Source organism: Pseudomonas sp. H1_F01 (assembly GCF_054681425.1).
In genome coordinates this window covers 4067113-4989858 of sequence record NZ_CP162823.1, presented here as the reverse complement: position 1 = coordinate 4989858, position 922746 = coordinate 4067113, and the positions used below count along the sequence as shown (strand labels likewise).

Genomic DNA, 922746 nt, shown 5'->3' with positions numbered 1-922746 from the left:
GCGGGTCAGTCGGCCATCTTCCAATAGCGGCTTGCCGCCCACCCACAGGTGTTTTACGCAATCGCGCCCGGTGGCATAAATCAGTTGCGACACCGGGTCGTAGATCGGCTGCTGGGCCAGGCCCGACAGATCGAAGGCCACCAGGTCGGCGGCCTTGCCGACTTCCAGCGAGCCGACTGTCGCTTCGATGCCCAGCGCCCGGGCGCCATTGAGCGTAGCCATGCGCAGTGCCCGATGAGCATCCAGGGCCGTGGCGGAACCGGCGACGGCCTTGGCCAGCAGGGCGGCGGTGCGGGTTTCGCCGAGCAGATCCAGGTCGTTGTTGCTCGCCGCGCCGTCGGTGCCGAGGGCGACATTGACGCCGGCCTGCCACAGGCGCTCCACCGGGCAGAAACCGCTGGCCAGCTTCAGGTTCGATTCCGGGCAGTGGATCACGCTGCAATTGCTTTCTACCAGCAAGGCCTGGTCTTCGTCGCTGATTTGAGTCATGTGCACGGCCTGAAAGCGTGGCCCCAGCAGGCCAAGTCGTCCCAGGCGCGCCAGCGGTCGCTCCGCTGTGTTATCCACAGCCTGCTGCACTTCGAAGGCGGTTTCGTGAACGTGCATATGAATGGCCGCGTCCAGCTCCTCGGCGATCACGCGGATTTTCTCCAGGTTCTCGTCGCCTACGGTGTAGGGCGCGTGCGGACCGAATGCGACTTTGATCCGTGGGTGGTGCTTGAGGTCGCCAAACAGCTCGATGCCCTGACGAATGGCTTCGTCGGCGCTGGCGGCGCCGGGGATCGGGAAATCGAGGATTGGAATCGCGATTTGCGCACGAATACCACTGTCGTGGACACACTCGCTGGCGATCTTGGGGTAGAAATACATGTCGGAGAAGCAGGTGATGCCGCCCTTGATCTGCTCGGCGATTGCCAGGTCGGTGCCATCGCGCACGAAATCTTCATCGACCCATTTGGCTTCCGCCGGCCAGATATGCTGTTCGAGCCAGCTCATCAAGGGCAGGTCGTCGGCCAGGCCGCGGAACAGCGTCATGGCTGCGTGGCCATGGGCATTGATCAGGCCGGGGCTGAGCAGCATGCCGGGCAGCTCGCGGACCTGGGCGGCGTCACATTTGAGGGCTTCTGCCCGTGGACCGATGAACACGATGCAGCCGTCGCGAATGCCCAGGCCATGATCCTTGAGCACTACACCGGCGGGTTCGACAGGCACCAACCAGGTCGGCAGCAATAATAAGTCGAGCGCAACGGCAGGCTTGGGCATCGTGGAACGGTTCCATGGGGTATAAAGGATGGCGAAGTATACCCGAGCGTCTTCGCGGAGGGATCGCTATAATCGGCGGCTTTTGTTCATGAGTACGGGGTGAAGGATGCGCGATCGACTATTGGCTGCGGAGAAGGTGAAGGCCATCGATTGGCGTGATGGCGTCCTGTACCTGTTGGACCTGCGTGTCTTGCCGTTCGAGGAAAACTGGATCGCCTGCACCTGTGCCGCCGATGTGGCCGAGGCCATTGGCTCGCTGGTGGTGCGCGGCGCGCCGGCCATCGGCATCAGCGCGGCTTATGGTGTGGTGCTGGCGGCGCGGGCCAGGATGGCCGAGGGCGGTGACTGGCAAGCGGCGCTGGAGGCTGATTTTGCCTTGCTGGCCCAGGCCCGGCCGACAGCGGCGAACCTCTTCTGGGCGCTGGATCGGATGCGCGACCGGTTGGGACGCTTGAAAGAGCACACCGAGCCGCTGGCGGTGCTTGAGGCTGAAGCCATCGCGATCCACGAAAGTGACCGCGAAGCCAACCTGACCATGGCCCAGCTCGGTGTCGACCTGATCCGCAAGCACCAGGGCAACGCCCAGGCCATCCTCACCCACGGCAACACCGGTGCCCTGGCGACTGGCGGCTTCGGCACGGCCTTGGGGGTCATCCGTGGCGCGTATATCGAAGGCATGGTGGAGCGCGTCTATGCCGACGAAACCCGTCCATCGCAGCAAGGCTCGCGCCTGACGGCGTGGGAGCTGGCCCATGAGGGCATCCCAGTGACCCTCAACGCCGATTCCGCCGCTGCCCACATCATGAAGACGAAAGGTGTGACCTGGGTGATCGTCGGTGCCGACTGCATCACCGCCAATGGCGACGTGGCGAACAAGATCGGCACCTATCAACTGGCGGTCTGTGCCATGCACCATGGCGTGCGTTTCATGGTGGTGGCGCCGAGTTCGACCATCGACATGAGCCTGGCCAGCGGTGATGACATTCCGCTCGAGGAGCGCGATGGGCGTGAACTGCTGGAAATTGGTGGTAAGAGGCTTGGCGCGGAGGTGGACGCCTTCAACCCGGCGTTCGATGTCACTCCGGCGGATTTGATCGACGTCATCGTCACGGAGAAGGGCATCATCGAGCGCCCGGACACCGCCAAGCTGGCGCAGTTGATGTGTCGCAAGCGGTTGCATTGAAGGCCTTTTGGTGTCTGATCCACCGCCATCGCGAGCAGGCTCGCTCCCACAGTGGATAGGAGGTGTGTCTGAAATTTCAGACACAAAAGATCCTTGTAGGAGCGAGCTTGCTCGCGATGAGGTCCTCAAAGGCAACAAATGCCTTGCATTTTCGCCCTGATTCTCCATCCGTAGCGCTTCTAAGCCCCTCTGGTCCCATATCAGCCTGTCACCGGTCAACTAACTACGCACCATGCGCATCTGGGGGATAGGTGCGTGGCGGCTCTTGTGATAACATCCGGCGGTTTCCAAGGCTGCCTCGCGAGGTGGCCTTTACTGCGCAGATCCATGGCATAACTCGTTGATTTGTCGTAAGTCGCTGCACGGCACTTGTTCTGCAGCGGCGAGCTTCGTTCGTCCCATCTGGATGTGACGAGGTTTCACCAGAAAAAGGAATCAGGCTTCTCATGGGCGAACTGGCCAAAGAAATCCTCCCGGTCAATATCGAAGACGAGCTGAAACAGTCCTACCTCGACTACGCAATGAGCGTAATCGTCGGGCGGGCGCTGCCGGATGCGCGCGATGGCTTGAAGCCCGTGCACCGGCGCGTGCTGTTCGCGATGAGCGAGCTGGGCAACGACTTCAACAAGCCGTACAAGAAATCTGCCCGTGTCGTCGGCGACGTGATCGGTAAGTATCACCCCCACGGCGACACTGCCGTGTACGACACCATCGTTCGTATGGCGCAGCCATTCTCCTTGCGCTACCTGCTGGTAGACGGCCAGGGCAACTTCGGTTCCGTGGACGGCGACAACGCCGCGGCCATGCGATACACCGAAGTGCGCATGACCAAGCTGGCTCACGAACTGCTGGCCGACCTGCACAAGGAAACCGTGGACTGGGTGCCGAACTACGACGGCACCGAAATGATCCCGGCGGTCATGCCGACCCGTATCCCGAACCTGCTCGTCAACGGCTCCAGCGGTATTGCCGTGGGCATGGCGACCAACATCCCGCCGCACAACCTCGGTGAAGTCATCGACGGTTGCCTGGCCCTCATCGACAATCCCGAGCTGACCGTCGATGAGCTGATGCAATACATCCCGGGGCCGGACTTCCCGACCGCCGCGATCATCAACGGTCGCGCCGGCATCATCGAAGCCTACCGCACCGGCCGTGGCCGCATTTACATGCGCGCCCGCTCCACCGTCGAAGACATCGACAAGGTCGGTGGTCGCCAGCAGATCGTCATCACCGAACTGCCGTACCAGCTGAACAAGGCTCGCCTGATCGAGAAGATCGCCGAGCTGGTGAAAGAGAAGAAGCTCGAGGGCATCACCGAGCTGCGTGACGAGTCCGACAAGGACGGCATGCGCGTCGTGATCGAGTTGCGTCGTGGCGAAGTGCCTGAGGTGATCCTCAACAACCTCTACGCCCAGACCCAGTTGCAAAGCGTGTTCGGCATCAACATCGTTGCGTTGATCGACGGCCGTCCGCGGATCCTGAACCTCAAGGACCTGCTGGAAGCCTTCGTGCGTCACCGTCGCGAAGTGGTCACCCGTCGTACCGTATTCGAGCTGCGCAAGGCTCGCGAGCGTGGTCACATTCTCGAAGGCCAGGCCGTTGCCCTGTCGAACATCGACCCGGTGATCGCCTTGATCAAGGCCTCGCCAACGCCGTCGGAAGCCAAGGAAGCGCTGATCAGCACCCCTTGGGAGTCCTCCGCGGTGGTGGCAATGGTCGAGCGCGCTGGCGCCGACTCGTGCCGTCCGGAGAACCTCGACCCGCAGTACGGCCTGCGCGAAGGCAAGTACTTCCTGTCCCCGGAACAGGCGCAAGCCATCCTGGAACTGCGCCTGCACCGCCTGACCGGCCTGGAGCACGAGAAGCTGCTGGCCGAGTACCAGGAAATCCTCAACCAGATCGGCGAGCTGATCCGCATCCTCAACAGCGCCACGCGCCTGATGGAAGTGATCCGCGAAGAGCTGGAAGTGATTCGTGCCGAGTACGGCGACGTGCGCCGCACCGAGATCCTCGATGCGCGCCTGGACCTGACCCTGGGTGACATGATCCCGGAAGAAGAGCGCGTGGTGACCATTTCCCACGGCGGCTACGCCAAGACCCAGCCGCTGGCTGCCTACCAGGCCCAGCGTCGCGGCGGCAAAGGCAAGTCGGCGACCGGCGTCAAGGACGAGGACTACATCGCTCACCTGCTGGTCGCCAACAGCCACACCACGCTGCTGCTGTTCTCCAGCAAAGGCAAGGTGTACTGGCTCAAGACCTACGAAATCCCGGAAGCGTCCCGTGCCGCACGTGGCCGTCCGCTGGTCAACCTGTTGCCGCTGGACGATGGTGAATACATCACCACCATGCTGCCGGTGGAGGAATACACCGAAGGTCACTACATCTTCATGGCTACCGCCAATGGCACCGTGAAGAAGACCCCGCTGGAATCCTTCAGCCGCCAGCGCAGCGTCGGCCTGATCGCCCTGGAGCTGGACGAAGGCGACGTACTGATTTCCGCCGCCATCACCGACGGCGAGCGTGAGGTCATGCTGTTCTCCGACGGTGGCAAGGTCACTCGCTTCAAGGAATCCGACGTGCGTGCCATGGGCCGTACCGCCCGCGGTGTGCGCGGCATGCGCCTGCCGGAAGGCCAGAAGCTGATTTCCATGCTGATTCCCGAAGAAGGCAGCCAGATCCTTACCGCTTCGGCGCGTGGTTATGGCAAACGCACGGCCATCAGCGAGTTCCCTGAGTACAAGCGTGGTGGCCAGGGCGTGATCGCCATGGTCAGCAACGATCGTAACGGTCGTCTGGTTGGCGCTGTCCAGGTGCTCGATGGCGAGGAGATCATGCTGATCTCCGACCAGGGTACCCTGGTGCGTACACGAGTTGCCGAAGTCTCGAGCCTGGGTCGTAACACCCAGGGCGTGACGCTGATCAAGCTGGCCAGCGACGAAACGCTGGTAGGGCTTGAGCGGGTGCAGGAGCCATCGGAAGTCGAAGGCGAGGAGCTGGAAGGCGAGGAAGGCGTGGCGTTCGAGGGCACCCTGGGTGCCGATGTCGACGACGTGACCGGCGACCAACCGCTCGACGCTGCCGCAGACGAAGAAGAACCGCAGGACTAAGCGGACACGTGGGGGGCGGATGAAGATTCGCCCCCTTGTTGTTTGTCTCGTTTGAAAGTTTGCGACACTGCACATTAGGATCGTTCCCACGCTCCGCGTGGGAATGCCGCTCGGGACGCTCCGCGTCCCATGACGCAGAGCGTCATTGGATGCATTCCCACGCAGAGCGTGGGAACGATCAGTGTTGAACAAGATTTATGTGACCACCAGATCAGAGCGAGATTGGATGTGAGCAAGAGAGCCTATAACTTCTGTGCCGGCCCGGCGGCGCTTCCTGAGGCGGTCCTGAAGCGTGCCCAGGGTGAACTTCTCGACTGGCACGGCAAGGGCCTGTCGGTCATGGAAATGAGTCATCGCAGCGATGAGTTCGTATCCATTGCCACCAAGGCCGAGCAGGACCTGCGTGATCTGCTGAACATCCCGTCCAATTACAAGGTGCTGTTCCTGCAGGGCGGCGCGAGCCAGCAGTTCGCCCAGATCCCGTTGAACCTGCTGCCGGAAAGTGGCAAGGCCGACTACATCGATACCGGTATCTGGTCGCAGAAAGCCATCGAAGAAGCTTCGCGCTACGGTCACGTCAACGTGGCTGCCACCGCCAAGCCCTACGATTATTTCGCGATTCCCGGCCAGAACGAATGGAACCTGTCCAAGGACGCGGCCTACGTTCACTACGCGCCGAACGAAACCATCGGTGGCCTGGAATTCAACTGGATCCCGGAAACCGGCGACGTGCCATTGGTGGCCGACATGTCCTCGGACATTTCTCGCGCCCTGTGGATATCTCCCGTTTCGGCATGATCTACGCTGGCGCCCAGAAAAACATCGGCCCTAGCGGCATCCTGGTCAGCATCATTCGTGAAGACCTGCTGGGGCGTGCCCGTTCCCTGTGCCCGACCATGCTCAACTACAAGGTCGCGGCCGACAACGGCTCGATGTACAACACTCCGCCGACCCTGGCCTGGTACCTCTCCGGCCTGGTGTTCGAATGGCTGAAGGAGCAGGGCGGTGTCGAAGCCATCGGCAAGCTCAACGAAGTCAAGCAGCGCACGCTGTATGACTTCATCGACGCCAGCGGTCTCTACAGCAACCCGATCAACAAGACCGATCGTTCGTGGATGAACGTGCCGTTCCGCCTGGCCGACGACCGTCTGGACAAGCCGTTCCTGGCCGGCGCCGACGAGCGTGGCCTGCTGAACCTCAAGGGCCACCGTTCGGTCGGTGGCATGCGTGCCTCCATCTACAACGCCGTCGACATCAACGCCGTCAATGCGTTGATCGCCTACATGGCAGAGTTCGAGAAGGAACATGGCTGATGTCTGAGCAAGAACTCAAGGCGCTGCGCCTGCGCATCGATGCCCTGGACGAAAAGGTCCTGGAGCTGATCAGCGAGCGTGCGCGCTGCGCCCAGGAAGTCGCCCGGGTGAAGATGGCCTCCCTGGCCGAAGGCGAAGTGCCGGTGTTCTATCGTCCTGAGCGTGAAGCTCAGGTGCTCAAGCGTGTCATGGAGCGCAACAAGGGGCCGCTGGGCAACGAAGAGATGGCGCGGTTGTTCCGCGAAATCATGTCGTCGTGCCTGGCGCTCGAACAGCCGCTGAAAGTCGCCTACCTGGGCCCGGAAGGGACCTTCACCCAGGCCGCCGCCATGAAGCACTTTGGTCACGCCGTGATCAGCAAGCCAATGGCGGCCATCGACGAAGTCTTCCGTGAAGTGGCGGCCGGCGCGGTGAATTTCGGCGTGGTGCCGGTGGAGAACTCCACCGAAGGCGCGGTCAACCACACGCTGGACAGCTTCCTCGAACATGACATGGTGATCTGCGGCGAAGTCGAGCTGCGTATCCACCATCACCTGCTGGTCGGCGAGAACACCAAGACCGACAGCATCAGCCGGATCTATTCCCATGCCCAGTCGTTGGCCCAGTGCCGCAAGTGGCTGGACGCCCATTACCCGAACGTCGAGCGCGTAGCGGTATCGAGCAACGCCGAAGCGGCCAAGCGGGTCAAGGGTGAGTGGAACTCGGCGGCGATTGCTGGCGATATGGCGGCCGGCCTCTATGGGCTGACTCGCCTGGCCGAGAAAATCGAGGATCGCCCAGACAACTCCACGCGGTTCCTGATGATCGGCAGCCAGGAAGTGCCGCCGACTGGCGACGACAAGACTTCGATCATCGTCTCCATGAGCAACAAGCCTGGTGCGCTCCATGAGCTGCTGGTGCCGTTCCACGACAACGGTATCGACCTGACGCGGATCGAGACCCGTCCGTCGCGCAGCGGTAAATGGACCTACGTGTTCTTCATCGATTTTGTCGGCCACCACCGCGATCCGCTGGTAAAAGGTGTGCTGGAGAAAATCAGTCAGGAAGCAGTGGCACTCAAGGTGCTGGGTTCCTACCCCAAGGCAGTTCTTTAAGGGCGGATAGCAAATGAGTGGCAACTTCCTCGCTCTGGCTCAGCCAGGCGTGCAACAACTCTCGCCTTACGTTCCGGGCAAGCCCGTGGACGAACTGGCCCGCGAGCTGGACCTGGATCCGGCCAGCATCGTCAAGTTGGCGAGCAACGAAAACCCGTTGGGCGCGAGCCCCAAGGCGCTGGCGGCGATCCGCGACGAACTGGCCGAGCTGACCCGTTACCCCGATGGTAATGGGTTTGCGCTGAAAAGCCTGCTGGCCGAGCGCTGTGGCGTCGAGCTGAACCAAGTGACGCTGGGCAACGGCTCCAACGACATTCTTGAGTTGGTGGCGCGCGCGTACCTGGCACCAGGTCTCAACGCCGTGTTCAGCGAGCACGCGTTTGCGGTCTACCCGATTGCGACCCAGGCCGTGGGCGCGGATGCCCATGTGGTCCCGGCCAAAAACTGGGGACACGATCTGCCGGCCATGCTGGCTGCCATCGACGCCAACACGCGGGTGGTCTTCATTGCCAACCCGAACAACCCGACCGGCACCTGGTTCGATGCCCAGGCCCTGGACGACTTCCTGCAAGACGTGCCTGCGCACGTGCTTGTGGTGTTGGACGAGGCCTACATCGAATACGCCGAAGGCAGCGATTTGCCCGATGGCCTGGATTTCCTCGCTGCCTACCCGAACCTGCTGGTTTCGCGCACGTTCTCGAAAGCCTACGGCCTGGCCTCGCTACGGGTTGGCTACGGCTTGTCCACCGCCGTGGTGGCCGATGTGCTGAACCGCGTGCGCCAGCCATTCAACGTCAACAGCTTCGCCCTGGCAGCCGCCTGCGCCGCATTGCAGGATGAGGCCTACCTGGCCGAAAGCCGTCGCCTGAACGCGGCCGGCATGCAGCAGTTGGAAGCGGGGTTCCGGGAGTTGGGCTTGAGCTGGATTCCATCCAAAGGCAACTTCATCTGCGTCGACCTGGGGCGTGTCGCCGCGCCGGTGTATCAGGGGCTGCTGCGCGAAGGCGTGATCGTGCGTCCGGTGGCCAACTACGGCATGCCGAACCACCTGCGCATCACCATCGGCCTGCCAGCGGAAAACAACCGTTTCCTTGAGGCGTTGAGCAAGGTTCTGGCTCGTGGTTGATGTCACTTCTCTGCAACCTGCTGCCCCTATGATCGGTCGCCTGGTGGTGGTCGGCCTGGGGTTGATTGGCGGTTCGTTTGCCAAGGGCTTGCGTGAAAGCGGCCTGTGCCGCGAGGTGGTCGGTGTCGACCTGGATCCGCAGTCGCGCAAGCTGGCCGTGGAGCTGGGGGTGGTCGATCGCTGCGAGGATGACCTGGCGATCGCTTGCCAGGGCGCGGACGTAATCCAGTTGGCTGTGCCGATCCTGGCCATGGAAAAACTGCTGGCGCGTCTGGCGACCATGAACCTGGGGCAAGCGATCCTGACCGACGTCGGTAGCGCCAAGGGCAACGTCGTGCGTGCGGCCACCGAGGCTTTCGGTGGGATGCCGGCGCGCTTCGTACCCGGCCATCCGATTGCCGGTTCCGAGCAGAGCGGGGTGGAAGCCTCCAACGCCGAGTTGTTTCGTCGCCACAAAGTGATCCTCACGCCGCTGGACCAGACGGATCCAGCCGCGCTGGCGATGGTGGACCGTTTGTGGCGCGAATTGGGCGCCGATGTCGAGCACATGCAGGTCGAGCGCCACGATGAAGTGTTGGCTGCCACCAGCCACTTGCCGCACCTGTTGGCGTTCGGCCTGGTGGATTCGTTGGCCAAACGCAATGAAAATCTTGAGATCTTCCGTTACGCTGCCGGCGGTTTCCGCGATTTCACGAGAATCGCTGGAAGCGACCCGGTCATGTGGCACGACATCTTCCTCGCCAACCGCGAAGCTGTCCTGCGCACACTCGATACATTTCGCAGCGACCTCGACGCCTTGCGCGACGCGGTCGATGCAGGGGACGGGCACCAATTGCTGGGCGTTTTCACACGCGCCAGGGTGGCCCGCGAGCATTTCAGTAAAATCCTGGCCCGTCGGGCCTATGTGGACGCTATGAACTCCAACGATCTGATTTTCCTGGCACAACCTGGTGGCTCCCTGAGCGGGCGTATTCGTGTACCGGGCGATAAATCGATTTCCCACCGTTCGATCATGCTCGGCTCCCTGGCCGAAGGCGTGACCGAGGTGGAAGGCTTCCTTGAGGGCGAAGACGCCCTGGCGACGCTGCAAGCGTTTCGCGACATGGGCGTGGTCATCGAAGGTCCGCACCACGGTCGCGTGACCATCCATGGTGTCGGCCTGCACGGCCTCAAGCCTGCCCCGGGTCCAATCTACCTGGGTAACTCCGGGACCTCGATGCGCCTGTTGTCCGGCCTGCTGGCCGCGCAGGACTTCGACAGCACCCTGACCGGTGATGCCTCGCTGTCCAAGCGCCCGATGAATCGCGTCGCCAACCCATTGCGGGAAATGGGCGCGGTCATCGAGACGGCCGCCGACGGTCGTCCGCCGATGATCATCCGCGGTGGCAACAAGCTCAAGGGCCTGACCTACACCATGCCAATGGCCAGCGCCCAGGTGAAATCCTGCCTGCTGCTGGCCGGTCTCTACGCCGAAGGCAAGACCACCGTCACCGAACCGGCCCCGACCCGCGATCATACCGAGCGCATGCTGCGCGGCTTCGGCTACCCGGTCACGGTCGATGGCGCCACGGCGTCCGTCGAGTCTGGCAGCAAGCTGACCGCGACCCACATCGAAGTGCCGGGCGACATCTCGTCGTCGGCGTTCTTCCTGGTGGCCGCCTCGATCGCCGAAGGCTCCGACCTGGTGCTCGAGCACGTCGGCATCAATCCGACCCGTACCGGCGTGATCGACATCCTGCGCTTGATGGGCGCTGACATCACCCTGGAAAACCAGCGTGAAGTCGGCGGCGAACCCGTGGCGGACCTGCGCGTACGAGCAGCTAAACTCAAGGGTATCGAGATTCCGGAGGCTCTGGTTCCGCTGGCCATCGACGAGTTCCCGGTGCTGTTCGTGGCGGCCGCCTGTGCAGAAGGGCGCACCGTATTGACGGGCGCTGAGGAACTGCGGGTCAAGGAATCGGATCGTATCCAGGTGATGGCTGATGGCTTGCTCGCCCTTGGCGTCAAGTGCCAGCCGACGCCGGACGGCATCATCATCGACGGCGGCCCGATTGGCGGCGGCGAAGTCCATGGTCACGGCGACCACCGTATCGCCATGGCCTTCAGTGTTGCGTCTTTGCGCGCCAGCGCGCCGATTCGCATCCATGATTGCGCCAACGTCGCGACGTCGTTCCCGAACTTCCTGGCGCTGTGCGCACAGGTCGGTATTCGAGTGGCACAAGAGGCACAGTCGTGAACATCAAGGCACCGGTCATCACCATCGATGGTCCGAGCGGTTCGGGCAAGGGGACCGTCGCCGGGATCCTGGCCAGGCAGCTGGGCTGGAATCTGCTCGATTCGGGTGCCTTGTATCGTCTATTGGCGTTCGCTGCCGCGAACCATGGCGTCGACCTGACCAACGAAGAGTTGCTCAAGGCGCTGGCCGCTCATCTGGATGTGCAATTCATTGCCGCGGCCGACGGTCAGCTCCAGCGCATCATTCTGGAAGGTGACGAAGTCAGCGACGTCATTCGTACCGAAAGCGTGGGGGCCGGGGCCTCCCAGGTCGCCGCGCTGCCCGCGGTGCGCGAAGCCTTGTTGCAACGTCAGCGCGCATTCCAGGAGCCGCCGGGACTGGTGGCAGACGGTCGCGACATGGGCACGGTGGTTTTTCCCGATGCACCGCTGAAGATTTTCCTCACCGCCAGTGCGGAGGAGAGGGCGCGTCGCCGATATTTGCAGTTGAAGGGCAAAGGCGAGGATGTTAGTCTGTCGAGTCTGCTAGATGAGATCCGTGCACGCGATGAGCGTGACACCCAGCGCGCAGTAGCCCCGCTCAAACCGGCGGCTGATGCGATACAGCTGGATTCCACGGAGTTGTCCATCGACCAGGTGTTGCAACGCATCATGAGCGAGATCGCCATTCGCGATATCGCCGGGTGACCCGGAAGCCCTGCAGGGGACCAGTCATAGTCCTGCGGTGCTTCCTTTATATGAAACTAACCCACACCGTCTGGGGTGTGGAGGCGGGCGTATTCTTCGCCCTAATCAACAGGAATTAAAATGAGCGAAAGCTTTGCGGAACTCTTTGAAGAAAGCCTGAAAACCCTGAACCTTCAGGCAGGCTCCATCATCACCGGTGTTATCGTTGATATCGATTACCAAGCTCGCTGGGTAACCGTTCACGCTGGTCTGAAGTCTGAAGCACTCATCCCGCTTGAGCAGTTCTACAACGACGCTGGCGAACTGAACATCAACGTCGGTGACGAAGTTCACGTTGCGCTGGACTCGGTTGAAGATGGCTTTGGTGAAACCAAGCTGTCCCGTGAAAAAGCCAAGCGCGCTGAATGCTGGATCGTTCTGGAAGCGGCTTTCGCAGCTGAGGAAGTGGTCAAGGGCGTTATCAACGGTAAGGTTAAAGGCGGCTTCACTGTCGACGTTAACGGCATCCGTGCGTTCCTGCCAGGTTCCCTGGTTGACGTCCGTCCAGTGCGCGATACCACGCACCTGGAAGGCAAAGAGCTGGAATTCAAGGTCATCAAGCTGGACCAGAAGCGCAACAACGTTGTCGTTTCCCGTCGCAGTGTCCTGGAAGCCGAGAACTCCGCCGAGCGTGAAGCTCTGCTGGAATCGCTGCAGGAAGGCCAGCAGGTCAAGGGTATCGTCAAGAACCTCACCGATTACGGCGCATTCGTCGATCTGGGTGGCGTCGATGGCCTGCTGCACATCACCGACATGGCCTGGAAGCGTATCAAGCATCCTTCGGAAATCGTCAACGTTGGCGACGAGATCGATGTCAAGGTTCTGAAGTACGATCGCGAGCGCAATCGTGTTTCCCTGGGCCTCAAGCAACTGGGTGAAGATCCATGGGTCGCTATCAAAGCCCGTTACCCAGAAAGCACCCGCGTCACCGCTCGTGTTACCAACCTCACCGACTACGGCTGCTTCGCTGAGCTGGAAGAAGGCGTTGAAGGCCTGGTACACGTTTCCGAAATGGACTGGACCAACAAGAACATCCACCCTTCGAAAGTCGTACAAGTCGGCGACGAAGTGGAAGTCATGGTTCTGGACATCGACGAAGAGCGTCGTCGTATCTCCCTCGGCATCAAGCAGTGCAAGTCCAACCCATGGGAAGACTTCTCTGGCCAATTCAACAAGGGCGATAAAATCTCCGGCACCATCAAGTCGATCACCGATTTCGGTATCTTCATTGGTCTGGACGGCGGCATCGACGGCCTGGTTCACCTGTCCGACATCTCCTGGAACGAAGTGGGCGAAGAAGCCGTACGTCGTTTCAAGAAGGGCGACGAGCTGGACACCGTTATCCTGTCGGTTGACCCAGAGCGCGAGCGCATCTCCCTGGGTATCAAGCAACTGGAAAGCGATCCGTTCTCCGAGTACGTTCAAGAGAACGACAAAGGCGCAATCGTTAAGGGCATCGTGAAAGAAGTTGACGCTAAAGGCGCCATCATCACTCTGGCCGACGATATCGAAGCGACTCTGAAAGCCTCCGAAATCAGCCGTGACCGCGTTGAAGACGCGCGCAACGTTCTGAAAGAAGGCGAAGAAGTAGAAGCCAAGATCATCAGCGTTGACCGCAAGAGCCGCGTAATCCAGCTCTCCATCAAGTCGAAAGACGATGCTGAAGAGAAAGAAGCAATCCAGAGCCTGCGCGAAAAGCCAGCTGAGATTGCTGCTGGTCCTACCACTCTGGGCGACCTGCTGCGTGCACAAATGGAAAAACAGAACTGAGTTCTGTCAGACCATAGAAAAAGGGCGACTTCGGTCGCCCTTTTTTGTGCCTGCGAAATTTCAAGATTCTCTGCAAGTCGCTGCCGATGACAGCGTTGATTCGGGGCACTGCGAAACCAACCCATCAACCCAGCTGTCTCTTTTATGAAGCGGATCAATAATCTATTCAGGGCGTGGCTCCGACTTGTATAAGTGATCGATCCGGACCTCTGTCTAAAGGAACTGAATGAACAAGCTCTTTCTGGTATTGAGTGTCTTGGTGCTGGCAGCTTGCTCTACGAGTGCCAAGACCCACGCAGTGCGTGGTGTCAGTGGTATCGAGGTCGACTGCTCGGGGTTGGGTTCCGGCTGGGAGAAGTGCCACAAGAGAGCTGCAAGAGAGTGCAAGGGGGCTGGTTACAAGGTGATTACCCGATCCGACGATGCGAAGGATGAAGATCAGTATCCCTTTGGTTTCAATCCGGCTGGCTATCTGACTCGTACGATGCTGGTCATCTGTCGATAGCATCTCCCTGCTTGCGCGGAAAGAGGCAATAGGGGAGTCAAGAAGAATGTCAATACTTGGGCTGTTCAAATCCCTCCGGTCATGCTAAAACCTTTTCAAGCGATTTTCCTAGCTGCTTGAAAAAGAAGGGAAAAATATGACGAAGTCGGAGTTGATCGAACGAATTGTCACCCATCAAGGGCTACTCTCATCCAAGGATGTGGAGCTGGCCATCAAGACCATGCTTGAACAGATGTCCCAGTGTTTGGCTACGGGTGATCGTATTGAAATCCGTGGTTTCGGCAGCTTTTCCCTGCATTACCGCGCCCCGCGGGTTGGGCGCAATCCGAAAACCGGTCAATCCGTCAGCCTTGATGGAAAGTTTGTCCCTCATTTCAAACCAGGCAAAGAACTCCGTGACCGGGTTAATGAGGAAGAGGAGGGGATTTGATAGTCGCTCTAATGCAGGTATCAGCTCATGCGTAATCTCAAGCGTGTAGTGCTCGCAGTGTTCGTCCTGTTGCTGGTTCTGGCGATACTGACATTCGTTCTCGAGAATCAGCAGTCGGTCTCCCTGTTCTTCCTTGGGTGGGCAGGACCGGTGTTGCCGGTGTCACTGGTCATGATTCTAGCGCTGTTGATCGGTATGGTGGTCGGACCGGTTCTTGGCTGGTTGGTGGGACGTGCGCGTAGAGCTGCACGTAAACGCCTTGTTTGACCTTTAATGCAAGTCGAAATTATCCCGGCAGGTTGCCCATAGTCAAATCGTTATCATGCTGTAAAATGCCGGGTTTACGCGATAATGGTATGCTTCACATCGGTTCAGGCTGTCTCTTTCGGGGGATCAGCTTAGGATGACTTCTACATTCATGGATGAGCGGCGTTTTGTAAGCGCTCCTATCAGCTACCTAAAGGATGTAGTTCTCGTGAACGTCCTAGTTACCGATGATGCTGGGTTTATCGGCCCAGCAGTTATCTTTTATGTTATCTCCCTTGCTGCCGACTCTGTGGCCGAAGTTAGCCAGCGTTTCCATTATGTATTTGATCGCGTCGATATCTGCCACCGCGATCAAATCGAACATGTCTCGCGCGAGCAACACCCAGACACCATCCTGCATTTGTCTGAGTCCTATGTCGACCGCTCGATCTCCGGCCCATCTATATTTCTCCAGGCTAACAGCATGGGCACTTACACTCTGCGTGAGGCTAAACGTCATTGTTGGGCCGCATTGGGTGATGTCCGTAAAGATCGCTGTGGCTCCAACATATCTCTACCGAGAACCGGCCAGGACCTGAAGCGGTCTCTCGCGCTGCTTGGCTTTGATCACTCTTGTGCAGCCCATTCGAGGGGCATGATGTTTTCTATTTATAAGGACATGAGTTATGCCGGTTGACTCCAAAAAGCATGTAGATAGTGGCGAGCTCGATGTACATGCTCTCGTGTCTACGCTTTGGCGACAGAAAATTATAGTTTTATGCTTGGCTTTTCTGGGTGCTGCTATCGCTGCGACCTATGCGACTCTTTCCGTTCCCCTCTACGAAGTAAAAGCTCTTATTGTTCCGCCAACGCAAAATGATATAGAAAACCTCAACTACGGGCGGGCAAAACTGCCCACGTTGACGGTTAAAGATGTTTATTCGGTCTTTGTGAAAAGTCTTCAAGCCGAATCTCTTCGTCGAGAGTTCTTTAATAGAACTTATCTGCCGGCCCAGCATCAAGACAGCGACCCCAAGGGGTTGTTTTATGAAAAGCTTTCAAAAAACCTGCAGATTTACGGGAGCGCAGGCAAGGATGCGGTGGATCGATACTCGATTGTCATTCTTGATGCGGATCCCAAACAGGCCGCGATCTGGATAGAGCAATATGTAGAGCGAGCACAAGAACTGGCAATGCAAGAGATCAACAAAAATATATCCAGTGAGTCCAGCGTCAAGGCCTTTAACCTTCAGCAGCGAATCGCTTCGCTTCGTGAAGTTGGAGATAAGATCCGCGAAGACACGCTTGTCAACCTTCGTGAGGCGTTGGTTGTTGCCAAAGCGATTGGGCTGGAAAGACCCCCTATCGTCAATGGTGATTCAAATTCTTCATTAAGCATTGCTGGAGATATGGACGGCGAGCTTACCTATATGCGTGGAACGAAAGCACTGGAAGCTGAAATTGAGAATCTGAAGTCCAGGAAGTCCAATGATCCTTTTATCAAGAAACTCCGGAACTTGGAAAATGATTACAATTTCTATAAACAGCTGTCGGAAAGATTCCAAACGGCTAAAACTTACAGAATGGACGGCGGGGTAGAGGCTTCTGGTTCGCCTGTAAAGCCAAAATATACGCTTGTCGTCTTGATTGGTCTTGTTTTGGGTTTGATGTTGGGTGTGGTAACTGCACTGATTCGGAACAGCTTTTCTAGAGATAAGAGTCAGATATTTAAACGGGTTGATGTTCACTCGTCCTGAGCATGTTATCAATGAGTTTATATAAAGTGTTGCGATCCTAGGCTGTAATATGATGGAACGTTTTTCTTTATGTCAACCTCGGGGGTGGTGATCATTTGCTTATACAATAAAGCCGCGAGCCAAGGTGAAAGAGGCTGCCCGCACTGCTCGCGGACAATAGTCGTGAATAAGGTGCACAATAGCCTCCGCTCAGCTGACTGTTTACATTGCTGTAGGTGGAATCCGATCAGGCGTGAGGTGGAAAATGAAAGGTATCATTCTGGTAAACATGGTTGGTTGAGCACCAGAAAACTTTCCAAAACAGCCAACGAACTGAAAAATAATAGTTATGGTCACTGTCTGCTCTGTCTGATTGGAGAGCAGAAGACCAGTGATGTTTTTAAAGTTTTGGATTGATCTATTGTGGGTGGCCTATGGCATATTTGAGCGAAGCACAGCTAAGCGAACTGGGTTTCAGGAAGCTGGGGAAAAACATAAAAATAAGCGATAAGGCGAGTATCTATAATCCTGAGTGCATAGAGCTTGGCGATTATACAAGGATCGACGATTTTTGCGTGGTGTCGGGGCGGGTAATATTCGGCAAGTATAACCATATTACTCCTATGTGTCTCATTGCCGGCGGAGAGCCTGGGATTGAGTTTGCGGATTTTTGTACGCTGGCCTATGGCGTTAAGATATTTTCTCAATCGGATGACTACAGCGGTGCAACGCTGACCAATTCGCTGATTCCAAAAAAGTATAAAGACGAACTGTTCGCCAAGGTTACACTTGAGCGGCATGTCATCGTAGGGGCCGGCGCTACGGTAATGCCCGGCGTTACAATTAAAGAGGGCTGCTCCATAGGAGCTATGGCGTTGGTTACTAAGAGTACAGATCCTTGGGGGATTTATGCAGGTATACCTGCCGTTCGTATGAAAGAGCGTAAACAAGGTCTCCTGGATTTGGAAAAACAATTTTTGGATGAATTTAAATGACTATTCCATTCAATAAACCACCTTACACTGGTAATGAAGATCAGCACGTCATTGCTGCGATGCGCAGTGGAAAAATGTCTGGTGATGGAGAGTTTTCGCTTCGGTGTCAAAGTTGGTTTGAGGAAAACCTGGGGTGCAAGAAATCGCTGTTGACGCCCTCTTGTACCCAAGCGCTGGAGATGGCGGCGTTGCTGATCGATATACAGCCGGGCGACGAGGTTATAATGCCCAGCTACACATTTGTCAGTACCGCTAACGCTTTTGTGTTGCGCGGCGCAACTATCGTGTTTGTGGATATTCGTGCTGACACTATGAATATTGATGAAGCGCTTATTGAAGCGGCAATAACTGATAAGACAAAAGCAATTGTGCCTGTCCATTATGCGGGCGTTGCCTGCGAAATGGATACCATTATGTCCATTGCTGAACGGCATAATTTGTTTGTGATCGAAGATGCAGCCCAGGGCATGATGTCTACCTACAAGGGTAAGGCATTAGGAACTATTGGGCATTTGGCCGCCTATAGTTTTCACGAAACTAAAAACTATACCAGCGGAGGCGAGGGCGGATTATTAATTATCAATGATGAACAGTTCATTGGCCGGGCCGAAATCATTAGAGAGAAGGGAACCAATCGCAGTCAGTTTTTTCGCGGTATGATTGATAAATATACTTGGGTTGATGTGGGAAGCAGCTACCTCCCAGGAGAACTACAAGCCGCCTATCTGTTTGGTCAGCTCGAAAAAGCAGATCAGATCAATAAGGCAAGGCAGAGGGTCTGGAACTATTATCAGTCGGCGTTGCAGGAGATAAGTCGGAACGGGCGTGCAGAGCTACCTGTCATTCCAAATGGCTGCGATGGGAATGCTCATATGTTTTATATAAAAGTCGGAAATATCGAAGTTCGCACAAAGGTTTTGGATATTTTAAAGAAACAAGGCATTGGTGCTGTATTTCATTACATTCCTCTGCACTCTGCTCCCGCTGGATTACGGCTCGGTCGTTTTCACGGTGCGGATGTGAATACCACGATTGAAAGCGAGCGCCTCCTTCGTCTACCGATCTGGTATGGCATGCAAGAGTCGGAAATGGAGCAGGTAGCTACTGCTGTGATCGGTGCGATTAATGCAACCTGCCCGTAAGAACGAAGTTGGTGTTTCTGATAGAAGACGCGTGCTCATCAGCGCAGCGCTCACCTCGGTCGCTCAAATTTCAAAGATCGGGGTCGGTTTTGCTTTTATCAAGTTTGTTGCGGTATACCTAGGTGCTGAAGGGATGGGGCAACTAGGCCATTTCATGAGTACAGTCACTATACTGTCTTTACTTGCTGGTGGTGGTATCGTTAATGGCTTGATTAAGTATGTTGCTGAGTATAAAAGACGGCCAAAACAACTGATTGATTTTGTGGCAATATCAAAGGCATATTCCTTAATGTTTTGCCTGATTTTGGGCTTTCTGGGGTGTGTCTTTTCCAGTTTTTTGTCGGTGTATATATTTAAAACTCCTGATTACTACTGGGTTGTTGTATTTCTTTCCGTCGCCCAGTTTGGGTTTGCATTCACTAACTTGGTCACAGGCGTGGCTAATGGACTTAGGGACACCAAGACATATGCAATGATCCAGATCGTGGGTAATGTACTTGTACTTCCCGTGAGCTGGGTTCTGATTAAGAATTTACAGTTTATCGGCGCAGCGTTATCGATGGTGTTGTTTTTCTCGCTTTACACTATTCCCGCGATGTATTTCTATCGGCGATCTGTTTTTTTCAGGCTACCGATAGGTTTCAAATGTGAGAGTAAAGGATTCAAGCGGATGCTGGCTTTCACGTTGATGGCAACGGTAGGCGCGGTCAGCGTCCCTCTGATAGAAATAGTCATCCGTGAACAAATTATTGAGCATGTTGGATTAGTAGCGGCTGGTATTTGGCAGGCCTCTATTAAGCTCTCAAGCGCGTATATGGGTTTTTTTACTATCTTTCTCGCTGTGTATTTCATGCCCATGGTGTCAGAGAAAGTAAAGATTGAGCAGATAACACCGCTAGTCTTGAAGTTTATGAAGCTTGTCATGGGGGTTTTTCTAGCAGCGGCAATCGTTTTCTATGCTTTAAGACACTACATTATTCCATTGCTTCTTTCTTCCGAGTTTGTAGCGCTTGAAGGTTTGATTAAGTATCAGTTGTTGGCAGATTTTTTTCGTGTTACCACCTATGTAATCAGCTTTATAGTGGTCGCCAAGGCAGCTTTAAAGATATACCTGATAAGTGAACTGACCCAAGGTTTCATATTTTGCGGGGTGAGCCTCTTTCTGCTAAAGAGTGGGTTGGGAGTCGAGGGGGTTTTTCTTGCTAATCTTATAATGAATGTCGTGTATTTTGTGGTTTCAATTATCGGCTTCATGATTTACCAAAGGAGAGCGGTCTGATGTTGACAGGTAGTGTTGTAGTGTCCTGTTATAACCAGGAAAATTATATTGAAGAGTGCTTGGATAGCATCCTCTCCCAAGAAATTGACTTTGAGTGCGAGATTGTCGTTTCGGACGACTGTTCGACTGATCGTACCCAGGAAAAACTTCTCGCATATTCTAACCGTCATCCGGGGAGAATCAAACTTCTGCTCAGAGATGAGAATGTTGGCGCCGCTTTGAATTATCACGGCGTGCATAAAATGGCAACCGGTGACGTGGTTTACCACTTTGATGGCGATGATGTCATGTTGCCGGGAAAGCTACAGCAACAATATGATGTCTTTAAGAGTCACACAGATGTAAATGTTGTATTTCATAAGGCTGTTTATTTTTCGGATGACAATACGTATTCATCTGAAACGCAATATCCCGATGCGAATACAGAAAAAGTGTCGTTAATCTCGCTTCAGGAAATGGCTCGTTGGGGCGCTATTGCTGTTCACAGTTCCTATGCCTATAGACGGAACTCCAGAAGGGCAATAATCGAACATGAGTTTATGGAGTGGTTTTTTGTGATTGACTCTCTACTCCCAGATAAAAAAGCCGCTTATATAAATGCGCCGCTGGTCAGGTATAGGTGTAATCCTTCAGCCGGTTCCTATCTATCCACCACGGCCGGGAAAATAAAATCTTACAATATTTATCTCAATGACCTTTATGGGTACTTCCACACGCAACCAACATTGCGGACGGATCTGTATTCCAATTTTCTTGTTACATTTTTAGCAATGGCAAGGTCTACTCGTAAATGTACCGCCCAAAGTATCATGTTTTTACTGCGAAATTTATACTGTTTTCGATTAACAACATTTATTGAAACGGTTAATGTCAGAAAGCGGGTCGGGCCTGGTAGCAGGGTACGCTGATGCTACGCTTGAGGTCGCGAATAACTGAGGCAAAAGAATGTTAAGTCTAAATCTATACGGTGCGGCGTTCTACGTGACAAGCGCGATTTTGTTTTTTATCGCTGCAGTCAGAGCGCTGATACGGGATAGTAGGACTGCAGACGTCAACCGCGCCATGGAGATTTTTGTCGTATTGTTTGCGATTGCCGTCGTTTCCTACGATATTTCCAATCGTCCATATGATATGGAGGGAGATACAGCGGTTTATATAAATTTTTTTAGAGATTTAACATCTGGTCTGGATAATCCCTTTCAAACATTCGAACCGGGGTTTATTGCCGTTGTGCAGTTGTTTGGTTATTTTTCACTTGACTATCATAGTTTCTTTTATTTGATTACTTTCGCGTTTTTGTGGTCGTATTACATTCTGATTAGAGCGGTGTTTGGGCGTCAGTCCTCTTGGCCGCTGTTTGTTTTTGGGGCTGTTTTATTTTACCCTTTCTTTTTCTCCTTGACTGCCAATGTTATTCGTCAGGGCCTCGCTCTTTGCTTTATTAATTTTGCATTGTATTTTTGTGTCAGAGGAAGGTCGGGACGTGGCGTAGTACTTTCATTGTTCGCTGCCTTGTTTCATAAGTCTTCAATCGTCTATTTTCCATTTTTTCTCTTCCGGCGGTGGGTATTGGGAGTGGGGGTCTATGGTTTAGTCACCTTGTGGCTTGTCGTATCATTGGCGTCCTACTTCAAGCTGTTTGGTATGTTGGTCGCTGTATTATTTGATTTCTTGTCCGGTTATGGCTTGGTCATTAATTACAGTGAGGTGGGCAATATTGACTATCAGACTGGATTCAGGTTGGATTTCTGGGCCTTCTCGTCGCTGTCTTTATTTTTTTTGGTGACTCTGAAATTGCTCGGAGAGGAGCTCCATAAGCGGGAGCTCTATCTCTTCTATGTATGCGCTTTTCTTTCATGTCTCCATATCGCGATGTTTGATGTGGCCTACAATGACAGGTTTGGTATCTACTCTTGGATTTTCTATCCCTTGGAATTGGCGTATGTCATACGTGCGATTAGCGACAATTTCGCCAGAGGCAAACGACGTGATGACGCACGAAAAGAATCTGTAGTCATACAAGGAGGAGAGGCATCTTGATATTACTGACCGGCGCCAAAGGATTTATTGGAAGCCAGCTGCTTTCGCGGCTTTGTGAGTCGGGCCATAGCGTCAGATTGGTGACCCGTAGCTCCTTTGAGTGTGACTTTAATGGCGTAGAAATTGTGCATGCTGATTTAACAAGTGCGGAGACCAATTATGAATCTTTATTGGCCGGATGCGATGTTGTTTTTAATTGTGCGGGTGAGATCCATAACGAAGAATTGATGCAAGCTCTTCATGTAGACGCTACGGAGCGATTGGTGGCTACTGCGAATCGCCTGGCATGTAAAGAACATCCGATACACTTTGTTCAACTGAGCAGCGTAGGTGCTTACGGGCCGGCCAGGGGCGTCGTGCGCGTCGTCAACGAGCTGACTCTAGAAAATCCACAAGGTACTTATGAAACAACCAAAACGATTGGGGATTCTCGTGTAGCGAAAAATAGAGATAATCAATTTTTCACGTACTCTATTTTGCGTCCATCCAATGTGTTTGGCAAAAGCATGACCAATAACTCACTGCGACAATTGGGTAAAATTGTCAGAAGAGGGTTGTTTTTTTACATAGGCGCTGCCAAAAAAAAATCCGTAGCGACCTACATACACGTTGATGATGTTGTCTCCGCGTTGATGCTCTGCGGGTTCGACCCCAGGGCAAAAGGTGAAGTATTTAACCTTTCCAACGACTGCGCACTGTCGGATTTGATAAACGGCATGGCTGATGCGCAGCATGTGACGAGGCCTAGGTGGAGCCTCCCGGAAGCGCCTTTGCGGTTGATGGTTAGCCTGGTTAATCGCTTTTCGGCTTTGCCTGTGACTCAAGCACGTATTGACGCACTTGTAGCTCGGACCCGTTATCCGTCTACGAAGCTGCTCGATACCCTTGGTTTTATCCCCGAAAGAGAAGTACCGGCAGTGATTTGTGAGCTTTTCGTGGATAAGCAGGCAGGCTAATAGGAGCGTATCAATTGTGTTACTCGATTAGTTACTCCAGAATACAGGTTATATTTTTTCTACGGTTTGTGGGGCTAGGATTATTGGTTTTGGCTGGTTCTGCTCGGGAAGGTCGCCGCCACCGCACAAAGGGGATTTTTTTTGCAGCCTAATGAATTAAAAATTGCTCGGGTTTCGACTGTTCCTTTTTTTGTGGTCACCCAACTACGGGCCCAGATCGAGGCATTGAGCGCTGCGGGTATGGCGGTAACGGTGATTGCCAGTCGCGACGAGATGAGTGATGCACTCGCGCTTGAGAAGAGCTTTACCTATAAGCCTGTGAACATCGAACGAGAAATAAATCCAATCCGGGATTTTTTGAGCTTGGTCACGTTGATTGTTACGTTCAGAAAAAGCAAGTTCGATATCGTACATTCAACAACTCCGAAAGCCGGTTTGCTTTGTGCGATTGCAGGTTTTTTTTCGGGTACGAAGGTTCGGCTACATACGTTCACCGGGCAACCTTGGGTTACCAAGACGGGTATCAAACGAGCGATACTGAAAGGCTGTGACAAGATTATCGGTTTTTTGAATACCCATTGTTACGCCGACAGTGAGAGTCAAAGAAAATTTCTAGTTTCCAACGGGATAATCAAGCCTGAAAAGATATCCGTTATCGGTGCTGGCTCTCTGGCGGGTATTGATCTGGCACGGTTTGAACCCTCCCGTTACCCCTCGGAAAAATTAAATGCGTTGCGAACTGATTTGGCTATTCCCGAGTCAGGTAAGATTCTTTTGTTTGTCGGTAGAATTACGCCTGACAAAGGGCTTAGAGAACTGATGTCAGCATTCAGCGAAATAGTAAAAAAGGACAGTAATATATTTCTTGTGCTGGTCGGCCCCTTTGAGTTGGATGGAAAAAATATCATTGATCAGGTTAGCGAAGTCAGGGTACGAAACAATATAAAGATAGTCGGTTATTCTGACGAACCCGAAAAATATATGGCACTCGCCGATTTACTGTGCCTGCCCAGTTATCGTGAAGGGTTTGGCACCGTCGTTATTGAGGCGGCTGCAATGGGAACACCAACGATTGGCAGCGATATCTATGGCTTGTCTGATGCGATTGTCGACGGAAAAACCGGTGTTTTAGTTCCTGTCCGAGATGCGGTAGCTCTGGAAGGCGCTATTCTGGCCACGCTGAACAACGCTCCCTTGATGATGGCGATGGCGACGGCGGCCCGGAATCGTGCGCTAAAAGATTTTGGGGCGGGCACCTGTTCTGATTTGTTGATCAATGAGTACAAGGGTTTTTTAAATTGACTATTGATGCAGGTCGCGCACCTCAGCGGGTCTTGATTACCGGAGCAACTGGATTCGTTGGCTCTGCGTTGGTCAACGCCTTGGATCAACATCCGGATTATCTACCCATTTCTGTCGTGCGCTCAGAAGAAGATAACCCTGCCGCCAACTCACAATTGTTTTTTATCCAAGGCATCTCTTCCACAACTGATTGGGACGGATGCTTAAAGGGGACTACCACAGTCGTTCATGCTGCTGCGCGGGTGCATGTGATGAACGAAGTGGCTGCCGACGCATTATCCGAGTTTCGAAAGGTTAACGTCGATGGTACCGTCAATCTTGCCCGGCAAGCTGCATGGGCTGGGGTTAGACGTTTTGTCTTCATCAGTTCGATTAAAGTGAATGGCGAGGCGACGAGTCTTGGCCACCCTTTCACTGCGGATGATGATCCTGCGCCTTCAGACCCCTACGGCATCTCCAAAAAGGAAGCGGAAGATGCATTGCGAGCTATCTCGCTAGAGACCGGGATGGAGGTCGTTATTATTCGTCCCCCCTGATTTATGGCCCCGGCGTCAAAGCCAATTTTCGGAGTATGATGGGTTGGCTGAAGAAAGGGATACCACTGCCTTTCGGTGCAATTCATAACAAACGCAGCCTGGTAGCACTCGAAAATCTGGTGAGTTTGATCTTGGTTTGCCTGGAACATCCTAGTGCGGCGGGGCAGGTGTTTTTAGTCAGTGACGGAGCGGATCTGTCAACGACTGAGCTACTGAACAAAACTGCCCGGGCCTTGGGGGTCAAAAGCCGCTTGATTCCCGTGCCGGAGTCTATGTTGATATTTTGTGCTGTTGCTCTAGGGCGTCGAGCATTATCACAGCGGTTGTGCGGAACATTGCAAGTTGATATTAGTAAAACCCGATCGCTACTGTGTTGGAATCCACCTGTTCCCATAGAGGACGCTTTGAATAAAACAGCTAAAGAATTTTTGGAATGTCGTTGATGACAAGCTTATATTGGGTTTTACCGTTGACGCTGGCCGGCGCACTCATAGGTACCGCTGTACTACGTCGATATGCGCTTTCCAATAGTCTTATCGATGTTCCCAATGCACGCAGCTCCCATGTCCTACCCACCCCTAGGGGGGGAGGCGTGGCAATTGTGGTCTCATTCATTTCGAGCGTGGTTTTCCTTGCGTTGACCGGACAGGCATCCTGGTCGCTGACTTTGGCTGTCGTTCTGCCCGGGAGCGCTGTCGCAATCATTGGATTTCTCGATGATCATGGCCATATCCCCGCGCGCTGGCGGTTGCTGGGCCATTTTATCGCAGCGATCGCAGGGATGATCCTCCTCGGCGGCTTATCGCCGATATCCCTATTTGGCATACCTTTGAATCTGGGGTGGGCGGGGTACTTTTTTGGAAGCTTTTATCTGGTCTGGTTATTGAATCTCTATAACTTCATGGACGGGATAGACGGGTTGGCCAGTATGGAGGCGATCTTTGTGTGCCTTGGCGGAGCGCTTCTGTATGTCGCTTCCGGAAATGTCAGTTTTGTATGGGCACCCATAGTGCTGGCATTGGCAGTGGCGGGTTTCTTGTATTGGAATTTCCCCCCAGCTCGTATCTTCATGGGGGATGCCGGTAGTGGCTTCCTGGGGATAACACTGGGGTTCCTTTCCCTGCAAGCAGCCTGGGTCAACCCTGCATTGTTATGGGGATGGCTGATTCTATTGGGCATATTCATCGTCGACGCTACCTGTACTCTATTTGTCCGGCTGCTCAACGGTGACAAGGTGCACGAGGCTCATCGTAGCCATGCTTATCAGTATGCGTCGCGTCGCTTTGGTGGTCACCTGCCCGTTACCTTGTCAGTCACCGGAATAAACCTGATCTGGCTGTTACCGATCGCTACTCTGGTGGCCTTGGGCAATATCGATGGTTTTTCAGGTGTGCTGATAGCCTACGTACCCTTGGTCTTCTTGGCTTTACGGTTCAAGGCCGGTCAGCGTGAAGGCTGATCGAGTGCTTTCTTCCGGGCCGTTTTCGTGGCATATGAAGATTAAGAGCCTGGGAGCTGTATGAGATTAAACCTATTGAGCTTTAAGCTTGTTGCTTGCTTTTTTGAAAAAGGACATTGACATGCTTCGCCAACGGCTAATCCAACTTCCGCGGCGGCAAAAAAGGCTGATGCAAGTTGGGACCGACGTGATATTGGTCTGGATTGCGCTTTGGATGGCATTTGTCGTTCGTCTCGGGATTGACGAGACCATAAATCCACTCAAAACCCATACCTGGTTATTCCTGTGCGCGCCCGTGGTCGCGATTCCGCTGTTTATTCGTTTTGGATTGTATCGCGCAGTTTTGCGTTACTTTGGCAACGATGCCCTTATCGAGATCGTCAAGGCGGTGAGCCTTTCTTCGCTTATTCTCGGCCTGGTGGTTTATTGGTATAGCAATCATCAGAACATTATTCCTCGCTCAATAATTTTTAACTATTGGTGGCTCAGTCTCTTGATGATCGGAGGGCTGCGTCTGGCGATGCGTCAGTATTTTCTGGGTGACTGGTTTACTGCTGCTCAGCACGTGCCTTTCACCAGTAGAGACAATGGATTGCCAAGGGTTGCCGTTTATGGTGCCGGGGCGGCGGGCAACCAGCTTGTAGCCGCCTTACGCATGGGACGCGTAATGCGACCCGTTGCATTTATTGATGACGATAATAGTATCGCCGGCAGGGTTATTGCTGGATTGCAAGTCTATAAGCCCAAACATATTCAACAGATGATAGATGCCACAAGTGCCCAAGAGATTCTTTTGGCCATTCCGTCGGCCAATCGTGCAAGACGCCGTGAAGTTCTCGGATATTTGGAGGCTTTTCCTCTGCATGTCCGTAGTGTGCCTGGGTTCATGGACTTGGCCAGCGGTCGCGTAAAAGTGGACGATATTCAGGAAGTCGATATCGCCGACCTCCTTGGCCGTGATGCGGTGCCTGCGCAGGCAGATCTTCTCGAACACTGTATCAAGGCCCAAGTGGTTTTGGTGACGGGGGCTGGTGGTTCTATCGGCTCTGAACTGTGCCGACAGATTCTTGCGTTGAAACCCACTACGCTTTTGCTGTTTGAGCACAGTGAGTTCAACCTTTACAGCATTATGTCCGAGCTGGAAGCACGGGTCGTGCGCGAATCTTTGCCGGTTACGTTACTACCGATTCTGGGGTCGGTGCGTAACCAGGAAAAGCTGTTGGATATCATGAAGACTTGGCGTGTAAAGACTGTTTATCACGCCGCAGCCTACAAGCACGTCCCGATGGTTGAACATAATATCGCCGAAGGGATCCTTAACAACGTCCTGGGAACTCTCTACACGGCCCAGGCTGCCTTGCAGGCAGAGGTTGCCAACTTTGTTCTCATTTCAACGGATAAAGCCGTGAGGCCAACCAATGTGATGGGAAGTACAAAGCGTTTGGCTGAAATGACACTCCAGGCTTTAAGCCGGGAACCGGCTCCCGTTATGTTTGGCGACGTTTCGAATGTGCACTGCATCAACAAAACTCGTTTCACGATGGTGCGTTTCGGAAACGTTTTGGGGTCTTCCGGATCGGTCATTCCATTGTTCCATAAACAGATTCAGCTAGGTGGGCCGCTTACCGTCACGCACCCGAAGATTACCCGTTACTTCATGACCATCCCAGAAGCCGCTCAACTGGTGATTCAGGCGGGTTCGATGGGGTTGGGAGGAGATGTTTTCGTTCTGGATATGGGCGAGCCGGTGAGGATTGTCGAGCTCGCCGAAAAGATGATTCACCTGTCTGGCCTGAGTGTCCGCTCGGATAAAAACCCACACGGTGATATCGCAATCCAGTTCACTGGACTGCGCCCTGGTGAGAAGCTTTACGAAGAGTTGCTGATCGGCGACAACGTTGCGGCTACTCCGCATCCAATGATCATGACCGCCAATGAAGATTACCTTTCTTGGGATGTGCTCAAGGCCAGGTTGGTTGAGTTGTTGGCAATGGTGGATAAGGACGATTACTCAAGAGTTCGCCAGCTCCTGCGGGAAACGGTCAGTGGCTATACCCCGGACGGCGAGATCGTCGACTGGATCTATCAACAGCGTCGCCTTGATCTCTGATTGTTTCACATTTCGTAACGGACCTGTTTTTGACAGCTCCACTACATCGCCTAAGTTTCAGAGGCGGCTTGGGAAAAGCTGCTTCTTTCAATCGATGTCATGGAGCTTCATTTATGCATACTGGCTATTTTTACTCCCTCGTTTTTGCATTGTTTACCAGCCTTTCAATCGCCGCTATCGCCGGGCCGGCTGCTCCGCCCGAAGCCGCCAGGGCACCCTTGGGATTGGACGTTGCCGTCAAGGCGAAAACTGCAAAGGTGGATCTTAACCAAGCTGACGCACCGACGCTGCAGCGCGAATTGATGGGGATAGGCGAGGCCAAGGCTCAGGCAATTGTTGCATATCGTGAAAGTAATGGGCCCTTCTCTTCGGTTGAGGAGTTGCTAGAGGTCAAAGGCATTGGCAAGGCGATTCTTGATAGGAATCGCGACAAGCTGGAAGTGAACTGAGGTGTGATAATGAAAAAAAGGCCGGTCGAATGACTGGCTTTTTTTTGCTTTGTGTCTCGTCCTGAATAAGGTTTACACCTTCTGACCTATCCTCAGGAGGAACCAATGGATTCAGGAAAAAAGCGCAGTCAGCGTGATTACACGCTGAGCTTTAAATTGGCGGTCGTCGATCAGGTTGAAAAGGGCGAACTGAGTTATAAAGAGGCTCAACGGCGTTATGGGATCCAGGGCCGGTCGACTGTGTTGGTGTGGTTACGCAAGCATGGACGGCAGGACTGGAGCCAAGGCGCCTCCATTCGTGCCCAGAGGAACCGACCGATGGCCGAGCCAAATTTGCCGCTGACACCAGAGCAGCGAATCAAGGAGCTGGAGGAAAAGCTGGCCCTTGCCAACCAGAAAGCCCAATTTTTTGAAGCTGTCGTTGACGTACTAAAGAACGATTACGGTGTTTCTGTCGTAAAAAAGCGATCCGGCAAGTCCTCACCCAAGGGCAAATCGAAGGCCTGAGTGTCACCAGGGCTTGCCAGTTTCTGGGCATCTCACGGCAGGCGTATTACAAGCGCAATCGAGCTTACGACGCGCAAGCCAGCCACGCGCAAAAGGTGCTGGGGTTTGTGCTGGAGACACGCCTTGAAATGCCCCGGTTGGGCACCCGCAAGCTGCATGGCCTTATGCAATCCGAACCTGAACTGACGCAAACGGTAGGCCGAGATCGGTTGTTCGATATTTTGCGGGATCATCGACAACTGGTCCCACGCAAACGCGCTTATCACAAGACGACCGACAGCCATCATCGCTTCCGTCGACATCCGAATCGGCTCAAGCCCGGCCCTGACCAGGTCACTGCGACCGGCCCGGAACAGGTCTGGGTGGCGGATATAACCTACTTACCGACCGAGCAAAGCGTCGCTTACGTAAGTCTGGTCACTGATGCGTTCTCGCGCAAAATAGTCGGCCATCACGTGCATGAAAGCCTGCATACCGAGTCAGTCATCCGGGCGATGACGAAAGCTCTTCGCCACCGAAGAACCAATCAACCGTTGGTACATCACTCAGATCGAGGCTCGCAATACTGCTCTGATCTCTACCAAAAGCTGCACGCCAAACATGGCGTCAGGTGTTCGATGACTGATGGCTACGACTGCTACCAAAATGCTCTAGCGGAACGAGTGAATGGGATTCTGAAAACAGAATTTCTTTTACACCGTCCCAAAGACCTTGCCCAAGCCAAGCGCATGGTTGAGGAATCGATAGAAACCTATAACCGTAAGCGACCTCATCTGTCCCTGAAATACAAAACGCCCGATGCGGTGCATCGGGCGTTTTGAGACTGAAACAGGTGTAAACCTATTTCAGGACTAGACATTGATGAAGCAACCCATGATGAGTCGGAGCCCGGGTTCCAGAATCAGGCTTGAGCATGTTCATGCTGGCACAAAGTGTGATTATTTGTTGCCAATTGGTGAACAATCCAGAGGTCTCGAGCATGAACAACGCACTTTCCCTCGCCTATCACATTACCTTGGAGTTGCGCCCCGAGATTATCGGTGGCCGCTTATTGCCAGGCATGGCATTGGTGGAAAGAGATCTTGTGCTTGCTTACAACGCTTCGTGAAACACCATTCGTGAAGCGCTGCCGCGCAAGGAGCAATGAACCTGTATCTTGACGACTCCGAACAACTGCTCTCGCGACTGCTGACCCCCGCCAACTATCAGTGATTGAGGTTCATGCCATGTACAAAGACTACCCAGCCGCCTACCAGGTCAGCAAAGGTTCAGCCCTGCAGGTGGACAAACCCTTCTACGACCGCATCCGCACCCAGCAGGACAAGCGCACGCTGATCGAACAGTTCGAGGTCCCCATCCGCACCGGCCGCGCTTGGCACGTACCTGCCGGTCATGTGTTCCGCGTCACGACCCCGGTGGGCCCGCAGGTGGGGGACTTCAACGTCTGGAATGCCCACGATCCACGGGAACGCTTGTGGGCAGCGCGCACGCGCCAGCTTCAAGGTGCTCACGTCAGCACCCATGATCGGTTGTGGTCGAACCTGCCATTCCTGCGGCCCTTGGTGACCATCACCGATGACAGTCTGGCCGGTTATGGTATCGATGAGCATGGTGGACGACTGCACGATCTGTTGGGGACGCGCTGTGATCCCTATGTAAACAGGATGCTGACCGGCGAGGATTTCCATCATCACTGCCACTCGAACCTGACCCGTGCAGTGTTGCCCCACGGCCTGACGGAGTTCGATGTGCATGACGTGCTGAATATCTTCCAATGCACGGGGCTTAATCATGACGACATGTACTTCATGAAGGCCTGTCCGGCGCAGAAGGGCGATTACCTGGAGTTTTTTGCCGAGATCGATCTGTTGTGCGCCCTGTCCACCTGCCCGGGTGGCGACTTGTCGCTGGCGATGTGGGGGCCGGATGCGCAGGATCCCCTTAGCGTCTGTCGCCCGCTGGGGGTTGAGATCTATCGATTGGAGGATTCATTGCTGGAGGGTTGGAGTCAGCCTGAGCGGGCGGCGTACAAGGGGTTGCATGGCTTGCACATCGCCAAGGCGGATTGGGAAAGGTGATGCAGTTGGCGCTGGCTTTGTAGGAGCTGGCGAAGCCTGCGATCTTTTGATCTTCGCTCCAGACTCAATTGATAGGGGAAAGATCGCAGCCTCGTTGCACTCGACAGCTCCTACAGACCCAGCGGGAGCAAGCTCCCTCGCCACACAAGCAGATCAACGATCCTTGGCCTCCTTCGCATCCATTTCCGCATTGCGCTCGGCAACGCGCTTGCGTTGCTCATCGGTCAACTCGACCTTGTTGGCGGTGTCGCGCAGCATCATCAGACCACCAACGATCGAGCCGATTGCAACAATCAGAATCAACCAGGCATACCAGGGCATAGGGCTCTCCTTGAGGGGGCGATGGACGGACGAACATTTCGCCGATCCATCGCACCTACCACTTATGAGCGAAGGTTGCTCGCAGTGGTTCAATACTACGCCCGTTCGGCAGGCTTCACCTTAAAGCCCGGTCAGCATCGCATCGGCGGGAGCGTCCGCACGCAGCTGTGCGGTGAGGATGAAGTAGACGAAACCCACCGCCATGAAGCCGAGGAAGATCAGCCCGATCAGCGCGTTGAACCAGGCCATCGCCACCAGGCACACCACTGCCAGCACCAGGGCGATGCCCGGCACGATCGGATAGCCCGGGGCGCGGAAAGTACGTTCCAGGTTGGGTTCGGTTTTACGCAATTTGAACAGGCTGAGCATGCTCATGATGTACATGACGATGGCACCGAACACGGCCATGGTGATCATCGCTGCAGTCAGGGTCATGCCGCCGAGGTTGATCAGGCCGTCGCTGTAGATCGCCGCGATGCCGATCAGCCCACCGGCGATGATCGCCCGGTGCGGCGTCTGGAAGCGTGACAGTTTGGCCAGGGATGCGGGCAGGTAACCGGCGCGGGCCAGGGCGAAGAACTGGCGCGAGTAGCCAAGGATGATGCCGTGGAAACTCGCCACCAGGCCGAACAGGCCGATCCACACCAGCATGTGCAGCCAGCCGGAGCTTTCGCCAACCACGGTTTTCATGGCTTGGGGCAGGGGATCGTTGATGTTCGACAGGGTGCGCCAGTCGCCGACGCCGCCGGCGAAGAACATCACGCCCATTGCCAGGACCACCAGGGTCAGGATGCCGCTGATGTAAGCCTTGGGAATCGTGCGTTTCGGGTCCTTGGCTTCTTCGGCGGCCATGGCCGCGCCTTCGATGGCCAGGAAGAACCAGATGGCGAAGGGAATCGCGGCAAACATGCCGGCGATGGCCGGTGCGCCGAACACATCGGAACCAGCCCAGCCGTTCAGGGCAAAATTGCTGAAACTGAACGCCGGGGCCACGACGCCCATGAACACCAGCAGTTCGGCCACCGCCAAGACGCAGACAATCAGCTCGAACGTCGCGGCCAGCTTGACCCCGAGGATGTTCAGACCCATGAACACGATATAGGCACCGACCGCTGCGTGTTTAGGGTCCAGGGCCGGGAACTGCACGTTCAGGTAGGCGCCGATGGCCAGGGCAATGGCCGGCGGGGCGAAGACAAATTCGATCAGCGTCGCCAGGCCGGCAATCAACCCGCCTTTCTCGCCGAAGGCGCGACGGCTGTAGGCAAACGGTCCGCCGGCATGGGGAATGGCGGTGGTCAGTTCGGTGAAGCTGAAAATGAAGCAGGTGTACATGGCCGCCACCATGAAGGACGTCACCAAAAAGCCCATTGTCCCGGCCACGCCCCAGCCGTAGCTCCAGCCGAAATACTCGCCGGAAATCACCAGGCCGACGGCAATACCCCATAAATGCAGGGTGCCCAGGGTGGGTTTGAGTTGTGTGTTCATCGGTGGCTCCCCTCGATCCATAGCAAAAGCGCTGGGGAGGGGCAGTGCAGTGGACGTGCCAGTGTGGCGAGGGCGGTCGTAATGGGTGAAATCGTGTCGTATCGGGGATGTTCGCTATCGGATGGCTTGGTTTTGTGCCCCAGTTCAGAGCGTCGGCGCCTGGGCTGGCCTCATCGCGAGCAAGCTCGCTCCCACAGGAGGGTTTCAGCGAACACAAATTCTTTATTCACCACAGATCCCATGTGGGAGCGAGCTTGCTCGCGATGAGGCCGGCCCAGCCAACACTTTTTACGGATTCTTTACCCCCCAGCCCCGCTCTCGATCTCGTTCCTTTACAGCCTCTCTGCCGACAATCACTCCACACACGGCACGACGCCGTACCACGGAGAAATCCCATGAGTGTTCTGGACGGGGTGTCGCTGCTGCTGGCAGGGGCGCTGTTCATTTATCTGCTGGTTGCGCTATTGCGCGCAGATCGGAACTAGGAGCGGCTATGCACGGTTATGACTATGGGCTGATCCTCGCCTTTTTCGCCCTGGTGCTGATTCCGGCACCGTTTCTGGGGCGTTTTTACTACCGGGTGATGGAAGGCCAGCGCACTTGGCTTTCGCCGATCCTCGGCCCGGTGGAGCGCGGTTGCTATCGCCTGGCCGGTGTCGATTCCACCGCTGAGCAGAGCTGGCAGAAATACACCCTGGCCTTGCTCGCGTTCAACCTGGCGGGTTTTGTGTTGCTGTTCTCCATTCTCCTGCTGCAGGGATATCTGCCGCTCAATACCGAACAATTGCCCGGCATGGAGTGGACCCAGGCTTTCAACACGGCCGTGAGTTTCATGACCAACACCAACTGGCAGTCCTACAGCGGTGAAGCGTCCCTAAGCTACCTGAGCCAGATGGTCGGCCTGACCGTGCAGAACTTCGTCAGCGCCGCCACCGGCCTGGCCGTGCTCGTGGCACTGTGTCGCGGCATCGGGCGCAAGTCCGCCGCAACGTTGGGTAACTTCTGGGTCGACATGACCCGGGCCACTCTCTACGGGCTGTTGCCGTTGTGCCTGCTGCTGGCATTGTTCCTGGTCTGGCAGGGCGTGCCGCAGACCTTTGCGCACTATGTGCACGGGGTCACGCTGCAGGGCGCTGACCAGGTCATCCCGTTGGGTCCGGCCGCCAGCCAGATCGCGATCAAGCAGCTGGGCACCAACGGTGGCGGTTTCTTCGGCGTCAACTCGGCGCATCCGTTCGAAAACCCGACTGCCTGGAGCAACCTGTTCGAAGTCGCTTCGATCATCCTGATTCCCGTCGCGCTGGTGTTCACCTTCGGCCATTACGTCAAGGACCTGCGCCAGAGCCGGGCAATCATCGCCTGCATGCTTGCCCTGTTCCTGATCGGCGGTGCCACGTCGCTGTGGGCCGAATACCAGCCCAACCCTGCCTTGGACAATCCAGCCGTCGAGCAAACCGCGCCGCTGGAAGGCAAGGAAGCACGCTTTGGCACCACCGCCACGGTGCTGTGGTCGGTGACCACCACGGCAGCGTCCAACGGCTCGGTCAACGGCATGCATGACAGCCTCAATCCGCTCAGCGGTATGGTTGCGCTGGTGAACATGATGGTCGGTGAAGTGATCTTCGGCGGCGTCGGGGCCGGGCTCTACGGGATGCTGTTGAACGTGCTGATCGCAGTGTTCCTGGCCGGCTTGATGATCGGTCGCACCCCGGAATACCTGGGCAAGAAGCTGGGCGCTCGGGAAGTGCAACTGTTGGTGGCAACCCTGCTGGTGATGCCTGTCAGCGTGCTGGTGCTGGGTGCCGTCGCCGCAAGTCTGCCCGGCCCGGCCGCAGCGGTGAGCAACCCGGGTGCCCACGGTTTCAGCCAGTTGTTGTACGCCTACACCTCGGCGGGAGCGAACAACGGTTCGGCATTTGCCGGGTTCGGCGCCAACACAGCTTTCCACAACCTGATGCTGGGCCTGGGCATGTTGATCGGCCGATTCGGCTACATCCTGCCAGTGCTGGCGTTGGCCGGCAGCCTGGCCTTGAAGAAGACCGCGCCGATTGGCCAGAACAGCTTCCCCACCCACGGCCCGTTGTTCGTGACCTTGTTGACCGTGACCATCCTGTTGGTGGGCGGCTTGACCTTCTTGCCGACCCTGGCCCTGGGGCCGATTGCTGAACACTTGAGCCTGGGCTTCTGAGGGATATGAAAATGAATATGCCGATGAGCAAAACCGCCGTCGCCAAGGCGCCGGAGCAACCGAAAACCGCAATCTCGGCCCTGTGGCGGCCAGCGCTGGTGCAAGCTTTCGTCAAGCTCGACCCGCGTCAATTGCACCGCGCCCCGGTGATGCTGGTGGTGGAACTGACCGCGATCCTCACCACCGTGCTGTGCTTCATTCCCGACAACGCCGTGCCGACTTTTGTCGCCGCGCAAATCGCGCTGTGGCTGTGGTTCACCGTGCTGTTCGCCAACTTCGCCGAAGCGTTGGCCGAAGGCCGCGGCAAGGCTCGGGCCGACAGCCTCAAGGCCGGTAGCGAAGGCCTCAACGCACGTCGCCAGACCGCCAGCGGTTTTGAAATCGTCCCCGCCACCCGTCTGCGCAAAGGTGATGTGGTGCGCGTCGAGGCCGGCGACATGATCCCCGGCGACGGTGAAGTGATCGAAGGCATCGCCGCGGTCAACGAGGCGGCGATCACCGGCGAATCGGCGCCGGTCATCCGCGAGTCCGGCGGCGATCGCTCGGCCGTCACCGGCAATACGCGGCTGGTCTCCGACTGGCTGCTGATACGTATCACCAGCAATCCCGGCGAGTCCACACTGGACCGCATGATCGCCCTGGTCGAAGGCGCCAAACGCCAGAAAACGCCGAACGAGGTGGCGCTGGATATCCTGTTGATCGGCCTGACGCTGATCTTCCTGTTGGTGGTGGTGACGCTGCAACCGTTCGCCCATTTCGCCAACGCCAACCTGCCGCTGGTGTTTCTGGTGGCGCTGCTGGTCACCTTGATTCCCACCACCATCGGCGGGTTGCTGTCGGCCATCGGCATCGCCGGGATGGACCGGTTGGTTCGCCTGAACGTGATCGCCAAATCCGGTCGTGCGGTCGAGGCGGCGGGGGACGTGCATGTGCTGATGCTGGACAAGACCGGCACCATCACCTTTGGCAATCGTCGTTGTACAGCGGTCTATACCGCCCCTGGTGTGAGTGCCAAGGAACTGGCCGAAGGCGCGCTGTTCGCCTCGTTGGCTGACGACACCGCCGAGGGCAAGTCCATCGTCGAGTACCTGCGAGGTTTGCATCCACAGTCTGAGCCTGGCGTCGAAGCGCTGACGGCCGTGCCGTTCAGTGCTGAAACCCGTTTGTCCGGAGTCGACTATCAGGGCCGTATCTACCGCAAGGGCGCCGTGGACTCGTTGCTGGACTTCATCGGCCTTGCACGCAATGAGTTGCCGCAGGCATTGGCGCGGGAGGTCGACAAGATCGCCCAGAGTGGCGGCACACCGCTGCTGGTTTGCATGGACGGCCGGTTGCTGGGGGCCATCCATCTCAAGGACGTGGTCAAGCCGGGCATTCGCGAGCGCTTTGCCGAGCTGCGCAAGCTGGGGATCCGCACGGTGATGGTCACCGGTGACAACCCGCTGACCGCTGCGGCGATTGCCGCCGAGGCCGGTGTCGATGACGTGCTGGCAGAGGCCACGCCGGAGAAAAAGCTGGCGCGTATCCGTCATGAGCAAAATGACGGTCGGCTGGTGGCCATGTGTGGCGACGGTGCCAACGACGCCCCGGCCCTGGCCCAGGCCGATGTCGGCATGGCGATGAACGACGGCACCCAGGCCGCGCGGGAGGCGGCCAACATGGTCGACCTCGACAGCGACCCGACCAAACTGCTCGATGTGGTACAGATCGGCAAGGAACTGTTGGTGACCCGTGGTGCATTGACCACCTTCTCCATCGCCAACGACATCGCCAAGTACTTCGCGATCCTGCCGGCGCTGTTCGCTTCGATTTATCCACAGCTCGGCGTGTTGAATGTGATGCACCTGAGCAGCCCCCAGAGCGCGATCCTGTCGGCCATCGTATTCAACGCCCTGATCATCGTCGTACTGATCCCCCTGGCCCTGCGCGGTGTACGAGTGCAAGCGGCAAGTGCGGCGGCGCTGTTGCGACGCAATCTGTTGATCTATGGCCTGGGTGGGATCGTGGTGCCGTTCGTGGGGATCAAGGCGATCGATATGTTGCTGACGGCGTTGAAGCTGGTTTGAGTTCGCCGTTTCTTGTGGGAGCAAGCTTTGCTCCCACAAGGTGACTCCCACAGGCTTTGAGCACTGGATTTACTTCAATTCGAGGATTTTGAAATGTCCACTCTGATTCGCCCGGCCTTGAGCCTGTTATTACTGATGACCCTGATCACCGGTGTCGCGTACCCACTGGTGGTCACTGGCGTGGCGCAAGTCGCCTTTCCCGCCCAGGCCAATGGCAGCCTGATCGTCGATGCGGCCGGCAAGGTCCGTGGCTCGACGCTGATCGCCCAGGATTTCACCGGCGATGCCTGGTTTCATCCACGGCCATCGGCTGGAGCCTTCGCCACGGTCGCCAGCGGCGCCAGCAACTTTTCCCCGAGCAATCCGGCCCTGGCCTCGCGGGTAATCGAAGACGCCCAAAAACTCCAGGTGCCCGGCCAGGGCCCGGTGCCGCTGGCATTGCTGACCACCTCCGCCAGTGGGCTGGATCCGCACTTGCCTCCGGCGGCGATTGCCTATCAACTGGCGCGTGTCGCCGCCGCGCGCAACCTGCCGGCCTCGACCTTGCAGCAACTGCTCGACGACAACACTGAGCAATCCTTGGTGGGCCCGCCAGTGGTGAATGTGCTGGCGCTGAACCTGGCCCTGGAAAAACTGTAAAACCCGTGGGAGTGGCGCCTGTGGGAGCAAAGCTTGCTGCAGTAAAAGCCCGCTGTAGCAAAGCCTGTGGGAGCAAAGCTTGCTCGCGATGAACGATAACGCGGTCCATCCGTTGAACTGTGTCGCCTTGATCGCGAGCAAGCTTTGCTCCCACAGGTCCACTTCCCATAAGCTTTGCTCCCACAGGTCCGACTCCCCACAGGGTGTTTGATCAATATTTGAAAGAGATTTCCACGCCATGAGCGACTCCGGCCGCGCCGACGCACTGTTAGCCAATCTGCCCCGCAACGACCGTGGCCGGCTCAAGGTCTTCCTGGGTGCGGCGCCCGGTGTCGGCAAGACCTACGCCATGCTGCAAGCGGCCCACACCCAACTGCGTCAAGGCGTGAAAGTCGTCGCCGGAGTGGTGGAAACCCACGGTCGTGCCGAAACCGAAGCACTGCTCGGCGGCCTGGTACAGCAACCGTTGGTGCGTTCGGAATATCGCGGCGTCATGCTCGAAGAAATGGACCTCGACGGCCTGCTCGCGGCCCGCCCGGCCTTGGTGCTGGTGGACGAACTGGCCCACAGCAACGCCCCCGGCAGTCGTCATGCCAAACGCTGGCAAGACATTCAGGAACTGCTCGCCGCAGGCATCGATGTCTACACCACCGTCAATGTCCAGCACCTGGAAAGCCTCAACGACCAGGTGCGCGGCATCACCGGTGTGCAGGTGCGCGAGACGCTGCCGGACTGGGTCTTGCAGGAAGCCGATGAACTGCTGTTGATCGACCTGCCATCACGCGAGCTGCTGGAGCGCCTGCGTGATGGCAAGGTCTATGTGCCGGAGCAGGCGCGAGCGGCGATCGATGCGTTTTTCACCCAGACCAACCTGACCGCGCTGCGTGAACTGGCCATGCAGACCGCCGCCGCCCAGGTGGACAACGACCTGGCCCAGGGTTATCGGCAACTGGGCCAGGCCGCGCCGGCAGTGCGCGGACGATTGCTGGTGGGGGTGGGCGCCGATGTGCAGGCCGAGCGTCTGGTGCGCCACGCCAGCCGCGTCGCCCAGCGTCGGCATCTGCCGTGGAGCCTGGTCCACGTAGACAGCGGCGTCGCGCACGACGAGTCATCGCGACAGTACCTGCAAAATGCCCAGCAGCTGGCTGAACGTCTCGGCGGCGAAGTGGTGCTGTTGCGGGCCGGCGAAGTCGCCAAGACCTTGATCCAGCACGCCACCGAACGTCGCGCCACGCTACTGCTGGTGGGCCAGTCCCGGCCGCGTTTGCGGCGACGGTTGTTCGGCGGTGGCTTGGCTTCACGCTTGTTGCGCGATGCCCGGGGACTGGAAATCAACGTGCTGGACAGCGATGAACAGCCCCGTCCCGCCCAAGTGCGTTCGAGCGCGGTCCAGACCGGGTTCGACTACGTGCTGGCGCTGACGGCGACCGTGGCGGCCAGCGCGTTGGCCTGGGGTATTTCAGGGTGGCTGGCGCTGCCCAATATCTCCCTGGTGTTCCTGATGGCGGTGCTGCTGGTGGCGGTACGTAGCAGCCTTGGCCCGGCGCTGGCCTGTGCGGCGCTGTCGTTCCTGGCCTATGATTTCCTGTTCATCCCGCCGAATTTTTCCTTCACCATCCAGCGCGAAGAAGACGTGCTGACCCTGGTGTTTTTCCTGCTGATGGCCGCCCTGACCGGCAATCTTGCCGCTCGCCAGCGTCGCCAGTTGCAGGCCCTGCGCGACACCCAGCAGGAAACCGGCGAACTGCTCGACCTGTCGCGCAAACTCACTGCCGCCACCGACCGCCAGGCGGTGATCAGCGCCGCCGCGCAGCATCTCAACGGCCTGCACGACTTGCAGCTTTGCCTGCTCAATCGCGACGGCCAGAGCGATTGGAAGGTCGAGACCGGCGAGCCGTTGACATTCACCGAGGCCGAACGTGCGGCGGCCGACTGGGCCTGGCAGCACGACCAGCCCGCCGGTGCCGGCACCGGGACGTTGCCATCCGGACGCTGGTGGTGGTGGCCGCTGTCGGCGGAAGGCGGGCCACTGGGATTGCTGGGTGTGTGCCCGAACGAAGGCAAGCCGTTGAGCGGCCAGCGTCGCCGTTTACTGGCGGCCCTCAGTCAACCATTGGCCCAGGCGTTGGCGCGGGCGCAACTGGCCCAGGACCTGGAAGCGGCGCGCCTGCACGGTGAAACCGAGCAACTGCGCAGCGCCTTGCTGGCTTCGGTGTCCCATGACTTGCGCACGCCGCTGACGTCCATGCGCGGCAGCATCGACAGCCTGCTGGCGCTGGGGGAGGCGATCCCACTGACCGATCGTCGCGAACTGCTCGAAGGCACCCGCGATGAGGCCGAGCGGCTGGATCGCTACATCCAGAACCTGCTGGACATGACCCGTCTTGGCCACGGCGCCCTGAAGCTGGCGCGGGACTGGGTGTCGCCGGCCGATATCGTCGGCAGCGCACTGAACCGCTTGCGGGCGGTGTTGGCGCCGCTGGCGGTCGGCGTCGAGGTGCCTGCTGACCTGCCTTTGCTGTATGTCCACGCGGCGCTGATCGAGCAGGCCTTGGTGAACGTGCTGGAAAACGCCGCACGTTTTTCTCCGCCCCGCGGGCGGCTGCTGCTGAGCGCGGGTACGACGGACGGCGAAGTGTTTTTTGCCGTCGCCGATGAAGGCCCAGGAATCCCTCAAGAAGAACGGGAGAAAATCTTCGACATGTTCTACACCGCCGCGCGCGGCGATCGGGGCGGGCAGGGCACGGGGTTGGGATTGGCCATCTGCCAGGGCATGGTCGGTGCCCATGGCGGGCGAATCAGCGTGGCCGATGGTCTCGACGGACGCGGTACCTGCATCACGTTGCACCTGCCCTTGCAGGCACAACCGGGCATGGACGATGAAGCTTGAGCGGCGCTGGGTTACTCTCGTCCTACCTGCTTGCCTTTCCACCTGAATGCAACGAACGAACCCCATGAGCCAGACCGCGACCCTTTTGGTCATCGATGACGAGCCGCAGATCCGCAAATTCCTGCGCATCAGCCTGAGTTCCCAAGGCTACAAGGTGCTGGAAGCCGGCACTGGCGCTGAAGGGCTTGCCCAAGCGGCGCTGAACAAACCCGATCTGCTGGTGCTCGACCTGGGCCTGCCGGACATGGACGGCCAGCAGGTGTTGCGCGAGTTTCGCCAATGGTCGACGGTGCCGGTGCTGGTGCTCTCTGTGAGGGCCAGCGAAGCGCAGAAGGTCGAGGCGCTGGACAACGGAGCCAACGATTATGTGACCAAGCCGTTCGGCATCCAGGAATTTCTCGCCCGCGTTCGCGCCTTGTTGCGCCAGGCCCCGGCAGGCGAGCCTCAGGAAGCCGCGCTGAAGTTCGGCCCGCTGACGGTGGACCTGGCGTATCGACGGGTGCTGCTGGACGACACCGAAGTGGCCCTGACTCGCAAGGAATACGCCGTGCTGGCGCAGCTGGCGCGGCACCCGGGTCGGGTCATTACCCAGCAGCAACTGCTCAAGGACATCTGGGGCCCGACCCACACCGAAGACAGTCACTACCTGCGGATCGTGGTCGGCCACCTGCGCCAGAAACTGGCCGACGACCCGACCCGACCGCGGTTCATTGTGACCGAGGCGGGGGTGGGGTATCGGTTGTTGGGGGAGGGTGGGCTTTAGTCTGGTGTTGTCAGGGCTGCCGCCATCGCGAGCAAGCTCGCTCCCACAGGGTTCACTGCAGATCAATGTGGGAGCGAGCTTGCTCGCGAAGAGGCCCGAACAGCCACTCGATATCTCTCAGTTCTGGTCGCTCTCATACCGATCCAAAGTATCGCTGGCAATCTCCCGCCCCAACGCGATCAGCTCCGGCGCCTTGTAGAACTCGAAGAACCGGCACACCCGTTTCGGCACGTTGATCAGCACATCCGGCGGGTAACCGGCAATCTTGTACTGGGCCAGCGAGGTCTGCATCACTTCGAAACTCTGGTTGATCAAATCCAGCAACGACGCCGGGCCGACGTTATCGATGATGAACGAACCGGTGGCGGATTTCGGTGCGCCTTCGTTCTCTGGCGCGGCGGCCGGTTGTTGGCCTTCGGGCTCGGCCGAGTCGATCCACGGGTTGATGTCAGCGGCTTCGGCCTTCAAGGCTTCCTGCTCCAGCAGCAACAGCTGCTCGGCCTGCTTGCGGCGAAACGGCAGGCGCGACCCCAGGGAACTGACCAGGGTGTCGAAGCGCCGCCGGAACGCGGCGGGGCGCGGGATCACCGGTAACCGATATTGTTTCTGATTGGTGGCGTTGAGGTTGACCGCGATGATCAGGTCGCAGTGGCTCGACACCACCGGCACGATCGGCAATGGGTTGAGCAGGCCGCCATCCACCAACATGCGGTTGCCTTGCATCACGGGCGTGAACAGGCTGGGAATCGCCGCCGAGGCGCGCATCGCCTGATGCAGGCAACCTTCCTGGAACCAGATTTCCTGCTGGTTGGTCAGGTCGGTCGCGACGGCGGTGTAGGGGATGCGCAATTGTTCAATGTTGATTTCGCCGACGATCTTGCGGATCTGCCCGAAGACCTTTTCGCCACGGATCGCCCCCAGGCGAAAACTGACGTCGACCAGGCGCAGGACGTCCAGATAATCCAGGCTTTCGATCCAGTTGCGGTACTCCTCAAGCTTGCCCGCCGCATAAATCCCCCCCACGACCGCGCCCATGGAACAACCGGCGATGCAAGCAATGTCGTAGCCACGTCGTTCGATTTCTTCGATCACCCCGATATGGGCATAGCCCCGGGCGCCACCCGAACCCAATACCAATGCGACACGTTTTGTCATGACCCGGCCTCTTGTCGAACAGATTTCAACAATGCACCCATCGACGACTTGGCTCAATCGTTGTGGCGCACGCGTCGTTTTTTGACACGCCGTGGCGGCATTTGCGTATGCTCGGCCACACTTGAATTTACGCGGTCAAGCAAGGCACTTTTCGCCGTTGCCACCGTCTTAATAGCACGACTGTTGACCTGACTTGAGGTGTTATTGATGAAAGCCCGGATCCGCCTGCCCTTGGTGGCTTCTTTGATGGTTTTGGCCCTGGCCGGTTGTGCAGGCAAAACCGCTTACCGCGACAGTTGTGGCAGCCAGCTCGACAGTGCCTGGCATGAACTGGACCTGGCCAAGGCCGAAGGTTTTGCCGGCACCGTCAGCTACTCCAAGGCCCTGTCCTTGCTGACGGGCGCCAAGACCCAGCAGCAATTCGAAGCGTTCGAAGGCTGCGCCAAGAAAGCCGAGAAGGCGCGTTTCTACATTCGCGAGTCCCGCGCCGGACGATAAAGGCAGCGACAAGCAATCAACTGCAAGCTACAAGGGAAGGACGCAGAATCGTTTTTCACTGGTAGCTTGCGGCTTGACGCTCAACGCTGTGTACGGAGTACGTCCATGATCGATCGGCTGGTGGCCCGGATACTGGGCCTGGAAGTCCGCCTGTTGGCCTGTCAGGCCCGCTTGAATGCCCATACCGACAGCGAAGCGCTGCATGACCTGCGGACCACGGTTCGCCGTTTGCGCAGCCTGCTTCGACCATTGCGTGGGTTGCCCGGCGTCGAACAGCTGGAAACGGCTGCTTCGGCGGTCGGCACCCTGACCACGCCCTTGCGCGACCGGGAAGTGTTGGCCGCTTACCTGGAGCAGCATGGCCAGGCCGAGGCGGCGCGGCGACGCCAGGTGCAAATGGCCGAGGCTTATCCCGCCGTGGCCGCGAGTGTTGAACTGGCGCAGTTGCTGATGATCCTCGATGCCTTCCCGCGCTTCATTCGCGCCGCCCAGCGTGAGGGGTTGCTGAAGGGCTTGCGCAAGCGCATCGAAAAGCGCCTGGACAAACAGTGGAAGACGCTCGGCGAAGCCCTGCGTGATCCGGCCCATGACCGCCATCGATTGCGCCTGCTGATCAAGCGCGTGCGCTACGCCATCGAAGCCTACCCTGAACTCGACCGCCTGCCCGAAGCGGCCATGCCCCGGCTCAAGTCCGCCCAGGCCGCGCTGGGTGACTGGCACGATTGCTGGCAATGGCTGGCCAGGGCCAAGGAAGAAACCGATCTGCACGCTTGTGTGCCGACCTGGCACGCCGCGATGGAAAAGGCCGAGGCCAAGTCCGACAAGGTGCTCGACAAGCTGATTGCCAGTTGCTTCGAAAAATCCTGAACCCCAGCACATCCCCTGTGGGCCTTCCCCTCTGTGGGAGCGAGCAAGCTCGCTCCCACATTGGTTTGGGGGGAATTCAAAGACTGCGGCTTTTCTGTCAGTCTCTTTGGCCGGAATGAGCCCTGTGCCGCCAGCCCGGGCTGGTTAAGATCCCTTCATCCTTTTCCCTGTTTTCGAGGTCGTCATGCGCTTTTCCGATTTGATCGATGCCGTGCGCCGGCAGCCAGGTGCGGTGAGCATCGCGCCTGAATGGGGCCAGGGGCGGGCCAGTTTTGGCGGGTTGGTGGCGGCACTGCAATATGAGGCGATGCGTGCCCAAGTGCCGGCGGACCGCCCGGTGCGCTCGCTGGCGATCACCTTTGTCGGCCCGGTCGAACCCGACGTGCCTGTCAGTTTCGAAGTCGACGTATTGCGTGAAGGCAAGGCAGTCAGCCAGGTGTTGGGGCGCGCGGTGCAGAACGGCCAGGTAGTGACCGTGGTGCAAGGCAGCTTCGGTGCATCGCGCTCATCCGTGGTGGCGGTGCAGGCCGATCCCGCGCCAGAATTCAAAAGCGTGGAGCAATGCCAGGAGCTGCCTTATGTCAAAGGCATGACCCCGGAATTCATGCGGCACCTGGCGATGCGCTGGAGCGTTGGCGGCTTGCCATTCAGCGGCAACAAGTCCCGGAGCATGGGCGGTTGGGTGCGTTTGCGCGGGGACGTGAAAGAGGAACAGCTGAACGAAAGCCACATCCTGGCCTTGGTCGATGCCTGGCCTCCAGCCTTATTGCCTCACCTCACGCAAATGGCCCCGGGCAGTACGCTCACTTGGACCATCGAGTTCGTCCAGCCGCTGCTGGAGCTCACGACACTGGACTGGTGCAAGTACCTGGCCGAGATTGAGCACGCCCAGGACGGCTACGGCCATGTCGCCGCGAAGTTCTGGAGCGCCGATGGCCGCTTGATCGCCCTGAGTCGGCAGACGGTCACTATCTTTGGGTAAGGCTGCTCCGGTCAAGGCTTGCGGTTGTGGCGGTGGCGCTCCCGCCAGGCGCGCCACCAGCCACCGCTGAGAAAGAACCGTGGGAAAGTCAGGAACTGTTCCACCAGCAGGCGTGACACGGCATCCTTGCGATCGCTGAACGGCTCGGAGGCCTGGGCCTCCAGGCTGTGTCCGTGACGTTGCAAGCCGAGTGCCGCGAGCAGGCCGATGATGCCGATGGCGATATCGCCCAGGCTCAAGCTGAACACCCCCGACACAATCAGCAGAAACGCGATGATGAACAGCGGCACGGCAATCAGGTGCAATACCAGGTTGGTGGGGTGCCGATGATTGTCTGGGTAGGCGCGCCATTGCCAGGCGGGAAGATTGGGGTGACGTTTGCCCATGATGCTGTTCCTTGAATGAAGCTGAATAATCCAAGGATAGGTCCGGTCGGGTGAGGCGGCGAATGGCGGTTGGCTATCGAAGCGATAGGTGGCCATACAGTTTGCTGTTGTGGCAAGGGGATTTATCTGTGGGAGCAAGGCTTGCCCGCGATGGAGGCACCTCGGTTCGCCAAAGACCGCATTGCGCCCATCGCGGGCAAGCCTTGCTCCCACAGAGGGAATCCCCTCACCACAGGGAAACTCGGGCAAGCCAGTGTTCTACAGTTTCAACTGCCCAATCGCCTTGCTCAACTCGCCCGCCAACGTCGCCAGTTCATGGCTGGTGGTGGCTGAGTCGACGGTTTGGCGCACGGTGTTTTCGGTCACGTCGCGAATACTCACCACCGCCCGGTTCATTTCCTCGGCGACATGGCTTTGCTGTTCGGCCGCGACAGCGATCTGGGTGTTGCTCTCGCGCATTTGCGCCACCGCTGCGGTGATCTGTGCCAACGCGTCACCGGCCTCGCGGGCCTGTTGCACGCAATCGTCGGCCTTGAGCGAACTCTCCTGCATGAAGTCCACCGCGTCCCGGGTCCCGGCTTGCAGGGCCGAAACCATGGTGGTGATTTCGTCCGTGGAGGTCTGTACTCGCTTGGCCAGGTTACGCACTTCGTCGGCCACCACGGCAAAGCCTCGGCCCATTTCCCCGGCCCGTGCGGCTTCTATGGCCGCGTTCAGGGCGAGCAGATTGGTCTGTTCGGCGATGCTGTGGATCACACTGACCACGCCATTGATCTTCTGGCTGTCTTCGGCCAGGCGCTGGATCATTTCGGCGGTCTGTTGCACACCCGAAGACAACCCGGTGATCGACTGTTGCACCCGGGCGACCACTTCGTGACCGTTGCCGGCCAGGGTGTCGGCGGTTTTCGACAGGTCGCGGGTGGCGCCGGCATGTTGGGCGATGTGATAAACCGTGGCGGACATTTCGTTGATCGCCGTGGCCGCCTGATCGGTTTCGCTTTGCTGGCCGAGCATGCCGTGGCGAACATCGTTCATGCTCGACGCCAGGCGCGCCGCACCACTGTCCAACTGCCGGGCGGTGCTGGCAACGGTGTCGACCACCCGTTGATAACCGGCCTGCATGGCGTTGAACGCCGCCGCCATCTGGCCCACTTCGTCCTCGCAGGCCAGGGGCACGCGGGCGGACAGGTCACCGGTTTTTTCCACATGCAGCATCACGTCTTTGAGCGTGTTGAGCTGGCTGAGCAAAAAACGGATCAACAGCTGCGAGGCGCCCAGCATCGCCAACATCAACACGAACACGGCCACGGCGTAATGGCTGAAGCGTTCACCGAACACTTGGCTCAGGCTCACACCTTGGGCCAACACGGCGAGTTGTTGGCCGTCACCTCGACGGACCACTTGGGCGCCCAGCAGCGGGTCGTCGCCAAACAGCAGCCCGGTGTCGAGTTCGACCCAGCCGTTGGCCTGGGCCAGCGAAGGCAGCGGTTGTTCGTTGAGAACAGGAATCTGGTCGCGCTGGAATGCCAGGAGATAGTCGACCTTGGGCAAGGGCGTTCCGGCTGGCCAGGCATCAAGCAGGTGCGCCTGGGCCTGGGCGTTCGCCTGGGCCGCGTGGTTGCGCGCCTGCTGTTCGAGGTGCACCGCGTAGAGCACCAGCAGCAAGGTGGTGACAAAGGCGACCGCATTGACCGCCCAGAATTTGTATTTCAGCGAGATATTGCTAAGCCAGGCACCCATGGAAGGTCTTCTCTGATAGCGGAAACAGCATTGGCAAGGTGCCATTATTCTGCCGCTACTCAGGTGACGGGATTTTGATATGGGTCAACAGACAACATCGACCCCAGGGTTTTGATGTGAGCCCACAGGGATCTGCAGGGTTCAGGATATTGTGGGTAAACCAAAAAACGCCCGGGCGCAGGCGGTGCTGTGGGCTGCCAGGTCTTCCTGGGTTTCGCCCCGGTGCAAGGCCACTTCGCGCAGGACCTCCGTCAGGTAGGCCGGTTCGTTGCGGCCATTCTTGGGTTTGGGCCGCAACGTACGGGGCAGCAGGTACGGTGCGTCACTTTCGAGCATCAGCCGACCGCGGGGAATTTCGCGCACCAACGGGTGCAGGTGCGTGCCGCGGCGTTCGTCACAGATCCAGCCAGTGATGCCGATGTGCAGGTCCAGGTCGAGGTAGCTGAATAGCGCCTTTTTTTCACCGGTAAAGCAGTGCACCACGGCCGCCGGCAATTGATCGCGAAAATCCCGGAGGATGTCCAGCAAGCGTTGATCGGCATCGCGTTCATGCAGGAACACCGGCAATTGCAACTGGACCGCCAAGGCGAGGTGTTCTTCCAGGACCTTTTCCTGTTGCGGTCGGGGAGAGACGTCCCGGTTGAAATCCAGCCCGCATTCGCCCACCGCGCGCACGCGGCTGTGCATCAGCAGATCCTTGAGATGCCGGGTGCTGTCGGCGGTCCACTCGCTGGCACTGTGAGGGTGAATGCCGGCGGTGGAAAACAGTCGCTCGCCAGTGTCGTCGAGGTGTTGACACAGTTCCAGAGCCTGTTCGCTGCCCTCGATACTGGTGCCGGTCAAGACCAGTTGGCAGACTCCGGATTCATAGGCGCGCTCGAGCACCGCCTGATGTTTGTCGGCGAAACTGGGGTTGGTCAGGTTGACGCCGATATCGATGAGTTGCATGGTGCTACCTCGGCCCAAAGGCTGGAAAGCATATCAGAGCTGTAGATTTATAAGAAAAGCCAAGAACTACAACGAGTTGAGGCTGTCTGTTAAGGCCGCGAGACACATCGGGTTGGTATAAAAGCCATCACTGTGCCAGTCTTCCGCACTTTTTCAGCGCCCCAGGCGCTCTGTTTCTGTCGACTCAGCCTCGTTTTTTCAAGGGAGGCGGTCCGCAGTATTCCTTCCGGAGAGTGGATGACACGTCCCCAGGTATTGCTACTGTTGTGTTGTTCGCTGTTGTTGCCAATGCCGGCCGAAGCGCGGCTGCCTGGGCCGGTGCAGGCAGTGGCGCCGGGCACGGTGCGCGACCTGGCGCAAATTCGCAGCAGCCGTGTGTTGAAGGTTTTGGTCAACCAGAGCCGCAACAGCTCCGGTGAAGTCCAGGGCCAACCCATTGGTGTCGAATACCATCGGCTGCGAGCCTTCGAGCAATACCTCAACGGCCACGCCCGGGATGACCAGGAAATCACCCTCAAGATTATCCCCATGGCCAAGGACCAGTTGCTCGGCGCCTTGCAGCGCGGGGAGGGCGACCTGGTAGCGCCGGGTGAGTTGCTCGAGCTGCAGGCCGGCCATGCGGTCAGCGCCAGCGATCCGATCCGTACCGGCGTGCCGTTGCTGCTGGTGGGTATCAAGGGCGAGAAGCGCTACACCCGTGTGGAGCAACTTTCCGGCAAGACCCTGGCCCTGCCCAACGGCAGCGCGGCGGGGGACGCCGTGAGCCAGATCAACCAGAAACTGGCGCTGCTCAAGCTGCCGCCGGTGAAGGTCGAATGGGTCGATCCTACCCTGGCTGTGGAGGATGTCCTGGAAATGGTCCAGGGTGGGATTTTCCATTTGACCATCGTCGAGCAGCCCATCGCCGAGCGCTGGAGCAAGATCCTGCCCAAGTTGCGCTTCGACCGTCAGGTGCTGATCGGCGAGCCGAGTGACGAGTATTGGTTCGTTCGCCGTGACGCCGCCATGCTGCGGGCGAGCATCGACCGATTCCTGGCGACCTACAAGGTCCCCGCCAACGAGGACGCGGCATTCCTGCGCATTTACCGTCGTTTGTACCAGGTCCACTATCCGCTGGCCCGGGCTGATCGCCAGCGTCTGGAAAAACTGCGCCCGGTGCTGCAAAAACATGCCGATGCCCAAGGCATGGACTGGCTCAACCTGGCGGCCCTGGCGTTCAAGGAATCAGCCCTGCAACCCAACGCCCGCAGCGGCACAGGCCCCACCGGCCTGATGCAGATCACCCCATCGGCGGCTCAGCGCGTCGGAGTCGATAACATCCAGAACCTGGATGCCAATGTGCAGGCTGGCGCCAAGTACCTGGCCCTCATCCGCCGCAAGTTCTTTGCCAGCCCCAAGCTCAACGAGCGCGAGCGCATGGCCTTCGTCCTGGCCGCCTACAACATGGGCCCCGAGCGCGTCCAAGGTATGCGAGCCGAGGCCCGGCGGCGGGGACTGAACCCCAACCAGTGGTTTTTCCAGGTCGAGCGCATTGCCATGGAGCAGGTAGGAATGGGCGCCGTCAGCTACGTTAATAGTGTCAATAAGTACTACTTGGCGTTTGATCGTGAGCGAGAGTCGCTGGAGCCTGGAGATCAAAAGGTCGCCCAGCGAAAATAATCGATAAATTCGATTTGTATCTCGCATTTTTTGCGCTTTTGGTACAAGTTTTTTTGATTAATATAGCGACCAACAACCACATACCTAGGGATGAACCCGCATGAGCTCGTTGATCAATAAAGTCTTGTTTACCCGCGCTGGCTACGGCCTGACTGTCCTGCGCATCGCTGTCGGCATCATTTTCGCCGCCCATGGCTCGCAGAAACTCTTCGGCCTGTTCGGTGGCTACGGCTTGGCAGGCACCGCGCAGTGGATGGAAAGCATCGGCCTGACCCCAGGTTACGTGATGGCGACACTGGCGGGCGGCACCGAGTTTTTCGCCGGCCTGGCGCTGATCATCGGTTTGCTGGCGCGTCCTGCGGCACTGGGCCTGGCCTTTCTGTCGCTGGTGGCGATTTTCTCCGTGCACATCGGTAACGGCTTGTTCATGGCCAACAACGGTTATGAGTTTGCCCTGGCGTTGCTGGCGGGCAGTATTGCCGTGCTGATCGAAGGTGCGGGCAAGCTGTCGGTCGATCGCGCCATCGCGGGTTGATTGCACGATTGGAACCCGTCTTGTACGTGATGCTGTTCACTTCGAAAAAGCGGCGCTTCTTCCAGAAATGGGAAAGCGCCGTTTTTTTGGTTTTGTTGTTTTGGCTGTGGGAGCAAAGCTTGCTCGCGAAGGCGGTGTGTCAGTTTGCGGTGATGTTGGATGTGCCGGCCTCATCGCGAGCAAGCTCGCTCCCACAGTGGTTTTGTGTCGGACATAATTTTGTGTTCACTGGAGATTCTGTGTGGGAGCGAGCTTGCTCGCGATAGCGGTGGCTCAGCCCCAAAGATGCCGGAGTGCGGGCACACCGAGCCTAGGCGAGGTGCCGAGTGGTGGGGCAAAGCGCTTTTGGTTACTTTTGGGCTTTCCAAAAGTGACCCGCCGTAAGGGCGGAACCCTAAGTCGCCGTTACCGCAGCAACGGATATACACACCAACCCACACCTCTCGGAACAGATAATCAGAAAACAGCATTACTGTCTTCTACGGGCCTTTTTATGGAGAGTGATTCTTGACACTGGCCAGTCAGCTTCTCTAGGATGCCGCTCATGCGCCGATTTAAACAGCTACTTGCGGGGCGCCAGGTGACTCAATCCAGTCGCTGATAGAAGCCGAAGACAAGGCTTCGAAATACCGCTAAAGCGCTGGTTCGGTGTTGCCTCTCACCTGCCATGCAGACTTTTGAGGCAGAGACACGACACGATGAACGCACCCAGCCCCCTAGTACGTCTTGCGCCGATCACGGCGAACCTTGTGCAACGCAATCCGAAAATTCTCCTGGGCGGCACTCACCAGCCAACGCTCTTGCGCTATCTCGACGGCTGGCCACGTCGTAATCATGGGCCCGCAGCTTTCCTGATCCAGTTTGTCGAAGACGGCGAGTCACTGGCCCGGTTCGCCAATGACAGTTTCGATCTGGCCGTCATCCAGTCCCCCAGTGCGGTGGACGCTCCTGAAATGATCCGGCAGTTGACCCGTGTTGCCCGGCAGGGATTGATCACGCGCCGCTGAGGCGAGGATTACGGATACGCGATGTCCACGATGTAGACCCGTTTCTCGCCGGTAGGCGTCTGGACGCTGACCTCGGCGTCCAGGGCCTTGCCGATCAGGGCCCGTGCCAACGGTGAGTCGATACTGATCAGGTTCTGCTTCAGGTCCAACTCGTCCGGGCCGACGATGCGATAGCGTGATTCCTTGCCATCCTCATCTTCGACCGTCACCCAGGCACCGAAGTACACCTTGTTCGGATCGCTGGGTTTTTCACTGACTACTTTAAGCGCTTCAAGGCGCTTGGTGAGGAAGCGCACGCGACTGTCGATTTCCCGCAGCATTTTCTTGCCGTAGGTGTATTCGGCGTTCTCCGAACGATCACCCTGGGCCGCCGCCTCGCTGACCGCCTGGGTCACCTGGGGACGGCGCACATGCCACAGCTCATGGAATTCAGCGCGCATCCGCGCTTCACCCTCGGGGGTGATCAGCGCGGTGCCGGCGGTGCGGGGTGGGCGATAACGGCTCATGGCAACTTCTTGTAATAGCGAAGCCGGGAGTCTATCAACCCTCGCGCAATACTGTCAGCGGGCTGGCGTTGAGCGCTCGACGGGTGCCAAACACCCCGGCCGCGCCGATCAACAAGGCCCCCAGCAGCGGCAATGCCAACAGCCATGGATGCGGATGCCAGGGCAGGTCGAAGGCGTACCGGTAAAGCACCAGGCTCACCAGCTCCGAACCCAGGGCCGCAAGCAGGCCACTGACCGCGCCCAGCAGGCCGAACTCGATGCGCCGGGCCTTGACCAGCAAGGGCCGTTCGGCGCCCAGTGCACGCAATAGCGCACCTTGGCGAATGCGCTCGTCGAGGGTCGCCTGCAGGCCGGAAAACAACACCGCCATCCCCGCTGCCAGTACAAACAACAACACATACTCCACCGCCAGGGTCACCTGGGCCAGGATGCTGCGCAGTTGTTCGAGCAGGGCCTCGACTTGCAGGATCGTCACCGCCGGAAAGGCCCGGGACAGGTCGACGATCTGTTGGTCGTGGCCCGACGCCAGGTAGAAACTGGTGAGATAGGTCGCTGGCAGATCCTTCAATGTGCCTGGCTGGAAGATCATGAAGAAGTTGGGCTGGAAATTGTCCCAGTTGATCTCCCGCAGGCTGGTGACCTTCGCTTCACGGTTGACGCCACCCACGCTGAACACCAGGCGGTCGCCCAGCTTGATCTTGAGGTTCTCGGCCACTTTGCCTTCCACCGAAACCCCCGGGATATCGTCCGGTGGTTGCTGCGGCCACCAGGTCCCTGCGGTGACGATGTTGCCCGTCGGCAGGTCCGCGGCCCAGGTCAGGCTCAAGTCACGTTGCAGCGCCCGGTCACCTGCAGAGTCCTTGGTGACGAACTCTGTGGCCGGTTCGCCATTGATGCTGACGAGGCGCCCGGGTACCACGGGGTAGAGCGGGGCCGATTGCGCCGACAATGCCAGCAGCTTGTCGGTGAAGGCCTGCTTGTCGTTGGGCAGGATGTTCAGCGCGAAATAGTTCGGGGCGTTTTTTGGCAACTGGTTTTGCCAGGTGTCCAGCAGCTCGCCGCGCAACAACGCGATCAACGCCATGGACAACAGGATCAGGCCAAACGCCAGGGCCTGGCCGGCGGCGGCCAAGGGATGACGCAGCAATTGGCCGAGGCCCAGCCGCCAGGGCAGGGAAGCGCGGGCCAACAGGCGACGCAGGCTCTGGAGCAGCAGCAACAACAAGCCGCCGAGCACCAGCGCGGCGACGACGCCACCACCCAGCAGGGCGAAGGTGAGGACCAGGTCCAGGCTCAGGCGCCACATGATCAGGCCCAGGGCGCCCAGCGCGGCACCGTAGATCACCCAGGAGCTGGAGGGGATCGGCAGCATGTCCCGGCGCAGCACGCGCAACGGCGGTACCCGGCCCAGCGCAGCCAATGGCGGCAGGGCGAACCCCGCCAGGGCCACCAGCCCGGTGCCGATCCCGGCGATCGCCGGCAGCAGGCCACCCGGCGGAACGGTGGTGGGCAGCAGGTCATGCAGCAGGGCGAACAGGCCCAGTTGGGCGATCCAGCCGAGCAGGGCGCCGCTGATGCTGGCGAGCAGGCCCAACACCGTCAATTGCAGGCTGAACAGCACCATGGTTTCCCGGCGTGACAGGCCCAGGCAGCGCAGCAGCGCGCTGGCGTCGAACCGTCGGGTGGCAAAGCGGTTGGCCGAGAGCGCGACGGCGACACCGGACAGCAACACCGCCACCAGGCTGGCCATGTTCAGGTAGCGTTCGGCCTTGCCCAGGGCGCCACCGATCTGCCGGTTGCCGTCGCGGGCATCCTGCAGGCGCTGGTTGGCTTCAAGGCCTGGCTTGACCAGGTCGCGGTAGGTTTGCAGCGCCGATGCCGGGCCGCGCCACAGGTCGCGATAGCTGACACGGCTGCCCGGCTGGACCACGCCGGTGGCCTCCAGGTCCTTGAGGTTGATCAGTACCCGCGGGGTGAGGCTGTAGAAGTTGCCGGCGCGATCGGGCTCATAAGTCAGCACGCGGCTCAGGCGCAAGGTCTGGTTGCCGACGTCGATGCTGTCGCCGATCTTCAGCTCCAGTGCCGTCAGCAGTCGTGCTTCGACCCAGGCCTCGCCAGGGTTCGGGCGTCCGCCGATTTCTTCCGGGGCGAACGGGGTGGGGGTGCTTTTCAGCTCGCCGCGCAATGGGTAGCTGTCATCGGCCGCCTTGACGCTGGACAGCTGGATGCCATTGTCGGTGGCCACAACACTGGAAAACTCCACCACCCGGGCGTGCTCCAACCCCAGTTCGATGCCGCTGCGAATCTGCTCCGGGCGGGCGGGGGAGCTGCCTTCGAGCAGCAGGTCGGCACCGAGGAACTCGGTGGCGCGCATCATCATCGCGCCGTTGAGGCGGGCACCGAAGTAACCGATGGCGGTACTGGCCGCCACCGCCACCAGCAGGGCGAAGAACAACACCCGCAACTCACCGGCGCGGGCATCGCGAAGCAATTGACGGACAGCGAGACTGAACAGGCGCAACAGCGGCAAGCGTGCCATCAAGGCTCCAGAGGGGCGACCATCTCGCCGGCTTCAAGTCGGATCAGGCGCCGGCAACGATGGGCCAGGCGTTCATCATGGGTCACCAGCACCAGGGTCGTGCCGCGTTCCTTGTTCAATTCGAACAGCAGGTCGCTGATGCGCTCGCCGGTATGGCTGTCGAGGTTGCCGGTGGGTTCGTCGGCAAACAGCACGTCGGGCTCGGCGGCAAAGGCGCGGGCAATCGCCACGCGTTGCTGTTCGCCGCCGGAGAGCTGGCGTGGCGAGTGGGTCAGGCGCTGGCCCAGGCCGACGCGCTGCAACAGTTGCGTGGCCCGTTCGCGGGCATCCTTGCGCCCGTCAAGTTCCAGCGGCAGCATGACGTTTTCCAGTGCATTGAGGCTGTCGAGCAACTGGAACGACTGGAAGACGAAGCCGACATGCTCGGCGCGGATCCGCGCACGCTGGTCTTCATCCAGAGCGCTGAGCGCTTGGCCGGCGAGTGTCACCTCGCCGCTGCTGGGCAGGTCGAGGCCGGCCAGCAGGCCCAGGAGAGTGGATTTGCCGGAACCGGACGCCCCGACGATGGCCAGGCTATCGCCTTTGTTCAGTTCCAGGCTGAGTTCGTGCAGGATGGTCAGTTCACCTTCCGCGCTGGAGACCACTTTGCTAAGGTCCGTCGCGGTGAGAATGCTTGAGCCCATGGAGAATCCGATGCGTGTGTGGTTTTTGAGTGCCGGCCTGGCCTTGATGTGCATGGCCCAGAACGCAGCGGCGGGTACAGTCCTGATCGTTGGCGATAGTATCAGCGCGGCTTTCGGCCTGGATACCCGGCAAGGGTGGGTGTCGTTGCTCGAACAACGGCTCAAGGCCGAGGGTTTTGACGATAAAGTGGTCAATGCTTCCATCAGTGGCGACACCAGTGCCGGAGGCCAGGCGCGGCTGCCGGCGCTGCTTGCAGCCCATAAGCCGGACCTGGTGATCCTGGAACTGGGCGGCAACGATGGCCTGCGCGGACAGCCGCCAACACAATTGCAACAAAACCTTGCAGCGATGATCGACAGCGCTCGTGCCAGCGGTGCCCAGGTACTTTTGCTGGGCATGCAACTGCCACCCAATTACGGACGGCGCTACACCGATGCCTTTGCCCGGGTCTACAGCACCCTGGCCGAGGAGAAAAAAGTCCCGCTGGTGCCGTTTTTTCTCAAGGACGTCGGTGGCATCCCGACCATGATGCAAGGCGACGGATTGCACCCGTCCGTCGCGGCCCAGGGCAAGTTGCTGGAAAATGTCTGGCCGACACTGAAACCGCTGCTTTGACGCTTTTCTACCGGCGGGCTTTCGGCTAATGTGGCGCCCCCGATTTGGAGCCCCCGATGCCGCGTCCCGCCTGGTCCCTGTTTGCCTACCAACTGATCGAGCCTGACGAGCAGCTGGATCTGTTCGCCTGCCAGGAAGTACGGGTGCACCTGGTGACCCGGCAGTTGGAACTCGGTGGCTCGGCCGACCGGACCCTCTGCGGCAGCCTGCTGCCGGCCCAGCCACGCTGGTCGAGCGTCGATCGCAAGATTTTCCAGGATCATCGCCTGTGCTCGTTGTGCCGGGCGATCCTGGAGTCCCAGAAACGCGGCACCTCGCCAATCTGGCCGGAGCTGCGGTTCGAGTTGTAGTTTCCCAGATTTCGACATGTCCCTTGTGGGAGCGAGCCTGCTCGCGATGGCGGCAGCACATTCAACATTAATGCAAGCAGACCCTCCGCTATCGCGAGCAGGCTCGCTCCCACAGGGATTTGGTCGAACCATCCATAGATGTGAATGCCTGAAACAATGCTTCACATCGGACGCCTCTGTACCGCTCTCCCCGAAATAACAAGTGGCAGTGTACAATCGCCGTTTTCATAACCCCTTGTTCGATCTGCGAAGGATTTCCCGGATGTTGCCGCGCTTGCCTGCCGTCGCCCGCTGCCTGTCTCTTGCCGCCCTGTGTATGGCGGGCCCCGTTGCCGCCCTGGAGCTGCCTCTGCCACCGCCGGGTGAAGACATCGTTGGCCAGGTGCAGGTTATCAAGGCCAAATACGAAGACACCTTCGCCGACCTGGGTACCACCTATGACCTGGGCTACAGCGAGATGGTCGCCGCCAACCCCGGGGTCGATCCCTGGTTGCCGGGCGCAGGCACCGAGATCGTGCTGCCGACTCGCTTCATCCTGCCGCCGGGTCCGCGCGAGGGCATCGTGATCAACCTGGCCGAGTACCGTCTCTACTATTTCCCCAAGGGGCGGAACGTGGTCTACACCTTCCCGCTGGGGATTGGGCGTGAGGGCTGGGGATCGCCGATCGCCCACACCAGCATCATCGCCAAGACGCCGAACCCGACCTGGACCCCGCCGGCATCGATCAAGGCCGAACACGCCGCTGACGGCGACCCGCTGCCGAATGTCGTGCCCGCCGGCCCGGATAACCCGCTGGGTCCGTTCAAGTTCACCCTGGGCACCCCGGGCTACCTGATCCATGGTTCGAACAAGAAGTTCGGCATCGGCATGCGGACCAGCCACGGTTGCTTCCGGATGTTCAACAACAACGTGCTGGAAATGGCCGGCATGGTGCCGGTGGGGACATCGGTGCGGATCATCAACGACCCCTACAAGCTGGGCTTGAGCGGTGGCAAGGTGTACCTGGAAGCTCACACACCGCTGGACGACAAGGGCAACCCGTCGGTGGTGGACAAGCACACCTCAGTGATCAACGCGATGCTCAAGCGTGAAGACATCACCAGCAACTTGCGCATGAACTGGGACGTGGTGCGGGACGTGGTGGCGGCCGAAGATGGCATGCCGGTGGAAATCGCTGTTCCGAATACCTCGGCACCGATGGTCACGAGCGCGCCGATCGACTTGCAGCAGTAAAAGACTCGACAACAACCCGCCGACGTTTCGCGATGTCGGCGGGTTTTTTATTGCTTGGGAAAACACCGGGCAATAGCTCTCGAACCCAAAAAAAAAGCCGACCCAAAAATGGGTCGGCTCGATAACAATCCCGAAGGACTATTACTTGCGGCTAGCTTTGTCCAGCATGCGCAGAGCACGCTCGTTAGCTTCGTCAGCAGTCTGTTGTGCTTTTTGAGCAGCAGCCAGAGCTTCATCAGCTTTACGGTAAGCTTCGTCTGCACGAGCCTGGGAGCGAGCTGCTGCGTCTTCGGTAGCAGTCAGACGTGCTTCGGTTTCTTTCGATGCGCTGCTGCAACCGGTAGCCAGAACTGCGGCCAGGGCCAGAGCAGAGAATTTCAGAACGTTGTTCATCGTGTTCCCCTTCAAGGACATTCTATTAGTGACTGTCTCCCCAGACTGAGGAGTTAGCCGGCGTACATACTACCCATTACTTGTAGTAAGTAAACTGACGTAGCGCAAGAAGCAAAAAAATTGTAGGTGGTGATTCTTTTTCGAGCAACTTTTCTAAGGGGTGTTTAAAAAATATACAGCCCGAAGCCCTTTGCTGGAGCGCGTCAACGAAAAAAAGTTCCGTGGCGACGGAGAACTCTGGCAGCCCTCGCTAACACCGTTGTTTATTGATTCACCTACACTTTTGTACATTTTTTGTGCAATGCCCCAGGCATCTTTATTGGTATTGGCGGTGACTTTAACTACGCGCGCTCGTCTCAAGACTCAACAACTGGCGATGTTCAGCTATTGCACCGTGACCGACTACAGCGCGACGATGGCGCTCAATCGATAAACCGGACGAGGTTTACCCCTTCGATGACAGGCGTGCCTTGAGCATTTGCGTCATTGGTGCCTACTATTCACGACGTGCTCGGGTTTGAGCGGATCGGTTTTGGCGCTCGGTGACCAGGAAGGCACGGGGTGGCGTAGATGTTCCTTCGCCGGAAAAACATCGGTAAGGTAGGGGTCGGCATTCAGACCCGCGAGGAGTAGTGATGAGCGAGGCGGTTACCATCCACCATGACCAGGCTGGTCATCAGTTCGAGACCAATGTGGACGGTCATCGTGCCTATCTGACCTATATGGACCTGGGCAAGCAGACCCTGGATATCTATCGCACCTTCGTGCCCAACGCCTTGCGCGGTCGGGGCATCGCGGCGGCGTTGACCGAAAGTGCGCTGCAGTACGCTGAAGAAATGGGCTATACGGTGATCCCATCCTGTTCCTACGTGGAGCGCTACATGGAGCGTCACCAGCGGCACGCGGCGAAACTCTGAGAAAACGGATTCCCAATAAAAAACGCCGAGCTGAAGAGCCCGGCGTTTTTTTATGTCTTGAGGAAAGCAAAAGATCGCAGGCTTCGCCAGCTCCTACATCCCCGCTCCAAATATGTGTAGAAGTTACGTAGGAGCGTGGTAGGAGCTGTCGAGTGCAACGAGGCTGCGATCCTTTTTAGCCGCGCTGCCGCTTCGGCAGAACATCCTTGAGCTTGGCATGCATGCTGCGCAGGGTGTTCTCGGTGGCGCTCCAGTCGATGCAGGCATCGGTGATGGAGACGCCGTACTGCAAGTCGGCGAGGTCTTTCGGGATGGCCTGGCAGCCCCAATTCAAGTGGCTTTCGACCATCAGGCCGATAATCGACTGGTTGCCTTCCAGGATCTGGTTGGCCACGTTCTCCATCACCAGCGGTTGCAGTGCCGGGTCCTTGTTGGAGTTGGCGTGGCTGCAGTCGACCATGATGTTCGGCTTGATCTTGGCTTTGTTCAGCGCCTGTTCACACAGCGCGACGCTGACCGAATCGTAGTTCGGCTTGCCATTGCCACCGCGCAGTACCACGTGACCGTAGGCGTTGCCCTTGGTGGTGACGATCGACACGCCACCTTCCTGGTTGATGCCCAGGAAACGGTGTGGGCTGGAGACCGACTGCAAGGCGTTGATCGCCACGGTGAGGCCACCGTCGGTGCCGTTCTTGAAGCCCACTGCCGACGACAGGCCGGAGGCCATTTCGCGGTGGGTCTGGGATTCGGTGGTGCGCGCGCCGATGGCCGACCAGCTGATCAGGTCCTGCAGGTATTGCGGCGAGATCGGGTCCAGCGCTTCGGTGGCCGTGGGCAGGCCCATTTCCGCCAGGTCCAGCAGCAATTGACGACCGATGTGCAGGCCGTCCTGGATCTTGAAGGAGTCATCCAGGTACGGGTCGTTGATCAGGCCTTTCCAGCCGACGGTGGTCCGAGGCTTCTCGAAATACACCCGCATGACCAGGTACAAGGTGTCGGAGACTTCCGCAGCCAGCACTTTCAGGCGCTCGGCGTATTCGTGGGCGGCCTTGATGTCATGGATCGAGCAGGGCCCGATGACCACGAACAGGCGATGATCGGTGCCGTCCAGGATGTTGCGGATGACTTCCCGGCCCTTGGTCACGGTGCGCAGGGCAGCGTCGCTCAGGGGAATATCGCGCTTGAGCTGGTCAGGCGTGATGAGGGTCTCGTTGGAGGCGACGTTAAGGTCGTTGATCGGTAAATCAGCCATCGTGTTACTCGTCAGGTCACGGGTGCCGGCCGCCAGCGATCCCCGCGCGGCGGTGCACAGCGGATTTTAAGCGCGTCGGGGAGCCGAACCTTATCGCGTTACGAGGTGGCTCGACAATGGGCTGGGTCGGGTTTAATGCCCTAAAGGCTGGGGAGCAGGCCTTGGGGATGGCTCTGAAGCAGATTCGTGAGCAGATGTAATGATGATTGCATGCCATGCCGCTCGCGCTGATAGTGTGCAGGGACTTTTACCAGGAGAGTTGCAAAGATGCAGGCAGGCGTGAAACCGCGGATCGGGATGATCGGCACCGGGGCGATCGGTGGGTTCTACGGCGTGATGCTGGCGCGTGCCGGTTTTGACGTGCACTTTTTACTGCGCAGCGAATTTGCTGCCGTGGCCGAAGCCGGCTTGCGGATCGACAGCGCGGTTCACGGTACGCTGGCCCTCAACCCCGTCCAGGCGTATCGCTCGGCAGCCGACATGCCGCCCTGCGACTGGCTGCTGGTCGGCGCCAAGACCACCAGCAATGCCGAGCTGGCCCCGGCCATTACCCAGGCTGCTGCTGACGGGGCAAAAGTCCTGTTGCTGCAGAACGGCCTGGATGTCGAAGACGATCTTCGACCCTTGTTGCCCGATTCGTTGCACCTGCTGGGTGGCCTGTGCCTGATCTGCGTGCATCGCGTCGGCCCTGGTGTCGTCACCCACCAGGCCCTCGGCGCGGTCAACGTCGGTTATCACAGTGGGCCTTGCGCCGACCAGGCACAACGCATGGTGATCGTCGAAGAGGCGGCGACGTTGTTCCGCAACGCCGGTATCGATGCCCAGGCCATGCCGGGCCTGCAACAGGCCCGCTGGCAGAAGCTGGTGTGGAATGTGCCGTACAACGGTCTTTCGGTTCTGTTGGGCGCCAGTACCACGCCGTTGATGGCCAACGACCATAGCCGCGAATTGATCCAGGCACTGATGGGGGAGGTGGTTCGCGGTGCGCAAGCCTGCGGGCATCACATCGCGCCGGGTTATGCCGAGTATCTGTTCACGATGACCGAGAAGATGCCCGACTACTGGCCGAGCATGTACCACGATTATTCCCACAAGCGTGCGCTGGAACTGGACGCGATCTACGGCCGGCCATTGGCGGCTGCGAAAGCGGCAGGGTGTGAGCTGCCGAAAATCGAAGCCTTGTATCAGGCGTTGGCGTTCGTGGACCGATATAACCGCTGAGCGGGCGAAAGGGGAGCGGTATGGCAAACAACATCGACGACAAACTGGTGCTGGCGATTTCGTCGCGGGCGTTGTTCGACCTGCGGGAAAGCCACAAGGTGTATTTGTCCAGTGGCGTCGAAGCCTATCGGCAGTACCAGATCGAGCACGAAGACGAAGTCCTGGCACCCGGTGATGCCTTCGCCCTGGTGCAAAAGCTGCTGAACCTCAACGAGCACCTGGGGCGCGCCCGAGTCGAGGTGATTCTGGTTTCGCGCAACAGCGCCGACACCGGCCTTCGAGTGTTCAACTCGATTCATCATTACGGGCTGGCGATCTCGCGCGCGGCTTTCGTTGGCGGTCGCAGTCCTTACCCGTACCTCAAGGCGTTCGGTTGCGATCTCTTTTTGTCGACCCACGCTGAAGACGTGCGCAGCGCCCTGGACGCCGGGTTTGCCGCCGCGACCATCCTGTCGGGTGGTGCCAGTCGCGCGGCCAGCGAGGAGCTGCGCATTGCCTTCGACGGCGATGCCGTGCTGTTTTCCGATGAATCGGAGCGCGTCTATCAGGCCGATGGGTTGGAAGCCTTCCAGGCCAGCGAGCGACAGGCCGCCCGCGAGCCACTGCGAGGCGGGCCGTTCAAGGGGTTCCTGGCGGCGCTCAATGCACTGCAGCGCGAGTTTCCCGAGGACGCCTGTCCCATTCGTACGGCGCTGGTGACGGCCCGTTCGGCACCGGCCCACGAGCGGGTCATCCGGACCTTGCGTGAGTGGGATATTCGCCTGGATGAGTCGTTGTTCCTGGGCGGCCTGACCAAATCGGCCTTCCTCGAAGCGTTCGCCGCCGATGTCTTTTTCGATGACCAGACCGGCCATTGCGAACTGGCCCGAGAGGTGGTCGCCACCGGTCACGTGCCCCACGGTATCAGTAACGAAATGAAGCCCTGACTGCCCTTGGTCCGGGACGTCAAGCCGCACGTCGCAGTCCCCGAGGCGCTGCTAAGCTGAATCAATCTCCGCCATTTTGGCACGCGAGGAGGTCACATGATTCGTTCGATGCTGTACGCCACAGACCTGGGCCTGTACGCCCCTTATGTGATGCAGCATGCCTTGGCGTTAGCACGGACGTTTGAAGCCGAGTTGTATGTGGTGCATGCGGTAGAACCGATGGGGCTGTTCGCCGAGTCGGTGTTGCAGAGCTATCTCGATGAACAGGCGCTGAACGAATTTCATCGCCAAGGTCTGAATACGGTGATGGCCAATATCGAACAGCGAGTGCTCGACAGTTTCCGCGAGGAGTTGGGAGACGGGCAGCAGGATTTGCAACTGATCAAGTCGGTCAGGGTGTACCAGGGCGATCCTTCCCAGGTCATCCTGGAGCAGGCTGCGAAACTCTCTGTCGACTTGCTGATCGTAGGCAGTCATTGCCAAGGGGCAAGCGGTGAGACCCCCTTGGGCAGAACCGCTGCACGGGTGTTGCAGTTATCCCGGGTACCGGTCTACCTGGTACCGCTGGTACAGCGCCGACGCCAGGGAGAGGCTTGAGGCTAAATGATGGCTTTTTATAAAAAGTTCTAGATTTATTGTCGTAACCTTTCATATAGTTATATACCGTCGCTGATGCCCGTGGCGTCCAACTGCTTTGAGGGATACATATGAAGCTTCAACAACTGCGCTACATCTGGGAAGTGGCGCACCACGACCTCAACGTTTCCGCTACTGCCCAAAGCCTTTACACGTCGCAACCTGGCATCAGCAAGCAGATCCGCCTGTTGGAAGATGAACTGGGCGTCGAAGTCTTCGCCCGCAGCGGTAAACACCTGACCCGCGTGACTCCGGCCGGCGAGCGCATCATCACCACCGCTGGCGAGATCCTGCGCAAGGTCGAAAGCATCAAGCAGATCGCCCAGGAGTTCTCCAACGAGAAAAAGGGCACCCTGTCGATCGCCACTACCCACACCCAGGCCCGCTATGCGCTGCCGCCGGTGATCAGCAACTTCATCAAGCAATACCCCGACGTGGCGCTGCACATGCACCAAGGCTCGCCAATGCAGATCGCCGAGATGGCGGCCGACGGCACGGTGGATTTCGCCATTGCCACCGAGGCCCTGGAACTGTTCGGGGATTTGGTGATGATGCCGTGCTATCGCTGGAACCGCTGTGTGGTCGTGCCCCAGGGCCATCCGTTGACGAAGCTGCCGAAGCTGACCCTCGAAGCCCTGGCCGAATACCCGATCGTGACCTACGTATTCGGTTTCACTGGTCGTTCCAAGCTTGACGAAGCCTTCAGCCATCGTGGCCTGACGCCGAAAGTGGTGTTCACCGCCGCCGATGCCGACGTGATCAAGACCTACGTTCGCCTGGGCCTGGGCGTGGGCATCGTCGCGAAGATGGCCGTCGATACCAAGCTCGACAGCGACCTGGTGGTGCTGGATGCCAGCGAGTTGTTCGAATCCAGCGTGACCAAGATCGGCTTCCGTCGTGGCACTTTCCTGCGGGGTTTCATGTGCGATTTCATCGAGAAATTTGCACCGCACCTGACCCGGGAAGTCATGGCCAAGGCCATCCAGTGCCACAACAAGCAAGAACTCGAAGAGTTGTTCGACGGCGTCGAACTACCGGTGCACTAAGACCCTTCTAGATCGCCTCGGTGACAGCGAACTGTTGCCGGGCGCCCGCTACCACGATCTCTACTTCATCCCCTTCGAACTTGCCCAGAAGGCCGCGGCCCAGCGGTGAGCGAGGGGTGATGACAGTGATCGGCTGGCCCACCAGCGAGACCTTCAAGCCCGCCGCATCCGGCCCCAGGAAGAGCCATTGCTGACGGCCGTCCTCATCTTCCAGGCCGATCAAGGTGCCGACCTGAATACCGCGCTGCTCGTCGTAAGGCCTTAGCGTCAGGTTCTGGCAGAGGGTGAGGGCCTGGCGGATTTCTTCCACGCGCCTGGCTTGTCCGGCGGCGAGGTAGGACGCCTCGAGACCCAGGGTGTCGTACTTGTTCTCGGCGATGTTTTCTTCGTGGGTCGCGGTTTCGTAGGCGGTCTGCGCGGCGCGTTCGGCGATGTCGAGATCAATCTTGAGCTTGTCGAGAATCAACTGGTGGACGGTCTGTTTGTTCATGGTCATTCGCAGAATTGCAGAACGTTGGCGCGGCTTTTTTCACTGGGCGCATTCTGGTCCTGTTGCAGCCAGAACTGGCACTTGGGGTTGGACAGGTTGCGCGGATTGTTGCGGGCCTGATCGAGCGCCTGGCGCTGCTCGTTCCGTTGCAGGTTCTGTTGGTACTGCTCGAACATCGGTGTGGGCGGCTCTGGGGGTGGTTGCACCGCCGGTGGTTGCGCCAGTTGATGGACGGCGGCGGCCACGGGTGCCAGTTGTTCATTGAACAGAAATCTGGACAGCAGCCAGCTCGTCAACACGATGGCGAGGAACCCCAGCCAGAGGCCCAGGGCGATGCTGAAGGTCAATTGCAAAGCCGTGAGGCGCGAGGGTGTCGAGTGATCGGGCATGGCTGCTTCCTGGCAGAGTCATGGGCAGGCGATGATTGTCGCATGAAGATTAATCGCCGTCGGCTCTTCTGCGTGATCGGTTTATTCGGGACAATCAGGCCTTTGCCACAGGGAGTCGGGAATGACCGTGCGTTGGGATATTTTTTGCACCGTCGTCGATAACTTTGGCGACATTGGTGTCACGTGGCGCCTGGCTCGGCAGTTGGTGGCCGAGCATCGATGCGCGGTGCGGCTATGGGTCGATGACCTGCGTGCCTTCGAACGGTTGTGTCCGGAAATCGACGTCACCCTGTCCGAGCAATGGCAGCAGGGTGTGCAAGTGTGTCACTGGCCTGGGGAGTGGGCGCCCACCGACGCCGCCGACGTGGTGATCGCTGCGTTTGCCTGCCAACTGCCGAGCGCCTACATGGATGCGATGGCGGCGCGCCAGACGACGCCCCTGTGGATGAACCTTGATTATTTGAGCGCCGAGGACTGGGTGATCGGTTGCCACGGCCTACCGTCGGTCAAGTACAAGCACGTGCAGAAATATTTCTTTTTCCCGGGCTTCCAGGAAGGAACAGGTGGCCTGCTGCGTGAGGCGGGGCTTCTGGAACGCCGCCGGCAATTCCAGCAGGATGCCGCGGCGCAACGAATGTTCCTGCAAGGTCTGGGCGTCGAGCGGGCGCCGAATACCTGCCTTATCTCGCTGTTTGCCTATGAGAACGCCGGGCTGGCGAGCTGGTTTGACGCAATGGCCGCTGATGCCCAGGCGTTTCATGTGCTGGTTCCCGAAGGGCGGGTACTGGGTGATGTCGAGCGTTGGCTTGGCGTCGACGGCCTGGCGGTCGGTGCGGTACATCGACGCGGCGCACTGACGGTGCAGGTATTGCCGTTCATCCGCCAGGACCAGTACGATCAATTGTTATGGTGTTGCGATTTCAACGCCGTGCGTGGCGAAGATTCCTTCGTGCGCGCCCAATGGGCCGGCCGGCCGTTGCTCTGGCACATCTACCAGCAGGAAGAAGACGTCCACCTGGAAAAACTCGAGGCGTTTCTCAGGCTCTACACCCAGGGGCTTTCCCAGGCGGCGCAAAAAGCGATCAGCGGTCTTTGGCGGGCCTGGAATGCCGGCCAGGAGATGACTGAACATTGGAAAGACACCCGTGAACAGCAGCAGGAACTGGCCGAACATGCCCAGGCGTGGTGTCTGGAACAGGCCTCGCGAGCCGATCTTGCCGCAGCGCTGGTGAAGTTTTATGTAAATTGGATATGATACGCGGCCTAGATTTTTGTAAATCCCATCCAAATTCGGATATTCGCAATGAAAACTGGTAAAGAACTGAAACCCGGGACCGTGATCCGTCTCGAAAACGATCCTTGGCTGGTTCAGAAAGCTGAGTTCACCAAGTCGGGTCGTAACAGCGCGATCATGAAGACCAAGCTGAAGAACCTGCTGACCGGTTACAAGACCGAGATCGTCTACAGCGCCGACGACAAATTGGACGACGTGATCCTCGACCGCAAAGAAGCGACCCTGTCCTTCATCAGCGGCGACACCTACACGTTCATGGACACCACTGACTACACCATGTACGAGCTGAACGCCGAAGACATCGAAAGCGTTCTGCCGTTCATCGAAGAAGGCATGACCGACGTCTGCGAAGCCGTGTTCTTCGAAGAGCGCCTGGTTTCCGTAGAGCTGCCGACCACCATCGTGCGTCAGGTTGACTACACCGAAGGCTCCGCTCGCGGTGACACTTCCGGCAAGGTGATGAAGCCTGCCAAACTGAAGAACGGTACCGAACTGTCGGTAGCTGACTTCATCGAAATCGGCGACATGATCGAGATCGATACCCGCGAAGGCGGTTCCTACAAAGGCCGCGCTAAATAAGCGAAGCCTTGTGTATGAAAAAGCCCGACCATTGAGTCGGGCTTTTTTATGCCTGCGGATCATGTTCAGGCCAAGGGACAGGATGGGGTCTGTGGTGAGGGGATTGATCCTTGCTCCCACAGTGTTTCATCACAAGTCACTTCAGGTGTTGCTTGAGCTCTTGCGACACCTGCAGCATCGCCGAACGTACCGCCGGCACCTGGCTGACCACGTTGAGCAAGCCATAGTCGTGGATCATGCCGTTGTAGCGCACGGCGGTGACGGGTACACCGGCTGCGTCCAGCTTGCGGGCATAGGCTTCACCCTCATCGCGCAGGACGTCGGCCTCGGCAGTTTGTACCAGCGCGGGCGGCAGGCCCTTGAGTTGTGCGGTGCTGGCGCGTAACGGCGAGGCATAGATCTGGCTGCGTTGCCCGGCGTCGGTGGTGTAGTTGTCCCAGAACCACTTCATCATGTTTTTACTGAGGAAGTGCCCTTCGGCGAACTGGTTGTAGGACGCCGTCTCGAAGCTGGCATCGGTCACCGGCCACAGCAATGCCTGGAAGCGGATCGCCGGCGTGCCTTTGTCCTTCGCCATCAAGGCCACGACCGCCGCCATGTTGCCGCCGACGCTGTTGCCCACCACGGCCAGGCGCTTGCCGTCGACGTTGATCTGCTTGCCGTGTTCGGCCACCCATTTCGTGGCGGCGTAGGCCTGGTTGATCGCCACCGGGTAATGCGCCTCGGGTGAGGGCGTGTAGTTGACGAACACCGCGACAGCGCCCGAGCCCGCCACCAGATCCCGAACCAGGCGTTCGTGGGTCGGTAAGTCACCCAATACCCAGCCACCGCCGTGGAAGAACATGAACACGGGCAACTCACCCTTGACCCCGGCCGGGCGAACGATGGTCAGGCTGATCGGTTGGCCCTCGACCTGGATGGTTTTCTCGCTGACGTCGGCCTTGGGCAAGGTCAGTTTCACCCCTGCCTGGGCGCCCACCAATACGGCGCGAGCGTCCTTGGGTGACAGTTGCTCCAGGGGCTTGCCGGTGCCGGCATTCAGCGCGTCGAGAAACGCCTGGGTGTTGTGTTCGACGATGCCGTCGGCGAAGGCACTGCTGACGCCGAGGGCGAGAAGGGTGGCGGTCAAGGCTTTGCTGAGCGTGTTCATGTGCATCTCCTTAGGTTCGGGTCCAGGGTCGGTGGTTAGACGGTGACGTGCAGGCGCACATCAACGTTGCCGCGGGTGGCGTTGGAGTACGGGCAGACCTGGTGAGCCGCATCCACCAGGCTTTGCGCGTCGGCCTGGTCCAGCCCTGGCAGGCTGATGTGCAGGTCGATGTCGAGGCCGAAACCGCCGGGGATCTGGCCGATGCCGACATGGGCGGTAATCGAGGCGTCGTCCGGGATCTTGCGTTTGCTCTGGCTGGCCACGAATTTCAGTGCGCCGATGAAGCAGGCCGAGTAGCCGGCGGCGAACAGTTGCTCAGGGTTGGTTGCCGCACCGCCTGCACCACCGAGTTCCTTGGGCGTGGCGAGTTTGACGTCGAGGATGTTGTCGCTGGAGATCGCACGACCATCACGGCCGCCGGTGGAGGTTGCGATTGCGGTGTAGAGAGTTTGCATGATGAGAGCCTCGTTTCTGGATTGGTGTTGTTGCGCTAAATGTTTGCGCGCTAAGTAGGTGTGAAGAGAATGTATAGCGCTAATATTTAGTGCGCAAGATAAATTTTCGAAGCGAGTTGAATTTGCGCCGCTGAAAGGGCGTGTAACCCTTGATCTAGAGCGTTTAAGCGCAGCAAAAAAATTTTAGATGGGCGAGTTACAGATCAGGGAGCGGCAGGACTGCCGCCATCGCGAGCAAGCTCGCTCCCACATTAGATTTGCGTCGAACGCAGATTTATAGTCACTGAGCATCAAGTGTGGGAGCGAGCTTGCTCGCGATAGCGGTGGGTCAGTTGGAGGTAAGTCAGAGGCTGTCTTGCAAATGCCCGCGCAGTGCCTGCAGGTCAAGTTGCAGCTTCTTCAACTGCTCCAGGGTCAGGCCGCTGGCGGCGAGGATGCACTGGGGGATGTCGAGGGCTTTTTCGCGCAGGGCGCGACCCTGTTCGGTGAGTTCGACAATCACTACGCGTTCGTCTTCACGGCTGCGGGTGCGGCTCAGCAGGCCTTCGGCCTCCAGGCGCTTGAGCAGTGGCGTCAGCGAGCCGGGGTCTGTCAGCAGACGTGTGCTGATTTCACCGACGGTCAATCCGTCCTTTTCCCACAACACCATCATCGCCAGGTATTGCGGATACGTCAGGCCCAGGGCCTGTAGCAGCGGCTTGTAGACTTTGGTCATCAGCAGTGAGGTGGAGTGCAGGGCGAAACAGACCTGGTTGTCGAGCAGCAGGGCTTCACAGGCTTCGGGGGTGTCGCGCAGGGTGTTCATGGCAAAACCTTCAATCAATGATCGTTACGAATCTAGCGGGCGAATCTTTAATGCGCCAGATAATTCTGACGTCTGCACAGATGTTACGTTTCCCCGCTGGCGCCGACTGCGTAGGATAAGCACCCTGATGAAAGGGGAATCGTCTTGTTCGAATTTGTGCTGTTTTTGGTGTTTGGTGCCGTGTTGGGTACCTTGGGGGGATTGTTCGGGATCGGTGGCGGCCTGATTGCCATTCCGGTGCTGGGCGTCTGGTTCGGCCTCGACCAGCAACTGGCCCAAGGTACGGCGCTGGTCATGGTGGTGCCCAACGTGATGCTCGCGTTGTGGCGCTATCACCAGCGCAATCGCATTGAATTGCGCCATGTCCTGCCGTTGGCTTCCATGGGTTTCTGCTTTGCCTGGCTTGGTTCGATCTGGGCCGTGGGGATCGACGCGAACAGCATGCGGATCGGCTTCGTCGCGTTCCTGATCGCGCTGACCCTCTACAACCTGGCCCGCATGTTCGCCGCCAATGCACCGGCTTCGGCGCAGATGCGTTATGGCTGGCCATGGCTCGCCGTACTGGGGGCAGCATCCGGCACCATGGGCGGTCTGTTCGGGGTTGGCGGGGCCGTGGTCGCGACGCCGATCCTGACCAGCATCTTTGGCACCAGCCAGGTGGTCGCCCAAGGGTTATCCCTGGCACTGGCCTTGCCCAGTACCGGCGTGACCCTCGCCACTTATGCGTTTCACCATGAGGTGGACTGGAGCATCGGCCTGCCGCTGGCCGTCGGTGGCCTGCTGAGCATCAGTTGGGGGGTGAAAGTCGCCCACGCCTTGCCGGAGCGGCTGTTGCGCGGGCTGTTCTGCGGTTTCCTGGTGCTGTGCGCGGTGCTGCTCGCCTTTAAAGTTTGAAGCCTTCGACGATGTGCTCGGCCAGGCACTCGGTGATCGGCGAGGGGTTATGCAGGTTGCGGATCAGCATGATGCTGGCCTCGGGCAGTTCCGGCAGGTCTTCAGCTTCGCCCAGTACGCGCATGTCCGGGGTCAGCAGGCTTTCCAGTTGCGCCGTGATTGCCAGGCCGGCGCCCACCACCGCCATGAGCGCCGACAGGCTCGAGCTGTTGTATGCCACGCGATAATCGCGCCCCATGGCATCCAGCGCATTGCAGGCCCATTGCCGGCAGAAACAGTCACTGTTGAACATCGCCAGCGGCAGCGGTGTTTGTTCATGGACGTTGAAGCAGGCGGCTTCGGCCCAGACAAAACGCTCCTTGCGCAGCAACTGGCCGATTTCGTCCCCTGGCTTGCGGGTGACGATGGACAGGTCCAGGTCCTGGCGCAGCAGCAACTGCTTGGACGATTCGCAGTGCACTTCAATTTCGATCAGCGGGTAGAACTGGGCGAAGCGTTGCAGGATGCCAGGCAGAAAGCGCATCACGTAATCGTCCGGCGTGCCGATGCGCACCGTGCCGACCATGTGCGGTTCGCGCAGGGTATTGAACACCTCGCTGTGCAGCTTGAGGATCCGCCGAGCGTAGCCCAGCAGCACCTGGCCTTCGGCGGTGAGCTTGACCTGGCGTCCGTCACGCTCGAACAGGCGGCGTTGCAATACGTCTTCTTCCAGCCGCTTCATCTGCATGCTCACGGCAGACTGGGTGCGATTGACCAATTCCCCGGCCCGGGTGAAACCGCCCTGGTCGGCGATGGCGACAAAGGTACGCAGCACTTCCGTATCGATGCTCGGGTAACTCGACAATTGATCAATCTCCGAGATGTATTGCATAAGAAACATTCGTTGGATTGATCTTATCGTTAGCGCGAGACTTGATCCATCCCCAACGGAGGACATCACGATGAAAGGTCAAAAAGGTTATCTACTGATAGACAAACTCTCCCACGGCTTTTCCGTCAGCGCCCTGCTGCACAAGTTTAGTCGCTGGTACGAATTGCACCACGAACGCGAACTGCTGGCCGGAATGAGCGACGAGGCGCTCAAGGACATTGGCGTGAGTCGTGCCGACGTGGAACAGGAAGTGGTTCGGCCATTCTGGGACGACCCAATGCACAAATGAGCCATCCTTTCCTACACAAACCCCTTATTGGTGAGGTAGGTTGCGAGCAGAGAAGGAGATCTCCATGCCCGCGACTCTGTCCTTTACCCTCAAACAGGCCCGGCGTCTGGCGTTGGCCGCCCAAGGATTCGATGGGCGGTCGCCGCCAGCTTCGGTGCAACCCTCACGCCTCAACCGCCTGATCGAACGCCTCGGCGTCCTGCAGATCGACTCAGTCAATGCGTTGGTGCGCTCGCATTACCTCCCGCTGTTCTCCCGCCTCGGTCACTACAATCGCGATTTGCTCGATCAAGCAGCCTGGAGCCAGGGCCGACGTCGTACGCTGTTCGAATACTGGGGTCATGAAGCGTCGCTGCTGCCGATGTCGATGTATCCGTTGATGCGCTGGCGCATGAATCGGGCGTCGGGTGGCGAAGGGATTTATCAGCAGTTGGCGCGTTTCGGCCAAGAACGCCAGGATGTCATCCGCCGTGTCCTGGCGTCGGTCCAGGAGCAGGGCGCCCTGGGTGCTGGCAGCTTGTCCACGCGCCAGGAGAAGGCCGGGCCTTGGTGGGACTGGAGTGCGGAGAAACATGCGCTGGAGTGGCTGTTTGCCGCGGGTGAAGTCACGGTGGCGGGGCGGCGCGGGTTCGAGCGGCTCTACGACTTGCCCGAACGGGTCCTGCCGGCCTCGATCCTGCAGCAACCGTTGCCGGACGAGGCCCAGGCCCAACGCGCCTTGCTGCTACATGCAGCCGACGCCTTGGGCATTGCCACAGAGAAAGATCTGCGCGACTACTTTCGCCTCGCTCCGGCCGACAGCCGTGGGCGCCTGGCTGAGTTGGAGGAGGCCGGAGAGCTGCTGCGCTGCCAGGTGCAGGGCTGGAAACAACCGGCCTGGTGCCGACCTGAGGCGAAAGTTCCTCGCAAAGTCGCCGCCAGTGCCTTGCTGTCACCGTTCGACTCGCTGGTCTGGGAGCGCGGCCGTACCGAGCGGTTGTTCGACTTTCGCTACCGGTTGGAGATCTACACGCCTGTCCACAAGCGGGTGTATGGCTATTACGTGTTGCCGTTCCTGCACCACGAACGCATTGCAGCACGGGTGGACCTGCGGGCGGAGCGGGCCCTGGGGCAGTTGGCCGTGCATGCCGTGCACGAGGACGCGTCGGGGCTGGACGAGGAGGGGATGCAGGCCCTGGCGCTGAACTTGAGGCGCATGGCCCGGTGGCTGGGGTTGGAGCGGGTCCAGCTCAATTGCCAGCGAGTGAGTGGGGTGCGGTTGGCGGTGGCATTGGCCCAGATTGATGGTGACTGAGCCGACGCCTTCGCGAGCAAGCTCGCTCCCACAAGGGATTTCTGGTGACCACAGGTTTTGTGTTCACAGCCGATCCAATGTGGGAGCGAGCTTGCTCGCGACAGCAATCCAGCAGGCACCGAAAGCCTTACTGACTCACCGCCGAACCTGCTTCAACGTCTCGGCAATCAAAAACGCCAGCTCCAGCGACTGATCGGCATTCATCCGCGGGTCGCAGTGGGTGTGGTAGCGGTCCGACAGCCCGTCCTCGGTAATCGGGCGTGCGCCGCCGATGCATTCGGTGACGTTTTGCCCGGTCATCTCGATGTGAATCCCACCGGCATAGGTGCCTTCGGCTTCGTGGACCTGGAAGAACTGCTTCACTTCACCGAGGATCTGCGCAAAGTCCCGGGTCTTGTAGCCGCTGCTGGCCTTGATGGTGTTGCCATGCATCGGGTCTGAGCTCCACAGCACTTGCTTGCCTTCACGCTGCACGGCGCGCAACAGCGGCGGCAAGTGTTCGCCGACCTTGTTGGCGCCCATCCGGGCGATCAGGTTCAGCCGGCCGGGGTCGTTCTGCGGGTTGAGCACGTCGATCAGGCGGATCAGGTCGTCGGGATCCATACTCGGGCCGACCTTGACCCCGATCGGGTTGTTCACCCCGCGCAGGAATTCGACATGGGCGCCGTCCAACTGACGGGTGCGGTCGCCGATCCACAGCATGTGGGCCGAGCAGTCGTAATAATCGTTGGTCAGGCTGTCACGGCGCACGAAGGCTTCTTCGTAATTGAGCAGCAACGCTTCGTGGGCAGTGAAGAAACTGGTTTCGCGCAGTTGCGGCGAGCTGTCCATGCCGCAGGCGCGCATGAATGCCAGGGTTTCGTCGATGCGGTCGGCCAGGTGACTGTACTTTTCCGCCAGGGCCGAATTGGCGATGAAGTCCAGGTTCCACTTGTGCACCTGGTGCAGGTCGGCGAACCCGCCCTGGGCGAAGGCGCGCAGCAGGTTCAAGGTGGCGGTGGACTGGTGGTAGGACTGCAGCAACCGCTCCGGGTCCGGTACGCGGCTTTTCTCGTCGAAACCGATGCCGTTGACGATATCGCCCCGGTAGGCCGGCAAGGTCACACCGTCGATGGTTTCATCATTGGCTGAGCGCGGCTTGGCGAACTGCCCGGCCATGCGCCCGACCTTGACCACCGGGCAGCCGGCGGCAAAGGTCATGACGATCGCCATCTGCAAGAGCACCTTGAAGGTGTCGCGGATCTTGGCCGCCGAGAACTCGGCAAAGCTTTCGGCGCAGTCGCCGCCTTGCAGCAGGAACGCCCGGCCCTGGGTCACCTCGGCGAACTGACGGCGCAACTCCCGGGCCTCACCGGCAAACACCAGAGGCGGATAGCTGGCCAGGGTCTGCTCTACCTGCAACAGGTGCGCGGCGTCGGGGTAGCGGGGTTGTTGCTGGATCGGCAGGGCGCGCCAGATGTCAGGGCTCCAGGGTTGGCTCATCATGATCTCTAGGTGATTTACGCTTGGACGGCCATGTTATCAGCAAATTAGTGCGTGACCTGCTCCGGTTGCTTCGCGGACAATCGCGCCTTTGTCCCGTATACGCAGGCTCAAGCCGGCACGGTCACCATCAGGAGATGAAATGACAGAGGAGCGCGTCGAGCATTTGCTCGCCGAGGTGCACGACGAGTTCGGCATGATTCGCGTATTCGAAGTGGCCGATTACCGGTTTCTCGAGTTTGGCGATGCGATCGAGCAGAGTTGCGTGTTCACAGCCGATCCGAGCTGGCTCGAATATGACTATACCCGCGCCATGCTCATCGGCGCGTTGTGTCACGAGCAGCCGGAAAGTGCGCTGTTTCTGGGGCTGGGCGCCGGTACGTTGACCCAGGCCTGCCTCAAGTTCCTGCCGTTGGAAGATGTCGAGGCCATTGAACTGCGCCCCGACGTGCCACGCCTGGCCATCGAATACCTGGGGTTGGATGACGATCCGCGGCTGTACATCCGCGTCGGCGATGCACTGGAGCTGCTTGAAAGCGCCGAGCCGGCGGACTTGATTTTCGTCGACCTCTATACCGATGTCGGTCCCGGCGTCGGGCACCTGGCCTGGGGCTTCCTGGAAAACTGCCAGAAACGCCTCAACCCGGGCGGCTGGCTGGTGATCAACCAGTGGGCCACCGATGACGGCAAGCCATTGGGGGCGGCGCTGTTGCGCGGCTTGTACCACCGGCATTATTGGGAGCTGCCGGTGAAGGAGGGCAATGTGATCCTCATCGTGCCGGCGGACCTGGATCAGGAGCTGGACATGCAAGGACTGGTCGCCAGGGCCGAAGGGCTGGCGCCGCGACTGGGCTATTCGTTGCAGTCGTTGATCAAGGCCATTCGCCCGGCAACGTGACACCCGTCCAAGGCGTGACAACCCCCCCTGTGGGAGCAAAGCTTGCTCGCGATGAACGCAACTCAGTACCTGCGCAAATCGCGGTGTCCGCATCGCGAGCAAGCTTTGCTCCCACAGGTAAAGATGAACCGTTTTAGCACCTCATCCCCGCAACGCTGGGCCTCTGCAAAACAAACGGTTGTACCGTTAACCCCTGGGCCTGTGACAGCGAGCCCCATAACGGTGTCTGGCAATAAAAAAAGCTCCCTTTTTGGGCGAATTCCGGTATAGTGCGCGCCGGCCTTTAGCCGGGCCGCGTCAAGGTAGCGCAATTCCCCGAAGTCAGCTTCGGTTGCATGTCCGCACAACGGATGCTTCCACGACGTTCTTTTTCATTCATTCGTTTTCGCAAATCCCCGCCGACAAAGCAGCCAGGGCGACTCTTGAGTCTCAACACGGCATGCGCAGCTTTGGAGCATGGGTCTTTGCGGATGCACTTAGAGGCAGACCCATGACCCAGGAAACCGGCGGCTTCGCCGCTTTTAATCTCAACCCGAACATTCTCGCTGCCGTCACTGCGACCGGCTACGAAGAACCTTCGGCGATTCAGCAGCAATCGATCCCGATCATCATGGCCGGCCACGACATGATTGGCCAGGCGCAAACCGGTACGGGTAAAACCGCTGCGTTCGCCCTGCCGATCCTGCATCGCATCGATCCTGCCAAGCGCGAACCGCAAGCCCTGATCCTGGCGCCAACTCGTGAGTTGGCGCTGCAAGTAGCAACCGCTTTCGAAACCTATTCCAAGCAGATGCCTGGCGTTACTGTTGTGGCCGTTTACGGCGGTGCCCCGATGGGCCCACAACTCAAAGCCATCCGTAATGGCGCGCAGATCGTTGTCGCCACTCCGGGTCGTCTGTGCGACCACCTGCGTCGTGACGAAAAAGTCCTGGCCACCGTGAACCACCTGGTTCTCGACGAAGCCGACGAAATGCTCAAGCTGGGTTTCATGGATGACCTGGAAGTCATCTTCAAGGCCCTGCCAGCAACCCGCCAGACTGTATTGTTCTCGGCCACCCTGCCGCAATCGATCCGCGCCATTGCCGAGCGCCACCTGCGCGATCCGCAACACGTGAAGATCCAGACCAAGACCCAGACCGTCACCGCGATCGAACAGGCTCACCTGCTGGTTCACGCTGACCAGAAGACGTCTGCCGTTCTCAGCTTGCTGGAAGTGGAAGACTTCGACGCCCTGATCATGTTCGTGCGCACCAAGCAAGCGACCCTGGACCTGGCCAGCGCCCTGGAAGCCAAAGGCTACAAAGCCGCTGCGCTGAACGGTGACATTGCCCAGAACCAGCGTGAGCGCGTGATCGACTCCCTCAAGGATGGCCGCCTGGACATCGTTGTGGCGACCGACGTTGCTGCCCGTGGCCTGGACGTTCCGCGCATCACCCACGTATTCAACGTGGACATGCCGTACGATCCGGAATCCTACGTTCACCGTATCGGCCGTACTGGCCGTGCCGGTCGCGAAGGCCGTGCGCTGCTGCTGGTCACCCCGCGTGAGCGCCGCATGCTGCAAGTGATCGAGCGTGTAACTGGCCAGAAGGTAGCTGAAGTTCGCCTGCCGGACGCCCAGGCCGTTCTCGATGCCCGCATCAAGAAACTGACCAACAGCCTGTCGCCACTGGTGGCTGACGCCGAATCGACCCACGGTGATCTGCTCGATCGCCTGACCGCCGACATCGGTTGCAGCCCTCGCGCCCTGGCCGCCGCACTGCTGCGCAAGGCCACCAATGGCCAAGCGCTGAACCTGGCTGCAATCGAGAAGGAACGTCCCCTGGTGCCGAACAACGCACCGCGTGGCGATCGTCCTGAGCGCACCGGTGATCGTCCGGATCGTGGTGATCGCGAGCGTCGTGCGCCGATCCCGCTGGCCGAAGGTCGTGCTCGCTGCCGTACCGCGCTGGGTGCCCGTGACGGCATCGCTGCCAAGAACCTGCTGGGTGCCATCCTCAACGAAGGCGGCCTGGCCCGCGAAGCTATCGGCCGCATTCAGGTGCGTGACAGCTTCAGCCTGGTAGAGCTGCCGGAAGATGGTCTGGAGAAGTTGCTGACCAAGTTGAAAGACACTCGTGTGGCTGGCAAGCAGCTCAAGCTGCGTCGCTATCGCGAAGATTGATCGGCTCTTGGGCTGATTGATCGAACATGAAAAATCCCCGACTGGTTCGGGGATTTTTTTTGCCTGTCGTTTGGTGTTCCTTCAGGTTGATTGGCGTTGTCCCATTCGCGAGCAAGCCCGCTCCCACAAGGTTTTGGGAGCGCCGAAAATCCAATGTGGGAGCGAGCTTGCTCGCGATTGAAGCGACCCGGTCAATCGAACCGATAGATGTCCATCCCCAGCGTCCCCATCGTGAACCCCGCATGGGCAACACTGAACTTGCCCCCTGCACCCCGGGCAAAATACAGCGGCAGCAAGTGCTCATCACTGGGGTGGCTGCGCACGGCGTTCGGTGCCTGGCGACGGTAATCATGCAGCGCGGTCTCGTCGTCGGCCGCCAGCTTCTCAACCATCCAATCGCGAAAGTCCTTGGCCCAGGGCTCGATGCTGTCGGGACCGGCGTTCCAGTCCAGGTCGCGCAGGTTATGGGTGATGCTGCCAGAGCCGATCAGCAAGATGCCCTGTTGGCGCAGGTTCGCCAGGGCCTGGCCGACCTGTGTCTGCAACATCGGTCCCTGGCGGCTGGGCAGGGAAACCTGCACCACCGGGATGTCGGCCTCGGGGTACATCAAGGACAATGGCACCCAGGCACCATGGTCAAACGGCCGTTGAGGGTCGAGGCGTGCCGGCAGGTCCGCGGCGTTGAGCATGTCCGCGACTTGCGTCGCCAGTTGAGGATCGCCAGGCGCGGGGTACTGCACCTCATACAGCGCCGGTGGAAAGCCGCCGAAGTCGTGCCAGGTGCGCGGCTGCGGATTGGCGCTGACCAGCAGTTCGTTACTTTCCCAGTGAGCGGACACGATGACGATGGCCTTGGGCTTGGGCAATTGAGCGGCCAGGCGAGCCAATGCCGGACCGCTGTCGCCGGGTTCCAGGGCGAGCATCGGTGAGCCATGGGAGATAAACAGGCTGGGCAGCATGAAGGGACTCCTGAGCGTTAAGATGGGGTCATCTTCCATCAGGTCAATGATCTAAATCTAATATAAGTTTTAACCCATTTTGATCGAATTTTCTGGAGTGAATCATGGAGCCCGAGTTTTGGCACAAGCGCTGGTCATCGAACCAGATTGGTTTTCACTTACCGGAGGTGAACCCCTACCTGCAACGTTTCTGGCCACAATTGGGATTGGCCCAAGGCAGTCGGGTGCTGGTGCCGTTGTGTGGGAAAAGCCTGGATCTGCTGTGGCTTGCCCATCAGGGCTACTCAGTGCTTGGCGTGGAGTTGTCGGAAAAAGCCGCCACGGATTTTTTCCTTGAGCATCAGCTTGAGCCGGTTGTGAGTGAAGAGGGCGCTTTCAGGGTGTTCCGTGCCGGTGATATCGAGATTCGCTGCGGTGATTTCTTTGCCCTGGGCCCGAAGGATGTGGTCGATTGCGTGGGACTGTACGACCGCGCCGCGCTGATCGCTTTGCCCCTGCCGATGCGCGAGCGGTATGCGGCCCATCTGCAGAAGATCTTGCCCAATGGCGTCGGATTGTTGATTACCCTGGATTACAACCAGGATGAAATGCCTGGCCCACCGTTCTCTGTCGGGGATGATGAGGTGCAGCGGCTGCTGGGGGATGCCTGGCGGCTGGAGGTCTTGCAGGAACAGGATGTACTGGGAGAGAGCTGGAAGTTTTTGCAGGCGGGTGTGAAGCGGCTGGATGAGCGTGTTTATCGGCTGTCCAGAGGTTGAAGCGTTGTTTGTGCTGATGCCATCGGGAGCATGCTTGCTCCCACATTTGATCTGCTGTGAACACAAAACCTGTGGTCACCCAAGTTCCCCTGTGGGAGCGGGCTTGCTCGCGAAGGCGGCCTGACGGGGTGGCCTGGATTTTGTTGATCGAGTACATATCCGTTACCGCAGTAATGGATATACACACGACCCATCAGGAAAAGGGCGAGTAGATTTTTCCAAAAAAAACTCCCCAAAAAAAGACGCTTCCCATTTCTGAAAGAAGCGCCGTTTTTTCCAAGCTGAACAGCATTACGCATTTCTGCGGGTTTTCTCTTGACTAACGATCAACCCCGACGACGCAGTGCGTCAATACGCTCTTCCAGCGGCGGATGGCTCATGAACATGCGAGCCAGGCCCTGCTTGATGCCACCGTTGATGCCAAAGGCATTCAGGGTGTCGGGCATGTGCACTGGCAAGCCTTGTTCGGCGCGCAGGCGTTGCAGGGCGCCGATCATGGCGCTGGTGCCGGCCAGGCGTGCACCGGCGTCGTCGGCGCGGAATTCACGCTTGCGCGAGAACCACATGACGATGGCGCTGGCGAGGATGCCCAGTACCAGCTCGGCGAAGATGGTCGCCACGTAGTAGGCGATGCCTTGGCCTTCTTCGTTCTTGAAGATCACCTTGTCGACGAAATTGCCGATGATGCGGGCAAAGAACATCACGAAGGTGTTCACCACGCCCTGGATCAGCGCCAGGGTCACCATGTCGCCGTTGGCGACGTGGCCGATCTCGTGGGCCAGCACGGCCTTGACTTCATCGGGCGAGAAGCGCTCGAGCAAGCCCTGGCTGACGGCGACCAGTGCGTCGTTCTTGTTCCAGCCGGTGGCAAAGGCGTTGGCCTCATAGGCCGGGAAGATACCGACTTCCGGCATCTTGATACCGGCTTCGCGGGACAACTGCTCGACGGTTTGCAGCAGCCATTGTTCGTGGCGAGTGCGCGGCTGGCTGATGATCTGGGTGCTGGTGCTCATCTTCGCCATCCACTTGGAGATGAACAGCGAGAACAGGGAACCGGCGAAACCGAACACCGCACAGAAAATCAGCAGCTGATTGAGGTTGAGATCAACCCCGTTGGCCGCCATGAACCCGTTGAAGCCGAAGAGGCTCAGGGTGATGCTGGCAATCAGCACGACCGCCAGGTTAGTGGCCAAGAACAGCAGGATGCGCATCATGGTTGTGAAAATCTCCTCGTGCTAAAGATGTAGCGTTATGCGGGGTATATAAGGTGCCGCCGCAGGCTATTCAACTCGCCGACTATTTCAAACTGTGTCCTACAGCCGTCCGAAATGTTTGAAAGACTTTTCTGAAAGTGACTGGGGAAAAAAATATGGCGCCTGCCCCCCGTGAACGTTGAGCCAGAGTGCCCGTTGGCTGTTCAACCCCTAGTGTAGAAGGCGTTGCGGAGTCGGCAGAACGGATGTGTTGCTGAATCAAACAGCGTGCGAGGCGAGGGCTCCCCGCACGCTGTCTGGCTTATTGGCGGTAGGACTTGAGGAAGTTGCCGATCCGGCCAATGGCCTGGTCGAGGTCATCGACCCGCGGCAGGGTCACGACGCGGAAGTGATCCGGCCACGGCCAGTTGAACGCCGTGCCCTGGACCACCAGTAGCTTCTCGGACAGCAGCAGGTCGAGGACGAATTTTTCATCGTTGTGGATCGGGCAGACCTTCGGGTCGATCCGCGGGAAGGCATACAGCGCGCCCATCGGCTTGACACAACTGACGCCGGGAATGTCGTTGAGCAGCTCCCAGGTTCGATTGCGCTGTTCCAGCAGTCGGCCCTGGGGCAGGACCAGGTCGTTGATGCTCTGGTAGCCGCCAAGCGCCGTCTGGATCGCATGCTGGCTCGGCACGTTGGCACACAGGCGCATGTTGGCCAGCATGTCGATGCCTTCGATGTAGCTCTGGGCGTGATGCTTGGGACCGGAAATGACGACCCAGCCTGAGCGGAAACCCGCTACCCGATAGGATTTGGACAGGCCGTTGAAGGTCAGGCACAGCAGGTCCGGTGCCAGGGATGCAGTGCAGATGTGCACGGCGTCGTCGTAGAGGATCTTGTCGTAGATCTCGTCGGAAAACACCACCAGGTTGTGCTGGCGGGCCAGTTCCAGCATGCCCAGCAGCACTTCCCTGGAATACACGGCGCCGGTCGGGTTGTTCGGGTTGATGATCACCAGTGCCTTGGTATTGGGCGTGATCTTGGCCTTGATGTCCGCCAGGTCGGGAAACCAGTTGGCCTGTTCGTCGCACAGGTAATGCACCGGGTTGCCACCGGACAGGCTCACGGCAGCGGTCCACAGCGGATAGTCCGGCGCCGGCACCAGCACTTCGTCGCCGTTGTTGAGCAGGGCTTGCATGGACATCACGATCAGCTCGGACACACCGTTACCCAGGTAGATGTCCTCGATGCCGACGCCTTCGACCTGCTTCTGCTGGTAGTACTGCATCACGGCCTTGCGGGCGCTGAACAGGCCCTTGGAGTCGCTGTAGCCCTGGGCGGTCGGCAGGTTGCGGATGACGTCCTGGAGGATTTCATCGGGCGCTTCGAAACCAAAGGGGGCCGGATTACCGATGTTCAGCTTGAGGATGCGATGGCCTTCCTCTTCCAGGCGTTTGGCGTGCTTGAGCACCGGGCCGCGAATGTCGTAGCAGACGTTGGCGAGCTTGTTCGATTTGCTGACCTGCATGGCGATGTGTTCCCGAAAATGAACGATCCAGGCGGCGTATGAACTACCGTACTGGGAATCCTGCGTCTGTGCCCAGGCCTGACGCGGTATAGGCGCCACAATCCGTTTGAATGCGCATGACGTGACTGCCAGACTGGCGTCTGACGAGGCGCAATCATACGTGCCGCCCGATCTGCGGAAAAGCGTCGGATCGGGCTTTTTCAATTGCCGAGGTAGGACGATGGAAAAGTTGGAAAAAACCCTTGAAGAATGGCGCTCCATGCTCGACCCGGAGCAGTACAACGTCTGTCGGCTGAAGGGCACCGAGCGGCCATTCTCCGGTAAATACAACGCCACCAAGACCGACGGCGTGTACCACTGCATTTGCTGCAACGAGCCGTTGTTCGATTCGCAGACCAAATTCGATTCCGGTTGTGGCTGGCCGAGTTTCTACGCGCCGATCGAGGGCAGCGCGGTGGTGGAGGTTCGGGACGTCAGCCACGGCATGATTCGCACCGAGGTGGTCTGCGCCAAATGCGACGCTCACCTGGGCCACGTCTTCCCCGACGGCCCGCCGCCCACGGGTTTGCGGTACTGCATCAACTCGGTGTGCCTGGATCTGGTCCCCCGGGAGTAATTCGGTGGAAGCAAAGCTTGCTCGCGAAACAGGGCCTCTCGATTTCTGAACGACCGTATCGCCTTCATCGCGGGCAAGCCTTGCTCCCACAGTTTGTGGTGTGGGTATTTTTGATAATTAAATTGCATGCAATTTAATTGCTCGCTATCTTCGCCGCCTGTCCTATATGTTTTCGGAGCCTTGCCATGAGCGATAACCTGTTGAGCATCCCGTGCACCACCATCAAGGGTGAGCAAAAGACCCTCGCCGATTTCGCCGGCAAGGCTGTGCTGGTGGTCAACACGGCCAGCCAGTGCGGGTTCACCCCGCAGTACAAGGGGCTTGAGGCGCTGTGGCAGACCTACAAGGACCAGGGCCTGGTGGTGTTGGGCTTTCCCTGCAATCAGTTCGGCAAGCAGGAGCCGGGCAACGAGGGGGCGATTACCGAGTTCTGCGAGCTGAACTTTGGCGTGAGTTTTCCGCTGTTCAAGAAAATCGAGGTCAATGGTGTCAACGCCCATCCCCTGTTCGTCCAGCTTAAGCAGCGGGCGCCCGGCGTGCTGGGGTCCAAAGGCATCAAGTGGAATTTCACCAAGTTCCTGATCGGCAAGGACGGCCAAGTGGTCAAGCGTTTTGCCCCGACCACCAAGCCCCAGGACCTGACCGGTGAGATCGAAGCGCTGCTCAAATGAATGACCTGTCAGTCGATTCGCTGAAGCTCGACAGCCAGTTGTGCTTCAAGCTGTACGCTGCTTCGCGCGCAGTGATCCGTGGCTACAAACCGATGCTCGATCAGCTCGGTCTGACTTATCCGCAGTACCTGGCGATGCTGGTGCTGTGGGAATGGCAGGACACGGCCCCACCACAGCCGACGGTCAAGGCCCTGGGTGAGCGTTTGCTGCTGGATTCCGGCACGCTGACGCCGCTGCTCAAGCGCCTGGAACAGCTGGACCTGGTCCAGCGCCAGCGTTCGGCCCGGGACGAGCGGGAGGTGCACTTGAGCCTGACGACTGCAGGGCGAGCCTTGCGTGAACAGGTCGCTCCGCTCAAGGCCCGCCTGTTGTGCGACAGCGGTATCGACCTGAACCGCCTCGGAACGTTGCGAGACGGTCTCGATCACCTGTTGGGCCAGATCAAAGCGCTGACGTAGTCGGCACCCACTGGTCCAGCACTGCCGCCAGTTCTTCGCGGCGGAATGGCTTGGACAGGTAATCGTTCATGCCGGCCGCGCGGCAACGCTCGCGTTCCTCGGGCATCGCGTTGGCCGTCAGGGCGACAATCGGCAGATCCGACCAGCGCCCGCTTTGGCGGATCTGCCGGCTGGCTTCGTAACCATCCATCACCGGCATGTTGCAGTCCATCAACACCAGGTCGAACACCCGTTGTTCCAGTTGATCCAGGGCTTCGCCGCCATGGGCCGCGACGGTGACTTCGCAGCCCAGCTTTACCAACATCCCCTTGGCCACCAGTTGGTTGACCGGGTTGTCCTCCACCAGCAGCACCCGTCCACGCCTGGACGGCGCCAGGGCTTCGATCTGTGCGTCATCGATGACGGTCGCCTCGCTTTGCATGGCGCGCCGCAGAATCTGGTATAGCGCATGGCGCGCCAGCGGCCGGGCCTGTTGTATCAGCGGGGCGAGGGCGGCGGCTTCTTCGCTGGGCATGAAGCTGCCATAGGCGGTCACCAGCAGGATCGGTGCGTCAAAGGTTGGCCGCAGGTTGAACAGGCATTCCGGGCAGTCGGTAATCAGTACGTCGGGTGTGAGCCCCAACAACCCGTCATCGATGGAGCGCTGCACATAATCCAGGCCCCATCCCGGCAACAGCATGCCCAGCAATTCGGCCAGGCCGCTGCTGCTGCCGGTGATGGCGACGACGTTGCCGCGCAACGGTTCGACCGGCGTTGCCGGGAGATGGCAGGGCAGGGGCAGGTCGGCACAGAACTGACTGCCAAAGCCGGCTTCGGAACTGATCGTCAACCGGCCCTGCATGGCTTCGCAGAGGTTGTAGGTCAGTGCCAGGCCCAGCCCGGTGCCACCGAACTGGCGGGTAATCCCGGCGCCGGCCTGGGTGAACGGTTGCAGGATTCTTGCCTGGGCTTCCTGGGGAATGCCGATACCCGTGTCGCAGATCTCGATGCGCACGCCGCCCTCGTAATGACTCAACTTCACGTCGACCCGGCCGAAGCGCGTGAATTTCAGTGCGTTGGACAGCAGGTTGCTGACGATCTGGCGCACCCGGGTCGGGTCGCCGAGTACTTGCGCCGGGAACTGCGGGTCGATCAGGCAGGCCAGTTCGACACTGGGGGCCGCGTTCTGGGAAAGCAGGTTGGCGGTATCCTCCACCAGGGAGCCGAGGTCGAACGGGATGTGTTCGAGCTCCAGTTGACCGGCGTCGAATTTCGACAGGTCGAGGATGTCGTTGAGCAGTTCGACCAATACCTTGCCCGAGTCATGGGCAATCGATAGCTGTTGCTGTTGTTCGGCCGTCAGGGGGCCGTCCAGGGACAGGGCGATCATTCCCAGCAGGCCGTTCAGCGGTGTGCGTATCTCGTGGCTCATGTTGGCGAGGAACGCAGAGCGGGCCTCGGCCATGTCCAGGGCCGTGCGCCGGGCCACTTCCAGTTCCTCGTTGGACTGGCTGAGGCGGGCGTTGCTGGCCTTGAGTTCGGCGGTGCGTGCCGAGACGATGTTTTCCAGTTGCGCGAGGTATTCGGTGAGGCGATTTTCGGCCGTGCGCCGCTGCTGGATTTCGGTGGAGATATTTTCGAACTGCTGGTTGGCGACGGATACCAGCACGCCAATTTCATCGGACTGGTGGCCGGTGGGGCATTCCAGGCGGCTCTGCTCGTTGCTGCTCGGGTCGCGGCTGCTCAGTTCGCGGATGACCCGCACCAAGGGCTTGGTCAGCATCACGTAGAACAGTGCCAGCAGCAGGCCCGTCAGGATCAGGCTGCGGGCGAAACCGTTGAGCAAGGTGACCTCGGCACGGCGCAGGAAACGACTGCCGAACGCAAAAGTGTCGACGTCCAGTCGCAGCATGCCCAGGGATTCGCTGGGCAAGTGATCCAGGTAGAGCCGGTCCTCGAACTGACGCTGGGCGCCGAACAGAAAGTCGCTGATGAACCGGTAGCTACTTTGCAGCTCGGGCCGCTTGACGCTGGCGAGCACCGTATTGTTGTTGTCGATCAGCTCGGCCCCGATGATGGCCGGTGAGCGCAGCAGGCCCATGGACAGCTCTTGGGCGAGCTCGGCGTCGATGTTGTAGGCGATGCGCGAGGCCGGGTTATGGCTGATTTCCAGCAGCGAGAGGATTTCACGGTTGATCGACGCGTCTTCGCTGGCATAATCGATGCCGATCTGCATCAGGCTGAGCAAGGTGCCCAACACGAAGCCCACCAGGACGGTCAGGCGGGCCTGCTTATAGGAAAGCCGTTGGGTGAATCTGATGTCCATTGAGTGATGAACCACTTACGTTTCCCTTCGCCGGTCAAGCATAGCTGATCATCTCTGAAATCCGGTGCAGCCGGTGTGTATTGTGTGAAGTAGACCCGCCATTGGATACGGCGTTTCGTAGCTCGAGCGCCATCATTACTGTGAACCTGTCCGAGGAGAAGACGTGGACTCGCGATTGAATGCTTTTCTTGAGCGTGCCGATGCCGTGCTGGCCCGGATCGAACCTTTGCTGCCGGCGCCCCGGCCCACCATCGATTGGACCCAGACCCTGGCTGCCCGCTGGCAGCGTGACGGCCGTAGCGGCTACCTGCTGCCGCTGCAGGTCAGCCTCGACATGCGCCTGTCGGACCTGATCGGCGTGGACCGCCAGGTCGAACAACTGGGCCGTAACACCCGGCAGTTCATCGATGGCATGCCCGCCAACCATGCCTTGCTCTGGGGCTCGCGTGGCACCGGCAAATCGTCCCTGGTACGCGCCTTGTTGGCTGAACATGCCCCGCATGGCTTGCGCTTGATCGAGATCGAACGCGATCACCTGGCCGATTTGCCTCGGGTGGTCGAGCAGGTTGCGAAACTGCCCCAGCGCTTCGTGTTGTTCTGCGATGACTTGTCGTTCGAATCCGGTGAAGGCGATTACCGCGTGCTCAAGAGCGTGTTGGATGGATCCCTGGAGCAGGCGCCGGACAACGTGCTGCTGTATGCCACCTCCAACCGTCGTCACCTGGTGCCGGAAAAGGAAAGCGACAACGAGAATTGGAAACGGGTCGACGGCGAACTTCACCCCAGTGAAGCGGTAGAGGACAAGATCGCCTTGTCCGACCGCTTTGGCCTGTGGCTGTCGTTTTATCCGTTTACCCAGGAGCATTTCCTCAACGTGGTGGAGCACTGGATCGGCGAACTGGCGGCCAAGGCCGGGCTGGCCTGGCAGCGCGACGAAGCGCTGGATGTGCTGGCGGTGCGCTGGGCAACCGGTCGCGGCAACCGCAACGGACGTTGCGCCTATCAGTTTGCCCGTTATTGGGTAGGCCTGAAATTGTTGGAGCACAAGGCATGATCGATTTGAAGGACACCGGAGTCGGCCTTGACGGCTACGCGTTGTTATCGGCACAGCTGGAATCCTTGCTGGCCGATGAGCGTGACTTCATTGCCAACGCCGCGCAGTTCTCGGCTTTCCTGTCCAGTCAGCTGGATGATCTGAACTGGGCTGGTTTCTACCTCAATCGCAACGAAGAGTTGGTCCTGGGACCGTTCCAGGGCCAGATCGCCTGCGTGCGGATCCCCTTTGGCCGCGGCGTGTGCGGTACGGCGGCCGCGACCCGGCAGACCCAGCGCGTCGAAGACGTCCATGCCTTCGCCGGGCACATCGCCTGCGACAGCGCGTCGAACAGCGAGCTGGTAGTGCCGCTGGTCAAGGACGGGCGCCTGATCGGCGTGCTCGACCTGGACAGTCCGAAACCGGCGCGTTTTACCGAACATGATCAAGCCGGCATCGAGCAGTTGGCCGCGATATTCCTGCGCCTGACGGATTGCTGATCATACCTTCAACCCTGCCTTGACCAGCAGGCTGTGGGGATCGACTTCATCGATCTGGTGCGGGGCGAGGAACTGGTTGGCGTAGTTCTCGTAGATTTTTTCTTTGATGAACAACCCGAACAGCTCGGGATCGATATGGGCGTCACGGCACATGGTAGCCATGATGCCCAGGGCCTCGCTCAGTTTCTTCGCTTTCTTGTAGGGGCGGTCGGCTGCCGTCAGCGCTTCGAAAATGTCGGCAATGGCCATCATGCGTGCCGGCAGGCTCATCTCTTCACGTTTGAGGCGCTTGGGATAACCGCTGCCATCCATTTTCTCGTGATGACCGCCAGCGATCTCCGCGACATTGTCCAGGTGACTGGGGAAGGGCAGCTGACTGAGCATCATGATCGTCTGCACCATGTGATGGTTGATGACGTAGCGTTCCTCGCGGGTCAGCGTGCCTCGCGTGATGCTCAGGTTGTAGAGCTCGCCGCGGTTGTATTTCCAGGCCGGTACGTCGAGCTGGAAACCCCACGGGTTGTCCGCCGGGATCAGTTCGGCTTCGTGGTGTTCGAGCAGGTGCTCGGGCTTGTCTGCCAACAGCGGCTCAGTGACCGGTAGCGACGGCTTGGGTGTGCGATTCTGGCGTCGGTGCTCTTCCCAGGAAACCCCAAGGCGATCGTCGAGGGTCCGGGTCCATGGGCGTTGGGCAATCTGTTGCAAGCGTTGCAGATCGGCCTCGGCCATGGCTTCGCAGCCCAGGTTGCAGCGGGCGACGAAGGTAAAGTCGTCATCCAGGGCCGTCAATGTCGCGTCGCGCTGCTGTGCCAGGGATGACGGCTCGCCGCCGCTTGCCACGGCCTGCCAGTAATCGACCCAGGCGTCGCGCTTGAGCACTTCGAAGCGAGTGCGTATCTCGTGGATCCGGTCGTTCAGGGTTTCCAGCTTGGTGGCCTTGTCGACCACGTATTCGGGGGTGGTGACCTTGCCGCAATCGTGCAGCCAGGCGGCGATGTGCAGGGCTTCCCATTCATCCTCCGTTGGCCGGTAGGCGTCGAATGCCGGTGCCTGGCTGGCAGCGGCCGCCTGGGCGAGCATCAGGGTCAGGACCGGCACCCGCTGGCAATGGCCGCCGGTGTAGGGGCTCTTGGCATCAATCGCGCCGGCCAGCAATTGGATGAAGGCGTCCAGCAACTGCTTTTGCCTGTCTTGCAGGCGCTGGCCCTCGATGCTCACGGCGGCGGCACCGGACACGGCCTGCAGGAAGGCGATGCGGTCGGGCTGCAGTTTTTCCAGGTCGGCTTCGGTGCCGCTGTCTGTGATCAACAGTACCAATACGCCGACGGTTTCCTGGTGTCGATTGCGCAGGCGAATACCGATCAGATGGACCCGCGGCGAGTCCAGTGCCTGCAGGACGCTCTGCAGATCGGCCGCCTGTTCGAAGCCCAGGGAGGCCACGAGGTTGTCCGAGGTGGCCAGTTGCTGGAGCCATTGCGGACTGTCGCCAGCCTGTAGTTCATGACTGCGCAGCTTGAAGGCGTCGAGGTCCCTGGGTGTTCCATTGATTATCAGCCCATACGGCTTGACCCGGTTTTCGTCGTTCTCGCGCAAATAGATCAGGCCGGCCTGGGCCTGGCCGATTTTCACGGTTTCAAATAACACCCGTTCCAGCAACGGGGCGAAGCGGGTTTCGGCGCGCAGGCTGGCGGTGATTTCAAAGAAACTCGCCAGGGTCTCTTTCATGCGCGCCATTGATACGCCCAACTGATCGACTTCCAGCACCGGGGAGCGACGGGACACTGGGTAGTTGAAGTCAAAGCTGCGAATGGCATCGGCCTCCTGCACCAGGTCGCCCAAGGGCTTGACCAGGATCCGGGACGTCAGCCAGCCCAGAGGCAGGCACAGCAGCAGGGTGGCGAGGGTGATGAGCGCGCCTTGCCAGCGCATGCGATAGGCATTGTCCAGCAGCTCATCTTCAGGGACCAGCAGCGCCAGTTCCAGGCCCTGGGGCCCACCTTCCTGCATGTGGCTGCGAGAAACGATCCACTGGCGTCCGGCCGCTTCCAGGCGCGTGGTGTCGGTGTTGTCGTCGAGCGCGGCGGCGATAGCCGGACTGAGGTCGCGGGCCTTGGTCAGGCGTGCCGACTGGGCGTCGGCGAGCAGCCGGCTGCTGTCGGGATAACCCACTGCGTTGCCCGTGGGATCGAGCAGGACGACTTCGGTGCCGGTGGTCACCTTATGCTTGGCCAGGGTCTGGGACAGGGCCGCCAGGGTCAGGTCGGCGCCGATGACCGCCTGCTCGCCACTGCGCCGGGCAAGGGTGGTGCCGACGTTATGGGTGGAGAAAAAAACGTAGGGCTCGGTGGTGATCTGCTCGGTGCTGCCGGCGGCGCTGCGAAACCAGCTGCGGCTGCGGGGGTCGTAGGTTTCGTCGGCAATGTCCCGGCGTCCGATGAGCGTCAGCGTCTCGTCGTAGAACAGCGACTGGGAATGAACCGGGCCTTGCTCGGTTGTCCGCTCCACCGTCCAGACCTGGTAGGCCGCGTCGGTCGGTGCCTGCAGGGCGGCTTTCAGGGCCGCGGTGCGCAATGGCCGGACCATCAGGAAGTTGCCCTGATGATCGCCCAGGTACAACGACGCCAGGTTCGGGTTGTCCCGCAGTGCCTGACTGAAGGGCACGAGCAGGTCCAGGCGCTGCGCCATCTGGGGCGTGCGCGTCGCTGGATAGTCGGCCAGCAGGCTCAACAGGTGACGGATGGGTTCGTAGGTGTCGTACAGATCCAGGCGCACATCCTGTTCAATACGGTTGAACAGCTTTTCACTGCTGGACAGGATGATTTGCGTGGTTTGCCGGTAATTGAAAATCCCCAGCACCACCCCGGTCAGCAACAGAAGCAGGGTAAACATCACGCTGATATGAACGTGCAGGGGGAACCGGCGTTTTTCCGGACGCGGTGCGCTGGGCATTGCAGTCACTCCAAGTGTCAGGGGGCGTTCTCGATGGGTATTCCCGCGTGCAGGGGAAACCGCTCGAGAACCCCCCAGGTACGCACTGCTGAGCGAATAGCATAGTAAACGCTGGATTATTTTGCCTTGGCGATCTCCGTTTCGAGGGCCTGCTCCAGTTCGCTCATGGCGCGGTCGAGGGCGTCGATGCAGTCGCTGATTCGCCCAGGTGCTTGCGGCTGATGACAAGCGCGCTCCAACGCCTCGCACCGCTGGATCAGCGAGGTCGCCTGGACGATGCGGGCGACGCCTTTTATCTTGTGCGCCATTTCGCTCAGCGCTTGCCGGTTTGCGCCGCGGGCGACGTCGAGCAACTCCTGGCGGTCCGAGCGGCTGCTGCTGAGCAATTCGGCCAACAGGCGCCGGTTGGACGAAGGGTCGCCGCCAGTCAACGCCTGCAGGCTTTGTACGCTGAAAACCGCTGGGCGGCCGGTGGGTTTGACCGCGTTGATCCATTGGCTCAACGCGCTCAGGCTGATCGGCTTGAACAGGCAGTCGTCCATCCCAGCGTCCTGGCAGCGCTGTTTTTCCTCCGGTTGGGCATTGGCAGTGAACCCCAGGAGGGTGCAGGGTGGCCGTTGCTGCTCGGATTCAGCGCGACGAACCGACCGGGCCAGTTCATAGCCGCTCATGATGGGCATGTTGCAATCGGCTATGACCAGATCGAAATGTTTCTTTTGCCAGACCTCGAGTCCGTGGGCACCATCATGGGCGACCTGATAGTGATGGCCCAGGTATTCCAATTGCTGCGACATCAGCAGGCGGTTGGCGGGATGATCGTCCACGATCAGGACGTTCAGGGGGGCCAGGGCCGTTTCGATGACCGGCTCAGGTGGGGGGCGAACCGGGGCTGTCGACAGGACGGTCAGTTGCAGGCGTACCTGGACCTGGGTGCCGGTGCCGGGTTGGCTGTTCATGTGCAGGCTGCCACCCATCATCTGGCACAAGTTGCGACTGATCACCAGCCCCAACCCCGCGCCGTTGCGGGCCATCCGGCTGGTGTTATCGACCTGGGCAAAAGGTTCGAACAAACGTTGCAGGTCCGCCGGGCCAATACCGATGCCGCTGTCGTTGACCTCCAGGTGCATCTGCAGAGCGTCGTCCCGGTCGGTTGGCGACAGCCGGACCTTGATCACTACCTGGCCCTGCTCGGTAAATTTGAGGGCATTGCTGATCAGGTTCGACAGCACCTGTTTGAACCGCAACGGGTCCATCAACACGTCAGGGCTGCCCTCGGCAGCGTCGAACTGCAGGGACAGCGCCAGGTTTTTCTGCCGGGCCACGCCCTCGAATACTCGTATGACCGATTGCAGCAGGGCCCTGAGATTGACGCGTTCGGGGGCCAGGCTCAAATGGCCGGATTCGATACGGGCGATGTCCAGGATGTCGCCTATCAGTTCGAGCATGCCGGAGGCCGATTCGTACGCGACTTCGATGGTCGAGCGATCCACGTGGCCTTTGTCGGCGTGTTTCAGGGCCAGTTCAAGCATGCCGATCACCGCGTTCATGGGGGTGCGGATTTCATGGCTCATGGTTGCCAGGAACGTGCTTTTGGCGCGGTTCGCGTCGTCGGCCCGTTGCTTGGACGCGCGCAGTTCCTCGAACAGCTGGCGCCGCTCACTGATGTCGATCCAGCCGCCGATGATGCCTTGCACTTCGGCGGCGGAGTTTCGGTAGGGGAGGATCCAGTGGTAGATCGTCAGTTGCCTGTCCCCGATGTGCAGGGGCCGATCCACGATCAGGGCGGTGCCTTCGGCCATGACGCGTTGGTAGTCCGCCTGGTACTCCTGCGCTTCGAAGGCGTTGCTCATGGAACCTGGCATCAGGTTCTTGCCGATGACGTCTTCGCGTTTGACGTCGAACGTTTGCAGGTAGCTGTCGTTGCAGCTTTGCAGGATGCCGTTGCGATCTCTCACGTAGATGGGGTGAGGGGTGCCGTTGAGCAGCGAATGCATGAATTCGAGCTGATCATTGAGGGCCAGTTCCGCCCGTTGACGCTGCCTGATCTGGCGCTGCATGTAGGCATTCCACGCCAGGGAAAACAGCAGCAACAGGCCAATGCCCGCGCCGACCTGGAGGAACAGGCGGTTGTAGGTGCGCCAGGTGTGTTCCGAGGGCGAGACGTAACCGCGCCAGCGGTTGTTGATGACGCCAAGTTCGTCGGGGTCGATGCTGGTCAGGGCCTTGTCGAGGATGGCGTTCAACTCTGTGGCGTTTTTTACCGTGGCCAGCGCGAACATGGCCTGTTGGGTGCCCACCGTGCTGCTGATTTGCAACCTGTCGCGCCATGCATAGGAGGAGATGAAGTAGTTGGCCATCACTTGCGAGTTCACGCTGCCGTCGACCTGGCCATGGGCGAGCATTTCCACGGCGCGCAAGGGGCCGTCCGTTTCGATGATTTGAATGTTCGGGTACTGGCTGCGTAGCCATTCAATGACCGGATTGCCTTTGGCGATTGCCAGGCTGGCGTGGCCGAACTGATCGAGTGTCGTGGGCGTGTCGGACTGTTTGCGGGTCAGCAGGACGAACGAACTGTCGACGTAGGGGCGGCTGAACTTCAACTGGAGTTGTCGTTCGCTGCTGGGCAAAAGTGCGGCAATCATGTCGGCTTGATCGTTGAGGACCGCAGCGATCATTTCGCTGTCGTTCTGGCGGCGCTGGATGTCCAGGCGCAGGCCGGTGCGCAGCCGAATCAGTTCCAGCAGGTCGGCACTGATGCCGCGAAAGTCCCCATCCGCATCGAAGAAGGTGAAGGGCGCGGAGGTTTCGTTCACCACCACCCGTACCACCGGATGCCTCGCCAGCCAGCGTTGCTCGCGGTCGGTCAGTTGTATCCTGTGGTCCGTGAGGTACAGGTCGCTGCCTGCACTCCAGCGCTTGGAGATGGCGGCTTGCTCGGCAATGGAGACCTGGTTCAGCGTAGCGTTGATGACCTCCAACAAACGGGTGTCGTTACGTCGTACGGCAAAACCGAACCCGTGGGATTCATGTTTGCCGAAGCTGGCCATGCGGATATTGCTCAAATAGCCCTTGTTGATCATGTAGTGGGTGGAGAGGGTATCGCCGAGAAATACATCGGCCTGACCGAAGGCGACGGCATTGATGGCGTTCTGGTAGGACGGGTAGGTGGTAATGAGTGCCTTGGGGTAGAGTTTTTCAATTTCCCGTAGCGGCAGGTAGTGATAGACCATGCTCAGCCGCAACCCCTCGAGATCGTCAGTCAGGGATCGGCTTTCATTCGTTCGGGTGACGAGAACGGGTTGGTCCACTGCATACGGTGTCGACAGTACAATGTCGGGGTTGCGCGCCTCGAAACCGTTGGCGGTGCCAAGCATATCGATTTGCCCATCCTTGAGTGCGGCCATGGCCGCCTCGCGGGAGTCGAAGCGCAGGACGCTCATGGGCAGGCCAGTGGCCTTGGCGATGATGTCGGCGTAATCGGCCGTCAGGCCTTCGTAGTCGCGTCCGCTGGTGGAGAGATCGAAGGGCGGGTAGTCCGGGGCTGAAGTTCCCAGGACCAGCGCTTGCCGATCCTGTAGCCAGGCGCGGTGAACATCATCCAGCTTGACCTCGGTATGGGCCATGGACGAGTGGCCCAGCAGGGTATATTGCTCGGGCGCATTCGCCGCCGCCGCGAGCATTCCTGTATATAACGCCGCACTGATCAGCAGGAGACATTCGGTTATGCGTCTGAGCATCCTGTTTTTCTCACACCAGCGCGTTGCGCTTCGCCATTTCAATCAGATCGACCAAGGACTTGACCTTGAGCTTCTGCATCAGCCGCTTCTTATAAGTACTGACGGTCTTATTGCTTAGAAACATTCCCTTGGCTATTTCCTTGTTGGTACGACCCTGGGCAAAAAGTTGCAGCACCATCAGTTCTCGATCATTGACACTTTTGAAAAGGTCCAGCTCGATACTGCGTGGATCATCCGGGCGTACCGGATTCAGCGCCTGGCTGGGAAAATAGTTATAGCCGGACAATACTGCTTTGATTGCGCTGACAAGTTCGCTGAGGTCTTCCTGTTTACAAACGTAACCAGAGGCACCCGACTGCATGCATCGAATGCCGAAAAGTGTCGGCGACTGGGCCGTGAGCACCAGCGTCTTGAGAGGAGTGGTCATGGCGTTGAAGCGCGAGAGGATTTCCAGCCCGTCGAGTTTGGGGATGCTGATGTCCAGGATAACCAGGTCTGGCATGCATTCGCGCACCATTTGCATCGCATCGACGCCGTTGTCAGTTTCACCTACGACCTTATAGCCTTCATGCTCCAGAAGCATGCGAACAGCGAGGCGGATGACCGGATGATCGTCGACAATGAAAACGGAGTTCATGAATAAATTACCCTGCGAACTTGAATAAAGCGCGCACCTTAGCCCACTTACAACCGGGGTCGTACGAAGAGACGGGCATGCAACTTCAATTTCAGAAGTTTCCTACAAAAAAAGAGGCAACGTATTACGATGTAATCGGTTTTTTAGTAGGCGGGTGGCAACAGGAGGGGGAAGAGTTGGCTGTGTGTGAAGGGATATTTCTTTGATAGTGTTGTTTGTGCAAACAAAAGAAGCGTTTTAATCGAGATTTTTTGTAAGCCATATAGTTATTTATCTACTTCAAACTCCTTGTGGCGCAGCGCTACAAAATTCACATTCACCGCCAATCCCTGTGGGAGCGAGCTTGCTCGCGATGACGGTGGCACATCCTGCATTGATGCGCACAGATCCACTGCCATCGCGAGCAAGCTCGCTCCCACAGGTTTTGTACCAGGTGCAGCACACCGTCGATCCAGGCCTTTTATTGGCGCGTGCGGCCGGTCATTTCCTGGGCCATTTCGCTGGCGTAGCTGTCAGTCATCCCGGCGATGAAATCGATCATTCGCAGGAAAGCGCTATGCAAAGGGCCATTGGGGTCCGGCGCGTTGTTCCCCAGCAGGTCGAGAATGCGGCGATTCTTGAACGAAGGCGTGCGGCCCCCGTGCTGTTCAAGGGCCGCTCCGCAAAATCCGTTGAGCAGGATTTCCAGCGTGGTGTAGGCGCCGATTTCGTGCAGGGTCTTGCGCTTGTCCTGGAAAATTTTCCGGCGCGCCATGTCCTTGGCATTCAACACGCAGCGTTTTGCCGGGCCGTGCATATGCTCCACCAGATCCCCGGGCAATGTGCCGGCAAGCAATGCTTCCTGCTGTTCGACAAAAGCCCGGGCGGCGGCGTTGGTCAGGTGTTCGATGGCCTTGCCTCGCAGGATCGCCAGTTTGCGTCGCCGCGAGTCCAACGGCCCCAACTGCCGGTAGGTGTCCGGAAGATCGTCGCCCACCAGGTCCAGGAGCAGCGATTCCACCTGGGGGTATTCCAGGAGATCCATCTCCACGCCGTCTTCCAGGTCGATCAGCGCGTAGCAGATGTCATCGGCGGCTTCCATCAGGTACACCAAGGGATGCCGTGCCCAGCGTTGATCCTCGATCTGTGGCAAGCCGAGCTTGTGGGCAATCTGCTCCAACAGCGGCAGTTCGCTCTGGTAGCAACCGAACTTGTGCTTCTTGTAGCCCAGCGAGTCCGCGTGGCGGGCAGTCCAGGGGTATTTCAAATAGGTGCCGAGGGTGGCATAGGTCAGCCGCGTTCCTCCGTCGAACTGATGGTATTCAAGTTGAGTGAGGACGCGGAATCCTTGGGCGTTGCCTTCGAAGTTGAGGAAGTCGTTGCGCTCGGCTTCGCTCATTGCATCGAGCCAACCACGGCCGGCGGCCTGCTGGAACCAATAGCGGATAGCATCCTCGCCGGAGTGACCGAACGGCGGGTTGCCAATGTCGTGGGCCAGGCAGGCCGATTGCACCACCATGCCCAGGTCGCTTGGCTCGCACCAGTCAGGCAGGGCATTGCGGATGGTTTCTCCCACGCGCATGCCCAGGGAGCGCCCGACGCAGCTGACTTCCAGGGAATGGGTCAGGCGCGTATGGATGTGGTCGTTGCTGGAGACCGGATGCACTTGTGTCTTGCGTCCGAGGCGGCGGAAGGCGCCGGAAAAGATGATGCGATCGTGGTCCTTGTGGAAAGGACTGCGGCCCAGCTCTTGCGGACTGTGCAGCGGTTTTCCGAGGCGTTCGCGAGTCAGCAGGGTGTGCCAATCCAAGGCCGGTTGCTCCGTTTGATGATGTCGGTGTCCTAGCTTCCCGGTTCGTGGGCTGCCCTGCAAGGCCTATGGGCGTGCACAGACCGGATACATAACCCTGTGGCGAGGGAGCTTGCTCCCGCTTGAGTGCGAAGCACTCACGGAAATAGGCCTATATCGCAGTCCAGCGGGAGCAAGCTCCCTCGCCACGGATGTCGTCCTCAGGGCTTGCGCAAGTCCTTGGCCAGCTTGACCAACGGCAGCAATGTCGTTGCCAGGCGGATCAGGCCAGTCAAGCCACCGCCACCGCCATTGCGGGTCCGTTTGCCGGTGATGAAACCGAGCAGGGACACCGCCGCCACGCCCCACAGTGGCGCGTGCTTGATGCCGAAGCCTTCGTGCCAGCTTTGCGTCAAGCCGCGCACCCGTTGCAAGGGCTGCAGCAACTGGCGCGTTTCCTGACGGATTTCCTGGCGATGCATTTCCATCCGCAGACGCACCAGCGCCTTGCGCATTTCCTGTCGTGTCCGGGCTTGAGGAATATCAGGCAGGCTCATGGCAACAGGCGCTCCCGGTCATTGGCCAGTTCTTCGAGGGTGGCATGGAAAGGAGAGGACTCGTCGTAGATCGCTGCCTTGAGCCGGAGCCCGCAGAACAGCGCCGCCAGCAGATAAAACAGGCACAGGCCGATAATGCCGGCCAGACGATAGGTGTCCCATACCAGGATCAGTACCAGTGCTGAAAGCCCGACCAACAGCAGCAGGCCGAACACCAGCGCAAGGCCGGCGAACAGCAGGAGGCTGACGGTGCGTGCCTTCTGTTCCTGCAACTCCATGCCGAACAATTCGACGTGGCTATGCAGCAAGCCAAGGAACGCCGCACCCAGGCGGCGTGCTGTAGATTGTGTGCCCGCTTCGGACGAGCCGGATTCGTCGATGCCCATCATCAGCGCCGTGTCGCCAGCAGACCAATCAGAAAGCCAACGCCTGCCGCAATGCCCACGGATTGCCAAGGGTTGGCCTGTACGTATTCCTCGGTGGCGACCACCGCAGCCTGGCCGCGTTCGCGCATGGAGTCTTCCGTCAGCTTGAGCGTTTCGCGGGCGCGCAGGAGGGTTTCGTGAATCTGGCTGCGCAGTGCATCGGCTTGATCGCCTGCCAGCGTCGCGGTGTGATCGAGCAACCGTTCCGTGTCGCTGACCAGCGTCTGGAAATCTTCCATCAGGGTTTCTTGAGCAGTCTTTGCCTGGGTTCTGGCCATCAGTGAATCTCCGTAAGTGACGTCTGAAACGTTCGAGTATGAGCCTTGCTGGAAGGTTCAGTACAAGTGACTGGTACAACTTTTGCTCAGGCTTTTGCCATGTACTGGTGCATCAGCCTGCGCCAGTGCGCTGAAGCTGGGCGAAAGCCCGAAAAACCTTAACCCAAATAATCAAAACCCGCGAAGCACCTCCAAGCGGGATTTCGTTTTGACCATTCTTGCGCACCAAAGCGGTTCACCGGCCTGCGTCTGGCCAATGGGTCGTTTCAACTTGGTGCGTTCGCAAGGCAAGCGAACCGGTTTGGTGCTTTTTTCAACTTTTTCAGGTCTGCCAATACCATGGAAAATATGCAAAGTGCCGTGGACGGTCTGGTCCACAGCTCCAACACGCTGTTCATCCTGCTCGGCGCAGTCATGGTCCTGGCCATGCATGCGGGCTTTGCGTTTCTTGAAGTGGGAACGGTCCGGCAAAAGAACCAGGTCAATGCGCTGTCGAAAATCCTCAGCGATTTCGCGGTCTCGACCCTGGCCTATTTCTTTATAGGCTATTGGATTGCCTACGGTGTGACCTTCCTGCAACCGGCGGCGGTGCTCAGCACCGATCATGGCTATAGCCTGGTGAAGTTCTTCTTCCTGCTGACCTTTGCCGCCGCGATCCCGGCCATCATTTCCGGCGGTATTGCCGAACGTGCCCGGTTCGTACCGCAGTTGTGCGCCACGGTGCTGATCGTGGCGTTTGTCTATCCGTTTTTCGAAGGCATGGTCTGGAACGGCAATTTTGGCTTGCAGGCCTGGCTGCAAGCCCGGTTCGGCGCCAGCTTCCATGACTTCGCCGGCTCCGTGGTGGTGCATGCCATGGGCGGCTGGCTGGCGTTGGCTGCCGTGCTCTTGCTCGGCCCGCGTAACGGCCGCTACCGGGATGGCCGCCTGGTGGCGTTTGCGCCTTCGAGCATTCCTTTCCTGGCCCTGGGTTCGTGGATCCTGATTGTCGGCTGGTTCGGTTTCAACGTGATGAGTGCCCAGACCTTGCCCGGGGTGAGCGGGTTGGTGGCAGTCAATTCGTTGATGGCCATGGTGGGCGGTACCGTGGCGGCCTTGATTGTCGGGCGCAATGACCCAGGCTTCCTGCACAACGGCCCGCTGGCCGGTTTGGTGGCGGTCTGTGCCGGTTCCGACCTGATGCACCCGGTCGGTGCGCTGGTCACGGGGGCCATTGCCGGTGCCTTGTTTGTCTGGTGCTTCACCGCGGCCCAGGGCAAGTGGAAGATCGACGATGTGCTCGGCGTCTGGCCGCTGCATGGGCTGTGCGGGGTCTGGGGCGGCATCGCTTGTGGCGTCTTTGGCCAGAGCGCCCTGGGCGGCCTGGGTGGGGTCAGCCTGGTCAGCCAATTGATCGGCACGGCGCTGGGAATTGTCGTCGCCCTGGCCGGCGGGTTTGCGGTCTATGGCGTGATCAAGGCCGTGCTGGGGCTGCGCCTGACCCAGGAAGAAGAGTATTACGGCGCCGACCTGTCGATTCACAAGATCGGCGCGGTCAGCCAGGACTGAGCGTCGCACTATGGCTCCTTGTCCTGGTTGCCGGGATAAAAGCCGTGGAGCAGGCGATAGCGGTCATGACGAACCTGATCCACATGATGCCGGACCTGCTGCTCGGGCAGGCCGAGCATGATCAGGGCGTGGGAGGCCAGCATCAGGCTCGACTCCAGCAGCTCCGGGACCACTTCGCTGGCCCCGGCAGCCTGCAGCTCGGCCAGTTGGCTGTCGTCACGGGTGCGCACCAGGATCGGTACCTGGTGGTTGACCTGTCGGGCCGCCTTGAGCACGGTGATGGCGATGTCGGTCTTGTCCACTGCGATCACCAGCAACCTGGCGCGGCTCAAGCCAACGGCCGCAAGCAGGTCTCCTCGTCGCGAATCCCCATAATGCACGCAGTTTTCCCCGACGGTGGCTTCCTGGATGATCACTGGGTCGTCATCCAGGGCGACGAACGCCTGGCCTTCGCGACGCAGGAACCGTCCGATGGATTGACCGACGCGCCCATAGCCGCAAATGACCACATGGCCCGACAAGCCGGCATTGAGTGCGCTGATCTGGTCCAGTTGCGCCTCTTCGTTGGGTTTGCGATGCAGGCGCGCGGCGATGCGTGGCGCGGCGCGCAGCAACAGCGGGGTCAGTAGCATCGAGCAGAATGTCGCGGCCAGCAGCAGGCCGCTGATGTCGGCGGGCATGAGGCGGTTCTGCTGCATCAGGGCCATCAGGGCAAAGCAGAATTCACCGCCCTGGGCCAGCGCCAGGCCACTGCGCCAGGCGGTTTCAACGTCGCTGCCGCGCCATTTCACCAGGACGGCGACCACAAGGCCCTTGATGAGCATCAAGCCGAGGGTCAACCCCAGGATCAACAAGCCGTCATCGAGGAACAGCTGCAGGTCGATCAGCATGCCGATGCTGACGAAGAACAGCCCCAGCAGGATGTCGCGGAACGGACGAATGTCGGCTTCGATCTGGTGCCGGTAGTGGCTTTCCCCCAGCAGCATGCCCGCCAGGAAAGCGCCCAGGGCCGGCGACAAGCCGAGCAGGTGGGTCAGCCATGCCGTCAGCAACACGATCACCAGAGCCAGTAGCACGAACAGTTCTGCGGACCGGGACGCCGCCACCTCATGGAACAGCCGGGGCAACAGCAGCCGGCTGGCCAGCAGCAGGCCGCCGAACAGAACCAGGGTCTTGCCCAGGGTCAAGGGCAGCGCCCAGTACCACGGGTGGTCGCTGCTGCCCGCGAATACCGGCACCAGGGTCAACAACAGCACCGCGACAACGTCCTGGAACAACAACACGCCGATGGCGTTCTGGCCGTGGCTGCTGAAGATCTCTCCCAGGCTGGTCAATTCCTTGCTGACGATGGCAGTGGAGGACAAGGCCAGTCCTGCGCCGAGCAACAATGCGACGATCACAGGCGCGCCGGCCAACGCCAGCAATCCCGCCAGGACCGCCCCCGAGCACAGCACCTGCAGGCTGCCGAGACCGAACACGACCCGACGCAGTTCGAGCATTTTCGACAGGGAAAACTCCAGCCCCAACGAGAACAGCAGGAACACCACCCCGAGCTCGGCCAGGTCAGGCAGTTCTTCGCTGTCGTTGACCCAGTCCAGCGCGGTAGGCCCGACCGCCAGCCCGACGCAGAGATAACCCAGCACGGGTGGCAGGCGCAGCCGCCTGAACAAGGCGATGACCACCAGGGACGAGGCAAGGATGATCAGCAGGTTGGCAAACAAGGGGAACTCCGTTTCAAGGCTACAACGCACAGCGTAGAGGGGAAAATGCGACAAGCGTCGCTGGAAAAGCATTGGCGCTCAGTGATTTGCATCAGCGTTTTACCGAAACACCTTGAAGCGAGCCAGCGACTCGACGGTTTCCCGGGTCGGGCCTAGAATGACCGTCTATCTTTTTTGGGTCTACCCGCCATGCTTCCTGAATGCCAGTTGTTCGGCACCCTGGGGTGTCATCTATGCGAAGTTGCCGAAGGGGTGTTGATGCCTTTCGTCGAACATGGATTGTTGGTGGAACTGGTGGACATCGCCGAGAACGAGGCCTGGTTCGAAGCCTATGAGTTACGCATCCCGGTCCTGCGCAGGATCGATACCGGGGCGGAGCTGGAGTGGCCTTTCGATGACTCCGGCCGGGTGGCTGAATTTCTGCGTTGACCCATTTCCTGGCTTGCCTTCACGCGAGGCCATTGGCGAAAGTCGCATTCTTCGGTTACTGTATGCTTATACAGTTATCTGGAGTGCATCCCCTTGGTCAATGTCGAACAACTGAAAAGCAGCGTGAACAGGATGTCCGCGGACGTTGTGCGCGAGGCAGTCCTGGAGCTGCGCCTGGATGGCTTGGTTACCGAAGGCAAGACCCCCTTCAATAAACTGCATTTCAACACCTGTTTCGCCGAGATTGAAGCGTTGTTCCAGCGTGCGGGCTATCACAAACAGTTGGATGTGGTGGGTTACCAGGGCCTGTTGTACGCGCTGTACGATCCAGGTCGCTGGGAGGCGGTGGAAGTGCTGCGCTGGTTGAAAGAGTTCACCGAAGCGGCGGCAAAATCGACGTCAGTCACCGCGTGAGCAATCATTGCTGGGCTGGCCTGTGCGACTGTCGGATAATACCGCCTCGCAACAATGCCTAAGAGTTTTCAATGTCCGGTTCATCGTTTTCCGCCGCTCATCATCAGGCCAGTACGCTGTACCTGCCGCCCGGTTCCTGGCAGACGGTGCTGGAGTGCCTGTGCGAGCATTTCAGTGCCATCAGTCGCGAACAGTGGCTGGACCGGATCGCTCGGGGCCGGGTATTGGACGGGGAGGGCAAGGCCATCCAGGTCGACTTGCCCTACCGTGAGGGCCTGCGCATCCACTATTTCCGTGAAGTGCCCGATGAGAAGCCGATCCCGGTGGTGGAGTCGATCCTGTATGCCGACGAGCACCTGGTGGTGGCAGACAAACCGCATTTTCTGCCTGTCACCCCGGCGGGCGAATACGTCGAGCAAACCTTGTTGCGACGGCTGATCCGGCGGCTGGACAATCCTCATCTGGTGCCCCTGCACCGCATCGACCGGCACACGGCCGGGCTGGTGTTGTTCTCGGCCAACCCGAACACCCGCTCGGCGTATCAGTCGTTATTCCCGACGCGGCAGATCGAGAAGCGCTACCAGGCCATTGCCCGCGCATTGCCTGGGCTGACCTTTCCGCGGGTGCATAAAAGCCGGATGATCGATGGCGAACCGTTCTTCCGAATGCAGGAAGGGCCCGGCGAGCCCAATACCGAAACGGCCATCGAAGTGCTGGAAAGGAACGGCGAGTTGTGGCGCTATGGCTTGTATCCGGTTACGGGTAAGAAGCATCAGTTGCGGGTTCACATGAATGCCCTTGGGGCGGGGATCTGCAATGATCCGTTTTATCCTGATGTGCTTCGGGATGTTGAGGATGATTACTCGAATCCTTTGAAGCTGCTGGCTCAAGGGTTGCGTTTTGTTGATCCGGTTACTGGTCAGGACCGGGTGTTCGAGAGTGATATTGTGTTGCGGTGGTAGTTTTTTGTTCGGGGTATGGTGTGTATGTCCGTTACCAAAAAAAACGGATATACGCCCAAAACCAAGCCCAAAAAAAAACGGCGCTCCCCTCTTCAGGAAGCGCCGTTTTTTCTAACGACTTAGGGCAGCAGCGTTACAGATTACAAATCCTTAACGGTACGAACCTGATCTTTGTTCACGCGAGTCTGCTTGCCATCCAGTTGCTCGAATTCGTAGAAGCCGCTTTCTTCATCGTAATGTGGGGTATCGACGGCCTGGATTTCGCGACCGTCATTCAAGGTGATCACTGTTGGCGAAGCGCACCCGGCAAGGGTGGCGAGGCCCAGAGCGAGCATGAACGTGGCGAGGGTCCGTTGTGTCATGGTGTTTCTCCGAAATGGATTCTTCAAGTTACTGACCTTCAGACGTATACATTGCGCGCAAGTTCCTGGCTAGTGTCAATCTGACACGCCTTTGTGTTGGGCCAGCAGTTCCGGGGTGTTCAGATTTGCCAGCCGCGGATCGTCGGCAGGGCATTGCAATGCAACCGCGTGCAGTGCGCGCATGATACGACCGGGGCTGCGTTCGCCTTCGCGCCAGGCTTGTTCGAAGCTTGATGCCAGGAACAACGGGATGACACACAACAGCGGCTCCCAATGCTCGCCGTGCCGCACCATCAGCGGCTTGTCGGGGTGCTGGCTGGCCGTCTTGCGCATGTTGTCGAGCAGGCTCGAGTCGATTTGCGGTACGTCGCACGGCAGCACCAGCAAATACGGATGCTTCGCAGCCTTGAGGCCTGCCCGGATACCTGCCAGTGGCCCGGGAAAGTCGCCTTCCTCGTCATGCACCAACTGATCGGCATACATCGCATAATGTTGCGGGTTGCGGTTGCAGGAGATGATCAGGTCATCGCTCATGGCCCGGGTCTGGCGATGCAGATGGGCAATCAGCGGTTCGCCCTGCCACGGCACCAGGCCTTTGTCCTGGCCGCCCATGCGTTGTCCGCGCCCGCCCGCCAAGAGCAGGATGGAGCAGGGTGGCAGTGACGTATTCGAGGTCATGGCGTGTCTCCGCACGGGCGAAAAAATGAAGCGCTGTGATATAACACCGGGCTGTTTCCTTCACAACTGGACTAGCCTATGAAAGCCAAGGCTGATGTACCTTTCGTGCCGCTCAATATCGCGGTACTGACTGTCAGTGATACCCGTACCCTGGAAACCGATACGTCCGGGCAGCTCTTCGTCGATCGGCTCACGGCGGCCGGCCACAACCTGGCGGAGCGGGTCCTGCTCAAAGATGATTTGTACAAGATCCGGGCGCAAGTCGCGACCTGGATTGCCGAGGACGTGGTGCAGGTGGTGCTGATCACCGGCGGCACCGGTTTCACGGGGCGAGACAGCACGCCGGAAGCCGTCACGTGCCTGCTGGACAAGCAGGTCGATGGCTTTGGCGAGTTGTTCCGACAGATATCCGTGGCCGACATCGGCACTTCCACCGTGCAGTCCCGCGCGCTGGCAGGCCTGGCCAATGGCACGCTGGTGTGTTGCCTGCCGGGTTCGACCAACGCGGTGCGTACCGGATGGGATGGCATCCTGGGCGAACAACTGGATGTGCGGCATCGGCCGTGCAACTTCGTGGCTCATTTGAAACAGGCAGCGCCTTGTGAATCTCGCGGGTAAACCGGGCAAGGCCGGCGCCTTGATGGCCGTTGAGGTCGCGTTGGAGCGACTGCTCGAGATGGCCGCGGCCACGCCGATCGTCCAGCGCGAGCATTTGCCTTTGGCCGCGGCGCTAGGGCGAGTGCTCGCCGAGGATCTGGTGTCGACCCTTGATTTGCCGCCATGGCCCAACAGCGCCATGGACGGTTATGCCTTGCGGCTGGCTGACTGGAACGGCGAGCCGTTGAAGGTCAGCCAGCGGATTTTTGCCGGGCAGGCCCCGGAGCCGCTGGCCGTTGGCACGTGCGCGCGGATCTTCACCGGGGCGCCAGTCCCTGCTGGCGCCGATTGCGTCGAGATGCAGGAAAATGCCGTGGTTGAAGACGACCAGCGGGTGCGGTTTACCGAGTCCATGGTCGGCGGACAGAACATTCGCCCCCAGGGGCAGGAAACCACCGTCGGCGAGCAGGTTCTCTCTGCCGGTACTCGCCTGGGGCCGATCGAGCTGGGGCTTGCGGCCTCCTTGGGCTGTGCATCGCTGGACGTGGTGCGCAAAGTCCGCGTCGCAGTCCTGTCCACGGGGGATGAGTTGGTCGAACCCGGTCAGGCGTTGGGCCCAGGCCAGATCTATAACAGCAACCGCGTGCTGCTGTGTGGCTGGCTGCAACGCATGGGTTGTGAAGTGATTGACGCGGGTATCCTGCCCGACGATTTATCGGCCACCCGCGAGCGCCTGGCACAGTTGTCTGATGTCGATCTGATCCTGTCCACCGGTGGAGTATCGGTAGGGGAGGCGGACTTCCTGGGCATCGCCTTGCGCGAGGACGGCGAGCTGGCGCTATGGAAACTCGCCATCAAGCCGGGTAAGCCGCTGACGTTCGGGCATTACCGTGGCGTGCCGGTCATAGGCCTGCCTGGAAACCCTGCCTCGACCCTTGTGACTTTCGCACTGCTGGCGCGGCCCTACCTGTTAAGACGCCAGGGCGTTCTGTCGGTGGCGCCGCTCAAGTTCAAGGTGCCGGCCGGTTTCGCCTGGCCGAAGGCAGGCAGTCGACGAGAATACTTGCGAGGCCGCATGGAGAATGGTCGAGCGATCATCTACCGCAATCAAAGCTCGGGTGTCCTGCGCAGCGCCGCCTGGGCCGAAGGGTTGGTCGAAGTGCTCGAGGGACGGACGCTGGTGGAGGGCGATGAAGTGGGCTTCATTCCCTTGAGCGAAGTCCTGGGCTAACACTGTGGCAGGTGTTCTGCGGCCCGAGCCGGATCCTCGGGCCTTCACGCGCCTCACCTTCATCGTGTGAGCAGCATCACCACCTGATCGAATCGATTGTTCGCAATCCAGCCCAGCAGGCCGAGCACCACCGCTGCAGCGCCAGCCGAATAGGCCAGCCTGTGGCGGATCACCTTTACGTCGGTGCGAATTTCATCCATGTCTTTGCGGATGTATTTGAGGTGGGTTTCCAGTTCAACGACGCGCGGTTCCAAATCAATTCCTCCAACGGGATTACTGCAACTTTTGCATTCGTTCTGAGTATCGGCCCGCCCGCTTCCAAGGGGCGCGCGCTGCTGGGGCAACAGCTTGTATTCACGGTTATGCATGGGACGGATCATCCCCTTGGCCATAACTGTTCGAACGACTGATCCGGCCCCAGCGGGCCGTGACGTATCCATCCATGGGTAATTGCTTCCTTGTCTGATGAGGGTTTTAGCGTTCCAGCAAAACAGAAGACCAAGGTGTCTCAATACCGCTAGAGGGTCAATTGAGCTGATTCGCCAGATCTTGTAAGAAAACTCTTCGAATCAAGACGACCCGGTCGAACGAGCTGCCCTGCGGGTTTTCTCCCGGGGGCAAGCCTTCCTGCTTTTTTAATAAATTGAGATGTTTCGGGCTTTTTCGCTCGAATGAGCGGTCCCATTTCCTGAACCTTCCAATGACGGAGACAACGATGAGCAAAGGCAAGGCGCTGTTGATTTTGCATGGCAAGCAAGCGCTCAACGAAGAGGTTCGCGCGGCAGTGATGCTCAAGCGCGAGCAGGGCTGGGACCTGGCGGTACGGTTGACCTGGGAGGCGGGTGATGCCCAACGATGCGTCGATGAGGCGCTGGAGGCCGGTTATACGCAACTGATCGCCGGCGGCGGTGATGGGACCTTGCGTGATATCGCCGAAGCGATCGTCCTCCATTCGAGTGATGCCAGCCTGGTACTGCTGCCGCTGGGCACTGCCAACGATTTCGCCCGGGCGGCCGGTGTTCCGTTGGAGCCTGCGCAGGCCCTGGATTTGCTCGACGTTGCGCCGCAGGTCGTGGATGTGGGTGAAGTCTGCGGTCGGATTTTCCTGAACATGGCCACCGGCGGATTCGGCAGCCAGGTGACGGCGAACACCTCCGAGGACCTGAAGAAAGTCCTGGGAGGTGCGGCCTACCTGTTCACCGGCCTGTCGCGATTCAGCGAGCTGAGTGCCGCCTACGGTGAGTTGCAAGGCCCCGATTTCCACTGGCAGGGCGATTTGCTCGCGCTGGGTATCGGCAATGGCCGGCAGGCAGGGGGGGGCCACGTGCTGTGCCCGGAGGCGTTGGTCAATGATGGGTTGCTGGACATCAGCATCTTGCCGGCGCCTCAGGAAGTGGTCAGTACGTTGAAGGACTTGCTGGCGGGTGGCCTGGGCATCGACAACATGTTTGTCCGCGCGCGCTTGCCATGGGTGGAGATCAAGGTCGCGCAAGGCCTGGATATCAATCTCGATGGCGAGCCGTTGCAGGTAGACACCCTGTGCTTCACTGTCCACCCGAAAGCGCTGCACGTGCACCTGCCGCCCGATTCGCCGCTGTTGGGCGGTGCGACGGCGATCAATCGTCCAGGCTGATGATCTGTTCGCGCACCGCGAACAGCACAAGGCCGGCCACGTCATGGATCTGCAGGCGCTTCATGATTTGCGCCCGGTGGGTTTCCACGGTCTTGATGCTCAGGTTCAGGCCATTGGCTATTTCCCGGGTGGACTTGCCGCGCACGATCAGCCGCAGTATTTCCAGCTGGCGTGCCGTCAGGTTATGGGCCCGGGCAGGGTCCGACTGATGCTTCTGGACGCGGGTCAGCGCCTGGTTGATCACGGTATGGGCGATGGCCGGGCTCAGGTAGCGTTCGTTGTTGCGCAGCGCCTCCAAGGCGTGTTTCAGCTCATTGGCGGTGGTGTCCTTGAGCAGGTAGCCATGGGCGCCGGATTCCAGCGCCTGCATGATCAGCGCTGGATCCGTATGCATGGACAGGATCAGTACCTTGCTGTGGGGGCGTGCCCGCTTGAGCTGTTGCAAGGCGTCCAGGCCGCAGGTGTCCTTCATGGAAATGTCCAGCAGCACGATATCGGGGTTCAGCCGTTCGACCAGTTCGACCAATTGCGTGCCATCACTGGCTTCGCCAATGACGGCATAGCCCGGGATATCCATGACCAGCGCGCGTACGCCGGCCCTGATCAGGGAGTGGTCATCTACCAGAAGCAAATTACAAATCAAAGGAAAACCTTATTCTTACTGGCTCGTTCCAGGGCTCGCGGTGCCCAGGGGAAGCGTGCTTCGATGTGCGTGCCTTTTCCGGCCTCGCTGATGACCTTGAGGGTGCCGCCCAATTGTTCGACCCGCTCCGACATGCCGGCCATGCCCCGTTGACCTTCGCGAGCGGGGTGGGTGGCCGGGACAAACCCCTGGCCATCGTCGCTGATCAGCAGGGTCAAGCCGTCAGGCAGGCGTTGCAAGCGTACCAGCAGATTCGTCGCTCGGGCATGACGCAAGATGTTGGTGACCGCTTCCTGGGTGATCCGGAACACCGCGACCGACATTTCCTCCGGGATGCCAGCCATGCGCTGTTGGCAATCGAGGCTCCACTTCACCGGGGCATTGGCCAGCGTCTTGAGCAGGTGCGCCCGCAGGCTGGCCTCCAGTCCGAGGCTGGTCAGTTGCCGGGGGTTGAGGATCGCCGATACGTCGCGGACCTTGTTGAGGGTTTCGTCCAGGGTCTCGCAGAGTAGCGTGCATTGGCCTTGCAATTCTTCCGGCATCCGCCGCTTGAGCCATTCGCCTTGCAGTTTCGCCGCGGTCAGCAACTGGCCAATGTCGTCGTGCAATTCGCGGCTGAGGCGATGACGCTCGTTTTCCTGGACCTCAAGCAACCGGTCGGCCAGTTCCTGGGGCTGGAACTTGATGGATTTGCGTGACAACCGATGGTGGATCCAGACACAGGTCATGGCCGCCACATTCAGTGCCAGCAGGCTCAACGGCACCGTAGGGGCGAACAGGTAGGCCAGCAGGCAGCCGACGGCCGAGCAAATGCACAGTAATAATGTGAAGCGACGGGCGTTTTCTCGGGAGGGAGGCCAGGTGATGAGTGACTTGAGGCTGGCGTACATAGCGGATGGAGCCAATGAATGTTCGCTGCGGGCTGGCCGGTCAGCGCATCTGACAGGCCCGGTCGGGTAAACGTTTCAGGTCGAGGGCAGCTTCGGTCGGCGGCTTTTACGGCGCTGTCTTGAAGTGGCTGACGCGCGAGATAGTACCACTTCACCTATCGTTGGTCGCGCTCGGCATGGCGCGGTGTAAGCGCTACGTACCAGGCACGCGGCACTGAGCCGGCATCATCGTCTCAGGCTTGTTTCTGGGGGTAGGGTACCAACGCCAGCGGACGTGACGCTGCCGATGCCTGGTCGGGGCTCTGGCCTACCTGGAAAGCGAATGCCTCGATCAACAAGGTCTGTTCGCTGCTGTCCAGGCCCAACTGGCCGGTGGTGTGATCGACCAGTTCCAATTGCCAGGCCATCAGGGTCAAGCAATCCTTCAGGGCGTCCAAGGCCTGGTCATGCAACTCCATGTGGTTTTGCGCGTGACTGAGCAAGCCATGAATATGCAGTGAAAACTCCGAAACGGCTTCCAGCGCCAGGGCATTGGCCTTGTTCGACAGTTTCAGCAAGGTGCTGAGCATGCAATCGATGGCGTCCTTGTCGTTGTTGATCAATTGCAGATGGCTCAGGCATTCCTCCGACTTGGCCAACAGCGTCTCGGCCTCGATCAGAAGCTCGGGAAGACGCTGACTCCAGTTCCTACGATCGTTCGGCATGCTTATCTCCACAACATCATGTCAGGCGAAAGAAAACCGCTTATGGCGAACGGCTGGATCTCAAGGTCGACCGCGGTCGGACGCACAGCGACACTTCCCTGCCGTTTAGCGAAAGTGAATTCGCAAACAATTGCACGGATGGGATCGGCCGAAAGGCTGGAGGTCCGATGTCCTGTGGTCGCGCACAAAAGCCTGACTCCGTTCAGCAATGAGAATGGCGTCACATTAATGGCTATTGGATAACGGGAATATCAGGTTGGACCTGATTGTGCCTAGGGGAATCCCTTAGGCAGGGGAACTTTGCACGCAAACCAGGGTCGCGCGGCAGAGAAAAATTGCAGATGAAGTCATGAAGCCAGTAAAGCATGATGTTAATGTGACATCAATGCCCCGCGCTTGTATTTTATCCGGGGGTCAAGATTCGGCTCGTGCAGCCGATATCTCATTCATTGGATTCATCCGAACAAGCCCAGGAGTCATCGATGGCCGGCATTCTCGACACAGTAGATCAACGAACCCAACTGGTGGGTGAGAATCGCCTGGAAATTCTCATGTTCCGCCTGGCGGGTCGACAGTTGTTCGCCATTAACGTGTTCAAGGTCCAGGAAGTCCTGCAACTGCCGAAACTGACCCTGATGCCGCAGCGCCACCCGTTCGTGTGCGGCGTGGTCAATCTGCGGGGCCAGACGTTGCCGGTGATCGACCTGTCCCAGGCCATTGGCATGCGTCCGCTGGTGCCGGGCCCCAACAGCACCATTATCGTGACTGAATACAACCGCTCGGTTCAGGCATTTTTGGTGGGCGGCGTCGACCGCATCGTCAACATGAACTGGGAAGCCATCCTGCCACCGCCGACCAGCGCTGGCCGTGAGCACTACCTGACGGCCATCAGCAAGGTGGACGATCAGTTGGTGGAAATCATCGACGTGGAAAAAGTCCTGGCCGAAATCGTTCCGTACAACGCCAAGGTCTCCCGGGACAAGCTCGAAGACCCGGTGCTGGAGCGCGCCCGTGGTCGCGAAGTGTTGCTGGTGGACGACTCCAACGTCGCGCTCTCGCAACTGCGCGATACCCTGGGGCAACTGGGCGTGAAAATGCACATTGCCAGCGACGGCCTCAAAGCCCTGAACATGCTCAAGGCCTGGGCCGATACCGGCGAGGTGATGACCGATAAATTGCTGATGATCTTCACCGACGCGGAAATGCCGGAAATGGACGGCTACCGCCTGACCACCGAAATCCGCAACGACCCGCGCTTGCGTGGGCTCTATGTCGTACTGCACACCTCGCTGTCCGGCAGCTTCAACGATTCGATGGTCAAGAAGGTCGGTTGCGACAACTTCCTCTCCAAATTCCAGCCGGACAAGCTGGTCGATGTGGTGCGCCAGCGGCTGATGCTCGACTGAAACCGATGGTGGTTTGCTTCAATGGCCGGCTCGTATAAGGTGGCATTTTTTCGCCACCAGGGAAGTTGACCATGTTGCGGCTGAGCGCGCTGTATCGGTATCCGTTGAAGTCCGGCAAGGGCCAGCCCTTGCAAGGGATCGGCCTGGACAAGCTCGGGCTGGACGGTGACCGACGCTGGATGCTGGTGGATGAGGGCACGGGGCGTTTCCTGACCCAGCGCGCCGTGGCGAAGATGAGCCAGCTCTCAGCCTCGTGGAACGAAGCGGGCGGCCTGACGCTCAGCGCGCCGGGCCATGGCGCCATCGACGTGCCGCTACCACCAGTGGTGGAGGAACAGCGGCGCGGGGTGATCATCTGGCGTGACACCTTGCGTGTGCCGGATGCCGGTGACGAGGCCGCGGCCTGGGTCAGCGAATTCATCGGCAATCCTACCCGCCTGGTGCATGTGCCGGTGGATCTGGCGCGTACCACTGCCGCCGGTTATGGCAAGGATGACGACAAGGTTGCCTTTGCCGATGGTTTCCCCCTGCTGCTGATTGGCCAAGCGTCCTTGCAGGACCTGTCGAACCGGGTCGGTCGTTCGCTGGAAATGTTGCGCTTTCGCCCCAACCTGGTGGTCGAGGGCAGCGAGGCGTTTGCCGAGGACGGCTGGAAGCGCATTCGTATCGGCGAGGTTGAGTTCCGGCTGGTCAAGCCATGCTCACGTTGCATCATGACCACGGTCGATCCGCAAACCGGCGAACGCGATCCGAATCGCGAACCCTTTGCCACGTTGCAGCAATACCGTTCGACACCGGACGGTGCGATGTTCGGCCAGAACCTGGTCAACGACAGCAACGGCCGGCTTGAAGTCGGCATGCCGGTTGAAGTGCTCGAATAAAAAGATCCGTAAACAAAAATGCCCGTGTCACTGGACACGGGCATTTTTGTTTATCACGCAACCGCTTTTGTGATGAGGGCAGGCTTAGCCGCGGTACTCACACAGGTAAGCGGTATCGACGGCCACTTTGAGCTGGAACTTGCTGTTGGCCGGAACATTGAACTGGCTGCCGGCCTCGAAGATTTCCCAGTCGGTGCTGTCCGGCAGCTTCACGGTCAGCGCGCCGGAGACCACGTGCATGATTTCCCGTTGGGCCGTGCCGAACTCATATTCGCCCGGTGCCATGACGCCGATGGTCGCAGGGCCTTCGGCTGTGCCGAAAGCGATCGACTTGACGGTGCCGTCGAAGTACTCGTTGACTTTAAACATGGGCGATTCCTCGAAAAAGGGGCTGAAAAAGGCCGGCCAGTATGCACAAGGCTGCAACATTCGTCATCTGCCGCACTGGGAGGTGGCTTCCGCTCAACCCGGAAGCACCAAGGGCAACAACCGCGCGGTATTGCGCGCGTCTTCCAGCGCACGGTGCTGTTGACCGCAGAATTGCAGGCCAGCCAGTTGCAGCGCGCCATTGAGCCCCAACGGTCGCTCCAGCCGACGGGCCTTGGCGAAGCGTTGCTTGAGGTTCATGTGCGGTACCTGGCCGAGGACACTGTGCAACTGCTGGTGCTGCCATTCCTGAAGCAGTTGCTTGCGGTCGTAATCGCCCCAACTGACCCAGCTTTCCAGCTTCGACTGATACGGCGTCAGCCAGCGCTCGAACGCCGGCCAGACCTCGGTCAAGGGCGCGGCACTGTCGATATTGGCCTGGGTGATGTGGGTCAGTTCGCGACAGAAGGGCGTGAGCAGCGGTCGCCTCAGGGGCCGCACGAAGCGCTGGAAATGATCCACTTCGCGGCCGTCACGATTCACCAGCGTGGCGCCGATTTCGATAATTTCCATTTCGGTTACCGGCCAGCCACCTTCATCGGTGGTGGCCTCCAGATCAATCACCAGCCAGTGAGGCATTGCAGGGTTCCCGGTATCGGCGTGCTGATGGGTTTGAGCGTAGTCAAACCCTCGGCATCCGACTAGTGGGCTGTTTCAACGCGCAACAAAACCTGGCGGTTTTTCACCTGGTCCCCCCGCGTGACCTGCAATTGCCTGACCACGCCGTCGACGCCTGCCTTGAGTGGGTGCTCCATTTTCATGGCTTCAAGCACCATGAGCAGTTGGCCTTGGCGCACCGTGCTGCCTTCGCGGACCAGCAGCTCGACAATGGCGCCGTCCATGGGCGCCTTGAGCGTGCCGTCGCCGGGGCTGGTCTTGGCGGCGATGGGGGACAGGGTTCGATCTTGCAGGTGCAGGCCGCCAGGGCGGGTGAACAGCCAGAGATCGTTGCCATCGAGGCGCCAGGAATGCCGCCGGCGAATCCCATCGATCATCAGTGTCGCGCCATGGGGATCCGCGTCGAGCAGCCTCAGTTCGATCAAGCACCCGGCACTGCGTATGTTGAGTGTGCCGTCGGCTTCGGCCACCAGGCTCAGCGTCCAGTCGTGCTCCCCGACGCCGATCCGGTAGTGCAGCGCCGCGCCGATGCTGTTGCGCCATCCGCCCAGGCCCGGTGCGCGTTGTGCTTGCGAGGCCAGATAAAACGCCGCCGTGGCGATGGCGAGTTGTTCGGCAGAGGGATCGAGGGGCTGGAGCGCCCCATGATTGGCAAAGTGCTGCCCGATGAATCCGTTGCCGAAGTCGCCGTCGATGAACCGCGGGTGTGCCAGCAACCCGACGAGCAATCGCTGGTTGCTCTGCACGCCAAGCAGTACGCAATCTTCCACCGCTCGCAACAATTTGCGTCGGGCCTCCTCGCGAGTGGCGCCGTGGACGATGAGCTTGCCCAGCATCGAATCGTAGAACGGCGTGATGGCCTGGCCCTCCAGCAGACCGTGGTCAATTCGCACGCCGTCCCGTATGGGCGGCTCCCAACCGATCAACTGCCCGGTCTGAGGCAGGAAATCGGCCGCCGGGTCCTCGGCGTACAGCCGCACTTGCATGGCATGGCCGCTGAGCGTCACCTGCTCCTGGCGCAGGGGCAGCGGCCTGCCGGCGGCGACGTCCAATTGCCAGGCCACCAGATCCAGGCCGGTGATCAACTCGGTGACCGGGTGTTCGACCTGCAGGCGCGTGTTCATCTCCAGGAAGTAAAACCGACCGTCCGCAGCGAGCAGGAACTCCACGGTCCCGGCCCCGACATATTTCACTGCGCGCCCCACCTTGAGTGCCGCATCGCCCATGGCCTGGCGCAGGTCGGCGGTCATGACCGGGCAGGGCGCTTCCTCGATGACTTTCTGGTGGCGCCGCTGGATCGAGCAGTCCCGTTCGCCCAGATGGATCAGCTGACCGTGGTGGTCGCCGAAAATCTGCACTTCCACATGCCGCGGATCGATCAGGGCCTGTTCGAGGATCAACTCGTCGCTGCCAAAACCGTGCAGGGCTTCCGAGCGCGCGCTGCGCAACTGCTCCAGCAGGTCCTCGGCCCTCTGGACCAGGCGCATGCCTCGGCCCCCGCCCCCGGCGCTGGCCTTGATCATCAACGGGTAGCCGATGCGCCCGGCTTCGCGCTGCAGCGTGTCGTCGTCCTGGGCGGCGCCCTGGTAACCGGCGATGCAGGGAACGCCGGCTTCAATCATGGCGATTTTTGCCCGGCGCTTGCTGCCCATCAGGTCGATGGCCTCGGGGCTGGGGCCGATGAACACGATGCTGGCCGCTTCGCAGGCCTTGGCGAACCCGGCATTTTCCGAAAGAAAGCCGTAGCCGGGATGGATCGCATCGGCACCGCAGCGCCGGGCTGCATCGAGAATCGCCGAGGGGTTGAGGTAGGACTGCTGCACCGCGGCCGGGCCGATCGGCACGGCTTCATCGGACATGCGCACGTGCAGTGCATCGGCGTCGGCCTCGCTGAACACCGCCACCGTGCGATAGCCCAGGGCCTGGGCGGTGCGCTGGATCCGGCAGGCGATTTCGCCACGGTTGGCGATGAGGATTTTGCTGAAGGCGGGCATGGGGTCATTCCTGGGTTTTTGCGGTGTCTGTCTGGGCCTCATCGCGAGCAAGCTTTGCTCCCACAATGCCCGGTGAGTGCATTCAGCTGTGGGAGCAAAGCTTGCTCGCGATGGCGGTCTGGCAGGCGATGTACTCAGTTTTTCTTCCCCGGCAAAATCCCCATGAGCTTGCAGATGATGCCCAGCATGATCTCGTCCGCACCGGCACCTATGGACACCAGCCGCACGTCGCGATACGCCCGGGCGACCGGGTTGTCCCACATGAAGCCCATGCCACCCCAGTATTGCAGGCAACTGTCGGTGGTTTCCCGGGCCAGGCGTCCGGCCTTGAGCTTGGCCATCGACGCCAGCCGCGTGACGTCCTGGCCGTTGATGTACTGCTCGGTGGCCTGGTAGACCAGCGCCCGCAGACATTCGATCTCGCTGGCCAGTTCCGCCAGGCGAAAGTGGATCACCTGGTTGTCGATCAGGGCCGTGCCGAAGGTCTTGCGTTCCTTGCAGTACGCGATGGTGCTGTCGATGCAATGCTCCAGGCCCTTGAGCATGTTGGCCGCGCCGAACAGGCGTTCTTCCTGGAACTGCAGCATCTGCATCATGAACCCGGCGCCTTCCTGGCCGATGCGATTGCGTTGTGGCACCCGCACGTCGTCGAAAAACACCTGGGCGGTTTCCGAGCTGCGCATGCCGAGTTTGTCCAGGTGCTGGCCGAGGCTGATGCCGGGGCTGTGCATCGGCACCATGATCAGCGATTTGTTGACGTGGGGCTTGTCGTCCGAGGTGTTGGCCAGCAGGCAAATGAAATCGGCGCTGGGTGCATTGGTGATCCACATCTTGCTGCCGTTGATGACGTAGTCGTCGCCGTCCTTGCGCGCCGTGGTCTTGAGGCCGGCGACGTCGGAGCCGGCGCCGACCTCCGAGACGCCGATGCAGCCGACCTGTTCGCCGCGGATGGCCGGGCGCAGGAATGCTTCACGCAACTCATCGGAGCCGAAGCGGGCCAGGGCCGGGGTGCACATGTCGGTCTGGACGCCGATGGACATGGGCACGCCGCCGCAATGAATGGTGCCGAATTCCTCGGCCGCGACGATCGAATAGCTGTAGTCCAGGCCCATGCCGCCGAAGGCAGCTGGTTTGGAAATGCCCAGCAGGCCCAGCTCGCCGGCCTTGCGGAAAACCTCGTGGATGGGGAAACGCCCGGCCTTCTCCCATTCGTCGACGTAGGGGTTGATATCATGCTCGACAAACTGGCGGACGGTGCGCCGCAGTGCTTCGTGTTCCTGGGTGAAGATCATTTCTAGTGTTCTCCTGTGAGCCGTGGAGCGTCCTCAGAAACGGGCCACGCCGAAGCTGTTGGCTTGCAGTGGCCGCTGCTCGGCCTCGTGACAGATGTCTAGCAGATAGCCCAGCAGTGTGCGGGTGTCGCGCGGGTCGATGAGCCCGTCGTCCCACAGGCTGGCGCTGCCGTAGAGAGCGGTGGACTGGCTGTCGAGTTTCTGCGCGGTGGTTTGCTCGAGCAGGTCCAGCATCTTCGGGTCGGGGGTCAGGCCGTTCTTGATCTGCGTGGCCTCGGTGACCATGCGCAGGACCTTGCCGGCCTGGGCGCCGCCCATCACTGCCGTATGGCTGTTGGGCCAGGCGAAGATGAAACGTGGGTCCAGCCCACGCCCGCACATGGCGTAATTGCCGGCGCCGTAGGAGCCGCCCACCACGACGGTCAGCTTGGGCACTCGGGCATTGGCCACGGCCTGGATCATCTTGGCGCCGTGCTTGATCACCCCTTGTCGCTCCGACTCGGTGCCGACCATGAACCCGGTGGTGTTGTGCAAAAACAGCAACGGCGTGCGGCTCTGGTCGCACAGCTGGATGAACTGCGCGGCCTTGCTGGCGCCTTGCGGCGTGATCGGTCCGTTGTTGCCGATCAGGCCGCAGGCGTGGCCGCGAATGTGCAAGTGGCCGCAAATCGTCTGGGCGTCGAACTCGCTTTTGAAGGCCAGGAAATTCGAGCCGTCGGCGATGCGGGCGATGATTTCCTGCACGTCATAGGGTTTCTTCGGGTCGTCGGGGACCAGTCCCAATAATTCGTCGGCGGGGTAGAGCGGCTCCGTCCACGTCCGTTCGAGCTGTGGCGGCAGTTGCGCATTCCAGGGCAGCAGGCTGAGGATCTCCCGGGCCAGGCGCACGCCGTCGGCGTCGTTCTCGGCCAGGTATTCGGCGGTGCCGGCCACCTGCGCATGCATCTGTGCACCGCCCAGTTCCTCCTCGCTGGCCACTTCGCCGGTCGCGGCCTTGAGCAACGGCGGCCCGGCCAGGAACAACCGCGCCTTGTCGCGTACCACCACCACGTAATCCGACAGCCCTGGCTGATAAGCCCCGCCTGCGGTGGCCGAGCCATGCACCACGGTGATCTGTGGCAGGCCCATGGCCGACATGCGTGCCTGGTTGGCGAAGCAGCGCGCGCCTTCGACGAAAATCTGCGCCGCGTAATTGAGATTGGCGCCGCCACTTTCGGCGAGGGTGATGACCGGCAGTTTGTTCTCCATGGCGATCTGTTGCAGGCGCAGGGTCTTGTACAAGCCGCTGGGGGAAATCGTGCCGCCCTTGATTGCGCTGTTGTTGGCCACCACCAGCGCCCGCACCCCGGACACGTAGCCGATCCCGGCGATCAGGCCGCCGCCGGCCTGGCTGCCGTCCTTGTCGTCATGGAGTTTGTAGCCGGCCAGGCTCGCCAGTTCGAGGAACGGCGCGCCAGGGTCCAGCAGCAGGTTCAGGCGCTGGCGCGGCAACAACTGGCCGCGCTGGTCGAACTTGCCCTGGGATTGGGCGGCTTTCTCCAGCACGGCCTGTTCGAGCTGGCGCAGCTGTTCGACACCAGCCAGCATCGCCGCGTGGTTGCGTGTGAAATCAGCACTGTGGGGATCAAGGTGCGATTCGATGACTGGCATTGGCGACCGTCCCTTAGTTGACCTGGTCGGCGATGCCTTGCGGCACCGGAATCTGAATCTCCAGCAACTGCTGGGCGAACGCCTTGCCCTGGGGATCGATGCGCAGGCTGGCGACACCGCCGCCGCCGAGGGCGTTTTCCAGCAGGAAATTCAAACTGTGGGTGCCCGGCAGGTACCAGCGTTCGACCCGGCCCAAGCGCGGGTCGAGCACGTGGCTCATCCAGTCGACCATCACCTCCGGTGTCAGCGCTTCGGCGATCCAGGGCAGGTATTCGGGTTCCCGGGCGATCACGCCAATGTTGCTGTGGTTGCCCTTGTCGCCGGAGCGCGCCACCGCCAGTTTGACCAACGGCACGCTGGCATCGGCCCGGCCCTGGGGTTTGGGCAGGTCCGGGGCAACGGGCAGATCGACGGTGTGCAACGGTTCGAACGCGGGCAGGGGGCAAGGGTGACGCTGGCCGTCGAGTTCGATGTCGAGCCGGCAAGTGGTTTTGTCGATCAGGAACGAGAACAGGCGAATCAACGGCGACACCGTCGGCCGGCCACCGACCAGCCCCGTCAGCCCTGGCGCCATGCCGGTGGCGGCTTGGGCGATCTCCCTGGAAAACAGCACCAGCGGCTGTTTGTCCGAGTGCCGTACCGCCAGCTTGATCACCACCTCACGGCTGTCCTGGCGTTGGCCGTGCTGGCCGTAAGTGGCTTCGCTGCCCAGCAGTTCGATGTCCACTTCGCTGTAGGGCGCCCAGCCACGCTGGCTGAACATCTGTGAGGTCTTGGCGACGATTGCCTGGCTGACCCGTTCAGCCTTGGCCACCGCATCAATGCCGGCGATCAGGCAGGTGGCGGTGCAGCGCCAGCCGTCCAGCCAGGTGGCGCTGACCTTGTATTGATCGGTGGGTGGCAAGCCCTTGGCGCCGTGGACGCGCACGGCGTGCTTGCCTTGCTGGATCAACCTGACCTGGCTGAAGTCACAGACCACGTCCGGCAACAGATAGCCTTGCGGGTCGCCGATTTCGTAGAGCAACTGCTCGCCGACGGTCAATGGCGTGACCAACCCGCCGCTGCCTTCGGCTTTGGTGACCGTGAACTGGCCGTCGGCGCTGACCTCGACGATGGGAAAGCCGATGTGCTCGTAATCCGGCACTTGCTGCCAGTCGGTGAAGTTGCCGCCCGTGCACTGGGCGCCGCACTCGATCAGGTGCCCAGCCAGTGCGGCCTGGGCCAATCGGTCGTAATCGTCCCAGGCCCAGCCGAACTCATGCACCAAGGCGGCGCTGACCACGGCGCTGTCCACTACGCGGCCGGTGATCACGATATCGGCCCCCAGGCGCAACGCCTCGACGATGCCGGGCGCGCCAAGGTAGGCGTTGATGGACACGCACGCGCAGGGCATTGGTTCGCCACTGAACATTTCGCGAATGCCCTGGGCGGCGAGTCGATCGAATTGCGGTTGCAGGTCATCGCCCAGCAGCACGGCGATCCTCAACGGCACGCCGGCCTGATCGCAGGCCGCTTGCAGGGCCTTCGCACAGGCTTGGGGGTTGACCCCGCCGGCGTTGCTGATGACACGGATGCCGTGGTCATGCAAACGCCGTAGCAGCGGTGTGAGGACCTCAATGAAGTCCGTGGCATAACCGCTCGAAGAATCCTTCAGGCGCGCCCCGGCCATGATCGATATCGTCACCTCGGCCAGGTAGTCGAACACCAGGTAATCCAGCGCCCCGCCCTCGACCAGTTGCGCTGCCGCTGTACAGGTATCGCCCCAGAAGGCGCTGGCGCAACCGATACGGATCGTTTTTGGCATGGCGTTCCCTCCGGCAAAGGTGGTTCGAGACTACCAAGCAAGCGCTTGGTTTGTAAACGACCGCTGGTTCTTCTGGCCGAGCGCTTGCTTGGCTGCCTCGGTCAGCTTAAATTGCCCGCGCCACTGATGGTTTGGTGTGCAATGCTCGCGCGTGGGTTGATCGACTGTAGGAGAGAATGGGTGGACGAGCAAAAAGCCCTGGGCGTGATGCGGGAGCTGGTCGACAACGGGCAACTGACCGACCCGGACAGTGCTCGCGGCAAACTGCTCCAGACCGCCGCCCACCTGTTTCGCAACAAAGGCTTCGAGCGCACCACGGTGCGTGACCTGGCCAGTGCCGTGGGCATTCAGTCGGGCAGCATCTTTCACCATTTCAAGAGCAAGGACGAAATCCTGCGGGCGGTGATGGAAGAAACCATCCGCTACAACACCGCATTGATGCGCGCCGCCCTGGCCGAGGCCGACAGCGTGCGTGAGCGGGTATTGGCGCTGATCCGCTGCGAATTGCAGTCGATCATGGGCGGCACCGGCGAGGCCATGGCGGTGCTGGTCTATGAATGGCGTTCGCTATCGCAGGATGGGCAGCGGCATGTGCTGGCCCTGCGTGATATTTATGAGGACTTGTGGCTCGAGGTCCTGGGCCAGGCCAAGGAGGCCGGGTATATTCGTGGAGACGTGTTCATTACCCGGCGGTTCCTCACGGGAGCGCTGTCCTGGACCACCACCTGGTTTCGCGCCGAAGGCAGCCTGAGCCTCGATGAGCTGGCCGAGCAAGCCCTGATCCTGGTGCTTGAAGAAAAACAATAATCGAGCAGTGCCTTGAATGACCGAGTGGCTGGCTAAGTGGCTGAAACCGCCTAGTTTGATTGTTATTGATGGGACTTTTGGGGAGTGGGTTATCTTGACGTTTTCGCCGATGGGGATGACCTCGCGTCTGGTGCTGGCTGCTCTGGCCGTTTTGCTGGCGTTGCCGACCGAGGCAGCGCAACTGGTACGGATCGGCGCGGCGCATTTTCCGCCTTATACCGTTCGTCCCGAGAACGGCGCCGACACCGGCCTGCTGCCGCAAATGGTGGAGGCCTTGAACCAGGCGCAAACCGACTATCAGTTCGTGCTGGTGCCGACATCGATCCCGCGCCGCTTCAATGATTTCAAGCAGGGCCGGGTCGACATGGCGATCTTCGAGAACCCGGCCTGGGGCTGGCAGGACGTGCCGCACACCTCGGTAGACATGGGGCTGGAGGATGCGGAAGTCTTCGTCGCCCAGCGCGAGCCGGATCGACAGCAAAGTTATTTCACCGACCTCAGGGGCAAGCGCCTGGCACTGTTCAGCGGTTATCACTATGCCTTTGCCGAATTCAACGCCGATCCCAAGTTCCTTACCGGCCAATACAACGCCACGCTGACGTACTCCCACGACAGCAACCTGCTGATGGTCTTGCGCGGGCGCGCGGATATCGCCCTGGTGACCCGTTCGTACCTCAACGATTACGTGTTGCGCAACCCCGAAGTCGGCCCGCAATTGCTGGTGTCTGAACGCATCGATCAGGTCTACCACCATTACGCGCTGATCCGCCCACAGGCGCCCATTTCCAGTGAGGCGTTTGCGCAGTTGCTGCAAATGTTGCGGGATAACGGTCAGTTGCTGAAGATTTTCCAGCCCTACCAGATTCATCTGGTGCCCATGCATTCCCATTGAATGTGCCACTAAATTTCCCTTCCTGGCTCACGTCCCACGTTGACTACCGACGAATACGCGAGCCCCTCCCATGTCCAACCTCAACCCCCCGACGACGTTGCCCTTGCCCGGCGGCCGTCGCCTCGGCGCCGATGAAACCGAACGCCACCTGAGCCTGATGCTCGAAGGTGCGCCGCTGATCCGGCTGCGCCTTGCGCGCGGTCCCGAGTTGCACGTGCACTTGCAGGAACTCGACGATCGACCGGTGGGCCCGGCGCTGTGGGCGGCCTGCTATTGGCTGTTTGCTCGCGACTCCGACTGCCAGCGCCTGACCTGGCACCTCGACGAGCGCCCAGGCGAAGCCTTGCTCAGCGGTTTGTTGACAGCCACTGAACGTGCCGGTGAATACATTTGCGAGCGCACGATGTTCTGGCAATTGCCGCAGCCCTGGCTGGGAGTGTCGTTCAACGGCAGTTATCCACAACACATGATCATCACCGATGGCCAGCGCCATCCACGCCGGCCCATCAAGCCTCGTGGCGAGGTGTACCGGCGTTTCGATGCGCGGCTGGGCGCCTGGGTGTCCTTGCGCACCTTGGAAATCGAGCAGGACCTTACGCGTTTCAACCGCTGGCAGAACAGCCCGCGAGCGGCGAGCTTCTGGCAGGAGGAGGGGAGCCTGGAACAGCATCGCGAGTACCTGGGCAAGCTGCAGGCCGATCCCCGGGTCTTGACCCTGATCGGCTGCTTCGATGACCAGCCGTTCGCTTATTTCGAAACCTATTGGGCCAAGGAAGATCGGATCGCGCCGTTCTATGACGCCGGCAACTACGATCGCGGCATCCACATGCTGGTGGGCGAAGAGCAACACCGGGGGCCGCACAAGGTGGCGAGCTGGTTGTCGGCGCTGGTGCATTACCTGTTCCTGGACGACCCGCGCACCCAGCGCGTGGTCGCCGAGCCCCGGGCCGACAATGCCCGGATGATCGGGCACCTGCACAACCAGTGCTTCCATTGTGAAAAGGAATTCGATTTCCCCCACAAGCGCGCGGCGCTGATGATCCTGGGGCGTGAGCGGTTTTTTGATCGGTGTGGATTGATGTGAGGTTTGGCATGGGGCAGGTAGTGGTCATCAGGCCGCCATCGCGGGCAAGCCTTGCTCCCACAGGCTCCGGGCTTCACACACTATTTGCCCGCCAGAAAAACCAGTGGGAGCAAGGCTTGCTCCCACAGGCTCCGGGCTTCACACACTATTTGCCTGCCAGAAAAACCAGTGGGAGCAAGGCTGCTCCCACAGGCTCCGGGCTTCACACACTATTTGCCCGCCAGAAAAACCAGTGGGAGCAAGGCTTGCTCCCACAGGCTCCGGGCTTCACACACTATTTGCCCGCCAGAAAAACCAGTGGGAGCAAGGCTTGCTCCCACAGGCTCCGGGCTTCACACACTATTTGCCCGCCAGAAAAACCAGTGGGAGCAAGGCTGCTCCCACAGGCTCCGGGCTTCACACACTATTTGCCTGCCAGAAAAACCTGTGGGAGCAAGGCTGCTCCCACTGGCTCCGGGCTTCACACACTATTTGCCTGCCAGAAAAACCTGTGGGAGCAAGGCTTGCCCGCGATGGGGCCGGAACTGACACCTCATATCACCGCCGGGCGAAGGTATCCCCCCGAACCCCCGACACCTTGCGGCAATGCACCAGGGCATCGCGGATCATGAAGTTCACCAGGGTCGGCGAGACACCCAGCTCCTTGGCGATGTCCTTCTGCGGCACGCCATGCAGGCGATACATCTCGAAGGCATAGCGGGTGCGGCTGGGCAGTTCGGTCAGCGCGTCGGCGATGTGCTCCAGCGTGGAAAAGTTGATATGGGAGGTTTCTGGCGAAGCACCCTGGATCACCACGTTCAACCCTTCCTCTTCCGGCCCCGAGTATTTCAGTTCCAGCGCCTGCTTGCGGTAGTGGTCGATCGCCAGGTTGCGCACGATCTGGAACAGATAGCTGAGCTGCGCCTTGAACGAGGAGGTGATCTGGGGCGCCGATTGCAGCCGGAAAAACGCGTCCTGCACCACATCTTCGGCACGGGATCGGCAGCCGGTAATGCGTGCCGCGATCTTGACCAGGATCAATCGGTTGTCCACGAATGCCTGGAGTAACGGTGAGTCGCACCTGCTTGTGGATACTTGTTCCGTCATGGAATTCACCTTGCTGCAAAAAGTTAGCAGGACGTCCGGATGCCGCACTCGTCCTACACATCGAGCGCCAAATTAGGCTTAATGATAATGATTGTCAATTGAGAAGAAGAATTATTGATGATGCAGCGTCCAGCCTTGATGCTGCGACTCATTGCCGCGGCGCGTGGCTGGCGGATGCTTCGGTTCGATGCCTCGGTGAGTAGGCTCCTCGACTAATTATTTGTCGGGACTATCCGTTCCCATGGGTGACAACTTGCAAGCCGAATCCAGGCAGGAAACCCCCATGACCGACGCGTTCGAACTCCCCATCACCCTGGCTCATGCCCTCCAGCGCCGCGCCGCGTTGACGCCGGACCGGGTGGCCCTGCGCTTCCTCGCCGACACCCCAGGGCAGGGTGTGGTATTGAGTTATCGCGACCTGGACCTGCGTGCCCGGACCATCGCCGCCACCTTGCAGGCCGAGGCCGCGCTGGGGGATCGCGCCGTGCTGCTGTTCCCCAGCGGCCCGGATTACGTCGCGGCGTTCTTTGGCTGCCTCTATGCCGGGGTGATTGCCGTGCCGGCCTATCCGCCGGAGTCCGCCCGTCGCCACCATCAAGAGCGCTTGCTGTCGATCCTCAAAGACGCCGAACCGCGCCTGCTGCTCACCAGCAGCGATCTGCGCGAGCCGTTGCAAGCCATCGAATCGGCGCCGCCAGTGTTGTGCGTTGATACCCTCGACCCGGCCCGCGCCGGACAATGGCGGATGCCGACGCTGCAGGACGATGACATTGCCTTCCTGCAATACACCTCCGGCTCCACCGCGTTGCCCAAGGGCGTGCAGGTCAGCCACGGCAACCTGGTCGCTAACGAACTGCTGATCCGTCATGGCTTCGGCATCGACCTGAACCCCGATGACGTCATCGTCAGCTGGCTGCCGCTGTACCACGACATGGGGCTGATTGGCGGCTTGCTGCAGCCGGTGTTCAGCGGCGTCCCCTGCGTATTGATGTCGCCGGCCTACTTCCTGGCCCGGCCCCTGCGTTGGCTCGAAGCAATCAGCGAATACGGCGGCACTATCAGCGGTGGCCCGGATTTCGCCTATCGGCTGTGCAGCGAACGGGTCAGTGACTCGGCCCTGCAGCGTCTCGACCTGAGCGGCTGGCGCGTGGCCTATTCCGGTTCCGAGCCGATCCGTCTCGACACGCTGGAGCGGTTTGCCGAGAAGTTCGCCTCGTGCGGCTTCACGCCGGACAATTTCATGGCCTCCTACGGCCTGGCAGAAGCGACCCTGTTCGTCGCCGGTACGCCACGCCGCCACGGCATTCCTTCGCTGCGGGTGGATGATGCGGCACTGACGCAAAACCGTGCCGAGCCGGGGCAGGGCAGTGCGGTGATGAGTTGCGGTGTCAGCCAGCCCGGGCACGCGGTGCTGATCGTCGAACCCGCTACGTCGCAGCCGCTGGCGGACAATCAGGTCGGTGAAGTCTGGGCCGCTGGCCCGAGCATCGCCCTGGGCTATTGGCGCAACCCAGAAGCCAGCGCCAAGACCTTTGTCCAGCACGACGGGCGGACCTGGCTGCGTACCGGTGACCTGGGTTTCCTGCGCGGCGGCGAACTGTTCATCACCGGCCGCCTGAAAGACCTGCTGATCGTGCGCGGGCATAACCTCTATCCCCAGGACATCGAGCAAACCATCGAGCGCGAAGTGGAGGTGGTGCGCAAGGGCCGCGTGGCCGCGTTCGCGGTCAACGATGGCGGCGAGGAAGGCATCGGTATCGCTGCGGAAATCAGCCGCAGCGTGCAGAAAATCCTCCCGCCCGAAGCCTTGATCAAAGCCATTCGCCAGGCCGTGGCCGAGGCCTGCCAGCAAGCCCCGAGCGTGGTGGTGCTGCTCAATCCCGGCGCGTTGCCCAAGACCTCCAGCGGCAAGTTGCAGCGCTCGGCGTGCCGCAGTCGATTGGCCGACGGCAGCTTGGACAGTTATGCACAGTTCCCGTCAGCCGAGGCAGAAGTCGCTGACGAATCTGCGCCGTCATCCGAGCTGCAAACGCTCATCGGCCAAATCTGGCGCGAGCAACTGCAGGTCGAACAGGTCCAGGCTGACGATCATTTCTTCCTGCTGGGCGGTAATTCCATCGCCGCCACCCAGGTGATCGCACGACTACGGGAAACCCTGGGGCTGGAACTGAACCTGCGCCTGCTGTTCGAAGCGCCAACCCTGGCCGCGTTCGCCGCAGCGGTGGCGAACCAGCAACAGGACGGCGGCCAGCCTCAAGGCGCGATCAGCGCATTGTCGCGCGACGATGCGTTGCCGCAATCCCTGGCCCAGAACCGTTTGTGGTTTACCTGGCAGCTCGATCCGACGAGCCATGCCTACAACATTCCTGGCGCCTTGCACCTGCGCGGCGAGCTGGACGAAGACGCGTTGCGCGCCAGTTTCCAGCAATTGATCGAGCGTCATGAGTCCCTGCGCACGCGGTTCCTGGAGCGGGATGGCGTGGCCCTGCAACAGGTCGATCCGGCCGGTGAATTCAAGCTGCATGTCATCGATCTCGGCGACCTGCCTGCCGACTTGCGCGAAGCCCGGGCGCGGCAGGTTCGAGAAGACGAAGCGGCCACGCCGTTCGATCTGGAGAAGGGGCCGCTGCTGCGGGTCAGCCTGTTGCGTCTCGACGAGGATGACCATCAGTTGCTGGTGACACTGCACCACATCATCGCCGACGGCTGGTCGATGAATGTGTTGATTGAAGAATTCTCCCGCTTGTACGCCGCCGCCTCCCAAGGTCAGCTCGCCGAGCTGGCGCCGTTGCCCTTGCAATACGCCGACTACGGCAGTTGGCAGCGCCAGTGGCTCGCCCAAGGCGAGGCCGAGCACCAACTGCGCTTCTGGAAGCAGCAACTGGGCGCGGAACCTTCGGCCCTGGTGCTGGCCACGGATCATCCACGCAGCGCTCAACGCCAGCGCAGTGCCGCGCGGCATAGCCTGCGCCTGGACAAGGGCCTCTGCGATACCTTGCGCCACGTGGCCCAGGCACACGACGCAACGCCGTTCATGCTGTTGCTGGCAGCCTTCCAGGCGCTGTTGCAGCGTTACACCGGCCAATCCGATATCCGCATCGGTGTGCCCAACGCCAACCGTCCGCGCCTGGAAACCCAGGGGCTGATCGGCTTCTTCATCAACACCCAGGTGCTGCGCGGGCAGGTCGATTCACGTCAGCCATTCGCTGCGCTGCTGGCCCAGGCCCGGGAAGCCACACTCGGTGCCCAGGTCCACCAGGACCTGCCGTTCGAACAACTGCTCGAAGCGTTTCCCGAGGCGCGTGAACAAGGCCTGTTCCAGGTGATGTTCAACCACCAGCAGCGTGACTTGAGTGCCTTGCGGCGCCTGCCGGGGTTGCTGGCCGAGGAGTTGCCGTGGCACAGCCGCGAAGCCAAGTTCGACCTGCAACTGCACAGCGAAGAAGATCGCAACGGCCGCTTGACGCTGTCGTTCGACTACGCCGACGAACTGTTCGAGGCGGCGACCATCGAGCGGCTGGCGGCGCATTACTGCAACCTGTTGCGGGCGGTCTGCGCCGATCCGCAACAAACCATCGGCGATGTGCCGTTATTGGCCGCCGATGAACACAGCCAACAGCAGCAATGGAGCGCGGCCCCGTGCGCGCCGGCCAGCCAATGGCTGCCGGAGCTGTTGAACGAACAGGCCCGGTGCACGCCGCAACGCACTGCGTTGCGCTGGGACGGTGGTCAACTCGATTATGCCGAGCTGCACACCCAGGCCAATCGCCTGGCCCATTACCTGCGGGACAAGGGCGTTGGCCCGGACGTGTGCGTGGCGATTGCCGCCGAGCGCTCGCCGCAGCTGCTCATCGGTGTGCTGGCCGTCATCAAGGCCGGCGGTGCCTATGTGCCGCTGGATGCGGACTACCCGGCCGAACGCCTGGCCTACATGCTCCACGACAGTGGCGTCGACTTGCTGCTGACCCAAACCGAGCTGCTCGAACGTTTGCCGGTGTGCGACGGCGTCAGTGTCATCGCCATGGACGCCCTGCATCTGGAGCAATGGCCAAGCAATCCGCCGGGCCTGCACCTGCACGGCGACCATCTGGCCTACGTGATCTACACCTCCGGCTCCACCGGCCAGCCCAAAGGCGTCGGCAATACCCACGCGGCCCTGGCCGAGCGCCTGCAATGGATGCAAGCGACCTACGGGCTGGATGCCACCGATGTGCTGATGCAAAAAGCGCCGATCAGTTTCGACGTGTCGGTCTGGGAATGCTTCTGGCCTCTGATCACCGGCAGCGAATTGGTACTGGCCGGCCCCGGCGAACACCGTGACCCGCACCGCATCGCCCAGTTGGTGCAGCAGTTTGGCGTCACCACGCTGCACTTCGTGCCGCCGTTGCTCAGCCTGTTTGTCGATGAGCCGTTGAGCGCCCGCTGCAGCAGCCTGCGTCGGCTGTTCTCCGGTGGCGAAGCCTTGCCCGCCGAACTGCGCAACCGGGTGTTGGCGCAACTGCCGGCGGTGCAATTGCACAACCGCTACGGCCCGACCGAAACCGCGATCAACGTCACCCATTGGCATTGCACCGAGGCCGATGGCGAGCGCTCGCCGATCGGCCGGCCCCTGGGCAACGTCCTGTGCCGGGTACTCGACAGCGACCTCAATCCCGTGCCGGCCGGAGTGCCCGGCGAGCTGTGCATCGGCGGCCTGGGCCTGGCCCGGGGTTACCTCGGTCGTCCGGGCCTGAGCGCCGAGCGTTTTGTCGCTGACCCTCTGGGGCCGGCCGGTGCGCGGTTGTACCGTACCGGCGACCGCGCGCGTTGGAACGCCGACGGCGTGATCGAGTACCTCGGCCGCCTCGACCAGCAGGTCAAGCTGCGCGGTTTTCGGGTCGAGCCGCAGGAAATCGAAGCGCGCCTGCTGGACCAGGACGGCATCGCCCAAGTGGCAGTGCTGGTGCGCGACACCTCGACCGGCCCGCAGTTGATCGGCTATTACACCGCCCCGGATGTCGCCCAGGACCAGGACGCGTTGAACATTCGACTCAAAGCCGCCCTGGCCGCCGAACTGCCGGACTACATGGTGCCCACCCAACTGCTGCGCCTGGACGCCATGCCCCTGGGCCCGAGCGGCAAGCTCGACCGCCGCGCCTTGCCCGAGCCGCAATGGCAGGTGCGCGAGCACGTCGAGCCGGCCAGCGCCCTCGAGCAGCAAATCGCCGGCATCTGGCGCGAGGTACTGGGCCTTGCGCGCATCGGCCTGCGGGACGATTTCTTTGCCCTCGGCGGTCATTCGCTGCTGGCGACCCAGATCATTTCCCGCACCCGCCAGGCCTGCGACGTCGAACTGCCGCTGCGCACTCTGTTCGAGGCCAGCGAGCTGGGCGCCTTCGCCGAACAGGTGCGCTTGATCCAGGCCAGCGGCCAGGCCAACCGTCAGCCACCGATCGAGAAAGTCGACCGTAGCCAACCGGTGCCGCTGTCCTATTCCCAGCAGCGCATGTGGTTCCTCTGGCAGATGGAGCCGGACAGCCCGGCCTACAACGTCGGTGGCATGGCGCGGTTGCGCGGGGTGCTGGATGTCGGGCGTTTCGAGGCGGCCTTGCAGGCGTTGATCCTGCGCCACGAAACCCTGCGCACCACGTTCCCGAGCGTCGACGGCGTGGCTCGCCAGCAAGTGCACGGTGAGACGGGCTTGCGCATGGGTTGGAAGGATTTCTCGAAGCTGGCTGCTGACGTCCGCGAACAGCGGGTGCAGCAACTGGCCGACAGCGAGGCCCACCAGCCCTTTGACCTGGAAACCGGGCCGCTGCTGCGGGCCTGCCTGGTCAAGACCGCCGAGCATGAGCATTACTTTGTCCTGACGTTGCACCACATCGTCACCGAAGGCTGGGCGATGGACATCTTCGCCCGTGAACTGAGCGCGCTGTACGAAGCCTTTATCGACGATCGCGAATCGCCCCTGGAACCCTTGCCGGTGCAGTACCTGGACTACAGCGTCTGGCAGCGTCAGTGGCTGGAATCCGGCGAGCGTCAGCGACAACTCGACTATTGGACCGCGCAACTGGGCCGCGAACATCCGCTGCTGGAACTGCCCGGCGACCGCCCGCGTCCATCGGTACAAAGTCATCGCGGTGAATTGTTCCGTTTCGACCTCAGTGATGATTTGGCGGCGCGGGTCCGTGCCTTCAACGCGCAACAGGGCCTGACCCTGTTCATGACCATGACCGCCGCCCTGGCCGTGCTGCTCTATCGCTACAGTGGCCAGACCGACCTGCGCATCGGCGCGCCGGTGGCGAACCGCATCCGCCCGGAAAGCGAAGGGCTGATTGGGGCGTTCCTCAACACCCAGGTCCTGCGCTGCCAACTCGACGGGCAGATGTCGGTGGGCGAACTGTTCGAGCAGGTGCGCCACACCGTGATTGAAGGCCAGTCCCATCAGGATTTGCCTTTCGATCACCTGGTGGAAGCCCTGCAGCCGCCGCGCAGTGCGGCCTACAACCCGCTGTTCCAGGTGATGTGCAACGTGCAGCGCTGGGAGTTCCAGCAGAGCCGCACGCTGGCCGGCATGACTGTTGAATACCTGGTCAACGACGCCCGGGCCACCAAGTTCGACCTCAACCTGGAAGTCACCGACCTGGATCAGCGCCTGGGTTGCTGCCTGACCTACAGCACCGACCTGTTCGACGAACCGCGCATCGCGCGCATGGCTGGGCACTGGCGCAATCTGCTGGAAGCGTTGCTGGTCGATCCGGCCCGACGCCTGAGCGAACTGCCGTTGCTGGACACCCGCGAGCAGCAACAGCTGCTCGACAGCCTGGGCGTCGAGCCCGGTGAGCATCGCCTGGACCAATGCCCCCACGAACTGTTCGACGAACAGGCGCGGATGCGTCCCGATGCGCCGGCCCTGACTTTCGCCGGGCAGACCCTGACGTATGCGCAACTGAACAGCCGCGCCAATCGCCTGGCCTGGATGCTGCGTGAGCGAGGCGTCGGGCCGCAGGTGCGGGTCGGCCTGGCCCTGGAGCGTTCGCTGGGAATGGTCATCGGCCTGCTGGCGATCCTCAAGGCCGGCGGTGCCTACGTACCCCTGGACCCGGAATACCCGCTGGACCGCTTGAGCTACATGATCGAGGACAGCGGCGTCAGCCTGCTGCTCAGTGACAGGGCGATGTTCCAGGCCCTCGGTGCATTGCCCGAGGGCGTGGGCTGCTGGTGCCTGGAAGATGATTCGGCCGCCCTGGCCCAATACCCGGATCAGCCGCTGCCGCTGATCAACCTGCCGCAACACCAGGCGTACCTGATCTACACCTCCGGCTCCACCGGCAAGCCCAAGGGTGTGGTGGTGTCCCACGGTGAAATAGCCATGCATTGCCAGGCAGTGATCCGGCGTTTCGGCATGCGCCCGGACGATTGCGAGCTGCATTTCTATTCCATCAACTTCGACGCCGCCACCGAACGCCTGCTGGTGCCATTGCTCAGCGGCGCCCACGTGGTGCTGCGGGCCCAGGGCCAATGGGACGCCGAGGAAATCTGCGGGCTGATTCGCCAGCATCGCATCAACATTCTTGGCTTCACCCCCAGCTACGGCAGCCAGTTGGCCCAGTGGTTGGCGACCCAGGGCCAGACCTTGCCGGTGCGCATGTGCATCACCGGCGGCGAAGCCCTGACCGGCGAACACTTGCAACGCATTCGCGCGGCGTTCAACCCGAGCCTGTTCTTCAACGCCTATGGCCCGACCGAAACCGTGGTCATGCCATTGGCGAGCCTGGCTCCGGAGCGACTGGAAGAGGGCGCGGCCAGTGTGCCGATTGGCAGCGTGATTGGCGCCCGCGTGGCGTACATCCTCGACGCCGACCTGGCGTTGGTGCCGCAAGGCGCCACGGGAGAGTTGTATGTGGGCGGCGCCGGTCTGGCCCAGGGTTATCACCAGCGTCCGGGGATGACCGCCGAGCGTTTCGTCGCCGACCCGTTCGCCAACGAGGGTGGACGCCTGTATCGCACCGGCGACCTGGTGCGCCAGCGTGCCGACGGTCTGGTGGAATACCTGGGACGGATCGACCATCAGGTGAAAATCCGCGGCTTCCGCATCGAGCTGGGGGAAATCGAAACCCGCCTGCTGGAACATGACGCGGTGCGCGAGGCCGTGGTACTGGCCCTCGACACGCCCGGCGGCAAGCAACTGGCCGGCTACTTGGTGAGCGACCTCGCCAGCCAGGACGGCGAGCAACAAGCGACCCTGCGCGAAGCCTTGAAAAACCACCTCAAGGCCCAGCTGCCGGACTACATGGTGCCCGCGCACCTGATCCTGCTGGCGAGCATGCCGCTGACCGCCAACGGCAAGCTCGACCGCCGTGCCTTGCCGTTGCCCGATCCCGAACTCAATCGCCAACACTACGTGGCGCCAAGCAATGCCCTGGAGCAGACCCTGGCTGCGATCTGGTGCGACGTGCTGAACGTCGGGCAAGTGGGTCTTAACGATAACTTCTTCGAGCTGGGCGGTGATTCGATCCTGTCCATCCAGGTGGTCAGCCGCGCCCGGCAGCAGGGCATTCACTTCACGCCCCGGGACCTGTTCCAGCACCAGACCGTGCAGACCTTGGCCGCGGTTGCCACGCGCAGCCAGCAGGTGCTTGCCGAGCAGGGCCTGTTGCAGGGGGAGTCCGGGTTGACGCCAATCCAGCACTGGTTCTTCGAGCGCCAGATCCCCAACCAGCACCACTGGAACCAGGCGCTGGTGCTGGCGCCGACCACGGCCCTGGAACCGCAACCTCTGGAACAGGCGCTGCGCAGCGTCTTCCAGCACCACGATGCCTTGCGCCTGGGCTTCGGCGAAACCGCCGGGCACTGGCGTGCCGAGCACCAGCCGTTGTCTGACGCGGCGTTGTTGCAGCACATATCCGTGGCCACCGCGCAGGATTGCGAAGCGTTGTTTGCCCAGACGCAGAGCCGTTTCAATCTATCAACCGGGCCATTGCTGCGCGCAGTACTGGCGCAGTTACCCTACGGCCAGCAACGTTTGCTGATCGTCATCCATCACCTGGTGGTCGACGGCGTGTCGTGGCGGGTGCTGATGGACGATTTGCAAACCGTCTACCGCCAGCTCACCACCGGGCAGCAGGTGCAGTTGCCGGCCAAGACCAGCCCATTGCGCGACTGGGCCGCGCGCTTGCAGGCTTACGCCGGCAGCGAATCCCTGCGCGAAGAACTGGAGTGGTGGCAAGCGCAGTTGAGTGGCGCGCAGCTGCAGTTGCCCAGCGCGAATCCCGAGGGCGGGCTGCAGGAACGTCATGCTGAAACCGTCAGCGTGCGCCTGGACGCCGAGCGCACCCGACAACTGTTGCAACAGGCGCCGAGCGCCTACCGCACCCAGGTCAACGACCTGCTGCTTACCGCGCTGACCCGGGTGCTGTGCCGTTGGAGCGGGCATGCCTCGGCCTTGGTCCAGCTCGAAGGCCACGGCCGCGAAGCGCTGTTCGACGACATCGACCTGACCCGCACCGTCGGCTGGTTCACCAGCGTCTATCCCGTGCGCCTGAGCCCGGCGGACGAAGGCTTCGGTGCCTCGATCAAGGCCATCAAGGAACAATTGCGCGCGGTGCCCCACAAGGGCCTAGGCCATGGCGTATTGCGCTACATGGCCGACGCGGCGACTCGCCAGACGATGGCCAACCTGCCGCGCGCGGCGATCACCTTCAACTACCTGGGCCAGCTCGACCAGACCCTGGGTCAGGATGCGCTGTTCCAGCCGCTGGATGCGCCGCTGGGCGCGATCCACGATCCCGATGCGCCGCTGCCCAATGAGCTGAGCGTCGACAGCCAGGTCAGCGGTGGCGAGTTGGTGCTGCGCTGGACGTTCAGCCGCGAACGGCATGATCGTCAGGCTATCGCCACCCTGGCCGAGGCCTACCTCGATGAGTTGCAACGCCTGATCGAGCACTGCCTGACGGACGAGGCGGGCGGCCTGACGCCATCGGACTTCCCCCTGGCGAAGATGACCCAGGGCCAACTCGACAGCCTGCCGGTACCGGCCGGGCAGATCGAAGACGTCTACCCGCTGACACCGATGCAGGAAGGCATGCTGTTGCACACCTTGCTGGAACCGGGCACAGGCCTGTACTACATGCAGGATCGCTATCGCATCAACAGCGAACTGGACCCGCAGCGTTTTGCCCAGGCCTGGCAAGCGGTCATCGCCCGGCATGAAGCCTTGCGGGCGTCGTTCTGCTGGAACGTCGGCGAAGACATGCTGCAAATCATCCACAGGCCGGGCCGCACACCGGTGGACTATCTCGACTGGTCCGAGGTGCCCGAAGACGCCCAGGAAGCCAAGCTCCAGGCGCTGCTCAAGAGCGAGCGCCAAGCCGGTTTCGATCTGTTGAACCAGGCGCCGTTTCATCTGCGACTGATTCGGGTCGGCGCGGCACGCTACTGGTTCATGATGAGTAACCACCACATCCTCATCGATGCGTGGTGCCGTTCGCTGCTGATGGACGACTTCTTCGAGATCTACACCGCCCTGGGTGAAAACCGCGAACCGCAGTTGACCGTGCCACCGCGCTATCGCGACTACATCGGCTGGTTGCAGCACCAGAGCCTGGCCGAGGCCCGGCAGTGGTGGCAGCGCAACCTGAAAGGCTTCGAGCGAACCACCCCGATCCCTGGCGACCGGCCGTTTCTGCGCGAGCACGCCGGTGACAGCGGCGGCATGATCGTCGGCGACTGCTACACCCGTCTCGATGTCGAGGATGGCGCACGGCTACGGGAACTGGCCCAGGCCCATCAACTGACGGTCAACACGTTCGCCCAGGCGGCGTGGGCCCTGGTGCTGCGGCGGGTCAGCGGCGACCGCGACGTGCTGTTCGGCGTCACTGTGGCCGGGCGTCCGGTGGAGCTGCCGCAGATGCAACGCACCGTGGGGCTGTTCATCAACAGCATCGCCTTGCGCGTGCAGATGCCTGAAGACCATCAGCGCTGCAGCGTGCGCCAGTGGCTCAGCGATTTGCTGGACAGCAACATGCAACTGCGCGAGTACGAATACCTGCCGCTGGTGAGCATCCAGGAGGTCAGCGAATTGCCCAAGGGCCAGCCGCTGTTCGACAGTTTGTTCGTGTTCGAGAATGCCCCGGTGGAGGTCTCGGTGCTGGACCGCGCCCAAAGTCTCAATGCCACTTCGGACTCGGGCCGGACCCACACCAATTTCCCGCTGACGGCGGTCTGCTACCCGGGGGATGACCTGGGGCTGCACCTTTCATACGACCAGCGCTACTTCGATGAAAGCACCGTCCAGGGGCTGCTGGGCGAGTTCAAGCGGTTGCTGCTGGCATTGATGGCGGGCTTGCACGGCGACATGAGCGAGCTGCCGCTGATCGGTGCCGAAGAACAGGACTTCCTCATCGAGGGCTGCAACCAGAGCGAGCATGCCTATCCGCTGGAGCAGAGTTACGTCGAGCTGTTCGAGGCCCGAGTCGCGGCTCATCCGCAGCGCCCTGCGGTCAGTTGCCTGGACGCGAGCTACAGCTACGCCGAGCTGAATGCGCGCAGCAACCGCCTCGGTCATGCCCTGATCGCGTCCGGTGTCGGCCTGGATCAGCCCGTGGCGCTGCTGGCCGAACGGGATGCCGAGCTGCTGGGCATGATCGTCGGCAGCTTCAAGGCTGGTGCCGGCTACCTGCCGCTGGACCCGGGCCTGCCGAGCCAGCGCCTGAGCCGCATCATCGAATTGAGTCGCACGCCGTTGTTGGTTTGCACCCAGGCCTGCGAGGCCCAGGCGCAGGCTTTGCTGGACGAGTTCGCCTGTTCCGGGCGGCCGAAGTTGCTGGTGTGGGAAGCCGTCCAGGCCAGCGCTCTTTCGCTGGAAAACCCAGGGATCTACAGCGGGCCGGATAACCTGGCCTACGTGATCTACACCTCCGGTTCCACCGGCCTGCCCAAAGGCGTGATGGTGGAACAGCGGGGCATGCTCAACAACCAACTGAGCAAGGTGCCGTACCTGGCGCTGAGCGAGGCGGATGTGATCGCCCAGACGGCGTCCCAGAGCTTCGATATTTCGGTCTGGCAGTTCCTGGCCGCGCCGTTGTTCGGTGCCCGGGTCGACATCGTGCCCAACGCCATTGCCCACGACCCGCAAGGGTTGCTGGAGCATGTACAGCAGCAGGGCATTAGCGTGCTGGAAAGCGTGCCGTCGTTGATCCAGGGCATGCTCGCCCAGGAACGCATCGGTCTGGACGGCTTGCGCTGGATGCTGCCCACCGGCGAAGCGATGCCGCCGGAACTGGCCCACCAGTGGTTGTTGCGTTACCCGGACATTGGTCTGGTCAATGCCTACGGCCCGGCGGAATGCTCCGACGACGTGGCGTTCTTCAGGGTCGACCTGGCCTCGACCCGTGGTACGTATCTGCCGATTGGCACGCCCACCGACAACAATTGTCTGTACCTGCTCGACGGTGCGCTGGACCTGGTGCCGCTGGGTGCGGTGGGGGAGTTGTGCGTGGCGGGCACCGGGGTCGGGCGTGGTTATGTAAGCGATCCGTTGCGCACCGCCCCGGTCTTTGTGCCGAACCCGTTCGGCGCGCCGGGGGAGCGGCTGTACCGCACCGGCGACCTGGCACGGCGGCGCAGCGATGGGGTGTTGGAGTATGTCGGACGCATCGACCATCAGGTAAAGATCCGCGGCTACCGCATCGAACTGGGGGAAATCGAAGCACGCTTGCATGAACAGCCGGAAGTGCGCGATGGGGCGGTGGGTGTGCAGGAGGGCGCCAATGGCAAGCATCTGGTGGGCTACCTCGTGGCCACCGACTCGGCGCTCAAATCCGCCGAACGACTGGAGCGCATCAAGCAGCGCCTGCGGGCCGAACTGCCGGAATACATGGTGCCGCTGCACTGGCTGTGGCTCGAGCGCCTACCCCTCAACGCCAACGGCAAACTCGATCGCAAGGCCTTGCCGACCCTGGAGATCGGTCAGTTGCAAAGCCAGGACTACCAAGCCCCCGGCAATGAACTGGAACAGACCCTGGCAGACATCTGGGCCCAGGTGCTGAAAGTCGAGCGGGTGGGGGTGCGGGACAACTTCTTCGAACTGGGCGGGCATTCCCTGCTGGCGACGCAGATCGCCTCACGGGTGCAAAAGGCCCTGCAACGCAACGTACCGCTGCGGGCGATGTTCGAATGCAGCACGGTGCAGGAACTGGCCGACTACATCGATGGGCTGGCGGCCAGCGAAATCACTGAGGAGAAGGTGGATCGGTTGAATGATTTGATGGCGGAGTTGGAAGGAATGTAGTTTTGCGGCGTCTATAAGGACCCCTTCGCGGGCAAGCCTTGCTCCCACAGGGATCAGCTGTGAACAGAGTATTTGTGTTCGAGCATCAACCCTGTGGGAGCAAGGCTTGCCCGCGATGAGGGCAGCATAGGCACTGCCGGCTCAAAGGTTGACTGCTCAGCCTGCACAGCTCAGTCTCCCAAGGCTTTTTCCAGACACAAACAAGGAGGTCACCCATGCCCTTTTCAATCATTGACGGACAACCGCTTCACTACCTGGACCAAGGCCAGGGCCCGGTGGTGCTGCTGGGCAGCAGCTATCTGTGGGACCACACCATGTGGGCGCCGCAGATCGAGGTGTTGTCCCAACATTACCGGGTCATCGCCCTGGACTTGTGGGGGCACGGCCAGTCCGGGCGTTTGCCTGAGGGCATGACCTCCCTGGACGACCTGGCTCGTCAGGCATTGGCATTGATGGATCACCTGGGCATCGACTGTTTCAACCTGCTCGGGCTCTCGGTGGGCGGGATGTGGGGGGCACGGCTGGCGCTGGCGGCGCCTGAGCGCGTGCTGTCGCTGGTATTGATGGACACCTACGTCGGTGTCGAGCCGGAACCGACCCGCCAGTACTACTTCTCGTTGTTCGACAAGATCGAAGCCAGCGGCAGCGTTCCCGAGCCGTTGCTGGACATCATCGTGCCAATCTTCTTCCGGCCGGGGATCGACCCGCAGTCGGCGCTCTATCAGCAGTTTCGCGCCGCGCTGGCCGCGTTGCCGACCGATCGCCTGCGCGACAGTATCGTGCCGCTGGGGCGGATCATTTTCGGTCGGGACGACATCCTGCCGCGCCTGCATGAACTGGATGCCAAGCGCACGGTGGTGATGTGTGGCGACCAGGACAAACCGCGTCCGCCGTCCGAGTCCATGGAGATGGCCGAGTTGATCGGTTGCCCACATATACTGATTCCGGAGGCGGGGCACATCTCCAACCTGGAGAACCCTGAATTCGTGAATCGGACATTGCTGGGGTTATTGCGCAACTGATCCGCCGTCATCGCGAACAGGGATTTTGTGACCGATGCAAAGCCCCTGTGGGAGCGAGCTTGCTCGCGATTGCGGTGTGTCTGTCATATCAATGCTGACTGATCTGCCGCTATCGCGAGCAAGCTCGCTCCCACAAGGGGTCTGCAGTGGAGGCCAGTCACTTGGGCCCGAGAATCTTCGCCAGTTTGTCCGGTGACGGCGCGCCTTGCTGTTGTTGCAGTTCGCCTTTTTCATCCAGATAGAAAATTGCCGGGGTGGCGGACAGTTCCAGTTCGTCCATCAACTGCTGGTTGGCGTCCAGTTTCGCCTGGATGGCCGGCGGTATGTCCTTGAGCGGTTTGAGCGGGCTGCCCTTGCCGGCCTTTTCATGCTCGGCCAGGGCTTTTTCCGGGTCCTTGGCCGCCAGCAAGGCAGCGGATTTACCCGGGCTGTCTTCGCGGATGATGCCCACCATGATGTGACGCAACTGCACCTTGCCGGCCTTGACCCAGGGCCGTGCCTGTTCCCAGAACATGTTGCAGTACGGGCAGTTCGGATCGCTGAACAGGTACACCGTGCGCGGTGCGTCCTTGTTGCCGTCGGCGATCCAGTTGCTGCCCTCCATCTTCGCCCAGATGGCCTTGGCCATCGGTGCATAAACCAGTTTTTGCAGTGGCTCGGCGCTCAGGTCCTTGCCGTCGGCGTCGTACAGGTTGCCCAGCAGGACGTGTTGCCCATCCGGGGTCAGGTACAGCGCCATGCCACGGTTCTGGTATTGCGCCGCGTAACCGCGCAAGCCGTCCGGCGCGTCGAAGGTGCCAACGATTTTTGCGCCCTTGGCTTCGATCTTCTTGATGGCTGCGGGCAATTCTTCGGCCTGGAGCAGCGGGGCCTGCGACAGTGCGGCGGCAACGGCCAGGGTCAGCAGGTGGCGGAGGCGGGGCATGGCGTTTTCCTTGTGGCGGAGTGGGGCGTCGTGGACGAGTCCGGCGTTTCGAAGTTTTCCAGGGCGCGAGCCAGGCTCGCTTCCGACAATTCCCCCAGGTGGCTGCCCAGCAGGCGGCCATCGGCGCTGTAGAACAGGGTCGTCGGCAGGGCCATGGAGCCGACAGCCTGGCCGAGACGACCGCTGCCATCGAACAACACGTTGTCCAGGCTCAGGCCTTGGGTGGCGAGGTAGGTGCTGACGCTTTGCATGCTTTCGGCCTGATTGACGAACAGGAAGGTCAGGTCTGGACGTTGTTGCTGGGCTTCTTCGAGCACCGGCATTTCACGCCGGCAGGGCGGGCACCAGGTGGCCCATAGATTGATCACCAGGGGGCCGCCCTGGTAATCGGTGAGTTTCACGGTCGCGCCGTCGGCGGTGCGCAGGGTGATGTCCGGCAGCCGGGTGCCTTGTTCATAAATCGTCAATGACAGGGTCGCCACCAGCCAGAACAGCAAGCCGCTGCCGACGCCAAAGCCCAATGGCCGGCGCAGGGGCGGACGGCGCCGGGCCCACAACAAGGCGCCAATCAGCAGCGCCACGATGCCCGGCCAGGCCAGGAAGCCACCGTCGCGCAGGTCGACGATCTGCCACGGGTCGTCCCGGTAATGTTGCCAATAGGCGACGACGAAGCCGATCCGTGCGGCCAGCAGGCCCAGTAGAAACAGCACGAACAGCACCGACTCGGGGTTTTCGCCACCGCGCTTGGCCACTCGCCAGCCCACGAAGGTCGCCAGCGCCAGGGCGCTGATGAGCAACAGGTGGTTGAGGGCGATGGCAAAGGTGCCCAAGGTAAACGTCAGCATCAGCGCGCGTCCCGGGTGAGGTTCCAGCGCTCCAGGAACGCCTTGGCGTCGACTTCCCCGGTGATCCGCTGGCTGCGGCGCTCTTCACCGTCGGCGCCGATCCACAGCAGGCTCGGCGGCCCCGGCACTTGGTAACGGCCCAGCAGTTCGCGGCTGGCAGGGCTGTCGGCGGTGACGTCCAGGCGCAGCAGGCGCACACCGCTCAGGGCGTCGAGCACTTCGCTGCGGCCGAAGACCTGTTTTTCCATGATCTTGCAGGACACGCACCAATCGGCGTAGTAGTCCAGCAGCACCCACTGGCCCTGGGCCTTGGCGGCATCCAGTTCCCGTTGCAGGGTGGCGGGCTCGTTGACCGTGACGAACGCATCGTGGGCACTGACGGTCGCGCGGCCTTCGGTGCCGGCGTAGACCTTCAGGGGTTGGAAGAAGTCATCGCCGCCGCCTGCTGCGCCAATCACCAGCAGGCTGCCCCACAGGCCGAACAGCAACGAGGCGCTGCCGCAGACATAGGCGATGCGGCCGAACCCTTCGGTCTGGCGCCAGGCGCTGTAGGCGGCAATCAACATCAGCACGCCCCACAGGCCGACCCACAACGAACCGTCGATGATCGGACGAATCATCAGCAGCGCGGTGCCCAGGAACAGGAAGCCGAACACGCCCTTGAGCAGGTCCATCCAGGCACCGGGCTTGGGCAGGAAGCGGTTGCCCACGGTCACCAACAGCAACAGTGGCAGGCCCATGCCGATGCCCATGGTGAACAGGATCAGCCCGCCGTGCAGCGCATTGCCGCTCTGGGCGATATACAACAGCGCGCCAGCCAGCGGCGCGGTCATGCATGGGCCCACCAACAGGCCGGACAGCGCCCCGAGAATACCGGCGCCTACCAGGCTGCCACCGCGCTGCTGGCGCCCGGCGTTTTCCAGGCGGTCACGCAGGGCGGCCGGCAATTGCAATTCGAAGAAGCCGAACATCGGCAGTGCCAGCAACACGAACACGGCCGCGAAGCTGCCCAGCAGCCACGGTTGTTGCAGCAGCGCCTGAAGGTTGGCCCCCAGCAGCGCGGCGAGCACACCCATGGCGGCGTAAACCAGGGCCATGCTGATCACGTAGCTGCCGGCCAAGGCCAGGCCGCGTCTCGGCCCGGCACCGCTGCCCACCACCAGCCCGGCCAAAATCGGCAGCATCGGCAGCGAACAGGGGGTGAACGCCAGCAGCAGGCCCAGGCCGAAGAACACCAGCAGGCTCCAGCCCAAGGCCCGTTGTTGCAGGCCGCTGGCCAGGGCCTGGTCCGGCGCCTCGCCGCTGGCCGCCACCGGTGCGCTGCCCCCCAGGTCGACCACTTGGGTCTGGGGTGGATAGCACAGGCCGGCGTCGGCGCAGCCTTGGAAGCCGACCTTGATCTTGCCCGTGGCACCGGCCGGAATCTTCAGCTCCAGCGCCTGGCGATAGACCTGCTGGTCGCCGAAAAACTCGTCGCTGTGGGCTTCACCCTCCGGCAGCTTGGGTTTCTGCGCCTCGGCCAGGCCATCGAACTTGAGGCGCTGCTGATACAGGTAGTACCCATCGGCGATCTGCCAGAACAGCTGGGTTTCACCGGAGTCCAGGCGTTCGGAGGTAAACACGAACGCCTTTTCCACCGGCAGGAAATCGGGTTTGGTCTCGAAGGGATTGGCGGCCTGGGCCAGGCCCGAGATCAGGAACAGCCACAGCAAAAACAATCGACGCATGGATAAAGCCTTAGAACGAAGCAAGTGGAAAACACAATGGCGGCTGGCGATTAACCGTCGATTAACCCGACGACGGCCGGCAGGCGCCAATGATCGCCCATGTTGGCCGTACTCGTCGCATAATGTCGGCTTAATCGGCCGGCGGCCTAATGTACCTTTTTCTACGGGGCTTACCATGCGCGTACTGGTCTGCGAAGACGATGAGTTGATTGCCAGCGGGATCGTTGCCGGCCTTACGGCGCAGGGCCTGACCGTCGAGCACGTCGCCACTGCATCGGCGGCGCGGGCGATGGTCGGCGTGGCGGAATTCGATGTCATGGTGCTGGACTTGGGATTGCCCGACGAGGACGGTCTCAAACTGCTCAGGCAGTTGCGTCAGCAGGGGCTGGAGACGCCGGTGCTGATCCTCACCGCCCGGGACTCGGTGACCGACCGGGTCGACGGCTTGCAGGCCGGCGCCGATGACTACCTGCTCAAACCCTTCGACCTGCGCGAACTTGCGGCGCGCCTGCACACGTTGCTGCGGCGCGTGGCGGGGCGCAGCGTCAACCTGATCGAACACGGTCGCCTGACCTATGACCCCAGCAGTCGGGAAACCACCCTGGACGGCCAACCGGTGGATCTGTCCCGGCGCGAGCAATCGCTGTTGCAGGCACTGTTGCACAGTCGCGGCCGGGTGCTGTCCACTGAACAGCTCAAGGACAGCGTCTACGGGTTCAACGACGAACTGGAAAGCAACGCCCTCAACGTCCATATCCATCACCTGCGGCGCAAGTTGGGTAACGGGATTGTCGAGACCGTGCGTGGCCTGGGCTATCGCCTGGGGCCGGCCGAAGGTGGAGAGTCTTCCAAGTGATGAGCCTGCGACTGCGCCTGAGCCTGACCCTCGGCGCGGCCTTTGCCCTGATCTGGGCCCTGGCCGCGGCGTGGATGCTCAGTGACCTGCGCAACCAGATGATGTTTTCCCTCGACCAGCGCCTGGTGGCTTCGGCGCGGATGGTCGCCGGGTTGCTGGAACAGATGCCACCGTTGCCGAGCAAGGGCGACGGCACGCATTTGAGCTCCGAGCAATTGAGCATTCCAGGCGGCATGGCCTGTCAGGTCAGTTCCTTGCGCGGCGAAATTCTCGCCCGCAGCCACGGCACTCCGGAACAAACCCTGGAAGCCGAGAAAATGGGCTTCCACGACCAGATGATCGACGGCGCGCCCTGGCGCAGCTTCACCCTGGCCCGGGGCGATTTGCGCATCACCACCGCCGACCGCCAGATCGAACGCGAAGCCCTGAACATGTCGATACTGTTGGCCGCCTCGGTGCCGGTGGGCGTGGCGCTGCTCGGTTGCCTGTGCCTGTTGTGGCTGGGCATCGGCCAGGGCCTGGCACCGCTCAATCGCATTCGCGATGCGCTGATGCGGCGTAGCGCCGATTCCCTGGAGCCCTTGCAGATCCATCCACTGCCCAGCGAATTGCGACCGCTGCTGGAGACCCAGAACCAGTTGTTCCAGCGCATCGGCAAGACCATCGAGCGTGAGCGCCGGCTGACCGGCGACGCCGCCCACGAGCTGCGCAGCCCGCTGACCGCGATCAAGACGCACCTGCAAGTGGCGCGCATGACCGAAGGCGCCGCCCGCGACCAGTCCCTGGCTCGGGCCGAGGAGGGCGCCGACCGCATGCACCGCACACTCGAACAGTTGCTGTTGCTGGCGCGGGTCGAAGGCAGCCTGTCGTTCGACGATGGCGTGCAATGCAACGCCGAGCAGGTCGCCCGACTGGCGATCCAGGATGCCGTCAGCAGTGATTCGCGGCGGATCAGGCTGCACGTATCCCCAGGGTTGTCCGATGCACCGGTGCAGATGCCGGCGGTGCTCTCCATCGCCGCCTTGCGCAACCTGCTGGATAACGCCCTGCGCCATACCCCGGACGATACCGATGTGGAGTTGAGCCTGGAGATGGTCGGCCAGCGCGTGCGCTTCCAGGTCCGCGACCACGGCCCCGGCATCGCCGCCGACGACATCCAGCACCTGACCCAGCGCTTCTGGCGCAATGGCCAGAGCACCGGCTGCGGACTGGGGCTGGCGATCGTCCAGGCCATCGTCCAGCGTTGCGGCTGCGGCCTGCATTTCGACACGCGCCCGGATGGGTTGCGGGTCGAGTTGACGGTGCCGGTGCAGGTGTTACCGGCCTGATTCACTCCAACAATGGCCTGTGCAACGGCTCTGTGGGAGCAAAGCTTGCTCGCGATGGCATCACCTTGGCCGACATTCAGACCGAGGTGCCTGCATCGCGAGCAAGCTTTGCTCCCACAGGCTTCATGAACAAGCCACTGATCGCGTCGACCCGCAAAGTTCTGCCCGAGAGTAAATCCCTGCGTTGCTGATGCGTTTCCACAACAGGAAACCTGCATGTGCGCTCCGACCGGAGATGCACCTGTGCGGTGTGTCGTTGGGTCATTACTTCAGTGTATTGCGGGGTCGAGGGATGTCAGTCGCCAACAGTCTTATCGAAGCACAGCCGGCCCGGGTCAGCCCTGCGCCGGTCGAGACGCTCTACCAGTTCAATGAGTCGCCGCTGCTGGCCCGCCAGAATCGGCAGGAGTCCAACGCCCGCAGCTACCCAAGGCGGATTCCCCTGGCCCTCAAGCGTGCCAAGGGGCTGTATGTCGAGGACGTCGAGGGTCGCACCTTCATCGACTGCCTGGCCGGCGCCGGCACCTTGGCGCTGGGGCATAACCATCCGGTGGTGATCGAAGCGATCCAGCAGGTGCTGGCCGATGAGCTGCCCTTGCATACCCTGGACCTGACCACGCCGGTCAAGGACCGTTTTGTCCAGGACCTGTTCGGCTTGTTGCCGGCAGAGCTGGCCGCCGAGGCGAAGATCCAGTTCTGCGGCCCCACCGGCACCGACGCGGTGGAAGCCGCCCTCAAGCTGGTACGCACCGCCACCGGCCGCAGCACCGTGCTGTCGTTCCAGGGCGGTTATCACGGCATGAGCCAAGGGGCGTTGAGCCTGATGGGCAGCCTGGGGCCGAAGAAACCCTTGGGCGCCTTGCTCAGCAGCGGCGTGCAGTTCATGCCCTATCCCTACGATTACCGCTGCCCGTTCGGACTGGGTGGTGTCGAAGGCGTGAAGGCCAATCTGCATTACCTGGAAAACCTGCTGAATGACCCCGAGGCCGGCGTGCAATTGCCGGCAGCCGTCATCGTCGAAGTGGTGCAGGGCGAGGGCGGGGTGATTCCCGCTGATCTGGACTGGCTACGCGGTTTGCGGCGGATCACCGAGCAGGCGGGGGTGGCGTTGATCGTCGACGAAATCCAGAGCGGCTTTGGCCGTACCGGCAAGATGTTTGCGTTCGAGCACGCCGGGATCATCCCGGACGTGGTCGTGCTGTCCAAGGCCATCGGTGGCAGCCTGCCCCTGGCGGTGGTGGTTTATCGCGATTGGCTCGACACCTGGCTGCCGGGCGCTCACGCCGGGACCTTCCGTGGCAATCAGATGGCCATGGCCGCCGGTTCCGCAGTGATGCGCTATCTGCAGGAGCACGACCTGCCGGCCCACGCCGCGGCCATGGGTGTACGCTTGAGCGAGCACCTGCGCATCCTGCAGCGAGACTTCCCGCAACTGGGCGATATCCGCGGTCGCGGGTTGATGCTCGGCGTCGAACTGGTGGATCCGGCGGGTAAGCCTGACGCCCTGGGCCATCCGCCGGTACATGCACGGCTGGCGCCACAGCTGCAACGTGAATGCCTCAAGCGCGGGCTGATCCTGGAACTGGGTGGCCGGCAAGGCGGCGTGGTGCGGTTCCTGCCACCGCTGATCATCACAAAGGCGGAAATCGACCGGGTTGCCGAGATTTTCGGGCGAGCCCTGCAGGCGGCGGTCGTCGAGGCCTAATTTTCACCCCGGCCCGTACGTTCCTTTCATATCCTGGCTGCGCAGATGCCGCCGCGAACCTCGAGCAAAGATGGAGAGACACCCATGACTTCAGTATTCGACCGCGAGGACATCGTCTTTCAGGTCGTGGTCAACCACGAAGAACAGTATTCGATCTGGCCAGACTACAAGGTCGTCCCAGAAGGCTGGCGCACCGTCGGCAAAAGCGGGTTCAAGAAGGAATGCCTGGCCTACATCGAAGAAGTCTGGACCGACATGCGCCCGCTGAGCCTGCGCAAGAAGATGGAAGAGCAGGCGGCTGTGGCTCATTGAGGTAGAACCTGTGGGAGCAAGCTTCCACAGGAGGAAAGCAGGGGGAATACAAATCCTGAAGTCATACCAGAACCAATGTGGGAGCGAGCTTGCTCGCGATTGGGGAGTGTCAGGCAACATTCATGCGGCTGACACACCGCAATCGCGAGCAAGCTCGCTCCCACAGGTTTTTGCTTCAGGCCTCTACCTCACTTGAACCGCCGCTCCACCCCTTTCTCCACCAGGATCTTCGCCGAAATCTCTTCCACGGAAAAATGCGTGGAATTGATGTGCGGAATATTCTCCCGCCGGAACAGGTTTTCCACCTCGCGCACTTCGAACTCGCACTGGGCATAGCTCGAATAGCGGCTGTTGGGCTTGCGCTCGTTGCGGATCGCGGTAAGGCGGTCCGGGTCGATGGTCAGGCCGAACAGCTTGTGCTGGTGGGCGCGCAGGGCGCTGGGCAGTTGCAGGCGCTCCATGTCGTCTTCGGTCAGCGGGTAGTTGGCCGCACGGATGCCGAACTGCATCGCCATGTACAGACACGTCGGCGTCTTACCACAGCGCGACACCCCCACCAGGATCAGGTCGGCCTTGTCGTAATAATGCGTGCGCGCGCCGTCATCGTTGTCCAGCGCGAAGTTGACCGCCTCGATCCGCTCCATGTAGTTGGAGTTGTGGCCAATGGAGTGGGATTTGCCGACCGAGTAGGAGGAATGCTCGCTCAGTTCCTGCTCCAGGGGTGCCAGGAACGTGGAAAAAATGTCGATCATGAAACCATTGGACGTTGCGAGAATCTCACGGATGTCCTGATTGACGATGGTATCGAAGATAATCGGGCGGAAACCGTCGGTTTCGGCGGCTTTATTGATTTGCTGTACCATGGCCCGCGCCTTGTCGACGCTGTCGATGTACGGCCGTATGAATTTGGCGAAGGTAATGTTTTCGAACTGTGCCAACAGGCTTTGGCCTAGCGTTTCGGCCGTAATGCCGGTGCCGTCGGAGATAAAGAAAGCAGATCGTTTCATTTGCGCCTTGGGCCTTAAGCTAGTGAGCTAGTGACGATTCTTGGATATGATAGGCGCGATTTGCTGGCCGCCAGTGGTCCGCATTCTCACTTATTTTCCAGGTCCAGGCCATATCGCCGGTCATCGCTCCCCTGGAGCCACCGGTGCCTTGAGCTTTTCCAACACAGTTAGTGGAGAGATCACCTTGGTAGAGTACGTAGTTTCCCTCGATAAGCTCGGCGTCCATGATGTGGAGCATGTGGGGGGCAAGAACGCATCCCTGGGCGAGATGATCAGCAACCTCGCCGGTGCCGGCGTATCGGTGCCAGGTGGCTTCGCCACGACCGCCCAGGCTTATCGTGATTTCCTGGAACTGAGCGGCCTGAACAAGCAGATCCACGATGCGCTCGATGCCCTGGACGTCGATGACGTCAATGCCCTGGCCAAGACTGGTGCCCAGATCCGCCAATGGATCATGGAAGCCGAGTTCCCCGAGAAACTGAACGCCGAGATCCGCACCGCTTTCGCCAAGCTGTCCGAAGGTAATCCCGACATCGCCGTCGCCGTGCGTTCCTCGGCCACCGCCGAAGACCTGCCGGACGCCTCCTTCGCCGGCCAGCAGGAAACCTTCCTGAACATTCGTGGCGTGGAAAACGTCATCCGCGCCGCCAAGGAAGTCTTTGCCTCCCTTTTCAACGACCGTGCCATTTCCTACCGCGTGCACCAGGGCTTCGACCACAAGCTGGTTGCCCTGTCCGCCGGTGTGCAGCGTATGGTCCGCTCCGAAACCGGCACCGCCGGCGTGATGTTCACCCTCGACACCGAGTCGGGCTTCCGTGACGTGGTGTTCATCACCGGCGCCTACGGCCTGGGTGAAACCGTCGTGCAGGGCGCGGTGAACCCGGATGAGTTCTACGTCCACAAAGGCACGCTGCAAGCCGGTCGCCCGGCCATCCTGCGCCGCAACCTGGGCAGCAAGGCCATCAAGATGATCTACGGCGACGAAGCCAAGGCCGGTCGTTCGGTGAAGACCGTCGACGTGGACAAGGCCGAGCGCGCGCGTTTCTGCCTGAGTGACGCCGAAGTCAGCGAACTGGCCAAGCAGGCGATGATCATCGAACAGCACTACAAGTGCCCGATGGACATCGAATGGGCCAAGGACGGTGACGACGGCAAGCTGTACATCGTGCAAGCCCGCCCGGAAACCGTGAAGAGCCGCACCCAGGCCAACGTCATGGAGCGCTACCTGCTCAAGGAAACCGGCACCGTGCTGGTGGAAGGCCGCGCCATCGGCCAGCGCATCGGCGCCGGCAAGGTGCGGATCATCAAGGACGTCTCGGAGATGGACAAGGTCCAGGCCGGTGACGTACTGGTCTCCGACATGACCGACCCGGACTGGGAACCGGTGATGAAGCGCGCCAGCGCCATCGTCACCAACCGTGGCGGGCGTACCTGCCACGCGGCGATCATCGCCCGTGAACTGGGGATCCCAGCAGTGGTCGGTTGCGGCAACGCCACCGAACTGCTCAAGGATGGCCAGGGTGTGACCGTGTCCTGCGCCGAAGGCGATACCGGCTACATCTTCGAAGGCGAACTGGGCTTCGACATCAAGAAGAACTCCGTGGACGCCATGCCGGACCTGCCGTTCAAGATCATGATGAACGTCGGCAACCCGGACCGCGCCTTCGACTTCGCGCAGCTGCCGAACGCTGGCGTGGGCCTGGCCCGCCTGGAGTTCATCATCAATCGCATGATCGGCGTGCACCCCAAGGCGCTGCTGAACTACGACGGCCTGCCGCAGGAAATCAAGGACAGCGTCGACAAGCGCATTGCCGGTTACAACGATCCGGTCGGTTTCTACGTCGAGAAGCTGGTGGAAGGCATCAGCACCCTGGCCGCAGCGTTCTGGCCGAAAAAGGTCATCGTGCGCCTGTCGGACTTCAAGTCCAACGAATACGCCAACCTGATCGGCGGCAAGCTTTACGAGCCGGAAGAAGAAAACCCGATGCTGGGCTTCCGTGGCGCTTCGCGCTACATCAGCGAAGCGTTCCGTGACTGCTTCGAACTCGAGTGCCGCGCCCTCAAGCGCGTGCGCAACGAGATGGGCCTGACCAACGTCGAGATCATGGTGCCGTTCGTCCGGACCCTGGGCGAAGCGAGCCAGGTCGTCGACCTGCTGGCGGAAAACGGCCTGGCCCGTGGCGAAAACGGCCTGCGCGTGATCATGATGTGCGAGCTGCCGTCCAACGCGATCCTGGCTGAAGAATTCCTCGAGTTCTTCGACGGCTTCTCCATCGGTTCCAACGACCTGACCCAGCTGACCCTGGGCCTGGACCGCGACTCCGGGATCATCGCGCACCTGTTCGACGAGCGGAATCCGGCGGTCAAGAAGCTGCTGGCCAACGCCATCGCCGCCTGCAACAAGGCTGGCAAGTACATCGGCATCTGCGGCCAGGGCCCTTCGGACCACCCGGACCTGGCCAAGTGGCTGATGGAGCAGGGCATCGAAAGCGTTTCGTTGAACCCGGACTCCGTGTTGGAAACCTGGTTCTTCCTGGCTGAGGGTCAGGCGGCGGTCTGATCGAGTGAAGGGGCCTCACCGGTAATGTAAGCCGGGTAACCTTTGTGGGAGCGAGCTTGCTCGCGATAGCGGAGTGTCAGCCAAGATTGTTTTGCTGATCCACCGCCATCGCGAGCAAGCTCGCTCCCACAGTCGTCTTTTTTTTGTGCAAGAAGATCATGCAAAGCAGCAGCAACCTCTTTCCTGTCGCCCTGATCAGCGCCGAGCGGCGCGGTGATCTGAGCGAAGATGTCTATCGCTTGAAACCCGGCAACAGCCCGGACGCCAGCGTCGAACTGGCCGTCACCCGGCTGGGCATGGCCGACGCCTGCGAAACCCGTGGGGTCCCGGTGATCCTGTTGCACGGCAGTTTTTCCAATCGGCGTTTCTGGTATTCCCCCAAGGGCCTGGGCCTGGGCGCGTACCTGGCACGCCTGGGGTTCGATGTCTGGATTCCCGAGATGCGCGGCCATGGGTTGTCCCAGCGCAACCAGGGCTATCGCAACAATCGCGTGGCCGACTACGCCCGCTACGACTTGCCGGCCATTGGCGCCTTCGTGCGTGAGCAGAGTGGGCAAGTGCCCCACTGGATCGGTCACTCCCTGGGTGGCATCACCCTGGCGGCCGCCTTGGGCGGCCATTACCTGGGCGAGCCGGCGGTGGCTTCGGCGGCGTTCTTTGGTACCCAGGTCAGCCGTACCTACTGGCCGTTGAAGATTCCGCCAGTGGAGTGGAGCGGTCGCTTCATCCTCAAGCGTTTTGCTCAATTGTCCGGTTCAAGGCTCAAGCGCGGCCCCGAGGACGAGCCCATCGGCCTGGCCCTGGAAAGCATGCGCTGGTACGGCCTGTTCGGACGTTTCGGCGATGCCGAGAAGAACTGGTGGGCCGGGTTGGCCGATGTCCAGTTGCCGGTGTTGGCGGTGAGTGCCACAGGCGATCACCAGGACCCGACCTGGGCGTGCCGCAAGCTCTTCGATCAGATTGGTTCCGAGCACAAGCAGTTTGTCTGCCTGGGCCGGGGACAGGGTTTCACCGAAGACTTCGGTCACGTCGAGATGCTGGTCAGCAAGGCTGCGCATCTTGAAGTCTGGCCGCTGGTGGCGCGTTGGCTCAAGGATCAGCAGGCCCCTTTGCTGGCCGAACAGCCCCAGTTGGCCGAGGCGGTTTGAGGCGAAGGCTCTGACAAGGGCATTTCGCTCTGGTCGGCTTGCGGCTAAGATATGACGCTTCAAGCGGTTCCAGTCACAAACGGTTGCTCATTCAGTCCGACGTTCCAGCCTTTCAGGAGTTGTTCGATGAACCATTACCTCACGCCCGACCTGTGCGACGCCTACCCGGAACTGGTACAGGTGTTGGAGCCGATGTTCAGCAATTTCGGCGGCCGCGATTCCTTCGGCGGCGAAATCGTGACCATCAAGTGCTTCGAGGACAACTCGCGGGTCAAGGAGCAGGTTGAACTCAAGGGCAACGGCAAGGTGCTGGTGGTCGATGGCGGCGGTTCCCTGCGTCGGGCGCTGCTGGGGGACATGCTGGCGGAAAAAGCCGCGAAAAACGGCTGGGAAGGGCTGGTGGTCTACGGTTGCATCCGCGACGTCGACATCATCGCCCAGACGGACCTCGGGGTTCAGGCCCTGGCCAGTCACCCGATGAAGACCGACCGGCGTGGCGTCGGCGAGCTCAATGTGCCGGTGACCTTTGCCGGCGTGACGTTTCGCCCGGGCGAGTATGTCTATGCGGACAATAACGGCGTAATCGTCTCGCCAAGCCCGCTGAAAATGCCTGAATGAAGCAGTACAGCCATAAGGGATGAGGATGTTCGAGGAAGAAAACGCGCAATGGGGGCTGGTGCATGCCCTGGTGCTGGACGGTAAAGGCGGCGCGCGTTCCATAGCCCGGACCGAACTCGACGATTTGCAGTTGCAGGCCCATGAAAGCCTGTGGCTGCACTGGGATCGCAGTCATCCGCAAACCCACACCTGGCTGCGCAAATCCAGCGGCCTGAGCGAATTCAACTGCGACTTGCTGCTCGAAGAGAACACCCGGCCGCGCTTGTTGCCGTTGCCCAACGCCGAACTGCTGCTGTTCCTGCGGGGGATCAACCTCAACCCGGGTGCCGAGCCTGAAGACATGGTGTCGGTACGGATCTTTGTGTCTGCCCAGCGGGTGATCTCCCTGCGCCTGCGTCCGTTGCGCGCCACCGATGAGCTGCTGGCGCAGCTGGCCGAGGGCAAGGGTCCGAAAACGGCGTCCGAACTCATCCTCTACATGGCGCAATACCTCACCAATAAGGTGCAGGACCTGGTCACCTGCCTCTCCGAAATCGTCGATACCGAGGAAGAAAAACTCGATACCGACGAACGGTATACCCCTGAGCACGACGCCATTTTGCACATCCGTCGAAGGGCTGCCGGGCTCAAGCGATTCCTGGCGCCACAGCGGGACATCTTCGGCCAGATGACGCGGCTCAAACTGCCATGGTTTTGCGACGATGACGGCGACTACTGGAACGAATTGAACAACAGCCTGACCCGTTACCTCGAGGAGCTGGAATTGACCCGAGAGCGCGTGGGGCTTGTGCTGGAGGCCGAAGACCGGCGCCTTTCGGTGCGCATGAACCGCACCATGTACCGCTTCGGTATCGTCACCGGGATTTTCCTGCCGATGAGTTTTCTCACCGGCCTTCTGGGTATCAATGTCGGCGGCATTCCGTTTTCCGCAAGCCCCTACGGTTTCATGGTCGCCTGCCTGCTGATGATCTGCGTGGCGCTGGGGCAGTGGTGGTTGTTCCGTCGTTTGCGCTGGGTGTGATGGGGTTTCATGTGACCCGACGAAATTTGATCGCGTCTTCCACAGACATCACGAGAGGTGCGTATGCACGATCCGTTTGAACAGTCTTTGCGCGACATGCTCAAGGCTTCGCCGTCCAGCCGGGACGACGATGCATGCCTGGGACGTGTACTGAAAACCGCCAACCGCCAGGTCGGCGCAGGTGATCTGTTCAGCCTGCTGGGCCGCTGGTTGCCCGCGCTGATGATCGCCCTGAATAACGGATCGGCCCATCTCTCGCCGGTTTCCCGCCGTAAACCTGTTACTCGCACCGCTGATAAGGCTGATTGAATATGGAACTTGATCTCTGGACCCAGAGCCTCGTCACGGCGATGACTGCGTTGTGGACCAAAGTAGCTAACTTCATCCCCAACCTCTTCGGCGCCCTGGTGGTACTGCTGTTGGGCTTTGTCGTGGCCAAGCTGCTGGACACGCTGCTGTCCAAGCTGCTTGCCAAGCTGGGCCTCGATCGCCTGATGGGCGGCACCGGCCTGACCAAGTTGCTGTCCCGTGGCGGCATCCAGGTACCGATCTCGACCCTGGTCGGCAAGATCGTGTATTGGTTCGTATTGCTGATTTTCCTGGTTTCGGCAGCAGAATCCCTTGGCCTTGAGCGAGTTTCGGCTACGCTCGATATGCTCGCATTGTATTTGCCGAAGGTTTTTGGTGCTGCGCTGGTGTTGCTGGTCGGCGTTCTGCTGGCGCAACTGGCCAATGGGCTGGTGCGCGGCGCGGCCGAGGGCGTTGGGCTGGACTACGCCGCTGGCGTAGGGCGAATTGCTCAGGGCCTGGTGATCATCATCAGTATTTCGGTGGCGATCAGCCAGTTGGAGGTCAAGACTGACCTGCTCAACCACGTGATCGTGATCGTTTTGATTACCGTTGGTCTGGCGGTTGCGCTGGCAATGGGATTGGGGAGTCGTGAAATCGCCGGTCAGATCCTGGCGGGAATCTATGTGCGTGAATTGTATGAGGTTGGGCAACAAGTGCGTGTTGGCGAGGTCGAAGGCCAGATCGAAGAGATTGGCACGGTGAAGACCACATTGCTGACCGAGGAGGGCGAGCTGGTGTCGCTTTCCAATCGGATCCTGCTGGAACAGCATGTGAGTAGCCGCTAACCCGGCAAACCCTGCTAATGTATGCCGCCGCAAAATGCCTGCTATCGCAGGCTGCGGCGCACATTGACCTAGACTGTCGGCCCGACTTGTTTTGAACAAACCCCAATCGCTATCTACGCGCTACGACCCCCGTGATCTCTCCGATGAGGAGTTGGTCGCGCGCGCGCATACCGAGCTGTTTCACGTAACGCGCGCCTATGAAGAATTGATGCGCCGCTACCAGAGAACATTATTTAACGTTTGTGCACGATATCTTGGGAACGATCGCGATGCTGACGATGTCTGTCAGGAGGTGATGTTGAAGGTGCTGTATGGGTTGAAGAACTTCGAGGGGAAATCGAAGTTCAAGACCTGGCTCTACAGCATCACCTACAACGAATGCATCACGCAGTATCGCAAGGAACGGCGAAAGCGTCGCTTGATGGACGCTTTGAGCCTGGATCCTCTGGAGGAAGCGTCGGAAGATAAGGCGCCCAAGCCCGAGGAGAAGGGGGGACTCGATCGCTGGCTGGTCTATGTGAACCCGATCGATCGGGAAATTCTGGTGCTACGATTTGTCGCAGAGCTGGAATTCCAGGAGATCGCAGACATAATGCATATGGGTTTGAGCGCGACAAAAATGCGTTACAAGCGCGCTCTTGACAAATTGCGTGAGAAATTTGCAGGCATTGCTGAAACTTAAGTTCGGCGCAAATATCTCTTACGTGTAGGCAAGTTCTGTTAGACTTGCCGCCGAGTTGTCCCCCGGTTTGCGGGACTGCTTCACAATCACCAGATGGGGATTTAACGGATGAAACTGAAAAACACCTTGGGCTTTGCCATTGGTTCTTTGATTGCTGCCACTTCGTTCGGCGCTCTGGCACAAGGCCAAGGCGCAGTTGAAATCGAAGGCTTCGCCAAGAAAGAACAATTCGACAGCGCTCGTAACTTCAAGAACAACGGCAACCTGTTCGGCGGTTCGGTTGGTTACTTCCTGACCGACGACGTTGAACTGCGTCTGGCCTACGACGAAGTGCACAACGCCCGTACTGACGACGGCACCAACGTCAAAGGCGCCAACACCGCTCTGGACGCTCTGTACCACTTCAACAACCCAGGCGACATGCTGCGTCCATACGTTTCGGCCGGTTTCTCCGACCAGAGCATCGACCAGAATGGCAGCAACGGCCGTAACCGTTCCACCTTCGCCAACGTTGGCGGCGGCGCCAAGCTGTACTTCACCGAGAACTTCTACGCCCGTGCCGGCGTTGAAGCTCAGTACAACATCGACCAGGGCGACACCGAGTGGGCTCCAAGCGTCGGTATCGGTGTGAACTTCGGTGGCGGCTCCAAGCCTGCTGCTGCTCCAGTTCCAGCTCCGGCTGAAGTCTGCTCCGACAGCGACAACGATGGCGTGTGCGACAACGTCGACAAGTGCCCTGACACCCCAGCCAACGTAACCGTTGACGCTGATGGCTGCCCAGCTGTTGCTGAAGTCGTACGTGTTGAGCTGGACGTGAAGTTCGACTTCGACAAGTCGGTTGTCAAGCCTAACAGCTACGGCGACATCAAGAACCTGGCTGACTTCATGAAGCAGTACCCATCCACCAGCACCACTGTTGAAGGTCACACTGACTCCGTCGGTCCTGACGCTTACAACCAGAAACTGTCTGAGCGTCGTGCAAACGCCGTTAAGCAAGTTCTGACCAACCAGTACGGTGTTGAATCGTCCCGCGTTCAGTCTGTTGGCTACGGCGAATCCCGCCCAGTTGCTGACAACGCCACTGAAGCTGGTCGTGCAGTTAACCGTCGCGTAGAAGCGCAGGTTGAAGCCCAAGCTAAGTAATTAGCCCACAGCTTTGGAAGAGCCCGGCCTAGGCCGGGCTTTTCTTTGCCTGGGATTTATGAAAATCAGCGGGGAAATAGTTTACGGTGGCGGTTTGATTGGGTGCATATCCATTGCTGCGCGATGGCGGTCTGACGGCATGATCGGGTACATATCCATTGCTGCGGTAACGGCTACTTAGGGTTCCGCCCTTACGGCGGCTCACTTTTTTTCAGACGCCAAAAAAAGTAAGCAAAAAAGGCTTGCCCCACCACTCGGTGCCTCGCTTAGGCTCGGCATGCCCTCACTCCGGCATTGCTCCGTGGGCCCGCCGCGAAGGGCCATCCATGGCCCAGCGCGGCTAACCCGGCATCCATGCCGGGTTGCCCACTGCGCAATGCCTGCGTTCGGCCAGCGTGGTTAACGGGGCGTCCCAGATCAAAATCAAAAGCGAGGCGGCCTAACAGCCGGTCTGGTTCTCCCGGTCGTACGCCCATCCGATCTGTGGGAGCAAAGCTTGCTCGCGAGGCGGCCTAACAGCCGGCCTGGCTCTCCCGGTCGAACTCAGATCCCATTGTGGGAGCGAGCTTGCTCGCGATTGCTGTGTGTCAGTCACCATCCAGGCTGCTGATACACCGCCATCGCGAGCAAGCTCGCTCCCACACTGGTAGGGGGTCTATGTCAGAGGGCTGAAACCTGGGCCCAGGCAGACGGGGAGGTGGCCAGTTCGGCAGCACCGGCCACCGCGCCAATCACCAGGATCGCCGGGCTCTTGAGTTGAAAGGTGCTGGCATCGGCTTCCATCGAGGCCAGGTCGCTGCGGCAGTCACGTTGATGGGGCAGGGACGCATTTTCGATCATGGCGACAGGCGTGTTCGCGGCCAGGCCACCGGCCAGCAACTGTTCGCGAATTTCGCTCAGTTTCGCCACACCCATGTACACCACCAGCGTCGTGCCGCTTTGCGCCAAGGCTTGCCAGTTCAGGCTGCTGCCATCCTGGGTGTGGGCCGTCACCAGCGTCACGCCCCGGGCAATCCCGCGCAGGGTCAGTGGAATATCGCACTGGGTCGCCCCCGCGAGGCCGGCGGTGATGCCATTGACCATCTCCACTTCGACACCCTGCTCGCGCAGCCACTGCGCCTCTTCACCGCCGCGGCCGAAGATGCATGGGTCGCCACCCTTGAGACGCACCACGCATTTGCCCTGGCGGGCATAGCGCAGCATCAGGCGATGGATAAAGGCCTGGGGCGTGGAGCGGCAGCCGCCGCGCTTGCCCACGGCAATGATGCGCGCGTCGGGGCAATGTTCCAGCACCGCGGCGTTGACCAGATCGTCGATCAGCACCACGTCGGCTTCGCCCAAGGCGCGCACGGCTTTGAGGGTCAGCAATTCAGGGTCACCAGGACCTGCACCCACCAGCCAGACTTTTGCGTTCATAGTGTTTTCCTCACGAGATAGCCGCCAGCGGTTGCGCAGTGGCAACCAGCAGGCGCTTGATTTCCGGTACGCAGGAGCCGCATTGCGTGCCACAGCCCAGCTCCTGTTTGAGCCCCTGCAAGTCCAGGCCGCGTTCAATGCCTGCGCAGATCGCACGCTGGCTGACGTTCATGCAGTTGCACAGCGTTTTACTGCCACCCGTTGCGGCGCCGACATTGCCCGGCGGCGCGCTCAAAGGCGCCAGCAGCCAGCGCCGCAGTTGTTCATCGGCACGACCTTCCAGCCACAGGTTCTGCAACCAGTGCCGGGCCAGGGTTTCGCCGGCCAGGCGAATGGCGGTGATGCGGCCGTTTTCGATGCGCACCCGCTTACCGATGGAGCGACGCGGATCGTCGTAGGCCAGCACCGGCCCATCGATCAGGCCCAATTGTTCATCAATGGCCTGGAGCAGTTGCGGTTCGGGGGCGACAGCGCTGGCAGCGCGAATCAGCAGCGCGGGACGCTCACGGCCAGTCAGGCTCAGGCTGACGTAGGAAAACGCCTCGCACAGGGGGCGCAGGGCCTCCAGATGCTGTTGAACATCGCCTTCGATCAAGGCGAAAAGCTGCCAAGGCAGGTTTACCGGTTCCAGGCGTACGCCGCTGTGCTTGAGTTCCGGTTGTTTCGACAAGGGATCGAAGGCCGGTTGCGTCAGGGTATTCACGCCGCCCTTGAGGAACCGGTCGCCCCAGTGCATGGGCAGGAACGCCTGGCCGGGCCGTACGCTGTCGTCGCTGTCCACGGCCACGATCACGCTGCCGCGACGGCTCTTGAGGCTGACCAGGTCGCCCGCTTGCAGGCGATGGCGTTGCAGTTCGTCGGGGTGCAGGCTGAGGACCGCTTCGTTCACATGACCAAACAACTGCGCGGCGGTACCGGTACGGCTCATGCCGTGCCATTGGTCCCGCAGGCGGCCGGTGTTCAGGGTCAACGGGTAGCGGGCGTCACGCAGTTCCTTGGCGGCGCGATAGGGGTCGGCCACAAACCGCGCCCGGCCGCTGTCAGTAGGAAAAATTCCGTCCACGTACAGGCGCGCCGTCCCGACCGTGGCGCCGTCCGGGAAAGGCCATTGCTGAGGGCCGAGTTGGTCGATCAGGGCATGGCTGATGCCGGACAAGTCCAGGTCGCGGCCACGGGTCAGCTGTTTGTATTCATCGAAGAGTTGGGCCGGGCTTTCAAAGGCGAACAGGCTGGGTTGGCTCGGGCGCAGGTGTTTTTCCAGGCGTTGTGCGAAATCTACCGTGATTGCCCAGTCCGGCCGTGCTTCACCCGGTGCGCCGATGGCCCGGCGGACGTGGGAAATGCGCCGTTCGGAGTTGGTCACCGAACCTTCTTTCTCGCCCCAACTGGCCGCTGGCAGCAGCAGGTCGGCAAACGCGGCGGTTTCGGTGGTCCGGAACGCTTCCTGCAACACCACGAACGGGCAGGCTTGCAGGGCTTCACGTACCGCGGTCTGGTCCGGCATCGATTGGGCAGGGTTGGTACAGGCGATCCACAAGGCCTTGATCTTGCCGCTGCGAACCTGCTCGAACAGCTCGATGGCGCTCAAGCCAGCGGTGGCGGGCAGTTGCTCGACGCCCCAGTAGTGGGCGACTTCGGCACGATGTTCCGGGTTGGCGGCTTCGCGATGGCCCGGCAGCAGGTTCGACAGGCTGCCGGTTTCCCGTCCGCCCATGGCGTTGGGTTGACCGGTCAGCGAGAACGGCCCCGCACCTGGACGGCCGATCTGCCCGGTGGCCAGGTGCAGGTTGATCAGGGCGCTGTTTTTCGCGCTACCGGCGGTGGACTGGTTCAAACCCATGCACCACAACGACAGGAAGCTTGGCGAGGTGCCGACCCATTCGGCGCACTGATGCAGTTGTTCGACACTGATGCCGCACAGCTGGGCGACCATGCTCGGGGTGTAATCGCGCACCAGGTTTTTCAGCTCCGCCAGGCCTTCGGTGTGGGCCTTGATGAAGTCGCGGTCGATCCAGTCTTCCCACAGCAGCAGGTGCAAAATCCCATGGAACAAGGCGACATCGGTGCCCGGCAGGATCGCCAGGTGCAGGTCTGCCAGATCGCAAGTGTCGGTGCGCCGGGGGTCGATGACGATGATTTTCATCTGCGGTCGACGGGATTTCGCCTCTTCGAGACGGCGAAAGAGGATGGGATGGGCGTAGGCCATGTTACTGCCGACGATCATCACGCAGTCGCTCAACTCCAGGTCTTCGTAGCTGCAGGGCGGGGCGTCGGCGCCGAGGCTGCGCTTGTAGCCCACCACGGCGGAGGACATGCACAGCCGCGAATTGCTGTCGATATTATTGGTGCCCACCAATGCCCGGGCGAGCTTGTTGAAGGCGTAGTAGTCCTCGGTCAGCAATTGGCCGGAGATGTAGAACGCCACGCTGTCCGGGCCGTGCTCGGTGATGGTCTCGGCGAAGACGCTGACGGCGTGATCCAGGGCGCTGTCCCAGTCGGTGCGGGCCCGGGCCAGTCCTTTGCCCAGGCGCAGTTCGGGGTAGAGCGCGCGTGCGGCGAGGTCGCCGGTCAGGTGCAGGGTCGAGCCCTTGCTGCACAGTTTGCCAAAGTTGGCCGGATGGGCGGGATCGCCGCTGACGCCGAGGATGCGCTCGCCGTCATGCTCGATCAGGACGCCGCAACCGACCCCGCAATAACAGCAGGTCGAGGCAGTGATCTGGCGGTTCATCAGCTTGCGTCCCGCAGGGCCAACTGCACCCGGCCGTTTTCGACCCGGGCCGAATGATGATGGGCGCAGCCTACGTCCGGGGCCTGGGCCTGACCGCTTTCCAGGTCGATCTGCCAGTTGTGCAGCGGGCAGGCCACGCGTTTGCCATAGACCAACCCTTGGGACAACGGGCCACCCTTGTGCGGGCAACGGTCATCGAGGGCGAACACTTCATCGTCGCTGGTACGAAAAATCGCGATGTCGCCTTTCGGGCCATTGATGATGCGCGAACCCAGGATATTGATGTCTTCCAGTGCGCAGATATCCAGCCAGTTCATGCCGGCACCTCCAGGTTTTTCACGGGGATGACCTCAAACTCTTTCTTCAACTGGGGTTGTTCCAGGCGTTGTTTCCACGGGTCTTGTTCCAGCGACAGGGAAAACTTCAGGCGTTCATGGAGCGCCTTACGTCGAACCGGATCTTCAAGCACGGCTTTCTTGATGTGCTCCATGCCGACCCGCTGCATGTAATGCACGGTGCGTTCGAGGTAGAAGGCTTCCTCGCGGTACAGCTGCAGGAAGGCACCGTTGTATTCACGCACTTCTTCGGCGGTCTTGAGCTTGACGAAAAACTCCGCGACTTCGGTCTTGATCCCGCCGTTGCCGCCGATGTACATCTCCCAGCCGGAGTCGACACCGATAATGCCGACGTCCTTGATGCCGGCTTCCGAACAGTTGCGTGGGCAACCGGAGACGGCCAGTTTCACTTTGTGCGGCGACCACATGTTGAACAGGTCGTGCTCCAGCTCGATACCCAGTTGGGTGGAATTCTGTGTGCCGAAGCGGCAGAACTCGCTGCCCACGCAGGTCTTCACGGTGCGGATGGACTTGCCGTAGGCGTGGCCGGACGGCATGTCGAGGTCTTTCCAGACGCCGGGCAGGTCCTGCTTCTTGATGCCCAGCAAATCGATGCGCTGACCGCCGGTGACCTTGACCATGGGCACGTTGTATTTGTCGGCCACGTCGGCGATGCGCCGCAGTTCCGAAGGGTTGGTCACGCCACCCCACATCCGCGGGACCACGGAATAGGTGCCGTCTTTCTGGATGTTGGCGTGGGCGCGTTCGTTGATCAGGCGCGACTGTGGGTCGTCCTGGGCTTCGCCGGGCCAGGTGGAAATCAGGTAGTAGTTCAACGCCGGGCGGCAGGTGGCGCAGCCGTTGGGGGTGCGCCAGTTCAGGTAGCTCATGGCCCCGGCGATGGTCAGCAGGTGCTGGTCGCGGATCGCCTGGCGGATCTGGCCGTGGTTGAGGTCGCTGCAACCGCAGATGGCTTTTTCGCTTTTCGGCTTGACGTCCGCCGCACCGCCGACGGTGTTGATCAGGATCTGCTCCACCAGGCCGGCGCAGGAACCGCAGGAACTGGCGGCTTTGGTGTGTTTTTTCACGTCATCGACGCTGAACAGCCCGTGCTCCTGGATCGCCTTGACGATGGTGCCCTTGCACACGCCGTTGCAGCCGCAGACTTCGGCGCTGTCGGCCATGCTCATGGCTTTGTCCTGGCCCTGGTGGCCTACGTCGCCCAAGGCGTTTTCACCGAACATCAAGTGATCGCGGATCTCGCTGATGCCATGGTTCTCACGGATCTGGCGGAAATACCAGCCGCCATCCGCCGTATCGCCGTACAGGCAGGCACCGACCAGCACGTCATCCTTGATCACCAGCTTTTTGTAGACGCCGCCGATGGGGTCGGAAAGGGTGATGGTCTCGGTGCCTTCGCCGCCCATGAAGTCCCCGGCGGAGAACAGGTCGATGCCGGTGACCTTCAACTTGGTCGAGGTGACCGAACCCTTGTAAGTGGCGAAGCCCAGTTGCGCGAGGTGGTTGGCGCAGACCTTGGCCTGTTCGAACAACGGCGCCACCAGGCCGTAGGCGGTGCCACGGTGGCTGGCGCATTCACCAATGGCGTAGATGCGCGGGTCGTAGGTTTGCATCGTGTCGTTGACCAGGATCCCGCGGTTGCACGGGATGCCGGATTTTTCCGCCAGTTCGGTATTGGGACGGATGCCGGCGGCCATCACCACCAGGTCGGCGGGGATGATGTCGCCGTTCTTGAACTGGACCGAGCCGACCCGGCCATTGCCGGCATCGTGCAAGGCCTGGGTCTGCTCGCTGAGGCGGAATTTCAGGCCACGGTTTTCCAGGGCGGTCTGCAGCAGTTGGCCGCTGGTCTTGTCCAGTTGCCGTTCCAGCAGCCATTCGCCCAGGTGCACCACAGTCACGTCCATGCCCCGCAGCTTCAAGCCGTTGGCGGCTTCCAGGCCGAGCAGGCCGCCACCGATCACCACGGCGTGCTTGTGGGTCTTGGCGGTGTTGATCATCGCCTGGGTGTCGGCGATGTCGCGGTAACCGATCACGCCTTCCAGGGTGTTGCCAGGAATCGGCAGGATGAAGGGTGTGGAGCCGGTGGCGATCAGCAAGCGGTCGTACTCGGCTTCGCTGCCGTCTTCGGCGATGACCCGGCGTTTGACCCGGTCGATTTCCACCACTTTGCGGTTGAGCAGCAGCTTGATGTTGTTGTCCAGGTACCAGCTCAGGTCGTTGAGCACGATCTCTTCGAACGTCTGCTCACCGGCCAGCACCGGCGAGAGCAGGATGCGGTTGTAGTTGGTGTGGGGCTCGGCGCCGAACACCGTGATGTCGTACAGCTCGTTGCTCAGCTTGAGCAGTTCCTCGAGGGTTCGAACCCCGGCCATGCCGTTGCCGATCATCACCAGTTTGAGTTTTTTCATCAGGGTTCTCCGCAAGCTCAGGTCCGCTTTATCACGGCGATCGGACTGGCTCGGTCATTTTTACGAAAACAAAAAAAGGCGTCCCGCTAGCAAGCTAGCGAGGACGCCTTTGTCCTGGTCCCGTTCTCTCGGGAAGCACCGCCTTCATCGTTGGAGGCGTTGCCTTATGTCTGTTGAAAGGGATTATGCAGTGGTTGTGCCAACTGGCGCGAAGGCACGGATTTATTGAGTGGCGGGCTGGTGGAGCGGATTGGGGAGGGATTTATTGCACCGAATCAAAGCGTGTTGCCCGGTAATGGAGCGTGGCAGCCGGCAGCTTGGTAGTGGCAGGCAGGCCGCCATCGCGAGCAAGCTTTGCTCCCACAGCAGATCCCCTGTGGCAGCAAATTCCCTGTGGGAGCAGGTCCCCTGTGGCAGCAAATTCCCTGTGGGAGCAGGTCCCCTGTGGCAGCAAATTCCCTGTGGGAGCAGGTCCCCTGTGGCAGCAAATTCCCTGTGGGAGCAGGTCCCCTGTGGCAGCAAATTCCCTGTGGGAGCAGGTCCCCTGTGGCAGCAAATTCCCTGTGGGAGCAGGTCCCCTGTGGCAGCAAATTCCCTGTGGGAGCAGGTCCCCCTGTGGCAGCAAATTCCCTGTGGGAGCAGAGCCCCTGTGGGAGCAAAGCTTGCTCGCGATGGGCGCGACCGGATCTCAGCCATGAAACACTAGAAACAGCAGCACCAGATTCACCACCAGCGACACCAGCGCCAACGTCCGCCAGACCTTCAGCGGCTCCCTTTCCAGCAGCGGCCTGGGCCTGACGCTCAAGCTGCGGCGCTCGCCCTGTTCCAGCAGCAACAACCATTCCTCGGCGGTTTCAAAACGCTGCTCCGGATCCGCCGCGACGGCGCGTTCCAGGCTTTGCCCGAGCCATTCGGGCAGGTCCGGCCGATAGCGGCTGGCACTGACCGGCACGCCAAAGCGCGGGCGCTGGAAGGCTTCGATTTCGCCGTAGGGATAGTGCCCGGTCAGCAGGAAATACAAAGTCACGCCGACGGCATACAAATCCTGTTGCGCCGTTGGCGCGGTGCCGCCGAAGGCTTCCGGGGCAATGTAGCTGGGGGTGCCGGGCAAGACGTTGGCCTGGTCCTCGGACAGGCCCGGGCAGTACGCCAGGCCGAAATCCAGCAGGCGCAATTCCCCGTCGTCGCCCAGGTGCAGGTTTTCCGGCTTGATGTCGCGGTGGTAGATCTGCCTTCGATGCAACAGGCCCACCGCCCGCACCAGCCGTTGCGCCAGGTCCAACCACTGGGCCAGAGGTAGCGGCCCGCCCTGGTTGAACAGCTCGGCCAGGGTCGCACCCGGATATTCCCGCATCACGTAGTACAAATGCTGACGCTGGGGAACGCCATGGACCTCGGGAAACTGCCGCCCTGCGACGCGCTTGAGAAACCATTCTTCCGAAAGCAGGGCCTGTCCGGCCCGGCTGTCGTCCCGTAGATGCACGGGCAGGGTTTTCAGCAGCCAGGGTTGGCCCTGGCCGTCGCGTACCCGGTAGAGCAACGATTGCTGGCTGTGGCCGAGCAGGCTTTCGATCTGCCAGCCCTCGAACACCTGGCCCGGTTTCAGCGCAGGTGGCAGGGGCCATTGCTGCAGCTGGATCAGGGCATCGCCGATGCTGGCTTCGCCCACCGCATCGACCCGCACCAGCAAGGCGCTGGCGTTGTCCTGGCTACCGGCCAGGTGTGCGGCGTTGACCAGCGTCTGCGCGGCCAGGTCCAGGTCCGGCTGGTCGCGCAGGATACCGGCGATGGCCGTATCCCCCAGGACCGCCCAGACGCCGTCGCTGAGCAGCACGAAGGTTTCGTCGGTGCGCAGCTCGCCGTCGAGAAAGTCGAGGATCAGGTGTTGATCCAGGCCCAGGGCGCGCTTGAGCACATGCTGCATGCCTTGCTGTTCCCAGACGTGATCCTCACTGACCCGTTGCAGGTGGTCGGCGTGCCAGCGGTAGACTCGGCAATCGCCGACATGCGCGAGGGTGAAGCGCCGGCCCCGCAGGACCAGGGCGCTGACGGTGGTGAGCAGCGGTTGCCCGCCACCGTTGGCTTGCAGCCAGCGATTCTGCGCCAGCAACAGCCGGTCCAGCGCCTGGGCCACGCCCCAGGTTTGCGGCGTGGAGTAGTAGTCCAGGGCCAGCGCCTGCAAGGTCGAACGGGCGGCCAGCCCGCCGTCGGCGCATTGGCTCACGCCGTCGGCGATGGCGAACAGGTAACCCTTGCTGGCGGCCAGGGCTGGGGCGGGGGTGACCAGACGCAGGGCGTCCTGGTTTTCCTCCCGCGGGCCGATGGCACTGGCTTCGGCGAAACTCAGTTGCAGGCTCATGGTTGCAGCTTATACCCGAGCAGCGGTGACAGCTGCCGAACCCCAAGTGGTTCTCCAGCGACGCTTGACGCCGTGCAGGCCGAACCAGGCCAGGACACCGAGGCTGGCGAACAACCACAGCGCCAGTTGATAGCTGCCGGTGCTTTGCTTGATCGCGCCCATGCCCGCCGCCAGGGCGAAACCGCCGATGCCGCCGGCCATGCCGATCAGCCCGGTCATCACGCCGATCTCGCGACGGAAGCGTTGTGGCACCAGTTGGAACACCGCGCCGTTGCCCGCACCCAAACCGAGCATGGTGCAGACGAACAGGGCCAGGGCCGCGTAGGAACTCGGCAGGTTGAAGCCCACTGCGGCGATGCAGACGGCCGCCACAGTGTACATGCCCAGCAAGGTGCGGATGCCGCCGAAACGGTCCGCCAGGGCGCCGCCCAATGGACGCATCAGGCTGCCACCGAAGACGCAGGCGGCGGTGTAGTAGCCGGCGGTGACCGGGCTCAGGCCATATTGGTCGTTGAAGTAGCCGGGCAGGGCGCTGGCCAGGCCGATGAAGCCGCCGAAGGTCACGCTATAGAAGAACATGAACCACCAGCTGTCGCGGTCGCCCAGGGCCTTGAGGTAATCGGCCATGGATTTGGCTTTTGGCCGCTCGGGGGCGTTCTTGGCCAGCCAGGCGAAAAGCACCAGGGTCAGCACCAGCGGGATCAGCGCGAAGCCGAACACGTTGGTCCAGCCGAAGGCCACGGCCATGACCGGTGCGATCAACGCAGCGAGCACGGTGCCCGAGTTACCAGCACCGGCAATGCCCATGGCCTTGCCTTGATGCTGTGGCGGATACCACTGGGACGCCAGCGGCAGGGCCACGGCGAACGAAGCACCGGCCACACCCAGGAACAGGCCGAGCAGCAGGGCTTGTTCGTAGCTGTGGATACCCAGTTTCCAGGCGCAGAACAGCGCGCTGATCACGATCACCTGGCCCACCATGCCGGCGGTTTTTGGCGAGATCCGGTCGGCCAGCAGGCCCATGAACAAACGCAGCACGGCGCCAGCCAGGATCGGCGTCGCGACCATCAGGCCGCGTTGCTGGGTGGTCAGGTGCAGGTCGGCGGAGATCTGTACCGCCAGTGGGCCGAGCAGGTACCAGACCATGAAGCTCAGGTCGAAGTAGAGGAAGGCCGCGAACAGGGTCGGGGTATGGCCGGATTTCCAGAAGCTTGAATTCATCGCGCACCTCAGCTGTAAAAGTCTCGAGAAATGAGTCAGTGCTTTGAGCAGTGCGCCGTCTGTGGTCGCACCACCGGTCCCGAAGGGCCAAAACAAAAAAACGCCGCAACCCGGATCGCCAGAGAGGCAAGAAGGGTGTGCGACGTCTTTGTCGTAGGTGGGGCAACCGCCGTTGGTTACCTGTGGGTTTGCTTAAGCGAGATCTGTGCCAGGTCTGTCATGATCGTTCCTACGCTCTGCGTGGGAATGCATCCCGTGACGCTCTGCGTCACCTTGTGAAGCGGAACGCGGAGCGTCCCTGGCGGCATTCCCACGCAGAGCGTGGGAACGATCATTAGTAGGGGGCGAGGCAGGCGCTACAAGGCTTTCAGCCCAGCAGCTCATTCATGGCAATGATCTGCTCCGCCACCTGGATCAGCTTCTGCTGGCGGCTCATGGCCTGGCGGCGCATCAGGGTGTAGGCCTGTTCCTCGTTGCATTCCTTCATCTTCATCAGCATGCCCTTGGCCAGTTCGATGCGCTTGCGCTCAGCCAATTGCTGGTCCCGGGCCAGGAGCTGGGCGCGCAGGGCCTGGTCGCTTTCGAAGCGGGCCATGGCCACGTCGAGGATCGGTTGCAGGCGCGCGGCATGGATGCCTTCGACGATGTAGGCGCTGACGCCCGACTTGATCGCCTGGCGCATCACATTGGGGTCGTGCTCGTCGGTAAACATGACGATCGGTCGTGGCTGGTCGCGACTGACCAGCACCACTTGCTCCATCACATCGCGCCCGGGTGACTCGGTATCGATCAGGATCACGTCCGGACGCACCGTTTCGACGCGCGCTGGCAGGTCGATGGTCAGGCCGGATTCGTCGATGACTTCGAACCCGGCTTCAATCAGGGCGGCCTTGAGGCGACCGACTTTTTTCGCGGTGTCGTTGATCAGCAGGATACGCAGCATGGTCGTGGCTCCTGTCAGCGGCTGGCGAGAAGGGGAGCCGCATCGCTCAAGGCGTGCAGTTTGAAGCTGCGGGCGTACCCGGCCGGATCCGAGCCGTCCCAGGTGATGCCGTCGATCAGTTGGCTGCTGCGCATGTCCTGGCGCGGGGACGCGATGTCCAATGCCGCGCAGGCTTCGCGGTACAGCTTGAGTTGCTGGACGTCCTGGGCCACGGCCAGGTAATCCGGGTCTTCGCGCAGCAGGCCCCAGCGGCGGAACTGGGTCATGAACCACATGCCGTCCGACAGGTACGGCAGGTTCACCTCGCCGTTGCCATGAAAGCGCATGGCGTGGGGATCCTGCCAGCTGTTGCCCAAGCCGTCGGCATAGATCCCCAGCAGGCGCGGCTCGATGCAGTCCAGCGGGGCGTCGAGGTATTCAGGCGCAGTCAACAGTTGCGCGGTGCTGCGACGGTTTTCGCTGCTTTGTTCGATGAAGCGGCTGGCTTCGAGGATCGCCATCACCAGGGCCCGGGCGGTATTGGGGTATTGCTCGACGAACGCGCGGGTGCAACCCAGGACTTTTTCCGGGTGATCGGGCCAGATGGTCTGTGTGGTCGCCAGGGTGAAACCGAGGTTCTGCTTCACCGCGCTGGCGCACCAAGGCTCGCCGACGCAAAACCCGTCGATACGCCCGGCTTGCAGGTGCGCGATCATTTGCGGTGGAGGCACGACCACGCTGTCGACATCCGACAACGGGTGGATGCCCTGGGCGGCGAGCCAGTAATAGAGCCACATGGCGTGGGTGCCGGTGGGGAAAGTCTGGGCGAAGGTCAGTTTCGGGCGAGTTTGGTGCACGTGTTGTTCCAGTGCTTCAGGACTGGTCACGCCCTGGGCCTGCAAGCCATGGGACAGGTTGATGCTCTGGCCGTTCTGGTTCAGCCCCATCAGCACGGCCATGTCACTCGCCGCGACCCCGCCGATGCCCAGGTGCACCGCGTAGATCAACCCATACAGGCTGTGGGCGGCATCGATTTCGCCGCTGACCAGCTTGTCGCGCAGGTTGGCCCAGGAGGCCTGGCGCTTGAGGTTCAGGGTCAGGCCGTAGGGTTGGGCGAAGCCCTGGGTGGCGGCCACGACGAGCGGGGCACAGTCGCTCAAGGCCATGAAACCGAGGTTGACCGCGCTCTTTTCCGGGGCATCGCTGCCGTTGACCCAGGCCAGGGGGTTGGCTGGAACTTCATTCATCGGTATCACCTTCCACATAAAAAAGCGCCGTGTCCGGGCCCAGGAGGCCGGACGACGACGCCGTTGTCCCTTAAAACAGTGTGGCACTCATTCCGTCGTTGGCATGGGCGCTGATGACCAAAAGGGTGCAAGGCATATGCCAGCGCTATCGTTTTGTGCGGGCGCCTCGCTTGAGCCGCCGTTGCCCGGCTATAATCGCCGCCTCATTTCGTCGCCCGAGTCAAAGCCGCCCATGTACACCCTGGCCCGTGAACTGCTGTTCAAACTCTCCCCGGAAACTTCCCACGACCTGTCCCTGGACTTGATCGGCGCGGGCGGACGCCTCGGCCTAAACGGTTTGTTGTGCAAGGCCCCGGCAAAATTGCCGGTGACGGTCATGGGCCTGGAATTCCCCAACCCGGTCGGGTTGGCGGCGGGCCTGGACAAGAATGGCGCGGCCATCGACGGGTTCGCCCAGTTGGGTTTCGGTTTCGTGGAAATCGGCACCGTCACCCCCCGACCGCAGCCGGGCAACCCCAAGCCACGGCTTTTCCGCCTGCCGCAAGCCGAGGCGATCATCAACCGCATGGGGTTCAACAACCTGGGCGTCGATCATCTGTTGGCCCGTGTGGCCGCGGCCAAGTACAAGGGCGTGCTGGGCATCAACATTGGCAAGAATTTCGACACGCCGGTGGAGCGCGCCGTCGACGACTACCTGATCTGCCTGGACAAGGTCTACGCCCACGCCAGCTACGTGACCGTCAACGTCAGCTCCCCCAACACCCCGGGGCTGCGCAGCCTGCAGTTCGGTGATTCGCTCAAGCAACTGCTGGCCGACCTGGCCCGGCGGCGCGCAGAACTGGCGTTGATTCACGGCCGGCACGTGCCGCTGGCGATCAAGATCGCCCCGGACATGACCGACGAAGAGACCACCCAGGTGGCCCAGGCCCTGATCGAGACGGGCATGGACGCAGTAATCGCCACCAACACGACCCTGGGTCGCGAAGGTGTCGAAGGGCTGGAACACGGTGACGAGGCGGGCGGCTTGTCTGGCGCGCCAGTACGTGACAAGAGCACCCACACCGTGAAGGTGCTGGCCGCTGAATTGGCGGGGCGCTTGCCGATTATCGCCGCGGGCGGGATTACCGAAGGCCGCCACGCCGCCGAGAAGATCACCGCCGGGGCGAGCCTGGTGCAGATTTATTCGGGCTTTATCTATAAGGGGCCGGCGTTGATTCGTGAGTCGGTGGATGCCATTGCGGCGTTGGGTTGATTCAGGAACGGTCGGCATCTATTGATGCGAGCAAGTTGTGGGAGCAAAGCTTGCTCGCGATGCAGGCGCCTCGGTTCCAGGTAGACCGCGTCGTCTTCATCGCGGGCAAGCCTTGCTCCCACAGCGTGTCGCCACAACAGTGTTTGCAGCTCAACCTCTTGAAACCCAGGCATTAAAAAGGGCTCCTCGAAGGAGCCCCCTGGGCCGTAGCCCGCCGTCCGGATGGGACGTGCGTGGTTAAATCGATATGAGTGTCAAATTGTCGAGTTCTTGAGTATTAAGCCCTGTGTCAGCCGACGGCGTGAAGTTCGTTGAGTCTATGGATACCCGCAGTGCCGGTCATACCGTCCCAGTTGTCGCCGCGTCCTTCTCGCCAGCCATTGATCCAGGCTTGACGTACCGACGGTAGAGTAAAGGGGCAAAGCTCACGGGATTTACCACCAACGCCATATTGGTAACCACGTAAAAATGCTCTTTCCAACGGATCACGCTTAAGTCTTCTCATAGGGTGTTGCCCTCACTTGTTGACTGTTACTTAGCGTCGACCTCTATCGAGGCCGGGGCAGAATCATTCTGCCGTTGGTGGCTCGTTGCCGGCGTGACGAGCCGAGGTGTTGACGCCGTTGCGACGTCAACCTGTGTTGAGTTCTAACCAAAGCGTCACATGGATGGAATGATCGTTTTGTCATAAGCACGTAACAATAAAGATGTTAGGGCGATAAGTAACTTGATGTTCGTTGACCGCTTTTGAGCAAGACCCCTGTATGATCGGCCCTGCGCCGAAAGGGGTAGGTCTGGCTCGGATGAGAATGTCCTCCCGTTGCACTCGGGTACTATTCGACGAAAGGGTCGAGTTTTCACAATTTGTTGCACAGAATTTTTTTTCTGCCTTCGCATCTAAGCTCTTTTAACCTGAGCGGCGAGGGTGGCACGGCACACTTTCGTGCCACGCGGGTGCTCTTGAGAAAAGCACCTGATTGAACCCGGCCCGGCAATGCGTTGCCCGGTCCACTTAGCCAAAGGCTCTGGAAATCCCATGTCCGATCGTTTCGAACTCTTCCTCACTTGCCCCAAGGGCCTCGAAGGCCTGCTCATCGAGGAAGCCGTCGGGCTTGGCCTTGAAGAGGCGCGCGAGCACACCTCGGCCGTGCGCGGCATGGCCGACATGGAAACGGCGTATCGCCTGTGCCTGTGGTCGCGCTTGGCCAACCGCGTGTTGCTGGTACTCAAGCGCTTCCCGATGAAGGACGCCGAAGACCTGTACCACGGCGTGCTGGATGTCGACTGGCAAGACCACATGCTGGCCGATGGCACCCTGGCGGTGGAGTTCAGCGGCCACGGCTCGGGCATCGACAACACCCATTTCGGCGCCTTGAAGGTCAAGGACGCCATCGTCGACAAGCTGCGCACGCCGACGGGCGAGCGGCCGTCCATCGACAAGCTCAACCCGGACCTGCGCATCCACCTGCGCCTGGACCGCGGCGAAGCGATCCTCTCCCTCGACCTCTCCGGCCACAGCCTGCACCAGCGCGGTTATCGCCTGCAGCAGGGCGCCGCGCCGCTGAAGGAAAACCTCGCCGCCGCGATCCTGATCCGTGCCGGTTGGCCACGCATTGCCGCTGAAGGCGGGGCGCTGGCCGACCCGATGTGCGGTGTGGGCACGTTCCTGGTGGAAGCCGGGATGATCGCCGCCGACATGGCGCCGAACCTGCGCCGCCAGCAGTGGGGTTTCACCGCCTGGCTCGGCCATGTGCCGGCGTTGTGGAAGAAACTCCACGAAGAGGCCAGTGAACGCGCCGCCGCCGGCCTGGCCAAGCCACCGTTGTGGATTCGCGGCTACGAAGCCGACCCACGACTGATCCAGCCGGGGCGTAACAACGTCGAACGTGCCGGCCTGAGCGAATGGATCAAGATCTATCAAGGCGAAGTCGCCACCTTCGAGCCGCGTCCGGACCAGAACCAGAAGGGCCTGGTGATCTGCAACCCACCGTACGGCGAGCGCCTGGGCGATGAAGCCAGCCTGCTTTACCTCTACCAGAACCTTGGCGAGCGTCTGCGCCAGGCCTGCCTGAACTGGGAGGCGGCGGTGTTCACCGGCGCGCCGGACCTGGGCAAGCGCATGGGCATTCGCAGTCACAAGCAGTATTCGTTCTGGAACGGCGCCTTGCCGTGCAAATTGCTGCTGATCAAGGTGTTGCCGGACCAGTTCGTCACGGGTGAGCGTCGTACCCCGGAACAGCGTCAGGCCGAGCGTGAACAGGCCGTCTACGATCAGGCCCCGGAAGTACCGCAGGAGCGCCAGTACAACAAGAACGGCAACCCGATCAAGCCAGCACCGGCGCCGGCCCCTGTGGTCGAGCAGGCGCGGTTGAGCGAAGGCGGGCAGATGTTCGCCAATCGCCTGCAAAAAAACCTCAAGCTGCTGAGTAAATGGGCCAAGCGTGAAGGCGTTGACTGTTATCGGGTCTACGATGCCGACATGCCGGAATATTCCATGGCCATCGACCTGTACCACGACTGGGTGCACGTCCAGGAATACGTCGCGCCGAAGTCCATCGACCCGGAAAAAGCCTCGGCCCGGCTGTTCGACGCCCTGGCGGCGATTCCCCAGGCGCTGAACGTGGACAAGAGCCGCGTGGTGATCAAGCGTCGCGAGCGCCAGAGCGGCACCAAGCAGTACGAGCGCCAGAGCGCCCAGGGCAAGTTCACCGAGGTCAACGAAGGTGGCGTGAAGCTGCTGGTCAACCTCACCGACTACCTGGACACCGGGCTGTTTCTCGACCATCGGCCGATGCGCCTGCGGATCCAGAAAGAGGCGGCCGGCAAGCGTTTCCTCAACCTGTTCTGCTACACCGCGACCGCCAGCGTCCACGCCGCCAAGGGTGGCGCGCGCAGTACCACCAGCGTCGACCTGTCCAAGACCTACCTGGACTGGGCGCGGCGCAACCTGTCGCTCAATGGTTTTTCCGACAAGAACCGCCTGGAGCAGGGCGATGTGATGGCCTGGCTTGAAGCCAGCCGTGACGAATACGACCTGATCTTCATCGACCCGCCGACTTTCTCCAACTCCAAGCGCATGGAAGGCGTGTTCGACGTGCAGCGCGACCATGTGCAGTTGCTGGACCTGGCCATGGCGCGCCTGGCGCCGGGCGGCGTGCTGTATTTCTCCAACAACTTCCGCAAGTTCCAGCTCGAGGACAACCTCGGCGAGCGTTATGCGGTGGAAGAAATCACCGCCAAGACCATTGATCCGGATTTTGCCCGCAACGGCAAGATCCACCGCGCCTGGAAGATCATGGCACGTTGATTTGCAGTTGATTGGATCCACGAAGCCTTGTAATACAAGGCTTCTGGCCTATTTTAAGGGCTGGTCAAAGTGATGGCGAATAGCTATAACTTAGGCTGTGTCCAGGGCTATGCCTATGCCTGGCTCCTTTCTGAGTTGTATTTATGGCATTGCATCAGGTGCGTCCCAGGATCCTGGGCTTTATCAGCGAAGACGTTTCGGCCTGGCTGGTGGCTTCGCTGGTCCTGCTGGCCGGTACGGTCCTGACCGGCTTGCTGACCTGGGCGATGATGAACCTGTTCAATCAGCAATTGCGCCAGCGCTTCGAGCTGCAAGCCGAGGAGCGTTTCAGCCGCATCGAAGAACACTTCCAGGACCAGGAGCAACGCCTCGACAGCCTCAGGCGTTTCTTTGCCAACTCCGAAGGGGTCTCCAACACTGAATTCCGTGGTTACGCCGACGCGCTATTGCGGCGTACTCGCGCCTTCGCCTGGGCGCCCAGGGTGCTGCGCGACGAACGGCAATCGTTCGAACAACACGCGCAGGCCGAAGGGGCCACCCAATTCACGATCCGCGAGGCAGACGGCGACGGTGGCTTGCGGCAGGCCTCCGAACGGGACGAATACGCTCCAATGCTCTACATCCAGAGCCAGGCTTCCTACGGGGCGCCGCTAGGCCTGGACCTGCTTTCCGAACCCTTGCCTCGTGCCGCCCTCGAGCGGGCCCGCCAGCGTGACGGGCTGGTGGCCTCGCAGCCATTGGACCTGATGGGCACCGACCCGGTGTTTGCCCGCGGTGTGCTGCTGGTCGCGCCCGTCACCCGGGAATCGGCCAGCGAACCGTTGGGGTACGTGGTGGCGGCTATCAGCATGCGGCAACTGGCGGGTGATGGGCTGCCAGCGTCCAGTCACGACAATCTGTCGATGCGTGTCATGGACCTGTCTGGCGAAAACGCGGAAGAGGCGTTGTTCGAATCCCACAACCCGCCAGGTCGTAGTGATTTGTCGTCGACCCGCCTGCTGCGTCTGGCTGATCGCGACTACCGGGTGGAATTGCGGCCCAGCCGGGTGTTCCTGGCCACCAATCATTCTTCGGTCACCAGCATGGTGATACTCGGCGGTTTGCTCAGCCTGCTGCTCAGTGCCTTGCTCTATGTGCTGGTCAGCCAGCGGCAGCGGGCCTTGAAACTGGTAGAGCAACGCACCCGTGAACTGCGCGCCCGGGAGCAGGAGCTGCGCGGTACCCACGGCCAGTTGCGCGGTGTACTGGATGCCGCAACCCAAGTCGCGATCATCGCCACTGACCTGCGCGGCGTCATCACCACCTTCAACGCCGGCGCCGAACAGATGCTCGGCTACCCGAGCTGCGAGGTCCTGCAGAGCATGACCCTGGAAAGCCTGCATGTACCGCGCGAACTCCAGGCCCGCGCCGCCCAACTCGGCGCGCGTTTTGGCAAGCCGATCCCGGCGTGCCACGCGATGCTGCTCGAAGGCGGCGAGCAGGGCGGGCAACAGGCGCGGGAGTGGACCCTGGTGCGCCGCGATGGGAGTCACCTGACCGTGAACATGCTCGCCACACCGATGCTCGATGACCAGGGGTTGTGGATCGGGCACCTGGCGATCTGCATCGACATCACTGAACGCAAGCGCGTCTACGAAGCATTGGCTGCCCGTGACCTGTTGCTGAAAAAGCTCAGTGCCCACGTACCCGGGGGGATCTACCAATTCAGAATGGATTTCAACGGTCGCTTCAGCGTCATCTATGCCAGTGACGGCATTCGCGACATCTATGAATTGGAACCCGATGTGCTGGTGCAGAACGCCGAGGCGATTTTCTCGCGCATTCACCCGTTGGACAGCACGCGCGTCCGCGCTTCGATTCGCGCTTCGGCCCACACCTTGAGCCCGTGGCGGGAAGAGTACCGGGTGCAACTGCCTTTGCGCGGCCTGCGCTGGGTACGCGGCGAGGCCACGCCCGAGGAACTGCCCGGCGGCGGGGTGTTGTGGCACGGCTATATCTCGGATATTTCCGACCTCAAGCGCGTAGAAGAAGAGCTGCGGGCCCTGTCCGTGACCGACGCCCTGACCGGCATTCGCAACCGTCGCTATTTCCAGGACCGCCTGACTTCGGAGATGGCTCGGGTCGAGCGCGGTTCCGGAGGGCTGGCGGTCATCATGCTCGACATCGACCACTTCAAGCGCATCAACGACCAGCATGGCCACGCAGTGGGCGACCGGGTGTTGCAGGCCGTCTGTCAGCGCGTCGGCCAACGGTTGCGGCGCACCGATGTGTTCTGCCGGCTGGGCGGAGAAGAGTTCGTGGTGCTGTGCCCGGACACAGACAGCGAGAGTGCCTACACCTTGGCATTGGAGCTGTGGGAAGGCTTGCGGGCGGCGCCCATCGAGGGTGTGGGGTTTGTCACCGCCAGCTTCGGTATCGCCACCTGGCGCATCGGGGAGGGTGCCGATGCGTTGCTGCTAAGGGCTGACTCGGGCGTGTATGCGGCCAAGCAGGCCGGACGGGATCGGGTTGAGGTGCAGTTGGGCTAGCCACATATCATCGCGATATCGGTGGTTCAGTTGATGAATAGACTGAATGACATGCCGCTATCGCGAGCAAGCTCGCTCCCACAGTGGGTCGGCTTCGTACACGAGTTTTGTGCCCGCGGCAGATCAAGTGTGGGAGCGAGCTTGCTCGCGAAAGCGGTGTGTCATTCAGCATCGATGTCTGCTGACCTACCGAATCGCGAGCAGGCTCGCTCCCACATTGGGTTTGTGCTGGATTAGAGCGCCGAAGCCGTCTGTGGCAGTTTCGGCTGGCGATACAGGTCCAGCAGCACCTGGTCCAGCACCGATGAAGCGCCCCAAGGCTTCGGATCGTTGAGAATCGCCACCACCGCCCAGGTGTTGCCATTGATGTCACGGCTGAAGCCGGCGATGGCGCGGACGGTGTTCAGGGTACCGGTCTTGACGTGGGCTTCGCCGGCCATGGCGGTGGTCTTCAGGCGTTTGCGCATGGTGCCGTCGGTGCCGGCAATCGGCATCGAACTGATGAACTCGGCCGAGTACGGGCTGCGCCAGGCAGCCTGCAGCATGGCCGCCATTTCCCGGGCGCTGACCCGTTCGGCACGGGACAAGCCGGAACCATTCTCCATCACCAGGTGCGGCGCGGTGATGCCTTTCTTGGCCAACCACTGGCGCACCACCCGTTGCGCGGCCTTGGCGTCATCACCGTCGGCTTCGTTACGGAACTGCGCACCGAGGCTCAGGAACAGTTGCTGGGCCATGGTGTTGTTACTGTATTTGTTGATGTCGCGGATGATCTCCGCCAGGTCCGGGGAGAACGCCCGGGCCAGCACCTTGGCGTTGCTCGGGGTCGCGGCCAGGCGGTCCGTGCCCTGGATGCTGCCGCCCAGCTCTTTCCAGATCGCCCGCACCGCGCCTGCGGTGTAGGTGGCATGGTCCAGCAGCGAAAGATAGGTCTGGGAGCTGCAACCGTCACCGAGCTGGCCGCCGACGGTCACTGTCACGCTGCCGTCCGTCTGGGCCACCGGGTTGTAGCGCACACCGCCGGTGCATTGCTTGGAGTTGACGGCCTTGACCTGGTTGTCGATGCGAATGCTCGCAATCGGCGGCTCCACCGACACCAGCACCCGGCCGCCGTCGTTACGGGCGACGAAGCGCAGGGCCTTGAGGTTGACCAGCAACGAGTCGGGCTTGACCAGGAACGGTTTGTTTTCGTCGTTGCCGTCGTCGTTGAATTCAGGCAGTTGCGGCTGGATGAAGAAGCCTCGGTCCAGTACCAGGTCGCCGGTAACCTGCTGCACGCCGTTGGCCCGCAGGTCGCGCATCAGCAGCCAGAGTTTTTCCATGTTCAGCTTGGGATCGCCGCCGCCCTTGAGATACAGGTTGCCGTTGAGGATCCCGCCGTTGAGGGTGCCGTCGGTGTAGAACTCGGTTTTCCACTGGTGATTGGGGCCGAGCATTTCCAGGGCCGCGTAGGTGGTCACCAGTTTCATGGTGGAAGCGGGGTTAACCGAAACGTCGGCGTTGTGCAGGGTCGGGGTGCCGGGGCCATTGAGCGGCACCATCACGAGGGACAGCGCGTCATCCTGCAGCTTGCTGGCCTTGAGGGCCTTTTGCACGTTGGGCGACAGGGCAGTGTTGATCGTGGCGGCGTGGCTGGTGACAGGGAGGGCCAGGGGAAGAAGAAGGCTGGCCAGAAGCAGTGGACGCAAAGATTTGATCATTTGAAATAAAACCCTACGGGCGAGGGGGAAATAACGAGGACATGAAAATGAACGTCCTCAACGGTCACGAAAGTGTCGGCATTATGCCCCAAGCCGCAGCCGCTTGGGCCGTGCCTGAGCCCTTCGGCTGCTATTTTTTACCGACGGTAGGCCGATACGCCCGATCAGTCGGGCAATCGACGCATCAAACTGGTAAAGTGCCGGCCGTTATTACTTATGAGGATTGTTCCAATGGCGACTAACCGTTCCCAGCGTCTGCGCAAAAAACTGTGCGTGGATGAATTTCAAGAGCTGGGTTTCGAACTGAACCTGGATTTCAAAGAAGATCTGGCCGATGAGGCTATTGACGCTTTCCTCGACGCTTTCCTGAAAGAAGCCATGGAAGCCAACGGCCTGGGCTACGTCGGCGGTGACGACTACGGTCTGGTTTGCCTGCAGAAGCGTGGCTCGGTTTCCGAAGAGCAGCGTGCTGCCGTTGAAGCCTGGCTCAAGGCACGTCCTGAGCTGACCAGCGTTGAAGTCAGCCCACTGATGGACGTCTGGTACCCGGAAAAGCCGATCAATCCGGTCGCTTGATGGTCAGAAACCGGCAGCCCTTTCGGGCGCCGGTTTTTTTGTGCCTGTCTGTTGGGTTGATCGTTCCCACGCTCCGCGTGGGAATGCCTCTAGGGACGCTCCGCGTCCAGTGACGCGGAGCGTCACGGGCTGCATGCCCACGCAGAGCGTGGGAACGATCAGGCGCTACGCCAGTTCAGGATCAGCAAGGTCAACACCCCCGCCACAATCCCCCAGAACGCCGAACCGATGGAGAACAGCGTCAGCCCCGACGCCGTGACCATGAAGGTGATCAACGCCGCTTCCCGCTCCTTCACTTCGCTCATGGCGATGCTCAAGCCATTGATGATCGACCCGAACAGCGCCAAGGCCGCGATGGACAGCACCAGCTCCTTGGGCAGCGCCGCGAACAACGCCGCCAGCGTAGCGCCGAACACCCCGGCAATCCCGTAGAAGATCCCGCACCAGACCGCCGCCGTGTAGCGCTTGTTGCGATCTTCGTGGGCGTGGGGGCCGGTGCAGATGGCCGCGCTGATGGCCGCCAGGTTGATGCCATGGGAGCCGAACGGTGCCAGCAGCAGCGAGGCGATGCCGGTGCTGGTGATCAACGGCGAGGCCGGCACATTATAACCGTCGGCCCGCAGCACGGCGATGCCGGGCATGTTCTGCGAGGTCATCGCCACCACGAACAGCGGAATGCCGATGCTGATGGTGGCCGCCAGGGAAAAGTGCGGCGTGGTCCAGACCGGCGTCGCGACTTCCAGGGCAAAGCCGCTGAAGTCCAACAGCCCCAGCAGGCCCGACAGCGCCGTACCGATCAACAGTGCCGCCAGTACCGCGTAGCGGGGCGACAGGCGCTTGACGATCAGGTAGGTGAAAAACATCCCCAGCACCAGGCCGGTGCGATGCTGGGTGGCGACGAAGATCTCGCTGCCGATCTTGAACAGGATCCCCGCCAGCAACGCCGCCGCCAGCGAGGCTGGAATACGCTTGACCAGGCGCTCGAAACTGCCGGTCAGGCCGCAGATCGTCACCAATACTGCACAGGTGATATAGGCGCCGATGGCCTCGCCGTAACTCACACCGCCCAGGCTGGTGATCAGCAGCGCCGCGCCGGGTGTCGACCAGGCGATGGTGATGGGCGTGCGATAGCGCAGCGACAACCCGATGGAACACACCGCCATGCCGATGGAAATCGCCCAGATCCACGAAGAAATCTGCCCACTGGTCAGCCCTGCCGCTTGCCCGGCCTGGAACATCAGCACCAGGGAACTGGTGTAGCCGGTCATCATCGCAATGAACCCGGCGACGATGGCTGAAGGCGAGGTATCGGCCAATGGACGAAGTGGTGTGGTCGTGACTTCGGTCATGGTGGGCGGTGGTCCTTGTTGTAGATTGACTGGGCTTGATCGCGCCGCAGGTTTTGGGTTTGAAGCCTAAACTCAACGCAGTAGCCGATTGCAATACAGCCATGCCCGCAAACAGCCGTACAGTCGTGTTGCCATCAGAGGTTGTGTACAATCGAGCTGTTTTTTACGCGATACTTGCCAGCGACCCGCTGTGCCGTATTACAGTCACGGTCAATTCGCCGCAGTTCTCCCGACTCGAGTGCCCATGAACGAACAGTTGCAGCCCCTCAAGAAACAACCGCGAGCCGGTAAAGCCGGCCGCAGCGGAACCCAGGACGATATTGTCTATGCGCATATCTTCGAGGCCATCCTCGAACAACGCCTGGCGCCCGGTACAAAGTTGAGCGAAGAGGCACTGGGGGAGATTTTCGGGGTCAGCCGCACGATCATTCGCCGGGCGCTGTCACGCCTGGCTCACGAAGGCGTGGTGTTGCTGCGGCCCAACCGCGGTGCCGTGGTGGCGAGCCCGAGTGTCGAAGAGGCTCGCCAGGTATTCATGGCCCGGCGCCTGGTGGAAAGGGCGATCACCGAATTGGCGGTGCAGCACGCCACGGCCGAACAATTGGCTGAGCTGCGGCAGATGGTCAGCGATGAGCGCGACAGTTTCTCCCGTGGCGACCGCGGCGCCGGCATCCGTTTGTCGGGCGAGTTCCACCTCAAGCTGGCCGAAGCGGCGAAGAACGCCCCGCTGATCAGCTTCCAGCGCAGCCTGGTGTCCCAGACGTCGCTGATCATCGCCCAGTACGAAAGCGGCAACCGTTCCCACTGTTCCTATGACGAACACACCCAGCTGATCGACGCCATCGAGGCTCGCGATGCGACGCTGGCAGTGGACCTGATGATGCATCACATGGACCACATCGACAGCAAGCTCAACCTCGACGAGGAAAGTGCGTCGGATGACTTGCATGCGGTGTTCTCGCACCTGCTGCAGAGCAAGAAGCCTGGGCGGTCGACCGCTAAGCTATAACCCCCGACCCTGATCGCTCCCATGCTCTGCGTGGGAACGCAGCCCGGGACGCTCCGCGTCCCAAAAGCCGAACGCAGAGCGTCCGTTGAGGCATTCCCACGCAGAGCGTGGGAACGATCAAAAATCTACCGCTGATGCACCAATTTACCGGCCGCATAAGTCTGCGCCACCGTCCGGTCATCCCCCAGCGTCATCAACACGAACAACCGCTCGGCAATGTCCTTGGCCTGCTTGAGGCGATAGCCCAGCAGCGGCGTGGCGTTGTAGTCCAGCACCAGGAAATCCGCATCGGTACCCGGTTGCAACGTCCCGATCTTGTCCTCCAGGCGCAGGGCCCGGGCGCCGCCGAGGGTGGCCAGGTACAGCGACTTGAACGGGCTCAGCCGCGCGCCCTGCAACTGCATCACCTTGTAGGCTTCGTTCAGGGTTTGCAGCAGCGAAAAACTGGTGCCGCCACCCACGTCGGTGCCCAACCCCACGTTCACTTTATGCTTCTGCGCCATCGGCAGGTTGAACAGGCCGCTGCCGAGGAAAAAGTTCGAGGTCGGGCAGAAGGCTATGGCCGAACCGGTCTCGGCCAGGCGAGCGCATTCGTCGTCACATAAGTGCACGCCGTGGGCGAACACCGAACGTTCGCCGAGCAGTTGGTAGTGGTCGTAGACGTCCAGGTAGCCCTTGCGCTCCGGGAACAGCTCTTTGACCCATTGCACCTCCTGCAGGTTTTCACTGATGTGGGTCTGCATGTACAAGTCTGGGTATTCCCCCAGCAACTGACCGGCCAAGGCCAGTTGTTCCGGAGTGCTGGTGGGGGCGAAGCGCGGGGTCACGGCGTAGTGCAGGCGGCCCTTGCCGTGCCAGCGCTCGATCAGCGCCTTGCTCTCGGTGTAGCTGGATTCGGCGGTGTCGACCAGGTAGTCCGGGGCGTTGCGGTCCATCATCACTTTGCCGGCGATCATCCGCAGGTCGAGCTTCTGGGCCACTTCAAAAAACGAATTCACCGATTGCGGGTGCACGCTGCCGAACACCAGTGCGGTAGTGGTGCCGTTGCGCAGCAGTTCCTTGACGAAAATATCGGCCACGGCATCGGCGTGGGCCTTGTCGGCGAACTGGCTTTCGCAGGGGAAGGTGTAGGTGTTGAGCCAGTCCAGCAATTGCTCGCCATAGGCGCCAACCATGCCAGTCTGGGGCAGGTGGATGTGGGTGTCGATCAGGCCGGGGGTGATCAGCGCGTCCGGGTAATGAGTGATTTCGATGTCAGTTGCCAGGGTTGGCAGCAGGTCATGGGCGTGGCCGATGGCACTGATCTGGCCGTTTTCCACCACCAGCAAACCGTCTGCGAAATATTCATAGGACGCCTCGATACCGACTTCGGCCGGGTCGGCGAGGCTGTGGAGCAGGGCGGCGCGGTAGGCTTTGCGTGTCAGGGGCATGGGAATTCTCAACGAGTGTTCAACGGTTCGCCTGGCTGCGGCGCGAGGCCGGCAGCAGCTTGGCAATCGGTTCGGCGCGGGCGGTGTGCTGGCCGAAGTCGGCGTTATAGGTGGCGATGATTTCGCCGGTGATGGAGATGGCGATTTCCACAGGCAACTTGCCTTTGACTTCGCCGATGCCCATCGGGCAACGCATGCGCTGCAAGGTGCTGCTGTCAAAACCACGATCACGCAGGCGATGCTCGAACTTGACCCGTTTGGTCTTCGAGCCGATCAGGCCGAAGTAGGCAAAGTCGTTGCGCTTGAGGATCGCGGCGCTCAGTTCCAGGTCGAGCTGATGGTTGTGGGTCATGACGATGCAGTAGCTGCCGACGGGCAATTCGTCGACTTCATCCAGTGGCTCCTCGGTGACGATCTTGCGCACGCCATGGGGCAGGTGTTCGGGGAATTCCGCCTCCCGTGAGTCGATCCAGCGCACCTTGCAGGGCAGGCTCGCCAGCAGCGGCACCAGGGCACGGCCGACGTGGCCGGCGCCGAACACGGCGATCTGCGCCTGGACCTGGCCCATGGGTTCGAACAACAGTACGGTGACGCCGCCGCAGCACTGGCCCAGGCTCGCACCGAGGCTGAAGCGCTCCAGATGGGTGTTCTGCTGGCCGCTGGCGAGCATGTGCCGGGCGATTTCCATGGCCTTGAATTCCAGGTGTCCGCCACCGATGGTGTCGAACGTCTGGCTGGCGCTGATGACCATCTTCGAACCGGCGTTGCGCGGGGTGGAGCCGAGCTCTTCGATGATCGTCACCAGCACGCACGGTTCACCGCGGGTTTGCAGGTCGGCGAGGGCGCTGATCCAGTTGTACATATTCACCTCGACATCTTTGTTGTCTGTTCCGGCCTCATCGCGAGCAAGCTCGCTCCCACAGGGGATTTGTGAACACCGACCCAATGTGGGAACGAGCTTGCTCGCGATTGGCCGCGCCGCGGTCTAAAGCGAAGCCAACTCGGTTTCAGCTTCCCCAACCTCCACCGCCCTCAACCCGCGCATCTGCTCACATCCCCACAACACCCGTTCCGGTGTTGCCGGGGCGTCGATGTTCGGTTGGTGCCGGTAATCCCCCAGGCTCGCCACGGCGTCCTTGATGGCGCACCACGCGGCGATGCCGAGCATGAACGGCGGCTCGCCCACGGCCTTGGAGTGGAACACCGTGTCTTCGGGGTTCTTGCGGTTTTCCACCAGCTTGACCCGCAGGTCCAGCGGCATGTCGGCCACGGCGGGGATCTTGTAGCTGGCCGGGCCATTGGTCATCAGCTTGCCCTTGTCGTTCCACACCAGTTCTTCCATGGTCAGCCAGCCCATGCCCTGGATGAAACCACCCTCGACCTGGCCGATGTCGATGGCCGGGTTCAGCGAGGCGCCGACGTCGTGGAGGATGTCAGTGCGCAGCATCTTGTACTCGCCGGTGAGGGTGTCGACGATCACCTCGGCACAGGCCGCGCCATAGGCGTAGTAGTAGAACGGCCGGCCACGGGCCTGGCTGCGGTCGTAGTAGATTTTCGGGGTCTTGTAGAAGCCGGTGCTCGACAGCGAAACCTGGGCGAAATACGCCTGCTGCACCAGCGCCTCGAAGGTCAGGATGTGATCGCGCACCCGCACATGGCCGTTGTGGAATTCCACGTCCTCTTCGCTGACCTTGTACTGTCGCGCGGCGAATTCCACCAGGCGCCGCTTGATGGTTTCGGCGGCGTTCTGCGCGGCCTTGCCGTTCAGGTCGGCACCGCTGGAGGCGGCGGTGGGCGAAGTGTTCGGCACCTTGTCGGTGTTGGTCGCGGTGATTTGCACGCGGTCCATTTCCACCTGGAACACCTCGGCCACCACTTGCGCGACCTTGGTGTTCAAACCCTGGCCCATTTCGGTGCCGCCATGGTTCAGGTGGATGCTGCCGTCGGTGTAGACGTGGATCAGCGCCCCGGCTTGGTTGAGGAAACTGGCGGTAAAGGAAATGCCGAATTTGACCGGGGTCAGCGCCAGGCCCTTTTTCAGGATCGGGCTATTGGCGTTGTAGCGACGGATCGCTTCGCGGCGTTCGGCGTACTGGCTGCTTTCTTCAAGCTCGGCGGTCATTTCCTCGAGCATGTTGTGCTCGACGGTCTGGTAGTAGTGGGTGACGTTGCGTTCGGTCTTGCCGTAATAGTTGGCCTTGCGCACGGCCAGCGGATCGAGCCCCAGGTGCCGGGCGATGGCATCCATCACCTCTTCGATGGCGACCATGCCTTGGGGCCCGCCGAAACCGCGGTAAGCGGTGTTCGACGCGGTGTTGGTCTTGCAGCGGTGGCCGTTGATGGTCGCATCGCCCAGGTAGTAGGCGTTGTCGGCATGGAACATCGCCCGGTCGACGATCGAGGCCGACAGGTCCGGCGAGCAACCGCAGTTGCCGGCCAGTTCCAGGGCGATGCCGTGCAGGCGTCCGGTGCTGTCGAAGCCGACGTCGTATTCGATGTAGAAGGGGTGGCGCTTGCCGGTCATCAGCATGTCTTCGACGCGGGGCAGGCGCATCTTGGTCGGCTGGCCGGTGAGGTGCGCGATGACGGCGCACAGGCACGCCGGGCTGGCGGCCTGGGTTTCCTTGCCGCCAAAGCCGCCGCCCATGCGGCGCATGTCCACCACGACTTTGTTCATCGACACGCCCAGCACCTCGGCCACCAGTTTTTGCACTTCAGTGGGGTTCTGGGTCGAGCAGTAGACGAGCATGCCGCCGTCTTCGGTGGGCATCACCGAGGAAATCTGGGTTTCCAGGTAAAAGTGTTCCTGGCCGCCGATGTGCAGCGAGCCCTGGATGCGATGCTCGGCGCTCGCCAGTGCCGTGGCCGAATCGCCGCGCTGGTGGGTGTGGCTGTCGAGCACGAAGTGCCGCTTGCGCAGGGCCTCGACCACGTCCAGCACCGGTTCCAGGTCTTCGTATTCGACGATGGCCGCCATCGCCGCCTTGCGCGCGGTGTCCAGGTCCTTGGCGGCGACGGCCAGCACTGGTTGGCCGACGAACTGCACGTCATCGATGGCCAGCAACGGATCACCCGGCAACAGCGGGCCAATGTCCTTCAGGCCAGGGATGTCTTGGTGGGTAATGGCGATGCGCACGCCTTCGAAGGCGTAGCAGGGCGTGGTATCGATGCGAATGATCCGGGCGTGGGCGCGGTCCGACAGCCGGGCATAGACGTGCAACTGGTTCGGAAACTCCAGGCGATCATCGATGTACTGGGCCTCGCCGGACACATGCTTGGCGGCGCTGTCGTGCTTGACGCTGCGGCCCACGCCGGTGGTCAGGTCGCGGGCGAACAGCTCGGCGAGTTCGGCTTGGGTCTTCTCTACGGTGTGATGGTTAGACATAAGCGGTCACCCGAGTCTCGATGTGCGGCGTTTGCAGTTCGATGAAGTATTTGCGCAACAGGTTGCGGGCGCTGAGCAGGCGGTATTCCTTGCTGGCGCGGAAGTCCGACAGCGGCGTGAAGTCTTCGGCCAGTGCGAGGCAGGCGCGTTCGACGCTGCTGTCGGTCCACGGCGCACCGATCAATACCGCTTCGCAATGCTTGGCGCGTTTGGGCGTCGCGGCCATGCCGCCGAAGGCCACGCGGGCGTCGCGGACCACGCCGTTGTCGATGCGCAGGTTGAACGCCGCGCACACGGCGGAAATGTCGTCGTCCAGGCGCTTGGAGACCTTGTAGGCGCGGAACGCCTGTTCGGCGCTGGCCCGTGGCACGATGATCTTTTCGATGAATTCGCTTTCCTGGCGGGCGGTGATCCGGTAGTCGATGAAATAGTCTTCCAGGGCCAGGGTGCGGCGGGTCTGGCCCTTGCACAGCACGATCTGCGCGCCGAGGGCGATCAGCAGGGGCGGCGAGTCGCCAATCGGTGAGGCGTTGCCGATGTTGCCGCCCAGGGTGCCCTGGTTGCGGATCTGCAGCGAGGCGAAGCGCTGCAGCAATTCGCCAAAGTCCGGGTATTCGGCTTTCAGGGCTTCGTAGCAATCGGAGAGGGCGGCGGCGGCGCCGATCTCCAGGCGATTGTCGAAGCGTTCGATACGCTTGAGTTCGGCGACGTTGCCCACGTAGATCATCACCGGCAGTGTGCGGTGAAATTGCGTGACTTCCAGGGCCAGGTCCGTGCCGCCGGCCAGCAGGCGCGCCTGGGGATAGGCATCGTAGAGATCGGCCAGGTCGGCGACGGTCAGCGGCACCAGGCAGCGTTTGTCGCCACTGTTAAGCTCGCCGGTCTCGGTCGGCGCAATGGCTTTGAGGCGGGCGATGGTTTCGGTTTCGCGGGCATCGAACTGGTCTGGCTGCTGGCCACAGCAGGCCTGCTCGGCAGCGGCCAGGATCGGCCGGTAGCCGGTGCAACGGCAGAGATTGCCGGCCAGGGCTTCGTGGGCTTTATGGGCGTCGGGTTGCTCGCTGTTCTTTTGCAGGGCGAACAGCGACATGACAAAGCCCGGTGTGCAGAAGCCGCATTGCGAGCCGTGGCAATCGACCATCGCCTGCTGGACGCTGTGCAGTTGGCCCTGGTGCTTGAGGTCTTCGACGCTGATCAGTTGCTTGCCGTGCAGGGACGAGACGAAGGTCAGGCACGCGTTGAGGCTGCGATAGCGAATGCGTTCGCGGCCATCGGCGCCCGTTTCCAATTCGCCCACCACCACGGTGCACGCGCCACAATCGCCGCTGGCGCAGCCTTCTTTGGTGCCTGGTTTACCAACGTGTTCGCGTAAATAGTTGAGCACGGTCAGGTTCGGGTCCAGGGCGTGCTCGCTACGGAGTTCCTGGTTGAGTAAAAACTGGATCACGGAAGGCCTCGCAGACTCATTATTGTTGTATCGACGTGGGCTGAATTTATCAGTTCTGACTTTTCGGTCAATGATTTTCTGACTTAAAGGTCAAGAAATTCCACTTGGTCGATGAACAACGATCTATGGACACTGTAGAACCCTGTGGGAGCCGAGCTTGCTCGCGATGACAGCGGTACATTCAGTATGGATGCAAGATGACAGACCGCTATCGCGAGCAAGCTCGCTCCCACAGGTTCTTCCACAGGTTCTGTTTCAGCAGGAAAGCTCAAACTTTTTTTGCTTGAATCGTGCCAAAAACCCGGTACAGGCCCTGCGCCATGACGTATCGAGTGCGCTACACTGCGCCGCTTGTGCAAATCGAAGAGTTTGAAGGACAACCATGACGTTCAAGGCCCCGGACAGCCTCGCCGAGCAAATCGCCCATTACCTCGCCGAACGCATCATTCGCGGCGAAATGAAACCGGGAGAGCGCATCCAGGAGCAGAAGGTCACGCTGGCACTCAACGTCAGCCGCGGCTCGGTCCGCGAGGCCTTGCTGATCCTGGAACGACGCCACTTGATCGCGATCCTGCCGCGCCGTGGCGCCCACGTCACCGAACTCACCGAACACAAGGTGCGCAGCCTCTGCACGCTGATGAGCGAGCTGTACATCCTGCTGGGCAACGCCGTGGCCCATGGCTGGAAAGAGCAGGCCGACATGGCGCCGTTCGTAGCGATCCAGCAGCGTCTCAACGACGCCTACGCGCGCCAGGATATCCGTACCTTCGTCGATGAAAGCTTCAGCGTGATGCGCGCCGCCTATCCCTTTGCCGACAACCCGTACTTGCAGGAAACCGTCGAGAACCTGCAACCGGCCATGAGCCGTGCCTATTTCCTGGCCCTGGACCAGCGCAAGGCGGAAATGAGCGAGTTCCTCGACCTGTTCCAGCGCCTGCTCGCCGCTGTGCTGGCCCGTGATTTACCGCAGATCCGCATCGTGCTCACGGCCTACGCCCAGCGCAGTTGCGACCTGGTGGTCTCTGCCTTGACGAAGGCCTGAACGTGCGGCTCAAGTGCATCAAGCTGGCGGGGTTCAAATCCTTCGTCGACCCGACCACGGTGAACTTCCCCAGTAACATGGCGGCGGTGGTCGGGCCCAATGGTTGCGGCAAGTCGAACATCATCGATGCCGTGCGTTGGGTGATGGGCGAGAGCTCGGCCAAGAACCTGCGCGGCGAGTCGATGACCGACGTCATCTTCAACGGCTCCACCAGCCGCAAGCCGGTGAGCCAGGCCAGCATCGAGCTGGTGTTCGATAACTCCGACGGTACCCTGGTCGGCGAGTACGCGGCGTATGCGGAAATCTCCATTCGTCGCAAAGTGACCCGCGACAGCCAGAACAGCTATTTCCTCAACGGCGCCAAGTGCCGGCGTCGTGACATCACCGATATCTTCCTCGGTACCGGCCTGGGCCCGCGCAGCTACTCGATCATCGAACAGGGCATGATCTCCAAGCTGATCGAGGCCAAGCCCGAAGACCTGCGCAACTTCATCGAAGAAGCCGCCGGTATTTCCAAATACAAGGAGCGGCGGCGCGAGACTGAAAACCGCATTCGTCGCACCCACGAGAACCTCGCGCGCCTGACCGATCTGCGCGAAGAACTCGAACGCCAACTCGAGCGTTTGCACCGTCAGGCCGAGGCCGCGAAGAAGTACCAGGAATACAAGGGTGAGGAGCGCCAGCTCAAGGCCCAGCTGTCGGCCCTGCGCTGGCAAGCGTTGAACGAGCAGGTCGGCCAGCGTGAGGCGATCATCGGCAACCAGGAAGTCAGCTTCGAAGCCCTGGTGGCCGAGCAACGCAACGCCGACGCCGCCATCGAACGCCTGCGTGACGGACACCACGACCTGTCCGAGCGCTTCAATCTGGTGCAGGGGCGCTTCTATTCCGTGGGGGGCGACATCGCCCGGGTCGAGCAGAGCATCCAGCATGGTCAACAACGACTGCGGCAGTTGCAGGATGACTTGAAGGAAGCCGAGCGGGCGCGCCTGGAAACCGAATCGCACCTGGGTCACGACCGCACGCTGCTGCTGACCCTTGGCGAAGAACTGGACCGGCTCACGCCAGAGCAGGAAATCACCAGCGCCGCCGCCGAAGAGGCCGCCGCAGCCCTGGAGGAAGCCGAGCTGACCATGCACGGCTGGCAAGAGCAGTGGGACAGTTTCAACCTGACCTCGGCCGAGCCGCGGCGCCAGGCTGAAGTCCAGCAGTCGCGCATCCAGCAGTTGGAAACCAGCATGGAGCGCCTGGCCGAACGTCAGCGCCGCCTGTCCGAAGAGCGCGCCTTGCTCGCGGCGGATCCGGAGGACGCGGCGATTCTGGATCTGAGCGAGCAACTGGCGGCCAGTGAAGCCACCCTCGAAGACTTGCAGGCCAGCGAAGATGCCCAGGTCGAACGGCTCGAGCAACTGCGCCAGGCCTTGCAACTGGCCTTGCAGAACCAGCAGCAGGGCCAGGGCGAATTGCAGCGACTCAATGGACGCCTGGCCTCGCTGGAAGCCCTGCAGCAAGCCGCGCTGGACCCAGGCACCGGCACCGCCGAATGGCTGCGCGATCAGCATCTGGCCGAGCGTCCGCGACTGGCCGAGGGCCTGAAGGTCGATGCCGGTTGGGAGCTGGCGGTGGAAACCGTGCTGGGTGCCGATCTGCAGGCGGTGCTGGTGGATGACTTTGGCGGCTTCGATTTGTCGGGTTTCACCCAGGGCGATCTGCGCCTGCTCAGCCCGGCTGGCGACGGCGTACGAATCCCCGGCAGCTTGCTGGACAAGGTCGAGGCCCAGGTTGACCTGTCGCCCTGGCTCGGGCAGGTCAAACCGGTGGATAGCCTTGAGCAGGCCTTGGCCCTGCGTGGGCAATTGGCGGTCGGCGAAAGCCTGATCAGCCGTGACGGGTATTGGGTCGGCCGGCATTTCCTGCGGGTACGCCGGGCCAGCGAAGCCGAGAGCGGCATGCTTGCCCGTGGTCAGGAAATCCAGCGCCTGAGCGAAGAGCGCGAAGAGCGCGAGGCCAGCGTCGAAGCCCTGGAAACCGAATTGCAGAACCTGCGGGCGCAACAGCGTCAGCAGGAGAACGGCCGCGAACACCTGCGGCGGCTATTGCAGGATGAAGCGCGCCAGCAAGGCGAGCTCAAGGCGCAGTTGTCGGCCGGCAAGGCCAAGGTTGAACAGCTGGCGCTGCGCCGCACCCGCCTGGAAGAGGAAATCGCCGAACTGGGCGAGCAGCGGGCGTTGGAGCACGAACAGATCGGCGAGGCGCGCTTGCAACTGCAGGAAGCCCTCGATGCCATGGCGCTGGACACCGAGCAGCGCGAACTGCTGCTGGCCCAGCGCGACAGCCTGCGCGAGCGCCTGGACCGGGTGCGCCAGGAAGCACGCCAGCACAAGGACCATGCCCATCAGTTGGCGGTGCGCCTGGGCTCGCTCAAGGCTCAGCACGATTCCACGCGCCAGGCGTTGGAACGGCTGGAAATGCAGTCCGAACGCCTGACCGAAAAACGCGAGCAGTTGAGCCTCAATCTGGAGGAGGGTGAAGCGCCGCTGGAGGAGCTGCGCCTCAAGCTCGAAGAGTTGCTCGACAAGCGCATGAGCGTCGACGAAGAGCTCAAGACGGCGCAGATCGCCCTGGAGGACGCCGACCGTGAACTGCGCGACGCCGAAAAGCGCCGCAGCCAGGCCGAGCAGCAATCGCAACTGATTCGCGGCCAGATGGAACAGCAGCGCATGGAGTGGCAGGCCCTGACGGTGCGGCGCAAAGCCTTGCAGGACCAGTTGCTGGAAGACGGCTACGACCTCGACGGCGTGCTGGCCACCCTGGTGGCCGGGGCGAACGAGAAGGACGCCGAGGAGGAGCTGGAACGCATTGCCCAGCGCATCCAGCGCCTGGGGGCAATCAACCTGGCGGCCATCGACGAGTACCAGCAGCAGTCCGAGCGCAAGCGCTACCTGGACGCTCAGAACGACGATCTGGTGGAGGCGCTGGAGACCCTGGAAAACGTCATTCGCAAGATCGACAAGGAAACCCGCAACCGCTTCAAGGATACCTTTGATCAGATCAACGGCGGTTTGCAGGCACTTTTCCCAAAAGTTTTCGGTGGCGGCAGCGCTTACTTGGAACTGACGGGCGAAGATTTACTCGATACAGGGGTGACAATCATGGCGCGTCCTCCTGGCAAGAAGAACAGCACCATCCATTTGCTCTCCGGTGGCGAAAAGGCGCTGACCGCGCTGGCCCTGGTCTTTGCCATCTTCAAATTGAACCCGGCGCCGTTCTGCATGCTCGACGAAGTCGACGCACCACTGGACGACGCCAACGTAGGCCGTTATGCACGGCTGGTGAAGGAGATGTCTGAAACGGTGCAGTTCATCTACATCACCCACAACAAGATCGCCATGGAAATGGCCGATCAGTTGATGGGGGTGACCATGCATGAGCCGGGCTGTTCGCGGCTGGTGGCGGTGGATGTGGAGGAGGCCATGGCTATGGTGGATGCCTGAAGAACGGTTTGTAGGGCTTCTACTTGGAACGCTGTAGGTATTTTTTACCCTGGAGCCTGTTGTTCAAATCACAGATTGGACACAAGCCTGTGCGACAGACGGTGTAAAGTTATCTTTGGTCGTGCTAGTTTAATGTCAATTTTTCGTATGCGTGGGCAAAACGCCATTCAGAACATAGAGTTGGCGCCACGTTTTAAAGCGGTTTGCAAATAGCTAAGCCCCTTATTTTTCAGCATTTTTATAGAGGCACGGGATTACATGGAAATCGGTCTGCGCGAGTGGCTGATCGTCATCGGCATCATTGTCATTGCCGGTATTCTTTTCGACGGCTGGCGCCGCATGCGCGGCGGTAAGGGGAAACTGAAGTTTCGCCTGGACCGCAGCCTGTCGAACCTGCCCGATGAGGATGACAGCGCCGAACTGCTAGGCCCGCCCCGGGTGCTGGACACCCACAAGGAGCCGCAGCTGGACGAACACGACTTGCCGTCGATGAGCGCGCCTGCCCGTGAGCCACGGGAGTCGAGTTCCAAGCGCGGCAAGCGCAACAGCGAGCCGTCCCAGGGTGATTTGAACCTGAACCTCGACCTGGATGGTGGCCCGAGTTTCAGCAGTCGCGACAGCGATTTCCCGGACGAGAACAAAACCTCGAGCGCCGACAAAGACCAGGCCCAGGCTGAAGAAGTGCTGGTGATCAGCGTGATCTGCCGCGACCCGGCCGGCTTCAAGGGCCCGGCGTTGCTGCAGAACATCCTGGAAAGCGGCCTGCGTTTCGGCGAGATGGACATTTTCCATCGTCACGAGAGCATGGCCGGCAACGGCGAGGTGCTGTTCTCCATGGCCAACGCCGTCAAGCCTGGCGTGTTCGACCTGGATGACATCGATCATTTCAGCACGCCGGCGGTGAGTTTCTTCCTCGGCCTGCCGGGCCCGCGTCATCCCAAGCAGGCCTTCGACGTGATGGTGGCCGCGGCTCGCAAGCTGTCCCAGGAGCTCAATGGCGAACTCAAGGATGACCAGCGCAGTGTGCTGACTGCCCAGACCATCGAGCACTATCGCCAGCGCATCGTCGAATTCGAGCGCCGGGCATTGACCCAGAAGCGCTGAGGCCAAAGATCGCTGGCCTGCAGGAGCTGACGAGTGCAGCTCCTGCACGCGATCGAAGTATTGAGAATGAGCAGCCTAGGCTGCTCTTTTGCTTTATGAGAGAACACCCATGAACGCCGTTGAAACCCGCATCCAACAGCTGCGCACCGAGCTGGATCAGCACAACTACCGCTACCACGTCCTCGACGAACCGAGCATCCCGGACGCCGAGTACGACCGCTTGTTCCACGAGCTCAAGGCCCTGGAAGAGCAACACCCGGAGCTGGTGACCAGCGATTCCCCGACCCAGCGCGTCGGCAGCGTGGCGCTGTCGGCGTTTAGCCAGGTGCGTCACGAGATCCCGATGCTCAGCCTGGGCAACGCCTTCGACGAAACCACCATGCGCGAATTCGACCGGCGGGTGACCGAAGGCCTCGACCTGCCCATGGGCGATTTGCTGGGCGGTGGCGCGGCGGTTGAATACAGCTGCGAGCCGAAACTCGATGGCCTGGCGGTCAGCCTGTTGTATCAGGACGGCATGCTGGTGCGCGGTGCCACGCGCGGTGATGGCACCACGGGCGAAGACATCAGCGTCAACGTGCGTACCGTGCGCAATATTCCCCTCAAGCTGCAGGGCAGCGGCTGGCCGCCATTGCTGGAAGTGCGCGGCGAGGTGTACATGTCCAAGGCCGGCTTCGAGCGCCTCAACGCCACGCAACTGGAAGCGGGTGGCAAGACCTTCGCCAACCCGCGCAACGCGGCGGCGGGGAGCCTGCGCCAGCTGGATTCGAAGATCACCGCCAACCGCCCGCTGGAATTCTGCTGCTACGGTATCGGTCAGGTGACCGCGGACATTGCCGATACCCATATCGGCAATCTCAAGCAGCTCAAGGCCTGGGGCCTGCCCATCAGCCGTGAATTGAAGCTGGCCCACGGTATTGACGAGTGCCTGGATTACTACCGTGACATCGGCGAGCGGCGCAACGCATTGCCGTATGAAATCGATGGTGTGGTGTTCAAGGTCAACAGCATCGCTTCTCAGCGCGAACTGGGTTTCCGCGCCCGGGAACCACGCTGGGCCATCGCTCATAAATTCCCGGCCTCTGAAGAACTCACCGAGTTGCTGGACGTCGAGTTCCAGGTCGGCCGCACTGGCGCCGTGACGCCCGTGGCGCGCCTCAAGCCGGTCAAGGTCGCTGGCGTGACCGTGGCCAACGCCACGTTGCACAACATGGACGAGGTGGCGCGCCTGGGCCTGATGATCGGCGACACCCTGATCATCCGCCGTGCCGGCGACGTGATCCCGCAAGTGGTGCAAGTGATCACCGAGCGCCGCCCGGACGATGCCCGCCCCGTGGAGATCCCCCGGCAGTGTCCGGTGTGTGGTTCCCATGTCGAGCGCACGCAACTGATCAAGCGCAGCAAGGGCCGTGAAACCATCAGCGAAGGTGCGGTGTACCGTTGCGTCGGTCGCCTGGCCTGTGGCGCGCAGCTCAAGCAGGCGATCATTCATTTCGTGTCGCGCCGGGCCATGGACATCGAGGGCCTGGGCGAGAAGAGCGTCGAGCAACTGGTGGATGAGGGGCTGGTGGGTTCGCCCGCCGATCTGTATGCCCTGACCTTCGAGCAGGTGGTCGACCTGGAAGGTTTCGCCGAACTGTCGAGCAAGAACTTGCTGGCGGCCATCGTCGACAGCAAGAAGCCGAGCCTGGCGCGTTTCATCTACGCCCTCGGTATCCCGGACGTGGGCGAGGAGACCGCCAAGGTCCTGGCTCGCTCTCTTGGTTCGCTGGAGCGCGTACAAGCGGCTGTGCCCCAGGTGCTCACCTACTTGCCCGATGTCGGCCTGGAAGTGGCCCACGAGATCCACAGCTTCTTCGAAGACCCACACAACCGCCAGGTGATCAAGGACCTGCTGCGCCACGGTCTCGAGATCCAGGACCAGGGCGAGTTGGGCGCCGAGTTCTCCGCCAGCACGACCCTGGGTGGCTTTCTCGACAAGCTGAACATCCCCTCGGTCGGGCCGGGCGGGGCGCAGAAACTGGCAGACAAGTTCGGTTCACTCGAGGCGGTGATGAACGCCGACTGGCTGGACATGCGTCAGGCGTTGCCGGAAAAGCAGGCCAACGCCGTGCGCGAGTTTTTCGCCGTTGCCGCCAACCGTCAGCAGGCCGAGGCAGCGGAGCAACAGTTGCGCGACTTTGGCATGCATTGGCAGAGCGAGAAGAAGGTCGTCGAAGGCTTGCCCGAGGCAGGTCACACCTGGGTGCTGACCGGTTCGCTGGAGTTGATGAGTCGCGACGTCGCCAAGGACAAGCTGGAGAGCCTGGGGGCCAAGGTCGCCGGTTCCGTGTCGGCGAAAACCCACTGCGTGGTGGCGGGGCCGGGTGCCGGTTCGAAATTGACCAAGGCCAATGAGCTGGGGCTCAAGGTGCTGGATGAAGAGGCGTTTGTCGTCTTTCTGAGTCAGCATGGCATCACGGTTTAGCCGGGTTGGCTCTTGTGGCGAGGGAGCTTGCTCCCTCGCCACGGTTTATCGGGCACTATGACGCAACGCGTGGGAACGATCATGGAAGTGGGGTGATCTAGTCTTGCAGGCTCCAGGGAGAGATCGCCATGTACCGCTTCTTCGAACAACTGAGCTCACGCATCGCCGCGCCGTTCGTGGGCGATCGGTCACGTAACAGCAAGGTCTGGCCGTGCCGCTGTGGCCAGTCGTTGTTTTTTCGCAATAGCCAATGCCTGGCCTGCCTGGCGGCGCTGGGTTATCAACCTGAGCAGAGTCGCCTGACGTCCTTGCAACCCGGTGAGCAAGCCGGGACCTGGACGCTGGACGCCGATCCCCAAGCCGGGCTGTTCCGCCGTTGCGCCAACCTTGACACCGCGGCGGCCTGCAATTGGCTGCTGCCGGACAATGGGCGCGATACCCTGTGCATCGCCTGTAGCCTGAACCGTACTATTCCCGACCTGTCGATCCCGGAAAATCCCGAACGCTGGCGCAAGGTCGAGACCGCCAAGCGTCGTCTGGTAGCGCAGTTGATTACTTTCGGCTTGCCGGTCATCCCGAAAACCGTCGACGAAAATATTGGCTTGGCGTTTGATTTCATCGGTGTCGATCCCGACGGCACGCCACCCACCACCGGTCACGCCAGCGGGCTGATCACCCTCGACATCAAGGAAGCTGACGATGCCCATCGCGAATACGTGCGCCAGCAGATGCGCGAGCCGTATCGCACCTTGCTCGGGCATTTCCGGCATGAGGTGGGGCACTACTACTGGGACCGGCTGGTCGCCAACAGCCATTGGCTCGAGGCTTTTCGCGAGTTGTTCGGCGATGAGCGCGCCAGCTACGCCGACGCCCTGGAGCAGCACTACCAGCAAGGCGCGCCGCTGGACTGGCAAACCCGCTACGTCAGCGCCTATGCCACCATGCACCCGTGGGAGGACTGGGCCGAAACCTGGGCCCATTACCTGCACATGATGGACGCGGTGGACACCGCCCTGGGTTTCGGCATGAGCGCTCGGGAAATGGATTTCGACTACCAGCCGTTCCCGCCCGAGACCTTGTACGACGCCGAACATGCAGGCGGTGCGGCTTTTCTTTCGTTCGTCAACGCCTGGATCGAACTGGCTGGCATGCTCAACGAACTGTCCCGCAGCATGGGCCAGCCGGATTTCTACCCGTTCGTCGTTCCGGCGGCGGTGATCACCAAGCTGCACTTCATCCATCTGGTGATCCAGGAGGAGGGTGGTCGGGCGGATGAGGTGTTGTTGTAGTTTTGCTCACACAGCGAATGATTGAACGTCCAAGTCGGTATTGAACTCATCTGATGCATTGCCAGCTCTTCATAAAAGGCTGGCAAAGTTAAGTGATACCATTTGTTTTGATTGTGCCTGCCATTCATATTTTCCTCTAGCATGAAAACCGCCATGGATGATGGCTTTTTTATTATGGAAGATACGATGGAAAATCATGATATGGATAAAGCGGCGATAGTGCCCAATGCACCACGGAGGCTTTCCCAGGCCGGGCAAAGCCGATACACGATCATATTGGCCTGGCAGATCCCGGATAATATCCGCCCTGACCAGATTGCCGCGCACACCTTCAGGGTGACGGCCGTGGCAGGTGGACAGGGGCAGTTTGTCCCTGCAACCAGAGTGCAGCCGGATCACCGTGGTTGGTATCGACATGAGATCGGTGTCAGCGGGGCAGCCCAGCCAGTTTATTTCAATGTTCAAGTTCGAACTCAGGCTGTTAATGGCCAATATGGACCGTTCTGTCCGGTGGTGGTTTGTAATACTTCGTCGTGATTGGGGGCAAGCAATAACCTGGATACAAAAAGTTTTAATCAGTTATGAGTGCTTGGTGTAAGCCTTCAATCTACTAAAGGTTCACTTCATGCGGACAAGCTCATTCCCACACGGGCTCTCGGATATTCACAGATCCAACCTCCACCCCGATCCCTGTGGGAGCGAGCTTGCTCGCGATAGCGGTAGATCAGCTTGCATCAATATTGAATGTACCGAGGCCTTCGCGAACAAGCTCGCTCCCACACAGGCACTTGGATGTCCGCAGAATCGACGCCCACCCCCCGATCCCCCTGTGGGAGCAAGTGCTTGAACATCTTCAGTTTTTTAATCCGGCACGAACGGTTGTAACTTCTTGCCAGATAGGTACAATGGCGCGGCTCGCCGTCAGGCGGGCGTCGTTATGGTGACCCCATCGGTCCCCCCGCAACGATTACCCGTGAACCTGGTCAGATCCGGAAGGAAGCAGCCACAGCGGGAACATTGTGTGCCGGGGTGTGGCTGGTGGGGTTGCCTCCATAACGCCCAAACCTTCGTTCGCAAGGTTTGTCAAATTCCAATCATTTCTTTTGTTTCGCTGATCGATATCGGTCGTTGCTTTCTGCTATCCGGATTTTGCCGCGGCCAGGGCAAACGAGTGCTGAAGGGGAAGTCCGGCCCGTCCTGCATCGACGGACCGAGTTTCTATCGTAGACCGATTGGATCAGTATTGAGCTTTCACATACTCAGCAATCGGCTCATGCAGCAAATCCTGTGGATGATCCCCGCCAAAGGTCGCCCATTTGCTTTTGCCGGACAGGACCGCGGACCCCAGCGGCTGCTCTCCTGTCGGGCCATAAATGGCGAGTTTTACTTCAATCTTGTCGGGAAGCCCCGACCATTCTGTGGCGCGTTCTTCCCAATGCAGGATTTCCGGGATGACGTAGTAACCAGAAGGTCTGTTCTGTCTCAGGCAGCTCAATTCACGGCACGCGCCCATTACCGTCACGCGGTTGGTGTAATAAGAAAAGGCTGTTTTAACGGCGGCAGCTGTCATATCGCCGGATGCAGGGTAAGGCGTTGTTTCGTAGCTGCCGTCGACCGGTGTGGCGATGGTGACGGGCATTTGTCGATCAAGTTTTGCCTGGTTGGAGAATATGTCTTGCTGTGCGTATTTGGCGGTGCAGCCGGTAGCGAGTATCGAGACAAGAATGATCGAAAATTTATGCACAGTGTCCCCTTGGATTTATTGTGTCGACGAGTCATAGGCGTCATAGGGACGCAGGAATCAGCGCGTTGATAGTCGAGGTTCGTGGCAGGCGATGTCAACGTGACATTATGTCTTGCGTCACCCTCGGAATTAGGCGAGCGGGCAAACGAACGCCAAAGAAAAGCCCGGCCTACCTCCCCTCGGCAGCCCGGCTTTTCTTTCACATCTGCATCAAGGCTTGGACAAGGCCTGGTCGACCGCTGCGATCAGCTTGCCCAGGTCCTTGGAGGTGGCTTTGTGTATGACGCCGAACAGATACGCCCGCTGTTCATCCTCATCGCCCATGTCGGCAAAAAAGGCTTTCAGTTGTACATCCAGCACATTGGCAAGCAGGAACAAGGCTTCGACGCTGGGGGTGTAGGTGCCGGTTTCGAAGCGGCTGATGGTTTTGGGGTCAAAACCGGTTTTTTCGCCAAGTTCAGCCTGAGTAAGCCCCGCTACTTTGCGGTAGCGTCTGATGGCTGGACCCAAACTTGAAATTTGCATCGCTTAATTCCCATTTAGAATCAAGAACTTAACGATAGATTTTTGCATTAGGCAACCACGCAATCCATCACCTTGCTTTGCAAAGTGTGATGTGTTTCGTAGAATCGGCCTTTGGCACGGGTATTTGGTGACCTGCTTCAGAAGCCGGGGTGTGTGCAGAGACCGGGCCTTGCGTTTCTTGCCGCGATACATGGCAAGGGCTGAAGCTCTCCCTTAGCACCGCCAGGGCCCGCGCTCCAGCTTCCCTCAAAGTGTTTGAGCCTAGTTGATTTTCGCCTGTCTTGAAGGCGGTGCAACCGCGCGCGACAAATGAGCCTGACTCATGGATGACTGCTTCGATGGATAAGAAGTACCGCAGAGCCGTTGACGCCGCCGCGATTTTTTCCGAAACCGATCTGAGCGGGCGCATCACCTACGTCAACGATCAATTTTGCAGCCTTTTTGGTTACCGGCGCGATGAGTTGCTGGGTGGGAACCATCGCCTGCTCAATTCCGGCCAGCACCCTGACGAGTTCTTCGGCGCCATGTGGCGCACCATTGCCCTGGGCCAGGTCTGGAAAGGGGAAATCTGCAACCGGGCCAAGGACGGTACGCTGCACTGGGTCGACACGACCCTGGTGCCAGTAATCGATGACGATACAGGACAAATCGAACGCTACCTGGCAATTCGCTTCGATGTCAGCGAAAAGCGTCGCCTGCTGCATTCCCTGCAATGGCGGGTCGGTCACGATGTGCTGACCGGGTTGCCCAACCGCACTTATCTGTCCGATCTGCTGGACCAGGCCCTGGAGTTTTCCCGTGCGGAAAACTTGCCTCTGGCGGTGTGCATGCTCGATCTCGATGGCTTCAAGGCGGTCAATGACGGTTATGGTCACGCCAGTGGCGATCGGCTGCTGGTGGAGGTCGCCAGGCGCCTGCGCAGTATCGTGCGTGGCGAGGACGTGGTGGCGCGGCTGGGTGGGGACGAGTTCGTGCTGGTGCTGCGCCATGTGCGTGGGATGGATGAGTTGCATGCCGCGTTGAGCCGGGTGTTGATCGCCGTTTCCATGCCGTATGGCATTGACGGTAAGGACATCAAGGTCTTCGCCAGCATTGGCGTCACATTGTTCCCATGGGATAACGACGACGCCGAGACCTTGTTGCGCCACGCCGACCAGGCGATGTACGTGGCCAAGCAAAGCGGTCGCAATCGTTTCCACTTGTTCGATGTGTCCCGGGACAAGGAAGTGCGAGCCACTTACCAGACCGTCGAGCGGGTCCGCCAGGCACTGGCCGGTAACGAGTTGCGGCTGCATTTCCAGCCCAAGGTCAACATGCGTCATGGCACCGTGGTCGGCATGGAGGCGCTGCTGCGCTGGAAGCATCCGCAACGTGGCCTGGTGCCGCCACGGGAGTTCCTGCCGCTGGTGGAAGAGACCGACCTGATTGTCGAGATCGGCGAGTGGGTCATGGAGCAGGTACTGACCCAGTTGCAGCAATGGCAGCAAGCGGGGCAGGGCTGGCCGGTGAGCATCAATATCTCGGCGCGGCATTTCCAGCGGGCGGATTTTGTCGAGCGGTTGCGACAGGTGTTGGAACGGCATCCGGCGGTACCGCCACGCCTGTTGGATCTGCAGATTGTCGAATCGGTCGCATTGGAAAACCTTGCCCACGTCAGCGCCTGCCTCCAGGCCTGCCATGCCTTGGGCGTGGGGTTTTCGCTGGGTGGTTTCGGCACGGGCTACTGCTCGCTCAACGACCTCAAGCACTTGCGCACGCAAACCATCAAGATCGACAAGACCTTTGTTCGCGACATTCTCCATGATCGCGACGACCTGGCACTGACCGAAGCGGTGATCGGCCTGGCCCGGGCGTTTGGCCGTGAGGTGGTCGCCGAAGGGTTGGACAGCCTTGAGCATGGCCAACTGTTGCTGAACCTGGGCTGTGAGGTGGCACAAGGTTATTTCATCGCCCGGCCCATGCCGCCCGAACGGATACCCGGCTGGGTGCAGGGGTTCATCCCGCCGTCGCAATGGCAGCAGCGGCCAGGCGATCAGGGGGAGGGTGCCTCGCTCCTGGCCTGCGATGCGTCACTGCGGCCCGTGTAAAGCTGGATGATCGCGTCGATCTCCCCGGAGGTTTTCATGTTCAACAAGGTCCTCAGAATGCGTTGTGCTGGAATGTTCGGGTCGTTGCGCACATAACAGCTCAACTGCTGTTCCTGAAGCACTGCCACCTCATGGAGTTGCCGATCAGCGGTATGACGTTGATTGAACCAGTCCAGCGCCCATTGGTTGCTGATCCCGTAGCGATAACGTCCGGCCAGCAGTTTCGCCAGCACTTGTTCCTGGCTGCGGGCGTCGTCGCGGTGCAGTTGGCTGCGGTCGAACAAGGGTTGCAAGGTCGGGTAGGTATAGCCGAGCACCGTGCCGATGGGCTGTTCCGGCAACGTGGCTAGTGTGACCGCCACAGGGGCGCTTGCCGTGGCGACGAGCAGGTCGCGCTGGAAAAACAACGGGACGCTCCAGAGGTAATCGCCACTGTCCTTTACCCAGTCGGGGCTGACGTAGCAACGCATGTCGATCTCGCCGTGTTTCATGGCGCCGTCCAGCCGGGCGCGGGACAGCACATGGAATTGCGCCGGCAGTCCCATCCGGGTCGCCAGGCTGGTCATTATGTCGGGAAGGATGCCCTGGGTCGGGCGACCCCGTTCGATCTGCACCATGGGCATCGCCCAGCCGTCGGTAACGGCAAAACGCAAAGGTACTTCATCAGCAAAACAACCTGTACCCAACAACAGCAAAGCCCCCATGGCTGAGCGCATAAACTCTCCTGACTGTGCAAAACCGCGTCGACAACCGAGTCCCTGATCCAATCTTAGTCAGATTAGACGAGCACACCGGATGCAATTTCGCCCCTGCTCCGCTAGCATTAGCCGCTTATGTTCCTTCGATGCGACGGTTTTCGATGAGTTATCAGGTTCTTGCACGTAAATGGCGTCCGCGCTCGTTCCGCGAAATGGTCGGCCAGACCCATGTGCTCAAGGCCCTGATCAATGCCTTGGACAGCCAGCGGCTGCACCATGCCTACCTGTTCACCGGCACCCGCGGCGTGGGCAAGACCACCATCGCGCGGATCATTGCCAAGTGCCTGAACTGTGAAACCGGCATTACCTCCACGCCCTGCGGCGAGTGTTCGGTCTGCCGGGAAATCGACGAGGGCCGTTTCGTCGACCTGATCGAGATCGACGCCGCCAGCCGTACCAAGGTCGAAGACACCCGCGAGCTGCTCGACAACGTGCAGTACGCGCCGAGCCGTGGGCGCTTCAAGGTCTACCTGATCGACGAAGTGCACATGCTCTCCAGCCATTCCTTCAATGCGCTGCTCAAGACCCTTGAGGAGCCGCCACCCTACGTCAAGTTCATCCTGGCGACCACCGACCCGCAGAAACTTCCTGCAACGATTTTGTCGCGGTGCCTGCAGTTCTCCCTGAAGAACATGACGCCGGAACGGGTCGTCGAGCACCTGACGCATGTACTGGGCGTCGAGAACGTGCCCTTCGAGGACGATGCGCTGTGGCTGTTGGGCCGCGCCGCCGATGGTTCGATGCGCGACGCCATGAGCCTGACCGACCAGGCCATCGCTTTCGGTGAAGGCAAGGTCATGGCCGCGGATGTCCGGGCCATGCTCGGTACCCTCGATCACGGCCAGGTCTATGACGTTTTGCATGCGCTGATCGAAGGCGACGCGAAGGCGTTGCTCGAAGCGGTGCGTCACCTGGCCGAGCAGGGCCCGGACTGGAATGGCGTGCTCTCGGAAATTCTCAATGTGCTGCACCGGGTCGCCATCGCCCAGGCCTTGCCTGATGGCGTCGACAACGGCCACGGCGACCGTGATCGCGTACTGGCCCTGGCCCAGGCGTTGCCGGCCGAAGACGTGCAGTTCTATTACCAGATGGGCCTGATTGGTCGTCGCGACCTGCCCCTGGCACCGGATCCGCGCGGCGGCTTTGAAATGGTCCTGCTGCGAATGCTGGCGTTCCGGCCAGCCGATACGACGGACGTCCCGAGGCAAGCGCTAAAGCCAGTGGGGATCAGCCAGGCCACAGCTGATTCCGCCAAGCCAGTGGCTGCCGCGCCCGTCGTTGCGCCGGCAGTGGCTTCGGCTCCGGTAGCGCCGGCACCTGTGGCAGCACCGGCTCCGACACCCGTTGTCGCGGCCCCTGAGCCAGAACCTGAACCGGTCGTCGAGGCGCTGCCCGAACCGGTCGCTGAAGCCGTTGTCGATCTGCCCTGGAACGATCCGATCGAGCCCGAGGTTGTCCAGCAACCTGCCGTGGAGCCGGTTCTGGAGACCATCGCCGAGCAACCCGAGTTGCCGCCGATGCCTTTGCCGACGCCCGACAGTGTGGTGCCTGATGCGCCGGAGTGGGTCGCCGCGCCGGTACCCGAACCGACAGTGGCCGACGTCGATGTCGCCACGCCAGGCCTCGATCAGGACGACGAACCGCCGCTGGACGAGGATTACATCGAGCCAGACATGGATTCGGCCTACAGCTACCTGGACGACCTGGCCAGCGAGCACGCCGCTGAGCCGGCCCCGGAGCCCGAGCCGGAACCCGCGGCGATGCCGGCCACCGGGCTGGCCCTGCAATGGCTGGAGCTGTTTCCTAAACTGCCGATCAGCGGCATGACCGGCAGTATTGCCGCCAACTGCACGCTGATGGCCGTGGAAGGCGACCACTGGCTGCTGCACCTGGACCCGGCCCACAGCGCACTGTTCAACGCGACCCAGCAACGTCGCCTCAACGATGCGCTGAACCAGTATCACCAGCGCACCCTGACGCTGACCATCGAGCTGATCAAGCCCGAGCAGGAGACCCCGGCCCAGGCCGCGTCCCGGCGCCGTGCCGACCGTCAGCGCGAAGCCGAGGAGTCGATCCACGGTGATCCATTCATCCAGCAGATGATGCAACAGTTCGGCGCCGTGGTCCGTCACGATACTATCGAACCTGTCGAGGCCCCGGTCACCCAGGGCTCATAACTGAAGGCGCCGGGCCGAACGGGCCGGGCGCGTTGTTTATCCAAGTACTTTCGAGGTGATTCCCATGATGAAAGGTGGCATGGCCGGCCTGATGAAGCAGGCGCAGCAGATGCAGGAAAAAATGGCCAAGATGCAGGAAGAACTGGCCAACGCCGAAGTCACCGGCAAGTCCGGCGGCGACATGGTGACCGTGGTCATGACCGGTCGCCACGACATCAAGCGCGTCAGCATCGACCCAAGCGTGGTCGAAGGCCTGAGCGAAGACGACAAGGAAATGCTCGAAGCCCTGTTCGCCGCCGCCGTCAATGACGCGGTGCGCAAGATCGAAGCCAACAGCCAGGACAAGATGTCTGGCATGACGGCCGGCATGCAACTGCCGCCGGGCATGAAACTGCCGTTCTGATTCGCCATCCCGGTCGGGATGGGCTACACACAATGCCAGGCATCGCGCCTGGCATTTTTGTTTCTGTCTAGGGGCGAGCGAAACCTTGCCTGTGAGAGCAAGGCTCTGTGGGAGCAAGGCTTGCCCGCGATGCAGACGCCTCGATTTGTCGGAACTGCGCGCCATCGTTCATCGCGGGCAAGCCTTGCTCCCACAAGTACCCGCTGAACAAACATCGAACGCCGCCCCCTCGGCAATGGTCTGCTCCCTATACGTGCCACTCAACGATCAAGGAGACGCTTCCATGTCACAAGCATCGACCTCCAACCAGCGCATCGTCCTTGCCTCCCGTCCTCACGGCGCCCCAACCGCGGACAATTTCCGCCTGGAGCACGTGACGCTGCCGGACCTGGCGCAGGGGCAGATCCTGCTCAAGACGCAGTTTTTGTCCTTGGACCCTTACATGCGCGGGCGAATGAGTGACGCGCCTTCCTACGCTGCTCCGGTAAAAATCGACGAGGTGATGACCGGCGGCGCCGTGAGCCGCGTGGAGCGCTCGATGCACCCGAAATTCCAGGAGGGTGATCTGGTGGTGGGGGCCACCGGTTGGCAGAGCCACAGCATCAGCGACGGGCGCAACGTGATGCCCGTCCCTTCGGGGCTGCCGAGCCCGTCGATGGCCCTGGGTGTGCTGGGCATGCCGGGCATGACCGCTTACATGGGGCTGATGGACATTGGCCAGCCCAAGGCCGGGGAAACCCTGGTGGTCGCGGCGGCCTCGGGTGCGGTGGGCTCGGTGGTTGGCCAGGTGGCGAAGATCAAGGGCCTGCGTGTCGTCGGCGTCGCGGGTGGCAGCGAGAAATGCAAGTACGTGGTCGACGAGCTGGGGTTTGACGCCTGTGTCGATCACAAGAGCGCACGTTTTGCCGAGGAGCTGGCGCAGGCTTGCGACAAGGGCATCGACATCTATTACGAAAACGTCGGTGGCAAGGTCTTCGATGCCGTCGTGCCGCTGCTCAACGCCAAGGCGCGGATCCCGCTCTGTGGCCTGATCGCTTCCTACAACGATCATCAAGCACCGAGCGGCCCGGATCGCTTGCCGCAGTTGCAGCGCACTTTGCTCAACAAGCGTGTGCGGATCCAGGGGTTTATCGTGTTTGATGACTACGGTGACCGTCAGCCGGAGTTCATCAGCGCCATGGCCCCTTGGGTGCGTGATGGCAAGGTCAAGTTCCGTGAGGATGTGGTCGATGGCCTTGAGAATGCGCCACGGGCGTTTATCGGGCTGTTGGAGGGGCGCAACTTCGGCAAGTTGGTGGTGCGGGTCGCGCAGGATTGAGTATTTGACGCTAATCGGAGGCACGGGTATAAACCGCGTCTCGTTGTTATGTCGGACATTTCCTCCATGAGCTTCAGCCCTTTGATTCGCCAACTGATCGATGCCCTGCGAACGTTGCCGGGTGTAGGTCAGAAAACTGCCCAGCGCATGGCGTTGCAATTGCTCGAGCGTGATCGCAGCGGCGGTTCGCGCCTGGCCCAGGCCCTGAGCCAGGCCATGGAAGGCGTAGGGCATTGCCGTTTGTGCCGCACCCTCACCGAAGACGACCTCTGCCCGCAATGTGCCGACCCGCGTCGGGACGACAGCCTGCTCTGCGTGGTGGAAGGGCCGATGGATGTGTATGCGGTAGAGCAGACCGGTTTTCGTGGCCGTTATTTCGTGCTCAAGGGCCATTTGTCACCGCTCGACGGCTTGGGGCCTGAAGCCATCGGCATTCCGCAGTTGATCGCGCGGATCGAAGAAGCGGGTACGTTCACGGAAGTCATCCTCGCTACGAACCCGACGGTCGAAGGCGAAGCCACCGCCCATTACATCGCCCAACTGCTCAACAACAAAGGCCTGATCGCCTCGCGCATCGCCCACGGCGTGCCGCTGGGTGGGGAGCTTGAGTTGGTGGATGGCGGGACACTGGCGCATTCGTTTGCGGGGCGCAAGCCGATCGCGTTGTAACAGCAACCAATCCCTTGTGGGAGCGAGCTTGCTCGCGATAGCGGTAGATCAGCCAATATCTATGCTGGCTGACACATCGCTATCGCGAGCAGGCTCGCTCCCACAGGGGTTGTGTTTCGTTGCCGAGGATTATTTTTCGCTGAGCGAGAACTGCGTCAGGCAGAACGTGGGAATCCCCATGTCTTCCAGGCGCTGGGAGCCGAGCAGCTCCGGCAGGTCGATGATCGCCGCGGCTTCGTGGACCTTGGCGCCCATGCGGCGGATCAGGTTGGCGGCGGCGATCAACGTGCCGCCAGTGGCAATCAGGTCATCGAACATCACCACCGAATCACCCTCGCACAAGCTGTCGGCATGCACTTCAAGGAAGGCTTCGCCGTATTCGGTCTGGTAACCCTCGGCCAGCACATCGGCCGGCAGCTTGCCTTGCTTGCGGAACAAGATCAGCGGCTTGTTCAGCTGGTAGGCCAGGATCGAGCCAATCAGGAAACCCCGCGCATCCATCGCGCCGATGTGAGTGAACTCGGCCTCGACATACCGGTGGGCGAAACTGTCCATGACCAGTCGCAGGGCGGTCGGGGATTGGAACAGGGGGGTAATGTCGCGAAAGATCACGCCGGGCTTGGGGAAATCGATCACGGGGCGGATCAGGGATTTGATATCGAAGGAGTCAAAGACCATCGTGGAGGTGTCCTGGCTGAGCTGCAAACGCGGCAGTATAGCGCGGCTGGGAACATCCCTCAGCCGCGCGCGGCCATCAGCCTTCGATCGAGCCGCCGGCCAGGGCGCAGAGCTGGATCGGGTCGAGAATGTGAATTTCCTTGCCTTCGGCGGCAATCAACTCGTTCTGCTGGAAGCGGGTGAAGACCCTGGACACGGTTTCCACCGCCAGGCCCAGGTAATTGCCGATTTCGTTGCGCGACATGCTCAAGCGGAACTGGTTGGCCGAGAACCCACGGGCGCGGAAGCGTGCCGAGAGGTTGACCAGGAACGTGGCGATACGCTCGTCGGCGGTTTTTTTCGAAAGCAGCAGCATCATTTGCTGATCGTCACGGATTTCCCGGCTCATGACCCGCATCAACTGGCGGCGCAGTTGCGGCAGCTGTATGGCCAGCTCGTCCAGGCGATCGAAGGGAATTTCGCACACCGAGGTGGTTTCCAGCGCCTGGGCCGAGACCGGATGGGACTCGGTGTCCATGCCGGACAGGCCCACCAGTTCGCTGGGCAGGTGGAAGCCGGTGAGCTGTTCTTCGCCGCCATCGCTCAGGTTGAAGGTCTTCAAGGCGCCCGAGCGCACCGCATAGACCGAATCGAAGGTATCGCCCTGGCGAAACAGGAATTCACCTTTTTTCAACGGGCGGCCCCGTTTAACGATGTCATCCAGCGCGTCCATGTCCTCCAGGTTCAGCGAAAGCGGCAGGCAGAGGGGGGCCAGGCTGCAATCCTTGCAATGGGCCTGGTTGTGGGCGCGCAGTTTGACTGGCTCGGACATTTCTTAAATCCTTGTGGGAAATCACGCATAAGGCGTAAGGGTACCCCAGAGATGGCACTCCGGCCAGTGCGATGTCGTCGTCAAATTGTCGCGCTCAAATGACTCGGGAGAAGCGTTGGCGATTGTGCTGGTCCAAGTAGGCATCGAATACCATGCACACGGATCGCACCAGCAGGCGCCCGGCGGGCAATACCCGGATATGGGTGTCATCCAGCTCGATCAGCCCATCCGCGGCCATGGCCTGCAATTGCGGCCATTGCGGCGCGAAGTAACCACGAAAGTCGATGTTGAAGGTTTGCTCGATCTCGGCGAAGGGCAGGTGGAAATGACAGATCAACTGCTGGATCACCGCGCGCCGCAACCGGTCGTCGGCATTGCAGATCAGCCCGCGACTGGTCGCCAGTTGCCCGTCGGCGAGGGTGTTCTGGTAATGGTTCAGGTCACTGCTGTTCTGGCAATACAAATCGCCGATCTGGCTGATGGCTGACACGCCAAGGCCGATCAGGTCGCAATGGCCATGGGTGGTGTAGCCCTGGAAGTTGCGCTGCAACGTGGCCTCCTCCTGAGCGATTGCCAGTTCGTCGTCGGGCAGGGCGAAGTGGTCCATGCCGACGTAGCGGTAGCCGGCGGCGGTCAGTTGTTCGATGGTGCCTTGCAGCATCGCCAGTTTCTGCTCCGGGGTCGGCAAGTCCTGGCTGTTGATGCGCCGCTGGGGCATGAAGCGTTCCGGCAGGTGGGCGTAGTTGAACACCGAGAGCCGGTCCGGTTGCAGGTGGATGACTTCCTGGACGGTGCGGGCGAAGTTTTCCGGGGTCTGCTTGGGCAGGCCGTAGATCAGGTCAATGTTGATCGAGCGGAATTGCAAGGTCCGGGCGGCTTCGACCACTGCGCGGGTTTCCTCGAGGCTTTGCAGGCGATTGACGGCCCGCTGCACCGCTGGATCAAGGTCTTGCAGGCCGATACTGACCCGGTTGAAACCCAGTTCGCGCAACAGGCCCATGGTCGACCAGTCGGCTTCCCTGGGGTCGATTTCGATGCCGTAGTCGCCAGAATCGTCGTCCAGCAGGTTCAGGTGCTGGCGCAGCTTGGCCATCAGTTGGCGCAGCTCATCGTGGCTGAGGAACGTCGGGGTACCGCCGCCAAAGTGCAACTGTTCTACGCGCTGGGTGGGGTCCAGGTGGCAGCCGATCAGTTGGATTTCCTGTTCCAGGCGTTGCAGGTAGGCGTGGGCGCGGCCGCGGTCCTTGGTGATGACCTTGTTGCAGGCGCAGTAGTAGCAAATGTTCGCGCAGAACGGTATGTGCACGTACAGCGACAGCGGCCGCAGGGCCTTGCGGCTGTCGCGCAGGGCGTGGAGCAGGTCGAAGGTACCCACCTGGCTGCCGAACTGCGCCGCCGTGGGGTACGAGGTGTAGCGTGGTCCCGCCAGGTCGTAACGGCGGATAAGATTTGAGTCCCAACAAATGGTGTCGAGCATGCGGGCATTCCCCGGATAGACTGGCATGGGGCGAGTCTAGGGGCGCGTGGGCGTGGCCGTTTTGATTTGCGTCAACGGGGCATCGGAGTTGTCGATGCAGGCCTCATCGCGAGCAAGCTCGCTCCCACAGGAGACTTTCCATGTGGGAGCGAGCTTGCTCGCGATTGGGGCAACTCGGTCAGTGCCCCATGAGCCAATGTTGATGCGGCCCCGGCAGTGTCCATACCCCGAAAATAATCACCAACAAACCACCGGCCATGCGCACGCTGCGTTTGCGCAGCAGGGCGGTGACGCGTTCGGCGGCCAGGCCCGTGGCGAGCAGCACCGGCCAGGTGCCCAGGCCGAAGGCGAGCATCAGCAGCGCGCTGTCCAGTGCATTGCCTTGGCTGGCGGACCAGAGCAGGGTGCTGTAGACCAGGCCGCACGGTAGCCAGCCCCACAGCGCGCCGAGCAGCAAGGCCCGAGGCAGGCTCGACACCGGCAGCAAACGGTTGGCGACGGGCTGGATGTGTCGCCACAAGCCACGCCCCACACCTTCGATGCGAGTCAGGCCGCTCCACCAGCCCGCCAGGTACAGGCCCATGGCAATCAACAGCAAGCCGGCCAGCACCCGCATGATCATCGCTGCCGGGCTGTTGGACACGGCCCAACCGGCCAGGCCGATCAGCAACCCGGCGGTGGCGTAGCTCAGGATCCGTCCCAGGTTGTACGCCAGCAGCAACCGGAAGCGGCGGCTGCGCTGTTCCTTGGGAATCGCCAGGGTCAGGGCGCCCATCAGGCCGCCGCACATGCCCAGGCAGTGTCCACCGCCGAGCAGGCCAAGGATGACCGCAGAAACCAACAGGGGTGCCAGGTCAAGCATGGGGCGGGGCCTTGTCGTCCGGCTTGCGGGCTTCGCCGCTGGCTTCGTCCACCGCTGCCTTGTGGTTCGGGTCCTGATCGTCGAACAGAATGCTGTGGGCCGGACCGTCGAGGTCGTCGTACTGGCCGCTGTCCACGGCCCAGAAGAAAATGTACACGGCGATGGCCACGATCAGCAGCGCGGCCGGGATCATCACGTAGAGAGCTGGCATGTCGGAACTCCATGCCCGCGCGGCTCAGGCCGGCAGCGGGCGGGTATCGGGCGTGGCGTCGAAAACCTGCGTCTTGGGCTGACGTGTCAGCCTCAGCGCATTCAACACCACGGTCAACGAACTGATGGACATGCCGACCGCCGCCCACACCGGGGTAATCCAGCCAAGGGCGGCGAACGGCAACATGAGGCCATTGTACAACCCTGCCCACACCAGGTTCTCAATGATCACCCGGCGGGTGCGTCGAGCCAGACTGAAGGCGTGGATCAGGGCGTCGAGGCGGTTGGACAGCAGCACCGCGTCGGCGCTGGTCTTGGCCAGGTCGGTGGCCGAGCCCATGGCGACACTGATGTCCGCTGCCGCCAGCACGGGCACGTCGTTCACCCCATCGCCGAGCATCAGCACCTTGCGGCCCTGTTGATGCAACTGCTGCAACACGGCCAGTTTGTCGTCCGGGCGCAGGCCGCCGCGAGCCTCATCGATGCCCAGTTCGGCGGCGACGCTGGCAACCATGGGCGAACTGTCACCCGACAACAGCAGCGTCCGCCAGCCCCGTGCCTTGCAGGCCGCCAGCAGCGCCGGGGCATCGACGCGCAAGCGGTCATCGAGGACGAACCAGGCCAAGGGCCCGATCTCATCGCCCAGCAACAGCCATTGCCCGGGTTCGTCCGGCATTTGCGGTACCGCGGCGCCACTCAGTTCGCAGACAAAACCCGGCTGACCGATGCGCAGGTGCTGTTCCGCCACGAGGCCTTCCAGCCCCAGCCCGGGGGTGCTTTGCACCTGTTCGGCGGCCAATGGCGCGCGGCCGAAGGCGCGGGCGATGGGGTGTTCCGAGCGGTTCTCCAGGGCAGCGGCCAAGCCCAGGCATTGATCACTGTCGAGGGCCGCCAATGGCCGAATGGCGCGCAACGCCAGGCGGCCTTCGGTGAGGGTACCGGTCTTGTCGAAAATCACCGTATCGATCTGGTTCAGGCCTTCCAGCACATGCCCGCGCGTCAGCAGCAGGCCGAGCTTGTGCAAGGTGCCGGTAGCGGCGGTGAGGGCGGTCGGCGTGGCGAGTGACAACGCGCAAGGGCAGGTGGCGACGAGCATCGCCAGGACGATCCAGAACGCGCGCGAAGCGTCCAGTTGCCACCACACCAGCCCGATGACGGCAGCGGCGACCAAGGAGAACAGCAAGAACCATTGGGCGGCGCGGTCGGCGATTTCCGCCAGTCGCGGCTTCTCGGCCTGGGCCCGCTCCAGCAGCCGCACGATGGCGGACAACCGGGTGTCTTGCCCGAGGGCCAGCACCTCGACCGTCAAGGCCCCTTCGACGTTCAGCGTGCCGGCGGTGACCGCGTCGCCCACCTGGCGAGGTTGTGGCAGGTATTCACCGGTCAGCAGCGATTCGTCGATGCTGGACTGGCCATCCAGGATCTTGCCATCGGCCGGCAGGACTGCCCCGGGATGCACCAGCACCCGGTCACCGGTGCGCAATTCGCTGAGCAGGATGCGTTCACTCTGGCCGTTATCCTCCAGGCGCAGGCACGAGGCCGGCAACAGATTGACCAGTTGGGCGGTGGCGGCAGCCGTGCGTTCCCGAGCCCGGCGTTCCAGGTAACGGCCGGCCAGCAGGAACAGGGCGAACATGCCAACGGCATCGAAGTACAACTCGCCGACCCCGGTGATCGACGTCCAGATCCCGGCAACGTAGGCACTGCCGATGGCCAGGGACACGGAAACGTCCATGGTCAGGTGGCGGGTGCGCAGGTCGCGCATGGCGCCTTTGAAGAACGGCGCGCAGCTATAGAAGACGATGGGCGTGGTGAGGAACAGGGCAACCCAGCGCAGGATGGTGTGCATCTCCGGGCTCAGGTCGATGTTGAATTCTGGCCAGGTGGCCATGGTCGCCATCATCGCCTGGAACCACAACAGACCGGCCACGCCCAATTGGCGCAGGGCCAGGCGGTTTTGTGCGGCGAGTTGTTCACAGGCCTGGTCGGCCTGGTACGGGTGCGCTACGTAGCCGATCTGGCGCAATTCGGCGAGCAGCGTGCTCAGTGGTAGTTGAGCGTCGGCCCAACGTACATGCAGGCGATGATTGGACAGGTTCAATCGCGCTTCGGCCACGGCCGGCAGGCTGCGTAATTGTTTTTCAATCAGCCAGCCGCAGGCGGCGCAACTGATGCCTTCCATCAACAGGGTGGTTTCGGCCAGTTCGCCTTCATGGCGCACGAATGATTGCTGTACGTCAGGGCGATCGTAGAGCGCCAGTTCATCGGTCAACTGGACGGGCAGGGATTCGGGATTGGCCGACGCTTCGCTGCGATGCTGGTAATAACTTTCCAGGCCTCCGGCGACAATGGCCTCGGCCACCGCCTGGCAGCCCGGGCAGCACAGCTCGCGGGTTTCACCGAGGACAACGGCGGTGAAGCGACTGCCCGGGGGGACGGGCAGGGCGCAGTGGTAGCAGGGCTGTGGAGTGGTCATTGCGTGTTCACAGAACGTTGTCCAATGATCGTTCCCACGCTCTGCGTGGGAATGCATCCTGTGACGCTCCGCGTCACGCTTAGAAGGGACGCAGAGCGTCCCGGGCCGCGTTTCCACGCGGAGCGTGGGAACGATCAGAAGCGCCGTCGTTTATTTCTTCAGGTCTTCAGCGCCTTGCAGCGGTTCATCGCCAAGCAAGAGGTCCTGGCCGTGATTGATCTGTTCTTCTTCGAACAGGCGCCAGGTCTTGTCGTTCTCCACACCCAGCAATTCGACAAAGCGCCGGCCTTCGACCTTGTCGGTCAACTGGCCGACGTAGCGCCCCGGTTCACTGTCGTTGCGGGTCAGGACGATCTTGCGGTCCTTCTCCGGCTGGGTCGGCGAGATCAGGCTCAGTTCCAGGGTCTGCGGACGGCTGTTGCCGTTCAGGCGCAGGTTCACTTCACCGGTGAGCTCGTCCAGTTGCACGTTGGCACGCAGTTGCAGGGTCTGGGCCAGCAATTCGCGCTCCAGCGAGCGGTTGATACCCTTGCCGGCTTCGTAATAGTTGTCGTTGACCAGGTTGTCCGGGTTCTTCACCGCAATGGTCACCATCGTCAGGCTCAGTGTCACCGAACAGGTCAGGATCGCGATGATGATCCACGGCCAGAGGTGCTTGTACCAAGGGCTGGAGGCGGTTGCTGCAGGCATGTTCAGTTCTCTCAACGAGTTTGTGGGCCGATGAACCGGCTCTTGGCTTCGACATGTACGCTTTCGTCATCGGCATCCTTGAGGATGAAGGTCACCTCGTTGGTGCTCGATGGCAGTTGTTCCGGTGCGCTGGACAGCTCGACCGGCTGGCTGTAGATCTCGCCGGCCGCGACCTTGATTTCCCGCCGGCCTTGCAGCTTGAGGTCGGGTAGGCCGGCGGCTTCCAGGACATACGTGTGGTCGCGTTGGTCTTTGTTCATGATCTTCAGGCTGTAGACGTTCTCGATCCGGCCTTCGGCGTTTTCACGGTAGAGCACGCGGTCCTTGCTGACGTCGAAACCCACCAGCGAGCGCATGAAGAACGCCGCCGCCAACAGGCTCATCATGGTCAGCAGCACCAAGGCATAGCCGATCAGGCGCGGGCGCAGTTTATGGGTTTTCTGCCCCGAAAGGTTGTGTTCGGTGGTGTAGCTGATCAGGCCGCGTGGATAATCCATTTTGTCCATGATGTTGTCGCAGGCATCGATACAGGCCGCGCAGCCGATGCACTCGATCTGCAGGCCGTCGCGGATGTCGATACCGGTAGGGCAGACCTGGACGCACATGGTGCAGTCGATGCAATCCCCCAGGCCCAGGGCTTTGTAGTCAACGCCCTTCTTGCGCGGGCCACGGCTTTCGCCACGACGCGGGTCGTAGGAAACGATCAAGGTGTCCTTGTCGAACATCACGCTCTGGAAGCGTGCGTAAGGGCACATGTAGATACACACTTGCTCACGCAGCCAGCCAGCGTTGCCGTAGGTGGCGAGGGTGAAGAAACCCACCCAGAAATACGACCAGCCATCGGCCTGGCCGGTAAAGAACTCGAACACCAGTTCGCGGATTGGCGTGAAGTAACCGACAAAGGTCATGCCGGTGACGAAACCTATCAGCAGCCACAGGCTGTGCTTGGCGAGCTTGCGCAGGAATTTGTTGGCGCCCATGGGGGCCTTGTCGAGCTTGATGCGCTGGTTGCGGTCGCCTTCGGTGACTTTTTCGCACCACATGAAGATCCAGGTCCACACGCTCTGTGGGCAGGTATAGCCACACCACACTCGTCCGGCATAGACCGTGATGAAAAACAGGCCAAAGGCGGCAATGATCAACATCCCCGAGAGCAGGATGAAATCCTGGGGCCAGAAGGTGGCGCCGAAAATAAAGAATTTGCGCTCTGGCAAGTTCCACCAGACGGCCTGATGACCACCCCAGTTCAGCCAGACCGTACCGAAATACAGCAGGAACAATAGCGCGCCGCCAGCCATTCGCAGGTTGCGGAACAGGCCAGTGAAGGCGCGGGTGTAGATTTTTTCCCGAGAGGCATACAGGTCGACGCTTTTGTTCGCGTCCTTGGCAGGCGGGGTGACGTCATGTACCGGAATCTGGTTACTCATCGAATGCATCCCACGGCAGTGGAAAAGTGCCGGGGCCAGTACGTGCCGACCACGGTCAGAAAGGGTGTTGCGGTGGCGCAATGATACGCCTGTCGCTCTAGCCCAAGGGTGCGACCTTTGGTCGCGTTGGGGGTCTGCATAGAATGGTGTAGCGGATGTAACAAGTCATGACTCAGATCAATTGACTATAGACTTTCTGTGGCGTTGGCGAGCCGAAGGGCACCTTGTGATGACTGCCGAATATGCATCAGCCAACCCACGGGTCGAGCACTGCCACGCCGATGTAGGCATGTTGCTACCGGGGCGGGTGGCCGACAGGCGAAACAGATTTACCCAGGTTTTCGGCCGGTAACAAAAAGGCCCCGCCAATCAGATTGGCGGGGCCTTTGGTGTATCAGCTACTCGTCTTACTGGGCGTCAGCGGCCGGAGCCTTTTCGCCATGAGACAGGCTATAGACATAGGCGGCCAGCAAGTGGACCTTGTCGTTGCCTTGCAGGTCAGCCTGGGCAGGCATCTGGCCCTGGCGGCCGTAGCGGATGGTTTGCTGCAGTTGAGCGAAGCTCGAACCGTAGATGAACGCCGCAGGGTGCGTCAGGTCAGGTGCGCCCATGGCGGGCGTGCCTTTGCCGGCTGGGCCATGGCAGGCCACGCAGTTGGCCGCGAACAGTTTCTGGCCGTTGGCCGGATCGGCCTTGGCGCCTTCCGGCAGTTTGCGGCCGTGCAGGCTGGTCACCAGGTAGGAAGCCACGTCAGCGACGCCTTGCTCGCCAACCACGGCAGCCCAGCCCGGCATCACGGCGTGACGACCGCCCATGATGGTGGTCTTGATGGTTTCCGGCTCACCGCCCCAGCGCCAGTCGGCGTCGGTCAGGTTGGGGAAGCCATAGGCACCCTTGGCGTCGGAACCATGGCAAACCGAGCAGTTGGAGGCGAACAGGCGGCCACCCATCTTCAGGGCTTGCGGGTCCTTGGCGACTTCTTCGATCGGCATGGAGGCGAACTTGGCGAAGATCGGACCGAACTTGGCGTCCGAGCGAGCCATTTCCTTTTCCCACTCGTGAACACCTGTCCAGCCGGTCTGGCCGTTGGCGAAGGCGGTCTGCTTTTCGGTGTCCAGGTAGTTATAGCCTGGCAGCAGGCCTTTCCAGTTGCCCAGGCCAGGGTAGAGCACCAGGTAACCGAGGGCGAACACGATGGTGCCCACGAACAGCATGAACCACCATTTCGGCAGTGGGTTGTCGTACTCCTCGATCCCGTCGAACGAGTGGCCGACGGTCTCGTCCGTCTGCTCGGCGCGCTGGCCCTTGCGGGTCGACAGCAGCAGCCAGGTCAGGGAGAAGATCGTTCCCAGGCTGAGGACTGTGACGTACAGACTCCAGAATGTAGTCATTCTTTGTTACTCCTAGAAGCTTGCTCGACGTGCTTGATGGCTTCGGGATCATCCGCGAACGGCAGCAAGGTCGCGTCGTCAAACTCCGACTTGCGCTTGGGGCTGAACACCCACAGGGCCAGACCGATGAAGGCCACCATCACGACGACGGTGCCCAGGCCGCGAATCATCCCGATATCCATAAAGAATCACCGTTTGCTTTTGATGATGGTGCCCAGGCCTTGCAGATAGGCCACCAGCGCGTCCATTTCAGTCTTGCCCTTGACGGCATCCTTGGCACCGGCGATGTCTTCGTCGGTGTAAGGCACGCCCAGGGTGCGCAGGACTTCCATTTTCTTGGCGGTGTCTTTGCCGTCGAGCTTGTTTTCTACGAGGAACGGGTAGGCCGGCATTTTCGACTCAGGCACTACGTTGCGCGGGTTGTACAAGTGCGCACGGTGCCAGTCGTCGGAGTAGCGGCCGCCAACGCGGGCCAGGTCCGGACCGGTACGCTTGGAACCCCACAGGAATGGGTGGTCCCAGACGCTTTCACCGGCGACCGAATAGTGGCCATAGCGTTCGGTTTCGGCGCGGAACGGACGGATCATCTGCGAGTGGCAGCCGACACAACCGTTGGCGATATAGATGTCACGGCCTTCCAGTTCAAGGGCGGTACGTGGCTTCATGCCTTCGACCGGCTTGTTGGTCACGTCCTGGAAGAACAGCGGAACGATCTGGGTCAGGCCGCCGATGCTCACGGCGATGACCATGAAGAAGGCCAGCAGGCCGATATTCTTCTCTACTGCTTCGTGCTTCATCAGTGAGCTCCAACTACGGCGATCTTGGCGGCGGCTTCAGCTTCAGCCGGGTCAGAGGCACGAACGGTGCGGTACACGTTGTAGGCCATGAACAGCATGCCGCTGGCGAAGAACGCGCCGCCCAGGGCTCGGACGATATAGCCCGGGTGGCTGGCTTGCAGGGCTTCGACGAACGAGTAGGTCAGGGTGCCGTCGTCGTTGATCGCACGCCACATCAGGCCTTGGGTGATGCCGTTGACCCACATCGAGGCGATGTAGAGCACGGTGCCGATGGTCGCGAGCCAGAAGTGCGCGTTGATCAGGCCGGTGCTGTGCATCTGCGCACGACCGAACAGTTTCGGGATCATGTGGTAGATGGCGCCGATGGAAATCATCGCAACCCAGCCGAGCGCACCAGCGTGTACGTGGCCGATGGTCCAGTCGGTGTAGTGGCTCAGGGAGTTGACGGTCTTGATCGCCATCATCGGGCCTTCGAAGGTCGACATGCCGTAGAACGCCAGCGACACAACCAGGAACCGCAGGATCGGGTCGGTGCGCAGCTTATGCCAGGCGCCCGACAGGGTCATCATGCCGTTGATCATGCCGCCCCAGCTTGGCGCCAGCAGGATGATCGACATCGCCATGCCCAGGGACTGCGCCCAGTCTGGCAGTGCGGTGTAGTGCAGGTGGTGGGGACCGGCCCAGATGTACAGGGTGATCAGCGCCCAGAAGTGGACGATGGACAGGCGATAGGAATAGATCGGACGCTCGGCCTGTTTCGGCACGAAGTAGTACATCATCCCCAGGAAGCCCGTGGTCAGGAAGAAGCCTACGGCGTTGTGGCCGTACCACCACTGGATCATCGCATCCGTCGCGCCCGAATAGGCCGAGTACGACTTGAAGAAGCTGACCGGCAGGGAAGCGTGGTTGACGATGTGCAGCATGGCTGTCACGACGATGAACGCACCGTAGAACCAGTTACCGACGTAGATGTGCTTGGTCTTGCGCTTGACGATGGTGCCGAAGAACACCAGACCGTAGGTCACCCAGACGATGGCCAGCAGGATAGCCAGGGGCCATTCCAGCTCAGCGTATTCCTTGGTGGTGGTGTAACCCAGTGGCAAGGTCACGATCGCACCGACGATGACCGCTTGCCAGCCCCAGAAGGTGAAGGCGGCGAGGCTGTCGGAGATCAGTCGCGTTTGGCAGGTTCGCTGCACGACGTAGTAAGAAGTGGCAAACAATGCACAACCACCGAAGGCGAAGATCACCAGGTTGGTGTGCAGCGGGCGCAGGCGTCCAAATGTCGTCCATGGCAGATCGAAGTTCAACTCCGGCCAGACCAGTTGCGAGGCGATGAAGACACCGAGCCCCATGCCAAGGATCCCCCAGACCACCGTCATGATGGCGAACTGGCGGACTACCTTATAGTTATAAGCAGTCGGACTGATTGCTGTGCTCATTCTAAGGTTCCACGGTTTGGGTGTTTTATTAGGATAAAAATCGGTCGCAAGTATGGAGAAAGCGGGGGGTCATTGCAACGCGCCATGACCTGGGTCAATGCTTTCCAAAGCTGATTCTGCGGCCTTTCCATGTTCCTTGTAGGGACAAAAATGGCCCACGGCAAAATGTCGCAACGAAGGAATGAGGCGAGGGGGTCAGGTCGGTTGTAACGGGGTGTGTTCAAACACAGCGTTCGGGTGATGCCAGGCAACTGTCGCAACAGCCGGTATTCACCTGCCTTTGCGGCCTTTTTGACGAACGATTGTCGAACGCATCGGGTCGGGTCGACCTGAAACCGGCAGTCGCCAGCGCACGCAAAGGCAAGCTTAGACCCGATTCCGGGGAACCGAAAGAAAGACTATGGGAGGGTGCGACAATGCGTCGCGCAGGGACACGGAGCAGCCGCATCCAGACGGATGCGGCTGTTCACGCGGTCAAGATTTATTCGCTTTTGTGTTCGGCTTGCAGGCGCTCGGCACCGGCGGTGTGGGACAGACTGTAGACGTAGGCGGCCAGCAGCTGCACCTTGTCATTGCCCAGCAACTCATTCTGCGCTGGCATGTGGCCCTGGCGACCATGGCGAATGGTCTGCTGCAACTGTGCCAGGCTGGTGCCGTAGATGAAGCCGGCCGGTTTCGTCAGGTTCGGCGCGCCCATGGCTTCGGTTCCCTGGCCGTTGGCGCCGTGGCAGGCGACACAGGTGGTGCTGAAGGCCTGTTGGCCGGCTTGCAGGTCGGCACCACTGTCCGCCGGCAGAGGCAGACCGGCCAAATCGTGGCGTACGTACGCGGCCACGTTCTTGACCCCGGCCTCTCCCAGCACTTCACCCCAGGCCGGCATCGCCGCCATGCGGCCGCCCATGATGGTGGTCTTGATGGTGTCGGCAGCGCCGCCCCAGCGCCAGTTGCTGTCGACCAGGTTCGGGAAGCCGAAGGCACCCTTGGCGTCCGAACCGTGGCAGACCGAGCAGTTGGAGGCGAACAGGCGGCCACCCATCTTCAAGGCTTGTGGGTCCTTGGCCACTTCCTCCACGGGCATGGCGGCGAATTTGGCGAAGATCGGCCCGAACTTGGCGTCGGCCTTGGCCATTTCCTTTTCCCATTCATGGGCGCCGGTCCAGCCGTTCTCGTAGCCTGGCAGGATGCCTTTCCAGTTGCCCAGGCCCGGATAGAGGACCAGGTAGCCGACGGAAAACACCAGGGTGCCGGCGAACAACAGGAACCACCACTGCGGCAGCGGGTTGTCGTACTCCTCGATGCCGTCGAAGCTGTGGCCCATGGTCTGGTCGACGCTGCCCTTGGTCTCGCCCTTGCGAGTGCCGATCAGCAACCAAGTCAGGCCGATGAGGCTGCCGATGGTCAGTACGCAGATCCACGTACTCCAGAAGGTGGTCATGGCCGGGTACTCCTTGTTGCAGGGTCTTGGGGGGTGGCGATGTCGGCAGGTGGCTCGTCGGCGAACGGCAGCAGGCGCGCTTCGGCGAACTCTGGACGACGTTTGCTGCTGAATACCCACAGGGTCAGGCCGATGAAGGCGATGAACACCACGACCGTGCCCAGGCCGCGGATCATTCCAGTACTCATTTCAAGAACCATGGCTCACCTCTTGCTCTTGATGGCAGTGCCGAGCACTTGCAGGTAGGCCACCAGCGCGTCCATTTCGGTCTTGCCCTTGAGCGAGGCCGTCGCGCCTGCGATGTCGTCATCGGTATACGGCACGCCCAGGGTGCGCATGGCGCGCAGCTTGCCTTCGGTGTGGCTGCTGTCTACCGCGTGGGTCACCAGCCACGGGTAGGCCGGCATTTTCGACTCGGGCACGACGTTGCGCGGGTTGTACAAGTGGGCGCGGTGCCAATCATCGGAGTAGCGCGCGCCGACCCGTGCCAGGTCCGGCCCGGTGCGCTTGGAGCCCCACAGGAATGGATGGTCCCAGACGCTTTCGCCGGCGACGGAGTAGTGGCCGTAGCGCTCGGTCTCGGCGCGGAACGGACGGATCATCTGCGAGTGGCAGCCGACGCAGCCTTCACGGATGTAGATGTCGCGGCCTTCCAGTTGCAGGGCGGTGTAGGGCTTCATGCCGTCTACCGGTTTATTGGTCACGTCCTGGAAGAACAGCGGCACGATCTGGGTCAGGCCGCCAATGCTCACGGCCAGGACCATCAGCAGCATCAGCAGGCCGACGTTTTTTTCGATTGTTTCGTGTTTCATGGTGGACTCCTCAGGCCATCTGCGCGGCAGCGGCGGCTTCGGCAGGCTGGTAGGCCCGCACGGTGCGCCAGGTGTTGTAGGCCATCAGCAGCATGCCGAGGAGGAAGATCGACCCGCCCGCCAGCCGCACGACGAAGCCTGGGTGGCTGGCCACCAGGGTTTCGACGAAGGAGTAGGTGAGCGTGCCGTCCTCGTTCACCGCACGCCACATCAGGCCCTGGGCGATGCCGTTGACCCACATCGAGGCGATGTAGAGCACGGTGCCGATGGTTGCGAGCCAGAAGTGCGCGTTGATCAGGCCGATGCTGTGCATCTGTGGCCGGCCGAAGACTTTCGGGATCATGTGGTACAGCGCGCCGATGGAAATCATTGCCACCCAGCCGAGCGCGCCGGCATGTACGTGGCCGATGGTCCAGTCGGTGTAGTGGGAGAGGGCGTTGACGGTCTTGATCGCCATCATCGGACCTTCGAAGGTCGACATGCCGTAGAACGCCAGGGACACTACCAGGAACCGCAGGATCGGGTCGCTGCGCAGCTTATGCCAGGCGCCCGACAGGGTCATCATGCCGTTGATCATGCCGCCCCAGCTTGGCGCCAGCAGGATCAGCGACATCACCATACCCAGCGACTGTGCCCAGTCCGGCAGCGCGGTGTAGTGCAGGTGGTGGGGACCTGCCCAGATGTACAGGGTGATCAGCGCCCAGAAGTGCACGATGGACAAGCGATAGGAATACACCGGGCGCTCGGCCTGCTTCGGCACGAAGTAGTACATCATCCCCAGGAAGCCTGCGGTGAGGAAGAAGCCCACGGCGTTGTGGCCGTACCACCATTGCACCATCGCGTCCGTGGCCCCGGCGTACACCGAGTAGGACTTGGTGAAGCTCACTGGCAGTTCCAGGTTGTTGACGATGTGCAGGATCGCCACGGTCAGGATGAACCCGCCGAAGAACCAGTTACCGACGTAGATGTGCTTGGTGTTGCGCTTGGCCACGGTGCCGAAGAACACGATGGCGTAGGCCACCCAGACGATGGTGATCAGGATGTCGATCGGCCATTCCAGCTCGGCGTATTCCTTGGAACTGGTGTAGCCCAGTGGCAGGCTGATGGCCGCCAGCAGGATCACCAGTTGCCAGCCCCAGAAGCAGAACGCGGCGATTTTCGGCGCGAACAGCTGCGTCTGGCAGGTGCGTTGCACCGAATAGAACGAACTGGCGAACAGGGCGCAACCGCCGAAAGCGAAGATCACTGCGTTGGTGTGCAGTGGGCGCAGGCGGCCGAAGCTGGTCCATGGCAAATCGAAGTTGAGTTGTGGCCAGACCAATTGGGCGGCGAGAAAAACCCCGAGCCCCATGCCGACGATGCCCCACACCACCGTCATAATGGCGAATTGGCGGACCACCTTGTAGTTGTAGGCGGTACTGATAGAAGTGTTCATGGTTCCCCATCCACGGTTCAGCCGAAGTGAGCGCCTGCGCAAGGCAGTGCGGCGTTCTTCGCCTGGAGTTATAGGCAGACTAAAAGCGAGGTCAGCATGGACAAACAGCACAAGGCCAGTATTGACGGGGATCAATGGGCGCGATGTGTAGCCGAACATGGCTGGTTATGGACAGCCGGACAATCGGTCGCTGGCGCCAAGGCGCCAACCCTGATCCTGGCCCATGGTGCCGGTGCGCCAATGGACAGTGGCTTTATGGAGGAAATGGCCGCGCGCCTTGCCGCGCATGGTGTCAACGTGTTGCGTTTCGAGTTTCCCTACATGGCCCAACGGCGCCGGGACGGGAGCAAGCGTCCGCCCAACCCGGCACCTAAGCTGCTGGAATGCTGGCGGGAGGTGTACACCACGGTGCGGCCTTATGTCGCTGGGCGGCTGGCGGTGGGGGGCAAGTCCATGGGCGGGCGCATGGCGAGCCTGCTGGCCGATGAGTTGGGCGCCGATGCGCTGGTGTGCCTGGGGTATCCCTTCTATGCGGTGGGCAAGCCGGAGAAACCACGGGTCGAGCACCTGGCGGCGTTGAAAACCCGGACCATGATCGTCCAGGGCGAGCGCGATGCGCTGGGCAATCGGGAGGCGGTGCAGGGCTACACCTTGTCACCGAGCATCGAGGTGTTGTGGTTGGTGGCGGGGGATCATGACCTCAAGCCGCTGAAGGCTTCGGGGTTCAGTCATGAGCAGCATCTGGAGGCGGCGGCGCAGAGAGTGGCCGGGTTTCTTCTTCAGAAATGATGATGCTGTTGCCGGCCTTATCGCGAGCTTGCTCGCGATAGCGATCTATCAGGCAACAAAAAACCCGGAAGCTTTCGCTGTCCGGGTTTTTTGATCAAGCCAACATCTATCAGCGATTAAACCGCTCCACCAACGAATACTGCGTGTTGGCCGTGCGGGTCAGCTCTTCGCTCAGCAGCGCCGAGCTGTGAGCCTGGCCAGAGGTCTGGTCGGCGAGAGCCGAGATGTTGCTGATGTTGCGGCTGATCTCCTCGGCCACTGAGCTTTGCTCCTCGGTGGCGGCGGCGATCTGGGTGGTCATGTCGGTGATGTGGGCCACCGCTTCGCTGATCCCCACCAGCGCCTCGTCCGCTTCCATGACCCGGGCCACGCCTTCTTCGGCCTGGCGATGACCAGCGTCCATGGTCTGCACGGCGTTGGTGGCGGTCTGCTGGAGCTTGGCGATCAGGGCGTGGATCTGCCCGGTGGATTCGCTGGTGCGTTGTGCCAGTTGCCGCACTTCGTCAGCCACCACGGCAAAACCACGGCCCATCTCCCCGGCACGGGCCGCTTCGATGGCGGCGTTGAGGGCCAGCAGGTTGGTCTGGTCGGCGATGCCTTTGATCACGTCTACCACGCCACCGATCTCGTCGCTGTCCTTGGCCAACTGGGTCACGGTCTGCCCGGTTTCGCCGACCACCACCGACAGGCGCTCGATGGCTTCGCGGGTTTCGCCGGCGATGTCGCGGCCGCGGCTGGTCAGGCGGTTGGCTTCCTGGGTGGCATCGGCGGTGCGCTGCACGTGGCTGGCGACTTCCTGGGTCGTTGCGGCCATCTGGTTGACGGCCGTGGCGACCTGTTCGGTTTCCACCCGCTGGCGCTCCAGACCGCTGGAACTGTCATGGGCCAGGGTGTTGGACTGGCGAGCCTGGTCGTTAAGGTGCTCGGCGGTGTCCTGCAGGCGGGTCAGGCAGGTTTTCAGGCGCGCCTCCTGGCTGAGGATCGACATCTCCAGGCGTGCCTGGACGCCGCGGCTGTCGGTGTACATCCGGGCGATCAGCGGGTCGGACGTGGTCTGTTCGGCCAGGCGCAGCAGGCGCTTGATCCCGCGTTGCTGCCATTGCAGGCCCATCAGCCCCAAGGGCACCGCCAGCACGGCCGCCAGGGCAAAGCCCCAGGAGGAATCCAGGAACGCGCCGACGACGAAACTCAACTGGCTGACCAGGATAAACGGTAGCCAGTCCTGCAGCATGGGCACCCATTTGTCGCTGCCCGGAACCGCGGACTTGCCTTGGTTGATGCGTTGATAAAGCGCTTCGGCCCGGGCGATCTGTTCGGCGGAGGGCTTGACCCGCACCGATTCGTAGCCGACCACCTGATTGCCCTCGAACACAGGCGTGACATAGGCGTTGACCCAGTAATGGTCGCCGTTCTTGCTGCGATTCTTGACGATGCCCATCCATGGCAAGCCTTGTTTCAGCGTACCCCACATGTGTGCGAACACCGCGGATGGGACGTCGGGATGGCGCACGAGATTGTGCGGCGAACGAATCAGTTCTTCCTTCGAATACCCGCTGATGTCAACGAATGCGTCGTTGCAGTAGGTGATCACGCCCTTGGCGTCGGTGGTCGAAATCAATCGTTGCTGGGCCGGGAAGGTCCTTTCGCGTTGTGTGACGGGTTGGTTGTTACGCATGTGTGTAGATCCGCAAGGCTTTGAAAGGCTATGAAAGGTTGTCGGCGGTGTCAGGTTTAAATTGAAGTTATTTTTGCCTGTCGCTATCACGCCAGCATCGGGTAGGTAAATAGGGCGAAATGAAGCAGATTGAGGAGAAAATGCGTGGCAATCGCCGCACCCAGGCCGCCAAAACGATATGCCAGGCCGTAGCCGACCCCCGCCAGGCCCGACAGCAGCACCCATTGCCAACCTGCGCCAGCGTGTACCAGGCCGAACAGCAGCGAGGTCAGGAGCAGCGCCAGGTTGTTGCCGTAACTCAGGTGTTTGAAGCGCTGGCTCAAGCCTCCCTGAATGTAGCCGCGAAACAGCGCTTCCTCCACGAGCGTCACCAATAAAAGATTATTGAACACCCACAGCCAGGCGTGCTCCGGCCACTTTGGTGCCCAGTGGATCATGCCCAGCAGCATCGCCCCGCCGAGGGCCAGCACCGCGCTCAGCGCCAGACCCAGGGCCGTGGCATAGACCGACAGGCGCAACGAGCGCCGACCGACGATCCAGGGGCAGGCCAGCAGCAGCCAGAATCCGATCAGGGGCTTGTCCTGGTTGAGGTACATGGCAAATGGCGCCGCGTCGTCGGTCAAGCGTTGCGCGGGGATCACCCGCCCGTTGAAGAAGCCGGGCATCCAATGCAAGGCCAACGCCAGGGCCATTACCACAAATAGAATGTGACCGAGAAACCGGCCGATTGGCATGGGTTGCTGGCGAACGGCATACCCGGCGAACAGCAATAGCGCGACTGAGATGAGGGCGGTCCAGGCCAACTGACCGTAAGCCAGGGCCAGGCCATAGCCGATGGCGAGCATGGCCAGGTAGGGCCAAGGTAAAGCGGGCATATAACATCCTTTTAGACGGTAGAGCTTTGGGCGAAAGTGGCCGCCGCGTCTATGACGCCGCCAGGTCGCGCAAAGAACACGTTTTGTATCCATGCAGGTTCATGCGTAGGAGGGTGCAAGCCGTTGGCTGACTCTGTTCCGTGAGTGCCGACGGGATTATAGGCAGGCTCGTGCAAAAACGCCGCCTGTTAAAACGCTAATGACGGTCAGGCAGCCGCAGAACCTGTGGGAGCGAGCTTGCTCGCGATAGAGGCTTGTCAGTCAACATCGATGTTGGCTGTTCTATCGCTATCGCGAGCAAGCTCGCACACAGGGGCACTTATCTTTAACTGGCAATCAATTGCCGCAACACATAGTGAAGGATCCCGCCGGCCTTGAAATATTCCACTTCATTCAAGGTATCGATCCGGCACAACACTTCGATTCGCTCCTGGCTGCCGTCCTCGCGGGTAATGACCAGGGGCAGGTTCATGCGCGGCGTCAGTTCGACGTTGTTGAGCCCGAGGATGTCCAGGGTTTCCTTGCCCGTGAGGTTCAGGCTCTTGCGGTTCTGGTCGAGCTTGAACTGCAACGGCAGCACGCCCATGCCCACCAGGTTGGAGCGATGGATACGCTCGAAGCTTTCGGCGATCACCGCCTTGACCCCCAGCAGGTTCGTGCCCTTGGCTGCCCAGTCCCGGCTCGACCCGGTGCCATATTCCTGGCCGGCGATCACCACCAATGGCGTGCCCGCGGCCTGGTACCGCATGGCGGCGTCGTAGATCGGCATTCGTTCACCACTGGGAATGTAGATCGTGTTGCCGCCTTCTTCGCCGTCGAGCATTTCGTTGCGAATGCGGATATTGGCGAAGGTGCCGCGCATCATCACCTGGTGGTTGCCGCGCCTGGACCCGTAGGAGTTGAAGTCTCGCGGCTCCACGCCTTGTTCGCGCAGGTAGCGACCGGCCGGGCTGTCCGCCTTGATATTGCCAGCCGGGGAGATGTGGTCGGTGGTCACCGAGTCTCCCAGCAGGGCCAGGACCCGGGCGCCTTCGACGTTCCTGACAGCCGGTGGCGGCCCGTCGATGTCGTCGAAGAACGGCGGGTGCTGGATGTAGGTCGAGTCGTCCTGCCAGACGTAAGTCGCCGCTTGCGGCACTTCGATGGCCTGCCATTGCTCGTCACCGGCAAACACGGCGGCGTATTCCTTGTGGAACATGCTGGTGTTGACCTGGGCCACGGCGGCGGCCACTTCCTGGCTGCTGGGCCAGATGTCCCGCAGGTACACCGGCTTGCCGTCCCGGTCGTTGCCCAGCGGCTCGCTACTGATATCGATACGCACCGTGCCGGCCAGGGCATAGGCGACCACCAGTGGCGGCGAGGCCAGCCAGTTGGTCTTCACCAGTGGATGCACCCGGCCTTCGAAGTTGCGGTTGCCTGACAATACCGAGGCCACCGTCAGGTCGGCTTTCTGGATGGCTTTTTCGATGGGCTCCGGCAATGGTCCGGAGTTGCCGATGCAGGTGGTGCAACCATAGCCCACCAAGTCGAAACCAAGTTTATCCAGGTACTCGGTCAGGCCGGCCGCCTTGTAGTAGTCGGTGACCACCTTGGAGCCCGGCGCCAGGGAACTCTTGACCCAAGGCTTGCGGGTCAGGCCTTTCTCCACGGCTTTTTTCGCCAGCAGCCCGGCGGCCATCATCACGCTGGGGTTGGAGGTGTTGGTGCACGAAGTAATGGCGGCAATCACCACCGCGCCGTTTTTCAGGCGATGGGTGTGGCCTTCGAATTCATATTCGGCTTCGCCCACCTGATCGGCATTGCCCACCGCGACGCCACCGCCACCTTCACTTTCCAGGCGACCTTCTTCTTTGCTGGTGGGTTTGACCTGCAACCCCAGGAAGTCGCTGAAAGCCTGGCCGACATTCGGCAACGAGACCCGGTCCTGCGGGCGTTTCGGTCCGGCGAGGCTGGCTTCGACGCTGCTCATGTCCAGCTCCAGGGTGTCGGTGAACACCGGTTCCTGGCCGGGCAAGCGCCACAGGCCCTGGGCCTTGCAATAGGCCTCGACCAATTTCACCGTTTCCGCTGGGCGTCCCGACAGGCGCAAGTAATCCAGGGTCACATCGTCCACCGGGAAGAAACCGCAGGTGGCGCCATATTCCGGGGCCATGTTGGCGATGGTGGCGCGGTCGGCCAGGGGCAGGTCGGCAAGGCCGTCGCCATAGAACTCGACGAATTTGCCCACCACGCCTTTCTTGCGCAGCATCTGCGTGACGGTCAGCACCAGGTCGGTGGCAGTGATGCCTTCGCGCAGCTTGCCGATGAGTTTGAAGCCGATGACCTCGGGAATCAGCATCGACACCGGTTGGCCGAGCATGGCGGCTTCCGCCTCGATCCCGCCGACGCCCCAGCCCAGCACGCCGAGGCCATTGATCATGGTGGTGTGGGAGTCGGTGCCCACCAGGGTGTCGGGGAACGCGTAGGTGCGACCGTCTTCCTCTTTGGTCCACACGGTGCGGCCCAGGTATTCGAGGTTGACCTGATGGCAGATGCCAGTGCCCGGCGGCACCACGCTGAAGTTGTCGAAAGCGCTCTGGCCCCAACGCAGGAAGGCGTAGCGTTCGCCGTTGCGTTGCATTTCGATGTCGACGTTCTGCTCGAACGCCTGGCTGCTGGCGAATTTGTCCACCATCACCGAGTGGTCGATCACCAGGTCCACCGGCGACAGCGGGTTGATCCGCTGGGGATCGCCGCCGGCCTTTTCCACGGCGGCGCGCATGGCGGCCAGGTCGACCACGGCGGGGACGCCGGTGAAGTCTTGCATCAACACCCGGGCGGGGCGGTATTGAATCTCGCGGTCGGAACGGCGCTCCTTGAGCCACCCGGCCAGGGCCTTGAGGTCGGTGCCGGTGACGGTTTTTTCATCTTCCCAGCGCAGCAGGTTTTCCAGCAGTACCTTCAACGACATGGGCAGTTTGTCCAGGTCGCCCAGGCTTCGGGCGGCATCCGGCAGGCTGAAGTAGTGGTAGGTCCTGGCGTCGACTTGCAGTGTTTTAAGGGTTTTCAGGCTATCGAGGGACGGCATTGAAATCACTCCTTTGAGTCCGCACGGCTACGGACTGACGGAACGGACAGAGCCTTTAACCTAGCCCTGTTTTGAGCGTATGACTAATCACTGGACTCTATGGGCAGGTTCGCGGTTCCGAACTCCGCTATCATGCGGCGGTTTTCGTGACAGGCTTTGCTACGGAGTTTCAATGAACACGCTTTTCATGCACTGCCGGCCAGGCTTCGAAGGCGAGGTCTGTTCCGAGATCGCCGAACACGCGGCCCGGCTCAACGTGGCCGGCTACGCCAAGGCCAAACCGGCCAGTGCCTGCGCTGAATTTGTCTGCACCGAAGACGACGGCGCCGAGCGGCTGATGGGCGGCCAGCGTTTCGCCGAACTGATTTTTCCGCGCCAGTGGGCGCGCGGTACGTTCATCGATTTGCCGGAAACCGATCGCATCAGCGTCATCCTGGCCCACATGGCCGCTTTCCCGACCTGTGGCAGCCTGTGGCTGGAAGTGGTGGATACCAACGACGGCAAGGAACTGTCGAACTTCTGCAAAAAATTCGAAGGCCCGTTGCGCAAGGCGCTGATTGGCGCCGGCAAGCTGGTGGACGACTCGCGCAAGCCGCGCCTGCTGCTGACTTTCAAGAGTGGCCGCGAAGTGTTCCTGGGCCTGGCCGAATCCGATAACTCGGCGATGTGGCCCATGGGCATTCCCCGCCTGAAGTTTCCCCGGGAAGCGCCGAGTCGTTCCACCCTCAAGCTTGAAGAGGCCTGGCACCATTTCATTCCCCGGGATCAGTGGGACGAGCGCCTGCACAGCGACATGACCGGCGTGGACCTCGGCGCCGCGCCGGGTGGCTGGACCTGGCAACTGGTCAACCGGGGCATGCTGGTGACCGCCATCGACAATGGCCCGATGGCCGAAAGCCTGATGGACACCGGCCTGGTGCAGCATCTGATGGCAGACGGCTTCACGTTCAAGCCCAAGCAGCCGGTGGACTGGATGGTCTGCGATATCGTCGAGAAACCGGCACGCAACGCGGCGATGCTGGAAGAGTGGATTGGCGAAGGGCATTGCCGCGAGGCCGTGGTCAACCTCAAGCTGCCGATGAAACAGCGTTATGCCGAGGTCAAGCGCCTGCTCGAGCGCATCGCCGAGGGGTTCAAGACTCGGGGGATCAAGGTCGAGATCGGTTGCAAGCAGCTGTACCACGACCGCGAGGAAGTGACGTGCCATCTGCGGCGGTTGGACACGAAAAAGCCCCGTGGGAGCAAAGCTTGCTCGCGATGAACGATGACGCGGTCCGGAGATCGAGGTGCCTGCATCGCGGGCAAGCCTTGCTCCCATAGTCTTGCTCTCACATGTTTGCCGCCCCACAGGCTTTGCTCAGAACCGACATTGCGCGACAATGCCGGCCAGTTTCAGGAGTAGAACATGAGTGAAATGAACGACACGCCGGTCGACGGCACGCTGGATGCCACGGGGCTCAATTGCCCGGAACCGGTGATGATGCTGCACCAGCACATCCGCGACCTGGCCCCCGGTGGCCTGCTGAAAGTCATCGCCACCGACCCCTCGACTCGCCGCGACATCCCCAAGTTTTGCGTGTTCCTGGACCACGAACTGGTGGCCCAGCAGGAGGAAGCGGGCACTTACCTCTACTGGATCCGCAAGAAACTCGCTTAATCCGTCGAGCGGCTGATGCGGATCTGCTTGCGCGCGCTGCGTGCCAGGCGGATCGACAGCATCAGCGCCGCGCAGCTCAAGCCCACGATCAGGCCTTGCCACAATCCGCTCGGGCCGCTGGCGGCACCGAGCCAGTCGGTCAGGCCCAGGGCGTAACCCACCGGCAGGCCGATGCCCCAATAGGCGAACAGGGTCAGGATCATCGTTACCCGGGTGTCCTGGAAGCCGCGCAACGCGCCTGCCGCCGTGACCTGGATCGCATCGGAAAACTGAAACAGCGCCGCGTAGACGATCAGCATCGAAGCCACGTCGATCACCACCGGATCGGCGGTATAGATCGCCGCGATAGGCCCGCGCAGCGCGAACATCAGGCTCGCCGACAGGCAGGCGTACGCCAGGGCCGTGCCCATGCCCACACCAGCGGCGAAGCGCGCTTCGCGAGGCTGACGACGACCCAGGGCCTGGCCGACCCGCACCGTGACGGCCATGCCCAGGGAGTAGGGGATCATGAACACCAGGGAGCTGAAGTTCAGCGCGATCTGGTGCCCGGCCACCACCGTGGCACCGAGGCTGCCGATCAGCAGCGCGATCACCGCGAAAATGCTCGATTCGGCGAACACCGCAATGCCAATCGGCAAGCCGATGCCCAGCAGGCGCTTGATGACCGCCCATTGCGGCCAGTCGAAACGGCTGAACAGCCGGCTCGACTGATAGGCCGGTGCCCAGCGGGCCCACCCGGCCATGCCCAGGGCCATGACCCACATCACGATGGCCGTGGCCCAGCCGCAACCGACGCCGCCCATGGCGGGCACGCCGAGGTGCCCATAGATGAAGATGTAATTGAGCGGAATGTTCAGCGCCAGCCCACACAGCCCCAGCACCATCGCTGGCCGCGTGCGTCCCAGGCCGTCGCTGAAGCAGCGCAGTACGTGATACAGCGCCACGGCCGGCAGGCCCGTGCCGATGCCCCGCAGGTATTCCATGCATGGGCCAATCAGTTCGGGGTCGACATTCATGATGTGCAGGATCGGTTCGGCGCTGAACAGCGCCAGTGTGGCGATCAACCCCACCACCAATGCCAGCCACAGCGCCTGGCGCACCAGCGGCCCGATCTCGTCGAACGTACCGGCGCCGAAGCGCTGGGCAACTTTCGGGGTGGTCGCCAGCAATGTGCCGGTCATCAACAGGAACACCGGCACCCAGATCGAGTTGCCCAGGGCCACGGCGGCCAGGTCCCGCGGGCCAACCCGACCGGCCATCACCGCATCGACAAACCCCATGGCGGTGGTTGCCAGTTGCGCCACCATGATCGGCAAGGCCAGGGCCAGCAAGGTCCTGAGTTCAAGACGAACCCGGGCCGGGCGGGAGAGGGTGGTGGGGGTATCGATTGCAGGGTTCACAGGGAAAGCGTCCGAAAAGATTAAGCGCAAGGCGGCGAATTCTACGCTTTGACACAGTGGTCAGGAAAAATCCTGTGTTGTGGATTTGTAATCGTTTTTTCAGTTTTCGAGCACCTGTGGGAGCAAGGCTTGCCCGCGATGAAGATGATGCGGTCTGCCGAGGAACCGAGGCGCCGGCATCGCGAGCAAGCTTTGCTCCCACATACATTCCCTCGCCACAACATCATTCGCTCCGGGTAATGCACAGGCCCAACGGAACGCCTACACTGCCCCTCCCGCCAAAGGAGCTTTGCCATGCTGATCGTCGCCGACGAAAACATCCCCCTGCTTGATGCATTTTTCCAAGGATTCGGCGAAATCCGCCGGGTGCCGGGCCGGGGGATCGACCGGACGATGGTCGAGCAAGCCGATGTGCTACTGGTGCGTTCGGTCAGCCAGGTCAATCGGGCGCTGCTGGAAGGCAGCAAGGTGCGCTTCGTCGGCACCTGCACCATCGGCACCGATCACCTGGACCTGGACTATCTTGCCGAGGCTGGTATCCGCTGGGCCAGCGCGCCGGGCTGCAATGCCCGTGGCGTGGTGGACTATGTGCTGGGCAGCCTGATGACCCTGGCAGAAATCGAAGGCGCGCAACTTGAGCAACGAACCTTCGGTGTGATCGGCGCGGGCCAGGTGGGCGGGCGGTTGATCGAGGTGCTCAAGGGGCTGGGCTGGACCGTGAAGGTCTGCGATCCGCCGCGTCAGGTCGCCGAAGGGGGCGACTATGTGAGCCTGGAGCAGATCATCGAGCAGTGCGATGTGATCAGCCTGCACACACCGTTGACCCGCGACGGCGAGCAACCGACCTGGCACCTGTTCGACGAAGCGCGTCTGAACCAGCTCAAGCCCGGGACCTGGCTGATCAACGCGGCCCGCGGCCCGGTGATCGACAATGCTGCGCTACGTGAAGTGTTGCTGGAACGCGAAGACCTGCAAGCGGTGCTGGATGTCTGGGAGCAGGAGCCCACCGTGGATGTGGACCTGGCCGATTTGTGCGTGATCGCCACCCCGCACATTGCCGGTTACAGTCTCGATGGCCGCCAGCGTGGCACCGCCCAGATCTACCAGGCCTTGTGCGCTTTCATGGAGCGGCCGGTTGAAGTCAGCCTCAGCGACCTGTTGCCTCGGCCTTGGCTGGGTGGCATCACCCTGGATGCCGCAACCGACCCGGCCTGGGCCTTGGCGGCGCTGTGCCGGAGCGTGTACGACCCCCGTGGTGACGACGCGAACTTTCGCCGCAGCCTGGTGGGCACAGTCGGCGAACAACGCAGCGCGTTCGACGCCTTGCGCAAGCACTACCCACCACGGCGGGAAATCGACAGCCTGAAGGTTGGTATCGAGGGGCAGTCGGCGGCCTTGCAACAGATAGTGACAGCGCTGGGTTGTGGGAGCAAAGCTTGCTCGCGATGAACGATGACGCGGTCAGGGGACCGAGGTGCCTGCATCGCGGGCAAGCCTTGCTCCCACAACGTTTCTCGCAGGCATAAAAAACCCGACATCAAGGTCGGGTCCAATTGAAGACGGGCTGTATCACTTTTGTTCGGCAGGCTTGACCAGTCGTTTTTCCAGCTCGCTGCAGGCTTTCTGGATCATGTCTTCGGTGATCGGTACTTCGCGCCCTTGGGCATCGATGAACGAGCAGCCCAGAGACTGGTCCGGTTGCGTGCGGATTACTTGAATCTTGTCGTCGCTGCTGTGTTGCAAGGACATGGCCTGTCTCCTCATCAGGTTGTGTGCCTACTTTAATGTCGCCAGGTGACCGAGCCATGACACTCCTTGTAGGTTCATGGCGACACCTCCACTCAATCAGAAACATAGTTGCGTTTCCAGCCAGACTTTAGACCGATAACATCTAGCCTCTAGTCGTTGTGGTCATATTTAACCTGACTCATTCTGATTCAATTTGGTTCCGCTACGCTTTGGCGTCGCTGGCCGGCCTTTTTCCTGCTGCATTATCGGATGCCCTTGATGCTTTCTTCCCGACATCGCCGTGCCATACGCCTGGCCAGCGGCTTCATCGCCCCTTACCGCAAACAGGTCGTCGGCGCCTTGCTGGCCCTGATTGTCACCGCCGGTATTACCTTGTCCATGGGCCAAGGCATCCGGTTGCTGGTGGATCAGGGCTTCATGACCCGCTCACCGCACCTGCTCAATCAATCCATCGGCCTGTTCATGGTACTGGTGGTGGGGTTGGCGATCGGTACGTTTTCACGTTTTTACCTGGTGTCCTGGATCGGCGAGCGGGTGGTGGCCGATATCCGGCGGCAGGTCTTCAACCATCTGGTGTACTTGCACCCCGGTTTCTACGAAAACAACCGCAGTTCGGAAATCCAGTCGCGGCTGACCGCCGATACGACCTTGCTGCAATCGGTGATCGGTTCGTCGCTGTCGTTGTTTTTGCGCAACGCCTTGATGGTGGTAGGCGGCATCGTGCTGCTGTTCATCACCAATCCCAAGTTGACCAGCATCGTGGTGATTGCCCTGCCGCTGGTATTGGCACCGATCCTGGTCTTTGGTCGTCGGGTGCGCAGCTTGTCGCGCCAGAGCCAGGACCGGATTGCCGACGTCGGCAGCTACGTCTCCGAAACCCTTGGGCAGATCAAGACCGTGCAGGCCTACAACCACCAGGTCCAGGACGAACAACGATTCTCCGTGACGGTGGAACAGGCTTTCGACACTGCCCGCAAGCGCATCGCCCAGCGGGCCTGGCTGATCACCCTGGTGATCGTGCTGGTGCTGGGCGCGGTGGGGGTGATGCTCTGGGTCGGCGGCATGGATGTGATCGCCGGGCGGATTTCCGGCGGTGAGCTGGCGGCATTCGTGTTCTACAGCCTGATCGTCGGCAGTGCCTTCGGCACCCTGAGCGAGGTGATCGGCGAGCTGCAACGGGCGGCGGGTGCGGCAGAGCGCATTGCCGAGTTGCTGCGTTCGGAGAACATTATCCAGCCGCCGGCTTCAGGTCTTGTCACGTTGCCGGAGCGGGTCCGGGGCGACCTGCGCCTCGAAGGCGTGCGTTTTTCCTATCCCTCCCGGCCTGACAGCTATGCGGTCGACGGCCTCGACCTGACTATCAAGGCCGGTGAGACCCTGGCCCTGGTCGGGCCTTCCGGTGCGGGCAAGTCAACGGTGTATGACCTGCTGCTGCGTTTCTACGATCCGGTGCAAGGGCAGATACTGATCGACGACGTGCCGTTGACTCAACTTGATCCGTTGGACCTGCGCCGTCACTTCGCCCTGGTTTCACAAAATCCGGCACTGTTTTTCGGCACGGTCGAAGAGAACATCCGCTACGGCAACCCTGGCGCAACGTCCGAGCAGGTGCGTGAGGCCGCGCAGATTGCCCACGCCCACGATTTCATCGAAAAAATGCCCGACGGCTACCAGACCCACCTGGGTGACGGTGGTCTCGGGTTATCCGGCGGTCAACGCCAACGCCTGGCCATCGCCCGGGCGTTGCTGGTGGACGCGCCGATCCTGCTGCTGGACGAAGCCACCAGCGCCCTCGATGCGCAAAGCGAACACCTGATCCAGCAAGCCCTGCCCAACCTGATGAAAAACCGCACGACCCTGGTCATCGCCCACCGCCTGGCCACGGTGAAAAACGCTGACCGGATCGCGGTGATGGATCAAGGCAAGGTGGTTGCGGTGGGCACTCACCAGGAGCTGGTTGCCAGCAATGCGCTGTATGCGCGGCTGGCGGCGTTGCAGTTCAATGTGGGGTTGGAGGCGGCAACCGACTAAGTATGGTCCCTTGTGGGAGCGAGCAAAAAAAAGCCCGCATCTTTCGATGCGGGCATTTTTTTCTCCTCAGGAACCGCTTTTGCTAATAATCACTGATCATCGAAATACCGCTCATGCCAATCCACCAGCGGTTGCGGCGAGTTGAGTTTCTGGCCGTAGATCACCGAGTACGACAATACGTTCTGCACGTATTGGCGGGTTTCGTCGAACGGGATGCTTTCGACCCAGACGTCGAAGCTCAAGTGGTCGGCGCCGCGCAGCCACTGGCGCACGCGACCGGGGCCGGCGTTGTAGGCCGCCGAGGCCAGGACGCGGTTGCCGTTGAACTGGCTGTGAACCTGGCTCAGGTACGCCGCGCCCAACTGGATGTTCTTGTCCGGGTTCAACACTTGCTGTGGTGAGGCCAGGGGAATGCTGAACTTGCGCGCGGTTTCCTTGGCGGTGCCAGGCATCAGTTGCATCAGGCCGGCGGCACCGACGCCGGAACGGGCGTCGTCCATGAAGGCGCTTTCCTGGCGGGTAATGGCGAACGCCCAGCTTGGATGCAGGCCGCGGATCTTGGCTTCGCGCACCAGGGTGTCGCGGTGGGCCATCGGGAAGCGGATGTCCAGGTCGTCCCAGTACTTGGCCTGGCTGATGGTGCGAATGGCCGGGAAATACCACTTCAGGTCATACGCCAGTTTGGCCTGGGCGACCATTTCGTCGCGGTTGAAATGACGGCTGACGTGATACCACTCGCGGCGCCCGTCGACGATGTCCCCACGGGCATGAAATTCCAGCGCCCGACGCACGCCAGGGGTGTTGCGCACTTTGTTGATCAGCGCCTGGCTCATCACCAGCGGCTTGTTGACTAGCGAGTACGGTGACTGGGAACGATCGGCAGCCAGGAAACCATAGAAATCCCGTTCACGGGCCAGGTGCTTGTAGAGCGCCAGCGCTTCGGGGTTCTGCGGCTGCGCCAGTTCCAGCGTGCGGGCTTGCCAGTACCTCCAGCGATTGGTGCTCGACAGCGACTCGGGCAGGCGACGGGTCAGTTGGTAGGCGTCGTCCCAGCGGGCCAGGCGCAGCAGCAGGCGCAAGCGCCATTCCGAAACGGTGTCATCGCGCAGTTCCGGGTCGTATTTCGTCATCACGTCCAAGGCCCGGCTGTCGAAGCGCTTGGCCAGGGTCAGGCCGATTTCCCGGGCAATCGCAACTTTTTCATCACGGGAAAAATGCATGGTACTGGCGTAGCCGTCCAGCAGTGCCATGGCCTTTTCCGGATCCTGGCGGGCCAGGCGACGCAGGCCGAGGCTGACGATATCGGACATCGGCTCATCGGCCGGGATGAAGCGCGAGGGCTGGTTGAGCAACTCGGGCTTTTGCGCCACGTCCACCAGCAGCTTGCCGCGGGGGGCGAGGGTGGTCAGGCCGCTGACCAGGCTGTTGGCCAGCGGGTAGTTGCGGGCCTGGGCCGCCAGTTTTGTGCGTTCCCAGCGTTTCTGTTCGGTCAACTGGCCCTGGGAGGCCCATAGACCGAACAAGGCATCGCACGCCTGGGGCTGGGATTTACCGGAGAGCCACAGCTTTTCGGTATTGGCATAGCCTTCGGCCTTCAAGCCATGGCTGAGCTGGTACTGGGCGTTAAGGCAGTCCAGTTCGGTGAAATTGAGCTTGGGATCGTAATACTTGACGAAGGTCTCCCAGTCGCCGCGTTCGGTCAGCCAACGCAGCCAGCGCAATTTCATCCAGTTGGCCTGGGGCAGGTCACCATGTTCGGCGAGGAACTTCTCGATTTCGGCGTTGCTGGCGCTCTTGAGGCGAGCGGTCAATTCGTCGTAGGCCAGATAGGGTTCCAGCGGATAATCACGCAGGGCCTGGCTGTAGCGAAAGTAAGGGCCGGAATCACCCTTGGCCAAGGCGCGCTTGGCCTCGTCGTAATATTGGCGTTGAGTGGAGATATCCACCGCCTGCGCGGATTGAACGGCAGTGGCACATACAAAAAGACACGATAAAACACTTAAAAGGCGACTGCGCATGAGACGTCCGGGCATAAAAAAACATGACAAGCCCAAGGGGTAACCCAGGGTAACTGTCTGTAGCTTAGCCTTTTGCCAGCAGCCGGCGAAAGCTTTGCAGGGCCGTCGGTGCAAGTTCGCAACATTTGTTATGCAGAGTGCTTCGGTGGCGAAATTGGCGGAACCTTGAGGCCTCATCTCAGGTAGAATGCGCGCCCGGTTTTTGGAGAAGCTCATGACCCTGCTCAAATTCAGCGATGTGTCCCTTGCTTTCGGCGCTATGCCGTTGTTGGACAAGGTGTCCTGGCAGATCGCCCGTGGTGAGCGGGTGTGCATCATCGGCCGCAACGGCACTGGCAAGTCCAGCATGATGAAGCTGGTCAAGGGCGATCAAAAGCCCGATGACGGCTCGGTCTGGCGCGCGCCAGGCCTGAAAATCGGCGAATTGCCCCAGGAACTGCCGGTGGCCGACGAGCGGACCGTATTCGATGTGGTCGCCGAAGGCCTGGACGGTGTCGGCGCGCTGTTGGCCGAGTACCACCACCTGAGCCAGAACATCGTCACCGATGCCGACCTGGACAAGTTGATGCACGTGCAGCACGACCTTGAAGCCCGAGACGGCTGGCGTCTGCAGCAACTGGTCGACAGCACCCTGAGCCGCCTGCAATTGCCGGCCGACAAGACCCTGGCCGAGTTGTCCGGCGGCTGGCGTCGTCGCGTCCTGCTGGCCCAGGCCCTCGTGTCCGAGCCGGACCTGCTGCTGCTCGACGAACCGACCAACCACCTGGACATCGGCGCCATCGCCTGGCTTGAAGAAGCCTTGAAGGACTTCCAGGGTGCGGTGCTGTTCATCACCCACGACCGTTCCTTCCTGCAAAACCTGGCGACCCGCATCCTTGAACTGGACCGTGGCGGCCTGATCGACTGGAACGGCGACTACGCCAGCTTCCTGGTGCACAAGGAAGCGGCGCTGGCGGCGGAAGAAACCGCTAACGCGTTGTTCGATAAGAAACTGGCCCAGGAAGAAGTCTGGATTCGCCAGGGTATCAAGGCGCGTCGCACCCGCAACGAAGGCCGTGTGCGGGCGCTCAAGGCCTTGCGCATGGAGCGCAGTGAACGTCGCGAGCGCACCGGCAAGGCCAACATCCAGCTGGATACCGCTGACAAGTCCGGCAAGCAGGTGATGGTCCTTGAGAACGTGAGTTTCGCGCACCCGGGCGGCCCGTTCCTGATCAAGGACTTCTCCATGGTGCTGCAGCGTGGCGATCGCATCGGCCTGCTGGGTGCCAACGGTACCGGCAAGACCACCTTGCTCAAGCTGATGCTCGGTGGCCTGGTGCCGACCAATGGCAAGGTGGAAGAGGGCACGAAGATCGACGTCGCCTACTTTGACCAGTTGCGCCATCAGTTGGACCTGGAAAAGACCGTGATCGACAACGTCGCCGAAGGCCGCGATTTCATCGACATCGATGGCCAGAGCCGCCATGTGCTGAGCTACCTTGGCGATTTCCTGTTCAGCCCCCAGCGTGCCCGTACGCCGGTCAAGGCGCTGTCGGGTGGCGAGCGCGCCCGTCTGTTGCTGGCCAAGTTGTTCAGCAAGCCGGCGAACCTGCTGGTGCTCGACGAACCGACCAACGACCTGGACGTGGAAACCCTTGAGTTGCTGGAAGAGGTGTTGCTGACCTTCAACGGCACCGTGCTGATGGTCAGCCACGACCGGGCATTCCTCGACAACGTGGTCACCAGCACCCTGGTGTTCGAAGGCGAAGGCCTGGTGCGTGAATACGTCGGTGGCTATCAGGACTGGCTGCGCCAGGGCGGCTCGCCGCGTCTGCTGGGAGTAACCGAAAGCAAGTCTGGCAAGGCCGACCTGAATTCGGCCGTGGTCAAGGCCGAGCCAGCCCCGGTAGCTGCCGCGGCGACCCCGGCACCGGCCAAGAAAAAACTCAGCTACAAGCTGCAGCGTGAGCTGGAGGCGCTGCCGGGTGACATCGACGCGAAGGAACAGCAGATCGCCGCGGTGGAAGCCGAGATGGCTGACGCCGGCTTCTACCAGCGACCTGCTGCCGAAACCGCCAAGGTCATCGCGCATCTGGAGCAGTTGCAGGTCGAGCTGGACGCACTGGTCGAGCGCTGGGCTGAACTGGACGCTTGATCTGCTGTTGAAAAAAAATCCCGGAATTCAGCAATGAACGCCGGGATTTCTATTTGAGACGCTATTCCCCTGTAGGGGTGAGCCTGTGGGAGCAAAGCTTGCTCCCACAAGGTCAGGGTCTGGGGTTATGTGCGCTTGACCAGATGTACCGCCAGCACATCGCAAGGCGCGCCATGCAGCACGTCGTTGGCGGTCGAGCCCAGCAACAGCGCCAGGCCGTGGCGACCATGGCTGCCGACCACAATCAGGTCGCAGCCCTGTTCCTTGGCCAGGTGATGGATCTCCTGGCGCGGCTGGCCGTAGGTCAGGTGGCTGAATTCCTTCTTCAGGGCAGGGTATTTCACGATCAGTCGGTCAAGGCGTTCCTTGGCCTGGTCGAATTGCTGCTGCTGCAATTGGGAAAGGTCCATGGGCACGTCGCCGCCGAAGGCCATGGCCATCGGTTCGACGATATGCACCAGCGACAGCTTGGTGTCCCGGCTTTCGCAAAGGGCGAGGGCGCGCTTGACGACCGGATCGCATTCTTCAGTGAGGTCGACGGCGACCAGAACGTGTTCGTAGTACATGGAAAGCACTCCAGAGAATTGCGATACGGTAAGTATGGCTGGTTTCAAGCGCATTGACGGCGACGTGGCTCAATGGGCTCATCAGAATTCGGGAGTACGAATATGACGGTCTGGATAGTGGTGTCAATCCTGTTGGTGGTGTTAAGTCCACTGGCATGGTTGCGTCCGTCCCGTGTTCAGAGCGGTCGCATGGCCCTGCGCATGGAAGCACGACGCCTGGGCCTGGCCATGCAGCTGGCGCCGCAGGAGTGGCCGCACTGGCTCGGCCAGCAGCCGCCAAACCCCTGCGCCCAGTACCACCGGCCCCGGCGTGGCAAGGAACCGGCGGTCTGGAGCTATTGGCAGACTGCGCCAGGCGTCTGGGTCAACCAGTGGCGAGAAGTCTGCCAGGATGAGTCCCTGCTCAATCATTTCGAAAAATTGCCGGCCAACGTCTACAAGGTCGAAGCCGATCGGCAAATGATCGCCTTGTACTGGGGCGAGAAGGGCGAAGCGACTGTTTTGCAAGATATTTGCGCGGTGCTCAAGGCGCTGGCCTGAGGCATAAAAAAGCCCGACAGTCTCATCGGGCGGGTTGGCCAGGCAGGCCGGTAATCAATCTCGTGTCAGGACGTGCGTTCGTAACGTCCTTTGTTCCCAATTTTCAATCGCGTCCCGACAGCGTAGACGGCTGGATCCGATATGTCTGGAATTAGGGCGATTTTTCTAATTATTGATCCTATGAATAGCTGCTCATGCGGCGCCGTGTTGCGGATCCGTACGGTACGGAAATGACCGAGAAGTCGCGTTCACGCCTATGTTTAGGGCGATTGACAATTGTCGGAAATTCCGTGAAGGTGACGTACCCAAATCAAACGGGCGTATGAATTGAGCGTTTGTATTTTCAGAATGCTCCTACAGACCCCGACTATCGCGTTGACGGGTGTGCCTGGCGGATTGGCGTAGCATCGACGGTAAACGTCAATGCCGAACCAGTGGTCAGCGTTCAACGTGTACTGTTCAGCTTCCATATCGTGGAGATCAGTTGATGATTTACGAAGGTAAAGCCATCACGGTTAAGGCTCTTGAAAGTGGCATCGTCGAATTGAAATTCGACCTCAAGGGTGAGTCCGTCAACAAGTTCAACCGTCTAACCCTGAATGAATTGCGTCAGGCCGTGGACACTATCAAGGCAGATGCTTCGATCAAGGGTGTGATCGTCAGCAGCGGCAAGGACGTGTTCATCGTCGGTGCCGACATCACCGAATTCGTCGACAACTTCAAGCTGCCCGATGCCGAACTGATCGCTGGCAACCTCGAAGCCAACCGTATTTTCAGCGACTTCGAAGACCTCAACGTACCGACCGTCGTGGCCATCAACGGCATCGCCCTGGGTGGCGGCCTGGAAATGTGCCTGGCGGCGGATTACCGCGTCATGTCCACCACGGCCAAGATCGGCCTGCCGGAAGTCAAGCTGGGCATCTACCCAGGCTTCGGCGGCACCGTGCGCCTGCCGCGCCTGATCGGTGCCGACAACGCCATCGAGTGGATTGCCGCCGGCAAGGAAAACCGTGCTGAAGACGCGCTGAAGGTCGGTGCCGTGGATGCCGTGGTCGAACCTGGCAAGCTCCAGGAAGCGGCCCTTGAAACCATCAAGCGCGCCATCAGCGGCGAGTTCGACTACAAGGCCAAGCGTCAGCCGAAGCTGGAAAAGCTCAAGCTCAACGCCATCGAACAAATGATGGCCTTCGAAACCGCCAAGGGTTTCGTGGCCGGTCAGGCAGGCCCGAACTACCCAGCGCCGGTCGAAGCGATCAAGACTATCCAGAAAGCCGCGAACTTCGGTCGTGACAAGGCTCTGGAAGTCGAAGCCGCCGGCTTCGTCAAGCTGGCCAAGACCTCGGCTGCGCAAAGCCTGATCGGTCTGTTCCTCAATGACCAGGAACTGAAGAAAAAGGCCAAGGCCTACGACGAAATCGCCAGTGACGTGAAGCAGGCCGCCGTGCTCGGCGCCGGCATCATGGGTGGCGGTATCGCCTACCAGTCGGCGTCCAAAGGTACGCCGATCCTGATGAAGGACATCAACGAACACGGGATCGAGCAAGGCCTGGCCGAAGCCGCCAAGCTGCTGGTCGGCCGTGTCGACAAAGGTCGCATGACCGCTGCGAAGATGGCCGAAGTGCTCAACGGCATTCGTCCGACCCTGTCCTACGGCGATTTCGGCCATGTCGACCTGGTGGTCGAAGCCGTTGTCGAGAACCCGAAGGTCAAGCAGGCGGTACTGGCTGAAGTCGAAGACAAGGTCAAAGAGGACACCATCCTGGCCTCGAACACCTCGACCATCTCCATTTCGCTGCTGGCCAAGGCCCTCAAGCGTCCGGAGAACTTCGTCGGCATGCACTTCTTCAACCCGGTGCACATGATGCCGCTGGTGGAAGTGATCCGTGGCGAGAAGTCCAGCGAACACGCCGTTGCTACCACCGTGGCCTACGCCAAGAAAATGGGCAAGAACCCGATCGTCGTCAACGACTGCCCGGGCTTTTTGGTCAACCGCGTGCTGTTCCCGTACTTTGGCGGTTTCGCCAAGCTGGTCAGCGCCGGTGTGGACTTCGTGCGCATCGACAAGATCATGGAAAAATTCGGCTGGCCGATGGGCCCGGCGTACCTGATGGACGTGGTCGGCATCGACACCGGCCACCACGGTCGCGACGTCATGGCCGAAGGCTTCCCGGACCGCATGAAGGACGACCGTCGTTCGGCCGTCGACGTGCTCTACGAAGCCAAGCGCCTGGGCCAGAAGAACGGCAAGGGCTTCTACGCCTATGAGACCGACAAGCGCGGCAAGCAGAAGAAAGTTGCCGACTCGTCGGTTCTGGAAGTGCTCAAGCCGATCGTCTACGAGCAGCGCGAAGTCACCGACGAGGACATCATCAACTGGATGATGATCCCGCTGTGCCTCGAAACCGTGCGTTGCCTGGAAGACGGCATTGTCGAAACCGCCGCCGAAGCCGACATGGGTCTGGTCTACGGTATCGGTTTCCCTCCATTCCGTGGCGGTGCGCTGCGCTACATCGATTCGATCGGTGTCGCCGAGTTCGTTGCCCTGGCTGACCAGTACGCTGATTTGGGCGCGCTGTACCACCCGACCGCGAAGCTGCGTGAAATGGCCAAGAACGGCCAGAGCTTCTTCGGTTAAGCGCCCAACGACTAGAGCGAGAGAACATTTATGAGCTTGAATCCTAGAGACGTCGTGATTGTCGACTTCGGTCGTACGCCGATGGGCCGCTCCAAGGGCGGCATGCACCGCAACACCCGCGCCGAAGACATGTCGGCGCACCTGATCAGCAAACTGCTGGAGCGCAACGTCAAGGTCGACCCCAACGAAGTCGAAGACGTGATCTGGGGCTGTGTGAACCAGACCCTGGAGCAGGGCTGGAACATCGCCCGCATGGCCTCGCTGATGACCCAGATTCCTCACACGGCGGCGGGCCAGACCGTCAGCCGCCTGTGCGGTTCGTCCATGAGCGCACTGCACACCGCCGCCCAGGCGATCATGACCGGCAACGGTGACGTGTTCGTCGTCGGTGGTGTCGAGCACATGGGCCACGTGAGCATGATGCACGGCGTCGATCCGAACCCGCACATGTCGCTGTACGCGGCGAAAGCCTCGGGCATGATGGGCCTGACAGCGGAAATGCTTGGCAAAATGCACGGCATCACCCGCGAACAGCAGGACGCCTTTGGCGTGCGCTCCCACCAGCTCGCCCACAAGGCGACCGTGGAAGGCAAGTTCAAGGATGAGATCATCCCGATGCAGGGCTACGACGAGAACGGTTTCCTGAAGCTGTTCGACTTCGACGAAACCATTCGTCCGGAAACCACCCTGGAAAGCCTGGCGGCCCTCAAGCCGGCATTCAATCCGAAGGGCGGCACCGTGACAGCCGGTACCTCGTCGCAGATCACCGATGGTGCCTCGTGCATGATCGTGATGTCGGCCCAACGTGCCCAGGACCTGGGTATCCAGCCGATGGCGGTGATTCGTTCGATGGCCGTGGCGGGTGTGGATCCGGCGATCATGGGCTATGGTCCAGTACCGGCCACGCAGAAAGCCTTGAAGCGCGCAGGCCTGGGTATTGCCGATATCGACTTCTTCGAACTCAACGAAGCTTTCGCCGCACAGGCCCTGCCAGTGCTGAAAGATTTGAAAGTGCTCGACAAGATGAACGAGAAGGTTAACCTGCACGGCGGCGCGATCGCCCTGGGTCACCCGTTCGGTTGCTCCGGTGCGCGTATCTCCGGCACGCTGCTCAACGTCATGAAGCAGAATGGCGGCACCTTTGGTGTGTCCACCATGTGCATTGGCCTCGGCCAGGGCATTGCCACTGTCTTCGAACGCGTCTAAGCGTTGCGTTGATGGAAGCCGGGGCCAAGTGCCCCGGTTTTTGTTTTTTCGGGTTTAGTAAAAAAGATTTTGTTTTTATTTTGAAAAAAATTGAGTGAGGGCCAAAGCATGCCGATACAACCTGGGCTCTACCAGCATTACAAAGGTCCGCAGTACCGCGTATTCAGCATCGCGCGGCATTCCGAGACCGAGGAAGAAGTGGTCTTCTATCAAGCCCTGTATGGCGATTACGGCTTTTGGGTGCGTCCCTTGAGCATGTTCGAGGAGTCCGTCGAGGTTGACGGCGAACAGGTGCCACGCTTTGCTTTGGTGCAGGCCGAGGAGAGCATTTTTTCCAAGCCTTGAGGCCGGTAAGCGGGCAACCCTGCGCTTGACCTCACCTTGCAGCCACTATATATAGCGGTGCCGCGTCAGGCGCCAACCGCCTTTCACTTTTTAGAATTCAGGAATTTTCTGATCCATGGGCAAATCGCTGGTCATTGTGGAATCCCCGGCTAAGGCCAAGACCATCAACAAGTATCTGGGCGACCAATACGTGGTGAAGTCGAGTATCGGCCATATCCGAGACCTGCCCACCAGCGGTTCGGCTAGCGCCAGCAAGGAGCCAGCCGCCAAGCGCGGCAAGGCTGCTGCCGGTGAAGCGCCGGCGCTGTCGCCGAAAGACAAGGCGCGCAAGCAGCTGGTCTCACGCATGGGGGTCGATCCGGAACACGGCTGGAAAGCCAAGTACGAGATCCTCCCGGGCAAGGAAAAGGTCATCGAAGAGCTGCGCCGGCTCGCCAAGGATGCTGACACCATCTATCTCGCGACGGACTTGGACCGCGAAGGGGAAGCCATTGCCTGGCACCTGCGCGAAGCCATTGGTGGGGATGACAGCCGCTACAAGCGCGTGGTGTTCAACGAAATTACCAAGAAGGCCATCCAGGAAGCCTTCTCCCAGCCGGGCGAGCTGGATATCGATCGGGTCAACGCTCAACAGGCGCGTCGCTTCCTCGATCGCGTGGTGGGCTACATGGTCTCGCCCCTGCTGTGGGCCAAGATCGCCCGCGGCCTGTCGGCCGGTCGCGTGCAGTCGGTCGCCGTGAAGCTGGTGGTGGAGCGCGAGCGGGAGATCCGTGCGTTCATCCCTGAAGAGTACTGGGAAGTCCACGCCGACCTCGGCACCGCCAAGGGCGCTACCGTGCGCTTCGACGTGGCCCGGGAGAAGGGCGAGGCCTTCAAGCCGCTCAACGAAGCCCAGGCCATGGCCGCGCTGGAGAAGCTCAAGGCTTCCAGCTACAGCATCGTCAAGCGCGAAGACAAGCCGACCAGCAGCAAGCCGTCGGCGCCGTTCATCACCTCCACGTTGCAACAGGCCGCGAGCAATCGCCTGGGCTTTGGCGTGAAGAAAACCATGATGATGGCCCAGCGTCTGTACGAAGCCGGCTACATCACTTACATGCGTACCGACTCGACCAATCTTTCGGTCGATGCCGTGGCGATGGCACGCACTTATATAGAAAGCGAGTTCGGCAAGAAGTACCTGCCGGACACGCCGAACGTCTACAGCAGCAAGGAAGGCGCACAGGAGGCTCACGAAGCGATTCGTCCGTCCGATGCCAACACCGAGCCAAGCAAGCTGTCGGGCATGGAGCGCGATGCCGAGCGTCTCTACGAGCTGATCTGGCGCCAGTTCCTGGCCTGCCAGATGCTGCCGGCGCAATACCTGTCGACCACGGTCAGCGTCGGTGCCGGCGACTTCGAGCTGCGCGCCAAGGGCCGCATCCTGAAGTTCGACGGCTATACCCGCGTCATGCCGCAGATCACCAAGCCTGGGGATGACGACGTCCTGCCGGACATGGCCCAGGGCGACGTGATGAAGCTGATCAAGCTTGATCCGACCCAGCATTTCACCAAGCCACCGGCTCGTTACTCCGAAGCCAGCCTGGTCAAGGAAATGGAAAAGCGCGGCATCGGTCGTCCTTCGACCTACGCAGCGATCATCTCCACCATCCAGGACCGCGGCTATGTGGCGCTGCACAACCGTCGTTTCTATTCGGAAAAGATGGGTGACATCGTTACCGAGCGTTTGTCCGAGAGCTTCTCGAACCTGATGGACTACGGCTTCACCGCCGGTATGGAAGAGAACCTCGACGATGTGGCCCAGGGCGAGCGCGACTGGAAAAACGTTCTCGACGAGTTCTACGGCGACTTCAAGAAAAAGCTCGAAGTGGCCGAAAGCCCTGACAGCGGCATGCGCGCCAACCAGCCGGTCATGACCGATATCCCGTGCCTGACCTGCGGGCGTCCGATGCAAATCCGTACCGCCTCGACCGGCGTGTTCCTCGGTTGCTCGGGCTACAGCCTGCCACCCAAGGAGCGCTGCAAGGCGACGGTCAATCTGGTGCCGGGTGACGAAATCGCCGCGGACGACGAGGGTGAATCGGAATCCCTGGTGCTGCGTGGCAAGCATCGCTGCCCGATCTGCAGCACGGCGATGGACGCCTACCTGCTGGATGAAAAGCGCAAGCTGCACATCTGCGGTAACAATCCGGACTGTGCTGGCTACGAGATCGAAGAGGGCACTTATCGCATCAAGGGCTACGAAGGTCCGAGCCTGGAGTGCGACAAGTGTGGCAGCGAGATGCAGCTCAAGACCGGCCGTTTCGGCAAGTTCTTCGGTTGCACCAACCCGACCTGCAAGAACACCCGCAAACTGCTCAAGAGCGGTGACGCGGCGCCGCCGAAGATGGACCCGGTGAAGATGCCTGAGCTCAAGTGCGAGAAGGTCAACGACACCTACATCCTGCGCGACGGTGCTTCCGGCCTGTTCCTGGCGGCCAGCCAGTTCCCGAAAAACCGTGAGACCCGTGCACCGTTGGTGATGGAAATCGTGCCGCACAAGGACGAGATCGATCCCAAGTACCATTTCCTCTGCGAAGCGCCGCAGAAGGATCCGGAAGGGCGCCCGGCGGTCATTCGCTACAGCCGCAAGACCAAGGAGCAATACGTGCAGACCGAAGTCGACGGCAAGCCGACCGGCTGGAAAGCCTTTTACGACGGCGGTAAGTGGACGGTGCAAGACAAGAGTTGATGGCAGCACTCACGTGTGACAAAGGGACTGGCTGTGGCGAGGGCGCTTTGCTCCCGCTGGACCGGTCCGACGTTTCGGACGCAGCCGTCCCAATAAGTCCCATGTGAACAAAAGGCCGCATGACAACCCATAGGTTTTCATGCGGCCTTTTTGTTTTTGGCTTGCAGTGGCCTCGGTTGATCCATGACACTGTCGCACTTGCGTGAAGCTTTCATTTCGTTGGGGAGATGCCGCCATGGCCCACGAACTCTATACCCGCACCAATCAGAAAATCTATTTCGCCGGTCTGTCGCTCGAGGCGCTTACCAGGGCCGAGGACGGACGTGCGATGAATTCCCCGGCGCTGCTCCAGGCAGGGCGCGAATCCGTGCTGTTTCACCTGTACGGTGCATTGTTGGGGTTGTGCCATGAAATCGCCGGTTTCTATCGCCTGCCTCAAGCGAATGCACCGCGGGCCGAGCTGTTGTTGACCCGCGAAGTGCTGGAAACCATTGCTATCCCGGAATTGGCCGAAATGGTCGAGCTGGCGCACAACCCGGAAACCTGGCTGGCGAAGCTATTGGCGGCCCATGCGGCGCTGTTCGAACCGCCACGTGCCCCGCGCAAGCCCAAGGGGGACGTGACCCAGCCGTTGATCGTGGCGGTCAATCTGGACGATCAAGAACCCGAGCAGGAGTTGAGCCGGGAGGAGCTGGAGAGTTGGCGTCAGAACCTCAAGAGCCTGGCGATACGCTTTCGTGAAGGTTTGAACGAGTGCTGAGTTTCCCCACGGCCCGTTACGTTCGTTGATAACGCTTGGTCAAGATCCCGAGCGGAGCCTGGCCGATGACTATATAATCCTCGCCTTTCGTGGAGAACAGACTTTTATGCCTACGTCCTTTCTAGAAATTGTCGAACTTCCTGATGGCCGCATCGAGCTGCGCAGGGCTGAGGACGAGGGTTCTCTGGTTACCCTGAACTTCTCCGAAGATGCCAAGGTATTCCTCCAGGGCCAACACGTCGAAGTCGCCAAGGCGATGCTGAGCGTGGGCGTTCAGATGGCAGGTCGCCTGGTTGAAGGCGAATTCAACAAGGAAGAGGGGCCGCGGGTTCTTCATTGATCCCGTCTGTCGGCTTTTTTGGATAGTGTGGCTGGTCGGCTTCTCTGCCTTGGAGAAGCCCCGCGTTTGTCTTAGCCCAATCGAATGTTCAGACTTTGTGCGTCCCCGGTACGGGCGGCGCTGATCAACTGTTGCCGTGCGGTGGCGGTCAACGGGTTGAGCCAGCTGACCACGGTGTGGCTGCGGCCCAGGCGCAAGGCTTCGCAGGTCAACTGTTGGGCGCTTTGGGTGCCCCGCGGCTGCAACAACAGGATGCGTTCGCGGTTCAGGCCGGCATCCCGCAGCCAGGCCTGGGTGACGCTGGCCGGTGGTGCGATCAGCGTCAGCCAGCGAGCATCCTGGTCCTGGCTGAGTTCTCGCAGAATCGGCGCCAGCAGGTTCAGGCAGTTTCCAGCCGCACCACGTAACGACAGTTCGCTGAAAGCCTCGGGCTCGACGCCCCAGGGCGACTCGATGACCTCTTTCAGGACTGGAACCAGCGGTTGGGCCATAAATGCCTCGAACAGCGGAAGTTGTGTGTGTTGTGGTGTGTGAGGGAACTGCATAAAGCCTCCTTTAGCGGCGAATGACGCCGACGCTCAAGCCTTCGATGACCAGGTCCTGATCTTTCAGATTCACTTCGATGGGCGCGAACTCCGGGTTCTCGGCGATGAGCCAGACCTTGCTGCCGTCGCGCTTGAAGCGCTTGACGGTCACTTCGTCGCCGATTCGCGCCACCACGATCTGGCCATTGCGGGCTTCGCGGGTGGTGTGCACGGCCAGGAGGTCACCGTCGAAGATGCCGATGTCCTTCATGCTCATGCCGTGTACACGAAGCAGGTAGTCGGCCCGAGGATGGAAGAACGAAGGATTGATGTTGCAGGACTCCTCGACATGCTGCTGGGCCAGGATCGGTGCGCCTGCCGCTACCCGGCCGATGATCGGCAGGGTGGTTTCGTCGGCCTTGGCTTCGAAGCCGGGGATGCGAATGCCACGGGATGCGCCCGGGGTCATTTCGATAGCACCCTTGCGCGCCAGCGCCTTGAGGTGTTCTTCAGCCGCGTTGGGCGACTTGAAACCCAGTTCCTGGGCGATTTCCGCGCGGGTTGGCGGGTAGCCGTTGTCTTCGAGGCAGCGTTTGATGAAGGCCAGAATCTCTGCTTGGCGTGGCGTCAGCTTTAGCATATTGATCGCTCTGTCTTTTTATACAGTGACTGGGATTATATACAGTGGAGGGCGCTTGGCAATCCTCCTTTTTTCACCGGCCGCTGGACGGTCGGTCAGGCTGTTGGATGCGACATGGCTACCACCCGTGAAAAGGTGTGGTTAAATACGTGACCGGGCGTTCGCAAAACGCCCCGGCAGGCTTGACAACCCCTAGGCTGAAACGTATGTTTCAAACAAGTGTTTGTCAGGCGGAGTAACCATGGCCCAGTCGGAAACCGTTGAACGCATTCTCGATGCTGCCGAGCAGTTGTTCGCGGAAAAAGGTTTCGCTGAAACCTCGTTGCGTCTGATCACCAGCAAGGCCGGGGTGAACCTGGCGGCGGTGAACTATCATTTCGGCTCGAAAAAGGCCCTGATCCAGGCGGTATTCTCGCGATTCCTCGGGCCTTTCTGCCTCAGCCTCGATCGCGAACTGGAGCGCCGGCAGGCCAAGCCTGACGTCAAGCCGACCCTGGAAGAGCTACTGGAAATCCTGGTCGAGCAAGCCCTTGTCGTGCAACCGCGCAGCGGTAACGACCTTTCCATTTTCATGCGCCTGTTGGGCCTTGCTTTCAGTCAGAGCCAGGGCCACCTGCGACGTTACCTGGAAGACATGTACGGCAAGGTTTTCCGGCGCTACATGCTGCTGGTCAACGAAGCCGCACCGCGTATTCCGCCCATCGAGTTGTTCTGGCGAGTGCACTTCATGCTCGGCGCCGCGGCGTTCAGCATGTCCGGTATCAAGGCGTTGCGCGCCATTGCTGAAACCGACTTTGGCGTGAACACCTCGATCGAACAGGTGATGCGCCTGATGGTGCCGTTCCTGGCGGCCGGCATGCGCGCCGAAAGTGGCGTCACCGATGAAGCCATGGCGGCCGCGCAATTGCGTCCGCGCAGTAAATCGACGCCGGCGCTGGCCAAGGCGTAAGTGCACGGGTGGGCGCGGCTGCCTACATCCGCTAAGCTAGCCGCCCATGCCGACTCTCGTTTCGAACCCGTTCCATTTGTCATTGCGTGACCGCGACCTGCCGGGCCTTGGGCCTTGCCGTGTGGTCGTGCCTGTGTTGTCGCGCGGGTTCATCGTTATTAAGGAAATGCTATGACTGCTGGCCTGCAAGGCTCGTTGATGGTGGACGTCGCCGGTACCTGGCTGACGGCCGAAGATCGCCACCTGTTGCGCCAGCCTGAGGTAGGCGGGCTGATCATCTTTGCCCGCAATATCGAGCATCCACGTCAGGTGCGTGAGTTGAGCGCGTCGATCCGCGCCATCCGCCCTGACCTTTTATTGGCGGTGGATCAGGAAGGTGGTCGTGTCCAGCGGCTGCGCCAGGGTTTTGTGCGGTTGCCGGCGATGCGGGCGATAGCCGATAACCCGAACGCCGAGTACCTCGCCGAGCAGTGCGGCTGGATCATGGCCACAGAAGTGCTGGCGGTCGGTCTCGACTTGAGCTTTGCCCCGGTGCTGGACCTCGATTACCAGCGCAGCGCCGTCGTCGGCAGTCGTTCCTTCGAGGGTGACCCCGAGCGCGCTGCGTTATTGGCCGGTGCCTTCATCCGCGGCATGAACGCCGCCGGGATGGCCGCCACTGGCAAGCATTTTCCGGGGCATGGCTGGGCCGAGGCCGATTCCCACGTGGCGATTCCGAACGATGAGCGCAGCCTGGAGCAGATTCGCGCCAACGACCTGGTGCCGTTTGCCAGGCTGAGCAAACAACTGGCCGCCGTCATGCCGGCCCATGTCATCTACCCGCAGGTTGACCCCAATCCAGCCGGGTTTTCCCGCCGCTGGCTGCAGGACATCCTGCGCGGCGAGTTGCAATTCGATGGCGTGATCTTCAGTGATGACCTGTCGATGGCCGGGGCTCATGTGGTCGGTGATGCTGCCAGTCGTATCGAGGCTGCTTTGACGGCGGGTTGCGACATGGGCTTGGTGTGCAATGACCGTGCTGCCGCGGAGTTGGCCTTGAGCGCTGCCCAGCGCCTGAAGGTCAAGCCTTCGGCACGGATCGCCCGCATGCGCGGCCAGGCCTGTGCCTCCACTGAATACCGTCAGGACCCTCGCTGGCTGGCGGCGCTCGGCGCGCTGAGGGCTGCCCAGCTGGTTGATTGAGGAAGTGTCGTGACTGATATGCGTAATGCTCGGCGGTGCCCATGACCCAGCCAATTGAGGCGCTTCTTGAGACGGATTGGGGAGAAGACTTCCATCAGAGTTACCTTCAGCGCGGGTTCGACTACGCCGAGAGAGACCGAGTACGGATACTGCGGATAGACGAGCAATCGATTCACGCCGAATGCGAGGGTGGCGGCGATAATGTCTATCAGCAGGTGATCGAGCTCACTCGTTATCGGGGCTACGACGGCGTTCGTTACGAATGTTCGTGCCCGGTCGGTAACAGCTGCAAGCACTGCGCTGCCGTCATGTTCCATTTGATGTGGAATCCGCAAGCGCTGGAGGCCGGCTCCGCCAGCGAGCGCCTGAGTTCTGAACTTGAAACCTGGATCAAGGGTATTCCCGAGTGGGACGCCGATTCGCTACCGAGCAAAAAAGACGCCGATGTCCGGATCTTCTACAAACTCAAGAAGACGCACATAGGGCAGTGGATTTTGGAACTCTTCAAGGGGCGCCAGCTCGATGATGGTTCCCTGAAGGATCTGAAAGCGTTTGGCCAACTGACGGACATGCTGAATCGTTCTCCGAATTATATGTCCGACGTCGACAAGCAAATTGGCCAGTCGCTTATCAGCAGTCAGCATTATCACAGCCAGAACAGCTTTCCGTTGCAAGGTCGCAGCGGCGCCGAAGTGCTGGCGCTGGCATTAAAGTCCTCGCGCTTGTTCCTGGATTTCGACCCGCCGCAGCCATTGGGCGCAGGTCCGCTAAAAAATGCGCAGTTTTTCTGGGCTGAGCAGGCCAATGGCAACTATCGGTCTCGGTGGCGCAGTGGCGATCAGGTACTGGATAACCTCCTGGTGCTTGAGCCGCTTCATTATCTGGATTTATCGCGCAGGGAACTTGGCCGGCTGTCCTATGAAGTGGACGACAAATTGGCGTGCCATTTATGCCGTGCGCCGGAGGTACCCGCTCGGGATGTTGTGCTTTTCAGCCATAGGATCAACGCTGTCGACCGACCTATCCCGCCGCCGAAAGAACTGACTGAGCGCATCATCGAAGGTGTTGAACCGCGAGCGTTGTTGACGTTGGGAAGTGCAATCACCTTCCGGCACTGGAAATCTGTTCCAGAACATCGCGCGGCACTGACCTTTATTTATGATGGTCATGTGGCGGACGACAAAGCATCCACCGAACTGTCGATCCTGTCCGGAACCGAAATTTTGCGCATTCAGCGTAAACCGGATGTCGAGCAAGCCTTTCGCACCGTTCTGCGTAAGGTAGGTTTCAAGAAAACCAGTCGCAAGAGCCTTGCGCTGGCGGACATCGGGGGTGAGCTATTTCAAATGGCGGATGACCACGCCTGGTTGGCCTTCATGGACAAAGGCCTGCCGCGATTGCGTGCCGCCAATTGGCAGATCGATATCGAAGCGGGTTTTCATTTCGATCTGCAACCGGTGGAGCAGTTGTACGCCGACATCGAGGAGTCTCCCGGTCGAGAGTGGTTCGATTTACAACTGGGCATTGTCGTGGATGGAAAACGGCACAGCCTGCTGCCGATCTTGCTTCATCTGCTCCGCTCAAGCCCCGAGATGATGGATCCGGACAACCTTGATCGGCGTGGTGATGAAGAGTTGATGTTGCTCGATCTCAACGGCGGAAAGTTCGGGGCGGGTCCTGGTGTGAAGGTCGCGTTGCCATATGGGCGGGTCAAGCCGCTGATGGCAACGCTTGGTGAGTTGTACATGAAGGAGCACCGGGGTGACTCGATACGGTTGAATGCCTTTGATGCGGCCAGGTTGAATGTGCTTGAAAGCGTGCCATTGACCTGGCAAGGCGGGGAGCGGTTGCGTACGTTCGCCAAGCGATTACACGAGTCGACTCATGCTCATGTCCCGGCGCCGATGGGGCTCAAAGCCACCCTGCGACCTTATCAACTGGAAGGGTTCAATTGGATGCAGACCCTGCGCGAGCTGGAAGTCGGCGGCATCCTGGGCGATGACATGGGCTTGGGTAAAACCTTGCAGACCCTGGCTCACCTGCTTTGTGAGAAGCAGGCCGGGCGCCTGGATGTCCCGGCGCTTGCAGTCATGCCCACCAGTCTGATTCCCAACTGGCTCGACGAAGCGGCACGCTTCACGCCGCAGCTCAACGTCGTGGCGCTTCATGGTGCAGCCCGGCAAAAAGATTTCGCCAGCCTTGCACAGTACGACCTGATTCTGACGACTTATGCCTTGTTGCCGCGGGATCTGGAGGCGCTGAAACCCCAGGCCTGGAGTGTGCTGATTCTCGATGAAGCGCAGAACATCAAGAATCCCACCAGCAAGGCCGCCCAGGCTGCTCGCGAACTCAATGCCCGGCAGCGCTTGTGCCTGTCCGGTACGCCCCTGGAAAATCACTTGGGCGAACTCTGGTCGCTGTTTCATTTCCTCCTGCCCGGCTGGTTGGGGGATAACAAAAGCTTCAACCGAGACTACCGGACGCCGATCGAAAAACATGGCAACAGCGAGCGAATGCACCATCTGACGGCGCGAATAAAACCGTTTCTACTGCGGCGTAAAAAAGAACAAGTCGCTACTGAGCTGCCACCCAAGACTGAAATCGTCCATTGGGTCGACCTCAGTGACGGACAGCGGGATGTCTATGAAGCCGTGCGTGTGGCCATGGACAGGAAAGTGCGCGACGAAATCGCTCGCAGCGGCGTGGCCCGTAGCCAGATTATCATTCTCGACGCGTTGCTCAAGTTACGCCAGGTCTGCTGCGACCTGCGGCTGCTCAATACCGTACAGACCGCCAAAGCGCTACGTTCCGGCAGCGGCAAGTTGATCAGTTTAATGGAGATGCTTGAAGAGTTGCTCAGCGAAGGGCGCAAGATTCTGCTGTTTTCCCAGTTCACCTCGATGCTGTCCCTGATCGAGGAGGAACTGCAAAAGCGCAGCCTGACCTATTCCTTACTGACCGGATCCACCACGGATCGCCGCACCCCGGTGAGGGAATTTCAGAGTGGCAAGGTGTCGCTGTTTCTAATCAGCCTCAAGGCCGGCGGTACGGGGCTCAATCTGACGGCTGCCGACACGGTGATTCACTTCGATCCGTGGTGGAACCCAGCGGTGGAAAATCAGGCGACCGACCGGGCTTATCGGATCGGTCAAAACAAGCCAGTGTTCGTCTACAAGCTGATTGCCCGAGGCACGGTGGAAGAGAAGATACAGGCGCTTCAGGAGGATAAGGCCGCGTTGGCGGGCAGTCTGCTGGATGGCGGCGCGACGGGTGGGTGGAAGCTTGAGCAGAGCGATATCGAAGCGTTGTTTGCGCCGTTGCCCAAGACCTGATTCACCGGCACATTCACTGGCTATGTCGCCTGATAGTCAGCCATCGCGAGCAGGCTCGCTCCCACATTGGAGTGGGGCGGGCTCCGGCTTTGTGGACGCTGCAAATCCCCTGTGGGAGCCGAGCGTGCTCGCGATGGCGGCAGTGCAGTCAACATCTGTGTAAGCTGAACCACCGCCATCGCGAGCACGCTCAGCTCCCACAGGAAACGGTGTGAATCAGCGCTTTTCCAGTTTGTCCGGCAGCGGCGCGAACAATGCTTCGATATCGTCGCTCTGCAGTTTCCAATCCCCGGCCACACGCCCGTCCAGCACACCGGCCGCGAGGTCGGATTTTTCCTTTTGCAGTAGCTGGATCTTCTCTTCCACCGTGCCTCGGGCAATCAGCTTGTAGACGAATACCGGTTTTTCCTGGCCGATGCGGTAGGCGCGGTCGGTCGCCTGGTTTTCGGTCGCCGGGTTCCACCATGGATCGTAGTGAATCACTGTGTCGGCCTCGGTCAGGTTCAGGCCTACACCGCCAGCCTTCAGGCTGATCAGAAAGATCTGACGCTTGCCGCTCTGGAATTCCTTGACGGGCGTGCGTCGGTCGCGGGTCTGGCCGGTCAGAATGGCGTACTCGACGCCGCGTTTCTTCAGCTCCTCTTCAATCAGCGCCAACATGGACGTGAATTGGGAAAACAACAGCACCCGGCGACCTTCTTCAAACAGTTCTTCGAGCATTTCCATCAGGCTGTCGAGCTTGCCCGAGGTGCTGCCTCGGGCGGGCAGGGTGGCGTCGTTGATCAGGCGCAGGTCGCAACACACCTGGCGCAGCTTGAGCAGCGCTTCGAGAATGATGATCTGGCTGCGGGCCACGCCTTTGCGGGTGATCTCGTCGCGGACCTTCTTGTCCATCGCCAGGCGCATGGTTTCGTAGACGTCCCGCTGGGCATCGCTGAGTTCGACCCAATGGATGATCTCGGTCTTGGGCGGCAACTCTGTCGCCACTTGCTCCTTGGTCCTGCGCAGCAGGAAAGGTTTTATCCGACCATTGAGGTGCTGCAGTCGTACATCGCTGCCGCGCTTTTCTATCGGTACACGGTAATCGCGGTTGAAACTCTTGACGTCCCCAAGCCACCCCGGCAGCAGGAAGTGAAACAGCGACCACAATTCGCCCAGGTGATTTTCCAGCGGCGTGCCGGACAGGCACAGCCGCTGGCGGGCGTTGAGCTCGCGGGCGGCCTGGGCGGCTTTGCTGGTGGGGTTCTTGATGTACTGGGCTTCATCGAGGATCAGCACGTGCAACGGCTGCGCGGCCAGGCGCTCGACATCCTTGGGCAGCAGGGCATAGGTGGTGAGGACCAGGTCGTAATCGGCCAATCGGTCGAAATGCTTTTTGCGCCCGGCGCCATACAGGGCCAGCACCTTGAGCTGCGGCGTGAAGTGAGCGGCCTCGTCGAGCCAGTTGGGGATCAGGCTGGTCGGCATGACGACCATGCACGGTCGGTCGAGGCGTCCGGCGTTTTTTTCGCTGAGAATGTGCGCCAGGGTCTGTAGGGTTTTGCCCAGGCCCATGTCGTCCGCGAGAATGCCGCCGACTTCCAGCTGTCGCAGCGATTGCATCCAGCTCAAGCCTTCGAGTTGATACGGCCGTAGCGTCGCGTTCAGGCCCTCTGGCGCGGTGGCAGTGTAATCCTTGATGTCCCGCAGGCGTTGGGCCAGGCCGCGAATGTGTTCGCCACCTTCCCAGGTCAACGGCATGTCCTGCAGCGGGTTCAAGCGCAAGGCGTCCGCGCTGTTGAGGCGCAGTTTGGTGGTGCCGGGTTCTTGCAGGTAAAACTCGCCCAGGGTCGCCAGCACCGGCTTCAGCCGGCCATAGGGCAGGGCCACCTGCTGCGGGCCGAACTCCGAGTTCGGACGGTTGGGCAGGTTGACCAGAATGAGTTCGTCGTCCCGACGCCGGGCCAGGCGTTCCGGGTTGAACAATTCGATGTGCGAGCGCATCAGGTTCAACAGGATCGGTAGCAGGCTCAGGCGCTCACCGTTGACGATGATCCCCAGTTCGAGGTCGAACCAGTCCCGCTCCGGCGTTTCCTCGACGGTGGCGTACCACTCGTCCACTGCCGTCAGGTCGAAGCCGAAGTCCTCGTCGATCTGCAGTTCCCAGCCCTGGCTGCGCAGTTTCGGCAGGTCGTTGAGGGTGAAGGTCAGCCAGGCACTGTCGTTGACCATCTCGTACAGTTCGCCGGCGCTTTCCGGCAGGGCCTTGCTTTGTCGGGTCGCGACCTTGAAGCCGAGGATTCGCAGCTGTTCGCGGTAGGACTGTTCCACATCGGTGTGGCGTTTTATCCGCAGTGTCTGGGTTTCCTGGCGAATCAGCACGTCGGTGTTGCGCTGGCCGCTGACGTATTCGTCCAGGTAGCTGAACGACAGCGCGGCGCGGTGTTGAATGTAGCGCTGCATTTTGCCGTTGCGCGGCTCGAAGGCGCTGAACTCGATACTGGCCAGCCACAGGCGCGGCACCGGTTGCACGTTGTCCACCAGCACTTGTGGCGGGGCCTTGGGGCTGCGGTTGTCCAGCACGGCCTGGAGTTTCTCCAGTAATTGCGCGTCTTTTTCGGCGGCTGGGTAGGCCAGGGTTTCCTGGACTTGCAGCAACACGGCTGCGCAGTGCTTGCAGTTGATGCGCACCGGGCAGGAGCACGCGGCTTCGAGCAGAATCAGCGTGCCCTTGGCTGACTCTTTAAGGCGAATGGTCTGACGGTAGACGTTACCGCCAGAGCCTTCGCAGCTGGCGGTGATGGTGCTGTCGCCGGCCTCGACAATCCTGACGCGGTTTTCCAGCGCATAACGGCGCCCGCGCTCCAGGCTCTGTTCCTTGAATCGATTGACCCAGGAAGGTGCCAGGGGTTTGCTCAGGGGCGAGGGCATAGGCGCGCCAATCAGTCCGGAATGACTTCAGGTGCCTGCCGTGGCGCGGGCGCGGTCAACGAGGTGATCTTGATCAGCAGGCCAAGATGACCGTTGTCGAGGAAGTTCAGTTGGCCATTCTTGGTGTGGCTCTGCTGCTTGAGACGCTCGCTGGCGGTGACCAGGCCATTGGCGTTGATCTGGTTGATCCAGAAATCGGCATCCACGTCGGTGAAACGGCCCAGCTTCAGTTCCAGGGTGCCTTCGATGGGGAATTGCCCGAACTGTTCGGCACCGTCGCTGATGGCGACTTTGCGTCCCTGCTCACCGAGGGTCTGCTGCCAGGCCTTATGCATCAATACCGTGTATTGGCCGCTGGCAGTGAGTTTCTCGACGATGTTGCCCATGGCCGGTGTGCGCTGGCTATCCGCGTCCAGGCGTTGCGCGCCGGCGTCCCAGTCTTCCGGTGCGGCACGGCTGACAATCGCCGGCTCGGCGTTCTGGCGCACCAGGATCATTTCAACCTGATACAGGTCATCGGCAAACGCCAGGGGAGCGACCAGGGTCAACAACAAGGTCAGTGAGCAAAACAGGCGCATGTGGCGTCCTTCAAGCAGTGGTCGGAGTGAGGCGCTCGAACAGCGCCTCTACGATATTGAAACGCTCTTCCGCGCGCTCCATGGGCACCATGAATTTGAACATCGTGGCACCTTCGAACTTGTAGCGTTTGGGCTGGCCCTGGATCAACTTGATCAGCACCAATGGATCGACCGGGGTCTGGGCCTCGAACTCGATCCGGCCGCCGTTGGGGCCGCCGTCGACTTTCTTGATGCCCAGTTGTTCGGCCTTGAGCTTGAGCTGCGTGGTACGCACCAGGTTCTTGGTCGGTTCCGGCAGCAGGCCGAAGCGGTCGATCATCTCAACTTGCAAGTCCTTGAGGCCTTCCTCGTCGCTGGCCGAGGCGATGCGTTTGTAGAGGATCAGCCGTGCGTGAACGTCCGGCAGGTAGTCTTCCGGGATCAGTGCCGGCACCCGCAGGTTGATTTCCGGCCCGCCGCCCAGGGGTTGATCGAGGTTCGGCTGTTCGCCCTTGCGGATCGACTTGACCGCGCGCTCGAGCATTTCCATGTACAGGGTGAAGCCGACGGCCTGGATCTGGCCGCTCTGGCCGTCGCCGAGCAATTCGCCGGCACCGCGGATTTCCAGGTCGTTGGTGGCCAGCACGAAGCCGGCGCCAAGGTCCTGGGTATTGGCGATGGCTTCCAGGCGCTTTTCCGCATCCGGGGTGATTTGCTGGCGCGGTGGCGTCAACAGGTAGGCATAGGCCTGGTGGTGGCTACGACCGACCCGGCCGCGCAACTGGTGCAGCTGGGCCAGGCCGAATTTGTCGGCGCGCTCGATGATGATGGTGTTGGCGCTCGGCACGTCGATGCCGGTCTCGATGATGGTCGAGGCGATCAGCACGTTGAAGCGCTTGTGGTAGAAGTCGCTCATCACCTGTTCGAGTTCACGCTCGCGCATTTGCCCGTGGCCGATGCCGATCCGCGCTTCCGGCACCAGTTCGGCGAGGTCGGCGGCGCATTTCTCGATGGTCTTCACGTCGTTGTGCAGGTAATAGACCTGGCCGCCACGCAGCAACTCACGCAGCAAGGCTTCCTTGACCGTGCTTTTGTTCTGCTCCATGACAAAGGTGCGCACCGACAGGCGCCGGGCCGGCGGCGTGGCGATGATCGACAGGTCGCGCATGCCCGACACCGCCATGTTCAGCGTGCGCGGGATCGGCGTGGCGGTCAGGGTCAGGATGTCGACTTCGCTGCGCAGGGCCTTGAGCTGTTCTTTCTGGCGCACGCCAAAGCGGTGCTCTTCGTCGATGATCACCAGCCCCAGGCTCTTGAACTTCACGTCGTCCTGCAGCAGCTTGTGCGTACCGATGACGATGTCGATCTTGCCCTCGGCCAGGTCGGCCACGGCGGCGTTCACTTCCTTGGTGGATTTGAAACGGCTCATCACTTCCACGGTCACCGGCCAGTCGGCAAAGCGGTCGCGGAAACTGTTGTAGTGCTGCTGGGCGAGCAGGGTGGTCGGCACCAGGATCGCCACCTGCTTGCCACCGTGCACGGCAATGAACGCGGCGCGCATCGCCACTTCGGTCTTGCCGAAGCCCACATCGCCACACACCAGTCGGTCCATGGGTTTGGGCGCGAGCATGTCGGCGCGCACGGCTTCGATGGTGGTCTGCTGGTCGACGGTTTCTTCGAACGGGAAACCGGCGCTGAAGGTTTCGTAGTCGGCTTTCGGATCGGCGAAGGCATAGCCCTCGCGGGCCGCGCGGCGGGCGTAGATGTCCAGCAGCTCGGCGGCCACGTCGCGCACCTGTTCGGCCGCCTTGCGCTTGGCTTTCTGCCAGGTTTCCGAGCCCAGGCGATGCAGCGGGGCCAGGGCGTCGTCGCTGCCGGTGTAGCGGGCGATCAGGTGCAGGTTCGCCACCGGCACGTAGAGCTTGGCGCCTTCGGCGTATTCCAGGGTCAGGAACTCGGCGGCCTGGTTGTCGATTTCCAGTGTCGCCAGGCCCAGGTAGCGGCCCACGCCGTGGTCGATGTGCACCACGGGTGCGCCTTCGCGCAGTTCGGTGAGGTTCTTGATGACGGCGTCGTTGGCGGCGTCGGCGCGTTTCTCGCGACGGCGGCGCTGCATGACGCGCTGGCCGAACAAAGGACTTTCGGCGACCAGGGCCAGGGCCGGGTCATCCAGGACCAGGCCGTCGTTCAACGGCGCGATGGTAATTGCCAGGCGATCCTTGCCGGCGACGAAGTCCGGCCAGCTGTCCACCGTCTTCGGTCGCAGCTTCAGGCGCTCAAGCAGCTCCAACAGCACTTCGCGACGACCCGCGGATTCGGCGGTGAACAACACGCGACCGGGGAACGCATCGAGAAAGCCAGCCAGCGCCGCCAAAGGTTGCGTGGCCTTGGCTTCGATGGCCAGGTCTGGCAACGCCTTGGCCGGGAAACGTTCACGGCCGACGCCGGTTTCCACGTCCTGCTGGCTCGCCACCACCCGTGGCCAGCTCTTGAGGCGGGCAAAACAGTCTTCCACCGGCAGGAACAGCTCGGCCGGCGGCAATAGAGGCCGGGAAGGATCGATGCGACGTTCTTCGTAGCGGTTGCGTACGTCGTTCCAGAAGTTTTCCGCAGCCTGCTCGATGCCCGGCAGGGAAAACACTTGGGTGTCCTGGGGCAAGTAATCGAACAGGGTGGAGGTTTCTTCGAAAAACAGCGGCAGGTAGTACTCGATACCGGCGGGCGTGATCCCGCTGCTCAGGTCCTGGAAGATCGGGCAGCGCCGGAAATCCACATCGAAACGCTCGCGAAAGCGCGCCTTGAAGCGGGTCACGGCATCTTTCTGCAGCGGGAACTCCTTGGCTGGCAACAGGCGGATCGACTGCACTTTGTCGATGGACCGCTGGTTTTCCGGGTCGAAGGTGCGCAGGGTCTCGATTTCGTCATCGAACAGGTCGATGCGATAAGGCAGTTTGCTGCCCATCGGGAACAGGTCGATCAAGGCGCCGCGTACCGCGAACTCGCCATGCTCGTACACCGTGTCGACGCAGCGATAGCCACTGGCCTCAAGGCGCGTGCGCATTTGCTCGACATCGAGCTTCTGGCCGATGTCCAGCACCAGGCTGCTGCCAAGCAGGAATTGGGTCGGTGCCAGGCGATGTAGGGCCGTGGTGATCGGCACTACCAAAACGCCATGACTGAGTTCCGGCAGCCGGTAAAGGCTGGCGATTCGCTGGGAAATGATGTCCTGGTGCGGTGAAAACAGATCGTAGGGCAGGGTTTCCCAGTCCGGGAAATGCAAGACCGGCAAATCCGGGGCGAAGAAACTCAGCTCCTGTTCCAGCCGCTCGGCGCTTTGGCTGTCGGCGGTCAATAGCAGGGTGAAACGCTTTGCAGCGCTGGCAGCCTCGGCGATGGCCAGGCTCAGGGCGGCACCGGGCAGGTTGCCCCAGTGCTGTTTACCTGCCGCGGCAGGGAGAAGCGGAAGACGCAGAACGGGCACGGAAGGTTGAGCTCCAGCGTTGCGACAAAGTCGACAATTGTAGCGGGGGAAGGGGCCTGCTGTCAGTCGCAGACTACCCAGGCAGACAGGAAAACCACGGTGCGACAGGCGCGCATTGCTCCGCCGAGGACTCGGCGGCATAATGTAGCCCCTTTTTTCAGCCCCTACATGTGGAAGGTTACCGTGACTCAGAAGCCCGACCAGTGTCTTGGTGAATGGATTGATCGTGAAGCTCTCGCAGAAGCGATGATCCCTCTCATCGGTCAGCTCTACCGCAATAACAACGTGGTGAGCTCGATCTATGGCCGCAGCCTGATCAACCAGTCTGTCATCGCGATCCTCAAAGCCCACCGCTTTGCTCGCCACCGTTCTTCCGACGACAGCGAACTCTCCGTCCACGAAACATTCCCCCTGCTCAAAGCCATGAGCGAGCTCAAGCTCGGCGCGGCTTCGGTGGATCTGGGCAAGTTGGCGTTCAAATTCCGCAACGAAGGCAATGGCCGTAGCGCCGAGCAGTTCGTTCGTGAAGAGATGGCCGATGTGGTTGGCCAGCAGAACGCTTCGCCTCGCAAAGGCACTGACGTGGTCCTGTACGGCTTCGGTCGTATCGGCCGTCTGCTGGCGCGCATCCTGATCGAAAAAACCGGTGGCGGCGACGGCCTGCGCCTGCGGGCCATCGTGGTGCGCAAGGGCGCCGAGAACGACCTGACCAAGCGCGCCAGCCTGCTGCGTCGTGATTCGGTCCATGGTTCGTTCAACGGCACCATCATCATCGATGAAGAAAACAACACCATCCTCGCCAACGGCAACCTGATCCAGGTGATCTACGCGAAGAACCCGACCGAGGTCGACTACACCCAGTACGGCATCAAGGACGCACTGCTGGTGGACAACACCGGCGTATGGCGTGATGCCGAGGGCCTGGGTCAGCACCTGACCTGCCCGGGCATCGCCCGCGTCGTGCTGACTGCGCCTGGCAAGGGCAAGCTGAAGAACATCGTTCACGGCATCAACCACGGCGAAATCACCGCTGACGACAAGATCATCTCCGCTGCTTCTTGCACCACCAACGCCATCGTGCCGGTGCTCAAGGCAGTGAACGACAAGTTCGGCATCGTCAACGGTCACGTCGAAACGGTTCACTCGTACACCAACGACCAGAACCTGATCGACAACTTCCACAAGGGCGACCGCCGTGGCCGCAGCGCAGCGCTGAACATGGTCCTCACCGAGACCGGTGCTGCCACCGCCGCTGCCAAGGCCCTGCCTGAGCTGGCTGGCAAGCTGACCGGCAACGCGATCCGTGTGCCGACGCCGAACGTGTCGATGGCCATTCTCAACCTGAACCTTGAGAAAGCCGCCACCCGTGAAGAGATGAACGAGTACCTGCGCTACATGGCGCTGCACTCCGATCTGCACAAGCAGATCGACTTCGTCAATTCCCAGGAAGTGGTGTCCACCGACTTCGTGGGCTCGCGCCACGCCGGTGTCGTGGATGCTGAAGCCACCATCAGCCAAGACAACCGCGTTGTTCTGTACGTCTGGTACGACAACGAATTCGGTTACAGCTGCCAGGTGGTTCGCGTGATGGAAGACATGGCCGGTGTAAACCCGCCAGCATTCCCGCGCTAAGCCTTAGCCGCTTGTGAAAACGCCCCGACTTGTCGGGGCGTTTTTGTATCTGAAGGTTTGTGTTGGCTGGGCCGGCCTCTTCGCGAGCCTGCTCGCGATAGCGATGTGTCAGGCGCCGCCGACGACTGAAGCTTGTGCAGTCCGCAGTGCATGCCGATTGCCCTTGAACAGCACCAGAGTCGCAATCAACCCCAGCACCGCCGCACCACTGAGCCATATCCCCGGTGCAGCCTTGTTGTCGAGCACATGAATCAGATATGTACAGGCTGCCGGGGTAAATCCGCCGAACGTCGCTGTCGCCAGGCTGTAGGCCAGGGAGAAACCGGTGGTGCGCACCTCGACCGGCATGATTTCCGTCAAGGCCACTACCATTGCACCGTTGTACGATCCATACAGGAATGACAACCACAGCTCGACGATCAGCAAATGACTGAAGCTGGGGTTCGCCACCAACCAGGACAGCGCCGGATAGGCGGTGAGGATCGCCAGGACAGTCGCACCGAGCAGCAGGGGTTTACGTCCGATCTTGTCGGAAAACGCCCCCATCACGGGCAGCCAGAAGAAATTCGACAAGCCGATGCACACCGTGACCAGCAGCGCATCCAGGTCCGACAGGTTCAGCTCGGCCTTGCCGAAGGTCGGTGTGTAGGCGGTGATCAGGTAGAACGACACGGTGGTCATCACCACCAGCGCCATGCCGGCCAAGACAATGCCGAAGTTCTGACCGATGGAACGGACAATTTCCGACAGGCTGGGACGATGTTTTCTCGCTTGGAACTCAGGTGTTTCTTCCAGTGAGCGACGAATCACGAATATCGCCGGCACAATCATGCACCCCACCAGGAACGGTACGCGCCAGCCCCATTCGCCCATTTCCTGGGGGCTCAGCCAGTGATTGAGGCCCACCCCCAGCAGGCCGGCAAACACCACGGCAGCCTGTTGGCTGGCGGATTGCCAACTGACAAAGAAACCCTTGCGCCCCGGCGTGGAAATTTCCGCCAGGTAAACCGACACGCCGCCCAGTTCCACGCCCGCGGAGAAACCTTGCAGCAATCGGCCCAGCAGCACCAGCAAGGGGGCCGCCACGCCCAGGGTGGCGTAGCCCGGCACGCAGGCGATCAGTATGGTGCCCATGGCCATCAGCGCCAGGGTGATGATCAAGCCTTTGCGGCGGCCGTGGCGGTCGATGTAGGCGCCGAGAAAAATCGCTCCGAGGGGACGCATCAGGAACCCGGCACCAAACGTGGCCAGGGACAGCATCAGCGAGGCGAACGCACTGTCGGCGGGGAAGAACGTCTTGGCGATGGCTGTGGCGTAGAAGCCATAGACCATGAAGTCGAACATCTCCAGGAAGTTGCCGCTGACAACGCGAAAAATCGCCTTGCCGTTGCTCGTTTGGGAAGACATGTGTAGGTACTCACTCTGGCAAATCTTGTATGGAAGCGCTGCGTCCCCTGCGGGAGCCTTGGTGCCTTGGAACCTGTGGGAGCAAAGCTTGCTCGCGATGAACGATGACGCGGTCTTGCAGCTAAACCGTATCGTCTGCATCGCGAGCAAGCTTTGCTCCCACAGGGCTCCATTGGCTCCCACAGTTTTTGCGTGCGCTGGAGTTCATAATGGCCGGCGCGGTTTTGAGGGGAGATGAAGATTTGTTAACTGGACGATGGATTGGGCTTATGGTGCTGGCCGGCGTGTTGTCGGGTTGCGGCAACGGCGACACCCTGGAACGCTTCGACGGCCCGACCATGGGCAGTCACTATTCCATTCAGTACGTCAGACATTCCGCCGGGCCCGCTGTGAAAACGGTGCAGGCCGAAGTGGAAAGCATCCTCGCCGAAGTGGATCGGCAACTCTCGACCTATCGCAGCGACTCGGACATCGAGCGTTTCAACGCGCTGCCGGCCAACAGCTGTCAGGTCATGCCTGGCCCGGTCCTGGAGTTGGTCCGCGTGGGTGAGCAGTTGTCGGTTCAAAGCGACGGCTCCTTCGACCTGACCGTGGAGCCGCTGCTGAACCTGTGGGGCTTCGGTCCCCAGTCCCGGGAAGAGAAAGTGCCGACCGCAGAAGCTTTGGCCCTGGTGCGCCAGCGCGTCGGCCATGGTCATTTGCGCATCGAGGGTGATCGGTTGTGCAAGGACGCTGCGGTGGAAGTCGACTTCAACAGTATCGCCGCAGGCTATGCCGTCGACCGCATCGCCGCCAGGCTCCAGGCCCTGGGTATCGACAGTTACCTGGCCGAAGCCACCGGCGAACTCAAGGCCGCGGGGCACAAGCCCGATGGTTCGGCCTGGCGCATTGCCCTGGAGGAGCCTCGGGACGACCGGCAAGTGGCCGAGCGTGTCATCGAGGTCGACGGCTACGGGGTTTCGACCTCGGGCGACTACCGTAAATATTTCGAACAGGGCGGCAGGCGTTATTCCCACACCTTTGATGCACGTACTGGTGCGCCGGTCCTACACAACCTGGCGTCAGTCACGGTGATTCATCCTTCGGCGTTGATGGCCGATGGACTATCGACGCTGTTGCTGATTCTCGGTCCTGAACGGGGTTGGGACTATGCCCAGAAACATGGCATCGGGGTATTTTTCGTGTTGCGCGATGGCAATCGTTTTGTCTCCCGTACCAACGATGCATTTGAACGGATCAGCAGCGGAAAAACCCAATGATGACAGCGCCCTGAAAGGTTACCTGTGGCGAAATAGCACAGGCAAAACTAGCCTACGACGCGACCAAGGGGTAATGTGCGCGGCGTTGACGCTTCTATAGACTGTGGCCGGGCTCGTGAACCGGCCCCAAATTGTTCCTTCATGCCGCAGGCCGGCATGATTTAGCCGTCGGTGCCAAGTGAGGCACAGCGGCCTGTTCTGAGGAGTACGCATGGCTGTCTACAACTACGACGTGGTGGTACTGGGCTCCGGCCCGGCGGGGGAAGGCGCGGCAATGAACGCGGCCAAGGCAGGGCGCAAGGTGGCGATGGTCGACAGCCGTCGGCAGGTCGGCGGCAACTGCACCCACTTGGGTACCATCCCGTCCAAGGCCTTGCGTCACTCGGTCCGGCAGATCATGCAGTTCAACACCAACCCGATGTTCCGGGCCATCGGCGAGCCGCGCTGGTTCTCCTTCCCGGACGTGCTCAAGAGCGCCGAGAAGGTGATCTCCAAGCAGGTGGCCTCGCGCACCGGCTACTACGCGCGTAATCGCGTTGATGTGTTCTTCGGCACCGGCAGCTTTGCCGATGAGCAGACGGTTGAAGTGGTCTGCGGCAATGGCGTGGTCGAGAAGCTGGTGGCCAAGCACATCATCATCGCCACCGGTTCGCGCCCGTATCGCCCGGCCGACATCGATTTCAACCATGCACGTATCTACGATAGCGACACCATCCTGAGCCTGGGTCACACCCCGCGTAAGCTCATCGTCTACGGCGCTGGCGTGATCGGTTGCGAATACGCCTCGATCTTCAGCGGCCTGGGTGTGCTGGTGGAGCTGGTGGATAACCGCGGCCAGTTGCTGAGCTTCCTGGACTCGGAAATCTCCCAGGCCCTGAGCTATCACTTCAGCAACAACAACATCACCGTGCGCCACAACGAAGACTACGACCGCGTCGAAGGCGTCGACAATGGCGTGATCCTGCACCTCAAGTCCGGCAAGAAGATCAAGGCCGATGCCTTGCTCTGGTGCAACGGTCGTACCGGCAACACCGACACCCTGGGCCTGGAAAACATCGGCGTGAAGGTCAACAGCCGCGGCCAGATCGAAGTCGACGAGAACTACCGCACGTGCGTGCCGAACATCTACGGTGCCGGTGACGTGATTGGTTGGCCGAGCCTGGCCAGTGCCGCTCACGACCAGGGCCGTTCGGCCGCCGGCAGCATTGTCGACAACGGCAGCTGGCGCTTCGTCAACGACGTACCGACCGGCATCTACACCATTCCGGAGATCAGCTCGATCGGCAAGAACGAGCAGGAGCTGACCCAGGCCAAGGTGCCGTACGAAGTGGGCAAGGCGTTCTTCAAGAGCATGGCGCGGGCGCAGATCGCCGGCGAGCCGCAAGGCATGCTGAAGATCCTGTTCCACCGCGAGACCCTGGAAGTGCTGGGCGTGCACTGCTTCGGCTACCAGGCCTCGGAGATCGTGCATATCGGCCAGGCGATCATGAACCAGCCGGGCGAATTGAACACGTTGAAGTACTTCGTCAACACCACGTTCAACTACCCGACCATGGCCGAAGCCTATCGGGTAGCGGCCTATGACGGGCTCAACCGGCTTTTTTGAGCGGCTCCGGCCGGTGGCCTGAGCCGGCCGGGGAGACCGATTTCAGCAATTCTCGAGGGTGGCAGTGGCCAAACCGGGAAAGTCTGTAATCAGGCTGTCAGCGCCAAAGTCGGCGAGCCTGCGCATCAGCGCGGGCTCGTTGACGGTCCACACCGACACATGCAGCCCCTGGCGCTGCGCCTTGATCAGGCGTTCCGGCGTGCACAGGGTCCAGTTCAGCGCCAGAATCTCGCAGCCGTAACTCTGGGCGACCTTCAACGGGTCGAGCCAGGCGTATTCGGCCACCAGTCCGCGGGAGATGTCCGGGGTCAGGTCCAAGGCTGCCTTGAGCACTTCCCGGGAGCTGGACGTGATGGTGATTTTGTCCAGCAGCCCGAAACGCTGGGCCATTTCGCGGATGCCCAGCACCGTGGCGGCGGCGCGGGTGCGCGAGGCGCTCTTGACCTCCAGTTGCCAGTGCTCGAAATCACACTTCTCGAACAGCTCCTCCAAGCGTGGGATCGGGCATGGCTTGATCCAGCCCGGGCCACCCTTGCGCGCATCGTAGGTCACCAGCTCGGCGGCGGTATGCTCCACCACCTTGCCCCGGCGATCGGTGGTGCGCTTGAGGGTCGGGTCGTGGATCACCATCAACTCGCCGTCCATCGAAAGGTGCAGGTCCAGCTCGCAACGGCGTACGCCGTGCTTGAGGCACTCCTGAAAGCCGGTCAGGGTGTTTTCCGGTGCTTCGCCCTTGGCGCCGCGGTGGCCATAAATGAGGGTCACGGTTCTTCCTTATTGATACCTGAGTCGTTCTGTTCCCGGGCCAGGCGACGCTCTTGCGCCTGTTTCTGCAGGATATAGCGGGCCAGCAACTGGCGCTGGGCGTCGGTCGGGCGTTCAAACTCGGTGCCGACGTCGAAGCCGTCGCCCTTGGGGTCGCAGTGGGTGACCCGTGCCCGCAGCAACAAGCCGAGGGCTTGCGGCATCAGCACCAGTTTGATCGACAGGTGGGTGCCGACCGCGATCGGCGTGGGGTGTTGGAAGTCGATGCCGCCTTCGGAAATGATCACCGGCTGCGGCTCGCCGATTTCGCCGAGCACCGTCAGGGCAATGACCTGGCTGAGCAGGTCGATGCGTTTGTTCATTGCCTTGAGGTATGCCGCGATGCTGCGTTCGCGCTCGCTGATCTGGCGCAGCAGGTGCTGTGACTCGAATTCGCTCAGGTGCAATTCACTGAGCAGATTGAACAGTGGAGAAGCATCCTGCAACACTTCCTGATCAGCAGCTTCAGGAATGGACAGGGGCCGAATTTCCAGTGCGATCGTGTCCTCGATACGGTAGTATTCGCGGCGATCTTCTTCATCTAATGTCGACATGGCGAACCCATGGTAGCGGCGGTGGTCTGAGTGTAAAGCTGGTTTGTGACCCCCGCCACAAGGACGTTCCTTTTCCCTCCGAACAAGCCCCGACATGTTCAGACCTCTCTTCGTATTTATCGGCACGCGTTATACCCGTGCAAAGCGTCGCAATCATTTCGTATCGTTCATTTCCCTGACGTCCATCATCGGGCTGGCCCTTGGCGTGGTCGTGATGATCGTCGTGCTCTCGGTGATGAACGGCTTCGACCATGAGATGCGCACCCGCGTGCTGGGCATGGTGCCCCACGCGACCCTCGAATCCGGCGAAGCCATCAGCGATTGGCCGAGCCTGGCCGCCAAGGTCAAGCAGAACCCGCAGGTGCTGGCCGTTGCGCCGTTCACCCAGATGCAGGGGCTGCTGACCAATGACGGCAAGGTGTCCAAGGTCTTGCTCAATGGCATCGATCCTGGGCTCGAGCGGCAGGTGTCGATCATCGACAACTTCATGCAACAGGGAAAACTCGATGACCTGGCGCCAGGCAGTTTCGGCATCGTCATCGGCGACAAGGCCGCGGCCAAGCTCGGCGTGGCCATCGGCGACAAGCTGACCTTCGTCGCCCCGGAGGTCACCGTGACCCCGGGCGGCATGTTCCCGCGCATGAAACGCTTTACCGTGGTCGGCATTTTCCATGTCGGCGCCGGCGAGCTGGATGGTTACCTGGGCGTCACCAATCTCCAGGACCTGGCGCGCCTGCATCGCTGGAAGCCGGACCAGGTCCAGGGCCTGCGGCTGAAGTTCGACGATCTGTTCCAGGCACCGCGCGTTGCGTGGACCATCGCCCAGCAGCTCGGCGAAGACCGTTACTACGCCCGGGACTGGACCCGTACCCACGGCAACCTGTACCAGGCGATCCGCATGGAAAAAGCCATGATCGGCCTGCTGCTGTTGCTGATCGTCGCCGTGGCGGCGTTCAACATCATCTCCACGCTGGTGATGGTGGTGAACGACAAGAAGGGCGACATCGCCATCCTGCGCACCCTCGGTGCCACGCCGGGGCAGATCATGCGGATCTTCATGGTCCAGGGCACGGTCATCGGCGTGATCGGTACGTTCGTCGGCGCTCTGGTCGGGATGTTCGCCGCGCTGAACGTCAGTGCCGCGATTGCCGCCCTCGAAGGCCTGATCGGGCACAAGTTTCTCAACGCCGACGTGTACTTCATCGACTACCTGCCATCGCAATTGCAGGCCGATGACGTGTTGATGGTCTGCGGCGCCGCGTTGGTCCTGAGTTTCCTCGCCACCCTGTATCCTGCCTGGCGTGCCGCGCGCACCCAGCCTGCGGAGGCGTTACGTTATGAGTGAGTCGGGCATGAGTGAAAAAGCAATCTTGAGCTGCCGCAACCTGGGCAAATCCTACGAGGAAGGTCCGGAGTCGGTGGTGGTGTTGTCGGGCCTGCAACTGGAGTTGCATCCTGGCGAGCGCGTGGCGATTGTCGGCACCTCCGGGTCGGGCAAAAGTACCTTGCTCAACCTGCTGGGCGGCCTGGATACGCCGACCGCCGGCAGTGTCTGGCTGGCTGGCGAAGAACTTTCGGCACTGAACGAGAAGGCCCGTGGCCTGTTGCGTAACCGTTCCCTGGGTTTCGTCTACCAGTTCCACCATTTGCTGCCCGAGTTCACCGCGCTGGAAAACGTCTGCATGCCGCTGTTGATCGGTCGCACGGCGATTCCTGAGGCCCGCCAGCGTGCCACGGCGTTGCTGGAGCGGGTAGGGCTGGGGCATCGCCTGGAGCACAAGCCGGCCGAATTGTCCGGTGGTGAGCGCCAGCGCGTGGCGATTGCCCGGGCCCTGGTCAACAAGCCTGGCCTGGTGATGCTTGATGAGCCGACCGGCAACCTCGACTCCCACACCGCCCAAGGCATCCAGGATTTGATGCTGGAGCTCAGCACGTCGATGCGCACCGCGTTCCTGGTGGTGACCCACGACATGAACCTGGCCCGGCAGATGGACCGCGTCCTGCACTTGCAGGAAGGTTGCCTGACGCCCATCTGACCGACCGAAACCCGGCGTTTGCTACACACGCCGGGTCTTTTATTTTTATACGGTGCCCCGCGAATGTTCAGACCGTTATCGATCTTTATCGGCACGCGCTATACCCGCGCCAAGCGCCGCAATCGCTTTGTTTCGTTCATCTCCATGACCTCGATGATCGGCCTCGCCCTGGGTGTGCTGGCGATGATCGTGGTGTTGTCGGTGATGAACGGCTTCCAGCGCGAAATGAGCTCGCGCATCCTCGGCATGGTGCCCCACGCCACTATCGTCGGCGTCAATCCGATCGACGATTGGCAACCGGTGGCCGCCGCGGCGTTGAAAAACCCTGAAGTGACTGCCGCCGTGCCGTTTACCGAGATGGAAGGGATGCTGAGCCATAAGGGCTCGATGCAGCCGATCCAGATCAGCGGCGTCGACCCGGCCCAGGAAGGCAAGGTGTCCATCGTCGCCCAGCATATCGTCCAGGGGCGTCTCGATGCCTTGAAGCCGGGCGAGTTTGGCGTGGTGATCGGCGAAATCACCGCCCGGCGTTTTCGTCTGAATGTCGGCGACAAAATCACCCTGATCGTGCCGGAAGTCAGCACGGCCCCCGGCGGCATCACCCCACGGATGCAGCGTTTGAATGTGGTGGGTGTGTTCAAGGTGGGCGCCGAGCTGGACGGCTCCATGGCGCTGATCCACCTGGCCGATGCCGCACAGATGCAGCATTGGCAGCCGAACCAGGTGCAAAGCGTGCGTCTGGCGGTGAAGGACTTGTACGCAGCGCCGAAGGTCTCCGGTGACATTGCTACCGGTCTTGGCGCGGCCTACAAGGCCGACGACTGGACCCACACCCAGGGCAGCCTGTTCAGTGCCATGAAAATGGAAAAAACCATGATCGGCTTGCTGCTGCTGATGATCGTCGCGGTGGCGGCGTTCAATATCATCGCCACCCTGATCATGGTGGTGAACGACAAAGGCGCGGACATCGCGATCCTGCGCACCATCGGCGCCACGCCGCGGCAGATCATGGCGATCTTCATGGTCCAGGGCACGGTGATTGGCGTTGTCGGTACGCTGATTGGCGGCGTGCTGGGGGTGATCGCGGCGCTGAACGTCAGTGCGCTGGTGGGCTGGCTGGAACGGGTCAGTGGCCAGCACATCTTCAGTTCCGATGTGTATTTCGTCAGCAACCTGCCGTCGGAGCTGCAGCGCGGTGATGTACTGCTGATCTGCTCGGCCGGGTTCATTCTGAGCTTCCTTGCCACCGTGTACCCGGCGTGGCGTGCGGCGAAGATCGAACCGGCGCAGGCGTTGAGGTATTCCTGATACGACACAGACCTCCGTGGCAGAAGGGCAAGCCTTGCTCCCACAGATATGTTCCTTCGCCACAGGGGGGGCGTCGGGCTTAATCTCCCTTCGGTAATTCGATCAGGAACCGCGTCCAGCCATCGGCCGATTCACAGCGGATCTGTCCGCCATGGGCGCGGATGATCGAGCGGGTGATGGCCAGTCCGAGCCCCGCGTGTTCGCTGCTGCCCTCCTGGCGGGCTGGGTCGGCGCGGTAGAAGCGGTCGAACAGGCGCGGCAGCAAGTCCGCTGCAATCCCCTCGCCACTGTTTTCCACGCTGATGTTCACCCCTTGAGCCTCATCGACAATTCGCACCCGCACTTCGCCGTCAGCGGGGGTGAAGCGCAGCGCGTTGTCCAGCAGGTTGGAAAGCGCCCGGCGCAACATGTTGCGGTCACCCTCGATGCGGCCATCGCCCTCGCGGCTCAGGCGTACGTTGGTGTCTTCGGCCAGCGGCGCGAAGAAGTCCAGCAGCACGTCCACTTCCTCGGCCAATTGCAGCGGTTCGCGATTGAGCGCCAGCAGGCCGTGGTCGGCCTTGGCCAGGTACAGCATGTCGTTGACCAGTTGCGCCATCCACTGCAGTTCTTCGAGATTGCTGTGCAACGCCTCGCGGTAATCCTCCAGGGGGCGTTCGCGGGTGAGGGTGACCTGGGTGTGGGTCAGCAGGTTCGACAGCGGCGTGCGCAATTCATGGGCAATGTCGGCAGAGAACGCAGAGAGTCGCTGAAACGCATCGTCGAGGCGTCCGAGCATGGCGTTGATGCTGTGGGCCAATTCCGCCAGTTCGGCGGGCATTTGCTCTTCCGGCAGTCGGGCGTTGAGTGAGCGGGCCGAGACACTGCCGGCAATGGCGCCCATGCGCCGCAAGGGGCGCAAGGCCCGTCGGGCGGCCCAGGCGCCGAGCAGGGCAGTGGCCAGGGCCGAGAGACCGACGGTCAGCCAGATCAAGCGCTGCATGCGTTGCAGGAAGTGCTGGTGATGGGTGATGTCCAGCAGCAGGGTCAGTTGCGGCGAGTCGGCTCGATCGGGATACAACGGCGCATTCAACACCCGGTAATCGGTGTCGGCATCGTTGAGGGTCGACAGGCCGGGCCGCTCTGGCAATTGAGCGGGAATCCGGATCGAGCTGTCGTACCAGCGCACACCATCGCTGCCCTTGATGCGCAGCGCCAGGTCGGCCTGACGGCTCAGTTCATCCTCCAGGCGGGCCTGGGTCTGCTCGGCGTCGAGATCTTGCAGGGCCCGGCGCAGGCCGATCAGCTTGCCTTCGAGCAGTTGCTGGTCCAGCTCGATGAAATGCGCCTCGCTGCCACGGCTGAACAACACCCCGGCAAACAATGACACCACGGCAGTGCAGGCGGCGAACAGCAGCGCCAGGCGGCTGCTCAGTGACCACCGCCTCACAGGCTGCGCTCTTCAAGCACATAGCCCATGCCCCGCACGGTATGGATCAGTTTGCTGGGGAAGTCATCGTCAATCTTGATTCGCAGGCGTCGTATCGCGACTTCGATGACGTTGGTGTCGCTGTCGAAATTCATGTCCCAGACCTGGGACGCGATCAGCGATTTGGGCAGCACTTCGCCCTGGCGGCGCAGAAGCATTTCCAGCAAGGCGAATTCCTTGGCGGTGAGGTCGATGCGCCGACCGCTGCGTTCGACGCGACGGCGGATCAGGTCCAGGCGCAAGTCGGCCAGTTGCAGGCTGGTTTCCTGCTGTGTCGAACTGCCTCGACGCAACAGACTGCGCACCCGTGCCAGCAACTCGGAAAAAGCAAAGGGCTTGACCAGGTAATCATCGGCGCCCAGCTCCAGGCCGTGTACGCGATCCTGTACCGCATCCCGCGCGGTGAGAAACAGCACCGGTGTATCCAGCCCGGCGCCACGGACGGCTTGCAGGATCTGCCAACCATCGCGGCCGGGCAACATCACGTCGAGGATCAGCAAGGCGTATTCACCGCTCAAGGCCAGTTGCTGGCCGGTGATGCCATCGGCCACCAGATCGGCGTTGAACCCGGCTTCGCCCAGGCCCTGGCGCAGGTATTGGCCGGTTTTGGTTTGGTCTTCGACGATCAGCAGTTTCATGGGCAGCTCAGGGCATGGTTTGAACGTGGGCGTTATACCGCGGCGGCCGGGGTCGTGGCACAACCTGACAGAGTTGTAATGCAACTGTCAGTCAATTGGCAGCCGCACCGATCTAGAGTCTTGGGCAAGTTGAACCTTACCTTGTCGGAGTATGAACATGTTGATGGTAAACCGTCTGATCCTGGCCGCCTCTGCGTTGGTATTGAGTACCTCGTTGTGGGCATCGCCCGGTGCGCACTTTGATTTCGGCCAGCCCGCACCGGCGGCCAAGGCCAGTCGCACCATCGAGGTGGTGATGGGCGACATGTCGTTCAACCCTGGCACGCTGGATATCAAGGCGGGCGAGACGGTGCGGTTTGTATTGATCAATAAAGGCCAGTTGTTGCACGAATTCAACCTCGGTAACGCCGCGATGCATGCCCAGCACCAGCAGGAAATGCTCAAGATGCAACAGAGCGGCATGTTGACACCCACCGGGATGAAGCCGGGAATGGACCATGCCTCGATGAATCCGGCCTCGATGGGGCATAGTGGTAAAGACGGCATGATGGGCCACGACGACGCTAACAGCGTTCTGGTCGAGCCGGGCAAGTCCGCCGAGCTGACCTGGGCTTTTGGCAAGGCTACACGGCTGGAATTTGCCTGCAACGTCCCCGGTCATTACCAGGCCGGGATGAAGGGCGACCTGACAGTCAGTCAGTAAGCACTCAAAGGCTGCGGCAAAGGCTGATAGAATCGGCTGATTCTTCAGTCAGGTTTCCGTCATGCATCCCGCAGCCGAACATTCGCCGCTGGGCAAATCCAGCGAATACATCGCCACGTACACGCCGTCACTGCTGTTCCCGATCCCGCGCACGGCGAAATGGGCGGAACTGGGCCTGACGGCCGAGACCCTGCCGTACAAAGGCGTGGATTTCTGGAACTGTTTCGAGCTGTCCTGGCTGTTGCCGTCCGGCAAGCCGGTGGTGGCCATCGGTGAATTCGCGATTCCGGCGGATTCGCCGAATATCATCGAATCCAAATCCTTCAAGCTGTACCTCAACTCCTTGAACCAGACCCCGTTTGCCGATACCGCGAGCCTGGAAGCGACCCTGCGCCAGGACCTGTCGGCGGCTGCCGGCAAAGCAGTGGGCGTGCGGATCCGCAGCCTCAAGGATGTGGAGCGTGAAGGCATCGTGGCATTGCCCGGTACGTGCATCGATGATCTGGACATCAGCGTCGACTCTTACGCGCACCCGCGTCCGGAGCTGCTGCGTTGCGATGCTTCGCGCATCGTCGAGCAAAGCCTGCACAGCCATCTGCTCAAGTCCAACTGTCCGGTGACCAGCCAGCCAGACTGGGGCAGCGTAGCGGTGGAATATCGCGGCGCGGCCCTGGACCCGGCCAGCCTGCTGGCCTACATCGTCAGCTTCCGCCAGCATTCGGATTTCCATGAGCAATGCGTGGAGCGGATCTTTCTCGACCTGCAGCGCTTGCTCAAGCCGGAAAAACTGACGGTGTACGCGCGGTATGTGCGTCGGGGCGGGTTGGATATCAACCCGTATCGCAGTACTGAAGACGTTCAACTGCCAAACCATCGCCTGGTCCGCCAATAAACGTTCCTTGTGAAAGTGAGCTCTTGTGGGAGCGAGCTTGCTCGCGATGAGTCCGGTACATTCGACATTGATGTCAGCTGACACACCGACTATCGCGAGCAAGCTCGCTCCCACAGGGATTGCATTGCAGGTCGTGAAACTAAAAAGCCCCGCTAGCGATAGCAGGGCTTTTTGCATTTAAAGGGTTCAGATCCCCATATTGCCCAAGGCTTGCACGATGTTGCGCAAGGTCCCGGCAAGGGTAGGGTGTTCCACCTCGAAGCGCTCGACAGCCAGGTTCACATTGTCGGCGAGGTTGTTGTCCGGTGCTTTGGTTTCCAACTCAAGCTCAAGTTCGATCTTTTGCATCAGCGCGTGCAGGTCATCGCGCTCGATTTCGGAAAGCGGTGGATTCTGGTCCAATTGCTCGCGCAGTTTGTTGAGCTGTTCTTGCAATTCGCGGGCAGGCATTGGCGTACTCCCTTTATTGATAGGCACTGCCATGGACCGCGACGCCGGGTCAAAAGTCCATGGCCTACCTTAAGAGTAATCTACCCTCGTGTTCCCTGCATGATCCCGGTCATGGCTTCTCGCCTTTGAGTCGGCGCAGGCTGATGTCCGCCAGGCAGGTGTCGAGTTCGCCCAGGTGATCGATCACCGAATGCACCCCCAGGCCGAACAATTGCACGGTGGCCTTGGCGCGCTTGGTTTCCCGTTCCTGTTGGCTCAGCGCCTGCCATTCGCCAGGCGTCAGGCCACACAGCGAGCCGCAGGACGCCAGGCCGATGGTCCACAAACCGGCGTTGAGCCCTGACTGCAACAACCGGGGTTCGCCACTGACCAACACGCAACCGTCCAATTGCTGGACGTTCAACGCCATCAGCGCCTGCCAGCAGGCATGTGGCGCCGGCCAAGGATTATTTGTTGCAGGAAGTTGCGGCGGTTCGATCCATGTCGGCAATGAAGCCGCCAGGGCATGGCTGACGGCAGGTGGCAATTCGTCGAGCCAGGCGCAGGGGATTTCCTGGAGCTGCAAGTGGTGCAAGCTCTCCAGGGCGCCAAGTGTTGGCTGTGCATGCTCATCCGGCGCTGCCCCTGGCTGGCGGATGCGCGCGCCGAAGTCCACCAGACATCCGCTCAGGCCAAACAGTACCGCGGTCAGGCTGGGGGCGGGGAGGGGCAGGGCTTCGGGGCGGGGCATGGGAACGTCCTTGAAATAACCAGCAGCCTAAAGGGCCTCGATGACAGTCCGGTGACAGTGAAGTGAAGGGTGCCAGTCGTGGAAACGTCCTACGGCCTACTTGTTTTTTCGGTGCTGCCTATCCACGCGTTCCGTCTTATACTAGCCACCTTACCGCCTGGGCTCGGCGCCCTTGCCTGATTAATCCAAGGAGTTTTCCCCTATGCGCTGGAGCCATCGTCTAGCTCAGCTGTGTTTGTCTGCCAGCGTAGTGCTGGTTCCGTTCGCTGCCCAGGCCGCCACGGAAGAAGATCCTTGGGAAAGCATCAACCGTCCGATCTTTACCTTCAACGACACCATTGATACCTATGCGCTCAAGCCACTGGCCCAGGGTTATCAATACGTGACGCCGCAGTTCCTCGAAGACGGCGTCCACAACATGTTCCGCAACATCGGTGACGTGGGCAACCTGGCCAACAACGTGCTGCAGGCCAAGCCGGCCGCGGCCGGGGTCGACACTGCCCGGTTGATCTTCAACACCACCTTCGGCCTGCTGGGCTTCTTCGATGTGGGCACCCAGATGGGCCTGCAGCGCAGCGATGAAGATTTTGGCCAGACCCTGGGCTACTGGGGGCTGGGCAGCGGGCCGTATGTGATGCTGCCGCTGCTGGGGCCAAGCACCCTGCGTGACGCCCCGGCCAAGCTGGTCGATGACTACACGGCCCCGTATCGTTATATCGATAACGTCTCGGTGCGTAACTCTATTCGAGGCCTGAACGTCGTCGACACCCGCGCCAGCCTGTTGTCGGCCGAGAAGATGGTGAGCGGCGACAAGTATGTCTTCATCCGCAACGCCTACCTGCAAAACCGCGAATTCAAGGTCAAGGACGGCCAGGTCGAAGACGATTTTTAATTCCGACCAGTAAAACCACGAAGGCGGCCCAAAAGGCCGCCTTCTGTGCTTTGGCGTCGTGTTTGAGCGGGTTTGATCCTTCCATTGAGTTACGCTTCGCTCGGTTCTTATAACTCTCTGTACTTTGACAAATAAAGACGGCAAGCGGCTATCTGCCTGAGCTTGAAACGCCCCGCGGATGGGAGTACCGTCTGCGCCTTAGAAGGGCACCTCTGATGTAGCTGTGTGTAGGGCAAAGGCCTGAAACCGGTACGACAGAGAGGCTAGAAAGCGAATCCAGTAGTGCGTGCAAGGCCAGACGGCCCAGCCCGCTACGCCAACCTAATTCTGGCGCCGTTTGCCCACATGCCAAAAACCAGTGCCACGCTGCTGATAATCGATGATGACGAAGTGGTGCGAGCCAGTCTCGCAGCCTACTTGGAAGACAGTGGTTTCAGCGTCCTGCAGGCCAGCAATGGCCAACAGGGTCTTCAGGTATTCGAGCAAGACAAGCCCGACCTGGTCATCTGCGACCTGCGCATGCCGCAGATGGGCGGACTCGAACTCATTCGCCAGGTCACCGAGCTTTCCTCGCAGACCCCGGTGATCGTGGTTTCGGGCGCGGGCGTGATGAACGACGCGGTCGAGGCGTTGCGCCTGGGCGCGGCGGATTACCTGATCAAGCCCCTTGAAGACCTGGCGGTGCTCGAGCACTCGGTGCGCCGGGCCTTGGACCGTTCGCGCCTGTTGGTGGAAAACCAGCGTTACCGCGAGAAGCTGGAAACCGCCAACCGCGAACTGGAAGCCAGCCTGAACCTGTTGCAGGAAGACCAGAACGCCGGGCGCCAGGTGCAGATGAACATGCTGCCGGTCAGCCCTTGGGCCGTCGATGATTTCCGTTTTGCCCACCAGATCATCCCGTCGTTGTACCTGTCGGGCGATTTCGTGGACTATTTCCGGGTCGACGAGCGGCGAGTGGCGTTCTACCTGGCGGACGTTTCCGGCCATGGTGCTTCTTCGGCATTCGTGACGGTGCTGCTGAAGTTCATGACCACGCGCCTGTTGTTCGAGTCCAAGCGCAATGGCACGCTGCCAGAGTTCAAGCCTTCTGAAGTCCTTGGGCATATCAACCGAGGCCTGATCAGTTGTAAGCTGGGCAAACACGTCACAATGGTCGGTGGAGTCATCGACGAGGAGACGGGTTTGTTGACCTATAGCATCGGCGGTCACCTGCCTTTGCCTGTGTTGTATACGCCAGACAGTGTGCGTTACCTGGAAGGGCGTGGTTTGCCGGTGGGCCTGTTCAACGAGGCCACCTACGAAGACCACGTACTGGAATTGCCGCCGACATTCAGCCTGACGCTGATGTCTGATGGCATTTTGGACCTTTTGACAGAACCTACACTCAAAGAGAAAGAAGCGGCCTTGCCTGAACGGGTGAGCGCAGCGGGCGGCAGCCTGGAAGGCTTGCGTCAAGTGTTTGGATTAGCCACGCTAGGGGAGATGCCGGATGATATCGCCCTGTTAGTGTTGAGCAGGAACCTTTGATGAGTACCGGTAGAATCCAGTTCGCCGAGCAGGACGGCACCTTTGTCCTGAAGTTTGTCGGTGAAGTGCGCCTGACCCTGTGTTCGGCGCTGGATGCGACTATTGAGCGGATCTTCACTTCGTTGAATTTCAACGCCATCGTGATCGACCTGACCGAAACCCGTAGCATCGACAGCACCACATTGGGCCTGCTGGCCAAACTGTCGATCCTGTCGCGGCAGAAGGTCGGCCTGCTGCCGACTGTCGTCACCACCCACAACGACATCACCCGTCTGCTGCAATCGATGGGCTTCGACCAGGTGTTCAACATCGTGGGCGACCCTGTGCCGTGCCCGGAGTGCCTGGACGACCTGCCTGACCAGGACCAGTCCGAAGAGGAAGTGCGGGTCAAGGTGCTCGAAGCCCACAAGATCCTGATGGGGCTCAACGATTCCAATCGTGAAGCCTTCCATGACCTGGTGAATGCGCTGGAAGGGCCTTGATCCCTGGATTTTGCTTAGGCTGACCGGCCTCATCGTCGGAACGCCGCCCGGAGCAAGCTCGCTCCCACATTGGAATGCAGTCACCTGTGGGAGCGAGCTTGCTCGCGATAGCGTTTATCGATCCGCCACATCCCTCAGGACAAGCCACATAAAAAAGGGCGAACCCACCAAGGTTCGCCCTTTTTGCATGCCTTGTGAATCAGCTCAAAGCTTGGCTTGCAGCAACGCCTCCAGCTTCTCCTGGTCCCGGGCAAACTGACGAATGCCTTCGGCCAGTTTCTCGGTCGCCATGGCGTCCTCGTTGGACAGCCAGCGGAACTGCGCTTCATTGAGGATCAAGCGCGCTTCCCCGGCTTGCCCTGGCGCCAGCTTGCGCTCCAGCTTGCCTTCGTCGGCGGCCAGTTTTTCCAGCAGGTCCGGGCTGACGGTCAGGCGGTCGCAGCCGGCCAGTTGCTCGATCTGGTTGAGGTTACGGAAGCTCGCGCCCATGACCACGGTCTTGTAGTCATTGGCCTTGTAGTAGTTGTAGATGCGTGTCACCGACTGCACGCCCGGATCATCAGCGCCGGTGTAGTCGTTGCCATTGGCTTTCTTGTACCAGTCGTAGATACGGCCCACGAACGGCGAAATCAGGAACACCCCGGCATCGGCGCAGGCGGCGGCCTGGGCGAAGGAGAACAGCAAGGTCAGGTTGCACTGGATGCCTTCACGCTCCAGTTGCTCGGCGGCGCGAATGCCTTCCCAGGTGGAAGCGATCTTGATCAGCACGCGCTCGCGGCCAATGCCGGCCTTTTCGTACAGATCGATCAGGCGATGGGCACGCTTGAGCATGGCCTCGGTGTCGAACGACAGGCGCGCGTCCACTTCAGTGGAAATACGCCCTGGGATCACTTTCAGAATTTCTTGCCCGACCGCCACGGCAAAACGGTCGCTGGCCAGGCCCACATCGCCCTTGCAGTCCGCCACACAGGCGTTCAGTTGCTCGGCATAACCTTGAATGGCCGAGGCCTTGAGCAGCAGGGAAGGGTTGGTGGTAGCGTCCACGGGTTTGACGCGGGCGATGGCCTCGAAGTCGCCGGTGTCGGCCACGACGGTGGTGAACTGTTTGAGTTGTTCCAGCTTGGAAGTCATGAGCGTGCTCTGTCCTATGGGTCCGTTGACATTACCCGAGGGCCGGCAGCCACTCAAGGGCGTGAAGGGGTATCGTCGGGCCCCAGCGGCAACAACCTGAAAACGGCTGTTTGAAAGGCCGGGGCGGTATCGGTAGATACGATGCCAAAACAGCGCGCAGGTTCAAAGCAAGTGACGGTTAACGCCCTTCCAGCAATTGCCCCGCCTGATCCAGCAGCGCCAATGGATCCTTGGTTTTGTGAATATCCACCGACAACAACTGCCGAAACCGCCGCGCCCCCGGGAACCCGGTGCCCAGCCCCAACACATGCCGAGTGATGTGATGCATCGCCCCGCCAGCGGCCAGGTGATCGGCGATATACGGCCGCAACTGCGCCAGCGCCTCGGCTCGGGTGATGATCGGCGCGGTGCTGCCGAACAGCTGCTGATCAACTTCGGCCAGCAGATACGGGTTGTGATAAGCCTCGCGCCCCAGCATCACGCCGTCGAAGGTCTGCAAATGCTCGTGGCACGCCTCCAGCGTCTTGATCCCGCCGTTGAGCACAATCTCCAACTCCGGAAAATCCGCCTTCAACCGCGCGGCCACGTCATAACGCAGCGGCGGGATGTCGCGATTCTCCTTCGGCGACAACCCCTCCAGAATCGCAATCCGCGCATGCACGGTAAAACTCGTGCAACCGGCCTCACGCACCGTCCCGACAAACTCACACAACTGCTCGTAACTGTCCCGCCCATTGATCCCGATGCGATGCTTGACCGTCACCGGAATCGACACGGCATCGCGCATGGCCTTCACACAGTCAGCCACCAAATGCGGATGCCCCATCAGGCAGGCGCCGATCATGTTGTTCTGCACCCGGTCGCTGGGGCAGCCGACGTTGAGGTTCACCTCGTCGTAGCCGTGCTCCTGGGCCATACGGGCGCAGGCGGCCAGGTCGGCTGGGACGCTACCGCCTAGTTGCAGGGCCAGGGGGTGTTCGGCTTCGTGGTGGCGCAGGAAGCGTTCGTGGTCACCGTTGAGTAGCGCGCCGGTGGTGACCATTTCGGTGTAGAGCAGGGCGTGTTTGGAGAGGATGCGTAGGAAGAAGCGACAGTGGGCGTCGGTCCAGTCCATCATCGGGGCCACGGAGAAGCGGCGGGACGGCTCGGAACGAGTGGGGCTAGTGTTTACGGGTGCTTCAGGGTTTTCGAAATTCATTAATACTGATCTTTTATACAGCGGTTTTTACCCATTTTTCCTTGTTTTTGGATGGCGGTTGCTACATTGTAGCAACCGTTCTCGGCAATGTAGCAACTGGATATGGGCACGATCACATCACGCAAGCGCAAGGACAATTCGACGGCCTACACGGCGCAGATACGGATTAATCGGGACGGGAAGACAGTTTATCAGGAAAGCCAAACCTTCGACCGGAAGCAGGTGGCTCAGGCATGGATCAAGCGGCGGGAGACGGAGCTGGCCGCGCCTGGTGCTATCGAACGTGCGAACCGGAAGGGGGTGACGATCAAGAAAATGATCGATCAGTACCTGGACGAGTACGAGAAGATCCGGCCGCTGGGGAAGACTAAGCGAGCAACTCTGACGGCGATCAAGGAGACGTGGCTGGGCGAGGTCGATGATTCGGCGCTGAATAGCCAGAAACTGGTGGAGTTTGCTCAGTGGCGGATGAGCGAAGAGGGAGGCGGTGTCCAGGCGCAGACGGTCGGGAATGATCTATCGCACCTCGGAGCGGTCCTGTCGGTCGCTCGGCCGGCCTGGGGGTATGAGATAGATCCGCTTGCCATGACTGACGCTCGAAAGGTGTTGCGTAAGCTCGGAATGGTCACCAAGAGCAAAGAGCGTAATCGTCGGCCTACTCTTGAAGAGTTGGACAAGCTGATGAAGCATTTCCTTGACATGCAAACTCGGGGTAATAACTCGATTCCCATGCCCAAAATAATCGCTTTCGCACTGTTTTCGACACGCCGGCAGGAGGAAATCACACGGATACGCTGGGAGGATCTCGACTGTGCTAGGCAGGCGGTTTTGGTGAGGGATATGAAGAACCCGGGTCAAAAAATAGGCAACAACGTGTGGTGCCACTTACCTGACGAGGCTTGGGCGATTGTTCAAGCTATGCCGAAAACGGCCGATGAGATTTTCCCCTACAACGGTAAGTCTGTGTCGGCGTCTTTCACCCGGGCTTGTCCGCTTCTGGGTATTGAGGATTTGCATTTTCATGACCTGAGGCATGAGGGGGTGAGCCGACTTTTTGAGATGGACTGGGACATTCCAAGAGTTTCGAGTGTTTCAGGTCATAGGGACTGGAACTCTTTGCGGAGATACACCCATTTACGCGGGCGACAGGATCGATACCAAGATTGGCCCTGGATGAAGAAGGTTATGGCTTGAGGTCGCACCGATTTTTTTCTTGGACACTTGAAAAATTGGATCCAGTCCCCATTTTCCGGCAGCAGGCAAAAAAAATCGGAGCGTCCTCATGAAACAGTACTACATCACCGCTATTCGCTTAGACAGTAAGAAAGAACACATTGAATCGGTAAAAATACGGAAACATAATACTCAGGACAATTATGTAATTGCCCGTGCGTTGGCTGCACATTTGATCGAGTCGGGTATTTCGTTCAAAACTCGGTACTTTCACAATGGTGACTGGCATACCGGCGCTGAGGTCGAAGTATTTGATGGTGAGTTTCTTCGTGCGGACCCCAACTCAACGGCTCGCGATAACCTAAGAAATCTTAAGGTTTTTTAAGGCTTTACTTTGACTGTATGCAGCAAGCGCCTTCTAGAATGAAATGTCCTGCCATGCTAGAAGGCGTGTACTTTCCGCTGTAGTAACGGCTAATTCAAGCTGCTCTGCCCATCAGCTGATTCTGTTCCCTCATGGCTTTTTCACGCTGCCGATCGATGTAGTCCGCCAGATCCTTCAAGTGAATGCCAAGCGCAGCTTTCTGAGAGTTTGCCCCCAAGCGTACGACTGGAATATCTATCTCCCCATCCAGTTGTTTTCGCTTGAACTTCTCGACCGTCAAATGCATGTAATCAGCGCATACCCGATCAAGCGGGATGACAGCTTGCCCTTCATATTGGGCCATTAGTAAGAAGAGAGTGTTCATGCCGCCTCCTTCATGGGCTCGTCTTCTTGAGCCGTATTTGCGTTGATCAATGCCATCATCGGCCAGGGGGAGACAGAATTGCCGACCATCAATACCTGGTCTTTCTTGCTGAACTTCCGGCCGTCGTGACCATGGTCAATTACGTAGTTGTCCGGGAAACCCTGGGCTCGATAAAGCTCCCGGGGCGTCAGCATGCGCATGCCAATATCGGCAATGACGTACGGTGTGCCTTTGATCACCACGGTAACCAGTGCCAGCCGGTCCCGTGTCGTGATAGTGGCCGCCGGGTCGCGCAGGTCGTAGATGTTGTCGGTGCCGTAGTACCCCATCAGGAAGGCCGCAACGCGCAGGGCGCCTTCCTCCACATCCGGTGCGAGTGTGTACTCGAGCAGCGCGTGATGTTCTGCGCCGGCACAGATAGTTGAGATCGGCTCATCCATCGCGCTGCCTACACAGTTCTTGCGCAGGGTCAGCAGGTTGGCGGTTACCAACTGTTGTTGGCTGCCCGTGGTGGTTATCGCTGTCAGAGGTTGGTCTGGGTGCCGTCCCAGCGTTTCGTTGAAGCCGCCGTTGTGTTGAGCGATGTAGGCCACGGCGAGTGCGAAGTGTCCGCCCTTGACCTGTGCGCAGATGGTCCCCAGCGGTGCGTCAGCCGGCATGGTTCGCTGGGATGTTGCATTGGCGTGCTCTGTGAGGAAAGGCGCGACTTGTGGCGTCACCAGGGCGAAGCCATGCGCTCCGGTGATGTTCTTGGTTGGATCTTGCACGGACTGGCATCGTGCAATGTCGTTGCCTGAGTGGTTGACGCTTACGATGAACGGGTCGGCATGATCGACCACATAGCGGCGAGCACCTTTGCGCACGCGCTCCATGGTCTTGTCTGCCAATGGCCGGCGAACACCAGCGGCACGGCCTTCTTCTTTCGCCAGGAAAATGCTCGGGCAGGGGATCGACCAGTCGATGCAACTGGCTGCATTGCGCCAAGCTTTTTGGCCTTTTGCGGGTGCCTTGAAGTGGGTCGGCTCCGGCCAGTACAGTGGTTTGCCATCGCATCGGGCGACCATGTAAAGGCGTTCGCGTGTGGTAGCGGCGCCAAAATCACAGGCTTTGAGCTTTCCATGCAGAATGTCATAACCCATGTTCTTAAGGATCTGCAGGAAGCGGCGCCAGGTCTTGCCCTTACGTTTCGGATCAGGCACCAGGTATTGATCCTGAACTGGAACGCGCTCGCCTGGTGCGGCCACGCTCCCATCGCGGCGAATCACCCGGCCGGTGGTTTTGCATCGCTTAGCAATCAAGGGGCCCCATTGCAGGATCTGCCAGACGTTTTCCATAGTGATGAGGTCGGGTTTGACCTGTCCGGCCCACTTGACGGTGACCCACGACAGGGAGCGGCTGGCACTGCTGCGTGGTTGACCTCCGGCGGCAAGGCTGTGATGGGTACATTCGGGGCTTGCGTGTAGGTGTGCCACGGGGCGGCCTCGTGTCGCCTTTCGGGGGCACACCTCATAGACGTCCGAGATGTAATGCTCTGCGCCTGGGTGGTTGCGCTTGTGCATGCTGATGGCTTTGGGGTTGTGGTTGATCGCGATATCGACGGCTTTGCCCGTGGCCATTTCCTGACCCATGGTTGCGCCACCACCACCGGCAAACAGATCGACGCGGATCTTGCCCGAGAGGTCGAGGCCAAATTGGGTGATGACGGCAGTGCTTATTGGGGTTTGGGAAAAGGCGGTCATACCCAGCCTCCATGCGTATACCCCACGACAGGCTGCGCGAGCGGGCGATCCTGAGCGATTAGCGTTGCTTCAGTGTGCGCTGCCCCGCGCAGCTTTTCGTGGGGTATAAGCGCCTCGGTGGTGCTGCTGGGAAGAGCAGTAATGCCTGCTGCTGCGCAGCAGAGACTGTTTTTTACAGGCGCGTCGACCTTGCTAGCGCTACGGAGCAAAGCGGCCTGGGATGGGGTGTGGTTCTGTACTTGCTTCACGCCGCTTTCCTCCGGTGTTCGATAGCGAGTTGGTCCATCAGGCGCTGGTGGTAGGTGAGCCGGGCTTCGGTGGGTGACCACGGCCGGATGCGTTCTGGCGCGGGTTTGATGCCGACAAGGCAATCCCAGGTGGCCGGGTCGGGAGGCATCAGGTCGCGGCGCTCGGTGGCCAGGGCGATCAGGTCGGCTTGGGTGACGGATGCCGGCAGATCCTGATCGATGCTGAAGCGGGTGCAAATGCGTTCCCAGATCCATGTCTCGACGTCCTGGTAGGCGTGCATCCACTGTTTGAGCGGCCGCACCATGTCGCCGATGTAGGCTTCGGTCGCGTCGTGGAGGAGGGCGGCGAGCTTGTGCTCGGCCGGCACCAGATCCGCAACCAAGCAACAGTGCTGGGCCACGCTGTAGAACTCGCTGGTGTAGCCGTTGAAGCGGCACAAATGAGCCAGTGAGTGGGCAATATCCCTCGGGTCGATCATGTCGGCGTCCGGCTCGAACAAGTCAAAGCGTTTGCCGGTATGCGTGAGGATCCAGTTCATGCTGCCTCCTTGACCAAGTCGGCTAGCAGCAGGGCGTTCTGGGTGTCCTTATGCAACTTGCGCAGGGCGTCGTAGCCGATCAGCAGCGAAAGTTGCCGGTCGAACTCTTTGCGGAATCGAGTCACTTCGCGCAGTTCGGCGGTGGCTTTGGCGTGTTGCTGGTGAAGCACGCCGGCGTCTTGAGGTGAGAGGCGTAGCGTCGGGCAATGACGGCTCATGCTGCGTCCTCCACTTTGACCTGATCCAGCAGAGCGGCCATGCCCAGCGCTTTTTCGCGCAGGTCGAGCGCCTGCTGTGCCTGTGCCTTCGAACTCATGGCGCGGAAGGTGTCAGAGGCCAACCTCAGTTTCTCGGCGATCTGCATAAGCGTTTGGCGCTCTTGAGGGCCGAAGGCTTGGCTTTCCCTCAGCCGCTTCGCATGGGCTGCGAGGTTTTTGTGATCGGCGCGAATGAATTGGAGGGATGCCTTCAGCTCACGAATGGTTTTCGCGTTGGCGGCGCGTTCGTCGTTCGTGCCCTCTTCGATGCCTTCGACGCGGCCGTCAATGAGCCCGCCTCGGTAGCCGGTCCAGTAGATGAGGGCCGCGCCGACTATCAGGCCGATCAATGCGCAGATTTGAATTGCAGTCATGTGGTGTGCTCCTGGTGGTTTGGGTGGCTGGTGGTGGCAGCCGTTACGGTTGGACTTCTTCGGTTGCGTCGGCCTGTGCCTTCGCGTGAACTTCGTCGGCCTTGTAGGCCTGGATGTCGATCAATGCCGCGACGTGGCGGATGTGCGCGTACTTCGGCGCTTTGCGACTGCTGTCCAGCGTGGTCACGGGCAGTTGAATGCGGCCGCTGGTGATTTCGGCTGCAAATGACTGCTCGTTGAGGTTGCGGAAGTACTGCACGCGCAGCTTTTCGAGGGGGATAAGCACGTCGCCGAAGGTGCGATACAGCAGCTCGACGGTGGCCGTCTCCGGTGCTGGCATCAGGCGCAGCGGGTTTTGAGGCTGGCTAGTCATGAGGCTTTGGGCTCTCCATGCGTTTGTTTCGGGCCGGGTGATTCCAGGCATTCAGGCAATGGCGTTTGGTCAGCTCGCGCAGATGTTCCGGCACCTCAAGGAGCGCGGCGTTGCGCTCCTTGAGGGTGCGTAGGGCGATGATCTGGCGGGCGTATTCCCTAGGCCACGTCACGGTTGTCTGCCGGGATGGCAGGAAGGTCGAGGCCCAGTTGTTCTGCTAGCCAGGGGATGCCGGCCTGCCGGACGCGTGTCGATTGGCTGTACTGCATGCCCAGCGTGTCGTGGTACCAGTTGCTGTCCTTGACCCGAAGGTATTCACGGTCGCGGACGGGGAACGCCGGCAGGTTGCGGTCGGTGAGCAGACCCTTCTCACGCATGAGCTTGATCAGGGCGGGGCGGGTCAGGCCGAAGTGCTTGGCGGTCTTTTCGAGATTGCGCTCCATGTCGGCCCTCCTAAGCGGCGTGCGCGGCGGGTGTCGCCAGCGCTGCCAGGTGGTTGATGGATTCGCAAACCTGCTCGTACATCTCGGCGTCGGTGCCGTACACGGTGAAGCACTTGGTACGCGGGCTTTTGACGCCGATGCTCATGACTACGGTGATGCCCGAGCGTGTCCGTGTCCTGTGCACGGCGAGCCGAATCGGCAGTTCAAAGCCCAGGTCCAGGTCGATAAATCCGCCCGTGTAAATCAGTCTGGAAACTTGTTCGCGCTGCTGGGCACTGAAAGCGCCGTACTCGCGCTCAGCATGTCGTACCGGATGCGGTTCGCCAGTCTGGTCAAAAGGACCATTGACGATCTCCTCAATGAAGTCGGCCAGCTTCAAGTGAGTTCTCTTGGTGTTAGGCAGAGTCAACGTGTGGCGCTCTGAGCCCAGCTCAATGGTGAAGGTGCTGTCCGCCTTGTTGCGTTCAACCTTCAACCGAAACGCCAGTACATCGCGTCGAGGCATTGACCGTAGGGTGTGGTTGAAAGTCCCGCTGAGGTTCCCTTGGGCGCTGAGTAAGGTCAGTGTGCGGTTGTCGATCTTGAATTTGCTCATGCCGCCCGTCCTCCGTCGTTTGGATCGAATGAAATCGGTGCGATACGGGCCTGTGGCTTGGGTTTAGATGGAATGAAGGTGCAGCCGTGACTGCGGGCCAAGCGCCTGACTTCGAAGATTCGGGATGGGTCGGCAACGGCCGGATGGATGTGCAGGGATGCTGTGGTGTGCATGGTTTTGCCTCGCTCTGTGGTGGAGAGTGAGATGGAATATCAACTATCAGTTGCTATATGTCAACAACCATAGGTTGATATTTGTCTTGGTGTCAAAAGGCCTGTATTTTCAAGGCTAGTGCGAAAAGAGTTTTTCTATCGGTTGCATCGGTGGGTAAGGAGAGCGGCAATGGAGATCCCAGGGGAGAAATTATCGATCCGGCTGTGGGAAACGTTAACCGAGAAGGCAATTGGTGGCTGGCTACGTCCCTTCCAGAAAAGGCGCGAAGGGCTAGTTGAGATAGAGCTTAAAAGAGCTGAGATATTGTCCTTGGCTCAAGCGGCACGTGACGCAGAGGAAATTACTTCTGGAGCTAAAAATCTTTCTGACTTCAAGCTTCGGTTGGATTTTTCTTCTGAGAAAGCTAAGTGTGAAGGTCAATCCAGAATCGAACCTACAGTTAATATGGCAGCCTTGATCGAGCAGACCTCTTCGCAAACCTCATACCATACAGTTCGAAAAGAGTTAAACCTAGCCCAAGCTATTCTCCATGCTGAGGAGAAAATAATTAATGATGGGGATGAGTGTTGCTCTGATGAGCACGTTGGGGAGGACTGGATTTATCGCTGGAGGGATTATGCTAGTGATGTTCATACTGAAGATATGCAGCGACTTTGGGGGCAGTTGCTTGCAGGAGAGGTTAAGGCTCCTGGTAGTTACTCGCTAAGATGCATGGAGTTTTTGAGAAGTCTGGAGCAGTCTGAAGCCAAACTTATTGAAAGGCTCGGCGGAATTGTTGTGGACGGCCTGATTATGCTCGAGCCATCTTGGAAGGAATATTTCTCTTTTGGCGAAATTTTGGAGCTTGATGCGTTAGGAATCTTAAGTGGTGTAGCTGGTGGCGGTATTCACAGGAAAGTGACCTGTTCAGATAAGTCGTGGCTACGTTTAATCGAATGTAATAAGAAATTATTAGTAGTCACGCATGTGGATGACAGTGTGACTTTAGAGTTGACTGGATATCCTTTGACTGGTTTAGGCAAGCAAATGCTGGGGTTGGGGAGTTTTGCTCAAAATGTTGAATATATTGATCAGATTATCCAACAGATAGTAAGCAAAGGTTTTAAAGTCCAAATTGGCGATTTTAAGCGTAAACCCGAAGGAGGGTACGACGTTTTTAATTTAATTGAAGTTACTTGATGTTGATTATTCTGGAGTGAATGAACCTACGACTTTTCCGCAAATGTGGGTTTCTTCGGTCAATTCTATAATAGGATATTGTGGATTTATGGGTTTTAAAAATTTTCGACCAGCATCCTCCACCAGGACTTTAAATGTTGCTTCATTTGTCCGCGGTAATCTGGCTATTACTCTGTCTCCCGTCTTTGTTTCTGCTTCGGGATCAACAAAAATAATACAGCCAGTAGGATAACTACGTCCGGGACCAGGATTCGTCATTGAATCGCCTAGAACTTTTAATGCGTAGCCTTGAGCGCTAATTGGAACAGGACAAGATAGCCAGGAATCTGGTTCATGAACCTCAAAATTTGTAATGATTTCACACCAAGCCCCCGCTTGAACCCAGGAGATCAGCGGTACCTTGCCAAAACGCTGTTTGATCTCGCTGACATTGCTCTCTTTCCCTGACCCTAGTCCGCCTTGATCATGGTAGGACTCGGGTTTTTTAGGGTGTACGCCATATTCCATCCATTCCCTGCGCACCCCAAGCCATGAGCAGAGCGTTGACATGCTATCCGCTTCGGGTATTGCTTCGCCATTAAGCCACTTACTGATGGCTTGCGGCGTCTTTTCAACACCTTTGGCTTTCAATTGACGATGAATATCCACGCCACGGCCCCGGCTACGTACGCCGAAATCGTCGAGGGCTTCGTGTAGGCGCTCGCTGAAAGCTGCGCGGATTGCATTTTTATCAACCATGAGTTGAGAGTGCCAGAAAGGTTGCTAAATAGTCAGTTGATGTTTAATATCAACCGTGAGTTGATAAGTGAGGTGGCCATGTTGGATCCTGACAATTTTTCTAACCCCATAGCATTTGCGTTCGAGGCTGTTGGTGGTATCGGAGTCGCTGCAAAGGTCTGTGGACGAAGCTACCAAGCTTTGAACAAGTGGCGTTTAGCGGGTCGTTTGCCTCGAACCGATTACACCGGTGAAACGCAATATGCGGTGCTGTTGGCTGATGTTGCAATGCGAGAGGGCAATTCATTTGAAGCGACATGGCTGCTTGAGGAATCTGTACGACAAAAAGCAGCATAACTAGAAAAAAGGCGACCCAAAGGTCGCCCAGTTCCTCCCGACACGCACCACCACAGCGCTGTCGGGTCGCGATAAAGGTAGGCGGGCACACCACATGCAAACCACCTCTCTTTATCGCGCTTTCCCAGGGCTCGGAAGCCTTGGTGTTGCTGCCTTTTCCACCACAGATTGGGCAGCTGTTGCGCCAGGGGTGAGCAAATGGATTGTTCGCCCCGGCACGGTGCCGGTGTTGATCCCGAAGATCTAGCCGGCGTTTGGGCCCTTTCAAGCCACGCGGCAAATGTATCACCACTGCATGTCGCGCGGCACTGGCAACTTTTAAGGATTAATGCCATGAGCCGAATCGCTCTGAGTTGCGTCGAACGAGCACAGCGGGAAGTCCTGCCGCTCGATCTGGCGCTTTACCATGCCGCACGGGACTATCCGGGCGGCGCCGCTGCAATCGCCGCCACCACCGGCCGAAACCCCACCACCCTGCAGCACAAGCTGTCCCCCACGCACCCCAGTCACTCGGTGAACATCCAAGAGTTTGGCGAGATCCTCGAACTGACGAAGGACAGACGCATCCTGGATGCGGTGCATGCCTTGGTCGGCGATACGATCTGGCATGAGCTGTCCGAGGTGTACACCACCGATATGCCGGAAACCCTGACCATTGGCCTCGCCGAGTATTTCCGGCAGGTGGCTGATCTGGCCGATACCTGGGCCAAGAGCATTGGTGATGGGGTGGTCAGCGATCACGAGCTGGCCGCGATCCGCCTGCAGGTGTTTCGAGGTATTCAGGGGCTGCTGGGCTTGTTCAACCGCGCCACGTACGTCAACCAGACAACGCGGGGTGACAGCCGTGGCTGACATTGCTGATTTCGCCAATGACTTGGTGCAGGAGCGCATCGATCAGGCGCTTGCTGCTCGCAGTGCGTTCAAGCCGGCGTTGCCTGGGCATTCGTTGTTGTTCTGTGAAAGCTGTGACGATCCGATCCCCGAGGCACGGCGACTGGCCCAGCAGGGCTGCACTCAGTGTGTGAACTGTCAGTCCATCGATGAGATGCGGGAGGCTCGTCATGCTCGATGACGTGCTGAATCAATTTGCGGACTTCGGTCTGGAGCCCGCGCAGCCACTGCTTTACGGCAAGCTGACTCGATGCAAGACCGCCCTGGATAAGGGCAAAGAGAAAAACGGCTGGTACGTTCTACACGAGCACCACACCGAGAAGGGCGAAACCCTGATCTTCGGTGCGTTCGGCGATTGGCGTACAGGGGAAACGCAAAAGATCAAGGTGAAACCTGGCCGGATGACGCCTGAAGAGCGTGAAGTCATGCGCGCTCGTCAGGAGGAAGCCAAGCGCAAAGCCGCCGAGAAGGCTGCCAACGCTGCCCGTCGAGCGGCTAACCGTGCTGCTGGTTTATTCAAGCGGATGCCCGAGAAGGGCCGTAGCGCCTATCTGGATCGAAAGCAGATCGTGGGCCTGGGCGTTCGTTATGCTCCGCGCTCCGGCGCGGTTTTGGTGCCCATGCAAAACGCTCGGGACCAGATCGTCGGGTTACAAGTGATATTTCCCGAGAAGCAAGAGGACACTGGCCGCGACAAGTCTTACTGGCCCTATGGGATGGCGAAGGAAGGCGCCTTCCACCTCATTGGTCCGCACCCTGAGCCGGGCGAGCCAGTGCTGGTATGTGAGGGCTACGCCACCGGTGCAAGCCTGCACATGGCGACCTCGTTGACGGTCGCCATTGCCTTTGATGCGGGCAACCTCATGATGGTCGCCAAGGCAATGCGCGAGCGGTTCCCGGGGCGTCCAATCATCATCTGCCGGGACGATGACTGGAAAACCAAGCGCCCGAATGGCGAGCCCTGGAACCCAGGTGAAGAGAAAGCCAACAACGCGGCAACGGTTGTAGGGGGTCAGGTAGTCGGTCCTATCTTTTCGGGGGAGCGAGAGGACAAGTGGACCGACTTCAACGACCTGCACTGTGCTGAAGGATTGGAGGCGGTGCGCCGCCAGGTTCTGGCGGTGGTCAAGCCCCCTGCAGCGGGTGGCTGGAAAGACCAGTTGGCCCGCACGGAAAACGGCATGTTGATCGCGCACATGCAAAACGTAGAGCTGATCCTTGGCAATGACGAACGTTGGGCCGGTGTAATTGGCTTCAGTGCGTTCAGCTCCAAGATCGTCAAGCTGCGTGCTGCCCCGTATGGCGGCGGTGTCGGTGATTGGGCTGACATTGATGACATGCTGGTCATGAAGTGGCTCGCTCAACAGTACAACCTGCGGGTCAAGGCGAGCAGCGTTATTGAGGCTGTCAGTGTTGTTGCACATGACCATGCCTTTCACCCGGTACGCGATTATCTCAATGGCTTGGAGTGGGATCGGGTACCCCGGCTCGACACCTGGTTGACAGACATCATGGGCGTAGCCCCGACGGATTACAGCTCCAAGGTCGGTAAGCGCTGGATGGTGTCGGCGGTCGGTCGGGTGATGCAGCCGGGCTGCAAGGCTGACTCGGTGATGATCCTCGAAGGCGCACAGGGCGCCGGTAAATCCACGGCCATGTCGGTGCTGGGAGGTGCCTGGTTTATGGATACCCCCTTCGCCTTGGGCGACAAGGATGGGTTTCAGGCGATACGCGGCAAGTGGATCGTTGAGCTGGGGGAGCTGGACAGTTTCAACAAGGCCGAGTCCACCAAGGCGAAGCAGTTCTTCTCGGCCTCGACGGACACTTACCGCGAGAGCTATGGCCGCAGAACGATGGACGTGCCACGCCAGTGTGTTTTCGTGGGTACGACTAACCAGGATGAATACCTAAAGGATGCCACCGGCAACCGTCGATATTGGCCGGTTGCTTGTACCAAGGTGGACCTTGATAAGTTGCGCGAGATCCGTGACCAGCTGTGGGCCGAGGCGATGTTTTGCTATCAGTCTGGCGATATCTGGTGGGTTAACCGGGAGGAGGCGCCACTGTTCGCTGAAGCTCAGGAAGAGCGCTTTGTGGTGGATGAGTGGGAAGGCCCCATTCTGACTTGGCTCGAGGAGTATCAGGTTGGAGAGACGGCGACCGGCACAGACATTTTGCTTGGGGCTTTGAAGCTGGACTACGGACATTGGGGCAAGCCTGAACAGATGCGCGTTGGGGCGATCATGCACCGGTTGGGTTGGCGTAAGGTCCGGCTATCCGCATTGCCTAAGAGCGGCGTCCGGCCCTGGGGTTACAAGAGGCCAAAAGATTGGGGTGGAGCATCGAACCTGAAAGTCCAGCCGATTCAGGAGCCATGTTTCGATGATTAAGGAAATCGATGCGCGGCTGCGTAAATGGGCCGAGGAGCTGCATAGCGACCTCAGTGCAGGCGGGCTCGCCGGTGGGAACATGGTTGCCATGATGATGGAGAGCAATGGGCAACTGATTCGAGGCCGGCGGGCGTTCCGTGCGCCCTTGGAAGGTTCTCTGGATATTGAGCTGATCGTGACCAAACATCTCGATCCGGTGCATGAGCAAATCGTGCGAGAGCACTACTGCAACCAAGACACCGACATGCGCCTGAAGTATGCCCATTGCAGCTGCGGGCGTGACACCTACTACCAGCGCCTGCATGACGCGCACCTGTGCATCTATGGGCTGTTGATGGGGATCGCTGCTTGATCCTGTCTGCGTCTGTGGCTGTCCTACCGGCTCGCCTTGTCCCACTGTTGTTTGATGCAGCTGGACGAGCGCGGGCCGCGCTGTTGTTGGTCTGTCCTACTGTCCAACCTTCCCGCACGTCCCGCCCATGTGTGAGCGTAGCGGGAGTGCATACGCGCCCATGGCGCGCACGCGTGCTCTTAGCTTTTTCTCTTTACGGGAGAGAATAGAAAATAAAGTAGGACAGTGGGGCAGGCCCCGATTCTAGGCGTCTGTAGCTGTCCTACTTTGACCCGAGATAGTGGGACAGGAAGGACAGCGCCCCAGGCGCTGGAAGCCGAAATAAAGATATTCGCCGACATTGCCTAGGCGTTCACCAGACATTCACCGGGTGGCATTAAAACAGGCTTGCTGCCACCGGAATCGACCTGTAAAAAGTACTCATCTTCGATAGGTGCGACCGCATAAAGCGGCAGGCACCACACACCAAACCCGGCCCTTGCGCCGGGTTTTTGCGTTTAAGGGGCGGGCAATGACGAGCGAGCAGCAAGCACTGGCAGAGATGCCGATCTGGTTAGTAATTCTTCTGGCCTTGGTCGGCGGCGTATCGGGGGAGATGTGGCGTGCCGACAAGGACGGGGCGCGGGGCTGGGTGTTGTTGAGGCGCCTGGCACTGCGGTCCGGTGGCTGCGTTGTCTGCGGGGTGTCGGCGATGATGTTGATGATCGCCGCCGGCATGTCGCTCTGGACAGCAGGCGCCTTGGGAAGCCTGACGGCGATGGCCGGCGCCGATGTAGCCATCGGCCTTTACGAACGCTGGGCCGCCAAGCGGCTGGGTGTAGCAGAGGCACCACCCAGCGCTGGCGGGCAGGGGTGATTTTGGCGCCGGGGACCCTGGCAACATTCCAGGGGTACGGGGTCGCAAACCCGCGGGAAAGCGTTAGCGGAAGGGTTGCCAGCTTACTGAAATTCAACCCATTGAAATTGAAAGGTCTGCATTGAAAAGCCGTTGAAAGGAGGGCTCATGACAGAACCACAGTACCTGTCGAAAAGCGCCTTCGCGGCCCGGATCGGCAGAGCACCGAGTTACATCACCTGGTTGAAAAACAATAACCGGCTGGTGCTCAGTGCCGACGGCAAACAAGTTGATGTTCAGGCCAGCGAAGCGTTGATTCGCGACACTGCCGACCCGAGCAAAGCCGCCGTTGCCGAGCGTCACCAGCAGGACCGGATTCAGCGTGACGTGTACGGCCAGCTTTCAACCTCGGTTGAGCCGACTTGCACGGCTGCGCCGCCGCCCGCGAACACCCCTGCGGGGCAGCTCCCCGACTTCCAGAAAGCCCGCGCTCTGCGCGAGCACAACCTGGCCCAGCTCGCGGAAATCGAGCTGCACAAAGCCAAGGGATCGCTGGTCGCATTACCCGCTGTGAAACTGGGTGCCTACAACGCTGGCCGCCTCCTGCGCGATCAGCTGTTCGGCATGCCGCCACAACTGGCGCCGGAGCTGGCGGTCATGACTGACCCCTGGGAAATCGAAAAGCACCTGACGGCGGCATTGCGCCGCACGCTGGAGGACGCGGAGCGCCTGTCCTCGGCGGACCTTGAACACGCCCTGAACACGAGTTGAGCCTATGCCCACGGAAATCCCTGACGGTGCAGAGGTGTACCGCGAGGCGTATTTCCGTGGGCTGCGTCCCGACCCGGATGTCTGGATCGATGTATGGGCCGACGAATACATGCGCATCCCGCGTGACACCGGCGCCGCCGAGCCCGGCCAGTACCGCACGGCGCGTACACCGTATGCCCGCGAACCCATGCGTTGCTTGTCACCGGCTCACCCCTGCAAACGCGTGGTGACCATGGTCGCCTCGCAGTTGATGAAAACCCAGATCGCCTTGAACTGGATCGGCGGCCTGATCCACATGGCGCCGTCGAACATCCTGACGTTGCTGCCGAGCCTGGGCTTGGCGAAGCGGGTCTCCTCGCGGATTGGCAAGACCATCAAGGCCACGCCGGTGCTGCGCGAACGGGTGGCCTCCAGCCGCTCGCGAGACTCGCGCAACACCATGGACACCAAGGAGTTCGAAGGCGGGTCGCTGTACGTCACGACAGCCGGCTCGGCGGCCAACCTTTCGGAGCTGTCGGCGCGCTACGTCTACGGCGACGAGATTGACCGTTGGGAAGTGGACATCGGCGAGGAGGGCGACCCCATCGAGCTGGCGGAAACGCGGGGTAGTACGTTCGGTCGCAATGCGAAGTTCTACTTCTCCAGTTCCCCAACCATCAAGGGCGCCTCGCGGATCTCCGACCTGTTCGAGGGCAGCGACCAGCGGCACTACTACGTGCCGTGCCCGACCTGCGGCCACATGCAGACCCTGGAATGGGAACGCCTGCACTACTCGGGGGACTTCAGCGTGGTGCACTACCAGTGCGCGGGCCCTGATTGTGACGTGCTGATCGAGGAGTACCACAAGGCCGAGATGCTCGCCAAAGGCGAATGGCGCGCCCATGCCGAGGGTGACGGCGAGACGGTGGGGTTCACCCTCAACGCCTTATATTCACCGCTCGGCTGGATGGACTGGAAGTCCCTCGCCAAGCAGTTCGAAAAGGCCAAAAAAGCCCAGGCCAAGGGCGACCTTGAACCGATGCAGGTGTTCTATAACACGCGTTTGGCGAAGGTGTGGGACAGCGCCCAGGAGCAAACCAAGGCCGATACCCTGAAGCACCGGGCACGCCTGGAAAACTTCACCCTCGGCTCGATGCCGGCCGGCGTGCTCATGATCACCGGCGCTGTTGACGTCCAGGCCAACCGCCTGGAGTTCATGGCGATGGGCTGGGGCGTTGGCATGGAGCGCTGGGTCATTGACTATCAGATTGTCGCAGGCGACCCGGCAGACGACCGCACCTGGGCGGCGCTGGACGAATTGCTCAAGGCCAAATACCGGCATCCGTGCGGTGTTGGCCTGGGCATTCTGGCGACGGCTGTCGACTCCGGCGGCCATCACACCGATGAGGTCTATCAGTTCTGCCGCGTGCGCCGCTGGCGAAACGTGTTCGCCATCAAGGGCGCGAGCAAGCCCGGCAAGCCCGTGATTGCCCAGCGGCCATCCATGGTGGATGTGACCTGGAAGGGCCAGACCGAACGCAACGGCGCCGAGCTGTGGTTTGTCGGTACCGACACGGCGAAAGACTGGATCTACAACCGCTACCCGTTCGAGAGCGGGCCAGGCGCGTTGCACTTTGCCAGTGACCTGCCGGACGACTTCTTCGCACAGTGCGTGGCCGAACGTAAGGTCGCCCGGTATGTGCGGGGTCACAAGCGCATTGAATGGGTCAAGGGCAAGGCCGAGCGCAACGAAGCCCTCGATCTGATGGTGTACTGCCTTGCCATGGCGCATTACCTGGGCATCAACCGCTACAAGGAGCACGACTGGGAGCGGGTCCGCCAGGCCCTGGCGCAGTCTGGGTTGTTCGATGACGCGCTGGGGATCAAGCCCGTGCAAGGCGAACGAGTCGTTCAGCCTGTTCCGGCGGCCATGCCCCAACTCGCACCACAACCTGTCGTTCAAGCGGCTCAACCACGACCCGCTGCACCACCCCCTCAACGCCGCAGCTCCACCAGCGGCTATCTGAAGAGACGCTGATATGTCCTTTACACAGAAGCACCTCGACGCGGTTGAGGCGGCCATCGCTCGCGGTGAGAAAGTCGTGCGCTACACCGACCGCACCGTGGAGTACCGCACCGTCGACGAGCTGATCAAGGCCCGCGATGAGATCCGCACCTCTCTGGTCAACTCGGCCGGGCCGCGCTCCCGCGTAGTCCGGCTTTATCACGGAGGCAAAGGAGTCTGATGGCCCGACACTATCCGACGCTCAGCCGTAGCGGATTCTTGTTGCCGTCGAACATCAAGGCCAGTTACGAAGGCGCCGGAGAGGGTCGCCGATCCACTGGCTGGGATGCACCCGACAACGGAATCAACAGCATCAACACACCGGCACTGCGCAACCTGCGCGGCCGGTCGCGGGCTGCGGTACGCAACGACCCGTACGCCTTCAACGTCATCGACAAACGCGTCAGCAACTTGATCGGCACGGGCATCACGCCCAGGCCGAACACCGAAGACAACGCGCTTCGAAAGCTGCTGCAGCTGCTTTGGGATGACTGGGTGGACGAGTCGGACGCCGATGAGCACACCGACTTCTATGGGCAGCAGGCGCTGGTCGCTCGCACCGTCGAGACTTCCGGCGAATGCTTTGTCCGCTTACGACCCCGCCGCCTGGACGAGGGGCTGGCGGTGCCGCTTCAGGTGCAGATCCTTGCGCCGGAGTTCGTGCCCCACGACAAATTCGAGACCACGCGCACCGGCAACGCCATTCGTGCTGGCATCGAGTTCAATCCGGAGGGCAAGCGGGTGGCCTACTGGATGTACCTGTCGCACCCTCGCGACGGCGTATCGCTGAACGCGGGTTACAACCAATTGGTACGGGTGCCGGCATCACAGGTGCTGCACATCTTCGAACCAGTAGAGCCGGGGCAATTGCGCGGTGTACCGCGCCTGTCTCCCGTACTCAAGCGCCTGCGTAGCCTGGATAATTATGACGACGCAGTGCTGTTCCGGCAGGAAGTAGCAAACCTCTTTGCCGGATTCATCAGCCGCCCGGCACCGGAGTCTGGCCCCGTGCCAAGGGATCCCGTTACCGGTGAGCCGCTGAGCTTTGACCGTGACGGCTTCACGCCCATGGTCGCGCTGGAGCCCGGCACCATGCAGGAGCTGGGGCCGGGAGAGGAGGTTGAGTTCTCCAAACCGCCGGACGCAGGCAATAACTACCCCGACTTCATGCGCCAACAACTGATGGCCGCAGCGGCGGGCACCGGCACACCGTACGAGATCCTCACCGGTGACATGCGTGAAGTGAATGACCGGGCGTTGCGCGTCGTGTTGAACGAGTTCCGGCGCCGCCTGGAACAGCTTCAGTTCGGCGTTTATGTGCACCAGCTCTGCCGCCCGATCCGTGCCGCCTGGATGGACATGGCGGTCCTGTCCGGTGCCTTGGTGCTGGACGACTACGCCAAACGGCGCCGCGAATACCTGCGCACACGCTGGGTGCCGCAAGGCTGGGCCTACATCCAGCCCGTCCAGGATGTGCAGGCCCGCCGTATGGAAGTACAAGCCGGCTTCGCCTCACGCAGCGAAATGGTCACCCGCACCGGTTACGACGCCGAAACCGTCGACGCGGAAAACGCAGCCGACAACGCAAGGGCCCAAGCGCTGGGCCTCAACTACAACACGCACGAAGCCGTCGAGGTTACTGACGACAAGGAGCAACCATGAGCAAACCAGCGCTTCCGCGCATTTACAACAGAGCCGGCCAGCGGGTGAACGTCCAGGACAAGACCTGGTACGCCATGCAGGAGAACGGCGAAGCCGAAGAGCGGGTTATCGAGGTGTTCGTCTACGGCGAGATCGGCACCTGGGGCATCACGGCGAATCAGTTCGTGCAGGATCTGCGCGCCATGGACGACGGCGTATCGCCGGTTATCGCCGCATTCAACAGCATCGGCGGCGATTTGTTCGATGGTCTGGCGATGCACAACGCGTTGTCCCGCTTGGGCGAGCGTTGCACCGGCCGGGTCGATGCCTTGGCAGCCAGCGCGGCCAGTGTCGCGGTCTGCGGGGCGCACCGTGTGGTCATCGCCTCCAACGCCATGCTGATGATCCACAACCCATGGACCTACGCGGCAGGGGACGCCGAAGACTTCCGCAAGGTGGCCGACGTCCTGGATCAAACCATGGAGGCCATTATCGCGGCCTACAAGGCCAAGGCGCCGGACATCGACGAAGCCGAGCTTCGGCGTCTGGTGGCAGCTGAGACCTGGTTGACCGCCAACGAAGCGGTGGCCCTGGGGCTGGCCGATGAGGTGGGCGACGGGGTGAAGGTCAAGGCGTGTTTGGGGCAGGGCGCCGTGCTGCAGCGTTACCAGCATGCCCCGGCTGAATTGCTTGCCCAACTGGACGAGCCACCTGAGCCGGATATCGAGCTGGAGCCTGAACCTACTGATCCGCCCCAGGAGTCTCCTGTGGCGAACTCGGCCAAGCTGGCCTTGATGATCACCCAGCGTTGTACGGCGGACGGCATCAGCAACCTGATTGAGCCGTTGCTCAACTCGACCAAGCTTGAAAACGAGGCCATCGTCCTGGCGGGCTTGGCCCGCGCCAAGGCCGTAAACGATCTGTGCGTTGCCGCACGACTGCCCGAGTTCAGCGCCGAGTACGTCGCGGCCGGTTTGGATGCCGCCTCGGTTCGAGCGCGTCTGTTCGACAAGTTGGTGGGCAGCGGCAAAGGCTTCGAGATCGACAACAGCCTACCGTTCAACGCAGACCCGGCCCCGAAGGTCCAGGCCAAACAACCCGACCCCACCTCTATCTGGGCAGCCCGTCAGGCGGCGCAGTCAGGTAGCGCGAATACCTCGAAAGGAGCAAGACCATGACCATCAAACTGGAACCGATGCACGCCGGAGAATTTCTCCTGTCCGAGGGTGCCGGGAACATCTCGCGTGAAGCGATCAACGTCGCGGCAGGCCCAGCCCTGAACCCAGGGCAGGTCCTCGGGCTGATCACCGCCACAGGCGAGTTTGCCCCTTACGACCCGACATCCGAAGACGGCACGCAAACCGCCGTGGCGATCCTCTTCGGCCCGCTTGGCGAATCCGACGTGGTCCGTCGAGCCCGTGCCGTGGTGCGTCTGGCGGAGGTGAGCGAAGCCCATCTGACCGGCCTGGACCCTGACGCGGAAAGGGCCCTCGCCGCGCATTTTTTGATCGTTCGTTAAAGTGGTTGAACTAGCATGAGAGAAAACTTCCCTAAGGACGATTTCTATGCCAGACCACAACGAAGCCCTAGCCAGCGCCCTGGAGCTATTGCTGATCAATCAGAACGCAATTGGCGCTGCCGTTGAAGAACTTTCCAACTGGGTCGCTGATAGAGGTTCGTTGGACGTTGCGGACAACATCACGACTGCTTTGGAAACACTGGACCTGAATGCCGATGGGATCGGCAATGCAATTCGAGCCCTGCGTCAGGGATAGATCTACAAACAATCTTTTTTGAACCCGCTCCGGCGGGTTTTTTCATTTCTGGAGTGTACCCATGGCCGATTTCGCCATTTTTGACGACGAAGCGTTTGCCGTACCGGCGCTCACCGCAGCAATCAACGAACAACCCTATTTGCCGGGCCGCATCAGCAGCCTCGGCCTGTTTCAAGAAGAGGGTGTTGCTACCCTGACAGTGCAAATCGAGAAGGATGGCGACACCCTGGCCCTGGTGCCTGCGGGTGAGCGCGGTACTTCGGGTCTGGTCGTCGGTTCCAGCAAACGCAAGATGATTCCTTTCAACACCGTGCACCTGCCGGAACGCTTTACCATCAAGGCCGACGAGATCCAGGGCATCCGAGCGTTTGGCACCCGTACTGAGTTGCAAGCGGTACAGGACGTCGTGAATACCCGTCTTGCCAAAGCGCGCCGCCAGTTGGACGCCACACACGAATTCCAGCGCATGGGCGCGCTCAACGGCCTGATTCTGGACGCCGACGGTTCGACACCTCTGTTGGACCTGTACGCCACCTTCGGAGTGTCCCGACAAAAACTGTCCATGGGGCTGAACGACCCGAGCACCGAACTGCGCGTTAAGTGCGGGGAGGCGTTGGACATGCAGGAGGACGCGCTGGGCAGCGTCACCAGCACCGGCTCCCGCGCCTTCTGTGGCAAGAATTTCTGGAACAAGCTGATCGTTCACAAGTCGGTCAAGGAAACCTACATCGCCACGCAGCAAGCGGCGGCATTGAGAGGTGACGCTCGGGAGAGTTTCGAGTTCGGCGGCATCGTCTGGGAGCGCTACCGTGGCAAGGTGGCCGGTGTGGCCTTCGTCCACGACGATAAGGCGCTGCTGGTCCCTGAAGGCGTGCCGGACCTGTACATCTCGGTGTTCGCTCCGGCGGACTACATGGAAACGGTCAATACCCAGGGCATTCCGTACTACAGCAAGCTGGAGCCGTTGCCGTTCAACAAGGGCGTGGCCGGCGAAGCGCAATCCAACCCGCTGCACCTGTGCTCACGGCCCCGTGCTCAGATCCTGCTGGAACTCTAACCATGAGCTTTCGCGAGCTGGTCAGCGACCTGGACAACACGGTATTCGATGTCCTCGGCGACCCGGTGCTGATCGAAGGTCGCCCAGTCCTTGGTATGTTTTCGGCGCCATGGTTGCAACCCAAACTCGGCCGGATCAACACCGGCCTGCGCGAGCCGCACCTGGTCATCCGGGTGGCAGACGCCGAGGGCGTCAGTGAGCGGCAAGATGTCGTGGTCGACCTGCCGGTGCATGACGGCGGTGGTAATTACATCGTCGTCAGGCCGGAGCCCGGCGGCGATGGTTTGGTGACTCTGGTGCTGAGGAAATCCCCATGAGCGTCGGCAGCTACGTCAAGCAGTCAGCCAGCAGCGGCATAATCACGCTGCAGGCTGATCGGTCGGATCTGAAAGCGTTTGCTGACTTCGCAGCGCTGGTGCCCAAGGCTTCCTTAGCTGCACAGCGCCGGGCCATCAACAAAACGCTACGGTGGTTGCGAACCCACATTGCCCGCACCGTCAGCCGGCAGGAGCGCATCGCGGTGTCAGCGGTACGGCAGCGCCTGCGTGCCTACCCGCTTTCTGGTAACGGGCAAGGCAAGCTGTGGTTCGGCATCAATGCGATTGAGGCCAGCCGTGCGGGTCGACCACGACAATCACGGTCAGGTGTTTCGGTAGCGGGCCGTCGATATGAAGGAGCGTTTTTCAAAAAGGTCTATGGCAGCCGGCCCGACATCTGGATTCGAACCGCGAGCAAGCACTTCAAGGCCAGCGATTATCCCGACAGTGAGGTATCTGGCGGTGGTGGGGCTAGCTCAGGCTGGATCTCGGAGAACGACAGCCGTTTTCCACTTGCCAAGGCCAAGATATCCCTGGAGGACGTCCGGCCGCACTTCGAGTCATGGACCAATCGGGCTCACCAACGCCTGCTTGAGATCCTGGAGCAGGAACTGAACTTTGAACTGCAGAAGTATCTGCGAGGATCCGCCCGTGTCTGACTTCAGTCTTGAGCTTTTGTATCAGGCCGTTGAGGCTCAAATCGACCAAGCGATCCCAGGATTGGCTTGCGTGCGCACCATGCCCTATATGGCCGATCACATCGACTTGCCTGCTGCGGTGATTGAACTGGCGGAGTTGGAACCCGGCCAAGATCCCGGAACAGGGGAGACGGCGCTGGTTGCGCGCTTGGAGGTGCGCTTCATCGTCGGCGGTGAGGATGCCGAATGCCAGCAGAAAGCGGCATTCGCCGCTGCACAAATGGCCGTGCTGTTGCGTATCCAGACATGGGGGCTGGAGGTCGAGCCCGCCGAGTTTGTTCGGGCAGCCCAAGACTGGACTCGCCCCGAATTGGACGGCTATGCGGTCTGGGTCGTTGAATGGACCCAGACAATTTACCTGGGTGTAGAAGAGTGGCCGTGGCCGAATCAGCCACCGGGTACCTTGCTCTGGGGTTTCAGCCCTGACACGGGGCCTGGCAGCGAAGGAAGCTACCAGCCACCGGAGGATATGGCATGAGCTACCCCAGTGCGCAGCATGACCGCATGCTGGCCGGCCTGGTCAAGGATTGTTATGTGGTCGCGCTGGACCTGACCGCTTCGCCGCCCGCATGTCGGGTGTCGGATGGGGACTGGGTCAGTGCCTGGGTGCGTTGGCACAGCATCGCCGCCGGTAAAGCCCGTCATTGGCGAGCGCCCAGCATGGGCGAGCAGGGAACTCTGGTAAGTGCCAGCGGTGATGTGGCGCAGGGCACATTTATCCCCGGTCTGTATGGTGATGCCGGGGCACCACCGGACAACCGCGACCATGTCGAGGTGTGGCGTTTCGAGGATGGTGGCTCGCTGGTCTATGACTGGCAGGCCAGCACCTACACCATCACCGTGCCAAGCGGTACCGTGACCATCAAAGTCGGCGGAACCGAAGTGGTCGTAACGGACAGCGAGATCAACGCCACGGCAGGCGATATCACCCTGACCGGCAATGTGCTGATCAACGGCCGGTTACAGGTCACGGGCGATATCAACGGCGGCGGAAAAATCATCGACACCACTGGCAACACGCCGAACCACAAACACTGACTCCGACATTTATCCACAGCCCGCCGCGTGCGGGCTTTCGCATTTCTGGAGCAACCCATATGAGCAAAACGCGAACAGAGACGGAGCGAACAACTGCCGTCACGGCATTGCCTGAGCCAGTCCAAACCGAGTCACCGGCACCCATCGGACCGGCACGAGTGTTTCGCGACACCCGGTACACCTCACGCACGCTGATTATGCCCGACGGCCAGGCCATACCGGTTATCACCGGTAAGGTCACAGCGTGCGGCGATGATCAGTACGCCTTCCTCAAAGCGCACCCGGATATGCAACAGCTGACGGAGTAACTACATGATCGGAGTGGACCGTCGCACGGGGCAGCCGCTGTCCGGCCAGGCGCATTTGCGGCAGTCCATTGAGGACATTCTGAGCACGCCTGTCGGCAGCCGCCGCATGCGGCCAGAGTACGGCAGCCAGATGCGTCGCTATGTCGATCTGCCAGTTAACGAGGGCTGGAAAAGCGCGGTACAGGCCGAGGTCGCTCGTGCCCTCGGGCGTTGGGAACCCCGTTTAAAGCTTGAACGTGTCCGGGTCGTTGCGGTGGTGGATGGACAAATCACCCTGCAACTGACGGGCTCTTACATTGGCGATGGCGTGGTGCTGGAGGTGAACGCATGAGCACTATCGACCTTTCGGCGTTGCCGGCGCCACAGGTGCTGGAGAGTCTGGATTTTGAGGAACTGTACCAAGAAGAGTTGGCGGCGTTTCGCGAATACATGGGCGATAACTGGACGGCACATCTTGAAAGCGATCCGGTGACGAAGCTGCTGGAACTGGGTGCTTATCGACGCATGCAGAACCGGGCGCGGGTCAACGATGCTGGTAAAGCCTTGCTGCTGGCTTTTGCAAAACGGGCCGACCTTGACCATCTGGCAGGCAACGTAGGGCTCAGACGCTTGGTTGTTCAAGCCGAGGATCTTTCCGTCGTTCCGCCCGTGTCGGCGGTGATGGAGGAGGACGACGCCCTGCGCGAGCGGATCCAACTGGTTTACGAAGGGCTTACCACTGCCGGCCCCCGAAACAGCTACATCCTGCACGCACGGAACGCCTCGGGCCTGGTGGCAGATGCCACGGCCGAAAGCCCGGCGCCTGCTGAGGTGGTGGTCACTGTGTTGTCGCTTGACGGCGATGGCACGGCCAGCCCCGAGCTATTGGCCGAGGTCGAAACCTACCTTAGCGATGATGACCGGCGGCCGGTTGCTGACCGGCTGACGGTGCAGGGCGCCGAGATCCTGCCTTATCGAATCGATGCCGTGGTGTACATGGCCGGTAATGGCCCGGAAAACGAGGCAGCGCAGGCCGAGTGTAATGCGCGATTGCAGGCCTGGATCAACCCACGGCGCCGCTTAGGCGTTGAGGTGGCCCGTTCGGCGATTGATGCACAGATCCACGTCAGCGGCGTGGCCCGGGTCGAGATCCCTGGATGGGTGGACATCCGCCCAACCAAGGCCCAGGCGGCGTGGTGCACGGGGTTCACTATAAAGCGGGGTGGCCAATGAAAAGTTTGCTTCCCCTCAACAGCACCCAGCTCGAGCGAGCCATAGAGGCGGCTATCGATGAAACAACGGAGATACCGCTTCGAACCTTATACAACCCGGACACCTGCCCGGCTCACCTGCTTTACCAACTGGCTTGGGCCTGGTCCGTGGACCGCTGGGATGAGGCTTGGCCCGAAGCGGTCAAGCGTTCGGTGATCCGCTCTTCGTTCTACGTACATGCCCACAAAGGAACCATCGGGGCTCTGCGCAGGGTAGTGGAGCCATTCGGCTATCTGATCGAGGTCGTCGAGTGGTTCCAGACCGAACCCAAGGGTGTGCCGGGGACGTTCGCCTTGAAGATCGGTGTTTCCGATGAAGGCATCAGCGAAGAGACCTATCAGGAACTGACGTGGTTGATCGATGACGCTCGGCCGGTCAGTCGCCACATGACAGGGCTGGCGATCAGCCTCGAAACCACAGGCCATTTGAACATCGGCGTTGCCTTGTATGAAGGCGACGAAATCGACGTGTACCCGCCGGTCATGCGTGACATTGAAGTTACGGGCCGTTTTGGTGTGGTGGGACGCGAACACTCCATAGACACCTTGGACGTTTATTATGATTGATGTGAACTCGCAATTTTTCGCGATCCTCACGAACGTGGGTATGGCAAAACAAGCGAACGCCGACGCCCTCGGTATTCCCTGGAAAATCACCGAAATGGGGGTGGGGGATGCCAATGGTACTGACCCTATCCCCAATGCAGCTCAAACCAAACTCATCAACGAATGGCGCCGTAGGCCACTGAATCAACTTAAAGTTGATCCGGTCAACCCGGCGGTCATCATTGCCGAGCAAATCATCCCGGCTGATGAGGGCGGCAAGTGGATTCGCGAAATCGGTCTGTATGACGCGGACGGGGATCTGGTGGCGGTGGCGAATTGCGCGCCGAGCTTCAAACCGGTGCTGTCGCAGGGATCGGGCCGCACGCAGGTGGTGCGGATGAATTTGATCGTTTCCAGCACCGGCAACATTTCGCTCAAGATAGACCCATCGGTGGTGCTGGCTACGCGTGAGTACGTCGATACAAGAATCTTTGAAGAGTTGTGCAAGCTAGACACCAAACAATCGGTACGGGTTGCCACCACGGCGAACATCACGCTGGCGGGGTTGCAGACGATTGATTCAGTGGTCTTGCTCGACGGTGACCGTGTGCTGGTAAAGAACCAAGCTGCTGCTAAGGACAATGGCCTGTATGTCGCGGCCACGGGGGCGTGGTCACGCTCGCTGGATGCTGACAGCAGCGTTGAAGTGACCTCTGCGCTGTTGGTCTCGGTTGAGCAGGGCGCTTCGCAGGCGGATACACGCTGGCAGCTGGTGACGGATGGGGCAATCATCCTGGGTACAACGCCGTTGGTTTTCCAGAACGTCAATCATGGCTTGGCACCCATCAGTTCCCCTGCGTTTACCGGTACGCCTACTGCCCCGACGGCGCCGGTGGGGACCAATACCAACCAGTTGGCAACGACGGCATTTATACAGGCCGCCATAGCGGCACTGGTGGACTCGTCGCCAGGCACGTTGGATACCCTCAACGAGCTGGCTGCCGCGCTGGGCGACGACCCAAACTTTGCCACCACGGTCACCAACGCTTTAGCCACGAAAGCGCCGCTCAACAGTCCATTTTTTACCGGCGATCCACGTGCACCGAACCCGGCACCCGGGGATAGTGACACCACTCTTGCTACAACCGCCTACGTTCAACAGACAGTGAACGGCGGCAGCGTGATCAACGTTGCAGGCTCGGGGAATATCGTGTTGACGGCCACGCAACTGGGGGCCGGGCTGATTGTGTTAACCGGTGCCCTGACGGGCAACAGGGTGGTGGTAGTTCCTACGGTAATCGGGCGTTATCAGTTCTGGAACGCCACCACCGGAAACTTCACGCTTACAGTAAAAACTGCGGCGGGGACCGGCGTAGTTGTCAGTCAAAGCCAGTCGTCACTGCTGTTCGGTGACGGATCGAATATCTATCTTCAGCAATCAGACTTTATCAGTCCGGTTCTCAGAGGCATTCCGACCTCGACAAGACCGCCGCGCTTCGATGTGAGCGATCAGATAATGACGGCGGCGGCAGTGCAGGCGCGTGGACTTCAATATGCGGGGTTTTATTCCTCTGCGGGCGCGGTACCTGGGAGCGTTTCGCACATTGGCGCCGTTGTGCATTTTTCCGGCGCTGGTGGACACTCCTATAGCTTGCCTGACTCAGCCGTAAACAATCTCCCCTCCGGCTCGATCATTCGGCTTCAAAACTGGAGTGCTTCAAGCCTTGCGTTGGCGGTGCAAGGTTCGGACAAAATGCAGGAAAACATCGACGCGACAGCAAGCGCTACCACACGTGCAATTCCGACAGACGCTTACGTTGATTGCATGTACATCGGCGACAGGGTGTGGCTGCTGACAGGCACAGGGGTGTCCGCAAAAACGCGCCAGTTCGGCGCACTGCTTGCCCCGAACGGTTATCAGAGGCTGCCCTCTGGGTTGCTGATGCAATGGATGACCGCGAACTTTGCTTCGGCGTTTAAGAGCGCGGTATTTAATCTGCCTGCTGCCTTCCCCAACCAGTTTTTCGGATGCGGCGTCAGTTTGACCGATAGCGCCATTTACGACAGTGCCGGCCAGCCCTTCGTCGCAGGCATGCCCAACGGACTCGGCCAGGTTCTTTTGCAATCCAACTATACCGCCAGCCAATCGGCTGTCCGGGTACATGCGTTTGGTTATTAAGGGGGTTGAATGATTTACTCCAGCAAGACAACAGGCCTTTTCTATGACTCGGACTTAGGAGGGGGGCTGCCGGCGGACGCAATGGAGATATCAAGTGAATTGCATCTGCACTTACTGAGTGGGCAGATGGAGGGCATGGTGATCAACTTCGAAACCGAGCCGCCATCTCTCGTGGAACGACCACCGTTGTCGAAGGAACAATTGGCCGAGATCGAACGCAGTTGGCGGGCATCGCAATTGTCAGCAACTGATGGGGTGGTTGCGCGCCATCGCGACGAATCTGAAAGCGGTATGGCTACCACACTTGCCGCCGAACAATACGTCGCATTGCAGGCCTATCGGCGCCAGTTGCGAGACTGGCCACAAGCGGGCCAGTTCCCGCTGGCAGAACATCGCCCCATTGCCCCGGGCTGGCTCGCCGAACATACCCATTAAACGCCCCGCATTGACGGGGCGTTTTCTTTTCCACTTCACCACAAACAAAGGCCCTGCATTGCGGGGCCTTTTCGTATCTGGAGAACCTATGAGCTTCTTTCACGGCGTTACCACCACGAACGTCGACACCGGCGCTCGTGTCATTGCGTTGCCTTCGTCCTCGATCATTGGACTGGTTGATACCTTCGTGCCGGCGCCGGCCTACAGCGCTCAGCCGAATGACCTGGTGGTGATCACCAATGAGCGCGAAGCGGTGGCAGCCTTCGGCGCCGACTCTGCGATCACCAAAGCCTGCAAGGCCATCTACACCCGGGCCAAGGCGGTGATCGTCGCCTGTGGTGTGGCCCAGTTGGCCGATCCGGCTGCACAGACCTCGGCCATCATCGGTGGCGTACAGGCCAACGGTAAGCGTACCGGCCTGCAAGCGCTGCTGGATGGCAAAAGCCGGTTCAACGCCCAGCCGCGGCTGCTGGTGACCCCCAAGCACAGCTCGACCCTGGCTGTCGGTACCGCCCTGGTGGCAGTGGCCGACAAATTGCGAGGGCTCGCCATCCTCGACGGTCCAAACACCACCGATGAGGCTGTGATGGCTTACGCCGAGAACTTCGGCGCCAAGCGGGCGTACCTGGTTGATCCAGGCGTGCAGTATTGGGACACCACGGCGGACGCCACGGTCGACGCGCCGGGCTCGGCCTGGGTGGCGGGCTTGTTCGCTTGGACCGATAGCGAATACGGCTTTTGGGCTTCGCCTTCGAACAAGGAATTTGTCGGCATCACCGGTACCACGCGGCCCATCGAGTTTCTGGACGGTGACGAAACCTGCCGGGCCAACCTGCTCAACAACGCCAACATCACCACGATCATCCGTGATGACGGCTTCCGCCTTTGGGGCAACCGCACCCTGTCGAGCGATCCGAAGTGGGCGTTCGTCACTCGCGTACGGACGATGGACATCGTCATGGACGCGATCCTCTACGGCCACAAATGGGCGGTCGACCGTTCGATCACCGCGACTTACATCAAGGATGTGACCGAAGGATTGCAAGCGTTCATGCGCGACCTGAAAGCCCAAGGCGCAATCATCAACTTCGAGGTGTATGCCGACCCGGAGCTGAACACGGCCAGCCAGCTGGAACAGGGCAAGGTGTATTGGAACATTCGCTTCACCGATGTTCCGCCGGCAGAAAACCCCAACTTCCGCGTAGAGGTCACCAACCAATGGCTGACCGAAGTCCTCGACACCGCCGCTTAAGGAGCGACCTCAATGGCAATGATTCCCGAAACCCTGGCGAACCTGAACTTGTTCGTCGACGGCGTCAGTTTTCAGGGCGACGTGCCGAGCCTGACGCTGCCCAAGCTCACGCTCAAGATGGAAGAGCATCGCGGCGGCGGCATGGACGCGCCGGTCGAGCTGGACATGGGCATGGAGAAACAAGAGGCGAACTTCACCACTACGGGCGTGCGTCGTGAGTCGTTGAAGTTCTTCGGCTTGGCCGACGGCACGGCGTTCAACGGTACGTTCCGAGGGGCCTATAAAGGGCTCAAGGGCAAAGTCACGCCGGTCATCGTCACCCTGCGCGGCACGTTGAAAGAAGTCGACATGGGCGACTGGAAGCCGGGCGACAAGGCCGAGATCAAGCACTCCATCGGGCTGACGTACTACAAGCTCGAAGTGGACGGCCGAACCGTCTACGAGATCGACCCCATCGGCATGCGCCGAGTGATCAACGGCGTTGACCAACTCGCCGCCCAGCGTTCCGCTTTGGGCCTCTAATTTCCTTCTGTCCGTCCGCCCAGTGCCTCGCCTGGGCGGCGGCCTCCTACCTACTTCAAGGACATAACACTATGAGCGACACCAAAATCCCGAGCTGGATGACCCTGACGGCTGACCGCGTGACTGTGAAGCTGAGCGTACCAAGCGAAGCCAACGGGGTACGCGTCGATACATTGAGTTTGCGAGCCCCGACTGTGCGCGACCTTCGCAACGCTCGTGAGGCGTTCCCCTCCGACGAGGAGAAACAGGATGAGTACCTGTATACCTCGCTGGCTGAGATCGGAACCAAGGATTTAGACGGTCTACTTGTGAAAGACCTCAATCGCTTGCAGGCCGGCTATTTTCGCCTGGTGCAAGATGATGAGCTTCGACCAGAAAGTGCAAAAACAACTCGCTAAACGCTTAGCCACCGAACTGAACTTTTCCGCCGCTGAAATCCTCGCCATGCCGTTCTCCGACATGGTCTGGTGGCTTTCAGACTGAAACAAGGGGTAGACGATGGCTAGCAAACTGGCGTTATCGCTGGTGATTGGCGGCGCCGTCAGTTCGACGATGGCGTCTGCCTTCCGCACGGTTGATGGCCACATCAAAAAGCTGGAGGACAAAGGCAGCAAGGCCAAGGTGCTCAAGAGCACCATTGGCGAAACCATCCGCCTGCGCGATGAATGGAAGCGGGCGCACGACAGCGGTGCAGCCTCGGCCGATGGTCTGTTGCGCAAGCTCAACGGCAACCTTGACGCCCTGCGCAAACAGGGCGTGGAGGTGGGCCGGCTGGGGCAGGAGTACCAGCGCCTGGGCCGTGCAGCTAAAGCCGCCGATCTGCAGCTCAAAGGGCACCAGCAGCTCGATGCCGGCAAGAAAGGACTCACGTCGAGCATTGGTCAGGGTGTTGTCGCCACCGGTCTTGCAGCGATTCCGACCAAGGTCAGCGCGGATTTTCAGGCGATCATCCGCGACATCGCGATCAAGGCGGATGTGGTCAACAAGCCGCAAGAAACACAGCTTAGCCAGACCGTAATCCAGACCTCTCGCGATACAGGCATGGCCCGTAACGACGTAGCGGACCTGGTGAACCAGCTGGTCGGTGCCGGCATGGACCTCAAGCAGGCTATGGCTTACGCGCCGACGGCGGCGAAGTTTGCCATCGGCCAGGGCGCGTCCGGCGTCGACACGGCCAGCATGATCATGGCTCTGCAGCAGAACGCCAAGATCAACGACCCCAAGGTGATGCAGCAGGCCTTGGAGGCCATCGCCTACCAAGGGCAGGCGGGGAGCTTCGAGGCCAGCGACATGGCTCGGTGGTTTCCTCAATTGCTGGCGAGCATGGAGAAGAACGGCAGCACTGGCATGGAGGCGGTCAGCTCTTTGGGTGCAATGCTCCAGGTGCAGATGAAAACGGCCGGGGGCTCGGACGAAGCGGCCAACAACCTCAAGAACTGGATGGAAAAAATCGGTTCGGGCGACGTGGTCAAGGCGTACAAGGACGCCGGTATCGACTATCAAGCCTCCTTGAACACTGGTATTCAGAAGGGCATGTCGACCCTGGAATCCAGCTTCGCCCTGGCGATGAAATACATCCAGGCCACCGACCCGGCGAAAGCCGCGAAGATGGCCGAGGCCCAGGCCAAGATCAGCAAGGAGACGGATCCGGAGAAGGCCAAGGCGGCGCTCGATGCGCTGGAGAAATCCCTGCGTACTGGTGACCTGTTCGCCGACATGCAGGTCAAGGCAGCGCTCACGGCCTACTCGCAAAACAAGTCGCTGTACGAGCAGTTGAAAAAGGATTCGCAGGCTTCTGGCGGGATCCTCGATAAGAACCTGGCCGAGCGGCGCGAAACGTCGAAACAGATGTGGGATGAGCTGGGCCAGGCGGTTAGCGATGGCATGCGTAGCGTGGGTGACGCCATTCGCCCGGCGACTGACGCGGTCGCCCAGGGCTTGACCTCAATTGTGCGTGGGTTGACCAAGCTTTCGGATGGCTCGCAACCGGTGGTGCTTGGCATTGCTGCTATCACCACCGGCCTGTTGGCCCTCAAGACGGCTGCCAGCGCGGTGAAGATTGGCAAGGGACTCTACAACATATCGCGTGGTCGAGCGATGGAACGAGGCGCGGGCGCCCTCGGTGACGCCGCTGCCAAGGCTCCGAAAACCGGTATCAAAACGGTGGACAAAGGCCTTGGTGTGCTCGGCAAACTCATGGGAGGCAGCTCGGACGCTGGCAGCGAGCCGCAGCGGGTCTTTGTCGTCAATGCGGAGGCTATCGGCAGGGCCAGTTCCAGCGGTCCGGGGACGGATCCTGGAGGCGCTGCACGTAAGCGTCAACGTGGCCGCCGTGGTCGTCGTTCTGGCATAGGGGCTATGCCGCGCAAGCGGATGATGGTTCGGGCACCGAGTGCCCCGGCAGTGGCCGCACCTGCAATGCCCTCACTGCCCAAAGCGTCTGCAGTGTCCGCCTTACCCAAGGCCGCAGCGGTGGCCGCTCTCCCTTTGGCTGCCGTGGCAGAGGCCGTCCCTAGCGGTTCACTTGGTCAGGCGGTGAAGTCGATAAGAGGGGTTACGCGCCTTTCCAAACGTCTCCCAGGTGGATCGGTGCTTGATGCGGGAGTGGGTGCCCTGGACACCGCACTCAACGCCACAACGCAGGATGAGAAAGCCGAAGGGTACGGCAGCGCGGCTGGCGGTCTTGCGGGCGCGCTTGCGGGTGGTGCTGCCGGTGCCGCCATCGGCTCGGTGGTGCCGATCGTTGGCACCGCCATTGGGGGATTAATTGGTGCCGCTTTGGGCGGCCTGGGTGGCGAGAGTATCGGTGGCTTCTTGGGCAAGTCCTGGTTTGGCAGTGATGACAAGGCTGAGGACGCAAAAGCAGACAAGCCAGCGGCATCTACTGACGCGCCGACCAAGCCGCCCGAAGTCGCGAAGGTGGTAGAGCCGACGCCGCCTGTGCCGTCAAAAGTTGAGCAGGCTTTCAGCTTTGCGCCGCAAGTCTCCATCACCGTGCAAGGCGATGTAAAAGACCCGGCGCAGCTGGCTCGGGATCTGGAGCCGCATCTGCGCCAGTTAATGGAGTCCTTCTCCCGGGACGTGGCCGCCCGCCAAGCGTCGAGTCAGTTGTTCGATTCCCCTCACGTTTAAGGAGGTGCCATGGCCTACATGGAGCAACTGCAATCGGTGTTCAAATCACTGCTTGCAGCGGGGGAGGCTGGCCGTACCAGTCTCGATGGCATGCTGGGCCCGCTCAATGGTGCAATCAGCGACATGACCGGCGCCGCCTCGGAGCTGGAGGGGGTGCCCTTCATTGGGCCTGCCATCGGCGCCAAGGTGCAACGGACCATGCGGGCAATCAACGCGGCGCAGTCCACCGTGGGTCAGGTTGCGTCCAAGTACAACCAAGCCGTCACCGCAGCCGGCCAAGTTCAAGAGCGGCTGGGTTCGCTCAAAGAACAGGCAGGCAAGGCAGGTGCAGCGATTAATCGCATTGCCGGCCAGGTGAGCCTATCACTGAGCAACATCATGCCCACGGGTTCATTCGCGCCACAGCTGACGCCTGCGGCCGAGGCGGTGAAGCCGTTCCCGCACCTGCTGATCATGCAGCCCCTGGAGCCGAACGCGCAGCCGTACTACTTCAACCTGGATACGGCGGCTTTCGAGGAACTCCGTCGCCAGACGTCGTTTCGCTGGGCAGGCCAGGAACGTCTGACACGCAGCATCGCCCAGCAGGCGGTCGGCCAGGGAGAGGACAAGATCAGCCTCAAGGGCGCGATTTTTCCGGGCTTCAAAGGTGGGCTCAAACAGCTGGACACCCTGCGCACCATCGGGCGACGTCTGCAGCCGGTGAACCTGACCACCGGCTACGGCGAAGTGCTCGGCACCTGGTGCCTGCTCAACATCGAGGAAGATCAAAGCAACCTGCTCGCGGGTGGCATTCCGCGTAAGCAATCCTTTTCACTGGAGTTTGTGAGCTATGGCGACGACCTGCAGAACGTCTGACGGGGATCTGTTGGACACCGTCTGTCATCACTACTACGGCCATTTGAATGGCACGGTGGAGGCCGTGCTTGCCGCCAATCAAGGCCTGGCCGATGAGCCTCAACCGTTTCGCGCTGGGGTGATCATCCTGCTGCCGGATCTGCCAGCGCAGACGATGGAGGACGTTCAGTTGTGGGATTGATGGCATATTGCCTGATGTCGAGTGGGCCGATACCATTGCCCCATTTTTACTGTCGAGGGAAGACACATGGAGCGATGCACGGAATTAAGGAAGGTAAAACGGACCTGGTGGCGCGAACTTAATCACCGTATTAACTGGATCCTTTTTGGGACCATTGGTGCGGTCCTTCTGGCTTTCATTCCAGTACTAGGTTGGTTTTTAGCCTTCGGAGTGATGGTCGTTGTTTTGTGGAAAACCTTTGGTTTTCGCGAGACGTTGACTCATGGCAACTGTCCTGCCTGCACCAAGGCATTGCACGTCGACCCCAAGCAGGACGTGATCGCGTGTCCTATCTGCGGCAGTTGCATGCATGTCCACGAAGACCGCTTGAGCCTGATCGATATCAACTAGCGGTACTGCACACGTCCAGCGTTAATTATCTGAGCCCGCCTAGTGCGGGCTTTTTCATTTCTGGAGTTCGACCATGCAGCCTACGTTTCGCATTATCGCGGACGGCAAGGACATCACCACGCTGATTAATGATCGTCTGTTAAGTCTGCGCACCTCAGACAAACCCGGCATGGAGTCGGATGATTTTGAGTTGCGTATTGATGATCGTGATCAGGCGGTTGCGCTGCCCTCGCGTGGAGCGGGTATCGAGGTTTACTTGGGGTATACCGGGCAGGCCTTGACCCGTTTGGGGCGCTACACCGTCGACGAGATCGAATTGTCGGGGCCGCCTGACACGATGGTGATTCGGGGTAAAGCCAGTGACATGCGTGGCAGCGGCAAGACCGTGCGCAGCGGTTCCTGGGAAAACGTGCCCCTGCAGCAGATTGTTCGCGACGTGGCAGCCCGCAATGGTTGGCAGCCGGTGTGCCCGGTGCAAACCAAGGTGCCTCGAGTCGACCAACTCAACGAGTCGGATTACAACTTCATCACCCGCCTTGCCAAACAATATGACTGCACGGCCAAGCTGGCCGACGGCAAGCTGTTGGTCATGCCTCGGCAGGGCGGCCAGACCGCCAGCGGTAAGAATCTGAGCCCTGTGGTTTTGAAACGCTCGGATCTGAGCCGCTATCAATTCCGTCTCGGCGACCGCAATACGCAAAAGGCGGTACGCACCAAGCACCAGGACAAAAAGTCCGGCGCGCTTAAGGTGGTCGAGCTGGACAACGACGACCTGCCGAACGGCCTGCCAGCCGTCCATACCGACCGGCATATCTACCCCAACAAGTCAGCCGCCGAGCAGGCCGCCAAGGCGCGCTTGGCTGCGTTCAATCGCAGCAGCGCCGGGGTTCGCCTGGAAATGGCCGGCCGTACCGATGTATTTGCCGAACGGTCCATCATCATCCAGGGGATCAAGCCCGGGCTTGATGGTGAATACCTGGCTGAGGCGGTGGAGCAACTGTTCACCTCCAGCGGCTGGACCACCACCGTCGAGTGCAACGGCGGCAAGAAGGGCAAGGCCAACGCCAAGGGTAAGAAAAAGAAGAAGGAAGCCAAGCCGGTCAAGGTTGTCCAGCTTTAGACGCGCCAAGCACCACCCTCAAACACAACCGTAACCCGCCATCGAAGCGGGCTTTTTTTGGAGCCCCCATGCCACTCACTGAGCAGCAATTACAGCGCATCATGCCCAACGCCCGCCGCCAAGCGGGCGTTTTTGTATCGGCCCTGAACGCCGCCATGGCGCACCGACAGATCGATACGCCCAAGCGGCAGGCGGCATTCCTGGCCCAGGTTGGGCATGAATCCGGCCAACTGCAGTACGTGCGGGAGCTGGGAGGCGATCAGTACCTCAGCAAATACGACACCGGTTCACTGGCGTCGAAACTCGGCAACACGCCCGAGCCCGACGGAGATGGCCAGCGCTATCGCGGTCGCGGCCTGATCCAGATTACCGGTGCCCACAACTACCTACGCTGCAGCTTGGAGCTGTTCGGTGACGAGCGTCTGTTGCGCACGCCCGAACTGCTGGAGCTGCCCCAATGGGCGGCCGAGTCGGCTGCATGGTATTGGTGGGTCAGGGAGCTGAACGTGCTGGCTGATCGTAATGAGTTCGAAATGATCACTCGGAAAATCAACGGCGGGCTCAACGGCTTGGTAGATCGTCTGCAGCTTTGGGAGCGGGCGAGGGCGGTGCTATGCGTCTCGTCGACCTGATCCCGCTGCAATACCGCGTGCTAGCCGCCGGGCTTCTGTTGTTCGCTCTGGTCGCCGCCTCGGCGGTCATCGCCTGGACGGTCCAGGGCTGGCGATACGGTCAGCAGTTCGAAAAACAAGCCCGGCTCCACACCGAAACCCTCAATCAAATGACCCTGGCCTCGGCCGCGCTGCAGCGCACCGAGCAGGACAAGCGCCTGGCCCTGGAACAGCGGCTGGCCGCCAAAGACCAAACCCACTATCGAGCCCTAACCGATGCCCAACGTGATCAGGATCGCCTGCGTGATCGCCTCGCTACTGCTGATGTCCGGCTGTCAGTCCTACTCGACGCCACCGATACCACCAACGGCTGTGCAGTGCCAGCCGCCACCAGCGCCGGCGGCGTGGTTCATGGAGGCACACGCGCCCGACTTGACCCGGCGCATGCTCAACGAATTATCGGCATCACCGATGCCGGCGACCGGGGGCTGATAGCCCTGGCGGCCTGCCAGGCCTACGCCAAAGAAGTTTCAACACCGAAGTGAAAAGGAGCGACCGGGCCGGATGCGCCAACATCCGACCCGGTCGCCGTCCCTGCAGATGTCCCTGCAAGTCCAGCCAAGGCTCCTGCTCCGTGCACAAAGCGCGGCGAGCCTAGCACCTGTTTATCCATACAGTAAAGGTCTTGCTTTCAATGAGTTCACCCATCATCCCTTGGATGGGCGGCAAGCGCCGCCTAGCCGACCGCCTCATTCCGCTTTTTCCGCCTCACGAATGCTATGTCGAAGTCTTCGCCGGCGGTGCCGCGCTTTACTTCATGCGACCCCAGGCCGCCCCGGTTGAAGTCCTGAACGACATCAACGGCGACTTGGTGACGCTCTATCGCGTTGTGCAGAACCACCTGGAAGAATTCGTGCGCCAGTTCAAATGGGCGCTCAGCTCCCGCCAGTTGTTCGAGTGGCAGAAAATGACCCGTCCCGAAACCCTTACCGACATCCAGCGCGCCGCCCGGTTCTTCTACCTGCAACACCATGCTTTCGCCGGCAAGGTCACTGGGCAGACGTTCGGCACCGCGACCACTGGCCCGGCCATCAACCTGCTGCGGATCGAGGAAAACCTCTCGGCCGCGTGGCAGCGACTGTCCGGCACCTACGTCGAAAATCTCCCCTGGCTTGATTGTGCTGAGCGCTATGACCGCGCTCATACGTTCCACTACATGGACCCGCCGTACTGGCAGACCGCTGGGTATGGCGTGGAATTCCCGTTCGAGAATTACGAGCGGATGGCTGACTTTATGCGCCGCTGCAAGGGCAAGGTAATGGTCAGCATCAACGACCACCCGGACATCCGTCGTGTGTTTGAAGGCTTTCACTTCGAGACGTTGGACATTCGGTACAGCAACACGAACCAGCGTCAGGGCAAGGCTGAGGTCAGCGGTGAACTGGTGATCATGAACTGGGAGCCGGCGGCGTTGGGAGGGCTGTTCTAATGGTTGTCGCGCTCGATCTGATCCGCTTGCTATGTGATTACGCTGGAGCGTTACTGTGGTCACGCAATCGAAGGACCAAAACCATGGAAACCGAAACCGCTGACAAATACTTGAATATCTTTCCCTCCGCTCTGCTGGCAGCGGTGGCACGTGGAGAGGTAGATCTCAACCATTGGGCCGGCGTAGTGCTGGCTGGGCGGGGGTTGGACCAGGATGCACGCTGGGTGGGGTTCCCAGAGGCGGCCCGCCTCCAGGATCAACGTAGTCAGGCTTAATTTTTTTCCGGACTCCAGGGGAGCAACAACTGTGCTCCCTGGTTTTTGACGTTCCCCACCTCTTTGCCCACGGCATACCATTCGAAATCCGTTTCCGGCCGGGAATGGTTTTTAGCTATTTCCTCTGCCTCCGCTGGACTGAGATCTGGATCCAGCCATTGCCTGGCTTCTTCAGGTGATAACACCAGTGGCCTGCGATCATGGATATCCACCATGCCCTGTTCGCAGGACGCGGTAATAATCACAAAGCCGTCACCGTCGCGCTCGTCCAGCCCTGGACGGGCCTGTGCGAGCGCCCCGTAGAACATCGGCTTTTGATCTTTCAAGCGAATGAAATACGGCTGCTTTTTCTTTGGATCACTTGGGTCTTTAACCCACTCATACCAGCCCTCGCTGGGCACCAGTGCGCGCCCGGCCGGCCAAAGCTGTTTGAAAAACTTTCCCGTCGTAACGGTCTCGATCCTGGCATTGATAGGGTCCGGACGTTTCCCCTTCGCCCAGAAGGGCGCCCATCCCCACCTCACTGGCGTGATATGAACGCCGGCCTCTGTACTGTGCAGGATCTGCACGCGGGTCGTCGGCGCCACGTTGTACCGGCGGATCGGCTCCGCGTCGTACCCGCCGAACAATGGAAGCTGAGAACCAAGCTCCTCCATAAACACCGCCATCCCCTCGTACTGCACGATTCTCCCGCACATGAGCTGTCCCGCCTGTCAGATTTTTCCTATACAAAATTGACCGCGAACCTTGTACAAAGTTAACTGTATGCTCGTACAGTATTTTTGGATCGGTGCGTCATGAGCTTTTCAATTCTAGGCCCTATTGCTGAGGGTGGCTTGAAGCTGCCCCTATGTTCGTTTCGTGTGCCCGCCGGGTTTCCATCCCCAGCGGCGGACCACATCGAAGCGCACATCTCATTGGATGAGGTTCTGAACATTCGCGCTCCGCATGTCTACCTGGTTTCCATCGCCGGGGAGAGCATGCAAGGCGCTGGGATCTTTGAAGGGGACCTAGCCGTTGTGGACCGTGCGATGGAACCTGCGCATGGTCACATCGTCGTGGCGCTGCTGAACAACGAACCCGTGTGCAAGCGCCTCTGCATCCGTGGGAAGGAGGTGATTCTCCTGTCGGAGAACCCAAAGTACCCACCGAGGTACGTGCTCGAGGGCGACGAGCTGGTCATCTGGGGCGTTATCACCTGCAGCGTGCGCAGCCATGTCTAAAGCCCAGCCCGTTTTCGCCCTGATCGACTGCAACAGCTTCTACGCCAGTTGCGAAAGAGTGTTCCGCCCGGACCTGGCCCGCGTGCCCATCGTGGTACTGAGCAACAACGACGGCTGTGTGATCGCTCGCAGCTACGACGCCAAGCCCTACGTGAAAATGGGCGAGCCGTATTTCCAGATCAAGCACAAGCTGCAGAAGCACGGCATCGTCCCGTTCTCGTCGAACTACGCGCTTTACGGCGACATGAGCGAGCGCGTGATGACGCTAATTGAATCGATGGTGCCGGCCGTCGAGGTCTATAGCATCGACGAAGCCTTCGCGGATCTGACCGGCAGTGACGGCCGGGACGCCCTCGGCCGCAAGATCCGCAGCCATGTGTTGCGCTGCACCGGCATTCCCGTCGGGGTAGGGATCGCTCACACCAAGACCCTGGCGAAGCTGGCCAATCACACCGCCAAGCGGCTCCAGGTGCAAACGGGTGGCGTGGTCGACATCTGCGACCCATTCAAGCGCGACTGGGTGCTACGTAATACCGACGTGGCCGAGGTCTGGGGCGTCGGCCGTAAGATGAAACTGCACCTAGACGCCATGGGCATCAAGACAGCCATGGATCTGGCCCGGGCCGATCCTTGGACACTCCGCAAGAAATTCAGCGTGGTGATTGAGAAGACGGCCCGCGAGCTGGCCGGCACGCCGTGCCTGGAATTGGATGAACCGGACCCGCCGAAGCAGGAGATCTGCTGTAGCCGGATGTTTGGTAAGCGACTCACGGAGCTAGCTCCGATCAGGGAGGCGGTGGCCACCTACATGATGCGAGCCTCGGAAAAGCTCAGGGCGCAAAAGTCGCTGTGCAAGAAGATCCGCGTCAGCATCCGCACCGGCATGTTCAACCCGGAGGAGGCGAAGTACGCCAGCGGCGTGCTGATCGACATGCCTTACCCCACTGATGATGTGCGGCTGCTGACCAAGGCAGCTGCGGACGCGATCGACCGCGTGTTTCGGCCGGGCTTCAAGTACAGCAAGGCTGAAGTACTGTTGATGAACCTCTGTCAGCAAGGGGAGTACACCGACGACCTATTTGCCACCTCCCAACCAGCCGATGCCACGAAACTAATGTCAGTGTTGGACCAGATCAATGGGCGATGGGGGAGGGGGACACTTCGATCAGCCAGCGTGCCCGTCAACCCTGATTGGGGCATGCGTAGAGAGATGATGAGTCAAAGCTTCACCACGCGATTGGATCAGCTATGGGCTGTCAATTGATTGCGTCTCTACGCGAGCTGAAAACTGAAAATGTTGCTAGTATCAGAATGCTGGCACGTAGCCGGGCTATCGCTCTTGCGCCATTTACTGAAAGGAAACTCACATGGCGATAAATGTTTTCTGGGATAACTCAAACATCTGGTTGGTCGGTCGCCGCGTCTGTGCGGAGCGAGAACCGGGGAATGAAAGTGCATTTCGCATCCACTTTGCAAATCTTTTCTCCCACGTTGTAGGAGGACGAGATGTTGAGTACGCGTTCGTGGGCGGTTCTCTTCCTCCAAATAATGACGAACTATGGGGCAAATTTGAGAAGTTGGGCGCGAAGGTTGAAACACAGCAACGAGGTGCTCTGACTGGTTCAGAGATAGCGGTAGATCAATCTATACACCTGGCGATGCTTGAGAGGATTACAGACGCAGATGAGCCGGGAACGATAGTTTTACTAACTGGCGATGGGAACGGGTTCATGGATGGAAAGGGTTTTATAAAGCAGTTAGAGCGCGCCGTTAAGAAGAAGTGGAAAATAGAGGTTGTGAGCTGGGATATCGGATGTAATCGTCATCTGAGAGAGTTTGCGCAAAATAACGGGACTTACGTTTCGCTTGAGCCGGCATATCTCAATGTTACGTTCATAAACAATGTGCGGTACGCAGCTAAATTGTAATTTTGTATTTGGAGGTGTGAAGATGTGGTCGGCTCTATTAAGGAGGGCCGGTTATTTTCGTGAGGAGTAGAAGGCATGCTTTATAAGTATCTCCCGCCTGAGCGAGTAGATGTTGTTCGAAATATGGCGATGAGGTTTACCCAGTTGCTGTCGTTAAATGATCCATTTGAACATAGCTTTATGATAGGAGAGCATGAGTATGCCTTGGATGAAGATGCGAGTACTGACGAAATTAAATTTGTATCTCTTTCAAGGAATCACACCAACCTACTGATGTGGTCCCATTATGCCGCATCGCATAAGGGATTTTGTATCGGTTTTAAAAGGAGTGACCCTTATTTTGCTCCTGCATTAAGCGTTCGTTATCGCCGCCTTCGGAGTAGCTTTAACGGAGCTGTTATTAACGGGGAAATTTCGAATGAGATCACGAAGCGCATAGCCTTAGAGAAAGCAATAGATTGGGCCTATGAGGAGGAGGAAAGGCTTTTTCTAGACGATGTCGTAGTTAGGTCTCTCGAGGTTGGAAATGATCCATGGGGGCGCCGCATAGTTTTAAATCCGTATCCAGCCCGAAGTATTGCGGCTATATACGTAGGTTTGAGGGGAGGTACAGAATTGGTGGGGGAACTTGTAAGTGCTCTCCGTTTTCATGGGTTGGATGTAGACGTTTTCAAGGCAAGGCGAAGTCGTAACGAGTTTGGTTTGAATTTTAATCGCATAGATCAAAGTGACTATTTGTAGCGTAGGGGGATCTCTATTAGCTAAGTAGTGGTGAGCTGTGCGGTGCGCCGGCAAAAAATCTCTCAGATGTAGAAGCGTAGCCCTTCAAATGGGGTAGCTCACAATCGACTGGCTGCCATCTAATAGGATCATCTGATCTCCCTTCAGCCCAGCATTGGGAAACGCAGCGTAAGGCAGGTGGCCTGAGTCCAGTTTCACGTGAAGTGTTTTATCAGTGGGTTTCACTAGGGTCGCACCAGAGGGATAAATTCCCTGTCCTTTTTCGGTGATCAAAAACGCCAGCGGAAAAAATGACAAGAGACTTAAAGTGGCAACGTGTCCGTGGTTTCTGCAAGCAAACATTTTTATGCTCATGTGCCTGCGGTGCGGATAGAACCAGGTATAGAAATCATGGGTGTCATCAGTGGCGGTATCGTCTCCCATGACAAACTTTTGTAACGGAGCATAGTAAGGAACAGGCTCAGGCTCTCGCAGACATTCCTTTACGGTGGTTGCTGATAGTACGTGTCCAACCATTGCGCGGCAAAATCTCATACCGTCATACGGGATATGCACGTGATTCACGGGACTGTCTAAGCTCAAAAAATAATGTTTGATCTTCTCTGATAAGCTTTTGTAAACCCTCGCCACCTCTTGGTCGTTAGTACCTAAATGTGAGCTGTTGCAATGCTTGCAGATAGTTCTGAACTTACTTCCGTTAGAAGACTTTACACCGATGACAGGGTCGGGGTTGATTCCCATAACCTCAGTCAGATGAGCCTGCTCAACTTTGGAGAGCGTAATGCTGCCCTGGGGCGGAACGTGATCCCAACTGAGAGGGCCGAAGGTTCCGCAGATTAGGCAGAACCCCTCCCTGAGCTGCGTGTGATGACGGCGCTCTGTGAGCCCCTTCGTGTAGTTTCCCATTACTGCATCCTTTGCATGAGGCAGACGCCTCGATCTTAGCAGACTGCTGAATCACCATTGGGTAGCAGACGCATGAACGCGTTCTCTTGCCGGTTATAGCCGGTGGCTGGCCAGTCCATCCCCTCAGGGACGGATCACCTAGTGGCGACGAATGCATTAAAATGCCGATACATCTGCCTCGATGGTCGGGGCGTCGAGTGTGAGGGTTAGCAATGTCGGAGTTGTGGGAGCCGATTCACGGCGTTTATACGGCGACGGCATCGCTGTTTCCTTGGGCTGCCAGCCTCCCGAGCATTGACGCTGGCGAATGGGGTAGCGCTCTGATCAGCGCGGGGGTCGGTGCCGGCATTGGTGCATGGATGGCCGGACGCATCGCCAGGAACTCAAAGCTGAGGGACGAGCTATTGGCAGAGCTTCGCAGTATCGATGTCTCAATAACGCTGTGTATATCGATAATAGATGTGGCCGGGGCTCTAAAAAAGCAGCACGTAACGGGACTTCTAAAAAAGTATGAATCGGATTTGGAAAGATTCGATCAGTACAAGGCAGCTGAAAGGCGAGCGGGGCCGTTCACGTTGAGTATCAATAACTTGAAGTTTCAAGCCATAGCGCCGCCGATTGTGGAGCTACAGGGTCTCGTTCTTAAGGGCATGAGCATTTCGCCCAATGGGGTGAAATCAATGATTGCCCTGGCGGACGCCGTCGGGAATCTTAACGGCATGATTGACGCGTATAACCGGCTCCTTGAGATGTTTAAAGACGGTGGCTTGCCGGCGGGCTTCACGTCCGAGCACTACTATCTTGCGCTGCCCGTCAGAGGGGTTGTAAACAATGAGTACGGCTCGGCTGTACGTGGGATGGCGGACTACGTCGACGATATTATTTTCTTCGCGTGGAAACTCTCCCATTGCCTCACATCACAAGGGGTTATAGTTCGTGACCGATATGAGGAATTGTCTGGAGAAAAGCGTCTAATTCGGCGGGTAAACTCAATTGGAAAGAATGCGGATTTGATCCCTCCGGATAGCGCTTATGAAGAATGGATGAATGGGTGGGAAAAGGATTTTAGTGGAGTAGAAAAGAAGCGCAGGTGGTGGCATGGCAAGCAGAAGTGACAGATCATCTATGGCCATTCGCTATCAAGAGCGGGCACTGATCATTCGCCCAGACGGGCGATTCCTCAATTGCTGCGTTACGGTAACTGACGTGGGGCTCTGGGATTAATTTCCGTATCAGTCGTTGCGTTTCGGCGAGAAAAATCAGGTAGCCCTGAGCACAAACCCCCAATTTCATTACCGCTAACGACCAAGCAGAACCTACCCCGCATAGCGGTGTAATTCTCATCCCACGCAGTGCGGCTGAAACACACCAAGCTGCTGTTTGCTAAATATTTGCTATATGAAGGGCGTGCAAAGCGCAGCGAAGCAAGCGGGGCGGAAGGCGCGGCGACTAATCGGTCCAATCCATCATGGGGGCGACGGAAAAGCGCTGGAACAGTGAAACAGCTTGTAGGGGGATTGGGATCATGTGCATCGCTTGATCCAATCGATCAAGATACGAGCAGGTGCCGTGTTTCGATGGATACAACTGCAGCCTCTCTAGCTGCTTTGATTGCAGGAATGGACTGCGCGGGTACCCCCACGACCTGATCACATACGTCACACACTGAAACCAAAACGCCATTTACCTCACCAACACCATCGTCGAATGGTACGTTTCTGCGGGTAAATGTCGTCTGGACCAAGCCTTCGCAGTGACTGCAAATCGCTCGATTCTTATCGCTCTCTTGATAAAAATTCATAGCCATTGACTCATTGATGAACGCCGGAACTATAAGCTTCCTTATAGAAATTCAGCAAGAAATTGGTGTGTAGGAAACTTCCCTAAATTATGAGCGAGGATAGATTGCAGAGTCGCTAGGGCGCCAGAGTCTTTGGTTTTCTCAAACGGAATCGCCTGCTACGCGCCCTGGTAGCCTCGGCCACTATCATCTGATGGCGATTTTGCCTCGAAAAAAACTAAGCAGAGCGATGCCTTGTCTCACTGGCTCATGCTCATACTAATGATGGATTCGGTTTGGATATCAACCAGGCTTAATGCGCCATCGGAAAATGAGCAGCCGGTGTCGATATATACGACATTACCCAAGCGCATAATACTGGGCACTGTTGAATGTCCAACATAGAGTCGGTCTATTCCTTTGATGGGCGTGTGGTCGTTTTGCTCGATTTTTTCTCTGGCATACAGCGCTGTCTTCAAGGCTTGCCGCTGATGTTGCTCTCCAGTTTTTCCTGTGATTGCATCTTTGGCTTCCTGCCAGCCATCGTTACTTTGGATGACGGGGGCTTCGGCATGGACTATTCCAATTGTTTGATCGTTTAATAAGTCGATTTCAATGATCAATGGAAGTGCTTGCAAGGATTTTGAGAGTTCATGCTGGATGGTGGGTTGTAACTCGTACAGCCAGGCTCCACCATTTCGGATATGTCGGGGGATATCCCCATGCCCGGAGATACAGTCAATAAGCATCTGTTCGTGATTGCCACGCACTGCATGGAACCATGGCTTCTCAAGCCAGTTTAATACGTCCATGGAGTCGGGGCCGCGGTCGATGAGGTCCCCCACGGAAAAAATACGGTCCAGCTCGGTGTTGAAGTCTAGTTTGTCTAAGGCCATTGTTAGAAATTTGAAATGTCCATGAATGTCGCCCACCACAAAGTCTCGACCTTCCTTGTTAGATGGGAATGATTTCGTCCTGTACATTTCGGTGGCTTTAGCAGACGTTAATTGACGGCGACTGTATCACTTAGCGAAATAAATCGTAAGGCGGTGAGCGAGGGGATAACGTTGTGCGGTCAAGCTTGAATCGCCAGCCCGATACACTTCTCAAAAACCTGCTCCATAGGCTCCATGACGCCGTTATAAGCCGCAATATTGGCAAAAATCCACTCGTCCTTCTCAATCCCCCACCAACTGATTTCAAACCCGGCATTCATGATGAGGTGTTCAAACAGAATACGCTGGGCACGGCCATTGCCTTCGCGGAAGGGGTGTACGACGTTGATGTCGGAATAGGCCTCTGCCACAGCGACGATCAGCTCAGCCCGCTCCATGCCCTCGAACCAGTTTGCCTCGGCCATGTTGGCGAAGATCTTATTGGCTTCCTTCTCCATGTACTCAGGTTGGCAGAAGCGGGTGGCTTGTTTGGACATGCCAACGGTGCGCAGCTCTCCAGCCCATTCGAACAGGTCTGAAAAGAGGATTCGATGAATGTTTTGAAGGTAGGCCAGGCTATAGGGAGGAGGGCTGAACTCGACGTTGTCCGCTGCGATGGCCGAGAGTTGTTGTTCGGCTTCGCTTAGGGTCGGTTCGTCACGGATATCGAGTTTGTTGCGCAGGACCGTGGAGCCGGGATAGCAATAAGCGTCCTCGCCGACTCCATATTTGTCAGGCATCAGGTTCTGGTCTGGGTGAAGGCCTTCAAGACCTCTTCACGCGTTGGCATTTTGCGTTCGCCGTCGGCGAAGGTCGTTTTGAAACCTTCCAGACGGAGGCTGGCCGCGTAGTTGGATCTACGCGTCCTGGCGGCATAGGCCTTTTTGGTTTCAAGGCTGACATTGCCCATGGGCTGGACCTCAAATCGCGCTGGTGGGCGGATTATAGCCCATCCCGTTGGCGTGGCCTATGTTGCGGCCTGAACGAATCAGGGGGACTGTGCGGGTCCGCTTTTGGGTTGGCTACTCCAGATTGTGAGCAGTCTCAGATAGCAGGCCCTGGCGCAGTAGATGGTTGATGACGGCTTGATATCCGGTGCCGACATTTTCAGCTCGCTCGCGAGCGGCCTTGATCACTTCATCATCAAGCATGATGGTAATGCGGGTTTTTCCTTTGCTGCTCGCAACGGGGCCACGCTTGGCCGTGCTGAACTCGTATTCTTCTTTCATAGGTCAGTTTCCAGATGCTGCACAGTTCATTTTCGATGCTATTGGTGCGCTGATGGGGGCGCCTCACCATACGATGGAATTTTTGACCATGCCAAAGCGTTGAGCGCTCATTCGTTTCGAGATTTTTCCTTGTGCTCATAGCTGCGCTGCCCAATCCATCGCCGGACACTCTCGTCGGAAATTTCCCTCAAGACGCGTCGCTCCTGGCTGACTATCCACCCAATTACCCCGTGCGCTAAGTTTTCTCCGTCGCTGCAAATTCAGCGGCAGGGTGTGGAAGCCCTCATGACTCCAGGAACGTAGCTCCGTTAAATTTAAAGGAGGCACTTTTTCTATGCCTGCTGTTAAATTACGGCGGCTGTACGCGGGGCACCTTCGGGTGCGCCGGTTCCTGGATACGGTCTTCCACACCCGCGTACGGCTGCCACCCATCATGTGGAAGTGATGCTGGCAGTTTCCTTTTAGGTCCAGGAGACAAAACGAATGAAGAAACTGACTCCAAATCCTCCGAGTACCGCAGTCAATCAAAAGCGGCTCTCGTCCAGCCTCACCCAGTCCATCAATGCCCACCTCCTGCTCAATCCCCGAACTCCGAATCCGGATTCGGCCCCTCCATCAGCGGTTCTTCAATCCGCCACTGACCTCCCATCCCTGCAGGAGTAACCCCTCATGTCCCGTTACATGCCCATCACCGGTATCGAAAACAATTTCCATGCGCTCTTGATCGACACAGAAGCTCCGCTGGACGTGCTGCACGACACCGCCGCTTACCGCATCGCCGCTGTCACCCAGTTGTTGGAAAACCTCGCCATGCGTTCCGACATCAGTACGGACGCCGTGATACTCCATGATTTTGCCCAAGTGCTAGCGATCCCACTGCGCGATGGGTGTGATTTGCTGGATGTGATTGGGCGGCGATTGCAGGCGCAGGTTTTGGCGTCGTAAGGGAAGTGGGCGACTTCACGAGGTCGCCTGCACTGTCTTGCTCATCACCCTTTGCAGTCTGCAATCCTGTGGGAGCGAGCCTGCTCGCGATAGCGGTGGGGCAGTTGATGGGGATGTTGGATGTGATGCCGTTATCGCGAGCAAGCTCGCTCCCACAGTTTTTCCGGGTTGTTCACAGATAGTGCGTTCACCACAAATCTTTGTGTGGGAGCGGGCTTGCTCGCGAAAGCGGTGTGTCAGTTTGCAGGATGCTGGTTGTGCTGGCGCCTTCGCGAGCAAGCCCGCTCCCACAGTTTTTCCGGGTTGTTCACAGATAGTGCGTTCACCACAAATCCCTGTGTGGGAGTGAGCTTGCTCGCGATAGCGATGGGTCAGTTGGTGAGGATGGTGGATGTGATGCCGTCATCGCGAGCAGGCTCGCTTCCACAGTTTTTTTCCGGGTTGTTCACAGAAAATGCGTTCACCACAAATGCCTGTGTGGGAGGGGGCTTGCTCGCGATAGCGGTGGGGCAGTTGGTGGGGATGTTGGATGTGCTGCCGTCATCGCGAGCAAGCCCGCTCCCACAGGTTAGTCGGCGTTTTGATGGGTTTGCTTACATCCCCCCTGGGGGGATAGGATGGCGGGGTAAATTCACCGAAACACAGGGCTCAAGTCATGAGTGCGCACGACCACGAACATCCCCACCAAAGCCATGCGGCGATCGTCAAGCGTCTCAAGCGGGCGGACGGTCATTTGCGCAGCATTATCACGATGATCGAAGAGGGTCGTGAGTGCGTGGATATTGCCCAGCAGTTGCATGCGGTGGAGAAAGCGGTGTGCCAGGCCAAGCGGACGTTGATCCAGGATCACATCGATCACTGCCTGGAGGACACCGTTTCGTCGTTGCATAAAGGCGAGCGCGCGCCGCTGGAAGCCTTCAAACAAATCACCAAGTATCTCTAGGCCCGACATGCCCAATTTTGCTGAATTGCTACAACAGGGTGGCACTCACGCCTGGCTGTATTTCCCCAGTGCTATCTTGCTGGGCGCCTTGCATGGCCTGGAGCCTGGTCATTCGAAAACCATGATGGCGGCGTTTATCGTGGCGATTCGGGGCTCGGTCAAGCAGGCGGTGTTGCTGGGCTTGGCGGCTACGCTATCCCACACTGCGGTGGTGTGGCTGGTCGCGATCGGCGGCATGTACCTGGGCCAGGGGTTGGACGCCGAAACCACCGAGCCTTATTTCCAACTGGCATCCGCTGCGCTGATCATTGCCATCGCGCTGTGGATGCTGTGGCGTACCTGGCGCGGCGAGCAGATGTTCAGGTTCGCGCAAAGTCACGACCACCATCATCACGATCACGATCACGATCACGATCACGATCACGATCACGATCATCATCATCACCACCACGAACATGACCACGGGCATCCCGAACCCAAAGGCCTGGCGCTGTCGCTGGAGGGTTACCAGGACGCCCACGAACAGGCGCATGCCAATGATATCCGCAAGCGCTTCACCAACCGGGAGGTCACCACCGGCCAGATCATCGTGTTCGGCCTGACGGGCGGGCTGATTCCTTGCCCCGCGGCCATTACCGTCCTGCTGTTGTGTCTCCAGGTCAAAGAAGTCGCGCTGGGCGGCCTGCTCGTCCTGTGCTTCAGCATCGGCTTGGCGATTACCCTGGTGACCGTGGGGGCTGCGGCGGCCATTGGCGCACGGCAGGCGTCCAATCGCTGGCCTTGGCTGGGCACCGTTGCTCGCCGGGCACCTTACTTGTCCAGCGTGTTGATCATCGGCGTCGGTCTCTACGTGGGCATCCATGGCTGGATCGGCTTGAACGCGTAGCCTCCACCGATCAGTTCGCACCTTCTGACACAGAGGGTGCGCTGCCCGGCTGCTGCAGCGAAGCGCCTTCCAACGTTTTCCACAGCTTACGCATCGTTGGGTTGCGATTGGCAATCGCACAATACGAGCGAATCTCCAGGCGCGTTGAAGTGCGTTGCGTTGGCGCAAAAGGCACCACTCTGTGGGAGCAAGGCTTGCCCGCGATGAAGCTGACGCGGTCTCCCGAAGGCCAAGGTGCCTGCATCGCGAGCAAGCTTTGCTCCCACTGATGAATCAACCAGCCTTGGCCGACCCGCGTAGCGCCGCAATGTCGCGCTTGGGCGGCACGCCAAACAAGCGGGCGTATTCGCGGCTGAACTGGGAAGGGCTTTCGTAACCCACCTTGAAGGCCGCACTCGCCACGTCCACGTGCTCGTTGAGCATCAAGCGTTTTGCTTCGTTCAACCGCAGCCACTTCTGGTATTGCAGCGGGCTCATCGCCGTGAGCTGGCGGAAGTGGTGGTGAAACGTCGGCGCGCTCATTTGCACCCGCGCGGCGAGGTCGTCTACGCGCACGGGTTCGGTGTAGTTCAATTTCAACCAGTCGATGGCCTTGGCGATCCGGTAGCCCTGGCTATCGACCGAAACGATCTGCCGCAGCCGGGCGGCCTGGTCGCTGAGCAGCAACCGGTAGTGGATCTCGCGCTGGATCAACGGCGCCAATATGGGGATCGCTTCGGGTTCATCCAACAACCCCAGCAGACGTGCGAACGGCGCCAGCAGGTCGGGTGTCGCGGTGCCGATTCCCGCGCCGATCCCGACCGCTCGATCACGCGGCGGCGACAGGCTGCCTTGGGCGATCAGATCGGCCACCATGCGCAAGTCGAGCCTCAGGACCAGGCCCAGGCAGGGCTGTTCCGGGCTGGCCTGCATCACCTCGGAATTGGCGGGGATGTCCAGGGAGGTCATGAGGAACCGCCCGGTGTCGTAGCCATAGGCTTCGCCGCCGATCCAGACCTGCTTCTCGCCTTGGGCCACCAGCACGATGCTCGGTTCGATCATGCAAATCACCGGCGGCGCCGGGGCTTCACGCCGAAAGAAGGCGAGGCCGGCGATGGGCGTTTCAAAGTCGCCCGGGTGTGAGGTCCGGCCGCCGATGATGGCGGCCAGAGTCTCTTGTACGGATCTGCGTTGGATGGCCATGTCGGGTCCGGGTGTCATCTCAGCTCAAGCGCTATAGGCAGAACATTAACTCGGCAAACGAAGCGCTGCCTATGCGAAATGGAGAAGCTCATAGAATCAGGCAAGAATTTAACCGTAATGCACTACCTGCCGGCCGGGATGAGCCCTGAAGATAGAACCTCATTCAATCCAGCAAGGAGTCTTCTGATGCGTGTACAAGCCTACGGCGCCCACGCGGGCGACAAGCCCCTTGAACCCCTGCAGATCACTCGTCGCACGCCGGGCGCGCATGACGTCCAGATCGACATCGCTTTTTGTGGTATATGCCATTCGGACCTGCACCAGGTGCGTGCCGAGTGGGCGGGTACCCAGTTCCCTTGCGTGCCGGGCCACGAAATCGTCGGTCGGGTCGCGGCGGTCGGCGCCCATGTGTCCGACTTCAAGACCGGCGACCTGGTGGGCGTCGGCTGCATCGTCGACAGCTGCAAGCATTGCGACGACTGCGACAGCGGTCTGGAAAATTATTGTGACGGGATGATCGGGACCTACAACTTTCCCACCCCGGATGAGCCCGGTTGGACGCTGGGTGGCTATTCGCAAAACATCGTGGTGCATGAGCGCTATGTGTTGCGCATTCGTCACCCCGAAGCCCAACTGGCCGCCGTCGCGCCGCTGCTCTGCGCAGGCATCACCACCTATTCGCCGCTGCGCCACTGGAACGTCGGGCCGGGCAAGAAAGTCGGCGTGGTCGGCATCGGTGGCCTGGGCCACATGGGCATCAAGCTTGCCCATGCGATGGGGGCTCACGTCGTGGCGTTCACCACCTCCGAGTCCAAGCGTGAGGATGCCAGGCAGTTGGGGGCCGACGAGGTCGTCGTGTCGCGCAATGCTGAAGAAATGGTTGCGCACACCAAGAGTTTCGATTTCATCTTGAACACCGTGGCGGCCCCTCACGACCTGGACGCGTTGCTGGTGCTGCTCAAGCGCGACGGCACGATGGCCCTGGTGGGCGCCCCGGCAACCCCCCATCCTTCGCCGAATGTCTTCAACCTGATCATGAAGCGGCGCACCCTCGCCGGGTCGATGATCGGCGGCATCCCCGAGACCCAGGAGATGCTCGATTTCTGCGCAGAGCACGGCATCGTCGCCGACATCGAACTGGTCCGGGCCGAGCAGATCAACGCGTCCTACGAGCGCATGCTCAAGGGCGATGTGAAGTATCGCTTCGTGATCGATAACGCGACCTTGGTCGGCTGAAGACAGGCGCCAGCGGACCGCTCGCGAAAGCGGTCTGCCTGAGGCGGTGATGTTGGATGTGCCGCTGTCATCGCGAGCAAGCTCGCTCCCACACGGGGAGGTGTGGCGGGCACGAAATATGTGAACACCCCCATTCAAAACTGTGGGAGCGAGCTTGCTCGCGATAGCGGTCTGCCTGAGACAGTGGTGTTGAATATGCCGCCGTCAATCTGCCCACAGATCCATCAAAGAAACACAGGATTGTCCTCCAATGACAGATAACTCATCGCCACAAGTCCAGCCCGCCTGGGGCGCGGTACTTGCCATGGCCCTCGCCGCATTCGTGCTCGTTGCCTCGGAGTTCATGCCAGTCAGCTTGCTGACGCCGGTAGCGGCGGATCTTCACGTCAGCGAAGGGCAGGCCGGTCAAGGCATTGCCGTCTCTGGCGCCTTTGCCCTGATCACCAGCCTGTTCATTGCATCGATCGCCGCCCGGGTCGACCGCAAATGGCTCCTTTTGGGGCTGACATTGCTGATGATCGTTTCAGGCACCGTGGCGGCGTTTGCACCAAACTATGCGGTATTCATGCTCGGTCGCGCGTTGATCGGCGTGGCGATTGGCGGCTTCTGGTCGCTGTCGGCGGCCACGGCCATGCGGCTTGTGCCGGACGATCAGGTTCCGCAGGCACTGGCCATCGTCAATGGCGGCAATGCCTTGGCGACGGTGATCGCTGCGCCGCTGGGCAGTTTCCTGGGGGCGATCATCGGTTGGCGTGGCGCGTTTTTCTGCATCGTGCCCGTCGCCGCCATCGCCCTGGTCTGGCTGCTGTTACGCCTGCCCTCCATGCCTTCGCAGGCGAAGCAAGGCAGTACCAATGTCTTCAAGTTGATGACCCGGGCACCGGTCGCACTCGGCATGCTGGCGGTCAGCACGTTTTTCATGGGCCAGTTCATGTTGTTCACCTACCTGCGCCCGTTCCTTGAAACGGTGACGCAGGTGAGCGTTTCCATGCTGTCCTTCATGTTGCTGGTGATCGGTGTGGCGGGTTTGCTGGGCACCTTCCTGATCGGGGCGTGCTTGAAAAACAATCTCTATCGGACGCTCATCGTCATCCCGCTGTTGATGGCCACGATTGCCATTGCCCTGGTGGGGTTCGGTGGCTCGATCACGATCACGACCGTCCTGCTCGGCCTTTGGGGCCTGGTGGCCACGGCGGCGCCCGTAGGTTGGTGGACCTGGCTTTCGCGAACGCTGCCGCAAGATGCCGAAGCCGGCGGCGGCCTGATGGTGGCGATCGTCCAGCTCGCCATCGCCGCGGGCGCGACAGTGGGCGGCCTTCTGTTTGACCTGAGTGGCTATCGCGCGACGTTCGAAACCAGTGCGGCGGTGTTGGGCGTTGCCGCTGTTCTTACGGTGCTGGCCGCTCGGTCAGCGCTCCGGGAATCTTCATCGACTACGCAAGCAACGCCCTACAGCACGGTGGGTTGAGGTAAATATCCGTCAGTCGAGGATGACCTGGTGCTGCGCCGCGCCAGGGGCATAGGGCGACGGAGCTTCGCGGACCGCGTTCTGGGTCAGGAAGGAAGCGATCAGCAACACGATGCCTATCGCCGCAGGAACTGCACCGCGCGGCTTGCGCACACCGATGTGCGCGGACCCCGACAACAGCAAGTGATAGAGCATGCCTGCATAAGCCAGGTCGCTGAGCGCCACACTTGTGCGCGACAGGATGGCGACCACCCCGAGGACTTTCAGGACGGTGAGCATCGGTACCAGATAGCTGGGGTAACCGAGGTCAGCCAGCGCCTGGCCGACCCAGGCCTTCTTGGTGACGTACAGCGTTGCGGACGCCAGGTAAAGCAGGGCCAACGCCGCGGTACTGATCCAGTAGAGGTAGTGTTCAATCATGAGGTTCTTCCTGAGTGGGCTGGGTTGAATCGACAAGGGGCGAGAATGTCGCCTAACATGAAAGCCCACAAGAAGGATGAAAAAGTGATGGTTAGTATGGAAAACCAGACTAATGAGCACGCCAGCATCAGCATGCACGAGCAAATGCGCCGCGCATTCGCGCTGCTCTCGGGCAAGTGGAAACTGGAAATCATGTGGTTGCTCAATCAGCGGATCTACCGCTTTGGGGAACTGCGAAAGGCCATTCCCGGCATCACGCAACACATGTTGACGGCGCAACTTCGCGAGCTGGAAAGAGATGGCCTGGTGTCTCGCACTGTGTTCGCAGAAGTGCCGCCGCGGGTGGAATACGAAATCACGCAAAAGGCCCGAGGGCTGGGGCCGACGATGGAAGCGCTGACGACCTGGTGGACGGAATATGGCAACAGCGTGCCTGTGAAGGGGGCCTCGCGCGGGCGCAAAGCCAAAGACAGTTGAAAGGGCGACCTCAAGGGTCGCCCACTTGTGTTAAAGCCCCAGGCCTTGCTCTACCAGCGCGAGCAAGGTGTCCTCGTCCAGCATGGCGGGTTCAGGACGCGGTTGTCCGGACAGGCGCAGTGCCTGGATATGCCAGAGCGATTCACCATGTTCGCCGAGTGTGCGCACGATGCAGTGTTCCTGCCCCTTCATATGGACCTCAATGCATCCGTCTCCCTTGGACGAGAAACGCGCAATCGGGTCGAATGAAATGCGCTGGTGATTGCCTTCGATCACCAGTTGATCGATGGCGTAGCTGTACGTCGAACCGCTGGAATGACTTTCAAATACATGGGTGGGGTTACGCCGAATGTCCAGGCCTGCCTCGCACACGGGCGCCAGCCAGATTTCGATCTGGCGATACAGTTCGTAGACCTGGGCGGGCCAGTGCTCGATCGCCAGGTCGGCGCAGTTGTCGGTATCCGCGCGGGTTTGCTGGGTTTTCCTCAGTTTGGCCGCTAGCTCGTCTGCCTTGCTCATGTCGATTCCCTGTCGTGATGATAGGTTGAGCTTAGCTGATGGGCTGGGGTGTTCATTTGCGCTGGGTCATGGGGTGGTGTGTTGTTGAGTTTCGGTGCGATGACGATTACCGGAACAATTTATGAGGAGCAAGTCATGCACATGAGAATACTGAGCAATAACGACCTGGGACCGTTGCGCGATGCGCTCACCCTGGCCGGTCTTCCCGTGGACGACCTGACATACCCTGGTCGACAGTTCTTCAGCTTCAGCCACCAAGATGTTGTTGTGGCGTTTGGTGGCATCGAGGGGGAGGGGGCTGACCGGTTGCTGCGCTCGCTGGTTGTCCTTGAGGGGCTGCGGGGGAAGGGCACTGGCGCGGCGGTGTTGGCCGCTATCGAGGCGTTTGCGAAACGTGAGGGTGTAGAGCAGCTCCATCTGCTGACTGACAGCGCCGCGGCGTTTTTTACCGGCCAGGGCTATCAGGCGCGGGACCGCTCGCTGGCGCCTGCTTCGATCAGTGCGACGGCTCAATTCAAAACCTTGTGCCCGGCTTCGGCGACGTACCTGAGCAAACGCCTCGTCTAGCGCAGCAAGTGCACCGCCAGCCCAGCCAGCCCGCACGCCAGCAACACCTGGATCACCCCCAGCTTGTAGCGAAACAGCGCAATGGCCGCTGCGATTGCGATGATTGCCGACGGCCAGTCCAGGGCACCTGCAAAACCGTTGGGCCAGATTACGTGGTAACCGAAGAAGCACGCCAGGTTGAGGATCACCCCGACCACCGCCGCGGTGATCGCAGTCAGCGGCGCGGTGAATTTCAGCGCGTTGTGCGTCGATTCCACCAACGGGCCGCCGGCCAGGATGAACAGAAACGAGGGCAGGAACGTGAACCAGGTCACCAGCGTGGCCGCGACGGCCCCGGCGAGAAACGCCTGTTCGGGACCAAACACCTGCATCACGTAGCCTCCGACGAAACCAACGAAGGCCACGACCATGATCAGCGGCCCGGGCGTGGTTTCGCCCAGGGCCAGGCCATCGATCATTTGTGTCGGCGTCAGCCAGCCGAAGTGTCCGACGGCGCCCTGGTACACGTAGGGCAAAACCGCATAGGCGCCGCCAAACGTCAGCAATGCAGCCTTGGTGAAGAACCAGGCCATTTGCGTCAGCGTGCCTTCCCAGCCGAACACCGCGGTCAGCAGGCCCATTGGCAACGCCCACAACAGGGCACCGATGATCACCAGCCGGGCGAGCCTGAAGGCGCTGAACCGGACGTGGTCCGGGGGCGGGGTGTCATCGTCGATCAATGCCGGGCCGAAGGATTGGTGCTTGTCATCGTGGCCGCCCAGGCTGAATTTTTCCGGTACCCAGCGACCGCCCAGGTAACCGATGACGGCGGCACCCAGCACGATCAGCGGGAAGGGCACGTTGAAGGCGAATATCGCGGCGAACGACGCCGCGGCGATCGCCCACAGCCAATTGTTCTTGAGTGCGCGGGAGCCGATCCGGTGGGCGGCATGCACCACGATTGCCGTTACCGCTGGCTTGATGCCGTAGAAAATGCCCGCCACTATCGGCACTTCGCCAAAGGCGACGTACAGCCAGGACAACGCGATGAGAATGAACAACGAAGGCAGCACGAACAGTGCCCCGGCGATGATCCCGCCCCAACCGCGGTGCATCAGCCAGCCCAGGTACGTGGCCAGTTGCTGGGCTTCTGGTCCCGGCAGCAACATGCAGTAATTAAGGGCATGCAGGAATCGTCGTTCGGAAATCCAGCGTCGGCGCTCCACCAACTCCTGGTGCATGATCGAGATCTGCCCCGCAGGGCCGCCGAAGCTGATGAAGCCCAGTTTGAGCCAGAACCAGAAGGCCACGCGCAGGCTGACGGCGTCGGGTCTGGTCAGGGGGCGTTCGTCATCGGTTCGGGTCGGTTTGCTCATGGGCGACGGGGCACGTAAAAGTCAAAGGCGATCTACGTTATGAGGCGTTACGCAATTTAGATAGCCCCCCGGCAAGCTTTGCTTGTAAAAAAGGTCTGCTTGTGAAAAACAGCCCTTCAAACAGTTGAAACACAAGGTTGAAACAATCATCGCCCGATCATCCCGCTTTCGCACAATCGCCCCAAGGAGTGGGTCAATGAAACAACGTCTTGCCATTGTCGTGCTGATCGTACTGACACTGGGTTCCATGGGCGCGGCCAATGCCCGCGAATCCGGCAACGCACGGGCGCAATCCGTGGCCGGGGTGTTTGATTACTACTTGCTGGCGCTGTCCTGGTCACCGACGTTCTGCCTGACTCACCAGAAGGATGCGCAGTGTTCCGGCAAGGGCTACGGCTTTGTGCTCCATGGCCTCTGGCCGCAATACACCCGGGGCGGCTGGCCGCAAGCCTGTGCGCCCCAGGTGCCGCTGACGGCGGCGGAGCAGAACAAGGGCCTGACCTTGTTTCCCACCCGCAAGTTGATGGCGCATGAATGGTCCAAGCACGGCACGTGCAGTGGCCTGGGTGCCATGGGCTACCTGGAAGTTGCCGACAAAGCCTTGGGCGCGGTGAAAATCCCACCGCAGCTGCAACCATTCAATTCCTCGTATTATTTCGAGGCTGATGAAATCATCCGGCTGTTCCGCCAAAGCAATCCAGGCATCGCTCCCGACGGCATAGCGGTGATTTGCAGCGGGCCGCAACTGTCGGAAGTGCGGGTGTGCATGGACAAGGACTTGGCGTTCGCCGCGTGTGGCAGGGGCGTCAGGACACAATGCCGCGCCGGGGAGATCCGGGTGCCGCCGGTACGGTGAGAGCGACGGCCCTAGCCACAAGTGTTCATCGTTCTGAAGAGGGCATTTTTATCGGCTGGCAGGCGGGGTTTTGGATCCACTGCAGCCACCCATCGGCTCTGCTGCACGGGCAAATTGCCGCCTCACAAGCGGTAGGCTAAGCTCACGAATATTGGGGGCTTTGAGCGAATTCGCTCATGTTTTGCCCCCTTCAGGAATTCGCTTGCCTATCTCTATTTTCGATCCTTTCCATGTCCCTGGCGGTGCCTTGAAGCGCCTGCCGTTGCTCAAGGCAGCGGTTACGTTTATCGCGGCGGTGTGCCTGTGCCTGTGCGGTCTGCTTTACCTGCAACTGGAGCAATCGCGCAGCCACGACCTGGAGTCGGCCCGCGTCGCTTCGGCGACCCTTACCCGGGCCATGGCCCAGCAGGCCCAGGACACCTTCCTCCAGACTGATCTGGTGTTGGCCAGTCTGACAGATTGGATCCAGGTCGATGGCTACGGCCCCGCCGTACAGCCACGCTTGCAGCAGACCTTTGCCCGCCGTGTGCAATCGCTTGAGCAATTGCATGGCCTGTTCCTGTTCGACAAGCACGGTCACTGGGTGGTGACCTCTTTTGACAACCTGCACAGGGGCGCAGGGGTGGCGGACCGGGATTATTTTGCTTTCCACCAACAGAATGCCTCCTTGATCGCTCATATCGGCCCAGCGATTCGCAGCCGGCAAAACGGCGAATGGATCATTCCCGTTTCCCGCCGTTTGAACGATCAGGATGGCAACTTCCAAGGCGTGTTGATGGCCGGCATCAAAATGTCGTACTTCGACCGATTCTTCAAAAGCTTCAGCCTGGATGAGCAAGGCGAGATGGCCCTGGCTTTGTCTGACGGGACACTCTTGGCCCGGCGCCCCTTCGATGAGGGACGGATCGGTCACCCGCTGGCCGAGGAACACATCTACAACCATGTCCTGACCGGCGGGATGTCTGGCGATGCACTCATCCGTTCGACCATCGACGGTGTCGTCAGGCTGTATGGACACCAGCATCTACAGGCTTATCCGCTGGTGGTCACTGCTGCGATGTCTGAGGACGCGATCCTGTCGGGGTGGCATGACCGGGCTTTCCAATCCAGCCTGATTGTCGGTCTGGTGGTGCTGGGCATTTGCTTGTTCGGCTGGGTATTCGTGCGCCAGGTACGTAACAGCGAACGGATCGAAGCGGACTTGCGCAAGGCTCAGCAAGCGTTGGAGCTGATTGCCACCCATGACAGCCTCACCGGGCTGGCGAACCGGCGTCTGTTCGAGCGTGCCCTGGACATCGAGTTCGGCCGGGGCGCCCGTCAGCGCAGCCCCTTGAGCCTGATCATGCTCGATATCGATTTTTTCAAGCGCTACAACGACGCCTATGGGCACGTGGCCGGGGACCATTGCCTGGCGGAAGTGGCCAAGGTGCTCAAGGACTGTTGCCATCGCAAGGCCGATCTGGCGGTGCGTTATGGCGGCGAAGAGTTTGCGGTTTTGTTGCCCGACACCAATCTTTCGGGGGCCATGGCGTTGGCCGAGCAGATCCGCCGCAGCGTCATCGACAAGCACATCACCCACTCCGGCTCCCCGACCGGCCACCTCACGGTGAGCCTGGGCTGTTATGCCTTTGTGCCCAGCGGCCTGGACAGCATCGAAGTCTTCATCCAGCGGGCCGATGCGGCGCTTTACCAGGCCAAGCACGGCGGCCGCAACCGTGTGGCGGTGTTATCGACGGAAAGTGGGCTCGATACGCTGGCGCGCTCGGATCGTTGAGATCGGTTGGAATCATCGGCAACGTGCCACGGTCCATTGTTCAGACACTGTGCTGGTGCCATATACGAGGTGTGTAGGTTCTTTCGCAAAAAACCGTGGGCTCGCCAAGTGATCAGGCAGCGGGTGCTAAGGTTGGGAGCATGACTGGCCGCGGACCCTCACCGTTCTCGATCGGAGCCAGCGTTGACAGGACAGGAGCAGATCAATGGATTCCGCTGCCGATACCCCTTCAAACACTGCGCGTCACACACCGATTACCCGTCGCCTGGTCGTGGCGGTCGGGGCACTATTTGTCCTGGGCATCCTGGTGGCGGTTGCCGCGTTGTTCGATATTGCGCAAAAGCTGGACGCGGAGGATGTGCGCAAGACGCATTTCTATATCGAGCGCGCCCTTGAGAATCGCACCACCGCCGCGAAAAACTACATCGCCAGTTACGCCTACTGGACCACGGCCTACGAGCGCCTCAACGGCGAGGTCGACGTGCAATGGGCCTACGCCGAACAGAACATGGGAAAGACCCTGTTCACCAACGATGAATACGAGGGTGTGTTTGTCATTGATCGGCAACGCACCAAATACGCCGTGGTGCGCGGGCGCAATGTACAAGGTGATGCCGCGGTTTATATGAATGCGTCGCTGACCAACCTGGTGGACCAGCTCCAGGCGCAGCCCGACCTGACGATGTCCACGACCCGCTACACCTTGTTCGAGGGCTGGCCGGCCATCGTCACGGCGTCGGTGATTCTGCCCAATGACGAACGGCCCCAGGTCGAGTCCAAAGGCACCTCGGTCTTGCTGTTCGTCGACCAACTGACACCGGTCAAGCTGCGCAAGCTGGGCAAGAGTTATGGCCTCGCCGACTTGAACCTCAAGAAAGACATCGAGCTTGAGCCCGGCCAGCCGGCCGTGCCGCTGGACAGTACCGGTTTCAGCCTGGTGTCCCGCCTGGAGCGGCCGGGCCAGCAATTGCTCTGGTCCCTGGTGCCGCCGCTGGGTGGCGCATTGTTTATTCTCGCACTGCTGACTGCCTACTTTTCTCGCTATGCGTTGCGCACGGCACGGCATGTGGACGCCAGTTACGACAGCCTGGAACAGTCGGCGCATGCGCTCGAGGCCAGCGAAGAGCGCTTTCGGGCCGTGGCCGAGGCGGCCTCCGACTGGATTTGGGAAATCGACGGGCAGCAACGCATCACCTATCTGTCGGGGCGTTTCAATACGGTCACCGGGTTTTCCGACCAGCAATGGCTGGGGCAGGACATCGAGCAACTGCTGTATTGCGATACCACGCCGATTGCCCTCTGGCTGGGCAAGTTGACGGAGGAACAGAACGCCAGCAACTTGCGCTGTTCCTACCGCGATCATTCCGGGCAATTGCGTTTCTGCCGTGTATCGGCACGCCCGATCTATAACAAGGCTGAGGTGGTGGGCTATCGCGGTACCGCCAGCGACATCACCGATGAGGTGGCGGCCCATGCCCAGGTCCAGCATCTGTCGATGCACGATGCGCTGACCGGCCTGCCGAACCGTAACAAGCTGGCGCGGCACCTCGATGATGCGCTGGTGGCCAAGGAGCATTCCGCACCGTTGACCTTGCTGATGGTCGACCTGGACAATTTCAAGCCGATCAACGACTCCCTCGGCCACCCGGCCGGCGACGCGGTGTTGCTGGAAGTGGCCCAGCGACTGCGCGACTGCACCCGCGAGCAAGACCTGGTGGCGCGCCTGGGAGGGGACGAGTTCGTGGTGGTGCTCAACGGGATGGAGCACACCACTGAGATCGACCGATTCTGTGAGCGGCTGATCGACAGCCTGCAGCAGCCGATCCTCTACGAAACCCATTCGTTGCACATCGGCGCGAGCATTGGTATCGCTGTCAGCCGCCGCCAGGGTTATGTACCCGGAGAACTGATCCGCTGCGCCGACATTGCCTTGTACCAGGCCAAGTCCGAGGGCAAGAAAACCTGGTGCTATTTCGCCTCGCAGATGAACGATCAGATCCAGCATCGTCGCCAACTGGAAAGCGACCTGCGCCAGGCTGTGAAGAAAAACGAATTCGTCCTGCATTTCCAGCCGCGCTACACCGTCGATGGTCGGGAGATCGTGGCGGTCGAGGCGTTGGTTCGCTGGCAGCATCCGACCCAAGGTTTGTTGAGCCCCGACGCCTTCATTCCATTGGCCGAGCAAACCGACTTGATCGTCCCGCTTTCGCAATGGGTATTGCGCGAGGCCTGCGAAACCGCACTGACCTGGCCGGGAGAATTGATGGTCTCGGTCAACCTGTCGCCGGCGCAGTTCGAGCGCAGCGATGTGGTGGAGGATGTGCGACAGGTGTTGATCGAAACCCGTTTCCCGGCGAGTCGTCTGGAACTGGAGATCACTGAAAACGTGATGCTCAACGACGTTGATGGCGCCCTGCAGGTCATGAATGCCCTGAAGGAACTGGGCGTGCGCTTGAACATGGACGATTTCGGTACCGGTTATTCGTCCCTCGGTTATCTGCGCACCTATCCATTCGATGGCATCAAGATCGACAAGCGCTTCATTGCTTCGATGAGCAACAGCAGCAATGACCGCGCCGTGGTACAGGCGATCATCAACCTGGGCAAGGCCATGGGGCTGACGGTGACTGCCGAGGGCGTGGAAACCCAGGCCCAGCTCGGCTCACTGGGCTCGGACCAATGCCACGAAGTGCAGGGTTATTTCCTCAGCCGGCCGATCGACAAGCAAGCCTTTGCACACTTATTGGCGAGTGGCCTGCCGTTGCCGAAAACGGGTTCCTGAAAACCTGTTGCAACCACCCAGTCCGGTTGTCGGTCACAACTGTGACTTGGCATTTCGAGTTCTGGCGCTATGAAAAACCTTCGGATCGCGACCTTCAACATCAATGGCATCCGGGCCCGGCTGCCCAACCTGCTGGAATGGCTGGAGCGGGAAAAACCCGACATTGCCTGTTTGCAGGAGCTCAAGGCGGTGGACAAGGATTTCCCGGCGGCGGAGCTGGAGTCGGTGGGGTACGGGGCGATCTGGCATGGGCAGGCGTCCTGGAACGGCGTTGCGATCCTGGCCCGTGACGCGCAGCCGCTGGAGAGCCGCCGAGGCTTGCCCGGTGGGGATGACGACAATCACAGTCGCTATCTGGAGGCGGCGGTGCATGGCGTGCTGGTGGGCTGCCTGTACCTGCCCAACGGCAATCCGCAACCGGGTCCGAAGTTCGATTACAAGCTGGCGTGGTTCGAACGGCTGATCGACTACGCCCAAGGGTTGCAGGCCAGCGATCACCCCGTGGTGCTGGCCGGTGATTACAACGTGGTGCCCACCGACATGGACATCTACAACCCGCGCTCCTGGCTCAAGGATGCGCTGTTGCAGCCAGAAAGCCGCGCGTGCTACCAGCGGCTGCTGGACCAGGGCTGGACCGATTCGTTGCGCCACCTGTATCCGGACGAGCGGATCTACACTTTCTGGGATTATTTCCGCCAGCACTGGCAGAAAAACTCCGGGCTGCGCATCGATCACCTGCTGCTCAACCCGGCGGCCAGCGCCTACCTGAGCGAGGCCGGCGTGGACGCCTGGGTCCGGAACCAACCCCATCCCAGTGACCATGCGCCCGCCTGGATCCGGCTGGCGTCACGCAAGCGGCGGTGACCAGGGAGGCATCCGGTCGATTGTTGTCTCTGTGAGGGGAATGCCTTATACCTGGCGCCCAATAGCAGTGCGCTTGTCGTGAGCGCTGCGCCGACCCTGGAAAAGGACACCCCTCATGAGTCACCCCCAACTGAGCGACACGGCCCGCTATCTGCGGCGCCTGGGTTTCGACGCCCCCCCAGCGCCGACCCTCGACACGTTGCGCCAACTGCAACAGCGCCATACCGCCGAATTCCCTTTTGAAACCCTGTCGACGTTGCTGCGTCAGCCCGTGCCCGTCGACCTTGAATCGGTCGAACGAAAAGTGTTCGAACAGGGGCGGGGTGGCTATTGCTATGAACTCAACCAACTGTTTTTGGCGCTGTTGCTGGAGTTGGGTTTCGACGCCCGCGGCATCACCGGACGCGTGGTGATGAACGCGCCTGAAGGCTCTTGGGCTGCCCGGACCCACCGGCTGAGCCTGGTGACGTTCGACGGCGTGCGCTACATCACTGACGTCGGCTTTGGTGGCATGGTGCCCACTGCGCCGTTGTTGCTGGACAGCCGTGAAGCCCAAACAACGCCCCATGAGCCGTACCGCATCGAAACCCATGCGGACGGTTATATGTTGCGCGCCAACGTCGCCGACGAATGGCGGCCGATGTACCTGTTCGATCTGCAACGCCAGGAAGACATCGACTACACCCTCGGTAATTGGTACGTCAGCAGTCACCCGGAATCGCCGTTCATGGGCCGGTTGATGGTCGCGCGTACCGGTGACGGGTTGCGCAAGACCCTGAACGGCAACAGCTATGCGGTGCACCGGATAGGGCAGGAGAGCGAGCGCCGGGTGATCGCCGATGCCGATGAGTTGATCGACTTGCTCGAACAAGAGTTTGGCCTGCGCGTACCGCCGCGCGAGCTGTTGCGGCCGGCGATAGTGGGGTTGCTCCAGCCATAAAAAGGCTGTTGGCCGGGGAGCCTGTTCCTGCGTATGGCAACAAGTTGTATACAACTCTATGGACATTTGTCCTGAGTTTTGAATACAGTGTGCCCATAACAAAAAACAGGGAATCCCCGAACCATGAAAACGCCCCATGTTTCACTCCCACGGCCCGAGGACGAAAACCTTGGCGTCGGCGCGAATATGGCTTACGGCCTGCAACATGTGTTGACCATGTACGGTGGCATCGTCGCCGTGCCATTGATCATCGGCCAGGCGGCCGGGCTCTCGCCCGCGGACATCGGTCTGTTGATTGCCGCGTCATTGTTCGCGGGGGGCTTGGCAACGTTGCTGCAAACCCTCGGCCTGCCGTTTTTCGGCTGCCAACTGCCCTTGGTGCAAGGCGTATCGTTCTCGGGCGTGGCGACGATGGTGGCGATTGTCGGCAGCGGCGGGGAAGGCGGCTTTCAAGCCATCCTTGGCGCGGTGATCGCCGCGTCCCTGATTGGTTTGCTGATTACCCCGGTGTTTTCACGCATCACCCGGTTCTTTCCGCCACTGGTCACCGGCATCGTGATCACCACCATCGGCCTGACCCTGATGCCGGTGGCGGCGCGCTGGGCCATGGGGGGCAACAGCCATGCCGCTGATTTCGGCAGCATGGCCAACATCGGCCTGGCCGCAGTGACCCTTGTGCTGGTGCTCCTGCTGAGCAAAATGGGTAACGCAACCATTTCGCGGTTGTCGATTCTGTTGGCGATGGTGATTGGTACCGTCATCGCTGTGTTCCTCGGCATGGCGGACTTTTCATCGGTCGGCCAGGGCCCGATGTTCGGCTTCCCGACACCGTTCCATTTCGGCATGCCGACTTTCCACATCGCCGCCATCCTGTCGATGTGCATCGTGATCATGGTGACCTTGGTGGAAACCTCCGCCGACATCCTGGCGGTGGGCGAGATCATCGACACCAAAGTCGACTCCAGGCGCCTGGGCAACGGCTTGCGGGCCGACATGCTGTCGAGCATGATCGCGCCGATCTTCGGTTCCTTCACCCAGAGTGCCTTTGCCCAGAACGTCGGGCTGGTGGCGGTGACCGGGATCAAGAGCCGTTTCGTGGTGGCGACCGGCGGGGTCTTCCTGGTGGTGCTCGGCCTGCTGCCGTTCATGGGCCGGGTGATCGCAGCGGTGCCGACCTCGGTACTGGGCGGTGCTGGTATCGTGCTGTTCGGCACGGTGGCTGCCAGTGGCATCCGCACGCTGTCCAAAGTCGACTACCGCAACAACGTCAACCTGATCATCGTCGCCACTTCCATTGGTTTTGGCATGATTCCCATCGCTGCACCGAACTTCTATGACCATTTCCCGAGCTGGTTCGCGACCATCTTTCATTCGGGCATCAGTTCTTCGGCAATCATGGCGATCGCGCTGAACCTGGCGTTCAACCACTTCACCGCCGGTAACTCCGACCAGCAGTCGGTTTTCGCCGCCGGCACTGAGCGAGTGTTGCGCTACCAGGACCTGGCGGCGCTTCGTGAAGGTGATTACTTCAGCGATGGCAAGCTGCACGACTGCGATGGCAACGAGATTCCCGTGGTGACTGAGCCTGTTCACGGGGCGGCGGAGCATGCGCCGGTCCGTTTGAAAAGCAGCGAGCACGTCTGACAATTACACTGTGGCGAATATGAAAAAGCCTGTGATCATTGATCACAGGCTTTTTTTTGCCACCCGGGAAGCTGATTACCAGCGACCGTAATGACCACGAGGCGGGCCATAGTAGTAGCCCCGTGGTGGCCCGTAATACACCGGCGCTGGGCGATAGTAGATCGGTTGCTCTACATACACCGGCTGTGGCTGGTAGTAGACCGGCGGTGGTTGCTGCACATAGACCGGCTGCGGTTGGTAGTAGACCGGTTGTTGCTGCACATACACCGGCCGATCACGGTTGATGAGGGCCGAGCCAACGATGGCCGAACCGACGATTGCGCCAAACACTGCGGGCCCCTCCCAACCACCACGACCGTGGGCGGATGCCTGGCCGGTGACCGCGAGTGCCCCCATGAGCAGGGCGATGATGGGAAGTCTACGATTCATGGCTGTTCCTCGTTTCGGCCCCGGCGCCTGTGGTCTGTAACAGACCCGATGAGGGTCGCGGGGATACTTGCTCTGACAACGATTTTCTCAGGATTTGCGACGCCGTTGGGTAAATATTGTGTAAGGTCTGTAGCGCTTTTCCTTACCGCGCCGCGTCATCCAGGGGCCTGAGACCGGGTCGGGGCTGGCGGTATCATCATCGAATAAAACCTTTCGCAGCGGTGATTCCGTCTGTCCGAAAGTGAATTGCAAGGAGACACGCATGCAGATCAATCCCAACAAAGACACCCAACTGTGCATGTCGCTATCGGGGCGTCCCGGAAACTTCGGCCTGCGCTTTCATAATCACCTGTATGAACAATTGGGCCTGAATTTCTATTACAAGGCGTTCAGCAGCCAGGACCTGCCTGGAGCCGTGGGCGGTATCCGTGCCCTGGGAATTCGTGGATGCGGCGTGTCGATGCCGTTCAAGGAAGCCTGCATTGCCCTGGTGGATGAGCTGGATCCTTCCGCCGCGGCGATCCAGTCCATCAACACCATCGTCAATACCAATGGCCATCTGAAAGCCTACAACACCGACTACATCGCCATCGCCCAGTTGTTGCAAAGCCACGCGGTGCCCAAGGACTCGACCTTTGCCTTGCGCGGCAGCGGCGGCATGGCCAAGGCTGTGGCCAGTGCCTTGCGCGATGGGGGTTACAAGAACGGGCTGATCGTTGCCCGCAATGAAGCCGCCGGGCGAGCCCTGGCCGAGTCCCTGGGGTATGAATGGCAAGCTGACCTGGGTACCCGGCGGCCACAGATGCTGATCAACGTCACGCCGATCGGCATGACCGGGGGGCCGGAAGCCGACCAGTTGGCGTTTGAGCCCGAGACCATCGTCGCGGCCGAAACTGTGTTCGATGTCGTGGCGATCCCGTCGGAAACGCCGCTGATCGTGCGCGCCAGGGCCGAAGGCAAGCGGGTCATCACCGGGCTGGAAGTCATTGCGATCCAGGCACTGGAGCAGTTCGTGCTGTACACCGGCGTGCGGCCCAACCTGGAGCAATTCGAAAAAGCCGTGGCCTTCGCCCGGTTGGCGTAGGCGCTGCTATTCCAGCCGCGACAGGCGTTCTTCCAGGGCCGCGATCCGCGCTTCGAGTTCTTCGATGCGCTCCAGCGAGACAGCGCCGCCGGCTCCACGCTCCACCGGGTGCTGGCGGGCGGCGAGAATCGCCTCGATGTCCGCCGGGTCGCCCATGGCGTGCACATAGCGGTCTTCGCGCTGGCCGGCCTGGCGTGGCACCAGCAGCGCCAGCCCCCGGGCGATCAGGCGTTCAAGCTGGTGCACCACTTGTTCGGCGTCTTCGAAGTCGTGCATCCGACCGCTGCGGGTCAGTAGCTCATTGACGGTTTGCGGGCCACGCAGGAACAGCAGGCCCATCAGGATCACTTGGGCCGGTACCAGCTCCAGGGCTTTGTCGACCCGATGTTCCCAGCGGTCGGCGCGGCTGCCCATCACCAGTTTGGTAAAGCCGCGACCCTCCAGTGCCCGCAGGCTCTGGCCGACCTGGCCCGGATTGAGGTTCATCACCGGTTCGCGGCTGGTTTTCTGGTTGCAGGCCAGGACCAGGGCGTTGAGCGTCAGCGGGTAGGTCTCGGGGTTGGTGGCCTGCTTCTCGACCAGCGTGCCGAGGATGCGGATTTCCGTGCTATTGAGCCGTGGTTCTTCAGCCTGGCTTTGTTCTTCGATGCTCATCGCGCGTTCCCTATGCTGTGGAAGCCGCCTAGCCTAATCCTTGCGCAATAAAAGACAAGCTGTGCAACAAGCCGTGGCTATAATCGCAGCCGTTTGATTCATTCTTTCCTGCCACCTGCATGAGATCGCCATGACTATTTCCCTGTACGCCGCTTCCGTCCCGGTTTTCAAGCAGATGCTCAACGCGTTGAGCGACGTTCTGAACAAGGCCGAAGCCCACGCCACCGCGAAGAACATCGACCCGAACGCCTTCCTGCAAGCTCGCCTGTACCCGGACATGTTCCCACTGGTGCGCCAGGTGCAGATCGCGGTGGACTTCGCTAAAGGTGTGTCTGCACGCCTGGCCGAGATCGAAGTGCCGAAGTATGAGGACAGCGAGACCACGTTCGCCGAGCTGCAAGCCTTGATCGCCAAGGTCTTGGCCTTCATCGACGGTATCCGCCCTGAGCAGATCGATGGCAAGGAAGGCATCGAAATCGTCACCCGTCCGGGCACGCCGAAGGAAAAACGCTTCAGCGGCCAGAACTACCTGCTGACCTACGGCCTGCCGCAGTTCTTCTTCCACGTCACCACCACCTACGCCTTGCTGCGCCACAATGGCGTGGAAGTGGGCAAGCGCGACTACATGGGCGCGTTCTAACCCCGCAGGCATGAAAAAGCCCGGGACGGTGTGGGCCGTTCCCGGGCTTTTTTGTGGCTGACTGGCACATCCTCGGCGGATGTACCGCCGCTATCGCGAGCAAGCTCGCTCCCACAGGGGGCAGTGGCGCTCACACAATAGCTGCTACACAACACATCCCCTGTGGGAGCGAGCTTGCTCGCGATAGGGACCGAACAGCCACCGCAACTGTTACGCCGTACGCGCGAGCTTCTCTTCCTCACCCAGGCATGCGGCCGCTGTGAACAGCACATCCGTAGACGAGTTCAACGCCGTCTCCGCCGAGTCCTGCAGGACACCGATGATGAAACCCACCGCGACCACTTGCATGGCGATTTCGCTGGGAATGCCAAACAGGCTGCATGCCAGGGGAATCAGCAACAGCGAACCGCCGGCCACCCCGGATGCGCCGCACGCGCAAATCGCCGCGACAACGCTCAGCAGCACGGCCGTTGGCATATCCACTGCGATACCCAGGGTATGCACGGCCGCCAGGGTCAGCACGGTGATGGTAATGGCGGCGCCCGCCATGTTGATGGTCGCGCCCAGTGGGATCGACACCGAATAGGTGTCTTCGTGCAGGCCCAGGCGTTTGCTCAGTTCCAGGTTCACCGGAATGTTCGCCGCCGAGCTGCGGGTGAAAAACGCCGTGATACCGCTCTCGCGCAGGCAGGTGAACACCAGCGGGTAGGGATTGCGACGCAGTTTCCAGAACACGATGAGCGGGTTGACCACCAATGCCACGAACAGCATGCAGCCAATCAGTACGGTGAGCAGGTGCAGGTAGCCGAGCAGGGCGCCGAAACCGGAGGTTGCCAGGGTCGAGGCGACCAGGCCGAAGATCCCCAGTGGGGCGAAGCGGATCACTAGGCGCACGATCACGGTCACGCCGTTGGACAGGTCTTCGAGCACGGTACGGGTGGTCTGGCCAGCATGACGAATGGCGATGCCCATGCCGATAGCCCAGGCCAGGATGCCTATGAAGTTACCGTCCATCAGCGCCCGGACCGGGTTATCCACCACGCTCAGCAGGAGGCTTTGCAGCACCTCGCTGATGCCACCGGGCGCCGTGACTGCGACGTCTTGGGTCGACAGCACGAGGCTGGACGGAAACAGCGTGCTGGCAACCACCGCGACCACTGCGGCGGCGAAAGTGCCCAGCAGGTAGAGGAACAGAATCGGCCGGATATGGGTTTCCTGGCCATGCTTATGGTTGGCGATCGAAGCCATGACCAGCACGAACACCAGGATCGGCGCCACGGCCTTGAGCGCGGACACGAAGACCTTGCCGATGAATGCGGTGGACTTGGCCACGTCGGGCGCCAGCCAAGCCAGGACGATACCGGCGATCAGGCCGATGACGATTTGCGTCACCAGGCTGGTGCGTTTGAGGCGTTGCATAGGGGTAACGGACGAAGCTGTCATAGCGGCATCTCTGATTTTATTGTGTGCGACGGTCGACGAGTCAGGGCAACAAGCGGGCAGGCCACATGAGCGGACCGTGAGAAAAGTACGGCGTTTTGCAGGCCGCGGACTTTATCACAGCCCGATGAAAAATCTGACGGACCTGTGACGATCCGTCACTCGGGTGTTCAAGCGCGTTTTGTCTGGTGGACGCATTCTGTTAGGCTTTGCCTTCATCACCTTTCTATATCCGCCAGCGAGCCCACGGGCTGACGCTGGTGTCGTCGTTTCGCTGGAGTTCTGCATGTTGTTACCCATTTTTCTGTTGTCGGCCGCCGGTTTTACGGTGCTGACCACGGAATTCGTCATCGTTGGCCTGTTGCCCTCTATCGCCCGCGACTTGCAGGTCAGCATCCCCCAGGCCGGGCTGCTGGTGACGTTGTTCGCGTTTACGGTGGCGGCGTTCGGGCCATTCCTGACGGCCTGGTTCGCCCGTTTTGAACGGCGCAAGTTGTTTATCAGTGTGCTGGTGATGTTCGGCCTGGCCAACATGCTCGCCGCAGTCGCCCCCAACATCTGGGTGATGGCCGTTGCCCGGTTGATTCCGGCCCTGGGCCTGCCGGTGTTCTGGGCGCTGGCCAGTGAAACGGCGGTGGACATTGTCGGGCCACAGTTGGCCGGGCGGGCCATCGCCCGGATCGGCTTTGGCATCGTCTGTGCCACGGTGTTCGGCATTCCCGTGGGCACGTTGATTTCCGATGCGTTTGGCTGGCGCAGTGCGTTCGCGATCCTGGCGGTCATCGCCTTCGCCAAGGCGTTGCTGCTGTTTATCTACTTGCCGAAAACCAATCTGCACCAGCATCAGGTGAGCTTTCGTTCGCAATTCAAGATCCTGCGCAGCCCGTTGATGCAAGGGCATGTGCTGTTGTCGATCCTGGTGTTCAGTGGCATGTTCACCGCCTACACCTATCTGGCGGATATCCTCGAACGCCTCGCCGGGTTCGATGGCACCCTGGTGGGCTGGTGCCTGATGGGCTTCGGCGCCGTCGGGCTGCTGGGCAATTCCCTGGGCGGTCGGGCGGTGGACCGGCATCCGTTGATCGCATCGATGGTCTTCTGCCTGTTCCTGATCGGCGGCATGGTGGCGTTGGTGCCGAGCATTCATTCACCCCTGGCGCTGGCGGCGGCGATGGGCATCTGGGGCGTGACCCAGGCGGCCTTGTTCCTGGTCAGCCATGTGCGGCTGATGAAGGCGGCCCCGCAGGCCCCGGCCTTTGCCGCATCGTTGAACATCGCCGGGGCCAACCTGGGGATTGGCCTGGGGGCGATGGTTGGTGGCCGGGTCATTGATACCCTGGGCCTGGGCAGTGTCGGGTTTGCGGCGGCCGGGTTCATCTTCGTATCGATCCTGCTGGCGTTGCTGCTGATGACCTTTAAACCTCGTGTCGCCTGCTAAGCGCTGAACAACTCGCGACGCGCGCCTTCGGCAATCGCGACGATGCCGGGGTGGCTGACCTTGCGCTCCACGGAAATGGCGTAGAAGGATTCGCTCACCGCGTCGGTCTGGCCGATCACTTCTACGCCGTACTGGCGCTTGACCTCTTCGGCGATCACGCTCGGGCCGATGAAAATCCCGCTGCCTGATTGGCCGAAGGCCTGCATCAATGCGCTGTCGTCGAACTCGCCGACGATGCGCGGCTGGATCTGTTGCTCGGCGAACCAGCGTTGCAAGCGGCTGCGCACCACGGTTTCCGGTCCGGGAATCAGCAACGGAGCGTCATGCAGGCCGTGGGGGAAATCCCGCCCGTAGCGTTCTGCCAGCGCGGCGGTGGCGAAAAAGCTGATCCCGCATTCCCCCAGTTTCTGGCTGTAGCCCTTGATGTCCAGGTGGGTCGGCATCGGGCTGTCGGAAATCACCAGGTCCAGACGCTGGATCGCCAGGTCCGCCAGCAGCCGTTCGAGCTTGTCCTCGCGACAGGTGATGCGTAGCGGCTCACTCAACTCCATGGTCGGCGCGAGCAGCCGGTAGACGATGGATTTGGGCACCACATCCGCCACCCCGACCCGAAACAGGGTTTGCTGCTCGTTGGGCTGGGCGCGCAGCATCAATTCCAGCTCACCGCCCAACTGGAACATGTGTTCGGCGTAGGGCAAGGTCTGGCGGCCGGCCTCGGTCAGTTCCAGCTGCCGTCCGACGCGGCGAAACAGCTTGATGTTATAGGTCTGCTCGAACAGGGAAATCTGCCCGCTGATGGTCTGAGGGGTCAGGTTCAACTGCTCGCAGGCGCGCACGATGCTGCCGGTTTTCGCCACCACCCAGAAGTAATGCAATTGTCGGTAATTGAGCATGGGTTCACGCGGATTCGTAAAAACCGAAGTATAACCGCTGAAAATACGAATTTTCCTGAAGTGTTCGCGTCTCTAGAATGCCTGGCCATTGGCGGGCCATTTTCGTGCACCTTCTATTCTCTCAAGAGGCATTTATTTCATGACATACAAATCCCTGGGACTTGCAGCCTTGTTGACGATGTCTGCAATGACATTGGCGGGCTGTGAACAGGCTGAAAAAAGTGCCCAGCAACTGATGGGACAGGCTGCGCAAACCGCCAAGCAGGCCATTGATGACACCCACAAGGCCGCCGAACAGGCGATCAGCGAAGCCACCGGCGGGTTGATCAGCCCGAAGAAGAAGCCGGCCGACGAAGCTGACGAAACACAAACCCCGACCAAAACCATCTAACACGTCACATCAGTCAGGACTGACCCATGGATTATCTTCTGCAGCTCGCCGCCAGCCCCACCGCGTGGATCGCCCTGGCAACTCTGGTGGTCATGGAAATCGTGCTCGGCATCGATAACCTGATCTTCATTTCGATTCTGACCAACAAGCTGCCCGCCCAGCACCGTGCCAAGGCACGGCGGATCGGTATCGGCATGGCGCTGATCCTGCGCCTGGGCTTGTTGAGCACCATTGCCTTCATTGTGCAGTTGACCGAACCGGTCATCGAAATCCTGGGTCAGGCGTTCTCCTGGAAAGACATGATCCTGATTGCCGGTGGTCTGTTCCTGCTGTGGAAGGCGACTACTGAAATCCACCACAGCATGGACCCGGCACCGGATGATCCCAAGTCGGCCACGTCCGGCGTGACCCTGGGCTTTGCTGCAGCGATTGGTCAGATCCTGATGTTGGACCTGGTGTTCTCCATCGACAGCATCATCACGGCTGTGGGCATGACCGAGCATTTGCCGATCATGATCATCGCGGTCGTTGTATCGGTACTGGTGATGCTGCTGGCAGCCGAACCGCTGGCCAAGTTCATCAATGACAACCCGACGGTGGTGATGCTGGCCCTGGGCTTCCTGATCATGATCGGCATGACGCTGATCGCCGAAGGCTTCGGTGCCCATGTGCCCAAGGGTTATATCTACGCGGCCATGGCGTTCTCGGCGGCGATCGAAGTGTTGAACATGTTGTCCCGTCGGGCCAGGGAAAGGGCGTTGGCCGACAACGCCTGATGCCACGCAAACAGAAGCCACCCGGGTCGAGGCCCGGGTGGTTTTTTTTGAGGGTTTGAAAAGCGAATGCTCAGTGTGCGGTGGCGTGGCGTCGCGCGGATTTTGTGGTTTTTTCCGATTGCGCAGGTGGCGCGTGATGATGGCGCCGGGTGATCCGAAGCACGCCCCACAGCATGGCCGTGGCTACGCTCAGCCAGCCGAATATCAGCATCAGAATTGTCGTGGTCAGGCTCATCTGTGCCTCCTTTTATCCCCAGTCCGGGATCACGCACCTAATACATGGACAGTCTAGTCGCTCAAGTGTTGCAGGTAATCGATCCGTGGCGGTCGGGCACGGATCGGTTCGTTCTATCGCGCTCGTAAAACTGCCGTTATGGCTATACCCAGGGCTGTGCGCGCCTTATGATCGTCGACCCAAGCCTGGCCCGGATGCCGGGTGCCTGAACAAGAGAGTCATCATGTCGCCGGTCATTTCATCTTTTCGATCACTGGTACTGACGCTGTCCTGCCTCGTTGCCCTGGTGGGGTGTGCGGGCAGTGTGTCGCCGCAGATCCAGCGCCTGCCCGAACGGGTGGAGCTCAACAGCGTGCCGTTCTTTCGCGGCGAAATGTACCAGGGCGCCCCGCAGTCCCTGGCTGCCCTGCTGACGTTGCAAGGCACGGTGATCACGCCGGGGCTGCTGGAGAAACCGTTGCACCTGCCGGGTGGCGAAGCCGGTTTGCAGCAGAATATGCAAACCCTGGCGCGCGAATACGGGCTGCTGGTGTATCCCCTCGACGCCAAGCTGCCGGCGTTGTTGGAACAGGTCGCGGCAGGCTATCCGGTGCTGGTGCGCTATGTCGACGGTTCGGCGTTCTGGGCCGAGCCTCGGTACGGGATTCTCGCTGGCTACAACCGTCAGAAGCAGACGGTATTGCTGCGCTCAGGCATGAACCGACGGCAGTTGATGAGCTTCAGTGCCTTCGAATCGGCCTTCAAGAGCGCAGGCGGCTGGGCGGTGCTGGTCCAGCGACCTACGCAGCTTCCGGCCAATGTCGACTCGCAGCGGTGGCTCAAAGCGGCGGCCGAATTGGGCGGGGCAGGGCAGGAGCAAGCGGCGGCGCGGGCCACCAAGACCTTGGAAGCGGCGCATTGATCGTTCACCCCGTTCGTCACTTGCCGGGCACAACCTGGCAGGCCTGAGGCTCTTATCGTCAGGGTTGGGCATTTTCCGACCCGTGATTGGAGGAGGCACGCATGGCACAGTCGAAAACACCTACGGGGCCACATTCGTCAGAGCATTCCAGTGGTGATGACCTGGGGTTCGATCCGGATTCGCCGGACCTTGAGGACCCCCAGGTTGATCCGGTAGGGCCGGCCAAGGCGCCTCTGGACAAGAAGGATGGGCGTAAGCCCAAGCCCTATGATCCGCTGGGTGACCTGAAGGCCTAGGCATTATCTGTTCCGAGAGGCGTGGGTTGGTGTGTATATCCGTTATTTAGGTAACGGATATAAACACCAAAGCAATAAAACAAAAAAACGGCGCTCCCCATTTCTGAAAGAAGCGCCGCTTTTTCTAAGTGAACAGCATTACGACGAGTCGGGGCTTTTCTGTGTGCCGCGGATTATTGGGAGGCTTCCACCACACCACTCTGGCGGCTCTTGAGATTCTTGGCAGCCTTGTATTGCAGGGCCACTGACGGCACGTCGGTGCTTTTTCCGGTCTCGACCCAGCTACGAATCCGGCTGGCATCGGCGAAGTGCGTGAACTTGCCGAATGCATCGAGGATCACCAGTGCCATCGGGCGATTGCCCATCTTCGTCACCAGCACCAGGCAGTGGCCGGCCTCGTTGGTGAAACCGGTCTTGGTCAACTGGATATCCCAGTTGGCCTTGTGGATCAAGTGGTCAGTGTTGCGAAAGCCCAGGCTATACACAGGCTTGCGGAAGGTAACGGTCTTTTCCTTGGTGGTGCTCAGTTCGCTCAGCAATGGATACTTGCGAGCGGCGATCAGCAGCTTGGTCAGGTCCCTGGCGGTCGAGACGTTGTGGATCGACAGGCCCGTCGGTTCGACGTAATGGGTGCTGGTCATGCCCAGCGCCTTCGCCTTGGCGTTCATGGCGGCAATGAACGCGGCATAGCCACCTGGATAGTGGTGGGCGAGGCTGGCGGCGGCGCGGTTTTCCGAAGACATCAGGGCGATCAGCAGCACGTCCCGGCGCGACAGCTCGCTGTTGAGTTTGACTCGGGAAAACACGCCCTTCATCTCTGGGGTGTTGGCAATGGTGATGGAGATGTACTCATCGAGGTTCTGTTTGGCATCCAGCACGATCAGGCCGGTCATCAACTTGGTCACCGACGCGATGGGTACCACCACGTCCGGGTTGCTCGAATAAACGACTTTATCCGTCTGCAGGTCCAGCAACATCGCGCTGCCCGAGGCGACTTGCAGCTTGGTCGTGTCCCGGGGGGCCGCGATGGTTTCCTGTGCAACGACATTTTGCGTGATAAAGCTGCCTGTGAAAGCGATGAATAGGCTGATGATGGAAAGACGGATTTTCACGCGAGTAGACTCGATAGAGTTGAAGGTGCCGTTGAGCAACGACTTTTAAAAAAAACGTCGCATTTTAGGAGTATGGGCGACAGCAGCGCTATATGCCTGTATCGCCAGGGCTTGTGAATAAATAAAGTTTCATGAGGGGGATTTTGGCGAAACGAATCTGAAAAATTCGTAATTTGGCGGCTAAAGTCCGGTCGCCAGAAACACCTGTGGGAGCAAGCTTGCTCGCGATAGCGACGTGTCAGTCAACTGGATGTTGGCCGGTCCATCGCTATCGCAAGCAAGCTCGCTCCCACAGGTTTGTGGACGCGTATCAGCTGTGCAGCGTTTCAGCCGCGTACAACGTGTTTTCCAGCAGGCAGGCGCGGGTCATCGGGCCTACGCCGCCAGGTACCGGCGTGATCCAGCCGGCGCGGGGCAGGGCGGTCTCATAGACCACGTCGCCCACCAGCTTGCCATCTTCCTGGCGATTGATGCCCACGTCGATGACGATGGCGCCTTCCTTGATCCACTCGCCCTTTACCAGGCCGGGTTTGCCGGCAGCCACCACCACCAGGTCCGCGCGGCCGACATGGCCAGCCAGATCCTTGGTGAAACGATGGGTCACGGTCACGGTGCAGCCGGCCAGCAGCAGCTCCATGGCCATTGGACGACCAACGATGTTGGACGCACCCACCACTACGGCGTCGAGGCCATACAGGTCCACGCCAGTGCTTTCCAGCAGCGTCATGATGCCTTTAGGGGTGCAGGGGCGAAGCAACGGAATGCGCTGGGCCAGGCGACCGACGTTATAAGGATGGAAGCCATCGACGTCTTTGTCCGGGCGGATACGCTCCAACAGCTTGGAGGCGTCGAGGTGTTCAGGCAGCGGCAGCTGGAGCAGAACGCCGTCGATGTTCGGGTCATCGTTCAGGCGATCGATCAGATCGGCCAACGCTTGCTGGGTGGTTTCGGAAGGCAGGTCGTAGGCCTGGGAAAGGAAGCCGACCTCTTCACAGTCTTTACGCTTGTGCGAGACATAAACCTGAGAGGCAGGATCGCTGCCGACCAGGATCACCGCAAGGCCGGGCGTACGCAGGCCTTGCTGGCGGCGCTCGGTGACTCGTTGGGCGATCTGCTGGCGCAGGCTGGCGGCGATCGATTTGCCGTCGATAAGTTGTGCAGTCATTGCGCGTGGTTAACCATCGAGAGGGGAAAAAAAGAGAACGCATTCTCGCATGCCGGGGCGTGGGGGCAAAGGCGCTTGGTCTGCAAATTCCCCTAACCCCTTTAATTAAATGAATTTTTTTCAAAAAAGAGTTGACGACCTATCAGGCCGTCTATAACATTCGTCGCACTTGTCGGGCACAGCCTAGCACTGGTTAAGAAGGTGGAGCGGAGTTGGTTGTTTCAACTCGGTAAAACTGAAAGCACTTAGTTTGTAATCGTCCAAGAATACAGATTAAAAAGGCGCCCGTAGCTCAGCTGGATAGAGCATCCGCCTTCTAAGCGGATGGTCGCAGGTTCGAGTCCTGCCGGGTGCGCCAATTAGGCAGCTTTGGCACAAGTAAGGCAACAAGGCAATATGGTGGGCGTAGCTCAGTTGGTAGAGCACGGGATTGTGACTCCCGTTGTCGTGGGTTCGATCCCCATCGTCCACCCCATATTCTAGAAAGGCGCCAGATCTAACAATCTGGCGCCTTTGCTTTAAAAGCTTGATACGCGGATGTGGTGGAATTGGTAGACACACTGGATTTAGGTTCCAGCGCCGCAAGGTGTGAGAGTTCGAGTCTCTCCGTCCGCACCATACAAGTCGCTATTTAAATAGCAGAAAACGGCGCAGTACCTGAAAAGGGCTGCGCCGTTTTTGTTTTCAGTGGTTCTGTGTTTGGCGTCGGTACGGTTTTTGGAGCTGCGCGCAGCGGTCGGTTCTTCGTGAATGTGTTTCGTGATGATGCGCGGTATGCCCGTTGGTCTCCTTGTGGGGCGGGGCGCTGCGCGACCGGACAAGCCCCTTCTATATATAGAAGCGTTGGCGCAGAGCCTTGGACTGAATCGACTGTATTTGCAATCCGGGTGGGGCATGACCGTTTGCCCTGTCCTAAATCCGGCGCCTGTTTCCAGCGCGTTTTCAGTAGGGTGACTTCTTGAGTTTGACCTACTAGAATGCATGCCCTTGATTCTGGGGTCGGAAACGCCCGGCCAACGTCTGTGCAACGAGGAATATCCATGCAAGTTTCTGTTGAAAATACTTCTGCTCTTGAGCGCCGCATGAGCATCACCGTGCCGGCTGAGCGCATCGAGACTCAGGTCAACAAGCGTCTGCAGCAGACTGCCCAAAAGGCCAAAATCCCAGGTTTCCGCCCAGGCAAAGTGCCAATGAGCGTGATCCGTCAGCGTTACGAAGCTGATGCGCGTCAGGAAGCCGTGGGCGACGTGATCCAGTCTTCGTTCTACGAAGCGGTCGTCGAGCAGAAGCTGAACCCGGCCGGCGCTCCGTCCGTCGAGCCTAAAGTGCTGGAAAAAGGCAAGGACCTGGAATTCGTCGCCACGTTCGAAGTGTTCCCTGAGTTCACGGTTGCCGGTTTCGAATCCATCGCCGTCGAGCGCCTGAGCGCTGACGTGTCGGATGCCGACCTGGACAAGATGCTGGACATCCTGCGCAAGCAGAACACCCGTTTCGAAGTGACTGAGCGTGCTGCCCAGAACGAAGATCAACTGAACATCGATTTCGTCGGCAAGGTCGACGGTGAAGTGTTCGCGGGCGGTTCCGCCAAGGCTACCCAGCTGGTGCTGGGTTCCGGCCGCATGATTCCTGGCTTCGAAGACGGCCTGGTTGGCGCCAAGGCCGGTGAAGAGCGCGTTCTGAACGTGACCTTCCCTGAGGACTACCAGAACCTGGACCTGGCTGGCAAAGCCGCCGAGTTCACCGTGACCGTCAACACTGTTTCCGAGCCGAAACTGCCTGAGCTGAACGAAGAGTTCTTCGCCCAGTTCGGCATCAAGGAAACCGGTCTGGAAGGTTTCCGCACCGAAGTTCGCAAGAACATGGAGCGTGAGCTGCGCCAGGCCATCAAGTCCAAGGTCAAGAACCAGGTCATGGACGGTCTGCTGGCCTCCAACCCGATCGAAGTGCCAAAGGCCCTGCTGGACAACGAAGTGAACCGTCTGCGCGTGCAGGCTGTTCAGCAGTTCGGTGGCAACATCAAGCCGGACCAACTGCCTGCCGAACTGTTCGAAGAGCAAGCCAAGCGCCGCGTCGTGCTGGGCCTGATCGTCGCCGAAGTGGTCAAGCAGTTCGAACTCAAGCCTGACGAAGCCCGCGTTCGCGAGCTGATCCAGGAAATGGCCTCGGCCTATCAAGAGCCTGAGCAAGTCGTGTCCTGGTACTACAAGAACGACCAGCAACTGAACGAAGTCCGTTCGGTTGTGCTGGAAGAACAAGTTGTGGATACTGTTCTGCAGAAAGCTAGCGTGACCGATAAAGCGGTCTCTTACGAAGAAGCGGTCAAGCCGGTGGAAGCTCCACAAGCCGATTGATGGTTCTGCGGTAAGAAATAAACACCCATAAGCCAGCCTTCGTGCTGGCTTATGCGTATTCAAGACATAACTATTTGGGAGTGACTGCGAGACATGTCCCGCAATTCTTTTTATCAGCAGAGCTCTGACATCCAGGCCGCAGGCGGCCTGGTCCCGATGGTTATCGAGCAGTCCGCCCGCGGCGAACGTGCCTATGACATCTACTCGCGTCTGCTCAAGGAACGCGTCATCTTTCTGGTGGGCCCGGTAGAGGACTACATGGCCAACCTGATCTGTGCGCAACTGTTGTTCCTTGAAGCCGAAAACCCGGACAAGGATATCCATCTCTATATCAACTCCCCTGGCGGTTCGGTGACGGCGGGCATGTCGATCTACGACACCATGCAGTTCATCAAGCCTAACGTTTCGACGACCTGTATCGGTCAGGCTTGCAGCATGGGTGCGTTTTTGCTGACAGCTGGTGCCCATGGCAAGCGTTACTGCCTGCCGAACTCGCGCGTGATGATTCACCAGCCGCTGGGCGGTTTCCAGGGCCAGGCATCGGATATTGAAATCCATGCCAAGGAAATCCTCTTCATTCGCGAGCGCCTCAATACCTTGATGGCCAAGCACAGCGGGCGCACGCTAGAAGAAATCGAGCGCGATACCAACCGCGACAATTTCATGAGCGCTGAAGCCGCACGTGAATATGGTCTGATCGATGAAGTGATCAACCAGCGCCCCGCTTAAAATAAGCAGCTCAAAATGAGGTTGATCGGCAGGTCCGATCACCTGCGGGCTTGAAAAAGCCCGCAATTGCCTTCATCTTGTGTTGCAAGCCTATCGGATTTGGATCGATCGAATGACTGACACCCGCAACGGCGAGGACAACGGCAAACTGCTTTATTGCTCCTTCTGTGGCAAAAGCCAGCATGAAGTGCGCAAATTGATTGCCGGCCCCTCGGTCTTCATTTGCGACGAGTGCGTCGACCTGTGCAATGACATCATCCGCGAGGAGGTGCAGGAAGCCCAGGCCGAGAGCAGCGCGCATAAATTGCCTTCGCCTAAAGAAATCAGCGGCATCCTTGATCAGTATGTGATTGGTCAGGAACGTGCGAAAAAGGTACTGGCCGTAGCGGTGTACAACCACTACAAGCGCCTGAACCAACGTGACAAGAAGAATGACGACGTCGAACTCGGCAAGAGCAACATCCTGCTGATCGGCCCGACAGGCTCGGGTAAGACCCTGCTTGCCGAAACCCTGGCCCGCTTGCTGAACGTTCCGTTCACCATCGCCGACGCAACCACCCTCACTGAGGCGGGTTATGTGGGTGAGGATGTCGAGAACATCATTCAGAAGTTGTTGCAGAAGTGCGACTACGATGTGGAAAAGGCCCAGATGGGCATTGTCTACATCGATGAAATCGACAAGATTTCCCGCAAGTCCGACAACCCGTCCATCACCCGGGATGTTTCCGGTGAGGGCGTGCAGCAGGCCTTGCTCAAGTTGATCGAAGGTACGGTCGCTTCCGTTCCACCCCAAGGTGGTCGCAAGCATCCGCAGCAGGAATTCCTGCAAGTCGACACCCGTAACATCCTGTTCATCTGCGGTGGTGCGTTCTCCGGCCTGGAAAAGGTTATTCAAAACCGTTCCACCCGTGGTGGCATTGGTTTCAACGCCGAAGTGCGCAGCAAGGAAGAAGGCAAGAAAGTCGGTGAATCCCTGCGTGAAGTCGAGCCTGACGATTTGGTCAAGTTCGGTCTGATCCCGGAATTCGTCGGTCGTCTGCCGGTCCTGGCGACGCTGGACGAGTTGGATGAAGCGGCGTTGATGCAGATCCTGACCGAGCCGAAGAACGCCCTGACCAAGCAGTATGCCAAGTTGTTCGAAATGGAAGGTGTAGACCTGGAATTCCGTTCCGACGCGCTGAAATCGGTCGCAAAACGTGCCCTGGAGCGTAAGACCGGTGCCCGTGGATTGCGCTCGATTCTCGAAGGCGTATTGCTCGACACGATGTACGAGATCCCCTCGCAGTCCGAGGTGAGTAAAGTCGTGATCGATGAAAGCGTCATAGAAGGCAAGTCCAAGCCACTGTATATCTATGAAAACAGTGAGCCGGCTGCCAAGGCCGCACCGGACGCTTAAGCGTTCGGCTGCCGGAACAAAGGAGGGGCCTTCGGGCCCCTTTGCTTTTTGCGCGTTTTAGACGTGTCTTAGCGCTTGTTTTTTTTCAAGGCTGCCCCCATCTTGGTTTCAAGCTTACTTCCATCTGTTTCCGGCCCGAGGGCCGCCGTAGAGGCGAAATCATGAAGACAACCATCGAATTGCCTCTCCTGCCATTGCGCGATGTCGTGGTGTATCCGCACATGGTTATCCCGCTGTTCGTGGGGCGCGAGAAGTCCATCGAAGCCCTTGAGGCTGCGATGGCGGGTGACAAGCAGATTCTTTTGCTGGCTCAGAGAAACCCGGCCGATGATGATCCCGGCGAAGACGCACTGTATCGCGTAGGTACGATTGCAACGGTTCTGCAATTGCTCAAGCTGCCCGACGGCACCGTCAAGGTCCTGGTCGAAGGCGAGCAGCGCGGTGCTATCGAGCGTTTCAGCGAAGTGGACGGCCATTGCCGGGCCGAGGTGTCGCTGATCGAAGAGGTCGATGCGCCCGAGCGTGAGTCAGAGGTGTTTGTCCGCAGCCTGCTGTCGCAGTTCGAACAATACGTGCAACTGGGCAAGAAGGTGCCTGCAGAGGTCCTGTCGTCGCTTAACAGCATCGATGAGCCTGGGCGACTGGTCGATACGATGGCGGCCCATATGGCCCTCAAGATCGAGCAGAAGCAGGAAATTCTCGAAATCATTGATTTGTCGGCCCGTGTCGAACACGTGCTGGCACTGCTCGACGGCGAAATCGATCTGTTGCAGGTCGAGAAGCGCATTCGCGGTCGCGTCAAGAAACAGATGGAGCGCAGCCAGCGCGAGTACTACCTGAATGAGCAGATGAAGGCCATTCAGAAAGAGCTGGGCGATGGTGACGAAGGCCACAACGAAATCGAAGAGCTGAAAAAGCGCATCGATGCCGCCGGCTTGCCCAAGGATGCACTGGCCAAGGCCCAGGCTGAGCTGAACAAGCTCAAGCAAATGTCGCCGATGTCTGCTGAGGCCACCGTAGTGCGCTCCTACATCGACTGGTTGGTCCAGGTGCCGTGGAAAGCCCAGAGCAAGGTGCGTCTGGACCTGGCGCGTGCCGAAGACATCCTCGACGCCGACCATTACGGCCTGGAAGAGGTCAAGGAGCGTATCCTTGAATACCTCGCCGTGCAGAAGCGCGTGAAGAAGATTCGTGGCCCGGTCCTGTGCCTGGTCGGTCCTCCTGGGGTCGGTAAAACCTCCCTTGCGGAGTCGATTGCCCACGCGACCAACCGCAAATTCGTACGCATGGCTCTTGGCGGCGTGCGCGATGAGGCGGAAATTCGGGGGCATCGCCGTACCTACATCGGTTCGATGCCAGGAAGATTGATTCAAAAGATGACAAAGGTCGGCGTGCGCAATCCGCTGTTTCTTTTGGACGAAATCGACAAGATGGGTAGCGACATGCGCGGCGATCCCGCCTCTGCGTTGCTCGAAGTCCTCGATCCTGAGCAGAATCACAACTTCAACGATCACTACCTGGAGGTCGACTACGACCTGTCGGATGTGATGTTCCTCTGCACCTCCAACTCCATGAATATTCCGCCGGCGTTGCTGGACCGGATGGAGGTGATTCGTCTTCCGGGCTACACCGAGGACGAGAAGATCAACATCGCCGTGAAATACCTTTCGCCCAAGCAGATCCAGGCCAACGGCCTGAAAAAAGGCGAGCTGGAATTCGACGAGGAAGCGATTCGCGACATCATCCGCTACTACACCCGCGAAGCCGGTGTACGTGGCCTGGAACGGCAGATTGCCAAGGTCTGCCGCAAGGCGGTCAAGGAACATGCGCTGGAAAAACGCTTCGCGGTCAAAGTCACTGCGGACCTGCTGGAGCACTTCCTGGGCGTACGCAAGTTCCGCTACGGCCTCGCCGAGCAACAGGATCAGATCGGCCAGGTGACTGGCCTGGCCTGGACCCAGGTCGGTGGTGAGTTGCTGACCATCGAAGCGGCCGTGGTGCCGGGCAAGGGGCAACTGATCAAGACCGGTTCCCTGGGCGACGTGATGGTCGAATCGATCACCGCTGCGCTGACGGTGGTTCGCAGCCGCGCCCGGAGCCTGGGCATTCCCCTGGACTTCCATGAGAAGCGCGACACGCATATCCACATGCCTGAAGGGGCTACGCCCAAGGACGGCCCAAGCGCTGGTGTAGGCATGTGCACGGCCCTGGTCTCGGCATTGACCGGTATCCCGGTGCGTGCCGACGTCGCCATGACGGGTGAAATCACGCTGCGCGGCCAGGTCCTGGCGATTGGCGGCCTGAAGGAAAAACTGCTGGCGGCACACCGTGGTGGGATCAAGATCGTGATCATTCCCGAAGAGAATGTCCGCGACCTGAAGGAAATTCCTGACAACATCAAGCAAGATCTTCAGATCAAACCCGTTAAATGGATTGACGAGGTCCTGCAAATTGCGCTGCAATACGCGCCGGAGCCCTTGCCGGATGTGGCTCCGGAGATTGTCGCGAAGGAAGAAAAGCGAGAGTCTGACTCTAAGGAAAGAATTAGCACGCATTAATACGCATTTGCCTGGGGGGCTTCCTTGACAGTTTTTTAGAGCCCTTGTTATAAAGCGGCTCTTAAGTGTCTGCAGGCCATTCAGCACTCGTTTTGCTTTCACCAAAAAAACTTAGAATCATCTCAAATAGATATAAGGGGACTTAGAGTGAACAAGTCGGAACTGATTGATGCTATCGCTGCATCCGCTGATATCCCGAAAGCTGCTGCTGGCCGTGCGCTGGACGCTGTAATCGAATCCGTCACTGGCGCTCTGAAGGCTGGCGACTCCGTTGTTCTGGTTGGTTTCGGTACCTTCTCCGTGACCGATCGTCCTGCTCGTATCGGTCGCAACCCGCAGACCGGTAAGACGCTGGAAATCGCTGCTGCCAAAAAGCCAGGCTTCAAAGCTGGTAAAGCACTGAAAGAAGCCGTTAACTAAGGTTTCGTTGAGTTTATCCGGGTCGGGGTCATGCCTGGCTTGGCAGCGGAGCGGTAACACGGCCGGTTGCAACCGGTCTGGCACACCAGGGCTTGAAGGTTAGAGCCCGGTCCGCTCCGCCAGTTACGAGAAGGCGCATCCTCGGATGCGCCTTTCTTCTATCCGGATTCTACCCACGCTCCACGGTTGCCTAAATTTGAAGTTCAACCGTTTCTGGGGGACGCATGCTGCAGAATATCAGGGACAATTCACAAGGCTGGATTGCCAAGACCATCATCGGGGTCATCGTCGCATTGATGGCGTTGACCGGTTTCGATGCCATTTTCAAAGCCACTACCAACAGCAACGAAGCGGCCAAGGTCAACGGCGAAAACATCAGCCAGAACGAGCTGAGCCAGGCGGTCGATATGCAACGCCGTCAGCTCATGCAACAGCTGGGCAAGGATTTCGACGCCTCCCTGCTGGACGAAAAAATGCTGCGTGATTCGGCGCTCAAGGGCCTGATCGACCGCAAGTTGTTGTTGCAAGGCGCACACGATGCGAAATTCGCTTTCTCCGAAGCTGCGCTTGATCAAGTGATCCTGCAGACGCCTGAGTTCCAGGTCGATGGCAAATTCAGCCCCGAGCGTTTCGATCAGGTGATCCGCCAGCTGGGTTACAGCCGTATGCAGTTCCGCCAGATGCTGGCTCAGGAAATGCTGATCGGTCAGCTGCGCGCCGGCCTGGCAGGCAGCGGTTTCGTCACCGATGCCCAAGTGCTGGCATTTGCACGCCTGGAAAAACAGACGCGTGATTTCGCCACCTTGAACATCAAGGCTGATCCTGCCTCCGTCAAGCTGACCGATGATGAGGTCAAGGCTTACTACGACCAGCACGCCAAGGAATTCATGACGCCTGACCAGGTGGTCATCGATTACCTCGAACTGAAGAAGGCCTCTTTCTTCGATCAGGTCAGCGTCAAGGACGAAGACTTGCAGGCGGCCTATCAGAAAGAAATCGCCAACCTGTCCGAACAGCGTCGGGCTGCGCACATCCTGATCGAAGTGAACGACAAGGTGACCGAAGCCCAGGCCAAGGCGAAGATCGAAGAGATCCAGGCTCGCCTGGCCAAAGGCGAGTCGTTTGAAGCGTTGGCGAAGGAGTTTTCCCAGGACCCGGGTTCGGCTAACAACGGCGGCGATCTGGGCTACGCCGGTCCTGGTGTCTACGATCCGGAATTCGAAAAGGCCTTGTACGCCTTGAACAAGGACCAGGTCTCGGCACCGGTACGCACCGATTTCGGTCTGCACCTGATCAAGCTGCTGGGTGTCGAAGCGCCTGAAGTGCCTACGTTTGCCAGCCTCAAGGACAAGCTGACCCGCGAGCTGAAGACTCAACAGGTGGAGCAGCGTTTCGTTGAGGCGACCAAGCAACTGGAGGATGCCTCGTTCGAAGCGTCCGACCTGGCGCAACCCGCCCAGGACCTGAAGCTGACCGTCCACACATCGGCCCCGTTCGGTCGTGAAGGCGGCGAAGGGATTGCGGCCAATCGTGCCGTAGTTACTGCTGCGTTCAGTCCGGAAGTGCTGAATGAGGGTGCCAACAGCACCGCCATCGAGCTGGACCCGGAAACCGTCGTGGTGCTGCGTGCCAAGGAGCACCGCAAGCCTGAGCAACTGCCGCTGGAAAGCGTGGCAGGGCCGATTCGTGCTCAATTGACCAAGGAACACGCCAGCGCGGCAGCCAAGACCCGCGCCGACGAGCTGATCGCCAGCCTGCGCGATGGCAAGGTTGCACTGGACAAGCCGGTCGACGGCCAAGGCTGGAAAGCCACCCAGGCGGCAACCCGCAACCAGGAAGGCATCGACCCGGCGGTGCTGCAAGCATTGTTCCGCATGCCCAAGCCTGAGTCCAAGGACAAGCCGACGTTCACCAGCGTGACCTTGCCTGATGGCAGCCTGATGGTCGTGCGTTTGAATGGCGTGAACGAAGCGGCGGCACCGACTGACGAAGAGAAGGCCGAATATCGCCGCTACCTCGCGTCCCGTGTTGGTCAGCAGGACTTTGCGGCGTATCGCAAGCAGCTGGAGAGCCAGGCGGAGATCAAGCGTTTCTAATTGCTTGATGCTTTTTCAAACCTGGTTGTGATGCTGTTCAGTTAGAAAAAACGGCGATTCTTCAGAAATGGGGAGCGTCGTTTTTTTTGGCTTGGGTTTTGTGAGTAGATCCATTACCGCAGAAATGGATATACACACTGAACTACGCCGCTCTGAACGTGATATCAAAATCTTCATTAACGGCGCAACTGAACAGGATTAAGCTAAATCCCGGATTTTTTTGTGTCTGCTTGTTGCTCGGGGCGGGTGTTCGTCGATCTATCCGCTTGGCGTCTTTTTCCTGCAAACAACCCCCAGTAAACTTGTAACCCCCTTGAAACAAGATTAGCCACGCTGCCAGGTCGCGTTCTGTTGCACAATACGCCCCGGACCGTTTTTCTCAGGATGTTCAATGTTCAAATCATTTCCCATGCGCACCGTCGGGCTTGCACTGGTGCTGGCCGCCGCAGCCGGTTGCTCGTCGAAGAAAGCCGCCATTTACGAGCACGAGAACTTCGATGACTCCGGCACGTTCTCGCGCACGTATCCGGTTAACGACGCGGCGACCTGCGAGGCCGGGCGTCGGGCGTTGCTCAGCCAGGGCTACATCATCACCAGCAGCGATCCGAAGCTGGTCAGCGGTCACAAGAGTTTCCAGCAGACCGGCGACACTCACATGGAAATCAGTTTCAACCTGGTCTGTGCCGAGGACGGCGGTGCCGGACACCGTGCGACCATGTTCGCCAACGCCTTGCAGGACCGTTATGCCCTGAAGAAAACCAACAACTCCGCCAGCCTGGGTGTGGGCGTGCTGGGTTCGGTGTCGATGCCGATCGGCTCCTCGGATGATTCGATGGTCAAGGTCGCCAGTGAAACCGTGTCGGCGGCCAAGTTCTATGAGCGCTTCTTTGCCCTGGTGGAGCTGTTCCTGCCTCCCGAGGCGAAGAAAGCGGCCGACAACGCCGAGAAACCAAAAGCTGAACTGGGCATTCCGGAAACCAAGGTCGAACCGGCCGCCCTGATGCCTGCTCCAGCGCCTGCACCGGAGCCTGTCGCCCCCGCGCCCGCGCCGGCCCCTGTCGAAACAGCTCCTACGGTGTCGGAGCCCGTCGCACCGCCGAGCGAGCCTGCACCGATTGCGCCCGAGTCGTTCGAGTCTGCGCCGACGACGGAAACCGTTACACCACCACCGTCCAGTTCGTTGCCGGCCCCGACCGAGCCGATCCAGCCGCTTCCGGCATCCTGAGGTCCAGTGGCAGGGAGTAATGCCCTGTCACACTTCACACGGTAATTTCCCGACCCTGTGCTACGTTTAATTCATGAAGCCTTTGCTTCATGTTTTGTTCATAAAGCAGCTTTATGCTGATGCCAGCGCCATCAGGCATTGGTTTCAATGACAGGGGAAGGACACGTAATGGATGATTATCAGGAAGAGCTGCTGGAATACCAGGCGTATGAACTGGACCCGTTGGAACCCGCCGAAGATGCGACGGAGTTGTGAGGATCGCTACACGCTACAAGTGGTAAGCGCCAAGCCAGGTTCTTGAAGCTCAAACCCCTCGGTGACTACGACGAAACTCTCCGGGCGTCTGGTTGTTCCAGCGCTTGAAGGCTCGTTGAAATGCCTCGGCTGAGGCGAATCCCAATAGATAAGCGATTTCGCCGAACGCCAGTTCGGTATCGCGTATGTAGGTCATGGCCAGGTCGCGGCGGGTGTCGTTGAGGATGGCGCGAAACTGCGTGCCTTCCTCGGCCAGCTTGCGACGCAGGGTCCAGGTCGGCAGCTTCAGGCGGGCCGCCACTTCTTCCAGGTCGGGTTCCCGGCCGCCGTTGAGCAACGGTCCCAGCAGTTGGATGATGCGCTCGCGCAGGCTGCGGGTGCGGGTCAGTTGTTCCAGTTCCCGTTCACACAACTGAAGCAGATGGTGCCAGGTGCTGGGGCAATGCTGTGGGTTGCGCTGGGCGAGGCTGTCCAGGCCCAGGCGTAGTTGATTCTGTTCGGCGCCAAATTGGATCGGGCAGTCACCGAGCGTGCGGTAGGCCTCCAGGTATGCCGGCTCCTCGAATTCGATTTCGATGCGTTCTGGCCGCAGCGCGATGCCGCTGACGCTGGACAGTTGCGCAAGCCAGCCGGCAATGATCGAGTCCACGACAAAGCGGTTGTAGGCGTTATACGGGCTGATGGAATAGAACCGTAGCCAAGCGCCTCGGGCATCTTCATGGAAACTCGATTGGCCGCGATAGTTGGAGCCATACAGCGGCTCGAAGCGGATCATGCAGCGGGCGGCCTCGCGCACGGTTGGCGCCTGGGCCGCGGTGACGCCCGCGAGTCCGGCCTGGCTCAGACGGCCGAGTTGGCCCATGCGCAGGCCCAAGGCCGGGTCCTGGGTCTGTTGAATCGCGGCGTGGCCCAGGCGCATGTAGCGTGGGATCGACAGCCTTGCCCCGGGCTCGGCCAGGCGCGCGGCATCGAGACCGTACTGTTCGAGCAAAGGTTGAGGGTCTTGCCCATGGCTGGCGACGGCGTCAGCCAGGCTATGGACGAAGCCCACTGACAGGTCGCCCAGGCGCATCGGCCGCGGTTTCATGTTCACAACCACAGGTTCAGCAGGCGGGCGCCACGGGCGTTGCCATCGGAGAAGTGTTGGCCGTCGTGGCTGATGAAACTCTGGCCGGCACTGCCGCTGTCCCAGAACTGGCCCCGCAGGAACACGCTGACGCCGGCCCGGGCCTGGCTGATGGGCAATTGGCCGGTCAGTGTCAGGCGATGCCAGGCTTGGCCCTCGCTCACTTCACCGGGCTTGAGGCTCACCTCGCTCGGCGTGGACAGGCCTTTATAACCGCTCCAGGGTTTTTCCCACGTATCGCGACCGGTGATGAAGGCGGGCACGGCAATCAGTTGCGCGCCCTGGTCGTTGAGTTGCCGGTAGTGGAGCGGATACCAACTGTCGCTGCCGATCAGCACGCCCAGGCGCCCGGCGGGGGTGTCGATGACTTGGACAGCGGTCGGTCGGTCGGCCCCAAGCACGTCGCGCTGTTCAAACACTGGATGTCGTTGGCGTTGTGGCTGGCCGATCGGCCGGCCATCGCTGCCGAACACCAGGCTGCTGTTGTACAGCGCACCGCGACCGATCTTCAGTTCACCGTCGCTGACACTGGGCTCGGGAAGCACGATGGAGCCGGCCACCAGGGTGATACCGAACTCCTTGGCCAGCCCACCGAACAGTGCTTGATAGTCATGGGCCATGCGCTCGGCTTTCATGCGCAGGTAGGCATCGTCCAGTCGGCTATCGCCTTGAGCGCTGACCAATGCCTGGATAAACGCCAGCGGATTGCTGACCGCCAGCCAGTTCATGGCGTCCTTCAGGCTGGTGGCCTGGTACAACTCGTCTTTTTCGCCGCCGACCATCAGCCAGGTGCCGATGTGCTCGGGCAGGACCACCACGGTCTTGGCATTGAGAAAGCCCTGGTCGCGAGCCGTCTGCAGATAGGCCGCCAGTTTGCGATGCAGGCGCTCGGGGCTCTGGTAGTCGGTGGGGAACAGTTCGGGTTGGATGCCCAGCAGGTTGCCGCGGTCGGCGGGCGTGCCCTGGTCGACCGCCAGGCTGATGCGCAGGTCTGACAGGTAATGACCCGCCGGACGATCCGTCGTCCACAGTGCGTAGGTGATCAGGGCGGCAATCAAGGCCAAGGAAAACAGCAGGTACAGAAATTTGCGCATGGGGGAACAGTCAGCGGCCGTGTGCAGGTTCGTGATTTTTCATCAAGAGCTACGGGGCAGGGTACGGTAAAACAAGGGATTAGCGAAGGGCGGGCGCTGATTTGTACGCACGGTAAGCACACACAGAGGGTGTCCAGGAATCTTGGGACACCCTCTACGCTGGCAAGGCGCGCTAGTGACTTTTGGCTTTCCGGATCCGGATCAGAATCAGCAACATGATCAGCAGCACCGGTGGCGTCATGCCCACCAGCGCTTCGCGGGCCGAGAGGTTTGCGCCCAAGGTGTGCAGCCCGCTATAGACCAGTTTGAACAGGTTGATCAGGTAGTAGGTGATGGCAATGATCGACAGACCTTCCACCGCGCGCTGGATCTTGATCTGTGCATCGGCACGCGCATTGAGGCTGCGCAGGATCTCGGCGTTCTGGTCTTCCATCTCGACTTGTACGCGGGCTTGCAGCAGGTCACCCAGGTTGGCGACGCTCATGGCCAGTTGTTCAAGGCGCTGTTCGGTGGCTGCGCAATAACGCACCGTGGGTTTGAAACGCCGTTCGATGAACACGCCCAGCCGCTGGCAATCGCCCAGGTGACTTTCGCGCAACTCCCCCAGGCGCTCGAACACCAGTTGGGCGTAGGCGCGGGTGGCGCTGAAACGGTGGCGATTCTTGACCGTGCTACTGACGACCTGGCGAGACAGCAGGGCGATGTCCTCCAGCAGGGCCTTGGCATGCACGCCGCTGGCATTGGCGTTGCGTTCGGACAGGCTCACCAGGGTGCGATCGAATTCGTTCAGTTGCGGGTCCAGTGCCTTGGCGGTATTGAGCGACAAGGACGCCATCATGCGATAGGTCTCGATTTCCAGCAGGCGCCGGATCATGCGGCCCTGGCGATAAGCGTTGAGCCGTCGGTTGATGAACAGCAGGCGATTGGTGCCATCCTCGGTCAGGCGAAAATCGCTCCAGACCACCGCATCGCCACCGCCCACGCAAGAGCCGCAAGGGTCCTTGAAACCGTAGCTGGGCAGATCGAGACCGGCTTCGGCGCGCACCACCACCTGAACCGCATTGATGAGGTGCTGGGAATGGCCTTCGATACCCTGGGCAAGGCATTCGGGCAGCGTTGTCCAGTGCAGTTCATTGGTGCTGGCGGGAACAACCAGGGTCAGGGTGAAGAACTCGGCGTGGCGCTCCCACTTGAGCGGATGTCCTTCAAGGCGGGTGATGCCTTGTGCGGCCTCTGCTGCGACGGTTTCAGGGCACAGTCGTTCGAGCAACGCGTTGCACTGGGCATTGTCGCCAAGAAACGCCAGGTGGAAGACGTGGGCCGGCTCGTCGAAATACAGCGACGGGCGGGCGTGCAACTCGTTGTGCAGCATTTTTCGTTGGGGATGCATGCAATGAGCACCATGTTATTAGGGTTATTTTTGGTTTCAGCACCTGGGCCAGCGTTGATAGGACTGGCTCACCCCGCCGAGAGTCACGCACGACTGATCGGCACCCTGCACATTTGGATCATTAAGTTGTCAGTTACGGTCATTGAGTGCCCGCATCCCGACTCTTACGCTGTGGGTCATGACAGACGCAGGCCGCAGAGCTTGCGCTTTTCCCCGTGATCGCCCGTTGTGGAGTTACCGATGACCGCCTCTCATTACCCGCATCTGCTGGCCCCGCTGGACCTGGGTTTCACCACCTTGCGCAACCGTACCCTGATGGGCTCGATGCACACCGGCCTGGAAGAGAAACCCGGCGGCTTCGAGCGTATGGCGGCGTATTTTGCCGAGCGCGCCCGGGGCGGCGTGGGTCTGATGGTCACCGGCGGGATCGGACCGAACGACGAGGGTGGTGTCTACTCCGGCGCGGCCAAGCTGACCACCGAAGAAGAAGCGCTCAAGCACCAGATCGTTACCCGGGCCGTACACGAGGCCGGTGGCAAGATCTGCATGCAGATTCTCCATGCCGGGCGCTACGCCTACAGCCCCAAGCAGGTGGCACCGAGCGCGATCCAGGCACCGATCAACCCATTCAAGCCCAAGGAGCTGGACGAGGAGGGTATCGAGAAACAGATCAGCGATTTCGTCACCTGCTCGGTACTGGCCCAGAAGGCCGAATACGACGGCGTCGAGATCATGGGCTCGGAAGGTTATTTCATTAACCAGTTCCTGGCGGCCCACACCAACCACCGTACCGACCGTTGGGGCGGCAGCTATGAAAACCGCATGCGCCTGCCGGTGGAAATCGTCCGTCGAGTGCGCGAGGCGGTAGGCCCGAATTTCATCATCATCTTTCGCCTGTCGATGCTTGATCTGGTGGAAGGTGGCAGTTCCTGGGACGAAATCGTCCAGTTGGCCAAGGCCATCGAGCAGGCCGGCGCGACGATTATCAACACCGGTATCGGTTGGCACGAAGCGCGAATTCCCACCATCGCCACCAAGGTTCCGCGCGCCGCGTTCAGCAAGGTCACGGCCAAGCTGCGTGGTTCGGTCAGCATCCCGCTGATCACCACCAACCGCATCAACACCCCGGAAGTGGCCGAGCAGATCCTGGCCGAAGGCGATGCCGACATGGTCTCCATGGCCCGGCCGTTCCTGGCCGATCCGGAGTTCGTCAACAAGGCCGCTGCCGGTCGCGGCGATGAAATCAACACCTGCATCGGCTGCAACCAGGCGTGCCTGGACCACACCTTTGGCGGCAAGCTCACCAGTTGCCTGGTCAACCCGCGGGCCTGCCACGAAACCGAGCTGAACTACCTGCCGGTGACCCAGGTGAAGAAAATCGCCGTGGTCGGTGCCGGCCCGGCCGGGTTGTCCGCTGCCACGGTGGCGGCCGAGCGTGGGCACCAGGTGACGCTGTTCGATTCGGCCAGTGAAATCGGTGGTCAGTTCAACATTGCCAAGCGCGTGCCGGGCAAGGAAGAGTTTTTCGAAACCCTGCGCTACTTCAAGCGCAAATTGCAGACCAGCCATGTCGAGCTGTGCCTCGACACCCGGGTGGATGTGGCGCAATTGGTGGCTGGCGGTTATGACGAGATCATCCTCGCCACCGGCATCGCACCGCGCGTGCCGGCGATTCCTGGCGTGGAGCATGCCAAGGTGTTGAGCTACCTGGACGTGATCCTCGAGCGCAAGCCGGTGGGCCGCAGTGTCGCGGTGATCGGTGCCGGCGGTATCGGCTTCGACGTGTCGGAGTTCCTGGTTCATCAAGGCGTTGCCACCAGCCAGGACCGCGAGGCGTTCTGGAAGGAGTGGGGCATCGACACCCACCTCGAGGCTCGCGGCGGCGTGGCCGGGATCAAGGCCGAACCTCATGCGCCGGCGCGCCAGGTGTTCCTGCTGCAACGCAAGACATCCAAGGTCGGTGACGGCCTGGGCAAGACCACCGGCTGGATTCACCGCACGGGCCTGAAGAACAAGCAGGTGCAGATGCTCAACAGCGTCGAATACCTGAAGATCGACGACGAGGGCCTGCACATTCGCATCGGCGAAACCGGTGAGCCGCAAGTGCTGGCCGTGGACAACATCGTGATCTGCGCCGGCCAGGATCCGCTGCGTGAATTGCAGGAAGGCCTGGAGGCGGCGGGGCAGAAGGTTCATCTGATCGGCGGTGCCGACGTGGCGGCGGAACTGGACGCCAAGCGGGCGATCAACCAGGGTTCGCGGTTGGCGGCGCAGTTGTAAGGCAGCGCCCCAGGAAAACCCTTGTGGGAGCGAGCTTGCTCGCGATAGCCGCAGGTCAGTCAACATTCATGCTGCTGACTAACCGCCATCGCGAGCAAGCTCGCTCCCACAGGGGATGTGGTGAACCTGAAATCACCCGCTGCCAAGCTGTTAAGATGCCGGCCTGTTTCCCCTCGGGCCTGCTGCCATGCTGCTTCCCGCCCTCGATTGGCATCCCCAACCCCGACTCGAACCCCTTCACCTGGACTGGCTCGCCCGTGCCGGTGTTGAGGTGGCGGTGTTGCGCCTGGACCGGATCGATCCACTGATCAGCGGCAACAAGTGGTTCAAGCTGGTCCATCATTTGCGCGCCGCCCATGAGGCCGGTGCCGAGGGGGTCATGAGCCTGGGCGGGGCCTATTCCAACCATTTGCATGCGTTGGCGGCGGCGGGCAAGCGCTTCGGGTTTCCCACGGCGGGGCTGTTGCGTGGTCAGCCCCAGGACACGCCGACGGTGCGCGACCTGAAAGCGTTTGGCATGGACCTGCACTGGTTGGGGTATGGCGGGTACCGAGAGCGACACGCGCCGGGTTTCTGGGCGCCGTGGCAGATCCGCTATCCACATTTGCATCCGGTGCCCGAGGGCGGTTCAGGATTACCCGGCGCACAAGGCTGCCAGGTATGGGCAGCCAGTGTCCGTGAACAACTGGCGACGTTGGGATGGGCGGATTTTCACGGTTGGTGGCTGGCCTGCGGCACCGGTACGTCGTTGGCCGGGCTGGTGCTGGCCGAAGCGGGACAGCGCCCGGTCTATGGCGTGCTGGCGGTGCCCCAGGACCATGGCGTGGCGCAGCAAGTCGAACGCATCGTGGGGGAGGCGGGGCTTTGCAGTCCACTTTATGAATTGTTCGACGGCAGCCGTGGCGGTTTCGCCCGGGTCGATGCTGAACTCACCGCGTTCATCGACAGCACGGCGGCCATCGAACTGGAGCCGTTGTACACCGGCAAAGCCTTGATGTTGCTTAGAGCACGGGTCGAGGCCGGAGGGTTTGCCCCAGGCACCCGTTTGATCTTCGTCCACACCGGCGGTTTGCAAGGCCGCCGAGGGTTCGAGTAACGGCGATCAGCCGCGCTTGGGCATCATCCGCAGCAGCGTGTTGTCCCGTACCACATAGTGGTGGTACAGCCCCGCCAAGGCATGCAGGCCAATCAACCAATAGCCGATAGTGCCGCCCAGCACATGCCAACCTTCCAGCTGCTTGGCAAATTCCTTGTCCTGATCGATGAGCAAGGGCAGATCGAAACCATAGAACATCACCTGATGCCCTTCGGCGCTGGTGATCAGCCAGCCCAGCAGCGGCATGGCGATCATGAACAGGTACAGCGCCCAGTGCATCAGGCGAGCGAGAACGGTTTGCCATGCAGGCGACGCCGGGAAAATCGCCGGTGCCTTACCCATGCTGCGGGCGAACAGGCGTAGCCAGACCAGCAGGAACACCGTCAGGCCGAGCATGAAGTGCGCTTCCTTGATCAGGGTCCGGCCGCCACTGCCCTTGGGGAAAATCCCTCGGAACTCGATGCAGGCATAAACCACGGCCAGCAGAACCAGCATCAGCCAATGCAAGGTTACCGTGACGGTACTGTAGCGGCTTTCTGAGTTTTTCCAGGGCATTGCAGGTATCTCCAACGATCAGGGTAGAGCGCCGTCTAGAGCGGCGTTATCCGTTTACTGTAAGCCCGTTTCGCTGGGTTTGCATGAGCCAGATCAGTTTTGCCGGCATGAAGTTACAGGGTTGAGTCAGGGCGTGAAGTCCGGCGGATTCAGCAGCCAGTCCAACAGCATCCCCGCATCATGATTGCCACGGGGCGATTTCGGGCGCGTGGCGGTATGGTCTGCGCCGGTATCGACAGCCCCTGGGCACAGCACCGGTCGATCAGGGTCGCCATCGAGAAAACTCACCAGCACTTCGCTGCCGGCCATCAGGTTGGGGCTGCCATCCAGCGTCAGCCGCGATACGGGCAGCGTGATGCCGTCTTGGTCCGGCGCCCATAGGCTGACACGCACCTGGCCACGTTCATCGGGGCTGGCCGGCTGGCCGGCGCGGCCGAGTACATGGGCCAGGTGGTACCCGGGGATGCAGGGCTTGGCATGCTTGAGGGCTGGCCTGAACGCGGTGGACCAGGGAATGGCGGTGAACCGGTTGCGGTAGTCACGGGACGACGGTGCGGCGGGCACGTCCGGTTCCAGGATCGAAAACTGCCGTCCGCGGTGCTGGACCTCGGTGATCAGCCATTGATCGTTGAAGGCTGCAACCGGGTGTTCGCAGATCTGCACGATGTTGCCACCGTGCAGGACCGGTTGGGTACTGTGGCCATGGATTTCCCGTTGCCGGCAGCGCAGCCGTTCAAGGTGGCGGCGACCGGCCTGGTAACGGTGTGCCAAGGCCGGGTTGTCGCGCATGGCTTTGTGATCGATCCGCTCAAGAGGTTGATTCGCCGCCGAGGCGTTGGCTTCGGGCGGGGCCCGGTCACTGAACCCGACGGGCAGGCCAGGCATCATCGGATGGTGACGCAAATACAAGCGTTTGGCGGCCGGTAGCTGGCTGTCGTTCGGACGCAGGGGCAGTTCGACGGGGCGCGCGGGAAAGCTCTTCGGGTCTTCGGCAAACACCAGGGCATGACCCTGGGGAGCGTGTTCGAAGTGGTAATGAATGCCTTCTTCCTCGCACAGCCTTTGCAGGAGGGTCAGGTCGCTTTCGTCGTACTGTATGCAAAACGGGCGACATGGATACTGCCCATGGGGCAGTTCGAAACGGTAACTGTCGACGGGTAGCGCGTGTTCTTCCAGCAGCCGTTGCAGCACCTGCACCACGCTGAGCCGATGGAAAACCCGGCGCCGCGGACCTTGCTCCAGTTGCTGGAGGTAGGGGACCAACGTCAGGCGATAGCCGATGCGCCGCGGCGCCAGGGTACTCAGGCTAACGCTGTGGACAATCCCATGGACGCCCGATTCGCCGTCAAGGCGCAGGAAAGCCGGATGCCCCAAGATCAGCTCAGGATCTATCGGCGGGGCCAGGCCGATCAGTTCGAGGTCAAAGCGGTATGGCTGGTTGAGGGCTTCGCGGCCATTGAACCGCAAGACTTGCAGTTGCAAGTCGCTTTGCGTGAGCGTCAGGCTGAAGGGACTTTCCGTGTCGTTGCGCATCGCAGCTCCTACTGGCGGGAAGAGAGGCGCAGAGGGTACGAAACTGCGGGGGGAAACGGTGCTTGTGAGTCGCTATTTCAGAAATGCCCTACAACACGCTGTGAAAATGTCGATCCGGCGGGGTGAATTTTTTGGTCGATCAGCCGGTTTAGGCCGTATAAACTTGCGCCACAGCGCCGGCCGGCAGATGTCTCGGCGCGTCAGACAAGAGAGTGAGTAATGGGCGCACAGTGGAAGGTTAAACACAAAGAAGCGGCTGCCAACGCCAAGGGCAAGATCTTCGGCAAATTGGTGAAGGAAATCACCATTGCCGCACGCAACGGCGCTGATACCGCTACCAACGCGCACTTGCGACTGGTGGTCGAACAGGCGAAGAAGGCCTCGATGCCCCGCGAGACCCTGGAACGTGCGATCAAGAAAGGTTCTGGCCAGCTCGGTGAAACCGTGCAATACCACCGCGTCACCTACGAAGGGTTCGCACCGCACCAGGTACCGCTGATCGTTGAATGCGTGACCGATAACATCAACCGTACCGTTGCCGAAATTCGCGTCGCGTTCCGCAAGGGCCAACTCGGCGCCTCGGGTTCGGTGGCGTGGGACTTCAACCATGTCGGCATGATCGAAGCCGCGCCGGACAGCCCGGACGCCGATCCGGAAATGGCCGCCATCGAGGCCGGTGCCCAGGATTTCGAGCCGGGCGAAGAGGGTGCGACTTTGTTCCTCACCGATCCTGCCGATCTCGATGCCGTCCAGAAGGCCTTGCCGGAGCAGGGCTTCACCGTGTTGTCGGCCAAGCTGGGCTACCAGCCGAAAAACCCGGTCAGTGGCCTGACCGACGAGCAGATGGCTGAAGTCGAAGCCTTCCTCGAAGGCCTCGACAACCACGATGACGTGCAGGACATGTTTGTCGGGTTGGCCGGTTAAGCAGTACACCCCTGTGACGAGGGAATTTATCCCAGGGTGCGGTTCACTCTGTGGGAGCAAGGCTTGCCCGCGATGAAGACGACGCGGTCTCTGAGAAAACGAGGTGTCCGCATCGCGGGCAAGCCTTGCTCCCACAGATAAATCCCCTCGCCACAATAAGTAGTGTGTTTGTTAGTTTGGGGGGCTGGTTTAGTCGATGTGTTTGAAGTCGCTCAGCAACCTTTCAATCTCATCGAACCCCGGCCGCGCCAGTACATCTGACTGACAGCAGCGCACCTGCAGATCCTGCAACCCTGCAAGCTCCTCAGCGCTGAGCCCCGGTTCGATCCGCGCCAGCAATTCCCCCAGCAAAATCCCGAAGGCCCGCACTTCGATGCGTTGCAGTGCGCGGGTTTGCACGTTGTCCGTGGTGGCGTGGAACGACGCCGCGCCAAAATCCCCCAGCAGACAATCGCCCTGGTCATCGCACAGAATATTGTGCCCGTAGAGATCCCCGTGGGTGATGCCCTGGCGGTGCAGGTGCGCCGCCACCGAGGCGATGCCATGGGCGATGCGCAGGGCCGCCGGAGCGCTCAGGCGCAGTTCATCGGCATAGACGTCGCGGCTGCACGACGCCAGGCTCGGCAGTCCGGCGAGGTTACGGTAGCTGGGTTCGATCAGCGCCATCACCAGCCCGGCCTGTTGCTCGGGGTGCCCGGCAACCTGGCCCAACACCTCAATCAGGTTCGGGTGTCGACCGGCAGTGATGCAGGCATGCATCTCATGCAGGGGCGAGCCATCGCTGGTCATCTGCCCTTTGTACAGCTTCACTGCGACCTTTCGTGCCACCTGGCCGGGCGCCTGCCAGAGCGCTTGATGAATCACCCCCGACGCGCCTTCGCCCAGTTGTTGCTGCAGTTCCAGATGCGACCAGTCGATAGGCGTCGTGGTATTCAGGGCCGCCGCCTCTGCCTGGGCTTCCAGCGGGTTGCCGGCGTAGGCCAGCCAACTGAGACTCGGCAACGTGAGCAGCCATTGCGGCAGTTCGCTCAGTTGGTTGGCGGCGATGCGTAGCAGTTCGAGGCGATGACACAGGCCCAGGCTCGCCGGCAACTGCTGCAAACGGTTGCCGGCCAGCATCAGTTTTTGCAGATAGGGGCGTTGGCCCAGTTCATCCGGCAATTGGCTGACGCAGTTGTCGGTCAGGATCAGCCAGCGCAGCAGTGGCGGCAATGCGGCGCCCGTGACGTGCGTGATGCGGTTGGCCTTGAAACCGACCATGGTCAAGGCGCTGCAACGGCCCAGGCATTCGGGCAGTTCTGTGAAGCGGTTGTCCGAGCAGAACAGCACGCGCAGGCGAGTCAGCCGATGCAGGTCGTCGGGCAGCGTGTCCAACTGATTGCCGCTGAGGTTGAGAATTTCGAGGGAATCGGCCAGGTCGAAGATTTCCCGGGGAAATTCCGTCAAGCCGCAGGCCAGGTCCAGCCGGGTAATGCCGGAGAGCTGGCCGGCGCGTAGTTGGGCGAGGGTGTGCATGGAGGGGGCCGCTGTTGATCAAGGGGAGGGGCTGGCGCCCGTAGCCAGACAGTTAACCAATAATCAGCTCAGTACAACACCCTGTGGCGAGGGGATTTATCTGTGGGAGCAAGGCTTGCCCGCGATGAAGACGGCGCGGTCTCTGAGAAGACGAGGCGCCTGCATCGCGGGCAAGCCTTGCTCCCACAGCAATTTTTCACAACAGTTTTTCCCACAACAGTGTTGCTTCCCTCGCCACAGTCGATCGCTCTAGCGCTCGATGCTGCGGTTCCAGCGGGCGTTCCAGGCCGGGCGTTGTTCGTTGACCTGATCCCAATCCACGGCAATCGCCGTTTCCAGGTATTGCTTCATCGCCTCCACCTGACCGCGAGTCTTGTCGGTGGTCGGGGTGTTGGGGTTGGACGGGATCTGGTCGCCTTCTTCCAGGGCGATGGCCTGGGCTTGCGGGGTCAGCAGGAAAGCCGCGAGCTTTTGCGCCAGTTCCGGTTGGGTATTCTGGGCGATGGCACATTCGGCGACGTTTAGGACCACGGCGCCTTCCTTCGGCTGGGCATATTCGACCGGCATGCCCTTGATTTTCAATGCGGTCACCTGGGTTGGCGTCAGTGGGAACAGCGCGGCTTCGTCGGTCTGCAGCATTTCGGATATCTTCGCCGAGCTCGGGATGTACTCCAGCACGTTGCGCCCCACCGTGTTCGGCCAGGCCTTGAAGCCCGGTTCGACGTCGGTTTCGCTGCCGCCCTGGATCCGGTTGAACATCAAAAAGCCGTGCAGGCCGAACGTGGATGAGGCCATCGACTGGAACACCACTTTGTCCTTGAAGCGTGGATCGGCCAGGTCCATCCATGAGGTGGGCGTATTCCAGCCCTTTTCCTTGAAAAGCCGGGTGTTGTAGGCCAACCCCGTCACCCCGAGGCTGACGGCCACGGCCTGATCCTTGATGCGCCCCTTGGCCGGGATCTGCGCCAGGGGCGGGCTGTCCTCGAGCTTGTCGCACAGGCCCATGGCGATGGCGCGATACATGATGCCGTCATCGAGGAACATCACATGCATCTGCGGGTTGCCTTTGCTGGCCTGGACTTTGGCGAGGATGTCGGCGGAGGTGCCGGGTACGATGACCACTTTGACGTTGTTGGCTTTCTCGAAAGCCGGCAAGACCTTGTCGGCATAGAGCCGCTCCATCGTTCCGCCGTTCATGCCCAGGTAGAGCGTCGGCTCGGCCAACGCCTGGGTGACCGGGAGCAGGGCGCCCAGGCAAGCGGAACCCAGCGAGCAGAAACCGAACAGTGCACTGCGTTTGACGTTATTCATTGGCGCGACCTTCCTCTATCAAGCAACGGAGATGGAGTGAAACCGGGTGATGGAAAACGCATCCAGCGGCGTGGTCGAAGCCCCGCTGCAGATGATCTCGGTGAGCGCCTGGCCCACCGCCGGGCCGATCTGGAAGCCCGCGCCGGCAAAGCCGAATGCGTGCAACAGACCAGGCTGGGTGCTGCTGTGGCCGATCACCGGTTGGCGATCTGGCAGGTAACCTTCGGTGCCGCTCCAGGTACGAATCGCCTGGGCGCCCTCCAAAAACGGGTAGAGCTCGACGGCCTGGCGCAGGATTTCCAGCACTGCGCTCTGGCCGGGTCGGGCGCGTGCAGCGTCCAAGGCAAAACCCTGCCCGCCGCCCAGCACGCAATTGCCGCGCGAGACTTGGCGGGCATAGATACCGCCGCCCTCGACGCCAGTGCTGGCGTCCATGACCAAAGGCAAGGGTTCGGTGACCAGCATCGCTGGGTGCCCGGCGTGCATCGGCACCGCTTCGCCGAATTGCGCGGCGAACTGGCTCGCCCAGGCACCGGCGCAGTTCAGCAGCCAGGGCGCGTGGTACGTCAGGCCCGTTGCGGTGTGTACGACAAAGCGCTGGCCGTCGTGCACAACGTTGCTGACGGCGCATTGTTCGTGGACTTGCGCGCCATGCCGGCGAGCGGCCTGGGCAAAGGCTGGCGATACCAGGCGCGGATTGGCATGGCCGTCGTCCGGGCACAGCGACGCCCCGACCGCAACGGCGCCGACCCACGGAAAACGGCCGCGCAGCGCCTTGCGATCAAGCAGTTGCAGATTCAGGCCAAAGCCTTGGCTGGCGGCGGCATAGTCGTGCAACGCTTGCAGATCTTCCGCGCTGCGGGCCAGCTTCAGATGACCGCTGCGCTGGTACTCACCGTCGATGCCGATCAACTGTGGCAACTGGCTCCAGATCTCATGGGCCCGTTGCGACAAGGGCAATTGCGACAGCGGCCGGCCCTGGCGGCGCACACCGCCGTAGTTCACGCCGCTGGAATGCGAGCCGCAGAAGTCGCGCTCCAGCAACGCCACCCGGCGTCCGGCCTTGCTCAGGAACAATGCGGCCGAGGCGCCGACGATGCCGCCGCCAATGATCACTGCATCCACTTCGATCATGGCTCGACCTCCAGGCCGAACGGTACGGGCTTGATCGGCGCCTGGGCCCGCAAGCGGCCGATGCTGGACACGGTGCGGCCACTTTCGCGGGCAATGATTTCCGCTGCGGCGGCACCGCACATTCGTCCCTGGCAACGGCCCATGCCGACCCGGCAATGCGCCTTGACCCGATTGATCTCCCAATGGCCTTCGCCCACCACCCGGCGAATGTCGCCGGCGCTGACTTCTTCGCAGCGGCAAATCATCAGGTCATCGACAGCGTCTGCGGCCCACTCTTCAGGAAAGGCAAACGCACGTTCCAGGCCCTCTCGGAAATGGCCGATACGTTCGAGGGATTGTTCCAACTGAGTGCAACGCTGCGGGTCGATCAGATAACCAATGTCTTCGAGCAAGGCGAGGGCCGCCCGTTCACCGGCCATCTCAGCGGCGTCGGCGCCCATGATGCCGGCGCCGTCACCGGCCAGATAGATCCCCGGCACGCTGCTGCGACCAGAGCGATCCCGTCGTGGCAGCCAGACGCGGTTGAGGGCGTTCCAGGAAAACTCGCAACCCAGCAGGTCGGCCAGCTGGGTTTCACTGCGCAAGCCGTGGGCGAAGGCCACCGCGTCGCAGTCGAGGGTGTGTTCGCCATTGGCGTTGCGCCATTTCAGCGACTGCACTCGGTGTTCGCCGTCGAGATGCGACAGGCTCGCGCCTTGGTGCACGGCGATGCCATGGGCGGTCAGCCAGGCGCGATAATAGAGGCCTTTGGCGAGGGTGGCCGGTTGTGCGAGCAGGCCGGGCAGGGCACGGACCTGGGCGCTAAAGGGCGAACTGTCGAGGACCGCGACCACGTTGGCGCCGGCCCGGGCGTATTGATAGGCCACCAGATACAGCAAGGGGCCGCTGCCGGCGAACACCACCCGCTCACCGATGGCGCACCCCTGGAACTTCAGGGCGATCTGCGCCGCGCCCAGGCTGTACACCCCGGGCAGAGTCCACCCGGGTACCGGCAGGATCCGGTCGGTGGCGCCGGTTGCGACGATTATGCTGGCGTACTCGAGGCGGTCGGCGCGGCCCTCATGCAGGGTATCGAGCAGGCCGGCTTCGGCGTTCCACACCAGGGTGTCGGGACGGTAATCGAGCTGTTCGCGCAATGCGTCGAGCGTCTGGTGGATGGCGTTGGCCTTGTGCGCTTCGAAGCCATAGAGCTTGCCTGGCGAGCGCTTGAAGTTGGCCGGTTGGCGCCGATAGATCTGCCCGCCACCGCGGGCGGCTTCGTCCAGCAGGATCGGGTACAGGCCGTGGGCGACCAATGTCTGCGCGGCACGGATACCGGCGGGGCCGGCGCCGATGATGGCTATAGGTTTCATTGCCACCTCATTGGCCGGGCCGGGGGATTTGTGCTGTGCTTGAAGCCGTCATCGCGAGCAAGCTCCCACAAGGGGTCTGTGGTGGATGCGGCTCTTGTGCGCGCCGCAGTTCCCCTGTGGGAGCGAGCTTGCTCGCGATGAGGCCAGGCCAGTCGACAGTGTTCATACCTGACGCCCCGGTTCGCGGCTGATGTGCTGGCCGGCTTCGAGCAGGGTCGAGCAGGCGCGTACGCGGCGGCCGTCGCCCAGGCGGACCCAGCAGTCCTGGCAGGCGCCCATCAGGCAGAAACCGGCCCGGGGTTCGGCGCTGAAGTCGCTGCCGCGCAGGTGTTCGCTGCAGGTCAGCACGGCGGTCAGCAGCGTGTCCCCCAGCAGGCCGGTGGCAGGCTGGCCGTCGAGGGTAAAGTCCAGGGCCGGGCGGTCGCCTTCGGCCAGTCGTTTCAGCAGCGCCATGGTGTCCTCATTGTTTGCCTACCAGGACCCGATCCAGGCCATAGACCCGGTCGAGCAGAATCATGGTCAGCGCGGTGAGCGCGATGACCAGTGCCGAAACCGCCGCCATCATCGGGTCGATGGATTCGGTGGCGTACACGTACATGCGCACCGGCAAGGTTTGCGTGGCCGGCGAGGTGACGAAGATCGACAGGGTGACTTCATCGAAACTGTTGATGAACGCCAGCAGCCAGCCCCCGGCTACCCCCGGCAGGATCATCGGCAAGGTGATTTGCCGGAACAGCGTGAAGCGCCCCGCCCCCAGCGATTGCGCGGCCTGTTCGGCGCTGCGGTCCAGGCCGATGGCCGAGGCCAGCACCAGGCGCAACACATAGGGCGTGATCACCAGCACGTGGGCGAAGATCAGCCAGGCAAAGCTGCCGTTCACGCCCATCAGCGCAAACAGGCGCAGCAATGCGACCCCCAGCACCAGGTGCGGAATGATGATCGGCGACAGGAACAGGCCGTTGAAGAAGTCCCGGCCGGGGAACTCGAACCGGGTAATCGCGAGGGCCGCCGGCACCGCGATCAACGTCGCCAGCGAGGCCGCGCTGAACGCCAGGACCAGGCTGTTGTAGAACGCATCGACAAAGTCCGCGCGTTCGAACACGGCGCGAAACCAGCGCAGGGAAAACGTCGTGGTCGGCAGGCTCAAGGTGTTTTCCGGGGTGAAGGCGACGAGGCAGACCACCACCAGCGGCGCGAGCATGAAGACCACCACCAGGGCGTGAAACAGCAGCGCGAAAGGACCGTTTCTGGACATGAAGAATTACCCCAATGACTTCTTGTAGCGGCCTTCGATCATCCGGTTCCACGACAGCATGATCAGCAGATTGAGCAGCAGCAGGGCAACGGCAATGGCCGCGCCCATGGGCCAGTTCAGCTCCGACAGGTACTGGTCGTAGATCAACGTGGCGACCATCTTCAAGCGCCGTCCGCCGAGCAAGCCGGGAATCGCGAAGGAACTGGCGGCGAGGCCGAACACAATCAGCGTGCCGGACAGCACGCCGGGCATGATCTGCGGCAACACCACTTTTCGGATCACCGTGAACTGGCTCGCTCCCAGAGACAGCGCGGCCTGTTCGGCGGCCGGGTCGAGTTTCTGCAGCGAGGTCCAGACCGGAATGATCATGAACGGCAACATCACGTGGACCAGGGCGATGACCACGGCGAATGGCGTATAGAGCAGCTTCATCGGCGAGCCGCCGAAGGCTTGCAGGGCCTGGTTGACCAGGCCGTCGGCGCCGAGCAGGAGGCTCCAGCCAAAGGCGCGCACCACCACTGAAATCAGCAGCGGGGTGAGAATCAGGATCAGGAAAATCGAGCGCCACGGTGCGCCCATGCGGCTGAGAATGTACGCCTCGGGCACGCCGATCAGCACGCACAGGAAAGTGGTCAGGGCGCTGATCCAGAACGTGCGCAAAAAGATCTCGTAGAAGTACGGATCGCCCAACAGGCTGGTGTAGTGCTCGAAGGTATAGGCGTCGCCGTTGATGCCCGAGCTGTAGTCGAAGACGTTGAACGACAGGACCAAGGTCAAGCCCAAGGGAATGACCAGCAAGCCCAGGTACAAGGCCAGGGCTGGCGCGGACATCAGGTAGCCTTGGCGACCGCGGCGCATCGCATCGATCAGCTTCATGCCGGCACCTCGTCCGCAGTCAGCACCCGCAGCAGCGTCGGGTCCCAGTCCAGGCCCACCGCCGTGCCTTCGACCAGGGGCGTGGAGCCGTCGTTGCGGCGCACCACGCAGAGTTCACCCAGGCTGGTCGAGACGCCGTACAGCCATTGGCTGCCAAGGAAGAAGCGGCTGACGAGGGTGCCTTGCAGTCGCCCTGAACCGGCCTCGCACAGGTCGATTTTTTCCGGGCGCAGGCTTAGCGTCAGCTCGCCATTGCCCTGGCTGCAGGCTTGAACGACTCCCGCACTGTCCCGCATGCCGGGCAGCAGGTTGGCTTTGCCGACGAAGCCGGAAATGAACTCGGTGCGAGGGTGCTCGTAAAGGGTGTACGGCGCATCGATCTGGGTGATGCGCCCGGCCTGCATCACCACGACCCGGTCACTGATCGACAGGGCTTCGGACTGGTCGTGGGTCACCATCAGCGTGGTGATCCCGACTTCGCGCTGGATGCGGCGGATTTCGTATTGCATCTCTTCGCGCAAATTGGCGTCGAGGTTGGACAGTGGCTCGTCGAGCAACAGCACTGGCGGCTCGATCACCAGTGCCCGGGCCAGTGCCACGCGTTGGCGCTGGCCGCCCGAGAGTTCTCGCGGATAGCGGTCGGCGTGGCGGTCGAGGCGTACCAGTTTCAACACCCGGTCTACCCGTTGTTGCAGTTCGGTATTGGCCACTTTGCGCATGCGCAGGCCGAAGGCGACGTTGTCCTTGACGGTCATGTGGGGAAATAGCGCGTAGCTCTGGAACACCACACCCAGGCCACGGCTGGCGGGCTTGGCGTGGGTAATGTCGCGACCATCCAGCAGGATGCGCCCGCTGCTGACTTCGACGAAGCCGGCGATCATCTGCAGGGTTGTGGTTTTGCCGCAGCCGGAAGGTCCCAGTAGCGAGACGAACTCGCCTTTTTCCACCGACAGATTGGTGGCGACCACGGCGTCGATATCGCCGTAACGTTTGCCAAGTCCTTCAAGTTGCACAAAAGCCATAGCTGCGCTCCACCTGAGATTGTTATGCGTCGCCCGCGGGCGCGCTTTTTTATGGGCAGATACGAAAGGGTGTTGCTGGGGTGCGTTGGCGCTCGACCTTGAGTCGGCTGCCGCTGTTGTTCGAATCGCCCCTGTCTGGACGAAGAGTAGGACGAAGAATAGGATGGGCTCAATGGACTATTTCACTGAAGCGAAGACTATTTTCAGTTTCATTCAGTGAGTAAATTTAATGACGAGAAATGACATGTATAATTCCACTGATCGGAATGATGAGAAAGGCGAAGTCGGTGTCGGTGCGGTCTCCCGGCTGTTTGCCGTGCTGCGCAGCCTGGGTGACACCGCCGAGGGTGGGGAGCGGGTGACACAATTGGCCCAGCGCATCGGCCTGTCCCAGCCCACCACGCATCGCTTGCTGCGCAGCCTGATGGACGAAGGCATGGTCGAGCAGGACGCACGCAGCAAACGCTATCGCCTGAGCCTGGAGTTCTTCGCCCTGGCCGCCCGCGCCGGCAACACCGGCAACCTGCGCGAACTGGTGCGCCCGGCGATGCTGCGGTTGTCGGCCTCCCTGGGGGACTCGTTATTTTTGCTGGCACGCAGTGGTTTCGACGCGGTCTGCCTGGACCGCAGCGAGGGGCCGTTTCCGATCCGCACGTTCACCGGCGACATTGGCGGCCGCGTGGCGTTGGGCGTGGGGCAGGGCAGCTTGGCGATCCTGGCGTTTCTGCCGGAGGAAGAGCGCGACACGGTGATTCAATACAACCTGCCGCGGCTAAAGGATTTCCATTTGTACGATGAAGTCTTCCTGCGTTCGGAAGTGGAGAACGTCCGTACGCTGGGCTACGCCGGGCGTAACACCGGTGTATTGCAAGGCATGGCCGGAGTGGCCGTGCCGATCCTGGACCGTGACGGCCGCGCCGTGGCCGCCTTGAGCGTGGCAACGGTGAGCGACCGCCTGGGGCCCGATCGCCTGCCGACGGTGGTGGACATGCTCAAGCGCGAGGCGGCCCTGATCGGACCGCGGATCAACCCGTTCGACCCGTTGCTGCGCAGGCCTTCGCAGGTGTTTGGGCAGGGGTGAACACACTCTCAAGAGCGGCCTGTATCCCCTGTGGGAGCGAGCTTGCTCGCGATAGCGGAGGTTCAGTTAGAAATGATGTCGACTGATACACCGCCATCGCGAGCAAGCTCGCTCCCACAGAGATTCCCACAAGGGTAGGGGGCTCAGAACTTCAGGGTCTGCTTGAGCCGTTGCACCGTCGGCGTATCACTGGGAATGACCATCGCATAGTTGTAGCCCGGCCCGGACCAGTACTCGGCTTGCAACTCGCCCTCGCGGCGACTGCCCCGGGGCAGGAGGAAGTTTTTCGGGCCGGGTGGGCGCACGTAGAAGCTGATTTTCTGACCGCTCGGGTCCTGATAGACCACCATTGCCGCCGCGCCTTGTTCGGTGCTGAGCAAGCGCCCGCTGACCGGCTTGAAGCCTGCGCCCGACAGGTCTGGCAGCCGGTCGGCCTGGGTGAAGTAGCGGTCGAGCCAGCCTTGCATGCTCTGCTCGTCACTCGTCTGGTAATCGGCCGGAAGGATGCCCTGTTGGGCAATCAAGCGGTATGCCTGCAGGGCGTCAGCCATCGGGGCAGCAGCGCTGAGCAGGGTCATTTGCCGCGCCTGCCAGCCACTGACCCCGCCCACGCTGACAGCCAGCAGCAACACCGCGGCGCTGGCCAGGTGGCGGCGGGAGCGATGTTTCAGGTGCTGGCGAATCATGGCCGGGTCGAGGTCGGGGTTGGGCGGCTGTTGCAAAGCGCCGCTCAGGGCCGTGCGCAGGTGTTGCGCGTCCTGTTGCCAGGCGCGGACCCGGGCGGCGACTTCCGGCTGGTTGGCCAGGTAAGCCTGCACCAGGCGCTGGTCGGCCTCGCTCAGTTGGCGATCAACGTAGGCGTGCAGGTCGCTGTCGCTGGGGGGCATGCTGATCATTTGAGTATCCGCAGGGTAGGGCGGGTGATTTCGCCGTCGCTGAGTTGGCGCAGGGCCTGGCGAGCGCGGGACAGGCGGGACATTACCGTGCCGATCGGCACGTCGAGGATGTCGGCGACTTGCTGGTAACTCAAGCCTTCCACCGACACCCACAACAACAGTGCACGTTGTTCCGTCGTGAGTTGATCGAAGGCCTGCAGGGACGATTGCGCGATCACGCTGCGCTCGGCCGAAGGGTGGGCATCGTCGCGGCCGGTGAAAAACTCCAGCATGCGCGCATACCGACGGGAGCGGCGATGACCGTCGAGAAACTGCCGGTACAGAATCGAAAACAGCCAGGCCCGCAGATCGCCGTCCGGACGCTTGTCGTTCCACTTGGACAACGCCCGCTCCAGGCATGCCTGCACCAGGTCATCGGCGTTGCTCGGGTTGCGCGTCAGCGACACGGCAAAACGCCGTAGCCTGGGGATGAGCTCGCGCAACTGTTCGTCGAGTGCGTTCATGAAAGTGTGGCTTCTATGGGCAGTCATTGCGCCGGGACTGGAAAGACGATCCGCGAACGAGATTATTCCAGTGCAGGAAAAATAAATACGAGGCGTGGGAATAAACCTGTCACGCCTTCGTCTGACGGGTCCTTTCCAACAAATGGCCCCGAGCCTTGGAGCTTTCTCATGGTAGATCCTTCACCCTCTTCGAGCCGGCCACCCTTGAGTGCCGCCGGCCTGATATTGCGTCTGAGCGGCATCGCGGTGATTGTTGCCGCGCTGGCCGGGGTGTTTGCCTACGTCAATGGCAGCCTCGACCCACAACGCCTGACACCGCAGGCATTGGTCAATGTGCTGGAAAAAAACAACGGCGTTCACCCGGGCTTCCGACGCAACCACTCAAAAGGTGTCTGCGTCGCGGGCTATTTCCAAAGCACGGGCGAGGCCAGCGCCTATTCCAGCGCCCAAGTATTCTCGCAGCCGCAAACGCCAGTGGTTGGGCGTTTCGCCTTGCCCAGCGGCAACCCCTATGCGCCGGACGGCAGTGTGCCGATTCGCAGCCTGGCACTGCGTTTTACCCAGGCCAACGGCCAGCAATGGCGCACTGGCATGAACAGCATGCCGGTGTTTCCGGTGGGCACGCCCGAAGCCTTCTACCAACTCCAGCAAGCCCAGTCGCCGGATCCTGCCACCGGAAAACCGAACCCTGCGGCCGTACCGGCGTTCTTTGCCGCGCACCCCGAAGCGGCGCCGTTCCTGCAATGGATCAAGACCGCCAAGCCGTCGGCCAGCTACGCCACTGAAACCTACAACGGCATCAACGCGTTCTATCTGGTCAACCCCGCCGGGCAGCGCCAGGCGGTGCGCTGGGGCGTGGTGCCGATGAGCCAGGACGCTGCGGATGCGACCCCACCCCAGGGCGGCGACTTCCTCGAGCAAGACTTGGTGAAGCGTCTCGCCGCCGGGCCGTTGCGCTGGCAGCTGAACATCACCCTGGCCAACCCGGGGGACCCGGTGAACGATGCCAGCAAGGCCTGGCCCGCTGACCGCAAGGTCCTCAATGCCGGCACGCTGGTGCTCGAGCGCACTCAGGCGCAGGACAACGGCGAGTGCCGCGACATCAACTATGACCCGCTGATCCTGCCCCAAGGGATCGAAGGTTCCGAAGACCCGCTATTGGTCGCGCGTTCCGCCGCCTATGCCAGTTCCTATCTGCGCCGTACCAGCGAAGTGAGCCAGTTGCCCGCCAAACAGGAGTCCCGCCCATGAGCGCCCCTCGTCACTTTGCACCGCTGGCCCGGCTGCTGCACTGGCTGATGGCAGTGATGATCATCGCCATGCTGTTCATCGGCGCGGGCATGGTCGCCTCGGTCTCCGAACGCCATGAATGGCTGCTGCAGTTGCACAAACCATTGGGTATCGCGATTTTGCTGTTGGTGATCGTGCGCCTGGTGGTGCGTTTTACCACCCGTCAACCGCCGCTGCCGGCGGATCTGCCGGCCTGGCAAGTGCTGGCGGCAAACGCCTCGCATGTGCTGTTGTACGCCCTGATGCTGGTCCTGCCGCTGTTGGGTTGGGGCATGATTTCGGCGGCGGGGGACCCGGTGATGCTCGGCGACTCGTTGCAACTGCCCTCGATTCTGCCAGCCCACGCCCAGACGTTCGCACTGCTGCGCAAGGCCCACGGGTACTTGGCTTACCTGTTGTTCGTGACGGTGCTGGTGCATCTGGCGGCGGCGTTGTTTCACGCTTGGGTGCGCCGGGATGAGGTATTGGACAGTATGTTGCGCGGCAAGGGTTGATGGGTTGTGGCCAGGGAGCAAGCTCCCTGGCCACAGAGGATTGATCAGGTCATTGGATCAGCGCAATTCGTCGACCATGGCCTCGATGGTGCTCAATACATCCTTGCCCAGTTGCATCGAGCGTTTGCCAGACCAGCCGGTGATCGGGTTCGGGTGATCGTTGTGGTCCTTGAACGGCATTTCCAGGGTCAGGGACAGGCAGTCATATTTCTGCCCGACCGCGTTGCAGGCCAGGGTCATGTTGGCCTGGCCCGGTTCGTCGCGGGTGTAGCCGTGAATGGTCTGGAAGTCTTTGGTCTGGTGCTTGAGATGGCTGCGAAAGCGCTCTTCGAGTTCGGCAATGCGTGGCGTGTAGCCCGGGTTGCCTTCGCAACCGGCGGTGAAGACGTGGGGAATTTCCTCATCGCCATGAGCATCGAGGAACAGATCGACGCCGTACTTTTCCATTTGCTGCTGGACGAAAAAGACCTCGGGACTGATTTCCGGACTGGCGTTCTGCCAGGCACGGTTGAGGTCCTGGCCCATGGCGTTGGTCCGCAGATGCCCGTGGAACGCGCCGTCCGGGTTCATGTTCGGCACCAGGTACAGATCGGCCTTGGCGAGCAACTGGTTCAGTTGCGCATCGTCCTGCTGCTGGAGGCGTTCGATCACGCCCTCCATGAACCACTCGGCCATGTGCTCGCCGGGATGCTGCTGGGCGATGATCCAGACTTTGCGCCGGCCTTGCGCACCGCTGCCTTTGCGCAGCAGCTGAACGTCACGGCCTTCCACGCTTTTACCGACGGCCAACAGTTCGGCGCCGGCCTTGTGCTGCGCTTGCTCGATCAGCCAATCGTGCCGGCCGCGACTGTAGGGTTCGAAGTAGGCGAACCAGGCGTTGGTCTGTTCGGTCTCCAGATAAAAACGCAGGGCGTCGCCTTCAAATTGGGTCGGAATGCGGAACCAGTTGACGTGATCGTAGGAAGCAACGGCCTGGTAGCCCGTCCAGGCCTTGTTGTAAGACGATTGGCTGGCGTTGAGCAGCCGGAAGGAATACTCCTGGCCGACGTGCAGGCCGCTGGCCTTGAAGTGGAACCACTGGAAATGGGCGCTGCGGGTGTCGGGCCTGATCTTGAGCAACGACTGCAACGGGTTGCTGATGTCGACGACCTCGATGTTACCGCTGTCGAAATTGGCGCTGATATCAAAGGAAGATTTAGCCACGGTCACGATTCCTGGAGAGGATTTTCATGGCCATTACTGTACACGCAAGAAGGGGGAGCCGAGACGATTTGCGTCACGTAAAAGAGGGGGCGTCCTCCCTGGACGCCGAGCCAGCTTAGAGAGTCTGCAATTGATTCTCAAGTGCTGGCTGTCGATAGTTTCAGCCTGCGTGGCGGGGCTGCTCTTGCAATCAGATATTCATTTGCTATCATCGCCGCCACCGAATTGGCAGCTCCCAAAAAGACTTCATTAGCCTGAAGCCATAAGCCGAAAAATCGGCAAAAAAAGACCCGGCAAAAAGCCGGGTCAAAAACCGTGATTAGCCTGATGAGGAGATATTCCAGAAGTCCGACCTAAGGTCTTCTGGGCTATCGACTGATCTCGCGACCAGCCGATGCAATAATAATCATTATCATTTGCAAGTCAAATGGTTTTATCGCATCGATTGGAAAGTTTTTCTCGTTGTCCGCGTTCGCGGCGACATTCCCAAGCGTTACCTCTAGCGAGTCGGGTAGCGATCCAGGGATCGGTCAAGCATCACCTTGACCAGATCAATCATGTGCACCACCGAAAATGCCAGGTCACGGCTCGAACCGTTCAACTGGTTGGCGGACTCGTGGGCGGTTGCCGCAGCGCAGCGCAGCAGGTCGCAGGCGTGAACAAGGGCTTCTTCTGCGCTGATGCTGTGGTTGACGTCGAAGAAGCGATGTTCCGCCTGTGCCTGCGAAACACCTGGTTTCAAGTAATAGTCGAGGGCGCGTTTGGCCGCCGGGCAATCCTGCAAGGAAGGGAACGTGCTGTCGAAAGGGCTGCCGGGTTGGTCTTTGTCGGGTGTATCCATGGTGATGAAAATCTCCGTGTGTGGGGCTGAACTCCTGAATCCAGAGTAGTACTTATCGTAATTGTGACGATAATTTAAATACTACAATTTGTGTTTTGAATGGCCGGAGTCATCCACGTATCGTGCCGCACATGGATAAATGGATAGAGTTGGTCAAGGCCAAGATGAAGGAGCTGCGCATCACGCAAGTGGTGCTGGCAGAACGGTTGGGAATGTCCCAGGGCGGCGTCGGCCATTGGCTGACCAGGCGCCGGCAACCCAGTGTCGAAGACATGAACCGGGTCCTGCGGGAGCTGGGGCTGGAGTTCCTGGAAGTGGCGATGGTGATTCGCGAGCCGGACACCTCCACGGACGAAGGCCTGGCCCTGGCGCAGAAGTACAACCCGTACTTCCGCTACCCGGTCAGTGAGTGGCACGAGGTTGGCGAGGTTCGCGAAGGCGATCCTGGCGCCTACAGCCAGGTGCGCTACGAACTGACGGACTACCACGCCCTGGGGGCCGCGTTCTGGCTGGTGGTGGTGGGCGACGCGATGACCGCACCCAGCGGGCTGAGCATTCCCGAGGGCATGTCGATCCTGGTGGATCCGGCGATCGAGGCGGTGCCAGGCAAACTGGTGGTCGCCTGCTTGCCTGGCAGCAGTGACGCGACCTTTCGCAAATTGATCGAAGAGAGCGGGCAGCGTTACCTGGTTCCGCTCAATCCGACTTACCCGAAAAACCTGTACACCGAGCAATGTCGCCTCATCGGTGTGGTGGTGCAGGCCACCATCAGGTTCTGACTGGATCGGCCCATGGAGCGGGCCGATGCCTATTCTTCGAACGCCACCAGGGCGCTGCCTTCGCTGACCATTTCGCCTTCCTGGCAATACAGCGCCTTGATCACCCCGGCCTTGGGCGCACGAATGCTGTGCTCCATTTTCATGGCCTCCAGGACCACCAGTTGAGCCCCGGCTTCCACCGGCTGGCCGACACCCACCAATACCCGCACGATACTGCCGTTCATGGGCGCGGCCAGGCCGCCTTGATGGCTGTGGCTGGCCTCGGCGGCGGCCAACGGGTCGTACAGGTCGATCCGGTGCAGGTCACCCGCCCATTGCAGGTACAGGCTGTCGCCCAGGCGAATAGCCCGATGACTGCGGCGCAGGCCGTGGTGCTCGATCACCAGTTGCTCGCCCTTGAGTTCCGCGCAATGGGCGCTAACGTCCAGCGTCAGCGCGCGATCCTGGCCTTCGCAGCTCAGGTGCAAGGTGGTTTCCCTTGGCAGCCCCAGACGCAGCCCGGTGGTGCTGGCCCAAGGCGAATCGGCATCATCGCAGCGCACGCGCGGTGTCAGGTTCAAGGCGAAGCCCTGGGCGGCTGCGAACCAGAACGCATCATCCAATTCGCCCGGCTCTGGCAGCAATTGCGCCTGGTAACGTGGGATAAATCCGGTGTCCAGTTCTGCCGCCGCGAAGGCGGGGTGGGCCACGATTCGGCGCAGGAACCCGATGTTGGTTTTCAGCCCGCCAATGGCAAATTCGTCGAGCATGCTCAACAGCCGCAAGCGTGCCTGTTCGCGATCCTCACCCCAGGCAATCAGCTTGCCGAGCATCGGGTCGTAGAACGGCGAGATTTCATCGCCTTCTTCAACCCCACTGTCGACCCGTCGACCCGGACCCTCGGCCGATTCGCGATATAACGCCAGGCGTCCGGTGGCCGGCAGGAAATCGTTGACCGGGTCTTCGGCATATAGCCGCACTTCGATGGCGTGACCGAGCAGCGGCACTTGCGCTTGAGTGATCGGCAGCGGTTCGCCTTGGGCGACACGGATCTGCCAGGCCACCAGGTCCAGTCCGGTGATCGCTTCGGTGACCGGATGCTCGACCTGCAAGCGGGTGTTCATTTCCATGAAGAAGAATTCGCCCCGCGCATCCAGCAGGAACTCCACCGTGCCGGCCCCGACGTAACCAATCGCTTGGGCTGCGCGCACGGCGGCTTCACCCATGGCCTGGCGCAATTGCGGGGTCAGGCCGGGGGCGGGGGCTTCTTCCACCACTTTCTGGTGGCGGCGCTGGATCGAGCAATCGCGTTCGTTGAGGTACAGGCAGTTGCCGTGTTGGTCGGCAAATACCTGGATTTCCACATGGCGCGGCTTGAGCAGGTACTTTTCCACCAGCATCCGTGAGTCGCCGAACGAGGACTGCGCTTCACGCTGGGCCGAAGCCAGGGCTTCGGCCAGTTGGCTGACGTCCTCGACGACTTTCATGCCCTTGCCACCACCGCCGGCCGTGGCCTTGAGCAATACCGGGTAGCCGATGTGCTCGGCGGCGTCGCGAAAGGTCTCCAGGTCCTGGGCTTCGCCGTGATAACCGGGCACCAGGGGCACCCCGGCGGTTTCCATCAAGGTCTTGGCCGCCGATTTGCTGCCCATGGCATCGATGGCCGAGGCCGGTGGGCCGAGGAAGATCAGCCCGGCGCTTTCAATCGCCCGGGCGAACCCGGCGTTCTCGGATAGAAAACCATAACCGGGATGGATGGCCTGGGCGCCGCTGGCTTTCGCTGCGGCGATCAGTTTGTCGATTTGCAGGTAGCTGTCGGCGGCCTTGCTGCCGCCCAGGTCGACGCGGATGTCGGCTTCACGGCTGTGGCGGGCATCGCGGTCGGTGGCGCTGTGGACGGCAACGGTGGTCAGGCCCATGGCCTTGGCGGTGCGCATCACGCGGCAGGCGATTTCGCCACGGTTGGCCACCAGCAACGTGGTGAGGGCAGGGGCGCTCATCGACTCGGCTCCTTGTTATTCGATTCGGCTTGCCAGTTTGGCGCACGCTTTTGCAGGAAAGCCCGCAGGCCTTCCTGGCCCTCCGGGCTGACGCGGATGCGAGCGATGGCGTTTTCGGTGTAGCGCCGCAGCGCTGGGGTAAGGGCGCCGTTACCGACTTCACGCAGCAGTTCCTTACTGGCGCGCATGGCCGCCGGGCTGTTGAGCAGCAGGTTGTCGATCCACTGTTCGACCTGCTGGTCCAGGGCCTCGGCCGGGTAGCTTTCCGACAGCAAACCGATTTCTTTCGCACGTTGCCCGTCGAAGCGTTCCGCCGTCAGGGCATAACGACGCGCGGCACGCTCGCCGATGGCTTGCACCACGAACGGGCTGATCACCGCTGGCGCCAGGCCAATGCGCACTTCCGACAGGCAGAACTGTGCTTCATCGGCGCCAATGGCCATGTCACAAGCGCTGATAAGCCCCAGTGCGCCACCGAACGCGGCGCCCTGGACGACGGCCAGCGTGGGAATCTTCAGCTTGGCGAGGTTGTACATCAGCTCCGCCAGTTCCCGGGCGTCATCGAGGTTGGTGTGGTAGTCGAGCTCGGCCGATTGCTGCATCCAGGCGAGGTCGGCGCCGGCGCTGAAATGCTTGCCGCGACCGCGGATCAGCAGGAAGCGCAAGCTTGGATCGCTGCTGACGTGGTCCAGGGCCAGGATCAGTTCGCGGATCATTTCGGCGTTGAACGCGTTGTTTTTCGACTCGCGGCTGAGCCACAGGGTGGCAACGCCCCGTGGGTCGGTGTGCAGTTCGAGGGTGTTGAAGTTATCCATGGGCATTCCCCGTTTACATCCGGAACACGCCGAAGCGGCTCGGTTCGATAGGCGCGTTCAGTGACGCGGACAAGGCCAGGCCCAGCACATCGCGGGTCTGGGCCGGGTCGATGACGCCGTCGTCCCATAGCCTGGCACTGGAATAGTAGGGGTGACCCTGTTCTTCGTACTGATCGAGGATCGGTTGCTTGATCTCGGCTTCCTGCTCGGCGCTGAAGGGGTGGCCGCTGCGTTCGGCTTGTTCACGCTTGACCTGCACCAGCACGCCGGCCGCCTGTTCGGCGCCCATCACGCCAATCCGCGCGTTCGGCCACATCCACAGGAACCGCGGGTCGTAGGCGCGACCGCACATGCCGTAGTTACCCGCGCCGAAACTACCGCCAATGATCACGGTGAATTTTGGCACTTTGGCGCAGGCCACGGCCGTCACCAGTTTGGCCCCGTGCTTGGCGATGCCGCCGGCTTCGTACTTCTGCCCGACCATGAAACCGGTGATGTTCTGCAGGAACAGCAGGGGGATTCCGCGCTGGCAGGCCAGTTCGATGAAGTGCGCGCCTTTCTGCGCGGCTTCGGCGAAGAGAATGCCATTGTTGGCCAGGATCGCGATCGGGTAGCCATGCAAATGGGCGAAGCCGCACACCAGCGTCGTTCCGAACAGCGCCTTGAATTCGTCGAACACCGAACCGTCCACCAGGCGCGCGATCACCTCCCGCACATCGAACGGCTGCTTGGCGTCGGCCGAAACCACGCCGTACAACTCGTCGCCCGAGTAAAGCGGGGCAATCGGCAGGCGATGCTGCAACTCGCCCTGTTTGCGCCAATTGAGGTTGGCCACGCTGCGGCGAGCCAGGGCCAGGGCATGTTCGTCGCTGTCGGCGTAATGGTCGGCCACGCCTGAGATCTTGCAGTGCACATCGGCGCCGCCCAGGTCTTCGGCACTGACCACCTCACCGGTGGCGGCTTTCACCAACGGTGGGCCGGCGAGGAAAATCGTCGCCTGCCGGCGAACCATGATCGCCTCGTCCGCCATGGCCGGCACATAGGCGCCACCGGCGGTGCAGGAACCCATGACCACGGCGATCTGCGGGATGCCCTGGGCACTCATGTTGGCCTGGTTGAAGAAGATTCGGCCGAAGTGCTCGCGGTCCGGGAACACTTCGTCCTGGCGCGGCAGGTTGGCGCCGCCGGAGTCCACCAGGTAAATGCAGGGCAGGCGGTTCTGCTGGGCGATGGTCTGGGCGCGCAGGTGTTTTTTTACCGTCAGCGGGTAGTAGGAGCCACCTTTGACCGTCGCGTCGTTGGCGACAATCATGCATTCGACGCCTTCCACTCGGCCGATGCCGGCAATCACGCCAGCCGCCGGCACGTCTTCGCCATAGACTTCATGGGCTGCCAATGGGCTGATTTCCAAAAACGGCGAGCCCGGGTCCAGCAGCCGGTTGATGCGCTCACGGGGCAACAACTTGCCTCGCGAGGTGTGCCGCTCCTGGGCCTTGGGACCGCCGCCTTGGCGAATTTGCGCGAGCAGTGTGCGCAGGGCCTCGACGTGTCCGAGCATTGCATCGCGGTTGGCGATGAACTCCGGCGAGCGCGGGTTGAGCTGAGTGTGCAGCGTGGCCATGGTCAGCTCCGTTAGCGGGTTTCGTTGAACAGTTCGCGGCCGATCAACATCCGACGAATCTCACTGGTGCCAGCACCGATTTCGTACAGCTTGGCGTCACGCAGCAGACGACCGGCCGGGAATTCATTGATGTAGCCATTGCCGCCGAGGATCTGGATGGCGTCGAGGGCCATTTGCGTGGCGCGTTCGGCGCTGTAGAGGATCACCCCGGCGGCGTCCTTGCGGGTGGTTTCGCCGCGCTCGCAGGCCTGGGCCACGGCATACAGATAGGCGCGGCTGGCGTTGAGCTGGGTGTACATGTCAGCGACCTTGCCCTGGATCAGCTGGAATTCGCCAATGCTCTGGCCGAACTGCTTGCGGTCGTGGATGTAGGGCACGATCAGGTCCATGCAGGCCTGCATGATCCCGGTCGGGCCGCCAGAGAGCACGACGCGCTCGTAGTCGAGCCCGCTCATCAGCACTTTCACGCCACCGTTGAGTGCGCCGAGGATGTTTTCTTCCGGCACTTCGACGTCATCGAAAAACAGCTCGCAGGTGTTGGAGCCGCGCATGCCGAGCTTGTCGAATTTGTTGCTGCGGCTGAAGCCTTTCCAGTCGCGCTCGACGATGAAGGCGGTGATGCCATGGGGACCTTTTTCCAGGTCGGTCTTGGCGTAGATCACGTAGGTATTGGCATCGGGGCCGTTGGTGATCCAGGTCTTGCTGCCATTGAGCACGTACTTGTCGCCATGCTTGTCGGCCCGCAGTTTCATCGATACCACGTCGGAGCCGGCGTTCGGCTCGCTCATCGCCAGGGCACCTATGTGTTCGCCGCTGATCAGCTTGGGCAGGTATTTGGTTTTCTGTTCGTGATTGCCGTTGCGGTTGATCTGGTTCACGCAGAGGTTGGAGTGGGCACCGTAGGAGAGGGCGACCGAGGCCGAGCCGCGGCTGATTTCTTCCATTGCCACTACGTGGGCCAGGTAGCCCAGGCCAGCGCCGCCGTATTCTTCCGGTACGGTGATGCCCAGCAGGCCCATGTCGCCGAACTTGCGCCACATGTCGGCGGGAAACAGGTTATCGATATCGATCTGCGCTGCTCGCGGCGCCAGCTCGGCCTTGACGAAGGCCTGCACCTGGTCGCGCAACATGTCGATGGTTTCGCCGAGGGCAAAGTTCAGGGATGGGTAGCTCATGGGACACCTTTGGCTTTTTTATCGGGTGCGGAGAGTGGCGGAATCGCTCTCACCTTTACGTTAACGTAAGCTTGTGACGAGAGGCTGTCAATCGCCCTTTACGTTAACGTCAACTTGAGCCAGAGTAAGTGCGCTTCAATAGCTTTACCCAAGGCATCTGTGCGTGAGATTCCACTGCTACACCCACTAATAAAGACAAGAGGGGGCGTCATGGATCAACCCGGTTCGCATTCGCAGCTCAGCTACACCCGCGGCTCCCAGGCCAAGGCTTTGCTGGCCCAAACCATCGGCGAGGTTTTCGACCAGACGGTGGCCCGCTATCCCGAGGGCGAGGCGTTGGTGGTTCGCCATCAATCGCTGCGTTATACCTGGCAACAACTGGCCGACGCCGTTGATCTGCACGCCCGAGCCTTATTGGCGCTAGGCTTGAAAGCCGGCGATCGCCTTGGCGTGTGGGCGCCCAACTGCGCCCAGTGGTGCATCAGCCAGTTCGCCAGTGCGAAGATCGGCGTCATTCTGGTCAACATCAATCCAGCCTATCGCGTTTCTGAACTCGAATACGTGCTGAAACAATCCGGATGCCAATGGCTGGTGTGTGCCGGGGCGTTCAAGACTTCGGATTATCACGCCATGTTGCAAGCGCTGGTACCAGAGCTGGCGGAGCAATCGATTGGCCACCTGCAGAGCGAACGCTTGCCGGATTTGCGCGGTGTGATCAGCCTCGATTCCCAGCCACCATCAGGTTTCCTGCCCTGGTCGCAACTGGCCGCCCTGGGTGCGGCGGTGACGCCGGAACAACTGGCTGAACGCCAATCCAGCCTGCGGTCCGATCAACCGGTGAATATCCAGTACACCTCCGGCACCACTGGTTTCCCCAAGGGCGCCACCCTCAGTCATCACAACATTCTCAATAACGGATACATGGTCGGCGAAAGCCTGGGCCTGACGGCTGGCGATCGGCTGGTGATCCCGGTGCCGCTCTACCATTGCTTCGGCATGGTCATGGGCAACCTGGGCTGCATGACCCATGGCAGCACCATGATCTACCCCAGCGATGCCTTCGACCCGTTGCTGACGCTCAAGGCCGTGGCCGAGGAAAAAGCCACGGCACTGTATGGCGTGCCCACCATGTTCATCGCCCTGCTGGACCAGCCGCAGCGGGGCGACTTCGACGTGTCCAGCCTACGCACTGGCATCATGGCCGGGGCCACATGCCCCATCGAAGTGATGCGACGGGTCATCAACGAAATGCACATGGCCGAAGTGCAGATTGCCTACGGCATGACGGAAACCAGCCCGGTGTCGTTGCAGACCGGTCCTACAGACGAACTGGAACTGCGCGTAACCACCGTCGGCCGTACCCAGCCGCAACTGGAAAGCAAAATTATCGATGAGGCCGGCAATATCGTCCCGCGTGATGCTGTCGGTGAGTTGTGTACCCGTGGCTACAGCGTGATGCTCGGTTACTGGAACAACCCCAAGGGCAGCACCGATGCCATCGACCCGGATGGCTGGATGCACACGGGCGATCTGGCGACCATGGACGAGCAGGGCTACGTGCGCATCGTCGGGCGCAACAAGGACATGATCATCCGCGGCGGGGAGAATATTTACCCGCGTGAGCTGGAGGAGTTCTTCTTCACTCACCCGGCGGTGGCGGACGTGCAAGTGATCGGCATCCCGTGTTCGCGCTATGGCGAGGAAATCGTCGCCTGGATCAAGTTTCATCCCGGCCACAGTGCCTCCGAGCAAGAACTGCAGGCCTGGTGCAAGGAGCGCATCGCTCACTTCAAGACGCCGCGTCATTTCAAATTCGTCGAAGAATTTCCCATGACGGTCACCGGCAAGATCCAGAAATTCCGCATGCGCGAAATCAGCATCGAAGAACTGCGCGATAGAGAAGGCTGAACAAGATCCCCTGTGGGAGCGGGCTTGCTCGCGAAGGCGGCGCCACAGTCGATGAAGATGTTGGATGGGCTGGCCTCTTCGCGAGCAAGCTCGCTCCCACAGGTTTTGCGGTGCACATGGGCTTTGGGTCTGCTGAAGATCCAGTGTGGGAGCGAGCTTGCTCGCGATAGCAGTGGCCCAGCCACATAGATGCCGGCATGTGCCCCGCTCTTGCTCTTGCTTTAGATCTTGATCTGGGGCGCCCCGTTAAACCACGCTGGCCGAACGCAGGCATTGCGCAGTGGGCATCCCGGCATGGATGCCGGGATAGCCGCGCTGGGCCATGGATGGCCCTTCGCGGCGGCCCACGGAGCAATGCCTTCGTTCGGGCACACCGAGCCTAGGCGAGGTGCCGAGTGGTGGGGCAAGAGCGTTTTGCTTACTTTTGCGCTTCTCAAAAGTGAGCCGCCGTAAGGGCGGAACCCTAAGCCGCCATTACCGCAGCAACGGATATGTACTCGATCAACAAAATCCAGGCCACCTGCAGGCCGCCTTCGCGAGCAAGCCCGCTCCCACAAGAAAAGCTCAAACCCCAGACAGCACAAAGGGGAGCCGAAGCTCCCCTTTAATTTTGTCGTCGCGTGCTCTTTTTTTATTATTGAGGGGCGGCCTGTTGTTGTTTTTGGCAGCCGTTGCCCTTTACCGCTGTTTTTGGCGATCCCCATCCGGGATCAAGAGCAAACGTATTTTTTTGAGCGCTGATCTGCTTTTTCGCCTTGCGATCCAACCGATTCGGGAGCTACCTGAAGGTAGTTTTATTGTTCTCTGCCCGGTTGCGGGTTGCTCCTGAAAGCACCCTGAAAAGCACATCCTCTCCAAAAAAATCTGTTAGCTGCGTCTCTGCCGTGTTGTTTTTGTTATGTCAGAGTCGTTTCGTCTTGTTTTTATTGGGTTTGCTGCGTTTTTTTATTCTTGTTATGCAAGAGATATAGCAGGTGGCGTGCCAACTTTTAAAACTCTATATAAATCAATAAGTTGTATTTTTTCGTCGAAAAAGCTGACGCGCCAGACCTGACAAATTGTTTCCGTGTTACTCGTTTCACCGCTGTTACAAGGCCAGCGGTAACACCTCACTGTGCGCTGCGGGCCTTGGCGACACGCGAACCGCTAGGGCGGCCGAGCACGTCGCAGATCTGCCGACCCGCGGCGATCAGGGCGTCCAGGTCGACACCGGTTTCGATACCCAAGCCATTGAGCAGGTACAGCACGTCTTCGGTGGCAACGTTACCGCTGGCGCCCTTGGCATAAGGGCAGCCGCCCAGGCCGGCGATGGAGCTGTCGAACACCGCGATGCCTTCCAGCAGGCTGGCGTATACGTTGGCCATGGCTTGGCCGTAGGTGTCGTGAAAGTGTCCGGCGAGCTTGTCCCGAGGCACTTCGGCGCCCACCACCTCGAACATCCTGCGGGTGGCCCCGGCGGTGCCCGTGCCGATGGTGTCGCCCAGGGAGACCTCGTAGCAGCCCATGGCATACAGCTCCCGAGCGACCCAGGCCACCTGTTCTGGCTTGACCGCCCCTTCATACGGGCAGCCCAGCACGCAGGACACGTAGCCGCGCACACTGACGCCGTGCTGCTTGGCGGCTTCCATGATCGGCGCGAAGCGCTCCAGGCTGTCCTTGATGGAGCAGTTGATATTGCGCTGGGAAAACGCTTCGGACGCGGCGGCGAACACCGCCACCTCTTTTACACCTGCCGCCAGCGCGTCTTCAAAACCTCGCAGGTTCGGCGCCAGGGCGCCATAGGTCACACCGGGCTTGCGCTGGATCTGCGCGAACACCTCGGCGGAACCGGCCATTTGCGGCACCCACTTGGGCGAGACGAAACTGCCGACTTCGATGTAGCCCAGGCCGGCGGCGCTCAAGGCATCCACCAGGCGCACCTTGTCGGCGACGCTGATGGGCTGTGCTTCATTCTGCAGCCCGTCACGGGGGCCGACTTCGATCAGGCGTACAAAGGAGGGGAGGGACATGGGGATTGACCTGTAGTGAGTTGCCAATATATCGAGAACGATGCTGCCCCCTGTGGGAGCGAGCCTGCTCGCGATAGCGGTATGTCAGTCAACATTGATGTTGTCAGTTACATCGCTATCGCGAGCAGGCTCGCTCCCACAGGGGGAAAGTGTTACTGGACGATTTCCTCGCCCTTGATCGTCTGCTCCAGCGCCTGGATGCAGCGTTCTTCGGCGGTGTCGAGTTCCAGCTTCATCTGTTCGATGTCCAGCAATTGCTGTTCGAGCTGTTCCCGGCGCTCGGTGATTTTCGCCAGCATGCTGTGCAGCTGTTTCTGATTGCCGCTGGAGGGGTCGTAGAGTTCGATCAGCTCGCGGCACTCGGCCAGGGAAAAACCAATGCGCTTGCCGCGCAGGATCAGCTTCAGGCTGACCTTGTCCCGTGGCGAATAAATGCGCTCCTGGCCCCGTCGCTCCGGGCTCAACAGGCCTTGTTCTTCATAGAAGCGGATGGCCCGGGTGGTGATATCCAGTTCGCGGGCGAGGTCGGAGATGCTGTAGGTCTGGCTGCTCATGGAAGCGCTCGAAACGAAAGGGACTGGCGCTAAGCTAAAGGCAGGTTGACGTTCGCGTCAAGCAATGACGTTTCTGCACACAAAACCTTGTGGGAGCAAGCTCGCTCCCACAATTTTGATCGCCTAAACCTTGTCGAGCTTCTTCTCATGGGCCGTCACCTGCTGGCACAGCTCGATCATCTGCTCGCGCATCCAGCGGTTGGCCGGGTCCTGGTCCGTGCTTTCGTGCCAGTAGAGGTGGGTTTCCACCGGCGGCACATCGTTGACCGGTAACAGGAAGGCGTGCAGATCGTGGCGACGGGCAAAGCGCTCGGGGACGGTCATGACCATGTCCGTTTGTTGCAGGACCTGGGAGGCCATCAGGTAATGCTGGGAGCGCAGGGCGATCTTGCGCTGGATACCCATCTTGCCGAGGGCCAGGTCGACATAACCCAGCCCGTTGCGGCGGCTGGAAATATGCACGTGGGTCTGCGCCAGGTAATCATCGAGGCTGATTTTTTCCTTGCCCGCCAACGGATGACCCTTGCGCATGGCGCACACGTAGCGATCTTCCATCAATTTGACGTGGCGTACCTGCGGGTCGGTGTTGAGCGGTGCGTCCACCGCGAAGTCGAGGCGGCCGGCGGCCAGCTCCTTGGTGGTTTCACGGCGCTTGGACAGGAAACTCTCGATCGCCACGGTCGGTGCCAGGCGACGCAGGCGCTGGAACAGCAGCGGCAGGATCACGCCTTCGGTGAGGTCGGTCATGCTGATGCGGTAGGTCTTGACGGCCTGCAACGGGTTGAAGATCCGGCTTTCCTGCACCGACACCCGCAGCAGCGACAGGGCGTTGCGCACCGGACCGATGATGTTCTGGGCCATGGGCGTCGGCACCATCCCCTGGGCGGTGCGCACGAAGAGCGGGTCGTTGAAGGTTTCCCGCAGACGCGCCAGGGCATTGGACACGGCCGGCTGAGTGATGCCGACGATCTGCCCGGCACGGGTCAGGTTGGCTTCGGTGTAGATCGCATCGAAGACAATGAAAAGGTTGAGGTCGACCTTGCTCAGATTCATGGCGCTGCACTCTTATTCTTGGGCTTGTTGTGAGGTGCCGGGTGGCGATGAGAATCAGTGAAACATATATCGGTGATGAATGTTAATACACGCCGAGAATAGGTTAGGTAAATTTTCGTAGCTGAACTAGCATCGATTTCATGACCTAAAACAACCTCTGCCAAGAAGGTGCTGCTCATGGATTTTGCCTATTCCCCCAAGGTTCAGGAACTGCGTGAACGCGTCACGGCGTTCATGGATGCCTATGTCTACCCGGCCGAAGCAGTGTTCGAACGGCAAGTGGCCGAAGGCGACCGCTGGCAACCCACGGCCATCATGGAAGAGCTCAAGGCCAAGGCCAAGGCAGAAGGCCTGTGGAACCTGTTTCTGCCTGAGTCCGAACTGGGTGCCGGCCTGACCAACCTGGAATACGCACCGCTGGCAGAGATCATGGGGCGCTCGTTGCTGGGGCCGGAGCCGTTCAATTGCTCGGCGCCGGACACCGGCAACATGGAAGTGCTGGTGCGCTACGCCAATGAAGAACAAAAGCAACGCTGGCTCGAGCCACTGCTGCGCGGCGAGATCCGCTCGGCTTTTGCCATGACCGAGCCGGACGTTGCCTCTTCGGACGCCACCAACATGGCCGCCCGTGCCGAGCGCGACGGCGACCAGTGGGTCATCAATGGCAAGAAGTGGTGGACCTCAGGAGCCTGCGACCCGCGCTGCAAGATCCTGATCTTCATGGGCCTGAGCAACCCTGATGCGCCACGCCATGCCCAGCACTCGATGATCCTGGTGCCAGTGGACACCCCTGGCGTCAAGATCGTCCGGCCGCTGCCGGTGTTCGGCTACGACGATGCGCCGCACGGGCATGCCGAAGTGCTGTTCGAGAACGTGCGGGTGCCGTACGAAAACGTCCTGTTGGGTGAAGGACGTGGCTTTGAAATTGCCCAGGGTCGCCTTGGCCCGGGCCGGATTCATCACTGCATGCGTTCCATCGGCATGGCCGAGCGCGCATTGGAGTTGATGTGCAAGCGTGCCGTCAGTCGCACGGCCTTCGGCCAGCCGTTGGCGCGTCTTGGCGGTAACATCGACAAGATTGCCGACTCGCGGATGGAAATCGACATGGCGCGCCTGCTGACGTTGAAGGCGGCGTACATGATGGACACGGTCGGTAATAAAGTGGCGAAGAGCGAAATCGCCCAGATCAAGGTCGTCGCGCCGAACGTGGCCTTGAAGGTCATTGATCGGGCGATCCAGATCCACGGTGGCGCCGGGGTCTCCAACGATTTCCCGCTGGCCTACATGTACGCCATGCAACGCACCCTGCGCCTGGCCGACGGCCCGGATGAAGTCCACCGCGCGGCCATCGGCAAGTTCGAGATCGGCAAGTATGTGCCCAGGGAAATGTTGCGCAGCAAGGGCTAGGATCTGGCCCACCACGGGCCTCTGTGGGAGCAAAGCTTGCTCGCGATAGCGGTGGGTCAGCTTGCATCAATGTGGGAGGCGCTACCGCCATCGCGAGCAAGCTTTGCTCCCACAGGCTAATCCTGTGGGAGCGAGTCCGCTTACTCCTTGACGCTCATGTACTCCTCGGCCCAGCGGATGTAGTCCTCGGGCTGGGTGTAGGTGTGGGTCAGTTCGGTGGCGCTCAGGTCCGAAGCCTGGGTGAAGATCTGCCGTTGTTCGCGAAGGCTGTCGTAGGTCGCCTTGATCGCGGCGAAATAGGCGCCGTGGCCGTCGATGGTCACGCGCACACCCAACTCGGCCAGGCGCTTGTCGTCGCGCAGCAACGGGTTGCCATAAGTGACAAGCATCAGCGGCACCGTCAGGTTTTCGCTGATCTTCTCCAGATGATCGAAGTCTTGCACGCCCACCATGCAAATCCCGTCCGCCCCGACACGCTCATATTGCTGGGTACGGCTGATGATTTCCTGGACCGGCAGAATCGCGGCGTTGGTCCGGGCGATGATCGCCATTTCCGGATCGACTCGCGCCTCCAGCGCCGCACGAATCTTGCCGACACCTTCGGCTACGCCGATCAGGTCGGTGGATTTACGCCCGAACTGGGCCGGCAGCAAGGTGTCCTCGATGGTCAGCGCCGCGATGCCGGCCCGTTCCAGTTCAACGATGGTGCGCATCACGTTCAGGGCATTGCCATAGCCGTGGTCGGCGTCGGCAATGACCGGCAGTTGGGCCACGCGGCCGATGCGGGTGGCCTGTTCGGCAAATTCGCTGAGGGTGATCAGGGCGAAGTCCGGCGCGCCCAATACTTGCAACGATGCCACCGAGCCTCCCAGGATGCCTACTTCGAAACCCAGGTCAGCGGCAATGCGCGCCGACATCGGGTCAAACACCGAGGCGGTGTGGTAGCAGGTGTTGGAAGCCAGCAATTGGCGAAAGTTACGACGTAAATCTTGATGGGAAAGCCTGGACATATGAGTTCCACCAATGGAATGGAAAGGCTTGAGCAAAAGTGTCAACGCCGAAAGATCCAAAGGCTATCACGTGGCAGGCGCAAAGATGATGACGAATGTGTATGGGTGATGCCGTTATGGCATCGAAAGAAGGCTGCAGGCCCGGAAAGTCTGCAGCCGGGCAAAAAAAGCCCATTTCAAACTATTCAGTCTTCGGTCGGTAGGCTCCAGAACTGCTTGATCTCATGGATGTTTCCGACGTTGAAGCGCGTCGGGAAGCCGGGGAGCGTGCAGTGGATTTCGTTGGTTAACTGCATGGCGGTATCGACCACATTGGTACCCGCCCGCAGTAATGGGGTTTCATCCCAGTCTTTCATCAGGTTATTCATGGTTTCTCCTTCTTTAGTTGTTGGACAGCGAATGACTAGCTGGCATTGAGCTGTGACAGCGTCTCTGTAAACAGTGCGATCTCTGGCGCAGCGATGCCGGGGTAAAGCGGTCTGTAATTTTTATCGAAACACCAAGCTTCGTCGATCTTGACCAGGTGTTTAGGATGAATAAGTACACTCAATGAAGCGGACATTGACTTCGGGGCGATTTGCTTATGGATTTCCTGTAGTGCAGGCATGTGCAGGACTTTACCTGGCGCAAGTTTAAGTTTTCGCACTTTACCCAGTCTGGGTTTTTTACCTTTTTGCAGCGGTAGATTATCAAGTATTTCGCGTGTAATGGTGGTGTAGCCATCTCCGCTGTAGCCGACTGCATACATTTCAAAGTCGTGACTGTGGTTCAGGTTATAAATGAATGTTTCGCTTTCATCATGAGTCTCTACCGGCGACCAGAATCCCAGGCGAAGGGTGAATGAATCATTCTTGTGCAGTACAAAACCATAGGCGTTATAGAGGCTGTTGCGCGTACTGAAACCGTCTCGCTGGAGGGTGGTATAAAGATGATCGCTCAATAGACAACGGTTTTTGGCCAGTTGGCGCAAGTCTGCAATGATCCTGGTTTTGTCTCGTTGCAGGTCATAAGTGTTCAGTCGCTCGACAAACGTTTCCAGGTTCATGCCGCCAGCTCCAGTGGACGGAGCAAATTGTCCAGGCGGGCGTCCTTGCGTTTTTTCAGCGACGGGACGTAACTCAACGCGTTTTGCGGGTCAGCCCGATAAAGCATCTGGAAGGCTTTCCATGCCACGGCAGGGTGATAATGGTAGATCAGCTCCCCAGCAACCCTGACACCTTCCGGGTCCTGGATCGTTTCGAGTAATTCGAGGCTCAACAGGTACCGGGCGGTACTATTGTCTTGAGGCAGCCAGGCTGTTTTGCGCAATGAGACAGGATCAAATACGTTGATGTCTGCACTGCGGTCGGGGAAATTGATTCTGCCAATCAATGCAGGTTGTTTTTTGCCCCTTTGAGAATAGTCGAATAAGGTTCGATTGCCATCAATGATCAGCGGATTGCAGTTGTCGATGATCGAGGTGTCGGTTTTTTCAAGTTGATGCGTTTTGAGGGTGTATTGCTGGATTTCGAAAGGCTGATCAAGTGCGAATAGGATACTTTGACCGGGCACCGAGTACAGTTGCGAAGAGGCGGTGTTAGATGCTGGTGCCTTGACACTGATATTGCCCACGCTCGTGCAATGCAGCGTGATAGTCCCGGTATGCGGGTTGGTCATGTTCATGATGGCCGCGCGTCGAGACTGTGCCGTGGCAACGTTGTGTTGTATATCCAGATCGGCGATCAATTGTTTGACTTGCGCGGTCATGTCTAATGTCTTGATTTTCTCCGCTATGCGTTCGAGCGGTATTCGTGTAGCAATCAGATTCTTGATCATGAATATTGTCGTTACAGTGGGGCGATGCGCGAAAGTATGGGTCCCGAGTAGGTAAGTGGCAATTATGCAATTGTGGAGAAGTATTGCTGATTAACGAAGTTCTTATGTATTGAATATCCAAGGTCGGGCGGTACCTTGGCTACGCCGCCACCGCCTGTTGCCCCTGCCTGGGCAATACCACGGCCCGCACCGTATCACCCGGTTGCACTTGCAGGCGTTTGGCGGTGAGGCGATCGACGAGCAGCTTGTGGCCATGCAGGTGTGCGCGAGCGCTGGTGACGCGGCAGTTTTCCAGGCGCCGATTGTGAATCAGCCAGACCGGTGCCTGTTCGTCCGGGGTGCCAATGACCAGGGTCAGCATCTGGCTGTCGCGCACGGTACGGATCTTCGACACTGGCGCCTCGATCACCGGGCCGCCGTCAAAGATGTCGATGTAGCCCTTATGGCTGAAACCTTCGGCACTGAGGATCTTCAGGGCCGGCTCGGTGTTCGGGTGAGCCTTGCCGATCACCGCCTGGGCCTGTTCGGTGAGCAGGCAGGTGTACAGCGGCTGGCGTGGCATCAGCTCGGCGATGAACGACTTGTTGCCCATGCCGGATAGCTGATCGGCGTAGCTGAAATCCTTCTTGAAAAAATGCCGTCCCAGGCTGTCCCAGAACGGCGAACAGCCTCGTTCGTCGGCATGGCCGCGCAGTTCGGCGATCAGTTTTTCGCCGAACAGCTGGGAGAACTCGGCCACGAACAGCAGGCGCGCCAGGGACAGCAGGCGTCCGTTGTGACCGTGACGTTGCTCGGGGTGCAGGAACAACGAGCAGATTTCCGATTGCCCGGACATCTCGTTGTTGAGGAACAGGGTCGGGATCTGCCGCTGGATCCCCAGCTCCGGCGCCGAGCTGACCGTCAGCCCGACCCGATAGTTGTACCAGGGCTCGCGCAGCCCGACCGCGCCGGTCAGGGCACTGATACCCAGCACCTGCCGGTCATCGTCTTCGAGCACGAACAGGTAATCGGCGTCGGCACGTTCGACTTGCCCGGCAAAGGTTCGTTGGGCCCAGCGAATGCGGTGGGCCAGGCGCTCTTCGTTGGCTGGCAGGCTGGTGAAGCCGGGACCTGCGCAACGGGCCAGGTCCAGCAACGCGGGCAGATCGGTAATGGCGACCGGACGGACAATCATGCTGCAGCTCCTTCATTGTGTCGGTCCAAGCGCCAATGCGTGCCACGGGATCGAGTGAGGTTCATAGGGCAACCACCCGGATCCGCTCGCCATCCAAGACGCCCAGGGCGGCCAGCATGTCGGGCGACAGGGCCACGGGGCCTTCGGCGTTGACGTCCAGCTCGGCGACGATGGCCCGGTAGTTTCCAAGACGGTCGTTGCTCACCAGGTAACGGCCTCTGGCATCGATCTGCAGGCTTTGCCGGGCCGTGGCGCTCCGACTTTGCGTGATGGTACGGACGTTGGCGATACGGGCATGCAAGGTCGGCCCACCGTCGAAGATATCGACGTAGCTGTTGGTCTCGAAACCCTCGCGCGCCAGGATGTCGAAGGCCTCCTGGCCGTCGGGATGCACCCGGCCGATGCAGGCCTGGGCGGCTGGCGGCAGCATGGGTACGTAGATCGGGTATTGCGGCATCAGCTCCGCGAGAAAGGTTCGGCTCTGCAAGCCACACAACCGTTCGGCTTCGACGTAGGGCAGGTCGAAGAAGTGCTGGCCTATGGCGTCCCAGAAAGGCGACTGGCCGTCCTCGCTGCTGAAACCGACGATTTCGGTGATGACCGATTCGGCAAAGCGCTGGGGATGGGCGGCGATGAACATCAGTCGGGCCCGGGACAGCAGCTCCGATTCCGGCGTGCGCACCCGCTCGGCGTCGATGTGGAAGCCACGTAGCAGCGTCTGTCCGTTGAGGTCCTGGCACAGCGACAGCGCGGGCACGCCATGCTGGATGTTCAGCTCCCGGGATTCGCTGGAAAACGGCCGGTTGCGCAGGCTGTAGAACGGTTCGTTGCACCCGGTGCTGGAGAGAATTTCCGAACAACCGACCAGGCGCCCGGATTCCAGGTCCTCCAGGACAAAAAAATAATTCTCCGCGCCAGGGCCCTGCACATCGGCTTCGAACGAGGCGCACGAGTCGAGGATCTTTTCCTCCAGGCGCGCGGTATCGTCCGGCAGCGACGTGACACCCACCAGGCTGTCACGGGCCAGTTGTTGCAGTTGCGGCAGATCGGTTAATTGAACTGGACGTAAGGCCAGCATGGATTGCACTCCTGTTCCAGAGAGCCCGATGACCAGCACCGGGCTTGACGATCACTGTCGATGTCCACGCGTTGTAACCACGGTTGGCCGAGTCCTTCGGCCGCCGGCCCTCACTGACCGGCCGGATCGGGCACGGCGGTAGGGTTCCCGAATTTGTTGAGCACACACAGATAGATCACGCCCGCGGCGATCCAGATCAGGCCGAGCTTCTGCGCAGCCACGCCCATGTTGTACATGATGGCCGCGACGATCACGAAGCCGATCAGCGGGCAAATCAAGTGGCGAATCAGTTGGCCGGACTGCTGGCGACGCCAGTAATGGTTGATGACGGTGATGTGCAGCAACATGAAGCCGCTCAGGGCACCGAAGTTGACCAGGGAGGTGAGGGTGTCCACGGCGTCGATGAACAGGTAGCAGATCAACAGCGACAGCACTGCCACCAGGTAGATGCTCAGGTACGGGGTGTTGTGTTTCGGATGGACCTTGGCCAGCACCTTGGGCAACTGGCCGTCCCGGGCCATGCCGAACAACAGGCGCGATACCGCCGCCTGCGAAGTGATCGCCACGGCCACGCCCCAGGCCAGGGCCGTGGCAACCGCGGTCAAGGTGGCCAGCCAGCTGCCGGCTGCCAATTCGGCGATTTCATAGAATGCGGTGTCGGCGGACTTGAAACCCATGCCGGCGGCCAGGTCCGTGGCGATCCAGGTCTGCACCACGAAGATCGCTCCCATCACCAGCAAGGTCACCAGGGCAGCCTTGCCGACGCTGCGGCCCGGGTCGTCCTTGATCTCTTCAGCCAGGGTGGAAATGGCGTCGAAGCCCAGGAACGACAATACCGCGATGGACACGGCTTGCATCAGCAGGGCGAAGTTGAAATGTTCGGGGCTGTAAAGCGGTGCCAGGGTCAGTTGGCCGTTACCGGCACCACCGTGCAGGGCATTCCAGGCGTAGAACAGGAAAATCCCCAGCACCACCAGTTGCGCCAGCAGGAAAATGATATTCATCCGCGCGGTGAAGGTGATGCCCCGCAGGTTGACGAAGGTCGCGCTCACCAGGAAGGCCAGGATGAAACCGACCTTGGGGATGTCCGGGTACAGATGGTTCAGCGCCATGGCGGCGTAGACATAGAGCAGCGGCGGGATCAGCAGGTAGTCCAGCAGCATCAGCCAACCGGCAATGAAGCCAACGTGTGGGTTAAGGCCCCGTTGCGCGTAGGAATAGACCGAACCTGCCACCGGAAAGGCCCGGGCCATGCTGCCGTAGCTCAAGGCAGTAAACAGCATCGCCACCATGCCGATGATGTACGCCAGCGGCACCATCCCCGGTGCCTCGGCGTTGACATAGCCATACACGCCGAACGGGGCGATGGGGATCATGAAAATCATCCCGTATACCACCAGGTCTGTCAGCGACAGGCCGCGTTTCAATTCCTGTTTGTAGCCAAATGCCTCAATGCTCATGAGCCGTTTTCCTTTTCAGCTGTGGGGTTGCTCTTGCTTGCTGTCTGTCGCAGGAAACTTGCCGCTGCCGCGTTACAGCAGGGGCGCCAGGTAGGCGCTCCAGGTCCGTACCGCTTCGGGGCTGCGCAGTTGGTCGTTGCGCACTTCGATCAACACCGAATCCAGGCCGCGGCCATCGCCGTGCACCGGGACCGTCATGTCGGTCAGGGGGTTGATCTTGTAGGGTTGGTTGCCCGCCGCCCGCAGCGAATGCCGGCCCAGCCCGTCGACGATGTGCTGGGCGTATTCCTTGGCTTCGCCGAACAGCACGCCCGCTTCCAGGGCGCGCGGCTGGCCGTAGAACACCGGGGTGAAACTGTGGATGCCCACCACGCGCACCGGTCGGTTGGCGGCCAGGCGCTGGTCGATCAACGCCTGCAACCGTTCGTGGAAGGGATGGAACAGGCGCTGCTGGCGATATTCGCGAGTGGCTTCGTCCAGGGCATGGTTACCCGGAACCTGGTAGATCTCGCTCTGGGCCGGAATGCTGTCGGGCACGTGCAGCGGGCGGTTGAGGTCGATCAACAGCCGTGAGTAATTGGCCGACAGCAACGTTGCGCCGAGGGTTTCGGACAGGCGTTCGGCCAAGGCCAGGGCACCGATGTCCCAGGCAATGTGCTCCTGGGAGGCCGTTTCATCCAGCCCCAGGTCGTTCAGCGCATCGGGAATGAAGCGGCTGGCGTGTTCGCACACCAGCAGCACCGGGTGTTCGGATTCCTCCCGGGCCAGTCGGTAGGGTGGCCTGGTGTAGAGGCCCGATTCAGCACACTCAATAGATTCGTGCATAGTGCTCACAACGCTCGGCAGGTGACAGCGCCTCGGTCAAGGCCAGCTCCTGGGCCTTCAAGGCGAAGTAGGTTTCAACCAGCGGGCCGGGCAGGGTCTCGACCAGCGCCCCGCTGTGGCGCAGGCAGTCCAGTGCCTGGGCCAGGGATGTCGGCAGCGCGATAATGCCACGGGCGTGCCGTTGTGCTTCATCCAGCTCATCGGGTATTTCATCAGTGACAGCGTTCAGGGCCAGTCGTTGCTGGATGCCCAGTCGCCCGGCGATCAACAGCGCTGCCATCGCCAGGTGCGGCGAAGCGGTGGCGTCCATGGCGCGGAACTCCAGGTTGTACTGGTTCGCCAGCGGTTTGCCGCTCAGGCTTACGGTCGGGCAGATGCGCAGCGCCGCTTCGCGGTTGCGCTGTCCCAGGCACGCATAGGACGCGCTCCAGTGATGAGGCTGCAGGCGTTCGTAGGACACCGGTGTCGGCGCGGTCAGCGCACACAGTGCAGGCAGATAGTGCAGCACACCAGCGGCCCAATGCTGGCCGAGGCTGGACAAGCCGTTGCTGCTGGCGGCGTCATGCAGCACCGGGTCCGCGCTCAGATCCTGCAGGCTCAGGTGCAAATGCACGCCGTTGCACACGGCGTTTTCCGCGGTCTTGGGGGCGAAGCTCAGGTCCAGGCCCATTTGCCGGGCGATCTCGCGGGTGATTTCCCTCACGTTCACGGCCCGGTCGGCGGCGGCTACGCCCAAAGTCGGGCGGCAGGTGATTTCGTATTGATGCTGGCCATATTCCGGCAGGAACATTTCCGGCTCGACACCGCCGGCCCTCAGGGCACTGAGCAACCATCCGGCGAATTCGGCCTGCTGGCGCTGGGCCTGGAGGCTGAAGGCCAGGCGATCAGGCTGCGCAGGCGTGGCAACCAGGTTGAATTCATGCTCGAACGCGGCGAAAACCTGCAAGCCCAGTTCGGCGCGATAACGCTCCACTTCGTTCTGCAACAGCGTGCGCGGGCAGGCGTTCCAGGGCCGGCCGTCGGTCTCGCGTACATCGCAATGGATAAAGTCGAGGACGGGCGCCTGGGCGTCGGGGCCGTTGTTGACGGTCACCCGGCTGGACAGGTCCGGCACCAGTCGCAGGTCGCCATAGGCGCCCCAGGGGTTGGTCGAAGCGATGATGTCCTGGGGCGTCAGCGCGCTGTTGGCCGGCACCCAGCCACAACCGGCGGTGACGTAGTGGGGCAATTCATCGCTGGGAAACGAGCGCCCACGGGTCACGCCGATCAGGTCGGTGGTCACCAGGGTCGTGACGGGCAACGGGGCGAGGACGGCGGCAGGATCGAGGCGGCTCATGGCTGCATCTCCTGCAAACGCGCGAGCACGGTGTCGGTATCGGTGATCCAGCAATAGCCCTTGATCGCGTTCAGGCACGCCAGGTGCCGTTGTTCGGTGTAGGTGGCGCAGGCATCTTCCACCAGCGTGACCAGGTAGCCGCGATCGGCGGCGTCGCGCACGGCCATGTCGACGCACTGGTCGGTGACGATGCCGGCGACGATCAAGTGGCGGGTCTGCAGGTTGCGCAGCACATAGTCGATGTTGGTGGAATTGAAAACCCCTGAGGAGGTCTTGGGCAGCACGATTTCGTTTTCCAGCGGCGCCAGTTCGGCGATGATCTGCGCCTCGGGGCTGCCCTTGGGCAGGTGCATGTCCGACAGTTTGTGATCCAGGGAACGGTCGCGGCCATCGGCGGTGAGGCTTTCGATGTGGGTGTGCAACACGTTGTGCTTCCCTTCGCGCATCGCGTTGAGCAAGCGCTGCTGGTTGGGGATGACCTGCTGGCGGGCCCGCTGGATGAAATACTCGGCCTCGCGGGTGTGCAGGTGGGCATCGAATTGCGGTTCCAGCCAGGCGCGTTGCATGTCCACCAGCAGCAAGGCGGTGTGCTGGCAGGTGAACGGCAAATCCCGGGGTGAGCGGTGGGGGAGCGAGAACATCCTTATTTTTCCTCCAACAGGTGCGTGTTGAATTCCGTGCGCAAGGTATCGATGCCTTCCAGGCGTTCGGCCAGCTCGGGGCATTGCAGGGTCAGGCAGGCAATCAGTGCCTCGACCTGGGCCAGCGCTGGCACCAGGCTGTCGAAGGCCGAGATCGATTCCACCGGGGCGCTGATGATCAGGTCGGCCAACTCGCGCAACGGCGAAGCGTAGACGTCGCTGAACAGCACGACGCGGGCGTGGCGCTCCTTGGCCGCGCTGGCCACACGCAGGGCCTGGGCCTGGTAGCGACGGTAATCGAAGATCAGCACCACATCCTGGCGCTGCACGTCGAACAGCCGGTCAGGCAGTTGGGCGTTGTCTTCCAGGGCGAAACAGCCGGCGCGCAACAGCCGCAAATGGTTGAGCAGGTAGTGGGCCAGGAAGCTGCTGAAGCGCCCACCGAAGCAATGCACGTGATGGCGGCTGTCGAGCAACCACTGCACGAGAATGCGCACGTCTTCGGGTTGAGTCAGGGCCTGGGTGTCGATGAGGTGGCGTTGACTGGCGGCCAGGTACTGGCTCCAGGTATCGCCTTGCTGCAATTTGGCCCGCGGTTTCAACAGGGTGCGGGGGGAGCGCAGGCGATGGTCCATGTCACTGAGCAGGGCATCCTGGAATTCGGCGTAACCGCCAAACCCGAGTTTTTTCACCAGCCGCACGATGGTCGGGTCGCTGACGCCGGCATGGTCTGCCAGGCGTGACATCGGGCCGAGGCCGTTGCGTGGGTAGTGATCGAGCAGGGCACGTACGACCTTGCGTTCCGACGGCGTCAAAACCAGGCCGGGATCGGTGATCAGGTCTCTGAGAGGTGGCATCCGTGCTCCTTGCCAGGATGGGTGTTGAATTTCTTTCATAACTCCTGAAAACAGTATTTATGTAGCTGGTGCTACATGTCCAGTGGTTTTTACGTTCCGTTTAAAATGCTCGAATATTGTGCGAAACCCTTGTAGGAGTTGGTCCCGGCTGAGTAGACCAGGTATGTCAGTCGATACTTCTGGCGATGTCGGACATAACGCCTTTTTGTCTCATTTATTTGATTTCGTATAAGGTGCTGTACAACTAAAAGCATGAATATCCCGCCCATGCGACCTTTTCGATTGCCTGAGAATCCAGTGTGCAAGCCACTCGTCTGACCTTGATCTGCCACGCCCGCACCGCCGCCCAGAAGCAGGCGCGCTTTGGCCTGGACGAATCGCTGGACGCCGACTGGCTGGCACGCCGCGCGCAGGTCGAGCATCGCTACCGAAATGTCCGGCAACTGCTGTGCGGGCCGGAACTGCGCACGCGCCAGACCGCCGCGTTGTTCGGCGCCGAGCCCGAGCAGGACCAGGCCCTGGCCGATTGCGATCTGGGACGCTGGCGCGGATTGTCCATCGATGACTTGCTTCAGGCTGAACCGCAAGCCCTGCAGAGCTGGCTCGACGATGCCGAGGCGGCTCCCCATGGTGGTGAATCTGTCGCCCAGTTGTGTCGCCGTGTCGGGGGTTGGCTGGCCAGTCTGGAAACCCGGCCAGGACATCTGCTGGCCGTCACCCACCCCTTCGTGATCCGCGCAGCCCTGGTGAATGTCTTGGGTTGCCCGGCCGCCACATTCAACCGGATCGACATTGAACCGTTGTCCACCCTCGAATTGCGTTTCAACGGCGTATGGCGATTACGCACCCAGGGACCTGGCCAGGAGTCGCCGCGATGAAGAAATTGTCAGTCATCGGCATTGGGGCCGGCGATCCGGATCACCTGACGATGCAGGCAGTGAAAGCCTTGAACCGCTTGGACGTGGTCTTTCTCATGGACAAGGGCCCGGCCAAGGACAAACTGTTGGACCTGCGGCGCGAAGTCTGTCGGCGCTACATCGTTGATCGCACCTACCGTTTCGTCGAAGCCTACAGCCCGGAACGCCAACGCGGCGACCTGGACTACAAGGACAGCGTCGAAGCGTTGAACCGCGCTAAACAGGCCACCTTCGAACGCTTGATCAATGAAGAACTGTCCGACGGTCAACGGGGTGGTTTTCTGGTGTGGGGCGATCCGGCGCTGTACGACAGTACCGTGCGCATCCTGCAGGCGATCCTCGATGCGGGCCGCTGCGCCTTCGAATTCGAGGTGATCCCCGGCATCACCAGCGTCCAGGCCTTGGCCGCCCGGCATAAAGTGCCTTTGAACAGCATTGGCGGTTCGCTGGAAATTACCACCGGACGCCGGTTGGCGGCGGGGCAGGTGGGTGATGCGGCGAGTGTGGTGGTGATGCTCGATGCCGAGGACGCCTATCGCCAGGTGAGCGATCCGGATACGCACATCTACTGGGGTGCCTATGTGGGGACGCCGGATGAAATCCTTATCGCCGGCCGCCTGGGGGACGTGGCCGACGACATCGAACGCACCCGTAAGGCCGCGCGCAAGGCCAATGGCTGGATCATGGATACTTATTTGTTGCGTAAACCTCAATGACGCTTGCACATCAACCTGTGGCGAGAGGGCATGTGGGAGCAAGGCTTGCCCGCGATACAGGCGATGCGGTCTTCCAGAAATCGAGGCGCTCATATCGCGAGCAAGCCTTGCTCCCACATATATGCCCTCACCACAGCAGCGTTCGACAGCTTCATCACCAGTAGGCTATTTACCCCCGCCCAAACCGCTCCCGATACACCGACGGCGCCAACCCGACGACGCTGCGAAACGCCACGCGAAAGCTTTCCACCGAGCGGTAGCCGCACAGTTGCGCGATGTTGTCGGTGTTGTCCCCGGTGCTTTCCAGCAACTCGCGGGCCCGGGCCAGGCGTTCATGTTGCAGCCAGGCCTTGGGCGACACGCCGCAGGCCTGGGTGAAATGGCGCAGGAAGGTGCGTTCGCTCATGGCCGCCTGGCTGGCCAGTTCGCGCACCCCGAGGGGTTCGTGCAGGCGTTCGCGGGCCCATTGCATGACACTCGACAGGTCGCTGCGTGGCGTGCGGCTGACCGGCGAGGGAATGAACTGCGCCTGCCCGCCCGTACGTTGCGGCGACATCACCAACCGGCGTGCCACGGCGTTGGCGACCTGGACGCCATAGTCCCGTGCCACCAGGTGCAGGCAGGCATCGATACCGGCGGCGCTGCCCGCCGAGGTGATGACCTGTCCTGAATCCACGTACAGCACATCCGGGTCTACCCGCACGGCCGGAAAGCTTGCGGCCAGTTCGTCGGCGTAGCGCCAATGAGTCGTGGCGCCCAGCCCGTCGAGCAACCCGGCGGCGGCGAGTACGAAGGCACCGGAGCAGATCGACAGCAGGCGCGCACCACGGGCGTGGGCCCTGCGCAGTGCTTCGAGCAACGCCTGGGACGGTGGTTCGCTGCGGTTGCGCCAGCCTGGCACGATGATGGTCCGGGCGGTTTCGAGCAGTTCCATACCGCCATCGGCCAATACCTGGAAGCCGCCCATGGCGCGCATCGGGCCGTCATCGACCGCGACGATCCGATGCGTGTACCAGGGGAAATCGAATTCCGGTCGCTCCAATCCGAAGATCTCGACGGCGACACCGAATTCGAACGTGCACAGGCCGTCGTAGGCAAGAATCGCGACCAGACCAGGGTTAGGCTGCATTTGGCGGAAAATTCCCACAGAGTGTCTTGTGCGCCACTGTAGCGGTAAGCATCGGGGGGATAAAGTCTCTTCACGCCTTATCTATCCTGGAGTACACGCCCATGACCAGCCTGGTTCGCGAAGTGCCTGCTGCCCCCTCCGATATCGCCCTGCAGCATTTCAGCCGTCGCCTGACATTCGAAACTGATTGTTCCGACGTTCACGCCAGCCAACAGGCCGGTGATATCGATTTTGTGCTGGTGGATGTACGCGGACCACTGGCCTACGAACGCGGCCACGTACCCGGGGCGATCAACCTGCCAACCCGCACGCTCACCGCCCAGGCGCTGGCCGCCTATGCCAAGACCACCCTGTTCGTGGTGTATTGCGCCGGCCCGCATTGCAATGGCGCGAACAAGGCGGCAGTGCGCCTGGCAACGTTGGGCTACCCGGTCAAGGAAATGATCGGCGGCGTCATGGGCTGGCTCGATGAAGGCTTTCGCCTGAGCGGCACTGTGGAGCGCATGGCGGACGAGGCGATCAGCTGCGACTGCTGAGACAGCGCAAACAGCTTTTTGTGGGAGCGAGCTTGCTCGCGATGACGGCGGCACATTCGGCATTGAGGCACGCTGACGCACCGCGATCGCGAGCAAGCTCGCTCCTACAGAACTTCGGCGTTACAACACGGCATTAGTGGCTTTTTATAAGTATTTGTCGCCTCAACATAATTCCCCTCCCGAGTGCCCCTCTAGACTCCCGGCCACTTCGGTTTTTGCTGACCGAACGCTGCTTACGAATCTGCCTATAACGATCAATAAAATACCTGCGCACTCAGGAGCGAAAATGAACAAGCTAGCCATGTTCGGTGCCCTGGCACTGTCCGTATTGTCCCTGTCGGCCGTGGCCGAAGAGGCCAGGCCGATCCGCCTCGGGATCGAAGCCGGTTACCCGCCTTTTTCGATGAAAACCCCCGACGGCAAGCTGACCGGCTTCGATGTCGATATCGGCGACGCCCTCTGCGAGCAGATGAAGGTCAAGTGCACCTGGGTCGAGCAGGAGTTCGATGGCCTGATCCCCGCGCTGAAAGTGAAGAAGATCGATGCGATCCTGTCGTCCATGACCATCACCGACGATCGCAAGAAAAACGTCGATTTCACCATCAAGTACTACCACACCCCGGCGCGGTTCGTGATGAAGGAAGGCTCCGAGGTCAAGGACCCGCTGACCGAGCTCAAGGGCAAGAAAGTCGGTGTGCTGCGTGCCAGTACCCACGACCGTTTCGCCACTGAAGTGCTGGTGCCCGCCGGGATCAACCTGGTGCGCTACGGCTCCCAGCAGGAAGCCAACCTGGACATGGTTGCTGGTCGCCTCGACGCCATGCTGGCCGACTCGGTCAACCTCGACGACGGTTTCCTGAAGACCGATGCTGGCAAAGGCTTCGCCTTCGTGGGCCCGACCTATGAAGACGCGAAATACTTCGGCGGTGGCGCCGGCATTGCGGTGCGCAAGGGCGATAAGGTCCTGGCCGACAAATTCAACGCCGCCATCAGCGAAATCCGCGCCAATGGCACGTACAAGAAAGTGCAGGACAAATACTTCGCCTTTGATGTCTACGGGCATTAATCGCTAAGAGCTGCTGTAGGAGCTGCCGAGCGAAGCGAGGCTGCGATCTTTCCACTGCCAGTTGAGTCCAGAGCGAAAGATCAAAAGATCGCAGCCTCGCTTCGCTCGACAGCTCCTACGCCTAGTTATTCGGAGATTTCATGCAACGCATCGACCATACCCTGCCATGGAGCCACCTGGGCACCGAGCGTCGGCTCAGTGTGTTTCGTTACGGCCATGGCCCGCGCAAGGTTTATATCCAGGCCAGCCTGCACGCCGACGAACTGCCGGGCATGCGTACTGCCTGGGAGCTGAAGCAGCGGCTCAACGACCTCGAGGCGCAAGGCCTGCTCAAAGGGGTGATCGAGCTGGTGCCGGTGGCCAATCCCATCGGCCTGGATCAACATCTGCAAAGCGCCCACATGGGGCGTTTCGAACTGGGCAGTGGCAAGAATTTCAACCGCTCTTTCGTGGAGCTCAGTGCGCCGGTGGCGCAACGCATCGGTGATCGGCTGGGTGACGACCCGGCCGCCAACATCACCTTGATCCGCCAGACCATGGCCCAGGTTCTCGACGAGCTGCCGGCGCCGCTTTCGCAACTTGAAGCACTGCATCGCCTGCTGCTGCGCCATGCCTGCGACGCCGACATCACCCTGGACCTGCATTGCGATTTCGAGGCAGCGATCCACTTGTATGCCTTGCCGCAACAGTGGCCGCAATGGCGCTCCCTGGCCGCACGCTTGAAGGCCGGGGTGGCGTTGCTGAGTGAAGATTCCGGTGGCAGTTCGTTCGACGAGTCCTGCTCCTCACCCTGGTTGCGCCTGGCCAAAACCTTTCCGGCGGCGTCGATCCCAGCGGCGAACCTGGCGACGACGCTGGAGCTGGGCAGCATGGGCGACACTCGAGTGGAACAGGCCCAGGCCAATTGTGAAGCCATCCTCGGGTTTTTGGCCGAGCAGGGTTTTATCGCCGGGGACTGGCCATCCGCCCCCGCCGAATGCTGCGAAGGCTTTCCGTTCGAAGGCACCCAATACCTGTTCGCGCCGCACCATGGTGTGGTGAGCTTCCTGCGTGAGGCCGGTGAATGGGTGGAGCGCGGCGATCCGCTGTTCGAAGTGGTCGATCCGTTGAATGATCGGGTCACCACCGTGCGGGCTGGCACCAGTGGCGTGCTGTTTGCCCTGGACCGCGGGCGCTACACCCAGCCGGGCATCTGGCAGGTAAAAGTCGCCGGGCGTGAACCGATTCGTACGGGGAAATTGAGCAACGACTGATAAGTGCTGTCTACCTCACCGCACGCTTCTTGTCGTGCGGCTATCGAACGATGGAGGAAGATTGATGTTTAAAGCGCTCGCCCTGTTTCTATTGCTGGTCTCGTCCGGGTTGCAAGCCCAACCCTCGCTGCACACGGACTTGCCGCTCAACTACCTGGCCCAAGCCGATGAGCAAGCCGGCAACCGCCCGCTGGTGATCTTCCTGCACGGCTCCGGCAGCAACGAACAGGACCTGTTCGAACTCAAGAGCGAGTTGCCCCGGGATTACAACTACCTCTCGGTGCGGGCGCCGAAGAGCATGGAACAGGACCGTTATCAGTGGTTCGCGAAGACGGGCGACGGTGCCTACGACGGTGACACCTCGGACTTGAAGGCCAGCGGTCAGATGCTGCTGGACTTCATCGACAAGGCTCGGGCCAAGTACTCGACCGATGCGAGCAAGGTCTACTTGGTAGGGTTCAGCCAGGGCGCGATGATGAGCTACGAAGTGGCCCTGCGACACCCCGAAGCCGTCGGCGGTATTGCCGCAATGGGTGGGCGGGTCCTGTCAGTGCTGCGGGCGGAACTGACCCCAGATGAATCGCGCCGGACACTGGCGGTGTTCATCGGCCATGGCACGGCAGACCCGATCATTCCCTACCACGATGGTACCGAGGCCAACAGCTTCCTGAAGACCTTGGCGCTGGAACCGGAATTCCATGCCTACCCGGGCGTCGGCCACAGCATCAGCGCCCTGGAAGTGCAGGACCTGCGGGCCTGGCTGGAGCGGCTCAATCCCTGACTACCCTAAGCCCTTGTGGGGAAACCCTGTGGGAGCCGAGCTTGCTCGCGATAGCGGTGGGTCAGCTTGCATCAAAGTTGAGTGTGCCGACGCCATCGCGAGCAAGCTCGGCTCCCACATGTTCCGGGGCGCTTATTTACCGCTGGCGATCTGCTTCACCAACGCTTCATGACCGGCCTTGTCGCTGGCCCGGGAGATGACCTGCACCACGGCCATGTGCGTACCGGAGGCGCCCAGCAACGTGGTGTCGAGGGTTGGCCCGCCGCCCTGGGTCGCGCTGGTGTCGAGCTGACGCAGGCCCAGGCCGGTGCCTTTTTGGGTCAGGCTTTTTTCGCTGAGGATCTTGGCGTCCGGCAGGGCCTTGATGCGTTGGGCGGCGAAGTCGGCCATGGTGGTGTCGAGGAATGCACCATCGTCGTCCTTCACATTCGTACCGTTGACGATGGTGTTCTCAGCGGCAATCACCACGGTCCTGCTGGTGGCATTGCTGTACATCGTCCCTGTCGCCCCAGCGGTGCCCTGGGCCACTTCACCAGCGGGTAGCGGCGTCGCCGTGAAGCCCTTGGGCAAGGTGAAGGTGAACTTGCCGCCGAGCATCGACACTTTCTGCGCCGGTGCATCGCCGGCAGGTTTGGCCGTGGCCGCTTGGGCGGATACCACGACCAGGCTGGCGATGGCCCCCAGCAACAGGGCGGCGGCTTGTTTACTCAGCAATGACATTGAAACGCTCCACAGATGGTCGTGCCTGGAGGCCGATCATCCCATGGGCGTCGCACCTGACTCCAGCGCCAGTGCAGAAGAGACCGTCATTTTGGCGAAAGGTGTGCGGTGTCGCCGGGCGGTGGCCGCACCAGCAGGCGTCGGGTCACCAGCAACATGGCCATCGACACCGCGACGCCCAAGGCAAAGGCGGGCATGCCCAGCACCGGCAGGGCGAGGGCCAGGGTCAGGCAGAAGGCGGCGAAGCAATACATGCCGGTGGCCGTCGCCCGCAGCAGCGCGGCGGTAAAGGCCGGTCCCCGGGTTTGTTGGGAGAACACCGCCATGACACTGCCCAACACCGGGAATACCGCCAGCAGCCCGCTCCAGCGCTCGCCCACGGTACTGGCCAGCAGCGTCACCGCCAGGGTCAACAGCGCGCCGGCGATCATGCGCAGCAGCAATTTGTCGGATTTGGCCGCCGGCCCGTTCATCACCGGCCGGACCGTCGGGAACAGATATGGCGCCGCCAGCAGCGCGACCAGGGCGATCAGGCTCGACAACGGCAGCGAAGCCGGTAGCCAGGACAGGATCAACGCCACCAAGGCCCAGACCCCTAGCGCGATGCCCAGCGCCCAGGGCCAGTTGCGATGCTGGGCGACCTGGGCGTACACCACGCAGAAAGCGATCATCGCGAACATCGCCGCCAGTGCCGCGGTCGCCGACTGCGCGGCAAACAGCTCGCCTTGTTCCACGGCCAGGAACAACAGGATCGGTCCCACTACGACGGGCAACCCCGAGAGCCAGCCGGCCACGCTCGGCCCCCAACGCCTGCCCGCCCGGGAAATCAGCAGCAGGAACGTGGGAATCACCAGCAATTTGAGCAGCAGCACGCGGTCATCCTTGTCAGTCGTCGAGGCGCCACGTTAGCACCGCCCGCATCGCAAACCCACTGTGGGGGCGAGCTTGCTCGAGATGGTGATCGTACATTTTTCGCGAATATGCCCGCGCACACTTGAACTAGCAGCCGATCGCCACGGGGGTGGGGTGTCTGGGCTGACGTCATCGCGAGCGCGGGCACGAAGGATTCCAGGGCTCAACCCCGCGCAGCACTGAAACGCTGCGCCAATCCCTCACGCTCGAAGTGTTCGGTGATGAAGTCGATAAAGGCGCGAGTCTTGGCCGGCATCAGCGTGCGGCTGGGGTAATAGAGGGAAATCAAGCCAAGGTCCATGTACCAGTCTGGCAGCAGCCGTACCAGTTCGCCGCGTTCCAGCCAGGGCAGCACATCCGGCACGGTCAGCAGCGAAATGCCCAGGCCCAGCAAGGTGGCTTCGCGCATGGCGACCGGGTCGTTGAGAATGATGGATTCAGGCAGCCGCAACGCCGACTCCAATCCGGCAGCATTGCGCATCGTGGCCTGGCGTACCCGCCCGGTGAGGCTGGAGCGCAGCACGATGTTATCGAAGCGGGCCAGGTCTTCTGGGTGTTCGGGGCAGGAGCGTGCGGCCAGGTAGGCCGGGCTGGCTACCGCGACCAGATGTGCTGGCGCCAAGGTTCGCGAGATCACGCCAGGTGTCAGTTCGAAGCCGCCGCCAATCGCCGCGTCGAAACCTTCAGCGATCAGGTCTACCCGTCGGTTCTCGAAATGCCATTGCGGGCGGATCAACGGGTGCAGGGCCAGAAATTGCGGCAGCAACGGCAGCACATGGCCGATGCCGAAGCTTGGCGACAGGCTGAGGCGCAGTACCCCGGCCGGCTCGCCACGCTCAGTGGTCACGGCGCCGATGGCGACCTGCAAGGCTTCGAGATGCGTGCCGATGCTGGCCAGGAAGTGTTCGCCGTTCTCGGTCAAGGACAGCTTGCGGGTCGAGCGCTGGAACAGCCGCACCCCCAGGTTTCGCTCCAGCATTGCTACATTGCGGCTCACGGCCGCGGGCGTCAGGGCCAGCAACCTGGCGGCCGCCGAGAAACTGCCGGTTTCGGCGCTGCGGGCAAAGCATTCGAGATTGGCGAGGCTTTCCATCAAAGTGGCCTGATAGTAATGCTTGAAAATGATTCAACGTATTACTGGCTAATCATGACGTAATAGCAAGGGCAATATGCACCTCAACGGCGGACATCACCGCCCAGGGTTATCCAACTTTGAGGACATACGACATGAGCAGCATCGACACCATCGACACCATCGGCATCATCGGCGCTGGCGCCATTGGCAGTGCATTTGCTCGGGCCTTGGCCCGCCAGAACATCAACGTCGTGATTGCCAACAGCCGCGGCCCCGAAAGCCTGGCCGGGTTGGTCACCGAGCTCGGCCCCAACGTACGCGCCGGCACCGTGCAGCAAGCCGCTGCCCAACCCATGGTGCTGGTGGCCGTCAACTGGCCGAAGTTGCCCCAGGCGTTGAGTGGCTTGCCGGACTTTGCCGGACGAATCGTGATCGATGCCAACAACGCAATCAAAGTCCCGGAGTTCGAGGCGATTGATCTGCAGGGCCGGGCTTCTACCAAGGTGTTCAGCGAATGGGTGCCGGGGGCACGGGTGGTCAAGGCGTTCAACCACATGTTGGCGCGCCTGCTGGAGGCTGATCCAGCGTCCGAAGGCGGCAAGCGCGTGTTATTCCTGACTGGCGACGATGAGCAGGCCCGTGGGGAAGTCGCGCAGTTGATCGCCCGGCTGGGATTCTTCGGCGTGGACCTGGGCCCATTGAGCGTTGGCGCACGCTTGACTCAATTCCCGGGCGGGCCATTGCCGGTGCTGAACCTGGTCAAGTTCGACTGAGTACTTCGCGACATGCGTAAGGAAGCGCTCGATCAGCGTGGGAACCCGGCCTGAAGCACTCAGTCGGGTTCCACGTCCAATTGCAGGCTGTCGTCTGCCAGGCGTTTGGCTCGCCGGACAATGCCGCTGATGCGTCGGCCTTCGGCATTGAACACCACGAGCTGGGCCTTGTGCAGATCCTTCGGCAGCGGAGGTCGCACGTGCAGCGTGAACCATGGCGGTCTGCCGTCGTCAAGGCGTTTGACGTCGAACTCGCAGCTGACACTTGTGGTATTGCGACCAAACATCGTGTCGAGAGCGTAATCAAGATGAGTGCTGTCGGCAGCAGGGTCGAGGGACATCGGCGGTCTCCTGGATGGGTACGCACGGCTGATGTTCAAGTGATTCTTCCCGCAATGGAAAATTCCATTGAGTGATCTGTAGAGATTAGCCTCAATCTGTGGGAGCAAGGCTTGCCCGCGATGCAGGCGCCTCGGTTCACAAAGGACCGCGTCGACTTAATCGCGGGCAAGCCTTGCTCCACAGATCATTCCCTTCTCCCCAAGAGCCGGGCGGCTGTTGATCAAAGACCAGGCACGCCGTCTTTCCACGCCGACCAGTTTTTCACAATGTCCTGCACCAGCGGGTTGCCGGTGCGGAAGAGGTTTTCCAGCGCCGGGACGAACGCGCCCTGGTCGGCATATTTGAGCAGGTTGTCCACTTCGTTGCCGCCGGGCTCGGGGCGGTCGAAATCGGACCCGGCCCGCAGCACGGCCAGCCGGTTGATGTCCACCCGGCCTTCGCGGCTGGCCCGGAGCAGGGCCTCGTAGGTGGAGTTGTCTTCCTGTTGGGTGGTGCAGTAGACGCCTTTGTTATCGGTGAGCAGGCGGGTCCAGACTTCGGCACGCTCGCTCAGGCGCGTACCGGAGAACCAGGTGTTGCCGGCCAGGGTGTCGCAGCGGGTCACCACCGGCGGCTGGTTGGCCGGGGCGTACGGATACTTCAAGCGCCAGGCCGCCGATTCCTTGCTTTCCGCCAAGCTCACCTTCTGGCTGAGGGCAAAGGCCTTGGCTTGCAGGGCCGGGTTGAGTTCGAAGACTTCCGTCTTGTAGTCCAGCGGCGGCTTTTCATTCGGCCCCTTGGTATTGATGCCCAGGTAGCCGGTGGGCCAGTCCTTGGGCACATCCCGCGAATCCAGCTCCCACTGGGTGCCGAACTCCACCAGGTAATGGGCCCAGGCCGTCGTGCCAAGCGTGCCGTGGTGCGGGTTGATGCCGGCGATCCCGGCCACCAGGAAATAGCTTTTACGCAGGTCGACGGTGGGGGAGAGCGCCAGGGCCAGTGTCGAGGCGGCAGCGTTGGTCTGGCCCATGCCGGTGATCAGCAGGCAGACCCGTTCGGCATTGCAGCGGATCGTCGGATACTCGGCGGACAGCCCCGGCACGCGGATTTCAGTCTTGAGTTCGAGGCGTTCGATCCAGTTCTGCGCCTCGGGGGCGAACATCGTGATCAGCATCACTTTGGGTTGAAGCGGCGGCGCGGCCCCGGCAGTCGAGCAGAACAGGGCCGTGCAGGCCAGGCTGATTGAAATAGACAGGCGATTGATCATGTATTCGTGACCTCCATGGATTCGAAGTGGTGCTTCTACGGTTTGCTCAGAATTGATAGCCAACCCCGGCGTAGTATCCCCAGCCATCGGAGCGGGCGCGGAAGTTGCCGTCGCCAAAGTTAAGCTCACTGCCGTCCTGCCAGTTGCCGCCGTTGTGAAAGTAGCGGCCCACCAGCGTAAAGCGCAGGTGCGTGAACGAATACAGCAGGACGTTGGTGGCGACCGTGGCGTTGGCGGTCCGGGCAGGGTTGTCCTTGTGCAGGTCCGAACCGAAATCGAAGTTGGTGAAGCCAATGTAAGTCAGGGATGCGCCGTTGCTGAACTGGCTGATCGGCACGATGTATTTGAGCTGGGCGCGGTAGCCGTCCCAGGAGTATTCATTGCTGGCGCCATAGTTTTCCCACTGATAACGACCATAGAAGTTGGCCGACAGGTTGACCCTCGAGTGGGTGTCGATGTCGGTGCCCAGGCCGCTGTACAAGGTATTCGCACGATTGGCGCTGTTGCTGCCGTGATCGTAGATCCAGTCGAACGCCACATACCACTCCTTGAACGGACCGATGGCCAGGCTGCGACCGGCAAGGTAGTCGATGGAAATACGCGGTTCGTGCTCCATGAATACGGGGGAACCGTGGTCCCACACACCTTTGTCGTGACTGTTGCCAATGTTGAAAATCTTTGGAATGTCGACGTAGCCATAGAGCTCGAAGGGCCCTTTGCGTCCGAAGTATTCATATTCCAGATAGACATCGTCGACCGGTTGCGGGCCGAAGCTGATGTCCTTGCTGCCGATGAGCGTCAGGTCCTGGTTGTACCAGTCCGACAGGTAAGCGCCTTTTTTCGAGGGGGTAGCCTCGGGGCTGAGGGCTTCGCCCTGGGCGGACGCCTCGGCGGTTTGGGCTTGGGTCGTGGTGCTGAGTAGTCCGGTAACGGCGGTCAGTAGCAGGGCGGCTGCCAATACGCCGGGTGTAGCGCGACACCGGGAAGTGCAGTGCATGGAAAGTCCTTGTTCGTGCGGGCCGAAGCCCGGGTTCCGTGGTTGAAAAAAAGCCATCGATCCGCTGGGTAGGATCGATTGCGCAAACGTTTGCACATGTCGTACCAGTTTTTTGTATTGGCTTGAAACGCATGGGGTTCAGGCTTTTTTCCTGTCCTGTTGGTCAGGCTTGGTGCACCGAATTCGGCAGCGTCGTATGAAGTGGCACCAACGTGTTGCAGTAGCATGTGCTCGACGCGGCACTGAGTCGGTAGCGTTGCTGGTAGAATCGGCCATCTTGACTGACCAGAGGTATGCCCATGAGCGAGCCGATTCGCCTGACCCAGTACAGCCACGGCGCCGGCTGCGGCTGCAAGATTTCGCCCCAGGTACTGGAAGTGATCCTGGCCGGCAGCGGTGCGCAGAACCTTGATCCCAATTTGTGGGTCGGCAATGCGTCCCGGGACGATGCTGCGGTGTACGCCATCGACGAGGAGCGCGGGGTGGTCTCGACCACCGACTTCTTCATGCCGATTGTCGATGATCCTTTCGATTTCGGTCGCATCGCCGCCACCAATGCCATCAGCGATATCTACGCCATGGGCGGTGACCCGCTGATGGCCATTGCGATTCTCGGCTGGCCAGTCAACGTATTGGCCCCGGAAATTGCCCGGGAAGTGATTCGCGGCGGTCGCTCCGTGTGCGACGAGGCCGGTATTCCCCTGGCCGGCGGGCATTCGATCGACGCGCCTGAGCCGATTTTCGGCCTGGCGGTCACAGGCCTGGTACAAAAGCGCCATATGAAACGCAACGACACGGCCACCGCCGGTTGCCGCCTGTATCTGACCAAACCCCTGGGTATCGGCATCCTCACCACGGCGGAAAAGAAAGGCAAGCTGCGCGCCGCCGACGTCGGCCTGGCCCGTGACTGGATGTGCACCCTCAACAAACCTGGCAGCCGCTTCGGCAAGCTCGACGGCGTGACGGCGATGACCGACGTCACCGGGTTCGGCCTGCTCGGTCACCTGGTGGAAATGGTCGACGGCAGTCGACTGACCGCGCGCATCCGCTATGACGCGGTGCCGCGCCTGCCGGGTGTCGAGTACTACCTCGACCAGGGGTGTGTGCCGGGCGGTACGCTGCGCAACTACGACAGTTACGCCAGCAAGGTCGGTCGGGTCCAGGAACTGCACAAGCGCGTGCTGTGCGACCCGCAGACCAGCGGCGGCCTGCTGATTGCCGTCACCCCTGAAGGCGAGGCCGAGTTCCTGCGGGTTGCCGCTGAACTCGGGCTGGCGCTGGAACCTATCGGCGAACTGGTCGAGCGACAGAGTTATGCGGTCGAGGTGTCTTGATGAGCAATGACATCACCGATTACCGCGACATCTTCCTCAACGACCGGCCGATGATGGACACGCGCGCCCCGGTCGAATTCATCAAGGGGGCCTTCCCCGGCGTGATCAATTTGCCGTTGATGACCGACAGCGAACGGCAACGTGTCGGTACCTGCTACAAACAGCAGGGGCAACAGGCCGCCATTGTCCTGGGGCATCAACTGGTGTCCGGCGAAATCAAGGCCGAACGCATCCGGGCCTGGGCCGAGTTCGCCAAGACCCATCCTGACGGCGTGCTGTATTGCTTTCGCGGCGGCCTGCGTTCGCAGATCGTACAGCAATGGCTCAAGGATGAAGCGGGCATTGATTACCCCAGGGTCGGCGGCGGCTACAAGGCCATGCGCACCTTTTTGCTGGACACTGTCGAGCAGGCGGTAGCCCAATGCGACCTGGTGCTGCTGGGCGGCATGACCGGCACCGGCAAGACCGAAGCGCTGGGGCAACTGAGCAATAGCCTGGATCTGGAAGGTTATGCCAACCATCGCGGTTCCAGCTTCGGCAAACGCGCCACCGGCCAGCCTTCCAACATCGATTTTGAAAACCGCCTGGCCGTGGACGTACTGAAAAAACGCGCCAGTGGCATCGAACAATTCGTGCTTGAAGATGAGAGCCGTGCGGTCGGCAGTTGTGCCTTGCCGCTGCCCTTGTACCAGCGCATGCAACAGGTTCCGATGGTCTGGCTGGAAGACAGCCTGGAGCATCGGGTCGAGCGGATCCTGCAGGATTACGTCATCGACCTGTGCGCGGAATTTGTCGCCGTACATGGCGACGAAGGTTTCTCGTTGTTTTCCGAGCGGTTGCTGGCAAGCCTGGACAACATCCACAAGCGCCTGGGCGGTGACCGTCACCGGCGCCTGATGAACATCCTGGAAACCGCCCTGGCCGAGCAGGCCAACAGCGGCGCCGTCGACTTGCATCGCGGTTGGATCGAAGGCTTGCTGCGCGAGTATTACGACCCGATGTACGTGTTCCAACGGGAAAAGAAGGGGCTGCGGATCGAGTTCTCGGGGGAGCAGGCGGCGGTGCTGGAATATCTGCGGGAGCGTGTGCCCCGGGGAGGGTGACCACAGGTTTGATATCCACTGTCAATCCCTGTGGGAGCGGGCTTGCCCGCGATAGCGGTGTTTCAGTCACATCAATATCAATGGGTCTGACGCTATCGCGAGCAAGCTCGCTCCCACAAAGGGAATTAGCGACTGATCAAGTCGGACAGGCTTCCTTGCCATTGTCCAAGCCTTGCTTGTAGCTCTGGCTGGTGAGGCTGGCCTTGCCGTTGTGCCAGGTCAGGGTCAGCACATACAGCGAATCAAAGTCTCCCGAGGCCCAGTCTTCGGTAATGGTTTGCTCCTTGCCGACCGCCTCGCCGGCGACCTTGTTGATCAGCTCCGGCAGGTAGCCATGGGACCAGGCGGTATAGATGGTGGCGTTGTGGTACTTGTCGTGCAGCAGTTCGTCAGCCAGGTCGCTGGTGTCGTTGGCCGAATAATTGATGTTCACCGGCAACCCGAGCTTGATGGCGCTGGGGCTGATGGTCATCAGCGGGCGAATATAACTGTAGGAGTTGTCCTGCTCGCCCTCTTCGACATTGCGGGTCGGGTTGGCCGCGAACACGTAGTCGGCCTTGCCGAATTTTTCCGGCAGCAGGGTGGCCAGGTCGATGGCGCGGTTGAGGCCCTGGCAGTTGAGTTGGCCCAGGCCACCGGCGGGTTTCTCGGCGTGGCGCAGGAACACCAGGGTCTGCACGCCGTCGGCTGGTTGGGCCCGGCTGATGCTGGATTCCAGCGCCAATCCCAGGCCGCAGACCACAAGCAGCGTCGGCAGCAGTAGCCACGAACGGTGTTTGAAGCGTCTGGCGAAATTCAGTGGGTTCATCATCGAATAATTATTCTTCAGCACTCTTGAGTCAGGCTGACAAACCCTGGCACCACGAAGCGGCTGGCTTCGGGTGTTTTCCCTGTCGTTACGCCGCGTTGAATCCTCGGGGGCATTGCTCAGAGTCCCTTCAAGCCCTTTGGTTCGATCCTGGCGGGTCCCGGTGCACTGTAAGGCCTCCTGTGTGGAGGTAGGGCGAATGTTAGCGACAGGATGTTGCGGATTTAAGAAGGGCCGATGTGAATTCCGTGACGGGCAGTGATGCCGTCCCGTACATCTTGGATTATCCTCGGGCTTTCCTTCATTTCCGAGCCGACCCCATGCCCGACTTGACCCCATTCCCCATCACCGAAAAGTGGCCTGCCCAGTACCCGGAGTGGATCCAGCTCTACTCCCTGCCCACCCCCAACGGCGTGAAGGTCTCGATCATGCTGGAAGAGATCGGCCTGCCGTACGAGCCCCACAAAGTGGACTTCGCCAGCAACGACCAGTTGTCGCCCGAGTTCCTTTCCCTGAACCCCAACAACAAGATCCCGGCGATTCTCGATCCCCATGGGCCGGGCGACCAGCCGTTGGCTTTGTTCGAGTCGGGGGCGATCCTGATTTATCTGGCGGACAAGAGCGGGCAGTTGCTGGCGCAGGAGTCGGCGGCGCGCTACGAGACGATCCAGTGGCTGATGTTCCAGATGGGCGGGATCGGGCCGATGTTCGGGCAACTGGGGTTCTTCAACAAGTTTGCTGGCAAGGACTACGAGGACAAGCGGCCGCGCGATCGCTACGTCGAGGAAAGCAAGCGCCTGCTCAAGGTGCTCGATGGTCGTCTGCAAGGGCGTGACTGGATCATGGGTGAGCGCTATACCATCGCGGATATCGCCACGTTCCCCTGGGTGCGCAATTTGATCGGATTTTACGAGGCCGGTGATTTGGTCGGTATCCAGAATTTCCCCAATGTGACGCGGGTGCTGGAGCGCTTCCTGGCTCGACCGGCTGTGGCGCGCGGGTTGAAGATTCCGGAATGAGTTAAACCCGACGACTCGCCGATTCGATTACAAGCCACCGGCTGACGTGCATCAATGGCTCGCTGACCTTGCGAGTAGATTATTGCCTGGCCGGTAACACTCTGTTTTCCACCCGCCGTTTGTGCCCTGGCCGGCCAGGGCATAAGCTTTGCCCTTTGTGATCGAGCACCCATTTCTGCCCAGGAGCCCCATGTCCAGCCAGTTCCCCGAAGCACGTCCACGCCGTCTGCGTCGCAATGCAAGCCTGCGCAGCTTGTTCCAGGAAACCGAGTTCACCTTGAACGACTTGGTGCTGCCGATTTTCGTCGAAGAAGAAATCGATGATTTTGTGCCGATCAAGAGCATGCCCGGCGTGGTGCGCATTCCTGAATCGAAGCTGGCCGGCGAGATCGAGCGCTATGCCCGTGCCGGCATCAAGTCGGTGATGACCTTTGGTGTGTCCCATCACCTGGACAACGACGGCAGCGATACCTGGAGCGAGCGCGGCCTGGTGTCGCGCATGGCCGGGATCTGCAAAGACGCAGTGCCGGAGATGATCGTGATGTCCGACACCTGCTTCTGTGAATACACCGATCATGGTCACTGCGGTGTGCTCCACGGCGATGAAGTGGACAACGACCGGACCCTGGTCAACCTGGGCAAGCAGGCCGTGGCGGCGGCCCGCGCCGGTGCCGATGTGATCGCGCCATCGGCGGCCATGGACGGGCAGGTCCAGGCGATTCGCCGGGCCCTGGATGAAGCCGGCTTCAGCCAGACAGCAATCATGGCCTATTCCACCAAGTTCGCCTCGGCACTCTATGGCCCGTTCCGCGAGGCCGGCGGCAGCGCGTTGAAAGGCGACCGCAAGAGCTACCAGATGAACCCGATGAACCGCCGCGAAGCATTGCGCGAATCCTTGCTCGACGAGCAGGAGGGTGCCGATGCGCTGATGGTCAAGCCGGCCGGTGCCTACCTCGATATCATCCGCGACATTCGCCAGGCTTCGAACCTGCCGTTGTCGGCTTATCAGGTCAGTGGCGAATACGCGATGATCAAGTTCGCCGCCCAGGCTGGTGCCATCGACGAAGCCCGCGTGGTACGCGAGAGCCTTGGCGCCATCAAGCGGGCGGGGGCAGACCTGATCTTCACCTACTTTGCCATGGACCTGGCGCTGAGCGGGATCTGATCCCGCACTGCCCCCGGAGTTGGCTGTGAGTCCATGTTCACCGCCATTCCCACATGGTTTTAGATGATAGGAGATTCTAGGTACACCACCATTCTCCTGTGGGAGCGAGCTTGCTCGCGATAGCGGTGGGTCAGCTTGTATCAGTGTTGCCCGTGCCGCCGCCTTCGCGAGCAAGCTCGCTCCCACATTGGGCATAGCCCGCATCCACTTTTGATCGTATGGTTGCTCCGGAATAACGAACCCGATGGAGCACCATGCAATTCAACCGATTGATGATCAGCCTTGCTGCGCTGCTGGCCTTGGCCGGTTGTGGCAGCCGTCAGGCGCAGGAGCCTGAGCGTCAGCCTGCTGAGGTCAAGAAACAGATTGTGCAGTTGTTGCCGGCCAAGACTGTGGATCGTGAAGGCTGGGCGACTGACATCTACGTGGCCTTTGCAGCCCAGCAGATTCCCTCTACCACGCAGAACATCTGTGCTGTCCTGGCGGTGACCGAACAGGAGTCGACGTTCCAATCCGATCCGCCAGTGCCGGGGCTGGGCAAGATCGCTCGTCAGGAAATCAACCGCCGGGCGGCGAAGGTGCACATTCCGGAGCTGTTGGTCAGTGGCGCACTCCAGGTGCGTTCGTCCAACGGCAAAAGCTACAGCGATCGGCTCAATGCGGCGCGTAGCGAGAAGGAGCTGAGCGAGATTTTCGATGATTTCATCAGCATGGTGCCGCTGGGCAAGACACTGTTCGGCGGTTTCAATCCGGTGCACACCGGTGGACCGATGCAGGTCAGCATCGCGTTTGCCCAGGCCAATGCGCGCAATTATCCCTATACGGTGGAAGGCTCGATTCGTCGCGAAGTGTTCAGTCGTCGTGGCGGGATGTATTTCGGCATCGCGCATTTACTGGGCTATCCGGTGAGCTACACCGAGCCGTTGTATCGTTTTGCCGATTTCAATGCTGGCTGGTACGCCAGCCGCAACGCAGCTTTCCAGCATGCGGTGAGTGTGGCGTCGGGCATTTCCCTGGCGCTGGACGGCGATCTGATTGCCCATGATTCCATCATGCCAGGCAGTACGGAACTGGCGGTGCGCACGCTGGGCAAGTCGTTGGGAATGCGCAACCCGACCATTCGCGATCAATTGGAGCAGGGTGACAGCCTGGCGTTCGAGGACAGCAAGCTCTACAAGCGCGTGTTCGAACTGGCTGAAAAGGCCGAGGGCAAAGCGTTGCCACGGGCGGTATTGCCGGGGATCGTGCTCAAGAGCCCAAAGATCACGCGCAAGCTGACCACAGCGTGGTTTGCCAAGCGGGTGGATGAGCGTTATCAGCGATGCATGGCGCGAGCGTCGGGGCGTTAACCAGGCGTTGGCGCGTGAAAAAGCCCGGTGGATGAGGCCGGGCTTTTAGGGGGATGGGTTTGGTGCGGGATCAGTCTCAAGCGGTGTATCGGGTAGGCTGCCAGGCAACTCATGCGTGGTTTTCGATCAGGCGATCAGAGCCACCCTCAGCGACACGACGTTCCAGCAAGCGATCGGCACCACCTTCGGCGACGCGGTTTTCCATCAGGCGGTCGGAGCCACCTTCAGCGACACGACGTTCCAGCAGGCGATCGGCACCGCCTTCAGCGACGCGGTTTTCCATCAGGCGGTCGGAGCCACCCTCAGCGACACGACGTTCCAGCAAGCGATCGGCACCACCTTCGGCGACGCGGTTTTCGATCAGGCGATCAGAGCCACCCTCAGCGACACGACGTTCCAGCAAGCGATCGGCACCACCTTCGGCGACGCGGTTTTCGATCAGGCGATCAGAGCCACCCTCAGCGACACGACGTTCCAGCAAGCGATCGGCACCGCCTTCAGCGACGCGGTTTTCGATCAGGCGATCAGAACCGCCTTCGGCGACGACGGGTTGGGACGAGGCGGCAAATACGTTGGCGGCCAGTACAGAGAAAGCGAGGCTGAGGATGACTTGGCGTTTCATGATGGTGTGCTCCGGGGGTGCAGTGGTTTGTGTGGGGCCATTGTTGTCCCGGGCGATCATCAAGAGAACTTCATTGACATGATGGTGAACATCGACGGCAGTGATAGCTCGTTGGCCCGCTGCCGGTCAGCTTGATGGAACACTGACGGGCTCGCGGGCTCTATCGGCTAACGCTTATGCAGGAGGTGCTTTCATGTATCAGTTATTCGGTTGCAGGCAATCCGGCTCTTCGGCGGTGGAGGTTGCCCTGTGTCTCTGTGAGGTGGCTTATCAGCGGGTCGATGCCTATTCGACGCAAGACAACGATGCGGCGAAAGAGCTCGAGGCGCTCAATCCTCTGAAGCAGGTGCCGACCCTGCAGTTGCCAGATGGCTCGGTGCTGACCGAAGCGGCCGCAATCCTGATTCACCTCGGGTTGACCTTTCCCGCATCGAAGCTGCTCCCGCAAGACCCTGCCCAGCGCGCGCAAGCCATACGGGGCCTGGTCTACATCGCGGCCAATTGCTACACGCCCATCGGCATTATCGATTTTCCGGAACGCTGGCTGGACGAGGCGGACGAAGCGACTCGGCAGCGATTGATATCCGGCACGCAGCAACGGCTGTATCGCAATTGGGCGCGGTTTGCCGACCAGTTCCCGGCCCGACCTTTTCTAGGCGGTGACGAACCGGGGGCGCTGGATATCCTGGCGGCCGTGATCACGAAGTGGAGAAACACGCGGGAGGCGATGCTGGGCGCCCGCCCAGCGTTCCACGAGTTGTTGGAGCGCATCGACCACCATCCGCGCGTTGCGCCGGTGCTGTCGCTGCACTGGCCGTTGTAGGCGCTGCCGAGCGAAGCGAGGCTGCGATCTTTCCCCTGACGCTTGCGTCTCAAGCGAAAGATCAAAAGATCGTCCGAACGCGGCCCGAGCCTTTGGCAGCGCCTACGGGGTCAAGGGCAGGCTTTGCGTGCAGCCGCCTGTTCAACAAGGCCGGCAAATTGCCGGACATTTTCCTGATGCGCTGTCACCAGCTCGTCGATACTGGCGCCCGCTGGGGTTTGCAGGCTGCTGCGGCACGTGAGGGGGCGGGCGTCGTTGCCCAGGTTGCGCAGGCGCCATTGCACATCCATGCGGGCATAGCGGCCAGGGATCGAGTCGAAGCGTTGCACGTCTACCCGCAGCAATGATTTCGGTGCGCCAGGGTTGCTCAGTTGTTCGTCCAGGCTGCTGTGCAGTTCATCGGCCAGGCTGGCGCCCCACCATTCGGTTTCCAGGATCGCCAACCCGCTGTTGCCCTGGCGAATGACCATCTGGGTGCGATCCACTTGGGGTGGGACACTGACCTGTTCAATCTGGATGTCCACGCTGGAGCGCGATTGGCCTGCCGGTTGGGCCGGGCTCAGGGTGTGGTAGTGGATCGGATCGCTGCGGCAGGCGCCGAGCAGCAATGCCACGGCAACCAGGGTGAGTTTCAGCGTCAGTGGCATGGGGCGGGCTCCTGTGATCATTCTTTCACCGGCAATGTGAGGTTCTGCGCCGGTGCGTCCTTGGGACGGCCGCGAAGCAGCGATTCGGGATGGCGGCTCAGGTAGTCCGACAGTTCGCGCAGCGAGCGCGACATACGCCCCAGGTCGTCCAGGGTCTGGGTCAGTTGTTCGCGCTGCGGTGAGTCTTCAGCCAGGGTCGAGTTGGCTGATTGCAGGGTCTTGCTGACGTCTTGCAAGGTGCTTTGCACGCCCGGCAGGGTCTTGCTGTTGAACTGGGTCAGGCCTTTGCGCAGCTCCACCAGGTTGCCATCCAGGTTGCCGGCAATGCTCTCCAGTGGCAGTTTGTTGATCCGCTCGATCATCGCCTGCAGTTGTTCCTGCAGTTGCTGGAGACTGCCCGGAATGGTCGGGATACGCACGGGCCGGGCGCTTGGGTCGAAGGCGACTTTTTCCGCCTTGGGGTAGAAATCCAGCGAGATGTACAACTGCCCGGTCAGCAGGTTGCCGCTGCGGGCCTGGGCGCGCAGCCCTCGCTCGACGAAGCTGCCGATCAGGCGGGCGCCAGCGGCTTCGTCGTCTGGATTGTGATTGAGCGACTTGAGCAGTTTTTCATGGGCCTTGCCCAGGCGTTGCGGGTAGATCACCACGCCGACGTTGACCGGAAAGCTGCGCTGTTTCTCATCGAAATCCAGATGGATGGCCACCACCCTGCCGACTTCCACCCCGAGGAACTCCACCGGCGCACCGACGCGCAAGCCGCGCAGCGCCTGATCGAAGCGCAGGGCCAGGTATTGCGCCTTGCCATCAGGCGGGGCGAGGGCGCTCTGCTGGTCGGCAAACAGCTCATAGGTCTTGTCCTCGCTGGCGGGGACGTCGTTGGGGCTGTACTCCGGCGCCCGAAACGCGATGCCGCCCAGCAGCAAGGCCGAGAGCGATTCGGTCTTGACCGCGAAACCATTGGCGCCGACGTTCACGTCCACGCCGCTGACGTTCCAGAACCGGGTGTTTTCGGTGACATACACATCGTTGGGGGCGTTGACGAATACGTCGATGTTGACGCCTTTGCCCTCGGCGTCCAGGGCGTAGGACACCACTTGGCCCACCGGGATCTTGCGCAGATACACCGGCGAGCCGATGTCCAGCGAACCGAGGTCCTGGGAATGCAGGGTGAAGCGCTTGCCCGGTTCGCCGTAGGTGATGGGCGGCGGGTTCTCCAGGCCCGTGAAGGACTTGGCACGCACTTTCGACTGGCCGGCGTCGGCGCCGATGAAATCCCCCGACAGCAAGGTGTCGATCCCCGAGATACCGCCGGCCCCGATGCGTGGCCGTACGACCCAGAACACCGAATCTTCGTGAGTGAAGGTGTCGGCTGTCTTGGCGAGCTTGACCGTGGCGGTGACGTTCTTCTGGTCCTCGCTCAGTTGCACGTCGGTGACCTGGCCGATGACCACGTTGCGATATTTGACCTGGGTCTTGTTGGCGGTCAGGCCTTGGCCGGTCTTGAAGGTGATGGTGATGGTCGGGCCTTCCTGCAGCCAGTTGTGGACCACCAGGGAAATGCCCACCAGCACCGCGATGATCGGCACGATCCACACCAGCGACACCGTCCAGCGGCGGGTGGTGACGTGGGCGCGGCCGGGGGCGGGTTGCTGCCCGTCAGTGGCTTGCGACTTCATCCATGACCTCCTCGGATGGTTGAGTGTCCCAGATCAGCCGGGGGTCGAAACTCATGGCCGACAGCATGGTGAACAGCACCACGAGGCCGAAGAACAGGATGCCCGGTCGTGGTTCGATGTCGCTCAATGCCTGGAACTTGACCAGGGCCGCCACCAGGGCAACCACCAGCACATCGAGCATCGACCAGTAGCCGATGACTTCCACCAGCCGGTACAGCTTCGCCCGCTGGACCTGGGCCCAGGTGCTGCGCCGCTGTGCGGTCACCAGCAACAGGGTCAGCACCACGAACTTGATGCCGGGCACCGCGATGCTGGCGATGAAGATAATCAGGGCGATGTCCCAGGCGCCACTTTGCCAGAACTCGATGACGCCGCTGATGATGGTGCTGTCGGCGCCTTCGCCGAGCATCTGGGTATTCATGACCGGCAGCAGGTTGGCCGGGATGTAGAACACCAGCGCGGCGAGCATGTAGGCCCAGGTGCGGGTGATGGCGTCGGGTTTGCGTCGATGCAGGGCGGCGTCGCAGCGGGGGCAGGTCTGGGGCTCGTCGGTCATGTCGCAGGCCAGGCCGCAACTGTGGCACAGGCACAGGTCCAGGTCGCGGGCCTCTGGCGGGGTGTCCAGCGGCTGGCCGTTCACAGGCTGTCCCACAGGTCGCGGACATCGCGCCCGGCAATGCGGATCATCAGCAGGCTCAGGGCCGCCAGGGCGAACAGGCCGATGCCCGGGAGCACGTCCAGCAGGCCGGCGAGCTTGATCACCGCCACCAGCGCGCCCAGCAGGCACACTTCCAGCATGCTCCAGGGCCGCAGGGTTTCAAGGCTGCGCATGCACAGGTTGAACCCCGGTGCCCGCCGCTGGAGGTAGGCATGGCCCAGTACCCAGAGCAGGAGCGCCAATTGAAAGGCCGGTGCGATGATGATCGCCACCGCTGTCACCAGGGCGATGAAGGTGATCGGCCCATGGCTCAGCGCCACGATGGAATCCCATAACGTCGCGCTGTTGCTCAGGCCCTGGAGGCGGATGCTCATGATCGGGTAGATGTTGGCGAAGGCCCACAGCACCGCTGCCGTCACGCTCAAGGCCAGGCGCTGCTCGATGGTCAGGCCGTTGTAGCGCTGGATCACCGCGTGGCAGCGCACGCACGAAGCTTTCTGGTGCGCGACGAGCACCACCGGCTCGTACACCGCATCGCAATGTTCACAAATGATCAGTCGGTCGGTGTTGGCCATTGGGATGCTCGCAGGAACAACCCCTTCAATATAGAAGTGCCTTGAGAATGAGCAACCCGACCGAATGGATCATTCCCCGCGAATGTATTGCTCCAGTTGTTTGATCAGATCGGCCTGTTCGGCGATGGCTTCCTTGACCAGGTCGCCGATGGACAGCAGGCCGACCAGTTTGCCGTCCTCTACCACTGGTAAATGCCGCAGGTGTTTTTCGGTCATGATGCTCAGGCAGGTCTCGACGTTCTGGTGCGGGTCGATGGTGATCACGGGGGAGACCATGATGTCACTGACCTTCGTGCCCACCGATGAGCGCCCGCGCAAGACCATTTTGCGGGCATAGTCGCGCTCGCTGATGATCCCCAGCACTTCATCGTTCTTCACTACCAGCAACGCACCGACGTTCTTCTCGGCCATGCGCATCAGGGCCTGCAATACCATGTCGTCCGGTGAGATGGTGTGCACTTGCTGGTTCTTCTCGTCTTTTATCCGGAGCAACTGCGCGACGGTTTTCATGGGGGGCCTCGGGTGTTGTTTTTGCTGGTTGTTAAAGCATCGTAGACCCAACGGCGCAGAGCAAGCGGTAAAGCGGCGGCCAGTCGTCCAAAAGCGTCATTACCGGGGGATTTCCCACCGATGTGATGCCATCCAGCATTGTGGCGAGGGGCGTCCCTCTGTGGGAGCAAGCCTGTGGGAGCAAAGCTTGCTCGCGATGAACGATGACACGGTCTAGCAGTTGAACCGCATCGCGGGCAAGCCTTGCTCCCACAAAGGAATAAATCCCCTCGCCACAGGGTAGAATCGTCGCCTACGTAGAATTCGAGGTTGCAGCGGTGGATTTACAGCAGGGCTTCGTCCTGACCCGGCATTGGCGCGATACCCCGGCCGGCACCGAAGTCGAGTTCTGGCTGGCGACCGACGCCGGTCCCCAGCGCGTGCGCCTCCCAGTGCAAACGTCGGTGGCCTTTGTGCCGCAGATCCAGCGCGGCCAGCTCGAAGCCTTGCTGCAAGGGGAGAAGGAGGTAGAACTGCGCCCCCTGGACCTGCTGGATTTCGAGCATCGTCCGGTGCTGGGATTGTATTGCCAGCAGCATGCCCAACTGATGCGCCTGGACACCACCCTGCGCCGCGCCGGCGTGGAGGTGTTCGAAGCGGACATCCGGCCGCCGGAGCGCTACCTGATGGAGCGCTTCATCACCGCCCCGGTCTGGTTTGGCGGTACGCCGGCTGCCGATGGCCTGCTGGTCGATGCCCAGATGAAGCCGGCGCCCGAATACCGTCCACCGTTGCGCCTGGTGTCCCTGGACATCGAAACCACCGCCCAGGGCGAACTGTATTCCATCGCCCTGGAAGGCTGCGGCGAGCGCCAGGTCTACATGCTCGGGCCAGCCAATGGCGACGATACCGGCGTGGATTTCCAGCTGGAATACTGCGAATCGCGCACGGTGCTGCTGAAGAAACTCAACGATTGGTTCGCCCGTTTCGACCCTGACGCGATCATTGGCTGGAACCTGGTGCAATTCGACCTGCGAGTGCTGCATGAACACGCCCGGCGCCTGGCGGTGCCGTTGCGTCTGGGACGCGGTGGCGAAGAGATGCAATGGCGCGAGCACGGCGCGCGCAACAACCACTTCTTCGCCTCGGCCGCTGGCCGGCTGATCATCGACGGTATCGAGTCCCTGCGTTCGGCCACCTGGAGTTTCCCCTCGTTCAGCCTGGAAAACGTCGCCCAGACGCTGCTGGGGGAGGGCAAGTCCATCGATAACCCGTACCAGCGCATGGACGAGATCAATCGCATGTTCGCCGAGGACAAGCCGGCCCTGGCCCGCTACAACCTCAAGGACTGTGAACTGGTGACACGGATCTTCGCCAAGACCGAGTTGCTCAAGTTCCTCTTGGAGCGGGCCAGCGTCACCGGGCTGCCGGCGGACCGCAGCGGAGGTTCGGTGGCGGCCTTCACGCACCTGTACATGCCGCTGATGCATCGCCAAGGGTTTGTTGCACCCAACCTGGGCCAGCGTCCGCCCGAGGCCAGCCCGGGTGGTTTTGTCATGGACTCCCAACCGGGCCTCTACGAGTCGGTGCTGGTGCTGGACTACAAGAGCCTGTATCCATCGATCATCCGCACCTTCCTGATTGACCCGGTGGGTTTGATCGAAGGGTTGCGTCACCCGGATGACCAGGAATCGGTGCCAGGCTTTCGCGGGGCGCGCTTCTCCCGTACTCGACATTGCCTGCCAGCCATCGTGGCGCGGATCTCCGAAGGCCGGGAGACCGCCAAGCGCGAGCACAATGCGCCGCTGTCCCAAGCGTTGAAAATCATCATGAACGCCTTTTATGGCGTGCTCGGTTCCAGTGGCTGCCGTTTCTTCGACACACGCCTGGCCTCGTCCATCACCCTGCGCGGTCACGAGATCATGCAGCGCACCCGCCAGTTGATCGAAGCCCAGGGGCATGTGGTGATCTATGGCGATACCGATTCCACGTTCGTTTGGCTTCGTCGTGCCCATGGCCAGGAGGAAGCGGCCAGGATCGGTCGCGAGTTGGTGGCCCACGTCAACCAATGGTGGCGTGAGCAGGTGCGCGATGAGTTCGGGCTGGAGAGTGCGCTGGAGCTGCAGTTCGAAACGCATTTCAAGCGCTTTCTGATGCCGACTATCCGCGGCGCCGAGGAGGGCAGCAAGAAACGCTACGCCGGATTGGTAACCCGTGCCGATGGCAGCGACGAAATCGTCTACAAGGGCCTGGAAACCGTGCGCACCGACTGGTCGCCGCTGGCCCGGCAGTTCCAGCAGGAGCTGTACGGGCGGATTTTCCACCGCAAGCCCTATCAGGATTATGTGCGCGATTATGTGCGGCAGACCCTGGCCGGCGCGTTCGATGAACGGTTGGTCTACCGCAAGCGTCTGCGTCGGCCGCTGGAAGACTATGAACGCAACGTCCCACCCCATGTGCGGGCCGCGCGGCTGGCCGATGAGTTCAACCAGCGCCAGGGCCGTCCGCGGCAATACCAGAATGGCGGCTGGATCAGCTACGTCATCACCGTCGCCGGCCCCGAACCGCTGGAAATCCGCAGTGCGTCAATCGATTACGACCACTACGTGACCAAACAGCTACAGCCGGTGGCGGATGCGATCCTGCCGTTTGTGGATGATGATTTTTCGACGTTGGTGGGTGGACAGATGGGGTTGTTCTGAAACTCCGTGGTATTCAGGCCGAGCCCGTGGTCAGGGTTTATCCCCTGTGGGAGCAAGGCTTGCCCGCGATGCGGGCGCCTCGTTTTTCCTAGGACACCGTATCGCCTCCATCGCGGGCAAGCCTTGCTCCCACAGATGAACTCCCTCGCCACAAGTCAGTGTGAATCCCGAGGTTGAATGGGTCTTCAGACCATCGCCAAGCGCTGCTTGCGCTGGGGCTGGGGAAATATCAGGTCTAGGGCTGCCAGGTCTTGCGGTTCCAGCTTGAGGTTGGCCGCTTCGGCATTCAAACGCACATGCTCAGGTTTCACGGCCTTGGGAATGGCAATCACATTGTCCTGGCGCAACAGCCAGGCCAGTGCGATCTGCGCCGGTGTGGCGCGATGGCGTTCGGCGATCTGTCCCAGGGTGTGATCCTTGAGCAGGTGTCCGCCCTGGCCGACCGGGCAGTAGGCCATGACGGGCATGGACTGGCGCTGGCACCAGGGCAGCAGGTCGAATTCGATGCCGCGTTCCTGCAGGTTGTACAGCACTTGGTTGGTCGCGCAGGCCGGCGCGGCCAGTTCTTCAAGGTCCGCTACATCGAAGTTCGACACGCCCCAACGGCCGATCTTGCCTTCTTCGCGCAGCCGCTCGAAGGCTTCGACGGTTTCGTCCAGCGGGTACTGCCCGCGCCAGTGCAGCAGATAAAGGTCGATGTAATCGGTGTCGAGCCGCCGCAGACTGCGTTCGCAGGCCAGGGGAATGCCTTTGCGACTGGCGTTGTGAGGGTAGACTTTACTCACCAGGAAAACCTGGTCGCGCAGGCCGGTGATCGCTTCGCCAACGACGGTTTCGGCACCGCCTTCGGCATACATCTCCGCCGTGTCGATCAGGGTCATGCCCAATTCGATTCCCAACCGCAGGGCGGCCACTTCTTTCTTGTGATGAGACGGTTCCTCACCCATGCGCCAGGTGCCCTGGCCAATGACCGGTACGGACACACCCGCCAATTCCAGCGTCCTCATGCCTTTCTCCTGTTGTGCTGATCGATAATCCAATGGACAGCAGGATAGTCGTAGGAGCTGGCGAAGCCTGCGATCTTTTCGCTCCAAACTCAATTGTCTGGGGAAAGATCGCAGCTTCGCTTTGCTCGACAGCTCCTACGGGTGTGGTGCTTTTTTTTATTTCGCGGAGAACTTCAACACCATGGTCTGGGTGTAGGTCTGGCCCGGATCAAGCCGCGTCGAAGGGAAGTTCGGCTGGTTGGGCGAGTCGGGGTAGTGCTGGGTTTCCAGGGTGAACGCGCCCCAATGTGGATAGACCTTGCCTTGCTTGCCCTTGACGGTGCCGTCGAGGAAGTTGCTGGTGTAGAACTGCACGCCAGGCTCGGTGGTGTAGAGCTGCAGGCGTCGTCCGGAGTCCGTGTCATACACCTCGGCGGCCAGTTTGTTCACGTCGCCCTTGGCGTCCAGCGCCCAGTTGAAATCGAAGCCGCCTTGTTTCGGTTCGGCGAATTTGAGTTGTGGGTGATCGGCCTTGATATGGGTGCCGATGGCGGTGGGTTGGGTGAAGTCCATCGGTGTGCCGGCCACGGGGGCCAGTTCGCCAGTGGGAATGAGCTTGCCGGTGACCGGCGTGTAATGGGCCGCGTGCAGGGTCGCGACCTGCTCGAGTATGTCGCCGTTGCCTGCCCCGGCCAGGTTGAAATAGCTGTGGTTGGTCAGGTTCAGCACTGTGGGCTTGTCGGTGGTGGCTTTGTACTCGATGCGCAACTCGTTCTGTTCGTTGAGGCTGTAGGTGACGTCGGTCTTCAGTGCACCGGGGAAACCCATCTCGCCATCGGCTGACAAGTAGGTCAGGGTGACGCCCACCGAGTCCTTGGCATTATGGGGCTGGGCCTTCCAGACGCGCTTGTCGAACCCTTGCGGCCCGCCGTGCAAGGAATTGCCATGGTCGTTCTGCGGCACCTGGTAACGCTTGCCGTCCAGCTCGAAGGCGCCGTCGGCCAGGCGATTGCCGAAGCGGCCGATGGTCGCGCCGAAATACACGCTGCCGTTCTTCTGGTAACCCTGCACGTCGTCGAAGCCGAGCACGATGTCGGCGGCCTTGCCGTGTTTGTCCGGCACGCTCAATGACTGGAGGATGCCGCCGTAGGTGATGACCGTGGCCTCCATGCCGTGACTGTTGCGCAGCACGAATTTTTCCACCGCCGTGCCGTCGTCGGTTTTGCCGAACGCACCACGTTCGTTGGTCAGGCCGGCAGCGTGGGAAGCCGAGGTGGCGATCATCAGAGACACTCCGAGGGCCGTGAGCAGTTGTCTGGATTCAAGCATGGTATGACCTTCCTTCCTGTTGTTTTGTTGTTGTTTTGAACGCGGGGCGAGTCCGCTACTGGTCGGACAGCGCTGAAGGTTTTTCTGGTTAGTAGTCTTTCTATTTGATGGGTGAGAAGGGATTTATAGCCATTAATAAGGATTTATCAATTAAAAAGTAAGACTAATTGAGTGAGGGGGATGTTGCTGGAGACCGAAGGTTTGCTCCGGGTACTGCACTTTTGCGATTTTTGCCGCTCTATCCATGGCCTGGAAGCGACGACCCCCCATCGCTTCCCCATGCCCAGACCGAGATTCGATGGCCGGTGTTTTTTATTCTGTGACGAGATTGCGCCGTTGTTGCCTGGCATTGTTGGTCGGTGTGTCGATGCTGTTCAGCGGCGGCTGCAGCCATCAGCAGGGGCAGGACATGGTCACGCAGTTCAGCAACGCCAGGCCCCAGGAGTTCTTGCAGACCAGCGTCGATCGCATGGCCACGTTGTCGATGCACGACAACCTGCAAAGCCTCTATCTGCTGATGAACAAGCTGTACCTGCGCAACCCCGAGGAACTGCGCAAGTCCGGTTTTCTCGACGCCCGCACTGCGGAAAAACAGGTGCGCATGGCCATCGAGCAGCAACAGCCCTTGCCGACCCTGGGTGGCAAGAAGGACCTGGCAGCCCTGAGCTATGCCATGAGCCCGGAATTTCTCGGCGATCGGGTAGGGGCGTTCATCTATGCCATTGGCAGCATGCTGGTCACCGCGCACGGCAATCGCCTCGAGTTCTACATGACCGACACCATCGACCCGCGTTTTGTCAGCAACGCGGCGCGCAATATCGAAAAGGCCACCTGGCTGCTGAGCCAGCGGCAGAACAAGGACGGCAAGCTGTTGCTGTTTTCCAATGAGATTTCGGAGGAGGGCAGCAACCTGAGTTTCGCCGTGGAGTTCGGAAAAATCGTCGCCCGATTGGACCTGCTGACCCAGATGCTCGATGAGCGCTACCGGCGGATCGGCTTGAATTACGCCCAGAGCCTGCTGTTCCTCAACTTCCTGCCGGTTCAGTGAAGCTATGGAAAAGGAATAAAGATAGATCACATCGATATAGGAGGTTATAAGAAAAATCGCTATGCTCGCGACCAGATTTTTCACGCGGTCGTGCTGAGACGGGTTTAATGGATTTCGGTAATGTCGGTTTAGTCGTTGCAGGCCTGGTGGTCGGTTTCATCGTTGGGATGACCGGCGTCGGCGGTGGTTCGCTGATGACCCCGATCCTGTTGTGGTTTGGTATCAACCCTGCGACGGCGGTAGGTACGGACCTGCTGTACGCGGCTATTACCAAGTCTGGTGGTGTCCTGGTTCATGCAAAAAATCGCAACATCGACTGGGCGATTACTGGCTGGCTGACGTTGGGCAGTGTGCCGGCGGTCGGCTTGACGCTGTGGTTCCTCAGCAGCCTGCACAGCTCCCCCGAGGCGATGAACGCGGTAATCAAGCAAGCCTTGGGCTTTGTGTTGTTCGCCACCGCCCTGGCGATCCTGTTCAAGAAGCGCCTGCTGCAATTTGCCCACGACCGCGCTGGCGGCCACTACAACCCCTCCGGTTCGCGCCTCAATGTGCTGACGGTCATCACTGGCCTCGTGCTGGGTGCGATGGTCGCCTTGACCTCCATCGGCGCTGGCGCCCTGGGCACTGTCGCGCTGTTCATCCTCTACCCGTTCCTGGTCACCAAGCGCCTGGTGGGCACCGAGATCGCCCACGCCGTACCGCTGACCCTGGTGGCTGGCCTGGGCCATGCGAGCATGGGCAACATGGACTGGCACATCCTGGGTTTCCTGCTGATCGGTTCGTTGCCGGGGATCTACCTGGGCAGTCATTTGTCGGGACGCATCTCCGACGAATTGCTGCGCCCGTGCCTGGCGGTGATGCTGGCGATGATCGGGTTCAAGCTGGCGTTCTAGAACAGTCAGCTCAAGTCCAATAGTGTGGGAGCGAGCTTGCTCGCGATAACGGTGTGTCAGTCGACTCGATGTTGGGCGTCATGACGCTATCGCGAGCAAGCTCGCTCCCACAATTAGTCTCTCCCGACTTCAGCGCTCTCCTTGCGGTTGCGCAATGAACCCCCTGGCCTAAGCTTCAAGTCAGGCAGGCGCAGTATTGAGCGACTCTCGCGGAACAATCGCCGCCCTGTGCAATCAGTACAGCGTAAATATCAAAAGGAGAGGCGCATGCTCATTCGGTCGTTGACCTTCGCTACCTTGCTGGCCATCGCCGGCCCACTGTTCGCTGCCGATGGCGACTCGCCGCTGTTGGCGGACGCAGGCAAGTCACGTCCCCTTGTCGTCATCGCGCCCAGCACGGTCGACCCTGCCTGGGTGAGCCTGAAAAAGGCCTTGGATGAACCGGCAGGCAAGCAGGGCTTTTCCGAGCGCAACATGGTGCTCTATACCGTGCTCAATACCATTGGGCAGCGCGATGGCAAGGATCTGGATCCGCAAAGCACCATGGCGTTGATTCGCTCGCTCAAGCTGGGAGCCGGAGCACAGACCAAGATCATCCTGGTGGGCAAGGACGGGGAAAAGAAGCTTGAGCATTCCGGGGCGATCGAACTGAAAGACCTCTTCGATGCCGTCGATAAACTGCCTGCGGCAGAGAAAGAAGCAACACCTCCAGCCCCACCACCCGCGCCAGAGCCTGCACCGACCAAGGATGCGAAAGGCGCCAAGCCTGGCAAGGCAGTCAAGCCGGCGGGGCCGGTGAAGCCGCTGGATGATTGATTTCCGCCGACAGACTCTTGTGATGAGGGGATAAATCCCCTCGCCACAAGTGAGCCCAGCCGATTTATTTCACGTCCAGCGCAGCGAGGATCCGATGCGCCGCTTTCACCCGTTCTTCGATCGGGTAATTCCTGTTCGCTAGCATGACGATCCCCATGTCCTTTCCGGGTACGAACGCCGCGTATGCGCCGAAACCGTTGGTAGATCCTGTCTTGTTGATCCAGGCGCCGTCCGGCGCTGGGCGAGGCGGGTTGAGAGGTTCGACTTTTTGTGGGGTCAGGGCCATTTGCGGTGTGTTGCCAGCGAGCAGGTCATCCAAGGTGAACGGAGCGGGGTAGAACTCCCAGCCCAGCCCCTGATTCATCCCGCCAACCCTGTAGAAACCTGTATGCGTCGTGGCGATCGCTTGCTTCAGATCCGCGTCCAGTTTTTCCGGTCGCAGGTTGGCCTCGAGGAAACGCATCAGGTCCGATGAGCTGGTTTTCACCCCGTAGGCCTCGGAGTCCAGGGCTCCCGGTCCGACCCGGACGGGCTTGCCGTCTTTTGCATAGCCTTGGGCGTATCGGCCCAACTGATCCTGCGGCACCCGCACATAGCTGTGCTGGAGGCCCAGCCCTGGCATCAGCGTGCGCTCCATCACCTCGTCAAACGGCCGCTCCAGGCTGCGGGCTGCCAGATAGCCGAACAGGCCGATGCTCGGGTTTGAATAGAGCCGCTGAGTGCCGGCCGGGTAGAGCGGCTTCCAGGTCGTGTAATAACTGAACATCCGGTCCGGATGGTCCGCCTCGGCGGGGAACTGCAACGGCAGGCCACCGGCGGTATAGGTGGCGAGGTTGAGCAGGCTGATACCCTCGAAGGCACTGCCGCGCAGCTCGGGAGCAAAGCGACTGGCCGGGTCCGCCAGGGACAGCTTGCCCTGGGCCTGGGCATAGGCGCCAAGGGTGGCGGTGAAGGTCTTGCTGATCGAGCCGATTTCGAAGAGAGTCTGGTCGGTGACCGGCTTTTTCGTGTCCTTGGAGGCCACGCCGTAGTTGAAGTAATGGCGTTGACCGTTGTAGGTGATCGCCACGGCCATGCCGGCGATGTCCTGTTGCTTCATCAAGGGCTGGATCGTGGCATTGACAGCGTCTTCAATACGATCCTGGGCAAAGCCCGGAGCTGCCCCGCAGACCAGGAAAAAAGTGCCTGCGAGTATCGATTTAGCCATGTGCATGTCGGACCGTCTCCTTGGATGGCGGTGGTTCAAGCCGCTCTGCATCCAGCAGCTTTCGATGCCTGAGTGCATCTTGGGGTGGTCAATCTAGGAGGTTTTCGGTTGTTCGGCAATCGGTGCTCATCCGGCTCAAGGGCGCTTCGGAGTCGTCCGACTGAACCGCAGGAGTGTTCCTACGAAAATCTTCGGTCGCCGGCTTTTCGGTGTCGCATGGCAAACCACACAAACCCACGGCTGCCGGGTAAACTTGCGCTCTTTCTAAAGGAGTTCACATGAGTTACTACCAGCCCGGCATTCTCGCCACCCCTGTTCCGCCTCAGGCCCGTCATTTGTTTTTTGCCCTGGAATCGGTCGAGGCATTGCCGGCTGCGATAGACAAACTCCTGTTGCTGGTCGATGGGCGGGCCGTGGTCGGTTTTGGCGAATCGCTGGTCCAGGCGCTGGGCGCCCAGGTCGAAGGCTTGCGAGCCTTCCCAGCGTTGGCCGGCGTAGGCGTGGACAACCCCTCGACCCAACACGCGCTGTGGTGCTGGCTGCACGGCGAAGACCGCGGCGAGCTGATGCACCGCAGTCGCGCCATCGAGGCGGTGCTGGCCCCGGCGCTGCGCCTGGTGCAGATGAACGAAACCTTCCGCCATATGACCGGCCATGACCTGACCGGCTACGAAGACGGCACCGAAAACCCTCACGACGAAGCGGCCATCGCCGCCGCCCTGACCCAGGGTGTCGATGGGGTGCGCGGTGGCAGTTTCGCCGCGATCCAGCAATGGCAGCACGATCTGGATGGCTTCGCGGCGATGCAACCCCATGAGCGCGACAACATCATGGGCCGTCGCCTGAGCGACAACGAAGAACTCGACGACGCGCCGGAATCGGCCCACGTCAAGCGCACCGCCCAGGAAAGCTTCGCCCCGGAGGCGTTCGTGGTGCGTCGTTCCATGCCGTGGATCGAAGGCGACCGTGCGGGGCTGATGTTCCTGGCGTTCGGTTTCTCCCTCGATGCTTTCGAGGCACAACTGCGCCGCATGAGTGGCCTGGAAGACGGCATCACCGATGGCCTGTATCGCATGAGCCGGCCAATCACCGGCGGCTATTACTGGTGCCCGCCACTGTTGGACGGACGCCTGGATCTGTGCGCCCTGGCCCGGTAAGCGCAACGGTTTGTGCAAAGCGTGACGTGAACGCTATTCTTGGGCCGGATGTCTATCCGTGGAATGGGGGAAGCAAACGTGGATAAAGTCATCGTCATCACCGGTGGCGGCCGCGGAATCGGGGCGGCCACGGCGCTGTTGGCTGCCGAGTTGGGCTATCGGATCTGCATCAATTACCAGTCCGATGAGAGTGCTGCGCAGGAGGTGCTCGAACAGGTCCGGGCCAAGGGCGCGCAGGCGATTGCCGTGCGGGCCGACGTGAGCATCGAAGACGAAGTGATCGGCCTGTTCGACCGGGTGGACGCCGAGCTGGGCCGTGTCACCGCCCTGGTGAACAACGCCGGCACGGTCGCGCAGAAATCCCGGCTCGATGAAATGTCCGAATTCCGCATTCTCAAGATCATGAAGACCAACGTGCTGGGGCCGATTCTTTGCGCCAAGCACGCGGTGCTGCGCATGTCGCCCAGGCACGGCGGGCAGGGTGGCAGCATCGTCAACGTCTCGTCGGTGGCCGCGCGCTTGGGCGCACCGGGGGAGTACGTCGATTACGCGGCCTCCAAGGGCGCGCTGGACACCTTCACCATCGGCTTGTCCAAGGAAGTGGCCGGCGAAGGCATTCGCGTCAACGCGGTGCGCCCCGGCTACATCTACACCGATTTCCATGCCCTGAGCGGTGACCCGGACCGGGTCAGCAAGCTGGAATCAGCGATCCCCATGGCTCGGGGCGGGCGTCCGGATGAAGTGGCCGAAGCGATTATCTGGCTGTTGTCGGACAAGGCTTCGTATGCGACCGGGACGTTTGTGGATCTGGGGGGCGGGCGCTGAGTCCTGGGGTGTCTGTTTTGGCCCTATCGCGAGCAAGCTTTGCTCCCACAGGGGACAGTGTTCCGATGTGGGAGCAAAGCTTGCTCGCGATGGCGGTCTGACGGACAACCCGATATCAGAACGAGCGAATAATCCGCCCCAACGTCTCCATGGCCTTTTCCGAGGCCTCGGTCCACGGGCTGCCGTAATTCAAGCGGATGCAATTCCTGAAACGCCGGGTTGGTGAAAAGATCGGTCCCGGCGCGATGCTGATGCCCTGGGCCAGGGCCATCTGGAACAGCTTGAGCGAATCCATCTGCTCCGGCAGCTCCAGCCACAGGAAGTAGCCCCCCGCCGGCTGGCTGACCCGGGTCTGGGCGGGGAAGTAGCGGGCGATGGCGGCGAGCATCGCGCTTTGCTGTTCCTCCAGGGCATAGCGCAGTTTGCGCAGGTGACGGTCGTAGCCGCCGTGTTGCAGGTAGTCGGCGATGGCGGCCTGGGCCGGCATCGAGGCGCACAACGAGGTCATGAGCTTGAGCCGTTCGATCTTCTGCGCGTAGCGCCCGGCGGCGACCCAGCCGATGCGATAACCCGGTGCCAGGCTCTTGGCGAACGAACCGCAATGCATCACCAAGCCTTCGGTGTCGAACGCCTTGGCAGGCTTGGGGGCCTGCTGGCCGTAATAGAGTTCGGCGTACACGTCGTCCTCGATCAGCGGCACCTGATGGCGGCGCAGCAACTCTACCAACGCCTGTTTGCGCTCCTCGGGCATGGTCGCGCCCATGGGGTTCTGGAAGCTGGTCATGCACCAACAGGCCTTGATCGGATGGCGCTCCAGTGTCTGCGCCAGCACGTCCAGGTCGATGCCGTCGCGCGGGTGCACGGGAATTTCCACGGCCTTGAGCTTCAGGCGCTCCAGTACTTGCAGGCTGGCGTAGAACGCTGGCGCTTCGATCGCCACCAGATCGCCGGGCTCGGTCACGGCTTGCAGGCACAGGTTCAACGCTTCCAGGGCGCCGTTGGTGACCAATAGCTCCTCCATGGGCAGCATCAACCCGCCGACCATGTAGCGCAGGGCGATCTGTCGGCGCAGTTGCGGGTTGCCTGGCGACATGTCCGTGACCACCATTCGCGGGTCCATGTCCCGTGTTGCGCTGGACAGCGAACGGGACAGCCGTTGCAGTGGGAACAGCATCGGGCTGGGGAATGCCGAGCCGAACGGTACGGTGGCCGGGTCCTTGATCGAGTCGAGGACCGAAAATACCAGTTCACTGACGTCGACTTCGGTGGACTCGTGCACCTGGCTGCTGATCGCAGGCTCCGAAAACGGGCTCGGCGCATGGGTGTTGACGAAGTAGCCGGAGCGCGGCCGGGCCCGGATCATGCCGCGTCGTTCCAGCAGGTAATAGGCCTGGAACACGGTGGACGGGCTGACACCGTAGGTCTGGCTGGCGTAGCGTACCGACGGCACACGCTGACCTGGCCCCAGCATGCCCGAGCGGATCAGTTCAGCGATGTCGTCGGCAAATTTCTCGTAGCGTTTCATGGTGGTGCCCAGTCTTGAATGACGCGTGGTTTGCGCTTTTTAAACTGTGGGAGATTCTGTGGGAGCAAAGCTTGCTCGCGACGCAGGCGACACGGATCAACAGTAAGGTCGCGTTATCGTTCTTCGCGAGCAAGCTTTGCTCCCACACGCTCGCTCCCACAGGTGCCCGGCATCTTAAAGCTTCAACGATTCATCGGTGCGACAAAACGGCTCTTGGCGATGCTGTAGATGCCTGGCTCGTCGCTGTCGGCGACCTTGAACGTCATTTCCTGGGAGCCTTTGCCGGGCCGTTCGCTGAGCATCGCCACCGACACCGGCACATCGACGATTTCCCCCGGGGCCAGGCTCAGTTGGGTCTTGCCTTGCAGGATGAAGCCGTCGCCGTCCACCAGGGACAGATGGTAATCCTGGCGCTGTTGGGTCTTGTTGATGATTTTCAGGCTGTAGATGTTCTCGATCTGGCCTGCGCTGTTTTCCCGAAACAGGCCACGGTCCTTGCTGACGTCCAGCGACACCATGGGCCGTTGCATCAGCGCCACGACCAGCGCGCCGATCATCACCAGCAGCACGGCGGTATAGCCGATCAGCCGAGGCCTGAGCAGGTGAGTCTTGCCACCCTGCAGCTGATGTTCGGAGGTGTATTTGATCAGGCCGCGGGCGTAGCCCATCTTGTCCATGATCGAGTCGCAGGCATCGATGCAGGCCGCGCAGCCGATGCACTCCATCTGCAGGCCGTCGCGGATGTCGATGCCGGTGGGGCAGACCTGCACGCACATCTGGCAGTCGATGCAGTCGCCCAGGCCAATATTGGCCGGGTTTGCCTCGCGTTTGCGTGGGCCGCGGATTTCACCGCGGGCCGCATCGTAGGAAATGGTCAGCGTGTCCTTGTCGAACATCACGCTCTGGAAGCGTGCATAGGGGCACATATGCATGCACACCGCTTCACGCAGCCAGCCGGCGTTGAGATAGGTGGCTGCGGTAAAGAAGAGCACCCAGAACAGACTCACGCCGGCCATTTGCAGGGTCAGCAGTTCTTCGGCCAAGGGGCGGATCGGTGTGAAGTACCCCACGAACGTCAGGCCGGTGAGCAGGCTGATGGCCAGCCACAGCGTGTGCTTGGCGCTGCGGCGCAAGAGTTTGTTCAGGCCCCAGGGCGCGGCCTGCAGTTTGATCCGCTGGTTGCGTTCGCCCTCGGTGATTTTCTCGCACCACATGAAGATCCAGGTCCAGGAACTCTGCGGGCAGGTGTACCCGCACCACACGCGGCCGGCAAACACGGTGATCGCAAACAGGCCGAAGGCGGCAATGATCAGCAAGGCCGACAGCAGGATGAAATCCTGGGGCCAGAAGGTCGCGCCAAAGATGTGGAATTTGCTTTCGGAAAGGTCCCAGAGCACCGCCTGGCGTCCGCCCCAGTTCAACCACACCGTGCCGAAGAACAGCAGGAACAGAACCCCCGCACCGCTGATGCGCAGGGTACGAAACAAACCGGTGAAGCTGCGGGTGTGGATCAGGTTGTCGGTGCTCCTGGCCTTTATCTTCGTTGGCGCAGGTTCGAACGTCTGTATCAACTGGACGGGGATTCTATCGCTCATGGTCGGTCGCTCATCAGCCTCTATCTGGCCGGGGCACTATGACCATGGAACTGTTTGCATAACAGACTCAGGTGTTTCGATAAAAACCGGATCAGATGCCGCGAAACCCAGGCCCTGCGACACTTTGATGCACCCGAGGACGAGCGAACATACCGTTGAGGCCAGGGGGTAGTGGGAGCAAAGCTTGCTCGCGATACAGACACCTCGGTTCAAGAAGTATCGTGTTGTTTTCATCGCGAGCAAGCTTTGCTCCCACGGATTGAACACCTCGCAGAGGCTTCAAGCCGTTCAGATCGCCGAGCCGCTGTCGCTGGCCTTCAGGTGCTTGCGCCCGTCGACTGCGCCGGCCACGGTCAGTGCATCGGCCTCGGCCTCGGTGATGTAGACCCGGTCGCCATTGAGCTCCACGACTGACATGGCCTTGTCCGGGTCGGTGATGATGGTCAGCTCGCTGGCAGGGCGCTGTTCGGTGCCATTGGGGGTTTCGAAATGGCAGGTCTGGTTGTCATCGATACGGACAGTCATGGTGTTGCTCCTTCTGGGGTCATGAACGTTAGGTCGCGCGGCCAAGCCAGGGTTCGTTGCGGCTGATCAGCGGTCGGGCGCACCTCTGGCGCCGCCTGCGGTCCATCGTTTATCGAATGAAAAAGAGGACGGTCCATGGACGCCTGGTGGCATGAAGTCTGGGTAACCCTGCAGGCGGAATTCGCCGACATCACCGATGCCCAGCAGATGACCCGGGTCACGGTGCGTCTGCTAATGGCCGCGCTGTTGGGCGGCATTTTGGGTTTCGAGCGCGAACACAAGGGCAAGGCTGCCGGCGTGCGGACCCACATGCTTGTGGCCCTGGGGGCGGCGCTGTTCGTATTGGTGCCACAGATGTCCGGGTCACAGGCCGACGCGATGAGTCGGGTGATACAAGGCGTGGTCGCCGGCATCGGTTTTCTCGGCGCCGGCACCATCCTGAAAAACACCGACGGCGACGAAGGTCACGTCAAGGGCCTGACCACGGCTGCGGGCCTCTGGATGACCGCCGCCATTGGCGTCGCCGCCGGGCTGGGCCGGGAGGCGACGGCGGTGCTCAGCACGGTGCTGGCGCTGGCGATCTTCAGTGTGATGCCGGTGATCGTCCGGGCGCTGGAGAAGGGCGGCAAGCCGTGACGCGGCTATGAGCCTGCAAACACAACAGGTTTTTTATTACTACGCTTGAATCAAACCCGCTCCGGCGGCGCCTCGCTCGGCGGGTCGCCCAGCGGCGGTTGTGGGTCCAGTGGCGGGTCTTTCTCTGGAATCGGCTCGGGATCAGGGCCGGGCGGGGGCAAGGTGGGGTCGTCGATGTTCGGATCGGGTGTTTCGGCCGGGATGGGAATGTTCATCGGGACGGGTCTCCGTGACGCACATGGCTTGAGTCGTGCTTATTGTTGTTGACCACCTTGCACCGGCTTTGATCCCCGGGATGCATCGGGGTAAATCCCTCTGAACTTTTAGCCGCTGATCCGGTTCGGAGTTTAAGTGAGTTTTTTCAGGGACCCGTTGGGCCTTTACCGCCACAAGCGCGTCCATGGGGCGTAAAAGGAGCGATGCTCGATGACTGCCGAACACCCGACTGAACTGGCCTACAACCCGCATTTGCCGCTGTCCCAAGCCTTGCTGTTGCCGCGTATCGCTATTGAAAGCACCATGCCGGTGATCGACGGCGGGCAATTCGCCGCCAAGGCCGTGGCTGGGCAGGACGTGACAGTGACCAGCAAAGTCTTCGCCGATGGTCATGACAAGCTGGCCGTGCGCATTCGCTGGCGTGCGCTGCAGGATGAAGTGTGGAACAGCGAGGTCATGAGTGACCTGGGCAACAACGGCTGGCACGGCCAGTTCAACGTGCCGGAACAAGGCCGCTATGTGTTTTGTATCGAGGCCTGGATCGATCAGTTCGCCAGTTTTCGCTACGAGTTGGAGAAGAAATTCGGTGCAGGGGTGCCGATCAGCCTGGAGTTGCAGGAAGGGCGCAGCCAAGTGCAAATGGCCGTCGAGCGCAGCACGGGTGAACTGAGCGAGCAACTGGCGGCCTTGCACCATGAGCTCTCCGGCTTGTTGCCGACCGAGCAGGTGGCGCTGTTCCTGGCACCGCGCAGTGCCGATCTGATGTCCCGGGCCGATCATCGCCCGTACTTGAGCATCAGCCCCGAGTATCCGCTGGATGTGGAGCGCAAGCTGTCCGAGTTTGCCAGCTGGTATGAGCTGTTTCCCCGCTCGATCACCGACGATCCCCAGCGCCACGGCACTTTCAACGACGTGCATTCGCGCCTGGCGGTGATCCAGGACATGGGCTTCGACGTGCTGTACTTCCCGCCGATCCACCCCATCGGTCGCAGTTTCCGCAAAGGCCCGAACAATTCCCTCACTGCCGGTCCCGACGACCCGGGCAGTCCGTATGCCATTGGCAGCGAGGAGGGCGGGCACGAGGCCATTCACCCGCAATTGGGTAGCCGCGAGGACTTCCGGCGCCTGGTGGCGGCGGCCGCTGACCACGGCCTGGAGATCGCCCTGGACTTCGCGATCCAGTGTTCCCAGGATCACCCCTGGCTCAAGCAGCACCCGGGCTGGTTCAGCTGGCGGCCGGACGGCACGATCAAATATGCGGAAAACCCGCCGAAGAAATACCAGGACATCGTCAACGTTGATTTCTACGCGGCCGATGCGATTCCCAGCCTGTGGACGGAGCTGCGGGACATCGTGGTGGGCTGGGTCAAGGAAGGCGTGAAGATATTCCGCGTCGACAACCCTCACACTAAACCGTTGCCGTTCTGGCAATGGCTGATCGCCGATGTGCGGGCGCAATATCCTGAAGTGATCTTCCTGGCTGAAGCGTTCACTACGCCGGCCATGATGGCGCGGCTGGGCAAGGTCGGTTACTCCCAGAGCTACACCTATTTCACCTGGCGCAACACCAAGGCTGAGCTGGCGACCTACTTCAGTGAGCTCAATGAATCGCCGTGGCGTGAATGCTACCGGCCGAATTTTTTCGTCAACACGCCGGACATCAACCCGGCCTTTCTCCATGAGTCGGGGCGTGCCGGTTTTTTGATCCGCGCGGCCCTGGCAACCATGGGCTCAGGCCTGTGGGGCATGTATTCGGGCTTCGAGCTGTGTGAGTCGGCACCGGTGCCGGGCAAGGAGGAATACCTCGATTCGGAGAAATACGAGATCCGCCCCCGGGACTTCACCGCGCCGGGCAACATCATTGCCGAGATCGCCCAGCTCAACCGCATCCGCCGGCAGAACCCGGCGCTGCATACCCACTTGGGCCTGAAAATCTACAACGCCTGGAACGACAACATTCTCTATTTCGGCAAGCGCGCCGCCGACGGCAGCAATTTCATCCTGGTGGCGGTGAGCCTTGATCCGCACAACCCGCAGGAAGCCAGTTTTGAGTTGCCGCTGTGGGAGATGGGCCTGCCCGACGACGCCCAGACCCAGGGCGAGGATCTGATGAATGGACATCGCTGGACCTGGTACGGCAAGTACCAGTTCATGCGGATTGACCCGGCGTACCAGCCGTTCGGGATTTGGCGGATCAGCGTGGCGTGATGCTGTGGGAGCAAGGCTTGCCCGCGATGAAGAGGGCGCGGTCTCCCTGAGGAATCGAGGTGCCTGCATCGCGAGCAAGCTTTACTCCCACAAAGCGCAGGCCTCACAACACAAAAAGACCTCACAAGCCTGTATCCCGCGGCTTTATTGAATTCATCAGGAGTTGCAAATGGCGAAGAAACCCCGGTCTGCCACCTTTATCAAAGACCCGCTCTGGTACAAGGACGCGGTGATCTATCAGGTCCACGTAAAATCCTATTTCGACTCCAATAACGACGGGATCGGTGACTTTCCCGGCCTGATCGAAAAGCTCGACTACATCGCCGATCTGGGCGTCAACACCATCTGGCTGCTGCCGTTCTATCCTTCACCCAGGCGCGACGACGGTTATGACATTGCCGAATACCGCGGCGTCAGCCCCGACTACGGCACCATGGCCGATGCGCGGCGGTTCATTGCCGAAGCCCACAAGCGCAACCTGCGGGTGATCACCGAGCTGGTCATCAACCACACCTCGGACCAGCACCCCTGGTTCCAGCGCGCGCGCAAGGCCAAGCCGGGTTCGAAGGCGCGGGACTTCTACGTCTGGTCCGATGACGACCACAAGTACGACGGCACGCGCATCATCTTCCTCGACACCGAGAAGTCCAACTGGACCTGGGACCCGGTGGCGGGCCAGTACTTCTGGCACCGCTTCTACTCCCACCAGCCCGACCTCAACTTCGATAACCCGCAGGTCCTCAAGGCCGTGTTGTCGGTGATGCGCTACTGGCTGGACATGGGCATCGACGGCCTGCGCCTGGACGCCATTCCGTACCTGATCGAGCGCGACGGCACCAACAACGAAAACCTGCCCGAGACCCATGACGTCCTGAAGCTGATCCGCGCCGAGATCGACGCCAACTACCCCGACCGCATGTTGCTGGCCGAAGCCAACCAGTGGCCGGAGGACACCCAGTTGTACTTCGGCGATGTCGACGCCCAAGGGATGAACGGTGACGAATGCCACATGGCCTTCCACTTCCCGCTGATGCCGCGCATGTACATGGCGCTGGCCCAGGAAGATCGCTTCCCTATCACCGACATCCTGCGCCAGACCCCGGAGATCCCCGCCAATTGCCAGTGGGCGATTTTCCTGCGCAACCATGATGAGTTGACCCTGGAGATGGTCACCGACAAGGAGCGTGACTACCTGTGGAACTACTACGCCGCCGACCGTCGGGCGCGTATCAACCTGGGCATTCGTCGGCGCCTGGCGCCGTTGGTGGAGCGCGACCGTCGTCGCGTCGAGTTGCTCAACAGCCTGCTGCTGTCGATGCCTGGCACGCCAACGCTGTACTACGGCGATGAAATCGGCATGGGCGACAACATCTACCTCGGCGACCGCGATGGCGTGCGTACGCCGATGCAGTGGTCCATCGACCGCAACGGCGGTTTCTCCCGTGCCGACCCGGCCAGCCTGGTGCTGCCGCCGATCATGGACCCGCAGTACGGCTACCAGTCGGTCAACGTCGAGACTCAGGCCGGCGACCCGCACTCGCTGCTCAACTGGACCCGGCGCATGCTGGCGGTGCGCAAGCAGTCCAAGGCCTTTGGCCGTGGCACGTTGAAGATGCTCTCGCCGAGCAATCGCCGGATCCTGGCCTATACCCGCGAATACACCGGGCCCGACGGCAAGCACGAAATCATCCTCTGCGTGGCCAACGTGTCCCGCAGCGCCCAGGCTGCTGAACTGGATCTGTCGACCTACGCCGGCATGGTCCCGGTGGAGATGCTCGGCGGCAATGCCTTTCCACCCATCGGCCAGTTGAACTTCCTGCTGACCTTGGCGCCGTACGGCTTCTATTGGTTTGCCCTGGCAACCGAGAACCAGATGCCGAGCTGGCACGTGGAACCGGCCCAGAGCCTGCCGGACTTCACCACCCTGGTGCTGAAGAAACGCCTGGAAGAATTGCTCGAAGCGCCATCGCGCACCACGCTGGAGCAAACCATCCTGCCGAGCTGGTTGCAGAACCGGCGCTGGTTCGCCGGCAAGGACAGCGCGATCGAGAAGGTCGAGATAGTCTATGGCGTGCGCTTTGGTGACCCGCAGCACCCGGTGCTGCTCAGCGAAATCGATGTCACCAGTGGCGGCCAGACCCTGCGTTATCAGCTGCCGTTCGGCCTGCTCGCCGAAGACCAGGTCGGTGCGGCATTGCCGCAGCAACTGGCGTTGTCGCGGGTACGTCGGGTGCGTCAGGTGGGCTTGATCACCGATGCATTCAGCCTGGAAAGCTTCGTGCGCGCCGTGCTGCACAGCATGCAGGCCGCCACGGTGCTGCCGTTCGCCGAAGGTGAGTTGCGCTTCGAACCCACCGAAGGCCTGGCTGCGCTGAACCTGGGCGAAGAGCCGGAGGTGCGCTACCTGTCCGCCGAACAGTCCAACAGTTCGGTGGTGGTGGGCAGCAGCCTCGTGCTCAAGCTGATTCGCAAGGTCGCCTCGGGTGTGCACCCGGAACTGGAAATGAGCGCCTACTTGACCGCCGCCGGTTTCAGCAACATCTCACCGCTGCTGGGTTCGGTGGTTCGCCGCGACGTCCAGGGTGAAGATGCGCTGCTGATGATCGCGCAGGGCTACTTGAGCAATCAGGGCGATGCCTGGGAATGGACCCAGAACAACCTCGAACGCGCCCTGCGCGACGAGCTGGCGGACGCGGTGTCCGAACAGGAGCAGCATTACAACGCCCTGGGCGAACTGAAGGATTTCGCCGGCATGCTCGGCCAGCGCCTGGGGGAAATGCACCAGGTATTGGCCCAGGCCACCGACGACCCGGACTTCGCGCCGCAGGCTACCAACGCCAAGCAAGCCCAGGCCATCGGCAAGGACGTGGCCGCCCAAGTGGAAAACGCCTTGCGCCTGCTCAAGCAGAACCAGGGCCAATTGAACCCCGCGGACCAGGCCATGGTCGCACGTTTGCTGGAGCACAAGAAAACCGTCCTGGCCCATGTCCAGACGCTGGCCGGCAAGGCTGAGGGAGGCTTGCGCATTCGCGTCCACGGAGACCTGCACCTGGGGCAGGTGCTGGTGATCAAGGGCGACGCCTACCTGATCGACTTCGAAGGTGAGCCGGCGCGGCCATTGCATGAGCGACGGGGCAAGCACAGCCCCTATAAGGACGTCAGTGGCGTGTTGCGCTCCTTCGATTACGCGGCGGCCATGGCGATTCACTTGCACACCGTCGACAGCACGGCCGATGCCGATGCAGCGAGGCAAAGGGTCGCCGATCGTTATTTGAAAGAGGCTCGCCAGGCATTTGTCGAGGCATATCGGCTGGCGGCAGCTAGTCTTGCCCATGAGTGGAAGGATGCTGAAGGCGAAGACGCCGCACTGGCGTTGTTCGGCCTGGAGAAGGCGGCCTATGAAGTGGCCTATGAAGCCGAGAATCGCCCCACCTGGCTACCCGTGCCGTTGCACGGTCTGGTCGGGTTATTGAGTGGGCTGCAACCCTTTTCCGACGTAGCCGGACCGATTTAGTGGAGAGAATCATGAGTGTCTCGAACAAAGAACCACAGGGGCAGGCCAAAGAGTCGTTGCTGCCGGCGCCCCATGACATCGACGCGCTGGTGCGCGCCGAACACCACGACCCGTTTTCCATCCTGGGGCCTCATGGCGACGACGCCGGCGGCCAATTCATTCGCGCGTATCTGCCCGGAGCCCTGAGCGTGCATGTGCTGGCCCGCGATGGCGGCGACGAGCTGGGGGAGCTGCAACCCACCGCAACCCCGGGACTGTTCGTCGGCCATTTCGACCGTACCCAGGCGTACTTGCTGCGCACCCGTTGGGCCGGCGGCGAGCAGGTTGCCGAAGACCCCTACAGCTTCGGCCCGTTGCTGGGGGAGATGGACCTTTACCTGTTTGGCGAGGGCAATCACCGCGACCTCAGTTCCTGCCTCGGTGCGCAACTGACCACCGTCGATGGCATCGACGGCGTGCGGTTCGCTGTCTGGGCGCCGAACGCCCGACGCGTTTCGGTGGTCGGGGATTTCAACGTCTGGGACGGGCGTCGGCATCCGATGCGCATCCGTTATCCGTCCGGCGTGTGGGAGATATTCATCCCCAGGCTGGGTCCCGGCGAAGGTTACAAGTATGAAATCCTCGGCGCCCACGGCATCCTGCCGCTCAAGGCCGACCCGGTGGCCCTGGCCACGCAGATGCCGCCAGACACGGCGTCGAGAGTCGCCTCACCCCTGAAGATCGAGTGGCAGGACGACGAGTGGATGCAGCACCGTCGCGAGCGGCATCTCCCGGGTGCGCCGCTGTCGATCTATGAATTGCACGCCGGCTCCTGGCAGTGCGAAATCGACGAGGCGGGTGAGGTGGCCCGGCAGTACAACTGGCATGAAATGGCCGAGCGGCTGATCCCGTATGTCAAGGACCTGGGCTTCACCCACATCGAGCTGATGCCGATCATGGAGCACCCGTTTGGCGGCTCCTGGGGCTATCAGCCGCTGTCGCAATTCGCGCCGACGGCACGCTTCGGCTCGCCGGACGATTTCGCGGCGTTCGTCAACGCCTGCCACCAGGCCAATATCGGCGTCATCCTCGACTGGGTGCCGGCGCATTTTCCCACCGACACCCACGGCCTGGCCCAGTTCGACGGCACTGCGCTGTACGAATACGGCAACCCGCTGGAAGGCTTCCACCAGGATTGGGACACGCTGATCTACAACCTGGGCCGCACCGAAGTGCACGGTTTCATGCTGGCGTCGGCGCTGCACTGGCTCAAGCATTTCCACGTCGATGGCCTGCGGGTGGATGCCGTGGCCTCGATGTTGTACCGCGACTATTCGCGCAAGGCCGGCGAGTGGGTGCCCAACCGCCACGGCGGACGGGAAAACCTCGAAGCCATCGATTTCCTGCGGCACCTCAACGATGTGGTGGCGCTGGAAACCCCCGGTGCGCTGGTCATCGCCGAAGAATCCACGGCGTGGCCGGGCGTCAGCCAGAGCACCCAGCAGGGCGGCCTGGGTTTCGCCTACAAGTGGAACATGGGCTGGATGCACGATTCGCTGCACTACATCCAGCAAGACCCGGTGTACCGCGCCCATCACCACAACGAACTGAGCTTCGGCCTGGTGTATGCCTGGTCTGAGCGCTTCGTCCTGCCGATTTCCCATGACGAAGTGGTTCACGGCAAACGCTCGCTGATCGACAAGATGCCCGGTGACCGCTGGCAGAAATTCGCCAACCTGAGGGCCTACCTCAGCTTCATGTGGGGGCATCCCGGCAAGAAGCTGTTGTTCATGGGCTGTGAATTCGGCCAATGGCGCGAGTGGAACCACGACCAGCAGTTGGACTGGTACCTGCTGCAATACCCTGAGCACCGTGGTGTGCAGAAACTGGTCAGCGATCTGAACCGTCTGTATCGCGAAGAACCGGCGCTGCACGACCAGGATGATGCGCCCCAGGGGTTCCAGTGGTTGATTGGCGACGATGCGCTTAACAGCGTCTACGCCTGGCTGCGCTGGAGCAAGGAGGGCCGGCCGGTGCTGGTGGTCGCCAACTTCACGCCGGTGCCGCGCGAGGCCTACCGGGTCGGCGTGCCATTCGGCGGGCGCTGGGTCGAATTGCTCAACAGCGATGCCGACACCTACGCCGGTTCCAACTATGGCAATGGCGGTGGAGCCTCCACCGAAGAGGTGCCCAGCCATGGCCAGGCCCTGTCGCTGGAACTCAACTTGCCGCCGTTGGCGGTTTTGATCCTGCGGCCGGAGGGTTAGTCGCGAGTCTTGCCATGCAACCCTGTGGGAGCGAGCCTGCTCGCGATGCGGTCTGCCTGAGAAGGTGATGTGGATGTGCCGCCGTCATCGCGAGCAGGCTCGCGATGGCGGTGGATCAGTCACCTGGATAGAGGCTGACACTGCGCAATCGCGAGCAAGCTCGCTCCCACAAGGGATATTGCCCGCTTTAGCGAACCAGGCACGGCCGCTTGTTGTTGAACGTCCAGCCTGGAATCAGGAACTGCATCGCCACCGCATCGTCCCGCGCGCCAAGGCCCATGCCCTTGTACAACTCATGGGCCTTGGCCAGTTGGTCGGTGTCCAGCTCAATCCCCAGCCCCGGTTTTTTCGGCACTTGCACGCAGCCGCCCTGGATCTGCAACGGTGCCTTGGTCAGCCGCTGGCCGTCCTGCCAGATCCAATGGGTGTCGATGGCCGTGATGTCGCCCGGTGCGGCAGCGGCCACGTGGGTGAACATCGCCAGGGAAATGTCGAAGTGGTTGTTGGAGTGCGAGCCCCAGGTCAGGCCCCATTCATTGCACATCTGCGCCACCCGTACCGAACCCTGCATGGTCCAGAAGTGCGGATCGGCCAGGGGAATGTCCACGGACTGCAAGGTGATGGCGTGGCCCATCTCGCGCCAGTCGGTGGCGATCATGTTGGTGGCGGTCTTCAGGCCCGTGGCGCGGCGGAACTCGGCCATGACTTCGCGGCCGGAGTAGCCGTTCTCGGCACCGCAAGGGTCTTCGGCATAGGCCAGCACCTTGTGCTGATCGCGGCACAAACGGATGGCTTCCTTGAGTGACCAGGCGCCGTTCGGGTCCAGGGTAATGCGCGCCTGGGGAAAGCGCTCGGCCAGCGCCGTGACCGCTTCGATCTCCGCATCACCTTGCAGCACGCCGCCCTTGAGCTTGAAGTCCTGGAAACCATAGCGGGAGTGTGCCGCTTCGGCCAGGCGGACCACGGCGTCGGCGTCCAGGGCCTTCTCATGGCGTACGCGGAACCAGTCGTTGTCGGCGTCCGGCTCGCAGCGGTAGGGCAGGTCGGTCTGCTGGCGATCGCCGACGTAAAACAGATAGCCGAGCATCTTCACTTCATCGCGTTGCTGGCCTTCGCCAAGCAGGGCGGCGACCGGTACATCCAGGTGTTGGCCGAGCAGGTCCAGCAACGCCGCTTCCAGGCCGGTCACCGCGTGGATGGTGATGCGCAGGTCGAACGTTTGCAGGCCACGACCGCCGGCATCGCGGTCGGCAAAGGCTTGGCGCACGGTGTTGAGGATCTTCTGGTATGTGCCGATGGGGCTGCCGACCACCAGCGAACGGGCGTCTTCGAGGGTCTGGCGAATGCGCTCGCCACCGGGCACTTCGCCCACGCCGGTGTGGCCGGCGTTGTCTTTGAGGATGACGATGTTGCGGGTGAAGAACGGGCCGTGGGCGCCGCTGAGGTTCAGCAACATGCCGTCATGGCCGGCCACGGGCACGATCTGCATGCTGGTGATGATCGGGGCTTTGCTGGTTTCTGGGGTGCTCATCTGTACTTATCCTTGAACAATCGAATGATCAGACGTGGCTGGCGGCCGGGTCGGCTGGGGTTGTCACGGCTTTGGGCTTGGGCGTGTTGCGTGCGGCAAACACGATGATCGCGGCAATGATCGAGGTGGCCGCCAAGCCATAGAGGCCGCCCTGGATCGAGCCGGTGTTCTGTTCCAGCAGGCCGAACGTGGTTGGAGCGACGAACCCTCCGAGGTTGCCCACCGAGTTGATCAGGGCAATCACCCCAGCGGCGATCCGTGCGTCCAGGTAAGCCTGGGGAATTGGCCAGAACAGCGACGACGCCGACTTGAAGCCCAGGGCCGCGAAGCAGATGGCGACGAAGGCGAAGATCGGCCCGCCGGTGGTGGACATGAACATCCCGGCTGCCGCGATCAACAGGGCCGTGGCGACCCAGGCCTGCTGGAATTTCCACTTGGCCGACAGCGAGGCGAAGGCGTACATGCCGACGATCGACAACAGCCACGGGATCGAGTTGAACAGCCCGACCTGGATGTCGCTCAGTTCGCCCATTTTCTTGATGATGCTCGGCAGCCAGAACGTGGCGGCATAGATCGTCAATTGGATGAAGAAGTAGATCAGGCAAAACAGGATGATCTGGCGGTCCTTGAGCAACTGGCCGATGGACAGTTTGATCGGCGAGGCGGCTTCTCGTGCGCGCTGTTCATCGTCGATGGTTTTGACCAGCACATCTTGTTCTTCGCGGCTCAACCATTTGGCGTCGTGGGGCTTGGAGTCCAGCCAGAACCAGACGAAGACGCACAGGCCGACGGAAAACATCCCTTCGATGAAGTACATCCACTGCCAGCCGTGCATGCCCAGGCCATTGATTTGCAGCAGCAGCCCCGACAGCGGGCCGGAGATCAGCGACGCAATGGCCGAACCGCTGAGGAAGATGGCGATGGCTTTGCCGCGTTCGACACCCGGCAGCCAGCGAGTGAAGTAGTAGATCACCCCAGGGAAGAAGCCGGCTTCGGCCACGCCCAGCAGGAAACGCAGGATGTAGAAGTGGGTTTCGTTCTGGATGAAGGCCATGCCCGCGGCCACCAGGCCCCAGGTGAGCATGATGCGGGTCAGCCAGATACGGGCGCCGATTTTTTGCAAGAGGATGTTGGACGGGACTTCGAACAGCGCGTAGCCGATGAAGAACAGGCCGGCGCCAAAGCCGTAGGCCGCGGCACCGATGCCCAGGTCGTGCTCCATATGGGCGCGCACGAAGCCGATGTTCACGCGGTCGATGTAGTTGACGATAAACATGATGACGAACAGCGGCAGGATGTGGCGCTTGACCTTGGCGATGGCCGACAGCAGCACCGGATCCGCTCCGGCATTCGCCTTGAGGCTGGATGTGTTCACTGGTTTTCTCCCACTCGTTATTTTTATGCGGGGCATCGTGCAGGTGCCGATGTTGATAGACATCATACAACCTGATTTTTTTGAGTGACAAGATATTTTTTAGCGTGATTGGATGGGCGGTCAGACTTTTTAATGCTGTATTTGTTGGGTGTCGTTGAGGTTTTTGACGGTGTGCAGGGCGCACGGTGCGATAGAAATCGAGCTTTTATGGGCGTTGATTTTCGAAGTCGATCGCCAGGTGCGGTGTGTTGTCATACAAGTTTGGCGTTCTGTAATGCTCACTCTCAAGCCTGCTGATGGTAGGATCGACCAGCCTGTTTTCGAGGAACCCTGGCGATGCAAGACACCGAAGCGCCGCTGCGCAAGCGTACCCATAACCTGGCCCATGACCTGGTGGCGAAGCTGAGCCAGAGCATCTTGCTGGGACAGTTGAAACCCGGCGAAAAACTGCCATCGGAAGGTGCCATCGTTCGCGAGCATGGCGTCAGCCGGACCGTGGTGCGCGAGGCGATTTCCAAGTTGCAGGCTTCGGGGCTGGTGGAGACCCGCCACGGCATCGGCACCTTTGTGCTGGCGCAAACCGGCGAGCCGGGGTTGCGGCTCAATGTCGACACTGCGGCGGGTGTGCGGGCAATCCTGGAGCTGCGCCTGGGCCTGGAAACCCAGGCGGTGGCATTGGCGGCCCAGCGCCGCAGCGAACACCAGTTGCAGCAGATGCGCCAGGCGCTGGATGACTATCAGCGGCTGTCCAGCAACAACGACAGCTGTGTCGAGGCCGACCGGCGGTTCCATCTGCTCATCGCCGAAGCCACGGACAACGCCTGTTTTGTCGAAATCATGCAGCACCTGGGCAGTGCGATGATCCCCAGGACCCGAGTGAACGTGGCCGAACGCGGCCAGGCGGACCTGGGCAAGCTGGCACAACTGGCCAACCTCGAGCATGAGGCGATCTTCAACGCCATCAAACGCCAGGACCCGGACGCCGCCCGCGCCGCCATGTGGCTGCACCTGACCAACAGCCGCGACCGGTTTGGCGCAGGTTCCTGACGGCTCATCGTCGCCTGACCCACCGCCATCGCGAGCCTGCTCGCTCCCACAGGGGATTGGCGGTGGGCACAGAATCCCAGAACACCACAGATCCACTGTGGGAGCGAGCTTGCTCGCGATGAGGTCGGTAGGCCATGCGCAAAACAGCAGGCAAAAAAAACCGGCGCAACCGAGATTGCGCCGGTGGTGGTGCCAGTGGTTGTGCGGATATTCGTGGGTCCGCGCAACCACCGTTGAACCTGTATCGGTTATGCCCGTTCCAGCGCCAGGGCCACGCCTTGGCCGCCGCCGATGCACAGTGTCGCGAGGCCTTTCTTGGCGTCGCGCTTGATCATTTCATGCAGCAGCGACACCAGGACTCGGCACCCCGATGCGCCGATAGGGTGGCCCAGGGCGATGGCGCCGCCGTTGACGTTGACCTTGTCCATGTCCCATTTCAGTTCCCGGGCCACGGCCAGCGATTGGGCGGCGAAGGCTTCGTTGGCTTCGACCAGGTCCAGTTGATCCAGCGACCAGCCAGCCTTGTCCAGGCAGCGGCGGGTGGCCGAGACCGGGCCTATGCCCATGATGGCCGGGTCGACGCCGGCATTGGCGTAGGCACTGATTTTCGCCAGCACGGGCAGGCCCAGGGCCTTGGCTTTTTCCGCGCTCATCAGGATCACGGCGGCGGCGCCATCATTCAGCGAAGACGCGTTGCCAGCGGTGACGCTGCCGTCCTTCTTGAAGGCGGGTTTGAGCTTGCCCAGGGATTCGGCGGTGGTGCCGGCGCGCGGTTGTTCGTCGGTGGCGAACGCCACAGGATCGCCTTTGCGCTGGGGAATCAGGATCGGCGTGATCTCATCGGCGAACCGACCGCCCTCGATGGCGGCGACAGCCTTCTGCTGGGACGCGGCAGAGAAAGCGTCCTGCTCCTCGCGGCTGATGCCGTACTTGTCCACCAGGTTCTCGGCGGTGATGCCCATGTGGTAATCGTTGAAGGCATCCCACAGGCCGTCGGTGATCATGCTGTCGATCATCTTCGCGTGGCCCATGCGCAGGCCGGTGCGGGCGGCCGGCAACACGTACGGGGCCAGGCTCATGTTCTCCATGCCGCCGGCGATGATGACGTCGGCGTCGCCACAGCGGATCGCCTGGGCGCCCAGGTGCAATGCCTTGAGGCCCGAACCGCAGACCTTGTTCAGGGTCAGCGCCGGCACCGCATGAGGCAGGCCGGCCAGGATCGCCGCCTGGCGAGCCGGGTTTTGCCCGGATCCTGCGGTCAGCACCTGGCCAAGAATCACTTCATCGACCTGTTCGCCCGACAAACCGGTCTGTTCCAGCAGGCGACGAATCACCGCGGCACCGAGTTCCGGCGCGGGAATGGAAGCCAGCGAACCCTGGAAACTGCCGATGGCGGTACGGGTAGCGGCGACAATCACGACTTCTTGCATCGAATCTCTCCTCACTGGGCAGCGAACTGCATTTCAGGCACGTGGTCCGGCACGATCAATTTGCCGGCGGTCTTGGCGACGATTTCCTCGACGCTGACGCCCGGGGCACGTTCTTTCAAGATGAAGGCGCCGTCCTGGATTTCCAGGTAGGCCAGGTCGGTCAGCACCCGCTTGATGCAACCGGCGCCGGTCAGCGGCAGGCTGCAACGCGGCAGCAGTTTCGACTCGCCGTCCTTGGACGCATGGGTCATGGTGACGATGATGTTCTCGGCACCGGCCACCAGGTCCATCGCGCCGCCCATGCCCTTGACCAGCTTGCCGGGGATCATCCACGAGGCAATATTGCCTTCCACGTCCACCTCGAACGCGCCGAGCACGGTCAGGTCGATATGCCCGCCACGGATCATGGCAAACGATTCGGCCGAAGAGAAGATCGACGCGCCAATGCGCGCGGTGACGGTCTGCTTGCCGGCGTTGATCATGTCGGCATCGACTTCGGCTTCGGTGGGAAACGCACCCATGCCGAGCAGGCCGTTTTCCGATTGCAGCATGACTTCCATGCCTTCGGGAATGTAGTTGGCAACCAGGGTCGGAATGCCGATGCCCAGGTTCACGTAGTAGCCGTCCTGCATTTCGCGGGCGACGCGTTGAGCCATTTGTTCGCGGGAAAGTGCCATGTTGTTATTCCTTCATTCGGGCCGGGGCAGGGGATCACTTACGCACGGTGCGCTGTTCGATGCGTTTTTCGAACGTGCCGCAAATGACCCGGTCGACGTAGATGCCAGGGGTGTGGATCTGCGTCGGGTCCAGCTCGCCGGGTTCGACGATTTCTTCGACTTCCACCACCGTGATCTTGCCCGCCGTGGCGGCCAGTGGATTGAAGTTCTGGGCGGTGTGGCGATAGATCACGTTGCCGAAATGATCGGCCTTCCAGCCTTTGACGATGGCGAAGTCGCCGGTGATGGATTCTTCCATCAGGTACTGGCGACCATGGAATTCACGCACTTCCTTGCCTTCGGCCACCGGGGTGCCGACGCCGGTGGCGGTGAAGAACGCCGGGATGCCTGCGCCGCCGGCGCGCATTTTTTCCGCGAGGGTGCCTTGGGGGGTAAGTACGACTTCGATTTCACCGCTGAGCAGTTGCTTCTCGAACAGGGCGTTTTCGCCCACGTAGGAGGCGACCACCTTGCGGATCTGCCGGTCTTCCAGCAGCACGCCGAGGCCGAAGCCGTCGACGCCGCAGTTATTGGACACTACGGTGAGGTCGCGGATGCCCTTGCGCTTGATCTCGGCGATCAGGTTTTCCGGGATACCGCACAGGCCGAAGCCGCCGGCGATGACGGTCATGCCGTCCTTCAAGCCTTCCAGCGCTTCCTCATAAGAGCTCACGCGTTTGTCGAAACCTGCCATAGACACCTCTTTTATTCTTGATGGGGTCGCAATGGGATGCAGTGTTGCGCCAAGTCATATATTTGTTAAGTTGATTTTTAGGTTGGATTGATTGATAAAACTCAACAATAGACCTTGGAGCGTAGCGAGCATGACCCTCAAGCAAATCCGCGCCTTCCTCGCCGTGGCCCAGAGCCTGAGCTTTGCCGTGGCCTGCGAGCGGTTGCACCTGTCCCAGTCGGCCCTGAGCCTGACCATCAAGGCCCTGGAAGAAGGCCTCGGCGGTCGCTTGTTCAGCCGTAATACCCGTAACGTGGCGCTGACGCCCGAAGGCGAATCCTTGCTGCCACTGGCCCGACGGCTGATTGCCGACTGGGACAACGCCGAGGACGAAATGCGCCAGCGCTTCACCTTGCAGCGTGGCCGCGTGACGTTGGCGGCGATGCCGTCGTTTGCCGGCAACCTGCTGCCGCCGATCCTCAAGACCTTCCGCGCCCGCTATCCGAATGTCAACGTCACGGTCAACGACGTGATCAACGAGCAAGTACTGGAAATGGTCCGCGATCGTCATGTCGAATTGGGTGTGGCGTTCGAGCCGATGCAGGGTTCGTCATTGGCGTTCACGCCCTTGTATCTGGATCGCTTCGTCGCGGTAGTGCCGTTGGACTCACCGTTTGCCCTGCGCGACGAAATCCACTGGGAAACCCTGCTGGAACAGCCCTTCATCACGCTGCAACGGCCCTCCACCGTACGGGTGATGCTGGAGGAGCATCTGCGGGCCCGGGGCATGAAACTGCCTGTGGAGTTCGAGAGCCACCAATTGGCGACCGTCGGGCGGATGGTCGCCAGCGGGCTGGGGGTGAGTGCCGTGCCGGCGCTGTGCGTCGGGCAGATGCATGAGCTGGGCGCCCGCTGCATCACCTTGAGCGATCCGGTGATCGAACGGGCCATCGGGGTGCTGACCAAGCCGGGGCATGAACTGTCTGCGGCGGCGCAGGCGTTGTTCGATACGCTCAGGGATCAGGATTTGGGCACATTGACCGCAGGCTACCACTGATCCTGTGGGAGCGAGCAAGCTCGCTCCCACAGGGGTATGGCGTGGTGTCAGATCAACAGTGGCAACAGTTGCTCACACGGCTCTTCAAGCTTGAGGTCCAGCAGCTCATCGGCCCGGGTCTTGCCTCGGTTGATCGCCAGCAGCGGCTTGCCCTGGTCCTTGATGGCCCGGCACAGGCGAAACGCCGAATACGCCATCAGCGACGAGCCCACCACGAGCAGGCCGTCCGCTTGCTCGACGGCTTGCACGGCGCGGGTCGCGGTGAGGGGGGCGACGTTCTCGCCGAAAAACACTACGTCGGGTTTCAATCGCTCGCCGCCGCAATGAGGGCAGCGAGGCACTTGGAAGCGCGCCTCGAAGGCCGGGTCGAGCAGGGTGTCGCCATCGGGTGCCTGCACCGCATCGACACCGGCCAGGTAAGGGTTTTCGGTTTCCATCAACTGTTGAATCTGCTGTCGTTCGCTGCGCTGGCCGCAATCCAGGCACAGCACGCGATGCAGGCTGCCGTGCAGTTCGATGACGTCCTGGCTGCCGGCCTGGTCATGCAGGGTGTCGACATTCTGGGTAATCAGGCCGGTGATGCGCTGCCGTGCCTGCAATTGGGCCAAGGCCTCGTGAGCTGCGTTCGGCCTGGCCTGCCGCACCCGTGGCCAGCCCAGCATCGCCCGCGCCCAGTAGCGCCGTCTTGCCTCGGCCTGGGCGAGGAACTCCTGATACATCATCGGCTGTCGACCCCGGCGTACACCGTCGCTGTCGCGGTAGTCGGGGATGCCCGAAGGGGTGCTGATGCCAGCACCGGTGAGCACCAGGAAGCGGCGTCCGGCCAGGTACGCCTGCAACTGATCGAGCGGTTCGCGATGGAAATCGTCCGGCATGGGTGTTTCTCCGTGGGCCTGGATTCGTTGAGGGTAGCACTGTCGAGCACGGGGCCTGCGTCACGCCTTTCGTCGCTCAGCGGCGCTGTTCTGCAAACTTTCCTTGCAGGAGGGGCCTCCACACTTATGTGCGAAAGAGCAATCGGGTTGTTTCGGTCGCTCTGAACCTGTCGCAGGGGAGGCTTATGAAGCAGACCATCGGTGAAGTACGGGCCATCAATCGACCGCGCGCAATGGTGGGTGTGTACGTGGGGCAGGAGCACGGCCATACCGTGCTAGCGCTGCGTTCGGCCAATGACATCGATATTGGCGACATCCTGGAGTGGGACAGCGGCACGGCCTTGGGCACTCAGTCCTATCACAACCAGACCAAGGGCTGGACCGCCGATGTGTATGTGGCAAACCACGGTGTGGCGACGGCCAACCTTGAGGTCCAGTTGATGGTGGGCTCTTCCTGACGGCGCCTTCGACTTATTACTTCGGGAGAAAGAGCATGAGCAAACTAAAGTGCGGTTGCCCCGATTGCCAATGCGAGGTGGATCCGCAACGGATGTTCAACCACGACGGCGAGGCTTATTGCAGCCAGGCGTGTGCCGAACAACATCCCAACGGTGAGCCGTGTCCGGCCCCCGACTGCCATTGCGAACGCAGTGGCAAGGTGGGTGAGCGGAATGTCACCGATAACCAACTGGACGACGCGCTGGAGGAAACGTTTCCGGCGAGCGATCCGATTTCACCCTGAGCATTCTTGAATCCGGGTATCGGCGACAGGGTATCCGGACGCCGCAAGCCGGTCAGTGCGGTGGTGCAGGACAACACCGGCAGCCCGCGAGTTTTGGCTTCCTGGAACGGCGCGAGGCCAGGGTGACGAGACCGGTGCAATGGGGTGCCGGCGCCACTTGGCCTTTGGCGGACAGCGTGGAAAGACACGCACTGTTTTCCCCATGTGGGAGCGAGCTTGCTCGCGATAGCGTTGGATCAGCCTTATTGATATCGACTGACACACCGCCATCGCGAGCAAGCTCGCTCCCACAGGAAGTTTCAGTCTCGACCTGTTTAATAGCCTGATGCAATAAAGATCATGGCGGCGGCAATATAAATCGAGCATTGACCATTCGTCGCCGTTTACAACGTTTTCTTAAAACCTTGGCGGCGTCATGTTTTCCGAATAAGACGAGTCAGCAAGGCTCGTTGACATCAACTAAACGAGGTGAATGAAATGGCTAACACAGGAAGTAACAATCCTGGCAATTTCGCTAACGATCGTGAAAAGGCATCGGCAGCCGGGAAAAAGGGCGGCCATGCATCAGGGGGTAACTTCGCCAATAATCCTGAGCGTGCATCCGAGGCAGGGCGCAAGGGAGGGCAGGCATCGGGTGGTAATTTTGCCAACGACCCTGGGCGTGCCGCAGAAGCCGGCCGCAAAGGCGGGCAGGCCTCTGGCGGTAATTTTGCCAACGACCCTGAGCGGGCTTCGGAAGCCGGCCGCAAAGGTGGCCAGGCCTCGGGCGGCAACTTTGCCAACGACCGGGAGAAAGCCTCCGAAGCGGGTAGAAAAGGCGGTGAGAACAGCCGCGGCGGCGGCCGTGATTCATAATGCCCGCTGACATGGCAAGCCCCGTGCCCATGGCATGGGGCCCCATTGGTTTATATAGCCGAGTTTGCCGGGTTTAAACTACTGCCGGGCTTTACAGTCTTTTCGCTTTGTTCGTTAAAAATATGGGTTAATTGGTGAGTTAATCACCGTTCGTCTCGTTTATTGAATAAAAGATAAATCATCCTGTTACTTCCTCCGACTATAAAAAACGGCGAGGGCGGCGCTTCCTTGCCTGGATATTATGTTTGATCGTTGCCACCGTTTAGGAGCACGATCAGCCATGTTTTGGTCAACACCCGTAAGGACCTTCGATGGACCAACCCACCTCCCGGAGTCGATCTCCCTGGCGCACCTGGCTCAACCCCGTGCAAGACAACCTGTTGCTGGGGGTAACGTTCTGGCTCGGGCTGGCGTTGGTGGCCGCGTTGTTGCTCTACAGTGGCTACAACGCCCTGGTTGGCGCCAATCGTCAAAACCTGGGCTACGCAGTGCTGGGCGGTACCTCGGGCTTTGCCGCCACCGCCCTGGGTGCGTTGATGGCAGTGGTGCTGCGCGATATCGCCTCGCGTACCCAGGACATCATGCTGGGTTTTGCCGCCGGCATGATGCTCGCCGCCAGTTCGTTCTCATTGATCCTGCCGGGCATCGAAGCGGCACAGGTCATCTGCGGCAATCAGTTGCTTGCCGCGTTTGTCGTCGTGGTCGGCCTGGGCCTGGGCGTCGCCCTGATGATCGGCCTGGACCGTTTCGTGCCGCACGAGCACGAACTCAGTGGCCGGCGTGGGCCCCAGGCCGAACGTATCAATCGCGTCTGGCTGTTCGTGCTTGCCATCACCTTGCACAACTTGCCGGAGGGCATGGCCATCGGCGTCAGTTTTGCCGACGGCGACTTCAAGGTCGGCCTGCCCCTGACCACCGCCATCGCTATCCAGGACATCCCCGAAGGCCTGGCCATTGCCATGGCGCTGCGGGTTACCGGTATCAGCACCTTGCGTGCGGCGCTCATCGCGGTCGGCTCGGGGTTGATGGAGCCACTGGGCGCGGTGATTGGCCTGGGCATGTCATCGGGTGTCGCCGTCGCGTACCCCATCAGCCTGGGGTTGGCGGCGGGGGCGATGATTTTCGTGGTATCCCACGAAGTGATTCCCGAAACCCACCGCAACGGCCATGAAACACCGGCCACTCTGGGGCTGATGATGGGGTTTGCGGTAATGATGTTTCTCGACACGGCGCTGGGCTGAGCCCCCTGAACCGAATGCATGGTTTCAGCCGGTATTGACGGGACCGCCGTAGAACATGAACCAGGTACCTGCCAGTGTCGCTATCCAGGCCAGCACAATCAACGCCGCCGCTAGCTTGTTCACCGGGCGCTGGCCATCGTTTTCCTGCCATTGTCGGGCCTTGGCTGCACATTCTGCCAGCACTGCGAGCGGCGTCAGGCGAAGCGCCAACCAAATCCCCAGGGGCAGCAAGATCACATCATCCAGATAACCCAATACCGGGATGAAATCCGGGATCAGGTCAATGGGGCTCAGGGCATACGCCACCACGATAACGGCGATCCATTTGGGCAGCCAGGGCGTCTGCGGATGGCGATAGCAGAACCACAGCGTCATGGTCTGGCGTTTCAGGGTCCTGGCCCATTGGCGAAGACGTTCGAGGAGCTTGGTCATCAAAGCCCTGCAAGGTCTAGGGATCGACAAAGGATACTCGCAAACTGCGAGATGAAACCTGTGGGAGCAAAGCTTGCTCGCGATAGGTGTATCAGCAGTATTGATGTCGGCTGATACACCGCTATCGCGAGCAAGCTTTGCCCCCACAGGTTTGCTCCCATAGGTTTTTGCCTCCACAGGTTTTACTGTTCTCGCGACCTATACTCAACCCCATGGGTGACCTGAATCCGGGGTGGCGCGATCGTGCTGCGTTCGCTGGTGCTGGCCGTTTTGCTCGTTCTGGCGGGGTGCGCCACGCCGCAGCGCGGTCAACAGGCTGCCACGGTGACGATTGACCAGGCCACTTGGCGACAGGTGGACCAGCAGATCATCGCAGCATCGAAAAGCGCTATCGAAAAGGCGGGGCTCTACGCCCGCGGGTCGATGGAGCATTGGCGTTTGTTGGTCTATGAGCGCACCGAGGCTGAGTTCATCCCCTGGTTCAGCAGCTATTGGACCCAGGAATGGCTGGCGGTGAAGGTCAGCTGGTATGCCGCCAGTGCCAAGGCTGAGGAGGATTCCTCGGCCAGGCGCCTGGCGGTTTACCTGCAAGAACAATATCGCGAGCAGGTACTGGAACCGGTGGCGGTGGAAATTGATCCCGAGGCGATCAGGGCTGCCGCGACGGACTACTACATACGCCAGCTCAATCAGCAGGTCCAGGTCATCGCCCTGCGGCATCGAATCCCGAACGAACTGATGAACCGGCGCCTGCACGGTATTCCTGCCATCAACCTGGGGCCGCCGGCGGCGCGTAACGCGTCGTTGTACGAGGTGGTGCATACCGAACCGCTAAACACGCTGCCGGCTTATGCGGCCCTGATCGACCACGTCAACAAGGCCGCTACCACAGGTGCCGGGCCCTCAGAGGCGGTGATCGCAACGGTGGCGCAACGCACCAGCGAAAAAATCGAGGCGCAATTTGCCACCCGAGGGGCGACCGGCGCGGCGGCGGCGGTGGCCGGGAAGGCGGCCGGGGCGTTGATCTCGGTGGGCGTGGCGGGTATTCGCGCGATCATCCACGAGGGCGAGCGGCCGGAAATGGAGGCAGAAATCCGCAAAAGCCTGAGCGCTGCGTTCGATGAGGCGTGGTTCAGGTCGCTCAAGCATCCCCTCAGCGGGGTGATGGCGCCGGTGTACTACCTGGACGAGGAAATAGAAGGCAACCTGGTGGAGGCGGAGCTGGCCAATCGCGCGGTGGCATTGCCGGACATCAAGCCGTGACGGGCTGGCTCATTCTGACCCGAGGGTGACGCGGCAACCCTTGCGCTGGCGGATCTGCTCGTCCGATGGGCGTTCCTTGATGAACTCGAAGCGCGGCTCGCCTTCGCTGTAGATCACCAGCCAGCCCCATTCCAGCTCGCTTTCATCCTGCCCGGGCTTGGGCGGCGAGGCCCACCAGGGTTCTTTTTGCATGATCTGGCGCATCGTCTGCTCCTGTCGATTGATCCTTTGAACTATAGACCGCTCGATTTTGTGACAAGCGCCTGTGAAAGCGCTTGCTCCCACAAAGTCTGCTTCCACAGATCCCCTTGCCGGAGGGTTGTGTGCCTGAAGCTTGATAATCAGTGTGCTCTGACCTCGCCCACCAGCGTCTAGCGTCTGTATCCCCGCACTCGAACGGGGAATGACTGGACCCCGCGCATATGCAAGCACTGTTGAACGAGATCCTCGATGCGGTTCGCCCCCTGATTGGTCAGGGCAAGGTGGCCGACTACATTCCGGCCCTGGGCACTGTGGCGCCCAACCAGTTGGGCATTGCCGTGTATGGCAACGACGGCGAGTTGTATTGCGCCGGCGACGCCGAAACAGCGTTTTCGGTGCAGAGTATTTCCAAGGTGTTCAGCCTGGTGCAGGCCATCGGGCATTCCGGCGAAGCGATCTGGGAGCGCCTGGGCCATGAGCCGTCCGGCCAACCGTTCAATTCCCTGGTGCAACTGGAATTCGAACGCGGTCGACCACGCAACCCGTTCATCAATGCCGGCGCGTTGGTGATCTGCGATATAAACCAGTCGCGTTTCGCCGCCCCGGCGCTGTCGATGCGCGATTTCGTACGCCGTCTGTCGGGTAACCCACAGGTGATGGTGGACGGCAAGGTCGCCGAATCGGAATACCAGCACCGCGCCCGCAACGCGGCGATGGCGTACCTGATGCAATCGTTCGGCAATTTCCATAACGATGTGGAAGCGGTACTGCGCAGTTACTTCAGCCACTGCGCCCTGCGGATGAGCTGTGTCGACCTGGCACGGGCATTCTGCTTCCTGGCCAACGACGGGTTCTGCAAGCACAGCGGCGAACAGATCCTCAGCGCCCGGCAAACCCAGCAGGTCAATTCCATCATGGCCACCAGCGGCTTGTACGATGAGGCCGGCAATTTCGCTTATCGCGTCGGCCTGCCGGGCAAGAGCGGGGTCGGTGGCGGGATTGTCGCCGTAGTGCCGGGGCGGTTCACGGTGTGCGTCTGGTCGCCTGAGCTCAACGTCGCCGGCAACTCCCTGGCCGGCATGGCGGCGCTGGAGTTGATGAGCCAGCGGATCGGCTGGTCGGTGTTCTAGAACCTGCCTCACAAAAAAAGGCCCGCTCCTGGATCAGGAGCGGGCCTTTTTGTGGAGTGGTTATCAGCAGAGGCGGTCGATGACCCGGACCTCAGAAGTGTTCTGCATCGACTGCCAGGCCTGGGTCAGCGTTTGCAACACGCGACCGATGAAGTCTTTGTCGGCCGCGGCCTTCTTGCCAACGTAGCCCTGGCCACGACGGTACATCTTCAGCCGGGCACCCAGCTCTTGCGTGTTCTTTTCGAACTCGTCTTCGCGGGTGTAGGGCGACAGGCAGTCCATATGCACCTGGCCAGTCTTGCTGATCCACAGGATATGGCTGTCGAGAGTGTCCTTGTGTGCTGCGAATATGCGAGCCAGTTCATCAATAGATGGTTGATTATTCAGATTCATGTGTAAGCCCCTTGACCATTTGGTTGATCTGTCTGGTGGTTCGCAAAAACTTCGCTACTCGGTAAGTACCTGCCTGCTACCGAAACCAGGCCGTCAGCATTCTTCCGTCGAACTTCGACAGGGTCGTGCATCGGTTGTGTAGTGTTATCGAAGGGCTGCTACGCAAATGCGCTACAACGAAGAGAAACAGCGAAGAATCTTCAGGCAGTGTCAACTTTCGAGGGTCGAACCACGCGCGTCATGAGGATTGATCGCCGGCGTTTCTCGTCCTTGTTACCGGACGGTCAGGCCAGGTCAGCACCTTCAATCTGCCTTGTGGGCAGTCCCTTATCCAAAAAACAGCTCGGCGGTCAGACGAGCTTGCTCAAACAGTTGCCTGTACTCCCGATCGGGGAGACGTCTGCATCATGCAAGGGCAAATCGGAGGCGTCAACGGTTTTGTAGTGATTATTTTTGGTCACTACATATTGTCGGACAAAACGGTTTGGGTATGAAAAATTGGCGAAGGCGCGGACTTATCTGTGGGAGCAAGGCTTGCCCGCGATGAAGATCACACGGTCGATCTGGAACCGAGTCGCCTGCTTCGCGGGCAAGCCTTGCTCCCACAGATCTTCTGCCACAGGTTCCATGTCTTCGGTGAGCCGCTGCTCAGGTCGCCTTGGCCTTGCTCGCCTTGCGCGGTGCGCCGCCAGCCTTGCGCTTGGCCGGCTTGCGTTTGTTTTTCCACGGCGTTGCGCCGCGCCCGGCGGGGCTGGCCGGGCCGCTGATGGTCAGGCTCATGCCCTGGCAGCGGGCGACGTGCTTGCTCATCCAGGCGGCTTGTCGGGTCACGAATTCCTCCAGGCTCATTTCGCCGCTTTGCACCATGTCCAGCGCCTGCTCCCAGATGGCCGTGGTGCCCGGGTCGGCGATGGCCCGGGGCACGGCGTCGATCAGGCTGAAGGCCGCCGGGGTGGCGGACAGCGCCTTGCCGTTTTTCACCAGGTAACCGCGGTCGAGCAGCCCCTGGATGATCGAGGCCCGGGTCGCTTCGGTGCCAATGCCGGTGGTGTCCTTGAGCTTTTGCTTGAGCAGCGGATCTTCTACCAGTTTGGCGACGTTCTTCATCGCCTTGATCAGGTCGCCTTCGGTGAACGGCTTGGGCGGTTGGGTCCACAGGTCCTTGGGTTTCACCTCGTCCACGGCGCAGTCGCGGCCTTCGGCCAGCGCCGGCAAGGTCTGCGGCGCCGGTGCTTCACGGCCCCTGGCCGGGGCCAGCGCTTCGGGCAGGGCGCGTTTCCAGCCGGGTTCGACGATCTGCTTGCCTACGGCCCGCAGCGCCTGGCCGGCACAGTCGAAGTCGGCCTGGGTCCGGTCGTATTCGTGGTTGGGCAGGAACTGCGCCAGGTAGCGCGCGCGAATCAGCGTATAGACCGCGCGCTGCTTGCCGGCGAGTTTGTCGAGGTTCTTGGCGGCGGCGGTGGGAATGATGCCGTGGTGGGCGCTGACCTTGGCGTCGTTCCAGGCCCGGGACTTGCGTTGCGGCTGCAGGTGCTCGCGCAGCGGTGCAAGGCTTGGGTCGGCCTGGGCGAGGGCGGCCAGGATGGCTGGTGCTTCACTGTGCTGGCTCAAGGGCAGGAAACCGCAATCGCTGCGAGGGTAGGTGATGAGCTTGTAGGTCTCGTAGAGCGACTGGGCGATGTCCAGGGTTTCCTGGGCGCCGAGGCCGAGTTTCTTCGAGCAGACTTCCTGCAGCGTGCCCAGGTCGAAGGGCAAGGGTGCCGCTTCGCGCAGACGCTCGGTGCGCACTTTCAGCGTCCGGGCGCTGGCGGCGTTGCTCATGGCCATGGCCGCGTCTCGGGCCAGGGCCTGGTTCAGGCAGCGCTCCTGGTCGTCGCAGGCGTCCGGGTCGGCGCGCCACTGGGCGGTGAACGCCGTGCCTTCGTGGCTGAGCTGCACGTCGATGGCCCAATAGGCGATCGGTACGAAGTCGGCGATGCTGCGGTCGCGGTCCACCACCAGGCGCAGCGTGGGTGTCTGTACGCGGCCCACCGGCAACACGCCCTGGTAGCCGGACTGGCGCCCCAGCAGGGTGAACAGGCGACTCATGTTCATGCCGATCAGCCAGTCGGCCCGGGAACGGCCCAGCGCCGAGTGATACAGGTTGAAGGTTTCGGCCCCCGGCTTGAGGGCGGCCAGGGCCTTGCGGATCGATGCTTCGTCCAGGGCCGACAGCCATAGCCGCCGGATCGGCCCGCGATAACGGCAATGTTCCACCAGCTCCCGGGCGATCATTTCGCCTTCGCGGTCGGCGTCGGTGGCGATCACCAATTCCTTCGCTTCCCCCAGCAGGCGCTTGACCGCCTTGTACTGGCTGGCGGTTTTCGGCTTGACGGTCATTTTCCATTGCGCCGGCACGATGGGCAGGTCGGCCAGTACCCAGCGCTTGTAGCGCGCGTCGTAGGCGTCGGGTGGGGCGGTTTCCAGCAGATGGCCGATGCACCAGGTGACCGTGATGCCAGGGCCCAGCCAGCAACCGTCGCCACGGCGCGTGGCACCGAGCACGGCGGCGATGTCCTTGGCCTGGGACGGTTTTTCACACAGGTACAGCTGCATAGCGCCCTTTTCCCGAGCAGATTTTCATGGGGCTGTAGCATGGTCATGGATGCGCGCCAGGGCAAGTTTTATCTGTATGGATATACAGATAAAAAGCGTTGCGCTGCGTTGCCAGGACGGCTCTGGCATGACATTCGGCGGCCTGTTGGCACACAGAATGAATTTCTCGCAGGGGGATTGCTCATAACTTCAAGGCGGTTGCTGCCGCAAAGAAGGTTTTATGAGGTCAAGGAGAGTCACTTTCATGAATTCGATGCCAAATGGCAACGGCCAGGCGACTACACGTTTGATTCTCGTTGTGGAAGATGATCCGACCATCCTGGAGTTCCTCTGTGAAATTCTCGAGGAGGAAGGGTTTGTCGTGGAGCCTCGGGAAAGCGCCGACGCGGCGTTGACGTTTCTCGAAGAGAGCGCCCATTACGTCGACCTGTTGCTCACGGATATCACCATGCCCGGAAAGATCGACGGCGCGGACCTGGCCAACCTGACCGGCGACCGCTGGCCGCAGATACCGCTGCTGATCATGTCCGGTTTCGAGACCCCGGAAAGCGCGGGAATCAAGCATCATGCTTCGTTCATCGCCAAGCCCTGGGCGCTGGGACAGATGCTGGACCTGGTGGAAAGCACGGTAAAAAGTCACTCCATGAACTGAGTCATTCCAGCGAGTGGGTGGTGGCCGGGCATGTTTGGGTTGCAAGCGGCGATAGGCTCCATGACAATGCGAGTCATTATCAGTCGCGAATTATTCCATTGCCATGTCCGCCAACGATCTGTCCCTACGCAGTGCTGTCGACGTTCTGTACAGTGATCATCATGGTTGGCTCCAGGGCTGGCTGCGCAAGCGTTTGGGCAACACCTTCGATGCCGCGGACCTTGCCCAGGATACGTTTGTGCGGGTCATCAAGGCGCGCACTGCGCTGGATATCCGTGAGCCACGACCGTACCTGTCGATGATCGCCAAAGGGCTGTTGATCGACCTGTTTCGCCGTCGCTCGCTGGAGCAATCCTACCTCGAAGTATTGGCGGCCATGCCGCAAGAGCAGCACCCCTCGCTGGAAGAGCAGGCAATCATGCTCCAGGCCCTGATGGAGATCGACCGCTTGCTCCTGGGGCTGGGGCCGCGGGTAAGGCAGGCGTTCATCCTGTCGCAGTTCGATGGCCTGACTTACCCGCAAATTGCCGAACGCCTGGGTGTCAGCGTACGCACGGTCAACAATCACATGGCCAAGGCCATGGAGCATTGCTGCCTGATGCAGATTCAACTGCAGCTTTCATGAACCTGCCCCCTGAAGAGTTGCACGCCATTCGCGTGGCGGCGCAGTGGTACGCCCGGCTGCATTCCGGTATCACCACCGACGCGGACCGGGCCGACTGGCGCGCCTGGCTGGCTGCCGATCCGCTGCACGGCCAAGCCTGGCAACGCATGGCGGCAGTGGCCGAGCAGATGGCAAGCGTACCGGGCGCCCTGGCCGCACCGACCTTGAGCGACGCCCACCATCGATCCCGCCGCCAGGTATTGCGTAGCGTTTTGCTGCTGACGTCCGCTGGCGGCCTGGGCTGGCTGGGCTGGCGCAGTCAGGCAAGCCAAAACCTGTTTTGCGATTACCGCACCGCCGTGGGCGAGCGTCGCGAGTTCCAACTGGCTGATGGCAGCACGGTCCTGCTCAACACCGATACCTCGATCAATGTTCGTTTCGATGGGAGGCAGCGGCTCGTGGAGTTGTTGCAGGGTGAGGTGCTTGTGACGACGGCGGTCGATCCCTTGCAGCGTCCGTTCAAAGTGGTGACGGGGCCGGTCGAGGTGCTTGCGCTGGGCACGCGGTTTATCGTCCGTGGTCAGGTGCGAGGCGGCGAAGTGGCGGTGCTGGAGAAAGCGGTCGAGGTGAGTCTGCCGGCGATGGGGTCAAGGAGGCGGGTCGAAGCCGGCCAGCGCCTGGATTTCAATGAGCGGTCGCTGGGCACGTTGCGGGGCAACGATGTGTCGGTCGGTGCCTGGCAGAAGGGCAGCATCATCGCCATTGACCGTCCCCTGGCGGCGCTGCTGGATGAACTGTCGCGCTATCGCCCCGGTGTGCTGCGCTGGGCCCCGGCGATTGGCGACTTGAAGGTCTCCGGTGTGTTTCCTGTCGATAACACTGACCTCGCCCTGGCGGCGTTGGAGAGCGGCTTTTCGTTGCGGGTGACGCGCTACAGCCGATTCTGGGTCCAGGTCGCAGGTGGCGAGCGGCGGTGACGCTGTGTAATAAAAATATCCGCCCCTGCACTTTTCAGCCTCATCGTTCGGCTCTTCCTCAGTGAGTTTTTATCGACCGTTTTGGGGAGGGGAAATATGCCTTGGGTAAGCGCGCCAGGCCGTCTGGTGTTTGCAGTGAAAATCGGCTTGCTGGCTGTCACCACCGCCGGCGCCACGGCCGTGAATGCCAACCCGGTTCCAGGCGCCTCGGTGCAGCAGCGTTCGGTGCAGGCCTACGATATCGGCGCCGGCAGCCTGGTGGATGTGCTGACCCGTTTCTCCAGCGCCGCCGGTGTCGCCCTTTCGTTTGATGCCCGGCAACTGGAGGATCTGCAATCGCCCGGCCTGAGAGGTTCTTTCGGCGTGGCTGACGGCTTCGCTCGCATTCTTGGCGGGAGCGGCCTGCAAGCTGAGCCCCAGGCCAACGGCACGTACGTGCTGCGCCGGTTACCTGCCAACGGTTCGGTCATGGAACTGGGAGCAACCAGCATCGAGGCACAGATGCTCGGGGCGACCACCGAGAACAGTGGTTCCTACACGACGGGCGCGGTGACCATCGGCAAGGGCGAGCAATCCCTGCGCGAAACGCCGCAGTCGGTGACGGTGATCACCCGCAAGATGCTCGATGACCAGAACCTCAACACCATCGATCAAGTGATGGAAAAGACCCCCGGCATCACCGTCTACGACTCGACCATGGGCGGCAAGTATTTCTATTCCCGTGGGTTCCGGATGTCCGGTCAGTATCAATACGACGGCGTTCCGCTGGACATGGGCAACAGCTATGTCCAGGCCGACAGTTTCAGCAGCGACATGGCTTATTACGACCGGGTCGAAGTCCTGCGCGGTGCCGCAGGGATGATGAAAGGCGCGGGCGGTACTTCCGGTGGCGTCAATTTTGTCCGCAAGCGTGGCCAGGCCACGGCCCAGACCGAACTCAGCCTCTCGGGCGGCACTTGGGACAACTACCGCGGGCAGGTCGATACCGGTGGCCCGTTGAATGATTCCGGCACCGTGCGGGGCAGGGCGGTGATCGCCGAGCAGAGCCGGCATTATTTCTACGACGATGCCCGGCGCAAGGACCAGATTTATTACGGTGCCCTGGATTTCGATCTGTCGCCCGACACGACGCTCGGCGTGGGCGTTGCCTATGAAGACGTTGATGCAAGCCCTTGCTGGGGCGGGCTTCCTCGCTACCGCGACGGCAGCGATCTGAAACTCAGCCGTTCCACTTGCCTGGATCCGTCGTGGAACACTTGGCGCAGCCAACGGACCACGGTGTTCAGCGATCTCAAGCATCAGCTCAATGACGACTGGGCGGTGAAAGTAGCCGGTGTCTATACGAAAAATACCCAGGACATCAAATACGCCTTTGCATCGGGTTCGGTGGCGCCAGGCACCTCGACCACCAACCTGCTGGGCAGCATGTACGACTACGACCAGGTCGATTACGGCCTCGACGCCTACCTGGACGGCAAGTTCGACGCCCTGGGGCAGCAACATGAATTGATCGTTGGTTTCAACGCCAGTCGTTCGGACAAGGATGACTTCTTCTCGGTGGCACTGCTGCCACAGAAGCAGAACGTGTTCGATCCGGATCGACATATTCCCGAACCGGACGACAGTTACTTCATCGAAAACTCGACGCGCGGTGGCCCGGTCAAGACCGTTACCCAGCAGCAAGGCATGTATTCGACCCTTCGCCTGAAACTGGCGGACCCGCTGACCTTTGTCGTCGGCAGTCGGGTGAGCTGGTACCGCTCCAAGACCGACTCGGTGTTCCTCACGGGTGGTTCGGAGCACGCCAAGAGCACGGAGACCGGCCAGGTCACGCCGTTTGCCGCCGTGCTGCTGGACCTCAATGAGCACCTGACGGCCTATGCCAGTTATTCGGATATCTTCACGCCCCAGGGCAACTATCGCTCCGAAAGCGGCGCGGCGCTCAAGCCCCTGGTGGGCGAGAGTTATGAGTTGGGGATCAAGGGCGAGTGGTTCGAGGGACGCTTGAACAGTGCTTTCAACCTGTTCCGCACGCTGCAGAAAGACCAGGCCCAGACCGACTACAACTCAAGTTGTGCGTCCTCGGACGGTTACTGCTATGAGAACGCCGGCAAGGTTCGCGCCCAGGGCTTCGAAGCCGAGATCAGCGGTGAAGTCATCGAGCGCCTGCAACTGCTTGCCGGCTACACCTACACCCAGACCAAGACCCTCAGCGACATAGACACCAGCCTCAACGGTGGTTCGTTCAACAGTTATGTGCCGCGTCATGTGCTGCGCCTGTGGGGCGATTATGCCCTCGGCGGAGCGTTCGAACGGTTCAGTGTCGGTGCCGGGGTCAATGCCCAAAGCGACAACTTCCGGGTATCGCCAGCGACGGGCGAGAAGATCACCCAGGCCGGTTATGCCGTGTGGAATGGCCGCGTCGGCTACCGCATCGATGACACCTGGTCGTTGGCCCTCAATGGCAACAACCTGTTCGACAAGCGCTACTACACCACCATCGGTACCGAGGGTTTCGGTAACTATTACGGTGAGCCGCGCAACTTCACCATGACCGTGAAGGCGCGCTTCTGATCCGCTGGCGAGGGCGCCAGTGCCCTCGCCACGGTTTCGTCCTCAGTTTTTATCCAGGTCCACGTTCCGGGTTTCCCGCAGGCAGATCATGCCCACCACCAGGCTCACCCCGGTGATCACCACCGGGTACCACAGCCCATAGAAAATATCCCCGGTGTAGACCACCAGGGCGAACGAGACGGTGGGCAGGAAGCCGCCGAACCAACCGTTGCCGATGTGATAGGGCAGGGACATGGAGGTGTAGCGAATGCGGGTCGGGAACAGTTCGACCATCAACGCTGCCAGCGGTCCGTAGCACATCGCGGAGATGATGATCAGCGCCACGATCAAGGCCACGATCATCGGCCGGTTGATCTGCTGGGTATCGGCCTGTTGCGGGTAGCCTGCCAGGGTCACGGCGCCGCGCAGGGCGGCTTCGTCGTAACCTTCGAGTTTCACGTCACCGACGCTGACCTGCACCGTGCTGCCGGCCGGGGCCGCGACGCTGCTGTAGGGCAGGCCTTGCTTGACCAGGAAGGTCTTGACCTTGTCGCAAGGGCTGTCGAAACGCGCCTTGCCCACCGGGTCGAACTGGAAGGTACAGGTTGCCGGGTCGGCGATCACGGTGATCGGTGCCTGGCGGCTCGCCTGGTCGATGGCCGGGTTGGCGTAGTGGGCCAGGGTCTTGAAGATCGGGAAGTACAGCGCGGTGGCCAGCAGCAGGCCGATCATCAGCACCGGTTTGCGCCCGACCTTGTCCGACAGCCAGCCGAAAAAGATGAAGAACGGTGCGCCGATCACCACGCTGACAATCAGCAAGCTGTTGGCCAGGGCCGGGTCCATCTTCAGGAACTGGGTGAGGAAAAACAGCACGTAGAACTGCGCGGCATAGAAGGTCACCGCTTGCCCGGCGTTGATGCTGAACAGGGCGATCAGCACCACCTTGAGATTCTCCCATTTGCCGAAGGATTCGCGGATCGGCGCCTTGCAGCACTTGCCTTCTTCTTTCATTTTCAGGAAGGCCGGCGACTCATGCAGGCTCAGGCGAATCCAGGTGGAGATGCCCAGCAGCAGGATCGACAGCAGGAACGGAATGCGCCAGCCCCAGACTTCGAACTGATCGCCGGTGAAGTAGCGACAGCCCAACACCACCAGCAGCGACAGCAACAGCCCGAGGGTAGCGGTGGACTGAATCCAGCTGGTATGAAAACCGCGCTTGCCCATTGGCGCGTGCTCGGCAACGTAGGTCGCCGCGCCACCGTACTCACCGCCCAGGGCCAGGCCCTGGAGCATGCGCAACACCACCAGGATGATCGGCGCGGCGATGCCGATGCTGGCGTAGTTGGGCAGCAGGCCGACGCAGAACGTCGCCAGGCCCATGAGGATGATGGTCGCCAGGAAGGTGTATTTGCGCCCGATCATGTCCCCCAGCCGGCCGAACACCAGTGCCCCGAATGGCCGCACGATGAAGCCGGCGGCGAACGCCATCAGGGCGAAAATGAACGCGGTGGTGTCGTTGACCCCGGCAAAGAACTGCTTGCTGATCACCGCCGCCAGGGCGCCATAGAGGAAAAAGTCGTACCACTCGAACACCGTCCCCAAGGACGAGGCGAAGATGACTTTCTGGGTTTCCTGGCTGGTGCCGACGCTGCGCGTGGCTTCCAGGGACTGAACATGCTCGGACATAGCGGTATCCCTCACAGTGATTGTTTTTGTTGTTCCACTGCGACGCCGGGGTGGCGTCTCCTGATTTGACACACTTTCCTTGAATCGACCCATCCCCTTGTGGGAGCGAGCTTGCTCGCGATAGCGGCGGCACATTCAACCTATGCGTGGCAGACAGACCGCTATCGCGAGCAAGCTCGCTCCCACAGGGGGGCTCTGCTGTTTTTCAGACCGTGGCCGGCTCCTTCTGGGGCGTGGTGATTCTTGTGTCTGCCTCAAGCATCATCTGCGCCGCCTTCTCGGCAATCATCAAGGTCGGCGAGCAGGTGTTGCCCGAGGTGATGCGCGGCATGATCGAGGCGTCGGCGATGCGCAGGCCCTTGATGCCGTGGACACGCAGTTGCGCATCCACCACCGCGTCGCGATCCTGGCCCATGCGGCACGTGCCGACCGGGTGGAAAATCGTCGTGCCAATCCGGGCGGCGGCCTGGTGCAGCTCCTCTTCGGTTTGCAGGCTGGGGCCCGGCAGGTATTCCACCGGTTTGAACGCGCTCAGGGCCGGGGCCGCGACGATGCGTCGGGTCAGGCGGATGGCGTCGGCGGCGACCCGCAAGTCTTCGGGATGGCTCAGGTAATTGGGTTGGATCAGCGGTGCTTCGTGCGGGTCGGGCGAACGAATGTCCACCCGGCCACGGCTTTGCGGGCGCAGGTCGCAGACCGATGCGGTGAACGCCGGGAAGCTGTGCAGCGGTTCGCCGAAGCGTTCCAGGGACAACGGTTGTACGTGGTATTCGAGGTTGGCCGAGGCCTGTTCCGGGCCCGAGCGGGCGAATGCACCGAGCTGGCTGGGGGCCATGGACAGTGGGCCGCTGCGGTCGTACAGGTAGCGCAGGCCCATGCCCATCTTGCCCCACAGGGTGCCGGCGATCTGGTTCAGGGTGCGGGCGTTTTCCAACTGGTAGATCAGCCGCAGTTGCAGGTGGTCCTGCAAGTTGCCGCCGACACCGGGCAGTTCATGGGTCACACCGATGCCCAGGCGTTGCAGCAGGCTGCGCGGGCCGATCCCGGAACGTTGCAGGATGCCCGGCGAGCCAACGGCCCCGGCGCACAGGACAATTTCCTTGCGGGCCTTGAAGGTCATGCCCTTGCCTTGCCAGCGCGCGCTGACGGCGTGGGCGCGGTCGTCACGCAGCAACACGCGGTCGACCTCGACGTCGGTCAATACCGTGAGGTTGGCGCGGTGGCGAATCGGCTTGAGAAACGCCTTGGCCGCGTTCCAGCGTACCCCGGCTTTCTGGTTGACCTGGAAGTAGCCGCAGCCTTCGTTGTCGCCGCTGTTGAAGTCGTCGACGTTGGGGATGCCGCTCTGTTCGGCGGCGCTGCGGAAGGCATCGAGAATCGGCCATGACAAGCGCTGGCGTTCGACCCGCCATTCCCCAGCGGCGCCGTGGAATTCGGACGCGCCGGCAAAGTGGTTTTCACTCTGGCGGAACAGCGGCAGCACATCGTTCCAGGCCCAGCCGGAATTGCCCTCGGCGGCCCAGCTGTCGTAGTCCGTCGCCTGGCCGCGCATGTAGATCATGCCGTTGATGGAGGAGCAGCCACCCAGGACCTTGCCGCGAGGGTAGCTCAGGGCGCGCCCTTGCAGGCCTGGTTGTGCTTCGGTCTTGAAGCACCAGTCGGTGCGTGGGTTGCCGATGCAGAACAGGTAGCCGACCGGGATGTGAATCCACGGATAGTTGTCGCGCCCACCGGCTTCGAGCAGCAGCACCCGGTGTTGCGGATTGGCCGACAGCCGATTGGCCAGCAGGCATCCGGCAGGGCCGGCGCCCACGATCACGTAATCGTATTCATCGACGACAGGTTGCATTCGCGACCTCATTCTTGTTTTTGTGGGATCCATCCTAGTTGTTAGTTTTCGTCAAAAGAATGTTAGTTTTTGCGCAGCGGCTGTGCGTTTATAAACAGTCATGCCTTCAGGCGCGTTCAAGGATCGCTTCATGTTCGACTGGAATGACCTGCGTTATTTCCTGGAGCTGCAACGCAGCGGACGTCTGCTGACGGCTGCACGGCGGCTGAACACCACCCACGCCACCGTGGCCCGGCACATCGAGGCCATCGAAAAAAGCCTGGGCTCCGCGCTGTTTGTCCAGCATGCCCAGGGCTATGAACTGACCCCGGCCGGCGAGACGCTGCTCAAGCACGCCGAAGCCATGGAAAACGTGGCGTTGCTGGCCCAGGAGGACATCACCCAATCCAGTGCGCCCCTGGGCAAGATCCGCCTGGGGGTGACCGAAGGGCTGGGCATCATGTTCCTCGCCAGTCGCATGGACGGGCTGTTCCAGCGTTATCCGGGGCTGGAAGTGGAACTGGTGGCGGTGCCGCGCTTTGTCAGCATCCTCAACCGTGAGGCGGAAATCAGCATTCACCTCGAACGCCCGGCGGCCGACCTGCTGGTCACCCGCAAACTCACCGACTACAGCCTGGCGCTGTACGCCAGCCAGGCCTACCTGGACCGCTCGCCAGCACTGCGCAGCCGCGAGGACCTGGCCCGCCACGCCTGGATCGGGTATGTCGATGACCTGCTGTTCAGCCAGGAACTGATGTTCCTCAACAGCTTCTGCCGCAACCCTCGGGTGGTGTTCCACAGCACCAGCGTCATCGCTCAGCAACAGGCCGCGCGCTCGGGCCTGGGGATCGCCGTGCTGCCTTGCTACATGGCCAGCGGCGACCCGACGCTGGTGCCGTTGCTGCCGGACGAAACCATCCGCCGCAGTTACTGGATCAGCACTCGTCGCGAACTGCACAAATCCGTGCGATTGCGGGTGCTGTGGGATTACGTGGTGCAGTTGTGCGAGCGTGAGCAGGGGCTGCTGTTGCCCTGAGCAAGCTCCCTCGCCAGGGTGCATATGTCCTGGCCGCCCAAGCCCCCTTTTATGGCCCCCAATGACCTCAAGCCGATGCAGTGGCGTGCCTTAGTGTTGACCCACAACAAAAGCGCCGCCGAGAGGGCCTCTATGCCGGCTACCACGCCTTCAACCGTGTTCCACTCAGCCTTCATCGTGCTGCTCGGCACCCTGCTCACAGGGTGCGGCGAAGAGGCCAAGCCGCCCGCGCCCACGGTGTTCACGGCCATGCCCAGCGATGCGGCGCTGGCCCAGGTCTACGACAGCAGCTGCAAGCTCTGCCACGCCAACCCCGCTGCCGGGGCGCCGTTGACCGGCGATACGAACGCCTGGGCGCCACGGGTGGCCCAGGGCGCCGACACCCTGCTGGACCACGCGATCAACGGCTACAACGGCATGCCGCCGATGGGCCTGTGCATGCACTGTTCCGAAGAGCAGTTCCTGGCCCTGATCGCCTTCATGTCCGGCCAACACTTCCAATAATAACTACGGGTACTACGGCATGACGATGGACTCCTCACGGCGCCGGTTGCTGCAACAGGCCGGTGTTGTCGCAGCCTTTACGGCCCTGGGCAGCCAGGGCGCCCTGGCCGAGCTGATGCGCGCGCCGCGGCTGATTCCATGGCGCAACTGGTCCGGTGCGCAGAGTTGCCTGCCGGCGGCGCGCCTGGCCCCCAAGGACCTCGATGAACTGGTGAGCGTGGTGAGACGCGCCGAAGGGCGGATTCGTCCGGTGGGTTCCGGGCATTCCTTCAGTGCCCTGGTGCCCACTGACGGCACCTTGTTGTCGCTGAGTTTTTTCAGCGGCCTGTTGGCTCATGATGCAGCCAGCCTGCAAGCCGAGTTCGGCGGCGGCACGCCCATGTCCCGCATGGGCCCGGCGCTCAAGGCCATCGGCCAGGCACTGCCGAACATGGCCGACGTGGATTACCAGACCCTGGCCGGTGCCATCGCCACCTCGACCCACGGCACTGGCAAGGCCTTCGGCTCGTACGCGTCCCAAGTGGTCGGCCTGCAACTGGTGACGGCCAGCGGCGCGGTCCTCGATTGTGATGCCCAGCGTCATCCTGAAGTGTTCAAGGCCGCTCGGGTGTCCCTTGGCGCGCTGGGGCTGGTGACCCGCGTGCGCCTGCAGAACCGCGCCGCCTATCGCTTGCGCGAGCACCAATGGGTGGCGAAAACCGAGGAGTTGCTCGAAGACGTGGACACCAACACCCGGGACAACCAGCACTGGGAAATGCAGGTCGTCACCCATTCCGACTATGCGTTGTCGATCGCCCTGAACGAAACCACCGATCCGGCCACGCCGCCGATCAGCCCCGAGGAGGAGGGTGGCAACGAATTCGTCAGCCTGATCGAAAACCTCGACAAGTACGGCAGCGACTTTCCAGCGATCCGGCGAGCGCTGCTCAACAGCCTGCGGCTGGTGGCCGATTTCGACGACCGGGTCGGTGACTCCCATGACATCTATGCCAACGCTCGCACCGTGCGCTTCAACGAGATGGAGTACTCGGTGCCGGCCGAACACGGCCCGGCGTGCCTGCGGGAGATTCTGGCGCTGATCCGCGACAAGGACCTGCGCACCTGGTTTCCCATCGAATACCGCTACGTGAAGGCCGACGACATTGCCTTGAGCATGTTTGAAGGCCGGGACAGTTGCTCGATCTCGGTGCACCAGCATTACCAGATGGACCATCACAATTTCTTTGCCGCCATCGAGCCGATCTTCTGGAAATACCAGGGTCGTCCGCATTGGGGGAAATTGTATTCCCTGAACGCCAAGGCGCTCCAGGCGCTGTACCCGCGCTGGACGGAATTCACCGAGGTGCGCCAGGCGCTGGACCCCAGCGGCAAGTTCCTCAATGGGCATCTTTCATCGATTCTGGGTTTGAGCTGAAGGAAGAACCTGTGGGGGCGAGCCTGCTCGCGAAGCAGGCGACTCGGTCTTATGACAAAACAAGCGGTATGGCTGCATCCATTCAAAACGCAAACGGAATACTGATCTTTGCCCAGAGCATTTCGCCCTCGGTGCGGTTCTCCACTGCAAATTCCTTGGCCCAGCGGATTTCGGCGCTGGCGTACTTGAGGAAGGTCAGGTGCAGCGCCGGGCCGATGGCGAAGACCTGGCCGCGCACACCATCGTCGACGTCCTGCCCGGCGAATTGCACGGTGCGGCCGTACTGTTTGTCGTCGGTGGTCTGTTTGAGGTAGTAGCCGTTGAGCCCCAGCATCACGTTGTCGGTCAGGCGGTAGCTGGCGGAATAATCGAAGTGGAAAATCTGCCCCGAACGGTAGTCGGTGTCCTTGTTCTTGCGGTTGAAGCTGTAGGTGGTTTTCATCGACACCTCGGTGTTTTCCGTGGGCAGCCAGGTGAAGGAAAACAGCGGCTTGTAGGTGTAGAAATTGTTGCTGGTATTGGCCAGTCGATCGGTGCTGTATTCGCCGGTCGGCACGGTGATTTCCACCGCCGCGGCCAGGGTCAGGTTCTTGCCCATGTCCCAGAGCACGATGGGCGAAATCGTGGTGTCGCCCATGCCCTCGCGGGTGTCATGCAGGCCGAACACCGAGACTTCCTGCTTGAGCCACGGCTGGGCGATGTAGATCCCCAGGCGCCCACCGGCCACCCGCAACGGGCTCAAGTAATCGATGCGCGGGATCACCGCCGTGGATTCGATTTCGACATTCGGCACTTCGCCGCCCAACGAACTGATGTTGAGCTTCCGGGCCTTGTAGTGGTTGTAGTAGACGTTGAACGCAACCATGTTGTCCGGAAGGCTGTCGACCTCCAGCGGCAGCATGAAGAAGCCATCTGTACCGGGGCCGATGTTGTCGACCCCGGCTTCGGTAGCCAGGGCCGGCAAGGCACTGGCGCAGGCCAGGCCGAGGGTCAATTGCAAGGCGAGTGTCGTGCGGATCGGGTTCATGTGGGGGCTCATTATTATTGTTGGTGATGCACCGAAAGTCCGAGCCATACAAATAAGCCGTTCGCCGCCAACAGGGCAGGGTATTGGCGGCCATACAGGGGACTTGGGCGGCCAGATTTTTGTGCCCCTTGATCCGCTGGGGCATGCTAACTTTGTGAAACAACCGGTTACAAAAACGCCACCTAACGTGCTCCGGAACCCGCCCCATGCAGATGAAAGTCATCGACCCGACCTATGAATTGGCGCTGGTATCGCCATTCCTGCTGCAGACCCTGGCCGAAGTGGTGGCGGACAAAGGCTTCGATGCCGCCAGCCTGTGTCGCGGCCTGGGGTTCGGCCTCGATGATCTGCAAGATCCCGCCCAGCGCATTTCCTACCGCCAGGCCGTGGTCATGATTCAACGGGCGCTCAAGCTGTTACCCGACCAGGGGCTGGGGTTGTGGGTGGGCGACCGCAACGTGCTTGGCACCCTCGGCCTGTTGGGCCACGTCTTATCGCTGTGCGAAACCCTGCGCGATGCCTTTGCCCTGGGCGTCCGTTACCAGCACACTAGCGGCGGCATCGCCGTGGCCAGCGTCGAAGAAGCCACTGACCGCATCATGGTCGAGGCGATCTGCCGCCTGCCTTTCGCCGAGATCCAGGTGTTTGCCGTGGAAGAGTTCTTCGCCAGCCTGATGGTCTATGGCCGGGCGCTGGCGGGGCCCGACTTCAAGCCCCAGGCCGTGGAGTTCATGCACGCCGCGCCGTCCTATGCCCAGCAATACCAGCGGATTTTGGGACCGGATGTGCACTTCGGTTGCCGACACAATCGCATGCTGATCGACGTGCGCTGGCTGGATATGCGTTTGCCCAATCACCACCCGTTGGCCCTGCGCCAGGCATTGGCCTTGCTGGAGCAGGAGGCCACCGAGGTACACCAGAAAATCGATCTGATCCAGACCGTGGAACGGGCGATTGCCCGGGACCTGACCCGGGGCAGCCATATCGAGAAAATCGCCAGCGATCTCAACATGAGCAGCCGCACTCTGCGTCGGCGCCTGACCGAACACAACCTGACCTTCGAGGCCTTGCTCGAACAAGTGCGCCGTGGCCGGACCCTGAACCTGTTGGCCAACCCTGGACTGTCCATCGAGCGCATCACTGAAGAAGTCGGCTATAGCGATGTGCGCAGTTTTCGCCGGGCGTTCCGACGCTGGACAGGCATGAGCCCGAGCGCATTTCGCAACGAGAGCGCCGACGCCCGGCTCTAAGGATATGTCCAAACAGTATTTCTCAAGCCGTGTGAGAAGCGACCTGACAGTCGGCCTGGTTCTGCAGCCGTACCTCGATCCAACTGTGGGAGCAAAGCTTGCTCGCGATGGCGGTGGGTCAGCCTCCATGGATGTCGAATGGCCTGATGCCTTCGCGAGCAGGCTCGCTCCCACAAGGTAATGCTGTTCACTTGAGGAAAAGTGTTGATACCTGTGGCCAGAGATTGCTCCCGCTGTGAACTGACTGGCGGCGCTTGTCAGAAAAATCCTTAAAGAGTACAAATGTACTCCATGACGACTCTCACTCCCCGCCGTACCGCCATCCTGACTTTCATCCGCGAACGCATCGCCGATCAGGGCCAGCCTCCCAGCCTCGCTGAAATCAGCGAGGCGTTTGGTTTTGCCTCCCGCAGTGTGGCGCGCAAGCATGTGCTGGCGCTGACCGAAGCCGGTTTCATCGAGGTCAATCCGCACCAGGCCCGGGGCATTCGCTTGCTGAACCAGCCACCACGACCCGAGTTGCTGGACGTGCCGGTGCTGGGGCGAGTGGCCGCCGGGCTGCCGATTGGTGCCGATGCCGAGGTCCACAGCCGCCTGATGCTGGACCCGGCGATTTTTACCAAGGCGCCGGATTACCTGCTGCGGGTCCAGGGCGATTCGATGATCGAGGACGGCATTCTCGACGGTGACCTGGTGGGCGTGCAGCGCACACCGCAGGCCGCCAACGGCCAGATTGTCGTGGCGCGTCTGGACGGTGAAGTCACCATCAAGCGCTTCGAGCGCATTGGCGAGCGGGTGCGTTTGTTGCCGCGCAACCCGGCCTACCAGCCGATCATCGTCGAGGCCGATCAGGACCTGGCGATAGAAGGGGTGTTCTGTGGCTTGGTGAGGCAAGGCTGATGGGCGCCGTCGTTGCGCTGGACACGCTGTTCAACGGCGGCCAGGTCTGGAAGGGTCGGCCTGCGCCGCCAGCCGCCAGCCCGCAACCCACCGGCCATGCGGCGCTGGATGCGGCGTTGCCCAGTGGTGGCTGGCCGGAGGCGGCGTTGACGGAACTGCTTATCGCCGCGCCGGGCGTGGGTGAGTTGCAACTGGTGTGGCCGACCCTGGCGCGGCTGTCGGCGGCGGGGGAGCGGATCGTGCTGGTGGCGCCACCGTTCGTGCCCTATCCCCAGGCCTGGCAGAACGCTGGCGTCGACCTGCAACAGTTGTCGGTGATCCGCGCCGATGAGCGCGATGCCTTGTGGGCCACCGAACAGTGCTTGCGTTCGGGCAGTTGTGGCGCGGTCCTGTGCTGGCCCCGCCAGGCGGACGACCGGGCCTTGCGCCGTTTGCAAGTGGCGGCGGAAACCGGCCAGACCCTGGCATTCGCCTGGCGCTCGATCCAGGAGGCCATCAACCCGTCGCCGGCGGCGCTGCGCATCGCCATCGATACCCGGCCGGCGCAGTTGCGCGTGCTCAAATGCCGCGGCGGGGTGGCTCGTTCGGCGCCGATTGCCTTTGCCACGCTCGCCCCACAAACCGGGCATTGAGGTTGCGATGCGCTGGGTCTGTATTCTCTTCCCGCAATTGGCGCTGGACGCCGCGCTGCGTCAGCGCCCCGATCCCGACCAGCCCCTGGCATTGCTGACCGGTCCGGCACAGCGTCGGGTGCTGCAAGCGGTGAATGCGCCGGCACGGGCCCTGGGCTTGCGTCCCGGCCAGACCATGACCGCCGCCCAGGCCTTGAGCAAAGGCTTTGCCACCGCCGAATACGACGCGGCGCAAATCGAACACTGGCAACAGTTCCTGGCGGCCTGGGCCTACCGTTTCAGCTCCCAGGTCAGCGTGCATTACCCGCGTACGCTGCTGTTCGAGATCGAGTCGAGCCTGGGCCTGTTTGGCCCCTGGCCGGTGTTCGAGGCGCGCTTGCGGACCGAGCTGACCGAGCTGGGTTTTCGTCATCGCATCGTCGCCGCGCCCAATCCGGTGGCGGCGCGGGTGTTGGCCAATGCCTATGACGCCCTGGTGGTGCCCGACGCCGAGACCTTGCAACAATGCCTGGGAGACATGCCCGTGGAGCGGATCGGCCTGGAACCCGAGGTCGCCACGGCGCTGTCGCGCATGGGCCTGCGCCGTCTGAGCCAGGTCCAGGCCTTGCCCCGGCAGACCCTGGCTCGGCGCTTCGAGGCCCAGGTGCTCAAGCACCTCGACGCGCTGACGGGCAGTCGCACCCTGGCGCTGTCGTTCTACCTGCCGCCAGACCGTTTCGATGTGCGCATCGAACTCAACTACGACGTTCAGTCCCATCAGGCGCTGCTGTTTCCGTTGCGCCGGCTGACCGGTGACTTGTCGGCCTTCCTGTGCGGTCGCGACAGCGGCGTGCAGCGCTTCGACCTGCACCTGGAGCACGCCGGTTTGCCGGACACGCTGATCAAGGTCGGCTTGCTCAGCGCCGAACGGGACCCTGCGATGCTCTTCGAACTGGCCCGCGGTCGCTTGGAACAGGTGCAGGTCGCGGCCCCAGTGCGGGGTTTTCGCTTGTGTGCCGAGGACCTGCCGAGTTTCGTGCCCCAGCGCCTGGAGCTGTTCGACGAGCGCCCGCAACAGTCCTTGCCCTGGGAGCAACTGCGCGAACGCCTGCGGGCGCGGCTGGGGGATGACGCGGTGCAGGGCCTGGGGTTTCGCGATGACCATCGACCTGAATGCGCCTGGCAAATGACACCGCAACCCCGGCCCCAGGCCTGTCCGGTGCGCGCTGGCGTGCAGCGTCCCGGCTGGCTGCTGAATGAAGCCCAGCTGCTGCAGGACAGCCAGGCGCGAATCCTCATGGGCCCGGAACGCATCGAGACCGGTTGGTGGGACGGCGCCGACGTACGCCGTGACTACTACCTGATCGAAACCCGCAGCGGACAACGTGGCTGGGCCTATCGAACGGTGGGCGAGGGCGGGCCGTTGTGGCTGCAGGGCTGGTTCGCATGAGCGTCGAGTATGCAGAGCTGCATTGCCTGTCGAACTTCAGCTTCCAACGCGGCGCCTCCAGTGCCCTGGAGCTGTGTCGTCGGGCCAGGCAAGAGGGCTACCAGGCCCTGGCGATCACCGATGAATGCACACTGGCTGGAATCGTCCGGGCCTGGCAGGCGGCCAAGGAACTGGAACTGCAACTGATCGTCGGCAGCGAAATCCAGGTCGAGAACGGCCCGAAGCTGGTGTTGCTGGTGGAAAACCTGGAGGGCTATCAAGCCTTGTGCCGGCTGATCACCCGCGCCCGACGTCGCAGCGAGAAGGGTCACTATCGCATTGTGCGAGAGGACTTCGACCAGCCCTTGTCGGGGCTGCTGGCGTTGTGGATAGCCGAGGGCAAAGACGCCGAGGAACATGGCCGTTGGCTCCAGTCGATCTTTGCCGGGCGCCTGTGGCTGACGGTCCAGTTGCATTGTGGACAGGACGACCGCCGTCGGTTGGCAGACTCGTTGGCGCTGGCCGAGCGCTTGGATCTTCCAGTTGTGGCCAGTGGTGATGTGCACATGCACGTGCGCGGCCGTCGTGCCCTGCAGGACACCATGACCGCCATCCGCCACCACGTCACGGTGGCCGAGGCTGGCCAGCGCCTGCACCCCAACGGCGAGCACCACCTGCGCAGCCGCAAGGATCTGGCCGATCTCTACCCGCGGGCCTTGCTCGACGAAACCCTGAACATCGCCCGGCGTTGCACCTTCGATCTTGGCCAACTGCGTTACCAATACCCCCGCGAGCTGGTGCCCGAGGGGCATGACCCGGCGTCCTGGCTGCGGGAACTGACTGAGCGCGGCATGCGCGAGCGGTGGAAGGATGGCGCGACAGACAAAGTGCGGGCACAGATCGACAAGGAGCTGAGCCTGATCGCCGAGCTGGGCTATGACAGTTATTTCCTCACCGTACAGGACATCGTCAGCTTCGCCCGCAGCCGCCATATCCTTTGCCAGGGGCGTGGTTCGGCGGCCAACTCGGCAGTGTGCTACGCCCTGGGTATCACCGAAATCGACCCCAGCCTTACCAGCCTGTTGTTTGAACGCTTCCTGTCCCGGGAGCGCAACGAGCCGCCGGACATTGACGTCGATTTTGAACACGATCGTCGCGAGGAAGTGCTGCAGTACGTGTTCCAGCGCTACGGTCGTCATCGTGCGGCATTGACGGCGGTGGTCAGCAGTTACCACGGCGCCGGCGCGGTGCGCGATGTGGCCAAGGCCCTGGGGCTGCCGCCGGACCAGGTCAGCGCCCTGGCCGATTGCTGTGGCCGCTGGAGCGACGAGGCGCCGCCAGTGGAGCGCCTGCGTGAAGGCGGCTTCGACCCGGACAGCCCGGTGTTGCGCCGGGTCCTGAGCCTGACCCGGCAATTGATCGGTTTCCCTCGGCATTTGTCCCAGCACCCTGGCGGCTTCGTGATTTCCGAGCAGCCCCTGGACACCCTGGTGCCGGTGGAAAACGCCGCCATGGCCGAACGCACCATCATCCAGTGGGACAAGGACGACCTGGATGCGGTCGGGCTGCTCAAGGTGGACATCCTGGCCCTGGGCATGCTCAGTGCGATTCGTCGCTGTTTCGATTTGATCGAGCACTACCGGGGCCAGCGCTACGCCCTGGCGTCGCTGCCCCAGAATGATCCGGCGACCTACGAAATGATCAGCCGCGCCGATACTATCGGTGTGTTCCAGATCGAGTCCCGGGCGCAGATGTCGATGTTGCCCCGGCTGAGGCCCAAGACGTTCTACGATTTGGTCATCGAAGTGGCGATTGTACGGCCCGGGCCGATCCAGGGTGGGATGGTGCATCCGTACCTGCGGCGCAGAAACAAAGAAGAGGCGGTGACTTATCCCTCTGAAGCGTTGAAGCAAGTGCTCAACCGCACCCTGGGTGTTCCCTTGTTCCAGGAGCAGGTCATGCAGATCGCCATCGTTGCGGCCGATTACACCCCGGGTGAAGCAGACCAATTGCGTCGCTCCATGGCTGCCTGGAAACGTCACGGTGGGTTGGAGCCCCATCGGGAACGCCTGGCGCAGGGGATGAAGAAAAACGGCTACACCGCTGAATTCGCCGCGCAAATCTTCGAACAGATCAAAGGCTTCGGCAATTACGGCTTTCCCGAATCCCATGCCGCCAGTTTTGCCTTGCTGACCTACGCCAGCAGTTGGCTCAAATGCCACGAACCGGCCGCGTTCGCTTGTGCCCTGATCAACAGTTGGCCTATGGGGTTCTACAGCCCGGACCAGATCCTCCAGGATGCCCGCCGGCATCAACTGTCGATCCGCCCGGTGGACGTGCGTGCCAGCGATTGGGATTGCAGTCTCGAGCCCATGGAAGGCCGACAACCGGCGATTCGCATGGGGCTGCGCATGGTCAAGGGCTTTCGCGAAGAGGATGCCCGCCGTATCGAAGCGGCCCGCCGGCATCGGCCCTTCAGCGACGTGGCCGACTTGGGCGAGCGCGCGCAGCTCGATGCCCGGGCCCAGGCGCAACTGGCCGACGCCGGTGCCTTGCAGGGTTTGGCCGGTGATCGCCATCGTGCCCGCTGGGAAGTGGCCGGGGTGCAGAAGCAACTGGGCTTGTTCGCCGGTTTGCCCAGTCAGGAGGAACCACCCGTGGCCCTGCCAAAACCCACGCTGGGGGAAAACCTGTTTGCCGATTACACCACGCTCGGCACGACACTGGGCCCTCATCCACTGGCCCTGCTGCGTCCCGAACTGCGCGCCCGGCGCTGCCGCAGTTCACGGGAGTTGCAGGATGTGGAGCATGGGCGCAATGTCAGCGTCGCCGGGTTGGTCACCGGCCGCCAACGCCCGGGCACGGCCAGCGGTGTAACCTTCGTCACCCTGGAAGATGAATTCGGCAACCTCAACGTGGTGGTCTGGCGCGACTTGGCCGAACGCCAGCGCAAGACCTTGGTGGGCTCGCAATTGCTCAGGGTCGACGGGCGCTGGGAAAGCGTCGGCGAGGTCCGCCACTTGATCGCCGGGCGCCTGAGCGACCTGACCGAGTTGTTGGCGGGTATCCAGGTGCATAGCCGTGATTTCCGCTGAATCCGCAAACAGGATCCTCCCATGAAACCAAACGCCAACCCAGCGCTCGAAGCACTGATCGCAAGGGATTTGTGTAATGCCGACTCCCTGCAGGCATTTTGAGGTTCAGAATCGACCATGCAGTTTCTATCCCAAAATCACGGGTGCCCTGGATGGGGCGGTGAAATGGCCGGGCGTATCCGGGCGTTCGATTGGAGCCGGACCGAGTTGGGCGCCATCGAGCACTGGTCCGCCAGCCTGCGCAGTGCCGTTCAGTTGTTGCTGGCTTCGCCCTTGCCGATGGTGATGTTGTGGGGCCGCCAGGGCTTCATGATCTACAACGATGCCTATGCCGAGTTCGCCGGTGGCCGTCATCCCTACCTGCTGGGGTGCGCGGTGGAGTTGGGTTGGCCGGAGGTCGCCGAATTCAATCGGCATGTGCTGGACGTCTGCCTGGCCGGCGGCACCTTGTCCTACCGCAGCAAAGAGTTGGTCCTGCTGCGCGATGGCAAGCCTGAAGATGTGTGGATGGACCTCTATTACAGCCCGGTGCCCGATGACGACCAGTCCCCGGCGGGCGTGCTGGCGATTGTGGTGGAGACCACCGAGCTCGTGTTGACCGAGCGCGCCCGGCAAGAGGCCGAACGCAGTTACCGGGCCGTCAATGAGCGCATCCAGTTGGCCCTCTCGGCCGGACCATTGCTGGGGTCGTTCGTCTGGGATATCCAGGCCGACACCCTGTCGGGCGATGAGCGTTTCGCCCGTACCTTCAACTACCCGCCAGACTGTTCGCTGGACGCACTGCCCATCGAAATTGCCCGCAAGCGCATCCACGCCGATGACCTCGAAGAGGTCAACCAGCGGGTCGAACTGACCTTGCGCACGGGCATCCCCTACAGCGCTGAATATCGAGTGCGCCGCGTGGGCGGTGATTACCTGTGGGTGCTGGCCAGCGGTCGCTGCGAATTCGATGCCACGGGCAAGCCCCTGCGTTTTCCAGGTGTGCTGATTGACATCAATGAACGCAAGACAGCCGAAGCTTCGCTGCTCAAATTCACCCGCGACCTGGAACAGCGGGTCGCCGATGAGGTGCAGGCGCGGCTGGCGGCAGAAGAGCAGTTGCGTCAGTCGCAAAAGCTCGAGGCCATTGGCGGTCTCACTGGCGGCGTGGCCCATGACTTCAACAACCTGCTGCAAGTGATTGCCGGCAATCTGCACTTGCTGGCCCGCCACGAGCGGGACAACGCCAACGTGCAACGGCGGGTCAGTGCCTCCATCGAAGCCGTGGAACGGGGGGCCAAGTTGTCATCGCAGTTGCTGGCTTTTGCCCGGCGCCAGCCATTGTCACCGGCGGTCTACAACCCACGACGCATCTACGATGGCATGGGTGAACTGCTGCAGCGGGCCTTGGGCGAAACCATCCAGATTGAAGTGAGCCTGCCCCAGGAGCCCTGGTGCATCCACGTCGATCGCAATCAACTGGAAAACGCCCTGTTGAACCTGGCGATCAATGCTCGCGATGCCATGGGCGGCGAGGGCACCATCCGCCTGATCGGTGAGAACATCGGACTCGATGAAGCGTTCTGTGCCGGCAAGGGGATCCCGGCCGGCGACTACGTCCGGCTGTCGGTGATCGACCGCGGTGCCGGCATGCCGCCCGACATCCTGAAGCAGGTGTTCGAACCGTTTTTCACCACCAAGACCGATGGCCAGGGCACCGGGCTTGGACTGAGCATGGTGTTCGGGTTCGTCAAGCAAAGTGGCGGCCATATCGAGATCTCCAGCGACCTGGGCGAGGGCACGCGGGTACGGATGTATTTCCCTCGAAGCCTTGCGCCCGAAGCGGGGGAAACCGAGCAACACGACGTGCTTCAGTCCGGCAGGCAAGAGACGATCCTGGTGGTGGAGGACAACGAAGAGGTGCGCAGCGCGTCGGTGGAACTGTTGGAACAGTCTGGTTATCGGACCCTCACGGCCGCCAGCGGTGATGAGGCGATGAAGCTGCTGTTGGAAGGCATCTCGGTCGACTTGATCTTCACCGACGTGGTCATGCCCGGCTTGATCAAGAGTTCCGACCTGGCCGCCTGGGCCAAGGTGCAGAACCCGCCGGTTCCGGTGCTGTTCACCTCGGGACACACCCGGGACATCATCTCCCGGAACCATCAACTGAGCCCCGATACCCATTTATTGAGCAAACCCTACGGCCCGGACGCGCTGACCCGGATGGTGAGGAGTGTGCTGGGCGGCTGATCGCGGCGCTGCAAACAAATGGAACCGAAGCCGTCGCGTCACCTTCGAATGTTCAAGACCGGTCATCCATCCGGCCCTGCCATGAACGAGGTGCCCATGAACGACGATCCCGCAACCACCCAGCAACAAGAAGGCCAGGCGCAGACACCGTCCCCCCGTAACGATCCGGCCATCGACCCCCAAGTCCCGGACAAGCCTGCGAGCGCCCAGCCAGTCAGCCCTGCCGGAACGGACCAGGCCCAAAGCGGCGCCACTGAGGTCGATCAGAAGCATCATCATCAGGACAATGACAACACCTTCAGTCCCGGCTTCAAGCCTGAACCGGATCGGCCGAAATCTGGCGAGGATACTGACGCTGATATCGACACCGATGGTGGCTAGCCCCTGAAGGATGTGCGACACCGAGCCATTGTGGGAGCGAGCTTGCTCGCGATGACTGTGGCAAATTCGCCATCCCTGTGACTGAAACACCGCTATCGCGAGCAAGCTCGCTCCCACAGGGGGGCGCTTCGAGAAAACGGCGCTTCCCTTCCAAGGGAGGCGCCGTTTTTCCTTGAGTGAGCAGTGTCTCGCTCTACTTGCTTGGATGCGCAGCCTGAAGTTTCTTGGCGGCATCCAGGTGATGTTGCAGGTCTGGCAGCATCTTCTGGGCGAATGCCTTGAGTTCGGTATTGCCAGCCTTCTTGTCGTCGGTAACGGTTTCGGCTTCTTTCTTGAACAGGGCGATGGTTTCTTCGTGGGCCTTGACCTGGTTGTTGGCGTAGGCCGCATCAAAAGACTCATCGCGCACGTCGAGAATCTTCGCCTTGGCTTTTTTCATCAGCGTGGTGTCGTCGGGTACTTCGATGTCATGTTTTTGCGCCAGGGCTTTCAGCTCTTCGTTGGCCTTGGTGTGGTCGGTGATCATCTTGTTGGCGAACGCCTTGATGTCCGCCGATTGGCTTTTTTCCAAGGCCAGTTTGCTGGTCTCGATTTCTGCAATGCCGCCGGCCGCCGCGTTGTCGACAAAGTCGTTGGAAGTCGCGGCCCATGCCATGCCCATGCTGGTACTCAGGGCAACTGCCAGGCCGAGTTGACGCAGGGTAAATCTGTCCATAGGTAAGTCTCCACACAAGTTGAACGAGCGACTCTTGTCGTCTCTGAGCAATGGAGGGTGGGGTACAGGCAAAGGTTTGATCGCCAAGCGATCCGGTACGACGAACGGTCACCGCTGGTCGGATTGGCGGTCGACAGAACCCTGTCGAGGAGGCCATCCTGATAATCGACGGGTGCCGCAAGGGCGCCTGCCACCGACCCATCGAAGGAGGTGTTCCATGCCGGTGTCCCACGATTTGTGCCAGGATCTCAAATGCACAAAAGACCACATCCAGCAAAAACGCAGCGAGAATCCAAGGCTCGACTCGTTAATTCAAAAATACTCCCAACTTGATGCAGAGGTGGTCGAAGCCGAGAAACCGTCCTCCGGCGCGCTGTCCGACGATGCTTTGGAGACGCTCAAGAAGAAGCGATTGCTGGTCAAGGACGAGATCGTGGCTCAGATGCAGCGCTAGCCTCGGGACCGAACCTGTGAAGGCCCTTCGTGTTGCGAAGGGCTTTTTGGGCGAGGCCCTTACTCTCATAAACTCAGGTCAATGGATCCCAGCGCTGCGACCAGTCGCTGCCGGTCTTGACGATCTCTCGCAACACCTCGAATGCCTGCTGCAACGCTGCTGAATCCCGATCGCGGGAGTAGACCAGGTAAGTGGGGTAGTTGAATTCCGGTGCCTTGGGCACCCGTTCCAGGATGCCGCTGTCCAGGTAGCTCTGCACGACCCGGGTGCGGAAGTAACCGCTGCCGCCGTTTTCCAGGATGTACTGCAAGGCCAGGGGACCGAGGTTGAAGGTCACGGCGGCCTTGGCCTTGTCCGGTAGCGCGGTGTCGTGTTGGCGGCGGAAGTCAGCACTCCAGTCGATGTACACGTAGGGTTCGGGACGGGCGGCCAGGCGTACCAGGATGAGTTTTTCTTCCAGCAGCTGTTCTACCTGCAGGCGCGGCCAGTATTCGGGTTGATACACCACCGCCGCGTCCAGCAGCCCCAGCTCCAGCTGTTGCAGCAGTTTCTCGCCGTCGCGGATGTCCATGCGCAGGGCATGGCCGGGAATTTTCTGGCGCAGTTCGCCGGCCCAGGCGAGCATCAAGGGATTGCACAGGCTGACCTCGCCTCCCAGGTGCAAGACGTTGCGATAACCCTCGGGCAGTGGCAGGTCCCGGCGGGCTGCTTCCCAGGTCTGCACGAGCTGGTTGGCGTAGACCACAAACGCCTCGCCGTCGCTGGTCAAGCGCGCGCCGGCACGGTTGCGCACGAACAGCGCGCAGCCGAGCTGGCTTTCGAGCTTCTGCACCCGGGCGGTGATCGCCGTCTGGGTCACGTGCAGCTTTTCGGCCGCAGCAGCGAGGCTGCCGTGGCGGACGATTTCCAGGAAGGTGCGGGCGAGGTCGATGTCCATGTTCAGGCCGATACGGGGGAAGCGGGCATTGTAAGAGCTGCCGCGCCTCGCCGATACCGGGCATTATTGGACGGCTTGGGCCTGTGCTGTTCGCGCCCAAGGGGCGACCAGGCGTTCTGGTGTGCGGCACGCCTTGTGCTTGAAGACGAACCCACGGCACTTGTCGGCGAAGCCGTGGCGATTGTCCACCATGTCATGTCGCATCTGCGCGAGTTCGCCATCGCGGCACGCCTGGATCGCTGACAGGCTCCGCTCGGCCTTGCGAACCCGGATGCTTTCATAGTTCGGATCGAGCAGCGCACTGTTGGCTCGCTGCAGCAGCCACAGGCCGAACTCGTCGGGGCAGCGTGGTCCGATCTCCTGGACCATGCCGTAGCGCAACGCCTGGAGGGCGCTGATCGGCAGGCAGTCCTGGGTGAGTTTCCAGGCCATGTCCGGGCCGACCGCGCGGGGCAGGCTGTAGGTCCAGTATTCGGAGCCGTACAGGCCCATGGTCGCGTAGTGCGGGTTGAGCACGATGTCACGGCGCGCCAGCACGATATCGGCCGCCAGAGCCAACATCACACCGCCGGCCCCGGCGTTACCCGTCAGGCCGCTGACCACCAGTTGCCGTGCGCTGAACAACTCAAGGCAAACGTCATCGATGGCCTGGATGTTGGCCCAGGCCTCCAGGCCGGGTTCGGCGGCGGCCTGGATAACGTTCAGGTGCACACCGTTGGAAAAGCTGCCGCGCCCGCCGCGGATCAACAGCACCTGGGTGTCCCGGGACTTGGCCCAGCGCAATGCCGCCACCAGCCGTTGGCATTGCTCAGTGCTCATCGCCCCGTTATAGAACTCGAACGTCAGCTCTCCCACATGGCCGCATTCCCGATAGCGAATGGGTTGGTAAGGCTCATCGCTGAACGGCTGGCGAGCCAGGGAACCGTCGAGCATCGGGACGCCTTCGAGCCGGTTCGACAATACGTGGCGCGCCGGACGCTTGAAGGTCTGTTCGCCGGGCTGCGGCTTGCGGCGCAGGGCGCCGATCCACAGGCTTGCATCCCCTGTCGCCACCAGCACCGCATCGTCACGCACGGCCAGCAGTTCGCCGGGCAGGCCGTGACGAACGTCCGGATGGGCGTCGTACAGGTAAAACTGCTCGCCGGCCAGGCTTGCCAGCACTCCGGGTTGACCGTCGGCGGCATCGATGCAGCGTTTGATGAAGCCGGTGCTGTCGTGCCAGCTGAAGGTGCGATGGGCCTGGGTCATGTTCGGTTGCAGGCGTCCGACCACGTCATGACGGTCATAGTCCAGTGGCACCGGGATGAAACCGTCGAGGTATTTTTCCACGACCTCGCGGATGCAACGAATGGCCGCATCGCTGACCGGGCCGTTATACAGCTCGGATTTGCGCAGGCCTTGGGGCAGGTCGAATTCGCAAGTGGCCCAGACTGGCCCGGCGTCCATTTCCTCTACCGCCTGCAACGCCGTGACACCCCAGCGTTCGGGCTGCCGAGTGATCGCCCAGTCCAGGGCGCTGGCGCCGCGGTCGCCGACAATTCCGGGATGAATGATCACCACCGGGCGCCGCGGGTTGCGCCATAACTGCTCGGGTACGCGGTCCTTGAGGAACGGGCAGATCACCAGGTGGGCGCCGCTTTCTTCGATTTGCCGGCAGACCGAGGCCGGATCGGTGAACAGCACGACGCTGGGGTGATAGCCGGCCTCGCGCAGATCCAGCCAGGCGCGTTGGGTCAGGCCGTTGAAGGCACTCGACAGCAAAATGATCTTCAGTGTGGGCATGAGTCTCTTCCGTGAGATGAGCAGGCGCCGGCTCCCGATGAGCCGTCCCTGGCTTGATGGAAGCGCTACGTTAGCGGCTGGGGGAAGAGCGACAACTGACAGGGATCAAGGTTGTGAGTGCAACGCGGGATCAGGGGAGGGCAAAAACACGAATCCCGCCACGGGGGCGGGATTCGTCTGCAATCAAAGGCCCGCGAAGAACGCGAGCGCAGTCTCAGCCTGGGAACAGCTCGGACAGTTTCATGGCCAGCATCATGTCGCCTTCGGCGCGCAGCTTGCCGCCCATGAACGCTTGCATGCCGTCGGTGCTGCCGTCGACGATGCCTTGCAGGGTTTCGCCGTCCATCACCAGGGTCACCTGGGCGTCCGGGTTTTCACCTTCCTGCAGTTCGCAGGTGCTGTCCTTGACGACCAGCGAGAAGTTCTTGGTATCGTCGATGCGGAAACCGAATACCAGGTCCAGGCCGGCAGCGGCGGCTGGGTTGAACTTGGCTTTCATGGCTTGTACGGCGTCGGCTACGGAGGTCATGGTTTCGATCCTTATTTGGGTGGTACAGCAAGGGTCTACAGTAATCCGGACTCAGCGAAAGGTGATGAGGTCCGGGGCCTTCAGCAGTTGCAGGTGGGCATGGCTGTTGAAGGAAGCCAGGGCCACCTCGCGGCCCCTGAATTTCAGGTGGTTGAGCGAGGTGTTGACGATTTGCCAGTTCAATTCGAAGGCCTGTCGGGCCGGTATCCGGGTGATCAGGTGGAGCAGGGCGGTGATGGTGCCGCCGGAGGTGAACACGGCGATTTTATGGGTGTTGTCGGCTTGCTCCAGGATGCGGTGCAGGCCCGCCTGGACCCGCTCGACAAAACCCAGCCAGCTTTCCAGGCCCGGCGGGTCATACTGGCCGCTGAGCCAGCGTTCGACGATCAGTGCGAAGATGCGCTGGAATTCGGCGCGGTTCTGCGCAGCGTTGCGCAGGATATGCAGCGCCTCGGGCTCTTGGGGAAGCATGTCCGGCAGCAGGGCGCGAATGACCGCGTCGGCATCGAACTCGTTGAACGCGGCGTCGATTTCCAGCTCGGGAACCGGCAACCCGGCGGCGGACATCTGGCCCAGCGCACCGATGGCGGTATCCTGTTGGCGACGCAGGTCACCCGAGAGGCAGCGATCGAATACGACACCGAGCTCCGCCAGGTGACCGCCGAGCACTTGCGCCTGGCGCACGCCATTGGGTGAAAGGACATCGTAGTCGTCCGCACCAAAGGAGGCCTGGCCATGTCGAATCAGATAGATACTGCCCACGTCCTCGTCATCCCGGTACGTTGAAGGTTTGGCGAGGTTATGGGGATGGCGGTGAGCTGTCAATGAAAAAACATACGCTTGTTTGAAATGCCCGTTGCAGCCTTGTCCTGCCTCGCTCGCGTTAAGGTAACCAGCGGTTTCATGACTGGTCGCGACGCAGGCGCATGGGTATGCTGGGACCGTTACGCGCCTGCGTTCAGTGGCGCATTGCATTTAAGGAGTTGCTGTGGAGTTTTTCATCGAGTACGCCGGTTTCCTGGCCAAGACCGTGACGTTGGTGATCGCCATCCTGGTGGTGCTGGCCAGTTTTGCGGCGCTGCGCAGCAAGGGGCGACGTAAGTCGACCGGCCAGTTGCAGGTGAGCAAACTCAACGATTTCTACAAGGGGCTGCGTGAGCGCCTGGAACAGACGCTGCTGGACAAGGATCAGCTCAAGGCCCTGCGCAAGGCCGAAGGCAAGGCTGAAAAGGCCGGGAAGAAAAACAAGGACAAGCCGGCGGCCAAGCCCCGGGTGTTCGTGCTGGATTTCGACGGTGACATCAAGGCCTCGGCCACCGAGAGCCTGCGTCATGAAATCACTGCGCTGCTGACCCTGGCGACGCCGAAGGATGAAGTGGTGCTGCGCCTGGAAAGTGGCGGCGGCATGGTCCACAGCTACGGCTTGGCCTCGTCGCAACTGGCGCGGATCCGTCAGGCCGGCGTGCCGTTGACAGTCTGCATCGACAAGGTCGCGGCCAGCGGCGGCTACATGATGGCGTGCATCGGCGAGAAGATCATCAGCGCTCCCTTCGCGATCCTGGGCTCCATCGGCGTCGTCGCGCAATTGCCCAACGTCAATCGGCTGCTGAAGAAACACGACATCGATTTCGAAGTGTTGACGGCCGGGGAATACAAACGCACGTTGACGGTGTTCGGCGAAAATACCGAGAAGGGCCGGGAGAAATTCCAGGAAGACCTGGACATCACCCATGAGCTGTTCAAGAACTTCGTGTCCAACTACCGCCCGCAACTGGCCATCGATGAAGTGGCGACCGGTGAGGTCTGGCTGGGTGTCGCGGCGCAGGGCAAGGGCTTGGTGGACGAGCTGAAAACCAGCGATGAATACCTGGCCGAACGCGCCAAGGGTGCCGAGCTGTACCACCTGCACTACGCCGAACGCAAAAGCCTGCAGGAACGCATCGGCATGGCGGCCAGCGGCTCGGTGGATCGCGTGCTGCTCAGTTGGTGGAGCCGCCTGACCCAGCAGCGGTTCTGGTAATTCGGGGACGGGTATTCACCACTAAACCCTGTGGGAGCGAGCTTGCTCGCTCCCACAGTGGTTCGGGGGGGAGCTGGGCATTGATCATTCAGAAACAAAAAAGCCCTGAACCGGTACACCCGGCTCAGGGCTTTTTCATAGGGCTTTCTCAGCGACGACGGAACAGCGGCAGCGGCTCGTCAGTGGCTGCCTGGTAGGTCACCGAGAAGTCCTTGAGGCTTTCGAGGGCTTCGTAGGGATCTTTGTCGGCGCGCAAGGCAAAGGCGTCGAAGCCGCAGCGGCGCATGTAGAACAACTGGTCGCGCAGTACGTCGCCAATCGCCCGCAATTCACCCTTGAAACCATAGCGGTCACGCAGCAGGCGGGCGTTGGAGTAGCTGCGCCCGTCGGTGAAGGCCGGGAAGTTCAAGGCGATGACCTGCAACTGGTTGGCGTCCTCGCCGATTTCCTCGGCTTCCTCGTCGGCGTCCAGCCACACGCCCAGGCCGCCGTCGCGGGCCTTGAGGGCGTGGGCATGATCGCGCCACAGGGCCAGGGGCACGATCAGGTCGTCACAGTTGGAGATGCCATCGAGGGTCGCGTCCTTGGGCAGCAGGTGCCAGGTTTCGTCGACAACCTCGTTGTTCTTAATGATTCGCTGCATAGACGCGTTCCTTGAAGAGGTCGATGCCAATACGTTGGTAAGTGTCGATGAAGCGCTCGTCTTCGGTACGTTGTTCGATGTACACGTCGATCAGCTTCTCGATCACGTCAGGCATGTCGTCCTGGGCAAACGACGGGCCGAGGATCTTGCCCAGGCTGGCGTCGCGGCTACCGCTGCCGCCCAGGGAGACCTGGTAGAACTCTTCGCCTTTCTTGTCCACGCCCAGGATGCCGATGTGGCCGACGTGGTGGTGACCACAGGCGTTCATGCAGCCGGAAATGTTCAGGTCCAGCTCGCCGATGTCGAACAGGTAGTCCAGGTCGTCGAAACGACGCTGGATCGATTCGGCGATAGGGATCGACTTGGCGTTGGCCAGCGAGCAGAAATCGCCGCCCGGGCAGCAGATCATGTCGGTCAGCAGGCCGATGTTCGGGGTGGCGAAACCTTGCTCGCGCAGCTCGCCCCACAGGGTGAACAACTGGCTCTGTTCAACGTCCGCCAGGATGATGTTCTGTTCGTGGGAGGTGCGCAGCTGGCCGAAGCTGTAGCGCTCGGCCAGGTCGGCCACGGCGTCCAGTTGCTTGTCGGTGATGTCGCCTGGCGCGACGCCGGTCGGCTTCAGGGACAGGGTCACCGCGACATAACCCGGCTTCTTGTGGGCCAGGGTGTTGCGGGTGCGCCAGCGGGCGAAGCCTGGGTGTTCCTTGTCGAGGGCTGCCAGTTCGGCGTCCTGATTACCCAGCGCCTTGTACTGCGGGTCGACAAAGTGCTTGGCAACGCGATGCACTTCGGCTTCGGTCAGGGTGGTCTGGCCGCCACGCAGGTGAGCCATCTCGGCTTCGACCTTCTCGGCGAACACTTCAGGCGTCAGGGCCTTGACCAGGATCTTGATCCGCGCCTTGTATTTGTTGTCGCGACGGCCGTAGCGGTTGTATACCCGCAGGATGGCGTCGAGGTAGCTCAGCAGGTCCTGCCACGGCAGGAACTCGTTGATGAACGCGCCGACCACCGGCGTACGCCCCAGGCCACCGCCGACCAGTACACGGAAGCCCAGCTCGCCGGCCGCGTTGTAGACCGTTTCCAGGCCGATGTCGTGGACTTCGATGGCCGCACGGTCCGAGGTCGAGCCGTTGATGGCGATCTTGAACTTGCGCGGCAGGTAGGCGAATTCCGGGTGGAAAGTCGTCCACTGGCGGACAATTTCGCACCACGGGCGCGGGTCGATCAACTCGTCGGCTGCGACACCGGCGAACTGGTCGGTGGTGACGTTGCGCAGGCAGTTGCCGCTGGTCTGGATCGCGTGCATCTGCACGGTGGCCAGTTCGGCGAGGATCTCGGGCACATCTTCCAGGGCTGGCCAGTTGTACTGGACGTTCTGCCGGGTACTGATGTGGGCGTAGCCCTTGTCGTAGTCGCGGGCAATTTTCGCCAGCTTGCGCACCTGGCGCGAGGTCAGTTGGCCATAAGGCACAGCCACGCGCAGCATCGGGGCGAAGCGCTGGATATACAAGCCATTCTGCAAGCGCAGAGGGCGGAATTCTTCTTCGCTCAGCTCGCCTGCCAGATAGCGTCGGGTCTGATCACGGAACTGCTTGACGCGGTCCTCGATGATCCGCTGATCGTACTCGTCATATACGTACATATAAGTCTCGGTCTCAGGCTTGGGCCGATCAGAAACAGCTGCATGTTGGCTCGCTGGAATCGGGTTCTGCCTCGGCAATTCTGCGCGCACGGCCGCGCACTCCTAGAGGAGCCGGTGCAAGATACCTGTTTTGAGTTATGCGCAAAAGTGATGTTTGAGTATATGTAAAGAACCAAATCGACTAATGAGATTGATTATTGCCTAACCCACATTTGTCGTACGGGCAATCATCGTCTTAACTGTGGTCGAGTCCCTATGCAATCACCTACAAAACCGACAAGAGGCGATGCAATGAGCAATCCGACCAAAGCAAGGAAAAGCGACAGTACTGTTGATGCCTGGGCCATTTTGTTCCTGATTATCCTGGTGGTGGGCACCGCAGTGTTCTGGGTCAGTCATCAATAAGTTCGAGCCGTTGCAGGCCACATGAAGGTCGCGCGTTCATGTGCCCGTTCGCCACCCGGGTCGTTATACTGGGTGGCGTATTATTTGGGGCGGGCGGGATGTCGAAGTTTATCTGTAGGCTACTGGGGCTGTTATGCCTGTCATTCTGGGCCCAGGCCCAGGCCGCCCATGTGGTTTCTTCTTCGTCCGAGGCGTTGCCTGGCAGTTCGGCTGCTCCTTCAGTCGTGTTCCTTAACCCGGGGTACTCCACCGAGCCCTTCTGGGTCAGCTACACCGAATTCATGCAAGCGGCGGCAAGCAAACTGGGCTTGCGGCTGCGCGTGGAGTATGCCGAGCGCGATCCCCAGCGGATGATTCGCCAAGCGCGCGAGGCCGTCACGGCCAAGGACCGTCCGGACTATCTGGTGTTGGTCAACGAGCAGTATGTCGCCCCGCGGATCCTGCAGTTGGCGCAGGGCAGTGGGGTCAAGCTGTTCCTGGTGAACAACACGTTGACCAGCGATCAGACTCGCCTGCTGACAGAGAACGGTGCCCCACCTCCCGAGTTGCTCGGCAGCCTGGTGCCCAATGATGAGCGCAGCGGTTACCTGATGCTCAAGGAACTGTTGCGACAATACGGACCGTTGGCGCCTGGGCAGACGCTCGATCTGCTGGCTTTTTCCGGGAAGAAACTCACCCCTTCGGCGCAACTGCGCGAGAAAGGCCTGCTCCGGGCGCTGGCCGAGCACCCGCAAGTGCATCTGCGCCAGTTGGTCTATGGCGAGTGGAATCGCGAACGGGCTCATGAGCAGGCAAGCCAGTTGATCAAGCGCTATCCGCAGACCGCGCTGGTCTGGTCGGCCAATGATGAAATGGCCCTGGGCGCCATGCAGGCGTTCGAGGAGGCGGGTCGCCAACCGGGCAAGGATGTGTTGTTCAGCGCCATGAACAGCTCCAGGGCGGCGCTCCAGGCCCGCATCGACGGGCGCTTGAGCGTGCTGTTCACCGGGCATTTCAGCTTGGGAGGGTGGGCCATGGTGCTGCTCCATGATCACGCCCGGGGCGTCGACCTCGCGCGTCATGGCGGCTACAACCAGCAGATCGACCTGATGCAATCGCTCGATCCGGCCCGTGCCCGCGCGTGGTTGAACATGAATCCGGCCAAGGACTATCGCCTGGACTTCAAGCGCTTCAGCCTGGTGTCCCACCCGGATGGCGAGCGTTATGCCTTTTCGCTCGATGCACTGGGGCGGCGCTAGAGCGGCTCAGATCGAGATGGGCGATATGGCTGTTTCGGTTCGCAAGAGAGCTGTTTCCATACTGTGCAGACGTTCTATACGTCCGCAAAGTACAACACCAGATTGACGATCCCATACAACGTCAACCCGAAAATCACCGTAAACAGGATGCCGAGGATGATGAAGTGGCTCGGCTTGCCATGGGTGAAGTCGCGGGCGCGGTTTTTTCCGCTTTGCACGCCGAAGGCCGCCGCTCCCACGCTGTGGAGCATTTGCCAGAGGGTGGGCGGCTTATTTTCGGTTGGTTCGTCCATGATGCTCTCCATACACAAGGTCGTATGTAGAGAGCATAGCCAATTGCTGCGCACTCAGTTGTCGTAACCCAGGTTTGGCGACAGCCAGCGCTCCGTCACGCTCAGGTCCTGGCCCTTGCGGGCGGTGTAGCTCTGGACCTGGTCCTTGTCGATCTTGCCCACGGCGAAGTATTGCGCCTGGGGGTGGGCGAAATACCAGCCGCTGACCGCTGCTGCCGGGAACATGGCGTAGTGTTCGGTGAGGAACACACCGCTGCGCCCGGCCTTCAGTTCGCTGGCCTCGGGGTCGAGCAGGCGGAACAGGGTGGCCTTCTCGGTGTGGTCCGGGCAGGCCGGGTAGCCAGGGGCAGGGCGGATGCCGGTGTACTGCTCCTTGATCAGGGCGTCGTTGTCCAGGCTCTCGTCCTGGGCATAGCCCCAATAGTCTTTGCGCACCTGCTGGTGCAGCCATTCGGCACAAGCTTCGGCCAGTCGGTCGGCCAGGGCCTTGACCATGATCGAGTTGTAGTCGTCGCCGGCTTCCTGGTAGGCCTTGGCGACTTCTTCGGCACCGATGCCAGCAGTGGTAATGAAACCGCCGACGTAGTCGGTCACCCCGCTGTCCTTCGGCGCGACGAAGTCGGCCAGGGAGAAGTTCGGCTTGCCGTCGGTCTTGATGATCTGTTGGCGCAGGTGATGCAGGCGGGCCAGTGGCTTGCCATCGTCGCCGTAGACTTCCAGGTCATCGTCGTGCACCTGGTTGGCCGGCCAGAAACCGAACACGGCGCGGGCGCTGATGAGTTTCTCGTCGATCAGCTTGCGCAACATCGCCCGGGCATCGGCGTACAGCGCGGTGGCGGCTTCGCCGACCACTTCGTCGGTGAGGATGCGCGGGTATTTGCCGGCCAGGTCCCAGGAAATGAAGAATGGTGTCCAGTCGATGTATTCGGCCAGGACGTTCAGGTCGATGTTGTCCAGTACTTTGGCGCCCGTGAAGGTCGGCTTGACCGGCTGGTAGCTGCTCCAGTCGAACTGTGGCTTCTTGGCCACGGCGGCGGGGTAGCTCAGGCGTTCGGTGCGGGCGCTGCGGTTGGAAGTACGCTCGCGTACGTCGATGTAGTCCAGGCGGGTTTTCTCGACGAAAGCCGGCTTGAGCTCCTTGGACAGCAACTGGGTCGCCACGCCTACGGCGCGGGAGGCGTCGGTGACGTAGATCACCGCGTCGTTGCTGTACTTGGGCTCGATCTTCACCGCCGTGTGGGCCTTGGAGGTGGTGGCCCCGCCAATCATCAGCGGCAGGTGGAAGCCCTGGCGCTGCATCTCGCGCGCCACATGCACCATCTCATCCAGGGACGGGGTGATCAGCCCAGAGAGGCCGATAATGTCGCACTTCTGCTCCTTGGCCACCTGCAGGATCTTCTCCGCCGGCACCATCACGCCCAGGTCGACGATGTCATAGCCGTTGCAACCGAGCACCACGCCGACGATGTTCTTGCCGATGTCATGCACGTCGCCCTTGACCGTGGCCATCAGGATCTTGCCCTTGGCCTCCGGCTTGTCGCCTTTTTCCGCCTCGATGAACGGGATCAGGTGGGCCACGGCCTGCTTCATCACGCGGGCGGACTTGACCACCTGGGGCAGGAACATTTTGCCGGCGCCAAACAGGTCGCCGACGATGTTCATGCCGGCCATCAGCGGGCCTTCGATGACCTCGATCGGGCGGGCGAAAGACAGTCGCGATTCCTCGGTGTCTTCAACGATGTGGGTGGTGATGCCCTTGACCAGCGCATGCTCCAGGCGCTTGTTCACTTCCCAGCCGCGCCATTCCTCGGTTTCCGCTTCCTTGACGCTGCCGTCGCCCTTGTACTTGTCGGCGATGGCCAGCAGGGCGTCGGTGCCTTCGGGGGTGCGGTTGAGGATCACGTCTTCCACGGCGTCGCGCAGCTCCGCCGGGATCTGGTCGTAGATCTCCAGTTGGCCGGCGTTGACGATGCCCATGGTCAGGCCCGCGCGGATCGCATAGAGCAGGAACACCGAGTGGATCGCCTCGCGCACCGGGTTGTTGCCGCGGAACGAGAAGGACACGTTGGAGACCCCGCCCGAGGTCAGTGCGTAGGGCAGTTCGTCACGGATGTAGGCGCAGGCGTTGATGAAATCCACGGCATAGTTGTTGTGCTCTTCGATACCGGTGGCGACCGCGAAGATGTTCGGGTCGAAGATGATGTCTTCCGGTGGGAAGCCGACTTCATTGACCAGGATGTCGTAGGAGCGCTTGCAGATTTCCTTCTTGCGCGCCTCGGTGTCGGCCTGGCCGGCTTCGTCGAAGGCCATCACCACCACGGCGGCACCGTAGCGCTTGCACAACTTGGCGTGATGGATGAACTGCTCGACGCCTTCCTTCATGCTGATGGAGTTGACGATGCCCTTGCCCTGGATGCATTTGAGGCCGGCTTCGATCACTTCCCACTTGGAGGAGTCGATCATGATCGGCACGCGGGAGATGTCCGGTTCGCCGGCAATCAGATTGAGGAAGGTCACCATGGCCTTCTTCGAATCGAGCATGCCCTCGTCCATGTTGATGTCGATCACCTGGGCGCCGGCCTCGACCTGTTGCAGGGCCACTTCCAGGGCTTCGGTGTAGTTGTCCTCGCGGATCAGCCGGGCGAACTTGGCGGAACCGGTGATGTTGGTCCGCTCGCCGACGTTGACGAACAGCGAACTGCGATCGATGGTGAACGGTTCCAGGCCCGACAGGCGGCAGGCCCGCGGGATCTCCGGGATTGGCCGCGGCGCATAGCCGGCCACGGCCTTGGCGATGGCTTCGATGTGCGCCGGGGTGGTGCCGCAGCAGCCGCCGACAATGTTCAGGAAACCGCTCTGGGCGAACTCTTCGATGACCTTGGCCGTTTCGGCTGGCAGTTCGTCGTATTCACCGAATTCGTTGGGCAGGCCGGCGTTGGGGTGGGCCGATACGTGGGTGCTGGCCTTGTTCGACAGCTCCTCCAGGTACGGACGCAGTTCGCTGGCGCCGAGGGCGCAGTTCAGGCCCACGGAGATCGGCTTGGCGTGGGCCACCGAGTTCCAGAAAGCTTCGGTGGTCTGGCCCGAGAGGGTGCGGCCGGAGGCGTCGGTGATGGTGCCGGAGATCATGATCGGCAGTTCGACGCCCAGTTCTTCGTAGACCCCTTGCACGGCAAAGATCGCCGCCTTGGCGTTCAGCGTGTCGAAAATGGTTTCGATCAGGATCAGGTCGGCGCCGCCTTCGATCAGGCCCTTGGTGGCCTCGGTGTAGTTTTCCACCAGTTCGTCGAAGGTCACGTTGCGGTAGCCGGGGTTGTTCACATCCGGTGACAGCGAGCAGGTGCGGCTGGTCGGGCCGAGCACGCCGGCGACGAAGCGCGGCTTGTCCGGGGTTTCCAGGGTCTTGGCGTCGGCCACTTTACGGGCCAGGCGCGCGCCTTCCAGGTTCAGCTCGTAGGCCAGGCCCTGCATGCCGTAGTCGGCCTGGGACACCTGGGTGGCGTTGAAGGTGTTGGTCTCCAGGATGTCGGCGCCGGCATCCAGGTAGGCTTTTTCAATGGCACCGATCACGTCGGGGCGGCTGAGCACCAGCAAATCGTTGTTGCCCTTGACGTCGCTCGGCCAGTCGGCGAAGCGCTTGCCGCGGTAGTCCTGTTCTTCCAGCTTGTAGCTCTGGATCATCGTGCCCATGCCGCCGTCGAGGATCAGGATGCGTTCCTTGAGGGCTTGCTGGAGAAGATAAAGGCGAGCGCTGCGATCAGACATAGGACTACCTGGAAAAAAAGACCATTACGAAGGCCGGGATGATAGCAAACCTGTGCAGGATTTGATCATGAGGGGCTTTTGCATGAATATCGCTCATGTTTGCAAGGCGATGCTGGCCCGGTAGAATCGCCGGACTATCTCTTAGGGACCCGAGACATGCCGTACCGCGTCTTATTCGGCAGTCTGTTGCTGCTGTTGTGTTTTACCGCAGCGGCCGGGAGTCTCGCTCCCGCGATCTCCTACACCCGCGACATCCAGCCGATCTTCACGGAAAAATGCGTGGCCTGTCATGCCTGCTACGATTCCGCCTGCCAGTTGAACCTGGGCAGCGGCGAAGGCGCGGCACGGGGGGCGAGCAAGCTGTCGGTGTACGACGGCGAGCGGCGCCAGGCGGCCGATCCGACCCGTTTGTTCTATGACGCCTCCGGCCAGCGCGCCTGGCAGCGCAAGGGCTTCTATTCGGTGCTCGATGCACAAGGCAGCCAGGCTGCCCTGATGGCGCGCATGCTGGAGTTGGGCCACCGCACGCCGTTGCAGCCCAACGCCAAACTGCCGGAAGAGATCGTGCTGGGCCTCAATCGTGAAAACAGTTGCGCGATGCCCGATCAATTCAACGAATACGCCGGTGCCCATCCCAAGGAAGGCATGCCCCTGGCCGTCACCGGCCTGACCGACCAGCAATACCAGACCCTGCAACGCTGGCTGGCCGCAGGCGCCCCCATCGATCAGCAGGCCCTGGCCCCGAGTGCCGCCGAAGCCTTGCAGGTGGTGCAATGGGAAAACCTGCTCAATGCCCCTGGCGCCCGGGAAAGCCTGGTGGGCCGCTGGTTGTTCGAGCATTGGTTCCTGGCGCACATCTATTTCAAGGACGGTGAGCCGGGGCATTTCTTCCAGTGGGTCCGTTCGCGCACGCCCACCGGCCAGCCGATCGACCTGATCAATACCCGTCGTCCGAATGATGACCCCGGCACCAGCGTCTATTACCGGCTCTGGCCGGTGCAAGGGGTGATCGTACACAAGACCCACATCACCTACGGCTTGAGCGCGGCGAAGATGGCGCGCATCAAGAGCCTGTTCTACAGCGGCAAATGGCAGGTTTCCGCGTTGCCGGGCTACGGTCCGGAGCGCCGGGCCAATCCGTTCTCCACCTTCGAAGCTATCCCGGCCCAGGCTCGCTACCAGTTCATGCTCGATAACGCCGAGTATTTCGTGCGCACCTTCATTCGCGGGCCGGTGTGCCGGGGCCAGATTGCCACGGACGTGATCCGCGACAATTTCTGGGCGTTGTTCCAAGCGCCCGAACACGACCTGTACATCACCGATCCGAACTACCGCGGCCAGGCCACGCCGCTGCTGGCGATGCCGGGGCAGAACGACGATGTGGGCAGCGTCGTCAGCCTGTGGCTCGACTACCGGGACAAGCGCAACGAATACGAAGCCTTGCGCCGCGACGTCTATGCCGACGCTCCGGCGCCGAGTTGGTCGACGCTGTGGGCCGGGAACGACAATGCGTTGCTGAGCATTTTCCGGCACTTCGACAGCGCCTCGGTCAACAAGGGCCTGATCGGCGAAGTGCCGCAGACGATGTGGCTGTTCGACTTCCCATTGCTGGAACGCACCTATTACCAATTGGCGGTGAACTTCGATGTATTCGGCAACGTGTCCCACCAGGCCCAGACCCGGCTGTATTTCGATCTGATCCGCAACGGTGCGGAGCAGAACTTCCTGCGCCTGATGCCGGCCGACTCCCGGGAAGGCTACCTTGACGACTGGTACCAGGCCGGCGGCAAATTCAAGATGTGGCTCGATTACGAGACCGTCGACGATGACAAGCCGACCGCCCTCAAGCTCGACGAGCGCGACCCCAAGGGCGATTTCGCCCAGCAATTGCTGGCCCGTTACGGCGAGCTGAATGCGCGCCCCGATCCGATCAACCGCTGCGACGGGGCCTACTGCTCGCGCCCGAACATCGACCCGGCGCTGCAAAACGCCGAACAGGCCCTCAGTCGGCTGGTGTCACGCCCGGCGGCGGGGCTCAAGGTGATCGACCAACTGCCGGAAGCGACCCTGCTGCGCGTCGAAACCGCCAGCGGTCATCGTGAGGTCTACAGCCTGCTGCGCAACCGAGCCCACAGCAACGTGGCGTTCCTGCTGGGCGAGGAGGCGCGCTACCAGCCGGGGCTGGACACGCTGACGGTCTACCCGGGTGTGCTCAGCAGCTATCCGAACTTCATGTTCAACATTCCGGCCGAGCAAGTGCCGGCGTTCGTCGAGGCCATGCAAGGCGCCCAGGATGCATCGGCGTTCGAGCGGATTGTCGAGCGCTGGGGCATTCGCCGCAGTCACCCGCAGTTCTGGCACTACTTCCATGACCTGAGCCAGTACATCCAGGAGACGGAGCCCGTGGAAAACGGTGTGCTGGACATGAATCGCTACCAGAACCTCTGATCGACAGCACCGGTGGCAAACTCCGTGCCGCCGGGCTCTTTCCTGACAAAAATACTAGGACTTTGTCCGGCGCGATGATTGGCGTAAACTGCCGGCAAGCCTGCGAGGAGTTTCCATGACCGCCATTACCATTACCGATGCCGCCCACGATTACCTGGCCGACCTGCTGTCCAAGCAGAACACGCCTGGGATCGGGATCCGCATCTTCATCACCCAGCCCGGCACCCAGTACGCTGAGACGTGCATTGCCTACTGCAAGCCGGGGGAAGAAAAACCCGAAGACACCGCGCTGGGGCTCAAGAGCTTCACCGCGTACATCGACTCGTTCAGCGAAGCCTTCCTGGACGATGCGGTGGTCGACTACGCCACTGACCGCATGGGCGGCCAACTGACCATCAAGGCGCCAAACGCCAAGGTGCCGATGGTCAATGCCGACAGCCCGGTCAACGAGCGCATCAATTACTACCTGCAAACCGAAATCAACCCGGGACTGGCCAGCCACGGCGGCCAGGTTTCGCTGATCGACGTGGTGGAAGACGGCATCGCCGTACTCCAGTTCGGCGGCGGCTGCCAGGGCTGCGGCCAGGCTGACGTCACCTTGAAGGAAGGCATCGAGCGGACCTTGCTCGAGCGCATTCCGGAGCTCAAGGGCGTACGCGACGTGACCGACCACACGCAGAAAGAAAACGCCTACTACTGATTGTGGCAATACCATCTTGCGATCAGCTCGTAACCTGTGGGAGCGAGCTTGTGGGAGCAAGGCTTGCCCGCGATGCAAACACCTTGGTGTAGCGGATAGACCGAGGCGACGCCTTCGCGGGCAAGCCTTGCTCCCACAGGTTCGCTCCCGCAGGGGGATCCAGGTGGATTCTCTGGCGAGTCAGGGCCTGTAGAGATGCGCATGCCCGGCGCGGTACAGCGAAGACTCGCTGAACACATCGTTGCCCAGCACACGTCCCACCAGAATCAGCGCCGTGCGGCGAAAGCCCTTGGCGTGTACCTTTGCTGCGATATCGTCCAGCGTCCCCATCACCCAATCCTGATCCGGCCAGGTCGCCCGGTGGATCACGGCAATCGGGCAATCGGCGCCATAGTGGGGCCGCAGTTCGTCGACGATTTTTTCCAGATGATTGACCCCCAGGTGAATCGCCATGGTCGCCCCGTGCTGCGCCAGGCTGCCCAGTTCTTCCCCAGCGGGCATCGGGCTTTTGTCGGCGTAGCGGGTGAGGATCAGGCTTTGGGAAATGTCCGGCAAGGTCAGTTCGGCGCCCAGCAGGGCGGCGCAGGCTGAGGTCGCTGTCACCCCCGGGATGATTTCGAAAGGGATGGCCAATTCCCGCAGGCAACGAATCTGCTCGCCGATGGCGCCGTACAGGCTCGGGTCGCCGGAATGCACCCGGGCCACGTCCTGGCCCTTGAGATGGGCGCTCTTGATCAATTCGATGATCTGTTCCAGATGCAGCTCGGCGCTGTTGATCACCTGTTCGGCACAATGGCCTTCAAGGACGGCGGTTGGCACCAGCGAGCCGGCGTAGATGATCACCGCGCACTGGCGGATCAGTCGCTGGCCTTTGACCGTGATGAGGTCCGGGTCGCCGGGGCCGGCGCCGATGAAGTAAACGGTCATGACCGGCTCCTGTGGAAGGTGGGTGAGCGTTGCCCAGATGAAGATCGCTCATGATCCTGGGCGCCGATTATCGGGATTTACGCCACGACCGCCAATGCCAACGTGCTCTTGGGGCCTTTTTGGCGAGTAATCAGTAGCGTCGCGGGCGATCTGCCCAACTGGTCGGCCAAGGCGAGGGCGGCGCTTTCGGCGATGCCGTAGCAACCGGTTCGCTCGAAGGCGATCTCGGAACGGTGACTGAGCCGCTGCTCGTAGCTGGCCAACTGTTCGACACTGAAGCAGGTCAGCGGCAGCGCCAGTTGCCCGGCCAGCTCTAGCAGCCCGGGCTCGTCACGCTTGAGGTCGATACTGGCCAGGGCCCGTACCCGATGAAGTTCGATGCCGTGGGCCAGCAGCGTCTGGTCGAGCAGGGCCCGCAGCGTGCTGGCCGGGCAACCACGCTGGCAGCCCAGGCCGATCACCAGGATCGGCTCGGCGCTCATGCGTCGTGGTGGGCTTGGCCGTCACGGCGAAACAGCCAGGCGCTGATCAGGCCCAGGGCCAGCCAGAACGCGACGTTGGTCAACTGCGAGGCAATCTTGAACTGGCTCTCCAGCGCTTCGGGCGCCAGCATCGAGTGGACTTCGGGCTGCGGCGCGCCGATGACGTGGGGCACCAGCAATGTTGCCACGCCCAGCACCTTGAGCAGCCAATGCTGGCCGAAGGCGATCAAGGCAATGCCCACCGCCGTGGACGCCGCGGTGCCGATCCACCACATCTGTCGTTGGGCCAGGTCGGCCGCTGCGGTGCCAGGCAATTCCGGGGGCAGGCCAAGCGTCGGCGCCAAGACGAAAGTGGCATAACCGGCCAGGCCCCAGAGCAGGCCCTGGGACGTGCGAGTCGGTGCGCGCAAGGTGTACAGGCCCGCCAGCATCAGGGCAAACCCCACGGCGACCACCAGGTTGCCGCCCGTGGTGGACAGCACGCGCTGCCAGCCGTCTTCCGGCTCCCAGGCCTCGGCATCATGGGTATGAGCCGCCCCGTCGGCGTGTTCATGGACCTCGGTCGCCGGGGCCTTCTCGAAGGTTTCCGCCTGGAGAATCAACGGCGATACCCAGAAACTTTGCAGCAGAGTCAGCAGCAGGGCGGCCAGCAAGCCGCTGAAACCAGCGGTCTGCGCGATACGCTTGATCATGTCGTCAGTTCTCAATGGCACGGGAATGCGGCGCTGTGACGGGTATCGTGAGCAGCGTTGTGCACCGCTTCGATGTGGGAGAAACCGGCGAAATAGACCAGCCCCGCGCCGAGGATGGAAGCAAGGATCGCGGCGCTCAGGCGTTGGCTCAGGGTGGTGGTGCTGCTGGCGGTGCGGGCGGTGCTGCTGATGGTCGACATGGCGCTTCCCTCTGTTCTTGTTCAGTGGGCATTCGAGCGCGATGAAACCCCGGGCGAAAGCCCGCCAAGGTTCGAACAGCGCCCGCCCACCGCGGGTTTGTTGATGCATGAGTCAAGGGCCGGTCTCCGGGCTCGCGAGGGGCGGGGCTTGCGCCTGGCCTGCAAGCGTCACCTTCCCATGTCCGGGGACACAGTGGTTCAGACGCTTCGCTCGCTTACCGTTGCGGGGGCAGCACCGGACTGACGTGGCTTTGGAGTAAAGCACACGATTCACCGGTTTCCCGTTTCACCCTGTGAAGGGCACCCGTAACTAGGCGTACAGGAGAGCATGGGCGGGGGCGGGGCGTCAATTGGCGTGGGTTCTCAGGCTGGCACCGAGTTGCGCCCATCGCGAGCAAGCTCGCTCCCACAATGAATCTCGCGGATCACAAAACTCATGTTCAACAAAGATCAACTGTGGGAGCGAGCCTGCTCGCGATGAGGCCCGGACATACACCGCAGAACACTCTGGCGATTGACCCGCCCCCACACCCTGCGTAGCCTTGCGCCTTCGAGGTTCTTCGGCACATGCCGGAGCTAAGAAGGGAACGCGGTCCAAGCCGCGGCTGCCCCCGCAACTGTGAACGGTGCTGTTTCTGCAAGGCCACTGTGCATGCCCTTTAAAACGGGCGCACGGGAAGGCGCAGCAATTGCCAGTCGAAAGATTGGCCCGCCGTCAGCCAGGAGACCTGCCTCGAGACAGATTCTCACTACAACCGGGCGGGGTGATCCGGTGGCGAAATCTTCCGCGCACGCCTGTGCCAGCGGTTGTCGTCCCGTTTGCCCGCCACCTTGCCAAAGGGCATCCGATGAAAACACTGGCCAAACTCCCCGTCACCATCGTCACCGGTTTCCTCGGCTCGGGTAAAACCACCTTGCTGCGGCACATGCTCGACAACGCCCAGGGCCGGCGCATCGCCGTGATCGTCAACGAATTCGGCGAGCTGGGCATCGACGGCGAAATCCTCAAGCAGTGCTCCATCGGTTGCACCGAAGAAGAAGCCAACGGCCGCGTCTATGAACTGGCCAACGGCTGCCTGTGCTGCACGGTGCAGGAAGAGTTCTTCCCGGTGATGCGCGAACTGGTGGCCCGGCGTGGCGACCTCGATCACATCCTCATCGAAACCTCCGGCCTGGCCCTGCCCAAGCCGCTGGTCCAGGCCTTCCAATGGCCGGAAATCCGCAGCGCCTGCACCGTCGATGCGGTAATCACCGTGGTCGACAGCCCGGCCGTGGCCGCGGGTACCTTTGCCGCGTTCCCCGACCAGGTCGATGCCCAGCGCAAACTCGACCCGAACCTGGACCACGAATCGCCGCTGCACGAACTGTTCGCCGACCAACTGGCGAGCGCCGACCTGGTGATCCTCAACAAGGCTGACCTGATCAGCCCTGAGGACCTGGCCAAAGTTCGCCTGGAAGTCGCCGAAGAGCTGCCACCGGCGGTCAAGGTCATCGAAGCCAGCAGCGGTCGCCTGCCGCTGGACGTATTGATCGGCCTGGGCGCTGGTTCCGAAGAACACATCGACGGCCGCCACAGCCATCACGACCATCACCACGATGGCGACGATGATGACCACGATCATGACGCCTTCGATTCCATTTCCATCGAACTGCCCCAGGCTGACGAAAGCCTGTTGCTCGACGCGCTGACGCATCTGGTGGTCCAGCACGGAGTATTGCGAGTCAAGGGTTTCGCGGCGATTCCGAACAAGCCGATGCGCCTGTTGATCCAGGGCGTCGGGACGCGTTTCGACAAGCATTTCGACCGCCAGTGGGGCGCCGAGGAAGCGCGGGTCACCCGCCTGGTGCTGATCGGCCAGGCGCTTGACGCCGCGCTGCTCGAAGCGCAGTTGCGCGCCGCCCTCGGGGCCTAAGCCATGCACCTGCTCAGGACCCAGCCCGGCGGTTTCGTGTCGGATGACAACATTGCCGACCTGGGGCAAACCCCCGCCGAACTGGTGATCCTGTGCAGCGGCGACTCCAGCCTGGCGCTGCTGGCCGAAGCGGCGAAGCAGTTGCCGGGTGACTACCCGCAGTTTCGCCTCGCCAACCCGATGCAGGTGCAGAACCACGCCTCGGTGGATCTGTATGTCGAAGACGTGCTGCAACACGCCAAGGTCATCCTGTTGTCGCTGCATGGCGGCATCGGCTATTGGCGCTACGGCATCGAGCGCCTGATGGAACTGGCGGGGCGCGGGGTGAAGCTGATCCTGGTGCCGGGGGATGATCGTCCAGACCCGGAACTCAGTGACCTGAGCAACGTGGCCGTTGAGGACCGCGACCGGCTCTGGCAGTTCTTGCGCCAGGGCGGGCTGGGCAATGCCCTCGACCTGTTTTACAACCTAGGCAGCCAATGGTTCGGCCGCGATTATCCGTGGGCCGAGCCGCAGGCCTTGCCACGCACGGCCATCTATCACCCGGCGAAAACCAGCGCCAACCTCGACGACTGGCAAGCCGACTGGAGCGCCGGGCAACCGGTGGCGGCGGTGCTGTTTTATCGCTCCCACCTGCAAGCGGCGAACACCGCGTTCATCGACGTGTTCTGCCAGCGCCTGCAAGCGGCGGGGCTCAATCCGCTGCCGATTGCCGTGGCAAGCCTCAAGGAGCCTGGTTGCCTCGCACTTGTAGAGGACTGGCTGGACGAGGTGCAGGCGGGGGTGATCCTCAACACCACCGGCTTCGCTCAATCCAGCCCCGAAGCTCCGCATTTGCGACCGTTTCGCCGCAACATCCCGGTGATCCAGGCGATCTGCGCCCAGGACAACGAACCCGGCTGGCGGGCCAGCGAGCAGGGCTTGGGACCGCGAGACCTGGCGATGCACATTGCCTTGCCGGAACTGGACGGACGGATCATCAGCCGCCCCATCAGTTTCAAGGACCTGGCCTGGCGCAGCGAGCGCAGCCAGAGCGATGTGGTCTGCTACCGGGCCGCGCCCGAGCGCATGGATTTTGTCGCCGAACTGGCCCGACGCTGGACCACCCTGGCGCGTTTGCCCAATGCCCAGAAGCGTGTGGCGCTGATCCTCGCCAACTACCCGACCCGCGACGGTCGCATCGGCAATGGCGTCGGCCTGGACACCCCGGCGGCGGCCTTGAATATCCTGCGGGCCCTGCAGGCCGAGGGCTATCCGTTGCCGTCCGAACTGCCGGCGAGCGGCACCGCGTTGATCCAGCAATTGCTCGGCGGGGTCAGTAATGACCTGGACAGCCTCGACCTGCGTCCCTGTCACCAGAGCCTGGCCCTCGCCGAGTACCAGGCCTTGTTCGACGCATTGCCCGAAGGCAATCGCCAAGCGGTGCTGGCGCGCTGGGGCTCGCCCGAGCAGGACCCGATGTTCCGCGACGGCCGTCTGATGGTCGCCGGTCTTCGGCTGGGCCTGACCTTCGTCGGTATCCAGCCGGCGCGGGGTTATCAGGTCGATCCGAGCGCGGTGTACCATGACCCGGACCTGGTACCGCCCCACGGTTACCTGGCGTTTTATTTCTGGTTGCGCCACACCTACGGCGTCCACGGGGTGATTCACGTCGGCAAGCACGGCAACCTCGAATGGCTGCCGGGCAAGGGCGTCGGGCTGTCGGAAAACTGCTGGCCGGACGTGCTGCTGGGGCCGCTGCCGAATATCTATCCGTTCATCGTCAACGACCCGGGTGAGGGCGCCCAGGCCAAGCGTCGTACCCAGGCGGTAATCATCGACCACTTGATGCCGCCGCTGACCCGGGCCGAAACCTATGGGCCACTGCGTAACCTCGAGCTGCTGGCTGACGAGTACTACGAGGCGCAATTGCTCGATCCGCGCCGTGCCCGGGAGCTGCAACGGGACATCCTCAATCTGGTGCGCGAGACCCACATCGACCGCGAACTGCAACTCGATGCCGGGCTCGACAGCGATGCCGACGCGGCGATCTGGCTGCCACGCCTGGACACTTACCTGTGCGACTTGAAGGAGTCGCAGATCCGCGATGGCTTGCACATTTTTGGTGAGTCGCCCAGCGGACGGCTGCGCATCGACACCTTGCTGGCGTTGCTGCGCATTCCCCGGGGCGACGGCAAAGGCGCGCAGTCGAGCCTGTTGCGGGCGCTGGCCAAGGCGTTCGGGCTGGGTTTCGATCCACTGGATTGTGCCTTGGCCGAGCCCTGGACTGGCGAGTGTCCCGAGGCGTTGCGTCAGGTCAGCGCCGAGCCCTGGCGCACCACCGGCGATACCCGCGAGCGCCTGGAGCTGTTCGCTGTGCAGTTGATCGAGCAGGCGCTGGACGGTGCGGTGGAGCAGCTCGACGCGCCGGGTTGGGAGGTGGCGGGCAGCATCATTGAAAACCTGCGATCCGTCGTGGCCCCGCGCCTGGACGCTTGCGGCCCGGCGGAAATGCGCGGCCTGCTCGATGCCTTGAACGGGCGCTTCGTGCCGGCCGGCCCCAGCGGCGCGCCGAGCCGCGGGCGCCTCGATGTGTTGCCCACCGGGCGCAACTTCTTCTCGGTGGACGTGCGCAACCTGCCCACCACCACGGCGTGGCGCATCGGTTTCCAATCGGCGAACCTGATCCTTGAACGGCACTTGCAGGACCACGGCGATCACCTGCGTCAGCTCGGCCTGTCGGTGTGGGGCACCGCCACCATGCGTACCGGCGGCGATGACATCGCCCAGGCGATGGCGCTGATGGGCGTGCGTCCGGTGTGGGCCACGGGCAGCCAGCGGGTCGATGACTTCGAGATCCTGCCGCTGAGCCTGCTGGACCGGCCTCGGGTCGATGTCACGCTGCGCGTGTCCGGCTTCTTCCGTGACGCCTTTGCCAACCTGATCCGCTTGTTCGATGCCGCCGTGCAGGCCGTCGCCGCCCTCGATGAGCCGGACGACATGAACCCCTTGGCGGCCAAGGTGCGTGGCGAACGCGAAGCCCTGCTGGCATCGGGTCTTGAGCCGGAAGCCGCGGCGCGCCAGGCCGGCTGGCGGATCTTCGGCGCCAAGCCCGGTGCCTATGGCGCGGGCGTGCAGGGGGCGATTGACGGTCGCTTGTGGCAGAGCCGCGAGGATCTGGCCGAGGTGTACCTGAACTGGGGCGGTTATGCCTACGGTGCCAGCGATGAAGGCACTGCCGCCCGGGAGCAGTTTTCCCGGCGCTTGAGTCAGGTGCAGGCGGTGTTGCAGAACCAGGACAACCGCGAGCACGACCTGCTCGATTCCAACGATTACTACCAGTTCCAGGGCGGCATGCTGGCGGCGGTCGAGACCCTCAGTGGTGATGCGGCGGCCAGTTACCATGGCGATCACAGCCAGCCAGACTTGCCCAGGATCCGCACCCTGAAAGAAGAGCTCAACCGCGTCATCCGTTCCCGCGCAGCGAATCCGAAGTGGATCGACGGCGTGAAGCGTCACGGCTATAAAGGCGCGTTCGAACTGGCGGCGACGGTGGACAACCTGTTTGCCTTCGACGCCACCACCCGGTTGATCGACGATCACCAGTACGCCTTGCTGGCCGATGCCTACCTGCTCGACCCGGACACCCGGGATTTCGTCCGCCAGCACAACCCCGACGCTCTGCGGGACATGACCGAGCGCATGCTCGAAGCGCAGCAGCGGGGGATGTGGCAGGCGCCGGGCGAGTACCGCGAGGCGCTGGAGAATTTGTTGTTGGATATAGAAGAAGATGGCTGACGTGCCTACTCAGCAGGCGAGACACAACCCCTGTGATGGGTTGACCTGTGGCAAAGGGATTTATCTCCACCCTGTGGGAGCAAGGCTTGCCCGCGATGGTCGCGCCGCGGTTTAGCAGCTAAACCGCGTTTTCGTTCATCGCGGGCAAGCCTTGCTCCCACAAGTCCCCTTTTGACATTGACGTTACCGACCACCCTTGAGAATTAGATATGACCCACACCCCCCATTTCCCGCTCTGCGCCGTGGTCGGCGCCGATGATCTGAAACTGGCCCTGTGCCTGGCCGCGATCGATCCGAAAATCGGCGGTGTGCTGATCGAAGGGCCGCGGGGCATGGCCAAGTCCACACTGGCCCGGGGCCTGGCGGACCTGCTGGCCAGCGGTCAGTTCGTCACCTTGCCCCTCGGTGCTACCGAAGAGCGACTGGTGGGCACCCTGGACCTGGACGCGGCGCTGGGGGAAGGGCGCGCGCAGTTTTCTCCCGGCGTGTTGGCCAAGGCCGATGGTGGCGTGCTGTACGTCGATGAAGTGAACCTGCTGCCCGATCACCTGGTGGACTTGCTGCTCGATGTGGCCGCCAGCGGCACCAACCTCATCGAGCGCGACGGCATTTCCCATCGGCATCCGGCGCGCTTTGTGCTGATCGGCACCATGAATCCGGAAGAGGGCGAACTGCGCCCGCAGTTGCTCGACCGTTTTGGCCTGAACGTCGCCCTCGACGGTCACACCGCACCGACTGAGCGCGGCCAGATCATCCGACGGCGGCTGGATTTCGACAGCGATCCGCAGGCGTTCTGCGCGGCGTGGGAGACGACCCAGGCGCAGTTGCGCGAACGTTGCCAACAGGCACGCGACCGCTTGGCCGGGATCGCCCTGGATGACGCGGCGCTGGCGCAGATCACCGAGCGCTGCTTTGCCGCCGGGGTCGATGGCTTGCGCGCCGACCTGGTCTGGCTGCGGGCGGCCCGGGCCCATGCGGCTTGGCGCGGGGCTGCTGCAATTGCCGATGAAGACATCGATGCGGTCGCCGAGTTTGCCTTGCGGCACCGGCGGCGCGGGCATTCGGCACCGACACCGTCCCAGGCGCCGACCGGCGCGGAAAAAACCACTGAACCCAGCGAGGGCCAGGGCCAGTGGGGTGACCTGCCGGCCCGGGCATTGCCGACCGGTGCTCGGCGTGACGTGCCGAGCTGGCCAAAAAAGCCCTAGGCATTCGCCCCCGTTCGCCAGCGGGGGCGAATGCCAGACCCCGTGCCGGACGACTCGACCAGGGCCGCCAGGGCCGCAGCAAAGCGGCGGCCAGCGGTGCGGTGAACTGGCCGGGGACGTTGCTCAATGGCCGGCCACGTCTGCGTGAGGACCTGTGCTGGCACGCTCGCCAGCGCTCGCCCCATGAGCTGTGGCTGGTCATTGTCGATGCGTCGGCCTCGACCCGGCGTCATCGCGCCTTGAGTGACGGCAAAGGCCTGCTGGCGCAGTTGTTCGACGACGCCTATCGCCAACGGGCCCGCCTGGGGCTGTTGACGGCCAGCGGTACGCAGCCGAACTGGCAGGTGCAAGGGCTCAAGGCCTCGGCCGGTCTGCGCGACTGGCTCGATGGGCTGGGCGCCGGTGGCGGAACGCCGTTGCTGGCGGCGCTGAACGAGGCCGGGCGCTGGCTGGAGGCCCGACGCAAGCGCTACCCGGCGGAGCAGCAACGGGTCTTGGTGATGACCGATGGGCGAGTCAAGGAGGGGCTTTCACTGCCGTTGCTCGATTGCCCGTGCCTGTTGATCGACATCGAAAGAGGCCCGATTCGCCTGGGCCGGGCCCGGCAGTTGGCGGGGCGGTTGGGGGCGGAGTATCGGCATATCGATGAAACCACTTGAAATGTTCTTTGACTGTGAAGGCCTCATCGCGAGCAAGCTCGCTCCCACATTTGGTTTCGCTGTGCACACATAACTGATGAACACCACAGCCCCTGTGTGTGCGAGCTTGCTCGCGATCAGCATCGCCTCGGTCCCTGATCTGACCACCTAACCCGCATCACTACACTATGCTCAGGCAGCCCCCTCACAGGAGTGAACCATGCGCGTACTCGTCACCAACGCCCAGGACGATTTTCGGGTCAAGGCCTATGCCGGCACCAACGGCGTGCTGCTCGCCATGGACCTGGCGGAATCCCGACGCCAGGGGCTGCTGGGTTTTGCCATCGAGAAGCAGCAGGGGGACAAACCCTGGCTGTTCCTGTTCAACAGCCTGACCTTCCCCGACAAGGCCCACACCTTTCCTCAGTTCCACGCCACCCCCAGCGACAAGGCACCCTTGCAGAAATTTCGCTGGGCCGACTACGCGGTCAACCCCGGCGTGACCATGCACTACCGCGTGCACCTGGCCTACGGCAGCCCCGATGCACCGCAGTTGGGCGAATCCCTGGAGGTCACGGTCACCAGCGACGACGGGCAGCCGGCCAACCAGCGGGTCATCTTCAACCGTGCCGTGGCCGCCAGCCAGGCGTTCCAGCGCAAGTTTCCTGAAGTGGACGCGCTGATCGACGCCAACAAGCACCTGTCCATCGATGACTGGCCCGACGCCCCGCGTCGCTGGCTGGAGAATGGCCTGTTGGGACGCCTGATCGGTTTTATCGACCGGGCGCTGGATGCCAGCTGGGCCCTGGATGTCGCCATTTATGAATACGAACTGCCGGTGATCGTCGACGCGGTGAATGCCGCCCATGCTCGCGGTGCGAAGGTGCGGGTGCTGTATCACGCCGAGCCGGGGGACGACACCACGGCGCGCAACGAAGCCAGCCTCGAGAAAATGCCAGCAGCCAACAAGCGCGGACGAGTTACCCATAACATTTTCCACGACAAGTTCATTGTGCTGAGCAAGGTGGACGGCAACGGCTCATTGCAACCGGAGGCGGTGCTGTGCGGCAGCACCAACTTCACCGCCAACGGTGTCTACCGCCAGGCCAACGTCGTTCATGTGCTGGACGACCCTCGGGTGAGCGGCAGCTACTTCCAGGTGTTCGAGCAAATCTGGGCCGAACCCCAGGACGTCGGTGCCACTCGCCAGTGGCTGACCGACAACAATGCCATGGCTCCACAAGAGGCGTTGTTCGCCGGGTTCTCGCCGCGCACCGGGGAGGGCGACCTGGATCGCTTCGTCGACATCATCAAGGGCGCGCGAAAGGACCTGTTGTTCGTCACCGCCTTTGTGTTGCCCGAGCGCATCCTCGACGCCGTGCTCGGCGCACCCAATGACGACGTGCTGCGCTACGGTCTGCAAAACTCCAAGAGCCGCATCACCGGCTTTCACGCCGACCGCACCGCCGAATTCGCCGCCACCGCGCTGCTCAACACCGGCCTGGAAGGCTGGCTGCGGGAAAACATGAAAGGCCAGAAGGGCAACCTGCTGGTGCACACCAAAGCCATCGTCACCGACTTCACCAGCGACACCCCGACCATCCTCAGCGGCAGCCATAACCTGAGCGCCGCAGCCAGCAGCGGCAACGACGAGAATTATCTGATCATCCAGGGCGACACCGACCTGGCCGACCGCTACGGGCTGGAGTTGCTGCGTTTCTATGAACATTACCGCTTTCGCTACTTCGCGAAAAAACTCGCCCTCAAGCAGGTCAAGCCACTGGCGGTGGATGACAGCTGGAGTGATGACTATTACCGCGAGGGGGATTTGCGGATGTTGTCCAGGGTGAGGTTTTGCGGGCGCTGACAGTTTTAAGAGTTGTATTAGAACGCTATTGTTTAGCGCCATTCAGTACTCAAGGTCTCATTCCATGACTCGTATCGTGCTTTCTCGAGTTGTAGCCAGCATTTCTGAACTCAAGAAAAATCCGATGGGTACCGTTGCAGCGGGTGAGGGATTATCCGTAGCGATCCTGAATCGTAACGAGCCGGCTTTTTACCGCGTCCCAGCCAGAGAATACGAAGCCATGATGAATCGGCTTGAGGACATGGAGCTTGTCGCTCTGTGTCACGAGCGGGAGAACGATCCATCAATCAAGGTTGCGCTTGATGATTTATGAGCAGAAGTTCCTGTAGAAAACAGGGTTGTTCGAGTTGAGATCTTGCGGGCGTTAGGCGCAGTAGATGATCCAGTGCTAGCATAGGGCCATATATCAGCCTGGAAGCTGCCATGAATCTCTGTCACGGAACGTCCGCTTTACTTCGCGCCTGTGTCGCGATTCTGTTGTTGACCCTGGGCACTTCGGCCCTTGCCGCCAATCAACCGTGTTCCGGGCGCAAGGGCGGGATTGCCGGGTGTGACGGCGATACCTTCCTGTGCAATGACGGTTCCATCAGTGCTTCGAAGAAGTCCTGTTCCGCTGTGCTGGGGCTTCGGAACGAGGCCCGGCCGCAGTCGTTGCTCAAGTCCGCCGACGGTTGCCAATGCGGCAGTGGCAATTACTGCGTCGGCCCCCGGGGCGGGGTCTATTGCCTTACGCCTGGCGGCAGCAAGAGCTACAAGCGCAAATAGCCCAGGCACACCGCCGAACCATTGTGGGAGCGAGCTTGCTCGCGATAGCGTCAGGTCAGTCGCCATCAATATTGACTGATACACCGCCATCGCGAGCAAGCTCGCTCCCACAGGGTATCCATTTACAAATTCCAGAGTGGCTCCGTTTCGGTGCGCCGGGGGCGCCGAATACCCGGCTTGGGGCCTTGTTACCCGTGCGTCGTGGCCCACGGTAGCAACAGTGTTCGCACGCAGATGCCACTGTGCGGGCGCCTGTTTTTCCCATCCCCCTGATTTCCTTAACTTTCCATTTTCCTCACCCACGCGCTGCAAGCCTGTGGCACACTTTCTGCTGTCTATTCCGTTGTTACATACCACTTTCCGGTATAGCGGAATAAACCCATTCTGGAGTGCTTGCCATGCAACGCCGACCTTCCTTGTTCAAAGCGTGTGTTTTTCTCTTCGCGGCCACGACGGCTGCCATGGGGGTCGCTCAGGCGGCCGACAGCAAGCTGGACAGCGTGCTGCAGCGGGGGAAATTGATCGTGGGCACGGGCAGTACCAATGCGCCGTGGCACTTCCAGGGAGCGGATGGCAAGTTGCAGGGCTTTGATATCGATATTGCGCGGATGGTCGCCAAGGGGTTGTTCAACGACCCGGAGAAAGTCGAGTTCGTGGTGCAGTCTTCCGATGCGCGCATACCCAACCTGTTGACCGACAAGGTCGACATGAGCTGCCAGTTCATCACCGTCACCGCCAGCCGCGCCCAGCAAGTGGCGTTCACCCTGCCGTACTACCGCGAAGGCGTGGGCCTGCTGCTGCCGGCCAACAGCAAGTACAAGGAAATCGAAGACCTCAAGGCCGCCGGCGACGGCGTCACCGTGGCGGTGCTGCAGAACGTCTACGCCGAGGAGCTGGTGCACCAGGCGCTGCCCAAGGCCAAGGTCGACCAGTACGACAGCGTCGACCTGATGTACCAGGCAGTGAACTCCGGTCGCGCCGATGCCGCCGCCACCGACCAGTCCTCGGTCAAGTACCTGATGGTGCAGAACCCTGGCCGCTACCGCAGCCCGGCCTATGCCTGGAGCCCGCAAACCTACGCCTGTGCGGTCAAGCGCGGCGACCAGGACTGGCTGAACTTCGTCAACACCACCTTGCATGAAGCCATGACCGGCGTGGAATTCCCCACCTATGCGGCGTCCTTCAAGCAGTGGTTCGGTGTCGAGCTGCCGTCGCCAGCGATCGGTTTCCCCGTCGAATTCAAATGACCCTGTGAGCCCGGGGCGCCACTTGCGGGCGCTCCGTCGAAGGTACTGCCGACCATGAATTATCAGTTGAACTTTGCCGCCGTCTGGCGCGATTTCGACACCCTGCTGGCGGGGCTTGGCCTGGGGCTTTCCCTGGCACTGGTGTCGATCGCCATCGGTTGCGTGATCGGCCTGGCGATGGCGTTCGTGCTGCTGAGCAAACATCGGATCTTGCGAGTGCTGGCGTCGGTGTATGTGACGGTGATCCGCAATACGCCGATCCTGGTGCTGATCCTGCTGATCTACTTCGCCTTGCCGAGCCTGGGCATCCGCCTGGACAAGCTGCCGTCGTTCGTCATCACCCTCTCGCTGTACGCCGGGGCCTACCTGACCGAAGTGTTTCGCGGCGGACTGTTGAGCATTCACAAGGGACAGCGTGAAGCCGGGCTGGCCATCGGCCTGGGCGAGTGGCAGGTGAAGGCCTACATCACCGTACCGGTGATGCTGCGCAACGTGTTGCCGGCGTTGTCGAACAACTTCATTTCGCTGTTCAAGGACACCTCCCTGGCGGCGGCGATTGCCGTGCCGGAGCTGACCTATTACGCCCGCAAGATCAACGTGGAGAGCTACCGGGTGATCGAAACCTGGCTGGTGACCACGGCCCTGTATGTCGCGGCCTGTTACCTCATTGCCATGGTGCTGCGTTATTTCGAGCAGCGCCTGGCGATCCGCCGTTAGGAGTGTCCCATGTACGAATCACCCAGTTGGTTGCATGAGTTATGGGTTGCCCGGGACACCCTGTGGGCCGGCTTCCTGACCAGTGTGCAGTGTTCGCTGCTGGCGATTGTGTTGGGCACGTTGATCGGCCTGGTCGCCGGGCTGGTGCTGACCTATGGCCGGACCTGGATGCGCGCGCCGTTTCGCTTCTATGTCGACCTGATTCGCGGCACGCCGGTGTTCGTGCTGGTGCTGGCCTGCTTCTACATGGCTCCGGCCCTGGGCTGGCAGATCGGTGCGTTCCAGGCCGGCGTGCTGGGCTTGACGCTGTTCTGCGGCTCCCACGTGGCCGAGATCGTGCGTGGGGCCTTGCAGGCGTTGCCCCGTGGGCAGATGGAGGCGAGCCAGGCCATCGGCCTGACGTTCTACCAGTCGCTGGGCTATGTGCTGTTGCCCCAGGCGTTGCGGCAGATCTTGCCGACCTGGGTCAATTCCTCCACCGAGATCGTCAAGGCCTCGACCCTGCTGTCGGTGATCGGCGTCGCCGAACTGCTGCTCAGCACCCAGCAGATCATCGCCCGGACGTTCATGACCCTGGAGTTTTACCTGTTCGCCGGGTTTCTCTTTTTCATCATCAATTACGCCATTGAATTGCTCGGGCGGCACATTGAAAAGCGGGTGGCCTTGCCATGACTGACGTTTCGAATCTCTCCAACACGGAGCTTTCCAACACAGAGCTCTCCAACACCCAGCCGCTGCTGGACATTCGCGGCTTGCGCAAACAATACGGCCCGTTGGAAGTGCTCAAGGGCGTGGACCTGAGCATGCAGCGCGGCAACGTGGTCACGCTGATCGGTTCCAGCGGTTCGGGCAAGACCACGCTGCTGCGCTGCGTCAACATGCTGGAAGAGTTCCAGGGCGGGCAGATCATGCTCGACGGCGAATCCATCGGTTACGACGACATCGACGGCAAGCGTGTACGCCACGCCGAAAAAATCATCGCCCGGCACCGGGCCATGACCGGCATGGCTTTCCAGCAATTCAACCTGTTCCCGCATTTGACCGCGTTGCAGAACGTCACCCTGGGCCTGCTCAAAGTGAAAAAGCTGCCCAAGGACGAGGCCGTGGCCCTGGCCGAGAAATGGCTGGAGCGAGTGGGCCTGTTGGAGCGGCGCGATCACTTTCCCGGCCAGTTGTCCGGCGGCCAGCAGCAGCGCGTGGCAATCGCCCGGGCAATTGCCATGAACCCCAGCCTGATGCTGTTCGACGAAGTGACCTCGGCCCTGGACCCGGAACTGGTCGGCGAGGTGCTGAACGTGATCAAGGGCCTGGCCGAAGACGGCATGACCATGCTGCTGGTGACCCACGAAATGCGCTTTGCCTTCGAGGTCTCCGACAAGATCGTGTTCATGAACCAGGGCCGCATCGAAGAGCAGGGGCCGCCGAAGGAATTGTTCGAACGGCCACAGTCGCCACGGCTGGCAGAATTTCTCAAGAACACGCGTTTTTAATTTTCCATTCAATAAGGAGATAACCCATGAGCATTACGCGCTACGGCACCGGCAGCACCGCAGGTGGCGGTCAGCCTCGGCCATTCGCCCGCGCCGTGGAAGCCGATGGCTGGCTGCACGTGTCCGGCCAGGTGCCGGCGGTGAACGGCGAGATCATTGTCGGCGGGATCGTCGAACAGACCCACCAGACCATGAAGAACCTGGTCGCTATTCTCGAGGAGGCCGGATACGGCCTGGAAGATGTGGTGCGCTGCGGTGTGTGGCTGGAAGACCCGCGGGATTTCTGGAGTTTCAACAAGGTCTTCGGCGAGTACTTCAGCCCGGAACACGCCCCGGCCAGGGCCTGCGTGCAGGCGAGCATGATGGTCGATTGCAAGGTCGAGATCGATTGTGTGGCCTACAAGAAGAAGGCCTGAACCACGGGGGCCTTATCGCGGGCAAGCCTTGCTCCCACAAGGAAACGCATTCTTCCGTGGGAGCATGGCTTGCCCGCGATAGCAATCTATCAGGCGGCGCAGCAGTCTGGTTAAACTCCCGGCCAATTGAATGGGAACCAAAGACATGACCGAAGACACCATCAAACGCCGGGCCCGGGGATTGGATCGGGCGTTCGATATCCTCGATTTCCTCAAGGAAATCGGCCAGCCGCTGCGCCCGAACGATATTGCCAGCGGCATCGGCAGCCCCAAGTCCACGGTCTATGAACTGGTGGCGTCGCTGCTGGAGCGGCGCATCCTCGAGCCGGTGGGCAAGGACGGCCATGTCTACCTGGGCCGCCAGTTGTATTTCCTCGGGCAGGCACACCTGCGGCATTTCGACCTGAGCCGCGAGGCTGACCAGGCCTTGCAGGAGATCGTGCGCCAGACCCGGGAAACGGCGCAAATGTGCCTGCTCAACGGGCGCAAATACACCGTCGCGCTGATGAAGGAAGGCGAGCGGCATTTTCGCATTTCATCGGACATCGGGGAAAACGCGCCGATCCCGTGGACGGCGTCCGGGCGCCTGCTGCTGGCGCATTTGAGTGACCAGCAGATCGTTGACCTGATCGATCCCGACGACTTCATTTTGCCGGACGGCGAGCGCCTGCCCCTGGAGCAGTTCCTCAAGGAAATCCGCCAGGCCGGCCTCGATGGGTTTTTCTCCTTCGACAGTGTCGCCGACACCTTCACCCACTGCTTCGCCGCACCGGTCAAAGACCCGAATGGCGTGGCCATCGCCACCCTGTGCATCGTCGCCCCTCGGGCCGACGCCAAGAACAATTACGCCGACTACCGCCGGGTGCTGATCGAAAGCGCCAACCACCTGGCCCGTCGTATCAATGAATAGACAGCAACGGCACTAGCGGCCGTGTGCGAGGAGTTCGAACATGCCTTCCGCCATCCTTAATGCCGGCGTCGAGAAGGGCGCCGCCACCGTCGGCGCCCACCTGCTACGGGACGTCAGCCTGCCGGCGCTGGTGCTGCATCGCGCGGCGCTGGAGCACAACATCCGCTGGATGCAGGATTTCGTCAGCAGCAGCGGTGCCGAACTGGCGCCCCACGGCAAGACCAGCATGACCCCGGCATTGTTTCGCCGGCAACTGGACGCAGGCGCCTGGGGCCTGACCCTCGCCAGCGCCGTGCAGACCCGTGCCGCTTACGCCCATGGCGTGCGCCGGGTGTTGATGGCCAACCAATTGGTGGGCACGCCGAACATGGCGCTGATTGCCGATTTGCTCGCCGACCCGGCGTTCGAATTCCACTGCCTGGTCGATCATCCGGACAACGTCGCTGCCTTGGGCGCTTACTTCGCCTCGCGCGGAGTACGGCTCAATGTGATGATCGAGTACGGCGTGGTCGGCGGTCGTTGTGGCTGCCGGACCGAAGCCGAGGTATTGGCCCTGGCCGAGGCGATCCAGGCGCAACCGGCGTTGGCGTTGACCGGCATCGAAGGCTACGAAGGGGTGATCCATGGTGACCACGCCATCAGCGGCATTCGTGCGTTCGCGGCGTCCCTGGTGCGGTTGGCGGTGCAGTTGCAGGACAACGGCGCGTTCGCCATCGACAAACCGATCATCACCGCCTCGGGGTCGGCCTGGTACGACCTGATCGCCGAATCCTTCGAAGCCCAGAATGCCCACGGGCGTTTCCTCAGCGTGCTGCGTCCCGGCAGCTACGTGGCCCATGACCATGGCATCTACAAGGAAGCGCAGTGCTGCGTGCTGGAGCGTCGCAGCGATTTGCACGAAGGCCTGCGCCCGGCGCTGGAAGTCTGGGCCCATGTGCAATCGCTGCCGGAGCCGGGTTTCGCGGTGATCGCCCTGGGCAAGCGCGACGTGGCCTACGACGCTGGCTTGCCGGTGCCGCTCAAGCGCTACCAGCCCGGTTCGGACACGGTGGCGGGTGACGATGTGAGTGGCTGCAAGGTGACGGCGGTGATGGACCAGCATGCGTTCATGAGTGTGGCGGCGGGGGTTGAGTTGCGTGTGGGCGACATCATTTCGTTTGGTACTTCACACCCGTGCCTGACGTTCGACAAGTGGCGGGTGGGGTGCCTGGTGGATGAGCAGTTGCGGGTGGTCGAGAGCATGGAGACGTGTTTCTAGCCTTTAGACCGAGTCGCGGCTATCGCGGGCAAGCCTTGCTCCCACACTGATCGACTGTGAACACAAAATGGGTGTTTACCCAAGATCCCCTGTGGGAGCAAGGCTTGCCCGCGATAGCGACCTTCCAGACACCGCTGAATTATCAGGATCATCCATGAGCAACCCCAAACCCCGCATCGCCCTGATCGGCGAATGCATGATCGAACTGCAACAACACGCCGACGGCAGCCTGCTGCAAAGCTTCGGCGGCGACACCCTGAACACGGCGGTGTACCTGGCCCGCGCCTTGGGCGACAGGGGCGCGGTGGATTACGTCACCGCCTTGGGCGACGACAGTTTCAGCGATGCCATGTGTGAAAACTGGGCCGCCGAGAACATCGGGCTGCAACGGGTCCAGCGCTTGCCTGGACGTCTGCCGGGCTTGTATTGCATCCAGACCGATGCGGCAGGTGAGCGGCGATTCCTGTACTGGCGCAACGAGGCGGCGGTGCGCGATTGTTTTACTACCCCGGCCGCCGGGCCGATCCTGGCCGCGTTGCTGGATTACGATGTGCTGTATTTCAGCGGCGTCACCCTGGCGGTGCTCGGCGAGCAGGGGCGTGGCAAACTCATCGAAACCCTGGTCGAAGCGCGTCGGCGCGGGGCGCTGGTGGTGTTCGACAATAACTTCCGGCCCCGGCTCTGGGGCTCGATCGAGGCAGCACGGGCGGCGTATCGCAGCGTCTTGCCCTATGTGGAGTTGGCGCTGCTGACCGTAGAGGACGAGCAGGCATTGTTCGGTCATGCCGACAGCGAAGCGGTGTTCGCCGCCTATGCGCAGCTTGGCACGCCCGAGATGGTGCTCAAGCGCGGTGCCGAGGCCTGCCTGATTCGTTGCGACGGCCAGTCTTATGAAGTACCTGCCCTGCGGGTCGAGCGCGTCGTCGACACCACGGCGGCGGGGGACTCCTTCAGCGCCGCGTACCTGGCGAGTCGTTTGCTGGGCGGCAGCCCGGTGGAGGCGGCCGAGGCAGGCCACCTGTTGGCGAGCCGGGTGATCCAGGTGCCGGGGGCGTTGATGCCCAGATAGAGGAGACACAGAACCTGTGGGAGCGAGCTTGCTCGCGATAGCGTCGGATCAGCCGGCATCCCTGTCGACTGACACACTGCTATCGCGAGCAAGCTCGCTCCCACAGGGGGATTGGGCGATCGTTAGTCCCGGTAGAACACCTGCACCAGGTGATACCCGAACTTGCTCTTGATCGGCCCATGCACCACCCGCAGCGGTTTCTTGAAAATCACCGCATCAATCACGCCGACCATCTGCCCCGGCCTTACTTCACCCAAATCGCCGCCGCGTTTGCCTGAAGGGCAGGTGGAGTATTTCTTGGCCAGCACATCGAAGGCTTCGCCCTTGGCGATGCGTTGCTTGAGCTGTTCGGCTTCTTCGGCGGTTTTCACCAGGATATGGCGGGCTTGGGCTTTCATTGCTGCGGTGACCTGAACGGTGCGACGGGGCGGCGATTATGCCTCAAGTCAGCTGCCATGGTTGATCATCGTCCGAATCTTGTTGGCCAGCAGATCGAGGGAGAAGGGCTTGGCGACCATGTCCATGCCCTGGTCGAGGAACCCCTGGCGTTCGGCGGCTTTCTGCGCGTAACCGGTCATGAACAGCACTTTCAACCCAGGCCGGTGCTGGCGGGCGATTTCCGCCAGTTGCCGGCCATTCATGCCCGGCAGCCCGACATCGGTCACCAGCAGGTCGATGCGCTGGTCCGATTCCAGCACGGGAAGCGCGGTCACGGCGTCCCGGGCTTCTAGGGCGGTGTAGCCCAAGGCCTGCAACAGGTCGAGCACCAACATACGCACGGCGGGCTCATCCTCCACCAGCAACACGGTTTCCCCGGCAATGGCCGGCGGTACGACGAACGCCTCTGGCGTTTCGGGTGGTTGGGTCGGCGAAACGTGCAAGCGCGGCAGGTACAACTGCACCCGCGTGCCCTGGCCCGGCACGCTGTCGAGGTTGAGGTGCCCACCCGACTGCTGGGCAAAACCGTAGATCATCGACAAGCCCAGGCCGGTGCCCTGGCCGATGGGCTTGGTGGTGAAGAATGGATCGAAGGCCTTGGCCAGCACGGCGGGGGTCATGCCGCTGCCGTTGTCGCTGACGGCGATCATCACGTAGTCCCCGGCCTTGACCGGCTCCAGGGTGTTGATGTCAGTAGCGTCGAGATAGACGTTGGCGGTTTCGACGATCAGTTCACCGCCCTCGGGCATGGCATCGCGGGCGTTGATCACCAGGTTGAGCAGGGCGTTTTCCAACTGGCTGGCATCGGTGTTGACCGGCCACAGCTCGCTGGCCAGTTGCAGCCGCAGCACGATGTGATCGCCAGTGGTGCGGCTCAGTAGGTCTTCGAGCGAGTGCACCAGGTCATTGGCGTCCAGCGGTTTGCGGTCCAGGGACTGGCGTCGGGAAAAAGCCAGCAGCCGATGGGTCAGGGCCGCGGCGCGGTTGGCCGAGGACACCGCGGCTTCGGTGAAGCGCCCGATCTCGTCAGTGCGACCAGCGGCGATGTAGCGTTGCATCAGGTCGAGGCTGCCGAGGATGCCGGTGAGCATATTGTTGAAGTCATGGGCAATGCCGCCTGTGAGCTGGCCCACGGCTTCCATTTTCTGCGCATGGCGCAGGGCTTCTTCGGCGCGCTCGCGTTCGAACATCTCGCTTTGCAGCCGGTGATTGGCTTCGGCCAGTTGCTGGGTACGGGCGATGACCCGTTCTTCCAGTGTTTCGTTGAGGTTGCGCAGGGCCTCCTCGGTTTTCCGGCTCTCGGTCTCGTCGATCACGAAGATGTAGAAACCGTTCACCGCACCGTCCGCCCCATGGCGAGGCAGGTAGTTGATCAGCGAATGGCGCGGGCGCCCGTCGCGATGGTCCATCTGCACGGTGAAGCTGCACGGCTGGCCGGCCAGGGCGTCGGCGATCTGTTGGGCGCGGGCGGCGTAGGCCTCTTCGCCGAGCACTTCGCGGATGGTCTTGCCGTAGAGCTCCTGCGGGGTCAGGCCGTACCAGTCCAGGTAAGCGCTGTTGTTCAGCCGGAAACGCTCTTCGCGGTCCACGTAGCTGATGAGGATCGGCATGGCATTGATGATCAGCTGCAGCTCGGTCTGGCTCTGACGCAGGGCTTGCTCGGTGCGCTTGCGTTCGGTCAGGTCCAGCGCCGCGCCAAGAAAGCGCTTGGGTCGGCCGTGGCGATCCTTGTAGCAACGGCCGCGTACGTACACCCAGCGCAACTCATCGTCGGGCTGCAGCAGTCGGTACTCCTCGGCGTATTCGGTGCCGTGGGTGATGCAGTGCTTGATGCTGCGGGCAACCATCGCCCGGTCTTCGGGGTGCACGCCTTCAAGGTAGGCACTGATGGGCAACTGGCGGGACAGGCTGGGGTCGACGCCATGCAACAGGGCGAAGTGCGCATCGGCAATAAAGCGGTCTTCGCTGATGTCCCAGTCCCAGGTGCCCAACGCATCGGCGGCGGCCAGGGCCAGTTGCAAGCGCTCTTCGCTTTCGTGCTGGGCCTTGAGGCTGGCCTCGGAGCGGCGTTCGAACTCCATGGCCAGGCGGCGTCGTTCGCCGGTTTCGATGGCGGTGACCAGGATGCCGGCGACGTTGCCGCTTTCGTCACGCACCGGGCTGTAGGTCAGGTCCAGCCAGACATCACAGAGACGGCCGGCGAAGGGTACGCGCCATTGCTGGTCGCGGCAGGTGTGCGTCTGGCCTTGCAACACACGGTGATAAATCCCTTCGGTCGCACTCTTGAGTTCGGGCCATGCTGTATGGGTCGGCCGGCCGAATGCCCGGGGGTGCTTGTCACCGGCCAGTCGGCCGAAGGCGTCGTTGTAGAGATGGGACAGCTGCGGTCCCCACAGCAAGGCCATCGCCATGGGTGAATGGAGCATGATGTCCACGGCGGTGCGCAGGCTCTGGGGCCAGTTCTGGGCAGTGCCCAGCGGGGTCAGGGCCCAGTCCATCTGGCTGATCAGGCGCTGTGTATCGCTGCCGGCGGGTGTCGCGTTCATCCCGCGATCCCTGGCTGTCGTGTCTGTGCCACGGCGTCGACTATCCTCAGAAGAGGGTACATGCGGGTGGGTCTGAAGGGTTTCATGTTCGGCTCAGCTTGTTTCATTGACGTCTCGCGGAAGTTTCAGTCCATGGAAATCGATCCGTTGTTGCGAATCCTGGCGAGCCAGAATGGTTCCGACCTTTACATGTCCACGGGTGCGCCACCGTGCGCGCGTTTCGAGGGCGTGATCAAGCCCTTGGGGAACGAGGCGTTCAAGGTCGGTGACATTGCCAGGCTCGCCGAGTCTCTCATGGACGCCGAACAGCGTCTTGAGTTCGATCGGGAGTTGGAAATGAACCTGGCGATCTCCCTGGCTGGTGTCGGGCGGTTCCGGGTCAATATCTTCAAGCAGCGCAATGACGTGTCCATGGTGATACGCAACGTCAAGCTGGACATTCCGCGCTTCGAAGACCTGAAACTGCCTCGGGTGCTTTTGGACACCATCATGCAGAAACAGGGGTTGATGCTGTTCGTCGGCGCCACAGGCTCGGGCAAGTCGACCTCCCTGGCGGCGCTGATCGATTACCGCAATCGCAACAGCAGCGGCCACATCATCACCATCGAGGACCCGGTGGAGTATATCCATCGGCACAAGAAATCCATCATCAATCAACGGGAAGTCGGTGTCGACACCCGCAGTTTCCATGCAGCCCTGAAAAACACCCTGCGCCAGGCGCCTGACGTGGTGCTGATCGGCGAAATTCGCGACCGGGAAACCATGGAACATGCCCTGGCGTTTGCCGACACCGGGCATCTGGTGATTTCCACCTTGCATGCCCATAACGCCAACCAGGCCCTGGACCGGGTGATCAATTTCTTTCCGGAAGAGCGTCGGCCGCAGTTGCTCAATGACCTGGGCAACAACCTCAAGGCGTTCGTCTCCCAGCGCCTGGTGCGCACCCGCACCGGCCAGCGGCGAGCGGCGGTGGAGGTCATGCTGGGCTCGCCCACGGTGGCCGACCTGATCCGGCGCAACGAGCTCGGCGAGCTCAAGGGCATCATGGAAAAGTCAGAGGAACTGGGGATGCAAACCTTCGATCAGGCGCTGTTCAACCTGGTGGTCGAAGGCGCCATCGATGAGGAAGAAGCGCTGAAAAATGCCGACTCGGCGAACAACCTGCGGTTGCGTTTGAAGTTGCATAGCGAGTCGGGGGCGGCGGCGCCACCGGCCGATCCGGCGGCGGGAGAGTGGGGGCTGGTGGATTGAGTACTTCTGTGGGAACAACACTTGTGGAAGCAAAGCCTGTGATGAGCCTGTGGGAGCAAAGCTTGCTCGCGATGAACGATGACGCGGTAGGTCTGAAAAACCGCGTTGCCTGTATCGCGAGCAAGCTTTGCTCCCACAGACCTGGCTCCCACAAGTGTTTTTGCTCCCCACAGGTCTGAGGCCTGCTCAGTTCAAGTAGCCAGCTCCGGCCGATCCCGAAACTGCTCCAAAGCCCCGGGGTTGGCCAAGGCATCGGTGTTCTTCACCACCTCGCCATGCACCACATTGCGCACCGCCAGCTCCACCACCTTGCCGCTGATGGTTCGCGGAATATCACTGACCGCGAGGATCTTCGCCGGCACATGACGCGGGGTGGTGTTGGCCCGGATGACCTGGCGGATCCGTTGCTCCAGTGCTTCATCCAGTGTCACGCCATCGCGCAGGCGCACGAACAGCACCACCCGGACATCGCCCTGCCATTGCTGGCCGATGGCGACGCAGTCCAGCACTTGCTCGACTTTTTCCACCTGCCGATAGATTTCCGCCGTGCCGATGCGCACACCGCCGGGGTTGAGCACGGCGTCGGAGCGTCCGTGGATCAGGAAACCGCCGTGGGGCAGTTCTTCGGCGTAGTCACCTTGGGCCCACACGCCGGGAAACTGGGCGAAGTAGGAGGCGTGGAGTTTTTCCTGCCGAGGGTCGTTCCACAAGCCAATGGGCATCGCCGGGAAAGCGCGGATGCACACCAACTCACCTTTTTCACCAATGACCGGGTTGCCGGTCTCGTTCCAGACCTGCACGGCCATGCCCAGGCTCTTGCCCTGCATCTCGCCCCGGCGCACCGGTGACAGTGGGTTGCCGTTGACGAAGCAGGACACAATGTCGGTGCCACCGGACATCGAGGCCAGGCAGACATCGGCCTTGATGTCGCGGTACACGTAATCGTAGCTATGGGGCGCCAGTGCCGAACCGGTGGAGAGCAGGGTTTTCAGGCTGTCCAAACGGTGCGTCTGACGGGGCTTGAGGCCCTCGCTTTCCAGGGCGGCGAGGAATTTGGGGCTGGTGCCGAATACGCTGATGCGCTGCTGATCGATCAGGTCCAGCAAGCGCTCGGGGCCGGGGTGGAACGGCGAACCATCGTAGAGCACCACCGTGCTGCCCACGGCGAGGGCCGACACCAGCCAGTTCCACATCATCCAACCGCAGGTCGTGTAGTAGAACAGCCGATCATCGGGCCCGAGGTCGACGTGCAGGCCATGTTCCTTGACGTGTTGCAGTAGCACGCCACCGGTGCCATGGACGATGCACTTCGGCACGCCGGTGGTGCCGCTGGAATACAGGATGTACAGCGGGTGATCGAAGGGCACGCTGACGAACGCCGGTTCGCCACCGCTTTGATAAAAGTCGTTCCACAGCGCGACAGCGGCCGTGGTCTTGAAGTCCTCGACGCGGGCGTCAGGCTGGGCATAAGGCAGTACGATCAATTGCTGCAATGACGGCAATCGTTCAAGGATTTCGTTGACCTTGGCTCGCTGGTCGATGATTTTCCCGGCATAGCGATAACCCGCGCAGGTGATCAACACTTTGGGCTCGATCTGGCCGAACCGGTCGATGACGCCCTGGGTACCGAAGTCCGGTGACGAGCACGACCAGATAGCGCCCAGGCTGGTGGTGGCGAGCATGCCGACCAGGGTCTGCCAAGTGTTGGGCATGCAAGCGGCGACTCGATCGCCCTGGGTGACGCCGGCGGCTTTGAGGCTTGTTTGCAGGCCGGCGACATGGGCGGCGAGTTCGGCCCAGGTCAGTTGTTCCTGGCCGCCGTTTTCGTCGAGCGCCACCACCGCGACGGCGTCATCGCGGCGGCGCAGCAGGTGTTCGGCGAAGTTCAACGTGGCGCCAGGGAACCACTGGGCGCTGGGCATTTGCGAACCTTCCACCAATACCGCGTCGGGCGCTTGATGAAAGCGAATCTCGAAGAAATCGACAATGGCCTGCCAGAAGGCTTCGCGCTGGTCGATGCTCCAGGCGTGCAGGGTCGGGTAGTCGTGCAGTTGCAGGTGATGTCGCGCGTTGACGAACTGGCGAAAGGCGTTCATGCGCGACTGGGCGATGCGTTCGGGGCTGGGTTGCCAGAGGATGTCGGACATGGGGTGCCTCTTGTTCTTTTGTCGGGCCTGACGATCGTTCCTACGCTCTGCGTGGGAATGCCTCTGGGGACGCTCCGCGTTCCGTTCTTGGGACGCAGAGCGTCCCTGTCTGCATTCCCACGCAGAGCGTGGGAACGATCAGTATCCAGTAGAGAGGGTTATTGAGCCAACCACCCACCATCGATATTCCACGCCGCGCCGCGCACCTGGCTGCCGGCTTCGCTGCACAGGAACAGCACCAGCTCCCCCAGTTGCGTCGGGGTGACGAATTCCAGGGACGGCTGTTTCTCGGCCAACAGATCGTGCTGTGCCTGTTGCGGATCGACGCCGGCGGCAATGCGATCATCGATCTGTTTTTGCACCAGCGGCGTCAGCACCCAGCCCGGGCAGATGGCGTTGCAGGTCACGTTGCTGGTGGCGGTTTCCAGGCCGACCACTTTGGTCAGGCCGATCACCCCATGCTTGGCCGCGACATACGCCGCCTTGCCCACCGAGCCGACCTGGCCATGCACCGAGGCGACGTTGATAATCCGCCCCCAGCCCTTGGCGCGCATGCCCGGCAGGCTCAGGCGGGTGGCGTGGAACACCGAGGACAGGTTTATGGCGATGATCGAGTCCCAGCGCTCCACCGGGAAATCCTCCACGGCGGCCACGTGCTGGATCCCGGCGTTGTTCACCAGGATGTCCGCGCCGCCGAACTCGCGTTCGGCGTAGGCGAGCATATCGGCGATCTGCGCCGGGTCGCTGACGTCGGCCGGATGATGACCGACCTGGCCGCCGAACTGTTTCACCTCGGCGATCACCGCCGAGGCGTCGCCAAAACCGTTGAGGATCAGGTTGGCCCCGGCCTTGGCCAGGCTCAAGGCGATGCCCAGGCCGATGCCGCTGGTAGAACCGGTGACCAGGGCCGTCTTGCCCGAAAGAGTGGTTGTCATGGGAACCTCACACAATGCCAGTGGCGTAGAACACACCGATCACCACGAAGACCGCGAGGGTCTTGATCAGCGTAATGCAGAAAATGTCTTTGTAGGCTTCGCGGTGGGTCAGCCCGGTTACCGCCAGCAGGGTAATCACCGCGCCGTTGTGGGGCAGGGTGTCCATGCCGCCGCTGGCCATGGCGGCTACCCGGTGTAGCACTTCCAGGGGAATGTTGGCGGCGTGTGCGGCGCTGATAAAGGTTTCGGACATCGCCGCCAAAGCGATGCTCATGCCTCCCGAGGCGGAGCCGGTGATGCCCGCCAGCAGCGTGACGGTCACCGCTTCGTTGACCAGTGGGTTGGGAATGCTCTTGAGCCAGTCGGCCAGTACCAGGAAGCCCGGCAAGGATGCGATGACCGCGCCGAAGCCGTATTCCGAAGCGGTGTTCATCGCCGCCAATAAGGCGCCGCCCACGGCGCTCTTGCTGCCTTCGGCGAGTTTGCTGCGAATGGCGCGGAAACCGAACAGCAAGACCATGATGATGCCCACCAGCAACGCCGCCTGCACCGCCCAGATCGCGGTGAGCTTGGCGATGTCGCTGGTCACTGGCGTCGCCATGCCCGGCAGCGCCAGGCTGTGGGTCTTGCCATACCACTGGGGAATCCACTGGGTGAACAACAGGTTCATGAGCCCTACCGCCAACAGTGGCGAAACGGCGATCCAGGGGTTCGGCAGCTTGATGTCTTCAGCGGTTTCCGGCTCGTTGCGCAACTCGGTGCCGTAGCCTTCGCCCGTGCGCTGGGCCTTGTTACGCTGGCGTTGCAGGAACAGCATGCCGAGGCTGAACACGAAGAGCGTGCCGATCACGCCCAGCCACGGTGCGGCCCAGGCAGTGGTGTTGAAGAACGTGCTGGGGATGATGTTCTGGATCTGCGGCGTGCCGGGCAGGGCGTCCATGGTGAACGAGAACGCGCCGAGGGCGATGGTGGCCGGGATCAGGCGCTTGGGGATATTACTCTGGCGAAACATCTCGGCGGCGAACGGGTACACCGCGAACACCACGACGAACAGCGACACGCCGCCATAGGTCAGCAAGGCACAGACCAGCACGATTACCAGCATGGCCTGGCGCGTCCCCAGCAAGCGAATCGCCGCGGCGACGATGGAGCGGGAGAACCCCGACAGTTCGATCAGCTTGCCGAACACCGCGCCGAGCAGGAACACCGGGAAATACAGTTTGATGAAGCCGACCATTTTTTCCATGAACACCCCGGTGAAGGCGGGAGCGACGGCGGACGGGTCGGTGAGCAGGACGGCGCCGAGGGCGGCAATGGGGGCAAAGAGGATAACGCTGTAGCCACGGTAGGCGGCGACCATCAGCAGCGTGAGGGCTGCCAAGGCAATGATCACACTCATGGTGTGTCTCCTGGATTGTTATTGTTGTGGTGAAGCTGTGGGGAGGGCTTTAGCGAGTTTTGTGCCAGGTGTGTAACCGACTGAAATATAAGGAAATTGTTTGGGGTTGTAGGGCGGGAATGAGAGGTTTGTCTCTGTTTTTAGATTTGTGTGGGGTGTGCAGGCCTCATCGCGAGCAAGCTCGCTCCCACAGTTGGCCGCGTATTTCAGGAGAACCCAGTCCCCCTGTGGGAGCGAGCTTGCTCGCGATGAGCGCAAAGCGCTCCAAAACCATAGGTCTATATTTTGAGAATAAAGTCTCTTTATTGAGACTCCGCAATCCCCAACGCCACCATCTTCTTGTACAACGTCGACCTCCCCAGCCCCAACCGCTCGGCCGCTTCAACCACTTTGCCCCCGCATTGCGCGAGGGTGGTTTCGATCAACTGCCGGTCGAAGCGTGCCCGGGCCTGGCTGAAAGTTTCTTGCGGCAACGGTTCCAGGCTTGGGCTTGCCGTGTGGGTTACCGGTATGAACGTGCCGATGGCGGCGCGGATGTCCGCCGCCGTGAGCACCAGATCATCGCTGAGCAGCGCGGCCCGTTCCAGCACGTTGCGCAGTTCGCGGATGTTGCCCGGCCAGGCGTGTTGCCGCAGCAGGTCGAGGGCGGCGGGGTTCAGTTCGTGCTGGCTGCGCAGTTCTTCAAGGATCGCTTCGCTCAGGGCCGGCAAATCATCCAGGCGTTCGCGCAACGGCGGGACCTGGATCGGCAGCACGTTGAGGCGGTAGTACAGGTCGGCGCGAAACTCTCCGCGCTTGATCGCCGCTTCCAGGTCCATGGACGTGGCGGCGATGATTCGCACGTCGCTTTGCAGTACCTCATTGGAGCCCACCGGTTCGTATTCCTTTTCCTGGAGCACTCGCAGCAGTTTGCTTTGCAGCGGCAACGGCATGTCGCCGATCTCGTCGAGGAACAGCGTACCGCCTTGGGCGATCTGCAGTTTGCCGGCGCGGCCCTTGCGGTCGGCCCCGGTAAACGCCCCTGGTGCGGTGCCGAAGAATTCGGCTTCCAGCAGCGATTCAGGAATCGCCGCGCTGTTGATGCTGACGAACGCCTTGTGGGCGCGCGGCGAAGCACTGTGGATGGCCTGGGCCAGCAGTTCCTTGCCGGTGCCCGTTTCGCCGAGCAGCAGCACTGGCGAATCGGCGCTGGCGCTGCGCCGGGCACGGCGCTTGACCTCAAGGCCGGCGTTGCTGGTGCCAATGAAATGGGCAAAGTTGTACTTGGTCTGCCGCGCCCGCAGCAGCGAGCGGGTGGAGGCCAGTTCTTCCTGCATGCTCAGGTAGCGCTTGAGCATCGGGGACAGGCTGCGTAACTCATCGAACAAGGCAAAGCCGATGGCGCCGATCACCGCGCCCGCGCTGTCGTGGATCGGCAGGCGCATCACCACCAGGGGCTCCTTGGGCGTGTCCTGCATGTCCAGCAGGATCGGGCGCCCGGTGCGCACCACTTCACGCAACAGGCTGCCGGGAATCACGCTCTCGCACGCCCGGCCAATCGCCTCCTGCGCCGAGTTCAGGCCGAAGCGGCGGGCGTAGCGTTCGTTCATCCAGACGATGTTCGCGTCACGGTCGACAATCACCGTGCCTTCGCTGGACTGCTCGATGATCTCGAACAACGAACGGATCGCCAGCGTGCGCACGCGCTTGTAATCCTTGAGGCTTTCGGTGGGGTTCATGGTCGGGTCCGGATTGTGTGTTGCCTGTCAGGTCCTCATCGCGAGCAAGCTCGCTCCCACAGTTGATCTTCAGTGCGACGCAGACCACTGTGGGAGCGAGCTTGCTCGCGATGAGGGCGACACGAAGCTACGTCATGCGCCGCATTATGCCCACCCCGAATGCGCCGCCGCCAACAACTCCTTGGTATAAGGATGCTGGGGCGAGTCGAACACGTCATGGCTGGCGCCTTGCTCGACCACTTTGCCGTCCTTGATCACGATCATGTCATGGGCCAAGGCACGGATCACCGCCAGGTCGTGGCTGATGAACAGGTAGGTCAAGTCGTACTTCTCCTGGAGCTGACGGAGCAGGGCGACGACTTGTTTCTGCACGGTGCGGTCCAGTGCCGAGGTGGGTTCGTCCAGCAGAATCAACGCAGGCTTGAGCACCAGGGCCCGGGCAATGGCGATGCGCTGGCGCTGGCCGCCGGAGAACTCATGGGGGTAGCGATGACGGGTCGAAGGGTCGAGGCCGACCTCCTTGAGGGCCTGGATCACCCGGGCTTCACACTGTTCGGGGCTGGAAGGCTGGTGGACCTCGAGGCCCTCGCTGATGATCTGCTGCACCGACATGCGCGGGCTGAGGCTGCCGAACGGGTCCTGGAACACCACCTGCATCTGCTTGCGCCACGGCTGCAATGCTTTTTGCGACAGCTGATCGAGGGCCTGGCCCTGGAAGTGAATGCTGCCTTCGGATTCGATCAACCTCAGGATCGCCTGGCCGAGCGTGGACTTGCCGGAACCGGATTCGCCGACGATGCCCAGGGTCTTGCCGCGCTGGATGGACAGGCTGATGCCATCCACGGCGCGCAAGTATTCCTTGCGCCGGAACAGGCCGCCGCCCAGGGGGAAACTGACGTGCAGGTCCTGTACCTGCAGCACCTCTTCGCGCTCGTCCCGGGGCAGGGCTTCGCCTTCCGGTTCGGCGTGCAGCAGCTCACAGCTGTAGGGGTGTTTCGGCGCGTTGAAGAGGGTTTCGCAGGGCGCCTGTTCGACGATTTCTCCATCCTTCATCACGCACACCCGTTGGGCGATGCTGCGCACCAGGTTCAGGTCGTGGCTGATCAATAGCATGGACATGCCAAGCCGTTGCTGCAGCGACTTGAGCAGCAGCAGAATCTTGCGCTGCACGGTCACGTCCAATGCAGTGGTCGGTTCGTCGGCAATCAACAGTTCCGGCTCGCAGGCCAGGGCCATGGCGATGATGACCCGCTGCCGCTGGCCACCGGACAGTTGATGGGGATAGGCCTTGAGTCGCTCGACGGGGTTTTGAATGCCAACCAGGGCCAGCAGCTCCAGAATGCGCTGGCGCGCGGCTTTGCCTCCCAGGCCCTTGTGCAGCATCAGCGTTTCGCCGATCTGCTTTTCGACGCTGTGCAGCGGGTTCAGCGAGGTCATCGGCTCCTGGAAGATCATGGCGATCCGGTTGCCGCGCAGCTCCCGCAGGGCCGTGGTATCGGCGCTCACCAGTTCCTGGCCGCGATAGCGAATGCTGCCGGTGGTGCGGGCTTCTGTCTCGGGCAGCAATTGCAGGATCGAGTGGGCTGTCACTGACTTGCCGGAGCCGGACTCGCCCACCAGGGCCAGGCATTCGCCGGGGCGGATGTCCAGGCACAGGTTGCGCACCACCGTCTGGTCGTTGAAGGCCACGCTCAGGTCGCGGATTTCGATCAGGTTGTCGCTCATCTCAAGGTTCCGCTTCATGGCCGTTTCATGATCGTGGGTCGAACGCGTCTCGCAACGCTTCGCCGATAAACACCAGTAGAGAAAGAATCAGCGCCAAGGTGAAAAACGCCGTGAGCCCCAGCCACGGCGCTTGCAGGTTCTGCTTGCCCTGGGCAATCAATTCGCCCAGCGACGCGCTGCCGGCCGGCATGCCGAAACCGAGGAAGTCCAGGGCGGTGAGGGTGGAGATTGCCCCGGTGAGGATGAAGGGCAGGTAGCTCAGGGTGGCGTTCATCGCGTTGGGCAGGATATGCCGCACAATCACCTTGCGGTCCGACAAACCCAGGGCTCGGGCGGCCTTCACGTATTCCAGGTTGCGCCCGCGCAGGAACTCGGCGCGGACCACGTCCACCAGGGCCAGCCAGGAAAACAGCGCCATGATCCCCAGCAGCCACCAGAAGTTCGGCTCCACGAAGCCGGACAGGATGATCAGCAAGTAGAGCACCGGCAGCCCGGACCAGACTTCCAGCAAGCGTTGCCCGAGCAAATCCACCCAGCCACCGTAATAGCCCTGCAATGCACCGGCGGCGATGCCGATCAGCGCGCTGATGGCGGTCAGGGCCAGGGCGAACAGGATCGACACTCGCGCGCCGAAGATCACCCGGGCCAGCACGTCCCGCGACTGGTCATCGGTGCCCAGCCAGTTCACCGATGTGGGAGGGCTCGGGGCCGGCTGGTTGAGGTCGTAGTTGGGCGTGTCGTCGCTGAACGGAATCGGTGGAAACCACAGCCAGCCGCCGTCCTTGTGGATCAGGTTCTGCACGTAGCTGCTGCGGTAGTCGGCCTGGAACGGCAGTTGGCCACCGAATTCCTGTTCGGTATGGCGCTTGAACACCGGGAAATACAGCGAGCCCTGGTAACTGACCACCAGCGGCTTGTCATTGGCGATCAGCTCGCCGCCCAGGCTCAGGATGAACAGGCCGATGAACAGCCACAGCGACCACCAGCCCCGACGGTTTTTCTTGAAGCGTTCGAAGCGCCGACGGCCCAAGGGGAAAACTTGAACATCAGGCGTTCCTCGCGGCGAAGTCGATGCGCGGGTCCACCAGGGTGTAGCAGAGGTCGCCGATGAGTTTGATCAGCAGACCGAACAACGTGAAGATGAACAGCGAACCGAACACCACCGGATAATCCCGGGACACCGCGGCCTCGTAGCTCATGCGTCCCAGGCCGTCGAGGGAAAAAATCACCTCGATCAGCAAGGAGCCGGCGAAGAACACGCTGATGAACGCCTGGGGAATACCCGATACCACCAGCAGCATCGCGTTGCGGAACACGTGGCCGTACAGCACCCGGCGTTCGCTCATGCCCTTGGCCCGCGCGGTGACCACGTACTGGCGGGTGATTTCATTGAGGAACGAGTTCTTGGTCAGGATCGTCAGGGTGGCGAAGCCGCCGATCACCAGCGAAGTGACCGGCAGCACCAGGTGCCAGAAGTAATCGGCGATCTTGCCCAGCGTCGACAACGACTCGAAGTTGTCCGATACCAGCCCGCGCACCGGAAACCAGTTCAGCGAGGTGCCGCCGGCGAACACCACGATCAGGAACATCGCGAAGAGGAACGCCGGCATGGCATAGCCAATGATGATCGCCGTGCTGCTCCACACATCGAACGCGGAACCGTGACGCACGGCCTTGCGAATGCCCAGGGGAATCGACACCAGGTAGGTGAGCAGCGTCGCCCAGAGACCGAGGGAAATGGTCACCGGCATTTTTTCCAGGATCAGGTCGGTGACCGTGGCACCGCGGAAGAAGCTCTTGCCGAAGTCCAGGCGAGCGTAGCTGCTGAGCATCAGCCACAGGCGTTCGTGGGCCGGTTTGTCGAAGCCGTATTGTTTCTCGATGTCCTTGATCAACTGTGGATCGAGCCCCCGGCTGGCGCGGGAACTGCCGGTCATGGTGTTGCCCGAACTGCCAATGCTGGCGCCGCCGATGCCTTGCAGGTGAGCGATGGCCTGTTCCACCGGCCCGCCCGGCGCGGCCTGTACGATGACGAAGTTCACCAGCAGGATGATCACCAGGGTCGGAATGATCAGCAGCAGGCGTCTTGCGATATAAGCCCACATCAATGCCGCCCTCCGGGTGTGCCGCGCCTGATGAGTTCGGCACGCATCTGCTCGTTGGTCAACGGTGTGCTGCTCACTTCCCACCAGCTCTCGATGGCTTCGTCATTGCTGGCCTGTACCTTCGGGATGCCGAAGCGGTTCCACCACACGGTCGAGCTGCCCGGCGGGTAATAGTTGGGGATCCAGTAGTAATTCCATTGCAGCACCCGGTCCAGTGCACGGGCGTGGTGGAGCATGTCGGCTTTGGTCGTGGCCTTGACCAGGCCGTCGATCAGGGCATCCACCGCCGGGTTCTGCAGGGCCATGTAGTTGTTGGCCCCCGGGTCGTTGGCCGCCGCCGAGCCAAAGTAGTTGTAGAGTTCCAGACCCGGCGAGGTGCTGACCGGGTAGCCGGTGATGATCATGTCGTAGTCACGGCTCATCAGGCGATTGACGTATTGGGACGCGTCGATGCGCCGGATGCTCATGTCGATGCCAATCTGCGCCAGGGTGCGCTTGTAGGGCAGCAACAGGCGATCCATACCGTTCTGGCTGTTCAGGAACGTGAAGCTCAGCGGCTCGCCCTCGGCATTCACCAGGCGGTCGCCGTCCGGTTTCCAGCCGGCCTGTTCCAGCAACGCCAGGGCTTGCAGTTGTTTGTCGCGGATCACGCCACTGCCGTCGGTTTTCGGAGCCTGGAAGACTTGAGTGAAGACTTCGTCGGGAATCTGTCCGCGCAACGGCTCGAGGATCGCCCGTTCGCCGGTATCGGGCAGTTCTCGAGCGGCGAGTTCAGTGTTGGAAAAGTAACTCTGCTGACGCACATAGACATTGCGCATCATCTGGCGATTGCTCCATTCGAAATCCCAGAGCATCGCCAGGGCCTGGCGCACACGACGATCCTGGAACTGCGGTTTCTGCAGGTTGAAGACGAAACCCTGGGCGGTCTGGGGAGCCTCGGTGGCCAGGTGGGCCTTTTGCAGGCGACCGTCGTGCAGGGCCGGGCTGTCATAGCCGATGGCATAGCCGGTGGCGGAGAACTCGCGATTGTAGTCATAGGCGCCGCCGCGCAGCACCTGGCGGGCCACATCGGTGTCGCCAAAATACTCGATGCTGAAGTGGTCGAAGTTGTAGAGGCCGCGACTGACTGGCAGGTCCTTGCCCCACCAATCGGCATTGCGCTCGAAGGTAATGCTGCGCCCGGAATCGACCTTGCTCACCCTATATGGACCGCTGCCCAGTGGCGCCTCGTAGCCACCGCCGTTGGCGAAATCGCGGGTCTTCCACCAATGTTCGGGAAGGACCGGCAAGGTGGCGATGTCCAGGGGCAGGGTGCGGCTTTCATTGTTCTTGAAGTTGAAGCGCACGGTGCGCTCGTCCTCGACCACGACGTCCTTGACCGCCGCGAACTGGGTGCGATAGCGCAGGCTGCCCTGGGTCATCAACAGCTCGAAGCTGTAGCGCACGTCCTCGGCGGTAATGGGCTTGCCATCGGCGAAGCGCGCCTTGGGGTTCAGGTAGAAGCGCAGGGACAGGCCATCGTCGGCCCGCTCCATCTTCTGCGCTACCAGGCCATAGACGGTATAGGGTTCATCCAGCGAGCGCTGGGCCAGGGGCGAATACAGCATCCCGTCGATCTGGCTGACGCCGATGCCTTTGTCGATGTAGGGCAGGATGTGGTCGAAGTGACCGATCTCGACGGCCGAGCGGCGCAGGGTCCCGCCTTTGGGGGCCTGGGGATTGGTGTAGGCGAAGTGGCCGAAGCCTTCGGCATATTTGGCCGGTTCGCCATAGACGGTCAGGGCATGTTGCGGTGCTGCATCGACGCCGACGGCGCCTGTCAGCAGGACCACGGCAGTCAATAGCAGGGAAGGGAACGCCAGTCGCATTGTCAGCCTTAAAGCCGGGTGATCGATGACACGATTTGTACGCGAGCGGCGCGTGGATCGCCAGTCCTTATGGCGAAGGGATTTATCTGTGGGGGCAAGGCCTGTGGGAGCAAGCCTTGCTCCCACAAGGAGCCATCAGTCCTGACGGCTGGTCACTTCCAGCAGGTGGTAACCGAACTGAGTCTTGACCGGACCCTGGACCACATTGATCGGGGCGCTGAACACCACGGTATCGAATTCCTTGACCATCTGGCCCGGGCCGAACGAACCCAGGTCGCCACCCTGACGGCTGGATGGGCAGGAGGAGTTGGCCTTGGCAACTTCGGCAAAATCGGCGCCGGCTTCGATCTGGGCCTTGAGTTCGTTGCACTTGTCTTCGGTGGAAACCAGGATGTGGCGGGCAGTGGCTTTGGTCATGGGGGAAATTCCTTTCGCTGTATTTAAAGGTGTTGAGCCTACCGGATTCATTGACGGGTTGTTGTCAAAATTGCGTCAAAACCTTGGGGCCGGCGATCAAAGGCCGGCTTTGCGCAGGCGCTCGGCGTGGCGCAGGTAAAGCTCTGTGGGGTCTGTACCCTTGCGTAATGTGCCGACTCCTGGATTGATGGCCTCCATGTGGTCCATTGGATAGTCGGAGCGAATGACCTTGCCCAGGTGCGAACTGAAGCGTCCGACCAGGCCGTCGTTCTGCTCGGCTTCGGTGATGAAGTAGTCGGAAAAGGCGCGGCAGAAACCCTGCAAAGGCTCCGATGCTTCCCCTGTAGCCTCGGGCAACGTACCGCTCCATGAGTAGTAGCGCACGCCATTGACTCGGTCCGGGCCGTTCCCACCCCAGTGCTTCGGCAGGCCCTGGGGGTATTTGTCGTTGAAGGCGCCCACGCCCTCAGTGGTCAACGTCGCCAGCGCGGCGACGGCGGTGGGCGATAGCTGCGCCTGCCCGTCAAGCAGCGAGATGAAATCGGCGAACAGCGTGGCGACGTCTCGTGCCACATGCCCTGGCAACCGTCCGGGGGTAAGGGCCTTGCGCAGGAAGTCGGCCAGTTCGGAACCATGGTTGGGGCCGCTGACCGACGTGACCGAGGCAACTTTGTCGGGTGCCAGCGCGGCAGCATATCGAACGGCCAGCGCACCCTGGCTGTGGCCGATCAGGTTGACCCGGGCCGCACCGGTGCCGGCCAGGACCCGATCGATTTGCGCCAGTAGTTGTTCGCCTCTGGCCTCGTTGCAATGGGTGGCCGACAGGTACGGGATGAACACCCGGGCACCGCCTGCGCGCAGGGCTTGTTTGATGCCATGGAAAAGTTCGAAACCGCCGATCCTGTCAAACCCGAACAACCCATGGACCAACAGGATGGGAAATTGAGTGGTTGCATTCCGTTGCATGTTCGTACCTTTTTCGAAGAGGTTCACGGTGAATTTGCGACCTCACTCTAATCCAGACCCGTAATGGACGGTGTAGGAAAAAACCGCGCTGAACCGGGGAAACCGGAATAGAAAAAGTGGGAAGAATGGGAAATCCCCCGACGGTGGCTACATGTGTAGGAGCTCTCCTATAACCCGAGTCGTTTGCAGCTACAGCTTTGAACGCCAGGGACCACCGCCATTGTTGTCTTGTCTGGCTGTGGGTTTGCCGCGAGCAGGTTTTAATGGCCCCATCGAGCGCCGTTATGCAAACGGTGCCTTCATCCAAGGACTGGAGCCTGTACATGATCACTTACCCCTCTCTTCAACGATCCCGTTCAACTTCAGGGACAAGGCTGCCGCCACCGATCCTGGCAGCGGCCCGGGACGGGGTGATCGACCCCGCTTGGCGCAAGGCCGTCGTTACCATCAAACCTTATCCACTGATGACGTGCGGGGATGAGGTGCTGCTGCGTTGGCATGGGCTCAACAACGAGGGTGAGTCTTACCGACATGAAGTGGTCGGGTTCGTCACGGAGCGGCAAGTAGGGCGAGACGTCGTGTTCGTCGTGCGCGAACCGCATATTGCCGAGTTGGACGGTGGCTCGCTGGAGCTTTCCTACCAGGTGACGGGCAAACAGTTGCCGGCCACCCTGGTTTCGCAACACCTGCAACTGGATATCGGCGATGTATCACCGCAACTGCTGCCTGCCGTTGCCAACGACGCGGTCGGAGGCAGCCTTGATCCGAGTCGGGTGCCCGACGGAACGTGGCTGACCATTCGGCCCTACGCCAGGATGGCGGTTGGCGATCGGTTGATCCTGACGGCCAGCAAGGGTTCCAACGCGCTTTGGCGCGATGTGCTGGAAATAGAAACCCATGCGGTTGGTCGTGAGGTGTCGCTCTGGATCGATCATTCGCTGATCGCTCCCCATGTGGGACACAACCTGGCCTTGGCCTATGTCGTCAGGCGTGGACATTCGGTGCGCCGCGCCGAGCCCTTGTCATTGCGCATCGGTCCGCTACAGCGTCCTGCGTTGAAGGCGCCCAGGATTCGGGAGATGAACGACGGGTGGCTGGATGTCGATGATTTAGAAGAGGGGGTGACGATTGTCATCGATGATCCCGGGCTTGAGGCGGGCGAACTGGTCTGGTTGCAATGCAACGGGAACTCGTCTTATGTCCGTGAACGTGAAATCACCGAGGCCACGGCAGGCCAACCGCTCGTTTTTGTGATTCCTGCGGCGTATTGGCAGGATCAAGGTGACAGGTCGGTGGGCGTGTTCTATCAGGTTGAGCGCCTGGATGACGTCAGCCAGCGTTCCGAGTGGGTGACGGTCCAGGTTCGTTCCAGTGCGCCAGGCTAAGCGAAGCCCGGCACAACCTCTGTGGGAGCGAGCTTGCTCGCGATGACAGTGTTTCAGGCAACATTAATGCTGGCTGAACTGACGCTATCGCGAGCAAGCTCGCTCCCACAAAGGGGCCCACGCCGCCCCCTGGTTCCAGGGGAAGGTGGGTTCGGGACCTCAGGCTGGCAATTGCAGCTTGCGATGGGCTTCGCGCAACAACTGCTCGGTAGACTCCCAGCCCAGGCAACCATCGGTGACCGAGACGCCGTAGCGCATCGACGGGCCCAACGGCTGGCAGCCTTCGAACAGGTGGCTTTCGAGCATCATGCCGATCAGGGAGCGGTTTCCTTGCAGCCGTTGCTCCAGCACGTCATTGAACACCTGCGGTTGGCGCAGCGGGTCTTTGCCGCTGTTGGCGTGGCTGCAGTCCACCATGATCCGGGCCGGTATCTTGAGGCGGGTCAGGTCATGGTGTATCTGCGTGACGCTCTGCTGGTCGTAGTTCGGCCCGCGATGACCGCCGCGCAGCACCAGGTGGGTGTCGGGGTTGCCCGGCGTCTGGATGATCGCCGGATGCCCCTGGCTGTCCACGCCGAAATGCCGATGGGGGTGGGCGGCAGAGCGCATGGCGTCGCAGGCAATGCCGACCCCGCCGTCGGTGCCGTTCTTGAACCCCACGGGCATGCCCAGGCCGCTGGCCATTTCCCGGTGGATCTGCGATTCAGTGGTGCGCGCACCAATGGCCACCCAACTGAGCAGGTCGTCGAAGTAGCTGGCGGCCATGGGTTGCAGCAGTTCGGTGGCGACAGGCAAGCCAAGCTGCAATATCTCGCGCATCAGTTCCCGGGACAAGGTCAGGCCGGCGGCCATGTCGTCGCTGCCATCCAGGCCAGGATCGTAGGCCAGGCCTTTCCAGCCTACGGTCGTGCGGGGCTTTTCCACGTAGGCGCGCATGACCAGCAGCATGCTGTCGCGCACTTCATGAGCCACGCGAGCCAGGTTGGCGGCGTATTCGAGGGCGGATTTCGGGTCGTGGATCGAGCAGGGACCGACGATGACCAGCAGGCGGGAGTCCTCACCGTCGAGGATCGCGCGGATGGCCTGGCGATGAGCGCTCACTTGATGGCTCAATGCGGTGCTGAGCGGCAATTGGTGCTTGAGTTGCAACGAGCTCGGCAGACGCAGGGTCAGGGCTTCGTTGGCAGGGTTGAGCGTGGACAGCGGCAAAGCGGAGACGGACGAATTCATGATCTGGCTTCCTGGACGGGCAGCGGGTTCATTCCCGCGCGCCGGTCCTAGTGGGGTGTTCGACAATTGGCCGGATTGGCCCGCAATTGAGGCTTGCCACCGGTAGGTGACCGATCGGAGGCGGCAGGCTGTCCCGAGCGGTGGCTGGTAAATCGCCAGGCGGAAAAACTGTCGTAACGGTAATAAGTGGCGTAGTTCATGGCTCAATCCTCAAGTTGTCTGGTGTTGCAAATGTGTGGGGCCTGAAAAAACAAAACCCCCGGTCGGGAGGCCGACCGGGGGTTTGGAAAACTCTGGAAGGCGACCCGTTTAAAATGGGCGCCGGTTGGGTATCAGGCGCGCCAGTGGCTAAACCAATACCCAAAATAAAAGCTGACCGGAGTTTGCACGCTGTTCGCCCAGGCAGCCGCAACCAAGCGCGGGGCGCTGGCGGTTTGAAGCGGTGAGAGGGCGTTGAACATGGTCTGTCTCCGATGAATGGCCCTGAGCTTACTTGAGGACGGGGCGCCGGTTCAATCAGAAAATTCTATCGAGGGCATGCAATTGTTCGCCCCGGCTTGAGTCCGCTGGGCTTTGTGACAAACTTCAGGTTTGCAGCGCCTCCCAAGGATGACCCATGACCGCTCCAGCCTTCGCCGCCGCCCAGTCGATCTCCATCGCGGGGGACGTTCGTGCCAACCTCGTGCGCCATCAGTATTTCATGCAGGCGGCCGCTGAACAGGGCGTGCAGTTGCTCGTGTTTCCTGAGCTGTCGCTCACCGGCTACGAACGTGGCTTGGCGGCGGACCTGGCCATCCTGCCGGAGGATGGCGTATTGCAACCGCTGCGCGACCTGGCCCGCGAGCTCGGCCTGACGACGGTGGTGGGCCTGCCGATTCGCCTGTCGGCGGCCGCCCCGGTGTTGATCGGCGCGTTGGTCCTCGGCGCTGATGGTTCCCTCGGGGTGTACAGCAAGCAGCATCTGCACCCTGGGGAAGAAGTCGCCTTCGCCCCGGGGCATGGCGGCTCGATACTGGCGATGGGGCAGGATTGCATCGCCCTGGCGATATGCGCCGATTTTTGCCACTCCAGCCATGCTGCCGCGGCAGCCGGGCAGGGCGCTACGCTATATGCGGCGGGGGTGTTGATCACCGAGGGTGGCTACGTGCCCGATACGACATTGCTGCAAGGATATGCCCGGCAGCATGCCATGACCGTGCTGATGGCCAATCATGGTGGCGCCACCGGAGGCTGGGAGTCTGCCGGTCGCAGTGCTATCTGGGGCCCGGACGGTTCGCTGCTCGCGGCAGCGCCCGGCACGGGCGAGCTGTTGGTGATCGCCCGCCGCGACGTCAACGGTTGGGTAGGGCAAGACGTGCCGGTGGCCGTGCTTGGATGAGGTGTTCATGAGTTTCGAGTGGCGTGCCGCGACGGCTGGGGACATCGACTTCGCCCGGCAGCTGACCTGCGACAACATGCTTGCCTATTACCTCAAGCATGATTTGCTCTGGCAGGACGAAGCGTTCGACTTGGCCTGGATTATTCGCCAGAACTGGATAATCAGTCGTGCCGGCCAGGCACTGGGCTTTGTCAGCCTCAGCCGCGATGCCCGGGCGTTGTACATCCGGGAACTGCAGGTTGATAAAGCGTTTCGTGGGCAGGGCGCCGGTACCTGGGCGATCGGACAGGTTTGGGATCTGGTGGGCCTGGAGCGTCGGCCGGCGCTGCGCCTGACGGTGTTCAAGGATAATCCGGCCAGGGCGTTGTACGAACGCATGGGCCTGCGTGTCGTGGGCGAGGATGAGTGTTTCCTGAGGATGCAGCGAGACGCCGGTGCTTGAAGCCTCGGACGTTATGCCAATAAAGATGCGTTGTAACTTTTATCTGTCCCTTTGCGCTAGGTCTGCCGGACGCTTTTTGCTAAGGTGTTGTGCAACCCAAATAAGACCAAATCGTGAGGTGTCTGCTTGATTAGGGTGTTAGTGGTCGATGACCATGATCTCGTCCGTACGGGCATTACACGAATGCTGGCTGACATCGACGGCCTGCAGGTAGTTGGCCAGGCTGAATCCGGGGAAGAATCCCTGATCAAGGCGCGCGAATTGAAGCCCGACGTGGTGTTGATGGACGTCAAGATGCCTGGCATCGGCGGCCTTGAAGCCACGCGCAAGCTGTTGCGCAGTCACCCGGACATCAAGGTGGTCGCGGTGACCGTGTGCGAAGAGGATCCGTTCCCCACTCGGCTGTTGCAGGCGGGCGCGGCGGGCTACCTCACCAAGGGCGCTGGCTTGAACGAGATGGTCCAGGCCATTCGTCTGGTTTTTGCCGGGCAACGCTACATCAGCCCGCAAATCGCCCAGCAATTGGCGATCAAGTCGTTCCAGCCAACCAACGATTCTCCCTTCGATGCGCTGTCGGAGCGGGAAATCCAGATTGCCCTGATGATTGTCGGTTGCCAGAAGGTGCAGATCATCTCCGACAAGCTGTGCCTGTCGCCCAAAACCGTCAACACCTACCGCTATCGTATCTTCGAGAAGCTTTCGATCAGCAGTGACGTCGAATTGACACTGTTGGCGGTGCGCCACGGCATGGTCGATGCCAGCGCCTGAAAATGACTGAATTGTTTGATCCAAGTGCGTTCCTCTCCACTTGCAGCGGCCGCCCCGGCGTGTACCGCATGTTCGACGCCGACGCACGCCTGCTTTATGTCGGCAAGGCCAAGAACCTCAAGAAACGCCTGGCCAGTTACTTTCGCAAGACCGGCCTCGCCCCGAAGACTGGCGCCCTGGTGGGGCGCATCGCGCAAATCGAAACGACGATCACCGCCAATGAAACCGAGGCGCTGCTGCTCGAGCAGACGCTGATCAAGGAATGGCGCCCGCCGTACAACATCCTGCTGCGCGACGACAAATCCTACCCCTACGTGTTTCTGTCCGACGGGGCCTTTCCGCGCCTGAGCATTCATCGGGGCGCCAAAAAGGCCAAGGGTCGGTATTTCGGTCCTTACCCCAGCGCCGGGGCGATTCGTGAAAGCCTCAGCCTGCTGCAGAAGACCTTTTTCGTTCGCCAGTGTGAAGACAGCTACTACAAGAATCGCACCCGGCCCTGCCTGCAATACCAGATCAAGCGCTGCAAGGCGCCTTGCGTGGGGTTTGTCGAGCCGCAGGTCTACGCTGAAGACGTACGTCACTCGGTGATGTTCCTGGAGGGCCGCAGCAATGCGCTGACCGATGAACTGTCGGCAGCCATGGAAGACGCGGCGGTCAACCTTGAGTTCGAACGGGCTGCCGAGCTGCGTGACCAGATTGGCCTGCTGCGCCGCGTTCAGGACCAGCAGAGCATGGAAGGTGGCAGCGGTGATGTCGATGTGATCGCCGCGTTCATCAACCCGGGCGGCGCTTGCGTGCATTTGATCAGCGTACGCGGCGGGCGCGTGCTGGGCAGCAAGAACTTCTTTCCCCAAGTGGGTATCGAGGAGGACGTGGCCGAGGTCATGGCGGCGTTTCTGGGCCAGTACTACATCAGCAGCCCGGAACGCGACTTGCCTGCCGAGTTGATCGTCAACGTGGTCCACGAGGATTTCCCGGCCCTGATCGAAGCCATCGACAAGCTTCGCGGTCGTGAACTGACCATCAGCCACCGCGTTCGCGGTACCCGTGCCCGTTGGCAGCAACTGGCCGTGACTAACGCCGAACAGGCCCTGGGCGCGCGCCTGGCCAACCGTCAGCACGTGGCGGCGCGGTTCGATGCCCTGGCCGATGTCCTCAACCTGGACGAGCCGCCGCAGCGGCTGGAGTGCTACGACATCAGCCACTCCAGTGGCGAGGCAACCGTGGCGTCCTGCGTGGTGTTCGGTCCGGAAGGCCCGATCAAGTCCGATTATCGCCGTTACAACATCGAAGGCGTCACGCCCGGCGATGACTATGCGGCCATGCATCAGGCGCTGATGCGCCGGTTCGGCAAGCTCAAGGACGGGGAGGGCAAGTTGCCAGACATCCTCCTGGTGGACGGCGGCAAGGGCCAGTTGTCCATGGCCCGCGATGTGCTCAATGAGCTGATGGTGCCCGACCTGATCCTGCTGGGCGTGGCCAAGGGCGCGACGCGCAAGGCCGGTTTCGAAACCTTGTACCTGAACGACGCCGCCCATGAGTTCACCCTCAAGGGCGATTCGCCGGCGCTGCACCTGATCCAGCAGATCCGCGACGAGGCCCACCGCTTTGCCATCACCGGACACCGTGCCCGCCGTGGCAAGACGCGCCGGACGTCTACACTGGAAGGTGTGGCAGGCGTCGGCCCGACGCGCCGCCGCGACTTGTTGAAACATTTTGGTGGATTGCAGGAACTGTCTCGTGCCAGCATCGAGGAGATAGCCAAAGCACCCGGTATCAGTAAAAAGCTCGCTGAGTCGATTTATGCAAACCTGCACAGCGAGTAGAATGCCCGTCAACCTCGCAGCCAGTTGTGCCGATGAATATCCCAAATCTGATTACCGTCCTACGCGTCCTGCTCATTCCGATCTTCATTTTGCTGTTCTATTTGCCGTACCACTGGAGCTACATGGCCTCCGCCTCGGTCTTTGCCTTCGCCGCCGCGACGGACTGGCTGGATGGTTACCTGGCTCGACGCCTGGAGCAGAGCACGCCGTTCGGCGCGTTCCTCGACCCGGTGGCCGACAAGCTGATGGTCGCGGTGGCCCTGGTGCTGCTGGTACAGGAACACGGCAACCTCTGGCTCACCTTGCCGGCGGCGGTGATCATCGGCCGCGAAATCGTCGTCTCGGCGCTGCGTGAGTGGATGGCCGAGCTGGGCGCCCGCGCCCAGGTCGCCGTATCGAACCTCGGCAAATGGAAAACCGCCGCGCAGATGCTGGCGCTGGTGATCCTGCTGGCCAACCCTTCGGACTTCAGCTTCTGGGTGCTGTTGGGCTATGCGCTGTTGCTGGTTTCCGCTGGGCTGACGCTGTGGTCGATGGTCCAATACTTGCGCGCCGCCTGGCCGCATCTGCGGACGGATGTAGAGCCGAAATAAAACTTTTTTGAATCAAGGGGTTGACGGCGTAATTTGAATCTATAGAATGCGCCACACCAAGACGCGGGAATAGCTCAGTTGGTAGAGCACGACCTTGCCAAGGTCGGGGTCGCGAGTTCGAGTCTCGTTTCCCGCTCCAAATATTGCGCTACAGAGTTCCACTGAATTCTGTAAGTGATTGAAATCAGGGCCTTTAGGCCCTTTTTTCGTTCCAGCGGGAACCACTGAAATCCAGCACTATCCGGTGCGTTTAAGTCCAGAATTGAGTCCAGGATTCTGACGAGCACCGAATCGGTTTAATGCTGGAGCAGATTGTGTAGCGAGATGAGCATCTGGCCCTGACTCTGTTCAGGAGCTCGCGATGGCACTCTCAGAAATGACAGTTCGGCATGCCCGAATCACCGGTAATGACTACACCCTCGGCGACAGTGATGGTCTCACGCTCAATGTGACGGCCAGAGGCGGAAAAGTCTGGCTCTTCCGTTATTACTGGGCGGGCAAGCAGAAGCGCATGTCCTTGGGTTGTTACCCTCAAATCCCCCTCAAAGAAGCACGTACTCGACGTGACGAGGCGCGCGCCTTAGTTGCCCAAGGCATCAACCCCTACGAGCATCGTAAACAACAGCGACTTGCTGTTCATGCTGCGAAGGAACACACCTTCGATGCTGTGTTCAATCAGTGGGTGGAGTTCCGCAGGCTAAGCCTGAAGGAAGGGCGCCAGAGCACGCTCTCGCAGATCTTGCGAATCTTCAACAAAGACGTCTTACCCGTACTGGGTGGGAGGTCTATCTACGACATCAATCGTCACGATCTGCTGGATTTACTGAGCAGGATCGAGCAGCGCAAAGCCTTAACGACCGCCGAAAAATGCCGGACCTGGTTCAACCAATTGTTCCGCTATGCGCTGGTGAAGATCGAGGGGCTGGAACACAATCCGGCTTCAGACCTTGATGTGGTCGCACTTCCCAAACCTCCTGTAGCGCACAATCCGTTTCTCCGAATGGATGAGCTCCCGGCATTGATGGCTGCTCTTCGAAATTACGGTGGCGCCAACCAAACTCGGCTTGGCCTTCGGTTGTTGTTGCTGACCGGTGTCCGCACGGGCGAATTGCGGCTGGCGACACCAGACCAGTTCGATCTGGAGAAGCGCTTGTGGGTCATACCGGCGGAGGTGGTGAAACAGCTCCAGTTGGCGATGCGAAAGCCGGGTAAGCAAATTCAAAATGTACCGCCCTACATTGTCCCGCTGTCGGTTCAGGCGCTGGAGATCGTGCGTCACTTGCTGGACCAGGTGGTCCCTGCGCAACGCTACTTGTTTGCGCATCGAAGCGACCTGAGCAAGCGCATCAGCGAGAACACGCTGAATGGCGCGTTGCGCCGGATGGGGTATGCCGATCAACTCACCGGTCATGGGATGAGGGCGACGATCTCGACGGCGCTGAATGAGATCGGGTATCCGAAGGTTTGGGTGGATGCTCAGCTTTCTCATGCTGATCCGGACAAGGTGAGTGCGGCCTACAATCACGCGGAGTATGTCGAGCAGCGCCGGACAATGATGCAGGACTGGGCGAATCGTCTGGATCTTTGGGGGCAGGGCCAGCTGAAAGCGGCAAGCTCTCCGCTGACTATTCGTTTAGAGGGTGCAGCTTCGTTACCTTCGTTGGAAAACGCGAACGCGAATGCCGTTCTGTACAGCAGTGGCTTCCCAGCGACGTCGGTCCCAGCCTCCAAAATGTCCGTCAGCAACGAACCGGTCCTTAACGCTGCTCAGTATTCACCAGTCCTACATGCTCCAACGCAGACTGAACAGCTGCGCGACCCCCAAGTATCTGAGATACAACGCCAGCGCGCCGAGATGCTAGCTAACTATGAAGCTTCGAGTAGTTTGCCGCTGCTTGTCTTCGCCAAACTGGCAGGCAAATCCCGAGATCAGATCAACCGCGATATCAAGGCTCGGCGTCTGCTGTCTCTGAGCCTCGGGAATCGCGGTCAGCGCATTCCTGATTGGCAGCTTGATCCATTGCGGCACAAGTTGGTACTTGCTGCGTTAGCGCGGTTTCCGGATGTCGATGCTTGGAGGCTTTATCGGACGGTCTGTGAGCCTCATGAGCGACTGAAGGGGCGTTCGCCAATCGATGGGCTCACTACGGATAATTTCGAATTAACCGTGCAGATTGTCTGCGGGGCCCTGGGGCCGAGATAACGCTCCATCTTTAAGGAAGTGGCGGGGCTGCCGCTGAATTTACTGCTTTCGGTGAACTCCCGTCTTCATTCGGGGGGGCGCCTAGAGACTCTCTGGGTTGCCGGAAAACATTTTGACTAGGCTTTAGGACGGTTGTTCAGGTTTTATAAAGCTAATTATGCCCCCAAGTTTTGCCCCCGATAACACGGGGTGTATGAGCAATCAATGAAGAACGGCGAATTTCTGACAAAACGCAATATGTTCCGATGGCTTTCAGTGTACCGCTATCCAGATCATGAGACCCAGCAGCAAAATCAGGCACTGCTGCAAGACTCCAAGCACTACGACTCAGGGCAGACCAAGAGCGAATTACGCAGGACGCCTACATGCGAGGGGTTGAGGACCGGGCGCACCGAGAGGTTGATCGGGCGCGATAGGAGGGCAAAGCCACGGCACTTCAACTAAAAGCTGCCGCGCGGAAGAATAACGAGTTGCAGCTAAAGCTGGAGTCAGTCCAGGAGGAGCTTAACCTGACGCTGCAAACTGCTGCAGCGCAGAAGGCGCGGGCCGAAACGTTGGAGCAGCAAATGATTCGGATGCATAGCGGAGCCGCGACAAACCACAAACCAAGGATCCGCAAAAACTTACCTTGAGTATTTAGCCCCAAGCTTAACGCTGGGTAGGTTGAATACCAGTTCCGATATTGGTTTAGACATTAAAATACTGCCGAACAAACATCATCATTTTTCTAGCCTGTCCACGAATTTTTGTGAGCACCGGTACAGTACGAACCGTCAGTTGAAAGTAATCGTTTATTTCGTGGGCCCTCGCGCCCCATAATACGGCTTCTTTATCCATATAACTTTGTAAGATAGTCGTGTCTACGGGGGTTGCGCGAGTCGACATTTCATAACTAAGCAGCTCTGCAATTGCTATGGACTGACAAGCGGCACCGTCCGCTCCAATCTTGTCACCTACAGGACCAGTCAAGCCGAAGGCTATTGCTGCATAAGCTCTAGCCAGTGAGTGTGGGTGGTCAGATAACTCATGGGTGTCATCTTCAAAATCGTTATTTCGGTGAAGTACCTCAAATAGCACGCGTATACCAGTTGAATACGCTTGCATCAGGTCTTGAAGTGGATAGGCGCCATTGGAACTTAGATACACCGAGTACGTACGAGCGAGCAGAAAGGACGCTGCATAGATATCTGCATCCAGCTCTACAAGCCTTCGGTCTATCAGCTCCAAGGTGGAAGAGCTATCTGCAGCCCAAAGTTTTTTTCGGGAACTTAAAAAATTTAAATGCCCCCTTGCAATATGTGAATATTCATGCCAGAAAATAAATTCCGTGACGCAGGAGCAAACGGTTCTAATGAATAATTCTTCTGTAAAGTTGCTCCGATGGGCTATGGTTGGATAGTAATCGCGGATATCACTGTTCGCATAGGCGTAGCAAGCCTTCAGCAAGCCTTCGTAAATTCTGATGGTGTATTGATCTGCTGAAGACAAGTAAATTCTCGCATTGATCTCGGGTGAGTCGGCTATCTGAAGCAGGGTTTCGGTTATCTCTGAAATTTCTAACCAGCCACCCTTCAATATTCTCTTTGCGTTATCCTTTAGATCCTCTACCATCATTTCATAGGTAAATTTCTTATCTTTTTTACTTGTCATAATCTTCCTAGGTCGAACATCGTGACTACGTGATGATTCTGAGGTCTGTAACTGGAATCGCTGTATCGATTGATTGCAAATGCAGCATCATCAGATTCTATCTACCGTTCACACATCGTCGAGGGCTGGTGGTGTCTGCTCGCCCACCGTTATCTGGCTTCTGCCCGGCCAAGGGGTTTCCACCGCGGTTACGCCCTCAGGGGTGGGAACAAGTGACCATATGCGTGCTTCGATCCCATCATTCTGCAGTTTGCGCATGAAGTAACGGGCCTGAAGGGCATCGTGGGTGGCGATGACCACCTGGAAGCCATGATCGATGATGTAGTCGCGAAGCACATCAAAGACGGACGCGGCATGCACCAGGTCGTGATGCTGTGTGGGGTCATCGAGGAGGAGTCCGCGCCACGGAGACCACTGATGTTCCAAGGCCATTGACAGCAGGAACGTCAGTTGCAGATCCGTCAGTTGAGCCTCACTGGCTATCGAGGGTACTGGGGCTAACCCTCCGTGGAGCGGCACAGATACTTCAGCACGTGCCTTCTGATAGGAGCTTCGGAAACTCAGGTTCGTCCCGGTGAACCTTTGCTCCCTGACCACGCGTTTTAGCAGTGCTTGCCACCGAGGCATCACTGCCTGAACGTTTTTCTGGACGTTCGCGATTTCCGAGGAAAGGGACTGGTTAAGTGACTCCATTGCTGCAGACAATTGCGATAGGCGCTGCATGCCCGTTCGCTTCGACTCGACCTGTTGGTTGAGGTGAGTCGAGAACTCATTTTCCGTCCGCTCGCCGCGCCTTCGATCGAGAAGGCCCTGAGCGAGACGGGCCTGCTCTATCCTGCTCCATGCGCCAATCTCGATCTTGATGGTCTGAAGCGTCTCCGAGTGCCTGGTAAGCTCAGTACTGATGGACTGCAACTGAGCCTCATGGCTGCTCGCAACCGCGGCAGTGGGATCGCCGGCGAATGAGAGCTGACGCCAGGACGCTCTGATCGTAGCCAGTCGGGCTTGCGCTTCAGACAGCTGTGTTTCCAAACCAGCTGTGGCGGTTGTGGCATCTGTCAGCTGAACCTGCTGACGATCCAAGGCGGACTGCTCGGCAATCAACTTGGCACCTAGCTCAACGAGCTGATTGGCGTTCTGGTTCTGCGCGGTGGACAGATCTTCCAAGGATTGAGCTGGCGGGGCGTCGGCGGTGATCGCTGCCAATGCCGCAGTCGCTTGCTCCAGCCTGCTACTGGCTTCTGAGCGGGCCTGCCGCGCAGCGTCAACTGCACGAACAGCGGAGTCGTATTCGTTCCTGGTTTGCTCCAAGACTTCTGAGCTTACCCGCGGGGTGAGGTTGCGTTGTTTCTCGTCCAGTTGCAGCTTCGAAGCGACATTGGCATCAACGCGAAGCCGGATGGACTCTTTCGCCAAGGAAACCGTATCGCCGCCGAGCAGATTGTTCGAGCTGATCTCGACGATATCCGCTGTCAGGTGTTCCTGCTGTGACTCCAGTTGAGTAAGCCCGTGCTTGCATGCTCTGAGTTCGGCTTCAGCATTCGTCACTGCCTCTGTACATTCACGCAGAACATCAGCGGCCTTTTTTACACGTCGTTCGGCTTCGACGACATTTGGGTCGATAGCCGCTAGTGCCTTGGCGACACGCTCATGTAATCCGACCGCGCCATGCTCTTCGCCACACAGCGGGCAATCACCGCGGTCGGGAGGCAAGTGGGCCGCGATGGCTGCAACTGCTTGGCGTATTGAGTCAGCCGCAGATGTCAGACTTTCATGATGACTCTTGGCGGCCTGATCTTCTTCCTCAGCGGTCGCTCTGGCTGATAGCGCAACACTAAGCTGTTCGCTAAGGCGCTCTTCATGTGCTTCCTCGCCGCTGATGGTGCCGGTAACTTCTGCAACGTGCTGAAGGGTCAGCTCCCAGCGACCCAGGAGTTCTTGAGCCGTGAGGAGGTCGGCATCTATTTGCAGCAGCGTCTTGCGCTGTCCATTGATCAGGTCATGTTGAACACCGAGCTGCTCGTGTCCTTCGTGCACTCTGCGGGCCGTAGATGCGTGCGAGTCAGCGACGGTGAGGGCGTCGTCGGTTGTCTTCAGCATTTGCTGGCGTTGTTCAACCGTCTCTTTGGCGTTGGTCTCATTCACGTATCGATTGAGTTGCTGAGCAATCGTGTCGCGTTCAGTTTCTGCGGCGACCAAATCTCGTTGAAGCTGCTCAAGGGCTGCCGCGGCCGCCGAGCGATGTTCTTTCTTCTGGTTCAGTTCCTGCGTCGCGGAGATGAACTCGGCACTGAGCTGCTCTGAACGAGCTTGTTCAGACGCAAACTGGCCTATGAGCCCGTCGACCTCAGCCAATTCCTTGATCTGTTCACGAAATCGCTCGAGCTTGTTTTGAACCAGTTGCTCCAGCGCATCATGCACCGTCTCCAACCCATCTTGGCCCAGTGGCGGTACGAGCAGGCCGGAGGGCAATTGGTCGAAGCTTTGCGCCTGTTGGGCAATATCCGATATCGACTCGGCAATGCTTTCCCTGCTGCGAAGCGCCCCTTGGGTTTGAACAGCCGCTTGGTCTCGGTCAAGGCTCAGGCTTTGCCATTCGGCAAATTCGGCTTCCAGCGAATCCAGCGACGCTCTCGCTTGCTTGAGCTGCTCTGTGAGCGCTCGCCGGATGCTACCGAGAGCAGAGCTTACCTGGCTGCCGTCCTTACCAATCGGCAACCGTTCCAACTGGGAGCCCGCGACCTTTGGATCTGCCTTGACTAGCCATTCACCCTCGCGCTGATCAAGCAGGTGGGTGAGCCTGAGCAGAAAGGGGATGTCAGCAGGATCTTTCGAGGGAAATAGAAGGCTCAGATCACCCGTTGTCTCAACGTCTCCGCTTTTTTTGACTTGGGCACTGGCTTGCAGATCACCGAAATCAAGGCTCACTCGGGCCATGGATTGAGAGTCTCGGATGATCGGGACAAGGTTTCCGTCGAGGCGAGAGATCTTGCCCGTCAATGCGAACTCGACTGCTTCAAAGATCGCAGTTTTCCCGGTGCCATTGGGGGCGAGCAATATCGTGGCCCCTCGGCTGAGCTCAATCTTCGCTTCGGCGCTAAACCGGCGGATGTTCGAGAGCGTTATGGACTTTAACTGATTCATTCCTCGTCCTCTTCGCCAAACGCCGAAACCTTAAGGGCTTCAGCGATCTCGCCGCCCGATTTGCCAGACAGCAGGAGTTCGCGCCATTCATCGCGATGCGGCTTGACCCACGTATGCGCCAGGACAAGGGCGCTGAGGGAAGCTGACAATGGGTCACTAATGCTGTCGGAGCTGCCAGGAATCGAAAGCGTTGCAAGGAAGCTACGGTCGAGAAAGGAGCCGGCGTCTTCGCCCTCTCTGACGACTACCTTTCTGCAGAAACGGTCGTCCGTCTCGAGACGAGCAGCGTCCTCAGACTCGATACGTTCAATGAGCATGAACATGTAGAGATCAGCAGTTTGCGGCTCTGGGAGCATGTCACGGACATCTGCCGCCCACCGAAACGCTCCCTGAATTTTGGCTACGTCGTAGGGAAAGGCGGCGATCAAGACTGTCCGCCTGCCGGCACCCTCCCGATTAACCCGTTTCAGCTGCATCCCTGCGCTCGCGATCTCAGTCAACGGCGATGGCAATTCCACCGAGTCCGGATAGGAGACCTCATAGCGACCTTCGGCACGGTTCGAGATGGCCTCAACCATCTCCGAGATTGTTAACATTTCAGATTCCTTTCGTGTTCGTATCGATGGCGGACTGGCGCGCGAGCAGTCGATCTTGCAATTGTTTACTAAAGTGTTGCCGCACCGTGGCCAGCGTGCCGAAGCGCAATTGATTGAATACTCCAGAGCGGGTCACGAGCAGATGTGGTCGGCGTTCTGCGGCCATGCTGGTGGCCGATTCTGCATCGTCAGCCATACCTGTATTCAACAGTTCTGAAGGGGGAGTGCTGACCCCCGACAGAATCACGACTGGGGCAGGGGACGGGCCGATAACGTTGATCAACGGATCGTCGGATATCTCACGGACTTCAGGGGCTCCAGTTGCCGGGCCAGACCAGTACTTGAGGGCAATACTCAGCACCTCCCCAAAATCCGGGAAGTGCTTCCAGGCAGTGCCTGTGCCTCCAACCCCCACCGCGACCAGCAAGAGCAATTCGACGGCGCTAACCAACAGGTCTACGGTGCGAGGGCCAAGGCGAAGCGCGTGGGTGGCATTTTTGCCTTCCGTTTCCGGATACAGAAGCTGCTCCAGAAATTGACGACGGCTCTCGGGATTCTTGGTGAATCCGTCCAACCACTCCAGCCAGATCGCTTCCATAGCATCAGCAAGGGCAGGGTCTTTTACAGCTATTAGTTTTGTAGCGACTATTTGAGTTAGTCGTTGCCACACCACGTCGTCCATGGCGCTTGCGAGCGCTGCAGCTTCCGCTCGAGCAGCATTCAGGGTCTTGAACTCATGATCCAGGGAGCACACGAGCCGCTCAGCGTTCTCCATCCACGGGAGATCTTTGAGGTCGCTCTCAGCGCAACCGAGGGTGTGCCCGACTTCATGGCCAACGCTGCTGCGCCAGGCTGGCTCGCCCAGCATCAGGCTTTGACTGCCGTGTGGCAGGTGCAGCGCCATTCGCAATATCGCGGATGGGAGCGTGAGGTTTGCTCCGATGGGAGGCGCGTACGGTGCGTACACCCTAAGCCTCCGATTTCCTGGAGCACTGCCCCAAAGGTGATCTACGACGCCCTGCGCTGTTCGGGGGACGAGCGCACCGAGATCATGGGTGCCAGAAAACGACCAGGTCTTGCCGGCAGGCTGGACTTCATCACCTAGCAGGTATTGAGCCCAGGTTTCGATATCGGGACGAAGCTCGTCTCTGAGCTCATGGATAATCGCATGACACCCCAAGGCCGAAACGTCAGAGACCTCAGCGGTAATCACCGAAATCAGCCGTTCAAGCGCGCGTTCCGGATTCGTGAAATGCCTGCCAAGGGATTGGACTGAGCGCTGCTGCAATGTCGCGTCGTTCCCAATGCAGACGACCGTGACACGCTTGAGGGTTTCGATGATTTGCGTCCAATCTTCGAAGCCACACCAGGTCGTAAGCCAGAGATGAACCCGGGTTGTCGGCCCGTCCAAACGCTGAGCCAAGTCGTTGGGATTGAGTCCATCCTGGCGACACAGCTTACACAGCTCGTCCAGATGGTTAACGGTTAGGTCGTGCTTGATGCTCAGGTGTGCCCCTAAAAGCGTCAGCTGAAATCGACGTTCAGGCAATTGGGCGAATGTACCGGCGCGAGCGTGCTTGGCTAAGCTTGAAAAGGCCGAGTCAAGAACCGAAAGGCTGTCTTTAGCCGCGTCAGCGTCAACAGCATCAGCGGGTTCGTCTATAGCAACAGATTCGTCCGCGCCAATAGGTTCGTCCGTAACAACGGGTTCGGAGGATCCGGGGCCAGCTTTTGCGGCTTTTTTCTTTTTACGGGCGAGTCGCAGCTTTGCAAGTTTTCGCAGATACACTTGCATGTCGGGGTCTTTGGTACAGAAAGGCGTGCTCTGACGCTTGACTTGCAGGTGCTCGAATGACTCACGAGAATGGACAATTACGACGTCATCCCACTCTTCGATACCACCTTGCTCGGCGCCAATTTCTAGCGGAGCACGACGCCCGTCAAGGAATTTTTCCATCATGTCCGACAAGCGCTGAGCAATGACCAGTTTTTCGTAAAGCGACTTCTGCTCCAGCCGAAACCGTCTGATCATACTAACATCCCTTTACGTCATCACCTCGTTGGCCAGCTCCGCTGGCGATTCGCCACATCCTACCACTTGGCAGCTGGCAGTCGTACTGGGCGTGCTTGCGCAAACATGCAGACGTTTACACCACCGCACAGACATGAGGTTGTTTCATCAAGCCGAGCTATGGGTACTGAACATTGATATTTAGGTCATTGCCAAGGGAGCGAGCACCGATGCGCATGTGGGACTGGTTGTTTGGTAAGCGTACCTCTGTGCGCGTTAGAACCCCACTAAAGAATCCAAGCAGCCGCGACAGCTTTGAAGGGCCGCCGATTCGCACGCCGCGATTCGCGGTGGTGCCGGTGATGACTTCCTGACAGGTGGAGTTGAGTTTGTCTTGGGTCTTGGGGTTGTTGGCGCTTGCATGGCGACTGAGGACGCTGACTCCAGCAACGCGGTACAGCGATATGGACTCCTCCTCGTTGCAAGCTTCCTTCGCTTTGGCGCCCGTGCCGACTGCGCACGTACATTCGGCCTCTGACTTCGGCATCGATTCGATGCAGGGCCATGATGGGCTATTCGCGCGTCGGCTCCCAATCGCTTCTACGTGCTCTACGCACCTGTGGTTCGCACCTTCAGTCTGGCACTCAAGATGCCGAGGTGAGGAGGAGTCCATCCCATTGCTTCTGGAGACCGACTGCACAACGTGTTCGATGAAAGCCAAGTGCTGCCCGAACACTGCGTTCCGCAAGATTGCTCGCAGCGTCCATGAAGCCGCTCGTGATGCGGCTCGGCGCATTGCAGCAACGCCGGCGTATCAGCGCTCTCGCCACGAACGTAAAAAAGTCGAAATGTTGTTTGCTCACCTCAAGCGCATCCTGAAATTGGATCGCTTGCGACTACGTGGCACGAGTGGCGCGACCGATGAATGCACGCTGGCCGCTGCGGTGCAGAACCTGCGATGGTTGGCCAAATTTACATCTCAAGGGCCGCCAGCTACGGGATAGGTGCGCCTGCATTAAGCAAAAAACCTCAAACTAACCCAATAACAGAGCAGTAAAGCTCAACGAAGGGCCGAGAAACCACTCAATGTGGTGAGAAGGTTCTCCGCTGATGGCCGTGCCTGAGTTCGGGGCGATCTGAAAATCCGACTTTTTCAACAGAGTCGGCCAAAAGCAGTTTTCCAGATGCGCCCAAGAAATCAGGTGAAATTCATGACGTGCTTGCGGCAAGAGGAACAGCGGAGCGCAATGAACATCACAAGGAAGGAAGTATGTAAATTATTCGATGTGAACTTCATCGACCATTGGAAGCCAAGCTTGGAATTCACTCCCGGTAGAAACCTGCCGAAAGCCGAGTGGCGTAGCCATCAACGTCGCGCCGACGGCATTCTCTACGTTTGGATTGGGGGCCCACAGACCGAATTCTTCTATCTCAGCAACGAGAGCGTCGAATTGCTCCGAGCTTTTGAAACCGACGATTGAAGCCTCAAAGCCTGCTGCAGAAATATCCGCAAGAAGTGCCGGTGGGATATCAATTCCGGGCCCGACAAATGCCGTCACCATCCGTCCGCCCAAATGGTCGTTGATCCGCTGCTGCCGCTCGTAGGAAGTATCGACTTGTGGGCCTGGCGCGTCGCTAGAGATGGAGAATCCGTCGTCAGTCAACTCGATCCGCCAAGCCATAGGTAAGTTCTCACTGAACCGACCTACAATGGAGCGAGCGGGACGAAATGACTCCATCGTTGCCTGCTGAAAGCGTTGGAGGAGTTCGAAAAAGAACAGCGCGATTTGTAAGGCTACAACTAGGTCATCATTAGAGACGAACACTGGTTGGCCGCCGTTTCTGCGCCGTAACCGCAGCCCTTCAGGAACTAATATGTAGTCGGCATGGGCCATGCCGTTTCGAATGTCATCTCTGAAAGTAATTTCCAGGAGGCTTGCTAGGCCAGTCATTCCGATTGCTGTGGCAACCTGTGCTAGGCGTCGGAACATGGCGTTAGCATTGGGGCCGATTATGGCCCGAGGTTCTTGGCGGACACGAACGAGGCTCTGAAATGGCCAGAGGTTATAAGCCTTCAATTGCGCTACCTGCAGGGCGTTCAATAACCCTTCGTAGACGCCGCCAGCCTCAGCAAGGTGCGCATAAAGACAGAGCACCTGGCGAAGCTCAGGTCGCGTGAGTGGTACTCCCTTCGATCCAAGCACCTTCAGTTCGTGGAAGACCTCATGAGCTGTAGCAATGGTGCTCCAGCCAGCATCCTGCATTCCGCGGAACTCGCCAAACATAGCGGCTGCGGTGTCGATCTCATTGATCTTCAGCGCGTAGGTGAACAGGTAGGTGAGTTGCGTGTTTAGCGCTCGTAGATAGGCTTGAGGGTTCATTTTTGGCATCCATTGGCATTAGACAAAACCGGTCAACAGCACGAGCTATTTCGCACCCATGATTAGCGACGCAGGAGCTTTTTTGCCGAACAGCTTACCTTCGCGCTTCTTCTGAACCGTCGCTGCCCTCTTGTCGATCTCTCGATCCATCGTTGGCATGAAAGCCTTGAAGACTGTCGAGGGTACCCCCGCAGCATCGGACCATATGTCAAAGCGACCATCGACGATTTTCATAAACAAGACAGATGCCCTCCAGAAATCTCTCGGCTGCTGGGTATGTAGCATTTCTGCATACCAAGTTTTCGCCCAGACATTCTTTGCATACCAATCGCTTGCAGCTGCATGGGCGGAGCCAATAAAACCTTTAGCGCCATCGAAGCGGGAAAGGACTACCTCGGCGTGGACGCTTTCATCGCAAAATCCCGCGATCATCAAGGCAAGCGCTGTGTCATAAGGCCGTCCCGTGGCAAGACGTTCATCGATGTAGGTCTGCAGGATTTCCACCTTTCCGCATAGGTGGGCTGCTATGACTTCGCGTGCGATTTCGCTATCGGTTCGCGCTTTTTGCAGACGCTTTTTGCAGATGTCCACCATCTTCGGACTGGTTGTGTTGCTCCAGAGCGTAATGGCCTCCCCAGGGATTTTCGCAGCGCCAGTGACACGACGTATTGTCGGGTCCAATGCCAGGACACGGTTGATGAGGTCTTGAGCTAACTGATTGCCACTGATGCCGGACACGATCGCCACCTGCAGCGCGACATGGTGGAGGTGACGCAGCTTGCGGTCAGAAGTGGCGACTAACATTTTGATCCAGCACTGAGCGCGATCCGCATCCTGTCCGATGATCGCTTGGATGCCCTCGAATGTAAGGTCGGAGAGTATTAGGTCCGCATCTGCGGCTGTAAGCTCCACGGCAAAGCGTTCATAACTATCGCCCATGCGGCGTTGGCGCTCGTTGAACTGTTCATCCGTTTCCGAAAGCCGACTCATCTGGGATGCTAGATCGTTGTCCGTCAACACCCGCTCCGTTAATGAGATCAGAGGGGGTGTCGGGTCGGAGGCGTTCGGCAGCTCCGTCTCGATATCTGGTAACTCCACATTACCTTCATAGCCCAACGCCTTCGCAATCGCGACTTCGACACGATCGGCGATGACCCCTACGTCTTCGACGGGTAGAATTTCGGCGGCAAACCCATAGTGGGACAGGCTCATTCGATCAAGCGCAGGCTCTGCTTCTATCAGACCAGCTTTCAACGCTTTCAATATCGCTGTGGACCCATGCCAGTCCTCGAAGTTGCTATCACGTCCGCGCGGCTTTTCCGCGCTCCATCCACCATCCACCACTTCCTGCAGTAGTGAAGCGTCACCGCTCGATGCGGCGATGGCGAGCGCTTCGCGGCGGAGACTCTTGAGCGGAGCTCGGATGAAGCCTTTGAGGGTAACGGCAGCACGGGACGTCAGCAGCGGTTGAGAATAGTGAATTGCGGCAAGAACCGCAGCCTGAGCATGCGTGTCCCCGCTCTGCAGAACACGCTCCAAAACCTCTTCTACTTTCTCTGGAGTGGCTTTTCGCACGCAGTCAAGCAGCTCCAGCAGGACCGTATCACCCTGCATGTTTGCGATCGCGTCGAGCTGCTCGTCGGCGGTGAGATGCGGTAACGCGATAAGCGTGGAAAACTGTGCCGTGAGGAATTCGTCCCTACTGTCGTTCTTGTCTTTATGAGACGCGGTACTAGATACACCGGCCGCAAGGAAACGTAGAGCCTGATCTTTTGTGATCCCAGCACTGTGCCGCATAAGCTCCAAAACGCCTTGTCGTCGTTCGTATCCGTCGCGAACAAGAACTTCGCTCGCGAGCGCACGAAGCGCGTAGATCGCGTCGTCCGGTACGAAGCGCGCAACTCCGGCGCGGGCGCCGCGGAAGAAGTGATCCTGCTCGGACACCCCCCGGCTCATTGCGACCTTTCCTGGATTAATCTGTCGGTAGTCTTGGGCAGTCGCGATAACGTTCTCGGGCGTGTCGGTACGTGGATCGCATGGATCGACCGCGCAATAGCCTTCTATTATGGACCAGCCTCCAGAGCGTTCCTGGTCACGTGTGAGCTCGTCGAAAATCCGTTCACCTTCTTGCGCGTCCCCGATATCTCCGGTGCCGTGTAGGATACCAACGCGCGTCCACCTGCCCACATTGGATGAATCCTCCTCCGGCAATGTTTTCAGCTCCTTGAGGAGTGCTGATCTTGTCTCCTGCCAATCAATGCGGTTGAAGCGAAGCACTTGCTCGAACTCTTCGTAGGGTGCCGAGATTGATAGATTGAGCGCGTAAGAGAACCGCCAACGAACAAGGTAGGGTGCGACCTCTTCTAGCGGCATGCCGGCCATAAGATAGAAAGCAAAGCGGCTTATGCCATCAAATCTAGGGTGCGGAGCGGCAACGAGATTCGTTGTCATGAATGATCGCTCAGCCTCAGTGAGGGCAGCCTCACGCTCAAGAATGTCGGCCAAGATCCGAGAGCGTTCTTCATCAACCTGCGCGGCAGAATCAGGACGCGGCGTCCTTTGCATACGGCGCTCGGGCTCAAGCGAATAGAAGGACAGCCAGCGCTTTGTCGACTCCAGAATTTGCTGCCAAACACCCGGATGGTCGCGTCGTTTGAGTAGCGCGTGAAGCAGCCATTCGTTGACGGCGATGTGCTCTTGCGACACGTACAGGTTTTCAGCGGCTTGCAGAAAGGCGAGCGGAGCCGATTTTGCGAGGACTGCGAAGGCCTCGACCTGGCTGTTCGGTAGATTCTGCAGCGTGACTAGCTTTTCGATCAGTGCCGACTGTACTTGGGGGCTTGTTTCTTCATTCAGGCAAGCAATTTGTGTCGCGAGCAAAACAACCTTGGCCGTCTCATCAAGTGCGCTGATCGGCTCCAGGATTGTTGCTAGCTTTTCGCGCGGGTCACGGTCGTTGCGCAGCTCCCGCTCGAGTTGACCAACAAGGTAGAGCGCGAGCGCCAGGTTGAGACCGTCTGGCTTTATCTCATACTGTGAAGCGCTTCCTTTCACCGAGGTGAAGAACTGGCTAGAAGCAACAGCTTCTAGTTGAGACTCTTGGACGGCATCAAACAACCTAAGGTCGTCTGTATCCTGTGCTTTCGCTCGGGCCAATATCTTCGCAGCAAGGTTTTTCAATAGGTCGGCGAAGGCCGGCGCCGGGAGTGGAGCCGCTCCGTGCTGTTGCATCCCGCGCATATGCTCAAAGAGGAGCCGCCCAACGCTTAGCTCATCCAAAAGCTCGATGGTCTTAGCCTCTATCAGCTCGATCGCGATTCCGAGCAGCCGGGGATTACGAACGGATTCAAGAACCTCCATTCTGGCGTTGGAAAAATCAATGTCACGACTGTCCAGTATCTGATTGACGTCCTCGATGGACCACTCGGCGAGCGTGATTGTCCTTGTATCGCAGGGCAGCGTGTTTTTTAGATGCGCCCAGTGCTGCGTGCGGGTGGTAAGCACCAGACAGCCACCGAGGCCATTTAACTTTAGCGCGGCGCGACCGAGCCACCGCCCCCAGTTCGATTTGAGCGGTTGGTTGAGGCCATCCACTATGAGCGTTAAGCGGACGGAGGTCGCTGGAAGGTTCGCGCGCCAAGCGTTGAAACGGCGCTGCCATCGCGTAATCGCCTGCTGCGTAACGCTTACGCCCGTCTGACGGAGCAGTTTGCGAATCAGGAAGTCGTCGAAGTCTTCTGCGTCGTCGCCGGTTAAATCTTCGGCGGGGCACATTACGAGGAGCGATTTGGGATTGGATAGGTTCCAGCTTTGGACTGCGAGCCAGGATTTGCCGACACCCTCCTCACCGACGATTGCGTAGATTGCGTTCTCTGGCGTTCCGGAGAATGCGTTTGTAAGACGCGCACGCTCAGGTCGGTCGAGCACCATGGGGCCGGAAGGATCAAGGGGGCAGAGGGGCTGGCCAAATTCGACGCGCGCCTCAGTCTTGTTTGAGAACAATCGACTCAGCCATGCCTGGTTGAGTGTCTTGGCGTGACCCAGTCCAACATCTTCGGCAAGCGCTTGTCTGAGCGCACTCAACCTAAGGGGAAAATCCCCATGTTTTTCAAAGTGGTCGATCGCGTTGAGGGCGGAGGCAATAAGCCCTGCGTCAGGCCTTCCAGTAAGTCCTTGTGTAATGAATGCTTTGGATTTTGCCCCCGCCGCCACAGCGGCGACGAGCAGCGATCCAAAATCATTGTTTGACCAATCCAACACCACGATCCCGAAGCCAAGCTTGGCCGCAAATATCCGCGCGTCTTGGACGGTTTGCGAGGCTACTTCGCATGTAGCTCCGAGTATCCAGAGATCCACCAGACGGGCATCTTCATTGGCAACGTCAAAAAGCTTCGTCGAAATTTCGTTTTTCGAGAGACGGTCCCTGTAACGCTTTCCCTCGAAATATGTGGCACCGCCATCGAACGCGGAATCGCCGTCTCGCCCTCTCTGCGTACCTGACTTTGCGAGACGGAACGATTGCCCTGTCAGATCACCAAGGATGACGCCGAGAAACCCTTCAAACCCTTCTGGGCCGGACGGGTCGAGGGCGAGCAAAGTGTTTTGAAGAGCTGTTGCATGTATTTGATCTGCTGTGTTCATTCTGAAAGAACGCCATCGCAAGTTTGCGGCCAGTGGCAGCCAATTTTCAAAGAATTCCTTAGCTTAGATGAGAGCTGGTGCGTCGCCTCTTGGCTAGGTTCGAAAAAACAAAGGTGTCAGCTGTACAATGACAGATTTCCAGCCATGCCGAGTCAAGCACACTTAACGTCTCCTATTGGCCGAGGCTGTGTAAAAACGTTTTAAAGCAGGTTTAAGGTCAGAACCAGAACGAAAATCGCGTTCCTACGCAAATTTCAAGTCCACTGATTACCAATCACTGGCAGATTTTACGTGGCGACGCGGACTTCAAAGCAGTGGATACGTTTTTACACAGCCTGGGCCGATTGTTGCCTGTTGTGAAGGGCTGCGTTCGTCCCTGGGTGCCGTTGACGAAAAGACGGCGAGCGTCTCGGGATGAATAACAGAGCGGTAAAGCGGCGAGTGTGCACTTCAGAATCAACTTGGGTTTCGATTCCCACTAATGGGGCCGTTGAAAGTTAATCTCTTTCGATTTTAAGAAACGGATTATCGAGTGGCATCACTTCAAAAAAGAGTTTGGGATCCTCAATCAAGTAGCCCTTCAAGGTTGTTTTCTTCCTCGGGCCTTGCACTTGGCATGTCCAGACATTCAGACCGTTGTCTCGCTTCCTGTGAACCTTCAGCTTCTCGAACTGTTTCTGCACCCAACGCCATTCTTCAATTTCCCGATCTGAACCCTGCGAAACGCCTGGAAACTCCTGCGCATAGCGTTGGAAGAGACCAGGCGTCACCAGAAATACGCTGCCACCCACCGTGTGGATTTTGGCCTTGCTGTCATTGATGATCAGCTTATGGCTCAGAATCCCTTCTTTGACCCAATTCAGGAATGTCTGGCCTGGGCTATCCGATTGAAGCGTTGAAGTATCGTCAGCACTTTCCGACAGTGCATCATTGGCCTCGGGCTCGTCCAACTCGAACATGTCCAGCAGCGAGCCGAGATAATCGGCATCCTCTAGCGCCATGGGGGCCGGCTGCGGTTGGCTTTGACCTGATCCTGCACTGACTGTCTCGGGCGCTGGTGTTGGTAGCGGGGTGTCAGCTGAGTGTTCATGAGCCGCAATGCTCACTGCTCCGCTAAATACCTCAGGTCGGTCTTCGTTCCCCCAAATCAACGCCGGTTGAAGGCGCAAAAAGGTAAAGCTCTGCTGCCAGTTTCCCTGAACCACTAGCGCGGTCCAGATGGCTTTGCCTTCCGGCGTGGACTCAACCAATCCATGCGATTGCAGCTCATCGAACACCGCGATGTTGGACGAGGGAATGCCCTCAATCGATTGCGACAGCAGATAGGCTCGCAGCTTGTCCGTAACCGTCTTGCTGACCAGCCAGAGTGCGTCCTGGGTCAGCCAGCCCGCGGCACCTGGCTGGTTGAGTTTCAGCTCATGCTGAACCAAATGACGCAGTCCGCTGATCAGGTGATGTTGCAGCGAATGAGTCGGGGCTTGCAGCGCCTTGCTCGGGTTACCACCGATGTTCTGTGCGGTGGAAACACGGTCTGCCTGCATCACCAGCTCACCAAGCATGCCGGCACGTTCGTACTGGCCCGCCAGGACATACAGCAGGGAGGCCCACAGTGACGGAAATCCGCTGAGCCAGTCCATGATAGGTCTGTCGAGAATCTGGGTGTAGAGCAAGCCCGCGGCCGCGCCATGCAGATGGTAGTCTCGCCCCTTGAGGTAGCGGAAACGATAAGACTGATCCAGGGATCCCTGCCAAGGATGCCAAACACAGCCATCCTGGCGTTCGACCAGCAGGTCTACAGCGATTTTGCCGATGTCATGCAGCAGGGCTCCATAAGCGATGCCGGCGGACCAGGCATCTGTCTGGGCGGCTTGGTCTTCGGGCGCGGCGCCGGTGGGAAGCAGATACGACTGACGCAATTTCAAACTACAAGCGACCAGCTCCAATCCATGATCGAGCATGCCGCCAAGATAAGCATGGTGGTGCGTCTCGCTGGCTGGAAGCTGCTGGACCAGCTCGGCGTAGCGATGGATCGGATTTAAATAGAGCTGGCTGAATTGCGGATGGGAGAGGGCGGTGTACTGCCAAATGCGATCAAGCAACTGGCGGCGATGCTCGGCTGCTAACAAGCTCTGGGACGATTCGATGGACAGGTACCCATCGGTGACTTTTCCGGTGGGTGGCGGAGGAGGCTTTTGCCTTTTTTGCCGAAACAGACTGAGCATCATGGTCCTCCCGGGAACTGGCAAAGTCAGTGACCTTTTAGCCTTTTCGGATAGGGCTCTTACCCTTGACTCCCCCATTCCCTTCCAACCCTTACCCGTCCTTTTGCCGTGTGTCCCTTTGTGCGGCAATCGGAATATCGATTTGTCCTGGTGTCGTTTTGTTGGATGCGCATGCTGGTACGAAAAAGGAAAGTGTCGGTACACTGCGGTGCGAATTTTATCGGGTCTTGCCATGAACCTCACTGACGCCACGCTCATACTGCTGCTCGCGGCACGTATCCATGGAACAGACGAAGCCGTCAGGGCCTCGGCGAAGAGCGTGGTTAAGAAGTTGCCGCGCAGCAAACGCGATCTGATCTACAAGGTGATCGACAGTCGGAGTCCGCTCGAGCTAGTGGATTATCTGGCTGAGAATCTGGATACGTAACAGCGTACTGCGGTTACGGGATTACCTCATGTTCTTTGCGTCAGAGCACCGCAGTGTGGAGATTTTTCTGTGCATAGAAAAAGGGTCCAACTCGTGTTGGACCCTATGAAGAGTGTGCAGCGGTGAGATGACGATCAAGCTCGATCGTTCATGCATCGCGAGTCATCCATTACCGTCTGCTTCCGTTGCTGCTCCAGGTTGAGCACGTACTCCGAAGCGCATCGGGCCTGGCCACTGGCGCGGAAAATCGCGCGGTTGTCAGCCTTGAGCAGGCCGAGCCAGGAGTCGATATAGCCCTCGTGCCGAAGCTCTCCCCGTATACCGGCGTAGGCACATAAAAAAGCGGCGCCCATTTCGGCGATCAACTCTTCAAATGCATAGCCTGGCGAGCCAAATGGACACGGAGAGGTCACGCCTTCGCGCTGCAATCGAGAGTGGTGTCCGGTCCAGTGCGTCAGCTCGTGAAGTGCAGTGGCGTAGTATCCACCTTGATCGTGAAATTGCGATTTTGTCGGCAGTTGGATGAGATCCCTGATCAGGTGGTAAAAGGCTTCGTCGGCAAATCGATGAATGATATTCGCGCCCGAACTTAGCAACAGGCTTTCGGCAGCACTGTTGGGGAAGAAGGGATCGCTCGGTTCTGTCTCGAGCATGGTTTCGTTGAGCGTTTCGAGCCCCTCCGTTTGCTCGATGTTGAACAGAAAATGCGTCTTGAGAATGCCAAAGTGGGCGATCTTGGGCTGACCATTTTCATCCATTACGGGTTGACCTGACTCGGTCTGTTCCTCGCGCTCCATCGGCTTGTAGAGCACTGCCAGGGTGCTGTGCTCACCCTTACGAATGTGCCCGCCGGCTTTTTTGGCTTGATTGAAGGTCAGCCAGCGATCTTGAGTGAACCCCTGCAACCTAGCCTCGGCCCAGAGCAACGGTAAATTGATGCCCGAATAGGGACGCTGCGTGACGGCGTTGATGGGATAGGGTTGGTGATTACCGACGTCAGTTGAGCCACTTGAGGACCAGGGCTTGATCCAGGGGGCTACGCCTTGGTCTAACGCGGCAACAATTTTGTCAGTCACGTCTTGGTAGATATTACGCATGGCATTTTCCTCGAAGAACCGGAGGAACGCCTTGCCCGTCGGGGAGGGTTCCCCGGTGGGTGTTGATTGGATTGGTGTAGGACTGCGTGTAGCCTGAGTTGGATCAGTGGCCGGGTATGGCCGTTTGCGTTTAGCGTTGCTGCTCTTCCACAAGCGCAATCAGTAAGGCGTTAGGTTGGTCTGATGCCTGAAGTAGGCTGAGGCTCAGTCGCAGCAATGGTTCATGTTCTGCATCACCCACTGAGCCGAACTTGGCTATCTCGAACACCACGTAGGGTGCGTTTGGATCGGCCAGGTGAGCTTTGAAGGCTGCGCGTACGACGTTGCTCAGCCTATCGAGCTGCAGTTTTTCAGGATGATTTGAACCATCGAGCAATACTGCGTGTTGCCACGCGTCTGGAGTGAACACAACGGGCAAGCGCAGAGTGTTCAATGCTTCGCTTGTGAGTGAGTCGGACATGGTGTGCCTCCGTTGATAGCGCGAAGAATCCTGTCCCATAGGGGAAAGAATTTCCCCGCAGTGGGTTGAAGAAAAGCAAGAGGGTTTGGGACGAGCTGAGCTCGAAAGGCGCTCGGGAGAGGAGTAGGCGTTCATCACCGTGAAACGTGACCGTGCGAACCACCGAACGCTAATCGCACTAGGGGGGAACCATCACCGGAGTGACGTAGCTTTGAAGGTTCTGGCTACCTGGGAAGGTGCTGTCGATAACAGCGATCCGTACTCTCTATGTAGCTGGATGATATGGATGGGTCAACGGCCATAGAGGCACTGGTGCACGAGCTGCGTCTTCTGTCTTCCAGTGACGCGTTTTTCGACCGAGCAAGCTGATAAACGGTTAAGCATGGGCGATTATCAGTAGTAGGCTGTAAGCTCGATTTCCACAGGAACACGCTCAGAAGAGGGCGCAATCATGCCGGCTCAGCAGCCACTTCAAATATCCCGCGCACACCGCTGGGCATATGCATGCGGTATGTCGGTAAAACGTGTTTATCGCAGGTTGAAAGGATTTGAATCTCGTGTGGCTAAACGTGCGGTGGCGACAGGTATGCCTGCGGGTGGGCTATTGGTTCGTGGGAGCTTTCTGGTTACGAAGCTGGCACTCATCCTTGGGTTGCTCTTTATCGGTTTCTGGTTGGTAGCTTCTGTGGTGACGATGATCGCTGTGATTGGACTTCTGGTGTCCAAGACTGCCATTGATGCGGATATTAATGAGGCGGCACCCGGGGCAGACTACCTTGGTGCCGACCTCTACATCGGTGACTTCGACGACAACGGGCATTACATCGGCGACAGCAAATCATCTAATTGAGCGGCTAGCCGCCCCCACTACTTGATCCGTACCTTTGCTTGCTGAATCACTTGCTGCTTTGCTGCCGTTCGCCAACATGCCTTGAATCCCGTTTCCTACTGCATATCCTGTCCAGCTCATAGCTCCAAGGAACAGCATAGGCAGTACGATGAACATTGCCCCCATCACATACTCAATCACCTGCGCCGTGACCGTTCCATCCATAAATCCGGATGTCGGCAGCGACAACAGCACCTGATTGGAAGTCGACACTTGGTTATACAAGGTATCGAGCATGCTGGAATCGACCCACCGGGCCAGCTCCCACCAGAAGGTCAGCATGTGCAGCGTGAACAGCGCGAACGTCACCGTCATGACGGTCTTTAGCTGGTAGGTACTGACCAGCAGGATCAGTGGCAGGCTGATGATGACGCCCATGATCAGGAAAGCCTGCACCATGGGCAGGGCGGCGCGTAGCGCATTCATCGCCGGGAAGTTGCTGAAGGAGCCGAGAGCCAGCCCAGTGTTGGTGGCCAGGTTATTAAGCCCCTGATTGATCGACCCACCGCGAGCACTGGAGCCGTAGTCCTGGTACACCTGTCCTGGCGACATGGACATCGATTGTTGGCGCGGGCTGACCAGTTCGCGCAGCGTGGCATCCTCGATTTCGTTGCTTGAACGGCCAGTCAACCAGCTTTTCAGTTGAGTCAGCAGCGACGGATCAAGCTGCTCGATCAACCGTTCGCGCAACCCGATACCGCTGTCACTCCACCATTGTTTGCAAGTGGGGTAGCCCGCGCCATTCTCCAGCCGTGGCAAGGAAATATCGCGGGTTTCATCATAGGGCCAGCTGACTCGCGGTGTCCGTGAGCGATCGGTATCGTAGTAGCCCGGCGTGTCGAGAAAATAGCGTGAGCCGATCCAGGACGCATCGTGACTTTGTGCCTTGTCCAACTGAGGACGGTTGGTGAAAAGTCGAGAGCGGGAATAGCCGTAGCAGTCGCGAGTGAAGTCGGCGACTTCCTGTAGCAATACCTGGTTATCAATGCGAGAACTGTCGATCTCCATGCGCATCTGTCGGATGTCCGGTGCGCAGGGAATGGAGGCGGTGGCCGCTGCGGTCACTCCTTTACTCAAGGCGTGCACCAGAAACCACCAGATTGGCACATTGGCAGAGCGTTCTCCGATGGTGTTGAAAGTGGTACCCCAGGCGGTTTCCGCTGGCTTGGCCACGCTGACACCGCAGCGTTGGCTCGCTGCATCGTCGAACGCCATTGAAGCGAGGTTTAGCGGAAAGACCGGCGCGCAGCCGAACAATACGACAATGTAGGCCAGCCAAAGCCGGTTCTCAATTCGAGGTACCGAGAGCAATCCTTTGTTGCCTTCATCCGCGCCTTGCTGACGGGCCGACAACCATTCTTGCAAGATGATTGCACCAAAGGGGGCGGCGAACAGGCCAGTATCGGACAGGACGTTCCAGATACCGTTGTTGATGATCCATGCCAGCAGGGAGAGGTAAAACTCCAGGTAGCTGTTGGTGCTCATGAGCATGGTGGTGACCTCACAATCGAGTGAGCTCGACGCAGGTAAAGAGCAAGAGCCCGAATGTCCCGGCGCGTTTCACGCGCAGTCGGTCCTGTGGTCGATGTCGGTAGCGCCTCAGCAGGTCGCACCAGAGTGCAAAGAGGACGCCGTAGAGCAGGGCGCGCCACAACCGCAGATAAGGCCGTATCGATTCCAAGGCTTGCTGCCAGACCTCGAAACTGCCCAGCGCAGTGCGGCCGATCCAGGCGACCAGTGCGGCGGCCAGGATCATCGCTGCTGCAACCCAGAGACTTGAAAGCAAAGTGAATAGCAGTGAGCGTTTCATGGCTCACTTGCGCCTGGCGTCAGCGTCGTTGAGTCGGCCAGGTTCAGGGTCGCCTTGCTCGACGGTACGCGACGCATCAGCACCTCCGGCATGTCGATCGAGTGCAAGGCTGGCGGTATTGGTAGCCAACATTTGTCGGACCTGCAGCTCGGTCTGCAACAGGCGGATTTCGCGCTCCAGCGTGTCGATGTTTTTCGTCAAGGCCATTTGGGCCGGTTCGGCGGAAGCGATGTTAGGTTCGTGACTGCCTGCCAGCAGCGTGCGCAATAGCAGGAGCGCTTTGTCGAGCACGCTGGACAGGGCCGTCTCACTGGCCAGGCGCCGCGCCAGGAGTTCCTGATCAGGATCGTCGCGCAGGGCTTCGATCACACCTCGGGTCACTGGCAGCATCGGGCTGGAGGCTTTGCTCAGATTGTCAGGGGTAGGCGGCAGAGAACCGGACAGCAATCCTTGCAGGGTCTTGAGATGTTCACCGTAGGCCTCCTGGATCAGCGGCGTCAGTCCGTTGCCAGCGGTAGCCCGCAGAGTCTCGCAGGTGTCGCAGGTTGCGACTTCGGTCTCGCCCAACACTCGAACAGCCCATTCGGATTCCTCTTGGGGTGAGGTCCATGCCTGGCAAATAGCGCCGCCCAAGCAATCACTGCTACTGATCGAGGCGCTGTCATCCACCGACCGGTTATGCAGCAGGTTGTAGCCCGCGCGCACCACATCGGAGGTTGCCCGGATGGGGGTTTGTCCGCTACCTCCAGCCTTCTGCCCGCCGACCCATGACACCCCATTGTTGCCGTTACGGGCCTCGGTGTTTTTCACCGCGGCCACCGCATCACCGCCGGTTTGTTCGAGGTTGCCCTGCATTTCCTGGTTCTTGGCCAATGCGCCCCAGCCGGCTTGACCGACCTTGTCCGCCATCTTCTCAGCCATGGCCTGGCAGGTCAGCTTAGAACGGTCGAAGTCGATACGCCCCTGCATCACTCCGTTGCTCAACAACTCATAGAGACCCGGGTTGGCACGCTGGATGATCAACGCCGGCAGCGACATCACTGCTTGGGTCGCGTTCTGCACAATGCTGCCCATGATCTGCTGGAACCCTTCGGTGACGCCATTCAACTGGTTTTGCAGGGTGTTGGTGAGGCTCATGTTTCCGCACATCATGTTCGCTTGCCAGGATCCGCCGACACCGAGCCCGTTGGGGCGATAGAGCGAGCTCGGCGAGCCCGCTGCCGAGCCGCCACCGATGGTGTACATCACCCGGTCGTCGAGCACTTCGCCTTGAGTGCCTAGACGGTAATCGTCCTCGGCGGCGTGGGCATGCGTGGCCACGGCGAGCAGTCCGCAGAGCAACAAACTCATCGGGCCCAACCATGGTCCTGCAAGAAGCCGCCTCATGAAGCACCACCTTCGAAGTCGATGCTGAACAGGAAGGTCTGTCCCTCACGCTTGCAGCAGCTATAAGGACGCCACAGCGACCAGGCGTAGCCTCCATCCGCGCTCTGCACCGGATCGCTGGGGAAGATGGCACATGTGGGTTGAACCACGGGAGAGAGCAATTGCCATTTGTGGGTCGAAGCGTCGTTTTCAACGATTGGGCCAGGCGGCCAATAACCATCGCGTGGTACGGATGTGAGCGGGACATACACGTGCGGCTGCCAGTTGCGGGTAATGACGTCACCCGCTCGCTGCGCCATCACCGCAGCGGCTTTGAAGTCGTCGGGTTGCACCAAAAATCCTTGCCGGGGATAGACGTTGCCCCACATGTTGCCCGCGAGCTGACGACCGATTTCACGGATTCCCGGCACGAGTGACTCGGGGTAGAGGCTTTCCGGGATGCCATGACGCCAGGCCAGTGAGTCCCAAGTGCTCAGGTAGTAGGGCATGAACGCCGTGGCACCGCTGGCGCAGGCGTAGCCGGATTGCGAGGCCAGTTGCGTGGCGGCCCAGCCGCCTGGATGACCGATGGCATCAACGTTTTTGAAACGAGGCAGATTATCGCGCTGTGTGTTCGGCGTGATCAGGTTACCGCCTCCTTCCGCACCACTGATAGGAGAGGATAGGGCGGCCATCTCGGTCCAGGGATTGGCACCGGTGGTGGCATAGCTCGAGACCACTAGCTCAGGAATGAAATGACGAACCTTGGTTGAGGTTTTAACCGTGCAGCCAAAAGGGGTGCAGAGCAACCAGAAGCAGATGCCGACGACCCTGTACTCGAGGCAGTCTGGAGAAAGCACGGAGGCGGTAATGCTGCCGGTATCCAACGCTACGCTTGGCCCGGATGCCAGCAGAAAGCTCAGCACCAAAGGATGTAGCTTCTGGGGCGAAATGTGCGGGCAGGCAGCAAACATGATCCAGACTCTGAGTGTATGGCCTGGACAGGTTCAATAATTGAGAGAGGGGTGTCAGTGAGAAAGCCGAACGCAGAATTGTCGGTTTATAGCGATCTTCTAGATCAGCAGAGGGTCATTCAGCGCTCAGTGTACGAGCAAGCACGTCAGACTCAATGAGCAACTGATCCGTTTTGATCTCGAAAATGTTGGCGAGTTTGCAGAGGACCAATAACGACGGGTTGCCTACCCCTCGTTCGATTTGACTCACGTAGGTACGATCCACCTCGGCCATGAGCGCCAATTGCTCCTGGGTAAGGTTCTTCACGCGTCGCATCGAGCGGATATTTTCCGCGAGTTGCAGACGGAGCTGTTCGAAGTCTTGAGTCATGCGCGCAAACTGCGCCTTGAGGGACTCTCAATCCACGGGATATAGTCTACATTGGCTCTGATTCGGGCTTTTTTGATGCTTAAGCCGAGTGTCAATTTTGTTTCTATGCTGCTTAGAACAGACCGAGCATTAATAAATAATCGAAAGCTAAGGTGTCTATGGACGAAAATTACGTTTCAATTCCGGCGGCGGACGGCTGCCCGAGCCTTTTGACACCGTGGGGCAGCGAATTTGCGCCTATGATCGAACGTGGCGTGCAATGCGCCCAGGCCTGGCTTAATACACCCGGTGACGTACCACTGTGGTGGGAACTGGCGCAGTCTCGGAAGACTTGTCCGGCAGGAGAATCTCAGGATGCTTTCGAAGCAGGATTTTTATTGAGAGTTCAGCAACGGCTTCAAGGCGTTTCACCGTAGCCGTGCGGCTCCAACCCTGACGATATGGCCTACACGGGAAAATTTACTGGAAGGTATGGTTCCAGGCTCCATTCCTCTAGAATGGAGATCTGACAGAAGTGGCGTTGGTCTGTGACAAACAGATTTACGTAGCTGGGATTCTGATAAGTGCAGATTCTGCACGCTCTGAGAACGTGGAGCGCGATATGAAAGCCGACCAAGTGTTGAGTGACGATCTGGTGAGCCGACTGGAGGGTAAAATCCCAGCCATGGCTGAAGGTGCGATCAATACGGCCTATATCAACGCGCTGGCGGCCGGACGCAGCGTGATGGAAGTGATGGACGGCAAGCTCGTTGAGACGACTGCCGACGGTAAGCACAAGGTTATTCGAGTGGCCAAGCCCAAGCATAAAGTGACCTTGGGCGGGATTATCAAGGTGCACCGCTGCTCATGACCGTCCCTCGGCTGAGGGTGTTTGCCGGCCCTAATGGTTCCGGTAAAAGCACAATGAAAAGTGCCGTCCCTTCCCACCTGATCGGGATCTACATCAACCCGGATGAAATCGAAAAGGCTGCCAAAGAGGGCGGACGCCTGGAGTTCAGCGATTTTCAACTGGAAGTCGAAGGCGACGAGGTTCTCGGCTTTATCAAGGCGCACCGACTGATTCGGTCGACCCAGCTCGTTGAAGAGGCATCCAATATAGACTTCAGCAATAACGGCCTGAATTTCCAGTCCGTCGCGATGAATTCCTATTTTGCTTCCGTGCTCTCTGATTTCATGCGGCACAAGCTCCTTGAAGCCCAGTTGTCTTTCACCTTCGAAACGGTGATGTCTAGCGAGGACAAAGTCGCTTTTATGCTTAAGGCAAAAGCGTCGGGATATCGAACCTACCTCTACTTTGTCGCCACTGAAGATCCTGACATCAATATCAACAGGGTCAAGAACCGTGTTGCGGCAGGTGGGCACCCAGTCCCCACGGAAAAAATTGTGCAGCGCTACGGTCGTTGCCTGAACCTATTGCCAGCAGCCATCGCAGCCTCGAACCGGGCTTATATCTTTGATAACTCCGGCGCTGATCTGGTGCTGCTCGCTGAAGTAACAGACGGGACTGACCTTGAGTTCAGGGCTGATGAGATCCCTGACTGGTTCATGCAAGCCTACGTGGAGAAGGTTTTCAAGGATTTGCTGCCGGGTTGATCGAAACCTAGGATCAGCTCCGTTTCACTTAATTCCTCGCATCCTATCGATCCGTTCAGCTACCCGGTAAGCCGCCTCCAGTTCCGAGCAGCCGGTGCTCTGCATCAGTGTCCAGCGTTCGGCTTTTTCCTCGGGCTCCGTCATGGCCAGGGCGAGATAAAGACTTGGCGGCACGGCCCGAAACAGCGTCTCGAGCTTCTTCGATAGCACGACCCCCTCAGTGTATTTCACCGGCTCCTTACTGGCGGAGAGCAGCAAGGCTTTCTGTGCCGGCGTGAGTTTCTTGAACCGTGCGATTTCTTCGATTTCCGCGGGCGGCATGTTCAAGCAAATCCACCATTCGATCATGTTGAGCATGGTCTGCGCGGCGGTGGGGAAGTCGGCAAGATTTTGCGTCGCCAGCCAGAACCACGCGCCGAGCTTGCGCCACATCTTCGTGCCCTTGACCACGAAGGGTGCCAGCAGCGGGTTCTTGGTGATGATATGGCCCTCGTCGGTGACCATGATGATCGGTCGGCCCAGGTACTGGTCTCGTTCGGCAAGGTTATTCACGGTGTTCATCAGGCTGATGTAGCTGATGGACATCTGTGCCTCGTAGCCTTCGCGAGCGTAGGTGGCCAGATCGACAATGGTCACATCGCTCTCTGGCCAAGGCGTGCCTTCACGATCGAACAGTTCACCCTCGAAACCCTGGCAAAACAGGTCCATGGACTCGCCCATTTCCTGGGCACGCTCGCGACGTTTCTCTGGCAAGTGCGGGTCGGCGGCGACGCGCAGCAACGCGTCGCGCACGTCGCGGGTCAGTACCTGGCGCTCCGCTGCGACACAGGTCTGTGCCGCATCTAGGATGCACTCGCGGATCAAGCTGCGATCGGCTCGACTCAGGCGCGCTTCTTCCTTGGCTTCGCCGCCGGTGATCATCAGGCGGGCGGTGATTTCTAGTTCTCCGAGAACATCACGTTGGTCTTCGCGACTGGTTATTACCTCATCGTCCCACTCATCGATCGACAGACTTGCCACCTGATCCGGTTGTTCGACCAGGCGCCAGGCATCGGCGAACGGGGTGAGATTGATCGCGGTACCAGGTTTCAATTGGACCTTATTGACCGACAGGCCTTGCGTTGCGAAGTAGTCGCCCTGCAAGCCGAATGAGTTGCCGGCCTCCACGATAAACAGGCGAGGGCGGTACACCGCCATGACCTGCATCAGCAGGGTGACCAGGGTGGCCGACTTACCGGCGCCGGTCGGACCGAACAGCAGCAGATGGCCGTTCATAGCCCGGTCTAGTCGAGACAACGGATCAAAGCTCAACGGCGAGCCACCACGATTGAACAGGGTGATGCCCGGGTGGCCGGTGCCGGTGCTGCGACCCCACACCGGGACCAGGTTTGCCAGGTGCTGGACGAACATCAGGCGTGTGTACCAGTTGCGCGTGTCGCGGGCCGGGTTGTAGGCCATCGGTAACCAACGCAGATAACTGTTACAGGTGGCAACCTCGTCGCCTTCACGTACCGGCTGCAGGCCCGCACCCAGTAGTGCATTGGCCAGACTGACCGAGCGCTGGTGCAGTTGCTGTTCATCGTGACCACGCACGTAGAAGGCCAGGGTTCCCCGGTACAGCTTGTGCTGGCGGCCGATGACCGCGCGAGCCTCTTCGACATCCTGACGGGTCTGGGTCGAGGCCAGGTTTTCACCGATGGCTTTGCGCGCCAGGCGGTTCAACTGCTCCTCAAGTACATCCTGCGGTTTGACCACCAAGGTTAGACTCATGACTGTACCTTCGGGTAACTGGTCGAACAGTGCATTCACCGCGTCACCTTTGCGGGTTTCTCCGGTGAGTTGACCAATCAAGGGCGCTCGGCGCAGCTTGTCCACCACCATGACCCGATGGGGTTGATCATCGAAAAACCAGAGCCCGTGCTGGACATCCGAGCGCGGTTCGTTGAAGAACAGCCTCTCGGCGAAGTCATGATCGAAGGGCAGTTCCAGCGACTCGCCGTCGCCCGACTCCGGATAGGCCACGCGGCGGTAGAATTCCTCGGGGTCTTCGTCGGTGAGCCTGGGTGCCGGATTGAACCAGGGCAATAACCAGGCATACAGACCTTGGCCATCGACTCGCGTCGATTGCACCCCGCATGCCTGCAACGAAGCCACGATACGTTCGCAAGCCTGCTGCAGGGATTGCACTGGACTGAGTCCCATCTCCTCGGCGCCAGACTCAATCCAGCGATAGATCACCAGGCGCACCAGTCGATTATTGCCGCGCCAGGGTAGGCGCGTGACGGCCTTGTCCTCGAACAGACCTCCCGGCTTGGCGATGGCCTTCAGGTGACGACGACTGAGTTCCAAAAACGTTTCGGTGAAGACCGTGCCTCGCGCGCTGTCTTGAATGTAATCGGTGAGCCGCGTCAGGTAGGGGGTGAAATCGTTATCGTCCTGGCAGAAAAACTGCGCCACCCAAGGCGCTTGGTCCAGTTCGTCAAAGCTATCCTGCAGGGCGTCTTCGAGGGCATCGCGGGCTGTCACAAGCCAATCGGGTTCGCGCCCTTCAGTGCCGATGGGCAGCAACTCGAACACCGCGCCCACCGAGCGATTGTCATCGAGCAGAAAACACTGCTCGGTGTCGAGGTACTCGACCCAAGGCAGGTGATCGGTGAAGCTGGGGTTGTGCGCGTAGAGTGCAGCTTCATCGGCCAGGGTCGCTCGAGGGCGCAATGGGTTGCGCCAGGCCTTCCACGCAGAAGTGCGCTTGCCCGAATCGGCGGTACGCACTACAGGTCTTCTTGACGTTCACCCGGCAATGCGTACTGCACCCGTTGGTAGAACGGAAAGACGGTGGAGTAACCTGGGATCGGTGCCTGCTCGGTACCGCTCAGGTGCGGATACACGTACAGCACCAGATCGGGATTGGGCAGGCGAGGGAACAAGTTGCGGATCTCGTTCGCCGCTGTGCGCGTGTACGGTTCCTGGAGAGCCGCGGAGACATCTGCCTGAGCCAGCGGGCGGCGTAACTGCTGCCGAGCATCCAGCAGTTGCTGCTGAGTGCCTTGCGACCCTGCACCGTTCCAGATGTCCAGCATGGTTTGCTCGCCATGGGGCAGCAGCGTGTCCTTGTCAGTGGAACACCCTGTCAGGACCAAGGAAAACACACTAATCCATGTCAGGCAGAGAGGCATGGTCTTTTTCATGGCGAACGCTCCGGCCCTTGGGCTCGTAGTCGATGGTGATCTCACGGTCGAGGTGCAGCGCGACTTGGGCGGCCGGTGGCACGTATACGGCAGCAAAGGTCTCGCCATAGAGTTTGTTGATCCACTCCCGGATGTCGCTTACCCCACCACTGAGAATTGAATTCAGCGCGCTATTGCCACTGCTGCTGGCGACCCCGAGCGTACTGCCGCCCGAACTGATCACGCTGCTGTTGTTCTGCTCATCCCCGAGCAAGGCGGCGACACCGGCGCCAGCGGCCGTGATCAAGCTCTGGCTGCCGAGGTACTGTTGAGCGTTTGAGCGGCGCTCACCGGCAATGCAAGGAATGCCATACGGATCGGACAGGTAACCGAGTCCGCCACGAATCTTGTCGGTGTTTGAGCTCTGGGTGGTGGTGGCATTGCGACTGGCTACTGCCTTCGGCTGAGGCACCGTGCGAATGGTGCCGTCGGTAAACACAAAGGTAATTGACTCGACCTGTCCGCGTACGCACGACAGGGTCCAGTCGCCGGAGGCTGTGCCGCTCATCACGGCCCCTGCGACGTCCGGCAGGTCGATGCCGTTGGCTGTCAGGTTCTCCGGACCAACCAGCACCTTGAAGGGGTAGGGATCATTCACGGTGCCGTCCACCGGGACCCGGCCGATCAGCGCGGTCATGGCGACCGAGCCCATCAATGTCGCGTTTTCTGGAATGGTGTAGACCGGCTTCGCGCCTTCGGTACGATCAGCGGAGCGTGTCAGGTCACGTTCACCCTTGGTGACCTCGCGTAACTGCTTCTGGCTGCGGTCGATGGCATTGTCCTTCAAGCCCTCCAATGAGCTGAACGCAGTAGGCAGACTCAGAGCGGACGCGGTCTTGGTTTTGCCCTGGGGGGCGGTGGACAGAGCATCCGAGGGCTCAATCCACTGCAGTGCATCATTGGCAGAATGCTGCCGTTCGAACTGGGAGCCGTCGCCCGGCTCAAGCCCCAGTCCGATAGGCATATCCTTGTCTTTGCCGGTCAGCCCCGACAGCTGCTCCTGCAATTGCGTCAGCAAACCGCGGGCCTGGCGACTGTCTTGTTCCGCTTTGAGTCGAGCCTCGTTGGCTTGTCGGCGACCTTCGTCGACCTGTTGAGTCACGCTGCCAAGCGCCGTCTGGATACGCGAATCAACACTGTTTTCCCGCTCGCGAAGGCGGTTGTTCTCCGTCTGCAGCGAATCGTTGTGTTTTTTCAAACCGAGCATGTCGCTGCGCATGGCCTTCACCTGGCCGACCAAGGTGGCGACCGTGTCGCGTGGAGTATCGCCAGCAATGCCGAGCGACTTGGCTTGCTCGGCGGATAACTGAAGGTTGCCCTGATCAACCGAGCTCTCTGGAGCGGGCGCGCTGCTACCCGCGACCCAGGTTTTCAGGATGATCATCACCACGGCCAGCAGCGCAGCCGGTACCAGCCATTTGAGCAAGGCGTTAGCTTTCATCGTCAGCACCCCGCGCTACGGGCGGTGGCAGTACGGCGTTTTCGAGGCCGGCACCGCGAGTGACGAGGTAGGCGACCGTGGTGTCTTCAGCGCTGCCGACCGGCCCGAGGAACGCATGCTGGAAGGCCCCAGCGAACAGCTTGGCCTGAAGCCGACGCGGATCGAGTTGCACCGTCTCTGAACCACGATTGCGCAACTTCACCGCCGTCACCCAGTAATCACCGAGTCGCCAGGCGGCGATGGGTGTGCTGGACACGTTTTCGGTCGGCAGCAGGGTTGGCAGTTCGGTGCGCAGCTTGAGCGGGACGCGGCGTACACCGGGCAGAGACTCCACGGTGCGTAGCGGCGCGTACAGGCTTTGCGCGGCGTAGCGCGTCAAAGCGACCGGGATCGGTGTACGCTCTGGAACAGGGACGGTGCTCGATTCAGCCTCGGTAGCTTGCATCTGAGTAGTCTTGAGAATACGCACAGGCTCCAGCGGTTGATCACCAGGCGTGGCCGCGATATCCAGTAGGATGATCTCGCCCGTCGTGACTGATTGAAGTTGCAGTCGAGTAGGTGCAATGGCTTCTGACGCGCGCAGGTACAGCGTGCCGCCGGTTGATTGCACACGCAGTTTGCCGGTCAGAGTTAAGGGTACGCCGACTCGAACAGCCTCATCGATAAAGACCACTCGTTCTTGATTGATCACCAGCGGGACCGCAAGGGGAAGGCGTTCCCAGCGCATCAACTCGACGGCCTGCGCTGCAGCTCCCCAAAGCAACAGTGAGACGGTGAGTCCCAGAATAGAGATTCGCTTCATGGCTCACCTCCAGGCAGGGAGATTTTCTGCGGCGTGCCCTGATAACAATCCAGCGCCAGTCCCCACTTATTGCGTTCGGGGTCCAGATCAAAACGCACCACGCGTAATGGATAACGCACCACCACCCGTTTCACCGGTTCCGCGGCGTAATACTCATCGGCGTTGAGGTCGAGGGTGACCAGCCAGCTATCACGATCGAGTTGCTTGACCCTGAGTTCTGGATCTTCGCTATAGCCCCGGCCCAGAATTTCGTAGACGCCGCGCACCCGCTGGCGCAGTTCGCCGGCGGCCTTGCGGTATTCGTAGTCGCCGTCGAGGAAGGCCTTGCAGGCGGGCGTCAGATAGGACTGCAAGCCATAGATGGCGCGGCGATAATCCAGCTCGCCATCCGAGGGCCAGCGGTTGAGCTGACCAAAGATGTACAGGGCAAAGGCATAGACATTCTCTGAGGGGATATCCCACCACTTGCGCGTGCTGCCCGAGCGCAGATCTGGTGGTACATGCACGGTCAGATCGGTCGGTGCCGAGCGCCAGCCGTACCAGAGCCCGGCACAGACCAGGGCAAGGATCATTACTGCCAGGCGCAGGCTGTAGATATGAGCCTGTTGGGCATCCACCTTGTTCCGAAAACGGCTCATGACGGCCACCGGGACAGAGCAGGGCGCAGTCGACGCGAACGGCGAACCGTCCAGACGCCGGAGTGAAGGATTAAACTCCCTCGACCCAGGCGCCAACGGCTGGCGAGTATCCATTCCAACTTGCGGTACAACCAGGTCTCGGGGCGGGCACGCTTGGCCCGACGCAGCAGCGTGCCACCGGCCAATAACACCACCGCCATGCCCGCGATCATGCTGGTGGGCGCGACGGCAATGGAAGCGGTGGCGATTGCCAGAGGAACGCCCAGCAGAAGGCCAATGACGGCGCCGATGCCGAGTGCTACCCACATCTCATCATTGGTCAAACCGCGCAATACAGCGGGGTCACGGTTGAGTCGCTCCGGCAGAAAGACCAAGGTGCCGTCGGCAAGGCGTTCGATACTGTCGTTCATGTCGACCTCACAGAATCGCGGCTGCCTTGGTCAGGAACCAGATGATGATCACCACCAATAGCGCTCCGATACCAACCACAGCGCCGAGATCTTTCCAGGTCTTGCGCTGGTTCTGCACGTCGGCATAGACGGTCAGGGAGTGCCAGGCCACGCCGAGAAACGCGAGCAGAGCGATCAGCAGACCAAGCAGGATGCCGCCGTCGTAGGCGTAGTTTTTGATCGTCTCGATCAACCCGGAGCCTTCACCCCGTGAAGGAGCTTCCATGGTCGGAAGTTCGGCAAAAGCCAGGCTTGGACCGAGCACCAGCAGCAGACCAATCAAGCGCTGGCTCGCGCGATCACGCATGTTGTTTTTCAGGGGGACAAGGCACTTGAGCATGACGGCGATCTCCTGGATTAGGACAGGGTGAAGAACATCAGGACCAACAATGCGAGCAGCACGCGCATGGCGCTGCCACCGAAGGCGCCGAAGCGCACACTGCCGGCCGCCCATCCCCGGTAAGCCGTCCACATCACCCAGGCGCACCAGAGCAACGCCAGAACGAGAACCAGGGACAGCCACAGCGTCGAACTGCTCTGCGGTGCGAAGCCGGTGGCGTTTTGGAATGCTGCGATCTGAGCGTCAGTCATGCTCATGGCGAGGCCTCCGCAATCGGAGTGTCGAGGCGGTAATCGCCGACCAGCTCATCGGGGTCGCGGGGCTGAGCACGGGACGGGGATAGGTAACTCCGCACACCTTGGTGGATGCGCTGGATGTCTTGAACTAGGCGGGGATAGTCGAAGCGATAGCGATCGTCTGGTTCAGCCGTGCTGGCTACCTTAGCTCGCGTCGCAAGACGTTCGAGCGTGTCGAGTTGCCGCTGGATAAGGCTGAGTTGATCCTGCTCATGAGCCGAGTCGGCATAGCTACTGCCGTGAACGATAGCTAGCGAGAGTAGTAAGCAGCGAAAGACGGTAGTCGACATGATCCTGTCCCGTATGGAGCTGGGAGCAGAATCAAGTCAGGGGGCGAATTATTCAGCATTAAACGCGAGGTAGGATGTATCGCTTTTTCGGAGGAGAACCGAATAGGTTTACTCGCACATACATCGGCAATCGATTCGGCGCAAAAGAAGGCTCAGACAGCTCTCAGTCCAAAAACGATGTGTTTTTCATGAGGCAGTGAGTGGGTCGGCTCATGCATAAGGCAGTATGGGTGACGAAGAGCGAATCATCGCTTAGCATTGGAATGTTCGTTTCTCATTACTCTCACCTGAAGGAAGTTTTCATATGTCTCGTTTGGCTGAATTTCGTAAGCTTGAGCAACAACTCGCCGAACAGCTCGCAGAGCTTGAGTCGATGAAAAGTGATTCCGGCTTGAAAAAAGAAATGGAGTTTGAGAGTAAATTGCGGGCATTGCTTGGCGAGTACGGCTTCAGCTTGAAGAACATCATTAGCATCCTGGACCCAGAGGCTGGCCGTCGTTCCTCGGCACCGATAGCAGCCCCTGTAAAGCCAGCTCGTAAAGCTCGCGATGTAAAAATTTACAAAAATCCGAACTCTGGTGAGCTGATCCAAACCAAGGGAGGTAACCATCGCCAGTTGAAAGAATGGAAAGTCGAGTTTGGCGCGGACGTCGTAGAGTCGTGGCGTACTCAGTAAGATCGGCTTGATCAGGGCTTTGCAAGGGCCCTTTTTTGCTACTGAGGGTGCTGAATCCTCAGTGCGAATCTTGGTCCTACTTCTGCACCCATCTTCAGAGATACTTCTTAAATGTCGTTGCCGTGATTGCTACTGTAATGCCAAGCATTACGGCACAAGGCAAAAATACAACCATAGGATTGAGCGAAAAGGGCAGGGATAGGTAGATAATCCAGGGCACAAGCAATAGCGGTATCACTCCTCGTTTAGCGCGGTGATAGACGAAGCTACTCTCTCGTCCAGCACCAAATTTGCGCAGGTCGCGACGCATCAGGCCATCGATAAAACCGGTGAGAGAGGCCAGCAGAAACAAGGGTGTGGCCAGAACCAGAATGGTCAGGCGCACCACGAAGGTAAAGGTCACATACACCGCCGCCAGCACGAAATCTTCAATGCTCACGTATAGCTGGTTGATCCACCCCCAGAAGCTGTTACCCATGCTCGATACCCGCGCCTGCTGGGCAAAATCTGCAAAGCCAGTTTTGACCAGTAGCCACTGATTGATTAAATCCAGCCACTGGATAATCGTTGGCCCAGGCTGTTGGATGAGCAGTGAACATTTGAAGTGCTCGCTGAGCCAGCCTAACTCACTGTTTAGCATGGCCTGACTATGCCGCCAGCCCTGATCACCCCAGAACAGCAGCAAACCAGCGAACTCGATCAGGATCGAGAATAGCAAAGAGGCGATTAGCAAACCGATGACGCGCAATACCAGGCTGATCGTCGAGATGATCAGTCCGGTACGCTGGATCGGTTGTGGTGGCATGTTCTGGGCGGAAGTCGCCATCGTTCACTCCATTGCATGCCGCCGAGTTAATGCCGTCATGGCGCTTTCCGGTGTGGTTGCTGAATTTGAACCTAAGTCAGGATTACCCCACCTGGTCTAAATCGAAGTCAATTGTTGGCGCACCACCGCTTGCGCTCCACCATTGCCCCGCCTGCTCGTTGTAAACCGCCCGCATCCGTTGAGTAAGCTCCTGCAGGTCCTTGGGCATTGCGTCGTCGTTGGAGGATTTTGGCAACGGCATGCGGACTTTCCAGAGCTGGCCACCGGCGTGGAAGGAGAACATTTGGCCCTTGGGCAAACTGACGATGTGAGCCGGTTCGATCAACGGCACGCTGGCGCTACTGACGCGGTCCTGCGAGGAGGACGTGAAGTCGGTATTGGCTTCTGGATCGGAGGTGTCGGTTGCACCCGATACCAGGGTTCTGGTTAGCACGTTGACCTTGGGCAACTGCTGGGTGAGCAGCTCCGCGGTGGCGGTTTCGCGTACGCGGAGCATCTGCAAGGTATTGAAGTTACCAATCACCTGGCCGGCTTTGGCGCGGTTACCAATGCGTGCTTCGATATCACTGAGGGTTTGGGTGTAGGCCGTCACCTGGATGCCGGCGCCACCGCCTTTGTTGATTAGCGGAATGAACTCATCACCCATCAACTCGTTGAACTCATCGGCATGCAGGTTAATCGGGAGCTTGTCACTGCCGCTGCGTGATGCGGGCAGGCCGTGGTCAATGCCATGTTTGTAGATGTGGCCCGCAACCGAGACCAAGTCGGCGAACATGGAGTTGCCCACCGCGGCGGCCACCTCGGCGTCGGTCAGTGCATCCAGACCGACATAAACGATGCCGCGTTTTCGGATGATCTGCATCCAGTCGAAGATTGGCCGCGGATCATCTAAATCGGTGTAGTTGGGCGCCAGTAGTTGGGCGGTCTTGCCGGTGGTGAGTTTTTCCAGCAGCGGCAGTAGCGAGGCAACGATTTTGTCGAAGTAAGTACGGTCATATCGTACCGCCGAGCGCAATCCGTCCAGCACCGGATCAAATACCCGTTTTGCCGCCAGGTATTGCTCGATAGCCACTACCCGCTTTTCGCGTCCCACCATGTGTCGGGGGATGTTCTTCTCGGTGAGCTTGCCTTCAAGCTGGACGATCACTTCCCACGCCTTCGGGTCGGTCTTGGCGAAAAACTGCTGGGCGTATTCGATGAACAGTGCGTCGATGTTGACCACATGTCGTTGGATCTGCAGGTAGTCCGGACGTCGGCCCAGCTCGATCAGAGCGCGGGCGATGATGTTGACGAAACGCCAGGCGAACTCACGGAAGGCCGCAGAGTTACCTTCACCACTGAGCTGCCCGGCAATGCGCGAGGCCACCTCCGAGATGCGCCCAAAACGTCCCACGGCGTTGTAGCGGGCGGAGATTTCTGGCCAGCCCAGATGGAAGACATAAAACTCCTTCTCCCGACCGGCACGTTTGGCTTCGACGTACATGCGCTTGAGCAGGTCGGCGTCGCCCTTTGGATCAAAGACGATGACCACCTCATGGTCGACGCGGTGAATGTCCTGAGTGATGTAGACCTCGGCGAGTCGCGTCTTGCCGACACGAGTGGTACCCAGCACCAGTGTGTGCCCGACCCGTTCGCCCAGCGGCAGACTGACTTCCATTTCGTCGGGCTCGACCCCATGCAACAGCGACGAGCCACCTACCGGGGGCAAAGGGCGCAACGGATTGAAGGCACTGTTCCAAGCCGTGACTTGGGCCAATGTCGAGAGCGGAAACGGCGCATGTTCCAGGCGTCGTTCGAGTCCACGTGCCAGGCGGTAACGGGTCGGCTGCTCGACATAGTGAGCGACCGCCGGGTCCTGGGCTTCGACCAAGCGCTGGGTGTGCAGGCGGGTCCAGCGAAAGCCGCGGCCCATGAACAGGCGCTTACGGCTTACCGGAATCTGCCGGCTGGTCAGCTCGTAGCGAGGCAGCCGGCGGATATTGCGCCGATAGCGCAACACCTCCCAGGCTTGTCGGAGGCGGATCAAACCGAACAGGGCATAGGCCAGAGCCGCAACCAGACCGAGTTCGGGTGATAGCGCCACGGCCCAGGGCGAATACACGCATAACACCGCCGCGGCGACACAGATCGCCACGGTATACAGCTCGACTGCGGGCCGGAGTTTGGACTCCATCGCATGCTCGGCCATGACCCAGACTCACTGTTCCAGTGAGGTGGCTGTGATTAAGACAGGGTAGTGCTCAATCTGCAGGCGAGAGGCGATGTCGTTGCCGTTGACCGGCAGGATGGTGATGCCCGGCGCGGCTGCTCGAATTCGGGCCAGGGCTTCAGTATCGGTCACTTCGACGGCGAGGCCCGCCGCCCCCATTTCTTGCAGTTCAGTCGCACGCTGATGCAGCCAAGCCAACGATTGGGGATCCTCCCCGACAAGGAAAAATGGCTGCAAACCCGGCATGTCCAGGGTGCGAGTTGTGATTTGGCCTGGGCTCAAGTGAGAGCTGCGCACGGGCAGTATCCAGGTTTGATCGGCAAATGCAGATAGGTCTGCATGTATGGCCCGAGCAGGCTGGGTCTTGTTGTTTACTGGCGGCCTGGAAGCTTCAAACTGGGGGCGGGTGAAACCGCCAGGCTGAACTTCTGCAAACGACAGTCCCGGCTGGGCGAGCGCAGCCAAGAGCACGGCGAAGTAATACGCACTGGGAATTCGCTTCATGGTGGTGTGCCCTGTTTAAAGGAAACCTGCAGTCGTTCGAGTTGTTGAGAAAAGCCGGCGCGGTAACGCGCGGCCGGCGTTCCTCCTGCCGGACGGTGATATCGGCCAGCAGCTGACACCCAATCACCGGTGACGGCGTGATGCTCTTGCAGCAGCGCGGCAGTTACGGCCAGATTGCGGTAGGGTTCGAGGGCTTCGCAGGGCCTGGAGAAACGCTGTCCGTGATAACCCAGGTTGATTTGCCCAAGCCCGGCATCGACCCGCTTGGCGTCATACCGGGCAAGCGCCTGAAGCAAGGCGTGACATGCGGTCTGACGATTGGCGAAACGGTAAGGGCTGCCAGCAATATTCAGCGTCCAGGGCCAGGGCAGCAGTCGACCACGGAGACGGGCGCCACTCTCCTGCAGGGCAATCGCGAACAGCACCGTAGGAGGGATGTTGGCGTCATGCGCCGCCAGTTGATAAGCCGGAGGCGGAAGCTCGTCAGCGTGGACTGCGAGCACTGTCAGCAGGGGCGCAATAGCAATCAGTCGAGACGCTGCCATTGTCCATTCACCTGCTGAAATTTGACGGGTAGCGGTCTCGGGGCACCCAGGCTGAACCAGCGACCACGATCATGGTTCAGGGTGATTTGCCGGCGTTGAACCTTGCTCGCATCAATGCCTGCTTGCCGGGCCCAGCCACGAACATGTTCATCCTCACCTTGGCTGCCCACCAGGTAGATATCGAACGCTGTATCACTGCTTTGCAGACGCTGCGCTTCAGCGGTGCACGCAGGGCAATGGTCTTCGACAAACAGAGCACGGCGCGGCTCTACCGGTGAGCTAGCAGCGGGCGGGGATGCCATACCCTGAGTCGGCAACAGTCCAGGAAACAGCTTGGCCCAAGCTGCGGTGTAGGCGTTTTGGTAAGCCAATTCGCGCTCGGCACGTTTGGCTTCCAGCGCTACCTGCAATTCGGCATAGCGCTGACGCTCTTGGTCGTTCTCTGCTTCGACGCCGAGTGCAGTCAGCGGATCGAGATTCGGGCTCCAGTAACCACGCGGGCCGGCTTGGATCTGTTCGAAGCGTGTCCACTCCTGCTCCGTCAGACCCCAGCTTGCCGCCTGTTCAGAGTGCGAACGCTCCAGCGGAGCAGACTGCGTGTCCTGGGTCCGTGACGGTGTCGTGACGGGGTTGCCCAGCGCAGCGCCCGTGCTCAGCAATGAAACGAGACAGACGACGGGGGACAGTAGCGCTCGGTTCATGATCGTTTCTCAAGGGAGTTGCACGGCCTGGTCTGGCTGAGTGGGCACCGTGAAGATGGCCGCGTTCGGCTCCAGCGCCTTCAGCTGCCATGTGCCGAACTGCTCGCCGTTGTGCAGCAACTGGATATCATTGAGCGAGCGGCTGTCAGGAGGTGCGACCGCCAGAAAGCGCTCGCCACCGCGGTACTCGACGCTCAACACTGAAAATGGCGGCAGGAGCGGGGCAGGCTTGGGCTGAGCGGTTTTTTTCGGCTTGGCCGAGGAAGGCGTCGGTGGTGGGAGTGGTGGCTGGCTTTTGAGGTCCAGGAGTTGCTGTTCGACGTGCTCAAGTCGTGCGCGTAGCGCGATCATGTCGGCTTCGGTAGCACGGGCTGTCAGACCATCGCGCAGTTCCTGTATCTCCTGCGCCCATTGATCCAGCATCGGATCGAGGGTATTAGCCTGTTGCTCACCGGAATCGACCATCTGCTTCATGTCTTTCAGTGCGTACTGCAGCTTCTCCTGTGCATCCAAGAGGGTGCTTGAATCACGTTGCAGGGTATCCAGGGTCTGTAGGCGTTGGGCGTTCGCATTTTCCAACTCGGTCACGCGTTGATACTGGTTATACAAACCACCACTCAGCCCGGAGACCGCCAGGCAAAGTGAGCCGACAATGAGGGTTTGAAACGTCGTGGCTTTCATGGGCGTGCCTTTGGCTGATGGGCCGCGCTGGGTGCGAGCCGCACGACGGCAGCATCATTTTTTAGCCGTTCGAAGCAGACCGAACGGCTAACCTCATCGATCGTGAGTTGCCAGGCGGGGCCAGCCAGCACTTGTAGCGCGCTGCGCAAAGAGATCGGGCCGAGCCGGTAATGGGCGGCGGGCAGAGGCCGGGTAAACAGTATTTTTACTGGTTCGGCAGCAGGGCAGAGCGAATAACCTGAGCGCTGCAGCACGTAGTGCATCGCTTCCTGTACCGAAGGATTCAGGTTGGGCGGAATGCTCACGTCGATGATTTGAGCGAGAAGATCACGTTGCTCTGCCGTGGGCTCGGTGCTGACCAGCGTATAACGGCCATAGCGGAGCTCTGTCGGGTGACTCTCTTCGGCTGTACTCCTCGAAAGCTGGGCCCGATTGGAACTACCGGCATTCTCTGGACTAGTCGGCAATGGGGTGGGGATCTGCGCCGTGCAGGCGCTCAATAAACCCAGCAGGCAGACAGGCGTGAAAAAACGCTCCATGGAAAAAACCTCATGTCAGATTCAGTGCAGAACCTGACATGAGGTGAAGGAGCGATTCAGTGAGTAAGTTGATTCAAGACGGGTCGTGTTTAAGTTGAACGCGTTGCTATTTCGTCATAAATGGCGAGTCCATCCAAGACGGCAGCGTCGGGGTCGAAAATCAGCAACCTCAAATCCGCCAATGCCGCCAGATACAGTACGTTGACCAAAGCCTCCGGCGTACCGGCGTCGAGCTTTTCTTGCCTCAACGACGAGTAAGGATTGCCCTCGATCTTAACCAAATTATCGTCAGTCCAGGGCGTGCCGATCAGCTTACATCCGAAGCCATTGCAGTCTCTCAGGGCGAAGGGTTCAAACAGCAGACCGGTTGGTCCAGTGTTGAAACTGCCAGCTCGGTGTTCCAAGTAGCGCAATGCATCTTCAGTGAGGTGTGCGGTACTGATTTCCCAGGCTCGACTGTAGTGTCCCGTTTCGAAGTTCAAGCGATGGACCATGGCTTGGGCTTCTTCCAGGGAGTACAGGTCACCGACGTGATGTCGCTCATCGTGCATTTCGCCAGTCACGGCATAGACTACTTGCCGCACCAGCCCGGTGGACTGGAAACATTCTTCCAATTCATCCGGAATGGATTGGCCTTCGCTGATCAAGGCGGCGTCGTCATTGAACATGCAGGGAAACAGTTCTAACGCATCGTCGAGTAGATGAGCTTGTGAGTCGTGTATGGAGCGAAAGCAGGGAGGGCAGTCGTTTGCGTAGGTGATCAGTAGCAGCCGTTCGATAGATAGATTGTCATAGCCGCGAACGAATGGGTTTGAGGCCCCCAGCATGTCTGGGGTTTCGGTAGTGGAGTTCATGAGTATTCTCCAGGATGAAAAATGAACAAGGCGCCCGAAGGCGCCTGTAAGGGTTAAAGCCAACCGTATTCGGCAAGAGAAAGTGGTCGACCTTCACCTACGATGAAGTGATCCAGTACGTGAACCTCGATCAAGGCCAAGGCCTCCTTCAACCGTGCGGTCAAGACGCGGTCTGCCTGGCTGGGTTCCGTACAACCCGAGGGGTGGTTGTGGACAAAAATGGCGGCTGCTGCGTTATGTTCGAGGGAGCGCTTGACGACCTGGCGGGGATAAACACTGGCGCCATCGATGCTGCCGTGAAAGAGGATCTCGAACGCCAGAACGCGATGGCGGGCATCGAGAAAAATCACACCGAAAACTTCATGCTCTTGTTGCGCAAGATGAAGTTTCAGATATGAGGCCACGGCGTCAGGTGACGTCAGGTTGGGGCCGCGGGTGAACAGCCGACGATCCAGAATGTGCAGCGCTTCGTCGATTAGCTGGTTTTCCTGGGCGATACGATCAGCCTCGACATCCGAGGTTTCAATCAGGGTGAGTTGGGTGCTCATGGCGTACCTCCGAAGGGAACAATCCGGGGGTACACACCCGAGGGGAGCGGTGTCCCCGAGGTGGATATAGAGTCACGGGCATTGCCCGATGACGCGTTGTTTACAGCTGAGTGAATCGGTGGCGTTGCCCGTGCAGGTGTGAATCACAACCGTCGCAGGGCAATGGGGAGAAGGTTCTTATTCCACGGCCAGTTTCGGGATCGAAGTCGGCACTGATGGGCATAAGCCGAACCAGCCCACGATGGAGACCGGCGATGCGTTCCTCGACCTCATCCGTCGTGTAATAGAGCGATAACGTGCTGCAGTCCTCGTAAGCCGCAGCGAACATGCAATCGTCGCAAAGCCAGAAGGATTCCATGTGGGTTCTCCTGTGCGGATTGAAGAAAGGCGCTCGATTGAGCGCCTTGATGTAAAACATCGGGGATTGTGTTCAGGCGGACTGAACAGTACGTGTGGCAACACGGCGGGCCGTGCGGGGAGTGGATGCAGATTCAGGTTTGATCCTGGTCTCTGTTGGGTTGTCGGTATCCTCAGCTTCGGCATCAGCCGACGTTGGGGATGGCTCACTGTTTGGCGCTGGCTCAGCAGGTGCTGTTGCCTCCTGCCTGGCAGGCGCTTTGTATTCGAACGTGCCGTTGACCTTGATCCAGTCGATGTACAGCAGACGACCTTTCAGGCTGGCACCCGGCTGGCCTTGTTTATCGCCTTTCTCATAGAGAAATGGGTCAATCCACAGATCGCCGATACGGAACGACAGCAAGACCTTTTTCTCGGCTTTGACGGCGTCCATATAGAGGCGAATCAAACGTTCAGCTTCGCCTCCCGCGACTTTGCAGTCGAAACGGGTGTATTCCACTGCATCAGTGGCACCATGCAGAGCGGCGATATCGCAGGCCATGAACGGCTGGCCGCGGCGGACTTGTACTTCACGGACACGGTTGAGGTAGCCGATACCGACGGTGTGCAGATTGAAGTAAGTGGTTGCTTCTTGGGATTGGTTGGCGTGGGCCATGGTGGTTCTCCTGTTTCAAGGGAAAACGGCGACGCACAGCCCCTGACGGGGAAGTGAGTCCCCGTCAGGATGGGTTAGGTGAAGGCGAACGATGAACGACTCGTCACCGGCAAGCCGATGACCATCAGATCGATGCGCCTGGAGAATAGGGGGGCAGCAGAGGAGAAATCCGCAGCATATCTGCGGACCTAGGGTAGTGGGCATTCATCACCGCTGAAGCGGTAATCGTGCGAGCCTCCGAATGCTGATCGCACTTGGGTAAACCACCACAAGCGTGGCGTAGCCTTGAAGGTTCAAGCTACCTGGGCTGGGCTGTCAACGACAGCGAACCACACCCTTTATATAAGCCTGTCACAGGGGAGCGTCAAGGCGCCGCAACCCGATTTTTTATGGCCGGAATTCAGTGGCAATCACTGGACGGACGAAAGTGAAGAGTAGGCCTGGCGGGGTGCCAGGCGAGGAACAGAAAAGCCACCTTAGGCGTTCTGACGCAGTCGACAAGCTCCTCGCAAAACTTGATTTAACTGCGCCATGATTCGCCAACCGACCCTTGTCGTGGCCTGGGTCGGAACATGTTGGCACGCATCCGCGCACAAAGGGTGCCCAGTATTTCCCCGGCGGGCTCCGGGACTGAATGCGATCGCCGTAGCGGATGACCGCTGATGCCTGGCAGAGGCAACAGTGGTCATCCGCCACATTGATCCGGTCGAGCACAAAGCGGGAATGAAATTCCGCAGAAGAGAAGGCTCCGAACTCAGGGAGTCCGACCGAGCTACCCGGAGCGAATCGGTCTTGGGTCGCCGTAGCGATGATCCTGAGGCACTACAGCAGAGTGGGTGTGACGACGTCAAGCCAGTGGGCGAGGAGGTTATTTGCTACTGAGATGAGCGGCCAGCTGTTCGACGGTCGTCAGGATAAAGGCACGATCGCTTTCTTGAAGGCCGCTCAGCAGGCCCGCGATCATCTGGCCCTGGTCGTTGGGGCGACTGCTCGACTCCGTCAGCAGTTCATCCATCCGGCAGTCGAAGATGTCCGCCAGTTGCATCAGCTTGACCACGGAAAGCTCCACCACACCCCGCTCAAGGCGCGAAATGGCTTCGCTGCCGATCCCCAGGCGTTCAGCCACCTCTTCCTGGGTCAGATTACGCTGAGTGCGGTGCTTCGCGATCATGCGCCCAATTTGGGCTTGGGTTGGATGTTTATGTGCCAAGTGATGAGCTCTCCAATTCAACCCGAATGGTTGAGCAAAGACCCATTGACATGAACATCCTTAACGGTTGAGTATCAACTTATAAGGTTGTTATATTGACTGAAATAGCTGTTTGTCGCGACGTGACATCTACTCCTCCAGGAATTAGAGGCCGAAGTGACCAGCGAGACTGAGCGGTCTGATAGGGCCAAAGGGAGGAAGGTTGAGCATGGATGAGCAGCGCGAGAACGTCATGGACCTGATCTGGGATCGAACACTGGAGCTGTTCATCAAGATCCATGATTGCCCTGATAACCCCGCACACTTCGACAGCCTTGTTCATTGGCTTAACGAAGATCCTGCTCACCTGAAAGCGTTCAACGAACTGGGGCAGATATGGATAGCGACAGGCATCGCCTTGGCCCGTGAAATCGGACGACCTCTAGACGACTTGGAGAAGGACCAACCGCCGTTGATGATGCACTGACCCGCACATCGCTCCCAAGATTCATGTGATCACCCATGGCGCGTCATGGGTGTCGCGTACCTTTGCTGATCGGCACGGTGCCTTTGCAGTCCGGGTAGTGGGAGCAGGACCAGAACGGTCCTGATTTCCCCTTTCGCCTGAGCATTGAGGCGCTGCAATGGGGGCAGACCGGCCCGGCTTCGACCGGTCCCGACAAAGTGAGCGCTCCGCAGTTTGCGATCAGCTGCGTAATCCAGTTTGCCTGCTTGGCAACGAATGCATCCAAGGTCAGACGTCCTGCTTCGATTTCATCCAGAGCTTGCTCCCAGATTGCTGTCATACCCGGATCCGCGACTGCAGCGGGTACCGCTTCGATCAGGGTATGGGCCGCTGCGGAGGCCGTTAAGGCACGTTTTTTCTTCAGCAAGTAACCGCGATCAATCAACCCTTTGATAATGCCGGCTCGCGTGGCTTCTGTGCCGATACCGGTGGTGTCCCGAAGTTTCTGCTTCAGGCGTGGGTCGTTGACCAGCTTGGCGACGTTTTTCATCGCCTTAATCAGATCGCCCTCGGTGAGCGGTTTGGGCGCAGCGGTGCGCATGGACTTGAGTTCGACGTCGTCCACTGCGCACTGGCTACCCTGTTGTAGGGCGGGCAACACCTGGGTCTTTTGACCGGCTTCATCGTCTTCGGGGTTGTCGGAGAGTAAGCCTTTCCAGCCCAAAAACAGGATCTGTTTGCCAACAGCGGTTAACCGTTCTTCGCCACACTCCAGTTCGACCTGGGTTCGATCAAACTCGTGATGCGGCAGAAATTGCGCGAGGTAGTGGCTACGAATTAGCTCGTAGACTTGGCGCTCTTGTTCAGACATCCGCCCAAGGTTCGCCGGCTCGGTGGTGGGGATGATGGCGTGGTGCGCGGTGATCTTGGCATCGTTCCATGCTCGTGAGCGCAATGATTGATCGACGCTTGCGAGCGCTGGGCGCAATGCGGGATCCATTCTGAACAGGGCATCGAATACTGCGGCTACCTCGTTGAACATACTCTCTGGCAAATAACGGCAATCGCTGCGCGGATAGCTGGTGGCTTTGTGGGTTTCATACAAGGCTTGGGCGATGTTCAGTGTTTCCTGAGCGCCGAGTCCCAACTTGCGTGAACAGACTTCTTGCAGTGTGCTTAGGTCGAAGGGCAGGGGTGGCGCTTCGCGCAAATGCTCAGTCTGCAGCGAGACTACGGTGGCGGTCTTGCTGCCAGAAAGCGCTTGGACGGCTTGACTGGCGAGCGCCTGCTGCAGGCAGCGACCGGCTTCGTCACGTCTTGAGCTTGGCGGTATCCACGATGCGATGAAGGGTTGCCCCATTGAAGACATGTGCACCTCCACCACCCAGTACGGCACAGAGACGAAGCTGGCAATCGCGCGGTCTCGTTCAACCACCAAGCGCAAAGTGGGCGTTTGGACGCGTCCAACCGACAGCACGCCGTCATAGCCCGCCCGCCGTCCTAGGAGGGTAAACAAACGACTGAGATTCATACCAATCAGCCAATCGGCGCGGCTGCGGGCGAGGGCTGAGTGATAGAGCGGGAAGGTCTCCTGACTATACTTCAGCGAGGACAGTGCTTTGCGAATCGACGCCTCGTTGAGTGCGGATAACCAGAGGCGCTCAACAGAACCACGATAGTTGCAGAGCTCCAGTAACTCGCGGGCAATCATTTCACCTTCGCGATCGGCGTCGGTGGCGATGACGACGGTGGTAGCTTCGCTGAGCAGGTGTTTGATGACTTTGAACTGCGCGACAGTCTTGGGTTTGACCTCAACCCTCCACTGCGCGGGGATGATCGGTAGATGATCCAACGACCAGGTTTTGTACTGATCGCCATAGGCTTCAGGTGGGGCCGTTTCCAGCAGGTGACCGATACACCAGGTGACGGTTGCCTCGCGTCCGATCAAGCAACCATCGCCACGTCGGCTGGCTCCGAGAACCTTGGCAATGTCACGTCCTTGGGAGGGTTTCTCGCAGAGAAAAAGACGCATAGAACTGCTCCGGGTTGAGTTCGGAGCAGCGTTGTTGGAAACAGCAGTGGCGAGCTATGAGAAACCTGAATGGCAGGTCCCTCATATTAGTCGGTGAGGGCAGTCTTGATTGGGGGCGAGGCTACTACCTTGTAGTCACGTGGACGACAGTGCTTCACGAGCAGCTAGTAATGACAGGCCAGGAACTTCGCGCAAAGGCGCAATTTTTATGCCTCAAGTCAGTCATGCCGATGGTGGCTGCCCTCTGCGCTTTTTGGACTTCGACGCAGGCGAGCTGGCCTGGTCTGTAGTCTGCCCGACGGGAGCCGCAGACGAGGCTGATTCACTTGAGCGATCCCGCATGACCACGTTCTGCACGCGATGAGGCAGGATGCCGACACGACGCGCCTCGATCTTGAAGGTGACCCGCGCATTATCTTCACTGTCCTCCCACTCATCGCGCACGGTGCGGCCCTCTACCAACACGCGCATGCCTTTCTGGTACAGCGTGCTCCAGTGTTCAGCCTCGCGGTGCCAGAGCTCGACCGGCGCCCAATAGCCGCCTCGATCCTCATAGCTGCCATCGCGTGGCACAGGGTTGTCGAAGTACACATTCAGGCGCAGCAAACGCCGTGGCTCGTCATTGCCTGATGGGAACTCCTGGAACTCTGGCGCACTGCCGATGTTGCCTTCGCCGACGAAAAAAGTACTCATCGTGATATCTCCGCTGCTGGTGTGAACTGGCGCAGTAGCCGTTCGGCGCTGGCCATTTTGATCGCGCAGGTTGAAGCCTGACGGTAAAGCGAATGCACCACGCTCATCTGCAAGTTCAGTGCAATGCGTTCGCATTCGAAACGGTGCAATCCCTCTCGTACGGAGTGCGGCAGGGCTTTGTTGGAGGCCTGACGTTCCCAAACCGCAACCCCCATACGGCCGAAGTCTCGGGTGCGCCAACGCAAAAAGGTGCTGCCCGCACTGGTGTTCTGCAGCACCAATCGAACATCCAGCAGTGAGTAAGGGGGCTGTCCGGCCTGCTGCGCCACAGCCTCCATCAGGCGACATAACTGCGCCTCGATTTCCCTCGCCACCTGCGCCAGGTAGTCCAGCTCCCCCTTACCCTTAAACGGTTTTAAAAGGCCTTTTAGGGAGGCAGCGTGTTCAAGCTGTCGATAGGCATCCGATGTGAGTGTTTCGAGGGGGATTAGCTGAGTCGAGATATTGGGCTTCATGCTTCGTCCTCCGGCTCATCGACTGTCGCAGATGGCTCTACCGCGTTCTCCGCCAACGCGCCAGCGTCATCCACCGCCACAGCACCATGACGAACGATGGGTGGCGCGAACTGGGAGCGGCGATGCCCCTCAAGGATGTCCATAGGGGGTAATCCAAACTTCTCCATAGCCGCCAGAGCACGAGCGTTATTCGCCGCCATATCATCACGGGTGACGCCGGCATGCCGATAACGCTGCGCCTGGCCAAACAAGCTGCGCAGCAGATGAGCACCGTCGTCGATCCAAGCTTCCATGTCCCTACGACCGATCAAGGCGGTGTGATGGGCCAACAGGGTATGCCGTACCAGGGTGTCGTAGTCAGTCAGCAGGTAGACGGCGAGAAACCCCAGTTGGCTGCCGATGTACAAGGGTAAGGTGACGGGGTGGATATTGAGGTTGTCGCCCATGTCGATCTGCGTCGGCAGCTCTTGTCTGATCCGGTCCAACTGCTGGGTCAGCTCCACCATCCCAGCCTTGGCCTGCATCAATTTTTCTTCGAGCTGCACGATCGCCCAGTCGGCATAAGGATCGTCCTGCGCTGCGGCCTGTTTGATCAGGTTAGTGACGCTGATGTAGCCCGCCATGCCCATGATCGAGTGGACGCCTTCGCGTGCGGTTCGACCTTGCCAGATTCGGGCGGCATGGTGGGTGTGCAGTGTCAGGGTGATGCTGCTGCGCAATGAGCCAAGGTTGAGCTGATAGTGATCGGCCACGGTGTCGTCCTCGCATAGGCTTGGACGGGGACGTTGCGACAGACGAAGGTAAAGGACATCCGAAAAGCTGAATGCTGTGTGTTCGATTTGGTTCGAGACGGTTGATTTTCGAGACGCTCGTCAGTGATGCCAGTGGCATCAAATCTACTGACGTCCAGGGCGTTTTCTACGCAGCTGGCGTAGTTCATCCAGGCACGCTCGGGCGAGGGCAGAGGCGGGTTCGCCCTTTTTCCTAAGTTGGCGCGGGGGAGCAGATGACGGTTCTGCAAAGGGTAACGATTCAGCCTGGCCTGCCCAAGGGCGGAAATCGCCTTTCAGCGCTCGCTGAATAAGCCCCATCAGATATGCCGCCGGTTTGCGGACGCTGCCTGTCGCACATCGCGCGCCCGCTTCGTTGAGCACTGCCTGCCGATCCGCTGGCTTAAGCTTGTTCAGCGCCACGGTGACGGCCTGCCGCTCGCTCGGACTCAGGTGCAGCGGATCAGGCCAGTGCAGGTTATCCACTGCCGGGGTCGCGCGCGGTACAGTACAAATACTTTCTTTTAATACAGTACAGGCAGCGTTCGGATTCCGAACGGTGCCGGAAACATTGGCTTTCAGACCCGGTTCGGGATCCGAACGAGGTTCCACACGATTCCGAACGGGGTGATCGCCACCTAGTTCGGAATCGTGTAACGCTTCATTGGGCGTCTTATCCAATCCTTGTTTTGTCCAATGGTCGCTCCAACTGTCGAGTCGGGTGGGGAGTCGACCCAGATCGATATCGGTATCTTGGCGGATTTCTTCCAAAACATGCTGAGCGACAATACGCACAGCCTTGGCTGCATGATCGAGAGCGTGTCCGACTAGCTCCAGGTAATCCTGATCCAGCTCCATGGCTTCGGCGGGGGTTAACGGTTCATCGTGCAGGACGTACAGAGAACCTTGTAGGCGCCCGCTCAGCTGATCGCGGCCACGACTGACCAAACTGAGCCAGCGAGTCAGCCTGAGCATCGTCAAGACGCGAGCGATGGTTTCGCGGGAGGCTGACGCACCGTAGGGTACGCTCGACAGGTAAGGTTGCAGATCTTCATAGCGCGGTGTGACCACGCTCTGGCCTTGCAACATGAGTCGAAAGACCTGCCACGCATTCCGTTCCAACGGCGTCAGACGATTGTCCAACAGCAGGCGACGCGGCACGACTTCGTGTGATTGGCCACTGAACAGAAAGCCAGCCTGTAGAGCCTGGTTGGACGGAGGTTCAGTGGTAGGACGTGCGGGCCAACGCCCACTTAATTGCTGAGTGCATTGCTGCAGGACACGCTGCCAGCGACCGGACGGGGCAGTGTTCATGTTCCGTTGCTGTAATGGTCGATCTGCTGCCAAACGATGGTCAAGCTGATCTGTTGCTCCTCCGCCAACATCATCATGGCGTCGAGCTGATTCTCAGCACCGTCCTGATCGCGTAGTTGGCACCAACGCTGCCAGAGCGCATGTTCCTGCTCTTCGCTCAGGTTCTGTGGGCGGCCCTTACGGGTTTCTATCTTGAGGAGACGTCGGCGCAGGGCGGTTTCCGAATGTGCCAAACCGAAGTACTGGTACATGATGGTACTGCTGGCACCGAGCTTGAGCGCTCGGTTGATCAGGCGCTCGTTCTGTTCGTCACGTTCGGCCTGGTCGATCAACCGATGCAACACCGGCGAATCAATCTTGACCTCAACCCAGGGGACAGTGGCATGGGCCAGGCGTGACAGTGTGGTCGGCGGTAATGATTGCAACAGGTAGATGTCCTCTTCACCCAGTCCGAGTGCTTTGCAGCGTTGCAGATTACCCAGGCGCAACTCGTGAAGGACCTGGGTCAGCATGGCCTGGTTGAGCACATTGAAGGACAGGTTCATGGCAGCTCCCTTGGTGAATCGTCTTCATGGGTAAGCGTTAAGTCGATCAGGCGCCGGGCTAAGCGAATGAGGCGATACAGTTTGATTAACAGATCGTCGGGCAGTCGCTCCAGTCCTACGTCTACGGCGGGACGATCTGCCAGCGGGAGTTGATAGACCCCCAATAGCAGTTGCCCGAACAGGGCTGAGGGCAATTGCTTGCGATCCTCCCAGTTCACTTCGTCTTGAGCACGCAGCAGGGCCAAGAGCAATAGGTGAACGCCGGCCGCACGAGGCGCTGCAGGATCAAGTTGCTCGATGCTGAGGGCGAAGCCCAGGCCATGCTTCTGATCGATGATGCTTTCGGGATGTCCGGCATAGGCCGCCATTTCCCGAGCCAGGCCGGCAATGGCTAAGCGCAGTTGTGCGGGGGTATCCAGTGTTGGTGCGATGATCCAGATGTCGTCGATCGGACAGGTTGCGACGGTTTTTATTGGTTCGGAGGCAGTGGCGCGATCAATGTGTCCGCGGATCTGCTGGACACGTGACGGAGGGCTGACTGCTGATGCGACATTCGTTTCGGGCAGTGTGACCTGCTCCTCTCGCTCTGTTTCGGTCTGCGTCCTGGTTTCAGCTGATTTGGAATGCGGCTCAAAGGGGGGAGGCTCGGCCGCGGGCTCATCGACGCTCGGCAGAGGGTTGTTCTGCGGGGGCGTGACGACACCACCGGGCGTCTGGATGACCCGTTGGGTATCGCCCAGCTCTAGGGCCAACATGCGGTAGGACTGTCCGAGTAAGCGGCTCATGCGTTCGAGCAGTTCATCCTGGATTCGCTCAAGGTCGAAGGACTCTGGGTCGGCATCAAATTGCCCCAAGGTGTCGAGCCAAAGCTCGGGAAAAGCGATGGTGTCGGTTGGATAACGATTCCAGGCTCGTTCAGCCTGGCTACGCAGACCGATCAGGCGTTCTATTTTGGGTTTGCCCAACCCGCCGTATAGGGTTTGTGGAATGGCGGGCAGTAAATGTTCAAGGGTGTCCAGCATCCGGCTGATGTGCGACTGGGAAATCGGATAGCCTCCAGCGGCAAGACGTCGTGCCAACTCACGTTGCGAGAGTGTTGCGCCATCTGATTCGAGCATGGTCTTGAGTTTGGTCACTGCCAGAGCACGTTCGATGAAGGTGAGCTGGCCGTGCAGATCGCTTTCGGCAAGATGGCCGAGTAGGGCGCTGATTTCATCGGTCCAGGGTCGGAACAGGCAATGTATGCGGAAGAAACGCTCGTCGCGGGTTTCCTGCCACAGCTCGCCGAGAATTGCCAAGCGCGTATTGCCGCCGTTTCGGATGATGAAATAGGCTTCTCCCGGGCGGCGAGTAATCGGCGGCGGCTGATCCAGCCCGCGCTCGCGGATGGAGGCCTTGATGTCGTCATAAAGCGGGTTACGGATGAACCGAGGGTTGTGTTCGTAGGGCCGCAATTGCTCCAGAGTGACCAGCATAGGCGTATCAGTGAGTGGATCGGACAGTCGCTCCAGTTCTGGACCCCGAGGAAAATGGTCCTGGTGCAGCTTGTCGGTGATCTCCTCCTGACTGAGCTTCTTCATTTGAACAGCCTCAGTTAACGCCCGTTACGCAAATGGTCACCGACCTCGAACTTAATGATCTCGGCTGTACCCGAACCTTCGAAATACCGAGACAGTTCCGCGAGAAACCCACCCATGGCCGAGCGCCCACGCGGCAGGCGAAAGACCACGGTGCAGTATTCCTCGCTAGGTGGACGATCTTGTCGAGTGGATGGCTGAACGACGATGGGAAACCGATCCAACATCAAAAAACTCCTCGCCAAACGCTGTTGGCCTCAAGGTTGAACAAACAAAATGATTTGGCGCGAAATACCGTCTTCGGAATTCGCCTTATCGAACCTCTGCATATCTGTTTACCCTAGAAATCGCCTCACGCCATTCCGGAAACAACTCGATGGCCAGCGCTTGCATGGTTTCTAGCGCTGATGGCGAGCGTTGTGTACGTGACCGGCGCGTTTCAACTCGGTGGACGGGTAGGCCGAGGGAGGCAGCATTGAGGTACGCCACGCGGTCCGGAACTGCGGTGTCTAGAACCGGAATATTGGTACCGCCAGCAAAGGTCTCGCGCAGGCCACGAGTAATCATCCGGGTGTCCATCCGAATGGTGTTTACTTGGTTCAGCAGCAGTCGCAACGGCGGCGGTGTAATGCCCATGTGACGGAAAGGTTCGAGCTCACGGAACAGCTTCAACGTGCCGCGACGTAACTCTCGGGCAGCCAACATTTCCGGCGTAACGGGAGAGAGCGCAAGGTCGGTAGCGAGGATGGCCATCTCCAGCAGCACACTACGTGCGCCTTGGGTGTCGATCAACAGCAGGTCATAACGTGGGCGGAAAGTGTCGAGCAAATTGCGCAGCCGTAATCGCCCGTCAGGGGCGTGCAGCAGCAATGTATTCAGCTGGCCTTGATCATCGTTGGAGAGGATCAGATCGAGACCGACGACCTCGGTCGTGGAGATTATCTGTGCAGGATCTGTCTGGTTAAGCGCAATGAGTTCGTATGCACCGGCGATGGCCTCGTGGTTCAAGGCGAAATAGCTGGAGAGGGTGGGTTGGCTATCCAGATCGAGCAGCAGGACGCGTAGGCCAGCATCAGCCAGCAGACCGCCGAGATTGGCTGCTACTGTGGTTTTGCCCACGCCACCTTTGGTGGACACCACTGATACCACACGCATGGCATCAGGCCTGCTGTGCCAAACGCTCAATGATCCACTGTTCGATCTCCAGCGAGTCCCAGCCGACGGCGCGCAGTCCAATGCGTTTGGCATGAGGGAATTTACCTTCCCTCATCAAGTTGTAGATGTGCGCACGCTTGAAGCCGGTTTTCCGCTCCACTTCCTCACGCCGCATGATGTGACGTACGACCGATGGTTGATTTGCTTCAGTGATGGGGGCGGGATGGCTGGGCATAATGGTCACTCCTGGCTTCGATTGACGCGTAGTGGGAAGTGATCTGAATTAAATAGTGGAAGAGACGTGGCGTCATTGCGCCGCAACGGGAGTGATTGCAGTGCAATCCGCCTCATCGATTTATGAGGTTGCGCTTACCAGCAGCAAATTTTTCGTCCAGCGTACGCTTGGTTATGCCCGGTACGTTTTTATAATGAGCGGTTAGCGCGTCAACGATGGCCGCTTGGGACTGGAAAACCGACAATGGTTTTCCAGCCGGGGACTTGTCGAGAAACAGATTGACCATCGCCCCGATAATGTTGAGATAGACGGATTCGCTGCGATCGCTGATTTTACGATTGGTCTTGAGCAAGTCGTGTATGTTCTTTCTTTCCAATCCGATGGCTTCAAGGTCGTTAAGCAGCTGCTGATGAGCTGCGTCCAAACTCTTTATTTGCACTTGCAAAGCATCACGATCACCTTGCAGTGTTAAGTATGTTTCAATGCTAATGGCTCCTTTTTGATTGGGCCCCTCCCCAAAGAGAAACGCTGGTCGTTGGTCAGGATAATATCGCGACATCCAAAATCTTAGATCAGTGTGGCGGACGGTTATGTGGTCGTAATTAACGGGAGTACCAATGGCCACTGGCACGCCGAAACACCCATAAGCGAGCTCCCCGTGTTGAATGGCATCGATAATTTTTTCCGTATTTGCATGCAGGCAGGGCCACTGCGGGAAGCAATTTTTGAGCCGGCTTGGGCAGCGCTGAGCCACTTCGAGTATTTCTTTTTCGTAGGTAATCAAGTTGCACCAACGCAAGGCTGCATCAATGGGCCTATAAAAAAGTTTTGCATAGAGGTTGCAGCTTTGAGTCGCATACATAAAGCGTCACTCCATTGAGATTTTTTGCTCCTGATTTTGCAAGTTGGTGTATGATTGTTCGGCCGCATGAGTTGGGGGTTTATCGATGAGGTTGGTGTGTAGTTGTCGTTTAATATTATTGTTGTGCGTGGTTTATGTAGTGAATAGTATGTTTGGTCTGTTGTGAAGGGGGGTGAGTTGTTTGTCTTGTGTTTATATGAGTCGGTTTTTATTTGCCTTCTTGTCGAGAGGGAGCTCTAATTTTATGGTGATAAAAATTTATGATTATTCAGAATAATCTACTGCATTCCTTCGTCGCGAAAATGACAAATTATTGATTAATTCTGCCATATTTGAAGGTGGGCTCACCATTACTATGTCGCTGATGCCTGAGGCGGGCGAAGGCGCCAGGTACCCGGACTGTTCTCCGGTACTTGGCGGCGTTTGCGCAAACTTCAAATCAGTGAATTTGGCGCAAATGTTGTTAAGCAGAGGGCCGCACCGCACAGCACCCCCAGGCCACGCAGAACACATAGCTACCTACTGGATGAGCTGCGAATATTAGGATCACCCTAGCCGTCCTTTGAGCCTCAAGTTTGAGACGAACCCAGTGCCTGGCGCAAATCGTCGACAAGGTCCTCAATCGCCTCGTTTCTTCCGACAGACGAAATCATTTCTGGTTTCACGCCAGCCTTCGCTTGTTCCTGCTTGTTCATCTGCCGATGAGTAGTGGAAGCAGGATAGTTGTGGCGTGGTGACGTTATTGTCACCTGCGCGGGTTAGAGTTTGAATCGCATAGTGGATCGCCGCGCTACCGGTCGATACGGCCAGACCTGCTATGCCACCTTCGAGGGCGGCCATGCGTTGTTCCAGCGCATCATTGTTGGGATTCATGATTCTGGTGTAAATGTTGCCTGGCAGGTCCAGATTGAATAGGTCGGCGCCGTGTTGGGCGTTATCGAATTCGAATGCAACGTTCTGGTAGATAGGCACTGCCACGGCCTTGGTGGTCGGGTCGGACTTGAAACCATGGTGCAGCGCGATGGTGGCGTCTTCCATGATTGGTATTGATCCCTAAAAGTATTCCAATTTTTGTAGCGTGAAGAACTGTAAAAATTTATTATGCCGATCTTTGAGTACTTTGATCCAATAAGTCGAATCTACCGAAGGGATGTGCCCCCTACGCTGCTCGCAGATTAATATGCAGGCATCCCACCTTCACGCATTCGAGGCAACATTAGACGCGGCTACAGATAGCCCTGATCTCCTCCGAGCACGACTCCACTGTCGAATAAAGGGCCCAGATAGGATCTGATTGCCACGTTTCAGCGCCATAAAGCCGCCGCACGACCTTGCCGTTAGGTTCGGACAGCTTAGTTCGCCGACTGCTTAGGGACCGTCTTAGATTCATGCGTGAATGAATATCGAACAGGGGGTGGGGTATGAACCGTGGAGACAGTGGAATTCGGGAGAATTTTGGATTTCGGGTTTATGATCGAGTCCTTCCAGAGCGGCAAAGCAGTCTCACCCCACAGTGCTCAATGTTTCTTTAAAGCAGAGTTTCGAACACCTCGAAACTAATAACGTGAGAAGGACCTGCAATGATTCAGAGGGAAAGTGATTGTGCATCGAGGCTGCATCACGCCAGGCGATTTTTATAATCCAGCGTTTGGAGCTTGTAGCTGGTGTGAGGTTGTAGTCAACGCAGTGTGGCGAAATTCGCTTTATATTTTTTAGTGGCGACAGAACCTCCATGCACAGGTTGTCATTCATTTGTGCTTATCCATTTGTACTTGTAGCTCAATTGTATTGATTGCCAGCTTTGACATATGAAGGTCTCTGACGCAGAATATGGCGGGAGGTATTTAGGAAAATTATTTTTATGAGAACTAAATTCTGGATCCCCAAGACCTTGGCCTCTGCGATATTTGTAGAGGTGATAGATTGTTTTTGAGATGGGAATAATTTATAGAAAAACTGTTGCGAGAAAATGACAAAATATTGATCATGTCCGCCAGATTTGGACGGATCTTGGCCCAAATGAGCAGACCCTTTGGGTCTTCTCCAGCGGTAGATGAGATTACTTTAGGTTTGGAAAAGGCAATGTTGTATAAAAAGCACCGCTGCGTTGTAGGTGTGGAATGTTAATGGGTCGATTTGAAGCGTGTGCGATGCTCCTTGGGTGTGATGCCAAAATTCTTCACAAACCTTCTGATAAGGGTCGACTCACTACCAAGTCCGCAGTGCTGGGCTATGGTCTTGAGTGGGCTGTTTGAATTTGTCAGCATATCGCGGGCCGCATCTAATCGAAGTATCTCTACCATTTTGCTTGGCGTTTTTCCCATAGATTCTGAATACTTACGTGTAAATGTTCTTTCACTCATGTTCATGAAATTTGCGAGCACTGGCACTGTTAAATCGGTGCTTAGATTCTCATGAATCCAGGCGTGTAAAGCTGAGAACTGGCTGCTCTTCGATTGCAAGATCAAGGATGGACTGAATTGATTCTGATCTCCCGAACGTTTGAGAAACATTACCAGATGTCGAGCAACCTCTAGTGCAACGGCGTGTCCCAGGTCTTCTTCTACGATGGATAGCGCTAGGTCAATTCCTGATGTAACACCTGCAGATGTCCATATGTATTCATCATTAACAAATATAGGGCCACGCTTAACTATTATTGATGGAAAAAGTCTCTCCAGTTCGTCATACGCGGACCAGTGAGTGGTTACTTTTCGTCCGTCCAGTTTCCCGGCAAAAGCTAGTGCGAATATGCCAGTGCAAACAGAAATCAACCGCTTGGCTTTTTCTGTGTGGTTTATGAAGTGCGTGGCAAACTTTGGATCTTTGCAGAAATCATGAATGCCTGGTCCGCCAGGTATAACTAATGTATGCGGCGAAGAGGTTTCTGCTTGCAGAGTTTCAGTGGTTACTGAAAAATTCGAGCATATCTCAGTGGTCTGGGTTAACGCTAAAATAGAAATCGCATACGGTTGGTGATCGGGGCGGGAAAAGCGGTTGGCTGCCATGAACACGTCTAGAGGTCCTGCCAAGTCAAGTAAACTTACTTTCGGGTAGGTTATGAATTGTATGGATTTGGGACCCATAAATAGCTACTCCATGAGAAACAAAATCTGGATTCGTTCATCTGACGACTCGCTGAGTAATTTTGAGTACCCGAGCGGCCCCCGCAATAGATATCTATAGGCCTTTTGATAAATGTCATGAGCTTCTGGTGAGTGGCGCTGCTCGAGCGCTAAAACAAGCCCATCCATGACTACAGTTTACGTAAAAATTTCTGCCCTACGGCGAGAAGCGTGACATTTAGCTTGGGGAAAAGCTTCGGTATCGCGCTACGGCTTGGAGAGCTCGCCAGCATAAGATCTCAAGTGCCAGTCGTGGCTGCTTTGCCGGACGTCGTTCCTAGCGGGCCTCGACCGTTAGGTTGACGTAACCGTCCGGGCAATACACCTTCATGACGCCATCGCTTAAGGCGATGGTGTCCACCTAAATTACGCGGACACAATCATCCTTATTGGCCGAGGTCGGAAGGTGTGTTCGCCGGCCCCTTACTGTGTTCAATCAGTGGGTGGAGTTCCGCAGGCTGAGCCTGAAGGAAGGGCGTCAAAGCACGCGCTCGGAGATATTAAGGATCTTCAATAAAGACGTTCTGCCGATACTGGGCAACTCCAAGCATCGCTGAGAGTGCCTCAGATACTCTGTCCATACTCTCTATCACTGTGCTAGCAATAGCGTTTCCCTGAGCCAAATTGCGTACATCTTCGTTGGGGCGACGACCCTCAAGTGTTCGAATCCTCGAAGCTGAAGGTCGATTACCCAACGAGTTGCAGCCATGAGTGTATTGGGCAACCCATCGCGAGAGCATGTCCGGTAACTGTGTTGGATTGTCACCTAATGTTCGCTCAATGGTTTGACCCCAGGCAACGATGGCCATGGCTGCTGCCGGTTAGTAAGGCTGCTTGGGTATTGGTTGCTTGTTCATACCGTCCTGCATTGGCGTCATCTTTATGGACGTGAGCAAGGCGATGATTGCTGTCCACTGCTGATGAAATAGCTGTTGAGTTGGATTGATCCTTAAGAATCGTCGAGACATGGCTGAGGCTTAAAACCGGTAGGCAATTCATACCCGTCTCCAGCATTTTGGGCATAAGTGTGTTCGGTGGCGATCCCTGGATGGTCCAGAGAAAACTGACGCACCTTCTCGCCTGAACGCTCTGCGCGGTCGAGGCGTGCGGCTGCTTGCTGGATAAGCTGTGATCGAGTATGACTAGGGTCTCTTAGTGAGGATTGACGATGGCAGCCCGGGTGCGCAGCACCAGCACGCCGCCAAGGGCGATGAACAGGGCCAGCACATAGAGGGCGAGGCTGGCGCTCTGGGTGGTGTCGCGCATCCAGCCGATCAGGTAGGGCGCGAAGAATGAGGCGATGCTGCCAAAGGAGCTGATCAGCGCGATACCGGCGGCCTGGGTGCCGTTGGACAGGAAGGCCGGCGGCAATTGCCAGAACATCGGCAGCGCCGCACTGGCGCCCATGCCAGCGACGATCAGGCCTGCCAGCACCAGGGTCGGGTTGCCAGGTGAGAGCCCGGCGACCGCAATGCCCAGCGCTGCCATCAACAGTGGCACGCACAGGTGCCAGCGGCGTTCGCGATGGCGGTCGGACGAGCGCCCGCAACCGATCATGAAAAAGCAGCCGGCCAGGTAGGGCACCGCGCTGAGCAGCCCGACCTTGCCGTCGCTGCCGATGCCGGCGCCATGGATCAGGGTCGGCATCCAGAAGGCCAGGGTGTTCACCGCCAGCATCACGGCGAAGTACACCGCCACCAGCAACCACACCTGGCGGTTGTGCAGAATTGCGGAAAACGAGGTGATGGATTTTCGCTGTTCTTCGCTGTGCAGTTGCTCACGCAGGTGTTGTTTTTGCGCAGGTGTCAGCCAGGTGACGCTCTCGAAATTGTCCGGCAGGCATTTGAGCACCACCAGCCCGAGCAGAATCACCGGCGCGCCCTCAATCACGAACATCCACTGCCAGCCGCGCAGGCCGCCCAGGTCATGAAAATTCTCAAGGATGCCGCCCGAGAGCGGCCCGCCGATCACCCCGGCCATTGGCACCGCTATCGCAAACAAGGCAGTGATTTGTGCGCGCCGACCGGCCGGGTACCAGCGGTTCAGGAACACTAGGATGCCCGGAAAGAAACCCGCCTCGGCGACCCCGAGCAAAAAGCGCAGCACATAGAAGCCCGTCGCGCTTTCGACCAGGAACATGCAGGTCGACAGTGCGCCCCACACCACCATCAGCGTGGCGATCCATCGCCGTGGGCCGACGCGGTCCAGGGCCATGTTGCTTGGCACGCCGAACAGCGCGTAGGCGATGAAGAACAGGCCGGCGCCGAACCCGTAGACGGTGTCGCTGAAGTTGAGGTCGGCGCTCATCTGCATCTTGGCGAAGCCGATGTTGATGCGGTCTAGGTGGGCGAACAGGTAGCAGATCAGCAACAGCGGCATCAGCCGCCAGGTGATGGCGCTGTGGGTGCGGTCGCGGGCGACGGTTGCAAGGGTGTCGGCGGTATTGGCTGTGCTCATGGTTTTATACTTTTTGTCTGAGAGGCCGATGGGACGAACGGGCTGGGGCGGGTTAACTCACCTGTGCCTTGAGGAAGGCGTGCACATTGTTCTGCTTGAAATTGAGCTGCTCGTGCAATTCGGCCATTTCAAACGATAAGGCCAGCATGCGTTGGGCTTGCAGCTCGGCGAAGTGCGCGATGATCACGTCGAAGAGTTTTTCGGCGACGGCCTGCCGTGTCGCCAGGTCGCGGCCATGGCTGACCTTGAGGGTCATGTGCACGAAGGCGTAGTCGTGCTTGCCGTCGGCCATGCGCCAGGTGTCCAGGCGCACGCCGCGGCTGCGGATGCCGCCCTGCGGGAATACGCCGCTGTCGCCCAGGGTGGCGTGGACTGTTTCGAACAGGCCGAGCAGGTCCGCCTGCTGTTCGATGTTGTCGGTGTACTCAGCGATGAAGTGGGGCATGGTGGGCTCCTTCAGGTCGCGCGGGGATGCCGGGCGGCCATGCGGTCAAACAGGGAAAATGGCGTTGATCTGCCCGGTGCCCGAGCTGCCGAAGGGTTCGGTGATGATCTCGGCGGGCTGGGTGTAATCCGGCCCTCCGAGCAACCCCAAAAGCATGGCGGTGTCGTGCATCTTGCCTTCGCCAAAGCAGTGCTCGGCGTAGTCGGGGAGCATGGCGCAGAATTCTTTCCAGCGGCCCTGGCGCCACAGTTCCACCACATGCAGGTCGACCTGTTTGTCGAACTCGCGCGTCCAGCTGTGGATATTGGCTTCGGCATTGCGGTCGTCCGAGAAGCGGTGCGACAGCGACCCCGAGGCCAGCACCACGACTTTGCGGTCGCTCTTTTCGATGGCCCGACGTACGGCGGCGCCGAAGGTGAAGCTGTCTTGCAGACGATGCCAGGCGCACCAGGCGGCAATCGATACCACGTTAAGTTTCTGATCCTTCGGTACGCCCATGTGCATGTAGCGCATCGGCACCAGGGTGCCGTATTCCAGCTCCAGGCTCGGAATATTGTGGGCCAGGGTACGCACGTCGGCGGCGTTGGCCTCAAGCGCGATCAGCTCGCCCAGCTCAGGGCTGCCGGGATACTCGTACTCCATGTTCTTGATGAAGTGCGGCAGCTCGTTGCTGGTGTAGATGCCTTTGAAGTGGTCGCCGCTGTTGACGTGGTAGGCGCTGTTGACCAGCCAATGCACGTCGAACACCACGGCGGTGTCGGCGCCCAGTTCACGGGCACGCCGGCCGATTTCCTTGTGGCCGGCAATCGCCGCCTCACGGCAGCCATGGTGTTTGCCGGGCAGCTCCGACAAATACATCGAGGGGACGTGGCAGATTTTCGCGGCCAGGACGACTTCGCCCATGATGATTCTCCTGAAATTGTTGTTGTCTTAGGGGATTCCGGTGTTGCTCAACCCCCCAGCGTGGAATGTGATGACTGCCCATCGAGATGCACACGTTTTTGATCTAGGCGAACGCCTCGAAGCTGTACTGGCTGCCTCCATGACTGGTGTCGGAACCTTGATTATCTGTTCGAGGAGTTGAGCGCAGAGATGGTGAGTTATCGTCCCGGGCGTAGCGCGGCGCTGGATAGTTTGACGCGACTGACCATGGTGAGCTTGTTGTGCCTGTTTTCCAACTCGTTGGAAGCAAGGCCGGCTTTTCCACCGGTTCAATTAATCGATTGAAGCTCATTCCCTGCAACATTGACCCTTTTCGCGTTACGCTGACGGTATCGGGGTGGCGGAAGCATGGTTCAATGACGTGTGTCGGAGTATCGCCGACCTGCCGCCCAAACGGTCTATGATGGAACGTCTGATGCAGGAAGCTAAACGTCTGCTGCTGTTCACAGGCAGTTCCGTCAATGAAATCTGCTATCAGCTTGGGTTCAAGGATCCGGCTTACTTCTGTCGGTTCTTCCAGCGCTACGCGCAGATCATTCCGAGGGAGTATCACCAGCGGTAGCCGGGGTTGCGTTGAGCAGAGCATAGGTGAATTGGCTGTTGTCTTATTAATTTTGTGCTGATGATCATGGCCGCCGATTGGGTACGTAAAAATGGCTTTTACGGTGAATTAATTGCACTTTTCAGAGTACTTTGGCAGGAGATGCATTGATCTTGACTGAGGGAGGGATGGGCAAGCGGGGCGTTGGGCCGGTAGGCTGGCGACACTAAGCTGCCGAATCGCCTATTCCAGTATTTCTATATGGCTCCCCCTAGACTTCCCCTGACGCTGGCGTTATTGCAAGCCCGCGAAGCCGCAATGGCATTTTTTCGACCGGCACTTAACAAGCACAATCAGACGGAACAGCAATGGCGGATCATTCGGATATTGCGTCAGCAGGGGAAGCCTGAGAGCCATCAGCTTGCTCACCATGCTTGCATTCTCGTGCCAAGCATGACCGGGGTTCTCAGTCGGCTGGAGCGCGATGGCCTCGTGCGTCGCCAGAAATCCAGTCATGGTGTGCATTGCAGCCGCAAATCATTGTGCTGTTTCTGCGCAAGCCTTTGCGAAAAACTAACCGAGTTTAAGTTGACGCGCGCGGTTAGTGACGGGCTGAATCAGTGCTTTCATCCAGGGGGGAGCTGATGTTCAGTTTGCCCATGCATTGCGGCAGTTCGTCCATGATTGGATTGAGCTGGAAGCGATGGACAGAGAAACGCTTGCTCGTAGCGCAGATTTTTCTAGGATTCAGGAATTCGGCTTCGATAATGCCGCTTACAGCCCTGGCCAGTTCGACATCACGCAGGAAGCGTGCGGAGTTTTCGTCCAGTTCAAGCGTGGTCTGGGTCAGTCTGGCCCCCATGGCACTCTCGCCGATAGCGATACCGGTCGGTATCGAGCCGGTGAACGAAACCTTGTCTGTGCCCGGGGGTTCGACCAAACCTCTGCCTACTAGAGCCGCCACCGATCAAAATGTTCAGCGCACCCGCGGGAATATTGGCTTCAATTGCCAATTCGGGGTTCTGCGGAATGGCAAGATTTCCTTAAGCAAGGCCTGGGGCCAGATGCTCCATGTGCTGATGGACCAGCTTCGCAGGGACGGTCTGGACAGCCAAGACTCCATTGACGAGGGCAAGGCTGTGCAGTAGGCCTTTGTCTGGTTGTTGGCGTTAGTGTTCGACGTCAGTGGCTCAGCGGGAGATGGTCAGGCATCTATTGATCATGGCTATGTTGCGTCGTCGTTAAGTGAAGTCGCAGCGCCAAGAACGTTACTTATCGAAGCTACATATCGTTTGGCGAGAATATTCGACTCACCTAAAAAGGGAGAAAACTGTGTCAATCAGCAGTGCTATAGGAACCATTTCCTAACCGGCTGAAAATCGCAGCGAGATAAGTGCAAGAGCCCTACGCTAGTGAAGTCACGACCGATACCACGATTTTTTGAGACTCTTCGCATTACCAGCCGACTCAATCAGGCCCAGAAATTGCTCGGACGCCCGGGTTAATTACAGAGGCATGCCATGCAAATCAACCAAATGACTATGACGAGTTATGAGCTTGACTTGTTCGCTCAAGTCGTCTGGCGACTCCGCACAGGTGGCGCGGGTGACGACGTGCGTCAGCAGGTGCTTGGTGATGTTACGCTGTTACTGCGGTCGGACTTTGGAGCTTCGTACCTTTGGGATAGTGGACTGAGTCGATCAACCCGTTGCGCGGCGGTCAATATTGATGCGCAAATGCTTAGGGAGTATGACAAGCGAATTCACGTGAACGATATCTTAACACCGGCATTGAGATCCAAGCGCCAAGCTATCTGTGTCGACGACGTGATCAGTCGGCGAAGCTTAGAGCAAAGTGAGCTCTACGCCGAATTCCTCAAGCCGTGCTGGATGCACCATGGAGTGAACATTTTCTTCTTCAACCAAGGTCGGGATGTGGGTGATTTGCGCATATGGCGTAGCGTCGATCAACCTGCGTTTGGAATTAGAGAGCTTTCACTGCTTAACGCGCTCACACCCTATTTTCAGAAAGCACTTGCAGCTGAAATGCCTCCTAAGGGTGCTTTGAGTCCACGAGAACGGGCTGTTGTAGAGCACGTTGCGGCAGGTAGAAGCGATAAAGAGATCGCCCGTATAATGTCCATAGGTTTCACCACGGTTCGAACTCATTTGAAGAACGCGATGATCAAGACAAACTCTGGTAATCGAACCGAGCTTGCCATGCGTATGGGCGCGCACTGACACCTCCTCATTAATGAGGATGTTTGACGGATATTTCCATGTGCGTAAATGAATAATCGAGACCTGCAGTGGGGATCGAATGATTCGCAAGGAATATCCGTGAAGACCAGACTCTCTTGCTTAGCGATCGGCCTTATGGCAGCAAGCGCTGGCGTATCGGCGTCGGACATACCGAAAGACTTCTACTTGATGAGCGCTGAGCAGACGGCACAAGCCATCTGCGCGAAGAAGGTTTCCAGTCAATCGGTTGTCAGCTACTGGCTGGGCCGCATTGACGCGCATCCCGAGCTCAACGCTTTCATTTCTTTAAACCCAAAGAGAGCCTTGAGCGAGGCACGTGCTGCTGATGCGCGACTCGCTAAGGGTGAGCAGTGCCTTCCCTTGGGTGGCGTCCCTATAGCGATAAAGGACAACATTCAGGTCATTGGTTTTGCGAACACAGCCGGTACTCCAGCTCTCGTTAATTTCTTTCCGAAGGTAAATGCGCCGATTATCGATAAGCTTCAGGCCGCAGGCGCCATTGTGATCGGCAAGACCAATATGCATGAGCTCTCGTTTGGCGCTACCGGTTACAACACGGCCTTTCATCTTCCACGGCTGATCGGTGTACGCAATGCGTTTGATAACTCTCGCATTGCCGGTGGTTCGTCATCGGGGAGTGCCGCCGCCCTGGGGGCTCGGTTGATTCCGATCGCAATGGGAACGGACACAGGTGGCTCAAGCCGTGCGCCCTGCGCGTTGAATGGCTGTGTTGGATTTCGCCCAACGGTTGGGCGATACAGCAGTGTAGGCATCACACCTATTTCGACCAGTCGCGATACGGCAGGCCCAATGGCCAACAGCGTCGGAGATATCATACTGCTGGATTCGATTCTCAGCGGTGCCTCTCTTCTGAAGCCAATACCTGCCCATCATATTCGACTGGGCATTCCAGATTTCTTCTGGGCTGATCTAGAACCGGAAGTCTCGGCACAAGCTAACGCCGCTGTAGAGAAGCTCCGCAGTTCGGGAGTTGAGATCGTCTCAGTCAGCATGCCGGGTATGGGGCAATTGGCATCAGCTGTGGCAACGCCAGTTGCGATAATGGAAGCGCGTAAGGCCCTGACTGACTACCTGAAATCACAATCCACCGGAGTGTCATTCGAAACCCTGGCCACCAAAATTTCGAGTCCCGACGTCCAAGGTATTTTCTCGGCTATGGTGGTGCCTGGTAATGTCGTTGGGTCTGATGGAAAGATGATTCCTGGCGGCCCGGCTTATGCGCAAGCGATCAAGACGGGTATCCCAGCCTTGCTAGCTCTCTATAAAAAGACATTCGAGGAGAACAAGCTCGATGCTCTTCTGTTCCCCACGGTTCCAGAGGTGGCAATCAAGGCCGGCCCTGACGCCGGAACGCCTCAAAAATTTGGTCGGATTATTCGAAATACCGACCCGAGCAGCAACGTGAAGATGCCTGGTCTTAGTATTCCGGTAGGTGTTGGGAAAGAGTCCGGACTTCCTGTAGGAATGGAGATTGACGGATTGCCTGGAACGGATGCCCAACTTCTGGCAATCGGTCGCACACTTGAGTCGATCTGGGGGCCTGGCCCACTTTCGCCCATCGCACACTGATCGACTGGTCTTACCTTAAGCGCAACTGCACTGGCTGCGCGACCAAAAACCTTTCTCGGATTAAATGAATGAACGCGATCTCACTCGTCGCAGGTACTTCTGCGCGCCGATTTTGTGTAACCGCTGGTTTGGCTTTGGGTAGTATGGCGAACTCGGCATGGGCCGATTCGTCGACCACAGACAGTAGTCCAGTCAAGGCACACCTGATCGTTATCGATCTGATGCTGGAGAACCTTAACACTGGACCTCGCCCCCATACATTCGCCAACGCTGGTGCAGTTTTCGCTGGCGCCGATTTTGACATGTCAAAAATCATGGGGTTGACAGGCGGCACGTTCCAGTTTGAATACACATTCTTTCCGTGGATGCGCAATGAAGGTCAGCCGACTGCTAACGCTTGGCAAGGAGCCACAGGTAGTGCACTAGGTGGCGCAGCTATGCGTAACGACATAGACAAGGGATATCTGTCGAAGTTTGAATACCAACAAATGCTGTTGGATAACCATCTTGAGATCGACGTTGGTCGTAGCAATCCTAAGCGGCATTTTTACATCATAAATTGCGAAAACTGGGTTACTTGTAATGACCCAATCATTGAAAACACCACCGGAATATTACCTTACCCATACGGTAGCTGGGGCGGTTACTCGCGTTACTCATTCGACAATGGTCAGTACATACATGCTGGCGCTTTCGAGTCCAACCCTACTCATTACATCAAACGCACCAAGGGGTGGAACTGGGACCCGGGCGACGCGAGTGGTATCACTTGGTTGGCAGGCATCGGTGCTCAAAAAAACTTCGCGCAGACTCCCTTGGCCTATCACTACGAGCTTAATAGTTTTTACAATACCTCCGAACAGACCGACATATTGGATGGCTCGACCCGTCGTGGAAGCAGCGGCTTAATTTACCGCTTTATGCAAACGCTATCTCGCGAAGGCGGTTCTTCTGCCGGAAACCCAGACAAAGCGTGGCAAGTATTCGGCGCATGGACTTGGAGTGCTGACGATCTACAGCCTTTCGAACACTTCGTGGAGGCAGGTATAACCCGTGTTGGCCCATTCGGGCGCCCTCAAGATTCAGTCAGCTTGAAAGCGAGCTATCTACGTTTGGGAGACAAGCAAGTTCAATATCAGCATGACCAGCGACTTCTGGCCACCGGTGTTGACCAAGGAGTGTCGAAAGGAGAGTCGCGAGTAGAGCTCAACATGGTGTGGCAGGCGACACCTTATCTAGCACTCCAGCCAAGCGTGCAGTACGTGTTCAACCCCAGCAACTTCTACAATCCACAGGCCGAGGTTAGCAGCAATGGAGCCGTCGTCGGATTGCAGATAGTTTATAATTTGGGATCTCAAATTGGCCTTTAAATCCCAGTTCTGATCACTGATCACTGATCAGACCTCAGCCGCTCTGCGTAGAATATCAACATAATCTTTCTCCTGGTTTGTGTTAGGTGGCAGGGATGCCGAAAAGATTACCGGGGCCGCAAGAAAATTATACCCCAGGCAGTAAAGTTCGTGTACATGATGGTGACATCGCCAGAACAGTTACGGGTATAGCGTAGGTTGACATAGCGGACAACTAATTTGGTGGTGTGGATGCTTTCATCAATAACGCAGGTATCTTCAATTCCAAGTTTTCGTGCTGCTGGTTTTTCCGTAACTCTTTGTCTTAAAATAAAATTTTCTTATTTCCAGGCTTCGAGAAATAAATCGCAGTAGTCGCACCTTGTCCACGCCCAGCAGGCTAACGGAATAATTGAGAGAGGAGAGTTTGGCAATAACGGTGTTAGTCTTCTGGTCAGCGAGCAGATATTGACCATCCGGAGCGGGCTTACAGTTCATCAGCGAGCAAATGCTATTAAGGACATTTGTAGAGTGATAGTCAGAAATTTGCTTTTTGAACGCTGATAACAAAGGCTTGCGTATGCGATACGGATACGCAAGCCTTTGATGGCTAGGAGTAAATTAGACGGATAATGTCCTTTGTGGTCTCGATGTAGCCGTCGACGTCCTCGTCAGTCATCGGAAGTGTGAGTCCTACCTGGCCACGGTGGACAGGATAGTAGCCGCGAGTCGCCATTTCCAATGCGTAGATGCCCATGCTGTTTTCGTCGATTTTATGCCAGTAGTCACGATGCGTGTTGATGGTCTGACCTAGCTCTCTAGTGAATGCATAGGCGAATACCGAAAAGGAGCCGAAAACGGTAAACGGATATTTGGATTCTTTCGCCCAAGTATTCAGCTCGAATTTGATCTTAGCCGCCATTTCGTTGAGTCGTGCATAAGCCTTCTCATCCATGGCCTTAAGGCAGGCAATGCCCGCTGCGCATGCCAATGGGTGGCCATGGTGGGTGCCCGAGATCATGACCTGGTTTTCCTCGATGACTCGAAAAACCTCTTTGCTACCGCCCACCGCCCCGATAGGTAGGCCCCCACCGATCATTTTGCCGAGGACTGTCAAATCTGGCTTGATTTGATACTCGCTTTGCAGACCCTTTATATTCGCTCGAAGTGTGATGGTCTCATCAGCGATTAAGAGGATTCCCAGTTCCTTTGTAAGAGTTCGAAGCTTTTGCACGAAATCTTTATCGAGCTCTACGATACCTCCCGCGCAGGTCTGTAACTCCATGATCAGACACGCGATTTCTTCCGCATTGCCCCGGAGAATTTTTTCGCAAGACTCGAAGTCGTTTTGAGTTAAAACGATGACGTTGTCGCTTTTATACGCAGGGATCCCATCGGAATCTGGAAGTGCCTTAGGATTAGTATCCGGGCCGGGGAAATTGTTCGGGTTAGGGTGAGCCGAGATCGCTAGGTCGTCGGAAAAACCGTGGTAACCACCTTCAAATTTCGCAATTTTTTTACGTGCAGTATAGCCTCGTGCGATCCGCACGGCACTCAAGCATGCCTCACTGGCAGAGCAAAAGAATTTAACCTGCTCAACGGAGTCAATGCGCTCGCAAATCAGTTTGGCAAGATCGAGCTCGTGATTCGTAGGGTTCCCAAATGAGAATCCATTTGGCAGCGTTTCGTGAATTGCCGTTATGATCGCTGGATGATTGTGGCCCAATACATTAGTGGCGAAATTATTATTGAGGTCGAGTAGCTTTTTTCCTTCGATAGTATGAAGATATTGAGCCTCGCCCTTATCGATGAAAATCGCATGTGGGCCATAGCCAAATGTTCGTCTGCTAAAACCTCCTGGAATGTATTCCTTTCCTTTCGAGGTTTCTTTCTTTGAAAGGTGAAAGGCTTCAGAGAAATTATTTAGCGACTGCTGGTAATTAAGCTTCATGGCTATTTCCAAAGTTACTTAAATTATGGTTGTTTTGAAAGTCTCAGACTTGCCAATGGTTTATGCATATTTCTATCTTGGGATTCGACACCGAAATTAAAATTCATGAGGTGCCGGATTGTTCCGGATTATAATCACTAGTACAGCTTCTGTTCCTGTGCACTTGACTAAAGCTTAGGCCATAGTATTTTTCCTGTTAGTATCAGAGCAATGGTCATTTGTAGATCGTTTGATCAGGTTTCGTGATCGCTGGTATTTTCAAGAAGCCTCCATAGACTGAAAGCTATATCGTTGAAAATAATGCGTAGCCTCTTCAATTTCCTGAATCGAAAGGACTCAAACTGAAGGGCTTGAATTGGGAAGTAATGCTGCTTCGGCGCAGCCGAGGCTGGGGCGCCGGTGTGTTACCGTGGAAAAAGGCTTTGTTACCGACTGCTTCCTACCTGCCCATGATGCGTACTGGCTAGTAACGTTTCTGAGGGGGCGCGAAGGTACCACGGGTTCTTGATCGGCATTTTGAACCTAGTGCTCATTGCGCAAGAGTGTCAAACGTCATAGATATGCTACGCGAGTGCGTTTTTTTTGCGATTTGCTCGATTGGGGAGCGGTGTCAGCCTAGGTAAAGGCCCCCGGCTAACCCACAGATCGATAGCCATCGCTATTCACCAGTGAAGTCAAAAATTAGCATGAATCTTGCTAGATGTTAGGTTCATACACGCTCCGTGAGTAGAGGGTACCCCTCAATGGACACTAGACAGCTTCTTTTGGCAACCAGGCTTGCTGAGACCCTTCATTTCGGCAAGGCAGCCGAAATCGAGAACATTGCTCAATCTGGCCTGAGCGCTCAAATTGCCAAACTTGAAAGCGAGCTAGGCTTCAAATTGTTTGAACGCACCAGTCATCGTGTTTCTTTGACGGAGGCAGGCCAGCGATTCGTAGAGCAAGCTCGAACGCTTTTGGGAAACATGAACAATACGATCCTGGAATGCCGTGCCCTTGCTGAAAACAGCCGGGGTATATTGAAGTTAGGCTTCTTTGGCGATGCAGCGGGCGAACTTACTCACCTTATTTTTACGTTATTCCAGCAGAGTAATCCTGACATTCGGCTAGTGTTTACTGAGCTGTCCATGACAAACCAAGTGCAGGCGCTGATCTCGGGCAAAGTGGATGCCGCCCTCGTTAGGCTACCGATCAGCGACCCGCGTCTTGAACTCGATGTGATGTTTGACGAGCCGCGAGTGGCTGCCGTACCGGCCAGCCACGAAATGGCGCAGGCCTCGATCCTTACAATCTCAGATCTGATCGAGCAACCGTTTGCAGTAGCGGGAGAGGGAGCCCCGACTGAATGGGCCGCTTACTGGAGTTTGGGCTCAGAGCGGCAGGAGGCTGGCCGGATTGGCGCGTATGTCCAATCGATTCCAGAGAGTTTGGCTGCGGTCGCCTATGGTGGCGCGTTTGATACCTTCCCACTTACCGCCACACGCTTGTTCAGTCACCCGGGCGTGCGCTATGTACCATTGGCTGACGCGCCACGTAGCTCATTGGCTTTGGCAACACTTGCTGGCAACCGGTCGCCAGCTGTTAGATCGCTGCGACGCTGTGTGACAGAAACCCTTGAAAACTCTCTTTCATGTATTCCTGAGGCTCGTCGCTTCGAAGTTGCTTAGCCGCTCGCGCCCCCCAGGAGTGTGTTGTTCTGGCCCTCCAGTCAATCAACTGGAGGGGATTCTCAGAAGGGGTAATGGCGTGGTTTCCGCTGGACAGACACCCATTGAGTGGTGGTGAACTCATCGATTGCCCAGTCGCCATTGAATCTTCCGAGGCCTGAGTTCTTTTCCCCACCAAATGGGACGTTAGGGGCATCTGCCACAGGCATGTCGTTCACATGGGCCATGCCAGAATGGATTTGCCTCGCGAAATGGACGCCGCGGTCAATGTCACCTGAGAAGACCGCAGCGGAAAGTCCAAAACGAGTAGCGTTAGCCAGTTCTAATGCGTGATCGGCATCCCTCGCGCGCATTATTCCTGCAATAGGCCCGAAAATTTCTTCGTAGGCCAGCTCCATATCGGATGTCACCTCAGTGAAAACGTGCGGCGCAAATACCAGTCCTGCAGATTCGCCAGCGTAAGCCAACGTTGCGCCTTCTGACTTCGCTTGTTCGATCTTGCGTACCAATCCGTCAAACTGTTTCCGGTTGATGACGGGCCCAACCGAGGTTGCCGAATTTTTAGGATCACCGATTATCAAATGGCTCACGCGCTGGATAAACAGGGAAACGAATGAGTCGTAAATCGGCTCCTCCACGATAATCCTATTGATGGCCATGCAGATTTGACCCTGATGCAGAAATTTGCCAACAACAGCCGCATGAACTGCTTGCTGGAGATCCGCATCAGCGAGCACCACAAAGGGGTTGTTACCGCCTAGTTCCAGCGCGACATGTTTCAAGTAGTCGCCGCTGCCTGCCTGGCGGGCTATATTCTGGCCAATCGGCGTGGACCCGGTGAAGGATATAAAGCTCGGTATTGGATGTAGCACGAAGTCGTCTCCAATCTCCGAGCCTGCCCCTACCACTACACTGAGCACACCCTCTGGCAACCCGGCCTCTTCAAAGATGCGTGCAAGCAGCAAGCCTCCGGTTACTGGAGTATCGCTGGCAGGTTTCACAACTACGGCGTTACCGAGTGCCAATGCCGGGGCGAGCGATCGCTGGGTGAGATGGAATGGAAAGTTCCATGGGCTAATCACGCCAACTACGCCGAGCGGGCGTCGATATACTCGGCTTTCCTTGTTCGGCACATCGGACTCCACGATGCGACCATGAACCCGGCTTGGAAAGGAAGCAGCTTCCAAAGTGATAGCTTTCGCTGACGCCCATTCAATCTCGGCTTTTATGCGCGTACTTCCTGATTCCGAAATGATCCAATCGACCAATTCGTCGTGGCGCTTATCAAAAATCTGAGCTGCTCTTAGCAGCACTCCGGCTCGCGCGGACGGCCCCATGGCCGCCCAAGCAGGCTGGGCTGTTTTAGCTCTTGCATAAGCTTCGTTCAAGTCTTCCTTGTTGGCCAAAGGGATTTCGAGCAGAGTCTGCTGGGTGAAAGGATCGCTAACAGTCATAGATCGTCCTGTCCGACCTTCCCGCCAAACTCCTCCTATCAGCTGCAGATTGAGGTCGCTATAAGGTTGATGATTGTTCACGTTATTCTCCGAATTTATTGGCGACGTGGAATTAATTTTGCGTCGCAGCCTTCACGAGATGACTCCGCGAGTAAGGAGTCATCTGTAACTGTTGTTCAATTTAAATAGTTGGAAGGTTGCCGTTCTACGAAACTACTGGTGTGACAGGAAATTTCTCTTTGGCCCTAAGTCCGTTAATAACTCCTGCCAATGCCGCTATCACAACGAGCCAAGGCAGCAGAGTTGCGATACCTTCCTTCGCGCCAGTCAGCTCGTCAAAATTCGCCACGGCGAGAAAAACAGCAGTTGCCAATCCGCATCCACCTAGCGTTGGGGCGATTATCCCTTGCCACCTGCTGCACTTTTGAGTCTTGAGAGTGAATCCGACGACTGCGGCAGCACCTAGGGTTTGTAGGGCGAGAACGGCGAGGGTGCCAAGCCCAACCATCCACAGATAGAGATGCTGGATTGGGTCTGCATTGGTGACCATGAATAATCCCACTGCAACGAGGGTTGTGATTGAAAGCACAACGCTAGCGACGTGCGGACTTGCGTGTTTGGGATGTACTCGGCTGAGCTGTCGAGGTACGAAATGGTTGCGAGCCAGTGCGAAAAGGTAGCGACTGAGAGCGTTGTGGAAGGAGAGCAAGACCGCAAACACGCTCGTGACTACCAGAATTTTCATGATTTCTGTGGAAAGGGGGCCTACGTACTGTGTGTTGGCATTAAACACAAAATTGATCATGTCTGCGCCGGCAACACTTTGGACGTCACTATTTGCATAAGCCAGGCCGAGGCACCAAGTTGTAAGCGTGTAAAAGATACCGATAATGGCAATGGCTACATACGTAGCAAGGGGAACGGTGCGACTTGGGTTCTTAGCTTCTTCTCCGTAAATGGTTGTGGACTCGAACCCAACAAAGCAACAAAACGCGAACATCAATGCCACCCCGAGACCAGGAGTGAATATCTGAGAGGGCATGAAGCCATTCCAAGTGAAGCTCTCTGCATTCGTTTGGGCTATGACCGCGACGTCAAAGACAAGCAAGATCAGGATCTCGAAGATCATCAGCACGCCTAACACCTTGGCTGACACCTTAACGTCCATGTAGCCGAAGATTCCTACCAGTCCGATGATAAGGAGAGCTACGACGCGCCAGTCCACCTGCAATCCCGCAATCGACATAGCAAGGTCTGCCCCAAAGGCAGCGAATTGTCCGTAAATGCCAGTCAACATGGCGATATACGCAAGCAGCGCAATTCCACCAGCTGCGTTGCCAGCTGCTCGCCCTAATCCGTGAGTCACTAGCTCGGCGAAGCCACCTGCACTGATCACATGGCGACTCATCGCTGCAAATCCAATTGCAAACAGCAGCAATACGAGCGAGGCGATCAGATAGATACCGGGAGCGCCTGTACCTCCCATGGCGAAAACCACAGGGCCAGCACCAAGCGTAGCGCCGAGCGGCGCCGCAGCTGCAATTACAAAAAAGACGATGTCGGAGACACCTAAAGACTTGGGCTTGAGCCCAGGCTGTGTTGGCTCACTTTGCATACAGGCCTCCCCTGAAGACGGGATTTGAATTGTTATTGGTAACCCCGATTTTTCTCCCAGCGGTTCAGGCTGGCAATCCTCAAACGCTGATCGTTCGATCATAGCCGGTGATTGAACTGACGTTTGCTCGATGGCACGTAGTCACGCGCGAATAGGCACAGCTCATGAGATACGTATGCTTAATCTGCATCTGCGCGTGCGCGCGACTTAATCTTAATTGGCGATCATTCGATCAGCAAAACGCCATTGCCAAGAAGACCGCTACGCCCAAAAAATCAGTCTGCCTGAAGGTGAATTTATGGCTGACTGTGTCGAAAAAAGTATCGAGGCGTACTGTGGGAATATTTGTTTGTGAATGTTGCAGTAATTCTCTAGCGTAAAATCCAATAATAAATATAAGATAAGGGGTTCGTTATGTCGTTTAAATATGAAGCTAAGAAATGTGGATATACTTCGGTCGCTTTAGCTGTAGGTGCATTGGCTCTTCCGCTAGAGTCCCGGGCTTACGAACTCTACAATCAGGGCGGCCAGGTACTTAATGCTAAGGTCGAGGCCGTATTTGCCGCGATGCACAGTGACGAAAATTACGCCACGACTGGGACGCGGGATTCTGACTCTTCGAACTGGCAAGAAGGCTTTGTCAAATATGGGCTGAATGGAAGCAGCGAACTTGAGGGCAAAGCAAGTGTGTATGGCGCTTTTAGCCTTCTGAGTTCAGGGACGTGGGGTGACGGCGATGCAGCAGGCTTCACGGAAGGCACTGAGCGGCGGACCGCGGTTGAAGATGCCTATCTTGGTTGGCGCTCAGGGAGCCTTTTTCCTAGCCTTGGCGAAAATGGTATTGAGATTTCCACCGGTCGCCAGGAAGTGATTGTTGGGGACGGATTCTTAATTAAAGGTGATGCACTTAGCCTGGGCGATGTCGATCTCGGTGATAACTATGATCGGGGCGGCGCTTATTATTTAGCTGCTCGTAAGGCGTTTGATAAGACAGCTGTGCTTCGTGTGGGTGGGGAAAAGGGGTGGAGGGGAGACCTCATGTGGCTGGGCTCAAATAATCGAGCCCAAGCAGAAACCAAGTTAGCTGTGGCTACTTTAGAGCATGTGGCCGATGAGGGAGCTTTGGGCCTCACGTACATCAAAGGTCTCGATGTCAATGAGCGTTTTGCGACCCCGTTCCAATCAGAACGTGACGGTATGCAAACCGTCAGTCTACGGGGAGCAGGCTCTTTAGGAGTCCAAAATTTAAATCTTGCGGTCGAATATGCCACTCAATCTCGAGACAGTGGTCGAGAGAACGCTTGGTATCTTGAGGGCAGCTGGACTTTTGCGGCCATCCCATGGTCGCCCATAGTCACCTATCGTTATAGTCGCTTCTCTGAATCATTCGACCCATTGTTCTATGGCAATAGCCGTGGGTATGGCACATGGTTTCAGGGCGAAGTGGCCTCTAATTATGCAGGCCCTTTCAACAGTAATACGCGCGTCCATCACTTCGGTTTGAAGGTCACACCACGTGAAAACCTTACGTTAGGAGCGCTTTACTTCGACTTTGATCCGGTTGATCGTAGCCTAGCGAACCTCGGCGGAAGGGAGTTCGACATATATGCCGAGGTAGCGGTAACTGATCATATTTTTGTCAGTCCGGTGTTGGGATTGTATAAGCCGGAGAAAGCTGCCAGCCAAGGAGGTTCGCAGTTAGGTGGTGATGACATCAATACTTACGTACAGCTTATTGTAGGAACTTCGTTCTAGATCCCTTCGCCCACAATCGCATGTGTGGGGTAGTAGTTTTGCTTTATGTCAGTTGCGGCATAAAGCATTCGATTTGGCTGAAAATTACAAAGAATCGCCATGGTGGCATTCACCCGTTTAGGACGAAAACGATGAGAACAAAAGTTGCAATTATCGGCGCTGGCCCTTCTGGTCTATTGCTTGGTCAACTGCTCCTAAAGGCTGGTATTGATAATGTCATCATCGAACGGCAGAGCCCTGATTATGTACTGGGGCGCATCCGTGCCGGCGTGCTTGAGCAAGGGACTGTAGATTTGCTGCGACAGGCGGGTGTTGCTGAGCGAATGGATCGCGAAGGGCTTGTTCATGACGGATTTGACTTGGCGTTCGATGGGCGTTGTGAGCATATAGACTTGAAAGGTTTGACCAACGGTAAAACGGTAATGGTTTACGGTCAGACTGAGGTTACTCGCGATCTAATGGAGGCTAGAAGCTCCAGCGGAGGTATTACCTACTACAGCGCCACGAACGTGCAACCGCAAGATATAAAATCACCGGCGCCCTACATTACCTTTGATCATGATGGATCGACTGTTCGCTTGGACTGTGACTACATCGCAGGCTGTGATGGGTTTCATGGGGTTTCGCGCAAGACAATCCCGGATGGGGTTCTCAAGGAGTTTGAGCGTGTCTACCCATTCGGTTGGTTGGGGGTGTTAGCGGATACACCTCCTGTGAGTGAGGAACTCATCTATGCCAGCCATGAGCGCGGTTTCGCTTTATGCAGCATGCGGTCACCTACGCGGACCCGCTATTACATTCAGGTATCTACCGATGAAAAAGTCGAAGCTTGGTCTGACGATCGTTTCTGGCAGGAACTGAAAAAACGGCTCCCTACAGAAACAGCTGACCGGCTCATAACTGGCCCGTCCATTGAAAAGAGTATTGCTCCACTTCGGAGTTTCGTTGTCGAGCCTATGCAGTACGGAAGCCTTTTTCTACTGGGTGATGCGGCGCATATTGTGCCTCCAACCGGTGCAAAAGGCCTTAACCTTGCGGCCAGCGATGTGAGCACACTCAGCCGCATTCTTGTTAAGGTTTACCAAGAGGGGCGTACGGATCTTCTCGAACGCTATTCTGAAGTTTGTCTGCGCCGAATCTGGAAGGCCGTGCGCTTCTCGTGGTGGATGACTTCAATATTGCATCGTTTCCCTGGTAATGATGATTTTGGGCAGCGAATAAAGCAGGCCGAGCTCGACTACTTTGTCCGTTCTGAGGCTGGACGGCGGACGATTGCAGAAAATTACGTGGGGCTTCCTTACGAACCTATTGAGTAGGTAACGCAGGCCTTGAGGGTTTTCAAGTCACTCAGGGCCTATCCATGTAGCTTGCTAATGTGCTTGACTGAATAAAGTTTAGGAAGATTTAGAACGTTGAGGACTTCATGATTCGTTGGGAGCAAACTCTTGCTCTCTTGCTCTCTTGGCCATGAGGTCTTTTCGTATTGCTCACTGAAAAATAATGGAAGCGATCAGCACGGATCGACTTTGCATCTCTTGATGTGGTCTCCGTACTAATTTCGAGGATGTGCGATGATCTTGCTCAGGGATTCAATTAAGTTTCGCATGCTTGTAATGGTGGGTGCGTGTCTCGGCTTGATAGTGCTTTTATTAGTCTCTATATCTATATACAGAACCAATAAAAATACAGATTTGGCCAGTGCTGAGGCTCAGGAACTTCTCAAAGGTTCTGCTAACAAATTGCTCCTGGCCGAAGGCGTGCTGCAAAGTAGCTTAGTGCAAAAATACTTTCAAGCAGGCTACCAGAGTGGGGTTGATCTAGCAGGAAGTGCAGTTCAATTTCGAAGAATGGTACTTGGCGGTGATTTAGAGGCTGTAACAGCTAGGCGAGAGCTTACAAAGTTGGTGGCAGATAATCTCGCTCTACATTCTGAGTTGCTGAGCCTCTATATCGTGTTTGAGCCTAATTCTCTTGATGGGCGCGATAATGATTTTATCGGTCTTAAAGAGCTAGGTAGTAATGAGGCTGGTCGCTTTTCTATTTACGCTGCACAGCAGGATGGGCGTCTTGTATTGCAACCAACGCCTGAGGCTCTGATAGCTGATACAACGACTATGCTTGATGGTACCCATTTTAATAAATGGTACACCTGTCCGAAGTCCACTGGTAAACCTTGTTTGCTTTCTCCTTATTTTGATGAGTCATCTGGCAGGAAGACACTAATCACGACCTTATCCTTTCCTCTCATAGCGGATGGAAGGGTACTGGGAGTGGTCGGCATGGATGTTAGTTTGGAGTCTGTGCAACAATTAGTAGAGGAAAGTAGCAAAAAACTGTTTGATGGTGAAGGACAAGTCAGCATTTTCAGCCCTACCGGTCTCTTAGCGGGTCATAGCGGAGATGCAAAAAAACTAGGTTTGCAATTAGTTAGAGCAGGTGTTGGTGACGCACTTAAGCTAGAGAGTTCAATTAAAAGTGGTCTGACGTCTCTCGGGGTCATAAACAACAGTCAAAGGGTCACTGTTGCCGTACAACCAATTCCAGGCTCCTCTTATTGGGGCATCGTTCTAGATATTCCTAGCGATGTTGTGATGCAGCCAGCCAATGCTCTTAAAGTAAAATTGGATGGGCGTAATTTTGTTGATGCTGCATGGTCGTCAGTATCTGGATTAGCGGCTTTGGTATTTGGGCTGATTATGGTTAGTTTAATCGCTCGCAGGATAACAGTTCCGATTCACCACATTTCTGAAATGCTTAGGGAAGTCGCGGGTGTTGGCGGTGATCTTACGAAGCGATTGCAGTATCCTCGCAATGATGAGTTGGGAGTGTTGGTGATGTGGTTTAACGCTTTTCTCGATAAGTTACAACCTATGATGTCTGAGCTTAAGCGGTTAGTCTTAGAAGCGCACAGTAATGCTGATCGATCTGCAATCATCTCTAGTAAGATCAACATGGAAATGCAGCAACAATACCGAGAAATCGACCAAGCGGCGACAGCCTCAAATGAGATGAGCTCCTCAGCTCAGGAAGTGTCATGTAGCGCAACTAGGGCGGCTGACGCTACGGGAGTAGCTAGTATTGCCACTCAGGATGGCTTGCGAGTTATTAGGTCTACTTCCGAGACGATCGAAAGTTTGGCTAAGGATCTTTCTTTGGCAATGTCCAAGATCGAAGGGCTAGCCGGCAGTAGCGAGCGCATCGGCAATGTCCTTGAGGTGATTCAGGCGGTTGCTGAGCAAACCAATCTTCTCGCGCTCAATGCTGCAATCGAGGCTGCAAGGGCGGGAGAGGCGGGGCGGGGTTTTGCAGTAGTGGCTGACGAAGTTCGCAATCTTGCCAGCAACACCAGTGATTCCATCGAGGAAATTCGTGACGTTATCCAGCAACTGCAGAGAAATACCCTTGAGACTGTTAGCGCAATGAAAAAAGGTTCAACTCAGGCCAGTGTCGCTGTTAGGCACGTCTGCCAAGCTTCAGGGGCATTTGACCGAATCAAAGAGTCTGTGGGAATCATTAGCGAAATGAATTTCCAAATCGCCGCTGCGGTCGAGGAGCAGAGCAGGGTCGCGGAGGAGGTTAGCCAAAACGTGGTCACAATTCGGGATGTCACCGAATCGCTTTCAGCGCAGGCGCAAGAGTCTCAGGAAATCAGCAGATCTATTAATTCGTTGGCCATCAAGCAGCAGGCGCTCGCCAACCAGTTTGTGACCTAGGGGTAGCTGTTTTCCCTGGTTTGTGATGGAAGGACGCATTGAGTCTTCCCGTCCATGAGAGCCTGGCTTAGTAAAGCCGGGCTCCCTTGGCGTACCTGATACCCTATTCGTCTTGCTTGCGTTGTCCCCAAACGCACTGGAATTGGAGCTGTCCTAGAGTGGGGCAATTAGCGCTTCCTCAACCGAAAAATAAGCGTTTAAGCCCTCAGATATTCGTCTACCGATATGACGCTTGCATAGCCGAATTCAAATGCGGCCATCATGGTTGCATGCGCTTGGGCGGCAGGAACGGTCACGCCGTGGAATGTCAGATCCAAGGTGGCGCAGGCATCATGCAGTACGGTCACGGGATATCCCATGTCTGCTGCAGCGCGTACTACGGCGTCGATGCACATGTGGCTCATCGCCCCTATGACTACGATTTCCTTCACATCAGCGGCTTCCAGTTGCTGCCTCAGATCAGTTTCCCTGAAGGCGTTAATGTGTTTTTTTACGATTACAGGCTCGTTACCTTGCGGAGCTACGTCTGGTTGAGTTTCCGCACCAGTCGATCCTTTTGCAAAGATCGGAGCGTCTTTAGCAGACTCATGCCGTATGTGAAAAACAGGAAAACCCGTATCGCGCGCGTGGCTGATTACCCGGATAGCATTCTCTACAGCAGCGTCAATGCCGGTCAAAGGCAAATTGCCGGTAGGTAGGTATTCGTTTTGCAGATCAACTACTACAAGACCTCGTTTCATGAACGATCTCCGGTCAATTTATCTAAATATGGTGGTTAAGGCCGAGATCGGGGCGTAAAGAATTTGTCTTTACCCCGACCTAGAGAGGTTTAATTCAGAACTCCAGCGAAGCGCCGTCTTCCGGAATATCTACGCGACTCTCGATACCTTGCTTCTTGACGTAAATGCGCAGCGCTTCACGTGTTAGCGAGGTGTGGTTAATAGCATTCATATGCACGGCGACTATCTTCGCGTTTTTTGCCGCTTGGGATGCGTGTAGGACGTCGTCCTCACCCATGATGATTGCGCTATCGAACCCATTCACCTTCGCCTTCCCGGTATTAAGTACGATAACTTCGGGCTGATATTTTTGAATAGTCTGATCTACTTCTTTTCGCCAGATGGTGTCGCCGGCAAGGTAAAGAGTTTTGTAGCCTGGGGCTTGAAACACAACGCCCATTGCCTCGCCCAGAAGTTTCGCGAGGGGAGGCACGGCATACATCTCATCGGTGCCGTGCTGACCACCTGCCTTAGTGATTTTGACTCCGCCAAACTCAGCTTCGCCAGTCAGTACGTGCACATTTTTAAAGCCTTGGGAACGAACCAATTTCGCATCGTCCTCATCTTGGGTGAATAGAGGGATTTCCTTAGGCAGCGCTTTCTGCGCGGCATCGTCCCAATGGTCAAGATGCGTGTGTGTGAGGATGACAGCATCCACACCGGCGATTACTTCGGCAGGTGATTCGGTGAGATCGACCATTGGGTTGCGGAGATCGCTTCGGTACGTATTTTCAAATCCAGGATAGGTTCCCTTTTTCGCGAGCATCGGATCGATCAGGAACGTTGTGTCGCCGTAGGTAATTTTCACTGTTGCGTTACGAATTTGCTGAAAATCCACTTTTTGGGTCGTGATCGGTGCGGGCGATACATCTGTATTGGCGAATGCCCATGGGCTGGCAATAGCGCAAGCGAAGCTGAGTGCAAGAGGCAGTTTTCTGAAAATCATTGGATTTGATCCTATTAGTCTGTATAGAACTGCATTCTTGCCGACTGCGTCGCATCACAATAGTGGCCTGAAGGACATATTTCGATATAATCGGGCCATTTGATCGGCGCGACTGTGAGACAGCACGAGAGAAGCATTCAATCATCGAAAGCGCTCTTGTTTAAGCGGTCGACTGTCATGCGAGGCTATTGATGCGATCCATACGTGTTGCTGTTTTGGCTTTTGAAGGTGTCAGCCTGTTCCATCTTTCTGTGCCTGGAATGGTGCTAGGCACTGCTCAATCCGCACCTGGTGAACCTCAGTATGAGGTCAATTATTGCGCAGAAAAGGTAGGGATGGTCGCTAGCGACCAATGCCTCGACTTAACGGTCGCTCATGGTCTTGAACTGATGGAGGAATCTGATGTAATCGTCATTCCGGCATGGGGCGATCAATTAGTAGGTGCATCTGTACAGTTAGTGAAAGCGCTCCAACTGGCCAATGCTCAAGGTAAGCTTATAGTTGGGTTATGTTTAGGCTCATTCGTCCTCGGAGATGCTGGATTACTGGATGGCAAGGAAGCAACCACTCACTGGGCCGCCCGAGAAGAGTTTGCGCGACGTTTCCCAGAAGTTCGCTTCAGGCCTGAAGTGCTCTACGTCAGCGATGGCAACATCGTGACTTCTGCGGGAACCGTGGCGGCAATTGATTGTTGCCTTCATTTGGTTCGCGAACGACTTGGAGCCGAGGCCGCGAATCGCACCGCGAAAATGCTGGTCACACCGCCACATAGGCAGGGAGGACAGGCTCAATACATAGAATATCCTGTGCCGCACCTATCTAGAGAGACGCATTTGTCTGATGTACTGGAATGGGCTCGGATGAATCTGTCCAGTGACCTGACGCTCGACGTCCTGGCGGACAGGGCAAAGATGAGTCGGCGCACTTTCACTCGGCGCTTCAGGGAGGCTACCGGCAGCACCGTCTCTAAATGGTTGAATGCCCAGCGCGTTGTCAGGGCGCAGGAACTGTTGGAAACGACTGACCTGCCCATTGAGTGTGTGGCGGGTGAAGCAGGGTTTGGCACCCCCTTATCCTTGAGGCAACAATTCGGCGTTCAGCTCGGCACCTCGCCGTCTGAGTACAGGCGAATGTTTTGTCGTGACATGAGCCCGGTCCGAAAGACGAGCGACAGTGAGCAGACTGCCGGACTGTCTAGCTAAATGACTGAAACCGCAAAGCTTCAGTCATTATCGCTCTTAGAAATCCACGGTCACTCCGGTATAAAGCGCGCGACCATCACCAGGCAGGAACGAGGCTTCATCCAAACCATGCGCCTGCCCAACTGGTAAGCTCGGCCATCAATTTGCAGGATGAATGGCCATGTCATTACGCGCGCTTCGAACACTGCTTGCCATTGCCCAATACGGTTCTTTTGTTCGGGCAGCGGACGCCGTGCACCTGACCCAATCAGCGGTCAGCCTTCATGTTCGGTCATTGGAGGAGGATTTCAATACGCTCCTGTTTGACCGCTCACGACGGTTGCCGGTGCTGACGGATGCAGGCCATATTGCCGTTGAGCGCGCGCGAGAAATTCTAGCCTTATACGACGGGATCTCCTCCGAGATTGGAGGCGACACTGAGTTGCGCGGCAGGCTCAGAATCGGTGCCATTCATACAGCGCTGGCGAGCGTCTTGCCCCTCGCGTTGTTGGCAATGCGTGCTGAGCATCCTCACCTGCGCATCACTGTTGCGTCGGGAATGTCCGCTGAGTTGGCCTCGCGCGTGGAGGCGGGCGAGCTTGACGTTGCGATCACCACGGAGCCGGTGAAGCCACACCCTTATGGCCTGGCAAGCACGGTACTTTACGAGGAAGGGTTTTGGATCATCGCGCCGGCGTCCCATGCGCATGAGGACTTGAAGCTTCTACTCAAAAGCCAGCCGTTCATTCGATTTGATCGTCGCGCCTGGGCAGGTCGTACCATTGAGCGAGAGCTTCGTGCTATGCGGCTGCGCGTGCAGACCAGCATGGAATTGGATAGCCAGGATGCGATTATCCAGATGGTCTCAAGCGGGCTGGGCGTATCCATCATTCCACTCTCCGAACATCAAGTCGTAAGCCTGACGACACTGGCCGTCGAGCCGTTCGGCATGCCTCAAAAAACCAGGCGCGTGGTATTGCTGGAGCGCGAAGATCGTCCGCTTGGGCGACTGGCAGGGGCCCTGGCGAACGCGGTGAAAGCGCATTCGTTGCTCGGCAAACCATGAGTAGTACTTGTTGATTGCTGAAGTTTAAAACGTTTTTATTTTGGAGTCCGACCTCTTATCGTGGTCCTCATTCAAGTGAGTTCTTAAGGGCACCATGATCACTGGACCTACCGTAGACATGCCGCTGATGAGCCGACTGATTGTGGGATGTGAACCGTCGGAACAAAAAACCAAGGCACGCGTATGACCCTTTCCTTGTTGACTGCCTTGTTGCCCATCGCACTACTGATCATGCTGGGCGCGTGGCTCAAGCGTCGTCATTTTCTGACGGATACTTTTTGGGCACAGGCAGAGCGCTTGGCGTACTACGTGTTGCTGCCTTCTCTTTTCTTTCACGGACTGGCGACCGCCAACCTTGATGGCGTGCCCTTTCAAAGCATGGTTTCGGTACTCGTGTTCTCGACTGTGGTGGTATCGCTAATGTTGTTGGGCGCGAAGTCGCTGATCACCATGGACGATGCTGCGTTCACTTCGGTTTTTCAGGGTGGGATACGTTTCAATAACTACGTAGGCGTGTCGGCAGCCGCGGGCTTGTTCGGTGTGCAGGGTATAGCCCTGGCAGCGGTCGCGAACGCGGCCATAGTGCCCAGTGTGAACATTCTGTGCGTAATGGTGTTCGCGAAGTACGGATCAGCCGGCAGGATGCCATTGAGCAAAGTCCTCAAGCAGTTGGCATTGAACCCACTGATACTCGCGTGCTTCGCCGGCGGATTGGTCCAGGTCTCGGGCTGGGGACTGCCTGTCGGTATTGAGCCGATGCTCAAGGCCTTGGGACAAGCGTCACTGCCGCTCGGATTGCTCTGCGTTGGTGCTGCGCTTGAGTTCGGAAGCATAAGGCAATGGTTTCGCCCGGTGGGTTACTCGTCGCTGACCAAGTTTCTAATCATGCCACTGGTTACGCTTTGGGCGTGCCACCTGTTCGAACTTGAAGGAAAGGCCGCGGTTGCAGCACTTCTATTCCAGGCACTGCCCACAGCCTCATCCTCCTACATCATGGCAAGGCAATTAGGGGGAGACGCCCCCCTTATGGCTGGGATCATCGCTTGCCAGACCATGCTGGCAGGATTAGCACTTCCAGCGGTCATCCTTGTGATGGCCCGGTGGATTTGAGTGTCAGTATTTCGAGGCGATCGCCTACGCGCGTTAGGCACAGCCAATAAAACGCTGTGCCTAACGCAGTCATCATTTGTTCATGGCGGATATCATCTATCAGATGCTGGGCAACAACTTATTCAATACCAAGTCGTTCAAGCAGCCGGAAGCCAATAACTCACTGGCCGCATTGATATCCGGCGCGAAGAAACGATCCTTCTCGTAATAGGCCACTCTGCTTCGTAGACTGTTCCGGGCCAGTTCCAGCTTGGGCGACGTCTTCAAGCCGTCACGCAAGTCCAGGCCCTGACAGGCCGCTAGCCACTCCACAGCCAGGATTCCACGGGTGTTTTCAGCCATTTCCCACAATCGCTTGCCAGCCGCAGGTGCCATCGATACGTGATCTTCCTGGTTCGCGGACGTGGGCAGGCTGTCTACGGAATGGGGGTGAGCCAGCGCCTTGTTTTCACTGGCTAGCGCTGCTGCTGTTACTTGAGAAATCATGAACCCCGAGTTCACGCCGCCATTGGCTACCAAGAACGGCGGCAGTTGTGACATGTGTTTATCCATCATCAACGAAATGCGGCGCTCGCTCAGGGAGCCGATTTCAGCAATGGCCAATGCCATATTGTCTGCGGCCATGGCCACTGGCTCGGCGTGGAAGTTGCCGCCAGAAATCACATCGCCCTCAGCGGCAAAGACCAGCGGGTTATCGGAGACAGCATTCGCTTCTACGGCCAATACTTCCGCTGCCTGACGGAACTGGGTCAGACACGCTCCCATGACTTGAGGTTGGCAGCGTAGAGAGTAGGGGTCTTGGACCTTGCCGCAGTCCTTGTGCGAATCGGCGACCTCACTGCTTTGGCCCAGCAGGTCGCGATAAGCAGTAGCTGTATCAATCTGGGCCTTCTGGCCGCGAGCGGCATGGATACGTGCGTCAAACGGCGAGCGGGAGCCCAAGACAGCTTCGACCGTCAACGCACCGATGGCCAAGGCGCCTGCAAACAGGTCTTCGCCCTCGAACAAACCGCGCAGAGCATAAGCAGTGGACACCTGGGTACCGTTGAGCAACGCCAAACCCTCTTTGGCAGCCAGCGTCAACGGCGCCAAACCGGCCACCTTCAGTGCTTCGGTGGCTTCCAGCCATTCGCCCTTATGACGGGCTTTGCCTTCTCCCAGCAGCACGAGGGACATGTGCGCCAAAGGTGCCAAGTCACCAGATGCGCCGACCGAACCTTTTAACGGAATATGCGGATACACCTCGGCGTTGATCAATGCTATCAGAGCATCGATCACCACGCGGCGTATGCCGGAGAAACCACGGCTGAGGCTATTGACCTTGAGCACCATGATCAACCGCACCAGCGCATCGCTGATCGGCTCACCCACACCAGCGGCGTGGGACAGTACTAGCGAACGTTGCAGATTTTCCAGATCTTCACTGGCGATACGGGTCGAGGCCAGCAGGCCGAAACCGGTATTGATACCGTAGGCGGTGCGATTCTCGGCGAGGATCTGCTCCACGCAAGCGACACTGGCTTCAATTTGCGCAGAGGCACTGTGGTCGAGGGTGATTTTTACTGGGTGCTGGTAAACGGCACGCAGTTGGGCAAGGCTCAATTGGCCTGGGATAACGTTAAGTGTTTTCATGCTTTGGCTCCTTTAACAAGAGTGATCATTGGCAGGTTCAAGCCTTGCTCATTCGCGCAATCAATGGCGATCTGGTAACCGGCATCGGCATGGCGCATCACGCCAGTGCCCGGGTCGTTGTGCAGCACGCGGGCAATCCGCTCGGCCGCTTCGTCGGTGCCGTCGCAGACGATCACCATGCCCGAATGCTGGGAGAAGCCCATGCCGACGCCGCCACCGTGGTGCAGCGACACCCACGTCGCGCCGCTGGCGGTGTTGAGCAAGGCATTGAGCAGCGGCCAGTCGGAAACGGCGTCGGAGCCGTCCTGCATGGATTCGGTTTCACGGTTCGGGCTGGCCACGGAACCGGAATCGAGGTGGTCACGGCCGATGACGATCGGCGCCGACAACTCACCGCTGCGCACCATCTCGTTGAACGCCAGGCCCAACTTGGCGCGCTGGCCCAGGCCAACCCAGCAGATACGTGCCGGCAAGCCCTGGAAGCTGATGCGCTCGCGAGCCATGTCCAACCAGTTATGCAGGTGAGCGTCGTCGGGGATCAGTTCCTTGACCTTGGCGTCGGTCTTGTAGATGTCCTGCGGGTCACCGGACAGCGCCGCCCAGCGGAACGGACCGATGCCACGGCAGAACAGCGGACGGATGTAGGCCGGGACGAAACCCGGGAAGTCGAAGGCATTTTCGACGCCCTCTTCCTGGGCCATCTGGCGGATGTTGTTGCCGTAGTCGAAGGTCGGCACGCCCATTTTCTGGAAGGCCAACATGGCTTTGACGTGCACGGCCATCGATTGCTTGGCGGCCTTCACCACGGCGGCGGGCTCGGTCTTGGCGCGGGCACGGTATTCGTCCCAGGTCCAGCCGGCCGGCAGATAGCCGTTGAGGGGGTCGTGGGCGCTGGTCTGGTCGGTGACCATGTCCGGACGCACACCACGACGGACCATTTCCGGCAGGATTTCGGCCGCGTTCCCACACAGTGCAATGGAAATCGCCTTGCCTTCGGCGGTGTATTTCTCGATGCGCGCCAAGGCGTCGTCGAGGTCTTTGGCCTGCTCGTCGACGTAGCGGGTTTTCAGGCGGAAATCGATGCTCACCTGCTGGCACTCGATGTTAAGCGAGCATGCGCCGGCCAAGGTCGCGGCCAACGGTTGCGCACCGCCCATGCCGCCCAGGCCGGCGGTCAGCACCCAACGGCCCTTGAGGTTGGAATCGTAATGCTGGCGACCAGCCTCGACGAAGGTTTCATACGTGCCCTGCACGATGCCCTGGCTGCCGATGTAGATCCAGCTGCCGGCGGTCATCTGGCCGTACATGGCCAGGCCCTTGGCGTCGAGTTCGTTGAAGTGCTCCCAACTGGCCCAGTGCGGCACCAGGTTGGAGTTGGCGATCAGTACGCGGGGGGCGTTGCTGTGGGTCTTGAACACGCCCACCGGTTTGCCGGATTGCACCAGCAGGGTTTCGTCGTCGTTCAGGTGGGTGAGGCTTTCGACGATCTTGTCGTAGCACTCCCAGTTGCGCGCCGCGCGGCCGATGCCACCGTAGACCACCAACTCCTTGGGGTTCTCGGCCACTTCCGGATCGAGGTTGTTCATCAGCATGCGCAGCGGCGCTTCGGTCAGCCAGCTCTTGGCGGTCAGCGTGTTACCGCGAGGGGCGCGGATTTCGATATTACGGAAATGGAGTGGTTTGCTCACCGGTAATCCTCTCGAGATGACTTGCAGCTTATTGTTGGTTTCCGCTACATCTGGGCGAGTAAATATAATCATGTATATACAAGCTTAATCAAGCAGATTTTTGACCACTATTGTTGTCGGCATGAATATCTTCACGTGATTAGTTTTTTCGTTCGAATGGCATTGATGCAGGTTTTGCCATCAAGCTTTGCGCACTGGGCGCGCTGTGACAGTTTCAGCCAGGGATCATGAGCTGAGCCAGAGCAAGACGCTGGGATTGCTCTCGCACGTGGCTCTTCTGGTCAACAGAACGGCGAACCATTTCGGACGCAATCGCGCGCCTGAAAACATTTTTCAGGCACGGTAAGCGTCCAGCCGGCTTAAGGCACTTCGGTTATTTCAGATTGCCGCTGAGAAATTGCTGCAAACGCTCGCTCTTAGGGTTCCCCAGCACTTCCTCAGGCGGCCCTTGCTCTTCTACGAGCCCTTGGTGCAAGAACAACACCTGGTTCGATACCTTACGAGCGAAGCTCATTTCGTGCGTCACCATGATCATGGTTCGGCCTTCTTCGGCGAGGCCCTGAATGACCTTCAGCACTTCTCCTACTAGTTCAGGGTCCAGGGCAGACGTCGGTTCGTCGAACAGCATGATTTCCGGTTCCATGGCCAGCGCCCGGGCTATCGCGACGCGCTGCTGCTGGCCGCCCGAGAGAAAGGCCGGGTATTGATCGGCAACTCGCGATGGTAAACCAACCTTGTCCAGGTAACGCCGAGCCAGCTCCTCTGCATCCTTCTTGCTGACCCCCAACACTCGGCGAGGGGCCATTGTGATGTTGTCGAGCACGGTCATGTGGCTCCACAGATTGAAATGCTGGAATACCATCGCCAGTCGGGTGCGCAGCCGCTGCAGTTCATCTGCGTTTGCAACGCGCATGCCGTGGTGGTCATGGATCATGCGTATCGGCTGATTGTCGAGGCTCATGGCGCCGTTGCTAGGGATTTCCAGAAAGTTGATACAGCGCAAAAATGTGCTTTTGCCCGACCCGCTGGCACCGATCAGGCTAATGACGTCGCCGGCCTTTGCTTTCAGCGAAACACCCTTGAGGACTTCGTGGTCGCCATAACTTTTATGCAGGTTTTCTACGGTCAGTTTGTACATATTCGAGCACCCTGAATTAATGAGCTGGGCCGAGGAATGACAGCCAACGGCGCTCAGCCAGACGGAACAGACCGACCAGAGAGAAAGTGATAGCGAGGTAAATCGCTGCGGCGATGCCGAACGATTGGAAGGTCAGAAATGTTGCTGAATTGGCATCTCTGGCAACCTTGAGGATGTCCGGTACCGTGGCGGTGAAAGCGACCGTGGTGGAATGCAGCATCAGTATCACTTCGTTGCTGTAGTTCGGCAGTGAGCGACGCAATGCAGACGGCATGATGATATAGGTGTAAAGCTTCCATCCTCGAAGCCCAAAGGCCTTCGCTGCTTCGACTTCACCATGATTCATGTTGCGTATCGCCCCGGCGAAGATCTCCGTGGTGTAGGCGCAAGTGTTCAAGGCAAAGGCCAGGATGGTGCAGTTCAACGCATCGCGAAAGAATGCATCAAGCAGCGGTTGGGAGCGCACCGCAGCGAGGCTGTAGATGCCGGTGTAGCAGATCAGTAGCTGTATATACAGAGGCGTGCCACGGAACAAATAGGTATAGAACTGTACGGGCCAGCGCACGAAAAGGTTGCTTGAAACCCTGGCAATCGATAGCGGGACCGCCATCAAGAAGCCGAAGAAGAGCGAGGCACTGAGCAGCCATAGTGTCATCGCCAAGCCCGTGATGTGATAACCATCGTGGTACAGAAAGGGTTTCCAATATTCTTGCAATAGCTCAATCATCGCACGGCCTCCCGAGTTCCTGCGGCGTAAAAACTTTCCAGCCTGCGCAAGACATAGTTTGACGCGGTGGTGATAACCAAATAGATCAACGCTGCAAGGATCAGGAAGAAGAACAGTTGATAGGAACTCTTTCCTGCATCCTGGGCAACCTTGACCAGGTCAGCCAGACCAATGATCGAGACCAGTGCGGTCGCTTTCAGGATCACCATCCAGTTGTTGCCAATGCCCGGTAATGCAAAGCGCATCATTTGCGGGAAGAGCACCAGGCGGAATCGTTGGGCGCGGGTCAGGCCATAGGCCGTGGCTGCTTCTAATTGCCCCTTTGGAACGGCGAGAATCGCTCCGCGGAAGGTTTCGGTGAAATACGCACCGTAGATGAAGCCCAGGGTGATGACCCCTGCGCTGAAAGGATTGATCTCGATATATTCCCAGCCAAAGGCATCGGTCAGATTCGTCAGCCACGTCTGAAGGCTATAGAAGATCAGCAGCATCAAGACCAGGTCGGGCACGCCGCGGATAAGCGTGGTGTAGGCTTGCGCAGGGATGCGTAGCAAGGCTGACTTCGAGAGTTTCGCGCTGGCACCGATCAATCCCAGGCCCACGCTCAGCAACAAGCACAGTGCGGATAATTTGACAGTCATCCAGGAGCCTTGCAGCAACAGCGGGCCGAAACCCCTTAGGCTGAAGCCTAGAGTCTGCAATAGGTTTTCTAGCATTGGACAGCCCTTCGTCAATCAAGAAAAACGCCCATCCGAAAATGGGCGCAGCGTGTTATTTACCGCTGTAGATATTCTGATCACCAAAGTGTTTTTTCTGGATGGCTACATAGCTGCCATCTTCATGCAGTGCCTGGATGCCTTTGTTTAGCAGGGCCTTGAGATCGGCGTTGCCTTGGGCGAGACCTACCGCGGTTTTCGCGGGCAACAGTTCATGCTCGACTGCTTTACTTACCTCAAAATTTGCCCCTTGCGGCGACTTCAAGAAGCCCATTTCGGCTTGCAACATATTCTGGATCGAGGCATCGAGACGGCCAGTCACCAAGTCCGAATAGACCTGGTCCTGGTTGGCATAGGCTTGGGTTTTGACCCCGGCTTTGTTCAGTACGGCCTTGGCATAAGCTTCCTCGGTGGTGCCTTGCTCATAACCAACCGTCTTGCCGACGAGCGTCTTGATATCTTCGGTCAGGCCGGAGCCTTTCTTGAAAACGAAGGAGGTAGGAACGGAGAACAGCTCATCGGAGAAATCGATGACCTTTTCGCGCGAGGATGTCACGGTCATGGCGGAGATCACCCCGTCGAATTTGTTGGCTTTCAGGCCGGGAATCATGCCGTCAAAATCACTCTCGACCCATTTGCACTTCACTTTCAATTCAGCACAAATCGCATTGCCTAAGTCGATGTCAAAGCCCACCAGGCTACCGTCGGCAGCTTTGGACTCGAAAGGGGCATAAGAGGGGTCAACGCCGAACCGCAACTCCTTGTACTCCTTGGCCGAGGCAAAGCTGCCAGCCACACACAACGCCAGTACAGAGAGGGTCAAAATAGATTTTTTCATTGTTTTTATTCCTAAGGACCAAAGAGCGCTTGAGCGCACGGATGCGGTACGGAGCTCGTGTGTGTCGCTATGGGAGTGGTACACAGAGCCCATTTTTTGGTTTAAGCGTGTCGAGGTGACGGATCGACTTTACCGCGTAAATACATACTTGTACATACAGGCATAGCCAATCAAGCAGCCATTTATCTGCTCGGATGTGCATGGGTGGAGGAAGGGCTGGAAACGCTGAGGGGAGGGGGGATCAGTTTCGTTTTTTCCGGTCACTACGGGCGTAGGGCCTGGGTCTATTGTGATGTATGAATCAGAAAGCGACCGACGCCCTTTGGAAGCGGCGCTGGTCAAGCTTTACGGCAGATGTGTCGAAGAGTCAGACGTCTCTGTGCGCTGCGTTCATGGGTAGGCGGCTACCCAGGCGATAGCGGGAGGAGGGGTGGACGAGCCGCACAAAGGTGACAATTTTGTTTTGGCTCCAAGTCCGGCGTATGAGGGCCAGGCAAGGTTCGGTTGCATCGATTTGCAGATGTTTGCTCTCCTCTGCGCTGGGGTGGCAGGCCTCTACGATATGTTCCATTTCGTCGGGCTTGATGACTTGCAAAAGGTATTTGGCCGGTTGCAGGTGTTCGCCGAATTTTTGTTTCAGGAACTCTGGCACCAGCTCGGGATTGACGTAACGATCCTCAAGCTGCACTGGCACGTCTTCTTCGCTGTGCGCACAAACCAGATGAAAAACCGAAGAGCCCGTGGGCAGGCCCAGGGCGGAAGCGACTGACATCGATGCGGATTCGCGTCCCAGGTGCAGGACGCGACAGCCGTAACTATGACCCCGAGCGAGAATCTCGTCAGCGATGTTGGTGATGCGCAACAGGTTCGATTGCGGCTTGCTTTCGGCTACGAATGTTCCAACACCTGAAATCCGCACCAATAGACCTTCTTCGGTCAGCTCGCGCAGGGCTCGATTGACGGTCATGCGCGAGATGCCCAGCTCTTGCACCAACTGGTTCTCTGAGTAGATCAGGTCGCCAGGTTTCCAAACGCCCGCTCGAAGTTGGTCCAGCACAAATTCCTTCGCGCGTCGGTAGAGCGCTTGTGGTGCATTTTTGATCATCAGTCGGTCCGTGTCTCTTGTGCGGCAAGGACTCTTGCCAAGGAATGGAGGAAAAGATCGTTATCCTCACAGCTTCCTATGGATACCCGCAAGTACTGAGTATATCCCGCTTCGCGCCAAGGCTTGATGATGACCCCTTCGCGCAGCAATGCTTGGTTGATGACTTCGGCAGGATAAGGGGTGCTGAAAAAGAGGAAGTTAGCCATGGAGGGGGCAGTTGTGATGCCTTGCTCTTGCAGTGCGATCTCCAGTCGTCGGCGTTCGCTGGCGACGTGGGAGAGGCCGGCATTCAGATGATTTTCATCGGCCAGCGCGGCGACCGCAGCGGCTTGGGCCACTCGGTTTACGTTGAAGGGGGTGCGCAGGCGATTGATCAAATCGGCCAGTAGCGGGTCGCTGACAATGCCATAGCCGATGCGTAAACCTGCCAATGAATAGGCCTTGGAGAAGGTTCGAAGCAGGATAAACGGCTTGCCGCTGGCCTGGATCAAGCCGAGGCAGTCTGGGTACTCAGGCTCCCATTGGGCGTATTCGTAATAGGCTTCGTCAAACACCAGCAAGCACTTCGGAGGTAATGCATCGAGCAATTGCTTCAATTCGATTGCGCTCAAGGTGCAGCCAACCGGATTGGAGGGGCAGGAAAACATCAGCACATGGGTATGCGGTGTAAGGGCGGAAATCATGGCCGCCACGTCAAAAGTGCCTTGGTCGGTCATGGGGACACCGATTACCCGAGCGCCGGCTGCCACTGGAAAAATAAAATGCAAGCCGAAGGAGGGCACTACGGTAACCACTTCATCATCATGGTCCAGAAACACTCGGCTGATGACACTCAGCAAATCCTCAGAACCGTTGCCGAACACGAAGCGATCTTCCGGAACATCAAGTTTTTCCGAGAGTGCGGAGCGTAGTGCCTGGCAGCCAGAGTCGGGGTACAGCGCAATCTCATGGCAGGCTTGGGTGGTCGCGGCGTTGACAGCGGGGGCGGTGCCCATTGGGTTTTCATTGCTGCCCAATTTAGCGACGCGTGTCAGACCGAAGCGTTTGCGCACTGCATCAGCGGCGAGGCCGGCGTTGTAACTGGCCAATTCGCGTACTTCAGCGCGAGCAAGCAGGGTCAGGTCGTTGGCGTTCATACAAGGCTAACCTCTCGGGAATTTTGCTGGAAGGTATTGCGATCTGGATGGTGCCGCAGGGGACGCTGCGGGCTCGGCTGTTCAGCGCTTTGAAGGATTTCGTGCGGGAGGCTGTAGTGGAAGAGTGTCGCCAATTCGGCGATCCGGTCTGCGAGGCTCATCCCTTCGGTAGTCGCGGCAGTCATCTGGTGCAGTTTTTTCATTGATTACCTCTTAGGTGCAGGGCCACAAGGAAGTGGTGCTGTATGATCCTGTATATATAGGTAACGCAATGTTCAGGCCAAGCCTTATCTTTTCTGTTGATCGCTGCTCGTAAACGCCTTCCAGGCCAGGGGGTGCTCACATGAATATTTTTTCAGGTGTAACTGAAGGTTGCATCGGAGTGTTTCCGGTATCTCATTGATGAGTCGAAAGGAAGCGCATGGTAAGGCTTTCTGCGGACAGTATTTTGGACAGAAGCAGTGCTCGATCCACTTCGGATCAGGGGTCTGAAGGGGGTCCTTGTCTAACAGGCACGTTAAATGCTTAGTCCTGTATATACTTATCCATCGGTAAAGCTTGTAGACCGATTTCCGATCTGCTGTGACACGCTCGGTCGAGTCGATGGCTAAAAATGGCGCCTGTTATAGGCGCGTTCATAAGTCCGCTTAGAGAGAATCACCACAATGACGGTTAGCAATCTGCCCTTTTCAAAAGTCCGCCACAGCCAAGGTCTCGTGTTTTTGTCTGGAGAGTTGCCGTTCAATGAGGATGGCAGCTTCCCGGAGGGTATCGAGGCACAAACGCGCCTGACCTTGATGCGCATTGCTCAAACACTGGAAGCTGAGTCACTGTCGTTGGATGACGTTGTGAGCGTCACGGTGTACTTGACCGAGCGGAGTAACTTCGCCGAGTTCAACAGGATTTATGCTTCGTTTTTCACGGCCAATTTGCCTGTTCGCGCTACCGTCTGTGCCGGCCTCGTGGTGGATGCGTTGGTTGAAATCAGTGTCATCGCGCAGCAGCGTGCTTGAGTTGGAGGCAGCGTGAACGACAAACAAGTAGTAGTACTGGGTGCCGGCATCGTTGGTATAAGCACGGCCCTGCATCTGCAACGCCGGGGCTGTGCGGTGACCTTGGTAGACAAGGGGGCGCCCGGGCGCGAGACGTCATACGGTAATGCCGGGATCATCCAGCGCGAGGCCGTTGAACCGTACGGGTTCCCAAGGGACCTGGCGAGCCTGATGAGAGTGGTGACCAAGCGCGATATCGGCGTCAATTATCATCTGCGTGCGCTGCCGGAGTACATGCCTACGCTGACCAGGTATTGGGCCAACTCAGCGCCAAGGCATTACCAAGCTATTGCGGACGCCTTTCGGACCTTGGTCGAGCATTCAATCAGCGAGCACTCCGAGTTGATCGAGCAAAGCGAGGCCCAACACCTGATCGTGCGCAAAGGTTGGATTCAAGCTTTTCGAACCCCGGAAAAATATGAAAAGGCGATGGAGAGCGCCCAGCGTGTGAGTGCGCACGGTGTATTGTCGCAAGCGTTGGACGGCGCCGGGCTCAGGCTCGCAGAACCCGCTTTGGGTGAAGCTCTCGTTGGGGGGATTCACTGGCTTCAACCTTGGACCTGTGTTGATCCGGGAGAGCTGGTGCAACGCTATGCCGAGCTCTTCTTGCGTGAGGGCGGACAGTTTGAACGCGGCGATGCCCGTTCATTGCGCCAAGCGGGAGCTGGCTGGCGAGTCTCCACCGAGTCCGGGCCGGTCGAAGCATCACAGGTCGTCGTGGCGCTTGGTCCTTGGGCCCAAGAGTTGCTGAGGCCCATGGGTTACCGCATCCCGTTGTTTATCAAGCGTGGTTATCACGCCCATTTCGCCGACGGGGCAAACTTGAGTCGCCCGGTGCTTGATACCGAGCAAGGCTACATGTTGGCGCCGATGAAGCGTGGTGTGCGTCTATCAACGGGGGCCGAATTCGCCCGTCTCGATGCGCCTCTGACCCCAGTGCAGCTAGGGAAGGCCGAAAGCGCGGCCCGACAACTCTTGGCATTGGGATCTCAGGTTGAGCGGACGCCATGGAGCGGTGCGCGACCTTGTACCGTTGATATGAAACCGGTCATTGGTGCCGCGCCGTCGCATAAGGGGCTCTGGTTCAACTTCGGCCATGCTCATCAAGGTTTTACGCTAGGTCCGGTCAGTGGCCGGCTGCTTGCGGAATTAATGATGGGAGAAACACCAGTGGTCGAGCCGGCACCCTTCGCTCCTGGGCGTTTCTGAATTGACGATGCGTCGGCCTTCTCGTCCCTCCTCTTGAGAGGAGGGCAGGCATTATCTGAAAGAAAAATGACGACCGAGTTGTCTCGTTTCCACGTCGTGTGAGCAACATTTACGGCACTCGCCGCGGGCGCTTTTACCCATGGGCGCCCACGTTCCATCTGCCTGCCCAGGAATACTCATGAACATCAAACAGAAACTCACGTGGGCGTTTGCCGCTATCGCCTGCGCGCCAGTCATATTGGTCGCAATGGTTGTCGTACTGAACTTGCGTAGCGCAGCGCAAGCCAGTTTCCTGGATAGCAGTGGCCGCGAAATCAGGCAGATTGACCGCGGGATGCGGCAGTTTTTCGACAGCATCCGCCAAAACGTCGAATACCTTGCCAAAGACCCTCGGATCGCCAACGTTCAGGGATTGAAGAACTATACGGCCGCTGACGCCCCGAAAACGCCTGTGACGAAGGTCGATCGACAGATCCAGGTGGTATTCGACAGTTTCGCAGAAACCCACCCAACCACGGCTTCCATTTCCCTTGGACTCAATGACGGAGGTTTTGCAGGTTGGCCCGATGACCAGACAATGGCCAGCTACGACCCACGGGTGCGACCTTGGTACAAGGCTGCCATGGAAGCCGCACGAGGCTCAACCGTAAGGACGGGCGCGTATTACTGGGCACCCGATGACATGGTGCTGGTCAGCACGGTCCGCACGATCAATGACGCGAGCGGTGCCGCGGTGGGCGTCGTTGGCGTGGACGTATCGCTCAAGCAACTGACTGAATTGGTCAAAGCCATCAAGTTGGGCAAGAGTGGTTACCTGATGTTGGTCGAGGCCAATGGCAATGTCTTGGTCGATCCCGCAAATGCCAAAAACAATTTCAAGCCGTTAGGTGAGCTAGGACCCGGCTATGCCGAATTGGCCAAAAGCGCTGATGGGGTGACTCAAGTCGAGATCGATGGTGTGCCATACATGGTCAACGTCCTGAGTTCCGATGGCCTGGGATGGCGTTTTATCGGCCTGATCAAGCGTGATGAAGTGATGGCCGACGCCATGAGCCTGACCTGGTTGATTGCAGTCATCGCTGTTGCATTGGCCGTGGTGTTCGCCATCGTTGGTGCTGGTTTTGCCAGCGTGATCGTGCGCCCGATTCGTGGCGTGGCTGATGGGTTGCAAGAGATTGCCGAAGGTGAAGGTGACCTTACACGTCAACTCCAAGTACGGGGCAAGGACGAAACTGCCAACCTGGCCGGTTGGTTCAATCAGTTTCTAAGCATGATCGCTCAGTTGGTGAAGCGTATTGGCAATGCGTCGTCCGATCTGCAAGTCGCTGCCGCTGACACCAACGAAGTCGCCAATAACATGAACCTGGCTGCCGGCCGCCAACGTGAGGCGGTGGAACTGGTAAGCACCGCTTTCAATGAAATGCTCGCCACTGCCAATGAGGTCGCACGTTCCTGCAGTGCCGCGGCGTCGAGTGCTGACGAAGGCTACCGCGACGTGCACGATGGCCAGAAGCAAATCAGCGAAGCCACCGGCAGCGTGCTCAAGCTCAGTGAGGAGCTGCAGGTATCGACCCAGACCATGCAGCTGCTCGAGCAAGACAGCAATAACATCAATGCGATTCTCGACACCATTCGCTCGATTGCCGAGCAGACCAACTTGCTGGCGCTCAATGCCGCCATCGAGGCCGCTCGCGCGGGTGATCAAGGGCGTGGCTTTGCAGTGGTCGCGGATGAAGTTCGCGCCCTGGCTCGTCGCACCTCCGACTCTACCGGCGAAATAGACAGCCTACTGGGTAACCTCGCTCGCCGTACCCAGGAAGTCACCCAGCAGATGCAAGGCAGCCTGCAAGCGTCCCAGGCTAGCGTGCAGCGGATCCAGCGGGCCCGCGACAGCTTTGACAAGATCCGCGCTTCAGTGGACTCGATTCGCGACCAGAACACCCAGATCGCCACGGCGGCAGAGGAGCAGCATCAAGTGGCGGAGGAGATCAATCGGCACATCGCACAGATCCACGCCGATGCGCAGATGGTAGAGGAGTTCGCGCATTCAGCCCATGCCGGATCGGGGCGAATGACGGCCATTTCTGGCCAGCTTCAAGGATTGGTCGGGCGCTTCAAGTTTTAGTCCGTACGAACAATGGACGCTCAATTGCCGATTAGAGGGTAAGCCCCGTGAGCGTTGAGCCCAGAGAAAAAACAGTGAAAGCCGCCGTCCCTGGCGGTCCCGTCCAGCGGGCCATTCAAACAGACTGATCAACGCGGGAAGGACTGCGCTCCGAATCATGATTAGACCTGTCAGGTCGCCAGACCGTGTGCTGCATTCCGTTCGGGGTCGTCAGTACTTCCACTGCACAGCGATTTCCAGACTGCGCGGCTCGCCCACGTAATACTGGGTGTTGCTCTGGTGGATGAAACGGGCATAGACCTCGTCGGTCAGGTTGCGCAGGCGCGCGCTGACCTGTACGTGTTTGTCCAGATCGTGGGTCATGGACAAACCATAGACAGTGTACGAGGGCACCCAGGTCGTATTGGCGGTGTTGGCGTAGACCGACGACACATAGCGCACGTCAGCCCCGAGCTGCCAGTCAGGAGCCACGTCATAGGTCAGCCAGAGATTGGCTACGCGGTCGGGAATATTCACCGGATTCTTGCCTTTGCGCGAGAACACAACACCGGCGATGGTTTCATTGAACTCGTCGTACTCAGCCCTTACCCAACTGAAGTTACCAGCCGCCAATAGCTTGGGCGTGATCTTGAATGAAGCGGCCAGCTCTATGCCGGTGGAGGTTTGTTGACCCGCTTGTTCGGTGGTGTTGGGCACCGTCGAGGAGGGGACGGAGATGTTCTTGCGCACGATGCGGTAGGCCGCGGCGGTGGCCGAGCCGCGACCGTCAAGAAAATCGAACTTGCTGCCCACCTCGAATTGGCGACCGGTGCTCAAGTCGAAGTCGCTCACCTGGGCAATGGAGGCGCTGGTAAGCGTCCCTCCCGGCGGCTCGGCCGAGGTACTGTATTGGGTATAAAGGCTGACATTCGACGTCAGGTCGTACACCAGGCCCAGGCGTCCCGTGATTGCATCCCAACGCTTGTCGAGTCTGGCCTGCGCCGCATGATCGACCACCTCGAAATCGATATGGTCATAACGCAGCGCAGTGATCAGCGCCAGTTGCTCGGTCAGGCGCGTGCGGTTCTCGACGAACGCCGACGAGGTATCGGTCCACGTGCTGCGACCTTTAGTGCGCGGTGCATCCATCCCCGGAATGTCCAGGAAGTGGCCCGGCTCGAAGCCATCTGGATCGATGGTGTCGAAGGCGCCTTTGGACAACGGGTAATTGGTTTGCTGGTTGGTGTTGTAATCCACGCCCAGCGCCCAATCGCTGGCCAGGCCGAACAGTTGAGCCTGGTGAGTCAACTCGATTCGGTCACCGTTGACCTCCTGGTCGTGCCGCTGGCGGTAACCGCCGGAGCGGGCGATGGCGCTGTTGTCGCTGTTGTAGCGGTAGACCTCAAGGTTGCGGTAATCGCGCTGGCCATCGTAGTGGTAGAAGGTATTGCGCAACTGGGTATTGTCGTCCAGCTGGTAGTCCGTGATCGAGCGTATCCAGCGGGTGCGCTGCTCGTAGCGACCGTCCTCAACGTTGTAGTTGTTGAAGCGGTTGTGCTTGTCGATCTGCAGCTTGCCGGTCAGCGGTTGCAGTACCGGCGTGCCCCAGTAAGGACTGTCTTCCTTCTCTTCCAGGTATTCGATCGCCAGCGTATGGGAGAGTCGGTCGTTGATGTCGCTGAGCAGCGAGAAGGCCAGGTTGCCCGCACCGTTCTCCTGGCGATCTATGTAGCCGTTGCTGCTGGTGCGGCTGTAGTCGAGGCGCGCATAGTGGCGCGGGCCATCGCCGCTGTTGAGCGCTTTATTGAAGCCGACCGCGGTTTCCCAGGTGTCGTAGCGACCGTAGCTCATTCGGCCCTCGAAGGTATCTTCCTCACGGTTGGCAAGCTTGGTGATCACGTTCAGGCTGCCCCCCACGGCACCGCTGCCGTTGAGGAACGAGGAAGGGCCGCCGAGCAACTCCACCCGGTCATAAATCCAGGCGCCGACCGGACGGGCCGCGCCACCGTATTGCAGATTGATGCCGTTGAACAGCTGGCTGATCTGGGCACCGTTGAAGCCACGGTACGACACATAGCCGCCCCAGCCGGGTGGCGCAGAAGCGTTAACCCCAGGCAGAGCGTTCGCCGCGTCTTGAAAGTTGCGTGCGCCGATACGTTCCATCGTCTTGCGATCGGCCGCGCTTACAGAGGCGGGATTTTCCCGGGCACTGAGATTCAGGCGCGAGCCGCTTTCGATGGGAGTATCCAGGTCCAGGCTGGTGGCCGGTTTCGGCTGGTTGGCCGAGGCGTTGATGTAGCTGGTGGGTAAGTTCAGGGCAGTGTCTTGCGCCCACGCGCAGGTGCTGCCCGCGAGCAGCGCCAAAGTAGTCAAGCGAAACATGAAGAGCTTCCTGGCTTAATTCAATGAGCACACACCGGCCGCGCGTCATGCAGCGGCGGGTGGTGAAGAGGTCAGAGCGCGGGAAGCGGGGCGGGGGAGGCGCGAGGATTGATCAGGGGCCAGCGCTGCCTGGGTAGGCAACGGGTCGGTTGTGCGGGCAAGGGCCAGGCTGGCTCGCTGGCAAGCAGGGCGAGCAGCCCGAAAAACGCTGCCAGCAGGATCGCACCGAACAGGCTTGCAATGACGCAATCACCGACGACGGGCAGCGAAGGGGCGGGCACATCCTGCTGGCCCTCGAATATTGCCCCGCCGTTAGTAGAGCAAAACAGTCCGCCGTCCAAACCGCTCAATCGCAAGCCGGCCATTTGTCCATGGCCCATCGCGCACAGCAACGAACCGAACAGGATGCTGAAGTACAGCAACCAGGCAATCATCGATTTTTCGCGGCTGGCCAGCTTCATCAGCAAAGCTCGTTGAGAAGGAACGGTTTATCGGCGAGCGGATTTTACATTTTTTGATCCGTCAGTGAGCTTTTAAACAGTTCGACATACAGGCAACAGCCTTGCTGTCCGGTCTGTCATCGGTATAAAAACCGTCTCGATTCGGCATCTTTACATCCACCAAGGTCGATGCTTCCACGGTCGCGTTGGCGTCCAGCAGCTTGTTCATGTGCAGGATGTAGCCGGTCACTGCATAGACTTGTTCGTTGGACAATGACTGTGGCGCCTGGAAGGGCATGGCTCTGCGGATGTAGTCGAAAAGCGTCGTTGCATAGGGCCAATAGCTGCCGACTGTCTTGAGAGGTTTGTCAGTAGTCAGGGTTCCTTCGCCGCCCGCCAACGCAGGACCGACGCCGCCCTCGAGTTTCACTCCATGACAGCTGACGCAACTGTTCATGTAGACCTTTTCCCCGTCCGCCACCGTTGCGCGCCCTGGAGGCAAAGCCTTGCCGTCGGGCGCCACGTCGATGTTCCAACTGGCGATCTGCGCTTCGGTAGCCTTGGTGCCCAAACCGTATTGGGATTGTGCCGAGGCGTGGGTCAGCGCAAAGGCGCACAGCAAGCCGATGAAAAACGAACCACCTTTAAGCCCGTCCATTGGTCACCTCCCCATTGCTGGACACGCGCCACGGTTGCACGGAGTTGTTGTGGTAGAAAGAGACCTTGCCGCGTTCATCGATCAGCTGTTCCAGCATCGGCTGAACATATCCGGTCTCGTCGATGGCGCGGCTCATGATCATCAACTCTTGGCCGTTCCATTCGAAAGGCGCCCTGAAGGCGGTCAGCGCCTTGGTCAGAATGGGCTCCTGTAACCTGGCTTGCGTCCAGTTATTGCCGCCGTCGACGGAGACATCGACACGGGTGATTTTGCCGTGGCCGCTCCAGGCAATGCCACGCATCTCATGCAGGCCCTTGCGTGTCAGTTTCTGGGTGCCGGAAGGGTAGGTCACCAGCGATTTGCACTCCATGACGAAGGAAAACTTCCGAGCTTTGCCGTCCGCCATCAAGTCGGTGTATTTGGCGGTTTCTTCCCGGCTGTAGGCGGGCGCATCGGTGATATGAAGTCGGCGCAGCCATTTGATGTGGGTGTTGCCCTCGTAGCCGGGGACAAACAGCCGCAGCGGGTAGCCCTGTTCCGGCCTTAGACGCTCGCCGTTCTGGCTGTAGACCACCATCACATCGTCCAGGCATTTCTCGATGGGAATGCTGCGCGTCATTGCCGCGCCGTCCGCACCTTCGGCAATGATCCACTTGGCTTGCGGTTTGAGCCCGGTTTCATCCAGCAGTGTCTTCAAGGTAACGCCAGTCCACTCAGCACAGCTGACCAGGCCACTGACTTCGGCGGCGGTTTTGCCCCACGGAGGTAGAAACGATGGGTTGCCCGAACACTCCATGAAGTGCACTCGTGACACGGCGGGGAACTGGCGTATCTCGTCCACGGTAAAGATCAAGGCGTTTTCGGTGAGGCCATGGATCACCAGCCGGTGTTGCGCCGGATCGATTTGCGGGACACCTGCGTGGTGGCGCTCATAGAACAGGCCGTTCGGTGTAATGATGCCGTCCAGCTCTTGAAGTGGGGAGGTGCTGTAGGCGGACATCGTGTCCTTCAGGCCGGGATATAGATTCCTGACGGCTTTGGTTTCGAACGTTGAAGGTTTGCCATAAGGGCTTGCAGTGGGAGCGCCAAGGCTACGGGTCCATTGCGGGACTTCAAGGGGCAGGTTCGGATCAAGAGGGGCGACGTTGGTCGTCTCTGCGCTGACCAAGTCGCTATCGCCCAGAGCAAAGGCAGCAGTACCGATAACGGCCCCGCTTTTAATCAAGAAATCCCTGCGAGCCAAAGATGTTTGAGGCATGTCTTGCTTGGCGGGGACCATGGATTTTTTTGTCATTGTTGTTCCCTCTGATTCCTTTGTCGGGCTGGACCCAACGGCGAGTCTATAGACCGATCGGTCGGTCTGTAGGTAAGCCTAGAACGAAAAACGCGCGTGGTCCAGTCGCAAGGACGACCATCGGTGATGGCACGTGAATGAGGGGAGCGAGGAAAGCGGCGCACTTGAAGCGCCGCTGATGACAGTCAAGCCGGGCGCGGCTCAACCTTCAGTCCGGGCAGGAGGGTGTCGCAAAAGAACGTCGCGATGGATTCCGGAGAGCGCGGGCCACCGGGCTTGATCCACAAGTAGCTGTAGTGGTGGATACCAAGAATAGCCTTCACGGCTAACGAGTCAGATGTGCGGAAGGTCCCCTCGCTCACGCCAGCCTTGAGGATATTCGACCAGAGCTTTTCATACTGCCGGTGCAGGTCGAGCAATTCAGTCTGGCGCTCGCCAATGACCGAATACACTTCTCGAAAACACACCGTCATTTCGGCCAGGTGGGTGACAATCGTGCGCATCACGATGGCCGAGAATTGGCGAAATTTATCTTCTGCAGGCTGGTCGCTCTCGCACAGGGGCGTGCCTTCTGCGATGAGCACCCGCAGATACCGGCTGGTGATTTCGAACAGCAATTCTTCCTTGCTACCGATGTGGTAATACAGCGCGCCTCGAGCCAGGCCAGTGGCTTTTTCCAACTCAGCCATGCCGGTCGCGTGAAACCCGCGCGTCGAAAACAACTGCGCGGCGATTTTCAGTATTCGCTCCTTGGTGCTTGTTTCAGCAGGTTCGGCAGCGACGACGGCGTTCTTTTTTCCCATGGGTCGATTCCAACCGGTTGAACGTCAATCATACCCATGCGTGCGTGCTGAAGGATACAGACGGGAGAAGCTCATACCATGGTTGCAGGAAGATGGTTGTATTGACCGATCGGTACAGAGGCGCTTAACGTATTTTCAAGGGCGCGGTGGCGTCGAGTGTTCTGAGAGCCTGCCTGGGCATTGGGATCGACCATGACAATAAGCAACTCCGTAACGAAGGCGTCCAGCTCGTCAGCTTCGGCAAGATTGATCGCGATGATCTGTTTCGCCATGCTCGCCTTTGCCGCGAACTCGCTGCTGTGCCGCCTGGCGCTTAAGCACACCAACATCGATGCCGCGAGTTTCAGCGTGGTCCGGCTGGCCAGCGGGGCCTTGGTGTTATGGCTGATATGTGCCTTGAGACGGTCCTCCAGCACGATCAAAGGCAGTTGGAAGGGCGCCGCAGCCTTGTTCGTTTACGTCTTTGCTTTTTCTTTCGCGTACCGTCATTTGGAGACCGGGACGGGGGCGCTGCTGTTGTTTGGCGCGGTTCAACTGAGCATGGTTCTGTACGGCGTGTTCAAAGGCGAGCGGATGCACACGTTGGCAGTCGTTGGGTTTGTGCTGGCGATTGTTGGCTTGGTTAGCCTGCTGCTTCCAGGTGCCGCAGCACCTGACCCCGTTAGCGCACTCACGATGCTGTTATCGGGGGTGGCATGGGGGATCTACTCACTGCTTGGCAAAACTGTCGCCGATCCCTTGGCAACCACAACCGGCAATTTCCTGCGCTCGATTCCCCTGGTCTTGATGGCAAGCGTGCCGTTTCTCTCAGCGTTGCGTTGGGATCCGCAGGGGATACTTTATGCGGTTCTTTCCGGCGCGCTAGCGTCAGGCGTCGGCTACGCGGTCTGGTACGTCGCGGTGCGTCATCTGGCAGCGTTTCAAGCCGCGACGGTGCAGTTGAGCGTGCCCATCCTGGCTTCGCTGGCGGGCATCGTTTTTCTGGGGGAAAGCCTGAGCGTAAGGATGGTGTTGGCATCCATTGCTGTACTGGGCGGCGTTGCGTTGGTGCTGGGTGGCAAGCATGGCAGAGCCACAGGCAGCTAGAGGCCCCGCTCGCTCAATCATGTGCACCTGCGCGTGCCTGAATTTGTTCGCTCAACCACTCAAGGACTAGACTGGTGCCGCCCAGTCATAAGGCCCGTCAACCCATGCTTCTCGTCCCGTCAGATACCGCCGAACAGACAAAACTCACCCTTGAGGTGGTGCTGCGCTATCACATGGCCTGGAAGCACCGCGACCTGGAGGCGATACTCGCGCTCTATCACCCGCAAGTGCAATACAACGATTTTTTCCAGAACCGCAGCATGGGCCTGACCGAGCTGCGCGCCTACATCACCGGCACGTTGCCGCGCCATCCCGATGAATATCTTGAGCACAATGACCGCATCCGCGCTGACGGCTGCACGGCATTCATCCAGTACCAGACCGCTCTGAAGGGCAGTGGCGAGCGGGTGGTTTTTCGCACCAGCGAAGCAATCACCGTATGTGAGGGTCAGATCCTGCGTGTCAACGAATACGCGTCACTCGTGCGCGACGGCGAGCCCCACGCCGGGCGTCGCGCCCCCGCCATCAGTAAGCTAGGGCTCTCGGCGCGCCAGTTGAGTTTCATGGCGCGAGACTTGGCCGATTACTTTACCCGCCAATTGCCATTCCTGGATCCTGACCTGGATCTTGCTCGGATCGCCAGCGCCACCGGGTACAGCCGTAATCAGTTGTCTTACCTATTGAATCAAGTGCTCGGGCAAAGCTTCTATCGCTACGTGACTCAGGCTCGCTTGGCCTACCTCCTTGAACGCCTCGCCAGTTACGACGAAAACGCACCCATCGATGCCCTCGCAGTGGCTGCCGGATTCAATTCCACCTCGGCGTTCTACAAGGCTTTCCGCAGCCATACCGGCTGCACACCAAAAGCCTGGTTGAAGGCCAATTGCGCGCGTACCCGCAGATAACACAGGCCCCTTCGCTGCGCATTAAGCTCTGTCGGCAATCAAACGATGGAGCAGGTAATGGCTGGTTGGGGTGGTGTGAGTTTGTGGATGGAGCAAGTCGACGAGGCGCTGACGCCGCGTCCGGCGTTGCATCAGGATCTGCGAGCCGATGTGGTGATCATCGGTGCCGGCTACAGCGGCCTTTGGACGGCCTATTACCTCAAGCAGCAAGCACCGCACCTGGATATCGTCATAGTTGAAGCACAGATTGCCGGTTTCGGCGCCTCCGGCCGCAATGGCGGCTGGTTGATGGGGAATCTGCTCGGCGAAGACCGACTCCTGGGGCCCTTGCCCGCCGCCCAACGTCATGCAGGATATCAACTGCTGCACGGAATCCCCGATGAAGTGGCGCGGGTGTGCCACGTCGAAAGCATCGATTGCGAACTGCGTAAAGGTGGCGTGCTGTACTGCGCGGCGCGGTATCCCGAGCAAGAACGGCGCCTGCGCGAACAACTCGCTGCCGCCCATGCCCAAGGCCTGGGTGAGGACGATTATCGCTGGTTGAGCGCTCAGGCCTTGTGCGAACAATTGAATGTGGCCCAGGCGTACGGCGCCCTGTATTCACCTCACTGCGCGACCCTTCAACCTGCCCGGTTGGTACGGGGGCTAGCCGATGTCGTGGAACGCATGGGTGTGCGGATTTTCGAGCAAAGCGCTGTGCTCGACTGGACGGCAGGCCAAGTTCGAACCGAGCACGGTCGGGTGAGCGCCGATTGGGTGGTGCCGGCAGTCGAGGGATATGCCAGTGCCTTGCCCCCGTTAAACAAATATCAACTGGCCGCCCAGAGCCTGATCGTTGCAACTGAGCCGCTCCCGGCCGATGTGTGGGCCGAAATTGGACTTAGCCGTGGCCAGGCTTTCAGCGAAAACAGCCGACAGGTCACCTACGGTCAGCGCAGCCGCGATGACCGCTTGGTATTTGGTGCCCGAGGAGGCTATCGCTTTGGAGGTCGCCTGCGCAGTGACTTCAACCTCAGTCAGGCCGAACGTGAGTTGCGCCAGTACCTGTTCAGCGAGCTATTTCCGATGTTGCGCGATGTTCGCCTGACTCATGCCTGGGGCGGCAACTTGGGCGTCGCGCGGCGCTTTCACCCGCACATGCTGGCCGACCGCCGCCAGAAAATTGCACTCGCCGGTGGCTATGGCGGCGAAGGCGTAGGCGCCAGCAACCTGGGTGGTCGCACCGTGGCCGCGCTGATTCTTGGTCAGGACAACGAACTGACCCGCCAGCCTTGGGTGTGGGCCGACCGTCCGCTGGCCTCGTTGCCACGCTGGGAGCCAGAGCCCCTGCGCTGGCTGGGTTACAACGCCATTATCCAGAGCTTTGTTCACGAGGATCGGATATTGGCCAACCTCCATGTACCGCGCTGGCGTCGCCGGATGGCCGAGGGTCTGGCGGGTTGCATGGAACGATTGATGAAGTCCAAGGAGCCGTTCCCATGAAGATCGATCATTTTCGCGACACCCCGCACTTGTCTCTCGGGGAATCGGGCGCTGTCGGCGTACCGCTGGGTGAGCCGGTTTCACAGGTTGCCACGACAAGCGTTGAACGCGATGACGGCGTCGAAGCCGGCGTGTGGGAATGCACCCCCGGCCGCTGGCGGCGCCAGATCGTGCAACAGGAGTTCTGCCATTTCATCCAGGGACGCTGCACCTTCACCCCGGATGGCGGTGAGGCTCTTTATATCCAGGCCGGCGACGCATTGATGTTGCCTGCGAACACCACGGGAGTCTGGGACATACAAGAAACCGTTCGCAAAAGCTATGTGCTGATTTTCTGAACTGCCTTCATCCATAACGCTTAGAACAAAGGTTGAGGTCTCGTATGTTGAAATCGATCGTTCCGCTACTGTTGATCGCGTCCACCGCTCAGGCGGCAGACACCGTCAGGATCTACAACTGGAGCAGTTACATTGCCCCAGATACCCTGCAAAACTTTACCAGCCATACCGGGCACCCGACTCAGTATGACGTGTACGACAGCAACGAGGTCCTCGACGCCAAACTGATGGCCGGCCGTTCCGGGTATGACGTGGTGTTTCCCTCCAACCACTTCATGGCCCGGCAGATCAAGGCCGGTGCGCTGAAACCGCTGGACCGTAGCAAACTGCCGAACTGGCAGAACCTCAACCCGACGCTGATGAAAGTTCTGGAGGCCAACGATCCGGGCAACCGATACGGTTTCCCGTACCTGTGGGGCAGCACCGGCATCGGCTACAACGTCGCCAAGGTCAAGGCAGTCCTGGGCGATGTACCGATAGACTCATGGGACATCATCTTCAAGCCGGAGAACATGAAAAAACTCGCCCGATGCGGCGTAGCCATGCTCGACAACGGCCCCGAGATCCTTCCCATCGCCTTGAACTACCTGGGGCTTGGGCATCACAGCAAGGACAAGGCCGACTACGAGAAGGCCCAGGCGCTGCTACTCAAAGTGCGGCCCTATGTGAATTACTTCCACAACTCCAAGTACACCAGCGATCTTGCAACGGGAGACGTGTGTCTGGTCGTCGGGTTCTCTGGCGACGTGATGCAGGCGGCCGCCAGAGCCAATGAGGCCGGCAATGGCCAACAGATTGCCTACGCCATCCCCAAGGAAGGCTCACCCATGTGGTTCGACATGGTCGCCATGCCTGCCGATGCTCCGAATGAAGCTGCCGGTTACGCGTTTCTGAATTACCTGCTGGACCCCAACGTCATGGCTGACATCAGCAACCACGTGCACTATGCCAACGGCAATGCTGCCGCTGAAGGCATGGTCGACAAGGCCATTCTCAACGACCCGATGGTGTACCCGCCTGAAAGCGTGATGAAGAAACTCTTTGTGCTGGAAGCGATGCCGCTGGAGACCGACCGGCTGCGCACGCGTGTTTGGAGTCGGGTTAAAAACGGACAATAAAGTCAATCGTCGATGATGCGGGCAGCCCGGATCATCGGCGGCAGGTCCGCGGTGCGAAAGCATGCCTCACACTGGCACCATGACCGCTTGATGTGCTCTAGAAACAAGTCCAGAATCAAGTCTTTTCCTGCTCCGGCTAGAAAAGAAACCCCTTAAATTTCAACGAGTCGGACACCAGATACGAGTCTCGTTTCCCGCTCCAAGATTCAGAAAAAAGCCACTCAGATGAGTGGCTTTTTTTTTGCCTGAAATTCATGTGCTGAGGCGTGAGCCGTCTATCGTCTATCGTGCACTCTCGAATATCGAACCAAAAATTTGCTACCGACGTAATTTTCTGGAGCGCCAGGAAACACTGCATGCGTGAGTATTGTTGAACATTCCCCCACCCAGGCGCTATGGTCGGGCTTAATGCTCACGTCGATCACGAGGCGGCGAAGCCAAGCTTCTGAAAACCGTGATCCAAGCGACGTTTAGTCCAGCGTGTTGTCAATGGTGGCGTTAGGAATACTGTTAAATGCTGAGTTCCAATTCACCTCGGTCGGCGCAAGACTTCAGTCAAAACTTGCGCCTTCTCTGCGGGTACTACAAGTCGGTGGCGATGGTCTGCCGCTCCCTCGATATCAATCGCCAGCAGTTCAACAAATACTTGGGGGCGCAGGCGACTCCCTCACTGTTCACCCTTCGCAAGATATGCGCTTTTTTCGGGGTGGATGAGGATGAAATATTCTCCGACCATGAGTCGTTCCGCGCTTTGCTCAACAGGCAGCGCACGGCGCGAGAGCCGGACAGTGCTGTACCAACCGATTTTTTTCCAAGCTCCGCGCAGGAACTGTCGAAGTACCAGGGTTACTACTTTGTCTATTTGATGTCGCCCTCCGGATCAGGGGAGGTGATCAAGTCGATTACCCGCTTGACCCGTTCCGGCAACAAAATCCTGAGTAAAACGTACGAGCGAGTGAGACTGGGTGATGACCAACTGAAGAGTTTCGGCATCAATAAATATCGTGGGTTCTGCTTTGCCTCATCCGATCTGATTTACATCGTCGAGCACGAATACCTATCGTCTCGGGGCTACATCTGGTCGGCGCTTTACCCCTCCTATCGCAGTCGCTTCCGCTTTCTCAACGGCTTGGTGCTCGGCGTGTCGGGCGACAATTTTCGACGTCCTTTTGGTGCGCAGATTGTGTTTGAGTACCTCGGTGAATCGATCGATCTGCGTAACGCGCTTTCCAGTTGCAGCTGCTTCCCGATTGATGCCCCTGAGATACCCAGCGAGGTGAGGGCGCGGCTGCTGATTCGCCCATCCGAGGGTGAGTTCAACCTCGTTCCGCCGTTGTTCTAACCCCGCTTTAAAAATAGACGCCAGGTGACGCTTTCAAGCGTCATCTGGCGTTTTTTTCTTAGCGCTCGCGAAATTGAGCTGGCGGTGCGGCAGATCAATAATGAGCCACACCGCTCAATAGGCAGTTTCACGAACGGCCAAACACGTCGTTCATTCCAGCTGGATTAACGCCTGCTCGTGCAAGTGACCCGCTGCGCCCATCATAAAAATAAGAGGAACATCGATGAACTTCAAAAGAACCTTGATGGCAGGGTTGATGGCGCTTTCCATTACTGCGCCGTTGACCAGTGGCTTGGTGTGTGCGGCAAACAATACCTTGGTTGTCGCTGATCGAGCCTCTTTCAAGGATTGGGATCCAGCCTCGGCGTTTTCGGAAGAGGTGCGGGTGCTGGGCAATATCTACGAGACGCTTCTGGTCTATAACGCTCCGGGCAGTGCCGAGGAGTTTTCCCCTGGGCTCGCCACGTCCTGGGAAAGCAGCGACAACGGCAAGACTTGGACCTTCAAGCTGCGGCACGGCGTTAAGTTTCATGACGGTTCGGCGTTCAACGCCGCAGCGGTCAAAAAATCCATCGACTACGTCAAAGCGCTAAAACAAGGCGCTGCGTATGTATGGAAAGCCCTGGATTCCGTCGAGATCGTAGCTGACGACACGGTAGTGCTCAAGTTCCAGAATCCCGCTCCGGCCAATCTGATCGCGGCAGGTCAATACGCTGCTTATATCATTGCCCCGGCGGCGGTGGATAAGGGGCATGACTGGATGATGGCTCCCAACGCTATCGGTACCGGTCCCTATAAGCTTGGGCAGGTCGAACAGGGCCAGCAAGTGGTGCTCGAACGTTTCGATGGCTACTGGGGAGGCTGGAAAGAAGGGCAATTTGATCGCGTCATCGTGAAGGTCGTGTCCGAAGCGTCCACCCGCACCCAGATGATAAAAAATGGCGAGGCTGGCGTTGCCTGGGATATCCCCCTTGATCAGCTCAAGGTATTGGGAGAGAACCCTTCCATCAAGGTCAGTACCGCGCCTTCGTGGAAGAACTTCCAGTTCTTGATCAATACCCAGAAGTACCCTACGGATAACTTGGCATTTCGTCAGGCGCTGCAATACCTTTGGGACTATGAAGGTGTCACCAACGATATTTTGCACGGCTACGGCAGTGTGTCCAAGGGGCCTTTACCCACCAGTATCTGGGGGCATGCCAGCGTGCCTATGGCTTCTTACAATCTGGATAAAGCCCGCCAATTATTGGAAGCCTCTGGCGTACCCAAACAGGACTGGAAGGTCTCGATGCAGTACATCAGTGGCATCTATGCAAACGCCGCTGAGCTGTTCCAGGCGACGGCGTCTCAGGTTGGCGTAGAAGTGGAGTTACGTCCCGGCGAGTGGGGTGTGATCTGGGATAAGGCCAAGAAGCTGGACACCGCTCCCAACCTGCAATCCATGGCTTGGTGGCCCACATATCCGACACCCAGCGATTGGCTTTTCAGCGAGTTCCATTCAGAGAAAACCACGCTATTCAATCTGTCTCATTACAGCAACCCAGGCTTCGACCAGTTGATCGAGGAGGCGGTGGCGTTAGAAGGCAGTGATCGGGCTCAGTCCACTGAAAAGTACCAGCAGGCCCAGCAGCTACTGGCCAAGGACGCTCCTGCGATCTGGTACGCGGACGTGCAGCAGATACGTGTTTCCCGCAAAGACATCAAGGGCATGGAAAAGAGCCTGAATCCCGCTTATGAGGCAATTCTCTACTACAACTTGAATCGCTGAATGCTGAGTTGTTTGTGATGAAGTTGTAGGTGTAGGCCTGATTTACCTTGTAGACCGACAGTCGGTTGATTCGCCCGGTTACTCCTCAAGAGCTAATTTTCTTTTGAGGGCTTTGTGCTGGGCGTAAGAAGTCAGGGCCAAGTTTATTAGCCACAAAAGGTAGTATAAATGGCGAAGTATATAGCCCAGCGATTGATAGTGATGTTCTTCATTCTTCTGGGCGTGTTGACCATCACCTTCGTTCTGAGCCGAGCTCTTCCCGGATCCCCGGTAGAGATGATGCTGGGGAACCACCCCACGGCGGAGCAGATTGCCGTCGCGCGAGAAAAACTGGGGTTGGATAAACCTCTGCCGATCCAATACTTCAATTACATCGGCGATCTTCTCCAGGGTGATTTTGGCACCAGTTTGCGCACCGGGCGGCCGGTGGCGGAGGAGGTCATCAGGCGGGTAGGCGCGACGTTTGAACTGACATTCCTTGCAATGTTCTGGGTGGTGCTGCTCGGGGTGCCAATCGGCGTCATCTCGGCGGCCCGGCAGAACTCAGTGGTCGACAACGTGGCACGAGCGGGGTCCATCGCCGGGACGGCATTTCCCGTTTTCATCTTGGCCATGGGGTTGCAGTTGCTGTTCTACGGCAAGCTCAATTGGTTGCCCCTGCAAGGACGTATCGATGCTTCCATTCTTCTCGATAGCCCCTTTGAGCGAGTGACCGGTTTTTACCTGATCGACACGCTGCTGGCCGGCAATTTCGTAGCACTGTGGAGCGCCATCAAACACCTGACGCTGCCCGTGCTCACCCTGGTGGTCGTGACCTTGGCCACTGTCACCCGGATCACCCGCAACATGATGGTGGAGGTGCTCTCCGAGGAGTACATCCGTACGGCGGTTTCTTACGGTGTACCCAAGTGGCGTATCCATTACGCCTATGCCCTGAAGGCGACAATGATTCCGCTCCTGACAGTGGTGGGCCTGACCTTCGGTTATTTGCTCGGCGGTGCGGTAGTCGTTGAGTTCGTTTTCGATTGGCCCGGCCTGGGCGGCTTCGTGGTGTTTTCGATTGCCCAGAATGATTTCCCCGCTGTGATGGGGGCCACCCTGGTGCTGGCCACGACGTATCTGTCGATCAACCTGATTGTTGATCTCTTGTATCACCTTGTTGATCCGAGGCTGCGAGTCCAATGAGTATCCAAGACGTATCCCTGTCCATGCCCTCGCGAGCCCCATCATGGCGCATCAAGGCCCTGGCTTTTGCCTGCGATAACAAGTTGTTTGTATTTGGCGCGCTGTTATTGCTGCTGATCATCCTGGCGGCCATCTTCGCCCCCTGGCTTGCGCCTTATGAACCCAACAAAATTGTCTTTTCCCAAAAATTAATGGCACCCAACTGGGCACACTGGATGGGCACCGACGAGTTTGGTCGCGACATTCTTTCACGGGTGCTTTATGGCGCACGCACCTCGCTGATCATCGGAGTGAGCGTGACGCTGATCGCGATGCTGATCGGAATTCCGATTGGGCTTGTTTCCGGTTACTTCGGTGGTCGAATTGATACGCTGCTGATGCGTGTCTCGGACGTGTTCCTGGCCTTTCCACCGCTGTTGTTGCCGATCGCTATCACCGCTGCGCTGGGGTCGGGATTGGCCAACGCCATGTTAGCGCTCGCCGTCTCCTGGTTCCCTTGGTACGCGAGGATCATGCGCGGTGCGGTAGTACGGGTTCGTTCAGAAACCTATATCCATGCCGCTCGCTCCATGGGTGTCAGTCATTTCCGTATCTTGCTTCGCCATGTACTGCCCAATGCCACCACACCTGTGATCGTGCAGGGCTCCATGGACTTTGGTTACACCATTCTGGCCGCTGCCTCGCTGAGCTTTATCGGGCTGGGGGCCAAGCCGCCCATGGTCGAATGGGGGCTGATGGCCGCGGCTTCGCGCTCGCAATTGCTCGAGAATCCCTGGACGGTGCTGTTCCCCGGCGTCGCGATTTTTGTTCTGGTACTGGCCGTCAACCTGGTGGGTGACGGGCTGCGCGATGTGCTCGATCCAAAGAAGGGGACGCGCTGATGATCAACGAATCCTTGCAACCGTCTACTCCCGAACATCTCGCCGCTTCGAATAACGACACAGCTCAAGAGTTGGTGCTGGAAGTGGAAGGGCTGACGGTGTCCTTCCCAGGTTTGTTCAAGACCGTAAAGGCCGTACGGGGCATCGACCTCAAGGTGAGGCGCGGCGAGATACTTGGATTGGTCGGGGAGTCGGGCTCGGGCAAGTCCATGACGGCCATGTCCTGCCTTGGATTGATGCCTGAGGCCGCTCGGCTGGGCGGCAGTGTCAAGGTCGCCGGACAGCAGGTCAACGGTGCGTCGGCATCGCAGTTAGCGGATTTGCGCGGCGGTGGCGCGGCGATGATCTTCCAGAATCCGATGAAGGCGCTGAACCCGTTCTTCACGGTCGGCCGGCAGATGTTCGATGTCATCGGCTGCCATCGGCAACTGAGCAAGACGCAAATCCGCGCCGAGGCGCTGAGCTCGCTGGAAGCGGTGAGCATGCCCGATCCTTTTCTGGCGCTAGCCAAGTATCCGCACCAGATGTCTGGCGGCCAGTTGCAGCGAGTGGTGATTGCCATGGCGTTGGCCTGTCGACCGAAACTGCTGATCGCTGATGAGCCGACCACCGCGCTGGACGTCACGGTGCAGGCGCAGATCATCGCCTTGCTGCGCAAGCTGGCGAAGGAGCAGGACCTGGCGATTCTGTTTATCACCCACAACCTTGGGGTAGTGGCTTCGCTCTGTGATCGAGTAGCGGTGATGTACGCCGGCGAAGTGGTGGAGAGCGGTCCGGTGGGCCAAGTGTTCAAGCGACCAGCACACCCCTACACCCTGAAACTGATGGGCACCGTGCCAAAGTTGGGGCAGGGGGCTCAGCCCCTGGGCTTCATCCCTGGGCAGGTGCCGAACATGGCGGCTCCCCCGCCTGGGTGTGCCTTCAACCCGCGTTGTGAGCGCGCCACCGGGCGATGCGTCCAGGCTGCGCCGAGGGTGGAGATCGGCGAGGAACACTGGGCGGCTTGCCACAACACGTTGGTCAAGGTGTGAGGCTTCTTTGAAAGGTAAACGGCTATGAATAACAACAAACAGCCCGCACTGCTGAGCGTCACTCAGTTGCACAAGACCTACGCCAGCCGCGACGGCCTGGTGACCGCCATCGACCACATCAACCTGGAGGTGCAGGCCGGTGAGACGGTCGCGCTGGTGGGGGAGTCCGGTTGTGGCAAAAGTACGGTTGCCGCGACCTTGCTCGGTCTGCTGCCAGCTGACAGTGGGCAAATTCTGGTCGAAGGTCGGCCGCTGCCTACTGATGCCAGGGCGCGGGGCAGAAGCTTGAGCATGGTGTTCCAGAATCCCTACGCTTCGCTGAATCCGAAAATGACAATCAAGGCGATTGTTGCCGAGCCGCTGAAGGTTGCCTTTGGTTTGCGCGGTAGCGCCTTGCGCGCGCGCATCCTCTCGCTGTTGGGAAATGTGGGAATGGGCGAGGAACACATGGAGCGCTATCCCCATGAATTCTCCGGTGGCCAGTTGCAGCGTATCGCTATTGCCCGGGCCCTGGCGCTCGAGTCAAGACTGCTGATCCTCGATGAGCCTACGGCGGCGCTCGACGTGTCGGTCCAGGCCCAAGTGCTGCAATTGCTCAAGACGCTGCAGACCGATAATGGCCTGAGCTACCTGTTCATCAGCCACGATCTTGCGACGGTCGAATACCTGGCGCAGCAGGTGCTGGTGATGTACTTGGGGCGCATCGTCGAGGCCGGGACTGTGGGGCAGGTGTTCGGTCGACCGCGCCATCCCTACACCCGTGCGCTGCTCAATTCAGTGCCCTCCATCGATCCTGATCGTCGTGATCAGTTGCAAATCCTCAGCGGCGAGATCCCCAGCCCCTTGAACCGGCCTACCGGGTGCCACTTCGCGCCCCGTTGCCCGAGGGTCAGTGAGCGTTGTCGCCGAGAGGTGCCAGCCGAGACCCAGGATCATGGCCACCGTTTTTCTTGCCACCACCCTCTGAACGATGAGAGCTGAACCCCTAAGTACAATAAAAATGACATGACCGCTCCTGGCATTGGTTATCAGGATTTAAGGCTGATGCAGGGCTATCCGCCGCCCCGGGAAAAGCAAGTCCGTCAGCACAACTGGGACAGTCCACCCTATAACCGCTGGTCGTTCCAGCACATGAGCCAGCTGTTTCCGGTGGCTGCTATTCATCGTGGTCCCGGGCCGGTCAGCGAACTCAAGCGCAACGAGCGTTCACTGGACGACGTACATTTCCAGCGGATCGACGGCAGGCAAACCGATCTGGCGACCTTCCTGACCGATAGCTACACCGATGGTTTCTTGGTGCTTCATCAGGGCAAGGTGGTTTCCGAGCAGTATTTCAATGGTATGCAGCCGCACACGTTGCATCTGTTGCAATCGGTATCCAAGACCATCGTCGGCAGCCTGGTCGGCAGGTTGATAGGCCAGGGCAGAATCGATCCCCAAGCGCACGTCAGCCACTATGTGCCCGAGCTTTCGGCAAGCGGCTATGGCGATGCCCGGGTACAGGATCTGCTGGATATGCGCACGGGCGTGAGATTCAGGGAGGACTACACCGATCCGGATGCTGAATTCATCCAGTTGGATATCGCCTCGGGTTGGCGTGAACGGGGAGAGCGAGAGTCTCCTGACAGCATTTATGGTTTGTTGAAGTCGCTGAGTAAAGACCGTGAGCATGGTCAGTTCTTTGAGTATCGCTCGGTGGACACCGACATGTTGGCCTGGGTCTGTGAGCGGGCCTGCGGCGAGCGGCTCCCCGTTTTATTGAGTCGGGAGATCTGGTCAAGACTGGGGGCAGAGCAAGACGCGAATATCACCCTCGATTGTGTTGGAACTGCATTGGCCGATGGCGGGATGAGCGCCACGCTGCGTGATCTCGGGCGTTTTGCCCAGATGTATTTGCAGGGTGGACATTTCAATTGCCAGCAGATCGTCCCAGAGACGTTTGTGCGTGCATGCGGACGTGGTTCCACACCCGCTTTCGAAGTCCTCTACGGCTACTACACCAAGAGCTTTCCGACTGCGGCTTACAGCAATCAGTGCTGGGTATTGGACAGTGAACAGGGCACCTACTCGGCGCGCGGAGTATTTGGTCAGAGTATCTATTGGGATCCGGCTGCTGAAGTGGCGATCGTAAAACTTTCCAGTTGGCCGGACTTTATCAATCCAGAATGGACGTTGGACACCTTCCGTGCTTGTGCCGCTGTGGTTGAAGAACTTCAGCGCAACTGACGCCGAAGTTTAAACGACTGCGGCTTCTCAAACACCGTTTAGCCCGCTAGCACCTGGACGCTGTTCCAGCCTCAGTCTCGGCGGGTCATACCTATTTCATCCAGACCGCGCTTTGCCGTGGCCGGGATGGTTGTTGCCAAAAATAAAACTTAAAGACGGAGCGACCATGAACTTGAACACCACCCGGGCCTTGCGCTCATTGATCCCGCTGGCGCTGTCGTACGCGCTGTCCACGCCTGCGATGGCGATACAGGTCACTGACAATCTCAATCTTGGTGGCGCGGTCCGGGCGCGTTGGGACTATGACCCGGATCGCGACATCCAGAAGTTCAACTTCGATACCGTGATCCTCTCTGCCAAGTACAACTCTGATACCTGGATCGGCGAGGCCAAGTACCGTTTCTACGGACGAGCCTATCCTTACCAGTACACAGAAAATGTGGGGGACGTGCAGTTCGCCGAGTTCGCCTGGATCGGCTACAAGTTCAACCCTGACCAACAAATCCAGGTCGGCCTGAACCAAGTACCGTTCGGTTTGCAGCCGTATTTTGGCAGCACGTTCTATCAAACCCTGGGCAACGTCGTGGGACTGGAAGACCTGGAAGAACTTGGCGCCAAGTACATCCAGCAAAGCGGCGACTGGAATATCCAGGCCGGTTACTACGTTCGCCCGGCCTCGCAGGGCAAAGGCACCAGCAAGGGCGAAACCTACTCCAGTGTTGTCTCCGAAGCGGATAGCTATGTCATCGACGGCAGCAACAACCAGGAACGCAACACCGTGGTACTGCGGGTGGCCAAGGCGATGGACTTGGGGCCGTGGAAGTCCGAAGTCGGGATTTCTGGCCTGACCTCGTCCCTGGAGAACCGCGACACCAACAACGACGGCCGGCGCAATGCCGTGGCGGTGCACTACATCGGTAAAAACGGGCCATGGGGCGTGCAACTGCAAGCTGCGCGACAGCAGATGTCCCCGCGCAACCCCGGCACTGATGAACTGGTGACTTTCGGCGGTTACGACGCCACTTACAACGTCGCCAGTCGCGGCAACTTGTACGTGGCAGATGTGAGCTACGACGTTGGTGGCAAGTACCTGTTCGATCAGATCAGCGGTGTGCAGCTGTACGCCAACTACAGCGCCTTCGATAAATCCGCAGACGATTTCAAGACCTCGCAACGGATGATTTTCGGCACTTCGTTCTCGTTCAGCAAATTGTGGATCGCCACGGAATGGTTGTACGGCAAGAATGATCCGGTCATCGGTGGCAGCAGCCTCACCCAGAGTCTGGGGGCTGGTGGTAGTGATCAGTGGGAAAACCAGCTGTACATGAATATCGGTTATTACTTCTGATTTGGATTTTTTGGGCAACTTACGGATGTTCGCGTAGACCCAATGGCGGGGCTGGGAATCATACCTCTGGTCCTTGATGCCCTTCAAAAACAACTCCAGAGTCAAATCTTTTCCTGCTCCAGCAATAAAAGAAACCCCTTGGATTTCAACGAGTCGGACACCCGATACGAGTCTCGTTTCCCGCTCCGAGATTCAGAAAAAAGCCACTCAGATGAGTGGCTTTTTTTTGCCTGAAATTTGCCTGCGAGCACATAGTTTGGGATTTGTATCTGACGAACTGTGTCGTGCGGGCTCATCCTTTGTGCCGAACAGCGCGTGCGGACCCGGGCTGCATGCGATGAGGGTGGAAGGGAGGGGCCAGATGGATCGCATACGTGAAGCCTTGTTTTAAACGGTCAGCCCCAGCGCGGCGTTTTGGCGGCGATGAGCCGTTCAGCCAGCAGGATCGCGCCCGCCAGCAACATCATCGGAATGTGCCAGGACCCGCTGACAAGCGGCACGACCATCCAGGCCCAGCACGAAACGATACAAAACAGGCCGTGCGCCAGGCCTCGGATCAGGCAATCCCTGTTGGCAGCCCAGCCGAACAGACTTAGCCGCCCCATTCGGTGGCCACGATTGAGGGCTGCGCGGTGCCACGGGCTCGCGCTCCACAGCATCGCAACCAGCAGCGCCACGGCCAGGGCATTTTCTGCGGCAGCCATCTGTAGCAATAGCGCCAGGGCGATCAGGAGCGGGCCGGCGGCCATCCACATGGCACCGTAACCGAGCAGGAAGCCGACTGACGCTTGTATTCGCCTGCTTGGCAGGCTGGAGCGCCAGACGTGTATGAGTGGCGTCGCCAGGAGGGGCGGCATCATGGCCAGGAGCATCAAGGCCCAACCGGCCAGGATTCGCTGGGGTGGGTTGAGTGCCAGCTCCGCTTGCAGGGCGGCAGGCCAACTCGTGAAGATCGATAGCCCATCTACAGTGACGCAGAACGCAGGTCCGTTGGTGGTGATGTCGTTGTAGACGGACAAGGCCAAGCCGAGTCCCGCCATTGCCAAAAGCACCGGCCAGGGGTCGTGGGTAAATTGGCGTAGAACAGAGCCTGGGCGCATGAGGTCGTTCTCGACGCTGATGTCTATCTGGCGTTCGTCAACGGCTGAAGCCGGACTTCAACGCCTGAAGTCCGGCACCCTTGGTCCAGCAGCGCTACTGAGTTTGCAGCAATAGATGCACATCAATGACGGGATCGCCCATCAGCTTCTGCGGGAACCGATCGCCGATGAAGTCCTTGTTCACCGGCTCTACCCAGACGCTCAGCTTGCCGCCCAACACGGCCGCCATGGGTAACTCGAAATCGAATTGGGTCATGGCATTGGCCACGCAATTGGCGCAGCTTTGAACCTCTACCGGTTGAAACAATGCTCTGGAGGCGATGGTCTTGCCGTCTTTTTGCAAGTGCACCGAGAAGCTGCCGGGGATCTTCAGACGATTGATACCGCTGACCCGCACATTGACTCGATCTGCTTCAACCGTGAAGTGTTTGGACGCAGCGAGCGTACGCTGGGTCTTCGGCAGGAAATCGACGTTCGAGCCTGTCGCCGCGGGCGCATAGTCAATGCCGAGTTGACCGACCGAGTCGATGATCGCCAGCGTGTTCAGCTCTAGTGGGGTGCTGGTGAATGGGTTCAGGGTTTGCAGCGCCGTATCGTTGAAGATCTGATAACTGACGGGGTCGGTGACTTCGTTGATGGTCGTGAGCAATCCATGCAGATCGGTGGCCAGCATTTTTTTCTGCCATTCCCAGAACAGCCTGTCCCAATTGCAATGGAAGAACCAGAACACTGGGTCGAAGGCCGCCACTTCCTGGTTCTGCATGGTGGTGCCAATTGAGTTGTGACCACTGTCGTGGGCGGCAATGATGGTGTTGTGGGCGGCGCCGGACCAATAGCCGTGGAAGTCCTCCCAGTCAGTTTTGCTCATGGCTCGGTTCACATCATCAGTCACCCCATTGCACAGCAGGTTCTGGGCGATCGTGTCGTAGGTAAAACGTGTGGTGACGTAGCCTGCCGGATAATCGGAGCTGGCGGCTTGCTGCAACGTGTACTGGTCGAAGGGCGGGCTTTTAAGCACGTCGGGGAAGGGCGTGGTGATATCCCAGTAGGGCAGGGTGACGTTCGCACAGCCGGGGACCGATCTCAGGGCGTTCTCGAAGCTGACCAGATAGGCTCGGTGCCAAGGGTTGTACCCCGGGACGTGATGCATGCAATAGGTATTGGGTGCCGGAAACCAGTGATAAGCGGCCTGCGTGAAGTAGCTGTTGGGGTCGGTGGGCTCCATGGCCATAATGGCTGAAAACGCCTGTTTGAGCAGATCGAGCTCGGCGCTGGACAGCGTAGTGATGTCCTTGCGGACCCTGGCGGTGGACGCGTCTGCGCTGAACAGTGACCGCGCAGCGAAGTCCGTTGCGTTGGCGCTGGCAGCGGGGACTCCTTTCGGGTAGCCGTTGTTCATCCAGTTGAGGAAGGTACCCACCCAGTCAGCGGGCCAGGGGCGGTTTGGCGGCATATTGCCCCCCGCCACTTGTTGGTAGATATCGCCTGCGTGCTTCATCACCGCGTCGTAGCTGGCCAGGTCGAGGCCTTGCCTGGCCATGTGCGCCTGGTCTACTGAGGTGAACATGTCGCGGATCTGCCCGTACCAGGTAGGTTGGGCGACAGGCGCTGTGGTGGAGGTAGTAGTCATGCCGACTCCTTGTCGTCAATAACGAACGTTGCAGTGGATCGGATCCTGGGTCGCCAGCATTGCTTGCTCTACATCCCTGTCGGCCCGGTAGTATCCCGACAAACAGTACCTAGGTACTTTTGACGCAGATGAACGAGGCGACCAGTCCAGCGGGTTCGCCATTGTGAGGTTTCATGCGGATGACCGACCCGGTGATGGCCGGAACCTGGCTCACGCCGTTGGGCCAACGTTCCGTCAGCGATCCGTCATAATCGTAGAAGTAGTCTTGTGTCGAGGTCCCGGGACGCCCGCTGCCCGCAATGTGCACATGGTCTGGACGACCGTGGCCATGGGTGATGACCCCCTTCAAATCCATGACGGCGCTTGCCCCGAAACTGAGTTCGCCGATGAACGTCTCGTTGGCGGTGTCCTCTACGGTCCACACACCTTCGGCGAACAACAGCGCTTCCAGTTTTTTCGGGTCACCGTCAGTCAACGCGGGGTTGTTGAGAAAACTTCTGTACGTCCATTGTCCTGCAAAGGGATTGCTCATTACCGATAGCTCCTGATCAGGGTTACTTGGAGTCCGAGTGTTGATGTGCCGTGTGCTTCATACCGGCCATGCCAATGCCACCGCCGATAGCAGTGATGTCCGGCACGATCTGGATATTGGTCATCATGCCGCCGTCTTCGTGGTCGAGGATGTGGCAGTGGATGACGAACTCACCGATGTAGCGGTCGTAGTGCGTGCGCACCAGGACCTGATAGTCGTTCTGCACGAAGATGGTGTCCTTGAACTCATGCCACATCCCGCAATATTGATTCTGTAGGCCCAGTTCGTCGGCTGGCACCAGGCACTCGCCATTGGGGCCGAAGATACTTTTGGGCTTCTCGCCCGGCTTGGCGTAGAGCACGTCCATCACCTGGAACGGGTTGACGTGGATGTGAAAAATATGAGGCTCGCGCTGGGAGGTCAGAACCCAATCGTCTGTCGTATTGACCTGTCGGGTGAAATCGATGCGGTCCGGATCGTAGGACTTGTAGTTGATGTAGAAGCCGAACGGACCGGTCCACGGGTCTCCCGGTTTCTGCGGCGCGTTGGCGGGCGGCGAGGGCGGGAATGGCGGATTGCCAATAAAAAAGTCGGCCTTCTGAATGTCGTCATTGACCACGGCGTTCTTCAGGTCATCCATCCCGCGCCAGGGGTTCAGGTCTCCGGTTCGCAGCCCTTCCAGCGCTGCGGCAGGGAGCGACTTATCCGTTTTGTTAGCGTCGTACAGCGCTTGCTGGATGTAGCTTTGCGGATCATCAGTCACAACCTGGCCGCCCGACACGATGACCGTGGCCAGCAATTGTGTTTCGTTCGGACCCTGGCCGCCCGGGCCACCGTTGGGGCCTGCATTGGCGCGTTCAGCGGGAGTCGCTGCCTGGTTCAGTACACAGTAGGTGCCGTCGCGGGGGAACATCAGCAGCACATCGCTGCGATAGCCCGGTTGCAGGAAGTTGCTGCCGATGCCGCCGCTCACGCTCTTTTTGTTGACGCCGATGGGGCGAATTGCAGTGCGTGTGAGTCCGTCGGCGGCGACCTCGAACTGAGGTACGAGCTCGACCGGTTTACTGGTGCCCGGCACGGTCGCCGGGCATAGATCGGCGATCACGGCGGCCTGCTCCTTCGGTGTGCCGCTGAGTACACCCTTTAGCGCAAGCGTGGCTTTGGGGCTGGTCGGGTTCATGGGCACGATCTGCAGGTTTATGGTGTCGTGGATACCTGCGTGAATGAAGCGCCAGCGTTGAATTTCTCCTGCGGCGATGCCCTGGAGGGTCGGTTGCACCACGCCGTTGATGCTGGTGAATCGACCGCTTTCATCCCAGACAGTGGCCGAGGCGAGTTGCGCATCGAAGTTCTCTACCACACCTGTCTTGCCGCTGGGACACGTCCAGGTGTCATCTTTTTGCTTGATGATGTCGCCCTTGTCGTCGAAACACGCATAGGGAATCTGCTGGAACAGAAAGACTTGTTCAGTGATGGGTTGCCCGGCTGCGTTTTTGAGAATGGTGTCGATGTCTCCTGGCTTGCCGCCGGTGTAGGGTCGGTCACCGCGTACGATCAGGGCGCCCGCAGCGCCGCTGGCGACCTGCAGGGCAGTGGAACCATGCCGGTGCGCGTGGTACCAGAAGGTGCCTGAAGGGTGATCGGTGGGGATGTTGATTTCATATTCGAATTGGGTCTGTGGAGCGATGTTCAACAGTACGTTGTCGCTGTTGCCCGACGGCGAAACGTGCATCCCGTGATAATGCAGATTGATCGTATTGAAGCAGCCTGGCTGGCCATTCGCCGGATCCCCCCCTCCCGGACAGCTGGGATCGTTTTTATCCAGCTGGTTGTCCAGGTGGACCCGCAAGGTATTGCCTGGCTGCACATCGATCAGCGGCCCCGACAGGCAGCCGCCATAGGAACGCAGCTTGACCTTGTCCTTGGCACCATCGGGATTGCCCGGGTTGTAGATATAGTTTTCGCGCTGCTGCACTTGCAGGTTGAGTTCGACGGTTTGTCCGTCGCGGGTAATGTCGCCCTGCGGGTTGCAATCTGTTTTCGCAAGGGTCGACTCAGTTGCCTTCAGCGTGCCCGGCGCGCCTTTTTCAACAAGCCTGGGCGGCGCCAGGAACGGCTGGGCGGCGAGTTCGGCAAACACTGCCTGGGAGGTTGTGCAGACCAACAACCCGGCCAGGACTATACGAAGCGAAGTCATATTGTTCTCCCTGCGCCATTGCGCGAATGTGTGCGACAGCCTTGGCGGCCGTGTGTCCTTTGATCAGCTGATTTACATGGGAACCGGCATCGATCCTGCAGTGAGGCTGCATGTTTCCCAGGAAGAATCTTTGCGCTTGACCACATTGGCGCTGTTCGCAGCCATGCCGGAGGAGTCGCAGGTGCGACCTGCGGCTGGGCGGTGGTCCGGCGATTGGGTGGCGCGAGGGAGGGCGGGGTTGTACGGCGGTCCTCTGCGAACCATCCGATTGAATGGCTCGTAAGGGGCACTGATATCGAGCAAGTCCACGCGATCATGGGCCGCTATTGCAAACAGGTACTGTCCAGGTGCGGACATGGCTCCCTCCTTGGGAACACCATGACGAACGCGTTTGCGTCGCCAGATGTGTAGCTTCCTGCTAATCAGCGTTGTGATGCCAGGACGGCAAGATCGGAGGTCTTGTGGCTCGGAGCCAGTATCCTGAAAGTCAGCTCTGGGAGCATAGCCGGCGCTATTTTATCTGCAAGATATTTTCGTAGGCATTTTCTGAGGGGGAGCCGGTAGGGGTCATTCATAGGGACCTGTCCGATCCTGGGGAAACGGGAATAACCTTAGAGCTATATGAGGTGGGGCTTTAGAATGCACCGCATAACTGTCCATTTGAAAGGATCGACATGCACAGGCATCAACCCGCACAACCGGCCATCGATCATCCACAAGTGGTGGAGGGCGTCGACATCGCACAGCGCGCCGACCTGTTCGCCAGATACCTGTCACCAACCGAATTGTGTCAGGTACGTCAGCGCATGCTGGACCATGCCGGCGACTGGGAAGTGCTCATCGAGCAGGCCGCGCAGCAGATGGCCGCCGGCGCGACGCCGCACGACACTGCAGTGCAGGATTTGGCGCGTCGCTGGGCCGCGCTGTTTCGCGCCTCCTATGCAGGCGATAACGCGGCGCTGGATGGAAAAGTCCGCAGTGCGTTTGCTCACGAACCCGGGCTGTCGGCAAATATCGATATCGGACTGACCGTCTTCATGCAGCGGGCATTAATGCATCTGCATCGGCCGTCCGTCATCCCGAATGGAGTCCGCGACGACATCCCAAAACCGAGTGCGCGCATGACCGCCACGCTGCGGGCCGCGCACCAGTTGCTCGACATGCCGCTGATTCTGGACGACCCGCTGGCCTTGGCGATCCTGGGCCCGACACAGGAGGCCGAGATGCGTGCCGATCCCGATCGCCACAGCAATCCGGTTTCCAACGTAATGCGTGCCACTATGGCGGTGCGCAGCCGGCTGGCTGAGGACAGTTGGTTACAAGCGCAGCGTCAAGGAGTGCGCCAGTACGTAATCTTGGGCGCCGGGCTCGATACCTTCGCCTACCGCACCGGTTCGCCTCAGGATGCGCATCTGTTCGAAGTCGACCTGCCGTCCATGCAGCGCTGGAAACGCGACTGCCTGAGGACGGCGGGCATCGAGGAGCCATCCCACCTGCGCTATGTCCCGATTGATTTCGATCAAACAACTTTGGAGCAAGGGTTGCTTGCATCCAGCTTCAATCCTGATCTGCCGGTCATCTTCTGCTGGCTGGGGGTGAGCATGTACCTGACTGCGGATGTCGTTCTGCATACCTTGCGTTATGTTGCCTCCTGCGCGCCGGGCAGCGGTATCGTGTTCGACTACTTGATGAAACCTGAGCTGCTCACGCTGAGCGAGCGCACCAGCCTGGAGATGATGGCGGCGGGATTGGCGGCGCAGGGCGAACCCCTTCAGAGCCATTTCGATCCCGAGATGCTTGAACATCTCTTGCGCCAGTTCGGCTTCCGGCAGATTGAGCATTTCGGACCGCAGTCGCTGAGCGAACGCTATTTGTCCGGTCGCAGCGACGGCCTGCGTTTGAACGAAGTGTTCCGCATGATTCGGGCAACCGTATGAGCTGGCCGAAAAGTGAAATGCGAGCATCATCTGCGCATTCGAGCCCGGGCACGACCAGGCGCTATACCGAACGCCGTCATTTGCCGCACCGGAGCTTCCAAAAATGACCCGCTGAGTTCGGTCAAAACCAGCATTCGCGTCAGACAGAAAACGGCCAGAAGCGATCGTTCAACCAAGGGGCAATGCGGTGACGGGGCGGCGTTTGATGTCTGCATTTCGGCCATAAGCCTGTCGACGCGCTCGCCTATTGACCCTGATCCAGGAGATTGATAGGGTTGCCTCTCTTTCAAAACGCCCTCCCGGTTCGCCGGGAGGGCGTTTTCGTTTTGGTTCCCCAACCACAAAGGAACCATGAAATGAAAGCACCCGTTGAAATCAGCTTCGGAGCTGACACCAGCTTAGGGTATGTGCGGTACGGCAATGGCCCCACTCACGTGCTGGTCATGCATGACTGGCTGGGCGATCACTCCAGCTACGACGCCGTCATGCCCTGTCTTGACGGCCACGCGTTTACCTATGTTTTCGTTGATGTCCGTGGCTACGGGCAATCCATTGAATTGGCTGGCGAATTTACGGTAGAGGAGATTTCCTCCGATTGCCTCATGCTCGCCGACCAGCTCGGTTGGACGCGCTTCCATGTGGTCGGCCATTCGATGACCGGGATGATCACGCAACGTCTTGCGGCGGACGCTCCGTCTCGCGTCGCGAGCGCGATAGCGGTGTGTCCCGTTTCTGCCGCTGGCAATCGGTTGAGTCCAGAAGCCCTGGCGTTCTTTGCCAGCACGATAGAAGACGACGAGGCCCTTCGGCGTCTGTTCAAATTCGTGACCGGAGGTCTCTCCGATGGGTGGGTTGATCTCAAGGTCCAACAAAGCCGCGACACGGTCTCACCTGCCTGCCGGGCGAGTTACCTCGAAATGCTGATCACAGCAAATTTTGTTGATGACGTTCGAGGCCTTGAAACACCGTATTTGGTTATTGTCGGCGACAAGGATCCCGGACTTGATTGCGCGGCTATGGCGCGCACCTTTCTGGCGTGGCATCCGAACGCGGAACTGCACGTTATCCCCAACTGCGGTCACTACCCGATGCAGGAGTGCCCGCCTTATTTCGCAACCGTTATCGAGAGTTTCCTGAAGCGCAACACCGGTTGACCTGAATGGCGCCGGGAAAACTGATGGTGTTCACGCCAGAGCGGTTGGCCTGCTTGGTGCCGTTCTTGATGATGTGGGCGACCCGCTCGAGATATTGCTTCATGAGTTACCTGGGCCCTTTGAATGCAGGGCGCGAGCCCTGTCATTCGAATTTAAAGCGCGGCGCTTTTGCTCGCCGGAGCGCGGTTATACGCCAGCCAGATCAAGATCAGGCCGCCGATGATCATCGGCAGGCACAGTACCTGACCCATGGTCAGCCAGTTCCACGCCAGATAGCCGAGCTGGGCGTCGGGTACCCGGACGAACTCGACGATGAAGCGGAAGATTCCGTAGAACAACGCGAACATCCCGGACACCGCCATGGTGGGCCGCGGTTTGCGCGAGAATAGCCAGAGGATAGCGAACAGCGCGACGCCTTCCAGCGCGAACTGATACAGCTGCGACGGGTGACGCGCCAGTTGCAACTCATCGGTTGGGAAAACCATCGCCCAAGGCACGTCAGTCGCCTTGCCCCACAGCTCGGCATTGATGAAGTTGCCAATACGCCCGGCACCCAGGCCAATCGGCACCATTGGCGCGATGAAGTCCATCAGCTCGAAGAACGACTTGCCGTTGCGCTTGCCGAACCACCAGGCCGCCAGCATGACCCCGATAAAGCCGCCGTGGAACGACATACCTCTTTTCCACACTTCGAGGATCAGGGTCGGGTTGGCCAGATAGGTATGCAAATCGTAGAACAACACATAACCCAGTCGACCGCCGAGAATAACCCCCATCGACATCCAGAAGACCATGTCGGAGAGTTTCTCCTTGGTCCAGGTCGGGTCGAAACGGTTCATTCGGCGCAACGCCAGCAGCCAGGCACCACCGATACCGACCAGGTACATCAGGCCGTACCAGTGGATTTTCAGTGGGCCAATGACCAGGGCCACCGGGTCAATCTGCGGGTAATGCAGCATTGCGACTCCTCGTTAGTCCGGCTTCGTAGCCTGCTCGGAACGCTTACGCTGGAAGGCTTGTAACGACTCACTGACCCACCGGCCCCCTGCGAGTTTGCGCGCAAGATCCTGTTCCTGGTTTGGAGGTGCCAGGTCAGGGGGGGCGCGCGACAGCTTTCAAAAGTCTTCCAGGTCATTTTGGTACGCACGGCGAGTGCGCGTGTTATCCAGAAGCCGCTTGGTGTTCATTTTTATCACATCCTTTGGAACGCTTCTCTCGGCGCGGTCACTCAGGTGTAAGGATGTCGCCGCTCATACCGGGGTCATTTGCATTCTTCCAGCTGCCGATCACTAAGAGGACATGCCATGGATACGCCTAATGTACGTGCAAGCCGCGAGCTGACTCGTGTACCTGATGAGATACAGCAGGAAGCAACGCAACAGGCCTCTCACTCTCCTGACCTCGGCGCTATCGGGTTAGCGATGAGCACGCGGCTTCAAAACCATTTCGAGGCTCACCTTGAAACAGAAGCGGGCGCCGATCAACCCGCTGCCCCTGCTTCAAGCGCCCGCAACGCGGAGCTGAACGCCATTCGCGATGACCGTGCTCAACGGTTGGAGGCAGGGGGCTATAACGTCCATGACATGGAGAAGGCGGAAAAAAACGCGGCCAGGGCCGACAGATTGTTTGCGTCAATAAAGTCAGGGATGGGGGGGACGCCCTTTGCGGCGCTTACCGAGGCAGGAAATTTCCAGCCGTCCATCCTCCAGGTAGCGGGCCAGCATGCCAATACCGTACGCGAAGCGGCTATAGAGAACGCCATGGCATGCTTGTATGCCGGTATGGCGGATGCTGGCGGTAACAAGATGATCGCGGGCTTCAAGCCTGGTTATTACCTTAAGCCCGAGAGCAATACGCTGCACCCGGCGCTTCAAGCATCAGTGGCGGAAAAGCTGCTGGCGTTGGACAAAGGTCCATTGCGTAATGCTTTTGACGAAGCCAATAAGTGGCTTACCGGGTTTGCCGTACGTAATACGGCAATGTACGCGTCAACGCTTGCCATGACGGCTGCTGGCAAAGAGCACCTGGATGCAGTCCTGCAGCCTGCGCTACGACCGGTCACGGCTATCATCGTGGGCATGGCAATCGAGCATTACAATGTGAGCCGCGATCGCACTAACCATTTAGCTGACCCTGCGATGCTCTATGGTCGTCGCGATGCTGTGCCGCAAGGGCAGGCTCATAAGCCTATTGATCAAGATACCGAATGGCTGGATGACTTCAGGACGTTAAAGGATCTCGATGCCACTGCCCTGGTCAAGATGGTCTCCGCGCGGCTGGGTGAAGGCGCGGCTACGGCTCTGAATGCGGTCATCAGCGGCGAAGCCTTGAAAGAGATAGCAGACCCGGTCAGTGTCTTGGGAAATGGTCTGTTGATTGGCGGTTTTTCTGCCATGGGCGCGGGTACGGCCGCCACAGCCAACTTGGCCAAGTCGAAGGAGCTGGGAAAAATGGCGGCTACCGCAGCCTCGGAGGGTGTAAAAAACGTATTGGGTACCCTGGCTTTCGGGCTGTGGGCAGCTGGTGCCTCGCTAGGTGGATCATTGCCGAAAAAAGCCGTCGCTGCTGTCGATGCCCATGTACCAAAAGCAGTAGAAGGGGGCGCAGATGCAGCTGGCAGGGTGGCGGTCAAGGGCGGTGAGCTTGCAGTCAAGACATCGCTCAGCGGCGCCAGATTTGCCAAGGAGACAGCTGTTTCAGCAACCCACCACACAAAAAGTGCAGCCCAAGCGGTAGGGGATGGAGTCATTGGCGTTGCCAGCGCCATTGGCACCACCTCCCAATCGGCCTGGGACAAAAGTGTGGGCGCCCTGAGGCAACGCGCCGCGGCTACCTCACAAAGCCAAGCCGTTCATGGTCAGGGCGTGCCTATGCAGCCGCTCGCAGCTACGCAGGTCCAAGCATCGTCCTCAGCACCCGCGCGTCCGCCTGCTCAGGATGATGGCGATATCGTGTAGCAGCCTTTCTCGTCGAGAGAAACGTCATTGAAAAGTATGTGGCTGGCGACGATCGTTGTATGCGACGGCCGGTTCGACAACGGTTGCTGTCCTCGACGCGGCGAGCTTCTGGATCACGGGTTATTTTAGCAGGCGTTGAATTCGCCGCAGGCATGACCGCGAGTGTTGAGATCATCCCGCTTTGAGGCTTTTGTGCTTTTCAGCCAGCCAATCAATCAGGGGAGGGCACGCCCCTCTAAAATCTCGAATCCGTCGTCGATGGGGGCGTAACCAACAACTTCTCGGGTCTTATCAATGGAAAGGCGCTTGTATCTATTGTCTGATACGCCATGAACCACATGGAACCCGTTCAGCTCTGCATCCACGCAACTTCTAAGCAACGCTACGACATCCCTCTCGCTGATAAACGCAGCTACATCTCTGTGGCTGTGAGTCTCTCCATGCTGAAACTCGGCTACGTTTGCAATGCGGACTGCAATGGTTGTCATTTGACCATCGTTTGCATACATCGATGCGAGAGCCTCCCCAAATGCTTTGCTGACCCCATAAAGATTTCCTGGCCTGGGCGACATATGTTCATGTACCTGGACGTCCATCGGGTAACCCTCAATGGCTTGGGCACTGCTCGCAAATATGAACCGCCTGCAACCTTGTGCCTTCGCGGCGAACAGCATGTTGTAGGTGCCAACAATATTTACAGGCAGGAGGGAAGTCATGAAGTTAGCGTCTGGACTCGGGTCGGCAGCTAGATGAATCACGGTGTCGATGCCGTCGCAGGCCTCAAGGCAGCTTGACTGATCCCTGACATCAAGAGAGAAACTTTGTGCGGATTTCGGAAATTTCTGTACGTCTATATCAGCAAGACGCAAATCCAATCTATCGGCTTGCGCTGTCCAAAAAGCAGTGCCAATCCGACCCGCCGCACCTGTGACTAGAATTTTTCGCACGCTCATGTGTATGTGTCCTTACCGTTAAGCTGAATTGAGCATTTGGGATCAGCAGTGCCTGATACATGTCGCACCGATCAAGGTGGGCGGTGGGGGCCGGTCGATAGCGCTTCAGAAACTTCGGCCCGCGCCGACTCAGGTGGTGTCGGCTACAGTTCCTTGTAACCACAGGAATGTATCACGACCGCCACGGAATATTGATCATGACGAAACGCCCTCCGTTCCAATCGCTTGGCTGCGCCGAATGCCGCAACCACGAGGCGTTGGGGTTTGACTTCACCATGGCCTTCCAGCCTGTTTTCAACGTCCGGACACACGCTGCGTTTGCTTATGAGGCGTTGGTCAGAGGTGTCAATGGCGAATCGGCTGGCTACATCCTGGGGCTCGTGAACGACAGCAACCGCTACCGATTCGACCAGGCCTGCCGGGTGAAAGCCATCGAGGAAGCCGCAAGGCTGGGCCTGCTGGAGATTCCCGATTGCTTGCTGAGCATTAACTTCCTGCCCAACGCCGTATACCGGCCAGAGACGTGTATCCGGGCCACCCTGGAAGCGGCGCGCCTGACCCACTTTCCGCCAGAAAGGCTCATGTTCGAAGTGACCGAAGGCGAGAAGGTGGTAGACCCTGAGCACCTCAAATCGATTTTCGTGGAGTACGAGCGCCAGGGTTTCATTACTGCCGTCGACGATTTTGGCGCGGGCTATTCGGGCCTTAACCTGCTGGCCATGTTCCAGCCGCAGGTGCTGAAGATTGACATGGCACTGACCCGAGGCATCGATCAAGACTCGGTCAAACAAGCGATCGTCGAAGGCATCATCCTGGTCGCCAGGCGCTTGGATATCCTGGTCATCGCCGAAGGTGTCGAGACCCGTGAAGAAAGCTCGACGCTTCTAGGCATGGGGATCGAGCTGATGCAGGGATATTTGTATGCAAGGCCCGAGGTCGATCATCTCCCGGCCGGATGCTTTGACTTGGGTTGACGTGTCCAAGCCCTTCATCATGTTTCCTGATGGGTGTGAACACTGCCAGTCCGTTGCCCATTCGCCATTCACCGCATTGTGTCCATGGTATTCGATGGGCCATTATCGGGCCTCGACATAAGGACACGTCCCATGCCCACGCCTGTACTTCACCTCTTGTGCGGTAAAATTGCTTCGGGAAAATCCACGCTGGCCCGATCGTTAACGGCTGAGCATTCAGCCATTTTGTTGAGCGAAGATCACTGGCTTTCAAGGCTCTACCCTGATCAGATCAAATCGGTAGCGGATTACATCCTGCATGCGCACCGGATCCGGGATGTCCTGGGGCCGCTGGTCATCGACATGCTCTCGACGGGGACTCCCGTGGTTCTCGATTTTCCTGCCAACACTCCAGCAGATCGTCATTGGCTACGCAGCCTGGCTGACGCTGCGAAAGTCCCTCACTGTGTTCACTACATCGAAGTGGAAGATGACATCTGCCGTCAAAGGCTGCACCACAGGAATGCGCGTGCCGAGCATGACTTCGCAGCCAGTGATGCTGAATTCGATCTGATCACGAGCTACTTTCGTGCACCAGACCAGGCGGAAGGGCTGGATGTGGTCATGCACCGAACGTGACCCGTTGAAAATGTCGGGGCATCAAAGGTGGGTTTGCGGCTCGCGAAATACAGGGCATTGACTTCATAGGTTCGCTACGGCAGGGGTCCTTCACGATGCCATCCAGTTATCCAAGAAATCCGTGTGTATGTCTGTGGATAACCGCGCTGAGGCCAGGTAGGCAGAGCGTTTTAACGGGTGCTCAAAAAATGTACAGGCAGATTGGTATCATCCCGCCGTAGGCCATTGAATTTAAACAGGGCGCTGAAAACGGGGATCACCTTGCATGCATGTTCATCGACTCCATTCGAGAAGTGGCGAGCTTGGCAGCTGGAATGTCTGACAACAAAAAGCCCGTGCATGACGGGCTCTTTGTATGGGGTCAAATCCTTTTGTCTGTTCAATCTGTGCTTCGTATTGTAGGTATTTCGTGAAAAGCATGTTGCGGGGCGAAATAATCGGCATTTAGTCGGACTGCGAAGCCAGCTCGGTCTCCACCCAGAACGGGGCGGACGACGATATTGAGCACCGGCCCGCGTTCGCTTACCCAGGTGTTGTAGCCCGGTATGACCTTGTGAGGCGCTCAGTTGGCTGAAATCCTTCCATGGCCGCGCGAAGCGGGCGCGTTGAGACTATGCTCATTGCCACTGCAGGCAATGTACTGGTTTCACTTGTCGTCCACCAAGGAAAGGAGTCTGTATGTGTCTGATTCTTCATGCCCGGTTCTATTATCTGAATGGTCGAATGCGCAGTCTGGTAACGCGTGTCCATCGGCGTATTTCGATCGCCCACAAAATCTTCTGGCGCTTGGCCGGCTGCGTGACCGGGCTGGCGCTGGTTGCTGTCAATCCAGCCCACGCTGCCGACGGCGGCATCGCCGGCGGCCCTACCGCAAGCTATAGCATTGCCTTCAGCAACTCTTACGCGGGCAGCGATTTCCGCAAGGTGATGGTGCGCAACTGGCAGGAGATTGCGTTCCAGGCGCAAAAGGATGGCTTGATCCGCGAGGCTCCGGTGGTCAGTGCCAATAACTCGGCATCGGAACAAGCGGCCCATATCCAGGAAATGATCGTCAAGGGTGCCAACGCCATCGTCATCCTGGCCGCGTCCGATACGGCCCTCAACGGGGTGATCCGCGATGCCTGCAACGCCGGCATCGTGGTGGTCGTCATGGCCAGCCTGGTCACCGAACCCTGCGCCTATACCGTGGACTACAACTGGTCCGCCATGGGCCGCGTGGAAATGGACTATATCGCCGGGCGCCTCAAGGGGAACGGAACGCTGCTGGAGATTCGCGGCATTGCCGGCGATGCCACCGACAAGAACATCAGCGACGGCATTCGCAAGGCCGCTGGCGACTATCCAGGCCTGAAGTTCGCCAAGACTGTATATGGGAACTGGACGGCTTCTGTCGCACGCAAGGAGGTGGCGCTGGCGCTGCCGTCGCTGCCCAGCATTGATGCCGTCGCGACTCAGGGCGGCGACGGTTATGGCGCGGCCATGGCGTTCAAGGCGGCGGGACGCCCTTTGCCGATCATCGTGATGGGGAACCGTCAGGACGAACTCGCCCTGTGGAAACAGGAGCGCGATGCCAATGGCTACGAGACCGTTTCGGTCTCCGCTTCCCCGAGCGTCTCCCAGGTGGGTTTCTGGGTGGCCCAGCAGATTCTGGCGGGCAAGCAGGTGCCGAAGTTCGTCGAGGTACCGCTGGTACGCATCGATGCGAAAGACCTGGACACCTGGCTCGCCACGATGCCGGTGGGCGGCGCTGCCAATCCTCTCTACAGCCAGGCTTCCGTTGCGGCGATGATCGACGCGGCCATCAGCAATGTGGCGGCGCCGAAGCCTTTGCCGGAGGTGACGAAGCAGTAGTGGCAGGCGTGGAGCGAGGAGGCGTGGCGCCATGTTGACATTCAAATCCTCCACGGACAGGCCCATTGCCGTCAGGATTGGCCTGGCGGTCGCCGCGCTGGTGTTCCTGATGCTGGTGGTATCGCTCGTTAACCTCTATGGCCTGCGAGGCATGGTGCGTGCGGTGGATTCCGCCAGCCATTCCGCGGAAATTCTGGCCTCGGTCAACGGGGCCACCGGGCGGGTGGAAAACTTCATCGCCACCCGCGACCAGGAAAGCCTGTCCCAGGCCGAAGGTATGGTGGCGACGGCTATCGCCGGCCTCACCGCCATTCCGGTGGCAGAGGCGCAATCGCTCAAGGGCAGTCTGCAAAGGCTCGCCGCGGCAATCGCCACCTTGCGAGCGGCGACCCTGACCATGGATGGCGAAACGGAGAACATGACAGCCCATTACGGGCGGATGCGAGAGGCGACGATCCTCGTCGAACAGGGCATCGCCGATGGACTGAAGGGGATTGATGCCCGCGCCGCTGAGCACGAGGCGCGGGTGAGCGACATCGAAAGTGCCCATCGCATTCTGGATATCCTGCGCGACGGCGAGCGGATCATCATCGTCAATGTGGCCAAGGTGCTGGTGTCCGGTGATGGGGCGGCCGTCACCGCGGCGCGCAACGCCTGCGCGGCACTCCCGCCGGTGGTCGAGCAATTGCGCGAGTTGATGGAGGCGCCGCAGGAGCGAGCGACTTTGGACCAGTTGGCGACGGCGGTCGCTGGTGTCAGCGAGGCGGTCGAGCACCTTGGCGAGGCGCCCAAGCTCCGGGGAGACGAGGCTTTGCGGCATCTGGCCGCTGTCGAGGGTGTGGTCGAGCGCCTCGATGCCATGCTGGGTGAAGTGGACGAGCATGTTTCCCGTGACGAAAATGACATTCAGGCAGCAACCGGCTTGTTGCACAACGCAGCCGCGTTGTCCAAGCGTTTTGCCGAGCGTGTTGCCACCCTGGAAGCGCAGACCTTGTCGTTTCGCCTGTCACCGTCGGCCGAGGTTGCCGGCTCGGTCGGCGGCATCCTCGACGAGCTCTCCCGTCTCGCGCGCGTTCTCCCTTCGTCCGTGGGGTTGCAAGCCAAGGCTACCCCCCTGACTGTCAGCGACCAAATTGCCGGCTACCGGGCGGCATTCGCCCGGTTTAATCAGGCGAGCAACGCCTTGAGCGGCGCGCGCGACCAGGTTCGCAACGAGGCACGAAGCGCCGGCCTGTTGGTGGCGCGCTTCGCAGGCCAGGCGCGCTCCGACGCCTTGATCCACAATGATCGCGGCATGCTTGCGACGATCGTTGCCGGTACCGTCGCCATCCTGCTGGCCGGCGCCATCGCCTGGAGCACGTCGCGATTCATCGCCCAGCCCATCGTGGCCCTGGCCTCGGTCATGCGCCGGCTTGCGGCCGGCGACCTGAACGCCGAGATCGCCAGCGCCGAACGCGGCGATGAAATTGGAATCATGACCCGCGCGGTACGGGTGTTCCAGGAGAATGCCCTGCGCATCCGGGTGCTGGAGGCCGAGGCCGAAGCCGAGCGACAGCAAGTCCAGGCCTCTTTGGAGAGAATGGTCGCCGAGCGGACCGACACGCTGCACCACCAGACCGAGGTGCTGGAGGCGCAGGCCATCGAACTCATTCAGGCGCGCAACCAGGCCGAGACGGCTAACCAGGCAAAGAGCGATTTCGTGGCCACGGTCAGCCACGAACTGCGCACCCCCCTGACCCTCATTCTCGCTCCCCTGGAGCAACTCTCGGCGGCGACCACCCCGCCGGCGGACTGGCATGTGCAAGTCGACCGCGCCCAGCGCAACGCGCTGCGCCTGATGAACCGGGTGAACGACATCCTCGATTTCTCCAAGGCCGAAGCGGGCAAGTTCGAGTTGTGTCCGATGCCAGTTGACTTGAGCAAGACGGTGGGTGTGCTGGCCGAGGATGCCGCCATGGTGGCCGAGGGCAAAGGCTGCACCTTGACCTGCAGCATCGATCCCACGCTTGGCACGGTGTTCCTGGACCCCCGACACTTCGAGAAGATTCTCCTCAACCTGGTGAGCAATGCCATCAAGTTCACGCCCGCTGGCGGCACCGTGCACCTGGCAGTGACCGCGATTGATGGCGAGCGATTCGAGCTCGCGGTGCAAGACTCGGGGATTGGCATTGCGCCTGACAAACTGCCGTTGCTGTTCCAGCGTTTTTCCCAGATCGACAATTCCGCCACACGCCATTACAGCGGCACCGGCATCGGTCTCGCCCTGGTCAAGGATCTGGTCAAACTGATGGGGGGCGAGGTGGGCGTCAACAGCGAGCCCGGGCAGGGCTCGTGCTTCTTTGTTCGACTTCCGCTGGGGGCTGAGCAAAACACCGTACCGACCGAAACCAGCAATATGCACGAGCGATCGTCACCGAGCACAGCAAGCACAACCGAGCAGCGCCACCTGCGTTTCGACGACGGTCGCCTTGGCGGTCGCAACGATCAAGCTTCGACGCAAGGCGCAGACGACGAGCAGCACCCGGAACACGCCTTGCGATCCAAGGTGCTGGTAGTCGACGACAGTCCGGAAATGCTTGGCTATCTCCGCGAGCTGTTGCGCGACGACTACAGCGTCGCCACCGCAACTGATGGAGAGCAGGCCTGGGCACTCCTGCAGCTCCACCCCATCGATGTCGTCGTCTCGGATGTGATGATGCCGAAGCTCGACGGCTTCGGCCTGACAGCCAGGATCAAGGCCAGCGCCGGTTTTGCCCATTTGCCTGTGATCCTGGTGACCGCCCGCGGCGGTAGCGAGGCCTGCGTCTCCGGGCTGGAGAGTGGCGCCGATGACTATATCGCCAAACCCTTCTCGCCGCTGGAGCTCAAGGCTCGCGTACGCGCGGCGCTGCGCATGAGCCAGGTGCAAACCGAACTGAATGCAAAATCCCGTCAGGCGGGCATGGCCGAAATCGCCACGACTGTGCTGCACAACGTCGGCAACGTCCTCAACAGCGTGAACGTATCGGCAGAACTGGTCAGCAGCCAGATGCGCACCTCCAAAGCCCAGGGGCTGGGCAAGGTGGCGCAAATGATGAGCGAACACGTCCATGACCTGAGCGATTTTCTCACCAAAGACCACAAGGGAAAGATGCTGCCCGATTACCTGCTCAAGCTGGCGAAAGTGGTGGCGCAAGAGCAAGAGGGCATCATCGAAGAACTCGTGCAACTCACCAAGGGCATTGACCACATCAAGACCATTGTCGCTGCCCAGCAGTCCTATGCCGTCGCCGTCAGTATTGTCGAGACAGTGCCGGTCGCAGAGTTGATCGACGATGCCTTGCGCATGAGTGCTGGATTACTGGCGCGCCAGGAAGTGACGGTGGTCAAGGACATTGCCGACTTGCCCCTGCTGCCCCTGGACCGGCACCGGATGCTGCTGATCCTGGTGAACCTGATCAACAATGCCAAGCAGGCGTTGGACGGCGTGATCGATCGCAGCCGATGCGTCACGTTCAGCGTGTCTCTCGCTGACGGGGCAGTATTGCGTATCGCGGTGGCCGACAACGGCAATGGGATTGCGCCTGAGCACTTGGCGCGGATCTTTTCCCATGGCTTCACGACGCGCAAGGACGGTCACGGTTTCGGCCTGCACAGCTGCGCGCTGGCCGCGCAGGAAATGGGTGGCAGCTTGACCGTGCGCAGCGACGGGGCCGGACAGGGCGCAACCTTTATCCTCGATATTCCCCTTGATGCGCCGCTGAGTAAGCGGTGAGCGCCGAACCGGCATATTCTACGGGTCGATGCCGGGCTGACCGGTGTCTCAAAGGGGGATGTGGGTTGTCGACAGGACCTGGCGCAAGCCCATGAACGAGCGAATCTGGCGAACCCCGGGCAGGTAGAGCAATTGCTCCGCGTGGAGCCGGTTGAAACTGTTGCTGTCCTTGGTGCGCAGCAACATGAAGTAGTCGAACTCCCCCGTCACCACATGGCACTCCATGCAGCCGGACACTTTTTGTGCGGCCGCCTCGAATGCGGCGAAGGATTCCGGTGTGGAGCGGTCCAGCACCACGCCGATCAAGACCACCATCCCCGCATCCAGCGCTTCATTGTCCAGCAGCGCGACGATGTCCTTGATCAGGCCGACCTGCTTGAGCCGTTCGACGCGCCTGAGGCAGGCCGGGGCACTCAATTTCACCTTCTCTGCAAGCGCCACGTTGGAGATGGAGGCATCTCGTTGCAGGGTCTTGAGAATGGCGCGGTCGGTTCGATCCAGTGGATGCGGCACGGGGTCTGCGGTGCCTGGCTTCTTGTGGATATTTGTTGCTTTCATATCGATTTCTACACAATAAAAGTATGTTTTGTGTGGTATTCGGAAAGTTATGTTTCTTTATGTGATGGAAACTTGCAACACATATTTTTCGGATTCTTCTTAATATTGAACTCATCGAAGCCCCCCCTGAAAGAGCCTGGAATGCGGCCTTTTCCCTTTCGGCCTGGCGCTTGGATATCCAATATCAAGGAGCAGAGTCATGAACCTGAATCGTTTTGAACGTTATCCATTGACCTTCGGTCCTTCGCCCATCACGCCCTTGAAGCGCCTCAGTCAACATCTGGGGGGCAAGGTCGAGCTGTATGCCAAACGTGAAGACTGCAACAGCGGCCTGGCCTTTGGTGGGAACAAGACGCGCAAGCTCGAATACCTCATTCCTGAAGCAATCGAGCAAGGCTGCGATACGCTGGTCTCCATCGGTGGCATTCAGTCGAACCAGACCCGCCAGGTCGCTGCCGTCGCTGCCCACTTGGGCATGAAGTGCGTGTTGGTGCAGGAAAACTGGGTGAACTATTCCGACGCGGTGTATGACCGCGTCGGCAACATCGAGATGTCGCGAATCATGGGCGCTGATGTGCGGCTTGACGCTGCTGGCTTCGATATTGGCATTCGGCCAAGTTGGGAAAAGGCCATGAGCGATGTCGTGGAGCAGGGAGGCAAACCGTTTCCGATTCCGGCGGGTTGTTCCGAGCACCCCTACGGCGGCCTCGGTTTCGTCGGCTTTGCCGAAGAGGTGCGGCAGCAGGAAAAAGAACTGGGCTTCAAGTTTGACTACATCGTGGTCTGCTCGGTGACCGGCAGTACGCAGGCGGGCATGGTTGTCGGTTTCGCGGCTGACGGTCGTTCGAAGAATGTGATTGGTGTCGATGCTTCGGCCAAGCCGGAACAGACCAAGGCACAGATCCTGCGCATCGCCCGGCACACGGCTGAGCTGGTGGAGTTGGGGCGCGAGATTACGGAAGAGGACGTGGTGCTCGATACGCGTTTTGCCTACCCGGAATATGGCTTGCCGAACGAAGGCACACTGGAAGCAATCCGACTGTGCGGCAGCCTTGAAGGCGTGCTGACAGACCCGGTGTATGAAGGTAAATCGATGCACGGCATGATTGAAATGGTCCGTCGTGGCGAATTCCCTGAAGGCTCCAAAGTGCTTTACGCACACTTGGGTGGGGCGCCGGCGCTGAACGCCTACAGCTTCCTGTTTCGTAACGGCTAAGCCTAGAACTGCTTGGAGTTACCTATGGAGCCCCTGTGGGAGCGAGCTTGCTCGCGATAGCGATTTGTCAGTTACCCCCGTAGGCACTGAACCAACGCAATCGCGAGCAAGCTCGCTCCCGCAGGGGATTGTGTCAGCCAGGCTCAGGAATCACGCTGGGAGTACCACCATGCATGCGATATCGCAGTCTGCAATCTGGGTGAAAGAACCGCTGGCGGATACCGGGGTCGTCATCGTGACCAGCGCCGCGTTGCCCAAGTACATGATCGACAAGTTGCACATGGCGATCGACGACTGGGACCAGGTTGCTTATCTGGTGGTCCAGCAATCCAGGGCGTTTATGCTCGACTGGTTGCAGTTTGGGTCCAACCCGATAGATGCAGCGCCGGCGACCACCTGTCGGGCCAGCCAACTGCTGCGCGGCGTATCCAAAGGCTGCTTTTTACTGGATGTCGAAGTCAGCCCGATACCCCGTCTCACCTGGCTGGGATCAGTCTGCGGTCACCCACTGCGTGTCCTCAAACTGGAAGACGCAGCTTCCCATGCAGCGATCGATAAACAGGTGGAAGAGATTTTATCGGTGACCCGGACACTGGTGAAAAGCGGGTTGCAGGAACGCTGTTTCAGCTAGCAAAAGTCATCGCCATTCATGGCTGAATTGATTACCCCAATAGAAAGGCCAAACCCATGAGCCGATCTGCCGACTGTGGTTCTAAAACCATGAAGTGGATGCGTGAACCTTCGAGCTGTACCCGCATCGTTGTCATCGTGTCCGCAATTGACAGTGATCATATTGACCTGATGCATCATGGGTTCAGCTGTTTTGACAATATCGCGCTTGTACAGGTTGAACCTTCGGATACAGGGGCTGACAGGTGCGTTGAAGTACACGTAGCGGGGTGTGATTACAGCTTTCTCGTTTGCGGTGAACTTGAAGAGTACCTGTTGAACAATCTTCCCATTGGCAATCCGTGCATCTACCAGATAGGGCAAGACAGCTGGGCCGAGCGCTCCGTCATTGACGCGGTAGAGCAGGTCAAAAAACTCGCCCGATTGAGCTATTCGCGCCACCTAGAAGCGTTGCCCGACATTTGCAGGAGATGCCCATGAACCTGTCCGATATTCATGCCCAATGGCTGGGCCAGACCACTGAAGTTGCTCAAGAAGTTGCTGAATGGCGGGACGCCTTGCTGTCGGTTATCGCCCATAGCGGCACGGCACAGGCCAAACAGATTCTCGACATGCTGGTGGCTGTGGCAAGCGCCTCGGACATCGCTTGGCGGCCGAGCCTTGGCACGCCTTACATCAATACCATCAGCGTTGAGTGCCAGCCGGTATTTCCAGGGGACCTGGCCATCGAAGAACGGCTGGCCTCGATCATGCGCTGGAATGCGTTGGCCATGGTTGCCAGGGCCAACTACGCCTATGGTGAATTGGGCGGCCATATCGCCAGTTATGCCAGCGCGGCGGATTTGTTCGAAGTGGGCTTCAACCATTTTTTCAAAGCGCGAACCGAAAGGAGCGGTGGTGATCTGGTGTTCTATCAGCCGCACTCGGCGCCAGGGGTCTATGCCCGGGCGTTCCTCGAGGGACGCCTGGAAGAACAGGATTTGCTGCATTATCGGCAAGAGATCGGCGCGCGCGCCAAGGGTGCCCGAGGTCTGTCGAGTTACCCGCATCCTTGGTTGATGCCGGACTTTTGGCAGTTTCCGACGGGCTCCATGGGTATTGGTCCGATCAGCTCGATCTACCAGGCGCGCTTCATGCGTTACCTGGAGCATCGAGGCCTGCAAGACACCTCCGGGCGAACCGTCTGGGGTGTGTTTGGCGACGGGGAAATGGATGAGCCCGAAAGCATGTCGGCACTGACGCTGGCCGCGCGGGAAGGGCTGGATAATCTGGTCTGGGTGGTCAATTGCAACCTGCAACGGCTGGACGGGCCGGTTCGTGGCAATGGTCGCATCATCGACGAGCTGGAGGCGTTGTTTGGTGGTGCAGGCTGGAACGTCATCAAGCTGGTTTGGGGCTCCGATTGGGACGGTTTGTTTGCGCGCGATGCGGATGGCGCGCTGGTCAAGGCGCTATCCAGCACCGTCGATGGCCAGTTCCAGACGTTCGCGGCAAAAGACGGGCGCTTTAACCGTGATCATTTCTTTGGCCAGAACGAGGCATTGGCGCAGTTGGCACAAGGCCTGACCGATGAACAGATCGACCGCCTGAAACGTGGCGGTCACGACATGGTGAAGATCTTCGCCGCCTATCAAAGCGCGCTGCTCGAAGGCAAGAAACCCACCGTGATTCTGGCGCAGACCAAGAAGGGCTTCGGCATGGGCGATGCCGGGCAGGGCAAGATGACCGTGCACCAGCAGAAGAAGCTCGACAGGGAGGCGCTGATCGCGTTCCGCAATCGTTTCAACCTGCCGTTGACCGATGAACAGGCCGCCTCGTTGAGCTTCTTCAAGCCCGATGAAGACAGCGCTGAAATGCGCTATCTGCACGAGCGTCGCCGTGCATTGGGCGGCTACATGCCATCGCGTCCTTCGACTGCCGAATCATTGGCGGTGCCTGACGTCAGCAGCTATGGCGCGTTTGCCATTGCTGCCGAAGGCAAGGAAATGTCCACCACCATGGCGTTCGTTCGAATGCTCAGTGGTCTGCTGCGGGACAAACAACTGGGCCCGCGCATCGTGCCGATCGTGGCGGATGAAGCGCGGACGTTCGGCATGGCCAGCCTGTTCAAGCAGATCGGTATTTATTCCAGCGTGGGGCAGCGATATGAGCCGGAAGACATCGGTTCGATCCTGAGCTATCGAGAAGCGCTGGACGGCCAGATTCTCGAAGAGGGCATCAGCGAGGCAGGGGCGATCAGTTCCTGGGTTGCAGCGGCGACCAGCTATTCGGTGCATGGCTTGCCGATGCTGCCGTTCTACATCTACTACTCGATGTTCGGCTTCCAGCGCATCGGCGACCTGATCTGGGCGGCGGCGGATCAACGGGCCCGCGGTTTTTTGCTCGGGGCCACCGCCGGCCGCACGACATTGGGGGGCGAAGGTCTGCAGCACCAGGACGGCAACAGTCATCTGATGGCGGCGATGGTCCCCAACTGCCGTGCCTACGATCCGGCATTTGCCGGCGAGTTCGCGGTGATCCTGGATCACGGCATGCGTCAGATGCTGGAGCGTCAGGTGGACGAGTTTTATTACGTCACCTTGATGAACGAGAACTACCCGCAGCCCAACCTTCCTGAAGGCGTCGAACAGGCGATTATCAAGGGCATGTATCGGTTCGCCCGGCATGAAGTCGAGGGTGCGCGTGGAAGTGTCCAGTTGTTGGGTTCCGGCGCCATCCTGCGCGAAGTGATTGCCGCCGCCGAGTTGCTGGCCTGCGATTGGGACATCGACAGTCAGGTCTGGAGCGTTACCAGCTTTACCGAGTTGGCACGTGATGCCCGTGAAGTGGAACGTTGGAATCGACTGCATCCTGGAGAGCCTTCGCGCCGTAGTCATGTCCAGGTGTCGCTTAATGACTCGGCGCCGATCATTGCCTGCACGGACTACGTTCGCGCCGTGCCGCAGTTGATCGCCAGTTATCTCGATGTCCGGTACACGGTACTCGGGACCGACGGGTTTGGCCGTAGCGATACCCGCGACCAGTTGCGCAGGTTCTTCGAAGTGGATCGCCACCAGATTGTCTTGAGTGCGCTGACTGCCCTGGTGCACAAAGGGCACCTCGACGCCAGTGTGTGTGCGCAGGCCATTGAGCGGTACGCCATTGATGTGGATGCGGTGGCCCCTTGGGATGCTTGATTTCAGGGGGGGTATATCCGTTGCTGCGGTAACGGCGGCTTATGGTTCCGCTCTTACAGCGGGTTACTTTCGAAAAGCCCGGAAGCCGGCCCAGTCGAAAGTAACCAAAGCGCTTCTGCCCCACCACTTGGCACCTCGCCTAGGCTCGGTGTGCCCTCACTCCGGCATTCATGCCGAGGTGCCCACTGCGCAATGCCTGCGCTCGGCCAGCGTGGTTAACGGGGCGCCGAGATCAACGTCCACCGCGAGGCGGCCTGATAGCCGACCTGGTTCTTGGTGGGACCGTATTTCTCCTGTGGGAGCGAGCTTGCTCGCGAAGGCGGTGTGTCAGTTTGCGGTGATGTTGGATGTGCTGGCCTCATCGCGAGCAAGCTCGCTCCCACAATGTTTGCCGTTGATCAAACTGTGGCGTGAGGGTTGGGTAGCTTTTGTGGCGAGGGAGCTTGCTCCCGCTTGAGTGCGCAGCGCTCATCGCTTTTTTGGGGCCGCTGCGCGACCCAGCGGGAGCAAGCTCCCTCGCCACAGGACCGAGCTATTCCCAAGACATTACCGCAAACTGACCCTCCGCCTTCGCGAGCAGGCTCGCTCCCACAATGGGATCGGAGTACGACAGGGAGAGCCAGGTCGGCTACCAGGCCGCCTCGCGGCGGGCCCACGGAGCAATGCCTTCGTTCAGGCATGCCGAGCCTAGGCGAGGCACCGAGTGGTGGGGCAAAGCGCTTTTGGTTACTTTTGGCTGGTCCGGCTCCCGGCTCTTCCAAAAGTGACCCGCTGTAAGAGCGGAACCATAAGCCGCCGTTACCAAAAAAACGGATATACACACCACCCGTCCAGAAAAACGCGAACAGATTTCCCCCCCAAAAAAGCCTCAACTACCCTAGCCAACCGCCAGAATAGTCGCCACCAACGCCAGAGCCCGAGGCACCAGCGTATCCAGTTCCAGGTATTCCCGATCGGTATGAACCTTGCCACCCACCGGCCCGAGACCACACAGCGTCGGAATGCCCAGGCTGGCAGTGAATCCAGAGTCGGCGCAACCGCCAGTGAATTCGCCTTCAACGCTGAAACCCAGCGCCAGGGCCTTTTGTTGGTAGATGTGCAGCAGCCGTTCGCTGTGACGGGCTTCCATCGGTAGAAAGGTAGTCGCTTCCTTGAGGATGGCGCGGGTGCCGATCAGTTCTTCTTCGGCGACGATGCCCAGGATTGCGGTAAAGATCTGATCCCAGTGCTCGAGTTCGATGAAGCGCACGTCCAGCCGGGCACAGGCGCTAGGCGCGACGGTATTGCTGGAGGTACCACCGGATATCAGGCCAACATTGGTCGTGATGCCTGCCGCGTAGTTGGTCAAGGCATGCAGCTTGACGATCTTGCGTGCCAGGGCTTCGATGGCACTGGCGCCGTCGGCATGGTTGACCCCGGCATGCGCCGCGCGGCCGCTGACTTCGATGATCAGCGTGGCGCCGCCTTTGCGTGCGCTGACCACATTGCCGCTGGCCCGGCCGGGTTCGGTATTGAGCACGGCACGCGCGCCACGGGCGGCTTTTTCGATATGGGGTCTGGCGCTGCCGGAGCCGATTTCTTCGTCTCCGGTGTACAGGACCTGCACCGGATAGGGCAACTGACCGGCGCGCTTGAGTGCCTTGAGCGCGAAGCAATTGAGCACCAGGCCGCCTTTCATGTCGGCGACGCCAGGGCCATAGGCGAGGTTGGCGTCGCGGCTGTAGCCGCGAGTCGTGGTGGTGCCTTTGGGGAACACCGTGTCGCGATGGCCCAGCAACAGCACCGGCTTTCCAGAGGCGCCTGGCACTTCGGCGAGCATCACGTCGCCAAAACCATCGACCGGCATGCGCTTGAGCAGGATGCCGTCGGCTTCCAGTTCCGCCGCGAGCAGCGCGCCCACCGCGTCGACGCCCGCCTTGTCATAGCTGTTGGAGTCGGTGTCGACGATACGCTGCAGCAGCGCTTCCATGGCGTGGCGCTGGCCGGCAAGCCAGTCCAGCGCCTGTTGTGGCGAGTCGCTCATTGCGCCTGCTCCCGCAACTGATGCTCCTGGGTCAGGCGTGCCGCGTCGTTGCCCAGGTCCCAGAACAGACCGGCCATGATTTGCAGGCTTTCCTTGACCACCGGTGCCAGCAGGTGCTCGTTCGGCGCATGTTGCGAGCAGGCCGGGTACGAGTGCGGCACCCACAATGTTGGCAGGCCGAGTACGTCCGCGAACACGTCGTTGGGCAGCGAGCCCCCGAGGTTTGGCAGCAGCGCAGGTTTTTTGCCGGTGGTCTGTGTCAGAGAGCTGAGGGCCCAATTGACCCACGGGCTTTGCGGGTCCAGCCGAGTGGCATGCATCACATCGATGCGGCTTTGCTTGACCTCGACATTGCTGAAGCCATGAGCATCCAGGTGGGCACGAACAGCCGGGATGAAGGTCGTGTAGTCGCTGTTCACGACGAAGCGGATATGGCAGTGGGCGTTGGCCTTACCGGGGATCGCATGCACGGGGGCGTCCGGGTTGCCGGTCTTGAAGGCGATGATGTCGAGGGTGTTCCAGCCGAATACTTTTTCGCTCAGCGAGAGCTGCGGGTTACCCCAGTTGGCGTCGATGTCCGGATCGCCCGGCCCGCCACCCACGTCAATATCAGCCAGCGCCTGGCGAACCGGCTCCGGCAGTGTCTCGGGCATCAGACCCGCAACTTTCACCCGACCGTGTTCATCGACCATGCTTGCGATGGCATTGGCCAGAATGATGCCAGGGTTGGCCAGCAACCCGCCCCAGTTGCCAGAGTGATGGGCGCCTTCGCGCAAATTGACCACCAGCTCGAAGTTGAACACCCCGCGCGAGCCGAGAAAAATCGTCGGTCGTGATGCCGCCAGGCGCGGGCCGTCCGAGGCGATGAAAACATCCGCCGCGAGCTCTTCGCTGTGGGCGGCGCAGAACGCATTCAAGCCCGGCGAGCCTTCCTCTTCGCCCATTTCCAGCAGCAGTTTGACGTTGAAACCCAGCTTGCCGTCGCGAGCCTTGAGCGTCTGTTCCAGCGCGGTCAGGTTGATCAGGTGCTGGCCTTTGTTGTCCGCCGTGCCGCGACCGTACCAGCGATCGCCTTCGACCGTTACTTGCCATGGTGACAGGCCTTCACGCCATTGGGCTTCATAGCCGCGCACCACATCACCGTGGCCGTAGCTCAGTACGGTCGGCAGTTCTGGATGCTCAATGCGTGTGGCGATCATGAAGGGGCCGCGATCTGCCACCGGGTTGTCATAGATCTTGACGCTGAAGCCCATGGCTTCGACATGCGGGGTGATGAAGTCCTTGAGGTAGCGATACAACTCGGGCTGGCTGTCCGTTGCCTGGCTTTCGGTGGGCAAGGCGACGCTACGTTCGAGCAGATTGAAAAAGGCGCCGTTGTCGAATTGCTCTGTGGTGTTGCTGATGGCCAATGAACGACTCATGAGTGGACAAGCTCCAGTGTTTGGGCAGGATTGTCGTGAAGGTGGCAACGCACGTTGCCCCCGATAATGGAATCATTGGCCGGGTAGGCCGTTTTGCACGGTGCGAAGCAGCTCGGGCAGCGCGGGTGGAAAGCGCAACCGGACGGCGGTGACATCGGATTGGGAAAGGTGCCGTGCAGGCCGATATCGGGAATGCCCAGGTGCGGATCAGGCGTGAGCACCGAATCCAGCAAGGCGCGGGTATAAGGGTGGCCGGGTTCGGCGAACAACGATTCGCGCGTACGTTCTTCGACGATACGCCCCAGGTACATCACCGCTACCCGGTCGGCGAGGTGTTCGATGACCGCGAGGTTGTGGCTGATCAGCAGATAGGTCAGGCCGAATTCGCGCTTGAGGTCTTGCAGCAGGTTGAGAATCTGCGCCTGCACCGACACATCCAGTGCTGAGGTGGGTTCGTCGCAGATCAACACATCGGGGCGCATGATCAGCGCCCGTGCGATCGCGACTCGCTGGCGTTGTCCGCCGGACAGTTGGCTCGGGTAGCTGTCGATCACCCGCTTGGGCAGGCCGACCACATCAAGCATCGCTTCGGTCTTCTTGCGCCGCTCGGCAGGGCTGCCGATGTCATGCACGATCAGCGGCAGGGTAATGATTTCGCGCAGTGTCTTGCGTGGGTTCAGCGAGGAATACGGGTCCTGGAATATCGGCTGAATGTGCCGGGACATTGCCTTGCGATCAGTCGCCGCCAGATGTTTGCCATTGACCAGCACATCGCCGCTGGTAGGCGGCAGCAGACCGAGCAGTAGCTTGGCCAGGGTACTTTTGCCGCAACCGGACTCACCTACCAGACCGAGGGTCTCGCCCCGCATCAGGCGCAGAGAAACGCCATCCACGGCTTTCAGGGTGGCGGCGGGTTTGAAAAAGCCCTGGTTGATCCGAAACTCGCGGCGGATGTCACACAGTTCCAACGTGATGTCTTTTTTCATGACCGTGCACGCTCCTGAAGGCTAATCGGTGCGGGGGCCGGTGCGGCGAACAGGCAGCGCGCCATGTGTCCGTCCTGTTCGACTTCGGGGATGTTCTGCGCGCAGGTCGGTATCGCCTGAGCGCAACGATTGCGGAACGCACAACCTTGCTGTTCGCCTACCAGGCTCGGCACCAGGCCTGGAATCGAACCCAGCGCCTCACCCGGTCTGGTCTGGCCAGGGATTGGAATGCTGGCCAGCAGACCACGGGTGTACGGATGCTGCGGGTTCTCGAACAGTTGCAGGGCAGGGGCGGTCTCGACGATTTCCCCGGCATACATCACCGCGACCCGATCGGCGATCCGTGCCACCAGCCCAAGGTCGTGGGTGATGAAGATCACCGCCAGGCCGAGTTCTTTCTGAATGTCGCGAATCAAGCGCAGGATCTGCGCTTGAATGGTCACGTCCAATGCGGTGGTGGGCTCATCGGCGATGATCAGGTCCGGTTCGCACATCAACGCCATGGCAATGATCACCCGCTGGCGCAAGCCGCCAGACAGTTGATGCGGATACTGCCGCAAGCGCTCGGTGGCATTGCTGATGCCGACTTTCTCCAGCATCCGCCCGGCGCGAACCAGGGCCTCCTTGCGCGACACCTTGCGATGCCGGGTCAGCACTTCGCTGAGTTGATCGCCAATGCTGTAGGCCGGGTTCAGCGAAGTCATCGGTTCCTGGAAGATCATCGCCAGGCGATTGCCGCGCAGGTCGCACATGTGCCGTTCGCTCTGGCCGAGCATGTCGATACCGTCCAGCGTCAGCCGGGACGCAGTACGTTTGGCCTTGCGTGGCAACAGGTCCATCAGCGCCAGTGACGTCAGGGATTTACCGCAGCCGGATTCGCCGACGATGCACAGCATTTCACCGCGCTCGACTTCAAAGTTCAGGCCGCGCACAGCATGCAGCGTGTCATCCGGCGTTGGGCTGTTGCCCATGGGGATATCCACGCGCAGGTTTTCTACATGGAGTAGTGCCATGTTCGGTACCCTCTATTAGTTACGGCCGTCTATCAGCTACGGCCGTCGGGCAGGATCAGATCGCGCAGGCCATCGCCGACCAGGTTGATGCCCAGCACCAGAATCATCAGGGCGACGCCGGGAATGGCGATGACCCACGGGGAAAAGAACATGTAGGGTTTGCCTTCCGCGATCATCAAGCCCCAGGACGGCGTCGGCGGCTGCACACCCACCCCGAGGAACGACAGTGCCGACTCCAGCAGGATCGCGTGGGCCATTTCCAGCGTTGCGACGACGATCAGCGCGCCGACCAGATTGGGCAGGATTTCACTGACCAGAATGCGCAGGGTCGAGCAGCCTAGCGCCTGGGCCGAGGCCACATATTCAGCATCGCGAATCTGTTGCACCGAAGCCCTGACCACCACCGCGAAGCGATCCCAGAGCAGGCAGCCGAGCAGCACAATTACCACTTTCAGCGAGCCGCCCATCAGCGAGGCCGAGGCCAGCGCGACCATCACGACCGGCATCGCCAGCCGGGTGGTGATCAGGTAGCTGATGAACGCATCGACCTTGCCGCCGTAGTAACCCGCCAACAGCCCCATGACGGTGCCGATGAAGCCGGAAATAAGCGCCGCCGCAATGCCGATGAACAACGAGATACGTGCGCCGTAGAGCAGTCGAGACAGGTAATCACGGCCCAGCTTGTCGGTTCCCAGGACGTATTCCCAGGTGCCGTTGGCCATCCATACCGGCGGTTTCATACGCAGCATCACGTCTTGCGCATACGGGTCATAAGGTGCCAGCCACGGCGCGAAGAGTGCACCCGTGAAGATGATCAGCAACAACACCGTGCCGATGGCGAAACCACGATGACGAAAGCTCTTGCCAAGTACTCGGCTCAGGCTGCTGCGGGGTGGCAGGTAGTCATTGATCGCGAGGGTAGTGGGGGTGCTCATGTAAGCCTCCTAGCGCACGCGAATGCGCGGGTCGAGCAGTGCGTTGAGCACATCGGCCAGCAAGGTGAGGATGATGTAGATCACTGCGATGAGCAGGACCACGGCCTGTACGACCGGAAAGTCATCACGGGCGATGGCGTCCCAGGCGAGCTGTCCGATACCTTGCAGGGAGAACACGGTTTCGATCACTACCGAACCGCCGAGCATGAAGCCAAACTCCACCGCCGCCAGGGCGACGACCGGAATCAGGGCGTTGCGCAGTGCATGCTTGAACAACACGCGGGCCGGGCGCAGGCCCTTGGCGCGGGCGGTGCGGATGTAATCGGAACTGAGCACATCAAGCATGCCTGCACGGGTCAGGCGCATGATTGCCGGTGTCGCGTAGTAGCCCAAGGCAATGGCCGGCATGACGAAGTGCAGCATCGTCGAGTTGCCGGACACCGGCAGCCACTTGAGCGTCACCGCGAACACCACGATCAGCATCAGCGCAAACCAGAAACTGGGCATTGCCTGACCCAGCACCGCGATGCTCAAGGCCAGTCGGTCAACCCAGGTGTCGCGTTTGACCGCGGCCAGCACGCCCAGTGGAATCGCCACCAGCAAGGCGATAGCCAGCGCCATGGCGCCTAACCCGAGGGTGATCGGCAAGCGGCTGGCGACGAGGTTGTAGACCGATTCCTGAAAGAAAAACGAGTTGCCCAGGTCCAGCCGCAACAAATCGCCCAGCCAGTTGAAGTACTGGGTCGGTAGCGGTTTGTCCAAACCGTACTGCACGCGGATCTGTTCGATCTGTTCGCTAGTGGCTTCCGGCCCGCCAATGGCCGTGGCCAGGTCGCCGGACAGGTGCAAAAGAGAAAAACTGATCACCGACACGGTAATGGCAACGCAAATGGCGATGCCCAGACGGCGCAGAAGGAATCCAAGCATGGCAAGTTTCCTCATATCCAATGGATGACAGGTGTGAGGACGTGTCCGTGGCGCGGGTCAGTCCGCAAGCCACGGCGCCTCTCGATCAATCCGCTTGGTTGCGGATTACTTCCAGCTGGACTGAACGAAACGCGGCAGCTCATCCGGATACGACGTGAACGCCAATTCGGAGGTGTAGGCGTAGTTCATCGAGTAGTTGAACAGCGGCGCCCAGTACGCCTGTTCGCTGATGCGCTGCAACGCCTTGCGGTAGTTGTCCTTGCGCAGTTGCGGGTCGAGGGCGTTGTCAGCGGTCTGCAACCAGCCCTGGACTTGCGGATCCTTGATGTTGTCGTCCGGATTGCCCTTGAACCAGGTGCCGGCCGACGCCGAGGTATCGAGGATCGAGAACGAGCCCCAGGCCTGGAACGACATGGGCACCTTGCCGCCACGTTGCTGATCGCGCAGGGCGGCGTACTTCAAGTAGCGCAGCTTGGCGTTGATGCCCACGGCGCGCAGGTTGCCGATGATGGCTTCGACGTAATCGCGGTCGCGATAAGCGAAGATTTCTGTCTCGAAGCCGTTGGGGTAACCGGCTTCGGCGAGCAACGCCTTGGCCTTGGCCGGGTCGTAGTTGTAGACCGTGGCCGCGGTGGTGTCGCAGCCGAACTGGCCTGGATAGCAGGCCACCTGCAAGGGCTTGGCTTCGCCCCCCACCAGTTGCGTGGCCAGCGCGTTGCGGTTGATCGCATGGTTGATGGCCTGACGCACCTTGAGCTGCTTCATCGGCGAGTTTTCAGTGGAGGTGCCTCGAGCATCGAGAATCAGGAAACCGATGCGCATGGTTTCGCCGCTGGTCACGGTCAGGTTCGGCATACCTTTAAGGTCGACTGCCTGGTCCGGGGTCACACGCCACGTCCAGTCGACGCCATCGGTCATCAACTCGGCCAGGCGGGTTTCTGCATCCGGGATCACCCGGAACTTCAGGTGGCCGATATGCGGCTTGCCTTGTGGGCTGTCTGGAAAGTAGTCCTTGTTGATCTCCATGGTCACGCCTTCGCCGGCCACCACCGACACGGCTTTATACGGCCCGGTACCCACTGGTTTGCGGCTGAATTCAGCCAGGCCGACCTTTTCGAAGTACTGCTTGGGGAACATGGGAACGGCGTTGGACAGGTATTCCAGTGCCGGAGGGAAAGGTTTTTTCAAATGCAGGCGGACGCTGTAGTCACCGGTTTTTTCGGCGCTCTTGATCCAGTCTACGTTTTGCACGGTAACGACTTTCGCTTCGGGCGACACCACGTAGTTGAGGGTGAACACCACGTCGTCGGCGGTGAATGCGTCGCCGTTGTGAAATTTGACGCCTTTGCGCAGTTCAAAGTCGAGGGTGGTGTCGTCGACCTGTGTCCAGCGAGTAGCCAACATGGGTTTGTATTCGCCGCTGCTGGGGTCGCGGTAGATCAGGTTGTCCCAGATCAGCCGGCCGAGAATCACACCTTCGCGTAAATCGTTGTGATAGGGGCTGATGTTTTCAGGCTCGCTGTCGGAAGCGTAAACCAGGGTGTCGTTGGCTTTACCGGCATGCGCCGGAAAACTGCTGATGAGGCCCAACAGCGCAATGCTGCAGGCGAAACCTTTGATGCCCATGCCGTCGTCTCCGTTGGCGAGAGTGGTTGAATCAAAGGGCAGCGGATCGCAAATGCGTAAAGGAGGGGAAAAGCTCGGGTAATGTTTTTGGTCTAGACACGAATGTAGGGAAAGGCTATCAATGCCACAAGAATAATATTTCGATACTTGCGTTGCCGAAAAGGCAATCCTTGGGGGCGCCGATGCAGCTGTATGGTGTGCAGTCCACGGCACTGCGTTATTTTCTGGAAGTGGCACGCTGCGGATCGATCAGCGAAGCCTCAGTGCGCCTGAATGTCGCCGCGTCAGCGGTGAGCCGACAGATTGCCAAGCTGGAGTTGGCCCTGGATGCCAGCTTGTTTGAGCGGCGCGCCCGAGGCATGGTGCTCAGCGAGGCGGGGGCGCGACTGGCGGCCTATGCGCGCAAGTCGCAGCTTGAGGCCGAGCAGGTGGTGCTGGAGATCACCGAGCTGCATGGCCTGCAGCGGGGCCATGTGCATGTTGCCTGCTCGGAAGGCTTTGCACTGGAATACATGCCCAGGAGCATCAGCGCATTCAGGCGTGAGTATCAGGGCATTCATTTCACCTTGGAGGTCTGTGCGCCTGCCGAAGCGACCGAGAAGGTGCGTTCCGGCGAAGCCGATCTGGCGATGACCTTCAGCCTTACGCCGCAAAAGGAAATCAAGGTCGAGCATGTCCTGAGCGGGGCGATTTTTGCCGTGGTCGCCAATTCCCATCCCTTGGCCGGGCGTGAAGCGGTCAGCCTCGCCGAGCTGCAGCCCTGGCCCATTGCGTTACCCAAGGCCGACACCACGATACGGCAACTGTTCGACATCTGTTGCGGTGTACAGGGGTTGTTGTTCGACCCGGTGTTGACCACCAACTACGTTGCCGCGCTCTATAGCTTCGTGCGCGAAGAAGGCGTTATCAGCCTGGCCAGCGAAATGACCTTGCAAAAGCAGGTGGCGGACGGGGTCCTGCAATGCGTGCCGATCCTTGACGAAGGCATGCAGGCACGCCGCATCGAACTGCAAAGCATGGCTGGCCGCAATCTACCGGCAGCGGTGTGTGCCTTCAGGGATTTTCTGATTGCGGATCTGGCGAAAGCGAAGCGCTGAGTCGGGTGAATTTTTGAACATCAGGCGCCGCGCTGTATCTGCTCCAGTATCAGGCTGTCGGTTATGTTCATGTCGTCCAGCAGCAGAAACATCTTGCTCAGCACCTCGGCCATTTTCCTGTCGGTGTCGGCGAACGGCAGGTAGAACTCCGTGGAGCTGCTGCCAGCGGGCACGATGCACAGGTAGTTGCCAGGTTCGATATGGATGGCCGCGCTGCCCAGGTGAATGCGGTAGTTCGCACGCTGGCCGGTAATGTGCAGAAAATGCCCTTCACATTTAACGTTTTGCAACCCTAGCCCTTGAACCAACTCACCGACCAGTTCGGCGCGTCGTTGCAGGGTTTCTTGGCTGGTGCTGTAGTCGTCTGCGGTGTGGGCCACGGAGACCAGCAGGTCGGCGTCGCGCATGATTTCCGAGAACAGCAGCGGCGGTACTTGCTCAAGGGGCAGGGCTTTTTGGTCGCGGTAGAACGCAATCGTGTCGAAGGTAAAGTGTTCTGTTTCCGAGAGGTAATGGCCGGTATCCAGAAAGTTGAACAGGGCGAAGATGCCGTGCTCTTTGCTCTCGTAGTAGATGTCCTCGACGCTTGAGGTCGACCAGTTGCGGACCTGCAGCAACCGGGCGGCGATTTTACCTTTGAGGCGGTGGCCGGCAAATCGGTTGGACCACAGGCCGGTGTCTCGCTCAGCAGGTGTTAACAGGTACAGCTCGCGAAAGGCCTGTTTGAACGGCTGCACGCGGCGATGGGTCACCACTTCTTTCTGCCAGGCCGACAGTTGTCCGGCCGTGAACAGATGAAAAGGGTGAGCGATACGCAGAGTCCTTTCAGCGACGTATTGGCGACCTTCCAGGTCAGTCACCGTCAGCGTTGCGGCATCGAGCCAGCCCAGCGCAGCGTCGTCGGCCTGCACAATCAGCTGTTCGAGCAGCAGGCGAACCGCGGGCATTTTCAACAGCGGCTTCAGGTCGTCCAGAGCCAGGGTTTCGCCGCTGCTCATCATCGCTTCCAGGGTGCGGCAGAAGCGGGCGATCTGTTCCTTGAGCTGGGTCTGCTGCGTTTTGAGGGCGATGAATTCTGGGTTTTTGCGCACCGCAGGCGGTGCGGTCTTGAGTGTCTTTGCAGCTTTGCAGATGTGCAACGAGGGCGACAAACCGTCGATGACGAGCGTGATGTCATAGCCATCGATGGTGGCGGCCGTCAGCGCGGATTCGGCGATCTGCGATTCCATGGCCCACTCCAGGCGAATCGCCGAGGGGTAACCGGCGACACGCGCCAGGTTTTCCAGGCCTGCCTGCACCGCTGCGTGGGAGTTGGCCTGGCGTTGAGCGCCGTATTTGCGCACCTCTTTGTGCAGTTTCTTGAGCGTCAGATAGCGCTGGCGTACGTCGTCCGGCCCCGTGACGGGCAGCAGGCCATAGATGCGCATTGCCGGCTGTGCGTGGCGGGACAACTTCTTTTCCAGCGCCGGTCGACCGATGCCCTGGTAGGCGTCGAGCAGCACACGCGTCTCGGGAAACGCCCAGTGCGAGGGTTCGAGCGCCGCGAGGTATTCGCGCAGGTGGTCGGGGTCGGCCTCGGCCAGTGCCTTGTCCAGCAGGTAGCGGTCCACCACACCCACGGTTTCATCCAGCGTATTGGGCAGGTCGGTGCCCCAGCCGGACTGAGGTGCCAGGGCAATGTTCAGGTATTCACGCTGGAAGGCTTGCAGATCACTCCAACCGAGCGCGTCGAGCACCACACGGCTGGCTTGTCCGGCGTAGGGCAGGGCAGTCAGCAGGCTGTTTCTGGAAAAGCCGGTCAGCGCCGGGAGCAGTTCTTCCGACGGGTGCTTGGGCAACGCCTGAAGCGACAGGAAGCGTTCGAGCACCGCGGCCGTGTAGCCGAATCCGTCGAGAAAGTTATCCGGCGTCATGCCCAGTCGTTCGACGACCGCCAGGGCCTGCAACAACCAGCGGGTCTGATACACCTCGACCGAACGGAAGGTGTCAGCCAGCTTCTCGGCATTAGCGGGCAATCCAGCCAGGGCGTCCTCGACATAACGAACGGTGAAGTTCACCAGTTCAGGGGGCACCGCAGCAGCTTCTTCAGTGAGGGGCTCATCGCTCAGGGACGACTCATCATCGAGGCCTTCGTCTTCCGGGGCCTCGTCGTTTGAATCGTCCTCGTCGAACGCTTCCTCGGCGTAGCGATCCAGGTCCACATCATCGCTGTCCAGCCCGGTGTCGTCAGCGTAGAACATCATGGCGCGGCCCCAGGTATTGGCCGCCCGGACGAAGCGAGGGTAATCGAGGCGGCCCGCTTCCAGCAGGCCCAGCGCGATGCGCTGGATTTCCTTGTGCACGTAGATATACGCGTCGGCGATTTTCCTCTCTTCTTCATCAACTGGGGAAGGGGGCTGCGCGCGATTCCAGCTGCCGTCCAGCAACCATTCGGCAAAGGTCTGCCAGGCCGGGGTGGGCGGGTAATTGCTCAGGCGATTGATGCACGCCGGGACGTCAGGCAAGGCCCAGGCCTGGTCCGGGCTTCTTCGGTAATAGGCCGGGCCATCTTCGTCAGTGGGCAATGGATAGTCACTGTCCTCGAAGGCAAATTGCAGCATGTGCTGCAGTCGCGCGCAGATCTGCTCCAGTGAATAGGCATCCGGGTGAGCCGTGAGCCACGCATCGCAGAGTCGATATTGCAGGCCATAGCGCTGTTGATCGCGGCGGTCCTCCAGATCGTCCCAAACGGTCGGGAACACAAAACCATCAGCCAGCGCTTTGGGCCCCTCCTGGGGATGCTGCCTGACCCAGTCAGCGGCTATGCGCAGGCAGTCGATGCCGTCCCAGAAATCGGGCTCGAATTGGTCATATTGGCTGAGCTCGGGATAGTCATCCAGCGCGCTATCACAGAATGCTCGCAGCGCAGCGAGGCGTGTGGCTTGTTCGGGCACAGGACGGCGTGATTGCATGAGGGTATCCGAGGGAAGTGAACGACGAAGATCAACCGCCAATCAGTGGCACGAGGCGGATAAACGCGAGCGTGGAAGGGGGGCTCAATTCGATTGTCTCAGCGAGACTTTGCAGCATGACGCCGTTGTGCAGAACGCGGAACGCACGCGCTTCAAAACCCTTCAAGGCTCGTTCGATCTCAACGTCGACATCCAGGTCTGGAGCCGCGCTGGCCTGAGGCATGACCACCGCGCCTTCACTGGCTTGCCGAAGAACCTCCCGCTCGCTCAGGTATTGGCGATCGAGCACTTCACGCATCGACGCTTGTTCCAGGCAGTGCTGGACCGACAGCGCGGCGATCTGTTCGGCCACGGTCAGGCGAATGAGCTCGGCGACCGTCAAGGTCAACGAACTCGGTGTCAGGGTGACAGGGGGCAGCAAAGGCTCCTGGCGTGCGCCTTTCAGGCAATAGCTATGAACCACGAACTCCATGACGCATTCCTTGCAAGCCAGGCCAGCCGGGGGGATGGCGCCTTAGCATATCCGGGTCTGCAATAAATTTCATCGCGCTGCGTAATGCTAAGGCTGGCCTGTACTCTTGGTGGAGACAATTTTGCCGCAACGGAGCCATGAGCACCCGAGAACCCCGGTGGGAGCGAGCTTGCTCGCGATAGCGTCGGTACATTAAACATCACTGCAAGCTGACCCACCGCCATCGCGAGCAAGCCTGCTCCCATAGGGGGACCGAGTCAGGCAGTGGCACCCATAGTGGCTTTTCGTTTGTATTGCAGGGGGCGGGAGTAGTGATGCCTGATCAGTAGTCAGGCTGTCATTGCACGATTAGTGGCAACAATTTGCTCATGCGTGAACTGGCTGCCGGGCGCCATGAACTTGGCCAGAAGTGCGTCCCGGTTTTGAGGAGCCTTCGTTTTATCAGCCGCACATAAGGCCGATTTCAGCGCCGGCAACGTTAGTTCGGTGCAGTACGCAGGGGTACCTGGTTGCTGGCGCCATGAGCCCTCAAGGCTGCCAGCGGCAAGCGCGGTGAAACCGGTATCCTCGACGAGATCCTGCGCGATTGCCTCGGCATTGGCGTCATCCCCAGCGACAGGCAAGGCGATGCGTGTTGAGGACCCGGCGGGTTGGCCTTTGTCGGCAAGCGTCGCTGCGAGGAGGGCGTTCCATGCCTTAACGACCGGGCGGCCAATCTGCTCGCTTACCCAGACGCTCTCGGGCTTGCCGTCGTCTACTTCCTTGATGGCTCCGTCACGCCCTGGATAATAATTGGATGTGTCAATGAGGACGACTTGCTCGGGAACATGACTTAACGTCTGCTTGAGATCAGGGTATTTCGCGAAGGGGATCGAGAGGATAACAACGTCCACCTCGGACACCGCCTCTTCCTTGGTTACCGCCTGTACGCCGATTTCATTGGCAAGGTTCTGAAGGCTCCGAGGGGCCTTCGAGTTTGCCAGTTTGACCTCATGGCCGCACGCAGCGAGCTTACGGGCAAGGGTAGCCCCGATGTTACCCGCGCCGATAATTCCGATTTTCATTTCAATGACTTCCTCGCCTATCAAACTATTCAGTTACCCACAAACGGTGCCCCGTCGAGGCAGGTGCTACCGACATGGTTAACCTCATTCTGCCGGTGCTTTGTATCCTGCAAGCATGTTCAATATCTCATCATGGGCACCGTTCGCTTCAGCAAGCCGCAATGGTTTGGCGCGTTCGACGACAAGTTCCCGTGGGGTCGGGGTAATCTCGAGTAGCTCGAAGATTTCATTCAAGAACTCGTCCAAAGGCATGGCGTGTTCGTCATTTTCCTGCCCAAGCAAAGTGGTGCGCACACCCGGTGGCGCAAGCTCGATAACCTCGACTGACGAGGCCTCCAGTTGCACGCGAAGGCTTTGAGTGAACGAGTGAACGGCCGCTTTGGTTGCGCTGTAGGTCGGTGTTGCAGGCAGCGGGACGAATGCCAAGGCCGAACTGACATTGATGATCGTTGCACTGGGCTGCTTGATCAGTTGGGGAGTGAATGCGTACACCATGCGAATCGTGCCAAGCAAGTTCGTTGTCACGATATCTTCGGCGGTGCCCAGGTATTGCGGATCAGTCAGGTCCTCCCAGTGCATGATGCCCGCGTTGTTTATGAGCACGTTCAGATTCGGGTGACTGATCGCAAGCGCTTCGCTGGTGCGCTGGATGGATTGTGGATCGCAGACGTCCAGCAATACCGATTCAAGACCTGGATGTTCCGACACGATCTTGTCGAGCAGAGCCTTGCGCCGTCCCGCGATGATGACGTTGTTTCCCGCCTTGTGAAGCCTGAGCGCCAGACCAAGGCCGATGCCTGAGGTACTGCCGGTAACCAGGATCGTGTTGCCAGTGCTGTTCATAGTAAACTCCGGTAAGGGTATTCAAGCGGACAACTGTCCACTTGCTGAAAAAACTACCGGACAACTGTCCGCTTTGCAATGCAGCGAAGGAAAAAACTTTGCCCAGGAATGACGAATTGGCGATGCGTTCTGACGCCAAGAAAAACCGAGAACGAATTCTGAAGGTCGCTGTGGCAGAGCTGACGCTCGATCCCGCGGTCCCGCTGAGCGCGATTGCGAAGAAAGCCGGCGTGGGGCAGGGCACGTTCTATCGCCATTTCGCCAACAGAGAGGCGCTGGTATTCGAGGTTTATCAATTCGAAATGCAGCAAGTGGCCTCGCTGGCCGAACAACTGCTCGCTACAAAACCACCTAAGGAGGCCCTGCGAGAATGGATGGATTGCCTCGTCGAATATGCAATGACAAAGTCCGGACTTGCGACCGCGATTCGGCAAGCAGCCTCTACTTACGAGTTCCCAGGGAAGTCGGGATACGCCCCCGTCCAGGCAGCCGCCGAGTTGCTTTTGAGGGCAAATGAAAAGGCTGGAACGATTCGTAGCGGGGTGACCCACGACGACTTTTTTCTAGCCACTGCCGGAATATGGCAAATAGATTCCCAGAGCGAATGGCGCTCACGTCTCGCCAGATTGATGAACCTGGTCATGGATGGTCTATGCGCTGGCAGCCCCGAAAGCCTGAAGAAAGAACCGTCCAGCACTGAGTGACCACAGGGAAGTAGAGCGACTATCAAGATCGTCTATCAAACGACAGCGCAAGATTACTGCCGCTGCACCACGGCCGATCATGCCGTGTTCGAAGCGGCATGACCGGTGCGTTTTGCCGATTATTTTTGCGCCAGCAATGCCTTTCTTGCCGCCTTTTCGTGTTTCATGGCGGCGATTTCACGCTCGCAGGCCTCGACATCGAACGAGTTGTCCCACTTGGCAATGGCGATGGTGCCGATGCCGTTACCGATCAGGTTGGTAACGGCTCGCGCTTCGTTGAGGAACCGGTCAATGCCCAAGAGCAAAACCAGGCCTACCAGGGGAATGGAGTGGATGGTTGTGAGCGTTGCAGCCAGCGTTACGAAGCCCGCGCCCGCCACGCCAGCCGAGCCTTTTGAGGTCAGCAGGAATACGCCCAGCAGAATCATCTGATCCACAAAGGTCAGTGGCGTATTGGTCGCCTGGGCGATAAAGATGGCAGCCATGGTGAGATAGATGCAGGTGCCGTCCGCATTGAAGGTGTACCCCGTAGGCAACACCATGCCCACGACGGATTTTTTGCAGCCAAGCTTTTCAAGCTTCACCATCATTCGCGGCAGCACGGCTTCGGTTGAGCAGGTGCCAAGCGTGATGAGAATCTCATCTTTGAAATAACGAAGAAATTGCATCAGCGGCATGCCCGACCATCGAGCAACCGAACCCAGCACCACCACGATGAAAATCAAGGTCGTGATGTAGAGCGCGACCAGCAATTGGCCGAGTGACAGCAAGGTCCCAATCCCGTATTTGCCAATAGTGAAAGCCATGCCGGCACCGGCACCAATCGGAGCCAGGCGCATGACCATTGCAACGACCTTGAACAGGCCTTGCAGGAACAGATCAATGGTGTTGATCAACGGCTTGCTGGTTTCGCCCATTTGAACCAGGGCTATACCCATCAATACCGAAAGCAGGATGATCTGAAGCATGACGCCATTGGAGAAGGCGCCGATGAAGGTTTGCGGGATGATATTGAGAAAGAAATCGATGGCGCCGCCTTGCTCACTGGCAGCTTGGCTGTATTTGCTAATGGCACTTCCATCAAGCGCGCTGGCGTTGATGTTCATACCGACGCCAGGCTTCACGATGTTGACCACAATAAGGCCGACGACCAGGGCGATGGTTGAAAGAATCTCGAAGTAGATCAGCGCTTTTACGCCAATTCGGCCGACTTCCTTGATACTGCCCATCTTGGCGATACCGACAACGACCGTACCGAAAATAATGGGCGCCAACAGCATTTTGATCAGTTTGATGAAGCCATCGGCAAAGGGTTGGAGCTTGGCTCCGATATCTGGCAGGAAGTAACCGATTGCTGCACCGATCACGATGCCGATGAGTACTTGCACATACAGCTGGCCATACCAGCGGGATTTGGAGATTTCCACGGAAGCACCTCATTTTATTTTTGTGATGGGCATGTGGCTTGACGTTGGTGGGCGATGCCTGCCTGGTGCTGCGGCCCCTTGCACAGAGACCGCAGGTCGAGGGTGATCAGCCTTCGCCCAACTCACGCATTACAGCGTACAAAGCGGACTTGGCTTCGAAGCCAACACCCGGAATATCCGGCAGGCCGACATAGCTGTTTTCCACCTGGATCCCGTCAGCGAAGCCACCGAAAGGCTGGAACACATCCGGGTACGATTCGTTACCGCCAAGGTGCAGACCTGCTGCGATGTTCAGGGACATCTGGTGACCACCATGCGGAACTACGCGACGGGAAGACCAACCCATTTCTTCCATCACCTTGAGGGTGCGCATGTACTCCACAAGCCCGTAGGACAGCGCGCAGTCGAACTGGAGGTAGTCGCGATCGGGGCGCATGCCGCCGTGGCGCAGCAGGTTGCGGGCGTCCTGGTGGGAGAACAGGTTTTCCCCGGTGGCCATGGGCAGTTCATAGTGATTTGCAAGCTCGGCCTGCAAGGCGTAGTCAAGCGGGTCGCCGACCTCTTCGTACCAGAAGAGGTTGTACTTCTTGATGGCTTCTGCGTAAGCAATACCGGTCTGCAGATCGAAACGGCCATTGGCATCGACTGCCAGTCGACGACCGTCGCCAACCACTTCAAGCACCGCTTCGATGCGACGGATATCTTCGTCCAGTGGCACTGCGCCGATCTTCATCTTGACGACGTCGTAGCCACGATCCAGATAGCTCTGCATTTCCGCCTTGAGCTTGGTCTGGTCTTTGCCAGGGTAGTAGTAGCCGCCCGCTGCATAGACCCAGACCTTGTCATCGGCCACGCCGTTACGGTAACGGTCGGCCAGCAGACGATACAGCGGTTTGCCTTCAATCTTGGCGACGGCGTCCCATACGGCCATGTCGATGGTGCCCACTGCAACCGAGCGCTCGCCATGGCCGCCTGGCTTTTCGTTGGTCATCAAGGTTTTCCAGATGGCGAACGGGTCCAGGTTGTTGTTGGCATGGTCGATGAGCGTGTCTGGATCCGCCTCCGTAATGCGCGCCAGGAAACGATCACGCATCAATGCGCCCTGGCCATAGCGTCCATTGGAGTTGAAGCCGTAGCCGATGACAGGCTTTGCGTCACGAATCACATCAGTGATGACAGCGACAACCGAGCACGTCATTTTCGAAAAATCGATGTAGGCGTTAGCAATCGGGGAGGCAATGGAAACAGTTTTTTCACGAATGTCTACGATGCGCATGGCGGGGTCCTCTTGTTGTTTGTGGCCCCACGTTAGGCTTTGCGATGTCACCCGCCCAATGCTATTAATGCCGCACCCTATGCACAGGAGGCATGGCCCTTGGAACTCGTTTGGCTTGAGGATTTTTCAGCGCTTGCGGAGTACGGCAGCTTCGTTCGGGCGGCTGAAGCGCGGCACGTTACCCAGCCGGCATTCAGTCGCAGAGTGCGCTCGCTGGAGAGCTGGATGGGGGTGCAATTGTTCGTTCGAACGCCTCAAGGCGCGACACTTACTGAAGCCGGGAGGCAAATTTTGCCGAGTGCCCAGGAGGCTGCCAGGCGCTTGTACAGAATGCGCAACGAGGCTCAAGAGGTTGCTGGGATGGCTGCCAGGTCGCTTCAATTTGCGGCAACGCATTCCCTGTCGTTTACATTTTTTCCCAGGTGGCTTCGAAGCTCGGAGAGCGGTGCTCCCATCGAGGCTGTGCAACTGCACTCCGATAGCATGGCTGTCTGTGAGCAGATGCTGATACATGGCCAGGTTCAGTTTCTGCTCTGCCATCGCCATCCTGATGTTCCACCTTTGCTCGCCCCAGATCAGTTCATCGGCAAAAAGGTGGGAGAAGACGTTCTGGTTCCTCTGGCGAGTGCCTCCGCCAACTTCGGCACCTCGCCTGCGGCATTGCCATACCTGGCTTACACCCATGAGTCTGGACTGGGGCGTATCGTCGCCCACAGGTTGCGTGGCAAAGAAGATTACCTGCACCTCAAACCCCTTTTCAGCAGCCACCTTGCAGCCGTGCTGATGTCCATGGCCCTGGAAAGCAAAGGCGTGGCCTGGTTGCCCAAGAGCCTCACCGAGCAGGAAATGCTGGATGGGCGCTTAGTCAGGGCGCTCGACGAAAGCTGGGACATACCGCTGGAAATTCATCTGACCCGTCCATCGGCGCCGCTCAGTCAATCTGCCGAAGCGTTCTGGGCCCGGCTGGGGCAGTGACCAGGCGCGTTTCATGTAACGCGCTGCGTTGCACAATAAAAATAGAATTTGAGTGTGCAAATCGCCGCTGATCCCTTGCCGGGACCGCGGCGAAGTGTCGAGCCTGGCGCTACTTGTAATGTTGTTCAAACACCGCCAATTGCTCAGGCTTGATCAGCTGAAAGGGCACCCAGACGTCCGTTTCCACCGGCTCTCCCTTGATCATCTTGAGCGCTGCCTGTACTGCACTGGTCGCCTGGGCCTTGGGGTCCTGGAACACCGAGGCGACCAGCATCCCACGCTTGATCGCCGCCAGGCCGTCAGGCAAGCCGTCGATGCCGACAATCGCGATCTCGCCCTTGGCTTTGCCGGCCTGTTGCAAGGCCATGGCCGCACCGATGGCCATCTCGTCGTTGTTGGCGACGATGGCATCGAAACGACTGCCCGCCAATAGCCAGTTGCTGGTCAGGTCCATCCCTTTGTTGCGCTGCCACTCGGCACTTTGCTGCTCGACAATCTTGATCCCGGGATAATCCTTGAGCACCTGCTTGACGCCTTCGGTGCGGTCGTGGGTCGCGTTTTGTGCCAGGTCGCCCATGATGATCGCGAGGTTGCCCTTGCCACCGAGCTTTTCGGCCAGGTAGCGCATTTGCAGCTGTCCGGCCTCGATGTCATTGGACGCGACCGTGACGACGCCTTTGGGCAAGGTGCGCTCGTCCGGGTGACGGTTGACGTAGACCAGCGGCGTCTTCGCTTCGACCGCGGCGCGGGTGATGTTGGCCGTGGCGGAGGTGTCCACCGGCAGGACAATGACCGCATCTACTTTCTGGTTGATAAAACCCTGGACCTGGTTGAGCTGGCGCACCACATCGCCTTGGGCGTCCTCGAACTGGATCTGCACGTTTTCCTTTTTCGCGGCCTCGTCCAGGCCGTTGCGCACGTAGGTCATGAAGTTGTCGTCGACCCTGGCGATGCTGACGCCGATGCGATAGTCGGCGGCGGCCCATTGGCTGAAGAGCAATAGCAGGGTGGCGAAAAGCAGTGTGCAACGACGCATGATGGTTTTCCTTTTGTTGTTATGAGTTGTACGTCACCAAGAGATGAAAATCTGCCGCACGTGTTGAATTCGGCGCGGGCTTTATCCATCAAGCGTGAAGGCCTGCCGGAAACGCTCAAGCGCGACCTCGCTGTCACCGCTGGCCCAGCCTTCGAGGCCGACGACACCGCTGTATCCCATGCCGAACAAGGCCCTGGCAATGGCGGGATAATGGATTTCACCGGTACCGGGCTCCATGCGCCCCGGGACGTCGGCGACCTGGATCTCGCCGATGGCGCTGCCGGCGCGCTGGATCAGTTCGATCAGGTTGCCTTCGCCGATCTGTGCGTGATAGAGGTCCAGGTTCATCTTCAGGTGCGGGCTGCCCACGGCCTCGATCAACGCCAGGGTGTCGTCGGCGCGGGCGAACGGCGTGCCCGGGTGGTCGACTTCGGTATTGAGGTTTTCCAACAGGAATACCCGACCCGCGTCTTCGCCCAGGCGGGCGATTTTTTCCAGCGTCTTGCAGGCGCTCAACCACATGCGGCCGGTGGTCTGGGCCACGGGTTTGACCGGCAACCCCTGGTCACCCAGGCCGGTGCCATGCAGGTTCAGGCTGGGGCAGCCCAATTGAGCGGCGACGGCCAAGGATTCCTGGGCGCTGTCGAGCAGGTGCTGGATGCCCTCGGGATCGGTAAGGTTGCCGGAGATGTAGCCGGTCATGGAGGTGAAATCCGCGCCGGTCGCTACAAGGGCCTGGATGTCTTTGGTCGTCCAGTTCCATATCTCGACGCTGAAGCCCAGCGCGTGGATGCGTTTGACCCGCTCGATAAAGGGCAGGTCGAGAAAAACCATCTCGGCGCTGATCGCCAGTTTGAACGGTGTGAAGCTCATGAAAGCGCTCCTTGCACACGCACTGTTTTGCCCTGTTGGAAGGATTCGATACAGGCGCGGGCAATGGCCAGTGCCGCCCGCGCGTCTTCACCGCTGGCCAGCGGTTTCTCGCCGCTGCGCACGCAACTGACGAAGTGGTTGAGCTCGGCCACATAGGCATCACGCAGCAGGTCGGTGTCCATGCGCTGGGTGTCGGCCTGGACCCCATTGGCCAGGTACCGCAGCAAATCAGAGTCGTTGACGTTGCCCATGGTCAGCATGCCAGCGCTGCCGAACACTTCGCCGCGGACATCGTAGCCATACACGGCCTGGAAATTGGCCTCGGCCGTGGCGATGGCGCCGTTATCGAAACGGATCGTGACCACCGCGGTGTCGAGAAACCCTTTGTCCTTGTAGGCCGGTGCGATCAGGGCATCGGCCATCACAAAAACCTCAACCGCCTCGGCGCCCGGATTCAGGTAGCGCAGGGTGTCGAAGTCATGGATCAGCGTTTCCAGGAAGATCACCCATTGCGGCGAGGCGGCCGGGTTGTTCAGCGCTGGGTCGCGGGTCAGCGAGCGCAGCAGTTGTGGCGTACCGATCCGGCCGCCGACCACGTCCAGGTGAGCGGTGCGGAAACTTTTGGCAAAGCGACGGTTGAAGCCGACTTGTAGTGTTACCCGTGCGTCGGCAGCGGCGGCGATGGCGCGGTCAGCTTCGTCCAGGGTGATGGCCATCGGTTTTTCACAGAACACCCCTTTGCCGGCCCGGGCCGCACTGATCACCAATTCGGCATGGCTGCGTGCCGGGGCGGCAATCAGCACGGCGTCGATGTCCGGGTCATCGAGTAATTGCTGTGGGTCGGTATAGACCTTCTGCACGTCCAGTTCTGCCGCCAAGCGTGCGGCTTGGCCGGGGGTAGGGTCGGCGATGGCGGCGAGGCAGGCGCCGGGGATGTGCCGGGCGGCGGTCAGGCCGTGAAAACTGCCCATGCGGCCGGCGCCGATGAGGCCAAGGCGAATGGTCTTGGATGTGCTCATGAACATGACTCCCTTTATTGTTTTTACGACTCGGCGGTAAGAATGTCCTCGTCTGTCCAGGCAGGGAGCAAGTGCTGTGCCAATAATTAACTAATTGATACTAAAGGGAATTTATTTGTTTTTATTGAAATTCATGTTCATCTAAATGACATGTCTATACTGACATGTCGAAAATATGAACAGTTGGCCGGATAATGAACCAGCAACCTGCAGCATTGAGCGCCGAAGACCGTGACTACCTCACCACGCTGGGCCCCGCGTCGTTGAACGAAGGGCCAGGCACTGCGCTGGATGAGGCTTGGCGCGCGTGCTTGCAGGGAGCTATCGAACGGCCTGCCGGGATCCGCCGGGTGATTTGGGAGTCCTGGTTGCGCAGCGTCGCTGCCGGCCTCGATCCGGAAGACGGCGAGTACCGTTTTGTCGCGCCTGCCGACCTGACCGCGACCCTGGCAGCCAACCGGGTGCTGATCGCCGCTGCGGCGCAAGTCATGCGCGGTTTGCTCGCCTATAACCCAAGGGGCCATATCAACCTGACCGATGCCGAAGGCACGACTTTGTATTTCTGTGGCCTGGACCTCACACCCATTGGCAGTCGACTGCTGGAGTCGGTACAGGGCACCAATTGCACCGGGCTGGCGATCGTCGAAGACCGTTTGGTGTATGTGTTGGCCGAGGAGAACTTCGGGCTTGGCCTGCGCCAGCGCCGCATGCATTGCGCCGCCGCGCCAATTCGCGATGCACAGGGCCGGACGCTGGGTATGTTGACCTTGACGGCAGAGCCCGGCTGGTTTCATTTCCATACGCTGGGCACGGTCCAGGCCGCGGCCGAGGCGGTCTCGCGGCAGATGGCGCTGCAAGCCTTGCTGGAAGAACAACAAACAGTCCTTGAAGTGCTCAACGAGGGCTTGGTGGTATTGGATGAGCAGGGCTGCATCAAGGCGCTCAACCATTACGCTCGGCAGTTGTTCCGCGTCGGCCGTGACCTGCTCGGCAGTCCGTTCAAGAGCCTGGGCCAGAGCGAATTGACCGATGCCGTCCTGCTGGGGGGCGGGGAAGGGGTGCGGGACCTGGATTGCACCTTTGAACTGCACGACCGCAGCCATCTGGCCTGCCTGGTGTCGGTCTGCCCGCTGGAGCAAGGCGGGCGGATTGTGTCGTTGCGCGAGAACCGACGCATCCGGGAAATCACCCGGCGGATCATTGGCACCCAGGCCAGCTACACCTTCGAAACCATCCTTGGCCGTTCACAGGCGATTGAGGATGCACTGCACCTGGCGCGGGTTGCCAGTCGCAGTGATTCGACCACGCTGATCCTCGGTGAGAGCGGCACTGGCAAGGAGTTGTTCGCCCAGGCCATCCATAATGGCAGCGATCGATGTGGCGGGCCTTTTGTGGCGGTCAACTGCGGGGCGATTCCCCGTGACCTGGTGCAGAGCGAACTGTTTGGTCATGTCGAAGGCGCGTTCACCGGAGCGGCGCGCGGTGGGTCGGCAGGCAAGTTCGAATTGGCCGATGGCGGGACGATCTTCCTCGATGAAATCGGTGACATGTCCTTTGATGCGCAGGTCAGCCTGCTGCGTGTCCTGCAGGAAGGCGAGGTGACACGGGTGGGGGCGAAAAAATCGCTGCGGGTCAACGTGCGCATCATCGCCGCCACCCACCGCAACCTGAGCCAGGCAGTGGCCGAAGGCGCCTTTCGTGAGGATCTTTACTACCGGCTCAACGTGCTGAACCTGACGGTGCCGCCACTGCGGATGCGCCGCGAAGATGTGCCGTTGCTGGCGCGGCATTTTCTTGCGCGTTGTGCCCGGTCGCTACGCAAGTCGATGCAGGACCTTTCGCCCGCGGCGCTGGACATGCTCGGCGCCTATCACTGGCCAGGCAATGTCCGTGAGCTGGAAAACGTCATTGAGCGGGCCACCAACCTGGCGATGACCGAACTGATCGAGCCGAGCGATCTTGCCTTGGAAATCAGGCAGCGAGGGCGCCCATCGACATGGGGAAGTGTCCCTGAGCCGCGGATGGCGCCGGACCTTGGCACCCATGAGATGAATGCCATCATCGCCGCCCTCAAGGATACGCGCGGAAATATCCGCCTGGCTGCTCAGCGGCTGAATGTGTCGCGGGGTGGGTTGTACAACAAAATGAGCCGGTTTGGGCTCAAGGTTGATGCGTTTCGTTCTTAGCGGGATGCTGTCGTAAATGCTCTGAAAATTGCCACGATCCCTCGCTGGGCTGCTGATATAGAGCATGCGCGACAGCGCGTAGCTGCCCGTGATGGGGAAGCGTTAACGCGCAGTCCTGACGATGACAGGCCAACGGGGAATGTAAATTTTTTACGGTTTCTTTACGGTAGGTGTTTTGGCCCACAACGATACTGGCCGCGATTTTCCGATCGTCCAAGCGCCTTGCATTTCCAATGGCCCTGGCAAATCGTATTGCTAAAGGATGGCATACACTTCCACCCCCGTAATTTGAGAGACGCAACCCTTGAGCGAAGCAGCGATTCCCGCCCACGAAGACTCCCTTACCAAAACATCAGGAGTGGGCTTGCTCGTCGCCGCGGTGGGCGTGGTTTATGGGGACATTGGCACCAGCCCGCTTTACACACTCAAAGAAGTGTTCGCCGGTCACTACGGCGTCCAGGCCAACCAGGACGGTGTACTGGGTATTCTGTCGTTGATCTTCTGGTCACTGATCTGGGTCGTCTCGATCAAGTACGTGCTGTTTATCCTTCGCGCCAACAACCAGGGCGAGGGGGGCATCATGGCCTTGACCGCATTGGCACGTCGGGCTGCGGCGCCGTTTCCAAAAATGAGCAGGGTCCTGGTATTGCTCGGGCTGTTCGGCGCTGCACTGTTTTACGGGGACAGCATGATCACCCCAGCCATCTCGGTGCTCTCGGCGGTCGAAGGGCTGCAGCTTGCGTTCGATGGAATCGAGCAGTGGGTCGTTCCGCTGTCCGTGGTCATCCTGGTAGCGCTGTTCCTGATCCAAAAACATGGCACGGCGCGTATCGGCATCCTGTTCGGCCCGGTCATGGTGCTGTGGTTCATGGTGCTGGGTGCGCTCGGCATTTACGGCATCCTGCAACGACCGGAAGTTCTGCAGGCGCTCAATCCTGCGTGGGCAGTGCAATTTTTTGTGGTGCATCCGGGGATTGGCGTGGCCATTCTGGGTGCCGTGGTGTTGGCATTGACCGGTGCTGAAGCACTGTATGCCGACATGGGCCACTTTGGCCGCAAGCCCATTGCTCGCGCCTGGTTCATTCTCGTGTTGCCCGGCTTGGTGCTCAATTACTTTGGCCAAGGCGCCCTGATCCTGGGAAACCCGGAGACCGTGCGCAACCCGTTCTATTTACTGGCGCCTGAATGGGCACTGTTACCGATGGTCGCGCTCTCCACACTCGCCACCATCATCGCCTCTCAAGCCGTGATCTCCGGTGCTTTTTCCCTGACTCGCCAGGCCATCCAGTTGGGTTACGTCCCTCGCATGTTTATCCAACATACCTCCAGCCAGGAACAGGGACAGATCTATATCGGTACGGTTAACTGGGCGTTGATGGTGGGTGTCGTGCTGTTGGTGATTGGTTTCGAGTCGTCCAGTGCTCTGGCCGCAGCTTATGGCGTCGCTGTGACGGGGACCATGTTGATCACGACAGTCTTGTCCTCGGCAGTCGTCCTGCTCCTGTGGAAAACGCCGCGCTGGCTGGCCATCCCAATGCTGCTCGGATTCCTGCTGGTAGACGGTCTGTATTTCGCGGCCAATGCACCCAAGATTTTTCAGGGTGGGGCGTTCCCGGTGATTGCCGGCATCAGCCTGTTCATTTTGATGACGACCTGGAAGCGGGGCAGAAAGATTATTGTGGAGCGGCTGGATGAAACCGCACTTCCTCTACCGCTATTCATCGGCAGCATCCGTACGCAGCCTCCCCATCGGGTGCAAGGTACGGCAGTGTTTCTTACGGCCAGGACAGATGCTGTTCCTCATGCACTGCTGCACAACCTGCTGCATAACCAGGTTTTGCATGAGCAAGTGGTATTGCTCACAGTGGTGTCTGAAGACAGCCCTCGTGTGAGTGCTGACCGACGGTTTGAGATTGAAGCCTATGGAGAAGGGTTCTTCCGGGTCAGTCTGCACTTTGGCTTTATCGAGGAGCCCGATGTCCCCTTGGCCTTGAGTCTCTGTCACTTGGCTGAACTGGACTTCAGTCCGATGCGCACCACCTATTTCCTCAGCCGGGAGACGGTGATCCCGACCAAGCGCATCGGAATGGCCCGTTGGCGAGAAACCCTGTTTGCATTTTTGCTGAAGAACGCCAATAGCAACCTGAAGTACTTCAAGTTGCCGTTGAACCGGGTGATAGAGCTGGGCACACAGGTCGAGATGTAAAAGAGTCATCGAGTATCCAGAGGGGCTCGTTCAATGCGGGCCATTCATGCTGGATGAACCACGCGTCAGACGCTTGAGCGCGATAACCATCAGGCCCCCGGCTACTACCATTCCCGTGAGAAAAAGCGGATAGGCAACCCACCAGGGAACGGCTGAGGTCATCATGCTGAACTCGGACATGCCACCAATGCTGGCGATCAGGTTGAGAGGGAGGAATACCACATTGATCAGCGTCAGTTTGCGTAACAGGTTGTTCATGGTGTTGTTCATCAAATTGCCGCGTGCGTCGATCAAGCCGGCAAACACCCTGGAGTAGATTTCCGCCTGTTTGTTGCACTGGGTGTTTTCGATGATCAAATCGTCGATAAGCGCAATCGCCTCGACGCTGAAGTGCTCTTTTTCCGCATGGTTGCGCAGCCGAGTCAGGACAGCGCCATTGCTGTGAATCGCATTGATGTAGTAGATCAGGCTTTCGCTGAGGTTAAACATCTGGACCAGATGTCGATTCTCCATCGAGGCGTTGAATTTCTGCTGCAGCTCGCGAGCCACCATCTTGATCACCTTGAGGTGACCCAGGTAGTGGTGGAGGTTGTTGAACAGTATGTCCAGCAGCACATCTTGCGTTGTGTGCAAGGGGTGCCGCTGCCCCAATCCACTCAACTGGGAGTCGTCAGTCGCGATTATCAGCAAGCGTGTTTTAGAGAAGAGCAAGCCGAACGATGAGACCTCAAAGGCCAGGCTATCTCCGCCCGAGTAACTTTCCGGACGCTTCCAGATCAAGAACAGGTTATCCGGATGGAATTCGATGCGTGAGACTTCGTCCGGATCCAGTGCCGAAGCCAGCGCGTGATCGTCCAGTTTGAACTCGCTGCGCAACAGATCTCGTTCTGCCGCATCGGGATTACTGAACAACATCACATCAGCATTGAGCTGTTCAACCGGTACCAGCGCCCCATTGGCGAGTAGGAAACTCTTGATCACGTCTGACCTATGGCGTTGTTGACGGAGGAAGTCAGTGTCTTGCAGGTCGTGTAGCGGATCAAGTATTCACCAGGCCTGACCGCGACGTTTCAGCTCAAGGCGGCGAATGAACTCTTCCAGAACCAAGGAATACAGGTCGTCTTGCAAGTATGCGTCTTCGATGCCCGCGTCCATGTTCGGGTTGTCGTTAACCTCGATGACCACCACCTTATCCCCCGACTGTTTCAGGTCGACCCCGTACAAACCATCGCCAATGAGATTCGCGGTTTTCACCGCCAGATCCACCACCGCCCGCGGTGCTTCGTGAACCGCCAAGGTGCGGCATTCCCCATTAATGTCCTGGCCCTTGGCCTTGTGGTTGTAGATTTGCCAGTGACCTTTGGACATGAAGTACTGGCAGGCGAAAATCGGTTTTCGGTTGAGCACACCGATGCGCCAGTCGTACTCGGTGTAGAAGAACTCCTGAGCCAGTAGCAATACCGAGTGCTCGAAGAGCTCAGCGGTGGCATCCAGCAGCGCCTGCTGGCTTTCGACCTTGATTACGCCACGGGAAAAACAACCATCGGGAATCTTCAGCACTAATGGAAAGCCCAGGCGTTCACCGACTCGCTCGAAGTCTTCCGGTCGCTCCTTGTAGAGAATCTCGGTTGCCGGCATACCCAATTGATGGCTTTTGAGCAGATCAGTCAGGTACACCTTGTTGGTACAGCGCAGGATTGAAGTGGGATCGTCCATCACCACCAGGCCTTCGCTTTCCGCCTTCTTGGCGAAGCGATAGGTGTGGTTATCCACGCTGGTGGTTTCGCGAATCAGCAGGGCGTCATACTCGGCTATCCGTGAATAGTCTTTCTTTTCGATCAGATCGACATCAATGCCCAGACCTTTGCCCACCCTGATAAAATTTTCCAGTGCCTTGGCATTGGAAGGCGGCAGCGATTCTTGTGGGTCATGCAATATGGCCAGGTCGTAACGGGCCACGCGGGGTGACCGCGGTACTCGCCAGATCTTGCGGCTGAAACTGTCCAGCGAGTTGGCAAATTGATCCTCCTGGTCTTCGCGTAGCTTTTGCAAGACGCCAGGCTTTATCCCCTCGATGTGCCAACTATTGCTTTTACGGAACTCCACCAGGAGGATCGGACACGGGAATATTTCGAAAATTTGCCGGGCCAGTTCCTGCAAAGGCTCAAGGTTGGTTTTGCCAAAGTAAAGAGTGAGCGTGAATCCTTCGGTATTACTATAAAGGTGGTTGTTCAGTGCTTTGTCCAGCGCCTTGTCCAAGTCATCCAGCGCTAGGCTGTACAGTGACTTTCGGGTCAGCTCGCTGATGGTTCGCACAGACGGAATAACTTTATGGCCGCGTGCTTCTGCCAGCAATGAACAGTAATACCCGTGTCCCAGGTACTTGTAGCTCCGACACAGATTAATAACCTGAACACGCTTGCCAGCCTCGCTTTCAAGGGGTTGCTCGAGATATTCCTGGGCACTCATCACATCGTCTGATGGGAAATAAGACGCCCAGTCTTCTTTTCGCTCAACAATAATAACGACTTGGCTTTGCCGCCTGGGCGCGCTCGATAAATAAGTAAGGTTTGATATTGCCGTTAGCCGATTTTGCTCTGATACTTCACGCCAATCACCCTGTGCCGCTGACATATGAGAAGGTCCGTTGGAGAACAAGTCCTTATCTATTAAGCACGATACTTTTTAAAAGTCTCGTTTCGTTACGCAACTTTTACGGCGGCTATATGAATCTGGTATTTCGCAAGGCGACACACGATGACCTGAAGTCTCTGCTGGAATTGGAAAACCAGTGCTTTACTCATGACCGACTCACGCCGCGCAGTTTCCAGTGGATGATCGGCCGAGCCCATGCCAGCCTGATCGTCGCGCAGGCCGAGAGCCAATTGATGGGCTACTGCCTGGTCTTGTTCCACCGCGGCACCTCGCTGGCGCGTCTGTACTCCATCGCCATCGCCACCCATAGTCGTGGCCTGGGCTTGGGGAAACAGCTACTGGATCAGGCGGAAGAGTGCGCACGCGCGAACGACTGCGCCTACCTGCGACTGGAAGTCCGACCGGATAATCCGGTTGCCATCAGTCTTTATGAGCGCAATGGATACCGGCGCTTCGCCGTGGTAAATGACTACTACGAAGACCACTTGCATGCGCTGCGCTTGGAAAAACGTGTTGTGCAGCCTCGGGAAAACCGTGAGCTCCAGGTGCCTTACTACCAGCAGACCACTGAGTTTACCTGCGGCCCGGCTTGCCTCTTGATGGCCATGAAGGCATTGCAACCCGATCGTTTAATCGGGCGTCGGGACGAACTGCAGATCTGGCGTGAAGCCACCACCGTGTTCATGACTTCAGGGCACGGCGGTTGCAGTCCCCAAGGGTTGGCACTCGCGGCCTGGCGCCGGGGGTTTCGAGTACGCTTGCAGGTGAGTATCGCAGGTCCGCTATTTCTCGACGGCGTGCGCGACGAACATAAAAAAGAAGTAATGCGCCTGGTACACGAAGCGTTCTGCAGCGAACTCGCGCAGAGTGATGTGGAGCAGGTGAGCAGCAACCAACTGGACCTGGCCCTCGCACTGAAGGAGGGCGGTCAACCCCTGGTGTTGATCAGCAGCTACCGACTGACGCGCTCAAAAGCCCCACACTGGGTCATTGTCACTGATTACGATGAGGACTTCGTCTACCTGCATGATCCAGACATTGATCATAGTCAGCACCGTCAGGCACTTGACTGCCAGCATCTTCCCGTCAGCCACAAGGCGTTCGACAGAATGTGTGTTTTCGGCGGCAATAAGCTACGCGCCTCCGTGACGATTTACCCTCGTCAATCTATGCCCAAGGTATGAAGCGATACCCAACCCCCGTTTCGGTAATGAAGTGTTGCGGTTGGGAAGGGGCGGCTTCGACTTTTTTACGCAGGCTCCCAGCAAAGATGAACCAGCAGGTGGTACGGGTTGTACAAAAAAATGAGCCGGTTTGGACTCAAGGTTGATGCGTTCCGTTCTTAGTGGGTGACGCGGCGTAGGAAAATCCCTACACGACCCTCTGTATTTCCTAGCCCTAAATAAGATTGCTCCGATTATATAGTTGATGGCACCTGGCTATTATTCAAGCGCTAGGGTGGCATCCTGGTGCGTATCCAAGACAATCGCGCTTCGGGCAATTCAGGAAGCGGTTGCGGACAGAGGAGGATCTGTGTCGTGTTGAGGCATATCGGTGTAACCGATCTTTGCGTAGGAATGTATGTCCAGGAACTCTCCGGCTCCTGTGTAGAGCGTCCATTCTGGAACAAAAGCTTCCTGATTCAGAATGAGGAGGTGCTGGAGAAAGTCCTTGCCTCGGACATTGTTGGTGCGTGGATCGACCTGTCCAAGGGGGCGGACGTGCAAGCCTCTGCGCCTGATGAAAACACTGTGCAGGCTCAGCAGCCCCCACGCTTGTCGACCCGATCATGCACCGAAGTACCCGGACCGCGTCCGAGGGTGGCAATGAGCGAAGAGTTGTTGAGGGCGGTCAAGCTTTGCTCCAGTTCCAAGGCGGCGGTCATGGAGATGTTCGGCGACTTGCGCATGGGACGGATCGTTCAACTGGATCGAGTCACGGACATGGTTGGTGAAATCTCCGACTCGCTGTTACGTCATCCTGATGCACTGCTCAGCCTGGTGCGCCTCAAGACTGCCGATGAATATACCTACATGCATTCGGTAGCCGTCTGTGGGTTGATGATTGGTTTGGCACGTCAGCTGGATTTACCGCCGCAACTGGTACAAGAAGCCGGGCTGGCGGGCTTGCTGCATGACGTGGGCAAGATGGTGATACCCACAGCCATCCTGGCGAAACCATTGCCCTTGAATGACACCGAACACATGACGATGCGCACACACCCTGAGGAGGGTGCCAGGCTGCTGGCGGACAGCAGGCATTTCACTTCCCGGGTGCAGGACGTTTGCCTGCATCACCATGAGAAGGTGGACGGCAGTGGCTATCCCCATAAGTTATGTGGCACCCAGATCAGTCTATTCGCGCGCATGGCCGCTGTCTGTGATGTGTATGACGCCGTGACGTCTGACCGTCCTTATCGGGATCGCTGGGGCCCCGCCGAATCGATTCGAAAAATGGCGGGATGGAGCGGGCATTTCGATCAGAAAGTGTTTCACGCCTTCGTCAAATGCATTGGTATCTATCCGGTTGGTGCTTTGGTACGCCTTCAAAGTGGCAGGTTGGCAGTGGTAATGGAGCAACACGCCGATTATTTGCTCACGCCCAGGGTGAAGGTTTTCTACTCGGCGTCGAGTCGTATGCCGCTGCCTCCCGAATGTATTGATCTGGCCTGTGGGCAGGACAGCATCGTCAGCATTGAGTCGGAGAAGACCTGGGGCTTCAAGAGCCTTGAAGCGCTCTGGGTGGGCACGGGGCAGGGCAGCGAGTCGCGATTTGGATGACGCGTGCGAGTTCGAGTTTTTTACCAGCGCCTGTCGCTGGTTTTTTTTTGCTGTCGTTTTGGGGGACTGTCACCGTCGGGTAGGAATTCTCCTACCGCACCAACCGCAATCCTTAGGTGTAAATCAGGATGCTCCGATAGTTCCACGGCCATCACTTGGCCATTATCTCTCCAAGCCAACAAAACCGAGCATCCCTATCGTGGATGTCTTGCGCGGGGTCCCGTCGGATCCGCACTGAACTGGAGAGATGAAGGTGAAAGGACAGGTAATTTCCTCCCCCTGATCTTGATGCTGCCCGCGGGACTGACGGGAGTTTTCGGTTGTGTCGCGATTCTGGTCAGCACGGACTTCAGTCTGCGCAGTGCAGCCAGTTGCGTGCTGGTCTTGCTTGGCGCGTTGCTGATGGGTGTGTGGAGCCGGCGTTTATTGAGTAGTCGGCAGCACGCACAGCAAGGCGATGATCAGCCACTTCACCTTCCGCTGACCGCTTCGCCGGATGAAGGATTGGGCGAGGTATGCGCACAGGTACTGCCGATCTGGAGCCAGCAGATCGATGCAGCGCGCATCCTCAGCGAGGAGTCGATTCTCAAGCTGAGTAACCGCTTCGCGACGCTGTCGGGAGACATCAGTGCTTCTGCTTCCCAAGGGGCGAGCCAGAGCTCGGGTACACGGTTGCTGGAAATTCTTGAGGTCGGCCAGCGGGACCTGGACTCGATCATGGTTGCCCTTCGCGATGCGCTGTTGCGCAAGGAGTCGCAACTCAAGGAGGTATTGCTTCTTTCCGACTTCACCTCTCAATTGCAGGAGATGGCCAAGTTCGTCGGTGATATTGCCCAGCAGACCAATCTGTTGGCACTCAACGCCGCGATTGAAGCGGCGCGGGCAGGGGATGCCGGACGCGGCTTCGCGGTAGTGGCGGATGAAGTGCGCAAGCTGTCCAGTCTATCCGGGGAGACGGGGCAGAAAATCAGCGAAACGGTCAATGCCGTCAACGCTGCCATCTCTCGCACCGTCGAGCTGTCTCAGCACCAGGCGCAGCAGGATTCGCAAACCCTGGCTCATTCGGAGCAACTGGTGTTCCAGGTGATCGAGCACTTCCGGCACAACGCCCAGGCCATTGTCGATACCAGCAGCAGTCTTCAGCAGCAGAGCGAAAACGTTGCCACCGAGATATCGGGGGTACTGGTCGCCCTGCAGTTCCAGGATCGAGTCGGCCAGATGCTTTCCCTGGTCAACAACGACCTTGGCAAGCTGCATGGGCATATCGTCGAACGCCAGCAATTCGCGCTCGCTGGCGGCACACCGGCCCCGATCATCGCGGATGCCTGGCTTGAGCAATTGGCGAGCACCTACACCATGCCTGAACAGCATGCGATCCATCACGGTAAGCCTGTGGTGAGCAGCACTTCATCCGAGATCACTTTTTTCTAGGGAGTTTCCCCATGAGCAAAACCATCCTGATTGTCGATGACTCTGCCTCCATTCGCCAAGTGGTGAGCATCACCTTGAAGGGCGCCGGATACGAGGTCATCGAAGGTGTTGACGGTCGTGACGCCCTGACCAAGCTCGACGGACGCAAGATCCACTTGATTGTAAGTGACGTGAACATGCCGAACATGGACGGCCTCAGCTTCATCAAGGCCGCTAAACAACTGCCGGCCTACAAGTTCACGCCCGTGATCATGCTGACCACCGAAACCGGAGAGGCCATGAAGCAACAGGGCCAGGCCGTCGGTGCCAAGGCCTGGATGGTCAAGCCCTTCCAGCCGGCCCAGATGCTGGGTGCCGTCTCCAAACTGATCATGCCGTAGCGCCGCCCAGAGTCCCTGGAAAGGAGGTTGTCATGACAAATACCACGGCTTGTCTGCGTCGGATTCTGGTTCTCGAAGGGCCACTGACCATTTACACCGCCGCTGAACGCAAAGACCTGTTGCTGGAGCTGTTTCCGTTGGCTCAGGAAGTCGAAATGGATCTGGGCGGCGTGGACGAAATGGATACCGCCGGGCTCCAGCTGTTGGTGCTGATCAAACAGGAGTCGCTGCGCCATGGCTCCAACCTGCTGCTGAGCAACCCCAGTACGGCGGTGCTTGATGCACTGGACATGAGTGGGTTGCACAGCTTTTTCGACCAGTCGGCTCCGTCCCTTCAGCAGAGAGGTTGAAGCCATGAGTTCGCCCATGAATCTGGACGACGTGCTACGAACGTTCATCGCCGAAAGCCAGGAGCTTCTGCTCCTGATGGAAGAGGCGTTGCTGCAGATCGAACAGGCGCCGGATGATGTCGACACAATCAACGCCTTGTTTCGCGTCGCCCATACCATCAAAGGTTCTGCCGGCCTGTTTGGCTTCACGCCGATCGTTGCCTTTACCCATGTGGCAGAAAGCGTGCTGGATCGGGTCCGTGGACATGAACTGCGGGTCGACGAATCGCTGAGTGCCCTGTTCCTGGAAGTGCGGGACCACTTGTGCACGCTGATTGAATTGCTTGCCAGCCACGGTGACCTGCAAGGCATGACCGCAGAGCATGAGCGGCAGGGCGCGGCGTTGGTCGAGCGTCTTAACGGCTACCTCGAGCACCGTCACGAATCGGCGCCGTCCCTGGCAACGATCAAGCCGCTGCAATCGACTTGTACCGCGCGTTGGCACTTGTCCCTGCGCCTGTGTCCCGACGTCTTGCGCAACGGTATGGACCCGCTGTCGTTGCTGCGTTACCTCAACAGTTTCGGCCAGATCGGCGCGGTCGTGTGCATCACCGAGGGCATGCCGGATATCTCGACGATGGATCCGGAAACCTGTTACCTGGGATTTGAGCTGGGGTTTGTCAGTGATGCCGACCAGGCCACCATTGAAGGTGCATTCGACTTCGTTCGTGAGGGTAGCCAGATCTGCGTGTTGCCGTGCAACGGCGACTTGGCAGGCTTCCGGGCGTTGATCGGCCGTCTCGATGCGGAGCCCGATGCCATGGTCGAAGCCTTTATCGCCTGTGGTTCCGTGCCACGTGACGGTTGGCAGGCGAGCCCGTCTTCAGATGAATCGACGACTGTCGCGGTGTCCGCCGTGGTACCAGACCAGGCGGCTCGCGATAATGTCACCAAGAACCGGGGAGCAAAAGAGGCCCGTCCGGCCGAAGGTAATCTGATTCGTGTCGACGCCGGAAAACTGGATCAATTGATCAACCTGGTGGGCGAACTGATCATCGCCGGTGCTGGTGCCAATCTGGGGGCGATCCAAAGCGGCATCAGCGAACTGATTGAAGCGACAAGCTCGCTCTCGCGTCTTGTAGAGGAGGTGCGCGACTGCGCCCTGACCCTGCGAATGGTGCAGATTGGCGGCACATTCAACCGCTTCCAGCGGGTGGTGCGCGATGTCTCCAAGGAACTGGGCAAGGACATCGCCTTGCAGGTGCTCGGCGCCGAGACCGAGCTGGACAAGACGGTGGTTGAACGCATCGGCGATCCCCTGACCCACCTGGTGCGCAACGCCATGGACCACGGCATCGAACCCTCCCAACTGCGCCGCGAGCGCGGCAAGCCTGAACAGGGCACCGTTCGCCTCAATGCCTATCACGAGGCCAACAGCATCGTCATTGAAGTCAGTGACGACGGGGGTGGCCTGAACAAGCAACGCATTCTTGCCAAGGCGATTGAGCGCGGCCTGGTTGCCGAAGGGCAACAGCTTGCCGACGGCGACATTCTCAATCTGATTTTCGAGCCAGGCTTCTCCACTGCCGATCAGGTCAGCAACCTGTCCGGGCGCGGCGTGGGAATGGACGTCGTCAAACGAAACATTGTCGCCCTGCGAGGCTCGGTCAACCTGGAAAGCGAGGAAGGGGTGGGCACCACGGTGCGTATCCGCCTGCCGCTGACCCTGGCCATCATCGATGGCTTTCTGATCGGGGTGGGCAATGCCTCTTATGTCTTGCCTCTGGACGTGGTTGAAGAGTGCATCGAGCTATCGACCGACGACTGCAGCGATCAGGACTTCCTGGACCTGCGGGGCTCGGTACTCCCAGTCCTGCGCCTGCGCGAGATGTTCGCCATCGATGAGCCTAACCATGGCCGTGAAAACATCGTGGTCGTGCATTACGCAGGGATGCGGGTGGGCCTGGTCGTCGATCAATTGCTCGGTGAGTTCCAGACAGTGATCAAGCCGTTGGGCAAGATTTTCGGTACAGCTCATGGACTGGGCGGCTTCACCATCCTGGGGAACGGAGCAGTAGCGTTGATCCTGGATATTCCAAAACTACTCGGGCAGGTCCCTAGCCGACAGAAGCACGGTGCGACCCTCAGTCCTGAATTGACTTAATCGTTCTCCCTGGAGTACAGCATCATGACCGTCAAAAAAAATATCTCGCTGCTGGTCGCCTCAGCTGTGTTGGGCATCCTGATCCTGGTCAGTCTCAGTCTTTATCTGATGGGTGGGGTCAGGACCACTGCCAGCTATGCACAAGTCAATACAGTGCCCAGCCTGCAGTTGCTGGATCAAGTGGCCCTGGCCCTGGCGGATAGCCACAGCCGGCAATGGCAGAGTCTGTCCGGACCGGCCGGTAGTCCCCTGCAAAGCGACAAGGATACGGTGATCCAGGCGCTGGATCGCTACCAGAAAGAGTTCGTCTCCGATGATCATGATGCGACGCTGCTCAGCGCCTTGCGCAGCACGGTCAATGAATACAACCGAGGCATGGAACGTTTCGATAACGCCTTCAAGAATGCCGCCCCTGAAGCCCGTAGTTTGCTGCTCGACCTGGAGGTGACGCGTGAAAAGATCACCTCCGCCTTGAGCGATATCCGTCAGTACAACCTGGACCTGGGGCGTAAAAATGCGGCGATCGCGGCATCGACCGAACAGACGGCGATCTACAGCATCGCTTTGGTCGGCGGCGCCACCTTGCTGGTCATCTGCTTGATCGGCTTCTTCCTGGTACGCCGGCTGCTCCACGCATTGGGTGGCGAGCCCGATGATCTTCGGCTGCTGGCCGAGCGGTTGGTGGCCGGGCAACTGGATGTGCAGGGCAGCAACAATGGCCCTGAACGTACCGGGCTGATGGGCTCCATGGACCGGCTGGGCGGGACCTTGAATCAACTGATCAGCGAAATGAATCACATGTCCGCAGAGCATGACAAAGGCGACATCGACGTGCAGATCGATGCGGCACGTTTTGCTGGCAGCTATGGGCTGATGGCCCAAGGCATCAACGATATGGTCAGTGGGCATATCAGCGTCAAGAAGCAAGCCATGGCCTGCATCAAGTCGATCAGTGAGGGCGATCTGCAGGCGTCCCTGCAAGCGTTCCCCGGCAAGAAAGCCTTTATTAACGTCACCATCGAGCATCTTCGCAGCACCATCACGGCGTTGATCGAAGAGATGCGTCACATGTCGGACGAGCACGAGAAAGGCGACATTGATGTGCAGATCGACGTACAGCGATTCCAAGGCTCGTACCGTCAGATTGCCCAGGGCATCAACGACATGGTCAATGGCCACATCAGCGTGAAAAAACAGGCCATGGCTTGCATACGTTCCTTCGGCGAAGGTGACCTGTCGGCACCGCTGGCCCGTTTTCCCGGCAAAAAAGCTTTCATCAACGACAACATCGAACAGCTGCGCAGCAACGTCCAGGCGCTGATCGAAGACACCCAGATGCTGAGCGAGAATGCCATGATCGGCAAGCTCGATACCCGTGCAGACAGCACCCGTCATCAAGGTGATTTCCGCCGCATCGTGGCGGGGATCAACAGCACCCTGGACTCTATCGTTGCCCCTCTCAACGAAGCGATGACGGTCATGGTGGCCCTGTCCAGTGGTGACCTGACCCGCAGCGTCAAAGGTGATTACCTGGGCAGCCTGCAAGACTTGAAGAATGCGGTCAACGAAACGGTGAGCAAGCTTTCGCAGATCATTGGCGAGGTGCGCAGTTCCGCCGATTCGCTGTCCAGTGCCTCGGAAGAAATTTCCGCCACGGCCCAGAGTATCAGCCAGTCGGCTTCGGTACAGGCAGCGTCGGTTGAAGAGACATCGGCGTCGATGGAACAGATGTCGGCGTCGATTTCCCAGAACACCGAGAATGCCAAAGTGACCGATGGCATGGCCGGCAAGGCGAGCAAGGAAGCGAGTGAAGGTGGACAGGCCGTCAAGGACACCGTCTCGGCCATGAAAACCATCGCCGAGAAAATAGGGATCGTCGACTCGATTGCCTACCAGACGAATCTGCTGGCGCTCAACGCGGCCATCGAAGCGGCCCGTGCCGGTGAGCACGGCAAAGGTTTCGCAGTCGTCGCCGCTGAGGTGCGCAAGCTCGCCGAACGCAGCCAGGTCGCGGCGCAGGAAATCGGCCAAGTGGCCAAGAACAGTGTTGCCCTGGCTGAGCGGGCCGGCAATCTGCTTGATGAAATCGTACCCTCGATTACCAAGACCTCTGATTTGGTCCAGGAGATTGCCGCTGCATCTGAAGAGCAGTCCATCGGCTCGGAGCAGATCAATACCGCCATGTCGCAGATGAGCCAGATCACTCAGCAAAACGCCTCGGCGTCCGAAGAGCTGGCTGCTACCGCCGAGGAAATGAGTAGCCAGGCCGAGCAGTTGCAAGAGTTGATGGGCTTTTTCACCCTGCATGGTCGGGTTGCGGTTTCTGCCGTACCACGGGCCGCATCTTCCAGTCTGGGCGGCATGCAAAGCAGTGAGCATGCCCAGGAAGGCGGTTTCATTCGCTTCGGGAGTTGAGCCATGGAACCTGCAGTCTTGAGCCATTTCGAGCGCGCACCGCAGAGTCCGTGTGACAGCGAATTCCTGCAATTCCTGACGTTCGTATCCGCCAGGGAGCTTTATGCGATCGATACCTTGTGCGTGCGAGAAATCATCGAGTACGGCCAGGTTACAAGCGTACCGATGATGCCGGATTTTATCCGCGGAGTGATCAATCTGCGCGGTTCGGTGGTGCCGGTGATCGATCTGCAGGCGCGCTTTAGCAGGGGCGCCACGCAGCAAGGCAGCAGGACCTGCATCGTTATCCTGGAACTGGTTCAGGAAGGCGAGCCGCAAGTGCTGGGTATCGTAGTCGACTCGGTGAGCGAGGTGATCGAAATCGAGTTGGCCGACATCAAGGCCGCTCCGGCGATCGGAAACCGGATCCGTGAAGACTTCATTCGAGGGATGGTCAAGGTGCGGGGTGCGTTCCTGACTGTGCTTCAGATCGACCAGGTGCTGTGTGTCAGTGAGATCGCCAGCCAGTTGCACTGAGTGGTAGCGCTCAGGCATGCCTACGTTGTCTTGAGATGGATGCTGCCGTCTACGGTGGATCCCGAGGAATGAACCATGTCCATATCTGCCTCGCGCTTGCCGGCCCCAGGGACGGCAGCGCCACAGTACCTGACCTTCAGCGTGGGCCAGGAGATGTTCGCGATAGGCACCCTGTGTGTACGGGAAATTGTCGAGTACGGTCCGATTACGCCGTTGCCGATGGCGCCGCCGAAGGTTCGCGGCATCACCAATCTGCGCGGAGCGGCCATTCCTGTGCTGGACCTCGGGCTGTGTTTCGGGGGCGCCCAGACCCTGGAAAACCCACACACCTGCATCGTCATGCTGGAGGTCCACGGCAGCGGCGGCGCAGGCCTGGTGGGCATCATCGTGGACGCAGTCAGCGAAGTGCTGGAGATACCGGCCGAGCAGATCGAGCCGGCACCGGCACTCCAGGGGCGCCTTAGCCCTGCATTTGTGGTGGGGGTCGGCAAGCTCAGTGATCGTTTCGTCTTGTTACTGGACATCGAGCACATGCTCAGTAGCGAGGACTGGTCGGCGCTGCTCCCTTCGAACGTCAACGCTGACGGGCCGAGACCATGAATGTCGTGCTCTCCGACAACGAGTTCCAGCAGTTTCGGGCAATGATTCACGAAATTGCCGGGATCAGCCTATCCGTTGCCAAGAAACAGCTGGTCAGTGGCCGCCTGGCCAAGCGCTTGCAGTTTTTCAACTTGACGACCTACGGCAGCTATTATCGCTTGTTGATGAAGGACCGGACCGAGTTGCAAATGGCGGTGGACTTGCTGACCACCAACGAAACCTACTTTTTCCGCGAACCCAGGCATTTTGAGTTTCTGCGCGATGTGATTCTCCCCGAGCTTCGTGGCAATGGCCCGGTGCGCATCTGGAGTGGGGCCTGTTCCACCGGAGAAGAACCCTACACCCTGGCCATGGTGCTGGCCGACAGCCTGGGCACCCGGCCATGGGAGATCCTCGCTTCCGATATCAGCAGCCGGGTGCTGGAAAAAGCCCAGGGCGGACGCTACCCGCTGGACGGTATCCGCGGCATTCCCGAGGCGCTGCTGAACAGGTACTGCCTGAGGGGCGTGGGCAGCAACAACGGCGTTTTCATGGTTGATCGCGCGTTGGCGTCACGTATCACGTTCACTTCGATCAACTTGAATAATGCACTGCCTTCGGTGGGGCAGTTCGACGTGATCTTCCTGCGCAATGTGATGATCTATTTCGATAACCAGACCAAGTCTGAGGTGGTGAGACGCTTGAGCAAACACCTGCGGCCAGGCGGCTACTTCATCGTGAGTCATTCAGAAAGCCTGAATGGCATCAGCGATGAATTGCAGTTGGTCAAACCGTCTATCTACCGCAAGCCGGACGCTTGAGGTGGCTCGGGTGGTCGAGTATTTCCTGCAACCCGGAGACGTAGTTTTTGGAGGGCGCCAAATGCGCTTGTGTACCGTCCTGGGGTCCTGTGTCGCACTGGTGTTTTGGCATCCGCAACGCTTGTTGGGTGGCATGTGTCATTACATGCTGCCGCGGCAACGGTCGCAAGGCGTGGGCAACCTGAACGGTCGTTACGCCGCCGATGCGTTGGCGCTGCTGTTGGAGTGCATTCATCGTGCGGGGGCTCGGCCCGAGCAGTTCGAGGTGAGCCTTTTTGGCGGGGCTGACATGTTCCCAGGGATCAAACGGTGCAACGGTATCGGGATTGGCCAACAGAACGTCGATGCCGCCAGGAGCCTGATCCAGGCCCATGGGTTGCAATGCCGGGTTTATCACGTAGGTGGCCGGGGGCATCGCCACCTGGTGTTCGATGTGAGCACCGGACGCCTTCAACTCAATCATGTCAACTCGCTGCTCAAGGTATTCGAAGCGCCCAAGAGTCATGCCTGATGGCGCGGATCAAGGTGTTGATTGCGCGGTGGCATGCGGCGTTCGCGGACATCAGCCCTGAGATCGTGCCGTCGTTTCAGACCAGTCCTTCATTCAAGGCGTAGCGCACCAGGTCTGTGCTGGTGGCAAAGCACATCTTCTCCATCAGCCGTGTCTTGTGGGTGCTGACGGTTTTATTGCTGATCACCAGTTGTTCGGCAATCTGGTTGACGCTCAGCCCTTGAGCCAGCATGCGCAGGATCTGGAATTCACGTCAGGTCAGGCTCTGCGCAGCGTTTTCGGGCGTTACACCGCTGCTCTGGAGTGCGATCTGCTCGGCCAGTTGTGGATCCAGGTAGCGCGCCCCGGTGCTCACCTTGCGGATCGCTGCCAGCAGCGCTTCCGGGTCGCGGTCCTTGGTCATGTAGCCTGAGGCGCCGGCGCGTAGCGCACGTTGGGCTATATGGGCTTCATTGTGCATGCTCAAGATGAGCATCGGCAGCTTGGGGTAATGGGCGTGGATACGGCCAATCAAATCTTCGCCACTTGAACCGGGCATGGTCATGTCGAGCAGTAGCACGTCTACGTCTGTGTGGCGCAGCAACTCCAGGACCTGGGCACCATTTTCCGCTTCCGCCACCACGGAAAAATCCTTGACCAGCGCGAACAACTGCTTGAGGCCTTCGCGCATGATCGTGTGATCGTCGGCCACCATTAAACGGATCATGAGTCGTGACTCCTTGAAACAGGTACGCGCAGTTGAACGGTAGTACCGCTGCCGATGCTGCTGGATATGGTGGTGGTCCCTCCCAAAGTCAGGCCCCGTTCGCGCATGCCCAGCAAGCCGAGGGTCCTGGACGATTGTTCACGTTGCTCAAAGCCTTTGCCGTTGTCGGTGATTTCCAGCGACCAGCCATTGTCGCCTTGCTCAAACGTGATGTTGACCCGGGTGGCTTCGGCGTGCCGGGCAATGTTGGTCAGCGACTCCTGGGCGATTCGAAATGCAGCGGTTGCACTGGCATCGTCCAGACGGATTTGCGGCGGATGAATCTGCAGGTTGCAGTCGATGCCCCATTGCTGCTTGAACGTGTCGGTCAGCCATTCCAGTGACGCGGCGATACCCATGTTGAGGATGGAAGGGCGCAGGCTGGTGGAAATATCCCTGACCACTTGCACCGTCTGGTCGATCAGTTGCAGCAGGCGTGCGACTTGTTCACTGAGCTGGGGCAGTTGCTCGCCGTACTGGAAGCGCAGCAGCGACGTGCCCATGCGGATTGCGGTCAGATGTTGCCCGAGTTCATCGTGGATCTCCTGGGCGATCAACTTGCGCTCCTCTTCCCGCGCACTTTCCCGACTGGACATCAATTGGCGCAGTTGCTTGTTGAGCGATGCCAGGCGCAGTTCGGCCAGGCGCAGCTGCGATATATCGCGAACGACAGCCAGCACGGTGGCAATTTTTCCCTGGATGTCCTGCTCGGGAACGAGACTGATGTGATACACGCGTTGCAGTCGATGCTGCTCGGTGAGCACATACTCATGCTCCAGGGGCTGGCCCTTTTCCACAGCTTCGATGACGGCTGCACGGAATAGTTGGCTCTGCAGGTTTTTCGGCAGGATCTCGAGCAGGTCCTTGTGCAGCAAGTCGATCTGCGGGCGATCCAACCAGGTTTCCAATGCCGGATTGATGAACAACAGTTCTCCCGTGCGACTCAGTCGTGCAATGCCATCAGGAGAGTTTTCAACCAATGTGCCGAGTTCCTGCTGCCGGGCCAATTCGTTGCGCCGGGCTTCCCGGATATCGGTGATGTTGCGAGCAATGCAGACCAGGCGATGCAAGCGCCCATTTGAATCGGCTACGGGCACCAGGTTGAAGTGGACAACGATCGAGCGTTGACTGCAAGGCAGATGCGCATCCAGCTCGATGGGAGCACCCACGGCGATGCAGTGCAGGCAGATAGCCTCGACAATACTTGCGGCTTCTTTTTCCAGGCATTGGCCCAACGGTTGGCCGATCATGTCCGAATGACTCTTGGCGAGCATCTCGCACAGCTTTGGATTGGCCTCCAGGCAACTGAGTTGCTGGTCGGCATCCACAGCGAGCAGGCAAAGCATGTCTTGCGAATGATCGAAGACTTCGCGGTAGCGACGTTCGCTTTGGGCCAAGTGGCTGTGGGCTGAGCAGCGCTCCCAGGCGATGGCGCCGATATGACTGGCCATTTGCGCATGCTTGCGGTCCTGCTCGCTCAGTTGGGTTTCACCGCCGACGAACAACAGGATGACGCCCAGCGTGACGCCGGTCTTATTGATCACCGGTTCTACCCAGCAACCCCGGTAGCCTGCCTGCAAGGCGGGCTGGCTGAAAGCAAGGTCAGAGGCATCGCGCCTTAAATCACGTATGAAGTGAGGATGCTCGAACAGCCCGGGATGTCGGCCAAGGTCGTCGGCCAGGCAGGTTTCAATCAAGGATGTGTCCGTCGGTGGCGCTCGAAGGGAATCGTCGCCGGGCACGGCTTTGAAAGCCATGGCGTTGCGAAACTCGGGTGTCAGGATTTCCAGGTAGGCGCTGAGCAGCGGCAGCACCTCAAGCAGCGTGTCGTTAGTGACCATTTTTTGGAAAATGGCAGAGCGCGCATTTTCGGCGCGCTCCTGGCGGCGCAACGCACTGATATCCTGGGCCGTGACAAGCGCTCCGCAAAGCTCGCCTGTTTCGTCATGCTCCGGCGTCAGGTTGCACAGGAAATCCACGGAGCGACCTGAATACGGGTCCCTGCTTTCCAGCAGGAACGTGTTTGCTGCGCCGGTAGATAACGTGAGTTTTACTTGCGTGCGAAAGTACTCGTCGAGCTGATCGGGTGTCGAGGTGCGTTCAGTAATGTGAGTGTTGGGAAAGCCCCTGGCGCGCTCAAGCTCAGGGTTGGCGTAGATTTGTTGTCCGAGCCGGTTGTAGCGAAGGATGATGTTTTGTGAGTTTTTGGCCAGTGACAGGTACTTTTTTTCGTTATTGAACAAGGCCTGGCGCAGGGCAAGGTGTTCACTGATGTCTTCAAGCTGCGACACAAAGTAAAGCGCCCTTGCATCGGGGGTACGGGCGATACCCACCGTCAATCGTGCCCACAGTGTGCTGCCGTCTTTTCGAATGTAGCGTTTTTCCAGTGTCAGGCTTGAGCGTTGCCCCTGGATGAGCCGGTTTAATTCATCCTTGCTGACATCGGTATCGTCCGGATGAGTCAGCCGCTGGAAAGACGTCGCGCGAAGTTCTTCTTCGGTGTAGCCAAACATCTGGCACAACATTTGATTGGCCGCGATCCATTCGCCGCTTATTCGCAGCAAGGCCAGGCCCGTACCGGCGGAGTCGAACGCCAAGCGATAATCCTGCTCGGCAAGGTGGATGTGTTCGGCACGGTGGATTTTTACCAGGTACGTGGATTGTTGCGCTTTGTAGTCGAGCTTCACACTCAGCGTGTCACCACCGGCCGACATGCCCTGGAAATGCCAGCTACCCTTGAGCCGAGCATTGGTGATGTGCTGTTCAAAAGTCTGCGGCTTGAGAGAAAACAGGGAGGGTAAGGGAACCAGGGAAGCGGCGGTCTCGCTTAACCCCAGCAATCCGCTGGCGCAGTCATCCATGATGAGCAGCGCCCCCTGGGCATCCAGCAACAAGACACCCACGTCGTCCGCATCCTGCGTGTCCGGTGTTGCTACCGCAATGGCTGAATCCATTCGCCCATCCTCTGGCAACTCGTTCCTGAGCATAGCTTAAGTCTTGAGAGCTAAATCGAGTGTTCGACTATGGTCATAGGGCTGCCCACGGGTTTTGATCGATGCTTGGTATACCTGCAGGGTTTTGCCCGCGGACGAAAGGAAGGGGGTTACCTTGGACAGATATCAAGGATGAGACCACAATGATGCCGCTGTGATATCAATTGTGTGGCCGGCGCAACGAGCGTATCTATGCAAGCAGCTTCAAAGAATAGGGTCAGTTTGCGCAGATGGATCTGGCGGGCGTTTGCCAGTACCAGCCTGTTGCCGCTCGTCTTGGTGGAAGGCGTGCTGATTAGCACTTATTTCATCACGAACCAGTCCATTCGAAACTCCCAGATCGAGCACCTGCATCAAAGTGCAACACGAGACATTCAGGTATCGGTTCAGCAGAATGCGCTGTTGGTGCAAGAACAATTGGAGCAGGTTCACAAAACGATCAGTCTTTATGCCAAGTCCACTGAGCATGAGCTCACCGAAAACCAGCCTCCCGTGGCGGCATCGCTTTCAGCAAGTGCCGATGGTGTCCGTTACAGCGCAGCAAACGACGGAGCGTCCGCCTCGTTTTATTCGAATGTCACCCCGCTGAAAAAGCAGGACCTCTACAAGATATCGCTGCTGGCGAATCAGGACTTCATGATGAAGCAGTTGAAGGACGGGGATCCTCTGATTGCCAGCATCTATTTCAATACGTGGGACAGTTATAACCGGATTTATCCCTGGTTTAATACGCTCGAGCAGTACCCACATGATATGGACATCACCCAATACAACTTCTACTACTTGGCCGATGCAAAACATAATCCTGATAAAAAAGTAGTCTGGACCGATGTCTACCTGGATCCCGCCGGCCAGGGGTGGATGATGTCTGCCATTGCGCCGGTCTACAGCGGCGACTTCCTGGAGGGCGTAGCCGGGGTCGACGTAACGGTCGATGGCATCTTGAAGCAAATAGAGCAGTTGAAGATGCCTTGGGGTGGCTACCTGATGCTGGTCAACAATAAGCTCGATATCATGGCCGTGCCCAAGGCGGGGCAACGTGACTTTTCCCTGCGAGCCGTCGATAACCAGCCCGCTGGAGAGCCTGTTGATCGCGAGCGCCTGCAATCGCCGGATTTGAACCTCTCTCGTTATCCGGACCTCGCCAGTCTCAATAAGAACTTGCCGGGTCATCCAGAGGGCATTGTTGCGCTGACGTTGAATGGACGGCCTCACCTGGTCGCCTGGAGCGAGATCCCCACCACCGGCTGGCTCTTGTTGGCGGTAGTGGACGAAGCGGCGGCGATGCAGGAAACCAATCTGCTTGCCAGTCATTACCGCGAAGTGGGGTACCTGTTGGTCGCGGGGCTGGTTGTGTTCTATGCCTTGTTCTTTGCCTTCATGTGGTGGCGCACACGTGATCTCAGTCGCCAGTTGAGCACGCCGGTGCAAGGGGTCTCTCGCATGATGCGAGAGATCGGCCGGGGTAACTGGCAACCAGCGGCAAGTCCTTCCGATATCACCGAACTGTGGTCAATGTCTGACCAGGCACTGGGGATGGACAGGCAGTTGGCCCAGGCCGAATTCATACGCAGCTCCACACAGCAGCGTCTGGAGTTGGTCATGGAGAGTTTTGCCGAAGGGCTCTGGGAGTACTACCCGAAACGGCAGCGTTTTATTCTCAAGGGTGCCCTGAGCCAGCGTTTCGGCTTTGCCGTCAATGAAGTGCCGATGGCGAGATTGCTGGAGAACATTCCCGTTGAAGATCGGCAAACCTTCACCCAGTTTCTGGAGGAGGCCAGGGGCAGTGCAAGCGTGGCGCCGGAAGTGGAGTTCCGGATCAGGGACGTGCATGGAAAGCTGATCTGGATCCTTTGCCGGGGCCGTACGCTGGAGCCCTCTCGGCTGGATGATTCCAGTGTCGTGGTCGTGGCGTGTGTCGACATTACGACACTCAAGCAGACCCAGTTGGATCTGCGGGAGAAAACCCTGGAGGCAGAGGCCGCCAGTACTGCCAAGTCCAAATTCATCTCCAGCATGAGCCATGAGCTGCGTACGCCATTGAATGCGATCTACGGGTTTGCCCAGTTGGGGCTCATGCAGTCGCCTGCCCCGGCATTGGAAGAGACGGCCAACCTGGAGGAAATCATCAAGGCCAGTGAACACCTCATGCAGTTGGTTGACGATCTGCTGGACCTCTCCAGCTTGCAGGCCGAGAAGCCACTGCTGGATCTCAAGCCCGTACACGTGGCAAGCCTGTTATCCAACTGCGCTGACTTGGTCCAGCAGCAAGTCTCGGCGCATGGCCAGACGTTGCACATCAATGCTCCCCTGGATACATGGCATGTCTGGGCGGATAAGCGTCGCCTCAAGCAGGTCCTGATCAATCTGTTATCCAATGCAATCAAGTACAACCGGCCCGGTGGAGACATTACTCTGGGGGCTTTGGTTGTCGAGGACGGAGCCAGGCTTCGTCTTTATGTGACGGATACCGGCATGGGTATTTCCCCGGCTTTGCAGGGCGAGCTTTTCAGACCCTTCCAGCGTTTGGGTAAAGAGAACTCGTCCATCCAGGGGACTGGCATTGGCTTGGTGTTGTGCCGAGATCTGGCGCTCCTGATGCACGGCACCATGGGCTTTGAAAGCCACGTCGAAGTCGGGACGACTTTCTGGATCGACCTGTGCTCGGCGGCGTTTCCTGTGCCGGGGAACGAGTCCAAAATGTCGGCGATAGCCTTGCCACGCGTGTTGTTGGTGAGTAACGACCCCAAGGATGCTGAGGTGGTTCGAGAGGCGTTAATCGGCGACTTCGAGCTGGAACGGGTTGATACTTTGCCCGAAGCGGGTCTCGTGCTTGATGCCACGGCGGTCAGCGTATTGATCGTCGCCACTGCCGACCCAGTGCCGGTGCTGAACACTTTTTTCAGCGGCTTGCGCACGCGTATCACAAAGACTGCCATGTCGATCATCGTGGTCCGTGCGGCCGTCGATCACGCTTCGGTTGGCCAGCTTGAATGCCAGGCCATCGTCTCTTCTCCATTGGAGAGGCAGAGTATTCGTAGTCTGGTATTGACGCTCGCCACGGGGAGGGCGGATGTATGTTTGCCAAAGTAGATGCGCAAAGCAGGATCGTCATTATCGACGACGTGGCCACTAACCTCCGGCTTCTGGATTCATGCTTGCGAGCCGTGGGCCTGCAGAACATCACCACATTCAGCGACTCTGCCAAAGGACTGGACTGGTTGCTTGCGAACGCCTGGGACCTGCTGTTGTTGGACCTGGACATGCCCGCACCCGACGGCTTTGAGATCCTTGATCGCCTCAATGCACGTGACCGCACGGAATCACCGGTCATCATCGTGACGGCCTTGAGTGATCAGCAGAACAGGCGCAAAGGACTGGAAATGGGCGCCAACGACTTCATCTCCAAACCCATTGATCTGCCTGAAGTGCTGCTCAGGGTGCGTAATTGCCTGGAGCTGGCGCAGGCGGCCAAGCTCCTGCGCGACGTCAATGCTGAACTTGAGCGCAAAGTGGAACTGCGCACGGCCCAGCTGGCTTCCAGCTACAGGGCGATCAACAGCAGCTTGAGTCGAGCAGCCAGCTATCGCGATGACGACACGGGGCAGCATATTGTCCGTATTGGCGAGTCCGCGGCTTTGTTGGCCAAGGCAATCGGCATGCCCGCGCAATGGTGTGACCTCATGAGGATGGCTGCACCGATGCACGACGTTGGAAAAATCGGCATTGCAGATGCCATTCTGCAAAAGCCTGGAGCATTGACCTCGCAGGAGCGGGCGATCATGCAGGAGCATGCCCGCATTGGTTATGAAATCCTGCATGACCCAGAGGGCTCTCCGTTGACGGACCTGGCAGCGGAAGTTGCCCTGTCGCATCACGAACGTTGGGATGGCACCGGCTATCCCAAGGGATTGCAAGGCAAGGAGATCCCGTTATCGGCAAGGATTGTGGCGATATGTGATGTGTATGACGCCATAAGGATGCCTCGCGCCTATAAGCAGGCTTGGGATGTCGAGCGTTCCAGGCGTTTCATCATCGAACAAGCCGGTACCCAGTTCGATCCTTTCCTGGTGGATGTCTTTTGTAATCTCTTTGACGAAATAGATCGCTTGCGCCTGCCTGATGCGCAGGAGGGCTGATGTTCAGCGTACTGCCTGGCCAAGGGGAGCGGTCAGAAAGCGGTTTTCTTGAAGCAGCGAGCGGACACGCCCCGAAAGAACGACCAAATGGCGAGCCCCTGCACGACGACCGCTGCTGTCACGACGGCGACGATGGCGTGATTCGGATCGCGGAAGAGCGAGCGCACCAGGCCGAAAAAGGCCGGGGCGAAGGCGTAGGTGGCTTGACTGATCGCGACCATCAGGGCGATTACCCTGGCGGTTTGTTCACGGCTGAACTCGGTCTGGGCTATCAGTGGCGGCAAGGAGGTGGCATTGCCAATGCCTGAACCGATCAACACCACGGCTATCCAGGCCACTGTCGGGTGAAGATCCAGGCCGAGAAGCATCAGCGTGCCCAGCATCTGGATGACATAACCGAGGCAGGCCAGTTGTCGGCGGTTCACGCCTTGGATCATCAAGCGTGCGGCGACGTATCGCCCGCCCATCGCACTGGCAGTGGCCAGACCCATGGCGAATGAGGCCTCATGCGCCCCCATGCGACCCACCAGGATCGAGTACAGGTGCGCGATCAAGCCGATCTGGGCGAACAGCCCCAAGGACATACCGGCTGCCAGGGTGCGGAAACTTGCCGAGCGGAGGGTCTGCATGGCGGTCCACGGCGTGGCGCTGGCGCTGATCGGCACGGGTTCCGGTTGGTCTGCATTGTCGGGATGTTGCCCCAGGCTTTGTGGGCTTTTGTTGAAGACCAGGAAAGCGAAGGCGCCTATGAGCAGCACCGCGACAATGCTGATCACCAGCGCCGCCATGGCAAAGCCGAAACGCTCGATCAACAACACCCACAGCGGCGAAAAGATCACCCCACCCAGGCTGGCGCCGTTGTAGGCCTTGCCCAGGGCCTTGGGTCTCTCCTTGACGTACCACGGCGCGATCAGGGTGTTAACGGCCGCAGCACCCAATGTCACCCAGCCGATACCCGAGCAGAGGGCGCCGGTATACAGCACCCATAACTGGTTGGCGTGAGCCCAGATGTTTACGCCAATGCCCAGGACGATGCTGCCCAGCAGGGTGATGGCGGGTATCCCGAAGCGCGCGTAAAGGCGCGGCAGGTTGGCGATGACAAGCGTGCCGCTGAGAAAGTGCAAGGTCACGGCAGCCGAGACCTGGGCGATCGGCCAACCCGTGCGCTCCATGACGGCTTGCATGTAAATCGGCGGCCCATAGAAGCCGATCCCCCAGCCGATAATCGCCAGGATGAACGTGCAGGCCAGTACGGTTTTTCCATAAAAGCGGGTGTGTGTCATCGCCATCTCCTCCAGGGTGGCTCACAGACTATGGGATCGACAGGTTCCTCACTTCGAGGTGCGTCGAACTGTGGATGTCGGGCGGGTGATCTTCATGGGCAAAGATGCAATCGTCGAACCGACCTCTTCGACAATCCGCAGAACGACCGCACCAAGCTGTTCCTGAGCCAGATCCTGCATTGAGGATGAAGTCCAATAGCCTAGCCTGGCGTCTGTTAAAAAAATATTCGTAGCGGGCTGTCGATTTCGGCCAATGCCATTCGATTAACCCATAGAGCCGCCACACGGACGGCCTAATCCATCCACTCTCAGGAGATCAGAGCATGCGATTTATGGTGATCGTCAAAGCCAGTCCGGAATCGGAAGCCGGAGAAATGCCCAGCGCAGAACTGCTGGCCGCCATGGGTGCCTACAACGAAGAGCTGGTCAAGGCCGGGGTAATGCTCGCCGGTGAGGGCCTGCACCCCAGTGTCGAGGGCGTGCGCGTGCAGTTTTCCGGCAAGGACCGGACGGTGATCGACGGGCCCTTTGCTGAAACCAAGGAGCTGATCGCCGGCTTCTGGATCTTCAAGGTCCAGTCATTGCAGGAGGCCATCGACTGGGTCAAGCGCTGCCCGAACCCGATGGTCAGCGACAGTGAAATCGAGATCCGCCAGATCTTCGAGCTCGAGGAGTTCGGTGAGTCCTTTACCCCCGAGTTGCGCGAGCAGGAAGAACGCCTGCGGGCGCAGATGTCCGATCAATCGTGAAACCGACCACAGGAGACCCCACCATGAGAATCATTCCTTACCTGACCTTCAACGGTAACTGCAAGCAAGCTTTCGCCTTGTATAAGGAGGTACTGGGCGGCGATCTGTTTTCCATGTCTTTTGCCGAGGCCCCCGAGGAAACCGGGATGCCCAAGGATCCCAACCTGATCATGCACACTTGCCTGACCGTCGGCGCTTTCAGCCTGATGGCCTCCGACTGCCCACCGGGCCAACCGTTTCGCAAGCCGCAAGGCGTGTCGGTTTCCCTCAACGTCGACAGCGTGGAGGAGGCCGAGCGGCTGTTCAATGGTTTGAGTGCAGGTGGCAGCGTGTACATGCCCCTGGAGAAGACCTTTTGGGCGGAACGCTTTGCCATGTTCGAAGACCGTTTCGGGATTGCCTGGATGGTCAATTGCGAGGGGGAAAAATAAGTCGAGCGCAGCCCACGGATGGACGACTTGGGTGAGCACGCTCCAGGGTTTGCCTCTGTCAGGTGAACCTTGCGCCAATACTGCGTTCACTTATTGAGTTGCCGTTTCAAGTGGTCCTGTGGGAGCGAGCTTGCTCGCGATGGCGGAGTGTCAGTCTCTATCTCTGTAACTGATCCACCGCTATCGCGAGCAAGCTCGCTCCCACAAGGGATCAGTCTGAATCCGGCGGCTGCCCTCCAGTGCCGATAAGGATTTCGCATGCATCCAACCTCGTCCACATTCCCCTTGAACGCCGCCGTCGAACGCGAGCTCAGTCCACGTGCGGTCAGTACGGGAATCGTCCTCGGTATCCTGCTGACACCTTCCAATGTCTATGCCGGGTTGAAGATCGGCTGGTCGTTCAATATGTCGATCATTGCCTTGCTGGTTGGCTATGGCATCTGGCAAGGCTTGGCGAGTCGATCGGTGGGTCGGCTGCCCTGGACACTGCACGAAAGCAACATCAACCAGACCGTGGCCTCTGCCGCTGCGTCGATCATTTCCGGTGGGCTGGTCGCGCCCATCCCGGCCTATACCTTGCTGACCGGCCAGCAGTTGGACGCCATTCCCATGGTGGCCTGGGTCTTTTCGGTGAGCTTCCTGGGGATTTGGATTGCCTGGTACCTGCGCCCCTCACTGCTCAATGACAAGGCGCTGAAGTTTCCCGAGGGCATGGCGACCCTCGAAACCCTGCTGCATATCTACAACCACGGCCACGAAGCTGCGACGCGCTTGAAGGTGCTGCTCAGCGCCGCGTTGCTGTCCGGGCTGGTCAAGGCGGTCGACACGTTCATGTGGACCATCCCGCGCTGGTCTCCGAGCGCCCAACTGGAGCGCCTGACGTTTACCGCCGACCCTTCGCTGTTGTTAGTGGGGTTTGGCGGAATCATCGGTATTCGCGTGGGCCTGACCCTGCTGCTCGGTGCCTTGCTGGCGTGGGGCGGGTTGGCGCCGTGGCTGCTGGCGCAAGGCTTGGTGCGGTTGCCGCACGGCGGCAGCGGTCCGCAGTTCGCTGCGTTGGTGGAGTGGTTGCTCTGGCCGGGGGTGAGCCTGATGGTCTGCTCGACCCTGGCCTCGTTGGCGATTCGCTTGTGGGCATTGCATCGGTCCACCAAGGCGGGCGGCGGGGCGATCTGGACGATACCCAAGCCTGGGCCTGCCGTCGGTTTCGTACTGTCGATCATCCTGGTGGTGAGCCTGCAAGTGCTGTTGTTCGGCATCAATCCGTGGATGGCCTTGTTGACCATTCCCTTGGCGATCTGCCTGGCGGCGGTGGCCGCCCGAGTGGTCGGCGCCACGGGCATTCCGCCGATCGGGGCTATCGGCCAATTGTCCCAGTTGAGTTTCGGCATCGTCGCCCCGGGGCAGGTGCCGATCAACCTGATGAGCGCCAACACCGCCGGTGGTTCGGCCGGGCAGTGCACCGACTTGATGAACGACTTCAAGGTAGGCCGGGCGATTGGTGCCACGCCGCGCAAGCAGTTGATCGCCCAGACCCTGGGGATTTTTGTCGGTAGCATCGTCGGGGTGTTGGCTTACCTGGCCCTGATCCCGGACCCGCAAACCATGCTGCTCACCGAAGAGTGGCCGGCCCCGGCGGTCGCTACCTGGAAGGCTGTGGCACAAACCTTGACCCTGGGCCTGGATTCATTGTCTGCGAGCATTCGCTGGGCGATTTTCATCGGCGGCCTGGTCGGCTTGTTGTTGGGAATCCTCGACAGCCTGCTGCCGGCGCATCTGGCTCGCTACCTGCCAAGCACGGCGGCCTTGGGCCTGGCCTTCGTCTTGCCGGCCTCGGTGTCGCTGATGATGGCCCTTGGTGCGGTGCTGACGTGGCTGGTGAGCTGTCGTTGGCCGAGCCTCACGGAACGTTTCGCCATCACCGCGGCGGCGGGGTTGATTGCCGGGGAGAGCATTACCGGGGTGGGGGCGTCGTTGTGGCAGATGCTTGGGAATGGGTGAGATGGAGTAACTATCGACGGTTGGGGTCCGTCAATGCGATGGGCGCGCTTCAGAGAGGTGTGTATATCCGTTACCGCGGCAACGGATATACACACACCTAAGCAGCAAGCCTGCCAAGCCGTCCGGTTCAGGTCTTCCCTGCGGACAGGCGGGTCAGCCCCGCGGCCAAGTTTGTCGGGGACGCCTTCATCGAGATTGCCGCCGATCTGGTCGAGCGCAAGATTTGGGCCGGACACATGCTCTGAGCAAGGGGTTGTGTTGCCAATTGGCTCCCCATCAATCGGCCGGTTCAAGGCGCGGTGGGCAGCCCCAAGACCACTCAGTCCACGAAAGCTGGGTGGTTTTGGGTTTTTCGTTGTCGACGAGGGTCAAATTGCTAAGGCTGGGCTGCGGTCTTGGTGGAGACAATCTTGCCGTAACCTTCTACCGGCAGCGTCTCATGGACCACCAAGGTACGTTCTTTGCGACACTTGAACTTCACCCCTTTGCGCGGCGCCATGACTCTGGCCGTCTCCATGCACATTGCCTTGGAAGCAAAGGTTGGCCCTGGTTGTCGTTCATCGACACAGCCTTCGAAGCCACTGCAGATCGTCATCACAACAAAATAAACAGTCATCATCTCGGTGTTGCTCCATTGAGTGATGCGATTGATTACTTCCTGTAGTCCAGGTCGGTGGCCTAAACGTTTTGCGGGGTTGCTTGCGGATGATGAGCTTCGATTTGAACCCCCAGCAATGGCGCATTGGTACCGTGCGTCGGGAAACCGTCACTGTATTAATTTATTTTTATTAGGTAGGTTTTTATGCCAATAAGTTGGCGCCATGGCGGCTGTAGTAGACGCTTTGAGGAGCGGTCGGGATAGCCTGCAGGCACCGATATTCAGGCGTTAAAAAGGAAAGGGGTGGGATAAAGGGAAATGCCGCTCAGTTAAGAAACGAAACCTGTGGGAACGGGCTCGCTCCCGCTGGAAATTCCCTTTACCCACAAAGGAGCTGATGGCAGCAGAACCGACTATTCTTTCGGAACACTGCATTCTTGGCAAAAAGGGACGTCATGCCAGACATTGATCGCACCACCGGCCCCAGACACGGCATCACATGCGGTGATCGAACCTGTTCGATTGGGCCCAGGTTAGTAAGGCCCTGGCGACTGCGAATGGCCTCAATAGCGGTTTCCTGTGTTTTCATGGCCACTTCCGGATACGGTCAGGACCTGCCAACCGCAGCGGGTCTCGGAAAAGCCACGGTCACGGTGATTCAAGCGCAGGAAATCGTTTCCAAGGCCACCCTCGGTGCCGTTCGCTGGAGCGGCCCTGAATCTGGCCCGCAAGCCCAGCGGGGCAAGAACATCGCGCTTGTCGCAGAAGATTTGCGTAACGGAGGCATTGTCGGTGTCGCGCAGGGTGCCCGGGAGGCCGCCAGCGCGTTGGGCTGGACGCTGAAGATATTCGATGGTGCTGGCTCATCGGCTGGACGCGCAAAGGCGTTCTCCGATGCCCTGGCTGCGAAGCCCGACGGCCTTATTCTGTGTGGCTCCGATGCCCTTGAGAACAAGGCGGCGCTGCTGCTCTTCGCCAACAAGGAGGTACCGGTGGTTGGCTGGCACGCCGGAGTACGCCCGGGGCCGATTGACGGTACGCCGGTGGCCATGAACGTCACCACCGACCCGCTTGAAGTGGCGCGCCTCACGGCCATGGCGGCAGTGGCGCAGTCAAACGGACGCGCCGGCGTGGTCATCCTGACCGACTCCAAGTACAGCATTGCCATGGCGAAAGCCAAGGCCATGGAAGACGTCATTCGGGCCTGTCGTGAATGTACGTTGCTGGAGGTGCGCGATGTGGCGATCTCCGAAAGTGGCGAGAAGATGCCGGCGATCACCAAGGAACTGCTTCAGCGCTATGGCAAGCGCTGGACCCATACGTTGGCCATCAACGACATCTATTTCGACTACTCGATTGCCTCGCTGACCAGCGCCGCCATACCCAGTGATGGCATCAGTCTGTTGTCTGCCGGTGACGGCAGCGCTTCGGCTTTCTTGCGCATACAGGCAAAGACCTACCAGACCGTGACTGTGGCCGAGCCGCTCAACCAGCACGGCTGGCAAGTGATGGATGAATTGAACCGGCTGTTTGCAGGTCAGCCAGTGAGCGGCTTCGTCGCGCCGATTCATTTGGTCAATAACGACAATATCGCCTTCGATGGCGGGAAAAAATTCCAGTACGATCCTGACAATGGCTATCGAGACATCTATCGCCACCAATGGAATCCCTGACGTTGGATATGACTTCCCGGTTTGGACGCCAGCTCTTGCCACAATCGCTGCGCGCACAATTCACCCTGGCGTTCCTGACGCTGGCGCTGCTGATCCTGGCAGGCGGTGCTACGGCGGTCTACGCGCTGCGCACCTCAAACAGCGCCACTCGCCAGTTGACGGATGAACGACTGGTCCGCATGCAAAATGGGCAAGACATGGTGCAGCGCACCTTGCTGATCGAACGCCAGACCGACCAGCTTCTGACAACCCGTTCCTCCGACATCCTGCGCTCAAGCTATGCGGCGACCGTCGAACAGCTTGAAGCGCTCGATCAACTGGTGCAGCAACTGACTGCCGCAAACAGTGGCGTGGCGATACTCGATATGCATCAGTCGAGTCAGATGTTCCGCAATACCGCCAACATCGTTGCGCAACTGCGAGAAAGCCTGCTGCAAACCGAGGTCACCTTCGAGCAGACCCTGGAGGACCACACCGCTCGATTGACGGCGACCAACACCCGGGCCAGCCTGGAGCTGGCGGTGCTGCTTTTCGATCTGCCGCAGGCGGTTGACAGTGAGGCCGTGCAACGGCTGCGGGCCCGATATGAGCGCCTGCCACGCACCGCAGGCGCGTTATCCGACGCTGACGTGCAGACGCCGGATCTCTTCTCCCTGCGCCAGACGCTCATCGATCAACATAACGTCCTGCAGCGCTTCAACGAGCAACTAAAGAACGAGGCCGGGGGCCTCGTCGCGGTGGCCCGTACGCAATCGAGCGCCTACACCCAGGACTATCGCGAAGCGGTGCAGCGTCTGGTCGAGGCCTCGAATCGCAGCCAGCAATGGGTGCTGATCATGTTGGGCGCCAGCCTGGTGTTCGCCTGGTTCGTGACCCGGGTTTTCATGGGCCGTCATGTGCTCGTGCGCCTGAATGAAATTAGCCGGCAATTGCGTCAGGAACACACGGACAAAACGCATTTGCTGATGGCCGACCATGGGAAGGACGAGATCGGCAACATGGCGCGGGCGGTGAATCAATTTCTCGAAGACCGGCTTCAGCTGGAGAAAAGAACGGCTCAATTGAGTATCGCCACAGAGCGGCTCGCCGTGCAAAACGACCGATTGGAACAAGAAGCGATCATCCGTACCGGGCAAGGTCATGTCCTGGAACTGATCGCCAGGAGCACCGAGCTTACAGAAGTGCTCGACAGCCTGGCCCACCTGGTCGAGTCCCAACTGGAGGGCATGAAGGTCTCCATCCTGCTGCTGGATGAGGAGGGTAAACACCTGCTGCACGGGACTGCACCCAGTTTGCCGAAAGCCTATTGCCAGCTCATCGACGGAATTGAAATCGGTCCGAACGTCGGTTCATGTGGCACCTCGGCGTATCGACGAGAGCCGGTCATCGTCACGGACATCGAGCAGGATCCACTATGGGAAGCATACCGTTCACTCGTTGCGCCCTATGGGTTTCGCGCCTGCTGGTCGACGCCGATCCTGTCCCATGAGCGAAAGGTCTTGGGTACGTTTGCCTTGTATGCCAACACCGTGCGCAGCCCCAGCGCGGCCGAGACGCAACTGATCGACCTGGCGACACCGCTTGCCGGCATTGCGATAGAGCGCCAACTGACCGAAAAGCGCATTCGCTTCATGGGCGACCATGACGCACTGACCGGGCTGCCGAATCGCACGCTGCTCGAAGACCGCCTCAAGCAGGCGATGCTTTATGCCCAGCGCTACAACCGGCTGGTGACAGTGGTGTTTCTCGACCTGGACAAGTTCAAACTGGTGAATGACAGCCTTGGGCACAGTGCCGGGGACGAACTGCTGAAAACCGTCGCCCAGCGCCTGCTGGGGTGTGTGCGGCGTACCGACACTGTCGTGCGACTGGGTGGCGACGAGTTTGTGATCATCCTGTTCGACCAACCCTCGGACCTGGACGGCGTGACGCCAGTCTTGCACAAAATCCAGGAAGCCATCCTGCGGCCGATTCAACTCGGCGGCCATACGCTTCACGTCACCTGCAGCATGGGACTGGCCACATATCCGGCCGACGGCAGCGATACCGACACGTTGCTCAGCAATGCGGACGCCGCCATGTACCGGGCCAAGGAGCTGGGGCGCAACAGCTTCCAGTTCTATACGAGCGAGATGAATAACAAGGTCCAGGGCAAGCTCGCCATGCAAGATGGGCTGCGAAGCGCACTCTACAACGACGAGTTCCTGTTGTTGTACCAGCCACAAGTGGATTTGCAGTCAGGCCAGATCATCGGCGTGGAGGCATTGATCCGTTGGCAGCATCCCGAGCTGGGCATGGTCTCTCCCATCAAGTTCATTCCCCAGGCCGAAGAGACCGGGCTGATCGTACCCATCGGCGACTGGGTGATTCATACCGCCTGCAGACAGAACAAGGCGTGGCAGGATGCCGGCTGGCCGCCGATCACCATGTCGGTGAACATCTCGGCTCGCCAGTTCATCGAAAGGGACCTGATCGACCGGGTGATGCATGCCTTGCAGGAAACCGGATTGGACCCGATGTACCTCGAGCTGGAGCTGACCGAAAGCCTGATCATGCAAGACCTTCAGCAAGCCATCAGCAAAATGAAGGCCCTGCAAGCCATGGGGATCAGCCTCTCGATCGACGACTTCGGCACCGGCTATTCCAGCCTCGCCGCATTGAAAAGCTTCCCGATCGCCAGACTCAAGATCGACCAGTCTTTCGTGCGTGATCTACCTGACAACGAGAACGACAAAGCCATCGCCACCGCCGTGATTTCGTTGGGGCACAAGCTGAATCTCAAGGTCATTGCCGAGGGGGTCGAAACCGAGGAGCAACAAACCTTCTTGCGTGATAACGGCTGCGATGAAATCCAGGGGCACTTTTTCAGCAAGGCGGTCAGCGCGGAGGAAATCAGCCGGTTACTGCGTACGTCCGGAGTGTCTGAACCAAGCCGCCTTGCCAGCCCTGGTTCGGTCAGGCAAAAAAAACGCGAGGTAAAACGCCCGAGCGGTCCAATGTCCGGGCGTTGATGACGCAGCGTGCGCTAGCGCGCTGCTGTGCCGGCCAAGCCTGCAATCAGGCGCGAACACCCACACGGGTGTGCAGGTGTTCGGTGTTATCCAGCCTCAGAACTGTTCGGGTTGCAGTTGCAACAATGACGGGCTGCCAGCGCGGATGCTTTGTTCCAGGCTGAGGATGCGCGGTAGCAGACGGCTGAAGTAGAAGCGCGCGGTGCCCAGCTTTGCACCATAGAACGCAGGGTCTGTGGCGTGTTGGTGTTCGGCTGTCTGGGCCATGCGTGCCCACATGTACGCGTAAGCGACGTAGCCGAACAGGTGCAGGTACTCGACGCACGCGCTGCCGATGGCGTGGGGATCGAGGCTGGCCTGTTGCTGCAGCCAGTCGCTGAGGTTTTCCAGGCGTTGCACGGCGTCCAGCAGCTCGGCGGCATAGGCGGCGCCGGGCAGGTAAGCGAAGTCACGGATCTGAGTGGTGAACAGCCGCAGGGCCACGCCGCCGTTGCCCACTACTTTGCGCCCCAGCAGATCGAGGGCCTGGATGCCGTTGGTGCCTTCATAGATTTGAGCGATGCGCACATCGCGTACCAGTTGTTCCTGGCCCCATTCGCGGATGTAGCCGTGGCCGCCGAATACTTGTTGGCCATGGATGCAACTGTCCAGGCCGGTGTCGGTGAAGAACGCCTTGGCCACTGGCGTCAGCAGGGCCACCAAGGCTTCGGCGTCGTGTCGCTCCTGGGAGTGTTCGCAGAACTTGGCCAGGTCCAGTTGCTGGCCGACGTAGCAGGCGAAGGCCCGGCCGCCTTCGGTCATGGCCTTCATGCTGAGCAGCATGCGGCGCACGTCGGGATGGACGATGATCGGGTCGGCGATCTTGTCCTTGGCCTGGGCGCCTGCGGGGGACCGGCTCTGGATGCGTTCCTGGGCATAGCGACGGGCGTTCTGGTACGAGGCTTCGGCACAACCAATACCCTGGATGCCAATGGATAGCCGCTCGTAGTTCATCATGGTGAACATCGCCGCCAACCCCTTGTTGGCCTCGCCGATCAGCCAGCCACTGGCACCGTCGAAATTCATCACGCAAGTGGCCGAGGCCTTGATGCCCATCTTGTGTTCGATCGAACCGCAGCTGACGGCGTTGGATTCCCCCAGCATACCCTGTGCATCAACGTGGATTTTCGGCACCAGGAACAGCGAGATGCCCTTGGGCCCGGCGGGCGCATCCGGCAGCTTGGCCAGGACCAGGTGAATGATGTTTTCCGTCAGGTCCTGCTCACCGCCGGTGATGAAGATCTTGCTGCCGGTGATCTGGTAGCTGCCATCCGCCTGGGGTTCGGCGCGGGTGCGAATGATGCCCAGGTCGGTGCCGGCATGGGCCTCGGTAAGACACATTGAGCCGGCCCAGCGACCCTCATACATCGGCGGCAGGTACAGCGCCTTGAGTGCTTCGCTGGCGTGGGCGTCGATGGCCAGGCAGGCGCCGGAACTCAGCGCCGAGTACAGGGCGAAGCTGGAGTTGGCGGCGTAGAGCATTTCTTCGAACTGCACGGCGAGCATCTTTGGCATCCCCATGCCGCCATAGGCCGGGTTGCCGCTCAGGCCAACCCAGCCGCCGTCGATGTAGGTCCAATACGCGGCCTTGAAGCCGCCCGGTGTGCTGACCTGGCCGTCGTGCCACTGGGCACCTTCCTCGTCGCCGCTGCGGTTGAGTGGAAAGATCAGGTTATGGGTGACCTTGGCGGCTTCTTCGAGAATCGCATCGGCGGTGGCGGCATCGACAGTATTCGCCAGCGCGGGCAGGCGGGCCCAGAGGTTCGGTGCGTTGAAGACTTCGTGCAGGACAAAACGCATGTCGCGCAACGGGGCGTTGAATTCGGGCATTGCAATGAGCCTCATGCAAGGAAAGGAGGTTGGATGGCCGCAGTTGCGCGGATCACGATCCCAGGCCCCGCTGACGTGCGGGTGCTCGCCGGCCCACGAGACGGCCGGTGAGACGCCGGGGCTGTCAGCGATACCTGGGTTTTTTTGGCGTTCGGGCTAGAGATTCTTCGCCATGTCGCGCAGTACGAACTTCTGGATCTTGCCGGTGGAAGTCTTGGGCAACTGGGTGAAGACCACCGTGCGTGGCACCTTGAAACCTGCCAGGTGCTCGCGACAGAAGCTGATGATCTCGGCTTCGTGCACCTCTTCACGGTCGGATTTCAGGGTGATGAAGGCGCAGGGGGTTTCTCCCCATTTTTCGTCAGGACGGGCCACCACGGCGGCTTCCAGAACCGCCGGGTGTCGATAGAGCACGCCTTCCAGCTCGATGGTGGAGATGTTCTCGCCACCGGAAATGATGATGTCCTTGAGCCGGTCGCGGATTTCCACATAGCCATCGGCATGGGTGACGGCCAAGTCGCCGGTGTGGAACCAGCCGCCTTCAAAGGCTTCGGCGGTGGCGCTGGGGTTCTTCAGATAGCCCTTCATCACGGTGTTGCCGCGCATGAAGATTTCACCGATGGTCTGGCCGTCATGAGGTGTCGGTTCGAGCGTCCTTGGATCGGCCACCATCAGCCCCTCCAGGGTGGGGTAGCGTACGCCTTGGCGAGCCTTGATCTGGGCTCGCTGCTCCAGTGGCAACTCATCCCAGGCCGCGTGCCAGGCGCAGAGAGTCACCGGTCCGTAGACCTCGGTCAGACCGTAGACGTGGGTGACCTTGATACCCATTTCCTCGACGGCGCCAATCACCTTGGCCGGTGGTGCCGCTCCTGCAACCATGGCACTGACCGGATGGTCGATCGCGGCCTTGGCCGAGTCGGGCATGTTCACCAGGGCGTTGAGCACAATGGGCGCACCGCAAAGATGGGTGATCTGATGCTCGCGAATCAGGTTGAGGATTTTTTGCGGATCGACCCGGCGCAGGAACACATGGACGCCGGCCAGGGCGGTCACGGTCCAGGGGTAGCACCAGCCGTTGCAATGGAACATCGGCAAAGTCCAGAGATATACCGGGTGATTGCCCATGGCCCACGTCATCTGGTTGCCCAGGGAATTGAGGTAGGCGCCGCGGTGGTGATAGACCACGCCTTTGGGGTTGCCCGTGGTGCCAGAGGTGTAGTTCAGGGAAATGGCCTGCCATTCATCGTCTGGCCACTGCCAGGCGAAGTTCGGGTCGCCCTCGGCAAGAAACGCCTCGTAGTCCAGTTCACTGTTTGCCTGGCCTTCGCCGTACTCCGGATCGTCAAGGTCGATCACCAGGGGCGGGTGGTCGAGCATGCCGATGGCTGCTTGCACCACGTCATGGAACTCACGGTCGGCGATCAACACCTTGGCTTCGCCATGGGCCAGCATGAATGCGATGGCCTCGGCATCCAGGCGTACGTTGAGGGCATTGAGCACCGCTCCGATCATCGGCACACCGAAATGCGCTTCAAGCATGGCGGGAATATTCGGCAGCATGACCGCCACCGTGTCGTTTTTACCGATGCCGCGTCCGGCCAGGGCTGAGGCGAGGCGCCGGCAGCGGCTGTAGGTGTCGGCCCAGGTGCGCCGGATCGAGCCGTGGATCACGGCCGGGTAATCGGGATAGACGCTTGCGGTGCGCTCGATGAAGCTCAGGGGTGTAAGGGCGATGTGGTTGACGCCAGTTGGCGCAAGACCTTGCTCGTAGATGGACATGGCTGGGGTACCCGGTGGCTGATTATTAGCTCTATTGGCCGAGGTTCTCGTGGTCACGAGCTGCCGGTGCTAGCTGAATCGCAATGCGATTGTCGGCAGGCGCGTTCATCACAGAAAAGCTCGGTGACTTATCCGGGGGAATTTATATACTGTTTGCCGATTGATATGGAAGTACTACCTGAGTTGTATAGTATATGTACCATATGTTGCTGATCCTCTTTTTACGACAGGTTTTCTGATGATCTCCACCTCCGTTCGCTTGCACGGCTGGTTGCGCCTGCAACGTGAAGGCATGGCCCTGGCGGCTTGCGCCGATGCCCTTTGCCGGGCCTTGCAGGACTGCGCGCAAATCCGCCGGGCGGTCTACCTGAGCTGGCATGCGCCAAGTGGCATCTATCGGCATGAAGGCCGTGCCCGGCATTTGCCGCCGGGCTTTGGTGAGGCTTTGCAAAGCAGTGACCGGGCGCTTTTCCAGCGCTTGCAGGACGAGGGACGATTGGAGCTGGCTCAGGTGCGTCAGCTCGATTGCTGGCTGGCCGGTCGTCTGCGTCGTGCGTCCCTCGAGCATGGCCAGGTCCTGGAGTTGGCCCTGCAGCCGGGGCAGCAAGGCTTGCTGTTGGTTGAGCTACAGCCGGAAGTGGGCCAGGACTGGCTGGTGGCCGTGCACGAATTGCTGAATCTGCTGTTGGCCAGTGTCGGTGGCCAGTTGCGCGATTCGCCGCTGCTCGGCCATGACCCGCAGCCAAGTGCATTGCTTGATTCGCGAGGCCGACCGCTGGAGCTCAATGAGGCGCTGATGGCGCTGCTCGAACAGCTGTCGTTGGTCGATGCTTCGAGCCTGTTGCCGGTCAGCCACTCGCACCTGGTGCAGGCCTGTCTGGCCCAGCAGCGAGCCATCGAGAACGTGGAGGTGCAGGTTGCCGAGCAGATCCTGATCTGGACGTTCATTCCCGACCCCAAGGCCAATCGTGTGCTGGCCCGGTGTCGCCAGGCCACCGCGCAGATCCTCGCTGAGCGCGAGTCGGCCAAGGCGCGGCGCCTGTACCGGCTGATCACCGAAAATACCACCGACCTGATTTCCCGACATACCCCGGACGGCTGCTTCCTCGATGCGTCACTGGCTTCTTGGACCTTGCTTGGTTACTGGCCGCAGGAGCTGCATGGGCGTCGGGCCCACAGCCTGTTTCACCGACAGGACCAGGCTAGCCTGATGCAGCGCACCCGCGATGCCCTGGAGCTGGACGGCTATCACACCATGACCTACCGCATTCGCCATCGCGACGGCCATTACTTGTGGTTCGAGACCGCGTGCCGTGCCATTCGCGAAACCTACACCGGCGCGGTGGTTGAGGTGATCAGCGTGTCGCGGGACATCACCGCCCGGGTCCAGGCCGAAGAAAACAAGCGCCGTTTGGCGGAGGTGGTGGAAGCCAACACCGACCCGGTGCTGTTCATCCAGCCCGATGGCGCGGTGACCTACCTCAATCCGGCGGCGCGCCGCACCCTTGGACTGGATGCGCAACACAGCCTGCCTACGCTGGATGCCTTTCTCAGCGCCGAGGTGCTGGCCAGCCTGGAACAGGAAGGGTGGGATTATGCCGAGCGCAGCGGCCGCTGGAGCATCGAGGCTCGCCTGCAACCGCCGGCCGGAGGGGCTTCGGTGCCGGTGTCGTTGATGCTTCTGGCCCATCGCGCGGCCAGTGGCGAGCGTTTCTATTCGCTGGTGGCTCACGACCAGTCCGAACGAGAGTTGCGTGAAGCCCAGCAGCGTCATCATCAGGACGAACTGGCCCACACCGCGCGCCTGGTGACCCTTGGTGAACTGGCCTCGGGCATTGCCCATGAGATGAATCAACCGTTGGCGGCGGTGGTCAATTATGCCAACGCCAGCCAGCGCTATTTGCAGGCCCTGGGCAGTCATTCCGAGGCCGCCGAGAAGGTAGCCCAGGGGCTGGAGCGGATCGCCGTACACGCCAATCACGCATCGGAGGTGATCAAGCGCCTGCGCGCCTTTCTGCGTAAAGGTCGCCGCCGTATGGAGGCCTTGGACCTCAGTGAAGTTGCCCGGGCAACCACGCGCCTGTGCCTCTGGGAAGCGAACAGTTGCCAGGTGGAGATCGTGGAGCGGTTGCCGGATAATCTGCCGCTGGTCTACGCCGACCGGGTGCTGCTGGAGCAGGTGCTGCTCAACCTGCTGCGCAACGCCATCGAGGCCAATCGCGAGGCCCATCCCGGCCTGCCGTCGCAGATCGTCCTGGCGGTCGAGCCTGGGGCCGACGGCGGGGTGCAGGTCAGTGTCAGCGACCAGGGACACGGTGTGCCGACGGCGCAACTGGAGCAGATCTTCACCCCGTTCTATTCCAGCAAGGTCAACGGCCTGGGGTTGGGGCTGTCCATGAGTCGCAGCATCATCGAAGGTTTTGGTGGCGAGTTGCAGGCCCGGCCCTTGGCCGTGGGCTTGCAGATGCGCTGCAACTTGCCGGGGCCGACCCTGGCCGGCTTGGCCCGACAACAAGAGGAGTAAGGCAATGGTGAATGTGGCGGAGCAGGTGGTGTATGTGGTCGACGATGACCAAGGCATGCTCGACTCGACGGTCTGGCTGCTGGAGTCCGTGGGCCTCAAGGCCCTCTCGTTCACCAGTGGCCGGGAATTTCTCGAGGCCTGCGACAACCCGCTCAATGGTTGCGTGCTGCTGGACGTGCGCATGCCAGGCATGGGGGGGCTCAACGTGCAGGAAGAGATGCGCAACCGTGGGCTGCGCCTGCCGGTAATCTTCGTCAGTGGGCATGCCGATGTGCCGATTGTGGTGCGGGCGTTCAAGGCCGGGGCCCATGATTTCATCGAAAAGCCCTACAACGAACAGTTGCTGCTCGACAGCGTGCAACAGGCCTTGAGCCTGGCCGACGACAGCCAGACCGTCAGCGCAGGCCTGGCGCGGGTGCAGGCCCGGCTCCAGAGCTTGACCCCGAGGGAAAATGACGTGTTGCAGCCTCTGGTCCAGGGCTACACCAACCGGGAAATCGCCGAGCAGCTTGGGGTCAATGTCAGGACCATCGACCTCTATCGTTCCCGTGTCATGAAGCGCATGGAGGCCGAGAACTTGCCGCAGCTGGTGGGCATGGCGATTGTCGCTGGCCTGGTCGACCCGTTGCAGTTGCGCTGAGGGCTTGGCTCAAGCCGTGGTGACAGACAACGTTGCTTCGGCTGCGACCTTGGAAGCCAATACCCGTTCTATGGCCCCAGCGAGCAGGCTCTCCAGCAACTCATCGTGCTCGTGTTGCTCCAGAGGCTGGTGCGCCAGCCAACTGGGCGCGCTGTTGAGCAGGGTGGCAATGGCGTGGCCGGCAGCGGCTAACGCTTGAGAGGGGAGACGCCGAGCAGGGCCCAGCATCAGCAACAGCCGCCGTTCGTAGTGTTCGCGTAAATACCGTACTCGCAGTTGCTGCTCGACATTGAGACAACCGCTGTCGCGCTCCACCAGGCGAAAATGCCAGGGCATCTCCCGGTGCAGCTTGAGGTGGGCGCGGATCAACCGTTGCAGGTTGCCGCGCTTGTCCCGGGGTTGCTGTTCAATGCGCCCGAGGGTGGCCAACAGCTCCTCGAAAAACTCCTCGATCAGATCGGCCAGCAGGTGCTGCTTGCTTGGGTAATGGTGATACAGCGAGCCAGGTGTCAACCCCAGGTGGCTTGCCAGCTCCCGCATGCCAACCTGGCCGAAGCCCTTGTTGGCGAACAGCTCCAGGGCCTTGTCCCGGCTCTCGGCGAAGCGCGAGCAGCGCTCAGCCATAGGCATGGAAACCCCGCCCGGACTTGCGTCCCAGATAGCCGGCGGCGACCATTTCCTTGAGCAATGGAGCCGGGCGATATTTGCTGTCGTTGAAGCCTTCGTAGAACGCCTCCAGGATTGCCAGCAAGGTGTCCAGGCCGATCAGGTCCGCCAGGGCCAGCGGTCCGATGGGCTGGTTGCAGCCCAGGCGCATGCCCGCGTCGATATCTTCGGCGCTGGCCAGGCCTTCCTGGAAGACCAGGATGGCTTCGTTGATCATCGGCACCAGGATCCGGTTGACTACGAAGCCCGGACGGTTCCCGGCGGTGATCGCGGTCTTGCCCAGCCGTCGGGCCATTTCCAGGGCCATGGCGTGGGTTGCGTCGTGAGTCTGCAGGCCACGAATCACCTCGATCAGGCCCATTACCGGCACCGGGTTGAAGAAGTGCAGGCCGATAAAACGTTCTGGATGACTGACGCCGGCAGCCAGTTGAGTAATCGATAGGGAGGAGGTGTTGGACGCGATCACGCAGTCGCTGCTGACTTGAGTGGCGACCTGTTGCAGCAGTCGCAGTTTCAGCTCGAGGTTCTCGGTGGCGGCTTCGATCACCAGTTGTGCATCGGCCAGGCTGGCGTAGTCGGTGCTGGTGCGGATCTTTTCCAGGGCGAGATGTTTCTGCGCTTGGCTCAGGGTCTGCTTGGCGATTTGCCGATCGAGGTTCTTGGCCACGTTGGCCAGGGCTTTTTCCAGGGCGCTGGCGGAAATGTCCAGCAAGGTCACTTCGAAACCGGCCAGGGCGCAAACCTGTGCTATGCCGTTGCCCATGGTGCCGGCGCCGATCACGCCGATTGTCTGCAGATGCATGTGGGGTGTTTCCCTTTTTTTGCGCGCCCCAGCGAGCAGCCACTGGCTGGCCCTGGACGCGGTCCGCTGGAGGGGGCTCGACAGATGGTGTGCCGTGCCCCTTAATGCCGCCAGTCTAGAGGCCGCCGTTGGGTGGGCCTATGCCATAACTGCTCAGCGATGCTGGCGTTTTTTGCCATCCGGGAAGTGGGGAAACTGGGTTTATGCGGGAAAAGGATTCGGTCGCGGTCTACTTCGTGCACACCATGATCCACGCGTTGCGGGACCAGCCTCAACGGCTGGCGGCGATACTGGCCGAGGCCGGCATCGACCCGGCGTTGCTGGGTCAGCCTGAGGCCCGGGTTTCAGCGAGCGCTTTTGCTGCTTTGTGGCTGATCCAGATTCGCGAACTACAGGACGAGTTCTTCCAGCTGGATTCCCACGGCATGCCGGTCGGCAGTTTTGCCCTGATTTGTCGGGGATTGATTCAGGAACCCGACCTGGGCAAGGCCTTGCGCCAGTGCCTGGGTAACTTCGGGTTGTTCCTGAGGGACTTTCGCGGCAGCCTCAGTGTGCGCGGCAAGCGGGCGGTGATCAGTCTGCAGACGTGCTCGGCGGATCCGGATGCCCGCCGTTTTGGTGAGGAAACCTTCCTTGTGCTGATGATCAGCCTGCTGTGTTGGCTGGGCGGGCGGCGTATTCCCATCGATCGCGCGGACTTTCGTCAGTCGCGCCTGGCCCTCAGCGACGATGCGCTGCTCTGGGGGCCCAACCTGAGCTTTGGCGCCGAGCGCACGGAAATCGAATTCGCCAGCCGCTACCTGCGCTTGCCAGTCGTCCAGGACCTGGCCTCCCTCAAGGTATTTCTGCGCAGTGCGCCGCAATGGCTGGTAATCCGTTTTCGCAATCAGCATGGCCTGGCTACGCGGCTTCATCAGTGCCTGCGCCACAGCCATTACAGCCAGTGGCCGACCCTGGAAGCCTTTGCCAGTGACTTGCGGATGAGCCCCAGCACCTTGCGTCGACGCCTGGAGCGTGAAGGAAGTTCGTTCCAGGAAATCAAGGACGAGGTCCGCCGTGGGCTGGCCGTCGAGCTGCTGCGCCAGACTGGCAACAGCATCAGTGACATTGCCGAACAGACCGGCTTTCAGGAGCCCAGCGCCTTCCATCGTGCCTTCAAGAAATGGACCGGCGAAAGCCCCGGTCGCTATCGTGCACGCTTCCAGCGGTCGGCATGACCAGCCCACAGGCCACCGCGGCACTGACGGCCTGCTGGCGGCTTACCGAACCCAGCTTGCGTCGGGCATTGAGCAGGTGGAAGTCGATGGTGCGTTCGGAGCAGGTCAGGATGTGGCTGATCTCCCAAGTGGTCTTGCCTTCGCTGGCCCAGTACAGGCAGTCCATTTCCTTGGGCGTCAGGTCCTGGCGCGGTTGGGCAGGCCGCTGCAACTGATGTCGTATCCCGGCGAGCAGGTAGGGGATGAGCATGAACAGTTGGTAAACGGCGGGGTTGGAAAAACCCTTTTGTTCGGTGATCTGTGTGTCGTCGAAGGCCACGCTCAGTGTTCCCCTGAGCATTTCGTAGCGCAGCGGGATACTCACGCCGCTGCGCAGGCCGTGTTGCTCGCGTTGCTCCCAGAAGTGCCGGGAGCGTCCCCGGGCGCGCCGTCGCTCGCTGTCCCAGAAAAGCGGCACCAGTTCGCGTCGACAGTGCCTGAGTATCGGGTCGATCTCGATCAGCCCGTCACAGCGGTAGTGTTCCAGCCAGCGTTTGGGAAAGGTGGTGATGAGGCCGGCCAGAGGGTCGGTATCCCTCGGCGCTACCGGCCCCAGGCTGATGAGGTAGCTGCCGAAGCCGAGTTGGCGCAGCACTTTGTTCAGCAGGCGCTCCCAATCGCAACGGTTGGCATCCTTGGCGAGGCTCGTGAAGGCGGTCAGCGTAGCGGCACGCTCGGCCTGGGTCCGGCCGCAGGCGGGGGAGTGGTGTTTGTCCATAAACGGATCGCTCTAGTTGTAGCAGGAATGAAGCAGTCGCAGTACGGGGAAGGAAGGGGCGCATGCCCCTTCCGGGAGGATCACTTGTGCACGTGACACCGGATGAAACTGCGGAACAGGTCCAGGCCGTTTTCGGTGAGGATGCTTTCAGGGTGGAACTGCACGCCCTCCACCGGCAGGTGGCGATGGCGCACGCCCATGACATAGCCGTCGTCCGTGGATCTGGACGTGATCTCCAGGCAGTCGGGTAGCGGCTGCTCGCTGATCATCAACGAGTGGTAGCGGGTCGCCCGAATCGCATGTGCCTGGGTGTGGTCATAGACGCCCTTGCCATCGTTCTCGATCGTGCTCACCTTGCCGTGCATCACGTGTGGGGCCCGGCAAACCTGGGCACCGAAGGCCAGGCCGATGGCCTGGTGACCCAGGCACACACCCAACAGCGGCAGGCGCCCCTGAAAGTGCCTGATCACTTCGATGTAGCCCACGTCGGCCGGATGCCCAGGCCCAGGGCCCAGCACGCAGAAATCCGGCGAGAACGCTTCAATGCGCTGGATGAGGTCCGGTACGTCGTGGCGCTCGACATGGGTTTCCAGCCCCAGTTGTTCCAGGTACTGGCTGATGATGAAGACGAAGCTGTCATAGGCGTCGATCAAGAATACTTTCACAGTGCGATCTCCTGGCCGGTCACTGCCCGGTAAACGGAACCCATCTTGTACAGCGTCTCTTTCCACTCAAGCTCTGGCACCGAATCGGCTACCACCCCGGCGGATGCACGCAAGTGGTACGTGCCCTCGTCGAAGACCGTCGAGCGAATGCACAATGCGGTGTTGACGCTGCCATCGAAACCGACCAGGCCAAGGGCCCCGGCATAAATGCCCCGGCGGTTGCTCTCCATTCCCTCGATCAGCTCCATCGCCCTGACCTTGGGCGCGCCGGACATGGTGCCTGCGGGGAACGAAGCCTTGATCACGTCGTAGGCATCCAGGCCTGGGCGCAGCAAGCCGCGAACGTTCGACACCATGTGGTAGAGGTGCGAATACTCTTCCACCAGCATGAACTCATCGACCTCCAGCGAACCCGCCTGGCACACGCGACCGATATCGTTGCGACACAGGTCGATGAGCATCAGGTGTTCGGCGCGCTCCTTCTCGGAGCGGGTCAGCTCCAGGACCAACTGAGTTGGATCGACGCCAGGCTTCTTGCCCACGGTGCCGGCGATCGGGCGCATCTCGATCAAGTCGTCCTTGATCCTGACGAACAGCTCGGGGCTGGCGCCGATCAGGTCGATACCACCTACGTGAGCCAGGTACATGTAAGGGGAAGGGTTGCGCAGGCGCAGGTTCTGGTACACATCGAACGGTGAAACCTGCGAGCGGATGCGAATCTCATGGCCGAGCTGGATCTGGTAGACGTCGCCGGCGCGGATGTGCTCCATCGCCACTTCGACACGCTCGACGAATTGCTCCGGGGTCACCGTGCGCTCTTCCTCGAAGCCCTCGGGGTACGGTAGCGGAGCCAGCGACTCGGCTGCCGGGGTTGTGCTCAGGAAGGGGTAGTCCTCCAACGTACGGGGCGACCAGAGATCGTGGTTGTTGATCAGGGTTTCGACGATGCCATTGCTGTGGAAATAAACCAGGGTCTGATAGACCGACAGGGCAATGAGCGGGTAGTCGTAGGTCTGTTTGGCCAGATCGGGAAGTCGCTCGATCAGGCGAACGCAGTCGTAGGAGAAATAGCCGAAGAAGGCCAGGCTGGAAGGGGCATTGGCCGCCGGCTGGAACGTTGCCTGGATCGCCCGGAGCAGGTTCCACGCCGACTCGCTGTCGGGTAGATGGATCTTGTGTTGCGGGTCGACCTGCATGCCCGCTTGCCGCAGGCTGGCGGACAGATGTTCACACAGGGCGGCGCAGCCTCGCAGCTGGGCCTGGCCCTCATTGATACACACTTCGAAAAGCGGTTCGAGCCCGATGATCGTCGCCCGGCGATCACGGCTTGGGCCGGACAGTGATTCAAGAATGAAAACAGACTCGCGACCCAGTTGTTCCAGTGCATTTGCATATATGCCAAGTGCATCCGTAGGTCGACGTTCTTCGCGGCGAAGAACATTCACGCCAATTAGATTTTTATTCACGGTTAATACCATATTCAAGGTGTAACGATTCAGACACTCGATTAAGAGAGCGCCACGGGAATATAAAGCGCGCAGGCACTTTAAATGCGTGTTGACGGATGTTCTGAATAGACGGGGCGGACGCTGTTCATGTCGCGCGCACTAAAAAGCTTGCAATGGATTGCAGCCAATTGTTGCGCAGGGCACAAGGCGCGAGCGCCTTCGATTTCAGAGGGGAAAGATCAGGACGTTGCTGGCAAGCAGCAGACAGGCTCCGGTCTTCGCTAGATTAGCGACGCCAGATATTGCTTTTGAAGATGGCCAGAATGGCCCGGGAACAGCTGTCGGGATAGCTGTGGGAGGAACTGATAGCAGAAAGGTGATAGTACATTTTTAGACATCCCAGTCTTGGCTAAGCACTGCGGGAATAATTGGCAGTGCGGCGAAATTACCAGCGTGCCCTGGGGCTGTCAACTGCTGAGGGAATATTAATATTTCATTCATTTCTGAATGTCGACGAGGCGAAGAGCTATCCCTACGCGTATGTAACCGCGCGTGCTTTTAACAAGAAACTCGTGCGCGCACAACTGCGAGATAGCGCAGCTGGGTATTTGTAAGTTCTGTTACTAACGTAGCGGCCGTTGAGTTCCAGTAACCCATCAAACCTGAGCGGCTGAAATGAAAGAGCATTTAGAGACATTCAAGAAGCGGTACGATCCGATTCATCATGCCTATTGGACCGACGTCCTCAGCGACACCGAGCTGGCGGCCTGGCACCAGGCACAGTTGCGGGAAGTGGTCGGCCACGTGAAGCGGTCCTCGCCGTTCTACTCCAGGCACCTTGCCCAGGTCGACGAGCGTTCGCTGACCTTGGATGACCTCGCCACCCTGCCATTCACGACCAAGGATGATCTGCGCGAAGCAGGCTTCGACATCTTGTCCGGTCCGCTGGAAGACAGCATCTTCTATTACGAGACCACGGGGACCACCGGACCCGCCACGCCATGCCCACGGGACCGCAAGGAAAGCTACGCGAGCAATCGCCAGCTGGCGATGGCCTACCAGGCCGTGATCGAAAAGCATTTCCCGGGCGAAAAGACCGTGGTCGGCATCATGGGACCTACCGAGGTCCATTCCTTCGGTGACACCCTGGGTGATGTCTGCACCCAGCTCGACCTGTGCAACGCCAAGATCTGGCCGCACTCACCGGTGATCGGCTGGCCCAAGGCACTGCAACTGCTCAAGGACCTGCGGATCGGTGTGCTCGCATCGGCGCCGGGGCTGTTGCTGGCCATGGCCAAGGAAGCCGAGCGCCAAGGCTTGAACCCACGCGAGGACTTCGCCCTGCGCGCATTCATGATGAGCGGCGAACTGTGCACCCCTGCATTGAAGAACAACCTCTACAGCCTGTGGGGCGCGCAGGCCTACAACAGCCTGTATGGCTCCCAGGAAGCGATGATCATCGCGGCCTGCAACGCCAACGACCAGTTGGTGCCGCATCGCCTCAACTACATCATCGAGGTGCTCGATCCCAAGTCCGGGGAGAGCCTGGGCTGCACCGGCGACGGTGAGTTGTGCGTGACCATGCTGATCCCTGGCAGCAAGCCGTTGATTCGCTACCGCACGGGCGACCTGGTCTCGATCCAGTCGCGCCCCGGCTATCCGCAATCGATGCGCCAGACCGTCAAGGTCGTCGGTCGGGTGAAGGATGCCGTGCAACTGAACGATCGCGCCTTCTCGGCCGCACAGATCGAGCAGGCGCTGCTTGAAGGCGTCGAACAATGCCTGGGTTACCAGATCATCCTCAGTCGCGCCAATGATCGCGACACCGTCATCGCCAAGCTGGAAATGTCGCGCTTCTTCGAAGGCGATCGTGGGCGTCTGGTGCTGCTGATCAAGGAGCGCCTGCGCGAACGGCTGGGGGTCGATGCGACGGTCATGGTGGTGGGCGATCTGGCCGAGCATGTGAACCTTGGCAGTTGGTTCAGCTGGAAAGAAGCGCGCATCGTCGATCAGCGTCAAGGCCAGTGAGGTCAGCGATGAGCCTGTCTGTTCGCGTGATCGACAACGCCAATGAACTGTTCGAGTCCGTCCGGCAACTCAGGAGTCGCTACCTGGGGACCAACCCGGCACGGGAGGATGACTTCGAGCGCAGGGAGCAGGTGCGCGACGCTTTGTCCTATCACCTGGTCTACCTGGACAAGGACGAAGTGGTCGGGACGTTGCGCGTCACCCCGCTGGGTCATGGCCTGAGCTTCGTCGAGCGAGCGGTCGACGTGCAGGCCTATTTCGAACAATCGACGGATGCCTTCGATGCCAATCGCCTGGTGCTGGACGAGCGATACCGCGGCGGTCGGCACCTGCGCATGTTTCTCCTGCAAGCGGCCATTTGGCTGAAAGCCAACACCCACCTGCGATTTATCTCGGCACTGTGCCGCGGCCAATTGGCTGCGCTCTATGTCGGCCTGGGCGGGCGCGTGCTGGTGGATGACGTTACCTGGACCGGGGAACAGGTCGAGCGGCGCTACAGCCTCGTGTACCTGGAACTCGAAAGTGTTTACCTCAATGTTAAAGGAGCCAATTGAAATGCAAGCATTCTTCAAGGAACTCGACGCTATCGTCGACGCAGGCTGGGCCCAGATCAAGCAGGGCGCCTACTGGAAATTCAGCCTGGACAACCCGACGCCGCCAGCCCTCTACCAACAGCTCATGCTGCAGGTCTACCACTACACCCGCTACAACTCGGTGAACCAGGCCGCCTGCGCCTTCAGTGCCGATCCAGAGGAAACGACGCTGTTGCGCTTCGTCTACAAGCACGCCCTGGAAGAGCTGGGCCACGAGCGCATGGTGCTGCGTGACCTGGAGTCGGTCGGGCTGCTGCCGCAAGCCATGCCGGCGCCCCTGGCGCCGACTCAGGCACTGATCGCCTTTCTCAACGATGTGGCTATCCGCAAGGGGCCGATCGCTCGCCTGGGCTACAGCTACTGGGCCGAGGACGTCTACGAGCACATCCAGCCGATCCTGGAACGGTTCCGTGCCGACCTGGGCTTGAAGGATGAGCAGATGACCTTCTTCGTCGCCCACTCGACCATCGACGAGAAGCACGCCGAGGAAGTGCGTATGGCGATGCAGCGTGCGGTGAAGACCGAAGAAGATCGTCGTCAGATCAAGGAAGTGGCACGCGTCACGCTGTGGCTGACCGGGCAGTTGATGGAAGAGGCTTTGCGCGCCTACCTGGCTGGCGAAGAAGGGTTGCGGGAGGCGTCCTGAATCATGAATCTGACCATCATTGTCGGGTCAAGCCGACCTTGTGGTGTCAGTGCACGGGTGGTGGCGCTGGTGCGCCGCCACCTGGGCGAGGAGGTCGCGGTCGATGACATCTGGCTCAAGGATTACCGGATCGATTACTGCGACGCCGACAACGCCTGTTCCGACCAGGACTGCCAAGTGCAGGACGACGTCGGGCAGTTGGTGGCGCGGCTGGACCGCGCCGATGCGGTGCTCTATCTCCCCGTCATGCATGCTTACGGCACCAACAGTCGCTTCCAGGCGTTTCTGGAGCGGGTCGGCTATGGCTTCCTGCGGCCACGGGAGCGTCCGCTGCGCGACAAGCTCGCGGCGATTGCGGTCGTCGGCCGACGCTATGGACACACGGCGGTTTTCTCCCAGGTCGCGCTGAATGTCCTGCTCAACAAAATGATTCTGGTCGGCTCGGGATTTCCGCCGTGCTTCCAGACCCAACTGGCCCACGATCCTGAAGCGGAACAGGCCCTGCGCGAGACATTGGACCGGCTCTGTGAGCATCACTGTCGACTTAACCCCCCAGCCCTTGCGACAGGCAAGCCGGAAAGAATCCTGCGGCCCATTCAATTTCAGAAGGGATAACTGTCATGCCATTGAAAGATTCATTGCTCGCGCTACTGGTCGCGTTTCTCTGGGGCGCGCAGGTTACCGCAGTGAAAATCGGCGGCGCCGAGTTGCCGCCTATCCTCATGGTCGCCATGCGCTACGCGATCATGGCGCTGTTTCTCCTGCCGCTGCTCAAGCGCGTCAAGCGTGAACAGTTTGCGTCCGTGACCCTGGTCGCCACGATTACCGGGACCTTGCATTTCGGTTTGCTGTATTGCGGTATCGCCCGGGTAGACGCCTCTACCTCGGCGATCATCTATCAACTGGCGGCACCGTTTACCCTCGTCCTGGCATTCGCGTTACTGGGGGAAGTCCTGAAACTGCGACTCCTGGCGGGCATCCTGCTGGCGTTCGCCGGCGTCCTGGTGCTACTGGCTACGCCATCGGCGGGCGGGACGTTTATCGGCATGTTGCTGGTGGCGCTGGCGGCCTTGGCATTCGCTGCCGGGTCAGTGTTGACCAAACGTCTCGGGCCCCTCGATCCGCTGGCCTTGAGTGCCTGGACGGCGGTCATCGCCGCACCGCAACTGTTGCTGTGGTCCTTCGTTCAGGAAGGCGAGCAATGGACACGCGTCTACACGGCCAGCGCCCAGGCGTGGTGGGCGGTGCTCTACACCGCGCTCAGTGGTGGTCTGCTGGGGTTCGGCCTGTGGTTCTGGTTGCTCGGCCGCAACTCGATGCAGCAATTGAGCCCGTACCTGCTCCTGGTGCCGGTATTCGCGATCGCTGTCAGCCAGGTCATGCTCGCCGAAGGTTTCAGCCAGCGCCTGGTGATTGGCGCCGTGTTGACGCTGTCAGGTGTGGCGCTATGCCAACTGCGCCTGCCGGCAAGATTCTCCCTCAAGGCGGCTAGCAAAGGACAAGGGGTGGCGGATGAACCGCGTTGATCGACTGCTGCTCGGCACTTTGCGCCTGGTCCACCGCTGGCAGTTCGGTTTGAAGCTGCGCTGGCACAGCGGTGCGCATGGACGCCTGGCCTATCTGCAAAGCCCTGCACGGCAACAGCGGACGACACTGGTCATGCTCCATGGCTTGGGCGCCAGCAAGGATCAGTGGGGCCCTGCGATGCTGGGCATGGCGCGCCATCACCATTGCGTTTTCGTCGACTTGCCGGGGCATGGCCAATCCGTGTACGAGGCGGGTGCCGGCTTTGGACCCCAGGCAATGCTGGCGGAGCTCGAAGGCTTGCTGGAAACGCTCGTCGAGGGGCCCTTCGTGCTGGTCGGCAGTTCTTTGGGCGGGTGCGTGGCCGGGCTGTATGCCGCCAAACACCCGCAGCGTGTCAGTCACCTGGTCTTGCTGGCGCCTGCCGGTCTGGGCGAGCAAACGCTAGGCCCCACATTGAAAGCCGGCCTGCAAGGGGCGGGGACGGTGTTTGGCTATCGTACGGTCGAGGAGATGAAGCGCTTCTGGAGCCTGGTATTCAAGGCGCCGCCCGAGGTAGGAGGGCGCTTGGCCCAGGCCATGGCGGCCAGCGGCAAATCGAGGTTTGCCACGGTGCAGCGGGTCGTCGAGGATTTTCGACGCGAAGGCCTGGACGTGCTGCTCGAACGGTTGCCACAGATTGCTGCCAAGACGCTGGTGATCTGGGGGCGGCACGACCAGGTGTTTCTGCCAGCGACCCTGGATAACCTGCTCCAGCAACTGCCCGATGCACGCGGCGAGTTCATCGAGGACTCCGGGCATGTGCCCTATCTTGAACGGGGTGCCGATGTGGTGGCGGCCATCACGCGGTTCATTGCAACGTCCAGGGGTTAGGAGGATTGGATCAAAGCCTGGCCGCCAAAGTCCCCTTTCTGACCTCCCATAGCCTCAACAGCCGGGTACCGCTGCCGTAACGTGCACTTGACTGCGCACGCAGAGGGAGCGTCCTGATGAATCGTAGAACCTTTATGCTCGGCACCGCAGGAGTGGGTGCATTGATGGTCGGGGCGGGGGCGTTGTTGCGTCCGAGCGATCGCGGCAGCCCTTACAACGAGTATTTCCGCGCGCTGAACCAGGAGCTGAAGCGCCACGGGCCGATGCGCCCCGTGATGCTGATTGACCTGGACCTGCTCGATCACAATATCAATGTGGTCAAGCAATCCGTCACCCGCGCTGGTAAACATTTGCGCCTGGTGGAGAAATCCCTGCCATCACCGGGACTGCTGACGTACATCGCCAAACGTACCGATACCCGGCGGCTGATGTCGTTTCATCAGCCGTTTCTCAATCACGACGCGGTGACCTTTCCCGAGGCAGACATTTTGCTCGGCAAGCCTTTACCGGTACGCTCGGCCGAGGTGTTTTACCAAACCCACAAGGGAACCTTCGACCCTTCCAGGCAACTGCAATGGCTGCTCGATACCCCCCGGCGGCTGATGGATTACCTGGCATTGGCGCAAGGCCTGGGCATCCGGATGCGGATCAATATCGAGCTGGATGTCGGCCTGCACCGTGGCGGAGTCGCTGACCACGCGGTGCTCGGCGAGATGCTGACGCTGATCAGTGCCCATGCGCAGCAGCTCGAATTTTCAGGCTTCATGGGGTATGACCCGTTTGTCGGCATGGGCGTGCCCAAGGTCCTCGGTTCGTCCCAGGCGCTGTTCGACAAGGTGATGGTCATTTACAACGGCCATGTGAATTACCTGCGTGAACACTTCCCTGCGCTTTGGCACGAAGGGCTCACGCTCAATACGGCTGGCAGCCCCAGTTACGGTATACATGAGCAGGAACGCTTGAGCAGCGAGGTCTCGGTGGGGACGGCGTTTCTCAAGCCGACCCATTACGACCTGCCATCGCTGGCCGAGCATGTGCCGGCGGCCTTTATCGCAACGCCCGTGCTAAAGAGCACGGGGGCCGTCAACTTCCCAGCCCTGGATGACAAGTCCCGATTGTTCTCCTGGTGGGACCCTAATCAGCGCGCGACATTCTTCCTCTACGGCGGTAACTGGATGGCCGAGTTCGAGTCGCCCGAGGGGCTGCAAAGCAATGAGCTTTATGGTCGCAGCTCCAATCAGGAAATGGTCAACGGCTCCCTGGCCGTAGGGTTGAACGTGGAAGACCAGGTGTTTTTACGGCCGACCCAGACTGAATCCGTGCTGCTGCAATTTGGCGATTTGCTGGCCGTGCGCGGCGGGAAGATTGTTGAAACCTGGCCTGTGTATTGATCGGAGCGTGAAGGCGAGCTTTTGGCTTGGCCGGGAAAGCGCCTTCAAAGACGACCCCGAAACAGAAACAGCATCAGCGCCACCAGGCAGGCCGTCGTCTGAATCCCACCCAGCGTCGTGACCGGCGCGAAGCTCAAGACCGAGGCCAGCCAGGTGGTCAGCGCAGCCGCACCCATGGAGAGAAAACCCAGCAGTGCAGAGGCCATCCCGGCTTCCTTGCCGAAAGGGCCCATGGTGATTGCCGTGCCCAGCGGATTGGCCAGGCCCATGCCCCACAGGAAGGTGATCATCGAGAGGGCATACCACCCAAGACCAGGCGCGGCTGGACCGACGAGCAGCAGGCCGCCGCCGGCCATGGCGCAGGCAATGCCCACGAGTGTGGCGATTCGGGCGCCATGACGATGCGCCAGGCGCGGAGCCGCCATGCCGGCTGCGAACACCACGAATACCGTAGAGGCGAAATACAGGCCGGTCTGCAACGAGGTCAGGCCGATACCTTGCATCAGGATGGCGGGCGCCGCCGCGAAGGAGGCGAACAGGCCGCTCATCAGCAGGCTCATTGAAAGGGCAGGGAGGATGAAGCGCTTGTCCAGCGCCAATCTGCCATAGGCAAGCACCACGCTCTTGGCCGAGTGCGGCGCCCGGCGATCGGCGGGATGGGTTTCTCCGAGGTCGCGCACGTAGAAAAAGGCCAGCACAACGGCGGCCAGTCCCACCAGGATGAAGATGGCACGCCAGCCGAGCGTGACGGACAGGACGCTGCCGGCCAGCGGCGAAAACCCAGGCGCCGCCGCAGTGGCGATCATCGTCAGCGACAATGCCCGGGCGAGCGTCTCGCCTTCAAACAGATCCCGGGCGATGGCGCGCGACAGCACCGAGGCTGCGCACACGCCCAACGCCTGGACGACGCGTCCGGCGATCAGCACATCAAGGGTGGTGGCAAGGCCGGCGATGACGGTGCCGACCACGAACACCGAGAGGCCGCCAAGCACCAGCTTCTGGCGCCCGTAGCGGTCGGCCAGTGGCCCGACCACCAACTGGCCCAAGGCGAACGTGATGAAGAAGCTGGACAGTGTCAGGCCGAGCTCGCGAGCAGTCACGCCCAAGTCTTCGCCGATATCCGCGAACGCCGGGAGAATGATGTTGGTAGACAGCATGCTGATCGCCGCCAGGCCTGCCAGCAGCGCTACGACTTTGCCGGTCAATGGTTGTGTAGAGGCGTGGGGTTGCTTAGCGGTAATCGCCAATGAAGTTCTGGCTTCCATACGTCATCTCCTGGGCTTGGTTGGCGGGCAAAGACGTTGATGCCAAGCGCCGCGGCAGTGGCTTTTGGTTCCGTCGTCGTGACGTTGGTGTCCACATGACGATCGTAATATTCCGCTAAATATGATGATTGTAATCTTTAGCGTCAAGTCAAATATTGGAAGGGCTCAGGTGAGATCGGGGGAGGGGGCTTAGGGGCTTGCTGGAATGAAGGGTTTGAACGGACGGGAAGAGGGTGAGGTCTACGTTTTTCAAGCGTCGTGACAGGAAAATAACCGATGCCTTCAATGGACATTCAGCCCTTGCTCGAAGAATTGCTGCTGGCTCGCGGCCCCGGCGGGCAGGAAGACGAGGTTCGGGAAATATGCCTCAGGGAGCTGGGCAAGCACTGCGATGAGATCTCTGTCGACGAGGCAGGCAATGTCAGGGGTCTGATCAAGGCTACCGCTGATTCTTTGCAAGCGCCCATCAGGGTCATGGCTCACCTTGATGAAATTGCCATGATCGTGAAGAAAGTAAGGCACGACGGTAATCTGGAGGTCGTGGCATTGGGCGGTGCCCAGCCCATCTGCTTCGGCGTTTGTCCGGTGGACATACTCGGCGATACCCAATACCTGCCCGGCGTACTGTCTTATGGCTCCATGCACAACAGTGGTGGTTCAGCGCAGGGGCGCGATGTCCTTTCAGGGGCTGTGAAGTGGAGCGATGTCCATGTCATCACCCGGTGTTCGCCGCAGGAACTGGCCGATGCCGGTGTCCGCCCCGGCGTTCGAGTGGTGCTTAGCCGGCACTGGCGTCAGCCGTTCCAAGTGAAAGATTCAGTTGCTGCTCACTTCCTCGATGACAGGGCGCCCTTGGCGGCAGTGATCACAACAGCACAGCACTTGAAAAACCGCAGGCATGAGCTCAAGCAAGACGTCTGGTTCGTCTGCACGACGCTTGAGGAGGAATCCAACGCCGGTGCGCTATATGCCGCTGCCCGCGTGCCGGGGGACACCACCATTGCTGTAGAGGTGGGGCCCGTCCTGGACGAGTACGGAACGGTTCTATCGGCAGACCCGATCATCAATACCGGGGACCAGAAGGGCTATTACACCCGCTCTGTCGTGGACGCCTTGATCAAGGCAGCAAAGCGCTCGGGATATGACCCACAAGTTGCCCTTCTGGTGGATTTCGCCTCCGACGCCAGTGCCATCATGAGTGCTGGAGTGGCGGCGCGAGTGGGGTGCATCGCCATTCCAACGGAAAATACCCATGGGTTTGAAATGGTGCTCCATGAAGGAATCATTGCGTGTGCGGCGACACTCACTCAATACCTGGTACGGGGTACGTGAAAGTACTTCCTAAACAGCCGGCCGCCGCATCGCCAGAATGGCCGCACCGAAGCCGATGAACGTCGAGCCAACGAGCCTGCTGATCCACACGGAAAACGCGGGCCGTTTCAGCACGCCTTTGGCCTGGGCCGCAATGGCGGCATACAGGCTCAAGGAAACCAGCGACAAGCCTGCGAATATCGACGTAAGAATCAGGAACTGCGGCAGCAGTGCGGCGCTCTGGTCGATGAATTGCGGGAACAGGGCGGTGAAGAACATCGTCGCCTTGGGGTTGGTGATGGCTGTCAGGAAGGCCGACTTGTACAGCTTTGAACGCGATGGCTTGCTGGTTTTGCCATCGGCTTGCACATCCTGCGCGAGTATCGGGCTCTTTTTGAACAGCTGCCTGGCGCCCAGGTAGAACAGATAACCCGCCCCCAGGACTTTCACGGCGTTGAACAGCCATTCGGAGCTGGCGAGCAACGCGCCCAATCCCAGCATGGCGGCGGCCGACAAGCAGAACAGCCCGCTGGCGTTGCCCACCGACGACCACACCGCGTAACGCGGCCCGTAGGCCAGGCTGTTATTGATCGCCATCAAGGTGGCAGGTCCGGGACTGGCGATGGCGATTGCCGCGACCAGGGTAAAGGCGAGAATTGAGTGCAGTTCCATTGATCACATTCGCGACTGATTGAGAGGATGTGCATCCTACAGGAGAACCTGGGGTTGGCTGAATACGGCCACCCAGCGTTTCCATTGGTGCAGCCACGCTCGGGGTGTTCATCGAGTGGTTCGCGACCCTGCTGGGGCCTGGCCTTGAGCGCTGAGCCGTCGGGGCGGCTTTAATGCTACAGTCCGGCCTTTCCTGGGGGAGGGGCGCGTCATGCGGATCGTAGTAATGGCTTTGACGATGGCGCTGCTGGGCGGATGCGCCACGGCCAACGAAACCTTTGGCATGGGACAGCTCTGCGGCCGCCATCCTTACTGCGGTGCGGCGACCGATATCGAGATCATCAAGGCCTCGACGAATGACAACGACGTGTATTCACGCGCGCTGGCACCGTTTGCCGTCGTCGACCTTCCTTTCAGCATCGTCGCCGATACGCTGATCCTGCCTTATACGATTTTTCATATGAGGCCTGCCGAGGAGTAGGTGTATTGCCTCGACGGGTTGAATCCGTGGGGCAGCAATGCGGCATTTTTGGTGACGATCACCGCCTACAGATTTCGCGAGGGACGCACATGATCGACGGTTCCGCTGTCTTGACAGTTTTTTTGGTCTACCTGGCTGGTGTCGTGATTCCTGGACCGAATTTCGTCGCGGTGGTCCATAAGGCGGTGGCGGCTACGCGCTCTGAAGCGCTGGCCTTGGTGGCGGGAATCGTACTGGTCAACCTGTTCTGGTCCACCTGTGCGATTGCAGGTCTCGGGGTTGTATTTGCTGCGCTCCCTTGGGCTGCGCTGGTTGTAAAGGTTCTGGGCGCAGCCTACCTGATGTGGTTCGGATTCCGACTGCTGATCAACGCGGGGAGGAGTGCGCCGGGCCCGCTGAATGATGCCGTCGCCGGTAGTTGCCGCCAGTCCTTTATTCAGGGGGTGATCACCAACATTGGCAACCCCAAGTCCATGGCTTTCTATGCCGCTGTTTTTTCAGCCGCGGCTCCCGCCCACGTTTCGCCAGGCACGTTTTTGTCGATGCTGGCAGTTGTCGTGGTGGTTTCAATGGCCTGGTATGCAATGGTCGCAATTGCTCTTTCGCAACCGAGGATTGCTTGCGCCTATCAAGGTAGGAAAAAAGCAATTGATCGACTGTGTGGTGGTTTGATCTTGTCTCTGGGGATTCGCCAGCTGGTTTAGCGAGTAGCCGTTGCTGGAGCAAGCCTTCCTCGTTGCACGCCAGGTCGGTGTTCCGCTGACCGACCTGGCGCTTACTGCCCAGCTGTTCAAACCCCTGCGGTGGCCTCGCGGACGAAGTCTTCGTAGGTGCGCAACGGACGCCCGAGGATGGTTTGTAGCCGTTCCACGGTTCCTTCAGCAGCCTGCATGCCAAACGTCTGGATACCGGACATCATCAGGCGCATGTCATAAGCCAGCCAGGCGGGACCGTACGCGGCCAATTGCGCTTCGAAGGCGGCCACATCGTCACCGCCGTAGGCGATCTCGCGACCCAGGGCTGAACTCCAGATATTAGCCGCGGCGGCACCGGTCAGTGCTTGTGGGCCGACCAGCTCCAGGGTTACACGGTCCAGGGCCGAAGGTGCCCTGTCGCGTCGCAGCAACTCGGCAGCGGCGATATCGGCGATGTCGCGGGCATCGATCATCGAGACGCCCGCCGAGCCGATCGGCATCGGGTACACCGAGTAGTTCTGAATCGTCTGCTGGACCATCAATTCGTTTTGCATGAAGTACGCCGGGCGCAGGATGGTCGCCGGGATGTCGAGGCTTTCGATCATGCGCTCGACCGTGTGCTTGCCGGTGAAGTGCGGAACGTGGGTGAACTTGTCAGCGTGAATCACCGACAGGTAGACGATGCGCTCGATGCCGGCCTCGCGAGCGAGGTTCAAGGTGATGAGGGCTTGTGTCACCTCGTCGGGGGTCACGGCATTGAGCAGGAACAGCGTACGCACCGACGCCAGCGCCTCGCGCAGCGAAGGCACGTCGGTGAGGTCGGCAACGACTTCAGTCACGCCCGCCGGGAATGTTCCCTTGCCAGGCTGGCGCACGAGGGCTTTGACGTTGGCGCCTGCGTCGGCGAGGCGCTGGATGATGAGTGAACCGATGGTGCCCGTGGCGCCGGTAACGAGAATGCTCATGTTGAATCTCCTGCAAAAGGGTGGGTAGCCGGAAAAGTCCGCTACGGCCTTGTCGGCCCGTTGCGATGATCAAACGATATTCCGTTGCAGAAACAAAACGAAGACGCCAGGATGTAGACACTCCGTTTCAAAAGTGGAACAGCATGAACCTGAACGCGCTGATCGATTTCACCCTCGTCGCAACGAACGAGGGGTTGGGAAAAGCAAGCCGTGCGAGCGGAATATCCAAGGCAACCTTGTCGCGCCGCATTGCCGACCTCGAGGAGCAATTGGGCGTCAGGCTGATCGAGCGCAGTGCGCGTGGTCTGAAGCTCACCGAGGCTGGAGAGCTGCTGCTGAGCAGGGCCGAAGGGCCGTTGGCCGAGGTGGTCGAAGCCATGGCGGCGGCGAAGGAGGGCGTATCGACGCCTCGCGGACGCTTGCGTGTCGCTGCCCCGGTCCTGTTTTCGCAGCTGGCGATGGGCGGCATCGGCGCAGCGTTTTGTGCGGCTTACCCGGACGTCACGATCGAGGTCATTTCGGAGGATCGCGTGGTTGATCTCGTCGAGGAACAATTTGATGTCGCCATCCGGATCAACCCCAGCCCGGACAGCGATTTAGTCGGTCGCTGTTTCGCCAAGGACCGGCTGGTGGTGGTGGCCGCGCCTGGATTACCTCGGCCTGCACCCGGCGCCATCCGCTCAGTTCCCGGTGTTGTGATGTCCAGTTTCGAGCCCACCCATTGGACACTCGATGGCGGCAGCCTGATTCTGGAGCCGATCCCCAGGCTGCGCTTCTCTTCGTTCCTGATGATCCGCGATGCGGCCATCGCCGGTGGTGGGGCTGCCCTCATTCCACAGTCCATCGCATGGAACCAGTTGGCCAGTGGCGAGTTGGTCCAGTGGGGCACGGTATCGGGGAAGGAAGCCGAACTCTGGGTCTTGCACACGTCCCGGCGTCTTGCTGCACCGAAGGTGCGTGCATTTGTCGATTTCATGTGCGCCAGGTACCCGGACATGTCGTTGGTACTGAAGGGGTAGGGACGATCAATCTCACGTCGGGTTGTCGGCAATGAGCCTCACCCTGTGGCAATCGGCCGGTCCGAGTTTCTGACCGCTTGAGGATCGAACATCCATCGGCATGAGGGCCTGTCCGGACGTGTTGTCCAACAGCACGGAACGCGTTTCTCCCGGCTCGAACAGGAAGCGTTCACCCCACTGTCGCAGGCTGACCACGACCGGAAAGATCTCTCGGCCTTTCTCTGTCAGGACGTATTCCTTGTAGGCGCTTCCATCGGATGCGGGTCGAACGTCGAACACCCCGACCTCGACCAACGCCTTGAGTCGCGAAGCCAGAATGTTCTTGGCCACGCCCAGGCTCTTCTGAAATTCGCTGAAGCGGCGAATGTCGTCGAATGCATCACGAATGATCATGAGCGACCAGCGATCGCCAATCACGTCCAGTGTCCTGGCTACCGGGCATTCGCTGTTTTGCGGTGAAGCGTTTTCCATTGTATTGACCTCCTGAAAAAGCATCGCAAGTCCGGTCGATGTCTGTGGTTGCAAATCGAAACCTGATCAGGCAACAATCCAGTCAGGTTTTCAATTGAAACCAGTTTAGCGTCAAGGAGACGTGCATGACAGCAGATGTCGATTGTTGCACCCAGCAGCCTTCGGGAAATTTGAGTGACGACCAATGTGCCGGGCTTTCGCCGGCGCTCACGTTATTGTTTTCCGTGACCTGCGCACTGGCCGTCGCCAATGTCTACTTCGCCCAGCCCTTGCTCGCCTCGATGGCCGAGAGCCTGGGCGTCGCGTCAGGATTTATCGGGGTGGTGGTGACGGCCACTCAGGTGGGTTACGCGCTGGGGTTGCTGTTCATCGTCCCGCTGGGGGACAGGGTCAACCGTAAACGCCTGGTTTTCGCGCAATTGGTGTTGTCCGCGCTTGTGCTGGCGGTCGTCGGTGCCGCCCAGCATTGGTTGGCTTTGCTGGGGGCCATGATCGTGATGGGCTTGCTGGCGGTGGTTGTCCAAGTGCTGGTGGCCTATGCCGCCGTGCTGTCTACGCCCTCCCAACGGGGGCAGGCCGTGGGAACCGTCACCAGCGGCGTGGTCCTGGGTATTCTCCTGGCGCGGTTTACCTCTGGAGTGATTGCCGATCTGGCGGGCTGGCGCGGGGTTTATTTCGTTTCCGCGGGATTGATGCTGACCATCGCGGCAGTGTTCTGGGCAGTGGTGCCTGCCGCCGTGTCGTCACCTGACCGGCAGCCTTACCTGGCGCTCATCCGGTCGCTGTTCAAGCTGTTCATGACCGAGCCGGTGCTACGGATCAGGGGGCTGCTGGCCTTGCTGATCTTTGCCGCGTTTTCGGTGTTATGGACCGCCATGGTGCTGCCGTTGAGCGCCGCGCCGCTGTCGCTTTCACATACGGCCATCGGCCTGTTTGGCCTGGCTGGCGTCGCCGGGGCCCTGGCAGCCAGAAGGGCCGGTCGCTGGGCCGATCAAGGCTTTGGACAACGCGTTACCGGCTGGTCGCTGGGGCTCCTGACGCTCTCCTGGCTGCCTATCACGTTTACCGAAACCTCCCTGATCGCACTGGTGTGCGGCGTGGTGTTGCTCGACTTCGCGGTGCAAGCCGTGCATGTCACCAACCAGAGCTTGATCTTCGCAGCACGGCCCGACGCGCAAAGTCGCATGGTCGGCGCGTACATGTGTTTCTACTCGGCGGGCAGCGCGCTGGGCGCGGCGGCCGCGACCCAGGTTTATGCGCTGTGGGGCTGGATGGCGGTCAGCCTGCTAGGCGCCTTGATCAGCCTCGCCGCGTTGGCAGTGTGGAGGCTCTCGCTTCATTGCGGCCACTGCTCAAGCAGGATCGAGACGAACTTCTCCGCAGCCGGGGAGAGCGATGCGCCCCGGCGGTAGACCAGGCCCAGCGAGCGGTTTACCACCGGCTCGATCAGCGGCACGCTGACCAGCGTTGGATGATCCCCGGCCGGCATCGCCAGGCTGGGCATCGCCGACACGCCGAGGCCAGCCTCGACCAATCCCAGCGACGTGGACAGGTGCTGCACTTCGTAAAACCATTGCGGGCGCCAGCTCAGGCCCGACAGTGCGTGGTCCAGCAGCATGCGGTTGCCGCTCAGGCGACCAACACCGATCAGCCGATAATCACTGAGTTCCGACCAGGTAACCGCACTGCGTTCAGCCAATTCATGATCGCGCCGGCAGGCCAGCACAAAGGGTTCGTTGACCAGGGGCACGAACTCGATGTCCGGGTGCTGGCCGCTCATCATGTTGATGCCGAAGTCGGCTTCGCCGCGCAGAACCGCTTCGAGCCCTTCGTTGGCGCTGAGGTCGAGCAGGCGGATGCGGATTTTCGGGTAGCGCTCGTTGTAGAGGCGGATCACCGAAGGCAGGAAATAAAACGCTGCCGTGGGAATGCAGGCCAAAGTTACCCGGCCGATCTGCCGCTCCGCCAGCTCGCGGATGTTGAGAATCGAGTCGTCGAAATCATCCAGCAGGCGCCGCGCCTTGGGCAGGAAATCACGGCCGACGCTCGTCAGGCTGACCTTGCGGGTGGTGCGATCGAGTAAAGCGGTTCCCAGGCCTTCCTCGAGTTTTTTCATCCGTCGGCTCAAGGCTGGTTGCGACAGATGCAGTGCGTCAGCGGCTTCGTGGAAACTGCCGAGTTCGGCGATTTTCACGAAAGATCGTATGTCCTGGAGTTCATATTCCATGTGCTACCTCACCGAGGAAGGGCCGTGCGCGATGATAATTAGCGTAAAGCAATTCATTTGTGAAACGCAATAATCGCTCTGATCTTTGCATTGGAAACACTTTTCAAACCCTGCCACTCTTGTTTCCAGAGCATCAATTATCCAGATTGATCAACAAGAGTTAGTGAACATGCAGCGAATTCCTTGTGTGCTAATGCGCGGCGGTACGTCCAAAGGCCCGGTATTTCTCGCCTGGGATCTGCCGGTCGCCATCGCCGAACGTGACGAGCTGCTGCTCAACCTGATGGGCTCGGGCCATGAGTTGGAAATCGACGGCATCGGTGGCGGCAGTCCACAAACCAGCAAAGTGGCGATCGTCAGCCCATCGCTGCACCCTGATGCGGATGTCGATTATTTGTTCGTCCAGGTCATGGTTTCCCAGCGTCGGGTCGATACCGCCCCCAACTGCGGCAACATGCTCTGCGCCGTCGGCCCGTTCGCTATCGAGCAGGGACTGGTCAAGCCTTCCGGCGACCTGACCCGGGTGCGTATTCGCAACCTCAATACCGGGACTTTCGTGAATTCCGAAGTGCAAACCCCAGAAGGCAAAGTCCGCTATGAAGGCGACACCGCCATTGATGGCGTGCCTGGCACAGCGGCTCCGGTGCAACTGACCTTTCTCGATGCGGCGGGCAGCAAGACAGGGAAACTCTTTCCCACTGGACAACCCCAGGACCTGATCGACGGCATCCCGGTGACCTGCATCGACATGGCGATGCCGATGGTGATCGTTCAAGCCAGTCAGCTTGGCAAGCGCGGCGATGAAAGCCCCGCTGAGCTGGACGCCGATAAAGCTTTCCTGCAGCGCCTGGAGTCCCTGCGCCTGAAAGCCGGCCTGGCCATGGGCTTGGGTGATGTCAGTGACAAGGTCATTCCCAAACCGGTGCTGGTGTCTCCGGCCAAGTCTGGCGGGACGGTCCAGGTGCGTTATTTCATGCCGCACAACTGTCACCGCGCCCTGGCGATCACCGGTTCCATCGGCTTGGCCACTGCGTGTGTGACCGAAGACAGCGTCGTCGCACAGTTGCTTGGCATCGTCAGCGAGCCGCGCTTGCAACAGGTTCGGATTGAGCACCCAAGCGGCGGCATTGATGTCGTACTGTCCTACACCGGTGAAAAGGGTGAGACCATTCAGGCTTCGGTAGTACGTACCGCGCGCCGGCTTTTCTCAGGTTACGTCTACGCCACGGCGTCCCAGCGGCTGGCCGGATAGCCCAGGCAGCCAGGGTCTTTTGCATCAGAACAATTCTAAAAATGGGTGATGCCATGAAAGTTGTTAAATCGCTCTACTTCCAGATCATCTGCGCCGTGCTGCTGGGCGTGGTCGTCGGGCACTTCTGGTCGCAACAGGCAATTGCCCTGAAGCCGCTGGGTGATGCCTTCATCAAGCTGATCAAGATGATGATCGCGCCGGTGGTGTTCTGCACCATTGTCACCGGCATCGCCGGCATGAGCGACAAGCGCTCGCTGGGGCGTTTGTTGAGCAAGACCATGCTGTTGTTCCTGGCGCTGACGGTGATCAGCCTGATCATCGGCCTGGTGTCGGTCTACCTGTTCAAGCCCGGCGCGGGCATGAACATCGATCCGACGCAGTTGAGCACCCAAGGATTGTCGCAGTACACCGAATCCGCCGCGAAACTGAGCGTGGTGGACTTCTTCATGCACATCATTCCCGACACCTTTATCGGCGCCTTCAATAAAGGCGAGGTGTTGCCGGTGCTGTTTATCGCGGTGCTCTGCGGTTTTGCCCTGTCGTCCTTGGGTGAGCGCGGCAAGCCGGTGCTGGAGGTCCTGGAATCAGCTTCGCACATGGTCTTCAAGATTTTCTCCTACCTGATGCGTTTCGCTCCGATCGGCGCTTTCGGGGCCTTGGCCTTCACGGTGGGGCAGTACGGGATCACGTCGCTGGGCTCGCTGGCCAAGCTGATCATGACCTTGTATATCGCCTGTGCCTTCTTCGTCTTCGTGGTGTTGGGCAGCATCTGCCGCGCACATGGCTTCAGCCTCTGGAAGCTGCTGCGTTATCTGCGTGAAGAATTCCTGGTGGTACTGGGGACGTCCTCGACCGAACCGGTGATGCCGCGAATGTTGGAAAAACTCCAGGCCCTGGGTTGCAAGAAAGGCGTCGTGGGGCTGGTGCTGCCGACAGGTTACTCGTTCAACCTCGACGGCACGGCGATCTACCTGTCGCTGGCGGCGATCTTCATTGCCCAGGCCTGCAACATCGACCTGACGCTGACCCAGGTCATCAGCATGCTGGCGATCATGCTGCTGTCGTCAAAGGGGGCCGCGGGTGTGACCGGCAGCGGGTTTGTCGCCCTGGCCTCGACCTTGACGGTCATCCACGACATTCCCCTGGCGGGCCTGGCCCTGTTGATCGGGATCGACCGGTTCATGTCCGAAGCGCGGGCGTTGACCAGCCTGGCGAGCAACGCCGTTGCGACCGTGGTGATCTCCCTTTCGGAGAATGCCTGCGACCGCGAAGTCCTGTTGCGGACCCTGGATGGCAAACCCGCCCTGACGCAGACCCCGGCAACGGACTCAGCCTGGGACGACACGAAGGTCGCCAAACACATCTAGCCGCTCGCGGCTGACTCGACGGCACCACATCAGCTCACTCACTACCTGCGCCAGGCACACTTTTGCGTGTTGCCTGGCGGGTTGGGGGGCGTGCGCCTGAATGTCAGCCAAGCTACTCATAACAACAAGAGAACTGACATATGCTCGCTTTACTTGGCTTGGCCATGGTGGTGGTCTTTACCTTCCTGATAATGACCAAACGGTTGTCACCGATCGTCGCCCTGACGGTGGTGCCCATCGTCTTTGCCGTGCTCGGCGGCTTTGGCGGGACCACCGGCAAGATGATGTTGGACGGCCTGAAAATGGTCGCGCCGTCGGCGGCACTGTTGTTGTTCGCGATCCTGTTTTTCGGCCTGATGATCGACGCCGGTCTGTTCGACCCGTTGATCCGCAAAATCCTCAAGCGGGTCAATGGCGACCCGATGAAGATCGCCGTGGGCACTGCGCTGCTGTCGCTGTTGGTGGCGCTGGACGGTGACGGCACGACGACTTACATGATCACCTGTGCCGCGATGCTGCCGCTGTACAAACGCATCGGCATGAATCCGATGATCCTGGCGACTGTTTCCATGCTCTCCTTGAGCATCATGAGCGGCATGACCCCTTGGGGCGGCCCGGCGACCCGCGCGATCGCGGCATTGGGCCTGGATGCCGGTGAGTACTTCGTGCCCTTGCTGCCGACCATGATCGGCGGTGCGATGTGGGTGGTGTTCACGGCGTTCCTGCTAGGTCGTGCCGAGCGCAGGCGCATCGGCAACGTCCAGCTGCAAAGCGGTGGCGGTGACTGCTACATCAACGCGATCATCGAGAATACGCCGCACAAGCGTCCGAAGCTGGCCTACGTCAACCTGCTGCTGGTGGTTGCGGTGATGGTTGCGCTGGTGATGGGGCTCATGCACTCGGCGATCCTGTTCCTGATCGGTTTCGTCCTGGCGCTGATGATCAACTATCCGCAGTTGGACATTCAGAAGGAGCGCATTCTCGCCCACTCGGGCAACGCCATGACCGTGGTCCTGCTGGTGTTCGCCGCGGGCATCTTCGCCGGGATTTTTTCCGGGACGAAAATGGTCGATGCCCTGGCACAAACCCTGGTCGACTGGATTCCGCCTTCCTGGGGCCATCTGTTCCCGCTGGTGGTGGCGATTACCAGCATGCCGCTGACCTTCGTATTGTCCAACGATGCCTACTACTTCGGTGTCGTGCCGATCCTGGCCAATGCCGCTGCCGCCTATGGCATCGATCCGGTGGAAATTGCCCGGGCGTCCATTCTCGGCCAGCCGGTGCACTTGATGAGCCCGCTGGTGGCCTCGACCTTGTTGCTGGTGGGCATGGTTGACCGCGACCTTGGCGACTTCCAGAAAGCCACCGTCAAATGGGCGGTGCTCACGTCCCTGGTGATTACTGCACTGGCGCTGCTGACCGGGGCGCTGACGCTGTTTTCCTGATTCACCCGACACCTTAGCTTTTTGCCTGACACGCCTGCGCAAGCGGGTGTGCGCTGGCTTGCACGCCAAATAACAACAACGAGTAGCTCGACATGACCACTTTGCTTACCCGCGGGGCTTTGTTTCCAATCCTTGGGCTGTTGCCTCTGGCCTCGGCCAGTGCCGAAGGTTTCATCGACGACAGCAAACTCAAGCTGCAATTGCGCAACGTCTACTTCAACGAAAATTTTCGCGACGAGCACGGGATGAGCGCACGGGCGGCGAGGACCGCCAAGAGTGAGCGCACCGAATGGGCCCAGGGCTTCCTGCTGGATTACCAGTCAGGCTTTACGCCGGGCACCATCGGCTTCGGGGTCGACGCCCTGGGCCTGCTCGGGGTCAAGCTCGACTCCGGGCGTGGTCGCAGCGGCACCGGCCTGCTACCGGTGCATGACGACGGTCGCGCCGCCGACGAGTTTGCCAGCGCAGGGATGACCGCCAAGGCCAGGGTGGCCAAGACCACGCTCAAATACGGCACGTTGCTGCCCAAGACTCCGGTGCTGGTCTACAACGATGCGCGGCTGTTGCCCCAGACTTACCAGGGCACCCAGATCAGCAGCACTGACATCGACAACCTCACCATCACCGGCGGGTATCTGGAGCGTTTCAAGCTGCGCGATTCGAGCGACAGCATGCCCATCGTGCCCGATGGCTACGGCGGCGATAAGTCCGGTGACTTCAGCTATGCCGGTGCCGACTACAAGTTGGGCAAAAACATCCGCCTGAGCTACTTCTATGGCGAGCTGGAGAATTTCTATCGACAGAATTTTGCCGGCATCCAGCATGATCTGCCCTTGGGCGCTGGGGTATTGACCAGCGACCTGCGCTACTTCAACAGCGTCGATTCGGGTTCGGCCTACGGTGGCAAGATCGACAACGACATGCTCAGCGGATCGCTGTCCTACGCCGTTGTCGGCCATACACTGAGCGCCGGCTATCAAACCCTCAGCGGCGAGGCGGGCCTGCCTTATGTCAGCGGCGCCACGGTGTACTCCTTCAGCAACGTCGGGATCGGCAAGTTCATCGAGGAAGACGAGAAGACCTGGATGCTCGGTTATGGCTACGACTTCGCTCGCCTCGGTGTGCCCGGCCTGACATTTTCCACCCGCTACCTGAGCGGCAACGACGGCAAGTCCAATACCACCGTCAAAGAGTGGGAGCGTGACGCAGAGATCGCCTACGTGGTGCAGCAGGGTACGTTCAAGGGGCTGGGGGTGAAGTTGCGCAACTACGTCTATCGCTCGGACTTTTCCCGTGGCCGTGACAGCAACCGGATCTATTTCACCTATGACATCGCGCTTTGGTAGGACGCCGTGCGCGACGGCCGGTGCCTTGGCGTAGCGTGCCCCCAGGGCATGCATCCAACCCAACAACCCATGTGGGAGCGAGCTTGCTCGCGATGACGGTGTCAGATCCAGCATCATCGTTGGCTGATGGTCCGCCATCGCGAGCAAGCTCGCTCCCACAGGGAAAGGGGCCCGCGCTCATCACGGTGGCCCGGTTCGATTCTTTGCGACATCATGGCGGCAATTTTCTTTGGGGCAATGCCCGTCGAGGCCGCTATGGATCGCAACCGAGACCGACGTAACAAGCTTTCCCTGGATGGCCTGAATTTTTTCCTCGCGGATGTACGCGATGGGCTGGGTCCTTACCTGGCGATCTACCTGCTGGCGGTGCATCGCTGGGACCCTGCCAGCATTGGCGTGGTGATGACGGTGGCCGCTATGGCCGGGCTCGTCGCCCAGGCGCCCGCCGGAGCGCTGATCGACCGGGTGCGCAGCAAACGTGCCGTGGTGGCCGTGGCTGCCTTGATGGTGACGCTGGGTTGCCTGGTGCTACCGTTCACGTCTTCCTTCGGCCTGGTGGCGCTGACCCAGGCGCTCGGCGCCGTGGCGGCGTCGGTCTTCGCGCCGGCCATTGCGGCCATCTCCCTGGGCATTACCGGCGCCCGGGCCTTTACGCGGCGTACTGGGCGCAACGAGACATTCAACCACGCGGGCAATGCCTGCGCAGCGCTGCTGGCGGGTGGGTTCGCCTGGCTGTTCGGTCCCATTGCGGTGTTCTACCTGATGGCCGCGATGGCATTGGCCAGCATCGTGGCGGTCAGTTGCGTGTCCGCCGAGGCCATCGACCATGACGTGGCCCGGGGCCTGGAGGCCGGTCAGTCGGTGCAGGGCCCGACGCCCTCGGCGCTGCGCGTGTTGCTGGATAACCGCACGCTGCTGTTGTTCGCCATTTGCTGCGGGCTGTTTCACCTGGCGAACGCGGCGATGCTCCCGCTGGTCAGCCAGAAGCTCGCCCAGGCCAATGCCCACCTGGCCACGCCGCTGACGTCGACTTGTATCGTCGCGGCGCAACTGGTCATGGTGCCCATGGCGTGGCTGGTCGGCGTCAAGGCCGATGCCTGGGGACGCAAGCCGTTGTTGCTGGCCGGCTTCCTGATCCTGCCCATTCGAGGGGTGTTGTACGTGCTCTCGGATGACCCCTATTGGTTGGTGGCGGTGCAGTTGCTCGATGGGATCGGTGCCGGGCTGTTTGGCGCGCTGTTTCCACTGGTGGTCAAGGACCTGACCCAGGGCACCGGGCGTTTCAACGTCAGCCTCGGGGTGCTGTCGACGGTGTTCGGGTTCGGCGCGGCGTTGAGTAACAGCCTGGCCGGCTTTGTGGTGCAGGGGGCTGGCTACAGCGCGGCGTTCCTGACCCTGGCGGCGATTGCTGCGTTGGCATTTGGTCTGTTGCTGGCGATGCCCGAAACTTTCATGCACAGCCGCGCCCCACAGCCCGGCACGCTTACGGTCGCTGACGGCGGGGTCGCTTGAGCCTGCGTATCACCTATGTGTGAGCGAGCTTGCTCGCGATGGCGACCGGCAATCAGAGCCTGGGTACCGGCCGTTCCACGACGCTCCAATAGGACGAGGTGTCGATGAGGCTCAAAACGCGCCCTTGGTCCATGTCCTGGTTCAGCACGCCTCGTATCAAATCACCGGCCAACCAGCTCGCCGTATTAGCTGCCAATACTCGACCTTCGGCATTGAGCAACAGCGCTTCATTGCTGACTCTCATCAGGCTGCGCACGAGCAAGGGTTCCAACGAGTGCAGGGAGATGTCGGCGGCGGCAACGCCAATGAAGCGATCATCGAAAAAAATCGGCACGGAGAAGGCAACGATGTACTGCTCGGTGCCATACAAGTCGACAAAAGGCCCGTCTATGGAGGGCTGGCGAGTCTGCTGCGGACGGGTGTACCAAGGCATGTGCAGGTAATCGTAGAAACGATCGCTGCGGCTATCGAGATTCAGCTGCAAAGGCTGGACTTGTTCGTTCTGGGTCCGGCACCACCACTGCAGGTGCATCTCGCAATCTTCCAGCTCACCAGGGGCGAAAACCACGCCAGCGCCATGAAACTTGAGACTCTCGGAGTCAAGGATCTGCCGGACGCCACCCAACAATGGCTTGAGGTCGCGTTGATTGGGGCGCCTGGTCTTGCACCGTTGCCGTTCCCAAATGCTCGATACCTGGGCGCCCAGGTCGTTGAGACCCTTGAAGACGTTACCAATGGAAGCGTTGATCAACGTTGCGCATTGGGATAACCCATTTGCTGAAATTTCGTTATCCATGGCTCTAACTCATGCCTCGGAAGGGACAGTGCGGTGTTTGCTGGCGACACGGACAGGCTGTCGGGCGGTGTTTGGAGTCAGTTGTTGAGCAAGTTCTGTTCCAGTCATCAGGCATCTTGCGCCATCTGCTGCAAGCGTATGGCGGTCAAACGCCGGACGCCGCGAGCAACATGGGCTTCGGCCAGTGCCCCCGCCAGATTGGCATCGTTCGCAATGATGGCCTCCAGAATCGCCCGGTGTTCCCGCTCGATCACTTGGGGATCCGGTTGCTCATCAAATGGCAACCATAACAACTCCCCCAGTTCCGCCTGCAAGCGGGCCTCGCTGTGGGTCAGCCGTACCGACTGCGACGCCACGGCAATTTCGATGTGGAACCTGGCGTCGGCACGTCGGCGCTCCAGACGTTCTTGTGCCTTGGCCAGCGCATCGATGTAGCCACCCAGCCGCGCATGTTGCTCAGGGCCGGCGCGTTGGGCTGCCAAGCGGGCGGCGGCGCCTGAAATGGCTGCGTGCTCGTCGGCCAGGTCACGCAATTCAAGCGTGCTCATTTCACGCAATTGATCGAACAACGCCTGATCGGTGGTTTGTGGGGCGGCGCAGATAAAGCTGCCGCCGTTGCGTCCACGCCGGGTTTCGATGACCCCGCGCTCTCGCAAGGCAGCCAACGCATCGCGCAGGGTGACCGTGGCGACGCCGAGTTGGGTGGCCAGGGTACTTTCGCTGGGGAGCTGTTCACCTTCGACCAGCAACCCCAGGTCAATCATTTCAACCAGGCGGCGGGTGACGGATTCCGTTTTCCCTTCCTGACTGAGGCGTATGAGGCTTGATGTAGGGCTCATGGTCGTTTCATTCATTGGCGGCGTCGTCGACGCCTGGACTCAAAAAAATTCTATTTCATAGTTCAAAGGGATTTTCAGGGGCCACTGGCGCGGAATTCTAGGGATGAAAAGGCGTTTAAGTCAAAAAAACCTGGCTGAATTTGGTTTTCCTGGGGTTCTCATGAACTAAAAGATATGGTTCCATATGTTTAAGCGAGCCGAGATCGCATTCATCCGAACCCAGGAGCACTTCAATCATGAGTCACTTGACCCGAGCAGAGTGGGAAGCCAGAGCCAAGGCGCTGGACATCGAGGGCCGTGCCTTTATCGACGGGCGATACAGGCCTGCCAGTTCAGGCGCTACCTTTGAATGCGTGAGTCCTGTGGACGGGCGATTGTTGGGCCTGGTTGCAAGTTGCGATGCCGCGGACGCCGAGCTGGCCGTGACCAGCGCCCGGGCGGCATTCGACTCCGGCGTTTGGTCGCGTCAGGCACCGGCAATGCGCAAGGCGGTCATGCTGCGTTTTTCCGACCTCTTGCAGTCTCACGCCGAAGAGCTGGCACTGCTGGAAACGCTGGACATGGGCAAACCGATCGCCGACTCGCTGGCGGTCGACCTGCCTGGCGCCATCGATAGCATTCGCTGGTGCGGGGAGGCCATCGACAAGATCTACGATGAGGTGGCCGCGACGGCGGTAGATCAGCTCGGGCTGGTGACGCGGGAGCCGGTCGGGGTGGTCGCTGCCATCGTGCCGTGGAATTTCCCGTTGATGATGGCTTCGTGGAAATTGGGGCCGGCATTGGCGACCGGCAACTCGGTGATTCTCAAGCCTTCAGAGCGTTCGCCGCTGACGGCTATTCGTATCGCACAGCTTGCCCTGGAAGCAGGGTTGCCGGTCGGTGTGCTCAATGTGCTGCCAGGCCATGGACACACGGTGGGCAAGGCCCTGGCCTTGCACGGTGACGTTGATGCGCTGGCGTTTACCGGTTCCACCCGAGTGGCCAAGCAACTTCTCGTGTATGCGGGCGAGTCGAACATGAAGCGGGTTTGGCTGGAGGCGGGGGGGAAGAGTCCGAACATTGTCTTCGCAGATGCCCCAGATCTACAGGCAGCCGCCGAAGCGGCAGCGGCCGCCATTGCTTTCAACCAGGGCGAGGTGTGCACCGCCGGTTCACGTTTGCTCGTCCAGGCTTCCATCAAGGCGCACTTCGTGCCGATGGTGGTCGAGGCTTTAAAAGGCTGGAAGCCAGGCCATCCGCTGGATCCCGACACCAATGTCGGTGCGCTGGTGGACGCGCGCCACCTGGAAGGGGTGTTGCAACACATTCGGCAAGGACAGGATCAAGGCGCCCAGTTGTTGCTGGGAGGGCGCGTGGCATTGGAGGAAACCGGCGGCAGCTACGTGGAGCCGACACTGTTCGACAATGTCAGCAACTCGATGACAATTGCCCGGGAAGAGATTTTCGGCCCAGTGCTGTCGGTGATCGAATTCGACGAAGCCGAGGATGCGGTGCGCATCGCCAACGACACGCCTTACGGGCTGGCTGCAGCCGTCTGGACGGCCAATCTGTCGCGCGCCCACACCATGGCCCGCGCACTTCGCGCCGGAAGTGTCTGGGTCAACCTGTATGACGGCGGCGACATGATGGCGCCGTTCGGTGGCTACAAGCAGTCCGGTAATGGCCGCGACAAATCCCTGCATGCCTTCGATAAATACACCGAGATCAAGGCCACCTGGATACAGCTCTGAGGCATTTCTGGTGAACCACGTTACGGGTGGAATGGTTCTGCCTGCTTGACGCTTACTCAACGAATTCCTTTTTGAAGGATGGCGCAATGAACAGCTCAATAAGCTCCACGGCAGCCGTGGACCAGGACGCGGAGCAACTCCGTGCCCTCGGGTACACCTCGAGTTTCGAACGTAGCATGAGCCTGTGGCAGAACTTTGCCCTCGGGTTCACCTACCTATCACCGGTAGTCGGCGTCTACACATTGTTCGGCCTGTGCCTGGCAACGGGCGGGCCGCCCATGTTCTGGTCCTACCTGCTGGTGGGGTTCGGGCAAATGCTGGTGTGCCTGATTTTTTGCGAAGTGGTGTCCCAATATCCCATCTCCGGCGGTGTCTATCCGTGGGCCCGTCGCCTGGTGGGGAAAAAGTGGGCCTGGATGGTCGGCTGGATCTACGCCATCTCCCTGTGCGTGACCATTGCTGCCGTAGCTCTGGGCGCCGGTCCCTACATTGCCAACCTGCTGGGTTTCGAGCCGTCGCCGGTCACCAATACCTTGGTCGCGCTGGTCCTGACCGCTACTGCGACGGTCTTGAACCTGAGCGGCACCAAGCTGCTGGCGCGGGTGGCTATGTTCGGCTTTCTGTGTGAGCTGGTCGGGGCGTTGTTGATCGGCGGCTATTTGCTGATTTTTGAGCGCCACCAGCCCTTGAGCGTGTTGTTCGACACGTTCGATATCTCCATCGATGGGGAGTACTGGCCGGCCTTCCTGGCCGCATCACTGGCCGGGATGTTCCTTTACTACGGTTTTGAAGCGTGCGGCGATGTGGCCGAGGAAACGCCCAATCCCAGCCGCCAAGTCCCCAAGGCCATGCGAATGACGATCTGGATCGGCGGTGCCGCGTCGATCTTTGCCGCCCTGGCCTTGATCCTGGCCGTGCCTGATATTGCCGCCGTTGTTTCCGGCCAGGACAAGGACCCCATGGCCACGATATTCGGCGCGGCGTTCGGTCCGGTCATGTCGCGGGTGGTCATGGCGGTGATCACGGTTTCGTTCGTTTCCTGTGTGCTGAGCTTGCAGGCATCCGCCAGCCGCTTGTTGTATGCCTACGCCCGAGACGAGATGCTCATGGGCAGTGGCGTGCTGAAGAAAATCTCCCCGGCCACCCATGTGCCGACCGCCGCCCTGATGGTCTGCGGGGTGCTGCCGGCGATCATCGTGTGTGTCGGTTTCTATCTTCAGAACGCCATCGCGCTGGTGGTGAGTTTTGCCGCCATCGGTATCTACCTGGCATTCCAGATGATCGTCGGGGGTGTGATGTACGCCCGTCTCCGGGGCTGGACACCCAATGGCCAGTTCACCTTGGGACGTTGGGGCTGGCCGGTGAACATCGCTGCGCTCTGCTATGGCTTGTTCGCCATCGTCAATATGTCCTGGCCGCGTATGCCAGACGCGCCGTGGTATGTGAACTACGGCATCGTGTTGGTTGGCGCCATCGTGATCTTCGTCGGCCTCGTCTACATGGTCCTGTTTCGCCCCTACGAGAAAGGTACCGCCCCGGCTTCCGATGCCTGGAAAAAAACCTAAGCGACATGACGGCCTGCCGCCGGGCGCGGCAGGCAAATCCTCTGATGATAAAAGGGTGAACGCTATGACGTCTCGAATCCATTCGATGCTGTTTGGGTTGCTCCTGATTCTGGCCAGCCATGGGGTTCTGGCAGCCAGTCAAAACGATACCCTGGGTGTGATCCATGACTATATGAAAGCTTGGAACGCTCGCGATGCGGAGGCTGCGGCGAAGTACTTCACCGAGGACGGCGAGTTCCTCGACGCCTCGGTGGGGACACCGCAGGTCGGCCGGGAAAATGCCAAGACCCAGGTGATCGAAGTGTTCATGCACGCAGTGCCGGATCTGCAATGGACGATGCTGGGCGAGCCGATCGTCAACGGTGAAAGCATTGCCTTCGAATGGGAATTCAAGGGACACAATACCGGGCCTTGGAGCACCGAGACGCCGGCCACCCAGCGCCCCCTTAGCTTCAAGGGGGTGAGTTTCATCCGGCTCAAGGAGGGCAAGATTATCACGCAGCACGACTACTATGACGCCCTGGGTTTCAACAAGCAGCTCGGCCGGTAGATCAATGTTCCCGCCGTGAGAGCTGTAGCAACAAACCAGGCTCGGCTCTCCTGGCCGAGAGCGTCCAGCCATGGGCCTGGGCGATTTCCTGGCAGATCGTCAAGCCCAGGCCGGCGCCATGGTCGCGGCGATGGGCCCCGCGCCAGAAGCGAATGAACAGGTTTGGCAGTTGCTCCCGATCCACCCCGGGGCCCCAGTCTCGTACGCTCAGGCTATCCTCGCCGACGTCCACTCGAACCTCTGTGCCCCGAGGGGCGTGTTGGATGGCGTTTTCCAGCAGGTTCTTCAACAAGGTGAAGAGGGCGCTGCGATCCGCCTGCCATGGGTCAGCAGAGGCAGCGTTCTGCGCCAGCACCAAGCGCACGTCTGCGGCTTCGGCCATGCGCTGCAAATAGTTGCTGGCTTCCCTCGCGACATCGGCCAGTTCGACCTCGGCAAACTGGTAGTTCCGGGCCTCACTGGCTTCGGTCAGGAGCAGCAGTTGCTGGACTTGACGGGTCATGTGAGCGACATCGTTGAGCAACGCGTTGCGATCGTGGCTGTCCTCCATCAATTCGATTTGCGCGCGTATCAGCGCCAGCGGTGTCTTGAGCTCGTGGGCCGCGGTTGCTAGAAACTCCTGTTGGGTCCGGTAGCCATGTTCCAGGCGCTGGAGGACCCGATTGAAACTGTCCACCAGTGGCACGACTTCGGACGGTACGCTGGTGACCTGCAAGCGTGAATGCAGGGAACGAGGCGAAATGGCCGCGGCCGACTCGGACACCTCGCGCAAGGGTCTGAGCGTATAGCCCAGGGTGATATAGGCACAGGCGGCAAAGACGAAGAGCAGCACCAGGCTGAACAGGACGATACCGGCGCCCATGAATGGCAACGCGAATGCACCATGGAAGAGGTCCATCAGCCGTTCGCTGACGGCAAGTTGCAGGAACCAGGTCTTGCCGTCGTGTTCGACCGGCGCGGTGGCGCCATACATCAGGATGCCCTGGAGCTCGAACTTGAACGGTTCGTGCTCTGAAGGACGCACCGCGGTGCTTGCAGGCCAGAAGGTTGCTTCGGTGGACGTCAGGACCACGTTTGCCGAGGCGTCCAGCACGCGGTATCCGATGTCTTGCGGCATGCTTTCATAGGTCCAGATTCGATCGGCCTCGCTGCGATCGAATCCGACCGGGCGGCCGGCAGGATCGAACTGGAGTTTCTCCGCCAGCTCCTGGGTGCGTTCGGCCATGTTCATGACCAGCAGGATGTCGCTCTGGGAGGTGACCAGGGCCAGCGCCGTCAATACGATCAGCAGGATGCTCAGCGCCACGCCAGCAATATAGGCCAGCAACACTTTGAATCTGAGGCTACTCAGCCACGTCGACCTGGCGCAGCGCATAACCAAGACCTCGCAAGTTGACAATGCGTTGGCGGGAACCGATGGCAAGCAGCTTGCGGCGGATACGGTGAAGGGCCACGTCCAGGGCGTTCGGCGTGACCGCCTCGCTCAAGCCCCAGCCTGCTGCCTCTATCGTCTGACGGCGGACGATCTCCCCAGGTTTGCGCAACAGCAGCAACATGATCTGCATTTCCGCTGGCGCCAGGGCAATGCTTTCATTGGCACACCACATGCTGCCGGTGTCGGGTTGCAGGCTCAGGTCGCCATGGCTGGGCGCCAGTGGGCGACAGTCCACGGGGCGTCGCAGCAACGCTCGCACGCGCGCGACCATTTCATCCATGGCAAAGGGCTTGGGCAGATAGTCATCCGCGCCGGCATCGAGCCCCTGTACCCGATCATGCAGGGCATCCCGCGCCGTGAGCACCAGGCACGGGATGCCTAGCCCGGCGCTGCGCAGACGCTTCAACAGGACGAGCCCGTCGCCGTCCGGCAACCCGCGATCGAGGATCAGCGCCTGGTAGGGCACACGCTGGATGGCCGACCACGCGCCATCCATGCGGTTGATCACATCGACGGCGATCCCCGCATTCGCCAGGCCTGTGCAGACCAGGTGCGCCAATCGTTCGTGGTCCTCGACCAGCAGAATTCGGCTCATCAGAAGCGGTACAGGTAGCCGAACAGCGCGCTGTTTTCGGTAGAGCTGTCTACCAGCGGGCTGTCCTTGATCTCACTGGCGAGGCTCGTCGCTTTGATATCGAGGAACAGGGCGTGGTGTTTATCGAACATGTAGTTTCCCCGGACGCCAAATTCGGTATTGAGGGCAGACTTGCCATCATAGGCCGCACGATCGATGCGGGCCTCACTGTCGCGCACGCCAAAATAATAATCGACGTATTTTTTGTCCTGCCACATCGCCGTGACTTGGGGTGTGAGCGTGATGTGTTCGCCGACCCGCCAGGTCCGCTCCAGGCCCACGTTGAAGCGCTGCCCCTTGCTGTTGCCCGACACCTCCGACAGCCACTCGGCGCGCACGTCCACCGGACCGGTGTGCCACTCCACTTTGGCCCCCGCCCAGAAGCTGCTTTTGCGGTCGCTCATGCCATCGAAGACCCGCGCGTCGTCAGCGTCGTAGCCACTGAAGTCGTACTGGCCCATGAGGCTGAAATCGATTTGCTGGGTGTCGCCGATCTCGAGTTGTGACAGCTTGACCTCGGCGTTTGGGCCGAACACCCATAGGTATTCGTTCTCGAAGTAGATCAGCGGTATCGCCTTGTTGTCACGATCGATGCCGGTATAGGGCTGCTGGCTGCTTAATGCGCCGACCCCCAGTCCCCAGGACGAAGACGGTTCGGCGTTATCAGACTCGGCCGCCTGTGCGGCCATTGCTGAAATGGCCACGGCGAGCAGGAACACACTCGGGATTGTCGAAACGGCTAAGCGCAAAGGCATTGAGTTCTCCAACAGGACAGGATGAATGCACGCCCATCGTCGAGAACTTTCTCTTACCGAATACTTACCGTTATTTGTCGAATGCTTGATCTTGATCAAGGCAAATACAAATTCCAGCCCCCCGGGTGGATATAAGTGCCAAGCAGTGCAATATCAGGCGTGATGGCCATTTGGTATTGCGTTAAGATCGTTCAGGATCAGCGTGTATAACAGCGGTTTTACAATAAGTTCACGCATCACTAATTCAGTATGAAATGAGGCTTGAACGGAAATGCTCAGGAATGCACCGCTGCGTCTGAAACTTTTATTGATACTGCTACTTCCCTTATTGGGGTTTCTCACCTTGGCCGGGGTCTTTGTAGTGGATAACTACAAGACACTACGCGATATGAACACCACGGTGACTGCCAGCGCCACGGCGCAGAAGTTGAGTCAACTGATTACCGTATTGCAGCGCGAGCGCGGAGCCAGTGGGGTCTTCCTGGGCAGTGGCGGCAAGTCCATGGGTGAACGGATGTCCCAGGCGCGCCAGGATGCCAATACCTCGGTCGAGGTGGTGCGCCGGTTGTCTGCGTCGGGAAGCACGCAATTGGACAATGTCCTGCGGGCATTGGACGCGTTGCCCACCATTCGCGGGCAAGTTGATAAGTTGAGTATTAGCAGCACCGAGTCGGGTGTTCGTTATACCGAGATCATTCAAACGCTCATGGGTTACACCCACTCTCTGGAAGCAACGATCAACAACGCCACCATTGTCCATGCGCTCGGTGCCCTTAATCAGTTTATCGAGATGAAAGAGCGGGCCGGACGTGAACGGGTGGTACTCGGTCTGGTGTTCAGCCAGGACCATTTCGATGAGACGTTATTGTCACGCTTTAGCCGCAATCTCGGCGAGTTCTCCGCTTATTCCGACGGGTTCCGTCGCAAGGCCCAGCCAGGATTACTTCAACAACTGACTGATCAAATGCTGAAACCCGCTGCGGTTGCAGTCGACAAGTTGCAACGCCTGGCATTCGAGGTGCCATTGGGGCAGCCGCTGGGCATCAAGCCCGAGGCCTGGTTTGAACTCTCCACTCAACGCATCGACATGATGAGCCAGGTGGAACAAGCCCTGGGTGAAAGCGTCAGTCGCCTGGCGACACATGAGCGCGATGAAGCAAACCGTGCATTGTGGCTGACCATTGGCGCGGTCGTCGTGGCATTGCTTGCGGTGACGGTGCTGTCGTATGTGATCATCCGCATGATCGATTCGGCGGTGCGCGATGTGAACCGCGTCCTGAATGACTTGGCCCAGCGTGATCTCACTGCCAGGGCCACCTATGACGGCCGGGATGAGTTCGGCCAGATCTCGCGAAACCTCAACCGCATGGCGCAAGAGATCAGCGGGGTCGTGCAGGAAATCGGCAATGCCACGGCGCAAGTGGCAACCGCGGCGCAAGAGTCTTCCACGGTGACGGTCCAGACCAGTGAGAGTGTCGAGCAGCAGCGCCAAGGCACTGAGCTGGTGGCCACCGCGATCAATCAGATGAGCGCCACGGTGCGCGAGGTGGCGCAAAGTACCAACGACGCTGCGCACATGTCGCAACAGGTCAATATCAGTACGGCTCAAGGTCGGGTGGAGATCGAAAGTACCATCGGCTTGATTCGCCAATTGTCCGCGCAAGCCGAAGAGACCGCGGGGATCATTGGTGATCTCAAGCTGGAAAGCGACGCCATTTCCTCGGTGCTCGACGTGATTCGCGGCATTGCCGAACAGACCAATCTGCTTGCGCTCAATGCGGCCATCGAAGCGGCGCGAGCTGGTGACCATGGTCGCGGGTTTGCAGTGGTCGCGTCCGAGGTGCGCACCCTGGCGCAAAAGACCCAAGAGTCCACGGGCAACATTCAACAGATGATCAGCAACCTGCAGGCCGGCTCCGATCGTGCGGCCCTGTCCATGCAGCAGACCTTGGGCAAGGCCCAGGATGGCGCGAGCAAAGTCGAGCGAGCGGGCGAGTTGTTGGTGGAGATCGCCGAAGGCGTGGCGACGATCAGCGACCGCAACATTCAGATCGCCTCCGCTGCTGAAGAGCAGAGCGCGGTGTCCGAGGACATCAATCGCAATGTGAACGAGATCAATGATCTGGTAATCCAGGTGAGCGCCGGTGCCGAGCAGACGGCAATCACCAGCCAGGAACTCGCGCGCCTGGCCGAGTACCAGCAACAGTTGGTCAGTCGCTTCAAGGTGGCTTAGGTTGCCGCGGTATTTGTGACGGTGTGGTAGAACAGTGTCGTCGTGATGATGCTTCAGCCAACGTAGCCCGGGCCTTTAACGAAAAGGCCCGGATTTGTTCCATACGTTTCGGGATCAGAACTTTTTCGGTACGGGCAGGGGCCGGTCAATACAGCCATGGTCAGGTGCGCGTCGCGCAGGCAAGGGCACCAGCGAAACCAATTCCTCTTCGACGATTTGATTGCTCATGGCCAATTCCAGCTCGGGGCAGTCAATGCTGAGCCAGTCACCGTGTTGGAGCGGCACATTCGCGGTGCGATGGCTCAAGCTGTGAAACACGTAATGAACCAGCCCAGGCTCGAGAAACTGCTCATGTTTCTCCAGGAACTCTTCCGAGTATCGGCGCAAACTCTGCCAGCGATGCAAACTCATCCGGTGGTGACTTGCCGTCAAGGGTTGGCCGTCGCGTTCTATCTGGACATTGATGGCCAAGTCAGCCTGCAATTCCCCCACGATCAATGCCGGGGCAATCGCACAGGTACGCAAGTGCGCATGCGTTGAAGAAATGGCGTCACGACTGTGCAATACATGATCGTGAATATCGTTGCCCAGGGTAAAACCAATGAAGCGCAGCCCGCCAAACGGGTCGACCCAATAGAGGCAGACAATGCACGGCTCGCTACTGATGCTTTGTGAATGATAAGGCACCTGCAAAGGGTCGCCGTCGGTCTTGAGCAGTCGGCCGTTACCTTTGTAATACCAGGCTTGTTCTGTCTTGGCGGTACAGAGGGTGATTTCGCTGATCTGGACCAATAAGTTGTTATCGGGCTTGAGCGGCGGTCGGTATTTCACCGCCGCAGGCGTAAGCGGGTAGGGTGTGGACGGCAGGTCCTTGAGATAGGACTCCCAATCCATATTCCGATCCGCGCAATGGGCCAGGGCTTCATAAAGATTTCCCTGGGGTGGGCGCACCTCCCGGCTTTGCCCGGACTTGAAGTCAAATACGCCAAGACCTCCTCGCGGCACTGGAGAGTCCAGCAACATTACATAATGGGTCATCACTTATCCTCCAGGGTCAAGCGTGCGGACAGAGGGACGTAGTCCTTGAGTCCGTTGAAAGCCGGGTTTGTCTCTTTGAGCCGTAAGGACAGCAAGCCCCCCGTGATACTTCCGGCCAGTGCCAGGAACAGAATCGCGGTAAGCCCCCACGTCATGGCGATGTAGCCAGCGACGACAGGCGCGACGCCGCCTCCAAGAATCTCTCCGCAGCCCACCACCAGGCCCGTCGCGGTGGCCAATAGACTGGGCGGCACTGATTCGCTGGTCAGTGGACCGACCGTCATGCAGATCAGGCTGAAGTTGATGAAGGACAAGAAAAATAATTGAAGGAACAGTAGCCAGGGCAGCGGTGGGCTGATGATCAATAAACCCACCAGCAGCGCGCTGATCATGAAGCAGATGGAAACCACTGGCTTGCGACCCAGTTGGTCGGACAAGCCGGGAATGACCAGTTGGCCAAAAAAACCACCCAGGCCAATTGCAGAAATGATCATGGCCATGGAGAAATTGCTCAGGTGCAGGATGTCTGTCAGGTAGCTGGGGAGCAGGGCGCACAGAACGAACTGGCACGTCAGAATGCAAAGCATCAAGGCAATATTGAGCCGTACATTCCCGCTGGACAGGGCCGTCCTCCACTGACTTTTGGAGGTGTGTGCAATCGACACCGCGCTGGGCGCCTGGGTCGGTTGGTAGGTTCTATAGAGGTACCAGGCCACTAACAGGCCGGGTAACGAAATGATGGCGAATACGGCGCGCCAGGATCCGAACAATTCCAGCAAGACACCCGCCAGCAGCGGTCCGAGGCACAGGCCAATGATGGGGAACAAGGCCTGTTGAATGCCTAGATTGAGTCCGCGCCGGCAAGGCTGCGAAACTTCGTCGGTGACGATGATACTGACTGGAGTGAAGGCACCTTCGCAGACGCCCATCAAGGCGCGCAAGAGCACCAGGCCCACCAGGCTGGTGATCAATGCAGACGCGCCGGCCAGAAGCGATAGCAGGGTGATCGACAGCACCAGCAACTTCTTGGGGCCCAGTACCCTGATGGCGGCGCCCATGAACAGGGCAGAACCTCCCCATGCAAATGCCAGGATGGCCGACAACATGCTCAAGTCCTGATAGTCCAGGGCCAAGTCACGCATGATCACCGGGAACAGCGGCATGATAATGAACCTGTCCAGTCCTACCAGCCCGAAGCTCAGCGACAGAAGCGTGATCATGCGTCTTTCATAGCCGCCCCAAGGTCGAGCGACCAGATACTTCATCTCCATGTTCCTTCCCCTTCTTTCCCTAGTGCTTTCGAAGCCCTCTCGAACGAGGTGAACGCCTGCGATCCATACTCCGGCAGCCAGGGACAGGTGTGCCCCTGGCTGGGTGCCGGTGTTTTATCGGGTCTGTCAGGCGACCCACTTGCCCACGGCCATTTCAGCGGTGAAGCCGGGGCCGAAGGCCGCCAGCATGCCCGTCGCGCCATCGACAAGCCCGCTGTCGAACTGGCGCTTGAGCACATCGAAGACCACCACGCTGGCGATGTTCCCGGCTTCGCTCAAACTGTCGCGAGACTGCGCGACCCGACCGGGTTCCAAGTCCAGTTGCAGGACCAGTTCATCAAGAATTTTCCGTCCGCCGGTATGGAAGATGAAAAAGTCATTTTGAGCGCAATGTTGATTGAAGGTCTCGTAGTTCAATTCCTCCATCATCGGTGCGACATCTTTAATGGAGTTCATGACAGCCTTGTCCAAGGTGAAATGAAAGCCGCTGTCTTTAACGTCGTATTTAATGTAGTGCTCGCTATCAGGCAGGAAGTAAGACCCGGTATTGGCGATCTTGAAACCAGGCGCCTGGTCATCGGCGCGCATAACGCAGGCCGATACGGCATCGCCGAATAACGCGGCTGATATGAACGCGTGCAACTTGGTGTCCTGGGGTTGATAGCAGAGCGATGAGAACTCCAGGGAGACGATGAGGACATGGTTGTCCGGCGCCCGGCTGGCGAAGTCATTGGCTCGATTGATCGCCGCGGCGCCTGCCACGCAGCCCAGTTGAGCGATGGGCAGTTGTACGGTCGACGTTCGCAGGCCCAGGTCATTGATCAAGTGGGCTGTCAGCGAGGGCATCATGAAACCGGTGCACGATGTCACCGCGACCATGCGAATGTCATCGATGGTCAGCCCGGCATTCTCGATGGCTTGGCGCGCCGCGATGGACGACATGCGGCGGGCTTCGCGCTCATAAACGATACTGCGGTGGGTGAAGCCGGTGTGCACCGCCAGTTCATCGATAGGCAGGACCAAGTGCCGTTCGTTCACCTGCGTGTTTTGAATCATTCGTTTGGCAAGTGCCATTCGTGGATGATCATCATGCAACTGCTCTAGATGCTCGATCATTTGTTGCTGGGTGATCTTGTATTGCGGAAACAACAGACTGGGTTTACAAAGAGTAGACATGACAAGTCCTCGGCGAGAAGCCAATAAAGTTAGAAGCACATTTAAGGCAATGACTGCAAAGCAGGACTCTGAAAGACAGAATCAAAGCAGCGGGCTGGAGAGCCAAAAAACTTGACTGTTGTTATCGAAAGAGCGGGGTGTAGCGGGCGCCTGGTTTGTTATTTCACCAGTACAAACTTATAGGCATATTGCCAGGCCAAGTTGCTTTCCCGGACATGTTTGCGAATAACCATGCGCACAGGCGCACCGCTGACGACTTGCCGGGGATCGGTGACATCAACGATTTCCGAGGCAATCACCAGGCCATCGTCCAGGCGCACCATCGCCATGAAGCGGGGCACGGTTTCGCCATAGCCCATGGCCGCCAGTATCGGATTCTCGGCATGGGCGCTGACTTGGATCGTGCCGGTGCGTGAGCAGCGATACGGTTCCACATTCAACGAATTGCACGCGCCGCAGACGGTGCGCCGAGGGAAGAAAATTTCTTCGCAATCCTGGCAGCGGCTGCCTTCGAGACGGTATTTGCCGCCATGCTCGCGCCATTCGCGCAACATGCTGGCGGTGGTCATGCGGTGAATCTGTTCAGGGTAAAGGGACATGGTCGGCTCCTTAATCGTTGGAAAGCACAATGACGCTGTTGTGCGCGGCGTACCCGCCCAGGTTTTGCGAGACGCCAATACGGGCGCCTTTGACTTGGTTGTTGGACTCGCCGCGAAGCTGTCGGAACAATTCAGTAATGTGCAAAATCCCATCGCAACCGGAGGCGTGGCCGCGTCCGATGTTGCCGCCGTCAGTGTTCAGGGGAAGTTGCCCATCAAGGGCTATGCCGCCTTCCAATACAAAGTCGCCTGCCTGGCCTGGACCACATGCGCCCATGGATTCCATTTGAATCAACCCGGCGCCCAGCAAGTCGTAGACTTGCGCCACATCGATATCCTTTGCAGTGATGCCGGCTTTTTTGTAGGCGATTTCGGCGCAGGCCATCGAGTTGGCGGAAACCGCCATGCCTACATCTTTTGGCAGCCCTGGAAATTGCAACGTCGGGTTGTGATAGCGCGTGCCGAAATAGTGCGATACGCCGGTGTAGGCACAGCCACGGATAAATACCGGCTGGGTCGTGTAACGGTGCGCAAGGTGTTCGGCAACCAGGATGGCGCAACCGCTGGCTTCACCCCAGGCCAACATCGAGCCACATGCTTCGCTACTCTTGAGTGCTTCGAGGGACGGAATCGGCACGCCATAGCGGGTAGCCGTGGGGGTGTTATGGGCATAGATACGCATCTGCCGCCCAAACGTTGCCAATACATCCGCCTCGCGTCCTGCATAACCGAACTTTTCAAAATATTCGGCGGTCGCCAGGGCGAAGGCGTCTGTGTGTGAGATGCCGAGAAAATAATCGTATTCACATTCAGTGCTGGAGCCAATGTACTCGGCGTAGTTGATGTGATCGGTCATTTTTTCAAAGCCGCCGCACAGGACAATGTCGTATTCACCTGAGGCGACCATTTGGTGAGCCATCTGGAACGACACCGAACTGCTGGTGCAGTTGGCAGTACTCATGAACGTGGGGGCAGGGCTGATACCCAGGGCATCGGAAATGGTCGGGCCCAGGCCTCCGTATTCAGAAATGCCTTCACCGTGGTAGCCATAGGCAACTGCCTGGAGTTCGCGGGGGTGCATCTTGATGGCGTTGAGCGCCTGGTAGGCGGACTCGACGATCATCTCCTTGAAAGTCTGACGAACTCTGGAACTGCCGGGCTTAGGGGTATAGGCAGCCGAAACGATAGCAACGCGTCGTGCGCTCATAAAAAAGTGCTCCTTGCTGGATGGATTGGAATCAGAGATAGGCCGTCAGGGCATAGTCGGGCCGCAAGTATTTGAACTCGTACTTGATCGACGTCCCGTAATCCACGTAGTACTTATCCTCCAGCAGCGTGCGCAGCGGAACGTTGGTCTTTTGATAGGCTTCGATGGCATCGGTGACGGTCAAGGCAATGGCATCGCTGCCTGCACCAAACCCATAGGAAACCACCAGGATTCTTTCGCCGGGACGCGCTTGATCGAGGACGTTGACCAAGCCCAGCAAAGGGCTCGCTGCCCCAGCATCGCCGACGCTCTGGGCATAGATGCCAGGTTCTATTTGCGCCGTCGTGAATCCCAGGTGCTTGCCGAGAGAGTAGGGGGTCGACACCAGGTTCTGTTGAAAGACGACATAATCGAAATCACCGGCCTGCGCATGGATCTTGGCCATCAATCCCGAGGCAGCACGGCGAGTCTGGTCTTCAAGGCCGATGCTGTTCTTGTCCGAACCCAGTCCCATTCCCGACCGGATATAGCGGTCCCCTTGAGGCCTGATGTTGTCAGCGACATCCGCCGCGCAAGAAAAACTTGCGTCAAAATGCGCGATCACATTTTCTGTACCCAACAGCAGGGCAGCGGCGCCCGCTCCGGCGTAGGACTCTGTCAGATCACCGGGGGCGGTGTTGCGGTTGATCGTATCGGCGCCCACCGCCAACGCGTTGCCCACCATGCCCGATGCTACCAGGGCGTATGCAATCTGAAGGGCGCTGGTGCCTGATTTGCCGGCAAACTGCACGTCAGCACAAAAGGCGTCATAGCCGCAGCCAAGCATTTCCAGGATGATCGCGGCCGAGGCCCGGGAGTCATATGGATTGGTGCAGGTGCCAAGATAAAGCGCTTCAAGGGAACAAGGCGGCGCTTTGTCCAGTGCGCGTTGGGCGGCAAGGACGCCCAAGGTAATGACGTCTTCATCAGGCTGCAGTACAGCCCTTTCGAGAACACCCAGTTGACCCTTTACCAAGCTCAAATCGGTGTTTTTCCACACCTGGATCACGTCGTCCACCTTGAGCCGGCAGACCGGGATGCCCGCGCCATAGCTCACAATTCCTACTTTATTCATGTGTACTTCCTCCAGATTCCGTTCTTTCACCTGCTGGCAGAAAGCCGTGACAGGTGCATGAAATATTTAGAAACTATCTATTGGTGCTCGCAAAGTGATAAATGGCGGTCCCATGCCCATAAATCGGCAGGTTCAAGCGTCAGAACCTACCGGTCAACCTATGAACAATAGGTTTGTTTTCGTACAATCATTATGTATGATACGAAACGTACCGTATCATTAAGGTAGCGTTAAAAATTTATGACTTTCCTTCTCATATCTCCCTATTTAGAGGTAATAAGCGCTCAAGAGACCCCCTGCTAAGCAGAAGCTGAGATCAAATAAACATACAAAACGAAACGATCCGTTTCATTGCTTTTCGAGAGAATCCTATACCCTGAGTCTCTTTTGTCAAGCGCCATATTGGAGATTTTGATTTATGGCCCGTAAACCATCTCGGAGCTCCATTGGCTCATTGAGGAGCCCTCACACGCACAAAGCGATCATCATTTCTGCCATAGAAACCCTTAAGGAGTGCGGTTACTCGGGGTTGAGCATCGAGGCGGTGGCCCGCCGCGCTGGCGCGAGCAAACCGACAATCTACCGGTGGTGGGGTAACAAGGCAGCCTTGATCGCCGAGGTCTACGAGAGTGAAAGCGAGCAGATTCGCAAAGAGCCTGATAAAGGCTCTTTCAAGGAGAATCTCAATTTCTTGCTGCTCAATCTCTGGAAGGTCTGGCGAGAAACGATTTGCGGGGAGGCTTTTCGATGCGTCATTGCTGAGGCCCAGCTCGATCCCAGCACGTTGCCCAAGCTGAAAGACGAATTCATGGAGCGGCGCCGGGAGTTGCCTCGCAAGCTGGTGGAAAAAGCTATTCAGCAGGGCGAGTTGCCCAAGGATACGTCGCGTGAATTGCTCTTGGATATGATCTTTGGGTTTTGCTGGTACCGGCTGTTGACCGAGCAGTTGGAGGTGGAGGCAGATATCAATGAGTTCACGACACTGCTAATGAACGGGGTATTGCGTCCGACTTCGGCGGCGGTTCAAGACGCCGCCGAAGCCTGATTATCGGGGAGGGGATGCGCTTATTTCGTGCCGCTGAATTGTGCATGAAGGCTCGGCAGGATGCTGGCCAGATGGTTGAACTCACACAAGTCATGCACCGCAAATTCATAAGCCAGGGTTTCCAGCTCAACCTCTCCCAGACCGTTTTCTTCCAGTAGCTGAGCGGCTCGCTCGGCGCCTGGAAAACGCTGCATGGCGGGGTGGCTGCCGACCCAGTAACGGCTCGTCAGGTACAAACCCTCCGGACATTCCTTGAACAAGTGCGCCATCAGCGACACCGGCACTTGCGGTTCATGGGCCAGGCTCATCAGGGCGCTGACGCTGCCGTCTATTTTGGATTCGCGGTACAGGTCCGGACAGAAGCCCAGCTCGCAGGGGTCCCTGAAATCAATGTGCAGGTGCATGAGGCGGTCACCGACGTACTCGGAGGCGCAAAAGGTATTGCCATACAAGCGCTCCTCGAAGCTCAGGGTATCGTCCAGGAGGCGCTCGTGATGAACACAGGGGTTTTCCACATGGGCATAAGGAAACCACAGGGTGTAGCGTTCAGCCTCCAGTGGATGCCACATGAACCACCACTTGAGCATCTCAGCTGTGCAGTTGGGGAAAAACTTGCGACTTTGCACGTAGGCCATCGGCCCTGGCAGCAGCGCGTATCCGGCCTCTTCGCTAATGAAATCAGTGGCGAGCATGCGGTTAAGGTCTTCAACGCTGGGCGTCAAGGCGTCAGCCAAGGGCATGGGGCCTTGCTGTATCTTTTCGACGGCACTGAGCGGCACGCTGATCTTCGAGCGGAAAAAGTCGGCGTAGGGTTTGCCTTGGATGGCCCGCTGATTGGCTAGGAACTGCTTCTGCATTGGCAATGAGAAGTAGGTGAAAGGTGTCATTACGCGCGCTTCCATGACGGTATTTCCTTGGTAGTGCGTGAAAAGCCCGCAGCATCGGCTGCAAAGTCCTCACGTGGTGTTGTAAAGGGACAATGACGGGACCAAAATAGGTAGGCTGAAATAAAAAGTCAAATTTGAATTAGAACTATAAAGAGATGAGCTCATGGACAATGCCATTGGCAAGCCTTCCCTGCCTCGTGCTTCGCGACTCGATGGGCAGGCAACGCGGCTGCAGATTCTGGAAAAGGCGGGTGAGTTGTTTGCCGAACAAGGGTTGGCCAACACCACCAGCAAGCAGATTTGCGAACGTTCGCAAGCCAACAGCGCGGCGGTGAATTATCACTTCGTAAACAAAGAGGGCCTGTACCGCGCGGTATTGCTCGAAGCCCACGCTCGGTTGATGCGGATGGAAACTCTGGTTTCGCTTAACGAGCGGCCAGGGTCGCCGCAAGACAAATTACGTGCCCTCATCACCGTGTTGGTCGAGCGCCTGCACGACCATCCGGATGGCTGGGCGCTGAAAGTGCTCACGCGCGAAGTGCTTTCGCCTTCTCCCGAGTTCGAGGTGGTGCTCAAGGAACAATCGTTTCCCAAGGCGCACATTCTGCGTGGCTTGCTTGGACAAATCATGAACTTGCCAGCGGATCATCCGACAACCCTGCGCAGCGCCATCAGCGTCTTCGCCCCCTGTCTTTTCTTGCTTATAGCCCATCAGCCGTTAAAGCAGCATGTACTGCAAGGGTTGAGTCTCGAGCCGCAGGGTTTGATCGACCACATGATGAGTTATGCCCTTGGTGGGCTCCAGGCAGTGGCGGCGACTGCGCACGACGCTGCAAGCTGACGCGGGATCCATGGTTATCGGGGGCTACCGTTGGCGCGCGTCCATTGAGTAGGCGCCGCCGCCGCGCGCGACGATGTAGAGGGCCAGAAAACCCATCAGTACAGGAAACTCGATGCCCCGATCTATCCAGGGCCATGTCGGTCCCAGCGCATAGCTGATTGCAACCATCTCAATGGCGATCAGCAGTGCGACGAGTCGCGTGCCGAGCCCCATCGCCAGCATGAGCGCACCGACCGTCTCCAGGAGCATGACCAGGAAGGCAAGCTGTGCAGCGAAAGGCAGCCCCATCACGTTCTGGATGAGGTTGATCGACGCGCTCATTGGATCAGCCATCGATCCATGGGCGGTGCGCAGAACCTTCGGCAAACCGTGGGTAAACAGGACCACGGCGAAGACGATCCGCAGCGCGGCGTACAGGTGAGGTTCGAAGCGGGCGACTCGTGCAGTCACCGTGACCACCGCGCAGCGCAGCGATGATAGGTCTTGAGTTGTCATGGGAAATCCTTGGCTGGTTTGCTTGAAGCACTGATACATGACGTCGATAGGCCTTTTGAATACTCCGAAGGCGCTATTGTCCTTTGGCAGGCAGCCCCATCTTCGCCAGCGTCAGCGTTTCATCAGCGCGCCCCCATCCGCCGTCTGCAACCTCTTCGACCAGCACCATGGTGAACGGACGAACTCCCTCGCCGAAGTATTCGACGAACATCTCTGTGGTGCGATGAATGATCTCTTCTTTGCGGGCGTGGTCCAGGATTCCTTCGGGAAATTTATAGTTGGCGAATGGCATCGGTTTGCTCCGTGGGTGTGAAACAGACTGGGTCGGGCGAACAGCCCATGGCGCGCATTTTTCTTGTTTGGGCCCTGGAGATAAACCCTGCCGAGTTGCCATCTGAATTCAATAACCGTGAACAATCGACGCCGTGGAACGCTCTCACGTGCCAACCTCCGGATGCATGCGGTGTCATATGATTTTCGCCGCAAGAACCGGATAGCGGGTTCTGCCCAGGTGTTCTCTTCTAGGCACTCACATCAAGAGGTGCCCATCATGAACTTTCGCATCACAGGCCTTGCCCCCGATCCATTCCGCGCGCTGTTTGGATTGTCCGATGAAGCACTCGCCTCGCGGGGGATAAGGCGTTATGTCGTTGACTGCCAGCCAGGCTTTCCTGATCGCATAGAAATGAAAGATGCGGAGCTGGGGCAACGCATGCTCTTACTGAACCATGTCAGTCAGCCGGCCAACTCGCCGTATCGCGCCTCCCATGCGATTTTCATCCGAGAGGGGGCGCCCCAGGCTTACGACGCCGTCAACCAAGTGCCCGAGGTCATGCGCATCCGACTACTGTCCCTGCGTGCTTTTTCCGAGGAGGGGATGATGCTTGATGCCGATGTGGTGGACGGACAGGCAATAGAGCCTGTGATCAGCCGGATGTTTGCCAATCCTGAGGTCAGTTACATCCACGTTCACAATGCTAAGCAGGGGTGTTACTCGGGGCGGATAGATCGGGTGTAGGCAAGGGGAGGTCGTGCTTGCAGACTTGGCTTGAAAGCATTCGGGCCTGCAAGCCTGGAGCATCGCTCCACGGCCCGATGCGCGGAAGCGATACTGAGTTGGCTGTTGTCAGTGCGAATGACGCGGCTCACCACTACGAGCAATCACCCGCAGGTGCAACGTGGCCGGCTCCAGGCAACCCCCGGTGGAAAGCTGTCCCACCAATTGCCGGTACAGCTCCTGCCAGGGCGTTTGCGAAGGCGGAATATTCGGCGTCCATTCGCGTCGGCGCTGGGCCATCTCGGCGTCGTCGATCAGCAGGTTCACGGTGCGGGTATTGAGGTCCACTTTCAGCCGGTCGTTGGTTTTCAGCAACGCCAGGCCGCCGCCCACGGCCGCTTCCGGGGACATGTTGAGGATCGATGGGCTCGCCGAAGTGCCGCTCTGGCGACCGTCGCCGAGGCAGGGCAGGGAGTCGATGCCTTGTTTGATTAGCGCGGCCGGCGGGGCCATGTTCACCACCTCGGCGCTGCCGGGATAGCCCACCGTGCCGACACCGCGAATGACCAGGATGCAGCGCTCGTCGATGTCCAGCGCCGGGTCGTCGATGCGGGCGTGGTAGTCCTCTGGTCCTTCGAACACGATGGCCCGGGCTTCAAAGCTATTCTCGGCGCCGGGCTCGGACAGGTAGGTCTTGCGAAACGCTTCGCCCACCACCGACATCTTCATGATCGCGCTGTCGAAGAAATTGCCGCTGAGCACGATGAAGCCGGCCCGGTGCTTGAGCGGGGTATCGAAGGGATGGATCACATCGGTGTTGCTGGTCAGGCTGCTGCCGACGATTTCGCCGATGGTCCTGCCGCTGACCGTGGCGCAGTCTTCATGCAGGCGCCCGGCTTTTTGCAGTTCGTGCATGACCGCTGGCACGCCTCCAGCCCGATGGAACCCTTCACCCAGGTACTTGCCCGCCGGCATGCAATTGACCAGCAGCGGCACGTCCTCGCCAATCCGTTGCCAGTCCTCCAGGCTCAGCTCGACGCCCATGTGCCGGGCGATGGCGATCAGGTGCGGCGGGCAGTTACTCGAAGCACCCAGGGCCGAGGCGACGGCGATGGCGTTCTCGAAGGCTTGGCGGGTCATGATTTGTGACGGGCGAATGTCTTGCAGCACCAGTTCGCAGATGCGCTTGCCGGTGGCATAAGCCATTTGCCCGCGCTCGCGATAGGGCGCCGGGATGCTCGCGCAACCGGGCAGGGACATGCCCAGGGCTTCGGCCAGGGCGTTCATCGACAAGGCGGTGCCCATGGTGTTGCAGTGACCCACCGACGGCGATGCCGCGGTGGTCATTTCCATGAAGCCTTCGTAGTCGATCTCGCCGGCGGCCATCAGGTTGCGCGCATGCCAGAGCACGGTGCCCGAGCCGATCAGCTCGCCCTTGTGGTGACCGTCGAGCATCGGCCCGCCGGACAGGACAATGGCCGGCAGGTCGGTGGTCGCCGCGGCCATCAGGCAGGCCGGGGTGGTCTTGTCGCAGCCGGTGGTGAGCACCACGCCGTCCAATGGGTAACCGTGAAGAATCTCCACCAGCCCCAGGTACGCCAGGTTGCGGTCCAGCGCGGCGGTGGGGCGGCGCGACTGTTCGGCGATCGGGTGTACCGGGAATTCCATGGGAATGCCGCCGGCATCACGGATGCCGGCCTTGACCCGTTGTGCCAGTTCCAGGTGATGACGGTTGCAGGGCGTCAGGTCGCTGCCGGTCTGGGCGATGCCGATGATCGGGCGTCCCGACTGCAGCTCTTCGCGGGTCATCCCGTAGTTCATGTAGCGTTCGACATACAGGGCGGTCATGTCCGCGTGGGCAGGGTCATTGAACCATTGCTCGCTGCGCAGGCGGCGTTTTGACGTGTCACTCATGATTCATTTCTCTCTTGTAATTGGATGAATCGGTCACGGTCGTGGCGTTTTAGCGGTCCAGCAGTCCTCGGGCGGCGAGGTTACGCAGCAAGGCGCTGACACCAAAGGTCCAGGGGGCGGCATCGCAGCTGTGGGTCACCTGGTTATGCAGGCTTCCGAGCAACGGGCTGCTGATGCTGACCACGTCCCCGCGTTTGTGGGTGAAACCGCTGCCGGCATGATCACGGTCTTCGGTGGGGGCGAACAGGGTACCGAGAAACAGCACAAAACCATCCGGGTATTGGTGATTGGCGTTGAGCGTCTGGCCTGCCAGGTCCTGCGGGTCGCGGCTGATCTGGCTCATGGAGCTGGAGCCGTGCAGGCGATAGCCATCCTCGCCTTGTACCTGAAGATCGACCACGCAATCCCTTACATCATCCAGGCTGAAGTGTTCGTCAAACAGGCGAATGAACGGCCCGATGGCGCAGGAGGCGTTGTTGTCCTTGGCCTTGCTCAGCAACAGCGCACTGCGGCCTTCGATGTCCCGCAGGTTGACGTCGTTGCCCAGGCTGGCGCCGTGGATCTGGCCACGGCTGTTCACCGCCAGCACCACTTCCGGTTCCGGGTTGTTCCATTGCGATATCGGATGAATGCCGATGCGGCTGCCGCTGCCCACGGCGGCCAGGACCGGTGCCTTGGTGAAGATCTCCGCATCCGGGCCGATGCCAACCTCCAGGTACTGCGACCACATGCCCTGTTCGATGAGCAGGGCCTTCAGGCGCATGGCTTGCTCGGAGCCCGGCACGATCGTGCGCAGGTTGTCGCCGATCACGCTGTGCACCGTGGCGCGTACGGCTTCGGCCTTCGCGGCATCGCCGCCGGCCTGTTCCTCGATCACACGCTCGATCATGCTGGCGGCGAAGGTCACGCCAGCGGCCTTGATCACTTGCAAGTCCAGTGGCGGCAACAGCGACGGCTTGCTCGGGTCGGCATCAGGGCCGGTGTTGGCCAGCAGGGCTTCGACACTGGCGATGAAGGTGCCGGGCGTCTGTCGCACGGCGGCCAGCGGCGATTCGGTTTCCAGCAGATCACTCAATGTCGCAAAACGATCCGAGAGATCGAACACGCCGTCGCTGCGCAACGCAATGGGCGAAGGCCCGGCGATCCGGCCTGGCACCCAGGCACGTCCAATCAGGGTTCCGGCCACGCCATCGACGGGCAGGGTGTTCTCGGGAGTAAGCAGTAGCGACATGGCCAGTCTTCCTGTTCGTAAAGCCTTCACGCTAGGGTGGCCGCTCGATAAACTCCAATGAGATATATTCAGTATTTGATAACGTCGGGTTATCGCCGGCCTGAGGAATAGCCATGTCAGATCTGTCCTTCTCCAGCTTCTGCGGCTGGCTCAAGTTCCGCCACTTGCTGCTGATCGACACGTTGGGGCGCACCCGCAACATGCACCTGGCGGCGCAGCAGATGAACCTCAGCCAGCCGGCCATCAGCAAGATGCTCAAGGAAATCGAAAGCCTGCTCGGCTTTGCCTTGTTCGAACGGCTGCCACGGAGCATGCCGCCCACGGCCTTGGGCGAACACGTACTGCGGTATGCGCAGATTGCCTTGAATGATGCGCGCTCGTTCGTCGAACAGATCAGCAGCTTGCGCGAGGGCGGCCACGGCTTTCTCAAGGTCGGCGGGATCTTTGCCGCCACTGCGGTGGCTTTGCCCGAGGCGATCCTGCAGATCAAGCAGCGCTGGCCGTTGCTGTCGATTGAAGTGGTGGAGCAGACCAGTAACCACCTGATGGAGATGCTTGAAGAGAAGACGCTCGACCTGGCGGTGGCCCGTTTTACCGATCAAAGCCAGCAGCAGCGCTATGACTTCCAGCCGTTGGCCCCGGAACCGTTCTGCATTGTGGTCAACTACCGCCATCCGTTGGCTGGCGCGGGTCCGGTCTCCTTGCAGCAACTGGTGGACTTGCCGTGGATTCTCTATCCGGTCGGCACACCGATTCGCGCACGCATGGAGTTGGCCTTCGCCGAGGCTGGCGTAGGAATGCCGCGCAATACCATCGACACCATTTCCATGCAGACCTTCCTCCAAGTGCTGCAGCGCGGGCCCATGATCGGCATGCTGCCCAATGCAATGGTCGACCCGCTGCTCGAAAGCGGTCAGCTCAAGACCCTCGATACCCCACTGCACCTGGCGCCGCAGGATTACGGCATCCTCACGCGCAAGGATGAGCCGTTGGTGGGCGCGGCGCTGGAGTTCGCCGAGATCCTCAAGGACAACGCGCGCCTGGCCGCCATGCAGCCCGCTTAAGGGCAGTATGAATCTGTGGGAGCAAGGCTTGCCCGCGATGCAGGCGCCTCGTTTCCCCTCAGACCGCGTCGTCTTCATCGCGGGCAAGCCTTGCTCCCACAGATGACTCGTCACAGGTTCCATGGGTCTGAAGATCATTTCGATAACGCATCGTTATCAACTAATCCAAAAATGCCATTGGGAAAGAATCGCTTCCCGACAGTAGAGTCCTCGTTCAATCGCCGGATGATTCGCTCATTCGACGTGACCCAATAAAAACAATCAGGGGTTACCTCATGCAAACCATCTCCGAGCAGTTGCCCGCGCAGGCTCCCGCCTGCGAATTGGATTTCGAAGACCGGACCTACCGCAAGGTCATCTGGCGCATCCTTCCGGTCCTGCTGTTGTGCTACATGGCGGCGTACCTCGATCGGGTGAACATAGGGTTCGCCAAGCTCGACATGCTCAACGAGCTGCAGTTCAGCAACACCGTATATGCCTTGGGCGCCAGTATGTTTTTCTGGGGCTATTTCCTCTTCGAAGTCCCCAGCAACCTGTTGCTGCATCGCTTTGGCGCGCGGTTCTGGATTGCCCGGATCATGCTGACCTGGGCGGTGGTGTCCATGGCCGTGGCCTACACCGTGCCGCTGGCGGCTTTCTTCCACCTCGAATCGAGCACGATGTTCTATGTGCTGCGTTTCCTGTTGGGCATCTGTGAAGCGGGCTTCTTCCCTGGCGTGATCCTGTACCTCAACTACTGGTTCCCGACCCATCGGCAGAGCCGGGTGATGTCCGGGTTCCTGCTGGCGTTGCCGGTCAGCCTGACCCTGGGCGGGATACTCTCCGGTTGGCTGATGAACAGCATGCAAGGGGTGCATGGCCTGTCTGGCTGGCAATGGATGTTGCTGATCGAAGGCATTCCTTCGATCATCATGGCGTTCGTGGTGATCGTCTGCCTGGCCGACAACATCGACAAAGCCAAATGGCTTTCTGTCGCGGAAAAAGCCCTGCTCAAGGCCAACCTGCAAACCGACAACCAGGGCAAGGCCACGCGCTTGAGCGAAGTGTTCCTCAACCCCCGGGTGTGGTTGCTGGTATTGATCCTGCTGACCTTCAACACCGGCTTCTATGGCCTGGCGTTCTGGATGCCGTCGATCATCAAGAGCACCGGCATCACCAACAGCTTGCACATCGGTTTGCTGACCGCCATTCCTTACTCGGTGGCAGTGGTGGCGATGCTGCTCAACGCCCGGCACTCCAACCGCACCGGTGAGCGGCGCCTGCACGCGGCAATTCCGGCGTTCATTGGCGGCGCCGGCCTGATCCTCAGCGCGTTCTTCGCCGACAACCTGGTGTTGTCCGTGCTCTTTCTCAGCGTCTCCGCTTCGGGGATCCTCAGTCTGATGCCGATTTTCTGGACCCTGCCGGGCACCGTGCTGTCGGGCGTCGCCGCCGCAGCCGGGATTGGCATGATCAACGCCATCGGCAACCTGTCGGGTTTCACCGGTTCGATGATCACCGCCGTGGCCGAGACCCTCACGGGCAACATCAACAACGGCACCTATGTACTAGCCTTGTGTCTTTTGGTCAGCGGTGGACTGATCCTGGCCATTCCCGCCTCAATGCTCGGCAGGACACCCAAGCACGCCACCACGGCAGCCCAACTGGAGACCGCATGAACCTACAAAACAAGCGCGTACTGGTCACGGCAGCGGGGCAGGGCATTGGCTTGGCCAGCGCTATTGCCTTCGCCCGGGCCGGTGCCGAGGTGTTCGCCACTGACATCGATATCCACGCACTGGCGGGGATCGAAGGGATCACCGCCATGACCCTGGACGTCACGTCGCCCGCGGCCATCAGTGCCGCCTGCGAACGCATTGGTGGGCTTGACGTGCTGTTCAACTGCGCAGGCTTCGTACACAGCGGCAACATCCTCGACTGCGACGAAGCCGCCTGGGCACGTTCGATGAACCTCAATGTCACGGCCATGTACCGGATGATCCGTGCGTTCCTGCCGGGCATGCTGGCCCGTGGCGGCGGTTCGATCATCAACATGTCGTCGGTGGCCTCCAGCGTCAAGGGCGTGCCCAATCGCTTCGCCTATGCCACCAGCAAGGCTGCGGTGGTGGGCCTGACGAAGGCCGTCGCCATCGACTTCGTCAGCCAAGGCATCCGTTGCAACGCGATCTGTCCTGGCACCGTGGATTCCCCCTCGTTGCGCCAGCGCATTGCTGACCAGGCCGCGCAGCAGGGCGTCGATGAGGCACAGGTCTACCGGCAATTTCTCGACCGCCAGCCCATGGGCCGCATCGGCCACACTGAAGAGATCGCGCAGTTGGCGTTGTACCTGGGCAGCGATGCGTGCGCCTACACCACGGGTGCCATCCACATCATCGACGGTGGCATGAGCATCTGAACCCCGGTCTTCACTTGAGCAGGAGCACGACATGAAACTATTGCGCTACGGCGAAAAAGGTTCGGAAAAACCCGGGCTGTTGGATGCCGACAATCAGATCCGCGACCTCTCGGCCCATGTGCCGGACATCGCCGGGCTGGTTCTCGGCCCGGATAGCCTGGCAACGCTCGCCGCCCTCGACCCGCGCAGCTTGCCGATCGTGGCCGGCCAGCCACGGATCGGAGCCTGTGTCGGCCAGGTCGGCAAATTCATCTGCATCGGCCTGAACTACGCCGACCATGCGGCCGAGTCGAACATGGAGGTGCCAAAAGAGCCGATCATCTTCAATAAGTGGACCAGTGCCATCTGCGGGCCGAACGACGACATCCAGATCCCGCGCGGCTCGCTCAAGACCGACTGGGAAGTCGAGCTGGGCGTGGTCATCGGGAAAGGCGGGCGCTACATCGACGAAGCGAACGCCCTGGAGCATGTCGCCGGCTACTGCGTCATCAACGATGTGTCCGAGCGCGAGTGGCAACTGGAGCGCGGCGGTACTTGGGACAAGGGCAAAGGTTTTGACACCTTCGGTCCCCTTGGGCCGTGGTTGGTGACCCGGGACGAAATCGCCGACCCGCATACGCTGGACCTGTGGCTGGAGGTCGACGGACACCGCTATCAGAACGGCAATACCCGAACGCTGATCTTCAGCGTGCCGCAACTGATTGCCTACCTGAGCCGCTGCATGAGCCTGCAACCTGGGGATGTGATCTCCACCGGCACGCCGCCCGGCGTCGGCTTGGGCATCAAGCCCAACCCGGTGTTCCTGCGTCCGGGCCAGACCATGCGCCTGGGAATCCAGGGCTTGGGCGAGCAGCGCCAGGTCACGGTGCAGGCGGACTGAGGGCTAGACCGGACCACTGCTATCGCGAGCAAGCTCGCTCCCACATTGGATCTTCGGCAGGCACACAATTCATGTGCCCCGCAGGCCCCTGTGGGAGCGAGCTTGCTCGCGATAGCGATGGTCTGGCTTAACCTCACTTGGGATCAACACGCCTCACGCGCTTCATCACCACCACAAAAAACACCGGCACAAACACCACCGCCAGTGTCGCGGTGATCATCCCGCCGATCACTCCGGTACCGATGGCCTGCTGGCTTGCCGAACTGGCGCCCGTGGCAATCGCCAGCGGTACCACCCCAAGGATGAAGGCCAGCGAGGTCATGATGATCGGCCGCAGGCGCAGGCGTGCTGCCTGGAGCGTGGCGTCGATCAGGTCGTGGCCTTCGTCGTACAGGCTCTTGGCGAACTCGATGATCAGGATCGCGTTTTTCGCCGACAGGCCGATGATGGTGATCAGCCCGATCTTGAAGAACACATCGTTAGGCATGCCGCGCAACGACACGGCCAATACCGCGCCGAGCACACCCAACGGCACCACCAGCAACACCGAGGTCGGGATCGACCAACTCTCGTACAGCGCCGCCAGGCACAGGAACACCACCAGCAGCGACAGGCCCAACAGGATGGGCGCCTGGCTGCCGGACAAGCGTTCCTGCAAGGACAACCCCGTCCATTCCTGGCCCAGTCCCGTCGGCCCCAGGGCCACCAGCCGTTCGATTTCAGCCATGGCTTGCCCGGTGCTGTAGCCCGGTGCCGGTTCACCGGAAATGCTCACCGCCGGATAACCGTTATAGCGGGTCAATTGCGCCGGCCCCTGGGTCCAGCGGGCCTGGACGAAGGCTGACAACGGGACCATTTTTCCGCTGTTGTTGCGCACATGAATCTTCAGCAAGTCTTCGACCTGGCTGCGCTGGTCGCCCTCGGCCTGGACCACCACCCGTTGCATGCGCCCCTGGTTGGGGAAGTCGTTGATGTAGGTCGAACCCACTGCCGTGGACAACACACTGCCGACGTCGGCAAAGGAAATGCCCAGGGCATTGGCCTGCTTGCGGTCGACCTCCAATTGCACCTGCGGCGCCTCCGCCAGGGCGCTTTCACGCACATTCATCAGCATCGGGCTTTTGTCGGCGGCGGCGAGCAATTCGCTGCGGGCCTGCATCAAGGTGGCATGGCCGAGGCCACCACGGTCCTGCAAACGGAACTCGAAACCGCTGGACGTGCCCAGGCCGTCCACCGGCGGCGGTAGCACCGAGAACGCCATGGCGTCCTTGATCTGGCTCAGCGCCAGGTTGGCGCGGTCGGCGATGGACGCCGCCGAATCATCGGCGCCGCGTTGCGACCAGTCCTTGAGGGTGGTGAAGGCCAGGGCCGCGTTCTGCCCACTGCCGGAAAAGCTGAAACCGAGAATGATCGTGCTGTCACCGACTCCCGGTTCACCGGCGTTGTGGGCTTCGATTTGTTCCACCACCTGCACCGTACGACTCTTGCTGGCACCCGGTGGCAACTGGATGTCGGTGATGGTGTAGCCCTGGTCTTCCACCGGCAGGAACGAGGAGGGCAGGCGACTGAACAGCAGGCCCATGCCCACCAGCAACACGCCGTAGATCAGCAGATAACGGCCGCTGCGTTTCACCGCATGGGCCACCCAACCTTGATAGCGCTCGCCGAATCGGTCGAAACCACGGTTGAACATGCCGAAGAAACCGCTCTTGGCGTGGTGATCACCCTTGGCGACCGGTTTGAGCAAGGTCGCGCAAAGCGCCGGGGTCAAGGTCAGTGCGAGAAACGCCGAGAACAGGATCGAGGTCGCCATCGACAGCGAGAACTGCTGGTAGATCACCCCCACCGAGCCCTGCATGAACGCCATCGGAATGAACACCGCCACCAGCACCAGCGTGATGCCGATGATCGCCCCGGTGATCTGCCCCATGGCCTTGCGCGTGGCCTCTTTGGGCGACAAGCCTTCCTGGGCCATGATCCGCTCGACGTTCTCCACCACCACGATGGCATCGTCCACCAGGATGCCGATGGCCAGCACCATGCCGAACATCGTCAGCACGTTGATCGAGAACCCCAGCGCGAGCATCGTCGCGAAGGTGCCCATCAGCGCCACCGGCACTACCAGTGTCGGGATCAGGGTGTAGCGGATGTTCTGCAGGAACAGGAACATCACCGCGAACACCAGCAACATCGCCTCGCCGAGGGTGTAGATCACCTTGGTGATCGAGACCTTGACGAACGGTGAGGTGTCGTAGGGAATCTTGTATTCCACGCCGGCCGGGAAGTAGCGCGACAGCTCGTCCATCTTGTTGCGCACCAGGGTCGCGGTGTTCAAGGCATTGGCGCCCGGCGACAGTTGCACCGCCACGGCAGTGGACGGCTTGCCGTTCAGGCGCGTGGAAAACTGGTATTCCTGGCTGCCGATTTCCACCCGTGCCACGTCGGCGATGCGCACCGTCGAGCCGTCGGGGTTGGCCTTGAGCACAATGTCGGCGAACTCCTGCGGCGTGTTGAGCTGGCCTTTGACGACGATGGTCGCGGTGATTTCCTGGGTGCTGCGGCTCGGCAAATCGCCCAGGCTACCGGCCGACACCTGGGCGTTCTGCGCCACGATGGCGGCATTGACGTCGGCCGGGGTCAGGTTGAAACCGACGAGTTTCTGCGGGTCGATCCAGATCCGCATGGCCCGTTCGGCCCCGTACAACTGGGCCTTGCCGACACCGTCCAGGCGCTTGATCTCGTTCATCACGTTGCGCGCCAGGTAGTCGCTGAGGGCCACGTCGTCGAGCTTGCCGTCGCTGGAGGTGAGGGTGATCAGCAGCAGGAAGCCGGCGGAGACTTTGTCCACTTGCAGGCCTTGCTGGGTCACCGCTTGCGGCAGGCGCGACTCCACGGCCTTGAGGCGATTCTGCACGTCGACCTGGGCCAGTTCCGGGTTGGTGCCGGGTTGGAAGGTCGCAGTGATGGTGGCGCTGCCCAGGCTGCTCTGGGACTCGAAATACAGCAGGTTGTCGGTGCCGTTCAGCTCTTCCTCGATCAGGCTGACCACGCTTTCATCCACGGTTTGCGCCGAAGCACCCGGGTAGACGGTGTAGATCTCGATTTGTGGCGGGGCCACGACCGGGTATTGCGCCACCGGCAGTTGTGGAATGGCCAGGATACCGGCCAACAGGATGAACAACGCGACGACCCAGGCGAACACCGGGCGGTCGATGAAGAATTGCGGCATGGCTTAGTGTCCTGCCTGTGGCCCGGGAACCTGGGCGAGGGGAAGTGGGGTGTCATCGACCTGGACGTGCTCGCCGGGACGGGCGTGTTGCAGGCCTTCGATGACGATGCGGTCGCCGGGCTTCAAACCTTGCGTGACGACCCAGCGATCGTTTTGCGCGACGCCCAGTTGCACCGGTTGCTGGCTGACCTTCTGCTCGGCGTCCAGCAGCAACACCTGGGCGACTCCGGCGCTGTCTCGCAGGATCGCCCGTTGAGGCACGGTGATGCCCTGGCTATTGACCGCCTGTTCCAGGCGCACGCGAATGAAACTGCCAGGCAGCAAGTCCAGGTCGGGGTTGGGAAATTCGCTGCGCAGGGTGATCTGGCCGGTGCTCGGGTCGACGCTGAGGTCGGTGAACAGCAATTTGCCGGGCAGCGGATAGGGGCTGCCATCGTCCTGAATCAACGTGGCCTTGGCCTGGCCCTGGCCGACCGCTTGCAAAAGCCCTGAACGAAAGGCGCGGCGCAGGTCGTTGAGTTCGCGGGTCGACTGCGTGAGGTCGGCGTGGATCGGGTCCAGTTGCTGGATCAACGCCAACGGCGTGCTTTCGTTCTGCCCGACCAGGGCGCCTTCCGTCACCAGGGCGCGACCGATCCGTCCGGAAATCGGCGCGGTCACCGTGGCGTACCCCAGGTTCAGTTTTGCCCGTTCCACCGCGGCCTTGCTGGCAGCGACGTCAGCGGCGGTCTGGCGCACGCTGGCCCGGGCGTTGTCGTAATCCTGGCCACTGATCGCCTTGTCATCGATCAACTGGGCGTAACGTTGTGCCTGCAAGCGGGCCTGGAACGCATTCGCCTCGGCCTTGCGCAACGCCGCCTCGGCACTGTCCAGGTCGGCCTTGAATGGTGCCGGATCGATGCGAAACAGCACCTCGCCCTGTTTGACGTCGCGGCCTTCACGAAACACCTGCTGCAAGACCACGCCGGCCACCCGCGCCCGGACTTCGGCGACCCGCGGCGCGGCGATCCGGCCACTCAGCTCGTTGCTGATCGACAGTGGCCGGGCCTGGACGGTTTCAACGCGCACGCTTGGCAGCGGAGCGGATGCCTCCGGGGTCGAGGCGCTATCACAGCCACTGAGCAGCAGTGCCCCGACCAACAGGCCCAGTGTGACGAAAGGAATCTTGGACATGGTGCTTCCCCAATATTGAGCCGCCCATGGTAGGGGGCGAGGTCAATGGCAGGGGTGAAGCTTTGTAGGCGCTCTGTGAAATTGTGTAAGCACCCTAGTGGTCTGTTTCAGGGGCCACTAGATCCGAAAATGCCCCACCAACTGCTGTTGACGGTTGGCCATGGCATGCAGCGAGTGGCTGGCCTGCGATGCTTGTTCCATCTGGCCGGTCAAGGTCTCGCTGATCCCTCGAATGTCACTGACGCGATGGCTGATGTCCTCGACCACAGCGCTTTGCTCCAGGGCAGCGCTGGCGATCTGCTGGTTCATGTGCTCGATCACTTCCACGGCGTCGCTGATGTGTTGCAGTGCCGCCTGGGTCTTTTCGACTTGAACGACGCTGTCCCTGGCCTGCTCGCGGCTCAATTGGGTGCTGTGCACGACCTCCTGGCTCAACTGTTGTAACGCTTCGATCACCGTGCGTATCTGCTCGACCGAGTTCTGGGTGTTGCTGGCCAAATGGCGGACTTCGTCAGCCACCACCGCGAAGCCGCGCCCCTGTTCACCCGCCCTGGCGGCTTCGATGGCGGCATTCAAGGCCAGCAGGTTGGTTTGCTGGGCAATGGCGCAGATCACGTCCAGCACCTGGCCGATGTGTTGACTGTTGCCGGCCAGCGCCTGCACTTGCTCAAGCGTGGTCTCCAGGCGCCGGTCCAGGCTGTCGATGCTGGTGACCGCGTTGGCGAACAATTCACGCCCCGATCGGCTGGCGTTTTCGGCAACGGTGGCGGCATCGGCCGCCTGGTGGGAGTGGCGGGCCACTTCCTGGGCATTGGTGCTCATTTCATGCAGGGCGGTCGCGGCCAGCTCGACCTCCCGGTACTGCGTGTGCATGCCTGCGCTGACTTCCCGGGCCACCTGCGCCGAGGTATCGGCGGTGTCGCGGGTGTCCAGGGACGCTTGCTGGATATCGCGGATGATGGGCTGCAATTTGTCGAGAAAGCGGTTGAAGCCCTTCGCCAGTTGGCCCAATTCATCGTGGCGGTCGTTGGGCAGGCGCTGGGTGAGATCGCCGTCGCCCTCGACAATGGCGTCGAGCATGTGCGCCACCCTGAGCAAGGGCCGTGTGACGCCGTAGGCCGTCAGCCAGATAAGCAATAATCCCAGACAACTGGCGAGCAAGCCCAGGCTGAGGTTGAACCAGTTGGACTGGCGACGCTTGTCGTCCAACTGGGTCTGCATTTGCAGGGCTGGCGCTTGCACAAGCGACTCAGGCACGCGTATCTGCAATTGCCAGGGCGTATTGGCGGGAGCGGTTTGCACGGCTTGCTGAACGTCGATGGAGATGCCGTCAACCGTGCCGCTATGGCCGGCAACTTGCCCTGACGGGGAAAGAATGTTGATCTCGCTGTGGCCGGGGTACAGGTCGTTGGCAAGGCTGGCGGCGAGTTGCTGAAGGGTATCGAGGCTGATGTCCATGCCCACCACGCCGATGACTTTGCCCTGGTCCAGCAACGGTATGGAGATGCTGCTCATCAACGTCTTCTGGCCTTCGACCTCGATCGCGTAGGGCTCTGTCACGCAGGTGCGCCCCTGGGTCTGCGGGCAGACGTACCAGGCGTTGGCCGGCTCGCTGCCCGGTGGTGCGGTGTTGGCGCTGATCTGGGCTTCGCTGAGCACCTCTTGCACCAAATTGCCGGGTTGGCTTTGCGACCAGTACAGGGCAAAGCGACCTTTTTCATTGCCGGCCAGATCGCGTTGGCCAGTGAAACCGACATCTTCACCGACCAGCGCGTCGGGAAGCAGTACCACGTAGAAACCGAGGACTTTTTCGCGGTTTTGAAGGGCTTGGCGGGTCGCGGCGATCAGGTCCCGGCGCAGTTGCCCTGGCGTCAGTCGCCCGTTCCACGCTTGGGTGCGCAGTTGCAGGACCTGCTGGGCAAAACCTTCCCCATAGATCGCCGTTTCGCTGAAAAAGCGTTCCACCCGCTGACCATGGGCCATGGCCTGTGCCTGCAGGCCTTCCAGGGCCGAGCGCCCCAGCAGTTGACTGCTTTGCTGCTTGAGCAGCGTTGCGCCTTGCTGGTTCTGATACAAGGAAGCGCCGGTCAATGCCCCGACGACGGCGAGCAAGCACAGGCCACTCAAGAGCGTGATCCGCCATTGGATAGAGAGACGAGCGAAGAACATGCTGAGGTTTCCTGCGCTTAGGGATTTTTATTGTTCTGTGCCCAGCACTGTTTGAGGGACGGGCAAGGCTATCTTGCGGGAGGAAACGCCTGCCGGTTATCCCGAATCGGCAGCCGCTGCACGCGGCATGCAGGAGTGTTGACCTGTTTTGGGGCGCGGCTTTGGATGCTGCCGTTTTGGGATAGCGAAGGGTTTTGGCAAGGGCCTAGGATCGAATCCAGCGTGCAAGCAAAACAATAAGCTTTTGGAAGCCGGCGAAGCTGGCCGCCTCCGATCCAGCAACACTGCCTCATACAATAAGGTCAAGAACAATGAGTGTATCTTTCCCGATCAGCAGCTCGACGGAGTTGAAGCGCGGCGCCTTGGGTGTCGGTTTCATCATCTTCTTTGTGATTTCGGCGGCGAGTCCCTTGAGCGTCATCGCCGGCGGTTTCCCCATTGGCATCATGCTGGGCAACGGCGCTGGCACGCCGGCATTGCTGCTCCTGGCCTTGCTGGTGTTACTGGCGTTCTCGGCGGGCTACACCGCCATGTCCCGCCACATGACCAACGCCGGTGGGTTCTATGCCTTCACCTCCCGCGGCTTGGGTGGCCTGGCCGGCGGCGCGGCGGGCGTGCTGGCGATGTTTGCCTACAACATTCTGCAGGTTGGCCTCTACGGCATGTTCGGCGGCGTGGTCAGTGGCACGATGGCCAGCGTCTTTGGCCTGGACTTGCCTTGGTGGACCTATTCGTTGCTGGCGATGGCGAGCATCGCGATTCTTGGCTATCGCAAGATTGACCTGTCGGCCCGGGTGCTGTCGGTGGTGGTCATTGCCGAGTACCTGGCGATCCTGACGCTGGATTTCGCCATTCTCAAAACCGGTGGCGACAGTGGCATCAATCTCGATTCGTTCGATCGCAGCCATGTGTTCAGCGGCACGCCGTCCATCGGCTTGCTGTTCTGCTTCGCGGCGTTCATCGGCTTCGAGGCCACCACCATCTACGGCGAGGAGGCGAGAAATCCGCACCGCACGATTCCCATTGCCACCTACAGCTCGGTGCTGTTGATCGGTGGTTTCTATGCCTTGTCGGTCTGGGCGATGGTGATTGGCGTCGGGGCCGACAAGATCGTGCCGACCCTGCAAGCGCTCCAGGATCCCACCACGTTCATCTACGGCATGTCCGATCACTTTGTCGGCCCGCACCTGACCCAGATCATCCGCGTGCTGTTCATGGTCAGCATCTACGCCGGGCTGCTGGCGTTCCACAATGCCGCGGCGCGTTATTTCTATGCCATCGGTCGTGACGGTTTGCTGCACAGCCGGTTGGGCACCACCCATCGCGTGCACCAGAGTCCGCACATGGGCTCGGTCCTGCAAAGCCTGATCGCGGCGGTGGTGGTGCTGATCTTCGCCGCGCTGGACGCCGATCCGATCCTTCAGCTGTTCGCCTGGTTTTCCAACCTGGCCACGCTGTGCGTGATCCTGCTCATGGCGCTGACCTCAGCGGCGGTGTTTGTCTATTTTCGCGCTCACCCGGAGCTGAAGCTGGGGCTCTGGCGCGGTCGGATTCTTCCGGTCTTTTCGTGCCTGGCATTGCTGGCGGTCCTGGCCCTTGCGGTGATTCATTTCGACGTGCTGACCGGCGCCAGCCAGCTTCTGTCCTATGGCCTATGCGCTGTGATTCCCGCCGCGCTGATCGTCGGCGTGTTCCTCGCCGCTCGATTGCGCAAGGTATCGCCCGAGCGGTTCATGGCGCTGGGAAGCCACAAGCTCTAAGGCGTCAGGCACAACGTCAATCCACCCAGAAAACAAGTCCGCTGTCGTTCGGGACGGTTCGTCAGCGCGTGAAAGGAAGGTTCTATGCACGATTATCAAATGCTCATCAATGGGGCTCGGGTCGACGGTGAAAACGGGCACTTTGATGTGCTCAATCCGGCGACCGGTACGGTGTTCGCTCGATGCGCGGCCGGTTCCCTGGCCCAGCTGGACCTTGCCGTCGAAGCGGCGCAGTCGGCCTTTGTCGAGTGGCGACACAGCACCCATGAAGATCGCCGCCAGCGCCTGCTGAGCATCGCTACCGATCTCGAACAGGAAGCCGAGGCGTTGGCCCGGCTCATTGTCCTGGAACAGGGCAAGCCGCTGGAATTGGCGTTCTCCGAAGTGATGGGTGCGGTGGCCTGGACGCGCTATGCCGCCGAGCAGCAGATTCCCGTGGAGTTGGTGGAAGAAACCCCGACCCAGCGTATTGAACTGCACCGCAAGCCGTTGGGCGTGGTCGCGTCGATCACGCCTTGGAATTGGCCGTTCATGATCGCTGTCTGGCACATCATGCCGGCATTGCGGGCCGGTAACTGCGTGATCAGCAAACCATCGAGCCTGACCCCCTTGAGCACCCTGCGCCTGGTGGAAGTCATCGCTCGCCACGTGCCTCGGGGCGTGATCAATAGCGTGACCGGTGAACAAGGGTTCGGCAGTGCGATCACCTCCCACGCCGGTATCCAGAAGATTGTCTTCACCGGCTCCACCGCCACCGGCCAGAGCGTGATGCGCGGCGCCGCCGGCAACCTCAAGCGCCTGACCCTGGAGCTGGGCGGCAACGATGCCGCCATCGTGCTGCCAGGCACCTCGGTCGAGGCGGTCGCCGAAGATATTTTCCAGGCCGCATTCCTGAACATGGGGCAGACCTGCGCTGCTCTCAAGCGGTTATACATCCACCAATCCCAGTACGAGGCCTTTGCCGAGGCCCTGACCCTGATCGCCAAGCGTCAGGTAGTGGGTGACGGCCTGGCGCCCGAGGTCACGTTTGGCCCGGTGCAGAACCTCGAACAGCTGGCGCTGGTGGAGGAACTGGTGGCGGATGCCCGTGCCCAGGGCGCGCGTGTGTTGTGTGGCGGTGCTCGTCTGGACCGCCCCGGCTTCTTCTATCCGCCGACGCTGGTCGCCGATGTGACCGATGGGCAGCGCCTGGTGGATGAGGAGCAGTTCGGGCCGGTGTTGCCGCTGATTGCCTACCAGGATGTCGAGGATGTCCTGCGTCGCGCCAATGCTGGCGACATGGGCCTGGGTGGATCGGTCTGGGGACGCGACAGCGAGCAGGCACAGGCCCTGGCCAGTCGCCTGGAATGTGGCATGGCCTGGGTCAACTGCCATGCGCTGATCCAGCCGAATACGCCGTTTGGCGGCAGCAAGATGTCCGGGTTCGGCGTCGAGTTCGGCCTTGAAGGGTTGTTGGAGTTCACCGGCCAGCAACTGCTGTACGTACGCAAGCGTGAAACAGAGTGAGGAATGCAACCATGTACGAGCAATACAAGACAGCACCAAAAAAATTCTGGCACCCGATGAGTTCTTCGGCGCCGACGAACCGGTCCAAGACGTTGATCATCGCCCGTGGCGACGGTAACTACATCACCGATATCGAAGGCCATCGCATGCTCGATGGGGTCGGCGGTTTGTGGAACGTGAACGTGGGCCATAACCGGGCTTCAGTGAAGGCGGCCATTGCCGCGCAGCTGGACGAACTGGCTTATTACCAGACCTTCGACGGCATCGCCCATCCGCGGGTGTTCGACTTGGCCGAGCGGCTGACGTCGATGTTCGCCCAGGAAAACATGACCCGGGTGTTGTTCAGCTCCGGCGGTTCCGATGCGGTCGAGACGGCCCTGAAAATGGCCCGCCAATACTGGATCGCCAGCGGCGAGCCAGGGCGCACGCGCTTTCTGTCATTGCGCAATGGTTACCATGGCGTGCACGTGGGCGGCACCTCGGTGGGCGGCAACGGCGTGTATCACTACAACCACGGGCCGCTGCTGGCTGGCTGTCATCTGCTCGACACGCCGTGGCTGTACCGCAACCCCTGGGACTGCCGCGATCCGGAAGAACTGACCGCTCACTGCATTCGTCAGTTGGAAGACCAGATCGCACTGCTCGGCCCGCAGACCATTGCCGCGCTGATCGCCGAACCGGTGCAAGGTGCCGGCGGTGTGATCGTGCCGCCGGCGTACTACTGGAAGAGGCTGCGCGAAGTCTGCGACCGCCACGGCATCCTGTTGATCGCCGATGAAGTGGTGACGGGTTTCGGCCGCACCGGCTGCATGCTCGGCAGTCGTGGCTGGGGCGTCGCTCCCGACGTACTGTGCCTGGCCAAGGGCATCACCGCCGGTTACATCCCCATGGGCGCCACGGTCTTCAACCAGCGCATGGTCGATGCCATCGAGAACGGCCCGGGTTTCAGCAACGTAATCATGCACGGCTACACCTACAGCGGGCACCCGACTGCCTGTGCGGCGGCCCTGGCAGTGCTGGACATCGTCGAGGCCGAGGATTTGCCGGGCAACGCCGGGAAAGTCGGTGCCCAGTTGCTGGAGCAACTGCAACCGCTGACCGAACGTTATGCAGTGGTGGGCGAAGTGCGTGGCAAAGGCTTGATGATCGCCGTGGACCTGGTGGCGGACAAGGCCACGCGCGAGCCGCTTGACCCTGCAACGGGCCTGGCCTCGCGCATCGCCGAGCAGGCGCGCCTGGCCGGCGTATTGATGCGCCCGATAGGCAACAAAATCGTGATGTCGCCGCCGCTGACTCTCACGTCCGACGAGGCCGCCATGATGGTCGGCGCGTTGGATAGCGCACTCGCTGACTGCCGTTAGCCCGGCCAGCCGGTGCCGCTTGCGGCGCCGGCTCCTGCATATAAAAACAGCCTACAAGGGCGCACCACAAGGAGCTCCAGCCATGCGAAATCTATCGCGTATGGGATTTTTCGGCAGTGGCCTTGCCTGTACGCTGGCGCTCTGCGCTGCGAGTCAGGTCCAGGCCTATGAGTTGTATGCCGATGACGATACTCACCTCAACGCCGACATGCTGGCCGTGTTCGGTCTTTTCAACAGTCGCAAGAATTACGACGGCAGGCCAGGTGGTTCAACCTGGCGCGAAGGCTTCATCAAGTATGGCGTCAGCGGCGACCAGGGCCTGGCCGGCCATGGCACCGCCTACGGGGCGTTCAGCCTGGTCAGTTCCGCCACCTGGGGCGATGGCGACGCGGCCGGCAATACACTGGGCAGCGAGCGCACGACGAAGATTGAAGACGCTTACCTGGGTTGGCGTTCCGCCGATCTGTTCCCCGTATTGGGACAGGACGGTGTCGATATCTCCGGCGGCCGCCAGGTGGTCAAGCTGGGCAGGGGGTTCCTGATCAACGATGACGGGCCGAACCTGGGCAAGGGGCCTGCCGATGGTCGCTTGAATCGCGGTGGAGCCTATTACCTGGCTGCCCGGCACGCGTTCGATCAAACCGCCGTATTACGTCTGGGCGGGCAGGATGGGCTGCATGGCAGTGTGGTGTGGCTCAAGTCCGATAACCGCGCCCAGGCCGAAACCGAACTGGCCGCCGGTACGCTCGATTACACCGCCAAGGCGGGCACGTTGGGGCTGACCTGGATACATGGCCTCGACGTGAACGAGCAGTGGGCCAGCGATTTCCAGAAGCAACGCAAGGGCATGGACGTCTACAGCATTCGTGGTGAAGGTGACGCGGGCATCGAGAACGCTAGCCTGGCATTCGAATACGCCTGGCAGGACAAGGACGCCGGCCCGCAGAACGCCTGGTACGCCGAGGCCGGCTACACCTTTGCCGATCTGGCCTGGGCCCCGAAGCTGACGTACCGCTACAGTCGTTATTCCCAGAAGTGGGACTCGCTGTTCACCGGGCAGAGCACCGGCTATGGCACCTGGTTCCAGGGCGAAGTCGCGGGTAACTACGCAGGGCCCTTCAACAGCAATACGGCTATCCACCATGTCGGCCTGAAGGCCACGCCACTGGAAAACCTGACCCTCGGCGTGTTGTATTTCGATTTCAACACGGTACGCAAAAATAACGCCCTGAACCTGGATGCCCGTGAGCTGGATCTGTATGCCGAGTGGGCGGTCAACGAGCATGTGATCATCACTCCGCTGATAGGGCTCTACAAGCCGGATCGGGATGCAACGACCGGGGGCAATCAAGTGGCGGGCAATGGCACCAACGTGTACAGCCAGGTGACGGTGGCCGTTCCGTTCTGAAGTAGGGGGTGTTCGATAAAACCTGTGGCGAGGGAGCTTGCTCCCGCCGGGACATGTAGGAGCTGCCGAAGGCTGCGATCTTTTGATCTTGATCTTTCGCTTGGGACTCAATGGGGGAGCGAAAAGATCGCAGCCTCGCTTCGCTCGACAGCTCCTACAGGGCAGCGGTATGGCCGCACCTCCGGTTTCTAGCCGATGGCAGGCGGATTCTGCATTCTCTCGGCAATCCGCCGGGTGGTGTCCATCACCATTTCAATCACGGTTTCCTGGCGCAGCAGTTTGAAGCTGTCGGTGCTGCCGACGGCTGAAAGGCTGCCCACCACCTCGTCGAGCCCAGGGTTGATGATCGGTGCCGCGATACCGGTGAGTCCCAGGTTGAGTTCGTCGTGGGTCATGCAATAGCCGTCCTTGCGGATCTTTTTCGCCACTTTGGAGAAGCTTGCCCAGTCATAGCCGTTGTCGGGGTCGTTGGCCATGTGTTCTTCGAACAGGCGTTGCAGGCGCCGTCCCTTTTGGAAGGCGATCAGCACCTTGGATTGCGCACCGCGAAAAAACGGCAGCGGCTGGCCGCGACCGAATGCGAACTGGTAGGTGTCGTTGGGTTCGGCGATGTAGGTGTTGATGATGTGGCCGTCATAGAAAACGCTGGCGAACACCGCCAGGCCCGTGGCTTCGGACAGCTGGTGCATCAACTCGCGGCCCGCCACGAGGATCGGGTCGTACTGGCGCATCATCCAGTCGAGCTCGATGATCCGTGGCCCCAGGCCGTAGCTACCGGCATCCACCCTGACCAGCAGGCCCGCATCACACAAATCCTTGACGTAGCGGTACACGGTCGCCCGTGACAGGCCCATGCGCTCGGCGATGGTGTCGGGGTCGATCTTCAGCGTTGCCGGGTCGAACAGGTCCAGCACACTCAGCATTTTGCTCAGACTGCTCATTTCGCTCCTAAAGGGGGGGATGGCGCGTAGGTGGTCGTTGGGTGAGCACTATAGGTAGGTGCGCCGATGATGAAAAGCCCGCTCGCTCGGCGAACAGGGCGTTGCCACGATACGTCAGTGCTTGAGAAAAACATACATATTGAAGGTAGTATTTACGTCATATTTTTGCATAAATCTCAAAATAAGAGTTTTTATGTATAAAAATGCTTGAGCGTAGGGTTTTTCTGTGTGATAAATCTCAGCCACTGCAAACGCTCGATCAAGAGGGCTGGAAATGAATGGTGCGCAACTGATAGTGAAAGCGGCGGTGGCGAGTGGTATCGAATACTGCTTCGCCAATCCCGGAACGACTGAAATTCCCCTGGTGGCAGCCATGGCCAGTGCGCCAGCCCTCAAGCCGGTGTTGTCCTTGTTCGAAGGGGTGTGCACCGGTGCTGCGGACGGCTATGGCCGGATTGCCGGCAAGCCGGCGATGACCCTGACTCACCTGGGGCCAGGCTTTGCCAATGGCATTGCCAACCTGCACAACGCGCGTCGCGCCAACACCCCGATCGTCAACGTCATCGGCGATCACGCGTCATGGCACGTCAATTACGATCCGCCGCTGGCCAGTGATATCCAGGCGCTGGCCGGGAGTGTTTCCGGATGGGTGCGCACATCGCGCACCGCATCGGGTGTCGGCGAAGATTTCCAAGAGGCAGTGCGTGCCGCCTGGCAAGCCAACGGGCAGATCGCCAGCCTGATTCTGCCGATGGACCTGCAAGCCAACACGGTGCAGCACGAGAAAGCCTTCACGACATTGCAGGCCCCGGTTCGCCGTTTTGCCGGTGACCGGATCGAGGCGGTCGCCCAGGCCCTTCGCGATGGCCAGCGCCTGGTGTTTATCGTTGGCGACCAAGGCTTGTCCGTCGCCGGACTCGAAGCGGCGGGGCGCCTGGCACAACTGCCAGGCGTGCGCCTGTTCGCCGAAACCTTTCCGCGCCTGAGCTATCGCGGCGGTGGTTTGCCTGACCTGGATCGCCTGCCTTACTTCCCCGAAGTGGCCATTGAGATTCTTGACCAGTACGACGCCGTGGTGTGCGCCGGCGTGCCAGACCCGATCAGTTATTTCGGCTACGAAGGCATCGCTTCTCGCCTGGCCGAACGTGAACGCCTGCTCTGCCTGGCGGAAGTAGGGGACGATGTTGCCGGCGCGCTCACTGCGCTTGCCGATGCGCTTGAAGCGCCGGCTTATGTGCCCACGCCAACCGGCATCGAACTACCGCCCAGCGAAGCCACGTTGACGCCACAGTCCGTGGGCCAGGTGTTGGCTGCGTCGCTGCCCGACGACTGCATCGTTTCGGTGGAAGGCGGGACGTGCGGCTATCCGTTCTTCACCGCTTCGGCCCATGCCGCACGGCATCGGGTCTTGACCAACACCGGTGGCGCCATCGGCCAGGGCATCCCGGTGGGTTTTGGCGCCGCCATGGCCGAGCGCGGCAATCGCGTGTTCTGCCTGCAATCGGACGGCAGTGCCCAGTACACCATCCAGACCTTGTGGAGCATCGCCCGCGAGCAACTGCCCGTGGTGATCCTGATCGCGGCCAACCATCGCTACGCCATTTTGCAGAACGAGCTGCGCCGCTTCGGCATGACCGAGCTGGGCCCCGAGGCCCTGAGCCTGACGGTACTGGACCGTCCACGCATCGATTGGAAGGCTTTGGCCAAGGGCTACGGCTTGCCGGCCAGCACTGTGCACACCAATGGTGAGTTGCAGCGCGCCCTGGCCAACGCCAAGGCCGATGGCGGTCCTTGCCTGATTGAAATGGCCCTGTGAAGGAGCGGATATGAACCCGATTCAATTGTTACCTGCCGTCGAGAAGTTCCTGTCGCAGCCCGGGCGCCTGTTTATCGGCGGGACCTGGCAGGACGCCGCCAACGGCCGCCGGTTTGCCGTGGAAAACCCGGCCACTGAGAACATTCTGGCGGAAGTCGCCGAAGGCGGCGAACGCGACGTGGATGCCGCCGTCGCTGCCGCCCGCGCGGCCTTCACCGGCCCCTGGGCGCAGCACTCACCGGCCCAGCGCGGGTTGTTGCTGTTTCGCCTGGCGGAACTGCTCGACCAGCATCGCGAAGAGCTGGCGCAACTGATCACCCTGGAAAACGGCAAGCCGATCGCCGCGGCCCGGGGCGAAGCGGCCAGTGCGGCCAATATCATTCGTTATTTCGCGGGCTGGCCGACCAAGATCGAAGGCAGCACGCTGCCGGTATCGCCGTCCAGTGGCGCGCCGATGCTCAACTACACCTTGCGCGAGCCGGTGGGCGTCTGCGCCTTGATCGTGCCGTGGAACTTCCCGCTGACCATGTGCGTGTGGAAACTTGGCCCGGCGCTGGCGACCGGTTGCGTCGCGGTGCTCAAGCCCGCCGAACAGACGCCTCTGGTTGCGATTCGCCTGGTGCAGTTGATCGAGGCCGCCGGTTTCCCGGCCGGGGTGGTCAACCTGCTCACCGGTCTGGGTGTGCATACCGGCGCACCGCTGGCCCAGCACCCGGACGTGGACAAGATCGCCTTCACCGGTTCGACCCAGGTGGGGCGGCTGATCGCCCAGGCGGCCACCGGCAACATGAAGAAGGTCTCCCTGGAGCTGGGTGGCAAGTCCCCCAACATCATCCTGCCGGACGCCGATATCGTCCGTGCCGCCAAGGGCGCCGCCGACGGCATTTTCTACAACCAGGGGCAGGTCTGCACCGCCGGCTCGCGTCTCTACGTGCATGCCAGCGTCCTCGATCAGGTGCTTGAAGAACTCCAGCGCCATGCGGCCGCCCATGTGTTGGGGCCTGGCCTGGATCCGACCAGCAGCATGGGCCCGCTGGTCTCGGCCCGGCAACTGGGCACGGTGCATGGCTACCTGCAACGCGGCCAGGAAGAAGGCGCCGAGCTGATCTGCGGCGGTGATCGGCCGGCCCACTTGGAGCGCGGCCACTTCATCCGGCCCAGCGTGTTTCTCGATCGCGCCGAACGCGCCTGTGTCGCCCGGGAGGAAATCTTCGGGCCGGTGCTGACCGTCATGAGCTGGACCGAGATCGATGAACTGGTGCTGCGCGCCAACGACTCGCCCTATGGCCTGGCCGCCGGGCTCTGGACCCGTGACTTGCGTTCCGCCCATCGCGTGGCCGCCCAGTTGAAGGCCGGCTCGGTGTGGATCAACTGCTGGAACGTCGTCGACCCAGCCTCGCCATTTGGTGGCTACAAGCAATCCGGCTGGGGCCGGGAAATGGGTAAGAACGTGATCGATGCCTACACCGAAACCAAAAGTGTCTTCGTCGATCTCGCCTGAGCCGAACAATCACAAGAGGAACTGCTATGGATCTGGAATTACAAGGCCGCGTGGCGATCGTCACTGGCGGTGGCATGGGCATCGGCAAGGAAGTCGCGCGCTTTCTGTCCCAGGAAGGTTGCAAGGTGGTGATCTGCGCGCGGCGCATGGAATACCTCCAGCAAGCCGCCGAGGAAATCACCGCAGAGACCGGCAACGAGGTGCTGCCGCTGTTCTGTGACACCAACCAGATGTCGGCGGTGTCCGACATGGTCGAGGCTGCCCACAAGCACTTTGGCCGCATCGACATCCTGGTCAACGGCGCCGCGGCCCCGTCCGGTGTGGTGCGCAACGACATCGAGCACGCCGGCGACGACGAACTGCTCTCGGACCTCAACACCAAGGTGATCGGCTATTTCCGTTGCGCCAAGGCCGTGACCCCGCACATGAAGGCCGGTGGCTTCGGTCGCATCATCAATATCGGTGGCCTGACCGGGCGTGGCAGCAAGGTCCTCTCGGGCATGCGCAACCTGGCCATCGCCCACATGACCAAGACGCTTTCCGACCAACTGGGCCCAGCCGGCATCACGGTCAATCTGATCCACCCCGGCGTCGTGGACACCCCGCACATCCAGGAGCTCTACGAGCGCGAAGGGATCAAGCAGGGCAAGACGCCCGAGCAGGTGGAGCAGGGCTACATCGACGCAACGCCGATCCGACGCACCCTGGCACCCATCGAAATGGGCTGGCTGATCGGTTTCCTCGCATCCCCCAAGGCCGGTGCGGTGACCGGGGAATCCATTGGCATCGACGGCGGCTTGACCCGCGGCATCTTCATTTGAGGAGCAGCAGTGATGAGTAACGGAACCCTTTTGGTCGCCACCGTAGGGCAGGCGGTCATCCGCAGCGCCGACGATGGCCGTACCTGGCATCGCCTGGGCCTGGGCCAGGACCTGGAATTCGACGCGATCACCCGCTCCCTGAGCTTGCATCCGGGGACGCCTGAGGTGATCTATGCCGGCACCGATGTCGGCCTGTGCATCAGCCGTGATACCGGAGGCCATTGGCAGCGGGTGGATTCGCCCTTCAACGGCCAGACCGTCTGGAAGGTGGCCGTGGATCCTCAGGATGCACAGCGCATTTTCGTCGGCACCGGTGCGCCGTCGCGCGCGGTGCTGTGGCGCACCCTCGACGGTGGCCAGACCTGGGAACGTGCCCCGGTGGAAATCCCGGAGTTTTGCGAAGGGGTCAGCCGTCCGCGCTTGCTGGCTTTCGCCTACGACCCGACCGATCGCAACCAGCTCTGGTTCGGCCTGGAAGAGGGCGGGTTGTTCCACAGCCGTGACGGTGGCGATAGCTGGACCCGTGTCGATGACCGCCTGCTGTGGGACTTCAACTCGGACGTGCACAACATCGTGGTCCTGCCCAACCATGGGCAAAAGGTCATCGTGGTGGTGTGCGTCAACGCCGTTTACCGCAGCCTCGACGAGGGGCAGACCTGGACCGGCATCGTCGCCCGGGAAACCTTCGGCCTGTACTACGTGCGCGCCATGAATGCAGCGCTGGGCAGCGAGGATACGCTCTACCTGAGCATTTCCGACGGCACCCCTGGCACGACCAGCAAGGTGCTGGTCTCCCGGGATGCCGCCCTCAGCTGGGAAGTGCTGCCACTGCCGCAACAGCCCAACTCCTGTGTCTGGGCGATTGCCTTGAACCCTGCCGACCCTCGCCAGATTGTCGCCGGCACCAAGTACGGGCATCTGTTCACCTCCGAGAACGGCGGTGACGGCTGGCAGAAGCAGTGGCGTGAATTCAGTGAAATCGCTGATGTGCTCTGGACGCCCGCGGTGGCGCAAATCAAGTCCGGGCATCAATCCATCATCAAGAAGAACTGAGGTATCGCGCGATGAAAGTCGAAGTCGTTCGTACTCACCTGTCGCTGTCCGTGAGCGACCCTGAAGTGTCGGCGCGTTGGTACGCCGACGTGCTGGGCATGCATGAAAGCGCCCGGGGTGAAAGCTGGATCATGATGGCCTTCGGTGCCAAGCACCACGATATCGCGTTGCTCCGTGCAGCACCCGGGGCCCACCAGGGCGGCCTGGGGCTGCAGCACTACGGGCTGGAGATCGCGGGCGACATGACCACCCTGCGCAAGCTCTACGGCATGTTGCTGAAGAAGGGCGTCGAGGTGGTGAAGATCACTGACCACGAGATCGGTAACGGCGTGTATTTCAACGACCCCGATGGCAATCGCCTGGAATTCTTCCTCGAGTCCGAACACGACGATGCACGCGGCAAGGCCCGCTTCAAGGCCGCTGGAGCCCCCAGCCGGCATTTCGATCTCGACCCACTTTGAAAGAGACTTCTCTTATGAAAACCGCAAATTTCGCCAGTTACCACATCCGCAAATGGTACACCTTCGTCGAGGAAACCCTGGCCAACGAAACGGGCCAGTTGGCCGATGGCGAGCCGCTGTTCAAGTACGCCATTGGCGCGGTGATCGCCAACCCTTATGCCGGCCGTTTCAGTGAAAGCCTGGCCGAGTTGATTGAGCCATCACCCTTGCTGGGTCAGGAGTTTGGTCGGCGCATCCGGGTACTGGCCGGCCAGCAAAAGATCGTCAGCTATGGCAAGGCGTGCCTGGTGGGCAGCCAGGGCGAGTACGAGCATGGCAATGCATTGTTGACCAATCCGGCGGCGGATCCGATCCGCGTCGCATTGGGCGGCGGCAAATCCTGGGTGCCTTCCACGGGCAAGCGTGGCGGGCCTGGCGTGACCATCGATGTGCCGCTGGCTCACAAGGATGCGCTGTATGTCCGTTCGCACTACGACAGCATTTCGTTGTCGTTCGGTGATGGTCCGGCGGCCGACGAATTGATCATCATCTGGGCCTTCGCCACGCGTGGACGCTTGCATGCGCGCCTGGGTGGCCTTGAGGCTGCCGACGTCAAGGGCAATGACGGCCTGTATTGAGGTACGGATCGTGGGAAGCAAACGAATGTCTGCAAACAGCCAGTTCTTCACCAATCGATCGGGGCTGCGCCTGCATTATCTGTCCTGGGGCAATCCGTCGGGCATTGCGGTGGTACTGCTCCACGGGCTGCGCTCCTATGCCCAGACCTGGGATGGCCTGGTCAATGCGTTGGGCGAGCGGTACTGCTGCTATGCCCTTGACCAGCGTGGTCGTGGCCACAGTGACTGGGCGGATGCCTCCAGTTACCGGACCGAGGCCTATGTCAACGATCTTGAAGATCTGGTGGCGCATCTGGAACTGCAGCGTTTCGTCCTGGTGGGGCATTCCCTTGGCGGCACCAATGCACTGGAGTATGCGCGGCTCAATCCGGGACGACTGCAAGCGTTGGTGATCGAGGACATCGGCCCTGGTTCTTCGGTCAGCGGTGACGGCGCCGAGCGCATTCGGCGCGAGATGAGCCAGACACCGCTGTTGTTTCCTGACTGGGAGAGTGCCGCCCAGTTCTGGCTGCAAGCGCGACCTGGCCTCTCTCAGGAGGGGCTGGCTTCCAGGTTGATGTATTCCATGAAGGAAACCCTGGCTGGAATCGAATGGCGTCACGACCAGCAAGGTATTGCCCAGGCGCGCCTGAGTATTACCCCGACCGACCTGTGGCCGGCGGTACGGGCGCTGGATTGCCCGACGCTGTTCATTCGTGGCGCCCGTTCCGATTTCCTGCCCTTGGCGACCCTTGAGTCGATCAAGCAGGCCAGTAAGTGGGTGCGCACAGAGGAAATCGCCGACGCCAGCCATTATGTGCATGATGACCAGAGCGAAATGTTCAACCTTGTCGTCATGGACTATTTGTATGACCAGTGCCTACAACCACAACAACAAAGCGGTGAATAGCGATGAAGCAGGAGAAAACCCAGGTTGTCATCGTGGGCGGCGGCCCCAACGGGATCACGGCCGCTCATTACATGGGGCTGTACGGCATCGACTGCATCGTCCTTGAGTTGGCTGACGGCGTCCTGCCGTATCCGCGTGCGGTGGGCATGGATGACGAGGCCCTGCGTGTGTTGCAGGGCATCGGCATCGCCGAACTGGCCGCGCGCGACATGATCTGCAACGTGCCCTTGCGTTACTACAATGCGCGAGGCGTGTGTTTTGCCGAGGTCAAGCCGAGCACGGCAAACTATGGCTGGCCGATGCGCAACATCTTCATGCAACAGTTGCTGGAAACGACGTTGCGCGAGCAGTTGGGCAAGTACGCCAGTGTCGAGTTGCGCCAGGGCCATGAAATGCTCGATCTGGAGCAGGATGCCGAGGGCGTGACCTTGCAGGTGCGCGATGCCCAGGGCGAGCTCTATCAATTGCAGGCGCAGTACGTGATCGGCGCCGATGGTGGACGTTCCAGCGTGCGCAAGAAACTCGGCATCGAGCTGCTGGGGCTGACCCATCCGCGCAAATGGGTGGTGATCGACACGGCCAACGACACCCTGGATGCACCGTATACCGCCCTGCATGCCGACCCTCAGCGACCTTTCGTCTGCATCTACTTGCCGTATCAGCAGCGGCGCTGGGAGTTCATGCTCCTGGAGGGCGAAGACGAGACCCGGATGTGCGAAGAGACGACGATCCGGGACTTGATCCGTGGGCATATCGGCGATGCGGTCGATCAACTGGAAATCATCCGGATCCGCGCCTACACCCATAACTCTCGGGTCGCGGCGCGCTTTGTCCAGGGCCGTGTGGCCTTGGTGGGGGATGCGGCGCATATTTCCCCGCCCTGGGCCGGGCAGGGGCTCAATTCGGGCCTGCGTGATGTCGCCAACGTCACCTGGAAACTCGCCGCGATCCTTCAAGGGCGAGCGTCGCCGACGATTCTTGCCAGTTACGACCAGGAGCGCCGTGGGCACGCGACCGATCTCATCGCATTGGCCGACAACATGGGCGCGGTGCTGGGGCTGACCAACCCGTTGATGGCCGGTGTGCGGGACTGGTTGTTCCAGGCCGTCAACAGCGTCGACAACCTTCGCTCGCACTTGCTGGAATTCAAGTTCAAACCCAAGGCGACCATCACCAAAGGCCTGGTGCATCACGAGCGTGCCGAGCTGCATGAGGATGATCTGGTCGGGCAGTTGTTCATCCAGCCGTCTGTCGAGGACGCCCAGGGTCAGCGCCGGCGCCTGGACGATGTACTGGGGCATTCCTATGCGGTGCTGGGGTATCGGGTCAATCCGAGCGAACAGCTCAGCGAGCAAACCGCCGCCTGGTGGGCGCGCTGGGAGACGCGCTTCATCCAGATCAATCGCTCGCGCAGTGGCGTGGGGCGTAACCAACCCTTGTCCGCCAGCGGCGCCATTTGCGTCGAGGACATCGATAATCGCTTGGGCGAATGGTTTGCCAAGGTGCGTGACTGCGTTGTGGTGGTGCGGCCAGATCGGTTCGTTGCCGCGATCACCACACCCGAGCGGCTCGAAGGCGTTTTGCGCAAACTGGCGGAGCAACTCTCATGAAGCGTGAGGATGATTTCCTGATCCGGCTCCACGATGCTGCGCAGGTCGTACACGCCTTGCCTTCGTTGGAACCTCAGGCCCTCGACCTGTCGGCGGGCTATACCTTGCAACGCGAGGCGCTGCGCCGGCGCCAGGCCGCTGGTGAGCGGTTGACCGGGTGGAAAGTGGCCTTCGCCGGCCGCGCCGCCCAGGACCGTTTCGGTATTGATGAACCGGTATTGGGCGCGCTGACCGATGCCATGGCTGTGGAACCCGGCAGCACGGTGCCCCTGGCACGGCTGATCCAGCCCAAGCTGGAGATCGAGCTGGCGTTTGTCCTGGGGCGCACGCTGGTGCCAGATTTCTACAGTGACGAGGACATCCTCGCCGCCATTTCCGAGGTCGCGCCGGCATTCGAAATTGCCGATTGTCGCTGGCAGGGCTGGCGTTTCGGTGTCGGAGCGTTTCTTGCCGACAATGCCGCCGCGGGGCTGTATTGCCTCGGGGCCAGGGTGGGGTTCGATCCGGATCGACTGCCCGAAGTGAACTATCGCCTGGTGCATGACGGCGGGTCCTGCGGTGAAGGTAACGTCCTGGCGCGCGAGGACACACCTCTGGCGAATCTGTGTTGGCTGGTCCGGCGGTTGCTGGCCGACGGGCAGCGCGTTGAAGCGGGGCAGGTGGTGCTGTCCGGGGCGTTGTTGGCGCCGATGGACGTCAGGGCAGGCGAATATCGTTTGCACATGCTTGGCACGGAACTGGCTTTGGTTTTCCGACAATAAGAACGGTTCACGAGTCCGTGGCGAGGGAGCTTGCTCCCGCTGGGCTACGCAGCAGACCTGTTTTGTGAGCGCTTCGCGCTCAAGCGGGAGCAAGCTCCCTCGCCACAGGTTTATCGACCTCTTTGGATATCAGCACCAGGGTTAAGCACAGCACCACCGAGGAACAATGATCATGTTCGCCGAAGTCCGTACCTTCAATGATCCTCAGCAACATGCCGGTTCGATCCTGGGCTGGCAACAGGTCTATGACCAACTCGGGCGTGGCTGCCTTTCCAGCGAGCTGCGGCAGGTGTGCGCCGATCGCTTCCAGATCTTCCAGGAGGTGCTGGATAAGCGTGTGGTGCAGCGCGGTTGCGCGCCAAAAGGGCGCTTGTGCATTGCCATGTCGCTGGGCGGTGCGCCGGTGGTCCAGGGGCACCAGGTGGGCGCCCACAGTGTCGTGCTATTGCGCGATGGCGAGGACTTCGTCTTGCACGCCCCGGAAGGCATGCACTTCTTTGCGGCCAATGTCGACACGGTGCGGTTCGCCAAGCTGGCGGCCTACGAACTGTCGAGCGAACAGCTCAAGCGCCTGCAAAGCGTGTCCCAGGTCAGCGTGGATGAGGCGGTGCTGCGTCGCGTGCAGCAAAGGATCCACCCACTGTTTCGTCAGCTTTTGGAACAGGCGGACGCGGTCAATCCGGCCTCGGAAAAAATCCTCGAGGACGTGCTGCTCAACGCCTTTCTCGACTTGTTCAGTCACGCTTCGGACGAGGTGCGTGGCCGGCGCGGCAATTTTGCCGTCAGTGCCTATCTGGTCAAGCGTTGCCAGGAGCTGGTCGTCACCAGCGCAGAGGTGCCCTTGAGCATCCTCGACTTGTGCGAGCAATTGCGGGTGAGTCGCAGGACCCTGCAGAACAGTTTCCAGGCGGTCACCGGGATGCGTCCGGTGGAGTACCTGCGCAACCTGCGGCTCAATGCCGTGCGCCGGCGTTTGATCACGACCCGTGCGGCGGCATTGAACGTCAGTGAAATCGCCGTGGCGATGGGGTTTTTCCACCTGAGTCATTTTGCGGCCCATTACCGGGCGCTGTTTGGCGAGTCACCCTCAGATACACCCAGGGCACCTGCATGATGGGCTGCCGCCTGCGGTGTTACCGAAGCGTCATCCTGCACACATAAAGGGCAGCCACTGAGCTGTTTGGTAGCACAGGTGTGCGGCCAAGCCTATGGCAGGGCTTTAAGACTGGCAGTGGTTTTCCTCTGTAAATTCCTTCAAATCAAACACTTGCACGATCATTCGTGAGCTTGGCACGCATTCTGCTTTTTTGAATCCATGGATAATTGGATGCAAAAATTCAGAAGGTGCTGCCATGCAATTTGCCCCGACTTACGCTGAACGTCCGCCGATGACTGCCGAGGAAGAGGCCTACAACTTCCTGCTCGATGCCATTTGTGGCGGTCGGTTACGCAAGGGCGACCGGCTGATTGCCGAGGACATCGCCAACGAAATCGGCATGAGCCGGATGCCGGTGCGCGAAGCCTTTCGCCGTCTGGATGCCCAGGGGCTGGTGACCCTGCGACCCAATCGCGGGGCGATTGTCAGCGGCCTGGACATCGATGAGTTGCACGAAGTCTTCGAGATGCGCAGCGCCCTGGAAGGCCTGGCAGTCCGTGTCGCGACAGCCAGAATTGGCGAGCGCCAGTTGGCTGCCTTGGAGCGACTGCTGGACGAGATGGACGATTACCGCGAGGAAAGCGCCGAGTGGGTCAGCCGCCATCGCGCGTTCCATGAGTACCTGTGCAGCCTCAGCGGTCGTCCGCGATTGCTCAAGCAGATCAGCGCGCTCTATTCCCTGATCGAAGCGCCCATGCGCCTGTGGCTGCAGCATGTGGAAAAGCCCCTGAGTGCGCGCCAGGAGCACATGCTGATCCTCGATGCCCTGCGTGCGGGCGACGCCGACAAGGCCGAGGCGGTGGTGCGTGCGCACATCGAAGGCACCGTCCCTGAATTGATCGAGTTCCTGCAATCGAAAAAATAACGAGAGCGGGCTCCGAGCCTGCCCGTGTTCTGACTTTGAGTACTGCCCGTTACTTACTGAACTGGAGTGTCTGGTCATGCATAAGCCTCGCCTGTTGGTTGCCGCTTTATCCTTGGGTTTCTGTGCACAGTGGGCGGTTGCCGCGCCCGTTGTCCCGGAGCGTTTGCTCAAGGTCGATAAACTCGTCTACTGCTCGGGCATGGATTCGCCGCCGCTGGTGTCCTTCGATGAGGCGCAGAAACCCAAGGGACTGACCGTGGACCTGGGGCTGGAAATCGCCAAGCGCCTGGGCGACAAGAAGGTGGAATGGCGGGTCATTCCCTTTTCCGGGCTGCTCCCCGCGTTGCTGGCTCGACAGTGCGACATGATCGTCGACCAACTGTTTGACAAGCCCGAGCGCCGCGAGGTGATCGACATCGTCAACTACATGTATTCCAGCCAGGCGGTGGTGGTGCCCAAGGGCAATCCAAAGGGCCTCAAGACGCTGGCGGATCTCTCCGCAGACAAGGTCGCGGTACTTAACGGTTCCACCATCAAGACTCTGCTCGACGCCGAGAACGAGACCCTGGCCAAGGCCGGCAAGCCGCCTATGAAACTGGTGGTCTACAACTCCGACACCGATGCCTTCCAGGCTCTGCGCATCAGCCAGGTCGACGCCTACGGCACCACCGTGGAAACCGCCGGTTATTACGCCGCCATGGCGCCCGATCTGTTCGAGGAGGGCGTGCCAGCCTTCAGCCGGATTCTCACCGGCCTGGGCATTCGCAAGGACGACCCGCAACTGACCGCCGCCGTGCAGCAGGTCATCGGCGATATGCGCAGCGACGGCAGCTACAGCCAACTGCTGGGCAAATGGCATGTCGCCAGTGACACGCTTGATTGAGGTGAACCACCGATGAATTTCAATTGGGATGTGTTCTGGCAGTACCTGTTGCAGCCCAGTGGGGTGTACCTCACCGGGCTCTGGCTGACCTGCCTGATCAGTGTGCTGGCGATGCTGCTGGGCTGTGCCCTCGGGCTGGCCGCCGCGCTGTTGCGGTTGTCGAGGAACCCGTTGCTGCATTTGCCAGCGCGCTTTTACGTGTGGCTGATGCGCGGCACGCCGTTGCTGGTGCAGATCGTCTTTCTCTATACCGCGCTGGCCGCTGGCGGGATTTTCCGCTTCGAAGACATCGACCTCTTTGGGCTGGTAATCCCTGGCAATATCCAGGCGGCGATCATTGCCCTGGGTCTCAACGAGGGGGCCTACATGGCCGAGATCATCCGCGCCGGCATCGGTGCGGTGGACAAGGGCCAATACGAGGCCGGGCGCTCGCTGGGCATGACCTTCGCCAAACTGATGCGCCGCATTGTCCTGCCCCAGGCGTTCCGGGTCATCGTGCCGCCGCTGGGCAACGAGTTCAACGTGATGCTCAAGAACACCACGCTGGTCAGCGTGATCGGCGTACAGGAATTGTTGCTCAGTACCCAGATGGTCACGTCGGCGACGTTCCGGGTGTTCGAACTGTATCTGGTGGTGGCGATCTACTTCTTGTTGCTGACCACGCTGTGGGGCTTTTTCCAGCGCTGGCTGGAAGCCCGTTTCGGTCAGTCGGACCGGCCCTCGTCACCGCCGCCGGCTTCGACGCGGATGTTCGGTCGCAGCACCCTGAACCTGCTGAGGGCACGTTAACCATGGCGCATAAAAGCGAAGAGCTGATTATCGAGGCGCTGGATGTCCACAAGTCCTTCGGCGAGCTGCAGATTCTCAAGGGCATCTCCCTGCAAGTGCGGCGCGGCGAAGTGGTGGTGCTGATCGGCGCTTCGGGCTCCGGCAAGACCACCTTCATCCGTTGCATCAACCTGCTGGAGGACATCCAGGGCGGGCGGATCCGCGTCAACGGCCGGGCCATGGGCTATCGCGAGCGGGCCGACGGCAGCCTGGTGCGTGAGTCGGAGCGCAACATCGCCCGTCAGCGGCGGGACATCGGCATGGTCTTCCAGCGCTTCAACCTGTTTCCTCACATGACGGCCCTGGAGAACATCATCGAGGCGCCGATCCAGGTGCTTGGCGTGACTCGCACCGCAGCGCTGGAGCAGGCCCGCGGCCTGCTGGAGCGGGTCGGCCTGGCGGACAAGGCCGATCACTACCCGTCGATGCTTTCCGGCGGCCAGCAACAGCGGGTGGCGATCGCCCGGGCCCTGGCGATGAAACCCCAGGCCATGCTGTTCGACGAACCCACCAGCGCCCTCGACCCGGAGACTGTCGGCGAGGTGTTGCAAGTGATGAAGGAGTTGGCCGAGGAGGGGATGACCATGGTCGTGGTGACCCATGAAATGGGCTTTGCCCGGGAAGTGGCCGACCGTGTGGTGGTCCTGGACCAGGGCGAGCTCATCGAGCAGGGGCCGCCGGAGCAGATTTTCTGTCACCCCATTCATCCTCGTACCCGGGCTTTTCTCAGTCGCGTGTTATGACTTTTCCCGGCCACTGAATTCCTGTATCGAAGAGCCTCCGCCATGCTGAAATTTTCTGCCCACCAATACCCTTATCCGTCGCAACGCCAGAGCGTTTTCGCCCGTCGGGGCATGGTCGCCGCGTCCCAGCCCCTGGCTGCCCAGGCGGGCATCGAGATCATGCAAAAGGGCGGCAATGCCATCGACGCCGCCATCGCCACGGCAGCCGCACTGACGGTGGTCGAACCCACCGGTTGTGGCATTGGCGGTGACGCCTTCGCGCTGGTCTGGTGCAAGGGCCAGTTGCACGGCCTCAACGGCAACGGCCATGCGCCGGCCGCCTTGAGCATAGAGGCGGTCAAGGCCGCCGGCCACGGGCAGATGCCGCTCTATGGCTGGACACCGGTGACCGTCCCGGGCTGCCCGTCGGCCTGGGCCGAGTTGTCCCGACGCTTTGGCAAGCTGCCCTTTGCCGAGCTGCTGCAACCGGCGATCAGCCTGGCGCGGGAGGGCTTTGCGCTGTCGCCGGTGGTTGCCCATCAATGGCAGGTTGCGGTGAACGAGTTCACGCCCCATCGGGATGCCGTCCTCGAGGCCTGGTTCGATACTTTCCTGATCGATGGCCAGGCACCACAGGCCGGGGAGGTTTTTCGCAACCCGGCCCAGGCGCGCACCCTTCAGGAATTGGCCGATACCCGCTGCGAGAGCCTGTATCGCGGCGCGTTGGCCGAGCGCCTGGACGCCCATTCCCGGGCCAGCGGCGGCTATCTGCGGGCCTCGGACCTCAAGGATTATCGTGCCCAATGGGTGGACCCCATCCACGTCAATTACCGAGGCGTGGATGTCTGGGAAATCCCGCCAAGCGGGCAGGGCCTGGTGGCCTTGATGGCGTTGAAGATTCTGGAAGGTTTCGACTTCGATCACCGTGACAGCCAACAGACCTGGCATCGCCAACTGGAAGCTATGAAGCTGGCCTACAGCGACGGCCTGCACTACATCACCGATCCTTTGCACATGCGCGTGGCGGTGGCTGACCTGCTCAGCGATGACTACAGTGCCCACCGTCGTCGACAGATCGGCGAACAGGCCCAACCGCCCGTGCCCGGCGACCCCCACGCCAGCGGCACGGTGTACCTGGCGACCGCGGATGGGGAGGGCAATATGGTCTCGTTCATCCAGAGCAACTACCACGGGTTTGGCTCCGGTGTGGTGCTGCCCGACAGCGGTATCGCCTTGCAGAATCGAGGGCAGGAATTCAGCCTCGATTCGACCCACGCCAACTGCCTGGCCCCAGGCAAGAAGACCTTCCATACCATCATTCCCGGTTTCCTCACCCGCAATGGCGAGGCCCTCGGTCCCTTCGGCGTGATGGGCGGCTACATGCAGCCCCAGGGGCATGTGCAGATGGTCATGAACCTGGTGGATTTCGGCCTGAACCCGCAAGCGGCGCTGGATGCACCGCGCTGGCAATGGCTGGGTGGGATGAAAGTCGGGATCGAGCACGGGGCCTCACGGGACCTGGCCAATGCCTTGGTTCGACGGGGGCATGAGGTTCAGATCGCCAGCGACCTGACCGACTATGGCCGCGGCCAGATCATCCTGCGCGACCCGGTCAGCGGGGTGCTGTGTGGTGGTACCGAACCCCGGGCGGATTCGCATATTGCTGTTTGGTAAATGCGCGATCCGCCGACGCCTGGAGTGTCGGCAGGTCGCGTTTGCCGCTCAAGCCTCAGTAAGGATTGCAGTACTGTGCGACAGCCCTGGCCTGGTCGACGTAAGGACGTGCCGGCTCAAGGTTCCACTCGGGTTTGTCCCTGACGGGTTTGCCATCGAAGGTTGCCGCCAGATGACACACCAATTGCCGGCGGAGGGACCCACCGTAGACGCTGTATTGCCGCCATTGCCCGTCGTCTTTGTGCTTGTTGTACAGCTCGGCAAACATCCTGTCGGTCTGGTCATCCTTGATCGCGCGACCACAGGCCGTGGGCACGACCTGGAGCGACCAGGTGTCGGGCCCAAGCTTCGGATCAGGACGTTTTACCCAAGTGCTGGATTCGATGTAGCGGTCACAGAATTGTTGCGTGGGTGGTGGCGTGGTTCGGGTGCAGGAGAACGTGGCCTTGCTGCCCGGCGTCCTGGGGAAGTCGATCTTGATGACGTTGCGATCCTTGCCGGTCTTGTCCTTGTAGTCCCGTTGGTTGGCCAATGCATCGTTCAGGCCACGTTGATCGCTGTAGAAAAACGCCAGGATCGGCAGTGCATCGTCTTTCGGGTTACCCAGGCGCAGTTCGGTCTGGGTTTGAAACTCGCGGGTATTGATGACTTGCCGGGCGCCCATGAAGTTTCGAAACGCGTCGACCCGTTCCCGGCTGCTCATGGGGTTGCGCATATTGAAACCACATTGCAACTGGTCTTGCCTGCGGTCGTTGTTGAACCGGGTGAAATGCGCGACCCAGGCATTGGCGTTGAGGATAGGCGGCGCCATGGCCTGGCAGACCGCCTCTGTCTGGGCGGTGTTTTTGTTGTTGCCGCAGCCTCGGTCATCGCGAAAGTCGGTCCAGGCATCGTTCGGAAATGCGCAGTAGATGTGCACCGGGGTTTCCGGTTCACGTACCTGGTCGATCGGCGTGATGATGTAGCCGTTCTGGGTGCTCATGCCAGGATCTTCATAGCTGATGCCATCGACCCGCATCCAGGAGGCGGCAAAGGTGCCCAGCTCCTTCGCTTTCGGGCTTGGATTCCAGACATCCCATTTCTCGCCCTTCGCCGGATTGGCGCGGTGAGTGCCCCTGATCAGCAATCCCGAACAATCCGAGGCCGGGTCTTGCCGGCAACTGTCGACGGTGTTGTTGTACAACCCCTCCACCCGTTTCAGCGTCTCTTCGCACGACTCGGCATTGGCTGCTGTCGTTTGCCAGAACAATGGGAGGACGAGCAGTGGCGTGATCCTGTTCAAACGTGTCTTCATGACGTGACTTCCTTGTGGTGGAACCAGTAGCCGGCACGGCATTCCATGCCGGGGAAAGAGAAAACAGAAGGGTTCGTGGCGCCCGGCCGACGGGTTTCATTGAACCTGTCGCGGGCATCGGCGGTGTTATGGGCGAGGGCAACTCAACGCGAGAGCGAATGGCAACCGGCCGCAGCATCGAGTTCCTGGTGGATGTTGTAGTTGGGGTTGATGCGGGGCTTCAGCGGATCATGCGGCGACTGGGCAGCTACCGCATGGAACGCCAGGGGCGGGGTAAAAAACGCACGAGCAGCTGCGCACATGTCGACACTCCTTGTCGAACGAGATGGGTGAGTTTCAAGGTAGTCAACCGATTTCCGCAGGTCAAATCAACGCCTTTCCTCCAGGAGCCATTCCCGAGTGAATCTTGATGACGACCTTGCCCTTCGATCGTCCTTGTTCGACATAGCTCAAGGCATCGGCTGTCGCCTCGAAGGGGAAGGATCGGTCAAGCACCGGCTTGATACTGCCGGACTCGACGAGCGTGGTGATTTCACGCAGTTGAGAACCGCTGGCACGCATGAACACGAAGGCGTAGCTCACACCTTTTTGGCGGGCCTTGCGGCGTATACCGCTGCTCAACAGGCCCATGATCAGTCTCAGCACCCAGGAAAATCCCTGGGCCCGGGCGAACTGTGGGGTGGGTGGTCCTGAGATGGAGATGAGCTGGCCGCCAGGTTTCAGGATCTTCAGCGATTTCTCCAGCTCATCGGCGCCCAGGCTGTTCAACACGACGTCATAGTCCTGCAGAACGTTGGCGAAATCCTGTTGCTTGTAATCGATGACAACGTCCGCGCCCAGGGCTTTGACCCACGCCACATTGGCGGTGCTGGTAGAGGTCGCAACGAAGGCGCCGAGGTGCTTGGCAAGCTGGATGGCGAGGGTGCCGACGCCACCTGAGCCGGCCTGGATGAAGACCTTTTGGCCTTTCTTCAATCGGGCTGTTTCAACCAGTACCTGCCAGGCGGTCAGGGCGACCAAGGGCAGGGCGGCGGCTTCTTCCATGCTGATGTTTGCCGGTTTCACGGCCAGGGCATTTTCGTTCACTGAAATCTGCTCGGCGAAGGTGCCGATATGCCCATCCGGGGCACGGGCATAGACTTCATCGCCCGCCTTGAATTGCTCGACACGGGATCCCACGCGGACCACGACCCCCGCCAAGTCATGACCCAATGCCAAGGGAAATGAGTAGGGCAGGATCAGTTTGAATTCGCCTTTGCTGATCTTTGAATCCAGCAGATTGACGCTGGCGGCCTGCACGCGGACCAGAACGTCATGGTCACCCACGTCAGGGGCCGGTAGCTCGCCGATACGGCCACTGTGCTTGCCGTAGCGGTCGATTAAAAATGCCTTCATGGTGCTTTGCTCTCATAAGGGATGCGGCGCAGTGATCGCCCGGCCCGGCATCCGGAAATACCGGCGCTGTCCTTCGCGCCGGCGCCCGATAAACAATGATCACGCCGGGTCTTGATAGCGTTCGGCAACATGGGACTGCCGGATTTGCCCGAGCAGGCCTTGACGCGCGGCCTGCAAGGCATCCCAGCGTGCTTCTTCATGCAAGGGCGGGATGGTCACCGGCTCGCGACGATCAAAACCGACCAGCGCGGCATCGACCAGGTCACCGACTTCCATGACTTCATTCAGGGTGTTGATATCGATGCCCGCGCGTTCCCAGATCTCGGTACGGGTGGCCGCTGGCAGGACGGCTTGTACGTAGACGCCTTTCGGAGACAGCTCCAGGCTGAGTCCCTGGGAGAGAAACAGCACGAACGCCTTGGTCGCGCCGTAGACCGACATACCGAACTCCGGTGCCAGGCCAACGACGGAGCCGATGTTGATGATCGCGCCGTCACCCGCTTTGACCAGGCGTGGGGCGATGGCGCTGGCCAGCCGGACCAGCGCGGTGGTATTGAGCGACACCAGGTGCGCGACACTGTCGGTCGACTGTTCGATGAAGGTCCCGGATTGGGCGGCGCCGGCGTTATTGACCAGGATGCCGATGTTGGCGTCATCGCGCAGCCGGGCTTCGACGGTTGTCAGGTCGCCGATCTGGGTCAGGTCGGCCTGGAGAATATCGACGGCAACGTTGTGTTCGCTGCGCAGCTTGGCGGCCAGCGCTTCCAGGCGCGCGCTGTCGCGGGCCACCAGGACGAGATCGTGTCCACGTTGCGCAAAGCGCTGGGCATAGACAGCGCCAATACCGGTGGAGGCGCCAGTGATGAGAACAGTTGTGCGAGTGTCCATGGAGATTCTCTTCTTCAAGGTGTTGATGAGCGAGTCGCGCGCTGTTGTTCAGGCGCGCGGTCGGGTCTGGCCAGTGTTACTGCGTGCTGGATTCAGCGAGCGTTGGATAATCGATGTAGCCCGTCGCACCACCACCGTAGAGGGTAGCGGGATTGAAAGCCGACAAAGGCGAACCGGTTCTGAGCCGCTCCACCAGGTCCGGATTGCCGATGAACGGCCGGCCGAAGGCGATCAGGTCAGCCTTGTCCTCGGCGAGTCGTGAGGTGGCCAGGTCCAGGTCGTAGCCGTTGTTGGCGATGTAGGTTTTTTTGAAGCGCTGGCGCAAGGCACCAAAGTCGAAGGGCGCAACGTCGCGCGGCCCACCGGTCGCGCCTTCGACCACGTGCAGGTAAACGATGTCGAGGGCGTTGAGCTGGTCGACCAGGTAGTCGAACTGGGCCTGTGGCGCGCTGCTGGACACACCATTGGCCGGCGAGACCGGCGAGATGCGCAGGCCGGTGCGGTTGGCGCCGACTTCGTCCACCACTGCCGCGGTCACTTCCAGCAGCAGGCGAGCACGATTTTCAATCGAGCCGCCGTAGGCATCGGTGCGCAAGTTGGCGCCGTCCTTGATGAACTGGTCCAGCAGATAGCCGTTCGCGCCGTGGATCTCTACGCCGTCAAATCCCGCGGCGATGGCGTTCGCCGCCGCCTGGCGAAAATCGTTGACGATCCCGGGCAACTCGCTGATGTCCAGCGCTCGCGGTTCGGAAACGTCCTCGAAACTATTGTTGACGAAGACCTTGGTCGCCGGACGCAGGGCGGAGGGGGCTACTGGCGCCGCACCATTCGCTTGCAGGTCGACGTGGGAAACGCGGCCGACATGCCACAGTTGCAGGAAAATCCGCCCACCTTTGGCATGCACGGCCTCGGTGACCGTGCGCCAGCCGTCGATCTGTGCCTGGGTGTAGATCCCGGGTGTGTCCTGATAGCCCTGTCCTTGCTGGGAAATCTGTGAAGCCTCGGAGATCAGCAGGCCTGCCGACGCTCTCTGGCTGTAGTAAGTGGCAGCGAACTCGCTCGGTACAAAGCCTTGCCCCGCACGGTTACGTGTCAGCGGCGCCAGGACCACACGGTTGGAAAGCGTGAGATCACCCAACGTGTAGGGCGTGAACAGGATCTGGTCGGTCATGACGTCTTGTTTCCGTAGGTTTGGATAAAGGGAGCGCGTGCAGCCTGGCGAGGTGAGCGCGACTTTTCATTAGGATGATGACCGAAATCTAAACGGTCAACGAATTTGATTATGTTCGACATCTATGTATGATGTGAGCATGATTTTCGAGCAGCACGAGGGAGTGAAAAATGAGGGTGACCAAGGCCCAGGCCCAGGCAAATCGGGAGCACATCGTCGAGACGGCCTCTGTCTTGTTTCGCGAGCGAGGCTTTGACGGCGTGGGTGTGGCGGACTTGATGGCGGCCGCCGGCTTCACCCATGGCGGGTTCTACAAGCATTTCGGCTCCAAGGCCGACTTGATGGCCGAAGCGGCAGCTAGCAGCCTTGCGCAGTCGCTGACCGACAATGCGGGCATCGACGTGGCTGATTTCGTCGATCTTTACGTGTCCAGGGATCACCGTGACGGCCGGGGTGGTGGTTGCACCATGGCGGCACTGTGTGGCGACGCTGCCCGTCAATCGCCCGAACTGAAGGCTACCTTTGCCAACGGTATCGAAAACACGCTGGCCGCGCTCGAAAGCCGGTACGAGGCCGGGCAAGACGCGCCGCAGGAAGCGATCAGGGCAAAAATGCTCGACATGTTGGCGCATGCCGTCGGTGCGATCATGTTGTCGCGTGCCTGCCCGGACGATTCCGCGCTGGCCGATGAAATCCTCGAGGTATGCCGCACCCGGATCATCGCGGCGCTGCCGCCGTCGCCCGCGAAGCAGCCTTGAGGGCAGGGCGCCGGATGCCGATTGGCGTTATAGCGACGCCCTGACCACCAGCGGGCAATCCACCGGCTGGGCACCCGATACCTCGAGGTTCTCGATCAGGTGCCGGGCCGCCTGGCGACCGATCTCGTAGTACGGCAGTTGTACCGTGGTCAGTGGCGGGATGAACAGTTCGGCGATGCCGATCATGTTGTCATAGCCGAGCACCGCGACATCGTCGGGAATTTTCAGGCCGCGCCCCAGCAACAGCTGATAGGCGCAAAAGGCGATGCGGTCGTTGCCGCAGACCAGGATGTCGAATTGCGGACGGCCGTCAACGATATGCCGGTCGAGAATGGCGGCGGTTTCACCGTAGGCGTCGTGATCGGAAAGGTCGTACTGCAGGAGTGCTTCAGGTGCCAGCCCGACGGCCTGGCAGGCGCGTTGCAGGCCTTGCTGGCGCAGGCCCCAGGCAAGACTCTTCCTCGGTAAATTGATACACAGCGGGCGCCGATAGCCTTGGTTCAACGCATGCTGCATGGCTCGATGCTGCCCGGCTTCATCATCCGGCACATAACTGACCAGGTGGCTGTCATCGGCCAGGCAATTGGCGAGCACCAGCGGCTTGCTCTTGAGTCGCTCGGGAATGCTCACCTGGCGCAATCCCATGGCACTGAAGATCAACCCGTCGGGGCGGTGCGACAGCATCAGGTCGATGTTCTGGTCGGTGGGCGGGTTGCTCAACAGGTTGAGGATGAAGACGTTCCAGCCTGCCTGCTGCGCGGTCTGTTCGATGGACAGCAGCAACTCGACGGCGAACGGCGTGGTCGCGGTGTCCAGTGCGAACACACCAATGGTGCGCGCCTGCAGGTTGTCGCCGCGCATCCTGCGCGCCGACAGGCTCGGTACGAATTGCAGTTCCTCAATGGCGCGACGTACCCGCTGAAGGGTTTCGGGGCTCAGTTTTTCCGGCGTGTTGAGCGCGCGCGAAACCGTCATCAGGGATACGCCGGCCAGCTGTGCAACGTCTTTCACGGAAGTCATGCGAAGTGCGGCCAGTCAGGTTGACGCAGAATCATGACACAGGCCCTGGGCTTCTCGCGACTCGAATGACGGTACTCACAGCCAGCCCGAGTCCAGCGGCCAGGCCTTGGGAATGGCGACGCGCCCGCCAGTCCCGTTCGCCAACAGCTTCACCCCGAGGCTGTCGGGCCGCGGGTAGAGGCGGCTGCTGAAGCTGAAACGGCCGTTTTCCTCGAACACCTCGATGGACGAGCGATCGAGAAATACCCGCAGGTGCAGTTGTGTTTGCGTCGACTCGATCGACACGCTGCGCTGACCACTCACTTGCGCACCCGAGCGGCTGCGATCGAGCACCAGGCGTTGCAGTGACGCGTCGTAATAAAGCAGGGTTTGTTCCTGCTCATCGGCACTGCAGCGCAAGGCGACGCCCAGGCGGCCTTCGGTGCAGCCGAGCAGATCCAGATGCACATGGATTTCGAGCCTGTCGCCCAGCACTTGCGGCACCCAGCAGCTGCCCGACTCGCCCCACGGTGCGACGCTCGGCAGCGGCGCCTGGCGCAGCGCCGTCAGTTCCCGTGCCGGAAACACGCCAAGGCGATCGCCCTGCAGTTCAAGCTCGCGGGGCAAGCCGAGCATGCCGCACCAGTGATGAGCCTGGCTCGGCATCGGGCTTTCCCACATATCCAGCCAAGCCCACACCAGGCGCCGACCATCGGCGGCCTCCAACGTTTGCGCGGCATAGAAGTCGTGACCGTTATCCAGTTCGATGAACGGCCCGCCGGTGAAGTGCCATTCGCTGTCGAGTCGGCCAATGCGATAACCGGTCTGGTACTTGTTGAGGCGTTCGTAACCTTCGGGTTGCATGCCCTGGGGGGAGTACAGCAGCACGTCGCGCCCGTTGAGGCGAAACAGGTCCGGGCATTCCCACATGTAGCCATCGCCCTCATTGCCGCTGGACACGTAGTCGAGGAATTCCCAGGTGTGCAGGTCGGTGGAGCGGTACAGCGGCAGCAGCGGCTTGTCGCCCAGGCGCGCGCCGGCAATCAGGTACCAATAGCCGTCCTCCTGCCAGACCTTGGGGTCGCGAAAGTGCATGATCGTTTCTTGCGGCGCGTTCTCGATGACAGCGCCATGCTTGACGAACCGGATGCCGTCGTCACTGGTGGCCAGGCACTGGACCTGGCGGATAAAGCGTTCGTCACCCACTTCTCCCAGCCAGGTGTGCCCGGTGTAGATCAGCGCCAGGGTGTCGCCACACACCACCGCGCTACCGGAAAAACAGCCGTGGCGGTCGAAGTCATCGCCTGGCGCCAGGGCAAGGGGCAGATGCTGCCAATGGACCAGGTCGGCGCTCTTGGCGTGCCCCCAATACATTGGCCCCCATTTGGCATCGAAAGGGTGGTGCTGGTAGAACACGTGATATTCGCCACGGAAAAACACCACGCCGTTAGGGTCGTTCATCCAGCCCGCGACAGGCGCCAGATGATAGTCCGGTCGATAATCGTCGATGAGACGAGACTGACCTTCACTCAGCGCCTGCTGCGCATGTTCAAGGGGGGAGGGCATGGGTGCATTCATGGCATTCATGGCATTCACAGACACAGTCATAGGGCGCCTGCTTTTGGCGAGCGCTGCGGGACGTCCTCCGGGAGGACTTCAATAACAGCAGGATGGCGTCTCAAGGCCGTGCCATCCGCGTCGAACAGATGCACGCTGCCGAACGCCAGTTGCAGTTCAACCCGATCGCCCACTCGCCATCCGGCGTTGACTTCGCAGCGACAGATCAACGGTTCATCCTCGCCTGACTCCAGGTGCACGTAGGTTTCGCTGCCCAGGTATTCGACCCCGACCACGACGATGCCGGCGCTGCCTTGCGCCGCTTTGAGCGACACGTGTTCCGGGCGAATCCCCAAGGTCAATGGGCTGTTCGCCGCCAGGTGGGCGCTGTCGAAGGGAAGGGGCGTCATACCCAATAAAGGGCTGTCGATCTGGCTGGTTTCACCTGGGGTGTGCAGGTGCGCCGGCAGAAAGTTCATCTTGGGCGAACCGAGGAAACCGGCGACAAAGCGGCTGGCCGGATGCTCATAGAGTTCGCGTGGCGAGCCGACCTGCTCGATGCGGCCGCCATTGAGCACGACAATCTTGTCGGCCAGGGTCATCGCTTCAACCTGGTCGTGGGTCACGTAGATCATGGTCGAGCCCAGTCGTCCATGCAGACGGGCGATTTCGTTGCGCATCTGCACGCGCAGGGAGGCGTCGAGGTTGGACAGCGGCTCGTCGAACAGCAGGATGTCCGGTTCCCGCGCCATGGCCCGGCCCATGGCCACCCGCTGGCGCTGTCCACCCGACAGTTCCCGTGGCTTGCGCTGCAGCAGTTTGTCCAACTGCAGGATCTGCGCGGTTTTCAGCACTCGCTCGCGCAGGCTGGTCTTTTCGGTCTTGGCCAGTTTGAGGCCAAAGCTGATGTTGTCGTAGACGCTCATGTGCGGGTACAGCGCATAGGACTGGAACACCATGCCGACGCCACGCTCGCGCGGTTCCAGGTCATTGACCCGGCGTCCGTCGATCAGCAGGTCGCCGTCACAGATCGAATCCAGTCCGGCGATCAGCCGCAGCAAGGTCGACTTTCCGCAGCCCGAAGGGCCGACGAAAACCACGAATTCACCCGCCGAGATTTCCAGGCTGACGTCGCGAAGAATGCGTGCGCCGCCCAATTGTTTGTTCACGTTGTCCAGCTTCAACTTGATCACGATGCTGTTCCTTTCTTGTCTGTGTTGGGCCTCAACCCTTTAACGCGCCGGCAGTGAGGCCGGAAACGATGCGGCGCTGGAAGACCAGCACCAGAATCACCAATGGGACCGTGACCAGCACCGACGCCGCCATCAGCAAACCCCAAGGCAGTTCATGTGGGCTGCCGCCGGAAATCAGCGCGATGGCGACCGGGACCGTGCGTTGCGAGTCGGTCAGGGTGAAGGTCAGGGCAAACAGGAACTCGTTCCAGGCGGCGATGAAGGCCAAAAGCCCCGTGGTGACCAGTGCCGGCCAGAGCAGCGGCAACAGCACGCGGGTCAGCGTGACCCAGGGTGACGCACCGTCCATGATCGCGGCCTCTTCCAGCTCATGAGGCAGTTGGCCCATGAAAGTGGTCAGCACCCAGACGGTGAAGGGCAGGGTGAAAATCGTGTAGCTCAGGATCAACGCCCAGGACGTGTTGTACAGGCCCAGGGCACGTATCACTTCGAACAATCCCGACAGCACCGCGACTTGTGGAAACATCGAGACGCCCAGGACCATCATCAACACCACGCCGCGGCCGCGAAACTTCACGCGGCCCAGGGCATAGGCGGCGGTCAGGCTGAGGAACAACGCCAGCGCGACCACGCTCAGCGCAACCACCAGCGAGTTGCCGATGGCCCGCAGGAACGAGGCCTGGCTCAGCACGGCGGCATAGTTGGAGAAGTCGGGGTTGTCGATCCAGTAGCTCACCTGGAACAATGCGCTGGACGGCTTCAGCGACGTCACGATGGCGTAGTAGAACGGGAAGACCGCATACAGCAGCAAGATCCCGATCAGGCACCAGAAGCCGGTGCGCAGCAGGGCTTTTTTCAGCAGGCGCGGGCTCATGAGCGAACCTCCAGCTGACGGCGTCCGAGGTACAGGTAAGTCATGGCGATGACCGCCACGACCAGGAACAGCAAGGTCGAAGCGGCGCTGCCGTAACCGACGTCCTGGAATTCCACCAGGTGCTGGCGGGCATAGACCGACATGCTCATGGTGCTCGATGAGTTCGAGGTCAGCACATAGATGACGTCGAACACCCGCAAGGAGTCGAGGATGCGAAAGATCGCCGCCACCAGCAATGCCGGCATCAACAGCGGCAGGGTGACCCACCAGAACACTTTCACTGGGTGAATGCCATCGACCCTGGCGGCTTCGTAGCAGTCGCTGGGCAACATCTGCAAGGCCGCCAGCATCAGCAGCGTGACGAAAGGCACGGTCTTCCAGACGTCGACGATGATCACTGCCCACATCGACAGGTCCGCGTCGGCTGTCCAGGCCAGGGGCGCATCGATCAGGCCGAGGCCGAGCATCAGGTGATTGATGATGCCGAACTGGTCGTTGAGCATCCATGACCAGATTTTCGCCGAGACGATGGTCGGGATCGCCCAGGGGATCAGGATCAACGCCCGCACCAGCGCGCGTCCGGTGAACTTGACGTTCAGCAGCAACGCCACCATCAGCCCCAGTACGATTTCCAATCCCACTGACACCACGGTGAAATGCAAGGTGTTGCGCACCGCGTTCCACCACTGTGGATCGACCAGGATGCCCGACCAGCCGGCGCTGCTGTGATACAGATAATTGCTCAAGCCGACAAAGCTTGCATCGCCCGTGTCGGCCAGGCTGGCGTCGGTCAGGCTGAACCAGAATGTGCGCAGCAGCGGCCAGGCCGCCACCAGGGCCAGGCATAGCAACATCGGGCTCAGGAACAGCCAGGCGGCGCGAACGCGACGGCGTTGTACCGGCGTTTCCCGAGTGAGCAGGTACTCGTCGTCGCCGGGGGCGAGTGTAGTGGAGACAGACATGGTGATTTCCTTCCTTGTGGCTTACCAGTTCCGGCGTTTGATGCGCGTGAGTTCGCTTTCCAGTTCGGCCAGCGCCTGATCGACCGGCCGTTCGTCCGCCAGCACGCCGTGCACTTGATCGAAGAACGCATTGGAGACCCGTGGATAGCGGTCGGCGGTGATTGAAGCAGGGCGCATGACCCCATCATTGAGGATGCTGCGCAGTTGGCTGTAGTACGGCATGGCGGCGAGCAACTCGGGATCCTGGTAGAGCGACTCGATCACCGGGTTGTAGGCACCCACCAGGGCGCGGTGTTTCTGCTGTTGGGCGCTGCTCAGGTAGCTCACCAGTTCTGCGGCGAGCTTGGGGTTGGCGCTGTAGCGCGACACCGCCAGGCCCCAGCCGCCGAGAGTGGACGCATGGGTGCCCGTCGCGCCGCCGCGGGGCAGGGGAGCGACGCCGACCTTGTCCTTCACGACGCTGTCCTGGCTTTGCACCAGGGCCCAGACATAAGGCCAGTTACGCATGAACAATGCATTGCCCGACTGGAAGACGCCGCGTCCTTCTTCCTCGGTGTAATTGAGTACGCCACGCGGGGAGATGTCTCCCACCCAGCTTTTGGCCAGGGTCAATGCGGCCCTCGAGGCCTGGCTGTTGACCACGATGTCGCCTTGCGCGTTGACCAGCCCGCCTTGCGGCTGGCTGCTGATCCACTCCAGTGCGTTACACGTCAGGCCTTCGTAGGCGCGCCCCTGGAATACATAACCCCAGGCATTGGCGTTCCCGGCATCGCGTTCGGCCTGCTGGACAGCCCTGGCAGTCGTGGTCATTTCTTCCCAGGTCTGGGGCACGGGCTTGTTGTACTTCTCGAGCAGGTCCTTGCGGTAATACAGCAGCCCCGAGTCGGTGAACCACGGCATGGTCACCAGGCGCCCGTTCACCGTGGCGTTGTCCACCTGGGCCTGGAAGTAACCTTGGGTCGCGTTGGCAGGAAGCACCTCGCGCAGGTCCATCAAGTGCTTGGCAAGCATCCCCGGCCACACCATGTCGATCTGGATGATGTCGATGTCGCTGGATTGCGCACTGAGGATCTGTTGGTAGAACGACAACCGCTCGGTCGCCGAGTTAGGCGTGGAAACCACTTCGACGCTGTTGCCGGTCTGCTTCGACCACGCCTCGACGGCCTCCTTGCACAGTTGCAATTCAGCACCCACGGCACCGCAGGAAATCGTCAGGCTGGCGGCTGTGGAGAGGGATGGAAACCCGACGCACAGGCCGAGCAGTGCCGCTGGAAGGATCGATTTGAGCTGTTTCATAAAGCCCTCTTTATTTTTGTTTTTAGAAAAGTTAACGTTAACATCGCCAAATGTAGCAGTGTATTTGCGATGAGGCATCCTTTTTTTCCTTTGGTTTGACAATTCAGAACCTGGGCGAAAAAGGCCGGTCGCGGCAACAGAACAATAAAAACAAAACAGGGAAAATCCACATGCAGAAAGCATCAAGCTGGCTACTCGCAGGCGTGCTCGGCGCCGCGGCGACCACTTCTCAGGCCGCGACTCTGGAAGAGCGCATGGCCGCGTTCGAGGCCCGTGCCAGCGCAGCGGAAAAACGCGCAGCCGCCGCCGAACAGCAAACCCAGGCACTCGCCAGGGAATTGCAGCAACTCAAACTCGCCACGCCCGCCACACAACCGGTGGCGTCCGCTGCTACGGTCCCCACGCTCGATGCTCGCCTGGCAAAACTCGAAGCCAGCCAGCAAAGCACGGCGAAGCAGGGCAGTGGCGCACACCTTACCGACGGCTTCAGCTTCAAGGGCTATGCTCGCTCCGGGTTGCTGATCAATGATGGGTTGGGCGGTGGTCGTGGCGGTCCGTACACCACTCCGGCCGGTTCTGTGGGTGGCGCTGTCGGGCGACTCGGCAACGAGGACGACACCTACATGCGCATCGACCTGTCGAAAGAGCAGTACGCGCAAAACGGCACCCACTCCAAGTTCACGGTGTCCATCGCCGATGGTGTGGAGAGCTCCAACGACTGGACCGCCGATGAAAGCAACCTGAACGTGCGCCAGGTGTTTACCGAACTCGATCACCTCGCGGCATTCAAGGGCAATTCGATGTTCGAAAACTCGACCCTGTGGGCCGGCAAGCGCTTCGACCGGGACAATTTCGACATCCACTGGCTGGACTCTGACGTCGTCTATCTGGCCGGCACCGGTGGCGGCATCTACGATATACAGATGACCAAGGACTGGCGCTCGAACTACTCATTGATCGGTCGCAACTACGGGGATTTCAGCGAGGGTGGCGTCAATGCCGATGTGGAAAGCTACATCCTGACGTCCAACCAGTTTTTCGACGGTGGCCAGTGGCAGTGGATGTTCAACGCCATAGGCTCGAAGAAAAACGACTTTGCTACCCGCACCAACGAGGCGGGGCTGACGCCGGCCGACTCCGGCTTGCACAGCATGGTCGCCAATCACCAGAAAAACTTTTTCGGCCGCGAAGGCTTCTTCAAGACGGCGCTGCTCTATGGGCAGGGCCTGGGGGCTGAGGTCAAGAACGTTGGCTCGGATGGCGAGCTGATCGATGATGCTCGTGCCCTGCGTCTGGCGCTCTACGGCGAGACCCCTATAGCGTCCGGCTGGCGCATCGGCCCGAGCCTGCTGGCTGAACAAAGCAAGGACCGCTATGTCAAGGGCGACGACTACCGTTGGATGACCCTGAACGTGCGGTTGGCCAATGAAATCAACAGCAATTTCGAGATGGCCTACGAGATGAGCTGGCAAACCATGAAGCTGGACCCCAAGGGCTACCTGCAACGCAATGCGGTCGACGGCAACTTCTGGAAGTTCACGGTCGCCCCGACCTTCAAGCCTGACCTGGGCGATCTGCTCACGCGTCCTGAGCTACGCCTGTTCGCCAGCGTGATGAACTGGTCGTCGGACCTGGACCGGTACAGCACCACGGATTCCTTCGGCAAGACTGACTTCAACGCCGGCGGTGTCTGGCAGTACGGCATCCAGATGGAAACCTGGTTCTGATGCCGGCCAGTTGAAACCTGTGGGAGCGAGCTTGCTCGCGATAGCGGTGGATCTGCCTGCAATGATGTTGGGTGTGCCGACACCTTCGCGAGCAAGCTCGCTCCCACAGTTTTACCGAGTTGCTCACAGACCTTGCGTACGCCACACCCCCTTGTGGGAGCGAGCCTGCTCGCGAAAGCGGTGGATCAGTTTGCAATGATGCTGGGTCTGCCGACGCCTTCGCGAGCAGGCTCGCTCCCACAGGGGCTTTGCTTGACTGATGGGTATTACCGCGCATGCCAGCCCAACTGGCTTGAGATCTGTTGGGTGGCTTGCATCAGTTGCTTGACGTAGTCCTGCTTCAACTCTTCCCTGAAGCGAAAGCAGGGAAATGAAACGCTCATCCCGCCGATCACATGGCCAAAACGGTCGCGGATCGGTGCCGCCAGGCAACGCATGTTGTCTTCGAACTCTTCATGGTCCTCGGCATAGCCTTGCTGGCGGACGGTCTCCAGCTCCTGCAGATACGCTTCGGCACTGGTCAAGGTATTGGCCGTGCGACGCTCGAAGCTTTCCTGCGCCAAGTGCGTCAGCAACTCCTCTTCTTCAAGCCAGGCCATCAGCACCTTGCCGATGCCGGTGCAGTACAACGGCGCCCGCCGGCCGATGCGCGAGTACATGCGCAGGTTGTACTTGGAGTCGATCTTGTGCACGTAGACGATGCTGCCTTCGTCGAGAATCCCCAGGTGGACGGTTTCGCCGGTCAGCTCGTTGATCCGCCGCATACCCGGCTCCGCTTCCCGGACGATGTCCAGGTGGGGCAGGGCCTGGGCCCCCAGTTCAAACAGCCGGACGCTGAGGCGATAGCGATCCTCTGCGTCCTGCACCACATACCCACGCGCCTTGAGCGACTGCAGGAAGCGATAGACCGTGGCCTTGGACATGTCCAGCTTGTTGGCGATTTCCGAGACGCCGCTTTCTTCCGGATGCTCGGCCAGTGCCTCGAGCACGGCCATGGTCCGGCCAACCGCCGACACCAGATCGTTGTTTGGAATGACGCTGTTGTCCATGAAGGCTCCAACGTGAAAGTAAAACCCAAGGATATACGCAAGCAGAACAAAACGCTGTTTCATTTTTGCTTGACGAGGCGGCAAATCTGACTAGACTCGGGCCTTGAGATAAAAATGAAACGCCGTTTTAAAAACAAGAAAGGCGCGTTGATTATGGATGTAACGCTTAACCATGGCCCAGAGACCCGCTTCGCCCGCCCGATGAAGGTGGCGTTGGTGGGGGAATGCATGATCGAGATGCGCGGTGAACCGGGTGCCGCGATCACGCAGACCTTCGGTGGCGATACGCTCAACACCGCGGTCTACCTGGCGCGATTGAATCTGCGTGGCGCAGTGGCCGTGGACTACGTGACGGCCGTGGGCTGCGATGCGTTCAGCGTTGCCATGCGCCGCTCCTGGCTGGACGAAGGGATCGGTGATGCCCATGTCCGCGTGATCGAAGACGCGCTGCCGGGGCTGTATTTCATCCAGACCGATCCCCACGGCGAGCGGCGTTTCCTCTACTGGCGTGGGGAAGCGGCGGCGCGGCGCATGTTCGAGGGCCCCGAGGCAGAGGCCATGCTCGATGCGCTGGCTGATTACGACTACGTCTATTTGAGCGGTATCAGCCTGGCGATCCTCACGCCAGAAGGGCGCCAACGCCTGATCCAGGCTTTGCACCTGGCGCGCCGAGCCGGTACGCGCATCGTCTTCGACAACAACTACCGTCCCCACCTCTGGCCCGATCCTGAAACGGCCCGGCAGGCCTACCGCGACCTGTTGCAGCTGACCGACCTGGCCCTGGTCACTTGGGAAGATGACGCGGCCCTGTTCGGCTATCGCGACACGGAGGCCTTGTTCAGTGCCTACGCCCAGGCGGGAGTTCGCGAGGTGGCCCTCAAGCGCGGCGCCGCCAGCTGTTTGATCCAGTGCCCGACAGGGCGTTTCGAAATACCCGCGCAAACCGTCGTCCATGTCATCGACACCACCGCTGCCGGTGATTCGTTCAACGCCGCCTACCTGGCCTGTCGCCTGCGTGGCGGCGATCCAGAGCAGGCCGCCCGCTGGGGCCATCGCCTGGCTGCCCAGGTCGTCCAATACCGAGGTGCGCTGATTCCCCAAGCGGCGATGCCGAACATGGGCACGTCCTCACTCCCTTCTGTTGCACAGGTCTGACTTTATGAAAATTGTTGAAGCGCGCGTCATCGTGACCTGCCCGGGTCGCAACCTGGTCACCTTGAAAATCGTCACCGACGAGGGCCTCTACGGCATTGGCGATGCGACGTTGAATGGCCGCGAACTGGCGGTGGTCGCTTATCTGGAGGAGCACGTGCTGCCCGCGCTGATCGGCCGCGACGCCCACCGCATCGAAGACATCTGGCAGTACCTGTATCGCGGTGCGTACTGGCGCCGGGGGCCGGTGACCATGACCGCCATTGCCGCCGTCGACGTGGCGCTCTGGGACCTCAAGGCCAAGGCCGCGAACATGCCGTTGTACCAGTTGCTCGGTGGCAAGAGCCGCGAGCGGGTGATGGTCTATGGGCATGCCACCGGCAAGGACATCGAAGGGTGCCTGGACGAAGTCGCCCGTCACGTCGAGCTGGGCTATAAAGCCGTGCGTGTGCAATGCGGTGTGCCCGGCATTGCCACCACCTACGGCGTCGCCAAGCGCAGTGGCGAGCGCTATGAGCCGGCCGACAGCGACCTGCCCGCCGAACACGTCTGGGACACCGCCAAGTACCTCAACTACGTCCCCAAGTTGTTCGCCGCCGTGCGCGAACGCTTTGGCGATGACCTGCATATCCTCCACGACGTGCACCATCGCCTGACGCCCATCGAAGCCGGGCGCCTGGGCAAGGCCGTGGAACCGTACAACCTGTTCTGGCTGGAAGACTGTACGCCGGCCGAAAACCAGCAGAGCTTTCGCCTGATTCGCCAGCACACCACCACACCGTTGGCCGTTGGCGAGGTGTTCAACTCCATCCATGACTGCCGCGAGTTGATCCAGGAACAATTGATCGACTACATCCGCACGACGCTGGTGCATGCCGGCGGCATTACCCATGTGCGGCGTATTGCCGATTTCGCCGCGCTGTTCCAGGTGCGGACCGGCTTTCACGGCGCCACCGACCTGTCACCGGTGTGCATGGGCGCGGCCCTGCATTTCGATACCTGGGTGCCCAACTTCGGCATCCAGGAACACATGCCTCACGAAGACCGCATCGATGAAGTCTTCCCCCATGCCTATCGCTTCGAGGACGGCCATTTCACGCCGGGCGAAACACCGGGACATGGCGTCGACATCGATGAAGACCTTGCCCGCCAATACCCCTACAAGCGCGCCAGCCTGCCGGTCAACCGTCTTGAAGACGGCACGCTGTGGCATTGGTGAAACGCTTTTAACCCTTTGAGCAAACGGGGCGAATGTCCCGTCAGGAGTGACCCGATGAAAGCGTTCCAGGTAAGAGCACCCTTCGAGTTCGGGTTGGCCGAGGTCGACCGACCGCAGCTCGCCCGAGGCGAGGTCCAGGTCGATGTGGCGTATGCCGGCATCTGTGGCTCGGACATGCACATCATTCATGGGCAGAACGCATTCGTGCGTTTCCCCCGTGTCACCGGCCATGAGTTCTCCGGGGTGGTCCGGCAAGTCGGCGACGGTGTCGAACACCTGCAAGTGGGTGACCGAGTGTGCGTCGATCCGGTGATCAGTTGCGGTACCTGTTATCCCTGCCGGATTGGCCGACCGAATGTCTGCACCCGCCTGCAAGTGATCGGCGTGCATCGTGACGGTGGTTTCAGCGAGCAGGTGTGCGTACCGGCCGAGAACGCACACCGCTTGCCCGATTCGATGTCCCTCAGCCACGGCGCCCTGGTCGAGCCTTACTCCATTGCCTTGAACGTGCTGGATCGGATGCAGCCTCATCCGGGCGACAGCGTGCTGATCTACGGTGCCGGGGTGATCGGCCTGACCCTGGTGCAGATGGCCCGGGCGCTGGGATTGACCGACATCACCGTGACCGATGTCATCGACAGCCGCCTGGAGACGGCGCGGGCGCTGGGCGCCAGCCGGACCCTCAACGGCCAGCAAGTCGACGTCGAGGCCACGATGCGTGAATTGACTCAAGGTGAAGGTGTGCCGTTGATTGTCGATGCCGCCTGCATTCCGGCACTCATGCCGCAGATGGTGCGCCTGGCTTCGCCGGCCGGGCGCATCGGGTTGCTGGGGTTCAATGCCACGCCGAGTGATCTGGTGCAGTTGGAAATGATCAAGAAGGAACTGACCCTGGTGGGCTCGCGGCTCAATAACCGCAAGTTCCCGCGGGTGATCGAACTGATCGCCAGTGGCAAGTTGCAGGTCCAGGACCTGATCAGCCATCGCGTCAGCTTCGACGAAATGCCCGGCGCCATCGACCTGATCGAAAAACATCCCGAGCAAACCCGAAAAATACTGGTGGAACTGACGAACGCCCATCCCTGAGCTGTCTGTACCACCGGTTTCATCGTGCCTGTCATGGGCACCCTCACCGAATAAACACAACAAGCGGGAGGTTCCACCATGTTTGGTCAAGGACGTAGCTTAATCATCATCATGCTGTTCCTGGCCGGGGTCATCAATTACCTCGACCGGTCGGCATTGTCTGTGGCGGCGCCTTTCATCCAGAAAGACTACGGTCTGAGTACGGGTGAGATGGGCATGATCTTCAGTAGTTTCTTCGTCGGTTATGCCGCCTTCAACTTCATCGGTGGCTGGGCCGCCGACCGCTACGGCGCCAAGACCACGTTGCTGCTGGCCATGGTCCTGTGGTCGTTGTTCAGCGGCCTCACCGTGTTGACGGTGGGCTTCGCTTCGCTGGTACTTATCCGGATCCTGTTCGGCATGGGTGAAGGACCGCTGAGCGTCACCACCAGCAAGATGGTCAACAACTGGTACACCCCCAAGCGCCGGGCGCGGGCGATTGGCACCTCGATGTCCGGCACGCCGCTGGGCGGGGCGATTTCCGGTCCGGTGGTGGGCTTTATCGCCGTCACCTACGGCTGGAAGATGTCGTTCATCATCATCATGGTGATCGGCCTGGTCTGGGCGGCGGTGTGGTTCAAGTTCGTCAAGGAAAGGCCAGAAGGCGAGGGGGCCGAGGAGATTCTGCGGGCCGAGGGGCAAAGCGAGTTGGCAGCACAACCGGTGTTCCCACTGCGCTTCTACCTCAAGCAGCCAACGGTGCTGTTCACCTCCCTGGCGTTCTTTTCCTATAACTACACCTTATTCTTCTTCCTGACCTGGTTCCCCAGCTACCTGACCATGGCCCACGGCCTGAACGTCAAGGACATGAGCATCGCCACGGTCATTCCCTGGGTGTTGGGTTTCCTCGGCCTGGCCTTGGGCGGTTTCATCTCCGACTTTGTGTTCAAGAAAACCGGAAAGATGATGTTCTCCCGCAAGGTGGTGCTGGTGACCTGCCTGCTGGCCTGCGCCGTTTGCATCGCCTGTGCGGGGATGGTCAAGACCCTGTATCCGGCGGTCATCCTCGTCGCCTTGGCGGTGTTCTTCCTGTACCTCACCGGTGCCATCTACTGGGCGATCATCCAGGACACCGTCCCGGCGGCGCGGGTGGGCGGCGTCAGCGGTTTCATGCATTTCCTGGCTAACACCTCGGGCATTGTCGGCCCGACCCTGACGGGCTTCCTGGTGCAGTTCACCGGCTCGTTCACCAGTGCATTCCTGCTGGCGGGGCTGTTGACCGTGATCGGTGCCGTGTGTGTGGCGCGCTACGTGAAACCGCTGTCGGTGGCCGATACCGGCAACGCGGCGGCACAAAGCTCGCAACCCGCTTCGGCCCTGGGCCATCCCTGAACAGAAGGAGTGAGTCGATGCCTGTTGTGAAACGTGTACCTTGTACCGGGACTGCAGCGCAGATCGGTATCGTGCACCTGGGCCTGGGCGCGTTTCACCGCGCGCACCAGGCGGTCTACCTGCAACGCCATCTCAATCGCCATGGCGAAAGTGACTGGGGATTATGCAGCGCCAACCTGCGCTCCAATCGCACCTTGGTCGAGCAATTGCGCGAGCAGGACGGCCGCTACCATGTGGCCGAGTACCGCGACCGCGAGCAGGTGACCCTGCGCGAGATGGGAGTGTTGCGCCAGGCCTTGTATGTGGGCGAGGGCGGTGATGAATTGGAGCAGTTGCTGCAGCGCATGGCTGCGCCGCAAACGCGGATCGTCACGCTCACCGTCACCGAAAAAGGCTACTGCCTGAGCCCTTCCTCCGGGCAGTTGCGCCGCGAAGATCCGACGATTGCCCATGACATCGCGCAGCCACAAACGCCGCGCTCGGCCCCCGGCATTGTCCTTGAGGCCTTGCGTCGCCGTCGCGCGGCAGGCATTCCGGCCTTCACCGTGTTGTGCTGTGACAACATGCCCGACAACGGCCAGCGCACCCGCCAGGCGGTGAGCGCCTTGGCGGCGTTGCAGGATGAGGCGCTGGCGCAGTGGGTCGAGCAACAGGTGGCGTTTCCCAGCTGCATGGTCGATCGCATCGTGCCGGCCATGGACGACGAGTCCTTCCGTCGGCTGGAGCAACAACTGGACTGCCACGACCGCGCGGCAGTGGTCTGTGAAAGTTTCAGCCAGTGGGTGATCGAGGATCACTTTCCCCTCGGCCGCCCGGACTGGGAAGTGGAAGGTGTGCAGATGGTCGACGATGTGCGTCCGTTTGAAACCATGAAACTGCGCATGCTCAATGGCAGCCATTCATTGCTGGCCTACGTAGGGCTGCTGGCCGGCCATGAGTCGGTCTTCGACGCCGTCAGCGACGTGAAGCTGGCGCGCTTCCTCGAGCGTTACATGGCCGAGGAAGCCGCACCCACCCTGGACATGCCGGCCGGCATCGATCTTTCGGTGTATGCCCACGACCTGCGGGCGCGCTTTGCCAACGACAGCCTGCAACATCGCTTGCGCCAGATCGCCATGGACGGCTCGCAGAAACTGCCGCAACGCTGGTTGCTCGGCGCGCAGCAATTGCTCGACCAAGGGCGCAGCATCGACTGTACCGCCCTGGGCATCGCGGCCTGGATTCACTACTGCACGCAGCCGTTGCCTGGTCAGTCGATGCACGTGATCGACGACCCGCTGAGCGCAACCTTTGCCGATCTTGCGGGACGCTTCGAGGGCGCATCGCGGGTGAATGCTTTCCTCGACCTGGATGAAGTCTTCCCGCTGCAGCTGGCGGCTCGCGCAGAGTTTCGCGATGCCGTGCACCGCGCCTATCGCACCCTGGTCCGCGATGGTGTGGACAGCCTGTTGCCCGCCCTTGCCGCACTCAACTGATAACAAGGAGAAGAACATGGAACAGACATGGCGTTGGTTTGGCCCCAAAGACCCGATTTCCCTGGCGGACGTTCGCCAAACCGGTGCGACCGGCATCGTCACCGCGCTGCACGAAATCCCCAATGGCCAGGTGTGGCCAGTGGAGGCCATCGCGGCGCGCAAGCAGATGATCGAAGCGGCCGGCTTGAGCTGGTCGGTGGTGGAAAGCATTCCGGTGCACGAAGACATCAAGCGCGGCTGTGGGCGGCGCGACGAATACATCGCCAACTACCAGCAAAGCGTGCGCAACCTGGCGAGCTGCGGCATCGATATCGTCTGCTACAACTTCATGCCGGTGCTGGACTGGACCCGTACCGACCTGGCCTATGAGCTGGCGGATGGTGGCTGGGCATTGCGTTTCGATCAAACCGCATTCGCCGCTTTTGACCTGTTCATCCTCCAGCGCCCGGCTGCGCAGGCCGAATACAGCGCCGAGGATATCCAGCAAGCCAAGGCCTACTTCGAACAACTGTCACCTACCCAGCGTGAAACCTTGGTCAACACCTTGATCGCGGGCTTGCCCGGCGCCGAGGAGCACTACAGCCTGGACAACTTCCGTGCCTTGCTGCGTACCTACGCCGACATCGACGAGGCCACGTTGCGCGAACACCTGGGGTATTTCCTGCGCGCGGTGATCCCCGTCGCGGAGGAGGTGGGTGTGCGCATGGCGATCCACCCGGACGACCCGCCCCGGGCGCTGCTCGGTTTGCCACGCATCTTGTCCACTGCCGAAGACGCCCAATGGCTGCTGGACGCGGCGCCTAGCCCGGCCAATGGCCTGACGTTCTGCACCGGCTCCTATGGTGTGCGTGAAGACAACGACCTGGTGGCGATGGCCAAGCACTTTGCGCCGTTCATCTACTTCACTCACCTGCGTTCAACTCGCCGGGAAACCGACCCACGCAGCTTCCATGAGGCCCATCACCTGGATGGTGACGTCGACATGGTCGGGGTCATCGCCGCCCTGGTGGCTGAAGAGCGCCGACGTGAGCGCGAAGGCGGCCCGCGCTTGCCGCTGCGGCCAGACCATGGGCATCAATTGCTTGACGATCAACAGCGCAAAAGCAATCCCGGCTACTCGCTGATCGGCCGTCTCAAGGGCTTGGCGGAAATCCGCGGCGTGGAGCTGGCTGTGCGGCAACAGCTGAGCTCTGTAGGAACTGGCGAAGCCTGCGATCTTTGATCGTTCCCACGCTCCTGCGTGGGAATGTCGCCAGGGACGCTCCGCGTTCCGCTTCCGGGGTGTGACGCAGAGCGTCACGGGATGCATTCCCACGCAGGAGCGTGGGAACGATCAAGCCCCTTCCGGTTCCAGCGCTTGCAGCCAGCGGTTCTCCGAACGGCTCAGATGCTGGCGCATCGAGGTTTGGGCGCCGAGCACATCCTTGTTGGCTACGGCGTGCAGGATCGCCTCATGCTCGACGACCGCAGCTTCCCACGTCAGGGCATTCTCCGAGTGTTTGCTCAGATGAGCCGAAATCGGGTTGTGTCGTTCATCAAAGAGCGCAGTGATGATCCGGACCAGGGCGGAGTTGCCGCTCATCTTGGCCAGGCGCTGATGGAAGCGACGGTCATCCTCCAGCGGAGGCAGGCCATTGGCGATGCTTGCGCGCATGGCATCGATACATTCCTGCAGATAGCGGTAGTCGCTTTTCTTGCCATGCAGACACGCCAGGATCACCGACTCACCTTCGATCAAGGCACGCGCCTGCATCAGTTCCGAGGGGCTTTCGCCCAAGGTCATGCTCGGGTTCTTTCCGTCCTTGGGCTTGGCGCGCACGTACACGCCGGAGCCCATCTTGATCTCGATGTCACCGTCTATTTCCAAGGCAATCAGCGCCTCGCGCAGCGACGGCCTGGAAACACCCAATAGTTGGGTCAAATCACGCTCGGGGGGAAGCCTGGAGCCTGCTTTGAAATCCCCCTGGGCGATGTAGTTGCGCAGTTGATCGGCGATTTTCTGGTACGGCTTTCGCTCGGCGGTGTTGATCGGTGAGACCATGGGGTGGCGTCCATCGGAGAATCCGCAAAGGCTACCATAGGCGCTTGATGGTGTTCATTTATGTGGGGAAGGGTTGCAGTGACTCTGCCATTCACATCACCGCGCCGATCTGCCAAGGCAGGAACTCGTTATCGCCCAAGCCGTTTTCCTCACTGCAGGTGCGATGTCCGGACGCCGTCTCCAGCATCAGTCGGAACAACCGCTCTCCCGCCTGCGCCACCGACTCCACGCCATCGACAATGCCGCCGGCGTTGAAATCCATATCCAGTTCCATGCGTTGGAACAGGCGAGTATTGGTGGCGATCTTCAAGGAGGGCGTGGGTTTGCAACCGTAGGTCGAGCCGCGGCCCGTGGTGAAACAGATGAGATTCGCGCCTCCGGCCACCTGGCCGGTCGCGGACACCGGGTCATAACCGGGTGTGTCCATGAACACGAGGCCCCCGGTATCGACCGTTTCAGCGTATTGGTAGACGCCCATCAGCCCGGTCGCACCGGCTTTCGCCACGGCGCCCAGGGATTTTTCCAGAATGGTGGTGATGCCCCCGGCCTTGTTGCCCGGCGAAGGGTTGTTGTTCATATCGCCGTCGTTGTGGCGCACGTAAGCTTCCCACCAACGGATCCGCTCCATCAATTTTTCCGCGATTTCGGCAGACGCCGCGCGGGCCGTCAGCAAGTGTTCGGCCCCATAGATTTCCGGCGTTTCCGAAAGAATCGCGGTGCCGCCATGCTGCACCAACAGATCCACGGCCGCGCCGAGTGCCGGATTGGCCGTAATGCCCGAGTAACCATCCGAGCCGCCGCATTGCAAACCGACGCATAAGTGGCTGGCGGCCACGGTCGACCGTTGGTATTGGTTGATGACCGGCAGCATCGCTTCAATATGGGCGATGCCACGGCGCACGGCTTCGCGAGTACCGCCTTCTTCCTGAATGATCAGGCTGGCCTTGAGCACAGCGCGGCGATCTCCCAGTTCATTCATCAACGGGGTCAGTTGGTTGACTTCGCACCCCAGGCCGATCAACAGCACGCCGGCGAAGTTGGCGTGATCGGCATAGCCGCGCAAGGTGCGTTTGAGGATGTCGATGCCTTCACCCTTGGCGCCCATGCCGCAGCCGCTGCCGTGGGTGATCGCCACGACGCCATCGACGTTGGGAAAGTCTTTCAGGCGTTCCGGAGAAAAGGCATTGGCGATGTGTTTGCAGACGGTTGCCGAGCAGTTGACGCTGGAAATGACCCCGATGTAATTGCGTGTACCGACGCGCCCATCCTCACGAACGTAACCTTCGAACGTAGCGGGATCATTGCTCAACGAGGTGGGCACATAGACGTTCCGTACACGGTGTTCGGCATTGGAGGCGGGCATGTCCAGGTTGTGCACGTGGACGTAATCGCCGGGCTCGATGTCCCGGATTGCCTGGCCAATGGTCTGCCCGTACTTGAGCACCCGTTGGCCGGCCAACACCGTGCGCAGGGCGATCTTGTGGCCGGACGGAACCGGCTGGCTGGCGGTCAGTGTGATGCCGTCGGCACTCACGTGCTGACCTTTGGCGATATCGCCCCGGGCCACTGCGACATCATCGCCCGGTGCCAGCACAAGCAAAGAAGAAGGCGGGTTCATGTGGCGTCCTCCGATTCCTAGCACTCGATGATGGCTTTGACGACACCCTGGCTGGGGTCGAGCAATGTGGAGAATGAATCGGCCACGTCGCCCAGGGTCAGTCGGTGGGTGTTCAGGGCCGCATCCGGAATCAATCCGTCGCGCAGGCATTGCTCGACGTGGCGGAAGTCTTCCTGGGTGGCGTTACGGCTGCCCATCAGCGTGGCTTCGCGCTTGTGGAATTCAGGGTCGGAGAAGGTGATGGAGTCCCGCACCACCGAAATCATCACATAGGTGCCGCCGTGGGCGATGAACTCGAACCCGCGTTCCATGGCCCGTGCGTTACCGGTGGCATCGAACACCACGTCGAAGAAATCACCCCCTGTCAGTTCAGCCAGGGTCTGCTTGTCGCCTTCGCCGATGTGCACGGCGGCGTGGATATCCAAGTGTTGCTTGCAGAACGCAAGACGATCCTCACGGGTATCCAGGACGGTGACTTGCGCCCCACGCAGGCTGGCGAAGATCGCCGCGGCCATGCCGATCGGGCCGGTGCCGACCACCAGCGCACGTTTATCCGACTGGACATTTGAGCGCCGCACAGCGTGGGCGCCGATGGACAGGAACTCGATCATCGCCGCCTGATCGAGGGAAACACCCACAGCCTTGTGCACGAACTCGTGGGGAACGCTCAGGTACTCAGTGAACGCGCCATCGCAATGAACCCCCAGCACTTGAATGCGGGTGCAGCAGTTGGTCTTGCCCTGGCGGCAGGCGATACATGTCCCGCAGGAAAGGTAGGGCATCACATAGACAACATCACCGATGGCGAGGTCGCTGGCGCTGTCCGTCTCGTCGACAACCCCGGAAAACTCGTGGCCCATGACGCGCGGATATTCGAGGTACGGCTGATTGCCGGTGAAGATGTGCAGGTCGGTGCCGCAGACCCCGACACGCTTGACCCGGATAAGGATCTCTCCCGGTTTCCTGAGGGGCTTTTCACGTTCGATGGCGGTTAACGAGCCGGGTTCGTTACAGATGACAGTCAGCATGTTGATGCTCCTTGGCTGGCGTACGGGCAGTGGCTGCCTGCAGGCGGGAGGAGGGTTGTGAGCGCACGGCTGCCGGGACCGGGGCTCTTTTTTTGTTGTAGGCGGGCAGTGACCTGCACCGATGACCTTGGCCCGAAACTACACGCCGTAAAAAATATTGGCAAGACCAATTAATAAAAATATTGATTGGACTGACCAAATTCAATCTGGACGTCGCCCGGCGCTGCATCTTGAGTGAACCCAGGTCCATCCCGACAGGTCACTCGTTTATCAGGAACGAAAAACAGGATGGACCCTCTGATGCGACCTATCGATCTCGCCAGCCTCTCCTTTGCCGCGCTGCTGTGCGTGGCCTGTTCAAGCCAACCGCCCGCCAAATGGAGCTACGCTGACGCCCAAGGACGGGCCAATCTCCCCCCCGATCAGGCCTATCCAGAACTCTTTGAAGCGGTGCAACGCGGGCAGGTGTTCACTGACCAGAAGCATTTCGTGGACGCACTGCCCAACCGTGATCCGGCGCAGATTCGCGCCGATTACCTGGCCCGACGTAACAGCGATGGCTTCGATATCAAGGCTTTCGTGAAAGACAACTTCATCGAGTCCGGCGAAGCCGGAAGCCCGGCTCCCAAGCCCGGTGCTCCGATCGAGGCACACATCGACAGCCTCTGGCCGGTACTGAGTCGATCCTACAGCCAGGTGCCGGCCTACAGCAGCTTGTTGCCGCTGCCGCAGCCCTATGTGGTGCCCGGTGGACGCTTTCGCGAGATGTATTACTGGGATTCTTATTTCACCATGCTGGGGCTTGAGCAGAGCGGTGATAAGGCCCAGGTCCGCCAGATGACCGACAACTTTGCCTACATGATCGACACCTACGGCCACATTCCCAACGGCAATCGCACCTACTACCTGAGCCGGTCGCAGCCGCCATTCTTTGCTTACATGGTGGAGTTGCAGGCGCGTATCGAGGGCGACCAGGCTTATGGACGATACCTGCCGCAGTTGCAGAAGGAGTATGCCTATTGGATGGAGGGCGCCCAGGCACTCAAGCCCGGCACGGCTGAGCGGCACGTGGTCAAGCTCGCCGATGGCAGTGTGCTCAACCGCTATTGGGATGCCAGCCCGACGCCTCGACAGGAGTCCTGGCTGCAAGATGTCAACACCGCCGAGCAGGCGCCGGACCGGCCCAGGGAGGAGGTCTGGCGTGACCTGCGCGCTGGCGCCGAAAGTGGCTGGGACTTCAGCTCGCGCTGGTTGGACGATGGCCACAACCTGGCGAGCATTCGCACCACCGCTATCGTGCCCGTGGATCTGAATAGCCTGATCTATCATCTGGAAAACACCATCGCCAAAGCCTGCGAGACGGTGCACAACAGCCCCTGCGTCCAGGCTTACGGCCGGCGCGCCGAACTGCGCCAGCGTGCCATCGAGAAGCACTTGTGGAATGCCGACAAAGGCTTCTACGTGGACTACGACTGGCAACGCAACCAGCCACGCCAGCAGCTCACGGCCGCGACGCTTTTCCCGCTGTATACGGGGCTGGCGTCTGTCGAACATGCCAATCGCACCGCCGATGCGGTACGTGACGGCCTGTTGCGCCCCGGCGGCATCGCCACCACCCAGGTCAGTAATGGCCAGCAGTGGGACGAGCCCAATGGCTGGGCACCGTTGCAATGGGTCGCGGTGGAGGGGCTGGACCGATACCGGCAAACCGCCCTGGCGCAGCAAATTGGCAGCCGCTTCTTGCAGCAGGTCGAGAACCTTTACCGCAAGGAAAACAAACTGGTGGAGAAATACGATCTGTCCGGGCGTGGTGACGGCGGGGGAGGCGGCGAATATGAACTGCAGGACGGTTTCGGCTGGACGAATGGGGTGACGCTCAAACTACTGGGTAAATATGGCGCGACTCCCCCAACCCTGGTGGGCAAGTGAATGCCGTACACATCTCTGTGGGAGCGAGCTTGCTCGCGATGACGGCGTGCCAGCCACCCTCAATGTTGCTGAACCACCGCTATCGCGAGCAAGCTCGCTCCCACAGGGGGATGTGTGGCGTGGTCAAGTCGCACCATCACCTTAGTAGGAAGGTGGGCTCGCTATTCATGGATCGTCACCCGATTGCGCCCGCTCTTCTTCGACGTATACAGCGCCTGGTCCGCCCTGGCGATCAGGTCGGCGTGGTCGTTCGAGGGTTGGCTCAGGTCGGCCACCCCCAGGCTGATGGTGAAGCGGATGGCCTGGTCGTTGTAGTGCACTTCCAGCGTCTCGACGGCCTTGCGCAGGCGCTCGGCGAAAATCTGCGCGCCGGCCTTGTCGGTGTCTGAGAGCACCACGCCGAACTCTTCACCGCCATAACGCCCGGCCACGTCGGCGTCGCGCACATGCTCGCGCAGTAGCCCGGCGACATGCTCGATGACCTTGTCGCCGGCCTGGTGACCGTAGGTGTCGTTGACCCGCTTGAAGTGGTCGATATCGAGCATTACCAGGCTCAACGCATGGCCGTAGCGCTGATGCCGGGCGTAGGCGGCTTTCAGGTTGGCCTCCCAGTGACCACGGTTGTACAACCCCGTCAGTCGGTCCGTGCTGGAGAGTTTTTGCAGCTGTGCATTGGCGGCCTGGAGTTGATGCCGGTTGGTGGCGACGTCGGTGACGTCATAAATCACCAGGCAAATGTGCTTGATGGTGTTGTCAGGCGAGCGCAGCGGCAACAGCGTGGTGTTCTGGTACATGAACGCTTCCTGGCCGGTGATCGGCTGGTAGCTCTTGAACCGAATCAGGTACGGGCGCTGCTCCCAGACCGTGAACGCCGGCGTGCCCAGGGTTGCGACACTTTCCACCTTGCGGCTGAACCATTGGCGATCGATTTCAGGGAACAGAGTGAAAAAATGCTGATTGTGGGCGTCCTTGGGCTGCACCCCGGAGCGGTTCTCCATGAAGGTGTTCCAGACCTGCACGCGGTACTCGCGGTCGAGCACCACGACACCGACGTCGATGCTCTGAACGATGGCCAGCAACCAGTGAAACTCGTTCAGATCGATGGAATCGTTCATGGCTCAGCTCATCAGATAGGCGAGTTTGTGGGTCAACCGTTCGATGGAGTCTTCCGTGAACAGCAGCAACAGGTCGAAGCGAATATCGTGCCCTTCCAGGCTGTAGCTGATTTCCACTGCCAGGGTCTTTTTCCAGTGCTTGCGGTTGACCTGGATCAGGTCCTCGATGGCCGCGTGCTGGCCGAGGATTTGCGGATGGCCCTGGGAAAACACCACATCGATCTGTTCGGCAATGCTGCTCAGGCACGCACCGATCAAGACGCTGGAAAGGTCCAGCAACATTTCCAGGTCCGAATAATCGGCGCTCTCGCGCTGCATCAGTTGCGCGATGTCAGCGATTTCCGAGTCATGGAATATCAGCAGGGCTTCGCCGGCGATGCCGCTGCCGATGAAACCCTGGCAGATGGCCGTGAGTTGCTGGGAGCTGCCGACGTCGTTGAGCGCCATATGCAGTTCCCCGACCTCGAGAATGTTCACGTTCGGCACCGGCAACTGCACAAAGACCCCCAATACCTTGGCGATCAGGGCCGCTGCCCGGCCGATGGCCACGTTGACCGTCTCGCGGAACACATCGTGAAAACTGATGGCCGTGTTCGTGGCCGAACGATTCTGCAGCGGCACCTGGCCGGATTGGGTCAGTAGCCCCACCCGGATGAGGGTCTGGCGCAGTTCGTTTTCGTCGAAAGGCTTTTTCAGGAACGCCAACGCGCCCAGCTCAAGCACGCGGCGCACCGCCTCGTCCTGGATGTCACCGGAAATCACGATGACTTGCGCCTGCAATCCCTCGGCGCGCAAGGCGCTCAACACCTGGTAGCCATCCATCTCCGGCATGGTCAGGTCGAGCAGCACCACTTGCCCCAGGCCTTGGCGTATGGCGTCCATGGCCTGGCGCCCGTTGACCGCCTCGGTGACCGAAACCGGCCAATCTGTCGGCAGCGCGCGCAAAACCTGTTTGCGCGCCATGTTGGAGTCGTCACACACAACCAGGGGAATCAACGGCACAGGGGCATCCATTGGCGTTCAATGGCAGGGGAGGTCCTACGTACATCATTCATAGGCTGGCAGGGGCCCTTTGATTAACGAACGGGATTTATCAGGCATTGCGTCGTGCATGAAAGACCTGCATGACACTGTTGTATTAAAAACTGGACCAATAAGTCAGGGGAGTCAACTGCACTTCGTCATTACAACCAGCGCAAAGCCACGGACGACGTGCCGATTGGCAGTGGCAGACGCGGTTTGTGGTCTATAGTTTTCTGCAGGTCCGGAATCCTTCAGTGCCGGCGATCAGGAACCACGGACGCCTCGCAGCGTTGCCGCGTCGGATACCCGCAGGCCGTCAGCAGTGAACAATGCAGGGAGCACATCATGGCGATCCAACGGGCGAGTGTACTGACGTCGGCCCAGGATGTTGCCCCTCGTGAAAACGCCTTGTCCGATGCGACGAGCGATCTGTTTCGGCGCCGCTTCGACCAGGTCAAGGAAGCCTACATTCTGTTCCCGCTGCTGGCGGTTCTCCTGCTGTCGGTCATCTGGGCGGGCACCCTGTACCTGATCAAGTTCGAACAGGCCCGCGCGCAGCAGGGCATTGCCGAGGCGAGCCTGGAAATCGGAGCCACCTACGAAGCGCAGATCCTACGGGCGGTGCGTGAAATCGATCAGACCCTCAAGCTCGTCAAGTACACCTACGAGTCCGAGCGCGAGCCAAACCCGCTGCCCAAGCTCAAGGCCCGCGCCTTGCTGCCTTCACCCTACTTGTTTGATGTCAGCGTGGTCGATGCCAGTGGCCTGGTCGTCGCCAGCACCCAGTCGAGCGAGGTCGGAAACCGGATCGCCAAGGATGAGCTGCAAACGGTGGGGCGTGACACTGCACTGTCGATCAGCCGCCCGTGGAAAAGCCCGGCGACGGGGGAGTGGAAGTTGCGTTTCAGTCGACGGCTCGACACGGGGGATGGCGCATTCGCCGGGATCGCCATGGTCGAAGTCGATGCGGCCTATTTCGTCAGCAGTTATGACACCTCCAAGCTTGGCAATCAGGGCTTGCTCGGTCTGCTGGGCATCGACGGTGTCTTTCGGGCACGGCGCAGCGGGGAAGCGATATCGGCGGGCGACGAGGTCGATTACGCCGTCGTGGTGCCAGACACTGAAAACGCTGAAGCCGTACGCTTGATCAACGGACCGGACGGTGTGCGGCGCTATATCAGCGCCCGTCAGCTCTACGATTTTCCGCTGGCGGTGATTGTCGGCTTATCCGAAGAAGAACAGCTGGCCACGGTGAAGCGGCAAGCGCGCACCTACCTCTGGCGGACCGCGGGCGGCAGCCTGTTGCTGGTGTTGTTGGCGGGGCTGCTTGCCCGGATGAGCTGGCAACTGCTGCAAAGCCGCCTGCGCGCTGGTGAAGCGAAAGTCGCCTACGCCGAAAATGTCGAGTACCTGGCCTATCACGACGGCCTTACGGCGTTGCCCAATCGCAGTCTGTTCAGCAAGCTGTTGAGCCGGAGCATTGGCGAGGCGAGTCGTTATCATCGGCAACTGGCGGTGCTGTTCCTGGATCTCGACCGCTTCAAGCAAGTCAACGATACGCTTGGGCACGATGCTGGCGATCAATTGCTCAAGGAGGTCGCGCTGCGACTCAAGGCGTGCCTGCGCACCAGCGATACGGTGGCCCGATTGGGCGGCGACGAATTCGTGATCCTGCTGCCGGAGCTGTCCGATGACAAGGACGTGGCAACCACTGCCCAGAAAATCCTGGGTGCCATTGCCCGGCCTTTCAACCTCCAGGGTCAGGAGTTCCGGGTGACCGCCAGCGTCGGCATCAGTGTTTTTCCACAGGATGGCCTGGACGAGCAGACACTCAAGAAAAACGCCGATATCGCGATGTACCAGGCCAAGCAACGCGGCAAGAACAACTTCCAGTTCTACTCCGCGAAGCTGAACGCGGACTCACTGGAACGGTTGACGCTGGAGCTGAGCTTGCGCCACGCCCTGGAGCGCCACGAGTTCCAGCTTCACTACCAGGCCAAGCGAGATATCGGCAGTGGCCGCATTACCGGCATGGAAGCGCTCCTGCGCTGGAATCATCCGGACCTGGGTATCGTGGCACCGATGCAGTTCATCCCCGTCGCGGAAGAGACCGGTTTGATCGTGCCGATCGGCAAGTGGGTACTCAAGACCGCCTGCCAGCAAAACGTGGCCTGGCAGCAACAGGGATTGCCGCACCTGGGGGTCGCCGTGAACCTCACGGCACGGCAGTTTGCCGATGAGAACCTGCTTACGGACCTGGCTGAGATATTGGCCGAAACCGGTATGGATGCACGTCTGCTGGAGCTGGAGATCGCCGAGAGCCTGCTCATGCAGGACGTCAAGAGAGCGTTGAGCGTGTTGACCGGGCTCAAACACCTGAGGGTCCGCATCGCCATCGATGATTTCGGCATTGGCTATTCTTCGCTCTCTGCCCTCGAGCAGTTTCCGCTCGACGTCATCAAGATCGACCGCTCGTGTATTTGCGATACCAGCAGCGTGTCGGAGGACAAAGCCTTGACCGAGGCCATTATCGCCATGGGCCGGACCCTCAGCCTGACCGTGGTGGCCCAAGGCGTGGAAACCAAGGAGCAGGCCGATTTCCTGCGCGACAATGCCTGCGACGAATTCCAGGGGTTCTACTTCAACAAACCGGTTCCCGCCGATCAGTTCAAGGTGTTGCTGCAAGCCCAGGCGGCTGACACGGATCTCGATACGTAAAGGCCCGCGCTTATTGCGGGTCAAGCGGCAGCGCCCTGACGCTGCCGTCCACCTCCCGAGCATCGATATAGCCAATGGTGCCGGGGTTCTCTGCGACACGCTTCTTGACCTCCGAACTGCTTGAAACAGCCTGGGGCGGTTGGCCTCTGCCGGTAAAGATGATTTTCGACCAGTGCGCCTTGAGCTGGGAGGCGGACTTGCTTGTGAACGTTGTGTAGAACTCATCGCGGGTCGGCGAATCTTCCGTCAGGTCAATGGGAGTAGCCTGTCCGCCGTCGGGGAAACGACTGGTCTTGCCGAGGAAAATATCCGCCACCTGATTACGCGCGAGCGCTTTCACCGGGCTGGACGTGGCGACGACCACAACCACGTCGGCCTTGACGGCAGCGCTGGCTGCGCACATGGCGAGTCCCGCTACGGCGAATCCGATGAGCCTCACAAACCACATGTCCCGCTCCATCAGAATACAAAATCGACAGCTAGGCTGATGACGTTGAATGAGCCCCCAGGCTCGAAGTCCGGTTGGGGGTTGATCAACGGACCGACCGAGTTACCCTTGAAACGTGTGTGATCGTATTGCAGCTTGGCGTCCATGTTCTTGGTGAAATCCCAGCGCACGCCCAGGGAAAGGGTCTGCTGGCCTTCGTTGGAGCCCAGGACAGAGTTGAGCGCACCATTGAGCTGCGCGGCGGCACCCGCCAGCTCCGGTGGCAAGGCCGATGTCGTCAAGCCCGGGCTGGAGACTTCTGTTTCGGTCTTGGACCGAGCGTAGGTGACATAGGGGGTGAACGCTTCAATGCGGTACCCGCCGCTGATGTACCAGGCGCTGGTCCTGCCGAGGCCAGAACGGCTATCCAGACGCCCCCATTCGCTCATGACGAACCAATCACCCGGATCATAGCTGGCGCCTACTCCAAAGAATTCGACGGGCGTGTGATCGGAGTCGTAGCGATCGGCGATGGCGATGCCTTCTGCACCAAACTCCCTGAACGTATCGAAGAGTGAGTTGAACTGCTCCAGGGTCAGGTCGGCTTTCATGAAGGTGATGCGCGTGGTCAGGACGCCGAACTCAGCGGTGTTGGTGATCCCCCAGAAATTTCTCGCCAGTGCTTTGCCGGCACCGTCAGGCAGTCGGCTGTCGGTCTGACCGTAGTGAGCCTGCACGGTATCGGTGATTTCATCGATATGAAACCGGTAGCTGCCATCGATGCCGTCGCTGCTGGAAATCGGCATCAGGCTGTAGACCTCCATGGGCGCCCGCACCCAGGGCAGGGTATAGCCCACCTTTTGAGTGTCGGAGACCAGGAAAGTCGGCAATACGGTACGGCCAATGCGTGCGTTGAAGTCCGGCGTGAACTGGTACTTGATGTTGGCCCACTCGACAAAGGGCCGGTAGCTGTTGTCGTAGCGCTGCTCTGAAATGACCTGCACCACGGCCGACAGCTGCGGGGTGAACGTAGCGGTCAGTTGGGCACCGATCAGGCTGTCGACGTCGGCGCTCCAGTTGCGTGAATGACCTGCGCCGTTGGGTTTGAAGATACTGGAGGTGAAGTCGGCTTTTTTCTCGCTGGAGTGGACGATCCCCACCGTGCCGAAGCTGCTCAGCGAGAACATCGACGTATCGGCTGTGTCGGCGCTGGCCCCGCCGGCATACAGCGTCATGACGGCCAGGGCCAGGGTATTGGGTCTTGTCGCCATAGGGTCAACGTGACCTCGTTGCATGGATCGCCATTCGTCTGTTCCTTGTAACGTTGGCTGAAGCTGCGTGAAACCACCGAAGCGTAGCCTAGATCGCCAATTTGAGCGTAAAGGTCGCCCCCGTTCCCGGGCCTTCGCTGTGGGCCTCCAGCGAACCACCCATCTCCATGGCCGCCAGGACGCAGCTGTGCAGACCAAAACCATGACCATCCTTGCGCGTGGTAAAGCCGTGGGCAAAGATCCGTGTCAGGTTCTCGGGCGCGATGCCTTCGCCATTGTCGATGACCTTGATCACCAGGGTGTCTCCTGGGTGCATCTCACTCTGAAGAATGATTTGATGGGCAAGCTCCGGCTTGTCATCCATCGCCCTGCTGGCGTTTTTTATCAAGTTGACCAGGATCAGCAGCACCCGGTGCTTGTCCAACAGCAGCAAGGGCGTTTCGGCAAAGTTTCGCACCACGGTTATCTGGCGCGCCGCGATGATGCCGGCGTTCATGCGCAGGGCATCCTCGATCAGTTCCTTAATCTGCACGGTTTCGGCAATGGTGGAGGTGCCCGCATACGATTGCTGGGCGGAAACGATTTCCTTGATATGGTCAACGCTTTTAGTCAGTTGGCCGAGTTCCTCGGTCATGCTCTGTTGCTCGACCGCCAGCGCGTCCACCAGTTGGTTCAGGTAGCCGGGCAGCAGCTTGCCTTTTTCGTCGTGGGAGATGAAGTCGCCGAGGTCCTCGGCATGCTCGTTCATCATTTGCACCGCCTTGCCGAGCCCCAAGGCCTTGCTGGTACGCAGCTTGCGGGTGACCAGGTCGGCGGAGATATTCACGCTGTTGAGCACATTGCCGACGTTGTGCAGGACGTTAGTGGCGATTTCGGCCATGCCGGCCTGGCGGGCGGCCGCGGCCAGTTGCGTCTGGGCTTCGGCGGCGCGCAAACGGCTCTGCGCCAGTTGCCAGCTCATCCGGGCGAGCAGGCCCACCAACAACACCAGCACCAGGCTGCCGCCCGCGGCGCGCCAGAGATAGGTGCGCGCTTGCTGGTTCACCGCGGCCAGTTGCTCTTGCTCGGACAAGCCGACAATCACCGCCAACGGAAAGTCGTAGAGCTGGCGGGCACTGGTGTAGCGCCGCACCCCGTCCCATCCATTGACCGAGAGTACGGCCTCGGTGTTTTCGGCGTCCGGCACCACGGCGCTGTAATCGACCGTATCGCCGGCCAGTACCGTTTCCCCGGTGCGCCGTACGCGGAAGATGCCGTCGGTGCCAAGGAGCCCGAGCGCACCCTGGTCGCCGAGTTTCGAGGCGTCGTAGCTGCTGACGAAGTAGGCGGCATCGACCTCGACCCTGGCGATCCCGGAAAGCCCGCCATCCGCGGCGTCGAGTCGCCGACTGAAGCGCAAGCGCCATTCCCCGGTGACAGGGCTTTTCCACGGGTGGCTGATGGACAGTGAGTCGCTATGGCGCAGCGTTTGTTGCTCATCCGGGTCCGCGATATTTTCCCGGTCGTTGGTCCGCGTGCTTGCCACGAGCCTGCCGTCCGGGTTGACCACACTGACGTCAAACACCAAGGCCGGCGGCAACAAGGCCCGCTCCTGGAGACGGCGCAAGGGATTGGGCTCACCCTCAGCTTCGTAGGTGTATTTGACCAACTTGAGGGTTTGATCGATTTCGTGAATGGCGCGCAACATTTGCGCTTCGTAGGTGGCGCCCATCTCCAGGCTTGCCGTCGCGGCGCTCTGCTGCGCGCGGGCGTGTTCAACCTTGATCAGGTACAGGGTCGCAGCCCAGATGGCCAGCAACAGCAGCGCGGCCAGCAACGGGAACAGAATGTAGGCTTCCTTGGCCTGGTCGAAGCCGAACCGAAACACGCCGGCCTCGGTATCGCCATCCATCGCTGGATGATGGGCAGGGCCAGGGGCCAACCTCAGTGTCTCAGGCCGCTGGATCGGCATGGTGTGCTCCCTGCATTATTCACTACCGAAGGCTGGTGGGCATCCGACATGGTTACGGCTCGAGGGGGTGTTGCTCCTATGGCCCGAGCGAAACTCTGGATCTGTCAGGAACTATAGACCACAAAACCTGCATGCCAATGTACAAAGGGGGGCGATTGACGGGGATACTGAGGACTTTGTGACGAGGGGGTTTTGTGGGAGCAAGGCTTGCCCGCGATGAAGGTGACGCGGCCCTCCTGAAGTCGAGTCGACTCCATCGCGGGCAAGCCTTGCTCCCACAACTCCGCCCGCCACAGGTTATTCAGCGTTTGCTCTATTGGGCTCACACCGCTTGTTTGACCTTGCGATGCACCCACTGCGCCTCGTCCCGCAATTCAAGGACTTGCCAATGGAAGTGCTCCAGGGAGGCGCTGTGCCCGACACTGATCAGGATCGTGTCCGGCAGCGTTTGCTTGAGCAGTTGATAGCAGCGCGCTTCGTTTGTCGCATCCAGCGCCGAGCTGCTCTCGTCGAGAAACAGCACCGTAGGGCGGGTCAGCAGGGCCCTGACGAATGCACAGCGTTGCTGTTCGCCGACGCTGAGGGTCTGCGCCCAGTCCCGTTCCTCCTCCAACTGATCGGCCAGGTGTTGCAGGCCGACTTGCTCCATGATCTGGCGCAGCGCCGCATCTTCTTCGCGACGGGGCGGTTTGGGATACCACAGCGCCTCGCGCAGGCTGCCCAACGGCAGGTAGGGTTTTTGCGAAAGTGTCAGGGCGCGCTCACGGTCATAACAACTTGAACCGCGAGCGTGATGCCAAAGCCCGGTAATCGTGCGGATCAGCGTCGATTTGCCGTAGCCGGACGGCGCGCTGATCATCAGGCTGTCGCCGGGCTTGAGGGAAAGGTTGAAGCCTTTGAACAATGGCCGGCCGTTCGGCAGCCAGATGTCCAGGTCCTTGATGTCGAGGCCGCTGGCCTGTTGCTCGTGCCTGACCTGGGACTTGACCTCGACGTTATCCAGGCGCTCCTGGAAACCGACCAGCCGGTCGATCACCGACTTCCATTCCGACAGCTCCGGGAACACGCTCACCAGGTAGGCGATGGCCGCGTGCACTTCGCCGAAGGCCGCGCTTATCTGGGTCAGACGGCCGAGGGGAAAGGCGCCGGCAAAGAACTGTGGGGCCATGATGAACATCGGGATGACCGTCGCGCTGCGCAAGTAGAAGGTCGAGTAGCCCATGATCAGCTTCTGTTTCTTCACCAGCGCCCAGAAGTTCTCCAGCGCCGCCTCCAGGCGACGGTTGAAGCGTTCGTTCTCCACGACTTCACCCCGGTATTGCGCCACCGAATCAGCATTCTCCCGCAGGCGGATGAGCGAGAAGCGAAAATCCGCCTCACGCCGCTGTTGCATGAAATTGAGGCTGGGCAGCGCGCGGCCCAGCCAGAAGGCCAGGCCGGTGCCCGCCAGCGCATACACCAGGGCGACCCACACCAGCAGCCCCGGAATGACCACCGATTGGTCGTTGAACGGCACGCTGACGAGGCTGGAGGCCTGCCAGAGGATATGCAGGAAGGAAAACAGCGACACCACCGACGTCAACAGGCCCAGGCTCAACTTCAGCGACTTGACGATAAACAAGTCGATGTCCTCGGCGATCCGCTGATCAGGATTGTCGACGTCGGTTTCGGTCAGTTTCAGCTTCTGGTAGCGCTGGCTGCCCAGCCATTGATCGAGCATGTTGCGGGTCGCCCAGCGCCGCCAGCGGATGGTCAGCTTTTGCTGGAAGTGGAATGCGCCCACGGTAAAGGCGGCCGTGCCGATCTGCAGCAGGATGAATTGCAGGCTGCCGATCAGGAAACCGTGATAGTCCAAGGCCTGCAAGGCGTTATAGAAGTGCAGGTTCCAGAAATTGGTGAGGATATTGACGCCAACCAGGCACAGGGTCATCAGCACGGTGGCCAACAGCAGCAACAGGGCCGGGTACTTTTCCTCGGAGGCCCAGAAAGGCCGCGCGAGACGCCAGAAATTGCGAAGTGTGTGCATGTGGTCTTGGTAAGCCTGGTCGCTAACGACGTTGAGTTTGCAAGGGCGGGAGGATAGGATCAGCCAATGCTAATCGTTTGCATTAATTAGGGAAAGCCACGGGAGCCCCGCTATCGAATTTCCAGAATGGCTTAACCAGGCCTGGCCGCCGATACAGCGGGTTATCCGGCAGGCACCTGGCGACCAGCCTGCCATTGCGTTGAGCCAGCTTGCCGACCCTGCCGCACTGCAACCCTTGCTGAGCCGGTTTGCCCTGCGTTACCCGGGGGTGAACCGCGCCGCCGTGGTATCGCAGTGGTCGATGAACTACATGAGCATTGTCCTGCCGGCCACCCTGGCCTGCGTGCTGACGCGTCACTGCGCCATCGAGTTCTGGGGCGAAGACGCGCTGCTGCTGCACGACGACGGTCAACCTGCGGCGCTGGGCCTGGCCACCGGGCTGTCGGCCTTGGGTGCGGATGATCGTGCCGCGTACTGGTCGCGATTGATCCACGAGCACCTGGCGCCGCTGTTCAGCACCTTGGCCGCCGCTGGTGGCCTGGCTCCGAAGATATTGTGGGGCAACTTCGTCGCCATCTGGGATGGCGCGTTCGCCAGGCTGGACCCGGACCTGTCCAGGGACGGCTTCGCCGAGGCGCACCAGTGGCTGGAACACGTCACGGTGAACAACGGACGCTTGAAGCTGCGAGGCCTGCAACGCATGGTCGAATCACCGGCGCCGCAGATTTGCCCGTGCTTGCCCCTGCGCCGGCATTGCTGCCTGCATTACCAGCTGCATGAGCCGGTCGAAGGCCAACCGCCAGTGCTCTGCGAATCCTGCCCCAAGCTGCACCGCCTGCCGGTGGCGGAGCAGGTGAGCTACCTGCGTTACATCTATGAGTAGGGGGGAGCGCGTCGTTTTCTTTTGGGTGGGTTGGACTGGGTTGGATTGGATTGGATTGGGTGCATATCCGTTGCTGCGGTAACGGCTGCTTAGGGTTCCGCCCTGACGGCGGCTCACTTTTGAAAAGCCCGGGAGCCGGCCCAGTCAAAAGTAAGCAAAACGCATGTGTCCCACCACTCGGTGCCTCGCTAGGGCTCGGCATGCCCTCACTCCGGCATTGCTCCGTGGGCCCACTCCACAATGCCTGCGTTCGGCCATCGTGGTTAACGGGGCGTCCGAGATCAACGTCCACGCCGAGGCGGCCTAACAGCCGACCTGGTTCTCCCGGTCATACACCCATCAGAACTGTGGGAGCAAAGCTTGCTCGCGATGGCGGTGGCTCAGTCGCATGGATGTTGGGTTTGCTGGCCTCATCGCGAGCAAGCTTTGCTCCCACAGGTGATCTTGGGTGTTCATGAGTTCTGTGTTCACTGCGGCCCATTGTGGGAGCGAGCCTGCTCGCGATAGCCGTGGCGCAGTCACATAGATGCTGGACATGCCCCGCTTTTGCTTTACTTTAGATCTTGATCTGAGAGCCCCGTTAAACCACGCTGGCCGGAGTGAGGGCATGCCGAGCCCTAGCGAGGCACCGAGTGGTGGGGCAAAGCGTTTTTGGTTACTTTTGGCTGGTCCGGCTCCCGGCTCTTCCAAAAGTGACCCGCCGTCAGGGCGGAACCGCCAGCCGCCGTTACCGCAGCAACGGATATACACACCATCCGTCCGGAAAAAAGGCGAGTAGCTTTATCAAAAAAACGACGCTTTCCATTTCTGAAAGAAGCGCCGTAAGTGAACAGCATTACCCACAATGTTCAGGGCTTCCTCAAGACAGCATTTCGGCCATGGGCATCGCATCAGCCTGCGGGGCGACTTCGCCGAGCTTGCCATGTTCGATGCGAATCAGCCGGTCGGCCAGGCCGAAGTAGGCGTCGTCATGGGAAATGACGATCAGTAATTTACCGCGCTTGCGCAGGTCCGGCAGGATCCGGGTGTAGAAAAAGTGCTTGAACACCGGGTCCTGGTCGGCGGCCCATTCGTCGAACAGATAGCAGGGGCGATCATCCAGGTACGCGCTGAGCAGCGCCAGGCGCTTGCGTTGCCCGGTGGACAGCGCCAGCGTTGTCAGCTTGCCTTCCTCGATTTTCACCTTGTGGTCCAGTTGCAAGTGCACCAGGTAGTCCTGCGCCTGTTTCACCAGGTGCGGATCGTCGCCATCGAACAGGTTTTCGAACAGGCAGAAGTCGGTAAAGATCGCCGAGAAGTGCTGCCGGTAATGGTGGTTGTCATTGCTCGAAGACACTTGCTCGTCGAGCATGATGTCGCCGCTTTCCGGCCGGTACAGCCCGGTCAGCAACAAGGCCAGGGTGGTCTTGCCGCTGCCGTTGCCGCCGGTGATGAACACCACTTCGCCGGCATTGAGGGAGAGGTCGATGGGGCCCAGGGTGAAATGACCGTCCTCGCGCTCGCGGTAATAGGTGTGGGTGACCTGGCGGCACACCAGGCTGCGAACCTGGGTCGGCGAGATCGTGTCGAGGGCCTCGTCGGCGGTTTGCATCTCGCCTTCCAGGGCGCGGATCTTGTTCAGCGCCACGCTGGCCCGGCCGAGGGTCGGCAAGGCGTGCATCAGTTCAGACAGCGGCGTGATCATGTAGAGGATCGCCAGGATATAGCCGGTGACCAGGCTCACGCCCAGCTCGATGAAGTGCGGCGCGGCGAACAGCACCACGCCGATCAGCATGTAGAACACCGCATTGCCCCAGTTCAGGACCAGGGCGTAGATGCTCATGCCCCGGACAAAATCGCGGCGATATTGCTGGCTCACCGGTATCAGCAGGCGAGTGAAGAAGTGCTGCCGGCGCGGATGGTTGAGTTGCAGTTCCTTGCTGCCATCGGTGAGCAGGCGGTATTGATTGAACAACTGGTCCTTGAGCTCGCGAGCGCGGGAAATCGAGGTCAGTGCCCGGCGTTGCGGCCAGTGAAAGCTCAGGCTGCCGAGGGCGATCAGCAGCAGCGTCAGGCCCAGCAGCGGCATGCTGAGCCAGCCCAGGTAGCCCAGGCATGCGACGATGATCCCGACGTTGACCAGCAGGATCGGCACCAACTCCACCGCTTGGCTGATGGTTTGCGTATCGTCGGTGAGCATTGCCAGCAGGCGATGTTTGCCCAGGCGCTGCAATTGCGCGTAGGGCGTGTCGATCAGCTTGGCGCTCAGGTGCAGGCGCATGTCGTTGACCGCGGCCTGGCCCAGGCGTAGCAGGCTGATGTCGGAGACTATCCGCGACACCGCGACCAACACCACCAGGCCGGCGAAGAGCACGCCATCCACTGGGCGCAGCTTATCGAACACCTCCAGGCTGTGGTTGATGTTGGCGATCAGGCCGGCCGCTGCGAGGCCGCAGGTCAGCCCCGTCAGGGTCGCCACCAGCAGTGCGCGCCATGAGCGTTTAGCCATGAGTAACAACAGATCCATTTCAAACCGCTCCGTGTGTAGCAATGGCCGTGAGGCGCGCCGCCAATTGTTCATGCAAGGCGCGTTGCTCAAGGATGGTGAGGTGTTGTGCGGCGATGACCTCGCGGGTCAACGGCCCGCTGCTCAAGCGTTCCCACTGCGGGTCGGCGAAGTCAGGCTGGGCGAGGGTGTCGCTGGCCCACCAGACATGCACCGGGCAACTTAGCCGGGCAGGCTGGAAAGTCGCCAGCAGATGCTGCGTATGCTGCTGGTAGCGCAGCCGCGTTTGCAAATGCTCCCAACTGTCGCCATCGAGTTGCAGGCCTTGTTGCCGTGCCCACTGGACCAGTTCCGGCAGGCGTGCCGCTGGAGGCAGGGCGTCCAGTTGCGCCAGCAAAGCGGCCATGATCGGCGGCGGCAACTGGCGCAACACTGCCTGGCTGTCCGGTGTCACTGCTTGGGAAGCCGATTCCAGCAGTGCTTCGACACTGTCTTCCGGCGCCTGACGCTGGTATTGCGAGTCGATGATACCGAGAAACGCCACTTCTTCACCCTGGCCTTCCAGGCGAGCGGCCGCGGCAATCGCCAGCAGGCCGCCGAGGGAAAAGCCCAGCAGGTGATAAGGCCCTTGCGGTTGCTGCTGGCGCAGGTGTTCGACATAAAGCGCGCCGAGGCTCTCGATATCGCCGCCCAGCGCTGTGCTGTCGTCGCTCAGGTACGCCGCCTGCAAGCCCCACAGATGCCAGCCCGAAAGCGGCGCCAGCAGCGTGCGGTAATCCTGCACGTGACCGGTGGATGGGTGGAAGCAGAACAGGTTGGCGGCCTCAACGGTGTTGGGCGCCGACAGCCGGACCAGCGGCGAGAGCTTGAGCTCGGCCTGTACCAGCGCCGCAAACGCCGAGACGCTCGGGGCATTGAATACCGCATTGACCGTCACCGGTGCCGACAGCGCGGTCTGCAAGCGACTGGCAAGGGTCACTGCTGCCAGGGAGTGGCCGCCCAGCTCGAAGAAGTCATCGTCGATGCCCACCCGCTCCAGGCCCAGCACCTGCGCCCAGACGTCGGCGAGCAGGGCTTCCAGCGGTGTGCGCGGCAAGGCGCTGCCGACTGTGTCGAGAACTTTATCGGCCCATTGCTGCAGGGTCTTGCGGTCGAGCTTGCCGTTGCCCATCAGTGGCAATGCTTCGACGATCCGCAGGGTGGGCAGCATGTAGTCTGGCAAGCAATCCTGGGCCTGGCCGTGCAGCCGGGCGACCGTGGTCGAATGCCCAGGCGCCAGGGTCATGAACGCGAACAGTTGCTGGCCGAGCTCGCCCCGGGGGATGCATTCCACGGCAGCCTGGGCTACACCGGGAAGGCCGGTCAGTTGCGCCTGGATCTCGTCGAGTTCCACACGGAAACCACGGATTTTTACCTGGCGGTCTGCGCGTCCGGTGATTTCCAGGCTGCCGTCATGGCGATAGCGGGCCAGATCGCCGGTGCGATAGAGGCGTTCGCCAGGCAGTTGCGCCAGTTCGATAAAACGCCCGGCGTTTTGTTGCGTGTCCAGATAACCGCGGGCCAGTTGCGGGCCGGCGATATACAGCTCGGCGCTCTGGCCGGGGGCGGCCAGCGCTTGCTGCTCGTCGAGCAGGTACAGGCGCATGCCGTCGAGACGGTCGCTCAGCGGCAGGCGGCGATAATCCATGGTCGGCTCGGCTTTGTGCATCACCACGCCAACGGTGGTTTCGGTCGGGCCGTAATGGTTGAAGACCACCAGCGTCGGCGAGAGGTCGCGAATGCTTTGCAACAGGCGCCGCGAACAGCTTTCGCCACCGAGGATCAATTGCTTGCGTGGCAACACGGCAGCGCTTTGGGCGTGAATCAACCAGGCGTCGAGCAACGACGGCACGATCTTCAGGTGGTCGATCGGGTATCGCGCCTGCCAGGCAGCCCAGGCCTGGGCGTCCATCGCCGTTTCCTTGTCCAGCAAGTGCAATTCGCCGCCGCTGAGCAGTGCCGGGAACAGCAACGTGTAGCCCAGGTCGGCCGCCAGGGAAGTCACCACCGCGCTGCGTTCGCCGGGCGCCAGCGCCAGGCGGCGGGACACGCTGGCGACATAACTGGCCAGCTGCCGATGCTCGACGATAACGCCTTTAGGCGTGCCGGTGCTGCCGGAGGTGAACAGCACGTAAGCCGCGTCCTGGGCTTGGATCTCGACATCGACTGGCGTGGTAGGTGCTTGCTGCCAGGTCGCGTCATCCCGCAGGTCGAGGCTGCCGATGGCGGGCAACGCAGGGGCGCTGCCGGCCGAACCACTCAGGATGAAGACCGGCTGCGCCTGTTGCAGGATGGCCAGGGAGCGCTGTGCCGGCTGATGCACGTCCAGGGGAACGAACGCCGCGCCGCTCTTGAGCACGGCGAGCATGGCCAGGACCATCTGCGACGAGCGATCCAGATACAACGCCACGCGGTCTTCGCGACCCACGCCTTGAGCGCGCAGGTAATGCGCCAGTTGGCTGCTGCGGGCCTGCAATTGGGCGTAGCTCAGTTGCCCATTGTGGTCGCGCAGGGCCAAGTGCTCGGGGAACTGCGCGACACACGCATCGAAGCGCGCCGGCACGCTGGTAAACGGCAGCGCCGCGACGTCGACTGGCGCCTGCAGGGCGGCCAGCGTCGCGGTGAAACTCGGCGACTGCAATGACAGCTCGGCCAAGGGCTTGCCCGGGTTGGTGAGGGCATCGAACAGCAGCGATTGGAACTGCTCCAGCAAGACCAGGGCGGCTTGCTCGCTGTAGCGGCTCGGCAGGTGGCAGAGGTTCAAGCGATAGCCGCCAGCGGTGGTTTCGGCCACCAGCAGCAGCTCCATGCCCGCGGGGATGGCCTGTGCGTCCAGCACGGTGAGCGTCGATGCCAGGTTGCCCAAGGTGTCGAGCCGTTCGGGCAACTGCCCACCCCACTGAAAACCGTACTGCGGGGCGTCGCCCGGCTGTGCAGCGCTGACGCCGCAGTATTCCTGCCATTCCGTGGCTTGCTCGCAGAGCACCTGCAGGTTCGCCAGCGCCTGGGCAAAATGGCTGTCCGCCGCCGGTTGCCAGCGCAGGGGCAGGGGCTTGGCGAACAAGCCCCAGCAGTCGGCGAGTTCTTCATAGTCGTCGCGGCAATCGTGGACCCAGTTCAAGGTCAGTGCCGGGCTGTCGCCAGTACTCAGGCGCTGCAACAGCACGCCCCAGGCCGTCATCAAGACCTGCTCGGGCGATGCGTCGTGACGCTGGCAAAAGCTGTCCAGGGCCATGCTCACCGACGGGTTGGCGTCCAGGCGAGTGGTGACCGGGGCGTCCGGGCGGTCGCTGCGTACCTGGCGGTAGAGCAATTCGCTGGCGGCCGGCTCGTCCAGGGCCTGGCTGGCCCAGAAGCGTCGGCCAGGCTCGGCGTCTTCATCGGCCTGTAATTCGTAGAGCCAGGCGCTGTACTGGGTATAGGTCATGGCTTCGTCATCCACCGATGGCGCATCGGTCGAGCCCAATGCCTGCGCCAGGCGCAGCAAGGTTCCGCGATCGGCGCTCAGTGCCGGCAATTGCAGCGTCACCTGGTGGCGATCGGCGCCGATTGCTTGCACCTCGACGTTGAAGGCGTTCGCGGCCATGACGGTGGATTCGATCACTTGCAATGGCATCAGCAAGCCAGGCTCAGGCCGCACCCGCAGGCGCAAGGCCTCGTGGCAGGCGCTCAGGGCGACGAGTCGTTGCTGCAGACGTTCCAGGGCCAACGGACCTTTTATTTCCAGTTCCAGGCGCGCTGCTGGCAACCCCGCCAACCACTGGCTGCGTTGTTGGGGCGAGAGGGCGAAGGCTTCTTCACGTTTTTCGAAGGCGCTCATGCCTGCACCTCCGCAGCCGGCGACGGCTGCGCTTCGGGCAGGCAGCCGGTCAATTGTTCACGGCGCATCATCTGGCCCATGGCAACGCAGATCTTGCGCTCGCCCTCGAAGGGGTCCCGGGCATGGGCCACCAACATATTGTCCAGCATCACCATGTCACCCTTTTGCCAACTGAAACGTACTGCGCAGTCTTCATAAGCTTCGCCGATCACTTGCATCACCGTGTCTTCGATCACGCTGCCGTCGCCGTAGTACACGTTGCGGGGCAGGTGCCCGGGGCCGAACAGGCTGATCAGGTTGCTGCGCACTTCCGGCTCCAGGCAGGCGGTGTGGTGCAGTTGCACCTGGTTGAAGAACGACAGTTCACCGGTCTCGGGATGCGCGACGATGGCCGGGCAATGCTGGGCGATCCGCAGGTTGTCGGCCCCCAGCCATTCCCAGCGCATGCCCGACGCCAGGCATTGGCGCTCGACTTCCTCGCGCTGTTCGGTCTTGAAGAAGTCCTGCCAGCGTACATCCAGCTTGTCGGTGAAGTGCCGCACATAAAGCAGCCCCAGGGCCTTGAAGCGAGCGACGATGTCCTCGGGCAAGCGCGCCAACACTTGCCGGCAATCGACGATGGGCGTGCAGCCGCCGCGCGGTGCCGGCGTTTCGCAATAGAACCACTGCTTGCGTGGCCACTGCGGCAGATGGGAGCTCTCGTTGTGGAAGAGAATCATGTGCTGTTCCGGGTACGGCGTGGAGTGGTAGATGTTCTTGCCCGAGGTGTTTTTCGGCAGGTCGCCGTAGGTCCCGTAGAGGTCGGGTTCGATGGCCTGGGCGAATTGTTCGAAAGCGCCAGCGTCCGGCAGGTTGAAACCTCGGAACAGCAGGCCACCGTGGGTCAACAACTGGGCATTGATCCATTCCCGGGCTTGCAGCGCCCAGTGCACCGGGTCCAGGTCGCCGAGCAACGGCTCGATCACCAATGGCAAGGCCTGCCCGGCGTTGAGGGTGCGGGTACGGACCTGCTCGTGGGCCACCTGGCTCACGGCGGTAGCGCGCGTCTGCTTGAGCTTGCTCAGTTTCGACTGCTTGCGCGCGCTGCGGGCCGAGGCCTCGTCGAGCGACGAATCGGCCTGGGACGGCGTGCTGGCGTTGCCGCCCTCAAGGCGCCACGACCAATGCTCCAGCGCTTGGCCTGCGTCCGAGAGGATCTGCTCCAGCAGGCTCTCGAAGCCTTGTTCGAGGCGCTGGACGGTCTGCGCCTGCAGCACGCTGGTGCGATACACCCAGCGCACGTTCAGGCCTTGTTCCTCGTCCTCTTCGACGAACACAGCGAGGTCGAACTTGCTGCTTTCCTGGGGCGATACCAAGTGCTCCACCTCAAGGTCCAGCAGGCTGGCATTGCCGCTGGGTGTGTTCTGCATGACGAACAGCACCTGGACCAGTGGGTTGACCCCCGGCGTACGCGGCGGCTGCAGTTCCTCCACCAGTTTGTCGAACGGCACCTGCTGGTGCTGGAACGCCGACAGGCAATCCTCGCGCAAGCGTTGCAGGCGGACGTCAAAGGTTTCGCCCTCGCTCAGGCGGGCACGGATCGGCAACACGTTGACGAAGAAGCCGATGAGGTGTTCCAGGGCCGGATGTTCGCGGTTGGCCAGGTCGGTGCCGACGATGAAGTCGTTGGCCCCGGTGGCGCGCTGCAACAGGCTGTTGAAGGCATTGAGCAAGACCATGAACAGCGTCGCCCGTTGCGCTTGCGCATAGGCCTTGAGCACCTGCGTCTGGGCCGCGGTGAAGCGTTGCTCCAGCGCCGCGCCCTGGTAGTCGGGGCGCGCCGGGCGTGGCTGGTCAAGCGGCAGCGGGATCAGCGTTGGCGCGCCGTCGAGCTGGCGGCGCCAGTAGTCGATGGCCCTTGCCAGCAGGCGCTGTTGCGCTTCGCTGCGTTGCCAATAGGCATAGTCGGCGAACTGGATCGGCAGCACCGGCAGCACCGGTGTCGAGCCGCTGGTGCGGGCCTGGTACCCGACGATCAGCTCCTGCATCAGGATGCCCATGGACCAGGCGTCGGTGGCGATGTGATGCAGCACCAGTTGCAGCACATGATCATCGGCACCCAGGCGCAGCAGGTTGGCGCGCAGCATTGGTGCCTGTTGCAGATCGAACGGGCGAGCGGCCTGTTCAGAGATCAGGCGTTGCAGGGTTGGCGCCTGCTGCTTGCTGTCGAGGTGACTCAGCTCGGTCGGCGTCAAGTCCACCACAGGCGCCGGGCTGATGACCTGGCAAGGCTGGTCGCCGTGGAGGTGGAACGCCGTGCGCAAGGATTCATGGCGCTCGAAGACTGCCTGCAACGCCGCTTGCAGCGCCGCGATGTCCAGCGCGCCACGCAGCCTGACGGTGGTGGTCATGTTGTAGGCGGCGCTGGGGCCTTCGAAGCGATCCAGGAACCACAACCGTTGCTGGCTGTAGGACAGCGGCAACGGCTGGTTGCGCGGCGCCAGGGTCATCTCGCTGTCGCTGTCGCTGTCGCTGTCGGCTTCGGTCTGGGCGTTGCGCTGCTGATCGACCGCTTCGGCCAATTGTTCGAGGGTGCCGCGCTCGAACAGCGTGCGCAGTGGCAGGTTCACGTTCAACCGTCGACGAATCCGCGACAACACCTGGGTGGCCAGCAGCGAGTGACCGCCGATGGCGAAGAAGTCGTCATGCACACCGACATCGTCCAGGCCAAGGATTTCCTGCCAGAGTTCGGCGAGCACTGTCTCGGTTGGCGTACGCGGTGCGATGCCTTGCGCCTGCGCTGTCTCGTCCTGGGGCACATCCAGGGCGGCGAGGGCGCGGCGGTCGACCTTGCCATTGGCGTTCAGCGGCAATTGCGCAAGGGCCAGCCAACGGGCCGGGACCATGTAGCTTGCCAGTTGCTGGCCCAGGTAAGCGCTCAAGACCTGTTGCGCGGACTCACCGCCCAGGTCGACCGCTTCGTCGAGCACATACCAAGCCACCAGTTGCAACGCACCGCGGGCGTCGGGCAGCGCCAGCACCGCCGCGCTGTCCACCGCCGGGTGTTGCATCAGGCGGTTTTCGATCTCGCCCAGTTCGATGCGGTGGCCACGGATCTTCACTTGCTGGTCGCGACGGCCGAGGTACTCGATCACGCCGTCGGCGCGCATCCGGCCGATGTCACCGCTGCGATACAGGCGCGCATCGGCCTGGAACGGGTGCGGCACAAAGGCTTCGCGGGTACGTTGCGGGTCGCGCAGGTAGCCGCGACCTACGCCGACACCGCCGATGCACAACTCGCCGGGTACGCCGATGGGGACCATGCGCAGCGCCGAGTCGAGGACGAACACCTGGTTATTGGCGGTCGGCTTGCCGATGGGCATGTGCAGGCAGTCGTCGGCCGGGGCTTGGGTGATGGGGTAGAAGGCGACGTCGTCCGAGCATTCGGCGGGTCCGTAGGCGTTCATCAACGGGATGGCCGGGAAGCGTGCGAACCAGTCCCGCGCCAGGGCCGGTGGCAATGCCTCACCGGTAGGCAGGAGCCAGCGCAGGCTCGCCAGGCTGTGGTGCGCCTGGCTTTCCTGGAGCATGCCGCGAATCAGCGCCGGTACGGTTTCCAGCAGCGTCAGCTGCTGTTCTTGAACCGCATCGAGCAAGGCTACAGGGTCGTGGGCCTGGGCATCGGGAAGAATGTGCACGGTGGCGCCGAACAGCGGTGCGGCGAGGAATTGCCACACACTGATATCGAACGCCGCCGAAGCCGTCTGGGCAATCCGGTCGTGCTCACCCAGGCCCAGGCTCGGGACCTTGCCGAACATGTTGTTGAGCATGCCGCGTTGTTCGACCATCACACCTTTGGGCGTGCCGGTGGAACCGGAGGTGAAGATCACGTAGGCCAGTTGATCCGGGTTGTGCACATAGCTGACCGGCGGCTGTTCGCGGCCTTGCCAGAGTGCCTGGGCGATCAGGCAGGTGGGTTGCTGGCGCATCTGCGGCAGGACGTTGTCCAGTGCCGAGGTCGCGTGCTCGCACACCAGCAACAGCGGCGCTTCGCCCAGGTCCAGCAGCTCCGCCAGGCGGGCGTGAGGCTGTTGGATATCCAACGTCTGGAACGCGGCGCCGGCCTTGAGCGTGGCGATCATCATCGTCAGCAAGGCCAGGCCACGCTCAGCGAACAGCGCCACCAGGGTTTCCGGGCCGGCCCCGGCGGCTTGCAACGCATGGGCGATGGCGTTGGCGCCGCGATCCAGTTCGGCGTAGGTCAGCGATTGTCCCTGGCATACCGCGGCGAGGTGTTGCGGGCGGCTGCGCACTTGTTCGGCGAACAGCGCCGCATAGCCGCGCTCCAGCGGGAAGTCGACGTCGCTGCGGTAGCAGTCGATCTGCAACTGCCGGCGTTCCGACTCAGGCAGCATGTGCAGGCTGCCCAGGGGCGCCTGCGGTGTCTCCAGCATGTTCGAAAGCAGCTGCACCAGGTGCCCGAGCATGCGCTGCACGGTGTCAGTGCTGAAACGCATGCTGTCGTAGGACAAGCGAATGCCCAGGCGGTCGCCGGGGTACAACACCACCGTCATCGGGAAGTTGGTGTGCACTCGGTCTTCGTAGATGTCGATGCTGAAGGCATCCAGTTGCACGCTGCTGATATCCAGTGGCGCGTTCTCGAACACCACCAGGCTGTCGAACAATTGCTGGCCGCGCGGCACCTGACTGCAACGCTGAATGTCCACCAGCGACGCGCTTTCGTGTTCGCGCAATTGCGCGTTGTGGGACAGCAGCGCCTGCAACCAGTCGGCCACTGGCGCTTGTGGGTCGACATCGATGCGCAGTGGCAAGCTGTTGATGAACAGCCCGACCATTTCTTCTACACCGGCGAGGTCAGTCGGGCGGCCGGCGACGGTCACGCCGAACAGCACGTCGCGGTTGCCGCTGTAGCGCGACAGCAACAGCGCCCAGGCGCCCTGAATCCAGGTGTTGGGGGTCAGTTGGTATTGCTGGCATAGCTGCTGCAGACGCTGGGTCTGGGCGATGCTCAGGGTCTGGTCGAAGTCGCCGACCTGTTCCGGCGCCTGTTCCGGGCCGGCTGCGGGGCTGTCCACGTGCAGTGGCGTCGGCTCGCTGAAACCGGCCATTTCGGCTTGCCAGAACGCGTGTGCGGCGGCCATGTCATGGCGTTCCAGCCAGCTCATGTAGCCGCGGAACGAGCGCAAGCGCGGACGGGCCACAGGTTCCTGGCGCACGATGGCCTGGTAGATCGCCAGCAGGTCTTCCATCAGCAGGCCAAAGCACCAGGCGTCGGTCAGGATGTGATGGAAGCTGCGCACCACGGCGAAGCGTCGCTCGTCGAGTTGGAACACCCGCAGGTGGGTCAGTGGCGCAGCGGCCATGTCGAAACCTTGCAGGCGTTGTGCTTCGAGGGCCTGGTCCATGGCCAGGCGCTGCTGTTCTTCGTCGAGATGACGCAGGTCCTGCCAGTCGAACGCCGGGTGGGTCTGGCGGTACACGCATTGCAGCGGCTCATGGTCGTCCTGCCACCAGAAGGCGGTCCGCATCATCGGATGGCGCTCGAGGAACAACTGCCACGCAGCTTCCATCGCCGGGCGTTGCAATACCCCGTCCCAGCTGTAGCGTTGTTGCATCAGGTAGATGCCGCTGTGGGGTTGCAACAGCGTGTGCAGGAGCATGCCTTGTTGCATCGACGACAACGGGTAGACGTCTTCGATGTTCAACCAGTCCAGCGGCTCGGCCGCCAGGGTCGCCGCTTGCTTGTGGCACAGTGGAAACGCCTGGCTGGCAGGGCGCAGGTCCGGTGTGGCGACGAGTCCGGCGAGTTCGCTCAAGCGTTGAGCAAGGCGCGGTGCCCAGTCGGCGGCGAGGGTGCCCTGGCTGCGCAGGTGCAGGCAGTCATCCTGCCACCAGGCGTCCAGGGTCAGTGGGCAAGGCGAAGCCGTCGATGGGCTTGCGGCTTCGACCTGGGCCAGGATGCCGCGCTCTTCGCGATGGCTGTCGAGGTTGCCCTGCCAGCGAATGGCGACCGAGGCCGTCGGCAGGTCACGCAGCGGTTCTTGCAGGTAGGTGTTGTCCGACAGGTAGCGCAGGGCGCCATAGTCGACGCCGTGTTGCGGGTAGGCGCGCATCTGCGTGGCCAGTGCCTGCAAGCGTTGCAGCAGGCTGTCGCCTTCGGGCTGAAGGAAATAAGGCACCGCCAGTGCCAAGGGCCCGATGATGCGTGCCGGGTCGAGGTCGGCCACGGCAATCGGCGCCGCGACCGGCAAGCGCTCGACACTCGGCCGGGCGCCGTGCACGCTCAGCGCGATCAGGCCACTACCGCACAGTTCACGGTACTGTTCGGCCACGGCCGCGGCCAACAGGCTGTTCCAGTCCAGTTGCAGCACTTCGCCCAGGCGCTTGAGTTCGCCTGAGGTGGCGGCCGCCAGGGTCTGTTCGACCACGCTGGCCGGCTGCTGGCTGTCAGGCAGTTGCAGCGGTTCCAGACCGGCGTATTGCAGCCAGTGCTCCCAGGCGTCGTCCAGGGCATCGCCCTGTGCGTGAGCTTGCTGGTGCCGTGTCCACTGGGTGAAGTCACCACCGGCGTAGGACAGGCGCACCGGCCGCTGATAACGCAGTTGCGCCAAGGCCAGGTTGAGGTCAGTCAGCAGCAGCGACCAGGAGGCTTCGTCCAGGCACAGCGGATGAGCGGCCAGCAGCAGGGCGTGCTTGCCGCCCACTTCCAGCAAGCTGGCGTGCAGGGTTTGGCCGGCGTCCAAGTCCAGCGCATCGACACCGGCCTGGGCCAGGGCTTGCAGTTGCGCCGGGGCGCAGGTCTCCAGTTTTTCGGTGGTGATGACCGGGGCCTTGGTCGCGACCAGCACCCGTTGCTGCCACTCGCCCTCCGGCAGGGCCTTGAGCGCCAGGCGCAAGGCCTGGTGGTGTTGCTGCAAGGCGCCGATGGCCTGGCTCAGCAGCTCGCTGTCGATCGCCTGGGTCAGCGCCACGCAACGCCAAGTCGCGTGCAACGGCCCTTGTTGCAAGCGCGCCAGTTGACCGGCGGCCAGCGGCAGTTCATAGCCATCGGCAATGTCTTGTGCCACACCCTGGCTGGCATCGGCGCCCAGCACCCGGGCGATGTCGGCGATGGTGCGGTTTTCGAAGAGCTGGCGGGGCGTGAGTTTCAGCCCTTGCTGGTTGGCGCGGGCGATGATCTGCAAGTTGATGATCGAGTCGCCGCCCAGGGCGAAGAAGTTGTCATGCACGCCGACACGCTCAAGCTTCAGCACCTCCTGCCAGATGGCGGCCAGTTGCGCTTCGACTTCATTGCGCGGGGCAACGTGGGTGGCGCTGTCGTCCGTGGGCTTTTGCGGGAGCGGCAGGCGCTGGACATCGACCTTGCCGTTACGGGTCAGGGGCAGTTCGTCGAGGGTGATGAAGTGCGCCGGCACCATGTAGTTCGGCACCCGCGCTGCGAGGTCGTTACGCAGTTTCGTGGCGGACAGCGACTGGCTGGCGACCAGGTAGGCCACCAGGCGCAGGCTGCCGTCCAGTTCCACGGCGCGGACCAGCGCCTGTTCGATCAGCGGCGACAGGCGTTTGAGCTGCGCCTCGACTTCGCCCAGCTCCAGGCGGTTGCCACGGATCTTGACCTGGCTGTCGACCCGACCGAGGAACGCCAATTGGCCGTCCACTTGCCAGCGCACGCGGTCGCCCGTGCGGTACCAGCGTTGTTGATCCGCGTCGAGGTGGAAGCGCTCGGCGGTCAGGTCCGGGCGGTGCAGGTAACCCCGGGCCAGGGCGCCGTTGATCAGCAGCTCACCGGACACCCCGGTGGGCACCAGCCGACCGTTGGCATCCACCACTTGCAATCGGCGGTTCGGCAGCGGCCGGCCGAGGGCGATGCTGTGCAGGCCTGCCGGCAGTTCGGTGGCAATCGCCCCGACTGTCGCTTCACTCGGCCCATAGTGGTTGAACACCCTGAGCCCTGGGGCCAGGCGGTTGACCTGCTCCAGCAGCGCCGGGCTGAGGGCGTCGCCACCGAAGACCAGCAGGGCGCGCGGCAACAGGCGGGCGTCGGGAAGCGCCTGCAACAGACCGGCCAGGTGGCTTGGGGTGATCTTCAGCACATCCACCGGGTGTTGCTCGAAGAGTTCGGCCAGCGCCAGGGGGCTGAAGCCGCTGTCTTCATCCACCAGCAGCAGGCTGGCGCCGCTGCACAGGGCGCCGAACAGCTGGGTGTGGCCGAGGTCGGCGGCGATGCTCGACAGCAAGCCGTAACGGGCCGCCAGCGGTGGGTTGAGTACCGCGTGCACCGCCGTCAGGTAATCGACGATGGACTGGTGCTCGACCACCACACCCTTGGGGGTGCCGGTGGAGCCCGAGGTGTAGATCACGTAGGCGGCGTCAGTCGGGCTGTGGGCCACGGTCGGTGGCATGTCTGGCTGGGAGGCGATGGTCTCGGCCTGTTCCGCCAGCCACAGCGTCGGCGTGTGCTCGGCCAGGCCCTTGAGCAGGGGCGAGGCGGCCGCGCCGATCAGCAGCGCGGCGCGGCTGTCCACCAGCACATCGGCCAGGCGTCCGGCGGGTTGTTTGAGGTCCAGCGGCAGATAGGCGGCGCCGGCCTTGAGGGTGGCCAGCAGGGCAATCACGAACTCGGCGCTGCGCTCCAGGGCCAGCGCCACGACGCTGTCGTGGCCGATGCCCTGGGCGCGCAAATACTGGCTGAGGCGATTGGCCTGCTGGTCCAGTTCACGGTAGGTCAGGGCGACCTGACGGTCGCGGACCGCCAGGTGTTCCGGGTGAGCGGCCACCTGTTGTTCGAAACGCTGGTGCAGGCACGCCTCAGGCACCGGCAGCTGCACGCCGCGACCCTGCACGAGCAGTTGCTGGCGTTCTTCAGGGCTCAGCCATTCAAGCTCGCTGACCCGGCACTGCGCTTGCGCCGTCATCGCCAACAGGATGGCGCGCAATTGTGCCGACAACACCGCGACCTCTGCGTCGCTGAAGCGACTGCGGTCGTAGCTGATCAGGTAGTGCAGTTGTTTGTCCGGCACCACGATCAGCGATAGCGGGAAGTGGTTGCGGCCTTGGGTGAGGGTAATGCCATCGACCTGCTGGTCGTTGCTCGGGGCACTGAAGCTCAAGCCACCGGTGTCCTGGTTGAGCGCGTCGGTGACCGGGAAGTTCTCGAACACCAGGATCGAGTCGAACAGCGCCTGTTCGGCAGCGATGCGCGTCATCGACTTGAGCTTGCCCAGCGGCAAGTAGGCGTGGTGACGCAGATCACTGTTGGTTTGCTGCAAGTGTTGCAGCCAGGTCACCAGCGTCGGCTCGTCAGCCCATTGCACACGCAGCGGCAATGTATTGATGAACAGCCCGACGGTGCTGTCCACCGCCGCCAGGTTCTCCGGACGTCCGGCGACGGTGACGCCATAGATCACGTCGTCACGCCCGGCGTGTTGGCCCAGCAGCAGTGCCCAGGCGCCCTGGATCAGCGTATTGATGGTCAGGTCGTTCTGGCGGGCGAAGTGCGCCAGTTGCTCGGTTTCGCTGGCCGCCAGCAGACTTTCCCGTTCGGCGAACGGCGCTCCTGCCGGTGCCGCCTGGCGTACGGCGAAGGTGGGCAGCGGGGTCGGCTCGCTGACGTCCTGCAACTGCTCGCGCCAGAAGCCTTCGGTGGCGACCATGTCCTGTTCCGCCAGCCAGGCGATGTAATCGCGATAAGGGCGGGTCGGCGCCAAGTGGGCGGGGCGGCCATGGGCTTGTTCGTAGTACAGCGCCAGCCACTCCTGGACGGCGATGCCGACGCTCCAGCCGTCCATGAGGATGTGATGGAAGGTCCAGATCAGGTGCCAGCGCTCGGGGGCCAGGCGCACCAGGCACACGCGCATCAGCGGCGAGTCATTCAGCTCCAGGGGTTGCGCCCGCTGCTCCAGCGCCAACTGTTCCAGCGCGGCCTGTGGCTCGGCGCGGTCTTGCCAGTCCAGTTCGGTCAGGGGCAGGGCGACTTCCTGTTGCACCACCTGATAGGCATCGTCCAGTTCTTCCCAGAGAAACGCACTGCGCAGCACCGCGTGGCGCTGCATCAGCGCCTGCCAGGCAGCGCGAAACGCGTTCAGTTGCAGCGGGCCGTTCATGTCCAGGCTCAATTGCTGGTAATAAACCCGCGAATCCGGTTCATAGACGCTGTGGAACAACAGGCCGTGCTGGGTCGGCGAAAGGGAGTAGATGTCTTCGATGTTGTTCATGCTTGCTTGGTCCATTTCAAAGTCTTGAAAACTCAAGTGAGTCGATCAAGGCGCCGCATCGGTCTGAGACCTGCGGCGCCGCATCGCTCGCTAGCTTTGGGAATTGGGTTTGGTCTTGAGCTTGCCCAGCAGCTTGTCCAGGGATTTCTGGTTCAGCGCCTTGGCCAGCGGGAAGTCCGCGGGCATCAGCGAACCGGCCTGCGGGTCGAGGCAGTGTTCGACCAGCGCCTGCAAACGTTCCAGCAGGCGAGCGGGCAAGCGGCTGTCGGCGTTTGGCGTGACGCTGTGCCACTCGACACGCAACACGCCGTCCTCCAGCCAGGCCACCACCTCACGGGCGTGGGTCACCCGGTTAACCGAGGCCACGTCCGGCGGCGGGGTCAGGCTGCTGGCGCGCAACCAGCCCTCTGGCGTTTGCTCATGCCCCAGGTAGTTGAACAGCACATCACCGTGGCTGGCCGGCAACTCGCCGCGCTGGCGCAGCAAGCCGTAGCCGAGGCCCAGGCCAGGTACGTCACGCAAGGCTTGCTTGGCGTTGCGCACTTGATCGCCCGCGGCGCCGCTGGCATTCACGCGCAGTGGGTAGAGGGTGGTGAACCAGCCGACGGTGCGGCCGACGTCCAGCCCGGCAAACGGTGCGTCACGCCCGTGGCGCTCCAGGTCCACCACGATGTCGCTGCGCTGTTCGGCCTCGGCCAGGGTCGCGGCGAGGGCGGCGATCAGCAGTTCTTCCGGTTGCGTTCGGTAAGCCGCATGGGATTCGGTCAGCCATTGGTGCGTGCGGCTGGCGTCCCAGCGGGCCGACAGGGTCTGGCGTTCGGCGACCGTGGCCATGGGCGGCTGGTTAGCGCCGATCTGGGCACTCCAGTAGCGATGCTCGGCGGCGACCTTGGCGGCATGGGCTTGCAGGTGCTCGCTCCATTGACGATACGAGGTGGTTTTCGCCGGCAACGTCGGGCTCTCGCTACGCTCCAGTGCCGGGTACAACTGCTGGAAGTCTTCCAGCAGCGGCGTCCAGGAAACTGCGTCCACCACCAGGTGATGGGCCACCAGGTATAGGCGCTGCGGGGTGCCTTCCAGCAGCGCCGCGGCAAACAGCGGGCCGTGTTGCAGGTCCAGGCTTTGGGCAACTTGCAGCAGTTGTTCCGGGCGTTTGCAGCAGGTCAGTTGGGCCGCAGCCACTGGTGCGATGTGCGCCTGCCATTGGCCGTCGACGTCGGTGAAACGCAAGCGCAGGGCGTCGTGGTGGGCGACCAGCCGATCCAGCGTGGCTTGGACGATGGCCGGCACCAGGCGACGGTCGCTGTCGGCCAGCACCGATTGGTTCCAGTGCGCGACCTGGACCTGCTGCTGGTCGAAGAACCACTGGTGCAATGGCATCAGCGGCATCGGCCCGGTCACGTCACCTTGTTCGGCCTGGGTCAGCAACGCCGTGGTCACGTGGGCCAGGGCCGCTGGGGTTGGCGAACGGAACAAGTCCCGTGGGGTGAGCGAATAGCCCTGTTCACGCAAGCGCGAGATCAGTTTCAGGCCGAGGATCGAGTCACCGCCCAGGGCGAAGAAACTGTCCGAGGTGCCGACTTCACGGCCACCGGTCAAGGTGTCGCCGAGCAGCTCGCCGAACAACTGGCAGAGCAGGCGTTCCAGGTCGTTGCGCGGTGCCGCGTAGTCCTTCTGGGTGTTCGGCAAGGGCAGGGCGGCGAGGGCCTTGCGGTCGATCTTGCCGTTGGTGCTCAGGGGCAGGGCCGGGATCTGCACCCATACCGCTGGCACCATATAGGCCGGCAGCTCGGCCGCGAGCTGGGTGTCGAGGTCCGGTTGCGCGGCGCTACTGCTGTAGAACGCCACCAGGCGGTTGTCGATGACCAGGGTGCAGGCACCGGTGATGGCCGGCAGGTTCAGCAGGGCTGAGTCGATTTCCCCCAACTCGATGCGCTGGCCGCGCAACTTCACCTGATGGTCGAGACGCCCCAGGTACTCGATGTTGCCATCGGCCAGGAAGCGGCAACGGTCGCCGGTGCGGTACAGGCGATCACCGGCCACGAACGGGCTGGCGAGGAAGCGTTCCTCGGTCAGGTCCGGGCGTTTCAGGTAACCCCGGGCCACACCGACGCCGCCGATGTACAGCTCGCCGATGCTGCCAATCGGCAGCGGTTGCAGGGCCTCGTCGAGGATGTACAAGCGCAGGTTGGCGATGGGTTTGCCGATCGGCACGATTGCATCGTCCGCCGAGCAACGCCAGACCGAGACGTCGATGGCCGCTTCGGTCGGGCCGTACAGGTTGACCAGTGCCGCCGGGTGCTGGCCCATGAAGCGCCGGACCAGGTCCACCGGCAGGGCTTCGCCACTGGCGAACACCTGGCGCAGGCTCTGGCAGTTGACCAGGCTCGGCTCTTCGACAAAGGCCCGCAGCATCGACGGGACGAAGTGCAAGGTCGTGACCCGTTCCTGCTGGATCAACTGGCTGAGGTAGGCCGGGTCGCGATGACCGTCCGGACGGGCAACCACCAGGGTCGCGCCGGTGATCAGCGGCCAGAAGAACTCCCACACCGACACGTCGAAGCTGTACGGGGTTTTCTGCAGAACACGGTCGTTCGGGCCGATCGGGAAGGCGTCCTGCATCCAGTGCAGGCGGTTCATCAAGGCGCCGTGTTCGTTCATCACGCCCTTGGGTTGGCCGGTGGAACCGGAGGTGTAGAGCACGTAGGCCAG

Annotated in this window: 784 protein-coding genes, 4 tRNA genes, 1 other RNA gene, 22 pseudogenes and 2 riboswitches (2 of these 813 cut by a window edge); of the genes and pseudogenes, 421 read left to right on the top strand and 390 right to left on the bottom strand. The window is 60.2% G+C overall.

Annotated elements, in window-relative coordinates:
• Positions 1-1263, bottom strand: partial view of a TRZ/ATZ family hydrolase gene (locus tag AB4O09_RS22455; RefSeq protein WP_003199225.1) — the 5' portion only. Its footprint begins 69 nt before the window's first position; only the first 1263 of its 1332 coding nucleotides appear in the window; its start codon is at positions 1261-1263; its stop codon lies beyond the left edge, outside the window.
• Positions 1264-1369: 106 nt separating this feature from the next.
• Here AB4O09_RS22455 and mtnA point away from each other — a divergent pair, with 106 nt between their 5' ends.
• The 27 genes and pseudogenes from mtnA (at position 1370) to AB4O09_RS22320 (ending at position 31590) form a co-directional block, all read left to right on the top strand.
• Complete coding sequence (gene mtnA, locus AB4O09_RS22450) at positions 1370-2446, top strand: S-methyl-5-thioribose-1-phosphate isomerase (protein ID WP_003199227.1); 1077 nt, start codon at positions 1370-1372, stop codon at positions 2444-2446.
• 446 nt (positions 2447-2892) lie between these two features.
• Positions 2893-5556: a DNA gyrase subunit A gene (gene gyrA / locus AB4O09_RS22445; protein WP_003199229.1), complete on the top strand. Its 2664-nt coding sequence runs from the start codon at positions 2893-2895 to the stop codon at positions 5554-5556.
• A 228-nt stretch (positions 5557-5784) separates the two neighbouring features.
• Positions 5785-6869, top strand: a pseudogene (gene serC / locus AB4O09_RS22440) (3-phosphoserine/phosphohydroxythreonine transaminase).
• Positions 6869-7963 (top strand): prephenate dehydratase, encoded by a 1095-nt coding sequence (gene pheA, locus AB4O09_RS22435; RefSeq protein ID WP_003199233.1) that lies wholly within the window; start codon positions 6869-6871, stop codon positions 7961-7963. The pseudogene serC and the gene pheA overlap by 1 nt, the downstream one beginning before the upstream one ends.
• A 13-nt stretch (positions 7964-7976) precedes the next feature.
• Positions 7977-9089 (top strand): histidinol-phosphate transaminase, encoded by a 1113-nt coding sequence (gene hisC / locus AB4O09_RS22430; RefSeq protein ID WP_003199235.1) that lies wholly within the window; start codon positions 7977-7979, stop codon positions 9087-9089.
• 28 nt (positions 9090-9117) lie between these two features.
• Positions 9118-11325 carry a bifunctional prephenate dehydrogenase/3-phosphoshikimate 1-carboxyvinyltransferase gene (locus AB4O09_RS22425; protein WP_003199237.1) on the top strand — a complete coding sequence of 736 codons (2208 nt, stop codon included), beginning with the start codon at positions 9118-9120 and terminating at the stop codon, positions 11323-11325.
• Entirely contained in the window at positions 11322-12011 is a 690-nt protein-coding gene (cmk, locus tag AB4O09_RS22420; RefSeq protein WP_003199238.1) for a (d)CMP kinase, read from the top strand. The genes AB4O09_RS22425 and cmk overlap by 4 nt, the downstream gene beginning before the upstream one ends.
• A gap of 120 nt (positions 12012-12131) precedes the next feature.
• On the top strand, positions 12132-13820 hold the full coding sequence (rpsA, locus tag AB4O09_RS22415) for a 30S ribosomal protein S1 (RefSeq protein ID WP_003199242.1): 1689 nt from the start codon (positions 12132-12134) through the stop codon (positions 13818-13820).
• A gap of 226 nt (positions 13821-14046) precedes the next feature.
• Positions 14047-14325, top strand: coding sequence for a hypothetical protein (locus AB4O09_RS22410; protein WP_013692555.1), 279 nt, complete (start codon positions 14047-14049; stop codon positions 14323-14325).
• 136 nt (positions 14326-14461) lie between these two features.
• Entirely contained in the window at positions 14462-14755 is a 294-nt protein-coding gene (ihfB, locus tag AB4O09_RS22405; RefSeq protein WP_038858476.1) for an integration host factor subunit beta, read from the top strand.
• A 27-nt stretch (positions 14756-14782) separates the two neighbouring features.
• Positions 14783-15022: a lipopolysaccharide assembly protein LapA domain-containing protein gene (locus AB4O09_RS22400; protein WP_038858477.1), complete on the top strand. Its 240-nt coding sequence runs from the start codon at positions 14783-14785 to the stop codon at positions 15020-15022.
• 208 nt (positions 15023-15230) lie between these two features.
• Positions 15231-15698 carry a GDP-mannose 4,6-dehydratase gene (locus tag AB4O09_RS22395; RefSeq protein ID WP_308460556.1) on the top strand — a complete coding sequence of 156 codons (468 nt, stop codon included), beginning with the start codon at positions 15231-15233 and terminating at the stop codon, positions 15696-15698.
• Entirely contained in the window at positions 15688-16758 is a 1071-nt protein-coding gene (locus AB4O09_RS22390; RefSeq protein WP_038858479.1) for an LPS O-antigen chain length determinant protein WzzB, read from the top strand. Before AB4O09_RS22395 ends, AB4O09_RS22390 begins: the two co-directional genes overlap by 11 nt.
• 413 nt (positions 16759-17171) lie before the next feature.
• Entirely contained in the window at positions 17172-17732 is a 561-nt protein-coding gene (locus AB4O09_RS22385; RefSeq protein ID WP_038858482.1) for an acyltransferase, read from the top strand.
• Positions 17729-18874, top strand: a complete 1146-nt coding sequence (gene rffA / locus AB4O09_RS22380) for a dTDP-4-amino-4,6-dideoxygalactose transaminase (RefSeq protein WP_038858484.1) — start codon at positions 17729-17731, stop codon at positions 18872-18874. The genes AB4O09_RS22385 and rffA overlap by 4 nt, the downstream gene beginning before the upstream one ends.
• Positions 18858-20153 carry an O-antigen translocase gene (locus AB4O09_RS22375; protein WP_080587862.1) on the top strand — a complete coding sequence of 432 codons (1296 nt, stop codon included), beginning with the start codon at positions 18858-18860 and terminating at the stop codon, positions 20151-20153. Before rffA ends, AB4O09_RS22375 begins: the two co-directional genes overlap by 17 nt.
• Positions 20153-21061: a glycosyltransferase family 2 protein gene (locus AB4O09_RS22370; protein ID WP_038858487.1), complete on the top strand. Its 909-nt coding sequence runs from the start codon at positions 20153-20155 to the stop codon at positions 21059-21061. Before AB4O09_RS22375 ends, AB4O09_RS22370 begins: the two co-directional genes overlap by 1 nt.
• A 37-nt stretch (positions 21062-21098) precedes the next feature.
• Complete coding sequence (locus tag AB4O09_RS22365) at positions 21099-22193, top strand: EpsG family protein (RefSeq protein WP_038858489.1); 1095 nt, start codon at positions 21099-21101, stop codon at positions 22191-22193.
• A complete protein-coding gene (locus tag AB4O09_RS22360) occupies positions 22190-23149 on the top strand; it encodes an NAD-dependent epimerase/dehydratase family protein (protein ID WP_223527802.1) in 960 nt (319 codons plus the stop codon). The genes AB4O09_RS22365 and AB4O09_RS22360 overlap by 4 nt, the downstream gene beginning before the upstream one ends.
• A 141-nt stretch (positions 23150-23290) precedes the next feature.
• On the top strand, positions 23291-24451 hold the full coding sequence (locus AB4O09_RS22355) for a glycosyltransferase family 4 protein (protein WP_038858494.1): 1161 nt from the start codon (positions 23291-23293) through the stop codon (positions 24449-24451).
• 2 nt (positions 24452-24453) lie between these two features.
• A pseudogene (locus tag AB4O09_RS22350) lies at positions 24454-25430 on the top strand (UDP-glucose 4-epimerase family protein).
• Positions 25430-26446: an MraY family glycosyltransferase gene (locus AB4O09_RS22345; RefSeq protein ID WP_460108439.1), complete on the top strand. Its 1017-nt coding sequence runs from the start codon at positions 25430-25432 to the stop codon at positions 26444-26446. Before AB4O09_RS22350 ends, AB4O09_RS22345 begins: the two are co-directional and overlap by 1 nt.
• Positions 26447-26567: 121 nt before the next feature.
• Positions 26568-28556 (top strand): polysaccharide biosynthesis protein, encoded by a 1989-nt coding sequence (locus AB4O09_RS22340; RefSeq protein ID WP_080587864.1) that lies wholly within the window; start codon positions 26568-26570, stop codon positions 28554-28556.
• A 113-nt stretch (positions 28557-28669) separates the two neighbouring features.
• Positions 28670-29005 (top strand): ComEA family DNA-binding protein, encoded by a 336-nt coding sequence (locus AB4O09_RS22335; RefSeq protein ID WP_038858495.1) that lies wholly within the window; start codon positions 28670-28672, stop codon positions 29003-29005.
• 105 nt (positions 29006-29110) lie between these two features.
• Positions 29111-30333 (top strand): IS3 family transposase gene (locus tag AB4O09_RS22330; RefSeq protein ID WP_085983254.1). Its coding sequence is split into 2 segments (ribosomal slippage): positions 29111-29462 and positions 29462-30333, totalling 1224 coding nucleotides; the frame shifts between segments, so codons are not numbered across the junction.
• A 158-nt stretch (positions 30334-30491) separates the two neighbouring features.
• Positions 30492-30617: pseudogene (locus AB4O09_RS22325) on the top strand (GntR family transcriptional regulator); the annotation flags it as partial.
• Between the two features lie 121 nt (positions 30618-30738).
• Positions 30739-31590, top strand: coding sequence for an urea carboxylase-associated family protein (locus AB4O09_RS22320; RefSeq protein WP_460107527.1), 852 nt, complete (start codon positions 30739-30741; stop codon positions 31588-31590).
• Between the two features lie 153 nt (positions 31591-31743).
• On the opposite strand, the gene AB4O09_RS22315 is transcribed toward AB4O09_RS22320, so the two are convergent.
• Both AB4O09_RS22315 and eat read right to left on the bottom strand, forming a co-directional pair.
• The gene (locus tag AB4O09_RS22315) at positions 31744-31911 is read right to left on the bottom strand and encodes a DUF2897 family protein (protein ID WP_003183831.1); all 168 of its coding nucleotides are present in this window, start codon (positions 31909-31911) and stop codon (positions 31744-31746) included.
• 120 nt (positions 31912-32031) lie between these two features.
• Positions 32032-33396 carry an ethanolamine permease gene (gene eat / locus AB4O09_RS22310; protein WP_013692567.1) on the bottom strand — a complete coding sequence of 455 codons (1365 nt, stop codon included), beginning with the start codon at positions 33394-33396 and terminating at the stop codon, positions 32032-32034.
• Positions 33397-33791: 395 nt separating this feature from the next.
• Here eat and kdpF point away from each other — a divergent pair, with 395 nt between their 5' ends.
• The 6 genes from kdpF (at position 33792) to AB4O09_RS22280 (ending at position 41942) form a co-directional block, all read left to right on the top strand.
• Positions 33792-33881: a K(+)-transporting ATPase subunit F gene (gene kdpF / locus AB4O09_RS22305; protein WP_032833236.1), complete on the top strand. Its 90-nt coding sequence runs from the start codon at positions 33792-33794 to the stop codon at positions 33879-33881.
• A gap of 8 nt (positions 33882-33889) precedes the next feature.
• Positions 33890-35584: a potassium-transporting ATPase subunit KdpA gene (gene kdpA, locus AB4O09_RS22300; protein WP_223472949.1), complete on the top strand. Its 1695-nt coding sequence runs from the start codon at positions 33890-33892 to the stop codon at positions 35582-35584.
• A gap of 5 nt (positions 35585-35589) precedes the next feature.
• Positions 35590-37650, top strand: coding sequence for a potassium-transporting ATPase subunit KdpB (gene kdpB / locus AB4O09_RS22295; protein ID WP_032833235.1), 2061 nt, complete (start codon positions 35590-35592; stop codon positions 37648-37650).
• Between the two features lie 93 nt (positions 37651-37743).
• Positions 37744-38289, top strand: a complete 546-nt coding sequence (gene kdpC, locus AB4O09_RS22290; protein ID WP_003199308.1) for a potassium-transporting ATPase subunit KdpC — start codon at positions 37744-37746, stop codon at positions 38287-38289.
• A 238-nt stretch (positions 38290-38527) separates the two neighbouring features.
• Positions 38528-41179: a sensor histidine kinase gene (locus AB4O09_RS22285; protein ID WP_027912703.1), complete on the top strand. Its 2652-nt coding sequence runs from the start codon at positions 38528-38530 to the stop codon at positions 41177-41179.
• A 64-nt stretch (positions 41180-41243) separates the two neighbouring features.
• Positions 41244-41942 (top strand): response regulator, encoded by a 699-nt coding sequence (locus AB4O09_RS22280; protein ID WP_013692569.1) that lies wholly within the window; start codon positions 41244-41246, stop codon positions 41940-41942.
• Positions 41943-42059: 117 nt separating this feature from the next.
• Here AB4O09_RS22280 and AB4O09_RS22275 read toward each other — a convergent pair whose 3' ends face one another.
• On the bottom strand, positions 42060-43097 hold the full coding sequence (locus AB4O09_RS22275) for a patatin-like phospholipase family protein (protein ID WP_003199314.1): 1038 nt from the start codon (positions 43095-43097) through the stop codon (positions 42060-42062).
• A 207-nt stretch (positions 43098-43304) separates the two neighbouring features.
• On the opposite strand from AB4O09_RS22275, the gene AB4O09_RS22270 reads away from it, so the two are divergent.
• The 3 genes from AB4O09_RS22270 to AB4O09_RS22260 all read left to right on the top strand — a co-directional run bounded on the left by AB4O09_RS22270 (position 43305) and on the right by AB4O09_RS22260 (position 45444).
• Entirely contained in the window at positions 43305-43595 is a 291-nt protein-coding gene (locus AB4O09_RS22270) for a hypothetical protein (protein ID WP_003199317.1), read from the top strand.
• 105 nt (positions 43596-43700) lie between these two features.
• A complete protein-coding gene (locus AB4O09_RS22265) occupies positions 43701-44462 on the top strand; it encodes a CHAD domain-containing protein (RefSeq protein ID WP_003199320.1) in 762 nt (253 codons plus the stop codon).
• A gap of 184 nt (positions 44463-44646) precedes the next feature.
• Complete coding sequence (locus AB4O09_RS22260; protein ID WP_028236959.1) at positions 44647-45444, top strand: acyl-CoA thioesterase; 798 nt, start codon at positions 44647-44649, stop codon at positions 45442-45444.
• A gap of 11 nt (positions 45445-45455) precedes the next feature.
• On the opposite strand, the gene AB4O09_RS22255 is transcribed toward AB4O09_RS22260, so the two are convergent.
• The 3 genes from AB4O09_RS22255 to AB4O09_RS22245 form a co-directional block, all read right to left on the bottom strand.
• Positions 45456-45830, bottom strand: coding sequence for a terminase (locus AB4O09_RS22255; protein WP_003199324.1), 375 nt, complete (start codon positions 45828-45830; stop codon positions 45456-45458).
• Positions 45831-46088: 258 nt separating this feature from the next.
• Positions 46089-47570, bottom strand: a complete 1482-nt coding sequence (locus tag AB4O09_RS22250; protein WP_003199326.1) for a methyl-accepting chemotaxis protein — start codon at positions 47568-47570, stop codon at positions 46089-46091.
• Positions 47571-47711: 141 nt separating this feature from the next.
• On the bottom strand, positions 47712-48518 hold the full coding sequence (locus AB4O09_RS22245; protein ID WP_028236960.1) for a TatD family hydrolase: 807 nt from the start codon (positions 48516-48518) through the stop codon (positions 47712-47714).
• A gap of 237 nt (positions 48519-48755) precedes the next feature.
• Here AB4O09_RS22245 and AB4O09_RS22240 point away from each other — a divergent pair, with 237 nt between their 5' ends.
• The 3 genes from AB4O09_RS22240 (at position 48756) to AB4O09_RS22230 (ending at position 51719) form a co-directional block, all read left to right on the top strand.
• Positions 48756-50177 carry an MltF family protein gene (locus AB4O09_RS22240; protein WP_460107523.1) on the top strand — a complete coding sequence of 474 codons (1422 nt, stop codon included), beginning with the start codon at positions 48756-48758 and terminating at the stop codon, positions 50175-50177.
• Between the two features lie 100 nt (positions 50178-50277).
• Positions 50278-50712 (top strand): DoxX family protein, encoded by a 435-nt coding sequence (locus AB4O09_RS22235; RefSeq protein WP_003199333.1) that lies wholly within the window; start codon positions 50278-50280, stop codon positions 50710-50712.
• A gap of 698 nt (positions 50713-51410) precedes the next feature.
• Positions 51411-51719 (top strand): hypothetical protein, encoded by a 309-nt coding sequence (locus AB4O09_RS22230; RefSeq protein ID WP_013692574.1) that lies wholly within the window; start codon positions 51411-51413, stop codon positions 51717-51719.
• A gap of 8 nt (positions 51720-51727) precedes the next feature.
• Here AB4O09_RS22230 and greB read toward each other — a convergent pair whose 3' ends face one another.
• Genes greB through AB4O09_RS22215 form a run of 3 tightly spaced genes read right to left on the bottom strand, consistent with a single transcriptional unit; the run spans position 51728 to position 55447 of the window.
• Positions 51728-52225, bottom strand: a complete 498-nt coding sequence (gene greB / locus AB4O09_RS22225; RefSeq protein WP_003199337.1) for a transcription elongation factor GreB — start codon at positions 52223-52225, stop codon at positions 51728-51730.
• 34 nt (positions 52226-52259) lie between these two features.
• Positions 52260-54764 (bottom strand): ABC transporter permease, encoded by a 2505-nt coding sequence (locus AB4O09_RS22220; RefSeq protein ID WP_027912699.1) that lies wholly within the window; start codon positions 54762-54764, stop codon positions 52260-52262.
• Complete coding sequence (locus AB4O09_RS22215) at positions 54764-55447, bottom strand: ABC transporter ATP-binding protein (RefSeq protein ID WP_003199342.1); 684 nt, start codon at positions 55445-55447, stop codon at positions 54764-54766. Before AB4O09_RS22215 ends, AB4O09_RS22220 begins: the two co-directional genes overlap by 1 nt.
• Positions 55448-55457: 10 nt before the next feature.
• On the opposite strand from AB4O09_RS22215, the gene AB4O09_RS22210 reads away from it, so the two are divergent.
• From AB4O09_RS22210 to AB4O09_RS22200, 3 genes are all read left to right on the top strand, one after another.
• Positions 55458-56063: an arylesterase gene (locus tag AB4O09_RS22210; protein WP_003199345.1), complete on the top strand. Its 606-nt coding sequence runs from the start codon at positions 55458-55460 to the stop codon at positions 56061-56063.
• Between the two features lie 56 nt (positions 56064-56119).
• Positions 56120-56413 carry a hypothetical protein gene (locus AB4O09_RS22205; protein ID WP_003199347.1) on the top strand — a complete coding sequence of 98 codons (294 nt, stop codon included), beginning with the start codon at positions 56120-56122 and terminating at the stop codon, positions 56411-56413.
• Between the two features lie 262 nt (positions 56414-56675).
• Positions 56676-57647 (top strand): L,D-transpeptidase family protein, encoded by a 972-nt coding sequence (locus AB4O09_RS22200; protein ID WP_003199349.1) that lies wholly within the window; start codon positions 56676-56678, stop codon positions 57645-57647.
• A 141-nt stretch (positions 57648-57788) separates the two neighbouring features.
• Here AB4O09_RS22200 and oprI read toward each other — a convergent pair whose 3' ends face one another.
• A complete protein-coding gene (oprI, locus tag AB4O09_RS22195; protein WP_003199355.1) occupies positions 57789-58040 on the bottom strand; it encodes an outer membrane lipoprotei OprI in 252 nt (83 codons plus the stop codon).
• A 635-nt stretch (positions 58041-58675) separates the two neighbouring features.
• Here oprI and AB4O09_RS22190 point away from each other — a divergent pair.
• On the top strand, positions 58676-58957 hold the full coding sequence (locus AB4O09_RS22190; protein WP_003199362.1) for a GNAT family N-acetyltransferase: 282 nt from the start codon (positions 58676-58678) through the stop codon (positions 58955-58957).
• 175 nt (positions 58958-59132) lie between these two features.
• On the opposite strand, the gene AB4O09_RS22185 is transcribed toward AB4O09_RS22190, so the two are convergent.
• A complete protein-coding gene (locus AB4O09_RS22185) occupies positions 59133-60209 on the bottom strand; it encodes a 3-deoxy-7-phosphoheptulonate synthase (protein ID WP_003199364.1) in 1077 nt (358 codons plus the stop codon).
• Positions 60210-60476: 267 nt separating this feature from the next.
• Here AB4O09_RS22185 and AB4O09_RS22180 point away from each other — a divergent pair, with 267 nt between their 5' ends.
• The 4 genes from AB4O09_RS22180 (at position 60477) to cysB (ending at position 64038) form a co-directional block, all read left to right on the top strand.
• The gene (locus AB4O09_RS22180) at positions 60477-61430 is read left to right on the top strand and encodes a putative 2-dehydropantoate 2-reductase (RefSeq protein ID WP_038857021.1); all 954 of its coding nucleotides are present in this window, start codon (positions 60477-60479) and stop codon (positions 61428-61430) included.
• A 20-nt stretch (positions 61431-61450) separates the two neighbouring features.
• Positions 61451-62356: a 5'-nucleotidase gene (locus tag AB4O09_RS22175; protein ID WP_003199368.1), complete on the top strand. Its 906-nt coding sequence runs from the start codon at positions 61451-61453 to the stop codon at positions 62354-62356.
• A gap of 96 nt (positions 62357-62452) precedes the next feature.
• Positions 62453-62953 carry a universal stress protein gene (locus tag AB4O09_RS22170; protein WP_003199370.1) on the top strand — a complete coding sequence of 167 codons (501 nt, stop codon included), beginning with the start codon at positions 62453-62455 and terminating at the stop codon, positions 62951-62953.
• Positions 62954-63063: 110 nt separating this feature from the next.
• Positions 63064-64038, top strand: coding sequence for an HTH-type transcriptional regulator CysB (gene cysB / locus AB4O09_RS22165; protein WP_003199376.1), 975 nt, complete (start codon positions 63064-63066; stop codon positions 64036-64038).
• A gap of 7 nt (positions 64039-64045) precedes the next feature.
• Here the strand turns inward: cysB and AB4O09_RS22160 are convergent, their stop codons facing one another.
• Both AB4O09_RS22160 and AB4O09_RS22155 read right to left on the bottom strand, forming a co-directional pair.
• A complete protein-coding gene (locus AB4O09_RS22160) occupies positions 64046-64528 on the bottom strand; it encodes a GreA/GreB family elongation factor (RefSeq protein WP_003199378.1) in 483 nt (160 codons plus the stop codon).
• Positions 64529-64530: 2 nt separating this feature from the next.
• Positions 64531-64917, bottom strand: a complete 387-nt coding sequence (locus AB4O09_RS22155; protein ID WP_003199380.1) for a hypothetical protein — start codon at positions 64915-64917, stop codon at positions 64531-64533.
• Between the two features lie 121 nt (positions 64918-65038).
• Here AB4O09_RS22155 and earP point away from each other — a divergent pair, with 121 nt between their 5' ends.
• Positions 65039-66172 (top strand): elongation factor P maturation arginine rhamnosyltransferase EarP, encoded by a 1134-nt coding sequence (earP, locus tag AB4O09_RS22150; RefSeq protein ID WP_003199383.1) that lies wholly within the window; start codon positions 65039-65041, stop codon positions 66170-66172.
• A gap of 48 nt (positions 66173-66220) precedes the next feature.
• A complete protein-coding gene (locus tag AB4O09_RS22145) occupies positions 66221-66790 on the top strand; it encodes an elongation factor P (protein ID WP_003199385.1) in 570 nt (189 codons plus the stop codon).
• Between the two features lie 136 nt (positions 66791-66926).
• Here the strand turns inward: AB4O09_RS22145 and AB4O09_RS22140 are convergent, their stop codons facing one another.
• From AB4O09_RS22140 to AB4O09_RS22130, 3 genes are all read right to left on the bottom strand, one after another.
• A complete protein-coding gene (locus AB4O09_RS22140; RefSeq protein ID WP_460107520.1) occupies positions 66927-67940 on the bottom strand; it encodes an alpha/beta hydrolase in 1014 nt (337 codons plus the stop codon).
• Positions 67941-67975: 35 nt separating this feature from the next.
• A complete protein-coding gene (locus AB4O09_RS22135) occupies positions 67976-68395 on the bottom strand; it encodes an organic hydroperoxide resistance protein (RefSeq protein WP_003199389.1) in 420 nt (139 codons plus the stop codon).
• A gap of 343 nt (positions 68396-68738) precedes the next feature.
• A complete protein-coding gene (locus AB4O09_RS22130) occupies positions 68739-69200 on the bottom strand; it encodes a MarR family winged helix-turn-helix transcriptional regulator (protein ID WP_003199391.1) in 462 nt (153 codons plus the stop codon).
• A gap of 144 nt (positions 69201-69344) precedes the next feature.
• Between AB4O09_RS22130 and AB4O09_RS22125 the strand changes: the two genes are divergently transcribed.
• A complete protein-coding gene (locus AB4O09_RS22125; RefSeq protein WP_013692579.1) occupies positions 69345-70094 on the top strand; it encodes a sulfite exporter TauE/SafE family protein in 750 nt (249 codons plus the stop codon).
• On the opposite strand, the gene AB4O09_RS22120 is transcribed toward AB4O09_RS22125, so the two are convergent.
• Positions 70084-70938 (bottom strand): LysR substrate-binding domain-containing protein, encoded by an 855-nt coding sequence (locus tag AB4O09_RS22120; protein WP_027912697.1) that lies wholly within the window; start codon positions 70936-70938, stop codon positions 70084-70086. The genes AB4O09_RS22125 and AB4O09_RS22120 overlap by 11 nt on opposite strands.
• 97 nt (positions 70939-71035) lie before the next feature.
• Between AB4O09_RS22120 and AB4O09_RS22115 the strand changes: the two genes are divergently transcribed.
• Positions 71036-71254: a DUF1127 domain-containing protein gene (locus AB4O09_RS22115; RefSeq protein ID WP_003199394.1), complete on the top strand. Its 219-nt coding sequence runs from the start codon at positions 71036-71038 to the stop codon at positions 71252-71254.
• A 64-nt stretch (positions 71255-71318) separates the two neighbouring features.
• Positions 71319-72548: a winged helix-turn-helix domain-containing protein gene (locus AB4O09_RS22110; RefSeq protein ID WP_003199396.1), complete on the top strand. Its 1230-nt coding sequence runs from the start codon at positions 71319-71321 to the stop codon at positions 72546-72548.
• Between the two features lie 135 nt (positions 72549-72683).
• Here AB4O09_RS22110 and AB4O09_RS22105 read toward each other — a convergent pair whose 3' ends face one another.
• Positions 72684-74030 (bottom strand): class II 3-deoxy-7-phosphoheptulonate synthase, encoded by a 1347-nt coding sequence (locus AB4O09_RS22105; RefSeq protein WP_460107517.1) that lies wholly within the window; start codon positions 74028-74030, stop codon positions 72684-72686.
• 142 nt (positions 74031-74172) lie between these two features.
• Here AB4O09_RS22105 and AB4O09_RS22100 point away from each other — a divergent pair, with 142 nt between their 5' ends.
• Both AB4O09_RS22100 and AB4O09_RS22095 read left to right on the top strand, forming a co-directional pair.
• On the top strand, positions 74173-74928 hold the full coding sequence (locus AB4O09_RS22100; RefSeq protein WP_003199402.1) for a spermidine synthase: 756 nt from the start codon (positions 74173-74175) through the stop codon (positions 74926-74928).
• A 490-nt stretch (positions 74929-75418) separates the two neighbouring features.
• On the top strand, positions 75419-77092 hold the full coding sequence (locus AB4O09_RS22095; protein WP_003199404.1) for a DEAD/DEAH box helicase: 1674 nt from the start codon (positions 75419-75421) through the stop codon (positions 77090-77092).
• Positions 77093-77283: 191 nt separating this feature from the next.
• On the opposite strand, the gene AB4O09_RS22090 is transcribed toward AB4O09_RS22095, so the two are convergent.
• Positions 77284-78051: a DODA-type extradiol aromatic ring-opening family dioxygenase gene (locus tag AB4O09_RS22090; RefSeq protein ID WP_003199407.1), complete on the bottom strand. Its 768-nt coding sequence runs from the start codon at positions 78049-78051 to the stop codon at positions 77284-77286.
• Positions 78052-78155: 104 nt separating this feature from the next.
• Here AB4O09_RS22090 and AB4O09_RS22085 point away from each other — a divergent pair, with 104 nt between their 5' ends.
• Positions 78156-78809, top strand: coding sequence for a thiopurine S-methyltransferase (locus AB4O09_RS22085; RefSeq protein WP_003199409.1), 654 nt, complete (start codon positions 78156-78158; stop codon positions 78807-78809).
• Positions 78810-79135: 326 nt separating this feature from the next.
• Here the strand turns inward: AB4O09_RS22085 and htpX are convergent, their stop codons facing one another.
• Together htpX and AB4O09_RS22075 are read right to left on the bottom strand one after the other, a co-directional pair.
• The gene (gene htpX / locus AB4O09_RS22080; protein WP_003199411.1) at positions 79136-80023 is read right to left on the bottom strand and encodes a protease HtpX; all 888 of its coding nucleotides are present in this window, start codon (positions 80021-80023) and stop codon (positions 79136-79138) included.
• Between the two features lie 301 nt (positions 80024-80324).
• A complete protein-coding gene (locus AB4O09_RS22075; protein ID WP_003199412.1) occupies positions 80325-81536 on the bottom strand; it encodes a pyridoxal phosphate-dependent aminotransferase in 1212 nt (403 codons plus the stop codon).
• 220 nt (positions 81537-81756) lie between these two features.
• Here AB4O09_RS22075 and msrB point away from each other — a divergent pair, with 220 nt between their 5' ends.
• From msrB to AB4O09_RS22060, 3 genes are all read left to right on the top strand, one after another.
• On the top strand, positions 81757-82152 hold the full coding sequence (gene msrB / locus AB4O09_RS22070; RefSeq protein ID WP_003199414.1) for a peptide-methionine (R)-S-oxide reductase MsrB: 396 nt from the start codon (positions 81757-81759) through the stop codon (positions 82150-82152).
• 185 nt (positions 82153-82337) lie between these two features.
• Positions 82338-82823 (top strand): glutathione peroxidase, encoded by a 486-nt coding sequence (locus AB4O09_RS22065; RefSeq protein ID WP_027912696.1) that lies wholly within the window; start codon positions 82338-82340, stop codon positions 82821-82823.
• Positions 82820-83281: a MarR family winged helix-turn-helix transcriptional regulator gene (locus AB4O09_RS22060; protein WP_027912695.1), complete on the top strand. Its 462-nt coding sequence runs from the start codon at positions 82820-82822 to the stop codon at positions 83279-83281. The genes AB4O09_RS22065 and AB4O09_RS22060 overlap by 4 nt, the downstream gene beginning before the upstream one ends.
• On the opposite strand, the gene AB4O09_RS22055 is transcribed toward AB4O09_RS22060, so the two are convergent.
• Positions 83265-85586 carry a hybrid sensor histidine kinase/response regulator gene (locus AB4O09_RS22055; protein ID WP_003199420.1) on the bottom strand — a complete coding sequence of 774 codons (2322 nt, stop codon included), beginning with the start codon at positions 85584-85586 and terminating at the stop codon, positions 83265-83267. The two genes, AB4O09_RS22060 and AB4O09_RS22055, sit on opposite strands and share 17 nt — an antisense overlap.
• A 163-nt stretch (positions 85587-85749) precedes the next feature.
• Here AB4O09_RS22055 and AB4O09_RS22050 point away from each other — a divergent pair, with 163 nt between their 5' ends.
• Together AB4O09_RS22050 and AB4O09_RS22045 are read left to right on the top strand one after the other, a co-directional pair.
• Positions 85750-86640, top strand: coding sequence for an ATP-binding protein (locus AB4O09_RS22050; RefSeq protein ID WP_003199422.1), 891 nt, complete (start codon positions 85750-85752; stop codon positions 86638-86640).
• The gene (locus tag AB4O09_RS22045) at positions 86637-87119 is read left to right on the top strand and encodes a GAF domain-containing protein (protein ID WP_003199423.1); all 483 of its coding nucleotides are present in this window, start codon (positions 86637-86639) and stop codon (positions 87117-87119) included. Before AB4O09_RS22050 ends, AB4O09_RS22045 begins: the two co-directional genes overlap by 4 nt.
• Here AB4O09_RS22045 and AB4O09_RS22040 read toward each other — a convergent pair whose 3' ends face one another.
• The 7 genes from AB4O09_RS22040 to AB4O09_RS22010 form a co-directional block, all read right to left on the bottom strand.
• Positions 87120-90068, bottom strand: coding sequence for an HD domain-containing phosphohydrolase (locus AB4O09_RS22040; protein WP_414880713.1), 2949 nt, complete (start codon positions 90066-90068; stop codon positions 87120-87122).
• 116 nt (positions 90069-90184) lie between these two features.
• Positions 90185-93805: a transporter substrate-binding domain-containing protein gene (locus tag AB4O09_RS22035; RefSeq protein WP_028237703.1), complete on the bottom strand. Its 3621-nt coding sequence runs from the start codon at positions 93803-93805 to the stop codon at positions 90185-90187.
• A gap of 10 nt (positions 93806-93815) precedes the next feature.
• Positions 93816-94442: a response regulator transcription factor gene (locus AB4O09_RS22030; RefSeq protein WP_003199430.1), complete on the bottom strand. Its 627-nt coding sequence runs from the start codon at positions 94440-94442 to the stop codon at positions 93816-93818.
• A 460-nt stretch (positions 94443-94902) separates the two neighbouring features.
• The gene (locus AB4O09_RS22025; protein ID WP_003199435.1) at positions 94903-96231 is read right to left on the bottom strand and encodes a deoxyguanosinetriphosphate triphosphohydrolase; all 1329 of its coding nucleotides are present in this window, start codon (positions 96229-96231) and stop codon (positions 94903-94905) included.
• Positions 96232-96431: 200 nt separating this feature from the next.
• Positions 96432-96767: a hypothetical protein gene (locus tag AB4O09_RS22020; RefSeq protein ID WP_003199437.1), complete on the bottom strand. Its 336-nt coding sequence runs from the start codon at positions 96765-96767 to the stop codon at positions 96432-96434.
• Positions 96764-97153, bottom strand: a complete 390-nt coding sequence (locus AB4O09_RS22015; protein ID WP_038857362.1) for a phage holin family protein — start codon at positions 97151-97153, stop codon at positions 96764-96766. The genes AB4O09_RS22020 and AB4O09_RS22015 overlap by 4 nt, the downstream gene beginning before the upstream one ends.
• A gap of 2 nt (positions 97154-97155) precedes the next feature.
• Positions 97156-97470 (bottom strand): ElaB/YgaM/YqjD family protein, encoded by a 315-nt coding sequence (locus AB4O09_RS22010; protein WP_003199441.1) that lies wholly within the window; start codon positions 97468-97470, stop codon positions 97156-97158.
• A gap of 339 nt (positions 97471-97809) precedes the next feature.
• Here AB4O09_RS22010 and AB4O09_RS22005 point away from each other — a divergent pair, with 339 nt between their 5' ends.
• Positions 97810-99018, top strand: a complete 1209-nt coding sequence (locus AB4O09_RS22005; RefSeq protein WP_003199444.1) for an ammonium transporter — start codon at positions 97810-97812, stop codon at positions 99016-99018.
• 8 nt (positions 99019-99026) lie between these two features.
• On the opposite strand, the gene AB4O09_RS22000 is transcribed toward AB4O09_RS22005, so the two are convergent.
• Positions 99027-100739 (bottom strand): cation:proton antiporter, encoded by a 1713-nt coding sequence (locus AB4O09_RS22000; protein ID WP_003199447.1) that lies wholly within the window; start codon positions 100737-100739, stop codon positions 99027-99029.
• A 189-nt stretch (positions 100740-100928) separates the two neighbouring features.
• Here AB4O09_RS22000 and AB4O09_RS21995 point away from each other — a divergent pair, with 189 nt between their 5' ends.
• The 3 genes from AB4O09_RS21995 (at position 100929) to AB4O09_RS21985 (ending at position 102544) form a co-directional block, all read left to right on the top strand.
• Positions 100929-101168 carry a glutaredoxin family protein gene (locus AB4O09_RS21995; RefSeq protein WP_003199449.1) on the top strand — a complete coding sequence of 80 codons (240 nt, stop codon included), beginning with the start codon at positions 100929-100931 and terminating at the stop codon, positions 101166-101168.
• A gap of 93 nt (positions 101169-101261) precedes the next feature.
• A complete protein-coding gene (locus tag AB4O09_RS21990) occupies positions 101262-101582 on the top strand; it encodes a hypothetical protein (RefSeq protein ID WP_003199451.1) in 321 nt (106 codons plus the stop codon).
• A gap of 71 nt (positions 101583-101653) precedes the next feature.
• A complete protein-coding gene (locus AB4O09_RS21985; protein WP_013692591.1) occupies positions 101654-102544 on the top strand; it encodes a pseudouridine synthase in 891 nt (296 codons plus the stop codon).
• Positions 102545-102684: 140 nt separating this feature from the next.
• On the opposite strand, the gene AB4O09_RS21980 is transcribed toward AB4O09_RS21985, so the two are convergent.
• Positions 102685-102906, bottom strand: coding sequence for a YgdI/YgdR family lipoprotein (locus AB4O09_RS21980; RefSeq protein WP_003199454.1), 222 nt, complete (start codon positions 102904-102906; stop codon positions 102685-102687).
• 75 nt (positions 102907-102981) lie between these two features.
• Complete coding sequence (gene mobA, locus AB4O09_RS21975) at positions 102982-103584, bottom strand: molybdenum cofactor guanylyltransferase MobA (RefSeq protein ID WP_003199456.1); 603 nt, start codon at positions 103582-103584, stop codon at positions 102982-102984.
• 78 nt (positions 103585-103662) lie between these two features.
• On the opposite strand from mobA, the gene moaB reads away from it, so the two are divergent.
• Both moaB and AB4O09_RS21965 read left to right on the top strand, forming a co-directional pair.
• On the top strand, positions 103663-104202 hold the full coding sequence (gene moaB / locus AB4O09_RS21970; RefSeq protein WP_003199458.1) for a molybdenum cofactor biosynthesis protein B: 540 nt from the start codon (positions 103663-103665) through the stop codon (positions 104200-104202).
• A gap of 22 nt (positions 104203-104224) precedes the next feature.
• On the top strand, positions 104225-105412 hold the full coding sequence (locus tag AB4O09_RS21965; RefSeq protein ID WP_161796646.1) for a molybdopterin molybdotransferase MoeA: 1188 nt from the start codon (positions 104225-104227) through the stop codon (positions 105410-105412).
• 59 nt (positions 105413-105471) lie between these two features.
• On the opposite strand, the gene AB4O09_RS21960 is transcribed toward AB4O09_RS21965, so the two are convergent.
• Entirely contained in the window at positions 105472-105780 is a 309-nt protein-coding gene (locus tag AB4O09_RS21960) for a hypothetical protein (protein ID WP_223524573.1), read from the bottom strand.
• 347 nt (positions 105781-106127) lie between these two features.
• Between AB4O09_RS21960 and yegS the strand changes: the two genes are divergently transcribed.
• Positions 106128-107045, top strand: a complete 918-nt coding sequence (gene yegS, locus AB4O09_RS21955) for a lipid kinase YegS (protein WP_039010925.1) — start codon at positions 106128-106130, stop codon at positions 107043-107045.
• On the opposite strand, the gene AB4O09_RS21950 is transcribed toward yegS, so the two are convergent.
• From AB4O09_RS21950 to AB4O09_RS21940, 3 genes are all read right to left on the bottom strand, one after another.
• Positions 107029-107688, bottom strand: coding sequence for a response regulator (locus AB4O09_RS21950; protein WP_003199464.1), 660 nt, complete (start codon positions 107686-107688; stop codon positions 107029-107031). The genes yegS and AB4O09_RS21950 overlap by 17 nt on opposite strands.
• Positions 107685-108578: a sensor histidine kinase gene (locus AB4O09_RS21945; RefSeq protein WP_003199467.1), complete on the bottom strand. Its 894-nt coding sequence runs from the start codon at positions 108576-108578 to the stop codon at positions 107685-107687. Before AB4O09_RS21945 ends, AB4O09_RS21950 begins: the two co-directional genes overlap by 4 nt.
• A gap of 233 nt (positions 108579-108811) precedes the next feature.
• On the bottom strand, positions 108812-109282 hold the full coding sequence (locus AB4O09_RS21940) for a hypothetical protein (protein WP_003199471.1): 471 nt from the start codon (positions 109280-109282) through the stop codon (positions 108812-108814).
• 482 nt (positions 109283-109764) lie between these two features.
• On the opposite strand from AB4O09_RS21940, the gene AB4O09_RS21935 reads away from it, so the two are divergent.
• Together AB4O09_RS21935 and AB4O09_RS21930 are read left to right on the top strand one after the other, a co-directional pair.
• On the top strand, positions 109765-110688 hold the full coding sequence (locus tag AB4O09_RS21935) for a chemotaxis protein CheV (protein ID WP_003183670.1): 924 nt from the start codon (positions 109765-109767) through the stop codon (positions 110686-110688).
• Positions 110689-110759: 71 nt separating this feature from the next.
• The gene (locus AB4O09_RS21930; protein WP_003199473.1) at positions 110760-111569 is read left to right on the top strand and encodes an MOSC domain-containing protein; all 810 of its coding nucleotides are present in this window, start codon (positions 110760-110762) and stop codon (positions 111567-111569) included.
• An 84-nt stretch (positions 111570-111653) separates the two neighbouring features.
• Here AB4O09_RS21930 and ppnP read toward each other — a convergent pair whose 3' ends face one another.
• From ppnP to AB4O09_RS21900, 6 genes are all read right to left on the bottom strand, one after another.
• On the bottom strand, positions 111654-111938 hold the full coding sequence (gene ppnP / locus AB4O09_RS21925) for a pyrimidine/purine nucleoside phosphorylase (protein ID WP_003199475.1): 285 nt from the start codon (positions 111936-111938) through the stop codon (positions 111654-111656).
• A gap of 93 nt (positions 111939-112031) precedes the next feature.
• The gene (locus tag AB4O09_RS21920; RefSeq protein ID WP_003199477.1) at positions 112032-112574 is read right to left on the bottom strand and encodes a 3'-5' exonuclease; all 543 of its coding nucleotides are present in this window, start codon (positions 112572-112574) and stop codon (positions 112032-112034) included.
• 62 nt (positions 112575-112636) lie between these two features.
• A complete protein-coding gene (locus tag AB4O09_RS21915) occupies positions 112637-114607 on the bottom strand; it encodes an acetyl/propionyl/methylcrotonyl-CoA carboxylase subunit alpha (protein ID WP_039010930.1) in 1971 nt (656 codons plus the stop codon).
• Positions 114608-114741: 134 nt separating this feature from the next.
• Positions 114742-115899 carry a citronellyl-CoA dehydrogenase gene (gene atuD / locus AB4O09_RS21910; protein WP_013692596.1) on the bottom strand — a complete coding sequence of 386 codons (1158 nt, stop codon included), beginning with the start codon at positions 115897-115899 and terminating at the stop codon, positions 114742-114744.
• 33 nt (positions 115900-115932) lie between these two features.
• A complete protein-coding gene (atuC, locus tag AB4O09_RS21905) occupies positions 115933-117549 on the bottom strand; it encodes a geranyl-CoA carboxylase subunit beta (protein WP_013692597.1) in 1617 nt (538 codons plus the stop codon).
• 13 nt (positions 117550-117562) lie between these two features.
• On the bottom strand, positions 117563-119353 hold the full coding sequence (locus AB4O09_RS21900; RefSeq protein ID WP_013692598.1) for an acyclic terpene utilization AtuA family protein: 1791 nt from the start codon (positions 119351-119353) through the stop codon (positions 117563-117565).
• A 180-nt stretch (positions 119354-119533) separates the two neighbouring features.
• Here AB4O09_RS21900 and AB4O09_RS21895 point away from each other — a divergent pair, with 180 nt between their 5' ends.
• The 3 genes from AB4O09_RS21895 to AB4O09_RS21885 all read left to right on the top strand — a co-directional run bounded on the left by AB4O09_RS21895 (position 119534) and on the right by AB4O09_RS21885 (position 122136).
• Positions 119534-120160 carry a TetR/AcrR family transcriptional regulator gene (locus tag AB4O09_RS21895; RefSeq protein ID WP_003199486.1) on the top strand — a complete coding sequence of 209 codons (627 nt, stop codon included), beginning with the start codon at positions 119534-119536 and terminating at the stop codon, positions 120158-120160.
• A 115-nt stretch (positions 120161-120275) separates the two neighbouring features.
• On the top strand, positions 120276-121052 hold the full coding sequence (locus AB4O09_RS21890) for a substrate-binding periplasmic protein (RefSeq protein WP_027912685.1): 777 nt from the start codon (positions 120276-120278) through the stop codon (positions 121050-121052).
• A 70-nt stretch (positions 121053-121122) separates the two neighbouring features.
• Positions 121123-122136: a GNAT family N-acetyltransferase gene (locus AB4O09_RS21885; protein WP_223528682.1), complete on the top strand. Its 1014-nt coding sequence runs from the start codon at positions 121123-121125 to the stop codon at positions 122134-122136.
• Between the two features lie 537 nt (positions 122137-122673).
• Here AB4O09_RS21885 and AB4O09_RS21880 read toward each other — a convergent pair.
• Positions 122674-123222, bottom strand: coding sequence for an RNA polymerase factor sigma-70 (locus AB4O09_RS21880; RefSeq protein ID WP_003199492.1), 549 nt, complete (start codon positions 123220-123222; stop codon positions 122674-122676).
• A 283-nt stretch (positions 123223-123505) separates the two neighbouring features.
• On the opposite strand from AB4O09_RS21880, the gene AB4O09_RS21875 reads away from it, so the two are divergent.
• On the top strand, positions 123506-136492 hold the full coding sequence (locus AB4O09_RS21875; RefSeq protein WP_223528953.1) for a non-ribosomal peptide synthetase: 12987 nt from the start codon (positions 123506-123508) through the stop codon (positions 136490-136492).
• Positions 136493-136707: 215 nt separating this feature from the next.
• Positions 136708-137514, top strand: a complete 807-nt coding sequence (locus AB4O09_RS21870; protein WP_003199496.1) for an alpha/beta fold hydrolase — start codon at positions 136708-136710, stop codon at positions 137512-137514.
• Between the two features lie 157 nt (positions 137515-137671).
• Here the strand turns inward: AB4O09_RS21870 and dsbG are convergent, their stop codons facing one another.
• Genes dsbG through dsbD form a run of 3 tightly spaced genes read right to left on the bottom strand, consistent with a single transcriptional unit; the run spans position 137672 to position 141011 of the window.
• Positions 137672-138439, bottom strand: coding sequence for a thiol:disulfide interchange protein DsbG (gene dsbG / locus AB4O09_RS21865; protein WP_003199498.1), 768 nt, complete (start codon positions 138437-138439; stop codon positions 137672-137674).
• Positions 138415-139284, bottom strand: a complete 870-nt coding sequence (locus AB4O09_RS21860; RefSeq protein WP_003199499.1) for a TlpA disulfide reductase family protein — start codon at positions 139282-139284, stop codon at positions 138415-138417. The genes dsbG and AB4O09_RS21860 overlap by 25 nt, the downstream gene beginning before the upstream one ends.
• Positions 139284-141011, bottom strand: a complete 1728-nt coding sequence (gene dsbD, locus AB4O09_RS21855; protein ID WP_003199501.1) for a protein-disulfide reductase DsbD — start codon at positions 141009-141011, stop codon at positions 139284-139286. Before dsbD ends, AB4O09_RS21860 begins: the two co-directional genes overlap by 1 nt.
• A 175-nt stretch (positions 141012-141186) precedes the next feature.
• Here dsbD and AB4O09_RS21850 point away from each other — a divergent pair, with 175 nt between their 5' ends.
• The 4 genes from AB4O09_RS21850 to AB4O09_RS21835 all read left to right on the top strand — a co-directional run bounded on the left by AB4O09_RS21850 (position 141187) and on the right by AB4O09_RS21835 (position 145212).
• The gene (locus AB4O09_RS21850; protein WP_013692602.1) at positions 141187-141867 is read left to right on the top strand and encodes a response regulator; all 681 of its coding nucleotides are present in this window, start codon (positions 141187-141189) and stop codon (positions 141865-141867) included.
• Positions 141864-143195, top strand: coding sequence for an ATP-binding protein (locus tag AB4O09_RS21845; RefSeq protein ID WP_013692603.1), 1332 nt, complete (start codon positions 141864-141866; stop codon positions 143193-143195). Before AB4O09_RS21850 ends, AB4O09_RS21845 begins: the two co-directional genes overlap by 4 nt.
• Before the next feature lie 292 nt (positions 143196-143487).
• Entirely contained in the window at positions 143488-144900 is a 1413-nt protein-coding gene (locus tag AB4O09_RS21840) for an aspartate aminotransferase family protein (RefSeq protein WP_038857090.1), read from the top strand.
• 84 nt (positions 144901-144984) lie between these two features.
• A complete protein-coding gene (locus tag AB4O09_RS21835) occupies positions 144985-145212 on the top strand; it encodes an MbtH family protein (RefSeq protein ID WP_003199508.1) in 228 nt (75 codons plus the stop codon).
• Positions 145213-145400: 188 nt separating this feature from the next.
• On the opposite strand, the gene ppsR is transcribed toward AB4O09_RS21835, so the two are convergent.
• On the bottom strand, positions 145401-146219 hold the full coding sequence (gene ppsR / locus AB4O09_RS21830) for a posphoenolpyruvate synthetase regulatory kinase/phosphorylase PpsR (RefSeq protein ID WP_003199510.1): 819 nt from the start codon (positions 146217-146219) through the stop codon (positions 145401-145403).
• Positions 146220-146403: 184 nt separating this feature from the next.
• Between ppsR and ppsA the strand changes: the two genes are divergently transcribed.
• The 8 genes from ppsA to AB4O09_RS21790 all read left to right on the top strand — a co-directional run bounded on the left by ppsA (position 146404) and on the right by AB4O09_RS21790 (position 154527).
• Positions 146404-148779, top strand: a complete 2376-nt coding sequence (gene ppsA / locus AB4O09_RS21825; RefSeq protein ID WP_003199513.1) for a phosphoenolpyruvate synthase — start codon at positions 146404-146406, stop codon at positions 148777-148779.
• Between the two features lie 158 nt (positions 148780-148937).
• The gene (locus AB4O09_RS21820; RefSeq protein ID WP_003199516.1) at positions 148938-149927 is read left to right on the top strand and encodes an alpha/beta fold hydrolase; all 990 of its coding nucleotides are present in this window, start codon (positions 148938-148940) and stop codon (positions 149925-149927) included.
• A 126-nt stretch (positions 149928-150053) separates the two neighbouring features.
• Complete coding sequence (gene rraA / locus AB4O09_RS21815) at positions 150054-150545, top strand: ribonuclease E activity regulator RraA (protein WP_003199517.1); 492 nt, start codon at positions 150054-150056, stop codon at positions 150543-150545.
• Between the two features lie 25 nt (positions 150546-150570).
• Positions 150571-151566 carry a zinc transporter ZntB gene (locus tag AB4O09_RS21810; protein WP_038858918.1) on the top strand — a complete coding sequence of 332 codons (996 nt, stop codon included), beginning with the start codon at positions 150571-150573 and terminating at the stop codon, positions 151564-151566.
• 63 nt (positions 151567-151629) lie between these two features.
• Positions 151630-151875 carry a hypothetical protein gene (locus AB4O09_RS21805; RefSeq protein ID WP_003199521.1) on the top strand — a complete coding sequence of 82 codons (246 nt, stop codon included), beginning with the start codon at positions 151630-151632 and terminating at the stop codon, positions 151873-151875.
• A gap of 2 nt (positions 151876-151877) precedes the next feature.
• Positions 151878-152702 (top strand): mechanosensitive ion channel family protein, encoded by an 825-nt coding sequence (locus AB4O09_RS21800; RefSeq protein WP_003199523.1) that lies wholly within the window; start codon positions 151878-151880, stop codon positions 152700-152702.
• A 91-nt stretch (positions 152703-152793) separates the two neighbouring features.
• Positions 152794-153384: an RNA polymerase sigma factor SigX gene (gene sigX / locus AB4O09_RS21795; protein ID WP_003183614.1), complete on the top strand. Its 591-nt coding sequence runs from the start codon at positions 152794-152796 to the stop codon at positions 153382-153384.
• Between the two features lie 108 nt (positions 153385-153492).
• Entirely contained in the window at positions 153493-154527 is a 1035-nt protein-coding gene (locus tag AB4O09_RS21790) for an OmpA family protein (protein ID WP_003199525.1), read from the top strand.
• Between the two features lie 660 nt (positions 154528-155187).
• Here AB4O09_RS21790 and cobA read toward each other — a convergent pair.
• The 8 genes from cobA to AB4O09_RS21750 all read right to left on the bottom strand — a co-directional run bounded on the left by cobA (position 155188) and on the right by AB4O09_RS21750 (position 167187).
• Entirely contained in the window at positions 155188-155943 is a 756-nt protein-coding gene (gene cobA / locus AB4O09_RS21785) for a uroporphyrinogen-III C-methyltransferase (protein WP_027912681.1), read from the bottom strand.
• A gap of 10 nt (positions 155944-155953) precedes the next feature.
• Positions 155954-158671 (bottom strand): nitrate reductase, encoded by a 2718-nt coding sequence (locus tag AB4O09_RS21780; protein ID WP_038859101.1) that lies wholly within the window; start codon positions 158669-158671, stop codon positions 155954-155956.
• Complete coding sequence (nirD, locus tag AB4O09_RS21775; RefSeq protein WP_003199531.1) at positions 158671-158988, bottom strand: nitrite reductase small subunit NirD; 318 nt, start codon at positions 158986-158988, stop codon at positions 158671-158673. The genes AB4O09_RS21780 and nirD overlap by 1 nt, the downstream gene beginning before the upstream one ends.
• A complete protein-coding gene (gene nirB, locus AB4O09_RS21770) occupies positions 158985-161438 on the bottom strand; it encodes a nitrite reductase large subunit NirB (RefSeq protein ID WP_003199533.1) in 2454 nt (817 codons plus the stop codon). Before nirB ends, nirD begins: the two co-directional genes overlap by 4 nt.
• Before the next feature lie 688 nt (positions 161439-162126).
• Complete coding sequence (locus AB4O09_RS21765; protein WP_003199535.1) at positions 162127-163797, bottom strand: bifunctional protein-serine/threonine kinase/phosphatase; 1671 nt, start codon at positions 163795-163797, stop codon at positions 162127-162129.
• Between the two features lie 9 nt (positions 163798-163806).
• Positions 163807-165018 (bottom strand): nitrate/nitrite transporter, encoded by a 1212-nt coding sequence (locus AB4O09_RS21760; RefSeq protein WP_003199537.1) that lies wholly within the window; start codon positions 165016-165018, stop codon positions 163807-163809.
• Between the two features lie 367 nt (positions 165019-165385).
• Positions 165386-165961 carry an ANTAR domain-containing response regulator gene (locus AB4O09_RS21755; RefSeq protein WP_003199539.1) on the bottom strand — a complete coding sequence of 192 codons (576 nt, stop codon included), beginning with the start codon at positions 165959-165961 and terminating at the stop codon, positions 165386-165388.
• Between the two features lie 14 nt (positions 165962-165975).
• Entirely contained in the window at positions 165976-167187 is a 1212-nt protein-coding gene (locus AB4O09_RS21750) for a CmpA/NrtA family ABC transporter substrate-binding protein (protein ID WP_003199541.1), read from the bottom strand.
• A gap of 232 nt (positions 167188-167419) precedes the next feature.
• On the opposite strand from AB4O09_RS21750, the gene AB4O09_RS21745 reads away from it, so the two are divergent.
• Positions 167420-168439 carry a quinone-dependent dihydroorotate dehydrogenase gene (locus AB4O09_RS21745; RefSeq protein WP_003199543.1) on the top strand — a complete coding sequence of 340 codons (1020 nt, stop codon included), beginning with the start codon at positions 167420-167422 and terminating at the stop codon, positions 168437-168439.
• A 289-nt stretch (positions 168440-168728) separates the two neighbouring features.
• On the opposite strand, the gene rmf is transcribed toward AB4O09_RS21745, so the two are convergent.
• Positions 168729-168944 (bottom strand): ribosome modulation factor, encoded by a 216-nt coding sequence (gene rmf / locus AB4O09_RS21740; protein WP_003223300.1) that lies wholly within the window; start codon positions 168942-168944, stop codon positions 168729-168731.
• Between the two features lie 531 nt (positions 168945-169475).
• On the opposite strand from rmf, the gene rlmKL reads away from it, so the two are divergent.
• Both rlmKL and AB4O09_RS21730 read left to right on the top strand, forming a co-directional pair.
• Entirely contained in the window at positions 169476-171746 is a 2271-nt protein-coding gene (gene rlmKL, locus AB4O09_RS21735; RefSeq protein ID WP_003199545.1) for a bifunctional 23S rRNA (guanine(2069)-N(7))-methyltransferase RlmK/23S rRNA (guanine(2445)-N(2))-methyltransferase RlmL, read from the top strand.
• A gap of 143 nt (positions 171747-171889) precedes the next feature.
• Entirely contained in the window at positions 171890-174274 is a 2385-nt protein-coding gene (locus AB4O09_RS21730) for a sensor domain-containing diguanylate cyclase (protein WP_003199548.1), read from the top strand.
• Between the two features lie 233 nt (positions 174275-174507).
• Here AB4O09_RS21730 and dacB read toward each other — a convergent pair whose 3' ends face one another.
• Positions 174508-175974, bottom strand: a complete 1467-nt coding sequence (gene dacB / locus AB4O09_RS21725) for a D-alanyl-D-alanine carboxypeptidase/D-alanyl-D-alanine endopeptidase (RefSeq protein ID WP_003199550.1) — start codon at positions 175972-175974, stop codon at positions 174508-174510.
• A 231-nt stretch (positions 175975-176205) separates the two neighbouring features.
• On the opposite strand from dacB, the gene AB4O09_RS21720 reads away from it, so the two are divergent.
• A complete protein-coding gene (locus AB4O09_RS21720; RefSeq protein WP_003199553.1) occupies positions 176206-176550 on the top strand; it encodes a YggL family protein in 345 nt (114 codons plus the stop codon).
• A gap of 158 nt (positions 176551-176708) precedes the next feature.
• On the opposite strand, the gene AB4O09_RS21715 is transcribed toward AB4O09_RS21720, so the two are convergent.
• A complete protein-coding gene (locus AB4O09_RS21715; RefSeq protein WP_003199555.1) occupies positions 176709-177899 on the bottom strand; it encodes a benzoate/H(+) symporter BenE family transporter in 1191 nt (396 codons plus the stop codon).
• Between the two features lie 244 nt (positions 177900-178143).
• Here AB4O09_RS21715 and AB4O09_RS21710 point away from each other — a divergent pair, with 244 nt between their 5' ends.
• Positions 178144-178908 carry a GntR family transcriptional regulator gene (locus AB4O09_RS21710; protein ID WP_003183531.1) on the top strand — a complete coding sequence of 255 codons (765 nt, stop codon included), beginning with the start codon at positions 178144-178146 and terminating at the stop codon, positions 178906-178908.
• A gap of 125 nt (positions 178909-179033) precedes the next feature.
• Here the strand turns inward: AB4O09_RS21710 and guaD are convergent, their stop codons facing one another.
• From guaD to xdhA, 4 genes are all read right to left on the bottom strand, one after another.
• On the bottom strand, positions 179034-180338 hold the full coding sequence (guaD, locus tag AB4O09_RS21705; RefSeq protein WP_003199558.1) for a guanine deaminase: 1305 nt from the start codon (positions 180336-180338) through the stop codon (positions 179034-179036).
• Between the two features lie 19 nt (positions 180339-180357).
• On the bottom strand, positions 180358-181200 hold the full coding sequence (xdhC, locus tag AB4O09_RS21700; RefSeq protein ID WP_003199560.1) for a xanthine dehydrogenase accessory protein XdhC: 843 nt from the start codon (positions 181198-181200) through the stop codon (positions 180358-180360).
• Between the two features lie 123 nt (positions 181201-181323).
• A complete protein-coding gene (xdhB, locus tag AB4O09_RS21695; RefSeq protein WP_003199562.1) occupies positions 181324-183723 on the bottom strand; it encodes a xanthine dehydrogenase molybdopterin binding subunit in 2400 nt (799 codons plus the stop codon).
• A complete protein-coding gene (gene xdhA, locus AB4O09_RS21690) occupies positions 183716-185170 on the bottom strand; it encodes a xanthine dehydrogenase small subunit (RefSeq protein WP_003199564.1) in 1455 nt (484 codons plus the stop codon). The genes xdhB and xdhA overlap by 8 nt, the downstream gene beginning before the upstream one ends.
• A 382-nt stretch (positions 185171-185552) precedes the next feature.
• On the opposite strand from xdhA, the gene AB4O09_RS21685 reads away from it, so the two are divergent.
• The 5 genes from AB4O09_RS21685 to AB4O09_RS21665 all read left to right on the top strand — a co-directional run bounded on the left by AB4O09_RS21685 (position 185553) and on the right by AB4O09_RS21665 (position 194563).
• Positions 185553-186212, top strand: a complete 660-nt coding sequence (locus tag AB4O09_RS21685; RefSeq protein WP_028237693.1) for a GntR family transcriptional regulator — start codon at positions 185553-185555, stop codon at positions 186210-186212.
• A gap of 2 nt (positions 186213-186214) precedes the next feature.
• On the top strand, positions 186215-189703 hold the full coding sequence (smc, locus tag AB4O09_RS21680; protein WP_003199568.1) for a chromosome segregation protein SMC: 3489 nt from the start codon (positions 186215-186217) through the stop codon (positions 189701-189703).
• A gap of 258 nt (positions 189704-189961) precedes the next feature.
• Positions 189962-190807 (top strand): cell division protein ZipA, encoded by an 846-nt coding sequence (gene zipA / locus AB4O09_RS21675; RefSeq protein ID WP_003199570.1) that lies wholly within the window; start codon positions 189962-189964, stop codon positions 190805-190807.
• Positions 190808-190916: 109 nt separating this feature from the next.
• Positions 190917-193274: an NAD-dependent DNA ligase LigA gene (gene ligA, locus AB4O09_RS21670; protein ID WP_038858034.1), complete on the top strand. Its 2358-nt coding sequence runs from the start codon at positions 190917-190919 to the stop codon at positions 193272-193274.
• Positions 193275-193402: 128 nt separating this feature from the next.
• A complete protein-coding gene (locus AB4O09_RS21665; RefSeq protein ID WP_003199574.1) occupies positions 193403-194563 on the top strand; it encodes a zinc-binding metallopeptidase family protein in 1161 nt (386 codons plus the stop codon).
• A gap of 69 nt (positions 194564-194632) precedes the next feature.
• Here AB4O09_RS21665 and AB4O09_RS21660 read toward each other — a convergent pair whose 3' ends face one another.
• A complete protein-coding gene (locus AB4O09_RS21660; protein ID WP_145902434.1) occupies positions 194633-195028 on the bottom strand; it encodes a hypothetical protein in 396 nt (131 codons plus the stop codon).
• A gap of 482 nt (positions 195029-195510) precedes the next feature.
• On the opposite strand from AB4O09_RS21660, the gene ffs reads away from it, so the two are divergent.
• Positions 195511-195607: signal recognition particle sRNA small type (gene ffs / locus AB4O09_RS21655), an RNA gene on the top strand.
• A gap of 193 nt (positions 195608-195800) precedes the next feature.
• On the opposite strand, the gene AB4O09_RS21650 is transcribed toward ffs, so the two are convergent.
• On the bottom strand, positions 195801-196307 hold the full coding sequence (locus AB4O09_RS21650; RefSeq protein ID WP_003199576.1) for a DUF4823 domain-containing protein: 507 nt from the start codon (positions 196305-196307) through the stop codon (positions 195801-195803).
• A 210-nt stretch (positions 196308-196517) separates the two neighbouring features.
• Positions 196518-196832 carry a helix-turn-helix domain-containing protein gene (locus tag AB4O09_RS21645; RefSeq protein ID WP_003199578.1) on the bottom strand — a complete coding sequence of 105 codons (315 nt, stop codon included), beginning with the start codon at positions 196830-196832 and terminating at the stop codon, positions 196518-196520.
• A 338-nt stretch (positions 196833-197170) separates the two neighbouring features.
• Between AB4O09_RS21645 and AB4O09_RS21640 the strand changes: the two genes are divergently transcribed.
• Positions 197171-198919 (top strand): putative bifunctional diguanylate cyclase/phosphodiesterase, encoded by a 1749-nt coding sequence (locus tag AB4O09_RS21640; RefSeq protein ID WP_038859502.1) that lies wholly within the window; start codon positions 197171-197173, stop codon positions 198917-198919.
• Here the strand turns inward: AB4O09_RS21640 and AB4O09_RS21635 are convergent.
• Positions 198865-199635, bottom strand: a complete 771-nt coding sequence (locus AB4O09_RS21635) for a substrate-binding periplasmic protein (protein ID WP_013692613.1) — start codon at positions 199633-199635, stop codon at positions 198865-198867. The two genes, AB4O09_RS21640 and AB4O09_RS21635, sit on opposite strands and share 55 nt — an antisense overlap.
• Before the next feature lie 143 nt (positions 199636-199778).
• Here AB4O09_RS21635 and dnaX point away from each other — a divergent pair, with 143 nt between their 5' ends.
• The 4 genes from dnaX (at position 199779) to recR (ending at position 204244) form a co-directional block, all read left to right on the top strand.
• Positions 199779-201854: a DNA polymerase III subunit gamma/tau gene (dnaX, locus tag AB4O09_RS21630; protein ID WP_223473046.1), complete on the top strand. Its 2076-nt coding sequence runs from the start codon at positions 199779-199781 to the stop codon at positions 201852-201854.
• A gap of 64 nt (positions 201855-201918) precedes the next feature.
• Positions 201919-202257, top strand: a complete 339-nt coding sequence (locus AB4O09_RS21625; RefSeq protein WP_003183512.1) for a YbaB/EbfC family nucleoid-associated protein — start codon at positions 201919-201921, stop codon at positions 202255-202257.
• Between the two features lie 283 nt (positions 202258-202540).
• On the top strand, positions 202541-203575 hold the full coding sequence (locus AB4O09_RS21620) for an NADP-dependent oxidoreductase (RefSeq protein ID WP_028237689.1): 1035 nt from the start codon (positions 202541-202543) through the stop codon (positions 203573-203575).
• A 66-nt stretch (positions 203576-203641) separates the two neighbouring features.
• Complete coding sequence (recR, locus tag AB4O09_RS21615; RefSeq protein WP_003199585.1) at positions 203642-204244, top strand: recombination mediator RecR; 603 nt, start codon at positions 203642-203644, stop codon at positions 204242-204244.
• Between the two features lie 129 nt (positions 204245-204373).
• Here recR and AB4O09_RS21610 read toward each other — a convergent pair whose 3' ends face one another.
• The 16 genes from AB4O09_RS21610 to ccoN (AB4O09_RS21535) form a co-directional block, all read right to left on the bottom strand.
• Positions 204374-204922: an adenine phosphoribosyltransferase gene (locus AB4O09_RS21610; protein WP_003199587.1), complete on the bottom strand. Its 549-nt coding sequence runs from the start codon at positions 204920-204922 to the stop codon at positions 204374-204376.
• A gap of 76 nt (positions 204923-204998) precedes the next feature.
• The gene (gene fnr, locus AB4O09_RS21605) at positions 204999-205733 is read right to left on the bottom strand and encodes a fumarate/nitrate reduction transcriptional regulator Fnr (protein ID WP_003199588.1); all 735 of its coding nucleotides are present in this window, start codon (positions 205731-205733) and stop codon (positions 204999-205001) included.
• A gap of 94 nt (positions 205734-205827) precedes the next feature.
• Positions 205828-207210: an oxygen-independent coproporphyrinogen III oxidase gene (gene hemN, locus AB4O09_RS21600; protein WP_027912674.1), complete on the bottom strand. Its 1383-nt coding sequence runs from the start codon at positions 207208-207210 to the stop codon at positions 205828-205830.
• Positions 207211-207388: 178 nt separating this feature from the next.
• Positions 207389-208072 (bottom strand): sulfite exporter TauE/SafE family protein, encoded by a 684-nt coding sequence (locus AB4O09_RS21595; RefSeq protein WP_013692616.1) that lies wholly within the window; start codon positions 208070-208072, stop codon positions 207389-207391.
• Positions 208065-208283 carry a cbb3-type cytochrome oxidase assembly protein CcoS gene (gene ccoS, locus AB4O09_RS21590; protein ID WP_003183505.1) on the bottom strand — a complete coding sequence of 73 codons (219 nt, stop codon included), beginning with the start codon at positions 208281-208283 and terminating at the stop codon, positions 208065-208067. The genes AB4O09_RS21595 and ccoS overlap by 8 nt, the downstream gene beginning before the upstream one ends.
• A 24-nt stretch (positions 208284-208307) precedes the next feature.
• Positions 208308-210758, bottom strand: a complete 2451-nt coding sequence (locus AB4O09_RS21585) for a heavy metal translocating P-type ATPase (RefSeq protein ID WP_003199596.1) — start codon at positions 210756-210758, stop codon at positions 208308-208310.
• Positions 210759-210908: 150 nt separating this feature from the next.
• Positions 210909-211448, bottom strand: a complete 540-nt coding sequence (locus AB4O09_RS21580) for a FixH family protein (protein ID WP_003199599.1) — start codon at positions 211446-211448, stop codon at positions 210909-210911.
• Between the two features lie 11 nt (positions 211449-211459).
• On the bottom strand, positions 211460-212875 hold the full coding sequence (gene ccoG, locus AB4O09_RS21575) for a cytochrome c oxidase accessory protein CcoG (RefSeq protein WP_003199601.1): 1416 nt from the start codon (positions 212873-212875) through the stop codon (positions 211460-211462).
• A gap of 407 nt (positions 212876-213282) precedes the next feature.
• Positions 213283-214266 carry a cytochrome-c oxidase, cbb3-type subunit III gene (gene ccoP / locus AB4O09_RS21570; RefSeq protein ID WP_003199603.1) on the bottom strand — a complete coding sequence of 328 codons (984 nt, stop codon included), beginning with the start codon at positions 214264-214266 and terminating at the stop codon, positions 213283-213285.
• Positions 214263-214448, bottom strand: coding sequence for a CcoQ/FixQ family Cbb3-type cytochrome c oxidase assembly chaperone (locus AB4O09_RS21565; protein WP_003183474.1), 186 nt, complete (start codon positions 214446-214448; stop codon positions 214263-214265). The genes ccoP (AB4O09_RS21570) and AB4O09_RS21565 overlap by 4 nt, the downstream gene beginning before the upstream one ends.
• Before the next feature lie 6 nt (positions 214449-214454).
• Entirely contained in the window at positions 214455-215063 is a 609-nt protein-coding gene (ccoO, locus tag AB4O09_RS21560; RefSeq protein ID WP_003199605.1) for a cytochrome-c oxidase, cbb3-type subunit II, read from the bottom strand.
• On the bottom strand, positions 215063-216505 hold the full coding sequence (gene ccoN / locus AB4O09_RS21555) for a cytochrome-c oxidase, cbb3-type subunit I (protein ID WP_003199607.1): 1443 nt from the start codon (positions 216503-216505) through the stop codon (positions 215063-215065). The genes ccoO (AB4O09_RS21560) and ccoN (AB4O09_RS21555) overlap by 1 nt, the downstream gene beginning before the upstream one ends.
• Before the next feature lie 481 nt (positions 216506-216986).
• Positions 216987-217940 (bottom strand): cytochrome-c oxidase, cbb3-type subunit III, encoded by a 954-nt coding sequence (gene ccoP / locus AB4O09_RS21550; protein ID WP_003199609.1) that lies wholly within the window; start codon positions 217938-217940, stop codon positions 216987-216989.
• The gene (locus AB4O09_RS21545) at positions 217937-218140 is read right to left on the bottom strand and encodes a cbb3-type cytochrome oxidase subunit 3 (protein WP_003199610.1); all 204 of its coding nucleotides are present in this window, start codon (positions 218138-218140) and stop codon (positions 217937-217939) included. Before AB4O09_RS21545 ends, ccoP (AB4O09_RS21550) begins: the two co-directional genes overlap by 4 nt.
• Before the next feature lie 3 nt (positions 218141-218143).
• Positions 218144-218752, bottom strand: a complete 609-nt coding sequence (gene ccoO, locus AB4O09_RS21540; protein ID WP_003199612.1) for a cytochrome-c oxidase, cbb3-type subunit II — start codon at positions 218750-218752, stop codon at positions 218144-218146.
• A gap of 10 nt (positions 218753-218762) precedes the next feature.
• Complete coding sequence (gene ccoN / locus AB4O09_RS21535) at positions 218763-220187, bottom strand: cytochrome-c oxidase, cbb3-type subunit I (RefSeq protein ID WP_003199614.1); 1425 nt, start codon at positions 220185-220187, stop codon at positions 218763-218765.
• Between the two features lie 96 nt (positions 220188-220283).
• On the opposite strand from ccoN (AB4O09_RS21535), the gene AB4O09_RS21530 reads away from it, so the two are divergent.
• Positions 220284-220976 carry an alpha/beta family hydrolase gene (locus tag AB4O09_RS21530; protein ID WP_223528240.1) on the top strand — a complete coding sequence of 231 codons (693 nt, stop codon included), beginning with the start codon at positions 220284-220286 and terminating at the stop codon, positions 220974-220976.
• 109 nt (positions 220977-221085) lie between these two features.
• On the opposite strand, the gene AB4O09_RS21525 is transcribed toward AB4O09_RS21530, so the two are convergent.
• The 3 genes from AB4O09_RS21525 to acnA form a co-directional block, all read right to left on the bottom strand.
• Positions 221086-222651: a methyl-accepting chemotaxis protein gene (locus AB4O09_RS21525; protein WP_003199618.1), complete on the bottom strand. Its 1566-nt coding sequence runs from the start codon at positions 222649-222651 to the stop codon at positions 221086-221088.
• 86 nt (positions 222652-222737) lie between these two features.
• Positions 222738-223526, bottom strand: a complete 789-nt coding sequence (locus AB4O09_RS21520) for a CPBP family intramembrane glutamic endopeptidase (RefSeq protein ID WP_053162184.1) — start codon at positions 223524-223526, stop codon at positions 222738-222740.
• A 325-nt stretch (positions 223527-223851) separates the two neighbouring features.
• Complete coding sequence (gene acnA, locus AB4O09_RS21515; RefSeq protein ID WP_027912672.1) at positions 223852-226593, bottom strand: aconitate hydratase AcnA; 2742 nt, start codon at positions 226591-226593, stop codon at positions 223852-223854.
• 172 nt (positions 226594-226765) lie between these two features.
• Between acnA and rlmM the strand changes: the two genes are divergently transcribed.
• A complete protein-coding gene (rlmM, locus tag AB4O09_RS21510) occupies positions 226766-227854 on the top strand; it encodes a 23S rRNA (cytidine(2498)-2'-O)-methyltransferase RlmM (protein WP_013692619.1) in 1089 nt (362 codons plus the stop codon).
• A 144-nt stretch (positions 227855-227998) separates the two neighbouring features.
• Positions 227999-228250: a sulfurtransferase TusA gene (tusA, locus tag AB4O09_RS21505; protein WP_003183455.1), complete on the top strand. Its 252-nt coding sequence runs from the start codon at positions 227999-228001 to the stop codon at positions 228248-228250.
• Here the strand turns inward: tusA and AB4O09_RS21500 are convergent.
• The gene (locus tag AB4O09_RS21500) at positions 228247-229650 is read right to left on the bottom strand and encodes an MATE family efflux transporter (RefSeq protein WP_003199625.1); all 1404 of its coding nucleotides are present in this window, start codon (positions 229648-229650) and stop codon (positions 228247-228249) included. The genes tusA and AB4O09_RS21500 overlap by 4 nt on opposite strands.
• A 294-nt stretch (positions 229651-229944) precedes the next feature.
• Between AB4O09_RS21500 and pdxB the strand changes: the two genes are divergently transcribed.
• Positions 229945-231099 carry a 4-phosphoerythronate dehydrogenase PdxB gene (pdxB, locus tag AB4O09_RS21495; RefSeq protein WP_038856437.1) on the top strand — a complete coding sequence of 385 codons (1155 nt, stop codon included), beginning with the start codon at positions 229945-229947 and terminating at the stop codon, positions 231097-231099.
• Between the two features lie 120 nt (positions 231100-231219).
• Here pdxB and AB4O09_RS21490 read toward each other — a convergent pair whose 3' ends face one another.
• Positions 231220-231399 carry a PA1571 family protein gene (locus tag AB4O09_RS21490; RefSeq protein ID WP_003199629.1) on the bottom strand — a complete coding sequence of 60 codons (180 nt, stop codon included), beginning with the start codon at positions 231397-231399 and terminating at the stop codon, positions 231220-231222.
• A gap of 249 nt (positions 231400-231648) precedes the next feature.
• Here AB4O09_RS21490 and AB4O09_RS21485 point away from each other — a divergent pair, with 249 nt between their 5' ends.
• Positions 231649-233430, top strand: a complete 1782-nt coding sequence (locus AB4O09_RS21485) for an ABC transporter transmembrane domain-containing protein (RefSeq protein WP_013692620.1) — start codon at positions 231649-231651, stop codon at positions 233428-233430.
• Between the two features lie 89 nt (positions 233431-233519).
• Here AB4O09_RS21485 and AB4O09_RS21480 read toward each other — a convergent pair whose 3' ends face one another.
• Positions 233520-235448, bottom strand: a complete 1929-nt coding sequence (locus AB4O09_RS21480) for a transglycosylase SLT domain-containing protein (protein ID WP_003199632.1) — start codon at positions 235446-235448, stop codon at positions 233520-233522.
• Positions 235449-235662: 214 nt separating this feature from the next.
• On the opposite strand from AB4O09_RS21480, the gene AB4O09_RS21475 reads away from it, so the two are divergent.
• Positions 235663-237582, top strand: coding sequence for an ATP-binding cassette domain-containing protein (locus AB4O09_RS21475; protein ID WP_003199634.1), 1920 nt, complete (start codon positions 235663-235665; stop codon positions 237580-237582).
• Positions 237583-237707: 125 nt separating this feature from the next.
• Here the strand turns inward: AB4O09_RS21475 and AB4O09_RS21470 are convergent, their stop codons facing one another.
• Positions 237708-238148: a universal stress protein gene (locus AB4O09_RS21470; RefSeq protein ID WP_003199636.1), complete on the bottom strand. Its 441-nt coding sequence runs from the start codon at positions 238146-238148 to the stop codon at positions 237708-237710.
• A 102-nt stretch (positions 238149-238250) separates the two neighbouring features.
• On the opposite strand from AB4O09_RS21470, the gene AB4O09_RS21465 reads away from it, so the two are divergent.
• The 7 genes from AB4O09_RS21465 (at position 238251) to AB4O09_RS21435 (ending at position 246702) form a co-directional block, all read left to right on the top strand.
• Positions 238251-238688 carry a hypothetical protein gene (locus tag AB4O09_RS21465; protein WP_003199638.1) on the top strand — a complete coding sequence of 146 codons (438 nt, stop codon included), beginning with the start codon at positions 238251-238253 and terminating at the stop codon, positions 238686-238688.
• A gap of 487 nt (positions 238689-239175) precedes the next feature.
• The gene (gene fadB / locus AB4O09_RS21460) at positions 239176-241323 is read left to right on the top strand and encodes a fatty acid oxidation complex subunit alpha FadB (protein WP_003199641.1); all 2148 of its coding nucleotides are present in this window, start codon (positions 239176-239178) and stop codon (positions 241321-241323) included.
• A gap of 30 nt (positions 241324-241353) precedes the next feature.
• Complete coding sequence (fadA, locus tag AB4O09_RS21455; RefSeq protein ID WP_003199643.1) at positions 241354-242529, top strand: acetyl-CoA C-acyltransferase FadA; 1176 nt, start codon at positions 241354-241356, stop codon at positions 242527-242529.
• A 108-nt stretch (positions 242530-242637) separates the two neighbouring features.
• On the top strand, positions 242638-242874 hold the full coding sequence (locus tag AB4O09_RS21450) for a DUF1653 domain-containing protein (RefSeq protein WP_003199644.1): 237 nt from the start codon (positions 242638-242640) through the stop codon (positions 242872-242874).
• A gap of 115 nt (positions 242875-242989) precedes the next feature.
• The gene (gene topA / locus AB4O09_RS21445) at positions 242990-245602 is read left to right on the top strand and encodes a type I DNA topoisomerase (protein WP_003199646.1); all 2613 of its coding nucleotides are present in this window, start codon (positions 242990-242992) and stop codon (positions 245600-245602) included.
• Between the two features lie 235 nt (positions 245603-245837).
• Entirely contained in the window at positions 245838-246362 is a 525-nt protein-coding gene (locus AB4O09_RS21440; protein ID WP_123351306.1) for a DUF6586 family protein, read from the top strand.
• Positions 246363-246468: 106 nt separating this feature from the next.
• Entirely contained in the window at positions 246469-246702 is a 234-nt protein-coding gene (locus tag AB4O09_RS21435; RefSeq protein ID WP_003183419.1) for a hypothetical protein, read from the top strand.
• Between the two features lie 71 nt (positions 246703-246773).
• On the opposite strand, the gene sulA is transcribed toward AB4O09_RS21435, so the two are convergent.
• Positions 246774-247247, bottom strand: a complete 474-nt coding sequence (gene sulA / locus AB4O09_RS21430; protein ID WP_003199648.1) for an SOS-induced cell division inhibitor SulA — start codon at positions 247245-247247, stop codon at positions 246774-246776.
• 10 nt (positions 247248-247257) lie between these two features.
• Entirely contained in the window at positions 247258-247866 is a 609-nt protein-coding gene (gene lexA / locus AB4O09_RS21425) for a transcriptional repressor LexA (RefSeq protein WP_003199651.1), read from the bottom strand.
• 241 nt (positions 247867-248107) lie between these two features.
• Here lexA (AB4O09_RS21425) and AB4O09_RS21420 point away from each other — a divergent pair, with 241 nt between their 5' ends.
• From AB4O09_RS21420 to AB4O09_RS21410, 3 genes are all read left to right on the top strand, one after another.
• The gene (locus AB4O09_RS21420; protein ID WP_013692622.1) at positions 248108-248815 is read left to right on the top strand and encodes a TetR/AcrR family transcriptional regulator; all 708 of its coding nucleotides are present in this window, start codon (positions 248108-248110) and stop codon (positions 248813-248815) included.
• Between the two features lie 183 nt (positions 248816-248998).
• Entirely contained in the window at positions 248999-249997 is a 999-nt protein-coding gene (nagZ, locus tag AB4O09_RS21415; protein WP_172831549.1) for a beta-N-acetylhexosaminidase, read from the top strand.
• 41 nt (positions 249998-250038) lie between these two features.
• On the top strand, positions 250039-253329 hold the full coding sequence (locus AB4O09_RS21410; protein WP_460107506.1) for a DEAD/DEAH box helicase: 3291 nt from the start codon (positions 250039-250041) through the stop codon (positions 253327-253329).
• A gap of 216 nt (positions 253330-253545) precedes the next feature.
• Here the strand turns inward: AB4O09_RS21410 and AB4O09_RS21405 are convergent, their stop codons facing one another.
• From AB4O09_RS21405 to mfd, 3 genes are read right to left on the bottom strand one after another with little or no spacing between them, the layout of a single operon-like run.
• Entirely contained in the window at positions 253546-256239 is a 2694-nt protein-coding gene (locus AB4O09_RS21405) for a DEAD/DEAH box helicase (RefSeq protein ID WP_003199659.1), read from the bottom strand.
• 11 nt (positions 256240-256250) lie between these two features.
• Entirely contained in the window at positions 256251-256817 is a 567-nt protein-coding gene (locus AB4O09_RS21400) for a CsiV family protein (protein ID WP_003199661.1), read from the bottom strand.
• Between the two features lie 10 nt (positions 256818-256827).
• Positions 256828-260277: a transcription-repair coupling factor gene (gene mfd, locus AB4O09_RS21395; protein WP_003199664.1), complete on the bottom strand. Its 3450-nt coding sequence runs from the start codon at positions 260275-260277 to the stop codon at positions 256828-256830.
• Between the two features lie 168 nt (positions 260278-260445).
• Between mfd and AB4O09_RS21390 the strand changes: the two genes are divergently transcribed.
• The gene (locus AB4O09_RS21390; protein WP_003199666.1) at positions 260446-261909 is read left to right on the top strand and encodes a glyceraldehyde-3-phosphate dehydrogenase; all 1464 of its coding nucleotides are present in this window, start codon (positions 260446-260448) and stop codon (positions 261907-261909) included.
• 108 nt (positions 261910-262017) lie between these two features.
• Here AB4O09_RS21390 and tcuC read toward each other — a convergent pair whose 3' ends face one another.
• Entirely contained in the window at positions 262018-263316 is a 1299-nt protein-coding gene (tcuC, locus tag AB4O09_RS21385) for an MFS transporter (RefSeq protein WP_013692626.1), read from the bottom strand.
• 269 nt (positions 263317-263585) lie between these two features.
• On the opposite strand from tcuC, the gene AB4O09_RS21380 reads away from it, so the two are divergent.
• Both AB4O09_RS21380 and sthA read left to right on the top strand, forming a co-directional pair.
• Positions 263586-264575, top strand: coding sequence for an FAD:protein FMN transferase (locus AB4O09_RS21380; RefSeq protein WP_027912666.1), 990 nt, complete (start codon positions 263586-263588; stop codon positions 264573-264575).
• Between the two features lie 211 nt (positions 264576-264786).
• Positions 264787-266181: a Si-specific NAD(P)(+) transhydrogenase gene (gene sthA / locus AB4O09_RS21375; RefSeq protein WP_003183399.1), complete on the top strand. Its 1395-nt coding sequence runs from the start codon at positions 264787-264789 to the stop codon at positions 266179-266181.
• A gap of 42 nt (positions 266182-266223) precedes the next feature.
• Here the strand turns inward: sthA and AB4O09_RS21370 are convergent, their stop codons facing one another.
• A complete protein-coding gene (locus tag AB4O09_RS21370) occupies positions 266224-266946 on the bottom strand; it encodes a glycerophosphodiester phosphodiesterase (RefSeq protein WP_003199672.1) in 723 nt (240 codons plus the stop codon).
• Entirely contained in the window at positions 266943-267539 is a 597-nt protein-coding gene (locus AB4O09_RS21365; protein WP_003199673.1) for a PilZ domain-containing protein, read from the bottom strand. The genes AB4O09_RS21370 and AB4O09_RS21365 overlap by 4 nt, the downstream gene beginning before the upstream one ends.
• Positions 267540-267633: 94 nt before the next feature.
• Here AB4O09_RS21365 and AB4O09_RS21360 point away from each other — a divergent pair, with 94 nt between their 5' ends.
• From AB4O09_RS21360 to AB4O09_RS21350, 3 genes are all read left to right on the top strand, one after another.
• Positions 267634-268884: a lipoprotein-releasing ABC transporter permease subunit gene (locus AB4O09_RS21360; RefSeq protein WP_003199675.1), complete on the top strand. Its 1251-nt coding sequence runs from the start codon at positions 267634-267636 to the stop codon at positions 268882-268884.
• A 7-nt stretch (positions 268885-268891) separates the two neighbouring features.
• On the top strand, positions 268892-269575 hold the full coding sequence (lolD, locus tag AB4O09_RS21355) for a lipoprotein-releasing ABC transporter ATP-binding protein LolD (RefSeq protein WP_162843734.1): 684 nt from the start codon (positions 268892-268894) through the stop codon (positions 269573-269575).
• 63 nt (positions 269576-269638) lie between these two features.
• A complete protein-coding gene (locus tag AB4O09_RS21350) occupies positions 269639-270883 on the top strand; it encodes a lipoprotein-releasing ABC transporter permease subunit (RefSeq protein WP_003199679.1) in 1245 nt (414 codons plus the stop codon).
• Between the two features lie 79 nt (positions 270884-270962).
• Here the strand turns inward: AB4O09_RS21350 and AB4O09_RS21345 are convergent, their stop codons facing one another.
• On the bottom strand, positions 270963-272312 hold the full coding sequence (locus AB4O09_RS21345; RefSeq protein ID WP_003199681.1) for a heavy metal sensor histidine kinase: 1350 nt from the start codon (positions 272310-272312) through the stop codon (positions 270963-270965).
• Positions 272309-272989 (bottom strand): heavy metal response regulator transcription factor, encoded by a 681-nt coding sequence (locus tag AB4O09_RS21340; RefSeq protein WP_003199682.1) that lies wholly within the window; start codon positions 272987-272989, stop codon positions 272309-272311. Before AB4O09_RS21340 ends, AB4O09_RS21345 begins: the two co-directional genes overlap by 4 nt.
• A 157-nt stretch (positions 272990-273146) precedes the next feature.
• Here AB4O09_RS21340 and copI point away from each other — a divergent pair, with 157 nt between their 5' ends.
• Together copI and queF are read left to right on the top strand one after the other, a co-directional pair.
• Positions 273147-273692 carry a copper-resistant cuproprotein CopI gene (gene copI, locus AB4O09_RS21335; RefSeq protein ID WP_027912665.1) on the top strand — a complete coding sequence of 182 codons (546 nt, stop codon included), beginning with the start codon at positions 273147-273149 and terminating at the stop codon, positions 273690-273692.
• Between the two features lie 61 nt (positions 273693-273753).
• A complete protein-coding gene (gene queF / locus AB4O09_RS21330; RefSeq protein WP_013692631.1) occupies positions 273754-274584 on the top strand; it encodes an NADPH-dependent 7-cyano-7-deazaguanine reductase QueF in 831 nt (276 codons plus the stop codon).
• Between the two features lie 186 nt (positions 274585-274770).
• Here the strand turns inward: queF and AB4O09_RS21325 are convergent, their stop codons facing one another.
• Positions 274771-275034, bottom strand: a complete 264-nt coding sequence (locus AB4O09_RS21325) for a DUF4404 family protein (protein WP_003199688.1) — start codon at positions 275032-275034, stop codon at positions 274771-274773.
• 109 nt (positions 275035-275143) lie between these two features.
• Positions 275144-275764: a hypothetical protein gene (locus tag AB4O09_RS21320; protein ID WP_003199690.1), complete on the bottom strand. Its 621-nt coding sequence runs from the start codon at positions 275762-275764 to the stop codon at positions 275144-275146.
• A gap of 202 nt (positions 275765-275966) precedes the next feature.
• Here AB4O09_RS21320 and AB4O09_RS21315 point away from each other — a divergent pair, with 202 nt between their 5' ends.
• The 3 genes from AB4O09_RS21315 (at position 275967) to rssC (ending at position 278665) form a co-directional block, all read left to right on the top strand.
• A complete protein-coding gene (locus tag AB4O09_RS21315) occupies positions 275967-276656 on the top strand; it encodes an MlaA family lipoprotein (RefSeq protein WP_003199692.1) in 690 nt (229 codons plus the stop codon).
• A 345-nt stretch (positions 276657-277001) separates the two neighbouring features.
• Positions 277002-278183: a two-component system response regulator RssB gene (gene rssB / locus AB4O09_RS21310; protein WP_003199694.1), complete on the top strand. Its 1182-nt coding sequence runs from the start codon at positions 277002-277004 to the stop codon at positions 278181-278183.
• A complete protein-coding gene (gene rssC / locus AB4O09_RS21305) occupies positions 278183-278665 on the top strand; it encodes an anti-sigma factor antagonist RssC (RefSeq protein ID WP_003199696.1) in 483 nt (160 codons plus the stop codon). The genes rssB and rssC overlap by 1 nt, the downstream gene beginning before the upstream one ends.
• Positions 278666-278869: 204 nt before the next feature.
• Here the strand turns inward: rssC and tal are convergent, their stop codons facing one another.
• Complete coding sequence (gene tal, locus AB4O09_RS21300; RefSeq protein ID WP_003199698.1) at positions 278870-279796, bottom strand: transaldolase; 927 nt, start codon at positions 279794-279796, stop codon at positions 278870-278872.
• Between the two features lie 178 nt (positions 279797-279974).
• Positions 279975-280994 carry a tRNA dihydrouridine(20/20a) synthase DusA gene (gene dusA / locus AB4O09_RS21295; protein WP_460107504.1) on the bottom strand — a complete coding sequence of 340 codons (1020 nt, stop codon included), beginning with the start codon at positions 280992-280994 and terminating at the stop codon, positions 279975-279977.
• A 102-nt stretch (positions 280995-281096) separates the two neighbouring features.
• Here dusA and AB4O09_RS21290 point away from each other — a divergent pair, with 102 nt between their 5' ends.
• Positions 281097-282188 carry a tyrosine-type recombinase/integrase gene (locus AB4O09_RS21290; RefSeq protein ID WP_460107502.1) on the top strand — a complete coding sequence of 364 codons (1092 nt, stop codon included), beginning with the start codon at positions 281097-281099 and terminating at the stop codon, positions 282186-282188.
• A gap of 88 nt (positions 282189-282276) precedes the next feature.
• On the top strand, positions 282277-282552 hold the full coding sequence (locus AB4O09_RS21285) for a DUF3892 domain-containing protein (protein ID WP_444758318.1): 276 nt from the start codon (positions 282277-282279) through the stop codon (positions 282550-282552).
• Between the two features lie 94 nt (positions 282553-282646).
• Here AB4O09_RS21285 and AB4O09_RS21280 read toward each other — a convergent pair whose 3' ends face one another.
• The 9 genes from AB4O09_RS21280 to AB4O09_RS21240 form a co-directional block, all read right to left on the bottom strand.
• Complete coding sequence (locus tag AB4O09_RS21280; protein WP_444758317.1) at positions 282647-282916, bottom strand: pyocin activator PrtN family protein; 270 nt, start codon at positions 282914-282916, stop codon at positions 282647-282649.
• Positions 282913-284655 carry a DNA cytosine methyltransferase gene (locus tag AB4O09_RS21275; protein ID WP_460107499.1) on the bottom strand — a complete coding sequence of 581 codons (1743 nt, stop codon included), beginning with the start codon at positions 284653-284655 and terminating at the stop codon, positions 282913-282915. Before AB4O09_RS21275 ends, AB4O09_RS21280 begins: the two co-directional genes overlap by 4 nt.
• A 244-nt stretch (positions 284656-284899) precedes the next feature.
• Positions 284900-285442 (bottom strand): phosphohydrolase, encoded by a 543-nt coding sequence (locus AB4O09_RS21270; RefSeq protein WP_460107496.1) that lies wholly within the window; start codon positions 285440-285442, stop codon positions 284900-284902.
• Complete coding sequence (locus tag AB4O09_RS21265; protein ID WP_343470278.1) at positions 285439-285660, bottom strand: hypothetical protein; 222 nt, start codon at positions 285658-285660, stop codon at positions 285439-285441. Before AB4O09_RS21265 ends, AB4O09_RS21270 begins: the two co-directional genes overlap by 4 nt.
• Positions 285657-286073 (bottom strand): hypothetical protein, encoded by a 417-nt coding sequence (locus AB4O09_RS21260; protein WP_460107492.1) that lies wholly within the window; start codon positions 286071-286073, stop codon positions 285657-285659. The genes AB4O09_RS21265 and AB4O09_RS21260 overlap by 4 nt, the downstream gene beginning before the upstream one ends.
• Before the next feature lie 43 nt (positions 286074-286116).
• Positions 286117-286446: a pyocin activator PrtN family protein gene (locus tag AB4O09_RS21255; protein WP_047227242.1), complete on the bottom strand. Its 330-nt coding sequence runs from the start codon at positions 286444-286446 to the stop codon at positions 286117-286119.
• Positions 286439-286618 carry a hypothetical protein gene (locus AB4O09_RS21250; protein ID WP_334597255.1) on the bottom strand — a complete coding sequence of 60 codons (180 nt, stop codon included), beginning with the start codon at positions 286616-286618 and terminating at the stop codon, positions 286439-286441. Before AB4O09_RS21250 ends, AB4O09_RS21255 begins: the two co-directional genes overlap by 8 nt.
• Positions 286605-286889: a phage antirepressor KilAC domain-containing protein gene (locus tag AB4O09_RS21245; protein ID WP_072348346.1), complete on the bottom strand. Its 285-nt coding sequence runs from the start codon at positions 286887-286889 to the stop codon at positions 286605-286607. Before AB4O09_RS21245 ends, AB4O09_RS21250 begins: the two co-directional genes overlap by 14 nt.
• Before the next feature lie 10 nt (positions 286890-286899).
• Positions 286900-287484: a hypothetical protein gene (locus AB4O09_RS21240; RefSeq protein WP_460107489.1), complete on the bottom strand. Its 585-nt coding sequence runs from the start codon at positions 287482-287484 to the stop codon at positions 286900-286902.
• Positions 287485-287826: 342 nt separating this feature from the next.
• On the opposite strand from AB4O09_RS21240, the gene AB4O09_RS21235 reads away from it, so the two are divergent.
• A complete protein-coding gene (locus AB4O09_RS21235; RefSeq protein ID WP_460107487.1) occupies positions 287827-288837 on the top strand; it encodes a DUF2806 domain-containing protein in 1011 nt (336 codons plus the stop codon).
• 6 nt (positions 288838-288843) lie between these two features.
• On the opposite strand, the gene AB4O09_RS21230 is transcribed toward AB4O09_RS21235, so the two are convergent.
• The gene (locus tag AB4O09_RS21230) at positions 288844-289575 is read right to left on the bottom strand and encodes a LexA family protein (RefSeq protein ID WP_460107485.1); all 732 of its coding nucleotides are present in this window, start codon (positions 289573-289575) and stop codon (positions 288844-288846) included.
• 9 nt (positions 289576-289584) lie between these two features.
• Here AB4O09_RS21230 and AB4O09_RS21225 point away from each other — a divergent pair, with 9 nt between their 5' ends.
• From AB4O09_RS21225 to AB4O09_RS21060, 34 genes are all read left to right on the top strand, one after another.
• Positions 289585-289911: a hypothetical protein gene (locus AB4O09_RS21225; RefSeq protein WP_460107483.1), complete on the top strand. Its 327-nt coding sequence runs from the start codon at positions 289585-289587 to the stop codon at positions 289909-289911.
• 333 nt (positions 289912-290244) lie between these two features.
• A complete protein-coding gene (locus AB4O09_RS21220) occupies positions 290245-290763 on the top strand; it encodes a phage regulatory CII family protein (RefSeq protein ID WP_200835882.1) in 519 nt (172 codons plus the stop codon).
• A complete protein-coding gene (locus tag AB4O09_RS21215; protein WP_014339657.1) occupies positions 290756-290983 on the top strand; it encodes a TraR/DksA family transcriptional regulator in 228 nt (75 codons plus the stop codon). The genes AB4O09_RS21220 and AB4O09_RS21215 overlap by 8 nt, the downstream gene beginning before the upstream one ends.
• On the top strand, positions 290973-293192 hold the full coding sequence (locus AB4O09_RS21210; protein WP_460107480.1) for a VapE domain-containing protein: 2220 nt from the start codon (positions 290973-290975) through the stop codon (positions 293190-293192). Before AB4O09_RS21215 ends, AB4O09_RS21210 begins: the two co-directional genes overlap by 11 nt.
• Entirely contained in the window at positions 293185-293544 is a 360-nt protein-coding gene (locus AB4O09_RS21205) for a PA0613 family protein (RefSeq protein WP_014339655.1), read from the top strand. Before AB4O09_RS21210 ends, AB4O09_RS21205 begins: the two co-directional genes overlap by 8 nt.
• A gap of 511 nt (positions 293545-294055) precedes the next feature.
• Positions 294056-294400 (top strand): phage holin family protein, encoded by a 345-nt coding sequence (locus AB4O09_RS21200; protein WP_014339654.1) that lies wholly within the window; start codon positions 294056-294058, stop codon positions 294398-294400.
• Between the two features lie 147 nt (positions 294401-294547).
• Positions 294548-295150, top strand: a complete 603-nt coding sequence (locus AB4O09_RS21195; RefSeq protein ID WP_014339653.1) for a hypothetical protein — start codon at positions 294548-294550, stop codon at positions 295148-295150.
• A gap of 4 nt (positions 295151-295154) precedes the next feature.
• A complete protein-coding gene (locus tag AB4O09_RS21190) occupies positions 295155-297167 on the top strand; it encodes a phage terminase large subunit family protein (protein ID WP_460107477.1) in 2013 nt (670 codons plus the stop codon).
• 1 nt (position 297168) lies between these two features.
• Entirely contained in the window at positions 297169-297375 is a 207-nt protein-coding gene (locus AB4O09_RS21185) for a phage head-tail joining protein (protein ID WP_014339651.1), read from the top strand.
• A complete protein-coding gene (locus AB4O09_RS21180) occupies positions 297375-298856 on the top strand; it encodes a phage portal protein (protein ID WP_460107476.1) in 1482 nt (493 codons plus the stop codon). The genes AB4O09_RS21185 and AB4O09_RS21180 overlap by 1 nt, the downstream gene beginning before the upstream one ends.
• On the top strand, positions 298853-300013 hold the full coding sequence (locus AB4O09_RS21175; protein ID WP_460107474.1) for a head maturation protease, ClpP-related: 1161 nt from the start codon (positions 298853-298855) through the stop codon (positions 300011-300013). Before AB4O09_RS21180 ends, AB4O09_RS21175 begins: the two co-directional genes overlap by 4 nt.
• Positions 300010-300354 carry a head decoration protein gene (locus tag AB4O09_RS21170; protein ID WP_081352401.1) on the top strand — a complete coding sequence of 115 codons (345 nt, stop codon included), beginning with the start codon at positions 300010-300012 and terminating at the stop codon, positions 300352-300354. The genes AB4O09_RS21175 and AB4O09_RS21170 overlap by 4 nt, the downstream gene beginning before the upstream one ends.
• Before the next feature lie 46 nt (positions 300355-300400).
• Positions 300401-300610 (top strand): hypothetical protein, encoded by a 210-nt coding sequence (locus AB4O09_RS21165; RefSeq protein ID WP_053124071.1) that lies wholly within the window; start codon positions 300401-300403, stop codon positions 300608-300610.
• 61 nt (positions 300611-300671) lie between these two features.
• Positions 300672-301667 carry a major capsid protein gene (locus AB4O09_RS21160; RefSeq protein WP_460107471.1) on the top strand — a complete coding sequence of 332 codons (996 nt, stop codon included), beginning with the start codon at positions 300672-300674 and terminating at the stop codon, positions 301665-301667.
• A gap of 2 nt (positions 301668-301669) precedes the next feature.
• Positions 301670-301984 carry a head-tail joining protein gene (locus AB4O09_RS21155; RefSeq protein WP_460107468.1) on the top strand — a complete coding sequence of 105 codons (315 nt, stop codon included), beginning with the start codon at positions 301670-301672 and terminating at the stop codon, positions 301982-301984.
• Positions 301981-302643, top strand: a complete 663-nt coding sequence (locus tag AB4O09_RS21150; RefSeq protein ID WP_460107466.1) for a hypothetical protein — start codon at positions 301981-301983, stop codon at positions 302641-302643. Before AB4O09_RS21155 ends, AB4O09_RS21150 begins: the two co-directional genes overlap by 4 nt.
• On the top strand, positions 302636-303160 hold the full coding sequence (locus AB4O09_RS21145; protein WP_460107463.1) for a hypothetical protein: 525 nt from the start codon (positions 302636-302638) through the stop codon (positions 303158-303160). Before AB4O09_RS21150 ends, AB4O09_RS21145 begins: the two co-directional genes overlap by 8 nt.
• Positions 303157-303720, top strand: a complete 564-nt coding sequence (locus AB4O09_RS21140; protein ID WP_460107461.1) for a phage baseplate assembly protein V — start codon at positions 303157-303159, stop codon at positions 303718-303720. The genes AB4O09_RS21145 and AB4O09_RS21140 overlap by 4 nt, the downstream gene beginning before the upstream one ends.
• A 312-nt stretch (positions 303721-304032) precedes the next feature.
• A complete protein-coding gene (locus AB4O09_RS21135; protein WP_411386979.1) occupies positions 304033-304359 on the top strand; it encodes a GPW/gp25 family protein in 327 nt (108 codons plus the stop codon).
• On the top strand, positions 304356-305240 hold the full coding sequence (locus AB4O09_RS21130; RefSeq protein ID WP_460107458.1) for a baseplate assembly protein: 885 nt from the start codon (positions 304356-304358) through the stop codon (positions 305238-305240). Before AB4O09_RS21135 ends, AB4O09_RS21130 begins: the two co-directional genes overlap by 4 nt.
• Positions 305237-305845 carry a phage tail protein I gene (locus AB4O09_RS21125; protein WP_460107457.1) on the top strand — a complete coding sequence of 203 codons (609 nt, stop codon included), beginning with the start codon at positions 305237-305239 and terminating at the stop codon, positions 305843-305845. Before AB4O09_RS21130 ends, AB4O09_RS21125 begins: the two co-directional genes overlap by 4 nt.
• Positions 305838-308003, top strand: a complete 2166-nt coding sequence (locus AB4O09_RS21120) for a phage tail protein (RefSeq protein WP_460107455.1) — start codon at positions 305838-305840, stop codon at positions 308001-308003. The genes AB4O09_RS21125 and AB4O09_RS21120 overlap by 8 nt, the downstream gene beginning before the upstream one ends.
• Positions 308004-308012: 9 nt before the next feature.
• Entirely contained in the window at positions 308013-308438 is a 426-nt protein-coding gene (locus tag AB4O09_RS21115) for a tail fiber assembly protein (protein ID WP_460107453.1), read from the top strand.
• 88 nt (positions 308439-308526) lie between these two features.
• Positions 308527-309690, top strand: a complete 1164-nt coding sequence (locus AB4O09_RS21110) for a phage tail sheath subtilisin-like domain-containing protein (RefSeq protein ID WP_460107451.1) — start codon at positions 308527-308529, stop codon at positions 309688-309690.
• A gap of 12 nt (positions 309691-309702) precedes the next feature.
• Positions 309703-310212, top strand: a complete 510-nt coding sequence (locus AB4O09_RS21105) for a phage major tail tube protein (RefSeq protein ID WP_411386984.1) — start codon at positions 309703-309705, stop codon at positions 310210-310212.
• Positions 310213-310283: 71 nt separating this feature from the next.
• Positions 310284-310610, top strand: a complete 327-nt coding sequence (locus AB4O09_RS21100) for a phage tail assembly protein (RefSeq protein ID WP_460107450.1) — start codon at positions 310284-310286, stop codon at positions 310608-310610.
• A 100-nt stretch (positions 310611-310710) separates the two neighbouring features.
• Entirely contained in the window at positions 310711-313344 is a 2634-nt protein-coding gene (locus AB4O09_RS21095) for a phage tail tape measure protein (protein WP_460107448.1), read from the top strand.
• A 9-nt stretch (positions 313345-313353) separates the two neighbouring features.
• On the top strand, positions 313354-314199 hold the full coding sequence (locus tag AB4O09_RS21090; protein ID WP_460107446.1) for a phage tail protein: 846 nt from the start codon (positions 313354-313356) through the stop codon (positions 314197-314199).
• Positions 314174-314380, top strand: coding sequence for a tail protein X (locus AB4O09_RS21085; protein WP_460107444.1), 207 nt, complete (start codon positions 314174-314176; stop codon positions 314378-314380). The genes AB4O09_RS21090 and AB4O09_RS21085 overlap by 26 nt, the downstream gene beginning before the upstream one ends.
• Before the next feature lie 66 nt (positions 314381-314446).
• Positions 314447-314770, top strand: coding sequence for a hypothetical protein (locus AB4O09_RS21080; protein ID WP_460107442.1), 324 nt, complete (start codon positions 314447-314449; stop codon positions 314768-314770).
• Between the two features lie 73 nt (positions 314771-314843).
• The gene (locus AB4O09_RS21075; protein WP_460107439.1) at positions 314844-315890 is read left to right on the top strand and encodes a phage late control D family protein; all 1047 of its coding nucleotides are present in this window, start codon (positions 314844-314846) and stop codon (positions 315888-315890) included.
• Positions 315891-315958: 68 nt separating this feature from the next.
• A complete protein-coding gene (locus AB4O09_RS21070; protein WP_460107437.1) occupies positions 315959-316522 on the top strand; it encodes a glycoside hydrolase family 19 protein in 564 nt (187 codons plus the stop codon).
• Complete coding sequence (locus AB4O09_RS21065) at positions 316504-317046, top strand: lysis system i-spanin subunit Rz (RefSeq protein ID WP_460107435.1); 543 nt, start codon at positions 316504-316506, stop codon at positions 317044-317046. Before AB4O09_RS21070 ends, AB4O09_RS21065 begins: the two co-directional genes overlap by 19 nt.
• Positions 317047-317195: 149 nt before the next feature.
• Positions 317196-317990, top strand: a complete 795-nt coding sequence (locus AB4O09_RS21060; RefSeq protein WP_460107432.1) for a DNA adenine methylase — start codon at positions 317196-317198, stop codon at positions 317988-317990.
• Positions 317991-318261: 271 nt separating this feature from the next.
• Here AB4O09_RS21060 and AB4O09_RS21055 read toward each other — a convergent pair whose 3' ends face one another.
• A complete protein-coding gene (locus tag AB4O09_RS21055; RefSeq protein WP_460107431.1) occupies positions 318262-318963 on the bottom strand; it encodes an SOS response-associated peptidase family protein in 702 nt (233 codons plus the stop codon).
• Positions 318964-319062: 99 nt separating this feature from the next.
• Between AB4O09_RS21055 and AB4O09_RS21050 the strand changes: the two genes are divergently transcribed.
• The 4 genes from AB4O09_RS21050 to AB4O09_RS21035 all read left to right on the top strand — a co-directional run bounded on the left by AB4O09_RS21050 (position 319063) and on the right by AB4O09_RS21035 (position 322157).
• Positions 319063-319488, top strand: a complete 426-nt coding sequence (locus AB4O09_RS21050; RefSeq protein ID WP_043041970.1) for a LexA family protein — start codon at positions 319063-319065, stop codon at positions 319486-319488.
• Complete coding sequence (umuC, locus tag AB4O09_RS21045) at positions 319481-320752, top strand: translesion error-prone DNA polymerase V subunit UmuC (RefSeq protein ID WP_460107428.1); 1272 nt, start codon at positions 319481-319483, stop codon at positions 320750-320752. Before AB4O09_RS21050 ends, umuC begins: the two co-directional genes overlap by 8 nt.
• Before the next feature lie 103 nt (positions 320753-320855).
• A complete protein-coding gene (locus AB4O09_RS21040; RefSeq protein ID WP_047230252.1) occupies positions 320856-321416 on the top strand; it encodes an NYN domain-containing protein in 561 nt (186 codons plus the stop codon).
• A gap of 75 nt (positions 321417-321491) precedes the next feature.
• Positions 321492-322157, top strand: coding sequence for a DUF2971 domain-containing protein (locus tag AB4O09_RS21035; protein WP_460107425.1), 666 nt, complete (start codon positions 321492-321494; stop codon positions 322155-322157).
• A gap of 84 nt (positions 322158-322241) precedes the next feature.
• Here the strand turns inward: AB4O09_RS21035 and AB4O09_RS21030 are convergent, their stop codons facing one another.
• A complete protein-coding gene (locus tag AB4O09_RS21030; RefSeq protein ID WP_460107424.1) occupies positions 322242-323063 on the bottom strand; it encodes a metal-binding protein in 822 nt (273 codons plus the stop codon).
• 212 nt (positions 323064-323275) lie between these two features.
• On the opposite strand from AB4O09_RS21030, the gene AB4O09_RS21025 reads away from it, so the two are divergent.
• Positions 323276-324178, top strand: coding sequence for a hypothetical protein (locus AB4O09_RS21025; RefSeq protein WP_460107422.1), 903 nt, complete (start codon positions 323276-323278; stop codon positions 324176-324178).
• Between the two features lie 925 nt (positions 324179-325103).
• Here AB4O09_RS21025 and AB4O09_RS21020 read toward each other — a convergent pair.
• From AB4O09_RS21020 to AB4O09_RS21005, 4 genes and pseudogenes are all read right to left on the bottom strand, one after another.
• Positions 325104-325775: a metallophosphoesterase gene (locus tag AB4O09_RS21020; protein WP_231139211.1), complete on the bottom strand. Its 672-nt coding sequence runs from the start codon at positions 325773-325775 to the stop codon at positions 325104-325106.
• Positions 325776-325918: 143 nt separating this feature from the next.
• Positions 325919-326518 (bottom strand): putative adenosine monophosphate-protein transferase Fic, encoded by a 600-nt coding sequence (locus AB4O09_RS21015; protein ID WP_013692637.1) that lies wholly within the window; start codon positions 326516-326518, stop codon positions 325919-325921.
• Positions 326518-326688, bottom strand: coding sequence for a YhfG family protein (locus AB4O09_RS21010; RefSeq protein WP_003199786.1), 171 nt, complete (start codon positions 326686-326688; stop codon positions 326518-326520). The genes AB4O09_RS21015 and AB4O09_RS21010 overlap by 1 nt, the downstream gene beginning before the upstream one ends.
• Positions 326689-326821: 133 nt before the next feature.
• Positions 326822-327007, bottom strand: a pseudogene (locus tag AB4O09_RS21005) (BrnA antitoxin family protein); the annotation flags it as partial.
• A gap of 669 nt (positions 327008-327676) precedes the next feature.
• On the opposite strand from AB4O09_RS21005, the gene AB4O09_RS21000 reads away from it, so the two are divergent.
• The 3 genes from AB4O09_RS21000 to AB4O09_RS20990 all read left to right on the top strand — a co-directional run bounded on the left by AB4O09_RS21000 (position 327677) and on the right by AB4O09_RS20990 (position 329781).
• Positions 327677-327952, top strand: a complete 276-nt coding sequence (locus tag AB4O09_RS21000; RefSeq protein ID WP_013692639.1) for a hypothetical protein — start codon at positions 327677-327679, stop codon at positions 327950-327952.
• 655 nt (positions 327953-328607) lie between these two features.
• The gene (locus tag AB4O09_RS20995) at positions 328608-328895 is read left to right on the top strand and encodes a metal-sensing transcriptional repressor (RefSeq protein ID WP_003199793.1); all 288 of its coding nucleotides are present in this window, start codon (positions 328608-328610) and stop codon (positions 328893-328895) included.
• Between the two features lie 7 nt (positions 328896-328902).
• Positions 328903-329781 (top strand): nickel/cobalt efflux transporter, encoded by an 879-nt coding sequence (locus AB4O09_RS20990; RefSeq protein ID WP_460107419.1) that lies wholly within the window; start codon positions 328903-328905, stop codon positions 329779-329781.
• A gap of 10 nt (positions 329782-329791) precedes the next feature.
• Here the strand turns inward: AB4O09_RS20990 and AB4O09_RS20985 are convergent.
• Positions 329792-329929 (bottom strand): annotated as a pseudogene (locus tag AB4O09_RS20985) (LysR family transcriptional regulator); the annotation flags it as partial.
• A 125-nt stretch (positions 329930-330054) separates the two neighbouring features.
• Positions 330055-330963: an AraC family transcriptional regulator gene (locus AB4O09_RS20980; RefSeq protein ID WP_041931128.1), complete on the bottom strand. Its 909-nt coding sequence runs from the start codon at positions 330961-330963 to the stop codon at positions 330055-330057.
• A gap of 186 nt (positions 330964-331149) precedes the next feature.
• On the opposite strand from AB4O09_RS20980, the gene AB4O09_RS20975 reads away from it, so the two are divergent.
• A complete protein-coding gene (locus AB4O09_RS20975) occupies positions 331150-332199 on the top strand; it encodes an NAD(P)-dependent alcohol dehydrogenase (protein ID WP_460107418.1) in 1050 nt (349 codons plus the stop codon).
• A 250-nt stretch (positions 332200-332449) separates the two neighbouring features.
• The gene (locus tag AB4O09_RS20970; RefSeq protein WP_460107417.1) at positions 332450-333667 is read left to right on the top strand and encodes an MFS transporter; all 1218 of its coding nucleotides are present in this window, start codon (positions 332450-332452) and stop codon (positions 333665-333667) included.
• Positions 333668-333679: 12 nt separating this feature from the next.
• Here AB4O09_RS20970 and AB4O09_RS20965 read toward each other — a convergent pair whose 3' ends face one another.
• Positions 333680-334087: a DoxX family protein gene (locus tag AB4O09_RS20965; RefSeq protein WP_003199813.1), complete on the bottom strand. Its 408-nt coding sequence runs from the start codon at positions 334085-334087 to the stop codon at positions 333680-333682.
• Between the two features lie 87 nt (positions 334088-334174).
• On the opposite strand from AB4O09_RS20965, the gene AB4O09_RS20960 reads away from it, so the two are divergent.
• Positions 334175-334564: a winged helix-turn-helix transcriptional regulator gene (locus AB4O09_RS20960; protein WP_198286650.1), complete on the top strand. Its 390-nt coding sequence runs from the start codon at positions 334175-334177 to the stop codon at positions 334562-334564.
• A 30-nt stretch (positions 334565-334594) separates the two neighbouring features.
• Here the strand turns inward: AB4O09_RS20960 and AB4O09_RS20955 are convergent, their stop codons facing one another.
• Positions 334595-335083, bottom strand: a complete 489-nt coding sequence (locus tag AB4O09_RS20955; RefSeq protein ID WP_460094568.1) for a hypothetical protein — start codon at positions 335081-335083, stop codon at positions 334595-334597.
• A 135-nt stretch (positions 335084-335218) separates the two neighbouring features.
• Here AB4O09_RS20955 and arsN2 point away from each other — a divergent pair, with 135 nt between their 5' ends.
• Positions 335219-335650, top strand: coding sequence for an arsenic resistance N-acetyltransferase ArsN2 (arsN2, locus tag AB4O09_RS20950; RefSeq protein WP_028237673.1), 432 nt, complete (start codon positions 335219-335221; stop codon positions 335648-335650).
• On the opposite strand, the gene chrA is transcribed toward arsN2, so the two are convergent.
• Complete coding sequence (gene chrA, locus AB4O09_RS20945; RefSeq protein ID WP_028237672.1) at positions 335647-337005, bottom strand: chromate efflux transporter; 1359 nt, start codon at positions 337003-337005, stop codon at positions 335647-335649. The two genes, arsN2 and chrA, sit on opposite strands and share 4 nt — an antisense overlap.
• A 196-nt stretch (positions 337006-337201) precedes the next feature.
• Between chrA and AB4O09_RS20940 the strand changes: the two genes are divergently transcribed.
• The 6 genes from AB4O09_RS20940 (at position 337202) to AB4O09_RS20915 (ending at position 345865) form a co-directional block, all read left to right on the top strand.
• Positions 337202-337861 (top strand): ribonuclease T2 family protein, encoded by a 660-nt coding sequence (locus AB4O09_RS20940; RefSeq protein WP_028237671.1) that lies wholly within the window; start codon positions 337202-337204, stop codon positions 337859-337861.
• A 202-nt stretch (positions 337862-338063) separates the two neighbouring features.
• The gene (locus tag AB4O09_RS20935) at positions 338064-339635 is read left to right on the top strand and encodes a GGDEF domain-containing protein (RefSeq protein ID WP_003199824.1); all 1572 of its coding nucleotides are present in this window, start codon (positions 338064-338066) and stop codon (positions 339633-339635) included.
• A 205-nt stretch (positions 339636-339840) separates the two neighbouring features.
• Positions 339841-342417, top strand: coding sequence for a bifunctional diguanylate cyclase/phosphodiesterase (locus AB4O09_RS20930; RefSeq protein ID WP_003199826.1), 2577 nt, complete (start codon positions 339841-339843; stop codon positions 342415-342417).
• A 69-nt stretch (positions 342418-342486) separates the two neighbouring features.
• Positions 342487-343281: an exodeoxyribonuclease III gene (gene xth, locus AB4O09_RS20925; protein WP_053162216.1), complete on the top strand. Its 795-nt coding sequence runs from the start codon at positions 342487-342489 to the stop codon at positions 343279-343281.
• A 115-nt stretch (positions 343282-343396) separates the two neighbouring features.
• On the top strand, positions 343397-344221 hold the full coding sequence (locus tag AB4O09_RS20920; RefSeq protein WP_100263696.1) for an arylamine N-acetyltransferase family protein: 825 nt from the start codon (positions 343397-343399) through the stop codon (positions 344219-344221).
• 123 nt (positions 344222-344344) lie between these two features.
• A complete protein-coding gene (locus tag AB4O09_RS20915; protein WP_013692648.1) occupies positions 344345-345865 on the top strand; it encodes a nucleobase:cation symporter-2 family protein in 1521 nt (506 codons plus the stop codon).
• A 75-nt stretch (positions 345866-345940) separates the two neighbouring features.
• Here the strand turns inward: AB4O09_RS20915 and AB4O09_RS20910 are convergent, their stop codons facing one another.
• Positions 345941-346294: a hypothetical protein gene (locus tag AB4O09_RS20910; protein WP_003199833.1), complete on the bottom strand. Its 354-nt coding sequence runs from the start codon at positions 346292-346294 to the stop codon at positions 345941-345943.
• A gap of 262 nt (positions 346295-346556) precedes the next feature.
• On the opposite strand from AB4O09_RS20910, the gene AB4O09_RS20905 reads away from it, so the two are divergent.
• On the top strand, positions 346557-347378 hold the full coding sequence (locus AB4O09_RS20905) for a shikimate 5-dehydrogenase (RefSeq protein WP_460107414.1): 822 nt from the start codon (positions 346557-346559) through the stop codon (positions 347376-347378).
• 6 nt (positions 347379-347384) lie between these two features.
• Here the strand turns inward: AB4O09_RS20905 and AB4O09_RS20900 are convergent, their stop codons facing one another.
• Complete coding sequence (locus AB4O09_RS20900) at positions 347385-348032, bottom strand: YceH family protein (protein WP_003199838.1); 648 nt, start codon at positions 348030-348032, stop codon at positions 347385-347387.
• Positions 348033-348162: 130 nt separating this feature from the next.
• Between AB4O09_RS20900 and AB4O09_RS20895 the strand changes: the two genes are divergently transcribed.
• Positions 348163-348672 carry a DUF1993 domain-containing protein gene (locus AB4O09_RS20895; protein ID WP_003199840.1) on the top strand — a complete coding sequence of 170 codons (510 nt, stop codon included), beginning with the start codon at positions 348163-348165 and terminating at the stop codon, positions 348670-348672.
• A 210-nt stretch (positions 348673-348882) separates the two neighbouring features.
• Here AB4O09_RS20895 and sstT read toward each other — a convergent pair whose 3' ends face one another.
• Entirely contained in the window at positions 348883-350115 is a 1233-nt protein-coding gene (gene sstT, locus AB4O09_RS20890) for a serine/threonine transporter SstT (protein WP_003199842.1), read from the bottom strand.
• A 283-nt stretch (positions 350116-350398) separates the two neighbouring features.
• On the opposite strand from sstT, the gene AB4O09_RS20885 reads away from it, so the two are divergent.
• Positions 350399-351550 carry an MFS transporter gene (locus AB4O09_RS20885; protein ID WP_003199844.1) on the top strand — a complete coding sequence of 384 codons (1152 nt, stop codon included), beginning with the start codon at positions 350399-350401 and terminating at the stop codon, positions 351548-351550.
• Here the strand turns inward: AB4O09_RS20885 and nhaR are convergent.
• Positions 351547-352443 (bottom strand): transcriptional activator NhaR, encoded by an 897-nt coding sequence (nhaR, locus tag AB4O09_RS20880; protein WP_003199846.1) that lies wholly within the window; start codon positions 352441-352443, stop codon positions 351547-351549. The two genes, AB4O09_RS20885 and nhaR, sit on opposite strands and share 4 nt — an antisense overlap.
• A gap of 139 nt (positions 352444-352582) precedes the next feature.
• On the opposite strand from nhaR, the gene AB4O09_RS20875 reads away from it, so the two are divergent.
• A complete protein-coding gene (locus AB4O09_RS20875) occupies positions 352583-352834 on the top strand; it encodes a hypothetical protein (RefSeq protein ID WP_003199848.1) in 252 nt (83 codons plus the stop codon).
• Positions 352835-352860: 26 nt separating this feature from the next.
• On the top strand, positions 352861-353610 hold the full coding sequence (locus AB4O09_RS20870) for a TerC family protein (protein WP_003199850.1): 750 nt from the start codon (positions 352861-352863) through the stop codon (positions 353608-353610).
• A 70-nt stretch (positions 353611-353680) separates the two neighbouring features.
• Here the strand turns inward: AB4O09_RS20870 and AB4O09_RS20865 are convergent, their stop codons facing one another.
• Positions 353681-353845 (bottom strand): hypothetical protein, encoded by a 165-nt coding sequence (locus tag AB4O09_RS20865; protein WP_003199851.1) that lies wholly within the window; start codon positions 353843-353845, stop codon positions 353681-353683.
• A 223-nt stretch (positions 353846-354068) separates the two neighbouring features.
• Between AB4O09_RS20865 and AB4O09_RS20860 the strand changes: the two genes are divergently transcribed.
• Both AB4O09_RS20860 and AB4O09_RS20855 read left to right on the top strand, forming a co-directional pair.
• Entirely contained in the window at positions 354069-354746 is a 678-nt protein-coding gene (locus AB4O09_RS20860) for a hypothetical protein (RefSeq protein WP_003199853.1), read from the top strand.
• Positions 354747-354847: 101 nt separating this feature from the next.
• Positions 354848-355042, top strand: a complete 195-nt coding sequence (locus AB4O09_RS20855) for a DUF6021 family protein (RefSeq protein WP_027912605.1) — start codon at positions 354848-354850, stop codon at positions 355040-355042.
• A 173-nt stretch (positions 355043-355215) separates the two neighbouring features.
• Here the strand turns inward: AB4O09_RS20855 and pbpG are convergent, their stop codons facing one another.
• Positions 355216-356154, bottom strand: coding sequence for a D-alanyl-D-alanine endopeptidase (gene pbpG, locus AB4O09_RS20850; RefSeq protein WP_003199856.1), 939 nt, complete (start codon positions 356152-356154; stop codon positions 355216-355218).
• Positions 356155-356464: 310 nt separating this feature from the next.
• On the bottom strand, positions 356465-357319 hold the full coding sequence (gene folD / locus AB4O09_RS20845; RefSeq protein ID WP_003199858.1) for a bifunctional methylenetetrahydrofolate dehydrogenase/methenyltetrahydrofolate cyclohydrolase FolD: 855 nt from the start codon (positions 357317-357319) through the stop codon (positions 356465-356467).
• Between the two features lie 281 nt (positions 357320-357600).
• On the opposite strand from folD, the gene AB4O09_RS20840 reads away from it, so the two are divergent.
• The 10 genes from AB4O09_RS20840 (at position 357601) to AB4O09_RS20795 (ending at position 368094) form a co-directional block, all read left to right on the top strand.
• A tRNA-Arg gene (locus AB4O09_RS20840) sits at positions 357601-357677 on the top strand.
• Between the two features lie 41 nt (positions 357678-357718).
• Positions 357719-357794, top strand: a tRNA-His gene (locus AB4O09_RS20835).
• A 58-nt stretch (positions 357795-357852) separates the two neighbouring features.
• Positions 357853-357937 (top strand) — tRNA-Leu (locus tag AB4O09_RS20830).
• 422 nt (positions 357938-358359) lie between these two features.
• Positions 358360-359670 carry a trigger factor gene (tig, locus tag AB4O09_RS20825; protein WP_003199860.1) on the top strand — a complete coding sequence of 437 codons (1311 nt, stop codon included), beginning with the start codon at positions 358360-358362 and terminating at the stop codon, positions 359668-359670.
• 93 nt (positions 359671-359763) lie between these two features.
• On the top strand, positions 359764-360399 hold the full coding sequence (gene clpP, locus AB4O09_RS20820; RefSeq protein WP_003199862.1) for an ATP-dependent Clp endopeptidase proteolytic subunit ClpP: 636 nt from the start codon (positions 359764-359766) through the stop codon (positions 360397-360399).
• 112 nt (positions 360400-360511) lie between these two features.
• Entirely contained in the window at positions 360512-361795 is a 1284-nt protein-coding gene (gene clpX / locus AB4O09_RS20815; protein ID WP_003183176.1) for an ATP-dependent Clp protease ATP-binding subunit ClpX, read from the top strand.
• 161 nt (positions 361796-361956) lie between these two features.
• A complete protein-coding gene (lon, locus tag AB4O09_RS20810) occupies positions 361957-364353 on the top strand; it encodes an endopeptidase La (protein WP_003199864.1) in 2397 nt (798 codons plus the stop codon).
• Positions 364354-364500: 147 nt separating this feature from the next.
• On the top strand, positions 364501-364773 hold the full coding sequence (locus AB4O09_RS20805) for an HU family DNA-binding protein (protein ID WP_002552737.1): 273 nt from the start codon (positions 364501-364503) through the stop codon (positions 364771-364773).
• Positions 364774-364997: 224 nt separating this feature from the next.
• On the top strand, positions 364998-366869 hold the full coding sequence (locus tag AB4O09_RS20800; protein ID WP_003199929.1) for a SurA N-terminal domain-containing protein: 1872 nt from the start codon (positions 364998-365000) through the stop codon (positions 366867-366869).
• 391 nt (positions 366870-367260) lie between these two features.
• The gene (locus AB4O09_RS20795) at positions 367261-368094 is read left to right on the top strand and encodes a DUF2242 domain-containing protein (protein ID WP_003199930.1); all 834 of its coding nucleotides are present in this window, start codon (positions 367261-367263) and stop codon (positions 368092-368094) included.
• 304 nt (positions 368095-368398) lie between these two features.
• Here AB4O09_RS20795 and AB4O09_RS20790 read toward each other — a convergent pair whose 3' ends face one another.
• The 3 genes from AB4O09_RS20790 to AB4O09_RS20780 form a co-directional block, all read right to left on the bottom strand.
• Positions 368399-369436: an AraC family transcriptional regulator gene (locus AB4O09_RS20790; RefSeq protein ID WP_003199937.1), complete on the bottom strand. Its 1038-nt coding sequence runs from the start codon at positions 369434-369436 to the stop codon at positions 368399-368401.
• Between the two features lie 2 nt (positions 369437-369438).
• Entirely contained in the window at positions 369439-370569 is a 1131-nt protein-coding gene (locus AB4O09_RS20785) for a carbon-nitrogen hydrolase family protein (RefSeq protein ID WP_003199939.1), read from the bottom strand.
• A 172-nt stretch (positions 370570-370741) separates the two neighbouring features.
• Complete coding sequence (locus tag AB4O09_RS20780) at positions 370742-371959, bottom strand: DUF3422 domain-containing protein (RefSeq protein WP_013692652.1); 1218 nt, start codon at positions 371957-371959, stop codon at positions 370742-370744.
• A 240-nt stretch (positions 371960-372199) separates the two neighbouring features.
• On the opposite strand from AB4O09_RS20780, the gene AB4O09_RS20775 reads away from it, so the two are divergent.
• Positions 372200-374239 carry an oxidoreductase gene (locus tag AB4O09_RS20775; RefSeq protein WP_003199946.1) on the top strand — a complete coding sequence of 680 codons (2040 nt, stop codon included), beginning with the start codon at positions 372200-372202 and terminating at the stop codon, positions 374237-374239.
• A gap of 187 nt (positions 374240-374426) precedes the next feature.
• Positions 374427-375335, top strand: coding sequence for a 1-aminocyclopropane-1-carboxylate deaminase/D-cysteine desulfhydrase (locus AB4O09_RS20770; protein ID WP_003199948.1), 909 nt, complete (start codon positions 374427-374429; stop codon positions 375333-375335).
• Positions 375336-375341: 6 nt separating this feature from the next.
• Here the strand turns inward: AB4O09_RS20770 and AB4O09_RS20765 are convergent, their stop codons facing one another.
• Positions 375342-375890 carry a cytochrome b gene (locus AB4O09_RS20765; RefSeq protein ID WP_003199949.1) on the bottom strand — a complete coding sequence of 183 codons (549 nt, stop codon included), beginning with the start codon at positions 375888-375890 and terminating at the stop codon, positions 375342-375344.
• Positions 375891-376016: 126 nt separating this feature from the next.
• The gene (locus tag AB4O09_RS20760; RefSeq protein WP_039011107.1) at positions 376017-377423 is read right to left on the bottom strand and encodes a type VI secretion system Vgr family protein; all 1407 of its coding nucleotides are present in this window, start codon (positions 377421-377423) and stop codon (positions 376017-376019) included.
• A gap of 219 nt (positions 377424-377642) precedes the next feature.
• Between AB4O09_RS20760 and AB4O09_RS20755 the strand changes: the two genes are divergently transcribed.
• Positions 377643-378347 carry a YebC/PmpR family DNA-binding transcriptional regulator gene (locus AB4O09_RS20755; protein WP_003199952.1) on the top strand — a complete coding sequence of 235 codons (705 nt, stop codon included), beginning with the start codon at positions 377643-377645 and terminating at the stop codon, positions 378345-378347.
• Between the two features lie 189 nt (positions 378348-378536).
• Here the strand turns inward: AB4O09_RS20755 and AB4O09_RS20750 are convergent, their stop codons facing one another.
• The 8 genes from AB4O09_RS20750 to AB4O09_RS20715 form a co-directional block, all read right to left on the bottom strand.
• Complete coding sequence (locus tag AB4O09_RS20750; RefSeq protein ID WP_003199956.1) at positions 378537-379862, bottom strand: leucine-rich repeat-containing protein kinase family protein; 1326 nt, start codon at positions 379860-379862, stop codon at positions 378537-378539.
• Between the two features lie 249 nt (positions 379863-380111).
• Positions 380112-381173 carry an ABC transporter substrate-binding protein gene (locus AB4O09_RS20745; protein WP_003199958.1) on the bottom strand — a complete coding sequence of 354 codons (1062 nt, stop codon included), beginning with the start codon at positions 381171-381173 and terminating at the stop codon, positions 380112-380114.
• 18 nt (positions 381174-381191) lie between these two features.
• The gene (locus tag AB4O09_RS20740) at positions 381192-382307 is read right to left on the bottom strand and encodes an NAD(P)/FAD-dependent oxidoreductase (protein WP_013692656.1); all 1116 of its coding nucleotides are present in this window, start codon (positions 382305-382307) and stop codon (positions 381192-381194) included.
• A complete protein-coding gene (locus tag AB4O09_RS20735; RefSeq protein WP_013692657.1) occupies positions 382304-383659 on the bottom strand; it encodes an FAD/NAD(P)-dependent oxidoreductase in 1356 nt (451 codons plus the stop codon). Before AB4O09_RS20735 ends, AB4O09_RS20740 begins: the two co-directional genes overlap by 4 nt.
• A gap of 162 nt (positions 383660-383821) precedes the next feature.
• A complete protein-coding gene (locus AB4O09_RS20730) occupies positions 383822-384112 on the bottom strand; it encodes a (2Fe-2S)-binding protein (protein ID WP_003199964.1) in 291 nt (96 codons plus the stop codon).
• Positions 384113-384119: 7 nt separating this feature from the next.
• Positions 384120-384914: an ABC transporter permease gene (locus AB4O09_RS20725; RefSeq protein ID WP_003199966.1), complete on the bottom strand. Its 795-nt coding sequence runs from the start codon at positions 384912-384914 to the stop codon at positions 384120-384122.
• Positions 384915-384920: 6 nt separating this feature from the next.
• On the bottom strand, positions 384921-385790 hold the full coding sequence (locus tag AB4O09_RS20720) for an ABC transporter permease (RefSeq protein WP_003199968.1): 870 nt from the start codon (positions 385788-385790) through the stop codon (positions 384921-384923).
• Positions 385787-386812: an ABC transporter ATP-binding protein gene (locus AB4O09_RS20715; RefSeq protein WP_038855970.1), complete on the bottom strand. Its 1026-nt coding sequence runs from the start codon at positions 386810-386812 to the stop codon at positions 385787-385789. The genes AB4O09_RS20720 and AB4O09_RS20715 overlap by 4 nt, the downstream gene beginning before the upstream one ends.
• 244 nt (positions 386813-387056) lie before the next feature.
• On the opposite strand from AB4O09_RS20715, the gene AB4O09_RS20710 reads away from it, so the two are divergent.
• Positions 387057-387893 carry an IclR family transcriptional regulator gene (locus AB4O09_RS20710; RefSeq protein ID WP_038855969.1) on the top strand — a complete coding sequence of 279 codons (837 nt, stop codon included), beginning with the start codon at positions 387057-387059 and terminating at the stop codon, positions 387891-387893.
• Positions 387894-388036: 143 nt separating this feature from the next.
• Here AB4O09_RS20710 and AB4O09_RS20705 read toward each other — a convergent pair whose 3' ends face one another.
• Both AB4O09_RS20705 and AB4O09_RS20700 read right to left on the bottom strand, forming a co-directional pair.
• Positions 388037-388789: an anti-sigma factor family protein gene (locus AB4O09_RS20705; protein ID WP_027912597.1), complete on the bottom strand. Its 753-nt coding sequence runs from the start codon at positions 388787-388789 to the stop codon at positions 388037-388039.
• The gene (locus AB4O09_RS20700; protein WP_003199976.1) at positions 388786-389292 is read right to left on the bottom strand and encodes a sigma-70 family RNA polymerase sigma factor; all 507 of its coding nucleotides are present in this window, start codon (positions 389290-389292) and stop codon (positions 388786-388788) included. Before AB4O09_RS20700 ends, AB4O09_RS20705 begins: the two co-directional genes overlap by 4 nt.
• 168 nt (positions 389293-389460) lie before the next feature.
• Between AB4O09_RS20700 and AB4O09_RS20695 the strand changes: the two genes are divergently transcribed.
• Complete coding sequence (locus tag AB4O09_RS20695; protein ID WP_003199978.1) at positions 389461-390543, top strand: catalase family peroxidase; 1083 nt, start codon at positions 389461-389463, stop codon at positions 390541-390543.
• Entirely contained in the window at positions 390540-391076 is a 537-nt protein-coding gene (locus tag AB4O09_RS20690) for a cytochrome b (protein ID WP_003199979.1), read from the top strand. Before AB4O09_RS20695 ends, AB4O09_RS20690 begins: the two co-directional genes overlap by 4 nt.
• 57 nt (positions 391077-391133) lie before the next feature.
• Here the strand turns inward: AB4O09_RS20690 and AB4O09_RS20685 are convergent, their stop codons facing one another.
• Positions 391134-392285 carry a M14 family metallopeptidase gene (locus AB4O09_RS20685; protein ID WP_003199982.1) on the bottom strand — a complete coding sequence of 384 codons (1152 nt, stop codon included), beginning with the start codon at positions 392283-392285 and terminating at the stop codon, positions 391134-391136.
• Between the two features lie 493 nt (positions 392286-392778).
• On the bottom strand, positions 392779-393120 hold the full coding sequence (locus AB4O09_RS20680; RefSeq protein WP_003199984.1) for a DUF6124 family protein: 342 nt from the start codon (positions 393118-393120) through the stop codon (positions 392779-392781).
• 131 nt (positions 393121-393251) lie between these two features.
• Here AB4O09_RS20680 and AB4O09_RS20675 point away from each other — a divergent pair, with 131 nt between their 5' ends.
• Positions 393252-393899: a LexA family protein gene (locus AB4O09_RS20675; RefSeq protein ID WP_027912594.1), complete on the top strand. Its 648-nt coding sequence runs from the start codon at positions 393252-393254 to the stop codon at positions 393897-393899.
• A 29-nt stretch (positions 393900-393928) separates the two neighbouring features.
• On the opposite strand, the gene AB4O09_RS20670 is transcribed toward AB4O09_RS20675, so the two are convergent.
• The 4 genes from AB4O09_RS20670 to AB4O09_RS20655 are packed head-to-tail and all read right to left on the bottom strand — an operon-like array spanning position 393929 to position 399489.
• A complete protein-coding gene (locus AB4O09_RS20670) occupies positions 393929-395878 on the bottom strand; it encodes an acetyl/propionyl/methylcrotonyl-CoA carboxylase subunit alpha (RefSeq protein ID WP_013692664.1) in 1950 nt (649 codons plus the stop codon).
• Positions 395875-396693 carry a gamma-carboxygeranoyl-CoA hydratase gene (locus AB4O09_RS20665; RefSeq protein WP_003199991.1) on the bottom strand — a complete coding sequence of 273 codons (819 nt, stop codon included), beginning with the start codon at positions 396691-396693 and terminating at the stop codon, positions 395875-395877. Before AB4O09_RS20665 ends, AB4O09_RS20670 begins: the two co-directional genes overlap by 4 nt.
• 13 nt (positions 396694-396706) lie before the next feature.
• Positions 396707-398314 carry a carboxyl transferase domain-containing protein gene (locus AB4O09_RS20660; RefSeq protein ID WP_027912591.1) on the bottom strand — a complete coding sequence of 536 codons (1608 nt, stop codon included), beginning with the start codon at positions 398312-398314 and terminating at the stop codon, positions 396707-396709.
• Positions 398315-398325: 11 nt separating this feature from the next.
• The gene (locus tag AB4O09_RS20655) at positions 398326-399489 is read right to left on the bottom strand and encodes an isovaleryl-CoA dehydrogenase (protein ID WP_003199994.1); all 1164 of its coding nucleotides are present in this window, start codon (positions 399487-399489) and stop codon (positions 398326-398328) included.
• 210 nt (positions 399490-399699) lie between these two features.
• Here AB4O09_RS20655 and AB4O09_RS20650 point away from each other — a divergent pair, with 210 nt between their 5' ends.
• A complete protein-coding gene (locus AB4O09_RS20650) occupies positions 399700-401397 on the top strand; it encodes an AMP-binding protein (protein ID WP_013692667.1) in 1698 nt (565 codons plus the stop codon).
• A gap of 1109 nt (positions 401398-402506) precedes the next feature.
• Here the strand turns inward: AB4O09_RS20650 and AB4O09_RS20645 are convergent.
• From AB4O09_RS20645 to AB4O09_RS20635, 3 genes are all read right to left on the bottom strand, one after another.
• On the bottom strand, positions 402507-403406 hold the full coding sequence (locus AB4O09_RS20645) for a hydroxymethylglutaryl-CoA lyase (RefSeq protein ID WP_003199998.1): 900 nt from the start codon (positions 403404-403406) through the stop codon (positions 402507-402509).
• A 152-nt stretch (positions 403407-403558) separates the two neighbouring features.
• Positions 403559-403960 (bottom strand): MerR family transcriptional regulator, encoded by a 402-nt coding sequence (locus AB4O09_RS20640; protein WP_003200000.1) that lies wholly within the window; start codon positions 403958-403960, stop codon positions 403559-403561.
• A 123-nt stretch (positions 403961-404083) separates the two neighbouring features.
• Positions 404084-405013 carry a LysR family transcriptional regulator gene (locus AB4O09_RS20635; RefSeq protein ID WP_003200002.1) on the bottom strand — a complete coding sequence of 310 codons (930 nt, stop codon included), beginning with the start codon at positions 405011-405013 and terminating at the stop codon, positions 404084-404086.
• Between the two features lie 177 nt (positions 405014-405190).
• Here AB4O09_RS20635 and AB4O09_RS20630 point away from each other — a divergent pair, with 177 nt between their 5' ends.
• A complete protein-coding gene (locus AB4O09_RS20630) occupies positions 405191-406420 on the top strand; it encodes an acyl-CoA dehydrogenase (protein WP_003200004.1) in 1230 nt (409 codons plus the stop codon).
• A 140-nt stretch (positions 406421-406560) separates the two neighbouring features.
• Here the strand turns inward: AB4O09_RS20630 and AB4O09_RS20625 are convergent, their stop codons facing one another.
• The 11 genes from AB4O09_RS20625 to AB4O09_RS20575 all read right to left on the bottom strand — a co-directional run bounded on the left by AB4O09_RS20625 (position 406561) and on the right by AB4O09_RS20575 (position 416616).
• On the bottom strand, positions 406561-407430 hold the full coding sequence (locus AB4O09_RS20625; RefSeq protein ID WP_460107412.1) for an isocitrate lyase/PEP mutase family protein: 870 nt from the start codon (positions 407428-407430) through the stop codon (positions 406561-406563).
• A gap of 185 nt (positions 407431-407615) precedes the next feature.
• Positions 407616-407798 (bottom strand): hypothetical protein, encoded by a 183-nt coding sequence (locus AB4O09_RS20620; protein ID WP_003200007.1) that lies wholly within the window; start codon positions 407796-407798, stop codon positions 407616-407618.
• 35 nt (positions 407799-407833) lie between these two features.
• Positions 407834-408475, bottom strand: coding sequence for a hypothetical protein (locus tag AB4O09_RS20615; RefSeq protein WP_028237662.1), 642 nt, complete (start codon positions 408473-408475; stop codon positions 407834-407836).
• Positions 408472-409245 carry a hypothetical protein gene (locus AB4O09_RS20610; RefSeq protein WP_027912588.1) on the bottom strand — a complete coding sequence of 258 codons (774 nt, stop codon included), beginning with the start codon at positions 409243-409245 and terminating at the stop codon, positions 408472-408474. The genes AB4O09_RS20615 and AB4O09_RS20610 overlap by 4 nt, the downstream gene beginning before the upstream one ends.
• Positions 409246-409384: 139 nt before the next feature.
• Complete coding sequence (gene astA / locus AB4O09_RS20605) at positions 409385-410419, bottom strand: arginine N-succinyltransferase (RefSeq protein WP_003200013.1); 1035 nt, start codon at positions 410417-410419, stop codon at positions 409385-409387.
• A 61-nt stretch (positions 410420-410480) separates the two neighbouring features.
• On the bottom strand, positions 410481-411497 hold the full coding sequence (locus AB4O09_RS20600) for an arginine N-succinyltransferase (RefSeq protein WP_028237661.1): 1017 nt from the start codon (positions 411495-411497) through the stop codon (positions 410481-410483).
• Between the two features lie 110 nt (positions 411498-411607).
• Positions 411608-412957 carry an APC family permease gene (locus tag AB4O09_RS20595; RefSeq protein ID WP_003200017.1) on the bottom strand — a complete coding sequence of 450 codons (1350 nt, stop codon included), beginning with the start codon at positions 412955-412957 and terminating at the stop codon, positions 411608-411610.
• 72 nt (positions 412958-413029) lie between these two features.
• The gene (locus tag AB4O09_RS20590; protein ID WP_027912586.1) at positions 413030-413782 is read right to left on the bottom strand and encodes an N-formylglutamate amidohydrolase; all 753 of its coding nucleotides are present in this window, start codon (positions 413780-413782) and stop codon (positions 413030-413032) included.
• A complete protein-coding gene (locus AB4O09_RS20585; protein ID WP_003200021.1) occupies positions 413766-415118 on the bottom strand; it encodes a type I glutamate--ammonia ligase in 1353 nt (450 codons plus the stop codon). Before AB4O09_RS20585 ends, AB4O09_RS20590 begins: the two co-directional genes overlap by 17 nt.
• Complete coding sequence (locus AB4O09_RS20580; RefSeq protein ID WP_003200023.1) at positions 415115-415759, bottom strand: cysteine hydrolase family protein; 645 nt, start codon at positions 415757-415759, stop codon at positions 415115-415117. The genes AB4O09_RS20585 and AB4O09_RS20580 overlap by 4 nt, the downstream gene beginning before the upstream one ends.
• 2 nt (positions 415760-415761) lie before the next feature.
• Entirely contained in the window at positions 415762-416616 is an 855-nt protein-coding gene (locus AB4O09_RS20575; protein ID WP_003200024.1) for a MurR/RpiR family transcriptional regulator, read from the bottom strand.
• Between the two features lie 299 nt (positions 416617-416915).
• Here AB4O09_RS20575 and AB4O09_RS20570 point away from each other — a divergent pair, with 299 nt between their 5' ends.
• Both AB4O09_RS20570 and cobF read left to right on the top strand, forming a co-directional pair.
• Positions 416916-417494: a histidine phosphatase family protein gene (locus AB4O09_RS20570; RefSeq protein WP_013692674.1), complete on the top strand. Its 579-nt coding sequence runs from the start codon at positions 416916-416918 to the stop codon at positions 417492-417494.
• The gene (cobF, locus tag AB4O09_RS20565) at positions 417491-418249 is read left to right on the top strand and encodes a precorrin-6A synthase (deacetylating) (RefSeq protein ID WP_028237660.1); all 759 of its coding nucleotides are present in this window, start codon (positions 417491-417493) and stop codon (positions 418247-418249) included. Before AB4O09_RS20570 ends, cobF begins: the two co-directional genes overlap by 4 nt.
• 169 nt (positions 418250-418418) lie before the next feature.
• Here the strand turns inward: cobF and ftrA are convergent, their stop codons facing one another.
• Positions 418419-419378 carry a transcriptional regulator FtrA gene (ftrA, locus tag AB4O09_RS20560; RefSeq protein ID WP_013692675.1) on the bottom strand — a complete coding sequence of 320 codons (960 nt, stop codon included), beginning with the start codon at positions 419376-419378 and terminating at the stop codon, positions 418419-418421.
• A gap of 101 nt (positions 419379-419479) precedes the next feature.
• On the opposite strand from ftrA, the gene AB4O09_RS20555 reads away from it, so the two are divergent.
• The 4 genes from AB4O09_RS20555 (at position 419480) to AB4O09_RS20540 (ending at position 423014) form a co-directional block, all read left to right on the top strand.
• Positions 419480-419914, top strand: a complete 435-nt coding sequence (locus AB4O09_RS20555) for a rhodanese-like domain-containing protein (protein WP_013692676.1) — start codon at positions 419480-419482, stop codon at positions 419912-419914.
• Between the two features lie 286 nt (positions 419915-420200).
• Positions 420201-420980: an ABC transporter substrate-binding protein gene (locus AB4O09_RS20550; RefSeq protein WP_038859017.1), complete on the top strand. Its 780-nt coding sequence runs from the start codon at positions 420201-420203 to the stop codon at positions 420978-420980.
• Between the two features lie 140 nt (positions 420981-421120).
• Positions 421121-422233: a M14 family metallopeptidase gene (locus tag AB4O09_RS20545; RefSeq protein WP_013692677.1), complete on the top strand. Its 1113-nt coding sequence runs from the start codon at positions 421121-421123 to the stop codon at positions 422231-422233.
• A 64-nt stretch (positions 422234-422297) separates the two neighbouring features.
• Positions 422298-423014: an alpha/beta hydrolase gene (locus AB4O09_RS20540; RefSeq protein ID WP_003200040.1), complete on the top strand. Its 717-nt coding sequence runs from the start codon at positions 422298-422300 to the stop codon at positions 423012-423014.
• A gap of 132 nt (positions 423015-423146) precedes the next feature.
• On the opposite strand, the gene AB4O09_RS20535 is transcribed toward AB4O09_RS20540, so the two are convergent.
• From AB4O09_RS20535 to AB4O09_RS20525, 3 genes are all read right to left on the bottom strand, one after another.
• Positions 423147-423734, bottom strand: a complete 588-nt coding sequence (locus AB4O09_RS20535; protein WP_038856190.1) for a DcrB/PsbP domain-containing protein — start codon at positions 423732-423734, stop codon at positions 423147-423149.
• A gap of 86 nt (positions 423735-423820) precedes the next feature.
• Entirely contained in the window at positions 423821-424606 is a 786-nt protein-coding gene (locus AB4O09_RS20530; protein ID WP_027912582.1) for a hypothetical protein, read from the bottom strand.
• A 203-nt stretch (positions 424607-424809) separates the two neighbouring features.
• Positions 424810-425739, bottom strand: coding sequence for a LysR family transcriptional regulator (locus AB4O09_RS20525; RefSeq protein WP_028237659.1), 930 nt, complete (start codon positions 425737-425739; stop codon positions 424810-424812).
• 152 nt (positions 425740-425891) lie between these two features.
• Between AB4O09_RS20525 and AB4O09_RS20520 the strand changes: the two genes are divergently transcribed.
• Complete coding sequence (locus AB4O09_RS20520; RefSeq protein WP_028237658.1) at positions 425892-426494, top strand: NADPH-dependent F420 reductase; 603 nt, start codon at positions 425892-425894, stop codon at positions 426492-426494.
• 59 nt (positions 426495-426553) lie between these two features.
• Here the strand turns inward: AB4O09_RS20520 and AB4O09_RS20515 are convergent, their stop codons facing one another.
• The 3 genes from AB4O09_RS20515 to AB4O09_RS20505 all read right to left on the bottom strand — a co-directional run bounded on the left by AB4O09_RS20515 (position 426554) and on the right by AB4O09_RS20505 (position 429079).
• A complete protein-coding gene (locus AB4O09_RS20515) occupies positions 426554-426835 on the bottom strand; it encodes a hypothetical protein (protein ID WP_003200045.1) in 282 nt (93 codons plus the stop codon).
• Positions 426836-427056: 221 nt separating this feature from the next.
• Positions 427057-428082 carry a purine-nucleoside phosphorylase gene (locus tag AB4O09_RS20510; RefSeq protein WP_460107407.1) on the bottom strand — a complete coding sequence of 342 codons (1026 nt, stop codon included), beginning with the start codon at positions 428080-428082 and terminating at the stop codon, positions 427057-427059.
• Between the two features lie 46 nt (positions 428083-428128).
• Positions 428129-429079: a nucleoside-specific channel-forming protein Tsx gene (locus AB4O09_RS20505; RefSeq protein ID WP_003200049.1), complete on the bottom strand. Its 951-nt coding sequence runs from the start codon at positions 429077-429079 to the stop codon at positions 428129-428131.
• 299 nt (positions 429080-429378) lie between these two features.
• On the opposite strand from AB4O09_RS20505, the gene selD reads away from it, so the two are divergent.
• Both selD and mnmH read left to right on the top strand, forming a co-directional pair.
• Positions 429379-430413: a selenide, water dikinase SelD gene (selD, locus tag AB4O09_RS20500; RefSeq protein ID WP_460107404.1), complete on the top strand. Its 1035-nt coding sequence runs from the start codon at positions 429379-429381 to the stop codon at positions 430411-430413.
• Entirely contained in the window at positions 430413-431516 is a 1104-nt protein-coding gene (gene mnmH / locus AB4O09_RS20495; protein WP_003200052.1) for a tRNA 2-selenouridine(34) synthase MnmH, read from the top strand. The genes selD and mnmH overlap by 1 nt, the downstream gene beginning before the upstream one ends.
• 136 nt (positions 431517-431652) lie before the next feature.
• Here mnmH and AB4O09_RS20490 read toward each other — a convergent pair whose 3' ends face one another.
• Entirely contained in the window at positions 431653-432327 is a 675-nt protein-coding gene (locus AB4O09_RS20490; protein ID WP_027912578.1) for a hypothetical protein, read from the bottom strand.
• Positions 432328-432644: 317 nt separating this feature from the next.
• Between AB4O09_RS20490 and AB4O09_RS20485 the strand changes: the two genes are divergently transcribed.
• From AB4O09_RS20485 to AB4O09_RS20475, 3 genes are all read left to right on the top strand, one after another.
• The gene (locus AB4O09_RS20485; RefSeq protein ID WP_003200057.1) at positions 432645-433343 is read left to right on the top strand and encodes a glutathione binding-like protein; all 699 of its coding nucleotides are present in this window, start codon (positions 432645-432647) and stop codon (positions 433341-433343) included.
• Between the two features lie 190 nt (positions 433344-433533).
• On the top strand, positions 433534-434508 hold the full coding sequence (hemB, locus tag AB4O09_RS20480; RefSeq protein WP_003200059.1) for a porphobilinogen synthase: 975 nt from the start codon (positions 433534-433536) through the stop codon (positions 434506-434508).
• A gap of 254 nt (positions 434509-434762) precedes the next feature.
• Positions 434763-435857 (top strand): DUF1615 domain-containing protein, encoded by a 1095-nt coding sequence (locus AB4O09_RS20475; RefSeq protein ID WP_003200061.1) that lies wholly within the window; start codon positions 434763-434765, stop codon positions 435855-435857.
• Positions 435858-435966: 109 nt separating this feature from the next.
• On the opposite strand, the gene AB4O09_RS20470 is transcribed toward AB4O09_RS20475, so the two are convergent.
• Positions 435967-436479 carry a hypothetical protein gene (locus tag AB4O09_RS20470; protein ID WP_033028182.1) on the bottom strand — a complete coding sequence of 171 codons (513 nt, stop codon included), beginning with the start codon at positions 436477-436479 and terminating at the stop codon, positions 435967-435969.
• A 193-nt stretch (positions 436480-436672) separates the two neighbouring features.
• Here AB4O09_RS20470 and AB4O09_RS20465 point away from each other — a divergent pair, with 193 nt between their 5' ends.
• Positions 436673-437302, top strand: a complete 630-nt coding sequence (locus AB4O09_RS20465; RefSeq protein ID WP_460107401.1) for a glutathione S-transferase family protein — start codon at positions 436673-436675, stop codon at positions 437300-437302.
• Between the two features lie 110 nt (positions 437303-437412).
• Here the strand turns inward: AB4O09_RS20465 and AB4O09_RS20460 are convergent, their stop codons facing one another.
• From AB4O09_RS20460 to AB4O09_RS20440, 5 genes are all read right to left on the bottom strand, one after another.
• Positions 437413-437949: a PqiC family protein gene (locus tag AB4O09_RS20460; RefSeq protein ID WP_013692685.1), complete on the bottom strand. Its 537-nt coding sequence runs from the start codon at positions 437947-437949 to the stop codon at positions 437413-437415.
• 17 nt (positions 437950-437966) lie between these two features.
• Positions 437967-439625 (bottom strand): PqiB family protein, encoded by a 1659-nt coding sequence (locus AB4O09_RS20455; protein WP_003200069.1) that lies wholly within the window; start codon positions 439623-439625, stop codon positions 437967-437969.
• Positions 439606-440250 (bottom strand): paraquat-inducible protein A, encoded by a 645-nt coding sequence (locus AB4O09_RS20450; RefSeq protein ID WP_027912575.1) that lies wholly within the window; start codon positions 440248-440250, stop codon positions 439606-439608. Before AB4O09_RS20450 ends, AB4O09_RS20455 begins: the two co-directional genes overlap by 20 nt.
• A gap of 11 nt (positions 440251-440261) precedes the next feature.
• Positions 440262-440858, bottom strand: coding sequence for a paraquat-inducible protein A (locus AB4O09_RS20445; protein WP_003200073.1), 597 nt, complete (start codon positions 440856-440858; stop codon positions 440262-440264).
• 69 nt (positions 440859-440927) lie between these two features.
• Positions 440928-441368, bottom strand: coding sequence for a CBS domain-containing protein (locus tag AB4O09_RS20440; protein ID WP_003200075.1), 441 nt, complete (start codon positions 441366-441368; stop codon positions 440928-440930).
• A 317-nt stretch (positions 441369-441685) separates the two neighbouring features.
• Here AB4O09_RS20440 and AB4O09_RS20435 point away from each other — a divergent pair, with 317 nt between their 5' ends.
• Positions 441686-444049, top strand: coding sequence for a DNA polymerase II (locus AB4O09_RS20435; RefSeq protein WP_003200077.1), 2364 nt, complete (start codon positions 441686-441688; stop codon positions 444047-444049).
• A 185-nt stretch (positions 444050-444234) separates the two neighbouring features.
• Here the strand turns inward: AB4O09_RS20435 and AB4O09_RS20430 are convergent, their stop codons facing one another.
• Together AB4O09_RS20430 and AB4O09_RS20425 are read right to left on the bottom strand one after the other, a co-directional pair.
• Positions 444235-445056: an aldo/keto reductase gene (locus AB4O09_RS20430; RefSeq protein ID WP_003200078.1), complete on the bottom strand. Its 822-nt coding sequence runs from the start codon at positions 445054-445056 to the stop codon at positions 444235-444237.
• Between the two features lie 156 nt (positions 445057-445212).
• Positions 445213-446364 carry an aldose epimerase family protein gene (locus AB4O09_RS20425; protein WP_003200080.1) on the bottom strand — a complete coding sequence of 384 codons (1152 nt, stop codon included), beginning with the start codon at positions 446362-446364 and terminating at the stop codon, positions 445213-445215.
• A 298-nt stretch (positions 446365-446662) separates the two neighbouring features.
• On the opposite strand from AB4O09_RS20425, the gene AB4O09_RS20420 reads away from it, so the two are divergent.
• From AB4O09_RS20420 to AB4O09_RS20410, 3 genes are all read left to right on the top strand, one after another.
• Positions 446663-447412, top strand: coding sequence for a hypothetical protein (locus AB4O09_RS20420; RefSeq protein ID WP_003200082.1), 750 nt, complete (start codon positions 446663-446665; stop codon positions 447410-447412).
• A gap of 107 nt (positions 447413-447519) precedes the next feature.
• Positions 447520-448305, top strand: coding sequence for a sulfite exporter TauE/SafE family protein (locus AB4O09_RS20415; RefSeq protein WP_003200084.1), 786 nt, complete (start codon positions 447520-447522; stop codon positions 448303-448305).
• A gap of 267 nt (positions 448306-448572) precedes the next feature.
• Positions 448573-449121 (top strand): DUF4174 domain-containing protein, encoded by a 549-nt coding sequence (locus tag AB4O09_RS20410; protein ID WP_003200085.1) that lies wholly within the window; start codon positions 448573-448575, stop codon positions 449119-449121.
• A gap of 64 nt (positions 449122-449185) precedes the next feature.
• On the opposite strand, the gene ampC is transcribed toward AB4O09_RS20410, so the two are convergent.
• The gene (gene ampC, locus AB4O09_RS20405; RefSeq protein ID WP_003200087.1) at positions 449186-450334 is read right to left on the bottom strand and encodes a class C beta-lactamase; all 1149 of its coding nucleotides are present in this window, start codon (positions 450332-450334) and stop codon (positions 449186-449188) included.
• A gap of 272 nt (positions 450335-450606) precedes the next feature.
• On the opposite strand from ampC, the gene AB4O09_RS20400 reads away from it, so the two are divergent.
• Together AB4O09_RS20400 and AB4O09_RS20395 are read left to right on the top strand one after the other, a co-directional pair.
• Positions 450607-451485: a Dyp-type peroxidase gene (locus tag AB4O09_RS20400; protein ID WP_460107398.1), complete on the top strand. Its 879-nt coding sequence runs from the start codon at positions 450607-450609 to the stop codon at positions 451483-451485.
• Between the two features lie 78 nt (positions 451486-451563).
• Positions 451564-452310 (top strand): SDR family oxidoreductase, encoded by a 747-nt coding sequence (locus AB4O09_RS20395; RefSeq protein WP_003200090.1) that lies wholly within the window; start codon positions 451564-451566, stop codon positions 452308-452310.
• A gap of 115 nt (positions 452311-452425) precedes the next feature.
• Here the strand turns inward: AB4O09_RS20395 and mapR are convergent, their stop codons facing one another.
• From mapR to AB4O09_RS20380, 3 genes are all read right to left on the bottom strand, one after another.
• Positions 452426-453835 (bottom strand): GntR family transcriptional regulator MpaR, encoded by a 1410-nt coding sequence (gene mapR / locus AB4O09_RS20390; RefSeq protein ID WP_003200093.1) that lies wholly within the window; start codon positions 453833-453835, stop codon positions 452426-452428.
• A 182-nt stretch (positions 453836-454017) separates the two neighbouring features.
• Complete coding sequence (ccoG, locus tag AB4O09_RS20385) at positions 454018-455430, bottom strand: cytochrome c oxidase accessory protein CcoG (protein WP_013692689.1); 1413 nt, start codon at positions 455428-455430, stop codon at positions 454018-454020.
• A gap of 288 nt (positions 455431-455718) precedes the next feature.
• Positions 455719-455955: a DUF3203 family protein gene (locus AB4O09_RS20380; protein ID WP_003200097.1), complete on the bottom strand. Its 237-nt coding sequence runs from the start codon at positions 455953-455955 to the stop codon at positions 455719-455721.
• 135 nt (positions 455956-456090) lie between these two features.
• On the opposite strand from AB4O09_RS20380, the gene AB4O09_RS20375 reads away from it, so the two are divergent.
• Complete coding sequence (locus AB4O09_RS20375; protein WP_003200100.1) at positions 456091-456591, top strand: MgtC/SapB family protein; 501 nt, start codon at positions 456091-456093, stop codon at positions 456589-456591.
• A 50-nt stretch (positions 456592-456641) separates the two neighbouring features.
• Here AB4O09_RS20375 and AB4O09_RS20370 read toward each other — a convergent pair whose 3' ends face one another.
• Positions 456642-456806: a hypothetical protein gene (locus AB4O09_RS20370; RefSeq protein WP_013692690.1), complete on the bottom strand. Its 165-nt coding sequence runs from the start codon at positions 456804-456806 to the stop codon at positions 456642-456644.
• Between the two features lie 211 nt (positions 456807-457017).
• Here AB4O09_RS20370 and AB4O09_RS20365 point away from each other — a divergent pair, with 211 nt between their 5' ends.
• From AB4O09_RS20365 to glgB, 3 genes are all read left to right on the top strand, one after another.
• A complete protein-coding gene (locus AB4O09_RS20365) occupies positions 457018-459015 on the top strand; it encodes an alpha-1,4-glucan--maltose-1-phosphate maltosyltransferase (protein ID WP_003200102.1) in 1998 nt (665 codons plus the stop codon).
• A gap of 169 nt (positions 459016-459184) precedes the next feature.
• A complete protein-coding gene (gene treS, locus AB4O09_RS20360) occupies positions 459185-462529 on the top strand; it encodes a maltose alpha-D-glucosyltransferase (protein ID WP_003200104.1) in 3345 nt (1114 codons plus the stop codon).
• 11 nt (positions 462530-462540) lie between these two features.
• Positions 462541-464775 (top strand): 1,4-alpha-glucan branching protein GlgB, encoded by a 2235-nt coding sequence (gene glgB, locus AB4O09_RS20355; protein ID WP_053162248.1) that lies wholly within the window; start codon positions 462541-462543, stop codon positions 464773-464775.
• 187 nt (positions 464776-464962) lie between these two features.
• Here the strand turns inward: glgB and gudD are convergent, their stop codons facing one another.
• Both gudD and AB4O09_RS20345 read right to left on the bottom strand, forming a co-directional pair.
• A complete protein-coding gene (gene gudD / locus AB4O09_RS20350; protein ID WP_460104708.1) occupies positions 464963-466306 on the bottom strand; it encodes a glucarate dehydratase in 1344 nt (447 codons plus the stop codon).
• Positions 466307-466334: 28 nt separating this feature from the next.
• Complete coding sequence (locus AB4O09_RS20345; RefSeq protein ID WP_003200111.1) at positions 466335-467681, bottom strand: MFS transporter; 1347 nt, start codon at positions 467679-467681, stop codon at positions 466335-466337.
• Between the two features lie 336 nt (positions 467682-468017).
• Here AB4O09_RS20345 and AB4O09_RS20340 point away from each other — a divergent pair, with 336 nt between their 5' ends.
• Positions 468018-468728, top strand: coding sequence for a FadR/GntR family transcriptional regulator (locus tag AB4O09_RS20340; RefSeq protein WP_003200113.1), 711 nt, complete (start codon positions 468018-468020; stop codon positions 468726-468728).
• 248 nt (positions 468729-468976) lie between these two features.
• Here AB4O09_RS20340 and AB4O09_RS20335 read toward each other — a convergent pair whose 3' ends face one another.
• Genes AB4O09_RS20335 through AB4O09_RS20325 form a run of 3 tightly spaced genes read right to left on the bottom strand, consistent with a single transcriptional unit; the run spans position 468977 to position 471568 of the window.
• Positions 468977-470158 carry an acetyl-CoA C-acetyltransferase gene (locus AB4O09_RS20335; protein ID WP_003200115.1) on the bottom strand — a complete coding sequence of 394 codons (1182 nt, stop codon included), beginning with the start codon at positions 470156-470158 and terminating at the stop codon, positions 468977-468979.
• Positions 470159-470169: 11 nt separating this feature from the next.
• Positions 470170-470835 (bottom strand): CoA transferase subunit B, encoded by a 666-nt coding sequence (locus tag AB4O09_RS20330; protein ID WP_003180355.1) that lies wholly within the window; start codon positions 470833-470835, stop codon positions 470170-470172.
• A gap of 34 nt (positions 470836-470869) precedes the next feature.
• Positions 470870-471568, bottom strand: coding sequence for a CoA transferase subunit A (locus tag AB4O09_RS20325; protein ID WP_003200117.1), 699 nt, complete (start codon positions 471566-471568; stop codon positions 470870-470872).
• Positions 471569-471698: 130 nt separating this feature from the next.
• Between AB4O09_RS20325 and AB4O09_RS20320 the strand changes: the two genes are divergently transcribed.
• Positions 471699-472604, top strand: coding sequence for a LysR family transcriptional regulator (locus tag AB4O09_RS20320; protein ID WP_003200120.1), 906 nt, complete (start codon positions 471699-471701; stop codon positions 472602-472604).
• Positions 472605-472651: 47 nt separating this feature from the next.
• On the opposite strand, the gene AB4O09_RS20315 is transcribed toward AB4O09_RS20320, so the two are convergent.
• Positions 472652-473479: an NAD-dependent protein deacetylase gene (locus tag AB4O09_RS20315; protein ID WP_003200121.1), complete on the bottom strand. Its 828-nt coding sequence runs from the start codon at positions 473477-473479 to the stop codon at positions 472652-472654.
• Between the two features lie 185 nt (positions 473480-473664).
• Here AB4O09_RS20315 and AB4O09_RS20310 point away from each other — a divergent pair, with 185 nt between their 5' ends.
• From AB4O09_RS20310 to AB4O09_RS20295, 4 genes are all read left to right on the top strand, one after another.
• Positions 473665-473937 carry a hypothetical protein gene (locus AB4O09_RS20310; RefSeq protein ID WP_003200123.1) on the top strand — a complete coding sequence of 91 codons (273 nt, stop codon included), beginning with the start codon at positions 473665-473667 and terminating at the stop codon, positions 473935-473937.
• Between the two features lie 35 nt (positions 473938-473972).
• Positions 473973-474221: a metallothionein gene (locus AB4O09_RS20305; protein ID WP_013692693.1), complete on the top strand. Its 249-nt coding sequence runs from the start codon at positions 473973-473975 to the stop codon at positions 474219-474221.
• Positions 474222-474698: 477 nt separating this feature from the next.
• On the top strand, positions 474699-475076 hold the full coding sequence (locus tag AB4O09_RS20300) for a con-10 family general stress protein (protein ID WP_032833229.1): 378 nt from the start codon (positions 474699-474701) through the stop codon (positions 475074-475076).
• Between the two features lie 311 nt (positions 475077-475387).
• A complete protein-coding gene (locus tag AB4O09_RS20295; protein ID WP_013692696.1) occupies positions 475388-476317 on the top strand; it encodes a ZIP family metal transporter in 930 nt (309 codons plus the stop codon).
• A gap of 24 nt (positions 476318-476341) precedes the next feature.
• On the opposite strand, the gene AB4O09_RS20290 is transcribed toward AB4O09_RS20295, so the two are convergent.
• On the bottom strand, positions 476342-476749 hold the full coding sequence (locus AB4O09_RS20290; protein WP_003200130.1) for a YkvA family protein: 408 nt from the start codon (positions 476747-476749) through the stop codon (positions 476342-476344).
• A 243-nt stretch (positions 476750-476992) separates the two neighbouring features.
• On the opposite strand from AB4O09_RS20290, the gene AB4O09_RS20285 reads away from it, so the two are divergent.
• Positions 476993-478012 carry a hypothetical protein gene (locus AB4O09_RS20285; protein ID WP_003200131.1) on the top strand — a complete coding sequence of 340 codons (1020 nt, stop codon included), beginning with the start codon at positions 476993-476995 and terminating at the stop codon, positions 478010-478012.
• A 9-nt stretch (positions 478013-478021) separates the two neighbouring features.
• Here the strand turns inward: AB4O09_RS20285 and AB4O09_RS20280 are convergent, their stop codons facing one another.
• Positions 478022-478216 (bottom strand): hypothetical protein, encoded by a 195-nt coding sequence (locus AB4O09_RS20280; protein WP_003200134.1) that lies wholly within the window; start codon positions 478214-478216, stop codon positions 478022-478024.
• Positions 478217-478434: 218 nt separating this feature from the next.
• Here AB4O09_RS20280 and glsB point away from each other — a divergent pair, with 218 nt between their 5' ends.
• Positions 478435-479343 (top strand): glutaminase B, encoded by a 909-nt coding sequence (glsB, locus tag AB4O09_RS20275; protein ID WP_003200136.1) that lies wholly within the window; start codon positions 478435-478437, stop codon positions 479341-479343.
• Between the two features lie 63 nt (positions 479344-479406).
• On the opposite strand, the gene AB4O09_RS20270 is transcribed toward glsB, so the two are convergent.
• Positions 479407-479736, bottom strand: a complete 330-nt coding sequence (locus AB4O09_RS20270; RefSeq protein WP_003200138.1) for a hypothetical protein — start codon at positions 479734-479736, stop codon at positions 479407-479409.
• 648 nt (positions 479737-480384) lie between these two features.
• The gene (locus tag AB4O09_RS20265) at positions 480385-482331 is read right to left on the bottom strand and encodes a DNA topoisomerase III (RefSeq protein WP_027912566.1); all 1947 of its coding nucleotides are present in this window, start codon (positions 482329-482331) and stop codon (positions 480385-480387) included.
• Between the two features lie 244 nt (positions 482332-482575).
• On the opposite strand from AB4O09_RS20265, the gene AB4O09_RS20260 reads away from it, so the two are divergent.
• The 4 genes from AB4O09_RS20260 to AB4O09_RS20245 all read left to right on the top strand — a co-directional run bounded on the left by AB4O09_RS20260 (position 482576) and on the right by AB4O09_RS20245 (position 487138).
• Positions 482576-482983 (top strand): response regulator, encoded by a 408-nt coding sequence (locus tag AB4O09_RS20260; protein WP_003200142.1) that lies wholly within the window; start codon positions 482576-482578, stop codon positions 482981-482983.
• Positions 482984-483086: 103 nt separating this feature from the next.
• Positions 483087-483608 (top strand): sigma-70 family RNA polymerase sigma factor, encoded by a 522-nt coding sequence (locus tag AB4O09_RS20255; RefSeq protein ID WP_003200143.1) that lies wholly within the window; start codon positions 483087-483089, stop codon positions 483606-483608.
• Entirely contained in the window at positions 483605-484564 is a 960-nt protein-coding gene (locus AB4O09_RS20250) for a FecR domain-containing protein (protein ID WP_027912565.1), read from the top strand. The genes AB4O09_RS20255 and AB4O09_RS20250 overlap by 4 nt, the downstream gene beginning before the upstream one ends.
• A 96-nt stretch (positions 484565-484660) precedes the next feature.
• A complete protein-coding gene (locus AB4O09_RS20245) occupies positions 484661-487138 on the top strand; it encodes a TonB-dependent siderophore receptor (RefSeq protein ID WP_003200146.1) in 2478 nt (825 codons plus the stop codon).
• A gap of 42 nt (positions 487139-487180) precedes the next feature.
• On the opposite strand, the gene AB4O09_RS20240 is transcribed toward AB4O09_RS20245, so the two are convergent.
• Both AB4O09_RS20240 and AB4O09_RS20235 read right to left on the bottom strand, forming a co-directional pair.
• Entirely contained in the window at positions 487181-488803 is a 1623-nt protein-coding gene (locus tag AB4O09_RS20240) for an MFS transporter (protein WP_003200149.1), read from the bottom strand.
• 205 nt (positions 488804-489008) lie between these two features.
• Positions 489009-490652 (bottom strand): GMC family oxidoreductase, encoded by a 1644-nt coding sequence (locus tag AB4O09_RS20235; RefSeq protein ID WP_028237271.1) that lies wholly within the window; start codon positions 490650-490652, stop codon positions 489009-489011.
• Positions 490653-490782: 130 nt separating this feature from the next.
• On the opposite strand from AB4O09_RS20235, the gene AB4O09_RS20230 reads away from it, so the two are divergent.
• From AB4O09_RS20230 to AB4O09_RS20220, 3 genes are all read left to right on the top strand, one after another.
• Positions 490783-491667 (top strand): LysR family transcriptional regulator, encoded by an 885-nt coding sequence (locus AB4O09_RS20230; RefSeq protein ID WP_003200152.1) that lies wholly within the window; start codon positions 490783-490785, stop codon positions 491665-491667.
• A 132-nt stretch (positions 491668-491799) separates the two neighbouring features.
• On the top strand, positions 491800-492171 hold the full coding sequence (locus AB4O09_RS20225; RefSeq protein ID WP_003200154.1) for a c-type cytochrome: 372 nt from the start codon (positions 491800-491802) through the stop codon (positions 492169-492171).
• 115 nt (positions 492172-492286) lie between these two features.
• On the top strand, positions 492287-493585 hold the full coding sequence (locus tag AB4O09_RS20220; protein ID WP_162470863.1) for a D-arabinono-1,4-lactone oxidase: 1299 nt from the start codon (positions 492287-492289) through the stop codon (positions 493583-493585).
• 82 nt (positions 493586-493667) lie between these two features.
• On the opposite strand, the gene AB4O09_RS20215 is transcribed toward AB4O09_RS20220, so the two are convergent.
• Positions 493668-494612 (bottom strand): SphA family protein, encoded by a 945-nt coding sequence (locus AB4O09_RS20215; protein WP_223473132.1) that lies wholly within the window; start codon positions 494610-494612, stop codon positions 493668-493670.
• Between the two features lie 206 nt (positions 494613-494818).
• Between AB4O09_RS20215 and AB4O09_RS20210 the strand changes: the two genes are divergently transcribed.
• The 7 genes from AB4O09_RS20210 (at position 494819) to AB4O09_RS20180 (ending at position 504507) form a co-directional block, all read left to right on the top strand.
• Positions 494819-495862, top strand: coding sequence for an AraC family transcriptional regulator (locus tag AB4O09_RS20210; RefSeq protein WP_003200160.1), 1044 nt, complete (start codon positions 494819-494821; stop codon positions 495860-495862).
• A 282-nt stretch (positions 495863-496144) separates the two neighbouring features.
• Positions 496145-496762 (top strand): transcriptional repressor LexA, encoded by a 618-nt coding sequence (gene lexA / locus AB4O09_RS20205; protein WP_013692700.1) that lies wholly within the window; start codon positions 496145-496147, stop codon positions 496760-496762.
• Positions 496762-497394: a translesion DNA synthesis-associated protein ImuA gene (imuA, locus tag AB4O09_RS20200; RefSeq protein WP_003200164.1), complete on the top strand. Its 633-nt coding sequence runs from the start codon at positions 496762-496764 to the stop codon at positions 497392-497394. Before lexA (AB4O09_RS20205) ends, imuA begins: the two co-directional genes overlap by 1 nt.
• A 7-nt stretch (positions 497395-497401) precedes the next feature.
• Positions 497402-498823 (top strand): Y-family DNA polymerase, encoded by a 1422-nt coding sequence (locus AB4O09_RS20195; RefSeq protein ID WP_003200166.1) that lies wholly within the window; start codon positions 497402-497404, stop codon positions 498821-498823.
• On the top strand, positions 498799-501897 hold the full coding sequence (locus tag AB4O09_RS20190; RefSeq protein ID WP_460107393.1) for an error-prone DNA polymerase: 3099 nt from the start codon (positions 498799-498801) through the stop codon (positions 501895-501897). Before AB4O09_RS20195 ends, AB4O09_RS20190 begins: the two co-directional genes overlap by 25 nt.
• Before the next feature lie 117 nt (positions 501898-502014).
• The gene (locus AB4O09_RS20185) at positions 502015-504126 is read left to right on the top strand and encodes an ATP-binding protein (protein WP_258637131.1); all 2112 of its coding nucleotides are present in this window, start codon (positions 502015-502017) and stop codon (positions 504124-504126) included.
• A gap of 96 nt (positions 504127-504222) precedes the next feature.
• The gene (locus AB4O09_RS20180) at positions 504223-504507 is read left to right on the top strand and encodes a hypothetical protein (protein ID WP_460107390.1); all 285 of its coding nucleotides are present in this window, start codon (positions 504223-504225) and stop codon (positions 504505-504507) included.
• Positions 504508-504700: 193 nt separating this feature from the next.
• Here the strand turns inward: AB4O09_RS20180 and AB4O09_RS20175 are convergent, their stop codons facing one another.
• Positions 504701-505222, bottom strand: coding sequence for a DUF4142 domain-containing protein (locus tag AB4O09_RS20175; RefSeq protein ID WP_003200174.1), 522 nt, complete (start codon positions 505220-505222; stop codon positions 504701-504703).
• Positions 505223-505439: 217 nt separating this feature from the next.
• Between AB4O09_RS20175 and AB4O09_RS20170 the strand changes: the two genes are divergently transcribed.
• Positions 505440-505676 (top strand): YdcH family protein, encoded by a 237-nt coding sequence (locus AB4O09_RS20170; protein WP_003200175.1) that lies wholly within the window; start codon positions 505440-505442, stop codon positions 505674-505676.
• Between the two features lie 73 nt (positions 505677-505749).
• Here the strand turns inward: AB4O09_RS20170 and AB4O09_RS20165 are convergent, their stop codons facing one another.
• The 4 genes from AB4O09_RS20165 to AB4O09_RS20150 form a co-directional block, all read right to left on the bottom strand.
• A complete protein-coding gene (locus AB4O09_RS20165; protein ID WP_003200177.1) occupies positions 505750-506613 on the bottom strand; it encodes a LysR family transcriptional regulator in 864 nt (287 codons plus the stop codon).
• A gap of 63 nt (positions 506614-506676) precedes the next feature.
• On the bottom strand, positions 506677-508395 hold the full coding sequence (locus AB4O09_RS20160) for a hydrogenase maturation protein (protein ID WP_123351363.1): 1719 nt from the start codon (positions 508393-508395) through the stop codon (positions 506677-506679).
• A 214-nt stretch (positions 508396-508609) separates the two neighbouring features.
• Positions 508610-508924: an SCP2 sterol-binding domain-containing protein gene (locus AB4O09_RS20155; protein WP_003200180.1), complete on the bottom strand. Its 315-nt coding sequence runs from the start codon at positions 508922-508924 to the stop codon at positions 508610-508612.
• 51 nt (positions 508925-508975) lie between these two features.
• Positions 508976-509686, bottom strand: coding sequence for a histidine phosphatase family protein (locus tag AB4O09_RS20150; protein ID WP_003200182.1), 711 nt, complete (start codon positions 509684-509686; stop codon positions 508976-508978).
• A gap of 226 nt (positions 509687-509912) precedes the next feature.
• Here AB4O09_RS20150 and sohB point away from each other — a divergent pair, with 226 nt between their 5' ends.
• A complete protein-coding gene (sohB, locus tag AB4O09_RS20145) occupies positions 509913-510944 on the top strand; it encodes a protease SohB (RefSeq protein ID WP_003200184.1) in 1032 nt (343 codons plus the stop codon).
• 148 nt (positions 510945-511092) lie between these two features.
• On the opposite strand, the gene AB4O09_RS20140 is transcribed toward sohB, so the two are convergent.
• Both AB4O09_RS20140 and AB4O09_RS20135 read right to left on the bottom strand, forming a co-directional pair.
• Positions 511093-511587, bottom strand: coding sequence for a DUF934 domain-containing protein (locus AB4O09_RS20140; protein ID WP_003200186.1), 495 nt, complete (start codon positions 511585-511587; stop codon positions 511093-511095).
• Positions 511571-513229, bottom strand: coding sequence for a nitrite/sulfite reductase (locus AB4O09_RS20135; RefSeq protein WP_003200188.1), 1659 nt, complete (start codon positions 513227-513229; stop codon positions 511571-511573). The genes AB4O09_RS20140 and AB4O09_RS20135 overlap by 17 nt, the downstream gene beginning before the upstream one ends.
• Positions 513230-513732: 503 nt before the next feature.
• Between AB4O09_RS20135 and AB4O09_RS20130 the strand changes: the two genes are divergently transcribed.
• Complete coding sequence (locus AB4O09_RS20130; RefSeq protein ID WP_003200192.1) at positions 513733-514872, top strand: ABC transporter substrate-binding protein; 1140 nt, start codon at positions 513733-513735, stop codon at positions 514870-514872.
• Positions 514873-514946: 74 nt separating this feature from the next.
• Here the strand turns inward: AB4O09_RS20130 and AB4O09_RS20125 are convergent, their stop codons facing one another.
• On the bottom strand, positions 514947-515165 hold the full coding sequence (locus AB4O09_RS20125; RefSeq protein WP_003200193.1) for a DUF2970 domain-containing protein: 219 nt from the start codon (positions 515163-515165) through the stop codon (positions 514947-514949).
• A 54-nt stretch (positions 515166-515219) separates the two neighbouring features.
• Complete coding sequence (metH, locus tag AB4O09_RS20120; RefSeq protein WP_027912557.1) at positions 515220-518930, bottom strand: methionine synthase; 3711 nt, start codon at positions 518928-518930, stop codon at positions 515220-515222.
• 156 nt (positions 518931-519086) lie between these two features.
• Between metH and AB4O09_RS20115 the strand changes: the two genes are divergently transcribed.
• Both AB4O09_RS20115 and nfuA read left to right on the top strand, forming a co-directional pair.
• Positions 519087-521378, top strand: a complete 2292-nt coding sequence (locus tag AB4O09_RS20115; protein WP_038855948.1) for a fatty acid cis/trans isomerase — start codon at positions 519087-519089, stop codon at positions 521376-521378.
• A gap of 115 nt (positions 521379-521493) precedes the next feature.
• The gene (nfuA, locus tag AB4O09_RS20110) at positions 521494-522078 is read left to right on the top strand and encodes a Fe-S biogenesis protein NfuA (protein ID WP_003182850.1); all 585 of its coding nucleotides are present in this window, start codon (positions 521494-521496) and stop codon (positions 522076-522078) included.
• A gap of 180 nt (positions 522079-522258) precedes the next feature.
• Here nfuA and cobM read toward each other — a convergent pair whose 3' ends face one another.
• From cobM to AB4O09_RS20090, 4 genes are all read right to left on the bottom strand, one after another.
• Complete coding sequence (cobM, locus tag AB4O09_RS20105) at positions 522259-523005, bottom strand: precorrin-4 C(11)-methyltransferase (protein ID WP_003200200.1); 747 nt, start codon at positions 523003-523005, stop codon at positions 522259-522261.
• A gap of 77 nt (positions 523006-523082) precedes the next feature.
• Positions 523083-523487, bottom strand: a complete 405-nt coding sequence (locus AB4O09_RS20100; protein ID WP_003200202.1) for a cobalamin biosynthesis protein — start codon at positions 523485-523487, stop codon at positions 523083-523085.
• Positions 523484-524179: a CbtA family protein gene (locus AB4O09_RS20095; protein WP_003200205.1), complete on the bottom strand. Its 696-nt coding sequence runs from the start codon at positions 524177-524179 to the stop codon at positions 523484-523486. The genes AB4O09_RS20100 and AB4O09_RS20095 overlap by 4 nt, the downstream gene beginning before the upstream one ends.
• An 11-nt stretch (positions 524180-524190) precedes the next feature.
• Positions 524191-524379, bottom strand: a complete 189-nt coding sequence (locus AB4O09_RS20090; RefSeq protein WP_014338677.1) for a CbtB domain-containing protein — start codon at positions 524377-524379, stop codon at positions 524191-524193.
• Positions 524380-524479: 100 nt separating this feature from the next.
• Positions 524480-524702, bottom strand: a riboswitch (cobalamin riboswitch).
• Positions 524703-524915: 213 nt separating this feature from the next.
• A riboswitch (cobalamin riboswitch) is annotated at positions 524916-525129 on the top strand.
• Positions 525130-525227: 98 nt separating this feature from the next.
• Between AB4O09_RS20090 and cobW the strand changes: the two genes are divergently transcribed.
• The 15 genes from cobW (at position 525228) to AB4O09_RS20015 (ending at position 541654) form a co-directional block, all read left to right on the top strand.
• Entirely contained in the window at positions 525228-526292 is a 1065-nt protein-coding gene (gene cobW / locus AB4O09_RS20085; protein ID WP_038858232.1) for a cobalamin biosynthesis protein CobW, read from the top strand.
• 3 nt (positions 526293-526295) lie between these two features.
• The gene (gene cobN, locus AB4O09_RS20080; RefSeq protein WP_038858230.1) at positions 526296-530069 is read left to right on the top strand and encodes a cobaltochelatase subunit CobN; all 3774 of its coding nucleotides are present in this window, start codon (positions 526296-526298) and stop codon (positions 530067-530069) included.
• A gap of 209 nt (positions 530070-530278) precedes the next feature.
• A complete protein-coding gene (locus AB4O09_RS20075) occupies positions 530279-531277 on the top strand; it encodes an ATP-binding protein (RefSeq protein WP_027912553.1) in 999 nt (332 codons plus the stop codon).
• A 101-nt stretch (positions 531278-531378) separates the two neighbouring features.
• Positions 531379-531936 (top strand): vWA domain-containing protein, encoded by a 558-nt coding sequence (locus AB4O09_RS20070; protein WP_028237280.1) that lies wholly within the window; start codon positions 531379-531381, stop codon positions 531934-531936.
• A 199-nt stretch (positions 531937-532135) separates the two neighbouring features.
• Complete coding sequence (locus tag AB4O09_RS20065; RefSeq protein WP_038858538.1) at positions 532136-533782, top strand: phospholipase D-like domain-containing protein; 1647 nt, start codon at positions 532136-532138, stop codon at positions 533780-533782.
• A gap of 64 nt (positions 533783-533846) precedes the next feature.
• The gene (locus AB4O09_RS20060; protein WP_038858536.1) at positions 533847-534095 is read left to right on the top strand and encodes a type II toxin-antitoxin system Phd/YefM family antitoxin; all 249 of its coding nucleotides are present in this window, start codon (positions 533847-533849) and stop codon (positions 534093-534095) included.
• A gap of 110 nt (positions 534096-534205) precedes the next feature.
• Positions 534206-534547: a YdcA family protein gene (locus tag AB4O09_RS20055; RefSeq protein ID WP_003200220.1), complete on the top strand. Its 342-nt coding sequence runs from the start codon at positions 534206-534208 to the stop codon at positions 534545-534547.
• A gap of 398 nt (positions 534548-534945) precedes the next feature.
• Positions 534946-535794 (top strand): transporter substrate-binding domain-containing protein, encoded by an 849-nt coding sequence (locus tag AB4O09_RS20050; protein WP_003200222.1) that lies wholly within the window; start codon positions 534946-534948, stop codon positions 535792-535794.
• Positions 535795-535848: 54 nt separating this feature from the next.
• The gene (locus tag AB4O09_RS20045; protein ID WP_223523660.1) at positions 535849-536511 is read left to right on the top strand and encodes an amino acid ABC transporter permease; all 663 of its coding nucleotides are present in this window, start codon (positions 535849-535851) and stop codon (positions 536509-536511) included.
• 9 nt (positions 536512-536520) lie between these two features.
• Entirely contained in the window at positions 536521-537183 is a 663-nt protein-coding gene (locus AB4O09_RS20040; RefSeq protein ID WP_028236639.1) for an amino acid ABC transporter permease, read from the top strand.
• Positions 537180-538001, top strand: coding sequence for an amino acid ABC transporter ATP-binding protein (locus tag AB4O09_RS20035; protein WP_003200230.1), 822 nt, complete (start codon positions 537180-537182; stop codon positions 537999-538001). The genes AB4O09_RS20040 and AB4O09_RS20035 overlap by 4 nt, the downstream gene beginning before the upstream one ends.
• A gap of 26 nt (positions 538002-538027) precedes the next feature.
• On the top strand, positions 538028-538417 hold the full coding sequence (locus AB4O09_RS20030; RefSeq protein WP_013692714.1) for a RidA family protein: 390 nt from the start codon (positions 538028-538030) through the stop codon (positions 538415-538417).
• 145 nt (positions 538418-538562) lie between these two features.
• Positions 538563-539327 (top strand): IclR family transcriptional regulator, encoded by a 765-nt coding sequence (locus AB4O09_RS20025; protein ID WP_003200234.1) that lies wholly within the window; start codon positions 538563-538565, stop codon positions 539325-539327.
• Positions 539328-539367: 40 nt separating this feature from the next.
• Positions 539368-540585, top strand: coding sequence for an amino acid deaminase (locus AB4O09_RS20020; protein ID WP_043042080.1), 1218 nt, complete (start codon positions 539368-539370; stop codon positions 540583-540585).
• Positions 540586-540739: 154 nt separating this feature from the next.
• On the top strand, positions 540740-541654 hold the full coding sequence (locus AB4O09_RS20015) for a sugar kinase (RefSeq protein WP_043042081.1): 915 nt from the start codon (positions 540740-540742) through the stop codon (positions 541652-541654).
• 122 nt (positions 541655-541776) lie between these two features.
• On the opposite strand, the gene AB4O09_RS20010 is transcribed toward AB4O09_RS20015, so the two are convergent.
• Positions 541777-542052, bottom strand: coding sequence for a peptidylprolyl isomerase (locus tag AB4O09_RS20010; protein ID WP_003182808.1), 276 nt, complete (start codon positions 542050-542052; stop codon positions 541777-541779).
• 48 nt (positions 542053-542100) lie between these two features.
• The gene (locus AB4O09_RS20005) at positions 542101-544638 is read right to left on the bottom strand and encodes a hybrid sensor histidine kinase/response regulator (protein ID WP_003200240.1); all 2538 of its coding nucleotides are present in this window, start codon (positions 544636-544638) and stop codon (positions 542101-542103) included.
• 132 nt (positions 544639-544770) lie between these two features.
• Here AB4O09_RS20005 and AB4O09_RS20000 point away from each other — a divergent pair, with 132 nt between their 5' ends.
• Positions 544771-545889, top strand: coding sequence for a PilT/PilU family type 4a pilus ATPase (locus AB4O09_RS20000; RefSeq protein WP_003200243.1), 1119 nt, complete (start codon positions 544771-544773; stop codon positions 545887-545889).
• 191 nt (positions 545890-546080) lie between these two features.
• Here the strand turns inward: AB4O09_RS20000 and AB4O09_RS19995 are convergent, their stop codons facing one another.
• The 10 genes from AB4O09_RS19995 to AB4O09_RS19950 form a co-directional block, all read right to left on the bottom strand.
• Complete coding sequence (locus AB4O09_RS19995) at positions 546081-548036, bottom strand: acetoacetate--CoA ligase (protein ID WP_114731054.1); 1956 nt, start codon at positions 548034-548036, stop codon at positions 546081-546083.
• Positions 548037-548194: 158 nt separating this feature from the next.
• On the bottom strand, positions 548195-548971 hold the full coding sequence (locus AB4O09_RS19990) for a 3-hydroxybutyrate dehydrogenase (protein ID WP_460107386.1): 777 nt from the start codon (positions 548969-548971) through the stop codon (positions 548195-548197).
• Between the two features lie 7 nt (positions 548972-548978).
• Positions 548979-550370, bottom strand: a complete 1392-nt coding sequence (locus AB4O09_RS19985; protein ID WP_003200250.1) for a GntP family permease — start codon at positions 550368-550370, stop codon at positions 548979-548981.
• A gap of 302 nt (positions 550371-550672) precedes the next feature.
• Positions 550673-552088 carry a sigma-54 interaction domain-containing protein gene (locus AB4O09_RS19980; RefSeq protein ID WP_003200252.1) on the bottom strand — a complete coding sequence of 472 codons (1416 nt, stop codon included), beginning with the start codon at positions 552086-552088 and terminating at the stop codon, positions 550673-550675.
• A gap of 144 nt (positions 552089-552232) precedes the next feature.
• On the bottom strand, positions 552233-553813 hold the full coding sequence (locus AB4O09_RS19975; RefSeq protein ID WP_460108436.1) for an ABC transporter ATP-binding protein: 1581 nt from the start codon (positions 553811-553813) through the stop codon (positions 552233-552235).
• A 25-nt stretch (positions 553814-553838) separates the two neighbouring features.
• Entirely contained in the window at positions 553839-554843 is a 1005-nt protein-coding gene (locus AB4O09_RS19970; RefSeq protein WP_460107384.1) for an ABC transporter permease, read from the bottom strand.
• A gap of 16 nt (positions 554844-554859) precedes the next feature.
• Positions 554860-555918 carry a microcin C ABC transporter permease YejB gene (locus AB4O09_RS19965; protein ID WP_003200258.1) on the bottom strand — a complete coding sequence of 353 codons (1059 nt, stop codon included), beginning with the start codon at positions 555916-555918 and terminating at the stop codon, positions 554860-554862.
• Positions 555918-557786 (bottom strand): extracellular solute-binding protein, encoded by a 1869-nt coding sequence (locus AB4O09_RS19960; RefSeq protein WP_003200260.1) that lies wholly within the window; start codon positions 557784-557786, stop codon positions 555918-555920. The genes AB4O09_RS19965 and AB4O09_RS19960 overlap by 1 nt, the downstream gene beginning before the upstream one ends.
• 135 nt (positions 557787-557921) lie before the next feature.
• Positions 557922-558203 (bottom strand): peptidylprolyl isomerase, encoded by a 282-nt coding sequence (locus AB4O09_RS19955; protein WP_460107382.1) that lies wholly within the window; start codon positions 558201-558203, stop codon positions 557922-557924.
• 96 nt (positions 558204-558299) lie between these two features.
• On the bottom strand, positions 558300-559169 hold the full coding sequence (locus tag AB4O09_RS19950) for an esterase/lipase family protein (protein ID WP_028236632.1): 870 nt from the start codon (positions 559167-559169) through the stop codon (positions 558300-558302).
• A 323-nt stretch (positions 559170-559492) separates the two neighbouring features.
• Here AB4O09_RS19950 and AB4O09_RS19945 point away from each other — a divergent pair, with 323 nt between their 5' ends.
• The gene (locus AB4O09_RS19945; RefSeq protein WP_237141019.1) at positions 559493-560554 is read left to right on the top strand and encodes a hypothetical protein; all 1062 of its coding nucleotides are present in this window, start codon (positions 559493-559495) and stop codon (positions 560552-560554) included.
• A 159-nt stretch (positions 560555-560713) separates the two neighbouring features.
• On the opposite strand, the gene AB4O09_RS19940 is transcribed toward AB4O09_RS19945, so the two are convergent.
• Positions 560714-561784, bottom strand: a complete 1071-nt coding sequence (locus tag AB4O09_RS19940; protein WP_013692722.1) for a 3-deoxy-7-phosphoheptulonate synthase — start codon at positions 561782-561784, stop codon at positions 560714-560716.
• Between the two features lie 47 nt (positions 561785-561831).
• Positions 561832-561984 (bottom strand): hypothetical protein, encoded by a 153-nt coding sequence (locus AB4O09_RS19935; RefSeq protein ID WP_003200270.1) that lies wholly within the window; start codon positions 561982-561984, stop codon positions 561832-561834.
• 416 nt (positions 561985-562400) lie between these two features.
• On the opposite strand from AB4O09_RS19935, the gene AB4O09_RS19930 reads away from it, so the two are divergent.
• The 7 genes from AB4O09_RS19930 to AB4O09_RS19900 all read left to right on the top strand — a co-directional run bounded on the left by AB4O09_RS19930 (position 562401) and on the right by AB4O09_RS19900 (position 568994).
• Positions 562401-563162 (top strand): carbon-nitrogen hydrolase family protein, encoded by a 762-nt coding sequence (locus AB4O09_RS19930; RefSeq protein ID WP_460107379.1) that lies wholly within the window; start codon positions 562401-562403, stop codon positions 563160-563162.
• Positions 563163-563169: 7 nt separating this feature from the next.
• On the top strand, positions 563170-563604 hold the full coding sequence (locus tag AB4O09_RS19925; RefSeq protein ID WP_003200274.1) for a GNAT family N-acetyltransferase: 435 nt from the start codon (positions 563170-563172) through the stop codon (positions 563602-563604).
• A 126-nt stretch (positions 563605-563730) separates the two neighbouring features.
• Positions 563731-564372, top strand: a complete 642-nt coding sequence (gacA, locus tag AB4O09_RS19920; protein WP_003200277.1) for a response regulator transcription factor GacA — start codon at positions 563731-563733, stop codon at positions 564370-564372.
• Positions 564373-564374: 2 nt separating this feature from the next.
• On the top strand, positions 564375-566198 hold the full coding sequence (uvrC, locus tag AB4O09_RS19915; RefSeq protein WP_003200279.1) for an excinuclease ABC subunit UvrC: 1824 nt from the start codon (positions 564375-564377) through the stop codon (positions 566196-566198).
• Positions 566199-566230: 32 nt separating this feature from the next.
• Positions 566231-566791, top strand: a complete 561-nt coding sequence (gene pgsA, locus AB4O09_RS19910) for a CDP-diacylglycerol--glycerol-3-phosphate 3-phosphatidyltransferase (RefSeq protein ID WP_003200282.1) — start codon at positions 566231-566233, stop codon at positions 566789-566791.
• Positions 566792-566854: 63 nt separating this feature from the next.
• Positions 566855-566930 (top strand) — tRNA-Gly (locus tag AB4O09_RS19905).
• 222 nt (positions 566931-567152) lie between these two features.
• Complete coding sequence (locus AB4O09_RS19900) at positions 567153-568994, top strand: tyrosine-type recombinase/integrase (protein WP_027912544.1); 1842 nt, start codon at positions 567153-567155, stop codon at positions 568992-568994.
• A gap of 687 nt (positions 568995-569681) precedes the next feature.
• Here the strand turns inward: AB4O09_RS19900 and AB4O09_RS19895 are convergent.
• The 4 genes from AB4O09_RS19895 to AB4O09_RS19880 all read right to left on the bottom strand — a co-directional run bounded on the left by AB4O09_RS19895 (position 569682) and on the right by AB4O09_RS19880 (position 576416).
• Positions 569682-570644, bottom strand: coding sequence for a hypothetical protein (locus AB4O09_RS19895; RefSeq protein ID WP_027912542.1), 963 nt, complete (start codon positions 570642-570644; stop codon positions 569682-569684).
• A 108-nt stretch (positions 570645-570752) separates the two neighbouring features.
• Positions 570753-573788: an AAA family ATPase gene (locus AB4O09_RS19890; protein ID WP_027912541.1), complete on the bottom strand. Its 3036-nt coding sequence runs from the start codon at positions 573786-573788 to the stop codon at positions 570753-570755.
• Positions 573785-574384, bottom strand: a complete 600-nt coding sequence (locus AB4O09_RS19885; RefSeq protein WP_027912540.1) for an ABC-three component system middle component 1 — start codon at positions 574382-574384, stop codon at positions 573785-573787. The genes AB4O09_RS19890 and AB4O09_RS19885 overlap by 4 nt, the downstream gene beginning before the upstream one ends.
• 1 nt (position 574385) lies before the next feature.
• On the bottom strand, positions 574386-576416 hold the full coding sequence (locus AB4O09_RS19880) for an ABC-three component system protein (protein ID WP_027912539.1): 2031 nt from the start codon (positions 576414-576416) through the stop codon (positions 574386-574388).
• 665 nt (positions 576417-577081) lie between these two features.
• On the opposite strand from AB4O09_RS19880, the pseudogene AB4O09_RS19875 reads away from it, so the two are divergent.
• Positions 577082-577399 (top strand): annotated as a pseudogene (locus tag AB4O09_RS19875) (transposase); the annotation flags it as partial.
• A gap of 273 nt (positions 577400-577672) precedes the next feature.
• On the opposite strand, the gene AB4O09_RS19870 reads toward AB4O09_RS19875, so the two are convergent.
• From AB4O09_RS19870 to mobH, 3 genes are all read right to left on the bottom strand, one after another.
• Positions 577673-578776: a hypothetical protein gene (locus AB4O09_RS19870; protein WP_027912538.1), complete on the bottom strand. Its 1104-nt coding sequence runs from the start codon at positions 578774-578776 to the stop codon at positions 577673-577675.
• A 45-nt stretch (positions 578777-578821) separates the two neighbouring features.
• Entirely contained in the window at positions 578822-583417 is a 4596-nt protein-coding gene (locus AB4O09_RS19865; protein WP_436263349.1) for a P-loop NTPase family protein, read from the bottom strand.
• A 497-nt stretch (positions 583418-583914) separates the two neighbouring features.
• Complete coding sequence (gene mobH / locus AB4O09_RS19860; RefSeq protein ID WP_027912536.1) at positions 583915-585639, bottom strand: MobH family relaxase; 1725 nt, start codon at positions 585637-585639, stop codon at positions 583915-583917.
• A gap of 232 nt (positions 585640-585871) precedes the next feature.
• Here mobH and AB4O09_RS19855 point away from each other — a divergent pair, with 232 nt between their 5' ends.
• Positions 585872-586066 (top strand): DUF7740 domain-containing protein, encoded by a 195-nt coding sequence (locus AB4O09_RS19855; RefSeq protein ID WP_027912535.1) that lies wholly within the window; start codon positions 585872-585874, stop codon positions 586064-586066.
• 134 nt (positions 586067-586200) lie between these two features.
• On the opposite strand, the gene AB4O09_RS19850 is transcribed toward AB4O09_RS19855, so the two are convergent.
• A complete protein-coding gene (locus tag AB4O09_RS19850; protein ID WP_027912534.1) occupies positions 586201-587163 on the bottom strand; it encodes an ArdC family protein in 963 nt (320 codons plus the stop codon).
• Positions 587164-587293: 130 nt separating this feature from the next.
• Positions 587294-587623 carry a hypothetical protein gene (locus AB4O09_RS19845; protein WP_027912533.1) on the bottom strand — a complete coding sequence of 110 codons (330 nt, stop codon included), beginning with the start codon at positions 587621-587623 and terminating at the stop codon, positions 587294-587296.
• A gap of 451 nt (positions 587624-588074) precedes the next feature.
• Here AB4O09_RS19845 and AB4O09_RS19840 point away from each other — a divergent pair, with 451 nt between their 5' ends.
• Positions 588075-588473 (top strand): DUF3742 family protein, encoded by a 399-nt coding sequence (locus AB4O09_RS19840; protein ID WP_027912532.1) that lies wholly within the window; start codon positions 588075-588077, stop codon positions 588471-588473.
• On the opposite strand, the gene AB4O09_RS19835 is transcribed toward AB4O09_RS19840, so the two are convergent.
• From AB4O09_RS19835 to AB4O09_RS19815, 5 genes are all read right to left on the bottom strand, one after another.
• Positions 588462-590003, bottom strand: a complete 1542-nt coding sequence (locus AB4O09_RS19835) for a conjugal transfer protein TraG N-terminal domain-containing protein (RefSeq protein ID WP_027912531.1) — start codon at positions 590001-590003, stop codon at positions 588462-588464. The two genes, AB4O09_RS19840 and AB4O09_RS19835, sit on opposite strands and share 12 nt — an antisense overlap.
• Positions 590004-590013: 10 nt before the next feature.
• Positions 590014-590322 (bottom strand): hypothetical protein, encoded by a 309-nt coding sequence (locus AB4O09_RS19830; RefSeq protein WP_027912530.1) that lies wholly within the window; start codon positions 590320-590322, stop codon positions 590014-590016.
• Positions 590323-590325: 3 nt separating this feature from the next.
• Positions 590326-591708 (bottom strand): integrating conjugative element protein, encoded by a 1383-nt coding sequence (locus AB4O09_RS19825; protein ID WP_027912529.1) that lies wholly within the window; start codon positions 591706-591708, stop codon positions 590326-590328.
• Complete coding sequence (locus AB4O09_RS19820) at positions 591705-592661, bottom strand: TIGR03756 family integrating conjugative element protein (RefSeq protein ID WP_027912528.1); 957 nt, start codon at positions 592659-592661, stop codon at positions 591705-591707. The genes AB4O09_RS19825 and AB4O09_RS19820 overlap by 4 nt, the downstream gene beginning before the upstream one ends.
• Before the next feature lie 115 nt (positions 592662-592776).
• Positions 592777-593031, bottom strand: coding sequence for a helix-turn-helix domain-containing protein (locus AB4O09_RS19815; protein WP_027912527.1), 255 nt, complete (start codon positions 593029-593031; stop codon positions 592777-592779).
• A gap of 158 nt (positions 593032-593189) precedes the next feature.
• Between AB4O09_RS19815 and AB4O09_RS19810 the strand changes: the two genes are divergently transcribed.
• The 3 genes from AB4O09_RS19810 to AB4O09_RS19800 all read left to right on the top strand — a co-directional run bounded on the left by AB4O09_RS19810 (position 593190) and on the right by AB4O09_RS19800 (position 594624).
• A complete protein-coding gene (locus AB4O09_RS19810; RefSeq protein WP_080712583.1) occupies positions 593190-593447 on the top strand; it encodes a LasR-specific antiactivator QslA in 258 nt (85 codons plus the stop codon).
• 185 nt (positions 593448-593632) lie between these two features.
• A complete protein-coding gene (locus AB4O09_RS19805) occupies positions 593633-593881 on the top strand; it encodes a hypothetical protein (RefSeq protein ID WP_017529804.1) in 249 nt (82 codons plus the stop codon).
• On the top strand, positions 593878-594624 hold the full coding sequence (locus AB4O09_RS19800; protein ID WP_025214491.1) for a zeta toxin family protein: 747 nt from the start codon (positions 593878-593880) through the stop codon (positions 594622-594624). Before AB4O09_RS19805 ends, AB4O09_RS19800 begins: the two co-directional genes overlap by 4 nt.
• A 24-nt stretch (positions 594625-594648) precedes the next feature.
• Here AB4O09_RS19800 and AB4O09_RS19795 read toward each other — a convergent pair whose 3' ends face one another.
• From AB4O09_RS19795 to AB4O09_RS19755, 9 genes are read right to left on the bottom strand one after another with little or no spacing between them, the layout of a single operon-like run.
• A complete protein-coding gene (locus AB4O09_RS19795; RefSeq protein ID WP_027912526.1) occupies positions 594649-597396 on the bottom strand; it encodes a conjugative transfer ATPase in 2748 nt (915 codons plus the stop codon).
• Entirely contained in the window at positions 597396-597812 is a 417-nt protein-coding gene (locus AB4O09_RS19790; RefSeq protein WP_032833227.1) for a TIGR03751 family conjugal transfer lipoprotein, read from the bottom strand. Before AB4O09_RS19790 ends, AB4O09_RS19795 begins: the two co-directional genes overlap by 1 nt.
• Positions 597775-599292 carry a TIGR03752 family integrating conjugative element protein gene (locus tag AB4O09_RS19785; RefSeq protein WP_460108433.1) on the bottom strand — a complete coding sequence of 506 codons (1518 nt, stop codon included), beginning with the start codon at positions 599290-599292 and terminating at the stop codon, positions 597775-597777. Before AB4O09_RS19785 ends, AB4O09_RS19790 begins: the two co-directional genes overlap by 38 nt.
• Positions 599282-600094 (bottom strand): TIGR03749 family integrating conjugative element protein, encoded by an 813-nt coding sequence (locus AB4O09_RS19780; RefSeq protein ID WP_027912523.1) that lies wholly within the window; start codon positions 600092-600094, stop codon positions 599282-599284. The genes AB4O09_RS19785 and AB4O09_RS19780 overlap by 11 nt, the downstream gene beginning before the upstream one ends.
• Positions 600091-600732, bottom strand: coding sequence for a PFL_4703 family integrating conjugative element protein (locus tag AB4O09_RS19775; RefSeq protein ID WP_027912522.1), 642 nt, complete (start codon positions 600730-600732; stop codon positions 600091-600093). The genes AB4O09_RS19780 and AB4O09_RS19775 overlap by 4 nt, the downstream gene beginning before the upstream one ends.
• Positions 600729-601142: a TIGR03750 family conjugal transfer protein gene (locus tag AB4O09_RS19770; protein WP_027912521.1), complete on the bottom strand. Its 414-nt coding sequence runs from the start codon at positions 601140-601142 to the stop codon at positions 600729-600731. Before AB4O09_RS19770 ends, AB4O09_RS19775 begins: the two co-directional genes overlap by 4 nt.
• A gap of 7 nt (positions 601143-601149) precedes the next feature.
• Positions 601150-601521, bottom strand: a complete 372-nt coding sequence (locus AB4O09_RS19765) for a TIGR03745 family integrating conjugative element membrane protein (protein ID WP_027912520.1) — start codon at positions 601519-601521, stop codon at positions 601150-601152.
• A 17-nt stretch (positions 601522-601538) separates the two neighbouring features.
• On the bottom strand, positions 601539-601778 hold the full coding sequence (locus tag AB4O09_RS19760; protein WP_027912519.1) for a TIGR03758 family integrating conjugative element protein: 240 nt from the start codon (positions 601776-601778) through the stop codon (positions 601539-601541).
• A complete protein-coding gene (locus AB4O09_RS19755) occupies positions 601775-602107 on the bottom strand; it encodes an integrative conjugative element protein, RAQPRD family (protein ID WP_027912518.1) in 333 nt (110 codons plus the stop codon). The genes AB4O09_RS19760 and AB4O09_RS19755 overlap by 4 nt, the downstream gene beginning before the upstream one ends.
• Positions 602108-602411: 304 nt before the next feature.
• Between AB4O09_RS19755 and AB4O09_RS19750 the strand changes: the two genes are divergently transcribed.
• Complete coding sequence (locus tag AB4O09_RS19750; protein ID WP_027912517.1) at positions 602412-602783, top strand: histone-like nucleoid-structuring protein, MvaT/MvaU family; 372 nt, start codon at positions 602412-602414, stop codon at positions 602781-602783.
• A 94-nt stretch (positions 602784-602877) separates the two neighbouring features.
• Here the strand turns inward: AB4O09_RS19750 and AB4O09_RS19745 are convergent, their stop codons facing one another.
• The 12 genes from AB4O09_RS19745 to AB4O09_RS19690 form a co-directional block, all read right to left on the bottom strand.
• Positions 602878-603609 carry a TIGR03747 family integrating conjugative element membrane protein gene (locus tag AB4O09_RS19745; RefSeq protein ID WP_027912516.1) on the bottom strand — a complete coding sequence of 244 codons (732 nt, stop codon included), beginning with the start codon at positions 603607-603609 and terminating at the stop codon, positions 602878-602880.
• 82 nt (positions 603610-603691) lie between these two features.
• A complete protein-coding gene (gene traD, locus AB4O09_RS19740; RefSeq protein WP_027912515.1) occupies positions 603692-605797 on the bottom strand; it encodes a type IV conjugative transfer system coupling protein TraD in 2106 nt (701 codons plus the stop codon).
• Between the two features lie 9 nt (positions 605798-605806).
• Positions 605807-606322 carry an integrating conjugative element protein gene (locus tag AB4O09_RS19735; RefSeq protein WP_027912514.1) on the bottom strand — a complete coding sequence of 172 codons (516 nt, stop codon included), beginning with the start codon at positions 606320-606322 and terminating at the stop codon, positions 605807-605809.
• A complete protein-coding gene (locus AB4O09_RS19730) occupies positions 606319-606867 on the bottom strand; it encodes a lysozyme family protein (RefSeq protein ID WP_027912513.1) in 549 nt (182 codons plus the stop codon). Before AB4O09_RS19730 ends, AB4O09_RS19735 begins: the two co-directional genes overlap by 4 nt.
• Positions 606849-607568, bottom strand: coding sequence for a TIGR03759 family integrating conjugative element protein (locus AB4O09_RS19725; protein ID WP_027912512.1), 720 nt, complete (start codon positions 607566-607568; stop codon positions 606849-606851). Before AB4O09_RS19725 ends, AB4O09_RS19730 begins: the two co-directional genes overlap by 19 nt.
• Positions 607569-607577: 9 nt before the next feature.
• Positions 607578-608249 (bottom strand): chemotaxis protein, encoded by a 672-nt coding sequence (locus tag AB4O09_RS19720; RefSeq protein WP_027912511.1) that lies wholly within the window; start codon positions 608247-608249, stop codon positions 607578-607580.
• Positions 608246-608788, bottom strand: a complete 543-nt coding sequence (pilL2, locus tag AB4O09_RS19715) for a PFGI-1 class ICE element type IV pilus protein PilL2 (protein WP_027912510.1) — start codon at positions 608786-608788, stop codon at positions 608246-608248. The genes AB4O09_RS19720 and pilL2 overlap by 4 nt, the downstream gene beginning before the upstream one ends.
• A gap of 89 nt (positions 608789-608877) precedes the next feature.
• Positions 608878-609642, bottom strand: coding sequence for a DUF5983 family protein (locus AB4O09_RS19710; RefSeq protein WP_460107376.1), 765 nt, complete (start codon positions 609640-609642; stop codon positions 608878-608880).
• A gap of 53 nt (positions 609643-609695) precedes the next feature.
• Positions 609696-610190: a RadC family protein gene (gene radC / locus AB4O09_RS19705; RefSeq protein ID WP_027912508.1), complete on the bottom strand. Its 495-nt coding sequence runs from the start codon at positions 610188-610190 to the stop codon at positions 609696-609698.
• Between the two features lie 100 nt (positions 610191-610290).
• Entirely contained in the window at positions 610291-610548 is a 258-nt protein-coding gene (locus tag AB4O09_RS19700; protein ID WP_027912507.1) for a hypothetical protein, read from the bottom strand.
• A 72-nt stretch (positions 610549-610620) separates the two neighbouring features.
• Complete coding sequence (locus tag AB4O09_RS19695; RefSeq protein WP_027912506.1) at positions 610621-611202, bottom strand: STY4534 family ICE replication protein; 582 nt, start codon at positions 611200-611202, stop codon at positions 610621-610623.
• A gap of 868 nt (positions 611203-612070) precedes the next feature.
• Positions 612071-612412 carry a helix-turn-helix domain-containing protein gene (locus AB4O09_RS19690; protein WP_027912505.1) on the bottom strand — a complete coding sequence of 114 codons (342 nt, stop codon included), beginning with the start codon at positions 612410-612412 and terminating at the stop codon, positions 612071-612073.
• Between the two features lie 208 nt (positions 612413-612620).
• On the opposite strand from AB4O09_RS19690, the gene AB4O09_RS19685 reads away from it, so the two are divergent.
• A complete protein-coding gene (locus AB4O09_RS19685; protein WP_027912504.1) occupies positions 612621-612878 on the top strand; it encodes a hypothetical protein in 258 nt (85 codons plus the stop codon).
• A 43-nt stretch (positions 612879-612921) separates the two neighbouring features.
• Here AB4O09_RS19685 and AB4O09_RS19680 read toward each other — a convergent pair whose 3' ends face one another.
• From AB4O09_RS19680 to AB4O09_RS19595, 18 genes and pseudogenes are all read right to left on the bottom strand, one after another.
• Complete coding sequence (locus AB4O09_RS19680) at positions 612922-614889, bottom strand: DNA topoisomerase III (RefSeq protein WP_027912503.1); 1968 nt, start codon at positions 614887-614889, stop codon at positions 612922-612924.
• A 222-nt stretch (positions 614890-615111) separates the two neighbouring features.
• Positions 615112-615582 (bottom strand): single-stranded DNA-binding protein, encoded by a 471-nt coding sequence (locus AB4O09_RS19675; RefSeq protein WP_027912502.1) that lies wholly within the window; start codon positions 615580-615582, stop codon positions 615112-615114.
• Positions 615579-616097, bottom strand: coding sequence for a DUF3158 family protein (locus AB4O09_RS19670; RefSeq protein WP_027912501.1), 519 nt, complete (start codon positions 616095-616097; stop codon positions 615579-615581). Before AB4O09_RS19670 ends, AB4O09_RS19675 begins: the two co-directional genes overlap by 4 nt.
• The gene (locus AB4O09_RS19665; RefSeq protein WP_027912500.1) at positions 616094-616849 is read right to left on the bottom strand and encodes a PFL_4669 family integrating conjugative element protein; all 756 of its coding nucleotides are present in this window, start codon (positions 616847-616849) and stop codon (positions 616094-616096) included. The genes AB4O09_RS19670 and AB4O09_RS19665 overlap by 4 nt, the downstream gene beginning before the upstream one ends.
• Positions 616850-616993: 144 nt before the next feature.
• Positions 616994-618181: an STY4528 family pathogenicity island replication protein gene (locus AB4O09_RS19660; RefSeq protein WP_081745362.1), complete on the bottom strand. Its 1188-nt coding sequence runs from the start codon at positions 618179-618181 to the stop codon at positions 616994-616996.
• Positions 618178-618726 carry a DUF2857 domain-containing protein gene (locus tag AB4O09_RS19655; protein WP_027912499.1) on the bottom strand — a complete coding sequence of 183 codons (549 nt, stop codon included), beginning with the start codon at positions 618724-618726 and terminating at the stop codon, positions 618178-618180. Before AB4O09_RS19655 ends, AB4O09_RS19660 begins: the two co-directional genes overlap by 4 nt.
• Complete coding sequence (locus tag AB4O09_RS19650; protein WP_027912498.1) at positions 618723-620306, bottom strand: ParB family protein; 1584 nt, start codon at positions 620304-620306, stop codon at positions 618723-618725. Before AB4O09_RS19650 ends, AB4O09_RS19655 begins: the two co-directional genes overlap by 4 nt.
• A gap of 309 nt (positions 620307-620615) precedes the next feature.
• Positions 620616-621458 (bottom strand): ParA family protein, encoded by an 843-nt coding sequence (locus AB4O09_RS19645; protein ID WP_460107372.1) that lies wholly within the window; start codon positions 621456-621458, stop codon positions 620616-620618.
• A 4-nt stretch (positions 621459-621462) separates the two neighbouring features.
• A complete protein-coding gene (locus AB4O09_RS19640; protein WP_027912495.1) occupies positions 621463-621693 on the bottom strand; it encodes an AlpA family transcriptional regulator in 231 nt (76 codons plus the stop codon).
• A 112-nt stretch (positions 621694-621805) separates the two neighbouring features.
• Complete coding sequence (locus AB4O09_RS19635) at positions 621806-622555, bottom strand: hypothetical protein (protein WP_027912494.1); 750 nt, start codon at positions 622553-622555, stop codon at positions 621806-621808.
• A gap of 720 nt (positions 622556-623275) precedes the next feature.
• Positions 623276-623593: pseudogene (locus AB4O09_RS19630) on the bottom strand (PLP-dependent transferase); the annotation flags it as partial.
• Positions 623594-624678: 1085 nt separating this feature from the next.
• The gene (locus AB4O09_RS19625) at positions 624679-625563 is read right to left on the bottom strand and encodes a GlxA family transcriptional regulator (RefSeq protein WP_250962431.1); all 885 of its coding nucleotides are present in this window, start codon (positions 625561-625563) and stop codon (positions 624679-624681) included.
• A gap of 894 nt (positions 625564-626457) precedes the next feature.
• Positions 626458-626703: a hypothetical protein gene (locus AB4O09_RS19620; RefSeq protein WP_155953889.1), complete on the bottom strand. Its 246-nt coding sequence runs from the start codon at positions 626701-626703 to the stop codon at positions 626458-626460.
• Positions 626699-626803 (bottom strand): annotated as a pseudogene (locus AB4O09_RS19615) (2-oxo-hept-4-ene-1,7-dioate hydratase); the annotation flags it as partial. The gene AB4O09_RS19620 and the pseudogene AB4O09_RS19615, both read right to left, overlap by 5 nt.
• 29 nt (positions 626804-626832) lie before the next feature.
• Positions 626833-628137 (bottom strand): MFS transporter, encoded by a 1305-nt coding sequence (locus AB4O09_RS19610; protein ID WP_027912492.1) that lies wholly within the window; start codon positions 628135-628137, stop codon positions 626833-626835.
• Between the two features lie 52 nt (positions 628138-628189).
• Positions 628190-628582 carry a tautomerase family protein gene (locus AB4O09_RS19605; RefSeq protein ID WP_027912491.1) on the bottom strand — a complete coding sequence of 131 codons (393 nt, stop codon included), beginning with the start codon at positions 628580-628582 and terminating at the stop codon, positions 628190-628192.
• Positions 628583-628627: 45 nt separating this feature from the next.
• Complete coding sequence (gene hpaD / locus AB4O09_RS19600; protein ID WP_027912490.1) at positions 628628-629485, bottom strand: 3,4-dihydroxyphenylacetate 2,3-dioxygenase; 858 nt, start codon at positions 629483-629485, stop codon at positions 628628-628630.
• 49 nt (positions 629486-629534) lie between these two features.
• Positions 629535-629621 (bottom strand): annotated as a pseudogene (locus AB4O09_RS19595) (hypothetical protein); the annotation flags it as partial.
• A 14-nt stretch (positions 629622-629635) separates the two neighbouring features.
• Between AB4O09_RS19595 and AB4O09_RS19590 the strand changes: the two are divergent.
• Positions 629636-630086 (top strand): annotated as a pseudogene (locus AB4O09_RS19590) (helix-turn-helix domain-containing protein); the annotation flags it as partial.
• 240 nt (positions 630087-630326) lie between these two features.
• Positions 630327-630578 (top strand): annotated as a pseudogene (locus AB4O09_RS19585) (MarR family transcriptional regulator); the annotation flags it as partial.
• A gap of 88 nt (positions 630579-630666) precedes the next feature.
• On the opposite strand, the gene AB4O09_RS19580 reads toward AB4O09_RS19585, so the two are convergent.
• Entirely contained in the window at positions 630667-631005 is a 339-nt protein-coding gene (locus AB4O09_RS19580; RefSeq protein WP_460069555.1) for an aldehyde dehydrogenase family protein, read from the bottom strand.
• Positions 631006-631585: 580 nt separating this feature from the next.
• Here AB4O09_RS19580 and AB4O09_RS19575 point away from each other — a divergent pair.
• The 3 genes from AB4O09_RS19575 to AB4O09_RS19565 all read left to right on the top strand — a co-directional run bounded on the left by AB4O09_RS19575 (position 631586) and on the right by AB4O09_RS19565 (position 635286).
• Positions 631586-632305, top strand: coding sequence for a helix-turn-helix transcriptional regulator (locus AB4O09_RS19575; RefSeq protein ID WP_027912486.1), 720 nt, complete (start codon positions 631586-631588; stop codon positions 632303-632305).
• Between the two features lie 99 nt (positions 632306-632404).
• Positions 632405-633916, top strand: a complete 1512-nt coding sequence (gene iaaH, locus AB4O09_RS19570) for an indoleacetamide hydrolase (protein WP_027912485.1) — start codon at positions 632405-632407, stop codon at positions 633914-633916.
• A 68-nt stretch (positions 633917-633984) separates the two neighbouring features.
• Positions 633985-635286, top strand: a complete 1302-nt coding sequence (locus AB4O09_RS19565) for a carbohydrate porin (protein WP_027912484.1) — start codon at positions 633985-633987, stop codon at positions 635284-635286.
• 589 nt (positions 635287-635875) lie between these two features.
• On the opposite strand, the gene AB4O09_RS19560 is transcribed toward AB4O09_RS19565, so the two are convergent.
• The gene (locus tag AB4O09_RS19560) at positions 635876-637216 is read right to left on the bottom strand and encodes an aspartate aminotransferase family protein (protein ID WP_025214395.1); all 1341 of its coding nucleotides are present in this window, start codon (positions 637214-637216) and stop codon (positions 635876-635878) included.
• A 743-nt stretch (positions 637217-637959) separates the two neighbouring features.
• Here AB4O09_RS19560 and AB4O09_RS19555 point away from each other — a divergent pair.
• Positions 637960-638883: a LysR family transcriptional regulator gene (locus AB4O09_RS19555; protein WP_027912483.1), complete on the top strand. Its 924-nt coding sequence runs from the start codon at positions 637960-637962 to the stop codon at positions 638881-638883.
• Positions 638884-638945: 62 nt separating this feature from the next.
• Here AB4O09_RS19555 and AB4O09_RS19550 read toward each other — a convergent pair whose 3' ends face one another.
• Positions 638946-640418: an aldehyde dehydrogenase family protein gene (locus AB4O09_RS19550; protein ID WP_027912482.1), complete on the bottom strand. Its 1473-nt coding sequence runs from the start codon at positions 640416-640418 to the stop codon at positions 638946-638948.
• Positions 640419-640542: 124 nt separating this feature from the next.
• Entirely contained in the window at positions 640543-641952 is a 1410-nt protein-coding gene (locus AB4O09_RS19545) for an APC family permease (RefSeq protein WP_032833226.1), read from the bottom strand.
• 414 nt (positions 641953-642366) lie between these two features.
• On the opposite strand from AB4O09_RS19545, the gene AB4O09_RS19540 reads away from it, so the two are divergent.
• The 4 genes and pseudogenes from AB4O09_RS19540 (at position 642367) to AB4O09_RS19525 (ending at position 647420) form a co-directional block, all read left to right on the top strand.
• The gene (locus AB4O09_RS19540; RefSeq protein WP_225913327.1) at positions 642367-643707 is read left to right on the top strand and encodes an alginate export family protein; all 1341 of its coding nucleotides are present in this window, start codon (positions 642367-642369) and stop codon (positions 643705-643707) included.
• A 131-nt stretch (positions 643708-643838) separates the two neighbouring features.
• On the top strand, positions 643839-645023 hold the full coding sequence (gene pobA / locus AB4O09_RS19535) for a 4-hydroxybenzoate 3-monooxygenase (protein ID WP_027912480.1): 1185 nt from the start codon (positions 643839-643841) through the stop codon (positions 645021-645023).
• A gap of 255 nt (positions 645024-645278) precedes the next feature.
• Positions 645279-646562, top strand: a pseudogene (locus tag AB4O09_RS19530) (cache domain-containing protein); the annotation flags it as partial.
• On the top strand, positions 646542-647420 hold the full coding sequence (locus tag AB4O09_RS19525; RefSeq protein WP_373557716.1) for a methyl-accepting chemotaxis protein: 879 nt from the start codon (positions 646542-646544) through the stop codon (positions 647418-647420). The pseudogene AB4O09_RS19530 and the gene AB4O09_RS19525, both read left to right, overlap by 21 nt.
• 197 nt (positions 647421-647617) lie before the next feature.
• Here the strand turns inward: AB4O09_RS19525 and AB4O09_RS19520 are convergent, their stop codons facing one another.
• Both AB4O09_RS19520 and AB4O09_RS19515 read right to left on the bottom strand, forming a co-directional pair.
• Positions 647618-648160 carry a cysteine hydrolase family protein gene (locus AB4O09_RS19520; RefSeq protein WP_027912478.1) on the bottom strand — a complete coding sequence of 181 codons (543 nt, stop codon included), beginning with the start codon at positions 648158-648160 and terminating at the stop codon, positions 647618-647620.
• A 94-nt stretch (positions 648161-648254) separates the two neighbouring features.
• Entirely contained in the window at positions 648255-649145 is an 891-nt protein-coding gene (locus tag AB4O09_RS19515; RefSeq protein ID WP_027912477.1) for an MBL fold metallo-hydrolase, read from the bottom strand.
• 191 nt (positions 649146-649336) lie between these two features.
• On the opposite strand from AB4O09_RS19515, the gene AB4O09_RS19510 reads away from it, so the two are divergent.
• From AB4O09_RS19510 to AB4O09_RS19500, 3 genes are all read left to right on the top strand, one after another.
• The gene (locus AB4O09_RS19510; RefSeq protein ID WP_027912476.1) at positions 649337-650347 is read left to right on the top strand and encodes a GlxA family transcriptional regulator; all 1011 of its coding nucleotides are present in this window, start codon (positions 649337-649339) and stop codon (positions 650345-650347) included.
• A 160-nt stretch (positions 650348-650507) separates the two neighbouring features.
• A complete protein-coding gene (locus AB4O09_RS19505; protein WP_027912475.1) occupies positions 650508-651392 on the top strand; it encodes a LysR family transcriptional regulator in 885 nt (294 codons plus the stop codon).
• Positions 651393-651575: 183 nt separating this feature from the next.
• Positions 651576-652502 carry an AEC family transporter gene (locus tag AB4O09_RS19500; RefSeq protein WP_027912474.1) on the top strand — a complete coding sequence of 309 codons (927 nt, stop codon included), beginning with the start codon at positions 651576-651578 and terminating at the stop codon, positions 652500-652502.
• Between the two features lie 99 nt (positions 652503-652601).
• On the opposite strand, the gene hutH is transcribed toward AB4O09_RS19500, so the two are convergent.
• The 9 genes from hutH to AB4O09_RS19455 all read right to left on the bottom strand — a co-directional run bounded on the left by hutH (position 652602) and on the right by AB4O09_RS19455 (position 661685).
• The gene (gene hutH / locus AB4O09_RS19495) at positions 652602-654134 is read right to left on the bottom strand and encodes a histidine ammonia-lyase (protein WP_027912473.1); all 1533 of its coding nucleotides are present in this window, start codon (positions 654132-654134) and stop codon (positions 652602-652604) included.
• A complete protein-coding gene (gene hutU, locus AB4O09_RS19490) occupies positions 654131-655822 on the bottom strand; it encodes a urocanate hydratase (protein WP_027912472.1) in 1692 nt (563 codons plus the stop codon). The genes hutH and hutU overlap by 4 nt, the downstream gene beginning before the upstream one ends.
• A 373-nt stretch (positions 655823-656195) precedes the next feature.
• A complete protein-coding gene (locus AB4O09_RS19485; protein ID WP_027912471.1) occupies positions 656196-656960 on the bottom strand; it encodes an ABC transporter ATP-binding protein in 765 nt (254 codons plus the stop codon).
• Positions 656961-656976: 16 nt separating this feature from the next.
• Complete coding sequence (locus tag AB4O09_RS19480) at positions 656977-657687, bottom strand: ABC transporter permease (protein ID WP_027912470.1); 711 nt, start codon at positions 657685-657687, stop codon at positions 656977-656979.
• Positions 657684-658403 (bottom strand): ABC transporter permease, encoded by a 720-nt coding sequence (locus AB4O09_RS19475; protein ID WP_027912469.1) that lies wholly within the window; start codon positions 658401-658403, stop codon positions 657684-657686. Before AB4O09_RS19475 ends, AB4O09_RS19480 begins: the two co-directional genes overlap by 4 nt.
• 55 nt (positions 658404-658458) lie before the next feature.
• Positions 658459-659241 carry a transporter substrate-binding domain-containing protein gene (locus AB4O09_RS19470; RefSeq protein WP_027912468.1) on the bottom strand — a complete coding sequence of 261 codons (783 nt, stop codon included), beginning with the start codon at positions 659239-659241 and terminating at the stop codon, positions 658459-658461.
• Between the two features lie 367 nt (positions 659242-659608).
• Positions 659609-660346: a histidine utilization repressor gene (gene hutC / locus AB4O09_RS19465; protein WP_025214428.1), complete on the bottom strand. Its 738-nt coding sequence runs from the start codon at positions 660344-660346 to the stop codon at positions 659609-659611.
• Positions 660346-661482: an aminotransferase class I/II-fold pyridoxal phosphate-dependent enzyme gene (locus AB4O09_RS19460; RefSeq protein WP_025214427.1), complete on the bottom strand. Its 1137-nt coding sequence runs from the start codon at positions 661480-661482 to the stop codon at positions 660346-660348. Before AB4O09_RS19460 ends, hutC begins: the two co-directional genes overlap by 1 nt.
• Entirely contained in the window at positions 661479-661685 is a 207-nt protein-coding gene (locus AB4O09_RS19455) for a hypothetical protein (protein ID WP_025214426.1), read from the bottom strand. Before AB4O09_RS19455 ends, AB4O09_RS19460 begins: the two co-directional genes overlap by 4 nt.
• A 462-nt stretch (positions 661686-662147) precedes the next feature.
• Here AB4O09_RS19455 and AB4O09_RS19450 point away from each other — a divergent pair, with 462 nt between their 5' ends.
• From AB4O09_RS19450 to AB4O09_RS19435, 4 genes and pseudogenes are all read left to right on the top strand, one after another.
• Positions 662148-662495 (top strand): RidA family protein, encoded by a 348-nt coding sequence (locus AB4O09_RS19450; RefSeq protein WP_025214425.1) that lies wholly within the window; start codon positions 662148-662150, stop codon positions 662493-662495.
• A gap of 12 nt (positions 662496-662507) precedes the next feature.
• Complete coding sequence (locus tag AB4O09_RS19445; protein WP_025214424.1) at positions 662508-663743, top strand: NAD(P)/FAD-dependent oxidoreductase; 1236 nt, start codon at positions 662508-662510, stop codon at positions 663741-663743.
• Positions 663744-663882: 139 nt separating this feature from the next.
• Positions 663883-665004: pseudogene (locus AB4O09_RS19440) on the top strand (HAMP domain-containing protein); the annotation flags it as partial.
• Positions 665005-665013: 9 nt separating this feature from the next.
• The gene (locus AB4O09_RS19435; protein WP_371925671.1) at positions 665014-665868 is read left to right on the top strand and encodes a methyl-accepting chemotaxis protein; all 855 of its coding nucleotides are present in this window, start codon (positions 665014-665016) and stop codon (positions 665866-665868) included.
• Positions 665869-666078: 210 nt separating this feature from the next.
• Here the strand turns inward: AB4O09_RS19435 and AB4O09_RS19430 are convergent, their stop codons facing one another.
• The 6 genes from AB4O09_RS19430 to AB4O09_RS19405 all read right to left on the bottom strand — a co-directional run bounded on the left by AB4O09_RS19430 (position 666079) and on the right by AB4O09_RS19405 (position 671696).
• Complete coding sequence (locus AB4O09_RS19430; protein WP_027912466.1) at positions 666079-668229, bottom strand: TonB-dependent receptor; 2151 nt, start codon at positions 668227-668229, stop codon at positions 666079-666081.
• Positions 668230-668300: 71 nt separating this feature from the next.
• A complete protein-coding gene (locus AB4O09_RS19425) occupies positions 668301-668690 on the bottom strand; it encodes a DUF2946 family protein (RefSeq protein WP_027912465.1) in 390 nt (129 codons plus the stop codon).
• Between the two features lie 61 nt (positions 668691-668751).
• Positions 668752-669327, bottom strand: coding sequence for a c-type cytochrome (locus AB4O09_RS19420; RefSeq protein WP_027912464.1), 576 nt, complete (start codon positions 669325-669327; stop codon positions 668752-668754).
• Positions 669314-670621, bottom strand: coding sequence for a sulfite dehydrogenase (gene soxC, locus AB4O09_RS19415; RefSeq protein WP_232200137.1), 1308 nt, complete (start codon positions 670619-670621; stop codon positions 669314-669316). The genes AB4O09_RS19420 and soxC overlap by 14 nt, the downstream gene beginning before the upstream one ends.
• 185 nt (positions 670622-670806) lie before the next feature.
• On the bottom strand, positions 670807-671424 hold the full coding sequence (locus AB4O09_RS19410) for a TetR/AcrR family transcriptional regulator (protein ID WP_025214418.1): 618 nt from the start codon (positions 671422-671424) through the stop codon (positions 670807-670809).
• Positions 671425-671495: 71 nt separating this feature from the next.
• Positions 671496-671696, bottom strand: a complete 201-nt coding sequence (locus tag AB4O09_RS19405) for a hypothetical protein (RefSeq protein ID WP_162492173.1) — start codon at positions 671694-671696, stop codon at positions 671496-671498.
• Between AB4O09_RS19405 and AB4O09_RS19400 the strand changes: the two genes are divergently transcribed.
• The 13 genes from AB4O09_RS19400 (at position 671680) to AB4O09_RS19340 (ending at position 686134) form a co-directional block, all read left to right on the top strand.
• A complete protein-coding gene (locus tag AB4O09_RS19400) occupies positions 671680-672510 on the top strand; it encodes a DMT family transporter (protein WP_235862394.1) in 831 nt (276 codons plus the stop codon). The genes AB4O09_RS19405 and AB4O09_RS19400 overlap by 17 nt on opposite strands.
• Positions 672511-672614: 104 nt before the next feature.
• Positions 672615-673415 carry a helix-turn-helix domain-containing protein gene (locus AB4O09_RS19395; protein ID WP_436263359.1) on the top strand — a complete coding sequence of 267 codons (801 nt, stop codon included), beginning with the start codon at positions 672615-672617 and terminating at the stop codon, positions 673413-673415.
• 57 nt (positions 673416-673472) lie between these two features.
• A complete protein-coding gene (locus AB4O09_RS19390) occupies positions 673473-674897 on the top strand; it encodes an NAD(P)/FAD-dependent oxidoreductase (protein WP_027912459.1) in 1425 nt (474 codons plus the stop codon).
• On the top strand, positions 674894-675235 hold the full coding sequence (locus AB4O09_RS19385) for a cupin domain-containing protein (protein WP_027912458.1): 342 nt from the start codon (positions 674894-674896) through the stop codon (positions 675233-675235). The genes AB4O09_RS19390 and AB4O09_RS19385 overlap by 4 nt, the downstream gene beginning before the upstream one ends.
• A 44-nt stretch (positions 675236-675279) precedes the next feature.
• Positions 675280-676353 (top strand): polyamine ABC transporter substrate-binding protein, encoded by a 1074-nt coding sequence (locus AB4O09_RS19380; protein ID WP_109755298.1) that lies wholly within the window; start codon positions 675280-675282, stop codon positions 676351-676353.
• Between the two features lie 514 nt (positions 676354-676867).
• Positions 676868-677695: a helix-turn-helix domain-containing protein gene (locus tag AB4O09_RS19375; RefSeq protein ID WP_214509191.1), complete on the top strand. Its 828-nt coding sequence runs from the start codon at positions 676868-676870 to the stop codon at positions 677693-677695.
• Between the two features lie 223 nt (positions 677696-677918).
• Positions 677919-679463, top strand: a complete 1545-nt coding sequence (locus tag AB4O09_RS19370) for an ABC transporter substrate-binding protein (protein ID WP_214509192.1) — start codon at positions 677919-677921, stop codon at positions 679461-679463.
• Between the two features lie 168 nt (positions 679464-679631).
• The gene (locus AB4O09_RS19365; RefSeq protein ID WP_046061801.1) at positions 679632-680648 is read left to right on the top strand and encodes an ABC transporter permease; all 1017 of its coding nucleotides are present in this window, start codon (positions 679632-679634) and stop codon (positions 680646-680648) included.
• A complete protein-coding gene (locus AB4O09_RS19360; protein ID WP_024616670.1) occupies positions 680645-681529 on the top strand; it encodes an ABC transporter permease in 885 nt (294 codons plus the stop codon). The genes AB4O09_RS19365 and AB4O09_RS19360 overlap by 4 nt, the downstream gene beginning before the upstream one ends.
• Positions 681529-682560: an ABC transporter ATP-binding protein gene (locus AB4O09_RS19355; protein WP_214509193.1), complete on the top strand. Its 1032-nt coding sequence runs from the start codon at positions 681529-681531 to the stop codon at positions 682558-682560. Before AB4O09_RS19360 ends, AB4O09_RS19355 begins: the two co-directional genes overlap by 1 nt.
• 24 nt (positions 682561-682584) lie before the next feature.
• Positions 682585-683541, top strand: a complete 957-nt coding sequence (locus AB4O09_RS19350; protein WP_253473529.1) for an ABC transporter ATP-binding protein — start codon at positions 682585-682587, stop codon at positions 683539-683541.
• Positions 683542-683565: 24 nt separating this feature from the next.
• Positions 683566-684786, top strand: a complete 1221-nt coding sequence (locus AB4O09_RS19345) for a serine hydrolase domain-containing protein (protein ID WP_460107365.1) — start codon at positions 683566-683568, stop codon at positions 684784-684786.
• Positions 684787-684952: 166 nt separating this feature from the next.
• On the top strand, positions 684953-686134 hold the full coding sequence (locus tag AB4O09_RS19340) for a hypothetical protein (RefSeq protein ID WP_214509196.1): 1182 nt from the start codon (positions 684953-684955) through the stop codon (positions 686132-686134).
• Positions 686135-686529: 395 nt separating this feature from the next.
• Here the strand turns inward: AB4O09_RS19340 and AB4O09_RS19335 are convergent, their stop codons facing one another.
• From AB4O09_RS19335 to AB4O09_RS19320, 4 genes are all read right to left on the bottom strand, one after another.
• Positions 686530-687174, bottom strand: a complete 645-nt coding sequence (locus AB4O09_RS19335) for a copper chaperone (RefSeq protein ID WP_250885995.1) — start codon at positions 687172-687174, stop codon at positions 686530-686532.
• A gap of 154 nt (positions 687175-687328) precedes the next feature.
• Positions 687329-688864, bottom strand: coding sequence for a tyrosinase family protein (locus AB4O09_RS19330; protein ID WP_460053169.1), 1536 nt, complete (start codon positions 688862-688864; stop codon positions 687329-687331).
• Positions 688865-688973: 109 nt separating this feature from the next.
• On the bottom strand, positions 688974-689396 hold the full coding sequence (locus tag AB4O09_RS19325; protein ID WP_460053170.1) for a hypothetical protein: 423 nt from the start codon (positions 689394-689396) through the stop codon (positions 688974-688976).
• Between the two features lie 22 nt (positions 689397-689418).
• Positions 689419-691536: a multicopper oxidase family protein gene (locus AB4O09_RS19320; RefSeq protein ID WP_460107362.1), complete on the bottom strand. Its 2118-nt coding sequence runs from the start codon at positions 691534-691536 to the stop codon at positions 689419-689421.
• Positions 691537-692267: 731 nt separating this feature from the next.
• Between AB4O09_RS19320 and AB4O09_RS19315 the strand changes: the two genes are divergently transcribed.
• Both AB4O09_RS19315 and AB4O09_RS19310 read left to right on the top strand, forming a co-directional pair.
• Complete coding sequence (locus AB4O09_RS19315; RefSeq protein WP_460053175.1) at positions 692268-693530, top strand: class I SAM-dependent methyltransferase; 1263 nt, start codon at positions 692268-692270, stop codon at positions 693528-693530.
• Positions 693531-693886: 356 nt separating this feature from the next.
• Positions 693887-694684 carry an alpha/beta fold hydrolase gene (locus tag AB4O09_RS19310; protein WP_214509201.1) on the top strand — a complete coding sequence of 266 codons (798 nt, stop codon included), beginning with the start codon at positions 693887-693889 and terminating at the stop codon, positions 694682-694684.
• Positions 694685-694688: 4 nt separating this feature from the next.
• Here the strand turns inward: AB4O09_RS19310 and AB4O09_RS19305 are convergent.
• Positions 694689-694787, bottom strand: a pseudogene (locus AB4O09_RS19305) (thymidylate synthase); the annotation flags it as partial.
• A 49-nt stretch (positions 694788-694836) separates the two neighbouring features.
• Entirely contained in the window at positions 694837-695643 is an 807-nt protein-coding gene (gene lgt / locus AB4O09_RS19300) for a prolipoprotein diacylglyceryl transferase (RefSeq protein WP_460053176.1), read from the bottom strand.
• A gap of 345 nt (positions 695644-695988) precedes the next feature.
• On the opposite strand from lgt, the gene AB4O09_RS19295 reads away from it, so the two are divergent.
• Positions 695989-697641: a RopAA-2 gene (locus tag AB4O09_RS19295; RefSeq protein ID WP_460053178.1), complete on the top strand. Its 1653-nt coding sequence runs from the start codon at positions 695989-695991 to the stop codon at positions 697639-697641.
• A 215-nt stretch (positions 697642-697856) separates the two neighbouring features.
• On the opposite strand, the gene AB4O09_RS19290 is transcribed toward AB4O09_RS19295, so the two are convergent.
• Complete coding sequence (locus AB4O09_RS19290) at positions 697857-698594, bottom strand: NAD-dependent epimerase/dehydratase family protein (protein ID WP_460053179.1); 738 nt, start codon at positions 698592-698594, stop codon at positions 697857-697859.
• A gap of 197 nt (positions 698595-698791) precedes the next feature.
• Between AB4O09_RS19290 and AB4O09_RS19285 the strand changes: the two genes are divergently transcribed.
• From AB4O09_RS19285 to AB4O09_RS19260, 6 genes and pseudogenes are all read left to right on the top strand, one after another.
• Positions 698792-699568: an EAL domain-containing protein gene (locus tag AB4O09_RS19285; RefSeq protein WP_447800641.1), complete on the top strand. Its 777-nt coding sequence runs from the start codon at positions 698792-698794 to the stop codon at positions 699566-699568.
• 132 nt (positions 699569-699700) lie between these two features.
• Positions 699701-700186: an AAA family ATPase gene (locus AB4O09_RS19280; protein WP_460053181.1), complete on the top strand. Its 486-nt coding sequence runs from the start codon at positions 699701-699703 to the stop codon at positions 700184-700186.
• A 678-nt stretch (positions 700187-700864) separates the two neighbouring features.
• The gene (locus AB4O09_RS19275; protein ID WP_460053182.1) at positions 700865-702037 is read left to right on the top strand and encodes a substrate-binding domain-containing protein; all 1173 of its coding nucleotides are present in this window, start codon (positions 700865-700867) and stop codon (positions 702035-702037) included.
• 31 nt (positions 702038-702068) lie between these two features.
• Positions 702069-704381, top strand: a pseudogene (locus tag AB4O09_RS19270) (sensor histidine kinase); the annotation flags it as partial.
• Between the two features lie 51 nt (positions 704382-704432).
• Positions 704433-704930 (top strand): annotated as a pseudogene (locus tag AB4O09_RS19265) (response regulator transcription factor); the annotation flags it as partial.
• Positions 704931-705791 carry a sensor histidine kinase gene (locus AB4O09_RS19260; protein WP_460108430.1) on the top strand — a complete coding sequence of 287 codons (861 nt, stop codon included), beginning with the start codon at positions 704931-704933 and terminating at the stop codon, positions 705789-705791.
• A 48-nt stretch (positions 705792-705839) separates the two neighbouring features.
• Here the strand turns inward: AB4O09_RS19260 and AB4O09_RS19255 are convergent, their stop codons facing one another.
• A complete protein-coding gene (locus tag AB4O09_RS19255; protein ID WP_214509207.1) occupies positions 705840-706349 on the bottom strand; it encodes an Lrp/AsnC family transcriptional regulator in 510 nt (169 codons plus the stop codon).
• Between the two features lie 199 nt (positions 706350-706548).
• On the opposite strand from AB4O09_RS19255, the gene AB4O09_RS19250 reads away from it, so the two are divergent.
• From AB4O09_RS19250 to mdeB, 4 genes are all read left to right on the top strand, one after another.
• Positions 706549-707565 (top strand): 1-aminocyclopropane-1-carboxylate deaminase, encoded by a 1017-nt coding sequence (locus tag AB4O09_RS19250; RefSeq protein WP_053178893.1) that lies wholly within the window; start codon positions 706549-706551, stop codon positions 707563-707565.
• Positions 707566-707734: 169 nt separating this feature from the next.
• On the top strand, positions 707735-708196 hold the full coding sequence (locus tag AB4O09_RS19245; RefSeq protein WP_038856792.1) for a hypothetical protein: 462 nt from the start codon (positions 707735-707737) through the stop codon (positions 708194-708196).
• Between the two features lie 56 nt (positions 708197-708252).
• Positions 708253-708675, top strand: coding sequence for a hypothetical protein (locus tag AB4O09_RS19240; protein ID WP_038856794.1), 423 nt, complete (start codon positions 708253-708255; stop codon positions 708673-708675).
• A complete protein-coding gene (gene mdeB / locus AB4O09_RS19235) occupies positions 708672-711371 on the top strand; it encodes an alpha-ketoglutarate dehydrogenase (RefSeq protein ID WP_038856797.1) in 2700 nt (899 codons plus the stop codon). Before AB4O09_RS19240 ends, mdeB begins: the two co-directional genes overlap by 4 nt.
• A gap of 877 nt (positions 711372-712248) precedes the next feature.
• Here mdeB and AB4O09_RS19230 read toward each other — a convergent pair.
• The 7 genes from AB4O09_RS19230 to AB4O09_RS19200 form a co-directional block, all read right to left on the bottom strand.
• Complete coding sequence (locus AB4O09_RS19230) at positions 712249-713394, bottom strand: M20 family metallopeptidase (RefSeq protein WP_038855931.1); 1146 nt, start codon at positions 713392-713394, stop codon at positions 712249-712251.
• Positions 713391-714815 (bottom strand): M20 family metallopeptidase, encoded by a 1425-nt coding sequence (locus AB4O09_RS19225; protein WP_038855932.1) that lies wholly within the window; start codon positions 714813-714815, stop codon positions 713391-713393. The genes AB4O09_RS19230 and AB4O09_RS19225 overlap by 4 nt, the downstream gene beginning before the upstream one ends.
• Positions 714812-715801, bottom strand: coding sequence for an ABC transporter ATP-binding protein (locus tag AB4O09_RS19220; protein WP_038855933.1), 990 nt, complete (start codon positions 715799-715801; stop codon positions 714812-714814). The genes AB4O09_RS19225 and AB4O09_RS19220 overlap by 4 nt, the downstream gene beginning before the upstream one ends.
• The gene (locus AB4O09_RS19215) at positions 715798-716814 is read right to left on the bottom strand and encodes an ABC transporter ATP-binding protein (protein WP_038855934.1); all 1017 of its coding nucleotides are present in this window, start codon (positions 716812-716814) and stop codon (positions 715798-715800) included. The genes AB4O09_RS19220 and AB4O09_RS19215 overlap by 4 nt, the downstream gene beginning before the upstream one ends.
• 32 nt (positions 716815-716846) lie before the next feature.
• Positions 716847-717749, bottom strand: a complete 903-nt coding sequence (locus AB4O09_RS19210; protein WP_038855935.1) for an ABC transporter permease — start codon at positions 717747-717749, stop codon at positions 716847-716849.
• Positions 717750-717758: 9 nt separating this feature from the next.
• Positions 717759-718676, bottom strand: coding sequence for an ABC transporter permease (locus AB4O09_RS19205; protein ID WP_038855936.1), 918 nt, complete (start codon positions 718674-718676; stop codon positions 717759-717761).
• Between the two features lie 105 nt (positions 718677-718781).
• Positions 718782-720302, bottom strand: a complete 1521-nt coding sequence (locus AB4O09_RS19200; protein WP_038855937.1) for an ABC transporter substrate-binding protein — start codon at positions 720300-720302, stop codon at positions 718782-718784.
• A 182-nt stretch (positions 720303-720484) separates the two neighbouring features.
• Between AB4O09_RS19200 and AB4O09_RS19195 the strand changes: the two genes are divergently transcribed.
• Complete coding sequence (locus AB4O09_RS19195) at positions 720485-721399, top strand: LysR substrate-binding domain-containing protein (RefSeq protein ID WP_038855938.1); 915 nt, start codon at positions 720485-720487, stop codon at positions 721397-721399.
• Positions 721400-721419: 20 nt separating this feature from the next.
• Here the strand turns inward: AB4O09_RS19195 and AB4O09_RS19190 are convergent, their stop codons facing one another.
• The 4 genes from AB4O09_RS19190 to AB4O09_RS19175 all read right to left on the bottom strand — a co-directional run bounded on the left by AB4O09_RS19190 (position 721420) and on the right by AB4O09_RS19175 (position 726729).
• A complete protein-coding gene (locus AB4O09_RS19190; protein WP_460107360.1) occupies positions 721420-724350 on the bottom strand; it encodes a DUF4132 domain-containing protein in 2931 nt (976 codons plus the stop codon).
• Between the two features lie 31 nt (positions 724351-724381).
• The gene (locus AB4O09_RS19185; protein WP_038855940.1) at positions 724382-724822 is read right to left on the bottom strand and encodes a hypothetical protein; all 441 of its coding nucleotides are present in this window, start codon (positions 724820-724822) and stop codon (positions 724382-724384) included.
• Between the two features lie 329 nt (positions 724823-725151).
• Positions 725152-725907, bottom strand: coding sequence for an NADPH-dependent F420 reductase (locus tag AB4O09_RS19180; RefSeq protein ID WP_080587850.1), 756 nt, complete (start codon positions 725905-725907; stop codon positions 725152-725154).
• A 63-nt stretch (positions 725908-725970) separates the two neighbouring features.
• Entirely contained in the window at positions 725971-726729 is a 759-nt protein-coding gene (locus tag AB4O09_RS19175; protein WP_038858005.1) for an SDR family oxidoreductase, read from the bottom strand.
• A 122-nt stretch (positions 726730-726851) separates the two neighbouring features.
• Here AB4O09_RS19175 and AB4O09_RS19170 point away from each other — a divergent pair, with 122 nt between their 5' ends.
• Positions 726852-727433, top strand: a complete 582-nt coding sequence (locus AB4O09_RS19170) for a TetR/AcrR family transcriptional regulator (protein WP_038858009.1) — start codon at positions 726852-726854, stop codon at positions 727431-727433.
• A 119-nt stretch (positions 727434-727552) separates the two neighbouring features.
• On the opposite strand, the gene dctA is transcribed toward AB4O09_RS19170, so the two are convergent.
• Together dctA and AB4O09_RS19160 are read right to left on the bottom strand one after the other, a co-directional pair.
• Positions 727553-728860 carry a C4-dicarboxylate transporter DctA gene (gene dctA / locus AB4O09_RS19165; protein WP_038858003.1) on the bottom strand — a complete coding sequence of 436 codons (1308 nt, stop codon included), beginning with the start codon at positions 728858-728860 and terminating at the stop codon, positions 727553-727555.
• A 106-nt stretch (positions 728861-728966) separates the two neighbouring features.
• Entirely contained in the window at positions 728967-730136 is a 1170-nt protein-coding gene (locus tag AB4O09_RS19160; protein WP_038858001.1) for a mandelate racemase/muconate lactonizing enzyme family protein, read from the bottom strand.
• A gap of 99 nt (positions 730137-730235) precedes the next feature.
• On the opposite strand from AB4O09_RS19160, the gene AB4O09_RS19155 reads away from it, so the two are divergent.
• Complete coding sequence (locus AB4O09_RS19155; RefSeq protein ID WP_018600329.1) at positions 730236-731111, top strand: LysR family transcriptional regulator; 876 nt, start codon at positions 730236-730238, stop codon at positions 731109-731111.
• A 109-nt stretch (positions 731112-731220) separates the two neighbouring features.
• On the opposite strand, the gene AB4O09_RS19150 is transcribed toward AB4O09_RS19155, so the two are convergent.
• The 3 genes from AB4O09_RS19150 to AB4O09_RS19140 all read right to left on the bottom strand — a co-directional run bounded on the left by AB4O09_RS19150 (position 731221) and on the right by AB4O09_RS19140 (position 734039).
• Positions 731221-732147: a sugar ABC transporter substrate-binding protein gene (locus AB4O09_RS19150; protein WP_038857999.1), complete on the bottom strand. Its 927-nt coding sequence runs from the start codon at positions 732145-732147 to the stop codon at positions 731221-731223.
• 81 nt (positions 732148-732228) lie between these two features.
• Entirely contained in the window at positions 732229-733020 is a 792-nt protein-coding gene (locus AB4O09_RS19145; protein WP_038857996.1) for a TIM barrel protein, read from the bottom strand.
• On the bottom strand, positions 733017-734039 hold the full coding sequence (locus AB4O09_RS19140) for a Gfo/Idh/MocA family oxidoreductase (RefSeq protein ID WP_460053184.1): 1023 nt from the start codon (positions 734037-734039) through the stop codon (positions 733017-733019). The genes AB4O09_RS19145 and AB4O09_RS19140 overlap by 4 nt, the downstream gene beginning before the upstream one ends.
• Positions 734040-734233: 194 nt before the next feature.
• Here AB4O09_RS19140 and AB4O09_RS19135 point away from each other — a divergent pair, with 194 nt between their 5' ends.
• Positions 734234-736225 carry a sigma-54 interaction domain-containing protein gene (locus tag AB4O09_RS19135; RefSeq protein WP_460053185.1) on the top strand — a complete coding sequence of 664 codons (1992 nt, stop codon included), beginning with the start codon at positions 734234-734236 and terminating at the stop codon, positions 736223-736225.
• A 304-nt stretch (positions 736226-736529) separates the two neighbouring features.
• Positions 736530-738431 carry a potassium transporter Kup gene (locus AB4O09_RS19130; protein WP_027912391.1) on the top strand — a complete coding sequence of 634 codons (1902 nt, stop codon included), beginning with the start codon at positions 736530-736532 and terminating at the stop codon, positions 738429-738431.
• Between the two features lie 30 nt (positions 738432-738461).
• On the opposite strand, the gene AB4O09_RS19125 is transcribed toward AB4O09_RS19130, so the two are convergent.
• Both AB4O09_RS19125 and AB4O09_RS19120 read right to left on the bottom strand, forming a co-directional pair.
• Complete coding sequence (locus AB4O09_RS19125; RefSeq protein ID WP_013692972.1) at positions 738462-739412, bottom strand: magnesium transporter CorA family protein; 951 nt, start codon at positions 739410-739412, stop codon at positions 738462-738464.
• Positions 739413-739478: 66 nt separating this feature from the next.
• The gene (locus AB4O09_RS19120) at positions 739479-741065 is read right to left on the bottom strand and encodes a RimK family protein (protein ID WP_060613749.1); all 1587 of its coding nucleotides are present in this window, start codon (positions 741063-741065) and stop codon (positions 739479-739481) included.
• Positions 741066-741157: 92 nt separating this feature from the next.
• Between AB4O09_RS19120 and AB4O09_RS19115 the strand changes: the two genes are divergently transcribed.
• The 11 genes and pseudogenes from AB4O09_RS19115 to AB4O09_RS19065 all read left to right on the top strand — a co-directional run bounded on the left by AB4O09_RS19115 (position 741158) and on the right by AB4O09_RS19065 (position 753012).
• Positions 741158-742270: a GNAT family N-acetyltransferase/peptidase C39 family protein gene (locus AB4O09_RS19115; RefSeq protein ID WP_027912390.1), complete on the top strand. Its 1113-nt coding sequence runs from the start codon at positions 741158-741160 to the stop codon at positions 742268-742270.
• 354 nt (positions 742271-742624) lie between these two features.
• Positions 742625-743866, top strand: coding sequence for an HD-GYP domain-containing protein (locus AB4O09_RS19110; protein WP_027912389.1), 1242 nt, complete (start codon positions 742625-742627; stop codon positions 743864-743866).
• Between the two features lie 828 nt (positions 743867-744694).
• Positions 744695-745297: pseudogene (locus AB4O09_RS19105) on the top strand (methyl-accepting chemotaxis protein); the annotation flags it as partial.
• An 11-nt stretch (positions 745298-745308) separates the two neighbouring features.
• Positions 745309-745677, top strand: a complete 369-nt coding sequence (locus tag AB4O09_RS19100; protein ID WP_013692986.1) for a response regulator — start codon at positions 745309-745311, stop codon at positions 745675-745677.
• A 32-nt stretch (positions 745678-745709) separates the two neighbouring features.
• Entirely contained in the window at positions 745710-746027 is a 318-nt protein-coding gene (locus tag AB4O09_RS19095; protein ID WP_013692987.1) for an STAS domain-containing protein, read from the top strand.
• A 16-nt stretch (positions 746028-746043) separates the two neighbouring features.
• On the top strand, positions 746044-748170 hold the full coding sequence (locus AB4O09_RS19090) for a chemotaxis protein CheA (protein ID WP_100264144.1): 2127 nt from the start codon (positions 746044-746046) through the stop codon (positions 748168-748170).
• 738 nt (positions 748171-748908) lie between these two features.
• On the top strand, positions 748909-750585 hold the full coding sequence (locus tag AB4O09_RS19085; protein WP_436244000.1) for a methyl-accepting chemotaxis protein: 1677 nt from the start codon (positions 748909-748911) through the stop codon (positions 750583-750585).
• A gap of 3 nt (positions 750586-750588) precedes the next feature.
• The gene (locus AB4O09_RS19080; RefSeq protein WP_013692990.1) at positions 750589-751101 is read left to right on the top strand and encodes a chemotaxis protein CheW; all 513 of its coding nucleotides are present in this window, start codon (positions 750589-750591) and stop codon (positions 751099-751101) included.
• Between the two features lie 75 nt (positions 751102-751176).
• Positions 751177-751701: a chemotaxis protein CheW gene (locus AB4O09_RS19075; RefSeq protein ID WP_013692991.1), complete on the top strand. Its 525-nt coding sequence runs from the start codon at positions 751177-751179 to the stop codon at positions 751699-751701.
• The gene (locus AB4O09_RS19070) at positions 751698-752501 is read left to right on the top strand and encodes a CheR family methyltransferase (protein ID WP_013692992.1); all 804 of its coding nucleotides are present in this window, start codon (positions 751698-751700) and stop codon (positions 752499-752501) included. Before AB4O09_RS19075 ends, AB4O09_RS19070 begins: the two co-directional genes overlap by 4 nt.
• Before the next feature lie 61 nt (positions 752502-752562).
• The gene (locus AB4O09_RS19065; protein ID WP_049798023.1) at positions 752563-753012 is read left to right on the top strand and encodes a chemotaxis protein CheD; all 450 of its coding nucleotides are present in this window, start codon (positions 752563-752565) and stop codon (positions 753010-753012) included.
• 76 nt (positions 753013-753088) lie between these two features.
• On the opposite strand, the pseudogene AB4O09_RS19060 reads toward AB4O09_RS19065, so the two are convergent.
• Positions 753089-753718: pseudogene (locus tag AB4O09_RS19060) on the bottom strand (response regulator).
• Entirely contained in the window at positions 753715-756711 is a 2997-nt protein-coding gene (locus AB4O09_RS19055) for a sensor histidine kinase (RefSeq protein ID WP_013692995.1), read from the bottom strand. Before AB4O09_RS19055 ends, AB4O09_RS19060 begins: the two are co-directional and overlap by 4 nt.
• A gap of 231 nt (positions 756712-756942) precedes the next feature.
• Here AB4O09_RS19055 and AB4O09_RS19050 point away from each other — a divergent pair, with 231 nt between their 5' ends.
• Positions 756943-759843: a sensor histidine kinase gene (locus AB4O09_RS19050; RefSeq protein ID WP_460053189.1), complete on the top strand. Its 2901-nt coding sequence runs from the start codon at positions 756943-756945 to the stop codon at positions 759841-759843.
• Entirely contained in the window at positions 759828-760889 is a 1062-nt protein-coding gene (locus AB4O09_RS19045; RefSeq protein WP_053162335.1) for an HD-GYP domain-containing protein, read from the top strand. Before AB4O09_RS19050 ends, AB4O09_RS19045 begins: the two co-directional genes overlap by 16 nt.
• Positions 760890-760921: 32 nt before the next feature.
• On the opposite strand, the gene AB4O09_RS19040 is transcribed toward AB4O09_RS19045, so the two are convergent.
• Complete coding sequence (locus AB4O09_RS19040; protein ID WP_460053191.1) at positions 760922-762172, bottom strand: MFS transporter; 1251 nt, start codon at positions 762170-762172, stop codon at positions 760922-760924.
• Positions 762173-762236: 64 nt separating this feature from the next.
• Here AB4O09_RS19040 and glnQ point away from each other — a divergent pair.
• The 5 genes and pseudogenes from glnQ to AB4O09_RS19015 form a co-directional block, all read left to right on the top strand.
• A pseudogene (glnQ, locus tag AB4O09_RS19035) lies at positions 762237-762355 on the top strand (glutamine ABC transporter ATP-binding protein GlnQ); the annotation flags it as partial.
• A gap of 140 nt (positions 762356-762495) precedes the next feature.
• Positions 762496-762921, top strand: a complete 426-nt coding sequence (locus tag AB4O09_RS19030; protein WP_013693001.1) for a YciI family protein — start codon at positions 762496-762498, stop codon at positions 762919-762921.
• A 23-nt stretch (positions 762922-762944) separates the two neighbouring features.
• Positions 762945-763352, top strand: a complete 408-nt coding sequence (locus AB4O09_RS19025; RefSeq protein ID WP_003200614.1) for a VOC family protein — start codon at positions 762945-762947, stop codon at positions 763350-763352.
• Between the two features lie 258 nt (positions 763353-763610).
• The gene (locus tag AB4O09_RS19020; RefSeq protein ID WP_039011591.1) at positions 763611-765353 is read left to right on the top strand and encodes an OPT family oligopeptide transporter; all 1743 of its coding nucleotides are present in this window, start codon (positions 763611-763613) and stop codon (positions 765351-765353) included.
• A 125-nt stretch (positions 765354-765478) separates the two neighbouring features.
• Positions 765479-765598, top strand: a pseudogene (locus tag AB4O09_RS19015) (LysR family transcriptional regulator); the annotation flags it as partial.
• Positions 765599-765729: 131 nt separating this feature from the next.
• On the opposite strand, the gene AB4O09_RS19010 reads toward AB4O09_RS19015, so the two are convergent.
• Positions 765730-765870: a hypothetical protein gene (locus AB4O09_RS19010; protein WP_155252598.1), complete on the bottom strand. Its 141-nt coding sequence runs from the start codon at positions 765868-765870 to the stop codon at positions 765730-765732.
• Between the two features lie 734 nt (positions 765871-766604).
• Here AB4O09_RS19010 and AB4O09_RS19005 point away from each other — a divergent pair.
• Positions 766605-767624 (top strand): substrate-binding domain-containing protein, encoded by a 1020-nt coding sequence (locus tag AB4O09_RS19005; RefSeq protein ID WP_028236553.1) that lies wholly within the window; start codon positions 766605-766607, stop codon positions 767622-767624.
• Positions 767612-770635: an EAL domain-containing protein gene (locus AB4O09_RS19000; RefSeq protein ID WP_027912379.1), complete on the top strand. Its 3024-nt coding sequence runs from the start codon at positions 767612-767614 to the stop codon at positions 770633-770635. Before AB4O09_RS19005 ends, AB4O09_RS19000 begins: the two co-directional genes overlap by 13 nt.
• Positions 770636-770731: 96 nt before the next feature.
• On the opposite strand, the gene AB4O09_RS18995 is transcribed toward AB4O09_RS19000, so the two are convergent.
• Together AB4O09_RS18995 and AB4O09_RS18990 are read right to left on the bottom strand one after the other, a co-directional pair.
• Complete coding sequence (locus tag AB4O09_RS18995; RefSeq protein ID WP_028236552.1) at positions 770732-772504, bottom strand: acyl-CoA dehydrogenase C-terminal domain-containing protein; 1773 nt, start codon at positions 772502-772504, stop codon at positions 770732-770734.
• Positions 772505-772660: 156 nt separating this feature from the next.
• On the bottom strand, positions 772661-774283 hold the full coding sequence (locus AB4O09_RS18990) for an acyl-CoA synthetase (protein WP_003200626.1): 1623 nt from the start codon (positions 774281-774283) through the stop codon (positions 772661-772663).
• 238 nt (positions 774284-774521) lie between these two features.
• Here AB4O09_RS18990 and AB4O09_RS18985 point away from each other — a divergent pair, with 238 nt between their 5' ends.
• Both AB4O09_RS18985 and AB4O09_RS18980 read left to right on the top strand, forming a co-directional pair.
• Positions 774522-776807: a PAS domain-containing sensor histidine kinase gene (locus AB4O09_RS18985; RefSeq protein WP_003200628.1), complete on the top strand. Its 2286-nt coding sequence runs from the start codon at positions 774522-774524 to the stop codon at positions 776805-776807.
• Between the two features lie 4 nt (positions 776808-776811).
• A complete protein-coding gene (locus AB4O09_RS18980; RefSeq protein ID WP_460053192.1) occupies positions 776812-777447 on the top strand; it encodes a response regulator transcription factor in 636 nt (211 codons plus the stop codon).
• A gap of 9 nt (positions 777448-777456) precedes the next feature.
• Here AB4O09_RS18980 and AB4O09_RS18975 read toward each other — a convergent pair whose 3' ends face one another.
• Together AB4O09_RS18975 and AB4O09_RS18970 are read right to left on the bottom strand one after the other, a co-directional pair.
• Positions 777457-778071: a TetR/AcrR family transcriptional regulator gene (locus AB4O09_RS18975; protein WP_003200632.1), complete on the bottom strand. Its 615-nt coding sequence runs from the start codon at positions 778069-778071 to the stop codon at positions 777457-777459.
• The gene (locus AB4O09_RS18970) at positions 778064-778915 is read right to left on the bottom strand and encodes a 3-hydroxybutyryl-CoA dehydrogenase (RefSeq protein ID WP_460053193.1); all 852 of its coding nucleotides are present in this window, start codon (positions 778913-778915) and stop codon (positions 778064-778066) included. The genes AB4O09_RS18975 and AB4O09_RS18970 overlap by 8 nt, the downstream gene beginning before the upstream one ends.
• Before the next feature lie 203 nt (positions 778916-779118).
• Here AB4O09_RS18970 and AB4O09_RS18965 point away from each other — a divergent pair, with 203 nt between their 5' ends.
• The gene (locus tag AB4O09_RS18965) at positions 779119-780132 is read left to right on the top strand and encodes an AraC family transcriptional regulator (RefSeq protein WP_003200636.1); all 1014 of its coding nucleotides are present in this window, start codon (positions 779119-779121) and stop codon (positions 780130-780132) included.
• Here AB4O09_RS18965 and AB4O09_RS18960 read toward each other — a convergent pair.
• The 3 genes from AB4O09_RS18960 to AB4O09_RS18950 all read right to left on the bottom strand — a co-directional run bounded on the left by AB4O09_RS18960 (position 780071) and on the right by AB4O09_RS18950 (position 783032).
• Positions 780071-780889 (bottom strand): autoinducer binding domain-containing protein, encoded by an 819-nt coding sequence (locus AB4O09_RS18960; RefSeq protein ID WP_003200638.1) that lies wholly within the window; start codon positions 780887-780889, stop codon positions 780071-780073. The genes AB4O09_RS18965 and AB4O09_RS18960 overlap by 62 nt on opposite strands.
• Positions 780890-780969: 80 nt before the next feature.
• Entirely contained in the window at positions 780970-781554 is a 585-nt protein-coding gene (locus AB4O09_RS18955) for an anthranilate synthase component II (RefSeq protein WP_003200640.1), read from the bottom strand.
• Complete coding sequence (locus AB4O09_RS18950) at positions 781551-783032, bottom strand: anthranilate synthase component I family protein (RefSeq protein ID WP_032833221.1); 1482 nt, start codon at positions 783030-783032, stop codon at positions 781551-781553. Before AB4O09_RS18950 ends, AB4O09_RS18955 begins: the two co-directional genes overlap by 4 nt.
• Before the next feature lie 645 nt (positions 783033-783677).
• On the opposite strand from AB4O09_RS18950, the gene AB4O09_RS18945 reads away from it, so the two are divergent.
• The 7 genes from AB4O09_RS18945 to AB4O09_RS18915 all read left to right on the top strand — a co-directional run bounded on the left by AB4O09_RS18945 (position 783678) and on the right by AB4O09_RS18915 (position 790057).
• Positions 783678-785030, top strand: a complete 1353-nt coding sequence (locus tag AB4O09_RS18945; RefSeq protein WP_003200644.1) for a phenylacetate--CoA ligase family protein — start codon at positions 783678-783680, stop codon at positions 785028-785030.
• 8 nt (positions 785031-785038) lie between these two features.
• A complete protein-coding gene (locus AB4O09_RS18940) occupies positions 785039-785584 on the top strand; it encodes a GNAT family N-acetyltransferase (protein WP_003200646.1) in 546 nt (181 codons plus the stop codon).
• Between the two features lies 1 nt (position 785585).
• On the top strand, positions 785586-786269 hold the full coding sequence (locus tag AB4O09_RS18935) for an iron-containing redox enzyme family protein (RefSeq protein WP_003200648.1): 684 nt from the start codon (positions 785586-785588) through the stop codon (positions 786267-786269).
• A 3-nt stretch (positions 786270-786272) separates the two neighbouring features.
• Positions 786273-786884 (top strand): flavodoxin family protein, encoded by a 612-nt coding sequence (locus AB4O09_RS18930; RefSeq protein WP_003200650.1) that lies wholly within the window; start codon positions 786273-786275, stop codon positions 786882-786884.
• Positions 786885-786889: 5 nt separating this feature from the next.
• A complete protein-coding gene (locus AB4O09_RS18925; protein WP_013693009.1) occupies positions 786890-787795 on the top strand; it encodes a DMT family transporter in 906 nt (301 codons plus the stop codon).
• The gene (locus AB4O09_RS18920; RefSeq protein WP_003200653.1) at positions 787782-788666 is read left to right on the top strand and encodes an alpha/beta fold hydrolase; all 885 of its coding nucleotides are present in this window, start codon (positions 787782-787784) and stop codon (positions 788664-788666) included. The genes AB4O09_RS18925 and AB4O09_RS18920 overlap by 14 nt, the downstream gene beginning before the upstream one ends.
• Positions 788667-788851: 185 nt before the next feature.
• Positions 788852-790057 carry a DSD1 family PLP-dependent enzyme gene (locus tag AB4O09_RS18915; protein WP_161797243.1) on the top strand — a complete coding sequence of 402 codons (1206 nt, stop codon included), beginning with the start codon at positions 788852-788854 and terminating at the stop codon, positions 790055-790057.
• A gap of 44 nt (positions 790058-790101) precedes the next feature.
• On the opposite strand, the gene AB4O09_RS18910 is transcribed toward AB4O09_RS18915, so the two are convergent.
• The gene (locus tag AB4O09_RS18910) at positions 790102-791322 is read right to left on the bottom strand and encodes a multidrug effflux MFS transporter (protein ID WP_100264148.1); all 1221 of its coding nucleotides are present in this window, start codon (positions 791320-791322) and stop codon (positions 790102-790104) included.
• Between the two features lie 285 nt (positions 791323-791607).
• Between AB4O09_RS18910 and AB4O09_RS18905 the strand changes: the two genes are divergently transcribed.
• On the top strand, positions 791608-792654 hold the full coding sequence (locus AB4O09_RS18905; RefSeq protein WP_028236550.1) for a M28 family peptidase: 1047 nt from the start codon (positions 791608-791610) through the stop codon (positions 792652-792654).
• A 9-nt stretch (positions 792655-792663) separates the two neighbouring features.
• On the opposite strand, the gene AB4O09_RS18900 is transcribed toward AB4O09_RS18905, so the two are convergent.
• Positions 792664-793305 (bottom strand): LysE family translocator, encoded by a 642-nt coding sequence (locus AB4O09_RS18900; protein WP_028236549.1) that lies wholly within the window; start codon positions 793303-793305, stop codon positions 792664-792666.
• A gap of 211 nt (positions 793306-793516) precedes the next feature.
• Here AB4O09_RS18900 and AB4O09_RS18895 point away from each other — a divergent pair, with 211 nt between their 5' ends.
• Positions 793517-793786 (top strand): YceK/YidQ family lipoprotein, encoded by a 270-nt coding sequence (locus tag AB4O09_RS18895; protein WP_027912369.1) that lies wholly within the window; start codon positions 793517-793519, stop codon positions 793784-793786.
• A gap of 89 nt (positions 793787-793875) precedes the next feature.
• Positions 793876-794490, top strand: coding sequence for a LysE family translocator (locus AB4O09_RS18890; RefSeq protein WP_027912368.1), 615 nt, complete (start codon positions 793876-793878; stop codon positions 794488-794490).
• Between the two features lie 86 nt (positions 794491-794576).
• On the opposite strand, the gene AB4O09_RS18885 is transcribed toward AB4O09_RS18890, so the two are convergent.
• Positions 794577-795446 carry an NmrA family NAD(P)-binding protein gene (locus AB4O09_RS18885; protein ID WP_013693019.1) on the bottom strand — a complete coding sequence of 290 codons (870 nt, stop codon included), beginning with the start codon at positions 795444-795446 and terminating at the stop codon, positions 794577-794579.
• Positions 795447-795589: 143 nt separating this feature from the next.
• Here AB4O09_RS18885 and AB4O09_RS18880 point away from each other — a divergent pair, with 143 nt between their 5' ends.
• On the top strand, positions 795590-796465 hold the full coding sequence (locus tag AB4O09_RS18880) for a LysR family transcriptional regulator (protein WP_003200698.1): 876 nt from the start codon (positions 795590-795592) through the stop codon (positions 796463-796465).
• 12 nt (positions 796466-796477) lie between these two features.
• Here AB4O09_RS18880 and AB4O09_RS18875 read toward each other — a convergent pair whose 3' ends face one another.
• The gene (locus tag AB4O09_RS18875; RefSeq protein WP_003200700.1) at positions 796478-796936 is read right to left on the bottom strand and encodes a winged helix-turn-helix transcriptional regulator; all 459 of its coding nucleotides are present in this window, start codon (positions 796934-796936) and stop codon (positions 796478-796480) included.
• 125 nt (positions 796937-797061) lie between these two features.
• Here AB4O09_RS18875 and AB4O09_RS18870 point away from each other — a divergent pair, with 125 nt between their 5' ends.
• On the top strand, positions 797062-798348 hold the full coding sequence (locus AB4O09_RS18870; RefSeq protein WP_003200703.1) for an MFS transporter: 1287 nt from the start codon (positions 797062-797064) through the stop codon (positions 798346-798348).
• On the opposite strand, the gene AB4O09_RS18865 is transcribed toward AB4O09_RS18870, so the two are convergent.
• Positions 798273-799163 (bottom strand): LysR family transcriptional regulator, encoded by an 891-nt coding sequence (locus AB4O09_RS18865; RefSeq protein ID WP_003200706.1) that lies wholly within the window; start codon positions 799161-799163, stop codon positions 798273-798275. The two genes, AB4O09_RS18870 and AB4O09_RS18865, sit on opposite strands and share 76 nt — an antisense overlap.
• Before the next feature lie 169 nt (positions 799164-799332).
• Between AB4O09_RS18865 and AB4O09_RS18860 the strand changes: the two genes are divergently transcribed.
• The 5 genes from AB4O09_RS18860 to AB4O09_RS18840 all read left to right on the top strand — a co-directional run bounded on the left by AB4O09_RS18860 (position 799333) and on the right by AB4O09_RS18840 (position 806085).
• A complete protein-coding gene (locus tag AB4O09_RS18860) occupies positions 799333-800415 on the top strand; it encodes a 4-oxalomesaconate tautomerase (RefSeq protein WP_043042598.1) in 1083 nt (360 codons plus the stop codon).
• A 41-nt stretch (positions 800416-800456) separates the two neighbouring features.
• Positions 800457-801782: a dicarboxylate/amino acid:cation symporter gene (locus AB4O09_RS18855; protein WP_043042599.1), complete on the top strand. Its 1326-nt coding sequence runs from the start codon at positions 800457-800459 to the stop codon at positions 801780-801782.
• Positions 801783-801922: 140 nt separating this feature from the next.
• Positions 801923-803227, top strand: a complete 1305-nt coding sequence (locus AB4O09_RS18850) for a CitMHS family transporter (RefSeq protein ID WP_039011617.1) — start codon at positions 801923-801925, stop codon at positions 803225-803227.
• Between the two features lie 92 nt (positions 803228-803319).
• Complete coding sequence (locus AB4O09_RS18845) at positions 803320-804573, top strand: OprD family porin (RefSeq protein WP_003200717.1); 1254 nt, start codon at positions 803320-803322, stop codon at positions 804571-804573.
• A 255-nt stretch (positions 804574-804828) separates the two neighbouring features.
• On the top strand, positions 804829-806085 hold the full coding sequence (locus AB4O09_RS18840; RefSeq protein WP_460053195.1) for an MFS transporter: 1257 nt from the start codon (positions 804829-804831) through the stop codon (positions 806083-806085).
• Positions 806086-806137: 52 nt separating this feature from the next.
• Here the strand turns inward: AB4O09_RS18840 and AB4O09_RS18835 are convergent, their stop codons facing one another.
• Together AB4O09_RS18835 and AB4O09_RS18830 are read right to left on the bottom strand one after the other, a co-directional pair.
• Positions 806138-806881, bottom strand: a complete 744-nt coding sequence (locus tag AB4O09_RS18835; RefSeq protein ID WP_003200720.1) for a PDC sensor domain-containing protein — start codon at positions 806879-806881, stop codon at positions 806138-806140.
• Positions 806882-806988: 107 nt separating this feature from the next.
• Positions 806989-807720: a FadR/GntR family transcriptional regulator gene (locus AB4O09_RS18830; RefSeq protein WP_013693026.1), complete on the bottom strand. Its 732-nt coding sequence runs from the start codon at positions 807718-807720 to the stop codon at positions 806989-806991.
• Between the two features lie 236 nt (positions 807721-807956).
• Here AB4O09_RS18830 and AB4O09_RS18825 point away from each other — a divergent pair, with 236 nt between their 5' ends.
• The 3 genes from AB4O09_RS18825 to AB4O09_RS18815 all read left to right on the top strand — a co-directional run bounded on the left by AB4O09_RS18825 (position 807957) and on the right by AB4O09_RS18815 (position 811565).
• Complete coding sequence (locus AB4O09_RS18825; RefSeq protein ID WP_003200724.1) at positions 807957-809450, top strand: aldehyde dehydrogenase; 1494 nt, start codon at positions 807957-807959, stop codon at positions 809448-809450.
• An 86-nt stretch (positions 809451-809536) separates the two neighbouring features.
• Positions 809537-811015: an APC family permease gene (locus tag AB4O09_RS18820; protein WP_013693028.1), complete on the top strand. Its 1479-nt coding sequence runs from the start codon at positions 809537-809539 to the stop codon at positions 811013-811015.
• A gap of 64 nt (positions 811016-811079) precedes the next feature.
• Positions 811080-811565 (top strand): ester cyclase, encoded by a 486-nt coding sequence (locus AB4O09_RS18815; RefSeq protein ID WP_060613763.1) that lies wholly within the window; start codon positions 811080-811082, stop codon positions 811563-811565.
• Between the two features lies 1 nt (position 811566).
• Here the strand turns inward: AB4O09_RS18815 and AB4O09_RS18810 are convergent, their stop codons facing one another.
• Genes AB4O09_RS18810 through AB4O09_RS18800 form a run of 3 tightly spaced genes read right to left on the bottom strand, consistent with a single transcriptional unit; the run spans position 811567 to position 814488 of the window.
• Positions 811567-812895, bottom strand: coding sequence for a sensor histidine kinase (locus tag AB4O09_RS18810; RefSeq protein WP_363809432.1), 1329 nt, complete (start codon positions 812893-812895; stop codon positions 811567-811569).
• 13 nt (positions 812896-812908) lie between these two features.
• Positions 812909-813595, bottom strand: coding sequence for a response regulator transcription factor (locus tag AB4O09_RS18805; RefSeq protein WP_003200730.1), 687 nt, complete (start codon positions 813593-813595; stop codon positions 812909-812911).
• The gene (locus AB4O09_RS18800) at positions 813595-814488 is read right to left on the bottom strand and encodes a MipA/OmpV family protein (RefSeq protein ID WP_460053197.1); all 894 of its coding nucleotides are present in this window, start codon (positions 814486-814488) and stop codon (positions 813595-813597) included. Before AB4O09_RS18800 ends, AB4O09_RS18805 begins: the two co-directional genes overlap by 1 nt.
• Positions 814489-814660: 172 nt before the next feature.
• On the opposite strand from AB4O09_RS18800, the gene AB4O09_RS18795 reads away from it, so the two are divergent.
• The gene (locus tag AB4O09_RS18795; RefSeq protein WP_003200736.1) at positions 814661-816622 is read left to right on the top strand and encodes a methyl-accepting chemotaxis protein; all 1962 of its coding nucleotides are present in this window, start codon (positions 814661-814663) and stop codon (positions 816620-816622) included.
• A gap of 114 nt (positions 816623-816736) precedes the next feature.
• Here AB4O09_RS18795 and AB4O09_RS18790 read toward each other — a convergent pair whose 3' ends face one another.
• The 6 genes from AB4O09_RS18790 to AB4O09_RS18765 form a co-directional block, all read right to left on the bottom strand.
• Positions 816737-817660, bottom strand: a complete 924-nt coding sequence (locus AB4O09_RS18790; protein WP_114731015.1) for a fumarylacetoacetate hydrolase — start codon at positions 817658-817660, stop codon at positions 816737-816739.
• Entirely contained in the window at positions 817660-818925 is a 1266-nt protein-coding gene (locus AB4O09_RS18785) for an MFS transporter (protein ID WP_053162360.1), read from the bottom strand. The genes AB4O09_RS18790 and AB4O09_RS18785 overlap by 1 nt, the downstream gene beginning before the upstream one ends.
• A 132-nt stretch (positions 818926-819057) precedes the next feature.
• Positions 819058-820107: a type III polyketide synthase gene (locus AB4O09_RS18780; protein ID WP_003200744.1), complete on the bottom strand. Its 1050-nt coding sequence runs from the start codon at positions 820105-820107 to the stop codon at positions 819058-819060.
• A 158-nt stretch (positions 820108-820265) separates the two neighbouring features.
• Positions 820266-820706: a Zn-ribbon domain-containing OB-fold protein gene (locus AB4O09_RS18775; protein ID WP_003200745.1), complete on the bottom strand. Its 441-nt coding sequence runs from the start codon at positions 820704-820706 to the stop codon at positions 820266-820268.
• Positions 820707-820716: 10 nt separating this feature from the next.
• Entirely contained in the window at positions 820717-821913 is a 1197-nt protein-coding gene (locus AB4O09_RS18770; protein WP_003200749.1) for a thiolase family protein, read from the bottom strand.
• A 31-nt stretch (positions 821914-821944) separates the two neighbouring features.
• Complete coding sequence (locus tag AB4O09_RS18765) at positions 821945-823027, bottom strand: hydroxymethylglutaryl-CoA synthase (protein ID WP_003200752.1); 1083 nt, start codon at positions 823025-823027, stop codon at positions 821945-821947.
• Between the two features lie 418 nt (positions 823028-823445).
• Between AB4O09_RS18765 and AB4O09_RS18760 the strand changes: the two genes are divergently transcribed.
• Positions 823446-824072: a TetR/AcrR family transcriptional regulator gene (locus AB4O09_RS18760; RefSeq protein WP_003200754.1), complete on the top strand. Its 627-nt coding sequence runs from the start codon at positions 823446-823448 to the stop codon at positions 824070-824072.
• Positions 824073-824092: 20 nt separating this feature from the next.
• Here the strand turns inward: AB4O09_RS18760 and phlG are convergent, their stop codons facing one another.
• Positions 824093-824974: a 2,4-diacetylphloroglucinol hydrolase gene (gene phlG, locus AB4O09_RS18755; protein WP_003200756.1), complete on the bottom strand. Its 882-nt coding sequence runs from the start codon at positions 824972-824974 to the stop codon at positions 824093-824095.
• A gap of 148 nt (positions 824975-825122) precedes the next feature.
• On the opposite strand from phlG, the gene AB4O09_RS18750 reads away from it, so the two are divergent.
• Positions 825123-825800 (top strand): TetR/AcrR family transcriptional regulator, encoded by a 678-nt coding sequence (locus AB4O09_RS18750; protein ID WP_003200758.1) that lies wholly within the window; start codon positions 825123-825125, stop codon positions 825798-825800.
• Positions 825801-825824: 24 nt separating this feature from the next.
• Here AB4O09_RS18750 and AB4O09_RS18745 read toward each other — a convergent pair whose 3' ends face one another.
• Both AB4O09_RS18745 and AB4O09_RS18740 read right to left on the bottom strand, forming a co-directional pair.
• Positions 825825-826295 carry a DoxX family protein gene (locus AB4O09_RS18745; protein WP_460107356.1) on the bottom strand — a complete coding sequence of 157 codons (471 nt, stop codon included), beginning with the start codon at positions 826293-826295 and terminating at the stop codon, positions 825825-825827.
• A 73-nt stretch (positions 826296-826368) separates the two neighbouring features.
• Positions 826369-826587 carry a tautomerase family protein gene (locus AB4O09_RS18740; RefSeq protein ID WP_003200762.1) on the bottom strand — a complete coding sequence of 73 codons (219 nt, stop codon included), beginning with the start codon at positions 826585-826587 and terminating at the stop codon, positions 826369-826371.
• Between the two features lie 258 nt (positions 826588-826845).
• On the opposite strand from AB4O09_RS18740, the gene AB4O09_RS18735 reads away from it, so the two are divergent.
• Complete coding sequence (locus tag AB4O09_RS18735) at positions 826846-827313, top strand: DUF1203 domain-containing protein (RefSeq protein WP_013693037.1); 468 nt, start codon at positions 826846-826848, stop codon at positions 827311-827313.
• 108 nt (positions 827314-827421) lie between these two features.
• On the opposite strand, the gene AB4O09_RS18730 is transcribed toward AB4O09_RS18735, so the two are convergent.
• Both AB4O09_RS18730 and AB4O09_RS18725 read right to left on the bottom strand, forming a co-directional pair.
• Complete coding sequence (locus tag AB4O09_RS18730; protein WP_003200766.1) at positions 827422-829206, bottom strand: IlvD/Edd family dehydratase; 1785 nt, start codon at positions 829204-829206, stop codon at positions 827422-827424.
• A 49-nt stretch (positions 829207-829255) separates the two neighbouring features.
• The gene (locus AB4O09_RS18725; RefSeq protein ID WP_003200768.1) at positions 829256-830437 is read right to left on the bottom strand and encodes a fumarylacetoacetate hydrolase family protein; all 1182 of its coding nucleotides are present in this window, start codon (positions 830435-830437) and stop codon (positions 829256-829258) included.
• 113 nt (positions 830438-830550) lie between these two features.
• Here AB4O09_RS18725 and AB4O09_RS18720 point away from each other — a divergent pair, with 113 nt between their 5' ends.
• The 4 genes from AB4O09_RS18720 (at position 830551) to AB4O09_RS18705 (ending at position 834776) form a co-directional block, all read left to right on the top strand.
• On the top strand, positions 830551-831501 hold the full coding sequence (locus AB4O09_RS18720; RefSeq protein WP_013693039.1) for a LysR family transcriptional regulator: 951 nt from the start codon (positions 830551-830553) through the stop codon (positions 831499-831501).
• A gap of 275 nt (positions 831502-831776) precedes the next feature.
• Positions 831777-833159: an MFS transporter gene (locus AB4O09_RS18715; RefSeq protein ID WP_013693040.1), complete on the top strand. Its 1383-nt coding sequence runs from the start codon at positions 831777-831779 to the stop codon at positions 833157-833159.
• Positions 833156-833896: an SDR family oxidoreductase gene (locus AB4O09_RS18710; RefSeq protein ID WP_013693041.1), complete on the top strand. Its 741-nt coding sequence runs from the start codon at positions 833156-833158 to the stop codon at positions 833894-833896. The genes AB4O09_RS18715 and AB4O09_RS18710 overlap by 4 nt, the downstream gene beginning before the upstream one ends.
• A gap of 31 nt (positions 833897-833927) precedes the next feature.
• Positions 833928-834776, top strand: a complete 849-nt coding sequence (locus tag AB4O09_RS18705; protein WP_003200777.1) for an ureidoglycolate lyase — start codon at positions 833928-833930, stop codon at positions 834774-834776.
• A 133-nt stretch (positions 834777-834909) separates the two neighbouring features.
• Here AB4O09_RS18705 and AB4O09_RS18700 read toward each other — a convergent pair whose 3' ends face one another.
• The 4 genes and pseudogenes from AB4O09_RS18700 to AB4O09_RS18685 form a co-directional block, all read right to left on the bottom strand.
• A complete protein-coding gene (locus AB4O09_RS18700; protein WP_013693042.1) occupies positions 834910-838005 on the bottom strand; it encodes an efflux RND transporter permease subunit in 3096 nt (1031 codons plus the stop codon).
• 3 nt (positions 838006-838008) lie between these two features.
• On the bottom strand, positions 838009-839178 hold the full coding sequence (locus tag AB4O09_RS18695; protein WP_003200780.1) for an efflux RND transporter periplasmic adaptor subunit: 1170 nt from the start codon (positions 839176-839178) through the stop codon (positions 838009-838011).
• A gap of 117 nt (positions 839179-839295) precedes the next feature.
• Positions 839296-839892: pseudogene (locus AB4O09_RS18690) on the bottom strand (methyl-accepting chemotaxis protein); the annotation flags it as partial.
• A gap of 261 nt (positions 839893-840153) precedes the next feature.
• Positions 840154-841161, bottom strand: a pseudogene (locus tag AB4O09_RS18685) (PDC sensor domain-containing protein); the annotation flags it as partial.
• 497 nt (positions 841162-841658) lie between these two features.
• Here AB4O09_RS18685 and AB4O09_RS18680 point away from each other — a divergent pair.
• The 4 genes from AB4O09_RS18680 (at position 841659) to AB4O09_RS18665 (ending at position 847382) form a co-directional block, all read left to right on the top strand.
• A complete protein-coding gene (locus tag AB4O09_RS18680) occupies positions 841659-843107 on the top strand; it encodes an APC family permease (protein WP_003200784.1) in 1449 nt (482 codons plus the stop codon).
• A gap of 84 nt (positions 843108-843191) precedes the next feature.
• Positions 843192-844613, top strand: a complete 1422-nt coding sequence (locus tag AB4O09_RS18675; protein ID WP_460107353.1) for an aldehyde dehydrogenase family protein — start codon at positions 843192-843194, stop codon at positions 844611-844613.
• 11 nt (positions 844614-844624) lie between these two features.
• The gene (locus AB4O09_RS18670; RefSeq protein ID WP_100264158.1) at positions 844625-845974 is read left to right on the top strand and encodes an aminotransferase class III-fold pyridoxal phosphate-dependent enzyme; all 1350 of its coding nucleotides are present in this window, start codon (positions 844625-844627) and stop codon (positions 845972-845974) included.
• An 82-nt stretch (positions 845975-846056) separates the two neighbouring features.
• Positions 846057-847382, top strand: a complete 1326-nt coding sequence (locus AB4O09_RS18665) for an alginate export family protein (protein ID WP_013693043.1) — start codon at positions 846057-846059, stop codon at positions 847380-847382.
• 188 nt (positions 847383-847570) lie between these two features.
• Here the strand turns inward: AB4O09_RS18665 and AB4O09_RS18660 are convergent, their stop codons facing one another.
• Positions 847571-848323, bottom strand: coding sequence for an IclR family transcriptional regulator (locus tag AB4O09_RS18660; protein WP_003200792.1), 753 nt, complete (start codon positions 848321-848323; stop codon positions 847571-847573).
• Positions 848324-848597: 274 nt separating this feature from the next.
• On the opposite strand from AB4O09_RS18660, the gene AB4O09_RS18655 reads away from it, so the two are divergent.
• From AB4O09_RS18655 to AB4O09_RS18585, 15 genes are all read left to right on the top strand, one after another.
• Positions 848598-850139, top strand: coding sequence for an acetolactate synthase large subunit (locus AB4O09_RS18655; protein WP_028236537.1), 1542 nt, complete (start codon positions 848598-848600; stop codon positions 850137-850139).
• A 10-nt stretch (positions 850140-850149) separates the two neighbouring features.
• On the top strand, positions 850150-851640 hold the full coding sequence (locus AB4O09_RS18650) for an aldehyde dehydrogenase family protein (RefSeq protein WP_460107351.1): 1491 nt from the start codon (positions 850150-850152) through the stop codon (positions 851638-851640).
• 26 nt (positions 851641-851666) lie between these two features.
• Complete coding sequence (locus AB4O09_RS18645) at positions 851667-852461, top strand: SDR family NAD(P)-dependent oxidoreductase (protein ID WP_003200796.1); 795 nt, start codon at positions 851667-851669, stop codon at positions 852459-852461.
• 12 nt (positions 852462-852473) lie between these two features.
• On the top strand, positions 852474-853514 hold the full coding sequence (locus tag AB4O09_RS18640) for a VPS10 domain-containing protein (protein WP_003200797.1): 1041 nt from the start codon (positions 852474-852476) through the stop codon (positions 853512-853514).
• 11 nt (positions 853515-853525) lie between these two features.
• Positions 853526-853975: a VOC family protein gene (locus AB4O09_RS18635; protein ID WP_003200799.1), complete on the top strand. Its 450-nt coding sequence runs from the start codon at positions 853526-853528 to the stop codon at positions 853973-853975.
• Positions 853976-853989: 14 nt separating this feature from the next.
• Positions 853990-854592: an amino acid synthesis family protein gene (locus AB4O09_RS18630; protein WP_003200801.1), complete on the top strand. Its 603-nt coding sequence runs from the start codon at positions 853990-853992 to the stop codon at positions 854590-854592.
• Positions 854593-854617: 25 nt separating this feature from the next.
• Complete coding sequence (locus AB4O09_RS18625) at positions 854618-855481, top strand: alpha/beta fold hydrolase (RefSeq protein WP_003200803.1); 864 nt, start codon at positions 854618-854620, stop codon at positions 855479-855481.
• A 2-nt stretch (positions 855482-855483) separates the two neighbouring features.
• Entirely contained in the window at positions 855484-857091 is a 1608-nt protein-coding gene (locus AB4O09_RS18620; RefSeq protein ID WP_003200804.1) for a bifunctional 3-(3-hydroxy-phenyl)propionate/3-hydroxycinnamic acid hydroxylase, read from the top strand.
• Entirely contained in the window at positions 857088-857852 is a 765-nt protein-coding gene (locus AB4O09_RS18615) for a 2-keto-4-pentenoate hydratase (RefSeq protein WP_013693047.1), read from the top strand. Before AB4O09_RS18620 ends, AB4O09_RS18615 begins: the two co-directional genes overlap by 4 nt.
• Positions 857853-858024: 172 nt before the next feature.
• Positions 858025-858966 carry a helix-turn-helix domain-containing protein gene (locus AB4O09_RS18610; protein ID WP_003200808.1) on the top strand — a complete coding sequence of 314 codons (942 nt, stop codon included), beginning with the start codon at positions 858025-858027 and terminating at the stop codon, positions 858964-858966.
• A 238-nt stretch (positions 858967-859204) separates the two neighbouring features.
• Positions 859205-859873: a GntR family transcriptional regulator gene (locus AB4O09_RS18605; protein ID WP_003200810.1), complete on the top strand. Its 669-nt coding sequence runs from the start codon at positions 859205-859207 to the stop codon at positions 859871-859873.
• A gap of 76 nt (positions 859874-859949) precedes the next feature.
• Positions 859950-860756, top strand: a complete 807-nt coding sequence (locus tag AB4O09_RS18600) for an ABC transporter substrate-binding protein (protein WP_013693048.1) — start codon at positions 859950-859952, stop codon at positions 860754-860756.
• Between the two features lie 12 nt (positions 860757-860768).
• Positions 860769-861545 (top strand): amino acid ABC transporter permease, encoded by a 777-nt coding sequence (locus tag AB4O09_RS18595; RefSeq protein ID WP_460107350.1) that lies wholly within the window; start codon positions 860769-860771, stop codon positions 861543-861545.
• 2 nt (positions 861546-861547) lie between these two features.
• Complete coding sequence (locus tag AB4O09_RS18590; RefSeq protein WP_003200817.1) at positions 861548-862327, top strand: amino acid ABC transporter ATP-binding protein; 780 nt, start codon at positions 861548-861550, stop codon at positions 862325-862327.
• Positions 862328-862369: 42 nt separating this feature from the next.
• Entirely contained in the window at positions 862370-863980 is a 1611-nt protein-coding gene (locus AB4O09_RS18585; protein ID WP_028236533.1) for a gamma-glutamyltransferase family protein, read from the top strand.
• A 55-nt stretch (positions 863981-864035) separates the two neighbouring features.
• Here AB4O09_RS18585 and AB4O09_RS18580 read toward each other — a convergent pair whose 3' ends face one another.
• The 5 genes from AB4O09_RS18580 to AB4O09_RS18560 form a co-directional block, all read right to left on the bottom strand.
• A complete protein-coding gene (locus tag AB4O09_RS18580; RefSeq protein ID WP_003200821.1) occupies positions 864036-865274 on the bottom strand; it encodes a DUF2599 domain-containing protein in 1239 nt (412 codons plus the stop codon).
• Positions 865275-865417: 143 nt separating this feature from the next.
• The gene (locus AB4O09_RS18575; protein ID WP_003200823.1) at positions 865418-865576 is read right to left on the bottom strand and encodes a hypothetical protein; all 159 of its coding nucleotides are present in this window, start codon (positions 865574-865576) and stop codon (positions 865418-865420) included.
• A 61-nt stretch (positions 865577-865637) separates the two neighbouring features.
• On the bottom strand, positions 865638-866669 hold the full coding sequence (locus AB4O09_RS18570) for an NADP-dependent oxidoreductase (RefSeq protein ID WP_460107348.1): 1032 nt from the start codon (positions 866667-866669) through the stop codon (positions 865638-865640).
• A gap of 99 nt (positions 866670-866768) precedes the next feature.
• Positions 866769-867557 carry an SDR family NAD(P)-dependent oxidoreductase gene (locus AB4O09_RS18565; protein ID WP_003200827.1) on the bottom strand — a complete coding sequence of 263 codons (789 nt, stop codon included), beginning with the start codon at positions 867555-867557 and terminating at the stop codon, positions 866769-866771.
• 76 nt (positions 867558-867633) lie between these two features.
• Positions 867634-868728, bottom strand: a complete 1095-nt coding sequence (locus AB4O09_RS18560; RefSeq protein WP_013693052.1) for an alkene reductase — start codon at positions 868726-868728, stop codon at positions 867634-867636.
• A gap of 170 nt (positions 868729-868898) precedes the next feature.
• On the opposite strand from AB4O09_RS18560, the gene AB4O09_RS18555 reads away from it, so the two are divergent.
• Positions 868899-869486 (top strand): TetR/AcrR family transcriptional regulator, encoded by a 588-nt coding sequence (locus AB4O09_RS18555; RefSeq protein WP_100264163.1) that lies wholly within the window; start codon positions 868899-868901, stop codon positions 869484-869486.
• Between the two features lie 27 nt (positions 869487-869513).
• Here AB4O09_RS18555 and AB4O09_RS18550 read toward each other — a convergent pair whose 3' ends face one another.
• The 6 genes from AB4O09_RS18550 to AB4O09_RS18525 all read right to left on the bottom strand — a co-directional run bounded on the left by AB4O09_RS18550 (position 869514) and on the right by AB4O09_RS18525 (position 876367).
• On the bottom strand, positions 869514-870506 hold the full coding sequence (locus tag AB4O09_RS18550) for a LacI family DNA-binding transcriptional regulator (RefSeq protein WP_003200833.1): 993 nt from the start codon (positions 870504-870506) through the stop codon (positions 869514-869516).
• Positions 870507-870581: 75 nt separating this feature from the next.
• Positions 870582-872051, bottom strand: a complete 1470-nt coding sequence (locus AB4O09_RS18545; protein WP_013693054.1) for a glycoside hydrolase family 32 protein — start codon at positions 872049-872051, stop codon at positions 870582-870584.
• 38 nt (positions 872052-872089) lie between these two features.
• Positions 872090-873235 carry an ABC transporter ATP-binding protein gene (locus AB4O09_RS18540; RefSeq protein ID WP_027912346.1) on the bottom strand — a complete coding sequence of 382 codons (1146 nt, stop codon included), beginning with the start codon at positions 873233-873235 and terminating at the stop codon, positions 872090-872092.
• A 31-nt stretch (positions 873236-873266) separates the two neighbouring features.
• Positions 873267-874109, bottom strand: a complete 843-nt coding sequence (locus AB4O09_RS18535) for a carbohydrate ABC transporter permease (protein ID WP_003200841.1) — start codon at positions 874107-874109, stop codon at positions 873267-873269.
• On the bottom strand, positions 874106-875071 hold the full coding sequence (locus tag AB4O09_RS18530; protein ID WP_003200843.1) for a carbohydrate ABC transporter permease: 966 nt from the start codon (positions 875069-875071) through the stop codon (positions 874106-874108). Before AB4O09_RS18530 ends, AB4O09_RS18535 begins: the two co-directional genes overlap by 4 nt.
• 21 nt (positions 875072-875092) lie before the next feature.
• Positions 875093-876367, bottom strand: a complete 1275-nt coding sequence (locus tag AB4O09_RS18525) for an ABC transporter substrate-binding protein (RefSeq protein ID WP_027912345.1) — start codon at positions 876365-876367, stop codon at positions 875093-875095.
• Between the two features lie 170 nt (positions 876368-876537).
• On the opposite strand from AB4O09_RS18525, the gene AB4O09_RS18520 reads away from it, so the two are divergent.
• Positions 876538-878094 (top strand): carbohydrate porin, encoded by a 1557-nt coding sequence (locus AB4O09_RS18520; RefSeq protein ID WP_027912344.1) that lies wholly within the window; start codon positions 876538-876540, stop codon positions 878092-878094.
• A gap of 266 nt (positions 878095-878360) precedes the next feature.
• Here the strand turns inward: AB4O09_RS18520 and kdgR are convergent, their stop codons facing one another.
• Positions 878361-879143, bottom strand: a complete 783-nt coding sequence (kdgR, locus tag AB4O09_RS18515) for a DNA-binding transcriptional regulator KdgR (protein WP_027912343.1) — start codon at positions 879141-879143, stop codon at positions 878361-878363.
• 153 nt (positions 879144-879296) lie between these two features.
• Between kdgR and AB4O09_RS18510 the strand changes: the two genes are divergently transcribed.
• The 6 genes from AB4O09_RS18510 (at position 879297) to uxuA (ending at position 886668) form a co-directional block, all read left to right on the top strand.
• On the top strand, positions 879297-880298 hold the full coding sequence (locus AB4O09_RS18510) for a sugar kinase (protein ID WP_003200853.1): 1002 nt from the start codon (positions 879297-879299) through the stop codon (positions 880296-880298).
• Positions 880299-880302: 4 nt separating this feature from the next.
• Complete coding sequence (manD, locus tag AB4O09_RS18505) at positions 880303-881514, top strand: D-mannonate dehydratase ManD (RefSeq protein WP_003200855.1); 1212 nt, start codon at positions 880303-880305, stop codon at positions 881512-881514.
• A 54-nt stretch (positions 881515-881568) separates the two neighbouring features.
• Positions 881569-882600 carry a Zn-dependent oxidoreductase gene (locus AB4O09_RS18500; RefSeq protein WP_003200857.1) on the top strand — a complete coding sequence of 344 codons (1032 nt, stop codon included), beginning with the start codon at positions 881569-881571 and terminating at the stop codon, positions 882598-882600.
• 78 nt (positions 882601-882678) lie between these two features.
• On the top strand, positions 882679-883971 hold the full coding sequence (locus AB4O09_RS18495) for an MFS transporter (RefSeq protein WP_003200859.1): 1293 nt from the start codon (positions 882679-882681) through the stop codon (positions 883969-883971).
• A gap of 17 nt (positions 883972-883988) precedes the next feature.
• Positions 883989-885446 carry a mannitol dehydrogenase family protein gene (locus AB4O09_RS18490; RefSeq protein WP_013693056.1) on the top strand — a complete coding sequence of 486 codons (1458 nt, stop codon included), beginning with the start codon at positions 883989-883991 and terminating at the stop codon, positions 885444-885446.
• A gap of 16 nt (positions 885447-885462) precedes the next feature.
• Complete coding sequence (gene uxuA / locus AB4O09_RS18485) at positions 885463-886668, top strand: mannonate dehydratase (RefSeq protein WP_003200863.1); 1206 nt, start codon at positions 885463-885465, stop codon at positions 886666-886668.
• 111 nt (positions 886669-886779) lie between these two features.
• Here uxuA and AB4O09_RS18480 read toward each other — a convergent pair whose 3' ends face one another.
• The 3 genes from AB4O09_RS18480 to AB4O09_RS18470 all read right to left on the bottom strand — a co-directional run bounded on the left by AB4O09_RS18480 (position 886780) and on the right by AB4O09_RS18470 (position 890133).
• On the bottom strand, positions 886780-887487 hold the full coding sequence (locus tag AB4O09_RS18480; RefSeq protein WP_003200864.1) for a FadR/GntR family transcriptional regulator: 708 nt from the start codon (positions 887485-887487) through the stop codon (positions 886780-886782).
• A gap of 91 nt (positions 887488-887578) precedes the next feature.
• On the bottom strand, positions 887579-889105 hold the full coding sequence (locus tag AB4O09_RS18475) for a UxaA family hydrolase (RefSeq protein ID WP_028236530.1): 1527 nt from the start codon (positions 889103-889105) through the stop codon (positions 887579-887581).
• 17 nt (positions 889106-889122) lie between these two features.
• Complete coding sequence (locus tag AB4O09_RS18470; protein WP_013693059.1) at positions 889123-890133, bottom strand: zinc-binding alcohol dehydrogenase family protein; 1011 nt, start codon at positions 890131-890133, stop codon at positions 889123-889125.
• 300 nt (positions 890134-890433) lie between these two features.
• Between AB4O09_RS18470 and treA the strand changes: the two genes are divergently transcribed.
• The gene (gene treA, locus AB4O09_RS18465) at positions 890434-892062 is read left to right on the top strand and encodes an alpha,alpha-trehalase TreA (protein WP_460107344.1); all 1629 of its coding nucleotides are present in this window, start codon (positions 890434-890436) and stop codon (positions 892060-892062) included.
• Positions 892063-892223: 161 nt separating this feature from the next.
• Here treA and AB4O09_RS18460 read toward each other — a convergent pair whose 3' ends face one another.
• The gene (locus tag AB4O09_RS18460) at positions 892224-893177 is read right to left on the bottom strand and encodes a GGDEF domain-containing protein (RefSeq protein WP_028236528.1); all 954 of its coding nucleotides are present in this window, start codon (positions 893175-893177) and stop codon (positions 892224-892226) included.
• A 3-nt stretch (positions 893178-893180) separates the two neighbouring features.
• A complete protein-coding gene (locus tag AB4O09_RS18455) occupies positions 893181-894191 on the bottom strand; it encodes a response regulator (RefSeq protein ID WP_032833217.1) in 1011 nt (336 codons plus the stop codon).
• Positions 894192-894545: 354 nt separating this feature from the next.
• Between AB4O09_RS18455 and AB4O09_RS18450 the strand changes: the two genes are divergently transcribed.
• Positions 894546-896918 carry a putative bifunctional diguanylate cyclase/phosphodiesterase gene (locus tag AB4O09_RS18450; protein ID WP_060613775.1) on the top strand — a complete coding sequence of 791 codons (2373 nt, stop codon included), beginning with the start codon at positions 894546-894548 and terminating at the stop codon, positions 896916-896918.
• A 10-nt stretch (positions 896919-896928) separates the two neighbouring features.
• On the opposite strand, the gene AB4O09_RS18445 is transcribed toward AB4O09_RS18450, so the two are convergent.
• The 4 genes from AB4O09_RS18445 to AB4O09_RS18430 form a co-directional block, all read right to left on the bottom strand.
• Positions 896929-897366, bottom strand: coding sequence for a type 2 periplasmic-binding domain-containing protein (locus AB4O09_RS18445; RefSeq protein WP_038859030.1), 438 nt, complete (start codon positions 897364-897366; stop codon positions 896929-896931).
• 11 nt (positions 897367-897377) lie between these two features.
• Positions 897378-898616: a porin gene (locus tag AB4O09_RS18440; protein ID WP_460107341.1), complete on the bottom strand. Its 1239-nt coding sequence runs from the start codon at positions 898614-898616 to the stop codon at positions 897378-897380.
• An 88-nt stretch (positions 898617-898704) separates the two neighbouring features.
• A complete protein-coding gene (locus AB4O09_RS18435; protein ID WP_028236527.1) occupies positions 898705-900567 on the bottom strand; it encodes an ATP-binding protein in 1863 nt (620 codons plus the stop codon).
• A 322-nt stretch (positions 900568-900889) separates the two neighbouring features.
• Entirely contained in the window at positions 900890-902593 is a 1704-nt protein-coding gene (locus tag AB4O09_RS18430) for an ABC transporter ATP-binding protein/permease (protein ID WP_414881043.1), read from the bottom strand.
• A gap of 199 nt (positions 902594-902792) precedes the next feature.
• On the opposite strand from AB4O09_RS18430, the gene fhuF reads away from it, so the two are divergent.
• A complete protein-coding gene (gene fhuF / locus AB4O09_RS18425; protein ID WP_080587881.1) occupies positions 902793-903476 on the top strand; it encodes a siderophore-iron reductase FhuF in 684 nt (227 codons plus the stop codon).
• A gap of 859 nt (positions 903477-904335) precedes the next feature.
• On the opposite strand, the gene AB4O09_RS18420 is transcribed toward fhuF, so the two are convergent.
• The 4 genes from AB4O09_RS18420 to AB4O09_RS18405 all read right to left on the bottom strand — a co-directional run.
• Positions 904336-905982, bottom strand: coding sequence for a cyclic peptide export ABC transporter (locus tag AB4O09_RS18420; protein ID WP_460107339.1), 1647 nt, complete (start codon positions 905980-905982; stop codon positions 904336-904338).
• Between the two features lies 1 nt (position 905983).
• Entirely contained in the window at positions 905984-909820 is a 3837-nt protein-coding gene (locus AB4O09_RS18415) for a non-ribosomal peptide synthetase (protein WP_460107337.1), read from the bottom strand.
• Positions 909817-920034 carry an amino acid adenylation domain-containing protein gene (locus AB4O09_RS18410; RefSeq protein ID WP_460107335.1) on the bottom strand — a complete coding sequence of 3406 codons (10218 nt, stop codon included), beginning with the start codon at positions 920032-920034 and terminating at the stop codon, positions 909817-909819. Before AB4O09_RS18410 ends, AB4O09_RS18415 begins: the two co-directional genes overlap by 4 nt.
• Positions 920035-920124: 90 nt before the next feature.
• Positions 920125-922746 carry the 3' portion of a non-ribosomal peptide synthase/polyketide synthase gene (locus AB4O09_RS18405; RefSeq protein ID WP_460107332.1) on the bottom strand. Its footprint extends 11325 nt past the window's final position, so 2622 of the gene's 13947 nt are visible here — the last part of the coding sequence; the start codon falls outside the window, past its right edge — the gene reads right to left on this strand; its stop codon occupies positions 920125-920127.

Excerpts from the sequence above, each read along its gene's own strand:
- mtnA (WP_003199227.1), top strand. The coding sequence starts at position 1,370 with ATGCGCGATCGACTATTGGCTGCGGAGAAGGTGAAGGCCATCGATTGG.
- gyrA (WP_003199229.1), top strand. The coding sequence starts at position 2,893 with ATGGGCGAACTGGCCAAAGAAATCCTCCCGGTCAATATCGAAGACGAG.
- pheA (WP_003199233.1), top strand. The coding sequence starts at position 6,869 with ATGTCTGAGCAAGAACTCAAGGCGCTGCGCCTGCGCATCGATGCCCTG.
- hisC (WP_003199235.1), top strand. The coding sequence starts at position 7,977 with ATGAGTGGCAACTTCCTCGCTCTGGCTCAGCCAGGCGTGCAACAACTC.
- AB4O09_RS22425 (WP_003199237.1), top strand. The coding sequence starts at position 9,118 with ATGATCGGTCGCCTGGTGGTGGTCGGCCTGGGGTTGATTGGCGGTTCG.
- rpsA (WP_003199242.1), top strand. The coding sequence starts at position 12,132 with ATGAGCGAAAGCTTTGCGGAACTCTTTGAAGAAAGCCTGAAAACCCTG.
- AB4O09_RS22410 (WP_013692555.1), top strand. The coding sequence starts at position 14,047 with ATGAACAAGCTCTTTCTGGTATTGAGTGTCTTGGTGCTGGCAGCTTGC.
- ihfB (WP_038858476.1), top strand. The coding sequence starts at position 14,462 with ATGACGAAGTCGGAGTTGATCGAACGAATTGTCACCCATCAAGGGCTA.
- AB4O09_RS22400 (WP_038858477.1), top strand. The coding sequence starts at position 14,783 with ATGCGTAATCTCAAGCGTGTAGTGCTCGCAGTGTTCGTCCTGTTGCTG.
- AB4O09_RS22390 (WP_038858479.1), top strand. The coding sequence starts at position 15,688 with ATGCCGGTTGACTCCAAAAAGCATGTAGATAGTGGCGAGCTCGATGTA.
- AB4O09_RS22385 (WP_038858482.1), top strand. The coding sequence starts at position 17,172 with ATGGCATATTTGAGCGAAGCACAGCTAAGCGAACTGGGTTTCAGGAAG.
- rffA (WP_038858484.1), top strand. The coding sequence starts at position 17,729 with ATGACTATTCCATTCAATAAACCACCTTACACTGGTAATGAAGATCAG.
- AB4O09_RS22375 (WP_080587862.1), top strand. The coding sequence starts at position 18,858 with ATGCAACCTGCCCGTAAGAACGAAGTTGGTGTTTCTGATAGAAGACGC.
- AB4O09_RS22370 (WP_038858487.1), top strand. The coding sequence starts at position 20,153 with ATGTTGACAGGTAGTGTTGTAGTGTCCTGTTATAACCAGGAAAATTAT.
- AB4O09_RS22365 (WP_038858489.1), top strand. The coding sequence starts at position 21,099 with ATGTTAAGTCTAAATCTATACGGTGCGGCGTTCTACGTGACAAGCGCG.
- AB4O09_RS22345 (WP_460108439.1), top strand. The coding sequence starts at position 25,430 with ATGACAAGCTTATATTGGGTTTTACCGTTGACGCTGGCCGGCGCACTC.
- AB4O09_RS22340 (WP_080587864.1), top strand. The coding sequence starts at position 26,568 with ATGCTTCGCCAACGGCTAATCCAACTTCCGCGGCGGCAAAAAAGGCTG.
- AB4O09_RS22335 (WP_038858495.1), top strand. The coding sequence starts at position 28,670 with ATGCATACTGGCTATTTTTACTCCCTCGTTTTTGCATTGTTTACCAGC.
- AB4O09_RS22320 (WP_460107527.1), top strand. The coding sequence starts at position 30,739 with ATGTACAAAGACTACCCAGCCGCCTACCAGGTCAGCAAAGGTTCAGCC.
- AB4O09_RS22315 (WP_003183831.1), bottom strand. The coding sequence starts at position 31,911 with ATGCCCTGGTATGCCTGGTTGATTCTGATTGTTGCAATCGGCTCGATC.
- eat (WP_013692567.1), bottom strand. The coding sequence starts at position 33,396 with ATGAACACACAACTCAAACCCACCCTGGGCACCCTGCATTTATGGGGT.
- kdpF (WP_032833236.1), top strand. The coding sequence starts at position 33,792 with ATGAGTGTTCTGGACGGGGTGTCGCTGCTGCTGGCAGGGGCGCTGTTC.
- kdpA (WP_223472949.1), top strand. The coding sequence starts at position 33,890 with ATGCACGGTTATGACTATGGGCTGATCCTCGCCTTTTTCGCCCTGGTG.
- kdpB (WP_032833235.1), top strand. The coding sequence starts at position 35,590 with ATGAAAATGAATATGCCGATGAGCAAAACCGCCGTCGCCAAGGCGCCG.
- kdpC (WP_003199308.1), top strand. The coding sequence starts at position 37,744 with ATGTCCACTCTGATTCGCCCGGCCTTGAGCCTGTTATTACTGATGACC.
- AB4O09_RS22285 (WP_027912703.1), top strand. The coding sequence starts at position 38,528 with ATGAGCGACTCCGGCCGCGCCGACGCACTGTTAGCCAATCTGCCCCGC.
- AB4O09_RS22280 (WP_013692569.1), top strand. The coding sequence starts at position 41,244 with ATGAGCCAGACCGCGACCCTTTTGGTCATCGATGACGAGCCGCAGATC.
- AB4O09_RS22275 (WP_003199314.1), bottom strand. The coding sequence starts at position 43,097 with ATGACAAAACGTGTCGCATTGGTATTGGGTTCGGGTGGCGCCCGGGGC.
- AB4O09_RS22270 (WP_003199317.1), top strand. The coding sequence starts at position 43,305 with ATGAAAGCCCGGATCCGCCTGCCCTTGGTGGCTTCTTTGATGGTTTTG.
- AB4O09_RS22265 (WP_003199320.1), top strand. The coding sequence starts at position 43,701 with ATGATCGATCGGCTGGTGGCCCGGATACTGGGCCTGGAAGTCCGCCTG.
- AB4O09_RS22260 (WP_028236959.1), top strand. The coding sequence starts at position 44,647 with ATGCGCTTTTCCGATTTGATCGATGCCGTGCGCCGGCAGCCAGGTGCG.
- AB4O09_RS22255 (WP_003199324.1), bottom strand. The coding sequence starts at position 45,830 with ATGGGCAAACGTCACCCCAATCTTCCCGCCTGGCAATGGCGCGCCTAC.
- AB4O09_RS22250 (WP_003199326.1), bottom strand. The coding sequence starts at position 47,570 with ATGGGTGCCTGGCTTAGCAATATCTCGCTGAAATACAAATTCTGGGCG.
- AB4O09_RS22245 (WP_028236960.1), bottom strand. The coding sequence starts at position 48,518 with ATGCAACTCATCGATATCGGCGTCAACCTGACCAACCCCAGTTTCGCC.
- AB4O09_RS22240 (WP_460107523.1), top strand. The coding sequence starts at position 48,756 with ATGACACGTCCCCAGGTATTGCTACTGTTGTGTTGTTCGCTGTTGTTG.
- AB4O09_RS22235 (WP_003199333.1), top strand. The coding sequence starts at position 50,278 with ATGAGCTCGTTGATCAATAAAGTCTTGTTTACCCGCGCTGGCTACGGC.
- AB4O09_RS22230 (WP_013692574.1), top strand. The coding sequence starts at position 51,411 with ATGAACGCACCCAGCCCCCTAGTACGTCTTGCGCCGATCACGGCGAAC.
- greB (WP_003199337.1), bottom strand. The coding sequence starts at position 52,225 with ATGAGCCGTTATCGCCCACCCCGCACCGCCGGCACCGCGCTGATCACC.
- AB4O09_RS22220 (WP_027912699.1), bottom strand. The coding sequence starts at position 54,764 with ATGGCACGCTTGCCGCTGTTGCGCCTGTTCAGTCTCGCTGTCCGTCAA.
- AB4O09_RS22215 (WP_003199342.1), bottom strand. The coding sequence starts at position 55,447 with ATGGGCTCAAGCATTCTCACCGCGACGGACCTTAGCAAAGTGGTCTCC.
- AB4O09_RS22210 (WP_003199345.1), top strand. The coding sequence starts at position 55,458 with ATGCGTGTGTGGTTTTTGAGTGCCGGCCTGGCCTTGATGTGCATGGCC.
- AB4O09_RS22205 (WP_003199347.1), top strand. The coding sequence starts at position 56,120 with ATGCCGCGTCCCGCCTGGTCCCTGTTTGCCTACCAACTGATCGAGCCT.
- AB4O09_RS22200 (WP_003199349.1), top strand. The coding sequence starts at position 56,676 with ATGTTGCCGCGCTTGCCTGCCGTCGCCCGCTGCCTGTCTCTTGCCGCC.
- oprI (WP_003199355.1), bottom strand. The coding sequence starts at position 58,040 with ATGAACAACGTTCTGAAATTCTCTGCTCTGGCCCTGGCCGCAGTTCTG.
- AB4O09_RS22190 (WP_003199362.1), top strand. The coding sequence starts at position 58,676 with ATGAGCGAGGCGGTTACCATCCACCATGACCAGGCTGGTCATCAGTTC.
- AB4O09_RS22185 (WP_003199364.1), bottom strand. The coding sequence starts at position 60,209 with ATGGCTGATTTACCGATCAACGACCTTAACGTCGCCTCCAACGAGACC.
- AB4O09_RS22180 (WP_038857021.1), top strand. The coding sequence starts at position 60,477 with ATGCAGGCAGGCGTGAAACCGCGGATCGGGATGATCGGCACCGGGGCG.
- AB4O09_RS22175 (WP_003199368.1), top strand. The coding sequence starts at position 61,451 with ATGGCAAACAACATCGACGACAAACTGGTGCTGGCGATTTCGTCGCGG.
- AB4O09_RS22170 (WP_003199370.1), top strand. The coding sequence starts at position 62,453 with ATGATTCGTTCGATGCTGTACGCCACAGACCTGGGCCTGTACGCCCCT.
- cysB (WP_003199376.1), top strand. The coding sequence starts at position 63,064 with ATGAAGCTTCAACAACTGCGCTACATCTGGGAAGTGGCGCACCACGAC.
- AB4O09_RS22160 (WP_003199378.1), bottom strand. The coding sequence starts at position 64,528 with ATGAACAAACAGACCGTCCACCAGTTGATTCTCGACAAGCTCAAGATT.
- AB4O09_RS22155 (WP_003199380.1), bottom strand. The coding sequence starts at position 64,917 with ATGCCCGATCACTCGACACCCTCGCGCCTCACGGCTTTGCAATTGACC.
- earP (WP_003199383.1), top strand. The coding sequence starts at position 65,039 with ATGACCGTGCGTTGGGATATTTTTTGCACCGTCGTCGATAACTTTGGC.
- AB4O09_RS22145 (WP_003199385.1), top strand. The coding sequence starts at position 66,221 with ATGAAAACTGGTAAAGAACTGAAACCCGGGACCGTGATCCGTCTCGAA.
- AB4O09_RS22140 (WP_460107520.1), bottom strand. The coding sequence starts at position 67,940 with ATGAACACGCTCAGCAAAGCCTTGACCGCCACCCTTCTCGCCCTCGGC.
- AB4O09_RS22135 (WP_003199389.1), bottom strand. The coding sequence starts at position 68,395 with ATGCAAACTCTCTACACCGCAATCGCAACCTCCACCGGCGGCCGTGAT.
- AB4O09_RS22130 (WP_003199391.1), bottom strand. The coding sequence starts at position 69,200 with ATGAACACCCTGCGCGACACCCCCGAAGCCTGTGAAGCCCTGCTGCTC.
- AB4O09_RS22115 (WP_003199394.1), top strand. The coding sequence starts at position 71,036 with ATGAAAGGTCAAAAAGGTTATCTACTGATAGACAAACTCTCCCACGGC.
- AB4O09_RS22110 (WP_003199396.1), top strand. The coding sequence starts at position 71,319 with ATGCCCGCGACTCTGTCCTTTACCCTCAAACAGGCCCGGCGTCTGGCG.
- AB4O09_RS22105 (WP_460107517.1), bottom strand. The coding sequence starts at position 74,030 with ATGAGCCAACCCTGGAGCCCTGACATCTGGCGCGCCCTGCCGATCCAG.
- AB4O09_RS22100 (WP_003199402.1), top strand. The coding sequence starts at position 74,173 with ATGACAGAGGAGCGCGTCGAGCATTTGCTCGCCGAGGTGCACGACGAG.
- AB4O09_RS22095 (WP_003199404.1), top strand. The coding sequence starts at position 75,419 with ATGACCCAGGAAACCGGCGGCTTCGCCGCTTTTAATCTCAACCCGAAC.
- AB4O09_RS22090 (WP_003199407.1), bottom strand. The coding sequence starts at position 78,051 with ATGCTGCCCAGCCTGTTTATCTCCCATGGCTCACCGATGCTCGCCCTG.
- AB4O09_RS22085 (WP_003199409.1), top strand. The coding sequence starts at position 78,156 with ATGGAGCCCGAGTTTTGGCACAAGCGCTGGTCATCGAACCAGATTGGT.
- htpX (WP_003199411.1), bottom strand. The coding sequence starts at position 80,023 with ATGATGCGCATCCTGCTGTTCTTGGCCACTAACCTGGCGGTCGTGCTG.
- AB4O09_RS22075 (WP_003199412.1), bottom strand. The coding sequence starts at position 81,536 with ATGCAGGTCAGCAAATCGAACAAGCTCGCCAACGTCTGCTACGACATT.
- msrB (WP_003199414.1), top strand. The coding sequence starts at position 81,757 with ATGGAAAAGTTGGAAAAAACCCTTGAAGAATGGCGCTCCATGCTCGAC.
- AB4O09_RS22065 (WP_027912696.1), top strand. The coding sequence starts at position 82,338 with ATGAGCGATAACCTGTTGAGCATCCCGTGCACCACCATCAAGGGTGAG.
- AB4O09_RS22060 (WP_027912695.1), top strand. The coding sequence starts at position 82,820 with ATGAATGACCTGTCAGTCGATTCGCTGAAGCTCGACAGCCAGTTGTGC.
- AB4O09_RS22055 (WP_003199420.1), bottom strand. The coding sequence starts at position 85,586 with ATGGACATCAGATTCACCCAACGGCTTTCCTATAAGCAGGCCCGCCTG.
- AB4O09_RS22045 (WP_003199423.1), top strand. The coding sequence starts at position 86,637 with ATGATCGATTTGAAGGACACCGGAGTCGGCCTTGACGGCTACGCGTTG.
- AB4O09_RS22040 (WP_414880713.1), bottom strand. The coding sequence starts at position 90,068 with ATGCCCAGCGCACCGCGTCCGGAAAAACGCCGGTTCCCCCTGCACGTT.
- AB4O09_RS22035 (WP_028237703.1), bottom strand. The coding sequence starts at position 93,805 with ATGCTCAGACGCATAACCGAATGTCTCCTGCTGATCAGTGCGGCGTTA.
- AB4O09_RS22030 (WP_003199430.1), bottom strand. The coding sequence starts at position 94,442 with ATGAACTCCGTTTTCATTGTCGACGATCATCCGGTCATCCGCCTCGCT.
- AB4O09_RS22020 (WP_003199437.1), bottom strand. The coding sequence starts at position 96,767 with ATGAGCCTGCCTGATATTCCTCAAGCCCGGACACGACAGGAAATGCGC.
- AB4O09_RS22015 (WP_038857362.1), bottom strand. The coding sequence starts at position 97,153 with ATGGGCATCGACGAATCCGGCTCGTCCGAAGCGGGCACACAATCTACA.
- AB4O09_RS22010 (WP_003199441.1), bottom strand. The coding sequence starts at position 97,470 with ATGGCCAGAACCCAGGCAAAGACTGCTCAAGAAACCCTGATGGAAGAT.
- AB4O09_RS22005 (WP_003199444.1), top strand. The coding sequence starts at position 97,810 with ATGGAAAATATGCAAAGTGCCGTGGACGGTCTGGTCCACAGCTCCAAC.
- AB4O09_RS21995 (WP_003199449.1), top strand. The coding sequence starts at position 100,929 with ATGCTTCCTGAATGCCAGTTGTTCGGCACCCTGGGGTGTCATCTATGC.
- AB4O09_RS21985 (WP_013692591.1), top strand. The coding sequence starts at position 101,654 with ATGTCCGGTTCATCGTTTTCCGCCGCTCATCATCAGGCCAGTACGCTG.
- AB4O09_RS21980 (WP_003199454.1), bottom strand. The coding sequence starts at position 102,906 with ATGACACAACGGACCCTCGCCACGTTCATGCTCGCTCTGGGCCTCGCC.
- mobA (WP_003199456.1), bottom strand. The coding sequence starts at position 103,584 with ATGACCTCGAATACGTCACTGCCACCCTGCTCCATCCTGCTCTTGGCG.
- moaB (WP_003199458.1), top strand. The coding sequence starts at position 103,663 with ATGAAAGCCAAGGCTGATGTACCTTTCGTGCCGCTCAATATCGCGGTA.
- AB4O09_RS21965 (WP_161796646.1), top strand. The coding sequence starts at position 104,225 with ATGGCCGTTGAGGTCGCGTTGGAGCGACTGCTCGAGATGGCCGCGGCC.
- AB4O09_RS21960 (WP_223524573.1), bottom strand. The coding sequence starts at position 105,780 with ATGCATAACCGTGAATACAAGCTGTTGCCCCAGCAGCGCGCGCCCCTT.
- yegS (WP_039010925.1), top strand. The coding sequence starts at position 106,128 with ATGAGCAAAGGCAAGGCGCTGTTGATTTTGCATGGCAAGCAAGCGCTC.
- AB4O09_RS21945 (WP_003199467.1), bottom strand. The coding sequence starts at position 108,578 with ATGTACGCCAGCCTCAAGTCACTCATCACCTGGCCTCCCTCCCGAGAA.
- AB4O09_RS21940 (WP_003199471.1), bottom strand. The coding sequence starts at position 109,282 with ATGCCGAACGATCGTAGGAACTGGAGTCAGCGTCTTCCCGAGCTTCTG.
- AB4O09_RS21935 (WP_003183670.1), top strand. The coding sequence starts at position 109,765 with ATGGCCGGCATTCTCGACACAGTAGATCAACGAACCCAACTGGTGGGT.
- AB4O09_RS21930 (WP_003199473.1), top strand. The coding sequence starts at position 110,760 with ATGTTGCGGCTGAGCGCGCTGTATCGGTATCCGTTGAAGTCCGGCAAG.
- ppnP (WP_003199475.1), bottom strand. The coding sequence starts at position 111,938 with ATGTTTAAAGTCAACGAGTACTTCGACGGCACCGTCAAGTCGATCGCT.
- AB4O09_RS21920 (WP_003199477.1), bottom strand. The coding sequence starts at position 112,574 with ATGCCTCACTGGCTGGTGATTGATCTGGAGGCCACCACCGATGAAGGT.
- AB4O09_RS21915 (WP_039010930.1), bottom strand. The coding sequence starts at position 114,607 with ATGCCCGCCTTCAGCAAAATCCTCATCGCCAACCGTGGCGAAATCGCC.
- atuD (WP_013692596.1), bottom strand. The coding sequence starts at position 115,899 with ATGATCTTCACCCAGGAACACGAAGCACTGCGGCGCACCGTCCGCCAG.
- atuC (WP_013692597.1), bottom strand. The coding sequence starts at position 117,549 with ATGCCAGTCATCGAATCGCACCTTGATCCCCACAGTGCTGATTTCACA.
- AB4O09_RS21900 (WP_013692598.1), bottom strand. The coding sequence starts at position 119,353 with ATGCCAAAAACGATCCGTATCGGTTGCGCCAGCGCCTTCTGGGGCGAT.
- AB4O09_RS21890 (WP_027912685.1), top strand. The coding sequence starts at position 120,276 with ATGACCTCGCGTCTGGTGCTGGCTGCTCTGGCCGTTTTGCTGGCGTTG.
- AB4O09_RS21885 (WP_223528682.1), top strand. The coding sequence starts at position 121,123 with ATGTCCAACCTCAACCCCCCGACGACGTTGCCCTTGCCCGGCGGCCGT.
- AB4O09_RS21880 (WP_003199492.1), bottom strand. The coding sequence starts at position 123,222 with ATGACGGAACAAGTATCCACAAGCAGGTGCGACTCACCGTTACTCCAG.
- AB4O09_RS21875 (WP_223528953.1), top strand. The coding sequence starts at position 123,506 with ATGACCGACGCGTTCGAACTCCCCATCACCCTGGCTCATGCCCTCCAG.
- AB4O09_RS21870 (WP_003199496.1), top strand. The coding sequence starts at position 136,708 with ATGCCCTTTTCAATCATTGACGGACAACCGCTTCACTACCTGGACCAA.
- dsbG (WP_003199498.1), bottom strand. The coding sequence starts at position 138,439 with ATGCCCCGCCTCCGCCACCTGCTGACCCTGGCCGTTGCCGCCGCACTG.
- AB4O09_RS21860 (WP_003199499.1), bottom strand. The coding sequence starts at position 139,284 with ATGCTGACGTTTACCTTGGGCACCTTTGCCATCGCCCTCAACCACCTG.
- dsbD (WP_003199501.1), bottom strand. The coding sequence starts at position 141,011 with ATGCGTCGATTGTTTTTGCTGTGGCTGTTCCTGATCTCGGGCCTGGCC.
- AB4O09_RS21850 (WP_013692602.1), top strand. The coding sequence starts at position 141,187 with ATGCGCGTACTGGTCTGCGAAGACGATGAGTTGATTGCCAGCGGGATC.
- AB4O09_RS21840 (WP_038857090.1), top strand. The coding sequence starts at position 143,488 with ATGTCAGTCGCCAACAGTCTTATCGAAGCACAGCCGGCCCGGGTCAGC.
- AB4O09_RS21835 (WP_003199508.1), top strand. The coding sequence starts at position 144,985 with ATGACTTCAGTATTCGACCGCGAGGACATCGTCTTTCAGGTCGTGGTC.
- ppsR (WP_003199510.1), bottom strand. The coding sequence starts at position 146,219 with ATGAAACGATCTGCTTTCTTTATCTCCGACGGCACCGGCATTACGGCC.
- AB4O09_RS21820 (WP_003199516.1), top strand. The coding sequence starts at position 148,938 with ATGCAAAGCAGCAGCAACCTCTTTCCTGTCGCCCTGATCAGCGCCGAG.
- rraA (WP_003199517.1), top strand. The coding sequence starts at position 150,054 with ATGAACCATTACCTCACGCCCGACCTGTGCGACGCCTACCCGGAACTG.
- AB4O09_RS21810 (WP_038858918.1), top strand. The coding sequence starts at position 150,571 with ATGTTCGAGGAAGAAAACGCGCAATGGGGGCTGGTGCATGCCCTGGTG.
- AB4O09_RS21805 (WP_003199521.1), top strand. The coding sequence starts at position 151,630 with ATGCACGATCCGTTTGAACAGTCTTTGCGCGACATGCTCAAGGCTTCG.
- AB4O09_RS21800 (WP_003199523.1), top strand. The coding sequence starts at position 151,878 with ATGGAACTTGATCTCTGGACCCAGAGCCTCGTCACGGCGATGACTGCG.
- AB4O09_RS21790 (WP_003199525.1), top strand. The coding sequence starts at position 153,493 with ATGAAACTGAAAAACACCTTGGGCTTTGCCATTGGTTCTTTGATTGCT.
- cobA (WP_027912681.1), bottom strand. The coding sequence starts at position 155,943 with ATGAACGCAAAAGTCTGGCTGGTGGGTGCAGGTCCTGGTGACCCTGAA.
- AB4O09_RS21780 (WP_038859101.1), bottom strand. The coding sequence starts at position 158,671 with ATGAACCGCCAGATCACTGCCTCGACCTGCTGTTATTGCGGGGTCGGT.
- nirD (WP_003199531.1), bottom strand. The coding sequence starts at position 158,988 with ATGAACTGGCTGGATATCTGCGCACTGGAAGACATCAATATCCTGGGT.
- nirB (WP_003199533.1), bottom strand. The coding sequence starts at position 161,438 with ATGAAAAAACTCAAACTGGTGATGATCGGCAACGGCATGGCCGGGGTT.
- AB4O09_RS21765 (WP_003199535.1), bottom strand. The coding sequence starts at position 163,797 with ATGAGCCTGCAACTGAGTTTCGCCGAAGCCAGTGCCATCGGCCCGCGG.
- AB4O09_RS21760 (WP_003199537.1), bottom strand. The coding sequence starts at position 165,018 with ATGAATTCAAGCTTCTGGAAATCCGGCCATACCCCGACCCTGTTCGCG.
- AB4O09_RS21755 (WP_003199539.1), bottom strand. The coding sequence starts at position 165,961 with ATGCTGCGTATCCTGCTGATCAACGACACCGCGAAAAAAGTCGGTCGC.
- AB4O09_RS21750 (WP_003199541.1), bottom strand. The coding sequence starts at position 167,187 with ATGAATGAAGTTCCAGCCAACCCCCTGGCCTGGGTCAACGGCAGCGAT.
- AB4O09_RS21745 (WP_003199543.1), top strand. The coding sequence starts at position 167,420 with ATGTACACCCTGGCCCGTGAACTGCTGTTCAAACTCTCCCCGGAAACT.
- rmf (WP_003223300.1), bottom strand. The coding sequence starts at position 168,944 with ATGAGAAGACTTAAGCGTGATCCGTTGGAAAGAGCATTTTTACGTGGT.
- rlmKL (WP_003199545.1), top strand. The coding sequence starts at position 169,476 with ATGTCCGATCGTTTCGAACTCTTCCTCACTTGCCCCAAGGGCCTCGAA.
- AB4O09_RS21730 (WP_003199548.1), top strand. The coding sequence starts at position 171,890 with ATGGCATTGCATCAGGTGCGTCCCAGGATCCTGGGCTTTATCAGCGAA.
- dacB (WP_003199550.1), bottom strand. The coding sequence starts at position 175,974 with ATGATCAAATCTTTGCGTCCACTGCTTCTGGCCAGCCTTCTTCTTCCC.
- AB4O09_RS21720 (WP_003199553.1), top strand. The coding sequence starts at position 176,206 with ATGGCGACTAACCGTTCCCAGCGTCTGCGCAAAAAACTGTGCGTGGAT.
- AB4O09_RS21715 (WP_003199555.1), bottom strand. The coding sequence starts at position 177,899 with ATGACCGAAGTCACGACCACACCACTTCGTCCATTGGCCGATACCTCG.
- AB4O09_RS21710 (WP_003183531.1), top strand. The coding sequence starts at position 178,144 with ATGAACGAACAGTTGCAGCCCCTCAAGAAACAACCGCGAGCCGGTAAA.
- guaD (WP_003199558.1), bottom strand. The coding sequence starts at position 180,338 with ATGCCCCTGACACGCAAAGCCTACCGCGCCGCCCTGCTCCACAGCCTC.
- xdhC (WP_003199560.1), bottom strand. The coding sequence starts at position 181,200 with ATGTACAACTGGATCAGCGCCCTCGCCGACCTGCAAACCCGCGGTGAA.
- xdhB (WP_003199562.1), bottom strand. The coding sequence starts at position 183,723 with ATGTCTAACCATCACACCGTAGAGAAGACCCAAGCCGAACTCGCCGAG.
- AB4O09_RS21685 (WP_028237693.1), top strand. The coding sequence starts at position 185,553 with ATGACGTTCAAGGCCCCGGACAGCCTCGCCGAGCAAATCGCCCATTAC.
- zipA (WP_003199570.1), top strand. The coding sequence starts at position 189,962 with ATGGAAATCGGTCTGCGCGAGTGGCTGATCGTCATCGGCATCATTGTC.
- ligA (WP_038858034.1), top strand. The coding sequence starts at position 190,917 with ATGAACGCCGTTGAAACCCGCATCCAACAGCTGCGCACCGAGCTGGAT.
- AB4O09_RS21665 (WP_003199574.1), top strand. The coding sequence starts at position 193,403 with ATGTACCGCTTCTTCGAACAACTGAGCTCACGCATCGCCGCGCCGTTC.
- AB4O09_RS21645 (WP_003199578.1), bottom strand. The coding sequence starts at position 196,832 with ATGCAAATTTCAAGTTTGGGTCCAGCCATCAGACGCTACCGCAAAGTA.
- AB4O09_RS21640 (WP_038859502.1), top strand. The coding sequence starts at position 197,171 with ATGGATAAGAAGTACCGCAGAGCCGTTGACGCCGCCGCGATTTTTTCC.
- AB4O09_RS21635 (WP_013692613.1), bottom strand. The coding sequence starts at position 199,635 with ATGCGCTCAGCCATGGGGGCTTTGCTGTTGTTGGGTACAGGTTGTTTT.
- dnaX (WP_223473046.1), top strand. The coding sequence starts at position 199,779 with ATGAGTTATCAGGTTCTTGCACGTAAATGGCGTCCGCGCTCGTTCCGC.
- AB4O09_RS21625 (WP_003183512.1), top strand. The coding sequence starts at position 201,919 with ATGATGAAAGGTGGCATGGCCGGCCTGATGAAGCAGGCGCAGCAGATG.
- AB4O09_RS21620 (WP_028237689.1), top strand. The coding sequence starts at position 202,541 with ATGTCACAAGCATCGACCTCCAACCAGCGCATCGTCCTTGCCTCCCGT.
- recR (WP_003199585.1), top strand. The coding sequence starts at position 203,642 with ATGAGCTTCAGCCCTTTGATTCGCCAACTGATCGATGCCCTGCGAACG.
- AB4O09_RS21610 (WP_003199587.1), bottom strand. The coding sequence starts at position 204,922 with ATGGTCTTTGACTCCTTCGATATCAAATCCCTGATCCGCCCCGTGATC.
- fnr (WP_003199588.1), bottom strand. The coding sequence starts at position 205,733 with ATGTCCGAGCCAGTCAAACTGCGCGCCCACAACCAGGCCCATTGCAAG.
- hemN (WP_027912674.1), bottom strand. The coding sequence starts at position 207,210 with ATGCTCGACACCATTTGTTGGGACTCAAATCTTATCCGCCGTTACGAC.
- AB4O09_RS21595 (WP_013692616.1), bottom strand. The coding sequence starts at position 208,072 with ATGCTTGACCTGGCACCCCTGTTGGTTTCTGCGGTCATCCTTGGCCTG.
- ccoS (WP_003183505.1), bottom strand. The coding sequence starts at position 208,283 with ATGCCAGCTCTCTACGTGATGATCCCGGCCGCGCTGCTGATCGTGGCC.
- AB4O09_RS21585 (WP_003199596.1), bottom strand. The coding sequence starts at position 210,758 with ATGACCACTCCACAGCCCTGCTACCACTGCGCCCTGCCCGTCCCCCCG.
- AB4O09_RS21580 (WP_003199599.1), bottom strand. The coding sequence starts at position 211,448 with ATGCCTGCAGCAACCGCCTCCAGCCCTTGGTACAAGCACCTCTGGCCG.
- ccoG (WP_003199601.1), bottom strand. The coding sequence starts at position 212,875 with ATGAGTAACCAGATTCCGGTACATGACGTCACCCCGCCTGCCAAGGAC.
- ccoP (WP_003199603.1), bottom strand. The coding sequence starts at position 214,266 with ATGACTACATTCTGGAGTCTGTACGTCACAGTCCTCAGCCTGGGAACG.
- AB4O09_RS21565 (WP_003183474.1), bottom strand. The coding sequence starts at position 214,448 with ATGGATATCGGGATGATTCGCGGCCTGGGCACCGTCGTCGTGATGGTG.
- ccoO (WP_003199605.1), bottom strand. The coding sequence starts at position 215,063 with ATGAAGCACGAAGCAGTAGAGAAGAATATCGGCCTGCTGGCCTTCTTC.
- ccoN (WP_003199607.1), bottom strand. The coding sequence starts at position 216,505 with ATGAGCACAGCAATCAGTCCGACTGCTTATAACTATAAGGTAGTCCGC.
- ccoP (WP_003199609.1), bottom strand. The coding sequence starts at position 217,940 with ATGACCACCTTCTGGAGTACGTGGATCTGCGTACTGACCATCGGCAGC.
- AB4O09_RS21545 (WP_003199610.1), bottom strand. The coding sequence starts at position 218,140 with ATGGTTCTTGAAATGAGTACTGGAATGATCCGCGGCCTGGGCACGGTC.
- ccoO (WP_003199612.1), bottom strand. The coding sequence starts at position 218,752 with ATGAAACACGAAACAATCGAAAAAAACGTCGGCCTGCTGATGCTGCTG.
- ccoN (WP_003199614.1), bottom strand. The coding sequence starts at position 220,187 with ATGAACACTTCTATCAGTACCGCCTACAACTACAAGGTGGTCCGCCAA.
- AB4O09_RS21530 (WP_223528240.1), top strand. The coding sequence starts at position 220,284 with ATGGACAAACAGCACAAGGCCAGTATTGACGGGGATCAATGGGCGCGA.
- AB4O09_RS21525 (WP_003199618.1), bottom strand. The coding sequence starts at position 222,651 with ATGCGTAACAACCAACCCGTCACACAACGCGAAAGGACCTTCCCGGCC.
- AB4O09_RS21520 (WP_053162184.1), bottom strand. The coding sequence starts at position 223,526 with ATGCCCGCTTTACCTTGGCCCTACCTGGCCATGCTCGCCATCGGCTAT.
- acnA (WP_027912672.1), bottom strand. The coding sequence starts at position 226,593 with ATGCCGTCCCTCGATAGCCTGAAAACCCTTAAAACACTGCAAGTCGAC.
- rlmM (WP_013692619.1), top strand. The coding sequence starts at position 226,766 with ATGAACACGCTTTTCATGCACTGCCGGCCAGGCTTCGAAGGCGAGGTC.
- tusA (WP_003183455.1), top strand. The coding sequence starts at position 227,999 with ATGAGTGAAATGAACGACACGCCGGTCGACGGCACGCTGGATGCCACG.
- pdxB (WP_038856437.1), top strand. The coding sequence starts at position 229,945 with ATGCTGATCGTCGCCGACGAAAACATCCCCCTGCTTGATGCATTTTTC.
- AB4O09_RS21490 (WP_003199629.1), bottom strand. The coding sequence starts at position 231,399 with ATGTCCTTGCAACACAGCAGCGACGACAAGATTCAAGTAATCCGCACG.
- AB4O09_RS21485 (WP_013692620.1), top strand. The coding sequence starts at position 231,649 with ATGCCCTTGATGCTTTCTTCCCGACATCGCCGTGCCATACGCCTGGCC.
- AB4O09_RS21480 (WP_003199632.1), bottom strand. The coding sequence starts at position 235,448 with ATGCGCAGTCGCCTTTTAAGTGTTTTATCGTGTCTTTTTGTATGTGCC.
- AB4O09_RS21475 (WP_003199634.1), top strand. The coding sequence starts at position 235,663 with ATGACCCTGCTCAAATTCAGCGATGTGTCCCTTGCTTTCGGCGCTATG.
- AB4O09_RS21470 (WP_003199636.1), bottom strand. The coding sequence starts at position 238,148 with ATGTACTACGAACACGTTCTGGTCGCCGTCGACCTCACTGAAGAATGC.
- AB4O09_RS21465 (WP_003199638.1), top strand. The coding sequence starts at position 238,251 with ATGACGGTCTGGATAGTGGTGTCAATCCTGTTGGTGGTGTTAAGTCCA.
- fadB (WP_003199641.1), top strand. The coding sequence starts at position 239,176 with ATGATTTACGAAGGTAAAGCCATCACGGTTAAGGCTCTTGAAAGTGGC.
- fadA (WP_003199643.1), top strand. The coding sequence starts at position 241,354 with ATGAGCTTGAATCCTAGAGACGTCGTGATTGTCGACTTCGGTCGTACG.
- AB4O09_RS21450 (WP_003199644.1), top strand. The coding sequence starts at position 242,638 with ATGCCGATACAACCTGGGCTCTACCAGCATTACAAAGGTCCGCAGTAC.
- topA (WP_003199646.1), top strand. The coding sequence starts at position 242,990 with ATGGGCAAATCGCTGGTCATTGTGGAATCCCCGGCTAAGGCCAAGACC.
- AB4O09_RS21440 (WP_123351306.1), top strand. The coding sequence starts at position 245,838 with ATGGCCCACGAACTCTATACCCGCACCAATCAGAAAATCTATTTCGCC.
- AB4O09_RS21435 (WP_003183419.1), top strand. The coding sequence starts at position 246,469 with ATGCCTACGTCCTTTCTAGAAATTGTCGAACTTCCTGATGGCCGCATC.
- sulA (WP_003199648.1), bottom strand. The coding sequence starts at position 247,247 with ATGCAGTTCCCTCACACACCACAACACACACAACTTCCGCTGTTCGAG.
- lexA (WP_003199651.1), bottom strand. The coding sequence starts at position 247,866 with ATGCTAAAGCTGACGCCACGCCAAGCAGAGATTCTGGCCTTCATCAAA.
- AB4O09_RS21420 (WP_013692622.1), top strand. The coding sequence starts at position 248,108 with ATGGCCCAGTCGGAAACCGTTGAACGCATTCTCGATGCTGCCGAGCAG.
- AB4O09_RS21410 (WP_460107506.1), top strand. The coding sequence starts at position 250,039 with ATGACCCAGCCAATTGAGGCGCTTCTTGAGACGGATTGGGGAGAAGAC.
- AB4O09_RS21405 (WP_003199659.1), bottom strand. The coding sequence starts at position 256,239 with ATGCCCTCGCCCCTGAGCAAACCCCTGGCACCTTCCTGGGTCAATCGA.
- AB4O09_RS21400 (WP_003199661.1), bottom strand. The coding sequence starts at position 256,817 with ATGCGCCTGTTTTGCTCACTGACCTTGTTGTTGACCCTGGTCGCTCCC.
- AB4O09_RS21390 (WP_003199666.1), top strand. The coding sequence starts at position 260,446 with ATGTGGAAGGTTACCGTGACTCAGAAGCCCGACCAGTGTCTTGGTGAA.
- tcuC (WP_013692626.1), bottom strand. The coding sequence starts at position 263,316 with ATGTCTTCCCAAACGAGCAACGGCAAGGCGATTTTTCGCGTTGTCAGC.
- AB4O09_RS21380 (WP_027912666.1), top strand. The coding sequence starts at position 263,586 with ATGGTGCTGGCCGGCGTGTTGTCGGGTTGCGGCAACGGCGACACCCTG.
- sthA (WP_003183399.1), top strand. The coding sequence starts at position 264,787 with ATGGCTGTCTACAACTACGACGTGGTGGTACTGGGCTCCGGCCCGGCG.
- AB4O09_RS21365 (WP_003199673.1), bottom strand. The coding sequence starts at position 267,539 with ATGTCGACATTAGATGAAGAAGATCGCCGCGAATACTACCGTATCGAG.
- AB4O09_RS21360 (WP_003199675.1), top strand. The coding sequence starts at position 267,634 with ATGTTCAGACCTCTCTTCGTATTTATCGGCACGCGTTATACCCGTGCA.
- lolD (WP_162843734.1), top strand. The coding sequence starts at position 268,892 with ATGAGTGAAAAAGCAATCTTGAGCTGCCGCAACCTGGGCAAATCCTAC.
- AB4O09_RS21350 (WP_003199679.1), top strand. The coding sequence starts at position 269,639 with ATGTTCAGACCGTTATCGATCTTTATCGGCACGCGCTATACCCGCGCC.
- AB4O09_RS21340 (WP_003199682.1), bottom strand. The coding sequence starts at position 272,989 with ATGAAACTGCTGATCGTCGAAGACCAAACCAAAACCGGCCAATACCTG.
- copI (WP_027912665.1), top strand. The coding sequence starts at position 273,147 with ATGTTGATGGTAAACCGTCTGATCCTGGCCGCCTCTGCGTTGGTATTG.
- queF (WP_013692631.1), top strand. The coding sequence starts at position 273,754 with ATGCATCCCGCAGCCGAACATTCGCCGCTGGGCAAATCCAGCGAATAC.
- AB4O09_RS21325 (WP_003199688.1), bottom strand. The coding sequence starts at position 275,034 with ATGCCTGCCCGCGAATTGCAAGAACAGCTCAACAAACTGCGCGAGCAA.
- AB4O09_RS21320 (WP_003199690.1), bottom strand. The coding sequence starts at position 275,764 with ATGCCCCGCCCCGAAGCCCTGCCCCTCCCCGCCCCCAGCCTGACCGCG.
- AB4O09_RS21315 (WP_003199692.1), top strand. The coding sequence starts at position 275,967 with ATGCGCTGGAGCCATCGTCTAGCTCAGCTGTGTTTGTCTGCCAGCGTA.
- rssB (WP_003199694.1), top strand. The coding sequence starts at position 277,002 with ATGCCAAAAACCAGTGCCACGCTGCTGATAATCGATGATGACGAAGTG.
- rssC (WP_003199696.1), top strand. The coding sequence starts at position 278,183 with ATGAGTACCGGTAGAATCCAGTTCGCCGAGCAGGACGGCACCTTTGTC.
- tal (WP_003199698.1), bottom strand. The coding sequence starts at position 279,796 with ATGACTTCCAAGCTGGAACAACTCAAACAGTTCACCACCGTCGTGGCC.
- dusA (WP_460107504.1), bottom strand. The coding sequence starts at position 280,994 with ATGAATTTCGAAAACCCTGAAGCACCCGTAAACACTAGCCCCACTCGT.
- AB4O09_RS21290 (WP_460107502.1), top strand. The coding sequence starts at position 281,097 with ATGGGCACGATCACATCACGCAAGCGCAAGGACAATTCGACGGCCTAC.
- AB4O09_RS21285 (WP_444758318.1), top strand. The coding sequence starts at position 282,277 with ATGAAACAGTACTACATCACCGCTATTCGCTTAGACAGTAAGAAAGAA.
- AB4O09_RS21280 (WP_444758317.1), bottom strand. The coding sequence starts at position 282,916 with ATGAACACTCTCTTCTTACTAATGGCCCAATATGAAGGGCAAGCTGTC.
- AB4O09_RS21275 (WP_460107499.1), bottom strand. The coding sequence starts at position 284,655 with ATGACCGCCTTTTCCCAAACCCCAATAAGCACTGCCGTCATCACCCAA.
- AB4O09_RS21270 (WP_460107496.1), bottom strand. The coding sequence starts at position 285,442 with ATGAACTGGATCCTCACGCATACCGGCAAACGCTTTGACTTGTTCGAG.
- AB4O09_RS21265 (WP_343470278.1), bottom strand. The coding sequence starts at position 285,660 with ATGAGCCGTCATTGCCCGACGCTACGCCTCTCACCTCAAGACGCCGGC.
- AB4O09_RS21260 (WP_460107492.1), bottom strand. The coding sequence starts at position 286,073 with ATGACTGCAATTCAAATCTGCGCATTGATCGGCCTGATAGTCGGCGCG.
- AB4O09_RS21255 (WP_047227242.1), bottom strand. The coding sequence starts at position 286,446 with ATGACTAGCCAGCCTCAAAACCCGCTGCGCCTGATGCCAGCACCGGAG.
- AB4O09_RS21245 (WP_072348346.1), bottom strand. The coding sequence starts at position 286,889 with ATGGAGCGCAATCTCGAAAAGACCGCCAAGCACTTCGGCCTGACCCGC.
- AB4O09_RS21240 (WP_460107489.1), bottom strand. The coding sequence starts at position 287,484 with ATGAGCAAATTCAAGATCGACAACCGCACACTGACCTTACTCAGCGCC.
- AB4O09_RS21235 (WP_460107487.1), top strand. The coding sequence starts at position 287,827 with ATGGAGATCCCAGGGGAGAAATTATCGATCCGGCTGTGGGAAACGTTA.
- AB4O09_RS21230 (WP_460107485.1), bottom strand. The coding sequence starts at position 289,575 with ATGGTTGATAAAAATGCAATCCGCGCAGCTTTCAGCGAGCGCCTACAC.
- AB4O09_RS21220 (WP_200835882.1), top strand. The coding sequence starts at position 290,245 with ATGAGCCGAATCGCTCTGAGTTGCGTCGAACGAGCACAGCGGGAAGTC.
- AB4O09_RS21210 (WP_460107480.1), top strand. The coding sequence starts at position 290,973 with ATGCTCGATGACGTGCTGAATCAATTTGCGGACTTCGGTCTGGAGCCC.
- AB4O09_RS21205 (WP_014339655.1), top strand. The coding sequence starts at position 293,185 with ATGATTAAGGAAATCGATGCGCGGCTGCGTAAATGGGCCGAGGAGCTG.
- AB4O09_RS21200 (WP_014339654.1), top strand. The coding sequence starts at position 294,056 with ATGACGAGCGAGCAGCAAGCACTGGCAGAGATGCCGATCTGGTTAGTA.
- AB4O09_RS21195 (WP_014339653.1), top strand. The coding sequence starts at position 294,548 with ATGACAGAACCACAGTACCTGTCGAAAAGCGCCTTCGCGGCCCGGATC.
- AB4O09_RS21190 (WP_460107477.1), top strand. The coding sequence starts at position 295,155 with ATGCCCACGGAAATCCCTGACGGTGCAGAGGTGTACCGCGAGGCGTAT.
- AB4O09_RS21185 (WP_014339651.1), top strand. The coding sequence starts at position 297,169 with ATGTCCTTTACACAGAAGCACCTCGACGCGGTTGAGGCGGCCATCGCT.
- AB4O09_RS21180 (WP_460107476.1), top strand. The coding sequence starts at position 297,375 with ATGGCCCGACACTATCCGACGCTCAGCCGTAGCGGATTCTTGTTGCCG.
- AB4O09_RS21175 (WP_460107474.1), top strand. The coding sequence starts at position 298,853 with ATGAGCAAACCAGCGCTTCCGCGCATTTACAACAGAGCCGGCCAGCGG.
- AB4O09_RS21170 (WP_081352401.1), top strand. The coding sequence starts at position 300,010 with ATGACCATCAAACTGGAACCGATGCACGCCGGAGAATTTCTCCTGTCC.
- AB4O09_RS21165 (WP_053124071.1), top strand. The coding sequence starts at position 300,401 with ATGCCAGACCACAACGAAGCCCTAGCCAGCGCCCTGGAGCTATTGCTG.
- AB4O09_RS21160 (WP_460107471.1), top strand. The coding sequence starts at position 300,672 with ATGGCCGATTTCGCCATTTTTGACGACGAAGCGTTTGCCGTACCGGCG.
- AB4O09_RS21155 (WP_460107468.1), top strand. The coding sequence starts at position 301,670 with ATGAGCTTTCGCGAGCTGGTCAGCGACCTGGACAACACGGTATTCGAT.
- AB4O09_RS21150 (WP_460107466.1), top strand. The coding sequence starts at position 301,981 with ATGAGCGTCGGCAGCTACGTCAAGCAGTCAGCCAGCAGCGGCATAATC.
- AB4O09_RS21140 (WP_460107461.1), top strand. The coding sequence starts at position 303,157 with ATGAGCTACCCCAGTGCGCAGCATGACCGCATGCTGGCCGGCCTGGTC.
- AB4O09_RS21135 (WP_411386979.1), top strand. The coding sequence starts at position 304,033 with ATGATCGGAGTGGACCGTCGCACGGGGCAGCCGCTGTCCGGCCAGGCG.
- AB4O09_RS21130 (WP_460107458.1), top strand. The coding sequence starts at position 304,356 with ATGAGCACTATCGACCTTTCGGCGTTGCCGGCGCCACAGGTGCTGGAG.
- AB4O09_RS21125 (WP_460107457.1), top strand. The coding sequence starts at position 305,237 with ATGAAAAGTTTGCTTCCCCTCAACAGCACCCAGCTCGAGCGAGCCATA.
- AB4O09_RS21120 (WP_460107455.1), top strand. The coding sequence starts at position 305,838 with ATGATTGATGTGAACTCGCAATTTTTCGCGATCCTCACGAACGTGGGT.
- AB4O09_RS21115 (WP_460107453.1), top strand. The coding sequence starts at position 308,013 with ATGATTTACTCCAGCAAGACAACAGGCCTTTTCTATGACTCGGACTTA.
- AB4O09_RS21110 (WP_460107451.1), top strand. The coding sequence starts at position 308,527 with ATGAGCTTCTTTCACGGCGTTACCACCACGAACGTCGACACCGGCGCT.
- AB4O09_RS21105 (WP_411386984.1), top strand. The coding sequence starts at position 309,703 with ATGGCAATGATTCCCGAAACCCTGGCGAACCTGAACTTGTTCGTCGAC.
- AB4O09_RS21100 (WP_460107450.1), top strand. The coding sequence starts at position 310,284 with ATGAGCGACACCAAAATCCCGAGCTGGATGACCCTGACGGCTGACCGC.
- AB4O09_RS21095 (WP_460107448.1), top strand. The coding sequence starts at position 310,711 with ATGGCTAGCAAACTGGCGTTATCGCTGGTGATTGGCGGCGCCGTCAGT.
- AB4O09_RS21090 (WP_460107446.1), top strand. The coding sequence starts at position 313,354 with ATGGCCTACATGGAGCAACTGCAATCGGTGTTCAAATCACTGCTTGCA.
- AB4O09_RS21085 (WP_460107444.1), top strand. The coding sequence starts at position 314,174 with ATGGCGACGACCTGCAGAACGTCTGACGGGGATCTGTTGGACACCGTC.
- AB4O09_RS21080 (WP_460107442.1), top strand. The coding sequence starts at position 314,447 with ATGGAGCGATGCACGGAATTAAGGAAGGTAAAACGGACCTGGTGGCGC.
- AB4O09_RS21075 (WP_460107439.1), top strand. The coding sequence starts at position 314,844 with ATGCAGCCTACGTTTCGCATTATCGCGGACGGCAAGGACATCACCACG.
- AB4O09_RS21070 (WP_460107437.1), top strand. The coding sequence starts at position 315,959 with ATGCCACTCACTGAGCAGCAATTACAGCGCATCATGCCCAACGCCCGC.
- AB4O09_RS21065 (WP_460107435.1), top strand. The coding sequence starts at position 316,504 with ATGCGTCTCGTCGACCTGATCCCGCTGCAATACCGCGTGCTAGCCGCC.
- AB4O09_RS21060 (WP_460107432.1), top strand. The coding sequence starts at position 317,196 with ATGAGTTCACCCATCATCCCTTGGATGGGCGGCAAGCGCCGCCTAGCC.
- AB4O09_RS21055 (WP_460107431.1), bottom strand. The coding sequence starts at position 318,963 with ATGTGCGGGAGAATCGTGCAGTACGAGGGGATGGCGGTGTTTATGGAG.
- AB4O09_RS21050 (WP_043041970.1), top strand. The coding sequence starts at position 319,063 with ATGAGCTTTTCAATTCTAGGCCCTATTGCTGAGGGTGGCTTGAAGCTG.
- umuC (WP_460107428.1), top strand. The coding sequence starts at position 319,481 with ATGTCTAAAGCCCAGCCCGTTTTCGCCCTGATCGACTGCAACAGCTTC.
- AB4O09_RS21040 (WP_047230252.1), top strand. The coding sequence starts at position 320,856 with ATGGCGATAAATGTTTTCTGGGATAACTCAAACATCTGGTTGGTCGGT.
- AB4O09_RS21035 (WP_460107425.1), top strand. The coding sequence starts at position 321,492 with ATGCTTTATAAGTATCTCCCGCCTGAGCGAGTAGATGTTGTTCGAAAT.
- AB4O09_RS21030 (WP_460107424.1), bottom strand. The coding sequence starts at position 323,063 with ATGGGAAACTACACGAAGGGGCTCACAGAGCGCCGTCATCACACGCAG.
- AB4O09_RS21025 (WP_460107422.1), top strand. The coding sequence starts at position 323,276 with ATGTCGGAGTTGTGGGAGCCGATTCACGGCGTTTATACGGCGACGGCA.
- AB4O09_RS21015 (WP_013692637.1), bottom strand. The coding sequence starts at position 326,518 with ATGCCTGACAAATATGGAGTCGGCGAGGACGCTTATTGCTATCCCGGC.
- AB4O09_RS21010 (WP_003199786.1), bottom strand. The coding sequence starts at position 326,688 with ATGGGCAATGTCAGCCTTGAAACCAAAAAGGCCTATGCCGCCAGGACG.
- AB4O09_RS21000 (WP_013692639.1), top strand. The coding sequence starts at position 327,677 with ATGTCCCGTTACATGCCCATCACCGGTATCGAAAACAATTTCCATGCG.
- AB4O09_RS20995 (WP_003199793.1), top strand. The coding sequence starts at position 328,608 with ATGAGTGCGCACGACCACGAACATCCCCACCAAAGCCATGCGGCGATC.
- AB4O09_RS20990 (WP_460107419.1), top strand. The coding sequence starts at position 328,903 with ATGCCCAATTTTGCTGAATTGCTACAACAGGGTGGCACTCACGCCTGG.
- AB4O09_RS20980 (WP_041931128.1), bottom strand. The coding sequence starts at position 330,963 with ATGGCCATCCAACGCAGATCCGTACAAGAGACTCTGGCCGCCATCATC.
- AB4O09_RS20975 (WP_460107418.1), top strand. The coding sequence starts at position 331,150 with ATGCGTGTACAAGCCTACGGCGCCCACGCGGGCGACAAGCCCCTTGAA.
- AB4O09_RS20970 (WP_460107417.1), top strand. The coding sequence starts at position 332,450 with ATGACAGATAACTCATCGCCACAAGTCCAGCCCGCCTGGGGCGCGGTA.
- AB4O09_RS20965 (WP_003199813.1), bottom strand. The coding sequence starts at position 334,087 with ATGATTGAACACTACCTCTACTGGATCAGTACCGCGGCGTTGGCCCTG.
- AB4O09_RS20960 (WP_198286650.1), top strand. The coding sequence starts at position 334,175 with ATGGTTAGTATGGAAAACCAGACTAATGAGCACGCCAGCATCAGCATG.
- AB4O09_RS20955 (WP_460094568.1), bottom strand. The coding sequence starts at position 335,083 with ATGAGCAAGGCAGACGAGCTAGCGGCCAAACTGAGGAAAACCCAGCAA.
- arsN2 (WP_028237673.1), top strand. The coding sequence starts at position 335,219 with ATGCACATGAGAATACTGAGCAATAACGACCTGGGACCGTTGCGCGAT.
- chrA (WP_028237672.1), bottom strand. The coding sequence starts at position 337,005 with ATGAGCAAACCGACCCGAACCGATGACGAACGCCCCCTGACCAGACCC.
- AB4O09_RS20940 (WP_028237671.1), top strand. The coding sequence starts at position 337,202 with ATGAAACAACGTCTTGCCATTGTCGTGCTGATCGTACTGACACTGGGT.
- AB4O09_RS20930 (WP_003199826.1), top strand. The coding sequence starts at position 339,841 with ATGGATTCCGCTGCCGATACCCCTTCAAACACTGCGCGTCACACACCG.
- xth (WP_053162216.1), top strand. The coding sequence starts at position 342,487 with ATGAAAAACCTTCGGATCGCGACCTTCAACATCAATGGCATCCGGGCC.
- AB4O09_RS20920 (WP_100263696.1), top strand. The coding sequence starts at position 343,397 with ATGAGTCACCCCCAACTGAGCGACACGGCCCGCTATCTGCGGCGCCTG.
- AB4O09_RS20915 (WP_013692648.1), top strand. The coding sequence starts at position 344,345 with ATGAAAACGCCCCATGTTTCACTCCCACGGCCCGAGGACGAAAACCTT.
- AB4O09_RS20910 (WP_003199833.1), bottom strand. The coding sequence starts at position 346,294 with ATGAATCGTAGACTTCCCATCATCGCCCTGCTCATGGGGGCACTCGCG.
- AB4O09_RS20905 (WP_460107414.1), top strand. The coding sequence starts at position 346,557 with ATGCAGATCAATCCCAACAAAGACACCCAACTGTGCATGTCGCTATCG.
- AB4O09_RS20900 (WP_003199838.1), bottom strand. The coding sequence starts at position 348,032 with ATGAGCATCGAAGAACAAAGCCAGGCTGAAGAACCACGGCTCAATAGC.
- AB4O09_RS20895 (WP_003199840.1), top strand. The coding sequence starts at position 348,163 with ATGACTATTTCCCTGTACGCCGCTTCCGTCCCGGTTTTCAAGCAGATG.
- sstT (WP_003199842.1), bottom strand. The coding sequence starts at position 350,115 with ATGACAGCTTCGTCCGTTACCCCTATGCAACGCCTCAAACGCACCAGC.
- AB4O09_RS20885 (WP_003199844.1), top strand. The coding sequence starts at position 350,399 with ATGTTGTTACCCATTTTTCTGTTGTCGGCCGCCGGTTTTACGGTGCTG.
- nhaR (WP_003199846.1), bottom strand. The coding sequence starts at position 352,443 with ATGCTCAATTACCGACAATTGCATTACTTCTGGGTGGTGGCGAAAACC.
- AB4O09_RS20875 (WP_003199848.1), top strand. The coding sequence starts at position 352,583 with ATGACATACAAATCCCTGGGACTTGCAGCCTTGTTGACGATGTCTGCA.
- AB4O09_RS20870 (WP_003199850.1), top strand. The coding sequence starts at position 352,861 with ATGGATTATCTTCTGCAGCTCGCCGCCAGCCCCACCGCGTGGATCGCC.
- AB4O09_RS20865 (WP_003199851.1), bottom strand. The coding sequence starts at position 353,845 with ATGAGCCTGACCACGACAATTCTGATGCTGATATTCGGCTGGCTGAGC.
- AB4O09_RS20860 (WP_003199853.1), top strand. The coding sequence starts at position 354,069 with ATGTCGCCGGTCATTTCATCTTTTCGATCACTGGTACTGACGCTGTCC.
- AB4O09_RS20855 (WP_027912605.1), top strand. The coding sequence starts at position 354,848 with ATGGCACAGTCGAAAACACCTACGGGGCCACATTCGTCAGAGCATTCC.
- folD (WP_003199858.1), bottom strand. The coding sequence starts at position 357,319 with ATGACTGCACAACTTATCGACGGCAAATCGATCGCCGCCAGCCTGCGC.
- tig (WP_003199860.1), top strand. The coding sequence starts at position 358,360 with ATGCAAGTTTCTGTTGAAAATACTTCTGCTCTTGAGCGCCGCATGAGC.
- clpP (WP_003199862.1), top strand. The coding sequence starts at position 359,764 with ATGTCCCGCAATTCTTTTTATCAGCAGAGCTCTGACATCCAGGCCGCA.
- clpX (WP_003183176.1), top strand. The coding sequence starts at position 360,512 with ATGACTGACACCCGCAACGGCGAGGACAACGGCAAACTGCTTTATTGC.
- lon (WP_003199864.1), top strand. The coding sequence starts at position 361,957 with ATGAAGACAACCATCGAATTGCCTCTCCTGCCATTGCGCGATGTCGTG.
- AB4O09_RS20800 (WP_003199929.1), top strand. The coding sequence starts at position 364,998 with ATGCTGCAGAATATCAGGGACAATTCACAAGGCTGGATTGCCAAGACC.
- AB4O09_RS20795 (WP_003199930.1), top strand. The coding sequence starts at position 367,261 with ATGTTCAAATCATTTCCCATGCGCACCGTCGGGCTTGCACTGGTGCTG.
- AB4O09_RS20790 (WP_003199937.1), bottom strand. The coding sequence starts at position 369,436 with ATGAAACCGCGGCCGATGCGCCTGGGCGACCTGTCAGTGGGCTTCGTC.
- AB4O09_RS20785 (WP_003199939.1), bottom strand. The coding sequence starts at position 370,569 with ATGCGCAAATTTCTGTACCTGCTGTTTTCCTTGGCCTTGATTGCCGCC.
- AB4O09_RS20780 (WP_013692652.1), bottom strand. The coding sequence starts at position 371,959 with ATGCATCCCCAACGAAAAATGCTGCACAACGAGTTGCACGCCCGCCCG.
- AB4O09_RS20775 (WP_003199946.1), top strand. The coding sequence starts at position 372,200 with ATGACCGCCTCTCATTACCCGCATCTGCTGGCCCCGCTGGACCTGGGT.
- AB4O09_RS20770 (WP_003199948.1), top strand. The coding sequence starts at position 374,427 with ATGCTGCTTCCCGCCCTCGATTGGCATCCCCAACCCCGACTCGAACCC.
- AB4O09_RS20765 (WP_003199949.1), bottom strand. The coding sequence starts at position 375,890 with ATGCCCTGGAAAAACTCAGAAAGCCGCTACAGTACCGTCACGGTAACC.
- AB4O09_RS20760 (WP_039011107.1), bottom strand. The coding sequence starts at position 377,423 with ATGCGCAACGACACGGAAAGTCCCTTCAGCCTGACGCTCACGCAAAGC.
- AB4O09_RS20755 (WP_003199952.1), top strand. The coding sequence starts at position 377,643 with ATGGGCGCACAGTGGAAGGTTAAACACAAAGAAGCGGCTGCCAACGCC.
- AB4O09_RS20750 (WP_003199956.1), bottom strand. The coding sequence starts at position 379,862 with ATGCACACCCTCGCCCAACTACGCGCCGGCCAGCTCTCCGGCATTACC.
- AB4O09_RS20745 (WP_003199958.1), bottom strand. The coding sequence starts at position 381,173 with ATGAATAACGTCAAACGCAGTGCACTGTTCGGTTTCTGCTCGCTGGGT.
- AB4O09_RS20740 (WP_013692656.1), bottom strand. The coding sequence starts at position 382,307 with ATGATCGAAGTGGATGCAGTGATCATTGGCGGCGGCATCGTCGGCGCC.
- AB4O09_RS20735 (WP_013692657.1), bottom strand. The coding sequence starts at position 383,659 with ATGAAACCTATAGCCATCATCGGCGCCGGCCCCGCCGGTATCCGTGCC.
- AB4O09_RS20730 (WP_003199964.1), bottom strand. The coding sequence starts at position 384,112 with ATGGCGCTGCTGAAACGACTGGCCGAAGGCGACCGCCCGGCCCTGGAC.
- AB4O09_RS20725 (WP_003199966.1), bottom strand. The coding sequence starts at position 384,914 with ATGTCCAGAAACGGTCCTTTCGCGCTGCTGTTTCACGCCCTGGTGGTG.
- AB4O09_RS20720 (WP_003199968.1), bottom strand. The coding sequence starts at position 385,790 with ATGAAGCTGATCGATGCGATGCGCCGCGGTCGCCAAGGCTACCTGATG.
- AB4O09_RS20715 (WP_038855970.1), bottom strand. The coding sequence starts at position 386,812 with ATGGCTTTTGTGCAACTTGAAGGACTTGGCAAACGTTACGGCGATATC.
- AB4O09_RS20710 (WP_038855969.1), top strand. The coding sequence starts at position 387,057 with ATGTATAATTCCACTGATCGGAATGATGAGAAAGGCGAAGTCGGTGTC.
- AB4O09_RS20705 (WP_027912597.1), bottom strand. The coding sequence starts at position 388,789 with ATGATCAGCATGCCCCCCAGCGACAGCGACCTGCACGCCTACGTTGAT.
- AB4O09_RS20700 (WP_003199976.1), bottom strand. The coding sequence starts at position 389,292 with ATGAACGCACTCGACGAACAGTTGCGCGAGCTCATCCCCAGGCTACGG.
- AB4O09_RS20695 (WP_003199978.1), top strand. The coding sequence starts at position 389,461 with ATGGTAGATCCTTCACCCTCTTCGAGCCGGCCACCCTTGAGTGCCGCC.
- AB4O09_RS20690 (WP_003199979.1), top strand. The coding sequence starts at position 390,540 with ATGAGCGCCCCTCGTCACTTTGCACCGCTGGCCCGGCTGCTGCACTGG.
- AB4O09_RS20680 (WP_003199984.1), bottom strand. The coding sequence starts at position 393,120 with ATGGATACACCCGACAAAGACCAACCCGGCAGCCCTTTCGACAGCACG.
- AB4O09_RS20675 (WP_027912594.1), top strand. The coding sequence starts at position 393,252 with ATGGATAAATGGATAGAGTTGGTCAAGGCCAAGATGAAGGAGCTGCGC.
- AB4O09_RS20670 (WP_013692664.1), bottom strand. The coding sequence starts at position 395,878 with ATGAGCGCCCCTGCCCTCACCACGTTGCTGGTGGCCAACCGTGGCGAA.
- AB4O09_RS20665 (WP_003199991.1), bottom strand. The coding sequence starts at position 396,693 with ATGGATAACTTCAACACCCTCGAACTGCACACCGACCCACGGGGCGTT.
- AB4O09_RS20660 (WP_027912591.1), bottom strand. The coding sequence starts at position 398,314 with ATGGCCACGCTGCACACTCAGCTCAACCCGCGCTCGCCGGAGTTCATC.
- AB4O09_RS20655 (WP_003199994.1), bottom strand. The coding sequence starts at position 399,489 with ATGAGCTACCCATCCCTGAACTTTGCCCTCGGCGAAACCATCGACATG.
- AB4O09_RS20650 (WP_013692667.1), top strand. The coding sequence starts at position 399,700 with ATGGATCAACCCGGTTCGCATTCGCAGCTCAGCTACACCCGCGGCTCC.
- AB4O09_RS20645 (WP_003199998.1), bottom strand. The coding sequence starts at position 403,406 with ATGTCCCTCCCCTCCTTTGTACGCCTGATCGAAGTCGGCCCCCGTGAC.
- AB4O09_RS20640 (WP_003200000.1), bottom strand. The coding sequence starts at position 403,960 with ATGAGCAGCCAGACCTACAGCATCTCCGACCTCGCCCGCGAACTGGAT.
- AB4O09_RS20635 (WP_003200002.1), bottom strand. The coding sequence starts at position 405,013 with ATGAATCTGAGCAAGGTCGACCTCAACCTTTTCATTGTCTTCGATGCG.
- AB4O09_RS20630 (WP_003200004.1), top strand. The coding sequence starts at position 405,191 with ATGGATTTTGCCTATTCCCCCAAGGTTCAGGAACTGCGTGAACGCGTC.
- AB4O09_RS20625 (WP_460107412.1), bottom strand. The coding sequence starts at position 407,430 with ATGTCCAGGCTTTCCCATCAAGATTTACGTCGTAACTTTCGCCAATTG.
- AB4O09_RS20620 (WP_003200007.1), bottom strand. The coding sequence starts at position 407,798 with ATGAATAACCTGATGAAAGACTGGGATGAAACCCCATTACTGCGGGCG.
- AB4O09_RS20615 (WP_028237662.1), bottom strand. The coding sequence starts at position 408,475 with ATGAACCTGGAAACGTTTGTCGAGCGACTGAACACTTATGACCTGCAA.
- AB4O09_RS20610 (WP_027912588.1), bottom strand. The coding sequence starts at position 409,245 with ATGATCAAGAATCTGATTGCTACACGAATACCGCTCGAACGCATAGCG.
- astA (WP_003200013.1), bottom strand. The coding sequence starts at position 410,419 with ATGATTGTCCGTCCGGTCGCCATTACCGATCTGCCCGCGTTGCTGGAC.
- AB4O09_RS20600 (WP_028237661.1), bottom strand. The coding sequence starts at position 411,497 with ATGCTGGCCTTACGTCCAGTTCAATTAACCGATCTGCCGCAACTGCAA.
- AB4O09_RS20595 (WP_003200017.1), bottom strand. The coding sequence starts at position 412,957 with ATGAGCATTGAGGCATTTGGCTACAAACAGGAATTGAAACGCGGCCTG.
- AB4O09_RS20590 (WP_027912586.1), bottom strand. The coding sequence starts at position 413,782 with ATGCACGAATCTATTGAGTGTGCTGAATCGGGCCTCTACACCAGGCCA.
- AB4O09_RS20585 (WP_003200021.1), bottom strand. The coding sequence starts at position 415,118 with ATGAGCCGCCTCGATCCTGCCGCCGTCCTCGCCCCGTTGCCCGTCACG.
- AB4O09_RS20580 (WP_003200023.1), bottom strand. The coding sequence starts at position 415,759 with ATGTTCTCGCTCCCCCACCGCTCACCCCGGGATTTGCCGTTCACCTGC.
- AB4O09_RS20575 (WP_003200024.1), bottom strand. The coding sequence starts at position 416,616 with ATGCCACCTCTCAGAGACCTGATCACCGATCCCGGCCTGGTTTTGACG.
- cobF (WP_028237660.1), top strand. The coding sequence starts at position 417,491 with ATGAAGAAATTGTCAGTCATCGGCATTGGGGCCGGCGATCCGGATCAC.
- ftrA (WP_013692675.1), bottom strand. The coding sequence starts at position 419,378 with ATGCAGCCTAACCCTGGTCTGGTCGCGATTCTTGCCTACGACGGCCTG.
- AB4O09_RS20555 (WP_013692676.1), top strand. The coding sequence starts at position 419,480 with ATGACCAGCCTGGTTCGCGAAGTGCCTGCTGCCCCCTCCGATATCGCC.
- AB4O09_RS20550 (WP_038859017.1), top strand. The coding sequence starts at position 420,201 with ATGAACAAGCTAGCCATGTTCGGTGCCCTGGCACTGTCCGTATTGTCC.
- AB4O09_RS20545 (WP_013692677.1), top strand. The coding sequence starts at position 421,121 with ATGCAACGCATCGACCATACCCTGCCATGGAGCCACCTGGGCACCGAG.
- AB4O09_RS20540 (WP_003200040.1), top strand. The coding sequence starts at position 422,298 with ATGTTTAAAGCGCTCGCCCTGTTTCTATTGCTGGTCTCGTCCGGGTTG.
- AB4O09_RS20535 (WP_038856190.1), bottom strand. The coding sequence starts at position 423,734 with ATGTCATTGCTGAGTAAACAAGCCGCCGCCCTGTTGCTGGGGGCCATC.
- AB4O09_RS20525 (WP_028237659.1), bottom strand. The coding sequence starts at position 425,739 with ATGGAAAGCCTCGCCAATCTCGAATGCTTTGCCCGCAGCGCCGAAACC.
- AB4O09_RS20515 (WP_003200045.1), bottom strand. The coding sequence starts at position 426,835 with ATGTCCCTCGACCCTGCTGCCGACAGCACTCATCTTGATTACGCTCTC.
- AB4O09_RS20510 (WP_460107407.1), bottom strand. The coding sequence starts at position 428,082 with ATGATCAATCGCCTGTCTATTTCAATCAGCCTGGCCTGCACGGCCCTG.
- AB4O09_RS20505 (WP_003200049.1), bottom strand. The coding sequence starts at position 429,079 with ATGCACTGCACTTCCCGGTGTCGCGCTACACCCGGCGTATTGGCAGCC.
- selD (WP_460107404.1), top strand. The coding sequence starts at position 429,379 with ATGAGCGAGCCGATTCGCCTGACCCAGTACAGCCACGGCGCCGGCTGC.
- mnmH (WP_003200052.1), top strand. The coding sequence starts at position 430,413 with ATGAGCAATGACATCACCGATTACCGCGACATCTTCCTCAACGACCGG.
- AB4O09_RS20490 (WP_027912578.1), bottom strand. The coding sequence starts at position 432,327 with ATGATGAACCCACTGAATTTCGCCAGACGCTTCAAACACCGTTCGTGG.
- AB4O09_RS20485 (WP_003200057.1), top strand. The coding sequence starts at position 432,645 with ATGCCCGACTTGACCCCATTCCCCATCACCGAAAAGTGGCCTGCCCAG.
- hemB (WP_003200059.1), top strand. The coding sequence starts at position 433,534 with ATGTCCAGCCAGTTCCCCGAAGCACGTCCACGCCGTCTGCGTCGCAAT.
- AB4O09_RS20475 (WP_003200061.1), top strand. The coding sequence starts at position 434,763 with ATGCAATTCAACCGATTGATGATCAGCCTTGCTGCGCTGCTGGCCTTG.
- AB4O09_RS20470 (WP_033028182.1), bottom strand. The coding sequence starts at position 436,479 with ATGAAACGCCAAGTCATCCTCAGCCTCGCTTTCTCTGTACTGGCCGCC.
- AB4O09_RS20465 (WP_460107401.1), top strand. The coding sequence starts at position 436,673 with ATGTATCAGTTATTCGGTTGCAGGCAATCCGGCTCTTCGGCGGTGGAG.
- AB4O09_RS20460 (WP_013692685.1), bottom strand. The coding sequence starts at position 437,949 with ATGCCACTGACGCTGAAACTCACCCTGGTTGCCGTGGCATTGCTGCTC.
- AB4O09_RS20455 (WP_003200069.1), bottom strand. The coding sequence starts at position 439,625 with ATGAAGTCGCAAGCCACTGACGGGCAGCAACCCGCCCCCGGCCGCGCC.
- AB4O09_RS20445 (WP_003200073.1), bottom strand. The coding sequence starts at position 440,858 with ATGGCCAACACCGACCGACTGATCATTTGTGAACATTGCGATGCGGTG.
- AB4O09_RS20440 (WP_003200075.1), bottom strand. The coding sequence starts at position 441,368 with ATGAAAACCGTCGCGCAGTTGCTCCGGATAAAAGACGAGAAGAACCAG.
- AB4O09_RS20430 (WP_003200078.1), bottom strand. The coding sequence starts at position 445,056 with ATGAGGACGCTGGAATTGGCGGGTGTGTCCGTACCGGTCATTGGCCAG.
- AB4O09_RS20425 (WP_003200080.1), bottom strand. The coding sequence starts at position 446,364 with ATGCTTGAATCCAGACAACTGCTCACGGCCCTCGGAGTGTCTCTGATG.
- AB4O09_RS20420 (WP_003200082.1), top strand. The coding sequence starts at position 446,663 with ATGGCCGGTGTTTTTTATTCTGTGACGAGATTGCGCCGTTGTTGCCTG.
- AB4O09_RS20415 (WP_003200084.1), top strand. The coding sequence starts at position 447,520 with ATGGATTTCGGTAATGTCGGTTTAGTCGTTGCAGGCCTGGTGGTCGGT.
- AB4O09_RS20410 (WP_003200085.1), top strand. The coding sequence starts at position 448,573 with ATGCTCATTCGGTCGTTGACCTTCGCTACCTTGCTGGCCATCGCCGGC.
- ampC (WP_003200087.1), bottom strand. The coding sequence starts at position 450,334 with ATGCACATGGCTAAATCGATACTCGCAGGCACTTTTTTCCTGGTCTGC.
- AB4O09_RS20400 (WP_460107398.1), top strand. The coding sequence starts at position 450,607 with ATGAGTTACTACCAGCCCGGCATTCTCGCCACCCCTGTTCCGCCTCAG.
- mapR (WP_003200093.1), bottom strand. The coding sequence starts at position 453,835 with ATGAAACGCTACGAGAAATTTGCCGACGACATCGCTGAACTGATCCGC.
- ccoG (WP_013692689.1), bottom strand. The coding sequence starts at position 455,430 with ATGAGCGATAGAATCCCCGTCCAGTTGATACAGACGTTCGAACCTGCG.
- AB4O09_RS20380 (WP_003200097.1), bottom strand. The coding sequence starts at position 455,955 with ATGACTGTCCGTATCGATGACAACCAGACCTGCCATTTCGAAACCCCC.
- AB4O09_RS20375 (WP_003200100.1), top strand. The coding sequence starts at position 456,091 with ATGGACGCCTGGTGGCATGAAGTCTGGGTAACCCTGCAGGCGGAATTC.
- AB4O09_RS20370 (WP_013692690.1), bottom strand. The coding sequence starts at position 456,806 with ATGAACATTCCCATCCCGGCCGAAACACCCGATCCGAACATCGACGAC.
- AB4O09_RS20365 (WP_003200102.1), top strand. The coding sequence starts at position 457,018 with ATGACTGCCGAACACCCGACTGAACTGGCCTACAACCCGCATTTGCCG.
- treS (WP_003200104.1), top strand. The coding sequence starts at position 459,185 with ATGGCGAAGAAACCCCGGTCTGCCACCTTTATCAAAGACCCGCTCTGG.
- glgB (WP_053162248.1), top strand. The coding sequence starts at position 462,541 with ATGAGTGTCTCGAACAAAGAACCACAGGGGCAGGCCAAAGAGTCGTTG.
- gudD (WP_460104708.1), bottom strand. The coding sequence starts at position 466,306 with ATGAGCACCCCAGAAACCAGCAAAGCCCCGATCATCACCAGCATGCAG.
- AB4O09_RS20340 (WP_003200113.1), top strand. The coding sequence starts at position 468,018 with ATGCAAGACACCGAAGCGCCGCTGCGCAAGCGTACCCATAACCTGGCC.
- AB4O09_RS20335 (WP_003200115.1), bottom strand. The coding sequence starts at position 470,158 with ATGCAAGAAGTCGTGATTGTCGCCGCTACCCGTACCGCCATCGGCAGT.
- AB4O09_RS20330 (WP_003180355.1), bottom strand. The coding sequence starts at position 470,835 with ATGGCACTTTCCCGCGAACAAATGGCTCAACGCGTCGCCCGCGAAATG.
- AB4O09_RS20325 (WP_003200117.1), bottom strand. The coding sequence starts at position 471,568 with ATGGCAGGTTTCGACAAACGCGTGAGCTCTTATGAGGAAGCGCTGGAA.
- AB4O09_RS20320 (WP_003200120.1), top strand. The coding sequence starts at position 471,699 with ATGACCCTCAAGCAAATCCGCGCCTTCCTCGCCGTGGCCCAGAGCCTG.
- AB4O09_RS20315 (WP_003200121.1), bottom strand. The coding sequence starts at position 473,479 with ATGCCGGACGATTTCCATCGCGAACCGCTCGATCAGTTGCAGGCGTAC.
- AB4O09_RS20310 (WP_003200123.1), top strand. The coding sequence starts at position 473,665 with ATGAAGCAGACCATCGGTGAAGTACGGGCCATCAATCGACCGCGCGCA.
- AB4O09_RS20305 (WP_013692693.1), top strand. The coding sequence starts at position 473,973 with ATGAGCAAACTAAAGTGCGGTTGCCCCGATTGCCAATGCGAGGTGGAT.
- AB4O09_RS20300 (WP_032833229.1), top strand. The coding sequence starts at position 474,699 with ATGGCTAACACAGGAAGTAACAATCCTGGCAATTTCGCTAACGATCGT.
- AB4O09_RS20295 (WP_013692696.1), top strand. The coding sequence starts at position 475,388 with ATGGACCAACCCACCTCCCGGAGTCGATCTCCCTGGCGCACCTGGCTC.
- AB4O09_RS20290 (WP_003200130.1), bottom strand. The coding sequence starts at position 476,749 with ATGACCAAGCTCCTCGAACGTCTTCGCCAATGGGCCAGGACCCTGAAA.
- AB4O09_RS20280 (WP_003200134.1), bottom strand. The coding sequence starts at position 478,216 with ATGCGCCAGATCATGCAAAAAGAACCCTGGTGGGCCTCGCCGCCCAAG.
- glsB (WP_003200136.1), top strand. The coding sequence starts at position 478,435 with ATGCAAGCACTGTTGAACGAGATCCTCGATGCGGTTCGCCCCCTGATT.
- AB4O09_RS20270 (WP_003200138.1), bottom strand. The coding sequence starts at position 479,736 with ATGAATCTGAATAATCAACCATCTATTGATGAACTGGCTCGCATATTC.
- AB4O09_RS20265 (WP_027912566.1), bottom strand. The coding sequence starts at position 482,331 with ATGCAGCTGTACCTGTGTGAAAAACCGTCCCAGGCCAAGGACATCGCC.
- AB4O09_RS20260 (WP_003200142.1), top strand. The coding sequence starts at position 482,576 with ATGAATTCGATGCCAAATGGCAACGGCCAGGCGACTACACGTTTGATT.
- AB4O09_RS20255 (WP_003200143.1), top strand. The coding sequence starts at position 483,087 with ATGTCCGCCAACGATCTGTCCCTACGCAGTGCTGTCGACGTTCTGTAC.
- AB4O09_RS20250 (WP_027912565.1), top strand. The coding sequence starts at position 483,605 with ATGAACCTGCCCCCTGAAGAGTTGCACGCCATTCGCGTGGCGGCGCAG.
- AB4O09_RS20245 (WP_003200146.1), top strand. The coding sequence starts at position 484,661 with ATGCCTTGGGTAAGCGCGCCAGGCCGTCTGGTGTTTGCAGTGAAAATC.
- AB4O09_RS20240 (WP_003200149.1), bottom strand. The coding sequence starts at position 488,803 with ATGTCCGAGCATGTTCAGTCCCTGGAAGCCACGCGCAGCGTCGGCACC.
- AB4O09_RS20235 (WP_028237271.1), bottom strand. The coding sequence starts at position 490,652 with ATGCAACCTGTCGTCGATGAATACGATTACGTGATCGTGGGCGCCGGC.
- AB4O09_RS20230 (WP_003200152.1), top strand. The coding sequence starts at position 490,783 with ATGTTCGACTGGAATGACCTGCGTTATTTCCTGGAGCTGCAACGCAGC.
- AB4O09_RS20225 (WP_003200154.1), top strand. The coding sequence starts at position 491,800 with ATGCCGGCTACCACGCCTTCAACCGTGTTCCACTCAGCCTTCATCGTG.
- AB4O09_RS20220 (WP_162470863.1), top strand. The coding sequence starts at position 492,287 with ATGCGCGCGCCGCGGCTGATTCCATGGCGCAACTGGTCCGGTGCGCAG.
- AB4O09_RS20215 (WP_223473132.1), bottom strand. The coding sequence starts at position 494,612 with ATGAACCCGATCCGCACGACACTCGCCTTGCAATTGACCCTCGGCCTG.
- AB4O09_RS20210 (WP_003200160.1), top strand. The coding sequence starts at position 494,819 with ATGCAGATGAAAGTCATCGACCCGACCTATGAATTGGCGCTGGTATCG.
- lexA (WP_013692700.1), top strand. The coding sequence starts at position 496,145 with ATGTACTCCATGACGACTCTCACTCCCCGCCGTACCGCCATCCTGACT.
- imuA (WP_003200164.1), top strand. The coding sequence starts at position 496,762 with ATGGGCGCCGTCGTTGCGCTGGACACGCTGTTCAACGGCGGCCAGGTC.
- AB4O09_RS20195 (WP_003200166.1), top strand. The coding sequence starts at position 497,402 with ATGCGCTGGGTCTGTATTCTCTTCCCGCAATTGGCGCTGGACGCCGCG.
- AB4O09_RS20185 (WP_258637131.1), top strand. The coding sequence starts at position 502,015 with ATGCAGTTTCTATCCCAAAATCACGGGTGCCCTGGATGGGGCGGTGAA.
- AB4O09_RS20180 (WP_460107390.1), top strand. The coding sequence starts at position 504,223 with ATGAACGACGATCCCGCAACCACCCAGCAACAAGAAGGCCAGGCGCAG.
- AB4O09_RS20175 (WP_003200174.1), bottom strand. The coding sequence starts at position 505,222 with ATGGACAGATTTACCCTGCGTCAACTCGGCCTGGCAGTTGCCCTGAGT.
- AB4O09_RS20170 (WP_003200175.1), top strand. The coding sequence starts at position 505,440 with ATGCCGGTGTCCCACGATTTGTGCCAGGATCTCAAATGCACAAAAGAC.
- AB4O09_RS20165 (WP_003200177.1), bottom strand. The coding sequence starts at position 506,613 with ATGGACATCGACCTCGCCCGCACCTTCCTGGAAATCGTCCGCCACGGC.
- AB4O09_RS20160 (WP_123351363.1), bottom strand. The coding sequence starts at position 508,395 with ATGCCCACACTGAAGATCATTTTGCTGTCGAGTGCCTTCAACGGCCTG.
- AB4O09_RS20155 (WP_003200180.1), bottom strand. The coding sequence starts at position 508,924 with ATGACCTCCGTAGCCGACGCCGTACAAGCCATGAAAGCCAAGTTCAAC.
- AB4O09_RS20140 (WP_003200186.1), bottom strand. The coding sequence starts at position 511,587 with ATGCAGCGAATCATTAAGAACAACGAGGTTGTCGACGAAACCTGGCAC.
- AB4O09_RS20135 (WP_003200188.1), bottom strand. The coding sequence starts at position 513,229 with ATGTACGTATATGACGAGTACGATCAGCGGATCATCGAGGACCGCGTC.
- AB4O09_RS20130 (WP_003200192.1), top strand. The coding sequence starts at position 513,733 with ATGTCGAAGTTTATCTGTAGGCTACTGGGGCTGTTATGCCTGTCATTC.
- AB4O09_RS20125 (WP_003200193.1), bottom strand. The coding sequence starts at position 515,165 with ATGGACGAACCAACCGAAAATAAGCCGCCCACCCTCTGGCAAATGCTC.
- metH (WP_027912557.1), bottom strand. The coding sequence starts at position 518,930 with ATGTCTGATCGCAGCGCTCGCCTTTATCTTCTCCAGCAAGCCCTCAAG.
- AB4O09_RS20115 (WP_038855948.1), top strand. The coding sequence starts at position 519,087 with ATGCCGTACCGCGTCTTATTCGGCAGTCTGTTGCTGCTGTTGTGTTTT.
- nfuA (WP_003182850.1), top strand. The coding sequence starts at position 521,494 with ATGACCGCCATTACCATTACCGATGCCGCCCACGATTACCTGGCCGAC.
- cobM (WP_003200200.1), bottom strand. The coding sequence starts at position 523,005 with ATGACCGTTTACTTCATCGGCGCCGGCCCCGGCGACCCGGACCTCATC.
- AB4O09_RS20100 (WP_003200202.1), bottom strand. The coding sequence starts at position 523,487 with ATGAGCGCCGAGCCGATCCTGGTGATCGGCCTGGGCTGCCAGCGTGGT.
- AB4O09_RS20095 (WP_003200205.1), bottom strand. The coding sequence starts at position 524,179 with ATGATCAAGCGTATCGCGCAGACCGCTGGTTTCAGCGGCTTGCTGGCC.
- AB4O09_RS20090 (WP_014338677.1), bottom strand. The coding sequence starts at position 524,379 with ATGTCGACCATCAGCAGCACCGCCCGCACCGCCAGCAGCACCACCACC.
- cobW (WP_038858232.1), top strand. The coding sequence starts at position 525,228 with ATGAAAACACTGGCCAAACTCCCCGTCACCATCGTCACCGGTTTCCTC.
- cobN (WP_038858230.1), top strand. The coding sequence starts at position 526,296 with ATGCACCTGCTCAGGACCCAGCCCGGCGGTTTCGTGTCGGATGACAAC.
- AB4O09_RS20075 (WP_027912553.1), top strand. The coding sequence starts at position 530,279 with ATGACCCACACCCCCCATTTCCCGCTCTGCGCCGTGGTCGGCGCCGAT.
- AB4O09_RS20065 (WP_038858538.1), top strand. The coding sequence starts at position 532,136 with ATGCGCGTACTCGTCACCAACGCCCAGGACGATTTTCGGGTCAAGGCC.
- AB4O09_RS20060 (WP_038858536.1), top strand. The coding sequence starts at position 533,847 with ATGACTCGTATCGTGCTTTCTCGAGTTGTAGCCAGCATTTCTGAACTC.
- AB4O09_RS20055 (WP_003200220.1), top strand. The coding sequence starts at position 534,206 with ATGAATCTCTGTCACGGAACGTCCGCTTTACTTCGCGCCTGTGTCGCG.
- AB4O09_RS20050 (WP_003200222.1), top strand. The coding sequence starts at position 534,946 with ATGCAACGCCGACCTTCCTTGTTCAAAGCGTGTGTTTTTCTCTTCGCG.
- AB4O09_RS20045 (WP_223523660.1), top strand. The coding sequence starts at position 535,849 with ATGAATTATCAGTTGAACTTTGCCGCCGTCTGGCGCGATTTCGACACC.
- AB4O09_RS20040 (WP_028236639.1), top strand. The coding sequence starts at position 536,521 with ATGTACGAATCACCCAGTTGGTTGCATGAGTTATGGGTTGCCCGGGAC.
- AB4O09_RS20035 (WP_003200230.1), top strand. The coding sequence starts at position 537,180 with ATGACTGACGTTTCGAATCTCTCCAACACGGAGCTTTCCAACACAGAG.
- AB4O09_RS20030 (WP_013692714.1), top strand. The coding sequence starts at position 538,028 with ATGAGCATTACGCGCTACGGCACCGGCAGCACCGCAGGTGGCGGTCAG.
- AB4O09_RS20025 (WP_003200234.1), top strand. The coding sequence starts at position 538,563 with ATGACCGAAGACACCATCAAACGCCGGGCCCGGGGATTGGATCGGGCG.
- AB4O09_RS20020 (WP_043042080.1), top strand. The coding sequence starts at position 539,368 with ATGCCTTCCGCCATCCTTAATGCCGGCGTCGAGAAGGGCGCCGCCACC.
- AB4O09_RS20015 (WP_043042081.1), top strand. The coding sequence starts at position 540,740 with ATGAGCAACCCCAAACCCCGCATCGCCCTGATCGGCGAATGCATGATC.
- AB4O09_RS20010 (WP_003182808.1), bottom strand. The coding sequence starts at position 542,052 with ATGAAAGCCCAAGCCCGCCATATCCTGGTGAAAACCGCCGAAGAAGCC.
- AB4O09_RS20005 (WP_003200240.1), bottom strand. The coding sequence starts at position 544,638 with ATGAACGCGACACCCGCCGGCAGCGATACACAGCGCCTGATCAGCCAG.
- AB4O09_RS20000 (WP_003200243.1), top strand. The coding sequence starts at position 544,771 with ATGGAAATCGATCCGTTGTTGCGAATCCTGGCGAGCCAGAATGGTTCC.
- AB4O09_RS19995 (WP_114731054.1), bottom strand. The coding sequence starts at position 548,036 with ATGTCCGACATCCTCTGGCAACCCAGCCCCGAACGCATCGCCCAGTCG.
- AB4O09_RS19990 (WP_460107386.1), bottom strand. The coding sequence starts at position 548,971 with ATGACAACCACTCTTTCGGGCAAGACGGCCCTGGTCACCGGTTCTACC.
- AB4O09_RS19985 (WP_003200250.1), bottom strand. The coding sequence starts at position 550,370 with ATGAGTGTGATCATTGCCTTGGCAGCCCTCACGCTGCTGATGGTCGCC.
- AB4O09_RS19980 (WP_003200252.1), bottom strand. The coding sequence starts at position 552,088 with ATGAACCCCACCGAAAGCCTCAAGGATTACAAGCGCGTGCGCACGCTG.
- AB4O09_RS19975 (WP_460108436.1), bottom strand. The coding sequence starts at position 553,813 with ATGAGCGACAACCTGATCGAAATCCGCGACCTGAGCGTGGCCTTCAAC.
- AB4O09_RS19965 (WP_003200258.1), bottom strand. The coding sequence starts at position 555,918 with ATGTGGGCTTATATCGCAAGACGCCTGCTGCTGATCATTCCGACCCTG.
- AB4O09_RS19960 (WP_003200260.1), bottom strand. The coding sequence starts at position 557,786 with ATGCGACTGGCGTTCCCTTCCCTGCTATTGACTGCCGTGGTCCTGCTG.
- AB4O09_RS19955 (WP_460107382.1), bottom strand. The coding sequence starts at position 558,203 with ATGACCAAAGCCACTGCCCGCCACATCCTGGTTTCCACCGAAGACAAG.
- AB4O09_RS19950 (WP_028236632.1), bottom strand. The coding sequence starts at position 559,169 with ATGCAACGGAATGCAACCACTCAATTTCCCATCCTGTTGGTCCATGGG.
- AB4O09_RS19945 (WP_237141019.1), top strand. The coding sequence starts at position 559,493 with ATGATCACTTACCCCTCTCTTCAACGATCCCGTTCAACTTCAGGGACA.
- AB4O09_RS19940 (WP_013692722.1), bottom strand. The coding sequence starts at position 561,784 with ATGAATTCGTCCGTCTCCGCTTTGCCGCTGTCCACGCTCAACCCTGCC.
- AB4O09_RS19935 (WP_003200270.1), bottom strand. The coding sequence starts at position 561,984 with ATGAACTACGCCACTTATTACCGTTACGACAGTTTTTCCGCCTGGCGA.
- AB4O09_RS19930 (WP_460107379.1), top strand. The coding sequence starts at position 562,401 with ATGACCGCTCCAGCCTTCGCCGCCGCCCAGTCGATCTCCATCGCGGGG.
- AB4O09_RS19925 (WP_003200274.1), top strand. The coding sequence starts at position 563,170 with ATGAGTTTCGAGTGGCGTGCCGCGACGGCTGGGGACATCGACTTCGCC.
- uvrC (WP_003200279.1), top strand. The coding sequence starts at position 564,375 with ATGACTGAATTGTTTGATCCAAGTGCGTTCCTCTCCACTTGCAGCGGC.
- pgsA (WP_003200282.1), top strand. The coding sequence starts at position 566,231 with ATGAATATCCCAAATCTGATTACCGTCCTACGCGTCCTGCTCATTCCG.
- AB4O09_RS19900 (WP_027912544.1), top strand. The coding sequence starts at position 567,153 with ATGGCACTCTCAGAAATGACAGTTCGGCATGCCCGAATCACCGGTAAT.
- AB4O09_RS19895 (WP_027912542.1), bottom strand. The coding sequence starts at position 570,644 with ATGACAAGTAAAAAAGATAAGAAATTTACCTATGAAATGATGGTAGAG.
- AB4O09_RS19890 (WP_027912541.1), bottom strand. The coding sequence starts at position 573,788 with ATGAATCAGTTAAAGTCCATAACGCTCTCGAACATCCGCCGGTTTAGC.
- AB4O09_RS19885 (WP_027912540.1), bottom strand. The coding sequence starts at position 574,384 with ATGTTAACAATCTCGGAGATGGTTGAGGCCATCTCGAACCGTGCCGAA.
- AB4O09_RS19880 (WP_027912539.1), bottom strand. The coding sequence starts at position 576,416 with ATGATCAGACGGTTTCGGCTGGAGCAGAAGTCGCTTTACGAAAAACTG.
- AB4O09_RS19870 (WP_027912538.1), bottom strand. The coding sequence starts at position 578,776 with ATGAACCCTCAAGCCTATCTACGAGCGCTAAACACGCAACTCACCTAC.
- AB4O09_RS19865 (WP_436263349.1), bottom strand. The coding sequence starts at position 583,417 with ATGAACACAGCAGATCAAATACATGCAACAGCTCTTCAAAACACTTTG.
- mobH (WP_027912536.1), bottom strand. The coding sequence starts at position 585,639 with ATGCTCAGTCTGTTTCGGCAAAAAAGGCAAAAGCCTCCTCCGCCACCC.
- AB4O09_RS19855 (WP_027912535.1), top strand. The coding sequence starts at position 585,872 with ATGAACCTCACTGACGCCACGCTCATACTGCTGCTCGCGGCACGTATC.
- AB4O09_RS19850 (WP_027912534.1), bottom strand. The coding sequence starts at position 587,163 with ATGCGTAATATCTACCAAGACGTGACTGACAAAATTGTTGCCGCGTTA.
- AB4O09_RS19845 (WP_027912533.1), bottom strand. The coding sequence starts at position 587,623 with ATGTCCGACTCACTCACAAGCGAAGCATTGAACACTCTGCGCTTGCCC.
- AB4O09_RS19840 (WP_027912532.1), top strand. The coding sequence starts at position 588,075 with ATGCCGGCTCAGCAGCCACTTCAAATATCCCGCGCACACCGCTGGGCA.
- AB4O09_RS19835 (WP_027912531.1), bottom strand. The coding sequence starts at position 590,003 with ATGCTCATGAGCACCAACAGCTACCTGGAGTTTTACCTCTCCCTGCTG.
- AB4O09_RS19830 (WP_027912530.1), bottom strand. The coding sequence starts at position 590,322 with ATGAAACGCTCACTGCTATTCACTTTGCTTTCAAGTCTCTGGGTTGCA.
- AB4O09_RS19825 (WP_027912529.1), bottom strand. The coding sequence starts at position 591,708 with ATGAGGCGGCTTCTTGCAGGACCATGGTTGGGCCCGATGAGTTTGTTG.
- AB4O09_RS19820 (WP_027912528.1), bottom strand. The coding sequence starts at position 592,661 with ATGTTTGCTGCCTGCCCGCACATTTCGCCCCAGAAGCTACATCCTTTG.
- AB4O09_RS19815 (WP_027912527.1), bottom strand. The coding sequence starts at position 593,031 with ATGACTCAAGACTTCGAACAGCTCCGTCTGCAACTCGCGGAAAATATC.
- AB4O09_RS19810 (WP_080712583.1), top strand. The coding sequence starts at position 593,190 with ATGGACGAAAATTACGTTTCAATTCCGGCGGCGGACGGCTGCCCGAGC.
- AB4O09_RS19805 (WP_017529804.1), top strand. The coding sequence starts at position 593,633 with ATGAAAGCCGACCAAGTGTTGAGTGACGATCTGGTGAGCCGACTGGAG.
- AB4O09_RS19800 (WP_025214491.1), top strand. The coding sequence starts at position 593,878 with ATGACCGTCCCTCGGCTGAGGGTGTTTGCCGGCCCTAATGGTTCCGGT.
- AB4O09_RS19790 (WP_032833227.1), bottom strand. The coding sequence starts at position 597,812 with ATGAAAAAGACCATGCCTCTCTGCCTGACATGGATTAGTGTGTTTTCC.
- AB4O09_RS19785 (WP_460108433.1), bottom strand. The coding sequence starts at position 599,292 with ATGAAAGCTAACGCCTTGCTCAAATGGCTGGTACCGGCTGCGCTGCTG.
- AB4O09_RS19780 (WP_027912523.1), bottom strand. The coding sequence starts at position 600,094 with ATGAAGCGAATCTCTATTCTGGGACTCACCGTCTCACTGTTGCTTTGG.
- AB4O09_RS19775 (WP_027912522.1), bottom strand. The coding sequence starts at position 600,732 with ATGAGCCGTTTTCGGAACAAGGTGGATGCCCAACAGGCTCATATCTAC.
- AB4O09_RS19770 (WP_027912521.1), bottom strand. The coding sequence starts at position 601,142 with ATGAACGACAGTATCGAACGCCTTGCCGACGGCACCTTGGTCTTTCTG.
- AB4O09_RS19765 (WP_027912520.1), bottom strand. The coding sequence starts at position 601,521 with ATGCTCAAGTGCCTTGTCCCCCTGAAAAACAACATGCGTGATCGCGCG.
- AB4O09_RS19760 (WP_027912519.1), bottom strand. The coding sequence starts at position 601,778 with ATGAGCATGACTGACGCTCAGATCGCAGCATTCCAAAACGCCACCGGC.
- AB4O09_RS19755 (WP_027912518.1), bottom strand. The coding sequence starts at position 602,107 with ATGTCGACTACCGTCTTTCGCTGCTTACTACTCTCGCTAGCTATCGTT.
- AB4O09_RS19750 (WP_027912517.1), top strand. The coding sequence starts at position 602,412 with ATGTCTCGTTTGGCTGAATTTCGTAAGCTTGAGCAACAACTCGCCGAA.
- AB4O09_RS19745 (WP_027912516.1), bottom strand. The coding sequence starts at position 603,609 with ATGGCGACTTCCGCCCAGAACATGCCACCACAACCGATCCAGCGTACC.
- traD (WP_027912515.1), bottom strand. The coding sequence starts at position 605,797 with ATGGCCGAGCATGCGATGGAGTCCAAACTCCGGCCCGCAGTCGAGCTG.
- AB4O09_RS19735 (WP_027912514.1), bottom strand. The coding sequence starts at position 606,322 with ATGAAGCGAATTCCCAGTGCGTATTACTTCGCCGTGCTCTTGGCTGCG.
- AB4O09_RS19730 (WP_027912513.1), bottom strand. The coding sequence starts at position 606,867 with ATGGCAGCGTCTCGACTGATTGCTATTGCGCCCCTGCTGACAGTGCTC.
- AB4O09_RS19725 (WP_027912512.1), bottom strand. The coding sequence starts at position 607,568 with ATGAACCGAGCGCTACTGTCCCCCGTCGTCTGTCTCGTTTCATTGCTG.
- AB4O09_RS19720 (WP_027912511.1), bottom strand. The coding sequence starts at position 608,249 with ATGAAAGCCACGACGTTTCAAACCCTCATTGTCGGCTCACTTTGCCTG.
- pilL2 (WP_027912510.1), bottom strand. The coding sequence starts at position 608,788 with ATGGAGCGTTTTTTCACGCCTGTCTGCCTGCTGGGTTTATTGAGCGCC.
- AB4O09_RS19710 (WP_460107376.1), bottom strand. The coding sequence starts at position 609,642 with ATGAACTCCACTACCGAAACCCCAGACATGCTGGGGGCCTCAAACCCA.
- radC (WP_027912508.1), bottom strand. The coding sequence starts at position 610,190 with ATGAGCACCCAACTCACCCTGATTGAAACCTCGGATGTCGAGGCTGAT.
- AB4O09_RS19700 (WP_027912507.1), bottom strand. The coding sequence starts at position 610,548 with ATGGAATCCTTCTGGCTTTGCGACGATTGCATGTTCGCTGCGGCTTAC.
- AB4O09_RS19695 (WP_027912506.1), bottom strand. The coding sequence starts at position 611,202 with ATGGCCCACGCCAACCAATCCCAAGAAGCAACCACTTACTTCAATCTG.
- AB4O09_RS19685 (WP_027912504.1), top strand. The coding sequence starts at position 612,621 with ATGGATGAGCAGCGCGAGAACGTCATGGACCTGATCTGGGATCGAACA.
- AB4O09_RS19680 (WP_027912503.1), bottom strand. The coding sequence starts at position 614,889 with ATGCGTCTTTTTCTCTGCGAGAAACCCTCCCAAGGACGTGACATTGCC.
- AB4O09_RS19675 (WP_027912502.1), bottom strand. The coding sequence starts at position 615,582 with ATGAGTACTTTTTTCGTCGGCGAAGGCAACATCGGCAGTGCGCCAGAG.
- AB4O09_RS19670 (WP_027912501.1), bottom strand. The coding sequence starts at position 616,097 with ATGAAGCCCAATATCTCGACTCAGCTAATCCCCCTCGAAACACTCACA.
- AB4O09_RS19660 (WP_081745362.1), bottom strand. The coding sequence starts at position 618,181 with ATGAACACTGCCCCGTCCGGTCGCTGGCAGCGTGTCCTGCAGCAATGC.
- AB4O09_RS19655 (WP_027912499.1), bottom strand. The coding sequence starts at position 618,726 with ATGAACCTGTCCTTCAATGTGCTCAACCAGGCCATGCTGACCCAGGTC.
- AB4O09_RS19650 (WP_027912498.1), bottom strand. The coding sequence starts at position 620,306 with ATGAAGAAGCTCAGTCAGGAGGAGATCACCGACAAGCTGCACCAGGAC.
- AB4O09_RS19645 (WP_460107372.1), bottom strand. The coding sequence starts at position 621,458 with ATGCGTGTGGTATCAGTGGTGTCCACCAAAGGTGGCGTGGGCAAAACC.
- AB4O09_RS19640 (WP_027912495.1), bottom strand. The coding sequence starts at position 621,693 with ATGCCCAGCCATCCCGCCCCCATCACTGAAGCAAATCAACCATCGGTC.
- AB4O09_RS19635 (WP_027912494.1), bottom strand. The coding sequence starts at position 622,555 with ATGTATGCGACTCAAAGCTGCAACCTCTATGCAAAACTTTTTTATAGG.
- AB4O09_RS19625 (WP_250962431.1), bottom strand. The coding sequence starts at position 625,563 with ATGGCAGCCAACCGCTTTTCCCGCCCCGATCACCAACCGTATGCGATT.
- AB4O09_RS19620 (WP_155953889.1), bottom strand. The coding sequence starts at position 626,703 with ATGCCCAAAATGCTGGAGACGGGTATGAATTGCCTACCGGTTTTAAGC.
- AB4O09_RS19610 (WP_027912492.1), bottom strand. The coding sequence starts at position 628,137 with ATGAGCACAGCCAATACCGCCGACACCCTTGCAACCGTCGCCCGCGAC.
- AB4O09_RS19605 (WP_027912491.1), bottom strand. The coding sequence starts at position 628,582 with ATGCCCCACTTCATCGCTGAGTACACCGACAACATCGAACAGCAGGCG.
- hpaD (WP_027912490.1), bottom strand. The coding sequence starts at position 629,485 with ATGGGCGAAGTCGTCCTGGCCGCGAAAATCTGCCACGTCCCCTCGATG.
- AB4O09_RS19575 (WP_027912486.1), top strand. The coding sequence starts at position 631,586 with ATGCAAATCAACCAAATGACTATGACGAGTTATGAGCTTGACTTGTTC.
- AB4O09_RS19565 (WP_027912484.1), top strand. The coding sequence starts at position 633,985 with ATGAACGCGATCTCACTCGTCGCAGGTACTTCTGCGCGCCGATTTTGT.
- AB4O09_RS19560 (WP_025214395.1), bottom strand. The coding sequence starts at position 637,216 with ATGAAGCTTAATTACCAGCAGTCGCTAAATAATTTCTCTGAAGCCTTT.
- AB4O09_RS19555 (WP_027912483.1), top strand. The coding sequence starts at position 637,960 with ATGGACACTAGACAGCTTCTTTTGGCAACCAGGCTTGCTGAGACCCTT.
- AB4O09_RS19545 (WP_032833226.1), bottom strand. The coding sequence starts at position 641,952 with ATGCAAAGTGAGCCAACACAGCCTGGGCTCAAGCCCAAGTCTTTAGGT.
- AB4O09_RS19540 (WP_225913327.1), top strand. The coding sequence starts at position 642,367 with ATGTCGTTTAAATATGAAGCTAAGAAATGTGGATATACTTCGGTCGCT.
- pobA (WP_027912480.1), top strand. The coding sequence starts at position 643,839 with ATGAGAACAAAAGTTGCAATTATCGGCGCTGGCCCTTCTGGTCTATTG.
- AB4O09_RS19525 (WP_373557716.1), top strand. The coding sequence starts at position 646,542 with ATGTGGTTTAACGCTTTTCTCGATAAGTTACAACCTATGATGTCTGAG.
- AB4O09_RS19520 (WP_027912478.1), bottom strand. The coding sequence starts at position 648,160 with ATGAAACGAGGTCTTGTAGTAGTTGATCTGCAAAACGAATACCTACCT.
- AB4O09_RS19515 (WP_027912477.1), bottom strand. The coding sequence starts at position 649,145 with ATGATTTTCAGAAAACTGCCTCTTGCACTCAGCTTCGCTTGCGCTATT.
- AB4O09_RS19510 (WP_027912476.1), top strand. The coding sequence starts at position 649,337 with ATGCGATCCATACGTGTTGCTGTTTTGGCTTTTGAAGGTGTCAGCCTG.
- AB4O09_RS19505 (WP_027912475.1), top strand. The coding sequence starts at position 650,508 with ATGTCATTACGCGCGCTTCGAACACTGCTTGCCATTGCCCAATACGGT.
- AB4O09_RS19500 (WP_027912474.1), top strand. The coding sequence starts at position 651,576 with ATGACCCTTTCCTTGTTGACTGCCTTGTTGCCCATCGCACTACTGATC.
- hutH (WP_027912473.1), bottom strand. The coding sequence starts at position 654,134 with ATGAAAACACTTAACGTTATCCCAGGCCAATTGAGCCTTGCCCAACTG.
- AB4O09_RS19485 (WP_027912471.1), bottom strand. The coding sequence starts at position 656,960 with ATGTACAAACTGACCGTAGAAAACCTGCATAAAAGTTATGGCGACCAC.
- AB4O09_RS19480 (WP_027912470.1), bottom strand. The coding sequence starts at position 657,687 with ATGATTGAGCTATTGCAAGAATATTGGAAACCCTTTCTGTACCACGAT.
- AB4O09_RS19475 (WP_027912469.1), bottom strand. The coding sequence starts at position 658,403 with ATGCTAGAAAACCTATTGCAGACTCTAGGCTTCAGCCTAAGGGGTTTC.
- AB4O09_RS19470 (WP_027912468.1), bottom strand. The coding sequence starts at position 659,241 with ATGAAAAAATCTATTTTGACCCTCTCTGTACTGGCGTTGTGTGTGGCT.
- hutC (WP_025214428.1), bottom strand. The coding sequence starts at position 660,346 with ATGATCAAAAATGCACCACAAGCGCTCTACCGACGCGCGAAGGAATTT.
- AB4O09_RS19460 (WP_025214427.1), bottom strand. The coding sequence starts at position 661,482 with ATGAACGCCAACGACCTGACCCTGCTTGCTCGCGCTGAAGTACGCGAA.
- AB4O09_RS19455 (WP_025214426.1), bottom strand. The coding sequence starts at position 661,685 with ATGAAAAAACTGCACCAGATGACTGCCGCGACTACCGAAGGGATGAGC.
- AB4O09_RS19450 (WP_025214425.1), top strand. The coding sequence starts at position 662,148 with ATGACGGTTAGCAATCTGCCCTTTTCAAAAGTCCGCCACAGCCAAGGT.
- AB4O09_RS19435 (WP_371925671.1), top strand. The coding sequence starts at position 665,014 with ATGATCGCTCAGTTGGTGAAGCGTATTGGCAATGCGTCGTCCGATCTG.
- AB4O09_RS19430 (WP_027912466.1), bottom strand. The coding sequence starts at position 668,229 with ATGTTTCGCTTGACTACTTTGGCGCTGCTCGCGGGCAGCACCTGCGCG.
- AB4O09_RS19425 (WP_027912465.1), bottom strand. The coding sequence starts at position 668,690 with ATGAAGCTGGCCAGCCGCGAAAAATCGATGATTGCCTGGTTGCTGTAC.
- AB4O09_RS19420 (WP_027912464.1), bottom strand. The coding sequence starts at position 669,327 with ATGGACGGGCTTAAAGGTGGTTCGTTTTTCATCGGCTTGCTGTGCGCC.
- soxC (WP_232200137.1), bottom strand. The coding sequence starts at position 670,621 with ATGACAAAAAAATCCATGGTCCCCGCCAAGCAAGACATGCCTCAAACA.
- AB4O09_RS19410 (WP_025214418.1), bottom strand. The coding sequence starts at position 671,424 with ATGGGAAAAAAGAACGCCGTCGTCGCTGCCGAACCTGCTGAAACAAGC.
- AB4O09_RS19400 (WP_235862394.1), top strand. The coding sequence starts at position 671,680 with ATGATCTGTTTCGCCATGCTCGCCTTTGCCGCGAACTCGCTGCTGTGC.
- AB4O09_RS19405 (WP_162492173.1), bottom strand. The coding sequence starts at position 671,696 with ATGGCGAAACAGATCATCGCGATCAATCTTGCCGAAGCTGACGAGCTG.
- AB4O09_RS19395 (WP_436263359.1), top strand. The coding sequence starts at position 672,615 with ATGCTTCTCGTCCCGTCAGATACCGCCGAACAGACAAAACTCACCCTT.
- AB4O09_RS19390 (WP_027912459.1), top strand. The coding sequence starts at position 673,473 with ATGGCTGGTTGGGGTGGTGTGAGTTTGTGGATGGAGCAAGTCGACGAG.
- AB4O09_RS19385 (WP_027912458.1), top strand. The coding sequence starts at position 674,894 with ATGAAGATCGATCATTTTCGCGACACCCCGCACTTGTCTCTCGGGGAA.
- AB4O09_RS19380 (WP_109755298.1), top strand. The coding sequence starts at position 675,280 with ATGTTGAAATCGATCGTTCCGCTACTGTTGATCGCGTCCACCGCTCAG.
- AB4O09_RS19375 (WP_214509191.1), top strand. The coding sequence starts at position 676,868 with ATGCTGAGTTCCAATTCACCTCGGTCGGCGCAAGACTTCAGTCAAAAC.
- AB4O09_RS19370 (WP_214509192.1), top strand. The coding sequence starts at position 677,919 with ATGAACTTCAAAAGAACCTTGATGGCAGGGTTGATGGCGCTTTCCATT.
- AB4O09_RS19365 (WP_046061801.1), top strand. The coding sequence starts at position 679,632 with ATGGCGAAGTATATAGCCCAGCGATTGATAGTGATGTTCTTCATTCTT.
- AB4O09_RS19360 (WP_024616670.1), top strand. The coding sequence starts at position 680,645 with ATGAGTATCCAAGACGTATCCCTGTCCATGCCCTCGCGAGCCCCATCA.
- AB4O09_RS19355 (WP_214509193.1), top strand. The coding sequence starts at position 681,529 with ATGATCAACGAATCCTTGCAACCGTCTACTCCCGAACATCTCGCCGCT.
- AB4O09_RS19350 (WP_253473529.1), top strand. The coding sequence starts at position 682,585 with ATGAATAACAACAAACAGCCCGCACTGCTGAGCGTCACTCAGTTGCAC.
- AB4O09_RS19345 (WP_460107365.1), top strand. The coding sequence starts at position 683,566 with ATGACCGCTCCTGGCATTGGTTATCAGGATTTAAGGCTGATGCAGGGC.
- AB4O09_RS19340 (WP_214509196.1), top strand. The coding sequence starts at position 684,953 with ATGAACTTGAACACCACCCGGGCCTTGCGCTCATTGATCCCGCTGGCG.
- AB4O09_RS19335 (WP_250885995.1), bottom strand. The coding sequence starts at position 687,174 with ATGGCGGGACTCGGCTTGGCCTTGTCCGTCTACAACGACATCACCACC.
- AB4O09_RS19330 (WP_460053169.1), bottom strand. The coding sequence starts at position 688,864 with ATGACTACTACCTCCACCACAGCGCCTGTCGCCCAACCTACCTGGTAC.
- AB4O09_RS19325 (WP_460053170.1), bottom strand. The coding sequence starts at position 689,396 with ATGAGCAATCCCTTTGCAGGACAATGGACGTACAGAAGTTTTCTCAAC.
- AB4O09_RS19315 (WP_460053175.1), top strand. The coding sequence starts at position 692,268 with ATGCACAGGCATCAACCCGCACAACCGGCCATCGATCATCCACAAGTG.
- AB4O09_RS19310 (WP_214509201.1), top strand. The coding sequence starts at position 693,887 with ATGAAAGCACCCGTTGAAATCAGCTTCGGAGCTGACACCAGCTTAGGG.
- lgt (WP_460053176.1), bottom strand. The coding sequence starts at position 695,643 with ATGCTGCATTACCCGCAGATTGACCCGGTGGCCCTGGTCATTGGCCCA.
- AB4O09_RS19295 (WP_460053178.1), top strand. The coding sequence starts at position 695,989 with ATGGATACGCCTAATGTACGTGCAAGCCGCGAGCTGACTCGTGTACCT.
- AB4O09_RS19290 (WP_460053179.1), bottom strand. The coding sequence starts at position 698,594 with ATGAGCGTGCGAAAAATTCTAGTCACAGGTGCGGCGGGTCGGATTGGC.
- AB4O09_RS19285 (WP_447800641.1), top strand. The coding sequence starts at position 698,792 with ATGACGAAACGCCCTCCGTTCCAATCGCTTGGCTGCGCCGAATGCCGC.
- AB4O09_RS19280 (WP_460053181.1), top strand. The coding sequence starts at position 699,701 with ATGCCCACGCCTGTACTTCACCTCTTGTGCGGTAAAATTGCTTCGGGA.
- AB4O09_RS19275 (WP_460053182.1), top strand. The coding sequence starts at position 700,865 with ATGTGTCTGATTCTTCATGCCCGGTTCTATTATCTGAATGGTCGAATG.
- AB4O09_RS19260 (WP_460108430.1), top strand. The coding sequence starts at position 704,931 with ATGAGCCAGGTGCAAACCGAACTGAATGCAAAATCCCGTCAGGCGGGC.
- AB4O09_RS19255 (WP_214509207.1), bottom strand. The coding sequence starts at position 706,349 with ATGAAAGCAACAAATATCCACAAGAAGCCAGGCACCGCAGACCCCGTG.
- AB4O09_RS19250 (WP_053178893.1), top strand. The coding sequence starts at position 706,549 with ATGAACCTGAATCGTTTTGAACGTTATCCATTGACCTTCGGTCCTTCG.
- AB4O09_RS19245 (WP_038856792.1), top strand. The coding sequence starts at position 707,735 with ATGCATGCGATATCGCAGTCTGCAATCTGGGTGAAAGAACCGCTGGCG.
- AB4O09_RS19240 (WP_038856794.1), top strand. The coding sequence starts at position 708,253 with ATGAGCCGATCTGCCGACTGTGGTTCTAAAACCATGAAGTGGATGCGT.
- mdeB (WP_038856797.1), top strand. The coding sequence starts at position 708,672 with ATGAACCTGTCCGATATTCATGCCCAATGGCTGGGCCAGACCACTGAA.
- AB4O09_RS19230 (WP_038855931.1), bottom strand. The coding sequence starts at position 713,394 with ATGAGCGACTCGCCACAACAGGCGCTGGACTGGCTTGCCGGCCAGCGC.
- AB4O09_RS19225 (WP_038855932.1), bottom strand. The coding sequence starts at position 714,815 with ATGAGTCGTTCATTGGCCATCAGCAACACCACAGAGCAATTCGACAAC.
- AB4O09_RS19220 (WP_038855933.1), bottom strand. The coding sequence starts at position 715,801 with ATGAAAAAAGACATCACGTTGGAACTGTGTGACATCCGCCGCGAGTTT.
- AB4O09_RS19215 (WP_038855934.1), bottom strand. The coding sequence starts at position 716,814 with ATGGCACTACTCCATGTAGAAAACCTGCGCGTGGATATCCCCATGGGC.
- AB4O09_RS19210 (WP_038855935.1), bottom strand. The coding sequence starts at position 717,749 with ATGAGCACCCCCACTACCCTCGCGATCAATGACTACCTGCCACCCCGC.
- AB4O09_RS19205 (WP_038855936.1), bottom strand. The coding sequence starts at position 718,676 with ATGCTTGGATTCCTTCTGCGCCGTCTGGGCATCGCCATTTGCGTTGCC.
- AB4O09_RS19200 (WP_038855937.1), bottom strand. The coding sequence starts at position 720,302 with ATGGGCATCAAAGGTTTCGCCTGCAGCATTGCGCTGTTGGGCCTCATC.
- AB4O09_RS19195 (WP_038855938.1), top strand. The coding sequence starts at position 720,485 with ATGCAGCTGTATGGTGTGCAGTCCACGGCACTGCGTTATTTTCTGGAA.
- AB4O09_RS19190 (WP_460107360.1), bottom strand. The coding sequence starts at position 724,350 with ATGCAATCACGCCGTCCTGTGCCCGAACAAGCCACACGCCTCGCTGCG.
- AB4O09_RS19185 (WP_038855940.1), bottom strand. The coding sequence starts at position 724,822 with ATGGAGTTCGTGGTTCATAGCTATTGCCTGAAAGGCGCACGCCAGGAG.
- AB4O09_RS19175 (WP_038858005.1), bottom strand. The coding sequence starts at position 726,729 with ATGAACAGCACTGGCAACACGATCCTGGTTACCGGCAGTACCTCAGGC.
- AB4O09_RS19170 (WP_038858009.1), top strand. The coding sequence starts at position 726,852 with ATGCGTTCTGACGCCAAGAAAAACCGAGAACGAATTCTGAAGGTCGCT.
- AB4O09_RS19160 (WP_038858001.1), bottom strand. The coding sequence starts at position 730,136 with ATGCGCATCGTAGACATTCGTGAAAAAACTGTTTCCATTGCCTCCCCG.
- AB4O09_RS19150 (WP_038857999.1), bottom strand. The coding sequence starts at position 732,147 with ATGCGTCGTTGCACACTGCTTTTCGCCACCCTGCTATTGCTCTTCAGC.
- AB4O09_RS19145 (WP_038857996.1), bottom strand. The coding sequence starts at position 733,020 with ATGAGCTTCACACCGTTCAAACTGGCGATCAGCGCCGAGATGGTTTTT.
- AB4O09_RS19140 (WP_460053184.1), bottom strand. The coding sequence starts at position 734,039 with ATGAGCACATCCAAGACCATTCGCCTTGGCCTCATCGGCGCCGGCCGC.
- AB4O09_RS19135 (WP_460053185.1), top strand. The coding sequence starts at position 734,234 with ATGAACCAGCAACCTGCAGCATTGAGCGCCGAAGACCGTGACTACCTC.
- AB4O09_RS19120 (WP_060613749.1), bottom strand. The coding sequence starts at position 741,065 with ATGTCAGCGGCACAGGGTGATTGGCGTGAAGTATCAGAGCAAAATCGG.
- AB4O09_RS19115 (WP_027912390.1), top strand. The coding sequence starts at position 741,158 with ATGAATCTGGTATTTCGCAAGGCGACACACGATGACCTGAAGTCTCTG.
- AB4O09_RS19100 (WP_013692986.1), top strand. The coding sequence starts at position 745,309 with ATGAGCAAAACCATCCTGATTGTCGATGACTCTGCCTCCATTCGCCAA.
- AB4O09_RS19095 (WP_013692987.1), top strand. The coding sequence starts at position 745,710 with ATGACAAATACCACGGCTTGTCTGCGTCGGATTCTGGTTCTCGAAGGG.
- AB4O09_RS19090 (WP_100264144.1), top strand. The coding sequence starts at position 746,044 with ATGAATCTGGACGACGTGCTACGAACGTTCATCGCCGAAAGCCAGGAG.
- AB4O09_RS19085 (WP_436244000.1), top strand. The coding sequence starts at position 748,909 with ATGGGCTCCATGGACCGGCTGGGCGGGACCTTGAATCAACTGATCAGC.
- AB4O09_RS19080 (WP_013692990.1), top strand. The coding sequence starts at position 750,589 with ATGGAACCTGCAGTCTTGAGCCATTTCGAGCGCGCACCGCAGAGTCCG.
- AB4O09_RS19075 (WP_013692991.1), top strand. The coding sequence starts at position 751,177 with ATGTCCATATCTGCCTCGCGCTTGCCGGCCCCAGGGACGGCAGCGCCA.
- AB4O09_RS19070 (WP_013692992.1), top strand. The coding sequence starts at position 751,698 with ATGAATGTCGTGCTCTCCGACAACGAGTTCCAGCAGTTTCGGGCAATG.
- AB4O09_RS19065 (WP_049798023.1), top strand. The coding sequence starts at position 752,563 with ATGCGCTTGTGTACCGTCCTGGGGTCCTGTGTCGCACTGGTGTTTTGG.
- AB4O09_RS19055 (WP_013692995.1), bottom strand. The coding sequence starts at position 756,711 with ATGGATTCAGCCATTGCGGTAGCAACACCGGACACGCAGGATGCGGAC.
- AB4O09_RS19050 (WP_460053189.1), top strand. The coding sequence starts at position 756,943 with ATGCAAGCAGCTTCAAAGAATAGGGTCAGTTTGCGCAGATGGATCTGG.
- AB4O09_RS19045 (WP_053162335.1), top strand. The coding sequence starts at position 759,828 with ATGTTTGCCAAAGTAGATGCGCAAAGCAGGATCGTCATTATCGACGAC.
- AB4O09_RS19040 (WP_460053191.1), bottom strand. The coding sequence starts at position 762,172 with ATGACACACACCCGCTTTTATGGAAAAACCGTACTGGCCTGCACGTTC.
- AB4O09_RS19030 (WP_013693001.1), top strand. The coding sequence starts at position 762,496 with ATGCGATTTATGGTGATCGTCAAAGCCAGTCCGGAATCGGAAGCCGGA.
- AB4O09_RS19025 (WP_003200614.1), top strand. The coding sequence starts at position 762,945 with ATGAGAATCATTCCTTACCTGACCTTCAACGGTAACTGCAAGCAAGCT.
- AB4O09_RS19020 (WP_039011591.1), top strand. The coding sequence starts at position 763,611 with ATGCATCCAACCTCGTCCACATTCCCCTTGAACGCCGCCGTCGAACGC.
- AB4O09_RS19010 (WP_155252598.1), bottom strand. The coding sequence starts at position 765,870 with ATGGAGACGGCCAGAGTCATGGCGCCGCGCAAAGGGGTGAAGTTCAAG.
- AB4O09_RS19000 (WP_027912379.1), top strand. The coding sequence starts at position 767,612 with ATGGAATCCCTGACGTTGGATATGACTTCCCGGTTTGGACGCCAGCTC.
- AB4O09_RS18995 (WP_028236552.1), bottom strand. The coding sequence starts at position 772,504 with ATGCCCGAATTCAACGCCCCGTTGCGCGACATGCGTTTTGTCCTGCAC.
- AB4O09_RS18990 (WP_003200626.1), bottom strand. The coding sequence starts at position 774,283 with ATGTCCATCTACGAGCAAGGTCTTGCGCCAACTGGCGTCAACCACATC.
- AB4O09_RS18985 (WP_003200628.1), top strand. The coding sequence starts at position 774,522 with ATGATCTCCACCTCCGTTCGCTTGCACGGCTGGTTGCGCCTGCAACGT.
- AB4O09_RS18980 (WP_460053192.1), top strand. The coding sequence starts at position 776,812 with ATGGTGAATGTGGCGGAGCAGGTGGTGTATGTGGTCGACGATGACCAA.
- AB4O09_RS18975 (WP_003200632.1), bottom strand. The coding sequence starts at position 778,071 with ATGGCTGAGCGCTGCTCGCGCTTCGCCGAGAGCCGGGACAAGGCCCTG.
- AB4O09_RS18970 (WP_460053193.1), bottom strand. The coding sequence starts at position 778,915 with ATGCATCTGCAGACAATCGGCGTGATCGGCGCCGGCACCATGGGCAAC.
- AB4O09_RS18965 (WP_003200636.1), top strand. The coding sequence starts at position 779,119 with ATGCGGGAAAAGGATTCGGTCGCGGTCTACTTCGTGCACACCATGATC.
- AB4O09_RS18960 (WP_003200638.1), bottom strand. The coding sequence starts at position 780,889 with ATGGACAAACACCACTCCCCCGCCTGCGGCCGGACCCAGGCCGAGCGT.
- AB4O09_RS18950 (WP_032833221.1), bottom strand. The coding sequence starts at position 783,032 with ATGGTATTAACCGTGAATAAAAATCTAATTGGCGTGAATGTTCTTCGC.
- AB4O09_RS18945 (WP_003200644.1), top strand. The coding sequence starts at position 783,678 with ATGAAAGAGCATTTAGAGACATTCAAGAAGCGGTACGATCCGATTCAT.
- AB4O09_RS18940 (WP_003200646.1), top strand. The coding sequence starts at position 785,039 with ATGAGCCTGTCTGTTCGCGTGATCGACAACGCCAATGAACTGTTCGAG.
- AB4O09_RS18935 (WP_003200648.1), top strand. The coding sequence starts at position 785,586 with ATGCAAGCATTCTTCAAGGAACTCGACGCTATCGTCGACGCAGGCTGG.
- AB4O09_RS18930 (WP_003200650.1), top strand. The coding sequence starts at position 786,273 with ATGAATCTGACCATCATTGTCGGGTCAAGCCGACCTTGTGGTGTCAGT.
- AB4O09_RS18925 (WP_013693009.1), top strand. The coding sequence starts at position 786,890 with ATGCCATTGAAAGATTCATTGCTCGCGCTACTGGTCGCGTTTCTCTGG.
- AB4O09_RS18920 (WP_003200653.1), top strand. The coding sequence starts at position 787,782 with ATGAACCGCGTTGATCGACTGCTGCTCGGCACTTTGCGCCTGGTCCAC.
- AB4O09_RS18910 (WP_100264148.1), bottom strand. The coding sequence starts at position 791,322 with ATGGAAGCCAGAACTTCATTGGCGATTACCGCTAAGCAACCCCACGCC.
- AB4O09_RS18905 (WP_028236550.1), top strand. The coding sequence starts at position 791,608 with ATGGACATTCAGCCCTTGCTCGAAGAATTGCTGCTGGCTCGCGGCCCC.
- AB4O09_RS18900 (WP_028236549.1), bottom strand. The coding sequence starts at position 793,305 with ATGGAACTGCACTCAATTCTCGCCTTTACCCTGGTCGCGGCAATCGCC.
- AB4O09_RS18895 (WP_027912369.1), top strand. The coding sequence starts at position 793,517 with ATGCGGATCGTAGTAATGGCTTTGACGATGGCGCTGCTGGGCGGATGC.
- AB4O09_RS18890 (WP_027912368.1), top strand. The coding sequence starts at position 793,876 with ATGATCGACGGTTCCGCTGTCTTGACAGTTTTTTTGGTCTACCTGGCT.
- AB4O09_RS18885 (WP_013693019.1), bottom strand. The coding sequence starts at position 795,446 with ATGAGCATTCTCGTTACCGGCGCCACGGGCACCATCGGTTCACTCATC.
- AB4O09_RS18880 (WP_003200698.1), top strand. The coding sequence starts at position 795,590 with ATGAACCTGAACGCGCTGATCGATTTCACCCTCGTCGCAACGAACGAG.
- AB4O09_RS18875 (WP_003200700.1), bottom strand. The coding sequence starts at position 796,936 with ATGGAAAACGCTTCACCGCAAAACAGCGAATGCCCGGTAGCCAGGACA.
- AB4O09_RS18870 (WP_003200703.1), top strand. The coding sequence starts at position 797,062 with ATGACAGCAGATGTCGATTGTTGCACCCAGCAGCCTTCGGGAAATTTG.
- AB4O09_RS18865 (WP_003200706.1), bottom strand. The coding sequence starts at position 799,163 with ATGGAATATGAACTCCAGGACATACGATCTTTCGTGAAAATCGCCGAA.
- AB4O09_RS18860 (WP_043042598.1), top strand. The coding sequence starts at position 799,333 with ATGCAGCGAATTCCTTGTGTGCTAATGCGCGGCGGTACGTCCAAAGGC.
- AB4O09_RS18855 (WP_043042599.1), top strand. The coding sequence starts at position 800,457 with ATGGGTGATGCCATGAAAGTTGTTAAATCGCTCTACTTCCAGATCATC.
- AB4O09_RS18850 (WP_039011617.1), top strand. The coding sequence starts at position 801,923 with ATGCTCGCTTTACTTGGCTTGGCCATGGTGGTGGTCTTTACCTTCCTG.
- AB4O09_RS18845 (WP_003200717.1), top strand. The coding sequence starts at position 803,320 with ATGACCACTTTGCTTACCCGCGGGGCTTTGTTTCCAATCCTTGGGCTG.
- AB4O09_RS18840 (WP_460053195.1), top strand. The coding sequence starts at position 804,829 with ATGGATCGCAACCGAGACCGACGTAACAAGCTTTCCCTGGATGGCCTG.
- AB4O09_RS18835 (WP_003200720.1), bottom strand. The coding sequence starts at position 806,881 with ATGGATAACGAAATTTCAGCAAATGGGTTATCCCAATGCGCAACGTTG.
- AB4O09_RS18830 (WP_013693026.1), bottom strand. The coding sequence starts at position 807,720 with ATGAGCCCTACATCAAGCCTCATACGCCTCAGTCAGGAAGGGAAAACG.
- AB4O09_RS18825 (WP_003200724.1), top strand. The coding sequence starts at position 807,957 with ATGAGTCACTTGACCCGAGCAGAGTGGGAAGCCAGAGCCAAGGCGCTG.
- AB4O09_RS18820 (WP_013693028.1), top strand. The coding sequence starts at position 809,537 with ATGAACAGCTCAATAAGCTCCACGGCAGCCGTGGACCAGGACGCGGAG.
- AB4O09_RS18815 (WP_060613763.1), top strand. The coding sequence starts at position 811,080 with ATGACGTCTCGAATCCATTCGATGCTGTTTGGGTTGCTCCTGATTCTG.
- AB4O09_RS18805 (WP_003200730.1), bottom strand. The coding sequence starts at position 813,595 with ATGAGCCGAATTCTGCTGGTCGAGGACCACGAACGATTGGCGCACCTG.
- AB4O09_RS18795 (WP_003200736.1), top strand. The coding sequence starts at position 814,661 with ATGCTCAGGAATGCACCGCTGCGTCTGAAACTTTTATTGATACTGCTA.
- AB4O09_RS18790 (WP_114731015.1), bottom strand. The coding sequence starts at position 817,660 with ATGACCCATTATGTAATGTTGCTGGACTCTCCAGTGCCGCGAGGAGGT.
- AB4O09_RS18785 (WP_053162360.1), bottom strand. The coding sequence starts at position 818,925 with ATGAAGTATCTGGTCGCTCGACCTTGGGGCGGCTATGAAAGACGCATG.
- AB4O09_RS18780 (WP_003200744.1), bottom strand. The coding sequence starts at position 820,107 with ATGTCTACTCTTTGTAAACCCAGTCTGTTGTTTCCGCAATACAAGATC.
- AB4O09_RS18775 (WP_003200745.1), bottom strand. The coding sequence starts at position 820,706 with ATGTCCCTTTACCCTGAACAGATTCACCGCATGACCACCGCCAGCATG.
- AB4O09_RS18770 (WP_003200749.1), bottom strand. The coding sequence starts at position 821,913 with ATGAGCGCACGACGCGTTGCTATCGTTTCGGCTGCCTATACCCCTAAG.
- AB4O09_RS18765 (WP_003200752.1), bottom strand. The coding sequence starts at position 823,027 with ATGAATAAAGTAGGAATTGTGAGCTATGGCGCGGGCATCCCGGTCTGC.
- AB4O09_RS18760 (WP_003200754.1), top strand. The coding sequence starts at position 823,446 with ATGGCCCGTAAACCATCTCGGAGCTCCATTGGCTCATTGAGGAGCCCT.
- phlG (WP_003200756.1), bottom strand. The coding sequence starts at position 824,974 with ATGGAAGCGCGCGTAATGACACCTTTCACCTACTTCTCATTGCCAATG.
- AB4O09_RS18750 (WP_003200758.1), top strand. The coding sequence starts at position 825,123 with ATGGACAATGCCATTGGCAAGCCTTCCCTGCCTCGTGCTTCGCGACTC.
- AB4O09_RS18745 (WP_460107356.1), bottom strand. The coding sequence starts at position 826,295 with ATGACAACTCAAGACCTATCATCGCTGCGCTGCGCGGTGGTCACGGTG.
- AB4O09_RS18740 (WP_003200762.1), bottom strand. The coding sequence starts at position 826,587 with ATGCCATTCGCCAACTATAAATTTCCCGAAGGAATCCTGGACCACGCC.
- AB4O09_RS18735 (WP_013693037.1), top strand. The coding sequence starts at position 826,846 with ATGAACTTTCGCATCACAGGCCTTGCCCCCGATCCATTCCGCGCGCTG.
- AB4O09_RS18730 (WP_003200766.1), bottom strand. The coding sequence starts at position 829,206 with ATGAGTGACACGTCAAAACGCCGCCTGCGCAGCGAGCAATGGTTCAAT.
- AB4O09_RS18725 (WP_003200768.1), bottom strand. The coding sequence starts at position 830,437 with ATGTCGCTACTGCTTACTCCCGAGAACACCCTGCCCGTCGATGGCGTG.
- AB4O09_RS18720 (WP_013693039.1), top strand. The coding sequence starts at position 830,551 with ATGTCAGATCTGTCCTTCTCCAGCTTCTGCGGCTGGCTCAAGTTCCGC.
- AB4O09_RS18715 (WP_013693040.1), top strand. The coding sequence starts at position 831,777 with ATGCAAACCATCTCCGAGCAGTTGCCCGCGCAGGCTCCCGCCTGCGAA.
- AB4O09_RS18710 (WP_013693041.1), top strand. The coding sequence starts at position 833,156 with ATGAACCTACAAAACAAGCGCGTACTGGTCACGGCAGCGGGGCAGGGC.
- AB4O09_RS18705 (WP_003200777.1), top strand. The coding sequence starts at position 833,928 with ATGAAACTATTGCGCTACGGCGAAAAAGGTTCGGAAAAACCCGGGCTG.
- AB4O09_RS18700 (WP_013693042.1), bottom strand. The coding sequence starts at position 838,005 with ATGCCGCAATTCTTCATCGACCGCCCGGTGTTCGCCTGGGTCGTCGCG.
- AB4O09_RS18695 (WP_003200780.1), bottom strand. The coding sequence starts at position 839,178 with ATGTCCAAGATTCCTTTCGTCACACTGGGCCTGTTGGTCGGGGCACTG.
- AB4O09_RS18680 (WP_003200784.1), top strand. The coding sequence starts at position 841,659 with ATGAGTGTATCTTTCCCGATCAGCAGCTCGACGGAGTTGAAGCGCGGC.
- AB4O09_RS18675 (WP_460107353.1), top strand. The coding sequence starts at position 843,192 with ATGCACGATTATCAAATGCTCATCAATGGGGCTCGGGTCGACGGTGAA.
- AB4O09_RS18670 (WP_100264158.1), top strand. The coding sequence starts at position 844,625 with ATGTACGAGCAATACAAGACAGCACCAAAAAAATTCTGGCACCCGATG.
- AB4O09_RS18665 (WP_013693043.1), top strand. The coding sequence starts at position 846,057 with ATGCGAAATCTATCGCGTATGGGATTTTTCGGCAGTGGCCTTGCCTGT.
- AB4O09_RS18660 (WP_003200792.1), bottom strand. The coding sequence starts at position 848,323 with ATGAGCAGTCTGAGCAAAATGCTGAGTGTGCTGGACCTGTTCGACCCG.
- AB4O09_RS18655 (WP_028236537.1), top strand. The coding sequence starts at position 848,598 with ATGAATGGTGCGCAACTGATAGTGAAAGCGGCGGTGGCGAGTGGTATC.
- AB4O09_RS18650 (WP_460107351.1), top strand. The coding sequence starts at position 850,150 with ATGAACCCGATTCAATTGTTACCTGCCGTCGAGAAGTTCCTGTCGCAG.
- AB4O09_RS18645 (WP_003200796.1), top strand. The coding sequence starts at position 851,667 with ATGGATCTGGAATTACAAGGCCGCGTGGCGATCGTCACTGGCGGTGGC.
- AB4O09_RS18640 (WP_003200797.1), top strand. The coding sequence starts at position 852,474 with ATGAGTAACGGAACCCTTTTGGTCGCCACCGTAGGGCAGGCGGTCATC.
- AB4O09_RS18635 (WP_003200799.1), top strand. The coding sequence starts at position 853,526 with ATGAAAGTCGAAGTCGTTCGTACTCACCTGTCGCTGTCCGTGAGCGAC.
- AB4O09_RS18630 (WP_003200801.1), top strand. The coding sequence starts at position 853,990 with ATGAAAACCGCAAATTTCGCCAGTTACCACATCCGCAAATGGTACACC.
- AB4O09_RS18625 (WP_003200803.1), top strand. The coding sequence starts at position 854,618 with ATGTCTGCAAACAGCCAGTTCTTCACCAATCGATCGGGGCTGCGCCTG.
- AB4O09_RS18620 (WP_003200804.1), top strand. The coding sequence starts at position 855,484 with ATGAAGCAGGAGAAAACCCAGGTTGTCATCGTGGGCGGCGGCCCCAAC.
- AB4O09_RS18615 (WP_013693047.1), top strand. The coding sequence starts at position 857,088 with ATGAAGCGTGAGGATGATTTCCTGATCCGGCTCCACGATGCTGCGCAG.
- AB4O09_RS18610 (WP_003200808.1), top strand. The coding sequence starts at position 858,025 with ATGTTCGCCGAAGTCCGTACCTTCAATGATCCTCAGCAACATGCCGGT.
- AB4O09_RS18605 (WP_003200810.1), top strand. The coding sequence starts at position 859,205 with ATGCAATTTGCCCCGACTTACGCTGAACGTCCGCCGATGACTGCCGAG.
- AB4O09_RS18600 (WP_013693048.1), top strand. The coding sequence starts at position 859,950 with ATGCATAAGCCTCGCCTGTTGGTTGCCGCTTTATCCTTGGGTTTCTGT.
- AB4O09_RS18595 (WP_460107350.1), top strand. The coding sequence starts at position 860,769 with ATGAATTTCAATTGGGATGTGTTCTGGCAGTACCTGTTGCAGCCCAGT.
- AB4O09_RS18590 (WP_003200817.1), top strand. The coding sequence starts at position 861,548 with ATGGCGCATAAAAGCGAAGAGCTGATTATCGAGGCGCTGGATGTCCAC.
- AB4O09_RS18585 (WP_028236533.1), top strand. The coding sequence starts at position 862,370 with ATGCTGAAATTTTCTGCCCACCAATACCCTTATCCGTCGCAACGCCAG.
- AB4O09_RS18580 (WP_003200821.1), bottom strand. The coding sequence starts at position 865,274 with ATGAAGACACGTTTGAACAGGATCACGCCACTGCTCGTCCTCCCATTG.
- AB4O09_RS18575 (WP_003200823.1), bottom strand. The coding sequence starts at position 865,576 with ATGTGCGCAGCTGCTCGTGCGTTTTTTACCCCGCCCCTGGCGTTCCAT.
- AB4O09_RS18570 (WP_460107348.1), bottom strand. The coding sequence starts at position 866,669 with ATGAAGGCATTTTTAATCGACCGCTACGGCAAGCACAGTGGCCGTATC.
- AB4O09_RS18565 (WP_003200827.1), bottom strand. The coding sequence starts at position 867,557 with ATGGACACTCGCACAACTGTTCTCATCACTGGCGCCTCCACCGGTATT.
- AB4O09_RS18560 (WP_013693052.1), bottom strand. The coding sequence starts at position 868,728 with ATGACCGACCAGATCCTGTTCACGCCCTACACGTTGGGTGATCTCACG.
- AB4O09_RS18555 (WP_100264163.1), top strand. The coding sequence starts at position 868,899 with ATGAGGGTGACCAAGGCCCAGGCCCAGGCAAATCGGGAGCACATCGTC.
- AB4O09_RS18550 (WP_003200833.1), bottom strand. The coding sequence starts at position 870,506 with ATGACTTCCGTGAAAGACGTTGCACAGCTGGCCGGCGTATCCCTGATG.
- AB4O09_RS18545 (WP_013693054.1), bottom strand. The coding sequence starts at position 872,051 with ATGCCCTCCCCCCTTGAACATGCGCAGCAGGCGCTGAGTGAAGGTCAG.
- AB4O09_RS18535 (WP_003200841.1), bottom strand. The coding sequence starts at position 874,109 with ATGAGCCCGCGCCTGCTGAAAAAAGCCCTGCTGCGCACCGGCTTCTGG.
- AB4O09_RS18530 (WP_003200843.1), bottom strand. The coding sequence starts at position 875,071 with ATGTCTGTCTCCACTACACTCGCCCCCGGCGACGACGAGTACCTGCTC.
- AB4O09_RS18525 (WP_027912345.1), bottom strand. The coding sequence starts at position 876,367 with ATGAAACAGCTCAAATCGATCCTTCCAGCGGCACTGCTCGGCCTGTGC.
- AB4O09_RS18520 (WP_027912344.1), top strand. The coding sequence starts at position 876,538 with ATGCAGAAAGCATCAAGCTGGCTACTCGCAGGCGTGCTCGGCGCCGCG.
- kdgR (WP_027912343.1), bottom strand. The coding sequence starts at position 879,143 with ATGGACAACAGCGTCATTCCAAACAACGATCTGGTGTCGGCGGTTGGC.
- AB4O09_RS18510 (WP_003200853.1), top strand. The coding sequence starts at position 879,297 with ATGGATGTAACGCTTAACCATGGCCCAGAGACCCGCTTCGCCCGCCCG.
- manD (WP_003200855.1), top strand. The coding sequence starts at position 880,303 with ATGAAAATTGTTGAAGCGCGCGTCATCGTGACCTGCCCGGGTCGCAAC.
- AB4O09_RS18500 (WP_003200857.1), top strand. The coding sequence starts at position 881,569 with ATGAAAGCGTTCCAGGTAAGAGCACCCTTCGAGTTCGGGTTGGCCGAG.
- AB4O09_RS18495 (WP_003200859.1), top strand. The coding sequence starts at position 882,679 with ATGTTTGGTCAAGGACGTAGCTTAATCATCATCATGCTGTTCCTGGCC.
- AB4O09_RS18490 (WP_013693056.1), top strand. The coding sequence starts at position 883,989 with ATGCCTGTTGTGAAACGTGTACCTTGTACCGGGACTGCAGCGCAGATC.
- uxuA (WP_003200863.1), top strand. The coding sequence starts at position 885,463 with ATGGAACAGACATGGCGTTGGTTTGGCCCCAAAGACCCGATTTCCCTG.
- AB4O09_RS18480 (WP_003200864.1), bottom strand. The coding sequence starts at position 887,487 with ATGGTCTCACCGATCAACACCGCCGAGCGAAAGCCGTACCAGAAAATC.
- AB4O09_RS18475 (WP_028236530.1), bottom strand. The coding sequence starts at position 889,105 with ATGAACCCGCCTTCTTCTTTGCTTGTGCTGGCACCGGGCGATGATGTC.
- AB4O09_RS18470 (WP_013693059.1), bottom strand. The coding sequence starts at position 890,133 with ATGCTGACTGTCATCTGTAACGAACCCGGCTCGTTAACCGCCATCGAA.
- treA (WP_460107344.1), top strand. The coding sequence starts at position 890,434 with ATGCGACCTATCGATCTCGCCAGCCTCTCCTTTGCCGCGCTGCTGTGC.
- AB4O09_RS18460 (WP_028236528.1), bottom strand. The coding sequence starts at position 893,177 with ATGAACGATTCCATCGATCTGAACGAGTTTCACTGGTTGCTGGCCATC.
- AB4O09_RS18455 (WP_032833217.1), bottom strand. The coding sequence starts at position 894,191 with ATGGATGCCCCTGTGCCGTTGATTCCCCTGGTTGTGTGTGACGACTCC.
- AB4O09_RS18450 (WP_060613775.1), top strand. The coding sequence starts at position 894,546 with ATGGCGATCCAACGGGCGAGTGTACTGACGTCGGCCCAGGATGTTGCC.
- AB4O09_RS18445 (WP_038859030.1), bottom strand. The coding sequence starts at position 897,366 with ATGTGGTTTGTGAGGCTCATCGGATTCGCCGTAGCGGGACTCGCCATG.
- AB4O09_RS18440 (WP_460107341.1), bottom strand. The coding sequence starts at position 898,616 with ATGGCGACAAGACCCAATACCCTGGCCCTGGCCGTCATGACGCTGTAT.
- AB4O09_RS18435 (WP_028236527.1), bottom strand. The coding sequence starts at position 900,567 with ATGCCGATCCAGCGGCCTGAGACACTGAGGTTGGCCCCTGGCCCTGCC.
- AB4O09_RS18430 (WP_414881043.1), bottom strand. The coding sequence starts at position 902,593 with ATGCACACACTTCGCAATTTCTGGCGTCTCGCGCGGCCTTTCTGGGCC.
- AB4O09_RS18420 (WP_460107339.1), bottom strand. The coding sequence starts at position 905,982 with ATGGATCTGTTGTTACTCATGGCTAAACGCTCATGGCGCGCACTGCTG.
- AB4O09_RS18415 (WP_460107337.1), bottom strand. The coding sequence starts at position 909,820 with ATGAGCGCCTTCGAAAAACGTGAAGAAGCCTTCGCCCTCTCGCCCCAA.
- AB4O09_RS18410 (WP_460107335.1), bottom strand. The coding sequence starts at position 920,034 with ATGAACAACATCGAAGACATCTACTCCCTTTCGCCGACCCAGCACGGC.